697 protein-coding genes, 2 tRNA genes, 1 pseudogene and 1 riboswitch are annotated in these 852,498 nt (G+C 37.4%); of the genes and pseudogenes, 307 read left to right on the top strand and 393 right to left on the bottom strand.

The genetic code is table 11. The features are described 5' to 3' along the window. The first annotated feature begins 922 nt into the window (after positions 1–922). Positions 923–1,324, top strand: a complete 402-nt coding sequence (locus LPB89_RS08815) for a nuclear transport factor 2 family protein (protein WP_230701384.1) — start codon at positions 923–925, stop codon at positions 1,322–1,324. 33 nt (positions 1,325–1,357) lie between these two features. Here LPB89_RS08815 and nth read toward each other — a convergent pair whose 3' ends face one another. Continuing rightward, the gene (gene nth / locus LPB89_RS08810; protein ID WP_230701383.1) at positions 1,358–2,005 is read right to left on the bottom strand and encodes an endonuclease III; all 648 of its coding nucleotides are present in this window, start codon (positions 2,003–2,005) and stop codon (positions 1,358–1,360) included. Positions 2,006–2,041: 36 nt separating this feature from the next. Then, a complete protein-coding gene (locus LPB89_RS08805) occupies positions 2,042–2,908 on the bottom strand; it encodes an alpha/beta hydrolase (RefSeq protein ID WP_230701382.1) in 867 nt (288 codons plus the stop codon). A 143-nt stretch (positions 2,909–3,051) separates the two neighbouring features. Between LPB89_RS08805 and LPB89_RS08800 the strand changes: the two genes are divergently transcribed. The 6 genes from LPB89_RS08800 to LPB89_RS08775 all read left to right on the top strand — a co-directional run bounded on the left by LPB89_RS08800 (position 3,052) and on the right by LPB89_RS08775 (position 12,805). After that, complete coding sequence (locus tag LPB89_RS08800) at positions 3,052–4,479, top strand: glycogen synthase (protein WP_230701381.1); 1,428 nt, start codon at positions 3,052–3,054, stop codon at positions 4,477–4,479. Next, the gene (locus LPB89_RS08795; RefSeq protein ID WP_230701380.1) at positions 4,469–5,749 is read left to right on the top strand and encodes a glucose-1-phosphate adenylyltransferase; all 1,281 of its coding nucleotides are present in this window, start codon (positions 4,469–4,471) and stop codon (positions 5,747–5,749) included. Before LPB89_RS08800 ends, LPB89_RS08795 begins: the two co-directional genes overlap by 11 nt. 36 nt (positions 5,750–5,785) lie before the next feature. Further along, the gene (gene glgB, locus LPB89_RS08790) at positions 5,786–7,690 is read left to right on the top strand and encodes a 1,4-alpha-glucan branching protein GlgB (RefSeq protein ID WP_230701379.1); all 1,905 of its coding nucleotides are present in this window, start codon (positions 5,786–5,788) and stop codon (positions 7,688–7,690) included. A 198-nt stretch (positions 7,691–7,888) separates the two neighbouring features. After that, positions 7,889–10,288, top strand: a complete 2,400-nt coding sequence (locus tag LPB89_RS08785) for a glycoside hydrolase family 31 protein (RefSeq protein ID WP_230701378.1) — start codon at positions 7,889–7,891, stop codon at positions 10,286–10,288. An 84-nt stretch (positions 10,289–10,372) separates the two neighbouring features. Beyond that, complete coding sequence (locus LPB89_RS08780) at positions 10,373–11,182, top strand: M48 family metallopeptidase (RefSeq protein WP_230701377.1); 810 nt, start codon at positions 10,373–10,375, stop codon at positions 11,180–11,182. Between the two features lie 297 nt (positions 11,183–11,479). Continuing rightward, positions 11,480–12,805 carry an MFS transporter gene (locus LPB89_RS08775; protein WP_230701376.1) on the top strand — a complete coding sequence of 442 codons (1,326 nt, stop codon included), beginning with the start codon at positions 11,480–11,482 and terminating at the stop codon, positions 12,803–12,805. Positions 12,806–12,927: 122 nt separating this feature from the next. Here LPB89_RS08775 and LPB89_RS08770 read toward each other — a convergent pair whose 3' ends face one another. The 4 genes from LPB89_RS08770 to LPB89_RS08755 are packed head-to-tail and all read right to left on the bottom strand — an operon-like array spanning position 12,928 to position 15,814. Then, positions 12,928–13,659, bottom strand: a complete 732-nt coding sequence (locus LPB89_RS08770; protein ID WP_230701375.1) for a head GIN domain-containing protein — start codon at positions 13,657–13,659, stop codon at positions 12,928–12,930. 19 nt (positions 13,660–13,678) lie between these two features. Then, the gene (locus LPB89_RS08765; RefSeq protein WP_230701374.1) at positions 13,679–14,740 is read right to left on the bottom strand and encodes a hypothetical protein; all 1,062 of its coding nucleotides are present in this window, start codon (positions 14,738–14,740) and stop codon (positions 13,679–13,681) included. Beyond that, positions 14,724–15,263 (bottom strand): anti-sigma factor, encoded by a 540-nt coding sequence (locus LPB89_RS08760; RefSeq protein WP_230701373.1) that lies wholly within the window; start codon positions 15,261–15,263, stop codon positions 14,724–14,726. Before LPB89_RS08760 ends, LPB89_RS08765 begins: the two co-directional genes overlap by 17 nt. Further along, on the bottom strand, positions 15,260–15,814 hold the full coding sequence (locus LPB89_RS08755; RefSeq protein ID WP_230701372.1) for an RNA polymerase sigma factor: 555 nt from the start codon (positions 15,812–15,814) through the stop codon (positions 15,260–15,262). Before LPB89_RS08755 ends, LPB89_RS08760 begins: the two co-directional genes overlap by 4 nt. Before the next feature lie 284 nt (positions 15,815–16,098). Here LPB89_RS08755 and lon point away from each other — a divergent pair, with 284 nt between their 5' ends. The 10 genes from lon to LPB89_RS08705 all read left to right on the top strand — a co-directional run bounded on the left by lon (position 16,099) and on the right by LPB89_RS08705 (position 31,869). Next, positions 16,099–18,552, top strand: a complete 2,454-nt coding sequence (lon, locus tag LPB89_RS08750) for an endopeptidase La (RefSeq protein WP_230701371.1) — start codon at positions 16,099–16,101, stop codon at positions 18,550–18,552. A gap of 219 nt (positions 18,553–18,771) precedes the next feature. Next, a complete protein-coding gene (porQ, locus tag LPB89_RS08745) occupies positions 18,772–19,791 on the top strand; it encodes a type IX secretion system protein PorQ (RefSeq protein ID WP_230701370.1) in 1,020 nt (339 codons plus the stop codon). 8 nt (positions 19,792–19,799) lie between these two features. Next, positions 19,800–19,940 carry a hypothetical protein gene (locus LPB89_RS08740; protein WP_230701369.1) on the top strand — a complete coding sequence of 47 codons (141 nt, stop codon included), beginning with the start codon at positions 19,800–19,802 and terminating at the stop codon, positions 19,938–19,940. A 136-nt stretch (positions 19,941–20,076) separates the two neighbouring features. Further along, complete coding sequence (gene cmk, locus LPB89_RS08735; RefSeq protein ID WP_230701368.1) at positions 20,077–20,769, top strand: (d)CMP kinase; 693 nt, start codon at positions 20,077–20,079, stop codon at positions 20,767–20,769. A 68-nt stretch (positions 20,770–20,837) separates the two neighbouring features. Further along, entirely contained in the window at positions 20,838–22,214 is a 1,377-nt protein-coding gene (locus LPB89_RS08730) for a nucleoside permease (RefSeq protein ID WP_230701367.1), read from the top strand. A gap of 326 nt (positions 22,215–22,540) precedes the next feature. Continuing rightward, entirely contained in the window at positions 22,541–23,065 is a 525-nt protein-coding gene (locus tag LPB89_RS08725) for a hypothetical protein (RefSeq protein ID WP_230701366.1), read from the top strand. Positions 23,066–23,328: 263 nt separating this feature from the next. Beyond that, complete coding sequence (locus LPB89_RS08720; protein WP_230701365.1) at positions 23,329–24,207, top strand: hypothetical protein; 879 nt, start codon at positions 23,329–23,331, stop codon at positions 24,205–24,207. Between the two features lie 175 nt (positions 24,208–24,382). Then, the gene (gene rpsA / locus LPB89_RS08715) at positions 24,383–26,161 is read left to right on the top strand and encodes a 30S ribosomal protein S1 (protein ID WP_127340550.1); all 1,779 of its coding nucleotides are present in this window, start codon (positions 24,383–24,385) and stop codon (positions 26,159–26,161) included. Positions 26,162–27,372: 1,211 nt separating this feature from the next. Beyond that, complete coding sequence (locus tag LPB89_RS08710; protein ID WP_230701364.1) at positions 27,373–29,016, top strand: T9SS type A sorting domain-containing protein; 1,644 nt, start codon at positions 27,373–27,375, stop codon at positions 29,014–29,016. Positions 29,017–29,070: 54 nt separating this feature from the next. Then, on the top strand, positions 29,071–31,869 hold the full coding sequence (locus LPB89_RS08705) for a T9SS type A sorting domain-containing protein (protein WP_230701363.1): 2,799 nt from the start codon (positions 29,071–29,073) through the stop codon (positions 31,867–31,869). A 75-nt stretch (positions 31,870–31,944) separates the two neighbouring features. Here the strand turns inward: LPB89_RS08705 and LPB89_RS08700 are convergent, their stop codons facing one another. Then, positions 31,945–32,475, bottom strand: a complete 531-nt coding sequence (locus LPB89_RS08700) for a biopolymer transporter ExbD (protein WP_230701362.1) — start codon at positions 32,473–32,475, stop codon at positions 31,945–31,947. 198 nt (positions 32,476–32,673) lie between these two features. Here LPB89_RS08700 and LPB89_RS08695 point away from each other — a divergent pair, with 198 nt between their 5' ends. Beyond that, positions 32,674–33,228: a fasciclin domain-containing protein gene (locus LPB89_RS08695; protein WP_230701361.1), complete on the top strand. Its 555-nt coding sequence runs from the start codon at positions 32,674–32,676 to the stop codon at positions 33,226–33,228. 77 nt (positions 33,229–33,305) lie between these two features. Here the strand turns inward: LPB89_RS08695 and LPB89_RS08690 are convergent, their stop codons facing one another. The 6 genes from LPB89_RS08690 to LPB89_RS08665 all read right to left on the bottom strand — a co-directional run bounded on the left by LPB89_RS08690 (position 33,306) and on the right by LPB89_RS08665 (position 39,658). Continuing rightward, on the bottom strand, positions 33,306–34,151 hold the full coding sequence (locus LPB89_RS08690; RefSeq protein WP_230701360.1) for a DMT family transporter: 846 nt from the start codon (positions 34,149–34,151) through the stop codon (positions 33,306–33,308). Between the two features lie 129 nt (positions 34,152–34,280). After that, a complete protein-coding gene (locus tag LPB89_RS08685) occupies positions 34,281–34,421 on the bottom strand; it encodes an SsrA-binding protein (RefSeq protein WP_154342583.1) in 141 nt (46 codons plus the stop codon). Between the two features lie 88 nt (positions 34,422–34,509). Next, a complete protein-coding gene (locus LPB89_RS08680; protein ID WP_230701359.1) occupies positions 34,510–35,955 on the bottom strand; it encodes a serine hydrolase in 1,446 nt (481 codons plus the stop codon). Between the two features lie 112 nt (positions 35,956–36,067). Next, positions 36,068–37,912 carry a M56 family metallopeptidase gene (locus LPB89_RS08675; protein ID WP_230701358.1) on the bottom strand — a complete coding sequence of 615 codons (1,845 nt, stop codon included), beginning with the start codon at positions 37,910–37,912 and terminating at the stop codon, positions 36,068–36,070. Positions 37,913–37,918: 6 nt separating this feature from the next. After that, complete coding sequence (locus LPB89_RS08670; protein WP_230701357.1) at positions 37,919–38,287, bottom strand: BlaI/MecI/CopY family transcriptional regulator; 369 nt, start codon at positions 38,285–38,287, stop codon at positions 37,919–37,921. 153 nt (positions 38,288–38,440) lie between these two features. Beyond that, positions 38,441–39,658, bottom strand: coding sequence for an MFS transporter (locus tag LPB89_RS08665; RefSeq protein WP_230701356.1), 1,218 nt, complete (start codon positions 39,656–39,658; stop codon positions 38,441–38,443). 97 nt (positions 39,659–39,755) lie between these two features. Between LPB89_RS08665 and LPB89_RS08660 the strand changes: the two genes are divergently transcribed. From LPB89_RS08660 to LPB89_RS08640, 5 genes are all read left to right on the top strand, one after another. After that, positions 39,756–40,355, top strand: a complete 600-nt coding sequence (locus LPB89_RS08660) for a DUF1684 domain-containing protein (protein WP_230701355.1) — start codon at positions 39,756–39,758, stop codon at positions 40,353–40,355. Beyond that, positions 40,355–41,002 (top strand): TatD family hydrolase, encoded by a 648-nt coding sequence (locus LPB89_RS08655; protein ID WP_230701354.1) that lies wholly within the window; start codon positions 40,355–40,357, stop codon positions 41,000–41,002. Before LPB89_RS08660 ends, LPB89_RS08655 begins: the two co-directional genes overlap by 1 nt. Positions 41,003–41,078: 76 nt before the next feature. Then, positions 41,079–41,795 carry a ThiF family adenylyltransferase gene (locus LPB89_RS08650; protein ID WP_127340565.1) on the top strand — a complete coding sequence of 239 codons (717 nt, stop codon included), beginning with the start codon at positions 41,079–41,081 and terminating at the stop codon, positions 41,793–41,795. Between the two features lie 197 nt (positions 41,796–41,992). Further along, on the top strand, positions 41,993–42,655 hold the full coding sequence (locus LPB89_RS08645; RefSeq protein WP_230701353.1) for an HAD family phosphatase: 663 nt from the start codon (positions 41,993–41,995) through the stop codon (positions 42,653–42,655). A 73-nt stretch (positions 42,656–42,728) separates the two neighbouring features. Beyond that, a complete protein-coding gene (locus LPB89_RS08640; protein ID WP_230701352.1) occupies positions 42,729–43,571 on the top strand; it encodes a DUF2911 domain-containing protein in 843 nt (280 codons plus the stop codon). 158 nt (positions 43,572–43,729) lie between these two features. On the opposite strand, the gene LPB89_RS08635 is transcribed toward LPB89_RS08640, so the two are convergent. From LPB89_RS08635 to LPB89_RS08580, 12 genes are all read right to left on the bottom strand, one after another. Next, positions 43,730–44,356, bottom strand: a complete 627-nt coding sequence (locus tag LPB89_RS08635; RefSeq protein WP_230701351.1) for an MCP four helix bundle domain-containing protein — start codon at positions 44,354–44,356, stop codon at positions 43,730–43,732. A 153-nt stretch (positions 44,357–44,509) separates the two neighbouring features. Continuing rightward, positions 44,510–46,240, bottom strand: a complete 1,731-nt coding sequence (locus LPB89_RS08630) for a sodium:solute symporter (RefSeq protein ID WP_230701350.1) — start codon at positions 46,238–46,240, stop codon at positions 44,510–44,512. A gap of 121 nt (positions 46,241–46,361) precedes the next feature. Continuing rightward, complete coding sequence (locus LPB89_RS08625) at positions 46,362–48,893, bottom strand: PIG-L family deacetylase (RefSeq protein ID WP_230701349.1); 2,532 nt, start codon at positions 48,891–48,893, stop codon at positions 46,362–46,364. A gap of 179 nt (positions 48,894–49,072) precedes the next feature. After that, a complete protein-coding gene (locus LPB89_RS08620) occupies positions 49,073–50,698 on the bottom strand; it encodes a hypothetical protein (protein WP_230701348.1) in 1,626 nt (541 codons plus the stop codon). A gap of 213 nt (positions 50,699–50,911) precedes the next feature. Further along, positions 50,912–51,424 carry a hypothetical protein gene (locus tag LPB89_RS08615; protein ID WP_230701347.1) on the bottom strand — a complete coding sequence of 171 codons (513 nt, stop codon included), beginning with the start codon at positions 51,422–51,424 and terminating at the stop codon, positions 50,912–50,914. A gap of 221 nt (positions 51,425–51,645) precedes the next feature. Continuing rightward, entirely contained in the window at positions 51,646–53,472 is a 1,827-nt protein-coding gene (locus LPB89_RS08610) for a hypothetical protein (protein WP_230701346.1), read from the bottom strand. Between the two features lie 78 nt (positions 53,473–53,550). After that, positions 53,551–54,651 (bottom strand): AI-2E family transporter, encoded by a 1,101-nt coding sequence (locus LPB89_RS08605; RefSeq protein WP_230701345.1) that lies wholly within the window; start codon positions 54,649–54,651, stop codon positions 53,551–53,553. 109 nt (positions 54,652–54,760) lie between these two features. After that, complete coding sequence (locus LPB89_RS08600; protein WP_230701344.1) at positions 54,761–55,291, bottom strand: mechanosensitive ion channel domain-containing protein; 531 nt, start codon at positions 55,289–55,291, stop codon at positions 54,761–54,763. A 10-nt stretch (positions 55,292–55,301) separates the two neighbouring features. Further along, the gene (locus LPB89_RS08595) at positions 55,302–55,886 is read right to left on the bottom strand and encodes a Maf-like protein (RefSeq protein ID WP_230701343.1); all 585 of its coding nucleotides are present in this window, start codon (positions 55,884–55,886) and stop codon (positions 55,302–55,304) included. Next, complete coding sequence (locus LPB89_RS08590; RefSeq protein ID WP_230701342.1) at positions 55,879–56,805, bottom strand: geranylgeranylglycerol-phosphate geranylgeranyltransferase; 927 nt, start codon at positions 56,803–56,805, stop codon at positions 55,879–55,881. The genes LPB89_RS08595 and LPB89_RS08590 overlap by 8 nt, the downstream gene beginning before the upstream one ends. Before the next feature lie 265 nt (positions 56,806–57,070). Then, a complete protein-coding gene (locus tag LPB89_RS08585) occupies positions 57,071–57,598 on the bottom strand; it encodes an HAD family hydrolase (protein WP_230701341.1) in 528 nt (175 codons plus the stop codon). Further along, positions 57,582–58,343, bottom strand: coding sequence for a Rossmann-like and DUF2520 domain-containing protein (locus tag LPB89_RS08580; protein WP_230701340.1), 762 nt, complete (start codon positions 58,341–58,343; stop codon positions 57,582–57,584). Before LPB89_RS08580 ends, LPB89_RS08585 begins: the two co-directional genes overlap by 17 nt. 328 nt (positions 58,344–58,671) lie before the next feature. Here LPB89_RS08580 and ccsA point away from each other — a divergent pair, with 328 nt between their 5' ends. Then, positions 58,672–61,884, top strand: a complete 3,213-nt coding sequence (gene ccsA, locus LPB89_RS08575) for a cytochrome c biogenesis protein CcsA (protein ID WP_230701339.1) — start codon at positions 58,672–58,674, stop codon at positions 61,882–61,884. 85 nt (positions 61,885–61,969) lie between these two features. On the opposite strand, the gene LPB89_RS08570 is transcribed toward ccsA, so the two are convergent. The 4 genes from LPB89_RS08570 to LPB89_RS08555 form a co-directional block, all read right to left on the bottom strand. Further along, positions 61,970–62,698 carry a DUF3667 domain-containing protein gene (locus tag LPB89_RS08570; RefSeq protein WP_230701338.1) on the bottom strand — a complete coding sequence of 243 codons (729 nt, stop codon included), beginning with the start codon at positions 62,696–62,698 and terminating at the stop codon, positions 61,970–61,972. A gap of 33 nt (positions 62,699–62,731) precedes the next feature. Continuing rightward, positions 62,732–63,130 carry a DoxX family protein gene (locus LPB89_RS08565; RefSeq protein ID WP_230701337.1) on the bottom strand — a complete coding sequence of 133 codons (399 nt, stop codon included), beginning with the start codon at positions 63,128–63,130 and terminating at the stop codon, positions 62,732–62,734. An 84-nt stretch (positions 63,131–63,214) separates the two neighbouring features. Further along, positions 63,215–64,003: an anti-sigma factor domain-containing protein gene (locus LPB89_RS08560; RefSeq protein ID WP_230701336.1), complete on the bottom strand. Its 789-nt coding sequence runs from the start codon at positions 64,001–64,003 to the stop codon at positions 63,215–63,217. After that, positions 64,003–64,533 carry an RNA polymerase sigma factor gene (locus LPB89_RS08555; RefSeq protein WP_042566920.1) on the bottom strand — a complete coding sequence of 177 codons (531 nt, stop codon included), beginning with the start codon at positions 64,531–64,533 and terminating at the stop codon, positions 64,003–64,005. Before LPB89_RS08555 ends, LPB89_RS08560 begins: the two co-directional genes overlap by 1 nt. Positions 64,534–65,505: 972 nt before the next feature. Between LPB89_RS08555 and LPB89_RS08550 the strand changes: the two genes are divergently transcribed. Then, positions 65,506–66,093: a glutathione peroxidase gene (locus LPB89_RS08550; RefSeq protein ID WP_230701335.1), complete on the top strand. Its 588-nt coding sequence runs from the start codon at positions 65,506–65,508 to the stop codon at positions 66,091–66,093. Positions 66,094–66,290: 197 nt separating this feature from the next. Here LPB89_RS08550 and LPB89_RS08545 read toward each other — a convergent pair whose 3' ends face one another. Together LPB89_RS08545 and LPB89_RS08540 are read right to left on the bottom strand one after the other, a co-directional pair. Next, positions 66,291–66,788, bottom strand: coding sequence for a GNAT family N-acetyltransferase (locus tag LPB89_RS08545; protein WP_230701334.1), 498 nt, complete (start codon positions 66,786–66,788; stop codon positions 66,291–66,293). A gap of 26 nt (positions 66,789–66,814) precedes the next feature. Further along, positions 66,815–67,990, bottom strand: a complete 1,176-nt coding sequence (locus tag LPB89_RS08540; protein ID WP_230701333.1) for a thioredoxin family protein — start codon at positions 67,988–67,990, stop codon at positions 66,815–66,817. 162 nt (positions 67,991–68,152) lie between these two features. On the opposite strand from LPB89_RS08540, the gene menD reads away from it, so the two are divergent. Then, a complete protein-coding gene (gene menD / locus LPB89_RS08535; RefSeq protein ID WP_230701332.1) occupies positions 68,153–69,814 on the top strand; it encodes a 2-succinyl-5-enolpyruvyl-6-hydroxy-3-cyclohexene-1-carboxylic-acid synthase in 1,662 nt (553 codons plus the stop codon). Positions 69,815–69,866: 52 nt separating this feature from the next. Here menD and LPB89_RS08530 read toward each other — a convergent pair whose 3' ends face one another. Further along, positions 69,867–71,216, bottom strand: coding sequence for a M28 family metallopeptidase (locus LPB89_RS08530; RefSeq protein WP_230701331.1), 1,350 nt, complete (start codon positions 71,214–71,216; stop codon positions 69,867–69,869). Positions 71,217–71,383: 167 nt separating this feature from the next. Here LPB89_RS08530 and LPB89_RS08525 point away from each other — a divergent pair, with 167 nt between their 5' ends. From LPB89_RS08525 to LPB89_RS08495, 7 genes are all read left to right on the top strand, one after another. Continuing rightward, positions 71,384–72,244 (top strand): S1 RNA-binding domain-containing protein, encoded by an 861-nt coding sequence (locus LPB89_RS08525; protein ID WP_230701330.1) that lies wholly within the window; start codon positions 71,384–71,386, stop codon positions 72,242–72,244. Positions 72,245–73,034: 790 nt separating this feature from the next. Continuing rightward, entirely contained in the window at positions 73,035–73,868 is an 834-nt protein-coding gene (locus LPB89_RS08520) for a 1,4-dihydroxy-2-naphthoyl-CoA synthase (protein WP_035681238.1), read from the top strand. Between the two features lie 99 nt (positions 73,869–73,967). Further along, positions 73,968–74,930 (top strand): 1,4-dihydroxy-2-naphthoate octaprenyltransferase, encoded by a 963-nt coding sequence (gene menA / locus LPB89_RS08515; protein WP_230701329.1) that lies wholly within the window; start codon positions 73,968–73,970, stop codon positions 74,928–74,930. A gap of 29 nt (positions 74,931–74,959) precedes the next feature. After that, on the top strand, positions 74,960–75,637 hold the full coding sequence (locus tag LPB89_RS08510; RefSeq protein ID WP_230701328.1) for a metal-dependent hydrolase: 678 nt from the start codon (positions 74,960–74,962) through the stop codon (positions 75,635–75,637). Between the two features lie 47 nt (positions 75,638–75,684). Beyond that, entirely contained in the window at positions 75,685–76,209 is a 525-nt protein-coding gene (locus LPB89_RS08505; protein ID WP_230701327.1) for a DUF2199 domain-containing protein, read from the top strand. Between the two features lie 3 nt (positions 76,210–76,212). Next, complete coding sequence (locus tag LPB89_RS08500) at positions 76,213–77,412, top strand: M48 family metallopeptidase (protein ID WP_230701326.1); 1,200 nt, start codon at positions 76,213–76,215, stop codon at positions 77,410–77,412. Positions 77,413–77,443: 31 nt separating this feature from the next. Continuing rightward, positions 77,444–78,490, top strand: coding sequence for an o-succinylbenzoate synthase (locus tag LPB89_RS08495; RefSeq protein WP_230701325.1), 1,047 nt, complete (start codon positions 77,444–77,446; stop codon positions 78,488–78,490). A gap of 47 nt (positions 78,491–78,537) precedes the next feature. On the opposite strand, the gene LPB89_RS08490 is transcribed toward LPB89_RS08495, so the two are convergent. Together LPB89_RS08490 and LPB89_RS08485 are read right to left on the bottom strand one after the other, a co-directional pair. After that, the gene (locus LPB89_RS08490; protein WP_230701324.1) at positions 78,538–79,092 is read right to left on the bottom strand and encodes a hypothetical protein; all 555 of its coding nucleotides are present in this window, start codon (positions 79,090–79,092) and stop codon (positions 78,538–78,540) included. A gap of 19 nt (positions 79,093–79,111) precedes the next feature. Further along, complete coding sequence (locus LPB89_RS08485; RefSeq protein WP_230701323.1) at positions 79,112–79,267, bottom strand: hypothetical protein; 156 nt, start codon at positions 79,265–79,267, stop codon at positions 79,112–79,114. Positions 79,268–79,464: 197 nt separating this feature from the next. Between LPB89_RS08485 and LPB89_RS08480 the strand changes: the two genes are divergently transcribed. Together LPB89_RS08480 and LPB89_RS08475 are read left to right on the top strand one after the other, a co-directional pair. After that, positions 79,465–79,941, top strand: a complete 477-nt coding sequence (locus LPB89_RS08480) for a CYTH domain-containing protein (RefSeq protein WP_230701322.1) — start codon at positions 79,465–79,467, stop codon at positions 79,939–79,941. 3 nt (positions 79,942–79,944) lie between these two features. Next, complete coding sequence (locus LPB89_RS08475; RefSeq protein WP_230701321.1) at positions 79,945–80,910, top strand: YpdA family putative bacillithiol disulfide reductase; 966 nt, start codon at positions 79,945–79,947, stop codon at positions 80,908–80,910. Between the two features lie 181 nt (positions 80,911–81,091). On the opposite strand, the gene LPB89_RS08470 is transcribed toward LPB89_RS08475, so the two are convergent. After that, positions 81,092–82,660, bottom strand: a complete 1,569-nt coding sequence (locus tag LPB89_RS08470; RefSeq protein ID WP_230701320.1) for a YdiU family protein — start codon at positions 82,658–82,660, stop codon at positions 81,092–81,094. A 7-nt stretch (positions 82,661–82,667) separates the two neighbouring features. Beyond that, entirely contained in the window at positions 82,668–83,198 is a 531-nt protein-coding gene (gene msrA, locus LPB89_RS08465; protein WP_230701319.1) for a peptide-methionine (S)-S-oxide reductase MsrA, read from the bottom strand. 178 nt (positions 83,199–83,376) lie between these two features. Between msrA (LPB89_RS08465) and LPB89_RS08460 the strand changes: the two genes are divergently transcribed. Beyond that, entirely contained in the window at positions 83,377–84,864 is a 1,488-nt protein-coding gene (locus LPB89_RS08460; protein ID WP_230701318.1) for an aminotransferase class V-fold PLP-dependent enzyme, read from the top strand. A 62-nt stretch (positions 84,865–84,926) separates the two neighbouring features. Here LPB89_RS08460 and LPB89_RS08455 read toward each other — a convergent pair whose 3' ends face one another. Genes LPB89_RS08455 through LPB89_RS08435 form a run of 5 tightly spaced genes read right to left on the bottom strand, consistent with a single transcriptional unit; the run spans position 84,927 to position 87,809 of the window. Next, positions 84,927–85,397 (bottom strand): nuclear transport factor 2 family protein, encoded by a 471-nt coding sequence (locus LPB89_RS08455; protein WP_230701317.1) that lies wholly within the window; start codon positions 85,395–85,397, stop codon positions 84,927–84,929. A gap of 49 nt (positions 85,398–85,446) precedes the next feature. Further along, on the bottom strand, positions 85,447–85,971 hold the full coding sequence (locus LPB89_RS08450) for a hypothetical protein (protein WP_230701316.1): 525 nt from the start codon (positions 85,969–85,971) through the stop codon (positions 85,447–85,449). 5 nt (positions 85,972–85,976) lie between these two features. After that, positions 85,977–86,450, bottom strand: a complete 474-nt coding sequence (locus LPB89_RS08445; RefSeq protein ID WP_230701315.1) for a hypothetical protein — start codon at positions 86,448–86,450, stop codon at positions 85,977–85,979. Between the two features lie 6 nt (positions 86,451–86,456). Then, positions 86,457–87,134, bottom strand: coding sequence for a peptidoglycan DD-metalloendopeptidase family protein (locus LPB89_RS08440; RefSeq protein ID WP_230701314.1), 678 nt, complete (start codon positions 87,132–87,134; stop codon positions 86,457–86,459). Between the two features lie 9 nt (positions 87,135–87,143). After that, the gene (locus LPB89_RS08435) at positions 87,144–87,809 is read right to left on the bottom strand and encodes a spermidine synthase (RefSeq protein ID WP_230701313.1); all 666 of its coding nucleotides are present in this window, start codon (positions 87,807–87,809) and stop codon (positions 87,144–87,146) included. Positions 87,810–87,874: 65 nt separating this feature from the next. Between LPB89_RS08435 and LPB89_RS08430 the strand changes: the two genes are divergently transcribed. After that, entirely contained in the window at positions 87,875–88,426 is a 552-nt protein-coding gene (locus tag LPB89_RS08430; protein WP_230701312.1) for a 1-acyl-sn-glycerol-3-phosphate acyltransferase, read from the top strand. A 73-nt stretch (positions 88,427–88,499) separates the two neighbouring features. Here LPB89_RS08430 and LPB89_RS08425 read toward each other — a convergent pair whose 3' ends face one another. Further along, complete coding sequence (locus LPB89_RS08425) at positions 88,500–88,976, bottom strand: helix-turn-helix transcriptional regulator (RefSeq protein WP_230701311.1); 477 nt, start codon at positions 88,974–88,976, stop codon at positions 88,500–88,502. Positions 88,977–89,288: 312 nt separating this feature from the next. Here LPB89_RS08425 and LPB89_RS08420 point away from each other — a divergent pair, with 312 nt between their 5' ends. The 4 genes from LPB89_RS08420 to LPB89_RS08405 all read left to right on the top strand — a co-directional run bounded on the left by LPB89_RS08420 (position 89,289) and on the right by LPB89_RS08405 (position 94,237). After that, positions 89,289–90,443 carry a M14 metallopeptidase family protein gene (locus LPB89_RS08420; protein ID WP_230701310.1) on the top strand — a complete coding sequence of 385 codons (1,155 nt, stop codon included), beginning with the start codon at positions 89,289–89,291 and terminating at the stop codon, positions 90,441–90,443. A 77-nt stretch (positions 90,444–90,520) separates the two neighbouring features. Then, the gene (locus LPB89_RS08415; RefSeq protein ID WP_007805990.1) at positions 90,521–91,000 is read left to right on the top strand and encodes an Lrp/AsnC family transcriptional regulator; all 480 of its coding nucleotides are present in this window, start codon (positions 90,521–90,523) and stop codon (positions 90,998–91,000) included. A gap of 90 nt (positions 91,001–91,090) precedes the next feature. Further along, positions 91,091–93,676: a phosphoenolpyruvate carboxylase gene (locus LPB89_RS08410; RefSeq protein ID WP_230701309.1), complete on the top strand. Its 2,586-nt coding sequence runs from the start codon at positions 91,091–91,093 to the stop codon at positions 93,674–93,676. Between the two features lie 45 nt (positions 93,677–93,721). Next, entirely contained in the window at positions 93,722–94,237 is a 516-nt protein-coding gene (locus LPB89_RS08405; RefSeq protein WP_230701308.1) for a DinB family protein, read from the top strand. 115 nt (positions 94,238–94,352) lie between these two features. On the opposite strand, the gene recQ is transcribed toward LPB89_RS08405, so the two are convergent. From recQ to aroB, 5 genes are all read right to left on the bottom strand, one after another. Then, positions 94,353–96,461, bottom strand: a complete 2,109-nt coding sequence (gene recQ / locus LPB89_RS08400; RefSeq protein ID WP_230701307.1) for a DNA helicase RecQ — start codon at positions 96,459–96,461, stop codon at positions 94,353–94,355. Positions 96,462–96,585: 124 nt separating this feature from the next. Then, positions 96,586–96,996, bottom strand: a complete 411-nt coding sequence (locus tag LPB89_RS08395) for a DNA primase (RefSeq protein WP_154342479.1) — start codon at positions 96,994–96,996, stop codon at positions 96,586–96,588. A 9-nt stretch (positions 96,997–97,005) separates the two neighbouring features. After that, complete coding sequence (locus LPB89_RS08390) at positions 97,006–97,974, bottom strand: deoxyhypusine synthase family protein (protein ID WP_132036716.1); 969 nt, start codon at positions 97,972–97,974, stop codon at positions 97,006–97,008. A gap of 104 nt (positions 97,975–98,078) precedes the next feature. Next, positions 98,079–99,482 carry an arginine decarboxylase gene (locus LPB89_RS08385; RefSeq protein ID WP_230701306.1) on the bottom strand — a complete coding sequence of 468 codons (1,404 nt, stop codon included), beginning with the start codon at positions 99,480–99,482 and terminating at the stop codon, positions 98,079–98,081. Between the two features lie 296 nt (positions 99,483–99,778). Continuing rightward, a complete protein-coding gene (aroB, locus tag LPB89_RS08380) occupies positions 99,779–100,846 on the bottom strand; it encodes a 3-dehydroquinate synthase (protein ID WP_230701305.1) in 1,068 nt (355 codons plus the stop codon). A 91-nt stretch (positions 100,847–100,937) separates the two neighbouring features. Between aroB and LPB89_RS08375 the strand changes: the two genes are divergently transcribed. Then, positions 100,938–102,107, top strand: coding sequence for a proline dehydrogenase family protein (locus LPB89_RS08375; protein ID WP_127340617.1), 1,170 nt, complete (start codon positions 100,938–100,940; stop codon positions 102,105–102,107). 285 nt (positions 102,108–102,392) lie between these two features. On the opposite strand, the gene LPB89_RS08370 is transcribed toward LPB89_RS08375, so the two are convergent. Then, entirely contained in the window at positions 102,393–104,183 is a 1,791-nt protein-coding gene (locus LPB89_RS08370) for an ABC transporter ATP-binding protein (protein WP_230701304.1), read from the bottom strand. A gap of 264 nt (positions 104,184–104,447) precedes the next feature. Here LPB89_RS08370 and LPB89_RS08365 point away from each other — a divergent pair. Then, positions 104,448–104,525, top strand: a tRNA-Val gene (locus LPB89_RS08365). 85 nt (positions 104,526–104,610) lie between these two features. Here the strand turns inward: LPB89_RS08365 and LPB89_RS08360 are convergent. Both LPB89_RS08360 and LPB89_RS08355 read right to left on the bottom strand, forming a co-directional pair. After that, entirely contained in the window at positions 104,611–105,297 is a 687-nt protein-coding gene (locus LPB89_RS08360; protein ID WP_230701303.1) for a nuclease-related domain-containing protein, read from the bottom strand. Positions 105,298–105,389: 92 nt separating this feature from the next. After that, on the bottom strand, positions 105,390–105,866 hold the full coding sequence (locus LPB89_RS08355) for a hypothetical protein (protein WP_230701302.1): 477 nt from the start codon (positions 105,864–105,866) through the stop codon (positions 105,390–105,392). Between the two features lie 345 nt (positions 105,867–106,211). Here LPB89_RS08355 and LPB89_RS08350 point away from each other — a divergent pair, with 345 nt between their 5' ends. Continuing rightward, on the top strand, positions 106,212–106,619 hold the full coding sequence (locus tag LPB89_RS08350) for a helix-turn-helix transcriptional regulator (protein WP_230701301.1): 408 nt from the start codon (positions 106,212–106,214) through the stop codon (positions 106,617–106,619). A 203-nt stretch (positions 106,620–106,822) separates the two neighbouring features. On the opposite strand, the gene LPB89_RS08345 is transcribed toward LPB89_RS08350, so the two are convergent. The 3 genes from LPB89_RS08345 to LPB89_RS08335 form a co-directional block, all read right to left on the bottom strand. Next, positions 106,823–107,872, bottom strand: coding sequence for a serine hydrolase (locus LPB89_RS08345; protein ID WP_230701300.1), 1,050 nt, complete (start codon positions 107,870–107,872; stop codon positions 106,823–106,825). Between the two features lie 47 nt (positions 107,873–107,919). Continuing rightward, positions 107,920–108,822 carry a GyrI-like domain-containing protein gene (locus tag LPB89_RS08340; protein WP_230701299.1) on the bottom strand — a complete coding sequence of 301 codons (903 nt, stop codon included), beginning with the start codon at positions 108,820–108,822 and terminating at the stop codon, positions 107,920–107,922. 364 nt (positions 108,823–109,186) lie between these two features. Next, positions 109,187–110,647: an NAD(P)/FAD-dependent oxidoreductase gene (locus LPB89_RS08335; protein WP_230701298.1), complete on the bottom strand. Its 1,461-nt coding sequence runs from the start codon at positions 110,645–110,647 to the stop codon at positions 109,187–109,189. A gap of 138 nt (positions 110,648–110,785) precedes the next feature. Between LPB89_RS08335 and LPB89_RS08330 the strand changes: the two genes are divergently transcribed. The 4 genes from LPB89_RS08330 (at position 110,786) to LPB89_RS08315 (ending at position 112,971) form a co-directional block, all read left to right on the top strand. Beyond that, a complete protein-coding gene (locus tag LPB89_RS08330) occupies positions 110,786–111,034 on the top strand; it encodes a hypothetical protein (protein WP_230701297.1) in 249 nt (82 codons plus the stop codon). Between the two features lie 57 nt (positions 111,035–111,091). Next, positions 111,092–111,661: a Crp/Fnr family transcriptional regulator gene (locus LPB89_RS08325; RefSeq protein WP_127339903.1), complete on the top strand. Its 570-nt coding sequence runs from the start codon at positions 111,092–111,094 to the stop codon at positions 111,659–111,661. A gap of 80 nt (positions 111,662–111,741) precedes the next feature. Continuing rightward, on the top strand, positions 111,742–112,479 hold the full coding sequence (locus LPB89_RS08320) for an SDR family NAD(P)-dependent oxidoreductase (RefSeq protein ID WP_230701296.1): 738 nt from the start codon (positions 111,742–111,744) through the stop codon (positions 112,477–112,479). A 48-nt stretch (positions 112,480–112,527) separates the two neighbouring features. Continuing rightward, positions 112,528–112,971: a VOC family protein gene (locus LPB89_RS08315; RefSeq protein ID WP_230701295.1), complete on the top strand. Its 444-nt coding sequence runs from the start codon at positions 112,528–112,530 to the stop codon at positions 112,969–112,971. Positions 112,972–113,224: 253 nt separating this feature from the next. Here LPB89_RS08315 and LPB89_RS08310 read toward each other — a convergent pair whose 3' ends face one another. From LPB89_RS08310 to LPB89_RS08295, 4 genes are read right to left on the bottom strand one after another with little or no spacing between them, the layout of a single operon-like run. Continuing rightward, positions 113,225–113,548 (bottom strand): MazG-like protein, encoded by a 324-nt coding sequence (locus tag LPB89_RS08310; protein ID WP_230701294.1) that lies wholly within the window; start codon positions 113,546–113,548, stop codon positions 113,225–113,227. Positions 113,549–113,551: 3 nt separating this feature from the next. Beyond that, on the bottom strand, positions 113,552–114,466 hold the full coding sequence (locus LPB89_RS08305; RefSeq protein ID WP_230701293.1) for an AraC family transcriptional regulator: 915 nt from the start codon (positions 114,464–114,466) through the stop codon (positions 113,552–113,554). A 10-nt stretch (positions 114,467–114,476) separates the two neighbouring features. After that, complete coding sequence (locus LPB89_RS08300; RefSeq protein WP_230701292.1) at positions 114,477–114,800, bottom strand: hypothetical protein; 324 nt, start codon at positions 114,798–114,800, stop codon at positions 114,477–114,479. A 12-nt stretch (positions 114,801–114,812) separates the two neighbouring features. Next, positions 114,813–115,619, bottom strand: a complete 807-nt coding sequence (locus tag LPB89_RS08295) for an SDR family oxidoreductase (protein ID WP_230701291.1) — start codon at positions 115,617–115,619, stop codon at positions 114,813–114,815. A gap of 185 nt (positions 115,620–115,804) precedes the next feature. Here LPB89_RS08295 and LPB89_RS08290 point away from each other — a divergent pair, with 185 nt between their 5' ends. The 3 genes from LPB89_RS08290 (at position 115,805) to LPB89_RS08280 (ending at position 118,398) form a co-directional block, all read left to right on the top strand. Beyond that, positions 115,805–116,704, top strand: a complete 900-nt coding sequence (locus LPB89_RS08290; protein ID WP_230701290.1) for an NmrA family NAD(P)-binding protein — start codon at positions 115,805–115,807, stop codon at positions 116,702–116,704. A 12-nt stretch (positions 116,705–116,716) separates the two neighbouring features. Further along, positions 116,717–117,454 carry an SDR family oxidoreductase gene (locus tag LPB89_RS08285; protein ID WP_230701289.1) on the top strand — a complete coding sequence of 246 codons (738 nt, stop codon included), beginning with the start codon at positions 116,717–116,719 and terminating at the stop codon, positions 117,452–117,454. A 116-nt stretch (positions 117,455–117,570) separates the two neighbouring features. Next, a complete protein-coding gene (locus LPB89_RS08280) occupies positions 117,571–118,398 on the top strand; it encodes a helix-turn-helix domain-containing protein (protein ID WP_370635488.1) in 828 nt (275 codons plus the stop codon). Positions 118,399–118,477: 79 nt separating this feature from the next. Here LPB89_RS08280 and LPB89_RS08275 read toward each other — a convergent pair whose 3' ends face one another. From LPB89_RS08275 to LPB89_RS08215, 13 genes are all read right to left on the bottom strand, one after another. Beyond that, on the bottom strand, positions 118,478–119,041 hold the full coding sequence (locus LPB89_RS08275) for a DUF4256 domain-containing protein (protein ID WP_230701287.1): 564 nt from the start codon (positions 119,039–119,041) through the stop codon (positions 118,478–118,480). Positions 119,042–119,060: 19 nt separating this feature from the next. Next, on the bottom strand, positions 119,061–119,438 hold the full coding sequence (locus LPB89_RS08270) for a DoxX family protein (protein WP_230701286.1): 378 nt from the start codon (positions 119,436–119,438) through the stop codon (positions 119,061–119,063). Between the two features lie 7 nt (positions 119,439–119,445). Continuing rightward, complete coding sequence (locus tag LPB89_RS08265) at positions 119,446–119,913, bottom strand: SRPBCC domain-containing protein (protein ID WP_230701285.1); 468 nt, start codon at positions 119,911–119,913, stop codon at positions 119,446–119,448. A gap of 3 nt (positions 119,914–119,916) precedes the next feature. Further along, on the bottom strand, positions 119,917–120,234 hold the full coding sequence (locus LPB89_RS08260; protein ID WP_230701284.1) for a helix-turn-helix transcriptional regulator: 318 nt from the start codon (positions 120,232–120,234) through the stop codon (positions 119,917–119,919). 118 nt (positions 120,235–120,352) lie between these two features. Beyond that, the gene (locus tag LPB89_RS08255; RefSeq protein WP_230701283.1) at positions 120,353–120,928 is read right to left on the bottom strand and encodes a YdeI family protein; all 576 of its coding nucleotides are present in this window, start codon (positions 120,926–120,928) and stop codon (positions 120,353–120,355) included. A 24-nt stretch (positions 120,929–120,952) separates the two neighbouring features. Next, positions 120,953–121,366 carry a DUF1761 domain-containing protein gene (locus LPB89_RS08250; RefSeq protein WP_230701282.1) on the bottom strand — a complete coding sequence of 138 codons (414 nt, stop codon included), beginning with the start codon at positions 121,364–121,366 and terminating at the stop codon, positions 120,953–120,955. A 230-nt stretch (positions 121,367–121,596) separates the two neighbouring features. Further along, positions 121,597–121,962 (bottom strand): hypothetical protein, encoded by a 366-nt coding sequence (locus tag LPB89_RS08245; protein ID WP_230701281.1) that lies wholly within the window; start codon positions 121,960–121,962, stop codon positions 121,597–121,599. A gap of 183 nt (positions 121,963–122,145) precedes the next feature. Further along, positions 122,146–123,078 (bottom strand): transglutaminase, encoded by a 933-nt coding sequence (locus LPB89_RS08240; protein ID WP_230701280.1) that lies wholly within the window; start codon positions 123,076–123,078, stop codon positions 122,146–122,148. An 18-nt stretch (positions 123,079–123,096) separates the two neighbouring features. Beyond that, positions 123,097–123,948: a substrate-binding domain-containing protein gene (locus LPB89_RS08235; RefSeq protein ID WP_230701279.1), complete on the bottom strand. Its 852-nt coding sequence runs from the start codon at positions 123,946–123,948 to the stop codon at positions 123,097–123,099. A gap of 153 nt (positions 123,949–124,101) precedes the next feature. Then, positions 124,102–124,578, bottom strand: a complete 477-nt coding sequence (locus LPB89_RS08230) for a DUF4265 domain-containing protein (protein ID WP_230701278.1) — start codon at positions 124,576–124,578, stop codon at positions 124,102–124,104. Positions 124,579–124,695: 117 nt separating this feature from the next. Then, entirely contained in the window at positions 124,696–125,565 is an 870-nt protein-coding gene (locus LPB89_RS08225) for a nucleoside phosphorylase (RefSeq protein WP_230701277.1), read from the bottom strand. A 95-nt stretch (positions 125,566–125,660) separates the two neighbouring features. Next, positions 125,661–125,993 carry a translation initiation factor gene (locus tag LPB89_RS08220; protein WP_127339924.1) on the bottom strand — a complete coding sequence of 111 codons (333 nt, stop codon included), beginning with the start codon at positions 125,991–125,993 and terminating at the stop codon, positions 125,661–125,663. A 116-nt stretch (positions 125,994–126,109) separates the two neighbouring features. Then, positions 126,110–127,060 carry an isopenicillin N synthase family oxygenase gene (locus tag LPB89_RS08215; protein WP_230701276.1) on the bottom strand — a complete coding sequence of 317 codons (951 nt, stop codon included), beginning with the start codon at positions 127,058–127,060 and terminating at the stop codon, positions 126,110–126,112. 347 nt (positions 127,061–127,407) lie between these two features. Between LPB89_RS08215 and LPB89_RS08210 the strand changes: the two genes are divergently transcribed. Next, positions 127,408–129,384 carry a thiamine pyrophosphate-dependent enzyme gene (locus tag LPB89_RS08210; RefSeq protein ID WP_230701275.1) on the top strand — a complete coding sequence of 659 codons (1,977 nt, stop codon included), beginning with the start codon at positions 127,408–127,410 and terminating at the stop codon, positions 129,382–129,384. Positions 129,385–129,434: 50 nt separating this feature from the next. Continuing rightward, the gene (locus LPB89_RS08205; protein WP_230701274.1) at positions 129,435–131,177 is read left to right on the top strand and encodes a DUF885 domain-containing protein; all 1,743 of its coding nucleotides are present in this window, start codon (positions 129,435–129,437) and stop codon (positions 131,175–131,177) included. Positions 131,178–131,295: 118 nt separating this feature from the next. Here the strand turns inward: LPB89_RS08205 and LPB89_RS08200 are convergent, their stop codons facing one another. After that, complete coding sequence (locus tag LPB89_RS08200) at positions 131,296–131,697, bottom strand: glyoxalase (protein WP_230701273.1); 402 nt, start codon at positions 131,695–131,697, stop codon at positions 131,296–131,298. A gap of 70 nt (positions 131,698–131,767) precedes the next feature. Here LPB89_RS08200 and LPB89_RS08195 point away from each other — a divergent pair, with 70 nt between their 5' ends. Together LPB89_RS08195 and LPB89_RS08190 are read left to right on the top strand one after the other, a co-directional pair. After that, a complete protein-coding gene (locus LPB89_RS08195; RefSeq protein WP_127339929.1) occupies positions 131,768–132,151 on the top strand; it encodes an acyl-CoA thioesterase in 384 nt (127 codons plus the stop codon). A gap of 49 nt (positions 132,152–132,200) precedes the next feature. Continuing rightward, complete coding sequence (locus LPB89_RS08190; protein WP_230701272.1) at positions 132,201–132,644, top strand: hypothetical protein; 444 nt, start codon at positions 132,201–132,203, stop codon at positions 132,642–132,644. Between the two features lie 364 nt (positions 132,645–133,008). Here LPB89_RS08190 and LPB89_RS08185 read toward each other — a convergent pair whose 3' ends face one another. Then, positions 133,009–134,265, bottom strand: a complete 1,257-nt coding sequence (locus LPB89_RS08185; protein WP_230701271.1) for a mechanosensitive ion channel family protein — start codon at positions 134,263–134,265, stop codon at positions 133,009–133,011. Continuing rightward, complete coding sequence (locus tag LPB89_RS08180; RefSeq protein ID WP_230701270.1) at positions 134,258–134,545, bottom strand: DUF3817 domain-containing protein; 288 nt, start codon at positions 134,543–134,545, stop codon at positions 134,258–134,260. The genes LPB89_RS08185 and LPB89_RS08180 overlap by 8 nt, the downstream gene beginning before the upstream one ends. Positions 134,546–134,648: 103 nt before the next feature. Between LPB89_RS08180 and LPB89_RS08175 the strand changes: the two genes are divergently transcribed. The 4 genes from LPB89_RS08175 to LPB89_RS08160 all read left to right on the top strand — a co-directional run bounded on the left by LPB89_RS08175 (position 134,649) and on the right by LPB89_RS08160 (position 139,610). Then, on the top strand, positions 134,649–135,179 hold the full coding sequence (locus LPB89_RS08175) for a DUF6155 family protein (RefSeq protein WP_230701269.1): 531 nt from the start codon (positions 134,649–134,651) through the stop codon (positions 135,177–135,179). A 111-nt stretch (positions 135,180–135,290) separates the two neighbouring features. Further along, positions 135,291–136,829 (top strand): DEAD/DEAH box helicase, encoded by a 1,539-nt coding sequence (locus LPB89_RS08170; RefSeq protein WP_230701268.1) that lies wholly within the window; start codon positions 135,291–135,293, stop codon positions 136,827–136,829. Between the two features lie 101 nt (positions 136,830–136,930). Next, positions 136,931–138,265, top strand: coding sequence for a DEAD/DEAH box helicase (locus LPB89_RS08165; protein WP_230701267.1), 1,335 nt, complete (start codon positions 136,931–136,933; stop codon positions 138,263–138,265). 85 nt (positions 138,266–138,350) lie between these two features. After that, entirely contained in the window at positions 138,351–139,610 is a 1,260-nt protein-coding gene (locus LPB89_RS08160; protein WP_230701266.1) for an NAD(P)/FAD-dependent oxidoreductase, read from the top strand. A gap of 212 nt (positions 139,611–139,822) precedes the next feature. Here the strand turns inward: LPB89_RS08160 and LPB89_RS08155 are convergent, their stop codons facing one another. Next, entirely contained in the window at positions 139,823–141,052 is a 1,230-nt protein-coding gene (locus LPB89_RS08155) for a multidrug effflux MFS transporter (protein ID WP_230701265.1), read from the bottom strand. A 144-nt stretch (positions 141,053–141,196) separates the two neighbouring features. On the opposite strand from LPB89_RS08155, the gene LPB89_RS08150 reads away from it, so the two are divergent. Together LPB89_RS08150 and LPB89_RS08145 are read left to right on the top strand one after the other, a co-directional pair. Continuing rightward, positions 141,197–141,616, top strand: coding sequence for a hypothetical protein (locus LPB89_RS08150; RefSeq protein WP_127339938.1), 420 nt, complete (start codon positions 141,197–141,199; stop codon positions 141,614–141,616). Positions 141,617–141,705: 89 nt separating this feature from the next. After that, positions 141,706–142,089: a hypothetical protein gene (locus tag LPB89_RS08145; RefSeq protein WP_230701264.1), complete on the top strand. Its 384-nt coding sequence runs from the start codon at positions 141,706–141,708 to the stop codon at positions 142,087–142,089. Positions 142,090–142,109: 20 nt separating this feature from the next. Here LPB89_RS08145 and LPB89_RS08140 read toward each other — a convergent pair whose 3' ends face one another. After that, positions 142,110–142,505: a helix-turn-helix transcriptional regulator gene (locus tag LPB89_RS08140; protein ID WP_230701263.1), complete on the bottom strand. Its 396-nt coding sequence runs from the start codon at positions 142,503–142,505 to the stop codon at positions 142,110–142,112. A 663-nt stretch (positions 142,506–143,168) separates the two neighbouring features. Here LPB89_RS08140 and LPB89_RS08135 point away from each other — a divergent pair. Together LPB89_RS08135 and LPB89_RS08130 are read left to right on the top strand one after the other, a co-directional pair. Continuing rightward, on the top strand, positions 143,169–145,085 hold the full coding sequence (locus LPB89_RS08135; protein WP_230701262.1) for a DUF294 nucleotidyltransferase-like domain-containing protein: 1,917 nt from the start codon (positions 143,169–143,171) through the stop codon (positions 145,083–145,085). A 3-nt stretch (positions 145,086–145,088) separates the two neighbouring features. Continuing rightward, positions 145,089–145,685: a 3'-5' exonuclease gene (locus tag LPB89_RS08130; RefSeq protein ID WP_230701261.1), complete on the top strand. Its 597-nt coding sequence runs from the start codon at positions 145,089–145,091 to the stop codon at positions 145,683–145,685. A 736-nt stretch (positions 145,686–146,421) separates the two neighbouring features. On the opposite strand, the gene acs is transcribed toward LPB89_RS08130, so the two are convergent. The 7 genes from acs to LPB89_RS08095 form a co-directional block, all read right to left on the bottom strand. After that, positions 146,422–148,332 (bottom strand): acetate--CoA ligase, encoded by a 1,911-nt coding sequence (acs, locus tag LPB89_RS08125; protein WP_230701260.1) that lies wholly within the window; start codon positions 148,330–148,332, stop codon positions 146,422–146,424. 500 nt (positions 148,333–148,832) lie between these two features. Further along, positions 148,833–150,302 carry a ketol-acid reductoisomerase gene (gene ilvC, locus LPB89_RS08120; RefSeq protein WP_230701259.1) on the bottom strand — a complete coding sequence of 490 codons (1,470 nt, stop codon included), beginning with the start codon at positions 150,300–150,302 and terminating at the stop codon, positions 148,833–148,835. 44 nt (positions 150,303–150,346) lie between these two features. Beyond that, a complete protein-coding gene (gene ilvN, locus LPB89_RS08115; protein WP_127339958.1) occupies positions 150,347–150,868 on the bottom strand; it encodes an acetolactate synthase small subunit in 522 nt (173 codons plus the stop codon). Between the two features lie 94 nt (positions 150,869–150,962). Then, the gene (ilvB, locus tag LPB89_RS08110; protein ID WP_230701258.1) at positions 150,963–152,651 is read right to left on the bottom strand and encodes a biosynthetic-type acetolactate synthase large subunit; all 1,689 of its coding nucleotides are present in this window, start codon (positions 152,649–152,651) and stop codon (positions 150,963–150,965) included. A 167-nt stretch (positions 152,652–152,818) separates the two neighbouring features. Beyond that, a complete protein-coding gene (ilvD, locus tag LPB89_RS08105; protein WP_230701257.1) occupies positions 152,819–154,492 on the bottom strand; it encodes a dihydroxy-acid dehydratase in 1,674 nt (557 codons plus the stop codon). A gap of 267 nt (positions 154,493–154,759) precedes the next feature. Beyond that, on the bottom strand, positions 154,760–155,878 hold the full coding sequence (gene leuB / locus LPB89_RS08100) for a 3-isopropylmalate dehydrogenase (protein ID WP_230701256.1): 1,119 nt from the start codon (positions 155,876–155,878) through the stop codon (positions 154,760–154,762). A gap of 87 nt (positions 155,879–155,965) precedes the next feature. Further along, the gene (locus LPB89_RS08095) at positions 155,966–157,141 is read right to left on the bottom strand and encodes a 2-isopropylmalate synthase (protein ID WP_230701255.1); all 1,176 of its coding nucleotides are present in this window, start codon (positions 157,139–157,141) and stop codon (positions 155,966–155,968) included. A gap of 155 nt (positions 157,142–157,296) precedes the next feature. On the opposite strand from LPB89_RS08095, the gene LPB89_RS08090 reads away from it, so the two are divergent. Further along, positions 157,297–158,841, top strand: a complete 1,545-nt coding sequence (locus LPB89_RS08090) for a hypothetical protein (RefSeq protein WP_230701254.1) — start codon at positions 157,297–157,299, stop codon at positions 158,839–158,841. Between the two features lie 259 nt (positions 158,842–159,100). Here the strand turns inward: LPB89_RS08090 and LPB89_RS08085 are convergent, their stop codons facing one another. Beyond that, positions 159,101–160,756 carry a M1 family metallopeptidase gene (locus tag LPB89_RS08085; protein WP_230701253.1) on the bottom strand — a complete coding sequence of 552 codons (1,656 nt, stop codon included), beginning with the start codon at positions 160,754–160,756 and terminating at the stop codon, positions 159,101–159,103. Between the two features lie 178 nt (positions 160,757–160,934). Here LPB89_RS08085 and LPB89_RS08080 point away from each other — a divergent pair, with 178 nt between their 5' ends. Then, positions 160,935–161,633 (top strand): carbohydrate-binding family 9-like protein, encoded by a 699-nt coding sequence (locus LPB89_RS08080; RefSeq protein WP_230701252.1) that lies wholly within the window; start codon positions 160,935–160,937, stop codon positions 161,631–161,633. A 465-nt stretch (positions 161,634–162,098) separates the two neighbouring features. Here LPB89_RS08080 and hisIE read toward each other — a convergent pair whose 3' ends face one another. The 10 genes from hisIE to LPB89_RS08030 form a co-directional block, all read right to left on the bottom strand. Continuing rightward, positions 162,099–162,695: a bifunctional phosphoribosyl-AMP cyclohydrolase/phosphoribosyl-ATP diphosphatase HisIE gene (gene hisIE / locus LPB89_RS08075; protein WP_230701251.1), complete on the bottom strand. Its 597-nt coding sequence runs from the start codon at positions 162,693–162,695 to the stop codon at positions 162,099–162,101. A 180-nt stretch (positions 162,696–162,875) separates the two neighbouring features. After that, positions 162,876–163,631: an imidazole glycerol phosphate synthase subunit HisF gene (gene hisF, locus LPB89_RS08070; RefSeq protein ID WP_230701250.1), complete on the bottom strand. Its 756-nt coding sequence runs from the start codon at positions 163,629–163,631 to the stop codon at positions 162,876–162,878. 102 nt (positions 163,632–163,733) lie between these two features. Then, entirely contained in the window at positions 163,734–164,489 is a 756-nt protein-coding gene (hisA, locus tag LPB89_RS08065; protein ID WP_230701249.1) for a 1-(5-phosphoribosyl)-5-[(5-phosphoribosylamino)methylideneamino]imidazole-4-carboxamide isomerase, read from the bottom strand. 92 nt (positions 164,490–164,581) lie between these two features. Further along, positions 164,582–165,175, bottom strand: coding sequence for an imidazole glycerol phosphate synthase subunit HisH (gene hisH / locus LPB89_RS08060; RefSeq protein WP_230701248.1), 594 nt, complete (start codon positions 165,173–165,175; stop codon positions 164,582–164,584). Between the two features lie 68 nt (positions 165,176–165,243). Further along, positions 165,244–166,380, bottom strand: a complete 1,137-nt coding sequence (gene hisB, locus LPB89_RS08055) for a bifunctional histidinol-phosphatase/imidazoleglycerol-phosphate dehydratase HisB (RefSeq protein WP_230701247.1) — start codon at positions 166,378–166,380, stop codon at positions 165,244–165,246. A 245-nt stretch (positions 166,381–166,625) separates the two neighbouring features. Beyond that, complete coding sequence (gene hisC, locus LPB89_RS08050; RefSeq protein ID WP_230701246.1) at positions 166,626–167,672, bottom strand: histidinol-phosphate transaminase; 1,047 nt, start codon at positions 167,670–167,672, stop codon at positions 166,626–166,628. Positions 167,673–167,760: 88 nt separating this feature from the next. Beyond that, complete coding sequence (gene hisD, locus LPB89_RS08045; RefSeq protein ID WP_230701245.1) at positions 167,761–169,047, bottom strand: histidinol dehydrogenase; 1,287 nt, start codon at positions 169,045–169,047, stop codon at positions 167,761–167,763. Positions 169,048–169,153: 106 nt separating this feature from the next. Further along, on the bottom strand, positions 169,154–170,011 hold the full coding sequence (hisG, locus tag LPB89_RS08040) for an ATP phosphoribosyltransferase (protein WP_127339977.1): 858 nt from the start codon (positions 170,009–170,011) through the stop codon (positions 169,154–169,156). Positions 170,012–170,323: 312 nt separating this feature from the next. Next, entirely contained in the window at positions 170,324–171,721 is a 1,398-nt protein-coding gene (locus tag LPB89_RS08035) for a HAMP domain-containing sensor histidine kinase (protein WP_230701244.1), read from the bottom strand. Between the two features lie 3 nt (positions 171,722–171,724). Beyond that, positions 171,725–172,387, bottom strand: a complete 663-nt coding sequence (locus LPB89_RS08030) for a response regulator transcription factor (RefSeq protein ID WP_230701243.1) — start codon at positions 172,385–172,387, stop codon at positions 171,725–171,727. 211 nt (positions 172,388–172,598) lie between these two features. Here LPB89_RS08030 and LPB89_RS08025 point away from each other — a divergent pair, with 211 nt between their 5' ends. Further along, positions 172,599–174,689, top strand: coding sequence for an LTA synthase family protein (locus tag LPB89_RS08025; RefSeq protein ID WP_230701242.1), 2,091 nt, complete (start codon positions 172,599–172,601; stop codon positions 174,687–174,689). A gap of 89 nt (positions 174,690–174,778) precedes the next feature. Next, positions 174,779–175,804, top strand: a complete 1,026-nt coding sequence (locus LPB89_RS08020) for a low specificity L-threonine aldolase (RefSeq protein WP_230701241.1) — start codon at positions 174,779–174,781, stop codon at positions 175,802–175,804. A gap of 111 nt (positions 175,805–175,915) precedes the next feature. On the opposite strand, the gene LPB89_RS08015 is transcribed toward LPB89_RS08020, so the two are convergent. Beyond that, positions 175,916–176,914 carry a zinc dependent phospholipase C family protein gene (locus tag LPB89_RS08015; RefSeq protein WP_230701240.1) on the bottom strand — a complete coding sequence of 333 codons (999 nt, stop codon included), beginning with the start codon at positions 176,912–176,914 and terminating at the stop codon, positions 175,916–175,918. A gap of 207 nt (positions 176,915–177,121) precedes the next feature. Continuing rightward, the gene (locus LPB89_RS08010; RefSeq protein ID WP_230701239.1) at positions 177,122–178,120 is read right to left on the bottom strand and encodes a cellulase family glycosylhydrolase; all 999 of its coding nucleotides are present in this window, start codon (positions 178,118–178,120) and stop codon (positions 177,122–177,124) included. Between the two features lie 328 nt (positions 178,121–178,448). Between LPB89_RS08010 and LPB89_RS08005 the strand changes: the two genes are divergently transcribed. Continuing rightward, a complete protein-coding gene (locus LPB89_RS08005) occupies positions 178,449–179,402 on the top strand; it encodes a hypothetical protein (RefSeq protein WP_230701238.1) in 954 nt (317 codons plus the stop codon). A 12-nt stretch (positions 179,403–179,414) separates the two neighbouring features. On the opposite strand, the gene LPB89_RS08000 is transcribed toward LPB89_RS08005, so the two are convergent. The 21 genes from LPB89_RS08000 to LPB89_RS07900 all read right to left on the bottom strand — a co-directional run bounded on the left by LPB89_RS08000 (position 179,415) and on the right by LPB89_RS07900 (position 206,160). After that, the gene (locus LPB89_RS08000) at positions 179,415–180,380 is read right to left on the bottom strand and encodes a YeiH family protein (protein WP_230701237.1); all 966 of its coding nucleotides are present in this window, start codon (positions 180,378–180,380) and stop codon (positions 179,415–179,417) included. A gap of 74 nt (positions 180,381–180,454) precedes the next feature. Beyond that, complete coding sequence (locus tag LPB89_RS07995) at positions 180,455–181,351, bottom strand: LysR family transcriptional regulator (RefSeq protein ID WP_230701236.1); 897 nt, start codon at positions 181,349–181,351, stop codon at positions 180,455–180,457. 95 nt (positions 181,352–181,446) lie between these two features. Next, positions 181,447–183,474 carry a hypothetical protein gene (locus LPB89_RS07990; protein ID WP_230701235.1) on the bottom strand — a complete coding sequence of 676 codons (2,028 nt, stop codon included), beginning with the start codon at positions 183,472–183,474 and terminating at the stop codon, positions 181,447–181,449. A gap of 98 nt (positions 183,475–183,572) precedes the next feature. Continuing rightward, the gene (gene fabG / locus LPB89_RS07985) at positions 183,573–184,319 is read right to left on the bottom strand and encodes a 3-oxoacyl-[acyl-carrier-protein] reductase (RefSeq protein ID WP_230701234.1); all 747 of its coding nucleotides are present in this window, start codon (positions 184,317–184,319) and stop codon (positions 183,573–183,575) included. Positions 184,320–184,578: 259 nt separating this feature from the next. Continuing rightward, complete coding sequence (locus tag LPB89_RS07980; protein ID WP_230701233.1) at positions 184,579–184,782, bottom strand: hypothetical protein; 204 nt, start codon at positions 184,780–184,782, stop codon at positions 184,579–184,581. A 219-nt stretch (positions 184,783–185,001) separates the two neighbouring features. Beyond that, positions 185,002–186,351: a DUF4302 domain-containing protein gene (locus LPB89_RS07975; protein WP_230701232.1), complete on the bottom strand. Its 1,350-nt coding sequence runs from the start codon at positions 186,349–186,351 to the stop codon at positions 185,002–185,004. Positions 186,352–186,384: 33 nt separating this feature from the next. After that, entirely contained in the window at positions 186,385–187,245 is an 861-nt protein-coding gene (locus LPB89_RS07970) for a putative zinc-binding metallopeptidase (RefSeq protein ID WP_230701231.1), read from the bottom strand. Between the two features lie 24 nt (positions 187,246–187,269). Beyond that, positions 187,270–188,754, bottom strand: a complete 1,485-nt coding sequence (locus tag LPB89_RS07965) for a RagB/SusD family nutrient uptake outer membrane protein (RefSeq protein ID WP_230701230.1) — start codon at positions 188,752–188,754, stop codon at positions 187,270–187,272. Positions 188,755–188,765: 11 nt separating this feature from the next. Continuing rightward, positions 188,766–192,491 (bottom strand): SusC/RagA family TonB-linked outer membrane protein, encoded by a 3,726-nt coding sequence (locus LPB89_RS07960; RefSeq protein WP_230701229.1) that lies wholly within the window; start codon positions 192,489–192,491, stop codon positions 188,766–188,768. 310 nt (positions 192,492–192,801) lie between these two features. Next, positions 192,802–193,914 (bottom strand): FecR family protein, encoded by a 1,113-nt coding sequence (locus LPB89_RS07955; RefSeq protein WP_230701228.1) that lies wholly within the window; start codon positions 193,912–193,914, stop codon positions 192,802–192,804. Positions 193,915–194,004: 90 nt separating this feature from the next. After that, positions 194,005–194,613, bottom strand: a complete 609-nt coding sequence (locus LPB89_RS07950; RefSeq protein WP_230701227.1) for an RNA polymerase sigma factor — start codon at positions 194,611–194,613, stop codon at positions 194,005–194,007. 253 nt (positions 194,614–194,866) lie between these two features. Beyond that, a complete protein-coding gene (locus LPB89_RS07945; RefSeq protein ID WP_230701226.1) occupies positions 194,867–197,827 on the bottom strand; it encodes a leucine-rich repeat domain-containing protein in 2,961 nt (986 codons plus the stop codon). 123 nt (positions 197,828–197,950) lie between these two features. After that, complete coding sequence (locus LPB89_RS07940; RefSeq protein WP_230701225.1) at positions 197,951–198,379, bottom strand: hypothetical protein; 429 nt, start codon at positions 198,377–198,379, stop codon at positions 197,951–197,953. 141 nt (positions 198,380–198,520) lie between these two features. Next, entirely contained in the window at positions 198,521–199,393 is an 873-nt protein-coding gene (gene sucD / locus LPB89_RS07935; RefSeq protein WP_230701224.1) for a succinate--CoA ligase subunit alpha, read from the bottom strand. A gap of 84 nt (positions 199,394–199,477) precedes the next feature. Beyond that, positions 199,478–199,840, bottom strand: a complete 363-nt coding sequence (locus LPB89_RS07930; protein ID WP_230701223.1) for a nuclear transport factor 2 family protein — start codon at positions 199,838–199,840, stop codon at positions 199,478–199,480. 1 nt (position 199,841) lies between these two features. Further along, complete coding sequence (locus tag LPB89_RS07925; RefSeq protein WP_230701222.1) at positions 199,842–200,771, bottom strand: UDP-3-O-(3-hydroxymyristoyl)glucosamine N-acyltransferase; 930 nt, start codon at positions 200,769–200,771, stop codon at positions 199,842–199,844. A 134-nt stretch (positions 200,772–200,905) separates the two neighbouring features. Then, positions 200,906–201,472: an elongation factor P gene (gene efp / locus LPB89_RS07920; RefSeq protein ID WP_072970794.1), complete on the bottom strand. Its 567-nt coding sequence runs from the start codon at positions 201,470–201,472 to the stop codon at positions 200,906–200,908. A gap of 136 nt (positions 201,473–201,608) precedes the next feature. After that, positions 201,609–202,394 (bottom strand): acyl-ACP--UDP-N-acetylglucosamine O-acyltransferase, encoded by a 786-nt coding sequence (gene lpxA / locus LPB89_RS07915; RefSeq protein ID WP_017497513.1) that lies wholly within the window; start codon positions 202,392–202,394, stop codon positions 201,609–201,611. A 72-nt stretch (positions 202,395–202,466) separates the two neighbouring features. Then, positions 202,467–203,855 (bottom strand): bifunctional UDP-3-O-[3-hydroxymyristoyl] N-acetylglucosamine deacetylase/3-hydroxyacyl-ACP dehydratase, encoded by a 1,389-nt coding sequence (locus LPB89_RS07910; RefSeq protein ID WP_132036839.1) that lies wholly within the window; start codon positions 203,853–203,855, stop codon positions 202,467–202,469. Continuing rightward, positions 203,848–204,891, bottom strand: coding sequence for a UDP-3-O-(3-hydroxymyristoyl)glucosamine N-acyltransferase (lpxD, locus tag LPB89_RS07905; protein ID WP_230701221.1), 1,044 nt, complete (start codon positions 204,889–204,891; stop codon positions 203,848–203,850). Before lpxD ends, LPB89_RS07910 begins: the two co-directional genes overlap by 8 nt. Before the next feature lie 39 nt (positions 204,892–204,930). Next, positions 204,931–206,160, bottom strand: coding sequence for an HD domain-containing protein (locus LPB89_RS07900; protein ID WP_230701220.1), 1,230 nt, complete (start codon positions 206,158–206,160; stop codon positions 204,931–204,933). Positions 206,161–206,381: 221 nt separating this feature from the next. Here LPB89_RS07900 and LPB89_RS07895 point away from each other — a divergent pair, with 221 nt between their 5' ends. From LPB89_RS07895 to LPB89_RS07875, 5 genes are all read left to right on the top strand, one after another. Beyond that, positions 206,382–207,935 (top strand): bifunctional response regulator/alkaline phosphatase family protein, encoded by a 1,554-nt coding sequence (locus LPB89_RS07895; protein ID WP_230701219.1) that lies wholly within the window; start codon positions 206,382–206,384, stop codon positions 207,933–207,935. A gap of 226 nt (positions 207,936–208,161) precedes the next feature. After that, the gene (gene tsaE / locus LPB89_RS07890; RefSeq protein WP_230701218.1) at positions 208,162–208,569 is read left to right on the top strand and encodes a tRNA (adenosine(37)-N6)-threonylcarbamoyltransferase complex ATPase subunit type 1 TsaE; all 408 of its coding nucleotides are present in this window, start codon (positions 208,162–208,164) and stop codon (positions 208,567–208,569) included. A gap of 347 nt (positions 208,570–208,916) precedes the next feature. Then, positions 208,917–209,180, top strand: a complete 264-nt coding sequence (locus LPB89_RS07885) for a hypothetical protein (protein ID WP_230701217.1) — start codon at positions 208,917–208,919, stop codon at positions 209,178–209,180. 131 nt (positions 209,181–209,311) lie between these two features. Next, entirely contained in the window at positions 209,312–210,511 is a 1,200-nt protein-coding gene (locus LPB89_RS07880) for an alanine dehydrogenase (RefSeq protein ID WP_154340943.1), read from the top strand. A gap of 36 nt (positions 210,512–210,547) precedes the next feature. Then, entirely contained in the window at positions 210,548–210,934 is a 387-nt protein-coding gene (locus LPB89_RS07875; protein ID WP_230701216.1) for a DUF4258 domain-containing protein, read from the top strand. Positions 210,935–211,092: 158 nt separating this feature from the next. On the opposite strand, the gene LPB89_RS07870 is transcribed toward LPB89_RS07875, so the two are convergent. Then, positions 211,093–211,758: a uracil-DNA glycosylase gene (locus LPB89_RS07870; RefSeq protein WP_230701215.1), complete on the bottom strand. Its 666-nt coding sequence runs from the start codon at positions 211,756–211,758 to the stop codon at positions 211,093–211,095. A gap of 129 nt (positions 211,759–211,887) precedes the next feature. On the opposite strand from LPB89_RS07870, the gene LPB89_RS07865 reads away from it, so the two are divergent. Then, positions 211,888–214,053: a DNA mismatch repair protein MutS gene (locus LPB89_RS07865; protein ID WP_230701214.1), complete on the top strand. Its 2,166-nt coding sequence runs from the start codon at positions 211,888–211,890 to the stop codon at positions 214,051–214,053. 439 nt (positions 214,054–214,492) lie between these two features. Next, complete coding sequence (locus LPB89_RS07860) at positions 214,493–214,906, top strand: thiol-disulfide oxidoreductase DCC family protein (RefSeq protein ID WP_230701213.1); 414 nt, start codon at positions 214,493–214,495, stop codon at positions 214,904–214,906. 245 nt (positions 214,907–215,151) lie between these two features. Here LPB89_RS07860 and ettA read toward each other — a convergent pair whose 3' ends face one another. From ettA to holA, 4 genes and pseudogenes are all read right to left on the bottom strand, one after another. Beyond that, on the bottom strand, positions 215,152–216,843 hold the full coding sequence (gene ettA / locus LPB89_RS07855) for an energy-dependent translational throttle protein EttA (RefSeq protein ID WP_127340008.1): 1,692 nt from the start codon (positions 216,841–216,843) through the stop codon (positions 215,152–215,154). A 32-nt stretch (positions 216,844–216,875) separates the two neighbouring features. Then, positions 216,876–217,232: pseudogene (locus LPB89_RS07850) on the bottom strand (four helix bundle protein). Positions 217,233–217,270: 38 nt separating this feature from the next. Then, a complete protein-coding gene (locus tag LPB89_RS07845; protein WP_035680915.1) occupies positions 217,271–217,453 on the bottom strand; it encodes a CAL67264 family membrane protein in 183 nt (60 codons plus the stop codon). A gap of 68 nt (positions 217,454–217,521) precedes the next feature. Beyond that, the gene (gene holA / locus LPB89_RS07840) at positions 217,522–218,526 is read right to left on the bottom strand and encodes a DNA polymerase III subunit delta (protein WP_230701212.1); all 1,005 of its coding nucleotides are present in this window, start codon (positions 218,524–218,526) and stop codon (positions 217,522–217,524) included. A gap of 73 nt (positions 218,527–218,599) precedes the next feature. Between holA and LPB89_RS07835 the strand changes: the two genes are divergently transcribed. The 3 genes from LPB89_RS07835 to LPB89_RS07825 are packed head-to-tail and all read left to right on the top strand — an operon-like array spanning position 218,600 to position 220,955. Next, positions 218,600–219,049, top strand: coding sequence for a type I restriction enzyme HsdR N-terminal domain-containing protein (locus LPB89_RS07835; RefSeq protein WP_230701211.1), 450 nt, complete (start codon positions 218,600–218,602; stop codon positions 219,047–219,049). A gap of 20 nt (positions 219,050–219,069) precedes the next feature. Next, positions 219,070–220,089, top strand: coding sequence for a glycosyltransferase family 2 protein (locus LPB89_RS07830; protein WP_230701210.1), 1,020 nt, complete (start codon positions 219,070–219,072; stop codon positions 220,087–220,089). Positions 220,090–220,121: 32 nt separating this feature from the next. Next, positions 220,122–220,955, top strand: a complete 834-nt coding sequence (locus tag LPB89_RS07825) for an OmpA family protein (RefSeq protein WP_154340934.1) — start codon at positions 220,122–220,124, stop codon at positions 220,953–220,955. Positions 220,956–221,147: 192 nt separating this feature from the next. Here the strand turns inward: LPB89_RS07825 and LPB89_RS07820 are convergent, their stop codons facing one another. The 3 genes from LPB89_RS07820 to LPB89_RS07810 all read right to left on the bottom strand — a co-directional run bounded on the left by LPB89_RS07820 (position 221,148) and on the right by LPB89_RS07810 (position 225,107). Beyond that, a complete protein-coding gene (locus LPB89_RS07820; protein ID WP_132036854.1) occupies positions 221,148–221,768 on the bottom strand; it encodes an L-threonylcarbamoyladenylate synthase in 621 nt (206 codons plus the stop codon). Positions 221,769–221,854: 86 nt separating this feature from the next. Then, positions 221,855–224,191 (bottom strand): ATP-dependent helicase, encoded by a 2,337-nt coding sequence (locus tag LPB89_RS07815; RefSeq protein WP_230701209.1) that lies wholly within the window; start codon positions 224,189–224,191, stop codon positions 221,855–221,857. A 148-nt stretch (positions 224,192–224,339) separates the two neighbouring features. Further along, the gene (locus LPB89_RS07810) at positions 224,340–225,107 is read right to left on the bottom strand and encodes a TSUP family transporter (protein WP_230701208.1); all 768 of its coding nucleotides are present in this window, start codon (positions 225,105–225,107) and stop codon (positions 224,340–224,342) included. Positions 225,108–225,230: 123 nt separating this feature from the next. Between LPB89_RS07810 and LPB89_RS07805 the strand changes: the two genes are divergently transcribed. From LPB89_RS07805 to LPB89_RS07785, 5 genes are all read left to right on the top strand, one after another. Then, positions 225,231–225,752 carry a hypothetical protein gene (locus LPB89_RS07805; RefSeq protein WP_230701207.1) on the top strand — a complete coding sequence of 174 codons (522 nt, stop codon included), beginning with the start codon at positions 225,231–225,233 and terminating at the stop codon, positions 225,750–225,752. 443 nt (positions 225,753–226,195) lie between these two features. Then, positions 226,196–227,647: a hypothetical protein gene (locus LPB89_RS07800; protein WP_230701206.1), complete on the top strand. Its 1,452-nt coding sequence runs from the start codon at positions 226,196–226,198 to the stop codon at positions 227,645–227,647. Between the two features lie 69 nt (positions 227,648–227,716). Beyond that, the gene (locus LPB89_RS07795) at positions 227,717–228,820 is read left to right on the top strand and encodes a phosphotransferase (RefSeq protein ID WP_230701205.1); all 1,104 of its coding nucleotides are present in this window, start codon (positions 227,717–227,719) and stop codon (positions 228,818–228,820) included. Further along, positions 228,807–229,772, top strand: coding sequence for a T3SS effector HopA1 family protein (locus LPB89_RS07790; RefSeq protein WP_230701204.1), 966 nt, complete (start codon positions 228,807–228,809; stop codon positions 229,770–229,772). The genes LPB89_RS07795 and LPB89_RS07790 overlap by 14 nt, the downstream gene beginning before the upstream one ends. Before the next feature lie 9 nt (positions 229,773–229,781). After that, positions 229,782–231,017: a lanthionine synthetase LanC family protein gene (locus LPB89_RS07785; RefSeq protein WP_230701203.1), complete on the top strand. Its 1,236-nt coding sequence runs from the start codon at positions 229,782–229,784 to the stop codon at positions 231,015–231,017. A gap of 81 nt (positions 231,018–231,098) precedes the next feature. On the opposite strand, the gene LPB89_RS07780 is transcribed toward LPB89_RS07785, so the two are convergent. From LPB89_RS07780 to LPB89_RS07770, 3 genes are all read right to left on the bottom strand, one after another. After that, positions 231,099–231,998 (bottom strand): patatin family protein, encoded by a 900-nt coding sequence (locus LPB89_RS07780; RefSeq protein WP_230701202.1) that lies wholly within the window; start codon positions 231,996–231,998, stop codon positions 231,099–231,101. Between the two features lie 161 nt (positions 231,999–232,159). Continuing rightward, positions 232,160–234,220 (bottom strand): M1 family metallopeptidase, encoded by a 2,061-nt coding sequence (locus tag LPB89_RS07775; RefSeq protein ID WP_230701201.1) that lies wholly within the window; start codon positions 234,218–234,220, stop codon positions 232,160–232,162. 6 nt (positions 234,221–234,226) lie between these two features. Beyond that, positions 234,227–234,856, bottom strand: coding sequence for a transposase (locus tag LPB89_RS07770; RefSeq protein ID WP_230701200.1), 630 nt, complete (start codon positions 234,854–234,856; stop codon positions 234,227–234,229). Between the two features lie 62 nt (positions 234,857–234,918). Between LPB89_RS07770 and LPB89_RS07765 the strand changes: the two genes are divergently transcribed. The 3 genes from LPB89_RS07765 to LPB89_RS07755 are packed head-to-tail and all read left to right on the top strand — an operon-like array spanning position 234,919 to position 236,951. Beyond that, entirely contained in the window at positions 234,919–235,689 is a 771-nt protein-coding gene (locus LPB89_RS07765) for a diphthine--ammonia ligase (protein WP_230701199.1), read from the top strand. A gap of 47 nt (positions 235,690–235,736) precedes the next feature. After that, on the top strand, positions 235,737–236,426 hold the full coding sequence (locus LPB89_RS07760) for an aspartyl/asparaginyl beta-hydroxylase domain-containing protein (RefSeq protein ID WP_230701198.1): 690 nt from the start codon (positions 235,737–235,739) through the stop codon (positions 236,424–236,426). Between the two features lie 15 nt (positions 236,427–236,441). Further along, positions 236,442–236,951, top strand: coding sequence for a hypothetical protein (locus LPB89_RS07755; protein WP_230701197.1), 510 nt, complete (start codon positions 236,442–236,444; stop codon positions 236,949–236,951). A gap of 72 nt (positions 236,952–237,023) precedes the next feature. Here LPB89_RS07755 and LPB89_RS07750 read toward each other — a convergent pair whose 3' ends face one another. Then, positions 237,024–237,566 carry a DUF1697 domain-containing protein gene (locus LPB89_RS07750; protein ID WP_230701196.1) on the bottom strand — a complete coding sequence of 181 codons (543 nt, stop codon included), beginning with the start codon at positions 237,564–237,566 and terminating at the stop codon, positions 237,024–237,026. A 123-nt stretch (positions 237,567–237,689) separates the two neighbouring features. Next, positions 237,690–238,502: a hypothetical protein gene (locus tag LPB89_RS07745; protein WP_230701195.1), complete on the bottom strand. Its 813-nt coding sequence runs from the start codon at positions 238,500–238,502 to the stop codon at positions 237,690–237,692. A gap of 328 nt (positions 238,503–238,830) precedes the next feature. On the opposite strand from LPB89_RS07745, the gene recG reads away from it, so the two are divergent. Beyond that, positions 238,831–240,939, top strand: coding sequence for an ATP-dependent DNA helicase RecG (gene recG, locus LPB89_RS07740; RefSeq protein ID WP_230701194.1), 2,109 nt, complete (start codon positions 238,831–238,833; stop codon positions 240,937–240,939). A 361-nt stretch (positions 240,940–241,300) separates the two neighbouring features. On the opposite strand, the gene LPB89_RS07735 is transcribed toward recG, so the two are convergent. The 3 genes from LPB89_RS07735 to LPB89_RS07725 all read right to left on the bottom strand — a co-directional run bounded on the left by LPB89_RS07735 (position 241,301) and on the right by LPB89_RS07725 (position 243,483). After that, on the bottom strand, positions 241,301–241,903 hold the full coding sequence (locus LPB89_RS07735; protein WP_230701193.1) for a PAS domain-containing protein: 603 nt from the start codon (positions 241,901–241,903) through the stop codon (positions 241,301–241,303). A gap of 93 nt (positions 241,904–241,996) precedes the next feature. Further along, the gene (locus LPB89_RS07730) at positions 241,997–242,854 is read right to left on the bottom strand and encodes a hypothetical protein (protein WP_230701192.1); all 858 of its coding nucleotides are present in this window, start codon (positions 242,852–242,854) and stop codon (positions 241,997–241,999) included. Between the two features lie 29 nt (positions 242,855–242,883). Further along, positions 242,884–243,483: a peroxiredoxin gene (locus LPB89_RS07725; RefSeq protein WP_230701191.1), complete on the bottom strand. Its 600-nt coding sequence runs from the start codon at positions 243,481–243,483 to the stop codon at positions 242,884–242,886. Between the two features lie 639 nt (positions 243,484–244,122). On the opposite strand from LPB89_RS07725, the gene LPB89_RS07720 reads away from it, so the two are divergent. From LPB89_RS07720 to pheT, 5 genes are all read left to right on the top strand, one after another. Further along, complete coding sequence (locus LPB89_RS07720) at positions 244,123–245,181, top strand: efflux RND transporter periplasmic adaptor subunit (protein ID WP_230701190.1); 1,059 nt, start codon at positions 244,123–244,125, stop codon at positions 245,179–245,181. Between the two features lie 74 nt (positions 245,182–245,255). Beyond that, complete coding sequence (locus LPB89_RS07715) at positions 245,256–248,351, top strand: efflux RND transporter permease subunit (RefSeq protein ID WP_230701189.1); 3,096 nt, start codon at positions 245,256–245,258, stop codon at positions 248,349–248,351. Positions 248,352–248,412: 61 nt separating this feature from the next. Then, positions 248,413–249,723 (top strand): TolC family protein, encoded by a 1,311-nt coding sequence (locus LPB89_RS07710; RefSeq protein WP_230701188.1) that lies wholly within the window; start codon positions 248,413–248,415, stop codon positions 249,721–249,723. A 27-nt stretch (positions 249,724–249,750) separates the two neighbouring features. Then, positions 249,751–250,614, top strand: coding sequence for a bestrophin family protein (locus LPB89_RS07705; protein WP_230701187.1), 864 nt, complete (start codon positions 249,751–249,753; stop codon positions 250,612–250,614). A gap of 292 nt (positions 250,615–250,906) precedes the next feature. Beyond that, positions 250,907–253,327, top strand: a complete 2,421-nt coding sequence (gene pheT / locus LPB89_RS07700) for a phenylalanine--tRNA ligase subunit beta (protein ID WP_230701186.1) — start codon at positions 250,907–250,909, stop codon at positions 253,325–253,327. A gap of 143 nt (positions 253,328–253,470) precedes the next feature. Here pheT and LPB89_RS07695 read toward each other — a convergent pair whose 3' ends face one another. Beyond that, positions 253,471–254,295, bottom strand: coding sequence for an N-acetylmuramidase family protein (locus tag LPB89_RS07695; RefSeq protein WP_230701185.1), 825 nt, complete (start codon positions 254,293–254,295; stop codon positions 253,471–253,473). A gap of 373 nt (positions 254,296–254,668) precedes the next feature. Between LPB89_RS07695 and LPB89_RS07690 the strand changes: the two genes are divergently transcribed. The 3 genes from LPB89_RS07690 (at position 254,669) to LPB89_RS07680 (ending at position 257,164) form a co-directional block, all read left to right on the top strand. Beyond that, the gene (locus tag LPB89_RS07690; RefSeq protein WP_230701184.1) at positions 254,669–255,109 is read left to right on the top strand and encodes a hypothetical protein; all 441 of its coding nucleotides are present in this window, start codon (positions 254,669–254,671) and stop codon (positions 255,107–255,109) included. A 629-nt stretch (positions 255,110–255,738) separates the two neighbouring features. Beyond that, positions 255,739–256,536 (top strand): sensor histidine kinase, encoded by a 798-nt coding sequence (locus tag LPB89_RS07685; protein ID WP_230701183.1) that lies wholly within the window; start codon positions 255,739–255,741, stop codon positions 256,534–256,536. Then, positions 256,514–257,164, top strand: a complete 651-nt coding sequence (locus tag LPB89_RS07680) for a response regulator transcription factor (RefSeq protein ID WP_154340911.1) — start codon at positions 256,514–256,516, stop codon at positions 257,162–257,164. The genes LPB89_RS07685 and LPB89_RS07680 overlap by 23 nt, the downstream gene beginning before the upstream one ends. Before the next feature lie 8 nt (positions 257,165–257,172). Here the strand turns inward: LPB89_RS07680 and LPB89_RS07675 are convergent, their stop codons facing one another. Further along, positions 257,173–257,937 (bottom strand): hypothetical protein, encoded by a 765-nt coding sequence (locus LPB89_RS07675; protein ID WP_230701182.1) that lies wholly within the window; start codon positions 257,935–257,937, stop codon positions 257,173–257,175. A gap of 37 nt (positions 257,938–257,974) precedes the next feature. Then, positions 257,975–258,487, bottom strand: coding sequence for an adenine phosphoribosyltransferase (locus LPB89_RS07670; RefSeq protein WP_230701181.1), 513 nt, complete (start codon positions 258,485–258,487; stop codon positions 257,975–257,977). Positions 258,488–258,599: 112 nt separating this feature from the next. Here LPB89_RS07670 and LPB89_RS07665 point away from each other — a divergent pair. Beyond that, a tRNA-Arg gene (locus LPB89_RS07665) sits at positions 258,600–258,673 on the top strand. A 528-nt stretch (positions 258,674–259,201) separates the two neighbouring features. Here LPB89_RS07665 and LPB89_RS07660 read toward each other — a convergent pair. From LPB89_RS07660 to LPB89_RS07650, 4 genes are all read right to left on the bottom strand, one after another. After that, positions 259,202–260,086, bottom strand: a complete 885-nt coding sequence (locus LPB89_RS07660; protein WP_230701180.1) for a pirin family protein — start codon at positions 260,084–260,086, stop codon at positions 259,202–259,204. A gap of 130 nt (positions 260,087–260,216) precedes the next feature. Then, entirely contained in the window at positions 260,217–260,891 is a 675-nt protein-coding gene (locus tag LPB89_RS07655; protein ID WP_230701179.1) for a hypothetical protein, read from the bottom strand. Beyond that, positions 260,875–261,024: a DUF6069 family protein gene (locus LPB89_RS22025; protein ID WP_370635496.1), complete on the bottom strand. Its 150-nt coding sequence runs from the start codon at positions 261,022–261,024 to the stop codon at positions 260,875–260,877. The genes LPB89_RS07655 and LPB89_RS22025 overlap by 17 nt, the downstream gene beginning before the upstream one ends. 407 nt (positions 261,025–261,431) lie before the next feature. Next, a complete protein-coding gene (locus LPB89_RS07650) occupies positions 261,432–262,112 on the bottom strand; it encodes a hydrolase (protein ID WP_230701178.1) in 681 nt (226 codons plus the stop codon). 151 nt (positions 262,113–262,263) lie between these two features. Here LPB89_RS07650 and LPB89_RS07645 point away from each other — a divergent pair, with 151 nt between their 5' ends. Further along, positions 262,264–262,881, top strand: a complete 618-nt coding sequence (locus LPB89_RS07645) for a Crp/Fnr family transcriptional regulator (RefSeq protein WP_230701177.1) — start codon at positions 262,264–262,266, stop codon at positions 262,879–262,881. Between the two features lie 590 nt (positions 262,882–263,471). On the opposite strand, the gene LPB89_RS07640 is transcribed toward LPB89_RS07645, so the two are convergent. Beyond that, entirely contained in the window at positions 263,472–263,897 is a 426-nt protein-coding gene (locus LPB89_RS07640) for a DUF2141 domain-containing protein (RefSeq protein WP_230701176.1), read from the bottom strand. 18 nt (positions 263,898–263,915) lie between these two features. After that, a complete protein-coding gene (locus LPB89_RS07635; RefSeq protein WP_255667748.1) occupies positions 263,916–264,896 on the bottom strand; it encodes an NAD(P)-dependent oxidoreductase in 981 nt (326 codons plus the stop codon). A 294-nt stretch (positions 264,897–265,190) separates the two neighbouring features. On the opposite strand from LPB89_RS07635, the gene LPB89_RS07630 reads away from it, so the two are divergent. Together LPB89_RS07630 and LPB89_RS07625 are read left to right on the top strand one after the other, a co-directional pair. Further along, positions 265,191–265,739, top strand: a complete 549-nt coding sequence (locus LPB89_RS07630) for a TetR/AcrR family transcriptional regulator (protein WP_230701175.1) — start codon at positions 265,191–265,193, stop codon at positions 265,737–265,739. Between the two features lie 376 nt (positions 265,740–266,115). Then, positions 266,116–266,619 carry a hypothetical protein gene (locus LPB89_RS07625; protein WP_230701174.1) on the top strand — a complete coding sequence of 168 codons (504 nt, stop codon included), beginning with the start codon at positions 266,116–266,118 and terminating at the stop codon, positions 266,617–266,619. A gap of 96 nt (positions 266,620–266,715) precedes the next feature. On the opposite strand, the gene LPB89_RS07620 is transcribed toward LPB89_RS07625, so the two are convergent. Beyond that, positions 266,716–267,576: a LysR family transcriptional regulator gene (locus LPB89_RS07620; RefSeq protein WP_230701173.1), complete on the bottom strand. Its 861-nt coding sequence runs from the start codon at positions 267,574–267,576 to the stop codon at positions 266,716–266,718. 134 nt (positions 267,577–267,710) lie between these two features. Here LPB89_RS07620 and LPB89_RS07615 point away from each other — a divergent pair, with 134 nt between their 5' ends. Then, positions 267,711–268,640 (top strand): alpha/beta fold hydrolase, encoded by a 930-nt coding sequence (locus tag LPB89_RS07615; protein WP_230701172.1) that lies wholly within the window; start codon positions 267,711–267,713, stop codon positions 268,638–268,640. 70 nt (positions 268,641–268,710) lie between these two features. On the opposite strand, the gene ppk1 is transcribed toward LPB89_RS07615, so the two are convergent. From ppk1 to LPB89_RS07530, 17 genes are all read right to left on the bottom strand, one after another. Continuing rightward, the gene (gene ppk1, locus LPB89_RS07610; protein ID WP_230701171.1) at positions 268,711–270,741 is read right to left on the bottom strand and encodes a polyphosphate kinase 1; all 2,031 of its coding nucleotides are present in this window, start codon (positions 270,739–270,741) and stop codon (positions 268,711–268,713) included. Between the two features lie 376 nt (positions 270,742–271,117). Next, complete coding sequence (locus LPB89_RS07605; RefSeq protein WP_230701170.1) at positions 271,118–272,920, bottom strand: glycoside hydrolase family 2 protein; 1,803 nt, start codon at positions 272,918–272,920, stop codon at positions 271,118–271,120. Between the two features lie 118 nt (positions 272,921–273,038). Next, positions 273,039–274,952, bottom strand: a complete 1,914-nt coding sequence (locus tag LPB89_RS07600) for a glycoside hydrolase family 97 protein (RefSeq protein WP_230701169.1) — start codon at positions 274,950–274,952, stop codon at positions 273,039–273,041. Between the two features lie 12 nt (positions 274,953–274,964). Next, positions 274,965–277,301 (bottom strand): glycoside hydrolase family 2 TIM barrel-domain containing protein, encoded by a 2,337-nt coding sequence (locus LPB89_RS07595; protein ID WP_230701168.1) that lies wholly within the window; start codon positions 277,299–277,301, stop codon positions 274,965–274,967. Between the two features lie 427 nt (positions 277,302–277,728). Then, positions 277,729–279,366: an alpha-L-fucosidase gene (locus LPB89_RS07590; RefSeq protein ID WP_230701167.1), complete on the bottom strand. Its 1,638-nt coding sequence runs from the start codon at positions 279,364–279,366 to the stop codon at positions 277,729–277,731. 301 nt (positions 279,367–279,667) lie between these two features. After that, on the bottom strand, positions 279,668–282,085 hold the full coding sequence (locus LPB89_RS07585; RefSeq protein WP_230701166.1) for an alpha-L-arabinofuranosidase C-terminal domain-containing protein: 2,418 nt from the start codon (positions 282,083–282,085) through the stop codon (positions 279,668–279,670). A 284-nt stretch (positions 282,086–282,369) separates the two neighbouring features. Beyond that, positions 282,370–283,998 (bottom strand): alpha-L-fucosidase, encoded by a 1,629-nt coding sequence (locus LPB89_RS07580; RefSeq protein ID WP_230701165.1) that lies wholly within the window; start codon positions 283,996–283,998, stop codon positions 282,370–282,372. 48 nt (positions 283,999–284,046) lie between these two features. Continuing rightward, positions 284,047–286,896 carry an RICIN domain-containing protein gene (locus LPB89_RS07575; RefSeq protein ID WP_230701164.1) on the bottom strand — a complete coding sequence of 950 codons (2,850 nt, stop codon included), beginning with the start codon at positions 286,894–286,896 and terminating at the stop codon, positions 284,047–284,049. A 129-nt stretch (positions 286,897–287,025) separates the two neighbouring features. Then, positions 287,026–288,558 (bottom strand): glycoside hydrolase family 43 protein, encoded by a 1,533-nt coding sequence (locus LPB89_RS07570; RefSeq protein ID WP_230701163.1) that lies wholly within the window; start codon positions 288,556–288,558, stop codon positions 287,026–287,028. 144 nt (positions 288,559–288,702) lie between these two features. After that, complete coding sequence (locus LPB89_RS07565) at positions 288,703–290,718, bottom strand: NPCBM/NEW2 domain-containing protein (protein WP_230701162.1); 2,016 nt, start codon at positions 290,716–290,718, stop codon at positions 288,703–288,705. Between the two features lie 174 nt (positions 290,719–290,892). After that, the gene (locus LPB89_RS07560; protein WP_230701161.1) at positions 290,893–292,359 is read right to left on the bottom strand and encodes a cellulase family glycosylhydrolase; all 1,467 of its coding nucleotides are present in this window, start codon (positions 292,357–292,359) and stop codon (positions 290,893–290,895) included. 122 nt (positions 292,360–292,481) lie between these two features. Next, entirely contained in the window at positions 292,482–293,708 is a 1,227-nt protein-coding gene (locus LPB89_RS07555) for a glycan-binding surface protein (RefSeq protein WP_230701160.1), read from the bottom strand. A 19-nt stretch (positions 293,709–293,727) separates the two neighbouring features. After that, entirely contained in the window at positions 293,728–295,314 is a 1,587-nt protein-coding gene (locus LPB89_RS07550; RefSeq protein ID WP_230701159.1) for a RagB/SusD family nutrient uptake outer membrane protein, read from the bottom strand. 17 nt (positions 295,315–295,331) lie between these two features. Further along, positions 295,332–298,523, bottom strand: a complete 3,192-nt coding sequence (locus LPB89_RS07545) for a TonB-dependent receptor (protein WP_230701158.1) — start codon at positions 298,521–298,523, stop codon at positions 295,332–295,334. A gap of 664 nt (positions 298,524–299,187) precedes the next feature. Continuing rightward, a complete protein-coding gene (locus LPB89_RS07540) occupies positions 299,188–300,564 on the bottom strand; it encodes a glycoside hydrolase family 43 protein (protein WP_230701157.1) in 1,377 nt (458 codons plus the stop codon). Positions 300,565–300,623: 59 nt separating this feature from the next. Then, on the bottom strand, positions 300,624–302,213 hold the full coding sequence (locus LPB89_RS07535; RefSeq protein ID WP_230701156.1) for a glycoside hydrolase 43 family protein: 1,590 nt from the start codon (positions 302,211–302,213) through the stop codon (positions 300,624–300,626). Positions 302,214–302,637: 424 nt separating this feature from the next. Further along, positions 302,638–306,666 (bottom strand): two-component regulator propeller domain-containing protein, encoded by a 4,029-nt coding sequence (locus LPB89_RS07530; RefSeq protein WP_230701155.1) that lies wholly within the window; start codon positions 306,664–306,666, stop codon positions 302,638–302,640. Between the two features lie 901 nt (positions 306,667–307,567). On the opposite strand from LPB89_RS07530, the gene LPB89_RS07525 reads away from it, so the two are divergent. Both LPB89_RS07525 and LPB89_RS07520 read left to right on the top strand, forming a co-directional pair. Next, positions 307,568–308,464, top strand: a complete 897-nt coding sequence (locus LPB89_RS07525) for an AraC family transcriptional regulator (RefSeq protein ID WP_230701154.1) — start codon at positions 307,568–307,570, stop codon at positions 308,462–308,464. A 90-nt stretch (positions 308,465–308,554) separates the two neighbouring features. Then, entirely contained in the window at positions 308,555–309,556 is a 1,002-nt protein-coding gene (locus LPB89_RS07520; protein ID WP_230701153.1) for an aldo/keto reductase, read from the top strand. Positions 309,557–309,983: 427 nt separating this feature from the next. Here LPB89_RS07520 and LPB89_RS07515 read toward each other — a convergent pair whose 3' ends face one another. From LPB89_RS07515 to LPB89_RS07505, 3 genes are all read right to left on the bottom strand, one after another. Further along, a complete protein-coding gene (locus LPB89_RS07515) occupies positions 309,984–311,912 on the bottom strand; it encodes an RICIN domain-containing protein (protein WP_230701152.1) in 1,929 nt (642 codons plus the stop codon). Positions 311,913–312,436: 524 nt separating this feature from the next. Beyond that, positions 312,437–313,183: a YoaK family protein gene (locus tag LPB89_RS07510; protein ID WP_230701151.1), complete on the bottom strand. Its 747-nt coding sequence runs from the start codon at positions 313,181–313,183 to the stop codon at positions 312,437–312,439. Positions 313,184–313,330: 147 nt separating this feature from the next. Then, complete coding sequence (locus LPB89_RS07505; protein WP_230701150.1) at positions 313,331–313,912, bottom strand: Crp/Fnr family transcriptional regulator; 582 nt, start codon at positions 313,910–313,912, stop codon at positions 313,331–313,333. Positions 313,913–314,126: 214 nt separating this feature from the next. Between LPB89_RS07505 and LPB89_RS07500 the strand changes: the two genes are divergently transcribed. Both LPB89_RS07500 and LPB89_RS07495 read left to right on the top strand, forming a co-directional pair. After that, positions 314,127–314,861, top strand: coding sequence for an SDR family oxidoreductase (locus LPB89_RS07500; protein ID WP_230701149.1), 735 nt, complete (start codon positions 314,127–314,129; stop codon positions 314,859–314,861). Between the two features lie 548 nt (positions 314,862–315,409). Beyond that, positions 315,410–316,384, top strand: a complete 975-nt coding sequence (locus LPB89_RS07495; protein WP_230701148.1) for a polyprenyl synthetase family protein — start codon at positions 315,410–315,412, stop codon at positions 316,382–316,384. A 435-nt stretch (positions 316,385–316,819) separates the two neighbouring features. On the opposite strand, the gene LPB89_RS07490 is transcribed toward LPB89_RS07495, so the two are convergent. The 8 genes from LPB89_RS07490 to LPB89_RS07455 form a co-directional block, all read right to left on the bottom strand. Then, on the bottom strand, positions 316,820–317,113 hold the full coding sequence (locus LPB89_RS07490; protein WP_230701147.1) for a type II toxin-antitoxin system RelE/ParE family toxin: 294 nt from the start codon (positions 317,111–317,113) through the stop codon (positions 316,820–316,822). Continuing rightward, positions 317,106–317,357, bottom strand: coding sequence for a type II toxin-antitoxin system ParD family antitoxin (locus tag LPB89_RS07485; RefSeq protein WP_230701146.1), 252 nt, complete (start codon positions 317,355–317,357; stop codon positions 317,106–317,108). The genes LPB89_RS07490 and LPB89_RS07485 overlap by 8 nt, the downstream gene beginning before the upstream one ends. 255 nt (positions 317,358–317,612) lie before the next feature. Then, complete coding sequence (locus LPB89_RS07480; protein ID WP_230701145.1) at positions 317,613–318,191, bottom strand: DUF4833 domain-containing protein; 579 nt, start codon at positions 318,189–318,191, stop codon at positions 317,613–317,615. Between the two features lie 321 nt (positions 318,192–318,512). Continuing rightward, complete coding sequence (locus LPB89_RS07475; protein WP_230701144.1) at positions 318,513–318,944, bottom strand: GtrA family protein; 432 nt, start codon at positions 318,942–318,944, stop codon at positions 318,513–318,515. 1 nt (position 318,945) lies between these two features. Further along, positions 318,946–319,632 (bottom strand): CDP-alcohol phosphatidyltransferase family protein, encoded by a 687-nt coding sequence (locus LPB89_RS07470; RefSeq protein WP_230701143.1) that lies wholly within the window; start codon positions 319,630–319,632, stop codon positions 318,946–318,948. A gap of 153 nt (positions 319,633–319,785) precedes the next feature. Next, a complete protein-coding gene (locus LPB89_RS07465) occupies positions 319,786–320,592 on the bottom strand; it encodes a phytanoyl-CoA dioxygenase family protein (RefSeq protein WP_230701142.1) in 807 nt (268 codons plus the stop codon). Positions 320,593–320,821: 229 nt separating this feature from the next. Further along, complete coding sequence (locus tag LPB89_RS07460) at positions 320,822–321,610, bottom strand: SDR family oxidoreductase (RefSeq protein WP_230701141.1); 789 nt, start codon at positions 321,608–321,610, stop codon at positions 320,822–320,824. A gap of 194 nt (positions 321,611–321,804) precedes the next feature. Then, entirely contained in the window at positions 321,805–323,817 is a 2,013-nt protein-coding gene (locus tag LPB89_RS07455) for a M13 family metallopeptidase (protein WP_230701140.1), read from the bottom strand. Between the two features lie 432 nt (positions 323,818–324,249). On the opposite strand from LPB89_RS07455, the gene LPB89_RS07450 reads away from it, so the two are divergent. From LPB89_RS07450 to LPB89_RS07440, 3 genes are all read left to right on the top strand, one after another. After that, on the top strand, positions 324,250–324,831 hold the full coding sequence (locus LPB89_RS07450) for a Crp/Fnr family transcriptional regulator (RefSeq protein WP_230701139.1): 582 nt from the start codon (positions 324,250–324,252) through the stop codon (positions 324,829–324,831). A gap of 88 nt (positions 324,832–324,919) precedes the next feature. Then, positions 324,920–325,810: an MBL fold metallo-hydrolase gene (locus LPB89_RS07445; RefSeq protein ID WP_230701138.1), complete on the top strand. Its 891-nt coding sequence runs from the start codon at positions 324,920–324,922 to the stop codon at positions 325,808–325,810. Beyond that, positions 325,804–326,265, top strand: coding sequence for a nuclear transport factor 2 family protein (locus LPB89_RS07440; RefSeq protein WP_230701137.1), 462 nt, complete (start codon positions 325,804–325,806; stop codon positions 326,263–326,265). Before LPB89_RS07445 ends, LPB89_RS07440 begins: the two co-directional genes overlap by 7 nt. Before the next feature lie 188 nt (positions 326,266–326,453). Here the strand turns inward: LPB89_RS07440 and LPB89_RS07435 are convergent, their stop codons facing one another. The 3 genes from LPB89_RS07435 to LPB89_RS07425 form a co-directional block, all read right to left on the bottom strand. After that, a complete protein-coding gene (locus LPB89_RS07435) occupies positions 326,454–327,500 on the bottom strand; it encodes an alpha/beta hydrolase (RefSeq protein ID WP_230701136.1) in 1,047 nt (348 codons plus the stop codon). Between the two features lie 99 nt (positions 327,501–327,599). After that, positions 327,600–328,196: a DapH/DapD/GlmU-related protein gene (locus LPB89_RS07430; protein WP_230701135.1), complete on the bottom strand. Its 597-nt coding sequence runs from the start codon at positions 328,194–328,196 to the stop codon at positions 327,600–327,602. 85 nt (positions 328,197–328,281) lie between these two features. Then, positions 328,282–329,160, bottom strand: coding sequence for an AraC family transcriptional regulator (locus tag LPB89_RS07425; RefSeq protein WP_230701134.1), 879 nt, complete (start codon positions 329,158–329,160; stop codon positions 328,282–328,284). Between the two features lie 183 nt (positions 329,161–329,343). Here LPB89_RS07425 and LPB89_RS07420 point away from each other — a divergent pair, with 183 nt between their 5' ends. From LPB89_RS07420 to LPB89_RS07405, 4 genes are read left to right on the top strand one after another with little or no spacing between them, the layout of a single operon-like run. Then, positions 329,344–329,961 (top strand): TetR/AcrR family transcriptional regulator, encoded by a 618-nt coding sequence (locus LPB89_RS07420; protein WP_230701133.1) that lies wholly within the window; start codon positions 329,344–329,346, stop codon positions 329,959–329,961. 57 nt (positions 329,962–330,018) lie between these two features. Next, positions 330,019–331,353 (top strand): TolC family protein, encoded by a 1,335-nt coding sequence (locus tag LPB89_RS07415; RefSeq protein WP_230701132.1) that lies wholly within the window; start codon positions 330,019–330,021, stop codon positions 331,351–331,353. Positions 331,354–331,369: 16 nt separating this feature from the next. Then, positions 331,370–332,494 (top strand): efflux RND transporter periplasmic adaptor subunit, encoded by a 1,125-nt coding sequence (locus LPB89_RS07410; RefSeq protein ID WP_230701131.1) that lies wholly within the window; start codon positions 331,370–331,372, stop codon positions 332,492–332,494. 8 nt (positions 332,495–332,502) lie between these two features. Then, positions 332,503–335,568 (top strand): efflux RND transporter permease subunit, encoded by a 3,066-nt coding sequence (locus tag LPB89_RS07405; RefSeq protein ID WP_230701130.1) that lies wholly within the window; start codon positions 332,503–332,505, stop codon positions 335,566–335,568. Between the two features lie 333 nt (positions 335,569–335,901). On the opposite strand, the gene LPB89_RS07400 is transcribed toward LPB89_RS07405, so the two are convergent. Then, positions 335,902–336,306 carry a ribonuclease E inhibitor RraB gene (locus LPB89_RS07400; RefSeq protein WP_230701129.1) on the bottom strand — a complete coding sequence of 135 codons (405 nt, stop codon included), beginning with the start codon at positions 336,304–336,306 and terminating at the stop codon, positions 335,902–335,904. Positions 336,307–336,586: 280 nt separating this feature from the next. Beyond that, positions 336,587–337,027, bottom strand: coding sequence for a hypothetical protein (locus tag LPB89_RS07395; RefSeq protein WP_230701128.1), 441 nt, complete (start codon positions 337,025–337,027; stop codon positions 336,587–336,589). A gap of 585 nt (positions 337,028–337,612) precedes the next feature. On the opposite strand from LPB89_RS07395, the gene LPB89_RS07390 reads away from it, so the two are divergent. Further along, positions 337,613–338,902, top strand: coding sequence for a hypothetical protein (locus LPB89_RS07390; protein ID WP_230701127.1), 1,290 nt, complete (start codon positions 337,613–337,615; stop codon positions 338,900–338,902). On the opposite strand, the gene LPB89_RS07385 is transcribed toward LPB89_RS07390, so the two are convergent. The 3 genes from LPB89_RS07385 to LPB89_RS07375 form a co-directional block, all read right to left on the bottom strand. Beyond that, positions 338,880–339,125 (bottom strand): hypothetical protein, encoded by a 246-nt coding sequence (locus LPB89_RS07385; RefSeq protein WP_230701126.1) that lies wholly within the window; start codon positions 339,123–339,125, stop codon positions 338,880–338,882. The two genes, LPB89_RS07390 and LPB89_RS07385, sit on opposite strands and share 23 nt — an antisense overlap. A 61-nt stretch (positions 339,126–339,186) precedes the next feature. After that, the gene (locus tag LPB89_RS07380; protein ID WP_230701125.1) at positions 339,187–340,938 is read right to left on the bottom strand and encodes an alkaline phosphatase; all 1,752 of its coding nucleotides are present in this window, start codon (positions 340,936–340,938) and stop codon (positions 339,187–339,189) included. Positions 340,939–341,209: 271 nt separating this feature from the next. After that, positions 341,210–341,509 (bottom strand): hypothetical protein, encoded by a 300-nt coding sequence (locus LPB89_RS07375; RefSeq protein ID WP_230701124.1) that lies wholly within the window; start codon positions 341,507–341,509, stop codon positions 341,210–341,212. Between LPB89_RS07375 and LPB89_RS07370 the strand changes: the two genes are divergently transcribed. From LPB89_RS07370 to LPB89_RS07330, 9 genes are all read left to right on the top strand, one after another. Next, the gene (locus LPB89_RS07370) at positions 341,492–341,857 is read left to right on the top strand and encodes an XRE family transcriptional regulator (protein WP_230701123.1); all 366 of its coding nucleotides are present in this window, start codon (positions 341,492–341,494) and stop codon (positions 341,855–341,857) included. The genes LPB89_RS07375 and LPB89_RS07370 overlap by 18 nt on opposite strands. Positions 341,858–342,232: 375 nt before the next feature. After that, the gene (locus LPB89_RS07365; RefSeq protein WP_230701122.1) at positions 342,233–343,117 is read left to right on the top strand and encodes a nucleoside triphosphate pyrophosphohydrolase family protein; all 885 of its coding nucleotides are present in this window, start codon (positions 342,233–342,235) and stop codon (positions 343,115–343,117) included. A gap of 21 nt (positions 343,118–343,138) precedes the next feature. Next, positions 343,139–344,146 (top strand): nucleotide kinase domain-containing protein, encoded by a 1,008-nt coding sequence (locus LPB89_RS07360; RefSeq protein ID WP_230701121.1) that lies wholly within the window; start codon positions 343,139–343,141, stop codon positions 344,144–344,146. 13 nt (positions 344,147–344,159) lie between these two features. After that, positions 344,160–344,651 carry a TIR domain-containing protein gene (locus tag LPB89_RS07355; RefSeq protein ID WP_230701120.1) on the top strand — a complete coding sequence of 164 codons (492 nt, stop codon included), beginning with the start codon at positions 344,160–344,162 and terminating at the stop codon, positions 344,649–344,651. Next, positions 344,651–345,265 carry a hypothetical protein gene (locus LPB89_RS07350; protein ID WP_230701119.1) on the top strand — a complete coding sequence of 205 codons (615 nt, stop codon included), beginning with the start codon at positions 344,651–344,653 and terminating at the stop codon, positions 345,263–345,265. Before LPB89_RS07355 ends, LPB89_RS07350 begins: the two co-directional genes overlap by 1 nt. Before the next feature lie 4 nt (positions 345,266–345,269). Continuing rightward, positions 345,270–345,833, top strand: coding sequence for a toll/interleukin-1 receptor domain-containing protein (locus LPB89_RS07345; protein ID WP_230701118.1), 564 nt, complete (start codon positions 345,270–345,272; stop codon positions 345,831–345,833). Positions 345,834–345,849: 16 nt separating this feature from the next. After that, entirely contained in the window at positions 345,850–346,638 is a 789-nt protein-coding gene (locus tag LPB89_RS07340; protein ID WP_230701117.1) for a TIR domain-containing protein, read from the top strand. After that, entirely contained in the window at positions 346,631–347,818 is a 1,188-nt protein-coding gene (locus tag LPB89_RS07335) for a toll/interleukin-1 receptor domain-containing protein (protein WP_230701116.1), read from the top strand. Before LPB89_RS07340 ends, LPB89_RS07335 begins: the two co-directional genes overlap by 8 nt. After that, on the top strand, positions 347,815–348,747 hold the full coding sequence (locus LPB89_RS07330; RefSeq protein ID WP_230701115.1) for a hypothetical protein: 933 nt from the start codon (positions 347,815–347,817) through the stop codon (positions 348,745–348,747). Before LPB89_RS07335 ends, LPB89_RS07330 begins: the two co-directional genes overlap by 4 nt. 408 nt (positions 348,748–349,155) lie before the next feature. On the opposite strand, the gene LPB89_RS07325 is transcribed toward LPB89_RS07330, so the two are convergent. Then, positions 349,156–349,725 (bottom strand): hypothetical protein, encoded by a 570-nt coding sequence (locus LPB89_RS07325; RefSeq protein WP_230701114.1) that lies wholly within the window; start codon positions 349,723–349,725, stop codon positions 349,156–349,158. 311 nt (positions 349,726–350,036) lie between these two features. On the opposite strand from LPB89_RS07325, the gene LPB89_RS07320 reads away from it, so the two are divergent. The 5 genes from LPB89_RS07320 to LPB89_RS07300 all read left to right on the top strand — a co-directional run bounded on the left by LPB89_RS07320 (position 350,037) and on the right by LPB89_RS07300 (position 361,723). After that, entirely contained in the window at positions 350,037–353,297 is a 3,261-nt protein-coding gene (locus tag LPB89_RS07320; RefSeq protein WP_230701113.1) for a sugar-binding protein, read from the top strand. Between the two features lie 12 nt (positions 353,298–353,309). Beyond that, positions 353,310–356,735, top strand: coding sequence for a DUF6443 domain-containing protein (locus tag LPB89_RS07315; protein ID WP_230701112.1), 3,426 nt, complete (start codon positions 353,310–353,312; stop codon positions 356,733–356,735). Continuing rightward, a complete protein-coding gene (locus LPB89_RS07310; protein WP_230701111.1) occupies positions 356,732–357,274 on the top strand; it encodes a hypothetical protein in 543 nt (180 codons plus the stop codon). The genes LPB89_RS07315 and LPB89_RS07310 overlap by 4 nt, the downstream gene beginning before the upstream one ends. A gap of 893 nt (positions 357,275–358,167) precedes the next feature. Further along, the gene (locus tag LPB89_RS07305; protein WP_230701110.1) at positions 358,168–359,625 is read left to right on the top strand and encodes an ice-binding family protein; all 1,458 of its coding nucleotides are present in this window, start codon (positions 358,168–358,170) and stop codon (positions 359,623–359,625) included. A 76-nt stretch (positions 359,626–359,701) separates the two neighbouring features. Beyond that, positions 359,702–361,723, top strand: a complete 2,022-nt coding sequence (locus tag LPB89_RS07300) for an OmpA family protein (protein WP_230701109.1) — start codon at positions 359,702–359,704, stop codon at positions 361,721–361,723. 200 nt (positions 361,724–361,923) lie between these two features. On the opposite strand, the gene LPB89_RS07295 is transcribed toward LPB89_RS07300, so the two are convergent. The 5 genes from LPB89_RS07295 to LPB89_RS07275 form a co-directional block, all read right to left on the bottom strand. Beyond that, on the bottom strand, positions 361,924–362,622 hold the full coding sequence (locus LPB89_RS07295; protein ID WP_230701108.1) for a DUF1826 domain-containing protein: 699 nt from the start codon (positions 362,620–362,622) through the stop codon (positions 361,924–361,926). A gap of 211 nt (positions 362,623–362,833) precedes the next feature. Beyond that, on the bottom strand, positions 362,834–363,346 hold the full coding sequence (locus tag LPB89_RS07290; RefSeq protein WP_230701107.1) for a RidA family protein: 513 nt from the start codon (positions 363,344–363,346) through the stop codon (positions 362,834–362,836). A gap of 61 nt (positions 363,347–363,407) precedes the next feature. Beyond that, on the bottom strand, positions 363,408–364,325 hold the full coding sequence (locus LPB89_RS07285) for an alpha/beta fold hydrolase (protein WP_230701106.1): 918 nt from the start codon (positions 364,323–364,325) through the stop codon (positions 363,408–363,410). A gap of 244 nt (positions 364,326–364,569) precedes the next feature. Further along, entirely contained in the window at positions 364,570–364,962 is a 393-nt protein-coding gene (locus LPB89_RS07280) for a cupin domain-containing protein (RefSeq protein WP_230701105.1), read from the bottom strand. A 181-nt stretch (positions 364,963–365,143) separates the two neighbouring features. Further along, a complete protein-coding gene (locus tag LPB89_RS07275; protein WP_230701104.1) occupies positions 365,144–366,442 on the bottom strand; it encodes an amidohydrolase family protein in 1,299 nt (432 codons plus the stop codon). Positions 366,443–366,545: 103 nt separating this feature from the next. Here LPB89_RS07275 and LPB89_RS07270 point away from each other — a divergent pair, with 103 nt between their 5' ends. The 6 genes from LPB89_RS07270 (at position 366,546) to LPB89_RS07245 (ending at position 371,424) form a co-directional block, all read left to right on the top strand. Then, positions 366,546–367,505: an AraC family transcriptional regulator gene (locus LPB89_RS07270; RefSeq protein WP_230701103.1), complete on the top strand. Its 960-nt coding sequence runs from the start codon at positions 366,546–366,548 to the stop codon at positions 367,503–367,505. Positions 367,506–367,820: 315 nt separating this feature from the next. Then, positions 367,821–368,510: a VIT family protein gene (locus tag LPB89_RS07265; RefSeq protein WP_230701102.1), complete on the top strand. Its 690-nt coding sequence runs from the start codon at positions 367,821–367,823 to the stop codon at positions 368,508–368,510. 112 nt (positions 368,511–368,622) lie between these two features. Continuing rightward, a complete protein-coding gene (locus tag LPB89_RS07260) occupies positions 368,623–369,057 on the top strand; it encodes a thioredoxin family protein (protein WP_230701101.1) in 435 nt (144 codons plus the stop codon). Positions 369,058–369,097: 40 nt separating this feature from the next. Next, entirely contained in the window at positions 369,098–369,991 is an 894-nt protein-coding gene (locus tag LPB89_RS07255) for an FAD:protein FMN transferase (RefSeq protein WP_230701100.1), read from the top strand. Continuing rightward, positions 369,988–370,221: a DUF4266 domain-containing protein gene (locus tag LPB89_RS07250; protein WP_230701099.1), complete on the top strand. Its 234-nt coding sequence runs from the start codon at positions 369,988–369,990 to the stop codon at positions 370,219–370,221. Before LPB89_RS07255 ends, LPB89_RS07250 begins: the two co-directional genes overlap by 4 nt. Positions 370,222–370,239: 18 nt before the next feature. Beyond that, positions 370,240–371,424 carry a DUF3570 domain-containing protein gene (locus tag LPB89_RS07245; protein ID WP_230701098.1) on the top strand — a complete coding sequence of 395 codons (1,185 nt, stop codon included), beginning with the start codon at positions 370,240–370,242 and terminating at the stop codon, positions 371,422–371,424. A 162-nt stretch (positions 371,425–371,586) separates the two neighbouring features. On the opposite strand, the gene LPB89_RS07240 is transcribed toward LPB89_RS07245, so the two are convergent. Beyond that, a complete protein-coding gene (locus LPB89_RS07240) occupies positions 371,587–372,639 on the bottom strand; it encodes an alpha/beta hydrolase (protein WP_230701097.1) in 1,053 nt (350 codons plus the stop codon). A gap of 242 nt (positions 372,640–372,881) precedes the next feature. On the opposite strand from LPB89_RS07240, the gene LPB89_RS07235 reads away from it, so the two are divergent. From LPB89_RS07235 to arsB, 5 genes are read left to right on the top strand one after another with little or no spacing between them, the layout of a single operon-like run. Further along, positions 372,882–373,214, top strand: a complete 333-nt coding sequence (locus tag LPB89_RS07235) for a helix-turn-helix transcriptional regulator (RefSeq protein ID WP_127339166.1) — start codon at positions 372,882–372,884, stop codon at positions 373,212–373,214. A 10-nt stretch (positions 373,215–373,224) separates the two neighbouring features. Beyond that, entirely contained in the window at positions 373,225–373,710 is a 486-nt protein-coding gene (locus LPB89_RS07230; RefSeq protein ID WP_230701096.1) for a GNAT family N-acetyltransferase, read from the top strand. Positions 373,711–373,755: 45 nt separating this feature from the next. Further along, positions 373,756–374,229 carry a DUF6428 family protein gene (locus LPB89_RS07225; protein WP_230701095.1) on the top strand — a complete coding sequence of 158 codons (474 nt, stop codon included), beginning with the start codon at positions 373,756–373,758 and terminating at the stop codon, positions 374,227–374,229. A 26-nt stretch (positions 374,230–374,255) separates the two neighbouring features. After that, positions 374,256–374,870 carry a low molecular weight phosphatase family protein gene (locus tag LPB89_RS07220; protein WP_230701392.1) on the top strand — a complete coding sequence of 205 codons (615 nt, stop codon included), beginning with the start codon at positions 374,256–374,258 and terminating at the stop codon, positions 374,868–374,870. A 1-nt stretch (position 374,871) separates the two neighbouring features. Further along, entirely contained in the window at positions 374,872–375,948 is a 1,077-nt protein-coding gene (gene arsB, locus LPB89_RS07215) for an ACR3 family arsenite efflux transporter (protein WP_230701094.1), read from the top strand. A gap of 154 nt (positions 375,949–376,102) precedes the next feature. On the opposite strand, the gene LPB89_RS07210 is transcribed toward arsB, so the two are convergent. Further along, positions 376,103–376,897 carry a polysaccharide lyase gene (locus tag LPB89_RS07210; RefSeq protein WP_230701093.1) on the bottom strand — a complete coding sequence of 265 codons (795 nt, stop codon included), beginning with the start codon at positions 376,895–376,897 and terminating at the stop codon, positions 376,103–376,105. Positions 376,898–377,297: 400 nt separating this feature from the next. Beyond that, a complete protein-coding gene (locus tag LPB89_RS07205; RefSeq protein ID WP_230701092.1) occupies positions 377,298–378,320 on the bottom strand; it encodes an LLM class flavin-dependent oxidoreductase in 1,023 nt (340 codons plus the stop codon). A 212-nt stretch (positions 378,321–378,532) separates the two neighbouring features. Between LPB89_RS07205 and LPB89_RS07200 the strand changes: the two genes are divergently transcribed. The 3 genes from LPB89_RS07200 to LPB89_RS07190 all read left to right on the top strand — a co-directional run bounded on the left by LPB89_RS07200 (position 378,533) and on the right by LPB89_RS07190 (position 384,188). Beyond that, positions 378,533–379,528, top strand: a complete 996-nt coding sequence (locus LPB89_RS07200; RefSeq protein ID WP_230701091.1) for an SDR family NAD(P)-dependent oxidoreductase — start codon at positions 378,533–378,535, stop codon at positions 379,526–379,528. A gap of 30 nt (positions 379,529–379,558) precedes the next feature. Then, positions 379,559–380,374 (top strand): helix-turn-helix domain-containing protein, encoded by an 816-nt coding sequence (locus LPB89_RS07195; protein ID WP_230701090.1) that lies wholly within the window; start codon positions 379,559–379,561, stop codon positions 380,372–380,374. Positions 380,375–380,600: 226 nt separating this feature from the next. Continuing rightward, positions 380,601–384,188: a T9SS type A sorting domain-containing protein gene (locus tag LPB89_RS07190; protein WP_230701089.1), complete on the top strand. Its 3,588-nt coding sequence runs from the start codon at positions 380,601–380,603 to the stop codon at positions 384,186–384,188. A gap of 101 nt (positions 384,189–384,289) precedes the next feature. Here the strand turns inward: LPB89_RS07190 and LPB89_RS07185 are convergent, their stop codons facing one another. From LPB89_RS07185 to LPB89_RS07155, 7 genes are all read right to left on the bottom strand, one after another. Then, positions 384,290–384,697, bottom strand: a complete 408-nt coding sequence (locus LPB89_RS07185; protein ID WP_230701088.1) for a hypothetical protein — start codon at positions 384,695–384,697, stop codon at positions 384,290–384,292. A 151-nt stretch (positions 384,698–384,848) separates the two neighbouring features. After that, the gene (locus LPB89_RS07180; protein WP_230701087.1) at positions 384,849–385,451 is read right to left on the bottom strand and encodes an NTP transferase domain-containing protein; all 603 of its coding nucleotides are present in this window, start codon (positions 385,449–385,451) and stop codon (positions 384,849–384,851) included. Between the two features lie 14 nt (positions 385,452–385,465). Beyond that, entirely contained in the window at positions 385,466–386,473 is a 1,008-nt protein-coding gene (locus LPB89_RS07175) for an XdhC family protein (RefSeq protein ID WP_230701086.1), read from the bottom strand. Positions 386,474–386,550: 77 nt separating this feature from the next. Next, on the bottom strand, positions 386,551–388,713 hold the full coding sequence (locus LPB89_RS07170; RefSeq protein WP_230701085.1) for a molybdopterin cofactor-binding domain-containing protein: 2,163 nt from the start codon (positions 388,711–388,713) through the stop codon (positions 386,551–386,553). A 27-nt stretch (positions 388,714–388,740) separates the two neighbouring features. Next, positions 388,741–389,355, bottom strand: coding sequence for a hypothetical protein (locus LPB89_RS07165; RefSeq protein ID WP_230701084.1), 615 nt, complete (start codon positions 389,353–389,355; stop codon positions 388,741–388,743). Between the two features lie 23 nt (positions 389,356–389,378). Further along, positions 389,379–389,846, bottom strand: coding sequence for a (2Fe-2S)-binding protein (locus tag LPB89_RS07160; RefSeq protein ID WP_230701083.1), 468 nt, complete (start codon positions 389,844–389,846; stop codon positions 389,379–389,381). Between the two features lie 153 nt (positions 389,847–389,999). Then, positions 390,000–390,440, bottom strand: coding sequence for a putative quinol monooxygenase (locus LPB89_RS07155; protein ID WP_230701082.1), 441 nt, complete (start codon positions 390,438–390,440; stop codon positions 390,000–390,002). A 239-nt stretch (positions 390,441–390,679) separates the two neighbouring features. Between LPB89_RS07155 and LPB89_RS07150 the strand changes: the two genes are divergently transcribed. Together LPB89_RS07150 and LPB89_RS07145 are read left to right on the top strand one after the other, a co-directional pair. Next, a complete protein-coding gene (locus tag LPB89_RS07150) occupies positions 390,680–390,856 on the top strand; it encodes a histone H1 (protein ID WP_230701081.1) in 177 nt (58 codons plus the stop codon). 129 nt (positions 390,857–390,985) lie between these two features. After that, on the top strand, positions 390,986–392,377 hold the full coding sequence (locus tag LPB89_RS07145; protein ID WP_230701080.1) for a T9SS type A sorting domain-containing protein: 1,392 nt from the start codon (positions 390,986–390,988) through the stop codon (positions 392,375–392,377). 295 nt (positions 392,378–392,672) lie between these two features. Here LPB89_RS07145 and LPB89_RS07140 read toward each other — a convergent pair whose 3' ends face one another. Next, a complete protein-coding gene (locus LPB89_RS07140; protein WP_230701079.1) occupies positions 392,673–392,903 on the bottom strand; it encodes a hypothetical protein in 231 nt (76 codons plus the stop codon). 202 nt (positions 392,904–393,105) lie between these two features. On the opposite strand from LPB89_RS07140, the gene LPB89_RS07135 reads away from it, so the two are divergent. From LPB89_RS07135 to LPB89_RS07120, 4 genes are all read left to right on the top strand, one after another. Next, positions 393,106–393,330 carry a hypothetical protein gene (locus tag LPB89_RS07135; protein ID WP_230701078.1) on the top strand — a complete coding sequence of 75 codons (225 nt, stop codon included), beginning with the start codon at positions 393,106–393,108 and terminating at the stop codon, positions 393,328–393,330. 28 nt (positions 393,331–393,358) lie between these two features. Beyond that, complete coding sequence (locus LPB89_RS07130; RefSeq protein WP_230701077.1) at positions 393,359–393,739, top strand: hypothetical protein; 381 nt, start codon at positions 393,359–393,361, stop codon at positions 393,737–393,739. A 118-nt stretch (positions 393,740–393,857) separates the two neighbouring features. Continuing rightward, complete coding sequence (locus LPB89_RS07125) at positions 393,858–394,370, top strand: DUF421 domain-containing protein (RefSeq protein WP_230701076.1); 513 nt, start codon at positions 393,858–393,860, stop codon at positions 394,368–394,370. Between the two features lie 148 nt (positions 394,371–394,518). After that, the gene (locus LPB89_RS07120) at positions 394,519–394,800 is read left to right on the top strand and encodes a hypothetical protein (RefSeq protein ID WP_230701075.1); all 282 of its coding nucleotides are present in this window, start codon (positions 394,519–394,521) and stop codon (positions 394,798–394,800) included. Positions 394,801–394,876: 76 nt separating this feature from the next. On the opposite strand, the gene LPB89_RS07115 is transcribed toward LPB89_RS07120, so the two are convergent. Next, the gene (locus tag LPB89_RS07115) at positions 394,877–396,352 is read right to left on the bottom strand and encodes an aminotransferase class V-fold PLP-dependent enzyme (protein ID WP_230701074.1); all 1,476 of its coding nucleotides are present in this window, start codon (positions 396,350–396,352) and stop codon (positions 394,877–394,879) included. 28 nt (positions 396,353–396,380) lie between these two features. Beyond that, positions 396,381–397,364, bottom strand: a complete 984-nt coding sequence (locus LPB89_RS07110) for a TlpA disulfide reductase family protein (RefSeq protein WP_230701073.1) — start codon at positions 397,362–397,364, stop codon at positions 396,381–396,383. Between the two features lie 285 nt (positions 397,365–397,649). Further along, positions 397,650–397,749, bottom strand: a riboswitch (SAM riboswitch). Positions 397,750–398,113: 364 nt separating this feature from the next. On the opposite strand from LPB89_RS07110, the gene LPB89_RS07105 reads away from it, so the two are divergent. Both LPB89_RS07105 and LPB89_RS07100 read left to right on the top strand, forming a co-directional pair. Then, entirely contained in the window at positions 398,114–399,124 is a 1,011-nt protein-coding gene (locus tag LPB89_RS07105) for an OmpA family protein (RefSeq protein WP_230701072.1), read from the top strand. A 152-nt stretch (positions 399,125–399,276) separates the two neighbouring features. Further along, positions 399,277–400,134, top strand: coding sequence for a family 16 glycosylhydrolase (locus LPB89_RS07100; RefSeq protein WP_230701071.1), 858 nt, complete (start codon positions 399,277–399,279; stop codon positions 400,132–400,134). A 119-nt stretch (positions 400,135–400,253) separates the two neighbouring features. Here the strand turns inward: LPB89_RS07100 and LPB89_RS07095 are convergent, their stop codons facing one another. The 4 genes from LPB89_RS07095 to msrA (LPB89_RS07080) all read right to left on the bottom strand — a co-directional run bounded on the left by LPB89_RS07095 (position 400,254) and on the right by msrA (LPB89_RS07080) (position 407,749). Beyond that, entirely contained in the window at positions 400,254–404,189 is a 3,936-nt protein-coding gene (locus tag LPB89_RS07095; protein WP_230701070.1) for a T9SS type A sorting domain-containing protein, read from the bottom strand. 51 nt (positions 404,190–404,240) lie between these two features. Then, on the bottom strand, positions 404,241–405,002 hold the full coding sequence (locus LPB89_RS07090) for a LytTR family DNA-binding domain-containing protein (protein ID WP_230701069.1): 762 nt from the start codon (positions 405,000–405,002) through the stop codon (positions 404,241–404,243). Positions 405,003–405,014: 12 nt separating this feature from the next. Continuing rightward, positions 405,015–406,949 (bottom strand): tetratricopeptide repeat protein, encoded by a 1,935-nt coding sequence (locus LPB89_RS07085; RefSeq protein ID WP_230701068.1) that lies wholly within the window; start codon positions 406,947–406,949, stop codon positions 405,015–405,017. Between the two features lie 308 nt (positions 406,950–407,257). Then, positions 407,258–407,749 (bottom strand): peptide-methionine (S)-S-oxide reductase MsrA, encoded by a 492-nt coding sequence (gene msrA / locus LPB89_RS07080; protein WP_230701067.1) that lies wholly within the window; start codon positions 407,747–407,749, stop codon positions 407,258–407,260. A gap of 353 nt (positions 407,750–408,102) precedes the next feature. Between msrA (LPB89_RS07080) and xth the strand changes: the two genes are divergently transcribed. Then, positions 408,103–408,909 carry an exodeoxyribonuclease III gene (xth, locus tag LPB89_RS07075; RefSeq protein ID WP_230701066.1) on the top strand — a complete coding sequence of 269 codons (807 nt, stop codon included), beginning with the start codon at positions 408,103–408,105 and terminating at the stop codon, positions 408,907–408,909. An 18-nt stretch (positions 408,910–408,927) separates the two neighbouring features. Beyond that, complete coding sequence (locus LPB89_RS07070) at positions 408,928–409,353, top strand: response regulator (RefSeq protein WP_230701065.1); 426 nt, start codon at positions 408,928–408,930, stop codon at positions 409,351–409,353. A gap of 57 nt (positions 409,354–409,410) precedes the next feature. Here the strand turns inward: LPB89_RS07070 and LPB89_RS07065 are convergent, their stop codons facing one another. Continuing rightward, the gene (locus tag LPB89_RS07065) at positions 409,411–409,788 is read right to left on the bottom strand and encodes a response regulator (RefSeq protein ID WP_230701064.1); all 378 of its coding nucleotides are present in this window, start codon (positions 409,786–409,788) and stop codon (positions 409,411–409,413) included. A 174-nt stretch (positions 409,789–409,962) separates the two neighbouring features. Beyond that, on the bottom strand, positions 409,963–410,589 hold the full coding sequence (locus LPB89_RS07060) for a ferritin-like domain-containing protein (RefSeq protein WP_230701063.1): 627 nt from the start codon (positions 410,587–410,589) through the stop codon (positions 409,963–409,965). A gap of 344 nt (positions 410,590–410,933) precedes the next feature. Between LPB89_RS07060 and LPB89_RS07055 the strand changes: the two genes are divergently transcribed. Genes LPB89_RS07055 through LPB89_RS07045 form a run of 3 tightly spaced genes read left to right on the top strand, consistent with a single transcriptional unit; the run spans position 410,934 to position 414,567 of the window. Then, on the top strand, positions 410,934–411,338 hold the full coding sequence (locus LPB89_RS07055; protein WP_230701062.1) for a response regulator: 405 nt from the start codon (positions 410,934–410,936) through the stop codon (positions 411,336–411,338). Positions 411,339–411,394: 56 nt separating this feature from the next. Further along, entirely contained in the window at positions 411,395–412,981 is a 1,587-nt protein-coding gene (locus tag LPB89_RS07050) for a PAS domain S-box protein (protein WP_230701061.1), read from the top strand. Positions 412,982–412,992: 11 nt separating this feature from the next. Then, a complete protein-coding gene (locus tag LPB89_RS07045) occupies positions 412,993–414,567 on the top strand; it encodes a Na+/H+ antiporter (RefSeq protein WP_230701060.1) in 1,575 nt (524 codons plus the stop codon). Between the two features lie 54 nt (positions 414,568–414,621). Here LPB89_RS07045 and LPB89_RS07040 read toward each other — a convergent pair whose 3' ends face one another. The 24 genes from LPB89_RS07040 to LPB89_RS06925 all read right to left on the bottom strand — a co-directional run bounded on the left by LPB89_RS07040 (position 414,622) and on the right by LPB89_RS06925 (position 479,611). Beyond that, positions 414,622–415,074 (bottom strand): Hsp20/alpha crystallin family protein, encoded by a 453-nt coding sequence (locus LPB89_RS07040; RefSeq protein WP_230701059.1) that lies wholly within the window; start codon positions 415,072–415,074, stop codon positions 414,622–414,624. Between the two features lie 175 nt (positions 415,075–415,249). Further along, positions 415,250–417,190, bottom strand: coding sequence for an alpha/beta fold hydrolase (locus LPB89_RS07035; protein ID WP_230701058.1), 1,941 nt, complete (start codon positions 417,188–417,190; stop codon positions 415,250–415,252). A 24-nt stretch (positions 417,191–417,214) separates the two neighbouring features. Beyond that, entirely contained in the window at positions 417,215–417,850 is a 636-nt protein-coding gene (locus tag LPB89_RS07030) for a 4'-phosphopantetheinyl transferase superfamily protein (protein ID WP_230701057.1), read from the bottom strand. Positions 417,851–417,853: 3 nt separating this feature from the next. After that, positions 417,854–422,299: a non-ribosomal peptide synthetase gene (locus LPB89_RS07025; protein WP_230701056.1), complete on the bottom strand. Its 4,446-nt coding sequence runs from the start codon at positions 422,297–422,299 to the stop codon at positions 417,854–417,856. 72 nt (positions 422,300–422,371) lie between these two features. Next, positions 422,372–424,021 carry a cyclic peptide export ABC transporter gene (locus tag LPB89_RS07020; RefSeq protein ID WP_230701055.1) on the bottom strand — a complete coding sequence of 550 codons (1,650 nt, stop codon included), beginning with the start codon at positions 424,019–424,021 and terminating at the stop codon, positions 422,372–422,374. Continuing rightward, on the bottom strand, positions 424,014–424,733 hold the full coding sequence (locus LPB89_RS07015) for a thioesterase II family protein (protein ID WP_230701054.1): 720 nt from the start codon (positions 424,731–424,733) through the stop codon (positions 424,014–424,016). Before LPB89_RS07015 ends, LPB89_RS07020 begins: the two co-directional genes overlap by 8 nt. A gap of 12 nt (positions 424,734–424,745) precedes the next feature. Further along, entirely contained in the window at positions 424,746–426,551 is a 1,806-nt protein-coding gene (locus tag LPB89_RS07010; protein WP_230701053.1) for an outer membrane beta-barrel family protein, read from the bottom strand. 49 nt (positions 426,552–426,600) lie between these two features. Further along, positions 426,601–436,779 carry a non-ribosomal peptide synthetase gene (locus LPB89_RS07005; protein WP_230701052.1) on the bottom strand — a complete coding sequence of 3,393 codons (10,179 nt, stop codon included), beginning with the start codon at positions 436,777–436,779 and terminating at the stop codon, positions 426,601–426,603. Between the two features lie 107 nt (positions 436,780–436,886). Beyond that, positions 436,887–438,512: an MBL fold metallo-hydrolase gene (locus LPB89_RS07000; protein WP_230701051.1), complete on the bottom strand. Its 1,626-nt coding sequence runs from the start codon at positions 438,510–438,512 to the stop codon at positions 436,887–436,889. A 70-nt stretch (positions 438,513–438,582) separates the two neighbouring features. Beyond that, positions 438,583–440,964 carry a TonB-dependent receptor domain-containing protein gene (locus tag LPB89_RS06995; RefSeq protein WP_230701050.1) on the bottom strand — a complete coding sequence of 794 codons (2,382 nt, stop codon included), beginning with the start codon at positions 440,962–440,964 and terminating at the stop codon, positions 438,583–438,585. 60 nt (positions 440,965–441,024) lie between these two features. Then, the gene (locus tag LPB89_RS06990; RefSeq protein ID WP_230701049.1) at positions 441,025–446,583 is read right to left on the bottom strand and encodes a non-ribosomal peptide synthetase; all 5,559 of its coding nucleotides are present in this window, start codon (positions 446,581–446,583) and stop codon (positions 441,025–441,027) included. Between the two features lie 12 nt (positions 446,584–446,595). Beyond that, on the bottom strand, positions 446,596–455,463 hold the full coding sequence (locus LPB89_RS06985; RefSeq protein ID WP_230701048.1) for a non-ribosomal peptide synthetase: 8,868 nt from the start codon (positions 455,461–455,463) through the stop codon (positions 446,596–446,598). A 446-nt stretch (positions 455,464–455,909) separates the two neighbouring features. Then, positions 455,910–459,275 (bottom strand): CheR family methyltransferase, encoded by a 3,366-nt coding sequence (locus tag LPB89_RS06980; RefSeq protein WP_230701047.1) that lies wholly within the window; start codon positions 459,273–459,275, stop codon positions 455,910–455,912. A 64-nt stretch (positions 459,276–459,339) separates the two neighbouring features. Further along, positions 459,340–459,792, bottom strand: a complete 453-nt coding sequence (locus LPB89_RS06975) for a response regulator (RefSeq protein ID WP_230701046.1) — start codon at positions 459,790–459,792, stop codon at positions 459,340–459,342. A 448-nt stretch (positions 459,793–460,240) separates the two neighbouring features. Continuing rightward, on the bottom strand, positions 460,241–461,665 hold the full coding sequence (locus LPB89_RS06970) for a SusD/RagB family nutrient-binding outer membrane lipoprotein (protein WP_230701045.1): 1,425 nt from the start codon (positions 461,663–461,665) through the stop codon (positions 460,241–460,243). A 12-nt stretch (positions 461,666–461,677) separates the two neighbouring features. Further along, the gene (locus LPB89_RS06965; protein ID WP_230701044.1) at positions 461,678–464,869 is read right to left on the bottom strand and encodes a SusC/RagA family TonB-linked outer membrane protein; all 3,192 of its coding nucleotides are present in this window, start codon (positions 464,867–464,869) and stop codon (positions 461,678–461,680) included. A gap of 1,480 nt (positions 464,870–466,349) precedes the next feature. Further along, entirely contained in the window at positions 466,350–466,949 is a 600-nt protein-coding gene (locus LPB89_RS06960; protein ID WP_230701043.1) for a murein L,D-transpeptidase catalytic domain-containing protein, read from the bottom strand. A 181-nt stretch (positions 466,950–467,130) separates the two neighbouring features. Beyond that, the gene (locus LPB89_RS06955) at positions 467,131–468,366 is read right to left on the bottom strand and encodes a response regulator (protein WP_230701042.1); all 1,236 of its coding nucleotides are present in this window, start codon (positions 468,364–468,366) and stop codon (positions 467,131–467,133) included. Between the two features lie 10 nt (positions 468,367–468,376). Beyond that, entirely contained in the window at positions 468,377–474,736 is a 6,360-nt protein-coding gene (locus LPB89_RS06950) for a HAMP domain-containing protein (protein WP_230701041.1), read from the bottom strand. Positions 474,737–474,781: 45 nt separating this feature from the next. Beyond that, positions 474,782–475,213 (bottom strand): response regulator, encoded by a 432-nt coding sequence (locus LPB89_RS06945; protein WP_230701040.1) that lies wholly within the window; start codon positions 475,211–475,213, stop codon positions 474,782–474,784. A gap of 3 nt (positions 475,214–475,216) precedes the next feature. Next, positions 475,217–476,581: an ATP-binding protein gene (locus LPB89_RS06940; RefSeq protein WP_230701039.1), complete on the bottom strand. Its 1,365-nt coding sequence runs from the start codon at positions 476,579–476,581 to the stop codon at positions 475,217–475,219. A 197-nt stretch (positions 476,582–476,778) separates the two neighbouring features. Continuing rightward, a complete protein-coding gene (locus LPB89_RS06935) occupies positions 476,779–477,159 on the bottom strand; it encodes a response regulator (RefSeq protein WP_230701038.1) in 381 nt (126 codons plus the stop codon). 319 nt (positions 477,160–477,478) lie between these two features. Further along, positions 477,479–478,912 carry an SDR family oxidoreductase gene (locus tag LPB89_RS06930; protein WP_230701037.1) on the bottom strand — a complete coding sequence of 478 codons (1,434 nt, stop codon included), beginning with the start codon at positions 478,910–478,912 and terminating at the stop codon, positions 477,479–477,481. A 15-nt stretch (positions 478,913–478,927) separates the two neighbouring features. Beyond that, on the bottom strand, positions 478,928–479,611 hold the full coding sequence (locus LPB89_RS06925; RefSeq protein ID WP_230701036.1) for an SDR family NAD(P)-dependent oxidoreductase: 684 nt from the start codon (positions 479,609–479,611) through the stop codon (positions 478,928–478,930). A gap of 305 nt (positions 479,612–479,916) precedes the next feature. Between LPB89_RS06925 and LPB89_RS06920 the strand changes: the two genes are divergently transcribed. From LPB89_RS06920 to LPB89_RS06885, 8 genes are all read left to right on the top strand, one after another. Further along, the gene (locus LPB89_RS06920) at positions 479,917–480,222 is read left to right on the top strand and encodes a TIGR03643 family protein (protein ID WP_230701035.1); all 306 of its coding nucleotides are present in this window, start codon (positions 479,917–479,919) and stop codon (positions 480,220–480,222) included. A gap of 100 nt (positions 480,223–480,322) precedes the next feature. Continuing rightward, positions 480,323–481,843: an ATP-binding protein gene (locus tag LPB89_RS06915; protein ID WP_230701034.1), complete on the top strand. Its 1,521-nt coding sequence runs from the start codon at positions 480,323–480,325 to the stop codon at positions 481,841–481,843. 480 nt (positions 481,844–482,323) lie between these two features. After that, positions 482,324–483,838, top strand: coding sequence for a sulfatase-like hydrolase/transferase (locus tag LPB89_RS06910; protein ID WP_230701033.1), 1,515 nt, complete (start codon positions 482,324–482,326; stop codon positions 483,836–483,838). Between the two features lie 241 nt (positions 483,839–484,079). After that, complete coding sequence (locus tag LPB89_RS06905; RefSeq protein ID WP_370635495.1) at positions 484,080–484,283, top strand: PleD family two-component system response regulator; 204 nt, start codon at positions 484,080–484,082, stop codon at positions 484,281–484,283. A gap of 214 nt (positions 484,284–484,497) precedes the next feature. Then, positions 484,498–485,259, top strand: coding sequence for a phosphatase PAP2 family protein (locus tag LPB89_RS06900; protein ID WP_230701032.1), 762 nt, complete (start codon positions 484,498–484,500; stop codon positions 485,257–485,259). A gap of 125 nt (positions 485,260–485,384) precedes the next feature. Beyond that, positions 485,385–486,077 carry a response regulator transcription factor gene (locus LPB89_RS06895; protein WP_230701031.1) on the top strand — a complete coding sequence of 231 codons (693 nt, stop codon included), beginning with the start codon at positions 485,385–485,387 and terminating at the stop codon, positions 486,075–486,077. After that, positions 486,067–487,434 carry a HAMP domain-containing sensor histidine kinase gene (locus LPB89_RS06890; RefSeq protein ID WP_230701030.1) on the top strand — a complete coding sequence of 456 codons (1,368 nt, stop codon included), beginning with the start codon at positions 486,067–486,069 and terminating at the stop codon, positions 487,432–487,434. The genes LPB89_RS06895 and LPB89_RS06890 overlap by 11 nt, the downstream gene beginning before the upstream one ends. Positions 487,435–487,728: 294 nt before the next feature. Next, a complete protein-coding gene (locus LPB89_RS06885) occupies positions 487,729–490,944 on the top strand; it encodes a TonB-dependent receptor (RefSeq protein ID WP_230701029.1) in 3,216 nt (1,071 codons plus the stop codon). 243 nt (positions 490,945–491,187) lie between these two features. Here LPB89_RS06885 and LPB89_RS06880 read toward each other — a convergent pair whose 3' ends face one another. The 11 genes from LPB89_RS06880 to LPB89_RS06830 form a co-directional block, all read right to left on the bottom strand. Next, the gene (locus LPB89_RS06880; RefSeq protein WP_230701028.1) at positions 491,188–491,619 is read right to left on the bottom strand and encodes a hypothetical protein; all 432 of its coding nucleotides are present in this window, start codon (positions 491,617–491,619) and stop codon (positions 491,188–491,190) included. Positions 491,620–491,663: 44 nt separating this feature from the next. Further along, the gene (locus tag LPB89_RS06875; protein ID WP_230701027.1) at positions 491,664–492,077 is read right to left on the bottom strand and encodes a hypothetical protein; all 414 of its coding nucleotides are present in this window, start codon (positions 492,075–492,077) and stop codon (positions 491,664–491,666) included. A gap of 3 nt (positions 492,078–492,080) precedes the next feature. Continuing rightward, positions 492,081–492,497, bottom strand: coding sequence for a hypothetical protein (locus LPB89_RS06870; RefSeq protein ID WP_230701026.1), 417 nt, complete (start codon positions 492,495–492,497; stop codon positions 492,081–492,083). 5 nt (positions 492,498–492,502) lie between these two features. Beyond that, entirely contained in the window at positions 492,503–492,928 is a 426-nt protein-coding gene (locus LPB89_RS06865) for a hypothetical protein (protein ID WP_230701025.1), read from the bottom strand. Between the two features lie 40 nt (positions 492,929–492,968). Further along, positions 492,969–493,376, bottom strand: a complete 408-nt coding sequence (locus LPB89_RS06860) for a hypothetical protein (protein ID WP_230701024.1) — start codon at positions 493,374–493,376, stop codon at positions 492,969–492,971. 5 nt (positions 493,377–493,381) lie between these two features. Then, positions 493,382–493,798, bottom strand: a complete 417-nt coding sequence (locus LPB89_RS06855; protein WP_230701023.1) for a hypothetical protein — start codon at positions 493,796–493,798, stop codon at positions 493,382–493,384. A 3-nt stretch (positions 493,799–493,801) separates the two neighbouring features. Continuing rightward, positions 493,802–494,233, bottom strand: a complete 432-nt coding sequence (locus tag LPB89_RS06850; protein ID WP_230701022.1) for a hypothetical protein — start codon at positions 494,231–494,233, stop codon at positions 493,802–493,804. A gap of 19 nt (positions 494,234–494,252) precedes the next feature. Next, positions 494,253–495,599, bottom strand: coding sequence for a hypothetical protein (locus LPB89_RS06845; protein ID WP_230701021.1), 1,347 nt, complete (start codon positions 495,597–495,599; stop codon positions 494,253–494,255). A 311-nt stretch (positions 495,600–495,910) separates the two neighbouring features. Further along, entirely contained in the window at positions 495,911–498,856 is a 2,946-nt protein-coding gene (locus LPB89_RS06840; RefSeq protein WP_230701020.1) for an Ig-like domain-containing protein, read from the bottom strand. Between the two features lie 316 nt (positions 498,857–499,172). Next, the gene (locus LPB89_RS06835; RefSeq protein WP_230701019.1) at positions 499,173–499,664 is read right to left on the bottom strand and encodes a hypothetical protein; all 492 of its coding nucleotides are present in this window, start codon (positions 499,662–499,664) and stop codon (positions 499,173–499,175) included. A 248-nt stretch (positions 499,665–499,912) separates the two neighbouring features. Beyond that, positions 499,913–500,770, bottom strand: coding sequence for an AraC family transcriptional regulator (locus tag LPB89_RS06830; RefSeq protein WP_230701018.1), 858 nt, complete (start codon positions 500,768–500,770; stop codon positions 499,913–499,915). A gap of 258 nt (positions 500,771–501,028) precedes the next feature. On the opposite strand from LPB89_RS06830, the gene LPB89_RS06825 reads away from it, so the two are divergent. Next, complete coding sequence (locus LPB89_RS06825; RefSeq protein WP_230701017.1) at positions 501,029–501,439, top strand: VOC family protein; 411 nt, start codon at positions 501,029–501,031, stop codon at positions 501,437–501,439. A 212-nt stretch (positions 501,440–501,651) separates the two neighbouring features. Here the strand turns inward: LPB89_RS06825 and LPB89_RS06820 are convergent, their stop codons facing one another. The 5 genes from LPB89_RS06820 to LPB89_RS06800 all read right to left on the bottom strand — a co-directional run bounded on the left by LPB89_RS06820 (position 501,652) and on the right by LPB89_RS06800 (position 506,873). Further along, entirely contained in the window at positions 501,652–503,046 is a 1,395-nt protein-coding gene (locus LPB89_RS06820) for an aldehyde dehydrogenase family protein (RefSeq protein WP_230701016.1), read from the bottom strand. 131 nt (positions 503,047–503,177) lie between these two features. Further along, positions 503,178–503,486 (bottom strand): putative quinol monooxygenase, encoded by a 309-nt coding sequence (locus tag LPB89_RS06815; RefSeq protein WP_230701015.1) that lies wholly within the window; start codon positions 503,484–503,486, stop codon positions 503,178–503,180. Between the two features lie 110 nt (positions 503,487–503,596). Next, complete coding sequence (locus LPB89_RS06810; protein ID WP_230701014.1) at positions 503,597–504,391, bottom strand: type 1 glutamine amidotransferase domain-containing protein; 795 nt, start codon at positions 504,389–504,391, stop codon at positions 503,597–503,599. A 130-nt stretch (positions 504,392–504,521) separates the two neighbouring features. Next, positions 504,522–505,091, bottom strand: coding sequence for a Crp/Fnr family transcriptional regulator (locus tag LPB89_RS06805; RefSeq protein WP_230701013.1), 570 nt, complete (start codon positions 505,089–505,091; stop codon positions 504,522–504,524). A gap of 84 nt (positions 505,092–505,175) precedes the next feature. Next, the gene (locus LPB89_RS06800; RefSeq protein WP_230701012.1) at positions 505,176–506,873 is read right to left on the bottom strand and encodes a right-handed parallel beta-helix repeat-containing protein; all 1,698 of its coding nucleotides are present in this window, start codon (positions 506,871–506,873) and stop codon (positions 505,176–505,178) included. 361 nt (positions 506,874–507,234) lie between these two features. Between LPB89_RS06800 and LPB89_RS06795 the strand changes: the two genes are divergently transcribed. The 3 genes from LPB89_RS06795 to LPB89_RS06785 all read left to right on the top strand — a co-directional run bounded on the left by LPB89_RS06795 (position 507,235) and on the right by LPB89_RS06785 (position 509,612). Beyond that, the gene (locus LPB89_RS06795; RefSeq protein WP_230701011.1) at positions 507,235–508,095 is read left to right on the top strand and encodes a helix-turn-helix transcriptional regulator; all 861 of its coding nucleotides are present in this window, start codon (positions 507,235–507,237) and stop codon (positions 508,093–508,095) included. Between the two features lie 76 nt (positions 508,096–508,171). Then, the gene (locus tag LPB89_RS06790) at positions 508,172–508,984 is read left to right on the top strand and encodes an inositol monophosphatase family protein (RefSeq protein WP_230701010.1); all 813 of its coding nucleotides are present in this window, start codon (positions 508,172–508,174) and stop codon (positions 508,982–508,984) included. Position 508,985: 1 nt separating this feature from the next. Continuing rightward, positions 508,986–509,612, top strand: a complete 627-nt coding sequence (locus LPB89_RS06785) for an NAD(P)-dependent oxidoreductase (protein ID WP_230701009.1) — start codon at positions 508,986–508,988, stop codon at positions 509,610–509,612. A gap of 91 nt (positions 509,613–509,703) precedes the next feature. Here LPB89_RS06785 and LPB89_RS06780 read toward each other — a convergent pair whose 3' ends face one another. Further along, a complete protein-coding gene (locus LPB89_RS06780; protein WP_127339275.1) occupies positions 509,704–509,895 on the bottom strand; it encodes a cold-shock protein in 192 nt (63 codons plus the stop codon). Positions 509,896–510,493: 598 nt separating this feature from the next. Between LPB89_RS06780 and LPB89_RS06775 the strand changes: the two genes are divergently transcribed. The 15 genes from LPB89_RS06775 to LPB89_RS06705 all read left to right on the top strand — a co-directional run bounded on the left by LPB89_RS06775 (position 510,494) and on the right by LPB89_RS06705 (position 524,292). Further along, positions 510,494–511,312 (top strand): alpha/beta fold hydrolase, encoded by an 819-nt coding sequence (locus LPB89_RS06775; RefSeq protein ID WP_230701008.1) that lies wholly within the window; start codon positions 510,494–510,496, stop codon positions 511,310–511,312. Between the two features lie 68 nt (positions 511,313–511,380). Beyond that, the gene (locus tag LPB89_RS06770) at positions 511,381–511,698 is read left to right on the top strand and encodes a phosphoribosylpyrophosphate synthetase (RefSeq protein WP_230701007.1); all 318 of its coding nucleotides are present in this window, start codon (positions 511,381–511,383) and stop codon (positions 511,696–511,698) included. Between the two features lie 150 nt (positions 511,699–511,848). Beyond that, positions 511,849–512,481 (top strand): hydrolase, encoded by a 633-nt coding sequence (locus LPB89_RS06765; protein WP_230701006.1) that lies wholly within the window; start codon positions 511,849–511,851, stop codon positions 512,479–512,481. 158 nt (positions 512,482–512,639) lie between these two features. Beyond that, complete coding sequence (locus LPB89_RS06760) at positions 512,640–514,028, top strand: alginate export family protein (protein ID WP_230701005.1); 1,389 nt, start codon at positions 512,640–512,642, stop codon at positions 514,026–514,028. A 17-nt stretch (positions 514,029–514,045) separates the two neighbouring features. Further along, a complete protein-coding gene (locus LPB89_RS06755; protein WP_230701004.1) occupies positions 514,046–514,795 on the top strand; it encodes a M17 family peptidase N-terminal domain-containing protein in 750 nt (249 codons plus the stop codon). A 7-nt stretch (positions 514,796–514,802) separates the two neighbouring features. Next, positions 514,803–516,689, top strand: a complete 1,887-nt coding sequence (locus LPB89_RS06750) for an amidohydrolase (RefSeq protein WP_230701003.1) — start codon at positions 514,803–514,805, stop codon at positions 516,687–516,689. Between the two features lie 11 nt (positions 516,690–516,700). Next, the gene (locus LPB89_RS06745; RefSeq protein ID WP_230701002.1) at positions 516,701–517,129 is read left to right on the top strand and encodes a DoxX family protein; all 429 of its coding nucleotides are present in this window, start codon (positions 516,701–516,703) and stop codon (positions 517,127–517,129) included. A gap of 1 nt (position 517,130) precedes the next feature. Continuing rightward, a complete protein-coding gene (locus LPB89_RS06740) occupies positions 517,131–517,604 on the top strand; it encodes a Dps family protein (protein WP_230701001.1) in 474 nt (157 codons plus the stop codon). A gap of 7 nt (positions 517,605–517,611) precedes the next feature. Continuing rightward, positions 517,612–518,274: a YoaK family protein gene (locus tag LPB89_RS06735; RefSeq protein WP_230701000.1), complete on the top strand. Its 663-nt coding sequence runs from the start codon at positions 517,612–517,614 to the stop codon at positions 518,272–518,274. A 54-nt stretch (positions 518,275–518,328) separates the two neighbouring features. Continuing rightward, on the top strand, positions 518,329–520,605 hold the full coding sequence (locus tag LPB89_RS06730; RefSeq protein WP_230700999.1) for a histidine kinase dimerization/phosphoacceptor domain -containing protein: 2,277 nt from the start codon (positions 518,329–518,331) through the stop codon (positions 520,603–520,605). Positions 520,606–520,614: 9 nt separating this feature from the next. Then, complete coding sequence (locus tag LPB89_RS06725; protein ID WP_230700998.1) at positions 520,615–521,973, top strand: sigma-54 dependent transcriptional regulator; 1,359 nt, start codon at positions 520,615–520,617, stop codon at positions 521,971–521,973. A 6-nt stretch (positions 521,974–521,979) separates the two neighbouring features. Next, the gene (locus LPB89_RS06720; RefSeq protein ID WP_230700997.1) at positions 521,980–522,273 is read left to right on the top strand and encodes a GNAT family N-acetyltransferase; all 294 of its coding nucleotides are present in this window, start codon (positions 521,980–521,982) and stop codon (positions 522,271–522,273) included. Between the two features lie 126 nt (positions 522,274–522,399). Continuing rightward, complete coding sequence (locus LPB89_RS06715) at positions 522,400–523,020, top strand: alpha/beta hydrolase (protein ID WP_230700996.1); 621 nt, start codon at positions 522,400–522,402, stop codon at positions 523,018–523,020. Then, positions 523,020–523,370, top strand: coding sequence for a hypothetical protein (locus tag LPB89_RS06710; RefSeq protein WP_230700995.1), 351 nt, complete (start codon positions 523,020–523,022; stop codon positions 523,368–523,370). Before LPB89_RS06715 ends, LPB89_RS06710 begins: the two co-directional genes overlap by 1 nt. A gap of 304 nt (positions 523,371–523,674) precedes the next feature. Beyond that, a complete protein-coding gene (locus LPB89_RS06705) occupies positions 523,675–524,292 on the top strand; it encodes a TMEM175 family protein (RefSeq protein WP_230700994.1) in 618 nt (205 codons plus the stop codon). Positions 524,293–524,300: 8 nt separating this feature from the next. Here LPB89_RS06705 and LPB89_RS06700 read toward each other — a convergent pair whose 3' ends face one another. Then, positions 524,301–525,887 carry a sigma-54-dependent Fis family transcriptional regulator gene (locus LPB89_RS06700; protein WP_230700993.1) on the bottom strand — a complete coding sequence of 529 codons (1,587 nt, stop codon included), beginning with the start codon at positions 525,885–525,887 and terminating at the stop codon, positions 524,301–524,303. Positions 525,888–526,205: 318 nt separating this feature from the next. Between LPB89_RS06700 and LPB89_RS06695 the strand changes: the two genes are divergently transcribed. After that, entirely contained in the window at positions 526,206–527,144 is a 939-nt protein-coding gene (locus LPB89_RS06695) for a ring-cleaving dioxygenase (RefSeq protein WP_230700992.1), read from the top strand. 354 nt (positions 527,145–527,498) lie between these two features. Here the strand turns inward: LPB89_RS06695 and LPB89_RS06690 are convergent, their stop codons facing one another. Then, a complete protein-coding gene (locus tag LPB89_RS06690; protein WP_230700991.1) occupies positions 527,499–528,527 on the bottom strand; it encodes a rod shape-determining protein in 1,029 nt (342 codons plus the stop codon). 397 nt (positions 528,528–528,924) lie between these two features. Here LPB89_RS06690 and LPB89_RS06685 point away from each other — a divergent pair, with 397 nt between their 5' ends. The 3 genes from LPB89_RS06685 (at position 528,925) to LPB89_RS06675 (ending at position 532,245) form a co-directional block, all read left to right on the top strand. After that, entirely contained in the window at positions 528,925–529,296 is a 372-nt protein-coding gene (locus tag LPB89_RS06685) for a hypothetical protein (protein WP_230700990.1), read from the top strand. Positions 529,297–529,537: 241 nt separating this feature from the next. Then, positions 529,538–530,275: a hypothetical protein gene (locus tag LPB89_RS06680; RefSeq protein ID WP_230700989.1), complete on the top strand. Its 738-nt coding sequence runs from the start codon at positions 529,538–529,540 to the stop codon at positions 530,273–530,275. Positions 530,276–530,703: 428 nt separating this feature from the next. Next, the gene (locus tag LPB89_RS06675; RefSeq protein ID WP_230700988.1) at positions 530,704–532,245 is read left to right on the top strand and encodes a hypothetical protein; all 1,542 of its coding nucleotides are present in this window, start codon (positions 530,704–530,706) and stop codon (positions 532,243–532,245) included. Positions 532,246–532,638: 393 nt separating this feature from the next. Here the strand turns inward: LPB89_RS06675 and LPB89_RS06670 are convergent, their stop codons facing one another. After that, positions 532,639–533,739, bottom strand: a complete 1,101-nt coding sequence (locus LPB89_RS06670) for an SDR family oxidoreductase (RefSeq protein WP_230700987.1) — start codon at positions 533,737–533,739, stop codon at positions 532,639–532,641. An 85-nt stretch (positions 533,740–533,824) separates the two neighbouring features. After that, positions 533,825–534,409 carry a Crp/Fnr family transcriptional regulator gene (locus tag LPB89_RS06665; protein WP_230700986.1) on the bottom strand — a complete coding sequence of 195 codons (585 nt, stop codon included), beginning with the start codon at positions 534,407–534,409 and terminating at the stop codon, positions 533,825–533,827. 240 nt (positions 534,410–534,649) lie between these two features. Between LPB89_RS06665 and LPB89_RS06660 the strand changes: the two genes are divergently transcribed. The 4 genes from LPB89_RS06660 (at position 534,650) to LPB89_RS06645 (ending at position 539,039) form a co-directional block, all read left to right on the top strand. Then, positions 534,650–535,570 (top strand): phytanoyl-CoA dioxygenase family protein, encoded by a 921-nt coding sequence (locus LPB89_RS06660; protein ID WP_230700985.1) that lies wholly within the window; start codon positions 534,650–534,652, stop codon positions 535,568–535,570. A gap of 223 nt (positions 535,571–535,793) precedes the next feature. Further along, on the top strand, positions 535,794–536,780 hold the full coding sequence (locus tag LPB89_RS06655; RefSeq protein ID WP_230700984.1) for a hypothetical protein: 987 nt from the start codon (positions 535,794–535,796) through the stop codon (positions 536,778–536,780). A 1-nt stretch (position 536,781) separates the two neighbouring features. Further along, the gene (locus LPB89_RS06650; protein WP_230700983.1) at positions 536,782–537,486 is read left to right on the top strand and encodes a hypothetical protein; all 705 of its coding nucleotides are present in this window, start codon (positions 536,782–536,784) and stop codon (positions 537,484–537,486) included. A 170-nt stretch (positions 537,487–537,656) separates the two neighbouring features. Continuing rightward, on the top strand, positions 537,657–539,039 hold the full coding sequence (locus tag LPB89_RS06645; protein ID WP_230700982.1) for an exonuclease domain-containing protein: 1,383 nt from the start codon (positions 537,657–537,659) through the stop codon (positions 539,037–539,039). A 150-nt stretch (positions 539,040–539,189) separates the two neighbouring features. On the opposite strand, the gene LPB89_RS06640 is transcribed toward LPB89_RS06645, so the two are convergent. The 15 genes from LPB89_RS06640 to LPB89_RS06570 form a co-directional block, all read right to left on the bottom strand. Then, positions 539,190–539,534 carry a hypothetical protein gene (locus LPB89_RS06640; RefSeq protein WP_230700981.1) on the bottom strand — a complete coding sequence of 115 codons (345 nt, stop codon included), beginning with the start codon at positions 539,532–539,534 and terminating at the stop codon, positions 539,190–539,192. Between the two features lie 161 nt (positions 539,535–539,695). Beyond that, complete coding sequence (locus tag LPB89_RS06635; protein WP_230700980.1) at positions 539,696–539,956, bottom strand: hypothetical protein; 261 nt, start codon at positions 539,954–539,956, stop codon at positions 539,696–539,698. A gap of 418 nt (positions 539,957–540,374) precedes the next feature. Then, the gene (locus LPB89_RS06630) at positions 540,375–540,566 is read right to left on the bottom strand and encodes a hypothetical protein (RefSeq protein WP_230700979.1); all 192 of its coding nucleotides are present in this window, start codon (positions 540,564–540,566) and stop codon (positions 540,375–540,377) included. A gap of 480 nt (positions 540,567–541,046) precedes the next feature. Beyond that, positions 541,047–541,418, bottom strand: a complete 372-nt coding sequence (locus LPB89_RS06625; RefSeq protein WP_230700978.1) for an SMI1/KNR4 family protein — start codon at positions 541,416–541,418, stop codon at positions 541,047–541,049. A 70-nt stretch (positions 541,419–541,488) separates the two neighbouring features. Beyond that, positions 541,489–541,932: a hypothetical protein gene (locus tag LPB89_RS06620; protein ID WP_230700977.1), complete on the bottom strand. Its 444-nt coding sequence runs from the start codon at positions 541,930–541,932 to the stop codon at positions 541,489–541,491. Between the two features lie 68 nt (positions 541,933–542,000). Further along, positions 542,001–542,414: a hypothetical protein gene (locus LPB89_RS06615; RefSeq protein WP_230700976.1), complete on the bottom strand. Its 414-nt coding sequence runs from the start codon at positions 542,412–542,414 to the stop codon at positions 542,001–542,003. Between the two features lie 150 nt (positions 542,415–542,564). Continuing rightward, the gene (locus LPB89_RS06610; protein WP_230700975.1) at positions 542,565–543,242 is read right to left on the bottom strand and encodes an IS1 family transposase; all 678 of its coding nucleotides are present in this window, start codon (positions 543,240–543,242) and stop codon (positions 542,565–542,567) included. A 179-nt stretch (positions 543,243–543,421) separates the two neighbouring features. Further along, on the bottom strand, positions 543,422–544,537 hold the full coding sequence (locus LPB89_RS06605; RefSeq protein ID WP_230700974.1) for a Shedu anti-phage system protein SduA domain-containing protein: 1,116 nt from the start codon (positions 544,535–544,537) through the stop codon (positions 543,422–543,424). Between the two features lie 224 nt (positions 544,538–544,761). Beyond that, complete coding sequence (locus LPB89_RS06600) at positions 544,762–545,433, bottom strand: hypothetical protein (RefSeq protein WP_230700973.1); 672 nt, start codon at positions 545,431–545,433, stop codon at positions 544,762–544,764. Positions 545,434–546,184: 751 nt separating this feature from the next. Next, complete coding sequence (locus LPB89_RS06595; RefSeq protein ID WP_230700972.1) at positions 546,185–546,346, bottom strand: hypothetical protein; 162 nt, start codon at positions 546,344–546,346, stop codon at positions 546,185–546,187. A 384-nt stretch (positions 546,347–546,730) separates the two neighbouring features. Continuing rightward, the gene (locus LPB89_RS06590) at positions 546,731–547,258 is read right to left on the bottom strand and encodes a hypothetical protein (protein ID WP_230700971.1); all 528 of its coding nucleotides are present in this window, start codon (positions 547,256–547,258) and stop codon (positions 546,731–546,733) included. Between the two features lie 61 nt (positions 547,259–547,319). After that, positions 547,320–547,793 carry a hypothetical protein gene (locus LPB89_RS06585; RefSeq protein ID WP_230700970.1) on the bottom strand — a complete coding sequence of 158 codons (474 nt, stop codon included), beginning with the start codon at positions 547,791–547,793 and terminating at the stop codon, positions 547,320–547,322. A 4-nt stretch (positions 547,794–547,797) separates the two neighbouring features. Beyond that, positions 547,798–548,565: a hypothetical protein gene (locus LPB89_RS06580; RefSeq protein WP_230700969.1), complete on the bottom strand. Its 768-nt coding sequence runs from the start codon at positions 548,563–548,565 to the stop codon at positions 547,798–547,800. Positions 548,566–548,567: 2 nt separating this feature from the next. After that, the gene (locus tag LPB89_RS06575) at positions 548,568–552,659 is read right to left on the bottom strand and encodes a DUF6443 domain-containing protein (RefSeq protein ID WP_230700968.1); all 4,092 of its coding nucleotides are present in this window, start codon (positions 552,657–552,659) and stop codon (positions 548,568–548,570) included. A gap of 10 nt (positions 552,660–552,669) precedes the next feature. Further along, positions 552,670–555,909 carry a hypothetical protein gene (locus LPB89_RS06570; protein WP_230700967.1) on the bottom strand — a complete coding sequence of 1,080 codons (3,240 nt, stop codon included), beginning with the start codon at positions 555,907–555,909 and terminating at the stop codon, positions 552,670–552,672. Between the two features lie 1,287 nt (positions 555,910–557,196). On the opposite strand from LPB89_RS06570, the gene LPB89_RS06565 reads away from it, so the two are divergent. The 26 genes from LPB89_RS06565 (at position 557,197) to LPB89_RS06440 (ending at position 592,609) form a co-directional block, all read left to right on the top strand. Next, a complete protein-coding gene (locus LPB89_RS06565; RefSeq protein WP_230700966.1) occupies positions 557,197–558,066 on the top strand; it encodes a hypothetical protein in 870 nt (289 codons plus the stop codon). 958 nt (positions 558,067–559,024) lie between these two features. Further along, positions 559,025–559,594 carry a DUF4255 domain-containing protein gene (locus tag LPB89_RS06560; protein ID WP_230700965.1) on the top strand — a complete coding sequence of 190 codons (570 nt, stop codon included), beginning with the start codon at positions 559,025–559,027 and terminating at the stop codon, positions 559,592–559,594. Continuing rightward, positions 559,591–560,427, top strand: a complete 837-nt coding sequence (locus LPB89_RS06555; RefSeq protein ID WP_230700964.1) for a hypothetical protein — start codon at positions 559,591–559,593, stop codon at positions 560,425–560,427. Before LPB89_RS06560 ends, LPB89_RS06555 begins: the two co-directional genes overlap by 4 nt. Before the next feature lie 37 nt (positions 560,428–560,464). After that, positions 560,465–562,042: a phage tail sheath C-terminal domain-containing protein gene (locus LPB89_RS06550; protein ID WP_127340818.1), complete on the top strand. Its 1,578-nt coding sequence runs from the start codon at positions 560,465–560,467 to the stop codon at positions 562,040–562,042. Positions 562,043–562,092: 50 nt separating this feature from the next. Next, positions 562,093–562,563 (top strand): phage tail protein, encoded by a 471-nt coding sequence (locus LPB89_RS06545; RefSeq protein WP_127340819.1) that lies wholly within the window; start codon positions 562,093–562,095, stop codon positions 562,561–562,563. Beyond that, complete coding sequence (locus LPB89_RS06540) at positions 562,553–563,020, top strand: phage tail protein (protein WP_127340820.1); 468 nt, start codon at positions 562,553–562,555, stop codon at positions 563,018–563,020. Before LPB89_RS06545 ends, LPB89_RS06540 begins: the two co-directional genes overlap by 11 nt. A gap of 5 nt (positions 563,021–563,025) precedes the next feature. Continuing rightward, positions 563,026–563,196: a DUF5908 family protein gene (locus tag LPB89_RS06535; protein WP_161568460.1), complete on the top strand. Its 171-nt coding sequence runs from the start codon at positions 563,026–563,028 to the stop codon at positions 563,194–563,196. Between the two features lie 11 nt (positions 563,197–563,207). Beyond that, positions 563,208–563,885: a hypothetical protein gene (locus LPB89_RS06530; protein ID WP_230700963.1), complete on the top strand. Its 678-nt coding sequence runs from the start codon at positions 563,208–563,210 to the stop codon at positions 563,883–563,885. Then, on the top strand, positions 563,882–565,681 hold the full coding sequence (gene vgrG, locus LPB89_RS06525; protein ID WP_230700962.1) for a type VI secretion system tip protein VgrG: 1,800 nt from the start codon (positions 563,882–563,884) through the stop codon (positions 565,679–565,681). Before LPB89_RS06530 ends, vgrG begins: the two co-directional genes overlap by 4 nt. Before the next feature lie 207 nt (positions 565,682–565,888). After that, positions 565,889–566,188: a PAAR domain-containing protein gene (locus LPB89_RS06520; protein WP_230700961.1), complete on the top strand. Its 300-nt coding sequence runs from the start codon at positions 565,889–565,891 to the stop codon at positions 566,186–566,188. Further along, a complete protein-coding gene (locus LPB89_RS06515; protein WP_230700960.1) occupies positions 566,181–566,615 on the top strand; it encodes a GPW/gp25 family protein in 435 nt (144 codons plus the stop codon). Before LPB89_RS06520 ends, LPB89_RS06515 begins: the two co-directional genes overlap by 8 nt. A gap of 2 nt (positions 566,616–566,617) precedes the next feature. Next, the gene (locus LPB89_RS06510; protein ID WP_230700959.1) at positions 566,618–570,361 is read left to right on the top strand and encodes a baseplate J/gp47 family protein; all 3,744 of its coding nucleotides are present in this window, start codon (positions 566,618–566,620) and stop codon (positions 570,359–570,361) included. Positions 570,362–570,367: 6 nt separating this feature from the next. Beyond that, positions 570,368–573,139, top strand: a complete 2,772-nt coding sequence (locus LPB89_RS06505; protein WP_230700958.1) for a hypothetical protein — start codon at positions 570,368–570,370, stop codon at positions 573,137–573,139. After that, positions 573,126–576,848: a contractile injection system tape measure protein gene (locus LPB89_RS06500; protein ID WP_230700957.1), complete on the top strand. Its 3,723-nt coding sequence runs from the start codon at positions 573,126–573,128 to the stop codon at positions 576,846–576,848. The genes LPB89_RS06505 and LPB89_RS06500 overlap by 14 nt, the downstream gene beginning before the upstream one ends. A gap of 76 nt (positions 576,849–576,924) precedes the next feature. Continuing rightward, the gene (locus tag LPB89_RS06495) at positions 576,925–579,429 is read left to right on the top strand and encodes a hypothetical protein (RefSeq protein ID WP_230700956.1); all 2,505 of its coding nucleotides are present in this window, start codon (positions 576,925–576,927) and stop codon (positions 579,427–579,429) included. 25 nt (positions 579,430–579,454) lie between these two features. Beyond that, a complete protein-coding gene (locus tag LPB89_RS06490; RefSeq protein ID WP_230700955.1) occupies positions 579,455–580,288 on the top strand; it encodes a hypothetical protein in 834 nt (277 codons plus the stop codon). Between the two features lie 69 nt (positions 580,289–580,357). Further along, on the top strand, positions 580,358–581,281 hold the full coding sequence (locus LPB89_RS06485; protein WP_230700954.1) for a hypothetical protein: 924 nt from the start codon (positions 580,358–580,360) through the stop codon (positions 581,279–581,281). Then, positions 581,271–582,638 carry an ATP-binding protein gene (locus LPB89_RS06480; protein WP_230700953.1) on the top strand — a complete coding sequence of 456 codons (1,368 nt, stop codon included), beginning with the start codon at positions 581,271–581,273 and terminating at the stop codon, positions 582,636–582,638. The genes LPB89_RS06485 and LPB89_RS06480 overlap by 11 nt, the downstream gene beginning before the upstream one ends. Before the next feature lie 60 nt (positions 582,639–582,698). Beyond that, entirely contained in the window at positions 582,699–583,982 is a 1,284-nt protein-coding gene (locus LPB89_RS06475; RefSeq protein ID WP_230700952.1) for a hypothetical protein, read from the top strand. Positions 583,983–584,108: 126 nt separating this feature from the next. Then, on the top strand, positions 584,109–584,666 hold the full coding sequence (locus tag LPB89_RS06470) for a hypothetical protein (protein WP_230700951.1): 558 nt from the start codon (positions 584,109–584,111) through the stop codon (positions 584,664–584,666). A 213-nt stretch (positions 584,667–584,879) separates the two neighbouring features. Next, on the top strand, positions 584,880–585,530 hold the full coding sequence (locus tag LPB89_RS06465) for a glycoside hydrolase family 25 protein (protein ID WP_230700950.1): 651 nt from the start codon (positions 584,880–584,882) through the stop codon (positions 585,528–585,530). A gap of 45 nt (positions 585,531–585,575) precedes the next feature. Beyond that, positions 585,576–586,358, top strand: coding sequence for a GH-E family nuclease (locus LPB89_RS06460; protein WP_230700949.1), 783 nt, complete (start codon positions 585,576–585,578; stop codon positions 586,356–586,358). Positions 586,359–586,408: 50 nt separating this feature from the next. After that, positions 586,409–587,704 carry a DUF4157 domain-containing protein gene (locus LPB89_RS06455; RefSeq protein ID WP_230700948.1) on the top strand — a complete coding sequence of 432 codons (1,296 nt, stop codon included), beginning with the start codon at positions 586,409–586,411 and terminating at the stop codon, positions 587,702–587,704. A 72-nt stretch (positions 587,705–587,776) separates the two neighbouring features. Further along, positions 587,777–589,312, top strand: coding sequence for a DUF4157 domain-containing protein (locus LPB89_RS06450; protein WP_230700947.1), 1,536 nt, complete (start codon positions 587,777–587,779; stop codon positions 589,310–589,312). A 13-nt stretch (positions 589,313–589,325) separates the two neighbouring features. After that, the gene (locus LPB89_RS06445) at positions 589,326–590,954 is read left to right on the top strand and encodes a DUF4157 domain-containing protein (RefSeq protein ID WP_230700946.1); all 1,629 of its coding nucleotides are present in this window, start codon (positions 589,326–589,328) and stop codon (positions 590,952–590,954) included. 29 nt (positions 590,955–590,983) lie between these two features. After that, positions 590,984–592,609 carry a hypothetical protein gene (locus tag LPB89_RS06440; RefSeq protein WP_230700945.1) on the top strand — a complete coding sequence of 542 codons (1,626 nt, stop codon included), beginning with the start codon at positions 590,984–590,986 and terminating at the stop codon, positions 592,607–592,609. A 200-nt stretch (positions 592,610–592,809) separates the two neighbouring features. On the opposite strand, the gene LPB89_RS06435 is transcribed toward LPB89_RS06440, so the two are convergent. The 4 genes from LPB89_RS06435 to LPB89_RS06420 all read right to left on the bottom strand — a co-directional run bounded on the left by LPB89_RS06435 (position 592,810) and on the right by LPB89_RS06420 (position 598,888). Continuing rightward, positions 592,810–593,445, bottom strand: a complete 636-nt coding sequence (locus LPB89_RS06435; protein ID WP_230700944.1) for a hypothetical protein — start codon at positions 593,443–593,445, stop codon at positions 592,810–592,812. Positions 593,446–593,734: 289 nt separating this feature from the next. Further along, positions 593,735–594,397: a hypothetical protein gene (locus tag LPB89_RS06430; protein WP_230700943.1), complete on the bottom strand. Its 663-nt coding sequence runs from the start codon at positions 594,395–594,397 to the stop codon at positions 593,735–593,737. A gap of 7 nt (positions 594,398–594,404) precedes the next feature. After that, the gene (locus LPB89_RS06425) at positions 594,405–598,136 is read right to left on the bottom strand and encodes a DUF6443 domain-containing protein (RefSeq protein ID WP_230700942.1); all 3,732 of its coding nucleotides are present in this window, start codon (positions 598,134–598,136) and stop codon (positions 594,405–594,407) included. 476 nt (positions 598,137–598,612) lie between these two features. Beyond that, complete coding sequence (locus LPB89_RS06420; RefSeq protein ID WP_230700941.1) at positions 598,613–598,888, bottom strand: helix-turn-helix domain-containing protein; 276 nt, start codon at positions 598,886–598,888, stop codon at positions 598,613–598,615. A 102-nt stretch (positions 598,889–598,990) separates the two neighbouring features. Here LPB89_RS06420 and LPB89_RS06415 point away from each other — a divergent pair, with 102 nt between their 5' ends. Then, positions 598,991–599,461, top strand: coding sequence for a RadC family protein (locus LPB89_RS06415; protein ID WP_230701390.1), 471 nt, complete (start codon positions 598,991–598,993; stop codon positions 599,459–599,461). Between the two features lie 114 nt (positions 599,462–599,575). Here the strand turns inward: LPB89_RS06415 and LPB89_RS06410 are convergent, their stop codons facing one another. From LPB89_RS06410 to LPB89_RS06375, 8 genes are all read right to left on the bottom strand, one after another. Continuing rightward, a complete protein-coding gene (locus LPB89_RS06410; RefSeq protein WP_230700940.1) occupies positions 599,576–601,003 on the bottom strand; it encodes an MATE family efflux transporter in 1,428 nt (475 codons plus the stop codon). Between the two features lie 87 nt (positions 601,004–601,090). Continuing rightward, positions 601,091–602,896, bottom strand: coding sequence for an IucA/IucC family siderophore biosynthesis protein (locus LPB89_RS06405; protein ID WP_230700939.1), 1,806 nt, complete (start codon positions 602,894–602,896; stop codon positions 601,091–601,093). A gap of 12 nt (positions 602,897–602,908) precedes the next feature. After that, a complete protein-coding gene (locus tag LPB89_RS06400; protein WP_230700938.1) occupies positions 602,909–603,508 on the bottom strand; it encodes a GNAT family N-acetyltransferase in 600 nt (199 codons plus the stop codon). 11 nt (positions 603,509–603,519) lie between these two features. Next, the gene (locus tag LPB89_RS06395; RefSeq protein ID WP_230700937.1) at positions 603,520–605,949 is read right to left on the bottom strand and encodes a GNAT family N-acetyltransferase; all 2,430 of its coding nucleotides are present in this window, start codon (positions 605,947–605,949) and stop codon (positions 603,520–603,522) included. Between the two features lie 16 nt (positions 605,950–605,965). After that, positions 605,966–607,063, bottom strand: coding sequence for a heparan-alpha-glucosaminide N-acetyltransferase domain-containing protein (locus LPB89_RS06390; protein ID WP_230700936.1), 1,098 nt, complete (start codon positions 607,061–607,063; stop codon positions 605,966–605,968). A gap of 10 nt (positions 607,064–607,073) precedes the next feature. After that, positions 607,074–608,405: a lysine N(6)-hydroxylase/L-ornithine N(5)-oxygenase family protein gene (locus LPB89_RS06385; protein WP_230700935.1), complete on the bottom strand. Its 1,332-nt coding sequence runs from the start codon at positions 608,403–608,405 to the stop codon at positions 607,074–607,076. 8 nt (positions 608,406–608,413) lie between these two features. Further along, entirely contained in the window at positions 608,414–609,946 is a 1,533-nt protein-coding gene (locus LPB89_RS06380) for an aspartate aminotransferase family protein (protein ID WP_230700934.1), read from the bottom strand. Between the two features lie 172 nt (positions 609,947–610,118). Then, complete coding sequence (locus LPB89_RS06375; RefSeq protein ID WP_230700933.1) at positions 610,119–610,745, bottom strand: response regulator transcription factor; 627 nt, start codon at positions 610,743–610,745, stop codon at positions 610,119–610,121. Between the two features lie 316 nt (positions 610,746–611,061). On the opposite strand from LPB89_RS06375, the gene LPB89_RS06370 reads away from it, so the two are divergent. Continuing rightward, positions 611,062–612,273 carry a Xaa-Pro peptidase family protein gene (locus LPB89_RS06370; protein WP_230700932.1) on the top strand — a complete coding sequence of 404 codons (1,212 nt, stop codon included), beginning with the start codon at positions 611,062–611,064 and terminating at the stop codon, positions 612,271–612,273. Positions 612,274–612,471: 198 nt separating this feature from the next. Here the strand turns inward: LPB89_RS06370 and LPB89_RS06365 are convergent, their stop codons facing one another. The 6 genes from LPB89_RS06365 to LPB89_RS06340 all read right to left on the bottom strand — a co-directional run bounded on the left by LPB89_RS06365 (position 612,472) and on the right by LPB89_RS06340 (position 623,740). Continuing rightward, the gene (locus LPB89_RS06365; protein WP_230700931.1) at positions 612,472–616,302 is read right to left on the bottom strand and encodes a M43 family zinc metalloprotease; all 3,831 of its coding nucleotides are present in this window, start codon (positions 616,300–616,302) and stop codon (positions 612,472–612,474) included. A gap of 429 nt (positions 616,303–616,731) precedes the next feature. Then, positions 616,732–618,891: a DPP IV N-terminal domain-containing protein gene (locus LPB89_RS06360; RefSeq protein ID WP_230700930.1), complete on the bottom strand. Its 2,160-nt coding sequence runs from the start codon at positions 618,889–618,891 to the stop codon at positions 616,732–616,734. Between the two features lie 21 nt (positions 618,892–618,912). After that, positions 618,913–620,148 (bottom strand): FAD-binding oxidoreductase, encoded by a 1,236-nt coding sequence (locus tag LPB89_RS06355; protein WP_230700929.1) that lies wholly within the window; start codon positions 620,146–620,148, stop codon positions 618,913–618,915. 70 nt (positions 620,149–620,218) lie between these two features. Continuing rightward, complete coding sequence (locus LPB89_RS06350; RefSeq protein ID WP_230700928.1) at positions 620,219–621,229, bottom strand: 4-hydroxyproline epimerase; 1,011 nt, start codon at positions 621,227–621,229, stop codon at positions 620,219–620,221. A gap of 1 nt (position 621,230) precedes the next feature. Continuing rightward, positions 621,231–622,814 (bottom strand): aldehyde dehydrogenase (NADP(+)), encoded by a 1,584-nt coding sequence (locus LPB89_RS06345; RefSeq protein WP_230700927.1) that lies wholly within the window; start codon positions 622,812–622,814, stop codon positions 621,231–621,233. Positions 622,815–622,825: 11 nt separating this feature from the next. Beyond that, complete coding sequence (locus tag LPB89_RS06340) at positions 622,826–623,740, bottom strand: dihydrodipicolinate synthase family protein (RefSeq protein WP_230700926.1); 915 nt, start codon at positions 623,738–623,740, stop codon at positions 622,826–622,828. Positions 623,741–623,920: 180 nt separating this feature from the next. Here LPB89_RS06340 and LPB89_RS06335 point away from each other — a divergent pair, with 180 nt between their 5' ends. Continuing rightward, entirely contained in the window at positions 623,921–624,766 is an 846-nt protein-coding gene (locus LPB89_RS06335) for an AraC family transcriptional regulator (protein WP_230700925.1), read from the top strand. A gap of 40 nt (positions 624,767–624,806) precedes the next feature. On the opposite strand, the gene LPB89_RS06330 is transcribed toward LPB89_RS06335, so the two are convergent. The 3 genes from LPB89_RS06330 to LPB89_RS06320 all read right to left on the bottom strand — a co-directional run bounded on the left by LPB89_RS06330 (position 624,807) and on the right by LPB89_RS06320 (position 627,453). Continuing rightward, complete coding sequence (locus tag LPB89_RS06330) at positions 624,807–625,622, bottom strand: polysaccharide deacetylase family protein (protein ID WP_230700924.1); 816 nt, start codon at positions 625,620–625,622, stop codon at positions 624,807–624,809. A gap of 113 nt (positions 625,623–625,735) precedes the next feature. After that, positions 625,736–626,428: a LytTR family DNA-binding domain-containing protein gene (locus LPB89_RS06325; RefSeq protein WP_230700923.1), complete on the bottom strand. Its 693-nt coding sequence runs from the start codon at positions 626,426–626,428 to the stop codon at positions 625,736–625,738. Beyond that, positions 626,425–627,453 (bottom strand): sensor histidine kinase, encoded by a 1,029-nt coding sequence (locus LPB89_RS06320; protein ID WP_230700922.1) that lies wholly within the window; start codon positions 627,451–627,453, stop codon positions 626,425–626,427. Before LPB89_RS06320 ends, LPB89_RS06325 begins: the two co-directional genes overlap by 4 nt. Positions 627,454–627,598: 145 nt before the next feature. Between LPB89_RS06320 and LPB89_RS06315 the strand changes: the two genes are divergently transcribed. Continuing rightward, positions 627,599–628,504: a DUF6268 family outer membrane beta-barrel protein gene (locus LPB89_RS06315; RefSeq protein WP_230700921.1), complete on the top strand. Its 906-nt coding sequence runs from the start codon at positions 627,599–627,601 to the stop codon at positions 628,502–628,504. Positions 628,505–628,887: 383 nt separating this feature from the next. On the opposite strand, the gene LPB89_RS06310 is transcribed toward LPB89_RS06315, so the two are convergent. The 11 genes from LPB89_RS06310 to LPB89_RS06260 all read right to left on the bottom strand — a co-directional run bounded on the left by LPB89_RS06310 (position 628,888) and on the right by LPB89_RS06260 (position 647,028). Next, positions 628,888–629,790, bottom strand: a complete 903-nt coding sequence (locus tag LPB89_RS06310) for an ROK family protein (protein WP_230700920.1) — start codon at positions 629,788–629,790, stop codon at positions 628,888–628,890. Between the two features lie 24 nt (positions 629,791–629,814). Then, a complete protein-coding gene (locus tag LPB89_RS06305) occupies positions 629,815–631,278 on the bottom strand; it encodes a glycoside hydrolase family 125 protein (RefSeq protein WP_230700919.1) in 1,464 nt (487 codons plus the stop codon). Positions 631,279–631,284: 6 nt separating this feature from the next. Further along, a complete protein-coding gene (locus LPB89_RS06300) occupies positions 631,285–633,570 on the bottom strand; it encodes a GH92 family glycosyl hydrolase (RefSeq protein WP_230700918.1) in 2,286 nt (761 codons plus the stop codon). Positions 633,571–633,699: 129 nt separating this feature from the next. Next, positions 633,700–635,976 carry a GH92 family glycosyl hydrolase gene (locus tag LPB89_RS06295; RefSeq protein WP_230700917.1) on the bottom strand — a complete coding sequence of 759 codons (2,277 nt, stop codon included), beginning with the start codon at positions 635,974–635,976 and terminating at the stop codon, positions 633,700–633,702. 151 nt (positions 635,977–636,127) lie between these two features. Beyond that, entirely contained in the window at positions 636,128–638,116 is a 1,989-nt protein-coding gene (locus LPB89_RS06290) for a glycoside hydrolase family 2 protein (protein WP_230700916.1), read from the bottom strand. A 452-nt stretch (positions 638,117–638,568) separates the two neighbouring features. Beyond that, positions 638,569–640,083, bottom strand: coding sequence for a SusD/RagB family nutrient-binding outer membrane lipoprotein (locus tag LPB89_RS06285; RefSeq protein WP_230700915.1), 1,515 nt, complete (start codon positions 640,081–640,083; stop codon positions 638,569–638,571). An 11-nt stretch (positions 640,084–640,094) separates the two neighbouring features. Next, complete coding sequence (locus tag LPB89_RS06280; protein ID WP_230700914.1) at positions 640,095–643,187, bottom strand: SusC/RagA family TonB-linked outer membrane protein; 3,093 nt, start codon at positions 643,185–643,187, stop codon at positions 640,095–640,097. 284 nt (positions 643,188–643,471) lie between these two features. Then, positions 643,472–644,482, bottom strand: coding sequence for a LacI family DNA-binding transcriptional regulator (locus LPB89_RS06275; RefSeq protein ID WP_230700913.1), 1,011 nt, complete (start codon positions 644,480–644,482; stop codon positions 643,472–643,474). A 454-nt stretch (positions 644,483–644,936) separates the two neighbouring features. After that, positions 644,937–646,181 (bottom strand): MFS transporter, encoded by a 1,245-nt coding sequence (locus LPB89_RS06270; protein WP_230700912.1) that lies wholly within the window; start codon positions 646,179–646,181, stop codon positions 644,937–644,939. A gap of 16 nt (positions 646,182–646,197) precedes the next feature. Continuing rightward, positions 646,198–646,425, bottom strand: coding sequence for a hypothetical protein (locus LPB89_RS06265; protein WP_230700911.1), 228 nt, complete (start codon positions 646,423–646,425; stop codon positions 646,198–646,200). A gap of 6 nt (positions 646,426–646,431) precedes the next feature. After that, positions 646,432–647,028: a TetR/AcrR family transcriptional regulator gene (locus LPB89_RS06260; RefSeq protein ID WP_230700910.1), complete on the bottom strand. Its 597-nt coding sequence runs from the start codon at positions 647,026–647,028 to the stop codon at positions 646,432–646,434. 347 nt (positions 647,029–647,375) lie between these two features. Here LPB89_RS06260 and LPB89_RS06255 point away from each other — a divergent pair, with 347 nt between their 5' ends. Both LPB89_RS06255 and LPB89_RS06250 read left to right on the top strand, forming a co-directional pair. Beyond that, on the top strand, positions 647,376–648,608 hold the full coding sequence (locus LPB89_RS06255; protein WP_230700909.1) for a hypothetical protein: 1,233 nt from the start codon (positions 647,376–647,378) through the stop codon (positions 648,606–648,608). Further along, entirely contained in the window at positions 648,599–649,627 is a 1,029-nt protein-coding gene (locus LPB89_RS06250; RefSeq protein WP_230700908.1) for a hypothetical protein, read from the top strand. Before LPB89_RS06255 ends, LPB89_RS06250 begins: the two co-directional genes overlap by 10 nt. Before the next feature lie 101 nt (positions 649,628–649,728). Here LPB89_RS06250 and LPB89_RS06245 read toward each other — a convergent pair whose 3' ends face one another. From LPB89_RS06245 to LPB89_RS06235, 3 genes are all read right to left on the bottom strand, one after another. Next, positions 649,729–651,594, bottom strand: a complete 1,866-nt coding sequence (locus LPB89_RS06245) for a trehalase family glycosidase (RefSeq protein WP_230700907.1) — start codon at positions 651,592–651,594, stop codon at positions 649,729–649,731. After that, a complete protein-coding gene (locus tag LPB89_RS06240) occupies positions 651,584–652,804 on the bottom strand; it encodes a sugar MFS transporter (protein WP_230700906.1) in 1,221 nt (406 codons plus the stop codon). The genes LPB89_RS06245 and LPB89_RS06240 overlap by 11 nt, the downstream gene beginning before the upstream one ends. 124 nt (positions 652,805–652,928) lie before the next feature. Then, positions 652,929–655,568, bottom strand: a complete 2,640-nt coding sequence (locus LPB89_RS06235; protein ID WP_230700905.1) for a TonB-dependent receptor — start codon at positions 655,566–655,568, stop codon at positions 652,929–652,931. A 276-nt stretch (positions 655,569–655,844) separates the two neighbouring features. On the opposite strand from LPB89_RS06235, the gene LPB89_RS06230 reads away from it, so the two are divergent. Next, positions 655,845–656,876, top strand: coding sequence for a LacI family DNA-binding transcriptional regulator (locus LPB89_RS06230; protein ID WP_230700904.1), 1,032 nt, complete (start codon positions 655,845–655,847; stop codon positions 656,874–656,876). Positions 656,877–656,884: 8 nt separating this feature from the next. Here LPB89_RS06230 and LPB89_RS06225 read toward each other — a convergent pair whose 3' ends face one another. Genes LPB89_RS06225 through LPB89_RS06200 form a run of 6 tightly spaced genes read right to left on the bottom strand, consistent with a single transcriptional unit; the run spans position 656,885 to position 663,111 of the window. Continuing rightward, positions 656,885–657,406, bottom strand: a complete 522-nt coding sequence (locus LPB89_RS06225) for a general secretion pathway protein (protein WP_230700903.1) — start codon at positions 657,404–657,406, stop codon at positions 656,885–656,887. Position 657,407: 1 nt separating this feature from the next. Then, positions 657,408–658,604 (bottom strand): general secretion pathway protein, encoded by a 1,197-nt coding sequence (locus LPB89_RS06220; protein ID WP_230700902.1) that lies wholly within the window; start codon positions 658,602–658,604, stop codon positions 657,408–657,410. Then, positions 658,604–660,778, bottom strand: a complete 2,175-nt coding sequence (locus tag LPB89_RS06215) for a type II secretion system protein GspD (protein ID WP_230700901.1) — start codon at positions 660,776–660,778, stop codon at positions 658,604–658,606. Before LPB89_RS06215 ends, LPB89_RS06220 begins: the two co-directional genes overlap by 1 nt. Positions 660,779–660,819: 41 nt before the next feature. Beyond that, on the bottom strand, positions 660,820–662,223 hold the full coding sequence (locus tag LPB89_RS06210; protein WP_230700900.1) for a GspE/PulE family protein: 1,404 nt from the start codon (positions 662,221–662,223) through the stop codon (positions 660,820–660,822). A gap of 1 nt (position 662,224) precedes the next feature. Next, positions 662,225–662,701 (bottom strand): general secretion pathway protein, encoded by a 477-nt coding sequence (locus LPB89_RS06205; RefSeq protein WP_230701389.1) that lies wholly within the window; start codon positions 662,699–662,701, stop codon positions 662,225–662,227. Next, positions 662,701–663,111 carry a prepilin-type N-terminal cleavage/methylation domain-containing protein gene (locus tag LPB89_RS06200; protein ID WP_255667693.1) on the bottom strand — a complete coding sequence of 137 codons (411 nt, stop codon included), beginning with the start codon at positions 663,109–663,111 and terminating at the stop codon, positions 662,701–662,703. The genes LPB89_RS06205 and LPB89_RS06200 overlap by 1 nt, the downstream gene beginning before the upstream one ends. Before the next feature lie 453 nt (positions 663,112–663,564). Here LPB89_RS06200 and LPB89_RS06195 point away from each other — a divergent pair, with 453 nt between their 5' ends. The 11 genes from LPB89_RS06195 (at position 663,565) to LPB89_RS06145 (ending at position 678,060) form a co-directional block, all read left to right on the top strand. After that, positions 663,565–664,296 (top strand): hypothetical protein, encoded by a 732-nt coding sequence (locus LPB89_RS06195; protein ID WP_230700899.1) that lies wholly within the window; start codon positions 663,565–663,567, stop codon positions 664,294–664,296. Between the two features lie 54 nt (positions 664,297–664,350). Next, positions 664,351–665,286: a hypothetical protein gene (locus LPB89_RS06190; RefSeq protein ID WP_230700898.1), complete on the top strand. Its 936-nt coding sequence runs from the start codon at positions 664,351–664,353 to the stop codon at positions 665,284–665,286. Positions 665,287–665,397: 111 nt separating this feature from the next. After that, on the top strand, positions 665,398–666,450 hold the full coding sequence (locus LPB89_RS06185) for a hypothetical protein (protein ID WP_230700897.1): 1,053 nt from the start codon (positions 665,398–665,400) through the stop codon (positions 666,448–666,450). A gap of 5 nt (positions 666,451–666,455) precedes the next feature. Further along, on the top strand, positions 666,456–666,935 hold the full coding sequence (locus LPB89_RS06180) for a hypothetical protein (protein WP_230700896.1): 480 nt from the start codon (positions 666,456–666,458) through the stop codon (positions 666,933–666,935). Between the two features lie 110 nt (positions 666,936–667,045). Next, the gene (locus tag LPB89_RS06175; protein WP_230700895.1) at positions 667,046–668,218 is read left to right on the top strand and encodes a hypothetical protein; all 1,173 of its coding nucleotides are present in this window, start codon (positions 667,046–667,048) and stop codon (positions 668,216–668,218) included. Next, positions 668,206–668,550, top strand: coding sequence for a hypothetical protein (locus LPB89_RS06170; protein WP_230700894.1), 345 nt, complete (start codon positions 668,206–668,208; stop codon positions 668,548–668,550). Before LPB89_RS06175 ends, LPB89_RS06170 begins: the two co-directional genes overlap by 13 nt. After that, entirely contained in the window at positions 668,532–669,008 is a 477-nt protein-coding gene (locus LPB89_RS06165; RefSeq protein WP_230700893.1) for a prepilin-type N-terminal cleavage/methylation domain-containing protein, read from the top strand. The genes LPB89_RS06170 and LPB89_RS06165 overlap by 19 nt, the downstream gene beginning before the upstream one ends. Further along, positions 668,998–670,134, top strand: a complete 1,137-nt coding sequence (locus LPB89_RS06160; protein WP_230700892.1) for a type II secretion system F family protein — start codon at positions 668,998–669,000, stop codon at positions 670,132–670,134. The genes LPB89_RS06165 and LPB89_RS06160 overlap by 11 nt, the downstream gene beginning before the upstream one ends. A 204-nt stretch (positions 670,135–670,338) precedes the next feature. Then, the gene (locus LPB89_RS06155) at positions 670,339–673,749 is read left to right on the top strand and encodes an RHS repeat domain-containing protein (protein WP_230700891.1); all 3,411 of its coding nucleotides are present in this window, start codon (positions 670,339–670,341) and stop codon (positions 673,747–673,749) included. Positions 673,750–673,761: 12 nt separating this feature from the next. Then, positions 673,762–677,406: a DUF6443 domain-containing protein gene (locus tag LPB89_RS06150; protein WP_230700890.1), complete on the top strand. Its 3,645-nt coding sequence runs from the start codon at positions 673,762–673,764 to the stop codon at positions 677,404–677,406. A gap of 15 nt (positions 677,407–677,421) precedes the next feature. After that, positions 677,422–678,060, top strand: coding sequence for a hypothetical protein (locus LPB89_RS06145; protein WP_230700889.1), 639 nt, complete (start codon positions 677,422–677,424; stop codon positions 678,058–678,060). A 282-nt stretch (positions 678,061–678,342) separates the two neighbouring features. On the opposite strand, the gene LPB89_RS06140 is transcribed toward LPB89_RS06145, so the two are convergent. Next, positions 678,343–679,344, bottom strand: coding sequence for a transposase (locus LPB89_RS06140; protein WP_230700888.1), 1,002 nt, complete (start codon positions 679,342–679,344; stop codon positions 678,343–678,345). Between the two features lie 1,081 nt (positions 679,345–680,425). Between LPB89_RS06140 and LPB89_RS06135 the strand changes: the two genes are divergently transcribed. The 3 genes from LPB89_RS06135 to LPB89_RS06125 all read left to right on the top strand — a co-directional run bounded on the left by LPB89_RS06135 (position 680,426) and on the right by LPB89_RS06125 (position 682,777). After that, positions 680,426–680,605 carry a hypothetical protein gene (locus tag LPB89_RS06135; protein ID WP_230700887.1) on the top strand — a complete coding sequence of 60 codons (180 nt, stop codon included), beginning with the start codon at positions 680,426–680,428 and terminating at the stop codon, positions 680,603–680,605. 678 nt (positions 680,606–681,283) lie between these two features. Continuing rightward, entirely contained in the window at positions 681,284–681,766 is a 483-nt protein-coding gene (locus LPB89_RS06130) for a hypothetical protein (RefSeq protein ID WP_230700886.1), read from the top strand. A gap of 459 nt (positions 681,767–682,225) precedes the next feature. Then, the gene (locus tag LPB89_RS06125; RefSeq protein ID WP_230700885.1) at positions 682,226–682,777 is read left to right on the top strand and encodes a hypothetical protein; all 552 of its coding nucleotides are present in this window, start codon (positions 682,226–682,228) and stop codon (positions 682,775–682,777) included. Positions 682,778–683,004: 227 nt separating this feature from the next. Here the strand turns inward: LPB89_RS06125 and LPB89_RS06120 are convergent, their stop codons facing one another. The 9 genes from LPB89_RS06120 to LPB89_RS06080 form a co-directional block, all read right to left on the bottom strand. Next, a complete protein-coding gene (locus LPB89_RS06120) occupies positions 683,005–683,991 on the bottom strand; it encodes an FAD:protein FMN transferase (RefSeq protein ID WP_230700884.1) in 987 nt (328 codons plus the stop codon). A 10-nt stretch (positions 683,992–684,001) separates the two neighbouring features. Continuing rightward, positions 684,002–686,203: a PepSY domain-containing protein gene (locus LPB89_RS06115; RefSeq protein ID WP_230700883.1), complete on the bottom strand. Its 2,202-nt coding sequence runs from the start codon at positions 686,201–686,203 to the stop codon at positions 684,002–684,004. Between the two features lie 5 nt (positions 686,204–686,208). Next, positions 686,209–686,688, bottom strand: a complete 480-nt coding sequence (locus tag LPB89_RS06110; protein ID WP_230700882.1) for a DUF2271 domain-containing protein — start codon at positions 686,686–686,688, stop codon at positions 686,209–686,211. Between the two features lie 7 nt (positions 686,689–686,695). Further along, positions 686,696–688,177, bottom strand: a complete 1,482-nt coding sequence (locus LPB89_RS06105; protein ID WP_230700881.1) for an ankyrin repeat domain-containing protein — start codon at positions 688,175–688,177, stop codon at positions 686,696–686,698. A 553-nt stretch (positions 688,178–688,730) separates the two neighbouring features. Then, on the bottom strand, positions 688,731–689,945 hold the full coding sequence (locus LPB89_RS06100) for an MFS transporter (protein ID WP_230700880.1): 1,215 nt from the start codon (positions 689,943–689,945) through the stop codon (positions 688,731–688,733). A gap of 15 nt (positions 689,946–689,960) precedes the next feature. Then, a complete protein-coding gene (locus tag LPB89_RS06095) occupies positions 689,961–690,782 on the bottom strand; it encodes an SDR family NAD(P)-dependent oxidoreductase (RefSeq protein WP_230700879.1) in 822 nt (273 codons plus the stop codon). Between the two features lie 72 nt (positions 690,783–690,854). Next, positions 690,855–691,433: a TetR/AcrR family transcriptional regulator gene (locus tag LPB89_RS06090; RefSeq protein WP_230700878.1), complete on the bottom strand. Its 579-nt coding sequence runs from the start codon at positions 691,431–691,433 to the stop codon at positions 690,855–690,857. Positions 691,434–691,670: 237 nt separating this feature from the next. Next, on the bottom strand, positions 691,671–693,131 hold the full coding sequence (locus tag LPB89_RS06085) for a glycosyltransferase family 2 protein (RefSeq protein ID WP_230700877.1): 1,461 nt from the start codon (positions 693,129–693,131) through the stop codon (positions 691,671–691,673). A gap of 443 nt (positions 693,132–693,574) precedes the next feature. Then, entirely contained in the window at positions 693,575–694,009 is a 435-nt protein-coding gene (locus LPB89_RS06080; RefSeq protein WP_230700876.1) for a PepSY-like domain-containing protein, read from the bottom strand. Positions 694,010–694,488: 479 nt separating this feature from the next. Between LPB89_RS06080 and LPB89_RS06075 the strand changes: the two genes are divergently transcribed. The 14 genes from LPB89_RS06075 (at position 694,489) to LPB89_RS06010 (ending at position 711,476) form a co-directional block, all read left to right on the top strand. Next, on the top strand, positions 694,489–695,142 hold the full coding sequence (locus LPB89_RS06075; RefSeq protein ID WP_230700875.1) for a hypothetical protein: 654 nt from the start codon (positions 694,489–694,491) through the stop codon (positions 695,140–695,142). 135 nt (positions 695,143–695,277) lie between these two features. Continuing rightward, complete coding sequence (locus tag LPB89_RS06070) at positions 695,278–695,730, top strand: carboxymuconolactone decarboxylase family protein (RefSeq protein ID WP_230700874.1); 453 nt, start codon at positions 695,278–695,280, stop codon at positions 695,728–695,730. A gap of 103 nt (positions 695,731–695,833) precedes the next feature. Further along, complete coding sequence (locus LPB89_RS06065; RefSeq protein WP_230700873.1) at positions 695,834–696,172, top strand: YciI family protein; 339 nt, start codon at positions 695,834–695,836, stop codon at positions 696,170–696,172. A 62-nt stretch (positions 696,173–696,234) separates the two neighbouring features. Then, positions 696,235–697,476: an RNA polymerase sigma factor gene (locus tag LPB89_RS06060; protein ID WP_230700872.1), complete on the top strand. Its 1,242-nt coding sequence runs from the start codon at positions 696,235–696,237 to the stop codon at positions 697,474–697,476. A 173-nt stretch (positions 697,477–697,649) separates the two neighbouring features. Then, complete coding sequence (gene kaiC / locus LPB89_RS06055) at positions 697,650–699,323, top strand: circadian clock protein KaiC (RefSeq protein ID WP_230700871.1); 1,674 nt, start codon at positions 697,650–697,652, stop codon at positions 699,321–699,323. 7 nt (positions 699,324–699,330) lie between these two features. Next, positions 699,331–699,627, top strand: a complete 297-nt coding sequence (locus LPB89_RS06050) for a circadian clock KaiB family protein (protein ID WP_127337349.1) — start codon at positions 699,331–699,333, stop codon at positions 699,625–699,627. Further along, a complete protein-coding gene (locus LPB89_RS06045; RefSeq protein WP_230700870.1) occupies positions 699,627–699,926 on the top strand; it encodes a circadian clock KaiB family protein in 300 nt (99 codons plus the stop codon). The genes LPB89_RS06050 and LPB89_RS06045 overlap by 1 nt, the downstream gene beginning before the upstream one ends. Then, the gene (locus LPB89_RS06040) at positions 699,919–701,184 is read left to right on the top strand and encodes an ATP-binding protein (RefSeq protein WP_230700869.1); all 1,266 of its coding nucleotides are present in this window, start codon (positions 699,919–699,921) and stop codon (positions 701,182–701,184) included. Before LPB89_RS06045 ends, LPB89_RS06040 begins: the two co-directional genes overlap by 8 nt. 6 nt (positions 701,185–701,190) lie before the next feature. Beyond that, positions 701,191–701,592: a response regulator gene (locus tag LPB89_RS06035; protein WP_230700868.1), complete on the top strand. Its 402-nt coding sequence runs from the start codon at positions 701,191–701,193 to the stop codon at positions 701,590–701,592. A 5-nt stretch (positions 701,593–701,597) separates the two neighbouring features. Further along, positions 701,598–702,470 carry an AraC family transcriptional regulator gene (locus tag LPB89_RS06030; RefSeq protein WP_230700867.1) on the top strand — a complete coding sequence of 291 codons (873 nt, stop codon included), beginning with the start codon at positions 701,598–701,600 and terminating at the stop codon, positions 702,468–702,470. A gap of 77 nt (positions 702,471–702,547) precedes the next feature. Further along, on the top strand, positions 702,548–703,597 hold the full coding sequence (locus LPB89_RS06025; protein WP_230700866.1) for an alpha/beta hydrolase: 1,050 nt from the start codon (positions 702,548–702,550) through the stop codon (positions 703,595–703,597). 342 nt (positions 703,598–703,939) lie between these two features. Continuing rightward, positions 703,940–706,804, top strand: a complete 2,865-nt coding sequence (locus LPB89_RS06020; RefSeq protein WP_230700865.1) for a TIM-barrel domain-containing protein — start codon at positions 703,940–703,942, stop codon at positions 706,802–706,804. Between the two features lie 170 nt (positions 706,805–706,974). Continuing rightward, positions 706,975–710,949 carry a two-component regulator propeller domain-containing protein gene (locus LPB89_RS06015; protein WP_230700864.1) on the top strand — a complete coding sequence of 1,325 codons (3,975 nt, stop codon included), beginning with the start codon at positions 706,975–706,977 and terminating at the stop codon, positions 710,947–710,949. Between the two features lie 281 nt (positions 710,950–711,230). Then, on the top strand, positions 711,231–711,476 hold the full coding sequence (locus LPB89_RS06010) for a hypothetical protein (RefSeq protein ID WP_230700863.1): 246 nt from the start codon (positions 711,231–711,233) through the stop codon (positions 711,474–711,476). 107 nt (positions 711,477–711,583) lie between these two features. On the opposite strand, the gene LPB89_RS06005 is transcribed toward LPB89_RS06010, so the two are convergent. Continuing rightward, positions 711,584–712,192: a thioredoxin family protein gene (locus LPB89_RS06005; RefSeq protein WP_230700862.1), complete on the bottom strand. Its 609-nt coding sequence runs from the start codon at positions 712,190–712,192 to the stop codon at positions 711,584–711,586. A gap of 3 nt (positions 712,193–712,195) precedes the next feature. Next, positions 712,196–712,669, bottom strand: coding sequence for a TlpA family protein disulfide reductase (locus LPB89_RS06000; RefSeq protein ID WP_230700861.1), 474 nt, complete (start codon positions 712,667–712,669; stop codon positions 712,196–712,198). A gap of 285 nt (positions 712,670–712,954) precedes the next feature. Here LPB89_RS06000 and LPB89_RS05995 point away from each other — a divergent pair, with 285 nt between their 5' ends. Then, positions 712,955–713,680, top strand: a complete 726-nt coding sequence (locus LPB89_RS05995) for an AAA family ATPase (RefSeq protein ID WP_230700860.1) — start codon at positions 712,955–712,957, stop codon at positions 713,678–713,680. A gap of 246 nt (positions 713,681–713,926) precedes the next feature. On the opposite strand, the gene LPB89_RS05990 is transcribed toward LPB89_RS05995, so the two are convergent. Together LPB89_RS05990 and LPB89_RS05985 are read right to left on the bottom strand one after the other, a co-directional pair. Continuing rightward, a complete protein-coding gene (locus tag LPB89_RS05990; RefSeq protein ID WP_230701388.1) occupies positions 713,927–714,316 on the bottom strand; it encodes a RidA family protein in 390 nt (129 codons plus the stop codon). Between the two features lie 184 nt (positions 714,317–714,500). Beyond that, positions 714,501–715,064, bottom strand: coding sequence for a Crp/Fnr family transcriptional regulator (locus LPB89_RS05985; RefSeq protein WP_230700859.1), 564 nt, complete (start codon positions 715,062–715,064; stop codon positions 714,501–714,503). A 1,002-nt stretch (positions 715,065–716,066) separates the two neighbouring features. Here LPB89_RS05985 and LPB89_RS05980 point away from each other — a divergent pair. Then, positions 716,067–718,415 carry a mechanosensitive ion channel family protein gene (locus tag LPB89_RS05980; RefSeq protein WP_230700858.1) on the top strand — a complete coding sequence of 783 codons (2,349 nt, stop codon included), beginning with the start codon at positions 716,067–716,069 and terminating at the stop codon, positions 718,413–718,415. 75 nt (positions 718,416–718,490) lie between these two features. Here the strand turns inward: LPB89_RS05980 and LPB89_RS05975 are convergent, their stop codons facing one another. Then, positions 718,491–719,369, bottom strand: coding sequence for an NAD(P)H-binding protein (locus LPB89_RS05975; protein ID WP_230700857.1), 879 nt, complete (start codon positions 719,367–719,369; stop codon positions 718,491–718,493). A gap of 81 nt (positions 719,370–719,450) precedes the next feature. Here LPB89_RS05975 and LPB89_RS05970 point away from each other — a divergent pair, with 81 nt between their 5' ends. The 7 genes from LPB89_RS05970 to LPB89_RS05940 all read left to right on the top strand — a co-directional run bounded on the left by LPB89_RS05970 (position 719,451) and on the right by LPB89_RS05940 (position 724,213). Beyond that, entirely contained in the window at positions 719,451–719,816 is a 366-nt protein-coding gene (locus tag LPB89_RS05970; RefSeq protein WP_305070300.1) for a helix-turn-helix domain-containing protein, read from the top strand. A gap of 76 nt (positions 719,817–719,892) precedes the next feature. Next, entirely contained in the window at positions 719,893–720,261 is a 369-nt protein-coding gene (locus LPB89_RS05965) for a hypothetical protein (protein WP_230700856.1), read from the top strand. 50 nt (positions 720,262–720,311) lie between these two features. Then, on the top strand, positions 720,312–720,794 hold the full coding sequence (locus LPB89_RS05960; protein ID WP_230700855.1) for a hypothetical protein: 483 nt from the start codon (positions 720,312–720,314) through the stop codon (positions 720,792–720,794). Between the two features lie 220 nt (positions 720,795–721,014). Beyond that, positions 721,015–721,608 (top strand): SMI1/KNR4 family protein, encoded by a 594-nt coding sequence (locus LPB89_RS05955; protein WP_230700854.1) that lies wholly within the window; start codon positions 721,015–721,017, stop codon positions 721,606–721,608. Between the two features lie 220 nt (positions 721,609–721,828). Further along, complete coding sequence (locus tag LPB89_RS05950; protein ID WP_230700853.1) at positions 721,829–722,053, top strand: RHS repeat-associated core domain-containing protein; 225 nt, start codon at positions 721,829–721,831, stop codon at positions 722,051–722,053. Then, positions 722,034–722,477: a hypothetical protein gene (locus LPB89_RS05945; protein WP_230700852.1), complete on the top strand. Its 444-nt coding sequence runs from the start codon at positions 722,034–722,036 to the stop codon at positions 722,475–722,477. Before LPB89_RS05950 ends, LPB89_RS05945 begins: the two co-directional genes overlap by 20 nt. A gap of 455 nt (positions 722,478–722,932) precedes the next feature. Next, a complete protein-coding gene (locus LPB89_RS05940) occupies positions 722,933–724,213 on the top strand; it encodes an acetyl-CoA C-acetyltransferase (protein ID WP_230700851.1) in 1,281 nt (426 codons plus the stop codon). A 373-nt stretch (positions 724,214–724,586) separates the two neighbouring features. On the opposite strand, the gene LPB89_RS05935 is transcribed toward LPB89_RS05940, so the two are convergent. The 3 genes from LPB89_RS05935 to LPB89_RS05925 form a co-directional block, all read right to left on the bottom strand. Then, a complete protein-coding gene (locus tag LPB89_RS05935) occupies positions 724,587–724,994 on the bottom strand; it encodes a DUF1634 domain-containing protein (RefSeq protein ID WP_230700850.1) in 408 nt (135 codons plus the stop codon). Next, complete coding sequence (locus LPB89_RS05930) at positions 724,981–725,817, bottom strand: sulfite exporter TauE/SafE family protein (RefSeq protein WP_127337377.1); 837 nt, start codon at positions 725,815–725,817, stop codon at positions 724,981–724,983. Before LPB89_RS05930 ends, LPB89_RS05935 begins: the two co-directional genes overlap by 14 nt. A 360-nt stretch (positions 725,818–726,177) precedes the next feature. Continuing rightward, on the bottom strand, positions 726,178–726,657 hold the full coding sequence (locus LPB89_RS05925) for a CinA family protein (RefSeq protein WP_230700849.1): 480 nt from the start codon (positions 726,655–726,657) through the stop codon (positions 726,178–726,180). Between the two features lie 350 nt (positions 726,658–727,007). Between LPB89_RS05925 and LPB89_RS05920 the strand changes: the two genes are divergently transcribed. After that, entirely contained in the window at positions 727,008–727,409 is a 402-nt protein-coding gene (locus LPB89_RS05920) for a hypothetical protein (RefSeq protein ID WP_230700848.1), read from the top strand. A gap of 172 nt (positions 727,410–727,581) precedes the next feature. Beyond that, on the top strand, positions 727,582–727,977 hold the full coding sequence (locus tag LPB89_RS05915; RefSeq protein WP_230700847.1) for a hypothetical protein: 396 nt from the start codon (positions 727,582–727,584) through the stop codon (positions 727,975–727,977). Positions 727,978–728,288: 311 nt separating this feature from the next. Here the strand turns inward: LPB89_RS05915 and LPB89_RS05910 are convergent, their stop codons facing one another. Beyond that, the gene (locus LPB89_RS05910) at positions 728,289–728,753 is read right to left on the bottom strand and encodes a response regulator (protein WP_230700846.1); all 465 of its coding nucleotides are present in this window, start codon (positions 728,751–728,753) and stop codon (positions 728,289–728,291) included. A 304-nt stretch (positions 728,754–729,057) separates the two neighbouring features. On the opposite strand from LPB89_RS05910, the gene LPB89_RS05905 reads away from it, so the two are divergent. Together LPB89_RS05905 and LPB89_RS05900 are read left to right on the top strand one after the other, a co-directional pair. Next, a complete protein-coding gene (locus LPB89_RS05905) occupies positions 729,058–729,246 on the top strand; it encodes a hypothetical protein (protein WP_230700845.1) in 189 nt (62 codons plus the stop codon). A 121-nt stretch (positions 729,247–729,367) separates the two neighbouring features. Beyond that, a complete protein-coding gene (locus LPB89_RS05900) occupies positions 729,368–729,643 on the top strand; it encodes a PrgI family protein (RefSeq protein ID WP_230700844.1) in 276 nt (91 codons plus the stop codon). Between the two features lie 64 nt (positions 729,644–729,707). Here the strand turns inward: LPB89_RS05900 and LPB89_RS05895 are convergent, their stop codons facing one another. After that, on the bottom strand, positions 729,708–730,076 hold the full coding sequence (locus LPB89_RS05895; RefSeq protein ID WP_230700843.1) for an STAS/SEC14 domain-containing protein: 369 nt from the start codon (positions 730,074–730,076) through the stop codon (positions 729,708–729,710). A gap of 267 nt (positions 730,077–730,343) precedes the next feature. Here LPB89_RS05895 and LPB89_RS05890 point away from each other — a divergent pair, with 267 nt between their 5' ends. Continuing rightward, positions 730,344–731,192: an SDR family oxidoreductase gene (locus LPB89_RS05890; RefSeq protein WP_230700842.1), complete on the top strand. Its 849-nt coding sequence runs from the start codon at positions 730,344–730,346 to the stop codon at positions 731,190–731,192. Positions 731,193–731,524: 332 nt separating this feature from the next. Here the strand turns inward: LPB89_RS05890 and LPB89_RS05885 are convergent, their stop codons facing one another. Continuing rightward, positions 731,525–732,475, bottom strand: a complete 951-nt coding sequence (locus tag LPB89_RS05885) for a hypothetical protein (RefSeq protein ID WP_230700841.1) — start codon at positions 732,473–732,475, stop codon at positions 731,525–731,527. A gap of 365 nt (positions 732,476–732,840) precedes the next feature. On the opposite strand from LPB89_RS05885, the gene LPB89_RS05880 reads away from it, so the two are divergent. From LPB89_RS05880 to LPB89_RS05835, 10 genes are all read left to right on the top strand, one after another. Next, complete coding sequence (locus LPB89_RS05880; protein WP_230700840.1) at positions 732,841–733,020, top strand: hypothetical protein; 180 nt, start codon at positions 732,841–732,843, stop codon at positions 733,018–733,020. 60 nt (positions 733,021–733,080) lie between these two features. Continuing rightward, positions 733,081–734,787: a tetratricopeptide repeat-containing sensor histidine kinase gene (locus LPB89_RS05875; protein ID WP_230700839.1), complete on the top strand. Its 1,707-nt coding sequence runs from the start codon at positions 733,081–733,083 to the stop codon at positions 734,785–734,787. Positions 734,788–734,793: 6 nt separating this feature from the next. Continuing rightward, entirely contained in the window at positions 734,794–735,462 is a 669-nt protein-coding gene (locus tag LPB89_RS05870; RefSeq protein ID WP_230700838.1) for a response regulator, read from the top strand. Between the two features lie 170 nt (positions 735,463–735,632). After that, positions 735,633–735,863 carry a hypothetical protein gene (locus LPB89_RS05865; RefSeq protein WP_230700837.1) on the top strand — a complete coding sequence of 77 codons (231 nt, stop codon included), beginning with the start codon at positions 735,633–735,635 and terminating at the stop codon, positions 735,861–735,863. After that, positions 735,797–736,144 carry a membrane protein insertion efficiency factor YidD gene (gene yidD / locus LPB89_RS05860; RefSeq protein WP_370635473.1) on the top strand — a complete coding sequence of 116 codons (348 nt, stop codon included), beginning with the start codon at positions 735,797–735,799 and terminating at the stop codon, positions 736,142–736,144. The genes LPB89_RS05865 and yidD overlap by 67 nt, the downstream gene beginning before the upstream one ends. Before the next feature lie 17 nt (positions 736,145–736,161). Further along, on the top strand, positions 736,162–736,572 hold the full coding sequence (locus LPB89_RS05855; protein ID WP_230700836.1) for a hypothetical protein: 411 nt from the start codon (positions 736,162–736,164) through the stop codon (positions 736,570–736,572). Between the two features lie 3 nt (positions 736,573–736,575). Continuing rightward, positions 736,576–737,844, top strand: coding sequence for an ABC transporter permease (locus LPB89_RS05850; RefSeq protein WP_230700835.1), 1,269 nt, complete (start codon positions 736,576–736,578; stop codon positions 737,842–737,844). A gap of 4 nt (positions 737,845–737,848) precedes the next feature. Then, complete coding sequence (locus LPB89_RS05845) at positions 737,849–738,751, top strand: hypothetical protein (protein WP_230700834.1); 903 nt, start codon at positions 737,849–737,851, stop codon at positions 738,749–738,751. Positions 738,752–739,087: 336 nt separating this feature from the next. Continuing rightward, complete coding sequence (locus tag LPB89_RS05840) at positions 739,088–739,495, top strand: hypothetical protein (protein WP_230700833.1); 408 nt, start codon at positions 739,088–739,090, stop codon at positions 739,493–739,495. Between the two features lie 18 nt (positions 739,496–739,513). Further along, positions 739,514–739,723, top strand: a complete 210-nt coding sequence (locus tag LPB89_RS05835; RefSeq protein WP_230700832.1) for a hypothetical protein — start codon at positions 739,514–739,516, stop codon at positions 739,721–739,723. A gap of 89 nt (positions 739,724–739,812) precedes the next feature. Here LPB89_RS05835 and LPB89_RS05830 read toward each other — a convergent pair whose 3' ends face one another. From LPB89_RS05830 to LPB89_RS05815, 4 genes are all read right to left on the bottom strand, one after another. Then, the gene (locus LPB89_RS05830; protein WP_230700831.1) at positions 739,813–741,579 is read right to left on the bottom strand and encodes a RagB/SusD family nutrient uptake outer membrane protein; all 1,767 of its coding nucleotides are present in this window, start codon (positions 741,577–741,579) and stop codon (positions 739,813–739,815) included. Between the two features lie 3 nt (positions 741,580–741,582). Continuing rightward, entirely contained in the window at positions 741,583–744,861 is a 3,279-nt protein-coding gene (locus tag LPB89_RS05825; RefSeq protein WP_230700830.1) for a TonB-dependent receptor, read from the bottom strand. Between the two features lie 73 nt (positions 744,862–744,934). After that, positions 744,935–745,858, bottom strand: coding sequence for a FecR family protein (locus LPB89_RS05820; protein WP_230700829.1), 924 nt, complete (start codon positions 745,856–745,858; stop codon positions 744,935–744,937). Positions 745,859–745,936: 78 nt separating this feature from the next. After that, entirely contained in the window at positions 745,937–746,467 is a 531-nt protein-coding gene (locus tag LPB89_RS05815; RefSeq protein ID WP_230700828.1) for an RNA polymerase sigma-70 factor, read from the bottom strand. 276 nt (positions 746,468–746,743) lie between these two features. Here LPB89_RS05815 and LPB89_RS05810 point away from each other — a divergent pair, with 276 nt between their 5' ends. Next, positions 746,744–747,811: a phosphatidylinositol-specific phospholipase C1-like protein gene (locus tag LPB89_RS05810; RefSeq protein WP_230700827.1), complete on the top strand. Its 1,068-nt coding sequence runs from the start codon at positions 746,744–746,746 to the stop codon at positions 747,809–747,811. A gap of 424 nt (positions 747,812–748,235) precedes the next feature. On the opposite strand, the gene LPB89_RS05805 is transcribed toward LPB89_RS05810, so the two are convergent. The 6 genes from LPB89_RS05805 to LPB89_RS05780 form a co-directional block, all read right to left on the bottom strand. Beyond that, positions 748,236–750,191: a metallophosphoesterase gene (locus tag LPB89_RS05805; protein WP_230700826.1), complete on the bottom strand. Its 1,956-nt coding sequence runs from the start codon at positions 750,189–750,191 to the stop codon at positions 748,236–748,238. Positions 750,192–750,304: 113 nt separating this feature from the next. Next, on the bottom strand, positions 750,305–750,889 hold the full coding sequence (locus tag LPB89_RS05800) for a chemotaxis protein CheB (RefSeq protein WP_230700825.1): 585 nt from the start codon (positions 750,887–750,889) through the stop codon (positions 750,305–750,307). Continuing rightward, positions 750,871–751,680, bottom strand: a complete 810-nt coding sequence (locus LPB89_RS05795; RefSeq protein WP_230700824.1) for a protein-glutamate O-methyltransferase CheR — start codon at positions 751,678–751,680, stop codon at positions 750,871–750,873. Before LPB89_RS05795 ends, LPB89_RS05800 begins: the two co-directional genes overlap by 19 nt. 7 nt (positions 751,681–751,687) lie before the next feature. Continuing rightward, entirely contained in the window at positions 751,688–752,053 is a 366-nt protein-coding gene (locus tag LPB89_RS05790; RefSeq protein ID WP_230700823.1) for a response regulator, read from the bottom strand. 17 nt (positions 752,054–752,070) lie between these two features. Beyond that, a complete protein-coding gene (locus LPB89_RS05785; protein WP_230700822.1) occupies positions 752,071–755,640 on the bottom strand; it encodes a response regulator in 3,570 nt (1,189 codons plus the stop codon). Between the two features lie 21 nt (positions 755,641–755,661). Beyond that, the gene (locus LPB89_RS05780; protein WP_230700821.1) at positions 755,662–756,879 is read right to left on the bottom strand and encodes a response regulator; all 1,218 of its coding nucleotides are present in this window, start codon (positions 756,877–756,879) and stop codon (positions 755,662–755,664) included. A gap of 404 nt (positions 756,880–757,283) precedes the next feature. Between LPB89_RS05780 and LPB89_RS05775 the strand changes: the two genes are divergently transcribed. Beyond that, the gene (locus tag LPB89_RS05775) at positions 757,284–757,547 is read left to right on the top strand and encodes a SemiSWEET family sugar transporter (protein ID WP_230700820.1); all 264 of its coding nucleotides are present in this window, start codon (positions 757,284–757,286) and stop codon (positions 757,545–757,547) included. 59 nt (positions 757,548–757,606) lie between these two features. Here LPB89_RS05775 and LPB89_RS05770 read toward each other — a convergent pair whose 3' ends face one another. The 3 genes from LPB89_RS05770 to LPB89_RS05760 all read right to left on the bottom strand — a co-directional run bounded on the left by LPB89_RS05770 (position 757,607) and on the right by LPB89_RS05760 (position 759,776). Then, positions 757,607–758,440, bottom strand: a complete 834-nt coding sequence (locus LPB89_RS05770) for a hypothetical protein (RefSeq protein WP_230700819.1) — start codon at positions 758,438–758,440, stop codon at positions 757,607–757,609. Between the two features lie 280 nt (positions 758,441–758,720). Continuing rightward, entirely contained in the window at positions 758,721–759,068 is a 348-nt protein-coding gene (locus LPB89_RS05765; RefSeq protein WP_230700818.1) for a hypothetical protein, read from the bottom strand. 276 nt (positions 759,069–759,344) lie between these two features. Next, positions 759,345–759,776, bottom strand: coding sequence for a response regulator (locus LPB89_RS05760; RefSeq protein ID WP_230700817.1), 432 nt, complete (start codon positions 759,774–759,776; stop codon positions 759,345–759,347). A gap of 239 nt (positions 759,777–760,015) precedes the next feature. On the opposite strand from LPB89_RS05760, the gene LPB89_RS05755 reads away from it, so the two are divergent. Further along, complete coding sequence (locus LPB89_RS05755) at positions 760,016–760,516, top strand: pyridoxamine 5'-phosphate oxidase family protein (RefSeq protein WP_230700816.1); 501 nt, start codon at positions 760,016–760,018, stop codon at positions 760,514–760,516. Positions 760,517–760,636: 120 nt separating this feature from the next. Here LPB89_RS05755 and LPB89_RS05750 read toward each other — a convergent pair whose 3' ends face one another. The 3 genes from LPB89_RS05750 to LPB89_RS05740 form a co-directional block, all read right to left on the bottom strand. After that, positions 760,637–761,350: a DUF72 domain-containing protein gene (locus tag LPB89_RS05750; RefSeq protein ID WP_230700815.1), complete on the bottom strand. Its 714-nt coding sequence runs from the start codon at positions 761,348–761,350 to the stop codon at positions 760,637–760,639. After that, positions 761,347–762,075: an endonuclease gene (locus LPB89_RS05745; protein ID WP_230700814.1), complete on the bottom strand. Its 729-nt coding sequence runs from the start codon at positions 762,073–762,075 to the stop codon at positions 761,347–761,349. Before LPB89_RS05745 ends, LPB89_RS05750 begins: the two co-directional genes overlap by 4 nt. 81 nt (positions 762,076–762,156) lie before the next feature. Continuing rightward, positions 762,157–762,732, bottom strand: a complete 576-nt coding sequence (locus tag LPB89_RS05740; protein ID WP_230700813.1) for a ferritin-like domain-containing protein — start codon at positions 762,730–762,732, stop codon at positions 762,157–762,159. Positions 762,733–762,919: 187 nt separating this feature from the next. Here LPB89_RS05740 and LPB89_RS05735 point away from each other — a divergent pair, with 187 nt between their 5' ends. Further along, entirely contained in the window at positions 762,920–763,381 is a 462-nt protein-coding gene (locus LPB89_RS05735) for a hypothetical protein (protein ID WP_230700812.1), read from the top strand. 70 nt (positions 763,382–763,451) lie between these two features. Here LPB89_RS05735 and LPB89_RS05730 read toward each other — a convergent pair whose 3' ends face one another. From LPB89_RS05730 to LPB89_RS05720, 3 genes are all read right to left on the bottom strand, one after another. Beyond that, positions 763,452–764,099, bottom strand: coding sequence for a DUF5661 family protein (locus LPB89_RS05730; RefSeq protein ID WP_230700811.1), 648 nt, complete (start codon positions 764,097–764,099; stop codon positions 763,452–763,454). Positions 764,100–764,239: 140 nt separating this feature from the next. Continuing rightward, on the bottom strand, positions 764,240–765,337 hold the full coding sequence (locus tag LPB89_RS05725; RefSeq protein WP_230700810.1) for a DNA topoisomerase IB: 1,098 nt from the start codon (positions 765,335–765,337) through the stop codon (positions 764,240–764,242). A 29-nt stretch (positions 765,338–765,366) separates the two neighbouring features. Further along, positions 765,367–765,606, bottom strand: a complete 240-nt coding sequence (locus LPB89_RS05720; RefSeq protein WP_230700809.1) for a Rho termination factor — start codon at positions 765,604–765,606, stop codon at positions 765,367–765,369. 277 nt (positions 765,607–765,883) lie between these two features. On the opposite strand from LPB89_RS05720, the gene LPB89_RS05715 reads away from it, so the two are divergent. Next, a complete protein-coding gene (locus tag LPB89_RS05715) occupies positions 765,884–766,471 on the top strand; it encodes a DUF4142 domain-containing protein (RefSeq protein ID WP_230700808.1) in 588 nt (195 codons plus the stop codon). Positions 766,472–766,595: 124 nt separating this feature from the next. Here LPB89_RS05715 and LPB89_RS05710 read toward each other — a convergent pair whose 3' ends face one another. Next, on the bottom strand, positions 766,596–767,006 hold the full coding sequence (locus LPB89_RS05710) for a cupin domain-containing protein (RefSeq protein ID WP_230700807.1): 411 nt from the start codon (positions 767,004–767,006) through the stop codon (positions 766,596–766,598). 253 nt (positions 767,007–767,259) lie between these two features. Further along, on the bottom strand, positions 767,260–768,132 hold the full coding sequence (locus LPB89_RS05705) for an AraC family transcriptional regulator (RefSeq protein WP_230700806.1): 873 nt from the start codon (positions 768,130–768,132) through the stop codon (positions 767,260–767,262). Between the two features lie 101 nt (positions 768,133–768,233). Between LPB89_RS05705 and LPB89_RS05700 the strand changes: the two genes are divergently transcribed. From LPB89_RS05700 to LPB89_RS05675, 6 genes are all read left to right on the top strand, one after another. Beyond that, positions 768,234–768,821, top strand: a complete 588-nt coding sequence (locus LPB89_RS05700; protein WP_230700805.1) for a Crp/Fnr family transcriptional regulator — start codon at positions 768,234–768,236, stop codon at positions 768,819–768,821. A gap of 101 nt (positions 768,822–768,922) precedes the next feature. Continuing rightward, positions 768,923–770,104, top strand: coding sequence for an MBL fold metallo-hydrolase (locus tag LPB89_RS05695; RefSeq protein ID WP_230700804.1), 1,182 nt, complete (start codon positions 768,923–768,925; stop codon positions 770,102–770,104). A gap of 101 nt (positions 770,105–770,205) precedes the next feature. After that, positions 770,206–770,454, top strand: coding sequence for a hypothetical protein (locus LPB89_RS05690; RefSeq protein ID WP_230700803.1), 249 nt, complete (start codon positions 770,206–770,208; stop codon positions 770,452–770,454). Between the two features lie 91 nt (positions 770,455–770,545). Continuing rightward, positions 770,546–771,136 (top strand): TetR/AcrR family transcriptional regulator, encoded by a 591-nt coding sequence (locus LPB89_RS05685; protein WP_230700802.1) that lies wholly within the window; start codon positions 770,546–770,548, stop codon positions 771,134–771,136. A gap of 67 nt (positions 771,137–771,203) precedes the next feature. Further along, entirely contained in the window at positions 771,204–771,656 is a 453-nt protein-coding gene (locus LPB89_RS05680) for a PaaI family thioesterase (RefSeq protein ID WP_230700801.1), read from the top strand. 67 nt (positions 771,657–771,723) lie between these two features. Next, positions 771,724–773,274, top strand: coding sequence for a DHA2 family efflux MFS transporter permease subunit (locus tag LPB89_RS05675; protein ID WP_230700800.1), 1,551 nt, complete (start codon positions 771,724–771,726; stop codon positions 773,272–773,274). A gap of 44 nt (positions 773,275–773,318) precedes the next feature. Here LPB89_RS05675 and galA read toward each other — a convergent pair whose 3' ends face one another. Continuing rightward, the gene (galA, locus tag LPB89_RS05670) at positions 773,319–776,153 is read right to left on the bottom strand and encodes a beta-galactosidase GalA (RefSeq protein ID WP_230700799.1); all 2,835 of its coding nucleotides are present in this window, start codon (positions 776,151–776,153) and stop codon (positions 773,319–773,321) included. Positions 776,154–776,371: 218 nt separating this feature from the next. On the opposite strand from galA, the gene LPB89_RS05665 reads away from it, so the two are divergent. Then, entirely contained in the window at positions 776,372–776,755 is a 384-nt protein-coding gene (locus tag LPB89_RS05665; RefSeq protein ID WP_230700798.1) for a hypothetical protein, read from the top strand. Positions 776,756–776,969: 214 nt separating this feature from the next. Here LPB89_RS05665 and LPB89_RS05660 read toward each other — a convergent pair whose 3' ends face one another. Both LPB89_RS05660 and LPB89_RS05655 read right to left on the bottom strand, forming a co-directional pair. Next, entirely contained in the window at positions 776,970–777,446 is a 477-nt protein-coding gene (locus LPB89_RS05660; RefSeq protein WP_230700797.1) for a hypothetical protein, read from the bottom strand. Between the two features lie 18 nt (positions 777,447–777,464). Next, entirely contained in the window at positions 777,465–777,959 is a 495-nt protein-coding gene (locus tag LPB89_RS05655) for a TlpA disulfide reductase family protein (protein ID WP_230700796.1), read from the bottom strand. Positions 777,960–778,241: 282 nt separating this feature from the next. Here LPB89_RS05655 and LPB89_RS05650 point away from each other — a divergent pair, with 282 nt between their 5' ends. Further along, a complete protein-coding gene (locus LPB89_RS05650; protein WP_127337434.1) occupies positions 778,242–778,544 on the top strand; it encodes a helix-turn-helix transcriptional regulator in 303 nt (100 codons plus the stop codon). A gap of 6 nt (positions 778,545–778,550) precedes the next feature. Beyond that, on the top strand, positions 778,551–779,657 hold the full coding sequence (locus LPB89_RS05645) for an NADH:flavin oxidoreductase (RefSeq protein WP_230700795.1): 1,107 nt from the start codon (positions 778,551–778,553) through the stop codon (positions 779,655–779,657). Positions 779,658–780,013: 356 nt separating this feature from the next. Here the strand turns inward: LPB89_RS05645 and LPB89_RS05640 are convergent, their stop codons facing one another. The 4 genes from LPB89_RS05640 to LPB89_RS05625 form a co-directional block, all read right to left on the bottom strand. Then, complete coding sequence (locus LPB89_RS05640; protein ID WP_230700794.1) at positions 780,014–781,153, bottom strand: acyltransferase; 1,140 nt, start codon at positions 781,151–781,153, stop codon at positions 780,014–780,016. Positions 781,154–781,368: 215 nt separating this feature from the next. After that, the gene (locus tag LPB89_RS05635; protein WP_230700793.1) at positions 781,369–782,019 is read right to left on the bottom strand and encodes a DUF1349 domain-containing protein; all 651 of its coding nucleotides are present in this window, start codon (positions 782,017–782,019) and stop codon (positions 781,369–781,371) included. Between the two features lie 89 nt (positions 782,020–782,108). Further along, positions 782,109–784,325 carry a glycoside hydrolase family 3 C-terminal domain-containing protein gene (locus tag LPB89_RS05630; protein WP_230700792.1) on the bottom strand — a complete coding sequence of 739 codons (2,217 nt, stop codon included), beginning with the start codon at positions 784,323–784,325 and terminating at the stop codon, positions 782,109–782,111. A 207-nt stretch (positions 784,326–784,532) separates the two neighbouring features. Further along, positions 784,533–786,176 carry a DUF6377 domain-containing protein gene (locus tag LPB89_RS05625; RefSeq protein WP_230700791.1) on the bottom strand — a complete coding sequence of 548 codons (1,644 nt, stop codon included), beginning with the start codon at positions 786,174–786,176 and terminating at the stop codon, positions 784,533–784,535. Positions 786,177–786,318: 142 nt separating this feature from the next. On the opposite strand from LPB89_RS05625, the gene LPB89_RS05620 reads away from it, so the two are divergent. After that, positions 786,319–786,663 (top strand): 5-carboxymethyl-2-hydroxymuconate Delta-isomerase, encoded by a 345-nt coding sequence (locus LPB89_RS05620; RefSeq protein ID WP_230700789.1) that lies wholly within the window; start codon positions 786,319–786,321, stop codon positions 786,661–786,663. 78 nt (positions 786,664–786,741) lie between these two features. On the opposite strand, the gene LPB89_RS05615 is transcribed toward LPB89_RS05620, so the two are convergent. Beyond that, complete coding sequence (locus tag LPB89_RS05615) at positions 786,742–789,192, bottom strand: glycoside hydrolase family 3 N-terminal domain-containing protein (protein ID WP_230700788.1); 2,451 nt, start codon at positions 789,190–789,192, stop codon at positions 786,742–786,744. Between the two features lie 424 nt (positions 789,193–789,616). Here LPB89_RS05615 and LPB89_RS05610 point away from each other — a divergent pair, with 424 nt between their 5' ends. Continuing rightward, complete coding sequence (locus LPB89_RS05610; protein WP_230700786.1) at positions 789,617–790,363, top strand: NUDIX domain-containing protein; 747 nt, start codon at positions 789,617–789,619, stop codon at positions 790,361–790,363. Between the two features lie 438 nt (positions 790,364–790,801). On the opposite strand, the gene LPB89_RS05605 is transcribed toward LPB89_RS05610, so the two are convergent. After that, positions 790,802–793,063, bottom strand: a complete 2,262-nt coding sequence (locus LPB89_RS05605; RefSeq protein WP_230700784.1) for an acyl-CoA dehydrogenase — start codon at positions 793,061–793,063, stop codon at positions 790,802–790,804. 131 nt (positions 793,064–793,194) lie between these two features. Beyond that, on the bottom strand, positions 793,195–794,109 hold the full coding sequence (locus LPB89_RS05600) for an EamA family transporter (protein ID WP_230700782.1): 915 nt from the start codon (positions 794,107–794,109) through the stop codon (positions 793,195–793,197). Between the two features lie 102 nt (positions 794,110–794,211). On the opposite strand from LPB89_RS05600, the gene LPB89_RS05595 reads away from it, so the two are divergent. Further along, positions 794,212–795,633, top strand: a complete 1,422-nt coding sequence (locus tag LPB89_RS05595; protein WP_230700781.1) for a PLP-dependent aminotransferase family protein — start codon at positions 794,212–794,214, stop codon at positions 795,631–795,633. Positions 795,634–795,867: 234 nt separating this feature from the next. Here LPB89_RS05595 and LPB89_RS05590 read toward each other — a convergent pair whose 3' ends face one another. From LPB89_RS05590 to LPB89_RS05575, 4 genes are all read right to left on the bottom strand, one after another. After that, positions 795,868–796,815, bottom strand: a complete 948-nt coding sequence (locus LPB89_RS05590) for a bestrophin family protein (RefSeq protein WP_127337446.1) — start codon at positions 796,813–796,815, stop codon at positions 795,868–795,870. Positions 796,816–796,862: 47 nt separating this feature from the next. Further along, complete coding sequence (locus LPB89_RS05585) at positions 796,863–797,582, bottom strand: hypothetical protein (protein WP_230700779.1); 720 nt, start codon at positions 797,580–797,582, stop codon at positions 796,863–796,865. A 77-nt stretch (positions 797,583–797,659) separates the two neighbouring features. Next, the gene (locus tag LPB89_RS05580) at positions 797,660–799,063 is read right to left on the bottom strand and encodes a HAMP domain-containing sensor histidine kinase (RefSeq protein ID WP_230700777.1); all 1,404 of its coding nucleotides are present in this window, start codon (positions 799,061–799,063) and stop codon (positions 797,660–797,662) included. Positions 799,064–799,065: 2 nt separating this feature from the next. Continuing rightward, complete coding sequence (locus LPB89_RS05575) at positions 799,066–799,740, bottom strand: response regulator transcription factor (protein ID WP_230700776.1); 675 nt, start codon at positions 799,738–799,740, stop codon at positions 799,066–799,068. A 228-nt stretch (positions 799,741–799,968) separates the two neighbouring features. Between LPB89_RS05575 and LPB89_RS05570 the strand changes: the two genes are divergently transcribed. Continuing rightward, complete coding sequence (locus tag LPB89_RS05570; protein WP_230700773.1) at positions 799,969–800,547, top strand: pentapeptide repeat-containing protein; 579 nt, start codon at positions 799,969–799,971, stop codon at positions 800,545–800,547. Positions 800,548–800,775: 228 nt separating this feature from the next. Here the strand turns inward: LPB89_RS05570 and LPB89_RS05565 are convergent, their stop codons facing one another. From LPB89_RS05565 to glyA, 4 genes are all read right to left on the bottom strand, one after another. Beyond that, positions 800,776–801,273: a GNAT family N-acetyltransferase gene (locus tag LPB89_RS05565; protein WP_230700771.1), complete on the bottom strand. Its 498-nt coding sequence runs from the start codon at positions 801,271–801,273 to the stop codon at positions 800,776–800,778. Positions 801,274–801,293: 20 nt separating this feature from the next. Beyond that, positions 801,294–802,334 carry a GMP reductase gene (locus tag LPB89_RS05560; RefSeq protein ID WP_230700769.1) on the bottom strand — a complete coding sequence of 347 codons (1,041 nt, stop codon included), beginning with the start codon at positions 802,332–802,334 and terminating at the stop codon, positions 801,294–801,296. Positions 802,335–802,680: 346 nt separating this feature from the next. Then, positions 802,681–803,274, bottom strand: coding sequence for a tRNA-(ms[2]io[6]A)-hydroxylase (locus LPB89_RS05555; RefSeq protein ID WP_007810758.1), 594 nt, complete (start codon positions 803,272–803,274; stop codon positions 802,681–802,683). Between the two features lie 141 nt (positions 803,275–803,415). Further along, a complete protein-coding gene (glyA, locus tag LPB89_RS05550; protein WP_127337453.1) occupies positions 803,416–804,690 on the bottom strand; it encodes a serine hydroxymethyltransferase in 1,275 nt (424 codons plus the stop codon). A gap of 108 nt (positions 804,691–804,798) precedes the next feature. Here glyA and fahA point away from each other — a divergent pair, with 108 nt between their 5' ends. Next, positions 804,799–806,082, top strand: a complete 1,284-nt coding sequence (gene fahA / locus LPB89_RS05545; RefSeq protein ID WP_230700767.1) for a fumarylacetoacetase — start codon at positions 804,799–804,801, stop codon at positions 806,080–806,082. 320 nt (positions 806,083–806,402) lie between these two features. Here fahA and LPB89_RS05540 read toward each other — a convergent pair whose 3' ends face one another. Continuing rightward, positions 806,403–807,443, bottom strand: coding sequence for an agmatine/peptidylarginine deiminase (locus LPB89_RS05540; RefSeq protein ID WP_230700765.1), 1,041 nt, complete (start codon positions 807,441–807,443; stop codon positions 806,403–806,405). A 187-nt stretch (positions 807,444–807,630) separates the two neighbouring features. On the opposite strand from LPB89_RS05540, the gene LPB89_RS05535 reads away from it, so the two are divergent. Both LPB89_RS05535 and LPB89_RS05530 read left to right on the top strand, forming a co-directional pair. Continuing rightward, positions 807,631–809,154: a choice-of-anchor I family protein gene (locus LPB89_RS05535; protein ID WP_230700764.1), complete on the top strand. Its 1,524-nt coding sequence runs from the start codon at positions 807,631–807,633 to the stop codon at positions 809,152–809,154. 225 nt (positions 809,155–809,379) lie between these two features. Next, positions 809,380–810,645 (top strand): OmpA family protein, encoded by a 1,266-nt coding sequence (locus tag LPB89_RS05530; protein ID WP_230700762.1) that lies wholly within the window; start codon positions 809,380–809,382, stop codon positions 810,643–810,645. 69 nt (positions 810,646–810,714) lie between these two features. Here the strand turns inward: LPB89_RS05530 and LPB89_RS05525 are convergent, their stop codons facing one another. The 6 genes from LPB89_RS05525 to clpB form a co-directional block, all read right to left on the bottom strand. Then, positions 810,715–811,602 carry a carbon-nitrogen hydrolase gene (locus LPB89_RS05525; protein ID WP_230700760.1) on the bottom strand — a complete coding sequence of 296 codons (888 nt, stop codon included), beginning with the start codon at positions 811,600–811,602 and terminating at the stop codon, positions 810,715–810,717. Between the two features lie 110 nt (positions 811,603–811,712). Continuing rightward, positions 811,713–811,997, bottom strand: a complete 285-nt coding sequence (locus LPB89_RS05520) for a type II toxin-antitoxin system RelE/ParE family toxin (RefSeq protein WP_230700759.1) — start codon at positions 811,995–811,997, stop codon at positions 811,713–811,715. After that, entirely contained in the window at positions 811,998–812,243 is a 246-nt protein-coding gene (locus LPB89_RS05515) for a hypothetical protein (protein ID WP_127337460.1), read from the bottom strand. Positions 812,244–812,397: 154 nt separating this feature from the next. After that, a complete protein-coding gene (locus LPB89_RS05510; RefSeq protein WP_230700757.1) occupies positions 812,398–812,808 on the bottom strand; it encodes a hypothetical protein in 411 nt (136 codons plus the stop codon). 191 nt (positions 812,809–812,999) lie between these two features. After that, the gene (locus tag LPB89_RS05505; RefSeq protein WP_230700755.1) at positions 813,000–813,875 is read right to left on the bottom strand and encodes a DUF808 domain-containing protein; all 876 of its coding nucleotides are present in this window, start codon (positions 813,873–813,875) and stop codon (positions 813,000–813,002) included. 417 nt (positions 813,876–814,292) lie between these two features. Then, complete coding sequence (clpB, locus tag LPB89_RS05500) at positions 814,293–816,893, bottom strand: ATP-dependent chaperone ClpB (RefSeq protein WP_230700754.1); 2,601 nt, start codon at positions 816,891–816,893, stop codon at positions 814,293–814,295. 208 nt (positions 816,894–817,101) lie between these two features. On the opposite strand from clpB, the gene ytxJ reads away from it, so the two are divergent. Next, complete coding sequence (gene ytxJ, locus LPB89_RS05495) at positions 817,102–817,491, top strand: bacillithiol system redox-active protein YtxJ (protein WP_230700752.1); 390 nt, start codon at positions 817,102–817,104, stop codon at positions 817,489–817,491. Positions 817,492–817,741: 250 nt separating this feature from the next. Here the strand turns inward: ytxJ and LPB89_RS05490 are convergent, their stop codons facing one another. The 13 genes from LPB89_RS05490 to LPB89_RS05430 form a co-directional block, all read right to left on the bottom strand. Further along, positions 817,742–818,908, bottom strand: a complete 1,167-nt coding sequence (locus LPB89_RS05490) for a hypothetical protein (RefSeq protein WP_230700750.1) — start codon at positions 818,906–818,908, stop codon at positions 817,742–817,744. Further along, positions 818,905–819,900 (bottom strand): DUF2157 domain-containing protein, encoded by a 996-nt coding sequence (locus LPB89_RS05485; RefSeq protein ID WP_230700748.1) that lies wholly within the window; start codon positions 819,898–819,900, stop codon positions 818,905–818,907. Before LPB89_RS05485 ends, LPB89_RS05490 begins: the two co-directional genes overlap by 4 nt. Positions 819,901–820,080: 180 nt before the next feature. Further along, complete coding sequence (gene argH / locus LPB89_RS05480; protein WP_230700746.1) at positions 820,081–821,361, bottom strand: argininosuccinate lyase; 1,281 nt, start codon at positions 821,359–821,361, stop codon at positions 820,081–820,083. Between the two features lie 232 nt (positions 821,362–821,593). Further along, positions 821,594–822,664, bottom strand: coding sequence for a M20 family metallo-hydrolase (locus LPB89_RS05475; protein ID WP_230700745.1), 1,071 nt, complete (start codon positions 822,662–822,664; stop codon positions 821,594–821,596). A 211-nt stretch (positions 822,665–822,875) separates the two neighbouring features. Beyond that, positions 822,876–823,646: an acetylglutamate kinase gene (gene argB, locus LPB89_RS05470; RefSeq protein WP_230700743.1), complete on the bottom strand. Its 771-nt coding sequence runs from the start codon at positions 823,644–823,646 to the stop codon at positions 822,876–822,878. A 98-nt stretch (positions 823,647–823,744) separates the two neighbouring features. Then, the gene (locus LPB89_RS05465) at positions 823,745–824,692 is read right to left on the bottom strand and encodes an N-acetylornithine carbamoyltransferase (RefSeq protein WP_230700741.1); all 948 of its coding nucleotides are present in this window, start codon (positions 824,690–824,692) and stop codon (positions 823,745–823,747) included. An 82-nt stretch (positions 824,693–824,774) separates the two neighbouring features. Beyond that, positions 824,775–825,536 carry a glutamate 5-kinase gene (gene proB, locus LPB89_RS05460; protein ID WP_230700740.1) on the bottom strand — a complete coding sequence of 254 codons (762 nt, stop codon included), beginning with the start codon at positions 825,534–825,536 and terminating at the stop codon, positions 824,775–824,777. A gap of 203 nt (positions 825,537–825,739) precedes the next feature. Next, positions 825,740–826,933, bottom strand: coding sequence for a glutamate-5-semialdehyde dehydrogenase (locus tag LPB89_RS05455; RefSeq protein WP_230700738.1), 1,194 nt, complete (start codon positions 826,931–826,933; stop codon positions 825,740–825,742). Between the two features lie 86 nt (positions 826,934–827,019). Continuing rightward, the gene (locus tag LPB89_RS05450; RefSeq protein WP_230700737.1) at positions 827,020–828,159 is read right to left on the bottom strand and encodes an aspartate aminotransferase family protein; all 1,140 of its coding nucleotides are present in this window, start codon (positions 828,157–828,159) and stop codon (positions 827,020–827,022) included. An 89-nt stretch (positions 828,160–828,248) separates the two neighbouring features. Further along, positions 828,249–829,226 (bottom strand): N-acetyl-gamma-glutamyl-phosphate reductase, encoded by a 978-nt coding sequence (gene argC, locus LPB89_RS05445; protein ID WP_230700735.1) that lies wholly within the window; start codon positions 829,224–829,226, stop codon positions 828,249–828,251. Next, positions 829,219–830,412 carry an argininosuccinate synthase gene (locus LPB89_RS05440; protein WP_230700733.1) on the bottom strand — a complete coding sequence of 398 codons (1,194 nt, stop codon included), beginning with the start codon at positions 830,410–830,412 and terminating at the stop codon, positions 829,219–829,221. The genes argC and LPB89_RS05440 overlap by 8 nt, the downstream gene beginning before the upstream one ends. A gap of 64 nt (positions 830,413–830,476) precedes the next feature. Then, positions 830,477–831,118, bottom strand: a complete 642-nt coding sequence (locus LPB89_RS05435) for a GNAT family N-acetyltransferase (RefSeq protein WP_230700731.1) — start codon at positions 831,116–831,118, stop codon at positions 830,477–830,479. A gap of 597 nt (positions 831,119–831,715) precedes the next feature. After that, positions 831,716–833,986, bottom strand: coding sequence for a M1 family metallopeptidase (locus LPB89_RS05430; protein WP_230700729.1), 2,271 nt, complete (start codon positions 833,984–833,986; stop codon positions 831,716–831,718). A gap of 185 nt (positions 833,987–834,171) precedes the next feature. On the opposite strand from LPB89_RS05430, the gene LPB89_RS05425 reads away from it, so the two are divergent. The 3 genes from LPB89_RS05425 to LPB89_RS05415 all read left to right on the top strand — a co-directional run bounded on the left by LPB89_RS05425 (position 834,172) and on the right by LPB89_RS05415 (position 836,271). Then, positions 834,172–835,026 (top strand): aldose 1-epimerase family protein, encoded by an 855-nt coding sequence (locus LPB89_RS05425; protein ID WP_230700728.1) that lies wholly within the window; start codon positions 834,172–834,174, stop codon positions 835,024–835,026. Positions 835,027–835,031: 5 nt separating this feature from the next. Further along, positions 835,032–835,580, top strand: a complete 549-nt coding sequence (locus tag LPB89_RS05420) for a GNAT family N-acetyltransferase (RefSeq protein WP_230700726.1) — start codon at positions 835,032–835,034, stop codon at positions 835,578–835,580. A gap of 133 nt (positions 835,581–835,713) precedes the next feature. Further along, positions 835,714–836,271 (top strand): DUF3575 domain-containing protein, encoded by a 558-nt coding sequence (locus LPB89_RS05415; RefSeq protein ID WP_230700725.1) that lies wholly within the window; start codon positions 835,714–835,716, stop codon positions 836,269–836,271. On the opposite strand, the gene LPB89_RS05410 is transcribed toward LPB89_RS05415, so the two are convergent. Next, positions 836,268–836,495 carry a VF530 family DNA-binding protein gene (locus LPB89_RS05410; protein ID WP_230700724.1) on the bottom strand — a complete coding sequence of 76 codons (228 nt, stop codon included), beginning with the start codon at positions 836,493–836,495 and terminating at the stop codon, positions 836,268–836,270. The two genes, LPB89_RS05415 and LPB89_RS05410, sit on opposite strands and share 4 nt — an antisense overlap. A 102-nt stretch (positions 836,496–836,597) precedes the next feature. Next, entirely contained in the window at positions 836,598–837,236 is a 639-nt protein-coding gene (locus LPB89_RS05405; RefSeq protein WP_230700722.1) for a porin family protein, read from the bottom strand. Positions 837,237–837,374: 138 nt separating this feature from the next. On the opposite strand from LPB89_RS05405, the gene smpB reads away from it, so the two are divergent. Both smpB and LPB89_RS05395 read left to right on the top strand, forming a co-directional pair. After that, positions 837,375–837,830 carry an SsrA-binding protein SmpB gene (smpB, locus tag LPB89_RS05400; protein WP_047776350.1) on the top strand — a complete coding sequence of 152 codons (456 nt, stop codon included), beginning with the start codon at positions 837,375–837,377 and terminating at the stop codon, positions 837,828–837,830. A gap of 125 nt (positions 837,831–837,955) precedes the next feature. After that, a complete protein-coding gene (locus tag LPB89_RS05395) occupies positions 837,956–839,005 on the top strand; it encodes a Fic family protein (RefSeq protein WP_230700721.1) in 1,050 nt (349 codons plus the stop codon). 55 nt (positions 839,006–839,060) lie between these two features. Here the strand turns inward: LPB89_RS05395 and LPB89_RS05390 are convergent, their stop codons facing one another. After that, positions 839,061–839,702, bottom strand: coding sequence for a protein-L-isoaspartate(D-aspartate) O-methyltransferase (locus LPB89_RS05390; RefSeq protein WP_230700719.1), 642 nt, complete (start codon positions 839,700–839,702; stop codon positions 839,061–839,063). Between the two features lie 143 nt (positions 839,703–839,845). Between LPB89_RS05390 and LPB89_RS05385 the strand changes: the two genes are divergently transcribed. The 7 genes from LPB89_RS05385 to LPB89_RS05355 all read left to right on the top strand — a co-directional run bounded on the left by LPB89_RS05385 (position 839,846) and on the right by LPB89_RS05355 (position 846,602). After that, complete coding sequence (locus LPB89_RS05385; RefSeq protein WP_230700718.1) at positions 839,846–840,811, top strand: Gfo/Idh/MocA family protein; 966 nt, start codon at positions 839,846–839,848, stop codon at positions 840,809–840,811. 90 nt (positions 840,812–840,901) lie between these two features. After that, the gene (locus LPB89_RS05380) at positions 840,902–841,795 is read left to right on the top strand and encodes a 3-hydroxyacyl-CoA dehydrogenase family protein (RefSeq protein WP_230700716.1); all 894 of its coding nucleotides are present in this window, start codon (positions 840,902–840,904) and stop codon (positions 841,793–841,795) included. 11 nt (positions 841,796–841,806) lie between these two features. Beyond that, positions 841,807–842,478: a YggS family pyridoxal phosphate-dependent enzyme gene (locus LPB89_RS05375; RefSeq protein ID WP_230700714.1), complete on the top strand. Its 672-nt coding sequence runs from the start codon at positions 841,807–841,809 to the stop codon at positions 842,476–842,478. 84 nt (positions 842,479–842,562) lie between these two features. Continuing rightward, positions 842,563–843,924 (top strand): exonuclease domain-containing protein, encoded by a 1,362-nt coding sequence (locus tag LPB89_RS05370; protein ID WP_230700712.1) that lies wholly within the window; start codon positions 842,563–842,565, stop codon positions 843,922–843,924. Positions 843,925–843,954: 30 nt separating this feature from the next. After that, the gene (locus LPB89_RS05365) at positions 843,955–844,791 is read left to right on the top strand and encodes an ion transporter (RefSeq protein WP_230700711.1); all 837 of its coding nucleotides are present in this window, start codon (positions 843,955–843,957) and stop codon (positions 844,789–844,791) included. 35 nt (positions 844,792–844,826) lie between these two features. After that, complete coding sequence (miaA, locus tag LPB89_RS05360) at positions 844,827–845,747, top strand: tRNA (adenosine(37)-N6)-dimethylallyltransferase MiaA (RefSeq protein ID WP_230700709.1); 921 nt, start codon at positions 844,827–844,829, stop codon at positions 845,745–845,747. A gap of 114 nt (positions 845,748–845,861) precedes the next feature. After that, positions 845,862–846,602, top strand: a complete 741-nt coding sequence (locus LPB89_RS05355; protein WP_230700707.1) for an acyl-[acyl-carrier-protein] thioesterase — start codon at positions 845,862–845,864, stop codon at positions 846,600–846,602. Between the two features lie 73 nt (positions 846,603–846,675). Here the strand turns inward: LPB89_RS05355 and LPB89_RS05350 are convergent, their stop codons facing one another. The 6 genes from LPB89_RS05350 to LPB89_RS05325 all read right to left on the bottom strand — a co-directional run bounded on the left by LPB89_RS05350 (position 846,676) and on the right by LPB89_RS05325 (position 852,494). Next, positions 846,676–847,392 (bottom strand): response regulator transcription factor, encoded by a 717-nt coding sequence (locus LPB89_RS05350; protein WP_127337492.1) that lies wholly within the window; start codon positions 847,390–847,392, stop codon positions 846,676–846,678. A 3-nt stretch (positions 847,393–847,395) separates the two neighbouring features. Continuing rightward, a complete protein-coding gene (locus LPB89_RS05345) occupies positions 847,396–848,982 on the bottom strand; it encodes a sensor histidine kinase KdpD (protein WP_230700706.1) in 1,587 nt (528 codons plus the stop codon). 59 nt (positions 848,983–849,041) lie between these two features. Then, positions 849,042–849,638 (bottom strand): dephospho-CoA kinase, encoded by a 597-nt coding sequence (coaE, locus tag LPB89_RS05340; RefSeq protein ID WP_230700704.1) that lies wholly within the window; start codon positions 849,636–849,638, stop codon positions 849,042–849,044. A gap of 1 nt (position 849,639) precedes the next feature. After that, a complete protein-coding gene (locus tag LPB89_RS05335) occupies positions 849,640–850,638 on the bottom strand; it encodes a glycosyltransferase family 2 protein (RefSeq protein ID WP_230700702.1) in 999 nt (332 codons plus the stop codon). Positions 850,639–850,760: 122 nt separating this feature from the next. After that, the gene (gene fabV / locus LPB89_RS05330) at positions 850,761–851,951 is read right to left on the bottom strand and encodes an enoyl-ACP reductase FabV (RefSeq protein WP_230700701.1); all 1,191 of its coding nucleotides are present in this window, start codon (positions 851,949–851,951) and stop codon (positions 850,761–850,763) included. Between the two features lie 21 nt (positions 851,952–851,972). Then, complete coding sequence (locus tag LPB89_RS05325; protein WP_230700699.1) at positions 851,973–852,494, bottom strand: hypothetical protein; 522 nt, start codon at positions 852,492–852,494, stop codon at positions 851,973–851,975. Positions 852,495–852,498: the final 4 nt, after the last annotated feature.

Here is an 852,498-nt window from a genome sequence, read left to right as displayed (position 1 = left end):
AAAGTATTGGAATTTGGGGCCTGTCCGATGGCTGTCGGAATTGGAATTTTGTATTTATACCTCAGTGCGTTAGGGATCGCAGCGATATCCTTTTGCGGAATCCCAAACCTGTGAGTTAGAAACTCAAGCAATCCCGCAAAAGATTTAGCGAAGAGCCCGGGCCCGTAGGGAAACGCCCGGATGAAATAGCTGATGATATTTAGAAGTGATTTGTTGGGTGGATTTTTAACCGCAAAGCACGCAAAAGGGTTTACTAAATCCTATCAAAATCGCAAAGGGCGCAAAGCTATGCGGCAAGTATTGGAATTTGGTGCTTGTCCCATGGCTATCGGAATTGGAATTTTGTATTTATACCTCAGTGCGTTAGGGATCGCAGCGATATCCTTTTGCGGGAATCCCAAACCTGTGGCGAAGCCGCACTAAATTAACCCCGCAAAAGATTTAGCGAAGAGCCCGGCCCGGAGGGAAACGCCCGGACGAAATAGCTGATGATATTACGGAGTGATTTTCTTGATGGATTTTAACCGCAAAGCACGCAAAAGGGTTTACTACATCCTATCAAAATCGCAAAGGACGCAAAGCTGTGCGGCAAGTATTGGAATTTGGGGCTTGTCCCGATGGCTGTCGGAATTGGAATTTTGTATTTATACCTCAGTGCGTTAGGGATCGCAGCGATATCCTTTTGCGGGGAATGTCAGGTCTGTAAATTGCCATGTGAAGCAATCCCGCAAAAGATTTAGCGAAGAGCCCGGCCCAAAGGGAAACGCCCGAACAGAATACCTGATGACATGAGATTCCATTAAACGGCTGAAATAATTTATAAAATGGCTACAGCGCAAAATGAGATAGGTATAAGTTGAATACCAGTATTCATTAATGAATTAAATTTTATACTTTTAATCTAAAACTTAAATTTATTTCTATGAAAAAGGTTATTGTTTTTATTTTATTGCTTTTCGGGGGTATTTGTAATGCTCAAAAAAAAGAAGTCCAGGAAGTGATTGATAATTTTTTTGTTGCTTTTCATCAAAAAGATACAATCAAACTGAAATTGGTTTGTTCGGATAAACTTATTTTGCAATCTATTTCAGAAAGTACAATAAAGGGAAACAAGTTATCAGACGAAAGCGTTAAAGAGTTCTATAAATCTATTGCTGCAATTCCTTCGAATGTTACATTTAAAGAAAAGATATTAAGTTCTGTTATTCAAATTGATGGAAGTATGGCCCATGTTTGGACGCCTTATGAATTTTATTTCAATGACAAATTAAGTCATTCCGGTGTAAATACTTTTACTTTGTTTAAAGAGAAAGATAATTGGTAAATTATTTATCTGATTGACACAAGAAGAAAATAATTATGGAATTAAATGTGTTGCATAGTATTGACAAGAATCTTTCATTAAACATTCCTCACATTTAGGTTTGGGCCTGCAGATTTCACGTCCTAAAAACGAAATTACCATTCCAATTTCAGACCAGATGGATTTCGGAAGTACCTGCATGAGCTCTTTTTCTACTTTGTTGCCATCTTTGGCTTCTTTGATTATTCCGATTCTTGGGGCAACCCGAATCACATGTAAATCGGCGATGATGCCTTCAGCCGGCTGATGGGTTTCTCTTAATATTACATTTGCAGATTTTCTTCCAATACCTTTTAAATCCGTTAATTCTTTCATGTTTAACGGGATATTTTCGTCTTTTTGAAGTGTTTCTGCGATCTCCAATAACCATTTGGCTTTAGTCGGATAATTTCTGACTTTACTTATATAGGGCAAAAAAGTTTCTGTATTTGCTTTTGATAAGCTGCTTAAAGTTGGAAATTTATCAAACAAAGCAGGAGCAATGGAATTTATATTGGCGTCAGAATCCTGTGCAGACAAAACTACCATTACAAGTAGTTGATAGGTACTGTGATACTCAAGGGGATGTTTTTTACCCTTGTACTTTTTTAACAGAGGTTTTAGCTTTGTGCCCCAATCCGATGTTTCTTCAAATAAATCCATTTTAGCTTCTTTAAGAGTGAACTGTAAAATACAAAATTAAGTGCTTTTGATAAAATCTATTATTTTTTTAATGACATTTTGATTTCCTAAGATTTTCCTATGCCCTAAATTATCCGTTAACATTAAGGTTCCGTTTTCTAAATGTTCGTGAATATGGATTCCTGCTTTTACTGCAACTTCGGGGTCATGATTGTCATGAATTACTAAAACAGGAATTTTTACCTTAGAAGCTGCCCTGTAAGCAGAATAATTATCCATTTTGGTTTGATATTTATTTTCAAAATAATTACATAGGAGTGTACTCATTTGCGGTTTCAATCCTAATTTTGAGATAAAATCATCTAAAATATCCTGTACAATATCTCCACTTCCGATTATAATTGCTTTTTTGACCTTTAATCCGTCTTTAATTGCGTTAAGAACCGACATTCCTCCCAGAGAATGACCTATTGCAAATTCAAAAGGACCGTAATACTTTTCAATTTCTAAAGCAGATTCTATAAAATCAGACATAATTGTTGTTTTTCCTTCTGATTTTCCATGAGCCGGAGCATCAAAACTTATGGTTGCATAACCATTTTTTAAAAGTTCATCGGCTATTTTAAATAATTGGGTTCCGCGTCCGGACCAGCCATGAACCAGCAATATTTTTTTTTGGCTTTTTCCATATTCATAGGTAACAATACTTTTATTAATAGCGGGAACATAGATTGTTTTTTGAATGCTTTTATGATCCATTTCCTGTTCTCTTTTAGGAACCTTATGTTTTATTGGGGATGTAAAAAGCCTTGCTGCGTATTTTGTAGCCAATTTAGTAGAAATAAAAGCGCATATTTTACTGGATATGATTATAAACTGCGGAATTTTTAAGGATTGAGTAGGATTAGAAGTCTTTTTTGCCATATCGATAATTTTTTTTTCGAGTCTTTACTTTGTATATTTTTTCCTAAATTTAAAGAACATAAAAGTAACATAATTAATAAATGGTTGCTTAAAAAAGAATTTTGCTTTTGATTAATAATTTAAAAGATTTATAAATTTCTAAAATGGAAATATTTCATATCAGTGCTGAATGTTATCCTATGGCAAAAGTGGGCGGATTGGCCGATGTTGTAGGGGCATTGCCAAAATATCAGAATAAGGCAGGTCATCAGGTTCGTGTTGTTGTACCGTGTTATGATACGAAATTCAAAAAAGAAAATGAATTTGAATGTGTGCACTGGGGAGAAATCAAATTAGGAAGTTTTGATTTTCCATTCAGCGTTTTAAAAGAGAAAACAGACAAGTTAGGATACGAATTATATCTGATCGAAATTAAGGAATTATTTGACAGGCCCAATGTATACGGATATGAAGATGATATTGAACGCTTTTTATCATTTCAGATAGCGGCATTAGACTGGATTGCCGGCCGGGAAACGGTTCCGGATATTATTAATTGTCATGATCATCATACGGGTGTTATCCCATTTTTGATAAAATATGCTTACAAGTATGAAAGAATAAAAAATGTAAAAACAGTTATTACCATCCATAACGGATTGTATCAAGGCTGGTTTGGTTTTGATAAACTGCATTATTTGCCGGAATTCGATTTAATTCATGTGGGCTTTTTAGAATGGAATAATGCTATAAATTCTCTGGCGGTTGGAATTAAATGTGCCCATGCCGTTACAACGGTTTCACCAAGTTATCTGAATGAAATCAATTATTCTGCTAATGGGCTGGAAGAATTATTCAAGACCGTCCGAAGCAAATCACAAGGTATTTTAAACGGAATTGATATTGAAATCTGGGGTCCGTCTACAGATAAAATGCTTTATGAGAATTATACAACCGGAACGTTTAGTCCGGGCAAACAAAAAAATAAGGAGAAACTCTGTGAGCAATTTGATTTAGATCCTGCAAAACCACTGTTTAGCTTTATTGGCCGATTGTTTGAAGAAAAGGGCGGGGATTTACTGCCTCAGGCTTCCGCTTTAGCTTTATCGGAGAATTTTGAAAATATAAATATCCTGATTCTCGGATCGGGGAATGCGGAGATTGAGTCGCAATTGACGCAGCTTAGAAATGATTATAACGGAAATTACAATGTTTTTATAGGATATAATGAAGAATTGGCCCATTTGATTTATGCGGGTTCTGATTTTATCTTAATGCCTTCGCGTGTGGAACCTTGTGGTTTAAATCAGATGTACGCACTTCGTTACGGAACGGTGCCTATTGTCAGAAGAACGGGTGGATTGCGTGATACCGTAATTGATTTTGGGGATGATGGAAACGGAATTTGTCATGATCAGGCTTCTGTCGGAGACATTTGTTATTCGATTAATCGTGCCGTAAAATTGTATGACGATAAAATAAATTTCAATAAAATAATTGAAAGAGGAATGACTACAGACCATTCCTGGGAAAGAGTATGTGAGGAATATATAAAAATATACAACTTAATAATTCAGCAAAATGAAGTTTAAAAAGAAAAATGTAGTTGCCATTATTTTAGGAGGAGGACAGGGATCTCGTTTATTCCCTTTAACAGAAACAAGATCAAAACCGGCTGTTCCGATTGGGGGAAAATACAGACTGGTTGATATTCCAATTTCAAATTGTATTAATTCTGATATTTTTAAAATATTTGTACTGACACAATTTAATTCTGCATCTCTGAATGCACATATCAAAAACACCTTCAATTTCAGTATTTTCAGCCAGTCTTTTGTTGATATTTTAGCAGCTGAACAAACTCCCGATAATCCGACCTGGTTTCAGGGTACGGCGGATGCAGTTCGTCAGTGTATGTCACATTTTCAAAAGCATGATTTCGAACATGCCCTGATTTTATCCGGTGATCAGTTGTATCAGATGGATTTCAATGAAATGCTGGAGGCTCACATTGCCAGTAATGCAGAAATTTCTATTGCGACATTGCCTGTAAATGCAAAAGATGCTCCGGAATTCGGAATTCTGAAAACAGATCATGAGAATTGTGTAGAAGCTTTTATTGAAAAACCCGATGCTTCACTTTTACCGCAATGGGAATCAGAAGTAAGTGAACATATGCAGGCCAAAGGCAAAAAGTATTTAGCCTCAATGGGGATTTATATTTTTAATAAAAAATTGCTGGAAGACTTGATGTCTGATCCCGATACCAAAGATTTTGGAAAGGAAATTATTCCGCAAGCTGTTGGTAAACATAAAATTCTAAGCTATCAGTACGAAGGCTATTGGACAGATATTGGGAATATTGAATCTTTTTTTGAAGCAAATATCGGTCTTACGGCAGATATTCCGGAATTTAATTTGTTTGACAATGACAATAAAATTTTCACGCGCCCAAGATTACTGCCTCCGTCAAAGTTTAGAAATTCCGTTATCAATCAGTCCCTGATTTCTGAGGGTTGTATTATTAATGCGAAAGAAATTAAGAGTTCGGTAATCGGTATTCGTTCCAGAATTGGTGAAGGAACAGTGCTGGAGAGCTGTTATGTAATGGGGAATGATTTTTACCAGGACCTTGATGAACTGCATGAAGATGCTGAGAACAATAAAATTCATATTGGAATAGGAGAAAATTGTTTTATAAAAAATGTTCTTGTAGATAAAAATGTGCGTATTGGCAACAATGTTCACATTAATGGCGGCAAACATTTAGACAATTTTACCAACGAATTATACAGTATTAAAGATGGTATTGTGGTTATTAAAAAAGGTGTGGTCCTTTCAGATAACTTTAGAATTGAATAAAGCTTTAAAATTAATGTATTGCCTTAAAAACCAAATATGAATAAAGTCCTCACACACTCCCTTTTTACTGATTTTGATATTGATTTATTCAAAGCGGGGAAACACTTCAGATTATATGAAAAACTTGGTGCGCATTTAATAGAAGTTGATGGAGTAAAAGGCGTTTATTTTGCGGTTTGGGCTCCAACGGCACAATCTGTTTCTGTTGTAGGTGATTTTAATTACTGGACAGGACGAGAACATCAATTGCAGGTACGCTGGGATTCTTCGGGCATTTGGGAAGGGTTTATTCCTCAAATTGAAAAAGGTGCCCTTTATAAATATAAAATTGAATCGAATAGAGATGGCGTGGTCACCGAAAAGGCAGACCCATTCTCTTTATATTGTGAAAAACCACCCCATACGGCTTCCGTGGTCTGGGATCTGGAGTATAACTGGAAGGATGAAAACTGGATGCAATCGCGTCAGGAAAAGAATGGCCTGGACAAACCTTATTCGGTTTACGAAGTGCATTTAGGTTCCTGGAAACGCGGCGAAAACAATCGTTTTTTAACGTATTTGGAACTGGCTGAAGATTTGGTAGCCTATGTAAAGGAAACAGGTTTTACGCACGTCGAATTCATGCCTATAATGGAATATCCGTACGATCCGTCCTGGGGATATCAGCTCACCGGATATTTTGCACCGACTTCCCGATTTGGAAAACCGCAGGATTTTATGGTGCTGGTCGATAAATTGCACCAGGCAGGAATTGGAGTTATTCTGGATTGGGTTCCGTCTCATTTTCCTGATGACGCGCACGGTTTAGGATTTTTTGACGGTTCAAACTTATATGAACATCCGGATCGCAGAAAAGGCTATCATCCCGATTGGAAAAGCCTTGTTTTCAATTATGGCCGCAATGAAGTGCGTGCTTTTTTGATTAGTAATGCCGTTTTCTGGCTACATCATTATCATGCAGACGGTTTACGGGTCGATGCTGTGGCTTCGATGCTGTACCTTGATTATTCCCGAAAAGAAGGAGAGTGGGAACCTAATATTTATGGTGGAAGAGAAAATCTTGATACCATCAGTTTTCTTAAAGAATTCAATGAAGTCATTTACGCTAATTTCGATGGAGTTCAGACTATTGCCGAAGAAAGCACTTCCTTTCCTATGGTTTCAAGACCAACTTTTACGGGTGGTTTAGGTTTTGGAATGAAGTGGATGATGGGCTGGATGCATGATACGTTGAAATATTTCCAAAAAGAAACGGTTTATAGAAAATACCATCAAAATGAATTGACTTTTTCGATGACATACGCTTTTACCGAAAATTTCATGCTCCCGTTTTCGCATGATGAAGTGGTTTACGGAAAGAAATCTATTGCAAATAAAATGCCCGGCGATGAATGGCAGAAGTTTGCCAATTTACGCTTGTTGTACGGGTATATGTTTACGCATCCCGGAACAAAATTATTGTTTATGGGCTCTGAGTTTGGACAAAGCGATGAATGGAATTTTGAAAACAGCCTCGACTGGCATTTACTGCAATACGATTACCACTCCGGAATTAAAAAAGTAATCACAGATCTGAATCAGTTGTATAGAACGCAACCGGCCTTGTATGAAAAACAATTTAGCGGTGAAGGCTTCGAATGGATCAATTATTCCGATCATCAAAATGCCATTCTTTCTTACATTCGAAAAGGAAACAATCCGAAAGAAAATTTAGTAGTAGTTTGTAATTTTACTCCCGTGATCCGCGAAAATTACAGAATCGGAATTCCTCAGCAAGGAAAATTAGTTCCCGTATTTAATAGTGATGACAAGCTTTATGGCGGAAGCGGAACTGGTAGTTCAGGTCCACTGAAAATTGAAGCGTCACCTTATGATGGCAGGGATTATTCTGTCGAATTAATTTTGCCTCCTTTAAGTGTAACCGTATATTCTTTTGAATAAAATTCAGCCTGTTTTTTCGAGATGAGTTTTTGTTAATTTTGAGCTGATAAATTATCGATTTTCTGGTTTTTTACTGCCGAATTTATCACTCATACAGAAAAAACGTTTTCGTGAATAATCTTCATATTCATAGCGGCTTATATAGTTTTTTTGTATGTTTGGAAGAGGTAGCGTTGTTATAACTAATTCATTATCGATATGATTACAAACACATCATTAGAATACAAAGGCGATTTATATCCATCAAAAATCGTTTCCTATGAACATGAAGGGGACTCCATTTTTTTTCATACTGATAATAAAGTAATCCTAAAAGTTACCATTCTCAGAGACAGTTTAATTCGGTTTCGTTTTACGACAAAAGGCTATTTTAGTAATGATTTTTCGTATGCAATTGATAAAACACAATTGCACGGTTATAACTTTCTTGAGCTTACAGAGGAAGAAACTTATTTTCAGATCAGAACCAGCAAAGTCAAATGTAAAATTCAGAAGGCAGATCTTCGTTTGTCTATCTATGATTTAAATGATTTTCTTATTCTGGAAGACGAGCTTGGTTTTCATTGGGAAGAAAGCTACGAATATGGCGGAAATATCGTAAAAATGAGTAAATCCTCCAAAGACGGGGAATGTTTTTACGGACTGGGAGATAAGGCCACCCAAATGAATTTAAAAGGCAAAAGGCTGGAAAATTTTGCTACCGATCAATACGCTTTTCAAAAAGAACAGGACCCTCTATATAAGGTAGTTCCGTTTTATATCGGATTAAATAACAAACAATCTTACGGTATTTTCTTTGACAATACGTTTAGGACATTTTTTGATTTCTGTCAGGAAAGAAGAAATGTTTCGAGTTTTTGGGCGGAAGGTGGTGAAATGAATTATTATTTCATTTACGGGCCACAAATGCAGGATGTTGTCACGACCTACACTGATTTGACAGGCAAACCGGAATTACCCCCACTTTGGGTTTTAGGGTATCACCAATGCAAATGGAGTTACTATCCGGAAAGTAAAGTAAAAGAAATCACTTCAAAATTCAGGGAACTCAAAATTCCGTGCGATGCCATTTATCTGGATATCGATTATATGGAAGGCTTTCGATGTTTTACCTGGAGCAAGGAATATTTTCCGGACCCGAAAAGAATGATTGCCGAATTGGCCGAAGATGGTTTTAAGACGGTTGTAATTATTGATCCGGGAATAAAAATCGACAAAGAATACTCCGTTTACCAGGAAGCATTAGAGAAAGATTATTTCTGTAAAAGAGCCGATGGTCCTTATATGAAAGGAAAAGTATGGCCCGGTGAATGTAATTTTCCGGATTATACAAATCCCGCAGTCAGAGAATGGTGGGCAGGATTATTTAAAGAATTAATTTCAGACTTTGGGGTAAAAGGAGTTTGGAACGATATGAATGAACCAGCCGTTATGGAGGTTCCGAATAAGACTTTCCCCATGGATGTTCGCCATGTGTATGACGGAAATCCCTGCAGCCACAGGAAAGCCCATAATATCTATGGTACGCAAATGGCCAGAGCGACTTATCATGGGGTAAAACGATTTGCGTATCCGAAAAGACCTTTTGTGATTACAAGATCTGCTTATTCTGGAGCACAGCGTTATACATCATCGTGGACGGGAGATAATGTAGCGACGTGGGAACATTTATGGATTGCCAACATACAGGTACAAAGAATGTCTATTTCAGGAATGGGCTTTACAGGATCTGATATTGGAGGTTTCGCCGAGCAGCCCACCGGAGAATTGTACGCCCGTTGGATTCAGTTAGGGGTATTTCATCCGTTTTGCAGAACGCATTCTTCAGGAGATCATGGTAATCAGGAGCCCTGGGCGTTCGACGAAGAAGTCATTAATATTACCCGAAAATTCGTTAGCCTTAGATATCAGTTATTGCCTTATTTGTATACCATGTTCTGGCAGTACATTGAAGAAGGCATTCCGATGTTAAAACCTTTGGTATACTACGATCAGGAAGATACACAAACGCATTATCGAAATGATGAATTTATCTTCGGAAATCAAATATTGGTTTGTCCTATACTTGAACCTAACGCTGTTGGCAGACGTATGTATATTCCAAGAGGGGAGTGGTATAACTACTGGACGAATGAATTTTCAAACGGGGGCAGGGAAGTCTGGGTGGATACTAAATTTGACGAAATTCCGATTTTTGTAAAAGCGGGAGCCATTATTCCAAAATATCCTGTTCAGCAATATGTGGGAGAGCTTGAATTTGATGAACTGACACTGGATTTATACTTTAAAAACGGAAAAGAGAAATCATTTGTTTACGAAGATTCACAGGATGGATATGATTATAAAAAAGGACGCTACAGTTTTCTTTCCTTAACTGCAATTGGCAAAGAAAAAGAATTAATCGTTCAGCTGCATAAAGAAGGAAAATTTGAAACGAATTACAGTACCTATAAAATCAATTTAATTGGACTGCCGTTTAAAGTTACCGAAATAGAAATTGATAACGAAAGAGTCGCTTTTGACGAAGTAAGTTTTTCCGAAAGCCATTTTTTGATTGTAAATAAGGAATTTAGTGAACTTCATATCATTGGGGAGTAGTCGAATTTTTGATATATTTATGTTAAATTATGTAAAGGAAGATTTTATAATAATCGTATTTTTGTTTTGCTAATACGAAAAATTATGAAAAAATACTTTATAGGAGGAATATTTACTATTCTTTTGGTTGCATGTGCAACAAATCCAATTACAGGAAAACAAAATTTGAACTTTGTTTCAAACAGCGAATTATTTCCGTCTTCTTTTCAGCAATACAATCAGTTTTTAACTGAAAATAAAGTTATTACGGGTACAGCCGATGCTAAAAGAGTAGATGTTGTGGGATCCAGAATTAAAGCTGCCGCAGAGAAATACCTGAAATTTTTAGGACAGGGTCAGTATTTAAATGACTATCGTTGGGAGTATAAACTAGTAGATAATAAAGAAGTTAACGCCTGGTGTCTGCCGGGAGGTAAGATTGTGGTTTATTCGGGAATCTTGCCGGTAACCCAGAATGATGCCGGTTTAGCAACTGTTATGGGACATGAAGTTTCACATGCTTTAGCGAATCACGGTGCACAAAGAATGAGTGCAGCACAATTGCAGCAAATAGGAGGTGTGGCTTTAGGAGCTGCTACAAGCGGTAAGACAGAGCAAACGCAGCAAATATTTTCGCAAGCGTACGGTATTGGTACTGAAGTGGGAGTGATGCTTCCCTTTAGCAGAGGAAACGAGACGGAGGCTGATAAAATAGGATTGACATTAATGGCCATTGCAGGTTATAATCCTGACGATGCTGTTTCGTTCTGGAGCAGAATGTCTGCTAAATCCGGAGGAGCATCAACACCGGAGTTTATGAGTACACACCCGTCAGATGCGACAAGGATTGCCAACATAAAATCATTAATTCCGGAAGCAAAAGCCACTGCGCTTAAAGTTGGAGTTATAAAATAGACGTATTTTTTACGTATCCCAAAAAGAGGTTATTTACTAAGTAGATAACCTCTTTTTTAGTTTTCAGTCTCAGTCTCGGTCTCAGTCTCGGTCTCAGTCTCGGTCTCAGTCTCGGTCTCAGTCTCGGTCTCGGTCTCGGTTTGAAACTTGAAACTTGAAACTTTAAACTTGAAACTTGAAACTGAAAACTGCAACTGCGACTACAGACATAAAAAAAAATAAAGTTCTTAATACTGTAATAATGAATTCTTAATAAAAATTAGATAAATTCGTAGCTTAATTAACCGAACCATTTCTATGAAAAATTTACAAAAGGGAGATAAAAAATTACTAAATGCCTGGGCATTTTATGATTGGGCCAATTCTGTTTATACTTTAACGATTGCATCAGCAGTATTTCCAATTTTTTATGAAGCTCTATTTTCTGAACGCGATCATTATATTGATGTTTTCGGAATGCATTTAAAAAATTCTGCTTTGATTAGTTTTACAACGGCAGCGGCATTTTTAGTTGTTTCGTTCATTTCCCCTTTATTATCAGGAATTGCTGATTATGTAGGGAACAAGAAATCATTTATGAAGTTCTTTTGCTATCTGGGCGCTTTATCCTGTATGGGGCTTTACTGGTTTGATTTGACCGACATATATATTGGACTGCTATTTTACTTCCTGGGATTGATAGGATATTGGGGCAGTCTGGTATTCTATAATTCATATCTGCCTGATATTGCTTTTCCGGAGCAGCAGGATAAAATTAGCGCTAAAGGATATTCGTTGGGATATATCGGAAGTGTTATTCTTTTAATCGTCAATCTGGCGATGATTATGAAACCAAAACTTTTTGGAATTAGCGGAACTGATGGTGAAGCAGCCATGAAAGCCATGCGATATTCTTTTATAATGGTTGGCGTGTGGTGGATTCTTTTTAGTCAGTATACGTACTATTTTTTACCAAAAGGAAGTAAGGAAACAGGGCAGAAATTAACTAAAAACGTACTGTTTAACGGTTTCAAAGAGTTAAAAAAAGTTTGGGCTTTGTTAAAGGTAAATATTCCTTTAAAGCGTTATTTAGGAAGTTTCTTTGTTTCAAGTATGGCCGTACAGACCGTGATGTTGGTGGCAACTTACTTTGGCGCACAGGAAATTCAGTGGGCTTCAAAAGAAGAAAGTACGATCGGTCTGATCATTTGTATTCTATTAATACAGCTGGTTGCTGTTTTAGGAGCAATTTTAACGTCAAGAGCTTCGGATAAATGGGGTAATATTCCAACCCTAATCGTAATCAATATCATTTGGGCTGTATTTTGTGCCCTTGCTTATTTTATTACTTTACCGATGCATTTTTATGCCATGGCAACTATGGCCGGACTGGTAATGGGAGGAATCCAGGCGTTGTCACGTTCTACTTATTCTAAATTACTGCCCGAAACAGAAGACACCGCTTCGTTTTTTAGTTTCTATGATGTGGCGGAAAAAATCGGAATTGTAATCGGAATGTGTGTTTATGGAATTATCGATCAGATTACCGGCAGTCCGCGTGCGGCTATCGTGATATTGGGATTATTCTTCGTAACAGCTATTTTTCTTTTAAGAAGGATCCCAAAAAATGCCACTTCAAAATAATAGCTATTAAAATATAGTAAAAAGACCTGACGGATATTAAAGTGTCCATCAGGTCTTTTTTTTGAAATCAATTTAGGGTGGATTCAAATGATCTTTGAAAGAATAGAAAGCAGCCGCATTTTTTAGGCTTTCGAAATACTTCCTGATCCGCTGACTTTGGTGTCTTTTGTTTTTGGATCGCCCACATATTCAATGTCACCCGAGCCCGATACTCTTGCTTTTAGGTTTTCACTGCAAAATACTTTACTGTCACCTGAACCCGAAATGGTGATATCTACATTTTTAGCTTTTAATGAAGCCGCATCAATATCTCCTGAACCGGATAATTTCGTTACGAAATTTCCTGTATTTCCTTTTAAAACAATATCTCCTGAACCGCTTACCGCAAGGTCAAATTTGGTTGCATCGACAGCAAGATTTAAATCACCGGAACCTGACAATGCCGCCGAAAACGAATCCGATTTTATAGTACTTTTTGATCGTATGTCACCTGAACCTGAAAGTGAAATAGCGGATATTTTTTCAAAAGGTATGGTTACCTGAACTGTCTTACCGCTGCCTGGGCTAATGCTTGTATTTTTCTCGGTATAAATTTTAAGCACATTGCCTTCTACTTCAACTTTAATATAGGCTTGTAGATTTTCTTCAGCTTTTACAGTGATCGCTCCTTCTTTTCCGGAAACCAAATCAACATCAAAGAAACCGGAAACCTTAATTTCGTCGTAATCGCCTGTGGAGCGATTATTGGCTACCACTTTTCCGTTTCCTTTTATTCTTGTTTTAGACCACTGCGCATTGGCTGCCGTGCTTAAAAGAAGTATACTGCAAATTAATAGTTTGATTGACTTTTTCATTTTTTGACTGATTTTGAGATTATTGTTTTTTGATTAGTGTTACATTTCCGTAATTTGAAATAATAATGACTTTGTTCTGACCTTTTTTCTTATTGTATCCGCTTATCCTTTTGCTTGCATTTTTGCTTTCGTTAACAGAAACATCCAAAGAAATGTCACTTTTTATATTTCCGTATTTGGTATTAATGTCAAAATCAAAAGAATAATTGGTATCATAGCCCAATGAAACATCTGAATAACCAGAGGTAACATTGATATTATTGGCTTTTTCGTTTATGATCCCAACATTTAGTTTACTGTAATTAAGATCTGAGATCAATGTGTTTGAAATCTCTGCAATACTAACAGTCAGATAATTACCTGCTCCTGTAACACTGCCCATTTTTTGAAATTTAAATGTCCCGTAATTGCAATCGTATTTTATATTCTGGCCGTCACCAACCACAAGATCGGTATAATTGGTATCCAGGTTGATTTTTCCGGCATCCGTAATTCGTAAACCGGAATATCGTGCCTGAATATTTCCACCTTTAATATACTCGATGTTTGAATTCTGGCAATACTCAATATGCACAGTGTTTGCACTTCCGTTTAGTTTTCCAAGGCTTATTTTGCCGTATTTGCAGAAGATATCGGTTGTTGAAGCTAAATCGCCCGCAATAATATTTCCGTATTTATTACTAAGTTTTACAGTTCCGTTTTTTGGAATTTTAATCACATAATTAATCTCAAAACTGTTACTGCTTCCTTTACTTTTTATCGAAGAATTTCCGGTAGAAGTAACAGCGGAAACCAATGATTTTAAGGCTGTAATTTCAACGTCAATACTGTTCAGTCTTTCGTTTACCCAGTTTTCATTTCCTCCTGTTACTTTTATGGTAATGTCCAGATCAATTTTATCTTCATCCCATGTTGTTACGGTAATATTTCCATATTTATTATCGATATCAATTCCTGCATTTGAATTAACGATATAGGTCTTTTTTATCGTTTTTTGCTTTGATATAAAAGTATCATCATTTGCAAATCCCAAAAATGGAATCAAAATGAATAAAATCAGTACGTTATAGTGTTTTTTCATGTGTAGTGTTTTTTAAATTTTCGTTTTCTTCAATTCTTTGTAAAACGGTCTGCAAAAAAGAGATTCTTGTTTGCAGGTTGCTAATCATAGCATAAATAATTTGTTTGTTTTCGCCGTTTTTCTGCAATTCATTTATGATCTTCTGATAATCGGCATCAAAAATTTTCATCTGTTTTAATGCATCGTTAATGATCTGCTCGTTTTCCGGCGAACTTTTTTCTTTTAATTTCACCAGTTCATTATCAATTAGAATATTGAAAATCGAATCGGTCCTCTTGGTTTCATTCGATGCAAATTTGAATTCTTTTGGTTTTTGGTTATTGTTGTAAAAAACAGATATTCCCAGCAACAGGACTATCGAAGCAGCAATTCCCCAAACAGCGTAATAATTCTTCTTAGGCTTCTTTTTTTTATTTAATTTATTCAGGAAGTCAAGCTGATGGTCCGGATTCATCTCTTCAACATCCCACTGATTTTCAAATTTTTTAAACAATTGATCTACGTTTTCATTTTCCTTTTTCATATTTCCTCTAATTTTTTTCGTAAGCTTTCTTTGGCCCTGCTTAGTGTTGTTCTGCAGTTGGCATAAGTAATGTTCAGAATTTCGCTGATTTCTTCCTGATCATAACCTTCAATATAAAAAAGGGTTAAAACCATGCGGTAGTTGTCTTTTAATCCTGAAATTGTATCCAGGACCTGTTTCACTTTAAGTGAATTCAGATCTATATTTTCAGAAAAAAAACTGTCGTTTTCTTCTGTTTTGTATAAGGTCTTGCTCAGATCTTCTACCTGAAAAGCGTTATTCTTTTTATAAAAGTCAATGCTGTAATTGACAATTATTTTTTTCAACCACGCCCCAAAAGCAACTTCCTGCTTATAGTCGTTTATTTTTGTAAATGCTTTCAAAAAGCCTTCCTGCATGACGTCTTGTGCAAAATGTTCGTCTTTTACAATTCTGTAAGCTACATTGTACATGGCTTTACAGTAACGATTGTAAACTTCAAATTGTGCTTTTTGATTATTCTCTTTACAAAGCGTGATTAATTCTTCGATATTTTGGTTTGTTATATTCAAGTACTGGTTGCTGGTTTTTTACTAATGACTTGGCTTTTTTTGGTTTGTTACAGTTTGGATAAAATTAATTGTATTTTTTTTTAAAACTTCTGTTTTTATGGTAATTTGAATGCTCTTCCTAATTTCAAAACTGTCTTTTTTGCTTTTGGCACAATGATTGTCTATTTTTATCGCCTATCTTGTAAAGGATACACTTATGATTGTTTGGCTAAAAAGGGCAGCATCTGGGATTATGTTTACATTTAGAATGAAACTTTTAATGACAAAACGACTTATACATTATTATGTCAAACCATAAAATACTTACTATTGACAATCTGTCACTTCAGGAATTTGACTCAGAAGCAGAATTAATTCCATTATTAACTCCGGAAGACGAAGAAGAAATGAATAACGAGGAGCTTCCGCTTTCGTTGCCTATTTTACCTTTACGCAATACTGTATTATTCCCGGGTGTTGTTATTCCGATTTCGGCAGGAAGGGATAAATCCATAAAGCTGATTAATGACGCTAACGCCGGTGGGAAAATCATAGGTGTAGTTTCGCAGATTAATGAAGAAGATGAAGATCCGTCTAAAGATGATATCCATAAAATTGGAACCGTAGCCAGGATCCTTCGTGTTTTAAAAATGCCTGACGGAAATGTTACGGTTATCCTGCAAGGGAAAAAACGTTTCGAAATTGATCAGGTAGTTTCAGAAGAGCCCTATATTACAGCCACTATAAAAGAAGTGTCTGAAGAACGTCCGGATGAAAATGACACGGAATTCACTGCTATTTTAGATTCTGTCAAAGAACTGGCAATCCAGATCATTAAAGAAAGTCCAAACATTCCTTCAGAAGCCACTTTTGCGATTAAAAATATTGAAAGTCAGTCATTTCTAATCAACTTTGTGTCTTCGAATATGAATTTATCCGTAAAGGAGAAACAAGGTTTATTATCGATAAACGGCTTAAAAGAAAGAGCACTTGAGACTTTACGTTATATGAATGTGGAGCTGCAAAAACTGGAATTGAAAAATGACATTCAGTCAAAAGTCCGTTTTGATTTAGATCAGCAGCAACGTGAATATTTCCTTCATCAGCAAATGAAAACCATTCAGGAAGAACTGGGAGGCGTTTCGCAGGAAGAGGAAATGGATGAAATGGGGCAGAAGGCGAAAACGAAAAAATGGGACGAAAAAACGCAAAAACATTTCGAAAAAGAATTGTCCAAAATGCGCAGAATGAATCCGCAATCTCCTGATTTCGGAATTCAGCGCAACTATCTGGAGCTGTTTTTGGAATTGCCATGGGGCGAATATTCGAAAGATAAATTTGACTTGAAACTGGCTCAGAAAATATTAGACAAAGATCATTTCGGACTTGAAGAAGTGAAGAAAAGAATGGTCGAACATCTGGCTGTTTTGAAACTTCGTAACGATATGAAATCGCCAATTATTTGTTTAACAGGACCTCCGGGTGTTGGTAAAACCTCTATTGGACGTTCTGTTGCAGAAGCTCTGGGGCGTGAATATGTGCGTATCTCGTTAGGCGGTCTGCGTGATGAAGCAGAAATTCGCGGACACAGGAAGACCTATATTGGTGCAATGCCGGGAAGAATCATCCAGAGCCTGAAAAAGGCAGGGACATCAAATCCGGTTTTTATTTTAGACGAAATTGACAAACTTTCAAGCGGGAACAGCGGAGATCCGTCTTCGGCCTTACTGGAAGTACTGGATCCGGAACAAAACAGCGCTTTTTATGATAATTTCCTTGAAATGGGATACGATTTATCGAAAGTAATGTTTATCGCAACCTCCAACAATATGGCTGCCATTCAGCCCGCATTACGTGACAGGATGGAAGTAATTAAGATGTCAGGTTATACCATTGAAGAAAAAGTGGAAATTGCCAAAAGACACCTTTTTCCAAAACAGCTGGAAGCACATGGTTTGACTGCCAAAGATCTGACCATTGGTAAAAAGCAATTAGAGAAAATTGTAGAGGGTTATACACGTGAATCAGGAGTGCGTAATTTAGAAACTAAAATTGCTCAGGTAATTCGTAATGCTGCAAAAGCAGTAGCGATGGAAGAAGAGTATAATAAAAAAGTTACTGACGAAGACATTCTGACCGTTTTAGGCGTGCCACGATTAGAGCGTGATAAATACGAAAACAATGATGTAGCGGGAGTTGTGACAGGTTTGGCCTGGACCAGTGTTGGCGGAGATATTTTATTTATTGAGTCTTTAATTTCCGAAGGAAAAGGTTCGTTGAGTATTACAGGTAATCTTGGTACTGTGATGAAAGAATCAGCTACCATTGCTTTGGAATACATAAAAGCAAACGCCAAAAAATTAGGACTAAGCGTAGAATTATTCCAAAAATATAATATTCACCTGCACGTTCCCGAAGGCGCGACACCAAAAGACGGTCCAAGTGCCGGTATCGCCATGCTGACTTCGCTGGTTTCTTTGTTAACCCAAAAGAAAGTAAAGAAAAGCCTCGCTATGACAGGAGAAATTACCCTTCGCGGGAAAGTTTTACCAGTAGGCGGAATCAAGGAAAAAATTCTGGCAGCGAAACGAGCTAACATAAAAGAAATCATTTTATGTCACGAAAATAAAAGTGACATCGATGAAATTAAGCCTGAATACTTAGAAGGGCTTACTTTTCATTATGTGAAAGAAATGAGTGAAGTCCTGGCTTTAGCCCTGACGGATCAAAATGCCAAAAATGCTAAAACATTAAAATAAAACATTAAAATTGCAATATTTTAAATTCCAAATTCCAAGCTTTACTTAAGATTGGGATTTGGAATTTTCTTTTCAATTGGAATTTGGAATTTAATTTTTGGAATTTCCCTTTTTTACTTTGAATTTTCTTTTTGGAATCTAATATAAAATTATTTTATCCATTATATAATTTTATATTTGCATTTGCGTTATTCCCATATAGGAACGCCTCAGAAAAGCATGTTAAAACACCTTGTTTTATTTTTAATGTTATTGATTTGCTCGGTTTCGTTCGGACAAATTGGAGGTCGCTACACCTATCAGTTTCTTAATTTAACGACTTCACCCAGACAGGCAGCGTTAGGCGGAAATACAATAACGATTTATGACGAAGATGTCAATCAGGTTATGTTTAATCCGGCAACTTTAAATGAAGATATGGATAATCATCTGGCTATAAATTATGGAAGTTATTATGGAGAAGCCTCGTACGGAACTGCTTCATATGCCTACACTTATGACAGACATGTTCAGACTTTTTATGCAGGTGTAAGTTATATAAACTATGGTACATTTGATGGTTATGATGAGAATGGTCAGGCTACTTCCGATTTTACAGGGAGTGAAGGGGCGCTTTCATTAGGCTATGCCTATAATATTCCCTATACGAATATTCATTTTGGCGCCAATGCAAAATTAATAACATCAACCTTAGAAACGTACAATTCTATTGGTGGTGCAATTGATTTGGGGTTTTTGTATATAGACGAACGAAATGATATAAATCTGGCCCTTGTAGTTCGAAATATTGGAACACAGTTTACCACATATTCCGGAATAAAGGAGAATTTGCCTCTTGAAATCATTGCAGGAGTGTCGCAAGAGCTGGAACACGTACCGCTTCGCTGGCATCTTTCCTTAGAAAACCTGCAGCAATGGAATGTTGCTTTTTCGAATCCCGTTCGCGGAGAAACTAATATTGACGGGACAACCAAAGAAGAAAAAGTTTCTTTTGTCAATAACGCTTTGCGACATGTAGTTGTGGGATTCGAGCTTTTTCCAAAAAAAGCATTTAACATCAGAATGGGTTACAACTTCAGAAGAGGGGAAGAATTAAGAGTGGAAGAACAACGTAATTTTTCGGGAGTTTCATTAGGATTTGGTCTAAAAATGAATCGATTAAAATTTAATTATTCCTATTCAAAATATACTTTAGCGGCTAATACGAGTCTTTTTGGACTAATCTTAAACTTTCAATAGGTAATTTTATGAAACTATTTTATTTAATTCTTTTTGTTACGGCAGGTTTAGACGAGACGAATAGCAATGCTCTAAAAAGGGCAATAGTGCCGCATCAATATTCGGCTGTTACGGAAAATGAACAGGATTATTATATTTCATGCAGTTAGGGCTGTCCGATGGTGAGTGAAGATTTTTTTAAAGAATAGAAAAAATAACAGACAATTCTAAGTCCAAAATCATTAGATATTTACTATTAAATAATACCGCATCTTATTATAAATTTATAAAATCAAAAAGATTATTTTGAAAAAAATAACCATTGCAATCGACGGATTTTCGTCAACAGGAAAGAGTACTTTAGCAAAACAGCTCGCAAAAGAATTAGAATACGTGTACGTTGATACAGGAGCGATGTACAGGGCAGTAGCCTTATTTGCCATGCAAAATCAATTTATTGGACCGGATGTTTTTGATAAAAAAGGCCTTACGGATTCCCTTTCAAAAATCCAATTGGAGTTTAAATTCAATGCAGACTTAGGTTTTGCTGAAATGTACCTGAATGGTGAAAATGTTGAAAAACAGATCAGAACCATTGAGGTGTCCAGCTATGTAAGCAAAGTAGCTGAAGTTTCCGAAGTGCGTTCCAAATTGGTAGAACAGCAACAGGCAATGGGAAAAAACAAAGCTATCGTTATGGACGGCAGGGACATTGGAACTGTAGTTTTCCCGAATGCGGAACTGAAAATTTTTATGACTGCCAGCGCAGAAACACGTGCACAGAGACGTTTTGATGAATTACAGGAAAAAGGCGATGACGTTTCGTACGAAGATGTTTTGAAAAATGTTGTCGAAAGAGATTATATCGATACACATCGTGCCGATTCTCCTTTGGTAATTGCTGATGATGCCATAGAAATAGATAATTCCTATCTGAGTCGTGAAGAACAATTCTCTGCTGTTTTGGAATTAATACATGACGTTGTTAAAACCGCTTAATTTTTTGCAGATATCATTTTTAATGGTAGTTTTACCGCTTCATTCATTTACAAAGACAATTTCATCATATGGGAATTAAAAACAGGTTGATTATAATGAGCTTTCTTCAATTTTTTGTTTGGGGAGCCTGGCTTATAACAATTGGAAATTATTGGTTTGGAACTAAAAACTGGGAAGGAACCCAGTTCGGTCTTGTTTTCGGAACCATGGGAATTGCTTCTTTATTCATGCCCACTCTTACCGGAATAATTGCAGACAGATGGATCAATGCTGAAAAATTATACGGCTTTTTGCATATTATTTATGCATTAGTTTTGTTTGGTATTGCACAAGTTACCACACCGGATAATTTTATATATGTAATGTTTGCTGCCATGTGTTGCTATATGCCGACAATTGCATTAAGCAATTCGATATCTTATACTTCATTAAAACTGAACAATAAAAACATCGTAAAAGACTTTCCTCCAATTCGCGTTTGGGGAACAATTGGATTTATCGCAGCAATGTGGATTACCAATTTGAGTGGAAGCAAAGCAACGGAATATCAATTTTATATTGCGGGAGTAGGTGCCTTAATTCTGGGGATTTACGCTTTTACATTGCCCAAATGTGAACCACAGCGTCTGACCAAAGAAGATGCTTCATTAGTAGAGACTTTAGGGCTGGAAGCTTTTAAATTGTTTGGAAATTACAAAATGGCCTTGTTTTTTGTATTCTCTATGTTTTTAGGAGGTGCATTGCAATTAACTAATGCTTACGGAGACGTATTCTTAGATGAATTCAAGCATTTTCCTAAGTATGCCGATTCTTTCGTGATTCAGTATTCGACTATAATTATGTCAATTTCCCAGGTTTCTGAAACACTATTTATTCTGGCGATTCCATTTTTCTTACGACGCTTCGGAATCAAGCAGGTAATGCTGATTAGTATGCTGGCGTGGGTATTGCGTTTCGGATTATTCGCTTTCGGGGATCCTGTGGGTGGTTTATGGATGATTATTATGTCTTGTATTGTATACGGAATGGCATTTGACTTCTTTAATATTTCTGGTTCATTATTTGTGGAGAGTAATACCGATTCTAAAATTCGTTCGTCGGCACAAGGTTTATTTATGATGATGACCAATGGAGTAGGAGCTGTTTTAGGAAGTTTAACTTCAGGTTGGGCAATTGATCGTTTTTTTACAAAATCATTTACCAATACCGCCGAATTAGCCGGATTTTTGCAAACAGAAACCACAAATTCTAAAATGCTGGAATTTGTAAAAGGACAAGGGAATTCAGTTTCAACTGAGGGAATTTTCACAAACCCGGTCTTGATGAAAGACTGGCATACCATCTGGTTGTCGTTTGCAGCTTACGCCTTGGTTATCGCGATTGCTTTTGCCGTTCTGTTTAAACATAAACATGATCCTAAGGAAATAGAAAATTTAAGTCATTAATGACTTCATCAAATATTTAAAACCCGTTTCCAATTATTGGAAACGGGTTTTTCTTTTTTTTGTTTTTACCACTTATATACAGAAGCATACCGTTTGTTACATGGCTAGGTTCACTTGTTGTTTTGAGTTAATAAGCTGAAAGTCAACAAGGTATTTTTGTATCGGATTTAATGGTTAAATCCTTAAAAAAGATACAAAGAATGAGAAGGGTAATTTTTTATGTCCTGTTACTAGTTCCTTTTATAGCACTCTGCCAGACAGGTAGCCACAAACAATTGTCCGAGATATCATTACGTTTCGATCTAATTTGTAAAAATGAAGAAATTATGATTCCAAGAGCAGCATTAAAAAGCAGATCTGATAAGTCGACGATTGTGGATAAGAATACCAAATTTATATTGGTTTTCAATACGGCAAAAGGACCGCAGATTTCAACGGGTTACTATTACTGGTACAACAATAAGTGGAATGATTTGAAAAATCTCACAGAAGAAAGCGGCATACCGAGAACTAATGGTCAGGCAGGAGATCTTTTTCTGGACTTTTCGACCAGAGATGTTTATTTTTATAACGGAACGATCTGGCTTGCCATGACGACGCATAATAAAACCCTGACCGAATCGGTATTTGAAAAAAACACTGGTATTTTAAGTTACAAGGATGGGGCAGGCGAACCTGTTGAAATTAATCTTTCCCAAATTGTGCCTAATTTCGAGAAACCCAAAACGATTTCGCTCAATGCAAAAAAGGAAACCCTTAATTATATCGATAATGACGGAAGACTAACGGTTTTGAAATTGGACGTATTACTTGCAAAAAGTAAAAATACAAACGTGACTGCAGCGTTTTGAGTTGAGGAGATTCATTTTTTAAACCCGACAGGTTTCAAAACCTGTCGGGTTTATTGCAGTAAGGGATTTCGGATCTTAAAAATCTGTGGCGTCTGCTTCTTATTAATTCACAACAATTTCTATTTTGTAAGTCCGAAATTTAATGTTATTCTTGTAAATGTTTTGGTAAGAAAGTTTTTAATAAGTTTTGATTGTTTAGGAATGAACTTCTTTCTTTGGAACTATTAAAAAATAAATCAATAATTTAATCATTACTATATTGTATGGAGAAATATTATAAACCATCAGGCAAATTTTCGTTAATTTTTATCTTATACTTTCTGCTGGTCAGTGTTACGGCATTTCCTGTATTGGGATTACTATATGCGTACTGCATTTGGTATATTCCATTTGTATATGTTAACTTTTTTATTACGTTAGGTTTTGGTTTTCTCATTGGATTTGTAGTTGCTTTATTTGTTATTAAAAAAGGAAAAGTCAGAAATCCGCTTTTAGGATCTTTAATTGGATTGGCAGCTGCTTTTTTTGCATTGTACCTCCATTGGGCAATCTGGATAGATTTAGTAATTAATGCCGGAGAAAGTTATGGGTCTGACAGAATAGGGATTACGGTAAGTAATATTGAATTTTTACAAGTTTTTTCATTAATATTTCGGCCAGATTTAGTTTTAGAATATATCAGTCAGGTTAATGAATATGGTACATGGGGTATTCGCGGAGCGACAGCAAGCGGTGCGTTCCTATGGGTTGTCTGGTCAATAGAATTTAGCATTGTTATTGCTATTTCTGGTTTTCTGTCCTATTTAGAGGCAAAGAAACCTTTTTCCGAATCTACTAATTCGTGGTATGAAGAAATTACACTCCCGGCTTTTAGCTATATAGAGAACCAACAGCAAATGATAGCCGATATATCGGCAAGCAATCACGCTAGCTTTGATTTATTAAGTAAAGATATTGACAGTGAGGTAGATAGTCATAGTGTGTTTACGCTCTATAAATCTAAATCCGGAAAAAATTACTTGTCAGTTGATAATAAGACTTCAAAAGTAGATGATAAAGGCAATGTAAAATTTGATAGCGATGAGATTGTAGAATATATTGCAATTACTAGTGAGCTGTCAAAATTATTATTGAATAAATGATGACATTGATAATCATTTGGAATTGTTTTGCTATTACAAATAAATGTATTAATTTTGCAAACCTTTTGGCAGAGAAGAGTTTCCATTAGGTATCAACTATTTATGTAAAACAACTTCTGTTTTTTCTATCGCTTTGAGAAACTCAAGAAAAACAGAATACAAATTTTTTATCAGCATGTCTGAACAATTAAAATCACAAGAAGAGTTTTTAGCAAATTTTAACTGGCATAACTTCGAAGAAGGTATCGATGCAGTAGATGAGAAAAACTTACAGGAATTCGAAGACTTAGTATCAAAAACTTTCATTGCTACAGATCAGGAAGAAGTAGTTGAAGGGGTAGTTGTTAGAATTACAGATAGAGACGTTATCGTTGATATCAACGCAAAATCGGAAGGTGTTATTTCTTTAAACGAATTCCGTTACAACCCGGCATTAAAAGTAGGTGACAAAGTAGAAGTATTAATTGACATCCGTGAGGATAAAACAGGTCAATTGGTATTATCTCACAGAAAAGCACGTACTATCAAATCATGGGATAGAGTTATTTCTGCAAACGAAACAGGAGAAATCGTTAATGGTTTTGTAAAATGCAGAACTAAAGGTGGTATGATCGTTGACGTTTTCGGAATTGAAGCTTTCTTACCTGGTTCTCAAATTGACGTTAAGCCAATTAGAGACTACGATGTATATGTAAACAAAATGATGGAATTCAAAGTGGTAAAAATTAACCACGAATTCAAAAACGTTGTTGTATCTCATAAAGCGCTTATCGAAGCTGATATCGAAGTACAGAAAAAAGAAATCATCGGTCAATTACAAAAAGGACAAGTATTAGAAGGTGTTGTTAAAAACATTACTTCTTATGGTGTGTTTATTGACTTAGGTGGTGTTGACGGATTAATTCACATTACTGACCTTTCTTGGAGCAGAATCAACCACCCAAGTGAAGTTCTTGAATTAGACCAAAAATTAAACGTTGTAATCCTTGATTTCGATGATGAGAAAACAAGAATTCAATTAGGATTGAAACAATTAAACGCTCACCCATGGGATGCTTTAGATGCTAATTTAACTATTGGTGATAAAGTAAAAGGTAAAGTAGTTGTAATCGCTGATTACGGTGCATTTATTGAAGTTGCTGAAGGTGTTGAAGGTTTAATCCACGTTTCTGAAATGTCATGGTCAACTCATTTACGTTCTGCTCAGGATTTCGTAAAAGTTGGAGATGTTGTTGAGGCTGTTATCTTAACTTTAGACAGAGATGACCGTAAAATGTCATTAGGTATCAAACAACTGACTCAGGATCCATGGACTGACATTACTTCTAAATACCCGGTAGGTTCTAAACATACAGGTATCGTTAGAAACTTTACAAACTTTGGTATTTTCGTAGAATTAGAAGAAGGAATTGATGGATTAATTTACATCTCTGACTTATCATGGACTAAGAAAATCAAACACCCATCTGAATTTGTAAATGTTGGTGAGAAACTTGATGTAGTAGTATTAGAATTAGATGTTGAAGGACGTAAATTATCTTTAGGTCACAAACAAACTACTGCTAATCCTTGGGATCAATACGAAGATTCTTTCGCTGTAGGAACTATCCACAATGGTGAAATTTCTGAAATCGTTGACAAAGGAGCTACTGTAGAATTCGGAGATGATATTGTTGCTTTCATTCCTACTCGTCACCTTGAAAAAGAAGACGGAAAGAAATTGAAAAAAGGTGATACTGCTGATTTCAAAGTAATCGAATTCAACAAAGAATTCAAAAGAGTAGTTGCTTCTCACACTGCTATCTTCCGTGAAGAAGAAGAGAAAAACGTGAAAGCTGCAACTGAAAATACTTCATCTAACTCTACTACAAATGCACCAGCTGCAACTTTAGGAGATAACAATGATGTATTAGCTGCATTGAAAGCTAAAATGGAAAAAACAGAGAAAAAATAATTCTCGTTTTCCTTTATATAGAAAGTCCCACAGCAATGTGGGACTTTTTTTTGCTTTATGTTTTTTAGTTTAACAAATTTTAACAAATAAAGTTGTGTTATTGTCTTAAAAAGTTACTTTTGTCTGGAATTTGATACACTATGAGGAAAATCTACTTTTTGTTTTTTACTTTATGTTTTTTTACTGGATTGAGCGCCCAGAACGTGAATATTCCAGATCCAACATTTAAAGCTGCATTAATTAGCAATAAAATTTTATGTAAAGATGTAAATGGAGACGCAATTTACATTGATAAAAATAATAATGGAGAGATAGAAATTAGTGAGGCCTTGAATGTTTATCAATTAATAGCCAATAACTGTTCAATAACTGACTTAACAGGAATAAATGAATTTAAAAATTTGACATTGTTGCAGTGTTACGGCAATTCAATTTCAATTCTTGATTTATCAGCTTTAAATAATTTAGACACTGTTGATTGTAAAAATAATTTAATTACAAATCTTAATATCCTTAATTCACCTAAGCTTAATTTTTTGGATTGTTCGAATAATAAGCTTACCAATTTGAATCTTACCAATGCTAAAAATTTGGTATCACTTGAATGTGATCATAATTCTCTTTTAAATATTGATTTCGATAATGAAAATTTAAATATTTTAGAAGTGTTAGTCTGTAATAATAATTCTATAATAGGTTTAAATTTGACAAATTTTTATAAGTTGTGGCATATCGAATGTCAAAACAATTCTTTAAAAAATTTAATTTTGCAATCGGGATCTAAATTAATGGAATTAAATTGTAGTCAGAATCAATTAACAAATTTAATTCTGTCAGATTTACCAAATCTTATCACAATGAATTCTTATGATAATTTGTTGACTTCCGTAACTTTTAATAAATTACCCGGAGTAATAGATTTAATTCTGTACAAAAATAAACTCACCACTATAGATCTATCCAATTTAAATAAAAAAGATAATAAATTAAATAGCCTTAATCTAGGTACTAATTTATTAACAAGCATTAATTTGGGTTCAATAAAATACCTGACTTCTTTTAATTGTGCAAATAATAAATTAACAAATTTGAATTTTTTGCCAGCTTATGAAGGAGGAGATTCTTTTAATTGTTCATTGAATTTAATAGACTCTATTACCATAACTGTTCCAGCAAGTAAATTTTATTGCAGTAATAATCCTCTTACTTCTTTGAATCTATCAGGATATTTGGAAACTTTTGATTGCACTAATACAGCATTGAAAAGTATTGAATTATCGAATGTAAGAGGTAAAATTAGTTTTGATGTTTCTGATAATAAAGAACTTACGTTTTTTAACACAAAAAATGGTTACATCAATTCAGGCAATTTGTATAACTGTCCAAAAATTAAATTTATTTGTGCTGATGATGATGAAGTTACATATTTGCAAAACTCCATTGACAGAGCTGGTTATACCAATCTTGCAATAAGTAGTTATTGTTCGTTCACTCCGGGAGGAACATACTACGTTATTCAGGGCAATCATAAATTAGACAGTAATATGAATGGTTGTGACGATCAGGATATAGTTGTTCCTAATTTAAAGTTTACAATTAATGACGGAGTAAAAGCTGGTAATATTATTTCTAATTTTTCCGGAAGTTATTCGATCCCTGTTAAAGAGGGAACTCACACAATTACTCCAGTCTTTGAAAATCCAGATTATTATATCGTTTCTCCTACTAATCTTGCGGTTAGTTTTCCAGCTCAGGCTAGTCCGTTTGTTCAAAATTTTTGTATTACAGCTAATGGTGTTCATCAGGATTTAGAGGTTTCGCTTTTGCCTATTACCAGAGCGAGACCAGGTTTTGATGCAAAGTATAAATTGATTTATAAAAACAAAGGAAATCAAATACAATCTGGCTCGATAAATCTAAATTTTGATGATAATGTTTTGGATTTGGTTGTTGCTAATCCTTTAGCTTCCACACAAACTGTGAATAACCTATCGTGGAATTTCTCTAATTTAAAACCATTTGAAAGCAGAGAGATTGCTATTATTTTGAAATTGAATAAACCAACAGATAAGCCTGCAGTAAATAATGGTGATATCTTAAAATTAAGTACCACTATTACTTCTGAGACAGGTGAAGAAACTCCATTAGACAATACCTTTATTTTAAATCAAACCGTTGTAGGTTCGTTCGACCCAAATGACAAAGCCTGTCTGGAAGGTTCCGTTATTACACCAGGTTTAATAGGCGAGTACGTTCACTACATGATTCGTTTTGAAAATACCGGAACTTATCCGGCCCAAAATATCGTTGTAAAAGATATGATTGATTTGAATAAATTTGACATTTCGACTTTAATCCCAACAAGTTCAAGCCATCCTTTTGTAACCAAAATTTCAGAAGGAAACAAAGTCGAATTTATCTTCGAAAATGTCAATCTGCCTTTCGATAACGCCACTAATGACGGTTATGTGGCTTTTAAAATCAAAACAAAGCCTACACTTGTGGCGGGAGATTCGTTTACCAACGAGGCGAATATTTATTTTGATTACAATTTTCCAATTCTAACCAATAAAGCAACTTCCACTTTTAAAACATTGGGTACGCAGGATTTTGAATTTTCGAGCTATTTGTCCTTGTATCCGGTTCCTGTAACTGATATTCTGAACATTCATACCACACAGACCATAGAAATAAAAGCATTGGAAATTTATGATATTCTCGGGCAAATTGTTATTGCTGTTCCCAATGCACAATCCGTTTCAGGTGTTGATGTTTCGAAACTGCGAGCGGGAAATTACTTTATAAAGATCAAATCCGATAAAGGAAATTCTTCGATGAAGTTTATTAAGAAATAGAAATTCACAAAACAGGTTATTACTAAAAGATATTTTACACGAAAAATTATTTATATGAAGAAAATCTACTTTTTACTTTTGGCCTTATGCTTTTTTAACGGTTTAACGGCACAGGTAATTACAATACCGGATGCTGTTTTTAAAAGCATTTTACTGAAGGCCGATATCACGAATACAATTGCAAAAGATATAAATGGAAATGCCATTAAAATTGATGCAAACAATAATTCAGAGATAGAAGTAAGTGAGGCTTTAAATGTCTACAGTCTCTATACGTACATCTTGCTTAGTGAAGGCATCGTTAAAGATTTGAGCGGTATTGAGTATTTTTCGAATTTAAAAGATTTGAATTGTTCCGGCTTCTACAGTCAGAATTTAGATCTGTCATCACTTAAAAACCTGGAAAAATTAGTTTGTTCTGAAACCCATCAGATGAAAACCTTAAATATTTCGGGATTGACAAAACTAAAGTACCTGGATACAAATCATTGTGTAAACCTGGGTTCTTTGAATCTTTCCGGTCTGACCAATTTAGAGTATTTGAATTGTAGTCAGTTACCGATAACCTCCTTAAATTTATCCGGTTTAACAAAAATTACAGAACTAAGATGTTATAAAAACGTTTTAACGGCCCTGGACGTAACCGGATTGGTTAATCTTAAAAAAATGTATTGTTTTGAAGGCCAATTAACAACAATAACATTGGGTAACCTGACTAATTTGGAATATTTAGACTGCAGGGAAAATCAATACTTAAAAACTTTAAACGTTTCAGGATTAATCAATCTTCAAACTCTTTATTGCAGGAGCACCCGATTAACGACTCTTGATGTTTCCTCCTTAACGAATTTAAAACTTCTGGATATTGCAAATACGTATCGATTAACAGATATTAATATACTAAATTGCAAAAATCTGGTAAATTTTTACTGCTCTAACAGCTTACTGACAAATTTGAATGTCTCCAATTTAGCTAATCTTACGATCTTAGATTGTTCAGATTCTCAATTAACTAATCTGAATGTTACAGGCTGTACCGCTTTAGAACAATTGGATTGCGGCAACAATAAATTTACAACGTTAAATCTTGGTTATCTTCCTAATTTAAAAGAATTAGATTGTAGTGCTAATACTTTACTGACCACTTTAGAAACCTCCAATTACCCAAATTTGCAAACTTTAACTTGTGACGGTAGCGGTATCTCTACTTTGGATGTGTCTAAAAGTTTGAAACTTTCAAGCCTGTATTGTCAGGCAACGAAACTTGCAATTTTAGATGTGTCCCATCTTAAGGAATTAGAAAGTCTGGGCGTTAGGGATAATCCTTTATTAACACATTTAATGATTAAAAACGGAAAGCTTTACTCGGGCTACAGTTTTTTAGAAGATAAACCTTCGCACTTAAAATATTTATGTGTTGACGAAGAAAATATAAATTATTACAGGCCAATAGCAGGTAAAGATTGTGAAATTAATACGTACTGTAATTTTATTCCGGGTAAAGCATATTATATTGTTAACGGGGTCAACAAGTTTAACTTTGACAATCAGGGATGTGTGCGTAAGAATTCAACATATCCAAATATAAAATATACTATTACAAACGGAACTAATTCGGGTGATTTTTATTCCAATAAAGATTCTTTTAGTATACCGGTTCAGGAAGGAACGGTTAACATCAGGCCAGTTTTGGAAAACCCCGGGTATTTTACTGTTTCTCCAACCTCTGCAAATATTAGTTTCCCTGCCCAAAGCAGCCCTTTTACGCAGGATTTCTGTATTTCTTCAAATGGAGTGCATCAGGATTTAGAAGTGGTATTAATTCCTTTAGAAGCAGCACGTCCGGGATTTGATGTTAAATACAAATTAATATACAGGAACAAAGGAAATGTCACCCAATCGGGAACTGTGAATGTCGCTTTTGATGATGCTGTTTTAGATGTAGTGCTTTCAAATCCTTCGGTATCAGCACAAGCATTAAATAGTTTATCGTGGAATTTTGCCAATTTGCAGCCTTTTGAAAAAAGAGAAATTGTTTTTACACTGAATGCAAATGCACCCACCGAAAATCCTGCCGTTAATAATGACGATATTTTAAAATTTACGGTGACTATTGCAGTACAAGAAACAGATGAAACACCGGCTGACAATATATTTACACTCAACCAGACTGTGGTTGGTTCTTATGATCCAAATGACAAAACCTGCCTGGAAGGTTCAGTAATTACACCGGATCTTATTGGGAAATATGTACATTACATGATTCGATTTGAAAATACAGGAACGTATCCGGCTCAAAATATCGTCGTAAAAGATATGATTGATTTGTCTAAATTTGATATTTCGACTTTAGTGCCAACAAGTTCAAGTCATCCATTTGAAACAAAAATTTCGAAGGGAAATAAAGTAGAATTTATTTTCGAAAATATTAATCTGCCTTTTGACGATGCTCATAATGACGGTTATATTGCTTTTAAAATTAAAACGAAGCCGACACTCGTTGTTGGAGATTCGTTTACGAATGAGGCGAATATTTATTTTGATTACAATTTCCCGATTTTAACGAATAAGGCTGTTTCAACTTTTAAAACATTAGGTACGCGGGATTTTGATTTTTCGAATTATTTTACTGTTTATCCTGTTCCTGCCAATGATATTCTGAACATTAATAAGACACAGGTAATCGAAATAGAATCGCTGGAAATTTATGATATTCTGGGACAGCTTGTTATCGCAGTTCCCAACGCACAATCAGTTTCCGGCATTGATGTTTCGAAGCTTAGAACGGGAAATTACTTTATAAAAGTGAAATCAGATTTAGGCAGTTCCAATATGAAATTTATCAAAAAATAGATCTTAAGCTGAAGTAAAAAAGTCCCACAGAAATGTGGGACTTTTTTGCTTATTTTTTTGTTTCAGGTTTTATTTTTATCTGGAAGCTAATAGTTTAGATTCTTCCGGAGTAAAGTCATTGACAATTGCATAAGTATCAATTTTAGCAATTTCCATTTCATCCAGAATATCAATTAAATTTTTAAAGTTGCATTTTTTACTTGGTTTAATGATTACAATTGCTCCTCTGTTTCGTTTTCCCAATTGAGCAGAATACTCCTGAATATTTTTATTTCTAATAAATAGTTCCTGACGAATTCCATTTTTACCGTATTTCATTTCTTTTGGACTTTCCAATTCTAATCCTAAAATCCCACTATAGAGTATTATTTTATTATTTTCATCTAATAAAACTGTGATGATGCGATTATTAACACCTATTCCACATCTGATAACGCCATCATCATGCCATTTCTCAGGCAAAGTTAAATCGATAGCTTTCGGTTTGCCCAACTCAATAGTCACCATAAAAAAGATGATCAATAAAAAAGAAACACTAACCATAGCAGTTAAATCGACTCTGGCATTTAACTTTTTACTTCTTACTTTTCGGGGCAGGTTTTCCATAATGAATCATTTTTTACTAAGTTATTGAAAAAAGCAATGCAACAAAGGAGCAGATTCTAAAAATAATTATACTCATTAATGTCTTGTTTTACAGTGTATTTTAGGGATAATTCATAATTATTTCTAATTTTTTATTTTTTTCCTAAAACCAAAACAAATATTACAGCGTAAATGAGCTTATAACTTAAAATATTAATTATGAAAACTAGAAAATTTTTAGCCGTAGCAGTATTAGCATTAGGATTTGCATTTACCTCTAACGCACAAAAAACAGTAATGGTTGGCGGAGCAGCAATGTACCCAACAAAAAATATTGTTGAAAATGCTGTAAACTCAAAAGATCATACCACACTGGTTGCTGCTGTAAAAGCTGCAGGATTAGTAGAAACATTACAAAGTAAAGGACCATTCACCGTTTTTGCCCCAACAAATGCTGCGTTTGACAAATTACCAGCAGGAACTGTTGAGACATTATTGAAACCGGAAAATATCAAAACGTTACAAACGATCCTGACCTATCATGTTGTAGCCGGAAAGATGAATTCTTCTGATATTGCAAAAGCAATAAAAATGGGTAAAGGAAAAGCGACTCTTAAAACAGTAAGCGGTGGTACTTTAACAGCCTGGATGGACGGAAAAGACCTTTACATTAGTGACGAAAGCGGTAATAAAGCTAAGGTTACAATTGCAGATGTGAACCAGTCTAATGGTGTGATTCATGTAGTTGATACGGTATTGTTGCCTAAAAACTAATCAAAGGCGTCAAGCATATAAAAAAACCTGTAAAAATCATTTACAGGTTTTTTTATATAATGATCCCGCTCTACTATTTATTTTTTAGCTGTTAAAGTTGATCCGGCTGATGCGATTACGACACAGACAACCGCTAAAATTTCATAAAAATTCAGTTGCTCCTGTAAAAAAATAAAGGCACATATAGCTGCAGCTGCAGGTTCCAGACTCATCAAAATGCTAAAAGTACGGGGAGGAAGCTGACCTAAAGCTTTCATCTCGAGTGTAAACGGAATTGCACTTGAAAGCAGAGCCAGTGCTATTCCCAATCCCATAAGTTTTGGAGTAAGATTTACAAGACCATTTTCATAAAAGCCGAAAGGCAGTATCAAAATGGAAGCGAAAAGCATTCCGATCGAAACAGCCTCACCACTGTTCATAATTTTAGAAACTTTCCCACCTAAGACGATGTAACCCGCCCAAAGTGCTCCTGCCAGCAATGCAAATGTAACTCCAAACGGATCTATTCTGCTATTGGTCCACGGGGCAATTAAAACAATTCCCGCTGCTGCGAGCAATACCCAGCAATAATCAACCCAGCGCCTTGATCCGAATATGGCAACCAGAAGAGGACCAATGAATTCTAAAGTAACAGCCAGCCCAATTGGAATTCTTTCGATGGACATGTAAAAAATTAAATTCATTGCACCCAAAGTCATACCATAAGGAATAACGATTTTCCATTGCTGTGCCGTGACTTTCGATAAATTGGGACGGTAAGCCAATAATAGAATTAGGGCAGATACGCCAATTCGTATAGATGCCGTTCCTGCCGCGCCAAGTGCCGGAAATATGGTTTTGGCAATCGCTGCACCACATTGTACACTTATGATGGACAAAAGGACTGCCGGAACGGGAGGGAGGTTAAATTCTTTGTTTTTCATTGCAATTTTAGACTGAAAGGCAAAACTACAAATTACCGGACAGAAAAGACTTTGAAAGGGGTAAAAAGGATACATATTATACTAAGAATGTACAATATGGTTATAAATTAGAAGTAATATGGCAAAAAATTAATCTAAAGCACGTTTCGTTACATAATAGCGATACCCGATAAGCGCCATCTGCCATTTTTTTGCTTTAGTAATATCCAAACCTTGTTTGGTAAAACTAGGTAAAAGGACTTTATTTATTTTAGCTAAAATTTTAAACATGAAAGGTTTATTTTTTTTCAAAGATATAAAAAAGACTTTGCTAAACAGCAAAGTCTTTTCGGGTATTAGTGATTTGTATGATCTAAAACTAGTAAAGATTTAGAATAAGGTTTTCGTCGCCGCTATTTTCCTTGTTCGAAATATTCTTAGGAGCTTCTACCCAGCCTGTTTTATTGATGACAAATTTAAAAGTATGGAGCTGATCTTTTTTAAAGTTACTTACAGGAATCGATAATTCAAAAGTATTTTTATTTTTCCGAATCATTTGATAGTTCTTGTCCTCAGTATTCCAGTTGTTAAAAGAACCGGCAACGGAAACGCTTTTTACCAAATCCGAATTAAAAAGTGTATTATATACGTAGGTAAATTGTACCGAATTATCTTTTATTTGATATCCGTAAATTCCTTTCTGCGATTCTTCTCCAGGTAATAGCGCTAAGGCTAGTTTTGCCGCTGCATGTCCGATGGCATTACTGGTATTCTGATCACTCACATTTACAATAACAGAGATTCCCAATTTACTTTCGGGATATACCAAAAACATATTTTGTGTACCGAAAGCCCCACCATGTTTCCAGCTGTTTTTCCCAAAACTGCTTACTTCAATTCCATCCCAAAAATAGCCGTTCCACATGGTTTCACTATCCAGAAGATTTCGTTGTGATTCTACAGCAAGCTTATTTTTAGTATCCAGTTCGAAGGACAGAAACTTTACCAAATCTCCCAAAGTCGACTTGATACCACCGGCTGCTCCCCACAAATTATCTGATAAATTTGGCATTAGAATATTCTTTGAATTATATCCGTTTGCAATTATTGTATTCGGACTTAGATGAAGCTGCGTATCGTTTAAGGCTAATTTGTCGAAAATATTTTCTTTGAGTAAGGTTTCATAGTTCTTATGATACACGTTTTCCAGAATGTGTGCAGTAAGCTGAACGCTGCCGTTACTGTATTTAAATTTTTTACCGGGTAAAGTATCCAGTTTCATGGCATGTAAGTCCTGAAAAAAAGTCGTTCTGTTATACGAATCGTCCAGTCTTTTAAAGGCAAGATAGCTGGTATCGTTTATGTTTTTTCTGATTTCCGAATTATCAGGCAAATCATGGCTAAATCCGGTTCTGAACGATAGCAAATCCCGAAATCTGATCGCTTTTCCCTGATATTCTAAATTAGGGTAATCACCGGTAATATATTTTCGAATGTCATCATCCAGATTTATTTTTTTTTCTAAAACGGCTTGTGCTGCGAGCAATCCCGTGAATAATTTTGTAATGGAAGCCACTTCGAAAGTAGTTGTATTGGTGGCGGTATTGCCTTTTCCTTTGTCTATTTCACCATAATGTTTTGTATAGGTTTTGCCATCTTTCACAACGCCTATAGAAACTGAATTTGCATTTGCTTCTTTCAGCAAATCTGCTGCATTTTTATCCATTAAAAGTAAAATCTCTTTTTCGGTTACGGCTTCTGATTTTTGTTGCGCCTTGCCTGAAAAACAAAGTGTCAAAAATAAAACACATACTGTTTTTTTCATTGTAATAGGATTCAGATAAATTAAAATTGATTTTTTGACGTAAAAAAAACCAGTGTTTGGCACTGGTTTTTTTATGACTATAATAAGTTATACGTTTTTAAACTTTTACGTATTAATTATTTTGTCTTTTGGCTCTCTCTTTTTCCTGTTTAGCCATATCTTTTTCGTGCTGAATCATATCTTTTTGATGTTGTTTCATGTCTTTCTCCTGCTGCTTCATATCTTTAGCGTGCTGTTTCATGTCTTTTTCATATTGCTTCATGTCTATGGCATGCTGTTTCATGTCTATTTGATACTGTCTCTTATTGAAATTAACATTTTGATTGTTCTGCTGGTTAAATTTTTCCATATCAGCATTGAATTTCTCCATGGCAATGTCATATTTCTCCATTTCTTTTTCAAAAATAGCTTCACGTTTTGACATCACTTCTTCGACTTCTTTTTCGTAAGCACTCATATCCGGTTCAAATGCTTCCATTTTTTTCTCGAATTCAGCCATTTCTTTTTCGAATTTTTTCATAGCTGCCTTATCGTTCACATTTCCGGGATGTGTTGGTGGTTTTGGCATATTGGCCATAGCCGATGCAGGAACCTGTGGCATAGGACCACTTGGAAAAGCAGGAGGTGTAGGTGGTGTTGGCGGAGTAGGAGTACCGTAAGCACCTGGAGCATCAGGAGCATTGGGAGCGTCAGGAGCGTCAATATTTTCGACTTCTCTTAGTTCATCATCCTGGTCTTCATCAGACCTGTCAATGTTTTTTATTTGCTCGTCATCAGAAAAATTAAAACTGATTTTACCGTTTTTCTCCTTAATCACAATGATTCCGATTTTATCAATTCCATTAGTTGACTCGGATCTTTTTACTTTAACAGTTCCTTTACCACTTTTTAATTCAACCTGAATCGAAGTTATTTCGTTTTTGGAATTTCTTTTTAATTCGGAAATAATGGCTGTAATCTGATGTTTGTCTTTTAAAATTTTAAGTCTTTCCTCAATTTCAGCATCAGTTGTAGTTTTGGAAATATTGAATACATCCATAGATTCGATACCTTTAGGATCGATGTTTGTAACAGGGTCTGCTGCTTTCTCCTGTGCAATAGTTTTGATCTGAAATAAAAGAACAAAAGCTACAAGTGCCGGAACTATAGCATAGTACTTTAAATAATTCCTCTTTTTTGATTGATTTTTGTTTAACATGACAATTCGTTTTTTGATTAATGATTGATAAAAATGATTGGTGATTGCAACACAGCTTTCATGAGCTGTTATTTTTAAAAGCGTGTATTGATACGCTTTTTTATCGGATATTTTTTTGGCCGCTTCGCTATCTGCTATGAATTCAAGATTTTGAAGAATAGCCTTTTTATAAAGCCAGATAACAGGATTGAACCAAAACAGCACACAAAAAATTCGGGAGATCAAAACATCAATAGTATGATTCTGATCGCTATGTACTTTTTCATGCTCAATAATACTCTCTAACTCAGAGGCGCTGTACAGTGATGAGTTGTACACGATATAATCAAAGTAAGAAAATGGGGCAATATTTTCATTGGTATCGATAAATTTAAAATCAGCTTGTTGTTGCACTTTTTTGCCTTTTAAAACCGAATTCAGGCTGTAAAAATCTATTCCGAATTTTACCAGAAAAGCCGTAAAACCAAGTGCATAAATGGCAAGAGAAACCAGATTCCAGTCGATTTCAAAAGAGGCTTCCGGTATAGCATGTGACGTAAAAGCGGGAGAGTAGCCCATATTGGAAACCGGAACAGGATCGATCCATACTACTTTAGTATACACTAAAAAAGGCAATACCACAGCTGTAATCAGGCCGGCTAGTAAAAACCATCTGTTGCTGTTGAAAAAAGTTTCCTTGCGCAGTAATAAATAGTATGCAAAGTAAAACAAAGCCAGTAACCCGCTTGATTTTGCGATAAAAATGAAAAGTGCTTCCATAACCGATTATTTTTCTTCTTTTGGATTTTCAATCATAGCCAGAATTTCGCGCAATTCTGCTGCGGATATTTTTTCTTCCTTGGCAAAAAACGAAACCATACTTTTATAAGAACTATTAAAATAATTATCAATAGCGGTACTCATAAAACCTTTTCGGTAATCCTCTATAGTTACAATAGGAAAGTATTGATGTGTGTTTCCAAAGGCATTGTGACTCACATAACCTTTTTCTTCCAGATTGCGTACAATAGTCGAAAGTGTATTATAATGGGGCTGATCCTCGGTTATTTCAGCCTGAACTTCCTTTACGAATGCTTTTTTAAGCTTCCATAAAATGTGCATGATTTCTTCCTCTTTGTTCGTTAGCTTTTGCATGTTTTCTAATTTTAATTCAAACCTACAACTATTTTTCTAGTTACACAACTATAAAAATAGTTATTTAACTAAATTTTCAGTTTATAACATAGAAATGCATTTCAATTTAAGATTAATAAATTGAAAATGAAGTATTTAAATCGAAATTAAAATTTAAGAGATTTTTTCGTCTATCAAAGCTTTCTTAATCCAGAGACAACAAAATGTTGCGATAACTCCAATGCACGCCATAAAAAACCAATTGATCTGATACCCCAGTCTGGAGATAATTTCGAAACCAACTTTGGAACTTACAATATGTGCAAGACTAAAACTCATGGTATAAAGTGCCATATACTGTCCTTCCTGACCGCGTGGCGCACGGCTTAAGGCAAATGCATTAGAGAAAGGGAAGGTTAGAATTTCACCTATGGAAATACAAATCATTGAAATCACTAATATTCCGGCCCAGACATTTATCAGTAATAAAAAGAAACTTAACGACATGATAAAGGAGCCCAGAATGATAATCTTTATTTTAGGAAAACCTTTCCGTTCCATAAAACCAACGGTTGGCATTTCCAAAGCAAAAATAAGAAGCCCATTTAGCGTCATTAGCAATCCTGTCTGAAATTCACTTAAACCAAATTTTTCATTGTGATATAGGGGCAGAGTGGTAAAAAGCTGAAAGAAAATCATGGCAGTTACAAAACTCACGAATAAAAAAGCCCAGAATATACTGTCATGAAAAACCGATTTTACAGCTTTGGCGCTTTCAATTTTATCCTCATGGGTTACTTTTTTCTTTTCCTTTACCAAAAGGGCAAAGATTAAAATGGAGATAATGCACGAAGATCCATCGACCCAAAACAAGCCCTGATATCCAATTCCCATAATAATCAGGCCTCCTAAAGCGGGGCCTGCGGCAAAGCCAAGATTTACGGCTAAACGTACTAAAGTCAAGGCACGCGTTCTGTTTTCCGGTTTGGCATAAGCGCCTAAAGAGACAAACATGGCTGGCCGGAACATATCTGCGATTACCATCAATGCAAACATGGCAGCGCACAACGCCCAGAAAGTGGTGATATATTGTACGAAGAAAAGGGAAACCCCACTGGTAAATAAACTAAAAATCATGATCTTATAAAATCCAATTTTATCGGACAATTTACCGCCAAGCCAGGAACCCAGCATCGATCCTAAACCAAATGAAACCATGATCCAGCCCACCTGATTGTAGGTAAAATGAAGGTCTTCCTTTAAATATTTAGACAAAAAAGGAAGCACCATGGTACCGGCACGATTAATAAAAGTAACAAGTGTAAGTATCCATATTTCTCTCGAAAATCCCCTGAAGTTATTGATGTAATGGGTAAAAGCGGTCTTGAGCATTATAAAAAGGTTATTTGCAACAAAGTTAGAAAACTTTGTAACGTAGAGCGGTTGCTGCTTTGTTACTTTTAAACTATTTTTGCATAAAATTTCCACGATGAAAAAAAATATCGCATTTGTTTTACTGCTGGCTTTTAATTTCGGCTTTAGCCAAAAGAAATTCAATAAAAGTGATGCCGAAAAATTTCAGAAGACCATTAACGCAGAATATGCTGACGCTAAGACCAGTCCACTTATGGAAGAAGATTTAAAGTCGTTTAAGACTCTTGATTTTTATCCTGTTAATGGTAAATATTTTGTGAATGCAAAATTGGTAAAAGCGAAAAACGAAAAGGTTTTTGAAATGAAAACCACGGGAACAAGAACACCAAAGTACATTAAATACGGAACGTTGTATTTTAAAATTGAAGGTGTTGCATTGCAATTGAATGTTTACAGAAGCATTGATCTTTCTAAAACAAAAGAGTACAAAGACCATTTGTTCCTGCCTTTTTCGGATTTGACTTCAGGTAAAGAAAGCTATATAGGCGGACGATATATTGATTTGAAAATCCCGAAAGGCGAGACCCTCACAGTTGATTTTAATCAGGCGTACAATCCGTATTGTGCTTACAATCATAAATATTCCTGTCCGCTCGTTCCTTTGGAAAATGATTTGAAAATTGAAATTAAAGCAGGTGTTAAAACCTTTCATTGATGGATTTTTTTAATTTTCATACCCATAGGTTCACAAACCAGTCTGATATTTTGGAACTGGTGAATCAATATCCGTGGGAATTTGATGCTGCAATTCCGTTTTATTCCATTGGAATTCATCCCTGGTATATTGCAGAAGGAAGAATTGAGGCCGATTTGAAAACTATCGAAGAAAAATTACAAACGCAAAATTGTCTGGCCATTGGCGAATGCGGGTTAGACAAACGAATTGAAATTCCACTGGAGCTGCAGACTTCAGTTTTCGAAAAACAATTGCTTCTTGCCGAAAAATATAAGAAACCGGTTGTAATTCATTGCGTGGCAGCTTTTCAGGAAGTGATGGCGATTAAGAAAAAGATGAAGGTAACCGCTCCGATGATTATACATGGATTTTCAAAAAACAGCCAGCTTGCAGAGCAGCTTATAAAAGAAGGATTTTACCTTTCTTTTGGAAAATATCTGTTAAGAAATCCGGAATTAAAAACTGTTTTTCAGGAGATTCCAAATGACCGTTTTTTTCTGGAAACAGATACAGTTGAAGAAACAATACAAGAGGTTTACGATTTAGCGTCAAAGTATAAAAGCTTAAATGATACTGAATTACGAGAGGTAATTTCAAGTAATTATAAAAGAGTATTCCATAAATAAAAGGGTATTCAGCCCAACAAAATTAAAACCTGAAACCTGAAACAAAAACATAAAAATTAAACAAAAAGACAGAGATATGGCAGAGTGGACAGAAAGAGCCGAGCTTTTATTTACCAAAAACGGATTAGAAAACCTGAAAAACTCCAATGTGCTGGTGGTTGGTTTAGGTGGTGTCGGATCATTTGCAGCTGAGTTTCTGGCCAGGGCCGGAGTAGGAAGCATGACTATTGTTGATGGAGACGTGGTAGACATTACCAATATTAACAGACAATTACCGGCTTTGCATTCTACAGTTGGCGAAGCCAAGATCAAAATTGTAGGAGATCGTTTAATGGATATAAATCCGGAACTAAAACTAACACGTGTCCAGGAATTTTTATCTCCGGAACGTGCCTTTGAAATCGTTTCTCCCGAGTTTGATTACGTTTTGGACTGTATCGACAGTATCACGCCCAAATTAAATTTAATTTTCGCAGCAAAACGTAAAAGAGTAAAAATTATCAGCAGTATGGGAGCAGGCGGAAAAATGCTGGCTTCCAAAGTAAAAGTGGCGGATATCTCCAAAACCATAAACTGCTATTTTTCCAAAACAATTCGTAAGCGTCTTAGAGAAGCTAAAATCAACAAGTTGAAAGTAGTTTTCTCTTCTGAAATCCAGGATACCAAAAGCTTAAAACTGACAGACGGTAAAAATTTCAAAAAATCATTCTACGGAACCAACAGTTACATGCCCGGATTATTTGGACTTCACGCCGCAGAAACTGTCATAAGACATTTGCTGAAGAAAGAATAGTTTCAGGTTTCAAGTTTCACGTTTGAAGTTTCAAGTTTCAAGTTTCAAGTTTCAAGTTTGAGTTTCAAGTTTGAGTTTCAAGTTTTAAAAAATTGACAAAGTTACAACATACCCTAAAACCTGAAACTTGAAACCTGAAACAAAAAAACAAAACCTCAGAACCTTAGCGCCTTAGCCTCTTAGCCCCTTTAAAAAAAATGATAAAAACAGTAATTTTTGATATGGATGGTGTCATTGTAGACACAGAACCCGTTCACCGTTATTCCTATTACAAGCAATTCTCTGAATTGGATATTGATGTGTCGGAAGAAATGTACACTTCGTTTACGGGATTTTCCACGCGTAATACTTTTCAGGCCCTAAAAGGATTTTTTCCTACGATAGAGCAGGAAGTAGAGGATTTAATTCAAAGAAAAAGAAATATTTTTAATGATGCCTTTGATACAAAAGAAGATCTGTATCTGCTCGAAGGAGTAGAAGATCTCATTAAAGATTTATACGCAAGCGGAATTCAGTTGATACTGGCTTCTTCAGCGTCTAAAGTAACAATTGAACGCGTTTTTACCCGATTTAAGCTTCACCCATACTTCACACATATTGTAAGTGGCGAAGATTTTCCGCAGTCAAAACCAAATCCCGCTATTTTTCTTCATGCCGCTTCTTTGTCAGTTGCTCCAAAGGAAAATTGTATTGTAATTGAGGACAGTACCAATGGCGTAAAGGCAGCCAAAGCCGCAAATCTTTTGTGTATCGGTTATAACAGCCATCATTCTAAATTGCAGGATCTGTCTGCTGCGGATTTAATTATCGATGATTTTAAGGAATTAAACGCTGAAAAAATATCACATTTAAGCGCCTGAATTATATAAAATTTAACATTTGTTCGCTAATTGAATTTGTAAATTTGAACAAAACAAATAAACTTAAGACTAAATGAAAAAACTAATTATTGCATTAGCCATTATTATGGCGCCTTTTGTCTCGGAAGCACAGGTAAAAACACCACAAGCGAGTCCAAAAGCCTATATCAAACAGACCGTTGGTTTAACGGATGTCGAAGTTACATATTCAAGACCGGGTGCGAGAGGAAGAGCGGTCTTCGGAAATTTAGTTCCGTTTGGAAAATTGTGGAGAACCGGTGCTAACGAAAACACGATAATCAGCTTTAGCGATGATGTGGTGATTGATGGTAAAACCTTAAAAAAAGGAAAATATGCAATTTATACTATTCCTAAAATTGAAAGCTGGGAAGTGATTTTTTACAGTACTACAGACAATTGGGGATTACCTGAAAACTGGAGTGATGCGAATGTAGCTTTGAAAACTACGGTTAAAGAAAATGCTTTACCAACTCCCGTTGAAACTTTTACGATTGGAATTAATGGTTTAGATCCAAATTTCGCTTTTCTTGAAATCGCGTGGGAAAACTCACATGTAGCTTTAAAATTCGAAGTTCCGACAGCAAAAACAGCAGTAACAAGCATTGAAAAGACTTTGGCAGGACCGACAGCAAACGATTATTTTGCTGCGTCACAATACTTATTCCAATCTAACGGAAACATTGCAGATGCTAGAACTTATGTAGATAAATCTTTGGATATGAGTACGGATAAACCTTATTTTATCTTACGATTAAAATCATTAATCCAGGCCAAACAAGGCGATAAAAAAGGAGCGATCGAAACGGCAAAACTTTCTTTAGCCGCTGCTGAAACAGCCAACAATCAGGATTACGTAAAAATGAACAAAGACAGTATTGCTGAGTGGAGCAGATAAAATTCTGAAATTCCAAAATATTAAAAATCCAAATTCCAATTTATTGGGATTTGGATTTTTTTATAACTCACAACTCACAACTCACAACTCACAACTCACAACTCACAACTCACAATTCACAATTCACAACTCACAATTCATAACTCACAACCCAAAACTCAATTCAAACTCGGCGGTTCCGGGATCCGGATTGTTTTTTTCTTTTTTATAATTAATAAATAGAAGGTGATTCCGCCCAGAATAATAAGTAAGGCAATCTGAAGCTGTCCGAGGCTATTGTTCCCGTTGTACATCTCATTTGCCGCTTTTAGTTTTGCTTTTCCTTCGGTGATCTGAATTTCAGACAACAATTCTAAAGTTATCAAAGCTTCAGCACCTGATTGTGAAACCTGTTTCCAGTTATTGTTTTGCGATTGTAACCGGATTGTTTCACAGGAATTTAAAAAAGCCTCAAAATACCTTTTCTCTTTTGGAGTCAAAACCGTTTTGCTGTATAAATCATCTATGGAATGAATGACTGTTAAGGTCGTAGTAATCTCATTCTTTTTGGTAGTATCGCTCAGATTTAGTTGTTCTGCTTCTGTTTTTATAAAATGAAGCTCTTTCGAATACTGAAAAATATAGTGTGCCACAACCAGTCGGTCTTTATAAATGGCATTGATATTTTCGTTGACATTTTTTGAGTTCTCAAGCGTATTGAAATTGCTAACAATAATGATAAGCATCACAACAAGTAAAATGAAAGCAGCTTTGGTTTTATTGCTGTATTTTTTTAAATCTTTCATCATGAGGCATTTTATCAAGGGTTAGCTTCTCAAAGATAGATAATTTAGCATCAGGATTTATTCATGAACAGATTTACATCTACACTTGTATTGTTATTGCTTAAAAATCCGTTGCATCAGTAAAATCTCTGTCCTCTACATAGACCCATTAAACTACAACTCATTCATTTCAAGCTCATTTCTCTTAAATACCAAAAGCTGCATTAATAACGATAATACAATGGTTAAAATCGCACCAATGAAATTCAGCCATAAATAACCCAGTTTTTCCTGACCGCTTGGGTAAATGTAAATCATGAAATAATAAATCACAAAAATGGTGATCTGACTCATGATGGCACTGTAGAACATGGCTTTTGCCTGAACGCGACGCAGGTAAAAACCAACTAAGAAGATTCCCAAAACGGTTCCGTAAAAAATAGATCCGATAATGTTGACCAACTGAATCAGGTTTTCGAATAATGTTCCGACACAGGCAAACAGGATGGCAATAATTCCCCAGAAAAGCGTGAAAAATTTGGTTGCATTCAGGTAATGTTTCTCTGATTTTTCGGTTTTCAGATTTCGTTTGTAAATATCTATAGCCGTTGTAGAAGCCAAAGCATTCAACCCTGATGCTGTCGAGGACATGGCAGCGGAAAGAATCACAGCCAGCAGTAATCCGATAAGGCCTTTTGGTAAATAATGCAGGATGAAGTGAAAAAACACATAGTCCTTATCATTGGTTTCACTGTTACTGTCCGCTTTAGAAATTATTTCCTTGGCACGATCCCTGAGGTCTTTTTCTTTATTGGATAAAGCCACCAGTTCTTTTCTTAAAATAGGATTGTCATAATCCTGATTCAACTGATCAATGTATAATAAATTGATTACTTTTTTATCTTCAGAAAGTGTGTTTAGTTTTTTCTCTAAAACATGATACTCTTCTTTAAAAGCGGACTTTTCAATGACAATTTTATTATTCGGATTGAAATTTAACGGTACCGGATTGAATTGAAAGAATACAAAAACCATTACACCCGTAAGCAGGATAAAAAACTGCATCGGTACTTTTAGCAGGCCGTTCATGATAAGTCCCATCTGGCTTTCACGAACTGATTTTCCTGATAAATAACGTCCCACCTGCGACTGATCTGTTCCAAAATAGGCTAGTGCCAGGAAAAAACCACCGGTAATTCCACTCCAGAAGGTATATTTTTCTTCGGGATTAAAGGAAAAGTCAACAATATTCATTTTATCATTTGCTCCTGCAATATGAAGTGCACTGGTAAAAGTCATATCATTTGGAAGGTAATGCAGAATCAGGAAAAAGGTGATAAACATTCCGGTCATAATCACAAACATCTGCTGTTTTTGAGTGACATTCACCGCTTTGGTTCCCCCTGAAAAAGTATAGATAATAACCAATACCCCAATCATGATGTTCATAAAAGTCAGGTTCCAGCCTAAAAGTGCCGACAGGATAATGGCGGGAGCATAAATGGTAAGTCCGGTTCCGAGGCCTCTTTGTACCAGAAAAAGAATGGCCGCCAGCGAACGTGTTTTTATGTCAAAACGTTTTTCAAGAAATTCATAGGCTGTAAAAACTTTACTTTTGTGATACAGGGGAATAAAAGTAACGCAAATGACAATCATCGCAATTGGCAATCCAAAGTAAAATTGCACAAAACCCATTCCGTCATGATACGCCTGTCCCGGAGTCGACAAGAAGGTAATTGCACTTGCCTGAGTGGCCATGACAGAAAGCCCAACGGTATACCATGGAGTTTCATGATTTCCTAAAATGAAATCCTCGACATTTTTACTTCCCTTGGTTTTCCATGAGCCGTAACCCACAATAAACAAAAGTGTAACAATAAGTACAATCCAGTCAAATAGTTGCATAGGTTATGAGTATAATTGCATGATTAGGAAAAAAATCAGAATGTAAACAGCATTGGCTACCAAAACGTAGGTGTAGCTTTTTTTCCATTTTTTTGTTTTTTTATCTTCCATTTTTGAATATTTATTTCTTTAATTCCTGTTTTGGAGCTTCTATAGGCTGTTTTAGTGAAATGATATTCGAAAGTAACCGATACGCCCCGGCAACTCCTTCAGGTAGTTCCCTGAAAAAACTAAGACCTGTGTAAATATAGTATCCTTTCCCGTATGGTGCGACTAATAAGGCTCCGTTTTTTGGAGATTCCCCTTTGTCATGTGAGGATAGAATAGGAGTGAAGGCAGGGTCATACTGATCCGGATAATACAAGCCTTGTTCCTGTGTCCAGCCCTCAAAATCTTTAGTGCTGATTTTATTCGGAACATTTAAAACCGGATGATTGGGGGCCAGAAACGTAATTTTTGCATTTTCTTCGGTCACACGGTCATTAGATATTTTTAAGGGATACGGTGCAATCTGATCGGTTACCGTTCTGCCGTACGTATTGTACTGAACAATCATGTTTTTACCACTTTTTACAAAATCGAAAAGTATTTTTTGTTTGTTGGCTAAAGCATTAACGGTATTGTAAGCACGAACTCCTGTAATGACAGCATTAAACGAATCCAGTTTTTCCGGTGTGATTTCTTCCGGTTTCAAGATGGTTACTTTATAGCCCATCTGAGCAAGACTTTCAGGAACTTCATCACCTGCACCCATAATATATCCGATTGCATTTCCTGAGGTTTTCAGATCAATGCGGAGACATTTCGATTCTGCAGATTTTAAAACCATTTGCTTCGTAATATGACTGTAATCTATAATCGTCACATCTTTGTCAAAACGCTGATTATCTATGATGACAATGCTTTTTGCAACGGCTTCTTCCGGTTGAATTGGTGCTGTTACCTCAAAATAAAAGGTTTGTTCCATTCCTTTTTTCTCTAAAGCAAACGGAATTTGTTTCGGGGAAACCAGCCAGTCTTTCGGTAATTCCAATTGTACGTTTCCTTTGATGTCATCTTTTCCGGCGCGGACTTTTACAGGAACCATTTTACTTTTGGTATCCTTAAAAATCAAAACTTTTTCCAGGATTGAAGTGGTAGCTTCGGGAACTATATCAAGAAAATTATACATTTCGCCTTTTACGCCGTCATTGTATTTGTAAACCACGATTCGCTCAAACGGAATCTCTACACCATTTATTTTTACGTTAAAAACTACTTTAACTTCTCTTATAATATCCGGTATTCCGATATTTTCCTGATTGGATACGGTGTACATTCCAACACTGGCTTTTTCTTTTAGCCAATACGGTTGTGTATATTCAATTGTATTGGGGAGCTGAAGCTGTAAAGTGGTTTTCAGATCAGCATTGTTTTTTAAAATACTGTTTTGAATGGTATTTTTATGATCCGGCAGTGTCGTCACACTTGTTAATTCCATTTCGACAGCACATCTGTTAATGGCTTCAAGGCTTAGTTTAACGGTACTTCCGGGTGTGGCTTCCTGTTCGCTTGCAACGGCTTCGAGATATAGACCCGAGCAGGATGCAATGATGTTTTTAATGGCAGCAGATTTCAGGCTTTTCCAGTGATCGTCTTCGAGAGATTCGATCATCGTATAGGCTTTTATTAAGTCAGGAATACTGGCCGATGGATTACTGAAGTCATATTTGGCTATAATTTTAGAAATTAATTCACCAACCGGTTTTCCGTTTTTAACACGGTTCCAGGTAGTATCAATTCCGTCAAATAACTGATCACGGTCTTTTGGGATATCCCCGTTGATAAGCTCCAGATATTCGGTTTCATTTCCACGGGCACCGGTACTTCCAAATCCCTGAGATTGGTGACGGCTGCGGCTCAGTGCGGCAATTTCCTGATTGGACTTTCCGATTCCGGTATAATAAACACCTGTCTCTAATTTAGTAAAATTGGATTTACTGGCTGCATCAAATTTTTCCTGGCTTCCGTAAAACCACCACGAAGTATTGAAAAACTGACGCTTAACCTGCCATGGCTTTACATATTTTAACTGTTCCGGGTATATTTTCGGATCGTTGGTCAGATTAAAGCTTTCAACGCTTAACATGGCCGAGGATGTGTGGTGTCCGTGTGTGGTACCCGGCGATCTGTGATCAAACCGATTGATAATGACATCAGGCTGAAATTTTCTTATGGTCCAGACTACGTCCGAAAGCACCTTGTCTTTGTCCCAGATTTTGAGCGTTTCATCCGGATTTTTGGAATAGCCGAAATCATTTGCACGGGAAAAAAATTGTTCTCCGCCATCTATTTTTCGGGCTTCAATTAGTTCCTGCGTTCTTATAACACCTAATAATTCACGTAGTTGCGGACCAATAAGATTTTGCCCCCCATCGCCACGGGTTAGGGACAAATATCCTGTTCTGGCATTTACGTCATTGGCCAAATACGAGATCAGACGCGTATTTTCATCGTCGGGATGTGCTGCGAGATACAATACGGAACCTAAAAAGTTTAATTTTTTGATTTGATTGTAAATTTCAACAGAATTTGGTTTTTGTGGTTGTTGTGCAAAAGAAATGAAAGTTCCAGCTATAAAAATAAAAAGAATCTGTATCTGAATTTTTCGCATAGTATAATGAGATGTTTTGAAAGAGCTTCAAAAATACTAATTATATTTTTGAAGATTATGTAAATGAAATGTTAATGGCTGATAATTCATTCAATTTTTTAATAAAAACAAAAAAAGCTGACAGACTAATTCTGACAGCTTTCTATGAAAATGTATTTAACTGCCTGAGCAGTATGTATTTATTTTAACTTGTTTTCTGTGTCTTTGTAATTTCCGGTAATGGTAACCGTACCGCTTTTGATCACTTTTCCGTAAATTGTTATAGAAGAGTCGTTACCAATAAAATTAATTTTAGCACCGCTGTTTAATCGTAAATCTCCCCAAATCACAACTGAACCTTCAATTTGAAGTAAGGAATTGTTGTTAATGATAAGTTCTGTTGAGCTTAAAGGGAGGTATTTACCTTGCGCCAGAGTTCCTCTCATATTAAAAGTCGAGCCGCTGTTTAAGGTTAAACCATTTAAAATACTGATAGAACCACAATGTGTTAAAACTGCACCGGAGTTTACAATAGCCGAATTAATAGCTGTTGCTCCCGAATATGATTTTATTTCATTTGAATTTAAAATCAAATTTAGACCCTGATTATAGATTCCAAATAGTGTACAGCTGGCGAAAGTAGTGCCTGGTTTTTCCACCTTAATGATTTTTAAACCACCTGTTCCGCTGGCGACATAAATATAATCACCACTTGATTTTACGTAGTTGGAAGATCCTGCAATTCCTAAAGTTCCTACTAAACTAAGCGGTGTGCCCGTTTTATATACGTTAAGTCCCAATGCGCCATTGGCAACAAACGCATAACCGTCGTTTACTGAAACAGCATTGGTCACATTGTCTTCTCCTGCAGTCGCTATGGCAATAGTTTGCAATTTTGATCCGCTATTACTGTCATAAACACCAAGCCCTTTATATCCTTCAGAGACCAATAGGTTTGTTCCGTCAAAATCCATGGTTCTTTTTGCACCGCTTACATCTGTAGATATAGTAAAGCTTTTTTGCAAGGCTAATGTCGACTGGCTGTAAATATTTACTCCTTTAGTTCCGCTTAAGGTTACAATTTTATCTCCGTTTAAGGCTATAGAACGCAAATCTGCTACAGGCGTTTTTCCTTCTACTGCTTTGCCTGAAGCGCTCAGTTTAAACAAACTTCCATTGTCACCTGTTACAGCGAAATAAGAAGAGGTAGTAGCAGCTACGTCAGTGGTAACTCTGCTTTCTAAATAGTTAGTGGTATATTTGTCTGTAAGCAGACCTGAACTCAATTGCATATTAATCACAATGGCAGGATTTGTTACCGATTGAAGTTTATCAATATCAGTTGCGCCACCGATAATTAAATTTCCATTTGCGTAGGTAAGCGAAGTAATATCGGTATTGGCAATAAGAGCCGAAGTCACTAATTTTGGTTTGTAAGGATCTGAAACATCAATAACATCAATTGCTCCGGAATAAGCATCGCCTCTCATGATATACGATACATAGGCGTAATTTCCATTTACGGCAACATGACTCGCTTGTAATGTTCTGCCCTGGCTGTCCACCGGTGGTTTTATTTCACCAATCTGAACTAAAGGAAAAGATGTAGAAGCATTTGCAGCAGCAGATTTTCCTGTAGCAGCAGTGTTTTGTATTGAAATTACCCCTGAGGTGGTGAAATCAATCCTTTTACTTAATTCCGTTACATCGTTGTTGATGGTAACGTTATTAACAGACTGACTATCATTTGCATTATTATCGTTATTATCACAACATGCAAAAAGAAACAAAGCTAAAAATGAAAATAAATACTTATTCTTTTTCATAAATCTTTTGGTGTTTTTAAAATTCGGTGCAAATGTAAGTTTTAATTCGATTAAAATAACATCCGATTTGTTAATAATTCGCTTAAAATCAACATGTTATCTGTTTATGTGAAAAATGCAACGATTTAACTAAAATTAGAAAAAAATACCAAAAAAAAAAGAGAGTGTCCAAATTTGGATACTCTCTTCTCTTTAAAAATTAGCAATTTAGTATTATCTTCTTCCGCCACGGTGATCATCGTGGTCATGTCTGTCGTGATGATCGTGTCTTTCATGTCTGTCGTGATGATCATGACGTCTGTCATCTCTGTGATTATCGTGACGCTCATTGTAACCATAAACCGGTCTTGGTCTGTACGGTCTTTGAGGCGCACCATGATACCCTTTGTAGTATCTTACTCTATGTCTGTCAAAATAAGTGTAAGGAGTTCTGCCATGGTAATCCGTAAGGACAACTTTGTAACCTCCATATAAATCATAATCGCGATATTGTCTTGGCAAATGAGCGGTTCTAACCCATCTTCCTCCTCCAAAATAAATAAATTGTGAAGCTCTTACATCATAATATGCTTCGATGTCCGGTAAATAATAATACTCCATTTCGGCATATCCTGAAGGACCCCATGCAGGAGGACTTCCTATGTTTACGTTTACAGATACCTGAGCTTGTGTAGCGTTTGCAACCAAAAGAAACAGTCCCGCGATTGCTATTTTAATTGTTTTCATTTTTTTAGTTTTATGTTAATTATAATCGTATTTACCGATATTCATATACTGTGCCAAAAATAAAAACTAAATGCATTTTAACCGATAAAAGATGTTTTTTATCGACGGGTTATTCTTTATTATTTTGGAAATAATTGATTATTAATAGATTGCAAAAAGACTAAAAACATAAATAAAAATTACTTTTTAGAGACAACAAAAAGAAGAATTCTAATCATGGCTTATTTATATTCTACAACTCGTGGTTTTGCCAGCTCAAAAGTTTGCAGTCCATAATCTGTCGTTTCAAAAGTATTGGTTTTCGTTACATTATCGCCCTGCAACGGAATGGTAGGATAGTAAGACAGCGAAAGTTGAAATGAACTGAACACCAGATAATCATTACTGATCACTAAACCTATAGTAAATTTATGATACGGTTTGTTTTTAAACATGGCATCATTTTTACTTCCGAGTATGGCCGCAGTATAATTAAAAAACGGATTCATACGAAATCCCCAAAGGGCGTGAGGGGCATAGGTTTGTGTTTGCAAGGACAAAAGAACCTTGCTTGTTCCGTACAGGGCAGTGTTAAATCCGGCGATTCCTTCGCGATCATTAATAGTTAGCTGATCGCCAATAACATCGACACGATTGATACCCAATACGAATTTAGGATTAATAAATTGTCTTATCTTCCAGTTTCCAATACTGTACAGTTTGGTAAAGTAATTAGATTCAAACAATAAGGTTGTCTGATACGTTTTGGACTGATGAAAGAAAGTTCCGGCTTCAAAATTCATGCTCAGAAATCCTAGGCGATAATAGTTACCAAAAGAGAACTGCGCCCCGACGTAGGGCCTCCAAAAAGTATTTTTATACTGATAGCCAAATGTCATTCCGTAAATCCTGCCTATGGGGACATCTTCGGTCTGTCCATTTCTAAAAATATAGCTGTCTTTGACAAACCTTCGGGTATTAACTCCGACACCGCTTAAAATTAATTTTTCATCAGAATAATAATCCGTGGGATCAAAATCCCTGGACGGACTTTCTTTATAATCAATATTTAAAAATCGTCCCGATACAATCAGATTGGTTATTCCGTTAGCCTCATCTTCAAAAACTTTTGCTGCTTTTCCTGCCCAAAGATCATGATAATCATATTTAAAAGGCTGGAAATAATAATTTAAATCCGGTCCCTGCAAACTATCTCTCCTAAAACTTTGTCCCAATAATATTCCGCCTGCCCATTTGGTCAGGGGAGAGTAAAAAGCCCGTTCGAAATCAACACTTTTACTGTAATTATTGTCGAGATCCATATTGTACTTTAAGGTTGTACTGATGAAAGTATTGACAATATTCGGAACGGTGTAGGTAATATCATTGCCATTTGCACCATCCTCAAAACGATTGGTAAAACGATAATCCAATTGCTGGCCTGATCCGAAAAAATCTTTCTCTTTCATCCCAACAGAAATCTTGTTGCTTGAAAAAGATAATCTGGGGATTGTACTCCATGAATCTAAAACACGAATGGTAACATCAATGGAGTCCGATTCTTTACTCACCAGCTTTCTTGTGATTTTCACCGCCGTCACATATCGCTGGGATCGGATAATACGCTCACTTTCCAGGACTTTGTAGGCGTCATAAGGTGTATTTCTTTTAAATAACAGCAGATTATAGATAGCTATTTTTTTTGTTTTTAAATGGAGCTTATTACCGGTTCTTTCTCCCCAGTTTTTGGGCATGGCCGTAGAATCTACTACCGAATGTCCGAAAGGATCCAGAGTCACCACATTTATTTTACGGATAATTTTTCCGTCATAATTAGTAGTGTCCTTATCTATAATTTCAACTTCTCTTTTTCTCGGTTTATTGGTTCTGAAAAGCCATTTATGCAATGTTTTGGTGAATTTTCGTTTTTTAGAGTAATTCTGGATTTTTTTATAAACTGCTGCACTGTCTTTAGCGGGTTCCTTTTTAGGTTTGTCCACTTGTGCACAGACGCTTTGCAGGGATAAGCAAAGTAAAACAGCAATTACTATTTTTAGTTTTCGAAACATTCAGTTGTATTTTGACTTTTACAGAAGATTTTGCATGAATGTAAGATAAATATTGCTTATATCTTACAGGAGCAGCATTTAATTTTCAGGATTTACTTTTCTAATTCTCCAGATAAACCTTTTGGGCATATGATTGCCCATCAAATACCCCCAAGGCTCCAGTGATTCGATTCTGTCAAAAATAATCTTTAAAATTGCCAAAAGCGGTATGGCCAGAAACATTCCCGATATTCCGGCCGCCGAGCCACCGATTATAATTCCCATAATCGATACAAAGGCGTTTATTTCAACTTTAGAATTTATAATTAAAGGCACAAGAACATTATTATCAATTAACTGAACAATCAGGTTTACAATTAAAATTCCAAGAATCATTGATGTTTCCGCAGAACCGGTAAGCGAAGCTAATATGGTTATGATCCCTGCAGCAGTAATACCAATATAAGGTATCAGATTCAGTATACCGGTTATAAGTCCAAGCAGTATGAAATATTTGACACCAATAATCCAAAGTCCCAGACTGGTTAAGACCGAAACAACTATCATCTCTAGTATTAAACTTACAATATAATTATTGATGGAAACCTTTATTTGTGATAAAATGTTTTTGAGGTTGGCATGATTGTCTTTACTGATTAACTTGACCAGGAAAAGAATAAAATGATCTTTATACAATAAAAATAAGAAGGTATAGATCGGGATAATAGTGCAATCTAAAAGAAGATCACTTATTGATATTATTGCAGAACCAATAGTGGCATTTCCGTTTTTAACAGAATCTTTGGTGACATTATCAATATATTTTTTTTGTTCTCCGATACTAATATTAAAATTATCTTTTATGAATTTATGAATGTCAACAATAAAGGCACCCGCATTCTTTTTAATGGTAGCAAAATCATTGGCCATATCTGTGACTTCATAGGAGATGAAAAGTAATATACCAATAATAAAAGAAGCAAAAAGAATAACACAAAGAATCGCGGCAAGATATCTGGGAAACTTAAGTTTTGAGTTTAAAAAGGTAAATACCGGAAGTAATAAAACGGCAAATAGAAACGCCATTAACACGGGTGTAATAATATCTTTTCCGATGCAGAAGATGTAAGCAAAACAAATTAAACTTATAAGTATCAGAGAAAGTTTTGCATAAAAAGGCAATTGTACTGTTCGAGTCATTTTTTGGAATTTAAATAAAGTCAGAGAGTTGGTTAAACAAATATTATATTTTATTTAAATAATACTGTTTTAGCTTTTCTTCTTTAGTTTATAAAATTCCCATTAACAATTAATCAAAAAACTCCTTGTCTTCATAGTGCACCGGCATAATTGAAATGCCTTTTTGGAGCAGTAGATTATTGGGGAAAATAATTTTTTCGCCCTCTTTAGTTCTTAAATTGACGTGAAAGGCACTAATATCTTCAATCTCCGCCTCAATTGGAAAATCCTTATCGTGAATTTTGATAGTATCGCCAATTCTAAACGGAAATGAAAAAAATAAAATCATTCCCGAAGTAATATTACTCAGAATGGACCATTGCGCAAACATGGCCACACCAATCACAGTTGCAATGGAAGAAACGGTGATAAAGATATCTTTGGTGTCGACTCCCCAAATCACAATCAGGCTAATGATTACCAGTGTATTCATTAGCAAATGAATGTATTTAATTACTAAGTTCGTCCGGTGTTCCAGCAATTGACTTGAACTGGCATAACGACGAATTAACTTGGCAATAATCATCCTTAAAGCAACTAATGCAATAATAAGAATTCCTGTAGCAACTATTTCCTGACTATATTCTTTAAAAGAAAACATAAGTGATTTTTTAGACTAAAGTACTCAAATATTCGTAAACTTTAGCCGTTGGAAGCCCCATAACATTCGTGTAAGAACCTTCTACTTTGGTAACAGCCATAAAACCAAACCATTCCTGAATACCATAGGCACCTGCTTTATCATAAGGTTTGTAATTCTCTATATAATAAAGAATCGCTTCATCAGATAAATCCTTAAAAGTAACTTTGGTAACATCATTGATGACAGTAGAAGCAGAGCTGGTTTTAAAACAAACCGATGTAAAAACCTCATGTGTCGTATTGGACATCGATTTTATCATTTCAAAAGCTTCTGTGGCACTTTTAGGTTTCCCCAAAGCCCTATTCTGATGCCATACTATCGTGTCGCTGGTCACTAAAATCTCATTAGGATTTAATTCTCCCTCAAAAGCGTTAGCTTTTAATTCAGCCAGGTAATCGGTGATTTCAACTGCTTGTAATTCCTGTGGATATATTTCTTCAATGTCTTTAAGCCTGATTTCAAAATCCAAATCCAGGTCTTTAAAAAACTGTTGTCTGCGCGGAGATCCTGAGGCCAGGATTATAGTATATTTTTTTAGTTTTTCTTTAAGCATTGTATTTTATATTTAGGGCAATAACCAGGATTGATAAAATTCCGAAAAGTAATATTAGTTTCAAAACAGTACTTAAATGATGAAAATCCTTTTGAGATTTAGCACTGAATATTTTCACGATGAAATATAAAAGGGGCGCCAAAACAAAAGCAAAAGCATAAAAAGTAACGATAAAAAGATTGTTTTCTAAAAAATATTTGTTGATATAAAACAAGCAAAGGATAAATGGAATAATAGCAAACGCCAAAACAATTTTTGTGGCCCTGCTGATTCCAATGGCAATGGGTAAGGTATTCATCCCCTGATTATAATCGCCGTTTACATCTTCAATATCTTTAACTATTTCGCGAATGAAATTAATCATAAAGGCAAACAGGGCATAATCGGTCAAAATGGAAAAAATACTTGCCATGTGAGCCTGATTCTCTCCATTGGTAGCCGGGAAAAGATCAAAAACGCCAATAATAATAACACTAAATGATAATACCGCGGCGACCACAAAATTCCCTAAAACCATGATTTGCTTTAGTGATGTGGAATAAAAATAAAGCACCGAAGCAATTAAAATAAATAAAACGACAAAACCCGGCCTCATTATCACATTCGATAAATAACAACCTATGGCAACACCGGTAATATTTAACCCGATATAAATATTATAAGCTGCAGTTTCAGAAATTCCTTTTCCGATCACAACATCATTGGGTTTGTTGATCGTATCTGTAGCAACGTCCATAACATTATTAATTACATAACCCGCTGCCGCTATCAAAACAGTGCTCAGAACTAAGAGACCGTATTGCCAGTCCGCTAAAGCCAACGGAATATCCTGCTGTTTTAAAAAAGCATAACGAAATAAAAGCTGCATAAAAGCAAGCATCACTAAGTTTTGATATCGAATGAGTTTGAGGAATTTCATTTTTTTAAAGGTTCTGAGGTTTTTTTTAAGGTTCTGAGTGGCTAAGTTACTAAGGTTCTGAGTTTTTTTAAGGTTCAAAGGGACAGAGGTTCAAAGGGGCAAAGTTTTTTTTAAGGTTCTGAGTTTTTTTTATGAAGGTGCAGAGAGGCAGAACAAAGGTTATTTATTGGTCTGAAAACTGAGACTGAGACTGAGACTGAGACTGCGACTGAGACTGCGACTGAGACTGCGACTGCGACTGCGACTGAAAACCGCGACTAAAAACCTAATCGTGTTTCCCGCTAAAATGCTCCATCCATTTTCCCTGTACTTTCATTACCTGCTCGATCACATCACGTGCAGCTCCTTTTCCACCTTTTACGTGTGAGATATAATGGCAGATATTTTTAATTTCAGGACTTGCATCCTGCGGACAGGTAGGTAATCCAACTAATTTCATGACATGAAAATCCGGAATATCATCTCCCATATACAACACATTTTCCGGATTAATATTGTAAGTTTCAGTGTATTCTTTAAAGGTTTTAACCTTATCCGGAGTTCCCAAATGAATGTCGGTAATTCCTAAATTGCGAAGACGAACACGAACACCTTCATTGCTTCCGCCCGAAATAATGCAAACATTATAGCCGCTTTCTACCGCCGCTTTCATCGCATAACCATCACGAATATTCATCGTACGAAGAATTTCTCCTTCATTGGTTACAAAAACCGAACTGTCTGTAAGCACGCCATCAACATCAAAAACAAACGTCGTGATGTCATTCATTATTTCTTTATAACTTTTTGCCATTATTTTGTATAGATTGTGTTAGTATTTTATAGATATTTTTTTGATTTTCAGTATTTAAATAGTCCAGATGTGCTGCGATAGTCAGGGAATCGTTGCGTTTTGCAGGGCCTGTTTGTGCAGCAGCAGGGTCTAAAGTGTTTACTTTTTCGGCGGTTTCCTGAATCAATGGTTTCAGAATCTCAAACGGAACCTGATGTTCTTCACAAATTTCCTGTCCGATCTGGTACAGATGATTGGTGAAATTATTCACAAAAACTGCTGAAACATGCAATGCTTTTCTCTGATCGGAGTTTATGGCAAACACCACATTTGATATACTTTTTGCAGCCATTTCCAAAACCCGAAAGTCAAAAGTATTTTCAGCCTCAAGACACATCGGAACTTTTGAAAAATCAACATCCTTATCTTTGGAAAACGTCTGAAGCGGATAAAAAACACCTTTTCTGTTTTTTGAATCTAAAACCTCAAGTGAAGCTGCGCCGGAGGTGTGGACCACAATTCGGTTTTGAAAAGGCAATTGCTGCGACACGTCTGAGATCGAATTGTCAGAAACGGCGATAATATACATATCCGCTTCTTTTAAATCCTCAAAAGTATCGGTAATTTTATCAAATTCAAGTAGTGTGGCTAATTTCTCTTTCTTTCTGGAATGTACCTGAACAATTTCTACAAGTTCGCTTTTAGCAAAAGCTTTAATCAGATGCTGCGCTACATTTCCGGAACCAATTATTGTTATTCGAATCATAACGCAAAATTAGCATTATTTTTTTAAAGAAAATTAAGTGCAAAAGAAGTTTAGCCACACATGACACGGATTAAACCGATTCTTTTTGATGTTGGAAAGGGAATCTTCTTTATAAATTAACGGTAGCGTATTCAATCTGTTTAATCTGTGCCATTTGCGTGTAAAAAAGAACTTAAGCTTAGAAGCATTGTAAAATTTCACACCGGGTTTTAAGAATTTCATTTATTAGAGAGGGCTTTTTTTGGTTTTAATTAACAAATCACAAATATAGGAACTCAACATTTTTAAGTACTTTTGTCCCACTTTTACACAATGTAATTCCTCAGAAATGGATAAAAAAATATTCTCTTTTTTGTTTTCTACACGATTAATGGCCGTTCTTTTTTTAACATTTGCTTTAGCAATGGGTGTTGGTACTTTTATCGAAAGTAAGTACAATACTGATACAGCCAGAATTTTAATTTATAATACCTGGTGGTTTGAGGCAATAATGGTCATTTTTATGCTTAATTTCATAGGAAACATCAAACGGTACCAGCTCTTGAAAAAAGAAAAATGGGCAACCTTTTTATTGCACATTGCTTTTATTTTTATCCTTTTGGGAGCATTTATTACACGATATATCAGCTATGAAGGTATGATGCCGATTCGTGAAGGTGCTGCCGAAAACCAAATTTATTCAGACAAAACATTCCTGACAGTCTTTGCTGATGGAGAATATAAAGGTGAAATGAAACGCAGAGTTTTCGAAAAAAGCCTTTTATTATCTCCCGTTACCGATAATGATTTCTCTATTTCGGGCAAATTTGATGAAACTCCATTTGAAGTAACTTACGAGAACTACATTATGGGAGCCAAAGAAGTGGTGAAGCCAGACCCGAAAGGAACTTTATACTTGAAATTAGTCGAAGCAGGAGCGGGAGGACGTGAAGAACATTTCCTTAAAGAAGGGGAAGTTCAGAATATTCACAACGTTTTGTTTGCTTTGAATAAACCTACAGCCGGAGCAATTAATATCAACACGACCGGAGAAAAATATACCATCCAAACACCGTTCGAAGGTAATTTTATGCGAATGGCTGATAAATTTCAGGGGAAAGTTACTAAAGACAATGTACAGCCGTTGATGATGCGTTCGTTATATAGTATTGGAGACATTAGAATTGTATTTCCTGATCCTGCTATAAAAGGAAGTATAGCGTATGAATCGAATAATGATTTTAAAGCCAAAAGTCATCATGATGCTTTAATCGTAAAGGTAAAATCGGAGGGACAGGAAAAAGAAATCACGCTTTTAGGCTCAAAAGGAAGTGTTGGAGAACCAAAAACAGTTAAAATAGGCAAAATTGAATATTCGTTATTCTACGGAAGCAAAGCTTATATTCTGCCTTTTAAAGTTAAATTAAACGATTTTATTGCTACAAAATATCCGGGAACAGAAAAAAGTTATTCTGCTTTTGAAAGTAAAGTAACCGTTCAGGATTCTACAGAAACTTTTGATGCTGATATTTATATGAACCACGTTTTAGACCATAAAGGATACCGTTTCTTCCAGTCTTCATTTGATCCGGATGAAAAAGGAACTGTATTATCTGTAAATCATGATTTCTGGGGAACGTCTATCACTTATTTAGGCTATTTCATGCTGTTTTTCGGTTTAATGGCTATCATGTTTACCAAACATTCCCGTTTTGCCGATTTAAAACGCAAACTGGAAGGCGTAAAAAAGAAAAAAGAGAAATTCGTTACGATTTTAGTTTTGCTTTTAAGCTTAAACGGTTTTGCACAGGAAGCGCCTGCACCTCACGTGCATACACCTGGCCATTCACATTCACATTCAGAAGATCCGAATGATCATGCCAATCATGTTACGGCACCGCCAAGTCAGAAACAGTTAGATTCTTTATTGAGTATTTACAAGGCACCGGAATCACACGCAGCAAAATTCGGACGCCTGATTATTCAGGATGCCGGTGGAAGAATGAAACCGATTAACACTTTTTCATCAGAATTGCTTCGAAAAGTAAGTCAGAGCGATACCTACAACGACATGAATTCTGATCAGGTATTTTTGTCTATGACACAATATGCCCAGGTTTGGATTCAGGTTCCAATTATTTACCTAAGAGCGGGGAATGACAGTATCCGTAAAATTATCGGAGTAGAAAAAGATGTCAAACGCGCTCCTTTTATAAATTTCTTTGATGCCAATGGAAATTACAAACTGGCACCGTATTTAGATGCAGCATACAAAGCAGCGAATCCAAATCAGTTTGAGAAAGATTTTATTGAAACCGATAAAAGAGTAAATTTAATGGAATCGGCATTAAGCGGAACTATTTTAAAAATATTCCCGATTCCGAATGATCCGAATAATAAATGGATTTCGTATTTAGAGCGTGAAAGTGCCGGACTGAAAGGAATGGATTCCACTTATGTGAAACAGATTCTTCCTTTATATTTTAGTGCCCTGAATAATGCTTCCATTTCCAAAGATTTTAGCACTGCTGATAATTTAGTGGAAAGTATCAATGGTTTCCAAAAGAAATTCGGAAGTAAAGTTCGCCCCAGTGAACAAAAAATTGATGCGGAAATTGCATATAACAAATATGACGTTTTTAAGAAACTTCCTTATTGGTACTTAACTGCCTCTGTTTTAATGTTACTGTTTACGATTCTAAATATCTTTTTTGAAAAAAAATGGCTGCGCATTACGCTAAACGGTTTTCATATAATCGTCGGCCTTTTATTTGCATTGCATACTTTGGGATTAGTTGCACGTTGGTACATTTCCGGCCATGCGCCGTGGAGTAATGCTTATGAATCGATTATTTATGTAGCGTGGGCAACCATGTTCTTCGGACTGGCTTTTGACAGAAAATCAAAGCTAACCGTTGCTTCATCAGCCTTTGTAACAGCTATGATCTTAATGGCGGCATACATGAACTGGATTGATCCGGAAATTGCGAATCTGCAGCCTGTTCTTAATTCGTATTGGTTAATGATCCACGTAGCAGTAATTGTAGGAAGTTATGGTCCATTGGCCTTAGGAATGATTTTAGGCTTTGTAGCTTTACTTTTGATTTTCTTTACCAATGCGAAAAACAAAGCAAAAATGAGCCTAAACATCAAAGAAATCACTTATATCAACGAGATGTCACTGACTATTGGTTTAATTATGTTAACGATAGGTAACTTCCTTGGAGGACAATGGGCCAACGAAAGCTGGGGACGTTACTGGGGATGGGATCCGAAAGAAACCTGGGCCTTAATTTCGATTATGATTTACGGATTCGTAATTCACGCGAGATTTGTACCTGCTTTACGCGGAAAGTGGTTTTTTAACCTAATGAGTATGTTTGCGTTTATTTCAATTCTGTTTACGTATTACGGAGTAAATTTCCACTTAGTTGGTCTGCATTCCTACGCAACAGGTGAAGCTCATTCTCTAAACTGGATCTGGTATTCTTTGGGAACAATTTCAGTAATTGGCGCAATAACCTATCCAAGTTACAGAAAACATTATAAAAGCAAAAAATAATATATCCATTATTAATTCATAAAAAATGTTCGGCTGAAAAGTCGAACATTTTTTTTATTATAATATTTAAGCCGGTTCGAAGAAATTAATTGTAACCAAAAAGAGAAACAATCAAGCCTACCGTTAAAAGAAAACTGATCCAGAAAATAAGCTGACTTACTATAGAAAGCAACAGGGCTTTGATTTTAGAGATTTTATTAAAGAACTGAATGTTTGTCCAAAACGTTAAAATAAGGTCAGCTATATATATAGCAATCATAATTTTATGCAGTTCAGGTTTCCCGTCATAATAAACTACAAGAGGAAACAGAATAATATGCGCAAATAACTTTTGAGATGCTTTGTAGGTATTAAATACAAAGTATTCTACAAAATTATACCCTTGTTTTCTAAAGCTGATATAGGTACCCAAAGTAAAAAACGGAATTGTTATGATTATAATCCATGAGTAATGCTTTGAACTCCATTCATTAAATTTCGCAATATCAATAGTGGTGTCAGTCGCATCATTATATAAATTGACATTAAAGTAGTGATATAGTAAACCGTAAAAAGTTGCCAGTACTATAACAAGGGAAAGAGGTTTGAAATGCCTGACCCGCTTTCCCTCGATAAATTCACGAATAGAATGCCCCGGTCTTGTAAATAACTGTTTTACAGAATACGGAATACCTTCATCAAAATGCAACAGACTGTGCCTGATTTCATGCCATAAATAATGCCAGTTAATTTTGTGGGTTGCAGCAGGCTGGCCACAGTTATTACAGTAATGGCCTTTATAAATATGCTTACAATTTTTGCAGGTTATTTCCATTTTGAAGACTGAGTTAAGATTATAAAATAGATTTTATAAATGCTGCGTCTTATTTTTCTCTTTTTTAAATCCATTTGGGTACATAATCGCGACAAGTACCATAATGAGTAAAAAGTTATATTCCATACCATTTCGCCCGCCCCCGACTACAAACCAGCCTTCCTGAAAATGTACCAGAATGATTCCCATGATCAGAACAAAAATGGTTACAAATCCTGCCAGTTTCACGTATTTATTGAGAAGTAAAAGAATGGCAGCAGCAACATGTGATAATTTAATCGACCAGGCCAGTGGAACTCCAAAAGGGGCAAAGCCAATCTGATTTAGAAATAAATTCCCGAAATCATTTATTCCGTTATCAAACATTCCGAATACAGAATGGGTGAGGAGAATGATAGCAATAGTAATCCTTAAAAGTAAAGTGGTATTCATGTCGTGGTTTTTGATTAAAAATAATAAAAAAACGCATATCAAAATAAATTAATATGCGTTTTGGATAGTAATGAGATGTATGTTTTATACTTTTCCTAAAGTATATAATTGTTCCATGGTCGGGGTTAAACTTCCTCCGGCAGGTTCAAGTGTGATACCAAAGGCTTCGGCTGAAACAGTCTGGTCAACAGCAAATATTTTTTGGTTATTTCCTTCAAAATCGCTCAGTAAACCAATACTGGTTGGTGTAAGCACGGGACTCAGTTTTAGCGCCCATACCTGATACACCATTCCTTTTGGAGGTTTTGGTAAACCTGCGGCATCAATGTAAGTGGTTTTCGTGTCTTTGTTCCAGTACACTTTTGCAAATGATGTTGGAGAGACTGCCTGACCGCCAAGTGTTACCCCAGTATTTTTGATATCTCTTACAATAGTAAGACTTTTTTCGGTTTGCTTGTTTTGCTGGTCCAGATAGGCAAATTCCCTTTCTATTTTAGTTTTTTCGTTACCAACAGTTGCAATAGCATCTTTGGTTTTGGTTAGCTCCAAAGTCTGGTAGCCCAGACCTAAAAGTAATACGACTGCCGCTGCCCAGCCCACATATTGTGACCAGTTTGAGGCGGGTTTCATGTCGACTACTTTACCATGTTTAAGCTCAAGGCGTGCTTTTATTTTCTCAAAATTGGCTACCGAATGAAAAGGAGAAAAACTTGACGATAAAGCGACAATAGCTCTTTCGATCGAAAGGATTTCCTGATCTACTTCGGGATTGTTTTTAGCCATTTCGGCTACTTCCAGATTCTCTTCTTCGGTTAATAAACCGTAAACGTAAAGTTCCAGAATTCCTGATTCTATATATTCTTTTGCTTCCATTATATTTTTAAATAATTACGTAAATCGTTAATACAGTTTCTGTTTTGTGTTTTGATAGTCCCCAATGGAATTGCCAGTTCTTCTGAAGCTTCCTGTTGGGTGTATCCTTTGAAAAATAATAAATCGATTATCTCAATACATTTAGGTTTCAGCTTTTTTACAAATTCCTGAATACCGATCGTATCAATTTTATTGGTCAACTTATTACTGTCATCTAACAGATTTACGAAATTATCTGAAGAAAGGTTTTTTTGGCTGTTATTAAAGTTTTTGGATCGCAGCTTGTCTATCGATGTATTCCTTGCTATATTAAGGATCCAGGTGTAAAATCGGCCTTTACTTTCATTATAAGAATCTATATTTTTCCAGATTTTGACAAAAACTTCCTGCAAAACATCTTCGGCTTCTTCGCGGTTTTTTATTAAAACGTTAATGACCGAAAATAAACTTTTCGAATACATATCGTATAAATGGGTAAAAGCTCTTTCGTCTTTCTTGTAAATTAAAACTAGTAATTCTTCCTGACTCATAGAATGGGATTTTTAAGCTTAAACAAATTTTTTGAAAACATTTTTTTGATTACCTGAGATAAAGATAATTTATTTTTCCGTGAAAACGATATTTTTTTTAACAGTCTAAACCTTAGAAAAATAAGGGATTTAAAAAAAAAGTAACTTTTTTTTGACTTTTTTAAAACCAAAAGCAAACCGTTTACGTAAATGCTATTATAACATAAAATGAAATGTTTAAGCTAAATAGCAAATGAAACAAATATTCCGGCAAATTAAATTTTTACGGCGTACTGTCCGCTAATAAATTAGGTAAACATTCCATTTTTTAACGTAAAAAGCGTAAAGTAAATCTCAGTAAAATAAATAAGGTCATGTATAAAATAAATAATTTAAAAATATTGATTGTAGGTCTTACAAATGTTTTAGCCTTTTTGAGTTTTAATAAAATTATTTAAAACAGAAAAGTACAGAAGGAGAGACCTGAAAAGATTAAATAGTTGATGCCCTCGGACTTCCAATCGAAAATGTTGATAAATGCTGCAGATGTTCAAAGTGATGCTGATGCCAACGAATTAGAATTTTTGCTATTGTAAACACCGATACCGGAAATTATGGGCAGCCAGGTAAACAGGAGATACTATTTCGATCAAAACCGGGGAATTCAACTATGAGGAGATTAGAATAAACGGAATTAAAAATCAGTCAGTATAATTAGAATAACTGGTTTGCTGCTAAACAAATAGTATAAACACGAGTCCGGAAGTACAGAAAATTAAATTTCACATCCGGAACTCCCTAAAATGTAAAGCAACAAAAATTGCTTAGAAGATTCAAATTTCATGGTTTGATTTGTTTGTATGGGGAGAAGCCTAACGTCTGATTAACGTTAGGCTTCGTTTTTTTTATTTAACTTATATTTAATAGAAAATAAGACCACTAAAAAACAGCTGCAAAACGGTTTTTGACTAATTTTATAAAAAATTAAAAACGATGAAAAAAATATTATTTCTGGCTTATGGTATGTTATTTTTATTTAGCTGCCAAAATCAAGCCCAAACCAATAAAACAAAAACGCCTAAAACGGATAAGGTCATGACAAAAGAAACTATTTATCAGTTCAAAGTAGAAGATTTATCAGGAAATCCTTTTGATTTTGCGTCCTTAAAGGGTAAAAAGGTAATGATTGTAAACACAGCTTCAAAATGTGGATTAACACCTCAGTACAAAGATCTTGAAGCGATTTACAAAGAATACAAAGACAAAGGTTTTGTAATAGTTGGTTTTCCTGCAAATAATTTTGCTTCACAGGAACCGGGTACAAATGAAGAAATTGGGGCTTTTTGCCAGCAAAATTATGGAGTAACTTTCCCTATGATGGATAAAGTTTCCGTAAAAGGCGATGATATGTGTGAAGTATATAAATTCTTAACTCAAAAATCCAAAAACGGTTTACAGGATTCTGAAGTGGAATGGAACTTTCAAAAATACCTAATCAACGAAAAAGGAGAATTGGTAAAAGTAATTAAACCAAGAACTTTGCCTACAGATCCTGAAGTAATTAATTGGATAAAAAGCTAATAAAACAAAGCTGTTTTAATCAAAAAATCCACAAATTTGTAGCGATACAGGTTTGTGGATTTTTTTGTTGCTATACTCTCCATACAGTTTTGCAGCGCAGTGCGGCATTTCTGGGAACGACACAATTAGGCACATTACTTTGCTTTGCATTCCTTGCGTAAATCCCTGCGTCCTTTGCGGTAAAATTCGCGCGCAATCTACTTCAAAATCAACTGCATAAAAACCAAATCAAGCCAGTGATCAAATTTGTATCCCACTTCACGAATTGTTCCGGTGGAGACAAAACCAAATCTTTCATGAAAAGCAATACTTCCGGCATTCTCAGCGTCAATAGCACCAATCATAACATGATAGCCCTGTTCTTTTGCGAGGCGAATGAGTTCGGTCAGTAATTGAGAGCCAATTCCTTTTCCGATCACATGATCCACCACATAAACAGAGTGTTCCACGGTGTATTGATAACCAATCTTCTCTCTGAATTGTCCGTAGCTCCCAAAACCAACAACTTCACCGTTTAAGTCAGCAACAACAATCGGTAAGTTTTTAGCTTTTTTATCTTCAAACCATTTTGTCTGTACTTCAAGGGTCTGAATATCATAACTATAATTTGCGGTGGTGTGCAGAATAGAATGATTTACGATAGCAAGAATTTTATCCAAATCGTTAGTGGTGGCTGGTCTGAGCGTTAGGTCCATGATTGTTTTTTTGATTTTTTTTAATGTTATTTAGACAGTAATTCTGCTAATAAGACGTCAACATCCTTGGTATTCCAGGTCATTTCGGTGCAGATTACCTTTGCCTTTTCGGCATATTTCAGCGCTGATTTTTTATCTTTTATTTTAGTATAAAGCCGGGCTGTAAGTAAATTACCATCATACGAATCGTTTAATTCCAGGGAATGTTTTACCCACAAAATAGATTTTTTCAAAGCATCCGTGTCGGTTATATGCTTCAGATAGGTTTGTCCAATGTCTTTTAGGAAGCTCGCGTCATTCCAAACCAGTTTCTGAATATCTTCAAGTGTTACTTTTTTATAAAATTGCCATTTTTCAGTTCTTTCGGCTAAAGTCAGGTCAAACTTAAAAACCAGGGAATCCGTTTTCTGCAATCGGATCGATTTTGCAATTTCCCTTTGTTTATAATAATTAACGGTATCTAAATTATCGACCAAAGGGCGAAGCAATTCACTGACGATGCTTTCTAATTTTCGGTCTACACGATTTTGTGAAGCTACGGCAGCAAATTCTTTCTGATGTTTTAACACATACTGAAATTCCCTCGAATTAATATCCGTTACACCATTTGCGATGACACGCCAGTTGGTTTCGCTGATTAATTGTGCATCAGACTGGGTATTCAGGTAAAGATGGGTAGGCGGCGATAAATCGGTTCTGTCCTTTCCTTTTTTTAAAGTATTGAGGTAAGCAAAGAATTTTGTTGCATTGGAAGCATCGGCCAGAAACTCTTTTTCTAAATAGGGCAGCTGCATTTTCGGATTCAAAGCATAAGTGGCTTCTGTCAGAAATGCTGCTGTTTTCATTTCACCTTTTAGCGCATACAGCAATGTTTCATTAGCGTCTAAAAATAAAAATGTGGGAAGCGATTTGGTATTGAATTTATCTTTGAGCATTTTGCCTTCTTCCTTTTCTATATTTTTCCAGAGGCAGACATAATTTTTTTTAAGGAAATCCATTACTGCAGGATCACTAAAGACTTCTTTTTTCATCAGATTGCAATGCGGGCACCAGTCGGCGTAGAGCATTACAAAAAGCGGTTTGTTTGCTGTTCTGGCCGTTTCTAAACCTGTTTTATAAGCAGTATCCTCCGGAACAAACTGATTTTGCGCGTGTATTGCCGGTATTGAAAGGAAAAATAAAAACAAGTATATAAAGCGCATGGGAAGTTTATTTATTCAAATAAAAGCTTTTACAAATATATCTTCTTTTTCTAAAATTTGACTTAATATCTCACCATTTATAAGTTAAATCAACGTTGAAGTTTGTAACTTTGTAGTATTAGAAAATTTTTCGATTTTCTGGAATAAAAATACGTCATAAGAATGATTTACCCCAAAATACCGCTTGCTCAGAGCATCATCGAAATTTGTTTAGCAAAAGGAATCACTACTATTATAATTTCTCCCGGATCCAGAAACGCACCCTTAACAATCGGGTTTGCCCAAAACCCTGATTTTAAATGTTACAGCATCGCCGACGAGCGCTGTGCTGCTTTTTTTGCCCTGGGAATTGCCCAGCAGACCCAGCAGCCGACAGCAGTGGTTTGTACTTCGGGATCCGCGTTGTTAAATTATTATCCGGCTGTAGCAGAAGCATTTTACAGTCAGATTCCGTTAGTTATTATTTCTGCAGACCGTCCGCAAAACAAAATCGATATTGGAGACGGGCAAACGATTCGCCAGCAGAATGTTTATGAGAATCATTCGGTTTTTAATGCCAATTTAACCGAAGAAGCTTCCGTTGAAAATGACCTGAAAATCAATAAAGCAATCGAAACCGCGATTCTTAAAAAAGGCCCGGTACATATTAATGCGCCTTTTGAAGAACCTTTATATGAAACAGTGGAAGCGCTTTCTGTACATTCAAAGATTACAAATGCAGAACCTGCACTGGAAACAAAAACCATAGAAAACAGTGAAGAGATTGTTTCCCTCTGGAATTCGGCCAAACGTAAATTAATCATGGTTGGTGTAAATGACGCTAATGTAATCGATGAGGAAGTTACTGAAATGCTGGCAAAAGACCCGTGTGTAGTGGTGCTGACAGAAACCACTTCAAACCTGCATCATCCTGCTTTTATTAATAGTATCGATACTTTAATTACCCCTTTTGAAGAGGCTGATTTTAAGGATTTTCAACCGGAAATTTTAGTTACTTTCGGCGGAATGATTGTTTCCAAACGAATCAAGGCTTTTTTGCGAAAATACAAACCAAAATACCACTGGCATATTGACATTTTACGTGCTTACGATACCTTTAATGCGTTATCAAATCATGTTGTAATGCAGCCCAATGATTTTTTTAAAGATTTATTTTCGAAAGCTAAAATCACGGAAAGTGACTATTTTGCCAACATAAAAAAGGTTTACGATTTACGAAAAATCAGAAGAAAAGAATATCTGGATAAAATTCCGTTTTCTGACTTTAAGGTTTTCGAAAAAGTAATTGAAGCTTTGCCCAAAAACAGTCAGTTGCAGATTAGCAACAGTTCAGCCATCCGTTATGCGCAATTGATTCACATAGATCCATCGATTGAAGTTTTTTGCAACAGAGGAACGAGCGGAATCGACGGAAGTACATCAACAGCCATTGGAGCTGCGGTAGGAAGCGGAAAACAAAACGTCTTTATTACCGGAGATATTAGCTTTTTGTACGACAGCAATGCGTTATGGAATTCTTACATCCCGCAGAATTTCAAAATCATTTTAATTAATAATGGAGGTGGCGGAATTTTCAGGATTTTGCCCGGACATGAAGAGAAACCGGTTTTCAATACGTATTTTGAAACTTCGCACCATTTAACAGCAGAACACCTCGCTAAAATGTATCAGCTGAATTACTTCACCGCTACTGACGAGGATTCTTTAGTCAAAAACATAGAATCGCTTTATGCGGCAAATGACGCTCCGTGTATTCTGGAAGTATTCACGCCCACTTTTGAAAACGATGTGATTCTAAAACAATATTTTAAGGAGTTAGTTTAATCTTAAATAAAAGCATCAATCAGGATGCTTTTTATTTTGAATACCTATTCGTTTATTTAATTGGCACAGGAAAAACCGGTAAACTGGTATGCCCCAATGCATCCACGGCCTGCACCGCAAAGAAGTAATTGTCTTTAGAATACGGTAGTTGAGCTTTAGTTTCCTGTACAAAAAAAGTTTTCTCCCAGTGAGAAGAAGAAGTCTCTCGCATCAGAATCTGGTAACCGTATGGTGTTTTTCCTTCCGGCGCGCTCCATACTAATGTGGAAGAATTAGAAAGTTCTTTTACTTCGATCCCTACGTTTAACGGCGCTTTTGGCGACCATGCTAAATTGGCCAGGACGGCTAAGTTGGCACAAGTGTTTTTTCGCAGATATTCAAAATCCATAAACTCGGCAAGATCACCGTACTGAATACCATTTTCAGTTCTTAAATCCTGGTGCTGGTGGTTGAAATTTTCATTCATTTCGCAAAAACGAACGGCTGTAAATCCATTTTGACTAAACGGTGTGTGATCTCCGCCACGCAAAAAACGATCGTTTCTGTACACTAATTTCACTTTTAACTGGTCCACATATTGCTCCGTGACTGTTTTGATATAACGTGCCAGCAGTCGTGAAGGACTGTCGTTATCACGGCTTGTCGCTTTACGCATCTTAGCTTCGTCTTCCGTTTCTAAAAACGGAATCGTTTCGCTAAAAATCCTGATTTGTGTATTGTCCCTTACATTAGTACCACTGGACAAACTATTTCCAATCATATCATTATTCAGCATGGCCACAATATTCCAGTTGGATGCTTTGGCTAATTCTGCTAAATGACGCGCTCCGTAAAGACCTTGTTCTTCACCGGTTACGGCTACAAAAATTATAGTCACAGGAAATGACCTCTTACTCATTATTTTAGCCAATTCTATTACAGCCGCAACACCGGATCCGTCGTCATTGGCGCCCGGAGCATTCGATTTTACATTCATTACGTCAGAAACTCTCGAGTCCAGATGTCCACTTATGATCAGAACACGGTTGTCGCCCGGATCGGTTCCCCTTAAAGTCGCCATAACATTGCCAAGCTGACTGTCTTTGATAATTCGTTTTCCATCTGCTTTCACTTCAAAATAATCAATTGCAGCAGTTAATCTTCCGTCAGATTCCAGTGCAAACCTGTCAAACTCAGATTTTACCCATTGTTGTGCGGCGCCTATGCCTTTGGTTTTGCTTTTGGTATCGCTAAGAGTATGTCTGGTGCCAAAAGAAACTAACTTATGGATTGTAGCTTCCAGGTTTTCGGCCTTGATTTCACTAATCATTTTTTTTATTTCGGGATCGTCGGAAACTTGCGAGGTAGTAATATGAGTAAAAAACAAAAAGGTAAAAATGGAGTAGAAAATGGTCTTATTCATTGATTTTGGATTAATTACAGGTTCTCAAATTTAATTAAAATGACTAAAATACACTAAGATGCCGGTGTCTTTTTTTTAATTAGAAACATTTTTAGGATTACCATTTTCAAACTTCGTACATTTGCAGATGGAAACTTAGCTGCTTAACAGCTTAGAATTTTAAGAATATGATTGAAATAGGAAAATACAATACCCTTACTATATTACGTGATACCAAAGTTGGTTTGTTTTTAGGAAACCCTGAAAAAGACCCTGAAGGAATTCATGATATTTTATTACCCAATAAATACGTTCCCCATGAATTTGAGATAGGCGAGGAGCTTATCGTTTTTGTTTATTTAGACCACGAACAGCGTCCTGTTGCGACAACGCTGGAACCTTATATATTACTGAACGAATTTGCCTTGTTAAGGGTAAATTACATCAATCAGGTTGGTGCTTTTATGGACTGGGGAATGGAAAAAGACATTCTGGTTCCGTTTAAAGAACAGGCGCGCCCTATGGAAAAAGGAAAACGTTATCTGGTTTACCTTTATATGGATGAAAAAACCAATCGCCTGGTCGCTTCAAGCAAAACCAATCAGTTTTTGAATAATGATACCTTAACTGTCGAAAAAGGCGAAGAGGTAGATTTAATCGTTTCGCATATTACCGAAATCGGAATCAATGTGATTATCAATGAGAGGCACAAAGGATTGCTGTACAAAGACGAAGTTTACGATGACGCCATAAGAACAGGCGACCGAATGACCGGATACATTAAAAATATCCGTCCTGACAATAAAATTGATGTTGCCTTGCAAGTGCAGGGTTATCAGAGTATTGAACCAAATGCAGAGAAAATTTTATACGAATTAAGAGCCAATCGCGGTTTTTTACGCCTAACTGATAATTCTCACCCGGAGGATATCAAAACGGTACTGAAAATGAGTAAAAAAACCTTCAAAAAAGCAGTTGGCGCCTTGTACAAAGAAAAGCTCATCGAAATAAAAGAAGACGGAATTTATCTGGTAAAAGAGGAAAATTAAGGTTTTCTTTAAATTCCAGTATTTAAATTCCAAATTCAAATACTGCTTGTTGTTGGAATTTGGAATTTAAAACTTTGGAATTTACTATAAAACATAACAAGAAAGGCTACTCATAACAAGTAGCCTTTCTCTTTTTATTCTAGTTTTAAAAAAAATTGTAATTAAAAAAAAACAGAAATAAAATAATTCGAATCCATTAAAAAAGTAACAGCTTTAAAAATTTTAGAAATTACTCCTTTATATGGGTATGTCTTTAAACAGTTTCTACATTCCTATTAAAAGCAAAAATTCAATTTCACGGCAGATCCGTTGGTTTTATAGAATAACTTACAGAAAGTAGTTGATTAGCTTTTTCATTTTCGTTTTTCAGTCTTTTGCTAATTACAGACATTTCCAGCTTTTAACCGTAGGTGTTACTATCTCCTTTTTGAAGTTTTTACAAATGCATAAACCATTTGCTCATTATTTAAGGGTTTACTAATAAAAACCATCAAAAAATAAGCGACAAATTTTTTAAATTTTCTCAAAAAAAGTCATTTTTTAGGTTAATAAATCAGTGAAAGAAAATCAATCCTAAATCAACAAAATAAAATGTATCTCATTGATTTCTAGGGTGTAAAATTACTTATTTTTTTTGAATACAAATGTTAAATAATGTTATTTTTTGTAGGGAAACAGTAATTGTTAACATTAGGAGTAATTTTCGTGCAGACTAAAATTAAATACAGTAGGTAAAAATATAAAAATGGTTTATTTTTACACTATAATTATTAAAACTAAACAAATAGAAATGGATTGGATAACTGCCAGAGAATTTGAAGATATCACCTATAAAAAATGTAATGGAGTGGCAAGAATTGCTTTCAACAGACCAAATGTCAGAAATGCTTTTCGTCCCAAAACAACTTCAGAATTATACCAGGCTTTTTACGATGCACAGGAAGATACTTCAATTGGAGTAGTGTTGCTTTCTGCCGAAGGCCCCTCAACTAAAGACGGCGTTTATTCTTTTTGCAGCGGAGGAGACCAGAATGCGCGCGGACATCAGGGGTATGTAGGGGAAGATGGACAACACCGTTTGAATATTCTTGAAGTGCAGCGTTTGATTCGTTTTATGCCTAAAGTTGTTATTGCCGTTGTTCCGGGCTGGGCAGTAGGTGGCGGACACAGTTTACATGTGGTTTGCGATATGACCCTTGCCAGCAAAGAACATGCTATTTTTAAACAAACAGACGCCGATGTTACCAGTTTCGACGGTGGGTACGGATCTGCTTATCTTGCTAAAATGGTAGGTCAGAAAAAAGCACGTGAAATTTTCTTTTTAGGACGAAATTATTCGGCTCAGGAAGCAATGGATATGGGCATGGTCAATGCCGTGATCCCTCACGATGAACTGGAAGATACCGCTTATGAGTGGGCACAGGAAATCCTGCAGAAATCACCGACATCTATAAAAATGCTGAAATTCGCCATGAACTTAACAGACGACGGTATGGTGGGGCAGCAGGTATTTGCCGGTGAAGCCACCCGTCTGGCTTATATGACCGAAGAAGCTAAAGAAGGAAGAAATGCATTCTTAGAAAAAAGAAAACCAAATTTTGGAGAAAATAAATGGTTACCATAAAAAGTTAAAAATCGTTTCAAGTTTCAGGTTTCAGGTTCTGAAACACAAAACTTGAAACCTGAAACCTGAAACTAAAAAAACAAAATAAAACAAAACAGAATGAAACATTGGATTGAAGCCGCACGTTTGCGCACATTGCCTTTATCAGTTTCCGGAATAATAGTGGGAAGTATTTATGCGTTATCCAACCCAACTGAAACTATTAACACACCAACTGAGGTTTTTAGCTGGAAAATTTTTGGCTTTGCCCTCTTAACAACGCTTGGCTTACAGATTTTATCAAATTTTGCCAATGATTACGGAGATGGTGTAAAAGGCACTGACAATGAAGATCGTGTTGGGCCGAAACGCGCTATCCAGTCTGGTGTTATCACGCCGCAGGAAATGAAAAAAGCGATTATCATTACCTCACTTTTAACTTTATTATCCGCAATTACACTGATCTATTTTGCCTTTGGCGAGTCTAACTTTGGATATTCAATATTTTTCCTTTTACTGGGAATTGCGGCAATTGCTTCGGCTATCCGTTACACCGTTGGAAATTCTGCTTATGGCTACAAAGGTTTCGGAGATGTATTTGTTTTCGTTTTCTTTGGTCTGGTAAGCACTTTGGGGGTTAATTTTTTATATTCCAAAGAAGTAGATCCGCTTCTGATCTTACCTGCAATAGCCATCGGTTTGCTGAGTGTCGGAGTTTTAAACCTGAACAATATGCGTGATGAAGAATCAGACAAAAAATCAGGTAAAAATACAATCGTAGTTCAGATTGGTGATAAAAAGGCAAAAATATACCATTTTACGCTTATCGTAACGGCAATGCTACTGGTAGTGGTGTTTGCTCTTTTAAGCCATTACCGTTTCGATCAGTATTTGTTTTTATTGGCGTATATTCCTTTAACCAAACATTTAATTACCGTTTCTAAAAATAAGGATCCTAAGCTTTTAGATCCCGAATTAAAAAAATTAGCATTAAGTACATTCTTGCTTTCGTTGCTGTTGACGATCTGTATGATTTCATTACTTTCAGATATCATTGTCAATCTTTTCTTAGGCGGAAGATAGAATTCGTTCAACTTTAAATTTTATAAAAAATGAAAATTACTTTTTACGGACACGCATCATTAGGGATTGAAGTTGGAGGAAAACATATAATTGTTGATCCTTTTATCACAGGCAATCCACAAGCTTCGGCAATTGATATAAATACTTTAAAAGCCGATTATATTTTATTGACCCATGCGCACGGTGATCACGTTTTGGATGTTGAAGCTATTGCAAAAAACACCGATGCAGTGATTGTTTCAAATGCTGAAATTACAAGTTATTATGCCACATTAGGATTCAAGGCGCACCCGATGAATCACGGTGGAAGCTGGAAATTTGATTTTGGAAAAGTAAAATACGTCAATGCCATTCATTCCAGCTCTTTTCCAAACGGAAGTTATGGCGGAAATCCCGGTGGCTTCGTAATCGAAGGGGAACATAAAAACATCTATATTGCCGGGGATACAGCGCTTTCCATGGATATGAAGCTGATTCCAATGCGCACCAAATTAGATTTGGCCATTCTTCCAATCGGGAATAATTTTACCATGGATGTTGAAGATGCCATCATAGCGTCAGACTTCTTAGAATGCGATAAAATCCTCGGATATCATTTTGATACTTTTGGTTATATTGAAATCAACCACGACGAAGCAATTCGTAAATTTTTCGATAAAGGAAAAGACTTAATGCTTCTTAAAATCGGAGAATCAATAGAATTGTAAATTGGTAGATAAACGAGACGAAACTGTTACGTCGGAAAACTGAAAGAATGGATACTGTCAATTTTATTTGTGAATGTTGTGGTCAGCAGCATGAAGGCTGGCCGGCCTTAACGTATAATTCTCCTAACAATTACCATTGGCTTTCCAGTGAAGAAAAGGAAGAAATCGCCGTTATTGATGAAGATTTTTGTGTGATCAACTATCCGGAAGAAGTGGACAGATTTATACGCTGCGTATTATTTCAGAAAGTAAAGGATCATTGTGAAGATCTGGAATACGGGCTTTGGGTTTCTTTAAGTGAAAAAAGTTTTCAGGACTATCAGGATAATTTTGACAATGAAAATCATGAAGCGGAATATTTTGGCTGGTTATCGAATGACATCAGCGGATATGAGTTTTCAGAAAGTATTCCAACAACTGTGGTCACCCAAAAAGGCAACAGCAGACCGGTGATTTTTCCTCATGAAAGCTTCAATCATTCTTTTGTGAAAGATTTTCATGAAGGAATCACAAAAGCGGAAGCTGAAAAACGGATTCAAAATATGATTCATGCTACTCAACAAAATTCATAACATATGACTTTCAAAAAAACACTACTGTTCTTTTGTGTAATTTCATTTTACAGCACGTATGCCCAAAAAGAGGGTTATTGGGACAAAGAACGTGCCACTACAAGAGAAATTATCGTTTCTGCCCGTGATCGTATTACCGTTCACACAGAAGATTTACCCGTTGGAACTACCGAAATAGTGTACAGAATTACGCTTTTGGATAAAAACCAGGAAATGACCAATAGTCTGGTGTCAATGCTGAAAGCGATACCGGATCCTTACGGAATTGGCCAGGGTTCTGCAGGAGCTGTTTTTTTGATGTCGAAAATTTCAGGTGACGATCAGTGTACGTATTCGATTTTTACCTCCAATGAAAATGCCAAAAAATATGTAAGCGACGGAAAGACAGATACAGCCTGTTTTGCTCAGCTGGAACCTGTAAGTAAAGATGCCAAAAGATTGTCTTTAGATAAATCTTCCTGCCTAAAAGAAAATACGACTACTATATGGTTTGGTTTCGAAAGCAAAAACTGGCTTTTAAACCAGAAGATTGTTTTGGAAGTGGTGCCCTGGGTTGATACCAAACTCAACCGCGGCTGGAATCAGGATAATAAAAATGAAATTATCAGTTTGTGCAAAACCTCCACAATGGCCCAGAAAATGGCTAATTCAGACGATTTCTGTGTTTGTATTTTGAATAAAATAATGAAGCAATACCGCTATTCGGAATTTCAGAAGTTATTGGCAATCGAAAAAACCAAAGTGTATAAAGATTTTGGAAATGCCTGTTACAACGATGCAGATATTTCTAAAAATGTGTATAACGATTTAAGAACACAAATCGCAACTTTAATAAAAAAAGAAAAATACAACGAAGCTATTCCTAAATTAAACACCATTATTAATGATGGAAAAGCGACAGCAACAGATTACAGTGCAATAGGTTACTGCTATATCCTGACGAAGCAATATGCAAAAGCAGTCAAGGTACTTAAGGAAGGTGAAAAACTGGATGATACAGAACTATTGGTAAAATTGAATCTGGCGCATGTCTATCTTTTAAGCGACGATTACAGTGCGGCCAAATCTATTTATAAAAAATACCAAAATCAGAATGTAACAGACAGCCTGAGCTGGACAGACAAAACGAAGTTAGACTTTGCAGCATTTCAAAAAGCAGGTATTAAGTCCGAAGATTACGAAAGAGTTTTAAAGCTTTTTTAGAATCTTAACAACACACATCAGTAACTTAAAAATGAAAGCCACTTATCACAAATACATGCTTGAGTTTAAACGCCCTTCCGGCACTTCACGGGGAATTATGACCGAAAAAGAAACCTGGTTTATTATTCTGGAAGAAAACGGCAAAAAGGGAATAGGCGAGTGCGGTATTTTAAGAGGATTAAGTGCTGACGATCGGGATGATTACGAGGAAAAACTAAATTGGGCCTGTCAGAACATTCATCTCGGAGAAACCACACTTTGGGAAAACTTACTGGAATTTCCGTCCATACAATTCGGATTAGAAATGGCTTTTTTGTCTCTTAAAAGTGAAAATCCATATATATTATTCCCTTCCGATTTTACAGATAATTCCAAATCAATTGCCATAAACGGATTGGTCTGGATGGGAGAACCTTCTTTTATGAAAGCGCAAATAGAGGAAAAATTAGCGGATGGTTTTACTTGTATCAAACTCAAAATCGGAGCAATAGATTTCGAAAAAGAACTGGAATTGTTACACTTTATCCGAAGCCATTTTTCCGAGGAACAAATAGAAATCAGGGTGGATGCCAATGGTGCTTTTTTACTAAGTGAAGCTTTAGATAAATTAAAGCAACTTGATAAATTTCAACTACATAGCATCGAACAGCCGATTAAAAAAGGAAGTCCGGAAGCTATGGAAGAATTGTGCAAAGTGACACCTTTTCCTATCGCTTTGGATGAAGAATTGATTGGCGTTTTTTCATTAACAGAAAAGGAAAAACTACTGCAGAAAATAAAACCGCAATACATCATTCTTAAGCCCAGTTTTGTTGGTGGCTTCAGAGGAACACAGGAATGGATTACTTTGGCCGATACCCACAATATTGGCTGGTGGATTACATCTGCTTTAGAAAGTAATATTGGACTGAATGCTATTGCTCAATGGACCTTTTTACAAAATTCAAAAATGCCTCAGGGGCTTGGGACAGGCGCTCTTTATACCAATAATTTTGACTGTCCACTCGAAGTTTCAAAAGGACAATTATGGTACAATTCCGCTAAGAACTGGCAATCCGATTTTCTTGATAAAATGTAAAAAAAACTGGCTTTCGGCCAGTTTTTAAGGTTATATATTTATTGGTTTTATTCTTTTCCGGCTCTTAAATTCTCCTGCAGGTCATTTAAATCCTGCCATTTTCCTTCATACGCAAGCAGTGCCTGTCTCGCCCAGGTACTAGGATTGTGAATCGCATAATTTTCACCGCCTTCCTCCAAAACGGACTCTAATTTTTCCGTTGAAGCTTCTGATAATTCAAACCAGGTATTGATTCCGGCATTATGGAATAAAGCTTCGATTTTAGGGCCGATTCCTTCCACAATTTTTAGGTCATTTTCTTCTATTTTTTTACCCATAACATTTTCAGCAAGATCACTGTCGAATAGTAAAAACGGAGCATCAGTTTCTGCAAATGATTGTGATTGCGATAAAGTACGAATTGATTTACCCGCCAATTCAGCTTCTAATGCAGAAAGCCGCGCATTTAAATTTTTCGTATTGGCTTTGCAGGCATCCAGATCAGCTTGTAAAGACGAAGCCAGTGAATCCTCATTTTTTGAGTTCATTCTTCCAAGTAAAAAACCTAGAATTCCACAGATTATTCCAACAATAGCAGGTAGTAAGATACAAGGTATATTCATGATCTTCTATTTTTATTAATTATTTTATGGTATTGTCAGAGGTCGTTACAATTGGCTTTTCAACTGAATCAATTGTAGCAGGTTTCATACAATTGCAGCACAATTCCGGATAAAAAATAGTGCCTAAAAGAATGATTATTGCAATACCTGACAGATAAAGTACTTTTTTAGACATAATGATGAAATTAAGACAGCATCAAATTTAGTCAATAAAATAATATGTAAAGTATTAATAATCAGATATTTTGCTGTTATTTTATAATTCGAACTCCATTCGATTAAATATTCCCCGAATCAAAGAGTTTATGGCGTGTCAATTCACAGACTTAATTAAATTGAGTAACTTGCATAAAAATTAATTTACATCTCAAAATGGTTGAAATTGAAAGAAAGTTTCTTGTGAAATCAGATGATTTTAAAGAACAGGCTTTTACTCAAAATAAAATTGCTCAGGGATATTTAAGTTCGATCCCGGAAAGAACAGTTCGTGTCAGAATTAAAGGCCATAGAGGATTTATTACGATTAAAGGTATCGGACATCAGGGCGGAATGTCCCGTTTTGAATGGGAAAATGAAATTCCGATTGATGAAGCGCAGGAGTTACTGAAATTATGTGAAAAAGGCAAAATTGAAAAAACACGTTTTGAAATAAAATCAGGAGATCATATTTTTGAAGTGGATGAGTTTTATGGTGAAAACGAAGGTTTGACTATGGCCGAAATAGAACTGAAGTCCGAAGAGGATGAATTTGAAAAGCCGGATTGGCTAGGGGAAGAAGTAACCAACGATCCGAGATATTACAATGCTTATTTAAGTAAAAATCCATTTAAAGACTGGGCAAAAGAATAGTTTATGACACAATATGATTTAATAATTGTGGGAGGCGGCCCTATTGGTCTGGCTTGTGCGATAGAAGCCCAAAAGAAAAACCTGAAATACCTGATTATAGAAAAAGGGGCAATTGTAAACAGTATTTTCAATTATCCTTTGTACATGACTTTTTTTTCAACCGCTGAAAGGCTGGAGATCGGAGACATTCCGTTTAATTGCCTGGCACCAAAACCGGGGCGTCAGGAGGCTTTGGAATACTACAGAAATATACACCGTTACTTTAATTTTGCCATTCATTTATTTGAAAGAGTTGCTGAAGTAAAAAAACAGCAAGACGGTTTGTTTAAAGTAAAGACCGATAAAAATTCATATGACGCTAAAAACGTGATTATTGCAACCGGTTTTTATGACATTCCGATTGAAATGAATGTAAAAGGCGAGGAGTTAGAAAAAGTCCGCCACTATTATAAAGAAGCGCATGAATATGCTTTTAGAAATGTTTTGGTGGTTGGCGCTAATAATTCCTCGGTTGATGCTGCTCTGGAATGTTGGAGAAAAGGGGCTAATGTGACCATGGTCATTCGTAAAAACGAAATTAACAATCGCGTTAAATATTGGGCAAAACCAGATATTGAAAACCGCATAGCAGAAGGAAGCATTAAAGCTTATTTTCAATCAAACATCACTGAAATTACAGATACTGAAGTAGAAATTGAAACTCCGGACGGAAAAATAACAATAGAAAATGACTTTGTACTGGCGCTGACAGGCTACAGACCCGATTTATCGTTTTTACAAAATATGGGCATTCAGCTGTCTGATGATGAACTGAAAACACCAACCTATCATCCGGAAACTATGGAAACGAATGTCCCGGGATTATTTCTGGCAGGGGTAATTTGCGGAGGAATGCACACGCACAAATGGTTTATTGAAAATTCCCGAATTCACGCCACTATGATAATGGATTATATTACCGCGAATTAAGAAAGTTTTGCTGATTGAGAAAGTTTACCACGAATTTCACAAATTTACACAAATTAAAATCTGGGTGGAGTTAAATTCACAAAATTTAAAATTCGTGAAAATTCGTGAAATTCACGGCAAAAAAAATGCACCACAAAAATTTTACAAATTTAATATTCGTGAAATTCATGGCAGAAAAAAATTAAGAACTACAGGAAAGCATAGAACACCCTACTTTAGAGCGGGCCCAATCCGGTCTTTTGGCAAACCATTTTTCCATTTCCGGCTGTTCGTCATATGGTTTTTGAAGCAACGTATACAATTCACTCACCAAGGAAAAATCTCCCTGATCTGCGGCATCAATACTTAATTGCGCCATATAATTTCGTAACACATATTTCGGATTTATAGTATTCATTTTAGCAACACGCTCTTCATCTGAAAGCTCTTCTGTTTCTAATCTTTTCAGATAAGATGAAAACCATTTGATCCAGTTATCCAGAACATTATTGGCAATTTCTTCCGGAACATAAAAAGCATCTTTAATTTTTTCCAGCGCATTTTCAGCCGTATCCTCTTTTTTGATTCGGTTCAGATTTCTGAAAAAAAGCGTCATATCAGTTTCCGATAATTGGAGATTTTCTTCCAAGTCAGTCACTAATTCGCTGTCAGTTTTCGTTGAAGTAAAAATTCCTAATTTACTAAGGAACATTTCTTTATAACCAGAATTAAATTCATTTATAAAAGATTCTAGTATGTCTTCGAGAGGCTTAGCATCATTAATGAGGGGATAAAGAGCGTTAGCCAATTGATACAAATTCCATTGTGCGACCTGGGGCTGATTTCCAAAACGATATCTTCTGTTTTGACTGTCGGTAGTATTTGGCGTCCAGTTCGGATCGTAGTTTTCCAGCCAGCCGTAAGGACCATAATCAATTGTAATTCCGTGAATAGACATATTGTCCGTATTCATCACACCATGTACAAAACCAACTCTTTGCCAGTGCAAAATCATGTCGCGCGTGGTATCGGCCACTTTTTGGAAAAACTGCAAATATTGTTCTTTGGGCTCTCCGTGAATTTCAGGGAAATAATGTTTGATCGTGTATTCCACAAATTGCTTTAGATTTTTCAGTTCATTTCGTGAAGTGATCATTTCGAAGCTTCCAAAACGAATGAATGATGGCGCCACACGACAAACGATCGCACCTTTCTCGTAAGCAGGATTTCCATTATACAAAATATCACGTAAAACTTCATCACCCGAAAGCATTAAAGAAAGCGAGCGGGTAGTAGGAACACCTAAATAATGCATGGCTTCGGCACATAAATATTCCCTGATAGAAGAACGTAAAACCGCCAGACCATCAGCAGTTCTGGAGTACGGAGTTTTTCCGGCGCCTTTTAACTGAAGGGTAAAAAACTGATCATTATGTACGACTTCTATCAGGTTAATGGCACGTCCGTCCCCCAATTGTCCTGCCCAATTCCCAAATTGGTGACCGGCATAACACATGGCATAAGGACGGGTTCCCGGAAGTATTTCTTTTCCTGAAAAAACATTTAAAAAAGACTCTGACTGAATTTCATCTTTGGAAATCCCAACCAGTTCCGCTACAGATTCTGAGGCGTGAATTAGTTGGGGATTAGCAGGTTTCGTTGGATTTACGTATGAAAAAAGTGTATTTGAAACCTGACGGGTTTCATTGGATTCGTTAGGGTCTGCCGGTAATTCAGCAGTAAATCTGTTATTTATATTTAAGTTTTTCATTGTGTTGTTAAGCTAATTTATCAGCGTACATTTTTTTTAATTTTTGTATTTTAGGATCAATTACGATTTCGCAATAACGGGCATCCTGATTGTTGTTGTAATAATTTTGATGGTCTTCTTCTGCATTATAAAAGACTTCAAAAGGTTTTAGTTCTGTTACAACCGGATCTTCAAATAAAGGTTTGACTTCTTCAAGAACCTGTTCTGCAATTTCTTTTTGCGTGTCATCATGATATAAAATAATCGAACGGTATTGTGTCCCCTTATCGCCTCCCTGACGGTTTAAAGTTGTTGGATCGTGACTTGTCATAAAAATTGAAATTAAGTCATGGTATGAAATTATGTCAGGATTAAAGGTGAGCTGAATCACTTCGGTATGCCCGGTTCTTCCTGTACATACTTCACGGTAGGGCGGATTTTTGATAAAGCCTCCCGAAAATCCTGATTTTACAGTCTCAATTCCCTTTAAACGCTGAATTACAGCTTCAATACACCAAAAACACCCTCCACCAAAAGTTGCAACTGATAAATTTACCATATCTTGTAGTTTAAGTTCTGTTACCCTATTAATCTGATAGAATATTATGATAATTTTCTATAAAAAAGACTGTTTGATTAAAGATACCAAAAGGTTATCTAATGTTTGAAGTTTATAATTGATAAATTCTCAATTCTATAAAAAAGCAATATATTTGCAATCAAATACAGGCACACCAATGAATAGCAAAAATAGTACCATCACTTTAGAGACCTATTTTCAGGAATTTAGAAAAAATATTGTTGGCGTAAATCAGGAATTTACGTCTCCTTATGGCAAAAAACAGATTATTTATACCGACTGGACTGCCAGTGGAAGGCTGTATCGCCCGATAGAAGAGAAACTTCTGAATGAATTTGGCCCTTTTGTTGCCAATACCCATACTGAAACTACGGTGTCAGGTACTGCCATGACAAAAGCCTATCATCATGCCAGAAATATCATCAAGCGTCATACCAATGCCAGTCAGGACGATGTTCTGATTACTGATGGTACCGGAATGACAGGGGTAGTCAATAAATTTCAGCGTATTTTGGGTTTAAAAATACCGGAGAACCTAAAAGACTGCACGATTGTTCCTGCCGAAAAGAAACCTATCGTTTTTATTTCGCACATGGAGCATCATTCAAATCAAACCTCATGGCTGGAAACGATTGCAGATGTTGAGATTATTCCTTCCTGCGAAAAAGGACTTTTTTGCCTGGATAATCTGGAGCAGTTACTGGAGAAATACAGCGACAGAACCATAAAAATCGCCTCTATTACTTCATGCTCAAATGTTACGGGATTAAAAACTCCTTTTCATGAAGCAGCCAAACTGATGCACCAGCACAATGGCGTTTGTTTTGTCGATTTTGCCTGCTCAGGACCTTATGTCGAAATTGACATGCATCCGGCAGATCCGGAATCGTACTTAGATGCGATTTTCTTTTCTCCACATAAATTTTTAGGAGGACCCGGAACTTCAGGGGTTCTTATTTTTAATAAAAAATTATACCATAATATGATTCCCGACTGCCCGGGAGGAGGAACCGTAAGCTGGACAAATCCATGGGGTGAACATAAATATGTTGATAATATTGAAGATCGTGAAGATGGCGGAACTCCGGGATTTCTTCAGGTCATAAAAACGGCTTTGGCCATTGAGCTGAAAGAAGAAATGGGTATTGAAAATATCCTGCAGCGTGAACATGAAATTGTTGATTTTGTTTTTGATGAACTGGACGCTGTAGAGAATATTAAAATTTTAGCAGGACAACATAAGAATCGTTTGGGTGTTGTTTCTTTTTTTATTGAAGATCTTCATTTTAATTTAGGTGTAAAATTACTGAATGACAAATTTGGAATTCAAACTAGAGGCGGATGCAGCTGTGCCGGAACTTACGGGCATTTTTTATTGCATGTAGATCAGGAAACATCAAATAAATTGGTCGATGAAATTACCATTGGCGATTTAATCAAAAAACCGGGATGGATCAGAATGTCTATTCACCCGACAACCACTGACCAAGAGATTGCTTTTGTTTGCAAAAGCATTAAAGAACTTGCCGCAAACCACAAAGAGTGGGCTTTGGATTATTCGTATAATAAAAACACAAACGAATTTATTCATAAAAATGCCAATTCATTTGAAGACGAATTGGTTGCAGGCTGGTTTAACTCTTAACATTCTAAATAAAAAGAAACCCGACAGTTTTTGAAAACTATCGGGTTTATTGTTTGAATATCTTATTTTGATTCCTGAAATTTTTTGAGAGATAATAAGGCCTGTTTCTGAATTTTCCCCTGAAAAAAACCAGTCCATCCCAATAAAAGTCCGCTAAGGCCAAAAGCTTGTTTGGACCATTTCCAAATGTCAAAATGATCAGTATGTTTAATGATCAAACCGTCCTGAAAAACAAATTCGGCATAAATACGGTTGACAACGTTTCTGTTTGTTCTGCTGAAATTATAGGTAGCAACCCAATTGGCAGAACCCGAAAAGTCATCGGCCTTAACATTTGAAAATTCAATTTTTATATTCCCTTTGCTTCTTGAAAGCAGCATTTCCCACATTTGAGAAACTTGTTCTTCTTTTAGCAAACCAAACGCAGGATCGATAAAATGTATTTTTGGGTGATAGCATTCGCTCATTGTCTTATAGTCCCCATTTCCAAAAGCTGTATAGAACCTGGCAATTAAATTTTCGTTTGAATTCATTTTTTAAGAATTAGATTCTAAATATAATACATATTCTATTAAAAATTATTTACAAAACGCTAATTTCTTTCGCGGTGTCATATGATTTTTTGGAAGTATCGAAAGCTGTAGAAAAATAGGCTGTTTTATTGACAGTTGTAAAATACCCGGTCTGATTTCCGAATGTATTGGAGCCTCCAACAATAATAAACCTAATACCTTTAATATCAGCCTTTTTCAATTTGGCCATTTCTGCCGGAGTAAAATAATAGTACGAAGTTGTTTTACCATCTGCCGACTCTTTAACGTTTTTATCCACACAAGGGATCACATCACCATTCGCTAAATCTACATAAACACCACCCGAAATCCTTGATTTCTCATTGGCTGTAGCAATTGATAATTTTAAAATTCCGCCTTTTTCTGTTTTTGCCACCTGAACTTTTGTTTCGCCGGTGTAAGCATATTTTTCGCAGATAAAGGTATACTCCTGTGTAGCGGGAAAGGGTTTTGAACCGTTTACTGTCATAGTTTCCTGAGCACTTGCTAAAGTCGAAATGAACAACAACACAAAAAGAGGGAATTTTAAAGTCATATTTTTTATTCTTTTAATTTAGTTTCGAAATTCTCTTCCCAGTCCATTGATTTTATGGCTGAAATTAAATTTTCTTCGTTTACAAAAACACGAAGTTCTTTGTTCGCTACCTTTTTTGTATAAGAGGCATGATAACGATAAATTGTTTCCCGTTTCGTTTTGTAAACACCGTCTAATTTTAAATCAATAAAACTTCCATAATACTGTCTGAAACGCTGGCATGTTTTTGTCAGACGCTCCTCGGTAGTGTTCTCCATAACCGATTGTGTCACTTCAGTTTCATTAAAAGGCTTGAACTTAGAGGTGTTACAGGTTTCCAGAACCCTCTTTCCCAAATCATACGCTTTTTTCTGCTGATTGGAATTAATTTCGGAAGGTTCGATTTTTGTAATTTTCAGGTCTTCAGTATCTCTGCTGACCGTTTTTGATTTACATCCCACTAATAAGGACAAACATATAATCAATATTGCTTTCTTCATAACTATTTATGTTATTTTTAATAATAAGTTAGGGTCGGGACAATTTTCTATATAAAAATTCAAGTCGTTTATGTTGCAGACTCCCGGATAGTCGCCATTGTAATTTTCAATAGTATTGATGATCTGAAAATGTAAATGTGGCGCATAATCTCCGTTAACTGTTGAATTTCCGAAAGTTGCAAAACTTTCCCCTTTTTTGAAAATGTCCCCCACCTTAAGGTTTTCTATACTTTCTAACGACAAATGTCCGTATAAAGTATAAAATTTTTCATTTTCCACTTCATGCTCCATAATGATGGTAGGGCCATAATCCCCTAAACCGATATTGTTTTTAAAACTATGGATTCTGCCATCAAGTGGTGCGATAATCTTTGTATCTACTTTTCCCCATAAATCCAATCCAATGTGAATGTTGCGCTCCGGCCGTGATCCGTCTTTAAAAATGCTGCTTCTCTGATAAAGATTCCGACCTTCGATATAACCCCCAAATGCAATTTCAGCATTATTTCTTTCTAAATAATTAGAAATAAAAACTTCAAATTCTGCAGCGCTTACAGGTTTGTTTTTAACTAATTCCTTGTTAGTGACCGATAAGTCTAATGGAATGTATTTTGAAAAATTAATACTGGAGTCAATAACTTTTGTAGCGGGCAAGGCTTTTAAAATGGAGACAAGAGTTTTCATAAAGGTAAATTAGGCTACTTTTTCAATGATTATTAATTCGTTATGATCTTCTATTCGGGGCAACATTTTTGACGTAAACAATTTAGGATTTATTTCTGAAATGTACTTCCTGTTTCTTACATTATGTGCTTCATCCAGAATCATGGTATTAAAAAGTATAAAACCCCGATTTTTCAGAAGAGAGCAGACACGCTCGCTAAAAAACTTTTCAAATAGAAAATTAGGCATTTTTATGTCTTCAAAAACATCAATGATAATTAGGTTGTACTGCTCTTTTGTTTTTAAGACAAATTCAAAAGCATCGTCAATAATAATCTCCAGCTGTTTAATCTGGTCGAGATTAAAATACTGGTTCGCAATCTGAATGATATCCGAATCGATTTCGACGCCTGTGATTTTTCCTTTATATTCAATTTCATCTGCTAAAGTTTTGATAACACTTCCACCGGCAACGCCCAGCAATAGGATGTGATCCATTTCGAGAATATTTTTATAGCCAATAGTTCTAAGGCCATATCTTAATATGCGCTGCAGGCTGCCATAAGAATAATTGGTATTTTCAGAATCCAGTACTAATTCTCCATTCGCCCAGGTTACTTCAATTACCTTGCTTCTGGATGATTTTTTTTTAAGTATTTTTATAGGAATCAGATAACTGAATATTTTTTGAATCATTTTGTCCTCGTTTTACCCAAAATTACCATTTAAATCTTTTATTTTGCCTTAAAAAATAAATTTTAATGAAGAAACAGTTGTATAAATTTATCTTTTTTAAGCTAATGGGCTGGAAGATAGTGGGGAGTGAAAATGCGGAAGTAAAAAAATGTATTCTGATGGTCATGCCTCATACCAGCAATCACGATTTTTATTTGGGAATTTTCACAAGAGGGATTTCCGGGTTAGAAATGAATTGGGTTGGAAAGAAAGAATTGTTTAAGTTTCCCTTCGGCTATTATTTCAGAAGTGTGGGAGGTGAACCGTTAGACCGTTCGGGAGGACTGAACAAAGTGGATTCTATAGCCGCTATTTTTGATCGCAAGGAAGTCTTCCGTTTAGCGGTGGCCCCGGAAGGAACACGAAAAAAAGTTACGGAGATAAAAAGCGGTTTTTATTATATAGCACTTAAGGCAAATGTTCCCATAGTACCTGTAGCTTTTGACTGGGGCAAAAAAGAAGTAAACTTCGGAGAACCTTTTTTCCCAACCGGAAATTATGAAGCCGATTTGCAAGTCCTGAAGAAACATTATAATGGAGTTGTAGGCAGAATTCCTGAAAATGGCTTTCAACTCTAAATTTTTGATATTTTTTCTGTTGCGTGAGAATCGCTTAAATGAAAAATATTTTTAAATAAGCGTTATTTTTAAATTACGGGATATATACCTTAAATGTCCCGTTTTTATAAAAAAATACAATTTTTTCAATTTCGCCTTCCATCGGACTCACATTTGAGTTTTTTGTTTCGAAGAGATTTCTTTTTTCTTCCCCAACTTCTTCGTCAGGATTAAATCCTGAAAACAAATCGGCAGTATCAAAATTGCCCGCTAAAGGAATAGGAGGGTTTGCTTTTTCAATTTCAGAAGAAGCATCTGTTCGATTCTCTTTAATTTCATCCTCTTTTTTAGGAAAACTTCCTTTCCCGTTTAAGATCCAATAAAGGTCTACGTCCGGAAAAACATCTAAAATTTTTAATACAAAATCAAGACTTGGTTTGTTTCTGCCCGAAAGAAGGTGAGACATGCTGGAGCGCTGCACGCCGATCTTATCTGCAAATGCAGAGGCATTTAATCCATAATAATCGAGGATAACTTCCAGTCTTTTTACAAAATCATCGATGTTTACCATTGTAAATTATTATAATTAATCAGTATGTTTACAAATGTAATTAAAAGAAAGGAAATAACCTATTTTACACTTGTAAATTAGTAGTTTAGGTCAAATAATAACGTCTTTTCACTATAAGTAATACATCATAACTAATTGATATATAATATTTTACCTAATTTCATTAACACGGTTAACAATTGTCAATACTGAGACTGTAAAACAGTGGATTAAAGACTAATTACCTGTTTACAAATCTAAATTTTAGTTCTTTTTAATTGTTTACAAATGTAAAAATAAAGATGTTTACTTTTGTAAACTAATCGAAAGACAATGAATTTAGAAGAATTATTTCATCAATACAAAGAACAATCCATAGAAGGACGTTACCTGACTTTAGACCACATTCAGCCTTTATTAGATAAATTAAATACCAATAATCAGGTTCAGCTTATAGGTAAATCGGTTTTGGATAAACCTATATATAGTTACGAGATTGGTACAGGAGAAACACGCATTTATTTATGGTCTCAAATGCACGGAAACGAAAGTACCACTACAAAAGCACTTTTTGATTTTATAAACGTTTTAAACAGCGGATCTGAATTTGGAAATCAAATGCTTAAAAACTTTACTTTTTACTGTATTCCGATATTAAACCCTGACGGAGCAGCGCTGTATACCCGTGAAAATGCCAATAAGATAGACCTGAACCGTGATTCCCAGAATCTTACCCAACCGGAAAGTAATGTATTAAGGAATGTTTTTGAGTCTTTTAAACCACATTACTGCTTTAACCTTCACGATCAGCGTACTATTTTTGGAGCGGGAGATACCGGAAAACCTGCTACTGTTTCATTTTTAGCTCCTTCTTATAATGAAGAAAGGGACGTAAACGATAACAGATTAAAAGCAATTAACTTAATTGCAGGAATAAATGATGTGCTGCAGAAATATATTCCGGGGCAGGTGGGACGGTTTGATGATTCGTTTAATATTAATTGCATTGGAGATACCTTTCAGTTTTTAGGTGTTCCAACTATTTTATTTGAGGCAGGCCACTACACAAACGACTACAACCGTGAAATCACCAGAAAATTCATCTTTTTCTCACTTATTTCGGCTTTCAAAATACTTTCCGAAAACGATTTAGTTACTAACAGAATTTATGATTATTTGAATATTTCACAAAATAAAGTCGTTTTTTATGATTTTATGTATAAAAATATCAAAATAAATTATGATGGTATCGAAATTATTACGAATTTTGTCGCACAATACAGAGAAGAATTGATTGAAAATAAGATTCACTTCAATGCCTACATAGTTGAAGTAGGTGAGCTGGAAAATTATTTCGGACATTATGAATATGACGCTAAAGGAGCGGGTTATTCAGATGACTTAGGTAGTTTTCCGAATTTGAATCAAAAAGCAGATTTTTATTTAAATAAAAATATTAAATTTGTTAACGGATTGATAAAAAGTTAATTTTTATGTGAATTTGTTATTTTTTATATATATTTTTATACTTTGTTATAGCAATTAGTAATATTAATTAAAGAATTATGAGTAAATTTCGTTTAGATGAAGTAGATCACCAGATTTTAGATATGTTAATAGACAATACGAGAGTTCCGTTTACTGACATTGCAAAAAAGCTATTGATATCTGCTGGAACAGTACATGTTAGAGTAAAAAAAATGGAAGACGCAGGGATAATAATGGGATCTTCACTAGCCTTGGATTACGATAAATTAGGGTATTCATTTATTGCTTACGTGGGAGTATTTTTGAATAATACATCTCAGACTAAATTTGTATTAGAGCGAATCAATCAAATACCATTCGTAACAGTAGCATCTGTTACTACGGGAAAATTTAATATTTTTTGCAAAATCAGAGCAAAAGATACGAAACATGCAAAAGAAGTAATCTTTATGATCGATGATATCGAGGGAGTTTACAGAACTGAAACTATGATTTCATTGGAAGAAAGTATAAACGATAAGAAGCGTTTGATGCATACTATTTTTAAAAATATGTAATATTTTCTTGAATGCTATATTAAAATATAACCTCAAGTTTATTCTTGGGGTTTTTTTATGACCAATTAACCAACCAACTATAACACGATTATGTATACGTTACCTAAAATTGAGCGTTTTAATCAAGATGTTCTCTCAAAATACCACATTTATAACAGTGTTTTTATAACATTACCTTTTGATTCTATAGATAATACAGGAGCACTGCTTCCTTTATTTACAGAAACATGTGAGACAGGATTTAAAAAACAGGAAACACCTAAGGAAATTTTTGATTTCTTTTCTGACCGATATTTAAACAACGCTTCCGAAACGGAAAAAATCGACTTGATGTTTCGATTTATTCAGTACACAGAACGTCAGATCGTATTATTCGACGCCATTGAAGACGCCGCATTTCCGGAAGTGAATAACATGGAAGGACGCGGATCTTTGCGTGACATTAAGGAGAAATCAGATGCTAAGGAAAAAGACGATGAATTAATCGAATTCCTGGAAAACTTTAATGTACGAACTGTATTAACAGCGCATCCGACCCAATTTTATCCCGGGCCTGTTTTAGGAATTATCAACGATTTGACTGACGCGATCCGTTTAAATGATTTGTTAAAAATCAAGCAGCTATTAGCCCAGTTAGGAAAAACGCCGTTTATTCAAAACGAAAAACCAAATCCGTATGATGAAGCGGTGTCGCTGATCTGGTATCTGGAGAATGTATTTTATGCTACTTCTGGAGAGATCGTTCATTATTTACAGAAAAACATACTACAGGGAAAAGCAATTCAAAACAAATTAATAAAGCTGGGTTTCTGGCCGGGAGGAGATCGTGATGGAAATCCTTTCGTTACCACCGAAATAACTTTGAAAGTGGCAGAACGTTTGCGTACCTCAATTCTGAAATGTTATTATGTTGAAATGAGAAATCTAAAACGTAAGCTAACATTCTCAGGTGTAGATACATTGGTATCTGAACTTGAACAAAAACTTTATCGTTCAGTTTTTTATTCGAAAGGTGAAATTTACATTACTTTAGAAGAATTATTAACGCAGTTGAACCTTATTCGTGATATTATTATTGAAAAACACCAGTCTCTTTATTTAGATGAACTGGAAGCCTTTTTAGTAAAAATAAATCTTTTTGGTTTTCACTTTGCAACTTTAGACATTCGTCAAAACAGCAAAATTCATGATGTGGTTTTTAAGGATGTTGTGAATTATTACCTGAATTCCGGTTCTCAAATATTTCCGGCAAATTATTTTGAATTATCGGAAGATGAAAAATTAATTGTTTTATCTAAAGTAAAAGGCGACTTAAATCCTGCCGACTTTGAGGATGAAATTACAAGATTAACCCTGGAATCTGTTCAGGCAATCAAAAGTATCCAGAAAGCGAATGGTGAGTTTGGAGCAAATCGTTATATTATTAGCAATAACGAAAGTGCACTGAACGTAATGGAAACTTTTGCCATGATTCGACTGAATAATTGGGAAAATCCAACGGTTGATGTTATCCCGCTTTTCGAATCGGTTGATGATTTACAAAGTGCACACCATATTATGGAGCAGTTGTACACCAATCCGGAATATTCAAAACACTTAAAAGCAAGAGGAAATAAACAAACGATCATGTTAGGTTTCTCTGACGGGACTAAAGACGGCGGATATTTAATGGCCAACTGGAGTATCTATCAGGCAAAAATTGCTCTTACCGAGATTTCCAGAAAATACGGTATAAAAGCTATTTTCTTTGATGGTCGTGGAGGGCCTCCTGCACGTGGTGGCGGAAAAACACATAAATTTTACGCTTCTCTTGGGCCAAAAATAGAAAATAACGAAATTCAGATTACGGTTCAGGGACAAACCATCAGTTCAAATTTCGGAACTTTGGATTCCTGCCGCTACAATATTGAAAATTTATTGACGGCAGGTGTAACGAACCAGGTATTTAGCAAAGAAAAAAATGAACTAAGTGCTGATGAGACTGCGATTTTGACGCAATTAGCCGGTTTGGGATATGATAAATATTTAAGTTTCAAAAATCACCCGAAATTCATTCCGTATCTGGAAAAAATGAGTACGCTGAAGTATTATTCCAAAACAAATATCGGAAGCCGTCCGTCTAAAAGAAGTAAATCCGAATCATTGGATTTTGCTGACCTGAGAGCGATTCCTTTTGTTGGATCGTGGAGTCAGCTGAAACAAAATGTCCCTGGATTCTTTGGAGTAGGAACTGCATTAAAACATTTTGAGGAAACGAATCAATGGGATAAAATCCATGATTTGTATCACAATTCCTTATTCTTTAAAACATTGCTGGAAAACAGTATGATGTCACTGGCAAAGTCATTTTTACCATTGACAGCTTACATGAGAAAGGATCCTGAATTTGGAGAATTCTGGCAGATTATTTACGATGAATTCCAGGAAACAAAACGTTTATTACTGAAAATTGCCGGACATAAAACACTGATGGAAAATTATCCTGATGGTATAGCTTCTATTCAGGTAAGAGAGCGTATTGTATTGCCATTGTTGACGATACAACAATATGCTTTGTTGCGTATTAATGAATTGAACAAAGAAAATGAATTGAATGAAGACTTGATCAAAGTATATGAAAAAATCGTAACAAGATCACTTTTCGGAAATACCAATGCCAGCAGAAACTCTGCATAATTTTAGTTTTAAAAGCAATTACAGAATAGTAATAAATTATAAAAAATGAATTCAAATCAATTATTAGAAACAGAATATTCCGGTCCTTTCGCTAATTATGTTCGTGAAGCAGGGCAGGTTAATTTAATTGAAGAGTTAGAAATTTCCCTTCATGATTTTATAAGGTTTGTACAAAATATTCCATTGGATAAATTTGATTACCGCTATGCCGAAGGAAAGTGGACCATTAAAGAAATTATCCAGCATCTGATTGATTGCGAGCGTATTTTTGCTTACCGTGCTTTGCGTTTTTCCAGAAATGACAAAACAGCATTGCCCGGATTTGAGGAAAACGATTATGTAGCAAATACAGATGCAAATGGAAGAGGTATCCAGGATTTATTAACCGAACTTTCTGCCGTAAGACATTCCACTGTATTGTTTTACAAAAGCTTATCTGAGGAACAGCTTAAAAGAGTGGGTACCGCTTCAACGTACCAGATGTCAGCGGGTGCTTTAGGATTTGTTATCATTGGTCACCAGAAACACCATCAAAAAGTTTTTGAAGAAAGATACTTGTAGCTTTTCTTTTTTTCTGATCATAAAAAAATCCTGTGAATTCAATTCACGGGATTTTTTGTTTGCACAAGTGTGTTATTTCTATCGAAGGGAGAAATGAAAAAAAATAATTATCTATTTATTTATTGCGCTCCACAACTGCAAGTCCAAATCTAATCTTATCATACGGCATTTTTTCTTCAAAATAATCATAGTAAGGTTTTAAGGCTGTTGGGTATTCTAACTCAACCTGCGCTTTGTGAAGCAATTTAACTTCTTCATCAGTTACAAACGAACTTAAATCAATATCATTTCCGTCAATATATAATTTGGCCAAATGCGAAATAATAGTGGTACGGCCTAAATTTCGCTGTGCGGCAATTTCTTCAACAGTAGCACCATTTTGAAATAATTCTAAAGTTGCTTTATAGGTATTACTCTCTTTTTTGGGTTTCGCATTTGCTTTTTTTACCTTTTCGTAATAAATAATCGCATCTATAAATTCGGAGCCGTATTTTTCAAGTTTTGCTTTTCCGACACCATCAATGGCGAGGAATTCCTCGTCGGTCATGGGTTTTAAAGTTTCCATTTGTCTTAAAGCGGCATCACTGAAAATTACGTAAGCAGGAACATCTTCATCACTGGCAATTTCGTAGCGTAGTTTTCGCAGTATTTCAAAAAGAGAATTTTTAGCCGTTTTAGCTTTTGTTTCCTTGATTTCGTTTTTATCAATTACTTTTTTGATAACGGTATTCAATTTTACTTTTTCGCCTTCAAATAAAACTTTTTTGGCGAAAGGAGTAAGCAATATTTTATTGTGCTGATGAAAAGCAATTTCACAATAGCCCAGATTGATCAGCTGTATAAGATACTGATTCCAGTCGTACCAGGAGATGTCAGCACCGATTCCGTAGGTTTTTAGCGTTTGATAATTTTTTTCGTAGATATACGCGTTTTTCGAACCTCTTAAAAAATCTACAATCACAGCCAGAGGTTCTGATTCCTGTAAACGGCTAATGGCCGACAATGCTTTTTGCGCGAGAATCGTACCATCGAAAAAAGTAGGCGGATTTTTGCAAATATCGCAGTTACCGCAATTCTCTTTTACCAGTTCACCAAAGTAGGAAAGCAGAATTTTTCGCCTGCAGCTTAAAGCATCGGCATATTGCTTCATTCTTTCCAGCTTTGCCAGTTGCACATCAGCATTCAGTCCTTCCGAAGCAAATTTCTGAAGCTGAATCACATCTGCATAACTTTCAAACAAAATTGTTTCCGCCGGTAACCCGTCACGGCCTGCACGGCCGATTTCCTGATAATATCCTTCAATGTTTTTGGGTAAATTGTAATGAATCACCCAACGAACATTCGATTTGTCAATTCCCATCCCGAAAGCTATTGTAGCGCAAACCACCTGACAATCATCATTGATGAATTCGTCCTGTGTTTTAGAACGCACTTTATTGTCTAATCCGGCATGATAGGCTTTTGCTGCAATGCCGTTTTTTTTCAGTTTATCAGCCAGCTCCTCAGTGGTTTTTCTGCTCAGGCAATAGATAATCCCGGATTCGTTGGGTTTCCCCTCTACAAAATCAATGATCTGTTTCACCCGATCTAAAGCCGGACGAACTTCCAGACTTAGATTTTTCCTGTCAAAAGATGCTACAAAGGTTTTCGGGTTTCTTAATTTTAATTGTTTGGTAATATCGGTACGCGTTGCCTTGTCGGCTGTCGCAGTAAGTGCCAGCACCGGAGTAGAAGGGAAGCGGCTTTTTAAATACCCCAAATTGGTATAAGCCGGACGGAAATCATGTCCCCAGGAGGAAATACAATGCGCCTCATCTATAGCAATGAGGCTGATTGTCAGTTCATTAAAAACCACATCCAGATACGATAAACTTTCCGGTGCAATATAAACCAGTTTAAAAGTATTGGATTTTAAATTATCTATAAAGTACTGCTGTTCCTGAGCAGACTGGCTGCTGTTGATGTAGCAGGCCTGAATACCGTTGGTCTTTAGGCTGTCCACCTGATCTTTCATTAAAGCAATTAGAGGCGAAATTACAATTGTAATTCCCGGCAAAACCAAAGCCGGCAACTGAAAACAGATTGATTTTCCTCCTCCCGTCGGCATGATTGCCAAAGTATCCTGACCGGAGAGTATCGTATTGATGATGGTCTCCTGATTGGGCCTGAATTTTTCAAACCCAAAATTTTCTTTTAGTTTGGCATGTAATATTTCTGAATTCATATTGGCTGATATTTCTTAACAGGAACAAATATAGTATTTTTCCTATAATTAAATTAATTTATCGAAACGAATAAAAAAAGGAACCCGATTAAGAGTTCCTTTTGTTTATTTAGAAAGTGATAAATTAATCTTCATCATCATCTTCGTCATCATCGTCAGCAATATCATCTTTGTCTTTATCGTCGTCGTCATCGTCATCATCACCGTCAACATCCGGTTTGTCCAGCGTATCGTCATCATCATCATCGTCAATATCATCATCAAGATCAAGACCTTTTACTGGCTCGATTACATCAACATCTACGTCAATATCATCATCTTCATCGTAATTTTCAATTCTATCAGCCAGTTTAGTACTAATTTTTACTAAATAAATAGTGTCTTCAGTACGAACTTCAACAGCTTCGATCAATTCGTTTTTAGCATTTCTAAAACGGATAACATCCGAATCATCATAACCATCAGGAAATTTTTCAACCAAAAGGTTTAAAATTTCGTTGGTAAGTTTAGCGTAGTCTACTATAACTCTTTTCATAAAATTATCCTATAAATCTAATAAATATGCAAAAATTAACGGAGCAACAATTGTCGCATCCGACTCAATAATAAATTTAGGGGTTTTGATATCTAATTTACCCCAGGTGATTTTCTCATTCGGAACTGCGCCTGAATAAGAACCGTAACTGGTTGTTGAATCTGAAATCTGGCAGAAATAGCTCCAGAACGGAATATCATGCATTTCCATATCCTGATACAACATTGGTACTACGCAAATAGGGAAATCTCCTGCAATACCACCACCAATCTGGAAAAATCCAATTCCTTTGCTGCTATTTTTAGGATACCAGTCTGCAAGGAATGTCATATATTCAATTCCTGATTTCATGGTAGAAGCTTTCAGTTCTCCTTTGATCACGTATGAAGCAAAAATATTACCCATAGTACTATCTTCCCAACCCGGAACAATAATAGGTAAATTTTTCTCAGCTGCCGCATACATCCAGCTATCTTTTAAATCTATTTCATAATATTCTTCCAAAACACCTGATAACAACATTTTATACATGAATTCATGCGGGAAATAACGTTCTCCTTTGTCATCAGCATCTTTCCAGATTTTGTAAATGTGTTTTTGTAAACGACGAAATGCTTCATGCTCAGGAATACAAGTGTCAGTAACACGGTTTAATCCTCTTTCAAGCAAAGCCCATTCATCTTCCGGTGTTAAGTCACGGTAGTTAGGAACTCTTTCGTAATGAGAGTGAGCTACTAAATTCATGATGTCTTCTTCCAGATTGGCTCCGGTACATGAAATAATCTGTACTTTATCCTGTCTGATTATTTCGGCAAAAATTTTACCAATTTCTGCTGTACTCATAGCGCCAGCCATACTCACCATCATTTTAGCTCCATTTGCCAATTGTTGTTCGTATGCTTTTGCAGCGTCTACTAAAGAAGCGGAATTAAAGTGTAAATAATGTTTTTCAATAAACTGACTGATTGGTCCTTTCATTTTTTTTGTTTTTTTGTTTTTTTTTGAATTAAAAGTGTAACCTTTTGGATGACACTGCAAATTAATAATTTTATGGTTATTAACTTTTATTTAGCAGTTTTTTTTTATGCTTTTTTAGTGTAGCCCAGAATCTTTAATACATCGTCAGAAGTCTGCTGTTCTGAGAAAACTTCAGTAGCTAAAATTCCGTTTTCGTCACGATCTATAAGGATATGCTTAGGCTGGGGGATCAGACAGTGGTGTAAACCTCCGTAACCTCCAATAGTTTCCTGATACGCACCAGTATTAAAGAAACCAATATACAGCGGTTTTTCTTTGTTGTATTTAGGCAGGTAAATGGCGTTCATATTCTGTTCGGAATTGTAATAATCATCACTATCACAAGTCAGTCCGCCCAGCAAAACCCGCTCATAGGTATCATTCCAGCGGTTTACAGCGAGCATGATAAAACGTTTGTTTATCGCCCAGGTATCCGGAAGAGTAGTAATGAAAGAAGAATCGATCATATTCCATTTCTCTCTGTCATTTTGCTGCTTCTGATACAAAATCTGGTAGATAGCGCCACCGCTTTCACCTACTGTAAAGGATCCAAATTCCGTAAAAATATTTGGAACATCCACTTCAGCTTCATCACAGGCGATTTTAATCTGATTGATAATTTCATCAATCATATATTGGTAATCGTATTCGAAAGCAAGTGAATTTTTAATCGGGAAACCACCTCCAATGTTCAGTCCGTCAAGAGTAGGGCATTCCTTTTTAAGCGCGATGTATACTTTGATACATTTTACAAGTTCATTCCAGTAATAGGCTGTATCGTTTATCCCGGTATTAATGAAAAAGTGAAGCATTTTCAGCTCTAATTTATCATTTTCCTGAATTTGTTTTTTGTAAAAGGAAACGATGTTTTTGTATCCGATACCTAATCTTGACGTATAAAACTCAAATTTAGGTTCTTCCTCAGCAGCAATACGGATTCCGATTTTGAATTTTCCTTTTATTTCTGACTGAAGTAAATCAAGTTCTTCATAATTGTCAATAATCGGAATAGTGTTTTTATGTCCGTTATTGATTAATCTTGCAATATTGCTAATGTATTCGTCTCTCTTAAAGCCATTACAGATCACATAAGTACTTTTGTTGATTTTACCGTTTTCCAGTAAATTCTCCACGATATTCACGTCAAAAGCTGATGATGTTTCAATATGAATGTTATTTTTGAAAGCCTCATTCATAATATATTCAAAATGAGAGCTTTTTGTACAATAACAATAGTAATATTTAGCTTCGTACTTGTTTTTTTCCATCGATTTTCTGAACCAGGCTTTGGCCTTATTGATGTTTTCAGAAATTTGAGGTAAATACGTAAATTTTAACGGAGTGCCGTACTGTTCCACCAATTTCATCAAATCGATATTGTGAAATTGCAGGTTGTCTTTATTTAATTTAAATTCTTCTTGTGGAAAGTAGTATGTCTGATTTATTAAGTCCGAATATTTTGTATTCATTTATTTTTCAATATTTAAGATTGTATTATTAATTTAGGAAACGGTGCTAAATCTTAAATTCAAACCCTAATATTGGCAAATATAATCTGCAGTTTTTCGTGTTCTGCTTTTGAGCATTGGAAAACATCAAAACAAAACGGACTTTTACTATTATAAAAACGATTCAACATCCTTAGCAAGGAACTATTGAGCCGGTTTCTATAAGAACTGAAATGTCTTTGTTTACTGTTTGTTTTCATCGTGGCAAATGTAAAAAATAAAATATACCAAAAGCAATGGTTTTGATTAAAAAAAGTTTAAGATTTATAATCTTCAAACGCGTCCAGAATTAATTTATTTTCAACGGATTGATTAATTTTTATTTTTCCGATTCCTTCAATCAATGCAAATTGAATTAAACCATACTCATTTTTTTTGTCGTGAATCAGCAATTCGAGGATCGGTTCGATGTCATTTTCTTCAATAGTCACATTGTCATAAATGCTTTGAATTGCGGTTTTAATTTCTGCATATTCTGCTGCAGTAATTAAGTTTTTATGTAATGAAATATAACTTTCAAGAATCATCCCGATCGCAATGGCTTCACCGTGTAATAAAGTCTGCTTCGTTTCGCTTTCCAAAAAGTAACTTTCGATAGCGTGCCCTAAGGTATGACCGAAATTCAGCGCCTTACGGATGTTTTTTTCGGTTGGATCCTGAATAACAATTTCATTTTTAATTTCTACAGAGCGATAAATCAGTTCATCAAAATCAGCATAATCAATTGATTTTAAATCTAAAAACTGCTGCCAGTAGGCTGCATCATAAATCAGTCCGTGTTTTAGCATTTCCGCCAGTCCTGAACGCATTTCGCTTTGCGATAAGGTTTCAAGGTATTGTGTGTCGATTAATACCATCTGGGGTACGTTAATAACACCAATCTGATTTTTCAGGTTTCCTAAATCTACTCCGGTTTTTCCTCCAACAGAAGCATCGACCATAGACAACAAAGTAGTTGGAATGTTGATAAAATCCACTCCGCGTTTGAAAGTTGAAGCTACAAATCCGCCTAAATCGGTCACCACACCGCCACCGAGGTTAATAAGAAGCGATTTTCTGTCGGCACCCAGTTCGGTCAGCACCTTCCAGATTTCGATACAGGTTTCGATATTTTTATTGATTTCACCGGATTCAAATTCGATTATTTCTATGGTTAAATCAGTTTCAAGTAAGGGTAAAAATTTAGGTAAGCAATGCTTATTTGTTTCATTATCAACTATAATAAACAAATTAGAGTATTTATTTTCTTTCAAATGTGTATTTAAAGCTTCGTATGCATTTTGGTTGAAATGCACCAGATAATTATTGGCCTGAATAGATTGCATATTTTTTTGGTTAATTGAATCCGCAAAATAAGGCATTTTTAACTAAATAATATTGAAACTCTGTCTATATTTGCACAAAAAAATAACCTAAATGGAAAAAATATTCGATAATACTCAGGTTGCATTTTCGTTAAAAAGCGATACGGAACTTGACAGAGCTTATTTTCTTTTTAAAATGATCGACAGCGAACCCTTGGTGAGGATAGGAACTGCTGTTACCAATTTTGCTATTAAAGCACATTTGCCAGTAGAAGGATTAATCCGCGCAACCGTTTTTGACCATTTTTGTGGTGGTATCAACGAAGACGATTGTATTACTGTAGTAGACAAAATGTTTACCAAAGGCGTTTCATCTGTTTTAGATTATTCAGTTGAAGGAAAAGAAGAGGAAGAGCAGTTTGACGCTGCTTTGGAAATGACTTTAAAAACAATAGAATTTGCCAAAGAACGTCTGGCGATTCCGTTTGCGGTTTTTAAACCAACCGGGTTAGGTCGTTTTGAATTGTATGAAAAATTAGGAGAAAAACAAACATTGTCTCCGGCAGAACAGGCGGAATGGGACAGAGTAGTGGCCCGTTTTGACAAGGTTTGCAGTGAGGCACACGCCAAAGATGTTTCTTTACTGATTGATGGTGAAGAAAGCTGGATGCAGGATGCTGCTGACGATTTGGTTACTGATATGATGCGCAAATACAATAAAGAGAAAGCAATTGTTTTTAATACGCTGCAAATGTACCGTTGGGATCGTTTGGATTATTTGAAAAGACTGCATGCGGTTGCCAAAACAGAAGGTTTCTTTATTGGAATGAAACTGGTTCGCGGTGCTTACATGGAAAAAGAAAACAAAAGAGCTGAAGAAAAGAATTATGTTTCCCCAATTTGTGTTTCTAAAGAAGCAACAGATGATAATTACGATTCAGCTGTACACTATATGCTGGATCATTTAGATACCATGTCCATTTTTGCAGGAACTCACAACGAATTGAGTTCTTATAAACTGATGGAAATGATGCAGCAAAAAGGAATTGCGAAAAATGATAACAGAATCTGGTTCGGTCAATTGTACGGAATGAGTGATAATATCAGCTACAACTTAGCCGAAAACGGTTATAACGTTGCTAAATATCTTCCGTTTGGACCTGTAAAAGACGTGATGCCGTACCTAATCCGTCGTGCTGAAGAAAATACATCTGTAGCAGGGCAGACCAGCCGTGAATTATCGATGATTAAGGCAGAGCGTAAACGCAGGAAGGGGAAGTAGTTTTCAGTCGCAGTTTTTAGTCTCAGTCTTAGTCTGGATTTTTAGATTTTTAGATTTTTAGATTTTTAGATTTTTAGATTTTTAGATTTTTAGATTTTTAGATTTTTAGATTTTTAGATTTTTAGATTTTTAGATTTTTAGATTTTTAGATTTTATAAAAAAACGCCATTTGCTATGCAAATGGCGTTTTTTTATTCCTAAACCCGACAGGTTTTAAAAACCTGTCGGGTTTGTTTAAAGTTTGTGATTGGAATTTGGCATTTAAAAAATTTGGAATTTCAATTCTTACGAGTTACTAAACTGAAGATTACTTAAATTTTTATAAATCCCGTTTTCAAGGTTTATCAATTCCTGGTGTGTTCCTTCTTCGGATATTTTTCCGTTGTCTAAAACCAGAATTTTATCGGCATTTCTGATTGTAGACAGACGGTGCGCGATAATAATGCTTGTTCTTCCTTCCATCAGGACTTCTAATGCTTCCTGAACTAATTTTTCGCTTTCACTGTCTAAAGAGGAAGTCGCTTCGTCTAAGATTAAGATACTTGGATTTTTAAGCAATGCCCTTGCAATAGCGATACGCTGACGCTGACCGCCTGATAATTTTACGCCGCGTTCTCCCACCAAAGTTTCGAATTTCTCCGGGAAACCGTCTACAAAGTTGAATGCGTTGGCTTGTTTGGCCGCCTGGATGATTTCTTCATCGGTAGCCTCTGGTTTTCCGTATGCGATGTTTTCCTTGATGCTTCCTCCGAATAAAATTACATCCTGCGGAACGATACTCATGTTTCCACGAAGATTTTCCAAATCATAATCATAGATATTTTTTCCATCAACGGTGATTTCTCCTGAGGTGATATCGTAGAAACGAAGCAATAAAGATGATATAGTCGATTTACCGGCACCACTTGGTCCCACAATCGCAATTTTCTGACCAAATTCTGCCGTAAAATTGACATCTTTTAGCACTTCGACTTCTTTTCGGGAAGGATAGCTGAAGGCTACATTTTTAAAAGAAACATTTCCTTTTATTTTTTCGATCGGTGTAGTTGCTCTTTTTGCATTGATTTCTTCCGGGGTTTCTTCCAGTAATTCGAAAACACGTTCCGTAGCACCAACCGCTTTCTGGATTTGCGCATACATTTCGGCGATTCCTCCAAAAGAGGCCCCGATAAATGTGGTATAAAGTACAAATGAAATCAAATCACCCACACCTTCAACTTCGCCTTTGATCGTTAAAGTAATTCCGTACCAAACGACAGCCACTACGCAGCCAAAAAGACAAAGAATAATAAAGGACGCGAAATAACCTCTGTATTGACCGCCTTTGATAGCGATTTTGACAATCTCTTTTATTTTGTTTTTATAACGCTGAATTTCGTACCATTCATTAGCAAAAGCCTTTACATTGCTGATTCCCTGAAGGGTTTCTTCGACGATAACCTGGCTTTCGGCTACTTTATCCTGTGTTTTCTTTCCGTACTTACGAATAAATCTTCCGAAAATTACGGCTGCAACGGCGACAATCGGAACAATAGCCAGCATCATTAACGTTAATTTCGGACTGATGCTTCCTAAAATAACAAAACCACCAATGATTAGGATTAACTGACGTAAAAACTCAGCAATAGTAGTCGTAAAAGTGTCCTGTAACTGAGAAATATCGGCACTGATACGGCTGTTTAGTTCACCAACACGTTTTTGAGCATAAAAAGACATTGGGAGTTTAACCAGGTTTTCATACAAGGCAAAACGGATATTTGACAGGGAGTTTTCTGTGAAATTCACAAAAAGCGAAATCCTGAAAAAAGAGAAAATAGCCTGTAGTGTCAGGATCCCCATAAGTCCAATAGCAATTTCGTTGGCCCTGCTCAGGTCTTTTTTGGTTACACAATCGACTAACATTCCCATTAATTTAGGGAAGGCGAGGGCAGTGGCACTGGTCAATAAAAGAAAAACCAAACCGAGGAAAAATTTCCACTTGTGGTTTTTACCATATTTAAAAATCTGAAGTGCTTTTTGAAGTGAATTAGAGTTTAATTTAGCTTTCGGTAAATCGTTTTCCTGGAATCGTGGCATTTGAGTATACTATTAAGGTATGCAAATGTATGATTATAGCATCGCACTACAAAAGATTATTCGAGATTACCGTTTGGGATTTTGTTTTTTAACTAAATTTTAGAAAAAGCAAAAATTAATCGCCATTTTAAGAAGCTGAAAAATAGAGTAGTAAATAATAATCTCGAAAAATATTTCATTTTTTTTCTAAATATGCTTGCAAATACAAATTCTAGCTGTATATTTGCACTCGCAATCACAAAATGATAGCAGCCTAATAAAATAGGGCGATTAGCTCAGCTGGTTCAGAGCACCTCGTTTACACCGAGGGGGTCGGGGGTTCGAACCCCTCATCGCCCACCAAGAAACTCCTTAAGAAATTAAGGAGTTTTTTTTGTTTTTATCTGGGAATATTATATTATCGTTCCGGGAAATACAGATTCGTGAGTTAGTGAAAAATTCGATCTTCACCTAACATGTCTTTTATGTTTTTAATATGTTGTTCGGAAATCTTCTCGTTATTACCGTTTTCTACAGCTGCAGATAAAACATTAACAACATCACGTTTACTTTTGTAATTTGCAGGTTCATTTTCTTTAAGAATCTTTTTCACAACATCTACTACTCTTGGCGATTTAGCTAAAAAGGTATTGTTTGGAATAAAACTAACATCCCTAAATTCACAATCTCCAAAAAATACCACGACTGAAAAAAATGGAATATTTTGAAAATCAGGTAGCGTTGCTTTAAGATTTTCTACATGTTTTTTATTTTGAAGAATTGGATTATAGAAGTAATATTTCTCTTTTCCGTAAGCTAAAACTTGTGTCCATTTATTCTGATTTCCAGTTCCAAAAATCCATCCGCTATATTTTTTTACTTCAAAAACAATTATTCCAACTTTTGTTGCAAGAACTAAATCAATTTGAGAATAATTGTCATATTTATCGCGAAGATATAAATCGTGAAAAATGGTTTGCGCCGGAAATCCTGCTTTTAAAAGTTTTAGAACCAAATTTCTTTCCGTTTTCGTGCCACGATGAGATTTTGTAACAGTTTCTAATAATTTCTTATCTCTTATGTAGAAAAAGATAAATATAAAAATCGCTAATAAAATTACTCCCACGATGATCATAAAATATTATTTTGAAGTTCCTAATTGATTGGTAGTTTTTAGAATTTACTACTTCTGTTTTCATAAGTTTATCTAAAATGTCATTTGTTCCCTTATCTTAAAATTATATTTGACCAAATTATGTTTTTCTTTTTCTGCTGTTCTTCAAAGTCAAAGTTGAATTCTTTATGAGTTCCGGATACTTTCATTAAGTTAAAGCCGATCTTGAATTTTATTTTTGAAGTAGCAATTGTCTGACGCATTAGTAACCTAATTTTCAGTGTTCTTGATTTTCCTGGTGCAAGTGTCAAAATTATCGGAATATTTTTGTCACAATTTTTTGCTTCAACTTGCAATTTATTATTATCGACTGAATAAAAGCTTTGCCATGAGCAAGACATGCTGTAATATCTTAATGTATCTTTAGTATTGTTGGTCAGAGTTGCAGGAGTTATCCAAAATGTTTGATTGTTTTCTTTTACAACTTTTCCTCTTATTATTGTCAATGTATAATTCTCTTTTTTTACCGTCTGAGAAAAAGTCAAACAATGAAAAAGCAAAACAGCTACTGTCAATATTATTCTTGTCATATCTTTGATTTTTTTGTTGGCTTACTGCTAACTTATTTATATTGACCATAAAACTGCATCTTTTGAGATGACTTTTAGCTATTAGACGTCTAATATAAGAAATATTTTCACTTCGATCACTGAAGAGTTTTTGTGGAAAGCCATGGGCGAATGCTTCCTAACTTCGCACCCTTATTTTAATCAGGTAAAAAAATCTCCGCTCTTTAAAAAGAATAATCTATTCAAAATACAGATATAATATCTTACAAAAAGAATGCTTTACCGGATATTTTTTTATCTTTGAAACGCACAGTTTTTAATCAAAATCGCTTTATCTTTGAGCTTTTAGAAATATTGACACGCATTATGGAACAGAAAATACATCAGGGAAGAAACGTAAAACGCTTCAGGGAAATGCTTAACATAAAACAGGAGGCATTGGCTTACGATCTGGGAGAAGACTGGAATCAGAAAAAAATTTCTATGCTGGAGCAAAAAGATGTAATTGAAGAGAATTTGCTTAAACAAATCTCAGCTGTATTGAAAATTCCGGTGGAAGCTTTTCAAAATTTTGACGAAGAACAAGCTGTAAATATTATTTCTAATACATTTTCAGATTTTAAAGATGGAGCCTCTGCGATTAATCTTCACCCAGTATTTAACCCTATAAAAGAGGTATTAAAAATACACGAAGAAAAAATTGCCTTATACGAACGCATGCTGAAAGAAAAGGATGAAATGATGGCAAAGCTTGAAAAACTGATTAATAAATAATATTTATAAAAGAGCTATAAATTTCACAAAGAGATTCTATGTAAACGCAAGGTTCGCAAAGCTTTATCTGTTACAGCTTTGCGAACCTTGCGTTTATATAGGATCCTATAAGCAAAAAACCTTTGCGTGCCTTGCGGTTAAATCAATTTTAATGCAAAGCCAGAAGTTTGGAATTTATCATTTCAAGTATCTTCCCCGGTGTTTTAATTCCTTACAGGGACCTTAATTTCGTTATAAGGCTTACCTTCCAGTATAGATTTTACAGAATCACTAATAGCCTCTAAATTATTCTGTTTGTTATTGCTCATTAAAATAATGGTAAAGTCAGGATTACTGATTAATAAGGCCTGATAATTAAAAGCAGCACCGTCATGTATGTGGTTTAATACCTTGCCCTGTTGTACACTTCCTTCTCCAAGACCGGTTTGATTTCCCTCAGAAAAAGGAGTAAAAAGTGTTGTTGTTGATTCCGGCGTAATCAGCTTAAATGAATTAATCGCTTGTGACCATTTGTAAAAATCTGCTGAATTTAATGCTGTCCAGCCTGAAATATTATACTTAATAAGATCCTGTTTTCCTTTATTATTAAACGATTTGGCAAAAAGTTTCTCTTTTTCATCCGGATCAACAAGTCCATTTTTGATCCCGATCGGCTGAAGTAGTTTTTTTTGAACAAAAACATTGAACGGCAGCTGCGTTATCTTTTCTATAATTCTCCTTTGCAGAAATACATTGTTGTTATTATAATCGTACTTCGTTCCCGGTTCAAAATCAAGAGATTCTGTTTTTTTTAATTCCGTCATATTGTCGGAATCCTGATTGACTTCACTCCATTTTATTTGCGGGAGGCCGCTTGTATATTGAAGCAGGTGTATTATTTTAATTTTATTGGCCCAGGAAGGAAGATCGGGAAGGAACCTGGAAACAGGATCTTCCAATTTTAACTTTCCTTGTTCTTTTAGCATCATAATACCGACCGCATTAAATTCTTTGGCGATTGAACCGATATGAAAACGGTATTTTTTATTTAATGGAAGAACACCACTCGCATCTGCCTGTCCAAAGGCTTTCTCGTATATTATTTTTCCGTTTTGCGCAATCAAAACATTCCCGTTGAATGCTTTTGAATGTTGTGCTTTTTGAAACAAACTGTCAAGATTGCTTTCTTTCTGAGAGGATTGCGGGTAGGCCTTGCTAAAGCTTAGCACTAAAATCGTAAAAAGTAAAAGGCTGCTTTTTTTTATCTTATTCATTTTATGAATTTAATGTTTTTATATGCCATTTTTCAGGACATCCTGTTTTACTCAATCGGAATACAAAAATCTACGATGCTGATTTTTTCAGGATGTTCATTAAAATTGTTGTAGTAAATTTCATAGGGATTCCGGTCTGCTTTTTTATATCCGTTTTCGCTCATCCAGATAAAAAGACCCGTCCAGGATTTTTCAAATTCACTGATGCCAATTTCAAAACGACCCACGATACATTTTCCCTTTTCAAGCGTAGTCAGGCCAATTTCGCCGCTCACTTCAACTTTTTCTTCCAGTGAAATGCAGGCACTCATTCTGACTTTATCAGGTTCGGTAATTTTAAAACTATCGTGATAAATGGTCACTACTTTTAGATTCTTATTCTCTAAAAGTCCTTTTGGAGTTGCCCATTTTATTAATTTGGCATACGAATTTTCCATTCCGTTGTGCCCGATTTGCGTAATATAGGCTAAATCCAGTTTTGGCATTTCTTTAATTTCAATTTTTGCTTTCATTTTAATCCAGTTGATATGATTATTAATGTTGCAAATATAGGCTGCTAATAATCCGGTTTCTTGTCCGTTCTTGCTTTCTGTTTTACCGATCTTGCTAAATTTATAGGGATTGTTTTTTCTGAATTCTGTCGGACTCAGACCGTAAAATTTTTTGAAGGTTCTGGTAAACGACGAATTACTATTAAATCCATGCTGCAAAGAAAGTTCAGAGATTGAAACTTCTCTTTGATGCAAAAGTACGGCTGCCGTTTTTTCAATTCTTTTGCGTGTAATGTATTCGTTCAGGGTTTCGCTGGTAATGGCCTTGAAAATTCTATGCAAATGAAATGGCGAATAAAACCCAATGGCGGCAAGGGTTTCCAGGTTCAGTTCCTGGTCTAAATGCTCATCAATAAAAAGGAATATGTTGTTAATTCGTTTGATGTAATCTTCTTTCATTTATCCGGCGTTAGAAATAGTGCATAATTAGTAGATAACTGCTGAATTTTTTAATTCATCCAATCAATTAAGTTGAGGCAACCTAAATGATTTTGCTCCTGCTAATATAAAATTATTTTTTATTAGAAATAGTACATTCAGTTTTCTGTCAAACGGTGACAAAATTTTAACCGCAAGGCACGCAAAGGTTTTTATCCCGTGATTGTGCTTACAAACGCAAGGTTCGCAAAGCTTAATGTGTTACAGCTTTGCGAACCTTGCGTTTCTATAGAATCCTATAAACAAAAAAACTTTGCGTGCCTTGCGGTTAAATCAATTGTAACGCAAGTCAGAAGTTTGGAATTTGGAATTTTCTATTTGGAATTTATTTCAGACACCTGCCACGTGGTTCATCACCTTCATGAAGCACAACTTCGGAATGCAGGAATTCTGCAGCCTCAGCTGAATCTTTGACTTTAACGGCGCTGCGTTCCAGCATTTCCGATTCAAAATCCCTCAATACACTTTCTCTTATTCCCGCTTTTCTCCATTCTGATAAAGGCCTGCATCCCTTTGAGATTCCACGGGCAAGTGAAAGCGCATCCAGTACCGCCTGATTGGCTCCCTGTCCTTTAAACGGGCTCATGGGGTGGGCTGCATCTCCAATTAGTGTGACCTGGTTTCCTTTCTCCAGCAATTCGGAGCGAAGTAATTCACGGTCATATACCGGATAACCGGAAACCTGAGCTGCGAGCGTTGCGGCCATAATCTGCGGAATCGGATCGTGCCATTGCGTTCTGCGACATGCTTCTTCCTTCAAAGCCTGAGGTCCCTGAGCGCTTAGTGCTTTCGCTTCTTCTTCGGACATTGGAAAACTGAGCTGCCACATCACGGAGTCTGCTGTATAAGGCATCATATAAATACGTTCGTTACCATTGGCAGTTTGAAATACTGTAGCAGAATCCAGCAAAGGACTTTTTAGACCTTCAAGCGCTTTCAAGGGGCAAATTCCCAATATGACAATACAACCGAGGTAGCGTAAAGGCGTAACGTCGTCACCAATCAACAATCTGCGTACCGAACTGCGAATACCATCGGCTCCCACAACAAGATCTGCCTTAAAGTGCCTGATTTCCCCATTCACCTGAAAGCTCAGGTCAACGCCTTCGTTTTCAGATTCCTTAAAATCGAGCAGCTGGTGTCCCCATTGTATCCTATTATCATCGCCAAGCTGCTTCAGCAATGCCAAGCGCAAAGATTGCCGTGCGATATGTATATTGGAACGTTTCGTAAAATTTTTCACCTCTGACGGTATCCATTTTCTGACTCCCCATTCGCCAATCACTTTTCCGTCTGTGGTATGAACGAGATGTCTTGTTGAAATCACGCCTTCGTCTAAGGAAAAAATACCCAATCCTTCGATTGCTCTACTGGCTTGCTGCAAGGTGAGTCCATACCCCTGAGACCGGGCTTCAAAGTCTGTATCTCGCTCAAAAAGCGTAAAAGGGATTCCTCGGTGCAGACAGGCCACAGCCAGAGCCACTCCACCAATACCGCCTCCAATTATGGCTACGTGTGGGTAGTTTTCGGTGTCAGCTACAGGAAAACTGTCTGAAGGAATTAATCCGGATCCCGAACAGTCCGGACAGGAGTAGAGGTTGGCTTTAGGTCGTACTGGAGGAGTTCCTTCGCCATTTGTCTTTTCAAATTGATCTAATGCGATCTGATAAAGGAGCCGTACTTTTTTGCTGAGTCTGCGGCTTTTTTTACCGCGCCCCTGACATTCGGGACAAATAGTCCAGCTGGTTTTTTCATTTCCTGATTTTTCCAATTCCTCTAACTTCATTCTGATTTTCTCTGTATAAAAAACTTAGCTGTTTGTGACAATTGCGCAAATTTAGGATAAAAGATATCCAGTTTAAAACTACTTTAGAATTTTTGGGCAAATTCTTTTATCTTTAACAGCAACTATACCTATTAACAAATGAAAAACGAAGGACTAAACAAAATGAGTGATGAACAATTACTCAAATATCAGAAAACATTACGAATTGTAACGTATATGCTTATAGTTGCCATATTAGCATTGCTGGTTATCAATATTTTGAAAGCTATGGAGAAAGGCGTTAATTCTTTTAGTATTATTCCCATTGCATTAGTTCCTATTGTAATCGTCAATTTTAAAACGCTTAGGGAAATAAAAAAGGAAATAGGGGTAAGGAACTTAAAATAAATTACTTTTTTGCCATAAGGCAAATCCCCAATAAAAAGATATGCTTAACTTTCCGTCATGAAAGAATTAGTACAATATATTTTGCAGTTTGGCAATTTAAATCAGCAGCAGATTGATTTAATCTCAAAAAAAGCGACCGAAATAAACTTTGGCAAAGACGAATATTTTTCTGAAGCAGGAAAAGTCTCGGTTCAGGTTGGTTTTATTATCGACGGAATCATGAGGGTTTGCTATTACAATAACAAAGGCGAGGAAATCACCAAATACTTCATCGAAGAAAACAATCTGGTTGTAGATCTGGAAAGTTTTAACAACAGCGTTTGCTCTTCGGCATATGTTCAGGCCGTTACAGACTGTACGCTGATCGTATTTTCCAAAGCTGACTGGGAAGAACTTCTGGCTACCATTGTGGGCTGGGACACTATCGTACATAAAATCATTTCAAGAGCCTTAATGCAAAAAGTAGACCGAAGAAGCCCTTTGGTCTCAGAGGACGCTACTACACGTTATCTGTCTTTTATGGAAAAATATCCCAAAGTTGTTAATCGAATTCCGCTTTCGTATCTGGCCTCTTATTTGGGAATTACACAATCTTCCTTAAGCCGGATTCGAAAAAACATTCGCTAAAATCGCTTTTTGCCAAATGGCAAATGGTTTTGTTTTTTATCGCTGCAACTTTGTAATCAATAATTTAAAAAGATAACAAAATGAAATCAGCACTAATTACAGGAGCCAATAGAAGCATCGGTCTGGAAACAGCCAAACAGCTTTCAGAAAAAGGATTGTTCGTTTACATCGGAAGCCGTGACCTTGCAAAAGGAGAGGAAGTTGTAAACGAATTAATACAAAACGGTTTTCAGAACATCAAAGCCATTCAGATCGATGTTACGGATGCCAAAAGTGTTTTGGCTGCCAAAAACATAGTAGAAAAAGAACAGGGAAAATTAGATCTTCTCATTAACAATGCCGGTGTCTTGGGCGCTTTACCTCAGGAACCGTCAACGAATTCGATAGAAAATATTCAGCAAACCTTTGACACCAACTTTTTCGGCGTAATAACCGTTACCCAGACTTTTCTGGAGCTGCTTAAAAAATCAGACAGTCCGAGAATCAGCAATATCACTTCGGGACTGGGTTCGCTTACTTTGCACAGCGATCCGACCTGGAAATACTACGCCGTAAAAGCACTTTCTTATGTTTCATCAAAAGCTGCCCTGAACGCTTTTACGGTTACACTGGCATACGAACTCAGGGATTTACCATTTAAGGTCAATGCCATCGATCCGGGTTATACCGCAACGGATTTCAATCACTTTAACGGTCCGGGAAGTGTAGAAAGTGCCGCAGGTTTTATTGTAAAACATACTTTAACCGATGAAAATGCGCCTACAGGAAAATTTTTCAGCAACGATATTGAAGACGAAAGCGAAGAAAGTCCATGGTAAATAAAACGTTCTTTACAGTATGCTTTTCTAAATAAAAAATACATTAAAATGGAAAATCAAATCACACCCCTCACATTTCCGGAAAAAAATACGGCCAGCATTTTTAGTGATCTTAAAGCAGGTCACGTGGGAATCCGAACTACAAAATACGATGAAATACTGCAGTGGTATACAGAAAACCTGGACTTCCGCATCATTCATAAATGGACTGTAGGCGATATTAAGCTTGCTTTTATTGCACCGCCCAATGACGACGATTTTATTATCGAAATTATTTGTTACGACAGTGCAGAAAAGAGCAGCACCGAAGAAAAATCAGGGTACAACCATTTGTCTTTTAGCGTCGATAATTTAGACCAGACGATAGAATACCTTACGAAGAAAAACATCACGATTAACCGGAGTTTTAGCGTTCCGGCAATTGGTCTTCGCGTGGCTTTTATCGCTGATCCTTTTGGCAATACTATTGAATTTTGCGATGAGCTTAAATAGTACATCAGATTCAACCAAAAAACCTCCAAAGTCAGATGATTTTGGAGGTTTTATTATGATGTCAAATATGTAATGGCTTGACTCATTAGGTACAATTCAAATTGGTGTCAGGCTCAGCGGAGTCAAAGCTCTTTTCATTTAAAAAGCCTTCGACTACGCTCAGGATAACATTGATTTCTAAAAGGATAAAGATATTTCACTCTAATTTATACTTTATCTATTTGTTTTTATATCAGATAAGAATTTCAGTGAATTACATGCCGATTAATTTTTCAGTTTTGGACAGGAAGTCTTCAACCGCTTCTTCAATATCAATATTCATTCGCTCCGACAACACCACAAGCCACCAGATCGATTCACCCAGTTTATGTCGGAGTTCTTCGTCTGTGTTTGTTTTTGGCCATCTTCCTTGTTGTGACATCGTGAGTCTTCCCACCAGACCGGCGTCGGTCAGGAAAGCTAAGGCATCTTCTTCTACCGTCCATTCGCTGCCATGGTGCCGCAGTTCTAATTCGTGGTATTGTTTTCTTATTGCCAGGGAGCGCTGTTTCAGGGCTTCTAAATTTATTTTTGCCATACTTTAATTTTTATGAAAGGACTGTTGAAAGGCTATTGGTGTACTGTTGGTTTTTTGTCTGAACAATTTATTGAACGACTGCGGATGTTCAAATCCTAATTTATAAGCAATCTCGGCTATCGAAAAAGTTCCTTTTACAAGGTATTCTTTGGCTTTTTCGATGAGTTTGTCGTGAATGAAGTGCTGGGTGTTCTGTCCGCAGAGATTTCGCAGCAAATCACTCAGGTATCTTGGTGACAGTTTCAGTTGTTCGGCTACAAAAGCAACCGTTGGAATGCCTTTTAATATGGCTTCTTCATCATTGAAATACGTGTTTAACAAATTTTCCAGCTGGGCCAGTACATCATTGTTTATGGCTTTTCGCGTTATAAATTGTCGGTTGTAAAACCGGTTGCTGTAATTAAGCAAAAGTTCGATCTGCGAAATAATAACATCCTGGCTAAAAGAATCAATCCGTTCCTTCAGCTCATTCTGAATACTGGTATAAACGCCCAAAATAGTTTCTTTTTCATTTTCGGACAAATACAAGGCTTCAGATGCCGTATAATTGAAAAAACCATATTGTTTGATACTGGCATTTAAAGCATAGGGGCGAATAAAATCAGGATGAATATGCAATGACATTCCGCTGTAATCCGCTTCTTCTTCCTGCATTTTCAAAAGCTGTCCCGGAGCCACAAACGACATTCCGCCTTCTTCAAAATCATAAAAACCATGTCCGTATTTTATTTTTCCGTTAAAACTCGTTTTAAAAGATATTTTATAAAAATCGAGCATAATGCCCTGTTCAAAATCCTTCGGATCAAAAACAGCTTCTCCGTAATTGATAATACTGATGAGCGGATGCAGGGGCTTTGGCAGTGCCATCGCTCTATGCAATTCAGAAAGTGTATGGAATATTTTAGGCTGATTTTTCATGGCAATGATTTTAAATCCCCGATGGATTAATTTGCAAACTTACGAAATGTTCTATTGGCGTAATATTCCAGCTGACGGTACGCTGATCGATCATATCGTGTACGACAGAATCGCTTAGCTCGTCCATTAGTAAATGCATGGCAGCGGTTCCGTCTGTGGTGCTGTCCCAGACCAGCATATCGTATACGGTACCTTTTAATTCGAAGATTGTTCTGGAACGAAAGCCTTGCTGACGTTTTAAAAAAGCATCAATTTCTGCATTGGCGTCTATGAATTCTGTAATCGTAAACCCTTTTAGTTTAAAGGTAGTCAGTTCTATAGCGTGATTTTTCATCCTTTTATAAAATTAAAAAGTAAACATTGCTTTTATATTTCCAATCTGAGCTTCCGCGCCCGACTGAATACGTTCGTTATACAAGGCTATGGCATCGTTTCCGGCTATATAGCGCATTTGATTTTTACCGTCAGTAGTCGCGCCGTATACAATTTTGGCAACATCTTCCACTTTGGAATAACTGGCCAGTTGTTCTGCGCTGTAGCCTTTGCTGACTTCCGCTGTTAATTTCTCATAAGCATCGTGCTGGCCTGTTTCCATAGAGCGAATAGCAAAATCAGTCTGCATGCCTCCCGGAGCAATCACTTTGACCTGTATTCCAAATTGCACTAATTCTGACGCGAGACTCTCCGAAAAACCATCAACGGCAAATTTTGTAGCACTGTACACCGAACAGGTCGGGAATCCCATTAATCCAAATGTAGAAGTGATATTCAGAAACATTCCGCTTCTTTTCTCTCGGAAGTGCGCCGTAAAGGCTTTAGTAACTCGTATAACGCCCATTAGATTCGTTTCAATCTGACGGAAGATCTGTTCATCGGTTAAAGCTTCCAGCGCACCAATTAAGCCATAACCTGCGTTATTCATAACCACATCGACCGTATATTTTTCAGTTACACTTTTTATCGTCTGGTCGATTTGTGCAGCATCCGTCACATCCAACGGAAGTACAATTACATTTTCTAATGTATTCAGTTCGTTTTCCTTTTCCGGATTACGCATCGTAGCAATAACCTGCCAGCCTTTGCTTTGAAATAAAAGTACTGTAGCCTTTCCTAAACCTGCCGATGCCCCTGTGATAAAAATTGTCTTTTGCATTTTTTTGTTGTTTTAAAATGATACTGCAAAGTTGTGCCGAAACGCAAAGAGGGAAGTAGCCGATTTGCCTATTGTATGCGCCAAAATGACGGTTTCCTCAATTTGACTTCGCATTTCCTCAATTAGGCTACGTCGCAAGAATGTTGTCTGATGACCTTTGTACTATAATTTTAAACAATATAAAAATGAAAATAGTACTAACAGGTTCCTTAGGAAATATCAGCAAACCCCTAACGGAAGAATTAATACAAAAAGGACACACTGTAACCGTAATAAGCAGTACATACGGAAGAAAATCAGCCATTGAGGCATTGGGTGCAAAAGCCGCTATTGGCACGATGCAGGACGTTAGTTTTCTGTCGGAAACCTTTAAAGGAGCTGATGCCGTTTATCTCATGGAAACACTGGACCACAGCACTTTTACGGATCCGAATATTGATATTATAGCCGAGATTACTGCCATTGGCCGTAATTACAAACAGGCTGTTGAAAATTCGGGCGTAAAGAACATCGTGCTTTTAAGCAGTGTCGGCGCCCATACCGACACAGGCAACGGCAGTCTGGTGATGCATTACGAGGTAGAAAATATTCTAAAACAGCTGCCGGAAGAGTTTCGTATAAAATTCATGCGCCCAGTTGGTTTTTTTACCAATCTCTACAGATCCTTAACAACAATCAGAGAAAAAGGGATTATCATTTCCAATTATGGCGGAGATCAGAAAGAACCGTGGGTTTCGCCTTTAGACATTGCGGCTGCCATTGCCGAAGAAATCGAAAAGCCTTTTACCGGAAGACAAGTCCGTTACATCGCCAGCGACGAGATTTCTCCCAATGAAATTGCAAAAGTTCTGGGTGAAAGTATCGGAAATCCGGAGCTTAAATGGGTGAAAATTTCAGATGAGGAATTATTAAACGGAATGTTGGCTTTTGGCATGAATCCTCAGATCGCTAACGGTTTTGTCGAAATGCAGGCCGCTCAGGGAACGGGCACCTTGTATGAAGATTTCTACCGTCATAAACCAACTTTAGGCAAAGTAAAACTGGCTGATTTTGCCAAAGAATTTGCTCTTTTTTATAACAAGTAAATAACAGACAAAATGAAAAAAGTACTCATTACCGGAGCCAATAAAAGCATTGGCTTTGAAACCGCCCGCCAGCTTTTACAAAACGGCTATTATGTTTATCTGGGAAGCCGTGATTTGATAAAAGGCGAGGAAGCCGTAAATCAACTCAAAACAGAAGGTTTTACGGAAGTCGAAGCCATAGCACTTAATGTTTCCGACGCCGAATCCGTAAAAGCAGCACGAATTGAAATAGGAAAAAAGACGCCCGTTTTGGATGCGCTGATCAATAATGCCGGCATTCATGGCGGAATGCCGCAGACTGCACTTGAAGCTACTATAGACCAGTTTAAGGAAACTTTTGAAACAAATGTTTATGGTGTGGTGCGAATGACACAGGCCTTTTTTGATTTATTAGAAAAAGCAGAACAGCCCCGTATCGTAAATGTTTCTTCCAGTGGCTGTTCACTCATCCTGCACAGTGATCCTTCCTGGAAATATTATACACACAAAGCGGCCGTATATCCCGCTTCTAAAGCTGCCATGAATATGTATACTATCAATCTGGCTTACGAATTAAGAGACACGGCCTTCAAAGTAAACGCTGTTTGTCCGGGTTTTGTAGCCACCGATTTTAACAATCATCGCGGAACCGGAACGGTACAGGAAGCCGGTGCCAGAATTGCGAAATATGCGATGATTGGTGAAGAGGGTCCGACAGGGAAATTTATCAGTGAAGAACATAATCCGGAAACAGGAGAATGTCCGTGGTAAATTCAGCCGAATTAATTTAACTTTACAAGATGAAAAAGGAAGAGAATTTACCTCGAAAATTTGAATCTTTATCTGACTTTCATAGGGTGTTCGGGCTGTCAAAGCCTTTGCACCCCATGATAAGTTGTACAGATATGAAAGAGATCAATATTGTACCCAATGAACTGGGCCATTCATTTATACTGGATTTTTACAAAATTGCTTTAAAGGACAATACCTGCGGCAAAGCCCGTTATGGCCAAAATTATTATGATTTTGGCGAAGGCGGCCTGGTATTTTCAGCACCCGGTCAGTTATTTGAATCTCCTCCGGAAAAAGGAACCTCAGGTTATTTGGTATTGATTCACCCGGATTTATTACTGACGTATCCCTTAGCGAAAAAAATCAAAAAATATGGTTTCTTTTCGTATGCTGCGAGTGAAGCACTGTATTTATCCGATAAGGAGAAAACGACCATTATGTCGATCTTCAAAATAATTGAAGACGAGCTGGAAAGCAGAATAGACGATTTCAGTCAGGATGTTATTGTCTCTCAAATTGAATTGTTACTGAATTACAGCAATCGCTTTTACAAACGCCAGTTTATCACACGCAAAAGCGTGAATAATGATTTGCTGCAAAAATTAGAAGAAATCCTTGATGATTATTTCAACAACGAAAAAACATCCCTCAACGGAATTCCGACCGTGCAGCAGCTATCGGAACTTTTAAATTTATCTCCGAGTTACCTCAGTGATATGCTGCGGGCGCTGACAGGCCAGAATGCACAGCAGCACATTCATGCGAAACTTATGGAAAAAGCGAAAGAATTATTGTCCACAACCAATTTAACGATAGCAGAAATTGCGTACCAGCTGGGTTTTGAACATCCGCAATCGTTTAGTAAATTATTCAAAACAAAAGCTGCCGTATCACCTCTGGAGTTTAGAAATTCTTTCAATTGATGATCACAAATATTTTAAAAACCAAAAACCTCCATTATTGCTCAATGGAGGTTTTTTATAATGTTTGTATCTGTTATTTCTAAACTTTCAGCAGACCGCGAAACCCTCTGGCCGCATAATAAGAATCGGCACCGTTATGATACACAAAAACGGTATTATATCGGAAATCCGAAAAAAGGGCGCCACCCAATTTTCTGATGTCTGCGGGTGTTTTGATCCAGCTCGAGGTTTTGGTATCAAATTTTTCTAATTGCTGTAATTCGCGATATTGTTCTTCGGTCAGTATTTCAATTCCCATGGCTACGGCCATATTAACAGCACTGTCTTTGGGTTTATTTTCTTTCCTTTTTTCCAGCGCTTCATGATCGTAACAAATACTTCTGCGGCCTTTTGGGCTTTCCGGAGCACAATCGACAAAAATATATTGGTCTGTTTCTTTATCATAGCCAATAACGTCCGGCTCGCCTTCGGTTCTTTCCATTTCGTCCAGCGATCCCAGTTTTTCAGGACTGGCTTCTAATTTTGTCTGGATTTTGTTCCAGTCAAGGCCTTTATGACGGTGCATATTCCCCTCAAATCGCTTTTGCAATATAGTAAGCAACGCTTCCTGCTGATCTTTTGACAACTTATTTTTAGTACTCATGTTGTTTCTAATTTTATAATTATCTGGAAATTATTTTTCGGTCTGCCGGTCTGAAATACCAGGATAAAAGGGTCAGAATAATCAATAATAACGGACCAAAAAGTTCTTTTGCTCCATCACCGGAGAAAAGATGAGAAAAAACAGCTCCCGACATGGCAAAGAAAAAGCCAGCGTAAGTCCATTCTTTCAATAAAGCAAATTTAGGAATAAGAATAGCAATTACCCCTAAAATTTTCCAGACACCCAAAATCGTTAAAAAATAGAGCGGATACCCCAGGTGTCTCATCATTTCTGTTTCTTCTTTCAATGGGATTAACTGTACAATTCCGGTCGATGCCATCCCTAAAGCAAGCCAAAGTGTGGCAATCCAGTAGATCATTTTGTTTCTCTTTGTCATCTTGTTTTTATTTTAGTTTATTTACAATATCCTGCAATCTTTCGTGGGCCATATTCAGACCTTGTGCAAAAGGCAGTTTCAGCATTTGATCTCTCAGGGCGACAGATTTATAAACAATTTGCATGGTCAGTTTACTGGTTTCAGCAGTGCATTCTTCAAATTCCAAAAACTCAAGCTGGGCAGGGAAGGGGCTGTTTTCCATTTCAAAAGTGCGTGTAATTTTATGGTTGGGAACAAATTCGTGAATAACGCCATTGGCACCAAATACCACATTTCCGTTAGCATCACTGGTTTCAAACTGCCAGCTGCCATGTTTTTTATTTTCCAGCTTTATGACTTTTGTTCCCATCCACTGCGCTACAATTTCAGGCGCTGTATACGCTTTGAAAAGTAACTCTAAAGGAAGATCAAATTCCCTTGTAATAATAAGTTCCTGTTTATTGTCTTCAGCATTTATTTTTGTCTTTCTTTCCATATCTTATTTTTTATAATTTTTCATGATTGCTTCCAGTTTATTAAAACGTTCGTCCCACATTTTCCGGAAAGGCTCAATAAAACTGTCTATTTCCTTAATTTTTTCCGGATTTAAATGATAATAAATTTCTCTTCCGTTTTGGGCCTGATGCAGTAATTCACATTCACTGAGAATCTTAATGTGTTTTGAAATGGTTTGCCTTGAAGAATCAAAATTGGCTGCTATTGCACCAGGTGTCATCGCTTGCAGGGCCACTAAGCTTAAGATGGCTCTGCGGGTAGGGTCGGCTATTGCCTGAAAAACATCTCTTCTTATTTCCATTGCGCAGTTATTTGACTGCAAATATAATGCAGTTATTTGACTGCGCAAATTTATTTAACATTATTTTCTATAAAACATTCAAAAAGAGCCCTTTGCTGTTATTTTACAGGAAGTATGCTTAGCTAATGTGTTTTGGTTTTAAATTCTGAGCGGCAAGTACAGCCACTTCATTGATTCGGTTTTGTCTCGTTTCGGGGCGTTTGGCAGAAACGATCCAGTAGAGGATCATTTTTTTGACCGATTTGCTTAAACTTAAAAAATAGTCTTTCGCACCCGGATTTGCTTCAAAAGCAGTTTCCAGATCTTCCGGTATAAATAATTCCTCTACAGTATCTAAAATCGTCCACGAGCCATTTTGTTTGGCGCGTTCGACACTTTCAAGTCCGGCCTGAAACATAAGGCCTTCGTTAACCAGCCGTTCAATTTTTTCTTTATTTATTTTTGACCAGTTGCTATTGGGTTTCCGTCTGGTGAAAAATTGTATAAATTTATCAGCATCAATAGATTTTCGCGTGCTGTCAATCCAGCCGAAACAGAGTGCTTCATCGACTGCATCGCTCCAGCTGATTGTAGGTACATTTGCCTGTTTTTTATAACAAACCAGCCAGATAGCTTGTTTCACCGTATGGTTTTCTTTTAGCCATTCTCTCCAGTCCTGTTTGCTTGTCGGATAAAAAGTTTCTATATCCTCCATTAGTTCTTTTTTTGAAATTATATTTTATTTCATTGAAATTAAAATTATACTGACGATCAGAATTCCAATTAAATGATACGTGCCTGTTATAATTCCGTATAGTATTGGCCGCGGAATATTCGGATTAATCGCGATATTTACAGTGTTCGCAAATAAATATCCGATACCGATAAACAAAGAAAACTCCCAGGCACTGCTTAGTGTTTCTATCTGCAGTGCGTAAATAAGAACTGCCGTTGCTATGGTAATAATGAGCGAGCATACCGCCGGACCCATAATAAAGATAGGTTTATTTTCTAAAATTTCATTTTTTCGGCCTAAGGAAATTTTATACGGTTCGCTGAAGAAAGCGGTAAACCAAAAGGCCCCAAGCAAAAAATAGGCTACAAACGCAAGTAAAACACTGATCCAGTTTAAATTTTGTAATTGATTCATCATAAATTGATTTTTTAAAGATTATTCCACAAAGCTACCGCGTCGTGTGACAACGGTATGTCAGCAGTAAAAAACTAAAATCAAACAAACCGGAAAACCGGGATAATTTTAAAACCTCTAATTTTATAGTGTTGTGTTCCGTAAGGAGTAAGCATAAAAAAAACTCCTTAAATTAAGAAGTTTTTATTCTTTTGGTGTGGTATTTATTCAAATGGAGTACATAAAAACAGGAATTATATTTTCTTGAGCGTCAACTTCATCTCCTTGCTGTCCAGTATCAGTTCATCACTTGTGATGGTGCTTTCGTAGGGATAAGGGGTTCCTGTTTCGTCCTTAATGACCAGGCTTTTTCCTCCTTTGGTCAGGGCGTAAGTGCCATTTGTTATATCACCGTCTAAGTACCCGTTAACATGCCCGTCTTCTGTAAAGGTTAATTTTCCTTGTTTCAGAATTACATTTTTAGCAGAATCGGAAAGAGCCATTTTAGCTTCTACGGTAGTAATTTTCCAGGAGTTAATCAATTTATTTCGACCCTTACACGAAAACAGAACTATGACTGCCAGTGTAATCCCAAAGATAAATAATCTAGATTTTTTCATAATTTTTTGATTAAAAGTTAAACATGAAACAAGTTACAAAAAAAATAAACCCAAAATACTCACAGTCAGTTATTTAGAGAAAATGAGATCCTTACAGGGTTTTGACCTGAAAAATTTCGCTCTTTATATTGTTTTTGTTAAAAAGCAAATAATCAGCGACTTACTTCATATTTAAAAAAGACATTAATTAAGGGTAAGCGCCCCCAAAATCTCTTCATACATAAAAGGTCCGCCTGGGTATTTGGCGGTATAGTCAAGATTCATCCAGACCTGACCCCGTTCGTCTATATGATAATGCAAAGTCTGTTTATAGCTTTCTTTTACAAAAAGCACATTCTTGATCAGATAATTGACTTTCTCCAGGTCGATCAGGGAACCGATTAAGATTTCAGGATAAATATGTCCCTTGGTGTGAATAAGCCTTGGAGTTCCGCCAATAGAACGAATAGCAGCCGCCATTAAAATAGAGTGGTCGTCACAATCTCCGGAAAAATATTCTAAAGATTCACTGGCCGTTGCAATATAATCTCCTTCTTTGGGGTCATTTACATAATTCCAGCGGCTGTTTATTTCTTTGAAGACCGCAAAACACTGAATCGTTGTTCTGTAATCTGAATATCCTTTTAATCCCTTAAAATGCTTTGTAGTGGCCATAATGGCAAAATTCCGGACTTTTGGGTTCTCGTATTCTATGGCGCTCAGAATCTTTGATTTATTCGGAAACGGAAGCAATTTGGCTACAATGATATCCTGTGGAAAAGGATTATCAGACATGGTATAAATCATCGAATTGTAGTCTTCGGAAATTTCGGTAAACCCATAATTGCCTATAACGCTCCCGTAAAACAAAACCAGTAAATAGATCGCAATGCAAACGATAATAATGGTTCGCAACAGCATGAGGAGCATGAAAACCGCAACAAAAACAAATATAAATATGAATACGCGATCTAAATTAAAGGGCCACTTTAAATCGATCAGATTTTGATGCAGTATAATAAAAATCGGAATCGTAATTAAAAGACTCAACAGCATAATAATAATCCTGTCCCAGGGTGATTTCACCTGTAATCTGGATTTTAATTGCGGAAAGTCGATTTTAGGGAATTTTATCATAAGAATCAAAAGCAGTTTTTATAGTGCTTTTACCGTTTCTACAAAAGTACTTTTTTTATCAATAATTCCCAGATCAAATAATTGATTTTGAATTTTAATAAAGGCTTTTTCAGTTAAATGTTTCTGGGACCATTGTGTGAGTTTTAACCATTCCTGAATATCTTCGAGTTTTTGATGAAAAAGCTCCGATAATCTTTTATCTATATCCGGGATCTGGGTAAAATCGTGTGTGGTTTTGTTGATGATTTCAAGGATTTTCTCTACAATCTTCGGGTTCTTTTTCAAAAACTCATCACGAACCGTAATGACAAAGGAAGGCCATGGAGTAGGGCAGTCACCAACTCTTCTGAAAATACCGCTGTCTACCAGTGGTTTTGTCATAAAATGTTCCCACATAAAATAATCTGCTGTTCCGTTTGTCAAAGCTTCAACAGCACCATCCAGCGTATTTATAATTTCAAATTGTAAATCATCTGCTTCCCAGCCCTGTTCATTTGCATTTACATAAGCCATAAGCTGTGACCCTGAACCCAATCGGGAAATAGCCACTTTTTTATTTTCGAGGTCTTTTATGGTCTGGAATTCTGATTTTGCTGCAACATGAATTCCCCAGATCAAAGGGGACTGCACATAAATCTGAACAATTTTACTCGGATTTCCCGCTACAATATCTTTTACAATTCCTTCTGTCAGAATCACGGCCATATCCGCTTCGCCATCACGGAGCATCTGACACATTTTACCTGTACCTTCAGGAATATTTTTCCATTGCAAATCAATATTTTCTGCTTCAAATTCACCATTTTCAATGCATAGATGCCATGGCAAATTGAAGTGCTCAGGAACACCTACAATTTTTACGGTTTTCATTATAGTTTAAGTTTAAGTTAAGTTTGGTATGCTGTTGTAAATTTGTTGTTTATGGTTTGTTGTTGATAGTTTGTTGTTGATAGTTTGTTGTTGATAGTTTGTTGTTGATAGTTTGTTGTTTGTTGTTTGTTGTTGATCGTTTGTTGTTCCAGATTAATTTTTTAGCAAATCTGCCCGGTGTTTATCGGAAAGGCAGGGTTCTCCATAATCGATTACTGTAAGCTCCGTATATTCATCTAATATAGCTTTTACTAAAGAATAATCAGTTTCTTTCGTTACTTCCACGGCAAAAAGAGTTTCGTTCATGCCTTCGGATTCACAATTGATTTCTTTCAGTTTTTCTCTTATAATTTCCTTATCAAAACCTTTTTCTATGATGATAACCTGTACAATTGAGTTTCCTGACGTTTCAATCGTTTCCCTGTAAGTGAGTTTTTCTTCCTTCTCATCATATTCGGCAAAGAAAACATCCCCTGTCGCGATCAGAGGCCCGAAAAAAGGAATATTGTCCAATTTAAAATAGCCTTTTTCCAAATCTATAATTTCTGCCCACATGGTTTCTACAACGGTATCCTCTAATAAATCACTATAGTATCTGAATAATATTTTTTTATGCGTTTCTTTCTCCATTATTTATTTTACATTGGTACACTTAACACATTGTAATTCAATTGAATTAAATGTACCATTAAATTATTTAGTAAAGTCTTAAGAATTATCTAATTTTCAAATTAAAAAATTATCTGATTAATTTCCCGCCAATTTATTTAACGTATAAGTAATCAGCTTATCTACAGCTTTATAGGGATCCTCACTAAAAGTTCCGGAGGCACGGTTGGCTATAATGGCATTTAATGATAATGCCTTATGCCCCAAAAGTGCTGAAAGACCATAAATAGCCGCGGTTTCCATTTCCAGATTTGTGATTTGGCTGTCATTGAACGTAAAATTATCCATTTTAGCATTCAGTTCCTCATCCTGGATATTCAAACGTAACACACGCCCCTGCGGACCGTAGAATCCTCCTGCTGTTGCGGTAATTCCTTTGAAAATCTTATCGGATTCGATAATTTTTTCCAGTTCCTCCGAACAGGCAATCGCGTAAGGTCTTCCTTTTCGGATGTCCCAGTTAGTATGTGCAATAAAAGCGTCTTCGATAGCCGCATTCGAAACTTCATCAATTAAGTAGGAGCGAAGCATATTGTCTAATCCTAACCCGAATTTTGATAGTACAAAACTGTCTACCGGAATGTTTTCCTGCAAAGATCCCGAAGTTCCGATTCTGATAATATTCAGGGAAGTCAGGTTTTCTTTTGGCTGACGCGTTTTCAGGTCGATATTGACTAAAGCATCTAATTCGTTTATAACAATATCAATGTTGTCCGGTCCGATTCCGGTTGACATTACCGAAATGCGTTTTCCTTTGTAAATCCCGGTTTGGGTTTTGAATTCTCTTTTTTGCGTTGAAAATTCGATGGAATCAAAAAACTGAGTGATTTTTTCTACTCTGTTCTGATCTCCGACAAAAATTATATCGTTGGCTATGTGCTCCGGAAGAAGGTTTAAGTGATAAACACTTCCGTCAGGGTTTAATATTAATTCTGATGCTTGTATCATTTCTTTTGAGGTGCTAAGGTTGTGAGGTACTAAGGTGCTGAGTTTTTTTCTGAAATTTTAAATCTATAAATCTAAACTCTAAAATCAGAAATCTCCTATCCTCCAACTCTTTTGGTTTTAAATCCTTTTTCTTTTAAAATGGCCATAATTTTATCGCGGTAATCCCCCTGAATGATAATGGAATCATCCTTGAAGGTGCCGCCGACGCTTAGTTTCGTTTTGATTTCTTTCGCTAAAATTTTAAAGTCCTCATCACTGCCTTCGTAGCCTTCGATTATGGTGGTTGCTTTTCCTTTTCTTTTTTCGAATTTGCAGATCATGGGCTCTTTCTGAACATAAAGCACGTGATCTTCCTGCTGAACTTCTTCAGGTTCAGTGGATTCAATATGATCGGGAAACAAATTTTTTAACTGATCTTGTAAATCCATAAAGCTTTTATTGTAAAAAAATAAATTTCAACTATTAAGGTTTTTAAAAATTAAATTCCAAATTCCAATGGAATCTTGGAATTTGGAATTTTAATATTGGAATTCATTTAAGTTTTTTATTTTTTGATCAAACCTAAATCGACTAAACGTTCGTATAAGTAGTCTCCTGCCGTAATGTCTTCAAATTTCTTGGGATTTTCAGCATCAATACAATTTTCCAGGCAATCCAGGCGCATATCGCTTACAGGATGCATAAAAAACGGAATAGAATAACGTGAAGTTCCCCATAATTCCCTTGGCGGATTTACTACCTGGTGAATCGTCGATTTTAATTTGTTATTGGTATGTCTTGACAACATATCCCCAACATTGATCACTAATTCATCATCCTGCGCGATAGCATCAATCCATTCGCCATCGTGATTCTGAACTTGTAATCCTTTACCCTGAGCACCCATTAAAAGTGTGATCAGGTTGATATCTCCGTGAGCCGCAGCACGAATGGCATTTTCTGGCTCAGAAGTGATAGGAGGGTAGTGAATTGGTCTTAAAATAGAATTTCCTTCTTTCGCGTACTGGTCAAAATAAAATTCATCCAAACCTAAATGTAAAGCCAGCGCTCGTAATACATAAATGCCTGTTTTTTCAAGCATTTGGTAGGCTTCTTTACCCACTGCGTTAAAACGTGGTAATTCTTTAACTTCTACATTATCCGGATATTCTGAAGCGTATTTGGAATCTTTATCAACGTATTGACCAAAATGCCAGAATTCTTTTAAATCTCCCTCTTTTCGCCCTTTGGCATGTTCTTTTCCAAAAGAAACATAACCTCTCTGACCACCAATTCCGGGAATTTCATAATTATGCTTGGTTTCTACTGGCAAGGCGAAAAATTTTCTTATTTCACCATAAAGTTCGTCTACCAGCTGATCATCAAGAAAATGACCTTTTAGGGCTACGAAGCCAATGTTTTCAAATGCACTGCCGATTTCATTTACAAATTTTTGTTTACGTTCCGGGTCGCCCGAAAGGAAATCACGTAAGTCTACACTAGGAATGTTTTGCATACTTTACATTTTTTATTTAAAGATAAAAGACATAGAAAAGTCTTTCAATAACAAAGGTAGATAATATTTTATATTTGAATTTTAAATTTTTAGATAAAATTCATTTGTTAGTTGATTCCGAATATCTACATGCCCCTTATTTTGCTTTCTAAACACTACATTTGAATACCAATCCTGTGATTAAGAATAAAAATGCACTTTTATAAAGAAAAAGAATCCGGCAGTTATTAATTTTTCTATTTTTATTTCTGCTAACAATAAACTTTAAAAAATTTAATTATTTAACAAATACTGTTAAAATTGTTATATTTTTATATATTTGAAGACTATAAAAAAACAACCTGAAAATGATCTTTTACAGACAAAACTTAACCGATTCGCAACTTTTAGATTTATATAAAAAAATACTAAAACCCAGATTAATAGAAGAGAAAATGCTCATCCTGATCCGTCAGGGTAAAGTATCCAAATGGTTTTCCGGAATAGGGCAGGAAGCCATAGCAGTAGGAGTTACCGCTGCTTTGGACGAATCAGAATATGTATTGCCGATGCACCGTAATCTCGGTGTTTTCACGACAAGAAATATTCCGTTGTACCGATTATTCTCGCAATGGCAGGGAAAAGCAAACGGTTTTACCAAAGGAAGAGATCGTAGTTTTCACTTCGGAACACAGGAATACAATATTATTGGTATGATTTCACATCTAGGTCCGCAATTGGGGATCGCAGACGGAATTGCACTTGCCGACAAACTTAAGGACAACAAAAAAGTAACCGCCGTTTTTACCGGTGAAGGCGCTACAAGCGAAGGGGACTTTCACGAAGCCCTGAATATTGCCGCTGTCTGGAAATTGCCGGTAATGTTTATCATTGAAAACAATGGTTACGGTCTTTCGACACCAACCAATGAACAATACCTTTGCGAAAATCTCGCCGACAAAGGCATTGGTTATGGTATTGAAAGTTATATTATCGACGGTAATAATATTGTTGAAGTCTACAATAAACTGATGCAGCTTAAGGCTGAAATGATTGAAAACCCGCATCCGGTTTTATTGGAATTTAAAACCTTCAGAATGCGCGGCCATGAAGAGGCGAGTGGTACGAAATATGTTCCTCAGGAATTAATGGACGAATGGGCAGCGAAAGATCCTGTGGCCAATTACAGGACCTATTTAACAGAAGCCGGGATTCTGACAGCCGAATTTGACGAAGCTTTGCACAGCGAAATCAAACAGGAAATAGACGAAAATCTGGCCATTGCCAATGCAGAACCTGAAATTGTTCCTACCTACAGTGGAGAATTAGATGATGTTTATAAACCGTATCAACATGAGGAAGTTAACCCATCATCTTCATCTGAAAATATTCGCTTTATTGACGCCATTCGCAATGGTTTAAATCAATCCATGCAGCGTCATAAAAACCTCGTTATTATGGGGCAGGATATTGCCGAATATGGCGGGGCATTTAAAATTACAGATGGTTTTGTAGAACTCTACGGAAAAGGCCGCATACGTAATACACCTATTTGCGAAAGTGCCGTCGTTTCGGCCGGAATGGGCTTATCCATTAATGGTTATAAGGCAATTGTAGAAATGCAGTTTGCCGATTTTGTTTCAACAGGTTTCAATCCAATTGTCAATTTACTGGCAAAATCGCATTACCGCTGGGGAGAAAATGCCGATGTAGTGGTTCGTATGCCTTGTGGTGGCGGAACTCAGGCGGGACCTTTCCATTCACAGACCAATGAAGCGTGGTTTACTAAAACTCCGGGATTAAAAGTAGTCTATCCGGCTTTTCCTTATGATGCCAAAGGTTTATTAAATACTTCGATTAATGACCCGAATCCGGTTTTGTTTTTTGAACATAAACAATTGTACCGCAGCGTTTATCAGGATGTTCCCGAAGATTATTATACAATCCCTTTAGGAAAAGCAGCGTTATTGAAGGAAGGAAATGCCGTTACGATTATTGCTTTTGGAGCTCCGGTACACTGGGCTTTGCAGACGTTGGCTCAAAACCCTGAAATAGAAGCCGACCTGATTGATTTAAGAACTTTGCAGCCATTGGACACTGAAGCGATTTTTGCATCTGTTAAAAAGACAGGAAAAGTAATTATTTATCAGGAAGATACTTTGTTTGGCGGAATTGCAAGTGATATTTCAGCTTTGATTATGGAAGAATGTTTTGAATACCTCGATGCTCCGGTAAAAAGAGTGGCAAGTCTTGATTCTCCTATTCCTTTCACAAAAGCACTTGAAGATCAGTTTTTACCTAAAAATCGTTTTGAAGAAGTTTTATTGGAATTATTACAATATTAAGCTTATTTTACAGCACCTTAAAACCTCTTAGTATTACTAAATAATAAATTATGAAAAAACTGCTTATTCCACTTTGTGCTATAACAATACTGGTTTCCTGTAATAAAAGTGCAAAAAGTACTGCTGATGCTTCTGTAGATAAAAAATTCGATCACTATAAAGATGGATTTGTTAGCGCATTATGGGAAGTATACCCGGGCTGGGCGTCGAGCGTAGGCTATCATAAACTGGACAGTGTTTTGGTCATTCCGGATAGTAAAGACGAAAAAAAGCAACTGGATTTTGTTGCTGCGCAATTAGATTCGTTGAAACAATATGACATTGACGATTTATCAGATAAGAATAAAACGGATTTCTACATGATAAAGAATCAAATGGATGCTATTATTTTCAGTACGAAAAAAATGAAATCTTCCGAGTGGAATCCTTCTGAATATAATGTCTGTGGTTCTTTTGCGGAAATCCTGAACGGAAGCTATGATTCTCTGGAAATTCGTTTGAAAACTTTTAATACGAAGATGAACGGAATTCCTGCCTACTATGAAGCTGCAAAAAAGAATATCAAAAACCCAACTTTAGAGCACACGGAACTTGCCATAGCACAAAATTTAGGCGGATCGTCTGTTTTTGAAGGTGAACTGACCACTGCTTTGGACAAAAGTAAATTAACTGCTGCCGAGAAAAAAGAAATATTGGACAAAGCCAAAGTTTCTGTCAAAGCAATTGCAGATTATGTAGACTGGCTGAAAAAATTACCTAACAAAACACCTCGTTCTTTCAGATTAGGAACCGAATTGTATGCTGAGAAATTTGATTTGGACATTCAGTCTGGCTATAATGCAGATCAGATCTATAAAATAGCGGTTGACCATAAAAAAGACCTGCATGACAAGATGTTTGTGCTTGCTGACAAACTTTGGACTAAATACAAAGGAACAGCACCCAAACCAGCTGATAAATTAGATTTAATCAAACAGGTCATTGATAAAATTTCATTGCAGCATACCACTCCTGAAAAGTTCCAGTCAGAAATTGAAAAACAAATTCCGGAACTGACCGCTTATGTAAAAGCAAAAGATTTATTGTACATCGATCCGTCAAAACCACTTGTAGTGCGAAAAGAGCCTGCATACATGGCGGGAGTAGCAGGAGCATCGATCTCTGCACCGGGACCTTATGACAAAAATGCGAACACCTATTATAACGTAGGAAGCATGTCGGGCTGGACAGCAGAGAATTCTGAGAGCTATTTACGTGAATATAACAATTATATTCTTCAGATCTTAAACATACACGAAGCAATTCCGGGACATTACACCCAATTAGTCTATAGCAATCAATCGCCAAGTATTATAAAATCAATTTTAGGAAATGGTGCAATGGTAGAAGGATGGGCGGTTTATGCCGAAAAAATGATGCTGGAAAGCGGTTACAAGAATTCAGATGAAATGTGGCTGATGTATTATAAGTGGAATCTAAGAACTACTTGTAACACCATTTTAGACATTAGTGTGCACACAAAAAATATGTCTAAGGAAGAAGCTATGATATTGCTTACCAGAGAAGCTTTTCAGCAACAAGCCGAAGCAGAAGGGAAGTGGAAGCGCGTCACATTATCACAAGTCCAATTATGTTCTTATTTTACAGGATATACGGAGATTTATAATTTAAGAGAAGAACTTAAAAAACAAGAAGGAGATAAATTTAACCTGAAAAAATTTCATGAAAAATTCCTGAGTTTTGGAAGCGCTCCGGTAAAATACATTAAGGAATTGATGTTATCTAAAGAGTAATTCAAAAAAAGAGGCTTTTTCCGGTAGTGGAAAAAGCCTCTTTTTTTTAAGTATTCAGTCTCAGTCTCAGTCTCAGTTGAAACTTGAAACCTGAAACTTGAAACCTGAAACAAAAAAACTACCCCGCCTGTACTTCAAACAGCTGCACCTGGCTTTTCAAACGTTCGATAAGCAAGTTCATCATTCGTTTATTTAAGCTTGACGAATTTTGAATGTAAGTTTCATATTCTTCAATAGTAAAAAGTGCCATCACGATTCCTTTAAGTGAATTTCTGAACTTAATATCTTTCTGAATAGAATTTTCAATCGTCTGAAGCTTCTTTTCGACCGTGTAGGAATAGAAATCGGCTTTGTTTTTATTTACGTAGTTGGCAAAAACCGCAATAAACAAATCGTTCTGCAGTTTTAAAATAGGCCTGATGGTCTGATTCTGGAACAACTCATCTGCTGAAGACTGAGCACTTACAGTTCCTAAAGTTTCGCCTCTGAATTCTTTTAAAAAAGTGTCTCTGTCTGTCATGTTTTTTCTTTAAAATTAAAGAAAAAATCCGATAGTAAAAACCTATTTTTGTTTTATATAAAATAAAAATATGCGATTTCATACCAGAAAGTGGGTTAAGCCTCAGGACTTAAATCCAAACGGAACTTTATTTGGCGGACATTTATTGTCCTGGATTGACGAAGAACTGGCATTGTACAGTATTATTCAGTTACAGAATCAAAAAGTGGTGACCAAATACATGTCTGAGATTAATTTCAAAAGTTCCGCCAGACAAGGAGACATTGTTGAAATCGGAATTGATGTTGTAAAATTCGGCAACACTTCCCTGGTGCTCAAATGTGCTGTAAGAAACATGATGACCCGCGAAATCATTATCACAATTGACAACGCTACAATGGTCAATTTAGATGAAAGCGGCAAACCGCTAGCACACGGAAAAACGCAGATCGAATTTGTAAAAGACCGTCTATAAGTAAATCTTCAATGCTGTTTAAAGCGTAAATTGTTTTAAAAATCAGAACATGCCAAAAGTTCCTAAAATCATCCTTTCATTTGTGCTTTTCATTCTTATATTTTCCTGTAATTCCAGAGAAGGAAAAGAAAAGTACCAAAAGACTCTATATCGTGCCGTAAATAAAAAAGACACTGCCGTTCTGGAAATCAACATGAACGATAAACGATTCTTTGGCCGATATGAAATTTCGCATTATGGAGTAGGGAAGGACTCCGGAGATATACGCGGGGACATAAAAGGAGATACTTTGCGCGGAGATTACCACTATCTGACTTTTGGAGGAAGCTGGAAGAGAGTGCCTTTAGCGCTCCTGAAAAAAGATAACAAATTATTTTTGGGAAAAGGGGTGGTGGGAACCTATTTCAATCTTCCGTGTTTTGTTCCGGACGTTCCCATAGAATATCATAATTCAGCCTTTATCTTCGAAGAAATCAAAACTGAAGAAAAATAAAAATTAAACCATATAAGTGATTTAAGTTCATGTAAGCGTTATTTGATCTGCACTTAAATTACTTATATGGTAAAAAAATATTCCAATCTGTCAATTAAAACTAAGAAACAAACAATACAGCCAGTTTAAAGCAAAGCTTAAATGCACTTAAATTACTTATATGGTAAAAAAAATATTCCAATCTGTCAATTAAAAGTAAGAAACAAACCATACAGCCAGTTTAAAGCAAAGCTTAAATGAACTCAAATTACTTATATGGTAAAAAAAATATTCCAATCTGTCAATTAAAACGAAGAAACAAACCATACAGCCAGTTTAAAGCAAAGCTTAAATGAACTCAAATGATTTATATGGTAAAAAAAAATCAATCCAATCGGCCAATTTGAGATGGCAGTTCAAATATATCCAGATCAAAATAGATCACTGAAGCCATTACATGATCAAAAATATCAGCCATGATGTATTCGTAATTTGCCCAGCGTTTATCACTTGAAAAAGCATAAATTTCCAAAGGAACTCCATGTGCTGTAGATTGTAACTGACGGCACATGATATGCATATCCTTATTCAATCCGGGATGTGTCACCAAATACTGCATGATATATTTTCGAAACAAGCCCAGATTGGTCATATTTCGGCCATTCAGAGCCAATGATTTATCAACTCCTCTTAAATCGTTGTATTTTTCAATTTCAGCCTGTCTGGTTTCAATGTAAGAACTGATTAGCTGCACTTTTTTCATCAGGTTCAGATCTTCGTTATTTAAAAAACGAATGCTGCTGCTTTTTATCAAAATATGCCTCTTAATACGACGGCCGTCCGATTTTTGCATACCTCGCCAGTTCTGGAAAGAATCGGAACTCAAAGCATAGGTTGGAATGGTAGTAATCGTATTGTCAAAATTTCGGACTTTTACTGTCGTAAGGTTGATTTCGATCACATCTCCGTCCGCGCCGAATTTATCCATCGTAATCCAGTCTCCAATTCGGACCATATCATTTATAGCTACCTGAACACTGGATACAAATCCAAGAATAGTATCCCTGAAAATTAAGATTATAATCGCGGAAAGAGTCCCTAAAATAGTCAGGAGTTCTCCTTGCTTGATACCGAACAATTTCGAAATAATGATGGCAACACCAAATATCCAAAGGATAATCATGATAACCTGAACGAAACTGTCAATAGGTTTGTCGCTGTATTCCGGTTTTTGTTTTAAATAATCGCGTAAAGAATTAAAAATGGTACGAACAATCCATAATCCAAGCAAAACGATATAAACACCTACAATTTTTCCAAAGATCAGTTCCCAGTATTCATATTTGTCCAAAATCACCGGAACCGCTTTGTAAATAAAGAAAAACGGAATTAAATACGCCGTATATCGTGTTGTTTTATTCTGGATCAGGTAATCATCAAATTTGGTTTTGGTACGCTGTGCAAAAACAGCCGTTAACGTCACCAGCACAAATTTGGCTGCATAATAGATAATATACGCCAGCGCCACTAAAATAACAATATTGAAAATCAGGCTGATATAAGACGCAAAATTACGGCTCATTCCCCAATCCCTGAAAACCGGATACAAACAGTTAAATATTTTATCCAAAAACTTATGCATTATGCTCTAAATATTTTTTCTCGATATAAAAAGTTCCAAACGGAATAAGGGAAGCAATTAAAATAATTCCAAAAGTTTTTAAATCCCAGTTTTGAGATTTTTTCAATAAAAAGGCTAAAACAATATAGCCAATAAATAATACTCCGTGCGTCATTCCTAACGGACGTAATAAAGTATGATAAAGTTCGGGATTGTTGTTTTTAATAATAAGCATATTAGCAAATAAAACTAAATAGGAGATTCCCTCTAAAATTGCTGTAACTTTAAAAATCTTGAGCATGTATTTATTTTTTGAGTTTATACAGGCAAAATTAAGTATTATCGACGGCATTTTGAGTATGAATGCCAAAAGTAATTTACTTTTGTAATCTTAAACTTTGATAATGAGTAAGCGCGATTTAAAAAAATATTTAGCCGAATTAAATAAAGAACAGCTCGAAGAACAAATTATCGAATTGTATGAAAAATTTAGTCCGGTAAAAGTCTATTATGATTTTGCTTTTAACCCGAAAGAAGATAAACTTTTGCAGGAATGCAAAGTTAAAATCTCTCATGAATATTTCCCCATTAAAAAGCCCAATGCAAAATGGCGTCCCAAAGCAAAAATGCGGCGTTCTGTGGCACAAAAATATATCAAACACTTTATTTCACTTGGAGTCGATCCATTTGTGATTGCCGATGTCATGTTGTTTAACCTTGAAATTGCCCAGACCTTTTCTTCTCAAAATTTCATAAAGCAGGAATTGTTCTACAAAAGCATGCTTAATTCTTTCGAACAGGTTGTAAATTTCACCATCTCAAACGGAATTTTAAATGAATTTAAGGAAAGAATACTGGCTGTCGAACAACAAACAATTCAACAAAAATGGAAAAACAGGTATGATTTTGAGACAATTTTAGATAAAATCGCCTAATAAAAACACTTCCCTTAAAAAATCTTATTAAAAAGAATCATTTATTTTAGGTTAAAATAAGATGAATAACTGTTTTTTAGGTGTACTTTTGCAAAAATCCAAAAATTTACAATGTCTCAAAACACTTTAGAAATAGAAAGAGAAGAGAAAAAAGAACTTTATGCATACCAAAAAGGCGACATTGACGCTATTTTTGATCGTTTAGACAATGCTCCAGCTCAACATCATTTATTATATCAACTGCCAACCGGTGGAGGAAAAACAGTTATTTTTTCCGAGATCGTTCGTCGTTATTTAGCTAATAATGACAAAAAAGTAGTGGTATTGACGCACCGTATCGAACTTTGTAAGCAGACTTCAAAAATGCTGAAAGGTTTTGGTGTTTCTAATAAAATAATCAATAGTAAAGTAAAAGAATTACCGGATCAGAACGAGTTCTCTTGTTTCGTGGCCATGGTAGAAACTTTAAAAAACCGTATTAATGATGAAAAATTACATCTGGATAATATCGGTTTGGTTATTATTGATGAGGCGCATTACAATTCATTCCGTAAATTATTAAACTCATTCAAAAATGCTTTTATTCTTGGAGTAACAGCAACACCTTTGAGTTCAAATATAAAATTACCAATGCACCAAAGTTATGATGAACTTATCGTAGGAGATACGATTAGCTCATTAATTGACAAAGGATTTTTGGCGCGTGCTACAACCTATAGCTATGATGTGGGCCTAACCTCACTGAAAGTAGGTATCAACGGGGATTATACCGTAAAATCATCAGACGATTTATATACGAATACCATCATGCAGGAAAAACTTTTGCATGCTTATACAGAACGTTCATTAGGTAAAAAAACGCTGATTTTCAACAATGGTATCCATACATCCTTATATGTATATGAAACCTTCAGGGAAGCCGGTTACGATATCAGACACCTGGATAACACCAGCAGTGCCGAAGAACGTAAGGATATTTTGCAATGGTTCAAGAAAACTCCCGATGCGATTTTAACTTCGGTTGGAATCTTAACCACTGGTTTTGATGAACCTACTGTGGAGACTATTATCTTAAACAGAGCGACGAAATCATTAACTTTATACTACCAGATGATTGGCCGCGGATCTCGTAAATTACCTGGTAAAGACGAGTTTACAGTGATTGATTTAGGAAATAATGCCGCACGTTTTGGATTGTGGAGCGAGCCGGTTAACTGGCAGCACATTTTTAAATCACCTGAATTTTACTTAGAAAACCTTCGTGATGATACTGAAATCGAATTGTACTTCAAATACAGCATGCCTCCGGAATTACGTGCCAAATTCAGTAAAACTGCCGACGTTACTTTTGATGTCGATGAAGAACACAAACTAATCATAAAACAAAATTTACGTTCTAAAGTGGTATTAGACAAGTCATTAGAGCAACATGCATCAATGTGTGTGGATAACACTGAAACTTTACAGGAAGCTAAATCTCTTGGTAAAGAACTGGATGATGATATCGAATGCCGTATTAAACGTTATGCAAAATGCCTGAGCCAGTGCAGTAAAAATTACCGCGAATGGCTGGTGGACGATTATAAATTAAAAATGGTTCTGCTAATCGGTAAAAAATACCGTGAAAAAATCATGAACGAGCCGGATTGATCCAAAAAAGATTAAAAAAGTTTCAGGTTTCATGTTTCAGGTTATTGGAATCTGTAGCTAACCTGAAACATGAAACAAAAAAATAATAACAAAAACACAAAATGTCTAAACCATTCTCAGCATTAGGAATTTCAGCACCCATTTTAAAAGCATTAAGCGAATTGAATATCGTTGAACCAACAGAAATTCAACAAAAAACCATTCCGCTTCTTTTAGCTGAGACTCATGACTTAGTAGGTTTAGCCAAAACCGGAACAGGTAAAACAGCTGCTTTCGGATTGCCTTTACTGCAATTAATCAATACAGAATCACCAATTGTACAGGCCATTATTCTGGTTCCTACCAGAGAACTTGGACAACAGATTTTTAGAAACCTGGAAGATTTTGGAAAACATATTCCAAATATCTCAATTGCTTCCACTTGTGGTGGTATTCCAATAAAACCGCAAATAGAACGCCTTACACAACCTACGCATATTGTGGTTGCGACTCCGGGACGTTTAATCGATTTGATTCAGCGTAAAGCCATCGATTTAAAACAAACCCAATACCTGGTTTTAGACGAAGCCGATGAAATGGTTTCCATCCTTAAAGAAAGTTTAGACGAAATCGTCGCTGAACTTCCTAAAAAACACCGCACTTTATTATTCTCCGCTACTTTGCCGGGAACTATCAAGCAATTGATTCAGAATTACTTAGACAAAAATGTAGTTCAGGTGAGCGCCAATATGGAAACTGTTGGAAACCAAGGAATTGATCACGAATACATCGTTGTGGATCCCATTGAAAAACTGGATGTTTTAATGCATTTCCTAAACTCAAAAGAAGGCGAGCGCGGAATTATCTTCTGTAAAACCAAAGCCGCAGTCAATAAACTGGCTAAAAATCTTGCCATAAACCGTTTTTCTTCAGGAGCACTGCACGGTAGTCTTTCACAGGGAATTCGTGACAGAATCATGGAGCAATTTCGTGAAGGACATATTAATATCCTTGTTGCCACAGATTTGGCTGCCAGAGGAATAGACGTAAAAGAAATTTCGTATGTCGTGAATTACCACTTGCCGGATACGTATGAAAATTATGTACACCGCAGCGGAAGAACAGCTAGAGCAGGAGCAAAGGGACTTTCCTTAACAGTCCTGCAAGAGGAAGAAACCATTGAAATTCCGGAATTCGAAAAAGAACTGGGAATAAAATTCACTCAGTTTCAAAAACCTTCCGTAGTCAGTTTAGAAGAAAATAACACATTATTATGGGCCAAACAAATCTTCAAAACAAAACCCAATCAGGAGATTTCTGCCGATTTAAAAACAAAGGTAAAAACTGTTTTTCACCATTTAACAAAAGACGAACTGATCGAGAAATTGTTAGCCAATTATGTTTTGCAAAACAAAATCGATATAGTGGAAAAACCTGTTAAAAAATTCAAAAAGTAACTTCCAATGACTTTGTAACTGTTAAATTATGTTGTACTTTTAAGGTGATTTAAAAGAAAATAATCTTATTCGTAAAACAATATATATGAAAATAGTCATTATTGGAGGTGGTTTTGCAGGTTTGAATCTCGCGAAAGAACTTGTTAATCAGCCTCAGATACAAGTAACGCTTGTAGACAAGAACAATTATAATTTTTTTCCACCACTTATATATCAGGTTGCAACTGCTTTTTTAGAACCTTCAAGTATCAGCTATCCGTTCAGGAAATTTTTTGCCGGTAAAAAGAACCTTCAATTTCGTCTTGGCGAATTAGTTTCTGTTGTTCCCGCTGAAAATAAAATAATCCTTAACAACGGTGAACTTGACTACGATTATCTTGTTTTTGCCACAGGTGCCGAAACAAGCTATTTTGGAATGGAAAACGTAATGAAAAACGCAATTCCGATGAAAACCTTAAATGATGCCATCGAAATGCGAAATACGTTACTTAAAAACCTTGAAAAAGCAGCAATAACCAAAGATATCCGAAAACGCCGCAAATTATTGACGATCGTTGTCGCCGGTGGGGGACCTACAGGAGTGGAAGTTTCCGGAATGTTTGCTGAAATGCGAAAAAATATTCTGCTGAAGGAATACCCGGAACTGGAAACATCAGCCAGTAATGTTTATTTAGTCGATGGAGGAGATGCCTTATTGGCTCCAATGAGCGAAGCTTCCCAAAAAGATACCCTTGAAGCACTTACCAATCTGGGTGTTGTAGTGAAACTACACAGCCGTGTTACCGATTATATTGATGATACCGTACATTTTGAAAATGGCGAAACCATCAAAACCAAAAATCTGATTTGGGCTGCAGGAGTTTCGGCTAAGATTTTCGACGGAATTCCAAAAGAAAGTTATGGGCGTGGCCGTCGTATGGCAACGGATCAGTTTAATAAAGTAAACGGACTCGAAAATATTTATGCCATTGGTGATACCGCAATTTTAGCCGGAGATGCAAAATTTCCTGACGGACATCCGCAGGTAGCACAAGTTGCCATTCAGCAAGGACTTAATTTAGCTAAAAACTTTAAAGCAGTCATTAAGAACAAGCCTCTTAAACCTTTTGTTTATAATGACAAAGGTTCAATGGCAATTATAGGAAAAAACAAAGCGGTAGTAGATTTACCAAGTCCAAAATGGCATTTCAAAGGATTTTTTGCCTGGATTATCTGGTTGTTTATCCACCTGATTTCATTAATAACATATCGAAACAGAATAAACACTTTTTATAACTGGATGATAGCCTATTTTGCAAGTGATCAGTCGCTTAGAATGATTATCAGGCCGGATAAAAGAAGCTAAAAATGGGAGAATTTTCAATTTTTTAAAATTCCAAATTCCACACGTGTTATGGAAATTTGAAAGCATAAAAAAGCCGGAATTATTAAATTCTGGCTTTTTTATGTCATTTTGCGTCATTTCGACGAAGGAGATTACAAGTCAACAGAGTTGGAATTTGGACCCGAGCGCCAGCGAACAGGCGAAGCAATTTTTTAAAAATTGGAATTTAACTTTTAATGCCCAGCTAAAACATCATCATTTTCAGAGACTTCTATTTTTTCCTTAATAAAACGTTTACCAACATTCAAAACAATAAGAGCAATAATCGTAGTTGTTGTCATAATCAAAACCATTGGCGCTACGGAATCTTTTACAAAAACTCCAACAGCAAACGACGCCAAAGCACCTAACCCTAACTGGATAGCGCCCATTAAAGCGGAAGCACTTCCGGCATTTTTAGCAAAAGGAGCCATGGTGAGCCCGGCAGTATTTGGATTTGAAATTCCCAGACAGCCGAGGAATAAAAAAAGCATTATTATAGTTTGATAGAGCCCTAACAAACCATTCAGGGAAAGAATAAGAAAAACAATACTAACAACAGACTGCAAAATTAAGGCTGCAAAAATCATTTGTTCACTCGAAAATTTCTTGAGTAAAAGTGAATTCAACTGACTTGAACCAATAAAACTAACGGACATAAAGGCGAAAATCCAGCCGTACGTTTTAGCATCGACATGATAGATATCCATAAAAATTATAGGAGAGGCCGCTACATAAGTAAATAAGCCGGAAAAAGCAATTGAACCCGTAAAAGCGTAGGTATAAAACTGCGGCTCCTTAAGCACCTTGACAAAGTTAGAAATGATTGGTTTCGGTTTTAAAGAAATTGAAGGATCCGGCTTGTAACTGTTGGGTAAACCAATTTGCGAAGCAATTAAAACAGCAATTCCCATAAACATCAGTATCAAAAACACGATATGCCAGCCGTAATCTTCCGTTACATAACCTCCAATTGTAGGCGCTAGCATTGGCGAAAGCCCAAGAACAAGCATCAATAAAGAAAATACTTTCGGAATATCTTTCACAGGAAACAAATCCCTTACCATGGCTACAGAAGCTACTGTTGCAGCACAGCTTCCAACAGCCTGAATAAAACGTAAAAGGATAAAGGAATCAATATCGCTCACGTAAACGCATCCCAATGAAGCAAGTATATAAATCATCAAACCTATAAACAATGGTTTTTTACGCCCAAAACGATCTAATAAAGGTCCGTAAAGAAGCTGTCCGGCAGAAATTCCAATAAAATAACTCGATAAACTTATTGAAACTTTGGCTACAGTAGTATGGAGATCTTTTGCAATACCTGAAAAACCAGGCAAATACATATCGATCGAAAAAGGTCCAAGTGCCGTTAGAGAGCCTAAAATAAGAATAAGTTTGATGTATTTTTTTGTTGTCATTTTCTTAAAACTTTGCTTTTTATTTCGTGCAAAGATAAATATTTAGTACCTTGTTAGAGATAATAATCACTTTTAATATAAAAAATGGTTATTATGTAAGTTTTCAAAAATGTTTTGAAACTTTAAACCTTAAAATTTAAATTTATGAAAAAATTCGCCTTATTATTAGCTCTTACTTTTACAACAATTTCATTTGCACAATCTATTACAACAAAAATTGAGGATGCAAATGCCGACCAATATGCATTACTTGAAATGGTAAATAAATATTATCCGGACATTACCTTAAACAAGTCCGTTACCAATTTTTATGCTGATGGTAAAATCATCGACACACAACAGGAATTCAATTTGACGACTTCAAAATTTTCAAGCTATAAATTAGGAATCGAACCAGACAATAAAAAATTATTATTTGAATACGTTTCAGATGAAACCGGAAAAGTTTGGGGAGATGTTCAAATATTTAAAGGAAATGCTTTAAGAACAACTTTCTCTGAAAAAAATAACGAGATAAATGTTTCGCTAAACGGAAAATCAGTTTACCTGAAAAAAATCAAGTAATATTTCTTTTGAAACACGAGAAAGCATCACGAAAGTGATGCTTTTTTCTTTTATATTTGAAATTCAATTATTTTAAAGTTTTCGTTCAAATGAGAAAAATTATCCTGTTTGTATTATTTATTTCTTTTTCAGCATATTCACAAACCAATCAGTTTAACGGAACCTGGAGTAATGAAAATTGTAAAAGCTGTAGTAAAGAATATATTTTAAGTTTGAATATAGCACAGTCCAACAATAAAATTTACGGAACCGCTGAAGTGACCAGCAAAGACGAAAAACTAAATTCCGGAATTATGGAAATTACCGGATATGTTTATGTTCTTGGAGAAAAAGCACAGATTACCTTAAAAGCAAGAGACGGAGCTTCAGCCACTGCGGTTTTATTTGTGAATGACGGCGTGATACAATTGAGTAAAAGAGGCGGATTTGATTTGATTCCAAAAGAAGCGATTCTGACGAAGTTATCCGAGTAGAAAAGCTAACAACCTTAAGACTATTTCTCCCGAATCAATTTCTCCAATCTGTTTATCATTTCCTTTTGCTGTTCAAGCATACGCTCGTAAAGCTCGACCATTTTATCTAAAGGATTGAAGGTAGGCTGGTTATTAAAAAAAGCTGGTTGTTGGCAATTATCAAAAGAGGCAGTGTTTGAGATTATATTTATCGCTTGTTCTTCATCAAAATTCTTTATAGCATCCGCAGGCACTTTAAGAATTTTAGCAACCTGGTCTAAAATATCATTTTCAATCAATTCTTTTTGCTCCAAAAGAGAAATTTTCTTCTGATTCCAGTCATCACCCAATTCATAGGCAAGGACTTCTTGTTTTATACCCAGCATTTCACGGAAACGCTTTATATTTCGACCCTGATGTATTTTCTTTTCCAGCATATTAAGTATGTATCATAAATGTCAAATATAAGATTTTTACCTCGAATAATTAAGCGATATTGAAAAGAATACTTTAAAGTAATTGTACTTAACCGAAAATCTGTTTATTGAAAAAAAATAAAATAATTTTCAAATATGGGAAATTTGAAGCATCACATATTACGTGATGCTTTTTTATTTGAACACATATAAATCCGTTATTTGAAATTTAAAAATTTTATTTCTCAAATAAGAGAAAATTTAAAGCCGTCAATACTATGAATTTGAATTCGTATAAATCTCATATTGGAAATAAAGTAATTTGTTTTTCAGAATATGAGATTTCAGAATAAAGGGTATAGTATCTGCAAACACAAGGAAGTACAAATAATGAAGCTGGTGTCTGTCAATTCAGCATGTATAATTTGAACTATAATTTATATTATGTAAAATAGAATATTTATAAAACCCTTCCAAATAACTAATTATTGCTTCTCAAAAATAAAAGAATTAGAAAAATTATGCAATACTTCATTATCAGTGATTTGAAATAATAAAAAAAGAAAAATATGCCTCTCAGATAACATATTCCTAGTTTTACTTAAAATCGTACAGATGCTTTCATTGTAAGACTTTATTTTATTATTTTTACATTCGATACTTTAAAAAAATTATCAAAAATATATGAATACAATTGCTGAGCATATCGCAGATTTTTTAAAAGAATATCAGCCCTTTAAAAATCTGACTTTTCAGGAACTATCTGATATTGCAACTAATATTCGTGTGATCAACTTAGAAAAACACGCGGTATTGTTTCAAAATAATGACATCCTGCATGATAGTTTTTATGTGGTAGCTTCAGGCGTTATAAATCTGACGACAATTGCTGATGCTGAAGAAACGATTATAAACAAATGTCATGAAGGTGATATTTTTGGCTTGCGTCCGTTTTTTGCTAAAAACAACTATATGATGACCGCTAAGGCTCGTGAAGAAAGTATTGTGTATGCAATACCTATAGCTGTTTTCAGACCTTTTGTGGCTAATAATTCTGATGTTTTAAACTTTTTATTAGAAAGTTTTGCAACAAACTCCAGACATACCAAAGACAGTGTCAGTTCTAACGGAAAACTGATTTCTGATACTTCATTTTATGTAGATCAGCAGTCAGAAATGCAATATATACAATCCCTTACTTACAATAATTCACCATTAAAAACAGAAGCACATCATATTGTAAAAGATGTTGCTATTTTAATGACTGAAGCAATGGTAGATAACATTGTTGTTTGCGAAAAAAATCATCCGATTGGTATTGTAACAGATGCAGATTTATCATCAAAAATTGCTACAGGCCGCTATCCTATTACGGAAACCATTGATAAAATCATGTCATCGCCCGTTGTAACAGTATTGGAAAATGTTTCTTTGGCCGAGGCACAATTACTAATGCTGAAATATAATGTGACGCATTTATGTGTTACTAAGGACGGTACTAGTAAATCTGCCGTGAAAGGAATTATATCCGAACACGATTTAATTGTTGCCCAGGCTAGTAATCCCGGCGTTCTGATCAAAGAAATCAAACGTTCGCAACTTCCAAAAGATTTAAAACAAATACGCGATCGTTTGTCTGATTTAATTCAGAATTCGATTCAGAAAAATATTCCAATTTCACATGTTAGTAATATTGCAAGTGAAATAAACCTGGCCATTATAAAACGTTCAGTGGAATTATCCATTTTAGACCTGGGCTCACCTCCTGCCCGATTTGCGTGGTTAAGCATTGGTAGTCAGGGTCGTAAAGAACAGCTTTTGCTAACAGATCAGGACAGCATCTTAATATTTGAAGATGTCACTCCGGAAAAGTACAGGGATGTTAAAGATTATTTTTTACGATTGGCCAAAAGAACTACGGCAATCTTAGAAAAAGTGGGTTACGAACTTTGTCCAAACGGTCATATGGGAAGCAATATGTTATGGTGTAAATCATTGACCGACTGGACAAAACAATACAACAGCTGGATGAATACTCCAGGTGAAAACAGCAATGATTTGAGTAGTATCTTCTTTGATTATGAAATTGTTTTCGGAGAACCGAAAATCGAAGAAGCCATCGAGAATGTTATTTTCAAAAATGCCGTCAACAACACTTTGTTTTTTGATTTCCTGGGTAATGACGCTTTAAAGAAAAATTCTCCCCTGAGCTTTTTCAAAAAATTCCTGGTAGAAGAAGATGGTCCGAATAAAGGGAAATTTGATATAAAAACCCGTGCATTAATGCCTTTAATTGATGGTGCACGTTTACTAATTTTGAATTCGAATATTAAAGGGATACAAAATACTTATTTAAGATTCAAGCAATTAGCGATCACTGATTCTAAAAATGCGGAGATCTACCTAAGTTGTGCCGAAGCTTTTTTAATATTATCAAAATTCAGAACTGTCGAAGGGTTAAAAAATGATGATTCAGGTCAATTTATCAATCTGAGAGAAATGTCTAAAAGTGATAAAGAAAAATTGAAAAACGCTTTAACACCAATGAAAGACCTTGAAGAATTAATTAAGAACAAATTCCAACTTACACAATTTTCCTAAAATATGCTTGACTGGATTAAAAATATCAACAAAGAACATCCTGATTTCTGGAAAGATTACCTGACCAAATTCGAAACAAAACCCAATAGATTTGTAGTGATGTCTACAGAAACTTCCGGTCTGAATCCGAATAAGGATGTGATTTTATCTTTAGGGGCTTTTTCTGTAGTTGATGACAGCGTTATTATTAAGGATAGCTTTGAGTCTGTTTTGCTGCAGTATAAATTTCTGGAAGACAATGGTCTTTCAAATGAATTCATTATTGAAAGCAAAATGATAAAAATGGAAGAGCCTAAAGCAATTGAGGCATTTATCAACTTTTTGGGCAATGCTGTTTTAGTGGGACATCATATCAATTTTGACGTCGAAATGATTAACAGCGCCTTGGAACGACTGGATTGCGGAAGACTGAAAAATGAAGCTTTGGATGTTGATATGATGTACAGAAAATTAATGGATATCAATGACAAACAGTTTTCACTTGATGATTTATGCGACATTTATAAAATTCCAAGAAGTGACAGGAATTCATCATCTGAGGATGCTTACCGGATTGCTCTTTTGTTTTTGAAATTAAAATCCCGTTTGGGAATTAAATAAATAAAACGATGTCAGACTGAGCGAAGTCGAAGCTTCCGCAAAGTGATTCTGCATGACGGACTTCGACTTCGCTCAGTCTGACAGGATTTTCAGTTTTGGAAACTGATTACATAAAAAATGCCTCTTAAAATTAAGAGGCATTTTATTTTCTATTGAAAAAAGCTAAGCTAAAAATCTTTAATAAGATATAAAAAACGATTGTCTGGCTCAGCGAAGTCGAAGCTTCCGCAAAGTGATTCTGCATGACGGACTTCGACTTCGCTCAGTCTGACAGGATTTTCAGTTTTGGAAACTGATTATATAAAAAATGCCCCTTAAAATTAAGAGGCATTTTATTTTCTATTGAAAAAAGCTAAGCTGAAAAGCTTTAACAAGATATAAAAAAACGATTGTCTGGCTGAGCGAAGTCGAAGTCCCCCCGCAAAGTGATTCTGCATGACGGACTTCGACTTCGCTCAGTCTGACAGGATTTTCAGTTTTGGAAACTGATTATATAAAAAATGCCTCTTAAAATTAAGAGGCATTTTATTTTCTATTGAAAAAAGCTAAGCTGAAAATCTTAACAAGATATAAAAAACGATTGTCTGGCTGAGCGAAGTCGAAGCTTCCGCAAAGTGATTCTGCATGACGGACTTCGACTTCGCTCAGTCTGACAGGATTTTCAGTTTTGGAAACTGATTCTATAAAAAATGCCTCTTAATTTTAAGAGGCATTTTATTTATTTCAATTTGCTTTTTTAAGCAATCCTGTCTTTCGTAATTTCTTCCACAACTTCCGGGTTCAGCAAAGTCGAAGTGTCACCAAAATTAGAAAAATCGCCTTCTGCTATTTTACGTAAAATTCTACGCATAATTTTTCCCGAACGTGTTTTAGGTAATCCGGAAACGAATTGAATTTTATCCAGTTTTGCAATCGGTCCGATATGATCTGAAATATACTGATTGATTTCTTTTGATAAATTTTCTTTGTTTCTTACTTCTCCTGTTTCTTTCAGTATGACATAACCATATAACGCATTTCCTTTGATATCATGCGGGAAACCAACAATTGCAGATTCTGCAACAGCAGGATGTTCGTTAATGGCATCTTCGATAGGAGCAGTTCCCAGATTGTGTCCTGAAACAATCACAACATCATCAACCCTTCCCGTAATTCTGTAGTAGCCTACTTCATCTCTCAAAGCGCCATCACCGGTAAAATATTTACCAGGAAAAGCAGAAAAGTACGTGTCTTTATAGCGGTCATGATCTCCCCAGATTGTTCTGGCAATTCCCGGCCATGGAAATTTAATACACAAGCTTCCTACCACTTGGTTTCCTTCAATTTCATTACGTTTTTCATCCATTAAAACAGGCTGGATTCCAGGTAATGGTAAAGTGGCATAGGTTGGTTTTGTTGGTGTGACAAATGCAATTGGCGAAATCATGATTCCACCGGTTTCTGTCTGCCACCAGGTATCTACAACAGGACATCTTTTATCTCCCACATGGTCATTGAACCAGTGCCATGCTTCTTCGTTGATTGGTTCTCCAACAGATCCAATAACTTTCAGCGATTTCAGAGGATATTTTTGAATATAATCCAGACTTTCTTTTGCTAAGGAACGGATTGCCGTTGGTGCCGTATAAAATTGTGTGATTTTATGTTTTTCAATAATCTCCCAAAAACGGCTGAAATCCGGATAAGACGGAACGCCTTCAAAAATTACGGTTGTTCCTCCGTTTAATAAAGGTCCGTATAAAATATAAGAGTGGCCTGTAATCCAGCCAATGTCTGCCGTACACCAGAAAATATCATTTTCTTCGTGACTAAAAACATTTTTAAAAGTATAAGCCGTGTAAACCATATATCCGGCAGTAGTGTGTACCATTCCTTTTGGTTTTCCTGTTGATCCGGAAGTATACAGGATAAACAAAGGATCTTCAGCATCCATAATTTCAGCAACACTATTATCTATAGCAGCATCTAATAAAGGCTGCAACCACATGTCGCGACCGTCTTTCATTTTAACTTCAGTCTGAGTTCTTTTCACGACCAAAACTTTAGAAACAGACGGACAAGTATCCAGTGCTTCGTCTACAATTCCTTTCAGGTCAATGGTTTTGTTTCCTCTGTAGCCACCATCTGATGTGATTACCATTTTACACTCGCAATCGTTAATCCTTGCTGACACAGCTGATGCCGAAAATCCTGCAAAAATTACAGAGTGAATGGCTCCAATTCTGGCACAGGCCAATACTGCAACTGCCAATTCCGGAATCATTGGTAAATAAATACAAACTCTGTCTCCCTTACGAACTCCCTGCTCACGCAAAACGTTTGCCATTCTTGACACACGTTCATAAAGTTCGTTGTACGTTATATGTAAAGCTTCCTCCGAAGGATCGTTCGGTTCAAAAATGATTGCCGTTTTTTCTCCTCTTTTGCTGAGATGTCTATCAATACAGTTTTTGGTAATATTAACTTTTGCCTCTGTAAACCATTTTACTTCAGCATCCGCCATATTAAAATCAACTACTTTTTCCCATTGTTGGTACCAGGTAAAATTTTCCTCTGCTATTTTTCCCCAAAATTTTCTTGGTTCCCTTATTGACTTATTGTAATGTTTAAAATATTGTTCTAAATTTTCAATTTTATAATAACTCATATGTTTTTGGAATTTTTTATAAATGTATTAAATCTGTGCGTATTCTTAAAATTATTTAATTCATAAATTTTAGCATAAAAAAACATATATTAAAAAAAATGTCGTTTTTTTATGAATTTAATATAAAAATACAAGTTTTATGATAAATTGCATATCACAAAAAAGGCACAATAAATAAATATCATGCCTTTTGGTTTTAACAATTTCAATAACAATTAATTTTTTTTATGTAATGTGTATTACAATGCTTCATTTTACTTTGAAAATAGCAGCATTTTATTAATTAATATAGAAATCTATACAAGTATATTTATTGCTAAACATACCCCATTATTCGGGATTACCTTCACTTAACTTACAAACTCACAGCAGTTAAGTGAATACAATATGCATCTATATCCATATTATCTTAATAAGTGCTTACTAATTCAAAATATTACATAAAACAGAGATACAGTGCAAATCCCATCACAGTCGATTGTGTGGTAATTCCCAATTTATTATCCAATTTTTTTCATTGCAGTCATAGATTCTCTCAACCATGCCCCTACTTCTTCAATAGGATGTTGACGGATTTCTTTGTTTACTGCAATTAGAACTGCATTATCTACTCCGTTTGAAGTCGAGAATGGTTTTCCTATTACGTTTGTTTCTACTTTTTTCATGAATTCAGTCAATAGCGGTTTACAGGCGTGGTCAAATAAATAGCAGCCATATTCTGCTGTATCCGAAATAACACGGTTCATTTCAAATAATTTCTTTCTTGCGATGGTATTAGCAATCAAAGGCAATTCGTGCAATGATTCGTAGTAAGCCGATTCTTCAATGATTCCGGCTTCTGTCATCGTTTCAAAAGCCAATTCAACTCCTGCTTTTACCATGGCAATCATTAAAACTCCATTATCAAAATATTCCTGTTCAGCAATCGGCGCTTCCTGAGGAGCTGTTTTCTCGAAGTTTGTTTCTCCTGTTGCCGCTCTCCATTTCAACAAATTCACATCATCATTTGCCCAGTCGATCATCATTGTTCTTGAGAACTCTCCTGAAATGATATCATCCTGGTGCTTTTGAAATAACGGACGCATAATATCTTTCAGTTCATCTGCCAGTTCGTAAGCTTCAATTTTTGCAGGATTTGAAAGGCGGTCCATCATATTGGTAATTCCACCATGTTTCAAGGCTTCCGTGATCGTCTCCCATCCGTACTGAATTAATTTTGAAGCATAGGCAGCATCGATTCCTTTTTCAACCATTTTATCAAAACATAAAATAGATCCGGTTTGCAACAAACCACAAAGAATAGTTTGTTCTCCCATCAAATCTGATTTTACTTCAGCCACAAATGAGGATTTCAAAACTCCTGCTTTGTGACCTCCGGTTGCTACAGCATATGCTTTTGCCTGATCTAAACCAAAACCGTTTGGATCATTTTCAGGGTGTACAGCAATAAGTGTCGGCACACCAAAACCTCTTTTATATTCTTCACGAACTTCAGAACCGGGACATTTAGGAGCACACATGATTACTGTAATATCTTTACGGATCTGCATTCCTTCTTCTACGATATTAAATCCGTGAGAATAAGCCAAAGTAGAACCGTTTTTCATTAATGGCATAATCGCAGTTACCACTGCAGTATGTTGTTTATCCGGAGTCAGGTTACAAACTAAATCAGCGGTTGGAATTAATTCTTCATAAGTACCCACTTTAAAACCATTTTCGGTAGCATTTTTATAAGAAGCTCTTTTTTCAGCGATGGCATCAGCGCGAAGTGCGTATGAAATATCCAGTCCAGAGTCTCTCATGTTTAAACCTTGATTCAAACCTTGTGCACCACAACCTACAATCACAACTTTTTTTCCGGCTAAAGCTGCAATTCCATCAGCAAATTCGGATTGCTCCATAAATTCGCAAACGCCTAATTGTTCTAATTGTAATCTAAGTGGTAGTGTGTTGAAATAATTTGCCATTTTTTTTAATAATATTTAATGAATGTGTAATTTAATAATTGATACTATTTAAGTGTTTCCAGCATTGTTGAGATTTCCATTTTCTCTTTAGAAACCGATATTCTTCCCGAACGTACAAACTGCATAATGCCGTAGGGTTTAAATTTTGCATATAATTCTTCAATTTCAGAACGTCTTCCTGATTTTGAAATCACAAAGAAATCGCGGGAAACCGTCACAATTGTTGACTGACTGTCTTTGATGATATTCTGAATTTGTTTCTCATCAAACAACAAACTTGAGGCTATTTTAAATAAAGCATTTTCCAGATAAATAGTCTCTTCATCGGTATGATAAAATGCTTTTATAACTTCAATTTGTTTTTCAATTTGCCCTACGATATTCTGAACCCATTTTTCTGTTGTTTCCACAACAATAATAAATCTTGAAACATTTTCTATTTCTGATTCTGAAACGTTTAGGCTTAATATATTAATGTGACGCTTTAAGAATATTCCTGATATTCTGTTCAGCAAACCCACATTGTTTTCCGAATATACCGATATGGTAAATGTTTTATCTTCCATGTAATTTTTTGTTTAAAGTTTATTTTGTTTCAGGTTTCAGGTTTCACGTTGCTGAGAACCTGAAACCTGAAACTTAAAACTTGAAACTTCTATTTTAGCTTAATCTAATTTCTGAAACACAGGCTCCTGTTGGAATCATTGGAAAAACATTATTTTCCTTTTCTACCATAACTTCCAGGAAATAAGAATCTTTCGAAGCCATCATTTCGGCTACGGCAGCATCTAAATCTTCTCTCTGCGTTACTTTTTTGGATTTGATATGATAGCCTTCTGCAATTGCCGTGAAATTTGGATTAATCATTTTTGTTGATGCATATCTGTTGTCAAAAAACAGTTCCTGCCATTGACGTACCATTCCTAAAAACTCATTGTTTAAAATGACAATTTTTACCGGAACCTGAGTCTGGAAAATTGTTCCTAATTCCTGAATTGTCATCTGAAAGCCTCCATCACCGATAATAGCCACCACTTCGCGATCCGGTCTTCCCATTTTAGCTCCGATAGCAGCCGGTAAAGCAAAACCCATGGTTCCTAAACCACCGGAAGTAATGTTGCTTTTGGTGGTATTGAATTTCGCATAACGACACGCAAACATCTGGTGCTGACCCACATCTGAAACTATTATTGCGTCACCTTTTGAATGTTTATTGATCATTTCCATGGTTTCTCCCATTGAAATTCCTTTACCGTTCGTTGGATTTAACTCTTCGTTTATAACCGATTCAACTTCTATTTTATGCAATTCTTTAAACTCATTATGCCATAAATCATGTGATTTTGCATCAATTAAAGGCAGTAACGCATTCAGGGCTTCCTTTACATCCCCTAAAACAGCAACTTCTGTTTTTACGTTTTTATCTACTTCTGCAGGATCAATTTCAAAGTGAATAACCTTTGCCTGTTTGGCGTATGTAGCCAGTTTTCCGGTAACACGGTCGTCAAAACGCATTCCGAGTGCAATTAAAACATCACATTCGTTTGTGAGCATATTAGGGCCGTAATTTCCGTGCATTCCTAACATTCCAACATTTAAGGGATGATCTGTTGGCAGCGCAGAAAGACCTAAAATTGTCCATCCCGCGGGAATTCCTGATTTTTCGATGAAGGCTTTTAACTGTTCTTCGGCCTGACCCAGAATAATTCCCTGCCCAAAAACGATAAACGGTTTTTTAGCACTATTGATGATAGCGGCCGCTTCTGCGACTTTTTCTAATTTTAACTTAGGAACCGGAACATAACTTCTGATTCCCGTGCATTTTTCATAACTAAACTCGAACTCATCAAACTGAGCATTTTTAGTAATATCAATTAATACAGGTCCAGGACGACCGGAACGTGCAATATAAAATGCTTTGGCAATGATTTCCGGAATTTCTGAAGCTTCCGTAATCTGGTAATTCCATTTGGTAACAGGAGTTGAAATTCCGATAATATCGGTTTCCTGAAAAGCATCAGAACCCAGCAAATGTTTTCCCACCTGCCCGGTAATACAAACCATTGGGGTTGAATCGATTTGAGCGTCTGCAATTCCTGTAACTAAATTGGTGGCTCCCGGTCCTGAAGTAGCGATTGCGACTCCAACTTTACCTGTAGCTCTTGCATATCCCTGAGCTGCATGGGTTGCCCCCTGCTCGTGACGTACTAAAACATGGTGTAACTGATCCTGAAATTTATATAATTCGTCATAAACCGGCATTATGGCTCCTCCCGGATATCCGTAAACCAGGTCTACTCCTTCTGCTAACAAACATCTTATAACGGCTTCTGCCCCTGATATTTTCATAGTATATTTTTTTTATCAATGTCAATTTCAAAAATGAAGTTCAATGGCAATGGCAAAAATCAATTTCAATGGTAAATCCTAAATTGATCTTTTATATTTTTACTTTTATTGCTATTGTTTTTTAATCTTGTTATTGCAATTGACTTTGATATTTTGTTATTGTAAAATTATTTATCGGTAACACAACCTGTTGAGGCGCTTGAAACCGATCTGGCATATTTAAGTAAAACTCCTTTTGCAACTTTTAGCGGAGGTTGTACCCAAGCCGCTTTTCTGGCTGCAAATTCTTCGTCGGAAATTTTCAGGTCGATTGTATTTTTTACCGCATCAATAGCGATTAAGTCACCATCTTTTACCAGCGCAATACCACCACCATCATAAGCTTCTGGTGTAATATGTCCTACGACAAAACCATGTGAACCTCCGGAGAACCTGCCGTCTGTAATAAGAGCACAGCTGCTTCCCAATCCGGCACCAATGATGGCTGATGTAGGTTTTAGCATCTCAGGCATACCCGGACCACCTTTTGGTCCACAATACCTGATGACGACTACACTACCCGGTTTTATTTTTCCGGCTTCAAGACCCGGAATTACTTCAAATTCACCTTCAAATACTACTGCAGTACCTTCAAAATATTCACCTTCTTTACCACTGATTTTCGCAACAGCACCTTCCGAAGCCAGATTTCCGTACAAAATCTGAATGTTTCCGGATGGTTTCAATGCTTTCTGGATTTCATGAATCACTTCCTGACCATCTTGTAAATCCGGCGTTGATGCTAAATTTTCAGCGACTGTTTTTCCGGTTACTGTCAGACAGTCTCCGTGAATTAATCCCACTTTTAATAAATATTTCATTAAAGAAGGAATTCCTCCCACCTCATGAATATCTTCCATCATGTATTTACCACTTGGTTTCATATCGGCAAGTACTGGTGTTTTATCACTTATTGCCTGAAAATCGTCCAGTGTAATTTCGATATCAACAGCATGAGCCATAGCGATTAAATGCATCACTGCATTGGTAGAACCTCCTAAAACCGCTACAATTGTAATAGCGTTTTCGAAAGCCTTGCGAGTCATGATATCTCTTGGCTTAATATCTTTTTCTAATAAAATTTTGATCGCTTCTCCGGCTGCCAGACATTCGTCCCTTTTTTCCTGACTTAAAGCCGGGTTTGAAGAACTGTATGGTAAACTCATTCCTAATGCTTCAATGGCAGAAGACATGGTGTTTGCCGTATACATTCCACCGCAGGCACCAGCTCCGGGGCAGGCATTCTGAATGACACCTTTAAAATCTTCCGGAGTAATTTCGTTTTTTACTTTTTTTCCTAAAGCTTCAAAAGCAGAAACAATATTTAAGGATTCTCCTTTCCATTTTCCGGAGTGAATTGATCCTCCGTAAACCATTATAGACGGGCGATTTAAACGTCCCATTGCGATTAACGCTCCCGGCATATTTTTATCACAACCCGGAATGGCAATTAAACTGTCGTACCATTGTGCTCCAACCACAGTTTCAATCGAATCTGCAATTACATCGCGGGACACCAATGAAAAACGCATTCCTTCCGTACCATTCGAAATTCCGTCACTCACACCAATGGTATTAAAAATAAGTCCGACCAGATTTGCATCCCAAACACCTTTTTTAACATCTTTTGCCAAATCATTCAGGTGCATGTTACAGGTGTTACCATCGTAACCCATGCTCACAATACCCACTTGTGCTTTTTTCAAATCTTCTTCAGTTAAACCAATACCGTACAACATCGCTTGCGCCGCAGGTTGTGTCTGATCTTGAGTGATGGTTTTGCTGTACTTATTTAATTCCATTATTGTATTATTTATTTTAATTTTTATTCAAAAAAAAACCTTCCAGTATTTGGAAGGTTTGTAATATAGTTTTTCAATTATATTTATACCATTCCCGATGCAGATGTGCTAAACACATTGACAACAACGACAGAAGTAATAATAATTGAGATTTGCATCATTTATTTTTTAGTGTTACAAAAGTATAAAAACTTTAAGAACCAAAAAAATAAAATCTCAACATTTCCAATACTTCTTGTTATTTATTTCATTGTTTTAATAAAAACTTTAAACAATCGTCGATTGTCCGATATGAACGTTATCATTATTAAAATACAGTAAGTCGTCTTTGCTGAAAATAAAATTAGAAACAAACTCCCCTACCTCATTCGTACCGAATTTTGAATCTGATTTTAAATCTGTTGTTACTACTTTAAACCCTATTGCTTTTTCAACAGCCTGATACACCACATTTGCTTCCTTAAATAATCCGAAATGTTCCAACAGCATTGCAGCTGATAAAATGGAAGCAATTGGATTGGCAATATTTTTTCCTTTTGCCTGAGGATAAGATCCGTGAATTGGCTCAAACAAAGCGTTTTTTTCTCCTAAAGATGCCGAAGCCAATAAACCGATAGATCCTGTAATTACGCTCGCTTCATCTGACAGAATATCTCCAAATAAATTCTCTGTCAAAATCACATCAAATTGTTTTGGGTTTAAAATTATCTGCATGGCTGCGTTATCTACAAATAAAAAGTCCAAAGCTACATCCGGATAATTTTCACTCACTTTCTGAACGACTTTTCTCCATAATCTTGAAGTTTCCAAAACATTTGCTTTGTCCACCATTGTCAGCTTTTTGCGTCGGTTTTGTGCCGATTTAAAAGCTAAATGTGCAATTCTTGTAATTTCTTCTTCTGAATATTCACATAAATCAGAAGCATGTGTTCCTTCTTCATTTAATGTTTTGGCTCCAAAATAAGCACCACCAGTTAATTCTCTGAAAATAGTAAAATCAGCTCCTTCGATAATTTCTCTTTTTAAAGGAGAAGCATCAAGTAATGATTTATAGGGTTTTATAGGACGAATGTTGGCAAACAAACCCAGTTCCTTACGCAGTTTTAATAATCCCTGCTCCGGACGAACTTTCGCATTTGGATTATTGTCATACTTAGGATCTCCGATGGCGCCAAACAAAACGGCATCTGTATTTAAACAAAGGTTTAAAGTTTGCTCCGGCAGAGGATTTCCAGTTTTGTCAATGGCGATCGCTCCCATAAGGGCTTCTTCAAAAACAAATTCATGATTGTACACTTCACCAATCGCATATAATGCTTTTTTGGCTTGTAAAATTACCTCCGGTCCAATTCCGTCACCTGGTAAAACTGCTATTTTCAAATTCATAACGTCTCGTTCTTTATGTATTTAAATCTCTATTTTTCTCTCTTCTTTGTTCTACTCTCTATTTTCTATTCTCTATTCTCTTTCCAACTAGCTTCTGATTAACTCGTCCTGAATTTTAGAGGCTTCAATAATCTGATGAATATCTACATCTAAAACCTCTTTTTTAATATCGGCGAATCTTAAAAACTCAAGGTATACGATATCCAACTGTACTTTGGTAAGCTCGTAACCTACTTTTTTAGCACGGTAAGCCAAAGCAGCTCGTCCGCTTCTTGCTGTTAAAATGATAGAAGATTCATTCACTCCAACATCAAGCGGATCCATGATTTCGTAAGTTGCTCTGTTTTTGATCACACCATCCTGGTGAATTCCTGAACTGTGTGCAAAAGCATTTGCTCCAACGATTGCTTTATTTGGCTGCACGATCATTCCCATACTTTCAGAAACCAGACGGCTCATTTCATTTAATTCTCTTGTATTGATATTGGTGTCTAAATTTAGGTAAGGATGTTGTTTGAAAATCATTACCACTTCTTCAAGTGCTGTATTTCCGGCTCTTTCGCCAATACCGTTAATGGTACATTCTATTTGTCTTGCTCCGTTTATGGCTCCTGCGATTGAGTTTGCAGTGGCCATTCCTAAATCATTATGGCAGTGGCACGAAAGGATTACGTTTTCGATACCTTTTACGTTTTCTTTTAAATATTTAATTTTTGCTCCGTATTCTTCCGGCAGACAATATCCTGTCGTATCCGGAATATTCAAGACGGTTGCTCCGGATTTGATTACTTCTTCACAAACTTTTGCAAGGAAAGCATTATCTGTTCTTCCTGCATCTTCTGCATAAAACTCAACATCTTCTACATAGGATTTTGCGTGAGATACGGCATATTTTGCCCTTGCAATAATATCTTCTCTTGTGGTATTTAATTTATGGAGTATATGAGATTCAGATGTTCCGATTCCGGTGTGGATTCTGGGTCTTTTAGCATGCTTGAGGGCAGCAGCAGCCACATCAATATCGTTTTTTACGGCTCTTGTCAGTCCGCAGACGGTTGCATTTTCTACAATTTTACAAATCTCAGAGACCGATAAAAAATCGCCCGGACTTGACACAGGAAAACCTGCTTCGATAACGTCAACTCCCATTTTATCAAGTCGTTCTGCGATAACTAATTTTTGTTTCGTATCTAACTTACATCCCGGGACCTGCTCGCCATCGCGCAAAGTGGTGTCAAAAATTTGAACTTTCTCTCTATTCATATTCATTTATTTAATGTAATTTCACATCTTGATAACAAATATATATTGTACTACTTCAGTATGAAATTCATTTTAATGAAATTATACTGTTCATAAAACAATTTATACGCTATTAAATAACTGAAAACCAATAAGTTACATTATTATATTTTACAATGGCTAACCATCAAAAAGATTTCTTATTTGTTCTGATAAAATCGCTTTCAAAATCTGAAAAAAGACAGTTTAAAATTTTTGCAAGTCGTTTGGAGACGAGTTCAAATACAAAATTTATTGAATTGTTTAATATTTTAGATAAGTCTGAAAACTACGATGAAAAGCTTATCCTGAAGAGCGGAATTATTAAAAAAGTACAGTTATCTAACTTAAAATCATACCTGTACAAACAAATTCTGGTGAGCATACGATTAAACATTCCGAGTCAGAACATTCGATACCAGCTGCGGGAACAAATCGACTTTGCTGTTATTCTCTATAATAAAGGATTGTACAAACAGAGTTTGAAAATTCTGGACAAGACAAAAATCATTGCGCTGGAAAATGATGAAAAATATATGGCGTATGAGATTGTCGAATTCGAAAAACTAATAGAATCCCAATATATTACGCGAAGTATTCAGGGCCGCGCCGACGAATTGGTGATTCAGGCGAAAGAACTGAATTATCGCAATACCATTTCAAGCAAACTATCGAATTTATCGCTTCAGCTCTACGGAATCATGCTGAAAACAGGTTATGTAAAAAGTGATGAAGAGTACAAATATATAGATGACTATTTCAATAAACACATTTCAAAATTAGACGAAAGTAAATTTGGTTTTCGCGAGAAATACTGGTTCTATAATGCTAATCTCTGGAGAAGCTTTCTGGTTCAGGATTTTCTGGCGAGTTATAAATATGCTTACAAATGGGTTCGGTTATTTTATGATAATCCGAATATGATTATTCAGAATCCGGTATTTTTCCTGAAAGGGAATCATTACTTTCTGGAGTCTCTGTATATGCTGAAATACAAATCGAATTTCAAGAAATACTTAACTCTTCTGGAAGAAACGATTGAAGATCCTAAGTTTCCCGTAAACGATAACATTGCGTCGCTATCATTTCTGTACGTTTACAACAATAAGCTCAATTTGCACATTCTGGAAGGCACTTTTGCCGAGAGCGAATATCTGATTCCGGAGATTTTAGATAAAATAAAATTACACAGCGAACATCTGGATGAACATCACGAAATGTTATTCTATTATAAGATTGCTTCTATTTATTTTGGAAATGAAAAGTATACGGAATGCATTCATTATTTAGATAAAATAATCAATAACAAGAACTTATCCATGCGTGAGGATTTAATGTGTTTTGCGAGACTTTTGTCCCTCATTGCGCATTATGAGCTTGGAAAGGATTATTACCTGGAAAATCATCTTAAAAACACCTATAAGTTTCTAATCAAAATGAACGACTTACACGAAGTTCAAAAGGAAATCATCAAATTTTTAAGAAACCTGAACAACTTATATCCGGCTGATATTAAAAAAGAATTTATTAAGATGCGCCTGCGTTTTATCGAATTAGAGAAAAACACTTACGAAAAAAGGGCTTTTCTGTACCTCGATATTATTTCCTGGCTGGAAAGTAAAATTGAGAACCGAAAAATTGCTGATATTATCAGGGAAAAGGCAAAATTGAATAGCCGATAGGGGTTTGAAATTCCAATTTTTAAATTCCAAATTCCAAAACATAACAAACCCGACAGGTTTTAAAAACCTGTCGGGTTTCGTTTTAATATGCTTCGTACAGAAATCGCCAGTCTGTGTCGAGCTTCTCGCTAAGATTTCTCCTGCGTCGAAATGACATTCTTTGAGTAAAAAAGGTTATCTACGTTAACACATAAAAAAAATTCCAAACTCCAACAAAATTGGAATTTGGAATTTTAAAAATTGGAATTTCCCTTTTAATTTATTCCACAATATTAGAACCCGTTACATAAAAGTTCTTATCCACTTCTAAAGTTCTGTTTTCATTCGTAGTTTTTGCCGATTGCCACTCTGTTGTTGGCTTTAACCAGGTTTCAACACCATTGATTTTAACTTTTACCGGCATATCAAAATTGGCAACACAATTAGTCCAGTGATATCCTAAAGTTCCGTTTTTAAACATATATTCAAAAACCGGAATTTGAGTGGTCGTTAAATACTGTGCAAAAACCCTGTTGAAATTAATTCCTGCCTGAGTGTTGATATACTCCTGAATTTGCTTAGACGTAACAGTCTGATGGTAAAAAGTACTGTTTAAACCTCTTAAAATCGATTTCCATTTAGTATCATCGTTAATGACCTGACGAATGGAATGCAGCATATTGGCACCTTTTGGATACATATCTCCTGAACCTTCATTGTTTACATCGTAATTTCCAATAACCGGTTTATCATTTTGAATTCCTTTTCTGCAACCGATAACATATTCAGCACCAGCTTCTTTTCCGTAGTAATACTCTGTAAAAAGGCTTTCAGAATAGCTTGTGAAACTCTCGTGAATCCACATGTCTGCGATGTCTTTGTAGGTAATATTGTTTGCAAACCATTCATGACCTGATTCGTGGATAATGATAAAGTCAAATTTCAGTCCCCAGCCTGTTCCGCTTAAATCACGGCCTAAATAACCATTTTTATAACCATTTCCGTAAGTTACGCAACTTTGGTGCTCCATTCCTAAATATGGGGCTTCAACCAATTTATAACTGTCTTCGTAAAACGGATAAGGGCCGAACCAGTTTTCGAAAGCTTTCAGCATTCTTGGCACATCTTTGAATTGCTCTTTCGCTTTATCCAGGTTATCTCTCAGTACGTAATAATTACAATCTAAATCGCCTTTTTCTCCTTTGTATTTCTCAGAAAAATTAACGTAATCACCAATATTAATGTTTACACCATAATTATTAATCGGATTCGAAACATACCAATTGAAGGTTTTAGTACCGTCTTTTTCTTTTTTAACGCTTTTTAATCTTCCGTTAGAAACATCGGTCAGATCCCCCGGAACATTGACGCTGATCAGCATATTCTCGACTTCATCGTACATATGGTCTTTGTTGGGCCACCAGACACTTGCGCCAAGACCCTGACAGGATGAGGCAATAAAATCTTTCCCGTTTTTATCTTTTTTCCAGGTAATTCCTCCATCCCATGGTGGTTTTACAGCTTCTTTAGGTTTTCCGCCGAAAGAAATTACAATCTCTTTGGTTTCTCCTACTTTTTGGGCAGCAGTCAGTTCAATAAAAAAAGCATTTCCTTCCCTTACAAATTTTTGTTCTTTACCGTTCTGGGTTACTTTATAAATCTGCATTGGTTCCTGCAAATCGATCTGCATTTTATTGTTAGCAGATAAAACAGTATAACGAACGGTATTGGATCCCGTTATCGTTTTTTCGGAAGGATTTACTTTCACATCCAGGTGATAGTATTTTAAATCCCACCAGGCTCTTTCCTTTGTAATGCTTCCGCGCAATGTATCCTGATGTGTAAAAACCGTTTCGGACTTATTTAAAAGTCCTTGTGCGTTGGCCGTAAAGCCCAACACAGAGGCGATAAAAACGCCGGCAAAGTATTTTTTCATACGAAGTAAATATTTTCTTTTAATCGAAATAAAGAAGGTCTTTCAACCCGCTTCTGCTTCAACAAATGTAAACATTCGAATCAAGTTTTAAATGATTATATAAGGGCGAATCGGAAAAATTAATGTTAAAATTGATTTATTCTTCTGTATTTTAGCCTTTAAAATAGTTCTGCTACTTATGAAAATCAATACAATTGTCGTTCTTTTGGGTGTAATGATGTCTCCGGCGACTTATTCACAGACCATTGCCATTCCTAAAATAGTGGAAAAACTCACTATAGACGGCGATTTATCCGATTGGAAAACTTCTTTTTCAGGACCGTTTGTCATTCATAATTCCGGAGCACAAGCCACTCAGCATACTTTTGTTTCACTTTCGTGGAATGAAGAAAACCTGTATGTCGCTTATCGTTCAATAGATTCTCAAATAGTTGGAAAACTTCAAAGCAAAGATTCCGAAATCTATAAAACAGATGATTTAGTTGAAATTTTTATAGATCAGGACGGAGACGGTCAAAATTACATTGAAATTGGCGTAAATGCATTCTCAACGAATTATGATATGCTTATAAAATGTATCTCTCCTGAATGCGGTGGCTGGAAAACGGCTTCAGGTTTTGATATTCCAGGACTCGAAGCGGTGAGTAAAATAACTTCGGAAGGCTTCTGTACTGAAATCAAAATTCCGTTTTCAGGTCTGGAAAAAATCCAAAACGGTCATTTTTCGAAGCCAAAAACCGGAACAAAATGGAAAGCCAATACTTTTAGGATTGATTACGGTAACAAAACCGAATACCTTGCTTTACAACCTTATAAAAGCTTTAAATTTGGGTTTCATCAGCCGCAGGAATTTGCGATTTTTGAGTTTGTGGAATGATTGGTTAACCGTTTATTTGGTTAATTGTGTAATCGTAACTATTTGTCCGACTGAGCGAAGTCGAAGTCCCGTTTGCTGAATCACTTTGCGGGGGCTTCGACTTCGCTCAGCCTGACACGGATTTTAGATGTTATTAATTTAAAAGCTGTTTTTTCGAAGCCAAAAACCGGAACAAAATGGAAAGCCAATACTTTTAGGATTGATTACGGTAACAAAACCGAATATCTTGCTTTACAACCTTATAAAAGCTTGAAATTTGGCTTTCATCAGCCGGAAGAATTTGCGATTTTTGAGTTTGTGGAATGATTAATTAACCGTTTATTTGGTTAATTGTGTAATCGTAACTATTGTCCGACTGAGCGAAGTCGAAGTCCCGTTTGCTGAATCACTTTGCGGGGGGCTTCGACTTCGCTCAGCCTGACAGGTGTTTTTACTTCGCTCAGCCTGACAAGATTGGGTTACATTTTACTTCTGGCGTTTCTTCAAAACATCCACCACATCATTCAGATGAAAACCTTTGGCCTGTAGTAAAATCAAATAATGAAAAAGTAAATCGGCGCTTTCGCTCAGAAACAGATCATCGTTGTTGTCTTTGGCTTCAATGACTACTTCTACCGCTTCTTCACCTACTTTTTGGGCGATTTTATTGATGCCTTTTTCGAATAAGGAAGCTACATAACTTTTCTCTGAATCTGCATTTTCCCTGCGGATTGCTATTGTTTTTTCTAACTCAGAAATGAAACCATAATTTTCCTTGTTTTCCTCCTGCCAGCAGGTATCCGCACCGGTGTGACATGTTGGTCCGACAGGTTTCGCCTGAATCAGAAGTGTGTCGCCATCGCAGTCGTTTTTAATATCAACTAGGTTCAAAAAGTTACCACTCTCCTCGCCTTTTGTCCAAAGCCTTTGTTTGGAACGGCTAAAAAAAGTTACTTTCTGTGTTTCTATTGTTTTCTGAAGCGATTCTTCGTTCATATACCCTAGCATCAAAACATTTTTTGTTTCTGAATCCTGAATAATTGCCGGAATTAATCCGTGGGCGCTTTTTATATCTATGTTCATTTTATTTTTTATTTTAGAGTTCAGATTTTAGATTGCTGCGCTCTGTTGTTGTTGTTATTTAGAGTCAAGAGCCAAGATTAAAGAGCCAAGAGTTGTATTCTCCCTCCTCTATTCTCCCTCCTCTATTCTCCCTCCTCTATTCTCTTTATTCTATTCTCTTTATTCTATTCTCTTTACCCGCTACAGTCTAACCTCAATATCATTCTTCCTCAATTCTTCTTTCAAAGCTTTGATTTCGATTTCCTTAAAGTGAAAAACGCTTGCAGCCAGCGCGGCATCAGCTTTTCCAACTTTAAATGAATCCACAAAATGCTGTATGTTTCCGGCACCTCCGGAAGCAATTATCGGAATATTGACCAGTTCTGACAATTTAGCCAAAGCTTCATTTGCAAAACCGTTTTTAGTCCCGTCATTGTCCATTGAGGTGAATAAAATCTCTCCTGCACCGCGTTCAGCGACTTCTACTGCCCAATCGAAGAGGTTTAGTTCTGTTGGTACTTTTCCTCCTACCAAATGTACGATCCATTGGCCATTAATTTGCTTGGCATCGATGGCCACTACAACACACTGGCTTCCGAATTTCTGAGCCAAATCGTTAATAAGCTGCGGATTTTTGACTGCCGATGAATTGATTGAAACCTTGTCGGCTCCATTATTCAAAAGGATTTCAACGTCTTCTACAGAGGAAATTCCGCCCCCTACCGTAAACGGAATATTGATTTTTTCAGCGACATTTCGCACCATGTTGATCAGTGTTTTTCTGCGTTCTTCGGTAGCTGAAATATCGAGAAAAACCAGTTCATCTGCGCCTTCAGCCGAATAAATTTCCGCCAGTTCCACCGGATCTCCGGCATCTCGCAGGTCCACAAAATTAACACCTTTAACGGTTCTTCCGTTTTTGATATCCAGGCAGGGTATGATTCTTTTTGCTAACATTATTTTAGTTGTTTCACAGAGATTCACGAAGATTTCACAGAGTAACACAAAGGTTTCTTAGTGAATCTTTGCGTTTTTCTTTGTGCAGTTTTGCGTAATAATCTATTTATTTAAAATATAATTCTCCAATTGCTTAAGGCTAATTCTGCCTTCGTAAATTGCTTTCCCTATGATCGTTCCTTCACAGCCTAATTCGGCTAATTTTGGCAATTCGTCGAAAGTTGAAATTCCGCCGGAAGCGATTAATTTTACTTTTCTGGTGATCGTTTTATCGTCTGTAATTAGTGTCGCCTGATCTAAAATCTTTTCATACAAATCAAAACTTGGTCCTTCCAGCATTCCGTCTTTTGCAATGTCAGTACAAATAACATAATCAATTCCTTTTTTCATGTATTCTTTGATGAACGGGATCAAATCTTCGTCTGAATCTTCTAACCAGCCTGAAATAGCGACCTTTTCCTCTTTGGCATCAGCACCCAAAATAATTTTATCGGATCCGTATTCCGAAATCCATTTTTCGAAAATGGTTCTGTTTTTTACGGCAATACTTCCGCCCGTGATTTGGCTTGCACCGCTTTCAAAAGCAATTCTTAAATCATTGTCTGATTTTAAACCGCCGCCAAAATCAATTTGCAAGCTTGTTTGCGTCGCTATTTGTTCCAGAATTTTATAATTGACGATCTTACTCGATTTTGCACCGTCCAGATCTACTAAATGAAGGTATTCGATTCCGTGCGCTTCAAATGATTTTGCGACTTCAAGCGGATTTTCATTGTAAATAATCTTCGTGTTATAATCTCCTTTTGATAAGCGGACACATTTTCCGTCAATGATATCTATGGCTGGTATTATTCTCATGTTTTGATATTTTAGAATTCAGATTTTAGATTTTTCTGAATTTGATATTTTGCTATTTTTTTGATTGAATTTGGATTTTGGATTTTGGATTTTTAAATATTGGAATTTAATTTTAGAAAGTTCTCCAGTATTTTCTCCCCAACAGCCCCGCTTTTTTCAGGATGAAACTGGGTTCCGTAAAAATTATCTTTTTGCAAAGCCGATGCGTATTCCAGCTCATAATTGGTTGTCGCAATGGCTTCATCACAATTCGGCGCGTAAAAACTATGTACTAAATACATAAATTCATTTTCAGGAATGTCCTTAAATAAATCTGATTTTAAATTATAAATCTGATTCCAGCCCATTTGAGGCACTTTTACAGTTGACGTAAATTTAATCACATCCACACCAAAAATCCCTAAACCTTTGGTATTTCCTTCTTCAGAAGACCTGCACATCAACTGCATTCCAAGACAAATACCCAAAACAGGTTGTTTCAAATTCGGAATCAAACTGTCCAGACCGCTTTCAATCAGTTTTTTCATGGCCGAACTTGCCTCGCCTACTCCGGGAAAAATTACTTTATCTGCCGTATGGATTTCTTCCGGATTATTACTCAAAACAGCCTTAAAACCCAATCGCTCAATCGCAAACATAATGCTTTGAATATTTCCTGCTCCGTAATTTATGATTACTATTTTCATTAAAAAAGCTTTATGCTTTGAGCCCAAAGCTTTAGACTTATTGCCTATTGCTTATAGCTTATAGCGTTTTACAACATCCCTTTCGTTGAAGGTAAAATCATTTTCTCTGTATCTCGTTTTACGGCTACTTTTATCGCTTTGGCGAAAGCTTTGAAAATTGCCTCAATTTTGTGGTGTTCGTTGGTTCCTTCAGCCTTTATATTGATATTGGCTTTGGCGCCGTCTGAGAAGGATTTAAAAAAGTGATAAAACATTTCCGTTGGCATTTTACCTACCATTTCACGTTTGAATTCGGTTTCCCAAACCAGCCAGTTTCTTCCGCCAAAATCAATTGCTACCTGTGCCAGACAATCATCCATGGGAAGGCAGAAACCATAACGTTCGATTCCTAATTTATTTCCTAACGCTTTTGCAAAAACTTCACCCAGCGCAATGGCAGTATCTTCGATCGTATGGTGTTCATCGACTTCCAGGTCTCCTTTTACCCGAATTTCCAGATCCATTTGACCGTGACGCGAAATCTGGTCGAGCATGTGATCAAAAAAGGCAATTCCGGTTTCAATTTTACTTTTCCCTGTTCCGTCAAGGTTTAAATCGATAAAAATATCGGTTTCATTGGTTTTACGGGTTATTGACGCCGAACGGGCTTCTAATTTTAAAAACTCATAAATCCTTTTCCAGTCTGTTGTCTGCAAAACAACGGTTTCGTCTAATTCTTCACGTTTAGATGAAATTTCATTACTTCCTGCTCCGTCGGTCGTATTCATGAAAATAGCTTTTGCTCCCAGATTTTTGGCCAGTTCCACATCGGTTAAACGATCTCCTAAAACAAAAGAATTTTCGAGATCATACTCCGGATTATTCAGGTATTTGGTCAGCATTCCGGTTCTGGGCTTGCGTGTTGGCGCATTATCTTCAGGAAAAGACCGGTCTACAAAAATCTCATCAAACAAAACACCTTCATTTTCAAAGGCTTTTAAAATGAAATTCTGTGTTGGCCAAAACGTATCTTCAGGAAAACTATCCGTTCCCAAGCCGTCCTGATTGGTGACCATTGCCAGCTCGTAATCTAATTCACCGGCAATTTTAGACAGATACTGAAAGGCTTTTGGGTAAAATTCGAGTTTATCCAGACTATCTAATTGTAAATTTTCCGGTTCTAAAACAATCGTTCCGTCACGATCGATAAAAAGTACTTTTTTCATATTTTAATTATATTTTGGGCGTGTCCCTCCGGGTCGGGCTTTCGGCTATATCTTTTGTTTCGTTTCTCTTCACAAAAGGATACCGCCTCTATCCCTCACGCAAAACGGTTCTCGAGATATTTTTTCTTTCACCACGAATTACACAAATTTTCACTAATTCAATTCGTGGTAATTTGTGTAATTCGTGGCAAAAAAACACAAAGAGAAAAAATCATTTCAATCTGTGCAATCTGTGGCTTATTTTTTTACTTCAATAATTTTAATTCTTTAATCAAAACTGCATTTTCTTCCGGAATTCCAATGGTAAAACGGAGACAGTTTTCACATAAGGGCTGCGTTGTTCTGTTGCGAATTACAATTCCTTTGGCGATTAACTGATCGTACCTTTTATTGGCATCGTCCACTTTTACCAGAACAAAATTAGCTTCTGTCGGATATACTTTTTCAACAAAACTTACTTCCAGTAATACTTTAAGTAATTCTTCTCTTTGTTCAATAATAGAAGTTATTTCCTGTTTTATTTTGCCTGAATCCTTCAACCGTTCGATGGCTCTTTGCTGTGTCAGTTCGTTTACATTGTAAGGTGGTTTGATTTTATTTAAAACCGAAATTACAGCTTCAGACGCATAGCAAATTCCCAAACGAATTCCGGCGAGACCATAGGCTTTGGAAAGCGTCTGTGTAATCACAAGATTCGGATATTCGTCGATTTCTATCCGCCAGCTTTCTTTGTCTGAAAAATCAATGTAGGCTTCATCAATCACCACCAGGCCTTTAAAATTCTGAAGCAGTGTCACCACGCTTTCATCTGAAAAAGAATTTCCGGTCGGATTATTCGGGGAGCATAAAAAGATAATTTTGGTGTTATCGTCTACGGCATCTAAAATCTTTTCTACCTGTGGCTGAAAATCTGCAGCAAGCAAAACTTCCCTGTTTTCCACCGCATTAATATTGGCTAAAACTCCGTACATGCCGTAGGTTGGCGGTAATGAAATAACGTTGTCCGTTTTAGGTTCGCAAAATGCCCTGAAGAGCAGGTCAAGCACTTCATCACTTCCGTTTCCCAGCAAAATCTGACTGGCTTTTACATTATTATTTTTTGCCAAAATTGCTTTCACCGAGTTTTGTTGCGGATCCGGATAACGATTTACTCCATTCTGAAACGGATTTTCATTAGCATCCAGAAAAATCATGTCGGCAGTATCAAAATCCTCAAACTCATCCCGTGCTGATGAATATGGTTTTAATGATTTTACGTTTTCTCTAGTTATTGTATTGATATTAAAGTCCATTCTATATATTTTTCTCGCAAAGACGCAAAGGCGTAAAGCTTTGATTACAATTAATTTGTGCTTATTCGTGAAATTCGTGGCGAAAAAACTAAGCTTTTAGCGCATTCAACCTCAAAGTAACAGCATTTTTATGGGCCTGCAAACCTTCGGCTTCCGCCATCACTTCAATTGCTTTTCCGATATTCTGAATTCCTGTTTCAGTTATTTTCTGGAACGTCATGGATTTCATAAAACTATCCAGATTTACCCCACTGTAATTTTTGGCGTATCCGTTTGTCGGCAAGGTGTGATTGGTTCCTGAGGCGTAATCTCCGGCGCTTTCAGGGGTATAATTACCAATGAAAACAGAACCTGCATTCAATACTCCGTTACAGTAAAAATCATCATATTCCGAACAGATAATAAAGTGTTCGGGACCATAATCGTTGATCAGATCCAAAGCAATCTGATCGTTTTCAACCCAGATTAATTTTGAATTTTCGATTGCTTTTTTAGCGATTGCTTTTCTTGGAAGTTCTTCAATCTGAGTCTGGATTTCTTTTTCAACAGCATCAATTAGTTTTTTTGAAGTCGAAACCAAAATCACCTGGCTGTCTGTTCCGTGTTCTGCCTGTGATAATAAATCTGATGCTACAAAAGCAGGAACAGCCGTATCATCTGCCACAATTAACAATTCCGAAGGTCCGGCCGGCATGTCTATGGCAACACCAAACTGAGTTGCCAATTGTTTTGCCACTGTAACAAACTGATTGCCGGGCCCAAAAATCTTATATACTTTCGGGATGGATGCTGTACCAAATGTCATTCCAGCAATCGCCTGGATTCCGCCTACTTTTACTATTTTGGTGACCCCGCATAAATTTGCAGCGTACAAAATGGCAGGATTAATTTTCCCGGATTTATCGGGTGGGGAACACAGTACGATTTCTTTGCAGCCTGCAATCGCAGCCGGAACAGCCAGCATCAGAACGGTCGAAAATAAAGGGGCTGTTCCTCCCGGGATGTACAATCCGATTTTCTGAATGGGCCTTTTTTCCTGCCAGCAGCTCACGCCTTCTGTCGTTTCTATTGAAATTCGCTCCGTCTTTTGGGCACTGTGAAACTTATAGATGTTATTCCTGGCCAATTGAATTGCTTCTTTCAGGTCATTTGAAATCAAACTGATGGCTTCCTGAATTTCTTCCTTGGAAACTTCATAATTATCAAGAGAGATGCCGTCAAAAATAGAAGTATATTTTGCTACCGCTTCATCTCCTTTTTTCTGCACTTCTTTGAAGATTTCCTTTACGGTAACTTCAATGTCATCTATTGTTTTGGTTGGTCTTTTTAGTATTTCGGACCAGGTTTCTGGTTTTGGATTGTCTATTTTATTCATTTTTTTTTGCTTTAAGCTATAAGCTGCAGGCTTTAAGCTTTATTAACTTTGTGTTTTTTTTATAAGCTTAAAGCATATTGCTTACAGCCTATAGCGGGCAAAGCCCCTAAAGAACCATTTTCTCAATTGGGCAAACTAAGATTCCTTCCGCTCCAACTTCTTTTAACTGATCGATTACATCCCAGAAAGTATCTTTATCAATTACGGAATGTACACTGCTCCAGCCTTCCTGAGCCAATGGCAGAACCGTTAAGCTTCTCAAAACCGGAAGTATTTTTCCAACAGCATCAATTTTGTCATTGGGAACGTTCATTAGGATATATTTTGAATTTCGGGCTCTTAAAACGGCCTGAATCCTGAATTTTAACGTATCAATATGTTTTTGAATTTCCGGAGAGACTTTAGGAGAGACAGCCAGGACTGCTTCACTTTTTAAAATCACTTCCACTTCTTTGAGGTTATTTTTGAATAATGTGCTGCCGCTGGAAACGATATCGACAATGGCATCTGCAAGTCCGATATTCGGTGCAATCTCAACAGAACCTGAAATCTGGTGAATATCAACTGTTAATCCAAAAGAATTAAAATAGTCATTTACGGTATTTGGATAAGAAGTCGCAATTCGCAAACCGGCTAAATCCTGAATAGAATTGTATTCTAATGTTTTAGGAACGGCTACAGAGACTTTGCATTTAGAAAACCCTAATTTCTGGATTACTTCGATACCTTTTCCTTTTTCTACTAATAAATTATCTCCAACGATAGCCAGATCTACCACGCCATCGATTAAGTATTGCGGAATATCGGAATTTCTCAGATATAAAACTTCTAAAGGAAAATTGGAAGCTTCCGCTTTTAACTGGTCGATTCCGTTGTTGATCGAAATACCGCAGTCTTTGAGGATCTGGATGCTTTCTTCGTTTAAACGACCGGATTTTTGAATTGCAATTTTTAAAGTACTCATTTTTTAGTTTTTGTTGAATTAATAGTCTGAGTACAAAGAATTGGAATTAAAAAACCCGCTTGATGTACTCAAACGGGTTTTAAAATATGATGATTTACATGCATACCATTAACACATCGCCTGAGAGCAATAATGAAAATGATGATGATGTAATTGAATAGAAATCATGACTTGGTTTGTTTATAATTCTTTGATTCGTTTGCAAATATAGAGGATAATTTCACAAAAAAGCAATTTTTAATTTAACTTAACTATAGTTTATTGTTAAAAAATAATTTCAGGTCTTGTTTATACCTCTTTTTCCAAAGTCTGCTACAATGATTTCAACTGTTCCTTAAAACTTAAAAAAACCGTAGTCCCTTCGCCTATTTTACTTTCGATTTCAAATGAAATATGAAGCAGTTCCGAAAGACGTTTTACAATTGACAATCCTAATCCGGTTCCTTTTATTTCAGGGTGCCCGGAGGAATCTGACCGGAAAAAAGGATTAAAAATAGCCTCTATATCTTCTTTCGCAATTCCGATTCCGTTGTCCGAAATTCTGCATATTGTGTTTTCATTTTGACGGGACAATACAATAGAAACTTCGCCGTCCCTGTTGGTATATTTTAGGGCATTAGAAATGATATTCCTTAAAATGGTTATGATAAGATAATTGTCTGAATTAATAAAATAATCCTCTCTGGCATCGAAATTAACCTTTATGTTTTTTGTTGAGATCTTATCTGAATTCAGTTTTAGGACGTCCAGAATTAAAGCATTTAAATAGACGGACTCGTATTTCAGATCGGCTTTTTTATTTTCAAAGCGCGCCATTAAAAGGAGCTGATCGACCAGCATATTGAGGTGATCCACTTCCGCGATACAGAAATTAATTTTATCTTCATATTCCTTATTATCTCTCGGCTTACGAATCAGTACTTCAAGTGTTCCTTTAATAACGGTCAATGGTGTTCGTAACTCATGTGAGGCGTCGGAAGTAAATTGTTTTTCCCGTTCAATGGCATCTTCAATCCGGTTTAATAAATTGTTGATTGTCTGAGAGAGCGTATAGAGTTCATCTTTAGTTTTTGGCAGTGGAATTCTCATTTTAAGATTATCCCTGGTAATCATTTTTGAAGTATTTGTAATCGCATTTATAGGTTTAATGCTGCGTCCTGCAAAAAAGCGGGCAATAAAAAACAGCACTAATAAAATTACCGGAAACGCCAGACACATGATCTCAAATAGGTTATTAAGAACCATACGGGAATTAGTAAGCGACATTCCTATAATCAGGTACCCTATCTTTTTGGATTTTATAAAAAGAGGCACCTGAACCTGTCTTATGATATTATTTTTTACTTTAGTGTCGAATAATTTAAAATTTTCAATGCTGTCGTCAAAAATCAGAGTTTCGGTTTTGAGGTTGGGCGATTTTTCTACTATTTTTTTATTGTTATCTAAAAACTGAACAAAAACAGGATTTATATCAACTGTATTGTGTTCCCTTTCCTCCCACTCTTCTTTATCTACTAATATTACAACACCATTAACCTCTTTAATTTCTTTGAGATGATTCTGAATTTCGACATTGATTCCTTCGTCTATATGACGGTATACGGAATGTTCTACAATAGCATAAATTGCAAAGAAAACAACCAGAATCAAAAGGCCGGTTGTGATTATGTAGTTTAAAGCAATTCTGTTTTTAAAAGAAAGTGGTGCCATTTTTTAATCATTAGCGATGTAACCTACGCCGCGTATTGTTTTTATATAATCTTCTTCTATTTTGAGATTGAGTTTTTTTCTGATAGCGTTCATGAAAACATCAATAACACCGGTATCATATTCAAAATTTATGTCCCAGACGTCTTTTAAAATCTGATTTCTGGTACAGACTTTTCCTTTATTCCGAATTAGATAAGTCAGCAATTCAAACTCTCTTTGTGTAAGTGAAACTGCTTCATCATTTTTTAAGACTATATATTTTGACAAATCAATTTTGATAGTTCCCAGCGAAAGAATTTCATTTGCCTTTCCTTTTCGGAAATGAATTTTAATCCTTTCTACCAATTCTTCAAAGCTGAATGGTTTTTTGATATAATCGTTCGCTCCGGCCTTCAGACCTTCAATCGTTTCCTGAACTGTGTCTTTGGCTGTTAGAAATATAATCGGAGTGATCTGATCTTTAATTCTGATGGCTTTGCATAATTCCAAACCATTAATTTTCGGAAGCATCCAATCCAGTAAGATTAAATCAAATTGTTGGTTTTGGGTTAATTCAAATCCTTTCGAACCATCGTTTGCCGTAGTGACCCTATATCCTTCTTCCTGCAGGCCTTGTTGCAAAAACTGAACAATACCTAATTCGTCTTCAACTATTAAAATATGCATTTAACTTAATTTTAATAAGGTTAATTTTATAAATTATACTATCTTGCTTGTCAAAGATAAATATTTTAAAATTCAGATTTACTTTTTAAATCCTTAGAATATAACAAAATAAACATCTTAAGCAAACATTAAGTTAACACTAAGTAAGGTAAAAGGCCAACTTAATCCGAAATTAATTAATCGAATTTAATTTTGTCAAAAAAATAATACTATGAATTTACACAAGAAGTTATCTCCATTTTACAATCTTGCTTTATTTTATTTTGTGATCAGTTTTATACTTCGCCTCGTTTTATTTTTTCACCCGATAACACAAAGTTCTTTTACTTTTTTTGAAAGTATAAAAATATTCAGTCTGGGTTTGATTTCGGATTTCTTTGTATTCGTAATTGCCAGTGTTTTTTTATGGCTTTATTTAATTTTTATTTCAAATACCAAATACAACAAACCCTGGGGCTACATCATTTTGAGCCTGTTGCTTGTTTTATTTTTATACATCGCATCCGGAAAAAGTATACTGGATGAATATGGTGGTGCTCTGCCGAGAATTGTCCTGATTTTTATCGGAATCAAAATAATTCTGTTTTCGCTTTTATTGTTTCTTCCAAAACACAGGGATAAAATCAGATTTTGGCTCTTTGCTTTTGTGGTATTTTTATATGTTCTGTTAATCCTCCAAAATGGATTGAGTGAATATTTCTTTTGGAATGAATTTGGCGTAAAATATAACTTTATAGCTGTCAATTATTTGATCTACACGAATGAAGTAATTGGAAACATTATGGAGTCTTATCCGGTGATCCCCTTGTTTTCTGCTTTGTTTATCATCACCGGGGCTTTTACTTATTTTATTGTAAAAAAATCAACGGCTTACATCACTGCTATTCCTTCTTTTGCTGAAAAAATCAAAATTTCAATTGTATACCTAAGTTTATTTTTATTTTCTTTATTTGCAATTCCAACTTTGGCCTTAACAGAAAATTCTAAAAATGTTTTTGTTAATGAATTACAATCCAATGGGTTATATAAATTTCTCTTAGCCTTTGAAAATAATAAACTGGACTATTTTAAATTTTATAAGACACTGCCAAATGATAAAGCTTTTGCCATTTTAAAACAGCAATTGCCAACAATCTCCAACGAAAATACAACCCGTCAAATTGAAAGCGATTCTGCAGAAAATCATAAAAATGTAGTGCTTATTACCATCGAAAGCTATAGCGCCGATTTCATGAAAATGTATGGAAACTATCAGGGTATCACTCCTTTTTTAGATAGTTTAGCGCAAAAAAGCCTTCAGTTTACCAATTTGTACGCGACAGGAAACCGAACTGTTCGCGGACTTGAAGCCGTTACCTTATGTATCCCTCCAACAGCGGGTGAAAGTGTTGTAAAACGCGAAGACAACAAAAATAAATTTTCTACCGGTGCCATTTTCAAACAAAAAGGATATCAGGTGAAATTTATGTATGGCGGTGATGCGTTTTTTGATAATATGCAGGATTTCTATTCCGGAAACGGGTATGAAATTGTGGACAAATCAAGCTTTTCTCCCGAAGAAATTACATTTTCCAATGTGTGGGGCGTTTGTGATGAAGATATGTATCACAAAGCCATAAAGGTGATGAACCAGGAATCAAAAGAAAACAAACCCTTTTTCAATCATATCATGACGGTGAGTAATCACAGGCCTTTTACCTATCCGAATAATAAAATTGATATTCCCGGAGATGTAAAATCGCGGGATGGCGGGGTAAAATACACTGATTATTCGTTAAAAAAATTCTTTTCGATGGCCAGTAAACAGCCATGGTATAAAAATACTGTTTTTGTAATTGTGGCAGACCATTGTGCGTCAAGCGCCGGAAAAACAGAATTACCGATGGACAAATACAGAATTCCGGCTTTTATTTACAGTCCCGGGATCAAACCTGAAAAATACACCGGATTAATGTCACAGATAGACCTGATGCCAACCGTTTTTGGATTATTGCATTTCAGTTATCAGAGTAAATTTTTTGGACAGGATGTTTTAAAATCTGATTACAAACCCCGTGCTTTTATTGCTACGTACCAGGATTTAGGCCTGATAAAAGATAATGTACTGACTATTTTATCTCCTAAACAACAAGTCAAACAATTTCAGCTACACCTGACTCCGAAAGAAGGCGTCGCGCCGGAATATCAGATTTATTATTGTGAAAAGCCCTTAAAAAAGGAACGTACCGATTTGATAAATGAAACCATTTCGTTTTATCAAACAGCCTCGGATTTATTGAGAAAAAAGAAATATCAGAAGTAAAAAATCTTCTGAAGTTATTATTTATGAAAGCACTTTTGTATTTTTGAAAAAGTGCTTTCATAAATAAAACCCGAGCGATAATATACAAAATGTACAATTTTAAAAACGACTACTCCGAAGGGGCACACCCCGCTATTTTAAATAAACTTATAGAAACCAATCTTATACAACAATTGGGATACGGTGAAGATGAATATTCGATACAGGCAAAAGCGGTACTAAGAGAAAAAATAAACAATCCTGAAGCGGTCATTTATTTTTTATCTGGCGGTACACAAACCAATCTTATTGTAATTGCCTCCTCTTTACGTGCCCATGAAGCTGTTGTTAGTGCCAAAACCGGACATATTTCGGCTAATGAAACCGGCGCTATAGAAGCAACGGGGCATAAAGTAATTGCCATTGAAACGACAGATGGAAAACTGAAACCATCCGATCTGGAGATCACTTTACAGGAACATGCCCTAAGACCGCATGTTGTAAAACCAAGACTTGTTTATATTTCCAACTCAACCGAAATTGGCACTATTTACACCAAATCGGAACTTACGGCTTTGTCACAATTTTGCAGAACCAATGGGCTGTTGCTTTATTTGGATGGGGCCAGACTGGGCCACGCCTTAACTGCTGAAAATAATGATTTGACTTTATCTGATGTTGCCCGGCTTACCGATATGTTTTACATTGGCGCCACCAAAAATGGCGGGCTGATTGGGGAAGCTATTGTTTTTACCAAACCTGAGTTTGCAGCAGATTTTGATTATGTACTGAAACAAAGAGGGGCTTTGCTGGCAAAAGGAAGACTATTGGCGATTCAGTTTTTGGAATTATTTAAAGAGGACTTGTATTTTACTTTAGCGAAACATGCCAATGTTATGGCTATGAAGATTTCAGCTGTTGTTAAAGAAAAGGGATATACTTTTTTGACCAATTCCACAACAAATCAAATTTTCCCCATCTTACCCAATGAAGTTATCGAAAAACTAAGCGAAAAATATTTGTTTTACGTCTGGAAGGCCATTGATGAAAAACAATCTGCTGTAAGGCTGATTACTTCCTGGGCTACAGATGAAGCTATGGTGGATGCTTTCATAGAAGACCTCAAAAACGCATAATTCTACATTAAAGATCACCAATAAAAAAAGCCTCAAATCCAATTGAATTTGAGGCTTTTTACGTCCGTAAACTGAAAACCGTAAACTGAGACTATAAATATAAACTAATAGTTAGTCGTTCTGATTTTTCATTCCGAACAGGTCTCCTTGCTGATACAGTTTTAAATCGTCTCTTAAAGCCTGGTAGTTTCTTTGTGTAACCGCCGGTGCATCCAGATTGCTCAAATCCGGTTTTCCTGCATTTACCCATGCCGTATACCAAAAACTGGCAGTAGCCGTAATAGCTTTTCTCATTTGATTTTCAACCATCCCGTTTAACTGTTCATGCAATTTCTTCGCATATTCATCGGAGAAAACCGCTGAATTGTATTTGCTTTTTAGCACTTTCCCATCAGCATCCATTTTAAAAACCTGATTTTCCGGAGTTCCCGTTCTCAGCTTTTTATCAACATCCAACAAAGGCTGCGCCAGACTGTGTGTATCATTAATCATAGCCCAGATAGCTTTATGAACATCTTCATAATATTGCGCCTGCGGAACGTTTAATTTATAATTTTTAGCATACAATTCAGGAAGCTTGCTTTCCCAAAGGGCGTGAATTCCTTTCTGGTCTGTCAATTGTCCGTCATGATTAGCCGAAGTATGCAATGGCATGTGCGCATCGCCAACATAATGACCTAAATCTGCAGCAAGAAATAAAATCTCTGCTCTGTTTTTATCTTTGAATGCTTTGGTTAATTTGGCCATCATATCTTCGATATACCAGGGTAAAATTCCGTTATCGTTCAGGAATTTGGCATCGTATTTCTTTTTAGCAGCTTCCATTGTTTGCGGAATACTGTCTACGGCACCGAAATTTTCCATGTCAAAATAATGTCTTGGATTTTCGTCTTTGTAATTTAAAGCATATTTACGAATATCCGGTACAGAGGCTTCCTGGGTAATAAAATCAATATGGTTGTAAAAAAAGACCTGAATTTGCTGAGGCAAAGCCATAACAGCTGCCTTATTGATTCGTTCGTGTCCCACGATTCCCCATGATAATGTCAAGAATCCAATTCCTAATACTAAAAGAGCGATTAGTCTTGGTTTCATTTTAAAGTTTTTCATTTGCAATTTTTATTAGAAGTGCAAATCTATATTCATTTAGGGATAATACAAAAGAATACCGATAATAATTCTGTTAATTTAATTAAGTCCATCAAAATCAAAAGGATATTACAAAATGCACAACAGAACTGTTTTCATTAAAATTTTAAACTAAAAAAATCCTTCTGAAAAAACTTCAGAAGGACTTAATCATTTTTTTTTTTGCTCTTACAGCTTATTATACACTGTATTGAAATAAGAAGATTTGGTATATGTTTTCGGGCTTCCGCTTGTAAAAGACTGAAATTGAGGTGAAATCATATTCATACCTATTCCGTCTCCTGCCCAGGCCCAGCCTAATACCGTCCATCCTTTCGATTTTGCATAATCTACAATACCGGACCAATCGGCACCGGAACCGCCAATGCTGCCAAACTCACCCAGCATACAGGCTCTGCCGGCAGAAGCCAGGTCATCAATATCCGAATTGTTCAGATAACGGCCTTTGGCCTGATTGTAGGCTCCGGGATATACGTGTGCAGACAGGATAATTTTTGTATCGTTAATTTTAGTCTGACCCGAAGTACAGCCTTTCACCGCACAGGCAGCAGTTGCCGTTTCCTGTCCCCAACCCGGTATATCGATGATGATACTACCGCTGTACACTTTGCGGACTTCTGTAATGGCTGCATTGTAAGCGGAAGCAAAAGCCGCAGGAGTAATATTATGACTTCCCCATTCGTTCATTAAATTTACGATAAAACCACCGCCAAGGGTATTGTAATTGTTTCGCCACCAGATTCCGGCTGCCAGAAGCTCTGCTGCACTATCGGAACCTAAGACAGCTGCTTTATGATAGGTTACTATGACTTTATAACCATTTGCTTTGGCTTCGGAGATCCAGCGTTTTGCATTATTCTCCTGTCCCGGTTCTACTTCAATCCGTACGGTCTGAATTTTAGTATTTTGTTTCATCAGCGTCCAGCCTAAATCACAATTACCGCCATTGTAGTAAGAAGGCTGAAGGTTAACTCCGTTTCCAATATCTCCTGCTGTTGATGCTGTTTTAGAAGTTAGACCGGAATTGGGCAGCGGATTTACTGCCTGTGCTTTCGGCTGTGCCTGATCGGATTCTGATTGCTCACAGCTGATAAACAACGTGATAGTTACGGCTAAAAATAAAACATGTACTGCTTTAAACATTTTGATAAAACCTGATTTTCTCATACTTTAGTTTTTTGTGGTTAATGAAGTTAGTGGTTTTGTAAAATCTTCATTGCAAATGTTTAAATTTAAGTAAGATAAAACCGATGCTATTTTATCAAATCACAATACGAAAAACGCATTTTTAGCTAATAAAAATAAACTTACCTCAATATTTGTGTTAAAAAAATAGGGCAATAGCAGCATATTGAGGCTGGCAAGAATAAATTTTAGTAGTGAAGGCCTCTAACTAATAAAGTATGCAGCTGACCTTAAAAAGAGCGGTGTTATATACGGTTTGCTAACAAAAAACAATGTAAATTTGAATTTAAAATTACTCTTACTACCATCGATGAAAATAATTAAAGCTTTCGCTCTTGCCCTTTTATTTGTTTCTGTTTGTTCCGCACAAGAAGATATTGTGCAATTAAAAAACGTTAGTGATACCATTTTAAATCCCAAAAGAAGCCTGATAGTCTCAGGTCAGCTGGATCCTGTAAAAACAATGCAGCAATTATTCCCGGGTAGATTATACACTCTTGACGGTCATAATACTTTTGTAAGCTGGAAATGCAAAAATTGCAAAACAGCTTCCTTTACGGACGTAAATGGTGAAGAGGGCGACCAGATATTTCCTTACGAAAGAGGTGTTGCAACAAGATTGCTTTCTGATATCGATTATACCGATTCAAAAGGAAATCAATATAAGCTGTTGTTTTTTAACCACTCCGTGTATGATGAGGACGGACTGCAGACCAGCCGGTTCTCCGGAGGCCTTGTCGGTGTTGCCAAGTTTACCAAAAACGATAAGAGCTGGCAAATGCGGTCTTTTCAGCCGGGTGTTGCTGCCTTTGGTGCCTTTTCTCAGGCTCCCAAACCTAAGCTGACAGAAATTGGGGAGGATCAGTTTGCTTTTACCTTACTGCATGTGAATGGCGGCGGCGGAGGTCCTTTTGAAGGAACTCTTTATCTTGTTGCCGGATTCGATGGCAAATACCAGCCCATTATGGAAGTGCCGGCGTACGAGCTTTCAAATGTTGAAAGTATACAATGGTCAGGCTCTTATGCCGTTGTAAATGACAATACTAAAAAACACTTTAGGGACATTATTATTAAAGTAAACGGTTCTTTTAATAAAGCCGCCCGGGCTAAAGATGAATTTGAAGTAAATTTACCGGATGAAATAGCTGCGATGGCACAAACAAAAAAACAATTTAATTTTGAGATCGAAAAACGTTTTTCTTTTAAAGGAAAATCATATAAGATGACTTCGAAGCCGATTGTTAAATTTTCAAAGGTAAAATAATTCGGTTTTCTTTTATTGAAAGTATAAAATAGAAGCCAATCCCAGACCGGCGATAAATATCCAGAGAAAAACGCCCTGAAGTAACGGCTTTACCCCTACTGATTTCAGTGTATTCACGTTTAAAGTGGCACCGATAAGAAACAGTGTTATCGTCAGTCCAATTTTGGCAATGCTTACAACAGCCGGTGCAATAAAGGCCGTTGCAGGAACATACGTATTGAAAAGCATGGCTACAATAAACAATCCGATAAAATAGGGAATCTTGATTTTGCTGTTTTTGTTTTTGAATAAAACCGCTGTAAAAACTGAAATCGGAATAATCCATAAAGCTCTGGCCAGTTTTACTGTTGTGGCAATCTGAAGGGCTTCGGCACCGTATTTATTGGCCGCTCCTACTACTGAACTGGTATCATGAATCGCAATTGCACACCATAAACCAAATTCTCTCTGGGACAAATCCAGTTGATGCCCGATAAACGGAAATACAAACAACGCAATTGAATTTAAGATAAAAATGACTCCCAAAGCAATCGAGGTCTGATTTTCATTGGATTTAATTACAGGAGAAATCGCTGCAATGGCACTCCCTCCACAGATGGCAGTGCCACATGAAATTAAGTGTGACGTTTTTTTATCTGTTTTCAACCATTTTCCCAGTAAAGTTCCGAAAATTAAGGTGCTGAAAATTGAAAAAATAGTCAGCAGAAACCCTTCTTTCCCGGCTGAAATGGCACTGGCCGCATTTATCCCAAAACCCAGGCCGACTACTGAAAATTGCAGCAAAAATGTAATCGCCTTATGATTGAACGCTACAAATGGATTCCCGAAAACATTTACCACCAGAACCCCTAGTAATAAAGCAATAGGTGGAGAAATAACGGAAAATAAACATAAAACCACAATCAGACCAAAAACGGCCTGTTGAAAATAAATACTAACTTCTACTAAATTTGCTGCTGGATGTTCTTGCGTTTTCAAAATATGCTACTTGATAATTACAGGACAAAGGTCTGTCGATTTTACCGCAATTACCAATCGTAAAATACGATGGACTATAACTTCAAATTATAGTGATCTGACATGTTCCGGATAAACAATTCAGATAAGGGATCTGATTTACCGAGTAATGTAATAATATAAAAGTATCTTTCAATCGTTAAATTTTCAACATCCAAAACCATTAATTCGTTATTTTTCAACTCCTTACTTATTGCATGAATGGACATGAAAGCAAAACAGTCTGAATTCAGCAAATACGATTTTATGCTTTCTGTACTTCCCAATTGCATTTCGATTTGCAGGTCTGTTATTTTTACACCTACTTGTTTCAGCGCATATTCAATAACTTCAAGTGTTCCGGAACCACGTTCACGGGTTATAAATTTCATTGCTTTAAAATCGTCTAACGAAATTTCATTTTTCCGAATGAATGGATTTTTACTGTTGCAAACCAAAACCAATTCGTCTTTTAAAAACGGTATGTATTTAATGGACTGATTCTTAGACTGCCCTTCTACAATTCCGATTTCAATCTCCTTATTGATTAAGGCGTTTTCAATTTGTTCTGTATTTCCGTTTAACAAATTGACTTTTATCTCCTGCTGCTTTTGATGAAAGCGTGCCAAAACCGGAGAAATAATATACTGGGAAATGGTTGTACTTGATCCCAGGCGCAGTAAGCCCTGACGTTTATTGACAAACGTACTCATATCAAAATCTATTTTACGATAGATTTCAAAAATATTTTTGGTGTGTTTTAATAAGAGTTCCCCAGCCGGAGTTAGGGCTATTTTTGAACCGTTTCGTTCAAAAAGCTTGATTTTATAAGTTTCTTCTAATTCCTGAATGTGTTTGGAAACAGCCGGCTGCGTAATATACAATTCGCTTGCCGCCTTTGTAAAGTTAAGCCTGAGCGCAACGGTGTGAAATACTTTTAGCCTGAAATCCATTGTAGTAGTAGTTTTGTTTCATGTTTAAAGTTTCAGGTTACTATTCGGGCCAATTCAAAAACCTTTGAACCTTTGCCTCTGTGAGCCTCTGAACCTTACAATAACCCGTTATACTTCCTGACAAACCATTCGGTTGTCAGCAAAGCAACAATCAGGATCAGCAACCAAACCCAGTCAATTAAAGGTGTTTTCGTTGAGATATTTTTCTCTATTGATTTGTACTCTTTATTTTCCAAAAGCGTCTTAATCAGCTCTGCTGCCTGATTCTGGAAAAAAGATTTTCCATTGGTTTGTAAAGCTAACTGTTTCAATTTCAAAACATCCGGATTGACAAATTGTTTTTCGATGTCAAAATCCAAAATTTCAAAATGTCCTGTATAGCTTGTATTGGTATTTAACTCCTTTACCGAAAAATTATATTTCCCTGCAGCCAAACCGTCCAGATTAACAGAGAAGGAATTGTTTCCTTTTAGCAAATCGTAGTTTTTGGTTTGCTTTGTTGCGGCATTGGTTACATTTATGGTAAGCCTTGCTTTTTCGTCGAATTCATAGTTTTTGTTGAAGTATTGCGCATTGATCACAATAGCTTCCCCGGAATTATAGAAACTCTCATGCGTGACAACGAGTGATTTTCTTGACGTTGATGAAGCTAAATACTGAATGATCTTATCTGTAAAAACGTCGTACTTTTCAAAAGACTGATGATCGATATGACTTTGCAAACGCCATTTCCAGCTGTTTTCACCTAAAAGAAAAGCGGTTCTTTTGCCCTGGTTTTCGGCAAAAGCCAGCAAAGGCGCATTCGTAGAAACATTTCTGATTTTTGAAGAAAGTAAAACCGATACATTTCCATTGGTGGTGATGGTACCGAATAAATTTTGCAAAGGCGGGAAATTTTCGAATCCTATATTGTCAATGGCAAACAGATTAAATTGTGACTGAAATTCGTTTAAATAATCTTCCCTCTGATTACTCATTTTGAAAATCAGATTGTTCTGCTGCTGATTCAGAAAATTAAAATCGGTATTGGTTCCGGTAATAATAAAAGTATTGGTCCCTGCCAGTTTATTGTTGTCGAAAATTGGTTTGAAAGCGGCTGTCGGCTGGTATAAAACCAAAACAGAGACGTCTCTTAACAAATTGATTTCGTTCGGCTTAACCAGAACCACCTTACGTTGTGCATTAGTTTCAATCGAACGCTTAAGTGCCGCAATATCGGGATGGTTTATCGCCGAAACTATGGCAATTACCGACTTCTGATCAATGACTTCTACTGCAAAATTCTTGACATTGTTATAGCTGTTCTTCTCTTTTACATTTGATGAAATACTGGCTTTAAAAACCTGTAATCCTACTTTATCAGCAGGTAAAAGCAGATTTAAAGTAGCTGTTTTTTTAGAAGACGAAAAAGAAACTTTTTCTTTGGCAATAACCGAATTTCCCTGAACAATGGAAAAATCGGCAGTGGTGTTTTTATCACCCGCGTATTGCAGAAATACTTCAACCGGAAATTTATTTTTATGAAAAGCGTATTTATTTACGTTGAGCTGATTGATTTTTAAATCAAAAAAAGTAGTGGTATCCCCCACGATTAAAGGATAGACTTTATTTACAGGATCAAAACGATAGACATAATCGTTTCCTGTTGTCTGATTTCCATCGGTAATAATAACGGTTGGAAAAATAATATTCCTGTTGATGCTCTTTAAATTCCGGGCAACGGCGTCTAAATTGGTTTGTTTTCCTTTAAAATCAAATGCTGTTGAAGGCTTCAGTTCCGCATCGAACTGATACGACTGAATTTCAAATTTTTCCTGAAGTGCAGGATTTGAAACCAATTCCTGATACAATTCGGCAACTTTTTTATCTGATTTTAAAGCTGTGATCGAACTTGAATTATCAACTGCGATTGCCAAAGGTGTTTTTGTAACTTCGAGAGCATTTTTAGTCACAATTGGGTTAATCAATAACACCAATAAAGCAAAAATGGCCAAAAAACGTAAAAAAGCCAAAAGTACCATCACATTGGACTTACTTTTGGCTTTAAAAAAATATTGAAAATACGACAAACCACCGGCTATTACTAAAGAAAGTAATAATAATAAAATCGTATTTGTAGTCATATTTTATAGTTTGCAGTAGCAGTTTTCAGTAACAGTTTTTAGTCCGAGCTTTCAGTAGCAGTTTTCAATGTAAACTAAAAACTGCAAACCGGGACTTTTTAGGTAAGCATTCCTCCACAAACATTCAAAACCTGGCCTGTAATATAAGCACTCATATCCGAAGCAAGAAACAAACAGGCATTGGCAACATCTTCAGTTGTTCCGCCGCGTTTCAAAGGAATTCCTTCTCTCCATCCTTTTACGATATCTTCACTTAATTTTGCAGTCATTTCGGTTTCAATAAATCCGGGAGCAATGGCGTTGCAGCGAATATTACGGGACCCTAATTCCAGGGCAACAGATTTTGTAAAACCAATTGCACCCGCTTTTGAAGCTGCGTAGTTGGTCTGACCTGCATTTCCGGAAACCCCTACTACAGAACTTATATTAATAATTGAACCTGCACGTTTTTTCAGGAATGTTTTCTGAATTGCTTTTGTCATATTAAAGACTGACTTCAGGTTTACATCAATTACCTGATCGAAATCTGCTTCAGACATACGCATCAGCAAATTATCTTTGGTAATTCCGGCATTGTTAATCAGGATATCTACTGTTCCGAAATCAGCCAAAACAGCGTCTACAAAAGTTTGCGCTTCATTAAAATCGGCAGCATTCGATTGGTATCCTTTTGCTTTAACGCCTAAAGCGTTCAGTTCAGCCTCTAAAGCTTCTGCCGAAGCAGCAGATGAGCTGTAGGTGAAAGCTACGTTTGCACCGTGTTTCGCAAAAACTTCAGCAATTCCTTTTCCAATTCCACGACTAGCGCCCGTAATGATGGCCACTTTTCCTTCTAGTAATTTCATATTCAAAATTAATTTAATATTTATTTGTAGCTAATCCTGCTATCCATTTCAATCTTTTCTGTTTTTAAAGAAAAAACACAAAAGGATTTCCATTTCTATCAGGGCTATGAACGACTCGTCAAATATATGATAATTCCCTTTTTAAAAAAAAACAATTGTCGGTCATTTAAAGTATAAATACCAAATACAACAATGGAACATTTTCAAATTAGCAAAAAAAATAAAAAAACCAGTAGTTGTTTTCTACTGGCATGGGGTATTATGGTTTTAAAAGGGGTTCTTCCGGAAATGGGTCAAGCGGCTCCACCGGAGTGACCGGAGGAAGCATAATGCATGGCCCGTTATAAGGAAATGGTGTCCATGGTATGGTACATCTCTGACCGCCGCTTCCATTCATGTTTTTTAGTTCTTCTCTACTTAATACTTCAACTCCTGAAAAATTCAAAATTGTTTTTAACATCATAATAGGTTGTTTAATATTTTGTTCCCTCAAACTTTTTGATGCCTGTTGAGTTTCAGACCTGTAAATAACCTTAAGCATATAATTTCGATGATAAATATAAGAATAACTTTCTAATAATTAAAACAATAACAAGAAAATATTTATTTTTTTGCTGGTAAAAAAGCAGCCCACAAGTGAGCTGCATCTATCCAAAAATTAAAAAAACTAAAAATAAAAATCTTAATTAAGTTTCCAGGTCGTCATTCTAAACGAACTTGAAGCACTTGTAAACGTATAAACCGGTTCTGTATAAAACAGTCTGAAATTTTCTTTCTTCACATAAACACCGGCTGCATTGACCAGATGTTTATCAAAATCCTTTAAAAAGGCGGGAGTTCCTACAGTGGTATTGCCATTCCATGATTTATGAGTCAGAATGACTTTTTTGCCCACCGCATCTTCTGTTACATTTACATAATGGAATATCGCTGCTCTTCCGGCAAATGTGTAATAGATAAAATTCCCAAGTGAATGATTCAGATAAAGCTGTACAGAAGTAATGGTTACACCTGCCGGTAAAGACGCATTGATTCCGGCTAATTCCTGAACAAACAATTCTGAATTTGTCGGGGCATCTTCTGTATAATCGCCTACATAATATCCGAACCAGGCATGTGGACTTCCCGGAAGCAATATTTTATAATCATTCGTTAAAGTCAGCGGTGCGTTGCTGTATTTAATAGAAGCGCTTATTCCTCCTGTTCCCGTTGCGGTAAAGCTTTCGCTGGCTTCGTCATATGCAAAGTTTGTCAGGCTCTGTCCTGCCACTTTTAAAGCCGGGCTTACCACAAGACCTGTTGGTGTATACCCCACTCCCATGCTAACTACTTCAGAAGAACCTGCATCCAGCGAAGAAGAAGAGGAATATCTGGATAACGGATTGTATTCAAATTCGTATTTCTTAATCGATTTTCCATCATTGATTTCAAGCAATTTGAATAATGGCTTATCAATTCCTCCCACTAAATTTTGCTCCGTTACCAGATTTTTAGCCAGATCTGTCCAATCTTGCTGTGTTGCTTTTACAAAACGTACTTCTCTTACTAATCTGTTGCTTTTAAAAACAAGATCACCATTTTCCTGTCCGTAATATAAAAACTGGAAATCGCCCATATATCCCTTACCTCTTAAAGCACTTGTCGGATAATTATTGGAATCTGATAAAAGATGTATTTTATTGAATGTTGTGAATACTAAACTGACTGTACTTCCTAACACCACATCATATTCACTTTCGTGTTTCAGCACATCGTCATCAAAATCAGATGCCATTACTACTTTTCCTCCGGCAGAGAATTTGAACAAATGCGTAAAACCTCCTAGTTGGGTGTCATCTGTAAAGTAAACGGCCTTCCATCCAAACTCCGAAGCAAGCAATGCATCGTTTAATTCTTTTTTTTGTGCATTCAGACGTTCCGACGGGGTTTGATCGAATATCTGTTCTGCTTCTGTGCTATTTGTACAAGCGCCTAAGGCATACACTGCCAGAAAGGCAACCATTAAGTACTTCAATATATTTTTTGGTTTCATAATTTTACTTTTATAAATTGTACATTAAAGTGCTTATTGATTAACAACAGCTGTTGTATTTCTCTCAGCAGCATCTCTTAAAGCATAGAAATCAATATTAAAAGCATCTTTATAATATTGTACAACTATTGCTTCTTTCTGTTTCAGTTTTGCTCTTCCGTTTGCATTGGTAATACTGGCCAAAAGCGCCGCATATTCTGCTTTTGAACTTGTCAGTATGGTAGAGGCTGTTTCAGCAAAATCTTCAATAATATTATTTCTTGCGTAGTTGGTTACAAATCCCAGATTTCTTGAGGTCTGAAGCTGCTCTAAATGCCACGTTCCGGTATAATCTCCCGGCGTTATTTTTTGCCAGGCCTGTTCATCAAAAGGCTTGTTCTGATTTAAGATATGTACATATTCGTGTTGAATGGTATGAATAAATTCGGTAACATTTTCACGATTTGACGTGTCCAGATAATCTACTTCAAAAAGGGTGATTCTTTGTCCGGAGTCTGCAATTCCGAGTGTTCTTGTTCCGTTCGAATTAGAGTTTACGCCTCCTACCAGAACAATTTCTCTTGGAGCCAGTATTTTTACGAAATCAGCACCGCCCACTTCAGAATAACTGTCAATCCAGATTTGTTTTACAACTTCCAGTGCCGGCTGTACATTTTCTGTTAACGGAGGAAAAAGAAAACGGTTATTATCTACCTTATTCTGATTCCATTTATATTGGGCACTAATATTATACGGATTAAGAAAGTTAGCCGAAATCCAGTTGTCCAGTGGTGTTTTGACAGGAACTGAAAAATCTAACTGGCTTTCGGTTGGCTGATCTTCATGGGCACAGGCTGTAAAAGTTAAAACCCCTGCAACTGCCATTATTGCTTTATATTTTTTTAATATTTTCATAGTCTCTAAAAATTGAATTAAAATTTATCGGGGATTTTTTTCTATTCCGTAATTTGATGCGCTAAGCGGTATTTGCAAGGCTCTGCGTTTATCGTCCTTCACCAGGGTTTTAACCGGGTTGCCGGGATCATTACGGCTTACCACAAGATTAAAACGTTTTACATCAAGCCATCTCAGTCCTTCATGAACAAAATCCCTTCTTCTCGCTTCAGCAATTGCTTTTATGTAAGACGTCTGCAATGGTGTCAGGCTGTAAAATGGCGTAAATTCATCTGCAATGACAGGATATTTTGCCACCACTTTTGCTTCCGTCAGTTTATCTGTTGCCGGATTGTACCCCGAAGTTCTGGTTCCTAAGAAATATTCCAATTCTGTATTGGCTTCTTCCACTCTGTCTTTCATAACGAGTGCTTCGATGCGATTCAGATACAACTCATCATTCGATAACAATACAATTCCCGCATACGGTATTCCAATATTGGCTGTAAGGTTGGTGTACTTAAAATATTCTTCAAATTTCGGCGTAAACAATGTACTGCTGCTGTTGTAACTGTAAAAATCAAACAGCCATGGTTTGTTATAGAAACTGGTTTGGGCTCCAAAAAGTTCCGTTTGTTTCCCGTCAGTCAGGTAATAGTTGCTTCCGCTCGCGGATCTGGCTACAAGCGTATTTGGGGAAGCAACTAACAAATTGGCACTGTACGAAGATTTCCCGTATTCTATAAACTGAACATCCGGAGCCAGGCTTGATAAAGTTGCATAATCTTTAAGTTTTCCTTCCGGTTTAGATCCTAAACTGGCTGAAACTGAAAGTACTTTGTCCCAATCTCCTTTTATCAGGTAGAAACGGCTGGCAAATGCATTAGCTGCTTCCTTATTGAAATGGAATTTAGGTTCTTTATAATCGTTGGTTACATATCTTAAACCTTCTTCCAGGTCTTTCTGAATAAAATCAAAAACTTCCTGTACACTATTTCTTTTGTAGCTTTTAAGCAATTCCGTCTCCGGTTCCGTTACGTAAGGCACGCCTAAATCTTTGGCTGCAGTAGCAGGATTGTAGCGATTGGACCAAAAGGTAACTAACATAAAGTGTGCATAGGCCCTTGCGAGTAATGCTTCTCCTTTTTGCGGATTTAAACCAGCGGGATCACCCAGTTTTTTAATCGATTCCAGGGCCTGATTGGCATGTGCAATGGCTTTATAGCAGGCATCCCAATAGTTTCCTTCACTATCCACATTGGTCTGATCGTGCATTTCCCAGTAGTAACTCTGCTCGTTCTTTATATTAGAGTTGTTCAGTCCGGCATCAGCAACATTGTCCGACATAGTTTCGGCAAAATCAAGATAAGAGGCTTCCGGGTAGGCGTTTACCAGTAATTCTGAAATCTTATCCGGTGTATCTATCTGCGTTCTGTTATCCGGCACTTCGGATAGAAATTCATCACAGCTGCTGAGCGTAATGATCAGTAAGAATGCCAGTGTGATTTTTATATATTTTATATTTTTCATAATCAACTATATTAAAATGAAAGGTTTAAAGAAAAACTGTACTGTGTTGTAATTGGAAAAGCAACACCACCTGTATTACGGAATTCAGGATCTTGTCCGTTTAATCTCTTATCTGAATAAATCAGCCATGGATTAACCGCAGAACCTTTTAACGTAAAAGTACTTACTCCTAATTTTTTCTTGAAATCATTTGGAAATTCCCAGCTAAGCGAAACATTTTTTAGTCTCACAAAATCACCGTCAGCAATTCTTACATCAGAATAGTTGTAAGTATTGTAGGCACGTCCTAACGCATTTGTCCCATCGTAATTGGTAATTAATCTTTTGTCCGCAATTACCGGAACATTCGTATACTGTTCGTCACCAGGATTGATCCAGCGGTTGGTAAAGTCTTTTGTAAATACAGTCAAATCATCGTACTGACTGCTGAAAGCCGGATTTAAACGAACTTTATTTCCGCCTGAACCTACAACAAACACATATAGCGACCATCTTTTGTATGTAAACGTATTGGCCAAACCAATTGATTTATTTGGTTCAATTGACCCTTCGTATTTCAGGTATTTGGTTACATTTTCAGTATCCTGGAAATTCGCTCCTGTTACTTTGTCTGACTCTCCATCCTGCATGATAAAAGTCGGTAATCCCTGATTGTTCAGACCTGTGAACTGGTAGGAATAAATTGAATTTCTGGGACGTCCGACAGCGTTTCCTCCGTTTCCGTCAACCAAATCAAATGCTGTTGGCTGATTTTCCAGTTTGGTGATTTTCTGGTTATATACCGAAAAATTAAGCGTTGTAGACCATTTAAAATTGCTGGTTGCAATGTTTTGGGTTGTAAAACCAACTTCAATACCTTTTGTTTCCATATTGGCATTATTTCCCTGTTTGATTTTTTGTCCTCCAATTCCTGAAGTCACTACGAAATCAACCAAATCAAACGCTTTACGGCTATATACATCTGTTGTAAATTGTACTCTGTTATTAAACATTCCTACATCTACACCGACGTTAGTTTCGTATTGTTTTTCCCAGGTTAAGTCCGCATTTTGCAATTCGTCAATATTAATTCCTGTTTCTCTGTCGGAAATCCCCAGTCGATCTGTAATAAAACTTTTATAAATCGCCAATGAATTTGTGGCTGGTCCTGCCGTAGCGGTAAGTCCGTAAGAAGCTCTTAAAGCTAAATTATTTACAGCCGTTATCTCTTTCATGAATTTTTCTTCAGCAACATTCCATTTTCCACTCACGGTATAAGTAGGCAGCCATCTTGATGAACCGCTGTTTCCCTGTCTGTTTGATCCGTCATAACGTCCTGTAATCGAACCGGTGTAACGGCGATCGTACGTATACCCTACTTTTCCGAAGAAACCAACTGTTCTTTCTCTTTCGGTATTAAAACCGTAATAAGAACTTCCCTCATTGATTATTTTTTCAATAATTCTTGGGTCCGTAAAAGCGGTAAGTCCTCTGTCGTACTGAATTCCGGCAGCTGTAAAGTTGTCACTGTTTCGGTCTAATGATCTTAATTCAGTTCCAAAAAAGCCTTCTAATTCATGTTTGTCATTCAAAGTATTTCGGTAGGTCACACTGTTTCGGATATTGTACGAAGTCAGATCATTTGTAAATTTTCTTAAGAATCCTCCATTTGGCAACACTGAAATGGGCTGTGCTGTTAAATCGTCCGGATTTTTATATAAAAAGATATTGGCATTTCTAACGATCGTATTGGCACCGTCTGCCCCATATTCCGTACCTGCTTTGTACGCTTCTACTACATTGGAATTTTCGTAGATTTTGTGTTCTCTGCTGGTATTTGCATAACGCGCAGAACCGGTAAGGTTATAGCTTAAGTGTTTGTTGATTTTATAATCCACATCCAACTGGAAACGCATATCTTTTACTTTAATCTCTAAAATATTGTTCTCCAGTTCATTTATAATATTCATTGGTGCCCAGTTGTTTCTGTAATATTCCTTATTCCCGAAGTCATCGTAAGGCCTTAGCGTTCTGCTGGTGCTTAAAACATAGTTAAACGGATTGATATCGAAATCCCTCGTTACGTTACCAAACACAACATCCTGCTGGCTTTCGTAACTCCCCGGAGCATTCTGGTCACGAACAGAAGCCATGGTAGATAAGGTAATATTCAATTTATCATTCACATAAAAAGTCCCTTTGATGTTGGATGATAATTGTTTAACGCTGTCCGCAATAGTCCATCCCGGATCGGCATAATAGCCCAAAGAAGCATAGAACGTATTGTTTTTTCCACCACCTGAAAAACTCAGCGAGTGATTTTGTGTAATGGAAGGTCTGAATAAAACTTTGAACCAGTCGGTATTGGCTAATTCATATTTCTTTAAAAATTCATTCTGATAAGGCTGTTCATTTTTCACTCCAAACTGACCATTAGAAGTCTTGTAGAGATCAATTTCTCTGGAAAGAAGATTGTAAACCCCGCCATATCTCCCCTGAAGCGTGGATGGCATATCCAGAAATCCTTTTTGTTCCATTTCTTTTAAAATACTCATGGATTCCTGAGAATTTAAAATATCATACTGCGTATAACTTGGAACTGTTCGTACCGTATTTTCAACAGAATAATTCACTTTTAACGGAGAATCCCTGCGTCCCTGTTTGGTAGTCACTACTACAACTCCATTCAATGATCTTGAACCATATATTGAAGTAGCAGAGGCATCTTTCAGGATTTCAATGCTTTGAATGTCGTTTGAATTTAATCCTGCAACCGCAGAACTTAACAAGGTCTCGGAATTTCCGGAAGCTAAATCCGCAAAAGAAATATTGATAATATCTTCCTGTACAACACCGTCAATCACCCATAATGGTTTCGTATCTCCAAAAATAGAAGAAGATCCACGCACCGTAATTTTAGGTGCAGTACCAAATGTACCGGTAACGTTCTGAACGGTCACCCCGGCTGCTTTTCCTTCAATCATTCTGCTGATATCCACGACCCCGTCTACCTTTAATTCTGTTCCCGAGATTTTACTGATGGCTCCTGTAAAAGTTCTTTTGGATGTTTTTTCGTAACCTGTAGTGACGATCACTTCTTTTAAATTTTGTCCTGCTTCATTCAGCACAATGGTTGGTGTCGTATTTTCTATTCCAATTTCCTTAGTTTCCATACCCACATAAGAAATGACCAGTGCTGTGCTATTGGCCGGCATATCTATAGAAAAATTACCGTCAAAATCGGTCAGTACCGCTATTTTGGTCCCTTTAGCCAAGACAGTTGCACCCGGAAGCGGAACACCGCTTGGATCTGTAACTTTTCCTTTGATAACTGGTCCCGGAACTAAAGCTTCAAATAGTGAATTTGTATTTTGTGAATCTGAAAACAGGTTTTTAGTGCTTTTCTGCAATACAATCTGATTACTAATTTCTGCATAGGAAATATTCAACGGTTCCAAAATTCTGGATAGAATAGCGGATAGCGTTTCATTATTAGCTTCAATACTCACTTTCTGGTTCAATTGGGCTATTCTTGAATTATAAGAAAATTTTACCTGAGCAGATTTTGAAAGTTTAGATAAAGCATTGTCCAAAGTTAAATTTTCAACTGTAATTGTTACTTTGGTATCTAATTTTTTCTGTCCATTTACATCGTTTGCCATAGCTACACTTGAAAATATAAGTGCTAAGACAAACTGAAATAGTGTTATTTTCATGATTCGATGGAGTAATCGTTGTTTAACAACTGGTTTTTTCATAATTTTGGTTTGTTTTGATTAATACTGTTTAGAGCGTATTTTAAGAAACGAATGAATTCCTTTTTACAGAAAGCAATTCAACTTTAATAAAGTGTCGAAATGTTACAGCATCTCGGCACTTTTTTTTTGCATTTAAATTCACATAGGCCTTTGTTTTTTATTTTTGAATGTTTTTATGTTGAAGTTATCTGATCTATATAAAGTCCTTCTATTTCAGAAATCCTGTATGTCTATTCTAAAAATTATAGGATTTTACATTTTAAATATTCCGTTAACAGCAGAATTGCCGTTATGTCCACTTTCAAAAAAATTAATTACATCCTTCAGATGTGATAATAATCTGATTTCCATTCATTTCAAAACTGGTGTTATTGCCGATACTTCTGCAGACAATTTTCAGTTTTTCCGTGAGGGGCTGATCGCTTAATGACGTGGTCAGATGACAATCCTTTAACTTTTCATGGGGGTAATCAATATCAATTAAGTAGGCCTGTTCTATGGTCTCAAAGATTTGGGAAACAGGAATGTCGGTAAATTCAAAACTTAACTGTTCAATATTACCAACACTGCCGGACAAGGTTTCATCCTGTGTAATATTGGTGATTTTGTTAAAAGTCAAATCACGCCTTAAAAAACGCAATGCCTGATTAGGAAGCAAGACTACTTCCCTATCTGATGACGACACTAACTCATTGGATTTTACCTTAACTTTACCGGTGCGAACAAGAACTTCGACATCAGGCTGATCAGAATAAGCTTTAACTCTAAAACTAGTTCCTACAACTTTCGTGACGATTTCGTTTGCATAAACGAAAAAAGGCTTTTTAGGATTTTTACTAATTTCAAAGAAACCTTCGCCGGACAAATACACCTTTCTTTCGTTTCCGGTAAAGATTTTAGGGTAACTTAATTTACTATTGGGCTGTAATAAAACGGAACTGCCATCAGACAGTGTAATGATTTGTGGTTTACTGGAATTATTGGTCTGCTCTACCAGTCCTTCACTATTTTTATCTATAAGTTCCTTGTAGGTTACAATTTCATGGCCTTCGCTAAAATTGCTTTTGTAAAACCAAACCGACAGTAAGCAAAAAAATAAGGTTGCTGCAACTCCGGAAAGAAAATATTTTTTAAGAAATCGTTGTTTGGTATTTTGACCGAAATTAATACGCTTCTCGCTGCTTTCAATTTTAGCCCAGGTATTTTGTAACGCCTTGTGAATATCGGAAGCTGATAATTTAGATTCCGGGACTTTCATGGCAAGCAATAATAATCTTGCCTCTTCCACCAATTTTGCACGTTGCTGATTTTCCAGCGTCCATTCTTCCCAGCCGTCTTCATCAACTTTAGATAAGATCCAGGACTGGAATGATTCATCAGATAAAAAATCTTCAATTTCGGTATAGGTGTTACGTTTTTGCATCTGTAAAATGAGGTTACAAAAACATAGAGGACAGCACTCTTATTATATACTCACCAAATTGTGATTTTTTTTTATTTTTTTTTACTATTTTTAAAAAGTACCTGAAGATAATAGAGTAATTAGGGATAAAGCACCTTTCCATTCCTTACGGAGCGTAATCAAGGCACGGTATACCAGATTACTAGCTGACTGGTAATTTATATCCAGCATTTCTGCAATCTGCTCTACGGCCAGACCCTGATGGTATCGCAGGTATAAGGCCTCTTTTTGTCTTGCGGGAAGATTGTTCAACAGATTATTTAAATGGAGCACTTTTTGCTTTGTAGCGTAATCATCATCAATCAGTTCGTGTTCTACCGAAAATTCCATATGAAAAGATACAGCGTCAATACTGGTCGATTTGCGAAAAATATGATCTCTTTGGTACAAGCGTGCAATCCTTTTACGGACGCTTGACAATAAATACGCTTTCACAACGACAGCGCTTTGCACTTTTTCTTTGTAATTCCATAAGTCTATAAATACGTCCTGCACGCAATCCTGCACTTTTTCTGTATCAGGCGAGAGTGAATTACCATAGCTCACTAAATCATCGTAATATCTTTTGAATAACATCGAAAATGATTTTTCATCACCTTCTCTCATCTTATTCCAAAGTGTAATATCATCAAAAGTGTTTGGTACGGTTGTGGCTTTCATAATTTATTTGGAGGCAGAATTCCTAAAAAAGATATTTTTACTTAATACATAGAATACAGTTTTTTAACATTATTCTTTGGATTTGTGCGATAAATATATAAAAGCAAATATTTAAAACCAATTTTTTTACACAAAAGAGACAGTTTTCTAACATAGAAAACTGTCTCTTTTATTGATTTAACAGGCCACGTGAGCGAATGTTAAAGTTATTTTTATTTAAAAATGTCAGATTTTATAACCTAAATTTCCGGCTCTATTTTTTAATAAATTTTACTGCTGAACTTCCTTTGTCTGTTTTTACTTTTAAAATATAATTACCCGTTCTTAAACTTGAAACATCAATTGAAGAAGTAGCACGGGCATTGGGAACAGCAATCACCAATTGTCCCAAAATATCATAAACGGCCAATGCTCCTATTTCTAAATTATTCTTTGAAGCAATGTTTAAAACATCTTTAACCGGATTTGGATAAATACTGAAGTACTTTGAAAATTCAAAATCCGAAATACCCAAAGTTTTAAAAGTAGAAGTTGCTTTGTTTGTTAAAATCGGGAAATTGTAATCAAAATAAATATTGGCTTCATTTGTAAACGAGTCCCCCACTTTTAGAGTCGGCAAAGTTTTGATTTTAAAAGCAATATAACCGTCATTATGCGCATTATCAAAAGGAAGGTTTACTTTTTCGAAGATAAACTCTACTTTGTTACCGTTAGAAATTTTAGTGATATAAGAATGACTTGCTCCAGTGGGCACCAAAGTCGAAAGATCAAATTTTGAAGTATCGATCAGGTCTTTTACTACAATATTTTCTGCCGGATACGTTCCGGTATTTTCAAAACGAATTAAATAGTGAACATATTCTCCTATTAGTTCCGGCGTGATCACATCACCTTCCAGACACGTTTTATCGTTAGGGTCATAAGATCCTACAACGGTTTGGCGTAATCCAAAAGCATTATCTTCTGGTGTATCATCATCTGTTTCAGGCGTGATTAAAGCCTCAAAACTCAAACGATCCCCCATATTTACAGCAGGTGTTTCAGTCGGTGCATTAAGACTAAGAGTAACCGTGATTTCGCGCGTTTCCAATGGCTTTAAATCCAGATAATCCCAAACAAGTTTATTGGTACTTTGTCCTGAAATAATTGGGCTGGCCGCTACAAAATCAGAAATTGCATCATTAAATTCAAAAGAAACAGTTCCTGATTTCGCCTGATTGCCTTTGTTTCTGAATACTAATTTATAAGTAGCGTCAAATCCAGGTCTCGCAGGATTTAGGGCTAAAATTGTGGCTTCCAGATCCTGATGAACCCCTTTTGGTGTTACGCAAAAGTTTTGGGTAAATGAAGTGGATTCTGCCGGAAAAGTAACATTTAAAGAAGCCGGTGATACCTCATAATAGTCCGGATTTTCCAGGATTGGCACAATCGTATGTGTTCCTGCTCCTACTGCAATAGCGTAATTTCCGGAACTATCTGAAATTATATTTCCCTTATTGGTTCCGTCTGTTATGCTGAAATTCAGGTTTGGATAAGCAGCATCCGAAGTATCACATCCATTGTTTTCAGCGTCCAGTTTCTGATTTCCTTTAATTTCATAGAAAATTCCTCCGGGCGTAAACGAACAATACGTATTGATTTCTGCCTTACTTGAATTCAGTTCATATTTGATAAAATCAATTTCAAATTCATCAAGACATGCATATTTCATAAAAGAAAGATTCATTGAACGAAATTCAGCCAATTTTGAACCATTTTTCAGATTCAGAAACTCCAGTGGATTATTGGAGATATAGAGCTTTGCCAATTTATAATTTTCCGAGAAATCTAATTCTTTTAAACTATTATTTTCGCAAAACAATTCATATAAACTGGGTAAGCCTTTAAAATTTAATGCCTGAATCGTATTGTTATAACAATAGAGAGTTTTAAGCTTGGGCAGGTTTGACAACTCCAGGTTTACAAGCTGGCCATAAGTGCAGTCAATGAGTTCAAGATTGGGCAGATCTTTAAATTCAAGTGATGAAAATTTATTTCCGTCACAATCTATCTCTTTTAAATTGACCAAACCATTCAAATCCAGCGTAGTTAAGTTATTTCCGGAACAACTTAAGGATTGAAGTTTTACTAATTTCGAAAGATCTAAATGATCCAATTCATTGTTATAGCAGCTTAAAAAGGTAAGGTTATTTAAACCCTCTAAATTAAGGACTGATATATCATTATTACCACAGCTAAGGCTAGTAAGCGATGTACAATTTGAAACATTTAAGTTTGTTATTTTTGATGAATTAGAGCAGTCAAGAGCAACCAAAGAGGTACAGCCTGAAAGATTGACGGTCGTTAACAGATTAACTACAAAATTAAGCTGATTCAGTTGTACGCAATTTACAGCTGTTAAGGTTTCCATATCATTATACTGGCATTCAACAACTTGTAAATTAGGTAAATTGCTTATGTCAAGATCTTTAATCTGATTGTTGGAACAATATAAAGTTTGTAAATTATTTAATTCTTTTACATTTAAGCTTGTTAATTTGTTAATTGCACAATTTAAAAAGTTTAATGACGTACAGCCGGAAACATCTAAACTATTTAATTGCATGCTATTACAGGTAAGACTTGTCAACGATTTACATCCTGACACATTTATATCCGTAATCGGATTAGAGCTAAAAGTCAGAGTGGAAAGATTTACGCAATTAAGTAGAGATAGATTAGTTAGTTTATTATAGTCACAAATTAATGATTTCAGTTTTGTAAACCCGTCTAATTTTAGTGTTGCAATTTCATTATCCCTACAATTTAATGTCTCAATTGCCGCCGATATACTCAAAGACAATGAATTAATTTTATTTCCATTACAATTCAGCGAAACAAGTTTATTTAAATGACTCACATCTAAACTGGAAAGCGCATTGATTTTACAATCCAGATACGTAACATTTACAAAACTGCTGATCCCTTCCATGGATTGGATTTGTGAAAAAGAAAGATCCAGATAGCTTATATTTAACGCTTCACTCACCTCAATCAATCCATTGTTATTCTTATCAATTTTAACAGGACTTCCGGAGAGATCTCTTGCAACTGAATTAACAGAGGAAGATGTCAGCAGTCTGGCTTTGAAATTAGCATCCGGAATAGTTACAACTTGTGCGCCGGCAGCATAAAAAAAGAAAATCAGTACTAAAGAAAAGTAGTTTTTTATCATATATTAATTTATTTTCGGGCCATAAATATAGAAACTCAAAAAATCAAAACCTAGCGCTTAATAAAAAAAGCCCTACTAAATAATAGCAAGGCTTCTTAATAATTTTATTGAAAAAGGGATTGCTTAGAAAGCAACATTCCATCTTGGTAATTTACCATTTTCATCTAAGAAATTTTGTAAAACCTGTCCTTCAACAGTAGTTGGAATTCCTTTTACTTCAGCAGTAAAAGTCTCATACCAAACCACTTCAAGTGCGGTAATCTCTTCTAATTTCATTTGTGCAGGCCAGGAATATTTTCTTCCTGTTTTAGCAAACTGGTGTCCGTTTACGATTTTATCGTATAAACCACCATTTTTACTTTTTAAAGTTCCGTCATTCTGAACAGTTCCTGTAGAACCTACCATGATTAATTCTTTTGCATCACCTTCAACAGCATACACCACAAAAACGCCTGCACCCGCTTCCGGAGCATTACAGCTTTGTTCTAAACTATCTTCAACAGTAAAAGTAAAACTATTGCTTACTTTAAATTTTTCTAATTCTTTGTACATATTTCTTTTGTTTAAGCTTCTAAGGTTCTGAGAATCTGAGTCGCTAAGTTTTAAATTAAATTCCAGTCATTTTAAAAATGTAAAAAAGTCTCAACAAAATATTGAGACTTTTTTGGAATTTGTTATTTTGAATATTGGAGATTAACCCAATACTTCTTTTACTTTTTTACCAATTTCAGCTGGTGAATCAACAACGTGAATTCCGTTGTCTCTCATGATTTGTTTTTTAGCGGCAGCAGTATCATCAGAACCACCAACAATAGCACCTGCGTGACCCATTGTTCTACCAGCAGGAGCAGTTTCTCCGGCGATAAAACCAACAACTGGTTTACGGTTACCATCAGCTCTGATCCATTTAGCAGCATCAGCTTCTAACTGACCTCCAATTTCACCAATCATGATGATAATTTCAGTTTCAGGATCATTCATTAATAATTCAACAGCTTCTTTAGTTGTAGTTCCAATAATTGGATCTCCACCAATACCAATAGCTGTAGTAATTCCTAAACCTTGTTTTACCACCTGATCAGCAGCTTCGTAAGTTAAAGTTCCTGATTTAGAAACGATACCAACTGTACCTTTTTTGAAAACGAAACCTGGCATAATACCAACTTTAGCTTCTCCCGGAGTAATTACACCAGGACAGTTTGGTCCGATTAATCTGGAATTTCTTTCTTTAACGTAATTATTTGCTTTAATCATGTCTGCTACAGGAATTCCTTCTGTAATAGCAATAATTACTTTAATTCCAGCATCAGCAGCTTCCATAATTGCATCAGCAGCAAAAGCCGGCGGAACAAAAATGATAGAAGTATCAGCTCCGGCCTGATCTACAGCATCTTTTACTGTATTAAAAACCGGACGGCCTAAGTGACTTGTTCCTCCTTTTCCAGGAGTCACACCACCAACAACATTAGTACCGTACTCAATCATTTGAGAAGCGTGGAAAGTTCCTTCGCTACCTGTAAATCCTTGAACAATTATTTTGGAATCTTTATTAACTAAAACACTCATGATATATATTTTATGTAGTTTTTAAAATTGTGATGCAAAAATAAGGTTTTGTAATGTATTTTAACCTTTTTGTCATCAAAAAAATTAAGAAAATTGACTCATTTGAAAACCGCGATATAATTTATCGTCTTTAATCTGCCAAATCGTAGAAAAGTGGGCCAGCAACATTTCTTCTCTCGGGTTCTCAATCGTCTTAACGTAATGGGAATAACGTATTGATACTAAATCATCTTCGGCAATAATATGGCTGATTCTTACTTTTGAACGCACATAAGCACGACTTAATTCATTAGCCATAGCCAGCATTGAATCATGATTCAGGACAATTAATCCTTTTGTACTGTTCCATTCTACCGTAACTTCAGGATGCAAATAAGCTTTCATGATTTCGCTGTCAATCAGGGCATCCGACTTATAAAACTTTTGAACAAATTCTTTTATAGACATATCACTTCAATTTATTTAGAATTTCAGGAATCTTTTTGATATTGGCCAGTTGTTTTAACTTTTCTCTTGATTCTTCGATTGGGGTTCCGAAATACGATTTCCCGCCTTCAACCGATTTTGTTACTCCTGTCTGTCCCATAATAACAGCCTTCGCTCCTATCGTAATACCGCTTGTTGTTCCAACCTGTCCCCAGATCGTTACTTCATCTTCAATAATAACACAACCGGCAATACCAGTTTGCGATGCGATTAAACATTTTTTTCCTATTACGGAATCATGCCCGACATGTACCTGATTGTCAATTTTAGTACCTTCTCCGATAGTGGTATCTCCGGTAACACCTTTGTCAATAGTACAAAGTGCACCAATACCCACATTATCTTCAATTACAACTCTTCCTCCTGAAATCAACTGATCGAAACCATCGGGACGTTTTTTGTAATAGAAAGCATCAGCTCCCAGAATAGTACCGGCATGAATGATTACGTTATCACCAATTACGGTATGATCGTAAATAGAAACATTGGAATGAATCAGACAGTTCTTTCCGATTTTCACATGGTTACCAATAAAACTATTCGGCTGAATAACAGTACCTTCCCCAATAGTTGCAGAAGCCGAAACAGCTACATTGGCAAACTGGAAAGGTTTAAAATGTTTTGTAAGCGTATTAAAATCCCTGAAGGGGTCATCAGAAATTAAAAGAGCTTTACCTTCCGGGCAATCTACTTTCTTATTGATTAAGACAATAGTGGCAGCCGATTGTAAAGCTTTGTCATAATATTTGGGATGGTCAACAAAAACGATATCGCCTGGTTCAACTACATGTATTTCATTCATGCCTAAAACCGGAAAGTCTTTGTCACCTATAAATTCGCATTGAAGCAAATTTGCAATTTCTTGTAAAGATTGAACTTTTGGAAATTTCATATTTTATAATTAGAAAATTTGTCAATTAGAAAATGTGTCAATTAGAAAATGAGTCAGTTAGAAATAAATGTTCAAATTGTGTTGATTCACAAATTATCTAATTGACTCATTGACAAATTATCTTAATTAATAAACTACTCTTTTACACGCTCCATGTAATTTCCTGAAGCGGTATCAATTTTTATTTTATCACCTTCGTTGATGAACAATGGAACGTTTACTGTTGCTCCTGTTTCTACCGTAGCAGATTTTGTAGCATTTGTAGCTGTATTTCCTTTTACACCCGGTTCAGCATAAGTAACTTCAAGAATTACAGAAGAAGGCATATCTACTGACAAAGGCAGATCCGTTTCCGTATTTACCTGAACCATTACACTTGTTCCTTCTTTCAACAATCCCGGAGCATCCAAAATGTTTTTATTCAAAGAAATCTGCTCGAAAGATTCTGTATTCATAAAATGAAACTCATCTCCTTCAGCATATAAAAACTGGTAATTATGCGTCTCAACACGCACATCGTCTATTTTATGCCCTGCAGAAAATGTATTGTCCAATACTCTTCCTGTAGTTAAACTTCTTAATTTTGTTCTTACGAAAGCCGGACCTTTTCCAGGTTTTACGTGAAGAAATTCAACTATTTTATAAATATCGTGGTTGAATTTAATACACAATCCGTTTCTAATATCTGATGTAGATGCCATTTTGTTTTTATTTTAGATTTTAGAATGTAGATTTTAGATTTTTAAAAACCGATCTACATTTTTTATAATATTTTAATCTTTTTAATTTTATATACTGCAGCTTAGAAATCTAAAATCAGAAATCTAAACTCTAAAATTAATAATTCCCCGAATAACCTTTCATGATTCCTCTTGATGAATTTCTGATAAAATCAAGAATCTCATCTCTCTCAGGAGTAGCTTCCATTTCAGCTTCAATAATGCTTAAAGCTTGTGTTGTATTGTAATTTTTTTGGTATAAAATTCTATAGATTTCCTGAATTTCCCTGATTTTTTCGGTACTAAAACCTCTTCTTCGTAAACCTACAGAATTAATCCCTACGTAGGATAACGGTTCTTTTGCTGCTTTTGTATAAGGCGGAACATCTTTTCTTACCAAAGAACCACCGGAAATCATAGCATGATCCCCAATATGGATAAATTGGTGAATAGCAGCCAAACCTCCAATTACGGCATGATTACCTACTACTACGTGGCCTGCCAGTGCAACTCCGTTTACGATAATAGCATTGTTGCCAATTTCGCAATCGTGTGCAATGTGGGCATATGCCATAACGAGACAATTATTCCCCAGAATCGTTTGTCCTGAAGCAACTGTCCCCCTGTTTATTGTTACACATTCTCTAATCGTACAATTGTCTCCAATAATAGCCAAAGAATCTTCCCCGCCGAATTTTAAATCCTGCGGAACTGCAGAAATTACAGCCCCCGGAAAAATATTGCAATTTTTACCAATACGAGCGCCTTCCATGATGGTTACATTTGAACCAATCCAGGTACCATCACCAATAATAACATTATTGTGAATTGTTGTAAAAGGCTCTATTACAACATTTTTAGCGATTTTAGCGCCAGGATGAACATAAGCTAATGGTTGATTCATCTGTATGTTTTATATTTTTAATTAAAATAGTCTGATTTGGGCAACAAACGTAAACAATAAAATTGATTTATATTATTGTTTTCTTGCAATTTGAGCCATTAATTCTGCCTCTGTTACTAATTTCCCGTTTGCATATGCATTTGCCTGCATGTGACAAATTCCTCTTCTGATCGGAGAAATCAATTCACATTTAAAAATTAAAGTATCACCCGGCAGTACTTTATGCTTGAATTTAACATTATCTATTTTCATAAAATAAGTCAAATAATTTTCAGGATCCGGAACAGTACTTAAAACTAAAATTCCTCCTGTCTGAGCCATTGCTTCCACAATTAAAACCCCTGGCATAACTGGTGCTTCAGGAAAATGCCCTACGAAGAAATTTTCATTCATAGTTACATTTTTCATTCCCACCACATGACTTTCGGACATTTCAATAATTCTGTCGATCAACAAAAAGGGAGGTCTGTGTGGCAAAACGGCCATAATTTTATGAATATCCATCAGGGGCTCCTGATTTAAGTCATAAACCGGTACGTGATTTCTTTGCTCAATTTTAATAATCTTTGCCATTTTTTTGGCAAACTGAGTATTTACATAATGACCCGGTTTGTTTGCAATGATTTTACCCTGAATTCTTACTCCGATTAATGACAAATCACCAACAACATCAAGCAATTTGTGCCTTGCGGCTTCATTTGGATAATGCAGCGTAAGATTGTCCAGAACACCATTTGGTTTTACTGAAATTTTATCTTTCCCAAAAGCTTTCTTTAAATTTTCCATTGTAGCATCAGATATTTCCTTATCTACATATACAATAGCGTTATTTAAATCACCACCTTTTATTAATCCGTTTTCTAATAAAGACTCTAATTCATGCAAAAAACTAAAAGTTCTTGAATTCGCAATTTCGTCTTTAAAATCAGCTATACTTTTCATCGTTGCATTTTGGGTTCCTAATACCTTAGTCCCAAAATCAACCATTGCAGTAACCTGATAATCATCACTTGGCATTACAAGAATCTCGCTTCCGGTAGTTTCATCAGTAAACGAAATCACTTCTTTTACCACATAAACATTACGTTTACCATCTTGTTCTTCGATTCCTGCTTTTTCAATAGCCTCTACAAAATATTTTGATGAACCATCCATGATAGGCAGTTCTGAAGCATTTAATTCTATAATAACATTATCCAGGTCACAGCCTACTAAAGCAGCTAATACGTGTTCCGGAGTTTGAATTTTAACACCTAATTTTTCTAAATTGGTACCTCTTTGTGTATTAACAACATAATTAGCATCAGCCTCAATGACCGGTTGGCCTTGCAAATCTATTCGTACAAAAGTGAAACCGTTATTAATTGGAGCTGGTTTGAAAGTCATTGTAACTTCTTTTCCAGTGTGTAATCCAACGCCTGTTAGTGAAATTTCATTTTTGATGGTCTTCTGTTTAACCATTATTTCCATTTTTTGGGTTTATTATTTGTTTTTTTAATTCTTCCAGTTCGGCTATAATTTTAGGCAGATTCTTGAAATGTACGTATGATTTGTTAAAATCTGTATATCCAAGCGAAGGCGTTCCCTGCAATATTTCATCGTCTTTGATGTTTCTTGCCACTCCCGACTGAGCCTGAAGCCTTACATTATTACCTATAACTAAATGGCCTGCGATACCTACTTGCCCGCCAATCATGCAGTTTTCGCCAATTTTTGTAGAACCTGCTACACCGGACTGCGCTGCAATAACCGTGTTTTTACCGATTTCCACATTATGGGCGATCTGAATCTGATTGTCTAATTTAACTCCTTTTCTAATGATCGTAGAACCAAGAGTTGCTCTGTCTATTGTTGTATTGGCACCAATATCTACGTGGTCTTCAATAATAACATTACCAATTTGCGGTACTTTACTATAGACGCCTTCTTCGTTTGGCACGAAACCAAAACCATCTGCCCCAATAATTGCTCCCGAATGTATAGTGCAGTTATTCCCTATGATAGTCTCAGAATATATTTTCGCGCCTGCAAAAATATATACATTATCTCCAATAACAACATTATCTCCAATAAAACTGTTAGGGTAAATTTTCACGTTATCTCCCAGAATCACATTTTGTCCTATATAACTAAAGCTTCCCAAATATAAATTTTCTCCATATTTAGTTCCTTCAGAAATAAAAGATTGCGTTTCTATTCCGTTTTTATTTAATTTCACCTGGTTGTAAAATTCCAATAATTTAGAAAAAGAGGCATACGCATCTTCTACTTTTATCAAAGTGGTGGTGACTTCGGCTTCGGGTATAAAACTGTCATTAACAATGGTCACTGAAGCTCTTGTAGTGTATATGTAGTTGATATATTTTGGATTAGCCAAAAAAGTAAGCGATCCTTCCTCGCCTTCTTCAATCTTAGATAAGCGAGAAACTTCTGCATTGGGATTCCCAACAACTTCTCCTTCTAAAATTCCTGCTATTTGTTCTGCTGTAAATTTCATTGCGACAAAAATATAAAAAATAGATTTTAAATGTTAATTTTAGATAAGTTGTTTTGGAAAACAGATGTAATATTTTGTCACCAGTTTGGATAATGATTTCAAATTCAGCTGATCAGAAGCTTCAACAACATCTTCAATTGTTTTATCTTTTTTCAAAATTCGTATGGGTTCGGCCTCTTTACTGTAAGCCTGATTCTTTATTTTTCCTCTGAAAATAAAATAACCCGCTTCCACTAAGGTAATATGATGTTCTTCCGCAAATTCTTCTTTTAAAGACTGCGACTCTTCCATGGGAATTTTTTCCGCACTCAGTTTTATCTTCAGTAAATCCCTGTTAATGATCATTTTACTCAATGTGGAAAGTATAAAATCATCCTGTTTCTGCCAGGCTTTTAACGCGCTTATAATATCAAAATCATCCAGCTGGGAAAACAAATCTAATTTTTCGGCATCAAAATCTTCAAGGGTAATTTTGTTTTTCATAAAGTACAAAAGCGGTTCGCTGCAAGGCAGACTCACTCCTTTTAATGTCAGTTCTTTGGCTCTTTTTAATACTTTCATCAAAATTAATTCTGCTACCAGGCTGGTCTTATGCAAATAAGCCTGCCAGTACATTAATCTTCGTGACAACAGGAATTTTTCTACAGAATAGATTCCCTTTTCTTCAATCACCAAAACGCCGTCAACCACATTCATCATCTGGATCAGTCGTTCCGAATTGACATTTCCTTCTGCAACACCTGTGTAAAAACTATCGCGTTTCAGATAATCCATTCGATCCATGTCCAATTGACTTGAAATCAGCTGCAACATAAATTTCCGGTGATAATCCCCTTTAAAAACCTGAATGGCCAGACTTAGTTTTCCTTCGAACTCGTCATTCAGCTGATTCATAAATAATAGCGAAATAGCTTCGTGATTCACGTCTTCCACAATACTTTTTTCCATGGCATGCGAAAATGGCCCGTGACCGATATCGTGCAGTAAAATAGCAATATATAAAGCGTTTTCTTCTTCCGGCGAAACAGCAACTCCTTTAAAACGAAGTGTTTCTACCGCCTTCTGCATTAAATGCATACAGCCTAATGCATGATGAAAACGGGTATGGTTTGCTCCCGGATAGACCAAATAAGACAATCCCATTTGAGAAATACGGCGCAAACGCTGAAAATACGGATGCTGGATTAAATCGTAAATAAGCTCGTTTGGGATGGAAATAAACCCGTAAATGGGGTCATTGAATATTTTTAACTTATTAATATGAGTCACTATTTGGTTCTTTTTTAGGTCAACAAATATAAGTAAATAACTATAAAGAGTTTTCGGTTTTTGATTTAAAAATAACGGCATTCCATACGGGTATATTATCAGACCCTGATTCATCAAAAGGTATTTGCAAAAAAAACATAATTTGTTATTCTGAATTTTATACTATTTTTAATACTTTTTAAGTTCTATACCTTTAAATTGCATTAAAATTAATTTTGTTTATGGATAAGATAAAAATACTTTGGGTCGATGACGAGATCGATCTTTTGAAACCACATATATTATTTCTCGAAAAGAAAAATTACGCTGTTACCACTTGTAACAACGGTTTAGACGCAATTGCACTGTTTGACGAAGATAATTTTGACATCGTTTTTTTAGATGAAAATATGCCCGGAATGAGCGGCCTGGAAACACTTTCTGAAATGAAAGAAAAAAAATCAGCCATTCCGATGATTATGATTACCAAAAGTGAAGAAGAATATATAATGGAAGAAGCCATTGGTTCTAAAATCGCTGATTATCTGATAAAACCGGTAAATCCGAATCAGATTTTACTGAGTTTAAAGAAGAATCTGGATCATTCCAGATTAATTTCGGAAAAAACAACCTTAGATTACCAGAAAGAATTTCGAAAAATCTCAATGGAATTAGCCATGGTGAATTCTTTTGAAGACTGGGTGGAACTATACAAAAAATTGATATTTTGGGAATTAGAACTCGAAAACATCAATGATCAGGGTATGATTGAAATACTGGAATCTCAAAAAGTAGAAGCCAATTCTCAATTTGGAAAGTATATTGAACGTAATTACGAAGACTGGTTTGCACCAAAAGCAGACAAACCTATTCAGTCACATACGCTGTTTAAGGAATTAGTAGTTCCTGAAATCAAAAAGAAAGACAAGCCTATTTTGTTTGTCGTGATTGATAATTTGCGTTACGACCAGTGGAAATCTTTTGAAACCGTAGTGGCCAACTACTATAAGCTGGAAAAAGAAGTCCCGTATTTCTCTATTCTTCCGACAGCGACACAATATGCCAGAAATGCTATTTTCTCCGGTTTATTGCCCACTGAAATGGAAAAACAATTTCCGCAATACTGGAAAAATGACGTGGAAGACGGCGGAAAAAACCTTTACGAAGCCGAATTTTTAAGCGCACAATTGAAACGTTTGGGCTTAAACATTAAAGAAGATTATTTTAAAATCACCAATTATGCCGGCGGAAAAAAACTGGCCGAGAATTTTAAAGCCTTAAAAGGCAATGATCTGGTAACAGTGGTCTATAATTTCGTCGATATGTTATCGCATGCCAAAACTGAAATGGATGTCGTAAAAGAACTCGCCTCAGATGATAAAGCCTACCGATCATTAACATTGAGCTGGTTTAAAAATTCTCCTTTGCTGGAAATTATCCAGCAGGCTCAACTTTTAGGTTTCAAACTGATTCTGACTACAGATCACGGAACTATTAATGTAAAAAACCCGTCAAAAGTAGTTGGAGATAAAAATACAAGTTTAAATTTGCGCTATAAAACCGGTCGTAGTCTCACTTACGAGCAAAAAGATGTCTATGTCGTAAAAGAACCAAAAGATATTGGCTTGCCGGCCATAAATATGAGCAGTTCGTTTATTTTCGCTAAAAACGACTTCTTTTTGGCCTATGTAAACAACTACAATCATTATGTGAGTTATTATAGAAATACATACCAGCACGGTGGAATTTCATTAGAAGAAATGATTATTCCGTTTTTGGTATTTAACCCTAAGTAGGAAAGTTTACTGTAACAGTCACAGTTTTCAGTCTCAGTTGACAGTAAAAAAAAGTTGCCACGAATCTCTTTAAATAACACCTTTAAATTAGTGTAAATTTGTGAAATTCGTGGCAAATAAGTTTTAGCATCACGATCAGTTCTATACCTGAAAACTGAGACTGCGACTGAGACTGCGACTGACACTGACACTGCGACTGAAAACCATTCAAAATTAAAATTAAGAAATGAATATTATTTTTTCATTAGATCAGATTAAAGAAGCAGCAACACAAATATTGGCTCAGCACCCAAAGAAAATCATTCTGTTCAACGGAGAAATGGGCGTTGGAAAAACGACTTTAATCAAACAATTATGCAAAACTCTTGGAGTTGAAGATGCCACGAGCAGTCCGACTTTTTCTTTAGTTAATGAATATTATACTTCTGACGGCCAAATTGTTTATCATTTTGATTTTTATCGTCTGAACAAAGAAACAGAAGCCTTGGATATGGGTGTAGATGATTATTTGTATTCCGGTAACTGGTGCTTTATTGAATGGTCTGAAAAAATAGCAAATTTGCTTCCTGAAGAAACTTCAACGATTAATATTAAGTTGCTGGCAAATGGAAAAAGAGAATTGGAATTAGTCTAAATTTCAGAATACCATGTTTCTTTTTTTCAAAAAAGCATTGCGTTTTTTAGATATTTTAGTTAGAAGAATCCATATTCAAAAGTATATATTTAAGTAAAATGCTAAAGAAAACTATTTTTATCCTTTTAATTTTCCTGATTATTTTACCACTTTTCTATTGGAATCAAATACTAGGAATAGGGCTATTGATTCTTGAAATACTTTTAATATTGTTATACAAAAGACAGACTATTTTTGTCCGAATCTTTATTTCAGTTTTCATTTGTTTTTATTCTTATTGGGTGTACTTTAATCTATCAGGGTTTTTAATGACTCATTATTTTTCGATTAAACAATTAGTCGTGCAAATGAATCAAACAGAATCAGGAACGTTTGACATTACAAATAATTCCTTAGATATCAAACATTTAAAAATTCAAAAAGAAATGGAACGTCTGGGTTTTTATTCCGCTCAGATCGATGCAAATCGCGATAAAATTACCTTCGATATAAAAGGAAAATTTTGGAATGGAAAAGAATCTGCCGAAAATCCTTTTGTTTACACCTGTTTTACTTTTTTCGGCGCAACCTCTTATCCTACTGAAGTTTATATTAATGCTTATGACGATTAAATAATATCACGTATGCAACAATATAAATAACTTATAAGTACTAAATCAAATATTATAATTATTGTAACATATATATAAACTTACTTTAAAACTTTTTACGTAATTTGTACTCTTAATTTTTCGCACAATCCATGTCAATTACCTTAACTCCATTTACGAAACAACAATTGTTGCCACAAGAAGAAAAACTTGAAGTGGGCCGATTTAAAAGAGAGCTTTTTATAGGAATCCCTAAAGAAACAAGTTATCAGGAGCGTCGTATTTGCCTGACTCCTGACGCCGTGAACTCATTAACTTATGAAGGTCATCGCGTTATGATTGAATCCGGAGCCGGAGAAAGTTCAAGTTATACCGATAAAGAATATGCAGATGCCGGTGCAGAAGTGACAAAAGACACCAAAAAAGTATTTGGCTGTCCGATGCTGCTCAAAGTAGAGCCGCCTACTCTCGCTGAAATTGAAATGATTAATCCTGAAACAATCATCATTTCTGCTATTCAGTTAAAAACCAAGAAAAAAACATACTTCGAAGCTTTAGCGCAAAAAAAAATCACTGCACTTGCTTTTGAATATATAAAAGATGAAGACGGATCATACCCTGCGGTAAAATCGTTGAGTGAAATAGCAGGAACTGCCTCGATCCTTATTGCTGCCGAATTAATGATTACGGATGAATTTGGAAAAGGCCTTCTGTTTGGAAATATTACCGGCGTCCCTCCTACTGAAGTTGTCATTTTAGGAGCCGGAACTGTAGGTGAATTTGCCGCTAAAACAGCCATTGGCCTGGGTGCAAACGTAAAAGTTTTTGACAATTCAATTACCAAATTGCGTCGCCTGCAGAATAATTTAAACCAGAGAATCTTCACTTCAACCGTACAGCAGAAAGCACTATTAAAAGCGTTAAGACGCTGCGATGTTGCAATTGGAGCCATGCGCGGAAAAGAACGCTGTCCTATTATAGTGACAGAAACTATGGTAGAGCACATGAAAAAAGGTGCCGTAATCGTTGATGTAAGTATTGATACCGGAGGATGTTTTGAAACCTCGGAAGTTACAACACATGAAAAACCAACCTTCATCAAAAGCAATGTTTTGCATTATTGTGTACCTAATATTCCTTCACGATATTCCAAAACTGCCTCACTTTCAATAAGTAACATCTTAACACCTTACCTGCTTCAAATAGCGGAAGAAGGTGGCCTGGAAAGTTCGATAAGATGCAATAAAGGACTGAAAAACGGAGTTTACCTGTATCATGGAATCCTGACTAATAAAGCCATTGGAGAATGGTTTGATTTACCGGATAACGATATCAATTTACTTGTTTTTTAAAGGAACTTTAATGTACCTTTGCCAAAAAATTATTTCATGAAGTTCGTACATCGTTTTGCTTATTATTTGATTGGTCTTATTATGGGATGCTTTTTCGTAGCGCTTGTTTTTAGTGGGAAAGACACCAGATGCAATTACTTTCCAAATGCCAGGGTTTTAAATAATCTGCGTACAAAACCTTTTCAATATTCACCACAGGCAATTCAGACCTTAAATGAAAAATGGGTTGACACAGCCGATGTTAGAAAAACACTAACTTACGGAGATGTTGATTTTGATCAGAGCAATGTGCCTTTCAAAAAAGGAAAACTTTATGTAATTGAAGGCAAAACCATCAAAAATCAGGAAATTATCCTAAAGGTAATTAACTACGAAAGTAAAGCCGTTTTAGACGAAATCATCAAAAAACCTTTAGAAAAATAATCAACATTTTGTCGTTTCGAGCAACGGGAAATCTTCGCAAGAAGCTCAACAAAGATTAGATCCTTGTTGCAAAGTTGCCAACTAAGATTTCTCGTTCCCCAAAATGACAAGATTCTATAAAACTTATATGTGACTAACGTCACCTATATGGTGTAAGATTACCACTCAATCTCTTGAATCCCTTTCGATTTCAGAAAAGCATTCGTCTGGCTGAAATGTTTGTTCCCAAACCAAAATCCTCTATTTGCACTTAAAGGTGAAGGATGTCCTGATTTTAAAATATGATGTTTTGAAGCGTCAATTAATGCTGCTTTCTTTTGGGCAAAACCTCCCCAAAGTAAAAAAACCACATTTTTACTCTCGGCAGAGATTTGCTTAATAACGGCATCTGTAAATTTTTCCCAGCCTTTTCCCTGATGGCTTCCTGCTTCAGATTGTCGAACGGTTAAAGTAGCATTTAAAAGAAAAACACCCTGATCTGCCCAACGTTCTAAATTACCTGTTTTTGGTAACGGCTTATTTAAATCGGTTTCAATTTCCTTAAAAATATTCTGAAGTGAAGGCGGAAACGGAATTCCGTCATTTACAGAAAAACACAATCCATTGGCCTGATTAGGACCGTGATACGGATCTTGTCCGATGATTACAACCTTTACCTGATCAAAATGGCAATGGTCAAAAGCAGAAAAAATCTGGCTACCTTTTGGATAACAAATCCTGGTCGCATATTCTGATTTTACAAAAGCAATTAATTCGTTGAAATAGGGCTTTTCAAACTCCTCTTTCAAAACGGGCTTCCAGGAATCATGCATTTTAACGTCCATACTTTTTTTATGCGAATTTCGGAATTTTTTTATTGCAATCATATTTACACACTATAAAATTAGACCAAAACTTTACCTCATTCAATGCTACAATTTTTGTACTTTTGCGTGACTTCATAAAGAGAATAAATGATCAGTATTACCGAAAAAACATTACAAGACTTACAATTTCCAACCGTACTCGAAACCATTTCAGCTGGTTGCAATACCGACATTGGAAAGGAAAAAGCTTTACATATAACTCCATTTAGAGACAAGGAAACTTTGATGCAGGCTTTGATGCAGACATCAGAATATGTTTCGTCGTTTCAGAATAATAACGCAATTCCCAATCATGGTTTTGACGCGATAACGCACGAAATTAAATTTCTGGCCATCGAAGACAGTTTTCTGGAAGTGGGCAGTTTCAGGAAAATTGCGACGCTTTCATCAACATCGAATTTCCTGCTGAATTTCCTTAAAAAATTCGATGACTATTATCCGAATTTAAATGCAAGGGCTTCAAGAGTCGAATATACAAAAGACATTGTAACACTAATTGACGCCATTGTAGACAAATATGGTGAGATAAAAGACAACGCCTCGCCTGCCCTTTTGAGCATTCGTCAAAATATGAATATCGTTCGCGGTAAAGTAAACCAAAGTTTTGGAGTTGCCCTTACCCACAATAACAGTCTTGGCTATCTGGACGATATTAAGGAAAGTTTTGTACAGAACCGCAGGGTTTTGGCAGTTTTGGCCATGTATCGCCGTAAAGTAAAAGGTTCTATTTTAGGAAGTTCCAAAACCGGAAGTATTGCCTATATCGAACCTGAAGCAACTTTACAATATTCAAGGGAATTAGCAAATCTTGAATACGAAGAAAAAGAGGAAATTACGCGAATTTTAAAGCAATTATCTAATGCAATTCGTCCTTTTTTACCGTTATTAATTAAATATCAGGAGTTTTTAAGTGATATTGATGTGGTAGCTGGAAAAGCAAAGTACGCCAACAGAATCAATGGAATTCTGCCAACGATTACGGAAGAAAGAAGATTATTCTTCAGGGAAGCGTATCATCCGATTTTGTATCTCAATAACAAGCAGAAAAACGAAATCACGCATCCGCAAACTATTGAATTAAAACAAGATAACCGAATTATTGTTATTTCAGGACCTAATGCAGGAGGAAAAACAATTTCGCTTAAAACAGTTGGTTTACTCCAGTTAATGTTACAATCCGGAATGCTGATTCCGGTACATGAACGAAGTGAAACCTTTCTGTTTGATAGGATTTTAACAGATATCGGCGACAATCAATCTATTGAAAATCACCTGAGTACCTACAGCTATCGATTGAAAAACATGAATTATTTCCTGAAAAAGTGTAATAAAAAAACCATGTTTCTGATTGATGAGTTTGGTACAGGATCTGATCCTGAATTGGGTGGCGCCTTAGCAGAAATCTTTCTGGAAGAATTCTATCATCGTGAAGCTTTCGGAATTATCACGACGCATTATTCTAATCTGAAGATTCTCGCCAACGAATTGCCTTTTGCTACAAACGCCAATATGATGTTTGACGAAAAGTCTCTTGAACCTATGTACAAACTGGCCCTTGGTCAGGCCGGAAGTTCTTTTACATTTGAAGTGGCCTTGAAAAACGGCATTCCGTTTGGATTGATTAATCGTGCGAAAAAGAAAATTGAAGTCGGCAAAGTCCGTTTTGATAAAACGATTGCAACCCTTCAGAAAGAACGTTCCAAGCTTGAAAAAACTTCTATCAATTTGAAAGAAGAAGAAACGAGGGCACGTGAGGAAAGCAAGAAAATGGAAAACATCAATGTAAAAATCAAACAAAAACTGGAAAGCTATCAGGAATTGTACGACAGCAACCAAAAGACCATTTACATTGGGCAAAAAATTGAAGACATCTCGGAGAAATATTTCAATAACAAAAACAAAAAAGAACTCATCGGTGAATTTTTGAAAATTATTGAAATTGAAAATTCCAAACGTAAAAAAGCGACTCCAAAAGAAGCAAAAGCGATAATCGAAAAGAAGAAAGAAGTGATCGCCGAAGTTACGGTTCAGGTGGAAGAAATCAGAAAAGAGAAAAAAGAAAAGAAACTAAAGCCTGTTATCGAAAAACCGAAACCAATTCTGAAAGTGGGTGACAGAGTAAGAATGCAGGATGGAAGATCGGTTGGAAGTATTGATTCCATAGAAAAAAATAAAGCAACGGTAAACTACGGAATGTTTACTTCAAAAGTAAGCCTGGATGAATTAGAGTTTGTTGAAGCGGGTAAGAAGTAGTTTCAGTTTTGAGTTGCGGTTTTTACAGTTTAAAAACATTAAAAAATAGTCAAAAATTAAAATAAAGCGATTTAAATAAACATCTCGGCCGGAGCTGTAAACGAAGCTGTAAAATTTAAAAAAGACGCTTAACGCTTATTTATGAAAGCTGTTTTTGATTCGTTAAATTTATAAAAAATTAAATTTCTATAGATAGAATCAATAGCAAAAAAGCCGCATTTATGACTACTTATTATTTCATTTTAAGAAATCTCCAATATTGTCATTTCGACGAAGGAGAAATCTTCGTGAGAAGCTCTACAAAGATTGGGATTTTAGCAGCGGAGCTACTTGCGAAGATTTCTCCTTCGTCGAAATGACAACCAGATGCAAGCTTTGTCAAAGTTTTAAGCTTTGACAAAGCTTAAAAACTCTAACTCTTAAACTTGAAATTTTCCAAATGAAAGATCTTCCAAAAAACAAAAAAATAATCCTCTTCGACGGAGTCTGCAATTTATGTAATGGCGCCGTTCAGTTTATCATCAAACATGACAAAAAAGATATTTTTAGGTTTGTGGCTTTGCAATCGGAATTGGGAATTGAGATTTGTCAGTATATAGGAATTGATCAAAATAAAATTGATAGCATTGTTTTGTATCATCCGGGTGTTGCGTACTATTATAAATCTTCTGCTGTTCTTGAAATTGGTAATGATTTGGGTGGAATTTATAGTTTATCTTCCGTGTTGAAAATTTTTCCGGAAAAATTTAGAAATTATATTTACGATTATATTGCTAAAAATCGATACAAATGGTATGGTAAAAAAGAAAGCTGTATGATTCCTACTCCGGAATTGAAGGCAAAATTTCTTTAATTCCAAATTTTTTAAAAATTCCAAATTCCAATTCTTCACTGCAGTATTGTCATTGCGGCGAACGAGAAATCTTCGCGAGAAGTTCGACAAAGATTTGATTTTCGTTGCGAAGTTACTCACTAAGATTTCCCGTTCCCCGAAATGACAAAAATGGCATGGATCATAACGACTAGAAACAAAAAATCCCAAATTCAATTTTTACAATTGGAATTTGGGATTTTTAAATTTGCAAATTATTAGAACTATTATCTAATTAACTTTCTGTATTTCAAACGTTTTGGAGTTAAATCACCACCCAAACGTTTCTTTTTGTTTTCTTCATATTCAGAAAAACCACCTTCGAAATAATATACTTCAGAATCTCCTTCGAAAGCTAAAATGTGTGTACAGATTCTGTCTAAGAACCATCTGTCGTGCGAAATAATTACGGCACAACCTGCAAAATTCTCCAAACCTTCTTCCAGTGCACGAAGTGTGTTTACATCCAGATCATTCGTTGGCTCATCCAGTAAAAGTACGTTTCCTTCTTCTTTCAGGGTCATGGCTAAGTGCAAACGGTTACGTTCTCCCCCAGACAACATGGATACTTTTTTATTCTGCTCGCCGCCACCAAAATTGAAACGTGATAAATAAGCTCTTGAATTCACTTGTTTTCCACCCATCATGATTAGTTCCTGACCGTCGGCAAAGTTTTCCCAAATCGATTTATTTGGATCAATATTAGAATGCGACTGATCTACATAAGCTATTTTCACCGTTTCACCAACCGAAAATTCTCCGCTGTCAGTTTTTTGCTCTCCCATGATCATTTTGAAAATGGTTGATTTACCGGCACCGTTTGGTCCGATAATTCCAACAATTCCGGCTTGTGGCAAAGTGAAGTTTAAATTATCGTACAACAATTTCTCTCCAAAAGCTTTGGCTACATTTTTGGCTTCGATAACATTAGTTCCTAAACGCGGACCATTCGGGATGTAAATTTCCAGATTTTCATCCAGTTGTTTTTGGTCTTCGTTCAATAATTTATCGTAATTCTGTAAACGCGCTTTTTGTTTCGTCTGACGTCCTTTCGCTCCCTGACGAACCCAGTCAAGCTCACGTTCTAAAGTTTTTCTGCGTTTGGAAGCTACTTTCTCTTCTTGTGCCATACGGCTTGATTTTTGGTCTAACCAGGAAGAATAATTTCCTTTCCACGGAATACCTTCTCCTCTGTCCAGCTCTAAAATCCATCCTGCCACATTATCAAGGAAATACCTGTCGTGCGTTACCGCAATGACAGTTCCTGCATATTGTGCCAAATGCTGCTCTAACCAAAGTACAGACTCCGCATCAAGGTGGTTGGTAGGCTCATCCAAAAGCAATACATCCGGTTGCTGCAACAACAAACGGCATAAAGCGACACGACGGCGCTCTCCTCCTGAAAGGTTTTTAATAGGCGTATCACCTTCCGGAGTGCGCAACGCATCCATTGCAATTTCTAATTTGGTATCGATTTCCCAGGCACCAAGAGCGTCAATTTTGTCTTGTAAAGCCGCCTGACGATCCATCAACTTATCCATTTTGTCCTGATCTTCGTAATTTTCAGGAAGACCAAATAAATCATTAATCTGATTGTACTCTTCTAAAACTGCCATAGTTTCAGCAGCTCCTTCACGCACAATTTCGATAACGGTCTTAGAATCATCCAGTATTGGTTCCTGCTCTAAATAACCTACAGTGTAGCCAGGCTGAAAAACAACATCTCCCTGAAAATTTTTATCAACTCCTGCAATGATTTTTAATAAAGAAGATTTTCCTGAACCGTTAAGTCCAAGAATACCAATTTTTGCACCGTAAAAGAAACTCAGGTAAATATTCTTAAGAACCGGTTTATCTGCTCCCTGATAGGTTTTGCTCAATTTCTGCATTGAGAAAATTACTTTCTTATCGTCTGACATATTATGTTTATTGTTATTAGTTTATTGTTAAATTATTTAAATTTAAGTCTTTTGATTTCACAATTCCTTAAATAATTCATCATCGCTCCTATTTTATTTTTTTCTATTTCAGTCATTTCATTTAATCTCAAATGTTGTTCTTCTGAAATCAATTTTTTATCAAAAGCTCGGTAAGATTGCGATTTTACCTCCCCGGCTGAACCTTTTGCAATACTTAAAAATTGTATAAATTCTCTATTTCCATTTCTTTCAAAACCTTCTGCAATATTATCCATTACAGATCCTGAACTTCTGTCGATTTGATCTTTTAGTGAATAATTTGTTTTTAAAGTTGTTGTTTGAATCAATAACTAAACATATTGACATAATTCTCTAGCTTTTTGCCAAATTTCTAAATCTTCAAATTTATTTTCGCCACAACAACAAACTAAACTCTTCCTTTCAACGCATTAAAAACCCAGGCATTAGCAAAAAAGCCAACACCAACAGCGACAAATCCCCAGCCTGAAACATCTCTGTATCTAAAAGCTCCAAGACCTATAAGTAACAATCCCATAAGTACCATTATAAAAGTAGCCCATCCTAAAACGGTATTTTTATTCATTCCCATAATTGATTAATTAATTTTTAATGTCATTTATTTTTTTCGGAAATGCAAATATCGTGAATTTTCACGGCTTAATTAAATATTTTGTACAGCATTTCTTTTAACAAGTCCGATTGCGATAATGCGTTAGCCCCGACTCCTTTACTTTTTACATCAATATCACGCAGTGCACCCACAATCTGACTCACTTTTCGCATTGGGTAATTCTTTACCGCCAAATCGTATTCCTTTAAAAAATAAGGATTTACGCCAATTGCTGCGGCGACATTCTTAGGGTTTTTATCTTTAAGTCCATGGTATTTCAAAAGCTGGATGAAAAATCCAAAAACTAGTCCCGTTGTCATTACCAGTGGATATTCTTTAGGATTATGTGCAAAATTTTCAGCAATTTTATAGGCTTTCAATTGATTTCGTTCGCCAATTGCCTTACGAAGTTCAAAAACATTATAGTCCTTACTGAAACCGATATTTTCTTCGATATGATTGGGCGTAATTACAGTTCCCTGAGGCAAAATAATCTGTAATTTTTCAAGTTCATTATTAATTTTACTCAAATCGGTCCCTAAAAACTCAACCAGCATGGCATTTGCTTTTGGATCAATGGTATATTTTTTTCCGGCAAGTACCCGTTTGATCCAGTCGCCTACCTGGTTTTCATATAACTTTTTACTTTCGTACACTACTCCGTTTTGAGCAAGTAGCTTGGTGACTTTTTTACGTTTATCAAGTGTTTTATATTTGTAGCAAAAAACCAAAACCGTAGTTTCCATCGGATTATTTACGTAAGACTCAATTTTATCAATGGTTCTGGACAAATCCTGTGCTTCTTTCACAATAACAACCTGACGATCAGCCATCATAGGATAACGTTTGGCCGTTGAAACTATATCTTCTACAGAAACATCCCTTCCGTACAGAACGGTCTGATTAAACCCTTTTTCTTCTTCTGACAGTACATTCTGTTCTATATATTCAGACAGTTTATCTATATAATAAGGTTCTTCCCCCATTAAAAAATAAATTGGCTTAATATTTCCGGCTTTTATATCGTTAACAATTTTTACAACTTCGTCCATTCAATCTTTTGTTTCAAGTTTAAAGTTTCAAGTTTAAACCTGAAACCTAAAACTATTTTAATATTTTTGCGCTATGCAGCAATTAAATTTCCCTACATATACTTTCCGATTCAAAAATAGCGAAAATAAAGTGTCTATTTTTGATGAAATCAGGAAAAAATTTATCATTCTTACCCCGGAAGAATGGGTTCGCCAGCATGTTGTTCATTATTTGATGAACGAAAAAAAATACCCAAAATCATTGATAAACGTAGAGAAGGTTCTTACGGTCAACGGATTACGAAAAAGGTATGATGTTGTTGTGTTTAATCCTGATGGCTCTATACATATATTAGTCGAATGTAAAGCTCCTGAAGTACGGATTTCACAGGCAACTTTTGATCAGATTGCACGTTATAATATGACAATGAAGGCACGGTTTTTGAATGTTACCAACGGTCTGAGTCATTTTTATTGTCAAATGGATTTTGAAAACGAAAAATATGAGTTTTTACAGTCGCTACCGGATTACAGGCAAGTTTAATAAATTATAAAAAAATACTTTTGGATAAAATAGCAGTCGTCATTTTAAATTGGAACGGGGTAAAATTGTTAGAGCAGTTTTTACCTTCCGTAATTCAATTTTCGGAAGAAGCCACCATATATGTTGCTGATAATGCATCAACAGACGATTCTGTAAATTTCGTCAAAGAAAATTTTCCAAACATTAAAATTGTCCAAAATAACGGTAATCATGGTTTTGCGAAAGGCTACAATGATGCCTTACTTCATATCGATGCCGAAATTTATGCTTTGGTTAATTCTGATATTGAAGTAACCGAAAATTGGTTACAACCTATTATTGAAACCTTTGCTCTTGAAAATCAAACTGCTATTATACAGCCCAAAATTCTTGATTTTAAAAATAAGGAATATTTTGAATACGCCGGTGCAGCAGGTGGTTTTATCGATAAATACGGATATCCTTACTGTCGTGGAAGAATTTTTGAAACTATCGAAAAAGATAACGGTCAATATGAGGATAATTGTGAATTATCATGGGCTTCCGGAGCCTGTTTTTTCATAAGAAAACAAGTGTATCACGAATTGGGAGGTTTTGATGAAACCTTTTTTGCCCATCAGGAGGAAATCGATTTGTGCTGGCGTGCCCTGAATGAGGGTTACATTATTAAATACAATTCCCAATCAACTGTTTATCACGTGGGAGGAGCCACTTTACAGCATGGAAATCCTAAAAAAACGTATTTGAATTTCAGGAATTCGTTATTAATGCTTGTCAAAAACCTTCCTAAAAAAGGACTCTTCTTTGTGATTTTCACGCGAATGATTCTGGATGGAATTGCAGCGATGCGTTTTGTAACACAGGGAAAATTCCGGCATACTTTTGCCATTTTGAAAGCACATTTTTCATTTTATTGCATATCTTTAAAATATATAAGAAAAAGAAAAGATTTTCAAATACAACAATACTATACCGTAAAAAGTATCGTTTACTTGTATTACATAAAGAAACTGACGGTATTTAAAGAAATCTTTAACAGAATTCAAAATATTAAAAACTAAATTTGTAATCAACGTCTAATTAAATTAAAATTATGAGAAAAATAGTAATTGCACTATCAGTATTAATGGCTTTAACATCGTGCGTTTCTAAAAAGGAATATGCAGCTTTGGAAGCTAAGAACAAAGAGATTCAGGACTTATTAAATTCTTGTACTGTAAAACTTAATTCATGTTTAGAAGAAAAAGCAGGATTGGCGGCTACGGCAGAAAGTTATAAACAACATAATCAGGATTTAATCAACAGCTCAAAAGACCTAACGGTATTAACTACAAAGGGTGCTGAAAATCTTGAAAAATCTTTAGAAAGTTTAAAAGAAAAAGATCTAAAAATATCAAGATTACAAGACGCTCTAACTAAAAAAGACAGTGTAACGTTAGCTTTAGTAACAAGCTTAAAAGGAGCTGTTGGAATCAACGATCCGGATATCGAAATCAACGTAGAAAAAGGTGTTGTTTTCATTTCTATTGCTGACAAATTGTTATTTAAAAGCGGTAGTTATGACGTAAGTGATAAAGCTAAATCAGTTTTGGCTAAAGTAGCTAAAGTGGTAAATGATAAACCAGATTTCGAATGTATGGTTGAAGGTCACACAGATGATGTTCCTTACAAAAGTAATGGTGTTTTGCTAGACAACTGGGATTTAAGTGTTAAACGTTCTACTTCAATCGTTCGTGTATTAACAAATGATTTAGGTGTTAACCCGGCAAAATTAATTGCTGCAGGTAGAAGTTCATATGTACCTTTAGTTGCTAATGATTCTCCTGAAAATAAATCACGTAACAGAAGAACACGTATTGTGGTTATGCCAAAAATCGATCAGTTCTATGATATGATTGAAAAAGAAATGAAAAAACAAGCGAAATAAAAAGCATTGTTTTCTTTATTATAAAAACAGAAAAAGCAGGTCTAATGACCTGCTTTTATGTATTCTTAACTTTTTTTAATAACCAATTAAATATAAATCAAGAATAGCATTATTTTCAATTAACTAACTAAATTTTAACTGATATTAAAGTTAGGGATTATTTTTTGATTATTATACAATTTCAGTTTTTTTTTACAAAATCCCAATATCGCCTTTTCCTTCTCTCACAATTACAGGTTCGTGTTCTGATAAATCGATGATTGTAGAACCCACATTATCTCCGTAACCACCATCAATTACAAGGTCTACCAGATTTTGCCATTTTTCAAAAATCAATTCCGGATCCGTTGTATATTCAATTACATCATCTTCGTCCCGGATTGAAGTTGACACAACGGGATTCCCCAATTGCCTTACTATTTCCAGTATTATATTATTATCAGGAACACGGATACCAACGGTTGTTTTCTTTTTAAATTCTTTCGGCAAATTGTTATTTCCGGGTAAGATAAAAGTATAAGGCCCAGGCAAAGCTCTTTTCAAAATCTTAAAAGTAGCTGTATCAATCTGACGCACGTAATCTGATAAATTGCTTAAATCATGGCAGATAAACGAGAAATTTGCTTTCTCCAGTTTTACGCCCTTGATTTTTGCAATTTTTTCTAAAGCCCTCGAATTGGTGATATCACAACCCAGCCCGTAGACCGTATCTGTTGGATAAATGACCAGTCCCCCATTCTGAAGCACTTTTACAACCTTTGCAATTGCAGCTTCACTGGGTTTATCGGGATATATTTTTATAAATTCGGCCATTTTTTTTGTTTAAAAGTTTAGTTTGTTTCAGGTTTCATGTTTCAAGTTAGTCAAAACAACCTGAAACACGAAACTTAAACATTATTTTATCCTACAACATCCAGTTTAGCAAATCGCAACAGAAGTTTTTTGATTCCTCCGACTTCAAATTTGATTTCGGCTTTTTTATCGGGTCCGGCGCCTTCCAGATTAACCACTTCTCCTTTACCAAAACGCTCGTGCATTACGATATTGCCGACAGTCAGCTTATTGTCAAATAAATTGGGAGCTCCGGCATTTGGATTGGTACCTGCAACCGGTTTTAATTTTCGGATATTCAAATCCGGCTTCGGTTCGTTGTCCGTTATGTATTTAGGTGGAGTTCCTCCTACCGGTTTTGCCAGTCGCAGTTTCGATTTGTCAATATCGCCAAAAATATCGCTGTCGATCATTGGCTTATAGCGATAGTTGCTTTCGGCCGGCGTTAAATATTCTAAATATTGCGGGTCAATTTCTTCCACAAATCGTGATGGTTCACTATCTGTTAGTTTTCCCCAACGGTATCGCGATTGTGCATACGTTAGATAGGCCTGATGTTCTGCACGTGTCAGTGCTACGTAAAACAGACGTCTTTCTTCTTCCAGTTCACTTCTTGTACTCATACTCATGGCACTCGGAAACAAATCTTCTTCCATTCCGACTACAAAAACATGAGGGAATTCGAGTCCTTTTGCCAGGTGAATGGTCATCAAAGCGACACGATCTTCATCGTTTGTATCTTTATCCAGATCTGTTGCCAGCGCTACGTCTTCCATAAATTCAGACAAAGCTCCTCTGGCGCCATCAATTTCTTTTTGACCCTCGGTGAAATCTTTTATACCGTTTAAAAGTTCTTCGATATTCTGAATTTTAGCCATTCCTTCGGGAGTAGCGTCTTTTTTAAGCTCCTGAACCAGTCCGGTTTTTTTTGCTACATAATCGGTAATATAAAAAGCATCCTGGTTCTGATCTATTACCTGAAAGCTCTGGATCATGGTTACAAAATCGTTTAGTTTTTGTTTCGTTCCCGAATTCAGTTTCAGGTCAATTTTATCAATATTGACCATTACTTCCCAAATCGATCTTTTGTAATGATTGGCTGCAATAGTCAGTTTTTCAACTGTTGTATCCCCTATTCCACGTGCCGGGTAATTGATCACACGAATTAATGCTTCTTCATCTTTCGGGTTAATCACCAAACGCAGATAACAAAGTACATCCTTGATTTCCTTGCGCTGATAGAAAGACAAACCTCCGTAAATTCTATACGGTATGTCTCGTTTTCTCAGGGCATCCTCCATAGCACGCGATTGCGCATTGGTACGGTATAAAATAGCGAAAGAACCGTTGTGCAATTGATTCTGCATTTTCTGCTCGAAAATTGTACTGGCTACAAAACGACCTTCTTCAGCATCAGTAAGGCTTCGGTGTACTTTTATTTTTGGTCCAAAATCATTGGCTGTCCAGACAATCTTATCTAATTTGGTTTTATTATGATCAATAATAGTATTTGCAGCTTCTACAATATTTCGTGTTGAGCGATAATTTTGCTCCAGTCGAAAAGTTTTTACGCCTTCGTAATCTTTCTGGAAATTCAGAATATTATTGATATTCGCCCCACGGAAAGCATAAATACTCTGTGCATCATCTCCTACCACACAAATATTCTGAAATTTATCTGATAAAGCCCTTACAATCAAATACTGGGAGTGATTGGTATCCTGGTACTCATCCACCAGAATATAGCGGAAACGGTTTTGATATTTGGATAAAACTTCCGGAAATCGGGTTAGCAATTCATTGGTTTTCAATAGCAAATCATCGAAATCCATTGCTCCGGCCTTAAAACATCTGTCGACATACTGCTGGTAAATTTCTCCTAACCTCGGTTTTTTTGCCATTGCATCTGCCTCCTGCAATTCCGGATTATTGAAATAGGCTTTTACTGTAATTAAACTGTTTTTATAACTTGAAATTCGGCCTAAAACCTGCTTTGGTTTGTAAACATCACGGTCCAGCTGCATTTCTTTTATAATGGAAGAAATCAGTCGCTGGGAATCCTGAGAATCATAAATGGTAAAATTGGAAGGATACCCCAAATGTTCTGATTCTGAACGCAATATACGTGCAAAAATCGAGTGAAATGTTCCCATCCAAAGGTTTTTTGCCTCGGCCGGTCCCACAATATCAGAAATCCTGTGCTTCATTTCACGAGCTGCCTTGTTCGTAAAAGTAAGCGATAAAATATTAAAAGCATCAACTCCCTGATGCATCAAATACGCAATTCTGATGGTTAAAACACGTGTTTTTCCCGAACCTGCACCAGCAATAATAATCATTGGCCCGTCTTTTTGCAGAACGGGTTCTCTTTGCGCTTCGTTTAGCTGGTCAATATATTTATGCATGAATTTTTTCTGTTTATGCAAAAATAAGAATTAAAGATGGAAAAAGAAAGTGACTAAGTGGCTATGATGAAGATACTAAGACAGTAAATTTTTAATAGTGTCCTAAAACAAAAAAACGTAACAGCCAGACTACTTATCAGGCGGTAGCTTACTTATAAAAAACGTCGTATGCAAAACGGATCAAAGTACCAATTACTACGACCAGAAAGAACATTCTGATAAAACCGTTTCCTTTATTAATGGCTAATTTAGCGCCTAACCAGCCACCCAGTGCATTACTTGCTGCCATTGGCAATGCAATTGCCCAAATTATCTTCCCTTTGAACATAAACAGACAAATCGAACCGAAATTCGTTGCCAGATTAACCATTTTAGCATTCGCGGAAGCATGCAGGAAATCAAAGCCCATAAGTGCTATAAAAGCTACTACCAAAAAACTTCCTGTTCCGGGGCCAATAAACCCATCATAAAAACCAACGACCATACTAATTGCCACCGCATATAAAATTTGTGTCTTATCAGAATGTTCTTTCGCAACATGCTGCCCGAAATTTTTCTTTGCATAGGTGTAAATCAGCAAAAGTGATAAAATAACCAGCAAAAGCGGTTTCATAAAATCATTGCTCACATAGGTTAATAAAGTAGAACCCAAAAAAGCAGACGGAACTGCCAGAAACATCATGATCAATAACAACTTCCACTGAATCACAACCTTTTTCAGGTATTGAAAAGCAGCAAAAGACGTTCCGCTGAAAGCCGGCAGTTTTAAAGTCCCGATAACGGTGGAAACAGGCAAGTTAGGTAACAGAATCAATCCCATTGGGGTTTGAATCAGTCCACCGCCTCCCACTATGGCATCAATAAATCCTGCCGCAAAAGCCGCTGTACAAAGTAAAATAATGATGTATGATTCCATTTCTGTCGTTTATCAGTAGGTTTGAAGAACTGTGCACAAAAGTAGAATTCCATTTTGTTTATTACAATAATTTTAAAGCGGATTTCTCGTCAAAAAGTATATTTTTGTTGAAAAATTACTAAAATGGATTTTACAAGAATTATAGAATTAGCAAGTTATACTTTACCAGCCATTGTTACCGGATTTGTGGCCTACAGTTTTTTTGAATTGCATATTAAAAACAACGACAGAAAGCGTGCTTTTTTGTTGAATAAACAAGCGCACAGCGAATCGCTGCCGATTCGTTTGCAGGCTTACGAACGCATGACTTTGTATTTAGAGCGCATCAACTTAACGAAACTGCTGATCAGGATTGCTCCTATTTCGAACGAAAAACATGATTATGAAAATTTTGTAATCGACCAGATCGAACAGGAATTCGAACACAATCTGACGCAGCAAATTTATATGTCTGACGAATGCTGGACTATTATTACAACTGCAAAAAACTCCACAATACAAATTATACGTAAAGCGGCCATGAGTGACCGCGTTGACAGCGCGGACAAATTGCGTGAAGTAATTTTGAATGATCTATTAGAAAAACAATCTCCAAGCAATGCCGCCTTGGGATATATCAAAAATGAAGTTGCTGAGTTGTGGTAGAATCCTGAATAGTACTCCACAGAAAATAGTCCTTTATAACACAATAAATCATTACTAATTGATATATAATACATTAAAGCAGATGTTCAGTTATGAATTCCTGCTTTTTTTATACCGAACTCCTTCATAATCTGAAGGAGTTTTTTTATGTTTCGTTTTTCTTCTTTCATAACAAAAAATCTCCTGCTCCTGTCATTTCTTTTCCAAAAGCATCTTATGCCCAGTAATTTTATTTCAGAATTACAGATGAAAAGCTAGCGTCGTTTGTTTTTCCACTTATTACTAAAATGATTTACGACAATAAAAACCAACATGTGTTTACATGATAAAGCGAGAAAGTTATTGTCTCCCCATTTATTTTAAACAATAAGCAAATCAACCAAAGAACAGGGAAGAAAACCGAAAAACCCTAAAAAAGAGTAGGTATCAAATCAACCAATAATATGTCTAAGATTTTAAACGTAGAAAACGGGGCTGTGTACGAAGGGTACGACAGTCTTGCGGCCTCAGAGTGGTGTACTCCCTCATTTCTGGGTTGTAGTATGTGCATTTCTGCCAGTGCTGTAAAAGGCCAGGTTACAATAACAATAGGATTAAAAACTCCTTTTGGAAATGTAACAAAAAGCTTTAGCTTTAATACCAACACGAGTTTCACGTGGCAGCCTTTTAGTAAATTCAAAATTACAGTGAGCATCACTAACTTCAATGAAGCCAGTGGTGTTTTTAGTTTTGACCTGGGTCTGAATCCATGTATAGACGTTCCGTTCCTTGGATGGAAATGTTTCAACTACAACCATACATTCTCTGTACCGTTACTGCTTGCCGGTATCCAAAGTGAGATAGATGACAGCCAGTTTACAAGTTTATTAACATTGCATGCCAGTGGTTCCCTAAATACAGACTGCCATTGCGATGATAAAGCCTCTCCATTATTGAAAGGTGATATCTACACCAACTATCTAAACAGTCAGGCTGGTTTTCCAACCATCCCAATTACACAATGTTTTCCAATACCAACGGTACAATGTGTTCCGACCATTACATCATGTGTAACAGGAATCTCTCCCATTTGTCTGACGCAACAGAATGCTAATGCAAATGTGGCTGCGATACCTACATTACCTGTAAATCAATGTATCCCGACAGTCTCCTGTATTCCAACATTATCTTGCATTCCAACAGCTTCGTGCACAGGAATACCTTTTATTTGCAATGGTGTCGCTCAAAATGCAGGTAATACTGCAAATGCAGAAAGCAGAACGCTGGTTTGCTTTCCAACCTATCCTCCGGTATGCAGATCGGTAAGCGGTACTGACGCAAATGCAAATGCTGCTGCTATACCTACTTTACCTGTAAATCAGTGCATCCCTACAGTATCTTGTGTTCCAACACTATCCTGTATTCCAACGGCATCCTGCACAGGAATACCTTTTATTTGTAATGGTGTTGCTCAAAGTGCTGGTAATTTAAATGCCGGACCACCGCACTCCGTATTCTGCATTCCAACAATGCCACAAATATGCGGAATCTCAGGAACTGCTTCTGATGCGAATGCTGCTGCAATACCAACCTTACCTGTAAATCAGTGTATCCCGACAGTATCCTGTATTCCAACATTGTCTTGTATCCCAACGGCATCCTGTACCGGAATACCTTTTATTTGTAATGGTGTTGCTCAAAGTGCAGGTAATGTAAATGTCGGGCCGCCACATACAACTTACTGTTATCCAACACTGCCACAGATATGCAAAGTTTCAGGAAATGCTGCTGATGTGAACGCTGCTGCAATACCAACATTGCCGGTAAATCAGTGCGTGCCTACAGTATCTTGTATTCCAACAGTATCTTGTATCCCTACAGTATCCTGTACCGGAATACCATTTATCTGCGGATAATACTTTAATTTAAAAAATCGCAGGATCTAAAAATCCTGCGATTCTTATTTAATCCTTAAATCTTACGTTATGCAATTAACCCCTGAAACCGTTTATCAGTACTTACATAAACGACAACTTATTGATGAAGATGCAGTGATTAAAGGCCATTTTATGGTACATCCCGTAAACACCAGGAATACCATCCTAAAAATAATCGTCAAGCCTGAAAATTCTCTTTTTGTCAAACAAATGGAAAAGGACATGGTTGCTGACGGCTTATTCCGAAGAGAAATCAATGCCTATACTTTACTTAAAAACAATACCGAATTTTCATCCATTGCGGCTCATGTTCCTAAACTTCTGGATCATGATGAGGATCACAATATAATGGTAACCGAACTGTTATACAATGCAAAAAACCTATACGAGCATTATATGCTTACCAAAAATTTCGACTTAAATCTTGCCCGCGGGCAAGCCGCTATATTATCAGCGTGCCATGTTGTACCTGATCCCCAAACAGATAATTCAATGTTTCCAAAAGCACTTCCCTGGGTATTGCAACTGGACCAGTACAATGCTGATCAGTTTTTTGTCAACAACGAGGCAAGCACCAGTATCATACAATTGATAAAAGAAAATTATGTTTTACAAAATACCTTAATCAATCTGGCAGTATCATGGAATTACACCCACTTTATACACGGTGATATTAAATGGATCAACTTTATGGCCATCCCAAATGAGAGTGGCTTTACACAAAAACTCATCGATTGGGAACTGGCAGATATTGGTGATCCGATGTGGGATGTCGCCGGATTAATGCAGTCCTATATTAGTGTCTGGCTTCTTGGATTCGATAATAATAATCCTGCGGGTTACCAGTTGCCTGAATACATGCAGCCTTATGATATCAAAAACACACAATCTTCTGCGCAGGCTTTTCTTTATGAATATATGGCCATACAAAATTATCCGCAATCAAGTTATAGTACCATTTTAATTCGAATGATACAGCTAACCGCTGCAAGGATTATCCAGACCAGTCTGGAAGGCATCACTTATAATTCAAAAATAGAGGCTAATAGCATGCGGTGCATTCAACTTGCCTTCAACATTATGAATGATCCTTTTACCGCCTTAAAGGAATTGTTTAATATAAAACTACAACAAGATTATGTTCCAGGATAAAACCATTGTAAAAGAACTCACCCGACTCGTCAGTCAGCTTCATATCTCGGACTCCGGTATTATATTTCGGGAAAAACAATACGCCATTACTCCCGAAAATGCGATGGGAAGTCTCATCGGCATCCTGTATTCGGAATGTTATGCTTTAAAGGAAACCTATCAGTCAGGTGAAAAAGAAAGAAAGCTTCATTTTAGCGAAACTAATGATGCTTTTTCAGAATTGCTGTCTCAAAATAATCACACGCAAAATAAAACAGAAAAAGACTGGGTGGTAAAAACCATTTATCCGAACGGTTATTTAGAAATAGCCAAACAGGCAAAAAACCGCATTATTCCCTTATCTTCTTTAATAGATATTCCTGTCGGATCAATTCCGGAAACAGGTCAGATCGCTACTGTATTTTTCCCAAAAGAAGACAAACACCGGCAGCCTACTTTCCATTATGTTTTTAGCAATCAGTCCCTGAATCCATCTCAGCATTTGACCCGCATTTATTGGAATTGTATTAGCGAAGGCGCTCCTGTACTTATTAATATCCTTACCAAAAAATTGAATTATTACAATATTCCGTTTCTCTTTAAGTGTCTGAACCATCCTGATTTATATTTTAGACGTGATGCAGCAGTACTTTATATAGAAGACGCTATTCTTCCAATAATCAAAATGTTATTACCGGAAGTTTGCGATGAGATGAAAGAGTATCTGGAACAAGATGTTCCGCTTTTTGCTTATCCGTATGCGAAAGGTGTCGGCATAGCAGAAAGTCCAAATGCACAGGAAAGTTTTGGAATGAACAGGGTAGCGATACTCGCAGAAACCTTATTCCAAACAGCCCATAAAAAGGTGGTCGCTGATGCAGTCGTTAATGAAATTGCAGCCGCTTTTGTGCAGAGAGGAATAGACCCGAAAGCCACCTTTCTCAATAAAGGATCAAAAATATCATTCAATTAAAAAACAACCATGGATTCAACTACAAATAAGAATAATTTCCTTGAAACGGCCTGGAATATTGGCACTCATTTAATGAAAACCAGTATCTGGCATAATACATCCTGTACCTGGCAAGGGTATTCTTTTGAGCCTCTCAATGGGACTTATCAGCCCGTAATCAAAACTTTTGGACCGGATGTGTATTCCGGAACCTCTGGCATTGCTTTATTTTTGGCTGCATTGTACTCCGAAAGAAAAGATCCCATTTTGATGAAAACGATAGAAGGCAGTATTGAACAGGTACGATCCACGATGGATCAGGCCTCCAATCATGGCTTCTATGCAGGAAAACCCGGGATAGCTGCAACATTAATAAAACTGGGAACAGCACTTGAAAAAAAAGACTGGATAAAAGACGGACTTGATTTGCTCGAAAGCATTCCCACAGATTCACTTCAGTCTTACGAAATCGACATTATAAGTGGGGCTGCCGGAACCATACCCGTTCTGCTGGATGCATATACCGTTTTCAAAAGACAGGAGTTTCTGGACAAGGCGGTTGCTTTAGGAAATTTATTATGTAATGCAGCAGTTAAAAACAACTCTATCTGGTCCTGGGCAACCGTTCCGTCTCAAAAAAACCTGACTGGATTTTCACATGGTTCTTCCGGTATCGCCTTGGCTTTATTACAATTGCATCAGGTTACCGGGAATCCTTCTTTTTTGGAAGCTGCTGAGGGAGGTTTTAATTACGAACGTCAGTCCTTCGATGTCTCACAGCAAAACTGGCCGGATTTTAGAGACGATGTCCGTTCAGGTTCCGCTGGAAATGTATGCGGCGTTGCATGGTGTCACGGAGCTCCGGGAATTACGATATCAAGGTTAAAGGCGAACCAGCTTTATCCAAACACTGTTTTTACCCACGAAATGAATATTGCCCTTACTACTACAGCCAATTCCGTTTATCATAGCCTGGTGGAAAATCTGAGTAATACCAATTACTCGATCTGTCACGGTATAGCAGGAAATGCAGATATTATACTGGATTGCGGAGGAATTGAATACCAACAACTTGCAGAAGCTGTAGGTAATGCAGGTATTAGTAAATATCAGGATAATAATATTCCGTGGTCTACCGGATTGAATTCAGGGCAATATACGCCCGGCCTTATGATGGGTATTGCCGGTACAGGTTATTTTTACCTTCGTTTGCTGAATAAAGACAAACATAAAAGTGTATTGATCCCCGAACTGGGACTCTCTTAATAAGATTAAAAAAATTCAACTACTATATTCATTAATCAAAAAAGCAGGAATCAATTGATTACCTGCTTTTTTTATTTTAAACTACTTGTTATCACTCATAATTTCAGACTTATTCTGGGCATATTCGTACCCCTGTTCCCACCATTCTTTCATGACTTCCTTATTGAAAATCAAAGCATTATTGGTAAGTTTTGTGGGCGTGTAATATAAGTTAAGTTTCACATTCTTATTGTTTGCCATAAGTTTTCCTATAGCAATATCGTGTTTTTCTACCTGATCCAGCGCTATTCGGAACAAATCGATCATCAGGGAAAACGGATTTTTACCAATAACCATTTTATCCATATTGACTTCGGTTTCCAAAACAATGACATCAATTTCGGTGGCGCCGCGATTGATAGCTTCGCGAATAGGCACCAGACTCGAAAAACCTCCATCCCCGTATTCATAATTATTTTTGGTCACCAGGCTCATAAACGGAATATAGTTACTCGAGATCCAGGTCCAGTCACAGAATTCATCGTAGGTACAATCTTTCACGGATTTATATTCCGCTTCGTTTTTGGTTAAGTTCGTAACCGTTACAACAACATCAGATTTGAGTTTTTTGAGTTTATTAAAATCGGATATCGAAAAATTATTCTTAATATATTTCTGCAAACCTTTACTTTCACCAAAAGTTCTTTTTCCCTTGAAAAACTGACGTATAACGTTAAAATGGTTGATCGTCACAATATCAATTCCATCTTTAATTTTCACAACAAAAGGGCAAATATTAAAGATTTTAGACATGGTAACATTGGTATACACCCAGTGGATTTTTTTTATATGCCCAAGAGCCAAATGCGGAATCAGCAAACTTCCGGTCGAAGTTCCTAAAAAGAGATCGTATTCATGCTTTTTTTCTTCTATTAAATATTGTGCGACGCCGCCAGCAAATGCTCCTTTACTGCCTCCACCGGAAATAACCAATGCTCTCATAAGTTTATTGTATTTTTTTTTAGAATATAGAGAATGGAGCATAGAAAATAGACTTAAAGCATTGCCTAAATTATTTCTTCCTAAATCTTTTATCTATAATCTATAATCTATATTCTATAATCTACATTTTATAATATATAATCTATCTTCTATACTCAATTCTACTCCCCTAACAACCGCTTCAACTGAAACTGCTCATCGGGGGTCAAATTAGGCAAAATTCTTTCAAACGACACACGCATTTCTGATTTTTTTAATAAACTTCTAATCGAATCCCTTCCGTACTTCGAGAATTGCCACATGTGGTGCGTTGTCGCATTCACGAGATTTTTCAAAACGGCATCGTTGGTCAGCTTAAACGCAATTAGCTTTTCCAATGCATTTTGTCTGGTAGTAGCCTCATATTTAACAGAAGAAAAAGCAATTAATTCCGTAATGAGCGCTTCCGGATCCTCACTGTAATTGGGTGTAGATAATGCCAGCGAAAGCCACAACGTACGCAGATTATAATCGTTAAAACCAATCCAGTTCTTAGATTTGTTTAAATAATCTGCCCGGTGATCCGGAAAATTTCTCCATAAATTAAACAGTGCAATTTCCTGCGTCTGGTATGATTGATCCTCCAGTAAAGTTTCATACTCGCTTCTAAAATCCTCGGGGATCTCGCTAAAATTATCTGCAAGAGTCTGACGAACCTGTACATCGTTAGTTTGTAAGGCTATAAGCAGCAACTCCTTTTTCAGTTCGTATTTCTCATTTTGAATCTGATCAACAATAGCCTCTTTTACAGTATGGTAAACGTCCGAATGTAAAGTTTTAAGTAAAAAATCCTTCTTCTCTGCAAATGGTGTTTTTTTCAATTGATCAACTTCCAGTCGAATCTGAATTGCTTTATTTTTGCTCAGTAGAGCATTGGCTGTCGGGGTATCAAAAGCCACCGCTTCCAGCCATGTTTTTTGAAATTTATCCAGATCAAAATTGGAGACCTTTTTTATTTCATCAAAGAAATTCTGAGTATTCACGGTTTGATAAGCGTATTTTTTTAAATAACTTTTAATTGCTTTTTTGAAGGCCTTATCTCCTATCGATTCGTGCAAAACAAACAAAGCCCAGGCACCCTTTTCATAAAAAGTAAGGGAACTCGCTTTGGCATTCAAAACCGGAATAGCGTCTGTACGTGAGGCAAACTTCAGCTGCTGGGCTGTTTCATATAATCTGGAATAAAAATAATCATCTCCAAAAATATCCCTTTCCGCCAACAAAGCATAATAGGTTGCAAAACCTTCCTGCAGCCAGTGATGCGTACTGTTTTCGGCAGTGATGAGATCTCCAAACCAGTGATGTGCCAATTCATGCGCATCAACATTGGTGTACTTTCGATCTGTAAAGCCTGTTGAATCTACTACATAGCGTGTGGTAAAAAGTGTTGCAGTTGTATTTTCCATTCCACCATACAGGAAATCACGAACCGGAATTTCCCTGTAAATTTTCCACGGATATTTCACTCCGATTTCCTTTTCCAGAAAATCAAAAATGCGTTTCGAATAGCGATAAGTAGGCTCAAAAGATTTTTTGTCTTTATTTTCTAAGTAATACTCTAACGGAATTTTAGTTTTTGAACTAAATTCTTTTTTATCAAATTTACCAACGGCAAGCATCAGCAAATAAGAACTCATGGGATGTTCCATTTGATATTGCCAGTCTATTTGATTGCTGTTCTCTATTTTATTCTTTAAAATACCATTCGAAACCACCTGATAACCTTTATCATAACTGATTTGTAAATTGAAAATCAGTTTCTCATTCACATCATCAAAACTGGGAAACCAATTACTAGTGTATCTTCCCTGGCCCTGTGTCCAGATCTGAACTTCAGCATTTTCGATATCAACGAAATATAAAGCCTGTTTCGGTTTAACCGAGTAATCAAAACTTAAATGTTTTTTACCTTTTTGAAAGTGCGAAATGATCTGTAGTTCTTTTCCCGTATTTAAAAAAAGGACTTCTTTGCCGTCTATTTTCACCTGAGTAAACTCCATGTTTTTGGCATCAATTTTAACCGTATCAACGGGTTTCAGGACATCAAAATCATACACAACAGATCCGGAAACCGATTTTTCTTTTGCATTTAATTTTAATGCTCCGGAAGCCGATTTAAAATCCACAAAATGAGTTTGTTGGGCAAAAATGAAGCTGGTAATAAATAAGAAGATGTATTTCATTGAAAATTAAGGTTTCATAGAATCCATTTCCCAAGAACTTGGGTTGGCTTTTATATAATTATAAATCGTTTCAAATCTTTTGTAATTACGAACAATATGATCGTGATAATTGGATTGCCATATCGAAGATGATCCATTAATTTGTCTGGTTGTTACCGATTTGAATGAAGCAACAAAAGATGAAATTGAATTAGGTTTACGTGATAGTTTAAATGCAGATTGATTTTCATTTTGGTTCTGATTCAGATTATCAGGTAGAGGCGCACAGCAGTGCGTCTCGTCTACGGTTTGATTATTATTTGTCGATATGCCGGGCGTAGACGCACTGCTGTGCGTCTCTACGATGGTTTGTGTTTCTAATCGGGGTTCCTGTATTTCAATCAATAAATGAACATGGTTTGGCATCACGATCCAATTATGGAAAAACCAATTTTTGCGAATTTTAATGGATTTCAAAAGTTCATTTTCTATAATTTGACCATTTTCATTTAAAACCATTTTGTCCTCTGAAATTGATCCAAAGATACATTCTCGATTTTTGGTAACTATTGTAATAAAATAAACTGCTTCACTGGAGTAATCCCAGTTTTTTAATCTTTTAGAATCAATTTTAAATTTATCTTTGAATAACATCATTTTTTGGCGTATAAGAAACCCAAAGTTACAAAGGTTTGACCAACAAATCGAAGGAAATTTGTATGTTTACGATAGAAAACTATCAGAACGTGTCAAAACCAATCAAAGCCTTATTTAACTGGAGCAGCGGAAAAGATTCCGCACTGACCCTTTACAAAATTTTACAGAATCCGGAGTATAAAATTGAATATCTATTAACGAGTGTCAACCAAAAATTTCAGCGTATTTCGATGCACGGTGTTCGCGTAGAGCTGCTTGAAGCACAGGCCGAAAGTATCGGTTTACCACTAAAAATCATGCAGGTTCCCGAGATGCCCACCATGGAAGTATATGAAAAGGTAATGACCGAAACTTTAACTGAACTTAAAAAAGAAGGTATTAGCCATTCTGTTTTTGGGGATATTTTTCTGGAAGATCTTCGGAAATACCGTGAAACACAATTGGCAAAAATGGATTTTGAAGGCGTTTTTCCAATCTGGAAGATTCCATCTCACGAATTGATTCAGGAATTCATTCAATTGGGTTTTAAAACGATTGTGGTCTGTGTGAACGAACGATATTTAGACAAAAGTTTTGTCGGACGCATCATTGATTCCGATTTTATAAAGGATTTACCTAAAAATGTAGATGTATGCGGAGAAAATGGTGAATTTCATACCTTTACATTCGATGGTCCTATTTTTTCCAAGCCGATAGCGTTTGAAATCGGTGAGATCGTTTACCGAAAATACGAGCGACCAAAAAATGAAGAGTCATCTGACACCGCATGCGACACCAGTGCCACCGATGCTTTTGACTTCGGATTCTGGTATTGCGATTTGATTCCGAAATAAGATACTGATTTCCTGGTATTTTATCAACATTATTTAAAGCAAAAAAGATGGATACACTAATACGTTTTATCAAATTTCCGATCTCTTTTGATGTGGTTAAACTCAAAAGTGATCTTTCCGGAATAATGAGTAAAAACTGGGTTGATCATTATAATAAAAATGATTATACCGGAAAATGGAATTCTGTTGCCCTGCTGTCTCAGGATGGAAAGTCGGACAACATTTTTGCGTTAGCCAATGGTGGTGATGAAATGAGGAATACTGAAATTCTCGATTCCTGTCCGTATTTCAAAGAAGTTCTGAACAGTTTCCATTTCGAAAAAACAGCGGTTAGATTACTTCAGCTGGCCGTCGGGGCAGAAATTAAACCCCATTCGGATCATTGCCTCGGATATGAAGACGGTTCGTTCCGGTTGCACATACCGATCATTACCAATCCCGAGGTTGAATTTATTCTGGACGGAAAACGCCTGATTATGAACGAAGGAGAATGCTGGTATATTGATGCCAATTTCACCCATTCGGTTGCAAACAGGGGAAATCAGGACCGCATTCACCTGGTTATCGATGGTGTCCGAAATGAGTGGACTGATGCCTTATTTTATAAAGAAGCACCCGAAAATCAGTTTAAAAAACCTGAGGTCACTATGAGCGAAGAACAGAAACTATTAGTCATTGCCGAGTTAAAACGTATGAACACAAATGCCTCAAATGAACTGATTAAAAATTTGAAATAAAAACTTTTTTAAACCATGAATGTGCCGGTAAAAGCAACTTTAGAAACACAACAGACTTTATCTTTCCTTAAAGAAATAGGAATAGATGTAATTGAAAAAGAATTAGGTGAAACTTTTTTACCGGGACTAAGTTTAGGACCCAATTGTATCTATATCGACTACGATAAGTTACAATATCCCGGAGATATTCTTCACGAAGCCGGACATTTGGCCGTTACCACCGCCGCAGAAAGAAAGCTCGTCGGAACAGATAATATAGCGGCTGAATGGCCCACTCAGGCAGAAGAAATGGGTGCGATCCTTTGGTCTTTTGCTGCAGCAAATCATCTGGGGCTGCCAATAGAATTCGTGTTTCATCCCAATGGGTATAAAAACGAATCTGATTGGTTAATTTCAAATTTTAATACTGAAAATTATATAGGATTGCCTTTTCTTGAATGGATTGGGCTTTGTCTGGGAAAAGATCGTGCAGGTAAAGAAAACAAACCCGCATTTCCGGCGATGCTCAAATGGATGAGAGATTAATCGGATCCATTTAAAAATTAATTATTTTCCGGTGCAGCTTTTAAATCAGTACTAAATCCACCGAAATGTAGTCTATTCGGAATACATATTCAATAAATTTGTAACGGTATTCCAGTTTCTGATGGTTGCCGTAACATTTAGTTTTTTCTCGATATATTTCTGATCAAATCGCGTTTTTCCGGCACCCACGGCATATTTAATAAAGATCCTGTTACCGTCAATACTCGCTTCATCAGGTTTAAACTGACTGATTTTTAAGTCATTTATATTTTCACTTTTCAAAGCAATGGAGACAAAAGCAACGTATAGCTTTTTAGTGTCCAAATCTTTTTCTTTTAAGTACGGACTATTTGTAAAACAAGCCTCTAAATCTTTTTTCGTAATGACAATCGTTGGAACTTCATGTCCGAAAACCTTAAAAATTTCCTGCTTGATCATGAACCCCACTTTGGAAGCGCTTTCTTCCTCTGTATCCACAAACACATTCCCGGACTGCAGGTACGTTCTGACATTTTGAAAACCGATATTTTCCAACATTGTTTTCAAAGCTTCCATTTTCATCATATTGTGACCGGAAACATTGATGCCGCGTAAAAGTGCCAGATGTGTTGTCATTTCTTTTAAAATTTTATTCAAAGATAAAGATTCAATTGCAATAAAAAGTGAAGCAGTTCCAAGTCCTGGCAAATTAAAACGGAATCCCCTGAACTGCTTATAATTTATTCCAGTCTAAAAGCCTTATTTACAATCTCTTTCAAACAAGGAAGCGATATGGTCTGCATCATAGGTAAGTTCAAAAGACGTACCTGATTCATCTGCCAACGTATATTCATCATTAGCAAAAGTGTAATCCTTGATCTTTAATGCCGTATAATTATTTTTCGAAAAAGCCGCAAAGAATGCCCCATTGATGTAAAATTTCCCCTTTAAAAGATTCTCGGAAGCATCATAATTTGAAAACAAATATTCTCTTTTTCCCGTAATCGCATTACTGAGAAAATCATACTTAATCTGCTCAACTTTAATCAGGTTACCAGCGGATAAAGTAAAGGTTCTATAGACTTTTCCATCTATTTTCTCCTTTATTTCATTGCTGTTATATTCATAGGTATACACCACCGGATCTAATTTTAGAGGATATATTTTGGTTACTTTCCTGCTAATTAGGATTCCATTACTTAACGTAAATTCTTTTTGATAAGGTCTCGCATCCGAATTCGCCGAGTAATCCACTTTGATCGTATTGTTATTGTAGGTAACTAAATCTTCAACATCATTTGACAGCACCCATTTGTTCAGGTTATTTGCATCCGGCATATATAACAATCCTCCTTTTACTTTGCTAATACGGTTTTGACCGTCATACTCAAAGTTTATTTTGCCTGAAAAGTTGGAATTATAGGCGTCATTCGGGAGCGTAATATCATCATAGTAAAAGCCCGTTACTTTTGCACCGACCAGCCTGCACTCCTTTTCAGTGTTATTTTCGGTATCACTGGAACAGCCTGCGGCAATAAGAGCAATTATTACGAATAGTATATTTTTTTTCATTTAGTACTTGTTTCCTTAAAACTTCGGCAAATATATTCTTTTGCATTAGCATCTCTATTCTATTTGCCAATTTTAATTTCTTTTCTAAACCAGCACATTTTCAAAATTCCCAATTAAAATCTATCTTCGCAGAAAGAGAAGCAAGAATCTGGAAGGTAGAATTATTGAAGAAAGAAAATAGATTATAGAAAATAGAAACAAGAGGATTGATTATTATTAGCGTGTGGTCCCCATTATATTATATTTCTTTACTCTTTACTCTATTTTCTATAATCTATACTCTATTTTCTAAAATCTAAAAATCTAAAAAGAGACCAATCTAAAAAAAATGTCCAATAATCTCCTCGAAACCCCAATCGAATACTTAAAAGGTGTCGGCCCGAGTCGTGGTCAGCTGCTTCGCAAGGAATTGGGAATTCATAAATACGGTGATTTAATTAACTTTTTTCCGAACCGGTACATTGACAGGACCCGTTATTATAAAATAAACGAACTTCAAAATACCGGTTCTGAAGTACAGCTGGTTGGAAAAATAATCAATATAAAAACGGTTGAGTTTGCTAAAAACAAAAAGCGTCTGGTGGCTACTTTCGTGGATGATACAGGATCACTGGACCTCAATTGGTTTCAGGGACACAAATGGGTCCGCGAGAGCCTGAAACTGAATGAACCTTGTGTGATTTTTGGAAAATGTTCCCTGTACGGAAGCCAGTTCAGTATGGCACATCCGGAAATTGAACTGCTTAGCGAACACGAAAAAAGCCTTCGCTCGGCTATGCAGCCTGTTTACCCTTCAACAGAAACCCTGGCCAATCGCGGTATTTCGAACCGTACAATCAATAAATTAATGGAACAATTATTTATTGAAACCCAGGCTTTGTTTACCGAAACGTTTCCTTCTTATTTAATTGAAGAATTAAAACTGATTTCAAAAAAAGCAGCTTTATTCAATATCCATTTTCCGAAAAGTGCCGATGCTTTATCAAAAGCACAGTTTCGTTTAAAATTTGAAGAATTGTTTTTTATCCAATTACAATTAATCACTAAAAACCTCATTAGGAAACATAAAATAAAAGGGCACCCGTTTACCAAAGTCGGTGAACTTTTTAATGACTTTTACCAGAACCATTTGCCGTTTCAGTTGACAAATGCCCAAAAAAGAGTGATAAAAGAGATCCGTTCTGACATGGGAAGCAATGCCCAAATGAACCGTTTATTGCAGGGAGATGTAGGATCCGGAAAAACCATTGTGGCTTTTATGAGCATGCTTCTGGCTATTGATAACGGTTTTCAGGCCTGTCTGATGGCCCCAACGGAAATTCTGGCCAATCAGCATTTCATCGGATTATCGGAACTGGCTCAAACTTTAGGCATCAACATTAAGATCCTTACCGGTTCCACCAAAACGGCAGCACGGAAAATTATACATGAAGAACTTGAAAACGGGAGTTTACACATTTTAATCGGTACGCACGCTTTACTGGAAGATAAAGTGAAATTTCAGAATTTAGGGTTATCCGTAATTGATGAGCAGCACCGGTTTGGCGTAGAGCAGCGTTCTAAATTGTGGAAAAAAAATGATATTCCCCCACATGTTCTGGTAATGACTGCCACTCCGATTCCGAGAACGCTGGCCATGAGTTTGTACGGTGACCTGGATATTTCTGTTATCGATGAACTACCGCCGGGCAGAAAACCGATTCAGACCGTACACCGATTTGACTCCAATCGTCTGAAAGTCTGGAAATTCCTGCGCGACGAAATTGCACTCGGCAGACAGATTTATATTGTTTATCCCCTGATTCAGGAATCCGAAAAAATGGACTACAAAGATTTAATGGATGGATATGAAAGTATTTCACGTGATTTTCCGCTACCGCAATATTCCATTTCGATATTGCACGGAAAAATGAAACCGGCTGACAAGGATTCCGAAATGAAACGTTTTTCTGAAGGTAAAACCAATATCATGGTGGCCACAACCGTTATTGAAGTTGGTGTAAACGTGCCGAACGCGAGTGTGATGATTATTGAAAGCGCCGAACGTTTTGGACTATCTCAGTTACATCAGTTGCGTGGCCGCGTAGGCCGCGGAGCCGAACAAAGTTACTGTATCCTGATGACCAGCAATAAATTAAGTGCCGACAGCAAAACCCGTATGGAAACTATGGTAAGTACCAATGATGGTTTTGAAATTGCCGAAGTCGATCTTAAACTTCGCGGCCCCGGGGATTTGATGGGAACTCAGCAAAGCGGTGTTTTAAACCTGCAAATTGCAGATATTGTCCGTGATCGCGACATTCTTTCACTGGGCAGAAATTATGCCCTGAAAATCCTCAAAGAAGATCCCGCTCTTCAAAAACCGGAACACGCCGTCCTGAAAGCTGTCTTCATCGAACTGACGAAGAAAAAAAATATCTGGAATTATATTAGTTGATTTTTAAGGTTCAGAGAGACAAAGGTCCAAAGGAACAAAGTTTTTAAGGTGCTGAGTTGCTAAAGTTCTGAGTGATTCAGATAAAAAAGTTAGTTAACTTTCTAAAGCTATCATTTATAAAAACAAATTATCCATTATCAATTATTCATTATCAATTATCCATTATCTCATTATCCAATTATCTCATTATCAAATTATCTCATTATCAAATTATCTAATTAAAAAAAAACTCCAAAGTATCATCTTAAACACTCCTTATTTAAGTCTAAAATAGTCTCTATTAAATTAGTAAGCCTGATAGATTTGGGGCTAAAAAGCTTTTCCTATTTTAGAGCTGATACGATGGAGCATATTTTATAATTTATTTTTTAGACGAATTTTTCTTTTCGAAAAAGCCATTAAAAAAACCTTTGCTCACTTTGTTTTTATCATCTTTTCCAGTAGCCACAAGATGATCCACATATTCCATATACGTTTTTTTACGCTCTTCTAAAAAGCCAATCAGGTACTCTTCAGAAGCATTAACGCCACTCGCCTCTTCAATATGGAGTAGTTTTTTATATAATGGTTCTATAAATTTTACGATGATTTCGTCCGGAACCGATTTTCTGGTTCCAAAGTAACCAACGATTTCTCCATCGGTATCTGAGATAATTTTAAAATCCGTGATTACCCAATAGTATCTGCCTGTTTTGGACATGTTTTTAATGATCGCATGAATGTTCTGGCTGGACTTGATACTGTCCCACAAAAATTTAAAAATAACTTTTGGCATATCGGGATGACGGATAATATTATGGGCGTGTCCGATCAGTTCAAATTCATCATAACCGGATACATCGATAAAAGCCTCATTGGCATACAAAATGGTTCCTTTTGTATCTGTTTTACTTAATAATACTTTGGTTTTATTCCAGTCAACTTCTCTGTCTGACGGGGTCGGGCGGGTAATTCTGGTATCCATAAATCTTATATTTTAAAATTAATATGCAATTTCAGTGTTGCATAAAATGGTCTCTGCTTCTTGTAAATTATTCTAATTAAGCTTCCTCAAACATTAATTCGAAACCCGGTTGGCCGATTTACCGTGGATATCGTTCACCAGATCATCAATTTTCTTGGCACTTTCCCTCATCATCTCCAGATAAGTCAGCAGCTTATCATTGTCCGTATGCCCTTTTGAAACATCTATAAGTTTTAATACGGAATTGACAGGCAATTTTAAATCCTGCGCCGTTCTGTAAACAAAAACATTGAATTCATTATTGGCCGATAAGGAACTGTACTTCGCCGAAGCTAGTTTGATATTTTCCAATTCATACTCATCCGAAATTTTAGAAATATGATTATGACTGTGTTCCTTAAAATAATAAGCCCAGTAGCCATTCATAAAAAATACAACTGCCGCCAGTACCACGTGGATAATAAGCGTTTCAAAATCAAAATTTACCTGGGAAAAATACAATTGCAGCCCTTTTGGATCCGTGTAAACAAAGTTCTGCATGTACGCCAAAGCAGCATGATGAATTACGACAAGCAGCGTAAGCGGAATCTGGAGTTTCCAGTTTTGATAGATAATCAAAATTGTGCTGGCAATAAAGACCGTAAAATGCATTTCGAACAAACCGTGCATCTGATAAATATATTGCGCCATAAAAATGGCAAGTACCACAGACAAAACATACTGGTAAAAATTCGATTTTTTAAGAAATATTTTTGCCGAATAATACAGAAGTACATTAATCGTTCCTACTCCCACTCCTATTTCAAAGGTATCATATTTAAAAGCCAGCGCAATTCCGAGAAGAAAATACACGGCAAGAACATAATTAATAATAGTATCCGATTTTTGTGTCATGGTAGACGTAAAATTGTGCAGGTAGTCTTGTTCATTCAAACTGGCTTTTGCTTTCATAATTTTAGTTAATTAGGTTAAGGTTAGATTTATTTAGTGCATTTTGGTAACGAACATCCATAAGCTCTGAGCGCTAAAGCATCAAACGAAGGGGTCTTGGTTTGTTCTAACAAAGAATCAATGGCCATCTGGGCATAATTGCTGTCGGCATTAGTGCAATATCTGGTTTTATTGTAGTTCCCTCTATAATACAAGTGCTGCGAAGGATCAATTATAACGGCTTGCGGAGTGGAGAAAACACCACACTTTTTTGCCATGGCAGTATCAAAATATACAGGTACAGCTGCACCAAATTTTTTCTGGATTTCGTCAATCGTAAAATTTTTGTCCGGATTGAGAACGACAATTTTAAAGTTAATTCTATCGCCATACTTTTTTATTAATCCGCTTACATGAGCTATGTTGAAGCGCGAACAAGGGCAATCCGGATTGAAAAAATGAATAAAAACAGGTTTATTATTCATGGCCCAGCATTTTCCCAAATCAATTCTGGAGCCCATGGCCACCTTATGATAGTTTTGCGGAATCGGAGTCGGCAAACTGTATTTAAATTCGTTTTGCCAGAATAAAAACAAAATTGCGAAGAGCAATAATGAGAACCAAAGACTAAGAAGTATTTTTTTCGCCATAAACAGGAGTTTTTGGTATGCTAAACGAATATGTATAAACAATTGTTAATTAATCAATCTGGTAAATCAATAATTTTAACTTATAAGCAAATAAAAAACTTACACATTGTATCGCTTAACCTCCAAAAACATTATTATTCGCACAAAAAAAGCATCATTTTGTTTAAGCTTATCAATGTTACGAATAAAATCGATAAAGTGCAAAGAAAATCGGACAAAATGCAAATAATTATTTTTAAATAGGAATTAACTTATTTTTATTCTTTCCTTTAAGTAAGTCTACGTGCGTATAAACAGACAAAAAACAACAAAACAAAAGCCATTTCTAAAAATTTTGTTAAAAGAATAAAATAAACGAGCAGGCATTAAACCAAATAGCACGGGAAGAGTCTAAGTTCACTTACCGACATATAACCCTAAAACAATAAAGCGCTATAAAATGATTAAAAAAGCCGGAAAAATCATAAAAGACTGATCCAAAACAAACGCAAATAACTGATTGTAAATAACTTATATTCAATATAAAGATTTGTACATACAAATGTTAAATAAAAGCTAACGCCATTAGGATTCAGTACAAAAAGTTAAATTTGTACACTTGCTAAAAATACACACCAAAATTACATTTACCTCAATTCTATGAAAGTAAAAAACCTAGTTTACGCCCTTCTGATTATCGGACTTGGAGGGTTTATTGCCTACAGAGTCATCTCTAATAAAAGTAAAAACGACGAATCCAAAAAATCAGGAGACAAAGATAAACCTACCACTGTAACAGGAATTGTAGTAAAAACTTCCACATTTGACAACAACCTTTCCTTATCAGGTTCTATTGAAGCCAACGAACAAATAGAAATTCACAGTGAAGTTTCAGGAATCGTAGAGGGAATTTACTTTACTGAAGGTACAAATGTAAACAAAGGTCAGGTGCTGTTTAAAGTCAACGATATTGAACTACGAGCACAATTAAGACAAGCGGTGACCAAAGAAGGACTGGCAGGTGAAAATCAAAGAAGAGCCAAATTATTACTTCAGAAAGAAGCCATTAGCCAGGAAGAATTTGATGTGGCAAATGCCGATTTTGCTTCCATGCAGGCACAAACCCAGCTGATCAGGGCACAGATTGCAAAGACTTCCGTAAAAGCCCCTTTCTCCGGAAAAATTGGTTTACGATCCATTTCTCCGGGAACTTACATTACTCCTGCTGTCCTGGTAGCAAAATTAGTTAATACCGGAAAACTGAAGATTACGTTTTCAATTCCTGAAAAATATGCTTCTCAGGTGCAATCAGGATCGGTTATTGATTTTACCGTATCCGGTTCCGATAAAGTCTACAAAGCAAAAATTTATGCTATTGAGCCGGAAGTGGCTGTAGCCACCCGTACTTTACAAATTCGCGCGATTGCAGATAATATCGATGGAAAACTGTTTCCCGGTACTTTTGCAGACGTAAAACTGCCATTAAACATCATCAAAGATGCCATAGTAGTTCCTTCACAGGCTATTGTTCCGGTACAAAGCGGTAAAAAAGTATACATCGCCAATATGGGTAAAGCCAAAGAAGTTATGGTAGATGCCACAACCAGAACCGATGCGTCTATTCTGGTTTTATCCGGATTAAAAGCTGGGGATACGCTAATCACAAGCGGTGTGATGTCGTTGAAAAATGAAGCTCACATAAAAGTTAAAGTAAAATAATTATAGATTTTGAATCTGATTTTTGATGTAACAATCCGAAATCTGAAATCAACAATCTAAAATCTAAAATCATAATGAGTTTATCTACTACAAGTATAAGAAGACCTGTTTTAACCATTGTACTGAACCTTTTGATTATTTTATTCGGTTTCATTGGTTATACCTTTCTGGGTGTTCGGGAATTCCCGTCCATTGACCCGGCGCAGGTTTCTATCAGAACTAACTACACGGGAGCCAATGCTGATATTATTGAGTCACAAATTACCGAACCGCTAGAAAAGGCAGTAAATGCAATTGACGGAATTAGAAATATAACCTCGTCCAGTAATCAGGGAAGCAGCAGCATTACCATCGAATTCAATTTAGATAAAGATTTAGAAGAAGCTGCGAATGATGTACGTGATAAGGTTTCACAGGCTGTTAGAAGTTTACCGCAGGATATTGATGCGCCGCCGGTAGTTTCGAAAGCCGATGCTGATAGTGAATCTATTATTTCGATGACCGTTCAGAGTGATACGCGAAGCTCTTTGGAATTGAGTGATTATGCAGAAAATGTTATTTCACAACGATTAGAAACTATTCCGGGGGTAAGTGGCGTGCAAATCTGGGGACAAAAACGCTACGCAATGCGTCTATGGATTGACCCTTCCAAACTGGCGGCATACGGCTGTACTGTTGCAGAAGTCCGCACGGCACTGAACGCGCAAAATGTCGAACTGCCTTCCGGAAAGCTAACCGGAAACAACACCGAACTGACGGTAAAAACCATCGGTAATCTTTCTAAACCGGAAGAATTTAACAATATCATCATTCGTACAGACGGCGATAAAATTGTCCGTTTAAGTGATGTTGGAGGCGCCGAATTAGGGCCTGAAAATATCGAAACCTCCTTAACTTCGTCAGGACTTCCTATGATCGGTCTGGCTATTGTACCCATGCCCGGAGCGAATTATTTGGATATTTCATCTGAATTTTATAAAAAATACGAAGCCTTAAAAAAGGATTTACCCAAAGATATCAAGCTTAATATTGCACTGGACAATACGCTTTTCGTAAAAAAATCAGTATTGGAAGTAGCCGAAACACTTGGAATTTCAATTCTTTTGGTTATCATTATTATTTATTTGTTCTTCAGGGACTGGGCCATCGCTTTCAGACCGTTAATTGATATTCCCGTATCGTTAATTGCGACCTTTTTTGTCATGTGGCTTTTCGGGTTTTCCATTAATGTACTGACCCTTCTGGCTATTGTTTTGGCAACAGGACTGGTCGTGGATGATGGAATTGTTGTCACCGAAAATATATTCAAAAAAGTAGAAGAAGGCATGTCGCCAATTGAGGCCGCAATTAAAGGTTCCAACGAAATCTTTTATGCCGTAATTTCGATTTCGGTGACTCTGGCAGCGGTATTTTTACCGGTAATTTTCTTAGAAGGTTTCGTAGGAAGGCTGTTCCGGGAATTTGGTGTGGTCATTGGTGCGGCAGTATTGATCTCTGCCTTTGTATCGCTGACTTTGACGCCTATGCTGAATGCGTATCTGATGAAAGGCGGTGAACAGAAAAAATCGAAGTTTTACATCAAAACAGAGCCTTTTTTCGAAAAATTAAACAGCGGTTATGCAGATGCCTTAAATCGTTTTATGGCAAAAAAATGGATTAGTTTCCCTATTCTGATTGCCTGTTTCGGATTGATTTATTTGTTTTTTACCATACTTCCAAAAGAAACGGCGCCTTACGATGACCGTAGTTCGGTAACGATGCGTATGACTACTCCTGAAGGTTCTTCGTACGAATATACCAACCGTTTTATGCAGGAAATATCAAAACTGGTGGATGATTCTATTACCGATAAAAAAGTAAGTTTAGTTATTACCGCCGGAGGTTCCGGAGGTTCTGCCACCAATTCGGGTTTCATCAGGCTGTCTTTAAAAGAACCGGACGAAAGAAAAGCATCCCAAAAAGATATTGCCGATAAATTAACCAAATGGACCAAAAAATATCCGGATGCTAAAACCTCGGTCATTCAGCAGCCTACCATTGCGGTAAACAGACGTGGGGGTTTACCGATTCAGTACATTATACAAGCCCCTACTTTTGAAAAACTAAGAGAAAAAATTCCGCTCTTTATGGAGGAAGTAGGTAAAAGCGATGTATTCTCCGTTACCGATGTCAACCTGAAATTCAACAAACCGGAAATCAACGTTAGTATCGATCGTGCCAAAGCCGAAAGCTTAGGAATTTCTATCCTGGATATCGCCCAGACTTTGCAGCTTTCCTTAAGTGGTCAGCGCTTCGGATATTTCATTAAAAACGGAAAACAATACCAGGTAATCGGACAATTTGATCAAAAGGACCGTTCCAAGCCTTTGGATTTAACTTCCATGTTTGTTAAAAATAAAAATGGCGAATTAATCCAGATGGATAACGTGGTAAATATAGAGGAACAGAGTAATCCTCCTCAATTGTATCACAACAACCGCTATATGTCAGCCACTGTTTCTGCTGGTTTAGCGCCCGGCAAAAGTATCAGTGACGGGATCGAAGCGATGAACCAGATTAAAGCCAAGGTGCTGGATGAAAGTTTTACCACAGATTTGAGTGGTGAATCACGTGATTTTGTGGAAAGCAGTTCGAATACCTCTTTTGCTTTCGGACTGGCTTTATTACTTATATTTTTAATTCTTGCCGCTCAGTTTGAAAGTTTTATAGATCCGTTTATTATTATTTTAACAGTACCCATGGCCGTTGCCGGCGCTTTATTCTCCTTATGGTTGTTCAATCAGACGTGGAATATTTTCAGCCAGATTGGAACAGTTATGCTTATCGGACTGGTGACGAAAAATGGTATCCTGATTGTAGAGTTTGCGAATCAGTTAAGAGAACAGGGAAAACCTAAAATGGAAGCTATTTTAGAAGCTTCAGAAGCGCGTTTGCGTCCGATTTTGATGACCAGTTTAGCCATTGCTTTGGGAGCTTTACCAATTGCAATGTCACTGGGAGCAGCTTCTACCAGCAGAATCGGAATGGGAGTTGTTATTGTCGGAGGAACTATTTTCTCTTTAGCCTTAACCCTTTTTGTAATTCCGGCGATTTATCTGATGTGGTCCAAAGCCCGAAAACATTATCCGGAATTTGATCATATCGAAGAATACGAAAAAGAAAGTAAATAATATAGCAGTCCGTAATTCCGTAATTTTAATTGGCGAATTACTGTCTAAAGAAAAACCAAATATGAATACTAAGATTTTATTCAGCAGTATCGTTTTAAGCTTTTTCTGTCTTGCGAAAATGCAGGCACAGGAAGTGTTAACCATTGAAGATGCTATGAAAATAGCTTTGGAGAACAATTTTGAAATCAGGATTGCTACAAACAATTCAAAGATAAGCGAAACCAACGTAACAGTTGGAAATGCCGGAATGCTGCCTGTAGCAACCGCTTCAGTTACGGATAACAACAGCATTCAGAATTCGAAACAAACCCGTCAGGACGGAACTTCAACCTCTTTGGACAATGCTAAAAACAACAGCTTAAATTACGGGGTAAGTATTGGCTGGACTATTTTTGACGGAATGAAAATGTTCGCCAGACATGATCAGTTAAAAGAACTTCAGAAATTGGGCGATTCTGAGCTGAAAAGAATCATCCTGGCTAAAATTGGCCAGGTTAACTCTGCTTATTACGATTTATTTCAGCAACAACAGCAATTAGCGGCATTAGATACTACTATTGTCATTTCGAATCAAAGGCTTACGCTTGCAAAAAACCGTTTCACTATTGGTAAGGCATCCAAATTAGAAGTTTTAAATGCTCAGGTAGATTTAAATTCAGATCAGGTGGCATTGCTGAGACAAAAAGAATCTTATGCCAATGCCAAAATCCTGCTGAACCAATATCTGGCGCGTGATCCGAAGATAGATTTCAAAGTAACGGATCAGGTAACGGTTGACAATAAATTAGTCCTGGCTGATTTAATAGATTTGGCACAAAAACAAAATCCGGCCCTGGAAACACAAATCATAAACAAACGCGTGGCAGAATTACAGTTGAAACAAGTCAAAGCAGATCGTTATCCTGTTGTAAGACTGACTTCAGGTTATAATTTTGCTGAAAGTGAATCCAGTCTGGGCTTTACCAGTTCAACTTCAGCGAGAGGGCTGAACTATGGTTTTAATGCTACTTTAAATGTTTTTGATGGTTTCAATCAGCATCGAAATGAAAAGATTGCGAAACTGCAAATTGAGAATTCGCAAATTGCCATCGAACAGCAGAATATGATTTTAAATTCACAGTTAAGCATTGCTTTTCAGACCTATTTAACCAATTTAGAGCTAATTGATTTAGAAGAAGATAACGAGGCAATTGCCAGACAAAATCTTCAAATCACCTTAGATAAATTCAAAATCGGAACCATCACTACGATCGATTTCAGAACTGCCCAGTTGAATTATGTAAATGCAAAAGTACGTTACAGCAATGCGCAATATGAAGCCAAATTATCTGAAATTGCCTTAAAAGAATTGGCCGGAAATATTAATTTTTAAGTTATTTTTGTTTCAAAACAAACTTAAATGATCTCATACAATACGAAAGACTGGTTTTCTTTTATTTTTCACTTTCACAAATCAGATACGGTAAGACAGCTTTTTCCGGTCATGCTTGCCATTGGGATTTACTCCGCAATAGTTGGTTATTTTGAAGTTATTTATTTGGGAATCGATGAAAACCATTACATCAAAAATATTCCGTTGATGCACGGAATATTGGGTTTTGTCATTTCATTATTATTAGTCTTCAGGACCAATACCGCGTACGACCGCTGGTGGGAAGCCCGAAAATTATGGGGAGCATTAGTCAACAACAGCCGTAATTTTGCAATCAAGCTCTCGGCCATGTTAAAGGATGAAAATGATCGTAAATTCTTCAGGAAATTTATTCCCGCTTACGCTTCGATTTTATACAAACATCTCAATAATTCCGAAACGGCAAAGCAGCTTTTTGACGATGTAGACTTAGAATTAGACCATCATAAACACAAACCCAATCAGGTCAAACGGATGATGTCTCATAAAATTAATGATCTGTATGAAGCCAAAAAAATTACTGGCGATCAACTCATTATTTTAAATGCTGAACTCGTTGCCTTTACCGATATTTGCGGCGCCTGCGAAAGAATTAAAAACACACCTATTCCCTACTCTTACAGTGCTTTCATTAAAAAATTCATCTTTTTTTACATTATGACGCTGCCTTTTGGCTACTCTTTAAGTTTGGGCTATTATGTGGCTCCAGTTGTTGTTTTTATCTTTTACGTTTTGGCGAGTTTAGAATTAATCGCAGAAGAAATTGAAGATCCTTTTGGGGATGATGAAAACGATTTGCCGATCAAAAAGATTTCGGAGAACATTAAAAAACACGTGGAAGAATTAATTTAACCCGTTGGGTGTAATTCAAAACCGGTGTCACGCTGAGTGATTTCTAAACAATAGGGTTGCTTTATTCAGATTTATACTTTTTATCTCTATGTTTCCGGATCAAATCAGAGTTTCTGTGAAGTACACCCAATGCGTTTAATTTAGTAAAATAGTAGTTTAAAAGAACAAAACACTCATTATTACACACTTCTGTGCAAAAATAAAAACAGTTAGAAAAAAGCAAATAAATTCTTTCTTACTACAATACGCAATCCTTATATTTGTATCCTTATTTAAGAACAAAAAAGTTAACATGAAAATATCTTACAACTGGTTAAAACAATTTATTAAAACAGACTGGACATCTGAGCAAACTTCAGAATTACTGACCGATCTAGGTCTGGAAGTTGAAGTTGTTGAGAAATATGAATCGGTAAAAGGCGGTTTGGAAGGAGTTGTTGTAGGACACGTACTGACTTGTGAAAAACACCCTGACGCCGACAGATTAAATATTACCACCGTTAATATCGGACAAGAGGCCACTATACAAATTGTATGTGGCGCTGCCAATGTTGCTGCAGGTCAAAAAGTACCGGTTGCAACCATCGGAACCGTTTTGTATGACAAAGAAGGTGGTGAATTTACCATTAAAAAAGGAAAGATCCGCGGACAGGAAAGTCACGGAATGATTTGTGCCGAAGACGAATTAGGCCTGGGTACAAGCCATGACGGAATTATGATTTTAGACGAAAACTTAGAACCCGGAACTCCCGCTTCAAAAGTTTTTGATATAGTGAGTGATGAAGTTTTCGAAATCGGACTGACGCCTAACCGTGCCGATGCCATGAGCCATTACGGTACCGCCCGTGATCTTAGAGCCGGAATGCTGCAACGTGGTGTAAACATCGAATTGATTACACCATCGGTAAGCAATTTCAGGGTAGAAATGCGTACTTTAAAAATTGATGTTTCTGTAGAGGAGCCAGCCCTTGCACCAAGATATTGTGGTCTGACCATTTCAGGAATTTCTGTTGGAGAATCTCCGGCCTGGTTACAGGATCGTCTGAAAGCCATCGGTTTAACCCCAAAAAATAATATTGTTGACGTTACTAATTATGTATTGCACGAATTAGGACAGCCTTTGCACGCTTTTGATGCTGCAAAAATCAACGGGAAAATCATTGTAAAAACACTACCGGAAGGCACAAAATTCACGACGCTGGATGATGTTGAAAGAACCTTGCATGCGGAGGATCTTATGATTTGTGACGAAAAAGGCCCTCTTTGTATTGCGGGTGTTTTTGGCGGAAAAAAATCAGGCGTTTCTGAAGGAACTACAGCAATTTTCCTTGAAAGTGCTTATTTTGATGCCGTGAGCGTTCGTAAAACGGCTAAAAGACATCAGTTAAATACAGATGCTTCATTTAGGTATGAAAGAGGAATTGATCCGACTATTACAGAATATGCCTTAAAACGTGCCGCTCTTTTGATTCAGGAGGTAGCCGGCGGGAAAATCACTTCTGATGTGGTAGAGGTTTACCCTAAAAAAGTAGAAGATTTTTCTGTTTTGCTAAATTTCAGCCATGTGTCGAAAATCATCGGACAGGAAATTCCAAAAGATACGATTAAAAAAATACTGGTTTCTTTAGACATCAAAGTAAACAGTGTTTCTGAATCGGGTCTTGGATTAACAATTCCGGCTTACCGTGTGGATGTACAACGGGAAATTGATGTGATTGAAGAAATCTTAAGAGTTTACGGATACAACAACATTGAATTCTCCAAAAAGTTCAATGCCACTGTTGCCAACTCGCCAAGAACAGAAGATTATAAAGTACAGAATATCATTGCCTCACAATTAAACTCACAGGGTTTTCATGAGATGATGGCAAATTCTTTAACGACGGCGGCTTATGCCAAATTATCAACTGTTTTAAAGGAAGAACATAATGTAACGATGCTGAACCCTCTAAGCGGTGATTTGGCAACGATGCGTCAGTCTTTGTTATTCTCTGCACTGGAAGCTGTTTCCTATAATATCAACAGAAGAAATTCTGATTTGAAATTGTTTGAATTTGGAAAGACCTACCACAAATACCTGAATGGTTTTGAAGAGCACAAACACTTAACCTTATCGGTTTCAGGAGACCGAAACAAGGAAAGCTGGACTAGTCCGCAAAAACCAACTGATTTCTTTTTATTAAAAGGATATGTAAAAGCTATTTTGGCCCGTTTAGGAATTGATAAAATATCAAATGCTCCCGTACAATCGGATATTTTCTCAGAAGGAACATCCATTTGCTACAACAATGATACTTTGGTTGAAATGGGTGTCGTTAAAAAATCAATACTGAAACATTTCGGAATCAAACAAGACGTTTATTTTGCTGATTTTAACTGGGATCTGGTTTTAAAAATCATTTCAGGAAAAATTAAATACAACGAAATTCCAAAATATCCGGAAGTCCGCAGGGATTTGGCTTTGCTGATTGATCAGACCACTACTTACGAAAGTATTTATAATCTGGCCAGACAAACAGAAAAAGCACTTTTAAAAGATGTCAACCTGTTTGATGTCTATGAAGGCCAAAACCTTCCGGAAGGCAAAAAATCATACGCTTTGAGTTTTACGATTCAGGATAATACAAAGACATTAACCGATGCTCAAATTGACAAAATCATGTCGAAACTGCAGCAATCTTTTGAGACGGAACTTGGAGCGAGTTTAAGGTAAAAAGTTTGCAGTCGCAGTCGCAGTTTTCAGCCACTGTACAATGAATTTTATACAATACAAACCCGACAGGTTTTAAAAACCTGTCGGGTTTAATTATTTATTGCCTTCTGAGATGGGACTGCAAACTGCGACTGAAAACTCTTTCACAACGAAAATCTCGTATAAGCATTTTTCAGTTTTTCATCGTATTTATTTGCTTTATAACCTTCACCGTTATATTTCAGGGCAAATTCTGCCCATTTTTTATTTCTTAGAGTGGTGATCAGATTGTTTTTCTGAAGGAATAATCCAAACGCTTTCAGGTGTTCTCCTTCATTCAGGTTCATTTTCTGCACAAATTCGTCGATGTTCTTGTAACCAATTGAAACTGCATTGAATCCCATAATCTGGAAAAGCCCCCACGAAGCAGCACAATTCGCCGCATCGGTGAATTTTTTGTCCGGGTTTAAATGAATGGCCTTTTCGAGTCGGTCGTACTCCCCTGCACCGCCCACGTAGTATTTTCGGGTATATTTCTTAAAGAGAATGTTTTCCGTGTTGGCATTCACATAAGTTTCGCAGTTGATATTTCTTTTTTCGAGTTCTCTCCAAAAAACATGTCCTTCAAACAAAATTTTCGGTCTTCCGTCTACAAGAAATCCTTTCCCGTTACTTTCGACGAGATTAACGGCCTTAACGACAGCCAGTTCCATATTGTGGTCGTTGGCAAAATCAATCAGGTTTTGCTCTGAAAGCAATTTAGTATTCGATGAAAATCGATCTTTACTTTTTTCTATAAGCGCCGACCAGGTTTTGAGCCCCACGATGCCATCTACAACCAGATTGTTTTTGAGTTGGAAATCCTTAACAGCCTTATCAGTTTCAACACCGAAATAATCAGAAACTACAACACTGTAATTCAGTTTTACGAGTAATTCGTTCAGGTAATATACTTCACTTGCTTTTACTCCCGATTTTAAAGTTTTCATAGCGTTTTTATTTTAAAGTCTAAATTTACTCCCGCTTCTTTTTTTTAAGAATTTCTACTACTATTCCGCATTCATACAGCTAATCCTGAAGACGTGGTTGTGGTGGAATATAATCCTTCGAAGTTTTTCATTTTTACAGGTAATTTTCTAAAGTTCTTCCCTGTTCCTTTATTCCTTAAATTGAACCTCGTAAAATTCGTTTTTTATAAATTATTAAATAACAGCACTTTGACCCAATTTTTTTAATAATTTTACTTATAAAAAAAGGGTGATTATACCCTTGTACAGCTTTTTCATTTAAAATAATTTTGTCAGAATCATTTTCAAAACCACTAATAAATTTTAACCAACATTTTTTAAACTAAAAAAAATCATGAAAAACCTTTGCGAAAAACCAAGCCAGTTGATTACAAAAGAATTCGCCAAAGAGCTGAATTTGAATTACACTCATAAAAGATCCAAACTAATTCACAAATCAACTAAAAGAGAAGATGCAAATGCCATTTGGTATTCCCTGGAAGCTTTAGAAAGCTACATTAATTATATCAAGACCCATGGAGCCGATACGGGATATGAAGTGGACGGAATCCGCTTTTATTTCGGCGTATATCCGGATGATGAAAAACATGGTGAAAAAGCCGGCTTAACCACTTTATTTTTAGCTGCAACAGGTAAAAAAGCAGCATCAGCAGAAGAAGCTTCCAATCAGATACAAAGTTTTGTAATGGCAAAAGAAGATTCATCTGCCGATATCGAAAGCCTGGACCCAATGAATTATGGCAACATAGGCAGACCGCCTAGCATTATATACTAAATACACATTATGTTTGAATTTTTAAGATCGTATATCGTCTGTCTGGCTTTATTATCCGGAATCATCGGATTGATTTCCCTGCATAAACTTCCGGGTAATAAAGCTAAATTTTTAGTACTTTTAATCTGGTTTTCAGTATTAATTGAAATAGTGGGGTATTTCTTTACACAATGGACGGGCCTGTTGAATTATTATGTTTATAATTTTTATATGTTCGTCAGTTTTTCCGCCTATATACTACTACTTCGGAGTCTACTGCAAAAGCAAATCAACAGAATTTCGGCTGTACTATTTTTAATTTTATTTCTAATTTCTCTTTTTTTAAATATTTTATATTTCAGAAAAGACATAAATCATTCCTTTACTTACAGTTTTGCGGTAGGAGTTATAGTCGTTATGATGCTTTCCTGTCTGTATCTGGTAGAGATTTTCAATTCAAACAAAATATTAAATTTTAAAAAATCGGTATTTTTCTGGTATATCTTAGGTATACTTGTTTTTCATGTTCCCGTTCTGCCTTTTATGCTTGCCATAAAGTGGTTCTTAATTAAACAAGATGAATCTGTATTTAGTCTCGTCCTGTTTATTTTAAATTTTTTAGCACATAGTTGTTACATAATCGGATTTGTATGGAGCGAAAAGAAATACAATTATTAGTTATTTCGTTAGGTATTGTATTTTTTACTTTACTGGTTACGCTGCTTGTCATTTTTTTTTATTTCCTGAAAAAAAAGAACAACTATCTGGTGGAAAAAATGGAATCTGAAATGTATTTTCAGTCGGAATTGGTAAAGACGCGAATTGAAATTAAAGATCAGACCCTTTCTGAAATAAGTAAGGAACTGCATGACAATATTGGTCAGATCATTTCGGTGGGCATTATGCAGCTCAATATGTACATACAGAACGGTCAGCCTGTTAAAAGTAAGGAACTCACCGATCTCAAAGACGTTTTAGCCAAGTCACTGGATGAAATCAGAATTTTATCCCGAATTATAAATAAGGACAACTTACTGGAAACCAATTTTATAGAAGCCATAAAACAAGATTTGGAACGTATCAGAAAGTTAAAACATATTCAGTATCATTACAATTTTAAAGGAGAAATACCAAAGATTAAAGAAGGCCATGATTTGTTTATCTACCGAATTTTTCAGGAAGCCCTGCACAACAGTCTAAAACATTCACACAGTGATTTATATGAGGTGAATATTACAACGACTACAACGTATTTTCAACTGGAAATGAAGGATTTCGGAATTGGTTACGATACCAAAAAAATCAATTCCGGTATAGGATTAAACAACATGAAATTGAGAGCTAAACTAATTGGTGCCACACTAATTATCGAATCAAACCAATCCGGAACAAGTATAGTATTAGAATATCCATTAACCCCACCCGATGAAAACAATAGCGAAGAATAAAATTATTATTGTTGACGATCACTTGCTATTCTCCCAGTCCTTACAGCTCCTGATCAATAGTTTTAAAGAATTTGAAGTGATCAACCGCTTCGAAAATGGTAAAGTTTTTATAAATTACCTTCAGGAAAACACCGATTCAGAAGTCGATTTAATTTTACTGGATGTAAATATGCCTGTGCTGGATGGTGTTGAAACAATGAAATGGATCAAAGAAAACAGGCCTTCCCTAAAAGTTATCGCACTGTCTGTAAATGATGATGAAGAAATCATTATCAGGATGATTACCAATGGCGCCAAAGGCTACCTGCTTAAAGACACATCGCCCGAAATATTCAAAGAAGCCATGTGCTGTGTCATTGAAAAAGGCTTCTACTTCACTGAATTGGTTTCCGGGATGCTGGTAAAAAAAGCGAATGACGATTCTAAAAAGATCAGTTTAAAAGAAAAAGAAATCGTTTTCATACGACATGCCTGCAGCGAAAAAACCTATAAGGAAATTGCCTCTGAAATGTGCCTGAGCCCTAAAACAATTGATGGCTACAGGGAGTGTCTGTTCGATAAACTCGAAATCAAAACCCGTATCGGTTTGGTTTTATATGCCATTAAACATAAAATTGTCCTGGTGTAAGGCCCTATTTACCTGAATTCAATCAATTTGTCATTTGGTAAATCATATTCATATAATTTCCTGTTTTCGCTGTCCAGATACAGCCACTGGATGATACTGGTACGATTTTCGAATTCGTTGGAAATTCCTAAAACCGTGTAGGAACGTCCGTCTTTTTGGCGGTCTTCTATCGAATAGACGAACTGTGTGTCAGGATTCTGAAGGTGTACTTTTACAAGGTCTTTTTTAGAATTGGCTAAATAATATTCTACCTGAGTGTAGAGATAATCCTTGAAATCTTTCGTGTATTCTTCGCCTTCTGCCCAAGTATATTTAATTGGTTTGGTGTATTTTTTCTTAAATAAACTAACTTTTCCGTCTTTTACTTTTTCAGCTTTTATAAGCCACTCGGTAAAATCAAGCTTTTCTCCCTCACCTGCTATAAAAGTAGAATCCATTTTCCAGGTGATCTTTAGGATATCACCTCTGTTGAACTGATCAGAACCTTCAAAATTAGTCTGAAGTGCCACCACTTCATTTCCTTTCTTTATGGTAAATAAAGCATAATCGCCGTTCGCATCATAATCTACATATTCGACTTCATCCGCGTACTGCTCGCCTTTATTGAGTCTTTCATCGGGCCTTATGGCGCTAAAAACATTTACTTCTTCAGGAATCACATCAATATTTTCAGAAGTAACACCGGTAGTATCATTTGATTTTTTTGGAACTGAAACTTTTTTATCCGTACAGGAAAATAATAACAGAAGTAATGCTAAAAGAAAATATCTCATCGTGGCGTTTAGGTTAATCGGTTTTAAAAAAGTAAAGTTAATAAGTTATGGCAGCAAAAATCGGATGACCTTCAATTTTATTTCTTCCGTTTAAAAAAGAAAGCTCCATCAGAAAATTAAACTGTACAATTTCACCACCAAGTTTCTCTACTAATTCTGCCAGCGCTTTTGCAGTCCCTCCGGTAGCAAGAACATCATCATGTATTAAAACCTTATCTCCCTTCTGAATCGCATCTGCATGTATTTCCAGTGCATCAGTACCGTATTCCAAATTGTAAGAAGCCGAAATAGTGGTAAACGGAAGTTTATTAGGTTTACGCGCCGGGACAAAACCTGCATTTAATTCCTGAGCCAGTAACATTCCGAAGAAAAAACCCCGGCTTTCTGCTCCTATTACCTTATCAATATGCTGTCCGTTTAAAGAGGCCACTAAAACAGACAGGCATTCTTTCCTCGCCGTCGGGTCATTTAAGAGTGGCGTGATATCTTTAAACAAAATTCCTTCTTTAGGAAAGTCCTGAATATCACGTATATAATTTTTAATCTGCATTTTTTTTTACTTTTATGTTATTTTTCCCTTGTTTATCTCACATTTATCTCTATCTTTGCACCCGCAAACAGCGTTCATCAAAGCTACGAAAATTAGCTTAATGAAAAAAACTGGCCTCGTGGCGCAACTGAATAGCGCACTTGATTACGGCTCAAGAGGTTACTGGTTTGAATCCAGTCGAGGTCACTACACAGCCAAATGGCGCCAATTGAAGACAATTGGCGCTATTTTTTTTATAACGTTGCTTATTTTTTATTAGTCTAAAGAGCCGGGCTCCTCAGCAGCCCTAGCCCCGATAGCAGTGAAATCCTTTTGTGCCAAGGCTGGGCACAAAAGATTGGAACGAATAGCGGGAAGAGCTGCTAAAAATAGCTTCAATGAAAGGTGTAAACTTATAAACCCAGCGCTGAATAGTAGCATGATCCACAAGCACTCCTCTAATTTTCATTATTTCTTCAACGTCACGGTAACTAAGTGTAAATTTTAATTAAAATATACTGCCTGAAGAATTATGTATTTTGGATAACAATGACCTTTAGTATTCATTTTTTGATGAGTTTAAAATTATAAAGATAAAGTTATTCCCAAATGCGACAGAACCGTTTTTTTTGGTTTGATACGATATCGTTAAATAAGAAAATCGTTTATTGCAGGTAGTGCTGATTTTAGATCCAAAAACATTGTCTCTGAAAACACTCAAAATATAATTCTCAATTAGCTCCAAACCATTTTATAATTTGGAACTGAAGGCGTTTCAATGTAAAATAATTCACCGTCTATCTCAAACTCCACTTCCAGGTTTTCAAGATTTGAGATTCGAACCGCATCATCTGATGTTAAAGCATTGCCGTCTATGACGGTATCACCTTTTAAAACATAAAACGTATAACTACTGTTTTTATTTAATTGTAAAATATACTTACTTTTCTTATCGAAAAAAAGGCGTTTGATTGATAAACCCGGCGTAAGCACATTGGCAATACTCCCTTCTCCGACATAAATGATAGTTTTAATTCCATTTTCAATTATCGATTTAAAATCTTTGCTATGATAATCTGTATAGGATGGCGCTTTTTTTACTGCTTCATAAAAATTAGGATCAAACCAAATTTGGAAGTTTCGTGTTCCTTTAGTAATTCTCTCTGAATGCTGAATTCCACTATTTGATTGAATAACTTGAAAATCTCCTGCGTCTAATGGTGTCCAGACTGCTGTTGCTGTGTCGTAATGTGATACACTTCCTTCTAAAACAAAAGTCATTATTTCAAACCCTTCGTGCGGATGCAATCCAAACTCACATTGGTCAATTGCCCGTGCGTGACTCCAATAAAACAGACTGGAATAAGGTTTAACATTATCTTGTGCTCCACTGGCTACTGGCTTGTTTGCAATAAAATTACCATTGAATATTGTTCTATTAAACTGATCTTCTTTTTTTAATACTTGTATCATTTTTATCTCCTTTTTTAATGTTGTTGAATTATTATTAATTAATGTTGTTGCTTTGGCTAATGGGGATAATAAATATAACCCAGCTAAACTAAATGCATTTTTTAAAAATGCTCTTCTCTTATTTATGAATGGTGTAAATCCTGACATAAGTTTGTTTTTCTATTTATAATTATTTATTGCTTTTTCTACATTCAACACTGTTAGGAGCTTTTATTTCTAATATAATAATAGCTAAGACACCATCACTAAATGCCTCTAATCTGTTTTTACTCATTATTTAATTAAAATTAACTCTTACAAATACCCCATAATTATCTTTCAAAATTTTATTGGGACCATAAAAATCAAAATTTGAGGCTAGCCCAAATTGATAACTTTCTATTCCTAAACCTAATTTTAATTGAATGTAACTTCTTTCGTGAAAATCACCTTTTGTATTATGATTATATAATGCTTGAAATCTAGAATATAGATAAGTGGTTTTAGATATGGCTGGTTTGTATTCTAAAACCGTTAACCCTTCTAAATTGTAGGAATCAGATATATGTATGTTTGGAGTAATAACAAATAGTACTTGTTTGTTAGCAAAAACATATTGTAGAGCGGCAACAGAGACAAAGCCGCTTTTAGCATTAACGGATGTGCCAATTGCTAACCCAAATCCTTTCAGTATTTCATAACTGACTTGAATATTGGAAATAAAATCAAGATTTGAAAGATTATTTTTATAATCACTTGCAAAACTCGTAAGGGCAAGAATATTGAAATGTTTTGAATTAGGAAAATGCTTAATAACAAGAAATTGAATCCCAAAACGATTATTACCAATATCTAATTCAACTGGCACTGGTTTAGATGGGTGAATTTTAGAAATAGAATCCTGAGCAAATGTGATTGCAGGGATTAATCCTATAAAGAATAATAGAAATATTTTTTTAGATTTTTGTTTCATTGTCAGTTCTTATTAAAATATAAATAATAGTAGAACCTGCTACTAAATGCATAATGGACAATGTTATTCTCCTTCCTGCGGTTAAATTCGCTGTTCCAATTGGACTTAGCATTGAAATTGCTAAAAATAAAATTCCAATGATTTAAAAACTTTTATTGGATTCTTTAATAATTCAGATAATCCAAATAGAAATACGCTTGCTATTATTACTGATAAAAAATTGCTTACTGTAACTGGTACTTTGAATTTTCATTTGCTAATATTTATTTCATCAATTCACTTCATCCTACCCATTTTTCCATATTTTTTGTTTTAATTAATCGATAAGTTATAAAGTTGGCTTATATCAAAACCAATGGGATCAAAAAAACTGAAGTTTAATTGACTGGAAAATGGCAAAAATGGAATACAAAATTGGTATTGGACTTAAGCCGAATTATATAATTACTATAGCGGTTTAAAAAAATGGTTGCTTTTTTAGGAGCAACCATTTTTTATTGGCTTGGTATTTAATGTATTATTAGGATACAGGACCACATATTATTTTTCTGATTTTGCAACCTCCTGGGCTTTATAGTATTGTTCGATAACAGCCTGGAAATTAGGCACCATTTCTGCCAGCAGTTTGGCAAAATCACCGGACTCTTTCCTTCTCCAGTCTTTCATCAATTCAGGAAGCACAGCGCCGCAGGTTACCGGGATAGCTCCCGCTTGTGTCATGCGGAGCATAGCCAGGTCATGTGCTTCAGGCGTAATATCCCCGCTGGCATCTGCAACTGCATAAACAGTATAGCCTTCTCCAAGGGCAGACAAGGCAGGATAGACTACACATACGCTGGTCCACATACCCGAGATAATGAGGGTCTTCTTACCTGTAGCTTTAACTGCATTGACAAATTCTTTACTATCCCAGGCATTAATTTCCCCCTGTCGGATAACATACTTTGCATCTGGTGCATTGTCTTTTACCTCAGGCAGTGTAGGGCCATTCGGTCCAGACGGAACCGATGCAGTATAAATGGCAGGTATATGCAACAATTGGGATGCTTTTGCTAGAGCGGTAAGATTTCTTCTTAAATCACCAACTGGCATACTGTGAACAGTTTGAACCAAACCACTCTGATGGTCGACAAATAAAAAAACAGCATCATCGGGATTGATCAAGGCAGTTTTTTTCTGCTGAGCGCTCGCTACTGTAAAATTCAAGCATAAAACGAACATAATCGATAGTGCTTTTACTACTGATGAATTCATTAATTTTTTCATAAATTTGTTATTTAAAATTATAGTTATTTAATAGGTCAAAATTAGAACTTAGGTCGCTTAAGTGTAATAATGTACATTATTGAATTGACTTAACCTAGATTAAGAAATGACTAAACTTATCCAAATAACTGGTTCAAAATTTGACACTTCCTCACTCGAAAACCATATCAAAACCTATGTGAGCTTGAGCGAAAATGAAATTTTGGCGCTAAATTCCCTGGTTCAGTACAGGAAAATAAAAAAGAATCAATACCTCCTTCATGAGGGTGGAGTAGCCGCCATGAGTTCCTATGTACTGAGCGGATGCCTTAGGACATACATAACAGACAATAGAGGGACAGAACATATTCTTGGATTTTCAACGCCTGGCTGGTGGACGGGAAATTTGCAGAACTTCTACACTGATAAACCAAGTCAGCTGAACATCCAGGCCATACTTGATACAGAAATCTTATTCTTTACAAAGGAAACTAAAGAAAAATTGTTTTTATCAGGTACAGCCTTCGAAAGATACTTCAGAATTTTGACTGAACGTTCATTAATTGCTTTTCAGGAACGCACGCTGGAAATTCTCAGTCTTACTGCAGAAGAGCGATATTGGAAATTCTATAGCCAATATCCTGACCTGATGCTTAAATTGCCACAAAAGTACGTCGCAGGTTATATAGGTGTCACACCTGAATTCTTAAGCAAGATGAAAAGCAACGGCTTACGAAGGCCGTAATCTTGAAATCCTGGATTAAAGAAAGTATACTCTTATTTCTGACGAATCGCCGAAAATAAGAGTTCTTCTCGCTAATGTTATGTGGTTTCTGAGAGGATATTTTTATCCTAAATATCAGTATATGCAATAAGTTGACTTTGTTTTTTCTAAATTATGCCATCGTAGTGTTTAATCCTATACGATACATCCATGTCGCTATTTCAGACTTCTCTTTAAATTTGGAAAAGCATTTCCATAATTGATTGTTTACTTTCTTTTGGAGTTGCCTACAATTTTGTCATAAAAAGCTAGGGAGATTTTAATAAAAAGAGGTTAACTATTTGTTTTTTTGTGACGCTACATTTTCCTTCGATCCCCAACAGGACATCCAAACCAAATTCATAAAGTAAATGAAAGACAGACACTAAATATAGTAAGCCAATCTCTTTAAATCCTCCATAAAACGGTGTGTAATCTGTCCCGTTGGGGTCACCATAGCCAAAAGGCGCCAATTGAAGAAAATTGGCGCCTTTTTTATATCTGTACAGCTATTAATGTAGTCATAAGCAGCAGAGTATAATAAGTAATTCCCATAACTGAGCAAGGGTCTTCTATTTAACAATCAATACAATACTGGTTTTAGCATACCGGTTGATTGCAATTTTTACATCATCAAAATTAGGTGCTGCGAGTTTTGGTTTATAATTTTTAGAAAATCCAAATCCTTCTGTCGGATAACCAATCATATTTCTATCACATTTTCCGTTATTATTCAAGTCTTGATAAACAGCAATAGCATAATCGCCATCCGGCAGGTTTTTGAACGTGTAGACCACTTTATTTTCTGAAGCTTTTACTTTTCCGGTGGCAATCTGTGACGCATTATCAAGAAAGCCTTTCTCTTTATCGTATAATCCAAAAAAAACAGATCCTTTTCCGGGTGCTACGCCCGATACTTCAACGCTGAAATTATGTTGTGCAAACAGTGCCGAATTAACTGTTACAAGTAGTATCAGGCTTATCATTTTAATTTTCATAAGTAATTTTTTTAGGATTTATAATAGAACCTTTTCCAGCTTCTCTTTCTCTAATTGGTTAAAAAAGTGATTCATTTTTTTTACATTCCCTTTTTTAAACGCCTGGTAGGGTTCTGATTGTGAGAGCAGCCATTTTTTTATAATACTTTTAAAAATGAAGGTGATTTTTTTTTGGAGAGGATAAATTTTCTGGCGGACCATCCCGAAATAATCGTTCAGATTTTGCTGTCGAAAACCTAGAATATTATCTAAATCTTCACCATCTTTTAAAATCCCGCAGTGAAAATTTTTCTCTGCAAACGCCTTTTGTGGAAAATCAGCTTTGCCTAAGCCAAATTCAGCAAACATTTTGTCCAGAAAAGATCCATAAGTAATAACACACTCCTCTCCCCCTCCCAAGTTGAATATTTGCTTCTCAAGTTTTTTTTGGTTTTCAATTGCTTTAGCAAAAGCTCTGCCCGTATCTTTTGGCGTGCAGATTTCCATTGGTGTATCCAGCGGCATGTGAAACATCAATTTGGATATCTTATGGTTCCCCATAATGGCAGCCAGACGAAAAATACTCCATGATAATTTGGATTTCGCTATCAACGACTCACACAACACCTTTGTTTCTCCATACTGATCACCGGGACTGGGCTGCAAAATATCAGCGACACTTATCTGGGGATTCTTCATCCGATCACCATAAACTGAAATACTCGAACTAAAAATCAAATAACAATCCGGCGAATTCTTCTCTAAAGCGTAAATAAGATTTTCGGTCCCTCTCACATTGACTCTGTAAGCCATATCCGGATCTATATCCGCAAGAGGTGGAATGACCGCTGCCAAATGGATAGCTACATCCTTATTTTGGGCAACTTTTAGCACTTCTTCTCTATTGCTGATGTCTCCATATATAATCTCTACACGAGATCGAAAGGGAGCCAGTTTTTTTACTGAATTTTGGGTTTTTAAATCAAAAACCGTTATTTCATAATCCGTATGCTCAACCAGATACTGTAAGGTTTCAAATCATACAGTTCCGGATGCACCGGTCAGAAGTATTTTTTTTCGTGATATCTTATTTTCCATTTTTTTTAATTTAACATTTGTGCTTTTCAATCCGCCTAAATTTTGATAAAAAAGCTATATTTGTTATACAATATGTTCAATATTTAACTTTGTGTTCTTTTTGATTACTACGTAAAACTAGTATAGAAGAATGAATTTGCTGTTTCAAAAAAGGATGCTACTGTACATTAGCGAACAAAGACTAATGCTTTTGTAGCGTATATAAAATAATTTGTGATGGATTTAAGAAAAGACAGAAGGGTTCAGTATACTAAAAAAATATTGCGTGAGGCATTATTTAGTTTGCTGCAAGAGAAGGAATTAAGCGAAATCACCATCACCGAACTGTGTAAAACAGCCGATGTCAACCGCAATACATTTTATCGGCATTATAATATTCCGTTGGATATACTGCTTGAAATAGAAGATGATGTTTTTGAAAAACTCTCAGCGGTTTTGCGTAAAAGCACCAATATGGATGATGTGATACTGCTTAGCTGCCAGTTACTGGAAAGCGATAAGCAGATGAGTAAAATTGTGTTTACCAAAGCGGATGGAAGCGGAATTCTGTCGCGAATCCTGAGAAGTGTCCGGAATAATTTTCCAGTTGAAAATCAAATAGAACTTACTGCCGAAGTAAAGCCTTTTGCTGAAATGGCATACCAATTTGGCGAAAAAGGAAGTATTGCTGTCATCAAAAATTGGATCGAAAATGATTTCTCTATTCCTGCTGAAAGTATTGCACAAATAATAAGTTATCTGGTAAATAAACTCAATAAATTATAGCAATTTTTATAAGCCTCCAATTTCTAATTGAATCTCTCAAAGCAAAGTAAAAAATATCAGAGTACATTTTGTAGCAAAATCAAAAATAAAACGATATCAATTTTCTCTCAATCCCCAACAGGACATCAAAACCAAATTTACAAAGCCAATGGAAGACAGGTAGCTATAGCATCTTCTAAACTAGAAAACGCATCTGGGTGGCGGGAAATTCCCGTGGTATGCTGCATTCCCCCGAAATACGAAAATTCCTGTTTTGACACGGGTTTTTTGTTATATTTGATGCAACTCAAATGGAAGTTTTTTCATAGACAGACGTTAGCTGTCATTGTTAAACGGCACTATAAAATTGAAAACATAATTTAGCAAAAGGATCAAAATGGAATTTGAAAATCATTTAACTATATTTAAAAAAGCAGCAACCAAAATTAACCAAAGAGTGCTAAATGAAAAGGGCCTTGAAATAGCTGTTGGAGAAGTTTTGAATTCGGTTTTTTTGAAACTTTATAAAAAATCATGGACAAATTCAGAAGAGAACCCCTTAACTGCTGAGACAAGAATTTTCTTTTCAATTTGGGTTGACCAATCAACTTTGCAACAGAAAAAAATATTTTATAATATCCATGCATTGAAACTTCGAAAATTAAATGGTTATTCTATTGAAAGTAGAAAATTTGCCAATTCTTTTAGGGAAGAGTTTAAAAAAAGTATACACAACTGGAAAAATATAAGCATCGATTTTGGACCACTTACATTAATGCAGGGATGGATAGAATTTGACAATGAAAAAGCTCAAGAAGAGATTTTGCAGCTTGCAAACAATTTTTTAGAAATTGAAAATATAATTGATAAAACTCTAACTGAATTAAAAAAAAACAACTAAAACACAAAAGGAAACCTTTTTACCGCACTGCCCGCTGCAATAAGGAAGCCAGTATTAAAATTATTTCCAAATGCGACAGAACCTGGTATAGAACCTTTAATTCCGATACTGATCTAAAAATACATTTAAAGCCTTTGAAGGTTCTTCATCATTTCTGTAAATTAACACTGTGGTCATCGTGGCAAGTTCTTTCGTTAGAGGAAAAGTTTTTATATTTCTGTTGCTGTAATACTGATTTACCACTTCTGCAGGAAGTATACTAATACCAAGACCTGCCTCCACAAAATTAATAATGCCTTCTATCGAATTGAGTACGGTACTTTTATAACGGAGGATTCCTTTTGAACCGAGCCAGGTTTCAAGTCGCGCCCTGAAAAAACAACCTTGCTCAAAAACTACTATTTTTAAAGGTTCTTGTTTCAATACTACCGAAAGCTTATCCACATCACCACCTGCGATTATTACAAGTTGTTCATCACGAACAATAAGCTGCTGTAAACCCGGAATATTTAGGGGTGCTACAACAAAAGCAGCATCAAGTTTATAACTGACTACATCACTTATCAATGCTGATAACATTGAAGAATAAAATTCAAGCGCTACATTGGGATAAAGTTCTGCAAAACCTTTAATGATTTCCGGCACTTTAAGAGCCATAGTGGTCTCAATACACCCTATGCGTATGGTCCCTCCTATTTTGTCTGCACTCTGTATATCACTTTTTGCCTCCTCCAGTAATCGTCCTATTTTTTTAGCATATTGCAAAAGTGTTTCGCCTGCTTCAGTTAGAACCACTTTTCTGGATACTCTTTTAAACAGTTCAGCTCCAAATTCATCTTCGAGATTTTTTATCCGCGCCGTTACGTTTGATTGTACCGTAAAAGTTGCTTCTGCAGCTTTCGTAAAACTTCCCAGTGTTGCTGCGGCTTCAAATATTTTCAGGTCATTACTATTCATAGTATCACTTTTAATGATTGATTAGATCATTATAAATCGTTTTCACGTATCAAATATAGCGTGTATTTTTGTCTTAAACAATTGAAAACATGAAAAACACAATTAAATCCTTAACTCTAATTCTAGCTCTCATTATGCTACCACAAACAGGTGTAAAAGCACAAGTTAAAAACTCTTTAACGACAAAAGACAACACTGAAATTCAGGCCACTCATTACAATAACACGGAAGTCAGCGGACTAAAGATATTCTATCGTGAAGCAGGACCTAAAGATGCTCCAACTGTATTATTACTGCATGGCTACCCTACATCATCTCATATGTTTAGAAATCTTATTCCTATTTTAAGCAAAAAATATCATGTAATAGCTCCGGACCTGCCTGGTTTTGGCTATTCAGATGCGCCGGACCATCTTAGTTTTCAATATACGTTTGACAATCTTGCCAATACTATGCAGGGATTTATCGATACCCTTGGTTTAAAACGTTTTGCCATTTATGTATTCGATTATGGCGCGCCAACCGGATACAGACTTGTTCTTGCAAATCCCGAAAAGATAACTGGCATCATATCACAAAATGGCAATGCCTACGAAGAAGGATTAAGCACTGGCTGGAATCCTATTCAGAACTACTGGAAAGATCCTTCGCTGGCTAACAGAGACGCGCTTAAGGGTTTTGTTTCTAAAGAATCAACCTGGTTTCAGTATCACGAAGGTGCTTCGGATGCTGCCCTGATCGCACCTGAAGCATACACATTGGATCAGCATTTTCTGGATCGCCCCGGCAACATCGAGATACAGCTTGACCTGCTAAAAGATTACAGAACCAATGTTGCCTTATATCCTAAATTTCAAGCTTATTTTAGGGATAAAAAACCTATGATGTTAGCTGTTTGGGGCAGTCAGGATCCTTATTTTCTTCCCGCAGGAGCAGAAGCCTACAAACGTGACAATCCAAATACTACGGTAAAGTTTTATAAAACGGGCCATTTTGCCCTGGAAACTCATTATAAAGAAATTGGTACTGATATATTGTTATTTCTTGCCAAACTTCCTAAATAATTAGGCTGTACTATATTAAAATAGCGGTTATAAAAGACCGCTATTTTTTTAGCTTACTAAAAATTATAACTTACTTTAAATCTCTTGCAATATTACGTTCCGCAAGCCAATCATAAATTTCGGTTTGTGCACGTCTTGGTTCATCAATATTTAGAAGGTCTAATTCATTATTTCCTTCACTGTTTATGATTCTTCTTTTTGTATTGTCTTCCAATTGTAACTGGATAATTGTATTAATTTCGGCAATGTGTCTTTCATCATACAGTGGAAAAGCCACTTCTATTCTTCTGTTTAAATTTCGGCTTAACATATCTGCAGATGACAAATAGATTTTTTCCTCACCATTATTTGCAAATTTGTAAATTCTGGAATGTTCCAGGAACATATCTACGATCCTGTAGATTTTTATATTTTCACTTAAACCTTTAATTCCCGGCAATAAAGTGCAGATTCCACGTACTATCAATGTCACTTCAACACCTGCCCTGCCTGCTTCAATAAGCTTGTCGATAATATCTTTTTCATCAACTCCGTTTACTTTTAAAAATACAGCAGCTGTTCTGCCGGCTTTTTTATTTTCTATTTCAGTATCTATTAATTCCAGTAATTTTTCTTTCATATTAAAGCCTGCCGCCAGAATATCTTTTGGTGCTCCTGCTTTTTTCTTTGTTTTCAAAAAAGTAAAGATTTTTTTCAGATCATCTGTGTATTTTTTTTCTGAGGTGAAAAACCCAAAATCTGAATAAACATTTGCCGTACTTTCATTAAAATTTCCGGTTGACAAATAATTATAGCATTTTTTATTTCCGTATTTGTCTTTCATTGTTACCGTAGCAACTTTAGCATGAACCTTTAAATTCGGCATGCTTTGAATAATTTTTATTCCGGCGTTTTTCATTTCGCGGGACCAGAATAAATTATTGTATTCGTCAAAACGTGCTTTGACTTCTACAAAAACAGTTACTTTTTTACCATTTTTAGCGGCACTTATCAAAGCATTTGCAATTAACGACTGAGATGAAATCCGGTATAAGGTAATTTTTATCTCCAGAACGTTTCTGTTAATTGCCGCCTGATTAAAAAACTGCAGTACATAATAATAGGATTGATACGGAAAGTGCAATAATTGATTTTGTTTGTCAATAATTTCAAAAACTGACTTCTTGCTTTCAAAAGGCAAATGTTTGAGACCCGGATAATTTGCTCCCTGAAGATTTGGTTTAACAGGATTTGGAAACTTGAATAAATCATAAAAATTATGATGGCTTCCTCCTTTTATCATTTCATCTTTTTTAAGTCGAAAAGATTTTTTACATACCGAAATTGTTTCAGAGTCCATATTAGAATCATACAAAAACCTTGTGGATGAACCTCGTTTGCGTTCTTCAATTTTTGCTTCAATTTTTGCGATCAGATCTCCTGAGTTTTCATCTTCTATCAGATAATTTTCATCCCGGTTTAATTTTATGGCATTGCAGGCAACCACTTTTCCGGAAGGAAATATAAGGGACAGACAATTCTTTATTATGGTATCAATCGAAATAATGTAGTGTGTATCTCCCTGACTTTGCAATTGTTTATACCGGTCCAGTTTATCCGAAGGAATATTCAGATAAGCATAGTTGTAGTTACCCGAAGTATCTTTTAATTTTACCAAAAAGTATAAACTGCGATTATTTAAGAAATACGTTTTAGGCTGGTTTATTGAAATATGAATGACCTGTATATAAGAGAGAATGATACTTTTAAAATAATATTCGATCTCCTGCAGATGCTCTTCTAAAAGTTCCTGATTTTCATAATATATAATCTTATTAGCCGCTAATTCAGGTACTATTGAACTATTCCAAATTGCTCCAAACCTATTTTGCTGGAGATTTACTTCAGTCAGAATTTTATCCAGTAACTCTTTATTCTTTTTCGAATTTTTAATCACCAGTTTTCTGATTTTAACCCTAAAAAATTCATCCAGGTTAGAAGAATGAATGGCTAAAAATTTAATTCGTTCATAGGGTGAATTATTAGCGTCTTCTGCTTCATCTAAAATGCAGTTATTGAAAGAAAGCCATGATAATTCTGAAGGGATAAGATAGTTTTGCACGTTTAATAAGATACTACTACAAGAGAAATTGGTTAATACTTTTTATGAACAGATTTGTAAATTTCAGTATTATTTATTTTAAAATATAAATACAGACAAGCAGTTAACTATAATTTAATTTAATGGTAACAATTATAATCATCTCAATAGCATAAAAGCTATTCTCTAAAGATTACGAATATTATATTAAAAGCATTAACGCTGATTGCATTATATTTACCTTTAAAGAGAATGTAATATTTATGGAAGATTATTTAATTGGTATTGGAAAAGGTTAAAAGAAATCAGTACGAAAACCTGTTGCCCCCTTTTTAGGACATTTCCGAAAACCCATTATTATTGGTATTACAGCATAGACCTAGATATACTGCTATTTTTAATTTTTATTATAATACTCTTTCATAATATACCAGGCTTCCTTTTTTTCTCCTTTTTCAGACAACAATCCTTTTCTATTGTAGCCTTTCTGATAAACCTGGTTCATCCTTCCTAATGATTTGTAATCAAATAACAGCCAGGGTGAGATGCCGCATAAATTTGGAATAGTTTTAAACATCTCTATTTGATCGACATAAATTTGTTTCTGGTATTCTTCTGTCCAGCCAGAAGCTTCATCCGTTGGTTGGGCATTGCTTCCATACAGGGCTTCTCCTCCAAACTCTGAAATAAATACAGGTTTATCGGGATAAGCGAAGTTCCATTTTACATCCGACGGTTTACCCTGCCACGGAACATACCAGCCAATATATTCATTGATGGCAACCAAATCGGAATATTTATAAAGTGTATCCCAAACATTAAAAGAGTTATTCGTGTAAGATTGCGTATTTATAACATGGGTTATCAACCGTGTTGAATCTATTGCCCTGCATTTTTGAGTTAATTTAACAAGAGCATCGTTCCGGTTTGGTGTCCCGGGATAAGTTTCGTTGGATAGACTCCAGACAACAATTCCACAGCGATTTTTATCTCTGCGAATCATTTCTTTCAACATCGTCTCCATCTTTTTTGGAACAAGGCTATCCGAAAATTGAATAAACTGATATACCGGAAGTTCACTCCATACCATAAGTCCCATTTTTTCAGCTTCCCTGACCATATTTTCATTATGCGGATAATGAGCCAGGCGAACAAGGTTGCAACCTAATTCTTTTGCGGAATTTAACAACAACAGGGCATCTTCTTTAGAATAGGCCCTTGCTCCTTTATTTGGATTTTCTTCGTGGATATTTACTCCTTTCAAAAAGATTTCTTTTTTATTAAGCAGTACTTTAGTCCCTTGTACCTCAATGCATCTGAAGCCTATTGTATCAACAACGGTATCTGTTTCACTTTCAATGATTACTTTATAAAGTTTAGGGTTTTCGGGAGACCAAAGTTTTAGATTTGAATCAAACTCAACACTCCCATACCCTTTGCTGTCGGATTCTGTTTTATACGATTTATTGAGTTCGGGAATTTTTATTTTGATCTTTTGCTTTGCATTTATTCCATTTAGCCGGATCCATCCCAATACTTTATTCAGGCTTCCTTTTTTTAACTGAACAGCATAATCTTCGATAAAGGTTTTACCGGTTTCAATCAAATTAACCTCACGGGTAATACCTCCAAAATTGAACCAGTCGTATCCGGCGCCGGGCAAGCCACTCTGCAAACGCTGATTATCTGCTTTAACAATCAGGGTATTATCTCCTTCTTTTACTTTGCCTGTAATCTCGAACTGAAAGGGGGTAAATCCTCCCTCGTGGCTTCCTATTTTTTCGCCGTTAAGATATACCTCCGCTAAATAATTTACCGATCCGAAGTGCAGAAATAGTCTTTTTTCATTATTAGATTTATAATGGAATACCTTCTTGTACCAAACAATACCTTCCAAATAAGTCAGTTCGGGTAATTGCGAATTAAAGTCGCCGGGGACTTTTAGCATTGGCCCGCCATCAAAGGAATACTCCACAAAGTCGGTTTTCTTTTGCGGCTTTTTTTCCAGCCAGACCTGTTTCCACTCTCCTATTCTGGCAGGATCGAGAATAACCTGCCACTCACCATTCAAACTAGATAAGTGTCGGGACTCAACATTGGCCATTGCAGTTTGCGCCTGTAAATAATTGCCCAGCAAAAGCATGATCAAAGGAAATAATCCCGTTTTTTTCAACCCTCTTTTATCCGCTTTTTTATTCATAATTTAATTGCTTTAATTACATTAACTGATTCATTAAACGTGATGCAAGTATTTAGAAATTAAAAAAATTATAACTATTCTCTATTCCCGCAATATTTTATTTGTAATACATTAAATATTATTTATTGATCGAACCAACAAAGCCTCCGCCTGGAAGACATTCAATTTTTAGAGTATCTCCTTTTTTAACCTTTATTATTTCTGAAGAAAAAGATTTGCCATCCTTTCCATCTTTGATCAGCTGACAGCTATAATTTCCTTTATCAATAAAATCAAACTTCACCAGTAAAGTCTGAGGTACATTTTTTCCGTTAATTCCGGCGATATACCACTTATCTCCTTTCTTTCGGGCAATAATAACTTTCTCCCCCGGATAACCATCGATTAATCTTGTATCGTCCCATGCCACCGGAACATGTTTTAAAAAGTCTTTTGGTTCTGGTGGTAAAGATTCATAGGCTGAAGGTTTGTCAGCAAAGTGCTGAAACCCTGATTCAAATACAACAGACAAAGCCAGCTCATGCGCATAAGATGTTATATGTGGATGTTGTGAATCTGAAAATGTAACCGGAGTATAATCCATTGAACCAATTACATTTCGTGTAAACGGAAGTGTAGTATTATGGGCTGCGGCTTTATCGGTTAATACCTCATTATTGTTGTACCATTCGGCACCATATACCGCCTCTGTTGTCATGAGGTTGGGATACGTACGTGACCAGCCACGTGGTACTGTTGCGCCATGAAAGTTTACTAATAAATGATATTTTGCCGCATCTTTAAGGATATCAATATAATAGTTCATCATATCCTGCTGGTCACCGGCAAAAAAATCAACCTTAATTCCGTAGACACCTATTTTGTTGAGCCACGAAAATTCTTTGGCACGTTTTTCTGCTGTCAGTAAACGATCATTTGGTGTCGGGTCAAGCCATATTGTCCCGGAATTGTACCACATCAATGGTTTTATTCCTTTGCTTTTTGCATAGTTCACGGCATCGGTTATATTTCCACCATTGCTCATTACATCCCATTCCCAATCGATTAATACATAGGGCCAATTCATTTCTACGGCCAAATCAACATATTCGACTACCTTTTTATAATCCTTTGAACCATGATTATTTGCCCAGTAAATCCACGAAACGGCTCCGGGTTTAATCCATTCTGTGTCTTTTAACTGGCTGGGGTCGCTTACATCTGAAATCAAAGTGGACCCGACAATATCAGACAATTTTCCAATGATAAGGGTATGCCACTGGGAATTCCATGGTAATGTAGTCTTAACACCTGTCTGCTGAAAATTATCACGGGCAGAAGGGTACGTAACCTGGTATTGGTTCGTATTTTTCAGGTTTGATAATTTTGCAGCACAATTATTGGCTGTTATATTCGCTTCAGAAATTAGCCCCCAAACTGGCTGGTCATTCACTTTGTACAAAGCCGGAAAACCCCATTCCTGGTATTTATCAATGTCTAAGCCCGTTTTGCCCAATGGATAAAAATCTTCATAAGCAAGATTGAAAGGCTGCATCCAGCAAGAGGTTTTATAGGGTAATACATAAGTTGTGGCTTCGTTTATAATAGCAACCTGCGAATCTAAATGATTTGGAAAAACATAACGAAAGGCAACACCATCATTATAGACCCTGAAAACAATATTCATTGGCTGTTGATTGGAATTTTGAAAACTGAAAGTCTTTTCTGTACCTGAATTTTCACAAAGCTGACGTTTGCCACAAACCATTTTGTACTTATCGTGTATTGAAACCGGTTTTGATGCTGAAACAAAATTCAGGTTGTCTGTAAACTGTTCATCGGCACGATTAATGCCTAATTTAGAATCAGGTAATACTTCTACAAACTTATTTTCGATTTTATATAACGCCTTAAAAGAAAGAGTATTTACAACAGCATTTTTATCGGATAAATTCAAAATAACTTTTATTTTTCCGTTGGGTGAAATTATTTCCTGTGCATTTATAATCAATGAACTTAAAATAAAAAATAGAAAAGTGATGCTGCGTTTCATGATCTTTAGGTATTACTTATTTTGAGTTGATTTAATAAAAATACTATTTTCTTCCAACTGATTTGAGGTTACGGTTAATTTAATTTCACCTGCTTGATGATTACTTTTTATTACGACTAAAGCCCTTCCATGCCACACCTTACGTGTATTGCTCACGTATTGTTCGAAGTCTTTTATATCAGCGTTATCTACTCCTGCAATGGTACCGGGTCCTTCAATTTTAAAATTCAGCCTATTGGCCGCATTGGGCTGGAATATTCCATCCTTATCTGTTATTTCAACCGTGATATAGGATAAATCCTGTCCGTTGGATAGTATTTCTTTTCGATCGGCTGTAAGTTTTATTTTTGAGGCATCGCCGGCAGTTTGAAGAATTACTGATTCCATTTCCTTATCATTTTCTACACCAACAGCTTTAAGCAAACCTGCAGAATATGCAATTGGAAAAGTAGCTTTAAACTGCTCCTCTTTACTTGTTTTTTGTTCACCAACAAGTTTATCATTAAGATATAATCTCACTTTCGGATATTTTGAATAGACCTCAACCTGAATTGTTTTCCCTTCAAAACCCGGCCAGGTCCAGCTTTCCCATGTTGGCCATACCGACCACCAGGTTTCTTTGATTTCCAGAGGTTCCGGGGCTGGTTCACGAACCGCCATGCAGAGTTTTTCATTGTTATTATACAACATGCTTCTGTAATGAGAAATGGGTTTTCTCCAGCCCATTAAATCGATATCACCACAATAAGCACCATGATAAGGGAACAAATCATTTTCCCAATGCTGACCCGGTACATCACCTGAATAGTACCAGCGTCCGATTCCTGATTCTCCTAAATAATCCATAGCTGTCCAAACGAAATCCCCTATTACATAATTGTTTTCCTGTACCAGTTTCCAGTTATTAAAAGCATCTTTGGGATAGGATTCTGTCTGAACTATGATACGTGAGGGCACTCTTTTATGATCGTCCGGAGCAGTATGCAGGTTGTAATTATAGCCTGCGACATCGTGTACGTTTATCAGGGCATCCAGGTTTTCCCATTTGTCAAAATTCACGACTGCAGAAGTTACCGGTCTTGTCGTATCTATTTTTTTTACTTCCTGCAAAAGCATTTTAGCTGTTTCAACAGCCTCTGGTTTTCCTCGTTCTGCAATTTCGTTACCTATGCTCCACATTACGATAGACGGGTGGTTTCGGTCCCTCAAAATCAGGGTCTGCAAATCTTTTTTCCACCATTGTTCAAAATATTTTGCGTAATCGTTGGTGTTTTTTCCTATTTTCCAGCAGTCAAAAGATTCGTCCATTACCAGTAATCCTAATCTGTCGCAGGCATCTAGGAAAGCTTCAGAAGGTGGATTGTGAGAAGTCCTCACGGCATTGAATCCACCGGTTTTAAGCAATTCTACTTTACGTTCCTCGGCACGGTCAAAAGCAGCAGCGCCTAAGCAGCCGTTATCATGATGCACGCAACCGCCGTTTATTTTTACCGTTTTTCCATTCAGCTGAAACCCATTTTCCACAGTAAATTTTAAAGAACGGATACCAAAATTGGTTTTTGAATCGTCCAGTACTTTTTTATCTTTTGATATTTGAACCTGAGCCTTATATAAATGCGGTGTTTCCGGTGTCCAAAGCATCGGTTTTGACACTTGTATAGTTTGCGTTATTTCCTTCTCGGCATTGGCAGGAACCTCAACCTGCGTCTGATTATGTCCGACATTTTTAGAATTCTTATTGAAAAGATCGGTTTTAACAACAATTCTCTTTGATGATGCTGTTTCATTTTTAACCTTGACTTTTACCAGTATAGTCGCCTTTTTTGAAGATACTTCGGGAGTCGAAACAGCAATGCCCCAATTGGCTACATGTACAGGATCGGTAACCATCATCCAGACATGGCGATAAATCCCTGATCCACTGTACCAACGGCTGTTCATTTGTTGTGAATTATCGACACGTACGGCAATTACATTTTCTTTTCCAAAATTCAGATAAGGTGTAAGGTCATAACCGAATGAGGAATAACCATAAGGATAAACGCCAAGTGATTTTCCGTTGATAAAAACTTCGGAATTCATATAAACACCTTCAAAATAAATAGTTGTTTTTTTTGCCTTCCAGTTGTCCGGTGCCAGAAAGCTTTTGCGATACCAGCCAACTCCTGACGGAAAATATCCGCCACCTCCACCAGTAGTATTCTTAGGATGAATTTTTCCTTCGATGCTCCAATCGTGAGGCAAATCGAGTTTACGCCAGCCTGAATCATTAAAATCATTTGCTTTAGCTTGGGTCTCATCGCCTAAAAAGAATTTCCAGTCATTGTCAAATAACTGTTTTCTTTCCATATCAACTTGTGCATAGCCTGAAAGAAAGCTTATACACAGTATAATTAGGAATACTAGTTGTCTGGTGAGATATTGTCTTTTGTATGAATTTAAACGACTCATTTTTTTGTGTTTATATTTTATTGAATTATTGGATGTCGATCATCTTATCGCAAAGGAGTTATTCTATACAGCCCTGCCCCATGCTGTGGCAATTCATAAACGATCACAGATTCTCCATGAGCGCCAATTACCTCTCGTGTTTCATTATTTATGATAATTGGGTTATTGTCGCAGGTACGATTGACATTCGCTTCTCGCCAGCCCGAGGTTCCGCCCAGCCATTTGAGGCTGGTCAGTTTTAAATCGCCTTTGGGGCCGTGAAGGACAGGATCGCCCCAAACGATATGATCCCAATATTTAAACTATCATTCTAAATCAGAAACAATTACTTCATAGCTATTTTAAAAACAATCGCAATATTATTCGGAATAGATTTTGGTTTTATAATTACCAATGAATCTGCTTCTTGTTTCCATGAAATTTTTTCTTTACTGCCAAGAAGTTCAATTTTTTTGATTTTTACTGTTCCTTCTTTTTTTGCCAGTGACTTCAATAAAATATTTTCTGTTGGTGTACCCATCACCGTAGCATACAATACATTTCCTTTCTGATTGTATCGAATATCTTTTGCTGAGTATTGTATTTTTCCTTCATTAAATCCCTGGCTATTAATAGGGTTCGCCAGATCAACGGCTGGTCCTTCACCATACAGTTTCCACGGACGGGTGTCGAAGATGCTTTCTTTGTTTATGTCCATCCAGGCTGCAATACCTTCAAGAACAGCAACTTCTTTATCATCAATTGTACCATCTCCACGTACCGGGATATTGAGTAATAAATTTCCATTTTTACTGACAATATCTACTAAAGAACGAATGACATTCTCAGCAGATTTATAACGATTTTCATCATATACCTTTCTATTATAATGCCAATCACCTATACAAGTGCAGGTTTGCCATGCTTTGGCTTGTGGTTTATCAGGAGCTCCACGTTCCACATCCCATACCATACATTCCTTTTGTTGTTCAGTGAGTATTTTACCAAACAGAACCGCTTCAAGCTTACCTTTGTGGCTTGCCATATTATGGTTGTAGTAGTGAGCTGCTATTTTTAAACCAGCATCACTAACCGGATACAATGGGAGTGCTGTATCATCAAAATAGAGCAGGTCAGGATTGTACAAATTAATAAGGTCCATAGTTCGGTTATAAAAATTTTCACAGTACGCTTGCGAAGGCCATGCGCTTTTATCCTGCCATTCCCAATTCCATCCCTTCCCCTTGCTTACTTCATGATTTTGTGCATACAATTCCTGAGGATCCAATCCTTCCCACCAAGTACCTTTTCCTGCTGCTTTTGTAAGTTTTCCATCGTATGGAATACCGATAAATTCTCCGGATTTATCGGCGCCCTGTGCCGTTTCGTACCACATCCATGCATGGGCGGCATGTACACTTAATCCAAAAGGAAGCCCTTCTTTTTTAGCGGCTTTTGACCAACCATTTATAATATCCTTTTTAGGACCCACACGAACTGAATTCCATTCCTGGTACTTGCTGTCCCATAAATCCAGATTGTCGTGATGATTGGCCATGGCAAAGAAATATTGAGCACCCGCACGTTTGTATAATTTTACCAATTTTTCAGGATCCCAATTCTGGGCTTTCCAGTCTTGAATTACATCTTTAAAGCCCACTTTGGAAGGGTGACCATAATGAGCAACATGCCACTTGTAGTAATCAGAACCTTCTTCATACATACCACGTGCATACCAGTCCCCCTGTTCAGGCTGGCACTGTGGCCCCCAATGTGCCCAGATACCAAATTTTGCATTGCGAAACCATTCAGGAACTTTGTATTGGCCAAGAGATTCCCAGGTTGGCTTAAACTTTCCAGCAGCAACCTGTTCTTTAGCTTCTCCCACAGGCAATGGAGAATTTTCCTGAGCCTTCAGGAAACAGGAGAATAGCATAAAAACGGCTATGGACAGACTAACTTTCATTGAAATTTTTAAATTCATAATACTATTATTTTGCTTTTTACCAATCTTTTAATAACTCTGTCTATATTGTTTTATCAGATTATATTTGATTTTTTTAAAACTACTTTTTCCTCTACAAAGTACAAAGGCTTATTTGTAAACTCGAAAACGTGAATCAAAAAATTGTTATTAACCTGAATTCAATAGTCGGTTCTCTCACAGGAGGAGAAGGTCTGTTACACACTTGCAAACGGCGTAGTAGACATCAAAATCAGGTTATTATATTATTTTTACAAAAAAAGTAACTGTATGTTTTATTTTTTTAACTGCCTGTCATCCTCTAATGCAGCGTTTCCAAACGTAATATCGTTAATGAATTTCCAGGAAAAGAACGTGTAAGAGTGGTTCCTGAAAATTTCACATTTTCTGTTTTTGGCGAAACTTTAGCAGGTTGTTCCATTGTATTTTCATCCAGCGGACTGGCCGATGTAAGCACAATAGCTTTTCCTTTTCCGGCCAGCTTTTCGGCTCCTGACAAATTAATTTCTGTTTTTACAGTACCGGGTGCTGCATTAACAACTTTAAGGATAATATCTCCCGAAAGTTCATCATTAGCCGCACTTACACAAATGCTGCTGGTTTTTAGATTTGGCGTTGCTATTTCCTGAATAAGTTTACCATCAAGATACCCTTTAATTGTGCCTCCTTTAACTTCAACTTTAATATCATACCATCGGTCTGTTTCTATACTTCCGGGAATAATTTGCTTGCTGAATCCATTGTCCAGCGTAAAGCCAGTATTTTTATTACAGCCGATTTCCCATCGCATCTGATCTTCTTTATTCTGATTCCTGAAATAAATCTGGATACCATTCTCTCCGGAAATTTTACGTCCTTTGAAGGTAACTGTATAATCGGTCCATGATTTGTCACCGAAAAAAGCTGAAGCATTAACAGTGGTTGCGGACTGACGAAGTACGCCGTCTTTTACGGCCCACTCTCCTGCTGTTTTTTGCCAGTCATCAATGTTTTTTGTAAAATCCGATTGAAACAAAACACGGCCATCCGATGCAAGTACTTTTACGTCTTTAAACTCTGCCGAATTGTTTGAAGTACCAAATCCAAGCCCTCCTTTTTCATAAAATGCCAGGAGTGGTGCTCCTGTTACTTTTACAGGCAGAGAGACGGTACCCTGGTTTTGGGCAAACAACTGCTGAACATAATAGCCTGGCAGACCATACCAGTGCTGACTATCAAAATTAATCAGGTTAATAGGCCATGCCCTATGGTTCACATTACAAAACAGAGGCGCATAAGCACTCATGGTAACCACGTCTGAGTTTCGTTCCAGACCCGTCATCCAGGCAGCCTCGCCAATAGCACCACGCAGGTTGCCCTTGCCTGTTTTACTTGTTACCGCATATTCGCCAACGAATATTTTCGGGCTTTTTCTGTCGTAATTGTCATACTTGTCAGCGTTCAGAATAAACCACTCAGGATTATCATAATAATGCTCATCAATCAAATCTGGCATGGGGTCTTTGGGATATACTCCCCAACTGTTGGCAATAAGTGTAATATCAGGATATTTTGTGCGGATGGCGTTAGCAATAAGCTTCCATCGCTCTGCATACTGGTCGCCTCCGTTTTCGTTTCCTATCTCAATATATTTCATATTGAACGGTTTAGGATGGCCGTTTTTAGCACGGATGCTTCCCCAAACAGAAGTCTCAGACCCATTTGCATATTCTATTGCATCCAACGCATCCTGTACCCATTGTCCCATTTGATCCATGGGTACAAAATCTCTATGCGACATTCCGACATTGATACAAAACAAAGGCTCAGCACCAAGATCTTCTGCCAGCTGCAGATATTCGTGATAACCTAAACCCTGAGTAGCATTATAGCCCCAGAAATTCCATGACGAGGTACGCGTATCGATGTTTCCAATTGTTTTTTTCCAATTGTGCATTTGCCTGAAACTATCTCCTTCTACCCAACAGCCGCCCGGAAACCTGAAAACCTTAGTCTGCATAGCATTAAAGGCTTCCGCCAGATCTGTCCGGAGTCCATGGTTTTTCCACGTTTGACCGGGCATGAGCGAAATCATATCCATATATAAGCGGCCATTACCTTTCGCACTTATCTCAATATGGGCTTTAGGGTCGCTTTCTGTCGCCGTTAAACTAACGGTATAGTATTTCCATCCCTCATCAAAGCCTTTCACTTCAGCATTAGCCAGCACGATACCGGCAGCACTTACAATACTAACCTTGAGCGGTGCATTGAAGCCTTCAACACTACGCGCTGCTAATTTGAAGGTATATGAATTCCCTTTAACAATATTCATTCCCCAGAATCCATAATTTTCCAGCTTAAATTCTCCTTTGGCCTCAATGGAAAGATATTTTCGATTGAATACGTTTAACCCTCCAGCTTGCGGATACAAAGCATCTATATTAATGACCGAGGCCTTGCTGGCATCATCCTGATTTATAAATTTCCAGTTTTCAAGCGTATCAGAATCCTCAAACGAACGATTCCTTATAAGCTCGGGATAAAGACCGCCATCGGTTGAATGGTTAATATCTTCGAAAAAGCTTCCGAATAATGTTGATGGAATACAATGTCCGGGTGTGTTGACTTCAACCGTAATTTTAGCTTTACCCGCTTTGGTCGTCTGCGCATTCAGAACAGTACTCAGTCCGCAAAGCAATAAGCCCGTAACAAGATGTTTATTTATGTCTTTTTTCATTAGTTTATTATTTTTTTCATTTACAGCTAACTGTCACCAAGGCAGCAGTTAGTAACGCTTCCCTAGTATCGGAAGTTAATGCCTCATGTTCGTTTAGCTTTATCTAGGCTTTTTATAGCTGATCCATTTTATAATTCCGGAACGTTACGGAGCATCATTGTTTTACAGTAACGTTTATTTGATTTTTGCATTTTTTAAAATTATTATTCTACTGATTAGATACTAGTTACTTAAATTATAAAACCTTTTATTTATCAATAAATAAAGCTGTACAATCTCTCTGCCTATTTTATCTTAAGCACTACTGCAATATCATTCGGAATAATCTTAGGCTTTATAATTACCAGTGAGTCCGCATATTGCTTCCATGAAAGTTTCTCTTTACTTCCCAGTATCTGTATACTTTTAATTTTATCTTTATTTTTATTCTTGCCCAATGATTTTAAGCAAATGTTATCCGAAGGTATTCCTAAAAGGGTGGCGTAAATAATTTTTCCGTTTTGATTGTAGCGGATGTCTTTAGCCGATAACTTTATTTTTCCTTCATTAAAACTTTTGTTGTCAGCGGTTTTTACCGATTCTGAAGCAGGTCCCTCACCAAAGTATTTCCATGGACGCGTATCAAAAATGCTTTCTTTATTGACATCCATCCAGGCCGCTATTTTTTCAAGAATTGCCACCTCCTTATCATCGATTGTGCCGTCTCCCCTGACCGGAATATTAAGCAGCAGGTTGCCATTTTTACTGACAATATCAACCAACATATGAATTACTGTAGCGGCAGATTTATAGCCGTTATTTTCATAAACGGACTTACTGTAATGCCAGTCACCAATGCAGGTGCAGGTTTGCCATGGGAGGTTTTGGACGGTATCGGGTGCCCCTCGCTCTACATCCCATACCATGCATTTTTTTTGTTCATCGGTTAATATTTTTCCAAATAACACGGCTTCCAGCTTTTCATTATGGGTTGCCATATTATGATTATAATAATCAGCTGCAATTTTGAGTCCCGCATCACTTACCGGATAAAGAGGAAGTGCAACATCATCAAAATAAAGCAAATCCGGATTGTATTTATGGATAAGATCTATAGTTCGGTTATAGAATTTTTCGCAGTACTCCTGTGAAGGTACTGCTGCTTCATTGCTCCAGTCCCACTGATTCCATAAGGCATACAGATCTTTTTCACTTCCCTTGCTCATAGGATGGTTTTGGGCATAAAGTTCCGCAGGATCAAGTCCTTCCCACCATGTTCCTTTACCATCTGCTTTGGTGAGCTTTCCATCGTAGGGAACTCCCGCTAATGCTCCGGTCTTATCTGAACGCTGGGCGGTTTCAAACCACGTCCAGGCATGTGAAGCGTGTACACTAAGTCCGAATGGAAGATTATATTTTTTTGCTGCTTTTGACCAGCCGGTAATAATATCTTTCTTAGGTCCCACGCGTACCGAGTTCCACTCCTGATATTTGCTATCCCACAAATCCAGGTTATCATGATGATTGGCCATTGCAAAGAAATACTGGGCTCCCGCACGTTTGTATAATGCTACAAGTTTATCCGGATCCCAATTTTCAGCTCTCCAATCCTTAATGACTTCCTTGAATCCAACTTTGGAGGGATGCCCGTAATGTTCAACAAACCATTTATATTGGTCACCCCCCTCATTATACATGAATCTCCCAAACCAGTCTCCTTGTTCCGGCTGGCACTGTGGTCCCCAATGCGCCCATATCCCAAACTTGGCATTACGGAACCATTCAGGTGTTTTATATTGCTGCAGGGATTGCCAAGTTGATGCAAACTTTCCGGCAGCAACAGGTTCATTACCTTCCCTGATTGGGGATAGGTACTTTTCCTGAGCTGTCAAAAAATGCGAAAACAGGATGCAAGCCACTATAAACCGGTTCATTTTCATATCTCTTTTATTTATAATTTTTTCAAATCTCAATAAACAGATCTATTTTTTAAGAATCTTAAATGATTTTGAGAAATTTGAGTTTACTCCTTCAACCTTCACTATGTATAATCCGGGTTGTAATAACCCCCCCATTAACAATTGCTTTAATTGCGGAGAGGATACTGCTTCCTGTACTTTTTTTCCTGTAACATCAAAAATGCTGGCACGAATTGGTTCATTCGATTTTGTTGCTTCAATCTTAAATTCAGTACTAAACGGATTTGGATAAAACGCTATCGAAAACCCTGAATCCTCTGAAATATCCTGAGAGAACGAATTCGTTTTTAAATTTTGGCTTCCTGTTATATTTATTGACCATTCCTGATTAAAACTGCTGCTCTGGCTCCATTGAAATAAATCAGCACCATTAGTGGTAGTCCCCATTCCATCGAGATACAGACCTGTGGCTTTGTTTTTAAACTTAACATAGCTGCCTGCTGTTTCGCGTGTCCAGTATTGTGCGTCTGTAGCACTAAAACTATATTGCCCTACTACGGAACCATTGGAATTTCTGTACATGCCATCAAGATACAATCCTGAAGCACGATTCTTCAACATTACATAGTTTCCAACTGTTTCAATCGACCATTGTTGTGCCGTAGCGCCGCTGCTGGCGTATTGTCCCGCATTGGAACCATTGTCAGACCTGTACATCCCATCCATCAGCAAATTGGTACCTCTATTGGCTAAAGTAACGTAGGAAGCTGAAGATTCCGAAGGATCCCAGTAAATTAGACCTCTTCCTCCTGCAGCACCCATGTATACTCTTCCGGCAACATTCATGTCTCCGATAAGCAATGATGTACCTCCAAACTCATGGGCATCATCATTGATTCTGAGCCATGTAGCACCCTGGTCTGCTGATCTGAAAAGACCATTGACACCCGACACTGTTCCCCAGATGAAAATAGTAGGATAGCTTGCGCCGGACATTGCTTTTCCTATTCCGATAGTTTTGCAATATGTTACATTGGCAACAGTTGTATAAGCCGCTCCATAGTTGGTCGAATATTTTAATCCATTGCCGCCAAGAGGCACCCAAATATGTCCTTCTAAGCCAGGCACCGAGCGGATCAGTGTTGTTGTTTCCCAGGGCGGAATTGTATTGGTGCCGGGAGTACCTGCTACTGAAAAGCTGACTCCCTTATTGGAACTTGTCAGCAGCTGTCCGTTCGCCGGATTATAGATATAGAAGTAATTTAAATTTACCTGGTCGGCTACCGGAACGGCGTCTGAAGACGACACACCTGAACAACCGGACCAGCTTCCTCCATTATTGGTGGTATAATAGGTAGTTGTGGAACCCCCGGGGCGGTGGAGGATCGTGCCTCCATCAGCGCTGATGGCTACCCTACCGTTCGGACCCATATTAGTAGCCGAAGCCGTCCATGTAGTCCCCTTGTTCACAGAATAGTAAATAACACTTCCCCCACTCGAAGCCCTTACTATTTTGTTTGTATTGCCGGCAGCGTAAGCAATGCTCTGGTTATTTCCATCTGTAGGAGAAAGTTTTGCTGATGGAAAAGAAGTCAGCGGATCATGTACAAAACCACATACGTCTCCGAAAGAGGAAATAAATGGTCCTCCGGGTACACTTATCCCGTCGAGAAATGCAGTCTCTTCAATTCCGATCACATCACACTTCCAGGAAGGATTCGCAGCTGCAATATCAGAACAGGTATATACCCCTCCACCGCCTATTACCTGTACTATTGAAGGATTAGCAGGGTCAAAAACAACACAGTCCATCCAGTTAACTGCACCATCGCCTGTCCATGCCATGCCGTTATTGTTATAAGTGGCATTAGGTCCATTCTTAAGGGTCCATGTCGATCCTCCATCGGTAGAGAGGAAAACAAAGTCTCCCCAGCCACCGCCGTACTGGTTGTTCCAATACATGCCGCAAGTCGAAATCACTACCCTATTAACATTATTAGGGTCTATACTGACACCTCCGTATGCATAATCCTTCGAATGAACGGGTGTCACATTCGTCCAGTTCCCTGTGGATGTGTTCAGTTTATATAACTTTCCATCTCCCTCGAGTGCCGGACCTGCACCATCCGCATAGGTGGCATACATGGTAGTTCCCTGTAAAGCAACCCGATGCGGCATAAAACTAGTTGTTGGTGAAATGTCTGTAAAAGTAGCCCCACCGTTGGTACTTTTATAAATATTCGCACTGCCTGTGCGGGAAACTCCAATGTAAATAGTTTGAGTCGCCCCACTTACTACGCTGCCTGAAGGATCAAATTGGACAAAACATATCCCGTTTCCATTGGAAGTGGTGGTGACACCGCTCCACGCCTGGTTCCAGCTAACGCCGCCATCTGTACTCTTCCATAATCCGTTGGCTCTGGTTCCGCAGAATAATATATTGCTGTTATGAGGATCTACGGCAAGACGTTCTCCGTTCCCGCGTCCATTCCCATTTCCATGTGTTTTAAATTTAGCCGTAACATCCGTATACGTAAAAGTATTTCCTTTGTCAGTAGATTTCAATATAGCCGTTCTTCCATTGCTCATATACTCGGTGCCACAAAGCATGTAAACGTTATTGGCATTCTGCGGATCAAGCGCTAAAGCGTCCACGCCAACAAATCCACTTTCAGACTCGTTGAGCCAGTCGAGTAGCTGAATCCATTTATTGCCGGCTGCATCCCAGCGGTAGGCTCCGCCCACATCCGTCCGGCAATACTTATCACCTGATGTTTGGTGGTTAATGATTCCTGTCACAAATCCGCCACCGCCGATGGGTGCGTTTTTCAATGTATAAGTCTGAGCGTTTGTTACCATTGGGCTAAACACCAAAGTAAGGTATAGAAAGAATTTTTTTATATCATTTTTCATATTTAATATTTTTTAATTGTACATCTGAATCCTGAACTCAAAACCTTTATGATCTATTGGTCTTATTGTTATCAACCAACAATTAAGCATGAGGCTAATTAAGTGCCGTTGGTTAAACCAACAATGGTATTAATAAGTGAATTTCCATTCATCAAACAAAAAACCTTCTCCGTTAAATACAAAATAGATATTCCCTGTTCCTTTATCTATTTTCTGTTCTATTTTCTTTGAGAGTGTAGTCCATTCCTTCCCATCACAAATAAGGGAAGCAACAGCTTTACCTTTAAGATTATTTACATAAATATCAATTTTGCCTTTTCCCTTCACCCTGGCCTCGAATTTGGCAGGAAGCTGTTTGCTGAAATCGGCTCCTCGAACCATTATACACTGCTTATCCGCTTTTCCTTTGGCAGCCATATTACCCACATCACCAACGGCTTCGAACTGAACCTGCCCCGAAGTACCTCCGGTGGTTTCTGCCTGTTGAAGAACAAATGGATTTAATGGATTAATTTGTGACGGCCCTTTAAAAGTTGCTTTACCCATGGAGATATTCACATTTTCTTCATCTACCTGCATTTCTTCGATGCCCACATTACGAAAACCTCCCTTAGTGCCAAAATAATCCTGTAAATACATGGCATGGTAAGCAATATAATATTTGTCCTTAAACTTGAACAGGTGCGTGTGATTGTTTGTCAAAGGCCCCACATTAACGTCGCCGGTATTCTTAAAGTAATTATCGCGATATGTCCAGCTATCAGGATCTAATGGTGTTTTAGTCGTCATATAGGACATGCTGCATTGGGTTGGTTTATCTTTATTTGTATAAGGCCATTCAGTACGCTGTTCCCAACTTGTATTATAAGTGTAGGCCCAGGTTCCATTGATAAAGTTAAGGTCGCTGGCCTCGAAAAAATAAGGAGCGGGTATGTTAGCAACAGTGCTCGCCAAACTGATCATATCTGCTCCTAATTTGACGATTCTGGAATTGTCCGGCATATATTTCGTTTTAGGCGTTCCACCTCCAAAAGCCAGCCAGCCTGTACCTTTGTCGTCAATTACAACTCCGGGATCAAACGGAGCTTCGCAATCTACTCCCGGGACAGAGCGATCGACTATATTCTTTCCCAACGGGTCACTCCACGGACCAACCGGAGAGGTAGAAGTAAGGACTGCTGAACCAACACCACTATTGGAGTAATACAGGTAGAAGTGCGTTTTACCATCGGCCTCCAGTCTGGATGTAATGGAAGGTGCCCAGGAATTCTGACTCCACGGTGCCAGCTTTGCTGTATCTATGAGACCATGATAAGTCCAGTTGACCATATCATCGGTAGACATCATGACCAGTGTATGGATGTGCTCGTATGAATTTTTCCCTTCCTTTCCTGCGTGCTCATACTGTTGATGATCATTTGTGGCATACACATAAATTCTTCCATTGTATTCTACCGCTGTGGGGTCGGCCGTAAACATAAAATCTAATAACGGATTAGCATTATCCGAGGTAAGTTTCGGCGAAACATTTGCGAATTTTTCTTCCAGGTTTTCCTTAACCACTTTCGGTTTACCTGTATTAGTCTGAGCTTCCACGAATTCTGGACTTCCCAGAAAAGCCATAACAGCGACTGTACTTAACAATACTTTTTTTCTAAACATGCTTTTTTTTATTTTATCCCAAAAACGGATACCCGTTAAGGGTCAATTTCAATTAATTAATTATCATATCACTGGCGTCTCTTCGTCGATTCCCAGCACCCTTTTTACTTATAAAATCGAGCTCCGGTAAGAAATCGTATCTTACTATTTAACCGGTATTAATTTGTACAGCACCACTCCATGCATCGGAACCTTCACCGAAAGAGCCTCGTTGTTTGAATCGATTGTTGTAATATCTTTTTGGCGCCATAAATCCCGCACCTTTTGCTTTCCTGAAATACCAAGCTTTTTCAGCTCCTTGTACGAGATATCCACTTTCTCCAGACCGAAATTGCAAAAGCCTACTGCACGACTGCCATCCTCCAGTTCTTTTACATAAATGCGTAAATCTCCGATAGTCTGAACACAGGCAGCCTGTTTGCCAAGAGCATCCTGATTCACAGCAATTACTTCGTCGTTTGTCAATAAGTTTAGGGTAAAGTCATCCAGCTTTTCCAGATCACAACCCAGTAGCAGCGGAGTAGAGAAAAGACTCCACAGACTGACGTGAAGATACTGCTCATCTGGTTTAAGCCTGGTCGGATGGAGGTTACCCCATCCGACAGTTCCTACAACCAGCATGTCCGCATCGTTCCAGTTACCGGGTTTAGCGAAGGCTGCAGACTGATCCTGCGCTAGTGCAATGGCTTTAACGTTGGACCAGGTGTCCAATATATCATTCGTTGTACGCCAGCTGTTTCCTCCTACCGAATCACCCCATTTCCAAACATCCGACATTCCGTACTGACACAGGCTGAAAACAATGTCACGGGGCTGCTGACGGATATACTCTCCCATTAATTTGTATGGTTTGACGGCGGTAGACAATTGATAACCGCCATTGTAAGAGATGGAGATTACTTTGTTTGGGTCGTTATCAGGTAGTCCATTTAGCGCTCCCCCATAGCTGCACCAATCGTATTTCAGATAATCAAACCCCCATTTGGCATAGGTTTCGGCATCCTGCTTCTCATGACCATAACTACCGGCACAGCCACCACAGGTCCACGGACCAGGACTTGAATAGATGCCAATCTTCAAACCGAGACCATGCACATAGTCTGTCAGGGCTTTCATATCTCCAAACCTTTTATTAGGAACTATAGTACCAGCCTCGTCACGCAGCTTACCTTGCAGGGAAGGATCTGTCGAATCGCGGTTATTTTGCCAGTAGTCGTCAATATTTATATAATTCCATCCGTAATTTATAAGTCCGGTTTTCACTATTGCTTCCGCAGCACGCTTAACTTTTTCACCGGAAACTTCATGAGCGAAACAATTCCAGCTATTCCAGCCCATTGGCGGGGTAAGTGCAATTTTATCACCACAGCTAATACGTAAACTTTTTTCGGCTATCCCTTTCGCATTCTTTGCCTTCAACTGAATAACATATGTGCCGGCTTTTTCAAGCTTACCGGTGATAAATCCTGTTTTTTGATCCAGCTTTAGTCCCTGAGGCAAGCCGGTAACCTGAAAAGTCATTGGACGGTCTCCGGTGGCAGGTATCCTGAACTGAAACGGAGATCCCGGACGGACACCGAAAACGCTTGCGCTATTGATCTTCGGTTTTGCAGATGGTTTAGGGGTAAGAATGTAGGGCTCATCTGGGACAGGATAAAAAGTAGCAAAAGTTGATACCCCTGCCGCCTCAAATTTGGCATCAGCCCAGTTGGCATGATCGCTGCCACCGTCTCCTGCGTCTGTTACCCGCAGCTCAAGCTGTTTCACACCCGAAAGTTTCACACTACACAGCCGGGCAGCATCATCTTCATGCATGACACCACTGGCCCAAAGCTTCGCTCCATCGCCGTATACAATAAACTCTACGGCGGGCTGACGCCCTTTCACCTCATCATCAATACCAACCTGTGCGGTAAACGAATTTGCCTTACCATCGAGCTGAATAAAAAGAGAGCTTTCTGCGTGTGTGCCGAAGCCACGCTCAAAGGTTTTGCCTGCGATGGTCATAATGTTGTCATCAACCGTCCTGTTTTTTTTAGGCATGCCCCAGCCCTGTGAAGCTGCGCTGAGATCCAGTTCATCTAACCAAACCGTTTGTGCGGAAACAGTACCGCTAACGATCAGCAGTAAAATAATTTTATAAAAATGTTTAAGTTTCATTTTTTGTTTTTTTAAGAATCAATAAATTTTAAATCCATTGTTTCATTGAGAATTCTTTATAAATAAATCTGTGACTTCTAAAAGTCACAGATTTTTTAAATTCAGGCCTGCTTAATGGTAACAATACATGATACCTGCAAAACTGTATTTTATTTAATTATAGTGTCTTACTTTTTACTTACCTCCTTTAATGATGGCATCTAACATAGCCTGGTCTTTTACCTTATTATTAGCTCTGTCTAACATAAAACCTATCTCCCACCAGAATGGCACAATACCATTCGCTTTGGCCTGTTTCGTTACATAATATGACCAATAATCCACAGATTTGTTGTGCATATCCATATCCTTAGGAACAGGTTTGCCCAGACCGGGAGTTCTTCTCCATGTTGCATACTCGCCCAGCATTACAGGGATACCTTTATCAACAAATTTTTGTTTCATCTTTTGGAATTCAGAATCAATCACATCCTCTTCTCCAAAAGTGGCGTTGCGTTCCGGCTCAATAGTAGAATGATTCCCAGCGCCCCAGTAATAAATCATCTTACCCCAACTTACATCTGCATCAGTTACTATCGTAAATAAAGAAGGTGTGTAGTTATGTACCTCAACCATCAATTTGTTGGGAATATTGTCTGTTGGCATCGTATTCATCAGATCATAAGTTAAAGAAGCATCAGTTCTAGGTCCCTGCACCACCAGCACCCTGTAACTGTTTTTGCCTCCGGTAGCGCGAACTGCCTTGATGAATGTTTCGTAGTAACTATTAAGTATGGCCATCTGCTCGGCATTTTCAGCCGGAGGTTCATTTGCACCGGCAAATATAAGGTGCTCATCAAAATCACGCATGGTTGTAGCAATCTGTTCCCAAATCGCCTTTTGCATTGCATTAATGGACTCTTGCTTTGCCTTAGTGATATTATTATCTAGCCAGCCATTATCCGCGTGAGCATTTAGTATTACATACATATCATTATCTACACACAATTTAACAACTTCTCTCACGCGGTTAAGCCACGCAGGGTCAATTTTTGCTTTTGTCGGATCGCTTAAATGGGTCCAAACCCAGCCACATGGAATCCTTACAGAATTGAAACCTAATTCTTTTACAAATTTCACATACGATTCGGTAATTTTACTATTCACCCACTCAGCTTCGGTTGGTGCTTCCATGGTATTGCCAAAATTTATTCCCAAATGCATTTTTGCAGACAATTGCATCGCTGTACTGCTCATATCGGTTGCATCGGGAGCTTTAGGCGATAAATTATAGGTTGGATATAAATTACCTTTTTGTATAATTGTAATTCTTCTGGCCTGACCATTTTCCGCTTCAATAGTTAGCACAATAGAGCGGGTAAATCCGGTTTCATTACTTAAAGCTGTAAATTTTGTTACAGTAGCTCCACTACTGCCGCTTGTTTTGGTTAATTGCAACCATGATGCTGCCGAATTGCTAACACTCCACGCACTGTTGGCTTCAATGGTGATATCTTCTGATGTACCTCCGTCCGGTTCAAAAGAAACCGTTTTTGCTGAAACCGTTAGCTGTGGAGCTTCATCCCCATCTTTAGAACAAGATGCTGAAAATACAGTAATGATCAGCAGCAGTACAATTTTATAAAAATGTTTATGTTTCATTTTTTCTTTTTTAGAATTACTATTTTTTTATTTAAGACCTGCAGAAAAATTTAACTTTCATGAAATGGCTGCAGGTCTTTATTTTTACCTTTTAATTTGTTTATTGAATTAAAAGATTTTGATTATTTGATTTTCACAACCCTGATATTATCAATCCCTGCACGAAGACCAGTTACTGTTGCTTTGTCAGTTGTATTGATAGTAAGGAAATTTATAGTTTTCTTTTTTGTACCAAATAATTCAGCTAGACTTGTTGCCGAATTACCCGTGCCGTCTATACCATCCTTTTTTGTACGAAATTCAGTCAATGGAATTGTTACTGTTACCCATTTTCCTTTTGTAGTGAAATTAGCTGTTTTAGTTTCTGAAAGTTTCCATGGCTCAAAACGCGCTAAAAAATCCCAATTGTAATCTCTAATAATAAACATTGATACGCCATTCCAATCTCCGGGAACATTAAGTTCAAACTTAAGCACAAATTGATCTATATCTAAATCTAAATCAGTTGCTGAAACCCATTCTGATCCATTTTCTATGTTAATGCTTCGACTGCTTCCCCACCAGACTCCGTCACCAGCATTAAGAATACCAGTGTCTAAAATAGGATACCATCCATGATTACCGGGGAAATCGGGATCATTATTACTAGTCGATGTACCCCATGCCATACTGCCGATAGTATCAAAATTGCAAAGTATGCCTGTCGTAAGATCATTAACATTAAATGTTGTAAGAATTTTACCTGATGCTGTAGTTATTTTTAAGGGTCCGCTTGTAATAGTAGAAACTGGAAAGCTAATTGCAGTTCCATCATCTTTTGTTATATAATCGGTTATTGCCACCCCTCCAAAACTGAGTTCGCTTATAAGGAATAAATTGGTTCCAAATACAGTAACAATCTCACCTTCAACCGGATTTTCGTTTGAAATAGCAGCAAGCGAAGGTGGTCCGGCAATGATATCAATATTGAAAATTGTAGAACCACTTGCATTAGCCACCTCAATAGTATTTAATTGATTTTGAGGAACTGAAGGAAAAGGAATTACAAACGGAATCTGTACAACAGCATAAGTATCCGAAAATAATCCTCCATCGAACTGAGCTGCTACACCATTGAAGGTTATCTTAACAGCATTTTTTAAATTTGAACCTTTAAGGACTACCCACTGACCCGGTACCAATTTATTTACAAGAGTATCATTAGGAGCGGCTGCATAATTCCTTACTTCTGTGATAACAGGAGTACCATTTGAATCATCATCATTATTACAAGATGTTAGCATTATAATAATCAGCATCATGCTAAAAAAAAACAAATGATTAACACGATTAATTAATAATTTTTTCATAATTATATATTTTTTATCACTATTTATAATAAGATACTGCTGGTTCGTTCAATTTAGGATTAGCAATTACCTCTACTGTAGGCAGCTGTAAAGTAAAAGTGGAGAAGGTAGCAGGAGAAATGGGTCCAATAGGATCATTAGGTTTAGCTACTTCGGTATCAGCATTATAATCAAATGGAACTCTTTGTTGATTACTAAGAAGGTCAACTGCTTTTTGAGGATTATAATAAGAAAGTCTTACCAAATCATACCAATATTGTCCTTCACAAGCAAACTCAACCCTTCTTTCTTTTAAAATAATATCTGTATTAAGTACTGTTACCGGATCAACACCTGCACGTGTTCTTACCTTATTAAAATACAATAACGCATCAGGATTACTTGTAGATGCATCATTACCAAGGATTGCCTCCGCATATATTAAATAAATATCTGCCAATCTTAATAATGAATTATGCTCTATAGAGGATGTAGGTGTCATTGCAGGTGAATTATTATCTACTTCATTACCAATAATATGCTTTTTCATACCTGGTGCGCCGGCAGTATAACCACCTCCAGCAGCATTTAATTCGGCATAATGGTCACCTGTCAGCATAATACTCGCTTTACGTCTTATAGAATCCTGCTTCGTATAAGCTAAATACAGATCATAACTAGGTGACGGAGATCCCCAGGCTGATGATTTTTGTGGATTAATATCATTACTTGGCGAGTATGTCAACAATTGATTGCCTTCATTCCATCCACTAGAGATACTAGACCATTGCAATGCAAATAATGATTCAGGGTTATCATTGAATTGTGTTTTAAAAAGATCATAATAACTTGGAAGCAAAACTAAACCACTGTTTTCGACTACATCCTTTGCATACAGTTTTGCCTTGTTTAAATATTCCTGATTACGATCACCTCCAAGCTGGCCTAATCCGGACATAGTTAAATATACTTTACTTAACATTCCCTTCGCTGACCAGCTGGTTACTCTGCCTTTTCCATCAGTTGCAGGAAGATTTTCAGCAGCAAAGGTTAAATCTTCAGTAATAAATCGGTAGACATCTGCTGTTTTATTTTTATTTACCAAAGGTGATTGTATCAACTTCGTATTATCTTCAATAATTGGCACTTCTCCCCACAACATTGCAAGATGATAGTATGCCATGGCACGTATAAATCTTGCTTCTGCTATTCCGGCATTTTTATCTGCTGCAGCAATTGTTGCCGGCGTATTTTCATTAATACCCTTAATTGTGCTGTTACAGTGTGCCACTATAATATATAGTGCTGTCCAGCCGGTTGTTAAACGTCCATTAGATCCTGAAAGTGTAAAAGTATTAAGCTGCACCAGATCTGTACCCTGGTATGCTAGAAGAAGGTTTCCGCTTAAAATATCTCCTAATGGAAGATATGCCTGATTATGCCATTGCCCCCATACTTTACCACCATAAAGTCCCGCCGTAGCTAACCTTATTTCTTGTTTTGTCTTATAAAAATTTTCAGTGTTTGTCTCTGACAGTGCAGGACGATCCAGAAAATCATCCTGGCAACCAGTCAAAACCAGTATTCCCAACAGGGTTAAAATAGTTATTTTATAAATTGATTTCATATCTGTTAAGTTTAATTTTATTTAGTTAATCCTACGTTAATTCCCAAAGTAAATGATCGGGCTTGTGGATAAAAACCATTATCAATTCCTGCTGCTAATGGATTCCATGAACCCACTTCCGGATCCATTCCTTTATAATTTGTAATAACAAAAGGATTACTGACATTAACATACATACGCAAAGAGCTTATGTGTATTTTTTGCACCAACTCATTTGAAAATGTATACCCCATAGTCATGTTTTTACATCTGAGGAAAGATCCATTCTCTACATACTTATCAGAGAAACGATTATTTCTGTTGCTATCATTATTTCTAAGTCCAATAATTGTAGTGTTTGGATTGGTTACATATACGTTGTTGACATCTGAAGCCGAACCATTTGGATTAATTAAAGCCAAATCTGCATGATCATTTAATGATTTTAGAAAAGTATCATGTGTCAAAGGGTTTTCTCCGGTAATCCTCATACCATTTACAACTTCATTACCCAAAGTAGCACTAAAGAAAATGTTCAGATCAAAACCTTTATAGCTAAAGGTATTACCAAGGCCTAATTGAAAATCCGGAATAGGAGAACCTAAATAAGTTCTGTCCTTTTCTGTAATTACACCATCCCCGTTTAAATCTTTAAATTTTAGGTCTCCATACCATACGCCTCCAGAGTTTGGCGTAATTGGCAAAACCGCACCATTTGTATCTGTAGGCAAAGCATGTGTTTCAAAATCCTTCGCCGTTGCAAATATCCCATCTACTTTATAGCCGTAAAAATCACCAATAGATCCACCTACGCGGGTTTGAGCCACTACTTCACCTCCATAGAATCCAGGCAATGTAGCCCCGTCTGTATTTAATTTTAATACCTTATTTTGATTGTGTGATAACGTAAAATCGGTAGTCCAGTTAAAATCATCTCCACTTCGGGTTATATTTCTTGAACTCAAATGAAGATCTATCCCTCTGTTTCTAACTGTTCCTACATTTATAAATGGAGCTGCAATTGATCCTGGAGAATACCCGGTAGCTGTTCCTGAATACAATGGTAAAGGAATTTGTATCAGCAGTCCGTCTGTCAGACGATTATAAACATCAACTGAAAGATTAAGTTTCCAGCCAAAAAGTGATGCGTCCATTCCAACATTGCTATATTCTGTTTTTTCCCATTCAAGATCAGGGTTTCCTAAGTTAGAAGTAACTTGTGCATTACCAGATAAACCATTTTGAGTTGAAGTTAATAAAGTTAAATTAGCATTATTTCCGGCATTTTGATTATTAGTAAGACCATAACCAGCCCTTAATTTTAATTCATTGACTATTTTTGAACCCTTTAAAAATTTCTCATTATTTAATTTCCAGGCAAATGCTCCTGAATAAGTGGTTACCCAGCGGTTCTCTGGCGCAAATTTTGAAGTACCGTCTGCACGCGCATTTGCGGTAAACAAATATTTATCGTCGTAAATAAAATTTACACGCCCAAAATAAGATTCCTGCGCACTCTCTCTTTTAATTCCGCCATTGGTTGCTGTTAGCGCATCGCCGCTGCCAATATTAGTAATATCGTTCGAAATGAAATTTCTTCTTGCTGCGGAAACATCTTCATACTGAGACAACTGTGCCTCATGTCCTGCCAGTATATTAACATTATATTTGCTTTTAAACACTTTAGCATAGGTTAAGAAACTTCTAAAAGTGGTAAAATAATCCTGACTATAGGAATAATAGGCGTCATTCACTAATCTCTCTGCTAATCCAAACTTGTAAGTAGGACTATATCTATCCTCTGTCTTAAATGAAAAATTCCCTGATACCTCATTTCTAAATGATAAATCCTTTGTAAATGCTATATCAGCATAAAAATTAGCAAAAAGCTGATTCCTTTTAGGATTATTTTTATTAACAAGTGCAAGAGCATAAGGATTTACACGTTTATTAATCCATCCTTCAGTACTTTCTTCTCCTGCATAACTACCATCAGGATTTTTTACAGGAATATCCGGTGTTTGAGCTAATGCCTCTGCAATAACATTTGAACCTGTTGAATTTACATTCTCATCAATATGGGTTAACTGTAAACTAGTCCCTATTTTTAACCAGTCGGTAGTTTTGTTATCCAAATTTAACCTTATCGATGCTCTCGAAAATTTAGATCCCAATGCTATACCTTCCTGATTAAATAAAGATCCCGATAATAAATACTGTGTTTTATCATTACCACCGCTTAAAGTTAACATATGACTCACTACAGGAGCCTTTCTGAATAATTCATCCTGCCAGTTTGTACCCTCACCTAAATACTGTGCATTAGCAAATTCCGGCCTTTTATCAAAACCCCAAACAGCTGCCCTGTCGTTAATAAACGTAGCATATTCCCTTAAATTCATAGTGGGATATTGCTTGATGAGTTCCTGATATCCGGTTGAAAATTCATAGGTGATTTTTGGAGCTCCTTCACTTCCTCTTTTAGTGGTAATGACAATTACACCATTAGTAGCCTGTGAACCATAAATTGCTGTTGCCGATGCATCTTTTAATACATCTATAGATTGAATATCCGAAGGGTTAATTGTGGATAAGGGATTTGTACCGTTACCTCCGTCAAAGTTTTGACCTATTATAACGCCATCAATTACATATAAGGGTGAGCTGCCACCAAAAGAAGACAAACCTCGTATCTGTATATTGACTCCTCCTCCCGGTTGACCGGAAGTCTGCTGCACTACTACCCCGGCTACTTTACCCTGCAAAGCCTGGTCGATTGTTGTGGGACGCGTTTTCATAAGGTCTTGTCCCGATATCGAAGATATTGCCCCGGTCAGATCTTTTCTTTTTGACTTACCGTAGCCAATTACGACCACCTCATCAAGTGCTTTTCGGTCTTCTTTGATACTTATCTTTAATTGGCTGCCCGTAATTTTTACTTCCCGGTTTACATAACCAAGATAACTGACAACAAGTGTTTCTCCAATTTTAGCATCAATAGAAAATGAACCGTCCAAATTGGTAGATACACCAGTTTTAGCTCCTTTGAGATTAATATTGACACCAAAAAGTGGTTTACCCTCTGTCTCCTCTACTACAGTACCTGTAATTTTTACATCAGAATTTTGGGCTGATGCCAGACTAAAAGAAAAAAACAGCACCAGTAGGGTATATTTTCTTAAGAGTTTCTTTGCTTTTACAAAGCATTGAATTACATGCTTTTCATTCATAATTAAAATGGTTTTGGTTAGTTAGTTAAAGTGGTTATTTGTAAATGAAAAATGTTTAAGCGGAAATAATCTCATCACTATTTCATTGGATACATTTTAGATTTACTGGAAACAAATTAACAATAATGCAAACCTAAACGACGGCTCATTTTGTATCAAAAAACGGTATCAATTGTTGCGAAAATCAGATTACAATAAAAAATTACCATTATTTATTACGTTTTAATATTTATTGTCGTAATAAATTATCATTTTAATAAGGAGCGGTTTTTTTGTATAAATTATGGCTACGCCCCGTTTTTAACATTAAATGCACACTCGATAATTCTTTGGCGTGAATAAAACTTTATAGATTTTTGAAGAAAGGGCAATTGTAAGGAATGTAGTTTATGATAAACAAAGGATGCTTTCATTTGCTATCAGATTAGTTGTAGCGGTAACTTTAGCGATCGTTATCTATATTTGAATACATCTCTCGCAAAGGTGCGAAATCGGAAAGGTTTGTCATTCCAAAGAGGAGACTTGAGCATAGCGAACAGACGAAGTAAATCACATCCAGAGAGCGACGTACTGAATGGATGCAGCAAGACGGAACTACTAGTGTGATTTCTCCTCTGCGAAATGACAATATTGTGTTTAACAGATTGCTGTTTTTTTTTAAAAATTATTTTAAGAATTTCCAATAATCAAAGTACAGTATATCAGTCGTGGCTTTTCCTTTAAAAACAAAATACAAATCGTGAATTCCGGAAACTTTATTAACATCAATTGTTTGCAATGTCCATTTGTTATTGGTTTCCGTCATTGGTACATTTACGGTTCCAAGTAAGTCACCATCTTTACTATCCAATCGTATCTCCATTGAAACATTTCCGTTCGGCGTAGTGCCAATTCTTGTCGTAAATTTCGAAGCCCCTTTTTTACCGAAATCCACCTCTCTTACTTTGGTAAAAGCGTCATTGTATTTAGCGGTAATAAAAATGCCGGATACATCATCTTTCATTGACTTCACCCCTTCCGACCAGGCAATGGTTTCCGCTTCGGTTTTAAGGTAAGGATTCAATGGACTTAAACTCTGTTTAACACCTTCCGTCATATTCATTTGCACGATCGAACCATCTTTATTAAATCTGGCTTCTTCGACACAAACTGAACGAGTAAATCCACCACCTCCGGGCAATGCACTATTGTGATAAAAAAAATAGGGCTGCCCCTTAAAATCAATTATGCCGGGATGATTGGTAAAAGAACTTCCTTGTACAGGCATAACAACACCCTGATATTTCCAGGGGCCTGTTATAGTTTTACTGGTTGAATAACCAATATGTTCCGGTATTGGCCCTGCGGCAAAAAATAAATAATACAGACTATTGCGTTTATACAGCCATGGCCCTTCCTCATAAGTGGTAGGTCTTATTTCATTTTTTTCTCCTTCACGTTTTCCAAAAGATTCCGGAGTGTTGGGTATTTGTTGCACTTCACCTAAATAAGATATCATGTCCTTATTCAGCTTTACGTAAAACAAGCCCGGATTTCCCCAATACAAATACGCCTGGCCATCCTTATCAATAAATGGAGTAGGATCGATATCATTCCAAACATTATTGGAATTGATAAGCTTCTTTCCGATAGGGTCTTTAAATGGACCATACGGACTATCTGAAACCAAAACCCCTATACCTCCTCCATGCATGGGGCAATATAAATAAAATTTACCCTTTCGTTCAATACACTGAACTGCCCAGGCACCATTATCCTGCTTTGCCCAATTAAAATCTTTTAGAGAAGCAACTATTCCATGATCGGTCCAATTGACCATATCGGTTGAACTGTAAAGTGACCAGTTGAGCATTTTAAAACCTTTGCCATCGGCATTGGCATCGTCTTCATCATGGCTTGTATACAGATACACTGTCCCGTTGTGTACCATTGGCGCCGGATCTGCCGTATAATTGGTCTGCACAATAGGGTTTTGTGCTTCACCAATCCAACAATTTAAAATTGTTATAAGTGTTGCTATAAGTTTACAGGTATGTTTCATTTTGGTTGTTTAGTTAATACAAATTCTCTGTTCGGTTGGATAGTGAGTCATTATTTATTTTAGTCTTTAATTCTGAACCAATCAAAATCAGCATAACCGCCTGTTTCTTTTGTGGCATAATTAAATAAGCCAAAACGATAGCCCATAAAATGCGGAATACTATATTTCATCTTTAAAGGTCTGCCTATCGGTTTCCAAACTTTTCCATCAAGACTGTAAAAGAAATTAGCTTCATCTTTACCATTCAGAGCGTAAAGGTTACTAGCTTCATCTTTCATACCAGTAAAATCACAATCGATTCTGAAGTAAATTTGTTCCTGATCCAATGGGACTCGCTTTACTTCGACAGGCTTATCATTATCAGTAGTGATCATTACTATCGACTTTTGACTCCCGTCAATTTTAACCCCTACTGATCCATACTCTTTTTGGAAAGCTGATAATCCGGCAAAATCGCCATCTTTCATTTTGGAAACATCCACGGCAACAGTAGCTGAGCTGGCTGGACCAATAGTGCGTTGTGTAAGTGTGTTTCTGGCCTGAAGAAAATCAGTGTCGATTCTTCCTGTTTTGAGGCGCAGGAATCCTTTTCTTTCCGTTACAGACCACAGCGAATTATCCGGATTATGATTCCATTGCCATACTAAAGGCAGTGCCGCTTGTCCTTTTTTTCGGTTGAATTCATCAGAAGCAACTAAACCCGGAATCAAACCTTTACTAGCCGGCAGGGCTAATATTTCCGGTACTTTTCCGTTTTCTCCTAATACAGGCCAACCGTCTTCCCACTTAACAGGAACCAGATAAGGAACGCGGCCAACAGCAGCAAAATCCCGAAAGAGATAAGAAAACCAACGTCCATCGGGAGTGTCTATCAATCCGCCCTGGGCAATTCCCCTATCCTGTAAGCCTACTTTTCCTTCCCAGGGACCGTTGATATTATCTGCCCTGTGTATAATTACAGTTCGCATTTCACCGCGTGGCGCACAAATATTAAACAAATAGTATTTCCCATTTACTTTAAATAATTGGGATCCTTCCGCTGCAAGGCCTACTTCTTTTCCAGTGGGTGCACTGGCGTTTTCAATAAGCACCCGCTCCGGAACGTCTTGTTTAATTCCTGTCAGATCCTCATTTAATTCCACAATTTTAAGTCTGTCTGCGCCATAAATTAAGTACACCTTGCCATCATCATCAAAAAACAAGGAATGGTCGTGGAGGGACGGCTTAAAAGAAACTCTTTCCCAGTTTCCTTTTTCTATATCCTTCGTTTTAAAAATATAGGTTTCACCTGGTATATCATGTGCAAAAGTGGTTACATAATACATACCATTGTGATAGCGCAAACTGCTTGCCCATGAACCTCTGCTATAAATGTTTTTTCCTTCTGTCAAATTTAGCGCAGGCAGATCTGCCAAAGTATCATAGGCATAGTTGATAATTTTCCAATTGACAAGATCGGTCGATTTCATAATGGGCACACCAGGGGTCATGTGCATCGTTGTACTGCTCATATAATAAGTTGCACCCACCCTGATCATAGACATATCAGGCACATCGGCAAAAATTATTGGATTTCGGGCCTGCGCCAAAGCAACGGCCTGAGCAAGCAAAACAAGGAAGAATAAAATGAGTTTAATTTTTTTTCTCATGGCATACAAGAATAATGGGAGAATAAAACTTACTTGATTTTGCCAAAAGCTTTACCAGATAAAAAGCCAAAAGCAACGAGTAGTTTTTTCTCAGGGTTTAAAAATGGGTCAATAGTTTATAGATAGTTCAGTAGTAAACAAAATAACAAGAAAACAATGCCTCACAACGTTTCCTTTTGTATCTCAAGAGTGCATCGATTGTATTAAATAAAAAACCTACGGTCAAATACATTTATAAATCAATCCTATATGAAATTATATCGATTAAGATAATTCAACGACCAGATTAAAAACATAAGCAAGTATCAAAAAAAAAAAAGTAGTAAACCTAAGCTTACTACTCTCTAAAATTATACTTGCATTTATTGTTTAATCCTGCTTCACTTTTTCAGGACAGGCATTTAATAATTCCTCTCAACAATTATTACTGCTTTTGTTTATAAATACGAAGGTATTCCGAAGGTAAAAAACCAAATTCTTCCTTAAAATATTTGGCGAACCTTTTTGGCGAATTAAATCCTACTTCATATGCTATTTCTGCAATCTGCATCTGGCTTTTTTCAAGAAGCTGACGTCCGCGTTTCAGTCGTATTGTTCTAATAAATTCTATTGGGCCTTTACCGGTAATGGCAACCAATTTTTTGTATAAATGGCCACGGCTTAGGCCTAAAGCCATACTAAGGGATTCAACAGAAAACTCAATATCACTTATATGTTCTTCTACAATTTTAATAGCTTTTGCAATTAGCGCTTCATCCAGTGAAGTAATGGTGATTTCTGAAGGGGAAACATCTAACTTCTGGCTAAACGAGACATGACTTTTCTCTGTCCATTCTACAAATTTTTGAATGCGTAGTTTTAGCAAATTAAAATTAAAAGGTTTGGTTATATAATCATCCGCGCCAAGTTCCAGGCCTTCTACTATATGCTCTTCAGCAGTACGTGCCGTCAATAGAATAACGGGGATATGAGACCAATGGATATTTGTTTTGATCTTTTTACAAAGTTCTATTCCATTCATAACGGGCATCATTACATCGCTGACAATAATGGTCACATTAAACTTTTGCAGTAATTGCAGTGCTTCTTCTCCATTATTAGCCGTTATTACGGTATAGGTATCTTCAAGATTATCTTTAATAAATTCACAAAAATCATTATTGTCATCTACAAATAATAGTATTTTTTTATTTGTGATCGCAAAAGCTTCGTCGTCTTGCTCAACAGGAAGTTCTTCCGGAATATTTTCCGGTAAATTTTCTTCGTCCGTATTTAAATCAGCCATTCTGATTGGAATCTGAAAGGTAAAAACACTGCCTTGCGGAACATTATCTGTCACATTTACTGTTCCTCCATGAAGGTTAATATATTCGGCTACAATATGCAATCCTATACCTGTTCCTGTTTTCTCCTCTTCTTGCTGAGCCTGATAAAAACGTTCAAAAATATGTTCTTTTTCTTTATTACTAATCCCACGGCCAGTGTCAGAAACACTAACAGAGACATTATCCCCGGCTTTTTTTATATGGATCTTTATGGTACCTCCGTCTAAAGTATATTTGAATGCATTTGAAAGTAAATTTGAAAATATTTTCTGAATCTTATCGCGATCAAAGGACATTTCTAAACTTTCAATATCACTCAGTAACAGCAAATTAATATGACGTTCTTCTGCATAAACGCAAAATAAAATATAAATTTCATTAATAAAATGAACAAAATCGCCCGATTTTAAATTCAGTCTCTCTACGCCAACATCCAGTTTATGAAAATCCAGCAGTGAGTTTATTAATGTCATAAGCTGTTGTGCATTTTTATACATAACGCTTAATTTTTTTCTCATGCTTTCGCTCGTTGCATCATTCAATAAAATCTGCAAAGGAGTAATAATGAGCGTTAGCGGTGTACGCAAATCATGACTAATATTGGTAAAAAACCTTAACTTGATCTCATTAATATGCATTTCTTTCTCATGATCCACTTGCAGACGATGCTGTTCCAGTTTGATTTGATGTTTTTCTTTTGTCTTACGAACAAAAAATATTAGAGCGCCAATAATCAAAATGGCATATATGATAAAGGCCCAAATTGAAAAATAGAAAGGAGGCATTACATTAATAGCTAATTGTGTAGGGATATTGTTCCAGACACCATCACCATTACGTGCTTTTATTAAAAGTTTGTAATTACCCGTTGGAAGTGAAGATATCACTATCTTATTTTTTTGGGTTGGCAGCCATTGTGTATTAAAACCTTCTATTTTATAAACATATTTTACCTTATCGGCATTTAATAAATTTCCTGTTGTAAACTGTAAGGAAATAAGTCTATCATCATGCCTGAAGTTTAATTCTGAAGTTAATTGCATTGAATGGTCGAGCAGTTTGCGGCCATCATAATAAGAGTCGACCTGAATAATGTTGTTGCCAACTGTCAGTTCAGTAAATATAACTTTGGATGTAGAGGAATCTTTTTCATACATTTTATTGGGGTTCAAAACGGTATATCCTTCTACATTACCAAGGACAATATCATTATTTTGCAATTTGCAAAAAGCGCGGTCATTAAAAAAATTATTCATAAGGCCGTCTTTGACGGAGTAATTTTTACTTGAAAAAGAAAATTCTCCGTTTGATGTCGGCCTCACTGTAAGTATTGAAAGCCCGTTGCTTGTTGTTACCCAGATATTATTGAAATTATCTTCTGTTATGCCTTTAATCAGGTTATCGCACAAGCCACTCTCTTTGTTAAAAAAATGCAGCGTATCCTTTTTTTGATTCCAGATAATCAGTCCATCATTACTGCCTAACCATATAAGGCCGCGCTTATCCTTATAGACATTTGAAATTTGATCCTGAGGGAAAGTTTGATTTCCTTTCTTGTTGCCATTATATGAAATCTTTTTATAATTGGTAATATCAATTACCAATAATCCATTTACAGTTCCAAAATACATTTTGTCACCGCCATCATAAAACATATCCAGCGCATAGACAATATCATCAAATGGGGTAACCAGAGAACTAAAACTCTCCGAGTCTTTTGGCAATACCTGAATTTTTCCCCCCAGCGGACCTATCCATACATTTCCGTAGCGGTCTTCTTTCAGATTCCAAACATTATTACTGCTTAATTTGCTGTTCTTTGTGGTATACTGGATCATTTTGCCATTTTCATAACAAAAAAGTCCTTTTTGATAGGTACCAATCCAAACACGATTCTTACTGTCTTCCAGTATATATATTATGGCAATATCCGGAACCGGGAGTTTCCTGACTGCCTCTGATTTTTTATCTTTTATATATAGTCCGTTTCCATCGGTTCCCAGCCAAATATTTCCCTGATGATCTTCCATTACAGACATGATATCGGAACATTGGGGATTTCTGAAATTGATAAAATTCCGAAAACTTTCATGATAATAGGATAGTCCCTTTTTAGTATATCCAACCCAAATAGTCTCGTTGTTGTCTTTGTAAAGGCACTTTACACTATTGGATGATGGGCCAGTCTCTACCCATGGGTCAGCTGCAATATTTTCAAACCGATCTTTTCCCTTGTCATAGATAAACAATCCTTTGTGGTCTGTTCCTATCCAGATCTGTCCCGGTTGATTTTCGATAATACTTGTTATATGATTGGCCTGCGTTTTTAATCCCGAAGGCAATTCAAATCTTTTCCACTCTTCAGTTGAATTCTTTTTGTAAAAAACCTGTTCGCTTTTATCCGAACAAATCCACAAACCTTTATTACTATCCGTATAAATTATATTAACAGCATTAATCCCATTACCATTTTGTTGAATATAGTCCGGTAATTCTATGAACTTCAAAACTCCCGATTGTTTATTCAGCTTCCAGCATACCCCTGAATTATATTGAATTCCGTAAAGAAATTCACCATTATCAGCAATGGAAAATTCATCCTTTAAAGCCGTTTTTAAGTGAAATAAAGAAGTTTTCTTCTTCTTGAAATCATAAAAAAATATTTCTTTTTTGTTTATTCCCCACAGATTACGATTTTTATCGATAAAAACTTTAGCGTTAAAATCCAGCTTTATACCCAGATTAAGCAACAATAATTTTGGGTCTGAAAAGGAATCTTTATCTCTTTTATAAACCATATAAGAATATCCGAAGTCAATCCAGATATTACCTAAACCATCTTCCTGCAATTCAAGTATATCATTTGAAAACAAAGTATTAGACACACCGGAATGCATTTTATACACCTTAAATTCATATCCGTCATATCTGTTTAATCCAGACTCCGTACCGATCCAAAGAAAACCATAACTATCTCGCAGAAACGTTTTCACATTATTATTGGAAAGGCCTTGCGTAGTTTCTAAATGATGAAAAACACAGGACTGCTGCCCTGTAATATTTTGGAAAGAAACGATCCAAAATAGTATGAGAGCAGTTATGCAGATTTGTTTTATATTTTTTTTCATACTAAATAGTCAAAGAGAAAATTACAGCAGAGGCATATGTTTAGGTTTGCGTGCATTTCATCAAAAAAGCTTCCGGATTTCTATTTGTTTAAATTTCATTAGGCCAATCACTAACAATCAAATGTAGCAAAAGTTTTGATGAATCTGTCTCAATTTTACCCAAAGGCCAGGGTCGTACATTGTATATTTTCATTACGTGATAAGTAGGAGTAAATACTTTTTTTTTTCCTTATTAGTCAGGGTAATTATTTTCGTTTTTTATTTTCACTTTGTTACTAAAAAAAAACTAGAGAGCCTATCAAACTCTCTAGTTTCAAACTAACTTAAATTTAACCGATCAATTTAAAAGTTGCCATGTTTCAATGAAATATCAGACGCCTCTTACTTCATCTTCTTTCCATTAATCCACAGCAAAAAGCAAATGTTTCGATAATTTCAATTCTCTCATCTAGTATCTATTTTAAAACTGTACTCAAACAATTATTTACAAAAAGAATAAATTTACAGGGAAACAAAGAATTAATTAATCAAATAAAACTTTTGTTAAAATGATAATTCACTGCGTTTTAAATAAATTAAAGTAAAGTCAAATATTAAAATATCATTTTGAAACTACTGGTGATGGCAATAAAAATTGTTATTGCAAACATCACTAAAACTTTATCACTTCAAGGTACTCATTTGTATCAAAAAGCGATCTCATTTGTTGCAATTGAAAAAGTATTAGCGCTGCAAAACCAAATCTTTTAATTTTTTTTCATTTTTCAAGAAACGATATCATTCAGCAGCAGAGTTGTGTAAAAAATAAATCATGCCTTTACATAAAGATTACGCAATTACTTTACAAGCGCTATAAAAATATTCGTATCTGAGGTCCGTTTTATTTTTATAAATTTACACAATGAAACAAGCCGAAAGCGTTAGCGATTTTTATAAACGACTTCCCAGCCATGCACCAGCACTTGTACCCCTTAATAATGCAGGCATCGGACATATTAACATATTCAGCAGAGATAGCTGCGCGGTGGTAAGTCCTTACAGCCGCCGGGATTTTTATAAAGTTTCCCTAATTATCGGAAAGGGTAAAATCTATTATGCTGACAAATGGATACAAATCGACCGGCCAGCTTTGCTTTTTTCCAATCCTGTAGTACCTTATTCCTGGGAGGCAGAGTCTGAGCAGCAGTCAGGCTGGTATTGCTTGTTTAACGAAGATTTCATTCAGCATAGCGAGCGTCTGGGCAGCTTACAGGATTCGCCTTTATTCAAAATTGGCTGTAACCCGATATTCTTTCCCGATGCTGTTCAATTGAAGGAACTTTCGTCTCTATACATGAAGATGCAGGCAGAAATGCTCTCCACTTATCCACATAAGTATGATGTGATGCGCAGTTATCTGCATCTGATCATACATGAGGCCATGAAAAATAATCCTGCAACCAATTTTCACACCTACACTAATGCCTCATCAAGGGTTTGTTCCTTATTTTTGGAATTGCTCGAAAGACAGTTTCCAATTGATTCGCCTGCACTTGTGCTCAAACTGAAAGCCCCAGCCGATTATGCGGCTGCTTTATCGGTTCACATCAATCACCTTAATCGTGCGGTAAAGCAAGTAAGCGGCAAGACTACAACTGAGCATATCACTGCACGCATTATAAAAGAGGCAAAGGCATTATTACAACATAGTAACTGGAATATAGCCGATATTGCTTACAGCCTTGGCTTTGAATACCCTTCCTATTTTACTCTTTTTTTTAAAAAGCATACAGGTCTGACACCCTCGCAGCTGAGGTAGTCTGTTTGAATATTATAACTATCAGTTTGATCATTATAAATTCTGCTGCGTTTGCTAATCTAAATTTGTGGAAACAAAATAAGATAAAAAATGAAATACAGAAAACTTGGAAAAACTGACGAACATCTGTCTGCACTTGGCTTGGGATGCATGGGCATGAGCTTTGCGTACGGACCTACAGATGACAAAGAAAGTTTAGCTACGCTGGAAAAAGCCCTTGACCTAGGAATCAACTTTTGGGATACAGCCGATATGTACGCTAATGGTGCCAATGAAGAACTTATATCAAAGGTATTGGTGCCCAACCGCGATAAGATATTTATCGCAACGAAATTCGGATTCCGTTTTAAAGATGGTATTGCAGGCCCCAGCAGTGCAGCCGGCACCTACTTTGACGGTTCGCCTGCCTGGATGAAAGTTGCAGTTGAAAACAGCCTCAAGCGTATGAAAATAGACACTATTGACCTGTATTATGTACATCGTGTTGATCCAAATATTCCAATTGAGGAAACTGTTGGCGCAATGTCAGATTTGGTAAAAGAAGGAAAAGTACGTTATCTTGGACTGAGTGAGGCCTCACCGGCCTCGATCCGCAAAGCACACGCTGTACATCCAATTGCTGCCCTGCAAAGTGAGTATTCGTTACTAACCAGAGATGTTGAAACAGATATATTACAGACTACCCGTGAACTTGGAATCTCACTGGTGCCCTATTCTCCCTTAGCACGAGGTTTGGTTACGAATGTCCTTAATATCGACACTTTTGCAGATAATGATTTTAGAAGAACCTTACCGCGCTACCAACAGGAGAATATAGATAATAACACTATTCTAGTGAGCGAATTTGCAGCAATGGCCCTGAATAAGGAATGCACGCCGGCACAGCTGGCCCTTGCATGGGTTTTGGCTCAGGGTGATGATATTATTCCAATACCCGGCACCAAAAAAAGAAAATACCTGCAAGAGAATGCAAGGGCAGTTGACATCAATATAACAAATGAGGATCTGGTGACAATTGACAGACTCCTTAAGCAATATCCTATCATAGGAGACCGGTACAGTGAAGAAGCTATGAAAATGGTCAATCATTAAAATCACATGGTTAAAATAGACAAGCCTCCAAAATCAAATGACTTTGGAGGCTTGTATTTTTTTGTGGCACCCTGGATGTACTATTGGAGTAAAGTCCATTTAACGAGATTCTTTGTTTTTCTGACGCAATTCAATGTTTCAAAATTAAATAACGACAAAAGATTGCTGCAGTTAAAAAAATCAAACTTTTATGTTGGATTTAAAAATCGATGCCTTTTGAATTTCGTGATTGGTCTAATGATTTACACAAAGGAAAACCTGGTGTTTCCTAACTTGTTTGACCGCAAAGATTACAGGATGGTCGTTAAGTTTGGAGTAAAAATAAAACCACTACTTTATTAAGATAGTGGTTTTGTAATAAAATAAATAATGAGGTATAAATTAGAAAGTAAACCTCCAAAATCTATATGTACTATTTTAGAATAGGCTATTCGATTACTAGTTTTTTGGTTATTTTAGTGGCATTTTGAGAAATCATCGCCAAATATATACCTCTGGCAAGTTTAGTTCTAATAACTTCATTAGTATTAGATTTTAGATTTTTTGTTTCGTATAATCGTCCGCCGTCTATTGAGTATATGGTAAGAGAATAATTTTCTTCTGATTGTGAAGCGAAGTAAATATTAAACTCTCCACCCTTTGACGGATTAGGATATACCTGGACATCAGTATCTATTTCAACAGTATTACTTATACTATTTTTCTCATCTGCAATTTTTGAAGCATTTCCTATTTTATTGAACTTAAATAATTGACATGAAGTTCCGTAATTGTCCCAAATTTGAAGATTTGCTGTCCCATCCATGTTACAATTGGAAATATCCCAGCTTTTTGATGTATTTAGGGCTGATTTTATGCTATAATAACCATTACCCACATCGGTTACTAACCATTTTTGAGCATCATTACTATAATTATCCCAAAGTCTTATCGATTTTCCATTTGTCGGATCTGCGCTATCAAGATCAATTACACGTCCTGTAGAACTTGCATTTGATTTAAAACGCCAATAGCCATTTCCGGCATCAATAGCAATCCATTGTTGTGCTGTTGCCCCTGATCTATCCCAGGGACGGATTACAGTTCCATTTGCATTAGTCCCATACTTAAGATCTAATACTTTACTTGAATTTGTTTTAAATTCAATTTCATAAACACCATTGTTTACGAGTGAAGTACTACTACAGATTTGTGATGGTATATTGCTATTTGCATAGGCAGAGAACCACTGCTTAACTGGTGCACCACAAGACTCCCAATCGTTATTGAAAGCAGTGGTGACATTATATGGATCTGCTTTAGTTATCAACCCTTCCGGTGCAAGTAAATTCCAACTACAATTACCGGCAGCGTCAATTCTGCCTTTCATATTAAGACCAAAACCACTTGTTGTACCGATACCCCATGTTTCGGCACCGGTAGGAGACCAATCTGTTTCTGTTATCATGATAGGTGCTACGTTCGCAATTGGCTGCACGTTAGCATTCCAGGCATTGTTAAAACTAGTGGTATTTTCTGCATTAGCTCCCCAATATCCCGGATAAACATGAACAGCATAACCTATATTACCTCCGGTTATCAAATGGTTTGGATACCCTTGATAATGAGACTGATATCCTGTTCCCGGTATCCAGCAAACATTATTTGCACCATTCCCCTTAATTATATTTACTAAATCCTGAAAGTAATTATGCAACGCGGCAAAATGCTCATCACCCGTTGCACCCCAATTTCCATTTGTCCCAAGTATTTCTATAGGTTCATTGGCTATTTCAAACATAACATTATCTACATTCTTTAAGTTTGGATGGTTCGAAAGATATTGCCATACCTTTCTTAAATAATTGTGGTAATTGTCTCCATAGGCAATTCGTTGAGGACATACACCAGGAGGGCGAAGGACAACATAGAGTCCTCTGCTTCTGGCATGATTAATTAAAGGGACTATAACCTGATTTACATAAGTTACTAACCTATTGTAATCAAAGCATGAGATGTCATTTTCCCCTGCTGAGCAGCCAGGTGTATTGGTCCAGTAAGGGTCAATATGAAGCCTTATATAATTTAATTTCCATCCGTTATTGGTATCCGTGAGCGCATCCATAACGGCATTATTATAATTTAAACAACCTTGAACATTATAGTTATCCCAACGACATTGATTATAAGAGCAACCATTAAACCAGGGACTGGGAGTTATGGCAACACCGTGTAATAAAACGTTTTTCCCGCAAGGATCCTTTAAATTCTTGCCTTCAATATGCAGAGCAGGCAGTGGCATTCCCGGCCATGCAAATAATTGTATCAGGGGAATAAATACTAAAAACAGAAAAAGTAATTTTTGAACTCTTTTCATAACTTAAATGGTTTAGTTAGTAAATATCCTACTCACCTGTGAGTAGGTTTTTTACTGCTAATTTAACAATAAAAAGAATTAAAAAACAACCGATTGTGTTATTTATTTTATTAATTATAAAATATAATCACAAAAAAATAGGTTATACTTATATTTACAGCCAAAAAATAATTAAAATCACTAACAAACTCACTTGCTGCCTAAAAATTAGAAGTTTCAAAAAAGTCAGTTTAAAATTTTATAAAATAATCAAAAAAAATATAGAATTAGTTTTTAGAATTATCATAAATAATGAGTGTTATTTACTTCCAAACATCCATAATAAAGGGCTAAAAAAGCAGGTTTATAAAACAACTGGTTGCTTAACTATAGTAAACCGTTCTGTCGCAGCTGTCAGAAATGAAATATAAGAATTTAAGTACTTTAAAAGTTAGGCCGTAACTTACAGAATTATCCCTGATTTAATGAGCTGATTCTTCCTGATCCTATGCTCAACTTCAATACCACTTAAAGTTTTCTTAAAGCTATTTGCTTTTAAACTGCATTATACGCCTTCTGTACTTCCTTTCCAATAAAACAGCATTAAACCTAATCCTGTCATATAAGAGTCCTAAAAGCAAAGCCATAACCCCTATCAATAAAACATGTAATCCCAGATCGGAATAAAAAATTCCACCTGTTATTCCGCCTATAAAGAAAAAACTGATAATGGTCATTCGCAGATTTATTGATACAAACAGCTTTTTTCTAAAGGAATCTTCATGATAAAAAAACAGTTGGGATAATTCGATTCCCAAATCTGTAAAAAGCCCTGTCAGGTGTGTTGTTCTTACAGTAGCATTCGATATTTTTGTTACCAAAGAATTCTGTAACCCCATGGCAAATAATAAGGTATAGGCTATAAAGTCAGGATTTCGTATAATCAAATACTTTCCAAATACAGCAATCCCGAACAAAATTATGCTTTCAATCGCTGTTGGAATTACATAAGTGTATTTTTCATTTCTTCGCAAGAGAAACTCAACCAGTAAACTTGAAAAAAAAGATCCCAGAAAAAAGAAGAAAATATAGAGAAAGTAAATAAATCCCTGCCTGAAATTAAGCTTAAAAATCTCATCTACAAAAAAAGCAAAGTGTCCTGTAACGTTGGTTGTTAATTTTTGAACTGCCAAAAAACCCGCTACATTTACCAATCCTGCCACAAACGATAATAAAGAGGCAATTTTAAGATTATGCCTTATATTTCTTTTGTTTCCATGATGTTTGAACATTGTATCTTAGTATTTTATAATTCCTAAATTATAATTATTACTGAACGGTAAGATTCCACTCCACTAAATAAAAAATACAACGTCAGCAAAAAAATGGTTTTCTGCATAAACGATCTATTGATCATCATCCTTTGTGAGGTCACTATTTTACTTAATATTCCTTCGAATCCTGCTCAGAGATTGTGGTGTTATTTCAAGATATGCCGCGATGTCACTTAACGATACACGGGATGCAATATCGGACTGCTGCTCTATGAATTTTCTATATTTAGTTGTTGAATCATGTCCCAGATAGCTATTTCGGATCAGAATCTTGTCTAAAAGAGTTTGTTGAATAGTTTGTGCTATAATTGATTCAATAGCAGGAATCTTTAAATAGAGTACTTCAAGTTGTTTTTTTGAAATTCTAAAAACCCGGGTATTACAAGCTGCCTGGATGCTTTCTGTAGCAACTGTCCCATTCTTAAAATTGTTTAAAATGGTGCAAAATTGATTTTCTTTTAAAAAGAAATGGGTAACGTTATTGCCTTTTTCATTTTGCACTAAAATTCTGAGAATACCCGAACTGATAAAGAATAATTCATCTGGTACATGCCCACAATAAAAAAGATAATCTCCTTCCTTGTGGCTGCTTTCCATAAAATATTCTGAAATTAATTCTTTTTCTTTTTCGTCAAATACATGATACTGCTGCAAAAAAGAAATGAGGTTGCTGGAGATGACAGGCATATTGATCCCAATTAGTTAAAGCACCCAAAATTAGAACTTAATTTTGAATAATACCTGATAAAAACCGATTCGTTTTTACCATTTGTTAAGTGCCAAAGCTTTTATTTTCAGGAGATTTGCAATCATAATTAAATAAAGGGAATTAAAGAAACAGCTATAATGCCAATTGCTCTTTTTAATTATTACTAATCTCCATTTATCTAAATTTAATTTTATGAATACAAATTTAAAAACCCTTTCGGGTAAGAAGATCATTTTATTGGGCGCCAGTTCAGGCATTGGATTAGCTACCGCAATCGCTGCTGCGCAAGAGGGAGCAAAAGTTATTATAGTGTCCAGTAACCCGGATCGCATCAATAATGCTCTAAGTCAGCTGCCTGAAAATTCAGAAGGTTTTGCGATAGATTTAAGCAAGGAGAGTAATATCAGGAGCTTCTTTACGAAAATTGGAAATTTTGACCATCTGGTTTATACAGCTGGTGAAAATCTTCAATTAAACCTTATTAGTGAAACCGATATTAATGCTACAAAATCTTTTTTTGACCTGCGTTTCTGGAGTGCGGTTGCGGCGGTAAAATATGCTGCGCCTTTTATAAATCAGGGAGGTTCTATTTCACTGACCAGCGGAACAGCCAATGCACGTCCGGGAGCGGGATGGTCAGTAGCTTCAGCCATATGCGGAGCCATGGAGGCTTTTGTAAGGGCTATGGCAGTTGAATTGGCCCCTATTCGGGTTAATTGTGTAGTGCCGGGTGTTTTAAAAAGCAATTTGTGGGATGCAATGTCACAAGCCGATCGCGAGGGTATGTATAAGTATTATGCAGATACTCTCCTCCTGAAAAGAGTGGGCGAAACGGAAGATGTTGCCGACGGATTCTTATATCTGATGAAACAAAAGCACGGGACAGGACAAAGCCTGGTCATTGATGGCGGGACATTGTTAATATGAAGCAAAAAGTGAATTAAAAGCCGGTAACTACCGGCTTTTTGTTAGATAGTAGCATAAAAAGAAGCCTCCCCGCTCTCCGAGGTGTTCTTCTTTACACTGCGCAATCCCGAAGACTTTTAGGATTGACAGCTTTTCATGAGAACACTTTGGAGAGCGCCGGTTTTTATTAATACACCAACGGGCACGAAAAGAATTTCCGGACTATCGTTGCGCATACTCGAGCAACCCCGCTCTACGAAGTGTTGGCACTTGCTGTGCGAAGTCTCCCGACTTCGTACCCGTTGCTACATTCCTTTCCAATTTTTTTTCATCTTTTTGTGGATCACTGGAGTAGGTACGAAGTCGGGAGACTTCGCACAGCGATCAGCATATTTTATAAATGAAGAACACTTCGCATAGCTGGGGGTTGTTCCATTGCATATATACGATAACGTATAAATTCCAATTATATTCTGCAAAAATAAAGTCACACAGTTTATTTATTTTGAGGGAATAAATCCGCAAAAAAACCTGTAAATTAGATACTTACAATCAATAAATATGTATCTATGTATTCATTAACTCAATACACAGAATTTTTTACTTGCTATTTGAAAGCGGAGCTTATACATAAAGAACCTAAAAACCTCTTTGAACCCATATCCTATATGTTATCTTTAGGAGGAAAGCGAACCCGGCCTGTTCTCACGTTAATTGCTTCAGAAATTTTTGATTGTAATTACCAATCTGCTCTACCTGCAGCCGTTGCTGTAGAAGTTTTTCATAATTCTACATTAATTCATGATGACATTATTGATGACGATCCTATTCGCAGAGGAAAACCGACAGTACACCAAAAATGGAATACAAATGCTGCCATCCTTTCGGGTGACGCAATGATTATTTTAACCTATCAGTATCTTGAGCAGTATCAGCCGTCTATTGCAATCGCTTTGATTAAAGTAATCAATAAGATGGCACTAGAAATTTGCGAAGGACAGACATTGGATGTAGATTTTGAAAGCAGGCATGATGTCACGGTAGCTGAATACCTGAAAATGATTCAATACAAAACAGCAGTACTTATTGCGTCATCACTCAAAATGGGTGCAGTTATTGCCAAGGCTTCTGAGAAAAACTGCGAGTTGATTTACGACTTCGGATTAAATATAGGAATGGCATTTCAACTACAGGATGATTATTTGGATATTTTTGGTGACACACCCACTTTTGGAAGACGAATAGGAGGTGATATCATTGCAAATAAAAAAACCTTTTTATATTTGAAAAGTCTGGAATTGTCAGCTCCAGCCCAGAAAACACAACTACAAAGCTTATATGATCTCCGGCTCGTCGATAATACAGAGAAAATAAAAAAAGTCACACAATTGTTTGTAATGTCAGGAGTGGAAAAAGCAACGCAAGAGGCTGTCGCGGGCTACACATTGAAGGCATTTGATATTTTGAACAAACTTAAGATAAGGGAAAATAAGAAGGCACTCCTGAAGGAAATTGGTACAAACCTGATGATAAGGAAAGTTTAGTCTTCTCCATACCCCACCCTGCAAAGTATTCTTCTTTACGCTGCGCAATCCCGAAGGTTTTCGGGATTGCGTAACTTTTCATGAGAACACTTCGGAGAAAGAGGGCTTTTTTGTTTTGTATTTCAAATATAGCCCAGGGTTTCAACCTTGGGAAACGTATTGAGATAATTTGTCTTAGGGAAATGCATTGCACTGCAATGGTTCAAACTTAAATATAAATATTGTCTAGCCATCTCATTTCAACAACATTCTCCCCCGCTCTACGAAGTGTTGGCACTTGCAGTGCGAAGTCTCCCGACTTCGTACCCGTTACAACATTCCTTTCCAATTTTTTTCATCTTTTTGTGGATCACTGGAGTGGGTACGAAGTCGGGAGACTTCGCACAGCGATCAGCATATTTTATAAATAAAGAACACTTTGCAGAGCTGTGTTCCTTACAGTTTGCTTTTTAAATCCATTATTCCATGAAGGATTCTTACGATTTCTATTTCGTTCTTTGATATAATTGAGTAGAAGATAATATGTTCACCTGATTTAAAACCTAATATTCCTTTCGTTACTATATCATAGTTTCTGCCAAGTTCTGGATTATTTGCTAAATCATAACATGATGCCAAAAGTAAATCATAATACTTTTCAGCTTGCATTTCAGACCAAGTTTCGATTGTATAATCCCAAATTTCAGATAAGTCATCAACAGCTTTATTTGTTAAATAAAAGTTAGCCATTTGATTTTCTTCTTGCTTTTAAAATGTCAAGATGTTTTTTAGCATCAAAATCAACTGCACGTCCACTTTCAATTCCATCATTGATCGCTTTTCTTAAAGCTACAATTTTATTTTCCTCCTCTTCTAAAAGTCGAAGACCGGCTCTGATAACTTCACTTGCGTTATTGAATCTTCCATCATTTACACTCTGTTCGATAAAACTTTCGAAATGATTACCAAGCGATATAGAAGTATTTCGTCCCATAATTTTTTTAGCTAAGTTACCAAAAAATGGTAACTTTTCAAATTATTAGTTTTTTTTGGCAAAATCCAGTTTTTATAATATCCTATATCAGGAAAGAACACGGAAAGAATTTCCGAGCGATCGGGCTTTTTTGTTTTGTATTTCAAATATAGCCCAGGGTTTCAACCTGGGGAAACGTATTGAGATAATTTGTCTTAGGGAAATGCATTGCACTGCAATGTTTGAAACTTAAATATAAAATATTGTCTAGCCATCTCATTTCAACAACATCCTCTCCGTAATCATTTTATTAGAAGAAGCCTCAATTCCGGTAACTTCGGCATACTTTACATTGGGTAACCAAAAAGAACCACCTTCAATGCGTACAAATATTTTTTCTACCTGTATTTTTTTCTGGTTTACACTTACAAAAACATGATATTTTTGATCTGAATCTGTCTTTTTCAAGATTAAGGGTAGCTTTTTATAGGATACAAACTGAAGCTCAAACTCGTCATTATTTACCGTTTTGCTTTCTATGCCGTAGGCAAATTTGCGCTGTATATAACTAAAATCTTTTTTCTCTCCTTTCTCAGCGTAGCGAATCCAATAGGCTTTTATAGGATTGCTTTTGTCTATTTTTCCATTTTCCTGATAGTTTAGGGCATAAATAGCAGTGTTTATATTGGGGTCACGCTGAATGTAAAAAAGCATATTTTCTATATTTTTAGGCGTTGGAAAATGTAATGGAGACGGATTTTTGGATTGTGCCGACAGATTTCCGGAAGCCATATTTACTAAGAGCGTGATAACGATTAGTGATTTTCTAAATATTTTAAATGGTAATTTATTCATAAACGAAATATTTATATAACCCTTGGGTGCGATTGTTTCGACATAGAAGACTCGGGCCATAGCGAACAGACGAAGAAAATAGCTGTAATTAACTCCGCAACGCAAATCCAATCTTTGTCGAGCCTCTCGTGGAGATTTGCTTCGCCTATTCACTATCGTTCTGGTCTCCTGCGTCGAAATGATAATATTGTGTTTAAACTTTGCGTCTTAGCGACTTTGCGTGATTAATTTATTTTCTAAAAGCTTAACCTAATAAGATTGGACTTCGGAAGTATGTCTTGAATAGAAAAACCACGAATTACACAACTGGTTTTTTATATCCTAATTTGATTCGATTACATTCTGTTTTTCGTTTGCCCTAAAAACCCAATATTTAATCAGTGGAAAATTAAATCCATAAGAAACAAATAAATCTGTGATTAGTCTTCCGATTTTGTAATCGATTTGAAATGCTTTTTGCAAAAGAAAAGTACCGGATGATTTTAAGGAAATGCTTCCCAACACCACCAACGCAAATTTAAAAAGCTGACTGTTGATGGTACTGCTATACCCCGATTGATTTTTAAATACCCAAAATCTATTGATGCTGAAATTGATAATGGCGCCAACGGTTCCGGAGATTAGAATTGAAAAGGTAAAATGTAATTTGAACACTTCGGTTAATAAAATCATTAAACCATAATCGGTAATGCCTCCTAAAAATGCCGCTACTTGTGCTTGCAGAAAAGTAAAAATAGATTTTTTCTTAAACATATCAATCCTGGCTTTTATCTCTTAAATCGCCTAGCTTTAAAAGCTTTACGCTATCTATGATATTGATTATCAACAAAACAACAGTGATTAAACCTGCCAAATAGGTAATTGATCCGGGAAATAAAACTTCTGTGATTAAAATGAATGCAATAATAAATCGAAGTTCTGTCGGGCCAACAAAGCCGGAATCTATACGGTACTCATTTGTAATTTTGTAGCGTAACTGGCTGATGATGATCGACCAGCCATATAATGAGACAAAAGCAAAGGCTACTATTTGTGTGCCATTTTCAGCATAAATGTAGTAGCCAAAGCCTATAAGTACAATACCGATCCAATCGGCAATAATATCGAGTGCAAAACCATACCAGCGGCGTGGAATATTTCTGTAATAAGCCAGTCTTCCGTCTAAAGAATCACCTAACCAATTTATACCCAAACCGATAATACCCAAAAGCAAATACCAGTTTGTAAAATAAGTACCTAAAACAAAAGCTAAAAAAACGAATCCCGAACCCAGTGTCCCTATTAAAGTGAGTACGTTCGGCGAAATGAATTCAGGCACCTTTGGAAGCAAAAATACAATCGTTGACTGTTCGGCTTTTTTTAAAATATTAGTTCGTTTACGGTCTGAAAATGTTCTTTGTGTAATGGCACTATACTTTTCAACCTGTCTTTCTTTTCCCATTAGTAACCTACTATTAATACCCCTGCTGTATAGCCAATTCCAGTTTTATAATTTTTATTTTTATTTTTCGTTGCGTATTTTTAAAAAAATCGGTCGTTCTTTTTAGTTTACCTGATCTGACCAGATAACTAACTGCAAGGACAATCAGCATAATTATTTAACAATACCTGCAAAACGTTGATAGAAAACCGTTGGGCTGTTCTCATTTTTAGGAGCATATTTTCCGGCTATAATTGGAATATAGATAACCCTTCTTCTGCTTTCTTCGCCACGGATAGAGGATTCTGCCACTCTATGCCACAAACGGCCATCGTGAATGGTTAAATCTCCGGCTTCCGGAGTGATCGAAACTTCCTCCGGATCGGCTTTGTTATCTAAAAAGTATTTTTTACGAAAAAGCATTTGATAAATACTTTGCTTGTGCGTACCCGGAATGATTTTAAGGCCGCCGTTTTCGGGTTTTAAAGTGCTTAAGTGAATACCCACATTGAGCATCGGGTTTAATTTTGCACCGTAAAAAATATCTCTCAAACCATCTGTATGCCAGCCCATTTTAGTAAACTTACTTTCCGGCCCGTTGATATAATGATTGAAAACCATTCCGTCTTTTTCTTCAGTACCCAATCTTGAACCATCTCCTGCCAATGGTAATAAACTATTAAATCTTGGATCAAGCAGAAGACCGCTTAAGGTTTGATGATGCTGATTGATAAAAGCAAAACGTTGTACGATTGGAGAGCCATCCAAATCTTTTCCATATTTAATTGGAACACCATTTACTTTTTGAAGGTCATTGTCAATCCAATTTTGCTCCACTTGTTTGGAGGCATCAATGATGGAGGAAACCGTTTCCGGATTTATAAATTTTTTGAAATGGATAAAGCCATGTTGGTTAAAAAAGTCAATTTGCTCAGCAGTTAATTGCTCAGTAAGGGTAAACGTTTTATAAGAAGATACCATGATAAATAGATTTAATAAATGAAATAATAGTGTTTGAAATTTTATCTAAAGTGATTAGCAACAGCAACAACAACAGCAACACATTCGCATGTTTGCGGTCATTCGGCTTTTAGAAAAATTAAACATATTTCTTTTATTAGACATACTCTATGGAATTAGTAGACATTTATGCAAATGTAATATAATTTCTTATTTGCAAAGAATTTTTTTTATTTTTTTTTTGAAAAAATTAAATTTTATAAATCCCGGCTGCCGTTTTTTCGATAAAAGCCTTTGGCAGTATACGGTTAGCATAAACCGAAATGACATTTGTAAAACCCGGAATAACTTCTGATTTTTTGCTGAACATGGCTTTTACGGCAATTTTTGCCACTTCATCAGGCTGCATATTAAACTTTTCAGCCATTTTGTTAAAAGGGTTTAAACCAGCTCTTGCGGCAAAACCTGTATCAACCGGACCCGGACTAAAACAGGTGACTGAAATGGAAGTCTGCGCAAGTTCGAAACGCAAAGCACGGGTAAACGATAAAACAAAAGCCTTTGTAGCCGAATAAACAGCCAGCGTAGGTACAGCCTGGTAGGCAGCTGTACTTGATATATTTAAAATGTAGGCTTGTTTTTCCTGTGAAAGTATCGGTATTAATAGATGTGATAGTTCTACCACTACATTCATGTTCAGCTGCATCATGCCTAGCTGATCAGTTAGAGCAGACTGACTAAAATCGCCCCACACCCCATAACCGGCATTGTTAACTAAAACCCCAACCGGATAGTTATTCGTTTTTATCCAGTCGGTTACTTTTTGCGATGCACCTTCTATCGAAAGATCAATCGATAAAACAGCAGTATTGATACCATATTTAACCTGAAGATCAGCAGATAGTGCTTTTAATTCGGCGTCACTTCTGGCAACAAGCAATAACGGATATCCCTGTTTCGCCAATTCATAAGCAACAGCTTTACCAATGCCTTTGCTGGCGCCGGTTATTAGGGCATACGGTTTCGTTGTTTCGCTCATTTTACTATTTTAATCATCAAATATAAAAATTACTTATAAACTTTTGGGTGCGCAACGTATCTAATGGTTACCGCTGCCTCCCTGCCCTGCCGGACTTCTTACAGCCCGAATCCTTCAAGCAGGCAGGTTGTTCTCCTAAGTAATTATCCAACCCTAATTACTTATTTTATAATATCTTATAAATCCCGACAGGACTACCAAATTGTTATTCTCTCATTCTTCGGCAAAAACATTTTATCTCCGGGTTTTACATTAAATGCTTCGTAAAAAGGGGTTGTATTCATTAAAGGGCCATTAACACGCCAGCTTGGCGGAGAATGCGGATTATTGTTAATCCACAAACGCAGAAACTCGTCTTTCATTTTTACTCTCCATATTTTGGCTATAGAAATAAAAAAGCGCTGATCAGGAGTAAAACCGTCAATTTTGGTATTCCCCTGTCCTTGTTTAGTCATTTTAAAAGCATCGTAGGCAACTGCTATTCCGGCAATATCGGCCGTATTTTCGCCAACTGTCATTGCACCATTAATGTGCAGGTCACCTAAAACGGTATAGGTATTATACAAATTAATAACCTGTTGTATCCTGGACTTAAACTTGGCATAATCCTCTTTTGTCCACCAGTTTTTTAAGTTGCCATCCTTATCATATTGGGCACCCTGATCATCAAACGTATGGGTTATTTCGTGGCCTATAACCATTCCAATACCTCCATAGTTCAGCGCATCATCTGCATTATTATCAAAATATGGGGGTTGTAAAATACCTGCAGGAAAAACAATTTCGTTTGCAGTAGGGTTATTATATGCCGTAACTGTCGGAGGGGTAGTAAACCATTCTGATTTATCGACCCGTTTGCCCAATTTTGCCAATTGAAGTTGATAAGCAGCTGTAGCGGCCGAAACCATATTCTCAAAATAGGTGTTCCTGGCTATCTGTACCTTGCTATAGTCTTTCCATTTATCGGGATATCCTATTTTCTTAGTCATGGCTGCCAATTTTTCTTTGGCTTTTTGCTTCGTAACGGGACTCATCCATTCCAATTTATCAATTCTTTTTGCGTACGCTTTTTGCAGGTTATTCACGAGCACCAGCATGCGTTTTTTTGCATCTTCTGAAAAATATTTCTTTACATACAATTGACCCAGCGCTTCGCCCAGGTAATTGTCAAGGACATTAGCCATTTTTTCGCCGCGTGATTTTTGAACAGCCTGACCGGAAAGCACTTTGGTATACTCAAAAGAGGCATCCGCAAAAGGTTTACTCAAATCATCTGCATATCTTTCCAGAGAATTTGCTTTCAGGTAAATTTTCCAATTAGTAACGGGGATGGTTTTTAAGAGCTTATTAAGCGCATCATAATAGGAAGGCTGGCCTACATTAATAGAATCGGTTTGAGCTCCTAACCCATGTAAAAAAGCACTCCAGTTGAGGTTTGGATGTCTTTTGGCCAGATCTGTCACCGCCATTTTATTATAATTTGCCTGCACATCCCGAAGTTCAACTTTTGTTTTATGCGATACGGCGAGTTGTTTGTCAATATCGTAAACGAGATTCGCATTCTTTTTAGCCTCCTCAGCATTACTGCCTGTTTGCTGAAATAATGTAGTAAGGTATTTTTTGTATGCCTTCTGTATGGCAACAGTTGATGAATCTGATTTGAAATAATAATCCCTGTCAGGCAAACCGATACCGGCCTGATAGATTTGGGCAATGTTCATAATGCTGTTTTTTTCATCAGGTGATACTCCAAAAGCAATAATGGAAGAATTGCCTACTTTGGCTTCATTAACTACCAAGTTCATTAAGGACGTCAGATCGCTAATTGCTTCAATTTTAGCAAGCAGGGGTTTGACAGGTTCATAACCACGCTTGTCAATGGTTACCGTATCCATACCTGATGCGTAAAAGTCTCCTACCTTTTGTGCTATACTTCCTGCCGGATTCTTGCTTTTCGAAATACTGTCCAATATTCCCTGCAGACGCATTCGCTGTGGGTAATTCATAAACATATAGGCACCAACTCCGGCCTGAGATGCAGGTATTGATACAGAATCGTACCATTTGCCATTTACATATTTAAAAAAATCATTACCGGGCCGCAATGTGGAATCTATTCCGGTGATAGCAATATTTTTTTTCTCCTGATGTTTTGAACATGCCGTAAAAGCGAAGCATGCAATGAAGAGTAGTAATGAATTTTTCATAATCTAAATGAATTTCTATAAAAATGAACTTAAAAACGTTTGAAAGCAGCTATTTTGAATGTCTATACCCTGAATAGTTAATTTTAGCAGAACAATATACGAATTCAGTTTTTAATTCTAAAGTTTTTATCAGAGTTACCTGTTACAAAAGTCAGAATTATGAGCAGGTATTTCCTAAAACAAAAGCGGCACCTGCTATAGGAATCATAGTATATTCTTTTTGTATATTTAAATGGCAGCACTATACCGTTGCCGAAATCTAAAGTGCCATATTTTACGTCCTTAATGGTATGAATGTATTTTAAATCACTAATTTCTTTGATTGCAAAGTTGACAGATTATCTTATCCTTTGTGAAGTCCAGGGTTGTTTAAATATTTGTCTACCTTAGCGAATGTAAAGAAACCTTAGCAGTACTTTTACATATTGTTCTATGAAAGCACTTTTAAAACAAAATATCGCTAAACATATTTCTCTTTCAGAAAATGAAACAGAAGCGTTTTTGAATTTATTTAAGCAAAAGTTAATCCCCAAAAAAAACTTTTTACTCCGAGAAGGAGAGATTTGTAAATTTGAAGGTTTTGTTGTCAAAGGGCTTTTGCGGGTTTATCATATTGACAAAAATGGTTTTGAACAGATACTTTATTTTGCGATTGAAAATTGGTGGATTACTGATATCGACAGCTTTACTACCCAAACCCCATCACAGCTTTTTATTGAAGCTCTTGAAGACAGTGAAATACTTTTAATTTCCCAAAAAGATAAAGAATTTGCCTATGCTAATTTACCTAAAATTGAAAAATTATTTAGGGTGATGACGCAAAAAACACACGTCGCACTTCAGCGGAGAATGATCGATAATCTGAGCAAAACAGCTGAGGTACGTTATATCGAATTTTCAGAAAAATATCCGGAGCTTTTTCAGCGGCTTTCCAATATTCAAATAGCGGCTTATTTGGGTATTACAAATGTTTTCCTAAGTAATATTCGAAAGAAAATTATCTCACGAAAATAAGATTTTCCTTTATTTATTAAACTAGTTTAATGTTTTGATATTGCATATCGTTTCATCTTTGCTCTCTGTTAATTTTAAAAACAGACAAATGAAGCAGATTATCGCAACAGTATTTATAACAATTTTAATCTTATTTAATATGGAAGCACAAGCACAGATTTTCAAAACGATCGAAACTAAAAATTTGAAACTTCAGGTTTACAATGCGTCAGAAAATAGTTTTGGCGTAGCATCGGTAATTGTATCAGGAAAAACAGATGCAGTTTTGATTGATACTCAATTTACTTTGGCGGATGCCGAAAAAGTAGCACAGGATATTAAAGCCAGCGGCAAAAATTTAACTGCCATTTACGTTTCTCACGGTGATCCTGATTTTTACTTCGGACTGGAAGTATTCAAAAAATATTTCCCGGAAGTTACTGCTTATGCTTCCCCTGCAACAGTAGAACATATTAAAGCAACAGCACAAAAGAAACTGGAAGTCTGGGGCGAAAGATTAGGCAAAAATATCACATCAAATGCTATTTTACCACAAGTATTAAAAGGAAACAGTATTGAATTGGAAGGTGAAAAATTAGAAATTATCGGTTTGGAAGAATTCCCGAATAAAACTTTTGTATGGATCCCTTCCATCAGGGCAGTTGTGGGCGGAATCAATATTTTTGGAACGACGTTTCACCTTTGGATGGCGGATGCACAAACGCCTGAAGCCCGCAAAAGCTGGATTGCTGTTTTAGATAAAATCTCGGCTTTGAAACCTGAAATTTTAATTCCGGCTCACGCCAATTCAAATTCTCCGTTTGATATCACTGCTGTAAATCACACTAAAAGTTACATTCAATTCTACGAAGAAGCGTTGAAAACCAATAAAACATCAGAAGCCTTAATTGCAACTTTGAAAGCAAAATATCCAACACTTACTTTTGAAACCGCCTTAATGATTGGGGCAAAAGTGAATACCGGAGAGATGAAATGGTAAAAGCAATCCTTTACAGCCTGATGGTACTCTTTGTATTGTCAGGCTGTTCTTTAAATAAAAAAGCAATGACAAATCTCGAAATAGTTAAAAGTACTTACGAAGGAAAGACTTCCGAAGAAAATGGTCAAAATCTCGCTAAATATGTTGCGGAAGATATTTCGTGGACAGAAGCAAAAGGTTTTCCGTATGCAGGAACTTATATTGGTTTAGAAAATATAACCAAAAATGTTTTTAGCCGATTAGGAAGCGAATGGATTGATTACAAATTTACTCCCGAAAATTACGTTGCCGGCGATGATAAAGTAGTCGCTTACGGAACGTACACGGGAACTTATAAAATTACAGGTAAATCATTCACCGCCAGAGTAGCCCACGTCTGGAAATTGAAAGACAGTAAGATTATCAGTTTTGAACAGTTTGTAGATAGCCAGTCTGTAAATGATGCTGTGAAATAAAGTCCTTTTTTTACCTAATACACAAAAATTAATAGCCTGTATTAGCCGATATGCAGACGTCAACAAAAATGACTGACAATCCTTAATTGTTTATCCAAATTAGAAAACAAAGGAACAAAACAAACTCTATTTAAGTTTTAAATATAAAAACCGTTGATGATGTCAACGGTTTTTTTGAACGTGGTTTTTTATTTTAAATGTGCTTTAAAAAAAACATCTAATTTATCAAAAGGAATCACATCTTCTTTGTCATACAAATCGACGTGAACTGCATTTGGGATAATTATTAATTCTTTTGGTTCATTTGCCACTTTAAAAATATCTTCACTGAAATATCTTGAGTGCGCATTTTCTCCTGCGATTAAAAGCATTGGTCTTGGTGAAATCTCTTTTACATAAGTAAGTATTGGCATATTCATAAAAGAGATCGGATTGGTTACCAGCCAGGCTCCGTTTGAGTTCACAGAATTAACCTGAAAGCCACGCGAAGTTCTGTAATAATCAAAATATTCTTTTACAAATTGCGGTTCATCGCCTTTCAGTTTTTCCGGCAAATTTCTTGGACCATCTGCCGGTTTTCCGTTTTCGGCATCCTTCCAGCGCTGCTCACCCAAAGCTTCCAGTGTTTTGGTTCTTTGCTCTAATGTTACGGAATCATTATATCCTTTTGATATTACCCGGGTCATATCGTATAAACTTGTCGCAGCAACGGCTTTTACCCGCTTATCAATAGCAGTTGCATTTAAAGCAAAACCGCCAAAACCACAAATCCCGATGATACCAATCTTATTTCTATCTGCCTTTTTTTGTAATCCTAAAAAATCAACCGCGGCACTAAAGTCTTCTGTATTGATTTCCGGAGAGGCCAGGTTTCTTGGCTCGCCCCCGCTTTCTCCTGTATAAGATGGGTCGAAAGCCAAGGCTATAAAACCGCGTTCTGCCATTTGATTGGCATATAATCCGGACGATTGTTGTTTCACCGCTCCAAACGGTCCGCTGATTGCCAATGCAGACAATTTTTCGTTTCCTGCATTTTTCGGAAGGTATAAATCACCACTTAAAGTAATGCCGTAACGGTTTTTGAAACTCACTTTTTGACGGGTTACTTTATCACTAAGCTGAAATGTATAATGTTCTTTTGATGTATTCATTTTTTCTAAATTTGATTGTACTTTTTGTGCAGATAACTGCCCTGTTATCAGGAATACTATTGCGATTGCGAATGTTTTTTTCATTTTATTTTGAATTGTTTTCAATTTTATATTTTCCATAATGATTTGATTTTAATTGTTTCCAAATTTCACAACTGCGTTTCAATTTCATAATTATCCTTTTTAAGATTGAACATTTTTAATGAATTTGGCAGGAATTCCACCAAAAATGGTATTATCAGGAACATCTTTAGAAACTACTGCTCCTGCTGCGACAACTGCATTTTCTCCGATTATTACGCCGGGTAAAATCGTAGCATTGGCACCAATCCATGCATTTTTTTTGATGAGAATTGGTTTAGCCGTCAGTCCTTTTCTTTCGAGTGGATTTAATGGATGATTTTCGGTAATGAGGCTGACCTTCGGGCCAATTAAAACATCGTCTTCAATGGTAATTCCGCCCAATGCCAAAAAGGTGCAGTCAAAATTGATGAATACGTTCTTACCAATTGTAATGTGTTTTCCGCAATTGATATAAAGAGGTGTAAATACGGCAACATCCTGAAGTTCTTTATCTAAGATTCTGTTTAGTATCTCAGTAATTCCTTCAGGATCTACAGCATTGTTCATTTGAATTAGTAAAGCTCTTACAGCGAATGCCTCCTCTCTCAACCTGCCCATTTGCGAATCGTTGGGAAGTATCGTTTCACCTGCTAAAAGCCGCTCAAAAATATCTTTTTGAACTGGTAAGGCATCGGAAATATGGTTTGAATCTGACATACTATTTGAATTAAATAATCAGATACAAAGGTAAGACCGCCTGTAAGCAAGGCAGTAACGATTATCAAACCAAAGATTAAGAAATTCAAACTTCTGCTAAGCGAAATGCGGATGGATTGGTGCCCGTATTTTTTTTGAAGAAATTATTAAAGTAAGTTGGATAATCAAACCCAAGTGCATATCCGATTTCAGAAACACTCCAGTCAGTATGGAGCAGGAGCGCTTTGGCTTCTGTTATAATCCGCTCGGTAATATGGGTCGTTGTCGATTTTCCGGTTACTTCTTTTACGGCCCGATTCAGGTAGTTGACATGCACATTGAGATGTTGTGCATAATGTTGTGCCGTTCTTAACTGAAGTGGATTCGAAGTCGTTTCAATTGGAAATTGTCTTTCCAGTAATTCCAAAAATACAGAAGACAATCTCGAAGATGCATTCTTATTTTGTTCGAAATTTTCAGAAGGTTCCATCTTTAAAGATTCGTGTATAATAAGACTGATGTAATTGCGAATCAGCTCATCCTTAAAAACATAATCACTTTCCTGTTCCGTAATCATTTTATGAAAAATAGTATTTAGAAAACCTCTTTGTTCTTCTGTTATTTTCAAAACTGGTGTTCCTCCAATTTTAAAAAAAGACGATTGCTGCAGACTTTCAGAACGCTCGGAATTTTTAAAAAACTCTTCCGAAAATAAAATCGTATAACCAATATAAGTCGTGGATATTGTTTCCCATGAATATGGAATGTGCGGATTTCCAAAAAAGAGAATTGTACCCTCCTGCTCGTAGGTTTTATCAGAATAATGAATCTTACTTTTCCCTGTAGTCAGACAGATTTTATAAAACTCTTTTCTGCTGTAAGTTCTCGTTTCAGCACCATCATCTTCTATCTGAAATGCTTTAAAACCCTGCAGTTTCAGTTCCTTATTAAACCTGGAAATTTCTCTTATGATCTTCTCTTTCATTATGCAAAGTTAAGAAATTCAAACTTGCTCAAAACACTTTAATCGTAATTCTTACTCTTCTTCAAAGCAAATAATTAAATGATTCAGAAGAAAATGAAAAACATAAATGATCAAAAAGTAAGCTAATTTAAAATTATCATTAGAAAATGAACGCTGTTCATTTTTTATACATATATTTGCAGCATGAGTACCGCAGAAAGAAAAGCACGTGAAAAAGAAGCCTTAAAAATGCTGATCCTAAAAGGGGCCAAAAAGCTCTTCTTGGAGAGAGGCATTGAACAGACTACTATTCGAAATATCGCTGATGAGATTGACTACAGCGTTGGAACGGTGTATGTTTACTTTAAAGATAAAAATGCTATTCTTCACGACCTCCACTCTATTGGTTTTCAGGAACTAGGCAGATATTTTATCGAATTGTTGGCCATTAAGGATCCAATGGAGCGTCTTCGAAAAATGGGATTTACCTATTTGAAATTTGCGATGGAAAATTCCGAAATGTACGATCTGATGTTTATCGTTAAGGCACCAATGGAATTTATTGAAAGCACTGAAAAAGTCGCATGGAATGAAGGAATGGATACTTTTAATGCGCTAAAGAAAACTGTCGAAGAATGTATGAATGAAGGGCATTTTGAAGGAAATTCATTAGAAGCTTTATCTTTTATGATTTGGAGTTTAGTACACGGTATGTGCTGTCTGGAAATACGCCAGAGAACTAAAGGTGTAAAATTTTCGAATCCGGATACGATCCTTTCTGAGGGATACAACGAATATTTAAAAATAATAAAGAAACTTTAAACTTTTTTTTGACCAAAAAAATGAACGATGTTCAATTTAAAAACAATGTACAATAAAATGAAAAAAGCAATTACATTTACCATTCTTTGTTTTGGATTTATAGGATATTCCCAAAGCAAACTCGATCATTACATCCAGATTGGATTAAAGAGCAACGAGGTAATCAAACAGCATAACTTCGACATCAACAAAAGTATGTACGCCCTGCAGGAGGCCCGTTCCCTGTTCTACCCTACCGTTTCTTTGAATGCCAATTATACTAAGGCCGATGGCGGAAGAACAATTGATATTCCAATTGGAGATATGCTGAATCCTGTATACAGCACACTCAATCAAATAACCAATTCGAATGCTTTCCCTTCGCTGCAGAACCAGTCGGTCCTGATCAATCCCGATAATTTCTATGATGCTAAAATTCACACCACAATGCCATTGCTGAACTATGAAATTATCTATAACAAGAGGATCAAAAGCCAGCAGACTTCTTTACAAAAAACAGAGCTTGAAATCTATCAGAGAGAGCTGGTCAAAGAAATAAAAACGGCATACTATAAATACCTGCAGTCAATGGAAGGAATTAATATTTATCAGGATGCCTTAACACTGGTAAAAGAAAATCAAAGGGTTAATCAGTCCTTATTTAAAAATGACAAGATAAACCGTACGGCAGTCCTTAGAAGTGATAATGAAGTAATTCGTATCGAGGCAAATCTGGAAACAGCAAAACAAGTCAGCCAAAATGCGAAAACATATTTTAATTTTCTAATTAATCAAAAGCTTGACAGCGAAATTGAGGTTGATTCGGACAAAGAAAGCCTTCCCAGTGCACTGGTGCAGGAAAATACCGCCGGCAGAGAAGAACTTTCAAAACTTACCATGGCTAAAGATATAAATGAAAATGTAAGTAAGCTCACCCAATCGTATTGGTATCCAAAATTGAGTGGTTTTGCGGATTTCGGATTTCAGGACTTTGATTTCGAAGTAAATAAACAATCCCGATACTATTTTGCCGGTGCCGCTTTAGAATGGACTATTTTCTCAGGCAACAAAAACAAATACAGACTTAAACAGGTTCAGGAAGAAAGTAATATAATAAGTTCACAGACTGATAATGTAAAACAGCAGCTGCTGCTCCAGTTTCAGGTCACCCGAAATAATTTGATAGCTGCTTTGGAACAATTCAATGCCGATAAAAATCAAAAAGCAGCGGCCAAAAAATACAATGAGGACATAACCAAACTATATAAAGAAGGACAAGCCATCTACATTGAACTTCTGGATGCGCAGAATCAATGGGTTAACGCACAGCTCAATACTAATATATCTCTTTATAATTCCTGGATTGCCTATGCAGAATTAGAAAGAGCCAACGCCACTTTTACTTTAAAATAATCCAAAAACAACACTTATGAAATCTAAGATTATTGCATCCTTTGGCCTTTCAGGCCCGGATCACGAATACAAAAAAAAACATTTTTTTACGCTTGTGAGTAAAAAATCAATAGCAATATGCCTTTTTGCCTTTCCTCTTTTTTATGCCTGTAAAGAAGAAAAAAAAGAGCATAACCAGTTTGAAACTGCAGATGTGGTATCCATTAAAACGGCACCAGCAGGATCTTTAGCGCTTACCAGTAATATCAGTGCTTCCGGTTTAGTCACAACCGAAAATGCTGCTCATTACAGCTTTAAAATCGGCGGTATCGTAAAACACATTTATGTAGAAGAAGGGCATTTTTTTAAAAAAGGACAGCTTTTAGCCGCATTGGATGAAACCGAAATCAGCGCGGGTTTGAACCAGACCGATTTAAATGTAAAAAAATACGAGAGGGATTATACCCGCGCCAAAAATCTCTACCAGGACAGCGTATATACATTAGAACAGCTTCAAAATACCAAAACAGGTCTTGACATTGCCAGAAAACAAAAAGATGCCATTGCTTTTAATGCCCGTTATGCCAAAATATATGCGGCGGCAGATGGTTTTGTATCTCAAAAAATAGCAAGCGAGGGCGAAGTTACAGGTCCCGGTTCTCCTGTTTTGGCCATAAATGAAACATCCCACAACAATAATTACCTGTTAAAAATCGGACTGACGGATAAAGAATGGGCATCGGTCAAAATCGGCCAGAAAGCATCCGTTACTCTCGATGGTTATCCTGATAAAAACTTTGAGGCCGTGGTTTTTAGAAAATCGCAGTCTGCAGATGCGGCCCTGGGGTCCTTTCAGGTGGAATTAAAATTGGACATGAAAAACAGTAAACCTGCGGTGGGTATGTTTGGCAAAGCCGAAATACGTGCCAATACTGCACAGGATGTAATCACGATCCCGTACGATGCACTTATTGAAGCAGACGGTAATAAAGCTTTTGTTTTTTTAGTTGAAAATAACAAAGTGAGAAGACAGCCTGTGACCATTTACAAATTTGAAAACAAAATCGTGTACATCAAGGACGGCCTTGAAAAAACAGATCAGATCGTGATCTCGAACAGCGCCTATCTAAACGAAGAATCAAAGATAAAGATCATTAAATAATAAGCACCATGAAGATTACAAACTTTGCCGTTAAAAACTATCAGTTCACGCTGATTATATTTCTTCTCGTGTCTGTCGTAGGGTATCTGACCCTCTTTTCAATGCCGCGATCAGAAGATCCTTCTACTCATCCGCCTCAATACCTGATTACGGTTATTTATCCCGGAACCAGTCCTAAGGATATGGAAGAACAGGTAGTAAAACCTATTGAAAATAAGATTTACGGACTTGAGAATATTGATAAAATCCTTACTACTGTCGAAGACGGCGTGGCAGCCTTTCAGGTAAAATTTAAATATGGGGTTGATGTAGATAATAAGTACCAGGAAATTTCTACGGAAATGAATGCGCTTCAAAACAGTGAACTTCCCAAAGACATTTACCTGATAAAAACCGAGAAAATTGCTTCTTCAGATGTAAAAATTCTTCAGGTGGCCTTGATTTCAGAAAATGCTTCAGATAAAAAACTCCGTGATGCGGCAGATGAACTGAAGACAAGGCTTGAAAAAATTACTAACCTTAAAGACGTAAAATATGCCGGGATTCCTGAGCAGGAAATTAGAATTGACCTGCAGCTGGATAAACTTGCACAGTTAAGAATTCCCTTAAATGTTGTCATGGGAAGCCTTCAGAGTGAAGCTGCCGATATTCCCGGAGGAAGCATCAATCTTGACAGTAAGGTATTTAATGTAAAGACGAGCGGTAAATTTAAAAATGCCGATGATGTTGCCAATACCGTTATATACAATGCAAACGGTAAAATAATTTACATGAAGGATGTAGCCGAAGTAGGTTACAAATCCGAAACAATAAATCATATTACCCGCATAAATGGTCATCGCTGTGTTTTAGTTACCGTAGGGATGAAAGACAACGTAAACATAACTGATGTTCAAAAGCAATTTTTACCAATAGTAGAAGAATTTTCTAAAGACCTGCCTCAAAACATAAAGCTGGTTAAAAACTTTGACCAGGCCAATATGGTATCGCAGCGTCTCGGACATTTAGGCTTTGATTTCACCCTTGCTATTGTTCTGGTAATTATTACGCTTTTACCATTAGGATCAAGAGCTTCCATAATTGTAATGATATCCATACCGCTCTCACTGGCTTTAGGGCTTATTGTCATGAATGCCTTCGGTTATTCCTTAAATCAGTTAAGCATTGTAGGTTTGGTGGTGGCTTTAGGACTTCTGGTAGATGACAGTATTGTGGTCGTCGAAAACATCGAACGCTGGCTTCGTGAAGGTCATTCTAAAATGGATGCCGTTCTAAAAGGAACCAGACAAATTGGACTTGCTGTTGTAGGCTGTACAGCCACTCTTGTGATTGCTTTTTTACCGCTGGCCTTTCTTCCTGATGTTTCAGGTGAATTTATAAGAAGTCTTCCTATGGCAATCATTACAAGTGTACTGGCGTCAATGATCGTAGCAATGACCCTGGTTCCGTTTCTGGGAAGCCGGTTTTTAAAAACGCACGAACATGGTGAAGGAAATGTTTTTCTTCAGTACCTGCAAAAATTCCTGACACGATCTTACAGCAGGATTATGCCTAAGGCATTGCAATTCCCAAAAACAACAATTGCTATATCCATAGCACTGAGCATAACCGCTTTTGGACTTTTTAAGGCTACCGGATTTAAGCTGTTCCCAACTTCAGAGAAACCAATGTTTCTTATTAATATAAAAATGCCGCTTCAGGCCAATCTGACAGAAAGCGACAGGGTGACAAAACTGGTCGAAGCCGAACTGAAAAACCATAAAGAAATTGTATTTTATACGGCCAATGTCGGTAAGGGAAACCCGCAGATTTATTATAACGTACACCCGCAGGACAGAAAACCTGATTTTGCACAGATTTTTGTACAGTTGGAAGATGAGGCAAAACCTACCGAAAAAACAGCTTTGATTGACAAACTGCGTGAAAAATTCAAAACAATGCCCTATGCTAAAATCGAAGTCAAAGATTTTGAACAGGGAACGCCTCTGGAGGCTAATATTGTAGTGAGACTCTTTGGAGAAGATCCCGCTGTGCTGCGCAAGCTTTCTTCTCAGGTAGAAACTATTTTACGTAATCAGAAAGGAACGGTTTATATCAACAATGAACTAAATACTTACAAAACCGATGTCAAAGTAAAAATTAATAAGGAAAAGGCAAGAACATTAGGCGTGATGACAAGTGAGGCAGATAAAGTAGTACGTCTTGCTGTAGCGGGATTAACCGTTGGAGACTACATCGATGACAGAGGTGATGCCAGAAATGTTACGCTCACACTCCCTCGGGATAAATTTTCTAATCTGGATGCTTTAAAAAATCTGTATGTAAATAATATTCAGGGGACCCCAATTGCATTGAACCAAATTGCAGAGATTTCTTTTGAAACTTCGCCAACAGCAATTAATCATTTCAATAAATCGCGTTTTGCCAAGGTTACAGCCTTATCAGACAAAGGTTATTATGCTAATGATTTATTAACAGAGATCATCCCCAAACTGGATAAACTGAAAATGCCAAAAGGGTATTATTATAAATTATCAGGTGAAAAAGAATCCGAAGGAGATGCACTGGGAGGGAATTTCCTTTCGGTAATTATTCTAAGTACATTCCTTTTCATTGCTGTACTGCTGCTGCAATTCAAAACATTCAAAGGAATCATCATTGTATTATCCATTATTCCGTTGGGAATTCTGGGAGGAGTTGTATTATTACTTATTAACGGAAGTCCTATGTCACTGGTAGCTATTATCGGTTTTATTGGTCTGTCGGGCATTCAGGTTAAAAATTCGCTGTTGCTGGTAGATTTTACCAACCAGCTCAGACAGGAAGGATACTCCATAGATGAAGCAATTGCGATTGCCGGCGAAACCCGATTTTTACCTGTAGTACTGACTTCCGTAACGGCAATCTGTGGTCTTATTCCCCTTGCGCTGAACTCGAATCCTTTAATTGCACCGCTGGCCATTGTGCTTATCGGCGGACTGATAAGCTCTACCATTCTGTCCAGAATTGTAACTCCTGTCATGTACAAACTGATGCCTCCAGGTATCGAAATTGAGACTAAAGAAACCGTCTAATTAAATTCAGGAAGCCCAATTCTAATTTGAAACTGAAATCAATACCTTAAAAAATGAGAGCTCCTTTTAGATCAATCCACAACAGGACATTTAAACCAAATTTCCGGTGTCATGCAGCGGCAAACCCTGCCTCGAGCAAGCCAGTCTCTTCAAGTCTTTCATAAAATGTATAGGAATTTGTCCCTTTGAGGTCACCAATAAAAAAGCTCCGAATCAATGATTCGGAGCTTTTTTATGCTTTTCTTTTACTACTTAACCAGTATATAAAATCAGTTTGAATGTCCCTTAAACGAGCCCTTCCTTGGTGGAATGTATTAAAGAAAGCTTTGTACTTTATTTTGATTCTTCCACAATTTTCCAGTTATCAAAGCTGCAGTCGTACTGATATCCCAGCTCGCACATTTCTCCGATCCATTCCCTTAAAGTTTCGTGCATCATTTTCATTGCCGTGGTCCTGCCTGATACTACAAAAAGGCTTTTATCATGCGAAGCCGTTCCATGATTGACGATGTAACCCAGTTTTTGAATTTTCCCTTCCAGTTTTTCGGATTTCTCCAAAGTATCCGTATAAAAGAAATAATCAATTTTTAATTCATCTTCCTCTTCCACCCCACCATCACGCAGTTGTACAAGTGATTCTATTGAAAGCCGAAATTGTTTATCCTGATTGGCAATAAAATCATTTTCAGAAACAAAGCGCTTCTTTTTTTTAGGCTTTAAAAAACTTAAGATTTCCATTTTTAGTTGGTTGTTGTAGTTTACAATTATACATTTTAAACAAAAATAGGTAAATATCGAATCCGATAATCCTCACTGTTACAAACTTAACATAGCACTTCAGCTCATGCCGCGTGCAGGAAGCAGGAAGTCCGTTATGTCTTTTTATTTACGATTTGATAAAGATAGAGGGTGTTTTTACTTTCTTTTAATAACACAGAATTAATAGGTAAAACTCAGGTTTATCCAAAACAGATTTGGCATAGCAACAAAAAGCCCCTGCTTTCGCAAGGGCCACGTCTTATTTCTTACCTTTTTTTGACTTAGATTTTTTCGCTTTCTTTTTTGCCTTCTTTTTTGCAATTTTATTCGCCTTGGCTTTATTTTTCGCTTTTTGGGCTCTGTCTTTCTTTTTTGCCTTTGCTTTTAATTTTGCCTTTTTATCTTTCTTGTTCTTTTTAGCTTTTTCCTTTTTCTTTCCGGACTGCTTCTTCTCTTTTTCTTTTTCCTTCATCGTATTGATTTTAAGTTTATTCTTTTCTGATTTTCCTTTTTCTTCAGAAATTTCTTTTGATGGTTCTTCGGTGTTAATTTTTAAATCTTCAGCTACAGTATCTTTAACTTCTGTTTCCTTAATTTCTGCGGGCAGGATTTCAGAAACAGCAGGAGTCTGCACTACCTTATTGCTATTGTTATGGTCTTGCTGATCATGCAATCTTTCCTCCCGGTTGTTTTTGCTCATTGCTAGTTCTATTAATTCAAAATGATCCTGCACGCACAAATTCAACAAACATTTAACTAAAAGATTAATTTATTGTTACCAAATTGTAAACAAATGTAATAGTAAAATATAGTTTCCAATGTTAAGCTTTCAGGACACTGCATTGGGTACGCCACAGCACAGCTTTTCCCATGAACTAAATTCACTTTCCTTAAAAAAATAAATAAAAACTTACAATTAATATAAAAGAATTTACCACAATACATTTCTTTACTGACTAATACCGGATGCAAATTCCCTGATACTCAATAAGAATGCAGTCATAAATGTTTCAAAGTCTTCAGGGCCCGCACTTATTATAAGTAGAAAGTACTATTAGCCCCACTGTTAAGTTTTCTCTTTCTGATGTTAAATATGAGTAAATCCGGCGCAGACTCTAACTTGTTTATCTATATTTGTAACAGACATCAGGGCAATTTATGCTGTCATTTTTTTAACTGATAAAATTTTTCAGATTTATTGCCGAAGATTAAAAAAAATGTTGTTAATTTATATCATTGTTTTCCGAATGTCGAAAGACGGTATAATAACTAATAGCCCCAAACTATGAAAAAAATTACTCTAATGATTTGCCTGCTGCTTACAGCTGCCGGCGCAAGTGCACAGCAGGAAAAAGGAATTATAGGATACAGCAACTGGCTGGATAACTGGACAGAATTTAAACCTCAGAAGTCCGATTCCAAAGATGCTAATCAGATTTTAGCCGGAAATATTACTGAAAACACAAAACTGCTGAAAAGAAATGTATATATCCTTCAGGGAAATGTATATGTAACTAATAATGCAGTGCTCACTATCGAGCCTGGTACGGTAATTATTGGAGATGCTGTTTCAAAAGGTACTCTTGTGATCACAAAAGGAGCCCAGATTATGGCAGCAGGAATGGAAACTGACCCTATTATTTTCACCTCAAACCAAAGCATGAAAAAAGCAGGCGACTGGGGAGGCGTAGTAATTCTTGGTGATGCTCCGATCAATAAATTTGGCAGTGCCGGTTCTTACAGTATGGATCTTGATCCTTCACTTACTGTATATGGAGGGAACAACCCCGCTTCAAATTCAGGAGTATTAAAATATGTACGAATTGAATTTGCAGGTAAAAAAGTAAAAGGAATGGATGCTTTTAACGGATTGACTGTTGCAGGAGTGGGTAATAAAACCGTTTTAGAGAATATCATGGTAAGTTACTCCGGCGGTGATTCATTTGCTTTCTACGGAGGCGATGTGAGCACAGCTCAATTGGTATCTTATAAATCTATTAATGATGATTTTAAATTTACACAGGGAATCCAATGCAGATTGTTTAATTCATTGGCTGTGAGATCCTCTTATTTATCAAGCAATAAAGACGGATCCAGATGTCTGGAAGTAAAAAGCTATGAAAAGAAAAACGAAACTGACTTCACCAAAAAAGCCACATTCGTTAGTGCTTCAAATATGACAATGCTAAACGACAGCGAAAATATTACAGCAGACATTCAGGCAGGTTTGATTAAAGAAGCGGTTTATGTTGCTGAAAATGCCTCTTTGGAATTAAAAAGAAGCGTAGTTTCAGGTTTTAATCCTGCGGTACTTATAGACAGCAAAACTGAAATCAATGACGCTAACCTAAAGAAAATCAAATTTGAAGAGATGTTCTTTAATCAATGCAGCGGCAATATCTTTACAGAAAACAATTCTAACAATACAGATTTAGAAAACTGGTACGGTAACAGCATGTTTTTTAATGTGTATTCCCACACAGACAACAAAGAAACTTTCGTTGACCTGAATAATGCAAAAAGACCGGATTACAGACTTCAGTTAGGAAAAATTACGGCTTCAAGCGGTAAATAGATCCCGGTTTCACATAAAAACTAATAATAAAGGAAACAGCATTTCGGTGCTGTTTCCTTTTTTTATGCAGCATTCTTTTTAAAATCCGGTCTGCTGTGTGAATGGAAGGTAAAGTATTTTCAAAAACGGAACTATCATTAATTGTACGCTCCAAATGGGATCGGTACAGATCATCTGATATAAAAAATCGGAACAGGATTACTCCTGCCCCGATTTCATTCATGTTTTTCAATTTACTTAGTATTTGGGCATTACTGAAAAAATTTCAATCCCTGCCTGATTAACTAAGCTATAGTGTATTTTTTTTCTGTAACAGTAGTGGTCGTTTCAGTGGTTACACTGTCTACAAATCGCCATTCCGCTTCAGAACCGGATGCTGTAAATTTAAGATACGTATAGCCTCGTTTATACAAATTAGCATATTCTAAATCATCGATCAGTACCGTAAATGCCTGTGCTAATTCTACCGCTTTTGCCGGGTCTGCCGTAATGCCCAGATAGGCTTCCAGTCCAGGTGATGAAACAGAACTGCAGGCTATTTCAGTCCCTATAAATTTTCCCTGCATATCAGTAAGTTTACCCATCCAGGCATTATGCGTATCTCCTGCCAAAACCACCACATTTTTTCCGGAAAGCATTGCATACAATTGTTCCCTTTCTGCAAAATAACCATCCCAGGCATCCAGATTATACGGCAAGGTTGTCGTAACTCTCGCAATTTCCTGAGGCGTTAAGGAAGGATCATTTTGCTGATGTCTCATTTTAATCACCACAAGCTGAGAGATGGCACCAGTAAGCGCCTGCATGGTGGCCGGCTGTGCACTCCCATAATAGTCCACTTCTGCCAGAACCTGGTTCAAAAGCAACAGCAGCTCGGCAGGAATCAGCATTTTTGTCATCAGGATCTGCTGGCCCAATACTTTCCATTTGGCAGTATCTGCACTGATCTGTGATCCCAGCCAGGTCATTTGTTCGCTTCCGATTAATTTTCTGCTGGTGCTTAACAGATCCGTTCTGAATTTTGTCTGGTCAAAATTTCCGGCATTATCAATATAATCCGCATAGCTCATCTGCTTATCCCTTGCAATTACTCTGGTATCCATCATATAAAGCGAAAGAATGTTACCAAAATTAAAACTTCTGTAAACTCTAAGATCCTTTCCTGTTTTAAGCGGAATATATTCGCTGTAGGCCTGAAAAGCAGCCATTTTTCGCATCTGAAAATCTCCTTCGGACGGCTGGTGGTTTTCTGCACCGGATTTATAAGTGTCGTTGGCAAACTCATGGTCATCCCAGACACATATAAAAGGTTTTTTCTGATGAAGAAGCTGAAGATTTTTATCTCCTCTGTATTGTCGGTATCGCTCTCTGTAATCACTCAGGCTGATAATCTCCCTGGCGGGTTTATGTTCCCTACCCAGCGGGTTGGTAAAAGGATTGGTGCCGTACTGTCCCGGTGCATATTCGTAAATATAATCGCCAAGATGCACCACTACATCGGCATCGGAAGCAGCAATCGCTCCATACACATTAAAAAGACCTGCCGGAAAATTAGAACAGGAAACAACGGCCATTTTTACCTCATTTACCACATCTGTCTTAGACGGCAGCGTGCGTGTTTCTCCGGTAACAGTGACCTGTTTGGTTTTGGCATTGTAAAATCTGTAATAATATTTGGTATTCGACGCAATATTCTGAACATCTACCGCTATGGTAAAATCATTCGCAGATGATGCTCCCGCCTGCCCTTTTCTTATCACTTCAGAAAATCCGGCATCCTTACTGATCTCCCAGGTAATTTCGGCATCTGAGCCTGCCGAATATCGTGTCCAGATAATCACTCCGGTTTCCGTCGGGTCAAAACTGGCTACTCCGGTCTCAAACCCTTCATTTTTCAGTCCGTCGGGCGCACCGCTGTTATCCGGTTTATCATCGTCACTGCAGCTTTCAATAAGGGGTGCGATGAATATTCCTCCGGCAGCCAGTAATGAATTTCTAAGAAACCTTCTTCTGCCTAAATCATTGTTATTTTCCATAAAAAAATTTTTATACCAAAAAAACAACTTAATCTTATCACTCAGGTTACGGCATTTTTACTATTATATTTTGTTAATATTAACAATCTATTTACTATAATAAATTAGTATCAGTTTACGATCTTTAAACGTACTTTAAGAGAAAAACAACAACTGAAAAGGCAATGATCCGGAGGGCGCTAAAAAGGAATAGCCGATTTTCGTAATGAAAACCGGCTATCTTTACATCGTTTTTATGCTATCGTATTTTAAAGTTGTGATCCCGAATATTTTAGGCCGTTACAGGAGCCATCTGATCCCTGTTCCTGATTTTCTCCACTCCCCTTTCTCTGATAATTTCTGCGGCATCGAGCATTTTAATGACATGTATATAGCATATCGTCAGGTCAGCGTCAGCATCTTCGGCTTGCGGAGACAAGGACAGGCGGACGATCTCCCGTAGAAAGAATTCAAATTCTTCAGCCGTTTTTTCCTCAAATGCTTTTTGAAATACCCTAAAAGGATTCTCGTATTCTTCCTTCGTCAGGGAAGAAACGTAAAACGCTTCAGGGAAATGTTGGGCATCAAACAAGAAGCCTTGGCTTTTGATCTCGGAAATGACTGGAATCAGAAGAAAATCTCGATGCTGGAGCAAAAAGAGGTTATTGAAAACGATATACTGGATCAAATCTCACACGCCTTAAAAATTCCTGTGGAAGCGTTTCAGAACTTTGATGAAGAGCAGGCGATAAATATTATTGCTAACACTTTTCATGAAGGAGCAATAGCAGTTGGTAACAATTCTGGACATGTCAGTTCTACTATTAATCCGATTGATAAAATTGTACAAATACATGAAGAAAAGATTGCATTATACGAGCGTATGCTGAAAGAGAAAGATGAAATGATGGTGAAGCTTGAAAAATTGATTAATAGATAATTATTTATAGAAGATGTATTAATTCTATAAAGAGACTTTAGAGTCTCTTTTTTTGTTTTAGAAAATTATTTTACAGTTGCTAAATCAGGAAACATTTGCATAGCTATGGTATAGCTTGGTTGTATATTTATGATAATGTAACTCTTTTACTCTACTATTTCCCAAACTAAAAAATTGCGATCAATAAAATCTTTTTAAAAACAGGTATTTATACTTATCTAGAGTTTCTATATAGTTGTATTTTTGAGATGTAAAAATCTAAATTTCAAGATTATTAAAAAATAATATTTTTTATGATTACGGTTTTACGTAATAGAGAAAAATACTATTTAAATATATTTGTTTAAACACAATTATTAACTAACTACATGAAGTATGCTATTTTCAGAATATCAAAACCAAGCTAAAAATACTATCCAAGATTATGTGAAAGGAAAAGAAGTTAATAATATAGTCCCCTTTTTGGGACTTATAGGTGAAGCTGGATCTGTTATTACAGAATTGAAAAAGAACTTAAGAGATGGGAATGCATATATAAACTATACAAATAAGCTAAAAGAAGAACTGGGCGACGTTCTTTGGTATATATCTACAATAGCTACTGAAAATAATCTAAATCTAGAAGAAGTAGCTAAAGACAATCTAAAAAAAATTAAAGACCGTTTTGATTCGGAGCAACCAGAAAACTTTATCGTTTATGATGAAAAATACCCTAAATCAGAACAATTTCCGAGAGAATTTGAAGTAGAGTTTAAGATTGTTAATGAAGCAGGAAAGGAAAAAGTAAGGATCATTAATAATACTACTAAAAAGCAACTAGGAGATGATATTACAGATAATTCTCACAAGAAAGACGAATACCGATTTCACGATATATTTCATCTAGGTTATGTTGCCTATCTAGGATGGTCACCTGTGATAAGAAAATTAATGGAAATAAAAAGAAAAAGTGATAATGCTACAGATGAGGTAGAAGATGGTGCTAGAGCAGCTATCACAGAGGAATTGGTTAGCTTATATATTTATAATTACGCTGTAGATCATCAGTTGTTTAAATATAGTAACAATGTAGATACTGAAGTTTTAAAAACAATTAAAAAGCTAGTTAGCGGTATTGAAGTAGAAAACTGTACACAAAAACAGTGGGAAACAGCAATTATAAATTCTTATAAGGTTTTTGATGAATTGAAAAATAATAAAGGAGGTCGAGTTCTAGTCAGCATTAAAAATAAAAAGCTAACTTATTTAGGTAAAAACTAATGTTCGAATTAAAAATTAATAATGATAGAAAAAAAAAATAATTCTAAAAATGTCTCATTCTTAATAAAAAAAATAGAGCCTAAACCCAGTGTTGTATACAATACTTATTGGGAATTCATCTCAAAGAGACAAGATATTTTTTTTAAGCGAATTAATAATACCGAATATCCTTGGTCAAATGATGATATTCTCAACAATTACAAATTTACTAATGTATATCGTGCTACTGATAGAGTAAGTCAATATTTGATACGAGATATTATATACAACGGTAGCCAGGAACCCGATGAATTATTTTTTCGTATTATTTTATTCAAAATTTTTAATAGAATTTCCACATGGGAATTTCTTCAAGAAGAGTTAGGAGAAATCTCATTTAAAAATTTTTCCTACAAGGCATATGATAAATTACTGCTAGAAGTACTGAAAAATAAAGAACCTATATATTCTCCTGCTTACATAATGGCATCAGGAAAATCTGTTTTTGGAAAAGAAAGAAAGCATCAAAATCATTTATTACTAATAGAAAAGATGATAAATGATAAACTTCCTCATAAACTTCAACAATGTAAATCTATGAAAGACGTATATGAGCTATTATTATCTTATCCTACTGTAGGTGAGTTTTTAGCCTATCAGTATACTATTGATCTCAATTATAGTAATCTCATTAATTTTAGTGAAATGGAATTTGTAAAAGCTGGACCAGGAGCAAAAGATGGTATTACCAAATGCTTTATAAGTCTTGGCGATTATAATTATGAAGATATTATAAAAATGATGGCAGACAATCAAGAAATAGAATTTGAAAGATTAGGAGTAAAGTTTCAGAATTTAGGAGGCCGAAATCTGCAATTAATTGATTGTCAAAATGTTTTTTGTGAAGTAGATAAATATTCTAGAGTGTTTCATCCTGAAATAGTGGGAGTTTCAAATCGAACACGTATAAAACAGAAATTTAAAATAGAGAAGAAAGAACAAATTATTTATTTCTTCCCTCCAAAATGGAAGATTAACAATCTAATTTAAAGTCTTATAAACTATGAGTACATCAAAAAATGTTTTTATAAGTCATCATCATAAAGATGATGATTCTGTTACAAATTTTACAAAGTTATTGGCTGGTAAAGAATATGGTATTAGAAATAGTTCTATAAGAGCTAATCCCAAAAATCAAGATAGGTTAGATAAAAAACAAATTCCTGAACAGACTTTGAAACGACTTTTGACAATGAAAATGCGTTGGGCAGGAACAGTTGTTGTATTAATTGGTTCACAGACTCATTCGAGAGAATGGGTGAATTGGGAAATTGAACAAGCTGCTAAACTAGGAAAAAGAATTGTTGGTGTATTCATGCATGGGGGTAAAGATTCAGATATCCCTGAAAATCTGGAAAAATTTGGTGACGGTCTAGTTGGCTGGAATTCTGAAAAAATAATTGATGCTTTAGAAGGCAAAGATGTTGGGTGGTGTAGTTCAAATGGATCTCCTAGAACACCCGTGAATAATGTTAAAAGAATTGGTTGTCAATAATGAGTATTTATGCATACAAAATTACTCGTGATTATGGTTTTGCTCCAAATCCATTCGGAGAGTATTGTACATTAGCTTGTTGTAAACCTCATATAAGAAAAAAAGCAATTGTCGGAGATTGGATTATTGGAACAGGAGCTGTTGAAAATAAATTGCTAAATCATTTGATTTTTCTAATGAAAGTAACTGAAAAATTAACTTTTCAAGAATATTGGGAAGATGAAAGATTCAGTTATAAAAAGCCTGTTTTGAATGGCAGCTTAAAACAAATACATGGAGATAATATTTATCACAATGAAAATGATGAGTGGATTCAGTTAGATTCTCATCATAGTTTATATGATGGAAAAATCAATGAAGGGAACCTTAAACAAGATCTAAGCGGTGAATATGTTTTAATATCTAATTACTTTTTATATCTGGGGATGAATGCATGGAAAGTTCCAGATAAATATCTGGAGATTTGTCCTGGAACTCGTCACAGAGATTATATAACAATTAGAAATGAGCCATTAGCAGAAGATCTGATTAAGATGATAACAATTAAATACGATTTAGGAATAAATGGCACACCAATTCATTGGAAAGACTATCAACAGACAAAATTATTTTAGTTAAATGGCATTAAACCGATACTATTACCCAACAAAATATGACTCCAGAAATAAGGTCTTGTCTTTGGGAATAAAATGTGTATTTATATCACATCAACAAAAAGATAAGGATGCAGCAAAAAAGATTGCAGATTATTTGATAAAGACGGGTATTGATGTTTATTTTGACGCCTATGACGGAGATTTGAGAATTCATCATCAATCTAATAACGCTAAAGCTGTTACTGACTCAATCAGAAAAGGGATAAACAACAGTTCTCATATGCTCGTATTAGTTTCTCCCAATACATTATATTCTAGTTGGGTGCCTTTTGAAATAGGTTACGGTTATGATAAAACAGAATTATTTGTGTTATGCCTAAAAGGAATTCCTAAAGGAGGATTGCCTGAGTATGCAAGGTCTGCTTCTATTGTTAGAGATATTTATGATTTAAACAATCTGATTAGTAGAATCTCAAAAATTGATAAAGAAATCCTACTTGAAACAAAAATGATGAGTGATTACGGAAACTATACAAATCCCCTTTCGGGAGTAATGGATAATCTCATAAATGATCCATACAATTAATTTAAGATAAAATATTATGGCTAAATGGGAAGATTATGTCATCACAAAAATATCCTTTAACGAAAAAGGAAATTCAATTGACAGAGTTATAGTCCACGATGATTTTGAAGAATATATAGGTGAAGCAATGCTTAAGAATCGTCAGTGGTTGGTAGAACAAGTTAATAAAGGAAAAACTTTTTGCTGTGCCGAAAGAAAAATTGGAGGCTGGTATAGGATTTGCATATTTTATCGCAAAACTAATGGTGGGTTTAGTTGGACTGCAAAGCTTCCCAAAGAACTATGCAAAAGAAAGACATTTATAAGTTATTATCATTATGAAGATCAAGAATACAAGGAGAAATTCAAGAATTTATTTGCCGATTTAATAACCCACAAATCTGTCGAAGATGGAGATATAGATTCGGACAATTCAGATGGATATATTAAACAGTTAATTCAAAAAGGTTATCTGGCAGACACAACTGTTCTGGTAGTTTTGATCGGTCAAAATACAAAACATCGGAAACATATTGATTGGGAAATATCTGGGGCTTTGAATTATAAAGTTGGAGATAAATATTCTGGATTATTAGGCTTAATATTACCCGATCATCCTGATTTTGGTACAGATAAGGCTACTTATAATTTAATGCCAGCTAGATTGGCAGACAATTTCAGATCAGAATATGCAGTTATAAGGGATTGGACAGATGACAGAACAAAAATGCAAGAATATATTGAACTGGCATTTGAAAAAAGAAATACACATTCAGATAATATAGATAATACATCAATACAAATGACAAAAAACACCAATGAATAATATTAAATATCCACTAAATATATATTTAGTTTGGCATCCTAATTTTAAAGCTGGAAAAAAAATTGCAGAAGAACTGTATTCTACATTTTGTCGAGATTATCAAAACCCTCTATCAAGAGGGATTGGCATTCCTGTTTATTTTCGATATGCAAAACTAGAAGATAATAAACCTTTAGAAATAGATTTATCCAATGCAGAAAAGAACGCAATCCTGTTACTTATAGATGAGGAGTATATTTTGGACGAAGATTTTCGCTTATATACTGAAGAGCTTTCCAAGAAAATCGATGATGACAATAGAATATTTCCTATCTCACTTTGTAACAAAGCTTATTCTATAGGCTGCGGCCTAAGTACTCTTCAATTTACTGATGCAACAAAGTTTTTTGATAAAAATTTAAATCTTCAAGATAAAAAAGATTTAGAAAAGTCTATTAAAAAAATTAAAACAGAATTATTACACGATTGTTCTAGACTTATTTTAAATTTTCATCCTAAACAAAAGGATAAAGAACATCATAGAATAGGTTCTCCTGTCAAGTTATTTTTAAGTCATGCTAAAAAAGATGGCGAAACTACCACAATCAGATTTAAACAGTTTATCGAGAACAATCTTAAACTTGATGTGTTTTTTGATACTGTTGATATTGCAAATGGATATGATTTTGCAGAACAATTTGAGCAAGAAATTAAGCACTCAGCTCTGGTAGTCTTTCATACAGACGAATATTCTAATAGAGAATGGTGCCGACGTGAAATATTAATTGCAAAGAAACATAAATCTCCAATAGTAGTTGTCCATAATATTTTAATTGGCGAAAAAAGAGCATTTCCGTATTTAGGAAATATGCCAACAACTGTTATCGGTAAGAAAGAGATCATAGGGTTTTATAAAATTGTAAATTTAACATTATATCAGGTTCTAAATAACTTATATCAGAATAGACTTTTAGAACGGTATTCAAATATGGGATCGAATGATTATAATGAAATTAAAGTTATAACTTCTCCTCCTGAGTTATTTAACTTTTTAGATATAAAGAAATATAAAGAAGATCTAGGGGGTAAAAATTTAATTATACTGTATCCTGATCCTCCATTAGGATTAGAAGAACTCAACATTTTAAATGAATTAGATGAAGATGTAGAATTTACAACTCCTATTAATTTGAACTTATGAAAAAAAATAAAATAGATATTTCAGGTGTAGACTCCGATTTAATATCACAAGAAAAAAAACAATCTAAAAAATCAAAAATATTAAATAATAAAAAAATTGCCATTTCAGTATCAATAAATGAAGATTTAGAAAAAATAGGACTTTCTGAACAACATTTGAATGATATTTCAATTGAAATTGCAAGATATATTATCGCTAATGACGGAACAGCTTTATATGGTGGTGACCTAAGAGAAAATGGTTTCACTTATTATTTTTCAGAACTTTCGAACCAATATAAAAAGACAAATGACAAAAATTTTAAGTTTGTTAACTATTTTGTGTTTCCTAATACTAAACGTTTAACACGTGATGTTAGGATAGATTTTCATTCAAAACAAATTAAAATAAAAGAAATTTCAGTTCCAAAAACTGTTTCAATTGATGAACAAAAAGAATATAAACCTGCCAATTGTATAGAAGATCGATATTCATTTTGCGAATGTTTCAAAGAAATGAGAATTCAAATGGCTAAAGATTGTTCTGCCAGAATTTTAGTTGGAGGAAAATCTACAAATTATTTAGGATATATACCTGGCGTTATTGAAGAAGCTCTTTATACCTTAAAAGAAAATAAGCCCCTCTTTTTAGTCGGAGGATTTGGTGGCGCGACAGAAAAACTAATAAATCTTATTAAAGGTAATGTGGTTGAAGAGTTAACTAATGATTTCCAATACAAAACTGAATTTCTAAGAGAATTTAAAAATTATGTCAATTCTAAATGCGACTATACAGATTTTGATCTATTAAAAACAGAATTATCAAAATTTGATGTAAAGAAAATTTCGGAACTCAATGGACTTAGTATTGAGGAAAACGAGATATTATTTTCAAGCAAGAATATCCATCAAATATTATACTTATTAATGAAAGGCTTAAAAAAACTTTAGAACAAAATTAAACAACCATTATGAAATTTGAAATTTTAAAAATTACTTACTGTTTATTCAATTTCTCCCGCTCTGAGAAGAGTTCTAACAAATACTAAATGTATCGCATACGCTGTGCGAACGTCTCCTAACTTCTCACCCGCAACAATGATTCACAAAGCGCATCGATTAAAACAAAAGAACCTGATACCAGATATTACTCTTGTACAAGGTTTTTCTTTTTGAACTCTTTTTATAAATCCCTCCTTTAACCTTCCTCAAAAGAAAAACGCATCCTAAAAGTGATCGTGAAGCAGAACGACAAATCCCGATTTTAACGGTAATTCTGCCAGTTTGACATTGCGTTTTTTTACGTCGTTTGTCCGTCACCGCTCCGTCACTCCTATACGGAAACTCCGTTTGGGATTTTTAGAGCTTTTGCTCCTTTTCGGTCAAATTGTCAGGTAAATCTGTAGCCTGAATGGTGATTTTATCACCGGTTAAATCGTCATTTTCTTTAGTAGCCGTATAGATCCAATCGAGACCATTGGCACTTATTTTGGCGTTTCCTTCTTCTACCAGTGTCCCGTCGACATTTTCTATAATTACTTTTACAGCCACCACTTTAAAGTCGTCGGTTACTTTTACACTGATCGTATCTCCTTTTTTGCCTTTGTACTGGGAGAGATCAATTTCTTCTATTTTCGGAGCGCCCAGCATATCGGCTACCGCTACATTATAGGCACTAATGTTTTTTTCAGGTTTCGCCCCTTTTTCATAGATGGCCTTGGTAGTTGCTTCCTGTAAGGCTGCTTTGGCATAGATAGTAGCTTCCTGAAATTTCGCAATGTGCTTCTTTTGTTTTTCTGTCGGTTCTCCGACGCGGTCTTTTGGCGCTTTTGAAACGATTGTTTTACTGCCTCTCTGGCTAAATACAATGATGTCGCCTACTTTCCCACTCAATCCGTGAGTGATGATGTTGTTTTTACTTTCTGCCATGACTTACTAGTATTAAATATTTATTGTTAAAGTGGCAAATATAGAAGTATTTTGCTATAATATATTATTTTTCTTACTATTTTTAACTATAATTATCTAATTTATTGAGTACTATTCTTACTTTTTAAATTTATACTATATTTGCATAATGTAATGTTATTCTTACTTGATTATCTACCTGAATAATGGATGTATCACAAAACATACTATAGCATTAGAGGGCGAAAAGTTCTTGTTGATTTAAACCAGTACAGAAGAAATTATCTATTAAAACAGATTAAACATAAAAAAGAAAACTAAAAAAATAATATATGTGTAAACTAACTTTAAAAACGACTCTTACATTTTTGTTTTGTATTCTTCTTATTTCCATAAAAACAGCTGGTCAATCAGAAAAAAATTCAAATACTTTTTTACCTAACATAATTCCGCCTTCACCGGGTGCTTATCAATTAGGAAATTATGGAAATGTACCTATTGGAATGTTTACAGGATCGCAGAATATTACTATACCAATTTATACGTATAAAACTGTAAATATTGAGGTTCCTATAACCATGTTTTATTCTAATAATGGAATTAAGGTAGATGAAATATCATCTAATGTCGGGCAGGGATGGAACTTAAGTTTTGGCGGTGTCATAACACGGATTATAAGGGATTTACCTGATGAAGATAGATTAGAAGCTTTTGTACCATTACCACCTAATGCTACATTAAATCAAAGAATAGCTTTTTTTAAATATATCGGAGAAGAGGATCGTACAGATAGTGAAGCTGATTTATACAGTTTTAATTTCGGTAGTTATTCAGGCAAATTTATATATGATCATGATGGCACTCCGCAGTTGATGCCTGCTCAAAATATCAAAATCGAGAAACAAGTTCGTAATGGATATTTCACCTTTATAGTAACCGCACCAGATGGTATTAAATATTATTTTGATCAGATTGAATATACGAAATTTTTTAAAGAGAGCTATGGCAATCCTACTACGAAAGCTTCTATTTCTGCATGGTATTTATCTAAAATAGTACATCCAAAAGGAGATGAAGTTTATCTTACATATATAGACAAAGAAGATCATTTTATCTCTTCTAAATCACAAACACTTAAAATGCAATTTCCAAGAATTCAGGCTACTTGTACTGGTACTGTAGAGGCAGGAGGTATTAATCTTAGTGCTATTAGGGAACATCGTATGAGTATAACAGGAAAAGCAATACAGTCTATCAATAGTAATAATAGTAAAAATGGGGAAATAACTTTTCGATACTTTGAAAACAATAGTGAGGATGTAGAAGCAGGAAATCAAAAAATAAAAGAAATTGCCATAACAACAGATAATATAAAAGAAATTGAAAAGGTAAAATTCACTTATACAACCACCGCAAATAAAAGAGTTTTTCTGGATAAAATTCAATTTAATGATTTAGGTAAAAATTATCAATTTGAATATATCAATCGAAATAATTTTCCCTCAAGATTATCTTTAAGTCAGGATCATTGGGGATATTATAACGGCAAGATAAATAATCAATTAGTTCCCAATAAAACAGGATTAGATTTAGACAATATTAATTATGACGGTGCAGATAAGGAACCGAATGGAGATTATGGACAAACAGGTCTGCTTAGTAAAATCATATATCCTACAAAAGGATATACACAATTTGAATACGAATCAAATGATTATTACGGAAGTAAGGAAATTACTCCTCAATTAAAAGCGGAAAGACTATTTATTAACAGGACGGGTCCAATTAGTCAGGAGATTACCATCACAACTCTAAATGATCAGGAAATAATTTTGCGGGGTGCTATTAGTTATGATGAATACGAATGTGGTCCCGATTATCTGGGAAGGACGAGAGCTACTGTAGCGGTTAAAAACCTGACCACGGGAAAGTACGAAGATTTATCACAAAGAAATAGCTACGGAGAGCTTTACAAAATTGCTTCAGCAGATTTTAACCCTGGTAATGTAACCGATTTTATTTTACTTGCAAAAGCAAATCAAACCTATACCATTTCACTAAGTTTACTAGGGGCTTCTACAAGAAGCGAGCTGAGACCTTGTACAAGTTCAGGTCTGGATTTTAATTATTTGCCATCTGCTGCCTTAACTGTTGCTGCAAATTTAATTTCAGGAGGTGTTAGAATTAAAAGTACTACGGAGAGTGCATCTAAAACTTCACTTCCTGTTTATAAACGCTACTATTATGCGCAAAAAGATGATCTCACGAAATCATCCGGACTTCCCGGAACCTCACCTCTTTATCTGGATGAATCAAGGGAACGTCTGGAATGTCCAACTACCAGTAGCGGAGGTGGTATGCCATCAGGCCAGCTAAGAACTTATATTAATATAACTTCAAGCAGCCTTACGTCTCTTTTTGACAATGGAAATTCAGCTGTTTCGTATCAATATGTTACTGTATCTCATGGTAATGATACTTTTTTGAATGGAGGAGAAATGAATGAATTTTATATTCATAAAAACTCAAATAATCAGATATGCGGCGATTTAAGATTATATAGTGCTCCTACAGATTATGGAATCCTGACAAATGGCGTTCTTTTAAAGAATAGCATTTTTAACAGTAAGAAAGATGATGTACAGATAACTACAAATCTATATGATACTATAGAACTAAAAAGATCGAAATCTTATAATGTGCGGAAATACCATCAATTAATAGATAATAATGATGAGGAATCAAATACTACAAAAACATCCAATTTAGGAATAGTAGAGTATGTAAATAGTTCTTATTGGAATTACTTAAAATCAAAAGAGAATGTTTTATATGACGCAGGGGGATCAAACCCAATTAGGACCACTACAAGTTATGTTTACAACAGTCCTGTTCATATGCAATTAAGTGTACAAAAAACAAAAAGTTCAGTTGGAGATTTTTTAGAAACCAAATATTATTACCCTCAGGATCCGGTTATGGCAAGTGAACCGTTTGTATCGGAAATGATCGCCAACAATAAAATAAACACACTACTGAAAACAGAAACTTTCAGAGGTGCAATAAAATTATCTGAGCAAAAAACAGAATATGCAAAAAATGCCACAACGGGAAATTTGCTTTTACCAAAATTTATATATGCAGCCAAATTTCCCAATGCACTTCCGGGCAATACTCTGGAGAAAAAAATCACTTATGATAAGTACGATGATATGGGCAATATCATTCAGTATACGCTGGAAAGCGGTATGCCTGTTACTATTATCTGGGGCTATAATAAAACGCAGCCTATTGCCAAAATAGAAAATGCAACTTACGCTCAGGTTTCCTCTTATGTAACCGACCTTCAAAATCTTTCGAACAGCGGAACTAACGCGAATCTGATAACAGCTTTAAATGCATTAAGAACCGCATTGCCAGATACTATTATGGTGAGTACGTACACTTATATTCCACTTGTCGGGGTCAGTACCATTACAGATCCTAAAGGAGATATTACAACTTTTAACTATGATACTTTCGGAAGGCTGGAATTCGTAAAAGACAAAAACGGCAATATCCTTTCTGAGAATCAATACAACTACAAACCCTAAACCGAAAACAGCATGAAAAACTTTATAAAACTTCTTTTGGTTTTATTTCCTGTTATGGTCATTGGCCAGACCAAGACCCAGAATTATATTAAAACGGTAACCTACAAAACAGCAAGTCCGACGGTAATACCAACTCCCACCTCTGCTCAGGCCTCTCTAAATGTAACCTATTTTGACGGACTCGGAAGGCCGGTTCAGCAAATTGCCGTGCAACAGTCTGCTACGGGAAAAGACATTGTAACCCCAATAGAATACGATGGTTTTGGAAGACAGGTAAAAGAATACCTTCCGTTTGCTTCTTCCCAGACCAATTCGGCCTATGTCGATCCCGCCACACTGGTACCGGATTTAACGGCACAATACAAAACCCATTACGGGGCGGTCAATGCAAATCCGTATAGTGAGAAACAATTGGAAGCCTCTCCCCTGAACCGTATCCTGAAACAGGCTGCTCCGGGAGACGACTGGAGCTTAAAATCCGGTCATACCATCAACATCGACTATCAGATCAATGCTGCCAATGAAGTCAGACTCTTTAAAGCTAATGCCATCTGGACGGCAGCTTCGGGTTTATACGAAATCAGCTTTTCGGATGCAGGGACTTATGCAGCAGGAGAATTGTACAAAACCATCACCTATGATGAGAATACCACTGCCAATCCAACGGAAACTTCGGGATCAACGGTGGAATTTAAAAACAAGGAAGGCCAGGTGGTCTTAAAAAGAACCTATGAGGCAGGTGTCAGACATGATACCTATTATGTACACGATAGCTACGGCAATCTCACGTATGTAATTCCGCCAAAAGCCGGGGGTATCATCACGACAGCCCTCTTAAATAATTTATGCTATCAGTACAAATACGACTACCGCAACCGTATGGTCGAGAAAAAACTGCCGGGCAAACAATGGGAGTTTATAGTCTATGATAAATTAGACCGTGTGGTGGCCACGGGACCCGCGAATTCCCCTTTTTCGGATCTTAGTTCAGCGGGATGGCTCATTACCAAATACGATGTTTTTGGGCGTCCCCTTTATACCGGCTGGGACAATGTAAGCAGTACTTCTGCCACCAGAAAAACATTGCAGGACGCGCAAAACTCCGCCACGGTATTGTTCGAAACCAAACAAACCTCCGGAACCATTGACGGGGTGACTGTCTATTACAGCAATGCCATAGCGCCCACTGCGTTTAAATTACTGAGCGTAAACTATTACGACGATTATGTTTTCCCGGGTGCCCAGAAGATGCCGGCCCTCATAGAAAGCCAGAGCGTTTTAACCAACTTAAAAACACTGCCAACGGGAACATGGATCAGGGTGCCGACCACCACTGCCGAAATGCTGGGTGAAGGAAGCACTACGTTTTATGACCAAAAAGCCAGACCCATACGAGCCTATCAACTGAATCATCTGGGAGGTTATACCGTTACGGACAATAAAATTGATTTTATCGGAAAAACGCTGTATACCCTGACCCGGCACAAACGCACTTCGGCCGATACGGAAGTACTAATAAGGGAAGATTTCACCTACTCGCCACAGGACCGGTTGCTGACCCACACCCATCAGGTCAACGGAGGAAAAGTACAGCTCATGGCCGATAATAGCTATGATGCACTGGGACAGTTAATCACCAAGAAAACAGGAAACACTAGTGCTGTCCCACTACAGAAAATCGATTACAGCTACAACATAAGAGGCTGGCTTACAGAAATCAATAAAACGGCTAACCTGCAGCAAGGCACGGATCCGCTGGATTTGTTCACCTTTAAGATCGGTTATAATACGCCAACCGCAAATATTGCAGGAGTTACAGCATTGTATAACGGGAATATCTCCGAGACAATCTGGAGAACCGGATCTGACAATATGGAGCGCCGTTACGGCTATCAATACGATAAACTAAACCGGTTGAAAAATGCCATTTACGGGAAAAACGGTTTGACGACCAATGCCTATAATGAAAGTTTAACCTATGATAAAAACGGAAATATTCTGTCCCTGAAACGAAATGGAGACACAGACCCACAAATACAACCCATAGGAATTGACGATCTAATGTATACTTATGCGGCCAGCTCCAACCAATTGGGCAACGTAGCAGACAACAGCAACAATAGCGGTGGTTTTAATGATTTCAACAAAACAGGCAATGATTATACCTATGATGCCAATGGAAATATGACGACCGACAAGAACAAAAACATCACAGCGATTACCTACAACCATCTTAACTTACCCACTAAGATAACCTTTGGTACGACCGGGCATATTGCGTACATTTACAATGCAAGTGGTCAAAAAACAGGAAAAATAGTTTTTAAAGCGGGAACCGTAGTTCGAAAACCCAGTACAACGATCACCGATTATTTACAGGGAGGATTTCAATACAGTGCGTTGAATTCCAAAACATTCACACTTGATTTTTTCCTCACCGCAGAGGGCTATGTACAACCTTCAGGAAGTTCTTATGAATATGTGTATCAATACAAAGATCACTTGGGAAATGTGAGATTGAGTTACAGTGATAAGGATAATAATGGTATTGTAAACAATACCGAAATTATTGAGGAAAGCAATTATTATCCGTTTGGGTTAGCGCATAAGGGGTATAATTCTTTGGTTACTTCCTCTAATCCGGGGCAAAAATATAAGTACAATGGTAAGGAATTGCAGGATGAGTTTGGGCTTGGCTTTTATGACTATGGAGCTAGAAATTACGACCCTGCACTTGGAAGATGGATGACTATAGATCCCTTAGCTGAACAAATGAGAAGATGGTCACCGTATAACTATACTTTTGATAATCCAATGAGATTTACTGACCCTGATGGAATGGCTCCAAATGAGATTATATTTTTAATACGAAATGGTGATAAATCAGTAAAAGAGCAACTTAAATATCGAAATGGAAACTTCTATCACAACGGAGGAAAAGGAGAAAGATATAATCCCAAAGAAGGTAATGCCACATTAAATCAAGTTTTAAAAGCTTATAGGACTATTGAAAAATCAAATGATGTAGTATTAAAGAATCAACTGCATACTTTAGAGACAAGTGATAAAACACATTATGTAGAACAAAGTCGAAACAACGAAAATGCCGTTACAAGCTTAGAGGATAGTAAATCTTTATTTGGATTTCCAGCAAATACACAAACGGAATTTGATTTTAATGATACAGGAAAAGACCCTTTATTGACAGTAACACACGAAATGAGACATCAATTTGATCATGATATTGGAAATATGGAAGATAATTCTTCTACAAATGATGCCAAAGATCCTGCTGAGATAAGAGCGGTTAATAATGAGAATAGAGCTAATGATATTTTAGGAAAAAAACATAGAACCACTTATGGAGGAGAAACAATAGATCCTGTAAAATTAGCAAACCCGCCAAACAATATACAAGTTAAAAAAAATAAAGGATGAAAAAAATTAAATACAAATTAGTAATTGTTATTTTTAGCCTCTTATTCTACTCATGTAATAAAGAGTTATTAAATAATAAAAAATTTATTGAAAATTTATCAAATGATCAAGATTTTAATCTACCATTGTCCAATGAGTCTTTAAAAATTCTAATTGATAAAAATGATACAATTTATTCAACCAGTATTCGGCAATTATATAATATCAACAATCAAAACTATAAAGGGTATAAAGATTTTGATAGTTTTTTAATTAAAGCAATAAATGAGGATTTGTTATCAAAATCAGATCTAATTAAAAATTCTGACTTTAATTTTACGTTAGATAAAAAAATAATAGATGACTATAATAATAAGGGATTAGACTACTTAATAAATACATATTGCGAAAAGAGCAATACTAAAAATAAATATTATGTCTTAAATAAGTTAACTCTAAAGCAGAAACAAAGTATTATGTTTTTCTTTTTTAAGAATAATTACTATGTAATGCAAAATGATGATTCAGGAAAATACGTTTTGATAAATAAAAACCTGTAATTTCTTTATTTATGTTGGATAATTAATTCGCTCTCAAAAGATTTCTTATGAAAAAACAAAGCGAAACAAAATTTCATTTATAGTAATTATGGATATACTTAAAAAAAATATTGCTTAGTTTAATTTTTATTAATTGTACAGACAAACAAGAAAAAATTAATACGACTCAATGCAATGGATTTATTATCTAGAAATCATGATTTGCCAGAAGATGAGTTCAGATTAAAGTTAGTGATTAGTTCCTATTATTCAGTGTCAATGGTTGAACAATTAAAATATGAGTATGATAACGAAATTAAGTTGTTTGATGTAATTAAGAAAAATAAATCGAAAAATATAAGTTTCTAAAAGGTAATTTTATTGAAAAGAAGATTTTGAACTATTAAATTTAGTCAAGTAAAAATTTAGAAATACAATCGTTTTTTCCAGAACTAAAAAAGAGATATTTCACTGCGACCCAATACAGGTTCCCCCCGCTTGCGTTAGCTTCCTGTTTAAGGGTACAGTCGAAAACCCAATACAACTATCACAGATTATTTACAGCTAAGATTTCAATACATCTGATTATTCCAAAACATTTACACTTGATTTTTTCCACTGGGGGGAATGTATCACCTTCCGGAAAACCTTGCTCCTGCTCTGATCAATCCCTACCGGTCACTTCATCAAATTATTTAGGAAAATATCAATCCAACCTAGTGCCTTTACAAAAATCTCTTTGGTACTGCCGCTTCTACGCTTGTTTTCTTCTAATATATCCTCTTATCTCCTTAATTTTATTAAAAAAAATAGTGTTAATCATACAACTCTTAGTCAGAATTGTATAATGTTTAAGTTCCATTAGACATCACCTTTACTGCATCAAATAATCTAATTCTTAAACAACATAAAAAATGAAAATTAAAATTTTAATAGTAGCATTTGCTATAGTATGTTTCGCATTTATTACCGGATGCGAAAATGATGATTTCGAAGCAGTCGAAGGAGTCTGTCCTGTAGTCGAGTCTACCACTCCCCTTAGTAATGCTATCAACGTTCCGTTAGAACAGGTTATTACGGTAACATTTAACGAAGAAATGGACCCGGCTTCTATTACTTCAACTTCGTTTACGGTGACCGGAACGACTCCTCTTGCAGGAGCGGTTACCTACTCCGGAAGAACTGCATCTTTCAAACCGGCAGTTTTACTTGCAGAAAATACCAGTTATACGGCCAGAATTACCACAAAGGCCAAAGACGTCATGGGTAATTTTTTACAGGTTGAATATGTTTGGGTATTTTCGACAGGGACACTTTTAAGACCTGCCGTAACGGCCACAGATCCTTTGAATAATGCTGTGAATGTTGCTTTAAATCAAACGGTAACGGCTGACTTTAGTATCCTCATGGATGCTGCTTCCATCAATGCCACTACCTTTACGCTTAAACAGGGTGCTGCAACAATTGCGGGTACGGTTTCGTACTCCGGCACTACGGCTTCGTTTAAACCAGCCAATTCACTTGTATTAGGAAAAATTTACACCGCCACGATTACAACCGGGGCAAAAAGTGCTGCCGGGACTTCATTGGCTGCTGACTATGTATGGAACTTTACAACCATGCTGTTACCTCCTGCACCCTTAGTGATAGATCTTGGTTCTGCTGCTATGTTTGGCGCTTTTGGTGGTAACGCCGGAATTACGAATCAGGGATTAAATACCGTAATCAACAACGGAAGCCTGGGTACAACCGCTGCTTCAACCCTGATTACAGGATTTCATGATGGACTTGTGGTGTATACCGAAACGCCTCTAAATGTCGGGAATGTTACGGGTGATATATTTTCGGCACCTCCGGTTCCGGGAACAGCTACCTCCTTAGCAATTGCACAAAAAGGGTTACTGGATGCAAATGCGGCTTACTTAAGTATTTCGCCGGCAGCAAAACCGGGTGGTTCAGATCCGAATGCGGGAGAATTAGGCGGATTGACTTTAGCTCCTGGTGTGTATAAATCAGCAAGTGGTACTTTTAAAATCAGCAATGGAGACCTGACGCTTGATGCACAAGGCGACCCGAATGCGACCTGGATTTTTCAGACTGCTTCCGGACTTACAGTTGGAATTGCAGGACCGACAGGTGCAAAAAGTGTCATAATGAAAAATGGTGCTTTGCCTAAAAACGTTTTTTGGTATGTAGGTAGTGCAGCAACGATCAACAGTGCCGGCGGAGGAACGATGGTAGGAACTATTATCGCCAATTCAGGTGTTACTTTTTCGACTGCAGGAAATGCAAATCAAACCGTATTAAACGGAAGAGCCATATCTCTGGTAGCTTCTGTTACGATGGTCAATACGACAGTTAACGTCCCATAAATAAGATATACTAAATAGTATCCCGTCTTCGGACGGGATTTTTTTTTCAATAAAAACAATGCCTAAATAAACGCAAATGAAAACTAACATTAGTTTTAAATCAAATAGATACAGCAATAAAATGTCAGGTAAAACACTATTAAACCGGTTTTTACTTTTGACATTGTTCTGTTTAAGTGCTCAGACAACGCTTCAGGCACAGGAAACCTATTACACAAAACCTTCCTGGTATTTTGGTGTTGCCGGTGCGACCAACTTTAATTTTTACCGTGGTTCAACACATCAGCTGAATTCAAATCTGACCCCTCCGGTTACTTTTCATAATGGCGAAGGTGCCGGGCTTTATCTGGCTCCCCTGGTTGAATTTTACAAACCCGATACCATGCTTGGATTTATGTTTCAGGCCGGTTATGACAGTAGAAAAGGTTCTTTCGATCAAAAAGTTACGCCTTGCAACTGCCCTGCAGATTTATCTACAGGTTTAAGTTATATTACGATAGAGCCAAGCATTCGTTTTGCGCCTTTTAAATCTAACTTCTATTTGTATGGAGGGCCGCGTCTGGCTTTCAATTTAGATCAGTCCTTTAAATATTCGCAGGGAACAAATCCTGCTTATCCCGAACAGGAGCAGCCGGCTGATGTAAGAGGTGATTTTGATGCCGTGCAAAAAACGATTGTTTCGATGCAGGTTGGTGCAGGGTATGATATTCCGCTGTCTTCACAAAATCATAAATCCCAATTTATTTTGTCTCCTTTTGTGAATTTTCAGCCTTATTTTGGACAACATCCCCGCTCAACAGAGACCTGGAGTATCACCACCTTAAGAGTGGGTATGGCACTTAAGTTTGGACAGGGAAGTGCAATGGAAACTCCTGCAACAGCAGTATCCAAAGTACAGTTTTCTGTAAATGCCCCTAAAAATATCCCCGGAGAACGTAACGTGAGAGAGGTATTTCCTTTACGAAATTATGTTTTTTTCGATCTTGAATCGAATAAAATACCGGATCGCTACATACTATTAAAAAAAGAAGAGGTAAAAGACTTCAATGAAGATCAGATTGGACTTACAGCCAGTGTAAATCCTTCAGGACGTTCTGCCCGACAAATGGCGGTTTATTATAACGTGATTAATATTCTTGGAAACCGAATGGTGAAAAATCCTGCCGCAAATGTAAAACTTGTGGGTTCTTCGGAAAAAGGAACAGAAGATGGTACGGCAATGGCCGAATCTATCAAGACGTATCTGGTTGCTGTATTTGAAATAAACGCATCAAGAATAACGACAAAAGGGCAACTAAAGCCTTCCATCCCATCTGAACAGCCCGGAGCAACAAAAGAACTGGTGCTGCTTCGCGAAGGCGACCGCAGGGTTTCTATCGAAAGTAATTCACCTGAATTACTGATGGAATTTCAGGTTGGTCCCGGTGCACCATTAAAGCCCTTAGAGCTTGTTACTGTTCAGGAAGCCCCTATTGACAGTTATATTACCGTTGACGCGGCCGGTGCAGATAAAGCGTATTCGTCATGGTCTTTGGAAACTACAGATCCGGACGGAAAAGTAAAAGCGTTTGGTCCCTATACGAAAGAAAAAGTAAGTATTCCGGGTAAAAGTATTATGGGAACCCGTTCTGAAGGTGATTATAAAGTAAAATTGATCGGAAAAACTAAAAACGGAGGTATTGAAGAACAAGTGACAACTAATCACATGGTGCTTTGGACACCCTCTAAAACAGAGGAAGGCCTCAGATACAGCATTCTTTTTGAATTTAATAAATCAAAAGCAATTGCAATGTATGAGAAATATCTAACCGAAGTTGTTACTCCCAAAATACCTAAAAACGCTGTTGCCATCATTCATGGCCACACGGATATCATTGGTGAGGAGTCTTATAATCTGAATTTATCTTTAGACAGAGCCAATGAAGTGAAAAGCATTATCGAAAGGGCATTGTCAAATTCCGGCAGAAAAGATGTAAAATTCGAAGTACATGGTTTCGGAGAAGACGAAAGTATGTCTGCTTTTGAAAATAAACTTCCGGAAGAGCGTTTTTACAACCGTACGGTAATCATTGACATTATCCCGGCTTCAAAAATATAAGTTTTACCTATTCCTTTTGATAAAAACACAGCGGTCAGCTTTTACATAGTAAAAGAAATTGATAACAAAAAACTCCGGGGTCATCTGACTCTGGAGTTTTTTAAATTATGCTGGTTTTACAGTGTTGGAGCTGTGAATTTATTACAAATTTTATATTGATTGAAGAGGCTTTCCGATAGTGCATTGTCCCGGCAATTTCCTTAACAAATCAACAGCAACCGATATTCCCCTTCATTTTCTACTGGTGCTCTGTGAATACAAGGCAGTACTTGTTGTTTCGGATGGTCTACGGCCAGCCGCCAGAGATGTCCTACCCCTAAATTAACAGGTTTTGCGTCTGCCTGTACCTGATAATGCAAGTCAAAATAATTCTCCTTCAAAAAGTCGTCGAATCCTTCCGATGGTCCGTCATACAGTTCCTGTAACTTTGCCCGGATTTCCGGAATAAGGATTTTTTGCTCTGCCTGCGAATTCGGAATAATATCACTTGCTGCTCCGTGATAGGTGCATAAAAAAGTATCTGTGGCAATGGGCGAACGGTCCACATGAAACGAATACACATCAGTCGATATGAAATCAAATTCATCATCACGATCATAACACTTCAATAAATTAAGAGCGGGCGAAGCGCCAAAATCAGTTAATACTTGTAAATCCTTTAAGATGAGTTCCCTTGCTTTATTTCCCTTTTCGGATAGATTAAGTGCCATTAAATCTTCCCGAAAAACTTCTGTTATATTTTCTTTTAAAGATAATTGGGTTACAATCTCGTTAAAATCACCCTCCGGATTTCTGTGCCAGCACAAAGCATTCATTTCTCCCCTGAAATCGGTATGCACCAGCTCAGCGAAAGTAGATACGGTTCCAATTTGGCTGCTGTCAGAAAATGTATGGCTCATCGTTTAGTAGTAAGAAGCGGGTTAGTCATTACAAAATTATATAATAGTAGTCAGTTGCCGCATTTTTATGCCCTAAACTTTTGGAGTTTTACTTTTTCAACACAAACACAACGCTGTACTTCTTTACAATTGCACAACTTAAAATGGTCCGTTGGCAGGACACCGGGAATTTATAAAAGTGCTCTGGTAAACAAGAATTGTCCGTAAGCTGTTATTTTATTTCCACAATCATTTCTACTTCTACGGCCATATCCTTCGGAAGCGTAAAGACCCCCACAGAAGTTCGGGCATGCTTCCCTTGTTCACCAAAAACCTCAATCAATAAATCTGAAAAGCCATTCATCACTGCAGGCTGTTCCGTAAAGTAACCGGAAGTATTGAGGTAACCGTTTACCTTAACGATACGCTTAATTCTGTTAAGATTCCCAAAGGTCTGCCTGAGCACGGCCAGTTGATTTATGGCTGCTAATCTTGCGGCCTGATATCCTTCTGCGGTAGTCAGGTAATCTCCTATTTTCCCCGTGATATAGGTACCATCTGTTTTTAAAGGTCCCCTTCCTGAAAGAAAAACCAGGTTTCCAGCCTGTACCATATCCACATAACTTCCAATGGCTTGTGGTATTTGTGGGAACTCAATTCCTAACTGATTTAATTTTTGCTCCGGAGTCTGCGCTGACAAATGTAAACTCAATAGCAGTAGTGCAAGCCGTACGATATTTTTCATTCTTTCTTACTATTAAAAAGAAAGCCGTCTTTAAAAAGACAGCTTTCCTGATTTTTGTTTTTTATTTTATGAATCTGATCAATTCTGCATTGAATTTTGGAAGCTCTTCGATAAACAAGGCATGACCGCTTTTTTCGAATGGTACCAGAATTGAGCCGGCAATTGATTGGTGCATTTGTTCTGCTAATTCATACGAACAGATTTTGTCCTGTGTCCCGTGAAGGATCAGGGTTGGAATTTTGATTTTTTTCAAATCTTCTCTCAAATCAGTATCGCGCAGGGCTTTCATCGATTCTCCCATGGCATACGGAGAAGCCTGTGCCTGAATGGTTCCTAACCATGCAGCCTGTCCCGCAGATACGCTTGTCTCATTGGCAGGGAATATTTTTCCGAAATTTTCAAACAGCTGTGGCCTGTTCGTATTATTAAGTTCAATAAGTCCGTTAACATCTTCTTTCGTCCAGAAACCGTATTTAAAGTCGGCTCTTTTTGTCCAGAGCGGTGCAGCGGCGCCAAATAAGGCAAGTTTTGAAACATGAGCCGCATTGTATTTGGCGACATAATGAATTACTGTTGCACCTCCCATGGAGAATCCGCCGATTGTGGCATTTTCAATTTTAAGTTTGTCCAGGATTACTTTAATATCATCTGCATATACATCATAGTTATAAACTCCTCCGGGTTTATCTGACAGGCCAAAACCTCTTAGGGTAATCCCAATAACACGATATCCTTTCTGGATAAGTTCTGCGTATTGGTATTCATACATGGCATCGCTTAGTGGCCAGCCATGGATTAATACGACCGGCTTTCCTTCCCCCATATCTGTTACATGCAGTTTTACATATTTTTCCACTTCAATATATTCTTCTCTTCCCGGACCTGCCGGTTTTCTTTGACTTTGAGAGAAGGCAGCTGATATTGCAAGTAAAAATAGTGCTGCAGTTGTGGTTACGATCGTTTTTAAATTGGTTTTCATTCTTTTGCTTTTAATTATTATTGGATAGGTTGATACTTTACTTATTTGCAGGACAAAATTGCCTTTCGGGAATTATCCGGTCTACGCGCATCTTAAGGAAGTTTACGGTGCTTTTTCATAATGCTGTACTGAGAATTAAACAAGTATCAGATTGTGTATCCGTTTGATTCTTCTCAATTGAGATTTGGAACAGCATGATTACCCGAAACCCTGAAGACCGTGTACATTGAATTTTATTTTACTATCACTTTTCCAGTGTGAGGATAGGTTTTCCTTTTTCCACAATATAAGTGGCGAGTTCGGAGGCTTTTTCGTGGCTATTATTTTTGGCGGAGTGCACTACGCCAGCCGGAATAAAAAGTACTTCCCCTGCCTTTAATGTAACCGGAGACTGACCCTCAACTTCGTATTCCAAGACGCCTTCAAGCACATAAATAACTTCTTCTCCCGGATGCGAATGCTTTCCAAAGGCGGTATGAGCTCCAAAATCGATGCGTGCCTGAACCGTTTCGTACCCGGGCAAGCTAAGGTCATGACGTTGCAGATCAGTACGTTTTATTATGGATTGCTGGGCGGAAGCACTGCTGGTAACAATCAGTGCTAAAAGGCTTAGGGCAGTAACTGCGAAGGATCCCAAATTTTTTGTGGTTTTCATAATTATTTAATTTTATTTAGTATTTATTTAGGTATTATTTTAATTTCTCCTCAAAAATAGTACGGCCCTACCTGCTGTAAAACGATATTATAGTCCAGGCGGACAAACTGAGGGATGTAGCGGACAAAACTGAACTTTAGTCGAAAATTAAAATCATGCCGTATTAACTAGGGTACGATTCTCCTTCTTTCCATACTCCTGCTATTGATAAGGAATCTGAAATATTTTTGGTCGGATCTCCTTTGACTAAAAGTAAATCAGCTCTCATTCCTTCTGCAATCCGTCCCCTGTCTGACAGGCTGAATCTTTTGGATGTTACCGAAGTTGCGGATCGTAAGGCCGCGAGGGGTGTTAATCCGGCTTCCACCAGCAGCTGCATTTCATGATGAACACTTACACCATGTGCAAGACCGCCTAAATGAGGCATTGGTACTGATACATCTGTTCCGACAAGTATATCTACTCCGGCATCACTTAAATCTTTAACATTATTAAAGTTATCCTGCATACTGCCTTGCGGGAAGGTGTTGAAGCAGGAACACATTGTCATTTTCCAGTCCTCATTTAATTTATTTTCAACTCTTTGATCGTGTGCAACATGGCAGGCAGAATTTCCTATGATAGAGGAATTCAGCACCAGGCAGGGTGTTACGAAAATTCCTTTATTTGCAATGGATTCAATAAGCTCCGGAGTCCAGTCCGGTCTGTCTATAAATAAATGCGCCAGGCCATCAACACCAATTTCTACAGCTGTTTTTGCGGCTTCAGCTGTTAAAACGTGTGCTATCGCGATTTTTCCCAATTTGTGAGCTTCCGCTACAGCTGCCCGTAATATCTCCGTTTCAATAACCGGTAATCCCGGTGCATTCATCACTGTGCCCTCTTCAATCATTATTTTGAAGTAATCGGCACCGTTGTTTACCTGACGATGAACGAAAGCGATGGCTCCCTCTAATGAAGTAACATCGATGCTTAAATTCTCTTCTTCTTTCTGAGCTTCATGGGCGGCAAGAAAGACAGCCTTTTCTTCTTCGCTCATTTTCTCAATTTCTTTTAACACAAATTCAGGAATTCCATTTCCTTTGGGAATCAGCTCGTCAGGATTTCCGCCCGGAGCTGTCAGACCCATGCCCGCAGAACGAACATCGGCGACATCCCTAATTCCCTTTAATTGCGTATCACGTCCTTTTTGTGTAAAACCTCCCATCATTTCCAACTCGGTGGTTATACCAAATTTTAATGCATCTCTTAAAAATTCAACTGAAGTATGAACGTGGGCATCTATCAGTCCCGGCAAAAGCGTACAACCTGTTCCATTAATGATTTCATCAATATCCTGCGGTAATTCATCAGAAATTGAAGTGATTACCCCGTCACTAAATACAATGTTTTTTTTGCCAATGCTATTTTCGCCATCAAACACAGTGGCATTTATGATGGCTGTACTTTTGATATTATTCATCTTTTTAGTATTTAAAAATTTTTACCAGGCAAATTTATTTTATCAATAAGAGCTAAAATACCTATATTTGACACAATAATATCTCTAAAAGGTCAATCAACAGATGGAATTAAATATTAAGAGAGAATCCGGTTTTTTAGCGGGTTTTGCCGATTTATTAGGTACCGAGGTAAAAAATGGAATCTTAATGATACCGGAGCCTAAAGGAAAAGGCTTTCTGAGAGGACTCAAATTAGACAACTCCATCAATATGATAATCAGTCATTATGAGTTTAATGACGATCTGCTTGCTAAACGATTTGGTAGCCCGAATACGTTAAATCGAATCCTGTTTTCTTTTAATAATATTTTTCCGGATCCTGATTCAAAAAGTAAATATTCAAGAGAAGACCTGCCTTCGATTCAAATTTTTAAAGGAAAACTAAATATTGAAACCTTTTATCCGGGCAGAACCAAATTCAACTACATTTTTATTGGAATCGATTCAGATCAATTAGCCAAAAATTTAGGATTAAATGTTGACAACGAAATGCTCAGGAATATTATTAACAGTGAACAGTCTATCTTATTTGAAGAATTAATTTCGCCCAAAATTCAGCAAATAGCACTGGAAATTTTCCAGGCGGATATGCCGGATTCTTTAATGGACTTCTTCTTTAAAATCAAAGCCGAGGAGCTACTATGTGCAACTTTAAAAGAGCTTTTTAAACGGGAAAATTCAACTACGCATGCATTGAACGAAATTGATGTTCAGAAAATTTATAAAGTGAGGGACAGTATTCTGACTGACATTTCTAACCCCCCCGTTATTAAAGATCTGGCCCTGCAAGTAGGGATGAGCGAATCAAAGTTTAAAAGATTATTTAAACAAATATTCGGAGATAGTTTCTTTAGCTATTATCAAAAATTTAGAATGAAAGAAGCCGCACGGTTAATTAAAGAAAACAAAATGTCTGTTTCAGAAGTGGGTTTTAGTATGGGATTTTCCAACTTAAGCCATTTTGCTAAAGTTTTTCATGAGCATATCGGAATGAAGCCTAAATCCTTTCAAAACAGTAAATAGTTTAATTACAGACAGGTAATAGAATACAAGTAGTCTAAAGTACCTTCATTTAAATAGCTGTTTTGTCAAAGTGCAGTCAAAAGCGTCTGCTTCATTGTTAACTTCCTCTTATTTAGGACCCGAAAATAACCGCACCTAAAATTTAGAATCATTCTAATGGTCTTATTCTGATAATGAAAGGCTTTTTCAGGTAATTTTATTTGGAATTGCAAACTATGAAAATAAGTGTTGCAGCTCAAAAATACCTCAGGCATTTCTTGCAGTAATTAAAATCTCTTAAAATCCGGGCCGGATCAAACCAATACCAATCGAATTATGCACGTTGAAAACCATTACATCAACAGAAGCGGGTGGCTCAGGGCAGCTGTTCTCGGCGCCAATGACGGCATTTTATCTACCACCAGTTTAGCAATTGGCGTGGCGGCCGCAAGTGTGACCAGAGAACCTATTTTACTGGCAGCTGTAGCGGGTTTGGTGGCCGGTGCCCTATCTATGGCTGCGGGCGAATATGTATCTGTAAGCTCTCAGTCTGATGTAGAAACAGCGGATTTAAAAAGAGAAAAACTTGCACTTGAAACAACGCCGGAAGAAGAACTGGAAGAACTAACGGATATTTATATTCAAAGGGGGTTAAATAAAGAATTGGCCCGACAGGTTGCGATCGAATTAACGGCTCATAATGCTCTTGAAGCGCATGCCCGCGATGAACTTGGAATTAATGAAATTACGCAGGCAAATCCTTTAACGGCTGCTTTTGCATCGGCAATATCCTTTATTATCGGTGGTTTATTGCCGCTTTTGGTCGCTATTTTTGCTCCTATCCAAGAAATGGTATTTTATCAGTACGGATTTTCGATACTCTTTTTGGCATTTTCCGGGGTACTGGCCGCTAAAGCAGGCGGATCAAAAACGCTGCAGGCAGTAGTGCGTATTTGTATCTGGGGTACTTTTGCAATGGCAATGTCAGCACTAGTCGGGTATCTTTTTGGTGTTCAGACCACTTAACCATAAATCGAATTTTAACGGGTTTTAATATTAATCTAATCTTAAGCAATAAAAAAAAATAAGAAACCCCATAATTCGTTATTTCGTATATCTCTAAAAAACAAACTACAGGATGAAGCTAATTACCTTGTTCCTTTTATTAACGGTGCTTCCCATCAACTGGGAACCGGACTTTACTAATGCAAAAAAAATTGCAAAGGAAAAACATGAACTGATCCTGCTGAACTTCTCCGGTTCAGACTGGTGCGGGCCTTGTATCGTAACACGAAGGGACTACTTTGAAAGTCAGACTTTCACTGCTATGGCAAATGAAAATTTAGTACTGGTTAATGCTGATTTTCCAAGAAAAAAGAAAAACACTGGAACACCCGAACAGGTAAAACAAAACGAAGGACTGGCTGAAATATACAACAAAGAAGGAAGTTTCCCCCTAACCCTTCTTCTGGATGCTGATGGTAAAGTGCTCAAAACATGGCATGGAAAACCCGAAACCTCACCCGAACAATGGACTGCCGAAATAAAAGCGATCTGTGATAGCCGAAAATAACATATCGAAAAATAAAAAGTATTCGCAATCCCTAAAACTCATGGGAAACAACTTTATCCTTACGGTGGTTGCTGAAAATGAGAAAACGGGAAATGAGCATATCAATCTTGCCATTGCAGAAATAAAAAGGATTGAAAGGCTTCTGACGACCTATAAAGAGGACAGCCAGACCAACCTGATCAATGAAAATGCAGGAATTAAGCCTGTCAGCGTAGATCCGGAAGTGTTTAATCTGATTGAAAGGTCTCTCGGGATTTCTAAAATCACACAGGGTGCTTTCGATATTTCTTACGGCAGTATCGATAAAAGCCTTTGGAATTTTGACAAGGCCATGACCCGGTTACCGGATGCTGAAACAGCCTTAAAAATGGTGCATCTTATTGATTATCGAAACATTATCCTGAACAGGGAAAATACAAGCGTGTTCCTCAAAGAAAAAGGAATGCGGATTGGTTTTGGAGGTATCGGAAAAGGATATGCCGCTGAAATGGCAAAGCAGCTTCTGCTCAAAAACAATGTGCAGAGCGGCATTATTAATGCAAGCGGTGACCTTTGTGCCTGGGGACTACAGCCAAATGGCAAAAAATGGACTATTGGCGTGGCAAATCCTGATATCCCCACAGCTGCATTTTCCTATATGGAAATTTCAAATAAAGCAGTGGCAACTTCCGGCAATTATGAAAAGTTTGTCACCATTAACGAAAAAAAATATTCACATACTATTGACCCAAAAACGGGACTGCCAATAGCCGGAATAAAAAGCGTGACCATCATCGCTTCAAATGCAGAATTTGCAGATGCAATGGCCACTCCAATTGCGGTTATGGGAATTAAGGCGGGCTTGTTTTTAATAGATCAGATACCGGATCTATACTGTATTATTATCGACGACGACAACAAAATTTACACTTCAAAAAACATTAACCTGAAATGAAAAAGCCAAGGCAAAAAAATCTGGTCCTGTTAGGCAGTATTGCTTTAACGGGTATTCTGCTCACCTCCTGCACATCGGTAAAAGAATACCAGAAAGGAAAAATCAACGATTCTGAAATGGTACTTTCCAACAGAAAAATCGAAAAGACAGAACTTAGTTTGCAATCCTACCGTGAAGGAGCCTCCGGAGCAAATTCAGGAAAGAGCGGCGGTGGCTGCGGCTGCAACTAATTTTCATACGCTAAAAAAATGAAAAGAATATTCATAACAGGATTTGCTTTACTGGCATTATTTCAGGTAAGAGCGCAAAATGTTCCTACTGATTCCACCAGTTACAAAAGCAAAAAATTAAAAGTCGAAGAGGTTAATTTAGTGTCGAGCTATTACAAACAAGATGGGGAAAATTCGGCCGTTACCGGCGGAATTGGTTCTGAACATCTTACGGATATTGCCAATACCATTGATGTGAAATTGGTCAAGTACGGAGAAACCGGAATCAAACATACTTTTGATATTGAAGCCGGAATTGACCATTATACCTCTGCATCATCAGATATGATTGATTTGAGCGCCAATTCATCGGCCTCTTCATCAGACAATCGCTTCTACCCTTCTTTGACTTATCTGAGGGAGAATGAAGAAAAAGGAAGAACACTGGCCATCGGTGTTTCATCATCAACTGAATTTGATTACCAGTCATTTGGAGGAAATATCAGTTTCTCGCAAAAAACAAAAGACAGAAACGGAGAATTTACAGCGAAGTTCCAGACCTTTATAGATCAGTTAAAATTAATTGAACCTGTGGAGCTGCGTTCACCGGGAAGCGAAGGTTATGACAGTGCCAACCGAAATACTTTTGCCGGAACTTTAAGTTACTCTCAGGTGGTAAACAAAAATCTGCAGGTTATGCTCGTGGGCGATGTCATCAGCCAAAACGGATATTTGAGCCTTCCGTTTCACAGGGTTTATTTTGCAGATGGTTCAGTACATCAGGAAAAAATGCCGGATACAAGGTTAAAAATACCATTGGGAATCCGGGCGAGTTATTTCTTGGGAGACAATGTAATCATTCGCGCTTACTACCGCTATTATTCTGATGACTGGAGCTTAAAAGCTCATACTGCCGATCTTGAAATACCGGTGAAGTTAACACAGTCGTTTTCATTAAGCCCGTTTTACAGGTATTATACTCAAACGGGAACGAAATATTTCAAACCATACGGTGACCATACCGCAGCGGATGAATATTATACCAGCAATTACGATTTGTCAAAGTTCGACAGCAGTTTTTTTGGAATGGGAATGAAATTCACGCCACTAAACGGATTAATTGGCCTTAAACACTGGAATACTTTAGAGATTCGTTACGGTCATTATACACGAACCACTAATATGACTTCTGATATTATCAGTATTAACATTAAGTACAAATAAAAAACAACAGAAGCACTTTGCAATAGTGCCTCAAATTAGGCTTACCGGAACATTCTGATCATTTTAAAAATCATAAATTTAAAACGTAAATAGAAATGAGGCTCTTAGTGAGCCTCATTTTGTTTTTCTGAATGTCAATGCCTGGCAACAGTATGCAGGTAGCTAATTGCAATTTGCAATTCTCGGATTATTGGCAGCTCCGCACTGAAAGGTATATTTGCTCTGTGGGTATAAAGGAACAGGATTATCCGTTACCTCCAGTGGAGACAATGCCTGTCCGTTGTAACCCGGCATTGTAGTTTGTTCCTTAGATCCATTTCCGAGTGCCACGTTTTTTGCTGCTACATTTCCATTAAAACTATAATCTATCATAGCATCAAGCAGCCTGTAAATTCCATAATAATCGTAGGCATCATATGAGCTTTGTGTATTGGGAAGATTATGCTCTGCCGTATACGTAAAAGTTGGCAAAACTGATTTTTTAATTAATATGAAATCTTTTTCAGAGTCTGGAATATTTATATTTTTAAAAATATCAATTGCCAGTCTATGATCGTTTGTTACATCATCATTATAGACCTGGGTTATCAATTTTGTATTTTCAGGAAAGCCCTGCAGCTCTGCCGGTGTAATCTGGTAGGAATACCATTGTGCCATTGCAAAAATAAAACGTCCGTTCTGCCCCCAGCCTTCATCAATAAATCCTTTATGGGCCAAAGCAAAAGAAGCTCCTCCTCCAAAAGAATGTCCCATGAAGCCTGCCTTTTTTGTATCAATGATAGCAGGATAATCTGTTACCGCTTTTTTGAAACTCTGCCATAGTGTATTGTATCTTTCCTCTACCGTTACCCCTGTTGTGGGATAAGGTGCAAATATCACCACATATCCTTTCTTTGCAATAAACTCATACAACCCTATATTGTATGCACTTTCTTCGCCCCCGTACGGATGGGAATAAAAAATAACAGGTCTGGGTGAAGTGATCCCCTTTGGATAAAAAATCTCAACGTTTTTCCCGCTATATAAAGGGCTTGGAAAACTAATTTTGGCGACTTCATAATTACCATCCGAACCATATCCGGTTTTTGGCCTGGAAATGGGTCCTGCCAAATCATCATCTATATAAACAGAATCCTGATTTGATTCATCTGCTTCATTTTTTGAGCAGGATAGTACTAAAAATAAGGAAATAATAAATAAAATTGAGGGTTTCATTTCTTACGTATTTTAAGATTATTTTAATAAGACTGCTATGGTCTAAAATAGTTTAATCCTGTTTTTAATTTTGGTTCAATTTAATACAAAATAATGGTGGTACAAAGGCAAAGAAATCATTTCGTTTTTTTCATTACAAAAGAGATTCAAAAAAATACGTAGTAGAAAAAGTTAAAAAAAAATGTCTTGTAAAGCATTTTTATCAAAACTATATCGTAATATTGCAATATAAAAATATTACTATGGGAGCAACCAAAACAGATCACTTTACAGACAGCCAGAATGAGCTGGCGGTATTGGCCAAGGCGCTAGGCCATCCTGCCCGTATTGCTATTATGGAATATTTACTAAAAGTAGATGCGTGCATCTGCGGCGATATTGTAAACGAACTTCCTCTTTCACAGCCTACGGTTTCACAGCATCTTAAGGAATTAAAAAATGCCGGATTAATCAAAGGAAACATCGAAGGAAATGCGATCTGCTACTGCATCAATGAACCCGGGTTGGAAAAGATAAAAGGTTTCTTTGAACATATCTCAAATCATCTCGCTAAAAAAAGAAACGAATGCTGTTAATCGAAGAGCTATGGAAATCCGAAAACTTTCAGTCGAAGACTGGCAACAGGTAAAATCAATCTACGAAAAAGGGATAGAGACCGGTAATGCCACTTTTCAAACCAGCGCTCCCTCCTGGGAGGATTGGAACCTGTCACATCTTACATCGTGCAGAATTGTAATCGAAAATGACAATAGACTAATCGGATGGGCAGCTCTTACTCCTGTCTCTTCCCGCTGCGTGTATGCCGGAGTTGCAGAAGTGAGTGTGTATGTTGATCCCGAACAGTCCGGAAAAGGAATCGGACTTCTACTTTTAAATGAGCTTGTTAAACGAAGTGAAGCAGAAGGAATCTGGACACTTCAGGCCGGAATCTTTCCGGAGAATAAGGCAAGTATCCGGATACATGAAAAAGCAGGATTCCGAATACTGGGAATAAGGGAAAAGATTGGAAAACAAAACGGAATCTGGAGAGACACTGCACTTCTGGAAAGAAGAAGCAGGCTTATCTTTTAACGTTCAGGATAAAACAAAATACAGTTTAACTAAACACAAAAAATTATGAAACTTTCAGAAATCAAAGAAATACTAAAAAATGCTGAAACTGTAAATTTCGAACTGCCAAATGGTAATTTTGTTCCGGAATATTTTCACGTAACCGAAGTGGGTTTAATTACTAAAAACTTCATTGACTGCGGGGGAACAGTACGAAAAGAAACGGTTGTAAACTTTCAGCTTTGGGATGCCAACGATTACGAACACAGACTTAAACCCGGGAAACTGATTCATATTATTGAACTTTCAGAAAAAGTTTTAGGCATTGAAGATCACGAAATTGAAGTAGAGTACCAGGACACCACTATTGGTAAATACGATTTAGATTTTAACGGTAAAAATTTCATTTTACGAAACAAACAGACCGCCTGCCTTGCCCGGGAACAATGTGGAATTCCATCTGATAAACCGAAAGTTACATTATCCCAATTAAATAGCGATACTTCCAATTCCTGTACACCCGGCGGCGGATGCTGTTAATTAATAAACCGTTACACCTTACCACTATGTTATATCCCGAAATTGATAACACCGTTAGCTCGTTTGACTTCCAACACATTTCTGAAGACCGGAAAGGTGTTCTGCAGCCCCTGATCGATTATATCCAAAACAAGGCAGAAAACAAAAAGCAGATCAGACTTAATTTAATCTGCACACACAATTCCAGGAGAAGCCATTTGTCACAGGTTTGGGCACAGACTGCTGCGGCGTATTATGGGATAAAAAACGTGTCATGCTATTCAGGAGGAACCGAGGCTACTGCTTTATTTCCTATGGTCGCTGAAACTTTACAGGAATCAGGATTTAAGGTTAAAACTCTTTCAGAAGGTACAAATCCGGTCTATTCCATTAAATTTTCATCGAATGAATTGCCTGTTATTGGTTTTTCTAAAACTTATGATGATGATTTTAACCCGGAAAGCGAATTTGCCGCAATAATGACCTGTTCACAGGCCGACGGCGGCTGTCCGTTTATAGCGGGTGCCGAAAAACGAATCCCCATTACGTTTGAAGATCCAAAAATTTCTGACGGCACACCACAGCAAAAACAAACCTACAGGGAGCGCAGCTTGCAGATCGGAACGGAAATGTTTTACGTATTCTCACAAATAAAAAAATAAAATGTCAGCAAATAACTGTGCACCCGTTGTTGGACGCAAAAAATTAAGTTTCCTTGACCGATTTTTAACGCTTTGGATTTTTCTGGCTATGGCTGTGGGCGTAGCAACAGGATATTTTCTTCCTTCCAGCGGAGATTTTATCAACTCTTTTTCCAGTGGAACCACAAACATTCCGCTAGCAATGGGACTTATTCTTATGATGTATCCGCCCCTGGCAAAAGTGAAATACGAACATATGGGACAGGTCTTTAGAAACACTAAAATTTTAGGTGCTTCGCTGTTCTTAAACTGGATAGTGGGCCCGGTGTTAATGTTCTCTTTGGCCCTACTATTTTTAAAGGGCTACCCTGAATACATGATCGGCGTGATTTTGATTGGTCTGGCCCGCTGCATCGCTATGGTAGTGGTCTGGAACGATCTGGCAGATGGAAACAGGGAATATGCTGCAGGGCTGATTGCCCTTAACAGTATTTTTCAGGTTTTGCTTTACAGTATTTATGCCTATATTTTTATCACCGTACTTCCGCCCTATTTCGGTTATAATGGTTTTGAAGTCAGGATCAGCATAGTTCAGATTGCCGGGAGTGTCGGAATCTATTTAGGTATTCCTTTTGCCCTTGGAATTATCAGCCGTTATAGCCTTATTGCGTTAAAGGGATCAGAATGGTTTGAAACGAAATATGTACCGTTTATTTCGCCGATTACCTTACTAGCCCTGCTTTTTACAATTGTAGTGATGTTCAGTCTTAAAGGAGAAGTGATTGTCCGGATTCCGACGGATGTCTTGCGTATTGCTGTACCATTACTCATTTATTTCGCAATTATGTTTATCATCAGTTTTTTCGTTGGAAAATATTTTGGAGCCGATTATTCCAAAGCAGCCGCAATAGCCTTCACCGCTACCGGAAACAATTTTGAGCTGGCCATTGCAGTAGCAATCGGAGTGTTTGGTATAAACAGCGGCCAGGCTTTTGCCGGAGTAATAGGTCCTTTGGTAGAAGTACCGGCTCTTATTGCACTCGTTAATGTCGCTTTCTGGTTTAGAAAGAAATACTATACAAATCCCGTTCATCAGTAGCCTTTTTGAGAAAATTCTCAGGGCAGTAAATCTGCAATCATAACCAAATAAACTATTCTAATTTAAAAAACGCTAACCTGCCAATTTCAGGTAAAAAAAAAAGCCTGTTAGCTTTGACGCTGACAGGCTTTGTATGCTTGCTGTTTTAAATTAACTATTGCGCATCCCAGGAAGCACTGGCATAATAAATCGAACTTGTTACGGGAGCGGTCCAGTAATTTTGACTGCCGCCACGGAACGTATGAAGACTTACCGCATTTACATTTCGTTTAGAATCGTTAGTCACCCAACGAATGGTTTGATTCAGGATCTCTGTACCATTTACGTAATATTTGACATATCCGTTTGTATTTGACCCGGTATTCAGCTTAACCGATATCTGACAGTTATACGTCACTCCTTCCTGTATATAGTACTTTTTACCAAAATCATTACCATATTGTCCGGGCTGATCTTTATAATAGACATAAGGCTGCAGATAAGCCCCGCTTCCTTTCGCAGTGTTTGATCCGCTTGGGCAATACCACATAAATCTGGCACTACCTCCGTTGCCATCCCATCCCGGGTCGCCGCCGGTATTCTGATCGCCTATAAGTATGCCATAGCCGCATTTACCGCCTCTGCTCCAATAAAATCCGGAGTTAAACTTCATCTGAAACCATACGGTATAAACACCCTCTGACCAGACACCATAAGAGGTACACAAACCTCCGGGACATGTGAGTGTATTGGTCTGTAGTGTGATTGTTCTGGCTCCGGCACCACCACCTGCCAACGCGGCACTGGCTGAGACCTCTTTTTTAGCACTTTGTTGTACGTCGCTGTTAGCGCCCTGCGGCACATCTTTGGCAACGGCTTGCGATGCATTTAAATCTTGTTCCTTTTCACAGGAATTAAACACTAATGCCATAATAAATAACAAACTTGTTACTCTTAAGAATTTTTTCATTTTTAATAAATTAAGGTTAATAAATAATTTTACGGTTAGTAAATAATAGATAGCCATACATTATTTAAGACTGAAAGACAAGGCTTTAAGCAATTAATAATTGACATTGTAAAGTTGCTCAATAAGAATCCATGGAGAGAGTAAAAAAGTACGTTTTTAGGTACAAATAAATACAGCATACCCCATTATGTGTATTTTTAGAGGGTTTAAAAATGATATTATTAAAAAACTTACCAAAAAATTATAGAGTACACAAAGAATTAGAATTCAGATTATTATCTTTTAAATACGATCACAATCCATTAATTTGGCCTGGAAATGAAATGCTGTTATTAGGCATACAAAAAGCCCCTTATTAAAAAAATAAGGGGCTTGCCTGCTTTTGTTTTTTTAAAACTTTTTAACGCCAGCCCAATGCCGGGGCAACATGTTTTAAGATAGACGATAATACATGTACATTATATTCAACGCCTAATGTGTTGGGTATGGTCAGCAGCAGTGTATCGGCTTCCTGAATCGCTTCATCCTGAGCCAGCTCTGCAATGAGTTTATCCGGCTCAGCCGCATAACTCTTTCCGAAGATGGCGCGTTTATCACTTTCAATATTACCAAAACTATCGGAGCCTTTGCCCTGATCACCAAAGTAATACCGGTCCTGATCGTTGACCAGTGCAAAAATCGAACGACTTACGGAAACCCTTGGTTCGCGCTGATGTCCTGCGTTTTTCCAGGCTTCCTTGTATATTCGGATCTGTTCCGCCTGCTGAATGTGAAAAGGTTTGCCATTTTCGTCATACTTCAGGGTTGAACTTTGCAGGTTCATTCCGTTTTCGGCCGCCCAGACGGCAGTTGCATTAGAAGCAGCACCCCACCAGATCCTTTCCCGCAATCCTTCGGAATAGGGTTCCAGACGTAATAAGCCCGGCGGATTGGGAAACATAGGAAATGGATTTGGTTCAGCAAATCCCTCGCCGTCCAGCCTTTTCAAAAATTCAAGTGCTTTTTTGCGTCCCATATCGGCATCGGTTTCACCTTCCGCAGGTTCATAACCAAAAGAACGCCAGCCCTCAATAACCTGTTCCGGCGATCCCCTGCTGATTCCTAATTGTAAGCGTCCCTCTGAAATTAAGTCCGCAGCACCGGCATCTTCCACCATATACAGTGGATTCTCGTACCGCATGTCGATTACTCCGGTGCCAATTTCTATTTTACTGGTCTTGGCACCGATGGCCGAAAGTAAAGGAAAAGGCGATGCCAGCTGTCGTGCAAAATGATGCACCCTGAAATACGCCCCATCCAGACCAATTTCCTCTGCAGCAACCGCCAGATCGATAGACTGAAGCAGTGTATCGCTTGCCGTACGGGCCTTATAAGAAGGATGATTGGCCCAGTGTCCAAAAGATAAAAATCCTATATTCTTCATAGATAGCCTTGTTATTATTTAGTATTCCAAATATACGCATCATTATTGAGTGTATTTACAACATTTTTATAGAAAATCCGGTACGGTTACGACCAACGTCTTTTCTGCAGTCGGACTTTTGAACAAAGTATATTAGGACGTTTAAACAAAGTGGCTGCGCTTTCTATTATATAATTTTGTCCTTATAAAACAATTTAAAATAAAATAAAAAAATGGAACAGAATAATTATCATGGAAAATTGCAGCAGGCAACAGGTTCGGGATTTGATGCTAAATCAACAGCAGCTGAGGTTATAAACGGAATTGATCTTACAGGAAAAATTGCCATTGTAACGGGCGGAAATACGGGCATTGGCCTCGAAACCGTTAAAACACTTACAGGAGCAGGTGCAACGGTTATTGTACCCGCCAGAGATGTAGAAAAAGCAAAAAGAAATCTGGGCGGGATTACAAATGTAATAATTGAAAAAATGGATTTAATGAACCCCGATTCTATTGATGCTTTTGCCGAAAAGTTTTTACATTCCGGAAGACCGGTGCATTTACTCATTAACAATGCAGGGATTATGTGGGTGCCGTTACGCAGGGATAATCGCGGTTATGAATCGCAGCTGGCAACCAATTACCTCGCGCTGTTTCAGCTCACGGCAAGATTATGGACGGCCTTAAAAAAAGCAGCTGGCGCCAGAATAGTAAATGTATCTTCCGGCGGCCATCAATTTTCAGATTTCGATTTTGAAGACCCTAATTTCCTAAATAGGGAGTATGAAACTTTGGTCGGATACGGGCAGTCAAAAACAGCTGTTAATCTTTTTTCAATGGAATTAGACATCCGTGCAAAAGCCCATAAGGTACGAAGCTATTCCTTATGTCCGGGTGCTGTCGGGGACACAGAATTAGGAAGGGAAGCACCGATTGATTTGCTTCAGAAACTGGGTTACAGTGATGCTGAAGGAAATATATTGCCGGAAGTTGCGGCGGCATTAAAAACCATTCCGCAAGGCGCAGCCACAACAGTCTGGGCAGCTACCAGTAAACTGCTCAATGCTATTGGCGGAGTTTATTGTGAAAATGCAGATGTAGCATCCTTAAATTCAAATACAGGAATTATTGGTGGTATTAAGCCGTATTCACTAGATGAAACGAATGCGAAAAAATTATGGAAATTAAGTGAAGACATGACAGGAGTAACCTTTGATTTTAGTTAATAGTTGTATCTTTAGGCCACACAAGCAATCATGGATTATCAGGTAAATTACATAAACGCGGAGATTAAACTTTCCAATTACACGGGCAGGTTATTTAAAACGGAAGCAGCATTTGAGGATCATTTGCTGGTGTGGTTAATTTCGGGTGAAACGAAAATTATCCAGGCCGATGAAAGTTTTGTATTTGGTGCAGGCAGTACTTTTTTAATTCCCAGAAATCAGCTGGCAACGATCATCAATATCCCAAAAGACGGATTGCCGCATAAGGCCGTGGCCATGCATCTTTCGACTAAAAGACTCAGGGGGTTTTATGATCAGGAAAATACAAAGCAAAAAGCCGTCACACCAAAAATTTTTAGTTTCCACAAGCATCCTTTGCTGGAAAGCTGCCTGGCATCGCTGATTCCCTATTTTGAAATGCCGGAGAATTTTCCCGAGAATATCGCTTCATTAAAAATCAATGAAGCGATTTCAATTCTCAGGACTGTCGATACAGCTGTCGACACCGTATTAGCCAACTTTGAAGAACCCGACAAGATTGATTTAATGACTTTTATGGAGAAGAACTTTATGTTTAATATGCCCCTGGAAAAGTTTGGGTATTTAACAGGCCGGAGTCTGACCACTTTTAAGCGCGATTTTCATAAGATTTTCAACAGTACACCCCAACGCTGGCTGACCAAAAAAAGATTAGAACTGGCACATTACCAGCTTATCGAAAAAAATAAAAAACCGGTTGACATTTATTACGAGACCGGCTTTGAGAATTTGTCACATTTTTCCTTTGCCTTTAAAAAACAGTTTGGTTATGCACCAACTGAATTGCAACGAATAAAAACAAACTGATAAAAGCCTGTCCCCTATCCTGTCTGTGAAACCTGGCGCTGTTCTTTATTGTTTTTAACGTGTGCCGTACCGATTAAGGGCCACAGATTATACTGTAATAAGAGGTTCGGAATCAAAATTATACAAGCTCCTGCCGTGTTTTAAAATAAAAAGTACATTTTACATTTAAGCAAAAAAACAACTAAGTATTCTTATTAAAACTTTCTATATTTACAAAAAATTTAATATGAAAAAACTTTACTTTTCTTTTTTATTCTTTGTATTTATTCTCGTTGGCCTGGCACAGAATCCTTCTGACCGGGACCCTACTTTTAATGCTTATAATCTGCCTTTGGGAAACTATTTCATTGATAGTAATGTTTATAAAACGATGACTCAGCCGGATGGTAAAATGCTGGTCATCAAAACGGCGGCCAATAACTATAAAGAACTGATACGTCTTACTAAAAATTCCCTGGATTCCGATTTTAGGACCGGAACAGGTTTTAATTCTTCTGTAACAGACATTGAGATTCAGCCCGATGGCAAAATACTCGTGGTTGGTGATTTTTCCACTTACAATCAGACAGCAGTAAAGCGTGTTGTAAGGTTAAATTCAGACGGAAGCAGCGATAAAAGCTTTATTTTAGGCAGCGGTATCACCTTTACAGGAAATTACATTACTGCCCAATATGCTCTTGAACTGCAGCCGGACGGTAAAATTCTGATAACCGGTGATTCTGCCACCAGTAAGGGAGTCGTGCGCTTAAATCCGGATGGAAGCGTTGACACGAGCTTTACTTGCGGCGTGATTTTTAACGCTTATTCCTCGAAAATTGCCCTGCAGCCTGATGGTAAAATTATAGTCACCGGAACTGTAACGGAACAGAATGTTAAAACTCCAAAAATAGTACGGTTAAATCAAAACGGAACGCTTGATGCCTATATTACGCCCGGCACGGGCACAATCGAATCGCTGCACGGCTTCGCCTCACAGCCTGATGGTAAAATTCTGTTTGCAGCGACGCTTACGAGTGGAAATTCAACGCTGCATCAACTCATCCGGCTCAATAGTGATTTGAGCGTTGATGCAAGTTTTAAAACAGACGATTTTAGTTATCTGGAAGAAATGGGAGTGGCAAAAATCCTCGTTCAGCCTGATGGCAAAATTGTTTTATGCGGTACTTTTTTCTATCCAAAATTAAAGAAGCGACGCATCACCAGGCTTAATGCTGACGGATCGCAGGATGAAACTTTTAAAATTGGGGATGCCGCAGATTTTCAGATCAGAAATACGGAATTACTGCCAGATGGAAAAATTGTATTGGCCGGGGATTTCAAGCAATTCAATTACATCACGGCCAGGAGTATTATGATACTGAATGCGGACGGAACGATAGACAACAGCTTCCACAATCATTTAGAAGGAATTGATGCCCTTGCAAGGACTGCTGTAGTCTTAAGTGATGATAAAATTTTATTGGGAGGAGATTTCCTGAGCTATAACGGCATTACGAATACCGGACTTATCAGGCTGAATAAAGACGGAAGCCAGGACGAATCCTTAACGTTTGGCGGACTACGCTCCTTTAACAATATTGGTATCGCTTTGGGCATATCAACTGTTGCTTCACAACCTGATGGAAAAATACTTGTGGGCGGAAATTTCACTTCCTTTAACTGGATTTCTACGGAAAAAATTGTCCGCTTAAACTATGACGGTACCAGGGATAATTCCTTTGCTATTGGCTCAGGATTTAACTACGAAGTAAAAAAAATTGTGGTACAGCCTGACGGTAAAATTCTCGCTGCGGGCGATTTTACCACCTATAAGGGGAATTCCCAATATGGACTGGTACGATTAAACAGTGACGGATCTGCTGACCCTGATTTTAAAGTTAACTATACCGACATGCAGGAAGGGCAAATGCCTTACAACAACGATATAAAGGTACTGCCCGATGGCAAAATTTTACTATCGTCAACCTCCTTTAAAACAAAAAAAGGACTTGTCCGACTGAACAGCAATGGCTCAGAAGATACTTCATTTGTTTTAGATCCAAATGTAAAAATCGGTGGTTATGATCAAATTCTCACACAAATTGACGGCAAAATTATATGTCAGGGAACCTACAACACAAAGAGTGGAATTTTCAGGCTTACTGCTAATGGAAGTATTGACAATTCTTTTAATTATGTGGTGCCTGCTGATGTCTATTGCTCTTTTGTTGGAATTCAGTCCGACGATAAAATATTAGTTACCACTACCAAAACCAAAAACATAAAGGATACCAATATAATCCGGTTAAATTCAGACGGCAGCACAGACCCTACATTCGGCACTGCCACTATAGACGTTCCATACGGTTACGAACGTGGTAAAGTTTTACCCCAGTCAGACGGTAAACTGATCTATTACGGTTTTGGGACCAGTTATAACAGCGTACCGGCAGGCGGAATCATACGTTTACTGGGACAGGATTTTAAATTTGTAAAAGGCACGAACCGATTAGATGCTGACCATAACGGCTGTGATATTAACGATATCTCTTTTGCACATTTGAAAATGAAGATCTCATCCGGTACAAATACAACAAGTTTTGTTGGCAACAGTACCGGAAATTATTTATTTTCACTCCCGAAAGGCACCCATACCGTAACTCCGGTGTTCCAAAACCCTTCGTATTTTACTGTTGATCCGTCAAGTTTTAATGTAGATTTCCCTGCACAGGCCAGCCCGTTTGAAGGCAATTTCTGCATTACACCCAATGGAGTTCACTCTGACCTGGAAATTACTATTTTACCTTTAGTTCCTGCCAGACCCGGTTTTGATGCAAAATATAAAATTGTGTACACCAACAAAGGCAATCAAAAACTTTCCGGCACAGTATCCCTTACATTTATGGATGCAGTTCTGGATGTTACGGAAAATACCCCTGCCCCTTCCAGTCAGTCGGAAAATGATTTAAAATGGGATTTTGCGGCTTTGAACCCCCAGGAAACCAAAGAAATTTCGGTTACTTTTAATATAAATTCACCCGTGGAAAACCCGCCTGTCAACGGTGGTACCTTATTAAAATACGTTGCTGCAATTAGTTCGGCAGGCAATGATGAAACTCCGGAAGATAATAAATCTGTACTCGACCAGGTGGTTGTAAATTCATTTGATCCAAATGACAAAACCTGTGTCGAGGGAGCTGAAATTTCCCAAACCAAAGTAGGTGATTATGTGCACTATGTGATTCGTTTTGAGAATACAGGTACTTACGCTGCCCAGAATGTTACGGTGAAAGACATTATTGATACTGCAAAATACGACATCAACACTCTTATTCCGCTAAGTGGCAGCCATTTATTCGCTACAGAAATAACAGAAGGCAATAAAGTTGCTTTTAAATTTGAAAACATCAATCTTCCTTTTGATGATGCCCACAATGATGGTTATCTCGCTTTTAAAATAAAGACCAAATCCTCTCTTGTTGCCGGAGATACCTTTGGCGGATCGGCCAATATCTTTTTTGACTATAACAGTGCTATCACAACAAACACACCGTTAACAACAATCTCAAAATCATTAGGATTGCATGATTTTAAGTTCGAAAGTCATTTCATTTTATACCCAAATCCGGCAGAGACTATACTACACATAGATGCCAAAGATTCAGTTGAATTGTCTTCGATACAAATTTACAATACGATTAGCCAGCTAATTATGGTTATTCCAAACGCAAAAAACATAAAAAACATTGACGTTTCCAGTTTAAGTAGAGGAAATTACTTTCTGAAAATTATCTCAAACCTCGGGACGTCCAATGCAAAATTTATAAAAAAGTGATTTTAAAATTTTAGAACCAAAAATCCCCTTTCGTAATGAAAGGGGATTTTTTTTTATGCCTTTTTGCACTAATCCGTGTATGTTCCCAAAAAGATTAAATTTTATTTTTTAGCTTTTTTTTCCTTTGAAGCCTTCGCTTTAGGGCCTAGTTTAGTGGTATCTTCTTTACTTTGTGATGAAATATCATAAGCCGAACCATCTTTTGCACTGGGTCCCGGGCCGGTTCCCGTACCTGCTGTACTGGTACCCGGAGCGGCAGGTGTGCCCGGGGCTGAAATGCTTCCCGCACCCGTAACGCCTTCCGCTTCAGTTCCGGTCGCACCCGTTGAATTGGTACCGGCAGTATTGGCTCCTTTATTTACCTTGGTGGTGTCTGTTGCAACTGTATCTTCAGGAGTTTGTCTGGTGTCAATTTCATCACTATAGCCGTCTTTATTATTTTTGCAGGAAAGTAAAAAGCCTGTTATCAATACCAACAGGACCATTTTTAATTTGAATATCGTTTTCATAATCGTATTTTTATTGTTCGCTACTTCAAATTTAAAATTATGAACTGCTAAAATTTTATATAATTTCTGTTATATTTTATAAACCCTTTACTACAATTTATAACGGCTGTCTTTTTAATTTTCGATGCAGACTTCAAAAAAAGTACAAATCCTATCTCTCTTTATTAAGCTGACGTAATTTTACATAGGTGTCAAAAGTATCAATGTCGGCTGTCTCATTCCGGGTCACAACCTCCATGACGTGCTCTTTGTGGCTGGCAATAACTTTTTTAGCGCCTTCATCGTTGGATAAAACCAGTAGCTCCGGAAAAAATTTTCGTGGAAATAAAACGGGCACTCCTCTATATTCCTTGTTTCTGGTCAGAACAATGGATTCCTGTTCCCTAAAATGAAGTTGTATGATGTTGTCCAGGTGTGTACTTTCAATAAAAGGCTGATCTGCCAGGAGAAACAGTACTGCCTTGATATCAGCGTGTTTTTCGTTTATCTCTCCTGTTGCAAAAGCTATAGAACTGCCCAGTCCTTGTTGCCAGTTTTCATTAATAAGCACCGTCATGCCTGACAAATCCACTTTCGCTGTAATTTGGTCGCTGTGTGCCCCAAGGACTAAAAAGAGTTTAAATGCACCAGTTGAAAGAATATTTTTTATGGCATGGCCCAGTAAAGTCGAATCGTTCCAGGGCAATAATTGTTTGGGCTGTCCCATTCTTTTGGAACTTCCGGCGGCTAGCAGCACTAAAGCAACTTGATTCATTGGATTCCGTTAATTTAAGAATGAATAGCCCCTTTTTTGTACTTTAAGGACACAGGTTCCTGACTGCGTGTTACTGAAAGTATTTCGGCAATAATACTAACGGCTATTTCCTGAGGAGTTTCGGCACCTATATTAATACCTGCCGGACCATACACGACATCCAATAAACTCTCGTTATAAGAATCGGTATATTCCAGAAACTCATTCAGCAGTTGGTTTCTTCTCTTAACTGGTCCAAGAAGTCCCAGATAAGCGGGTTGTGTATTTTTTAAGGCAAGAAGGAACTTTAGGTCTGTAACATAGCTGTGTGTCATTAAAATAACGGCCGTTTGGGAATCAACAGGCAGCGAGCCGATTTCTTCGGGCAGTAAATGCCTGATTCGTGCTGCTCCCGGAAAATTGGCTTTTGTCCTGAAATCGTTAACCGGTGCAACCACCGTCACCTCCCAGCCGGTCAACGATGCAAAATTACACAGCTGAACAGCATCATGCTCAGAACCTACAATAATTAACTGAAAACGAGGCTTCAGTAATTGTGTAAAAGAAGAAAAAGTTTTAGTTATCGAAGCTTTGCAAAAACTAAAATCCTGTGTTTCAAAATGGAAAACCGAACCCAGACCCGGCTGTGGCCCTGCTGTTTTGGTATAAAAAGATTCTATTTCTAAAGACTGTCTGTGCTCTAAAGCCGCTTCTAAGGCATCCCAAAGCGCAGTATCAGGTGAAAAAGGTTCGAGAAGTATATAAATGACGCCTTCACATCCCAGACGGTACCTTCCGTCGTAAATCATGATCTTTGCCTGATTATCTGATAATACAGATTTGGACTCTTTAAGGATTTCCTTTTCAACACAGCCGCCACTTACGGCTCCGGCCATCGTATCATTTTCAAATAACAGCATGCGCACGCCGGGCCGCCTGTACGAAGAGCCCTCGATAGCCACCACGGTTGCCATGACGCTTTTAATGCCTTTGGATTGGTGTAACAGGTAGGCTTCTTTCAACTTCAACAATTCGTGCATCATATTTTTAACTAATTTTCTGAAATCACTTCCCCTCCGAAAAATAAACGAAAGTGATGTTTAGTGCTTTTAATTTATAATTAAACGGCTCCAAGCGTAAAGGGCAAAGTCCGTATTCGTTTTCCTGTCAAATCGAAAATAGCATTGGTCAGAGCAGGTGCAAAAGGCGGAAGTCCGGGTTCGCCTACCCCGCCGGCATCTTCTTCGTTGTCTATTATAAATACTTCGATGGGAGGAATTTCGTTGATACGCGGTAACGGATAATCATAAAAATTATGCTGTTCTGCTACATTGTCTTTAAAGGTGATCTGGTGTGTCGTTGCGGCGCCCAGTCCCATTATTATGGATCCTTCGACCTGAGCTTCGATAATATCAGGGTTTACATACCAGCCACAGTCCATAACCGCCCAGACTTTATCAATCCTGACGCCACCGTTTGGATTTTTGGAGACCTTTACCACCTGGCCAACGGTGGAATTGAAACATTCCGTTATGGCAACACCATATCCTTCATTTTTTAAACGTTTTTTCCAGCCGGACACCTCTTCCATTTTATCGATTACTTTTTGGCAACGCTCTTCCTGCAGATGATCGCGACGGAAATCTAACGGATCTTTACCCGCTTCGTGTGCCATTTCATCAATAAAACTTTCGTAGGCAAATCCGTTGGTAGAAGCATAAACCGATCGCCAGAAACTTGTGGGAATTGAGGTTTCAAAAAGTACATCGGCAATACTAAGGTTTTTAATACTCTTATAATACGGTTTTAAAAATCCTTCACTGGTACTTCCGTTGGCTTTCGTTTTTGATCCTCCGCGCCAGTGGTCGTTATTTTGCCCGGCCATTCTGAATTTCAGGGCTTCAATTTTTCCGTCTGCAATTGTTCCTTCACAACGATACGAAATTCCGGGACGAAACGGGCCTAAAGTAGCATCATCTTCCCTGGTCCAGATGACCTGAACCGGACCGCCAATTTCTTTTGAAATGAACACCGCCTCGTGCGGATAATCCATCATCGCTTTTCTTCCGAAACCACCGCCCAGAAAAGTCATGTTTACGATTACTTTCTCTTTAGCAATGCCAAATTGTTTGCTGACGTAATCCTGAATCCATCCCGGGGCTTGTATAGGACCCCAAATTTCGATAGAATCCCCTTTATGATGGGCAATACAGTTAACAGGTTCCATAGCCACATGTGACTGATAGGGAGTCTGATACACCACATCTACTTTTTTGGCTGTTCCGGATAATATTTCATTCGGATTGCCTTGTGTTTTAAGAAGCATTCCTTCCTGGGTACGCAATACATTTTGCTGCGTTTCAAATATCTCCGGGCTGCTCCAGTGTTTAAAACCGCTGGTATCCCATTCTATTTTTAGTTCTTTTCGCCCCTGAAGTGCCGCCCAGGTCGAATCGGCTACGACGGCAATACCTTCACGCATGTATTCGTAGTAACCCATTTTTACTTTAAAAACACGCTTTACCCCCGGAACTTTTAAAGCGCCGCTGGCGTCAAAGCTTTTTACTTTTCCCAAAAAGCGGGGATCCCGTTCTACGGAAGCAAATAACATTCCGGGAATTCTTTTATCGAGTCCGAAAATTAATGCCCCGTTTGTTTTAAGCGGTGTATCAATTCGTTTCAGTGGTTTTCGAATGAGTTTGTATTCGGATATTTTCTTTAGTTTTGGTTCTTTAGGAGCCGGCAGTTTTGAGGCTGCTGCTGCAAGTGCTCCATAATGCAATGTTTTTCCGGAGGGTTTATGAATAACATGTCCCGATTCGGCATAACAATCTGTTATTGGAACATTCCACTGTGCGGCCGCAGCTGCAATTAGCATTTCTCTGGCAGTGGCACTTAATTTCAGGAGATTTTTATAGGAAGACCGGATTGTCGAGCTTCCTCCGGTTACCTGTCCGCCATATTTTTTTTCGTTTCCGATGGCAAAAATGACATTGATGTCTTTCATATCCACTTCCAGTTCTTCGGCTACAATTTGAGGTACCGACTGATAAGATCCCTGGCCCATCTCTGCCCTGTGGTTCACTATGGTTACTTTCCCTGACGGATTGATAATAATCCACGGACATAATTCGATTTCTGATTCGCTCAGTTCAGAAGGCCTTACAAGCGCCGGCACTCCGTCTGCAGGGAAATAAAAGCCAAGACAAAGTGCAGCACCTCCCAAACCGGTTAGTTTTAGAAAATTTCTTCTTGTAGTATCTATGTTGTTATTTTTAGTCATCACTTGGGTATTAAAAGGTAAGAAAAACTATTTTGCAGGAGCATAAGCACCAGTTTGCAGCCAGGTAATCCAGGCTTTTTTAAACTGGGCATGCGTTAAAGGCGGAACGGTCCTGCCCTTTCCGGGATTCCATCCTGCTTTTACCAGTCCGTCATCGGCATGGGCTATGAGTTTCTGCAGGTCTTTATGTCCGTTAAGTTCCGGATTTATCAGTTGTCTGGCCAGTTCGTGAGCTGTTTTTCCTTCAAATACCATTTTCATATCGGCAGGCGGCAGATGCCATTCGGGATTTCCGGGTGGTGTGTGAAGTCCCGGACTGTTGGCGGGCTGGTGGCAATTCGCACATTTCATGGCATAAATACCTTTTCCGTCTTTTCCGCGCTTGGGCTGCATCGTGTGAATCACGCTATTATCACCCTGAAGCGGAATATCGCCTTTGGGGTGACAATTAACACAACGCGGACTCATGAGTACTTTATAAACCTGTTTAAAAGCGGCAACAGACGCTGCACTGTCTTTTTTTACAGGGGTAAAGGTCAGATATTCTTTCCCTGCTGCCCGGTGCAGCGAAACGGTAAATGCCAGTCCAATAGTAGAGACTAGTAGTATGGCTATCACTATAATTTTTGTTTTTGTCGGCATAAGCTTTGTTTTCTTTTTCGGGATCAGATTTTACTTTTCTCCTGCAATTGTGAAGCAAGTTGTATGGCTTTGCGAATTCGCGGATAGGTGCCGCATCTGCAAATATTTCCTGCCATGGCATCGTCTATGTCCTGATCTGTAGGATTTGGATTTTCGCGAAGAAGCACAGCTGCCGACATGATTTGTCCGGAATGACAATAGCCGCACTGTGGTACATCAATTTCCTGCCAGGCTTTTTGGGCCGGATGGTCATTATTTTCAGATAGTCCTTCTATCGTAACTATATTTTTGCCTTCGGCACGGCTCATTTTTGTGACGCACGAACGCACGGCTTCCCCATCAAGATGTACCACACAGGCACCGCACTGGGCAACACCACAGCCAAATTTAGTTCCGGTAAGTCCTAATGTGTCCCTTATGGCCCATAACAAAGGCATTTCGGGGCTTACATCGAGTTTTTCCGTTTTGCCGTTTACAGTTAATTGTATCATAGTAAAGTGAGATTTTAAAGTTGACAATTATTTCTGGCGTAATTATTTTTTTAAGATGTAATTTACAAAAAAATCATAATACACTGAAAATTAAATACATCTATTACATATTTAACAAATGCATTATACTTATTGCATTAGATTCAAGTGCTGTTACTCCTCCATTTTCCTGAACAACATTTTCATTGATTCAGGATCAATGGCGTTCATATCAACCAGCTTCAATGCCTTCACCATCTTAAGAGTAGTGGTTTTATATTTTTGAAAATGAGGCGTTTTTAAATGTAATTGATAGGAATCTTTATCCTGATACATTTCTATTATCCTTATTTGGGTGGAATCGTTTTTTTGAGACATCGGAAAGATAGCCAGAACTCCCGGTTCTAACTTTACGGAAGCCGAAGATTCTTCTTTTAGGATTGCTTTATATTGCGATACATATTCGGGATAAATTTCAATTTCGGAGAGGCGAACCATAATCTCTTTTTTTTGACCCAAAATAGTGCCGGAAGTAAAGAGCATAGTCGTAATCAGGATAATACCTGCCACACTGAAAGAGGATCTTTTTGTTTGAAGTTTTACTATAGTTTTCATCTGTTTTTTTTTATAGGTATTGCTATTTTTACTTATGATTTAAAAGTATAAAACACTGTACTACAAGTTAGGATTTTTTTTACTTTGAAAGGAGACGTAATGCTGATTATTTTATCATTTCCAGAGCATCATTTACCTTATTTTTTAGAACTGTAAAAAAAATAAAAGAATTTACATTTAGAGTATTAGTATTTATCATTTTAACTTCTACTTTTGTGCGGTAATTTAAAAAAACAAATATGAAAGATTTAGTAGCGAAGATTAACGCTGAAATTGAAGTTTTTAAAACAGAATCTGAAGCATTATCAGAAAAAGGAGTTAAAGCTGCAGGAGCCAGAGCTCGTAAATCATCTTTGGAAATTGAAAAACTTTTAAAAGAGTTTAGAAAAGTTTCTATCGAAGAATCTAAAAAGTAATCCACTTTACTTGAAGTCCTTCAGATTTTCTGAAGGACTTTTTTATTTAATTATCTTACTGCAACAACTTTTATTATTAGTGGCCTGCTTTTAACTTTATAGTCTTCTACAACCGGAAACATTCTATTTATGCAAAAAAAATTACTCTTTAAAATCATAACTTTTAGTCTCATAGGGCTGGCATATTGTTCGGCTTCTGCACAATGTTTTCAGGGAATAAGTGCAGGATATAATCATAATATTGTTGTAATGACCAACAATACGATCTGGACATGGGGAAACAATACTTCCGGCAATTTAGGCGATGACACCAAAATAGCTAAAAAGTTACCGGTGCAGGTGGGCAATGATGCTAATTGGAGCAGTATTACCTGTGGATGGTATAATACACTTGCCATAAAAACAGATGGTACACTTTGGGGCTGGGGTGAAAATTACCTGGGCCAATTGGGAGACGGAACAAATATTTCTAAAAGTACCCCTACTCAGGTTACAACGGCCACCAACTGGTCTAAAGTTAGTACCTGTTACAGATTTACATTAGCATTAAAAACAGACGGGACGCTTTGGGCCTGGGGACATAATTATGAAGGACAATTGGGAAATGGGTCCCGTGATGATGAAAAGGTACCCACCCGCATAGGCTCAGCTAATGACTGGCTTAAAATTAGTGCCGGTTATGAGTCTTCTTTTGCCATAAAAACAGATGGGACACTCTGGGCCTGGGGAAATAATTCGTATGGCCAATTGGGAGATAAAACCAATACATTCAAAAAGACACCAACAAAAATAGGCCTGGATACCGACTGGAATGTGGTTGAAGCGGGTAACTATCATACCCTTGCCATAAAAACCAATGGAACGTTATGGACCTGGGGATCGAACGAATACGGGCAACTGGGTAATGGAACCAGTACACTCGGAACTAACAGGCCTACGCAGGTAGGTACGGGGACGAACTGGAGTAAAATTAGCGGCGGCTGGTCACATACTCTTGGCATAAAAGCAGACGGCACACTTTGGGCCTGGGGGCGAAATACAAAAGGTGAGCTAGGAGACGGAACAAACAGCGACAGAAACTTTCCGGTTCAGATTGGTACCGCAAGTGACTGGACTGAAATTAATGCAGGTACTTATTATAGTATGGCCAGAAAAAGTGATGGTACACTGTGGGCATGGGGACTGAATACCAGTGGACAATTGGGTGACGGAACTCTTGTAAATAAAAATACACCAACAGCAGTCAATTGTCCTGCGACACTATCGGTTCCGACCTATACCAGTAAAAACGACAGCACTATTCGAATATATCCAAATCCTACCCATGATTATGTAACGGTTGATTCGGAGCATACTATTTTACAAATTATAGTATCGGAATCTAATGGTAAACAGATTAAAACAGAATCAGAAAACAATACTAAGGCTACACTTAAACTGGAAGGCCTTCCTGCGGGAGTTTATTTCGTAAAAATCATCACAGAATTTGGTTCCGATACACAGAAAATCATAAAAGATTAATTTTATTACAGATCTGTAAAAATAAAATTACCGCTTTCGCCGAAGTATCGCAAAAACAGTAATGATTCATTCTTTTTAAAACAATGAATCATTACTTGTATCTAAAAAATAGTCATTTATTAGTTGTTTAGCCTTTACTGCTCTTATTTGCTTCAGAGCATACTCTTTCGTATTCTGCTTAACGAAGATTGCGTAATTCCTAAGTAGGAAGCGATCTAGGAAAGCGGAATTCTGTTGGCCTGAGCCTGATAAGCAGCTAAAAATTTCTGGTACCGTTCCCTGGTACCTTCTGTCATCATTGGACTGATCTGTTGACTTTATCTGCTAATCCTTTCGACATAATCTTGGCGATAATTTTGTCCCACTCAATTATAGTCGCCGACAATTCTTTCATGGCACTTTTAGACAATACCAGATATTTACAATCGGTGACTGCCTGAACATCCTCCGTTGATGGAATTTCCTGATTGTAACTATTTATGTCAGCCAGAAAATTATTTTCATCCACAATTCCCCTAAAAACCAAAATCTTTCTGTCACTAACCTGGATTATTGCTTTTATAATGAATCCAAATATTTGGAAATAACCGAATATAATGAACCATTCTATCTTAAAGCTATGAGGCAGTGCATGTTAATTTGATAACAAATCCTACTTTTCCTGTAAGTCGAAATCTGTATCCATGCTCTAATTTTAGGATATTAAAAAAACTAAAAAATATACAGTCATGGAAAATGTAAATAATTACACTAGCGAAGAACTTCAAAAATGCCCTTATCATGCACAAATGGCAAGTCAGGCAGTCAACAATACCCCTGATGAACAGCCGAACACGGGTGACTGGGAAGACGAACGTGATGAAGACGGCACAGATCCGAATCGTTATGAAGAAGAAGGAAACAATAATTCAGGCGGCGCCGGAAGTACCGGAAGCGCAGCAACTAACAGTTAGAATTTTTAACTACTTAAATAGAAATACTATGATCACAGATAACAACAGAAATTATGATTCGAACGAACCTAATTTCAACGAGAACAACCAAAGCTATGTAGATCAATATCAACAAGAGCAGCTTGGCGATGAAGAGACACCACAAGAACAATTTTTAGATGGTACTGAAGATACAGCCAGTGGCGACTATCTCGACAATGAATTTTCCAATGCACTCGAAAGAGACGATCAGGAAGATACGGAAGAGGACTTCGATGATAGCGATCTGGAAGAAGATGATTTCGAAGAAGATGATTTGGAAGAGGATGATCTTGACGAGGATGATTTGGACGACGATCTTGTAGAAGATTATGATGAAAACGACCGTGAACCGGAAACTTTTACGGATGACAGTCTCAAAATAGACTAAGCAGTTTCAAGGCAGTATAATTGAATACTATAACGAAAACCTCAGTAGTGACAATTACCGGGGTTTTCATTTTTAGGACTTCGGTAATCTTTCTGCTGCGCAATTTAATGAGAAGAATATGGAAGAACTATTTTTTAAAGACTGGAAAAGCATCGGGCATGTTGTCCTTGCGACCGTCATTGCCTTTATTACGTTATTTTTTTTCGTCAGGATTTCCGGCAAACGTACGCTGGCCAAACTTAACGCTTTTGACTTTGTGGTAACCGTCGCTTTGGGATCGACGCTGTCGTATATGATGCTGGCCATTGTACCTCTTATAGAAGGCGCCATTGTACTGTTCCTGATTATTATATTGCAATACATTTTTGCGAAAACGGCCCGTTCATCCCGTAAAATGGAAAAGCTTATCAATGCGATGCCAAGCCTTATTTTCTATGACGGAAAGTTTATAGAAAAGACCATGGCAAAGGAAGCCATAACCAAAGGGGAAGTATTTTCAACAATAAGAAACTCGGGAATCGACCAGATTGAGGACGTTAAAGCCGTTGTTATGGAACTGAACGGACAAATTACAGTAGTAAAGAAATCAAATGGAAACGGAGTTAGTTCGTTAGATGACATTAAATCGTAAACAATATACTTACATGCTATTCTGATGAAAATTAAACAATGATTTGCAAAAATTATATAAAATCACCCAATGTATAAACTGTACCTTTAAAAGTGCCTAATGGAAAGGTCAGGCAACCGAAAAAGCTATTAATTTAATACTGATATATATGAAATCCCAAAATTACTTATACACATTTGATGAATCCGCAGGCGATCTTACCTCTTATGAAGAGCAGCTGCTCCTGCATTATGATGATTACCTGGAGGGCGGTGCATCTTCATTAACAGCCAGTAACCATTACAACTTAGAGCTTGGAGAACTGGAAGAGGATCTTGAGGATGATTTCGAATCGGAGTATGATGAAAATGACTGGGAAGAAGAGGATTCGGAAGATGACAGGAAAGAAGAAAGTGACGAAGAGCCCGGAACTTTTATAATGATGAGCTAAAATTGAGATAACAATATAAGTAAACCTGACACTTTTAAAAAACTGTCAGGTTTACTGTTTTTAGGGCGTTTATGTTTTATTCTAACGTAAACCATGTCTTTACTTCATCGGCTATAGTTTCTTTGATTTCAGTATTTTCGAATTCATTGGTGGCCGGATTGTACTGATACGCTTTCTGCCACTCTTTATAGTTCAAAGCCACCTGTTCGATTGCATTGCAGACAAATGATAACTCCTCATTGGTCATAATCGGATGCAGTGACAAACGCACCCAGCCCGGCTTATTGGTTTGGTTTCGCTGCAACAGCTCGTTGGTAATTTCTGCCGATTTTTTCTCGTTGATATTAAAAAGATAATGCGCATATGTACTGGCACAGGACCAGCCGCCGCGAACCTGGATTCCGAACCGGTCATTTAAAAGCCGTACGATTAAGTTATAGTGAATATCTTCGATTACAAAAGAAACACATCCAATTCGTTCCGTTTTCAGATCCCCCAAAACAGACAGCCCTTTTATTTTCTGAAGTCTGGAAAAACAAAGATCCAGCAGTTCTTTTTCCCTGTTTTTAATGTTTTCCACTCCCATTTTATCTTTTAATTCTAATGCCAGAGCAGCCCGGATCACCTGAAGAAAACCCGGAGTTCCGCCGTCTTCCCGTACTTCTATGACATCGCTGTAACAATATTTTCCTAAAGGGTTTGTCCACTTGACATTTCCTCCTCCCGGATTATCGGGAAAATCGGATTTGTATAAGTTCTCATTAAAAACTAAAACACCACAGGTTCCGGGGCCGCCTAAAAATTTATGCGGAGAAAAGAAAATAGCATCCAGTTGCTGTTCAGGATCTTTGGGATGCATATCGATTTTAACATAGGGTGCCGAAGCAGCAAAATCAACAAAACAAAGTCCGCCATGCTGGTGCATAATCCTGGCTAGTTCGTGATACGGCGTAATAATTCCCGTCACATTCGAACAAGCCGTAAACGAACCTATTTTTAAACTTCTTCCCGCGTATTTTTTAATTGCTGCGGAAAGAATTTCAGGATCAACCAGATTATTTTCACCCGCAGGTAAAATGACAACTTCAGCATTGGTTTCATACCAGGGAACCTGATTGGAATGGTGCTCCATATGTGTGATGAAAACAACAGGTTTGTCTTCCTCATCGTTGGTGCGCAGCAACCCCATTATTCTTTGCAGTTTTGATAAGGCTGCCGTCATTCCGGTTCCCGTGGTCACCAGAACATCAGTTTCATTGGCATTAACCGACTTTTTAATAATTTCCCTCGCGTACTGATAGGCATACGTTGAAGCTTTTCCGGTCTGGCTGGAAAACGAATGCGTATTGGCAATCATCGGACCAATTTTAGTTAGCATAATATCCTCAATCGGAGCGTATAATCTTCCGCTGGCCACCCAATCTGCATACAGCAGGTTTTGTTTTCCATAAACGGATTTAAAACGATGGTCTACTCCTATTGTATTTGCTCTAAACTTAGAGAAATAACACTCTAATTCAATTGGTTTTTCTGTTGGCTCAATAACATTCATTTCCTTTATCATTTAAATTAATCAAATTTTATTTGTTCAAAAGCGATTTAAGCGTAGTCTGTAATTCTTCCCCGTGAAGGTTTTTTGCTACGATAATTCCTTTTGAGTCGACTAAATAATTCCCGGGAATGGCTCTTACACCATATAATTTGGCCACCGCACTGTTCCAGAACAATAAATCGGAAACGTGCAGCCAGCTTAAATTATCCTCCTGAATTCCTTTAATCCAGTTTTCTTTCTTTTTATCTAAAGAAACGCCTACGATATTAAAGCCTTTGTCGTGAAATTCCCGGTAAGCTGCCACTACATTTGGATTTTCTCTTCGGCAGGGTCCGCACCAGGAAGCCCAGAAATCTACTAAAGTATAGCCTTTCAGGTTTTCAGAAAGACGAACGGCTTTGCCCTGCGGATCATTAGCTGTAAAATCGGGCGCTTTTTTTCCAACCGCCAGTCCGTCTAAAACCGTAACCAGTTCTTTGAGCTCTTTCACATAAGTGGTGTTCTGCAGGCTTTTATCCAGTAAAGCAATGTTTCCGGTGATTTGTTCCGGCGTTAACCTGTACGACCAGTTTCGGTATAAAACATAAGCCGAAACGATAGATTTAGGGTTTTCTGTAATGAATTTACTGATTTCGGGATCTTTTGCTTTTCGATACGCATCAAATAAATTCTGGCTTTCAGAACCTTCTACTACAGACGCACTATAATATTTCTTTGTACTTAATTTGACGTTAATTGGGGATTTTTCAAGGAAAATATATAAGGGCGATTCTTCTGTATTGACACTTAAACCATATAATTCCGGTATTTTGACTTTTGTTTTAAAACTAAAATTTCCGTCTTTGACCTTTGCAGAATCTATTGTGGTAAACATTTTATTGTGAAACTTTTGCAAATAAACATAGGACACCACTGTATCGGCAACAGTTCCTTTTAATTTTAAATTACTTTCCTGTGCCTGAGTTTGTGCTACTCCAAGCAATAAGGCAAAACCTGCCAGTATTTTTTTCATTTTATTTTGATGGTTAAGTGAAACGCTGAATACGATTTTTTTCATTTTAGTTTACTACGGAAAAAAAAATTCCCGCAGGCCGCATGTAAAAAGGCCCTTAGCAAATGGTGTTAAAAATTAAGAAAGGAATTAATTAATGCTTTCGCATTCGGAAACCGGAAAGACTATTTTCTTCGAAAAGTGAATTCAAAAGCTCATGACCGGTGTTTAAAAAACAGGAGTTGGTTTTCATTTTAAATAATAAATAATTTTACAATGATGACCTTATTCAGATTGAAGCAATCTTTCTTATCTGTCCGCCACAGCGGAAGGATTTAGCACCTTATTTGGCAACAGGTTGCTAAGACATCATCGGGCCTATTCCCTCCGTCTTTCTGGATAAGTCATGCAGAATTTTTTTCTGCTGTTGCAAATATATACAAATTCTATAAACTTAGTAGAGTTAATATAAAATATTTTTATTTTTTTTGTAAAACCAAAGCCCCGAAGATCATCAAAAGTTGATAATCACTTAAACGACAATAATTTAAAAACAGATCAACTCCGGTAATAATTTCATAAAAAAAAGTGCAACGGAATGAAGACTTACCTGTAAAAAACAATAAAGCTTCTGATAAATAGTTTTATATTAGCTATACTAAAAATGAACTTATTTAAAATCAGCATGGAACAGTATAACTGAATCTCTTTTGACATAAAATGAGAAATTGGTACTACTTTATTCTGAAAATCTAAACTATAACTTAAAGATGAAAAAAACAGTCCTTGTCGCCCTATTAGCAATCACTTTATTCTCCTGTAAAAAAGAAGAAAAAATTGAAAACACGGAACAAAAAACGCAAGCCCCTTCAATACCAGCCACAGGTAACGAAGCATCGTCAACGGAAATAAACTGGGATGAGGTGCCCGACTTACAAAATATTGGCAATTTCCCTTTTATTACTGCTCCTGCCGGATTAAGGATAGCCCATGCGAAAGAGGGGCTTTCTGAGTTTTTTGAGTATGAAACAATGCAAAACTTTATTGGAAATAACATCTATACTACCGAGGGTAAATTGGGAATTTTAGCTTTTGAAGGTGCGGAAGGTAAAGATTTCAATCAAAAACTTTTTGATAAAAGTGTTTACGACTACCTTGACAAAATAGGTGCGAAAAAAATATACCAGGGTGATTTTCCGGAGGATGAAAATCAAAGAGCAAAACTGGAAAAAAATATGTGGACCGGAAAAAAGGGTACCAGTGGCCTTCTAAGAGAAAGTGATGCTCCGTTTGCTGTTTACGCTTTCAAAAACGGCGGTAAAAAATATATGGTCAACGTTCAGTCCAACTCGGCACAAGGAAATGTTTTTATCATGGAACTCAAAGATTTTGAACAAACGATCAAAAAATATTCGGCCGAACAAATGAAAAGTGACATTGACAAAACAGGTAAAGCTATTCTGCATATCAATTTTGCTACGGACAAGGCTACTTTACAGCCGGATGGAGAAAAAATCACAGACGAAATTTTTGCCTTGCTTACTGCTAATCCAAATCTTAAATTATCAATAGAAGGCCATACGGACAACACCGGCACCGCTGTTAAAAACCAAAAACTCTCCATTGACAGGGCCAATACCGTCATGTATGCTTTGGCAGCGAAAGGAATTGATATCAAACGTTTAAAAGCCGCCGGATTTGGTTCTGAAAAGCCTTTGAAAGAAAATAATACGGAAGAAAATAAAGCCGAAAACCGCAGAGTAGAACTGGTTAAAATCTAATCTGAAAAAATAAACCTGAAAAATAACAAAAGCCTTTTCATCGCGAAAAAGGCTTTTTTTATTATGCCTGAAAGCCCATAACAATAACGTAATGAAATAATACCGGTGCTATCCCGTTACATCTTTATTCCTCCTAATCTAAAATTTTAAAAATGTACCAAACCACTTTACTCGCTCTGGTGTTTCTAACAGCCCTGATATCCTGCAACAAAGACGATAACTCCGGTGCAGCGGATCCCAAAAGCGCAACACCGGATAGTTCCATTGAAGCACCTGCAGGATATAAACTCGTCTGGTCGGATGAGTTTGATGTCGACGGACTGCCCAATCCTGCAAAATGGACCTATGATACGGAAGCCAATAAAACAGGCTGGTACAACAATGAAAAACAATATTATTCGAGGGCCAGACTTGAAAATTCCAAGGTTGAAAATGGAAAATTAATCATCACGGCCCGCAAAGAAAAACTAAGTACGGAGGCCGATTACGGTGGACAGTCCTATACCTCTGCAAGGCTGATTACTTTGGGTAAAGCCGACTGGACGTATGGTTTTATGGAAGTACACGCCAAGCTTCCATGCGGTGTTGGTACCTGGCCGGCCATATGGATGCTGGGATCTAATGATGACCCCTACCCGCTTAATGGCGAGATCGACATTATGGAGCAGGTTGGTATGAATCCGACGAAAATTTATGGCACGATTCACAACCAGTCTACTGCCGGTACCTTTGGAAACGGCGGAGAAACTACCCTAAACGATGCCTGTTCCGTATTTCACAACTACCAGTTAACGTGGACTCCCGAAAAACTGGTGATCGCTGTTGATGGCGTAACTTTTCACACTTACGTGAATGATGGAAAAGGAAAAAATTCATGGCCGTACAACAATCCGCAGTACTTTTTGCTGAACCTGGCTATTGGCGGTGACATGGCCGGACCTACTATAGATGATACTATATTTCCGGCTAAATTTGAAGTGGAATATGTTCGTGTGTTTCAGAAGAAATAGTTTCTGTTACCCTAATTCGAAACTGCAAAAGCATGTTTTTATTTCGAATTAAATATAAAAAAAGCCTTCCAAAATCGTATGATTTCAGAAGGCTTCTAAGCGGAATAGAATTACCTGAATTATTCCTTAATTACTTTTTCGACTTTAGTACCGTTAGCAGTCGTAATTCTGACAAAGTAAAGTCCGTTGGCTCTGTTTGAAATATTGAGCTGCGTAGCGTTACTGTCTTCAATTTTGGTTTGCAGGATTCTTCCCTGAACATCAAACAACTCTATTTTTTTGATCGTATTGTCACAATTGATCGTCACATTTCCTGTGGTAGGATTTGGATACAGTGTAATGCTTTTATCCATTTCAAAATCTTTGGTGCCCAGCGATTGGAAAACCGTTTCGGCTTTATTGGTTTCAATTGGAGCGTTGTAATCAAAAAAGATATCCGCTTGTTTTTCGACCTTATCACCACTTATCAGATTGTCTAAAGTCTGTATTTTAAACAATATACTGCCATGACCACCCACCGGAGGGCCTTTTGCGGTAACCTGAGCAACAGGCGGTGCAACTAAATTGATATGCGAAAAAACAAATTCAACTACATTCCCCCGAATAATGGTTTGTGACGGATGTGAGGTGTCTAACAATTGCAACGAATGGATATTGTATTTGCTTTCATCAATTACCACTTTTACAATTACAGTCTCGGCTGCATACGTTCCGGTATTTTCAAAATTGACGGTATAATGCAGGTAATCACCAATCGTACCCGGGGAAACGCTCTGCCCTTCTAAACAGGTTATATCATTAGGATCAAAAGCACCTACAACAATCTGATTGAAGGCAAAGGTATTGTCTGCCGGAGTTATATCGCCTGTAACCGGTGTTATGGCGGTGACAAAGTTTACTACATCGCCATTATTCACAGCAGGGCTTTCCTGCGGAGAATTTACCTTAAATACAAGTTCGATAACACGGCTTTCGAATGGCAAAAGAGCACCGTAATCCCAACTTAAATTATTGGTTGTCTGAGCAGCTGCTGCCGGCTGGGCAGAAAGCAAATTCAGTTTTGCATCATCAAACGCCAGTGTAACAGTACCCGACAGTACCTGGTTTCCTTTATTTTTATAGACTACTCTATAGGTGGCTTCAAAACCTGGCCTTGCCGGAGTAACCGGGCTTATGACGATTTCCAGATCAGGAAGGACTCCGTTGGCAGACAGGCAAAAACTTTGGTTGCTGGTATTGTAATTGTCATCCGGAAAGGAGATCGAAGCAGCGGCCGGCGAAATATTGAAAGCAGCTGCATTTTCTATGTTGGGATAAATATCAAAATTTCCGGCTTGCGTGTAAAAGGTCGAGATTCCTTCTGCATTTGTAAAAGCACTTCCGATAGCAGCACCATCGCTGATGTCTATTCGAATGTTCGGATGTAAAGGATCATTAAGGTTACAGCCGTTATTATTGCCATCAAATATAGTGGTTCCGATCACGGTATTGTGCGGTCCTCCGGGACTAATACTACAATACGAATTCGATACTGTTGCATTCATTCCGAGATTGTTAAGTGCTGTCTGCACAGACGCCAGCTGCGCATCATCAGCACAGATATATGTTAATGCCGGGTTGTCTGCAAATCTTAAATCTACTTCGTTACTTCCGTTTTTCAGGAATAAAGTGGCAAGTGCATTGTTTTGGCACCATAAATACATCAGTTTGTTTTGCACGCTTACATCCAGTGTGGCAATCTGATTGTCATTGCAATACAGTCCTTCCATATCCGGAGCGTTATGTAGATCAAGGGTTGTAAGCTGATTGTGGGCGCATATCAGACTTCGCAAATGGGTCAGCGGAGTGACATCAATAGTACTAAGCTGATTAAAACCGCAATTAAGCTCAACAAGATTAGTCAGGGTATTTACGTCAAGTGTAGTAAGCTGATTGTTATCACATTGAAAATAAACGAGCTTTGTGAGCGGCAATACGTCAACACTGGTTAATTGGTTAAAACTGCAGGTAAAATTGACCAGATTGGTCAGGGCACTCACATTTATAGTCGTCAGGTGATTTCCATTACATTGAAAATAAACAAGCTTTGTCAGGTTGTTCACTTCAAGGGTTGTCAGTTGATTGCTGTTACAGCTGAATTCTGTCAGATTTAAAAAGGAATTGACGTCCAGTGCCGTAATCTGATTGTTATCGCAATATAAATTAGCGAGTTGGTTAAGACCATTTATACCTAATGTTACAATTTTATTGTTGCTGCAGTTCAATCTGGTAAGATTTGGCATCGCTTCCACATTTAGCGTACTGATATTGTTATGCGAACAATCTAATTCGGTAATCTTAACGAGACCTGTCATATTCAGGTTAGACAGCTGATTGTGGGCGTAATTTAAATTCGTAATATTTGTTAAGCCGTTCAAATCCAGATTAGTCAGCAGATTATACGAACAATCCAAAGTTGTAAGACTGGTTAATCCGTCTACAATCAGACTGGCCAGACGGTTTTTGGAAAGTTTTAATTGTTCTAAATGAATTAAATGATTCAAATCCAGAGACGTGATTCGGTTTCCTGCTGCACCTAATACATTGTCAAATAAATAGTTGGAGCAGTCTAAATATGTAAGATTGGTTAAACCTGTCACATTTAATTCCGTAAGCTGATTGCCTATAATATCTGTTGAAGCATCGCTGGAACAATCCAAATATTCAAGGCCCGATAATCCACTTACGTTCAGGCTGGTAAGTTTGTTGTTGCTGACATTTAAATGCTTTAAATTGGGCAGCAGGCTTAAATCGGCTTCGGTAATTTTGTTTCGGCTAAAATCCAGGTACTCCAGATGAGACAGATTAGACAGGTCTAAGGTAGTCAGTTTATTGTTGTTGCAAATTAACGAATTCAAATCACTTAATCCGTTTAAGTTCAGACTCGTCAGCTGGCTATTGGAACAGTTTATGGCTTTGATTTTTGTTACCCCTGAACCGTTTATGGTTAAACTGGTGGTGGGATTACCAAACAAATACAAATTAGCGAGCGGGTTAAAACCGGACACATTTAAAGTTACGTTTGCCTGTGCTAAACTCAGGTTCAGGTTTTCAACAGCCGGAAATCCGTTTAGCGTTATCACTGAATTGGTACCGGTATACAGGAAGTTTTTAAGCGCATTTAAGTTTGCGCCGTTAATGATTAAATTGTTCGGCAAATAAGAACATTCTAAAGTCGTAAGTGCTGTCAGATTGTTTAAATTCAGGGTTGCAATACTATTTTCACCACAGCTCAAAACTTTCAGCTTTGTTGCATTGCTTACCTCTAAATTCGTAATCTGGTTGTAAAAACAATTAAGCTGCGTAAGATTAGGCAAAGCACTGACATCGAGGCTCGTCAGCAGGTTATGGCCACAGTGTATGTCTTCAAGATTTGTTGCGCTGCTTACATTTAAGCTCGCCAGCTTATTGTTATTGCATATTATGGTTTTAAGATTGAGCAAACCGTTTATGTTAAGAGTGGTCAGTTTATTGTTTTCGCCAATAAACGCATTTAGGTCTGTTGTACCTGTCAGGTTTAAATTGGTCAGTTGATTGTTGCTGCAATACAATAAAGTAAGTTTGGTGAGACCGTTTATATTCAGATTCGATAATCTGTTGCCATCACAAAATAACTGCGTCAGATTGGGCGATGCACTCACGTCTAATGTTCCGATAAAATTTCCGGAGCAGTTTAAAGTAACCAGATTTGCTAAGCTGCTAACATCGAGATTCAGCAGGTAATTATTGGTACAGTCTAAATTTTTAAGATTGGTAAAACTGGAAATTCCGGTCAGGTCAAGAATAGACGAATTCCAAATGCGCAGTCTCGACACGGCCAGTGCTTCGCTGTTCTGAATTTCCCCGTCATTATTGCTGTCAATTTTTATAGCGTTTCCGGCTGCATTAAAGGCGATGATATTAGTAATATCAGCTTCCAGTAATTTTGCCTTAAAGGCTGCATCAGGCACAGAGACGTTCTGGGCATTTACTATTGCGGTGAATAGTAATGCCAATAAGAGTAATTTTTTTCTCATAATTTTTAGTCGTTTGGATATGCGTTAGAAAATATCGGGGATGATTTTGTGTTAAAGTGAATTGATTAATTCCTGCAATTTTTCTTTCTTGCTCTGGGCAATCGGAATATGGGCATTATCCGCCATAATCACATATCCGCCATCTGTTTTAATATAGGATTTCAGATAGGATAAATTGATTAGATGTGACTGGTGAATACGCTCAAAACCGTGTTCCGAAAGCAGTTCTTCGTATTCCTTAAGTGTTTTCGAAATCAAAACCGGCTTATGGTTTTTGATAAAGAACTGGGTATAATTGATTTTGGCTTCACAACGGATAATATCCGATACTTCAAACAAATGGATTCCGTCACTGGTAGATAAAGCGATTCTCTTGAAATTGTCAACTTTCTTTCGGATGTTTTCGAGCAATAAATCGATGTTCTCAAATGAATTGTTTTTTCCGACCGCTTCTTTGATTTTGGCCATCGTGAGCTGTAATTCTTCGGGGTCAACAGGTTTCAGAATAAAATCCAGGGCACTAAACCTAAAGGCTTTCAGTGCATATTGTTCGTGCGCAGTAATAAAAACAACATGTGCTTTTAACTTATCATTTAATTTGGAAATTCGTTCGAGTATATCAAAACCTGTCCCGTCGGTCAGATGAATGTCCAGAAAAATAACCTGCGGACGCAATTTTTCTATGGCTGCGATTCCTGTTTTTACACTTTCGGCTTCCCCAACAATAAAAATATCATTGGTATAACGTTCTAAAAGTGCTTTTAAACCCGTTCGTAAATGCTTGTCATCGTCGATTAGTAATGCTGTTATCATTGGTTTGCGGTATTATGGTATGTATTGAACAGGAAGGAATAAAGTAACCCTGGTGCCCGTTTTTTGTTGTTCCGAATTTAATTCGATGATCTCGATTTTTGCCGATTTGGAGGTGATGGATTCCATGATCTTCAGCCGTTTTTTTGTAATGTCCAGTGCCATTGACTGGTGGGCTGTAACCGAATTTTCCTTTAAAATTTTCGATTCCGATAAACCGATTCCGTCATCGGTAATCGTACAAACCAATTGTTGGTGCTGCACATCAAAATTCACGTTTATTTTCCCTTTCCCCTCTTTAGGTACCATCCCGTGAAGAATGGCATTTTCGACAAAGGGCTGAATGAGCAAGGGCGGTAAACCCATATTAAATTCGACGTTTTCTGTGGCCTGAATTTCAAATTCGAATTTATCGTGGAAACGAAGCTGTTCGAGTTCCAGGTAATTCTGCAGGCTTTCGATTTCCTTATCAATCGGAATCAATGACCCTTTGGAATATTCGAGCGTAAGGCGCATTAGCTTGGAAAATTTGGACAAATATTTTAAAGCGGAATCTGTTCCGTTTTGCACAATAAAACTCGATATCGAACTCAGGCAGTTGAATACAAAATGCGGATTCATTTGCAAATGCAGGGCCTTTTGTTCGTATTCGGCCACTTCTTTTTTGAGTGTCAGCTGACGTTTGACCTGCATCCGGTTATAAATTACCATACCTAAGGCTATCAGTAACAATGCCCCGAAGATCGAAAAAACAACCAGCTGAATTTGTCTTTTATGGCTTTCGGAAAGCAGGGCTTCTTTCTTTTTAAATTCATAATTCATTTCTGCCAGGGCAAACTTTTTATTGGTTTCCTGGTTAATGATGCTGTCGCGTGCCATGATGTAATTTTTGTAATGGGCTAAAGCTGCTTTGGGGTCATTCAGGGACTCATACAATTCGCTCAGCAATTGTTCGGTATGAAAGGTCTGGTCCTGCACGCCTATTTCTTTTGCGTAGGCCAGCGATTGAAGTGCAAAAGGAAGCGCTTCACTGTATTTTTGCTGTTCCTGCAGTAACAATCCAATATTGTATAAGGCCAGTGAAGCACCGAATTTATTCTGGATTTCGTCGTATAGAACCAGTGATTTCTGATAATATTCAAGTGCCAGTGCCTGGTTGTCCTGCTTTTTATAATAATCGCCCAGATAATTGTTTAAGAGCGCAAATCCGCGGTTGTTAGGGTTTTCGTCAAATCCCTTTTTTGCCTTTTCGTAATAGTGAATGGCATTTTTATATTCGCCCAGTTCAAAATAAATAACGCCGATATTGGTTAGCGTGATAGGCGCATTTTGTTCTTTAAGGGCCAGTTGGATTTTAGAAGCTTCTTTCAGGTAATATAAGGCCTTAGGATAAATTTGCTGTGATTTGTAGACCGTCCCTATATTGTTTAATACTTTCGAAATACCGGGCCGTTCCTGAATTTCCTGATATAATTTTAAGGCTTGTTCATAATTTTTCAGGGCTTGTGTATAATTGCTCTGCTCGTAATACACTACGCCGGCACTGGCATAGGCGCGCGCCAGACCTTTTCTTAACGCTTTTTTATCCGGATTTTGCTGAAGCGCTATTTTGAATTCTGTTTGGGCATTTTTAAAATAGTGCAAGGCAACCGGATAATTCCCTAAAATAATGGATGCATTTCCTTTGTTGGTAAAAGCACTACCCAGACCAAAATTATATCCTGCTTTCCTGCTTAAAACTGCTGCTTTCTGAGCATAAAACAAAGTAGAGTCCGGATTGATTTCTTTATATAAATCAGCGATGGTATTGTACTGATTCACCTTCACGGTGTCGGCTTTAGCAAAACGCAAAACGTTCCTTACACTGTCAATCTGTGCATTTTGCGCAAAGGCAGTGCCTGCTGCAAAATTAAATAGTAAGAAAACGGTTAAACGGAATTTAGAGTTCACGTGGTTTGGTTTTGGTTGTTGTGAGACAAATGTATGATATGTTTTGAACTATCATAACACCAATTATTATTTAAACCGTTTTGATTATTATTTGCTACTTTTCATTTATTTAAGAAGTTTTGGAGAGTGGCAGTAAAGGTATTTGGGATCACTGGCGGGAAGTTCACGCCAGAGGTAAGAACAGAATAAACGTTTAAATATCACTACCAGAAATACAAAAAGAGGCTTTCGGGCCTCTTTTTGTTTAGTACTGTCTTTTATAAATGATTTACTCACTTAGTCATTTTTTAAATAAATAGAATTAGGCTTTACAAAAAAGTACCGAACCTTTCAAAGTGGCAGGTATAGCCATTGGGATTTTTGACAAGGTAGTCCTGATGATAGTCTTCAGCAACCCAGAATTTTGTAAAGGGCTCAAGGGTGGTAACAACCTCCCCGGGCCATTTTCCGGAGTCATTAACAATTTTAATTACTTCATCAGCGATTTGTTTTTCTTCTTCATTCTGAATAAAAATGGCTGATCTGTAGCTTGAACCTTTGTCATTGCCCTGTCTGTCTACTGTTGTTGGGTCATGCATCCTGAAAAAGTAATCCAGCAGCTCTTTATAATTTGTAACGGTACTGTCGTAGGTAATTTCTATGCCTTCAGCATGTCCCGGATGATTCTGATAGGTTGGATTGTCATTTTGCCCTCCTAAGTACCCGACTTCTGTATCTTTTACCCCCGGGCGTACCCGAAAAAGGTCTTCCATACCCCAAAAACATCCACCGGCTATATACGCTTTTTTTAAATTTTCCATGATTTCACTTTTAAAAATTATACGGGCGGTTTTCACCCCCTATTGCATTCATTAATGTGCTATCAAAGATAATTGATTATCGGTTGTGTTGTTTACAGGATTATCCACATTCCATACATTTTTCAAACAAAGTTTATTTGGCTTTTACTATTTTTTCCAAATAGTCAACTTTATCTTTTTCAGCCTGAATCAAACGTTCCTAAAGTTTGATTTGTTGTTCATGGGATTCCATTAAATTAATCCATTCTATTTCTTACAGATTCCGTGTAAATTTAATAACAAAACCCTTTTCTCGTATAAGATAAATTCGAACTAAAGAATTAATTTTAAAGACTTTAAATCACAACAAAATAATGAAAATAGCTACTTATAATGTCAACGGAGTCAACGGACGCCTTCCTGTACTGCTCAGATGGCTTGAAGAAACAAAGCCAGACATTGTCTGCCTTCAGGAACTGAAAGCGCCGCAGGATAAATTTCCCGAAAAAGCCATTAACAACGCAGGATACAATGCCATCTGGCACGGCCAAAAACAATGGAACGGTGTGGCGATCCTGGCGCGCAATAGGGAAATAGAAGAGATCACCAGAACCCTTCCCGGCGATAAAGACGATGTGCAGAGCCGCTACATGGAAGCCCTTATTGATGGCCTCGTAATTGCCTGCCTGTACCTGCCCAACGGAAATCCGGCTCCGGGTCCGAAACTGGAGTATAAACTGTTGTGGTTTGAACGTCTGGCCCACCGCGCTTCTACCCTGCTGAGTTTAAAAACACCGGTGATTCTGCTGGGCGATTTTAATGTGATGCCTACCGAACTTGACGTATATAAGCCCGAACGCTGGCTTAAAGACGCTTTGTTTCTCCCTGAAGTACGCAAGGCATTTGCCGATATTGTCGATCAGGGCTGGACCGACGCTATCCGCAAGTTATATCCTGATGAAATAATTTATACCTTTTGGGACTATTTTAGAAATGCCTACTCCCGCAATGCAGGACTTCGCATTGATCATTTCCTCCTGAGTCCGCAGGTCGCAAAAAACCTGAAATCCGCCGGGGTGGACAGACATGTTCGCGGTTGGGAAAAAAGCAGTGATCATGCACCGGTCTGGATTGAAATTGATGAAATAAAAACTGCCGCCAGTCAGAAACCAATTAAATAATTATTACCTTTAATTTTTATGAGAAGAAAAGCAGATATTATTATAATCGAAGACGACGAAGACGACAGAATCTTCCTTCAGGACATTTTTGACAGCCTTAACTACCCAAACAAGCTGGTCTTTTTTGAAGATCCGACACTTGTAGTGGATTATCTGGCAAGTCCTGCCGTTTATCCTTTTATGATTCTTTCGGATATCAATATGCCTAAAATGGATGGCTTTGAACTTCGGGAGCAGATTTTATCTACTCCTGAAACCAGCAAAAAATGTGTGCCTTATATTTTTATGTCCACTTCAAAGAGTCCTGAAAATGTTATCAAAGCCTACGATTGCCATGCACAGGGCTTTTTTAGAAAGGAAGCCGACTTCAATGATTATAAGGAGACGATTCAAAACATAATGAAATACTGGATCACAAGCCTTACCCCTACGAGTGCTGTTTAAATTTTAAAATTCCGCTGCCATAGATTGACAACCTGCTGCAAGCTGTTTTTCGTTGTTTTATAAAATATCCTGAAGCACACAAACGAGTTCCTTATAGTCATTCGGTTTACTGATACAGCGCACCTTATCAAACTGCTGCGTTAGTTTCTGCATGATCTCGATAGTATGTGAAGAATATACAATAACGGGAATGTGCTCAAGGGCAGCTTCTTTTTTGAGCTGTTGTAAAAATTCAGGTCCGCTCATGATTGGCATATTCAGGTCGAGAAATATCAGTTCCGGCAGATTTTGCCCGCTTTTGAGTTCTTCCAGTGCGAGTACGGGACTGGTAACAATACGGCAGATAATTTTTTCCTCTAAGGACTTAACAGCTTCAAACAATATTTCAGCGTCGTCCAGATCATCATCGATCAGCAATATACTTTTATATAACATAATTCTTTGTAAATTGTACAGATGAATATCCATACAGTTATTTCGAATAAACGCACTTATGACGTTTCTCTGTGTCTATTTTAGAATAAGGACAAGGAAAAACCTGCACCATTTACAAAAAATGGTACAGGTCTCCATCAAAATCAAACTTACTCTTGGATTTTCAATTTGAATTTATTTTTGATCTTCTTCAGTTGCATCGAAGTTGATTGTATTGTAAGCTGCCTCCGTCAATAAGGTGTCGGCTTCTTTTTCTTCTGCCAGCGTTTTCTCCAGCAATAATACAGCATCATCTTCGCCTAATGTGGCAGCAAATGCAGCAAGAGTGCCATAAGTGGCAATTTCGTAGTGCTCAATTTTTTGTGATGCAGCGATAATTCCGGCGTCACGAACAGCACCTACTTCTGTTTCTTCCATTATGCTTTCGCCTTCCTTAATCAGCCCTTCCATGGCATCGCATTTTTTGGCTGCCGCTTTTTCACCTACAGATTTAAATACTTTTTCCAGTCTTAGTACCTGTTCCTGTGTTACGGCAAGATGGTCGTTAATTGCTTTAATCAGATTTTCAGAAGTCGCGTTCTTGGCCATTTTTGGCAGTGCTTTGGTCAGTGCCTTTTCAGCCCAGTAGATATCTTTTAAGGAATCTACAAATAATTCTCTCAATCCGTCCGCTGCGGAAGGCTTCGCTTTTACTGTTCCTTTTGGAGTTGTTTTTGCTGCTGTTGCAGTGGTACTTTTGCTTTTCGTCGCAGTTGTACTTTTACTTTTTGTGGCTGTTGTATTTTTAGTTGCAGTTTTCATAAATTTATTTTTTTAAGTTAAATCAAAGCTACAAAATCGATGAAGTGATTATTTTACAGAATATTCCAATATTTTTACAGTATTCAAATATTAAAAGCCTATAAATCAGCATATATTCAAAATACCACTGCCAGATGCAAAAAACGAGGGCTTCACTTATTAAAAACTGCCATTTCATCAAATACGCACGCACCGGACCGATACTCAAAAACAGCTGATAAAATATCGGAGCATCTGATTCCTGTTAAAAAACAGCGTACTATTTCGTGCCGGAATTAGCATATATATGCCCCATTTTATATCTTTGTTCCTCAAATTTCAACCTAAATACTACAAAACTGCGTATGAAGTGCTTTTTAATTGATGACGACGAAGATGACAGAGATATTTTCGCATTAGCCCTTACCAGAGCAAATGCTGACAGTACCTTCATAACAGCCACTAATGGGGAAGACGCTTTAGATGTTTTAAGAAAACAACCTGATTTTGTTCCAGATTATATTTTCCTTGATCTTAATATGCCTTTGATGGATGGGCGTGCCTGTCTGACCGAACTTAGAAAACAAGCCCGTTTAGATAGTGTTCCTATTATTATCTTTACTACTTCTTCTTATTCTAAGGATATCGAAGATACTTTGCAGCTGGGTGCATCGCATTACCTTGTAAAACCAACGAGTCTTAGTGAATTAGTGTCTATACTTACCTCCTTTTTTGAAGGTAAACTTTCCGGCTACCGACTGAGCTTGTGATTTTAACAGTTGTTTAATTTTAATAATTGCCTTATATTTACTTTTATATGGCAATTATGAATACTTTAAACAGTTCAGAAACACAAAATTACAATCATTACCAACTCTTAGAGTCATTGCCTGCTGCAGTATATGCCTGTGATAGTAAGGGAATGATTACATTTTTCAACCAGGCTGCCACTATACTCTGGGGACAACAACCAGAGCGGGGTATTGCTATGTGGTGCGGCTCATGGAAAGTCTATCATCGTAATGGAACTCTTTTTACTACTGAAGAATATCCGATGACCCTTGCACTAAAAGAAGGAAGGGCCGTAAAGGGAGAAGAAATTGTGATTGAAAAACCCAATGGAGACCGCGCATATGTATTGCCACACTCAAATCCGATTTTTAATAGTGCCGGTGAAATAACAGGAGCTATTACGATGCTGGTTGATATATCCGATAAAAGTAAACACGAACAACAACTCACGGACACCAAGGAAATCTACAAGGATTTGCTGGAGGAAAAAGTGATTGAAAGAACCTTAACTTTACAAAAAAGCGAGGACCGATATCATAAAATGGTAGAGGAAGTTGAGGATTATGCCATACTACTGCTCGATCCTGACGGAAATGTTCAAAATTGGAATCTCGGGGCACAAAAAATTAAGGGATATACGGAAGAAGAAATTATCGGCAAAAACTTTAGTTTGTTTTACCTTATCGAAGATCGGGAACGACAGCTGCCGCAAACTCTTATACAGCGGGCTGCCAGTGAAGGCAAGGCCATGCATGAGGGCTGGAGGCTCAAAAAGAATGGCGAAAAATTCTGGGGGTTTGTCGTTCTGACAGCCCTGCATGACGACGATAATAACATTATAGGATTTTCAAAAGTAACGAGAGACCTGACGGAAAGAAAACAGCTTGAGGATCAGTTAAGGGAAAATGCGATCAATATTGAATTCCGAAATAAGCAACTGGAGGAATACGCGCATATTGCTTCGCATGACCTTCAGGAACCGTTACGTAAAATCCGAATTTTCGCTGAAATGCTTTCACATAAAATTACAGATGAGACTGCTTTGCGCGATATTAAAAAGATAGAATCATCTGCTACTCGAATGACCATGCTAATTAAGGACGTCCTCGCCTATTCTGAAATTGCACAGGGCCATCAAATGTTTGTTCCCACGGATCTGAATGAAATTCTGAAGAATGTCCAGGAAGATTGTGAACTCTGGATCCTTGAAAAAAATATCTCTATAGTCCACGATGAACTTCCTGTAATAAACGCTGTGTCGATTCAGATGCACCAGCTTTTCTCCAATTTTCTGACCAATGCTTTAAAATATTCCAACCCTGGCGGCACCATATCGATATTGAGCAGTACCCATTATACAGAGGAGGAAAAAAAGCAGGTTAATCTTAAAGAGGACATAAACTATTTAAAACTAATTTTTCGAGATAACGGAGTTGGTTTCGATGCAAAATACAGCGATCAGGTATTTAAGCTTTTTCAAAGATTAAATTCAACACAAAGCGGAACCGGCATCGGTCTGGCATTGTGCAAGAAAATTATTGAAAACCATTCCGGTTCCATAACAGTTCATAGTGAAGTTGGCGTTGGAACAGAATTTACAGTCTACCTTCCTTTCTCCTAAACCAAAAAACAATGCTTGAAAACTTTCCTTTTTATGTCGGTATACTGATTGTTATTTTATTGCTGATTATGCTGGCTAATAAAATAAAAGTGGCTTATCCTGTTTTATTAGTTTTGGGAGGACTGGCTATCAGTTTTATTCCCGGTGTGCCCGTTATCAATATTGAGCCTGAGCTTATTTTTTTTATTTTCCTGCCTCCGTTATTGTATGAGGCGGCGTGGACAATTTCATGGAAAGAGTTATGGCGGTGGCGACGTATTATAACCAGTTTTGCTTTTGTAGTTGTTTTTCTCTCGGCACTATCGGTAGCATTAGTCGCTAATTATGTTATTCCGGGCTTTTCGCTGGCATTAGGTTTTTTATTGGGAGGAATTGTTTCGCCGCCGGACGCAGTAAGTGCCGGTGCTATTTTGAAATTTGTGAAGGTACCCAAAACCATCTCCTCTATTTTAGAAGGAGAAAGTTTACTGAACGACGCCTCTTCCTTAATTATCTTCCGATTTGCCATGATTGCCGTTGCAACAGAACAATTTATATTTTACAAAGCCGCAATGAGCTTCAGCTGGATGATTATTGGTGGTGTAGCCATTGGTTTACTCATCGGATGGTTGTTTATGAAAGCGCATAAATATCTGCCTACCGATGCCAATACAGACATCGTTTTATCACTGCTTACGCCTTATATCATCTATCTGGCCGCCGAAGAAGTGCATAGTTCCGGAGTTTTAGCTGTGGTAAGTGGTGGTTTGCTTTTAGCGAATAACAGGCATCGTTTTCTGAGCAGCAAATCCCGCCTGCAGGGCATAAATGTCTGGGGAAGCCTTTGTTTTATATTAAACGGACTGGTGTTTATGCTGATCGGATTAGATTTGCCACAAATTACCAGCGGGCTTGAAGAAGTGAGCCTTTTAACCGCTATTGGATACGGAGTACTGATTACATTTGTCCTGATTGTCAGCCGGATATTATCTTCTTACGGTGCTGTCATTGTGACGCTGATTGCCCGCAATTTTATCACTGTTGCCGATACCCGAAATCCCGGTTTCAAAACTCCTTTTATACTGGGCTGGACCGGAATGCGCGGTGTTGTTTCGCTGGCAGCGGCCTTATCGATACCGGTTTATCTGAATAATGGTAATGGTTTTCCCCAGCGCAACCTCATTCTCTTTATTACTTTTATCGTTATTCTGCTGACGCTTTTAATTCAGGGACTGACACTGCCCTATTTTATCAGAAAAATTAACTTTACTCCTTTCGACGATGCATTACCCCGTGATGAAGCTTATCATTTGCTGCGAAAAGAATTAGCCGAACATGCTTCCGATTATTTAAGGACTACTTATAGCGAACAGATCGAAAGTAATGCTTCCCTGCAACAGTTAATTCAAAAATGGGAACAGCATACCAACGGAGTCGATGATGAATCTATCGGGCAGGAACTGAAAGTCATTTACCTTGATTTATTAAACCACCAAAGACAATGGTTAATTACTAAAAACAAAGAGGATCAGTCTTTAGACGAATCGGTCATCAGAAGGCAGATGCATTACCTGGATATTGAAGAAGAGAAATTACGCTATATTTAAATCTTATAAAAAAAGCTGCCTGAAAAAGCAGCTTTTAAATAAGTCGTTAAAACGTTACGAGATGGCAATCAGCCTTGGTTCTTTTTGTTTTGCCTGCTCCAGCTTAGGAATCGACAATAATAAAATTCCGTTTTCATAACGAGCCTGTATATTATCCTCGTCCACTACATTTTTAGGCAGTACAAAACTTCGCTGGAAGGATTGATAACTAAATTCCCTGCGGGTAAAATTTTCCTTTTGGGTATTCACTTCGTTTTCTTTCACTGAAGAAATAAGCAGCTGTCCGTTTTCCAGGGTAACCTTAAAGTCTTCCTTGTTCATGCCCGGAGCTGCAACTTCCACTTCATAACTTTCCGGCGTTTCCTTGATGTTCACTGATGGCAGCGTGGTTCTTGTTGTTGAAAAATTGCTGTTTTCCCAATTGAAAAGATCTTGGCCAAAAACATCATCAAAAAATACTCTTGGTAAAGCCGGTAAGCGGCTTCCGTTTCTTTTAATAAGATTCATAACTTTAATTTTTAAAATTGTTATACCATAATTTTTAGAACTTGCACCTGTTGTGCAGTCGTAGAAAAACAAAACAAATGCCAAACGCTTTACATCGCTTTTTTATGACAATTTTTCATTTTGATTATGAAAAATTGTCATTTTTACGTCTACGAAGCATGCCAGTTATTTGTTTTTAAAGCAAAAATCCCCAATATTGAAAGTAAACGCCCAGGATAACCAAAGAGAACAGTATTGTCGACAGAACGGCTGCGTTTGAAATGGATTTAATTTTAAGTGCAAAATAAAGTATGGAAACGATCGTAAATACGATAAAAAACCACTGTACGATAAACAGGTAATCAAACTGGCTGCGCATTCCGAAAGCCAGTATATAAAAATTATCTTTTGCTGTATCACTGACCGCTAATACAAATCCTATAATGGTAAACAGTCCAGATAAGGCCGTAATTACAATTAAAACCCTGATCCATTTATTGGCTTTGGCCGCGATTTCTTTTTTGATGAAGAGGTACAGCAATCCAAAAACAGCCACCAGTAAAATGAGAAAGGCAATAAGCAAGGGTGCAAAAAATAAAAGATTAAAGCCATTCAGGCTATTGGCAAAATTTGAAACACCTCCGTTCAATTTTACATCGGTTACAAAATTTACTTTGTTAAGGGACTGGAATCCGTTTACATCCGGTTTTTTATTCGGATTGCTTACAAAACCGGCTATAATTTCACCACCGATTTTAGAAAAGCCCGGGGCATGTCCGTAAACAGGGGCATTCACTAAAAATCCATTTTTAAACCGGTCAGCCGTTACCTTTCCGTTTGAAGCCGGAGTAATGGGATCAAAGGCTCCCGCAAGCACCAAAACAGGGGCTGTTAATGCAGACAGATTCGATAAATCATTTTTGGTCGCGGGCGCACCTGCTACCCCTAAATTCCATTTGTCACAGACTAAAAAATCTGACTTATAAAAGGAGAGCCCGCCTTTTAATTTTTTATACTTATCTGAATTTTCATTAAACGCTGCCATCGAATTAAATGGAACCGTCTCTTTACAGCTCACACAATAATACTGTCCGTAGTCTAATCCCAGAGCACCTGAAAAAGCCGCGACCAGTGCACTTAAGGTGTTTTTATTGCCGCTGTTAAATTCGGTAATGAGCAAGGGCAATACTTCGATTAATTTCCTTTGATACAGGGATTGCTGGATGGCGATTTTGAAATCTTCGACATTATACGTGAATTCACCACTGGAAATAACTTTTTTATCTACTTTGACGGTGATCGGTTGTTTTTCTAATTTTGCTATAGTCTCATAATAAACTTTTTCCAAATCGGGAAACTGTTTATTGCAATTCGGGTCATTTTTACAGGCACTAAAGACTTTTTCAAGGCTATTGACGTAGTTGGTTGTATTCTGGTTATAATAACCGGAAATATCCGAAACAGAAGAATCCAGAATCAGGGACTGAATGTCCTCCGGGAAATCATTTGCATAGACCTGAGCGGTATAGGTTCCGTAGGAAACACCGTAACTATTCCATTTGGAGTACCCCAAAGCCTTTTTTAAAGCATTCAGGTCTTTGGCTATTGCTTTGCTGTTGTAGGCGTTCAGGTCAATATCCCTGTTTACTAAGTCTTGTTTGCAGGCCATTGCTGCCATCGTTTTTTGCCGTTCATCCTGAGTGGCATTTTGGTTTTTGGCCAGTATTTCCAGGAACTTCTTTCCGAGGTCGGGACAAAATTTAGGGAACGAAAAACCGGTGCCCCTTACATCTGTTAAAATAATAGTACTGTGACTTCTTAACGGATTTTTAAACCAGCCCCATATTCCCTTAATTCCTCCGGCGCCCGGTCCTCCTTCAATATAAAGAACAGGATTTTTGTCTGCATTTTTTGAGGTGCTTTTTAGAATAGCAACTGCTATTTTGATTTTTTTACCTTCGGGCTTATCCCAGTTTTCAGGAACGGTCAGATACCCCCACTCTATGTTCTCCGCATTGATGTTTTGTGCTTCGGGGAAAAAAGTGGTTGTTTTTTCGAATTTAAAAACATCCGTTTGCGAAAACAGACAAGTAGGGAACAGAACCAGCAATAAAAACAGGCGTAATAGGTTTTTCATTTTATTTTTAGTTAAATTATTAGTTTACAGCAGGTATTTCAGTACCACATCCTTAATCGTTGTTTTTAATGAAATCGTACATTGGTACTTTTCATCTATTTTTATTTCTTTCAGATAGAATTTTTCTCCCTGAATTTCGGTTTTATGATCTGCAATTTCAAAAGATGACAAAGGGATTGTTAATCCGTGGCCATGGGCTTTTATAACCGCTTCTTTCTGTGTCCAATACTCAAAAAAAGCACTTTTTATGTTAGTGGAAGTGCTTATTTTATTCCATTCGTTTTCGGTCATCTGAAACTTAAAGTCATCAATGATCACATCGTTTACGATTTCGATATCAATGCCTATTTCGCCCTGATCACTTATGGCGCAAACCACGATTTCTCCCGAATGCGAAATATTAAACGGCATGGGATTCCCTTCCAGATAGGGTTTGTTGTAAGCCGTGTATTTTATCTCCTGATCAGGAGCGTAAAACAAACCGGCTTCTTCCATTCCCCTGAACAATAATACCCGGCCCAAAAGCGATAATTGCGCGTCCTGCCATCTTCTATAGCGTCTGATCTTATTCTGATAGTCTTCCGGAAAATCCGGCAGACTGTTTTTCAGTAAATTTTCGTGATTTTCTTCCGACAAATACGAATAATAGATAGAAACCAAAACTTAGAAATTAAAATCAAAATCAGACACCGTGCTTTTCTCCAGTTCAATTTTAGCCTCGATTGCCTCTACTCTTACTGATGGATTTTTTACTATTTCATTTAAAAGAATTGTATACGTAGCCGCAAGCAGCTGTAGGGTATCCTTATCAAATAAATCAGAATTGTAATCTATAATTCCTTTCAGGCGATCGTCGCTCTCATACAAATTAAATACCAGCGGCATTCTGCTGTAGGTACTATCGACCGGATAAGAAGTCAGTTTCAAATCGCCTAATTGAATGCTGTTTTCAAATGAAAACTCCGGATTCTGATACACCAGCATCAGGTCAAAAACAGCTTGTGGAATTTTATCAAAGGGAAGATTCTGATAGTCATTAATCGCCAATAAATTACTTTGCGTCTTTTTCAATACGGTCAGAAAAGTCTGTTCGGGTTCGGGTTGAGTCCTTAAAATAAGGGTTTTCACAAACATTCCGATTTGGCTATGGAGTTCCGGAATAGTCCTGCCCGAGCTGACGGTTCCGATACAGATATCAGTACGATTAGAAAATTTGTAAATCAGCACATTCAATGATGCTGCCAAAACGGTATAAAAAGTAACCTGCTCGTCAAGAGCCAGTTTTTTTAAAGCCGAAGTAGTGTCTATGCTTAGTTCAAACTCATATTTGCTTCCTCCCTGCTCATTCTGCTTATTATCAAAATCCCTTTCAAATGAAGCAGCAGGCTGATAATCCTGAAGGTATTTTTTCCAGAATATTTCATTTTTTTCAGCATCCTCTTCCACTGTTTTAATAAACCATTCCGAATAATCTTTAAACTGAAATTGTACATCGGTCTCTTTTGTTGTTTTCGAAGAACCGCCCTCCTTGTAATTTTTAATAAATTCAGTAATGAAAATTTCCAGCGATAAACCATCCATTATAAGGTGATGCGTACAAAAAAGCAATACTGATTTATTTTCCCCGGTCTGAAGAAGCTGTACCCTTAGCAGCAGGTCTTTTTCTAAATCAAATGTTTTGGTATTAAATTGATTTATGATTTCCGCTGCTTTTTCCGTTGTTGTTTCAGCAGTAGAAAGGGTAAATTTTACGTCTTCGAAAGCCTTAATTTTTTGATACGGTACTCCGTTAATTTCAATAAAATTGGTTCTCAGGATTTCATGCTTTTGAATGATTTTGTGCAGGGCAGCTGAAATTTTGTCCAAATTCACAATTCCCTCTATACTGTAAGCGGCAAACATATTATAGGCCGCTGAAGTGTTTTCCTGCTGTGACGCCAGCCAGATATTGTACTGAGGCGGGGTTACCGCATAAAAAGCTTTAGATTCTGATTTTGACAATGCCACCGCTGGATTGGGAATGAGTTTTTGTAAATGATGCGCCAGCAATTCGATTGTTGGATAGTCGAAAATAGTTTTCAGGGAAATTGTCAGTGAAAGTTCCGCGGCTACTAAGCCAATCAGTTTAACTGCGTTAAGCGAATGCCCTCCTAAGGCAAAAAAGTTATCCTTTACGCTTATCGGTGCTGTGGTATTCAATACTTGTTTCCAGTATCCGGCAAGTTTTTCTTCTAAGACCGAAACGGGAGCTTTAAAATCATCATAATTGGTTTCCTGCAAGATGGCTCTTTGCGACAAAGACTTCCGGTCTATTTTCTGGTTGGGCGTAAGCGGAAATTCTTCCAAAGGAATAATCACGTTCGGAACCATATAGTAAGGAAGATTCATTTTTAATGTGGTATGAATTTTTTCCACATCCGTTTCTTCGGTTTTTAAAAAGTAAGCGACTAAAAAAGCCTCCTGCTGTTCTCCTTTTTTAGCGATTACAACCGAATTCCGAACTCCTTCTATCTGATTCAATTGCGACTCAATATCCCCGAGTTCAATTCTGTACCCTCTGATTTTAACCTGATTGTCATTTCTGCCTAAAAATGTAATCTCTCCGTTGTCATTCCATTTTCCGACATCTCCGGTTTCGTATAACAAACTGGTGCTGTCAAACGGGTTAGCAATGAATTTTTGTCTGGTCAATTCTTCATTTTTATAATATCCTTTCGCAAGTCCGTCACCTGCAATATAAAGGGCTCCGGGCGTTCCGACAGGTTTAGGGCTTAAGAATTCATCCAGGATATAAAACTGCGTATTGTTTATTGGTTTCCCAATGTTTGATGCCTCTTTAAAATGACTGATTTTTTTGATGCTGGACCAGATCGTCGTTTCTGTCGGCCCATACATATTCCACAACTCTGAGGTATTGCTGATTAGTTTTTCTGCGAGTGCTTCACTTAACAAATCGCCTCCGCATAATACTTTTAATCGCTCGCCGCCCTGCCAGCCTGCATGGAACAGCATCTGGTAAAAACTTGGTGTGGCCTGAATAATTGTGGGTTGTATTTCCTTTATTTTTTCGATAATCAGATTCGGATCGGACAAAACACTCTGATTCGCCACATATAAAGCAGCTCCTGATATTAGGGGCACGAAAAACTCTAATATTGAAATATCAAAGGAATAGGTCGTTACCGAAAAGAAAGTATCGTGTAATCCAACACCCGGTTTTTGCTGTATACTGATTAAAAAATTAAGCAATGCTTTATGCCCAATCGCTACTCCTTTTGGGTTTCCTGTCGAACCCGAGGTGTAGATGATATAGGCCGTATCTTCAGGGCAAACTGTTTTTCCGGGTGTTCCGTTGAAGATCTCGATTCCTTCCAGAATGTTTTCTAAGGCTATGACACGTACATCATCGGCTGTATTGAGCCAATAGTCTTTTTCATTTATCAGTATTTTGCTCTGACTGTTGTCAATAATATAGTTGAGCCTGTCTTCCGGAAAAGCGGGATCTAACGGAATATACGATCTTCCTGATTTTAATATCCCCAGCAAAACAACCACCATATTGGCCGATCGTTCCAGTAAAACAGCGATAGGCGATTTGTCTTTTTTGCCATAGGTTGTGCTAAGATATTGGGCGATCTGGTTCGATAATTTATGCAGTTCGGCATAGGAGTACGATCTGTATTCGTCTTTTAAAGCTTCTTTTCCGGGGAAATTTTCTACCTGCTGCTGAAATAAGTCCAGAAAGGTGATATCGTTCTGATACGCTGTTTTTGTTGCATTGAATGCTTCTAAAACCTGATTTCTTTCGTCAGTTGTTACATAGTCCAGTTCTTTTAACTTTTTGCCGGGCCGGACTAAAATGTGCTGCAGCAGGTTTTCAAAATGATGCACCAATTGCGTTATCCGGACCTCATTAAAATAGTTCAGATTGTAATCAAAATCAATTTTTACGTCTTCCGATTCATCAAATTCACGGATATAAATCGCCAGCGCCACGCGCTCTGACTGATGTGTAAGCGGAATTACGCGGGTTTTGGTGTTCATAAAATCCGTAGCATAATTTTGCTTTTCGTAAGACAGCGTAATATTGAATATTTTTTCTTTTTCCGTAAAAACCTGAAGTTCCTGTATGAGTTTGCCCAACGGAAAGCGCTGGTGGCGGTAATCATTCCTCAACTGATTTTTGATCTGCGTGATTAATTCTTCGAAAGTAGTCTCGAAATCCAGCGTTATTCTTAAAGGTGAGATGCCCATAAAAAGACCTACTGTTTTCTTGTATTTCGCTTTGCTTCTGTTTAAAACCGGCAGCCCTATGGCAAAGTCATTATTTTGATGTTTTCTTCCGAAATAGGTATACAAAACGGATAAAATTATATGGAAGGAAGAGCATTTATTTTCTGCCGCCAGTTCGTTTAACTGATTGTATACTTCTCTTTTAATAATCAGCTCTTTACGGCTGCTTTTATTTTCTGGTCCATCAGCTAAAAATTCTTTTTCCAGCAGCGCTTCAGGCAGTATTTTAAATTTCTCCACCCAATACTTTTTATCTTCCAAAAAAGCTTCGGAATTTTGATACTCGTAATCATCCTCCATAAACTCCTTATAAGGGAAAGGATAGATTGTGATAACATCCCCGGATTCATAGATTTCATTATAATTCTGCACAAGTCTCTGAAACATTAGGGACGTGCCCCAGCCATCGGTAATGATGTGGTGGTACACCGAAAACAGGTAATGGAAATCTTCTTTCACTTTAACCAGCGTAAAAACATGCAAAAGATTTTCATCGAATAAATCAAAAGGCTTCATAAACTCTTTTTGCATGTAATCGGCCGCTTCTTCTTCGGCATTCACGCGATCGGAGAAATCTGCAAATCCCAATTGCGACTGGTGCTCCTCGACTATTTTGATCGCTATCTCTTCCTGATTTTTTACGAGTATGCTTCTGTACGTATCGTGCTGATCAATAAGCGCGGTATAGGCTTTTCTGAAAGCGTCTGTATGTAGGACTCCTTTAATTTCGATTTTAGCCCCAATGTTATAAATAGGGTCATTGGGAAACAATAATTGTTCGAAATAAACATCTTGTTGTGGAAGCGTCAGTTTCATGAAAAGTGTGGTATTTAATAGTCTGTAGTATAAAAATGTGATCTCTGTTGCAGCATTTGCCCCATTTATCTTCTAGCGCTGTACTTCATCATGCCATAAGTTTTCTGTGTGCAGGGCTTCGTCTTTTACTTTGAAGTCTTTTACAATTTCTCCGTAATCAAATTTTAAGATTCGGTCTGCATACTTGAAATAAGCATCGTCATGGGTTACGGCGATAATGGTTTTACCTTCCTGCTTTAACTTCGGCAGTAAGTTTTCGTAGAAATATTTCCTGAAATGCGGATCCTGATCGGCGGCCCATTCGTCTAATACGAGAATTGGCTTATCTTCCAGTAGTGCAAAAATCAGGGACATTCTTTTGCCCTGCCCTTTAGAAAATGGACGTCTTGCAGATTCTTCCTTGTCATCGGCAATCACTTTGTCGAGTTCCATTATTCGCAGCAGCTCCCTGTATTCCCCGTTATTCTCTAAGGCATACGGATCGTAATTATGCGAGTAGATATGATTGTCTGTAAAAACTGCTGAGATCAGGTTTTGTGTGGTTGTTTTGCCGGTACTGTTTTGTTGGTTGTTTACGATTATTTCTCCTTCCGTAGGCTGATACAAACCGGTCAGGATGTTGATAAAAGTACTTTTGCCACTGCCGTTTCCGCCAATGATGAAGATCATTTCCCCTTTTGCTATGGAAAGGTTTACAGGTCCTAAGGCAAATGTTTTTTCGGCAGCATTATTTTCATAGGCAAAATGAATCTGATTAAATCGTAACGAAGTGAAAGCTTCCGTGTCTGCAGTTTTAAGGGTTACGGCTGCTTCTGTACTGTCAAAATCCTTAAGGAATTTCTTTATTCTGTTGTTGGCAACGGTAAGCCTCGTATACACATTCTGCATATTAATCAGGTTGTTGATAGGCCCTGAAACAAATAGCAGAATCACCACATACGAAATCACATCTTCTCTTTTTAAGATTCCAATCTCAGGCAGTAAAAACAGGATGGATCCAATCACCAGGTACAGCCCGTACTGACTTATCAAATTGATGGATAAAAAAACGTAGTTGATATTAAAATCCAGAATTTTGGCATTTTCCCTGTTTGGTGACAAGTGTTCCTTCATTAGTTTTTCACGTCTGCCGGTACTGAGCTTAAAGCCTTTAAAGCCCTTTATGACATCGTCTACATATTTATAATAATGCTCGTTGTATTTTCTAAGAGCAGCTACTTTTTGCGACATCGTGCTGATTACCAGAAAATAGGTTACAGCAATCAGGATGATTAAACCTACCACCACTAAAGCCGCCGAAACGGATAATGTAAACAGGTAAATCATGCAAAGCAGTAACATCAGCAATGAATTCATCGTATGGGTGACCACTTCCGGAAAAGTTGCGAAGATCCTTAAATCTTCTATGGCTGTGTAAAAGCGCTGGGAACCCAGTTTTTCGAGCGTGATTAACGGGGCTTTTAATATTTTATCGAATATCTTTTTCTCGTTTTCATACAGTACTTCAAAAGAGTATTTATTGATTTTTTTCTGAAAGATGATATTCAGCAGATAGGTGTAGACCACTGTGGAGACAAACACAATACCCATATAATCTGTTAAGAAATCTGTTTTTCCGGATATCACATTATTAATGATATAAACGATTCCAAAGCTCAGAATCGTGTTGGGTATTGCATAAAGCAAAAGATAAACAACATAGGAAAACTTTAATTTAAACATAATAGTTTGTATTTGGATGGGTTATTTGTTTTTGCATGAGACTTGAAAAAATATGGGCCAGTGCAGCAGCGTTGTTGTGGATGAAAAAATGATTCCCGCTCCATATTTCAGATGTGAAGGTATGGCTGGTAAAATTTTTCCAGTTTTCGATCCGGTCACAGGTTTCTTCCCCGGCCCCCATTAGCGCATAGATCGGGATATTTACCTTTAGTCCCTTTTCGGAAAAAAAGTCTTTTTCCAGACATTCGAAATCGGCTCTTATGATGGGCAGAAAATAATCGAACAGGTCTTTGTTTTCGGTTATGGCCGTGGAAATTCCGCCCAACCTCAGCAGTTCTTTTTTGAAATTAAAATCATCTAGTTCATGGTACAGGAAATCTTTGCTTTTTTTGATTCCCGGCCCCGGATTTCCGGAAACAATAAGTGCTTTCGGACGGTCTCCGGTCCTTTCCATTTTTGCCGCTACGGAAAGTCCCAAAGTCGCTCCCATGCTGTGGCCGTAAATCATATAGGGTTCTCCGTTTCTTAAGGATTGAATCTGGCGGCAATAATCTTCAATAGCCTGATCTTTATTCGTCACCAGGTTTTCTCTGTGTCTTTTACCTCTTCCCGGTAATTCGAGAGGAATGAAATCGGAATTTTTGATCTCTTTTCTGAGAAATTCAAATGAATAAACATTTCCTCCGGCAAAGTGTAATAAAAAAAGCTGCATATTTTTTCGTTTTTATCTGGAATGATCGGTAGCATTTTCGGCTATTCGTTCTGCGTAATTCAATTTCCTGTTTCCAAATTTATAGGTGGCCGAAATCCTAAAGGCTCTTGGATCCTGGTAATTCCTGAAGGTCTGCCTGACATTGTCTACTGTTGATACTTTGTATTCATTCATTGATTTCAGAATATCGGTCACATTCACTTCGATGATGAACGCTTTTTGGAGCAATAAAAATTTCATTCCGAAATCCAGCGCGCCTTGTTTGCTGATCAGGGCTTCCTGGTTGATATTTTTAGAACGGTACCAAAAACTCAGGTTAGCGGAAATGTTTTTCTCCGGACTGAAATACACCTGATTGCTGACCGTACCGTACCAGCCCCAGACATCCAGATCTTCTATACCCGATACCAGTGACTTATTGAGCTTGTAGAATCCCTGTAACTGGAAATTCGTTTCAACAGCATTCGTATATTTTATCACTCCGTTAGCAGCAACCTGAAACGTATTTAAATCCATATAGCTAACTACTTTATGTTCTACGACATGGTCTGTGGTATAATTGGGTAAAGACCAGAAATTGTCTTTTGTTTTCGAATAGGAAAAACCTAAGTCATATTGGGATTTGTACGCATAGACCAGATTGAAATTGCTGGTCAGCGACGGCTTTAAAAACGGGTTTCCCAAATACGTCTCATAGGCATTATAAATCCCCAGGGAGGGGTTTATAAACCGGTATAAAGGCCTGTTGTAAAACTGCGAAAAGGCAAAACTTAATTTGTTTGTATCATCAAAATGGTAGCTTGCATTGGCTGACGGGAACAGCTTTATATAGTTATCGTCGAGTTCTTTTTTAGAATTAACGTCAGCAACATCACCGTTTATGAAGGTGTTTTCGAGTTTAAACCCAAGCTGAAGATCAAGTTTTCCAAAGTTCTTTTTGAAATCTGAAAATACAATTTGTCTGTTTTCAATATACGTACAAGTGGGCGACAACGTTAAATTCTTCACATAGTCGGCATCGTACTTCCTGAAATTCCTGATGATATAATCGGATTCAATATAGATCCATTTACCCCCAACGGTAAGATCAAAAAGCCTGGTCGGGACATGATACAAGCCATTCAGGGTATAAATATTCAAATCTGTGCGGCCGTCATGGTAAACGGTGTAGTTGCGATTGGGTACTGCTGCACCATTTACATCATAATCCTGACCATAGGTGTTTTGGTTATAGTCCCAGGGTCTTTGGAGCCAGTCTGCTTCGATAGTTAAAAATTCATTTTCATTAAAATCATGTCGTAACAGCGCATTCAGCGAATTTCTTTTCAGATTCGAAACTAATTTCTTGCTTCCAATATAATAGCGGTCTAAAACGTCCGACGTGTTATAGATATCGATATTGGTTTTGGTATCTAATATATTCTCGTAGGTATCATTCATGGAAGAGACATTTATTTTTGTCTTTTTTGAAATCTGGTACTGTACATCAATAAAGGTCACAAAACTGTTAAAGTCATAATCGGTTGTTCCTGAACCAATAAATGACGCATCGGAAAAAAAAGTACTGACATCATTTTCCCGGAAAAATTTCTCCCGCCCGTAACTGATACTCGAATTGACTTTCCATCTTCCGCGATTGTAGACCAGATTGATGCTGTTGTTGAAACTGGGAAACTTATGCTGTTTGTAAACGGACTTTACGGCACCTCCAAAATACTCGCCCGAATCTTCTGTGGAATTGGGTTCTTTCAGGGCAGTGCCTGTCTGTGAAAAGCCGAAAAACGGAAGTAACAGCAAGCAAAATAATGTATATTTCATGTACAATTTGTATTTTTTATTGGATTCTTCAATACCAATTTTCAGGAGATTACGCCTGAAAAATGGCGGTAAGAATGTCTTCTTTTGCAATAATTTTATTTAATAGTTTTTTATTGTGCTTCAGATTATTTCCTTCCAGCATGTTCTGATGTTCCCCTTTTCCGGTGATATAGCGAACGGTTTCAAAATTTTCTTCCCATTTTTTATCGTTATTATTTTCTGTTTTTACCATTACCAGTTCCGACGGCAGTTTATGAGCATATTTCAGACGCATCAGGTAATTGATATACCCGATTCGCTTTTCTTTGGCCTGAGCCAGTAGTTCCTGCATGTTTTCATCGATTTCCGTTCCCAGGTCAAATCCGTCAGCTGCAAGTTCTGTGTGCAGCTTTTCTTCATCGAGCTTTACGGCATCAAACATGATGATTCGGGATACTTTTCGGTTGAACTCCTTTGTCAGATAAGCGGCAACCTCATAGGATAAGATACCTCCTGCCGACCAGCCAAATAACACGATATCGCCCTCTTCCTGAATTTCATTGATTTTACGGGCATAATACCCTGCCGGATTCTCTTCATTTTCCGGAAAATTGAAGGCTATACATCCGGAGTCTTCATTATTCCGGAATAAGTCCCTGTAAGCACTTCCGTAACCTGCTATTGGAGGAAAGGCAAAAACGGTATTTTGGGCCTGACGGTTTCCATATTCATAAAAATCCTTATCCGAATCAAAAAGGTTCGTCAGATGGTATTGTAGTATTTCGGCGATCGTATTGAAACGAAACAGGGAATCCGCCGGATAGCTGGTCGAAAATTCCTGGTTCATTTTAAAGATGGTGTTTATGGCCGAAATACTGTTTCCGCCCAACTCAAAGAAATTATCGGTGATCCCGACTTTATCAAGCCCCAGGATTTCCTGCCATATGCCGGCTATTTTCTGTTCTGTTTCACTTTTTGGTGCGACATAGGCTGTTCTTATCACGTCTTCCCCACTAATGCCGGGCAGCGCTTTTCGGTCGGTTTTTCCGTTAGGGGTCAATGGCAGGCTGTCCAGAACTACGTAGAAGGACGGTACCATATATTCCGGCAGCTTTCCTAAAAGGTAGTTTCTTATGGCCGCCTTGTCTATTTCGGACTGGGCGGTATAATACGCCACTAATACCTTTTCGGCATTTACTTCTTTTACCTCCACCACTACTTGTTTGATCTCTTCTGAATATTGTGCCAAACGGGCCTCGATTTCACCCAATTCAATTCGGAACCCTCTTATTTTTACCTGCTGGTCATTTCTTCCTAAAAATTCAATATTCCCATCCGGCAGCCATCTCCCTAAATCTCCGGTGTCATACATGATGCTGCCGGACTTAAACGGATTGGTGGTAAATTTCTCTGCTGTCAGTTCCGGTTTGTTCAGATACCCTCTGGCTACACCCGCTCCGGCAACATATATTTTACCAAATACTCCCGTTGGTACCGGATGCAGTTTTGAGTCTAAGATGTACAGCTGTGTATTCGAAATTGCTTTTCCGATTGGTATCGACAGGTACTCTTTTTGTCTGATTTTAAAATAGGTACTGTACGTCGTATCTTCAGACGGGCCGTATAGATTGTATACTTCTATCTGGTCTAAAGGCAGTCTTTGTATGGTGTTGTGCGCTATGGGTTCTCCGGCCATATTTAAAATGCTAACGGACTCGAAAGAAACACCATCATCTAAAAGTTGTTTCACCACAGACGGCACGGTATTGATTAATACATTTTTGTCGGTATCGATATGGTTTTTGATTTCCAAACCGTTTTTTAAGAGCTTTATTTGCTTACCGATCGAAAGGGTATAAAATATTTCGAAAACAGATAAATCAAAACAATAGGAAGTTACCGCGTATACGGTTTCGAATTTACTGCTGTCAAATTCTTTAGCTGCCCAGTGAATCAGCGCTGTTGCATTTCTATGTTCAATCATAACCCCCTTTGGATGGCCAGTAGTTCCGGAAGTATAAATGATATACGCCAGATCTTTAGCGGTAGTAATGCTTTCAGGATTTAATACGGAATATTGTTCCTGACTTTGATGGAACGATTCCAGTACGTTTCCGTCAATTACAATTTTGCAATTACTGTCTTTTTCGATGTACTCGATTCTTTCCTGCGGATACGATTTATCAATTGGCACATAAGCCGCACCTGATTTCAGGATTCCCAGAAGGGTGATAATCATTTTCTCGCTGCGGTCTAATTTAATCCCTATTAAATCGTCGGTTTTTATTTGGTGATGCGCTCGTAAATAATGGGCTAACTGATTGGCCTGTGCATTGATTTCTTTATAGGTGAAGTGCTGATTTTCGAAAATAACGGCACTGTTTTCAGGAGTTTTTGCCACCTGATCCTCAAACAAACTAATCATTGTTTTATCCTGCGAATACGATGACGAAGTTGCATTATATTCCAGCAGTAATTTGGTTTCCTCTGCAATGGTCAGATAATCAAGTCCGTCTATCGCTTGTTTGGGATCGTCAATTGCTTCGTTTAACAGATTTTCAAGATGACCGAATACGGAATTTATAAACAAGGAATCGTAGATGTCCGTATTATAATCAATGTTCAGGATCAGCTGCTCTGTTTCGACAAAAGTGAAGGTAATGTCCAGCTTGGCGATCTTATTTTCAAAATCAAAACCGGAAACTTCTATGCCTTCCAATGCCGTTTGGTTTGCTACACTTTTTAACTGGTTCTGGTTTTGAAGCACTACCAGCACGTCAAACAAAGCCGAGCGGCTCAGGTCTCTTTTCAGGTTCAGGTTTTCTACTAATTCATCAAATGAATACTCCTGGTGCTGGTAGGCATTTAAAAGGGTTTCTTTTTCTTTGTTCAGAATAGTCAAAAAGTCATCGTCCTCTTCAAACTTTGTCCGAATGGCCAGTGTGTTGAGATACAATCCTAATTGGTTTTCCAGATCCGGATGCTCCCTGCCTGCTATTGGCGTACCGACAATAATATCTTCCTGACGGGTATAACGGTGCAATAACGTTTTTATACCGGCCATTAAGGTCATAAACAAGGTCACGTCCTGCGCTTTGGAAAACGTTTTTAGTTTTTCTAAAAGTGCGGAAGAGAATTGATGCGACTTATGATCCCCGTTATAGGTTTGAACCAACGGTCTTTTCTTAAAACTCGGAAGTTCCAGTACCGGTAATTGTCCTGTGAACTGGTTTAACCAGAACTTTTTGGATTTCTGGTATTTTTCCTGCTGGACCGCTTCATTAACCCACACCGCATAATCTTTGTAATGGATGTTCAGTTGTGGTAAATCAACCGGAATTCCCTGCACGAGGCTGTTGTATATTTTGACCACTTCGGACACGATTAGCTGCATTGACCATCCGTCACCGATGATATGATGCATACAAAGTGAAAAGAGATGTTCTTTTTCTTGTGTTTTAATTAAAGAAGCTCTTAGTAAAGGGGCTTGTTCCAGATTGAAAACAAGGGCGTTTTGTTCTTTCAGATAGTTTGCAACAAGTGTCTCCTGCCCTGCTTTATCGGTGAAATCTATTTCTGTTACTTCAAAAACAATATCTTCTGTGCTTTTTATAAACTGGCGCAGTTGTCCCTCAGCAGTATTCCTGAAGCCTGTTCGTAATATTTCGTGTCTTTGGATTAATAAATGAAAGGTTTCCTTAAATTTACCGGCATCCAGTTCCCCTGTTAATTTTAGGACTGCCGGCATGTTGTACGCCAGCGATCCTCCCTCTAACTGACTCAGGATCCAGAATCGGTATTGGGAAGCCGTTAAAGGGTAACTTTCCCTAATTTCTGCCTGAGGAATGGCTGTATACTCATTTTGGTTCAGCGTTTTACCCAGCGCATCGATGGTGGGGTTAGCGAAAAAGTCCCGGAACGAAACTGTTTTATTCAATTGTTTGTTAAGCCTGTTGATGACTTGTGCCACAATAAGGCTGTGTCCGCCCAATTCAAAGAAATTATCGGTCATCCCGACTTTTTCAACAGCGAGCACTTCCTGCCAGATTTCGGCCATTTTCTGCTCGGTTTCATTTCGTGGGGCAACATATTCTTTTCGAATCGCATCTTCCCCACTAATTCCGGGTAATGCTTTACGATCTATTTTGCCGTTTGGGGTTAGCGGGAACTGATCCAGGTCCAGATAAAAGGAAGGCACCATATATTCCGGCAGTTTTCCTGACAGATAATTTCTGATCGCTGCTTTGTCTATGGCTTCGTCAGTCACATAATAGGCTACCAGTAGTTTTTCCCCGTTGATTTCTTTGGCCTGAACGACCGCCTGTTTTAAATGGTCGGAATATTGCAGAAGGCTGGTTTCTATTTCGCCCAATTCAATTCGAAACCCCCTTACTTTTACCTGATGGTCATTTCTTCCCGAAAATTCAATAGTGCCATTCGGCAGCCAGCGTCCGACATCTCCGGTATCGTACATTTTGGTACCGGGAATAAACGGATTTTCGATAAACTTTTCTGCGGTCAGTTCCGGTTTATTCCAGTAACCGCGCGTCACTCCTGCTCCCGATATGTAGAGATTACCTGAAACTCCCACTGGCGTCGGTAACAAGGCATTGTTCAGGATATACACCTGTGTATTTGAAATCGGACGTCCAATCGAAAACGGCTGGTCTTTGGTATATAAAAATTCTATCGACGTCACGGTTGTTTCCGTTGGCCCGTACTTATTGTAAAAATCACAAATACCACTCCACGATTCAGCCAGTTTTTCGGAACAAATATCACCTCCGGACAGCACTCTTCTTAAACTAAGTCTTTGGGAAGGCTTCAGTTTACTTACTACCGACGGAACGGAATGGAAATGGGTAATTTTGTTTTCAAAGACAAATTGCTCCAGTTCCACTTCATCTAACAATACCTTTCTGGGCAGTATGTATAAAGCTGCCCCGTTTAAGAGCGCCAAAAAGGTCTGCTCCACAGAGGCATCAAAAGAAAAATTGGAAAGCTGAAGGATTCGCTCGGTCTCATCAATTTTAAACTCCCTGGTCTGTGAACTGATTAAGTTGATGACGTTTCTGTGTGCTACCATCACCCCTTTTGGATTCCCTGTGGTGCCTGAGGTATAAATGATATAGGCTAAATCTCCGGCATTATTTATTTTTTGAGCATTCAGGCGCGGATAGCTTTCTCTGGTTGCATTAAAAGCCTCAAAAATGGCCTCATCCAGTACAATTTTACAAGTACTGTCACTTTCTATGTAGGCAATTCTTTCGGGAGGATAAGAAGAATCAATTGGCACGTAAGCCGCTCCTGATTTTAATATTCCCAAAATGGCTACGATTATTTTTTCGCTTCGTTCCAGTTTTATTCCGATGCGGTCACCCGTCTCAATCGCATGGTTTTTTCTTAAGTAATGCGCCAGCTGATTTGCCTGTTCGTTAAGTTCCTGATAGGTGAGCGCTTTTTCCTCAAAAACAACAGCTGTATTGGTTGGTGTTTTGGCAAGCTGTTCTTCAAATAAATCTGTAAGTGTTTTATGTTCCGGATAATCTGCCGCAGTCGCATTGAAATGAAATAGTAATTTTGTTTTTTCAGCTTCAGTCAGGTAATCCAGACTGTTTATGGCTTGTGCCGGATTATGTATTGCTTCGTTAAATACATTTTCCAGATGACGGAAGAGTGCATCAATCAAAAACGTATCGTAAATATCGGTATTGTAATTCACCGACAGAAGCAGTTTTTCTGTTTCGACAAAGATGAAACTGATATCGAATTTTGATGTTTTATTCTCAAAATCAAAACCTTCCACTTCTAAACCTGTTAAGGCAGTGTCATTCGCTATACTTTTTAACTGCGCCTGGTTCTGAAGCACCACCAATATATCGAATAAAGCGGATCGGCTCAGGTCTCTCTTTACATTCAGGTTTCCTACCAGTTCATCAAAAGAATAATCCTGATGCTGGTAAGCGTTTAGAAGGGTTTCTTTTTCTTTATTTAAAATATCCAGAAAACGATCCTCCTGCTCAAATCGGGTACGAATGGCCAGTGTATTCAGGAAAAGCCCCAGCTGATTTTCTAAATCCGGGTGTTCCCTGCCCGCAATAGGCGTACCGATAATGATATCGTCCTGATTGCTGTAGCGGTGCAATAACGTTTTGATTCCGGCCATTAAGGTCATAAACAGCGTTACATCATGTGCTGCTGAAAATGTTTTTAGCTTTTCTAAAAGTGCACCGGAGAACTCATATAACTGAACAGCGCCATTATACGTTTGTACCAAAGGTCTTTTGGTAAAGCCCGGCAATTCCAGCACGGGTAATTCTCCGCTAAGTTCGTTCAGCCAGAACTTTTTGGAATTTTGGTATTTTTCCTGCTGTATTTCGTCGTTAATCCATACTGCATAATCTTTATAGTGGATGTTTAGATCGGGCAAATCAACAGGGATTCCCTGAATGATCGCATTGTATGTTTTTACAATTTCGGAAATGATTAACTGCATAGACCAGCCATCACCAATGATGTGGTGCATACAGAGTGAGAAAATATGTTCCTTTTCCTGGGTTTTAATTAATGAAGCTCTTAGCAAAGGGGCTTGTTCCAGATTGAAAGCAATCGCATTCTGCTCTTCCAGATACTGCAGCACCAGATCTTCCTGCTCTTTATGGTTGCTGAAATCCTGCTCTGTTACTTCAAAGTTAATTTCATTGGCGGGCGTTATAAATTGCTGAATCTGACCTTCTGCATTATTTTTAAAACTTGTTCGTAGTATTTCATAACGCTGAATTAGCAAATTAAAAGTTTCTTTAAAGGTCTCAGCATCCAGATCTCCGGTTAATTTAATTGCCGATGGCATATTGTAAGCCAGTGAACCACCTTCGAGCTGGCTCAGAATCCAAAACCGGTTCTGAGAAGCGGTAAGAGGATAGCTATCCCTAATATCCGCGGGAGGAATGGCAGAAAACTCATTCTGGTTCAGCGTTTTACTTAAGGCATCAATGGTCGGGTTAGAGAAAAAATCCTTAAACGAAACGGTTTTGTTCAATTGCTTGTTGAGCCTGTTGATGACTTGTGCCACAATAAGGCTGTGTCCTCCCATTTCAAAGAAATTATCGGTAATCCCTACTTTGTCAAGACCGAGCACTTCCTGCCAGATTTCGGCCATTTTTTGTTCGGTATCATTTCGGGGCTGTACGTACTCCCTTCGAATACTGTCTTCCCCGTTGATGCCCGGTAACGCATTGCGGTCGGTTTTGCCATTTGATGTTAATGGTATCCTTTCCAAAAGCACGTAAAACGCAGGAATCATATAATCCGGCAGCTTCGTCTGCAGGTAATTTCTAATTTCTCCCTTGTCGATTTCGAGGTCTGAAACATAATATGCCACCAGCACTTTTTCTCCATTGACCTCTTTTACCAGAACAACGACTTGTTTGAGATCGTCTGAAAATTGCAAAAGGGCGGTTTCTATTTCTCCCAGCTCGATTCTGTATCCGCGTATTTTGACCTGATGATCGTTTCTGCCCAGAAATTCGATCGTACCATTGGGAAGCCAGCGGCCTAAATCACCGGTATCGTACATCTTAGTTCCCGGAATAAACGGGTTTTCGATGAATTTTTCGGCGGTAAGTGCAGGCTGGTTTAAGTATCCTCTCGAAACGCCATCACCGGATAAATACAATTTACCGCTTACGCCAGCGGCAACGGGCTGTAAATTCTGATCCAGTACATAGGCCTGGCTGTTTGGAATCGGCTTGCCTATCGGAATGGTGTTATATTTCTGATTCTGAATATCAAAAGTCAACGAAAAAGTCGTGTTTTCGGTAGGGCCGTACCCGTTTACGATTTTGATTGACGGATTGCTTTCAAAAACTTTTTGGGTATGTTTGGGCGATACTACATCTCCACCCACAATCAGCTGACTGATGTTTTCGAAAAAACTGATATTATTTTCGACTACGCTGTTAAACCAGGAAGCCGTCATCCAAAGGCTATTGACCGAATTGGTTTTAACAATGTTTTCTAAGTTGCTTAAATCCAGCAAGTCGTCCTGACTGGTTAGGACTAATGTAGCCCCGTTTAATAAAGTTCCGAAAAACTCTATGGTTGTGGCATCAAAAGAGATGGAACCGGTACTTAACAGGATTTTATCTGAATTTAAAGGAAAATACGAACAAGGCTTAACCAGTCTTACCACATTTCGATGCTCTACCATCACTCCTTTTGGATTTCCGGTAGAACCGGAAGTGTAAATGATATACGCTAAATCGGAAGGGCTGTTTACAGCCTCCGGATTTTCAGCTTTATACCTGAATCTCTGGAAGTTAAACATCATCAGTTCATCCTCGTCAATAATAGCCTTGCAATTGGTATCTTCTTCGATATATGCTATTCTTTCCTGCGGATAATCGGAGTCAATAGGAACATAGGCAGCTCCTGATTTCAGCACTCCCAAAATGGCTATCAGCAACTGTTCGCTTCGGCTTAATTTTATGCCCACGAAATCATCGGGCTGAATATCATAGCTTTCTCTCAGATAAGAGGCAAACTGATTTACTTTTTCGTTTAGTTCTTTATAGGTTAATTGCAATTCCTCAAAAATAATGGCGATAGCCTCCGGTGTTTGGGCGGCCTGCTCTTCGAACAATTGAACAATCGTTTTTTCTTTTGGATACGGCACCGAAGTGTTATTAAAATCGACTACGAGCTGCTTTATTTCCTCCGGTGCTAAATAAGCAATGCGTGAAACCGGAAGGTTCGGTTCTGCAATAACGCCTTGCAGTAAAGTGCCAAAATGTGCTGTTATTTTTTCAACAAAAGCTACGGTATAAATATCAGTATTGAATGTCAGGTTGAAATTCAACTCATTGCCAAACTCATCAAAGGTAAATTCCAGATCGTATTTGATCAGCAGATTTTGTTTGTTCTGATACTGTTGAATGGAAATACCGTCCAGTTGTTGGGTATTGTCGAAACTGTCCATGTTCTGCAGGATCAGCATCACGTCAAATAGCGGACTGCGGCTTGCGTCTCTTTTTAGGTTTAAGTTTTCAATTAACTCATCAAACGGATAGATCTGATGCTCATAGGCTTCCAGTGTTCTGTTTTTTACATTCAGTAATACATCAGCAAAGCTGTCCTGTCCGTCAAATTGCGTTCTCAGGGCTAAGGTGTTTAAGTAAAGTCCGGTTTGATTTTGCAAATCCGAATGGGGCCTTCCGGCAATTGGGGTACCAATTATGATATCATTCTGATTGGTATATCTGTAAAATAAGACGTTTAACAAGCTCGTTAATCCCATGAACAAGGTAGCATCATGTGCCTGGCACAAACTGGAGAATTCTTTTAAGATTTCACTGCTAAAACTTCTTTTTACGATGCCCCCGTTAAATGTTTTGGTTAGCGGTCGTGTTTTGTATACCGGTACATCCAGTATCGGAATGGTATCCTGAAATTGTTTCAGCCAGTATTCCTGGTGTGCCTGACTGCTGTCTCTTAACTGGTTTTGCTGCCAGGCCGCGTAATCTTTATACTGGATTTGTAAAGGAGGCAACGGATTGGAAATATTGTTTGTAAAGGCATGATATAAAGCAAACAACTCGTTCATCATTACCTGGATCGACCAGCCATCGCTGATGATATGATGAATGACCAGTATAAAAACAAAAGTATCACCGGACGTTTTGATCAGCTTTGCACGCACTAAACAATCCTTTGCCAAATCAAATGAATATTTTAATTCCTGTTCCAAAAGATTATTTAGATTCTGGTCACTGTTATCCGAAGATAATTCTTCTGTTCGAAACTGAAAATCAAGGTCTTTAACAGCGATTACCTGTTGTCTTACTTCAGCATTGGCTGTTTCAACAAAAACCGTTCTTAAAGATTCATGACGTTCCAGCAGCGCATGAAATGCTTTCTCAAGTGCGGCTGCATTTAAGTTTCCTTTTAATTCAAAGATGCTGGGAATGTTATACACCGTATTTTGCGCTTCTAACTGACACAGCAGCCACAAGCTTTTTTGCGATGAGGATACGGTATATGTTTCCGCCTCAGCTACATTGGGGATATCAGTATGGCTATCATGGGAGTCTTGCGAAAGTTTGATGAAATCAATTATTCTTTGCTTGTGTAATTTAATTTCATCTAATAACTCATTGGTCAGCACTCCTTTCGGAGCATTAATATCCAGTTTATCTCCCGATAAATTAAGTTTTATATTGGAGGCCCTTAATTTTTTGAGTAGTGTTTGCATCGCTTTATCTTGTTATATACTTGTCTGTAATGATTCCCTGATTTATTTTTGATCACGCATTACAGCGGATTTTAAATAAACCCATGTAATGCGTTTGCATTTCCTTTTTAAACCAAACTATAGTTTTGTGTTTTTTTCTTGCTGTATAAGATTTCCTTTTCGCCAAATAACCTTTCTGTAATTATTTCCCTTGAACTGCATTCTTCAATAAGGCGGTTGGACTGTATAATAGGATTGGATTCATCGGTGTATTTGATACTGCTGATGAACTCACACCACGGTTCCTGCCCCATAGCATACACATAGACTTCTAAGGGGTTGAAAACATCGACCAGGTGCATTCCCCTGGCAAAATCAGATCCGGCCAGTCTTCTGGACTGATCGTGTTCTTTAGACAATTCGTTTACCACGAGTGGCCCGTATAACCACGTTAATGGAGCTCCGTCGCATTCCATTCCAAGGAAAATAACATCTACATCGCCGATTATGCTATGCGTATTCTCGTATAATTTTTTTTCCAAAATCCTGGAGTCTGCTGCGAAAAGCAATGAAAATTCAGAGATTTCCACATGATAGCAAATTTTGGCCTTGATGTCCAGATCACTGTGCTCTCCTGTAAAAGGGATACCGGTAATCTTGCAATCTGAAAAATTAACGGTAGAGAATTCTTCAATTTCAATAATATTATCAAAACCTATATTATTGAACATCAGCTTTAAGGAAGGATCCTGAAGGTGTCCGCCTCCTGAGCGCGGCACGATAATGTTTTTAATTTTATGTCGAAGCGGTAAAAGCGTTTCCAGTAAAATATGATCCTGATGATTGTGGGTAATCAGCACGTAATCGATCTTTTCGGGCAATTCGTAATCCGAAAAGTGTTCTACAGTGGACTCGTATCCGTAATAGCTAATTAACGGATCGACGAGTATACTTACTTCTTTGGTCTCAATTAAGATGCAGGCATGCCCAAAGTATCGCATTCTAATTTTATCCCCCTCATATTTTACATAGGGTACGGATGGTGTATCTGTAAAAAACGATTCAAATAAGGCGTCCTCGGTTTCATTTAAATCACCCAGCAGTTCCCTTATTTCATGATAAGGGCGCGGTGTTCTTTTCATTTTACTCAGCTCATCTATAAATTTATGCTCAAACGGCATGTCTAAATGCAGGACGTCTTTCTCATCCAGTCTCGGGGTACTTAGGCAAAAAGGACGCGAATCGTTATTGGTCACCCACAAAGCCAGGCTCTGATTGCTTTTATTGTAAAATTTACTTTTGTACAAAAGCTGCTCGTAAAATCGGAAAGAAGGATTGCCGTTCAGGTCATAAATTAATTCCACATACCCTTTCAGAATATCCGGTACGTTTTTATACAACGCTTCCAATGATTGCCCTTTGGCTTCTTTGTTTAACATTAAAACCAGTTTTCTAATGGCCATGGAAAGACTGATCAGTTCTTTTTGATTGGTAAAGGTTGATTCCAGCAATTTTCTTATGTCTTCCGAACGATCGCTGTTATAGTCCATAAAAGGGCCGCCCAGCATTTTAGGATCCTTAACGGCTTCATCATGTACCGCAGGCGATTCCAGGTAAGAGTTCATTATTTCGATATGCCTTTTGGTTACGTTCATAGCTGCCGTTCCGGGCGATATCAGATGCGCCCAGGCATACCATCTTTCTATTAAGGGCTCCATAACAACGTTCGGTTTTAAATAAACTAATCCTTCCATCTTAAAATATTTTTAATAATTTATGTTTTCTATTAACTGATTCTTATTTCGGTAGCAGAACAGCAGGTGCTTAACCGCCTACCCTTTTTCTTTCTTCTTCGTTACCGGTATTTCTGTTTATAATTTTTGCTTTTTTACTTCCCAGCCTGTAATTTAAATACAGCTGTATGTAGCGGCTGTCGTTGTAAAGGCTGTATTCCTGATATACTCCGTTTACGGTCGGGTTGAATTTTATTTTTTCTGTCCTGAAAATATCATTCGCTTTCAGTGATATTCTCAGGTTGTCGTTAAGCAAATACTGAAGCGTTACTGCAGTAGAACTTGATGCAGCCAATTTTACAAATCCCTCTGTTTTTGGAAAAACATACCAGTAATTAAGGTTCAACAGCAACGTTTTTTTATCATTTAGGATGAAATCGTTATTCGTGGCCAATTTCAAATTAAAACCTTCTACCCCTTTTGTCGATTCAATTAAGGATCTTGATTTGGTATAATTAAGATCGGCTGTGTTGTTACTTGTCCACCACTTAAATTCGTTAAAGACATAGATTTCAGAAACCCCGTATCGCTCCATATTAAAGATATTTCGGGTTACGATGCGGACAATGTTGGTATCAGGATCGGGTGTGGAAATCTGCATGAACACATTTTTGTCATGGCTGTAATACAGTTTGCTTTCCAACTTTTTATACGAGTAAATAAATTCGAAATTATCGATAAACGCAGGCTGTAGTAATGGATTTCCCTGAATACTCTGAAACGGGTTGATATAGGCTATATTCGGGTTTAACTGGGCAAAAGTCGGCCGGTCTATTCTTTTGCTGTAGCTCAGTCGGTATACAGAATGCGGCTGCGGTGTATAGGAAATATTAAAAGACGGAAATAACCTCGTATAACTATTATTTACGGATTCATGTAAATCTGCTTCATACGATTTTGCCTGCGTGTTTTCAAATCGCAATCCGATCTGCGATTCCAGATTATTAGCAAATTTTTTGTTTCCGGATACATATACGGCCTGTACATTTTCTTTATAACCGAAATCAAAATCCTGTAAGGGTAAATCGGTTACAGGCTGGTCTGTAAAATCACTGTTGAAGGTGGATATTAAATTTTTGGTATCTGAAAAGGAAACTTTTCCTCCAAATCCAAGAGTAGCCCATTCTACAGGCAGTTCAAAATCAACTTTACCCGAAAAATTGCTGATGTTCTGATTGTTATTATTGATTCCCTTAAAAAATTCTTTCTTAGGCGGATTGTATTCCTCTGAAGTTCCCTCATAAGGTCTGGAATCATTACTTTTATACTTAAAGTAATCTACATTCACGATCATTTTTCCTCCTGTCGGATTGAGCTTATATTCATTGAATACGTTTACGGAATGCAGCGTCGGCCTTAAAAAAGCATACCCGACAGAGGTAATGTTTTGTGTAACCTCATTGGTATTATTATCATAAATCAGTAAACTTCTGGTGGCATCGGTGTCTGTTTTATTCAAATTGGTAAGGTATTGAAAACCTAAAACCCATTTGGGTGTCGCGATATATTGCATGCTTACAATTCCGTTCAGCATTTTATGCTTTTTCTGAAGCGGGTAATTTAAATCCCATAATCCATCGGCAAAGTGAATTTTGCTTTCCTGTTCCAGATAGATTCCGCCGTCTCTGTAATTTAAGGAAGCAGACATGCTTAACTTGTTTTTATTGTATATAAAATTGCTGGTGGTTGATCCTTCCGGATCGTGATGCCTTTGCAGATATCCTGTCCCTAGCGAGAGATTCCAGGAATCTTTCTTAGCTTTCTTTAACCTGATATTTACCAGACCGCTGTTTCCCAGTGCCTCGTATTTAGCCGGTGGTGTCGTAATGACTTCGATACTCTTGATGTTCTCGGCCGGAATTGATTTTAATAAATTGGTCAGTTCTTCCTGTCCAAGCTCAATCATTTTATCGTCCAGCAAAACCCTGACGGTACTTTTACCTGCTATGGTGATACTTTCATTCTGGATCTGGACTCCCGGTGTAATTTTTAAGACATCAAGCGCATCACCACCTGCCGTGCTAATCGTATTTTCTATGTTAAAAACAAGCCGGTCTACTTTACGCTCTACGATTTCTTTCTTCTGCGTAATGACAACAGCCTGTAATTCCTGGGCATTATTTGTTAGGATCTCCCCTAAATCCAGATCAGAACCCAGTTCTATGTCTTTTGTGTATAAAATGGACCCAAACTGACTGATTTTCAATTTATAGGAGCCTGTTTTATATTCCAATACAAACTCCCCTTTTTCATTTGTGATCTGATTTTTTACGGGAACAGGCCCGTTTGCAAAAAGAAGAACTTCAGCAAACGCTACGGGAGTATGATCTGCCGTAACGACTTTTCCCGATATTTTGACTTGTGCTGTTAATACGTTACTTAAAATAAATGCAATAAATAATAACCGGTTCATTAGTAATTTTTGTTTTATTAATATTTCAATTTTGACCTTTTAAGGTTTCCATTTTTTAAATTAGATCGTAAAATTTTCAGATTCTTCAATTGAAATATTTTCTTCATTACTGCTACGATACAATAAGGTGTTTTCCAGAAGCAGTGCTAATTCCTCCAGTATAATATTGTCAAACAAATCGATGATGGATAATTTGACATTAAACTGTTTGTGGATGATACTGATTAGTTTTGTAGCGTTGAGGCTATGCCCTCCGAGTTCAAAAAAACTGTCCGTAACGCCGACTTTTTCAACGCCAAGGATTTCCTGCCATATCAGGGCTATTTTTTGCTCAATTTCGTTTCGGGGTGCTACATACTCTTTTCGGATAATATCTGCCTCACTGATGCCCCGCAGGGCCTTACGGTCAACCTTTCCGTTTGTAGTGACCGGCAAGTCTTCGAGCACTACCAGAAATGACGGAACCATATATTCCGGCAGCCTGTTTTGGAGATAGCGGCGAATTTCGGTTTTGTCTAATTCGGTATCCGAAACGTAATACGCCACTAATGTTTTCTCTCCGTTTACGTGTTGCGGCTGCACTACTACCTGTCGTAAATCGTCCGAAAATTGCAAAAGGACCGTTTCTATTTCGCCCAGCTCAATTCTGAAGCCTCTTATTTTTACCTGCTCGTCGTTTCTTCCCAGAAATTCGATGTTTCCATCCGGAAGCCAGCGTCCCAAATCTCCGGTATCGTACATTTTGGTATGGGGTACGAATGGATTTTCGATGAATTTTTCAGCGGTAAGCTCCGGTTTATTCAGATAACCGCGGGTCACCCCGGCACCCGAAATGTATATTTTCCCCAAAACGCCCAACTGGGTTGGAAACAGATTATTGTCCAGGATATAGACCTGCGTATTGGAAATCGGCTTACCGATAGAAAATGGCGCATTTTTGTCATACAGAAACTCAATCGAAGTCACTGTGGTTTCGGTTGGACCGTATTCGTTATAAAAATCACAGATTGTACTCCAGGATTCCGCCAGTTTTTCGGAACAGCTGTCTCCTCCGGCAATCACTCTTTTCAGTGAAAAACGGCTGTCCGGAGTTATTTTTTCCAGAACGGATGGCACGGCATGAAGGTGCGTAATTTCATTTGCCGTAATAAATTCTTCAAAAAGTTCGGCTTCCAGCAAAGCTGCTCTTGCAATCAGGTACAAGCTCGCTCCGTTACAAAGAGCCAGGAAAATCTGCTCTACAGACGCATCAAAAGTGTAATTGGACAACTGAAGGATTCTTTCGCTTTCGTCTATCTGAAACTCTCTGGTCTGTGAAATGATCAGGTTGACTACATTCGTATGTTCTACCATGACACCTTTTGGATTACCTGTGGTTCCCGAAGTGTAAATAATATAGGCCAGGTCTTTTGGGCTGTTTATTTTTTCGATATTGGCACCGGTGTAGGCGTCCTGATTTTTATAAAATAAGGACAATACATTTTCGTCAATCACAATTTTACACTTGCTGTCTTTTTCTATAAAGTCAATTCTTTCCTGAGGGTAAGAGGGATCGATGGGCACATAGGCCGCACCGGATTTCAGTACGCCTAATATTGCCAGAATCATTTTCTCGCTTCGTTCCAGTTTGATTCCGATGAGATCGTCCGGTACAATCCGGAAAAGTTCCCTTAAATAACGGCCCAGCTGATTGGCTTCTGTATTAAGTTCCTGATACGTTACTTTCGTATCTTCAAAAATCACCGCAAGGGCATCAGGCGTTTTGTCTGCCTGTTCTTCAAATATTTCTATCAGCGTTTTATCCTGTGGAAAATCAGATTTGGTGTCGTTAAATCCGTATAGGATTGCTTCGGACTGATTTTCGTTTAGAACAGAAAACTGTGAAATCTTCTGTTCAGGAGTATCGACAAATTGTTCCAGAAGATGGAAAAACGTATCCATTATGGCGTAAATAAATTCCTGGCTGAACACTCCTGTTTTGTATTCCAGTTCCAGTTCAATAGCCTCTGCAACATCAAAAAACGTAAAGGACAAATTGAATCTTGAAAAGGCCGAAGTCTGGTTCATTTCTTCTTCGATTTCAAACGGCAGATCGCTTTTGCTTACCATTCCTGCCCTGTTGTTCTGATTTTGCAATACTACCATTACGTCAAAAAACGACTTCTTGTTTGCGACTTTCAAATCATTTAATATCAGATCGTACGGATAAACCTGATACTCTAATGCTGTCATAATCGTATGCATTTCATCGGCAACGGTATCGGCAAAACTTTTATCGCTGTCGATTTCCGTATAAAGAGGCAGTGTATTGATAAACATACCGATTGTCGATTCAAACTCTTTTTTAACTCTTCCGGAGACCGCTGTACCGATGACAAAGTTTTCCTGAGCCAGTCGGTATAGTGAGATTCTTACGGAAGAGATCAAAAGGCTGAATAAGGTGATCCTGTTTGTATTGGCGTAATCAGCCAATTTGTCTTTCAGTCTTTTATCGATAGTGAAATTTAAACGGGCCCCTTCTAAACTTCCGGTATCCGGATTTCCTAATCTTAAATTTGAATTCCTGTTGCCCAGTTTTGCTGTCCAGTAGTCGGTGTACGCGGCTGTTTTTTCAGACTGCAGGTTTCCTTTCAGCCAGATCAGATATTCAAAATAATCATTTTTAGCGGGTACAGGAACATAGGCCCTGCTTAAGATTTGCTGGTAAACCGTCACAAAATCTTTTATAAAAACTCCCGTAGACCAGCCATCAAAAATAATGTGGTGAAAAACAAAGAGTAGTTTATAATTGCTTTCATCATGCTGAAGCACAGCAGCCTGAAACAAGGGGCCGTGTTCTAAATCAAAGGTGACGTTTTGAATTTCTTTCGCTTTTTCCTCAGGAATAAGAGAATCATTATTCGAATAAAAAGCAAAATAATTATCAATAGCTATATTGTGAATTTCCTTTATGCGCTGCTGGATGGTGCCGTCTTCATCTGTGAAAAAAGTCGACCGCAGGCAGGCATGTTTGCGGATTAATTCCTGTACGGTTTCTTTAAAAACGTCAATATCCAGATTTCCTTTGGTGTTGTAGCTTAAAGTGATATTGTAAATTGATTGCATCGACGGATCTACTAGAGATTCAATCCACATTCTTTGTTGTGAGTTGGAAGCCTCAAGGGTTTCAAAAATCAATTCTCCTTTTAGGGGAAGTACTTCAAAAGTATTTTTGCTTTTTTCCCCGATTGCCTCTTTTATAAGCGTTACAATTTCATTGATTTCGTAGCATTCAAACAGCGCATCAAAGTGTATGGTGATGCCAAACAGTTCATTAACCCTGTTTATAAACTGAACGCCTACAATTGAATTTCCGCCTAATTCAAAAAAATCGTCCGTGAGGCTTAGGTTATCATTTTTTAAAATTTCTTTTAAAATACTCACGACAATTTCTTCCTCGCTTAGATTTTCAATACTAAGTTTTGGTTCTTCGATCGCTGTTTTTTGATTCAGGGTATTAAAAAACAACGGATTTTTATGTTCATTCCAACAGGATATTTTTTCAAACGGATACGTTGGCGCAGTCACTTTTTTGAACACTTCGCTGCTGTAAAATCCTTTCCAGTTAAATTCTAAACCGTTATTGTAAAGGGTACTCCACAACAAATTCCAGTTATTGCAGTCCATGATTTTCAATACATCTATGCCCGGAACCTGTTCTTCTTTTAATGCTGAAAGAATACCCGGCATGGAATGGGTGTTGTTCCCAACTACGACTAACAATATGTTGTTATCCGCACAGTTTTTGGCCAGTACTTTTAATTTTTCCAAGTCTAAACTGAACGCTTCATTAAAATTCAGATCTTTAGAAATGATACTTTTACCTTCAATTATTTCTTTGGAAGCTTTAGCAATAGTACCATTACAAATCAGCTGGTTTACGTTAAATCCTTTTGCCGACAGGTATCTGAATAAAGAAACCTGGAATGCCAGCGTTTGTGATACCGCAAAATCTGTCTGATTGTTGTCAATCTCTTTTTGCAGGTTCAGGAACACCTCTTTAAATTGGCTGCATTTTAAGAAATTTTCAACATTTGGAACGGCATCAGAGAGATACAATAAAGCGATTTTGGTATATTTTGCTGTAGTAATTTCATCATTCTCTTTTTGGTTTAAAAGCGATTTTTTTATTCCAGCAATTGTATTACCCGATACTGCCAGCCGGTATTTATAGTCTTTTCTGCCGGTGTTTAAAGTATACGCCAGATCCTCTATGGGAGTCGTTTCTGAAATAAAATTATGAATACTGTCGATGTACTCTTTTAAGGCATTTTTGCTTTTTGCAGCGATTTTAAACCAGTTATTAGTAGCTGTATTTGAAGTCGTTGCAGCAGTTGCTTTATATTCCTCCAGAATAATATGTGCATTGGTACCACTCAGGCCGAACGAACTCACTCCTGCCCTTCTTATCTGATTGGTCTGCCATTTGGCTCCCTCTTTTTGCAAAAGAATATTCGGATCTTCTTCTATAAATTTATTTACCGTATTAAAATTGGCCAGCGGAAAAAATTCTTTTTCCTTTAATACAAGAGCTGCTTTTATGAATCCAAATAATCCCGACATATTATCGAGATGGCCGATATTGGGTTTTAAAGTCCCTAAACGAACTGAATAGGCTTCATTAGTGCTCGAAAAAGCATCTTTTATCCCTTTATATTCTATAGGATCTCCCAATTTGGTTCCTGTACCGTGGGTTTCTATATATCCTACACTGTTCACAGGAATATTGGCGTTTTTGCAGGCGTTTAGAATAACATTCTTTTGGGCCACCGGACTGGGCGCTGTTATACTATTCGAACTGCTTCCGTCATTATTAATTGCTGATCCTTTTATCACTGATAAAATAGTATCATTATCTCTTATAGCATGGTCTAACCTTTTCAGAATAACCACCGCGATACCCTCTCCTCCTGCTGTTCCTGAAGCTTCTTCATCAAAAGCCCTGCACATCCCGTCGGTAGACATGATGGCATCTTTTTCAAAACTATCGGCTTCATTAAACAGAAATAACAAGCGTGAACCTGCTACGATTCCTAAGTCAATTTCGCCTCGTCTTATGTTCTGTACGGCTTCATGAATGGCAACCAAAGACGACGAACAGGCCGTATCGATGTTCATTACCGGCCCTCTGATATTGAGGATATTCGCCACTCTTCCACCGCCTATTGAAGGCAAACTGCCTATAAAATCCAATCCTTTGTTTTCGGATTGGTACAATAAATTATAAAGCCCCGTTTGCGTGGTGGTAAACAATCCGGTGTTTTGCGATGCGATATAATCCAGATCATAACCGCTGTTTTCAATGGCCGTACAGACACCTTCCAGGATCATTCTGTGTCCGGGATCGATTGTATTGGCTTCTCCTTTTGACAAATTAAAGAATTCATGGTCAAAGAGATCGGCTCTGTCCAGATAGCCATACGGATGGTACTTTTCTTTTGGATCTATCTTAGAATATAAGATTCTTTCTTTTGTGGGTTGCTTTACACAAATACTATTATTTCTTATAACGTCTGCAAACTCTTGCAGGCTTGTTATATCAGCATATTTTATACTAACTCCAATTAATGCAATATCCATAATCGTTTTGTTTTAAATTTCAAAAAATTTCATCTCGTCTTTCTCTTCTAAGTCGGTTTCACCTGAATCTCTAGTGATAAAGACGGCAATGTCTTTTATCGAATTAAATTCAAATAAATCCGAAATCACCATCTTGTCGGGCCACAACAATTCAATCATTTTTTGCAATTTGATCAGCTGAAAAGAAGTGCCTCCCAATTCGAAAAAATTATCGGTAATTCCTACCTGACCTATACCCAGAATATCCTGCCAGATGGTGGCCAGTTTATCTTCTGTTGGATTGCGCGGTGCAACATATTCACCACGGATAAGGTCATCGCCTCCTATGCCCGGTAAGGCTTTGCGGTCGACTTTTCCGCTGGAAGTCATCGGTAAGGTTTCGAGTACTACATAAAAGCCCGGTACCATATATTCCGGAAGTTTTCCCTGCAAATACGCACGCATGGCTGCTTTGTCTATTTCCACGCCTCTTTCCAAAAGATAATAGGCTACCAATACTTTTTCTCCGTTTACTTCTTTAGGGGTTGCTACGGCCTGCTGGATGCCTCCATACGCCATGATGGCGTTTTCAACCTCTCCCAGTTCAATCCTGTTCCCCCTGATTTTAACCTGATTATCGATTCTTCCCATATAATGAATGGAACCGTCGGGTTTCCATTGGGCGATATCTCCGGTGCGATACACCTGATACCCTGCCCGGAAAGGATCGGCGATAAAGCGGTCTTGTGTAAGCTCCGGAAGGTTCAGATAGCCTCGGGCCACCTGTATCCCGGAAATCAATAGCTCTCCCGGTACCCCAAAAGGCTGCAGGCCAAGTGAATTGTTGACGATATAGATACTGGTGTTGGCGATGGGTTTACCGATACTTACTCCCTCTTTTAAAACATCAATTTCGCTTAGGTTTATTGCGGTCACATCAATAGCCGCTTCTGTAGGGCCATAGAGGTTGTGCAGTTTTGCTTTTACGAATTTTTCCTTGCATTCCTGCGCCATAAGCGCCGGCAATTCTTCGCCACTGCAAACGATATGGGCTAAACTTTGGCCTTTTTCGCTGTCTGCATCCAAAAGGAAAACACCCAGCATCGAAGGCACGAAATGCACGATTGAAACTTGTTTTTTACTGATGATGTCCTGTAAATAAACCACATCTTTATGTCCTTCGGGTTTGGCAATCACAAGTGAACTTCCGGTAAGGAAAGGTAAAATCAGCTCCCAAACGGAAACATCAAAGGTATAAGGCGTTTTCTGAAGAAAAACTTCTTTCTCTGCCACTTTCAGGTAGTCTTTCATCCAGACCAAACGATTGTACAGGCCTGCATGATGGTTCAGGACGCCTTTTGGATTCCCAGTAGATCCTGAAGTATAGATACAATACGCCAAATGATTTACTAAATCCCCACGCTCAGGCGTTGTGGTTGGATAGCCATCCTGAACGGACTTAAATTTGGCAAATTCAGCCTCGTCGATGCTCAGCTTCAGTTTTGCATCGCTTGTGATAAAATCAACTCTTTCCTGCGGATAATGCACATCCATAGGCACATAAGCGCCGCCTGATTTTAAGATCCCGAAAATAGAAACGATCATTCGCTCACTTCTTTCGAGTATGATTCCCACCAGATCATCGGCTTCAATGGCGTAATTATGCGTCAGATACCCCGCCAATTGACTGGATTGCTCGTCCAGTTCTTTGTAAGTCAATTGGGTGTCTTCAAATACGATGGCAATATTATTCGGGGTTTTCGCTACCTGTTCCTCAAATAAATCCAGTACGGTTTTGCCTGAAGGGTATTCGATTGTGGTATTATTCAGCTCGTAGAGCAAATTTTGCAGCTCTGATTCCGGCAGAACAGATTCATTTTTTAAAACCGCATCACCCGAATTGACTAGCGTGGATAAAAAGTTAGTGTAATATTCCTGCAGTTGCTCTATCGTTAAACCGTATTTTAAGGCTCTTTGCTGATTCCACGATGCTTTGATACCGTTTGCGACCGGACGAATATTTAAATCCAGAAACGTATTTGTCGCTTCAAAGTTGAGAGCTGCAAATCTAAATTCGCTTACTTTTTCATTATTCTGTACCTTCAGATCATCATAAATATGAAAATCGATGTAATTAAAATGGGTATCAAAAAATGGGTTTTCTCCTTTTTTGTTTACGGAAAAACGGGTTTGCAATTCATTCAGACTGATTCTTTCAAACTGTTTTTGAAGGGTTAGCAATTCATTGATCTTTTCTGTAAAAGATATTGCAGTTCCTTTTGTTTCCTTAATTCTGAAAGGAATCGTGTTCAGGAAACAGCCCAATATTTTATCTGCATCTTCCTGTAAAGGCCTGCCGCTGGTTACCAGGCCTACAGTGATATCGTCCTCGTAGGTCAGGGTTTTTAAAGTGTACAAATAAGTGGCAAAAGCTATTGTTTTTAAACTTAAACCGTGGCCCTGGCTAAATTGGAGTACCGAATCATACAATGCTCCCTCTATTGTAAAATCATGTCGTTTTGAAAAATGCTCTTCCGTAAAAATATCCAGCTTTTTATAGTCGCTTAGGTTTTCTTTCCAGAAATCATTGTACTTCTCATTCTTTTTGATGCAATGCTGCTCAAAAACATAATCTTTATAAGTCAGCGCCAGTTGCGTTGTGGCTGCTTCCTTATTTTCTAAAACAGAAAGGTAAATGTTGTTCAGTTCTGTCATTAACGAAGCCACGCTCCATCCATCCAGTATGGCATGGTGGAATTGAAAAAGCAGGCTGTATTCTTTTTCGGCAGTTTTATAAATTTTCATCCTCCATAAACCCGGTTCTGAAGTCACAAAAGAATTATGAGTTCTTTCCTGTACCATAAAGTCATTTATTATCGAATAAATTTCCTCCTGCGGATTTGCCGAAACATCTTCATATGCTAAGCGGACAGCTGTTTTTTCATAAACAAGATGTACGGGGCTACTGTATTTTTCAATATTATACGCTGTTCTGAGGATTTCATGCTTTTCAGTTAAAATCGAAATGGCCTGTACAAATGCTTCCCTGTCAAAGTGCGCTGTTGGCAATGGAAAGACGAACTGATCGTGATACACTCCCTTATTTCTAGTGGCGAGCGAACCAAACAGCATTCCCAATTCGATATCACTCATCGGATAAATAGAAACAATTTTTTCTTCCGAAAATGGAACATTCAAATGTTGTGGATCTTCTTTGTTTTCCTGAAGAAATTGTCGCTCTTCAAAAAACGCATACGGATTGAATTCTTGTTCCAGTTTTTCAAATTCTGCTTCCACTTCAGCTTTGATGGCCGCCGGAATCTCGCTTGCTGTTCGTTCTGTTGCTATAGCCAATAATTTTTCGATAGACGGCAAAGCGTAGATATCGGCCAGTTTATAATTGATATGAAGCTCTTTATTGATTTTGGCTAAAATTCGTATGGCGCGTATGGAATCACCTCCCAATTCGAAAAAATTATCGGTAATTCCCACTTTATCTATGCCCAGAATATCCTGCCAGATCACAGCCAGTTTTTCTTCTGTTGGATTGCGCGGTGCAACATATTCACCACGGATAAGGTCATCGCCTCCTATGCCCGGTAAGGCTTTGCGGTCAACTTTTCCGCTGGAAGTCATTGGTAAGGTTTCGAGTACTACATAAAAGCCCGGTACCATATATTCCGGAAGTTTTCCCTGCAAATACGCACGCATGGCTGCTTTGTCTATTTCGGTTCCTCTTTCTAAAAGATAATAGGCTACCAATACTTTTTCTCCGTTTACTTCTTTAGGAGTTGCTACGGCCTGCTGGATGCCGCCATACATCATGATGGCATTTTCAACCTCTCCCAGTTCAATCCTGTTCCCCCTGATTTTAACCTGATTGTCGATTCTTCCCATATAATGAATGGAACCGTCGGGTTTCCATTGGGCAATATCTCCGGTGCGGTACACCTGATACCCTGCCCGGAACGGATCGGCGATAAAGCGGTCTTGCGTAAGCTCCGGAAGGTTCAGATAGCCTCGGGCCACCTGTATCCCCGAGATCAATAGCTCTCCCGGTACCCCAAAAGGCTGCAGTCCAAGTGAATTGTTGACGATATAGATACTGGTGTTGGCAATGGGTTTACCGATACTTACGCCTTCTTTTAAAACGTCAATTTCGCTTAGGTTGATAGCGGTTACATCAATAGCCGCTTCTGTAGGGCCGTAGAGGTTGTGCAGTTTTGCTTTTACGAATTTTTCCTTGCATTCCTGCGCCATAAGGGCCGGCAATTCTTCGCCACTGCATACAATATGGGATAAACTTTGGCCTTTTTTGCTGTCTGCATCCAAAAGGAAAACACCCAGCATTGAAGGCACGAAATGCACGATTGAAACTTGTTTTTTACTGATGATATCCTGTAAATAAGCCACATCTTTATGTCCTTCGGGTTTGGCAATCACAAGTGAACTTCCGGTAAGGAAAGGCAAAATCAATTCCCAAACCGAAACATCAAAGGTGTAAGGGGTTTTCTGAAGAAAAACTTCTTTCTCTTCGACTTTGAGGTAGTCTTTCATCCAGACCAGGCGATTGTACAGGCCTGCATGATGGTTCAGTACGCCTTTTGGATTCCCAGTAGATCCTGAAGTATAGATACAATACGCCAAATGATTTACTAAATCCCCACGCTCAGGCGTTGTAGTTGGGTAAGCCTCCTGAACGGACTTAAATTTAGCAAATTCAGTCTCATTGATGCTCAGTTTCAGCTTCGCATCGCTTGTGATAAAATCGACTCTTTCCTGCGGATAATTTACATCCATAGGCACATAAGCGCCGCCTGATTTTAAGATCCCGAAAATAGAAACGATCATTCGCTCGCTTCTTTCGAGTATGATTCCTACCAAATCATCGGCTTCAATGGCGTAATTATGCGTCAGATAAGTGGCCAATTGACTGGATTGCTCGTCCAGTTCTTTGTAAGTCAATTGGGTGTCTTCAAATACGATGGCAATATTATTCGGGGTTTTCGCTACCTGTTCCTCAAATAAATCCAGTACGGTTTTGCCTGACGGATATTCGATAACTGTATTGTTCAGATCAAACAGCAGGTGATTTTTTTCTTCCTGAGTCAGATAATCGACTTCCTGAATCTGTATTTCAGGCTGTGCTAAAGTTTTCAGCATCAAATTTTCAAAATGACCGAACATTCTTTCGATCAGGTAACCATCGTAGATATCGGTATTGTATTCAATTCTAAGATCCAGCCCTTCTTTCTCTACGAAAATGAAACTAACATCAAATTGCGAGGTTTTACTTTTAAACTCGTACTTGCTTATTTCCAGGTCAATGAGTACTTCCGTATTAAGGTTGTTTAACTGTTCCTGGTTTTGCAGCACTACGAGCACATCAAATAAAACGGAACGGCTGGTATCTCTCTTTAAGTTCAGTTCTCCGACTAATTCATCAAAAGGGTAATTTTGATGGTCGTAGGCGCTTAACAGCGTCTCTTTTTGCAGTGTTAGGACATCCAGAAAGTTGCTTTCTTCTTTTAATTGCGTTCGAATCGCAAGCGTGTTCAGATACAATCCCATTTGATTTTCCAGATCCGGATGCTCTCTTCCCGCGATCGGGGTTCCTATTATAATGTCGTTCTGACCGGTGTACCTGTTCAACAGGACATTAATACCGGCCATTAAAGTCATAAACAAAGTCACATCATGCTGCTTTGAAAACCCTTTTAAACGTTCCAGAAAAGCATTCGAAAACTGATGGCTGATCGTATCTCCATTATAGGTTTGTACTAACGGACGGGCATTAAATCCCGGCAACTCTAATACGGGCAGTTCTCCTGCAAATTGTGCCAGCCAATATTCTTTTGATTCTTGCTGTCTTTCATTTTGAAGTTCTTCCTTCAGCCATACTGCATAATCTTTATACTGAATGTTTAATTCCGGGAAGCTGATTTCCTTTTCTTGCAGTAAGACATTGTAGGTTTTTACCACCTCGGCGATTAAGAGTTCTATTGACCAGCCATCACCAATGATATGGTGCAGGGACAGGAAAAACACATATTCGTCTTCTTTTACTTTGATTAAAGAAGCTCTTACCAGCGGCGCTGTTTCCAAATTAAAAGGCTGGCTGTTTGTATGCAGCAGATACCCGGCAATGGCTTCATGCTTATTTTCTTCCGAACTAAAATCTTTCTCTGCTATCGTAAAGTTTACCTGCTCTGCCGGCACTATATATTGTTCGACTTCTCCTTCTTCGGTCGCTCTAAAAGCGGTTCTTAAAATCTCATGGCGACGAAGTAACAGCCTGAACGATTCCTCAAATTTCTCTGCATCAACAGTTCCGGTTAATTTTACCGTGGCAGGCATATTATAGGCTAAGGTACCTCCGTCTAACTGGCTCAATATCCACAACCTTTTTTGCGAAGCCGTTAAGGGATATGACTGTGCCCCGGGAGCTTTAGGGATTGCCAGATAGCTATTTTCTTGTAAATGTCTGCTTAATTCCGCTATGCTCGGGCTTGTGAAAAAGGTTTTGAAAGAAACCGTTTTCCCTAATTGTTTATGGGTTCTGTTAATGACCTGAGCGATTATTAAACTGTGTCCTCCTAACTCAAAGAAATTATCCGTTATCCCTATTTTTTCAACTCCCAGTACTTCCTCCCAAATCGCTGCTAAACTTTTTTCGGTTTCATTTTGCGGTGCAACATATGTTTTTCGGATCACATCTTCACTGCTAATGTCCGGCAGCGCTTTTCTGTCTATTTTTCCATTTGGAGTTAAAGGCAGTTGATCTAATGCAATGTAAAAACCCGGAACCAAATAGTCAGGCAGTGCATTTTGAAGAAAACTTCTCAGCTCCGATTTATTGATAGGTGTACTGCTTACCAGATAGGCAGCGAGTACTTTCTCGTGGTGGTTTTCTTTTACTTCCACAACGACTTGTTTTAGCGCATCGGAATACTGTAGAATTGTATTTTCTATTTCGCCCAATTCGATCCTGTAGCCTCTTATTTTGACCTGAAAGTCTTTTCGACCCAAAAATTCAATATTTCCGTCGGGCAACCAGCAGCCTAAATCTCCGGTATCATACATTCGATCCCCTGTCTGAAAAGGATTTGCGGTGAATTTCTCCTGTGTAAGTTCCGGCTTGTTGAGATAGCCTCTTCCTACTCCGGCTCCGGAAACATATATTTTTCCGGCTACCCCTATTGGTACAGGCAGTAACGCTTCGTCCAATATATAAATTTTGGTATTTGAGATGGGTTTGCCAATTGGAATGACCGTTTTATCAAAATCTTTTTCGGACAGCTTGTACATCGATACACAAACCGCACATTCGGTAGGGCCGTAAGCATTATAATACTCAATTCCGGATTTTACAACAGCAATTGCCTTAGTTGGATTGGCCGGTTCACCTGCCGTAATGACGCAGCGCAATCCCGAGATATCCTCTTCGGATAATAGTCCCAGATAACTCGGAGGAAAAGTGACTACGGTGGCGTTTGTTTCTTTTAAAAAACGGATAAACTGATCTTGGTCTTTTATGACTTCTTCGGTCGGAATACATAATGTTGCCCCGCTGTACAAACTCATCATAATCTCTGATATAGAAGCATCAAAAGCGACTGAAGCAAACCAGACAATTTTATCCTCTTTACGGACATCAAAAAATTTAATCTGATCCAAAGCCATGTTGATATTGCTCGTATGTTCGATCATTACCCCCTTTGGATGTCCCGTAGATCCTGAGGTATAAATCACATACGCCAAATCTTTTGGTGAAATTGCAGTATTGCTATTCTCATCACTGTTACGATCAAAAGCAACGGATGGTAAAGCTATGGTCTCACAAGTACTGAAGTCTCCGACATTATCCGTAATCAGGAGCTTCAAACCGCTGTCTTTGATCAGGTAATCGATTCTTTCCTGAGGATAATGGGTATCTATGGGTAAATAGACGGCACCTAACTTTAATATGGCCAATAGCGCAATGATTCCGTTATCGGACTTAGGCAAAAACACACCCACGATATCTCCTTTGTTTAGGGTATGATTCGAGGAAATGTAATGGGCTAACTGATTGGCTTTTTTGTTTAATTCAGAATAAGTTAATTTCGATTCTTTGAATACAACAGCAACATTGTCCGGTGTTTTCGCAACCTGTTCTTCAAATAGAGCTACTATTGTTTTTTCTTCCGGATAAGCGGCATCTGTGGCATTAAAATCCACCAGCAGCTGCTTCTTTTCGCTTTCAGATAGTAATTCGTATTCCGATAAGCTGACTGCTATATTATTTTCCAGATTAACAATAAACTGCTGAAACTGCTGAACCAGATATTCAACAATTGTTTTCTTTACAAAATCGGCTAAGTACGAAACAGTAATTTCAATATCTTCCTTTTCATTTATTTTGATACTAAACGAAATTCCCTTACATGCCAAAGTATTCACTTTGTTAATGTCAATGCTGTAATTGGAAAAGATACTTACCTCCTTAAAACCGACTTTTTCAGGGAAGTCGTCTCTATTAAAATCGGAGTATTGTAAAGTCTCCAAAATTTCAGTTTTTACTTTTTGAAGATATTCTTTAAAGGAAGAATTTAAATCTTCCGGAAACGAAAAAAGCAAAGGATGAGATTGTCCTTTATAATCCGAAACAACATAGCCGTCAAATTCAGGGCTAAGTTTTTTCAGCAAAAAAGAATAAACCGCATTTAGGACTGTAGCCTGAGCTATTGGGTTGCCATTGGTAAGCTTGTTGAAATAGTTCAGTTCCCCTGCCTTAATAGTAACAGAGGGAAGACTATTTTCCTTATCTTGCAGCCTGTGAACCTGATCTCTGCCGGCTGTTTTTTTCTTCCAATATTTTGTAACTAAATAAAAATTATTTGACACTGCGCTCTTATCCATAATTTCAGAATTCGTATTTCTTGTTTACAATCAGTATGCTGTTATACTGTCTCTCTTTAAGCATTAAAAAAATAAGGTTTTTATTTCCGGAACTCCTGAATATAAAGTCCTGTCATTCCTAAAAATCGTATAGTCTTTTTCATTCATTACCTCTATTTCGCACGAAAATAGCAGTTAATTCCCTCAAAAATTACGGACTTTTCATATAAAAATTACGGTATACTGCTTTCAATACCGAAATTGAACAGGGCTTAACTATTCAGTTCCAATTTATTAACACAGGCTAGGAAGTAGTTTTGAATTGGCATCGCAGGAACGCAAAAACGAAGAATAAAATAATTCGCTACACCGCATAAAAAAACCCGCATATCGCGGGTTTTTCATTGGAAGTAAATAAACTGTAATGGACAGTAAAAATAGTTTTCTTTTTGAAGTACTGAATAACTTTAAACGGCTAATATGATATGAAATTCGGCACCAACATTTTCTTCAGCTTTAGAATAAATAATGCCTTTATGGTTTTCAACAATTTTTTTCCCAATCGAAAGCCCTATACCGGTACCACTGTAGACTTCATTGTTGTGGAGCCTTTGAAAAATAGTAAAAATTTTACTTTCATATTGTTTGTTAAAACCGATACCGTTGTCTTTGACCACTATTTTGTAGTATTCGCGGGTTGAATTTAAAGTGGGATACTTTTTAATCTGTGCTTTATTAAGTTTACTCGAACTGATTTCTATTTTACAAATTGTACCGTCATTTTTGCAAAACTTCATGGCATTACTGATCAGGTTGTAAAAAAGCTGATTCATTTGTAAGGCAACAGCCGTAACAACCGGTAATTTCCCCAGTTCTATCTGTACCTTATTGTCTTCTATAAGCAGTTCAAAATCAACAAGAATATTGGCGACAATCATATTTAAATCTGTTTTTACAAATTGTTTCTCCGGATTGTTGAGATAGGAATAAGCCAATAAATCTTTAATAAGCGTATTCATTCTTGTAGACGACTTGCTGATTTTGTCAAGCAACACCAGGCCTTCATCTGAAATTTTTTCGTCCATCCCCAAAAGCCTGCTGATAAACATTAATATCTTGCGAAGCGGTTCCTGCAGATCATGACTGGCGACATAAGCGTATTCCTGTAATTGTACATTGGCCCCGTGCAAATTTTTAACCGAACTCTCCAGTTCCGTATTGGCATTGAGCAAATCGGCGGTACGTTCCTGAACTTTGGCTTCAAAGCCGTCTGAAAGGACCTGCAGCCTCTTTTCTGTAATCCTGCGTTCTGTTATATCTTCTATAGCCAGCAGGATTAATTGTTCTTTACTGGTTTCATTGGTCACCTGTCGTGCATTCAGCAGCATGATACTTTCTTCATTAGGCAAAAGATTTACCGATATCTGGTAATCATCCAGCTGTGTTTTCTCGGGAAGTACTTTTTCAAGCATCGCACGCATCGGAACATTATCAAACAGGTGGTTCTGAATTTCATAAATCAGTTTCCCGTTGGCTTCATCCTTCGCAATATTGTATTTTTTAGAGAAAGCCCTGTTGATGTTTTTTATTCTCAAATTGGTATCAAGCACGACTATTGGTTCCCTGAGGGTCGCTACAATTGCTTCTGTATAATTTTTGGAAATATGAATCTCCTGCTGCTTGTTTAAAAGTTCCTGATTAATTTGCAAAAGCTCTTCATTGCTGGACTGCAGTTCTTCTTTTGAAGTTTCGAGTTCTTCGTTTAAACTTTGTAGTTCTTCACTGCCGCTCAGTAATTCTTCATTGGCACTCTGCAATTCTTCGTTGGATGCTTCCTGCTCTTCACTGATCGCGTTTACATCATCGTGTATTTTAGCCAGTTCTTTTTCGAGCTGTGCAATTCTTTTTAAATAAACATTGTCCCGCAATTCTTCGGAAGTAAATTTGCCTGAGGGTAAATTCTCCTGATCTATAGTACTTTTATAAAACAATACTAAAAAATAAGGCTCGGCAGTGTCTTCCAATCGCTGCATTTCTATGGTAATTTCTTCTGTAGTGCCTTTGCTTTTGATCTGAATCCGTTCTTTTTTGACAGGTGAATCGGTTTCTTTGACTTTATGCCAGGCATTACGAAGCTCGAAAGCCAGACCTTCCTTTGCCATTTTCAATAAGTTGAAAGTCGGTTTACCTGTAGAAAGTTCAATAAATTCAGCAATTGATCCGTTAATATGAACGATATCCATTTGTTCATTCACAATAACACTGGCCGGAGTATATTTGGCAAGCAATACAGACTCGGCGCTCTTTCTAAAATCTTCTTTGATAATTTCTTTTCTTTGGATAGCAGATTTAAAACTTTTTAATTTGTCATTCGCTCCTAAGCCGGAATGTACAAATCTACCCGAAACCTGTTTACGGATATAAATTTTGCCTGTTTTATCAAATGGCTGAAAAAGTTCAGCCGCAGGAACAGCCGTTTCTGATTTTCCCAACAGTAAAAAACCATTTTCTTTTAAGGCATAATGAAAAGTTGTCAGTGATTTCTTTTGTAAAAAGGAGTCCATATAGATAAAGACATTCCTGCAGGTAATCAAATCCATTTTAGCAAAAGGAGGATCGTTCAGAAAATTATGAACGGCAAAAATACATAGATCCCTGATTTGCCTTTTAATGGTATAACCCGTTGTATTTGACGTAAAATATTTGGAAAGCGTTGTTTCGGAAACATTCCGCATCTGGGATTTTCGGTAAAATCCAATTCTGGCTTTGGCAATCGCCACTTCTGAAATATCTGACGCAAAAATCTGGATTTCTTTGCCCTGGAGATTTTCGCCCAGAAATTCATGAAGCGCAATGGCTAATGTATACGCTTCTTCGCCCGTAGAGCAGCCTGCGATCCAGACCCGTATGGTATTTCCTTCCGGAACCCTGCTGGTTATTATGGGGAAAACTTTTTCTCTGATGATCTGAAATATTTTGGTATCCCTGAAAAATTCCGTCACGGGAATCAGCATATCGTTAAACAAATCTTCCGATGCCATTTTGTCCCCCCGTAAAACTTTAAGATAATCCCGGAGATTTACAATTTTGTTTAGTGCCATCCTTCTGGCAATACGCCTGCGAATAGTGGTTTGCTTGTAATAGGTAAAATCAACACCACTTTGCTGATGAAGGATTTTAATGATCTCCTGAAACACTACTTCATCATTGGAATCATTTTCTTCCCTAATGCTCTCTTTCAGTTTTGACAGCTTTATCAATTTCCCGACTATTTTCGGGGGAGTCAGCACGTAATCCACCACTCCGGCATTAATAGCGTTTTGGGGCATTTCATTATAAAGGGCATCAGCATCCTGTGCAAAAGTGACACCTCCGTGTTTTTTTATGGCTCTTAATCCGATTGTTCCGTCAGACCCGCTGCCCGAAAGCAATACACCATAGGCCAAATCAAGATGCACTTCGGCCAATGACGTAAAAAAAACGTCTATTGCCTTGTTTTTGGTGTCTTTTTCACGGGGACTCAGCTTCAGTACTCCATCAAAAGAAGTGAGCATTTTGTTCTCCGGAATGACATAGATATTATTGGGCGCTAAATGAATCTCATCGGTAATTTCATTAATCGGAATTTTTGCGACACGCGAAAGAAGCTCCGTAAGCATACTGTCATGTGTAGGATGCAAATGCTGTACAATAACATACGCCATTTCAGAATCATCGGGAATAGCATCGATAAACTTGGTAAAAGCCTCCAGCCCTCCGGCCGAAGCCCCAATCCCTACAATAGGAAAGTCCTGACGTGTCGCTTCCGGTAAATTATTTGTATAAGCGTCCATATTTCTGTTGTTAATTTCTAAGCCTGGCGTCATAATGCCATTCCAAATGGTATGGTTGCAGCACCTAAACCGTAATAAGGAAAGATTCCATTTCTAAATGTTCCAGCTTTTTTTCCCAATCCATTTCGATTACTTTTTTTAGTAATTTTTTTAAATCATTAAAATTAGTTGGTTTTACAATATAGGCATTGGCACCCATTCCGAATGTATTCCTGATACCTTCTTCTGTTGCCGAGGTTGAATAAATCGCTATGATTGGAATATCCTTAAATTTACTATCATCACGAATTTGCTTCAGACTTTCAAACCCTGACATGACAGGCATATTCAGGTCTAAAAAAATGATATCCGGAATAGTAAGATCTTTATTATAAAGACGATTTAAAAGCTCCTGCCCGTTTTTACAAAATTCAACCGGAAAATTAAGAGGAATGTCTGTTAGCGCATCAGCAAAAAATTCCCTGTCGTCCGCGTCATCATCCGTCAGCAAGATCCTTATATTCTCTTTATTTTTCATTAGTCCGTTTACTGTTTAATTCAAATGTACGTTTTAAATAAAAGGGTTAGTGACTAATCAAAGTATTTACTTACATCCGTTTTACCTGCAAGAGGTTTGATTCTGTAAAAAAAGGACTGCCTCACTGGAAAATCAGGCTTTTATCAAAAAAAGAAAGCTTCCGTACTATTCTTTAATTGTAGTCTTTTAGTTACGAAAATATTGATTTATAACAAAATCCGGAGAAGAATAGTAAGGTTTAGTAAGCACAATATTTAAAATGCAGCACTGCTATGTTTGATTTTTAAACTTTTAAGCTGAAAACCGACCGCCGGATTGGAAGCTATATTTTGGATTAAAAACAAAAAAAACGATCCTTAAGATCGTTTTTTTTAACTACTAGTATTGTTTTGTTCGCAACAACATACTGAACCTTATGTTTTTAGTTCAGGATTCTTGCTGAATCAGCTTATTTGATATCAAACCATAGTTTGGTAGTCAGCAGGTCTTTTCCCTGAACCGCTATTGCGGCCTGATAACTGGATCCGTTTAGCGACTGTTCTGTTCCCGGATAAAAGAAACGCGAAGGTATCTTTCCGTCCAGAACGGTGGCCGGACCGGCAGTAAATACCGGATAGTCAAGTCTTCTCCACTCTGCAAAAGCATCAAGACCCTGTCCAAAGAAAGCAATCCATTTCTGCGTACCTATCGATTTGGCATAATTTGCGGCATCGTATTTTACAGTGGCCTGATTCAGGTAATTTGAAATCACGGTTGCATTCGTTATCCCAAATTGGTTCAGTGATGCGGTAATGGCATTTTTATAAAGCTGCTCTGCATCTCCTGCAATATACCCGCGGGCCACTGCTTCGGAAAGATTGAACTGCACTTCAGAATACGAAAAGATGACAGCAGGCGATGCCGAAGTCAGGAAATAAGTTCCCGGTTTTGATGTCTTGGCAAAACCCTGACTGTTGGCATCACTGTTTGACAATCCGTTACCACCGCCAACGTATTTACCGACACTGGCATCTGATGGTAATTGAGCATAAACAGGTAAACGCGGATCTGACAACTCATATAACTTATCTACCATTGTTTTTGAAATACGGTAATCATCACGTGTTTCGAACCAGGCTGAAGCCGGATTTTGCTGTGGTGAACTGGTGTAAATAAACTGAAAGGTTTCGCTGTTACTCCCAATTAATCCTCCGGCATCAGTGGTGGCCTCAATAGCAGCCTGTTTGGCCAAAGCCGGCTCCCTGTCTGCAATTCTCAGTGCGATACGCAAACGAAGCGAATTTACCAGTTTTTTCCATTTCAGAACATCTCCTTTATAAATCAAATCACCTGTCACAGTCCCTTTTGAAGGACTTAGTAAAGACTGGGCTTGTTTCAGATCCTCCAGTAATCCTGTATATACTTCTTTTTGCGTATTATAGGCAGGAGTCACTTTTAGGCCTGCTTCTTTATAAGGAATGCTTCCATAAGCATCAGTAAGCAATAAAAAGGTCCACGAGCGCAGGGTTAGTGCAATTCCCTTATAATTTGCATTGGCCTGTTGCTCCGGGAAATTCAGGATCGTATTCAAATCTGTAATTAAAGTCGCGTATCCGGTATTCCACAAAGTGGTGAAAGAGGTGTTCGACACATCGTACCGGTCCGGTTCCGTATATTGGATTTTAGCCCAATGCTGGGCAAATAATAAAGAGGAATCAAAATTATTGGTGGACCCCCAGTATAAATCAGCACCCTGTTTTAAGGTTCCTGTTAAGAGGTAAGGTGCCAATGGTGTTTCAGTTGCATTTGGATTTTTATTAATATCATCCAGGGTATCGCTGCAAGAGGTCAGTGCCACTGCAAACAACGTTATATAGGCTAATTTTTTTAGCATGATTTTTTGTTTTTAAAATTTAAGATTAACGTTAAGACTGAAATTTCTCGTAGTCGGCAAAGACAAACTCTCCAATCCCTGACCATTTCCGGTATTGAAAGCTGTTTCAGGATCAATATTTGGTGCATCTTTATAGATAAACAGCAAATTACGGCCTACCGCAGTGATACTGGCACCATCTAATCCCAGCTTTCTGGCAAATTTTTTATTGAAATTGTAAGCCAGTTTTATTTCTCTCAGTTTTACAAAAGTGGAGCTGTAAACATAAGCTTCACCAATATTGTAGGACGCTTTGTAATATTCCTGCGCACTAAGTACTGAAGTATTCGGGGTTCCGTCTGCATATACACCTTTAAAGATCATTCCATCATCATAGATCACAGCACCGGCCGGAGCATTGCCGCCTGAAACTAACGTTTTTGTGCTTGTGGTACCATTAGTCGCTATATAATAATTTAATCCGCCATTCGCAGCATCACGACCCGGAAGCGTTTCAGCTAATACACCGGTGTAAGTACCAGTTCTGTTCGTTCCAGAAAAAATTTCTCCTCCTACACTGGCATCCACAAGGAATGAAAGTTCAAGATTTTTGTAGGTCAGGGTGTTGGTAATACCGGCTAAATAGTCCGGGGTATAGTGTCCCAATACTCGTTTTGTGGGATCCGCTTTCGGCAATCCGTTGGCACCTACTACAATGTTTCCATTTGCGTCGCGCTGATAGGCTGTCCCATAAAGTGCACCGTAGGCCTGTCCTACTGATGCGAGTACATCTACCCCTCCTGAAGAACTAATGGTATAATTTTGAATCTTTTTATCATAATCCAGAATTTCTACTTTGCTTTTATTGGTTGAATAATTTAAAGCGACATTCCATTTGAAATTTTCGTTTTGAACAGGATTTCCGTCCAGTTGAATTTCGATACCACGGTTATTTATTTTTCCGGCATTGATTAACTGTGAATTGTAACCACTTCCGGCCGTTGTTTTGATTTCCAGGATCTGGTCAAAACTATTGGTGTTGTAGTAAGCAAAATCAAAATGCAGTCTGTTTTTCCAGAAAGAAGCTTCTAAACCAAGTTCAGTAGAACGGGTGGTCTCCGGTTTCAGGTTTTCATTGAGTTTCTTCTGGGAAGAAGTCTGAATCGGATTTCCGTCGAATGCGGTTTGAAAATTGTAAACCGTTGCCAGTTGATACGGATCTGCGTCATTTCCAACTTCAGACCAGCCACCGCGTACTTTTAAGAAATCAAGTGTGTTGCTTTTCAGATTAAGGGCTTCAGACAACACCAAACTACCATTAAAAGAAGGATAGAAATAAGAGCGGTTATTGCTCGGCAATGTCGATGACCAGTCATTACGCGCCGTAACGTTTAGGTAGGCATAATTTTTATAACCAAATTGTGCTGAGGCATACGCACTGTACACTCTCAATCTTGACAAGGTGTTTGATGATGTTAACGGATCACGTGAATTGGTCAGTGTATACAAATCAGGCACTGCCAGACGTGGTGCTTTTTGATAGTTGTTTGCATCGCTGTGGTTACGAATATTGAATCCGGCAAGTGCATCAACGGTGAAATCATCGTTTAGTTTTTTAGTATACGTAAAAATACCTTCGGTGTTTTGTTCGTTTACAGTATACGCGTCTTCCGCATAGGATCCAAAAGGAGTTCCGTTGGTACCGTATTTAATTTCATATTTTCTGCGATCGTTATAATAATCAACGCCGGTACGGAATTTAAAATTAAGTCCCTCGGCAAGCTTGGCATCCAGGTGAATATCTCCTATCAGACGGTTACGCTGCTGACTTGTAGTGTTATAGTAAGCATTCCAGTACGGGTTACTGTAGTAGCTGTTGTTCCAGTTTACATTTCTGTTATTACGAAGATCATTGATATCGACCTGGCGTCCGAACCACAGAAACTGAAGCATTACGCCGGCAGCACGGTTCCCTGATGGACCTCCCGGAAGTGCCGGTGCATCAGTAACAATATAATTTCCCGTCACACCGACTTTTATACTTTTGGATATTTGATAATTGGAATTAATCGAAAAGTTTGTTTTGTTTACTTCACTGTTCGGTACTGTCCCTAATTGTTTTTGATTATTTACCCCCAAACGGAAATCTGATTTTTCATCTGACTTCGCCACAGAGATACTGTTATCATAGGTAATTCCGGTATTAAAGAAGTCCCTCACATTATCAGGATGAGCCACAAAAGGTACGGCTACCCCATTTGAATTAAACTGAGGAATAAGTCTACCATCCAGTTTAGGACCCCAGCTTTCATCAACTCCGTCATTGACACCGCCGCCTTTACCATCTACATAACTGAATTTTCCGTTTGATCCCTGACCAAATGAATTTTGAAATTTTGGCAATGTAGCAACCTGAGACAGTGTGATACCGGTACTAAAGCTGATGCCTAATCCCTTTTGGCTTTTTCCTGATTTGGTCGTGATCAAAACCACACCATGCGCTGCACGTGATCCGTAAAGGGCTGCAGCATTCGGGCCTTTTAATACTGTTAAGGATTCAATATCATTCGGATTCAGATCGGCAATGGCATTTTTGAAATCACGGGTTGCTCCGCCCACACTTCCCAATTGCGAGTTGTCTACCGGAACTCCGTCTACCACAAATAAGGGTTGGTTATTTCCGCCTATAGAGGTTTCTCCACGAATAACAATACGCGAAGAACCCATATCTCCCTGTGAATTGGTAATACGTACTCCGGCCAATTTACCGGTCATACTATTCAGAAAGTTGGTTTCTTTAGTTTCTGCCAGATCCCTGTTCTTAAGCGATTGTGTCGTATAACCCAGTGATTTTTTTTCTTTTGTAATACCCAGTGCGGTCACAACTACTTCTGACAATGCATTTTCTTCCTGGGTAATATCAATCACCACTGAGTTTGCATTTACGACAACTTCCGTTTTTTTATACCCCATATAACTTACTATAAGGGTGTAAGGAAATTTTTGTCCGGTCTGGAAATAAAATTTCCCGTCAAAATCTGTTACAACACCGTGGGTAGTGCCTTTAATGTTTATGGAAGCACCAATAACCGGCTCCTTCGTAACAGCATCGATTACTGTTCCTTCGAGTTTGGACTGGATTAACGGTTTGGTCTCCTGAGCTTTAATTCCTATGGAAATCAATAAAATACAGAACCAGATATAGCTGTTTAATTTTTTTTTCATTACTTTGTTTTGGTTTAATAAATAAGGGGAGCCGAAAACGGATTTACTCCACTCTCGCTTTCCTTATCAGAGATGTACAATTTCTTTAAGCTTCACCATTTCTGCTGCAACAGAAATGGTTTTTTTTTATCTGCAACACATTCGTTTTTTCATTTCTTTTTTTTTTGAATTATTATTTTTGAATTGGTATAAAGTAGAGATTGAAGAGTTCTTAATGACAACTTCAGAAGTACAAATGACCTGAATTTTCCTCCCGATCAAAAATGACGTGCATTTAATAACCTTTCATCCCCTGTATTTCCTTACTTTTAAATTATACTAATTTGATAGAACAAAGGTATATTAAAAAGTTAAAGACAAAAACTTAAATTGTTTTTTTTGCAAAAAAAATGTTAAGCAAAATAATTTTTAAATTTTAAATTACTAAAAATAAGAACGTTAGAAGTTTTGCGCATTTTTTGCACCGTGTAAGAATTTTTCTAAAACAAACGCTTTAAATTCGAAAAAACAAACCTTTTTTGAGTTCGAATTAACACAATAAGCCTCTAATTCTTCTGCAAATGCAAGGCTTGTCGTCTTATGGAAACCTTTCTGCATCATTAAGAGAAATTTGCAATACTAAATTTTAAATAAACTATTAGTACGTACCATTCTTATATTCGGTACTACAATTAAATCCCGGTTATTTCTGAAAATGATCGACAAAGATTGGCGATTTTAGCAACGGAGTTCTTAGTGTGATTTACTTCCTCTGTTCGCTATCGCTCGGGTCTCCCTTCAGTCGAAATGATACCAGAAGATTGACAAAAATTCTCCGCTATTAGTTATTGAGTTTGCTGTGTCATTTCGACCGAAGGGAGAAATCGCACAAGATGATCCACAAAGATTGGCGATTTTAGCAACGGAGTTCCTAGTGTGATTTACTTCATATGTTCGCTATCGCTCGGGTCTCTCTTCGGTCGAAATGACACGAGAAGATTGACAAAGATTTTTGATTTTAGCAACGGAGTTACTAGTGTGATTTCTCCCTTGGGTCGAAATGACACGAGAAGATTGACAAAGATTTGTGATTTTAGCAACGGAGTTCCTAGTGTGATTTACTTCATCTGTTCGCTATCGCTCGGGTCTCTCTTCGGTCGAAATGACACCAGAAGATTGACAAAAATTCTCCGCTATTAGTTATTGAGTTTGCTGTGTCATTTCGACCAAAGGGAGAAATCGCACAAGATGATCCACAAAGATTGGCGATTTTAGCAACGGAATTCTAATGTGGTTTACTTCGTCTGTTCGCTATCGCTCGGGTCTCCCTTCGTCGAAATGACAAACTGAGGCTTACTAATGAAAAGTTTATAAGAATCCTTTATCAATTTTGTATTTCCGTAGTTTTTCAATTACTCCATAAAAAAAGAGCTGTACGATACAGCTCTTTTTTATGGTATATAATTATGTGAATTATTGTTTCTCTATCGGGATACGGCTATCAATAATAAACGTACATCATGATTTTCGCATCAGAACTTTCAATTACTTTTTCAAGTCTTTTGAAAAACACTTCGTTTACCATCGGGCAACCGTGACTTCTGGCGATGTAATATTCCTGCTCTTCATAAGGAACTGCTGAATATTGATGCAAAACTATAGCTCTTTTAAAGGCATTGCTGTTGGTTTCGTCCAGTCCGTTAAGTCTGAAGGCTTTTCCAAACATTCCATTATAGGATTTCTCTACCGAATATCGGCCTAGTGAAGTAGAATTGGAATTAGGTTCATTGCTGAATTTTAGTTCTCCTTTTATTCCGGTTTCAGAACCGCAGCCATGAGCTACAAGTCCCTGATCTAAAATTTTGTCATTCTGAAGGTCGTACACAAAAAAACGATTTTTACCGGATTTGATTCTCATATCCACCAAAAAAGCGATTTTATTACTGTATCTGCGATCAATAACGGCTGTGGCTTTAATCTCTTTTACGTGATCCGTAAGTCTCATTACTTCGAGATCTGTCATGGTCTCGATTTCGCTGGTTCCTCTGTAGGTAGTAAAAGAGCAAAGGCTTACAAAAAGTGAAATAAAAAATATTTTCATACGCAATCTAAATAAGTTAAAAAGTAGAATTTGGGATAAAATGCTTTAAAACGTAATATTTTCATTACTTGATGTTGCAAAAATAGAAAAAATAATTACATAATTCCCATGTTTGCACTGTTAAATTTTGCGTAAATATTTGAAAATGTGATAAATAAAATTAAAAAACAGGTCTGATTTGTTAAATTGGAATGTAAATATTAAACTTCACGCCCTCCATCGGTGCGCCTGATGCCGTGATAAAGCCATTGTGGTTCTCTATAATTTTTTTTACGATCGCCAGGCCAATCCCTGTTCCATCATAGACATCGCGGCTATGTAATCGCTGGAAAACGCCAAAGATCTTTTCGTTATGCTGTGATTCAAATCCTATTCCGTTGTCTTCAAAAGTAATATGGCAGTATTTTTCGTCGGGCGATAATTTTTCATTTTCCAATGCCGCACCGTCAGTGATAGTGCTTTTTATGGTGATCTGCAAAGGCGTATCTTTTTTGGCAAATTTGATGGCATTGCTTAATAAATTTTCCATCAGCTGCACAAACTGAAACGGAATAACATCGATTTTTCCGTTAAAATCTGTTTCGATTACGACTTTCTTTTCCTGAATATTTTCGCGCAGTGCTTCCTTCACATCAGCAAGGATGATATTGAGGTCAGTGCTTTCAAATTTCCGGTCTATAATATTGGTTCGGGAAAATGTCAGCAAGCTGTTAATCAGTTCTCTCATTCGGGTGGTCGAATACAAAATCCGGTCAAATTTCAGTTTTCCGTCAGTGGAAAGATTCGGATATTCGTTGGTCAGGATCACATTTGCAAACGTTTGTATTTTGCGCAGGGGTTCCTGCAAGTCATGACTGGAGATATACGTAAAAGCATCCAGTTCCATGTTTTTGTTCTTCAGTTCTGCTGCATGTTTTTCGATTGCCGCATATTGGGCAGCAAGCGTTTTATTCGCTTTTAAAATAATTTCATTTAATCGCGTAGCTTCTTCTTCCTTAACGCGTAATTCCAGGTTTTTCTTAAACAGCTCCGTAAAAACCATTACTTTGGCCTGCAGTATTTCGGGTGACAGGGGCTTAATCATATAATCTACCGCACCGGACTGATATCCTTTAAAAATATACTCGGTAGTATCCATATTGGCGGTCAGGAAAATAATCGGGACATGCTTCAGCTTCTCACTCTGACGAATAAGTTCCGCTGTTTCAAAACCGTCCATTAACGGCATTTGCACATCCATTAAGATGATAGCAAAATCCTGATCTTTCAGCAAAATCCGCAGGGCATCTTTTCCGGAAGATGCCTCGACAAATTTATAACCTCTGTCAGCCAGGACTACCTGTAAGGAAAGCAGATTTTCTTTTTTATCATCCACAATCAGAATTTTGATCGGGCCATCTGCAGTGCTGTTTTTCATTGGATATTAATTATTTAAGCCATACACGCATCAACGTGGATAATTGTTCAACATTTACAGGTTTTGTCATATAATCTGAAGCCCCGGATTCAATACAGCGCTGTCTGTCCCCTTTCATGGCTTTTGCCGTTACGGCGATAATAGTCAGATCTTTATGTTTCGGGTCTTTTCTAATATGTTTCATGGTTTCGTACCCATCCATTTCGGGCATCATAATGTCCATTAAAACAATATCTATTGCCTCGTCTTCATTAATAAGATCAATGGCTTCCTGACCGCTTTCCGCACTAATAACGTCAAGGCCGTAACGCTCTAATGCGGTTGTCAGCGCAAATAAATTTCGAACATCGTCATCGACCAAAAGTACTTTTTTACCCTGTAATACATCTTCTTTTAAATAGAAAGATTCAATTCTTTCGCGCATCAGTTCCGGAAGTTCCTTGTGGACACGGTGCATAAACAGGGCCGTCTGATCTACCAGTTCTTCTATAGAATCTACGCTTTTGACAATAATGCTGTGGGCAAACCGGTTCAGTTTCGCTTTTTGCTGTTTGTTGACATCTCCGGCAGAATGCACAATAATTGCTGTTTCCTGTCCTGCAATATTATTTTCGAGATCATTAATAAGATCTAAACCGTCCGCATCCGGCAATACCAAATCTAAGATAATACAATCAAATGATTTTTTTCCTAATAAAGTAACGGCCTCTTTGGCTGTTTTTGCTGCCGAAACCACAATATCATCACCGCTTACGGCTTCCAGTATTCTGTTTAGCTCTGCCTCGTTATCATCTACGACCAGCAAATTTTTGATTTTCTTGTTTTTAAAGTCATGAATATCATTAAATAACTGTGTCAGCGAATCATTTTTTACCGGTTTCAGCAGAAAGTTTCTCGCACCGCGTTTCAGTCCTTTATTGCGTTCGTCTTCACCGGAAATAATATAAACCGGAATATGGCGTAAATTGAAATCGGTTTTCAAACGGTCCAGGATTTTCCAGCCGCTGGTATCCGGCATATTAAGGTCCATGGTGATTGCGTGCGGATGAAACTGATTGATAAAGTCAATAACGTCGTTTCCTTTTGTCGTCACAATCGCTTTAATGCCATTATTATGGGCCTGTTCTAACATGATTTTAGCAAAAGTAAGGTTGTCTTCCGCAATCAGTAACACTTTATCGTTTGGCTTTATATCGGTTCGGTCATCGCCTACCTCATCCACAAAGAACAAGTCAATATCAGATCTGTTGAATTTTTCTGACGGTAACGATTTGATACGGCCTTTCTGATCGGCCTCTTCAGTGACGTCGATATTTTCAATTTCGGCAATATGTACAAATTTCAAAGGCAAAAATAACGTAAACTTACTTCCTACATTATTTTCGCTTTCCAGTTCGATACTTCCGCCTAATAAATCCGATAATCCACGGCTAATGGACAGTCCCAGACCTGTACCGCCATATTTACGGCTGGTCGAACCTTCCGCCTGCTGGAAGGCTTCAAAAATGATGTTTTGCTTTTCTTTCGAAATACCAATTCCGGTATCTGAAATTTCAAAGGCGACCACCGCTTCTGCATTTTCAAGGCTGATGTTATTGGTTTTCCAATTGTTGTTGGCTTTGTATATTTTAAGTTTAACTTCTCCTTTTTCGGTAAACTTGAAGGAGTTGGAAAGCAGGTTTTTCAGGATTTGATTCAATCGTTGTGAATCGGTTTCCATCAGTTCCGGAAGATTGTCGTCCATTATAATATTAAAACGAAGGTGTTTGGCTTCTGAAATCGGATTGAAAGTAGAAGCTACGAATCGGCTGATTTCTTCAAAACTAATCGGATTGTAATCCACGGAAATGTATCCGGATTCAATTTTAGATAAGTCAAGAATATCGTTAATCAGCTGGATAAGGTCATCCCCGCACGAATTGATTGTTTTCGCAAACTGAATTTGTTTTTCAGATAAATTTCCGTCACGATTCGCAATCAGCTCATTCGCTAAGATCTGCAAACTGTTTAGCGGTGTTCTTAACTCGTGCGACATATTCGCAAGGAATTCCGATTTGTATTTGGAGGTTAAAGTCAGCTGGTCGGCTTTTTCTTCCAGTGCTTTTCTCGCTACCTCAACTTCCTGGTTTTTAAGTTCTACCTCTTCTTTCTGGTTCGCTAATAAAAAGGCTTTTTCTTCCAGTTCCTCGTTCGTATTTTTCAATACTTCCTGCTGGCTTTTCAGCTCTCCTGCCAGCGATTGTGACTGTACCAGTAATTCTTCGGTTCTGGAGTTCGATTCGATTGTATTTAATACAATACCAATACTTTCTGTTAAACCTTCCAGGAAATCGAGATGCGTTTCACTGAACGTATCCAGCGATGCCAGTTCGATAACCGCTTTTAACTGGCCTTCAAATAATACGGGCAGGATAATAACGTCTTTGGGTTTGGCATCTCCAAGGCCCGAATTGATTCTGATATAATCTTTGGGCACATTGCTCAGAATAATTCTTTCTTTTTCTACAGCAACCTGTCCAATCAGTCCTTCGCCCATGGCATACTGCGTCGGGGAATTTTTTCTTTTAATATAGGCATAAGAAGCAATCAGGTTTAATTTGGAATCCATGAATTGTTCGTCTTCCTGCAGGATATAAAACAATCCGTGTTGGGCGGTCACCACCGTTGCCAGCTCTGACAGGATTTTTTTGGTCACCGAATTCAATTCTTTTTGCCCCTGAAGCATTTGCGTAAATTTCGCCAGATTCGATTTTAACCAGTCCTGTTCCTGATTTCTCAAAGTGGTGGCTTTCAGGTTCGAAATCATCTGGTTGATGGTATCTTTCAGGGCCTCAACCTCTCCTTTCGCTTCCACACCAATGGTTCGCGTTAAATCTCCCTGTGTTACCGCAGAAGCCACCTCAGAAATCGCACGTACCTGAGTCGTAAGATTCGCCGCCAGCTGATTTACGTTTTCTGTCAAGTTTTTCCATGTTCCCGATGCTCCCGGCACGTTGGCCTGGCCTCCCAGTTTTCCTTCGGCTCCCACCTCTCTCGCCACGGTAGTTACCTGATCGGAGAAGGTTGCGAGCGTATCAATCATTTCGTTGATGGTATCGGTTAATTGGGCCACCTCCCCTTTGGCATCAATGGATAATTTTTGTTTTAAGTTTCCTTTGGCTACAGAAGTTACTACTTTGGCGATTCCACGAACCTGTGAGGTTAAGTTGGAAGCCATTAAGTTAACCGAATCTGTTAAATCTTTCCAGGTTCCGGCAACCCCTTTCACTTCGGACTGTCCTCCCAGTTTTCCTTCGGTACCTACCTCACGCGCCACACGCGTTACCTCTGAGGCAAAAGAGTTCAGCTGTTCCACCATCGTATTGAAGGTGTTTTTCAAATCGAGGATTTCCCCTTTTACGTCAACCGTAATCGGTTTCGAAAGGTCGCCATTGGCTACGGCTTTGGTCACCTCGGCAATATTACGCACCTGATCGGTTAAGTTCGATGCCATCTGATTCACCGAATCCGTTAAATCTTTCCAGGTTCCGGCAACTCCCGGTACGAATGCCTGTCCGCCCAGTTTTCCGTCCGTTCCTACCTCACGCGCCACACGGGTTACCTCAGAGGCGAAGGCACGCAGCTGATCCACCATCGTATTTACGGTTTCTTTCAATTGCAGGATTTCTCCACGAACGTCTGCGGTAATTTTTTTCGACATATCCCCGTTGGCCACGGCAATCGTTACCTCGGCAATGTTACGCACCTGAGTCGTTAAGTTACCTGCCATCTGATTCACTGAATCGGTTAAATCTTTCCAGGTTCCCGCAACTCCCGGCACATTCGCCTGGCCTCCCAGTTTTCCTTCGGTACCTACCTCACGCGCCACACGGGTTACCTCGGAGGCAAATTCACGAAGCTGATCCACCATCGTATTCAGGGTTTCTTTCAATTGAAGAATTTCCCCGCGAACGTCCACCGTAATTTTTCGGGACATATCCCCATTGGCCACCGCAATCGCCACATCGGCAATATTACGAACCTGGGCGGTTAAGTTACCCGCCATCTGATTCACCGAATCGGTTAAATCTTTCCAGGTTCCGGCAACTCCCGGCACATTCGCCTGACCTCCTAGTTTTCCTTCGGTTCCTACCTCTCTCGATACACGGGTTACTTCAGAAGCAAAGCCCCGCAGCTGATCCACCATCGTGTTAATTGTATTTTTTAACTCTAAGATTTCTCCTTTTACGTCAACGGTAATCTGGAGCGATAAATCGCCTTTGGCTACCGCTGTGGTTACCTCGGCAATGTTACGTACTTGTCCGGTAAGATTCGATGCCATCTGGTTTACCGAATCGGTTAAATCTTTCCAGGTTCCACCAACACCTTCCACCTGCGCCTGACCTCCCAGTTTTCCTTCGGTACCTACCTCACGCGCCACACGGGTTACTTCCGAGGCGAACGAGTTCAGCTGGCCTACCATGGTATTAATCGTATTTTTAAGCTCGAGAATTTCTCCTTTTGTATCTACGGTAATCTGACGTGATAAATCGCCTTTGGCTACCGCTGTGGTTACCTCGGCGATATTACGCACCTGACCGGTTAAGTTGGACGCCATCTGATTTACCGAGTCCGTTAAATCTTTCCAGGTTCCCCCAACTCCTTTTACTTTTGCCTGGCCGCCCAGTTTTCCTTCGGTTCCTACCTCAAGTGCCACACGCGTTACCTCGGAAGAAAAGGAGTTCAGCTGATCCACCATCGTATTAATGGTTTTCTTCAGTTCCAGGATTTCTCCTTCGGCTACAGCCGTAATTTTTTTCGAAAGGTCACCATTTGCTACCGCTGTGGTTACCTCGGCAATGTTTCGTACCTGACCGGTTAGGTTAGAAGCCATCTGATTCACCGAGTCCGTTAAATCTTTCCAGGTTCCCCCAACTCCTTTTACTTTTGCCTGGCCTCCCAGCTTTCCTTCTGAACCTACCTCACGCGCCACACGCGTTACCTCGGCTCCAAAAGAGTTCAGCTGGTCCACCATCGTATTAATGGTATTTTTAAGTTCCAGGATTTCCCCTGCAACGTTTACGGTAATTTTCTTGGATAAATCTCCTTTTGCTACCGCTGTGGTTACCTCGGCAATATTACGTACCTGCCCCGTTAAATTGGACGCCATCTGATTTACCGAATCCGTTAAATCTTTCCAAACCCCACCGACACCACGCACTCTCGCCTGACCTCCGAGTTTTCCTTCCGATCCTACCTCTACGGCCACACGTGTCACCTCGGAAGAAAAGGAATTCAGCTGATCCACCATGGTGTTGATGGTATTTTTAAGTTCGAGGATTTCTCCTTTTACGTCCACGGTAATTTTTTTCGATAAATCTCCTTTTGCTACCGCCGTGGTTACATCGGCAATATTACGTACCTGTCCGGTTAAGTTGGAGGCCATCTGATTTACGGAATCCGTTAAATCTTTCCAGGTTCCCCCAACTCCTTTTACCTGTGCCTGTCCGCCCAGTTTTCCCTCAGTACCTACCTCACGTGCCACACGCGTTACCTCAGAGGAGAACGAGTTCAGCTGATCCACCATGGTATTGATGGTATTTTTTAATTCTAAAATTTCTCCTTTTACGTCAACGGTAATCTTTTTGGATAAATCTCCTTTGGCTACCGCCGTGGTTACATCGGCAATATTACGTACCTGTCCGGTTAAGTTAGAGGCCATCTTATTTACCGAATCGGTAAGATCTTTCCACACTCCTCCAACTCCCCTTACTTTGGCCTGACCTCCCAATTTACCTTCTGTACCTACCTCACGTGCCACACGGGTCACCTCCATAGAAAACAGGTTCAGCTGTTTTACCATTCCGTTTACCTCTTTGGCAATCCTTAAGAATTCTCCCTGAAGCGGATTTCCTTCAATAGACAGCGGCATCTCCTGGGATAAGTTTCCTTTTGCCACCGAGGTGATTACGTGCGCAATTTCGATCGTAGGATGCACCAGATCCGAAATCAGCGTGTTTACCGAATCAACACAGGAACTCCACGAACCCCTTGCACCATCGAGGGCTACCCTGTTGGTTAATTTTCCTTGTTTTCCAATGCTTTTCCCTACTTTCTGAAATTCAAAAACCATTCTTTCGTTGAGATCTATGATTTCATTTAAAGTATCGCAGATTGATCTTTTAATTCCGTTCTGGTCGGTTGGGAAACGTTGCGTAAAATTACCATTTTTGACTTTCAGCAAAATCTTTAAAAACTCTGCATCGCTTAAGACAGATTCTTCTGTATCTGCCTTTTTTGCTTTATTTTTTACTGGTTTTTCACCGGAAACAATCGGAAGAGCCAGTACCATTTCTGCAGCCTCCTTCTTATTTTCTTTTACTTTTTTCATGTTCTCAATTCTTTTATAGAATGATTAAAAAATTACAAGCTAATCCTAAATACTTTCGTCAAGCAATATTTTCCTTAAGTGAAATTGTACGAAGGCATCCATAGAATCTGATCTTTTTGTATTGTCTGTATAATTAAGCGGCTTTATGATATACCCTGATATTCCAAGTTTTTCAGCTTCCAGCCGGTCATCTCCTTCTGAAGAAGTGGTCATGATAAAAACCTTTAAATCAGTAAGTTTTTCATCTTCCCTGATTACTTTCAGAAATTCTATTCCGTTCATTCTGGGCATATTGATATCTAAAAGTATCACATCGGGAACCAATCCCAAATTGACATCCCTAAGCATTTTTAAGGCTTCTATGCCATTGTACGCCGAATGAAGCACATAATCACTGTCCAATTTCTTTAACGATCGCTCGACGCTAATGATATCGAGTTCGTCGTCTTCAATTAATAAGATGGTTGGTTTTTTCATAATTTAATTATTTCTCCAGGTAAAGATAAATTCGGCTCCTTTTCCCAATTCCGATTTAACCATAATATCTTCCTGGTGGTCATCGATTATTTTTTTCACAATTGCGAGGCCAACACCGGTGCTTTCCTGCTCATTTTGTTCCCGAAGCGTCTGAAAAATTTCAAATATTTTCTGATGATATTCCCGTGCAATTCCAATACCATTGTCCTTTACCGAGAATTCATAAAATTCCGAAAATATCCTGCAGCTTATTTTAATTTTTCCTCCCTCCTGTGGCGTATATTTTACGGCATTGCTGATTAAATTCGAAAATACCTGCTCCAGTTTAATCCTTTCGGTGTACAAATCGGGAAGGTCCTCGATTTCCAGAATTATATTTCTGGTGATTATCGAATCGGTAATTTCATGAACCAGTGCATTGGTATTGATTTTTTCCGGAGCTGCTTTTATATTAAGTCGCGCATAATCCAATAAACCATTAATCAGAGCCTCCATACGTTGGGTTTTCTGCGGAATGATCTGAAGATATTTTTTCAGTTCGGGAGAAAGCTCCCGGTCATGATCTTCTTCAATCCAGCTGACGACATTATGGATTCCGCGAATAGGCGCTTTTAGATCATGCGACACTACATACGCAAACTTATTGAGCTCGGTGTTTCTGTTTTTTAGCTCCCGAATATTTTTATCCAGTTTTGATGACATACTGTTCAGGGAAGTGGCAAGCTGGGTCAGCTCATCGTTTCGCGTATCCTTCATTATGGTAAAATTTCCTTTTGAGATATTTTCGGCAAGACGTACCATGGAATTAATTCTCCTGTGGGTTACATACATGATGAACAACGTACTTAATACACCTACTATAACTGTCAGGGTCAGAAAAATAAGGGAAAAAGAACGTGCGTATCGCATAGAATCGAACAACATATCGGTGTGATATTTTCTTTTTTTATATTCTATCTTATCAAACCTTAAGAACTTTTCGGCAATGGCGTCGTTTATTTTTTTTCCCACGTGTTTTTTCAGGGAATGCTCGAAAAGGTTTTTATAGGATTCCGATTTCGCTGTTCTTGCCTGAACCAGTTCTTCTGAATAGCTGAGCCAATTGGCATGAAGTATATTGATAGAATCCAATATGATCCGCTGATTACTCGTGTTTCCTACTCGCAGCTGCTGTTCTTTTATTAAAAGAGGAACCATCTTTATTCCCTTAAAATAAGCATGCAGAAAAGTCCGGTCATCGGTCAGCAGGTAACCCCGAAACGCACTCTGCATTTCGATAATTGTTTTATGGGTTTTATTGGAATTACGAATGATTTCTTCTGACCTGGCCAGAAATAAGGAATTGCGCTGCACCTTCTTTGACAACATATAATTCGTATATGAGTCCGCAACGGACAGCAAAATTATCAGGGTAAACGCTAAAAGAATCTGGGTCGATAACTTCATTCTCAAAAAGTAAAAGCGAGATATTTAAAACCGTTAATAATCATCAATAAACACTAAAAAAGTGCTTCCTGTTTCACTACTAAATTATAGTGAACAAGCCTATTCCGTAAAGCTCTTTGCTAATCCACCGCATATTTTCTAAGAATTCCTTTTAGCTCGGTAAAATTATTGGGTTTTGAAATAAAATCGAACGCACCCGAATCTTTGGCTTCCCTTTTAATACTATCAAGCTCAGAGGTAGAAAAAATAATAACGGGAATATCTTTTAAAAGTTCCTTCTTTTTTAACTCTCCCAGCAATTCCATACCCGACATAATGGGCATATTCAGATCAAGAAAAATAACATCCGGCTGAATTTCTTTTTCAACAAGTCTTCTCAACGCCTCCAACGGATCATTAAGTGACGTACAAAATGCTGAAGAAACAGCCCGTAACGCTTCCATAAACAATTCGCAGTCATCTGAGTCATCATCAATCTGAAGAATATTTTTATAGGTCATCTTACTTTGGTTAGCGCACACCATTACTGACCATATCGGCCAATAATGTATTCTGCTTCTCAAATGTAGTAATTAAATTACTTATAAAAAAACAAATAAATTAACAAATAAAAGAGGAATATCGAATGAAATTCCCTGATAAAGTACAATAGGATCTACAAGTGTAAGGGATAATTACCCGGCTCATTTTCGATCATGGTCCGGACTTAGAAATTCAGTAAAAGGATGACCTGTTTTAATTATGGCATTTTAAATTTTAAGTTGAAAATAAAAAAGGATATTTATTTTTCTATACTTACTCGTTCCTCTTTATATTGATTTAATTATTTCGGACTGTTTCAATTAATTTCTGAATCATACCGTCAAAAATAAAACCGTGAAAGGGCAAAACAGAATACCAGTATAGTTTACCTAAAATTCCTTTTGGCCTGAAAGTAGCGGCCTGATATAAGGTACTGTTGATTATTTTAAATTCCAGCCATGCCTCTCCCGGTAATTTCATTTCGGCATACAAAATCAATTTTCCTTCTTTTTTGTTTGCGTACACCACACGCCAAAAATCGATCACGTCTCCTGCGTTAATATTCTTTTTATGGGTTCTGCCCCTTCTTAATCCGACACCTCCAAAAATCTTGTCAATCACTCCCCGGAGGCTCCAAAGCCAGTCTCCGTAATACCATCCCGTTTCACCACCTATAGCCCATATTTTTTCAATAGTATACGCCCTGTCTATGATGGTTCTTTTTCTTCGATCAATAAAACAATCTTTTTTAGGTACTTTGAGGTATTGTGCCACACTCCCGCTAAATCGTCCGCTAATCATGGAATCTTTCCAACTGGACAGGATGTCATCTTCTTCGATTTTTACCAGAGCCCTTGCCAGCGCTTTTTCGTAAGTCATCGGTGATACGCCCAACAGTGTATTGATACGGTTATCCCGGCATATTACTTCTACTTTCATGCTGCTCACGAGGGCAGCCGCTAATTTAAAGGAGGTAGACGTTACAAAATAGAGCCAGTAAGAGGATAATTTTGGCGTCATCACGGGTACGGTATAAATATATCGTTTGAGTTTTTTTGCCCTGGCAAACTGCAGCAGCATTTGTTTATAAGTAAGAATATCGGGCCCTCCTATATCAAAACTCTGCTGATAGGTGACTGGATTGAGGAGTGATTTTATCAGGAATTCCAAAACATCACTAATGGCAATAGGCTGGCATTTGGTATTGAGCCATTTGGGTGTGATCATCACCGGCAGTTTATTCACCAGGTCTCTTATAATTTCAAATGAGGCACTGCCGGAGCCTACTATAATTCCCGCCCTTAAGGTAGTAGCCGGAATTGGTCCGCTCTTTAAAATATCCTCTACTGCCTTTCTCGAGGACAAATGTTTGGATAATGACGTATCATTTACAATCCCGCTCAGGTAAATAATCTGTCTGGCACTTGTATGATTTAATTGTTGTATAAAATTGCGTGCCGAGATACTTTCCAGTTCATCGTAATTCGAAGCGGCTCCGGACATGGAATGAATGAGATAATAGGCTGCGTCAATAGCAGCCGGAATGTTTTTCAGGCTCTGCTGATTTAGAAAATCAACTTCGATAACCTTTATGTTTTTGGTGAATTCTTCGGGATAGTAAAACCTGTTGCTGTCGCGTACACAACAAATCACCTCATGCCCCTGATCCAGTAGCAAAGGCAAAAGACGTTTTCCGATATAACCTGTAGCACCGGTGAGAAGAATTTTCATTTTTTATTTTTTTCGTTATAATTTAAAACTCACCAGGCCATAATCCATCTGAAAAACCTGTCCCGAAATCGAAGCTGCTTTTTCCGAAATAAGATAATCCGCCAGCTGGGCAACCTCCTCTGCTTTCAGGTAATTTTTCAGTGGATGGCGTTCTTTCATGTTTTCTTTCATACGATCGTTTCGCAAAATTGAAGCTGAAAGCGATGTCTCTGTAATTGTGGGTGCTATCGCATTTATTCGGACTGTCGGAGCCAGTTCCGCGCCAAGTGACCTCACCAGTCCTTCAACTCCTGATTTTGCAGCAGCAATACTGGCGTGAAAGGGCATGCCTAGTTTTGCGGCCACGGTACTGAATAATACAATTGAGGGATTGTTTCCCATTTTTAAAACAGGCAGGTATTTCTGAATAACCCGAACGGCACCAATGACATTAATTTCAAAATCATCCCTGAAATCAGTAATACTCAAATTTGAAATGGGTTTGAGATTAATAGATCCCGGGCAATAAATCAGGGAATCGATATTTTCTATATCGGGCAGCTCCTCATGAAGCACATCTACCTGAAAATGCACTAAATTGGGATGGGAAACAGGAGGTGCGGTCCTGCTGATATTATACACCATTTGGTTTTCGAGCTGCTGAAGCAAAATAGCACTGCCTATCCCCTTACTTCCCCCAATAATTACAATTTTGTTCATTTTTTTTAAGTTTAATTAACTGTACTTGCTTCTATCGTAAATGAATTTTTGGTAAATACTGTAGTGAGATTTTAATTACTAATTTTTCACTTAAATTCACATAAAATTAGAGACAAACTCATTTTTTCCGGCATAACATTGTTAAAGATACAAAAATGTTTAACTATTTTGTAAAAACATTAAACAAAATTATTTACAATTGCTTACCTTAGTAATGCATGAATAAAGCTATTTGATAAGTACTTCGTTAGATTGTTTTTGCATTGAAACTATCCAAATTATGTTTTTAAAATGAAATTAAATATATGAAACCAAAGAATCCTGATTTTTCTCCTGTAGAACTTGACCGTATTATTGAAATGGCCTGGGAAGACCGTACTACATTTGAGGCTATTCAATATCAATTTAATTTGTCTGAAGCCGATGTCAAGGCGCTTATGAAGAAAGAACTGAAATTCAGCAGTTATAAGTTATGGCGTAAACGCGTGGAGCACTGCGCTACCAAACATGAAGCAAAACGGATAACCGGAATAGACCGGTTTAAATCAAAGCAACAACGTTCTATTTCGAATAATAAATTATCGAAACGAAAATACAGGTCAATTCATTAATATAAACCCAATTGCATAAAATTATGAAACAGTTTGATGAAGTAATGTAACAAAAAAAATAAGTTATATTATAGATTCGCTAAAAAATAAATACCCTGCCATGTACCGAAATATTGAACTCTTAAATGATATAGTGGATAATACACCCCTTCCCATTGCAGTATACTCAGGAAGTGAGCTCAAAATTGAACTCGCCAATAGTGCCATGATTAAAACCTGGGGTAAAGGCGATCAGGTAATAGGAAAAAATTATCTGGAGGTGCTGCCTGAAATAAAAGAAGAGGATTTCTTTAAAGAGGCCACCGGCGTACTTAGAACCGGTATACCTTTTCACGGGAAGAATAAAAGAGTCGATCTGATTGTTGACGGTACAATGACAACTTATTATTTCAACTATAGTTTTATACCCCTCAAAGATGCTGAAGGCAGTATTTACGGAGTAATGAATACCGGTACAGACGTCACGGATCTCCATCTGGCACAACAACAGATCAAAAGCTCAGAGGAAAGACTCAGAATGGCCATTGACACTTCAGACCTGGGCACCTACGAAATAGATCTGGCTACAAAAAAAATAAAAACTTCCGGAAATTTTAATTCCATCTGGTCTATAGACAGGGAGATTTCGAATGAAGAGTTCATTGCAAAGATGCATCCTGACGACTTTGCCATACGCGAAAAAGCCCATGAAGAGGCATTGCTTACGGGTAAAATATCTTATGAAACCCGTATCGTAAATGAGGACCAATCTGTAAAGTGGGCTAAAATCAAGGGTGAAATTGTAAAAGACGAAAATGGCGTTCCAACGACCATTATCGGAATCATTCAGGATATCAATGAGCAGCGGCAATTTGAAGACGAATTAAAAAGACAGGTTGCCAACAGTACAGAAGAATTAAGGAGATCCAATGATGATCTTCTGCATTTTGCTAATGTCGTGAGCCATGATCTTCGCGAGCCTGTTCGGAAAATTAAAATTTTCAATACGCTTCTACGCAATGAAAAGGAAATGGAGTTTAATGAAATTTGCAAAAAGTATCTCAACAAAATTGATCAGTCTACACAAAGAATGCAGAATATTATTGAGGGTATACTGTCCTATTCGACTTTAGGCAAGAATACACAGCCTATTGAACCTGTAGATCTCAATGAAGTAGTGGAAAATATAAAAATAGATCTTGAGCTTATTATAAAAGAAAAAGGTGCCATTTTTGTTAGCAGTGATCTTCCCGAAATAGAAGGAGCCCCAATTCTTATCAGTCAGCTTTTCTATAACCTGATGCAAAATGCCCTTAAATTTTCAAAAGCAGATCAGCCTCCGCGAGTGATTATAAACGCTTCTTTCACTACACTGAACGGAGTTGATGCAGTGGCAATAACCATTAAAGATAATGGTATCGGGATTGACGTTGCTTTTGCCGAAAGGATTTTTACAGCCTTTGAAAGACTGCATTCAAAAGATGAGTATGAGGGAAATGGTCTTGGCCTTGCCCTTTGCCGAAAAATTGCCAAACGCCATAACGGAACAATTACCGCCACCGGAGAAAAAGATAATGGTGCAGAATTTATCGTAACGCTGCCTTTAAAGCAGGCTGCCATATTAAATGATGCAATCTATTAAAAAAATTCAATTGGGGAGTATAATAAAGCCGATCTTATGGCCATTTTTAAATTCAAAGCCATTTAGATTATCATACAAAATTACTTTTAAGATCAATTGTTACTGTTAATACTATCAGGAATATTTTTTTATTTATGCCTGGATTACAATCAAATTTTTTCTTCTTTAGGAAATATTCGTGGTGCGGAATTTAAAACCATAATCAGAAAATTTTATTCCGATTTAAATTCTTAGAAAAAAATCAGGCTTCTCTCACCATCTTTTACAATCCATTTAACTACCCATACATAAACAGGTATTTATACGTTCTTCCGGCATGTTTTATTACTGTAATTTTATTCTTATTAATTCAGACCTATTAAAAATGTTAGGGCATTCTGTCACCTGAATTTATTTTCCGGGGAAAGAATTCAAACAACTGATTTTAGGCCACTTAAATTGATAATTGTATTTTTTATTAATAAGTTAAACCCAAAAACAATGGACCTAAAAGAAAAACTGAATCAAATTGGCCAACAGCCGGACCTGATCCTGATTATTACGGATGAACAACGTGCTACACAACATTTTCCACCGGGATGGGAAGAAAAAAATCTTCCTACCCTGACATTTCTTAAGCAGAATGGATTTAGTTTCGACCGGGCTTTTTGCAATACCTGCATGTGCTCCCCTAGTCGGGCAACCTTATTTACGGGAACCTATCCGGCCAAACATGGGGTAAGCCAAACGTTAACCGAAGGAGGGCTTTTATCCCCGCAGGAGCCAACACTTGACAACTCCTTACCCAATATAATGAACGTACTTTGGGCAGATGGCTATGATGTGCAATATCGGGGCAAGTGGCATATGAGTAAAGGAGTCGCTCCCAACGGTACTAAAACGAATTACGAAGACCTGACCGCTGCCGATATTTCACTGTATGGAGCAATGGGCTGGGTTGCTCCGGATGCCGGTGAAGATGTCAATCCTCTTAACTTTGGCGGAGGTTATGCAAATCATGATGCCAAATACACTGCGGAAGCCATACAATATCTAAAAGAAGTGAAGGCAAAAAGAGCGGCAGGAGATCATCAACCTTATTGTCTTATTCTTTCGCTTGTGAACCCGCATGATGTTCTGGCTTATCCAAAATCAGCCGGTACCTCAGGCTACCATACCGATACCTGGTCGGGTCGGGAAATTGGACTTCCGGCGACAGTAAATGAAAATTTGCTTGAAAATAAAAAACCCATGGCTCAGGAACAAATCTTAATCAATATGGCCCTTAGCCTGGGTCCTGTCGCTTCTCCCGAACAGCAACTGGATTATATTAATTTTTATGGTTATTTACTGAGTCATGTTGATAAGGAAATTGGATACCTAATCAAAGAATTATACCAGGAAGATGAAAATGGAAAGCGACTGGCAGATTCTGCTCTTGTCACGTTAACGTCAGATCATGGCGAAATGGGTCTCGCTCACGGTGGATTGCGTCAGAAAACTTTTGTTGCATATGAAGAGGCTTTACGGGTTCCTCTTGTAATTTCAAATCCGGTTATATTTAAAGATCACGACATAAAGCAGTCAATGGCATTAGCAACACTGGCTGATATCCTGCCTACTTTTATTGATATAGCAAATGTATCAAATCCGCCGAAAGGACTTGCAGGTACAAGTTTGCTGCCGATCATGGAAAATGATACACCAGTCCAGCACAGTATTTTGTTTACTTATGATGACATAAAGGCTGGTTCCAATAGCAATTGGAATATTATAAAGGCCGCCAATCGCATTCGCTGCATTCGAACAGAAAAGTGGAAGTATGATTATTATTTCGATGCGGCAACAGCTTATTTCAACCAATATGAACTGTATGACCTGATCAATGATCCATTGGAAATTACGAATCTTGCTTATGATCCGGCCTACAGCGAAATTAGAAAAGATTTAGAAGCACAATTGCACCAGCTTGAGATAGAAAAACTTTGGGTAAATGCACCTCAGGATGTTTTTTAAAACCAAAGCGTTTAATTAAATTCACCTGTTCTCTATTTCCAAAACACAGCAAAAGGTATATTCGCAGGAATATACCTTTTGCTGTGTTTTTCTGTATTCTCTTACTCACTCAAAATTCCATTCCATATAAAAAAGCTTGGGAGCAAAAAATAATAACTTTACCAATCAGAAAAGCCGGAATACTGTTAAAGCATTTCCTTAATTCTTCAAAAAATTAAAACTACCGGGAACTGCTTTTACCATTTCAAAAGCCGAAAACGGCGAAGAAACGCTGAAAATAATTCATAACGAAAATATCCAGCTCGTAATCAGTGAGGTCTATACTACGCTTATGGATGGAATTACGATGTGTAAAGAGGTCAAATCCAATTTGGAAACCAGTCATATTCCGGTGATTTTATTAACAGCAAAAAACTCCCTTAAATCACAAATTGAAGGTTTCTAAGTCGGGGCTGACGCTTATATGGCAAACCCTTTTTCGATGGATTACTTAAAGGTGCATTCAAAACTTAAGAAGAAATTAAGGCAAATTGAAACCGTAACCTGTGGCAGACTCCCATAAAATTAATATCTTTAAAGTTGAGACTTAAGAGGAAATATTCCAAAATATAATTTTGAACGTGAAATTATAGTATTGTATATTAATTTATGAGATTTAAATGAGAAAAATTAGTCTGTTTCTGCTTTTACTTTCGCTGTCCTTTAACGCAATTGCGCAGGATTACAGGAAAACGGACAGTATCGTTGCCGATACTGTCAAAGATATACGCTTCCATTACAAACAGCTCATCATTCCGGGAATCTTAATTGGTTACGGTCTTTGGGGAGCTGAAAGCGGGCAGATCAAAAGCTTTAACTTTCAGATTCGCGATGAAGTCAAAGAAAGCATAGATACAAAAGTAACTATCGATGATTTTTCGCGATATGTTCCTGCTGTTTCGGTATACGCACTAAACGCTTTTGGGGTTAAAGGCAAAAACAACATGAGGGATCGTTCTGTGATCCTGGCTACTTCTACCCTTATTTGCGTGGGTACCGTTTTTGGCTTAAAATCAATCACGAATGTCGAGCGGCCTGACGGGACTTCAAATGATTCCTTCCCATCCGGACATACGGCTATTGCTTTTGCAGGTGCCGAATTTCTATACCAGGAATACAAAGATCAGTCGGTTTGGTATGGGGTTGCGGGTTATGCCATCGCGACAGGAACGGGAGTTTTCAGAATGTACAACAACAGGCACTGGTTAACTGATGTGGCTGCCGGAGCCGGAATCGGAATACTCAGCACGAAAGCAGCCTACTGGCTCAATCCTTACCTTTCCCGAAAATTATTCGGCGCCAAAGAAAACAAATCAACTTCTCTTCTTATGCCTTCCTATGATGGAAAACAGTTTAGCCTCTGTTATTTTAAAACATTTTAATACAAACCATCCGACAGGCTGAAGAATTAAGTCCTTAAATATATTTTTTGTGATTCATTGGCGGAGCCATACTTTTAATTACTTTTATAACATTAATCTGCTCCTAAAAAAATGGCTAGAAAGGCATGAATAAAGTACTATTAGTAGAAGATGACCCAAGGGTTGCTTCCTTTATCACGAGGGGACTTGAAGAACATTTATATGAGGTCAAAACGATTACAAAAGGATTTGATGCCATAAAAGAAGTAATGGAGAATGAATATAACCTTATTATTCTCGATATCATGCTTCCTGATGTAACCGGATTTGAAGTCTGCGAAGTTTTAAGAAGCAGAAAAATAATAGTACCTATACTGATCCTGAGCGCACTCGATACGCCACAGGAAAAAGTAAAAGGATTACAAGCCGGAGCCGACGATTATTTAGCCAAGCCTTTTTTGTTTGAAGAACTTTTAGCCCGCATAAACGCTCAGCTTCGACGCACGGAATTCAGCAACGGAATTCTCGATTTTCAGTCTTATGCCGGAGTGGAAATTAACATGAAAGAGCAAAGTGCATCCAGAGACGGAAAAGAACTCAACCTTTCGTCAAGAGAATTAAAACTTCTGATCTTTTTTATGAAAAACCGCGAGAAAGCCTTATCCCGGATTGCAATTGCACAGGCAGTCTGGAATATTGATTTTGAAACGACATCCAATACCGTAGATGTTTACATTAACTATTTGCGTAATAAAATAGACAAGAACTTCCCTACTCCTCTAATTCATACTATAAAAGGAACCGGATATATGCTCAAACAAAAGAGTCATGAATCTTAAGAATAAGTTAGCTGCCAATTCAACGCTTCTTTTTGCTTTTACCGTCGGTCTTGTTATGACCGGATCTTTCCTCCTTTTCAGAAGTCATATGAAAGATCTTTATTTTGACAATCTTGAAGATCATGCCATGACGACAGCACTTTTTTATTTTGAAAAAGATGAAATAAAAGAATTCAACAGCGCCCGTTACCAACAAATTGAACTTCAGTACAAACGAATAAACAATGAATCGATAAGGGTGTATGATGCCAGGACAAACGCACTTTATTTGCAGGACACTATTGATTTTGATCTAAGTGATACAGATTTAAAAGCCATCACAAAAGGAAAACTAAGAACTTTTACAAGAGGTGACCGCCAATTTGTGGGACTTTTTTATAAGGACAATCAGGGGGATTTCATAATCGTTGTCTCAGGAATTGACCGCGCCGGAAACCACCAGCTTCAAATACTGGGGTTTATGTTTCTTCTTTTTTACCTGGCCGGTATCCCAATAAACTATTTGTTAGGAAGATTTTTAGCCAAACAAACTTTCCGGCCTTTCGGACAGGTCATTGCAAAAGTAAATACAATCACGACCGAAAACCTTCATTCAAGGCTCGAAGTTCCGCAATCCAGCGGAAAAGACGAAATTAAAGAACTGGTCAATACTTTCAATTATCTTTTAGAACGGCTTGAAAGCGGTATAATGATCCAAAGCAATTTCCTTAAAAATGCCTCACACGAACTAAAAACACCGCTTACTATTATTATCGGTGATATAGATGTATCGTTGCAGCAGCCAAGAACCAATCAGCAATACGAAAAAGTATTAAAATCCCTGAGAAAAGATACTTTGCATCTTAAAGCTATTTTAGAGGGGCTTTTGGTATTATCGGGACTTGAACTTTCCGAGCCTCAGCAAATGGAAACTGTCAGGATAGACGAAATATTGTGGAATGTTCTCGAAAAGAAAGCCATTGAATATCCGGAAGCCAAGGTTTTTGTGAATCTGGATGCTATAGCCGATCAGGAAGATTTACTTGCTGTTTACGCCAATAAACACCTGCTTTTTATAGCGTTGTACAATGTTTTAGACAATGCAATTAAATTCTCTTTTCCGGAGCAGGTTGCTGTTGTTGCCTTTTCACAAGAAGGAAAACTTCGGGTAAAGGTTACCGATCAGGGACCCGGTATTTCAAAAAGTGATCAGGAATCTATTTTTGATCTTTTTTTCCGAAGTGATCATACACGCCATATTCAGGGACAGGGATTAGGGCTCTTTATAACCATTCAGATCCTTAAGCTTCATAACATTACTTTGGTGGTAGAGTCCGAACTTGAAAAAGGAGCTTCATTTACATTGGTATTTCCCTAAAAATATTGTCTTTTCAATTAAAAACTTCCCTTTGGAAATGCCTGTTTTTGAAGTTAGTAACACTGGCTTAACACTCTAATCTTTTTCTAATCTGGTTTAAATACAACTCTAATCCACTTATTTTTAGAATTTTACGCAAGTGATTGATTTTAAAGAGTTCAATCATTTGCACAACAATAACAGCTTCATAATCCTTTCTTAACCCTACATCGTTTTATCATTTTAAGTTAACAAAAGCATTAAATCCGATCAAAACAAAGGGAGTTTCTTTGTCAAATAAAAACTAAAAACAACATGACAAAACTCAGACTCTTTTTTTCGGCATTAATGCTCCTCACTATGGGAAACATTTTTGCCCAAATTACCACCTCATCCTTATCTGCAAAAGTTAATGATGGCACAAGTGCGCTAATTGGCGCTGAGGTTACCCTAACTCATTTACCGACCAACGCCGTTTACAACGCAACAACGGATAAACAGGGCAGATTTAGTTTCGAAAATTTAAATGCCGGTGGTCCTTACGAACTGCAAATCAAAAGTAGTGACACCAAAGACTACTCTAACGCACAGATATTTTTAGCCCTTGGTGATAATGATTTGCCAACAATCGTGGTTAGCAAAGCGGATAATAATGTATTGGAAGAAGTTGTCATCACAAGTTCTAAGCCTTCTTCTAAAAATAACGGAACCAATATCAGTGAAAAGCAGGTTAACGGTCTTCCGTTAATCAACAGAGGGATTCAGGATGTTACGAAACTGGTTCCGCAGAGTTCTAACAACTCCTTTGCCGGAACTAATTTCAGATACAACAACGTGACTATTGACGGTTCTATAAATAATGATGCGATTGGTTTCAGTCCTTCTCTAGGCGGTCAGTCCGGAACTTCAGGAATGCCGGGAAGCAGTACACGTTCTAACTCTATAAGTCTTGATGCGATACAGGATATCCAGGTATATATTGCTCCTTATGATATTAAACTGGGGAATTTTCTTGGAGGAAGTGTAAATGCGGTTACCCGCAGCGGGACCAATACCGTAAGCGGATCTATTTACAGTTATGGCAGAATGGCCGCTATTACTGGTCCAAATAACGCCGGTGACGGTTCTAAAATGCCAAATTCGTTTGGCGATTATCAGGTTGGTTTCAGACTAGGATTGCCAATTGTAAAAGACAAATTATTCTTCTTTACCAATATGGAATATGCCGAGCGAACTGATCCTTTATTTTACAATGCCGGACAGACCAATTCTGCAGGAAAATTAACTTCGTTAGTCGATAACACTACAGCAGAACAAATTTCCAATTTCGTTAAAACAAACTACGGATTTGACCCGGGAAGTTATGATGCATACAATAACTTTGCAAAAAGCCAGAAATTCTTCAATAAATTGGACTGGAAAATTAATGACAAAAATTCCCTTTCCTTAAGAAACAATACGGTTATATCTGAAGCCTCCAACTTAGAGCGTGATGCAGCAAACTTCAGGTTTTCAAGTATGGATTTTACACAGAAAAACCAATCCATCAGTACGGTTTTAGAACTAAAAAGTCATTTTAACAGCCAGTGGTCGAATTCATTTATTGCCAGTTATTCCGCCATTAAGGATTATCGTGATCCAAAATCAGGCAATGTTATGTTTCCACAGACAGAAATTGGCTATAACGGAGGAACTATTTTCTTAGGAAATGATCGTGAAGCAACTGTTTTCAACATGAAGCAAAATACTGCCGAAATCACGGACAACCTTACGTATAAAACCGGAAACCATACTTTATTGTTTGGTACGCACAATGAATTCTATGACATTAATTACGGATTTGTAAATGCGCTTAACGGAAGGGTTTCTTATAAATCGCTTGCAGATTTCTATAATAAACTTCCTACCCGTGTTCGTGGAACGTACCCGTTTGACGGCTCTTCCAGAGACGAGATTTTTAATGATCCTTATGCGAAATTCAAAGTAAACCTTTACAGTTTTTATGTACAGGATGAAATTAGAATTGGCAACAAACTAAAAGTGACGCCGGGTGTGAGAGTTGATTATACCGATTTACCAACGAAACCAAACCTGAGTTCACAAGTACAAAATTCGCCGGCTGATCCAAATTATGGTACTACTTACAGTTACACACCATTAAATCAGATTAAAAATAACTTTTTCAGTACGGCATTGGTTTCGCCAAGAATAGGATTTACCTACAACGTAGACGAAGATAAAACGCTTGTTATAAGAGGCGGATCGGGAGTATTTACGGGCAGAATTCCGTTTGCATGGTTAGGATATGCCTATTATAATGATGGTGTTGGATACGGAAGTTACGACAAAAATAACCTTACTCCGGCTCAGGTTGCAGCAGCAGGTGATCCTTTGGCCACTAACGGACTAAATGGATATCACGATGCAACCCCTAAAGTTCAGGCAGATTTAGTAGATAATAAATTCAAAATGCCGTCTGTTTTGAGAAACTCACTGGCTATTGATAAAATTATAGACGGCTATAAATTTACAACGGAAGCTATTTATACAAAAGTGATTCGTGATTTGGAATTTCAACAAGTAAATAAAACGGATAACCCGACTTATTTCTCTTATGATACCAATCATCAGATGCCTATTTATGCATCCAATATCAATCCGGCTTTTTCAAATGCTTACTTGCTTTCCAATACAAACAAAGGATACCGATACAGCATTACCGAAATGATTTCTAAAACGTATGATTTTGGCCTTAATTTTATGGCTGCTTATACGTACGGGAATTCCCGTGATGTTACCAACGGAATTCGTAATTCTATGGAAAGTAACTTCCAGATGAACCAGTCCTTAACACCAAACGATCCGCAATTGGCAACCTCTAACTTTAATATCAAACACAGAATTGTTTCTAATGTAGGATATGCCGTAAAAGTGGCTGATAACAATACTTTTTCTGCGAATGTGTATTTTAATGCGCAATCAGGAAATCCGTTTTCATGGGGATTTGTAAACTCAACTATTGCAGGAACAGGACAGGCTGCCGGATTGGCTTATATCTTTAAAGATGCAACAGAAGCGGCTAAATATATTGGTGTGAGTGCTGCAGGAGTACCATCGGCTACAGCTGCACAACAAGTGGCAGATTACGAAGCTTTCATCAATGGAAATGATTATCTGAAAAGCAGAAGAGGAACGTTCACACAAAGAAATGGCGACACTACCCCATGGAATATTCAGGCTGACTTAAAATTAATGGATGAAATCAAAGTTTCAAAAGTGGGTACCTTCCAGATTTCATTCAGCATGGCGAACATTGGAAACCTTATCAATAAAGATTGGGGAAGAAGTTATTTCGTTCCAAATACATACAATTCAACAGCAAATCTTGGGTTAACCAAATCAGGAAATTTAGGCGGAGTGGCTACTGGCGATCCAACGTATACTTTCCAGAAACCTACGGCTGCACCTTATACTGTAGATCAGCTAGCCTCACGTTTCCAGGGACAATTTGGAGTTAGGTATTCGTTCTAAAGATTGTGTTTTATTTTTTTATTAATCCCCCGGTTTCATTAAAATGGAAACTGGGGGATTTTTTTTGATTTTCGGTTTTATCTCTTTTAGGAGATCTTTTTAGCGGTTTATAAATGAATTGTTGTTCGTTCAGTTTTAATTTATGTGCATCATTTGGTACCTGAACCATTTGTTGTGCTTTGCAGTTGTAGTGCTTCAGAGAAAACAATAATAAGAAGAGTTTTTACTATATTTTTCATGTTATTAATCTTTTGTCTGATCAATTACCTGAATTTTAATTACAGTGAAACTGCCGTATTTTTCAACATCTTTTTTGGTCCATTCAAGCTCTGTTTCTTGTGATCTCTTACCATTATCCCATTCATCGACAGGCTCTTTTACATACACATATAATCCCTTAAATTTTCCCTCTATCATTCTTTGTTTTAATTCGTTTGAACTACTAAATGAAAACATAAAATAGCATGGATAATCTTTGGGAGTTTTAACTCCAAAAGCTGATTGTATCTCTGGTTTTATTTCTTTCAGAAGATTTTTTAAAGGCTTGTCGAGAAATTGCTCTTCATTTGCTTTTAATTTATAAATATCATTAGGTGTTTGTACCATTTGTTGTGCTTTGCAGCTAATGTTTGCAAACAGGAATAGAATTATGAATGTTTTAAATATGATTTTCATATGCTTAGTTTTATCATTATGATTTGAAGATTATCATTATTAGATTATTCTTTGCCAATAACTTTAATTCGCTCTACAGTAAGGTTTCCGTACTTTTCCAGATCCTCTTTTGTCCATTTAGAGGCTGTATCTTTTGGTCTTTTATCAAAATCCCAGTCTAAAGGTTCTTTTACATATACATATAGACCTAATATATTTCCACCTAATGGTCTCTTAATTAATTCTTCCCGGCTTATAAATCGAAAAGAAAAAAAAGGCGGATATTCTACCGTACCTGATACAAGTTTGATCTCCGGTTTTATCTCTTTTAATAAATCTTTAAGAGGCTTGTTTATGAATTGATGTTCATTCGTTTTTAACTTATAGGCATCCATTGGCACTTGAACCATTTGTTGTGCTTGGCAGCTATATTGCATCAGAGAAAACAGAAGTACGAAGAGTTTCAATTTATTTTTCATATCTTAATCTTTACCTAATACTTTTATTCGAATTACAGTACAGTTACCGTATTTTTCCAGATCTTCTTTTGTCCATGTAAATTCTATTTCTTTAGGTCTTTTTCCAAGCCCCCATTCGTCAACAATTTCTTTCACATATACATACAAGCCTAATATATTCGAACTGGCAGGTTTGCTTTCTATTTCTTTAGGACTAATAAATCTAAAAGCAAAATAACATGGATTATCTAGTGATCCATAAGCCATTTTTATCTCTGGTTTTATTTCTTTCAGAAGATTTTTTAAAGGCTTGTTAAGAAATTGCTGCTCGTTTTTCTTTAATTTATAGACATCATTAGGAGTTTGAACCATTTGTTGTGCTTTGCAGCTAATGTTTATAAATAGAACTATAAGCGCGGATATTTTTAATATGTTTTTCATAGCATCTATTCCTCTACGGGTTGAATTACTTTGATTCGAACTACAATTAGATCACCATATTTCTCTACTTCTTCTTTGGCCCACCTTAATTCCTGACCTTTAGGTCTTTCCTCATATTTCCAGTCAATAGGAGTTTTTACATAGACGTATAGCGATACACGATCTTCCTTGCTTCCTATATTTTTTCTTCGATGTTCCAGTGTTCTAAATTTAAAGCTAAAATAATAGGGATTATTTTCGTTAGTAGCATCTGCAGTTTTGATTTCCGGTTTTATTTCTTTGAGAAGATTTTTTAAAGGTTTATTGAGAAATTGCTGTTCATTCGTTTTTAAAAGATACACATCTTTGGTAGTTTGTACCATTTGTTGTGCTTTGCAGCTAATGTTTGCAAATACGAATAGAATTATAAATGTTTTTAATATGATTTTCATGGTACTTAGTCTTATTTTAAGGATTTGAAGATTAACAAAATTATTCTTTACCACTAACTTTAATTCGTTCTACAGTAAGATTTCCGTACTTTTCCAAATCCTCTTTTGTCCAATTGTATGCTGTACTATTTGGTCTTTTATCAAAATTCCAGTCTAAAGGTTCTTTTACATATACATAAAATCTTAAAGTACTTCCAAGTATTTTTTTGTTCAATTCTTCTCGACTTATAAAATAGAAAGAAAAAAAAGGTGGGTAGTCTACTGTACCTAGTACAAGTTTAATTTCCGGTTTTATCTCATTTAATAAATTTTTCAAAGGTTTGTTTATGAATTGCTGCTCATTCGTTTTTAACTTATAGGCATCCATTGGCACTTGAACCATTTGCTGTGCTTTGCAGCTACAGTGTATCACAGAAAACAACAGTACGAGTTTCAATGTATTTTTCATACTTTTTAGTCTTCTATTCGTTGAACTACCTTGATCCTAGTTACAGTAAGATTACCATACTTTTCTAAATCTTCCTTTGTCCATTGGTATTCTTTTCCTTTAACTCTTTTATCAAAATTCCAGTCAATTGGTTCCTCTACATATATATAAATACTATTATGTTTTCTCCCAATAACCCTTCGATTAATTTCAGTGGGAGTAAAAAATTTGAAAGCAAAAAATGATGGATAATCTACTATTCCGAAAGCCATCTTAATCTCAGGTTTTATTTCTTTCAGAACATTTTTTAATGGCTTGTTGATAAATTGCTGTTCATTTGCTTTTAATTTATAAATGTCATCAGGTGTTTGTATCATTTGTTGTGCTTTGCAGTTAGAATTTATAACAAATAATATTGCTAATATTTTTATAGTACTTTCCATACTTTAGTCTTCTATTCGTTCAATTACTTTAATCCTCACTACAGTAAAATTACCATACTTCTCCACATCTTCTTTTCGCCAGGAGAATTCTATTTCTTTTGGTCTGGTACCATAATCCCATTCATCAACAGGCTCTTTTACATAAACGTATAATCCTATAAGTTTTCTACCTTCCTTTTTTTGTTTTAATTCGTGTGAATTAATAAATGAAAATGAAAAATACGATGGATAACCTACTGAACTCAACGTTCCAAAGGCTGATTTTATCTCTGGTTTTATTTCTTTCAGAAGATTTTTTAAAGGCTTGTTAAGAAATTGCTGCTCGTTTTTCTTTAATTTATAGACATCATTAGGCGTTTGAACCATTTGTTGTGCTTTGCAGCTAATGTTTATAAATAGAACTATAAGCGCGGATATTTTTGATATGTTTTTCATTTGTTTTTCATTTTATAAATTAATTACAAGGTATTGAATTGTATGATTTACTGCCATTAGCCTGAGTAATCTCTTTAAAATTAATAGGTTTAAAGTCTCCTGAATGTTCTTGTTTCAATAGTGTTATTCCTGATTTAAATTTATCTAAAGTAAAAGCTATTGCATTAGTTTTTCCTTCTACACTTGATCCCATGACATTTACGAGCGCTAGTAATTGGCTAAAAATAATATCAGGAAATTCAGGCGGATATATAGGAGATATATCCGCCGGATAAGCCGCCACAAAAGCTTTTGCCGCTGTTAAATTCGTAATTACAATGGCATAGGTTTCTCCTCCTGTTAAAATAAAAGAAGTTGTGAAATTACTGTTTTTTGTATTCAGCGTTACCGCAGCATAGATATCTCCTGCAGATACCTGAGAATTATTGGGGTGATTGTGCATCGCGGCAAAAGCTCCGGGCCAATTCTGGTTGACCACTACTCCGTTTGTGCCTCCGTTGTTCATAGGTGCCTGGGTTAAAGCGCCTCCTGCACCATTCCCCAAAGTAATACTGTGTTCCTTTCCGTCGGCACTCGCCTGCATAATATCGGATTTAGCGTTTAAATAACCAGCTTTCGCTGAAATTCCTGTTGTTGTTTTAGCGGCACCACAGGGATCTAGTTTAAGAGATGGAAAAAAAATCCCGGGAATACTACCTGATAGACCCGGAGGTCCCCAATTGTATCCGCTTCCATAATCAGGTTCCCAAACCCAGCTGCTACACGTAATGGTAGGGCCTACATAAACCCAATATCTGCAGTATGTTCGCGAAGTTTCGTTTGATTCCCTACTTAAATTGTGCAGGGCTGTCACCATTCCGTTTACAAATTCCCCTGAATATACAATTTTGTTCTGACTGTCCTGGATGGTAATATAACCCGAAAATCGGGAACTAATATGATAAAAATTTTGTTCTTTATTAGTATTGTCAAAAGCATCATCTTTTGTGGTGTAAATAATGTCATACACTTTGTACGTATCTCCTATGTCGGGAACAAATAATAATCTCATATAGGTTTTGTACTTTTCATCTGCCACCACATTGGTAGTAGTGTTGGGTTTCAGTATCAGAGGAACTTCTATGGCCTGCCCTTTTTCCCCATCCGTTACAATGGCATGGTTCCAGTCAATCGTTTCAGTGAAGGCTAATCCTTCGAGCTGCAGCCTGCTGTTCTCAAACCATTTTTTTGCAGCAGTTACAGCTTTGTTTTGCTCCCTTTTTTGAATGCCGGGTGCCTCATTTTCATCTTGCTGGCATCGTGACAGAAAAACTCCTACACTTATTAAGATAAAGATAGAAGCTGCCTTTTTTAGTTTACCGTCCATAATTTACAGAAATTAAGGTTAATTACTCTATTAAAACATCACTTAAAACTATACGTAATAAAGCAGAGCAACCATCAGAAATATACAAACCCTATTATTCATGTAATAACTGGTCTGATATTTAGCATAACTTGTTTTTGCCAGGATGAATTTTAATGTATTTTAGTTGATTCGCTGAGGGTAAAAACGGCACAAAAATTATTTTAGCCCATAAAAAAACCAGTGATTTACCACTGGTTTTACTTTAAGGTATTCTAAAATCGTTCCCTTTATTTCAGAATGAGTCTTTTCGGAATGTTATTTCAACCCAATTATTTAACGATCAGTTTTTTAGAAACAGTAAAATCACCGGAACTGATGGTAACCAGATACATTCCTTTAGCTAAATTGTGGTCGATTTTAGCAGACGCGCTAAGCTTGCTTACCAACACCTTTCTTCCCACTAAATCAGTAACGGTTACTGTTGCCAAATCGCCTGGTTTTAATTCCGGGAATACAATATTAAATTCATTGTTAGTCGCCGGGTTTGGATAAATTCCGATAAACGCATTATTTTCGATACTTAATGCTGCTTTTTCGCTGCTCATTTTAGCTGTGGCCGTACTTTGAAATTGCCATTGTGCGCTTTCCCAATTGTTCTGGCCTCCTGCATATTGAGCAGAACCCGTAAGGTTTTCAATATGGATCATGCTCCCGGTCTGCCATCTGTTTTTGATTCTTACCCAGGTGCCATCTACATTTTCGTTTGACCATTGGGCACTCCACCAGCCTGATGAGCCTGCAGTACATTGCACTGCTCCTGTTAAGTTTTCAATATGCATTATATCTCCCGTACCTACATTTTTCAATATAAAATAAGTGGCATCTACGGCAACTTTTTCCCATTTGTAATTGTTATTGGCCACTGTTGCACCATACCCTACATTGGCGCCTGCATCGTATAAATAATTGTTGGTCCACTTGTTTTTAATGGTAAAATAACTTCCTGTGGCAGTACTGACCGTAATGGCTGCTGTGCTTGTTTTGTTCCCGTCTGAAGTGGTTACGGTAATGGTTGCTGTTCCATTCGCAATTGCGGTCACTAAACCGGAGGCATTGACCGTTGCTACACCAGTATTGTTTGAAGCATAACTAACCGACTTATTGGTTGCATTGGAAGGCAGCACTGTCGCTGTCAATTGTTGTGTTCCGCCTACAGCCAATGTTGCCGATCCGGGGCTAAGACTTACACTGGTAACGGCCACATTTGATGAATTTACCGTAATTACAGCAGTCGCTGTTTTAGAACCGTCCTGCGTAGTGACTGTAATCGTGGTTGTGCCCGAGGCAATTGCAGTAATTAAACCTGTCGAATTTACAGTTGCAACACCGGTATTATTAGAATTGTAGCTCACTGTTTTGTTTGTCGCATTGACCGGAGCAACGGTTGGTGTTAATTGTTGTGTGGTACCAACGCTTAAAGTGGCTGTTGCCGGTGTCACCGTTACACCTGTAACTGCAACTGATGTGCTGGAACAAGTACTGCTTTGCGCCCACGAAAATGAGCCAATTGCGCTGATTTCTTCATTAACTGTAGCATTTCCGCCTCTGTTGGAGTAATTCATATTGCAATACGTACCATTTCCAGCGGGCGAACCTGCTATAAGTACAAAAAAACCTCTGCCCCAATTTCTGTTAAGGGCGTTATTGTTGGGGAATTCTTTACCCGTTCCGTTAACCGTTATGTCTTTAAAAGAAAGATTATAAATTCCGTCCCCTGATCTTTTGCTGATCGAAATAGCATCATTTCTCGAATCAATAATATCGAGATTATAAAGCTGAACATTTTTAACCTGAGAGCCGGCATTAGTGGCACTGAAAATATCTACTGCCGCTACCGGATTGTTATACGTATCATTAAAAGTTCCGCAGGTGGTTACGGTAATATCATGAATTTCGTGCATTCCGTCATTGTTGAATGGCGCGCCGGGAAAATTATTACTAACTCTTATACCCGCTTCCAGATTGTCTTTTATAATTAAATTGTAAGCTTTGTTATTTTTACCGCCGTAAATCGCCAGACCGCAGGCACGCCAGCAATTTTCCGAAGTATTGTACCTAAACGTATTATTGATACATTCCAGTCCGTCCGCCGACCAGATCGCCTGATCGTCATCGCCATTATTCCTAAAATTACAGTGTTCTACAACGGAATTGGCAGTTCCTTTGCAAAGATTAATTCCGTCGGCATAATTATTTCTGAAACGACAATGAGACAGTGTAAATCCATCAGCAATTGCAGGGCCTCCCACATTGTACTGTGCAATCCAGGCTCCACATTCAAAATGTTCTGCCCATATATTTTTTACTGTTGAAGTGGACGTAAATACCCCATTTATAGCTTTATAAGAATTGCTTCTTGAAGCGGAATTTGTCGTTAAATACAAATCCGAAAATGAAATATTGCCTGCATTGGCACGCAATCCGCCATTACCGCTGCTCGTATTCGTAAAATTAATTTGGGTATACCACATTCCGGCACCTACTAATGAAGTATTGGCGGAACCGAAATACAATTCCCTGTTAACGTTGAAAACACCAGCCGGGACAAATATTTTTTTTCCGCCGTTTGCATCAATAAAAGTCTGAAGATCGCTTCCGTTTCCGGTATAGGTCACTGAACCGGATGGAGCGGTAACAGCAGCCGGAACGGGTTCCATCTCTGCAAAATCCAAATGGATATTACCTGTTTCCCTTACTAGTTTTAAAGTTCCGGATACCGCGATTTTGGCAGGAAGTTTATAACGGACTTCATCAAATCGCATTCTTGGGTTTTGATTGGTAATGCCGCCATTATTTGGATTTCCGTTACTCCACAGATATTCCCAGGACCAGGTGGAGGTTAAGGTCAGGGTCGTAATTTTTGTGTTGCCGTTATAGACACCCAAAGTGCCTGTTTGTCCATCGGGAACACTGTATCGAATGACAAGCCCGTCCGCAGCCTCAGTCAGTGTCCATTGAACAGTAGCATTGGCGGCAGACAGATTTACACATTGCTGATCTGTAGCTTCCGACTGCAGATCAGACTGCACATACGATTTTGAAGTAGTGGCAGCGCCATTGGACAACTGGCCTACGTTGGCTTCGTATCTCTTATAAGGCGCATCATAATAACCACGCTGCGCCTGTAAACTGGAGCTTAAGAGCGTAAAAAAGAGCCCAATGAAAAGGCCATATTTTTCTCTTTTAAAAAAAATAGCAAGTAATCGATTCTTCATAATTTTGGTTTTTTAATTAGTAAGTTTGTTCCTAAAAAAAGGATACAACGAAACTAGACTTAAAAAGAAAATTAACGAAAAGATACAGTAAAAATCAAGATTTATACAACGATTTCGTTTGCACAAATTATTGATAATCAACACTATAAATTTTTATAAAAAATAAAAAATCAAGAAAAAATACAGGTCAGAAGTTTCTGATTTAAAGCAAACAGACCGTTGCCGTTCCCCTGTTTGGGGTCAACGGCATTACTTTCTGTTGTGGTCTGAAACAGCAGGCAGTTCTTACAGCCGGCAAAAAAAAACGAAACTGATTTTAAGCTACTTTTTTATTCTCTTTCTGTTGTTTCTTAAACTGATAAACCGAACCGGCAACAAAAAGTACCAGTAAAACAAGAAGCGTATTCCCAATAGCAGGATCGCCGATATTTTTAGCCAAAGGATGCCCTACCGGAACACGGGTAAAAGTCTCATTAACGGTTGGAACAAGTGACAGGAAAAAACTGAAGGACAGGCAAAAATTTTCAAAATAACGTGCCCTGTTACTGGCTGGCCGTTTGGAGTAGAGGAAATAAGCCTCTGCAACAAGCAGCACAATAAATACTGAAAAAGCATGTCCCGCATTCAATCCGCCATGCTTTGAGATGCCAAGTGACGTAAGTGAAGTAATGATGGTGAGGTAAAAGTAGATTTTACCTGATACGGTGCCCAGATTGATTTTACCATATTTGATAAATCCTGTTAAAGCTGCTCCAATGGCAACCACACCAATAATTGTATGAAAAATTCCTAAAATTGATAATCCCATTTTCTGATCGTTTAAATTAGTTTTTTTTTAAAGTTTTATCTGCTAAAAGAACAATTTCTGCAGGAAATCAGTATTATGGAGATCCGTTTGCAGGCTTGTGTCCCTTAAAGCAGCTGTGCAAATGTGCGACAGAACGAAGAGAATGGTTTTGTCAATAAGTTCAATTGTTTGGCAATCTGGTTCACGCCAAAAAACATCCTTAAATTTTAAAGAGTTTTAGGGATGACTAATGCAGGACAATAATTTAATTATGCTTTACTATTTAGATTTTGGCGGTAATTTGTAGGTGTAACACCGTATTTTCCGGTAAAGCTTTTGGTAAAATTCGCCAGGTCATTAAAACCGCAGTCAAAGGCAATTTCCGTAATACGCTGATTGGAACGCAGGAGTAATTCAGCTGCTTTTTCAAGCTTTTTCGCTTTAATGTAATTCGCAGGCGTATCGTCGTAGATTTTAGCAAATTCACGTTTGAATGAAGATACACTCAGGTTGTTCTTCGTGGCCAGTTCTTCAATGGTTAGCTGCGAAAACAAATGGGCTTCTATTATTTGTTTAAAGGTATAGGCGGCAGGAGAAAAAAGCTGCGAAATGATCAATTGTATCGCTTCCGAATTTTGTGTCTGGGACAGTAAAAGCAGGATTTCCTTTAATTTCAGGATTAGAATGTCTTCGTTGATCAGGGATGGATTCTCAAAATAAAACAATAATCCCTCGATATACTTTTGGATCAGGAAGTCGTTGTTTATTTTTTCACTTGACTTGTTTGAGATTATATTTTTCGGTGTCTGCAGCAATGCCGGCAGTTCCCTGTCGTAAATTTTCTTTAATATCTCCGGATAAAAAGTCACAATCACAATCTCACAATTACTTTTTGGATTTGAATTGTACATTTGTTTTCCGGACTGGATACAATTCAGAAACAGGGAATAATTGGTCGGAATGTTTACCGGCTCATCATCAGCCTCATACTGGATTTCCCCTTGCAGTACATATAAAAAACAGGCCTGCTCCGTCACCGGAAAATCGAATTTAAACGGTGGTGTCAATTCAATTTTTTGAATTAAGGTCTTACCGTACAAATCGTGCTTTTTATAGTCGTTTACCATAGCTTTTTTTTAAAACGATCCTGCCAGATATCACGATTAGGTTTTATAGATATGATTCTGCATTACGCACCACAAAATTAAATCAATAATTTTTATGTTTGAGGTGTAACGCTACTTATCATGAAATAAATATAATGGTAAAAACACAGTATACTGCCGAATTTCTCCCCTGCGGCTTTCAAAAAAAATTCGGTACTGCTGACAAACTGTTGTCATAGCGCTCCGGTACATTTGTCCTATAACTTAAAAAACAGACAAATGAATTTAGTGTCCATTCGAATTATTACTGCTGATGTCGCGCAATTAGTGAATTTTTATGAGCAGGTAACGGGTTTATCCGCAGTGCAATACACCGCCGACTTTGCCGAATTAAAAACACCCACCACTACTTTAGCCATTGGAAGTACGAAAACATTAGTTTTTTTCGGAGGTGATGACGTGGCAAAACCAGCCCAAAATAGTAGTGTTATCATCGAATTCAGGGTAGATGATGTAGAAAAAGAGTATGAAAGATTAGCGGATTTTCTTCAAAACAGCATCGTTCAAAAACCTACCACAATGCCCTGGGGCAACAAATCGCTTTTATTTCGGGACCCTGATGGTAACTTAGTAAATTTATTTACCCCTGTTACCCCCGAAGCCATCGAAAAATTTGAAGGGAAAAATTAGCCACAGTATCCGGTTTTTCTTAGCGGATCAATCCTAAAAAAATTGGAGAGCAAAAAAAAAAGTTTACCGCAAAGAAAACGCAAAGATTTTTATCTAAGTTACCTTATTAAACGCAAAGTTCGCAAAGGCTGTATAGATGGAGCTTTGCGAACTTTGCGTCTAATAATAGGTAAGAGTTTAAAAAAATCTTTGCGCTCTTTGCGGTAAAAAAATTAAAGGAATTTACTTTTAAAAACAGTCATTTTTTCTCTGGTCATTTCATTGATTGTATACGAGATCCCTCCCATTCCAATACCGGAAGTATCCCGTCCGCCAAAAGGCATCCAGTCTACACGAAAGGCTGTATGGTCATTCACCATCACGGCGGTGGCGTTTAATTTTTTGACGGTATCCAGCGCAATATCCAGGTTTTTTGTAAAGACAGCTGCCTGAAAATGAACATCAAGGGCATTTGCTTTTCGTATGGCTTCATCCCTGTCTGTAAAAGGATAGATACAAACTACAGGACCAAAGATTTCATGGGTTGACACTTTCGAATCTTCTGAAGGGTTAAACAAAACGGTAGGCTCAAAACAAGTGTCGGAAATTCTTTTCCCGCCCGTAATTACTTTGGCGCCTTTAGCAACAGCTTCATTAACCCATTCTTCTACACGATCGACTTCTTTTGGTGTTATAAGCGAACCTACATCGGTCGTTTCATCAAACGGATTTCCAACAATCAATTTTTTAGTCGCCTCCGAAAACTGTGCTGTAAAACGATCACAAATTTGCGCATTCACATATACTTTCTGAACGGATACGCAAACCTGTCCTGCATGATAAAAACCTCCTTTTATCAGATCCGGAATCATTTCTGTAAAATCGGCATCACTTTCAACAATAACCGGCGCTGCTCCGCCATGTTCTAAAGCACTTCGGGTACCCGGCGCTAATTTACTTTTCAGGTACCACCCTACTTTCGCTGAACCAATAAAAGATAAAAAATGAACTCTCGGATCTGTCACCAGTAATTCTGCTGTTTCATTGTCACATAAAACCACTTGCAGCCATCCTTCAGGTAAACCTGCCTCTTTTAAAATATCGGCAAGCGCCAGACCGGATAATGGCGTAGTGCCCGCTGGTTTAAATACAACCGGACAACCGGCAGCAATAGCAGTGGCAATCTGATGAACTGCTAAATTTAAAGGATGATTGAAGGCGCTAACAGCAGCTACGATACCAATAGGTTCTTTTGTTGTAAAGGCAATCCTGTTTAAGGCAGCTTCGGTAAGTCCCATTGGAATTTGCTCTCCTTTTATTTGTGAAATATGCTCAGCGGCTAATTTTACGCCTTTGATCGCTCTTACTATTTCTGCTTTTGAGTCTTTATACGGTTTTCCTCCTTCGCTGATCGCCAGATGGATTAATTCCTCACTCCTTTCCTTCATTAGGAAAGCAGCCTTTTCCAGTATTTCAATTCTTTTGTAAGCCGGAAGCCAGTTCGATTGGTCCTCAAATAAATTTTGGGCAATAGTCAGTACTTTCTCAACCTCGTTTTTGTCGATAAGGGGCAGTTCTTTTACTACACTCTGATCGTAGGGGAATATTATTTTTGTTGTCTTTTCCATAATGCTTTTTTAGTTGAACTTAAAACCAGGCTTCCTTTTGAATTAAAATTTGTCTTCTGGTTTGTTTTCTAAATTTAATCAAATTATCAATGGCTTCAATGTCTTATTTTGTACTATTTAACATTTGAGGTCTATAAATAATGTACAGGTGTCGTTAAAACAATCTCCCTGTTTTCTAATAAAGGAACAATTTTCCCCAGAACAAATTCCTGAAAATGAGCTGAATTTCGATGTGCTGCGACGGCTGCTTCATTCGTATATCCTTCAAATAAAACCAGTGTATTTACATCTGAATTACTCTGATGAATTTTATAGAACAGATTGCCTTTTTCTTTTTCGCTTTCTTTTTGTACTGTTTCCAGCAAATTCAAAACAGTTTCGATTTCGCCTTCTTTAACTTTCCATGTCGCAAAAACATGAACCGGATTTTGATTTTCCATTTTATTTATTTTTAAAATTTTCGTTTATGATTACCCATTTTTGATGTCATGATACTAAAAACATATTGACCTCTACCCTTAATTTGAAAGAGGCCAATAGTATTACATCATTATTTTTTTGCTGATTCCAGAATCGAAATCATTTTTTCAGCCACTCCTTTAGCAGAAGCAGGATTTTGTCCGGTTACCAGATTACCATCGGCAATACTATGCGCTGACCATATGGCCGCAGCATGAAATTTGGCTCCCTGTTTGGTTAAGGCACTTTCCAGTAAGAAAGGTACATCGGCGATGGCATACCCTTTTTCTTCCTCATCTGTAAAAGAAGTGATGTTTTTACCGTTAACCAGGTAAGATCCGTCGCTTAGTTTTACATTTAATAAAGATACGGGACCGTGACAGACCGCTCCAACAACAGCGTTTCTTTCGTACGTTTCTTTGATTACTTTTTTAAGAAGTACATTGTCAGGCATATCGACCATTGGTGCCAGACCGCCCGGTACAAAAACAGCATCATACTGACTCACATTAACATCAGAGAGTTTAACGGCTTTCTGCATCGCTTCCCAACCTTTTCCTGTCAGAAACGCAAGATTGTCAGGATCATTGGCCAGATTAAGCGCGTCTAAATAAGGGGTATCTCCGGTTAAGCTCGCAAAATCAATTTGATAATTTGCTTTGTCGAATTCGGCATAAGGATGTGCTACTTCCGGAAGAAAAATTCCGGTTCTTCTGTTGTTTGGTCCAATTGCATTGGCATTCGATACGATAATTAAAATTTTCTTGTTCATTTTTGTTTCGTTTTTAAGGGTTGTTTTTTGTTTTACTGAGGTGTTTTCTTTTTGATTTTGTGCATAAGAAGAAAAAAAGGCAAATGCCGCTGTTACCATCATAAGTTTTTTCATTGCTATAATTTTTTAAAGTTGTTATGAATTATTTATAAGGCAAATTTATAGCAGTCACCCCCCTCAGAACGAGGAGAAAAGTCACAAAAAAAGTGTGATGAAAATCACACTTGAAAGTTTAATAGGTATCTTATTTATTGTTAGAGTACAGCCTGCTCAGGGTTTCGCGGCTCACCCCCAGATATTCCGCAATGTATTTTTTTGGAATTTTTTGCATCAGATTGGGATAGAGATCCGCAAATTCTTTATAGCGCTGCTGCGGATTATTGGAAAGTAAGGAGATTACCCTTTGCTGCAGGGCGATATAGCCCTTGGTAAGTTTCACCCTGAAAAAATGCTCCATTTTGTGTAGTGTGACCGAGAGTTTCTCCCGTCCGTCCAGGGTCAGGCATAATACCTCTCCTGCTTCCATACAGACTACATACATATTGGCCTGCTTCTGATTGAAATATGCGATATAATCAGACATCCACCAGTTTTCTGTTGCAAATTGTACAATGTGTTCTTTTCCGTCTTCATCCAGATAAAAAACCCTGAAAATACCGCTCATAATGATGTATTCATATTTGGCATCATCACCCTGCTGAATCAGATATTGATTTTTTAATACCCTTCTTATGGTGAAAAATGGTTTGATTGACTCAAACTCCTCGTCACTGATAGGTATAATCTCTTCAATATGTTTTCTTAGTTTTTCCATAATTTATTTTTATCCTCTGCAGGACAGAAGATATGTAAACGCATCAAAATTCCTGTTTGGTATAACATTCAGGTGTCTGCAAATTTATCTTTTTATTATTTTAGAGACGTAACTTTTACTTTCAATCTGAAACTTTATAAAGTACATTCCCGGATTTAGTTCTGCAATATTAATTTTATTCTTGTCAGTCCCTTCCATAAGTTTTTGTCCGCTGATCGTAAAGATTTGGTATTTCTCTACCGGTACTTCAGTATCAATCGTGATAAAATTGGTTGCCGGATTGGGATAAATACTGTATTTCGAAATTTCCATTTTATCAATTCCAAGGATGTCAGTCCCAAATTCATCCGCTCCACAATCAATTCTACCACCTTCAATTCTTACCTGATTGTAAAAATCTGTTTCGGTATTTGCAGCTACATAAGCCGGATTTCCTGCATTTTTAGCCGGAGAACCAGTTAGAAGATGAAAATCGGGATTTGTACTATTGGCAGCAGTCAATTGCGGGTTGGCAAATATCGAATTGGCATTTGTGGCTGTTCCTGTTGAAAAAGCATTGTAGCCTTCGTATCCGTTGCCGTTCCAGTCGGTTGTTAAACTGGCCGCTCCCGCCTGGCAGAAAAAGGTGTTGTAATTGAATTTTAGACTGGGCTGTGTCAGTTCTGCGTAAGCCAGGATATTTTGTGTTCCGGTATAAAAAATATTGTTTTCAATAGTACTGTTTTCACTATACGAAAGATACAATTCACCATTTCCCGAACTGCTGTAATCATTCATCAGGCAGGTATTGTTTCTAAAAGACGAGTTGATTACCTTTCCGGAACCCGAAGGATAAGCAAATCCTCCCATCGCCAGCGCGCAAATCTCATTATCGTAAAAAACATTATTCCGGATTATAATTCCATCGGTAGTCTGACCCGTTTTTTCACAGCCAACTTCTATTCCGTAACCATTATGATAGGAGGTGTTGTTTTCAACGGTTATGTTTTTCCCGCCGTCGATATAAATTCCACCCGATGTGGAGTAGGCAGCAATACAATGATGCGCGGTGTTGTTTTTAACTAATCCGTTCCTTGCCTGATCATTTGCAGGATTTGGGCAGGTTCCTTCGTGGCCGATAATATCGATACCAATATTGGTCAGATCATGGACATTGTTGCTGGTGACTTCAAACCCGTTGACATTTCCGTTGACCGCAATTCCTTCGCTGTACCCTAACCTGCAATTATACAATTCATTATCTTGTATTTTAAGGTTTGTAATGGCTGTTGTGGCGTTGGTGCCAAATACGATAATGCCCTGTGCATTGACGGTTTCATTTACCGCTGCATTCGCATTAGAAGAGAAATGAATATCGTGTATTTTGCAGTTTTTAATGGTAATATTGGCTCCAGTTCCTTCAATTAAGATACCCTGCGCATCATTTTGAATGTTATTTTGCAGCTCCATCCCGTCAATCGTTACATTGCTTTTATTGTTGACAGCAATAACTGCATTTTGAGTTTTTATCCCTGTTGCATCAATAACGGGCAGCGTCGCCGAGTAATTTTTAAGGGTAATGGCGTTGTTCGGAATTGTGATTTTTTCGCTGTACGTTCCCGGAAAAACATTTAGAATACCATTGGCAGGCAACTGATTTAACCCGTATTGTATTGTTTTCCAGGGTGAGGCAACAGAACCCGAATTCGCATTATTACCTGTAGGCGCTACATAATAATTGGTTTGTGCAAAACAAAAATTTGACAAAATGCAAAAGAGTAAAATTATTTTTTTTCTGTTCATTTTCTTTTTTTTTAAACAGCGCCATTTGATTTGACTTTCTGTTACAGATTTGGTAAGCCAAATGTATTAATTAAAGACTGAAATCCGGGCTGTTATTTTTGTTTAATAACAGCTAAAATGTTTAAAATAGTCGCTGTATTATCTATTGCCTGCTTCATCATTAAAACCTGTTTCTATTTATTAGGTTGCGTAATAACATATTGGTTAGATTTGCAGAAAACTAGCCCATTATAAACGAAAAAACAGAAAAAAAAATACCGTCAGCCGAAAACGGAAAAGGAATTATCCGGTCATTATAGCATTGCGGAATTTTGGCTGTTTCTTAAAACACAGAACCTAAAATAAACTATCTTTTTACACTTTGAAGAACAAAAACCAGCATATCGAACAATTCCCACTGACGCCCAATGCAAAGGCAGGGGTTTTTATTCGCAATATGCAGGGTAAAACTGTTGAAGAACACGATATTTCGAAACCGCACCGGGATAACCATTGTCAGTTGATGCTGGCTACCGAAGGCCGGTTTCAACTGAATATTGATTTTGAAAATGTGGAATTCAGTACGCCTGCTTTAATTTGTGTCTTTCCGGAGCAGGTTCATTACAGCATTGAAGTAGATGCTCCCAAAGGATGGATCCTTAATTTTGACCCTTCACTGGCAGATCAGGAACTGCTTCAGTTAATGCAAAACAAAATGAATACGCCACTGTCTTTAGAGCCCGACTCCATTTTGTTTTACCAGACCACTTCCCTAATGGCTTTGATCGAAAAATCACAGTCCGAAAATACCAATAAATTCATCCATAAAGCTATTCACAGTTTATTAAATGGCCTCCTTAACCTGATCGCCGGAGAAATTATTGACAGTTTATCTCCTCAAAACCAAAAAACGAGCCGCGGTGTTATTATCAAAGATACCTTCAGCCAATTGGTCAAACAGCATTATAAGACCTGGAAACAGCCTGCAAAATATGCCGCCGCGCTTGCTGTTACGGTGGCTCATTTAAACGATACGGTAAAAGCGTTAACCGGAAATCCGGTATCCGTTCACATACAGGAAGCTTCTATTCTCGAAGCCAAAAGACTTTTATATTTTACGGATAACAGCGTAAAAGAAATTGCCCATGCAGTCGGATATGAGGAACCGGTTTATTTTGGAAAGCTTTTCAAAAAGGTTACTCAGATGACTCCTCTTGAATTTCGGAAACAATTCCGCGATTAGGACTATACTTCCAACCATTCGTTCTACTTTAAGTCTCCCCTGTCTTCTAGCTTTGCATTGTTAATTAAAAACAATTATGATGCAAAAAGAACTGAATATCCCAATCGTACTCGAAGCAGTAAAAAAAGCCGGACATCTCTTTTTAAAGGACTACAAGCAAAAAGCCATACCACAAACAATGGATGAACTTGTAGCGGAATTAGAAAACATAGACACCCTTTGCCTGACTTCCTTAAAAGAAGATTTATCGCCGGAATTTCCAAATATTCCCTGGCATATCGGGGATGAATTTGATACCGAAGCCCAGCGAAATCCTGCACAGCAAGCTGACTATTGGCTTTGTGATGCCATGGACGGAGCGATTCAATACCTGCAGCACATTCCGGGATGGACAATAAATCTGGTACTGGTTCGAAATGGCAAGCCCTGTTTTTCCGTGATTTTTGACCCGCTTTCAGATGAACTATTCTGGGCAAAAGAGAACGAAGGTGCTTTTATGAATAATACGCCCTTGCAGCTTAGCAGCAAAACCGATCCTGCAGTGATGCTGTCTGTTTTTGAATACGGCCACCAGGACAAATCCAGTACTGCTTTTTATCAAAAAATAGGCCCGACAATAACCAGCCTGATTCGGAATTTTGGTATTGTTCGAAATTATGGGCCGCATGGTCTGCAATTGGCTTATGTGGGTGCCGGCAGAATTGATTTGTTTGTTCAGGAAGATCTGGACACCTATAACTGGATGGCAGGCATACTCATTGCCCAAGAAGCGGGCGCTGCAATTTTAAGCACTGACGGAACGCTCTGGAAATGGGGAAGCGAAAGTTTGTTAGTAGCCAAAAAGGAAACGGCTCAGAAATTTATACACTTAAACACTAAACAATCCTAACATGAAAATAGCAGTCATAGGAGCTGGTGCAGGTATTGGCTTGCAGACCGTCATTCAGGCATTACAAAAAGGACATACGGTAACGGCCCTTTCAACAAATACATCGGCAATGCCGGATCATGAATTGCTGACCAAAATAAACGGAAGCGCCACTACTATATCAGATTTAAAAAAAGCCATAAAAGATTCAGATGCCGTTTTGATCACTGTAGGGACAAAAAACAAAAAAGCGACTACTTTATTTTCAGACATTGCAAAAGCACTGGTAACGGCGACAGCAGAATTAAAGTTCTTGTCTCCGGTACTCATCATTACAGGTTTTGGATCCGGGGAAAGCAAAAAATACCTGAACTTTTTTATGCGGACTGTCATCAAACTTTTCCTGAAAGAGCAGTACATTGACAAAACTTTGATGGAAGAAATTATTGTAAACAGCGCTATCAATTGGGAAATCGTCCGACCGGGAATGCTTACCAACGGACCGCTGATTACATCCTGTAAATCATTGCCTGCACTTGAAAAAGGAATGAAAGTGGGGAAAATTTCAAGAGCAGCTGTAGCTCATTTTTTAGTGAATGAAGCCGAAAACAAACGTTATCTAATGCAATTTTTGACCCTTACTAATTAGTGAAGGTGCAAATTGAAACAAAGCACAAAATGCAAATAAAAAAGGCACCTGCAAATGCGGGTGCCTTTATAAGTTCACTGTTATAGTATAATTATGCTATGACTACGTTTACTGCGTTTGGACCTTTACGACCTTCTTCTACGTCAAAACGAACTTGATCGTTTTCACGAATGTTTTCTGACAGACCTGAAACGTGAACGAAAATTTCGTTTCCTCCATCATTAGGAGTTATAAATCCAAAACCTTTTTCTTCATTGAAGAATTTTACTGTACCTTCTTGCATTTTAATGTATTTAATTGGCCAAATGTAATACTTTAAAATGAGAACTCGCTGAATTTGAGTTTTTTATTTTCTTTTTTTAAATAAATATACTTCTCCGGGTAGTACAGCATGGAAAATTATTGTTTTTCCGTTGTTTAAAAATCCTGTTTTATAACAACAATACCTTTTAGTTGTTTTGAACTCCATAAATTCAGGAAAACCCTAAATGACTTTTTCAAAGAATTACATAAAATTCATCTTACACTTCTATAAATTTACGAAATATCGTAATTAAAAATTAGTACTTAAAACCGTAAACCCCTGAATTTATTCACTTTTGGAGTTAGGGCATATTTTTTGGCTATTGTTCTGCATCACTATAAATTAAAATATGCAGAACATGAAAACAGCACTTAAAAGAAAAACTGAAAATTCTCTTTCCCCGGAAAAATGCAATTATTTTCTTTCTTAATCTAGGTTAATCGACAGTCGTCCGGACCTGCTGTAAGTTTGTAAAAGAAATTAACAACATAAAATAAATCAAAAACGCAGATGCATCGCAATCCTACTTTTTGATCATCAACCCTAAAAAATTTAATAATCTAAAACCACTAAAAAAATGAGCACATTTAAAACACAAGACGGAACAGAAATTTTTTACAAAGACTGGGGAACAGGACAACCAATCGTTTTTCACCACGGATGGCCTTTATCCAGTGATGACTGGGATGCACAAATGATGTTTTTCCTGAAACAGGGATACAGAGTTATTGCACATGACAGACGCGGGCATGGTCGCTCCGGTCAGAGTTCAGAAGGAAACAATATGGAAACCTATGCTTCAGATGTAGCCGAATTAACAGCGGCTCTTGATTTAAAAAATGCTATTCACGTAGGTCATTCAACCGGTGGTGGTGAAGTGATTCGTTACGCTGCAAAATACGGTAAGGAAAGAGTGGCAAAAGCTGTAATTATTAGTGCCGTTACACCAATCATGATTCAAAACGAATCCAATCCTGAAGGTGTACCCTTAGCTATTTTTGATGAAATCAGACAAGGTACCGGATTTAACAGAGCACAATATTTTTATGATTTCCCGATTCCGTTTTACGGATGGAACCGCGAAGGGAAAACAGTTCAGGAAGGTATAAAACATAACTGGTGGCGTCAGGGAATGATGGGTTCTGTTTTGGCACATTATGACGGAATTAAAGCTTTCTCTGAATCTGACTTTACGGAAGATCTTAAGAGTTTAGATATTCCTGTTCTGGTTTTGCACGGAGAAGACGATCAGATCGTGCCTTATGGTCAGGCACCGAGAGCGGCAAAACTTTTGAAAAACGGAAAATTAATTTCATATCCCGGTTTTCCTCATGGTATGCCAACTACAGAAGCAGAAACAATCAATGCCGATATTCTGGCTTTTATTAAAGCATAAGCAAATCTAATCAACCAAAACTGCCTGCAAAGGTTCAATTTTTCAGGCAGTTTTAAAATTTTTAAATTATGACTTCATTACAACAGCCCTCTTTTGATACGGTTACTGAAGCTTTGCAATGGCTGAATCAGCAAGGTTATACAGAAAACTTTAATCTTGACACCAACTGCATCCGCTACAACAATAACACACAAACCATGTCTCCTGAAGAGTTCAAAATTGAATACCTGTTTCGTTTTGAAGGAGATACTGATCCCGGAGATGAAGATATCGTTTACGGAATTCTGTCGGAGCTCTATAATATAAAAGGTGTCCTGACAAGTGCCTTCGGAATCTATGCGGATACCGTTTCTGCCGAAATGATCCGAAAGCTGTCTACACATTAACAGCCTAAATTCTGCTTTATCGTTAATAATTTTACGATATATCACAAGTACTTTATTTTATCAAAAAACACAAATTAGTGTATAACAACAAGTTATACATCTGGCATATTATTAGCCTCATTACACTAAATAACTATAAATCAAAATATTATGAAACCATCACTTCACTTATTGTCACCTGACAATCACGCCTTAGTATTAATTGACTTTGAAGGGCAAATGGCTTTCGCTACAACCAATATTGCGTTAAGCGAATTACGCACGAATGTTGCCATCATTTCCGGCGCATCAAAAATCTTTAATGTTCCCACGGTTGTTACCACAGTAGCCGAAGAAAGTTTTTCGGGTCCTGTTTTTCCGGAAGTAGAAGAATTTTATCCTATTGCCACTTCGGGATATATTGACCGTACGACTATGAATACCTGGGAAGACGAAAATGCCTATAAAGCCATTACAGGTAAAAACAAAAAGAAAATAGTCCTTGCCGGATTATGGACTGGCGTTTGTATCGTCGGGCCAGCCTTGTCTGCTATCGATGAAGGTTACGAAGTCTATGTCATTACAGATGCCTGCGGTGATGTAAGCAAAGAAGCCCATGAACGTGCGGTTCAGAGAATGATTCAGGCAGGTGCACAGCCTATCACTTCTATTCAGTATTTATTAGAACTTCAAAGAGACTGGGGACGTCAGGAAACTTATGTTCCGGTAACGAACCTAATGAAAAAATACGGCGGTTCGTACGGTTTAGGAATTCATTATGCACACAACATGCTTAAGCACTAATTGAAAAGTTTACAGTTTACAGTCACAGTAAGCAGTAGTAAGTGAACCGCAAACTGAGACTGAGACTGTGACTGAGACTGTGACTGTGACTGTAAACTGAGACTGAGACTGAGACTGAGACCGTGACTGAGACTGCAAACTACAAACCAAAAACCATTTTGACTTCAATAAAATCCATATCGCCCAAAATCACGATAATTATACTGTCTTTTCTATTGATGGGAAGCATGGCTTCTGCTCAGAATTTTAAGCTGTTGCGTTATGATGAAAATTATGAATTCCTAAAAGATTCAGCCCGAAATTTTTATGAGAATTTAAAATTCGTTCCCTTAAACAAACAGAAAGACGTTTATATTTCTTTTGGTGGTGAAGCGCGATATGAATATGTGGATTTCAACAATGAAGACTGGGGAAGGCTCAATATTGGTCATAACAATTTCCTGTTGCAGCGATACGATCTTCATGCCGATATTCATTTAGGAAAAACCTTCCGGGTATTTGCACAACTAAGAAGTGCCTTGCAGGATGGAAGAACAAACGGCCCGCGTGGTATTGACGAAGATCAGCTGAATGTGCAGAATCTTTTTCTGGATGCAAGTTTATGGCAGAAAGAAGACCAAAAACTAATCATTCGTGCCGGAAGACAGGAACTGGATTATGGTTCCGGAAGATTGATCTCGGTAAGGGAAGGTCCGAATGCGAGGCTTTATTTTACCGGAGGAAAAATAATGTACACTTCCGCCCGATTTTCGATTGACGGATTTGCGATGATGGCAGACACCATAAACACTGGAGTTTTTGACAATAAAATATCGAAACAGCTCAATCTTTGGGGTGCTTATTCGAAAATAATATTCCCAAAAGCCGGAAATCTGGACCTGTATTATCTCGGAATTAAAAGAAACGAATCAGTGTTTGAAGAAGGAATGGCGTCTGAAAAACGACATACGTTAGGTACCAGATTTTGGAAATACGGCGGTGGCTTTATTTACAATCTGGAAGCTGCCTATCAGTTTGGACATTTTGGTTCCGGAAATATCAACGCCTGGACAGGTTCTGTTGATGTAGGCTATTCTTTCGAAAATATAAAATTCAAACCCACCATAAACCTTCGAAACGATTACATCTCCGGAGACAAAAACAAAAACGACGGCTCCTTGCAAACGTTCAATCCGTTGTACCCAAAAGGAGGTTATTTTGGTTTCAGTCCGCAGGTGGGTCCGGTAAACCTTATCGATATTCATCCCTATGCTACTATGGATTTACTGCCACAGTTAAAGATGCAGGTCGATGTGGTTTTTAACTGGAGGTATTCACTGGACGACGGTGTTTACAGACCAAGCGGAAGCCTAAATCTTCCCGGAAGTGCTTCGGCAGAACGGTATATCGGGACCGCCTATCTTGCCAATTTTTCCTACAGCGTCAACAAATATATTTCGGTCGTCAGCGGGATTCAGTATTTTAAAACCGGTGCTTTTATCAACGACATAATACCCAATTCCAAAGACGGTGTGTTCTTTAACGCCAGACTCGGATTTAAATTTTAACAACTAAATTTATAACTATGAAAAACATAGCAATTTTCAACCACTACAGACTTAGATATTTTTCTGTATTTCTTTTGACATTTTTATTTGCTGCTCCCCTGTCTTTTGCCCAAACGGCTCCTGAAACCAAAATGGCTGCACTTGGCTCTACCGTTACCTGGGGAAAAGTAGACGGCGTTGCCATAAACGGATTGGTTCAGGGTCCCTCTTCGGCTGAAGCAGAATTACAGGTGGCCTGTGTTTTTGAATACACAGAAGGAGACATCTTCAACCCTCCCGCCCTTCCTGCCAACCTAAACGGAATGGTACATTTAGACAATGCCCTGAAAGGGATTATTACCGAATTGCGTAAAAGCGGCAAATTTACAGGACATTCTTTGGAAACCTTATTGATCACGCCTCCAAAAGGAACGCTGGCCGCCAAAAAACTATTGCTTATTGGCCTGGGTGACCGTAACAAATTCACGCCGGAATTAATGATCAGTGTGGGAAGTGTGGCCATGAGAGAAGCATTGCGTCTGGGGGTAAGTAATTATGCTTTTGCAAGCGATATTAAAGATGCGGGAATCGATTCTCCAACAGCTTTAATTGCGACCAACGTAGTCTTAGGCTCTTTTGAAGCCTATAGAACCCAAACCTTTCTGAAAGATAAAAAATTATCCGATCACAAACCTTTAAGCAAAATCATTTTGCTGGCAGGACCGGCATTTTATACTGTTGCCGGGGAAGGAATCAAAGAAGCCATTACAAAGCTTAACGCTAAATAACTGAATTATGAAAGCAGATCTGATTTTATTCAACGGTAAAATTCACAGTTTCAATTCGGAAACGCCAAATGTTACAGCGGTAGCCATCAAGGACGGAAAGTTTATTGCCGTAGGAAGTGACAGCAATATAATGGAATTTGCAGCAGCGGAAACCAAAATAATCGACCTCCGGAACAGAAGAGTGGTTCCGGGAATCAATGATTCGCACATTCACCTGATCCGTGGCGGATTAAACTATAATCTCGAACTGCGCTGGGATGGTGTTCCGTCTCTGGCAGATGCCCTCAGAATGCTGAAGGAACAGGTAGACCGCACTCCGAATCCGCAATGGGTTCGTGTGGTTGGCGGCTGGTCTGAATTTCAGTTTGCAGAACGCAGAATGCCGACTTTGGAAGAAATCAATGCGATTGCTCCAGAAACTCCGGTTTTTATCCTGCATTTATACGACAGGGCGATTATGAACAGGGCTGCCTTAAAAGCCGTTGGTTATACTAAAAATACACCGGCACCTCCCGGGGGACAAATCGAACGTGATTCAAACGGAGAACCGACCGGACTTATTATTGCGACGCCAAACGCGATGATTTTGTATTCGACTCTGGCCAAAGGTCCGACGCTTTCTTACGAACATCAAATCAATTCGACGCGCCATTTCATGAAAGAACTGAACCGTTTCGGAATCACCAGTGTTATTGATGCAGGCGGTGGATTTCAGAACTTTCCGGACGATTACAAAGTAGTTAATGAACTGAATGAAAAAAAACAGCTTACGGTAAGAATTGCCTATAATTTGTTCACACAAAAACCAAAACACGAGTTTGAAGATTTCGAAGACTGGATTGATACTGTAAAATTATATCAGGGAGACGACATGTACCGCCATAATGGTGCGGGTGAAATGCTGGTTTTTTCTGCTGCCGATTTTGAAGATTTCCTTCAGCCAAGACCTGATCTTCCTGAAACGATGGAAGCAGAACTCGAAAAAGTAGTGCGTCTTCTGGTAGAAAACCGCTGGCCGTTCAGACTGCATGCGACGTACAACGAAAGCATTTCGAGATTTCTAAATGTCTTCGAAAAAGTCAATCAGGATATTCCGTTTAACGGGCTTCCGTGGATATTTGACCATGCCGAAACCATTGATGAAAGAAACATCGAACGTGTAAAAGTGCTGGGCGGCGGTATCGCCGTACAAAGCAGAATGGCGTATCAGGGCGAATATTTCACCGACCGCTACGGAGCCAAGGCAGCCGAAAATACACCCCCGATCAAAAAAATGATCGAGATGGAAGTGCCTGTTGGTGCGGGTTCTGATGCTACAAGAGTCAGCAGTTACAATCCGTGGGTTTCCATGTACTGGATGACCGTCGGAAAAACCGTTGGAGGTTTGCAATTGTACAATGAAACCCGTTTGAACCGAGCAACTGCCCTGGAACTGTACACCAGAGGAAGTGCGTGGTTTTCGCAGGAACAGGCCAAAAAAGGCGATATCAGAACCGGAATGTTTGCCGATTTAGTGGTTTTAGACCGTGACTATTTCACGATCGACGATGAAGAGATTAAAAAAATCGAAGCGGACCTGACCATTGTCGACGGAAAAATTGTGTATGCCAACGGAGATTTCTCCTCGTTTTCACCACCGCACATCCCGATCCTGCCGGACTGGTCCCCTACTAATATTTACAACGGATATCCCGTCAGAAGCAATTTGCAGGGCACCATTGAAAAGAATGTAAAAGCAAACGCCAAACCAGGCCTGACTTCTCAGATACACAGCTGCAGCGGAAGCTGCGATGTTCACGCTCACAGTCACGATGTGGCCCGAATGAGCAATGTTCCGGTGAATAACTATACTGCATTTTGGGGCGCTTTGGGCTGTTCCTGCTTTGCTTTTTAAATTTTAAAGAAATGATTGAAACTATAAAACAAATCCTTTATTCCGATTTAGGAACGTCATTCAATAATGCAGCACTTTTAGTTTTTAGGGTTTTACTTGCCGTTGAACTTTTCAGGGTTCACGGAATGAAAAAATTCCGCGTGGAAAACGGACAAAGGGAACATGTTCCGAATCCGTTGCATCTTCCTGAAAAACTAAACGGTTTAGTCGCCACTTTCTCGGATACCGTTGTCCCGTTTCTGATTATTTTAGGAATCGGAACCCGACTTGCCATTTTACCAACAATTGGCGTTACAGCCGTAGGGTATTTTGTCGTACACAGAAAAGATTCGCTCGAAGTGCGTGACGTTCCGTACATGTACACTCTTTCCCTGTTATTAATTCTCGCACTTGGTGCCGGAAAATATTCACTTGATTATTATTTATTAAACCTCCTTTAAAATGAAAGCAAACATCGGAATTAAACAAGAAAGCATCACAAAAGTAGCAGCTGTACTGACAACCGTTCTGGCTGACGAATTTGTACTGTATACGAAAACAAAAAAAGCACACTGGAATGTTGAAGGCCCTGATTTTTACAACAAGCACCTTTTCTTCGAACAACAATACGAAGCATTGGATGAAATTGTAGATACTGTTGCAGAACGAATCAGAACTTTAGGTCATTATGCTCCGGGAACACTGAAAGAATATCTGGCTTTAACCCATCTTACCGAAGAAACCAGAGAGAAAAACGACAGCACCGGTTACATCAAAGAATTACTGGCGGACCACGAAAGCATTCTAATTCACTTACGGGAGAACATCAACAATTTTGCTGCTGAATTACACGATGCCGGAACCAGCGACTATATCACGGGACTATTGGAAAATCATGAAAAAATGGCCTGGATGCTTCGCGCCCACCTTAAATAATCAAATTATGGAAATTCAGAAAAATATTTGGTACGTTACCCTGCTGCTCACCATGATAGCAGGGTATTGCGATACCGTAACGTTTGTGGCCGCAGATTCGATCTTTTCGGCGCATGTTACGGGTAACTTTATTGTCTTTGCCTATCAGATTATCAAAGGCTCAGACCTGCATGCGTGGGTGAAACTGCTCACTTTTCCTGTTTTTATTCTGGCCGTGATTGCGGGAGGAAGAATTGCTTTAAAAAGTGTCAATCATTACACCATCTTATTTTGGGAAGGGATTCTTTTGGTTTTAAGCGGTATAGCAACGTATGTTTTTGGTTATCTGGAAATTTTCTCCGAATGGACGATCTATGCCGTCGCTATGACAACCGTATTCGCTATGGGACTTCAGAATGCTTTTGGAAAATTGTATGCTAAAGAAACACACGGGCCGACCACCATGATGACGGGAAATGTAACACAAGCCTCTCTTGATCTTGGGAACCTCTTAAAAAATGGCTTAAAAGATGCTGAAGTGCTGCTAAGTTTTAAGAAACAACTGGTTACCATAACCGGCTTTCTTGTCGGGTGTTTTCTGGGGGCAATTGCCGGAAAATTTTTCGGTTTGGGAACATTGGTTTTACCCGGAGCAGCCATGATTATATGTTACCTATACCACCGTGAATAGTAAACAAAACCGGCATGGAGTTGCGGATTTCTGATAATATAGTATCTTTAAAAAATGAATTTTATCCTTTTTATTTCTGCCAAAAAACACATAAGAATCTTATGTACAGCTGTATTATTTTTAGGTACGGGCATTTCCGCAATTGCACAGTCAAAGGAAGATCCGGAACAGTTAAAAAAGAAAATAGCTTCCGCTGAAAATGACAGCCAAAAAGTCGAATTGCTTTTGGCTTTAAGCAATTATTATCTTATGAAGCCCGGTGAATTTAAAACAGATCTTGAGAGTGCCTATATCCTGAATATTCAGGCCAAAAACCTAAGCAATGACTTAAATTATAAACCCGGAAAAGGAAAAACAATTCTTTTAGAGGCACAGATTTGCAGGGAAAAAGGTGATTCTGAAAAGGCATTGAAAAAAACAAAGGAAGCACTCGCCTATTTTCAAAAAAACAATTTAACGGAACAGCAAGGGGAAAGCTATAATGAACTTGCTGTTTATGAAAACGATGTTAACAAAAAAGCCGGGCTCAAGGAAAAGGCAATACAGCTGTTTAAAAAATCCGGGGCAAAAGAAAAGCAGGCCACCACATTAAAAGAACTTGGAGAATTATACAGCAGTAACGAAGATCCTGATAAAGCAGATCTGATCTTACAGGAATCGCTGGCAATTTATAAAGCCATCCATTTTACGGAATTGCAAGGCGTTTACAATATACTTTGTGAAGTGAACACCCAAAAAGGAAATTACTCCGAAGCACTGAAATACGCCCTTTTGGCCGAAAAAACGGCCTTAGCCCTGCACGATAATTCGCTACAGCTGAGTTCTGTTTACAATCATGCTGCCGTAGTTTACTATTACTTACGCCAAAATGACAAAGCAGAAGAATATTGGTATAAAGCATTAGAAATTGCCAAATATTACAAGGATACCGAGTATGTCAGAACAATTGCCGAGAATCTGTGTTCGTTGCTTATTCGCCAGAAAAAAGAAAATGATGCCCTGAAACTGATTAAAGAAATGCAGCTCAGGTTTCCAACCTCGAATGTAGAACGAAAAATGGTTGAAAATTACCTTTTGTTTAATATTTACAGAATACAGGAAAACATTCCAAAAGCAACAGTTTACTATAAAATACTGAAGGATTACTATGGCGAAAATGCCGACAGAAACGGTAACAGCGTCGCAATTTTAAGAAGCTTTGCCTCTTACCAGTATCAAATAAAAAAATATGATGATTTCTACAGGACCATTAAACATTTAGATGCCCTTGCGGCAGCCTCCGGTAATAACAATATCAGATCCGAGAGTCATTTGATATGGTTCAAGGCAGACTCTTCAACGGGTGATTATCTGGGTGCCATAAAACATTACCAGCTGTATAAAAGCCTTTCAGATTCTGTTTTTAAAGGCGAAAAAAGCAAACAGATTAACAGCCTTCAGGTGGAATTTGAAAGCGAAAAAAAGGATAAAAATATCGATTTGCTGACGCAGGAAGCCAAATTGCAGAAAATACAAATTCAGAACGACACTGTCGTACGCTATGTTTTTATAGGAAGCGTACTGGTTTTGGTACTTTTCCTGGCATTTTTGTACAACAGTTTCAGGTCCAAAAATAAAAAGAACGAAGAACTGGAAATTCAGCGGCAACAGATTAATGAACAGAATGAGCTGAACAAAAAAATGCTGATCGAGAAGGAATGGCTTTTAAAGGAAATTCACCATCGTGTTAAAAATAACCTTCAGATTGTCATTAGTTTATTAAACACACAATCCGCTTATCTGGATAACGAAGATGCTTTGATGGCCATACAAAACAGCCAGCACCGTATGCACGCCATGTCACTGATCCATCAAAAATTATATCAGTCTGATAATCTGGCCAATATCGATATGTCCTGGTACATTTATGAGCTGATCAGTTACATGAAAGAATGTTTTAATACCGATAAAAACATTACTTTTATTTTAGATACCGAAAAAGTATATCTTGATGTTGCCCAGGCAGTTCCGCTTGGTTTAATTATAAATGAAGCGATAAACAACGCGATTAAATATGCTTTTCCGTCAGACAGTATGGGTGAAGTGATGATCTCTCTCAAAAATATCGGAGAAAACAACTATCAGCTGATCATTACGGATAACGGAGTTGGGCTTCCCGATCATTTTGAAACCCTTGAAAGAAATTCCCTGGGCATGAATCTGATGATTGGTTTAAGCGATCAGATTGACGGGACTTTCAACATGGAAAATAGTAACGGGCTTACGATTACAATTGCATTTACAAGAAACACCGAATTTGAAGAATCTTCTGAAAATTCGGAAATAATATAAATTTAGGTAATGAAGGAGAAAATTTTAATTGTTGAAGATGAATTTATTGTCGCAAATGATTTAAAAATCATGCTGGTCAAAGCAGGTTATCAGGTAACCGGTATCGCTTCTTCCGTGGTACAGGCCCGAAAATTAATTAGCGAAAAAAGACCGGACTGGGTATTACTCGATATCATGCTAAAAGGAGATCTCACCGGAATTGACCTCGCCTGGGAACTGCGTGAATTGCAATTGCCTTTTCTGTACATTTCAGCAAATACCAATCAGACCACTCTTGAAGCGGTAAAAGCAACACATCCGTACGGATTTATGGTAAAACCTTTCCGCGAACGGGATCTTATTGTCATGCTGGACATTGCACGATACCGATTTGACCAGGAAAAAGGAGCATTTACAGCACTTCCAACAGCAACCGAAAATCAGGAAATTGAAGGCATTATCGGAACAAGTCCGCTTTTACAGGACGTGATTGAAAAAATAAAAATAGTGGCACCTGCCGAAACTTCCGTATTGATTTTGGGCGAAAGCGGTACCGGAAAAGAAAGAGTCGCGCATGCCATACACGATCTCTCGGTTCATAAATCCAATCCGATTGTAGTGGTCAATTGTGCTGCTTTGCCACATTCCCTTATCGAATCGGAGCTTTTCGGACATGAAAAAGGAGCCTTCACGGGAGCCAATGCGTTACGGATCGGAAAGTTTGAGCAGGCCGATAACGGAACCATTTTTCTGGATGAAATTGGCGAATTGCCCCTAGATTCCCAGGTGAAGTTATTACGCGTGCTGCAGGAAAAGGAAATCCAGCGGCTTGGTGGAAATAAAACCATTAAAATCAATGTCCGTATCGTCGCAGCAACCAACCGTTCTTTAGAAAAAGAAGTCGCTGAAGGACGTTTCAGGCTGGATTTATATTACAGGCTGAATGTATTTCCAATTCAATTGCCGGCCTTAAAAGAACGCCGGGAAGATATTGAATCGTTGTCCCTTTACTTTCTAAAGAAATATGCGGCAAGTGCCAGAAAAAACGTCAGCGCTATCAGTGCTTCAGCTTTAGAACAACTGCTGCAGTACGACTGGCCCGGAAATATTCGCGAATTAGAACACCTGATCGAAAGAAATGTACTGCTGGCCAAAACCACTGAAATCGAAAAATTTGATCTTCCGTCCCCTGCTTCGAATCCGGTACAAATGCCTTCCGGAAAAATCAAATCGATGGAGGAAATGGAAAAAGAACATATCATGAATGCCCTGCAAACCTGCGACGGAAAAGTGTCCGGAACGGGCGGTGCTGCGGAATTACTAAAAATGCAGCCACAGACTTTGTATTCAAAAATGAAAAAATTAGGTATAAAACAAGGATATAATTAAAAGATTATGGAAACAATACAACTGGAATTAAACGAAAAAAAACACGGTGCTTTCAATCTCTATGTCGATGACAAAAAACTCGGCGAAATGACCGTAAGCCTCAAAGAAGACGTACTAACGGTTTACCATACCGGAGTAGAGCCCGAAGCCGAAGGAAAAGGATACGCCAAAAAACTTCTGGAAGAAATGGTTTCGTATGTACGTGCCAATCATTTAAAAGTTTTGCCCCTTTGTCCTTACGTACACGCGCAATTCAAAAAGCATCCGGATGAATATGAGGATATCTGGGTGAAGAGTTAGAGAGTTGAAGAGTAAAGAGTCAAGAATATAGAATATAGAGTAAAGAGTAAAGAGTAAATCTGCTTAATCTGCCAAATCTGCGGGAAAAAAAATTCATTCCCACTTATTAATTAAAAAATAAAAAGCATGAATACAGAAATTATAACAGCCGGAGTTCCCTTAGCGGAGGCCAAAAAAGCCCTGATCATGATCCATGGTCGTGGTGCGGGTGCTCATGATATCCTTTCCGTTGCAAAATACCTGAATGTGGAAGGTTTTGCCCTGATCGCTCCTCAGGCAGAAAACAGGACCTGGTACCCCTATTCTTTTTTAGTACCGCTGGAAGAGAATGAACCTTCGTTTTCAAAATCACTGGACACTATTCACCAGGTAGTTGTCGCGGTTCAGCAAAACGGAATTGAAAAGGAAAACATTTACTTTCTTGGATTTTCGCAGGGTGCCTGTCTTGCCCTGGAATTCACAGCCCGGAATGCCGCGAAGTACGGAGGAGTTGTAGCTTTTACAGGCGGACTGATAGGCGATAAAGTATACGAAGAGCATTATAAAGGAAACTTCGAAAATACTCCGGTTTTTATCGGAACCAGCGATCCCGACTTTCATGTTCCGGTGGAAAGAGTCAATGCATCTGAAGCGCTTTTTGAAAAATTAGGGGCTTCGGTGACCAAAAAAATCTATCCTGATATGGGACATACCATCAGTCAGGATGAAATTGATCTGGCCAACGAACTCGTATTCTCTAAGAAATAATGATACAAATTACGAGAGTTTACAGCGATGAAAATGGTGAAAGTCATTTTGAAGATTTCGAAGTTCCATTGAAAAACAACGGCGATATCGGTTTTTTATCGGATGATGAACCTGTAAAATCGATTGTTTTCAGGGAAGTAAAACCGGCTTATGATTACGATTTTCATAATGCGCCGGACCGACAATATATTGTTTTACTCGAAGGCGGTGTAGAAATCGAAACTTCTCTGGGAGAAAAAAGAAAATTTGAAACCGGATCCATTTTATTAGTGGAAGATACTACCGGAAAAGGCCACAAGACAAAAAATCTCGAACCGAAACTACGAAAATCGATATTTATAAAACTCTAATTTAAATGACTCCTTAGGTTTAATTGAAAAACTGCTGTCAGGCTGAGCGGAGTCGAAGCCATTTTTGGTGTAAAAAGCCTTCGACTCCGCTCAGGGTGACACTGATTTCTAAAAGAATAAAAATATAGATTTTTTAGATCTGGAAAAAAATTTAACCGCAAAGCACGCAAAGCTTTTAGTATCTGTTTTAAAAAAGCAAAGTTCGCTAAGCTATGTGCTGATCTGGCTTTGCGAACGTTGCGTTTCTGACGATTACCATCAGAAAAAATCTTTGCGCACTTTGCGGTAAAAAAATGATTATAAAATGGAAAAAGAAACCGTACGAATAGAGAATTTCAGTGATGCCGTCTTCGCCATCGCCATTACGCTTCTGGTGTTGGATCTTCACGCTCCGGAAATCACTGCGGTCAAAAACGGTGCTGAACTGCTTGCTTTTTTAAAAGGTGAATGGACGACATATCTTGCTTTTACACTTTCTTTTTTCAGTATTTTTATCATGTGGGTCAATCATCACAAAATCTTCAAGCAGATTTACAGCCGCAATACAGCCATCATGTTTGCCAACGGCCTGATTCTTTTTCTAGTGACCACAGTATCGTATCCGACTGCTTTACTCGCACGTTTTTTCAACGGGGAAGCGGCTTCGATTGCGGTTGCGGTTTACACCGGAATCTTTGTGCTGATCAATATTTCATACAATCTGTTGTGGTGCATTGCAAGCCGTAACAAAAAGCTGTTACGTCCCGGAATTACAGATTCAGCCATCAGAAAAATCAGGAATAATTATTTGTACGGACTGCCCACGTATATAATTGCGTTTGGCATTTCCTTCCGGTTTCCTGTAATTGCTTTGGCCATCAGTATGCTTCTATTGGTTTTCTGGGCTATTTCTTCGGGAAAAATAAAGCTGCCACAGGAATAGAAATCAGCTTAGAAATATTTCTTTTTAATCCCCAGTTTCTGCATTTTTGAAATCAGCGTGGTGCCCGGAAGTCCTAATAAAACAGCAGCTCCCTGTGGGCCGGAAATTCTTCCGTTGCATTTTTTTACAACTTTTAAAATATGCTCTTTCTCTACTTCCTGTAATGTTTTGGGATAAAAATTGTTTCCGGGAGTCTCTGTTTCAGGTATAAAAACTGCCGGAAAAGTCATTTCTTTGATAACGTCCTCTTTGGCAAACAAAATACTTCTTTCGACCATATTTTCCAGTTCCCTGACATTTCCCGGCCACGCATTGGCCTTCATGCTGTTGAGGACTTTTTTAGAGAAACCTTTTATCTTTTTTCCGATTTTACCGGAATGTTTTTCAAGGAAAAAATTTCCCAGTATTTCAATATCTTCAGGACGGTCGCGCAAGGCAGGCAAAGGAATCGGATAGACATTGAGGCGGTAATACAAATCACTTCTGAAGCGTCCTTCGGCTACTTCTTTCTCCAAAGAACGGTTGGTTGCAGCGATAACACGTGCATTTATTTTGATGGTGTTTTTACCACCGATCCGTTCTATTTCTTTTTCCTGCAAAACCCGAAGCAGTTTCCCCTGTAATTCCAGGGGCAGCTCTCCTATTTCATCCAGAAAAATAGTGCCGTTAGCTGCCTGTTCAAATTTACCGATTCTTACATCAGTCGCTCCGGTAAAAGCCCCTTTTTCATGGCCGAATAATTCACTTTCGATCAGATTGGCGGGAATGGAAGCGCAATTGACTTTAACCATTTTTTCGTTGGTAACTGCCGATAAGATATGAATCGCACTTGCTACTAACTCCTTGCCAGTTCCTGTTTCACCGGAAATCAGGACAGTAGAAGGAGATGCCGCCACCTGACTGATTAAGGCATACACTTTTTGCATGGCGTCACTTTTGCCGACAATTCCGTGAAAACTTTCGGTATTTACAGGAGTGGTTTGTATTTTCTTTTCGGTAAAATTCTTTTTCAAAAGCTGCAGTTCGGCAATTTGGCCTTTATATTCTTCTGCCAACTTAATATTTCGGGCAGTAATAGAAAGCTGCATCCCGATACCGCGAATAATCCGGTTTGCTTCTCTGCTGAAAGCCGACGCATTTTTAAAAAACAGAAAAACGGCTTCGCGATTTCCTTTACTGTAAGGAAGACAAATCCCTACTCCGTTTTTAAATCCTTTGTCTGCTATTGTAGTGATGTAATCCGGAAAAGGATTCTTTTTGTCCGCTGAGGCTTTTAAATCAAAAACTACAGTATCGGCCGAATCCATACAGGGTGCAAAAAAGTCATCGTTGACGGAATAGCTTTTTGGCGCTGCTTTTTGCTGTGAATAGTGATAAAAAACCTGATATACGGTTTCATTTTCAGCCGCCGTTGCAAAAATAAAATCATCAAACTGAAAATGTTCTTTCAGCAGGCCGCCTGCAACAGTATGAAATTCTTCCCTGTTCAAAGCCTGTGCAAGTGCGCTGCAAATCGACAGGATCAGCAGTTGCTCTTTTTCCCTTTCCTGCAATCTGTTCATCATAATTGCAGTCTGATCGGCAGGTTTTTCCATAAGTACGAATTGGCAGGGCTATTGAATGCGGTTAATGCGTAAATTTAAGAAATAGCCCGTATTAAATTACTATTGATTTTTTAAATATAACATTTTGGACGCATAAAATTACGATATATCGTATCATCAAAAACCACAATGAACACTTAAAATACTAATAAACAACACATTACACTAAGCGGAACGTTATTTGGTTATTTGTTTACCGATAAAAAATGTATCGGCTTTTTATTTCTTAATCTAGGTTAATCGATGCAGATTCATAACAGCCGTAAATTTGTAAAAGAAAATCAATAACAACTTAATACATCAAATACCATGGAAAATAAAATTTTAGGCTTACACCATATTACTGCGATTGCAGGTGACGCCAAACGTAATTTCAACTTTTACTCCAACATATTAGGATTGCGATTCATTAAAAAAACAGTGAATTTTGACGATCCGGGAACCTACCATTTTTACTTTGGTGACGAAGTGGGAAGTGCCGGAACGATCTTAACTTTTTTCCCTTGGGGAGAAGGCATCCAGCAAGGAAGAAAGGGCTCCGGAATGGCAACAGAAATTGGTTATTCCGTTCCAAAAGGAAGTCTTGATTTCTGGCAGGCACGTTTTGAAAAATACAATGTAATCTACAACAAACCGGCTGAAAAATTCGGGGAAAAATACCTGACTTTCTTAGATCCGGACGGGCTGAAACTAGAGTTAATCGAATCTAAAAAAGAAGACAACAGAAAAGCCTGGGAAACTGATGAAGTAAAAGCTGATGTGGCAACAAGAGGTTTTCACAATATCACCTTGACCTTAAACAGTATCAAAGCTACTGCTGCGATCCTAACCGATATCTTTGGATATAAACTGATTGATCAGGACGTAAACCGTTACCGCTACGCAACAGACGCCGTAGAAAATGCTGCTATTGTGGACCTGGTAGAGCTGGCAGAAGAAAAACGCGGCCATGTGGCCAACGGATCGGTGCACCACGTTGCTTTCCGCGTGCAAAATGATGAAATTCTGATGCACTTCCGTGAAAAAATCGAAGCCTACGGGTTATCTATTACCCCACAGATTGACAGACAGTATTTCCACTCGCTTTATTTTAGAGAACCGGGCGGTGTTTTGTTCGAAATCGCTACAGAAAACCCCGGATTCACCGTGGACGAGGCTTTAGAAGAATTAGGTCAGAACTTAAAACTTCCGGCACAATATGAATCAGACAGAGCTGCCATTGAAGCCCATTTGGTGAAGATTAATTAATTTTTAGTCCCGGTTTTTAGTCACAGTCGCAGTTTGCAGTCGCAGTTTCCGATCTTTGTGGTTAGTTTAGTCGCAGTCGCAGTTTTCAGTCCCAGTTTCCGATCTTTGCGGTTAGTTTAGTCGCAGTCGCAGTTTGCAGTCGCAGTTTCCGATCTTTGTGGTTAGTTTAGTCGCAGTCGCAGTTTTCAGTCCCAGTTTCCGATCTTTGTGGTTAGTTTAGTCGCAGTCTCAGTATTCAGTCCCAGTAAAACTGAGACTGAATACTGAGACTGAATACTGAGACTGAAGACTGAGACTTAAGACTGAGACTGAAAACTGAGACTGAAAACTGAGACTGAAAACTGAGACTGAAAACTATTTCACCAGTACACTTTTATACTTCACAATATCTTTTAAGACAATACCTGTGCCTCTTACAACGGCTCTCAAAGGATCTTCTGCAATATAGACGGGTAATTCCGTTTTCTGTGACAGCCTTTTATCAAGACCACGCAGCATGGCGCCTCCTCCTGCCAGGTACAATCCCGTATTGTAAATATCGGCAGCCAGTTCCGGCGGTGTTACGGAAAGCGTTACCATAATGGCATCTTCAATTCGCTGTATGGATTTGTCCAGTGCTTTTGCAATTTCCCTGAAGCTCACCCGTACCTCTTTAGGTTTTCCGGTAAGCAAATCCCTTCCGCGCACGTTTATATCTTCAGGTGCGTCCTCGAGGTCTTCCGTTGCGGCACCGACCTCAATTTTTATTCGTTCGGCAGAACCTTCCCCAATATACAAGTTATGGTGTGTTCGCATATAATACAGGATATCGTTGGTAAAAACATCACCGGCAATTTTTATCGATTTATCGCAAATGATTCCTCCAAGTGCAATAACCGCAATTTCCGTAGTTCCTCCGCCAATATCCACGATGATGTTTCCTTTCGGCTGCATCACATCCAGACCAATTCCGATAGCAGCGGCCATAGGCTCATGAATTAAGAACACTTCCTTTCCGTTTACGCGTTCGCAGGATTCTTTTACCGCTCGCATTTCCACCTCGGTAATGCCGCTGGGGATACAAACGACCATTCGCAGTGCGGGCGTAAAAAAGTTTTTCTTGATCTGCGGTATATTTTTGATAAACCAGCTGATCATTTTTTCAGAAGCATCAAAATCTGCAATTACCCCGTCTTTAAGCGGACGGATGGTTTTAATATTCTCGTGTGTCTTACCCTGCATCAAACTGGCCTCCTGGCCTACCGCGATAATTTTCCCGTTTCTAATGTCCCTGGCCACAATGGAAGGACTATCTACTACGATTTTTCCATCGTAAATGATCAAAGTATTCGCGGTTCCCAAATCCATAGCTATTTCCACTATCATAAAATCAAATAAGCCCATAATATAGTTTTGTTTAAGAACGTTGATTGTTATTGTTTTATTCTCTCCAAAATAAGAAAATTCGAACGCTGCCCTAAAATTTAACAACAGCAGCCGTTGCAGATACGGTGAAGCATTTCGTCGGAAAGGTCTGAGGTTTAAAATGATAAGCAGTATGCGGTTCGAATTGGAATGCGTTTTTCCAAACAGAAGAAATAGCGTGAATTTACGATTATTTTTCGCATAAACACCTATAAATTATGCAACTATAATTTATTTTTCTATAATAAATCAGAAAGATCTCTCGGTAAATTTGTAATACAAGCTTTAAGAATAATTCCGAATCGTATTTCTTTGGAAAAAATAGGATCGGCTTATTTCAGAAGAAAAATATAATTAATTTAAAAAAAACAGCGTCATGGAAAAGCAAAACAGCAACGAATACGGTCACACAGATCCTGATTTTATTGATCAAAATACGCTGGTTGATGGAAATACAATTGAAAGCGAAGATCAGTTCAGACATAAAACAAATACAGAACAAATACCCGAATTCGGAGCGAGTGATCCTGATTATATAGATCAGAATACACCCGTTGATCCTGATAATTATGCAAAGGACGAAGATCCGTATAACTATCAGGAGGAATTCATCAAAGAGATGGAAATCACACCGACTGAATCTGAAAACCATTCAGACGTCAGATCAGAAAATGATCCGGGGGACGAGTCGATTACCAATGATGATGACGATGTGATCAACAATGAAGATGAGGAAGAGGAAGTATAAAAGAGTAGATTCGTAAATAATTATAGTTTCAAAATCAAAAAGGCGTACGTAACAGTAGGCCTTTTTTCGTATTTAAACGCGGCAAAACAAGTACATAAATCACATTTTTTTCTGTAATTTGTCTTTTTCTAAAACTCTTTAGAAACTTAAAATCCTTACATTTACCTGCTGGCTAACCAAATTACGCTGTATAAACAATCAATTCAGCAGCGTCAGGCCAATTAATTTTTAAGCAGTCAAGATGGAAAAACATACTGTATCAGTAGCATCGTTACCCTTAGATGATCATACACTATCGAATATTCAAATTAAGAAAGCCGATTTGTTGCCGGATCCGGAATCGCGGCTGGATTCTATGGAAATGAAAGAAAAACCGCTAATGGATGCGACCATTCCTTACCGGAACCTGACAGACACCGCCAGCAAAAAAGAAAGTATTGCCCGGATTATTGATAAACTGGACGTGGAAACCAGTCTTAGATATCAAAGAACTGTAGAAGATACCTATTGCAATGTCTACTCTTATGATTATTGTTATTTTACCCAAGTATATGTCCCAACAGTCTGGTGGACGCCCGAATCGCTGGAAAAAATTCTGCAGGGACAGGATGTAGAAGCCGTTTTTGAACAAACCGTAGACCGAATCTATTCCAGTGCCATACACGACTGGTTTTTAGAATGGGGACCTAATTTTGGCTGGGAAAGAATGTTTACCGCTGATGAAATTCAGCAGAAGGTAAATACCCATGGCGGAATTGGTATAATCTGCGCCAAAAGAAGGGAAAAAGGACTCTCCGGACATATTGTTCCCGTGGTTCCTGAAACCGAGCTGCATCAGGCGTACCGTGAAAATGGTGTTGTGGTGTATCCGCTGCAGTCGCAGGCGGGAAAACTGAATTACAATTACTTTTCGGAGGTCAGAAAAGACTGGTGGAATGATGAACTGTATTCCTCTTATGTGTTTTATTACCACGAATAAAAATACAATTCACCGGATGGTTTCAACATTCAAAAAAAAATATTGATTATCAACGAGTTAACTACTTGGAAATACGATAATAAAAAACTACTTTTGCAACTTAGAAAAAACAAGAACAGCAAAAGTTGTGATTTAGCCGTTCCCTTGCTTAAATTATTGATACAAAAGCGATTAATAACACTGGTGATTTTATAGCCTTATTATAAAATTTTACTCCTTATTTGATCTTTCCGTCGATAAAAAGTGCGAAATTTCTAAAATACAAATTCCTATATTTTTAAAAGTAAACGAAAACTTTTATAATGGAGGCAGCAAGGTGCTTCATCCATTACAGGTTTCCTGTCTCTAATGGTAACGCGGATTTGTATCTTCAAATGAAATAATGCTTTAAAAATTATAATTAACCTTAAAAAAGAAAGTAAGTATAAATGAAAGACAATCAGACAAAAAAATATTATTGGGGAATAGGATTGGAAAACGAAACCTACATGCAGTTTGAAGAACCCCTGATAGTTTCTGGTGAATTTATACAAGAAAAAATTGGCTTTGAGAAATATAGTATTGACTACAGAAAATGCTATAAACCCGAAAGCCTGGCTCCTATGCTGAAAAAAGCTTTTAACCTGACGGAAAGCTATAAAGTAAGCCGGATGATGAACAGTCATTCGCTGGAAAAGCTCGATATCAATTATCAGCACAAAACGTTATCGCCGATAAAACCATTAATCGATACGGAAAGTGGTGAGACGATTGCACAACCGCTTGAAAATCCGGAGTACCTGGGCAAATCGATTATGGAACTTTTCCTGGAAGATCAGCCGTACAACATTCAGAGCATGATTACCCAAAGAAACAAAACGATGGGATCCGTACATTTTGATGGTGATTCGATCGAATTTGTAACCAAATATTTTGAAAACAGAACCATTGCTGATTCCTGCAAAGAACTGAAAGCGACCAAAAAACTGTTTCTGGATAAAATCAACGAATCGTCTGTGCTCAACGGAAAATTAAATTTTCCGGATTACAATAACGGCCTGAATATGTTTATGACGAATCAGGAAAACCTGGTGTTGTTCAATAACGGAACGTACCATTTTCATATTACCTTACCGTCATTAACGGAAGACAGCAGAATTGTGGATTACAATGAATTTGAAAAAACCCATGCCAACGCCATTTATTTATTACAATGGTTTGAGCCTTTTTTCATAGCCACGCTCGGAAGTCCTGATATTATGGGCGTGATCAGTGATAAATACAGCTTAGACAAAAAATTCACTTTGGGTTCCATGAGAAATGCCATGTCCCGTTACATTGGCGTAGGAACCTACAATAAGGCAATGCCAAAAGGCAAAATCCTAACTTACAAGGTAGACGATTTCAGAAAACTGCTGAAATTTGAAAAAGAAGAAAACATTTGGTGGCGCGATCAGATTGAAGCCGACATGGAATATGAAATGCTTTCGGAAGTGGGACTTGATTTTAATCAGGAAAAAATGTACCAGAGCGGTTTCGAATTCAGAAGTTTTGACGAATTCCCGGCGGAGTATTTAAACGATGTTCTTTTCTCCATTATTCTGATTTGCGAGCATTCCTTAAACCTGCCTGATGTGCAGTGGGGACACGACAGCAAAGCGTGGAATAACCTGGTTTTTAAAACCTTAAAAATGGGTTACGCCACTGAAATCAATGAAGAGGAAAAGAAAGAGCTTTTGGATTTACTGCAACTGTTAAATCCCTCAGATTCTAATTACAGCACGCTACAATCAGAATTTGAAGCCATCACCATGCTCGATGAATTTTTCTTTAAAATCCTGGCTGTTTTACATGACAAGTACAAGGACAACAATGTCTGCGTGGATGCGATGTACGGACAAAAAGCAAGTTTCCCTCCAAAATGGGACAACTTCAATAAATATCAGACTGAAAGACATTTACAGCAAATCGGTTCGTTCTGCGATAATTAAATCTATCCAAAAAATACAAAAACGGGACAAAGAAAAACTTCTTTGTCCCGTTTTTTATTCATTAAATTTAAGATGTTATCGCAAAGTGTTATAAATTATCAAATAACAAAATAATATATGTTGTCTAATTATCAAATAGCAGAGTTCTTTAAATTAGCTGATTGTTGCCCTGAGCGAAGTCAAAGGCATTTTTTACATAAAGGGCTTCGACTCCGCTCAGCCGGACACTGTTTTTGATTACACTCCAGATCTAATTATCTAGTTATTTCACTTTCCAATTATCTCATTTCCAATTATCTAATTATCCAATTATCTCATTTTCTAATTATCTCATTTCCAATTATCTAATTATCTCATTTTCAAATTATCTCATTTTCCAATTATCTAATTAAATCAGGGAATTATTCTATCGTTTCTTAACCTCTCAAATAATTCAAAAAACGAATCTCTAGTATCCTTATACCCCGTAAACCCTAATTTTCTGCTTCCTGACATATCAGTCATCACTTCCAGCGGACGCCCTAAATCAAGATCCGTATGCCATGCCGATGCTAGCTGATCCAGATTTCCTTCAATTAAATGGTTTTCTTTTGTGATGGTACGCCAGCTTTCATGTTTGGTATTTAGTACTGTTTCCAGTGGCTGAATCGTCCCGCTGTACCCTTCAAATTCAATCTGAAACCATTCTGCAATCTTTGGCCAAAGCCATTTCCAGCGAAAAACATCTCCATTAGCGGTATTAAAAGCCTGATTGTGGGCTTCAGGAGTAATTGCAGCCCATATAATCTGATCGGCCAGGATTTTGGCATCCGTAACATCAGAGACCCCGTTCCATTGTGCTTCTGAACCCGGCCATACAAACGGAGTTCCTTCCTGTTTGCAGATCGTCGCGTAAACCGCTAATGTAGTTCCGAGATTCATCGCATTCCCGATCGTTTTTCCAATCAAAGTATGCGGGCGGTGTACATTCCAGCTAAAGCCATCACGCGCAGCAGCTTCATACACTTCATCTTCCTGAGCGTAATAAAAATTTGGCAGGTCTAATCGCGGCTGTTCTTCCCTTAACGGAGTTTCCGGTAAAGTTCCGCTTTTGGCATAAGCGTCAAAGGGCCCTAAATAATGTTTTAAACCCGTTACCAAAGAAACATGTTGTACGGATTTTTTAGGAGATAACACGTCCAGTACATTTCGAACCATGGCGCTATTGACCCTGATATTTTCGTCTTCGGTATCCTTTCGCATCCAGGTCGTAAAAAAAACATGTGTAGGCGCAATATTCTTTAAGGCCGCCGTTAATGATTCGGTATTAAGCAAATCAGCGGCAACCGGAATTAAACCTTGGGTATCACTTTTCGGATTACGGGAAAGTCCAAAGACAGTCCATCCTTTTTCCAGCAGTTTTGTTGCAAGATTACTTCCGGAGATACCGGTTGCCCCTACCACCAACGCGATATTGCCTGCTGTTTCCTGTATTGGTAATTTTTGAGAATTCATAAGTACTTTATTTTTTACAAAGTTACTTTCAAAAAAGGCTTCGGGAAGATGACTTAAAACAAGAAATTCAATTGATCCAGATCAACTATTTGGGCCCAATGATGACGTTTTTCTTTAACCTGCTTAGTGTTTCCGGCGAAAGGCCAAGATACGAAGCCAATAAATTTTGGGGAATCCGCTTCATCAGATCAGGGTTATTTTCTACCAGATGCCTGTATTTTTCTTCCGCAGTATGGGTATGCGAACTTATTAATCTCCGCTCTTTTGTAATTAAGCTGTTTTGAAAAAGTAAACGGAAATAACGGTCCATTACAGGAACTTCAATCGTTAAATTTTCGAAATCTTCCCTCGTAATGAGCAGGACCTCCGAATCTTCCATAGCATCAATACTGTAAAAGGAAATCCCGTCACTAAAGAAACTGCTCATATCCGATGTCCACCAGCCTTCCGGTGAAAACTGGTTGATATGTTCATTGCCTTTATCATCGGAATGGTATGATTTTAAAAGTCCTTTCGAAACAAATGTAAGATAGGTACAGACATGGCCTTCTACCACGACAAACTGTCTTTTCTTCAGTTTCTTAGGTTTAAAAAAAGTCTTTATTACTTCTTTTTCCTCCTGCGTTAACCGGACTTTTTCTTCAAGATGTTTAAAAATGATATCGTACATTCTGATGTTTACTTTAGGAATTATGAAGTTTAAACAAATGTAGGGTATTTATTTTTTAACTTTAATGATCCCGAAAACAGACTTATCGGAAACATGATAAGGATACCATTTAAAAAATAGCCGATGCTTCCAAATTTAACGCGAATCTAAAAACACGTATTTATACTTTAAACGGAAAGATACAAATGGATTAATTTTGGTTCATTCTAAAATTGATCTCCATCCTAAACCTCCTGAACTATGCCGTGGACTATTCTTGAAAAACTATGGAAACGAGCGTTGCAACCCACCGGTTTAGCTGCTGCAGCTGAAAGTCAGGACTGGGATACCGAAATGAAAACGCTCTATCAGCTGGGTATCGGCATGGAAGATACATTACAGTTTTTATATTTTGAAAAACCTGATTTTGAAACCTTTAAAATCTGGATTACAGCTAAAAAGAAAAGCGAAAACAACGTGCGTGAGGATTTTGAGGATAAAGTGCTTTCTGAACAGGATCTTGAATTCTGGAATCAAAATGGCTACGTCATTGTAAAAAACGCTATTTCGAAAGCAGATTGCGAAGCTACCCAACAGGCGATCTGGGATTTCCTGAAAATGGATCCCGCCGAAAAAGAAACCTGGTACAATCGGCATGAAAATCAAAAAGGACTGATGCTTAATTTTTCAGATCATGAAACATTAAACCGCAACCGGTTTTCCCCAAGAATAAAAAAAGCATACGAACAGCTTTATAATACCACCAAAATTTACAAAACGATTGACAAAGTGAGTTTTAATCCTCCTGAAAATGACTCGTTTGTTTTTTTAGGAAGTCCGCTGCATTGGGATACGAGTTTAAGGCAACCCATTCCGTTTGGGCTTCAGGGCCTGCTCTACCTCACCGATTGCGGAATTGACGATGGTGCATTCCATTGCGTTCCCGGCTTTCATAACGAAATAAAAGACTGGCTGAAAAACCTGGCTCCACATGAAAATCCAAGAGAAAAAGCAATTCAGACCTTACAGCCAAAACCCATAACAGGAAACGCCGGCGATTTTATCATCTGGAACAATACGTTGCCGCACTGTGCCGCTCCAAACAGAGGGAAAAGTCCGAGAATGGTTCAGTATCTTACCTATTTTCCGGAAGATTATGATACGTCGGGGGAATGGCTGTAAAGCGATACTTCTCAAAGCTGTTTCTATTGCTGTCCCATAATTATAAAGCAAATCCATGTACGAAAAAAGCATCAAAAAAAGCTGTTTTTCGCACAATCTGATAATGCTCCTATTTTTATTTTGCTTAAATTTGGTTAGCTGGCGATTATAAATCTTATCGGCTTTGGCAATGATTATGTAAAAAAATACATGCCAATAGTACTAAAACCAAATATTACGAGGAATGAAAAAACATCTTGCTATTACATTCTGGGCGCTCTACATGCTCTTTTTTGCCATCCCTTTTCCCATGTTTATGTATTATGCCATCAATAGCGAATTTGATACAACCACGCTGAAAGATAAAAATCCTTACATGGCTTTAGGTTATCTGGCTTTATCCCTGATCCTCTGGCTGATTCTTTTAATCGGTTATTTCAAAAAATGGATTCTACAGATTTTTATCACCAGGAACACTTTAGAAAAAATAAAAAAAACAGGTGTACAACGCGAAGCAAAAATTATAAATGTTGTAAAAATTTCAAAGCCAAAAGCAAAGTTCACGACTTACGAACTGGAATTATGCTTTAAAAATCTTTCTGATACCGAAATTAAACATAAGGCCACAATTACCGACGCTAAGCCTCATGAACGTCGCTTTGAAACCGGAAAAAAAATAAACCTGCTGCTTAACAGGGATATGGATCATCTGCCGCATTTTATTATTGCCTCTGCCACAGCAACCCTAAACCTTCGAAGTCTGGTCGTAAGCATATTGGGCTGGACTATTTTAACGGCAGCGGTACTAGCCTACTATGTTTTTTCATACCGATTTGAAAGTTATGGGATGGGATGGCGTTTTATGTGCATTGGCCATCCATTAATCATTTGCCCTTTGACGCTTTTATTCTACCGCAATCTGGTACAATTCATCTTTCGAAAACTAACGGGTTTACATGACGATGCTGCCGTGATTAAATTTAAGGGAATAAAAACCCAGGCCAGACTGATTAAGGTCAGCCAGACCGGAACCTACATCAATGAGCAGCCTATGATGCGTTTTGAACTTGAATTCACGGATCACAAACACCACGTTCACAAAAGCAGCCTGAAAAAAATTATTGGGCTTCTGGAGCTCGACCTGACCAAAAAAGACCACATTGACATTTTTTATGTTCCCGACAATCCGGCACAAATTGCCTTTGCAAACGATTTAAACAACGTAGTATAAAATGAAACCATTAAGTATTGTACTGATTTCCTGTCTTCTGTTTTTAGGCTGTAAGCAGGTTTCAAAAAGTATCGACGAAACATTCGCAACGACGGATACAGTGGCCGGCAAAGAAGTCGAAAAACGGAATACTGAACCGTTAAAAAATACACAGCCCGATGTTCGGGAAATTATAAATACAGCACTCGAAAAACATGCTACAGTGCTCAGCGAACATCACCCTGAAGGAAAGACAATTGCTTTTCTGACAGACACCAATGCCCTGAAAAATGCAGAAGGGGCCATGCGAAAATTACCTCAGTATGCCGGTAAGGAAATTTTCATTTATGCTACCCTTTATTTTTATAATGACGGAACTATCAATGTGATGCTGCAGCATCCTGAAAATCCGAAATATATTGATGCGTATGAATTCAGGGATAACAAATGGTCTGATCCCAGACCGATTCAGTTATCGGTGCACGATGATATCAAAGGACGTTTGGTCTCTTTAAACAAAACCAGTTTCATAAATGCAGCTAAAGTAACAGAAATCTATAATAAAAAAGCGCAGGAAATTGAAGGAGCTAAACCCTTGTCCAGTACGTATATCTCCATCTGGAACAATCAGGTCAGATGGTTCCCTACAACCATCAACGGAAGCCGGGAGAAATACGCCATACAATTTAATGAAGACGGCAGCCTGAAATCATTTCAACAGGATTAAGTTCATTTTTGAGCAATGAAATCCCATTTTTAAATTCTAATTTTTGTTATAATTTAGAACAACACTTCTAATACACCCTATTACAATCTGTGCTATTTTTGCAGGTACGATTTTCAACTTCTTAAGAATCAATTGAAATCGTCCCATAAACCTGCCCTATTTTAGTTCGGATGAAAAAAATGCAATATGCCATAGTAGATATCGAAACCACAGGCGGCAATGCCAGTGGCAGCCGGATTACGGAAATTGCCATTATTATTCACGACGGCACAATGGTAATTGACAAATACGAAACACTCGTCAATCCGCAGAAAGAGATACCGCTTCCCATTTTTGCCTTAACCGGTATTAACAACGAAATGGTGCAGCATGCCCCTATTTTCGATGATATTGCCGAAAAAGTACTGGATCTCCTCACCGATCGCATCTTCGTTGCCCATAATGTCAACTTCGATTATTCTTTTGTACGCCATGAGATCGAAAAGGCAGGTTTTAAATGGACCGCCCGAAAACTTTGCACCGTTCGCGCTGCCCGAAAAATTAAACCGGGCCTGAGTTCGTATAGTCTTGGCAATCTTTGCAATTCTCTGGACATCCCCGTAAAAGACAGGCACCGCGCCGGTGGAGACGCAGCTGCAACGGTGATCTTATTCGAACGATTATTAGCATGGGATGAGGAAGGAGTGATTTCAAAAATGATCAAAAATACGGCACAGGACCAGCGTTTGCCGCCCAACCTGCCGCCTCAGGATTTTGAACAATTACCTGAAAAACCGGGCGTTTATTACTTTTACAATCAACTCAAAAAAGTAATTTACGTCGGAAAGGCCATAAACATCAAAAAACGTGTGGCGTCACACTTCAGTGGTCACAATATCAATCCGCAAAGACAAAACTTCCTGCGGGACATTCACAGTATTTCCTTTGAGGTCTGCGCCACCGAACTGATGGCGCTTCTTCTGGAATGCACGGAAATCAAAAAGCTTTGGCCTGCCTACAACAGGGCCTTAAAACGTTTTGAAGCCAAATATGGCCTGTATCAATATGAAGCCCGCAACGGCTACCGGTATCTGGCTATAGGGAAAATGGGTAAATTTCAGGACAGCATTGAAGTTTTCAATAGCGAATTTGCTGCCATAAACCTGCTCCGCTCCCTCTCCGAACAATTCGATATTGACTATCGGTTCTGCAAATATTCAAAGCCGGAACTCGGAGAATTTCTGCCCCAAAAAGACCTCTCCGATTTACCCGATGCCGCTTCCCACAATTCCAAAATCGAAACCGCGATCGACTTTTTCCTAAACAGCCGATCGACTTTTGCCATTATCGATAAAGGCAGATCAGCCGAAGAAAGAAGTTGCATCTGGGTCGAAAAAGGCCATTTTTACGGCATGGGATATATTACTTCGGATGTTGCGATTACAGATCCTTCGCAGATCAAAGATTTTGTGACGCCGTATGCCAGCAATCAATACATCATGCAGTTGATTGATACTTATGCGAAGAAGTATCCGCGTAAGGTGTTTTTTAATAGAAATGGTTGGGTTGAGTAGTTGGGATGAGACTCAGTCTTTTTGTAAATAGGTAAACTTTTTTCAGGACGAGACAGGAATAAAAAATTGCACAAAGTCAGGGACATTTGCAGATTTTTATAACGAACACTTCGGAGAGCGTGAGTAAGTATGTTAAGTCTGCCAGCCCTTTTATATTTGATGACTAAAATCTGTTACACTTTCAAAATTAATAGGGTAGCCTTCTGTCTCACCCAGATTTCCGATTTTATAAAAAATTGATTCGAGATTATCACCATCTACAACTTCTTTAACAAATTCTTTAATAGTTTCTTTTTTTAAATCTTTAATAATTATCATCGTATCGGCCCAAAAAAAATTGCTATTACTTTGTTCTAAAAACATTTTTATGTTATCCAAAGTGAAAATTGTAGCGAAAAATATTTCCTTATTTTCCAAAATTACATTAATGTCCAAATTATCATTGTAATAATTCTTAACTTGATACTTTGCAGGTATAACTATTTTAAATTTCATATTTAAAAAATTTTAATATTCTGTCAATTACAGCTTGTTGATTAGATTTCGACGAATAAACTAAATTCTATTTGCTGAACAATTTTTCCTCAGCCCCAGCTCCTCGAAGTCCTAATTGACGCTACGCAAATGGTTCTCACAAATCTGCAAATAGTACTACTTTACTCCTTATATTTCTTTAAATATTCGTTGGCCATTTCTTTTGTCTTATTGTCGGCTTTTGTTGAATTTAAAATCTCGTATACATCATAATAAGCCTGATTATAATTATACTTATTAGCCATTATAAGTGCATAATACAATGCTGATGTACGTTTTTGTTCGGCAATATTATAGATCGACTGGATTTCAAAATAAGCTTTTGTGTCTCCATATTCAATAACTCTTTTGCTTAAAGAATCCATAAGGACTAGATTATTCATTTTTTTTTGAAAGTAACTAGCTGAATCTTCAGATTCTACAATTTCATCATCGTTGTTTTCTTTCTTACAGGCGGCGAAAATTAATAGTAAAATACAAAAATTCAATCCAATTTTAATTTCTTTCATAGTGGTTGTTTATTATAAAAGCTCTGAATTTCCTATTCCTATAAAATTTCAAACGAATTGATATTTGATATCAATTGTAAATTCTCACTGAATATCGTTTTTTGAAGTATCAGGATTATTTCCTGAGGCAAGTTTACTATTTCTAGCGGAGTCAAAGGTGAAGCTACTAAGTGATAACTTGTTTCTGAAAAATTATTTACCATAGTTTTATCAAAAGAATAAAGCCCCTTTTTAGCCATTAAAACAAAGTCAGCCAAATATCTTTCATCGGGAGCTGTTTTTAATATTTCGCTTAGATTTTATTGATTTTTACTTCTGTCATTTCAGGCAAATCTCTAAAATAATGAGATAACAAGTTATAATCAACCGATTCTGAAATTGATTCAGGTAGTTTTCCACCACCCGAAGCAGCAAAAGCAATGTGTGTTCCATCTGTAAAAAACCAATCAATATCCAGAGACTGTTGTTCGATTTCAGTAATCATATTTTTATTTACTTAATTTAAAAAGTTTCTTTATACCTCTCATACATTCGTATAGCCAATTACAGATTCTATCTCCCTTTATTTTTTAAATTTATCAAGAATTTCTTTATTGTCTAATGTAAACTTTTCATTATTTCTATAAACTGTAATAATTGTTTCTCCCCTTTTCTTTTCCAAAGAATCTCCAATCCTGATTTTTGACCAAAATTCTCCAAAAATCGAAACTTTAGTACAATTATTTAAATAGATCATTGAGGCGTTATGATTAAATTTTTCAAATTTTTATCAATTACGCTACCTTGATACTGCTCTTCTTGAATGTTTTTTAATCCTCCTTCAAATCTTTTTTGGTTTGTTTCTATAAAAAAAGATCTCATAAACAGAAAAACTGCAAATAAAATTATTGCAACATTTATAACTACTTTTTATTTGCTTTTAATATTCCAAAGTAATTTGGCTTCATCTTTAATTAAGGTCTACTTATTTGTATATCTGCTCAATAAACTCTGCGAAGCTATTATTTTTTAAAATCGCTGCTTCTTTTGACATACCGATAAATGGCAGTTTATAAATATCACCCGTATTTTTTTCTATTGCAAAAGCAATGTCTCCTCCATCGGAACCAAAAATAAAAAACTCTGGTGCATACTCTTTTACATTATAATCGTTATTCAGCTCTATCATATCAGTTAATGCCCATAGTAGAATATACCCTTCTTCAGTACTAATAGCAGCTCCATTTGCTTCCTTAAAAAAACTTATAAATCCTACGGGCAAAATAAAATCCACTTGTTTTAAAAAGACTTCGATTTCTTCTAAAGTTGGCGGGTCATTTCTATCTAAACTTTTCATTTTTATATTATTTTTATAAGGTCTATTTATAGCCCAAGCATGCAATTCTTTACATTTAACTACGGTGTCATTATTTTACTATTTCATCAACTGCACCATCAATTTTTTGTCTCATACTTTCTACAACCTTCATTTCAGAACTTGTGAATTCCCAAAAACAAGAATCTATCAATTCTATTACGTATTTACAATTTTTGTACATCATGTCATCTATATCATACCTAATTAATTTTTCACTTTCTAAATCTGCGATCAAAGTCAGGTCTATAATTTGATGCATTGCATCAGACAATTTAATCAATTCATTATAGCTAAACAAAATACCATTTGGCGATTCATTAATTTTCGTTTCAAATTCCAACATCGATTCTTCATAGCTCCCAATTCCTTCGATCCACAATAACTTCCATTGGTTAGATGATGGATTATCAATATACTTTAATATATCCTTTAGTGTAATTGACAAAACAGTTTCATCTGCTTTTCCGGAAATTCTAATCTTTTTTATCCTCATTTATTCAATCTATATTGATATCAATATCTTTAATTTTGAAAAAAAAGATTCTACAGACACATTAATCCCTAATTTATTGTGTTTTGCTTAATCAATAAAATTCCTTTCGTTTTATTAAAGATTATAAAAACAGATCCATTTTGACTATGCTTAGAAAAAAAATAAACAACTTTTGAATCTCCAGCATATTTTAAATTTTCGCTTTGTAAAGCTAATGATGGATGTTTATAATTCATTTTTTTTACTTGGCCTTCGATATTATTCAATTCACTATTATTAATATTAAACTCAATTTCCATCTCTATACCCCCATCAAAATCTCCAACTGAACGAAAATATTTAATTACTTTATTATTGTAATAAATATTTAATTTTGATGCCTTATTAGCGTATTTATAAGGTTCAAAATAAGTATCTGTTTTGTAATAAAATAAAATTAGACCTATTAACCCAATTATACATAGTAAAATTTTATTTTTCATATATTATTTTATATTGTAACTCTTTGCAAATAGAAGAATATTTTGAGTTTAATTTAATTAAATACTCCACACAGCTCTACTAAGTTTTCATTTACGTTGCGCATTCTATGAGAAAGCTGTTTTTAAAAGATAAACTTACTGTTTAATAATTCAAATCCAAAAGTAAATCTTTAAAATAGAAACTAAAACCACCAAACTTTTACTAAAACAGATCGTTCTCCGGTTTAATCTTTTAAGATGAGTTCGTAAAGTCAAATTTTTCCTCTCAATATGATTCGTACCAAAACGTTTTACGGAATGTAGTTTCTTATCGATCAGATAGCTGTAGTTTTTTAATCTGTCCGTAAATATCTTTTTAGCTTCTGCTAGTTTTAAAGTAGTAAGAACTCGGTTCAATGTTTTATTGGTTCTTTTACCCACATTAAAACTAACTATCTTCTTGGAATCTTTCTCTAAAGCATAAACCAGCCAGATAAAATTTCTTTTATTTCCAATATAAGTACACATTTCATCCACTTCATAGGTCTTTCCTGTACTGATTAGAGGCTGATGAATGTTTTTAGCAATGGCTATAATTCTTTTTAACAAGGTTGTCGTTGAGATTTTTAATATTCTTGCCGTACTTCTTATTCCTAAGCCTTCTTTGGTAAATTGAATGATACTTCTGTTAATATCATATTTATAAGCTTGATAAGCATAATTTTCAACTCTCGTTTTCTTGCACAGTTTACAAATATATCTTTGATTACCTGACTTTGTTTTGCCATATTTTATCATATTTCTAATTTCACCAACACATTTGCAACACCAAGTCTTGTTTGAAGCCATTTTTTTCGATTTAAGACATTATAAAACAAAAAAACAACCCGAAGGTTGTTTTAATTTTTATGCGATATTAGTATAAAGCATTGATAATCTGTAAATTTGTGATTCAATAATTAACCACCAACACATCTGATACATTACCCAAAACCCCAATAGCGTAAAACCTGTGTTAGCGGTAGTAATTATTTGTTTAAGATTTCTAGCATCGTTTTCGCTTTTATAAGCAAATCATCATAAGTGAGAACCGAAATAATTCCGTTAAATATTCTATTCCTTCTAATTAAACTTTCTTTAATCTTTTCTGTTAAATCAGAATTTCTTCCAATAATTACAAATGCTTTAGGACTAATAAAACCATTAATTTTAGAATTTGCGTAAGAATTGTTTTTTTCAATCCAATTTATCCAGTCAATTACTTGTTGTTCAGCATGAACCAATTCTTTAGTCGGATTACCTTGTTTTGTATATAATTTCAAATTACTTGATTCAATTTCAACAACATCAATTATACCCGAGAATTGTTCTAAAGCATAATCAATTTCATATTCAGAACCTAGTCTATGTTTTGGAAGAATTTTAGAATATTCGATACCAAAAAGAATAGGGTTTTCTGTTAAAATTGATTGAAGTTCGTTCTCATTTCTATTGTTATTTATAAGAGCAATTTCTAATTTTGAAATTGCAACTTCTAAATAATTTAATGTTCTATATGCATTATTTAATTTTAAGAATTCTTCTTGTAGATTTTCTTTTAATAAAAGCACATCTAATGCAGACCAAAACTTTGTTAAATCTATATTTTTTAAATTATTTACTTTGAAATCGTTTATTTCTTTAGAGTTCGTTGCTTTTAATTTAATACTTCTACCTTCATTATCTGGTGCTGTAAATCCCGTTTCTAGAATGCTTTTATAATATTTAGATAATTCTTTTTCCATACTCGATGTGTTCGGATAAACAGGAACGTCAATTGCCAAAGCCAAAGCTAAAGTATCTTTAACATTGTCAAATACGTTTTCATTTTCATAACTTTCAAATGTTATATCTAAAATGTGGTCGTATTTTAATTGAAATGTTTCTAAACAAAGTAAGGTAGAAATAACGTGTATTTTTGGTCTGTTATTTTTTACATCAAATATTAATTCTTTGGCATTTTCAATTAAAGCAAAATTGCTTTTTAATACATCTGAATTATAATTTATTGATTTTAAATAGTTTGCAATTATTTCGTTTTTTGTATCATCAATCAGTAGGTCAATTTTCTTTTTATTTTTCCAATTATCTAATCTTTTTTTCATTATGATTGGTATATATTGATGATGTGATTTTGCAAATATTTCACTGAAATTTTTTATATTCTTCGAGTCTGCTATATTATTACCGCTAACCTTCCGGCGCTTGGCGAGGTTGCGAGCTTCGGAACCACGTTTTTTCAGCTAAGATAAATTTCTTGCGAAACGTAAACGTGAACTTACCACTAAATTCGCAATTGCATAAAATCGCTGTTGGCAGTAGTACTGTTTTAAATCTGTCTAAATTCTTGACTTCCCATTTTCGGTTTCTTCTTTGCGTGAATATTTGTATTTGGTGGGAAAAATTCGGTAAAATAGGTTTTCCGTTGCTCATCTTGATATTCAATTACAAACTTTGTTTTCCGAATTTCGTCGTTAAAGTGATTTGATAGCTCGTTTAATGATTCCTGTGACGAAAAGTTTCTTCCAAAATTATATTCAGCTTTAATAATTTTTGATTTGTCTACAGTAAGTGGATCAAGTAAGTTTGTTTCATTTAGAAATTTTAAAGAATAATTTTTTTCGACGTAAACCTTAACATTATATGCATTCTGAGTCGAATTATTTCTGATTATTAAATTGTATTTGTACTCAAAATCATAGTGAAAAATGCCATTTTCTTGTGGTAAATAATGACCTTCCGCATTCTGTGGACTCAAGCCTGGCAAAATCATCTGTGGTCCACGATTACTGCCAGTTCGTTTTAATTCTGCTTCCACATTTGGTCTTGTATTTTCTCCGAAGAATTTTATTGCTAAGAAACAAATTAAAGCAACTGTCGAAACTGATAACAGAATAATTGGTTCATAGTCCCAATTGTTTTTTATAGCCCAAATAAACCCGCCAATAATTCCAATTATGGACGCTAAGAAAGTGTTTGTGTCTTCTAAAATTTTTTTCATTAGTGTGCTAAGTATTACTGCCAAAGTTGTAGTAGCTGTTGTGCGTTCGTTTTTTTTTATAATATCGGTTTTCTCATTGATGTTTTTCCAAATGATTCTTTTCCAGTTCTATGACAATAATTTTCTTTGTAATCATAATTTGAAAAACTTTTCCAACTTCGGTAAGAATAATCACAAAATGGCATTTTTGGATTAAAAATAATTTTTTGTCCAGTTCTAATGCAAAAACCATTAGTTGACTTCTCAATTTCTGTTCTCGTAGGAACATTTATTTCTTCAGAACCTAAAATAATTTCTTCTTTAAAATCTAAAATTGTTTTGATTGCATTTCGATTATTGTTTCCAAAACCAGAATAAAATTTATCGGTTGTATCAATTAAAATATCAGATTTTACATAGTTTTTCCCTAATATTGCACTTAATAATTTCTTTTGGTAAACTGGTCTTTTTACAAATACTGCTTCGTTTTCTTCTGCAAGTTTCCAACAAGTTTCCCAAGCATCTTTTTCAGTTTTATTTGTTATTTTGTTTACAATATTTAGTTCAGAATATACCCCAAATTCAATATTGTTTTTGAATGAATAATCATAAAGATTTATAGAAGTTATAACTCCTTTTTTCTCATTTCCGTAATATTTTGCGTGTAAATTTGGAACATAAATAATACTGATATTTAGGAATTTTTTGAAATATTCAAAATCATTTTTGCTTAAGCTTCGGCTGATATTATTTTCGTTTTTTCCAAAAACAATTAAATATGAATTTTTGGATTATTCAAATGATTGTCAAATAACTTTTTGAAATAATCATCTAATTTTATAAATGGCGAAACAATTAAAAGCGTTTCTTTTGTTTCCCATATTATTTTAGAGATAGTTTCTTCGAGTTCTAAACCTGTAATAAATTTGCTCATTTTTATATTAAATCCTTTCTTTTTTCGTTAGGTTTTCTGTCTCTCGAAAGTGACGCACAACTAATTTATATCTATGACTTTATCATACAAACACATCCAAAATAGTTAGCTATGTATGATCAGTATTGTATTTATTCTCAAATATATAATAATTAATTTCACAAATTACCAAATGGTTTAACTTACTTTAAACCATTTTATATTTATTTTTAAGGTTCAATTAAAAAGTAGCTCTTTATCAACTTCACGTCTTTTATAGTGTTCTTTTTCGGATAGTGCAGAACTTTTACTTAATTTATTTACATGATTCGAGTATGAGACATAAAAGCCAAAAGCCACTTCTTTACGGAGTGGCTTTTTATGATTTAATCTTAATTTTTTGAATTATGGTGCAGTAGTTGTACTACTAATTAATATCCATTTTTTTTGTTCGCACGAATATTCAAAAATAGTTGTTGTTCCTCCACCATTTGCAAATTGATACTTGTTTTTACTACAAGTAACTTTAAAATTGATAATGGTAGTTTTCAATTGATTGTTTTCTAAATTTGGTATTATTTTCCATACATCAATTCCTTCTTTTAATAATTTTTTATTTTTTTTATTGTAAATATCAATTTGTTTAAACTTAATCTCAATATCTTTTGACATTGGCATTAAGTACGCTTGGTTATTATTGTCAATTAAATATATATTCTCAATGTGATGTTTATAATCAGCAATATAATTCTTCCAATTATCTGTTTCATTTTTTTTATTTAACTCTCCCTGAAAGTCTCTATATGTTTCAACAGATTTAATAACAATTGTAGAATCAATTAACCTTTTATAATCATCTAATTTATTTTGTGAGTATAAATTATAATTTATCAAACTAAAGAGGATACAAAATCCAGTAAACACTTTATTCATAAAACCTTTTTATTTATTTCTAAAAAAATAAAACCTAGCAATGCTAGGTTTTATGTTATATTTAAGACACTTGCGAGACGCTAGTGCCAGCTAGGAGATTAATTTCTCTAATTAATTGATTACAATTTTTAAAATATAATGGAGATACGATCAATTTTTTGTCTTTTTCTAAGTTAAATGTATAGCTATAATACCCAGGAGTAATTTGGCCAACCTCAAAAATATAAGAACCGTTAATAAATTCTTTTTCTAAACTTTTGATAGATGTGTAAGGAATACTTTCTGTCTTTCGTGATAGAAAGTAAATTTTCGTGATTTTTTTTTCTTCCAGGATGAGTTTATAAATAGAATTTAAGTTGTAGAGTAAAACTAAACAACCAAGAACTAAAAGAAAAAAGACGGGAAAAATTACATCAGCATCTTTTTTATAATAAATCTTAACATCCAAAAGTAAAAGACTTAACCCAATACAAATAATTGGTATAAGGGCTTTTCTCAAAAGGTAAAGTTTTTCAAATTTTGAAACTACTATCATTTTTTTATTTTACATTAATATCAAAAGAAACGGTATCGTTCTTTACTGGTGTTACTGTATCAGTAAATTCATATTGGGTAATTGCTTTGATTCTGTTGAGCCCCTTTTTAGTCAAAACTTCTTCAACAATAATATGCGTTGGTGCTTCTTTAGAAATGGTTCGTTTTACTTTTGAATTATCAATACCTTCAGTTTCTATTTTAAAGGTTCTTTTGGTATTGGGTATATTGGCTAGTAAATAGTCATATTTTATAACATCTCCAACTTTTAGCACGTCTCCAGTTTTAACTTCAATTTGTCTTTTATTCTCAATTTTATATTGTTTTACTGGATATACTACGTAGCCAGTGTATCTTTTTACTGCTTTATCATCAAACTCGATAATAAATTTAGGTTCTCCAGAATCATTACACATAGAATATTTTGTAATTAAGCTATTTGGATTGTAATAGGTACTTTCTAAAGTAATGTCACCATTTTTTCGATAAAATACAGATTCTAATTTTCCATTATCATAATAATAAGAAAATATTCCATTTGGTTCATTTGCTAAAAATTGCCCTTCTGCAATTTTAATTCCTTTTTCATTATAGTTTACAAATTTTCCTTGCAAAATTGTGTCGCCATATCTAATAATATATTCGTGTGTTTTAATTAGTTTTCCCGACGGGCTATATTCTCTTAAAATATGCACTTTTCCATCTTTAAAATAAAAAAATAAAAAAATCAGACCAAGTAATACAGCGAATCCTGTTATGTATATTTTTTTCATTTTTATTGCTTCTTTTTTTGTTGTGCCTCATAATCTGCTCTATTTACTTGCACATTATTACTTGGATTTTTATCATCTTTAACAAGGTATATCATATCTGCCGGTTTTTCGCTTTTACCAGAATTTTCTTTAACAACTTCATTAACTTTCTCTCCAACTTTTTGACCTTTTTTAAACAACGAATTTACGTCTTTTACAGCTTTTATAAAGTCTTTACCTTTACTAAGATTATTGCCTTTACTAGCTGAACCAGGCGCACCATCAAGAAATGGGTCAGCATTAATTTTATCACCTGCTTTACCCGTTGTTTTTTGATTTTCATTACCTCCTTTTTTAGAAGTAGCAGTAGTCGTTAAATCTTTATCGCTTAATCCGATTTTTTCTCTTACGTACGTATTTATGTCTCCTAAAAAATTTACTATTAACTTTAAACCATCAGTATTACCTGTTTTTGAATCGTATGCTCTTTGCATAGCAGTTTGCTTGTTTTTGGGAGGGTCAATAATACCTTCTGATTCCATTCCTGTTGGGTCTATAAATGATAACGGGTTATTATTTAAGAATGATTGTGGTGATAGATTATAAAACTTTTCAGCCATTGGGTCAATAGTGGTTGTTCTAACAATATCTGGCATATACATACGCCCACCAAAGTCGTACATGTTAAGCCCCAGTTCGTCTTGCAGCTCTTTTCCATTAAACTTATACTTATTCTCTACACCGATTTTAAGCGTATTATACCCTTCCTGTTTTAACCCAAAAGGATAAAAATTACTCTCTTCCTTAATGACAAGAGTTTTATCATAACTCAAACGTACATTACCCAGATGATCTTTGTACTGGTACACATATTTATAAGAACTTCCCGAAGGTTCCACATAGCCCTCTGTTGTGGGGAAAAACTTTAGCAAACCATTATCGTACTGATAACCGCCCAGATAATCCGTCGTTACCAAAGATTTCCCGATTTCATTTACAATTTTCTGCACTTTTTGCCCCGCAGCGTTGTAAATGTAAACAATATTCCCTGTTGTTGCAAAAGTTATCTTAATGGGTAAATTTAAATGATTGTACGTAATAGCCGTGATGTTTTTGTTGCTGTCTTTGGTCATATTCCCATTGGCATCATAACTGTAATCATCAACCACATTGGCAGGGCTGTCCGTAAAACCAAAAACTTTAGAAGCTGCCGGGGCATTGTCCACGACTTTTACAAGCTGGTTGGTGGTATTGGTACCTGCATATGTGTATACCAAAGCATCAATCTGTGTAGCGGTCTCACTGTTTCCGTTACGGATGATGCTGTTTATATTTCCGTTTTTATCATAAGTCAGGTTCTCACTGTAGGCATTAGTGATTACAGCATCACGTTTATAAACACTTGTCTTCAGACGGTTTAGATTGTCGTATAAATACGCGTATCCACGTACTATCGGTGTCGCATCAGAAGTACTGCTCCAGAAAGTCTCGGCAATATTTCCGTTGTATAAGGCTTTACCGCCCGTGATCGCAGGTGTATTGTTGTAATTGATTTTAAAAGCAAACAAATCTTTCGGATCTCCTGCCTTGCTCAAAGCCGCAACATCATTAATCCCCGTCAGCCAGCCACGGATGTTATAGGTATAATTGATGTTCTGGGTATTGCCTCCCACCTTTTTCGAGGTTAATTGTCCAAGCTCATCGTATGTATTACTGGCAATCACCTCAATGGTGCCTCCATTAATCTGATGGGTCTGGGTCAGTAAACGATCCTGGGGTGAATACGTAAAAGCATCTTTGGTCATGAGTTCAAGATCAACAGCCAAATCTGATCTTTTGTGCCTTGTAATACTGTATTGCAATTGCCCGGAGAACGTGTCCAGTTTACTTTCCGTATAGGTATAGCCTTTCAGATGGTTGGCAGTATAGGATCGTATAGGGTGCGCTTTGGTGTCGTAAAAAATAGTAGTTACTTCTGCCAAAACAGCCGCAGCCAAGGTTGGTACTCTGGTCCAGCTTCCCGTGGGCAGTGTTTTAACGTTGGTTAAAACGGTCTGAGTTTCGATACTGGCTGGTACTGTCTGCGCACTTGGAAAAACATAATTATCGTAGTAATTGACAGTCAGTAATTTAAACGTAGTCGGGGCTATAAGGTTGCTGTAATTAACGGCTATTCCATCAATCGTCCCGGAAGTTTGTTTGCTTTCAAACAAGACCGTAGCCAAATTTTGGGCATCCTGCAATGTTTTTCTCGTGGCAGAAGTGCTGCTGACATTGTTCCATCCGGTATAAACAGGACGGCCCAGAGCATCGTATTTGGTAATCAGCCAGCCGGTAGTGGTGAGATCCGAAAAAGGGGAATTGGCAGGACCTGTCGCCACAGGCCGGTCGAGTTTGTCATAGACGATAAACTCCCATTGTTTGCCCGGCAGTTTTTTCTCTACCAGTCGGTTACGGTAATCGTATTTGTACTGGTAACACAAGTTATCCAGAATAGCTGCCGTAATGGTTCCTTCCGCTTTTGGAGGCAGTACATAGGTCAGGTTGCCGTAAGGGTCGTAGACGTAATAGGTATCGTGTTTGATTCCGGCTTCGTAGGTTCTTTTTAAAATGACCTGTCCTTCTTTGTTTTTAAATTCTACCGTAGATCCGGCCGTTTCTGTTGGCGTGGCTGCGGTGTTTTCGTCATAGGTAACCGATTTTATAAGTTCACTGGCGTCGTAATTTCCGGCATCCGCAAAAGCGATGTCAAACAACCCTAAAGCTGGCGTCCAGGTCGCTGTCGCCTTGTATAGTTTAACTTCCGTAGCGGTATTGGTCTGGTAATCGAGTTTGATTTCATGCCCCTGATTCATGGCCCATGCCGTTCCGGGAGCTGCCTGTTTTAAGACACGGTTCAATGGGGAAGACTCGAGTTCCTTTTGCGAAAACGGATTGGCCGTATTCTCGTATTTGGTCGTATTGTAGAACGTTACTGCCCCGGTCTGTGCGTTGGGTACAAATGAGATATTTAGCGAAGCGGCTTCATACGGCAGGTATTCCTGCACCTGTCTTCCAAAAGCATCATAAGTGATGTGCGTTACAATGTCTTTTCCATTGGCCGACTGTTTGTTGGCTATTTGCTGTATGGGTCTGCCTAGTCCGTCAAAATACGTGATACTGGTCTGTACCTGATCTACAGCTGGAAATTCCAAAACTGCAGTGGTGGCTTTTTTATAGTTTTTGGTCACCACATAATTATAATCCGACGGCATCAGTATATTGGAACAGTCCGAATTGGTGCCTTTAACCAGTGGACAATTATCGGTGTTATTTCTAACATAGTTGCCTGCCGGAGTGGTACATTGGGACACAAAAACAGCTGGATCGCCCAGGCCGTCCAGATCGTTGTCGGCGTACCATTTTGTATTGGGATTCAGGGTAACGTCGTTATCATTACAGTCGGTATTGTTGGTCACATAGCCTGTCGGTTTTACGCTGTAAAAGACCGTAACGGCCGGATTTCCGAACGTATCATTGTCAACATCCCTGTAAAAAGTCGAGGGTGCTATATTGGTAATATTGGCGGTGGTATCATTATAATCACTGCTGTTGGTCACATACCCTGTTGGTTTTACACTGTAATAAACTTTAGCATTCGGGTTTCCGAAAGTATCCCCGTCACTATCCTGATAGAAATACTGTGGTGCAATGTTGGTGATATTGGCCGTGGTATCGTTATAATCGGAGTTGTTGGTCACATAGCCCGGCGGTTTTACACTATAGGAACCGGTAACATTCGGATTCCCGAAGGTATCATTATCGGCATCCTGGTAAAAGGTCTGGGGCGCAATATTGGTAATGTAGGCGTTATTATCATCCAGATCGCTCTGGTTGCTCACATAACCATTCGGCTTGGTTGGGCTTAACAGGCTTATGGTTGGATTTCCAAAGCCATCACCATCGTAATCCTCGTACCAGCGGTAGGAAGTTTCGCCGCCACCGCCGCCTCCGGGAGGGGCTGCCATAGGGGCTGCTACAGAAGTCTCCACAGGAGTTACAGGAACATCTTTGGTTTGTTCATGTCCCAATGACACCATCAGGATCAGTACTATACTATATAAATATGTTTTCATTGCCGTCTTCTTAATTTTTATAATGATATTGATTCTCTGACAGTACGTTGCCCAGATTGTCCTTTACGGTTTTCAGTCGGTTGTAGGTGTCGTAATCGTACGTGGTAATAAATCCTTTCGGGTCCGTAATGGTCGTAATGCCGACTAACGGCTTGTAGCTGTAGGTCGTAATCATAGCGCCTGGAAGATTGGTCCTGAACGTTGGATCAGTTAGCGAATAAGCTGCCAGCGCCTGATCGTAAGTGGCATTCTCTACCTTGGCAATGGGTTTGGTTTTATTGTATCCCCAAATAATAGCTACTGGCATACCGCTTTCCAACGTGTACTGAAGGATATTCCCCACATCATCATACTTATCGTACGTTATTTTTTTCTCTAAGGCATTACCCGGAAGCGCGTTGGGAAATTTGGCGGCATAAATAAATTTCTGCAGCAGCAGATTTCCGGTGGTCGCATCTTTGGCGTATTCTGTTTTCTGCTCGGACTGTTTGATACCGGCTTTAAACATTTCGGTCTTCAGCGGCGTATCTATTCGGTTGGTGTTGATCATTTCCGACACCTGCGGTTCGCTTGCCATAACAGCATCCTGCGGGTAGTAATATTTGGTTTCCAGCGTTTCCTTCAGGGATGACTTTGTGCTTTGTGAGGTCAGCTGAATATGCGTCGGATTATTATACTGATACGTGGTCGTTGTCTCTACCGGATTTAATCCGTTAAGATCATAACTTCTATTTATGGAAGACTCCACATAAAACCAGTAGCCTTTTGTTTTGTATTCGACTATGCTTAAATTCTCGATATAGTTAGCCTGAGGGCAAAGCTCATCATAATTTTTCCTCACAGTATACGATTTGATTTCTTTGCTGTAAGCAGGGTCTAACTTATATTTGTTTTCATTTTCCTGTACCACTACAAAGGGCAGTCCGGCCTGTTTTTTCTGCAATACCTGAGATTTGATCTCCAGGCCATTGTCCCATCCGAAATTGGTCAGTGGCGCGCTTTTAATAATCTCGTTACCCAAAATTGGATTTCCAATATCATCCCGGTGCACTATAAATTCTTTGCTTTCGCCACCGTTCTCAAAATTATCCCCGCCTTCGCTTACCGTTACATATTTATAAAAACAGTTGCTGCTGCCCGTATCAAACAAAGAAATGATACTGCTGGAACTGATCGTTAGAAAAGTAATGTCAACAAATCGACATAATCCCAGCCCATACTCACCTGCCGGACACATTCTTCTTTGCTTGAAAATATCGGTATAAAAGGCATTATTCCCTTTATCTCCCGAAGAGTGGTTGATATCGTCTTTAGGGCCGTAATAATAGCGCTTGTAGCTGGCCCTTGCCGAAGCATCTGCAAAATCTTTGGTGGTCTTAATGCGGACACCGCCGGTTTCCAGATTGGTATTGGTGACTACGGGGGCAGTAGGATAATAGGTTACAGACAAAGTTGCCTTTGTGTTAATTCCCCCTTTATATAAGTAGATTTTATAGGTTTTGCCAGCTTTTGCATCCAAATAAAAAATATTGGTTTGTCTTCTTATAAAGTTAAAAGTGCTATAGTAAACAGGGCCAAAACGGCTATCAATGTAAAATCTCGGACATGGATTTGGTGCTGTATCTACGCAGGTTACCTGCACAGACGCGATGTCATGACCGGTATCAAGAGGATCTGGTATAAGATTACCATTAACATCATATCTAGGTTCTTGCTCGGATACATAAGTAACATAACCCGTAAATACAATTTTTTGATCGATAGCAGAAGTCAGGGTGTAGATCTCCGGCAAATCACTATTGTCTTCTTTCGGCCTTTCGTATCGGTCTATTTTCTTCGCCGGATACGTTGTTTTGACACCCCAATAGGTATTGCTTTCATACTCGAGTTCGGTATAGCCTTTGGTCGGATAAACCACTTTACTTAACAGTCCTGTTTTCGCAAAATTGATATCCGGCTCTCTATCGGCTCCATTGTAATCCAGGTCATTCAGGCCGTATTCAGTTACGTTTTTAGGGACTAAATTGGTATTCACCTTTCCATTGTAATACCCCCAGTGATCCTGACTCTTGGAGAGCCTTTGGGGAAAAGCGGACGGACTGATATACTCAAAAGTATATTTTTTGGTCGGGTCCAAAAATGTAACATTTTGCAAAAAGACGCGCGTGTTGGTTGTTTTTAAATAATTGAAACTTATTTTTTCGATTAAAAGATTTTCAGCGTTATATTGACTAATGAATTCTATTTTACTGTTTCCATCTACTTCTTCATTAATCCCGACAGTACTGTAGGCAATCGTTATATAACCGTCAGTGGCATTATTACTGTAGATTTTCGTTATTCTTTTCCCGATAACGGTCATATTGTAAGCAACAATACCACTTAATACCGGAGCACTGGAATAGATAGCTCCATCACAATCTTCCTGCATTTGCGGATAGGCCATGGTAAAGGTCTGGGAATTCGAAGCGGTATAATCCATTCCAGTGTCCTCATAGGTAAAATAAATTTCTGATTTATTGGGATGCACGATCTTAGTTAAATACCAGGCCGTTACACTACCGCTTATCACGGAATGTCCGGCACCCATATTCCTGAAAGCCGTGTTTTCTTTTTCTGTAAAATAATATTTAACCCCGTTGGTGGTGGTCAGTAAAAAATCGGCATTGCCGGTTCCGGTTTTTTCTATTTTTATTTTCTGGTTGTTGATCAAAACAGGAACGCCATTTTTATCATAGACAAACTTACCGGAGTTGCCATTGAAATTAAAAGAATAAATATCGCTTTCGGTATCGGCATTGCCTTGTCCGGCAGCATTATAAAATTGCTGGCGTTGCTCATTGGTCGCATTGGGCAGGTCATCGGGCGGGTAAACCGCTGTAATTGGCTCGTCCAGCTGATCCCTTACGGTACGCGTTATAACACCTCCCACATTCAGGTTCCAGCCCAGCCCTACATTTGAAGCTACTTCATCGACCTTTAAGCCATTAGAACCATAAGAAAGTGATAGTGGCGACTCCAGGTCCTTTGTCTTAAAACTAAGCAACGGAACTGAAATATTCGCTGTTCCGGTAAACAACCCGACAGGGACGTTACCAAACTTACCAAGTTCCCCTGCTACGGGCGATGGCGGGGTGATGTTGGGTAAGAATTTACCAGTATCGGTCTGTGCCAGCATTGCGGCTGATGTAAACAGGCAAAACAGTAAAAACAATGTTTTTACGGAATGCTTTAAAAGGAATTTGTACATTATGATAAATATTTAATGAATTGGTTTTTTATTTCAAACGATGCTGCTTACACAGCGTTTTTTTATTTTAGATGTTGCATTCTACTGCTATTGCCGATGCCATTTCTATTGTTTTTAAACTTAAGAATAACACCGCATTGCCCTCAGCCATCTGTTATAAAATAACCGGAGAACTGAATTGCGAGTGCGAATCTAATTAACTCAAAGTTTATATTTTTACGGCATTCCACATTTTCTGTATTTATGGGTTTAAAAATCTTTTGCTATATTATAACAGGCTGAAAAACAGCACACTCCTCTAATAGCCCTCAATAGTAGTTTTCCTGCATTTTTTTGGAAAGCACATTAAAAAAAGCAAATGGTAAAATCCTCTTATTTAGTGACCGGAAAATCATTTTCTGAAATTCGGGTTACAAACATATTTAATAAAATGAATTAGACCGAATCCGATTGATAAGTGGTGCGTTTTAATTGATATTCGTCAAAAAATCAGTCTGAAACAACCAAAAAGAGGTATTGATTTAATTCAAATGTTCTTTTAAGAAACCAAAAAACATACGATTCCTACTTCATTTTGAGGAACAAAATGGAAGAAAGAAAAGCCTATTGCAAAAATAACGGCCAATGGCTAAGTCCCCGGATATACCATTAGTATAGAAAATAGGGATTGAGAAAAGTGATTATCAGGTTTAAACCACCAATATTTCTGACAATGTGACCGAAAAAGGCCAAAATACCACAAAAACCGACCTTAAAGTTCACGTATAGGAGTGACGGAGCGGTGACGGAGGAGTGACGGTAACGTGACGGAGAAATGACGTAACAAAAAAGCAATGTCAAAGTGGCATAATTAAGAATAAAACTTTTGTTTTATGAAGTAGACACCTTACAATAGTACATGCCAGTTAAAGATTGAATCGACCATTACCTCTACGGTAGTATTAAAGAAAATAAAATTTCAACAATTATTTTAAGCCAATTTTTACTTTTTTTTCCTGTTTCTTTATTTTCCATTAACGATGTCTTTTTATATTGTTTTCTATCTGTTCCATAACTAAAACATTACTATTATTTTACGCGCAAAATAAAAACCCAAAGTAATAAATAGATTCAATATCCCGTAAATATAAAGGACTTTATTTTCAAAATACAATAAACCCCTTTCAATACAATTAAAAAAAATCCCATGACAATAAAAACCTCTTCCATGACATCTTTTTCGGTATCAATACACTAAAGCAGTACTTTTAACCTACCCTACCAAAAACCAAAAAATCAACCACCGTAATGCCTGAAAAAAAATCAATATTGATTGGATGTGACGATACCACAGTTCTGACTCAGGTATTGAGTATCCTGTCGGCTATAGCTGATTTTACTTTTTCTATCGCCGCGGTTTCAAGGGCATCCGATCTGTACAGCAATACCCAGTCTTTGCATCCCGATTTGATTATTTTGTGTTTTAGAAGAAACCAGCCCGTTATAAACGACAGCCATTTCAACTTAAATAGAATTGATACTCCCATTTTATGCCTGACGCAGAACTATGAATGTGAGTCGACCTGCTGGTCTAAAAACTGCATCATTTTTACCCATCCTTACAAACACATCCACAATGCCGACTTTCTGATCTACAGAATCAAGTCTATTTTTCAATTAAAAAAAGCAGAAAGTAATACCGGCATATCAGGTTCGTTTGCAGAGGAAGCCAGACAAAAAAACAACGACAGCACGACCAGGGAACTCAGCCATTATGTAATGGAACTGGACCAGAAAGTGGAAATCCTGCAAAAGGTAAAAACCCGTATTTCGTATCTCTATCCCAATGTAAATGATGCGATCCGCAAGGAATTGATGTCGATTGTAAACTCCATCAAAACGGTGGCGGATGACACAAAACTCTGGGATGATTTTAAGATTTACTTTGAACAGTCCAATCCGGATTTTTTACTGACCCTGGCCAAAAAACATCCTTCCCTAAGTTCGAAGGACTTAAAATATTGCTGTTATATCAAAATGAATATGAGCAACCATGACATCACTAACCTGCTCGGAATCAATCAGGATAGTGTACGGACGCACAAATACCGCCTAAAGAAAAAATTGACTCTTGAAAAAGAACAGGATATTATTTCATACTTAAGAACGGTTTCGTAAAGTATTTACCACCTTAACTTTATACTACTGAAAATTCGGTTACTATTTGTAATCGAATTTTTTGTTTACAGCAGCTTTATTTAGTCTTCAAAACAGAGGCATTGTGGAAGCAATTCCAAAATATGAGGAGAGAAAAAAAAATTTTACCGCAGGGAACGCAAGTTTTTTTTACTGTGCTGAAATAATCACGCAAAGGCGCAAGGTCGCAAAGTTTATATTATTAATGACTTGCTTCTGCATCTTAGGGACGTTAATCCTACCATAAGAATATAAAGCTTAAAAACTTTGCGACCTTGCGACTTTGCGTGATTAAAACAGTACAACTTATAAATTAACGTTACATAAACATAGGAGAACGCAAAGTTTTTTTTTAATGTGTTGAAATAATCCCGCAAAGGCGCAAGGGCGCAAAGTTTATATTATAAATGACTTGCTTCTGCATCTTAGGGACGTTAATCCTACCATAAAAACATAAGCTTAAAAAACTTTGCGGCTTCGCGACTTTGCGTGATTAAAACAGTACAACTTATAAATTAACTTTACATAAACATAGAAGAACGCAAGGATTTTTATCAAATATAGCTTTAGAAACCGCAAACTTCGCAATACAGATAGCTATCAGGATTGTATTGATTTAGCTTTGCGAACTTTGCGTAATAATGTATTGTTAAATAAAAATCTTTGCGCTCATTGCGGTTAAAAAATAAGCAGTACGTATTCTTCTATGTTTTCCGTTGAGTCTTATTCTATTACTCACATACGTATAAAATTTTTCTTTTTCACGCAAAAAAAGCCCCTGTCTACATTTTGTCTACAAAAGCGTTACATTTTTACAGGATGTATACGAAAAGTACATTCTTAAAATCGCATCCGTATTCCTTTCTAAAGTACTTTTACCAGTATAATCTGACTACCAGTTTGTTTGGTCCGTTCAGCCAAAATTTAGAATTACAGCACCATGATACATCAGTCACTTCTATTTACGAATAAACTGCTGGGACAGTTTTTAAAAAACCGTTTTGGACTCGACGAAGAAAAAATCGTCCTGAACTATCTTATTGATACCAGTGGTGCCTTTCCGAAAGCCAACCAGAACAAAGTCGTTTTATCGCTGATTAATGTAGAAAAAGAAACCAATCAGCCCTTTTATATCAAAAACAAAAGACTCGAAAACGGCAATTATTCGAGTTTTAATCCCGTCGAAAAATACAATCTGGATATCCTGATCAGCAGCAATTTTGACGATTATACAGAATCCTTAAAATTCCTGGACGCTATTATCTATTTTTTCCAGATCAACAATTATCTGGATGCTTCCTCCTCTTCGAGTATTCCCGACGGAATCACCAGACTCGAATTCGAATACGAAAAAATCTCCTACCACCAGATGCACAGCTTATGGACGGCCATGGGGGCCAAGTACCAGCCCTCCATCATTTACAAGATGAAACTGATTAAAGTTCAGGCCAATGAAATGACCGAAATCATACCGGCGGTTACCAATACCAATAATACGATCCTATCATGAGTCAGAGCGTTTACATAAAAGCCTTTGATGTGATGGTATTCCATACTTTTTTTGATACCGGCAAATGCAACAGCCTGCATTTTATTCCGGACCCGGATACCGAAAAAATATTCGGGAAGTTTGGCCTTCGAATGAATCAGCTTTCCAATGGATTTGAACTCTTTCTGAAATCCGGTTCATCGGTCACCGATACCTTAGATTATATATCGAAAACTACATCGCTGGACTATTTCGTATTCAATATCCAGTCCGACAATCCCTTTTTTATGCTTTTTACGGCAATACCCATCAATTTTCCGGGACAAATTACCTATACCAGCCAGGATCCGGAAAATCAGGACAATAATGGTACTGTGATACTGCATGAAACGTTGCAGCAGGAAAAATCAAATTCGTTTTTTGGTCAGCTAAAAATCTCCTTTGAAGATCTTAAAAAAACAGCCGATACGAGTCCGTTGCATTTCGAAATGAAGTTTACAGCCCGGGCAACGCAGTGGCAGTATTATGTCATTAATAAAAATTCAGTTTCGCTTCAAAATCCTGTTATTAACGAAAAGGGAAAAATGCAGTTTGACGATCCGCAACAGGTCGTATTGCAGACGGGAGAAAAAGCCCTCCTTTTTACCTCCGGAGCCACTCCTATTGTGCTCAGCGAAAAACCAAAATATAAATTTGATCTCATCAGTACAAACGGATCAAACGAATCCGGTCCGAAAAATACAAAGGACAAAGTGCTCCTCAAAGGGCTGCCCGTTCCCGATGTTTCGCGGATTGGAATCATCGAAAACGCAGGAACTATTCAAGTTACATCACCCATGTATATCTATTTATAAAAAACTATTTAAAAATGAACCTTAAAAACTAAAATCAATGAATTTATCTACCATCCAGACTCCTGGTGTTTATATTCAAGAATTAAATGCTTTTCCGAATTCCGTTGTGGCAGTAGCTACGGCAGTACCGGCATTTATTGGATACACACCACAAGCTTCTTACGAAGGGAAATCGTATACGAATGTTCCGGTAAGAATTACATCGTTTGCTGATTTTCAAGCCTTTTTTTGTTTTCCGGATCCACCGCTTCCTGCGAGTCCTGCCAAACAATACAGTCCTGAATATTACTTGGTACAGCAAAAAAGTCAGCCGCTAAAGGGCGATTATATGTTGATCTCAGGATCGTTCTACTCCATAGTTCCGGATCCTTCTACGGTGTATTACCTGTACAACAGTGTGCGTCTTTTCTATGAAAACGGCGGCGGCGACGCTTACATTGTATCCGTTGGATCCTACGGAACCCAGGCCAAAAAACCAATGACTCCGGGTACTCCGCTGATCAATCCAAACGTACAATTAAACGATCTTACTACGGGTCTTGCCCTTTTAAAAAATGAGCCGGAACCTACCATGTACATCTGCCCTGAGGCAACATTGTTAAGCGTAGCAGACAATGGTACGCTTATGGAATCCATGCTTTTGCAATGTACTACGATGCAGACTGCCATGTGTTTGTTTGACATTATTGGAGGAGATGATCCGGACCCGATTTTATACACGCAGGATATTGCCAACTTCAGAATGAACACCGGTTCTGTGGGACTAAATTACGGAATGGCCTACTACCCTTTTATCGGGACCACCATCATGCAAAATTCGGATATTGATTATACGAATTTGTTTGGCGGAGACCTTAAACAATTAGAACCGATTATCAATCCGCCAAGTGCGCCAAATGCAAGTGTGGCAACCATCATTGCCGGTATTCAGAATCCTGACAGTACTTTAACAGTTACACAGAACAACAATGCCCTTTTAATTGCAAGTCAGACGTATTCCTTAATTATCAAACATGTATTAAGTGATGCGAATATCCTTCCTCCAAGTGGGGCTATGGCCGGGGTGATTACCACCACAGATAATGCCGTTGGCCCATGGCAGGCACCTGCCAATACTTCGATAGTGGGAGCCGCATCATTGCCGATTTCTATTTCGGAAAGCCAGCAGGCCAATTTAAACGTGGATGCTGTTTCGGGTAAATCGATCAATGCGATCCGATTGTTCAACGGACTTGGTATTCTGATCTGGGGTGCCAGAACACTGGACGGAAACAGTCAGGACTGGAAATATATTCCGGTACGAAGAACAATGATCTTCCTGGAGCAATCCTGTAAACTGGCGGCTCAGGCGTATGTTTTCCAACCGAATGACAAAAATACCTGGGAAGCGGTAATTGCTATGATTTCAAGCTTTTTAACTTCCATCTGGAAACAGGGCGGTTTGCAGGGCGCGAGTGCCTCTGATGCTTTTTCCGTAGCCTGCGGACTGGGTTCGACCATGACCGGAGATGATATCCTGAACGGTTTTATGAATGTTACCGTAAAAGTAGCAGTCGTACATCCTGCGGAATTCATCGTGCTGACCTTTCAACAACAAATGGTAGCGTCCAGTTAAGCCGCAACCCACTCAATTTAAGTAAATTTTTAATTTAAAAATAAAATATTATGCCAACAGATGATGGAAGCGTACAAGGCGCAACGTGGCCGATGCCGAAGTTTAGGTTTGAAGTAGATCTTGGAACCGAACTGACTAAAGTAGCTTTTCAGGAAGTTACAGGAATGGATGTCGAAAATCAGATTATAGAATACCGTAAAAGTAACAGTCCGCTTTTTTCTGTCGAAAAAATGCCCGGAATTACCAAATACGGCAATATTACCATGAAACGCGGCATTTTCGTAAACGATAATACGTTTTGGGACTGGCATCAGCAGGTCGTGATGAACACCATTAAAAGAAGAACAGTGCTGATCAAATTACTGGACGAAAAAGGCAATGTCACCATGCAATGGACACTGAACAATGCCTGGCCTACCAAAATTACCAGTACAGATCTGAAATCTGACGGAAACGAAGTGGCCGTAGACACTATAGAAATTGCACACGAACAACTGATTATTAAAAACGGTGGCAAATAGTGATTATCCGGTTAGCTTTTATTTTACCCTTTCTTTTTCAGGTGTAGATGCGGCTTTCAAGGAAGTATCCGGTATTTCCAAAGAGTTAAGCATGGAAGAAATTGTCTGCGGAGGCGAAAACAGGTTTAAATACCGCCTCCCAACGGTTTCCAACAGTCAGAACTTAGTCCTTAAGAGAGCCATTGTTCCCGTCGGATCCCAATTGGTAAACTGGTGCGCCAACTGTATTGATCAGGGATTATCGAATCCGATCCAGCCGCACAATGTGATACTCAGCCTGCTCAATGCAAGCGGTATTGTCTGTATGCAATGGACGTTCAATAATGCCTATCCGGTTAAGTATTCCGTTTCTGACTTAAACTCCCAGGAAAGCGGCATTGCCATAGAATCTATTGAACTGGCCTATACCTATTTCAATATTTCATCCAAAACAACTTTTGATAATCTTTTTACCTAGTACATATGCCAATCGAAATAAGAGAACTCATTATCAAAACAGAGATCGTCAGTACCAATGCGAAGCACTCTTCCGTGTCCAAAGAGAAAGAATTGTCCCTTTTAAGGAAACAATTACTCGAGGAATGCAAAAGGCTAATCGCGGAGAAAAATCAGGTCAACAGTTATAAACGTTAAAGAATACAGCAATGGCAGGTTTAGAATTAATGAAAATCACGGGATACACGGACGAGGAATTTCAAAACAAATTCGCCGGAAATCCGTATGCCTTTATGATCAACCCGGAATCAATCAAGGTACAAAAAAGCATTGAGTACAATGAACAACAGGCGCCGGCTACCAGCTCGGCTTCGCAAAAGTACAAAAGTACCCCAAGTGATAAATTAAGTTTTGAAATTGTCATAGACTGTACGGGTGTTGTGGATGCCAAACGCGTGGATATGGCGAAGGAAATAACCGCTTTAGAAACCATTATTTACACCTACAACGGTAAAATTCACCGTCCCAATTTTGTAAAAGTACAGTGGGGACAGAATATTACTTTTAATGGCGTCCTGGATTCCATCGACATTTCGTATACGCTCTTTAAACCTGATGGAAGTCCGCTGAGGGCCAAAATATCGTTGTCCTTCAGCCAGTACATTTCTCCCAAAACAGTCACCATGATCGATTCGCCCGAGTCTCCGGACTTAACGCATATCGTTACGGTGTCTGATGGAATGTCACTGCCCCAATTGTGCCTGCAAACCTGGAATGATGATTCGCTTTACGTACAAGTAGCACAATACAACAAACTGAATAAGTTCCGAAACCTGAGCGGTATAGATAAATTAATATTTCCTCCCGTAATTCCTTCCAACTCATGAGTACTTCAAGCGAAATAAAAGCCGGCGGAATCGCAACCTTCTCCATTCAGGTGGGTGGCAGCACCATACCTGATGAGCTGAGCGTACTTTCTGTTCATATCGAAAAAAGCGTCAACAGCATTGCCTTTGCCAAAATTGTGATTTTAGACGGAGAAGCCAGTACGGGAGAATTTGAGGCGAGTTCTTCTGCCACTTTTGTTCCCGGGGCAGCGATTAGTATCCTGGCGGGTTACGATGCGGTTAATACCGTTATTTTTAGCGGCGTCATCATGAGCCAGTCTATTCGTATTGACAGCCTCGTAGGATCGGCTTTGGAAATCGAATGTCGTGATGCGGCAGTCAAAATGATTGTGGGCCGAAAAAGCCTGACGTATTCGAATCAAAAAGACAGCGATATCATTTCGTCCATCATAGGAACCTATTCCGGATTAACTGCCAATGTTACGGCCACCACAACCACCTGGCCGGAACAGGTACAATATTATGTAACGGACTGGGACTATATTCTTGCCCTCGCCGAAACCAACGGGTTAATTGTAACCACCATCAACGGTAAAGTTTCCGTAACTGCTCCCGATAGTGATACCAGTTCTGTCCTTACGGTAACGTATGGTGACAATTTACTTGAATTTAATGCCAAACTAAACGCTGTGAATCAGTTAGGAAATGTAACGGCCAATACCTGGGATTATAAAAATCAGGTGGTCATCAATAGTGAGGCCACGCCAAATGTAAGCGGATCCGGAAATTTAAGTTCTCAAAAATTATCTGAGGTAATCGGACTTTCCGCTTTTCAGCTGCAGACCTCAGGACCACTGGAAACGGCAGATTTAACTGCCTGGTCGAAAGCGCAAATCATTAAAAGTGAATATTCCAAAATAACCGGTGAAGCCAAATTTCAGGGAACCAACCTGATTGATCCCGGAAAATACATGACGTTTAGTGGTGTCGGGGATCGTTTTAACGGCGATTACCTCATCGCGGGCGTTGTGCACGACCTTTCACAGGGAAACTGGATTTCTGAAGTCTATCTGGGCATTTCGCCGCTTTGGTTTACCGAAAAACCGGATGTAATGTCCCCGCCGGCTTCCGGACTTATTCCGGGCGCAAGGGGTTTGTTCAACGGAACCGTAAAACAAATGTATGAAGATCCCGATTCGCAATTCCGGATTCTGGTGAATGTGCCTTTGTTTGATGCCAATGGTGCGGGAATCTGGGCCAGACTGTCCAATTTTTATTCGACCAGTGGTGCCGGAGCCTTCTTTTTGCCCGAAGTCGGAGACGAGGTCATTCTTGGTTTCTTAAACGAAGATCCGCGCTATCCTGTCATTCTGGGCAGTTTATACAGCGGTACGAAAATAAAACCGTTTACGGGCCTGGAACCCAACGAAAAAAATTCAGTCAAAGCCATTGTGTCCAAATCCGGGATTTCAGTCCAGTTTGATGACGAAAATATCGTCTGGACTATTGCCACGCCGAATAAAAATACGATCATCATCAGCGATAAGGATAAAAAAATCACCGTCAGCGATCAGAACCAAAACACGCTGGTCATGTCGGAAAGCGGGATTGATTTGTCCAGTCAAAAAGACATTAGCATTTCGGCACAGCAAAATGTCAGCATCAAAGGCATGCAGGGCATTACTATCGAATCCAGTGGCGGCGATGTAGCCACAAAAGGGCTGAATATTAAAGACAATGCCGACATGCAATATTCCGCTCAGGGCGGACAAATGGCGCAGGTTTCAGGAGGAATGGAGTTAACGCTGAAAGGCGCGATGGTGATGATTAATTAAGAGGAAGGTTCTGAGGTTCTGAGGCGCTAAGGTTCTGAGGTTTTTAGGTACAAAGGGGCAGAGGTTCAGAGGGGCAGAGGTTTTTAGCTTGGCGACTTTGCGACTTTGCGACTTTGCGTGAGAAAAAGAGTATAGAATAAAGAGTAAAGAGTAAAGACAAACGATCAAACAACAAACAATAAACAATAAACAATAAACAATAAACCCATGCCACCAGCAGCACGATTAACAGATTTTCATGAATGTCCGATGGTTACTCCTGCCGTGCCACCGGTTCCCCACGTTGGCGGGCCAATAATTGGCGTAGGAGAACCAACGGTCCTTATCGGTGGATTACCGGCAGCGAGGGTCGGTGACATGCTGGTTTGTGTCGGGCCGCCGGATTCGATCATAAAAGGATCGGCAACTGTAATGATAGGCGGATTGCCTGCCGCAAGAATGGGAGATCAGACTGCTCATGGGGGATCAATTGTCCTTGGAGCTTTTAATGTAATGATCGGTGGATAATACGGAAGATAAAAGAGAAAACACCTTTTTAGGTTCGGGATGGGCTTTTCCCGTGTCTTTTTCTGTGGGTAATTATCAGCTGAATACCTCTTCCAATGAAACGAATATCAACGAGTCGATCAATATTATCCTCAATACCCGCAAGGGAGAGCGTACGCTGGAAGCCAATTTTGGTTCCGGTTTACAGCAATTTATGTTTAGAAAAATTGATCCGAATTTAAAAGGCGAAATTATAGAAACTATCAAGTTTTCCTTATTACGCTATGAACCCAGAATACTGGTACAGGAAGTACGGGTTGCCGCCACGGACCTGACGAATGGGGTAATCGAAATACTGATCATTTACATCTATTCGCAGACCAATACCAGACATAATTATGTATTTCCTTTTCACCTGAAGGAAGGAACCAATTTATCCCGAAAATAATAATGATTGTAACCGATCAAAATAGCGCCCTGAATTCACGCAACGAAGCACTCGTTCCAAATCTGTATTTACTGGACGGAAGGACCGAGCAGGACTGGTTGTACTTTCTTACCGAATTCAGCAAGCTGATTAATTTTTATAATAATACCAATACCATCGAAGGAAACTGGAATCCGTTTTTACTGAAAGATCCTGTTTTCCTCATGGCTGCTATCTCCGGCACCAATTTCAAAGGGCTGCATAGTACTTATAAAAACAGCTGTACCGAAATTCAGACTTTAATAAGCACAGAAAGCCAGGGAATTTCGAATTCCAATGCCTTGAACAAACTATTTGACCATATTACAACAATTTATAAAATCATCGAACGCTGGACGCATTATATGCAGATCGGCAACGAAAAGTACGACCTTAAAAATTATATACTCAACGAAGTTCAGACGAAACTAAGTATTGATTTCTGGGCAGTTCAGGCTTTCAGGCAATATTTGTATACGGCTCCGTCTAAAGGAATTTTTATTGCCGGTGCCCCGTATAACGACTTTGCATCGTTTCAGGTTTCGCTCTGGACGATCAATAAGGACAAAAGTCCTTTCTGGGAAATTTTCGGATACGACACCGAACAAACGATCCTGAATGCACTCGGTACCATCACTTCCTTTTGTCTCGGTATCCTGACGAGAATTGGGGATCGCCTGTTTGGTTTTTTAGAAACTATCATTCACCACTCTTCCAATGAATTTAAAAAATTAAGCCTTCAGAAAAGTAAATTTCCGGATACGACACTGCTGCGTTCTTTTGTAAATGTACTGAAAGTACAGCAGGACCAGCTCAACGGAATTTCTCAGAAACACCTTGATTTTTATTATAAAGACATTTTAAAACAGACCAAATTACCTGCCGCTGCAGACCGTGTCTTTTTATACGCCACACTGGCCAAAAACAATTCGGTATTTGAGTTGCCGGAAGGTACTTTATTTAACGGCGGCGTTGATGCGGACAAGAATCCCATTTTATTTGCTTCCCAAAAAGACGTCACGCTAAATCCGGCCGTGATCAAAAGCGTGCAGACCCTTTCGTACCAGGAAGCGCCGAATACTTTGTCCTATAACTTACAGACTATTGCCAAACCGTCCGTGATTCAAAAGGACGAAACCGGTAAAACAATCAGCTGGTCTGCTTTTGGAGATACAACTCCTCCGGCCGCCCCGCTCTATACCGGAATTGCTTTTGCTTCTCCGATGTTGCTGTTGCGCGAAGGCCAAAGGGATATCACGCTGACACTCGAATTTGATTCGGCCATTAATATAAATGAATTTCAGGGCGGCCGTTATTTCCTCAGTACCCAAATGAGCTGGCTGGAAGTCCATTTATTACCGTCTGCCTTTCAGTTAAGTACTGTGTCTGCCAACAGTCTTATCATCACTATTAGCCTTGACCCTTCTAAACCGGCCATTGAGCCCTTTCTTATCAATCCGGACGGAATACAGTCGAATTGGCCTTTGCTTAAAATGGTATTCCAAACCATTTCCAAACCCGGCACGCCTCCAAAAATACAGGCTATTACAATAGCTTTGGATATTACAGAAGTAAAAACATTTCAATTGTATAACGATTTTGGGGAATTGAATACCAAAAATCCCTTCCCTCCTTTTGGTCCGATTCCGTTATTCAATTCTAATTTTATAATCGCTAACAATGAAATATTCAGCAAGCCGCTTACTGAATTTGTGGTCAGTATAGACTGGGATAAGATTCCGTCTGATTTCAGGACGTATTATGCTGCTTACAATAATTATATCGCTTACCCGGATGCCTCAGGCCCGGTGCTCAAAGCGAACACCAGTCTGGCCAGATTCCTGCACAGAACAAAGGAAACACCTCCCGTGATTCTTGCGGGGCCTTTTAATAATCCCTGTTTTACGGCTGCTTTTAGTATTCTGCAGGAAAAAACATGGAATAACCTGACCATGACCAAAACCACCAAACCTGTCGTGCCTCCCGTTGTAACTCCTGTTGTATCTGAAGATGAGCCTGTTTTTATTCCCGCTGAGCAGATTTTTACTGCGCTTTATTTATTTGATTCTGCAGCGGGAGATCCGAATGTGCCTTTCAACAGTACCTGCAGCAGTTATTTCGAATATAGTATCAATTCACATTCGAAAGAAGAACCGACCAGTACACTACAACCGGATCCGTACATTCAAAACCAGCCTTTCAAATACACGGATACCAGTTCTTCCGGATGTATAAAAATGGTTTTATCCGGAAATGAATATGGTTTTGGCTCCGAAATATATCCAAATGTCGTAGCGAATATTGCTTTGCAGAACGGGAATCTTTTCAATAAGGCAAAAGGCGACCCGGTTTCCAATTTTATCGTACCGGCCAACCTGCCCTTTGCCCCGAAAATCAAAACTTTGTCGGCAAATTACAAGGCAAGTATACGCTATCAGCTGGATGGTACTGCCGGAGATTATCCGCTACAGTATTTTATCTATACTCCTTTTAATAATTACCAGTTGTTTGACAGTACCGATACTACCGCTACAGTAGCCAATACCGCTATTGCAGGTGCTCCGCAAACCGACCTGACAGCCGGTTTTCCGCTTTATCCGTCATTTGGTTACTCGGGAGCATTATTCGTGGAGCTGGAACATTTAATATGCAACAGCACTTTAAATTTATATTTTGAGCTTGCCCGAAATGCAACAACGATTAGTCCCGGAGACACGGTGTCTTATTTCTATCTGAACAATTCCGGCTGGAAAGAAATAAAAGCCTTATCTGATCAGACCAATCAGTTTAAATGTTCGGGAATTATAGTACTTCCCATTCCGGAAGACTGTGCTAATAATGGCACTTTTATGCCTGGCACCAACAACTGGCTTTCCATTGTGGTGAGCGGTAAAGTGAATACCTATTCCAATACCACTTTTCTGCAAACCAACGGATTTATGGCAGAGCGCACCGGAACGACATTTCTGGCTGATACCCAAACACCGCAGATCAGCAGCAACACGATCACCAAACCGCAAACTGCTATTCCGCAGATCGCGACACTGGTACAGCCGTTTGCTTCTTTCGGGGGAAAAGCAGCAGAAAATAAAACCACTAAAAACCAAAGAATCAGCAACAGTATCAAAACCAAAAAAAGAGCCGTTACGCCTGCTGATTATTATACATTGATCGCTGAAGAATTCGATATCATTTATTATTCAAAAGTAGTGCAGAAAAAATCAGACAACAGCACTACTGTTTACGTCGTCCGTAAAATAACCGATGAAAGCGACACGAGTGCCTATCTTCCGCTGGTAACGAACTGCCTTGAAAGCGACATACAAAAATTTCTAAATGACAATACCTCGCCTTTCGCTGCTGTAAATGTTTCCAATTTCAATCCGGAATACGTGACCATTACAGCAAAAATAACAGTGAAAAGCGGCTATCAGGAAACGCTGATTCAAAATACGGTAAACCTCGCGCTCAAACAGTATTTGTCCCCCTGGATCACAGCTTTTCCGTCCCAAATAGAAATAAACCAGGCACTTACCGACGCCGGGGTAAATACATTCATCAGGACAATTGAAGGCGTTGAGGCTGTCGAAAGTATTTCTTTTTCAAGCTATACCCTTGATCCCGGAACCGGCATACAAACTATTATAAAAAGCGCTAAAACCAAGCTGCAGCCTTACGGACCCGCAGCGCTTTTAGTTTCAGCAGACCAGCATACTATAACTTTTTAAATCACCATGGATAACGCTAATCACATCACCAAAAAACAGCTTCCTCCTTCCCAGGATTTTACTTTCCTGAAGGGAGAGGCGATGGATTATGTGCAAAAACATATCGGCAGCGAATGGACGAACTTCAACCCGAGTGATCCCGGAATGACGATTTTGGACCAGTTCTGTTATGCGTTGACCGAACTGGGCTATTGTACCGATTTTAGTGTTGCGGACATCCTGACCGGTCCTGACGGCAAGATGGAAATGGAAGACCAGTTCTATCAGCCTTATGAAATCCTCACGACTGCCCCTTATACTGTCGATGATTATAAAAAATACCTGATCGATGGCGTTGATAATATCGACAATGTTATGATCCTTTGTTACAGCGATAATGTTTTCCCTTTTAATAAGGTGTATCAGGTTTATCTGTATATAGATCCGGCAATTACGGATCCGGCTGAAATTTCAGGGCTTTGCAAATCGGCCTATTACCTCTTGAACAAAAGCCGTAATCTGGGGGAAATTTTCAATACTCCAATCGCTTTGCTTCCGGTAGATTGCTGGATTGATACCAAAATTGTACTTGAAAAAGATGCCGACCCCTCTACTGTTTTACAGGAATTGCAAACCAGTATCCGTTCTTATATATTTTCGAAAATAACGCAGTCAGGTTACGATACCTTAAAACAAAACGGCTACACAGCCGAAGAGATTTATGACGGTCCACAACTGGCAAACGGCTGGATTTTAACCGATTCCCTAACCGATAAAAAAGATACCGTACAAGGAATCGATTTAGTACCCATCATAGCCGCTGTCAAAGGTGTTGCCTCAGTATCGGGCGTGCAGCTGTATCAGAATCAGATGCCGGTTGCGGTGCTTCAGTCCCAAATAAGCGAAATCCTGGCTATTGATGTGATGGCTTCTTTTCAAAACCAAAAACTGAGCTTAAATGCGAACGGAAAAGAGTTACCGGCCGATACTTTCGGAGCTTTACGCAGCAATATGGATCATTTTAATGAAACTCTGGCCTGCATCAATGTTACAACCCGTCCAAAAACGCCAAAAAGCAGTTTTAGGGACATCAACAGCTACTACTCCATTCAAAATACATTTCCGCATCAGTACGGCATTGGCGATGATACGCTGGAAAATGCCTCGCAACCCGTTCAGGTGGCACAGGCACGTCAGCTAAAAGGCTATCTGACCCTCTTTGATCAGATACTGGCCAACCAGTTTTCGCAACTGGCGAATGTTTCCCAGCTGTTTTCTTTTAAAAATTCCCTTTGCGGCGCTCCTTCCGATGAAGAAACTTTTTATGCCGTAAAAGATAAATACCAGCAAAAACATCTGGAATACCCGGTGCCTTATAAAATGTTCTCACCAAGTTACTTTTATCAGTCGCTGTATACCGTGCCTCACATTAAGCCTTTGCTGAAAGACAATAGGGCTTTTAATTACAGTTACGGCAACGAATCCCCCGCGGAACAACTGGAAAAAAGCTGGTTCGAATACCAGCAGGATCCGTACAATCCGTATATTTTTGGTTTAATGCAAATCATGGAAGGGGAAAAAACGAACCTCGACCGAAGAAACAATCTGCTGGATCACCTGCTGGCCAGACATGGGGAATCCCCAAAACTGATTGATGCAATTATACACGACACTGTGTATACCGGAGACAAAAGAAAAGACCGGATTATTTTAAAAAGCCTGTATTTGCAAAACCTCGGATTGTTGTCCTACAACAGACAAAAGGCCTACAATTTTCTGGCAGCTAAAAAAATAGCCGCTACCACTGACGGAAACCTAGAGGTGAGCCTTCCGAAAATTAGCGACAGCCTGTTTGGAGCGATAAACGAAAATACCACCGATTTTATATTCAAATCAGAACAAATCAACAAAAAGGAGAAGCTAAACCAGCACGACTTCAATAATTTTTCGGCATTGGAACTGAAACTGAATTTATTGTTCGGGCTTAAGAACAGCTACAAAAATTTTATCTCGGCCGGACTGGACAATCAAAAAAGCAATATCGAAAATCTGTTCAACACCACTATTTATAAAACCATTCAGAAAGCTTTGTGGTTTAGCGAAAACAGGCACGGAAGTCTTTTGCTGGAAACGGTTTTACTCTTGAAACCTTTAAACTTTACTCTTGAAATCGTAAAACCGAATGCCGTAAACCAGGCGTATTATACGATTAACACTATTAGTTTTGAAACGGTCAGCAACCTGAATTATGTTTTAAACGCCACCGACGAAACAACTCTGGACACGGATTTGCAGAACGGTTATCTGCTGTTTTCCGGCACCAGATATGCGGTTACGGCAGGCAATATCGCGACAGAAAGCCTAAATGATTATGTAAAAACGGCTGCTTCGAATTATTCGTTCCGTATTACGGTTTCTTCGGGCAATGAAAAAATCACGATAGCTTCTAAAGTATTCAAAAAAAGCATTTTATTAGTATTCCCTGATTTTATTCCATCGCTGCAGACCCCGGAATTCAAGAAACGACTGAAACAATTTCTGAAACTGAACCTTCCTTTTAACGTAAGTTATGAATGCCTTTTTTTAAGCACTCAGGAATTGGAGACTTTTATTCCCGATTATATGTACTGGTATGAAAGTTTGCGGTACAAAGACAAATTACTTCCGGTGCAGCCAGCTTCGGGAGATACAGCCACAGCCCTTAAAGCCCCGGCCGCAGTCCTAAATCCGGTTACGGCTGCCCTGAACCTGATTAGTAGTTTAACCTCAATTTTAGAAACAAGAAATGGAACCCATTAACAGCCATATTGTAGCACGTCTGAAGTGGGATACTACTTTTGATACCCGGGCAGAAGGATACCGCCTTCAGGAACGCCTGAGTACCTGGAGCAAAATTGCGTTGCCGGGGGAAGTGACCAGCGTATTCAATGAACTTTGTCCGCCCGAACAGAGCTGGAGAATTCAGTCTTTGGAATTAGATCTTGGTGCCTGCGACTACAATGATCTTGAATTCGATCTGGGCGTTAAGATCCGCAGTCTGCTGCGGGAAAAAATAGCCGAACTGATCATCAACCAGAACAATCAGAAACAAAACCTGATTTCTGTATACAATAAGGAAAAATCGATGCTCGAAAACCTTACTGTGTTTTTACTGAAAGGCTATCTGCCATGGAATTTTCAAAATAAAGAAGGCTCTGCGAATCAGATTATGGCAGAGCTGCTGCAGCATCATCCGGCCGAAATTGTTGCGATTATCAAACAAACCGGATTAACGCACGAAGAAGTACGCAAAAGAATTTCATGGCAGTTTGACGCCAAAAATGTCAACAAAATAATCGCCGCACTTGAACCAAATAACAGCGGTTCTATTATCGAATTTTCCTCGATCATGACGAACCTTCAGGTCAAGGAAACTATTGTTCAGACCAGTACGGCCAGTTTCAAAAAGAACCTGTATTTCTTTATTCTGAACTTTTTGCTGCTGGAACGCGGAACGCTTTTTAATAAGATCGCTTTTATTAAAAGCAGTATCCTGCAAATGGCCAATCATTACAATATTTCGTACCCGGAGCTTATTCTGTTAATCGAAAATACCATCATTAAACTGTCTGACAAGACTACCGAACATAACGATTTTATTTTCTCCCTGAAAACACTGACCCAGGAGTACGAAACTCAAAAAAAAGCACCTTACCAATCTGAAAAAAGCACTGACTACTGGGTTCTTTTCGAACAATTGCTGACGGATAAAAAATCGCGAAAATCGAAATCGGAGAAAGATATCCTGAATGAATTGATGGCGGCACTGAACAATCAGAACAGCGCCAAACTCAGCACGCTGATAAAAAGGATTTTCGCTGCCGAAGAGGCTTTGATGTCCGTAATCGCGGATTTAGAGGAAACGGCTTTACAAATAGTGTTTTCAAAACTCGACAGCAGCCCGTCTTCACTGAACAGTGATACGATACGCTACCTGAATACGTTAAGCAGCAGGCTCAAACTGAAAACAAACAGCAGACTGCTTTGGCAAATCGGAATTGCCTTTCTGATCCGGAATAAAAGTGCCGATGCTGCCGTTTTTCTGCTGCATTGCATAAAAGAGTTAAGCAAAAAGAACCATCTGAATACCGAAGAATTGCTGGAAGCCTTTACAACGGCACAAATTCCCGCGTCATTAAAAACAACGAGCTCAGCCGTTATTTACAACCAGCTGAGTACGGCCTACTGCAATGAAATCGCCCGAACCAATTCAGATTACCCGGCCCGACATTTCAGGAACCTGCTGTCGAAACTGGAAGTACAGCTGCAAAAAAAATCGGCGAAGAACAAGGTTTTTTCCGACTTGCAAAACGCACTGACCAGCACTATTTCCCTGCATCCGAAAATGGCTTTTGAAGTTTTCCTGTCTTATGGAAATAACGGTTTTATCAAAAAAATACTTCCGTTAGTCATGAACCGTGACGTATTGCAGGTACTGATCAAAAAGACCGGTTATAAAAAAACGGAACTCGTGCAGACCATACAAATTGTATATGAAATTTTAAATGCAAAAGAAAAATATGAATTTCCGAAAGAGCTTCTTACCGAAGATTTGCTGCTGATAAGCGTACAGGAAATACTGCTGCATCCGGAACATGACCTTTCTTTGTTTCTGGAAACGGTGCTTATTTCCTTAGCGAAAAAAGTAACGAATACGAAACGTAAGGATTACATGCTGTTCATTGCTAAATTATTGCAGTCCGGAAGGGTCAGATCATTTGGTATTACCACTAAAAAAACCTTCCTGAACCAATTAAAAAACAACAGTACTATTGATATTGTGGCGCTTGCCCTGCTGCTTCAGAGTACATCTCCCGAAGCTCAGGCGGAGCTGTCGCATTTACTGGTTTCCAATTTCAATGATACTGCATTCACCCAGTTGCGAAAACAGGACAAAAAACAGGCTCAGGACATCATTTCCTATTTTATAAAAAACGGAATATTCCTGAAAAATAACTGGATTAAAAACAGCGCTGCTGAACTGGTTAAACAATCGAAAGCGCTTCCGAAAAATGAAATCAGCCATGAACTGAAGGAATTGTTCTGGCAAACCCTTCTGAACTATTCGGCTTATAAAGGAAATGAAGTCCTGTTTGGGAAAATGCTGCAAAAAGCTTTTACGGTTTATGCAAAACAAAGGGTTCTTCGTCAAAACAGCATATTCGATAACAAAACAAATACGATGGATACCGACACTTTTAACATACCAGCAGCCCGTTATTCTTTCACAGAAAATAACATTCCTGTTAGTCCCGAAGAAGATTTGCCTGCGGATCAGGGACTATTAGAAAGAGTAACAACTCCGGGAAATGTCCTGCTCTTTAACGGACGAAAACTTTCTGAAAAAGAAAAATACGACTGGTGTTTACAAGTCATTGTCGAAAGACAGATTCCAGCCGGTTTTACAATTTCCGGGACATTCGAAATTAAAGAGGTACTGAATGAAATGATCCGCAGTGCGCCCCAACTATTCTTTAAAATAATCAAAAAAGAATTCCTTTCCGAAGCACAAACCGACTGGCTGAGCCGAACGATCAGTTTCAGGATTTTAAGTGAGGCGGTCATTCAAGTAGACCAAAACAAAGAATCGTACCTGAGAATTCTGGAGAAATTCTATCATGTACTGGGTGCCATTACCATTCGCGGCATCGCAGCAAAAGACATGCAGAGCCTTTTGCTGAAAAAACTGCTGAATGCTGCAGCACACGACAACTGGAGCCTTATTTCTATTGATAAAATCTGGAACGAACTGATCTGGGAGGTGGTCACCAAAAAAGGAATTGCCAAAAAAAGCTTCCTTGCGGATATCGAAAAGCAGCTGTATCAGTTTCCACCTTCTTTGCAGCTTAGTTTCAGAGAAGTCATTCAGGCCGAAAAAAAAACCGTTCAGACGGTACAAAAAAAAGCAACACTTTCAAAAATCGAAAAATTAAAAATGCAGCAACATCCAAAGACACCGGTAAAAGAAGGGATTACAGTCCGAAATGCCGGAATCGTACTCTTAAACGACTATATCGTAATGCTTTTTGAACGCCTTGGACTGGTAAAGGATAACGAATTTACGAGTATTGAAAATCAGATTAGTGCCGTTCAGTATTTGCAATATGTAGTGACCGGATTAACGGAAACGGAAGAAACCTATTTACCGCTGAACAAAGTACTATGCGGGTTATCGATGCTGCACACCGTTCCGGATGAAATTGAAATTACGGAAGCGAATACCCAATTGATAAATGGCCTGATACAGGCGGCTATTTCGTACTGGGATGCCATTGGAGAATGTTCGGTGACCGGTTTCAGAGGCAACTGGCTGGTGCGTGAAGGAACTTTATTTGAGATGGAAGACCGATGGGAACTTACCGTAGACAAGAAACCCTACGATGTCCTGATCAACAAATCTCCCTTTGCTTTTTCGATCATGAAATACCCGTGGATGGATAAACCGCTGCACGTCAACTGGCCGTATTAGCCCATCCTGATTTAAAAATAAGAACAATAATAAACCGACCCTTGAAAATAAAAATTAATCAACTAAAAGAACAATTATGAACAGCTACAGTGAAAATCTACATTCCAGTGTATTGGCCTCATTAGAAAGCCAGGAATCGAATAAGAAAAAATTGGACTCCCAATTGAATTCTTCCATGTTTACACTTTATTATGCCGAAGGCGCTGAAATAGTGACCAACGACAAGTCTGTTACGGCAGCAAAAAAATACAATCAGTCGCAAAAAGTTAAAAAGCAGGCTACTGAAAGCAAAAATATTTCTACCAATATTGTATTGTCGGCCGGCCAGCAAAACAGCTACACGGCACAATCGGTAACCAATGTCGCCGTGAGTGCTTCTAACATTCAGATTGCGGCCAATGCTATCGTACGACTGGCAAGCGATATGGGAAGCATTTTTAGTATTGTAAATGCCGCCGACTACGGTACGCAGATTTATCAGCAAAGTTTTGAGGCGTATACGCTGATGAATACCACAGCCTATCTGGCAGAAGTAGCCTCCCAGCATGCCATGGAAACCTCTGCTTCTATTGCCGAAGTGGCCTCTTCTACCGTAGAAGACAAAGCCAAAGCTACAGACGCTTCGGTAGACAATTTACTGAAGGTGGCAACCGCCGATTTTACAGCTACAGCAGCCGTTGTGGCCGCCGAAAATGATGCCAAAGCAGCAGCAAGTGTCGTGACGAAAAATGCGCAGGGTGCTATCGAATCGAATAAGGTGGAACTGGAAGCTGCAAAAGTGGCCTACAACCTCAACAACAAAAGCCTGAACTATAACTTAAAAGTACATGTACCGGAAGTTTTCGACGGCTCGTACAATGTCTCTTTCGACTTTTACAAACCGCCGTTTAAAAGCAATGAAAAAGGGCAAAACACTTCCGCTCCTGGCTTGGACAATCCGGTAAAAAGCTATAATCTTTTCCTGGTAAAGGACAGTAAAAAATCGACTTTTTCAGCACTGACGGCAGAAGAGGCAATGGGAAATTCGCTGCAATACGTTCAGCTTATTCCGGCACTTAGCTCGCCTTCAGATACAGATCCGGCGAAAGCGCTTACTGCTGCTGTTGATAATTCAAATTCTTATTTTACTGCGCTGAATACGGCAAAACTGTCTAAAGAAAAAGTCCTTCAGGCCAAAGATCAACTGCGTGATGCCAATGCTGCTTTACAAACCGCTACTAAGGAAAAACAGGATGCAGACCAAGTTGTCCTGGACGGAAAAGACGAAATTGCCAAATTAACAAAAGAACTGCCTCAGGCCAAAGAAAAAGCGGGTCATACGGCTGAAGCGGCCAAAAAGGATCCGAAAAACACCGATCTTGCGAAAGCAGCCACACAGGCCTCCAAAGCTTTGAGCACTTTAGAGCAGACACTTGAAAATGCAAAGCTAAATGAAACCAAAGTATTTGACGCGGCAAAAGTTGCTGCCGATAGCCTGAAAATTGCCACAGCCAATGCAGCACATGCCAAAACGGACCTGACGAATGCTGAAACACAGGCTGAAAATGACCAAAAAGCAGTCGAAACTGCCGGACAACTGGTTGCAAGCTCCAAAAAAGAAGGATTCAAAAACATCCAGACTATTGATTTGGTAGATTCAGATAATGAGATGCTTGCGTTAGGCGAAAAGTACGTGATTTTTCTGCTGACCATATTTACGGATGATTACAAAAAAGGAATCAATACATACGATGATTTTCTGTCAGCTCCATCGGAAACTTTTAGCTTAAAAAATACACTAAAAGCCGTAACGGATATTGCCATAGAAAAAGAACCGGCAAAAAACATCCATATCCATCCTGATTTGCCGGTGTTGTCGCCTTATGCCATTACCTTTACCGTAGACGAGACCGATCATAAACATACCGAATACAGATGTATGTACTTGTCGTATAATGAAGACCTTTTTACCAGCAATGAACTGGATTATTTTGAAGAAACTATAGAGGTATCTGTCATTAAGAAAGAAATCCAGTACTCCAAAAATGATATTGACCAGTACAAAGGGGACTTAGCGGCCGTAAAAGCAAAAATCATTCAGTTAAACGAGGAGTTCAACAAAAAGATTAAAAATCTTGATCCGGTTAAGGATAAGGACTTAATTAAAGCACTGAATGAGGAACACAATCAGATTTTAAATAATTATACTCAGATTCAGACCGAAATCAATTCGAAATTGTTAATCGTGACTACGAAACTGGATCAGTTGTATCTTTCTTTTGAAAAAATGGTCGCTAAAAAACTGCCTAAGATAAAAAACAAAAAAGGCTTTTTCTTCAATCTGAAACTGGCAGAGAATGTTTCTTCAGGCAATTATACTGCAGCAGGTCCGGTTTCTAAAAATTCACTGACCTACGAGGCCGTAATTGACCCGACTACGACAGATAATTTCGGTAATGCGCTGATAGACGGCAAGACCTACATTCCTGTGGTGCTTTCTTTTTATACAGGAAATGAAACAACCGAAAATCAATACAACAACAATTTATCCGATTGGGAAAACGAAGAGCCGTTTCATTTTTCCATAACCAATAATCAGTAAAAACTAACCCGTTAAATTCTAAAATATGGAAAGTATAGCCGTAGTAAAACCAACTCCGAAAAGATATGGAATTACAGAAAAGAAAAAATCAGACCTGGATTTATTAACTTCTCAGGTAACAGACGCTCAGGCTGTTGTTCAGCAGCAGCTGACCGTGGTTTCGTCCCTTAACCAGAAAGCCATAAAATACCAGGGCTACTTAGTGGAGGCAGAAAACAGCAGAACCCAGTCGCTGAGCAATAAACTACTTGCCGAGCAGGTCGTTCAGAATGCACTGGACCTGACCCAAAATTCGCAAATCGCCTTTTCTAAAATGACGGCAGCCAACGAAAACACCGAAGGCGTCGCCAAAGAAATAGCAGAATTGATCAATAAACTGATTTACTCCGTCGAAATTATCAATAAATTGTCGAATGTGGTGATCCGCAAAAAAGCATTAAACCCACTTATTTCAGATGATCTGATCACTAAAATAAATGCTGCCGGAACAGACGCTAACAATGCTGTTGCCCTTACCCTTATTGCCCTGAAATCGATCTTTGCCGCGCAGTCGCTTTGTCTCGAATCGGAAGCGATCACGGCGCTGGAGCAGAAACAGGCGTTAACGCTTTACCTGACCCTGACCGGAAAAAAGAGTGTGAACCAGCCTTTTACGCTAAAAGACAACTCCTCTATCCTGGCCTTGCTGGCTACGGCTGATATTGAGGCAAAAGCTGCCTATCTGGAAGCCAATAAAGCCAATGATGAAACCACGAGACAACTGAATAGCGCCACTGCCAAATTAAACAAAGCCCAGGTTGAACTTCAATCGCTTCAGGCTGCTTTGGCTGCAGCAAATGCGGCTGCCCTGGCCTCTTAAGAAAACTAAAAGGTCCACTGTTGCAGTATATTTGTTTCAGTGGACTTTAATCTCTTAATCTCAGATCGTATGGATAACATCTATAAAAACTTTTACAGACAGTTTTATTTAAAAACAGCCGGCTTTATACCGACAAAGCCCTTAAGCCAAAGCCTCTTTCCCGGCGATTATTTTCAGATCAAAAATGGCGAAATTACCGTATTGGGCAATTTGTACCGCAATACGATCATCGCTCCGGAAGATGCCGACTTAAGTGCTGCAGTACTTTTAAATGCACCGAACTGGAATTTTAGTGACGGGATTTCAAAACCATACTCCGGCCGCGGATATGGCCAGACCGCTATTGAAGGACAATTTGAATTCAGCAAGCAGATACTGGCTTTTGCGAATAAGGGAAGTTTTATCTTTAAAGCCGAAGAACCGCAGTCCGTAAAAATCAATAACTGGAATGATATTCAGCAGCAGTTAATTATAAAACTGACACAGACTTTATTCTCTTTTCGTGAAATTTATATTGTGACAGAAAGTGCCACCGCAACAGCCACCACACTTGCCATTGCCGGTGAAAAAGAAGCGGAACTGGAACTGGCGAGCGAAAGTGAAAATTTTGGCCTGGTGGATATTTTCGGACAGGAAAATACCAAAACAATCCAGTCTAAGGATATCGAATACTACCATCGTGAGACCAAAAGAAAACCCGCTTATTTTAAAGCGAAAAAACTGGTGGTGCAGGAGGAAAAACTGGCTTATTTTATTAGTGATTTCATTAGTAAAACCAATAATTCGACAGAATGGACAGATACTTTCTACAATTCGAACTTTCATAACGATGCCGGCCAGAATTCGCAAATGATCATGCAAAATGCACAGGGTTATTTTCTGGATATGTTACAAGCCAATGAATTGAATCCGAACACGGCCTTATTGTATTTTAAATGGGCAGACGCCAACTTAGACGATGTCGAAAAACTCTTTGCCAATTATGGAAACTAATCCCAACTTACTGGTACTGGACAGAGAGATGGACTGGCTGCAAAAAGTAATTGATCAGGTCATCTGCAGTTACCTGCTTCAGGAAGGCCATGAAAATCACTGGATGGATATTCCGCTGCCCGCAGCCTCAACAGAAACTGAAGACAGTGTGTACTATCAAAAACTGGAAGAATGGAATCTGAACCTGTTCGAAAGACTTTGCCTTGCCCTGATACTGGCCCCGCAGATCAAACCGGAAGCACTGGATATTTTCTTCAGTAAAAATGCCTTGTACGATCGCGGTTTTACGGAATTTGGCGGCGTTATCAATAAAAATCACAGTGGATTTATACCCACAGGCCAGACGTTGTCTTTTCTTATCACGGCGGTCAATCCGGAGTTAAAGGTGGAAATACTGAACGTTTTAAGTGCTGCTAACATCCTGGCAAAAGAACAGGTTTTGATTCTGGAAGCCACAGAATCAAATGTGCCACTTCTAAACCAGACCATAACGGTTAACGAGCGCTGGCTGCATTATTTTATCACCGGTACCTTACCACGGCTGGAGCATAGTGTTTCGTTTCCCGCCCAGCAAATCACGACCAACCTTAGCTGGTCTGATCTGGTTTTGGAAAATCATGTCATGGAACAGGTAATGGAAATTAACGCCTGGCTGAATCACGGGGAAACCCTGATGACCGAATGGGGACTTGAAAACAAAATCAAAGCCGGGTACCGGACGCTTTTTTACGGGCCTCCGGGAACAGGAAAAACCCTTACGGCTACGTTACTGGGCAAAAACACCAATCGTCAAGTGTATCGGGTCGACCTTTCGATGATTGTCTCCAAATACATTGGGGAAACCGAAAAAAACCTGTCGAAAATATTTGACGTCGCGCAGCATAAAGACTGGATTTTGTTTTTCGATGAAGCAGATGCGCTTTTTGGGAAAAGAACCAGTGCCTCCTCTTCCAACGACAGGCACGCCAACCAGCAAACCGGTTATCTATTACAGCGCATTGAAGACTTTCCGGGCGTAGTGATACTGGCTTCGAATTTAAAGGAGAATATGGACGAGGCTTTTTCAAGAAGGTTTCAGTCGATGATTCATTTTGGAATGCCGGCTCCGGAAGAACGTCTGCTGTTATGGGAAAATGCCTTTTCCGGAAAATGTAAACTCGATCCTGCTATTGATCTCGAAAACATTGCAGAACAATACGAACTCGCTGGTGGTGCCATTATCAATGTATTACGCTATTGTGCCCTGAAAGCCATTCAGCAAAACGAAACCGTAGTAAGCTTTCAGGATTTGCTGGAAGGTATCCGAAGAGAATTTAAGAAAGAAAACCGCACGCTGAATGTTACGCAAATGAATTAATTAGATGTTTTTTTCAAAAAATAACTATCCAAAACAATTTAATAAAACAAACTTTTTATTATGGAATCAACTACAAATTGGGCCATTGACCAGTATAAAATTACGGTTAACGGTCAGCCATTCTTTGGCAACGGAGTGAGTTACTCACCCGTACCCTGGGGAGCCTGTAGCGCTTTTGTTCCCTACGGAGATTTTACAATTAATACCTGGAACTCGGTATGGAGAAGAGACCTCGAACTGATGAGAACCAATGGAGTCAATCTTTTAAAAACCTACAACACTCTTGACTCTGCACAGCTCATAGCAGGTGGAAATCCCGGAACCTGGGACCACGAGCACAAAGATTTTCTGGATGCCTGCTGGAACAATGGCGAAAATCCTATTTATGTATTAATGGGTTACGCACCACCCAAAACCAATCAGCAGGCATTTTTGCCTCTTACCTGGTCGGACAAGGCAAATGTAGATTTGCGTGCTTCATTCAAAACCGCCTTAATTAATCTGGCGTCTGCCTGGAGAGCCTATCCCGCAGTAATGGGATTTGCAATGGCAAATGAAGTGAATGCAGAGAATGTAATCCAAAATCCATTGTTTTTTAAATACTGGAACGAGGTTGCTACCGCCATTGGCAGTACCGTTCCGGGGAAGCTGACCACACTGGTAAATTCTGATGACAGTATGCATAGTGTCACTAACGGAAACCAATATATGACGGCAGGCAATTTCTTTTGGGGCTATAATTCCTATCGCGGAAACTGGACCAATTCAAATGGGTTTGATGATTTATTCTCCACATTTAAAACAGCAACTGCTGCAAATCCTCATCCTTTAATGCTTACCGAATGGGGAGTTCCTGCTTCTACGCACGATGGTGCAGGAAATATTCAGCCAATGAATGCTTCTCAGATGGATAATTTGGTTACTTATGTTACAGGTCATTATAACGATATGGTCGCCAATCGATCTGATAGCGGTGCGGGGGTTTGCTGTGGAGGTACCTATTTTGAATGGACTGATGAATGGTGGAAAGCAGATCCGCCGGGATCACAATGTAATGATCCTGATGCAGCACTGACATGCAGTTCGGGAGTATGGAATCCAGGGCCTGACATGAGTTTTAAGCCCCATTTTCCCGGAAACTACTACGACGAGGAAGCGTTCGGATTATTTTCAATTGCTCCCGTTAGCCCTGCTACCAGAAAACCTGTCAATGAAGGCGGATGTGTCGGCCCATGGAATCCGGAAAACAATACACCTTATGCACCTGATATATTAACCGCAAGACCACATGCCAAAGCTTTATTTACAGCTATGTTAGGTTTTAAAAAAGCGAAAGCTCTTTAATGTAAGAATAGCGTGGCTGCGAAAAACATCTCAGCCATGCTATTTGTTATGTCTTTTTTGGATTTTTGAATTTAAAAACAGCTGAGGCCGATGCAATAATAAGGATCAGGAAAAATAGAAACGATTATGAAAAATAGTGAAGACAAACCTGCTGTCCTGCTTCCTAAAAAGCATATTTATACGCATAAAACGGAGCTCAAAATTGGAAACTGGAAAAACAATTTCGATCTGAATTATACCCAGACCCTCATTGCAATTGCCCTGAATCATTGCTGTAAATATCATGATCTCATCATCAATGGTTATTTAATCACAGCAAAGAGCCTGTATTTAGTAGCCAAAACTCATGAAAAATCAATTGATATGATGCTGAATAAAATAGAGGACCATATCAGTCTCCTGTTAAAAGACGATAACCGAATCGTAAAAAACAAGAAATACAATATTGATTTTATGCTGGACAATGAGGATGTTTTTTTTGAGATTCAGGAGCCCTTTTTTAAAGTATATCCTTTAAAAAACGACTATATGATTCCCCTCATTACCGGTAAAAAAATAGAGCTACCTTATTACGACCGGAGACTTGAAGCTTTAAAACAGCTGGTTCATCATCATCCGTTTTGTTCCGCTGTTGATTATTCGGGGGCAATCGGTCCGGTACAGGTAACCTTATTAAAAGATTAAAAACTACACCTTGAGTATAATTTGAAATTGATGTCAGGCTGAGCAAAGTCGAAGCACTTTCTTGTCTAAAAAGCCTTCGACTCCGCTCAGGATGCCCTTCGACTTCGCTCAGGATGCCCTTCGACTTCGCTCAGGATGACATTGATTTCTAAAAGAATGTGCATGACACTAATAATCCAGCCTAAAGGCATTTAACCAACCAAAAATCAAACTATGAATACAGCACCAGCAATAGCCGATAATTTTACCGTTTTTGGAATTGATATTTCAAAATATCAGGGAGACGAAATCAACTTTCTTAACAAACAGTCCGACGGCCTGACTTTTATCATATGCAAAGCGACAGAAGGCATTACCTATACCGATTCGAGTTTTAAAACCAACTGGCCGGCAATTCAGGCAAAAGGTTTTGTGCGCGGTGCGTATCATTTTTACCATTGCGATGATGATCCCGCCAAACAGGTGGCTAATTATCTGGGAGTCATTGGTGAATTTGCAAAAACCGATTTCCCTCCTATTGTCGATTTTGAAGAAACCAGTATCGATCCCGGGATTGACAAAACTGCCATACAGCCCAATTTACTGCAATTCTTAACGTTGCTGGAGCAAAAAACAGGAAGAAAACCACTTATTTATACAGATAACAATACTGCAAATGCCTATCTGACAGATCCTGCTTTTGCGGGTTACCAGTTATGGATAGCCGATTACAATGCCACACTCACTTTACCAAACGTCTGGAAATCCCAGCCTTGGACGTTATGGCAAAAATCTGCGAACTATACCTTAAATAATCAGTCCAACGATTTTGATGTTTTTAATGGAGATGCCGCCGCTTTTAAAAGTTTCATCCAAAACAGTTAAGATTCGAATCAAAACAGGAAACCCTTTAAATTAAAAAAAGCAGGAATGGAAAGATATCAGGGTAAAATATCAGACAATAAAACCGTAACAACTGCCGCGAATGTAAATCGTAGTAGTGCTGCGGTACAACTGAAAGATAATCGGGAGCTGTCACTTGTTCAGAGAAGGCTGCAGGAGCCAGCAGATTATACCACTGATGCAAACCAAACTGTTCAGCTACAAGGCAAAATATCAGGTACTGTTATTCAGTTAGGCAAGAAAAATAAAAAAGACGATTCATCAGAGGATGAATATGTACCGCCACAGGGTAAAAAGCAAAAACGATTTACCATACCCAGACAAACTGTAGAAAAGGTGATAAAAAAAACGGCACACAAACGCGTGCATCACAATAGTAAATACCGCGATGTTTACAGCTGTCCTGCCTGCACACGGCCACTGGCTTCAACAACAAAAGGAAAGATAAACCTGGACCTGACAAGATTTGACTATACCAGTAAAGGAGGAAATAAACACAGCCAGCGTGCCTTAGCCCTGGATCATTTTCCGCCATGGGCAGAAAGGGAACGTGCCCTGAAAGCAAGAGGAGCCTCTCATGAAGAAATGAAAGAAGATCATAATGACCCTTCCCGATTAAGGGCTTTGTGCAAAAAATGCAATGAGAGCCATAAATTTGAAAGCAAAAAAAAGCTCGATTATAAAAGTGAGGACGATGAAGAAGGCTATGTTACCGATGACGGGGAACATGAAAACAAAGGCAACTACAAAGATTTTCGTAAAGATCCGCCCCCTGACCCGGGTTCCGGAAGTGCAGGTATTACGGCCTGAGACAGCCTGCTTTAAAAGTGGATAAACAGCAAATGTAATTTTATACTACTATGAAATACGCAAAGGATAAAACAGAGACCAAACAGCTTACCTCTTCCGCCGGAAACGTAAAAGGTAATAAAGCAATCGAATTGCAGGACAATCGTTCTGCTTCCATTCAAAGAAAAAGCAATAACACCGGCTTGCCTGATGCTTTAAAAAACGGAATGGAGAGTCTTAGCAATAAAAACCTGGATCATGTCAAAGTACATTACAATTCCTCCAAACCGGCAACCGTACAGGCCCTTGCCTATGCACAGGGTTCAAACATTCATTTGGCACCGGGGCAGGAAAAACATTTGCCCCACGAATTAGGCCATGTGGTACAGCAAATGGAAGGACGCGTAAAACCAACCATGAAGGTTGGCGGCACACCGGTCAATAATGATCCGGCACTGGAACAGGAAGCAACCCATATGGGCCAGCGTGCCATTCAGCGCGCCAGCATTTCACGTCCTCCGGAAAATGCCAAAACCATTCAGCCCAAAAAAATACAGGAAGACCACACGGCCCAATTTCAATCCATGGACCATCTGGGTGTTCCGGGTGTCAATTATGCACTGATGAGTCAGGCGGATTATGGAAAATGGCAGGGAACCGTTCAGGCAAAATCCATGAGCGGTGTGCATCATAACGGCGATCAGGTCGTCGTAACCCAGTTTCAAAACTCAAGCGAAGTACAACAGTACTTTCTATCGAATCAGGTGGTGGGCGGATTTGTAATTCTCGAAGGTATATTATCCCTGTCTGCCGGTATCGCCATACTTGCCTTATCACATGGAGTCGCATTAGGTCCGGGAATCGCAGCGATAGCGGTTGGGGTAGCAAAGATTGTGCGCGGGGCCATCACGATTCATGGCAAAGACAAGCCTAGTAAAACACAAAAAAAGCTGATAGATTCACTGCGTGCGTTTGAGGCCATGGCAACAATAGTGGGTGCCAGCACCGGGTCTGTTCTCAATATTGCAGGACTGGTATTTGGTATCGCCAAGGCATTGCGCTCTGTCATGCATTTCCTTATTGATTTTGTAAATAAAGATAACTATCCAAATGCCCATAAAGCTTTTACCGGAATTGCAGCAGCAATCCACTGGATTGAAGTGGCTGCCGGCCTCGCAGGAGGCAGTATGGATGCTCACAGCGCACTTGCAGGAGAAGGTGCACAAAAGGCTGTTACGGCTGTTTCAGGAATAGGGGTTGCCGCTTCAAAAACTTTGAGATCTACCAATCAGAGTGTAAAAGCAGTAAAAACGATTCGTTCGTCAGGGGAAGAACTTCCAACAGCAAACACGCCGCTTATTGCCTGATTTTTTACTCACAACTATATAGCCAATAAAAACAGCTGAATAGAATTTTGTTTACCCACTAAAAAATGTGATATGGAGCAGACTTTCAATAAAACAACCAAAAGCGATACACAAGCTGTTTCGGCTAGTCTGAGTGAGAAAACCATTCAAAATAAAGCAAAAGCATTACAGGACAATCGCCCTGCTTCTATTCTTCAAAGAAAAGCAAACCATACCGGCCTTCCCGACCAATTAAAGTCCGGAATAGAAAATCTGTCCGGCCATAGTATCGATGATGTCAAAGTGCATTATAACTCCGACAAACCTGCCCAGCTTCAGGCACACGCGTATGCACAGGGAACCGACATTCATATCGCTTCCGGACAGGAAAAACATTTACCACACGAAGCCTGGCATGTAGTACAGCAAAAACAGGGGCGGGTAAAACCGACTCTGCAAATGAAAGGTAAAGTAAATGTAAACGATGATAAAGGGCTCGAAAAAGAGGCTGATGTTATGGGTGCGAAAGCATTGCAATTTTATGGTAAGTCCCAAACTCTTAAAAATGCTGCAAGTAACGACATCATTCAAAGAATGACTATTAACCCTGAAAATGGATTTGATAAAAAATTAGGAGATAACAAAAAAACAATTGAAAAGCTTAAAAAATTAATAAAACTAATGAGAACTGCTTTAAGCAATGATTTTCCAAACGATGAAATTACAATTGAAATTACGAATACAGGAGAAATAACTCCTGCATGGAATCATCATAAGGGAACCTTACATCATCCCGGAAAACCTGGCAATATCGGAGTTCAGTTAAACAAATGGTACTTAGAGAACGTTTCTATAGGAGACTTAGTCGGAATGTTTATTCATGAAATAGGTGTGCATACTTTTGCCGACAAAAAAATGGGATATGATGCTAACGGCAGGACAAACGGAAATCGCGACGCAAATTTAGAAGTTGCAGATGTAAAAAACGATCACAATGTCAGTTATAACAATAAAATCAGAAAAATAGAAAAATACCCAAATGCCATTGAATCGAAATTAAAAAAAGGCAGATCCAGACAAATTGACCACGTAAACTTAGCTAAAAGTCTTGCCGGAGGAAAAAGTACCAGATCTGACCATTATGTCGATTTATATTTAGCTACCGGAGATTCTTTAGATAAGAATTTAGATGGAAAAGAAAAAGACCAGGCACTTAAGGATTTAACCCGCTCTTTCTTATTTGATTTAGGCAGATTAGCGGCTACAGATGATGGTGGTGCTGCTTCCCTATTTTGGAATACCCAAAATATAGGGGAATTAATGAACTATTACTATAAAACCATTTTAAAAGGATACGAAACGAATCATAAATGGCTAATAAAAGCATCTCATAACATTAAAACAGGAAGATGGGAATTACGTGGTTATTTACTTCAACAACTGGGCAAATTAGCCGTTTCATCTAACCCTGCTGTACAGGTGGTACGTTCCGGAATATCCGGAGTGCTTGCAGGCGGGATTGTATTAGCTGCCGGTGCAACATTGGCAACGGCGGCACTTCCAGCGTTGGTTACCGGTGCTCTCGTTGGCGGAGCCGTACATTATTTTCAAAAACAACTTGGTGTTTAAAATACTTTAACCAATGATGCAACATTCAACTGATATAAAAGATACAAGCAAAACACAAGCTGTAGCGAATAGCCTGAATGAAAAACCTATTCAAAATAAAGCAAAAGCATTACAGGACAATCGCCCTTCTTCTATTCTGCAAAGAAAAGCAAACTATACCGGACTGCCCGACCCCTTAAAGTCCGGAATAGAAAATCTTTCCGGCCATAGTATGGATGATGTTAAAGTACATTACAACTCCGACAAACCTGCACAACTTAATGCGCATGCCTATGCACAGGGAACCGACATCCATATCGCTTCCGGACAGGAAAAACATTTACCACACGAAGCCTGGCATGTGGTACAGCAAAAACAAGGACGGGTAAAACCGACTTTACAAATGAAAGGTAAAGTAAATGTAAACGATGATAAAGGGCTCGAAAAAGAGGCTGATGTTATGGGAGCCAAAGCTCTCAATACCACGCACAGTACACAATTAAAAGTTCTTAAAAAGAAGCCGGCCAACTCCTATGTAGTTCAGAATGCAAGGAATAAGGAAACCGCCAAAGAGAAATTTGACCGACAGATGAAGGAGATGAACGAACGTATAAAAAAAGCAAATGAAAAAATAGCAAACATACATAAAATAAAAGCTGAACTTGGTGTTGATGCTACTGCAACACCAATGAATCCGGCTTTTTTTGTAGGCGCATTTCCTACTACAGACCATTTGGATATTTCAAAAAAAGAAGCAAGATTAGCCAATTTCAGTTCAATGGTCAAAGAATTTGTAAATGCAATGCAAAAGAATAACGTAACTCCGGAAATACAAACAGCATTGGTCAAAACGGCTTTGGGCGCTTCAGAATCAATTTATGTTTCCGGAAATACTTCTAATGCCAATAATAAAATCAGAGGTAAAAAAGCAATGGTTTTAGGTGATTATTACAAAGCTAATATTCGCCCGATAAGTGTTCGGAGAAGAGTAAAAGGTATTGAAAACGTTGCCCGGAGCATGGGGTATAAAGCAAAAGGAAGATATGTGGTTAAGAAAGATTTCAGGGCTAAAATAAAAGTAGTCAAAGGCGATACGGAAAATACTATAGCACAAAAAATAATCCGAAGTTTACTAACGGAGCATAAGCGTAATCCTCTTCGTCTGACCGGAACCAGTTCCAGAAAATTTGCGAGAGCCCACGCTTCTAAACAGATGAACGTACCTACTAATAAAGAAAATATTCATGCAGAATCGGCCATACTTGCCAGTATACGTGATACCAAACAAAAAATATTAGAAATTGGAGGCACAAAAGTTGCCTGTATGGCGTGTCAGGCCTATTTTACCAAATTAGGCGAACACGAGTTACTTGGAGATCATACCGGGTATGGATGGATCTCTAAGTCATCCCTGGCACAAATCAAACTATTAATAGATTCTATAGAAACAGCGGAAGATTATCTGGTAAACCTTGTCAAAATATTAGAATCCAGATTATTATCTCTAAAAAGATTTACCGGAGCTGCGGGGGATAAAAATGTAGAAGATGCCGAACCAGAATCAGATGCTGATGATACTGATTCTGAAGATGAGGACTCTTTAGTCCTGTTAGAAAAATCCAGTGTTATTAGAGAAATTGCTTTAGCCTTATTAAATAGTTGATAAAAAGCACATCACAAATTGAAATTAGTATGGAACATTTTCAAGATAAAACGAACAGAAGCAAAACGCAATCTGTTTCAGATAGTCTGAATAAGAAAACCGTTCAGAATAAGGCAATAGTACTCGAGGACAATCGCCATGCCTCTCTCCTGCAACGAAAAGCGAACAACACCGGCCTGCCAGATCCCCAGTCTGACGTCATGGGCGCAAAAATGCTTAGCCGGCAAAAAACAATTCAGCCAAAAGCAACCTTTAATTTTCGCCAGGTCATACAAAGGGTTTTAAATGCACAAAACGTGGCAGCCAAAGGCCATCAGTTTTTAGCAGCGCATGAAGAGGAAAGACAATTGATCTTAAAAGCAAATAAATTACTGCAGGATTTTAGTGAACACGATTCTCCGGCAACCTTTCATGCGGTTAGTTCGAAACTAACGGCAATAAGAGATGCTTGTTATGCCCAAACCAATATTCAGGCTGATCTGGTTCAGGAATACGTTGATATTGCTGATGAAGCCATTAGAAAAACATTTCTGGATACGGTTTTACAAAAAGATTCGAAAGCTTTAAAACCTCTCTTTAACCGACTCATTAACCAGACACCACTGGGTGATGGTGTGGATGCTAAATACAAAAAAATATTCCTGTCTTATGTGCTTCAGGGAATGAAATTCACAGCCGGCGAGGGTCGTTTTAAAGAATTAATGCAGCTTTTAGGAGACCGGAATATCGAAATCAATCAACTTCTCATTGGACCCAGTGCCGGATTGCAAAATCCCGAAATTGATAATCCACTGGGAGAAAAAACGGAACGCCGGGATAAAGTGGCAGACGCCGAATTGCTTGCACAACATCATAACAATCTGAGTGAATTTATAAAAGCAAAGGCAACAGGTGCTTATACACGCACAGCAAACCCCGGAAGGGCAGAAATTGGTGATGCAACAGTCAATATGGAAAGAAGTCAGACTTTACTCCCAATTTATTACGGCCATACCGCTACAAAAGATATACAGGCTTTTACCTCTCCTATGTTTGCCGCTAATCATCATGAACTTGGCCACGTAGTCAATAAATTAAAAGGAATGGCAGGAGTTTCTGCTGATAAATACAGGGGTGAACCCATTCTAAATCAGCTTACAGACGAAGAAGAAATGCATAATATCAGTATCGATCAACACAGTGACAAAGCCCTTACAGACCAAATGAAATTACCCGAAAGGATTGCTCATGGCGCCATGGGCGGGCTGGATGCTGCTTCACCAGCACTGGACAGAGAATCAATGGCTACTGACTTAACGAAGTGGGATACTCTTACCTACAACTTAACACCCGACAGGAAAAAGAACCTTGAACTTATTAAACGCATCGCTGACGCCAATTGGAGTGAACATACAAAATATGGCAGTAAACCATCGGGTGTAAAAAAAATCATGGAAAAAGTTACCAGTATAAATAATAAGGGATTAGGAATTAAAAAACAATTCGAGGAGGTCAGAAAAATTGCAATCGCCGCTGCTGCAGAAAAATCTTCCAACCGTTCTGTTCACACATCGGATTTCTACACCATTTTAAGCCAAATGAATGTTGATTCTTCTGATGGATTAACTGCATTAGAAGGTAAACTGAATACCTTAGTTGCTAATGGGAAATTATAAAAATCAACTGATTAAGTATAATTCAAACCTGGTGTCAGGCTGAGCGGAGTCGAAACCTCTTGCTGGTGCTATCGTTGCGCTAGTGTACATCATCTTGTCTCGTCCTGAAAAAAGTTTACATATTTGTAATTTACATAAATCCTAATAAAAAGAAATTCAACCCCAACACATCTGGTACATTACAGAAACAATAAAAAAAACTATTTTACTTTATTATTTTCTAATTTTAAATATTTCAAATCAGAGCTTTTTAAATCTATAGGAATTAATAAATTACAAACTTCATCTTTGTATATATTTATATAAGATAATCCATCTTTAAAATATAAATCCATTAACACATCTTTTAATTGATATTTACATTCAAGGTTTGTTCTTTTTACTGCTAAAATTTTTTTCACCCTATTTTCAAAATCTTTTGTTCTATTTAATTTCACCCAAAACAATTCATTTTTTAGCCGTATAAGATTATAAAAATCCATTGATTCAATATCTCGTGGAGAGCGAAATATTGTAGTACTAATTATCATTAAACTTATAAATCCATTAGAAGAATGTCCTACTTCACATTTTGCATTTATTTTACATTCCCGATCTTTATCTTCACAATATCTATTTACTAATTCTTTTGAAATAATTTTTTCTATTAACTTTTGAGATGACAAATCAGAAATTATCGGTTTATTTATAGTAATATTTTTCAATATTACTTTTTCATATTTAACAGGAAAGGTTTTTACTTTAATTTCCGTTTTTAAATCCTTAAAATTATTTACTTGACTATTGCATTTCAGACCCATTAAAACTAATACAAGTAATAAATATACTTTTTTCATTCTTTATTTCTTTAATATTTTTTTTGCAGCTTGTACAAGTGCCGCAGGAGTGGGCTCAAACCCATCGCTGTTGATAAAAAAAATATGATTATTAAAAGCGTAGTTATATGAACTATCTTCCAAGTGCTGGATTTATAACTTCTTGCGCCAAAGTCATACATCCCAAGCCTAGCTCATCTTGGAGCTCCTTTCCATTATACTTATACTCAATTAGATTACTTATTTTTTATAAAAGTTTCAAAATAAAAACCATCACCATTGGGCATGGATTACAAATCCGCAATTTAGATTATTTATTTGGCAGCAATATATTCCAATCTTCACAACTCCAAAAACGTATATCATCAAAATTATAAATACATTGTTTTTTATTGTTTTTCACTACATGATTTAAACAAGCTTCTCTTAATAAAGTTGAGTTTTCTTTATAGGTTTTTGAATTTATGAAAGAATGTCCATAAGAGCATACGTCAAAATTTTTATTATTTTTTTTAGCGATAAAACTAGTACCGTCAAAATGTGAACCCTCGTAAGGTAAATTGCCTTGTCTTTCTAAATTGTATGCTTCATTTTTTGTAATTCCTTTATATAATTTTTTATTATCATTTTCAATAATAACTAAAAAAGCAATTTTATTAAAATTTGGACTGTAAAAAATACTATCAATATATATTCTGTTCAAAGTATCATTTATAAATGCCTTATTTCCATTTATGATAATAGCATTATTGTATGGCTCTTTATGGCTATTTATCCTGGCCCTAATTATTGATACGAGAATCAAGCTGTCTTCAGAATACTCTTTTTTAGAAACTTCTACCAATGATTTAAATTCTTTCTTCGTATAATTATTACTTCTAAATTCTAACCATCCAAATATATTTTTAAAATATATAAATACAGCGATAATAATTACTGAAACGACACTATATAGAACTATTTTTGTTTTCATAATTACTTTATTGTTTTACCCAGCTATTGCCATTCCATTTATATGTTCCTTCAGCTAGTTTACTAATGTCATTAAAGAAAGTCATAATTGAATGATCATTACTAGTTCCTGTATTAGTATAAACATTAACATTCCCATTTTCCTCTTCATTTGCTAGCCATCCCATTCCTAAAATATTTTTATTTCCAACATGAACGAATTGAAAGGTTGGAGTACTATTTCCTGCATCCAAATCACCTGCTTGAAAAGGATCAAAATCAGCAACTAGAGAAATTTTTATCTGAGACTGGAGTTCTTTAGGCAATGTTCTTATATAATCTCTAAGGGCTTTTATATATCCTTTACCATAAGCACCACCCATACTATGAGTGATAATTTTAATAGTCTCAACTATCTCGCCCGAAGTCTTATCTCTTGCTAAATTTTCAATAATAGTTTTAGCATCCTTTTTTCCTTGACTATATCCGCCTGCTATTCTATCAGAAGCATAAATATTACTACCAATTGTACCATATTGATTAATAATATTCCTAGTGCCACCAATTGCACCATCCCTGTAAATAGCCTTTTGGTCTCCAAGTTGATTCATTATAGAACTGTCAAAAGCAGAAGTTTCTCTTCTATATTTTCCATATGAATTCCATTTGAAACCTAAAAAACTATTTGTTCCAGACATATATCTGATATCTTCATAAGTTCTCCAATAATCAGTTTTACCACCTTCTCCTCCATGCATCCCATTTATAAAAATTACAAGATTACCATCGGGGTCAACAGCTTGAATAGGTGTATTAGAAGCATATACATATGGTGAATAACTAAAATATAATTCTCCTTTACCATCCATAACATTCCATCTACCTAAAGCAGGGTCGTAATTACGTGCACCATAATCATACATATTAAGCCAAAACTCATCTTGCAGCTCTTTCCCATTATACTTATACTTTTGACCCGAATTAGAAGAAGTAACCAAAGAATTATACCCCTTATGTGTCAACCCAAAAGGGTAATAGTTGTTTTCTTCAATAATTTCGGTATTGTTTACAATGCCATTATTATCCTTATCACTGTAACTCAATCTCACATTTCCCAAGTGATCTTTGTATTGATAAACATACTCGTAAGAACTTCCCGAAGGTTGTACATAGCCCTCGGCGGTGGGGAAAAAATCAAGCGTGAATATTTTGGAATTCAACGCACTGTATTGAAATCCTCCCTGCAAATAATCCGTGATCGTTGTACTGGGTTTCCGAACTACGGTTCCCGCTTTAAAAACTGTTTTTCCTGTTTTCTGACCACTTGCATTGTAAATGTACGCAATATGGCCGGTCGTACCAAAGGTAATCTTAGTGGGTAAGTTAAGATGGTTGTAGGTAATCGCCGTGATTTTTTTATTCTTGTCGGTAATGAGATTGCCATTGGCATCGTAGGTATAATCATCGCCTGTTTTGTTGAAATCATTAAAACCACTGGTATTGTTGCTGTTGTCTGTTACGTTGCCCAATTGGTTGGAGCTGGCCGCATAAGTATACATTAGATCGTCAGTACCTATGGGTTGTATTTGCGGGTCTGTGTCTCCATTTCGTTTCAGGGACAGAATATTTCCGTTTTTATCATAGGTTAAACTTTCATTATAAGCATTGGTCGTTAAACCGTTTTTTCCGTAAATCGCATTTTTCAACCGGTTCAGTTTATCGTATTGATAGCCATAGCGGCGCTCCGTATTGTCGGATCCGCTTCTCCAGAGTGTCTCGGAGATATTGCCGTTGTATAATGCACTCACCCCTGCAATATTTGCGGTTGGCGTATTGTAACCGATTCTAAAGGTGAACAAATCCAGCGGATCCGTGCCTTGCTGCAGGTTAGCCGGTTTATTGATTTCGGTTAGCCAGCCTCTTATGTTGTAGCTGTAATCGATTTTCTGTAGCGGGACAGCACTAGTGTTTCCTGTTTTCTTGCTGATTAACTGTCCCAGTGCATCATAGCTATTATCGGCCATCAGCTGTACTTTTCCTCCGTTGACCTGATGGGTGTGGGTCAGCAACCGGTCCTGGGGCGAGTAGGTGAAATCTTCCCTTATTAGTACTTCCGTATCGGCGGAAGTACGTTTGTGCCGGGTCAGGGTATACAACGTTTTTCCGATAAAATCAATTTTATTGTCCGTAGCGGTATAACCTCCCAGATGATTCAGGTGATAGGCTCGTATGGGTCTGGCTTTTTGGTCATAAAAAGTAGTGCTTCCTTCACCCAGCATTTCGGCTGTGGTGGTCGGCACCCTGGTCCATGTTCCCGTTGGCAGTGCTTTTACGTTGGTTAAAACGCTCTGGTTTTCTATGGTGGCCGGCATCTTCCGGGCACCCGGGAAAGCATAGTCATCGTAATAATTAACGGTCAGTACTTTAAACGCAGTGGGCGCTATGGCATTGCTGTAATAGACCGCCACTCCGTCAATGGTTCCGGAGGTTTGTTTGGTTTCGGACAATACCGTGGCGGAGTTTTGCGCGTCCTGCAATGTTTTTCTGGTGGCAGAAGTACTGCTTACATTGTTCCAGCCGGTATAAATAGGACGCCCAAAAGCATCGTATTTGGTAATGAGCCATCCCGCTGAACTAAGATCCGAAAAAGGGGAATTCGCGGGTCCCGTGGCCACCACACGGTCTAGTTTATCATACACCATATACTCCCATTGTTTGCCCGGCAGTTTTTTCTCGACCATACGGTTGCGGTAGTCGTATTTGTACTGATAGCATAAATTATCGAGGATCGCCTGATTGCCATTGTCAATAACAGCAGAAAAAGTACTGCCTGCCCTGGCATTAAATCCCGGTACTAATCGAATCGAATGGGAAGCCGTGAGGATTAGGGAAGCCCCAGGAGCAACGATTGCAGTAGAAGTTACATCAGCCTGCAGGCCTTTGGCAGTCCCAATAAGATCTGTTGCTTTTGGCGGAATTACATACGTCAGGTTACCGTATATATCGTATACATAATATGTATCATGTTTAATGCCTGCCTCATAGGTTCTTTTCAGCACCACCTGGCCTTCCTTATTTTTAAATTCTACCGTTGATCCCGAAGTTTCCGTTGGATTTGCAGTGGTATTCTCATCATAGGTTATGGTTTTGTATAGTTCTCCTGCGGCGTAAGTCCCTGCATTTTCAAGACTGATTTCATGCAAACCCGAAGCTGCCTTCCAGATAGCAGTGGCCGTAAAGAGTCTGACTTCATTGGCAACATTGGTCTGGTAGTCGATTTTGATGGCATGACCGGATTTGAGGCTCCAGTCGTCTCCGGGAGCAGCCTGTTTTAGTACACGGTTCAAGGGAGAGGCCTCTACTTGTTTCTCACTATACGGATTTGCATTTACCGCCCCGTAATGGGTTTGGTATTGTACCTTTAAATCCGGTAACAGTGTGGCTGGATCTACATACCCCGAATTGGTCTGGGAAGAAGCAAACGGAAGGTATTCTTTTACCTGTCTTCCAAAACCATCGTATTCTATTGGGGTTACAATGTCTTTTCCCGTAGCAGACTGCTGCACGGCAATTTGCTGAACCGGCCTTCCGAGTCCATCAAAGTAGGTTGTATTTTGAGAGGTCTGGGCTGGTGTCGGATCTGCAATTGTCGTACTACTTGGTGTTTTGTACGTCACCGTTTTAATATAGTTCCGGGTCTTTGTCTGGCCAATGACCATAGCCGGAAATAAAACTAAAAGAAGTTTGCTGAAATTTTTCATGAATTTTTGGTATTGGGCTTGTAGTTATGCTGGTTTTCGGAGGGTATAATTCCAGTTTCATAATCAATTCGGCTTTAATTTATAATTCGGTTTTGTAATACATTTATTATAGATGCATGTAAGAATCTATGAATAAATTTACATTTCACAAATGTACTATATTTTTTAAAAGTAAGAAAATTACTTTATAAATTAAAATAAAGTAATTTAAAATAGTAAGAAAAATAATATTTTATAAAGAAAAAATCTTTATTTCTTCTTTATATCAAAAAATAATTAATTGTAGTGAGTTATGGGAGAAAGTAAGACAACATCATCACTCACGGATTGCATGGAAAAACTCGCCAACACAGTTTCTGTATAGGAGCGACGGAGCGGTGACGGTAACGTGACGGAGAAATAACGTAAGAAAAACAAATGCCAAACTGGCAGAATCAGAAGAAATTAATGCTGGGAGTTGATTAACTTCTTACTTCTTACTTCTTAGAATTAATAATAAGAGTTTTATCTTTTTCTTCAACTCTCTTGAAAAAATTAGAAATTGAAATTTTATAATATTCGCATAACATAAATAATGTACTAGGGGAAATATTACCATCCCCTGTTTCTATGCGTGCCAAGTTAATGGTAGTTGATTTTAAATCATAAATATCAGTAATAACTGCATCCTGACTTAATCCTGTTTCAGCCCTAAGTTCCTTAAGAACATTGCGCATTGCTGATAATAATTGATTGTTTTTAATCTGTTTCATATTATTTCAAATTGACAGATAAAAAAAGACAGTAGCAACGACATATATGTTAGTGATTTTTCTTACATTCGCAGTATTGAATTTCAAACAATAAAATAAATGATGAAAACCAAAAAAGAAAAGCCAGACTGGAAAATCGCATCAGAAATAGAACTCATTTACAAAACCAAAGTAAAAGCATCAGAACGCCCGCACATCACCTCTTCGGAGGCAGCGTACGAACTGGCCATAAAAACCTGGGATCCGGGAAAAATAGAATTCTTCGAACAGTTTAAGATTCTGTTGCTCAACCAATCCAATAAAGTAATGGGCGTTTATGAAGTCTCTTCGGGAAGTACAACCGGAACCCGTGTTGACCTTCGGTTATTGTTTTCGGCGGCACTCAAAGCCAATGCTTCAGGGCTTATTATGATTCACAATCACCCATCAGGCAAAACCATTCCGTCACGTAACGATACACTGATTACCCGAAAAATCAAGGAAGCGGGTGCTATGCTCAATATTGATGTTGTAGACCATTTGATTATTAGTCCTGAAAACTATTATTCGTTTGCAGATCACGGCAAACTTTAGTCTGTTAATTATTTTCAAATGGCTATCTTACAATTTCCTCTTGCTGTCAAAAGGAATACCTGATGCGATTCCTTCGTTCCTCGGAATGACAAATTAGGTACACGATAACTTATTTCAAATCGCGATCCGCTTCCAGTTCCCCCTTCTGTAAACAATCACACTCAAAACCGTAATAAGAGTTTCTGCCACCGGAATGGCTATAAAAACGCCTACTGGCCCTAATTTATAATAGTGAACCAAAAGATACGCAAACGGAATCTGGAAGATCCAGAACCCAAAAATGTTAATCCACGTGGGGGTCCAGGTATCGCCTGCCCCGTTGAACGTGTTGTTTAAAACCATTCCCAAACCATAAAAAATAAAGCCGATACTCATAATCTGCAGGGCATTGACGGCAATTTTTACAATTTCGGCATCGTCTGTAAAAAAGGAAATCAGGTAATGAGCGCTAAAAAAGCAAATGAGCATGATAAAGCCCATAAAGAGCATGTTGTATTTGGCGGTTTTATAAACCGATTTTTCGGCCCGGTCTACTTTTTTGGCTCCGAGGTTCTGCCCTACCAAAGTCGCGGCAGCATTACTGAGTCCCCAGGCGGGCAGGATAAAAAACATCATAATCCGGATCGCCGTCTGATAGCCCGAAGACGCATAAGCACCTCCGGTGGTGGCGACAAGATTCGCCAGGAAAATCCAGCTGCACGAGGCGATTACATACTGCAAAACTCCGGGTGTGGCGAGTTTTATAATGGCCTGAATTAGTTTGAGATCCGGAATAAAATAGCTTCCTTTTATTTTTAAAATTCCTTTTCCGTAAAAGAGAAAATAACACTGATAGACCACTCCAATCGCTCTTCCGGCAGTAGTGGCAATGGCGGCTCCCATGATTCCCATTGGTGGAATAAACAAAAAACCATTTATTAAGATGGGGCAAAGAATGATATTCGAAATATTGGCAATCCATAAACTTTTCATGGCGATGATGGCATTTCCGGCACCGCGGAAGATTCCGTTGATCAGAAAGATCAGCATGACAACTACACTTCCGGCAATCATAATTCGGGTATAGATGGCACCATAAACGATAGATGATGCCGAAGCGCCCATTAATTGCAGTATTTCTTTAGCATAAATAAAGCCCGGAATACTGATCAGCAAATTAATCAAGATGGCGATTACAATAGCCTGAACGCCCGATTTTGCGGCTTCGGTGGCTTCTTTTTCCCCAATGCGCCGGGCTACAATGGCAGTGGTGGCAATACTTATACCTATGGCGATGGAATAAATAATGGCAAACAGCGATTCGGTTAAACCGACAATCTGAATCGCGTGATTGCTTTCTACTAAATGTCCCACGAAATACAAATCGACCAACGCAAATACCGATTCCATGACCATTTCCAATACCATCGGAACCGACAGGATGATAATGGCTTTTTTAATGCTTCCGGACGTAAAATCAAATGATTCAGCCTTTTTCAAAACTTCAGACAAACGATCCAACGTACCGCGAATTGACTTTACCGACCTTGTGAGATATAACATAATTCTTTTTTAATTCTATAAAATACAGTTTTCTTCCCGGAGCTTAATCCGGAAAGAAAACCAGTTAAAACAAACCTTTCAGCCCAGTTAAAATGCTGCCGAAAGTTTGTCTTTGGGTATGAAAGCCGAAATCGGGTTTTTTAATTTTCCCACAAACTGAAGGCTTTCTATGGGCGAAGCCAGGTCGAGCATTTGCTTGTTGTTTCGCAATTGCAGGCGGTTCAGGCAGCAGGAATCAAATTCGGGAAAAAACAGATTGTACTTTTTAAACTGCTCTTCCAGCTGCGGATGTATTTCCTGGTATTCGTGGATACAATTCGCGACTTCTTCCCAAAAATCACTTTCAGGCAGTGTCCCCGATTCGGATAAAATAGCCGAAAGAAAACGGAAATAAAACTGAAAAACATCATTGAACAGACACAAAATCTTTAGTGGTTCGTTCATGTCAATCTGAATGCGTTTTGCTTTTTCCGGCAGTTCCCTTTTGGTATTAAACACCATTACTTCCTCAGTAATATCTTTCATAATGGCCTTTACGGGAACATGGTTTTCAAACACCAGAATCAGGTTTTCGCCGTGTGGCATGAAAACCATTTCGTGTTCGTAAAAACAATGCAGTAAAGGCGAAAGGTACGCATTGAGATAGCTTTTAATCCATGATTTTGGACTGATTCCGGAGGCTTTGATCAATTCAGACACCAAAGAATTACCGGCCTGATCGACATGAAGTAAGGCGGCCATAGTCATGATTTGCTGGCCTTTTGACAATTTCGGAATGGGGCTTTCGCGCCACAAAGCAGCCAGCATTTTGTTGTGCGGAAGGCTTCGTCCGAGCGGCTCGTACAGGAAATTTCGGTAGCCAATGGTGGCCACTTCGCCTAATAAAGTAAATCCTTTTTGTTGCAGATAAGCATCATTTTCGACCACATCGGCGACCCATTCGGTAATCGTAGGCGTGCTTTCCATATAATACGGCGACAAACCACGCATAAAGCCCATATTGATGACCGAAAGGGCGGTTTTGACATAAAATTTCTCGGGAGCAGTGGTATTAAAAAACGTACGGATCGACTGCTGTGGCGAATACGTATCGTTTCCGTAACCGAGGCAAACCAGATGGCCTTCGGCAATATCAGGAGTAAAAATAAGCGCCAGTTTATTGAACCATTGCCACGGATGCACCGGGAAAAAGTAATATTCCTCACTGTTTAAACCTTTCGACTCCATTACATTTTCAAAAGAAACGATGGTGTCTGGAGGCAATTCCTGGGCCAGTACTTTTTTATAATCCAAATTCTCAATTCCGGAGAAAGTCGCCCTGCTCCTGTGCCCGGCCAGCCATAACAACTGCAGTGGCGCATTGGCTTCGGGTGAAAACTGCGCAAAATCATCAATATTGAAACCGTTTTTTCCGCTGTTGGCCACAAAACACGGATGCCCTTCGGTCATGGCGTGTTCGATCACCTGATAATCCTGTCCTACCAATGCTTCGGCCGAATATTTTTCGTTGTCAATTTTGTACGCGGTGCTGTATAAAGTGCTGGTAATTTCTTCTAAATAGGTTGGCAAAAGCGCTTCGTCAATGCCTAAAACATCTTTAAATTCAATTAAAAATTCCAGTAAGCGCAACGGAACTTCTTTCCCGCCTGCTGTTTTCTTTTTGATGGATTCAGCCGAAACCGACCAGTGGTTTAATGCCAGAACAGAAGCTTCAAAGGTATATTCGAAAGTTTTATCGGGCGAAAACAAACCATAGGTTTTTCCGTTTTTTAGTGTTGGAACAATGAGCAATTCGTGTGCAAATTCGCCTATCGTTTTCTTTAGCAAAAGTACATTGGCTTTGTCCCAGTTCTTCTTGGTAATATGTGCAATACTTTTAGTGGGTATTTCCATTTTCTTTTTAATTTAAATCGACTGTAAAGCCTTGTAATAGTCTTCACGTGTGCAAAATTCCAAATGTGCTTGTTTGTGCGGAAGATCCAGCAGGGTCTGAAAAACAAATCCCGCTTTTTTATTCAGTAAATGAATTTTATGATTGCGGGCATCCGGTTCCACCACGACGCGCTGGTTCTGGGCATCGCAAAAAATAAAATCAAGGATCACGGTAAAAATTGACCACGTAAAATTGTTAATCGCTTTTTCGAAAGGCGCTACGAGAATATGCATGCCCCTGTCCCCTTTTTCGACTTTATAATAGTCGCCGATACTGTCTTCTTCCGGATTATAACATTCTAACAGAAAAGAAACAGTGCCATTGAAAATCCCCATATAGACATCGGTTTTTTCGAGAATTTTACGGTACGAATCGTATACCTCCTGCACCGAAAATCCGTTCATGCCCCAGTACACCGCATACTCGCGATTGACCCAATTGTGCAGCAGCGGAATATCGGCTTCCAGATCTATCGGACGAAGCTCAAAAACACCTAAGCCCGGAATCGTTTTTACAAAAACAATTTCGGTAACGGCTTTATTTTCAGGATGCGTTAGTATTGTATCAGTCATCTGTTGTGGAATTAAGCTGTTATTTTTTTATACGGAGCGATCGGATTTTGCAGTTTTCCCTGAAATTGCAGCAAAGCCACCGGATCATCCAGGTCGATCATGGTCTTGTTGTTGTTCAGCTGCAGGCGGTTCAGGCAGGACAATTGAAATTCATCGGCAAACAAATCATATTGTTCAAATTTGGAAGCCAGATGCAGATTTGCCTCCTGATAATCCGAAATGCAATCGGCTACCAATTCCCAGAAACGTTTTTCGTCATAACCGTCGCTGCTCACTAAAATAGCCGACAGGAAGCGGAAAAAACCGTCAAAAACATCTATGAAAACAGAAAGCAATTTGACCTCTTCCGGTACTTCTGCGTAGATTCTTTCAATATTTTTCGGAATCATAACATCCGGGTTCAGGATCACGGCTTCTTCGGTAATATCTTTCATGAAAGAACGCACCGGAACGTGATTTTCCAATCCTAATATAAGGTTTTCACCATGCGGCATAAACACCAAATCGTATTGGTAAAAACAATGCAATAAAGGGCTTAGGTACACTTTGAAATATTCCGTCAGCCAATTGTCTATCGACAGTCCGGAAGCTTTTATAATTTCTGAAACCAATGCGTTTCCGTCTTTATCCAAGTGTAAAAAAGCGGCCATGGTCATCAGTTGTTCGTCGTTTTCGAGCTTGGCTACAGGGCTTTCCCTCCATAACGAAGCAATCATTTTGTTGTAGGGATTGTGTTTTCCGAATTCCTCAAAATACGGATTGATGTAACTTACCGAAGCCACTTCGCCCAGCATCCCGAAGCCTACTTTTTGCAGGTATTCGTCCTTGCTTACTAAGGCGTCTAACCATTCGGCCATTTCGGGCGCAGTACCCAGATAAAATACGGGCAAACCACGCATGAATCCCATATTGAGGATCGAGAGTGAAGTTTTGGTATAGAACTTTTTAGGATTGCTTAAATTAAACAAAGTTCGGATCGACTGTTGTGCCTGATATAAATCCGGGCCATAACCCACACAAATCAGTTTTCCTTTGGCAATTTCCGGTGAAAATAAATTCGCCAGTTTATTGAACCATTGCCACGGATGGACGGGAATAAAGAAATAGTCTTTCGGGTCTGCTCCTTTTTTCGTGATAATACTATTAAAATGAGCCAGTGTTTCGGTTCCCAATTCCTGTTGGATCAGGGTTTGGTAATCCAGTTTTTTTGTCCCTGCATAAACGGTTCTGTCGCGGTGACCGGCCAGCCAGATCATTTTAAACGGATTTCCTGTTTCGGGTGCATAGGCTTTATAATCCATGCTGTTGTAACCGATACGCCCGTTGTTGGCCACAAATCCGGGATGGCCTTCCATCATGGACTGTTCGATGGTCTGGAAATCAGAATTGGCCAGGGATTTTGAAGTGGAATTTTCCTTTAATAATTTATAAGCGCTTCCGTATAAAGTGCTGATGATTTCTTCGATATAAGAAGGCAATAACTGATCTGAAATGCCTAAGTTGCTTTTGAATTCCTGAATAAATTCCACGGCATCTAAAATGGCTGTTTCCCCGTTTTGCGTTTTTGAAATGGATTGCAACTCAATATTCAAATGATTTAAAGCCAGCAATTGTGCCGTAAATCGATATACAGTTTTGCCATTATCGGATACCAGCGCATACTGATTTTCCGCTTCATTACTTTCTTCCTGAATGGGTGTAATTAAAGACTCATGTGAAAACTCACAAAGCGCTTTTTTAACCAATAACCGATTGGCTTTTTCCCATACTTCGGGCTGAATGTGCGCAATAGCATTTTCCGGAAATTCTATTTGATTTTCATTATTCATTTCAATATAATTGAGGTTAAATAAATTTGTTTTTTTGATGAACTGATCCCGGTTACAGAAAGCCAGCAAGGCTGTTTTATGCGGTAACTGCACTACTTCTGAATCGACAAAACCAACCCTGTGGCAGATTTCGAACATTTTTTTATTTCGAATATCGGGTTCTACCAGAATGCGCTGCACTTTGAGGTCACTGAAAATAAATTTCATAATTCCCGAGAAAATATGCCAGGTAAATTGCGGAATGTATTTCGTGCAGGGTGCCACGATAACGTGCATTCCGCAATCGTAATCCTGAACCGGATAATAATTGCCGATAATGTCCAGTTTTGGATTGTAACGTTCCAGTAAAAAGGAAACTTCGCCATTGACAAGTCCGATAAAAATATCGGATTCACTGCTTAGTTTTTCATATTCGGTACGTACTTCTTCCACCGATTTTCCCTGCATGCCCCAATATTGTGCGTAATCGCGATTGACCCAATCGTGAATGATTTCAGTATCAAGATCCAGCTGTAATGGGCGAAAATCAATGGTGCCAAATTCCGGAATCGTAATCGTATAAATAGGATTCAACGATCCTTTTATCACCCGTTTTCCATTGTATAAATTCATTTCTGTACTCTTTTAATTAATTGATTAAAGGTGCTGTCGCCCATTTTTCACGCCATTGCTCACGAACTGAATTGTAGACCAGCTGAATCGAAATGCTCAGCCCTATCACCACTGGAAACAAAGCTAAAACCGTGAGTTGGTCGTGTTCCCAAAAACCAATCACATACATGCCCCAATTGATCAGCACCCATTGAATGACATACAAACTGGTTACATTTTTACTGCAGAAAATAAGTCCTTTAAAAACAGGGTTGTCTTCTCTAAATAAATTCACGACAAAATTGATCAGCCAGAAAAAAACCATAGTAGCACCCAGAAGTAAAATACTTCCGCCCGGTCCTAAATGATAGTAATCCCCAAAGTGATATTCGTAATTGCTAAAATTCAATACACCTCCGATTGCCATAAAAGCAAAACCGAGCCCTAACATTTTCCTGAAAAATACAGGTTGATTTTCTTCCAGTTCTTTGTACCATCTTCCTAAGAACATGCCTAACAGAATAAAAGCACTCCACGGGAAAACAGGGAAATACACATTAAACTGGTTGCTGAAAAACAAGTCGCAGATATAGTCTACTCCTACAATTCCAACCCTTAAACCGCTGACTTCCTTAGAAATTGCGATAATGGCCAGAGCCACGATTAACGGAACGTATTTACTTTTGCTGAAATGGTTGATAATTCCCATGATAAACAGCGTTACACCGGCGAGTTGCAGAATGTCTCCTAAAAGCAAAAAGAATATTCCGGTTTGCAGCGTTCCCGATTGCAATCCGTAAGCGCTCACAAAAGCTTCCGGCAGTCCGCCAAATATAAATTCGGGTACCAGGAATTTCAGGAAGTTCATTCCGTATCCAATTCCTAAAATGTACAAACCTCTTTTGCATACTTTCTGAAAACTTTGTCTTCTGGACAATACAAATGAAATTCCCATACTTACCAAAAACATCGTTGTTCCCCTGCCCAGCCATAAGGTAATTTCTCCCAAAATGGTATGGGTTTGTGTCGGAATAGTGCCGTAAATCAGCATGGTATGAATCATCATCATAAAAATCACACTCATTCCCCTGGCAATATCAATCGCTAAAATTCTCTTTTTTTGTTGTGTTTCCATCGTTTTATAATTAGGCTATTTCTTCAAATACATTCGATTCAATTGTCTCAGATACGGCAACCCCAAATTCCTGAAAAGCTATTTTGGTTTCTACTTTATAGTGCTCTGTACCTGTGATTTCTTTTATGATATAGGAATTGCGATAACAGGCCATCCCCAAATCCGGTGTCACAAACCCGTGCGTGTGCAGTTCCGCATTCTGCACAAAAATTTCGCCTCCGTTTTTGTCAATACTGTAATTTCTGTTGGCATCAAAACGTCCTTTTTCGTCCCATTGGATTCTGGATGAAATACCTTCTATAAAACGCGGCAGCTCATAACCGTAACCGGTTGCCAAAACCAGTGCGTCGGTGGTATGACGGTATTTTTTGTCCAGTTCGACCTGATGCAATTCCAATTCGAAAGACTGCTTATCCTCGTCGTAATCTGCTTTAATACAGGCTGCATTTGTTCTTAAATTCACATCTATTTCGGTCACTACTTTTTTAGTGTAAATGGTATCGAAAATGGTTCCGATCAAATCTTTATTGATTCCTTTGTAAAGCAGTTTCTGGTCTTTAAGCAGGGAATCTCTTTTTTGTGACGGAAGGCTGTAGAAATAGTCCACATATTCCGGAGAAGTCATTTCTAAGGTAAGTTTGCTGTAGTCCATCGGGAAAAAACGGGACGAACGCGTAATCCAGTTCAGCTGATAGCCGTACACATCGATTTCCTGCAGTAAATCGTTAAATACTTCGGCAGCACTTTGTCCGCTTCCCAATACCGTGATTGATTTTTGTTTTTGAAGCGCCGCTTTGTTCTGAAGGTATCCGGAAGAATGCACTGCTTTTCCTTTAAGCGCTTTGCAGGATTTCGGAATATGAGGCGCTGTCCCGGTTCCCAGTACCAGTTTTCTGGTTTGGTAGAAGTTGACGGCATTGGTTTTCGTACAAACTGTTTTTACAATATAAAGGGACTGATTTTCATCGTATTCAATCGTTGATACTTCAGTATTGAAAAATACATTTGGCAGTTTTTTAATCGCCCACTGGCAATACTGATTGTATTCGTTTCGCAATAACAAAAAGTTTTCACGAATGTAAAACGAGTACATTTTTCCCTGTTCTTTGATGTAATTCAGAAAGCTAAACGGGCTTGTCGGATCGGCAAGTGTCACCAAATCTGCCAGAAAAGGAATCTGCAGCGTGGTATCCTGCAAAAGCATTCCCGGATGCCAGTTGAAAGAATCATTTTTATCAAAGAATAAACCGTCAAGGTTCTCAATGGGTGCGGTCAGACAGGCTAAGCCCAGATTAAAAGGTCCGACACCAACAGCTATAAAGTCGTATATTTTATTTTCCATAATGGGTATTAATTTATCAATGAATATTCCTGACCGTGAGAAACGATTAAAGCAATAATTTCTTCGATATCGGCAGGAGTGGTAAGCGGATTAAGCAAGGTGAATTTCAGGAATACTTCGTTGTAGACTTTGGTACTGGTGATAATGGCTTTCCCTTCGTTAAAAATGGCTTTTCGAATATAACTGTTTAAGCCGCAGAAGGATCTTTCGTCTGCTTTCCAGGGCGTGTAACGAAATACAATGGTGCTGATTTCCGGATGATGAATCAGTTCGAAATCGTCTCTGTTTCTTAGTAAATTTGCGGTAAACAGGGCATTATCGATGGCTTTTTCCATGTAGGTGCTTAGTCCTTTCGTACCAATGATTCTTAAGGTAAACCATAATTTCAGGGCATCAAATCTGCGGGTGGTCTGGATGGATTTTTTGACCATGTTCGGAATTCCTTCGTCTTCCTGTTCTTTGGAGTTCAGGTAATCTGCGTGGTATTTGATATAATCGACATACGATTTGTCCCTCATAAAAAAGCCGCTGGAACTTACGGGCTGGTAAAATGTTTTGTGATAATCGATGGTCACAGAATCCGAAAGTTCGATTCCGGCTAATTTATTCTGATGCTTTTCACTTATCAGTAATCCTCCTCCATAAGCGGCATCTACGTGAAACCATAATTTGTTTTCTGCTGCTATTGCTGCAATTTCAGTTAAGGGATCTATTGAACCAAAATCTGTCGTTCCCGCTGTACCGACAATGGCAATCGGAATATTTCCCAGATCTTTCTGTTGCTGAATTACTTTTTTCAGTGCGTGGACATTCATTTTAAAATCAGTGTCAACCGCTACCGGAACTACGGCATTCTGACCTAATCCCAATAAGCTTAAATTCTTTTTTAAGCTAAAATGACTTACTTCAGAACATAAAACCCTGAACTTTGAGGCATCCGCCGGAAGCCCGTCCATTTTTGGATCAATATCGTAATGTGTTTTTATATAATGATCGCGTGCCAGGAGCAGTCCCATCATATTCGATTGTGTTCCACCGCTGGTGAAAATTCCGTCGGCTCTTTGAGGATAGCCCAGTTTTTCAATCGTCCATTCGACCAGTTTCAATTCTATAAAAGTGGCTCCAGTGCTCTGATCCCAGGTATCCATGGAGGAATTTAAAGAGGAAATGAAGGCTTCCGCCACCAATGTAGGTGTCAGAATCGGACAATTGAGATGCGCAATATATTTGGGGTCATGAAAATGAATACAATCATTCAGATAAATAGCTTTCAATTCGTCCAAAACATAATCCAGGCTCTTTCCTTCGAAGTTTTCTTCCAGCCCGATGGCATCTATTTTTTCCCTGATTGAAGTAATACTAGTTCCTGTAAAAGGCGTATCCCTGTTTTCTAAATGATTCGCAATTAACTTAATTGCTTTTTTCATGCTCTTTTTATAAAGAGAAACTGACTTTTTAGTATTAGAAAAGATATGCTTATGATGGTCTGTTTCTAATACATTCCTGAACTGAATTGTTCTTATCTGCTCTTTTGCTTCCATTAGTTTATTTATTTAGATTGATTCTAAAGAATAGGTTTCAGCAAAAGTAAATCCGATAAAAAATATAGTCAATACTACACCAATGGTAAATAGAATTGCACAAAAGAGGTAGAGGAACTACTACATATATAGTAGGAAATAACTAATATAAATATAATTATTTGAACGAAAATTAAATCACTTTTTTCTCAATCGCATATAAAATAAGCTCTGGCGTGGTATGTTTGCCTGTTTTTTTCATAATATTTTTCCGATGTGTCCTGAACGTATGAATACTGATAAAAAGATGCGAGGCAATGCTTTTCCCGTCATTTCCTTTGGCAATTTGTTTTAAAATTTCATTTTCCCGGAAAGTCAGTTTTTGGTTGGCATCTGAATCGGGTAAAGCAAATACGTTCATCAGTCCGTTTAAGGTTTTCGGGCAGAAGTAGCGTTCCCCGTTTTCAATCTTGTATAAAGCATCAAAAATGGTCTGTTCCTGACAATCTTTAGAAATAAAACCGTCAATTCCGTCCTGTAAGAAACTGTTTACGGTTTGTTTGTGTTTAAAATAGGATAAAATGATAATCTTACAGTCCGGGAAATTCATACGAAGGTATTTGAAGTCGTCTTCGTAGAATAAAAATATATTATTGGGATCTATGATAAGATATTCTACCTTGTTTTTTTCAAAATGATTAAGCAACTCATCTTTAGAGTTTACCACCGTTAAATTTGCCTTTTTGACAATTTTTTTCAGTGTATATCTCAGCCCGATTATGTGTAGGTTTTCAGAATCAGCGATAAGGAAATTTTTCATTAGCAATCTTTATTTAGAATTGGTCTAAACAAAAATAGATAATAAAATTAATATTACTCTATTAATTTATTGACACATATGTTAATAAAAGAAAGAAACCCAGTACAAAAATAAAACTATCCCAACGAATGCTATAAAAATAAGGGCCTAAAAATGTTGCAAAGAGGCTACTGCTACTCGTTTTTTTTATAATTACTATAGGGTATTTATATTATATTACCTCCAAATTATATTATTTTACCGGCTTGTCCTGAAAATCAGACAATCCCAAAATAATGGCTTAATTTTGATGTCAAACAACTTAAAAAATAAACAAATGACAATTGGAGTTGGCGGTTCAACCGCAAGTACAGAATTAGACAAGATACAAAACATGACACTTGAGGTACAGCCGATTGCACTGGCTGAATATCAGTTGCGTATCAAAAAAGCAACAGCGCTTCTCAAAAAACAAAACTGCAACGCTATCTACCTCAATGCCGGAACCAACCTGTATTATTTTACGGGAACCAAATGGAATGCCTCAGAAAGAATGGTCGGCGCCTTGCTTTTTGAAGATGAAAGCATCGAATATATTGTTCCAAAATTTGAAGAAGGTACGTTTAAAACCTTCCTGCAAGTGGAAGGAAATCTGAATTTCTGGGAAGAACATGAAAATCCGTATCAGTTGTTTGGAGCAATTTTACAAAAGAAAAACATTCCAGACGGAACTATTGCGCTGGATGAATCCGCCTCTTACTTTTTAGCGGACAATGTTGTCAAAGCCAATCCGAATTATAGTTTTATAAATGCCCAGCCTGTCACTGCGGGCTGCAGAATGCATAAATCCGCCGCTGAAATTGCCATTATCCAACAGGCAAAGGAAATAACGATGGTGGTTCAAAGAGCTGCCGCACGCATTTTACATCCGGGTATTGAAGTAAAAACAGTGACTGATTTTATCAACAACGCCCATATCAAAGCCGGGATACCTTCCGGTTCTTATTTCTGTATTGTACTTTTTGGGGAGGATTCACAATATCCACATGGCGTTACTGCTCCACAGCCTTTGAAGGACAACGATATTGTTTTAATCGATACCGGCTGCCGTTTGGAAGGCTATTTGTCTGATATCACACGAACGTACGTTTACGGAACACCATCCGAAAATCACAGAAAAATATGGAACTTAGAAAAAGCAACCCAAAAAGCTGCTTTTGATGCCGCTCAGATCGGTGCCAGTTGTGGTTCGGTAGATGATGCTGCCCGAAAAGTATTAGCCGAAGCGGGTTTAAGCGGTGATTACGAAATTCCCGGCTTACCGCATCGCGTAGGACATGGAACCGGACTGGACATTCACGAATACCCGTATTTAGTGCGCGGAAATCCAACCCTTTTAGAAGAAGGAATGGTCGTAAGCAACGAACCTATGATCTGTATTCCGGGCCAATTCGGGATTCGCCATGAAGATCATTTTTATATGACCGCATCCGGACCGAAGTGGTTTACAACGCCTATGGAGAGTATTGATAATCCGTTTGGTACTTAAGGAAGTCGCAGGTTTCAGTTTTCAGTTTTCAGTCACAGTGGCAGTTGACAGGTTTCAGGTTTCAGGTTTCAGGTTTCAGGTTTAAACTGTTGCGTAATTTGCGACTTAAAACTGTGACTGAGACTGTGACTGTGACTGTGACTGTGACTGAGACTGAGACCGAGACTGTGACTGTGACTGAAAACCGCGACTAAAAAACTATTCCACTAATAACTTTTTCTTTTCCGTAGAATTTCCGTCTGTGGCAATTACCAGATAGACACCTTTTCGTAGGGAATTTACGGAGAAGGAAGCGGTATTGTGCACTGCGCCAATCAGATTACCGGTGCTATCGTAGATCGTTATTTTGACTTTAGAAGTATCGAGACTGCCAAAATTAAAATGGACTATGTCAGAAGCCGGATTGGGATACATGGCAAATGATCTAATTGTATCTGCTGCCTGTACTCCTAAACTACCGGACTGCAGGTCAATGGTATGAGATGCGCTCCATTCGCTGACTGCTGTTCCGTTTTTGGCTCTTAGCCTGAATTCGTAAACGGTTTGTGTACCTTGTTTCGGAATCCATAAATAGTAGGTGGCCGAAGTGCCGACTGTAGTCCAGCCTGAATTGTTTAACTGGATTTCATAAGAGGCAGCTTCCGGCATGATCGCCCATGACGCATAAAATCCGGATGCATAAATCCCTGCATTGGAAAGATTTACGGGTGTTGGCAGCGTTACCGGGGTTGTTGTTCCTGCCATAACGGTATAATCTTCCACTTCCCCGTCTCCCAGATTACCGCAGGCTGTCGCTGGATTGGCGTTGTATTTCATCACCACACGCATACGGGTTGTTCCGGTAAATGAAATGGGCGTAAAACTTCCTGTCACCGTCGTTTTTGAGGAGATTCCGTCGATTACTTTTTCTGATGCTTCAAACTGATTGTTTTTGTTATAGTCAATCCAAACGCCCCAATACTCCGTATACGCAGAACCTGTAAAACCAGGAACTAAACTTATATTTGTATTGGTATTCGGAGTCAGCGTAATTACTTTTGACGTATAGTCCGTATAACCAGAGTTGTCTTTTCCGGAAGTATGGGTAAAACTTCCTACCGTTACCGCATTGATAAATTCATAACCGTTTGCGGCCTGAACCGTACACAAAGCCGCATTTGGAATAACAGCCGAAACGACATTGGAATAGTCCGAATAAACAGCCGCTGCTTTTGCCCTGATTTTGTATTTATAAGTACTGCCTGCCGTCAAACCGGTATTGGTGTACGTAGTTGCGCTAGGAGCTAAAGTCGCAATTTCGGCAAAAACAGCATCTGCACCGGCTCTTTCGATCACTATATTCGTGGCATTACTCGCATTGTTGACCCAGCTTAGCTGCACTTCTAAATTTCCTGCCGTTGCTGTTAAAGCTGAAGGTGCCAAAACGGGAGTTGTGGTTTGTATTCCGGTTTTTATGGATTCGTTTGGTTTGGTGTTATAGCCAAAATCCAGAACAGTATATCCTACACCGCCGGCTTCCACTTTTACATGCATCCATCCGTAACAGGTGCGTCCCCTGCTCTTGTATTCAAAACCTATATAGCCTGTTTTATTATCCCAGGCTGTATAAGAGGCCGTTCTTAAATCCAGCTGATCCGGATAAGCACTTCCGGGAGTCACAAAAGTACTGGATGCTCCGATAGTGGTTCCTTCAGCAATAAATGAAATATTTCGGGTACCCGGCTCCCCAACCAATCTTTTTCCATAGGTTTCCATTTTCAAAGCGGCCGTTGCAAATTGCCAGGCACCATAGTCTGTATTATCGCCTATTCCTAAGCTGAAAAATTGCCAGGTGGCTGCCGCCGATGCTACATAATCGGTATTGTTGACATAAAATATACCATAGGGCGCGTCAAATTTCAAATTGATGGTTTTGGAGGCATTGTCTAAAGTGGCAATTCCACCGGTAATCGCAGCATCTTTAAAAGTAATAACTACCGCTGTATCATTTGCAGGAAGATGCGCAGTGGCTTTTCCTGTAAAGCTAAGCACCGTTCTGGTATTGCCCTGCAACGTCAGAACCGCTGTTAAACCTGCCGGAACTCCGGTGATGGTGTAATGTGTTCCTGGGATCCATGTTCCGCTGCTTTTGGTAAATGTTCCGTTATTTGTCGACAGTGTAATCGTCGTACTTGCGGTTACGCCACCATCATTTACTTCGGATTCATATAAAGTTCCTTCGGATAAAACTACGGCTGTTTTAGCGGTCATTCCGGTATAAATCGGAGTATTCGGCTGGGTATTATAGGCATATTCAGAAATCGTATAACCATCTCCGTTGGCATTTACGGTAATCTTAAACCATCCGTAACACGGTAAACCATCGATTAAATATTCAAAACCTGCATAGCCTGTTTTTCCGTCCCAGGTAGTATACGCCGGGGTACGCAAATCAAGCTGGTTGGGGTATGCGCCCGGTGCTGTGAAATTGCGTGAAGGTCCAACCGCCGTATTGGCTGCCAGCAATGTTATGTTTTTAGTACCGTTTTCGCATAGCATTCTTTTGGCGTAGGTTTCGATTTTTAAAGCATTTGCAGCAAATCTCCAGCCTCCGAAGGCAGGATCATCTCCTTGGGCAATTTCAAAATATTTCCATGTTAAGTCCGGTGAAACGGTAACATCTGGCATATCGACAAAAAAGATTCCGTACGGATCTGAAAATTTGAAATTAAAAAACAGCGCCGTACAGGACAAATCAGCCGTTCCGCCCACAAAAGCTGCCGGTAAGAACGTGATTCCGCCTGAAGCATTGTTTGCCAAAGCATGACTGGCTGCTTTTCCCGTAAGGGTTACCGTAATCTGCTTGTTTGAATTTACCGTAAGAACCGGTGTTATACTTGCCGGAAATGTATGTGTGAAATGGGTCCCTGAAGTGAGTGTTCCGGAATTAAGGGCGAAGTTTTTGGTACCGCTTAAGGTTACGGTTGATAAAGCCGTAAAAGAACCGTCATTTATAACGTCTTCCTTAAAAGATGTTACCGAAGCCAGCAAAGCACTTCCGGTTGCATTTACTCCTGTATCGATCAGATTTTGAGGCTGCCATAAGGATTTACGGGCCGGGTGCTCCAAAGCGGCCAGCATTCTGCTGATCTGGCCCTGAGTATACATTTTATAACAACCCTGAGCGCCATTATAGCCCATATAATTTTCGAAATTTACTTTGTCTCCGGTACAATTGGTTCCCGGCGTACAAGCCAAAGTATGCTTTCCGTCTTCTGCCGGTGTATCGTCTACTTCATCGGTTCCCGAGCATCCGCCTTCAAAAGTGTGGATTAAATTCAGGAAATGACCAAACTCATGTGTTAAGGTTGCCGAGAATTCCTTGCTATAGGAGTTGTCATACAGGTAAGCGCCATTAAAAACAACACGTGCCGTATTGCTTGCGGTCATATCGGAATTGGGATACCAGGCGACTCCGGAGTTATTTGTGGCACCATCGTTATACAAATCATTCTGAATGTAAACATTCATGTACTTGGTATTGTCCCAGGCATCGGCGGCAATCTGGTCATCATAGCCTCCTCCGTTTCCATAACCATTTTTGGCGGGATGAAAGACCACTCCCGAAGTACAGCCACCGTTAGGATCTTTTTTCGCCAGTTTGAATTCTACGTTTATGGTTCCTCTTCGCGACTGAAAAAAGGATTCTACCGTCTGAAAATCGGCATTTCTTCCGTTGAAATCATCATTAAGCTGTGCCAGATGATTTACAATTTTTTCGTAGGTAACAGTTTTACCACTTTGTACGTCTCCATAAATATGGAATACCACGGGAATAGTATAGCTAGCAGCGGCGTCTTTTGAAGTTTTGTTTTTCCGCTGTAAAGCGAACTTTTTGCTAAATACATCAAAGTCTTTTTTCTCCTGAAGCGAAGCCGGATGATTCCGGTATACTTTGGCGTTTTCTTCGGTTGTCCGACAAGGTAAACCTTGTGCACTAACTTTCAATACACTGAAAATCAGAAAGAACAGTAGTAGTTTTAATTTCATGGTTTTTTGGTTTTAATTAGTAATAACCAAATTTAACCCTACAGTTTTGTTCTTTCTGATACTATTTTAGTACGAATTGGTATATAGTTAGCTTGTTTAGTGTTCAGTCGCAGTTTTCAGTCGCAGTCGAGAAGAGAGTCGCAGTCGCAGTTTTCAGTCCCAGTTTTCAGTCGCAGTTGAAACCTGAAATCTAAAATTTACAATAGAAACGCGTTTCGACTTCGCTCAACGTGACAAACTGTCGATTGAGACTATGACCGAAAACTGCAACTAAAAATTCAAGACCTGTCAGGCTGAGCGAAGTCGAAGCCCCGCAACAAAAAGCCCTTCGACTTCGCTCAGGGTGACACCAAAAACTGAAAATTGCGACTGAACACTGAGACTGAGACTGAAAACTGAGACTGAACACTGAGACGGGGACTAAAAAAACTACCTCCCTCCCGCAGGACAATTCTTTTCAATAAACCTCACAAAAGTATCCAGTAAATGCTTACTCGTTCCATCGCCTTCATAGATACTGTGCGAACGGTTCGGGTAGATCATCAGGTCGAACATTTTATCGTATTTGATCAGTTCGTTTATCAGGACCTCAGCATTTTTATAATGTACGTTGTCATCGCCTGTTCCGTGAATGTATAACAAGTTTCCTTTTAAGTTTTTGGCGTGGGTTACGGGAGATGCCTGGATATAAGTCGCCTCATTCTCACCCGGAATTCCCATATAACGTTCGGTATAAATATTGTCGTAAAAATGCTGGTCGGTAACGGCTGAAATTGCTATTCCGGATTTGTATATTTCCGGATACTGGAACATTAAATTTAAAGTTACAGCACCACCACCACTCCATCCGTGAACAGCTATTCGGTCGGAATCCACGAATTTCCATTTTAGGATTTCTTTGGCTGCCATGGCCTGGTCACGGGTGTTGATAATTCCGATGTTTTTGTAAATGGACTTTCTCCATTTCGTTCCTTTCATTACAGGAGTTCCACGGTTATCCATCGCGACTCCGATATAGCCCTGCGGAATTACCTGTGCGATAAACGGATAAAAATAAGGTTCGTCATTGGCTACGGACGCCATCGGTTCTCCGTACACATAAAAGAATAACGGATATTTTTTGGAAGGATCAAAATCCATTGGTTTTGCCATTATTCCGTCCATTTCTATTCCGTCTGCCGTAGTTACTTTGAATTTCTCCATGGTATAATCACGCTGAGGAGCCTGAAAGGAATCGGCTTCCTGTGGCAGGATTTTTTTATGTCCGGCTAAGGCAATTAATCGTGTGTTATAGTCTCTGCTGATACTTGAATTGGTATGTTTGGCATACATTGCATCTGTTGAAAAACTGTATTCGTTGGTACCGTCAAACACATCGGGCGTTACTTTTTTGGTCTTTTTTGAATTTAGATTGGTTTCGTACAAATAACGCTGTGTCGCATCTGTCGGACTTGCCTTGAAATAAATTGTTTTGGTCTTATCGTTGTACGCCTGAAAATAAGCATCGAAATTAGCTTTCGTTATTAATTCTTTTGATTTGCCATCACTGCTGATTTTGTAAATGTGCATCCAGCCGTCTGCATCAGAACTCCATAAAAAGGCTTTTCCATTATCTACAAAATGGCATGGGAAACCATCGTATTCACCGGAGGAAATGTCAAAAACATCAATCCATGCTGCTGATTCTTCTTTGTAAATGGCCTTAGCGGCACCTGATTTCGTATCGCAATTGTAAAAAGTAACCTGATTTTGATTGCGGTTTAACTGAATCACCATGACCGACTGGTTTGTCAGCCATTTCATTCGCACCAAATAATTGTTATCCGGTTCTCCGGGAATATTCAGCCAATTGGTCTGTAAGGAAGCGATATCTATTATTCCGATTTTAACCGACGAAGGTTTCTCTCCTGCTTTCGGATATTCAACGGGAACCACCACCGGATACAAAGAATCGGTATTGTTGATCATGAAATGAAATTTAGTGGTCGATGCATCTACGCGCCAGAAAGCGATGCTCTTGCCATCAGGGCTCCATCGGAACCCGTCTCTGGCTGCCAGCTCTTCTTCGTACACCCAGTCAAATGTTCCGTTGATGATTTTATCGGTTCCGTCTGTGGTCAGCGGTGTTATTTTTCCTGTATTTAAATTTTCAAGGTAAATGTTGTGCTTGGAAACATAGGCTACATTTTCATTATCACCCGAAAACTTTGCAAACATCAATGAAGAGGCATCCAGGTTTTTTCCTAATTGTTTTCCTTTTCCTGTCGCTAAATCAAAAAACCAGTAATCTCCTTTGGTATTTGCCCTCCACACTTTTTTTGAATTGGTATACAACAATACTTTTGTTTTGGTGTTATTCCAGACCAAATCTTCAATTTCTCCGGTAAAACCGGATTCAGACAATTGTTTTTGAGTCAGAATTGTGGTATGCTTATCCAATTTGTCCACATCATAAACTGCTACATTGTTATTTTGACTGATCCAGAACGAATGGGAATCCGGTAACCATTTCAGATTGTTGATGTCGATATCATTCTGGGCAAAAACAGCAGAACAAACAAAGAGGAGCAGTAGTAAATACTTTTTCATAGAAGTGTTTTTTATTCTTAATTACAGTTGAAACATTTTGGTGTCTACAGAAGTTGTTTTTCCTGCGATAATCTCCGTTACAATTTTACCTGTTGCCGGTGCCAGACTTAGTCCCATCATCGCATGTCCTGTAGCCATTGTCAAATTTACAATTTTTTTATCTCTTGTAATAACGGGCATTCCGGATGGTGTACAAGGCCTGAATCCGAACCAGGTATCTGCTGTTTTTGGCATTTCGACCTGCATTTCGGGATAAAAATCATTGATCGTGGTTACGATTCCCTGAAGTCTGTTTGTATTTATTTTTGTATCTCCGGTATGTGTTATTTCCATCGTTCCGCCAAAACGAATATCATTATTCATCGGTGTTACCGCGACTTTTCCTTCACATAAAATCGACGGAATTGCCGGTTTTTGATCGCTGTCTTTTAATGTAAAACTGTATCCTTTTCCGGGTAAAACCGAGATCGAAATATTTAGTTTTTTGGCCAGTACAGGACTCCACGAACCTGCCGCCAATACCACTTCATCCGTAGCGAAAGTGCCTTTATCGGTGGCTATCTTAGTAATTTTATTTCCTTCAAAATGAAAATCCTTTACCGTTGTATGCCGATGAATCTCCACCTTCAAGCGAATTAATTCTTCTTTGATGAACTTCATGAATTTTTGCGGATACAGATGTGCGTCACTTTTATAATGAACGCCGCCCGTTACATTGGTTTTGGTTCCGGTTTCCAGAGCTGCAACTTCCGCTTTGGAAAGATAGTCGACTTCAAGTCCCAGGCGTTCCGCTTCTTTGCCTTCATGGTACATGTCTTCTGCAACTTTATCACTTTTATAAAGCATTAATAGTCCTTTCTCTTCGTAAAAAAAGGAATTATTTTCTCTGGCAAAATCCTGATACAACTCTTTGCTCAACATCGAAAGATGATGCAAAGCCGGCATTGCTTTTTCAACATGACTGCTGTTGGCGTGTTTGTAAAATTGCAAACCCCATTTTAATAAATCGGTATTAAAACGCGGTTTTACATAAAACGGACTCTGGCTGTCAAACATCCATCTCATGCCCTGTGCTATCATGCCGGGCTGTGCCAGGGGTATAATGTGTGAAGGGACAATCATTCCGGCATTTCCGTACGAACAGCCGTTGTCCATAGCGGACTGATCAAAAACACTGACTTCGTACCCTTCCTGGGCCAGATAATAGGCCGAACATAAACCGATAATGCCTCCTCCGACAATCCCTATTTTTTTCATAGATTTTTAATTAAAAGTTCCTTGACAAGACTTAACGTCTTTATCAATAGCTAACTATTTTTTCGTATTCTTAAATGACCTGAAATCCAAAGGCATAAGGATCGTCGCTTTCATCAATAATAATAGTATTGTATCCATATACTTTTGCCCATCCCTGAATACTGGGAACAATAGCCGGAATGTCTCCTATCGTGGTTTCTTCGACCACTTTTCCAATAAATTTGCTTCCGATATAACTTTCGTGAATAAATTCTTCTCCTGCTTTGAGCTTTCCTTTTGCGTGCAATTGCGCTATTCTTGCAGAAGTTCCTGTACCGCAAGGCGAACGGTCTATGGCTTTGTCCCCATAAAAAACAGCATTCCTGCCTGATGATTCCGTATCAATTGGCGTTCCCGTCCATAACATATGGGTCACATCCCGGATCGTATTATTTTCAGGGTGAATAAAAAAATTGGGATATTCCTCATTGATCCGATTGCGTAATTCCTGACTGTACTGAATAATTTTGCTTGCGGTAAAATTCTGCACACCCGAAAAATTGTGTTGCGGATCTACAATCGCATAATAATTTCCGCCGTAAGCCACATCAAAAACAATTTCTCCGAGCTCCGGGCAATGGATGGTCAGTCCTTCTGCTGCCAGATAGGATTTGACGTTGGTCAGCCGTACCCAATCGACCTTGGCTCCGGTCTGCTGATATTCAATTTGTACCAAACCTGCCGGAGCTTCCATTTTGATTTTACCAGGTGTTTTGGGAATAACCAGTCCTTCTTCGATGGCAATGGTGATGGTTCCGATGGTTCCGTGACCGCACATTGGCAGGCAGCCTGAGGTTTCTATGAATAAAATTCCAAAATCATTTTCCGGATCAGATGGCGGATATAAAATACTGCCGCTCATCATATCATGACCACGAGGTTCAAACATAAGCCCTTTTCTGATCCAGTCAAATTCTTTCAGGAAATGCTGGCGTTTTTCACTCATGGAGGCACCTGTCAAATTGGGTCCGCCTCCGGCCACGACTCGTACGGGATTTCCGCAGGTGTGTGCGTCTACACAAAAAAAAGTTTTCTTTAGCATTTTATATTTTGGATAGGGTTAGTTTATGGTCTGTGGTACGAACAATCTGCAGCGGATTTTCATTTTGCAATTCAGCCGGAAGCAATTCATCGGGCCAGTTCTGATAACTCAGCGGACGCACCCATCTGTAAACGGCATGTGTTCCCACCGCAGTAAACCTCGAATCCGATGATGCCGGATAGGGCCCGCCGTGTAACATGGAGGGGCATACTTCTACACCGGTTGGGACACCATTAAAAATCAAACGTCCCACCCGATTCTGTAAAGCAAAAATAAGATCCTGATGCTCTTGCAATTCATTTTCTTCACCGATAATAGTTCCGGTTAGTTGTCCGTCTAATGTATTAATTATTTGTAGTAATTCGGCTTCATCATTACATACTGCCAGAATTGAAAAGGGGCCAAAAACCTCATGGCTTAACGCTTTATTTTTGAGGAATTCTTCCCCGCTCACTTTCAGGACAGTCGGCCTGCCATGATTGGGTGGTACTTCTGCTGTAAACTGAGCTACTTTCGAAACACCTTTTTGCGCCTGCATTTTGAGAATGCCTTTTTCAAAATCAGCCTGCATAGAAGCATGCAGCATACAGCCAGGAGTTGTGTTTTCGATCGCTGTGGCCAATTGTTCGGAAAACTCGTCTAAGGCAGCTCCTTTTACGGCTAATAATAAGCCGGGATTGGTACAAAACTGGCCGGCACCTAAAGTAATCGAACCTGCATAGGCAAGAGCCCATTTTTGACTGTTTTGTTTCAAGGCCTCAGGCAGCAATACCACCGGATTCACACTTCCCATTTCAGCAAAAACAGGAATGGGTTCCGGACGCTTTGCTGCGAGATCAAATAAAGCGCGTCCTCCGCTGATACTGCCCGTGAAGCCTACTGCTTTTACCAAGGGATGTTGTACTAAACTTGCTCCCAGCGTTCTGCCTCCTCCCGTAAGGTTAGAAAAAACGCCTTCGGGCATGTTTGTTTTTTGCGCTGCTTTTATAATGGCCGAGGCTACCATTTCTCCAGTTCCTATATGCATGGAATGGCTTTTTACGATCACCGGACAACCGGCAGCCAGTGCTGAAGCCGTATCTCCTCCGGCGGTTGAAAATGCAAAAGGAAAATTACTGGAACCAAAAACGACCACCGGTCCTAACGGTACCAGCATCTTTCGCAAATCTTCTTTCGGGGCAGGCTGGCGCTCCGGAATTGCAGTATCTATTGTAGCCTGAACCCAGCTTCCCTCGATAAGCATTTCTGCAAATGAACGCAGCTGTCCTATCATCCTGCCCCGCTCCCCTTCTGCACGGCCTTTCGGAAAACCGGATTCGCTACAATATTGAACCAACAATTGATCTCCTAATGCTAAAATTTCATCTGCGATGGTGTTTAAAAATTTAGCTTTTTCTACACCGGAACATCGTTTGTAACTGCCAAATGCCTGATGGGCCAAAGCAACCGTTTCTTCTATTTCTTCGTGTGTTGCTTCTGTAAAAACCCACGGATTCTCTGTATTTAAAAGCGGATTGAACGTTTTTAAGGTGATGGTTCCGGCCGCCTTAAGCTGACTTCCTATATAATTTTTTCCTGTAATCATAGCTTTTGGAATTATAGGTTCTTGTAATCCGGCAATGTCGGTCGGTTGCGCAATCCTTCTGTTATAGTGGCCAGTACTTTTTCACGCTCACTGCCCTGAAGCGGCAGTCTTGGTGCACGAACATATTCGCTTCCGATTCCGGTTGCGACCTCTGCCAGTTTGATATTTTGTACCAGAAAAGAATTAATATCCAATTCGAGCAGCGGCAAAAACCATCTGTATATTTTTAGGGCTTCATCAATTCTTCCTGCTTTTACGAGTTTAAAAATGGCTACGGTTTCTGCCGGAAAAGCACAAACCAAACCGGAAACCCATCCGTCTGAGCCCATTAATAAACTTTCTAAAGCCAGCGTATCCACTCCTGATAATATTTTCAGGCGGTCTCCAAAACGACTGATCATTCTCGTGACATTCGAAATATCTCGTGTGGATTCTTTTACGGCCTGAATGTTATCGTACTTCAGTAATTCCTCAAACATGTCCAATGTCACTTCAATTTTGTAATCGACCGGATTGTTATAGACCATAATCGGAAGTGAAGTATTTTTGGCGACTTCACTAAAATAAACCACCGTTTCATAATCAGAAGCTTTGTAGCGCATGGGGGGCAGCATCATCAATCCTTTCGCACCGTCTTCTTCGGCTTTGTTGGCAGCTAAGATTGCTCCTCTCGTGGTTTGTTCGGCTATATTCATGATCACGGGCACTTTATTATTCGTAAGCGAAACAGTATGTTTGACCAATTCTCTTTTTTCTTCTTCCAAAAGTGTACTGGCCTCTCCTAATGTTCCTCCTAAAATAATCCCTGATACTCCGGCCTCTAATTGTGCTTTCATATTGACTTCAAACATATTGAAGTCTAATTTATCGTCTGCAGTAAATTTGGTAGTTACTGCCGGCATAACGCCGTTCCATTGAATCCCCATAGTATTGATTTTTTATTGTCAACCAAAATTATCGAGAAACCAGTCAGCTGTCTCACAGAAAATTACCTCAAAATGATACTATATTACCCTCTATAGTTTTCAAATTCAAAAAACAGATTAGGATACCATCATTTTATTACTGAAATGCAATATATTTGATAGTAACTAACCTACCCAACCATGAAAGTTTTTCCTTTTAAAATTCCAAAATCGGGAGAAGAACCGCTTATCTATCAGGAAGATATAGAAATATCGTTTTACGATAAATTGCATCAGCACGAAGAAGTTCAGATTAGTTTTATCGAAAAAGGAGAAGGTGCCGTTTTTGCCGGTGATACGATTTCGCAATACCAGGAAGGCGATATTTTAGTGATCGGAAGCAACCTGCCCCATGTTTTTAGAAGTGATGTGCGGGAAAACGAAATCTCGGTGATGCGGACCTTATTTTTTACTTTTACTTCTTTTGGAAAGGATTTTTTTGCATTGCCTACTTTCAAAAATATTCATCCGATTCTGGAAAGCAGTAAAAACGGGTTTATTATTCATAACGCTCCCAAAAAAGTAGTCAAATATTTTAAGAAACTTAAAAAAGCAGATCCGTATTCTCGTTTTATTCTTTTTCTGGATATTTTAAAATGGCTTTCAACAGCTGAAAATGAGCCTTTGTCCAATTATTTATATCACAAAAAAATAACCGATAATGAAGGGAAACGAATGCAGACTGTTTTTGAATATGTGATGACCAATTTTCATCAGAATATTACCCTTGATGAAATTGCTTCCATAGCCAATATGACCAAAAATGCGTTTTGCAGGTACTTTAAAGTACGGACGAACAAATCGTTTTTTCAGTTTCTGATTGAAGTCCGGATTGAAAGGGCGGCAAAACTGCTCTCGAGCAACGGGGAGCTTTCTGTTCTGGAAATTGCCGAATTATGCGGGTTCAATAATATTTCTAACTTCAATCGGAAATTTAAGGAACTGAAACACCTTTCTCCTTTACAATACAGGAAGATGAATAGTTAAACAGGGATAAATTTCCAACATCTGCCGTAATGGAATCCGGTTAGTTTTTTAATTTTTTCAAATCATCTACCGAATAAAACTTCAGCTTGTTTTCTGCAGCAAAGGCACAAAGCTGTTTGAGTAAACCGATTGGCGTTTCCAGTCTTTCATCTGCATTATCGACTGTTTTATGTCCGTAAAATATAACAATTTTGTTATGTTCTTTGGCATACAGCAAAAGGCTTTTGTAGTATTCGAGGTTAAACTGTTCGTAATCATCATCAATCCCTAAACCATAAATGACACGCTTGTCCTCATAATAACAATACTGGCTTTTCGGATACAGTTCTCCGTAGGTGGTGCCTCTTATAAAATCGAAATAATTCAGCAATCTTTTGTCCAGTGCACTGTTTCTGGCACCGTCGGGATACGCGAAGGACTTAATATCGAATCCGTCTTTCTGCATGGCTTCCTTAAGTGGAATGATTTCATTTTTTACATAAGCATCCAGTCCGTATTTTGCGACGTATTTCACGGCATTTTCATGATTGTAACCATGTCCGGCTATATCATGCCCCATTTTTTGAAGGTAATGCAATTTTTCTTTTTGATCTTTTGTAAAAGCACTGTACTTGCAGATGAAAAAAGTAGCTTTCCAATTGTAGGGACGCAGTTCTTTTTCGGCATTGTACCAGGTGTCTACATAATCGTCATCAAAAGTCAATACAAGACCCGGCTGATAGGGTTCCTGCTTTTTCTGCTTTTTGGGAGCAACTGGAGAAACCGGAACATCAGTACTGACATCAAAGGCTGCAAGGATAAATATAACAATAAGGCTGATAAAAGAAATCAGGTAGAGAAGCTTCTGTTTTGTCATTACTTTTTAAAATTATAGTCTCAAATATAATCATAAATCCAAAAGAATAACCTTGCTAGACGATTTATCTAAAAAAGCTTTTGAAGGAATACATCAATCCCTTTTTTATAGCCTTATAAATTGATAAACCGTTCCATGACGATATTTTTTCGATTTCTCGCAATGGGCAAAATGGTGTTTTTTAAGGACAGCCTGAAACCGTCTATATGGGTGATGTATTTTGTATTTACAATATAGGAGCGATGAATTTGTAAAAAGTTTTCTGTTGGAAGTTGGTCCGCAATACTTTTTAAGGTCTGATGAATGATACTCTTTTTACTGTTTTCAGCATAGATTTCGATATAATTCTGCATACTCCTGATGTACATGATTTGTGTGGGCTGAATTTTTACGGTTATTCCGTTTTCTTTAAAAAACAATGGTTTTGAAGTTAACTCCTGCTGATACATCAGATCATACATTTTTTTTGCTTTTAAAACAGCCGACTTAAAATCTTCAAAAAAAATCGGTTTCAATAAATAGTCGACCGCATTTACCTTATATCCCTTTAGTGCATATTCTGAATAGGCTGTTGTAAAAATAATCATCGATGGCTTATCGGTAATGAGTTTTGCAAATTCAAGTCCATTGAGCAATGGCATTTCTATGTCCAGAAAAATCAGGTCAACGGTTTCCGTTTTTAGTTTTTCAAGGGCCAGATGCGCGTTAGCAAAAACGCCGACATTGCTTAGAAAATCAAATTCACTGATAAAAGATTCCAAACCTTCCCTCGCAATCCTTTCGTCATCAATCACGATACATTTCATACGTTGGTAAGATTTAATTTTAAACGTACACTATAAGAGTCCGCTTCCGGAATCAGTTCCAGTTCGTAATTATCCTTATAGGAAAGCTCGAGTCTTTTCTTCACATATTTTAAACCAACGCCTCCTTTTTTTGGATTTGATGCCTGCTGTCCCGATGCATTTTTCAGGTGCAGGAACAATTGATTTTCATCCTTTAAAAAAATGTGCAGCTGTATATAACGCTTTTCCTCTTTAAAAGAAGAAACATGTTTGAATGCATTTTCAACAAATGTCGATAAGAGAAAAGGAATGATCAGCAATGTATTTTCCGGAATATCCCATTGGCAGGAAATTTCAAGGTCTTCCCCGGAACGGTCTTTTTCCAATTCAAAATAATGTTTGAGGAAAGCAATTTCATCGTCCAGTTTAATCCATTTATTTTGTGATTCATAGACATAATAACGCAGAATTTTGCTGTATCTGGATAACAATTCGAGCGCTTCATCCTGGTCTTTACGGATCAGAAATTGCAGATTATTAAGGATATTAAATGTAAAATGCGGGCTTAATTGCGTTCTCAAATGATCTATTTCCATTTCGAGGACACTATTTCTTAATTCCTGATGCCTTTTTTCCGAAGCTATATTTTGTTTGAACAATTCGATCGAATAACTCATTCCCGAAATCAGGATACTGACCAGCAACATACCGCAAAACATGGAAATGAGTTCATTTTCCATCAGATTGGCATCAGTTAAAAGTCCTATTGTAATAAAATAACCTGCAGCAGTTAGCAGGATGGCTGTCGCAAAACTAATCGATAAAGCCGAAATTACAAATCCGGCCGTGTCGTGTGTTTTAAGGTATTTTTTGATTAAAACATTCAGGAAATAAACGTGTACGCGCAAAATGAATACGATAGCCACAGCATGAATAAGGGCTACGCTCAGGGTAAAATTCGGACTGCTGGACAATGACAGTTGCAATAAGACAATGAGGAATAAAAAAATCCAGAAAAGAAGGTTTGCTTTTTTAATAGTGAACATAGCTGCAGATTGAGATTACAAAATTAATTTATTTTCGATCGCAGCACTGCCCGTTGGTCAACAAAATACGACCATTAGTCAAAAGCCTAAAAAAGCTTTTGATTGATAGAATAGTTTTGCCCTGTCAAACTTAAAAACATATGATATGAAAACGACATCATGGCTGGCTTTACTATTATTATTGCTGGTAGCTTCACAAACAAAAGCACAAATAACCCTTCAGGCTGAGCATTTTGGATCATCCCGTTATGGGGATGAAAATAATAATGAACTGGGAGACAGTAAAGGATCCGCAGCAGTATATCAGGCGAATATTAAAATCCCACTTTCGATGAAAGTAAATAAAGACAGTCTGGCTGTCGTTTGGGGTGTAGCGCTTTCGGGAGCCTATGCCTCTCTTACCAATAAAAATTTTACTCAGGAGATGGTGTTGTCTGATATTGTCAATGCGCAGTTTTCTTTATTCAACATGCGTCCCTTAAATAAAAATTGGAATATGTTATTATTTGCCGGTGCGGGCATTTATACCGATCAGACACAAATTTCTAAAATGGGCGCCAGAAGTGTGCTTGGAAATGCAGGTGCTGTATTCATCAGGAAAATCAATTCGAAATTAGATCTTGGCGGCGGACTGGCTTTCAACAATACGTTTGGATATCCTATGCTGTTTCCGGCCTTATACCTGAATTATAATGCTCCCGGCAGGTATGTTTTTAATGTTTCGCTTATGAGCGGTTTTCAGGCTTCTGCCGGATATGAGATTCACAAATCATTTGTTTTGAGTGTAATTGCAGACATGAACGGGCAAATGGCACTTGTGGAAAAAGGAGGTAAAGATGTCATATTTACACACCAGTATATCGTAGCCGGATTACGCCCGGAGATCAGGATTGGCAAAAAAATCACACTTCCGATTACACTTGGAATCAGCGCTGTACGTCCTGCTTATTTTACGGACCGAAACCTGAAAAGCTTTTTCAGCAATACAAACCAATATCAGTTTAAATCTTCTTTTTATGCAGCGGCGCAGATCAATTATAAGTTTTATTAGGCTTAGCATAAATCTTAAAAAATAATTCTATGACTTCTTTTATGATCACCTTACTTTGTTATTTGTTTGCCCTGATTTCTTAATTCCGAATGAAAGAAAAACAAAGAGAACAAGAAAAAAATAAGTTTTGTAACAAAATGATCTGCTAAATTTATTGTCCAATATGTAAGTTCCATACTTATAAAATTATTGATCATGATATCATTTATATTATAACAGAATTTATTTGTTATTTTATTTGGTTATATCATAATATAAAAAGACGGATTGAAACAGTTCTTTACGAAAAACAAATAGTAAAGATTTTTATAAAAAAATGCGCAATGGTGTTTACATCCCATTGCGCATTATATAAATATTTTTTTTAGATAATTCGTAAAATTCTAAGCCGTGTAAAGCATACTTGCAGCCCCTAACAAAGCAGCTGCCTCGTTATCTGTCGAAATACAGACCGTCACTTTACTACTTGCTTCTTTGATTTTTTTATTAAAAACAGGCAGAAAAAATTCACTTGCATTGGCAATTTTTCCTCCGATAATAAAACGATCTGCACCAAACTTTTCCAGCCACGGAATTACAATGGCAGCTAAATCCTCCCCCATTTCTTCAAACACTTTTACAGCAATAACATCTCCTTCAACAGCCCGATTATAAAGTTCCAGTCCGTTAGTAAGTGTTATTCCGCTCAAAGCCTGATAATGTGATAAGAGGCCTCTTACCGAAACATAATCTTCTGCAATTCCGTTTTTATAAGGAAGGTTGTAAATTTCGCCGTCTTCAGGTACGCATTCTCCCCCGGCAACAGATAGACCTTTGTCAATAAAACAGGCTCCAAGTCCGGTTCCTAAGGTAACCGCCATTACTTTTCTGGAAAGGTTCTCCTGATCCTTAAAAACTTCTCCTTTGCCAAAACAAACAGCATCATTTTCAAAAAGTACCGGAAAATCGCCAGAAAGATCAAGGTGCTCCAAAAGCAAATCCCGAATATTCAATCCGTAAAAATGTTCGTATTTGGACTGGTCTTTGATCCAGCAAATCCCTTTTTGATAATCAAACGGGCCGGGCATGCATACCGCCAAACCTGTCGCTGCTGTCACTTTAGAATTTTCTATGGCTTTGGAAATTGCTTTTTTCCAGATCTTCATCACCTGATCAACCGGTAAATTAGAATCGAAAGATTCCTTGTTCAGAGAGAAGTCCATAACTTTCATCTCTTTTATATTGATAACTGCTGCGGTAATATGTGTCCCTCCTATATCTAGCCCTACGGCGTATGGTATATTCATTTTTCCTTGTTTAACTTGCTTGTTCTAGATATTCTTATCTTTTAAAATCTGAGGATAGTTGATACTGGTGTGAACGATCATTTCGCCAAATAAGGTATTCGCCCAGGCGAACCATTTTCTCGTAAACCTGGTTACATCATCTTTATGGAAAGACTCGTGCATGAATCCCGTGTCCGCATTGGTTTTGATCAAATTACTGATGCAGGCTTTTATTTCTTTTTCATCTACACTGGTAATGGCTCTCAGTACAATACTCATTGGCCAGATGGTGTCAACTCCTGTATGCGGCCCTCCGATACCTTCGCCGGCTTTTCCTTTGTAGAAAAAAGGATTGTTTTCTGAAAGTACGACTTTACGGGTATTAAGGTATAAAGGGTCATTGGGAGCAATTGCGCCTAAATACGGCAATGACAATAAAGAAGGAACATTGGCATCATCCATCATGTGGAAACTGCCGTATCCGTTTACTTCAAAAGCAATAATTTTTCCGAATTTCGGGTGGTCTATGATTCCGTTTTCTTTTAAGCCTTTTTGTACCTGATCTCTTAATTCCGTGGCTTTTGCTACCAGATCATTGTCTTTTAAAGCCGGTAAGGAGAATATTTCAATCAGATACCCCAATACTTCGATCGCGAACATATTGCTTGGAATCAGATAGCCAAACAAGGTACTGTCATCACTTGGCCTGAACGTCGAAACAATTAGTCCGCATGGTTTTACCGGATAACCGTAACCTCCCAGAGGCACTCCGTCTGTTGCCCAGGCGGTCTGACGCTGAAACGTATAAGGCCCTCCTTTTCCGTCCAGTCTTTGCTGTTCCTTAAAAGTCTGCAAGACGAGCAGCATAGCTTTTTTCCATTGTTCGTCAAACAGACTGATATCTCCGGTTTCTTTCCAATAGCCGTGTGCCAGTCGGACCGGGTAACACAAACTGTCAATTTCCCATTTCCTTTCGTGGATTCCGGGCTGCATTTTGGTCAGGTCGTGCTTCCATTCGCTTTCTTTGGTAAAGTCTTTATAAAAAGCATTCGCATACGGGTCCAGCAATATACATTTCGCCTGACGGTTTATCACGCCTTTGACCAGTTCAGCCAGTTTGGCATCTTCTTTTACAAACGGAATATAAGGCCAGATCTGCGCTGTACTGTCACGAAGCCACATGGCATCTATATCTCCCGTAATGACGTAGGTATCGGGTTTGCCTTCGATAATTTCAAAATCGACTGTAGTATCCAGTGTATTGGGAAAACAGTTTTCAAACAACCAGGCCAGTTCCGGATTTGCAATTTGCTTTTTGATCCGCACAATGGCTGCTTCTACGGCCTGACTTGTAAATTTTCTCTCGGTCAGCGGAGGTCTTTTGCTTACAAAATCTTTTAAAGGAAACTGAAAAGCATCCGAATTAAATCCGAAAGCATTGCTTTGAATGGCCAATAGTCCTGCTGAAAAAATGCCTGTATTTTTTATAAATTTTCTACGTGATTGCATAAAAGTTTATTTTGAAGTTGAATAAGAATACGGATACGCTTCTGCTGCTGTACCTCTTTGTAAATTAGGGGAACTGGTCATATCAAAATTTAATTCGCCACCTTCTAACACATCAAAATGATTGATGTAATTTTTGTTATGTTTCGAATTATTCCATCTTAATTCATTGACATATCTATTGATTTCTGAATTATCGGGCGCATTGATGATAAGCTGTTTTCCGTTTTCCAGCTGCAGGGTTGTTTTCTTAAATAAGGGTGCCCCCAGCACATATTCATCGGTTCCGGGACAAACCGGATAGAATCCCATAGCCGAGAAAATATACCAGGCTGAAGTTTGTCCGTTGTCTTCATCACCGCAATATCCGTCCGGCGTTGGTTTGTACAGACGGTTCATCACTTCTCTTGCCCAGTATTGTGTTTTCCAGGGTTCTCCTGCGTAATTGTATAAATAAATCATATGCTGAATCGGCTGATTGCCGTGTGCATATTGTCCCATGTTCATGATTTGCATTTCGCGGATTTCGTGAATAACGGATCCATAATAACTATCATCAAAAACCGGAGGTGTGGTGAATACGGCGTCTAATTTGGCTGTAAAAGCCTTTTCGCCGCCCATCAGATCGATTAAGCCGTGAACATCGTGAAAAACACTCCAGCTGTAATGCCAGCTGTTCCCTTCCGTAAAGGCATCTCCCCATTTAAACGGATTAAAATTGGCCGGAAAACTTCCGTTTTTGTTCCTTCCGCTCATGAGTCCGATAGCCGGATTGTAAAGGTTTTTATAATTCATCATTCGTTTTTCGAACAGCCTGATTTCTTTATTCGGACGGTTTAGGGCTTTGGCCAGCTTCCAGATCGTAAAATCATCGTAAGCATATTCCAGTGTTCTCGCAGCATTTTCGTTAATACCGGCATCATAAGGAACATAACCTAATGTATTGTAGTAATTCACTCCTTTTCTGCCGACTGCGTCCATCGGTCCTTCGGTATTCGCTCCGTGCAGCAGGGCTTCGTAAAGGGTGTTGATATCATAACCTCTTAGTCCTTTCATATAGGCATCCGAAACTACGGAGGCTGAATTATTTCCTACCATGACATTTCTAAAACCGGGACTGGACCATTCCGGTAAAAAACCGCCTTCTTTATAATCATTTACCAACCCTTCCTGCATTTCTTTGTTTATAGAAGGATAGACTAAATTCAATAAAGGGTACAAAGCGCGGAAAGTATCCCAAAAACCGGTTCCTGCAAACATATAGCCCGGCAGTACTTTTCCGTTGTACGGACTGTAATGCATGATTTTTCCATCGGCATCTATTTCGTACTGCTTTTGCGGGAAACACACCGTGCGGTACAAACAGGAATAGAACGTTTTTAACTGCTCTTCGTTCGTGTCTTCAACCGTTATTTTTCCTAAAACTTTGTTCCATTCTTTTTTGGATTCTGCTACAGTCTCGTCAAAAGTAGCCGATCCTAATTCGTTCTTTAAATTTAATTCTGCCTGCGCTGTACTGATAAAAGAAGAAGCTACTTTTATGTTTACTTTTTCTCCTTTTTGCGTCTTAAAACCAATTACGGCACCTACATGAGTGCCTGTCAACTCTAATTTATCTTTTTCCAGAATTTTTTCATTCCAGGTCGAATGGGTCAAAAACGGCTTGTCGAACTGCAATACGAAATAGTTTTTGAAATTCTCCGGAACTCCTCCGCTATTGCGGGTGGTGTAACCGATAATTTTATTTTCTGACGGAATAATTTTAATGTAGGAACCTTTATTGAAAGCATCAATTACAATAGAAGATTTTTCATTATCCGGAAATGTAATCTGAAAATGTGCCGCTCTTTCTGTCGTGGTAATTTCTGTTGTGACATCATAATCCGCCAGATAGACACTGTAGTAATACGGTTTTGAAACCTCGGCCTTATGACTGAACCAGCTGGCACGTTCGTCTTCTGTAAAAGCCAGTTTACCTGTAACAGGCATAATCGAAAACTGTCCGTAATCATTCATCCACGGTGATGGCTGGTGGGTTTGCTTGAATCCCCTTATTTTTTCTGCGGTATAGGTATACGCCCATCCGTCGCCCATTTTTCCGGTTTGCGGTGTCCAGAAATTCATTCCCCAGGGCCTGCAAATCGCCGGATAGGTGTTTCCATTCGAAAGATTGGGAAGCGACTGTGTTCCCATCAGCGGATTTACATATTCTACCGGATCTAAAGTTTTAACCTGCGCGTTTAGAAAAACACAATATTGTAATAATCCTAAAAAAATTAAACTCCTTATTTTCATGTTTTAATTGATTATGAGTTGTGAGTTATCTGTTATGAGTTATGAGTTGTGTGTTTTGAGTTATGAGTTGTGAGTTGTGACTGAAAACTGAGACTGAAAACTGTGACCGAGACCGAGACTGAAAACTCCCTAAATCGGCCTGTCCTCTTTCTTAACTCCAAAAGTCAAAGAAGGTTTGCTGCCCATATACAATTTTAATTCTCCTCCTTTTACGATCATATCGTGTGTGATATAGGATTTTGTATACGGTTTGCCGTTGTACTCTGCTTTTTGAATATACAGGTTCGTTTTGCTGTTATCGATTGCTTTCAATGTAAAGGAAATCCCTTCTTTATGATGGATTGTAGCCGTATTGACCAACGGACTTCCCAAAACATAAATTCCATTGGCGGGATTAACGGAATAGAATCCCATAGATGAGAGCACATACCAGGCAGACATTTGTCCTAAGTCTTCATTGCCGCACAAGCCGTCGGGTTTTGTGGTGTAAAATTTATCGTCAATTTCACGAATTAGTTTTGCTGTTTTCCAGGGCTGTCCGGCGTACGCATATAGATATGGAATATGGTGATTGGGCTCATTTCCCTGTGCGTATTGTCCGATCAGTCCACTGATATCGGGAGAAACTTCTTCTCCTTCCACTTTATCAGTCAGTACGAATAAGGCGTCTAATTTAGCTACGAACTTATCCTCACTTCCAAATAAATCAATCAAACCATATGGATCCTGAGGCACCAGCCAGGTGTACTGCCAGGCATTTCCTTCTACATAATCGTCTTTGCGGTGCACTGAAGAAAGCGGATTGAAAGGCGTTCTCCATTTTCCATCGGTTAACTTACCACGCATGAAAGTGGTTTCTTTATCGAAATAGAACTTATACAAATTGGCTCTTTTGGTAAAATAAGCATAATCTTCGGTCTTGTTTAAGGCTTTTGCCATTTGGGCCACACAATAATCATCAATGGCATATTCCAAAGCATTTCCAACGGATTCGAGCATTTTATCAGCAGGAATGTAGGCCAATTGCTGAACATAATCCATTCCGTCGCGGGTTTGCATGGCGGTTTTTTTGATGGCTTCGTAGGCAAGTGCCGTATCGTAATTTCTGTATCCTTTCAGGTAGGCATCTGCGATAACCGCAATGGAGTGATTTCCATTCATCGTATTGGTTTCATTCCCCATCAAATGCCAGACCGGTAATCTGCCCTGCTGCTGATAAATCGCCAAAAAAGATTTGACGATATCGTTAATCTTATCAGGCTGTGTAATAGTGTACAACGGATGTAAACCTCTGTAGGTATCCCAAAGTGAAAAAGTGGTGTAATTGGTAAAGTCAGCTTTCTCATAGACCTTTTTATCGGTTCCTCTGTAATCTCCGTTAGCATCGTTAAAAATAGAAGGCGCAAACATCGTATGATACAGGGAAGTATAAAAAACTTTCATTGTTTTGTCGTCTGCCTGGATCTGAATTTTGTTGAGTTCTTTATTCCATTTTGAGCTGGCAGCTTTTACGGTTTGGTCAAAATCCCAAGCAGGAATTTCTGCTTTTATATTGGCAGCGGCATTTTCGGAACTTACAGGAGAGATTCCGACTTTTACCAGAACCTGTTTGTTTTTTAAAGCTTTAAAATCTAAAACGACTTTCATTCGCACACCTTCTCCTTCACTGCCTTTTACCGGAGCAATACTGTCATATAAGGCAATAGCGGCAATCGGTTCTGAGAATTCCATCGTAAAATAAATACGCTGATCAGTGGCCCAGCCTGCCGAATATCGATAGCCGGCAAGAGTCGTTTCGTTTATTTTTTTTATAAACGTTTTTACGGGTTTGTCCCATCCTATTCCATCAGCAAGGTCCAGTAAAACATGAGCATCATTCGCAGAATCGAAAGTGTATTTATGGAAACCGACTCTTTCACTTGCTGTTAATTCGGCTTTGATTTTATATTTATCTAACACAACGCTGTAATAACCCGGTTGGCTTACTTCGTTTTGATGTGAAAAGTAAGAACCGTAACCTTTTGCCATATCTTCTTTGGTTCCTTTGGTAAGGGCCACTTTTCCGGATACAGGCAATAAAAGAATATCGTTTAAATCCCCGATTCCCGTGCCGCTCAAATGGGTATGCGTAAAACCTAAGATGGTGTTGCTGGCGTAATTATACCCGCTGCACCAGTCCCAGCCTTCAAAAACATTTACCGGCCCCAGCTGAACGGCTCCAAAAGGAACATTAGCCCCCACAAATACGTGACCATGACCCGCAGAGCCAATGAATGGATTTACATATTGGGTGTAATCAACACTTTTCTGTTTTGCTTTCTTTTCCTGTGAAAGTACCGGACTGGCCAAAAACAGGTTTAAAGCTAAAATTCCGCTAAAGGCTATTTTGTTATATTTTGTAAACATTTGTTTTGTTTTAATATTTGACTTTTTTGATGGGTCACGGATGACGAGCGTTGAACGGGTTTTACACGGATTATTTTTCTTTGAACCTCTGTCCCTTTGAACCTTTGTTCCTCTGAACCTTAGTACCTTAGTACCTCAGCAACTTAGAACCTCAGTACCTTTTAAGAACCTCATATAAAGAATAAACTCTAACCTCCGGCTTTGTTAATTTTCCTTCAAAAGAAACTATTTTTTCTTCCCCGGCTTTTAAATCGATATAATTATCGCTCCATTTTCCGGTATATCCTCTGATTGAAATATAAACATATTTTGCAGGTTTTAAGGCCTTTAAAATTACTTTATTTCCTTTTAACTTCCAGCTTATTTCCGGATCTTCCAATTGTAAATCTTTTGGACGGATCAGGTCAATTTCAGGTGTTACATCATCTCTGTAAGCTTCCCGCATGGCATACCACGCCGCTTTCGGCTGCCGGTTGTCGTAATCGGTGACACTCCAGCTTGCTACGGGCCAGCAGTCGTTAAGCTGCCAGACCAGGGTTCCCATATTATAGGGTGCTTTGGAGCGATGAATACCTATTATGTTTTTAAGGGCGTAATATTGCAAACACTGTGTCAGGTACGTATAATCCTCCAGATTCATCTTTTTGATTTTTACGGAGTCTATAAAATACCGGTTTAGATACGAATCTAATTTCAAAAAACCTTTGCCTGCTTTTTGATGGGCCTGCAACACATCGGAATATAAATAGCGGTCTTCCGGCAAGGTAAATTTTTCGACAGACGAATAACTGGGCAGGGACTGCATTCCGTATTCGCTCACGAAACGTCCGGTTTTTTCCTTCGTCACTTCTATGTCTTCCAATCCCCACCAGGTTCCCCAGTAATGACTGTCTCCCTGTTTTATACTTTCTTTCCTGGACCAGTGAAACAAAGGTGAAGAACTAATATACGGACGCTTCCCATCGACTTCACTGACCCATTTTGGAATACTGTCCTGAAATAAACGCACATAATCCTTCCACAATCGGGTTGAATCCTGTTTTGACATTTTCATGCTTTTTTGCCAGCCCCAGTTTTTAAAGGCTTCGTCGGCTTCGTTATTGCCACACCACAAAACAATACTTTTATGGTGACGCAGTCGTTTCACCTGATATTTGACTTCTTCCCTAACGTTGTCAAAAAAAGCTTTGTCTCCGGGAACCATGGTGCCGGCAAACATAAAGTCCTGCCAGACATTGATTCCGTATTTATCGCATAAATCATAAAAATAGTCATCTTCATAAACACCACCGCCCCAGACGCGAAGCATATTCATATTAGCGTCTTTTGCCAGGGCAATTACCTTTTCGTATTCTTTTTTGGTCACTCTGGACAGAAAAGCGTCGGAAGGAATATAGTTCGCTCCTTTCATGTATACAGGTTTGCCGTCAATTTTAAAGTAAAAGGATTTTCCAAGGCTGTCGGGTTGCTGCACCAGTTCTATTTTTCGATTCAAAACATAGGGCTGCTCTGCCTCTTTTGTATCGTAGGCCTCTAATCTGGGTGTTTTCCAAATTCCGCAGGTGGTAAATTTTGGTCCCCAGTCCCATCCGAAATGATATTGTGCTTTGCGGACATAAGCGCGTGGGTTATCCGGAATGACAAAAGGCAGGTCTTTTTTAGCCAGTGAATCGACCACATTCTGAGCGGACTGAAATATGATAACCAAATCATTGTTGCCTGATTTTAGTATTTTTTTTACATCTGCACGCCATTGACGGAACATATTATCTGCTTTTAAAACGAGCTGATTATTGAGGTACACGGTGGCGTAAGTATCCAGTCCGTCAAAAACCAATTCCGTGTTTTTCTTTTTTAGCGTTGCCGCGGATACCTGAAATGTAGTTTTATATTCCCAGTTTTTACGTTCGATCCATGCTAATTTCTTTTCATTGTCTCTGTAAAAGGGATCCGGGATTGCTTTGTTGCGTACTAAATCGGTATGTATTTCTCCGGGAACTGTGGCCGGATACCATTTTTGTGTTTTCTCTTCACGGTAGTTCCAGCCTTTCTTCAAATCAATATGCTGTGCAATCGCTACAGATGAAAGATGGAAGAGACCAATGCAGATTATCGTAAAAAAGTTTTTTTTATAATTCATTTTACTTAGTATAAAATAGGAGTGCCTAAGTTTTAATTTTTAAAAAAGCCAAAGTGCTAATTAGAAACAGTAGAAGTAGTAATGAAGCGCCAGACCATTATTCTCTCTTCAAATTGCGTGTTTACGAATCGCTAACAAAATATCCGGCAATTAATTTTACGTCGCATAATTCTCCCGGAATGGTGGTATAATTTCTTCTATTTCAGTTTTTATCCCTTTTAATACATTTAAAAAAAAGCAATTCTCTATTGTTTTGATTTCTATGAAAAAAAATCTCCTCTTTTTCAGCAAAAGCACTTCTGGCTGTTGCGAAAAAAAAGACATTATTGCCTTAAAGTAAACGTTAACAATAGGAACTCTTTTGAACCGGTATCAGCAGAATGATTAAAAAATAAGCCGGATAACAGGATAGTACCCGACTTATTTTAACTAACCAACCAAAATTAATTATTTTACACTTTGTCCCACCAGATTCTGGTTGTCATCAAATCCAGTCCCTGACGCTGTATGGCCGCTTTGTAATTGGCTTCATTGGTAATAAGTTCCGACTGATCGTAAATCAGTCTTCTCGGAATAGTTCCTTTGGTCTCGCCCGTAGGATCATTCACCGGAACCAATACCGGATAACCTGTTCTTCTGTACTCCGAAAAAGCTTCAAAACCATTGAACAACAATACAATCCATTTCTGAGTTATAATTTGTTCTATTTTCTGAGCCTCTGTTCCGGCCGATTTAAACGGATAAGTAGTAATATATGTATTGTATTCCGCTGTAGTCACCGCAGGTACTTTATCTCCGAAAATAGTCAGCACTTCCATAGCTGCTTTTACACCGTCTTCATAATGTTGCTGTGCTGTTCCTCCCACATTCCATCCTCGTACGGCTGCTTCCGCCAGTATAAACTTTATTTCAGCGTAAGACATGATTAAAGTTGGGGCATCTAAACGCAAGACTGTAGAAGTATTCGGGTCTGAGAAAAGCTTTTTGTCTCCTCCCGGAAATTCTTTGGCATCATTTGGCAAACCTTGCTGGCTTGCCGGATTGTTGTTTCCTGTTGCTTCCAGTTTAGCGTAAATTCTTAAACGCGGATCGTTGGTATTCTTCAATAAATCGATAAAAGTTTTACTGAATTTGATATTCGATTCCCCGCCGTTCAGGTCATTTCTAACCCATGAAGAGGTGATCGGATTTGTTTTCACTCCTGCAGGACCTGCATCATGTTTTAGTACAAGACTGTCATCATTAGAGGTAAAAACTCCTTTTGCAACTGCTTTTTCCACATACTCTTTTGCTTTGGCAGGATTTACTTTAGACAAACGCATTGCTACTCTCAACATTAGGGAGTTGGCCAGTTTTTTCCATCTTGTAACATCACTCTGATAATACAAATCGGCATTTCCGACAAAAGCTTTATTGGCATCTAATGCTGTTCCGGCTTCATCCAGTTCTTTTAAAAGGTCATTGTAAATCGCTTCCTGCGTATCATATTTTGGGGCAAAAATATTTCCGTTATATCCTTTTCCGGCTTCGAAATAAGGAACTTCACCGTAGGTATCTGTCAGTTTTTGAAACAGGAATACTTTCATAATCCTAAGGGCCTGAACCATGTTCGAATTTTCCGGTGCATCGGGTGTTACCGATAATAGCTGAAAAATCTGATTCAGTCCTTTCCCGTATGTTTCTCCAAATAAAGCACCTGAATACTCCGAAGAATACGTGTATTTTGATCCGCCGCCCAAGGAAGCGAAATGCTGCACATATTGCGCGGCATAGATATTATTTCCTCTTGTATTCGAAAAATCCTGTCCGTCCACATAGATTTCCGCAAGCGTAAACATTGATTTTAAAGCCGGATCTGTCAGGGCATTTGGATTTGTATTCAGTTCCTCGAATCCTTTATCACAGGAAGACAGTGTCAGGGCACTGATAATTGCGATACAAAATGTTTTTATATATTTATTTTTCATCTTATTTACTATTAGAATTTAACATTAAGCGTTACACCGTAGTTTCTGGTCAATGGCATAGAGGCTCTTTCCATACCCTGAGCGTTACTATTAGAATAGTTAGACTCCGGATCAATGTTTGGAACTTTATCATAAATCGTCCATAAATTATGGGCAGAAAAAGCTAAACTAATGGATTGAAATGGTGTTTTCTCGATATAAGCTTTTGGGAAATTGTAGCTAAAGGAAATTGCTCTTAGTTTAACAAAATCGGCATCGTATACAAAGTTGGAGGTTACGTCACTGTAACTTCTCCAGTAATCATAGGCTGATACGGTTTGGTTTACAGCATTACCATTCACATCCGTACCTGTTACTGCTACTCCGCCTTCACGACCCGGAAGTGTAATTTCAGACAATCCGTAACGGGTTCCTAACTGGTTGGTAGCCGAATAGATTTCGCCTCCGAATTTAGCATCTACAAAAACGGAAAGTGTGAAATTTTTATACGTGAAATCATTTGAAAGCCCCATTGAAGTTGGTGCTACACCTTGTCCTGCAATGATTAAGTTTCCTCTAAGGAATTTCCCGTTGGTATCTAATACGATATTTCCGTTTGCATCTCTTAAATAATCGTAGGCTTTAATTACGCCGAAAGGCTGTCCTTTTTCTAAGACTACAGAAGCTCTTGCGTCTCTGTTTCCTTCTAATGATTTGGTATTGATTTTATCAGAAAGGCTTAGTACTTCACTTTGATTGTAAGCAAAATTATAGCCTACACTCCAGGAAAAACTTGGTGTTTTTACTGCTTTTACATTTACTGCAAATTCAACCCCTTTGTTCAGGATTTCCCCTACATTGATTTTAGTGGTTCTGTAACCGGAAGCCTGAGAGATATCAGCATCTGCAATATCCTTTGTTGTTTTTTTGCTGTAGAAAGTCAAATCGGTACTTAATCGGTTGTTGAAAAATGTATTTTCAAAACCAAACTCTATGGTACTTACATTATAAGGTCTTAAATTTCTATTGTTAACGGTATCCCCATTTACACCCAAAATTGGCTGTCCTTGTGAATCTGTCTGCCCGTCCGGAGTGGTATAAGTCAGCATTAAAGCATACGCTTCCTGCAATCCGCCTCCTACGTTACCCCATCCTGCCCTAATCTTACCATAAGACATCCATTCCGGTAATTTGATCACTTCAGAATAAATAAAACTGCTACTTACCGATGGATAAAAAATGCTGTTATCTTTAGGATCTAAAGTAGAAAACCAGTCTTCACGGCCTGTTAAACTTAAAAATAAGAAATCTTTATAGGCTAAATCAGCAGAATAAAAAAGGGAATTCACTTCGCGTTCCGAAAACAATTTCTCTGTTTTGTCCGGTTGCGTATTTCCATAGAAATATTTGAACGGCACAATAAAATTATTTCCTTTCATTTTAATACCATTGTATCGGTTATCCTGACGGTTTGCTCCAATAAAAGCATCCAGTGAAAGGTTTTTGGCGATGTCACTTTTGTATCCTAAGTAACCCGAGGCATTAAATTCAGAGCGGTTCTCAATTCTGTCTTCAATAGATCCGCCAATATTGTAATTGATTCCGGTTGGTTCAATCTCTGTATATTCATAGTTGATATCATCTATACCCACCACTGCTTTTGCATAGATCTTATCTGTAATGTTATAGGTAACTTTTGCAGAACCTATAAAACGTTTTCTAAGATCCGTGTTTAAAGTCTGATCTGTTGCAAAGTACGGATTCGTATGATAGACGTTTGCTCCCAGGTAATCTTCTTCTCCTCCATTGGCATCGTACGGATTGCGCAACCATCTGATGTCGGTACCCGGCGTCATAAAAGTAGTCGGGAAAGAAGGGTTTCTCGGAGAGTCATTCAGGTAAGGCCTGTTTTTACTTTTCTCCGAAATATATTGTGCATTGCTCTCAATGCTTATTTTTTTGTTTGGCGCAGCGTTTAAACTCAGCGTTATGTTATTTCTTCCGAAATTCGTTCCCGGTAAAATAGACTCATCTTTTGTATTTCCGAAAGACAATCTGAAATTTGTCGTTTCGTTTCCGCCTGAAATAGCCAGAGTATTACTGAAAGAATGACCTGTTCTGTAGAAATTTTCAACGTTGTCTTTTCCGTATGCCTGATAAGGTCTGGTTGTTCCGTCGAGAGCAAGCGAGTTTGTTCCGTCGTACTTATCTCCCCAGGCGAAATAGTAAGAATCCCTAAGTTCCTGTAAATTGGTAAATCGGGTTGGAACTCCGTTAGCATCGGGTGCTCCTGCACCATATTGGTCCTGCCAGTGCAAAAGACTTGCCGGTGTATTGAAAGTAGAATTTGTACTGAAATCTACGCCAATTCCGGTTCCGTTTTTCCCTTTTTTAGTGGTAATTAAGATAACGCCGTTTGATCCCCGATACCCGTAAAGAGCTGAGGCGGCACTACCTTTTAATACTGACATCGAAGCAATATCATCCGGATTGAAGGAAGACATACCGTCACCCTTGTCGGCTCCTCCGTACATTCCTGCATTTCCCTGTTGGGTGTTATCGATCGGAATACCGTCTACCACATACAAAGGCTGGTTTAGTCCGGAAGCCGAAGTAGCTCCGCGAATTACCACACGGCTGGAACCGGAAGGTCCTGTAACCGGTGCGGAAACGTTAACCCCGGCTATTCTCCCCTGAAGGGCATTTCCTAAGTTAATTTCTTTATTTTTGGTAAGGTCATCTCCTTTCAGTTCTCCAACTGCGTAACCTAAACTTTTTCTTTGTTTCTTAACTCCAAATGAAGTTACGACCACATCTTTTAATTCCTGTGCATTTTCTGTTAATACCACTGAAACCCTGCTTTCAGTTGCCTGAAGCACCACTGATTTTGATACAAAACCTATAGAAGTTACATTTAAAGTAACCTTTCCTTCCGGAACATTCATCTTAAATCGACCTTCGGCGTCTGTAATTGCGCTAAATGGTTTTCCCTGAACCTCGATTGATGCAGCAACAATTCCCTTGTTCTCTGCATCTGCCACTATGCCTGTTATTAATCGGTTTTGTGCAACAGCTCCTAAGCTGCTGAACAATACCATTCCTAACACTGCTAAAATTCGTTTCATAAGCAATTTTTTTTTGGTTTATTTGTTTTGATTTGTGTTTGTTTTAATCTGTTTGTTTTAAATATTAATAAAAATTCGAACTCAGTTCCAATAAAAAAAAGTAGTTATATAGTTATAAAAAAATACCCTTTTGTGGGTTTTTACTACTTAAAAAAACATTTGTAAAATCAGTGGCAGAGCAGCTTAAGCTGTTTTAATTTACTAAAACGATTTAGTAAAATGGGTAAAAAAAACCGCGACTGATTTTATTTTTATTTTTTTCTAATTTGAAATATTCAGGGAAACTAAACCGATTCCCTGACAATCAATGTGCCCTTCTTAAGCACTTTTTCGATTTTGAAAGCATCAAAATCTGTCATCTGACTCATTAGCAACTGAATAGATTTAATGGCGATATCTTCTATGGGCTGTGCAATTACGGAAATTGTGGGGGTATGCAATTTGAAACTGTCATGATCATCAAAACTGATTACCGAAATATTTTCCGGTATCCTGTATCCCATATTTCTGAAAGCCTGTAAACCTGCCAGCCCCATGTAATTGGCTAAAAATAAAACAGCATCTATTCGGGGATTTGCTTTAAAAAAACCTATCAGCGAATCAATCCTTCTTTGTTCACTGGCATGATAATCTAAATAAAGAGCCAGTGACTTATCATAAATACCTTCTTCTTTTAAGGCGTCTGTATATCCTTTCTCTCTCAGTTTCATCTGAATCATTTGAGATTTATTATTGACTACCGCTATATTTTTGCATCCTTTCTCCATTAAAAACTTAGTAGCCGAATAGGAACCTTCGTAGTTATCCATCACCACGTGACTTACTTTCTGATGGGCAAAATAACGGTCAATTAAAACCACCGGTTTCTGCAATTTCAGCAGCAGATCAATCGTCTTTTCTAAATTTTTAGTTGGTGTGATAATAAACCCTTCCACATTGGCCTGCAAAAGACTTTGAACCAATTCTTCAGAACGTGCATCATCATCTCCTGTACTGCAATAGAAAACCCTGTAATCAATATTTTTGGCTTCGTCTTCTATCACTCTTGCTAAATCGGCAAAGAACTGATTGGAGATATCTTCTACAATAAGACCGATAGATCTCGTTTTTCCGGTTCTCAGACTGCTGGCAATCATACTTGGCCTGTAATGAAGCTTTTGAGCTACTTCCTGTACCTTTTTTATGACAGCCGGACTAATTGCCATCTTTTCCCCTTTCCCGTTAATCACAAAAGAAACTGTAGATATCGACACTTGGGCCTCGGTAGCAATATCTTTAATCGTGATTCTTTTCATTAAGTGGTTATGGTATTAAATGGATGATTATTAGTTGAACAAATATATATAAAAGTGATTTACAAAATCGTTTTAGTAAAATATTTTTTCAATAAATCATTATTTTAATGCTAATTTAAAACATAATGCTCAGTAATTGTGGTATTTTAACCCATAATCATCATTTATGTTTTTTGTCAAAAATTCTTCCTTCTAAGACCTGTTTTTCAGTCCGGATGCCTGTAAAATAAAAAATAGTCAAACTGACTATTATGATTTATTTCAGATTAGTGAACTCATTTTCAAATGCATTTCATCCTGATCATTTGCGCTATTTAAAATTTGCACATAACTTCTTACTTAAAAACTTTTTTTGTTGTTTCAATACAATCTTTTGACCAAAAAAAAAGACGATTAAAGACCGTCTTTTTTTTTGCATTGTAAAAATTATCAGAAAGGTTTCTATCCTGATTCTTTAAATGATACTTTTCTCTTTTGACTTTGCCAATTGATTTACTCTCCACATTAGCAGTACTGAACAGCTTGTAATAACAGCAATGACATAACCCAGGACATCATAATTTTCCAAAGGTGATGTTTTAGTTTGCTGATGCACGATGAAACCCGCACATACCGCTGCAATGCCGCCTGCAATTTGCTGTAATGAAGAAGTTATCGACATATAAGCACCACGATCTTTCATTTCGGGAATGGCAGTATTCAGGGTTGTAGCAGGAATCATACGACTCATAATCCCCATAAACAATACCATATTGATTGCGACTACTTCCCATAATGGAATAGGATCAAGATTGGTATAAATTAAAATCATAATGACCGAAATCAGTGATCCAACGGCGAAGAGTTTAAATTTATTGACTTTGTCACTTAACTTTCCAACCAAAGGCATTATAAAAAGTACCGAAAGTCCCGTAAAGAAAAATACCATTGGCAATTGAAGCTGACTGATGTGAATATTATTGACCAGAAAAGCACTTCCAAAGGGCTGCAGCATAAAACCTCCCACAGAAAGAAATGCAATTGCCGCAAAGCCAATCTGATAGTTTTTATTGTTCAGTGTATGCCACAGGTGCAGAAAAGGGTTCTTGTCGGACTGCAGTTCCAGATGTTTTGTTACGGGTTGCAGCTGGGTAATAATGGCAATCAGAATCAATATTCCCAAAACGGCAATCATAATAAAAGCAGCATGCCATCCCCAGTTATTGGCACAATATAATCCCAGTGGAATTCCTAAAATCTGACTTGTTGCGTAGGCCATTTGTATCGATCCCATCACTCTCCCTCTTTGCTGAATTACAAATAAATCGGTCACAATAGCAAGTGAAACCGAACCAATAACACCGCCAAAAAGGCCTGTAAAAATCCTTGCAAAAAGCAACATCTGGTAATTTGTAGCGAATGCACAAAAAAGAGTACCAATAATAAATCCAGTATAGAAGAATATGAGCAATTTCTTTCTGTCAAATTTATCAGCAAAACCTGCTGCCAGTAATCCTGAAATTCCGGCACTAAAAGCATAAGCGGAAACGGTAAATCCAAATTTGGCCGTCGTCATGTCCAGTGTTTTCATTAAGATATCACCCAAAGGCGAAATTATGACAAAATCGAGTATAACCGTAAATTGTAAGAGTGCCAGAATGGCGATAATAATGATTTGTTTTAAAGTAAAAGCAGCAGGTACTACAGTATTTTTTTCCATTTTAATAGGTTTGTTTTTATATCAATTCCTGGCAGTTGTGCCCGTATTCACTGATAAGGGTAATAATTTGTTTCGGCTGAAGTGTTTCTGAAACTACACGCAGTACACAATCAATATCTTCATGATCAATGCTCCATTGTTGTATACCCTCGTGATCGTTCAGCTTCTGGTACATCGCACAGCCTGTATCGATTTTTCCAATATTTGTCTTAAAAATATGTATTGTGTTTAAATCTGTCTCCATATCTTTTCATGGTTTTAAAGCTTTTATGGTTGCCTGAAAAGCTTCTTTCATTATTGTATCGGTAAGAACAAACGGTTTCCCTCCCATACTCTTACCATCGGTATGGAAGTTTAATAAAGTATATAATGGCCCGTAAGCAACGGCCCAAAAAGCTTCAAATGTCATTGGCGAAATTTCCTTTTTATGCAGAGCGTTATCGATAAACTGCTTCATAATCATCCTGAAATCCGAAAATTTGGTGGTCGAATTTAATATTATTTCCCCGTGGGGAGAGTGCTTGATAATTTCAAAAAAAGCGACCTGCTTCGGATATTTCATGGTAAAGTGAGCCCTGTTTACCCATTGTATCCATAATCCTTCTTCAAATGACATTTCCGGCGAGAAATTTTTAATGGTATCTGAAAAAAACTCAAGAGCGACGGTTGCTCCTATTTTCTGGATTAAATCATCTTTGTCCTTGTAATAAATATATAACGTACCAACCGAAATATTACATGCTTTGGCAAGTTTATTCATACTGAAACCCTGAAATCCATCCTGTACGATTTGATCTATTGCATTGGCAATTACCAGTTTTTCTTTATCAATATCTCTTACTCTCATGTTATTTTTTTAGCAAAGATAAAATAATAAATGAATGAACATTCTTTTATTTATTATTTTTTTGAAATATGGGGTGTTATTTTTTTGAAAGAGATTATGTTAAAACAATATTCGAATTTAAAATACGTTTTGGTATTTATTAACTTTTAAAAATTCAGGATAGAAAAATTAATCCAATCAGAATTACTATTTTTTTACCAAAACCTGTAGTACTTGTATTATAATTTCGTTATTTTGCCTGCAAATTAAAACACTACACCCATTTTTTAACCCTTATCCGATAATCATAGCCCCTACCCTATAAAAGAAAAAATCCCCCTTTTTTTTAACATTCAAATTTAACAACAATGAAACCTACACTTCTTAAAAACCTGTCCTCAATAGGTTTGTTATTTCTAACCCTTATGCTGCAGACCAGTTGCAGCGATACTGATTCAGGCAGTTATACGCCAAACTATTTACCTCAGATTGATGCAACAAAACTTTCGGCAGCAAACCATCCGATGACCTTATTTGAAGACGATGAAGATCCTGCCAGAATGTATGACAAAAAAGACCGTTGGTTTCGTGTAAACCAGCCGGTACAGGTGATTCAAAAAGGAAAAGACTCTGTACAGTTATCGCTTTACTCACCGGTTGGCCTTAAGGATGTAAAAATTTACGCCAAATTACCCAATTACGAGAAACGTTTTGTGCTGTATCACTTTACCCAGATTCCTGCTTTTCACCGGTCAGTCCATCAGATTCCGTTGGTTTCGGCAAAAAATGATTACGAACTGGAAGACGGAAAAACAGTAACAATAGATAAAATAGAGGGTTTTTCAACTGGTGGAATCGAATTTTCAGTAGAATCTTCCGATCCCTTATTTGCTAAATTCAAAAAAATAAAATCTTCGCAACTGGTTCAGTTTCATGACGGATACCATATAGAAGAATATGGTAAATACCTGCCTATGAATCCCGTATTGGCGAAAGAAGCTATTACGATGATTATCAATTATTCCTACGCATTAAGCCATCCGATCTACTATCAGACACATAATAATTTCGATCTTTATAAAAAAGAACAGGCCGCAGCAGCGGGAACTGCTGTACCCGGAGCTACCGACTGGCATGGCAATACTGCGGATGCAAATGGCCAGTACGATTATTTTACAAAAGCGGAAATTGAAAAACGATATTGGGACTATGTTGACGGAAGAACGCTTTATATGGCCATGGTGGGCGGTGATGCTGCCTGGGGAGGCGGACCTCTGGCTTCTCAGTATGAATCTAATTATGTAAGCGGACACTGGAAAGGAGAAATGTCGCTCTGGTCACATGAATACTCCCATCATACAGGTTATAACCATGACAGTAATTTTGCCAATAGCGGCGAAGGCGGCGGACAGCAGGAAATGCTGACGCAGTTTTATAAATATTTAATATACATCAACGACCTTCCTTTTATTGATCCGGATATTTTAAAAACGTACAGCAAAACAAAATATCTAACCGGGACTTATACCAAACCGGTTTTTAAAATTGATCCGAAAAATGCATTTTTAGTAAAATATAAAGGAGAAGGAAAATGGAATTAAAAAGACTTTACACGTTGCCTAAAGTAGTCCTGGTACTGCTTCTGATACTTACTGGATGCAACGATAATGATGATACAAATGCAGCTACAGATGATATATATTACTATTATCCGACAGATGAAGCATCTATAACAGCTGCACAAATTGGAGACGGGACTGGCGCGCTTGACCCGAGAGGAATAACCATTGCCAATGATAAATTATATGTCTGCAATGGGAATGTCCTTGAAATTTTTGATGCCAAAACCTTAAAGCACCTAAAATCTGTAACTGCCTTTTCTAAAGGAGCAACAAGCATCGATTTTACCAATCTCTCTTCTGTTTGCGTAGATAATAAGAGAATTTATCTCGGAAGTGTCGATTCCCGTCTTTTTGTATTGGATGAAACTACCACTTTAGGAATCAATACGGTGGGTAACGGGCAATGGTGGAATACTTTTGTACACGTTTTTGGTGTTGTAGTCAAAGACGGGCTGGTTTTCGTGAAAGAAAAAAATACGACTATTAAAGTTTTTGAAACCTCCCAAATTACAGAAACCAGTAAATGGGACTTAGCACCGATTGCAAAATTAAATACGTTAAACGGATATGATGAATTTTATTCCCTGCAGGTCGACGGCGGAAATCTGGTTGTTGCGGGACGAAATGCCAAAGCCTATTTGTATTATAATATTGCTTCGATTCGTGCCAATGCTGCGGCTTCACTCACCACTCCGCTTGTTCCGGTAACCAAACCGTTTTCAGATGCTAAACCTCTTGCTGTTTCGATTAATAGCGACTGGGCCATCACTTCTGAAAATGTGGGTGCTGTTAATTTTTTACGATTCTATCCGAAAGAAGAATTTCTGAACAAAACATATTCTGCCAGAATTAATGCGAACGATATTATGGGCGAAAACCCTTTTGGAACTATTCTTGGAATTGCGCAATTAGAAGACCGTATCTTCGTAGCGGATAATACCAATAAAAAAATACGCGTACTCAGGCTAAAGAAAGCCGCGATTAGCGAACAAAAATAAAAACAAAAGCTGCTTCCAGAATAATACCGGAAGCAGCTTTTTTACTTTAAAAGACATTTTCAAAAACAAAATCGACGTTTTAAAAATGACCTGAATATTTTTTAGAATAAAGTATCCGGATCAGTCAGACTGGATAATTTTTCCTTTAAACCGGAACTTAGCAGTGTCAGCCCAAATTGGTAGGAAGCATTCATCCAGCCAAATCCTTCTTCGGTGATGTAGTCAAATTCGGTGCCGACATTTCCGTACTCTGCAAAAATTTTATGGGAACTGATGGACAAATCAAATTTCTCCGGAATCGTTCCGTTGTAGTCCACCGCATTTCGGGTGATGAGCCACAACCAGCGATAGATCATTTCCTGTGCTTCGTCCTGAAAATTATAATTTAACAAGCCTTTCCACAATAATATCTGATGCGGCGCCCAGCCAAACGGATAATCCCATTGTCTGGTTGGCGCATGTTCACTTACAGCTGCAATAGATGATGGAGTGCTTCCGGCAATTCCGCCTTTCATTTTAAATTTTGGCAAGGTTTTTTGAACCAAAATAGTGGCTTGTTCCTGCGTACAGATTTTTGCCCATAACGGATAAAAAGTTGTGGCGGCCTCAAAATAATGTTGTTCTTCGAGTTCAAAATTATAATCAAGATAAAGGCCGTTGGTTTGGTTCCAGCACAATTCGTTGATTTTTTCTTTTCTTTCCGCTGCTTTTTTATGCCAGTAGTCGCTGGAATAAGCCGTGTTTTCATTGTACTGAAACTGGTCATTAAAAACCGTTTCAATCAGGAAGGCAATATCCGTTTCATATTTATAAAGCAGGCTGTTGATGGCTACTGTATTCAAATCCGCACAAATACCCACCAGTCTGTTTGTGGTGTCATGGCCGCTTTCGCGCATACTCCTGTCATGGGTGAAATAATGGTCCAGATCGGAATCCAGAATTTCCCGTTCAAGGTATTTTTTCTCAAATTCCCGGGTTGACAGTCCGTATTTTGGTGCGTATTTTTCCAGTATATCATCAAAATGCCCTTCTTCGACCTCAAACGGAAGCCCGATTCCCTCTGCTTTGTACCGATTCAAACCATTGGGAGTAAGTCTTTTCCCCTGTTCCATCCAAACGGTTTTGTATTCTTTTATAGCCGTTTTCAAATGTCTTTCAATCCATGCTTTTTCAGGATTCGACTTCTGGATAATATCTACAATCAAAGACGTATACAACGGAGGCTGCGTACGGGTCAGGTAATAACTTCGGTTGGCATTCAGGATTTTTCCATAATGGTCAATCTGGTATTTAAAGTTTTCTGCCATGCCAAGCGCCAGATCCGTTTTATCATCTATTAAAAGTCCCATTGTGATAAAATAACTGTCCCAGCCGTACATTTCATTAAATCGTCCCCCCGGAACTACAAAAGGAACTCCGGTGGTTTCACTGTTTTTGGTTTGAAGGGCCAATGCCAGAATTCCCGGTTTTTTATTCAGGGATAAAACATATTCCGGTGAAATATCTTCCGGTAACTGCACCACTTTTAAAGTCGGATTTGCTGCTTCTAAATTTTTAAAATAGTCAAATGCAAAAGAATCTCCGGCCGGAACGTACAAATACGAAATGGCATTTTCTATTTTGTCGTCTTCCAGGATTTTTTTTACTCCGGCAGCATCAATTGTTCTGGTAAGTCCTTTCCAGTATAAATCTTTTATTTTTCTCGAAATTCTTTTTACCGGATCCTCTGTTATATCTTCTAAACTAATTTCGGCAAATTCCGTGTTATTTTTTTTGGACAGGGCCAACTCCTGTAATAGGTTAGAAAGTTGGTACGTTCCTTCAATAGCCATCGGGTTTCCTTTATCATCTTCCAGCAAAAAGCGTTTTGGCCCTTTGTCATCAATGGTGATCTTTTTGTCGCCATCAGTGTCTTCCTGAGCCAGTAACTGACTAAGGGTTTGATTGATATGTAATTTAAATTTCATTTTTTGCGGTAATTTTTTTAAGAATAAAAAAGGAAATCAGCAATAAAAACATCGGAATTAAGGTGAAATAAAATGCTTTTTCCGGGCCTTCATTTTTAAACAGCCAGCCTGTGATTCGTGAACCTAATGTCCCTCCGAGAGCTGAAAAAATAACGATTAATCCTGTCATGGAACTTTGAAGGTTTTTCGGCAGGGAGCTTAATACAATTGAATTCAGCAAGGGATAAATAGGCGCTATAAACAATCCGATTAACGGAAATGCAAATCCAATAAGCGGAATATCGGAAAGGGAATCAATATTTTTTACTTCAAGCCCTACCACATTCGGAAGTACAAAATATACAATCAGCATCGCAGCGATTACACAAACGCTGAGTACCCAGATCCAGTTGACTTTTTTGGTTATTATTCCGGCTACAAGCCGGCCAACTGCCAGTGAAATTGCCAGAATGCTGGCCATCATAATGCTGATATTTTCAGGTAAATGCAGCACTTTTGTATTAAAGGTGGGCAGCCAGGAAAGAATCCCCTGCTCGATCATCACGAATAAAAAAACGCTGATGACGAAAATAACCGTCAGCATTTTGGCGATCAATTTAAACATCTGCAGAAAATCATCTTTGAAATTGGCTCCTGCGGTTGCTGTACTTGTCTCAAATTTTGTAAAAAACAAAAACAGGAAGGACAATAGCGATAAGCCTGCCAAAAACCAATATACATTTAACCACGAATCCGGATGGGTTTCATCATTAAAAGCCGGAAACAGAAAGTATGCCAGAGCAATTCCAATCATAAAAACGCCTTCAATATTGCTCATGAGCGCATTGTGTTCTTTCTGACTTTCGGTAACAGTACCGATTAAGGAATACACCGAAACTTTTATCAATGCAAAAGAGACGCCTACAGTTGCAAATAAGAGTTTGGCACTGTCAAACGAGTTTCCGAAATACATGGCAATGCAGGCCAAAGTGACGAGGGCAAGACCTGTGAGCATGGCTTTTTTGTAGCCAATCCGCGGCAGAAAAGAGGCGATAAAAAAAGAGACAATTGCAATAGGCATATCCTTAAAGGCTTCCAGAATACTGGCCTGTACTTCATCTACTCCGTAATTTTTTTGTGATTTTAAAATGACAATGCCTACACTATTCAATAAAATGGCAAAGACAAAATAATTGAGATAAAGCGCTATTTTAATTCCTAGGTTTTTCATTAAGGGATGGGTTTGTTTTATAAAGAAAATCCCTTTATAAAAAGAAGGATTATGTAAAGTTACAAAAATACCAAATGCTGTTTTGGCAACAGCATTTGGCAAACTATCAATTAACTAACTCAAATTAAAAATTAACGGCTACCGAAAATCTAAAAGCACGTCCTAAAATAGGTCTTGCCATAAACACATCGCTTGCTGCTGATGTAGTTTGTCTCGGGTCGCCTTCTGTCAGACCAATCTCATTGAATAAATTCGATGCGTCCACTGCAAAACGAAGGTTATTGTAGGTATAATTCAAACCTGCTCCTACCTCTTTGTAAGCCGGTAAAACCTGTCTGTTATCCTGATTGGTAAACTTTTTATCATAATAGGAGAATTGTACATAGGCTGTAAAATCTTTGGTGATATTTACTTCAGGTCTCAGGTTACAGAAAAATTTAGGGATTCTTCTGGCGGTATTTCCATTAAAATCGAAAGTAGAACCGTCTGCGTTAGAACCGGTGAAATTATCGTATTCCGGCTTTTGAACGGTGAAGGTAAAATTCAGGTTTACGATTTCATATCTGGCATTCGTCTCTACTTCAAGACCAATATTGTTTACATCCGCAAATTTGTTTTCAGAACTTCCGTCTGATAAGATATCCGTAAAAGCAACATTTTTCAGATTCATGTGAAATACGTTCGCATTCACAGAGAAGAACGAACCGGAATATTTGTACCCTAATTCCAACTGATTCACTTTTGTGTTTTCAAGCTTGCTTAAATCGGCTGCATTGTCATAAAACGACTCTTCAATCGGAGATCGGAAGCCATGACTGTAACGAACGTAAGAAGCCATATTGTCATTGAATTTGTAATTAGCGGCACCTGTATAAGACAATTCGCTTACATCGTATCTCCAATAGGTATACGGATTTCCTTTTACCGTTGTAACCGCATCATCGGCAGTATTGTTATCCAGTACCCCCAAGTTTTCGGCAAAAAAACGGGCATTGTCCCTGTATCCGGAATATTTGTCTTTGTTGTATCGTACACCCGCGTTAAAAGTCAGGTTTTCCGTCGCTTTGATTTCTGCATCGGCATAAATATCATTCAGAACACCTTTGGTTTGTGCATCTCTTTCTAACCAGGTAATTCTTTCTATCCCATTCCAGGTATGGTTTACGCCTGTGGTATTGTCTTCTACGTTTAATAATCTCGGATTGTCTGAAACTCCTACCAGATACGAATTCCAGTTCCAGTATTGGTTTGATTTCCAGTTCGAATAATAGTATCCGGCGGTTAGTTTTACAGGATCTAAATCGAAAGCAAAAGAGAAATTGTTTGCAAAATTGTTCATTTTTTTATGAATGTACCAATGATCGGCTCTCATGATTAGTGCATTTGGATCAACAGCTGCTCCGTTGTCTACATAGGTAAAATCTAAATTAGCAGCGGTTGTATTCTGAACTCCCGTAGCATAGGCATCTTGTGTCCAAGGACCTCCATTCGGAAAAATGGCATTGTAATTCAAATCGATAGCCGTTTGTTTGAAGGCATTTTTGAAAGTCACTTTCTCAGAAATTTTCTTTTTGAATTCTGCTCCGACAGAGTTGATCACCGGATGTGAACCATCTTCTAAATCGGCACTAAAAGTTCCGCCGCCATATTGAGGCACATTCAGATGACTGAAATTCACGGAAGTCAGCGTTCCGTAATTCGGATTAAAACCATCGATACCTTCGATTTTTCCGTTATTGCTTTTTAATGGAATCGGCAGGTAAAAAGTATTTCTGTCGTCCAGGTGTTTGAAATTCACTCTTAAATAATCGCCATCGTCAAATTTATACGTCAGGTTTCCTTTGATCTGACCGCCTTTATTGGCTGTAAATCCGGTATTTCTCACTCCGTTATCCGCTCTGTAGAAACCACCGATATTAAAAAATAACTTATCCTGAATTAAAGCGCCTGATAAATTAAGATCGGTTCTGAACATTCCGTAATCAGAGGTAGAAAACTTTGCTTTTCCCTGAAAATCATTTTGTCCTGTTTTAGAAATGAAATTGATAATTCCGCCGGGTGCATTGTTGGCGAAAATCGAGGCAGATCCTCCACGGACCGCTTCCATTTTGCTGACCGTTTCGTCCAGTCTGTAAAAAGTATCCGCGTTGGCAAATTGCAAAGCACCATCTTCAAAAACCGGTAATCCGTCTTCCTGGATTTGCACATATTCATACGCTCCGGCAGATGGAATTCCCCTTGCAAAAAGGTTGTTTCCAATTTCCCCTCCTGAGGCTTCCACTACAAATCCCGGAATGGTCTGAAGTAAAGCAGCCGTACTTGCCGGAGCCCTGTCTTCAATCGCTTTTGCTCCCATTGAGGTAATCGCCACACTCGATTCGAGTTTAGATCTCGGACTGGATGAGCCCGTCACCACTACTTCTTTTAAGTTTTGCGATTCTGTTTCTAAAAACAAATTTTCAACGACTGCTTCTCCTTCTTTTACAGTAACTTTTTTCGTGAAGCTTTTATAGCCGACATTGGTGGCTGAAATAGTATACGTTCCGGCAGCCACATTAGAAAACAAATAGGTTCCGTTTACATCGGTAGTCACCGTCTGATCTGCTCCTGTCAGCGTTACATTGGCTCCTGGTACGGTTTGTCCGCTTTCGTCGAACACTTTTCCGGAAACCGTATTTTTCTCCTGTGCAAACAAATGGTTTGGTACAGAAATTAGGCACAACATTAAAAATAGTCCGCCTGCATACGAGTGAATAAGTTTCATTTTTTTTTGGTTTGGTTAGTAAAATTCATACTTGTTAGTGTAAACTTAGTAACTAATTAAAACCTGACTACGAAATTATAACCGAAAACGTTTTCGAAAACACCTAAAACGTTTTCGAAAATTATTTTTTTTAGAAAAACTGGTTTAATTTAACCGCGAAATGTACAATGAAGATGGTTGAGAGATGTAAGGCGTACCACTTTTGAAAAATCTTTACTAATATTGCCTTTCATAATTTTCACATCGAACTCTCGTAATTTTTAGTATATTTATTTCATGAATGATACAAAATTAATTGATATCGCCTCGGCCTTGGGAATTTCTGTCACTACGGTTTCAAAAGCTTTAAAAGGGTATACTGATATTAGCAAAACTACCCGTGCGAAAGTGATTGAAATGGCAGATAAGATGAATTACATGCCTAATTCTGTGGCGGTAAATCTCAGAACCAATGAAACTAAAACGATTGGGGTTATCATTCCTGCAACGGTGCATCATTTTTTTTCGAGCGTGCTGAACGGCATTCTGGAAGAGGCAGAGAAAAGGGGGTATCTGGTTATTATCCTTCAGTCCAGTGAAAAATATGAACTGGAGAAAAAACAGGTTGCCTTACTATTGCAAAAAAGAGTGGATGGTATTTTGATGTCCCTTTCCAATGAAACGGATGATTTTTTTCATATCAATGAAGCCATCCGAAAAAATACGCCGGTGGTTTTATTTGATAAAATTGCCAAACGTGTCGATTGTTCCAAAGTAGTTATCAATGACATGAAAGCTGCATATGATGCCGTAACGTATTTAATAGAAAAAGGGTTCAAAAAAATTGCGCATTTTCGCGGTTCTTACGTTCCCCAAAATTCTATTGACCGTTTTTTAGGCTATAAAAAAGCACTTGAAGACCACAATATAAAGTACGATCCTTCCCTTGTTTATGTTTGTGATCACAATACCGACTTTGAAGACGGTTACGAAAATGCCGAAAAATTAATGGCCGATCATAAAGATGTGGACGCTGTTTTTGCCGTTACGGATCTGGTGGCCATCGGAATTATAAAATATTTTAATGACAAAAAAATAAAAACTCCCGAACAGGTTGCCGTATTTGGATTCAGCAACTGGTTTATGAGCACCGTAATTTCCCCAAAACTAACTACAATCGATCAGCCCGGCTACGACATCGGATATCGTGCTGCCTCCATTTTAATTGATGAAATCGCCCAGATAAAAGAACACATTCCGGTAGTACATCAGATTGTGGAACTTCCGACTCATATTATTGAAAGGGAATCTACGCAGCGGGGAATATAAAATCTATTCTAAATTCCTTTACTGGTCTGCATGATAACTTCAACAAATAACTGGTCCGTATTGGTTTTGTAGTTTTTTTTCTTTGTGAAATTTAAATGTTTAATAGCCCCCAGCTTTGGATTGTTTTCGATTTGATTTAACAACGCAAGGCTTCCGTTAAAAGAACCTTCGAGGGTAAAAATATAACTGGTCGTAATAAATCCTTTTTGGGTTATACTATGAGGCTCCTGAAAATCTGTAATCTTAAGGTTGTATTTGGTACTATACGAACTTAACTGCTTCAATAAATCATTCTGAAAAGAGTCGGAGACATTAATTTCATACTGAGACAAAACCTGATCCAGCTGTTTCTCTTTTTGAAGAAGCTGTCCCACAAGATTAGGCATATTGCTATCATCTGCTATTTGCTGCTCTTTCTCTTTATATTCCTTGTAATACTGAATGGTATTTGAGATCGCGAAAGAATAACAGAAATAAAGGATTAAAACAAATCCTGCTACAAGCATTTTATTTTTCTTGTTTAGTTTCATTTTATTTCAAAGTTATTTTAATCGAAAATTCTGTTTCGTTAGCATCATTTTTTCCAAAATGTGTAATTAAAACTTTATCAATCCATTTGATTTTCTCTGTGTTTTCAATCCAATGTGTCAAGTCATCGTTAGAAAGTGTAGTGCCTGAAACTGTAATCACTTTATCTGTAGTAAGAACAGGCTCTGCTACTTTTATTTTCTTTTCTAAAGGACTATAAATCAATTCAGTCAACAAAATTGAAGACGGAATCTCTTTTACAATTTCATTAATAAGAAAGGAGCTTTGAGAAGCTGTTTTTCCGACGCTGTTTTTTACTTTTTCCTCTTTTACTATAATTCGCTGTTTGATTTTACCAATATCTTCAAGAGATGATTTATTTACCAGAACTGTTTCGGTAGTTTCCTGTGCCAGTTTATAATAATGTGTAAAAAAGGCAAAATTGATTAACAAAACAGCCAATAAAACACCGATCATTATTTTTATCCCTTTGGCAAAAAATTGTTTCTGATTGTAGGTATCGTATAATTCTTCGCTATAGGATATCACAGAACCCGAATTAGAAGAAGAATTTAGTATGAGCCTTAAGATTCCCGAAAAAGCCAGTACATGCCTGTTTTCGACTTCCAGGTCATTAATATCATAACTAATAGTAGACTCATGTACATTCGAAGAAATTATAGGATTGTCTTCGACCTTGGAAATTAGCTGATTATTGGTGAAAATCTGGTCTTCCTTTATGTATTCAACTATTTCTGATAAGGTGCAGATTCCCAGACTGATTCCAGCAATGGTAATTTTTTGCTTTTCGTATTGATTGACTATTTCGTCCAGATATGTTTTTCGGGTAATAGCAATAACAGATTTTGTTTTTAAACGCCAGATTTCAAAATAAAATTCCTCCCAATTCGTATTTGGAAATGCTTTATGCAGCAGTTTATCATCAGAAGGTTCAATACTTAAAACCTCTTTCTGTATCACCTGGTTTGTATTTATAACTAAAAAGAAAGGCAGTTTTATATCCCATTTTTCAGCTATTTTTTGAGAATAACTAACTCTGTCTTTTTTAGAGACAACCAATCCTTCTTTTTTTTCTTCAACTAAAAGCAAGGCAATTTTCTCTTCACTTTTTAAAGTAAAATGCTCGATGCCAATATACTGCTTACCCAGTAAAAATGAAGTTATGGATGGAAAGGTCATTAATAAATAACGGTTGGTTTAATTAATACGCTTAATTTTTTCTTAGAATCTTCACGTTTTCGCGAACTAAAAAGCCATTTAAGAATTGGAATTCTGGATAATAAAGGTACTCCGGTTCCGGAATCGTTTTTTACGGATTCTTCTAATCCTCCCAATACAATTAAGTCCTGATCTTTTACTCTAATGATTGAGGTAAATTCCCGTGAATTGATTCCCGGAGGCGCATCTTTATCTACTTTTTGTCCATTAAAACTGGATTGAATCACTTTAATGTCCATTGTAATTTGTCCGTCACCGGATACCAATGGCATAATGGTTACCGATAATTCCGCATCAATGGGCTGGTAATTTTTAACTTCTGAAGCTTGTGGAATCTGCGACCCGTAAAAATTTTGATTCGTTACCACATAATACGTTGTTTCTCCAATAGACAAATAGGCTTTATGACCATTTAACGTTGATAATCTTGGGGAAGAGCGAATTTTTAAATTACCATTCGTTTCCATTGCTTTAAGACTCAAGTAAAAATTAGGCACTACTTTTCCAATATTTAACGAGCCAAATCCATTAAACCCTTCGATAATACTGTTGATTGTTTTGGCGCCCAAATTAATATCGGCGGTAGGGAAAACTGTTCCGGAAGTGGTCACCGGTTTATCTCCGATACCTGCTTTTATTCCGGTTTCCACAGTGGCTGAACGGTTTACTTCTAAAAGCATCACTTCAATTAGAATAACGGGTACTGATTTGTCAATATATTTTATAAAAGACTCAAATCGTTCAATATTGGCCGCTGGTCCGTTAACGATAAAACTGTTAAGTTCCTTGTCTATTTTAATATCCAGATCTTTTTTAACCTCGTCGGGAATAATTTTCAAAATGGATTCTGAAGGATTACTGCCGGAAGAAGACGAAGCTGAATTATTTGAAAAATTATTTTGATTCTGATTATTAGAATTCATTCTCGAATCAGATGAATTATAATTAGAAAAATTGTTTCCGTTATTATTATTTAATCGCCCTGCACTTCTGCCCTCTTTTGACGGATCACTCAAAATTTCGATAGAGCGATACATCAACGGAATCGATTTTATGTTTCTTACCACTAATTGTTCCTTTGTTCCGAAATAATAAATGGAACCACTATTCATAAAAGTAAAAGAACCCGATCCGGAAGAGACTGCAGAATTGTTGCCTGAATTAGTATTGTATTGTTGCTGGGAGGAATTATTGTTTTGAGCTGAATTACCTTCCAGCTTCGTTTCAAACAATTTTATCAGCAAAGCATCGAAAGTAATATTCTTCGCTTTTACAGTGGCATTGCCGGCATTCTCTAAAGGAGTTGAAATAAACATGTCAACATCAAGTTCATGCCCTATGTCATATACAATACTTGAAATTGGTGTATTTTCAAAATCCACATCCAGCAGTTTTTTTTCTTTATCTACTACCGTAAAAAAGAAATTAGATTTTCTGGAGCGCTGCGGTTTGTTTTGTCTGATAGCTGCATTTACATCCCCTGCTTCAGGAGTAAAATTTCCTTCAAGTTTATCAAAAACGTAAAAATTATCCCTTGTTTTGGTAACGCTTAAATTATTTGCAAATGCGAGTTTATTCAAAGCGGCATCAAAAGGCATATTTTTAATATAAACCGTTAACAATTGATTTTCCAAACCGGGAGCAAAGACCAGATTTTTGGCACTTTCATCCATTATTTTTCGAAACACATCATACAATTTGTCTTCTTTCAGATTTAAAGAAAGCAAATTACCATCTGCGTAATAAATGACATCAATAGCTTTTACTACGGGAGTTTCTAATGGTTTCTCATATGTTTTTACGGATAAAATATTACCTGTAAATTCAATCGTCAGATTGTATTCTTTACATAAAAAAATTAATAAATCGCCAACTGTTACATTAGAGAAATTATTGACAATGTTAATCTGACTTAAATTAGGAGCAACACTGATATTTAATTTATGAATCTGAGAAACGGCTAACAAAAAACCGGATAAAGAAGCCTCTTTAATATTAACGTTAACTCTCTCATTGAGTCCCGGCGCATCAGCTGTAATAGACTCAATGTTGTTTTTGAGTTGCTGGATCCTGTTCTCCTGTGAAAATGAAAGCTGAAATACGAATAGTAAAAGTAAAGTGATTATATTTTTCATGAAAAGATATCAAATCGTGAGATTTTGCTGTTTTATTTTTTTTATAAGAGTAAAGAAAAAACTTCATCTATCGAAGTAATTCCGTCATTTATTAGTGATAGGGCATTGCGTTTTAGTGTGAAAATATCATTTTCTTCGATATAAGAATCAATATCAATTTGATTGCTTTTTATCAATGCGGCTAATTCTGATCCAATTGGTAAAATTTCGTAAATGGCTTTTCTGCCTGAATAACCCGTGTGATAGCAATGCTCACAACCTACCGCAACATAATGTTTAGAAATATTTTTAGGAATCTCAAAACCAGTCGGGAAAATAGCTGTCTCTATATCTTCTTCCCTTTTGCAGAACTCACATAATTTACGAACCAAACGTTGTGCTACGCTAATATTCAAGGTACTGGCTATTAAAAAAGACGGAATTCCCATATCTATTAATCTCGAAACTGTCGCCCAGGCCGAATTGGTATGAATCGTCGAAAGCACCAAATGCCCGGTCAAAGCGGCACGAATGGCCATATTGGCGGTATTTACATCCCGAATTTCACCCACCATAATAATATCCGGATCCTGTCTCAGGAAAGTACGCAAAGTGGTTGGAAAATCAAGTCCAATATTCTCTTTTAACTGTACCTGAATAATACCATCCAGAGTATATTCTATTGGATCTTCAACTGTTAAGATATTAGTATCGGGAAGGTTTAGTTTTTTTAAAGTCGCATATAATGTCGTTGTTTTCCCCGATCCTGTCGGGCCTGAAATCAGAACGATACCATTTGGACGTTTTATATTTTGCAAATAGGTTTTTAACTCTTTAGCTGTAAATCCCAAAGCATTAATATCAATATGACTGGTGTCTTTGCTAAGAATACGCAATACAACCTTTTCTCCATGTAAAGTGGGTAATACCGACACACGGATATCAAAATCCTCATAATCTGTTGTAATTGTAATACGTCCATCTTGCGGTAACCTTTTCTCGGAAATGTCAAGTTGCGCCCTGATTTTAATTTTGTTTACAATTACAGGATATTCTTCTGTTGTAATATGAAACTGTTCTTTTAATTTTCCATCTAATCTAAAACGTACACGTGCTCTTTTTTCAAACGGTTCAAAATGAATATCACTGCTTCCTATTTCTTTGGCATTGAGAACTATTTTTTCTAAAAAATCAACAGTATAATGTATATCCGAAACATTATTAGAAGCTGTTTTCCGATAATTAGTACTTAAGTATCGATTTATATTTTCAGTGGTGTCGGCTTCTAACTGAACAGGAAAAGGCAATAAAACGCTAAGTTCATTCTGCAAACTTTGAAGGTCAGCGGTATCTGTTTTAAGCAAAACTGTTTTTTGGTCTACTGAGATAGGAACTACTCTGTAATAATAGGCTTGCTCTGATTTAACAAGTTGTTGGAATTCTATTGGGATTTCAAATTTTTGCATTCTAATAGGCGTATAAAAAATTACTATCAGAACAAAAAGTAGCCATGTAAACTACTGCAAAAAACAGTGACATATACCCTGCCAAAGGAACTGTCTTAAACTGATTTTTCTTTTGAAAAACAAAATGCAGGAGTAAAGAAAATACTAACGCAAAAACAAATAGTACTATAAAAGAAACCGTTGCGAAACTAAAACTGATAAAAATAAAAAACAAAACATCGCCAATTCCTAAAGAATTTTCAAAAGACATTCTTCTTATTTTCAGATAGATAAAGCAAACGGCTAATAGAAAGGCAACAAAAGAAATATTCAGCACTGAATTTACAAAAACGAGTTCTATCGGAATATAATATAATTGAATCGCAAAAACCAGAATACCAGTTATTGGATACAGAAACCAGTATACTAAACGATTTTTATAATCCTGATATAAAATTGCCCCAAATATTATTACTAAAATTAGTTTCAAATACCACATTAATCTTTTGTAATTTGTTTTGGAACACCATTTTGATCTATTTCCCAAACATTAAAAATACCATTCCCATTAAAATCGGTTATTGCTGTAGCCTGTACTTTAAATTCTGTATCACTAGATTGTACTATTTCGTAAATATAATTTGCACTGCCATTTTCTTTGGTGGTCTTTGGCGCTTCAAAATCTATTTCATTAAAATTAGGGCTGTACTTGGAATACATAAAATTATACTGCTTTTCGGCATTGTATATTGCTTTTAGCTGTACTTGTGCCTCTACGCTTTTTGCTTTTGTGATCAATGGCATTAGGTTGGGTAAAGCTATTAGAAGCAAAATTCCTATAATAGCCAAAACAATCAGCATTTCCTGAAGATTGAAAGAAGATAGTTTTTTAAATAGTTTTTTATCCAAAACAAGTATAATTTATTTTTGCAAATATATCTTTTTTATTGTGAAAACAATTAAGGTCTGCAGAAGAATATTTTATTAAATATGAATTTTATTAATAAGAAATAACTTATATTTGCACAAAGCGCAATATTTACAATATTAACGATTTAAAAACTAGACGATCAGTATATTAAAAATAAAAAAACGTATAAATAATCTATATTTTCCTAACTCTTTTTTAAATGCTTTCACTTTTTAAGGAAATTGAAAAAAATTAAAATGGAACTTAGATCAATCTTTTGTTTTTAAGATATTTTTAATCCGTAAATTATTCTTTTGTCATCTTTAAAATAATTGCATGAAACGTAACAAATATCAATTTGGTTTTTGTTAGTTTTGACAAAAAAATTTTACTAAAATTAAATTAAGAAAAACATCACTTTAAGTAAAAAAAAACTTTCAAAAATTTACATTATGATCAAGAAATTAGTTGTTTTGACTTTGCTCATTTGTGTCGCTTGTCAAACAACCAAAATAAAAAATGAAACCTACAAAATTGCTACTTCATCTCCTGAATTAGGAAGTATCGGGCAATCTCAAATAAAAAATGGAGTCGAGAATAATTTTGCGGTGCGAACCTTACCAAAACTGGAGAATAATATTCGTGTTTCTATTGATATAGTTCCTTACAATAAACAATTAAATAAGGTTTATGCCTCAAAAGCCAAATACAATCAGAATCAGGCAAAAGTAACTTATGTTGACAGCTTGCCTAATAAACCTGAACTGGTCACTATTAAAATATTAGATGTAAATGGTTTGGTAAATGAGTTAAACTCGCAACATAACTCCGATGTTTTAAGATTATTACAAAACACTGAAAAAACGCAAATAATTACAGCTGTTGCAGTGACGTTATCTTTGGATGAACTTACAAAAATAAGACAGGCAGATGCGTATTATTTAACCAATTCACTTGACAAGAAATATCTAATAACTTTATACAAGTCCGGTAAAAAAACAGACATTATAGATATCAGTACTCAAATAATTATCGCCTACCAATCCAGTAAGTTTTGCTGGGCACAATCGTCAAAAACCAAATGGTATATAGCGGATATTGTGACCGATAACACCAATTGCAAAGGAAATACCAAATCTATCGTACCCAGAAAAGAGGAAGACAAAAGTCTTTTTGATATGTAAGTCCATTTAGCAACTTATATTCATTACGCTACTATTTACTACAATTAAATCTAAATGAAAAAATTTCAATTCTATACGTCTTTATCCCTTATCTTTCTTTTATCCCTTTTTTCATGTGAAGAAATCTTAATTGTAGATGATATTTCAAAAGAAGAAGTTACTTTAATTGCTCCGGCAAATAACTCTGTTTTGTTTTCCACCGGAGCTTCATTCTCCTGGAACAGTATAGAGAATGCCGAAAAATATCGTCTTCAGATTGCAAAACCTAATTTTGCAAATCCAGTCGAAATTGTTTTAGATACTTTAATCACTAAAACTTCCTATACCCAACAAATGAATATTGGAAAGTATGAGTGGCGCGTTAAAGCTGTAAATAGTGGCTATGAAACTCCTTATAAATCCAGTGCTTTCGAAATTTTGAACAACGAGGATTTCCAGAATAATACAGTAGTATTACTTTCACCAGGTAATAATCTGATAACGAAAAATGCCATTCAAAAATTAACATGGCAAACCATAATCGGTGCAACTGAATATCAGCTTCAGATTTATGACAGCACCAATGAGATTGTTAAAGAAAACAGCAGTGCTTCAACAAGTTTTGATTATACTTTTCCTGAGGGCAATTTTAGCTGGAAAGTAAGAGCGAGTAATGGAACAAAGGAAACTTTATACACAACAAGAAACATAGTTGTAGATACAAAAGTACCAAATACTCCTGTACTGGCAAATCCGGCCGATAAAAGCACAACTGCTGCAACTGACATTAATTTTCAATATAACAGGACTCCTATAGCCGGAAGTGTTGAAAAAGATAGCATTTATGTGTACACCGAAAGTGCTTTGACAAATCTTAAATTTAAAGAACAAGTAACCAGCCCTTATGCAAAAACCCTTACATCAGGTTCTTATTACTGGTATGTAATGTCTTTTGATCAGGCTGGTAATAAAAGCAGCAAGAGTACTGTTTTTAGCTTTACTATAAATTAAGTTGGTTTTCCAGATGGTAACTTAATAGTATTTTAAGTGCAATCGATCAATCAGTTTTTTGATATCATTATAAAAAAAATAGAACTATAAAAAATTTAACAAAACAAAAAAATGAAAAAAATCACAACAATAATCATTACTCTAATCAGCTTCATTAATAGTGCTGTAAACGCTCAGACTTATTATCCTTTAAAAAACATAGAAACGAACCTCGCTCCCGTTTCAAACGTTAATGGGCAATGGGTTGCCGTTTCACCTTCTAACAATACTTTAGGGGCAAATTATTATCAGGGTTTAAGTTTTGGTTTCGACGTAAATAATTATGCCAGCTTAGTTAACGGTGTAGGAACACATGATCTTTATTTCGGAAGATGGCAATCTGAATGGAAAGGATGGAGAAAAATAGTAATGCAAAACGAAATTGGTAATGTTGGAATAGGTACCTCTGCACCTACTGCTAATCTAGAAGTAGTTGCTCCTTTACTGGATGGCTCCGAAACATTATTAAAATTAAGAGTAAGCGATGCTACTCAGGATTATTTTAGAATTACTAATGGTACAAATACTGGGCTTCAATTTATGCCAACCTTATACGGATACCACGTTTCTGATAATCGGTCAGCACTATATCTAACTGCTGCCATTGAATCAGGCAATGATAGTGGAACAGATCCTGTAATGACATTTGATTCCAGATTAAGTGCAAGTGCTATTACAACAAGAACTTTGTTTGCATGGGATTCCTATGGCAATAGAAAAATGGTTTTAACTGCAAACGGGAGTTTAGGGATTGGCACTACAACCACAGGACCTCACAAACTGGCAGTTGAAGGATCAATCGGAGCAAGAGAAATAAAAGTACAGGCAACGGGCTGGTCTGATTTTGTTTTTGAAAAAAACTATAGTTTGCCAACTCTTGAAGAAGTAGAAAAACATATTAACGAAAAAGGGCATTTAAAAGATATTCCAAGTGAAAAAGAAGTTATTGAAAACGGAATTAATCTGGGAGAAATGAATTCTAAATTACTTCAGAAAATTGAGGAACTAACTCTGTATAGCATCGAGCAAAATAAAAAAATTGAAGCACAGACAAAAGAAATTGAATCTTTAAAAAATTTAGTTTTAAGGGTTACAAAAATTGAAAATGAACTAGCCCGAAAATAATTTTAATGAAAAATAAAAAAAACATATACATCCTTCTCCCCATCGTGTTATTCGTTTGGGGCGGAGTTTTGTATCAGGTTTTTTCTTTTACCAATACTGAAGAGGTAATTTCATCTGCCAATCCTGAATTTACTATTAAGCCTCTGAAAATAAAGAAAAGGCAATCTTTTGCTATTAACGTCAATTACAGAGATCCTTTTTTAGGAAAAATGTATGCTCCTCAAACGGCTTCAAAAGTAAAGTCTGCAACCGTAAAGAAAACAGTGCAACATCATGAAAATGTAGTGTGGCCTGTCATCCTTTACAAAGGAATGATTTCAGATACAAAAGACAAAAATAAAATTTTCATGCTTGTAATTGATGGCCATAATACGTATATGAGAATTGGAGATACCGAAAATGAAATTTTTCTAAAAAATGGTGACAAAGAATCTGTGTATGTCAAATACAAAGGGAATCTAAATCTTATAATGCTTCAGGATTGAAACTAAAGTTTAAAATAAAGTCCGGAGCTTTACAGTTTACCGTGTTTATTTCAGTACTAATTGCTTTGCTTTTAGCTGCGTTAATTTTGTATGCCTATACTTTCATTTATATGAAAGAACAATCAAAAGGAGCAATAGAAAACATTCAGTTTTCGGATATCGGAATCAATGCGCTATTACAACAGAAAGAGTTTACTACCGATACCATTCCATTAGATTTTATTAAAAAAGAAAATCAGACCGTTAAAATTCATTTGTCACAATGGGGCATTTTTGAAAAAGGAATTTCTACCTCGCAATTCCGGAAAAAAAAATTCACTAAAACTGCTATTATAGGAGGTCTTATTAATTCTGAGGAATCCCCAACCCTATTCCTGCAGGAAAGTTATAATGCATTAACTGTTGTAGGTAACACAGCCATTCGCGGTATAGCGTACTTACCCGTACAAGGAGTAAATTCAGGTTACATTGGCGGGCATAGCTATTATGGTTCACAACTCATTTACGGGTCGATTAAAAAAAGTACAAAAGAGCTCCCACAACCTAAAAAAGAACTTTTAGAATCGATTGCCTATAACCTGAAGCAATACAAACCACTTACTGAAGATGATTATATCTCTTTGGGAAAAAGTTCTAAAATTACAAATTCTTTTCTGTTAAAGACCAAAACAATATATTCAGAAGATCCCATTATACTGGAAACCAAAACAATCACAGGGAACATTATCATCAAATCTGAAACCCTAATCAAAATAAAAAGAACAAGTCTGTTAAAAGATATCATTCTAATTGCTCCGATTATTGAAATTGAAGATGAAGCCATTGGCACTTTTCAGGCTATAGCTTCTAAAAGAATAACCGTTGGAAAAGCATGTAAATTAAGTTATCCTTCAGCTCTGGTTTTGTTTCAGGATAATAAAAATAATCCCGACGAAGTTTCAATAAATCCGATGGATAATAAAATTTTTATCGATACAAAATCTGTTGTAAAAGGAAGTATATGTTACTTTCAAACCAAAACTAAACCCGATTTTCAGACCCAGGTTGTTTTAGAAAAAGAAGCTATTATAAAAGGACAGGTCTATTGTAATGGAAATCTAGAAGTTAAGGGAACTGTTTCGGGATCTGTGATTACAAAACAATTTCTGGCCAACGAATCAGGATCTATTTTCGTGAATCACATTTATAATGGTACCATAGAAAATCAAAACATTCCGAGTATTTATGGAGGAATAGTATTCGAAGAAGAGCAACCTAAAACTGTTTTGAAATGGTTGTATTAAAAAAAATAAAATCTGCCACCCTGATTGAAGCTATTGTCGCAACAGTTCTAATTGTAATTGTGTTTGTAATTGCCAGTTTAATACTTAATAACCTGCTCTTAAATACTTTTTCCAAAAACACACATAATATCGAAAACAGGATCAATGAATTGGAATATGAAGTGCAGCATAACGCTATACAATTCCCCTATCAGGAAAGTTATAAAGGCTGGGAAATTACTATAAAACAGCAAAAAACAAGATCCGGCATACTGGTCAACTTTATGGCAACAAACAGGGATCGAAAGAAAGAAATAACAAAACAATTTGCAGTATGGCAGCAGGCAAAGTAAAATCATTTACACTCTCTGAGTTACTAATTGTTATGATTATCACAGCAATTGTGGTAGGTATGGCCTTTAGTGTTTTGCGATTGGTACAAAAGCAGATTCATACCATCCAGACCAATTTTGATAAAACCAGTACACTTGCCCTTTTTGAACAAAAACTATGGCAGGATTTTAACGAACCACATACTATTACCTACAATGAGCAAAAACATCTTTTACTGATGCTTTCCGAAATAGACACGGTTACCTATTCCTTTCGGGAAAAATATACATTGCGAAATAAAGATACCATTCCATTAAACCTTTCTGTTCAAAAAATATTCGCAAACGGAAAAGAGGTTCAAAACGGAAGTATAGATGCTATAACTATATCTGCAGCGACTACGCTTAAAGATTATGAGATTTTTGTCTCCAAAAAAAATGATGTAACCTTTTTTATGAATCAGGAAGATGGCCTTTAAAATAGAAAATACTCCCGCTAAAAAAGGGACTTCAGTAAAAAAAGCAAATAGTATTGAGCATTTGCTGAAAAAAGAAATTTCCTTTTTTGGTGATTCTTTCAATACTAAAAAGAAGCAGTCTTTTTATCAGGAATTAGCCGTCCTTTTAAAAGCCGGAATTACTTTTAAAGAAGGATTATCGCTGATTGTAGATTCCCTAAAGAAAAAAGCGGATAAAGAATTAATCCAATCCATACTCAATCAGGTCGTAAACGGAAAACCTTTTTCTGAAGCTTTGTCCGCTTCGTCCTCTTTTACGGAATACGAATACTACTCGATTCAGATTGGAGAAGAAACAGGGACTACTGCTCAGGTTTGTTTTGAACTTGGACATTTTTTTGAGCGTAAAAACGAACAGAAACGTATTATTATTGCAGCCCTGACCTACCCTTCTATTGTCTTAAGTACCGCTGTTTTGGTCGTTGCCTTTATGTTGAGCTATGTGGTGCCGATGTTTCAGGATATTTTCAGACAAAACAAAATGGAGTTGCCGTTTCTGACACAGGTAATTGTAAAACTATCAGTCGTCACCAAAACATACGGACTGTACTTTTTTCTGGCAATCATTCTTTTTATTTTTTCAACCCAGTTCTTTAAAGACAATCCCAAATACAAGAAAGCACTTCATTACTTTTTGATTAAAATTCCTATTATCGGATCTTTTATGACCAAAGTGTATCTGGCGCAATTTACACAGGCCGTTACTTTACTGACTACCGCAAAAGTGCCGCTGCTGAATAGTATTCAGATGGTCAAAAAAATGATTCGTTTTGTGCCCCTTCAGGAAGCCCTTGAAAAAGTGGAGGAAAGTATCCTGAAAGGAAATAGCCTAAGTACCAGCTTAAAGAACAATCCCCTCTTTGATAACCGAATTATATCCCTGGTAAAAGTAGCCGAAGAAACCAACCAAACCGAATATGTATTCAAGCAATTAAGCGAACAGTACAATCAGGAAGTGATACAGCAATCTAAAATCATGACGACTGTTCTGGAGCCTTTTATCATTCTTTTTGTAGGGGTTCTGGTGGCGGTTTTGCTGGTGGCTATGTATTTACCAATGTTTCAGTTGAGTAGTGCGATTGGGTAAAAAAACAAGCATTAACCTCTTAAAAAATAAAATTAACAAGATAAATATAGTATTATTGTAAAAGTAAATTTGAGTGATAAAATACAAAGCGAAATAAATTTTAATCCATTTATATGAGGAAAAATCAAGTGTCAATAGCTTTGCTTTAATAAAACTAAAATTTAGTAATACGCTCCTTAATTAATAAATATAAAACCTGACTAAATGAAAAAACAATTATTCTTTCAACTCTTATTTTTACTAATTTTTGATTTTTCCATAGCGCAAACTAGAGGATTGTCGAATATTGTTCCACCCTCTCCCAATGCATCATCATTAGCTCAATATGCAGATGTACCAGTCAGTAATTATACAGGAATACCTAATATATCAATTCCATTAATTGAGGTAAAATCGGGTAAAATAGAATTACCTGTAACATTAAACTATCATGCTTCAGGAATCAAAGTAGCTGAAGAAGCTAGCTGGGTTGGTTTAGGATGGTCATTAAATGCAGGAGGGATGATTACCCGACAAGTAAGAGGTCTTGATGATTTTGAACAATATGGGTATTTAAAGAAACAATTACCACCTTCAACTGCGAATAATTTACCCGATTGGTCTGATCCAACAAAACCTTTACCTAATACTGCTAATTTTTATTATTATGAAGAGCATTATTATGATGAGATAGAAATTGAACATATAGATCCGGAACCAGATATTTTTTATTATAATTTTCTTCAATACTCCGGTAAACTTGTATTTGAGAAACAAGAAGGAAATATTGTTAAGGCAGTATCACTAGATCAAAACAATTTAATTTTTTCTTATGATATAATTGCGAAATTATGGACTGTAACAGATGGAAATGGCTGGAAATATTATCTAGGCTCTACAGCTCTGAATGCCGTTGAAACAACAACAAGTCATAATCTGTCAAGTCCAGATCCTATTACTCCAAATAATGACAGAATTTCGAAATACGATCCTGATATTTTTGATAGTGCCTGGTATTTAACAAAAGTAGTGACGCCTGAAGGAGATAACCTCAATTTTTTATATGAAACTTTAGGTAAAACAATTAGCCAAATAAGCAGGTATGAACAAATATCCGATTATCTGGATTCAAAAGATCTATTAAATGGGCAATATGCTTACCGATTTACAAATGTTAATTCAAGAGTTAAATTATATTCTGCCAGTCAACAAATAATAAATCCGGTTTATCTTAAAAAGATAGTTTTTTTCAATGGATATGTTGAGTTTACTACAGAAGACAGAACAGATTTAAGAACATTCATTTCTACTGATCCTAAACCAAAAAGACTTAAAAATACAAAATTACTCAATATCGATGGCAAGTTAATAAAACAGTTCGATTTTACATATAGTTATTTTAATAGTACACCATCAGGAAGTGGAACACCTATTATTGATAATGAGGAAAGAAAAACGAGATTAAAACTGGAATCTATTCAGGAATCTACTGTAAATGCAAACAATGTAATTTTAAAAAAACCATCCTATACTTTTTCGTACAACCAAACACTACTCCCTGAAAAAACATCTTACTCCTTAGATTATTGGGGATATAATAATGGAAAGAGTAACAGTTCAATAGTTGATTACAAATACGAAAATTTCACTATCCAAGATCGTATAAAACTTACCCAACCAGGATCAAATACTTTTACAGAAACATTAGTACCTTTTTATGAAGGCACAGCAGCAAATAACATTTTTTTAACTGGAGCAAATCGCGAGGTTGATGCTACGAAATTACAGGCATCAATTCTTCAAACTATTAAGTATCCTACCGGAGGTATCGTAAATTTTGAATATGAGCCAAATGACTACTTTAGTGAATCCGAAACTTTATATGAAGATGAACCAATAGTATTATCAGCAAAGATACTAGGTAATGACATCATAAAAATGAATGAAAAATCATTTACATTAGATAAACTGACAATGGTTCATTTATATTTTAATACATATAATCTCTCTTCAACTCCTATAACTAGTAATATGACAGCCGCTTTAGAAGATCTAAATGGTAATCAGCTAATTGCAATAGCACCATGGTTAAATAGTTCTAATTCCTCATCATTTTATTCATATCTAACTGTTTTTTTACCTGCGGGCAGTTATAAGTTAAAAGTTAATAATGGTTCCACTTCAACTGTAAACATTGAAGCAAACGCCAGATATGTTAAAAAAAATCCAACTAACAAAAAAATTGGTGCCGGTCTTCGAATCAAGTCTATAACAACCAACGATCAAGGGCAATTTGTTAAGAAAAAAATATATTCTTATGAGAATAACAATGTTTCTACTGGTCGTTTAATAAGTCCGTATCATTTTTTCTACAATAACGAGATCCTTACAAACGGATTTTCAGGAGGGTATTATTCAAAACTAATTTTTCAACAAATTAATAAATATTTAGTGAGATGCTCAGACAGCGCAATTCCTTTTGGAAATTCAGCTCAAGGAAGCGTTATTGGATACAATGAAGTAACTGTCTCAGATGTCGATTCTACAAATATCAATTTAGGGTCATCAAAATATTTTTATAACAATGTAAAAGAGTTACCCATAGAACTTTTTATACCTGGAATCCCTAATTTAATAAATTTAAATAACGGACAATTACTAAAAGAACAGTATTTTAATAGTAATAATGCCAAGGTTAAAGAAACGGTAACAGAATATATTCGTGAAAATACTATAAAAAATATAAAAGGAGTCAAAATGTTTTCTGCTCCGGGAAGTACCAGTACTGATATACGTTTTTATGATGTTTTTTCAGAATGGTGGCATCCAAAAGCTACTATAGAAACGATTTTTGATATAAATGGTCAAAATCCCATAACAACGACTACAGACTATAAATATGATAACCTCTTACATAAGAATCTAACAGAAACACAAACAACGAACAGTAAAGGACAAACCATAAAGACAATTAAAAAATATCCTTCCGATTTAGTTGCCGGAATAGATGAAACCCCAGCAGCTACTATTTCAAATATGATGATTAATAATGTGATAAACCCTGTCATAAAATCAGAAACTATTGTAGATAATTTAGTTGTACAATCGAACATCTATAATTACACTATAAAAACTCATACTGACACAAATACTTCTAATAATATGTATTTGCCTAAGAATATAAAAATGCTCAAAAAAGGTACCGTTGCAGATTATGAAGAAGTTGTACAATTTGTTATGTACGATAATAACGGGCATATAGTACAGGAACAGAAAACTAACGGAACATCCATTTCATACATCTGGGGCTATAGGAATGAATATCCAATCGCAAAAATAGAAAATGCTTCATATAACAGTATTCCAACCACTTTAATAACTGCTGCCCAAACAGCCTCTGATTCAGGAAATGAATCTCAGCTAAAAATTGCCTTAAATAACCTTAGAAATACTACTGAACTTAGTACCGCTATGGTTAGTACATACACTTATATTCCAGTTATCGGAGTAAGCACCATCACAGACCCTAAAGGAGATACTATAACTTATACCTATGATACTTTCGGAAGGCTGGAATTCGTAAAAGATAAAAACGGAAATATCCTTTCTGAGAACCAATACAATTACAAACCATAAACCAAAAACAGCATGAAAAACTTTATAAAAATTATTTTGGTTTTATTTCCTGTTATGGTCATTGGCCAGACCAAGACCGAGAACTATATCAAGACGGTAACCTACAAAACAGCAAGCCTGACGGCAATACCAACTCCCACCCCTGCTCAGGCCTCCCAAAATGTAACCTATTTTGATGGACTCGGAAGACCCGTACAGCAAATTGCTGTGCAGCAGTCCGATTCAGGAAAAGACATTGTAACTCCAATTGAGTACGATGGTTTCGGCAGACAGGTAAAAGAATATCTTCCGTTTGCTTCGGCTCAAACCACTTCGGCTTATATCAATCCAACCACCCTGGTTTCAGATTTAACCGCACAATACAAAACCAATTACGGGACTGTCAATGCCAACCCCTATAGTGAGAAACAATTAGAAGCTTCACCTCTGAACCGTGTTCTGAAACAGGCAGCTCCCGGAAACGACTGGAGCATGGGATTGGGGCATGAGATCAAAATGGACTACCAGACCAATGTTGACAATGAGGTCAGACTCTTTACGGCTACCGCTGCCTGGGATCCTACTCTAGGACTGTCTACCATCTCTTTTTCAAACACTGGCACCTATGCCGCCGGACAACTGTACAAAACAGTCACTTATGACGAGAATACAGCAGCTCCGCTATCAGAGCTAAATGGTGCAACCGTAGAATTTAAAAATAAAGAAGGTCAGGTAGTACTAAAAAGAACCTATGGTACTGTAGGAACCGGAACCACTAATGAAAAACACGATACTTATTATGTGTATGATGTTTATGGTAATTTAACCTATGTCATCCCGCCAAAAGCAGTCGATCTTATTGGAACTGCTACAGGCCTGCAGGCTGACGTGACCTCTACGGCAGTAGTTGCTTCCGGGGTTTCCCTAGCCCTGACGGCTTCCAATTCGATTCGATTATTACCGGGATTTAATGCCAAGGCAGGCAGCACTTTTTCTGCTGTTATTGATAATGGCAATCAAACGATTCTCGACAATTTATGTTACCAATACAAATACGACTACCGCAACCGTATGGTAGAGAAAAAACTGCCGGGCAAACAATGGGAGTTTATCGTGTATGACAAACTCGACAGACCCGTAGCCACAGGACCTGCCAATTCCCCTTTTTCGGATATTGCAACAACAGGATGGCTCTTTACCAAATATGATGCGTTTAACAGGCCGGTTATTACCGGCTGGTTATCCGCTACGGTAACAGTGGCTACCAGAAAAACACTTCAGGATGCACAAAACGCCTTGACTTCAAATTTCAATGAAACCAAAATTGCTACAGCAACCAACACCATCGTACCCGCCACGACAGGAGTAAAATTCAGGTATGACAACGCAGCCTGGCCAACATCAGGATATCATGTAATGACTGTGAACTATTATGACGATTATAATTTTCCCGATGCACCTGCCACAATTCCCGCAACTGTTGCAGCTAATACTGCCGGATTAAGCCAGCCTGTTTATTACAATGCGACAACAAAACCGATCGGGCTCGCCACAGGATCCTGGGTAAGGGTTGCTGATCTGAGCACGAATTACAAATATGAACAGACCTACAGCCTGTATGATGAGAAGGCAAGGCTGGTACGTTCCTATACGCAGAATTTTCTGGGCGGTTTCACCTGCGTGGACAATAAACTCGATGCTTTCTCAGGTCAGCTGCAATATACCATAACCACACACAGCAGGCTGGCGACAGACCCTATACTTAAAACAACTGATACCTTTACTTATTCTGCTCAGGACAGGTTAAAGACCCAGACCCATCAAATCGGGACAGGAACACCGGAAGTTATTGCCAGTAATTCTTATGATGAACTTGGACAATTAATTTCTAAAAAGGTTGGAAGCAATACCCAAAACATCAATTATACCTACAATATCCGTGGATGGATGACAGGCATTAATGATGTTACGGCCTTGAGCATAGCGGGAGATCCAAAGGATTTGTTCGCTTTTAAGATTAATTATAACAATACGCCAGGCATTACGGGTGGTAAAGCCCTATACAACGGAAATATTGCGGAGACTTTCTGGATCAGTACTTCTGAAACAACTCCGGTAATACGCGGATATGCTTATTTATATGATAATCTTAACCGACTTAAAACAAGTATTTATAAGCGCGATGCCGTAATCAGCAATGCCTACAGTGAGAACCTAACCTATGATAAAAATGGCAATATAGGCAGTCTTACACGTAACGGAAACAGTGAAACTGCCACACAAATTGATGCTTTGGTCTACACTTATACCAATAGCAATACCACCAACCAGCTTTTAAAAGTAGTCGATAGTGCTCCCGCGGCTACTAAAATTTATGGTTTTATTGACAGTACCGCTAATACGGATGATTATACTTATGATGCCAATGGTAATATGACTAAGGACAACAACAAAAACATCACGGCGATTACCTACAATCACCTGAACCTGCCAACCAAAATAACTTTTGCAACAGCAGGAAACATTGCTTATCTTTACAATGCAACGGGGCAAAAAGTACAAAAGATCGTTACGGAAGGTACAAAAGAAACCATAACCGATTATTTGGGAGGTTATCAATATCTAAAGGAACCTCTCCTTGCTCCAGCCCTTAAGTTTTTCTCAACTGTAGAAGGTTATGTGGAGGTTTCAGGAAGTTCTTATAAATATGTATACCAATACAAAGATCATTTGGGTAATATCCGTTTGAGTTATGACAAAAACCTTGCGATTCAGGATGAAATCCAATATTATCCTTTTGGGCTACAACAAAAAAGACCGACTGATGTAATTGTTGCATCTAATTATAAGTATAAGTACAATGGAAAAGAGTTCCAAGACGAAAATATTGGTGGCTTTCAGTTGAATTTATATGACTATGGAGCAAGAAATTATGACCCTGCTATAGGGCGTTGGATGAACATTGACCCGCTGGCTGAAAAATCTCGTAGATTCAATCCTTATACATATGCTCTTAATAATCCTGTGTTTTTTATTGACCCTGATGGAATGGAAGCTAAATCGCCAATTTTCGATAGCAAAACTGGAGCATGGTTAGGGAATGACAGCACAGACTTCATGCATGATGATGTTTTATTTATGGATGCTGATAAATATAAAGAATTGAAAGCCAACTCAGAGAATGGTGTTGTAGACCATAAAGATGCGATTAAAAATAGCAAGTCAATTGCTGATTTACCTGATACGGCAGAAGGAATGCAATTATTCCACAATGCGACAGATTTTATTGCTAAAGTAACTTATCAGGTCTTTCATGGTGAAAATCCTACCGAAGGATTGCTAGCTGGAGAAATTTCAACTTCTTCAGAGAAGCTTGGTTTAGGAATAAATAATCCAGAAAATCTAGGAACTGAATTTGGACAGACTAACAATATGGCTGAGGCAACTGGTGATAAGCCTGGTGTCGAAAAAATTTCTATAAATTTTGATAAACGTAAATTCTTAAATAATGCTGGTAATATTGGTTCTCTATTTGAACATGAGTATCATTTTCACGGTGTGTCAAACATAAGAAATATTAACACGCCAAATGCTGAATCAGTTATTTATCAGAAACAAGCGAAAACATCAATTTTTAAGTTTACATCTGGGCATTATAAACAACATGTCTTGGATTAATTAAAATTATAAAAAATGAAAACTAAAAACACTTTGATTTATTTACTTCTTCTTTTTATTTTTTCTTGTCAAAAAGAAGAAGGATTTTATAATATGAATCTTGTCAAAGCTGAAACTTATCTTAAAGATAAAACTCATGGAGGAGCATATGACACTCCTTCAATTATTTTAACATTTAAATTCCAAAATAATACAAATAATTATACTTTCTTTTCAACTAAACAAAGTAATGATGATAAACGAAACTTGTCCCATTTATATCTGTTGGATACTTTAAAGAATCAAGTAATAGAAATCTATTCAGGCGATAGACCAGTCATTAAGCCTAAGACTAATATAGACGTAGAAGGAATTATTGAAATTAGAGATTTTAAAAATTATTTTGAATTAGATGATAATTTCTTAAATAAAAAAGATTTTAGTAAAGATGAAAAGCTTATTGAAGCAAAAGTCAATAAATTATTAAATAATTCTATTATTTTATACGTGCAAGATTCATCTGATATAGAATCTTTTTTATTTTTTAATCGAGATAATTTGCCGATTACAGCAATTGGGGACAATATTGTAGTAAAAGTTAAAAAGCAAATAATAAAATCTAAAATTTATACTCCGAGAAAACTCAAAAAGTTAAGAGAGATTAAGAGGACTTAATCAAATAAAAAAGCCACTTCATTACAGGAGTGGCTTTTTACTGTTTATAGAGTTGCTACATGTTTAGCGAAAAAATCTTTGAATTATCAATATTCCCAACCTTTGTCGAGTTTGCCAGTATGAAAATCTTCACTAGCATTAATTCCTTGAAAACTAGAGCATTTCCGAACTTTTCATTATTCTCAAACGTATATGTTCCGTAACTGCAATCCCCGCTCTCCGAAGACTTCCTTATGAAAAGCTGCGCATTCTATGATAAAAAACAAATAAAATAATTAAAAATTAGGATGCAAATTTATAAGTATTGATATAAGGACTTTCTCTGTTAATAACAGCGAAAACTCTGCTTATAAGTTTGCATCTAATATTATTTAAGACCAACATTGAGTTTTTACCTTCTACTTTTTTCTTATTGTAATATTCCTTTAGTTGTAGATCATATTTTAATGTTGTCATTGCGCACATTTGTAATAATGACTTCATTTTTTTATCTGCCATATGATTTACTCTTGTCCTTCCTTTTACACTGGAACCGGAAGTATGTTCAAAAGGCGCAACACCAGAATAACAGGCAAATTGTCTCCAGTTCTTAAAAGCTGTAAATCCTTTTGTTGCGATAATCAAATAAACGCTGGTTTGTTCTCCCAATCCAGGAATCGATTTGATAAGTTGAGCTTGCTTAGTTAATTGATCGTTTGCTTTAATGACTTCTTTAATTTTTGACTCAATTTTATGGATGGAATTTTTAATAGATTTGACAAGAGTTTGGTTAATTTGTGATACTTCATTAAAAATTATTTTATCCGTGAAAGCTTTACTTTCCTTGGTCGCTTGTATAAGTAATAATGCTTTTAGCATTTTCTCTCTTTCAGTATAAAGGATTTTTAGTTTTTGAATATCTATGCTTGCAAAAGTGAATAGTTTTAATTTATCGATGTTTCTATAACTGTAATAGGAAATATCTTTAGCATCAGTTTTATCATTTTTTCCTCTTGAAATTCCTTTTGATTTTTTTATTTCAATAGCCGGAACAATCCATAAATCTAAATTAAGCTTTACTAAAACACTTGATAAATGATTCGTATAAACACCGGTGTTCTCACAACAAAAAAGAGTAGATTCTTTATCCACTTTTCTATCCAGTTTTTTAATAAATATTAAAAAACTTTTAATATTGTTCTCGATGATAAAATGCTCTGATTTAAGAGTTGAAGAATCAAGGATATTAATATCCAATTTTGCTTTTGATACATCAATCCCCACATAAAATAAATACTTTTTCATAACTTTGAATTTAGGATAAACAAAAATGTTGAACTTCTTTAGAGCCTTTATTAGACCGCCATGTCTATCATTCTATTTGAAGCAATTCAACGGGATTCAAGGAGAAGGCAGAGGACTAATGCGCAGGATAGTTCTTAACTACAAATGTCTAAAGTTCACCTCTGCTTTCCTTTGAATAAATTTAAAGTTTTTTATCTAATCCAAAGTAAAGGCAAATGTCTCTGACTTGGCGCTTTTTTTATATCTTAGAAATTATAAAGGTGTCAAAAGTCTCCTGACTTTTTACGGTTACTTGTTAAAATAATTTATATTAGTGTAGTTTTTAAAGTCGGAGACTTTGAGAAGTTTTTTTTTTAAAATTACATTTTTTTAAATGGCGCAAAGTCAGAGAAACTTGCGCAGCGCAGGAACACTTCGTAGAGCGGGGTCACAATTAAATGAACGATTTAATGATTCAGAAGCTGACCAAAGAGCAATTCATAATGCATACAAATTTTAAACTATGAAAAATAATTTTACCAGTTTAAGTATAATAAATTTTTTATTTTTTATTATATGCTTAATAATTTATTTATTGCCAATCTTTATTAATGGTGATACTAATAGAATATTACTTGGGAAGCTAACTTTTAACGTATTTTATCCATCTTTATTTTGTTGTACAGTACTAACATCTCTGTGTATTATTAATAAGGCGAGAATTAGAAAAACTTTTTTGTTTTTGAATTACGTTGTTTTATTCTTTTTGTTGGTGTTTTTATTTAAGATAATATATGTTATTTTGTAAATCAACGGTGTGGCTAATCTATCACATGTGTTGGTGGTTAATTATTTCATATAATATTTGAGGATAATTAAGGATTTATACTAAAATTACAACAAAATAGAGTAGTGATACAACACTTTAGATTTATAACCTATTGAAATAGAATAAATAGCAGTGAAAATAATTTAAAGATGAGCAGTAATGCTCATCTGTTTTGTTTTAATATTGCCTAAATGATCTAAAATGAGTAAACATGCTATGCTAAATGGAAGTTTGCCACCAGGAAATAAGATATTTAGATAAAAAAATAAGATTATGAAATTTAGTATTGGACCACAGTTTTCTAGAGAATTTTCTAATGAAGACAGACTAATAGTTGATGATTTAACAGATACTTTAAATGGATGTATATCTGAAAAAAAATATAACTCAGAAATAGAGAAGATATACATCGCTGTTCTTTGTGTCTCTAAAGGATTCGAACCTTTTTTTTAAGCAAGACCTTTAAAAATATTAAAAAACGAACCAGCGATTGAGTACGAAATCAAACTAGAGTTTGAAACTTTTTTTAAAGCAAACAAGGAAGAAAAAATAACGATTCTGAATAATGAATTTCTAAATCAATCAAAAGAAATTTGAGTGATAAGAAGTTAAAAAAATTTGATACAGATGCCTTTATTAATGACATTAGAGAATGTTTAAATAAAAATTAAATATGTAAAGCATAATTTTACGCCTGCTCTCCGAAGTGTTCCTCATGAAAAGCTACGAACGTCCCCCTTGCTGGCGCGAGCGTCTCGCTCGTGAACGCAAAGTGAATCGACAAAGCATAAAAAACAAAGAACTCGCAGTGATGCGAGTTTTTTTATGTTCACTCGCTAGCACGAACATCTTGTTCTTAGACACAAAGTATTTCTTACATTAGCTGCAAAATCTAATAATGAGTAGAAAATAAAAATTTGGCAAGAAACTACGGTGATAATGACCAAAATATTTAAGAAATTGATATAAATGGATTTTAATGTGTTCACGAGCGAGACGCTCGCACTAGCAGGGAAGAGCAGGTGCAATGGCTATAGGATTGGAAATTTTTGCTTTTCCAAAAACAGTTTATTCTACTGTTATGGATACATATGGAAAAATTCACAAATCAACTAAAGAATAATAACAATTATGATATTAAAAAATAAAATAAAAGGATGGGGTTTACTTGTCACGGCTTGTATAATAAGTTGTGATGGAACATTAGGAGGGTTCAATACAATCAGCTTTCCTAAATCAAAGAAAAATATTGAAAATGCAATAGATACTTTATATTCAAATTACCCTGATTATAGGATTCCAGATAAATATAAGGATTTTGATAATTGGTCAAAAAGTGGGTATGATTTTTTAGATACTCGGATATTCTATTTTAGTCAGGCTCCTGAGGAAATGTACTATGTTTCTTTTGTCGGAGATGAAGAAGCTTTTAAAGATTCGACACATATCGATATTGCTATCCGTGCAGTTTTTGTGGGAAATAAAAAAAAGTGGTTTAAACAAGAAGATTTTAGCAAAGAAGAAGAAAGTAGAATTCAAGCAAGATTTAATTCAGAAATAATATCTAAACTTGAAAGATATACAAAAAGTAAAGCTAAAGATTTAGGTTATTAAATTCTGAATTATATTTTAAGAAGCGGTAAATAAAATTATTTCGATAAACTTACGACAAAAGTCCCACTCTCCGAAATGTTCCCCTTGCTCTCCGAAGTGTTCACCCTGCTGGCGCGAGCGTCTCGCTCGTGAACGCAAAGTGAATCGACAAAGCATAAAAAAACAAAGAACTCGCATTGATGCGAGTTTTTTTATGTTTCACTCGCTAGCGCGAATGTCTAGTTCGTAGTCGCAAAGTATTTCTTACATTAGCTGCAAAATCTAATAATGAGTGTAAATACAAATTTGGCAAGAAACTACGGTGATAATGGCCAAAAATGTTTTAGAAATTGACAAAAATTGATGCTGATTACGTTCACTAGCGAGACGTTCGCGCTAGCGGGGCCAAAAGTCAGAGATTTTTGCTGCAGCAACAGCGATTAAGGCTTCGGAAAGTTGGATATATAAATTTTAATAATTATGGAAGGAATAATAAGCGCTTATCTTTTTTTAGCATGCTTTTCACTGGGTGTGTTAGTTTTTATTTGTAAAAAATTAGAAAAAAGAAAATTGACTAAATATTTATACTTACCAATTATACTGTTTACAATATTTTGGGTTTATGCTTCAATATTCATGATTTTTGAAGACATTCAAGAATACAATTCTTACAATCATTTAAATATTAATGATATTAATAAAATTGAAATAGGAAATAGAATTCTAAATAAAAATGATACGAATTTACTTTTTGAAGCATTAAAAAAAGACAATTTTACTTGGTCAAACCATCCTACTATTACCAAAATCGATACCGTTAAAATTTTTTCAAAAATTCGTGGATATAAATTTATAATTAAAAAAACTTCAAACCAGGGAGTACTAATAATTAGAATTAATAAAAAAGGCAATAAATATGTAACAAATAGAAATGATAATTTATTAAGCTTTATAAGTGAACCTATTAAAAAAGATTCCTTAAGTAATAACAGACTTTACCAAGAAATAGATAGTATATCAGCTTTAAAATGAAAATTGGATAGCATTTACATTACTCAAAAGAGAAAAATATTATTTCTTATCCATCAACCGCTTCATTTTTATGTTGCAAAATGTCTACTGACTACCCGCAACGCTAATCCACCAATAGAATAAAAAAGTAAAACCTCGCCATTCAGATGAGGTTTTTTTATGCTTTTTAGAGACTGCTTCCGATAATTAGTAAATGTTCTAAAATAATGTAAACAAAACCCTTGACCTCAATTCCTCCTAAAATTCTTCGATTTAAAAACCTTTCCCTTATCCGTAATCATCAGACAACTATACGCCGGATATTTATTGATTAACTGAAGTCCGGCTTCTTTTCCGAGAACAATCAATGACGTACTGAAACCATTTGCCATTTCGGCGCTTGGTCCGAAGACGGTGACGCTCACCAGTCCGGTTGCGGGATAACCTGTGATTGGATTTATGATATGGGAATATCTTTTACCATTTAATTCTACGAACTTTTCATAATTACCGGAGGTGGTAACGGCTTCTCTTTTCAGGGAAAATGTTTTGACGAATTTATCCGTATCAAATGGGTTCGTTATGCCTATAGTCCATTCTTTACTATTGGGTTGTGCTCCCCAGGTGGTGAGATCACCTGAAGCATTTACAATGCCGGCTTTTACGCCTTTGCCTTCCATCACTTCGCGGGCTTTATCGGCTGCATATCCTTTTCCGATGGATCCAAAACCAATTTTCATTCCGGGTAGTTTCAGGAATATCGTCGATTGAATACTGTCTAAGAGTATGTTTTGGTACCCCACTTTTTCGACTGATTTTTTGATTTGTTCTGGTGTGGGCATTTCGGTCATAGATCCATCATATTTCCATACTTTTTCCAATGCGGCAAAGCTAATATCGAACGCCCCGTTTGTGATCTTAGAAATAGCAATTGCCCGCTTCGTCAGATCAAATACTTCCGGGTCTACTTTTACGGCGCGGATACCCGCATTTTGGTTGACCTCTGAAACCTGAGAATCTGATTTCCAGTCTGAAATAAGGTTTTCGATACGTGTAATTTCTGCAATGGTTTCTTTTATTCGGGTTTCAGCCGTTAGTGAATCTTCTGCGACAATAGTAATATCAAAACGACTTCCCATCAGCAATGTGGTTCTTTTTCGCAGCACTTGTCCTGTGCAGGCAAAACTGTACAGGAACAGGCAAATTGGAACTATATTTAGTATTTTTTTTAACATGGTTTCAAGCTTAATAACAATCAGCCAGTACTTGTTTTTTTGTTTTATAATGGGTTAGGTCATTTCCGGTTTTTTCAATGCAAATGGTGTCCAGTACTTTTTCTACGTCTTGTTGCATCGCAAGCGAACCGCAAATCATAACTGTTCCGCCCTTTTGTAATAAAGCAGCAAAAAACTCTGCATCTCTTTGAATTAAATCCATTACATAACACTGATTTTGTTCGCGTGAAAAGGCAATGTGGAAATCGTTCAGGTATTGCTTGCTGATGTGATCGTTTGCGAATTCTCTGTATGCAGAAACCGATTCCGTTTCGTTTCGGAAACCACAATACAAATGACAGGCTGTTTTAGCTTTATTCTGCTCAATCATTCCCAGAAAGGGTGCAATTCCGGTTCCGTTTGAAATCAGAGCCACTTCCGCACTCTTTTTAGGAAAATGAAATCCTTCATTATGCATAACGCGGGCTTTGATAACAGAACCGGGCTTAAGATCGTATAAATAGCCGGATCCAAGACCGTGTGGGTGCAGCTTTACTATCAAACTGATATTGCCTTTGCTCTTCCCTATCGAATACAAACGGTCTCTCCCGTCGCCCGCCGGATAAACGGCCAGCAAGTCTCCGGAGGTAAATTTTGTTCTCCTTCCGGCACGCAGCGTGATCCTAAAGGTATGATCGGTTTCGGAAATAGCTGTTTTTTCCAAAACAATCATCTGCTCCACTCCTCTTGGCTTTTGTGCATATGTTGCCGGTGTCACAGCTAAAGGAATGTCTGTTTTTTTGCTCCATTTTTTCACCCACTCTACAAATTGTTTCGGCGACTTATCGTCAACAGTATGGAGTTCGAGAAAATTATTGCTCCATGGTTTATTAGCCAAAAACTTTTCCGTTTTTTTAGCAAAACCACAAAAATCAGGATATGATTTAGACCCAAAACCAACAATGCTTATCTCCACTTTTTGTTCCTGTGGGTATTGATCCACAAGCGATAAAAATTTACCGCCATTGGAAGGTGCATCGCCTAGCCCGTGTGTAGAAGTAAAAATGATGAGATGTTCTGCTTTTGGAAATTGGCTGTAGTCATTTAAACCACCCAGATAAGAAGAAAAACCTTTGTGCAGCAATTGTGTGTGAATCGCATTCGCAAAACGCAAAGTACTTCCGTTTTCTGAACCAGCCAGTATAATAAAACGGCTGTCTTTTGCCGTATGTTTATTTTTAATTTTAGTTTCCCTGCGACGCAACGTCATGGCAAAACCCGAATAAATGAAAAACAAAATATTTAGTGCTGCAATGGCCAAAACAACTGCCCAGATGGCATTAGCGCGTCCGGTATGAAGATCAAGGCTCAGATTTTCAAGCAATACGGTTACCGGATAACGAACTTCACTTACAATTTGCCCTGTAAACTGATTGACCTTCACTTCCCGATCGGTAAGTTTAAGTATAAAAAACTCTTCCGGATCTTCAGTATCAAAAGGAAATTCTATTTTCTGAACATCAGAAAGTTTTGTCTTTTTGAAAATTTCAAAATCGGCAATATTTTGTTTTTTCGGAGTTTTAGTATCAACCGGAACTTCTTTCTGATTGATTTTAGCCTCCGGAAAAAGTTTAAATCGTTGCATCGAAAGATACGTTCCGGAAAGCGCCATTATCAAAATCGGAATAAGCATCAGCCTTCCCAGGATGACATGGTAATATTGGGCAAAATTGTCTTTAATGATTTTCGAGAAAAAACGACGTAATCCCTTTTGTCTCTGTAGTACCAATGCGGTACCGGAAATAGCGATCAGAAAAAGCAAAAAAGCATTCACTCCAATAAAAAGCCTTCCGGTTTCGTGTAAAAACAGGGAACGGTGAAGCGAAGTGACCCATTGGATAAAAGCACTTTTCTTTTCGGTCTTTCCTATTACTTTGCCGGTTACGGGATTGATATAAGCATTAACATCGTTTCCGTCTTCGTCAAGCCCTTTTAATGTGGTAAACTGATTGTGATCTACACTGATTTCGCTTACTTCTAAATAATTCTTACTCAAAGCCGCAATAACAGCGGCAACGGATATATTCTCAAAATTATCAACACGATAAGGCGGTATTTTCTCCCCAATCGCATCGGCAGCCAGTACCACTCCGGTAACGGATGCCAAAACAAGAAAGAGTGAAGAAAATACCGCCAGCGTTAAGTGTGCATATCTCCAGACGGATAATGTCATATGCCTTATATATTGCTAAGTTTTACATATCTTATGTACCCTTTTCCCTCTGCTTTTTCGGTAATCGCTGCTGTTGTTAAAGGTATTTCGGCATCTCCCACGTAATATTTCTGGTCTTCAACCGCGGTTTCAAAACGTATTTTATAGCCTTTATCAATTTTTGAGTTTTCGATCTCGAATACCGTTACACTGCGGTCTCCACCTGTAACCGAAGCGCCTGTTTTAGCGCTTACATCCGGTTTTTTACTATTGAATTTATTCCATTCCTTCAGGCTTTTATACCATTTTTTATCGTCGCCCATTACGTACAGGGTTTTTTCATATTCGCCTTTCGCATCAATAAGGGATACTGCCACATAAGCACCTTCCCCAACATAATTCGCCATTTGCAAAAGGCATTTGTATTTCGTGGTTTGTGCTGAAGCCTGAAATGAGAAAAGGCCTGCAATAACTGCCATCAGACAGATTTTAGATAATGATTTCATTTAGTATTTATTTTAAAAAATCAACAGATATATTATTCTTTTTCAATAATTCGTTTTCTTGTGCCAGACTGTAAGCCGTTTCATCGAATTCGGTTTTAAGGTCTTTTTTAGCCCCGATTGACAACAAATACTTCAAAACAGTATCGTCTTTTGCAATCATTGCGGCTTTGTGTAATGCCGTTAATCCCTCTTTGTTTTTGGCATTCACATCTATATTCAGTCCGTCGAGTTTTTTCAACAGGACGATATTATTTTTGGCTGTAGCGGTATAATACAATGTACTTCCGTCTTTTTGCTGCGCCGCAAAGTTAATCCCTTTACTCTTTAATAAGTTCAGTTTCTCATCGAAATCATCTTTTTGCGCACCGCCTTTTGAACCTCTGTACGATTCAATCAGATAATAAGCAAGATTGTTTCCTGCGCCGTCTGTAACATTAATATCTGCTCCTTTGCTTAAAAGTAATGCCACAACCTCTGCTGAACTTCCTTTTACCGCAGCCGTCAAAGCTGATTCTCCCTTGGCATTTACAGCATTTATATTTTTTACTTTTGCAGCCAGAGTTTGTATTAGTTCAGTGTCTTTTCCTTCTGATGCAATAATTAAAGGGGTATTGCCATCTTTATCAGCCTTATTAACATCTACTCCTTTATCGATAAAGTATTTTATAATTTCGGACTGTTTTTCTTTGCGTGCCAGGATGTGAACCACCGTCTGACCATTTGAAGAGGTCGCTGTGGGTTTAAGTTTAAGATCCTCCACCAAATATTTAAACGCTTCGATTGGGTTTGCACTTCTGCGCATTCCCTGAGCGGCTGTTATTAGGGCATAATCCGTATACTTCACTCCTTTTCCTGCGAGTGTTTTTAATAATTCAATATTCCCTGATCTTGCTGCGTAATCAAAGGCGGTATGTCCATTCTTGTCGACATCCTTTAGCGATAATCCTTTCGATACTAAATAGTTCGTAACAGTCAGGTCTTTATCGGCAGGGACAGCCAGCAATAGTAGCGTGGCGCCGTCATCGTATTTCTTTTTCGGATCGATTCCCGCTTTAAAAAAAGCTTCAAATGTAGCAGGGCTTGTTGTTCCTGTCCCGGCAGCAAACGCAAGTGGTGTAGTCCCATGGCTGTCTTCGAAATTAACATCGGAACCTTTGGCAATAAGATATTCTACCAGTTCTGTATTTCCTTTGTAGGCCGCCCAATGCAGGTAGATACGATTGTCGTGCGTCAGTTTTGTTATTTCGTTACCCGGAAGTGTCAGTAAATATTTGATATCTTCAATTGGTGCACCATTATTAATAGCCAAAACAACCGGATCGAAGGCATTTACATTTAATGCTGCTGGATTACTTCCTTTTTCTATTTCCGATTTTAAAGTGGTTAAATCCGGAGCGGCTTTCCAGAAATTCTGGTCTAAAAGTTTATTCTCCTGAGCGTTAACCTGTAATGTTGCTGCAAATAGTGCAGTAAAGAGTATTTTTTTCATAGTGTATACAATCAACGAATTCCTAATCTGTTTAACGAACTTTCCACTGCGGGATTTCAAGGGCGAAAGTTAGGTCTTATTTAGAATATTTCAAAATAAGGATTAAGAAATGTGTTTTATTTTTTCAATAAAATCAATATCAGATGCAACATAATGATTTACAGACTTATTTCTTATATAATTTATTTCAAATACTATAAATTCAGCGCTATTGCTGACTTAAATATCAACTTTCACCTGATATTTATCTGCTTTTTATACGGACTTCCATTCCCCATTAGAAGAAGCATTGCTATTCATTTTCTTTTTATAGCCGAAAAAGATAAAATTTTCACAAAATAAAAAGTCCCGAATCACGAACGGGACTTTTTAATCATCATATAATTAAATAAATTATAAGTAAAGTGTTGATTGTAATTCACTGAATATCTGATTTCATATAAAAAAATAATGCATTCTTTAGAAATCAATGTTATCCTGAGCGGAGTCAAAGGCTTTTTTATATAAAAGGGGCTTCGACTCCGCTCAGCCTGACAAAAGTTTTGAATTTCTATTATTCTTTGACAGCATTCTCAAAGCTGCTTTTTAACGGGTATTTGTTGAATACCACAAAAAGAATCGTAACGATTACCAGTAGCGAAAGATCTGCCACTCCAAGTAATAACTGGCTTTTAACTTTGAATAAATTCGCAAATCCGTAACTGAATACAGAACTGATCATGTACATAACACCACCTGTAAGCCCACTGGCCACTCCTGCATTCCTGGAAAAACGGGTCAGGCAATAGCCATAAATGATATTAAAAATAAAACCTCCGGCGATATGAATTCCAATTATAAAACCAATTAAAGTGTAGATATTCATCAATAAAGAAGAGGTAAAAATCATGAGTAAAACTAACAAGATCTGAATACCAAACGCGATTCCTACTTTCTTTCCTAACGGTTTTTTTAGTAGTGCTTTTGCGATAATTCCGCCTGTCATCAGGGACAAACCGGATAACAAAGAAGTATAACCTGTCGTGATGGCTGAATGACCCAAAACACGTTCTATGATAAAAGGGCTGGATAAACTAAAGACCACTACAATACCAAAACAGATTCCGATAATGATTAGTCCCAATGTAAAATCAGCAGTTTGAAGCATTCCCTTATATGTTTCTGCGATTGATTTTAGTTTGAAGGGATGATAATGTTTTAAGGATTCGCCACTATAAATAAGTTCCAAAATCAGGAATACTAATGATAATCCGCCTAAAAAGTAAAAGTTGGATCTCCAGCCAAAACTGTTTTGCAGATAGCCTCCCAGAAACGGAGCCATAATAGGCGCGCAGGCCCAAATGATCGAAAACAAACTGATATAGCTTTTTAGTTTTTCACCTGCAAAAAGATCTACAAAATACGCTCGCTTTCCGACTACAATAAGCGCAATTGTAATTCCCTGAATAATTCGCATGACATAAATTACATAAATATTAGGGACCAGTGCAATAACAAAACTGGTAACCGAAAATAAGGCGAGTGATGCAAGACCAATTTTATAACGTCCGAAACTGTCTAAAATACTTCCGATAAAAAACTGACTGATACCAACACTAAACATAAACAAAACCAGTGAAAGCTGGACTGCCGCCGCCGAAACATGCAGGTCATTGGCCATTGCCGGTAGTGATGGCAGGTAAATATCTGTAGCAAAACCCGATAACGGAATCAATGCAAGGGCCAGTATTGTACTAAAGCCCCTGTGATTTTCTTTTAAAATTTTCATTTCTAATTTGATAAATTATGCTCCGTGTGCTTCCTCAGAAACGCTTTTCCATTCCTCAAAGCTAGCCAGACGTTCTTCATATACTTTTTTGACGGCCGGATAAGCAAATGCTCCCAGTAACAATCTCAAAGGTGGTTCTTTTTCATCTGTCAATTTCAGGATAACAGCAGCCGTAGCTTCCGGTTTGCCAAAAAGACCCGGAGTTGAAACCGCTTCATTAAAAGCTTGTTTTACAGGATCGTAAACAGCCATACTTTCGGTTTGGACAGCAGATTCCCCGGACCAGTCCGTTGTAAAACCATTGGGTTCTACCAGGGAAACATGAATTCCAAAACCTTTTACTTCTGTAGCGAGTGTTTCACTAAATCCTTCTACGGCAAATTTAGAGGCATTATAAAGTCCCAAAACAGGCAGTGTTACGAGTCCTAAGAAACTGGATACCTGAATGATATGACCACTTTTTTGTTCACGCATAATCGGTAATACGGCTTGTGATAACCAAAGCACTCCAAAAAAGTTGGTTTCCATTTGCTTTCTTGCCTCTTCTTCTGATGTTTCTTCTATCGTACCAAACAAACCATAGCCGGCATTGTTGATCAGGACGTCAATTCTTCCAAAATGTTCTTTTGCTTTGTTTACGGCTTCAAAAGAGGCCTTTCGGTCGTTGACATCCAGTTGAACCGGCAATACCAGATCCCCATATGTATTTTTTAAATCCTGTAGTGCTTCGATGTTTCTTCCGGTTGCCGCTACACGGTCACCGCGCTTTAAAAATGCTTCTGCCCAGATTTTCCCAAATCCTCTTGTGGCTCCTGTTATAAAAATTACTTTAGACATTGTTATTATATTTAATTATTAAACCTTAAATTAAAATAGACCGAACGGTCTAAAATATAGCAAAAAAAATATTTAGATTACATATTTTTTAAATTCACTTTTTATGCTGTCCAGCACAAGTACCATTTGTTGGTTTCCGACTAGCTTTCCACATAAGATGGCACCTTCAATCATCGCAAAAACTTTAATACTGAACTGTTGAGGATCTAATGCATCCGATAACTCCTTGTTTTTTATACCGTCTTCTACTATATTGAAAAATCTCTTTTGTGCCGAAAAAACCGCTTTTTTGACCAGTTCTTTCATACCCGGATTGGTATCATCGGCTTCAGTACCAAAATTCAGGATTGGACAGCCTTCCATCATGCTTTCATCATTTTGATACACATCCAGTAAATTGAAAAGCTTCGTTTCTGCCGAGTTTCCTTTGGCTACAGCTGCATCTAATTTGTTTGCCAATTTTGATCTCAGATAAACAAATGCTTCCATGCAGATCTCCTCTTTGCTCCCGAAGTTACCGTAGATTCCTCCTTTGGCTAATTTTGTAGCTTCCATAATATCGGTAAGAGAAGTTCCGGCCATTCCTTTTTTATTAATTATGGGTGCCGATGCTTCTATGATAAATTGTCTCGTTCTTTCTGCTTTGCTCATGATCTTTTCCTTTTGACGGTACAAATATAGACCGTTCGGTCTTAAATGCAATTTATTTTAACTTTTTATTTCAATATTTGTTCTTTGTAACAGAATTAACTTAATAGAAGGCATTCCCTAATTTTCGCTTTTGTTACAACACAAAGAGTTTTTCAGGAAAACAAAAAAAGCTTCTATTCACTCGGAACAGAAGCTTATTTAAACAAATTAATCTCTCTTTATTCAGTATTACAATTTTTATTTTTTATCTGATAATCCTCGGGTTAACCATCCTCTTTTATTCGCTGTTACTATGGCATACGGAGTAATCCAAAATAAACTGAACGTATAAAAGATGCTATAGGAATAGGCCCAGAAAGAATCTGCCAGATTGTATCTTTTTGCATAAAATATAACTGGGAAAGTAGAAACAATCAGAATCCCCAGTAAGGTTGAACTTAAAAATAACAACGGGTGTGTCGCTATAAAAATCAACATAAAAATAAGGAACGGGTACGCTAAAATGATTTTTAAAGACTGGTTGATAAACAAAAGCCTTGCACCAAACTTAGATTCTTTTCTAAAATCCTTAAAAACATATTGTGCCATCATAAGATTCTCACGAACATTACTTCTGCTCCATCTGATGAACATTTTGTATAAACCGGTATATTCTTCAGGAACATTGGTAAGTACATAGGCATTTTTCTGGAACAACACATGAAGTCCCTGTTTCAGGATCATGTTGGTCATGGCACGGTCTTCACCAATGTCTGACGGTTGCCCCATGAAAGTTTGGTTGATCCACTCCGGAAGACAGTTCAGTACGGCATCCCTGCGGTAAGCTGCTGCTGCACCCGGCGTGCAAAGTACAGATCCTAACATGCTTTCGGCTGAACGCATGAATTCAAAACTCATTACAAAACTTACGTTTAACATCTTAGGAAGTAATGCTTTTTTATTGTTCAATACCTGAACATTTCCTGCTACTGCCCCACATTTTTCGTTTACCACAAAAGGGCTTACCAGATTTCTTAATGTATCTTTTTTTACAATGGAATCACTGTCTACGGTTACAAAAATTTCTCCGGTACCCAGTTCAAATCCACGATAAAGTGCATGACGTTTACCGCCGTTTTCAGGTTGTTGGAAAATAGTCAGTCGATCCCCTAATTTTATTTTTGCCTGCTGCATCCAGTACCAGGTGTCATCTTTACTTCCATCATCAATGGCAAGGATTTGTAATTTTTGCTCGGGGAAGTCACTGTCGGCCAAACTTAATAAAGTATCCCAAACGAGTTTGCCTTCATTGTAGGCAGGCACTATAACCGTGCAGGTTGGCAGCAATTCATCACTAACTGATTCAATTGGTTTGTAACGGAAATAAAGGAATAAATTATAGACAAACACACCACTTTGAAAAACGAATAAAGCAATGGCTAAAATCAGGAAAGGAAATCCCCAGGAGGAATTGATTCGCTCTATCTGAAACTGATCAAAATCAGGCTGGAACTGATACACCATAAATGCTCCGGTCAACATTAAGGCAAAAGTACTGATGAGCACTATTAATCCCAACGGACTTGACGTTTTTTCGATGGTTTTGCCTGATGTTGGATTGTTAATACGAAAAATGGAACTGCTAATAGAATGTCCGTTATTGTTTGTATTGTCGCTTGTAGTATAAAATTGATCTGAAATAATTGTTTCACTTTTCATATTGCACTCTGTTGATTTGTATTGTATGGCTTTTATTAATTTTCCCGTAAACAGGAATTCACATTATCACATTTAGCAATGCATGTGCCAATACGCTATAAAATACATTTTGAGGGCTTTACGATATCCGGGTACAATGTAAGCTGTGTAATGTTTACACACTTGTACAATGTTTATACAGGTTTTGTGTGTATCCGGCAGCCAAAATCCCCAACAAATACGGATGTTTTGAAGTAGTACATCTTTGTTTTTCCATTTTGAAAAATACTCAAAATGATGAATGGAATTTCTTCAATAGTAACGACAAAAAAAAGGAAATAGTATCTGGGCTATTTCCTTTTCAAATTTCAAAATTTACTCTCCACTCTTTATTCCATATTCTAAACTCTATACTCTTTACTCTATACTCTTTACTCTTTACTCTTTTCACATTTTTCAACAAATTAATCTTTCTCTCCTTTTATAAATTTTCCTTCTTTAGTAAATTCGAGGTCAATTTTGTTCGTTAAATCTACATCCAGGTCTTTGTGCCCGTAATCAATGTGGGTGATTTTCTCGTTCGGATAGTTTTTAGCCACATAGTCTTTGACTGAAGCCGGAATAAATGCAGTCGGAATTGGTTTATCACCGCCATCCACTTCACGGTAGGAACCGTCTTTCCAGAATTCTACTTCTGTGCCGTCTTTCAGTTTAACCTCGTATCCCTTTTCACCATGTTCAGCGTCTTTTTTGGCGACGTCTACAGTGGTGTTGCTAAAATGTTTTTTCAGAAAATCCTGAGCCGGCTGTGGCAGCTCTGTCACTGCGATCTTCTTCTGTGCGTTGGCCGATATTGCAAAACCCAGCAATAATGCGGCAAATGTGATTCTCATTTTCATGGCTTGCCTGTTTTAAAATTATTGTTGCACTAATTTACAACAGCAGAAAATAGCTACAAAACACTTTAAGAAATCTTTATAATTTATAATAAGCTCAGTTAGAAGTTATTATTATCAGAGTATTTCCTTTAAAATAATAATTCAAATCCCCCCTGAATTTCCTTTTTCCAACTTTTCACAGTTACAGTCACAGTTACCCTAATAAATAACAAATGAATACCTTTCAAAAAGAGCTGATCAAGGACACAATTCCGATGTTGAGAAAAGCGGACCGGTTATTTTTATGCCGAATGTTTACCGCATAACCCGAATTGCGTAATATGTTTAATATGGGCAATCAGGCCAAAGGAAGGCAAAAAATGAAACAGGAAGAGCCTTCCTTATAATTGGGAGTTTTTTTTTATGTTTTATTTGGAATGACTGTTTATTCCCCTAACTTTATTGCGCTTTGCATAGCAATTTCTTTATTTAAAAAACAAATGAACAAAACAATTTTAGTGGTCGTAATCATAAGTGCTGTTGTCTTTTTTATGGTAAGGCAGATGGTTTACAAACCTTATATGTGGAAAAAAGCAATTCAGAGTGAAGCGCACAAACTGCAGTTAGGGAGTTTTATTTTTAGCAAACAAAGAGGTTCCAACGGGAGTCAGAGCTTCGAAAATAAATATTTCGTTTTTAAAGTAATCGAGATCAACGGCGATTATGTGCGGCTTTCCGTCATTCGAAAATTATCTGAAAAGGGAACTTTTTCTCAGGGTGATTTTTCTACGACTTCGGCTGATTACAAAACATTAAAAGGAAATATAACAAATCTGCTCATCACTCCAATTCAGCAAGAGGATCTGTACAAAGGTGACGGTCCACGTTTTGAAATGAATGATTATTTGCTTCAGCAATATCCAGATTTAAAAAAGTCCCGCTATTATTATGAAGATATCCCGGAGGAAACTAAAAATAAACCCCTGCCCACAAATGCAATGGAACTGAATATGTATTTCAGTCTGGTGTATTCTAAAAAGGAAATCATTGAAAACCAAAAACTGAGTCCGTGGATTATGAATAACAGCCTGAAAAATGAGCCTGAAATTGCAGACAGGCTTTCGGAAAAAATTGATTTAATTGTAAACAAATAATTTTATTTCCATTCTAAAGGCCCATAAATAGTCACTTTTAAAATATTGTTTATTTTTTTCTGCTTTTTTTTAATTTATTTGTCCAATTCTGAAAGTTCAGTTGTCATTAGGGTATAACATTTAAAATTATACAACATGGAAACCAGAATTAATGTATTCGAAAAAGGTCAGAAAGCGTTAACTCCATTATTTGGAATTACGGGTTATTTAAAAAAATCATCTCTTGAAAAATCCCTTGTAGATTTAGTAGATTTCAGGGTATCACAAATTAACAATTGTGCCTATTGTTTAGACATGCATTCCAAAGAAGCTATCGCACACGGCGAAACGGCACAACGCCTGTTTGGAATAAGTGCCTGGAAAGAGACTCCTTATTTTACGCAGCGCGAAAGAGTTGCACTTGCCTGGGCAGAAGCAGTAACAGCCTGTGACGTCCCTGACGAAATTTACGCCATTGCAACAGCTGAATTTTCCGACGAAGAATTGATCGATCTTACCCTTGTAATTACGACCATCAATACCTGGAACCGTTTCAATCTGGCTTTCCCTAATACGCCGGGAACGTACAGAGTAGGACAATTTGGATAAATAAAACCGGCTGTTTTTAGGTTGCAAAAGAGTAATTTTATACGCAAAACAAGAACAGCCCTTATTGGAAAACGTAAATTGATAACTTATAAAAAGATAAACAATGAATGAATTTTTATTGATCTTCAGAAGAGATTTTATATCCAAAGAAGCACAGCCTTCTCCCGAAGAACTGCAGCAGCATTTGCAGCAATGGCAGAACTGGTTTGGAAGCCTGGCGGCACAGGATAAACTGGCAAGACCTTTACAGCGCTGGGACGGACAGGGAAAACTTGTTACTTCGAATAAAGGAATTACAGATGGCCCCTTTGTTGAAATCAAGGAATCTATTGGCGGACTAATCATTATCAAAGCCAAAGATTATGACGAGGCAGCAGCGATTGCGCAGGGATGCCCGGTTTTGAATTTAGGCGGAAATGTCGAAATTCGTATGGCTTTTTAAACTTTGAAATATAATTATCAAAAATGCCTTTGTATCTTTACTCAGGCATTTTGTTTTATACTATGGAGAACGCAGCGCTTATTCCCAACCTCTTCCGAAGTGAGTATCAAAAGATAGTTTCCGTGCTCTGTCACCTCTTTGGGATTCATCATATCGAAATTGCCGAAGATATCGTGAGCGATACTTTTTTGTCTGCTTCAGAAACATGGGCCATAAAAGGAATTCCGGAAAATCCAACGGCCTGGCTTTATACGGTAGCCAAAAATAAAACCAAAAATTACCTAAAGCGGAATACTATTTTTGAAACCAAAATAGTTACGGAAATCAAATACAATGCACCGCTGAACAATCCTGAAATCGACATCGACTTATCGGAACAGAATATTGCCGACAGTCAGCTGGCCATGATCTTTACGGTCTGCAATCCCTGTAATTCCGATGAAGCCCAGATTGCACTGGCGCTGAATTTATTGTGTGGTTTTGGAATCAATGAAATTTCCGATGCTTTTCTTTCCAACAAAGAAGTGATTTACAAAAGAATCAACCGCGCCAGGGAAAAACTCAAAGAAGAAAATATTAAAATTCAAAGTCCGAATGTTTCTGAAATAAAGGACAGGATAAAAACGGTCCTGAAAACTATTTATCTGCTGTATTCGGAAGGCTACTACTCTATTTCGCAAAACACCACCTTACGCAAGGATCTTTGTGCCGAAGCCATGCGTCTTGCTTATCTGCTGATTCAGAATGAAAGCACCAATTTGCCGGAAACCAATGCTTTGATGGCACTGATGTGTTTTCACTCTTCGCGATTTGAAGCCCGAACCGCTGAAAACGGAGCCATAATTTTATATGAAGACCAGGATCAGTCACTGTGGAATCAGGAGCTAATAGACAGAGGAACCTATTTTCTAAGTAAATCATCAACAGGAAATACGCTGTCAAAATACCATCTCGAAGCCGGAATTGCCTATTGGCATACCATAAAAGAAGACACTGCGGACAAGTGGGAACATATTTTGGAATTGTACAACAATCTGATTATTCTGGAATATTCTCCAATTGCAGCATTAAACAGAACCTATGCCTTGTCAAAAGTAACCGGCAAAGAAGAAGCCATCGCTGAAGCGGAGAAGCTCCATCTGACCGGCAATCATTTTTATTATTCCCTCCTCGGAAATCTATATGCTGACCTCGATACAAAAAAAGCTTTAAACCACTTTGAAACCGCTCTCAGCCTTGCCAAAACAATCGCTGACAAAGATGTGATTCGCAAGAATATCAAACAACTGAATTCAGAAAACTAATCCAATATCCCCCATTTTTATCGATTCCCACCCTAATACCCGTCAATTACGTTTTTCTCTTTTATTTCAATTTAGGCTGTGAATTTAATTAAACAGCTGTTAAAACTTTAATAAATATTAATGTTAAATTCTGTAGGAAAACGTATATTTGAGTAAACAGAATATTTAAAAGCGTGCAAAAAGAATCAAAATCAAATAGTTTTATATTTCCAAAAACTCCAACCGGAGTTGACGGTCTGGATGAAATTACAGATGGAGGGTTTCCAAAAGGGCGACCAACCTTAATCTGTGGCGGAGCCGGCTGTGGAAAGACATTGTTATCCATGCAATTCCTGATTAAAGGTATTACTGAATATAACGAACCGGGCGTTTTCATGTCTTTTGAAGAGCCCTCAAATGACCTTACACTGAATGTCAAATCATTGGGGTTTGACCTGGAAAAACTCAAAGCAGACAAAAAACTCGTGGTAGATTATGTAAGAGTCGAACGATCTGAAATCGAAGAAGCAGGTGAATACGATCTTGACGGTTTATTCATCCGCTTAGGACATGCCATCGATTCGATAAAAGCAACCCGTGTTGTTTTGGATACTATTGAATCCTTATTTTCAGGCCTGGACAATCAGGCGATCCTCAGAGCTGAACTGCGAAGGCTGTTTCACTGGCTTAAAACCAAAGGTGTAACAGCCATTATTACGGGAGAGCGCGGTGAAGCCACCCTTACACGACAGGGACTCGAAGAATACGTTTCAGATTGTGTAATCGTTCTGGACCACCGTGTTATCGAACAGGTTTCCACCCGCAGGCTTCGAATTGTAAAATACAGAGGTTCTACGCATGGTACCAACGAATATCCGTTCCTTATTGATGCAGATGGGATTTCAGTTCTTCCTATTACCTCTTTAAAACTCGACAACGAAGTTTCTTCAGATGTAATTTCGACGGGAGTTCCGGGATTGAACAGTATGTTTAACGGCGGAGGTTTTTTCCGGGGCAGCAATATACTGGTTTCCGGAACAGCGGGTACAGCCAAAACAACAATTGCCTGTTATTTTGCGGCAGAACAATGCGAAAAGAAAGAGAAAACAATCTACTTTGCTTTTGAGGAATCGCCACAGCAATTGGTTCGAAATATGAAATCGATCAATGTTAATCTGGAAAAATATATTAAGAATGGGACTTTGCAGATCCACTCTTCACGTCCGTCACTCAATGGTCTTGAGCTGCATTTGCTGACCCTAAGAAAATTAATCAAAGATTTTAAACCCACGACCATCATTATCGACCCGATCAGCAACCTGATTACAGTGGGTAGTGAACATGAAGTCCGCTCCATGCTGGTACGATTGATAGACATGTTAAAAGTCAATAATATCACGGCCCTTTTTACTTCTTTGAACAAGCAAAATGATAATTTCAGACCGGATCTTGCAGAAGAATCCGTATCGTCGTTAGTAGATACCTGGGTAACCGTTCGTGATATGGAAGGAATTGGGGAACGCAACCGTGGTATATTTATCGTAAAATCCAGAGGAATGGGGCATTCGAACCAGGTACGTGAATTTGTGATCTCAGGTAACGGAATTGAATTACTCGATGTAGAACTGGGACCGCAGGGAATTCTGACGGGAACCGCACGAAAATCACATCAGATCAAGAAAACAATGTCGGATATTAAGCTTCAAAACGAAATCAATCGCAAAGACAGGGAGATTGCGCGTAAACGCAGGATTCTTGAAGCCAATATAGAGGCGCTTAAAAATGAATTTGAATCTGCCGAGGAAGAATTAAATATACTGAAAGCGACAGAAGAATTACAGGAAAAGCTGAGTTCTAAAAAAAAATAGAGAGAATATGAAAAAGGAAGTAGCCGAATGGCAGTTATTGCTATATATAGCGGGTCAGACGCCAAAGTCAATAACTGCACTAGAGAATATAAAAAAATATGCCGAAGTACATCTGGCTGGAAAATACAGTATCGAAATTATTGATTTGCTCAAAAGTCCGCAATTGGCCGAGGGCGATCAAATTTTAGCGGTACCTACTCTGGTTAGAAAATTTCCGGAACCTATTCGTAAAATAATAGGTGATCTTTCCAATGAAGAAAGAGTACTTGTCGGACTGAATATCAAACCTGTAATCTCTTACTAATGGATGATCCCTCTGAAAGTACAAGTACAGCCAAACATAGATTTATGCTTTTTGTTTCGGGTATGTCTGTAAAATCAGGGCATGCCATAGAAAACCTGCGTAAAATTTGTGACAACTATTTTACTGATAATTACGAACTGGAAATTATAGACATCAGCCGTGATACAGAACAGGCCGTAATTCATCAGATTGTAGCAATACCTACATTAATAAAAACAGATCCTGCACCGAAAAGAATTATCCTTGGTGATTTATCAGATAAGGAAAAGGTGTTAAGGATATTAAATATCATTGAATAATTTGGAGTATAACAATAAAAATATCGAATCCTTATTAAAAGAGATAGCTTCATTAAAAGAAGAACTTTATGAAGCCAATAGCATTGTCGATGCCATAAAACAGGGAGATGTTGATGCTTTAGTAGTAAATAACAACGGGATTCCGCAGCTTTATTCGCTCGAAACCGCCGATTACACTTTTAGGCTTTTAATTGAAAAATTCGGACAGGGCGCAGTGAGTATTTCCAAAAACGGACTTATATTATACTGCAATGATTATTTCGCCAGACTCATTGAACTGCCTTCCGAAAAAATAATTGGAAACTATCTCTATGAATATTTCGATGATCCCGACCATTTCACGCCATTAATAGAGGCCATGAAATATGGTGTCAATACACACGAAATTGTGTTTAAGACCCTCAATGAAAAAAAGATTTTCCCTGCCTATATTGCACTGACCGACTTTGAACCCTCCGTACAGGGCATCGGAATTGTGATTACAGACTTAACGGAAAAGAAAAAACACGAAGAAGCTTTAATAAGGCATCAAAAAGAACTGGAGCAAAAAATTCATGAACTGAACCGGATCAACAGCAATCTCGAAGAATTTATTCATGTTATTTCACATGACCTCAAAGAGCCGCTTCGGAAAATCGTTATGCACAATACCAGGATTGACGGAAGTTATCTTTCTGAAATGGATGCCAAGTCTATGAATGTGATGAAGTTATCCGCATTGCGACTGAACTCACTTGTAGATGATTTAGTGAGCTACTCTTCGCACACCGCGCAGGAAGAGCGATCAGAAATAAATCTGACGGAAATCATTGCTGAGGTAAAAGAAGATTTGGAAATAATAATCAACGACAGGAATGCTCGTATTGAAACAGGAAAACTGCCTTTGATTAAGGCCTCAAAAGTACAAATGCGACAGCTTTTTTCCAATCTTATTTCAAATGCCATTAAATACAGCAAAAAAGAAATCACTCCAATTATTGAAATTTCACAAATTGAAAATTTTAAATCTGAAATTCCGAATCAAACCACTAAATTTGTAAAAATTCAAATCAAGGACAACGGCATTGGAATGGAACAAAACCATCTTATCAAAATTTTTACTATATTTCAGCGCCTTCATGCTAAAACCGAATATTCCGGAAATGGTATTGGTCTGGCCATTTGTAAAAAAATCATGGAAAACCATTCGGGAAATATCACCGTCGAAAGTGAATTGAACATTGGAACCACTTTTAATCTCTTTTTTCCAATAGTATAATTGCCAATGCTACATAACCTACATATTGTTATTGCAGAAGATGACAGCGATGATGCTGACGTAATATACGAGACCTTCAATAAAAACCCGAATTTTGGAAAAGTAAGTATTGTAAACAATGGCGAAGAGCTGCTCAATTACCTAAAAAGCACTTCAAATGCCATTCCCGATGTTGTTCTTACCGATATAAATATGCCGATACTGGATGGCATTGAAGCCTTACAGCGAATTTTGAATCATACCAATTTAAAAACTATTCCCTGTTTTGTGTATTCTACAAGTATAAATCCGGCCTACAAGGAAAAATGTGATGTGCTGGGTGTAAAAGCCTATCTGATCAAACCGTATTCTTTTGAAGCCTTTGAAGAGATTCCAAAAAAGATTCTTACGCTGATAGAACAAGAATAATCCTAATGAATAATCCTAAAATTTTCGAATCCAACTATAAAAAACTGGGCTTTCTGGTGCTCGACAGGGAAGCTGTAGATGAACTAAACGGAGATTATTACAAACCCTATATCAAAGTACTTTTTTTACCGGAAGATTATTCCCTGACCATCGATTTTAAACAGTATACCACCACAACTTCTTCCCTCTTTTTCATTAATAGCAATCAGTACCTGCAAATTGAAAAAGAAGGCAAAGCGCCCGGTTATTTTATGTATTACAACCGTGATTTTTATTGCGTGCAAATTCATGATGCCGAAGTCGCCTGTGACGGTTTATTGTTCAATAATATTTTCGAAATGCCCATGACGGCCCTGCCTGAAAGGGAATCCGGATTTGTAGAAGGAATCTTTAATCAGATTCAGGGAGAATTTGATGCTGTGGATTCTTCACAGGAAGAAATGATCCGAACGTACCTCAAGCAGCTCATTATAAAAGCAACCCGCCTCTGGAAAGTACAGCAATTGGGTATACTCAATACGGAACCTTCTAAAGAAATGGATTTCTTCAGGGATTTTAGCCGTCTGGTTGAAATTCACTTCAGAACCAAACATACGGTGGCCGATTATGCCGATATTCTTGGCGTAGCTCCGAAAACATTATCCAATAAATTCAATCGGCTGGAGCTTACACAACCTAACGATATCATTAAAGACCGCATCATGCTGGAAGCAAAAAGGCTGCTGGGATATTCTTCCTTAAGCGTAAAAGAAATTGCATACCAGCTCGGCTATGAAGATCCGGCTTACTTTAACCGCCTTTTTAGCAGTAAAGTGGGCGACACTCCATCCAATTTCAGGAAAAAATACCTTCAAGGGAAAAATGTACAATCAGAATAGACTTTTGTCTATTTTCAGCACCTTACTACCGCCATATCTTTGTCTTATCAAATTATAACTGATAAAACATAAAAGATATGAAAACTATTAAATTATTACCACAAGGTTTATTTATTGCAGCATTGTTTATTGTAAACACCATAGCTACAGCACAAGAAAGACAATACAAAGGAGAAAATGATCCACAGGTCTTTACAGAAGTTCGTTCGTTTTTGAAAGCGTTAAATTCAGGTGACGGAAAACCATTAGAACAATTAAGTGTTTCTGACGCCAGAAATGTTTTGGTGGGTGCTCAAAAATCCGTAGAAGTGGATTATTCCGGTATTGAGGAATCTGAAAAAGTGATTTCTCAAAACGGATACAAAGTAAAAATTCACATTACAAAACCTAAAGGAGCAAAATCGAATGCGCCAGTATTTATCTTCATTCACGGCGGTGGCTGGGTACTGGGAGATTATCCGACACACAGAAGGCTGGTTCGTGATTTAGTCGTGAAAAGCGGTGCCGTGGCAGTTTTCCCGGACTACACTCCTTCTCCGGAAGCTCAATATCCCGTAGCCATTAATGAAATATATGCTGCCACACAATGGGTAGCCGAACACGGAAAAGAAATTGGTGTTGATGGTAAAAACCTTGCCGTTGCCGGAAACAGTGTGGGCGGGAATATGACTGCAGCTATTACTTTAATGGCAAAAGACAAAAAAGGGCCACACATTAAACTACAGGTTTTATTATGGCCGGTAACCGATGCTAATTTTGAAACGGAATCTTACAATTCTTTTGCAAACGGAAGATTCCTAACCAAAAACATGATGAAATGGTTCTGGGACAATTATTTACCTGACACCAGCAAAAGAAAAGAAATATACGCTTCTCCGTTGCAGGCCGACTTAGCCCAACTGAAAGACTTGCCTCCTGCACTGGTACAAACTGCTGAAAATGATGTTTTGAGAGATGAAGGTGAAGCCTATGCCAGAAAATTAAACGAAGCCGGGGTTCCGGTAACACTAACAAGATATTCAGGGTTGATTCACGATTACGGTCTTCTTAACCCGATTGCGAATGTGCCTGCCGTACAAACTGCGATTGAACAGGCTGCCGTAGTGATCAAAACTACTTTGAAATAAGCAACACAAAAATTAAGATGTTAACAGGGGATAGTTTTAAAAAGCTATTCCCTTTTCTTTTTTAATATTCAAAAAAATACAATAGAGTAATTCCTCCGACAACTCCATTGGGAAATTCAAAAGCTATGCGGCAGCACTTTTCAGCTGTTGCTACATCAAAAACCGGAGAAATAATTAGTACTTCAACACTCCCAAAAAGAGACGGCATTAAAAGGGTTTTCACTCCGGAAACCCGGTAAATAATTCATGATGATACCTTCTTCAAAACATACACATACCCCAAATAGATTTTTTATACTGAAATTTGTTACCTTAAAATTTTACTAAAACCACTATTTAACCATGCGCAAAAAAATACATTTCTTATTTGCTGCAACGCTGTTGGCTTCCTGTTCGGTGAAGCAATATCAAACGATAGACGACGGCATCATTGTAAGCGTGAAACAAAACAGTAAAACAGCTGTGCAGAAAGTACGTATTCAGGTACTGCAGGACGAACTGATTCATGTTTCAGCAACTCCGGATGCTGCTTTCGCCAAAGATTCTTCGTTAATAATCGTTGCCGGAAAATCAAAAGTTCCTTATAAAATAGAAACCAATGTTGCCGATTCTGTTTCGGTTGTCACTTCACGACTGAAAGTGATGGTTTCTAAAATAAACGGCGGAATCAACTTTAAAGACAAAAACGGAAAACTAATTTTAGCCGAAAAAGCAGGCGGAGGGCGACATTTCACTCCGATTGAAGTGGAAGGAACCAAAGGCTACACCGTTCGCCAGATCTTTGATTCTCCTGCCGATGAAGCTTTCCACGGACTGGGACAGCATCAGGCGGATGAATTCAATTACAAAGGTAAAAACGAAGAATTATTTCAATACAATACCAAAGTCTCGGTGCCTTTTATCGTTTCGAATAAAAACTACGGGATTTTATGGGACAGTTATTCTTTGAGCCGTTTTGGTGAAAGCCGTCCGTATGCACAATTGAATACCGTTTTTAAATTATACGATAAAAAAGGAAATCCCGGAGCTTTGACCGGAACGTATGTTTCTAATGAAAAAGACGTGCAAAACATCGAGCGCAAAGAAGAATCTATTTTCTTTGAAGACATTAAAAGCATCAAAAAATTACCGCAAAACTTCCCTTTAAAAAAGGCTGACGTTACGTATGAAGGTGAAATTGAAGCACCGGAAAACGGAACGTATAAGTTTACGTTGTATTACGCCGGATATGTAAAAGTGTACCTAAACAATAAATTAGTAGTTCCGGAGCGCTGGAGAACGGCCTGGAATCCGAATAGTTATAAATTCTCTTTGCCATTAGAAGCCGGAAAACGCGTTCCCTTACGCATTGAATGGAAACCGGATGGCGGAACTTCCTATTGTGGTTTACGCGTGCTTACGCCTCAGCCGGCAGAAGAAAAAAACAATCAGGTGTGGTGGAGCGAAATGACACAAAAAATCGATTATTATTTCGTTCACGGAAATTCTGCAGACGAAGTAATTAAAGGCTACCGTACCTTGACAGGGAAATCCCAGATTATGCCAAAATGGGCCATGGGATACTGGCAAAGCCGTGAAAGATATAAAACACAGGATGAAATTGTCGGAAACCTGAAAGAATTCAGAAAACGTAAATTCCCGATTGATAATATTGTCCTGGACTGGAATTACTGGGAAGAAGATTCCTGGGGAAGCCATGAATTTGACAAAAAACGTTTCCCGAATCCACAGGGAATGGTTGATTCTATTCACGCTTTGAATGGAAAAATGATGATTTCGGTCTGGCCGAAGTTTTACAAAACCACCGAACATTTCAAGGAATTTGATGAAAAAGGCTGGATGTACCAACAAGCCATAAAAGATAACGTTAAGGACTGGGTTGGTCCCGGATATGTGGGTTCTTTTTACGATGCTTATTCTGGTGGTGCCCGTAAATTGTTCTGGAAACAAATCTATGATAATTTATACCCGCTAAAAATCGATGCCTGGTGGATGGACGCCAGCGAACCCAACGTACTGGATTGTACCGATATGGAGTACAGAAAAGCCCTGTGCGGCCCGACAGCCCTGGGTTCTTCTACCGAATTCTTTAATACCTACGCCTTAATGAATGCCGAAGCCATCTATGACGGACAACGCAGCGTGGAACCCAACAAAAGGGTGTTTCTTCTGACAAGATCCGGATTCGCAGGTTTACAGCGTTATTCTACAGCCACCTGGAGCGGTGATATTGCTACACGCTGGGAAGATATGAAGGCTCAGATTTCTGCCGGACTTAATTTCGCGGTAAGCGGTATCCCCTATTGGACAATGGATATTGGCGGTTTCTGTGTAGAAGACCGATACGTAAGCGGACAGCAGCAATACGACAAAAATGGTCAGGAAAATGCCGATTATAAGGAATGGAGAGAATTAAACACGCGCTGGTTTCAGTTTGGTGCCTTTGCTCCTTTGTACCGGGCACACGGACAATTTCCGTACCGTGAGCCCTGGAACATTGCTCCGGATACACACCCGGCTTACCAGTCTATTTTGTATTATACCAATCTGCGTTACCGACTGATGCCGTATATCTACACTATGGCCGGAATGACGTACTTTGACGATTACACGATCATGAGACCTTTGTTTATGGATTTTGCAGCAGATAAAAAAGTGCAGAATGTAAGCGATCAGTTTATGTTCGGGCCTTCCTTTATGGTTTGCCCGGTTTATAAATATGAAGCCCGTACGCGTAATGTGTACTTCCCCGAAGGAACCAACTGGTTCGATTTCTACACCGGACGTTACATCACCGGCGGACAACAGCTGAATGTGGACGCGCCTTATGAGCACATTCCGTTATTTATTCGCGAGGGCGCCATTATTCCGGTTGGTCCTGAAATGCAATACAGCACAGAGAAAAAAGCAGATAAAATTGTACTTTATGTTTATATGGGACAGGATGGAAAATTCACCCTGTATGAAGATGAAAACGAAAATTACAACTACGAAAAAGGAAGCTTTTCGAATATAGCTTTCAATTATAACGAAGCTTCCGGAACCCTCACCATTGGGGCACAAAAAGGAAAATTCGACGGAATGATTAAGAATCGCAAATTTGTAATTGTCGCCGTAAGTAAAGAGAATCCAAAGGCTTTTACCTATGATGCCGCCGGAAAAGAAATTAGTTACGACGGAAATCAGCAAACCGTAAAGCTGAAATAATACCAAAAGAGGTTTATACGACATTCCGTATAAACCTCTTTTTTATTAAATAAAAACCAAAATTCTGGCAGTATTCCGCACTGCTTTATACCTTTGGAAGGATTTCGCGAAGCACACCACTTCTTGAAATATTATCCTATATTGTGCTTCCAAAAGCTGCTTACTTTTACATGAAACCTTTTAACCGATTTCTATCCGTACTTATTCTGTCACTCATGGCCTGTTTTGATGCTGTGGGACAATCGTATACGTTTCATCATTTAAAAACAAGCGACGGACTTTCGAACAGTACGATAAAAAGTATTTTAAAAGACCGTTACGGCTTTCTGTGGATTGGAACGGAGTCAGGCCTAAACCGTTATGACGGCTACGGATTTAAAATATATTCCACAAAATCAGATAAACCTTCGTCCATTATCAACGACGATATTCGCGGCTTACAGGAAGACGGATTGGGGAATATCTGGATCAGTACCGAATTCAGTTATATTGTTTATCAGCGTAATAAAGATAACTTCAGAAGTGATGTTCCGAATGTACTCAAAGATTTAGGAATCAAAACAAATGAAAATTATAAAATCTACGTCGATAAAAACAAAGACTTATGGGTTTTGTCCGAAAACAAAATCTTTGTGTATGACACCCATAAAAAGACCTTAAAAACCTTTACCTCCAAAGAAAAAATAGCAGAAGCCGCCAATGTTTTTATAGGTGATAACGGCAATTCCATTTTTAGAGTGCAGCGCTCCGGAACTATTTTGAAGACCGACAAAGGCAGCGGCAGGGAATCTTTTTTGAAACTCCCGGATGTTGCAACACAGCACATTCAGGATAAAAGGAATAAAATTTATGTGGATTCCCAAAATGGATTGTGGATTTTCTCTAATACAGCGGCTCTTTATTACAAAAAAAACAGCCATAGCGAATGGAAAAAAATCGCTTTCAACAATACAGTAAATGCACAAAACGATGTCATATTCGATATCAAAGATGACGGAAACGGCAAAGTATGGATTGGCACAGACCATCAGGGAATTTTCATTTATAATACTTTAAATAACAGCATTTCCAATAGCACCCACAATCCGGATAACGAGGCTTCTCTCGCGTCCAACAATATCGGCTGCCTGTATAAAGATGATACCGGAACCATGTGGGCAGGCCACAACAAAAAAGGTATTTCCTATTATAATGCCAGTTTTGGAAATCTCGTGAATATCGAATTACAGGACTGCAAGGACGTCAGCACTTTTCTGGAAGACAAAAAAGGAAATCTATGGCTGGGAACCGATGGAAATGGTTTGTATTTCAAAGAAAAATCCTCCGGCAACAAAATCAGGAAAATGCCTTTGGCAAGCAATGTCATTGTTTCCTTACTCGAAGACAAAAAAGGCAGAATCTGGATTGGCACCTACTTAAACGGATTGTTCTGCTATGAAAACGGAAGCTTTCAGCATTTTACGAAAGAAAACAGCACTTTGAATTCGAATGACATCTGGAATTTAAAAGAAGACCGTTACGGCAACATATGGATTGGTACGCTGGGACATGGGATTCAATGCCTTAGAAGCGGTGCAGCCCGTTTTGAAACGATAGCCAAAACAGTCAAAGGCCTCGAATTTACGCTGGATATGTTTTATGACAACGGCGACCAATTGTACGTTGGCACGGACAACGGGCTTTTCAGTATTGATATTCTGACCGGACAGCAGGTCAAAGCTTCGGGAAACAAAAGCAAAACCCAAAAATTCAGGCAGCTCTTTACTTCCAGTGTTTATAAAGATACCCGGGATAATATCTGGCTCGGGCACTCCAAAGGATTATCGGTCTGGGATACCAAAAAAGATACGGTTTATTATTTTGACAAGACCAATGGATTGTCTGATAATATTGTAAAGGGAATCATTGAAGACAATCACCAGCACATCTGGGTTACGACAAGCAACGGATTATCGTTACTCACGGTTGAAACTAATGCAAAAGGTGTATTAAAAATAAGCAGTCGGAATTTTTCTGCCAAAGACGGACTTCATGATAATTACTTCAACACCCACGGAATTTATAAGCTTCGGAACGGGGACATTCTTTTGGGCGGAACAGAAGGATATACCACTGTAAACCCAAATAAAATGGCAGAAAAAAGCAAACCGCTTGCACGAGTCATTTTTACCGGACTAAGCCTTGGTAATGTGCCCGTTCAGGTAGATTCACTGTACAACGGGCATCGCTTACTGCAACGCTCGATGGAGCAGACCTCTGACCTTACGTTCCGTCATGACGATCAGTTAATCGCGATTCAGTTTACGACGTCCGATTTGGTCAACGCCGATAAAGTCAGGTATTTGTATAAGCTCGAAGGTTTTAGTAATCAATGGCTTTCGACAGAAAAAAACAAAATTGAATTTTCATCACTTGCTCCGGGCACTTATACGCTTTTAATCAAGGCTGCCAACAGCGACGGAATCTGGAACGAAAAACCGGCTGTTTTAAACATTACGGTCACTCCACCCTTCTATTTATCGCGTTGGGCCTTTCTGTTCTATTTACTGGCAATCGCAGCCATTACACTATACGTGATCCGTTATACAAAGAAAAAACATCAGCGGGAGCTCGAACAGCAGCGTATACAACTGGAACATTTGCAGCAAATCAATCTGAATGAAATGAAACTCCGGTTTTTTACGAATATCAGTCATGATCTCCGAACGCCGCTGACATTGATTACCATTCCGCTTCAGACCATTCTTAACAGGGAACTCGAGGAAGGTCTTCGCGCCAAGCTCAGTATTGTCTATAAAAATGTCGGGCAACTGATGACACTGATCAATTCGCTTTTGGATTTCCGTAAACTCGATGTGGGTAACGAAAACCTGAATCTTACCTCCGGTGATTTTGTATATTACATTCAGGAAAGATGCACCCTTTTTCAATCCTATGCCACAGACCGGAATATGAAGTTCACGTATACCAGTGAAATGGAAACACTTATGATGGAATTTGACAGCGTAAAAGTGCAGAAAATACTTTTTAACCTGTTATCCAATGCCTTTAAATATACACCGGACGGTGGAAGCATCCACTTGCACCTGTACCGCGAAGGCAAACAGGTGGCTGTCTCGATTTCAGATACAGGTCAGGGAATTCCCGAAAACGAAAAGAAATATATTTTTGAACGCTTTTATCAGGCTGCACAAAGTGAAGAAAATACCGGAAGCGGCATTGGCCTTCACATCGTAAGCGAATACCTCACGATGCACGGCGGAAGTATTTCGGTTACGGACAATTTTCCAAAAGGTACTGTTTTTACCTTCAGGCTGCCGGTTCAGAAAGTAAAAAACAAAGAACAGATTCCGGTATTGGAAAATATTCCTGAAAAGAAAGCAAACGAAAAGCCCGTATTACTTTTTACGGACGACAACAAAGATTTCTGCGATTTCATGTCCGAAAGCCTTTCCGAATTTTATACCGTTCTGGTCGCCCATGATGGCCTGGAAGCCATCGAAAAATTACAGCAAAACAATGTCAATATTGTGGTGAGCGATGTGATGATGCCTAAAATGAGCGGTACCGAATTATGCGCCCAGATCAAAACTACTATAGAATGGTCTCATATTCCCGTGATCCTGCTTACGGCACGAACCGCCGAAGAATACAAAATAGAAGGTCTTATGCTGGGTGCCGACGATTACCTGACCAAGCCTTTCAATTTTAACCTGCTCCAACTCCGCATCGATAAATTTTTAGACTGGACCAAAAAATCCCATCAGGCCTTTAGCCAGAAAATGGATGTTGCACCCAGTGAAATTACCATCACTTCGCTTGACGAACAATTAATAGAAAAAGCAATCAGAACCGTCGAGGAAAACATCGCCAATCCGGATTTCACGGTGGAGGAACTCAGTGCTATGGTAGGGCTGAGCAGAACGCATTTGTATAAAAAACTCATGCACATCACCGGAAAAGGCCCGGCAGAATTCATCCGCACAGTCCGATTGAAAAGAGCCAGACAGCTTCTGGAGAAAAGTCAGCTCCAGGTTGCCGAAATCGCCTATGCGGTGGGTTTCAATTCCCCGAAACGATTCACTGTTAATTTTAAAAATGAATTCGGTATCTCCCCTTCCGAATATGTCCGTAACCTGAAATAACAATTGTTTTAGTTCCTTTTTTTATTAACATCCGATTGGTGAAAACATAATTAATTCACTAATAAACAACCGTTTATTTTCTTTACTTTTAAAATTCATAAATACTTTTAGTTTTTTTTAGCCTAAGTAAAATCCAAATGGCCAATTAGAACGTAAATAAGAAAAACGGTACTCTTGATCAGGGTAAATTCAAATGTAAATGTGTTTTTTGGAACATCTTGGATTTGTCAGACTCTTGATTATCGTTTTCTTTTTTTTATTAAATTTTAAGAAGCTAAAAGTTGGAAAAATTAAACGTTCAGAGATTAAAAAGGACTTTGGAATATCTGGAAAGCAAACAGCGTGAATTTAAAAATCAGAAAGAAAACGATACCAGAAGTCTGGAATCTATGATCCAATACCTCAAAAAGGACATGATGGAACAGTTTAAATTATCCGATCACGTTTTGCTATCCATGAAACAGGAAATTAAAAATACAGAAACTTTTATTGTCATTGTGCAGAATATCATCGATGCCAATTCTTAAAATTCAGTAATCCAATCTGAATTACCCTGATCCCGATTGTAGAAATATTTCCAAAAAAAAACGCCTCAGATGTTGAGACGTTTTTAAGACAGCTATTGTTTTTAGTTTTATGCTTTCGCTTTTCTTTTTACTGTACAGCCAATTTCTTTGGTTTCGGTTACGGCAGGTTTTTGATTGTTTTTTAAAGCTGCAATCACCTCTTCCACATATTTTGTTTTTTCCGTTTTAGTACCTTCCGGATCGTTATCGATTGCCCCGGTATATTCTACAACAGTGCCTTTTGCCGTTTTAGAAACCACAAAAAGATGCGGTGTGTGTTTCGCCCCGTATTCATCGGTAACCACCTGCCCCTGATCAAATAAATAAGGGAAGCCATATTTTTTCTCTTTCGCCAGATCCTGCATTTTATCGAAAGTATCGGCTTTGGAAGCCTCAGGATCATTCGGATTGATAGCAATTACAGGATAACCTTCCGGTTTGAACTTTTTGTCAAGATCAATTATTCTTTGCTCATATGCTTTGGCATACGGACAGGTATTGCAGGTAAATACCACGATAAAACCTTTTGCTTTCGGATAACTTTCAAAAGAAATTTCTTTATTATCTACATTTTTAAGTTTAAAATCCGGCGCGGCTTCCCCTGCTTTAAGTGTTTTGCTTTGTGCCTGTGCTAGCATCGCTGTAAAAACCAGCATAAGAGTGATGTACTTTTTCATGATTTATAATTTTTTATATTCTGTTACTAATTGTTCGTAGGTAAGTTCGGTTTCCATAAATTTCTTCTTATCGTTTTTGATAAAAAGGGTCGCCGGAATACTGCCCGACCAGGAAGGATCGATGCGGTCGATGTATTCCTGCGGATTGCTTTCATTTAAAAGAAAAACGGGATTGGTAAGCTTCTTTCTTTTTACAAAGGGCACCACGGCTGTATTCAGTTTCGATTTAAAATCAACACTGACCAGCAGCACTGCCAGTTTATCCGATTTATATTCCTGGCTCAGTTTTTCAAAATGGGGCAATTCTTTAATACACGGTGCGCACCAGGTCGCCCAGAAATTGACCACATACGTACTGTCCTGCCCTTTTTTTATTCTTTCCTGAAGCTGATCAACACTCAGCAGCTTTACGTTCTGACTGTAGGAAAGTCCCGAACAGCTCAGCAAAACACAAATTATATAAGTTCTTATTTTCATTGTCTAATGGCGTAGTAACCGTTTTACGAATTGATTTACCCTTACAAATATAAACTAATACCCAAATATTTTTAAGAATCAAATCCTGCATTTTATACCATTAAGAGCAATTTAACAAAAACCGTAGCGGCAATTTTTAAAAATGAAATTATGCTACACCCAAACAGTCATTGCCAATGCTGCCAGAATACCTGTTGTTTTTTACCGTTCTTCCTCCGAAGGAAAGCGTTCCCGCAATTGGATATTGCAGAATAAACTTTAATTTTGCGAAAAATAAACCTCCTGATGAATAATCTGTACGAGCTTACCGTAAACGATACCGAAAAAATTGCGCTGAATGATTTATTCTTTAGTGCTGAAAATAAAGCGGCTTTGACACAAACAATCAAAGAGCATCACTATCTGGAGGAATTAAAAAAATACGATCTTAAAGCAGACCATAAAATATTGCTTCACGGTCATTCGGGCTGTGGAAAAACGACAACTGCCAAGGCCATTGCCACTGCGCTGAACAAAAATATCGTCATCATTAACCTGAGCACGTTAATTAATGCGCGGATTGGCGAAACGTCCCGAAATGTAAAAGCCCTGTTTGATAAAGCGATTCGCGAGAGAGCTGTTTTATTTCTGGATGAATTTGACCAGATCGGAAAAAGCCGTGACAGCGAAGATAAAGATGTCGCCGAAATGAGACGTCTGGTAAACACCATTATCCAGCTGATTGATTATTTACCGGCAGACAGTTTGCTCATTTGCGCCACCAATCATTACAGCAGTATTGATACCGCTTTATTGAGAAGATTTCAGATCCGCCTGAAATTTGAAATGCCCGACGAAGATCAGCTTGATTTGTATTACGACAAGCTGCTGGAGCGTTTTCCTTCCCACCTGCAGGACATTCCCCGAAACTATAACATTTCGTATGCCGAGGCCAAAGATTACATTCATACCACAATGAAAAAACAAATTATTGCCGAATTGGAGCTTGCCCGTAAAAAAAACAGCCTTTAGAATACTTGTTCCTAAACGCTGCTTTTATTTTTTGAAGAGCGAAAACACTTAATGCTGCCTTTTTGACATTATCTTTTTTAGATCATTTCTCCGTCACCGCTCCGTCACTCCTATACGTAAACTTCGGGAGAGCACTTTCAGAGCATTTGTGTTTTTCAGACAAATAGTCAGTTAAATATTATACAGTTACCGACTTCAATTCGTCAGGAAACTGTATCATTAATTTTGAATTAAATTTTTGCTGCATCATTTCACAACAGTTGCCTCTACTTCCACCTTTAAAGTTTCAAAAAGCATTTTTACTTCCAGTAAAGTAGTCGTTTGTCGGATGCCGTGTCTGGAGATCCAGTCCTGAAAAATATCGAAACAGGCAAAAAGTTCCGCTTCTGAAGTCGTGTAAACATTTAGCCGTACTATATTTTTACAGTCATAACCGGCCTCTTTTACCACTTTTTCCAGATTCGCCAGAGTCTCAGTCAATTGCGTTTTCATGTCAGCGTTACTGGATATACCGGCAGCGTTAATAGCCGTTTGTCCTGAAACATAAAGCGTTCCTTGTGGATTTTTGACTTCTACTGCCTGTACATAACTTCGTTTGTCCTGCCATTCCCAGGGGTTAATTACCTTCTTTTCCAGTTTGTTTGTTTTGGTTTGTGCCATTACGGGCAGAGCAGTTACCAATGCCATTACCAGAATCTTTACAACATTTTTCATTTTTACAGTTTTAAATTATACCTGCAAAATTGAATCGATTAGAGCATTCGAACGCGTGACAAACATCACAATTATCAATTATCAATTATCAATTGGAAAACGAAAATTAAGAAGAAAGCCGGCTTAAGGTTTCGCGGGAAACGCCCAAATAGGAAGCCAGCATGGTTTTGTTGACCCGCTGAAATAACGAGGGATGCTGTTTCAGCAGCAAATCGTAACGGTCTTTTGCACTGGAAGTCAGAAAAGACAATATTCTCCTCTGGGAGGCGATATGTCCTGAATTTGATTTTTTAAGAAGAAAATGTTCCATCTTCTGCAAAGTGCTACACAACTTCTGGTAATTTTCAATTGAAATACAGAAAACACCGGTGTCTTCAATACACTGCAAAGACATGGTTGCATCCGTATTTGTAAAAAACGCTATAAAATCGCTTTCCCACCAATCTTCCATCGAAAAGGATACAATGTGTTCATTTCCGTTTTCGTCGTCGTAAATAAGCTTTAAAAGGCCTGAAACGATGTAATAACAATCGACGTTACTGTCGCCTTTGGTAATTAGAAATTCTTTCTTCTTAAAACTCCGGAAATGAAAATGGGAAAGTACCAACGAAAATTCATCGTCCGTGAGGGTTATTATTTTCTCAATATGTTCTCTTAGTTTTTGATGCATTTGGTTTTGGAAAATGGGATGATTCTTAAATTTTATAAAGCTAGCGCGAAAGCAAAAATATTCTTTTTATGGACAGCTCCGTTTTTTTTACAATCATTTAATTGGCTCAAAATATCGTAGCAGCCTTGTAAACAAAAAAGAGCTTTTTAAGACTAAATTTTACAACCAATTAGAAATAAATTGCCTCTTGATTTCCCAGGCTAAATGACCAAAAAAACAACAAAAAAATTATAAAAAACCATCTTTTTAAATAGCCTTCAACATGGCAGACAGAGTTACAGAAATTTTACTGGCTGAACCTAATGCAAAACGCGCTGAAAAAATTCTAAGCCGATGCAAAAAAGCCAGGAAATGAACTCTTATTTCCCTTTTTGTTTAAAACAAACAATAACTTTAAATATCTGTACATAAAAATACTGATAATAAATGTTTTATAAATAATTTTAACAATATAATATTAGCATAAAAGGTACACTAAATTCTGTTTTATTTTTTGCTGCCGAGCTGATAATAAAAGTACCGCTACTTCACATCTTACTACCTTTCCCGGAATAAAAATTCCAAATAAAAGAGGTTAAAAACTGTTTTTTGAAAATTCTCTTCATAAAGACCTGTAATCTTACATTCAGCGACAGTATATGACTACCCGAAAATAAAATTGAACCGAAAAAATAGCATCGTATACGCTGATTTTATTCCTGAAATCATAAAAAATCCAATCGGTAGCGGTACCATCTTTTTTCAGGCCTTATAATAAATAATTCATTCAGATAATAAAACATAACCATCTGGTTTACATTACACTTATAGCGATTCCTACAAATTTATATTTTAACAAAAAAGTACACTTTTTAGTACCTGGAAGAGCAAATTTAATTTCTAAATGATTGAGCGGCCCTGCTTTAAAAACTTCGAATCACCCTCCGCTTAAAACTTCCGGATTTTTAATGAAAGTCCGTTAAAAAAATTTAAATTTGGGCACCCTAATTCATACATTCAATTATGATTCAAAAGAGAAGTTTTATTGGTTTATCAGCGGTACTGGCATTCCTTTTTTTTGCACCGCTCACCTACTCGCAAACCACTGCTAAAAAAACAGAAAGCCGTTCTAAATTATTTGAAGAAACAACAACCGACAGTGATTACCTGATGGCGATTGAAAAAGCCAGTGCCGTCATGGAAACTGCTTACAACGATGCCGATTTTGACGGGGCAAGCCATCATTTATTTGGCGAAATCAGAAGAACCCAAAGCAAGCTCGATTTAATTTTAGCCAGTCTGAAAGGTGCCAATCCAAATGTCAGGAACCAGCAAATGTACCGTGTTGTTTTGAAAGAGATCCAACAGGAACTGGACGAACAAAATGACGCGATCAACTTGCGCAATAAAAACCTTGAAAAAATCAAAGACCGTTTTATCGAATTGCGCAAAGACAAAACACTGATTGGCCTGATCAAAGACACCATTCGCCGCAAGCAGTTTAAAAACGAATTTGCCAATCTTAGAAAAAAATACAAGAATACCGACAGTCTGATGACTAAAAACCAGGGTATTTTAAACAAAAACAAGAGGTTAACTGTAGAAAGAAAGATCGCGGTCTCTAATGCGCTTATTACCGTAGAAAACAAGCTGGAGCAGTCAGGGATCAGTATGCTGAAGAAAGAATATCCTTTTATCTGGAATATTACCGATTCAATTCCCAAAAATCAGGTTGCTCAAACGATCAGTGCAAAAGTACTTATCGAAGAAAGTGTGGCGGCCTATTACCTGAGCTACCGCGCCGGAGGACTGATCACGCTGGTTTTTCTGATGGGATTGCTGGGCTGGTATATTTTTCGCAATCTGAAATACCTGAAAAGTAACGGACATGGCGAAAGCCTGGCACTTTTTAATTTTAAATACCTGAACAAAGGCGTTGCCATTCCCGTAGCGATTATCGGGCTTAATATTGCCGTGGTCAGCAACCTGTATGCACCCGCCCTGTTTATCGAAATACTCGAACTGATCTTGCTGGGATTCCTTACTATACTTTTCAAAAACAAATGGTCCGCAAATGCCATGAGAAACTGGACATTCCTTTTAGGACTGTTCCTGGCCCTTTGTTTTCTGGACTTATTCATTAGCGTGGGGCTATTGCAACGTTGTTGCTTTATAATAATTAATGCCTTTGGAATCCGTTATGGACTGGTTCAGATCAAAAGCCTTAAAGAAGAATTGTACATTAAAGGCTTCTTTAAATGGGCCAGTATTATTTTTATTGTTTTTAACGGTTTATCGATTTTGTACAACATTTTCGGACGGGTTTCGCTTTCCAATATGTTGAGCCTGACAGCTTTTATTTCGCTTACCCAGATTATTGCACTGAGTGTGCTTTTAAAAATACTCCTGGAAGTGATCATTCTGCAAATCTACACGACAAGGGTAAAACGCGGAATCGAAAAAATCTTTGACCACGAAAATCTATCCGATACACTCAAAAAGCCTTTTATCATCATCATCAGTTATATGTGGCTGGTGGTAATCGGATCGAACCTGAATATCTGGGAATCCCTGCGGACTTCTTTCGGAGCCATACTCAGCCATCCGAACACCATTGGAAGTATTACCTTTACGTTAGGAAATATTTTATTGTTCTTTATCATTATCTGGATCGCACATTTACTGCAAAAGTATGTAGCGTACTTTTTTGGCGAAATCGATGATGAAAACGAAGAAAACATCAATAAAAGACAGCATTCCAAATTACTTATTACGCGTCTTGTGGTTTTAATCGTCGGTTATCTGCTGGCAGTAGCCGCTTCAGGCATGCCATTGGACAAATTAAGCATTCTTTTAGGCGCTTTGGGTGTCGGTGTCGGACTGGGGCTGCAAAGTGTCGTAAACAACTTTGTTTCGGGTATTATCCTGATTTTTGACAAACCGATTCAGATTGGCGATGTGGTGGATATCAGCTCTGAATCCGGCCGTGTAAAATCGATGGGACTTCGTACCACCAAAATCAATGCTCCAAATGGCGCCGAAATTATTATCCCGAACGGAAACCTGTTGTCGCAAAACATCACCAACTGGACGTATACGGACAATTTCAAACTGGTTGAGATCGCTATTGAAATTACCGGAGATACCACTCCCGATGACATCAATACGACCATAACCGAAGCCCTGGAAAGTATCGCTTTGGTAAACAATTCAAAACCATCGCAAATTTATTATACTGCCATCTCTGACGGAAAATATAAAATTCAGGTCAAATTCTGGTGCAGCATTTACAGAACAGAAGAAAGTGTGAGCACTGCCCGTCAGGTATTGTTCCATAATTTTAAAGCAAAAGGCCTGACTTTTTCAGCCTAAAAATCAGTTTTAATTAAAATCAAAAAAAGCCGTCAAGTGTAATGCTTGACGGCTTTTTTATGGATTCTTTTTTACTTAAAACTTCCCTGCAAATTCTTTGGCGAAATCTTCCAGTTTGATTTTTCCATCCACAGAAAAATTACCATTTAAGAAATCTGCTGCAATTTTACCGCTTCGCAAGCCTGCACCCATTTCGGTATACAAACCGGCAATTTCTTCCGGTAATCCGGCTTGTGTCATTCCCTGTAACGATTGTTCGTCGGTGAATTCCACCCATGGCAAATCGGTTTTGTCGATTGCTTCTCCTATGGCTTTTGCAATTTCGCCCGGAGTACGCACATCGCTGACAATGTAACGGATATTTTTGCCTGTGGTTTCTTTTTGCAGTTCTTCTGCTGCGGCTGTTGCAATATCTTCAGGGTGTACCAGTGGCATCTTCGCATCAGCAGGATAGTTAGCGCCCATAATCCCCGCTCCTTTTATCATCGGGACATCATTGTACAAATTGATAAAGAAAAATCCCGCACGTAAAAAGGTAACTGCTGTATTTTCCAGTTGATCATACAACCCTTCGATTTGGTAAAGTCCTTTAATAGGCCCGGTTCCGTCCGGTAAGTCCACACCAATACTACTGAGCATTACCACACGTTTCACAGCTGCTTCCTGTATCGCGCTCGCGAAAGCTTTACCCGCTTCAACCGTATTCGAAATCACATTACTGCCTCCCAAATTGGGTGGTGTCATCGCAAAAACAGCAGCTGCTCCGGCAAAAGTCTTAGCCAGAAAAGCAGCATCACTAACAGAACCAATAGCCGCCTTTGCTCCTGCTTTTTCAATGGCTTCTTTTTTGTCCGTACTACTGCTGATTACCGTTACCTCATGTCCGGCAGCTACAAGTTTATTCGTCAGTGGTTTTCCGATGTTCCCTAAAGAACCTGAAATTATAATTTTCATCTTTAAATTGTTTTGTATTTATCAAAACAAAGGTATATTTGTACTTACTTTTATACAAGTACTTACCCTAAAGTATGTATCATGACAGCCATCAAAGAAACTTCGACCATACAGGAAAACAAACAATACGCCCTTGATACCTGTCCTGTGACCTACGTCATGGAAAAAATCGGCGGCTACTGGAAGCCTATTATCCTCTATCATTTATCCACCAGTGATAAACGCTACAGTGAACTAAAAAGAGCCATTCCGGCCATCACCGAGAAAATGCTCATTCAGCACCTCAAACAACTGGAAACCGATGGTCTTGTCATCAGGGAAGCAAAACCGGTTGTCCCTCCTTTTGTTACCTACAGCTTAAGCAATGCCGGAAACGGTTTGATTCCCGTTATTCATGCTATGGCGGAATGGGCTTTTAAGGAAAAGGATGGGGTTTATGCGGGTTAAGTTTTATATTTTTCAAGTAATCTCATATTTTAAGATAGATTCAAGCAAAAACAAATAGATTTATTCAAGAATTATAATGAGTATTGAAGCAAAGATTAAACGTAATAAGTTAGATGTATTAGCAGGTGAGTTTTATCAAAATGCGGACTCTAATTTTATTAAACATTTACAACAAAAAGGTTTTGAAGCCATTGTTGATATTAAAAGACAAGATGGCATCTATACTGTTATTGGTAAAGATTTTACTTATTTTTATTCAAATTCCGGGATTGAAGATCAGATTTCTCATAAAGATTTTTTAGAAGTGCTTAAAAAAAATGCTATGAAAATTGGAAAAGCAAATGATTTTGAATTTGTCAAATATAAGGAAGACTGCTCAATTTGGGTTTTAAATGGTGAAACGATGAATGCTATATGGAATACGGTTATGTTATTGCATAAATAGGCAAATTATCTTCTATAGATTAATATTCGGTAGTATAAACCTTAATTAAGTTGGAAAATACAGTTTTTTTTAAATTAATAATATTGGTAGTATTCAAAATAACATTTTCTGTTTCAGGAGATAATTTTTTTCCAAATAAAATAATTTCTTCACTATCAAAAGAATTAAATATTATTGACTTTTTTAATCCGACAGATGAAACAGGAAAAGAAAAAGGCAATAAATTTGAATATGGTTCAATGTCATTTATGCATCCTAAAATTTTTGGATATTTAGGTGATGGATTAGAATACGAAGATGAATTTATTAATTTTTTTGAAATAAACCTTAGTTTATTTCAAAAAAATGAGGTTGATGATTTTGTTTTTTTTATTGAAGTATATTATTCTAGGCAACAATGTAATTTTGAAATATTTAATAATTCAATGTTATTTAAGCTAACTAAAGGAAGTGGAAAGATATCAATCCCTGTAAGTGTATATCATTTAGAAAAAAAAGAAATAAAAGATTTATTATTGTTTAAGTCTAAATAGGAAAAATAGGTGCTGAATGGACTCTTAAACAACTAAAAAAATTAAAACAACAGGAAAAGTAACTGTTTTTTAGAGGATATATTAATAGTGTAAAAGATTACCTCTTTAGATGAATTTAAAAACAATCTTCATTTGTAAAGAAGCAAGAACATATTATTAAACATTTTGGTAATTTTAGAAATACAACATTTGGAGATTTAATAAGTAGAGGATTTTAATTATGAATTATTTAGAAGTATTAAAGAAAGAATTATACAAGTTTGAAAATTTAGGAGTTCAAAAATCAGAGAACGGAACTATATTGATAGGAAAAGCCATTCACGTAGCGCCGCTTGCTTGGTTAAATAAAATATATCCTATTTTAGGCGATGAAGATATATTATTATTAGGAAAAGAGTTAAAGACGGAAATTCCGAAAGATTATAAGTTTTTTTTAACAAATTTCAGTAATGGTCTTAATATTTTTGTCTCTACTTTTAGTATGTATGGTTTGAGAAAAGAATTAGGACGTTCTATTGAAGCCAGTAGACAACCTTTCTCAATTTTTACGCCCAACTTGCAAGAAAGGCCGAAAAATGCAAAAGACAATTACTTTTTTATTGGAGGCTATAATTGGGATGGCTCTAAATTGTATATAGATAACGTCACTAATAAAGTTCATTATTGCGCTGAATGGGATGCTACATCATTATACGAATGGAATTCATTTGAAGAAATGATAGTCTCTGAAGTAAAAAGGATAACAAGTTTATTTGATGAAAAAGGGATTATTTTAAATATAAACAAACATACAACTCCAATTGAAACATTATAAAACTGAGGTTATAAAACAAACCCATATTCAGCTCTCCGAAGTTTTCTCATAAAAAGCTGCACAAACGTCTCTGACTTTGCACTCGCAACGATAATCCAAAAGAAGCATAATCAAACAAAAAAGCAATTCATAATCGGGTTGCTTTTTTTGTGCCGTCAGTTTCGATTATAGTTTTTACACATTCCCGATATTGCACTTTACCAAAAAGAAAAAACTATATTTGGTTTTAGCAGATTATTACCCTTTTGGAGAACAATTGCCAGGACATAATGCTTTCTCTGATTATCGTTATGCTTTTCAGGGACAGGAAAAGGATGACGAAACAGGAATGGAGGCTTTTCAGCTGAGGCTCTGGGATGGTAGATTAGGAAAGTGGTTATCTTCTGGGAAAAAAAATTATCAAACTGCAAAAAAATTATTAACGGATGGAAGATTTAGTAAGTAATAAAATTTTATACAAAATAATGTGGGCTAATCAGGAAGAGACAATATGGGATATGAGAAATGAAAAGCCTATCTCATTAAATGATATAGCTTATAAATATTTAGAAGACTTTATAGATTATAAATTATGGGCACAAGAATTTCATGATGAATATATGCGATTGTTATCAGGGGAGAGTGATGATTTACACAATATTAAATTCAAACTGAATTCTCAAATTATTGATATTTTACCGAAAATAAATAAAACTTTAAACAAAATAAATATCTATTTATTTTATTGGTTTGATATTGATAAATCAGTTAATGAAAGTTTTAGTTGGAAGTATTGTCCAGTAACAAATGATTTATTGACCGATTTAAATATAAAAAGTAATAACTCGCTAATATGTAGTAATTGTTTTTTGGTTTTTCCAAAATATTGATTTTTTTGTAATATTCCAAGATTGATAATTTTATATTATCTGTTGTACAAATTTTCTTAACTTCAGCATCACAACTATAAAAACAGAATAAACTCATCTCTCCGAAGTCTTCTCACAAAAAGTTGGCAAACATCTCTGACTTTGCGCAAGAAACCATGAGCCAAGTAGCATAATCAAACAGAAAAGCAACTCATAACCGGGTTGCTTTTTTATGTTGAAACGAATCACATCAGACATTCGCCAACAATCTGTACGCAGCTCATTTGATTCCTCGTTCCTCGGAATGACAAACTTACTCTGAAAATACAATCCTGCTGTATTCCTTATAAAAAGTTTCCTGAATAAGAATTTAAAATATTAAATTTAACCTCCTAAATCAGAACGTACAAAAAGCATACGTACTCTTTTTTAGGATTACTTTTAATATCAAATCAAAAATAAAACAGCATCAGGATATGGGAAATCAGGACACCATTAGAAAAGTAGCAATTGTGGGGTATAACAGGATTCCGTTTGCGAGAGCGAATACGTTCTATTCAGACGTTAGTAATTTGCAAATGATGACCGCCACACTGGATGGTCTTATTGAAAAATATAACCTGCAAGGCCAATTACTCGGAGAAGTAGTGGGCGGCGCTGTGATCAAACATACTACCGACAATAACCTGATTCGTGAATGCGTCATGAGAACGGCCCTTGATCCCGCCACTCCGGCCTGCGACTTACAACAGGCATGTGACACTGGAATTGAAAGTGCTATTTACATTGCCAATAAAATTGCACTGGGACAGATCGAATCCGGAATTGCATGTGGTGTTGATTCCATTAGCGATATGCCGATTGCGGTGAGTGAAAAGCTGCGAAAAATACTGCTCGACGCCAGAAAAGCAAAATCATTGGGAGAAAAAATCAAAACCTTTTTGAAAATCCGACCAAAAGACCTGACGCCGTTAGTACCCAGAAATGAAGAATCACAAACCGGTCTTTCGATGGGAGGACATACCGAAATTACGGCTAAATATTATCAGATTGCCAGAGAAGATCAGGATCAGCTGGCCTTGCAAAGTCATCTGAATATGGCAAAAGCGTATGACGAAGGTTTTTTCAGCGATATGATTACGCCTTTTAACGGACTGGATAGGGACAATAATTTACGAAAAGACAGTACTTTGGAAAAGCTGGCCAAACTGGCTCCGGCATTCGATAAAAACAACGGAACACTTACAGCCGGAAACTCTACGCCGCTTACCGATGGCGCATCCAGCATTCTTTTGGCGAGTGAGGAATGGGCCAAAGCACATAATTTACCGATTCTGGCGTACATTACCCATGCGGAAGTTGCCGCTATCGAGTATGTAAAAAACCAACAAAATTTATTGCTCGCGCCTTTGTTTGCTGCCTCGAGAATGCTCGAAAAAGCAAACCTGACGCTGCAGGATTTTGATTATTATGAAATTCACGAAGCTTTTGCTGCCCAGGTTCTGGCAACGCTTAAAATTTGGGAAAGCCCTGAACTTAGTGCAGCCATTGGACTTAAAAAGCCGCTCGGCGCTATCGACCGAAGCAAACTTAATGTAAAAGGAAGCAGTCTTGCGGCAGCTCATCCTTTTGCTGCAACCGGAGGAAGAATTATTGGCGTAATGGCTAAATTGCTTCACGAAAAGGGTTCAGGAAGAGGTTTTATCTCTATTTGTGCCGCAGGTGGACAGGGAATTACTATGATTATTGAAAAATAATTCATTAAAGCCTATTTTTTTTAAAGTCTATTTTTTAATCACGCAAAGACGCAAAGTCGCAAAGTTATTTTACTAAATTTCACTTTGCGACTTTGCGTCTTTGCGTGAAATTAAACCTTTCTATAGATGACTGTATAAATTTGAATAAAACAGCTTATTCTTACAGAAATCATTGTCATCCTGAGCGGAATTGAGGACTTTTACATCAAAAGGGCTTCGACTCCGCTCCCCCTGACACAGTTTTGAATGATACCAAACTAGTTATTTTTATAATTCAGCAAAGACGTAAAGTAAAATTTAATAAAAAAACTTTGCGACTTTGCGTCTTTGCGTGAAATAAACTTTTCATAATAACTCAAAGTGTAAATTATTTTCAATGAGAAAATCCAAAGGAAATACTCATAATAATGATACAGATTACAATTGCAGTAATCACCACATACAGATAATCCTTTTCCAGAAGAAATGAAAATAGCGAAAGTAGTACCCTAAAAACCGGGGTCAGAAAAAGCAATACAATCCCCAAAAATATAATAGATTCTCCCCTGCCCTGAATTACACCCTGATAAACAGCCCCAATTACTTTAAAAATATTTCGGTCATTTTCCTTAAAGACCGAATAATTTTCGATGTCACTACCGTGATGCAGCAAATAAACAATCCCTCCGATAAAGGCAACCGATAAAGAAATCCAGACACCGTAGCGCAATAAATTACCCACGATTTTCTGAAAATCTTTTTCTCCGAATTTTTCCTGTGTCATAACTTTAGATTTTTCCATTAAGTCCGCTGTAAATCATGTTTAACGCCAGTACAAAAATCAGGCACGCAAAAAAGATACGCAGTTTTTTAGGGTTCGTACGAACTAATATTTTAGCTCCCGCCATGGCTCCGAACAATACACCGATCACTACCGGCATACAAATTCCGGGCTCGATGTATCCTTTTTGGATGTAGATCACTGAACTTGCCATTGCCGTTACGCCCATCATGAAATTACTGGTAGTGGTAGAAACCTTAAACGGAATTCGCATGATATTGTCCATGGCAATTACCTTAAAAGCTCCGGAACCAATTCCTAATAATCCGGACATCATTCCGGCAATTCCCATCATGCTGAACCCTCCTATTACATTTTTGGTTCCATAACGGATTACCTGACCGTCATGCGATGGATAAGATCCTTCTAACTTTAGTTTTTTGGCCAGTGGACTGGATTCCAAAACAATATGTTCTTCTTTTTTTCGTAACGAATTGATGGCCGAGAAAATCAGGGTAAGTCCGAACAAAACGGCGATGAATGACGTTGGCGCAATGACCGAAAGCAATGCTCCTCCCACAGCTCCCAAAGTAGTGGCTATTTCAAGAAAAATCCCCAGACGCATATTGGTAATGCCTTCTTTTACATATGCTGCGGCTGAACCGGAAGAGGTTGCAATCACAGAGACCAAAGCGGCTCCGATGGCATAATGAATATCAACTCCGAGAACAATTGTCAAAAGGGGAATAATAATGATTCCGCCGCCCAATCCTGATAATGAACCTATAAAACCAGCTAAAAATGCCCCCAGAATCATGATCAGGGTAAATGTGAGTACTGTCATTTGGATTTATTTATTTGAAGCTAATTTACGAATACATATTTGCTATTAAGGCATCCTCTTTTTACGTAAAGTTATAAAAAGACGAAAAAGCAAAATAAACCACTGAATATCAAAAACTTATACCTATACTTAAAAATACCTTAAAAATGGTGTGTTTTTTAAAAAGGCCTTATATTCTGATTTTTCAAACCGCTGATACCCATTCTTTTTTATCCCAATCTTCTTCTAAAACAATTAAAAAAGAGTGTTTTTTACTCGTCTTATAGTATTTTAACGTTTCAATTTAATTTGTTTTAAACTTATAAATCCCTCACTAGAAATAATGATTTTGGTTTAATGGATCCTTAAGAGAAAGTATTCCTAGTCTTTTATTTCGTTGTAAATCACCGTAGCTACCATATCAATAGCCTGACGAACAATTTCTTCGGGAGTTCCTTTGAATTCATATCTTCTGGCCATTTCCTTGTGGGGAAATATAAAATACAGAAATATGGTGCCCACGGGTTTGGTGGGGCTTTCGCTTCCGCCTGGTGTTGTTAAACCTGTTAATGCTACACAAATATCAGATGTCACAAAACGATGAAAATTCTTTGCCATGAATTTGGTTACTATTGCAGACTCTGCTGTATATTGTTTAATGGTTCCTTTTGGAATAAGCAATAAATCTTCTTTCATGGATTCGTGGTAACAGACCAAACCGCCAATCAGTATGCGGCCTGAATTCATAACGGTTGAAAACTCATAACTAAGTTTCCCTGCCGATGCACTTTCGACAAAACATATAGTCAGTTTCTTTTCTATTAAAGCCTCGCAGCATTCGATAACATTTTGACTTGGCATATCTATCTTATTTAAGTTTAAAAATAGTCAGGTTAAAATCGTACACATCAAATTCCTTAAAATCATAAGAACTTTCTGTAATTAAATAGTAACCAGACAAATTTAAAAGGTAACAAAAATGAACTTCTTACAAAATTCGATACTAAAATTACAATATTCAAATACAGAGGAATTCACCTTTAAGTTACTGTTAATTATAGAAGTACAGACTTGATTTTATGTAAGGCATAGTGCTGGTTTCTCCTTTAAATTTGTAAACAACACAATCAAACAGCAGAGCATCGCATTTTCTCTAAAAGACATGAAAAAGGCGCTGGCAACTAAAAATAATTAATTTAAAATATAACATTATGAAAAATGAAACCACGGAAAATTACGGTCAGGTTGAACGTCATTTTCACCATGATGAAAATACACTTACAGATGAAAAAAGAGATTCTTCAGTAGAAAATTTATTTGATAAAGATCCTTTCAATGAAAATGAAGAAGAAATGCAATACAAGGAAGATGATTTGCATGATATCAATCACGAAACAAATGATTACAACAGAAATGAAAATATTCCGAATGAGGAACGTGTAATCAATGAGGATGAGCATATTACCAATGACGAGCCTGATAATCTTGATGAAGATTTTAACCAGAATGATATCGATCACCTTGAAAAAGACGGTGATCTGGACAACGATGATAACAGTGAAGACCTGGAGGAATCCGACGAGCATTTTCACGAAAACCATCCGAGAGAATAATTTATTTCAAAAAAAATTGCATGATACAGCCGTTGCGAATTGTTTGTAACGGCTGTTTTTTTATGCCCGGTTGTAAAATTTTATAACTGAATTTAAAAACTATATAAATTTGGAAGCAGGTATTGTTGTAATTTTAAGAAATTGATCCTAAACAAATTAAACAATTACTATCATGGATATTAGTACTCAAATCATCTGGCTTTTTGTTCTTGCCATCCCTATCTCCTGTATCAGCTGGTCCGTTACCCACGAAGAAATATTTCGCGAACCAAGGGAATGGTGTGTCAAAAATGCTGCAAACGGACGTACCCTATTAATTAGAAAGGCTTTTTATCTTTTTACCTGCGAGTATTGCTTCAGTCATTATGTCACTATCTTTTTTATTATTTTCTCCGATTATAAGTTACTTCTTGATGACTGGCGCGGCTATATCATTGCGGGATTTTCTTTGGTTTTTGTAGCTAATATTTATATGAGTCTGTTCGGGCTGCTGAGACAAGCCATTAAAAAGGAAAAAGTAGAAATCAAAAAAATTGAAACTGAGGAAGAACATATTTCCCAATCTTAATTTTTTTATAAACATGGGAATTCTGTAACAAATCGGTAAAATTATATAAATCAAAAATATGCTTTCTGATTTTTTACCGCAAGGAACGCAAAATTTTTATCTGAGAATACTTTAGAAAAATCCAAAGTTCGCAAAGCTTTATATAATTTAGCTCTGCGAACTTTGCCTTTTATAAAGCTAAGAGTAAAAAACTGGCGTTCTTCGCGGTAATTTTTTTATGCTCCGGAAGTTTTAGGACTGATCCCGAAAAAAACTTTCCCTAATCAAAATCTATAAAAAAACCAGTAACCTAAACAGCTACCGGTTTTTCACTAATTCAAATTATTTTTGATGTTTTTTCGTCGTAAAGGATCAATTTTATAATCTTCTATAGATTTTATTTGAGACCAATAGTCCAGAACGTTTTTAATAATCTGTTTCAATTTGTCATAATTGTATGGCTTAATGACATAGCTTTGTGGCGGAACAGAATAAAGATCTATCACAAAACACTGTGTAAAGGATGTTGTAAAAAACAAACAGGGACAGTTTAACTCTATACTAAGATTTTCATACGTAATATGTATGCGTTTCTCATCGTCTGTATTAAGCAGAACTATATCTGAAAATATTAAAAACGCTTCAATTTTTCGTGAAGTCAGGTAATGATACGCATTACTGGCTGAGTTAAAATACAGAACTTCATTAGAAAATTCCAATTCAGAGAATATCTCCATAAATAATTTACGATCACCCTGATTATTTTCTATAAGCAGAATAGGTCCATTTATATTCATAATAGTCTATTTTTGGTTATAAATAAGAGCATCGAACGTCAATATTGCCTACCATTAATTTGTAAAGCAACAGTATAAAACAAAGATTCTAAATTTTTAGAAATATTTTTTTACAATATCTTTTTGCAAAATTATATAATTATCATTCTGTAAATTTCGTGTGAATTTTCCCCTGTACTTTAAAAAAAAACCAAATACGCTGAAAATTATATAATGAGAAAAGTTAATTCTATAATGAAAAATGGTGTTATAGTCTTACTTTTGATAGTTGAATTAGTGCACACCAATTATAAATTTAATAGTCATGACAGAAAAGAATTACGATCCTGACAATGACCACTGTCCGGAAAAAGACACGGTAGAAAATCTTCATCAATCAAAAGGAAAGAATAATACTACCAAGACCATCGAAGAATTCACAGACGATGATTCAAATCATCTTTCTTCCGATAAAGTGAAGGACCTGAAACAAAAATCAGATACTAAAAAATAGTATTGCAAAAAATAAAACGAACTGAAAGAAAAGGAATGACAATAATCATTACAGCTTTACAGTTTAAAATGAATCTGAATGGCTTTCAGATTTTATAAATGTTTAATTAAAAATTGAAAATATGTCAAATTTCATTAATCCATTATTAGTTGGAACTACAGCGCATTTAGAACAAAATAACTCCAAAATTTCTGCAAAACAATTGGTTTTGGCAGGTGTTGGTTCCCTTATAATCGGTGCTGCCTTAAAGAAAACCGGACATGCCAAAACTGGTGCATTTGTAGCCGGTCTTGCCATTCCCCTGCTGACCTCAGCGGTCTATAAAAAAATAAAGTCCAAAAAACTGGAAAATGTAAATAAGAGTACAGACATTACCGGAAATTATTACGAGCATTAAAAAAAAAAAGCACTTCTAAACGAAGTGCTTTTTTTTTGTTTTATTGTAAACAAGGTTGAAAAGACTAATTAATATTTCCTTCCACCCAATTTAACGCTTTATTAAAAGCTTCTTTTTTAAATCCACGGAATTCTCCCGGAACGACATAGCTAAAACCATTGGTAAAAGAAATAATTTCCTCTGAGTCTGAAACAATGGCAGCCCTGTTCCATTTTCCTAAATGCTTGATTCCAAGCATGGCATCCTGAAGCCATGCTCCTGCTGTAAAATTTTGTATGTCGGTATCCAAAACCAGTAAAAAATTAATTTCATTAGTTTGATTTATTAATTTTTCAACGGCAGGAACAACTACGCTTTGAAAATCTTCTTTGGTCACTTCCGCTAATGCCCGGAAAGCCACTATATTATCTGTGGTGTCAATTTGATGTATCATTTTTTCATTCAGTTAAAAATTAGTACTGTGTATTCGTGATATTTTTTTTCGATCCTTATAACTTAATTCATTCGTCCTTATAAGACTATCAAAAATAATTTGAATTCCTGTTTTCCTCATTATAGGATCTCCGTATAATTTTACAAAATCCCTATTTACCAACTACTTAAAGATTTTATAGGGTTACTTTTTGATTCTTTCAGGTTAACTGTTTTTTCAAAAATCAGATACTTTAGATAATAATTAATAACTCAAAAATGATGGATCATGGAAAAGAAGCCAAAAAAATTTCCTGAGCAAAAACAAGAACTTCCCGGTAATGAGCATAAAATGAATCCAGAACCTGAGATCATTCGGGAGAACTATACAGGAAGCGGAAAGCTATTCGGAAAAACTGCCTTTATAACGGGCGGTGACAGCGGAATTGGCCGTAGTGTCGCTGTGCATTTTGCGCGTGAAGGTGCCAATATTGCGATTGTATACCTGAAAGAAGATAAAGATGCGCTTGAAACGAAAGCACTTATCGAAAAAGAAGGTCAGCAATGTCTGCTGATCAGTGGTGATTTGAAAGACGAGAAGTTCTGCAAATCGGCTATAAAGAAGTGTCAGACACTGTTTAAAAAAATCAATATTATTGTCAACAATGCCGCTGTGCAGTTTCCGCAGACTGAACTGGAAAAAATTACGCCTTCCCAGCTTCAGAAAACATTCGAGACGAATATTTATCCGTATTTCTACATTACAAAGGCCGCTTTGCCTTTCTTAAAAGAAGGAGATACGATTATCAATACCAGCTCCGTGACCGCTTACCGCGGCAGTGAGCATCTGGTGGATTATGCGAGTACTAAAGGTGCCATCGTGAGCTTTACAAGATCACTTTCGACTATGCTGGCTCCAAAAAAAATACGGGTCAACGGAGTAGCTCCGGGGCCTATCTGGACACCGCTTATTGTAGCAAGTTTCGATAAACTCTCCGATTTCGGAAAAGACAATCCAATGGGTAGAGCCGGACAGCCCTCTGAAGTGGCACCTGCCTACGTTTTCCTGGCCTGCGAAGACAGCAGCTATATTACGGGGCAGTTTATTCATATTAATGGCGGGGAGATTGTGGGGTAAAAAAGTTTGCCACGAATTACACGAATTAGCACGAATTTTTCTTAAATAATTAGATAAAAAGACCGGATATACTAAGGAGTATATCCGCTCTTTTTATTTTGAGCCACATGGTTTTTTGCATTTTTTAAGCTTGTGATGACAGCAGTAGATAAAGAGACAACTCATTCCTATAAACGGTGGTGAATTGTGGGATAGCATCTCATTCTATCTATAAACAATTTAAAATATAACATTACACATGGCGACAAACCCGACAGGTTTTTAAAACCTGTCGGGTTTAGATTGGCGAAAAAAAAGGAGCGGATATACTGTTTGGTATATCCGCTCTTTTTTTATTTTAAACTGCATGGTTTTTTGTATTTATCAAAAATATAATATGTTACAGGTTTTGTCGTACTGCCACTTACAGGATGCCTTCCATTTCCGCATGTGGTAAAAAAATCTACTTCATTATCGGTTTTTGCATACCAAACAATAGATTTCCCATTTACAAACCAAGTCGTTGTATCGCAAACTGGTATCTTTTTAAAATCCAAAAGATGTTTGTCATATTGAATTATTTCATTTGGGTTTCCTTCAATTCCTTCATTACTGACAACTTCATAATGATCTTTAGACCATTGCATATAATCTTTCTTAAGAAATGTAAAGTATATTGTTGTAAATAATAAAATAACTCCAACAAATCTTGCAGTTTCATTTTTTGATTTTTTTAATAATATTTCAAAAAATGTGCTTTTGGGATATTTGTTTACTGCTAGTAAATTCTGTCCTTGACTATTAAAAATATCCTTGTCTAATTCTTTGATCGTCTCTCCATTTTTATTATCTACTTCGTCTATATTCTCCTCTTCATTAGTATAATCATTATTTAATTTTAATTCTTTCATTATTTCATCTTCGCTTTTCCCGTCCATAACTTTCTTAAATTTTTTAAATGGTCTGGGCTGAAAATCTAATAAAATAGCAGAAAAATGAATTGTATCCTCTAGCGGCTGAATTGTTTCTCCTCTAAAAAAATCACCAATCGCTCTAAATTTATTCAAATCCCTTCCTGTAATCAAATTTCTCTTTAGACCATCAAATTCAAATTCAAAAAAAGATTTAAATGTATTTAAATCATCAATAGTAATAGTATCTGACCTAAATCTTTTCATACAGAGATTTCTAAGATTTGCTACAGTGGGAGGATTTAAATTATTAGAGTAATCTCCCTTTCTTTCTATCTCATATTTTTCTTTTATAGCTTTTCTATAGTACTCAAAAAAGGTATTGTTACACATAGGCTCTTCAAATTTTCAAGAATTTACATTAGTACTTTTCAGGAATTTTCAGGAATTCTTCAGACTTCTTCAGACTTTAAAAAAATATATCGGAACTCCCGGAACTCCGTATAAACAATCGTTTGTAACCGTCGCATCTTTGCCATATCAAATTAGTTAACGTTTTGATCTGCAGGTCAAAAACAAATGTACAAAACTAGTTCAATTAAAAAGTGCGGAAAACCGTAAGACGGAATTTATCCGGGAAGTATAGATGAAAATCTTATAGTTCTACGCACTTCACTTCCCAACCTCTTAGGTATTGTTTACAAGTTCTGGATGGAATCCGGACGGCCATACCTATGTCAATTTTAAATTCTTTCAAGATGAAAAAATTAATCATAGTGGGAACATTCGCACTTTTTACAACTACATTATTTTCCTGCACAGCAGACGAATTAGATACTCCGGTGACCAAAGAAACCCAAAAGAAAATTGATCCGGTACCTTCTTATGCCGACGGACCTGGTGACCAGCCGGTAATTGTTTTACCGCCACCAAAATAATATTTTTATTTTAGGTACTATTTTTAGTATTAATTAGTAATTTCGGGGAAAGTAACTATCATGCTACGGTCCCCGATTTTGTATTTATTCCTTTTTCTCTTTTTGCTTTCCTGCAAGGAGCATACCACTACACCGGTTGATCCTACCCTCTTCACCAAAGAAGCCAAAATACTTCAGGAGAAGGGCTTTTCCAATTTACAAAAAAGCAACTTTAATAGTGCTTTCTATTACTTTAATAAATCAAAAATAACATTCGAAACCTATAAGGACAGCGCCAATATTGTCTACAATTTGATGCAGATGGCTTATATCCAGCAAATAAATGGCGATTATTATGGCAGTAAGGAAACCTTAACCGAGTCGCTGCCCTACCTTAAAAATGACAATAATTACGCAGTAGCGATCAATAACTTTTTCGGTATCGCCGATAAGGAACTTTCCTTATACGATGATGCCATTCTTTATTATAAAAAAGCCATTAAGGATTCGAAAGATCCATTATCGAAACAAGCGCCTTTAAATAACATTGCCGTTGTTTATATCAACCAAAAAAAATATCCCGAGGCGATAGCTATTTTAGAATCCATAGTAAAGAGTAATATTTTAAGCGACAAAATAACAGATAAAAGGTCGCCTGAAGTCCACAAAAGCAAAGCCAGGGTGCTGGATAATCTGGGTTTTGCTTACTTTAAAAATGAAACGTACGACAAAGGGCTTGAATTTATGAAGGAGAGCCTTGCCTTAAGAAAACAGATTGATGACCCTTACGGAAGCATTGAAAGCTATCTCCATTTAGCCGAATATTATTCCGGAACTAATCTTGCAAAATCAAATCAAAATGCGCAAAATGCCTATGCGCTAGCTACGAAATTCAATAGTGTTGACGAGCGGCTGAAAGCATTGTCTTTTTTAATTTCCAATGGTTCGGGTACCCAATATGCCCAGAAATATATTGTGATTAACGACAGTATTATCAAAATCAGGAACAATTTCAAAAACAAATTTGCCAAGATTAAATACGATTCCAAAAAGGAAAAAGAGGAAAATCAGAAACTGAAGTTAGAACGGGTTGAAAACTTATTATCGCTGCAGGAAGTAAAATACCAACGCATCTTTTTTATAATAGGCATTGCAGCCCTTTTCTTTTTCATTCTTTACCTGAGAAAGCGAAGTCGAATTGAAAAAATAAAAACGGCCTACGACACCGAAACCAGAATTGCCAAAGATATTCACGATGAACTGGCCAATGATGTTTTTAATGCAATGACTTTTACACAGACACAATCCTTAGATACCGAAAGTAAGGAAACCCTGATTCAGAAACTGGATCATATTTATGCACGGGTGCGCAGAATTTCGAGAGAGAACAATACCATTGATACCAAACAAAATTATGCTGCCAACTTAAAAGAAATGCTTTCGACCTATAACAGTCCGGGTACAAACGTAATTATTACCAGCATCGAAAATGTCAAGTGGGAAACTATTGACGACTTGAAAAAAGTAGCCATTTACAGGGTTTTACAGGAATTAATGGTCAATATGAAAAAACACAGCAGCGCCCCGGTAGTGATGGTAAAGTTTGACACTGATGACAATTCTATCCTGATTAATTACACCGATAACGGAAAAGGAACCGATAAAAATAAAATTATTAAAAATGGCCTTCAAAATATGGAAAACCGTATTCTGTCCATAAAAGGATCTATTATTTTTGATACAGAACCCGGAAAAGGTTTTAAAGTAAAAATAACTATGCCTAAATAACTCTGTATGTTTAAAAAAGTAATTGTAGCCGAAGACGTTGATACCATCAGTTTAGGAATTGAACAAGTCTTAAAAGATTTAAATATTGTAAATTTTCAACATTCCAAATATTGTGATGAAGCATTTCTGAAAATGCGAGCCGCCATTAATCAAAATGAACCTTATGATTTACTGATTAGTGATTTGTCATTCAAAACAGGGCATCGCGAAGTAAAGATTAAAGACGGTGACGAACTGATTCAGAAAGTGCGCGATTTACAGCCTGATATTAAAATTATCGCTTTTTCTGTCGAAGATAAAAGTTATCGTATTAAATCGCTTTTCGACAATTCGGGGATTGATGCGTTTGTGCTAAAAAGCCTGAACAGTATTGAGGAACTAAAAAAAGCCATTCATATTGTCTCCTCTTCAGATCAGACCTTTATTTCGCCAGAAGTCGCTTCGGCCTTACAGGAAAAAAATAACTTCGAAATGGACGATGTGGATATTCAAATTTTAAAACACCTGGCATCGGGTACTTCACAAGATGAAATTATAGAAATTTTTAAAAGCCTGGAGGTGAAGCCCAATAGCAAAAGCGCTATCGAAAAAAGGCTTTCAAAACTAAAAGATTTTTTTAAAGCGAATAATACCATTCATCTGGTGTCGATTACAAAAGATATGGGGATTATTTAATCTCATTACTCTACTCTTATCACGTTATCAAGCTCCTTCGGGGGCTTTTTTTATGGCCTGAACTTAAAATAATCCGGATTATGGTTTTCCGTAAAATACTGGTTTTAAATAGGTTTAAGTTTGAATTATTAAAAATCAAATAATCTAACAATTTTAAAAAATTAGAAATTATGGAATACAAAGTAGTACCATTCGCAGCTTCAATCGATCCTAAGAAAAATGTCAACGGTCATATTGCGGAGCAATTAGAAAGTCTGATAAAGCATCATAACGACAGAGGCTGGAGCTACGTCCGCGTAGAAAACATAACAACTTTTGTTAATCAGGAAATAGGATGTTTTGGATTTGGAGCAAAACCTGCACAAACATTTTTCACGCATCTGGTTGTTTTTCAAAAATAATGAAGCATTTAATCCTGTTTGTTATTCAAATGTATTGGAAGCTCATTCCTCCTTCTAAAAGGAAAAGATGCATTTTTAAAAAATCGTGTTCCAATTATGTATTTGAAATAACTCAGAAAGAAGGTTTTAAAAATGGATTAAAAGCATTTCTATTTCGATATCAAAATTGCCGTGGAAACTTTCAAATTTTTAAAAACCCTATAAATAATAAGATACAGATGATTCTTCCTTCTAAATTAATAATTGAAACAGAAGAAATTGCCGAAAGATTAATGAACTAAACCCAACTTACATTATTATGAACGAACCAACAACTATGACTATCGAACTTAAAAGCCATTTCCTCAGATTATATCAAATGGCGTTATCCGATGATCAGTTTGATGTATTAGAACTTCAGATGCTGTATCATTTTGCCGATGAACGCGGCATTCCCAAAGAGGAACTCGATAAACTTTTCCAGAATCCGGTGAATAGCGAATTTGTTATTCCCGAAGAGCTGACGACACGAATAGAATACTTATATGATTTTACAAGAATCATCTGGGCCGACGGAAAAATTACCGATGATGAATTGAATATGCTGAAGAAGTATTGCAGGAAGTTTAATTTCCTGGACGAAAACATCACTGATTTATCGAACTATCTCATTGATTGTGTGCAGAAAAACATTCAAAAGGAAGAAATTATTAGTCAATTAAATGCTTAGCTTATGAAATCACTTACACAACTATTCAGCCTTAAAAAAACCGAGGATTCTCCCTTCAGTCTTTTTCAGGAAAATGAAGAAGACAGAGAGCAAATCAGAATCACCTATTACCAAAGCGGATTTGCAGCTTCTATTAAAGCAACCGGAAAACCTATTGTACTGAAAGCCTGTCTCCAGAACCTGTATATGAGTTTTGAAGACCAGTGCCGAAAACAAAAACTGGAACAGGACCGACTGAAGCAGCCGTATCGCGAAGAACAGGAAAAAAACAGAACGGAGCTTAAGAAATGTGAAGCGGCAATCGGCATTTACGAAAAGAAAGAACAGGATGTCAATGATAGTGTTGACCAGATCAAAAATGAAATTATTGAAGTCAAACGCAATCCTGACAAATACGGAATCGAAGACGGAAAAGGCCTGAAAGCCCAGTTTTATATCGGTTTGTTTTTGCTTCTTCCTATAACGCTTTACGTACTGGTCTTTTATATTTCGGCTTCTTATTCTGCTTTTTTCAAAGAGTTTGCCAATGACAGCCTGACAGCCGCAATTTTTGATGCGGATGCACTGACCAATTCCTTTAAGGCCAGCTGGCTTGAAGGTGTGCTCGTGGTTACGATTCCGTTTGTTTTTATGGGATTAGGCTATGTCATTCATATGGTTCAGAAAGGAAAAGGAATTAAAAATGTCTTCAGAATGATTGCTTTGTTCCTGACCACTTTTTTGTTTGATGCCCTGCTGGCTTACCAGATCGAAAAGAAGATTTATGAGTTTAACAAAACAACAGACTCGGCACCGTATAATTTAAATATCGCCCTGGGTGAAGCCGAATTCTGGATGATCATTTTTGCCGGATTTGTGGTCTATATTATCTGGGGACTTGTTTTTGATTTTGTGATGAAGGAATTTGAAAATATTGATAAAATCAGGGCTTTTATAAGAGGTAAAAAAGAAAATCTTCTTGATCTGGAAAAATTAAAAAAAGACTATATCAATAAAACCAATGACTTCAAACAGCAGGTGATTACCATTACCGGAAAAATCTCGGAACTTCAGTCCAAAATCGATGGATTTGTATTTCCGGTAAAAGAATACCTGCACTACCATCACCAATACAAGGAAGGCTGGTTTCAGGCCATCAATACGGAAATAGCGCTGGCACATAAAGAAAAAACGGAATTATTGGAAAACTGTGAACTTCATTCCGAAGAACATCTGAGTAAGTTAAATTTAACCGATCCGGATTTTCAGCATTTGGTATATTTTAAAAATTAATTTTATGAAAAACGTACTAAAAACACTCGCCGTTTCCCTGTTATTTGTTTCTGCTTTTTCCTGCAAACCCGATGGTGATAAAGACGAAAAAGAAACCGTAACTAAAAAACCTGTCGCAGAAAACTATAACATTAGCATATTACTGGACTTATCGGACCGGATTAGCCTGCAGAAAAATCCAAATCCGACCATGGAATATTACCAGAGGGATTTAGGATACATTAAATCGGTTTCGGAAGCTTTTACACAGCATTTAAAATCCAAAAGAATACGTCAGATCAATGATAAAATGCAATTGTTTTTTAATCCCGAGCCAAAAGATCCGGAGATCAATTCGATTTCACAAAAACTGAAAATTGTTATCGATAAAAATAATGCATCGAAGGATTTACTGAATTCCATAGACTCCAATTATGCGGCGCAAACCTCAAAAATCTATGAATCGGCCCTAAAAGACAATAACTTTGTCGGGTCGGATATCTGGAGTTTTTTTGACACCAAAGTCAAAGACCAATGCATTGAAACGGGAGACCGCAATATACTGGTCATTTTAACAGACGGGTACATGTATTTCGACAGCACGATCATGAAAGAAGCCAACCGAACGACTTTTATTACGCCGGATTTTATTCGAAAAAATGGACTGAATACGAAAGACTGGGAGCAAAAATTTCAAAAAGAGGATTATGGTTTCATCAAAGCCGGCGATGATTTATCGAATCTGGAAGTGCTTGTTTTAGGAATTAATCCCGGTAAAACTAATCCCTATGAGGAGAAAGTGATAAAAGCTTACTGGACCAAATGGTTTAGTGAAATGAAAGTAAAACATTTCGAAATCAAAAGTGCGGGCTTACCTTCTGATATGGAAAAAATCATCAGGGATTTTATAGTGGAAAATCAGCACTAATTTACAGCATATTGAAGCAAAACTACTTATCAAGAGGATTTTATAATCCTCTTCTTTTTTTTGCAGCCATTCTAAAAAACCCGTAACTATCCCCGATTTACGGTTTACCATAAGCTCCTGATTTTTATTGGTTTTACATTTGAGTAAATAATCAAAAGAACGGATAATTCTAAAAGATAAAATTGAAACTGTTTAAATTCAGGTATAAATACGCAGCTGTTGCATCGTATTCAACTCTATATTTATAATCGGTTTAAAAGGTATCAATTTCGCAAAAAACAAAACCTGATGCATTTTAATGTATCGTTCCACACTCCATCTTAACAGCTGAAAATTATGATTAAAAAACTACTCTTTCCTTTTCTATTTCTTTCCCTGCTAACCGGCTGCAAAAAAGTGGTACAGCCCCCAAAAATAAATACCTTCTACAAAGAAGCCATTACCGCCAATGACCGGAAAATCATTACGCCGGAAGAAGCGAAAACCTATCATGTTGATACCGATTATCAATACGAATACCGCACCGGCAAATCCGGTCATTATGAGTATAACTATGATGTCAAAGGCGTCAGTGCCCAAGGTGATTCTGTTTTTGGAAACATTAATGTAGAAGGGAAAAATGGTGCGGGAATACTGCGTTTTGATACTATTCCCGATATTGAAATCAAAACCGAATGGATTGGTCAGGGAAAACTAAAGGCAACAGATCATCAAGCCAATGAATACTTTTTAATAGTCGATTAAAAATTCCAAAACCATCCTATGAGATATGCCCCACTCTTGCTATTACTGCTCCTGACCTCTTTTCATCCTGTGGAAACCAAAGTGTATATCTGTGGTCCCGTCGGAGCAAAAAAATATCATTATAACGAAAATTGCCGCGGTTTAACGGCCTGCAGACATGAATTGACAAAAGTAACTGTTTCCCAGGCTCAGGGCTACGGACTGACACTTTGCGGCTGGGAAGATTAAACGGTTTCAAATTCGAAAATTCGATAAAAAGAAAAGCCTGCTCAAATTAATGAACAGGCTTTTACGTAAAAATAAACTAACACGAAAACTTAATTATATCCTTGATTTTGTTTGAATACTTTCTGATCGATAATGGTTTGTGGAATTGGAAATAATCTTCTGAAGGGCTGAGAAGCCGCTTTTGCAGTTCCGGCCAGATCAAATTTGCCAAAACGGATACTTTCAGGTCTTCTTTGCAATTCCCAGTACAATTCGAAACCTAATTCTTTATACAATTGTTCTGCATCTAAAGAAGTAAGCGCTTTTCCGGGAGCATTTGCAAATAAGGATTCTCTTGTTCTGCTGGTACGCAATTTATTTAAATCGTCCATCGCCAAACCTGTACTTCCTTTTCTGAAATAAGCTTCTGCTCTCATGGCATAAATTCCACCTAAACGGAACAACGGAATATCAACATTACTGTTACCGTTTCCTCCTTCCGGATCAAATTCATATTTAAAAACACGTGCTCCCTGATTGATTTCATTTTGGGCAAAAACAGATTTATTAGGATCTGCAAATGTTAATGTTGGCGTAAAATTCATTCTTGTACCCGTACTTTTTTCCATAAACAATGGAGAAACTTTAATACGGTTTCCTACCATTTCAAGAGATCCCGAAGGCAATAATATAGGCCCATACTGAAGTCCGGCCTGAATTCCTCTGTTAAAATGAAACCATGGCAGGTTGGCACTTTTAGGCACGATGTCAGTTGCAGGAACACTTACATCTGTACCATCATTCATAAACCAGGTACCATCAGCATATTGGTAATGCTGCTCAAATCTTGGATCATCGTGATTACCGGCCCATGAGGCATAGAATTCCGGAGTGATACAGGCAGCATTTGTGCCTCTGTTTGCTGCAGATGCTCTTTGGTTACGCTCCATACTTACATAGGCGAAACTGTTAGAACCGTTTCTGATATAATCTATTTTTTGGGAAATTGCAAAAATAAGCTCTTTACCATTTTCATTATTTCTTGCAAAGTTTTTGAAAAAATCACTTTCCAGACTAAATTTCCCTGAGTCGATTAATAATGAGGTGTAATAAATGACACGGTCCATATCTGTTCCGGTACCAGATACGGCAGGTTCATTAAAATTAAAATTTGACGCAGCATTATAACGGTCTTTAAACACTGCACGGTTTAAGTACATTGTAGCTAAGAAACCATAAGCTGCCTGTTTTGTAAATCTTCCGTGATAGGTTCTCTGCGTTCCAATATCAGCTAAATCAGGAAGTAAAGCCTCAACATCTGTAATTAATTTATCTATTTGAGTATCTGCTTTTAGGATTTGCAAAGTCGCTTTTGGATCCATTGGATCTTTATATGGAGCCTGTCCGTATAAATCCAAAGTGGTATACGTGTAAAAAGCCATAAGTGCTTTTGCTTCTGCAGAAAATAATTTCTTTTCAGGAATTGAACTTTGTTCAGCCGATTGTATAGCTGTTATACAACGTGTAATACCATTTGTTAATAAATCCCAGTTACCTACAATGATTGAATTAGTAGAGCTCCAGGTAAATTCGTGCATATCCCTCCATTTTCCGCCATCTCCCCAGTCACTTCCACGAGTTGGTAAAATAGCTTCATCTGTAGTGTATTCCTGCATGGCAAAAATGGCTCCATGATCAACGAAAGTTCCGTCACCCAACCTGTCATAAGCAGCAGCAAGCGAACCCGCAGGATCTGAAACTGTATTTCCGGGTATTTCATCTAAAAAAACTTCATCCAGATCGGTACAGCTGTTCAGAAGAAAAATAAAAGAGAATAATGTTAAAAATTTTATGCTTAAAAATGTCTTTGTCTTCATAATTTATAATTTTAAAGTTGCTCCTAAACTGAACGTTCTCGAAGTTGGATAAGCTGCGTAATCAATACCAATAGATTGGTTTCCGTCAGTTGCTTTAGGAGTGTTTACTAATGGATCAAATCCTGTGTAATTTGTAATTGTAATTAGGTTATTTCCTGTAATATAAAGTGTTAAGCCATTCATCCAGTTCAATCCTTTCAAATCAAAATTGTAACCTATACGTGCCGCATTTAATCTTATAAAATCAGACTTTTCCAGGAAAAGTGTAGACAAAATTGGCGAGTTTGTTGGGTTTGCGCCTGACTCATAATATCCTGTTGCCACGTTACGATCTGATGCTAAGTTGTTAATATTTAAAGCATTCAATCCTGTATTATTCAACAAATAACCGCCTGTTTGTCCAATAATTGAGAATGAAAAACTAAAGTTTTTATATCTCATATCACTGTTGAAACCGTAATAAAAAGTTGGCAAAGCTCCTTCAATAATAATTCGGTCGCTGTTATCAATTTTACCGTCTCCATTCTGGTCTTTAAATATGTTTGCTCCATTTTGATCAAAACCAGTGTGCTCTAACAAATAGAATGAACCAGCCGAGTAACCGCTTTTGTAAATATTAGCATTAACACCTGATTGTCCAGGACCGGAAATAGCACCTGTTAAGATTTCTGAAAGCGGTAAGTTTTCAATTTTGTTGTTTAATGTTGATCCGTTCACATCAACATTCCAGCTGAAATCTTTGCTGTCGATGATTTTAGAACCCAGGGTAATCTCAATACCCTTATTAACAATTTTACCGTCAATATTTGTCCAGATAAATTTTGTCTGACTCAAAGGAGTTGAATTTATAAACAAAATAGCATCTGTAGTTGTTTTATTAAAATAGTCTACAGTTCCATAAAATTTGTCATTCCATAAATTGAAATCAAGACCTAAATTATATTGTGTAACAACTTCCCATTTTAAATCCGGATTTGCTGTTCTGGAAACAGAAACACCATTTACAAGATTTAAATCATCATATAAATAATATCCGTCCGGGCCAGCCAAAGAGTAACTGGCCTTAGTTTGTTTATTTGGTACTTCCTGATTTCCTGTTTGTCCCCAGCTTGCTCTAAGCTTTAGGTTATTGATTGTTTGAGAATCTTTCAGGAAATTTTCATTAGAAATATTCCATCCTAAAGCAAATGAAGGAAAATAACCGTATTTGTTATTATCTCCAAAACGTGTAGAACCATCAGCTCTCATAGAAGCTGTCAATAAGTATTTATTATCAAAACTGTAATTTAATCTTCCGAAATAAGATTGCAATTCGTTTTCCTGAGCATAACCTGTTGTACCAGACTGCGTTCCTGCAAAACCTGGATTAATAGATGGTTTTACACCTGCTCCCTGCGCTGAAATTCCATCAATACTGAAACTTGTTCCTGATCTTTCAAATTTTTGATAAGAGAATCCGCCAAGAACTTCAAATTTATGTTTATCTAATGCCTTACTATAAGTTAGGTAATGTTCAATCAATGAATTTTTTGAATCCAGATTGTTCTGAACATATTTACCTTTTGGGTTTAAATCGGTAAGGTTGGGATAAATTGTAGTATTTCTTTCTGATGTAGAACGATCTATACCAATATTTAATTTATATTCTAATCCGCTGATAATTCTGAAAGAAGCCTCCAGATTTCCTAAAACTCTTAACGTACGCGTTTGATCTTCATAAACACTTAATAAATAAGCAGGGTTATAATGTGCGTTCATATTAAAATTGGTGTACTTTCCGTTGGCATCAAAAACGGATCTGGTTGGATTAGCCATCAAAGTATGTACGATCAATTGTCCGTTAGAACCACCGTCATCACTTGTTGGAACTCCATCATCTGTAGTCTGGCTCGCAGTAAGATTCAGTTTTATATTTAAACGTTTGTTGTCTAAAAAGGATTCGGCAGCATTAATTCTGCCTGAAAGACGTTTGAAATTACTGTTATGAATAATTCCTTCCTGATCCATTTGTGCAACAGAGGCATAGTAGTTGCCTGACTCCGTTTGTTTAGCAAAAGACAATGAATTATTTTTAGTAATTGCACTTCTAAAAATAACATCCTGCCAGTCTGTGTTTCCGCCATGATCAAATGCTTTATCTTTTATAGCACTTCTATATTGGTTTGCATCTAAAACATCTAATTTATGAGCAACACTCGAAACTCCCATATAAGAATCAAACGTTAATGTTCCTTCGCCTTTAGATCCTTTTTTAGTCGTAACCAATACCACTCCATTAGATCCTCTTGCTCCGTAAATAGCCGCTGCAGATGCATCTTTAAGAACTGTAATCGATTCGATATCACTTGTATTCAAAAAGTTTAATGGATTTTTTGCAGCTGAACCTCCAAAACCAACATTAGTTCCGGCAGGGCTTGTATCATCATTAGACAATGGCATACCATCCACAACAAATAAAGGTGTACTTCCGCTTCTGATCGATCCCACTCCACGAATCGTAACATTTACACCAGCTCCCGGCTCACCGCTTGAACTCACCACACGAACTCCGGCCACTTTTCCCTGAATTAAATTATCTACAGAGATGTTTACACCTTGTTTAAAATTAGTCGCTTCTAATTGTGTTACCGCTCCGGTAACGTCTTTTTTAGACTGTTTACCATAACCTACAACCACAACTTCACTCAATTCTGAGGTATTTGGCTCTAATTTTATGGTCATGAAATTCTGTTGTACACCAACCGTTTTCGTTTGATACCCTAAATAAGAAACTTCGATCGTTTTGCCTTCAGTAACAGAAAGTTCAAATTCTCCGTCAAAATTAGTCACGGTAGCATTTTTAGTGGCTGTTTCTAAAACCGTTACGCCAGGCATTGGCACACCGTTTTCGTCAACAATTTTACCTTTTATTCTAATTTTTTCTGCTGAGTCTGAAATTTTTGAAGGTGTACTTTTCTGAATTAAAACTAATTTTCCGTTGATGTTGTAATTGAAATTTGCTTTCTTAGAAAGATCGCTTAAAATTACCGCTACAGATTCGTTCGTATAATTTACTGTGTAAACTGTGTTATCAGCAATAATAGCTTGTCCGTAACTAAATTTATAGTCCGTTTGCTGGCTCAATTTTGAAAAAATAGAAACTAAAGTTGCTTTTTCTATTTTATTTTTTACATTTGATTTTTTAAGAGTAGTAGCACTGTAACCGATTTGAACGGATAGTGTTGCCAGAACTAAAAAGAAAGTTCTCTTTAGAAAATTTAAATTGATTCGTTTAAAATACATGATTTAAGTTATTGGTTTTTCGATACTTAATTATTAATCGCAGTTGTTCTCAGCAACTGCTTTTTTTTGTTTTTTAATTCACTTGTATTATTCCGTCATAGGTGTTGAATTTTAGGTTTGTGATATAGTTTATTTGTTTTAGGACACTATCGAGTGAAGCATTCTTTTCTATAAAAACAGTCACCGGCGTGGTTAGCACAGTTTCATTTTTAAATGAAAAGGTGACTCCGTATTTGTATTGTAAAATGGTAATTACCTGTTTTAATGTTGCCTCATTAAGCGTAATGTCAGTGTTGTACCAATTGATTGAAAGTGATTTATCGATTGGCAGCTTCGATAATTTTCTACCCAGGAATAAGGCTTCTTCATTAGGAACTAAATCCACACTCTGATCTTTGGTTGAAACATTTACTTTTCCGGTTACGACAAGCACTTCACATTTTGATTTGGAGAACTGAATATGAAAAGAGGTTCCGACAACCCTTGTTTTGATTGGTCCGGAGTGAATAATAAAAGGATGTTCTTTGTCTTTTGCCACGTCAAAAAAAGCATTCCCCTTCAGTAAGGAAACTTTTCTTTCGTCGCCCTTAAACTGCGCAGGGTATTGAAAAGAAGAATTTGCTGCCAGATAAATTTTCGTACCATCACTTAACCGGATTGATTTTGGAGATGATGCAGTTTTAAATGTTAATTGCTTTTCGATTGATGCATTCGGCTTATAAAAAAATCCTAAACCAACAAGAAAAAGAATACTGGCAGCAGCCATATATTTCAAATACGGACTAAAACTTTTCTTCTTCGCTATTCGAAGCTGAATCCCTTTATATATGTTTTGGGAAACTTCGTCGCTATTGCCCATCGAAGCTTCATCCCATTTTGATTTTTTAAATTCAGTAAAGGCAAAATGATCTAATAAATTTTCTTCTGCTTTTGAAGTTTTATGCTGAGCACTTTTATCTATAAGATACCCTAAACTGTGTTTGATTCTTTTTATCATAATACTTATTGTTATCTATAAGTACCGGAAACCGGAAATCGTACTATCCGGAAATATTATGAAACCATTAACAGAAAGTTATTTTAAAAAATTCTGATGCAAAACGATGTAAGGTGCCAGCCAGGCCAGATCTTTCAGGCCTTCACGCAGTTGTTTCAAACCCGAAGAAATTTGGTTTTTAACGGTTTGTTTTGATATTCCAAGTTCCGCAGCAATCTGGTCGATGGACATGTCCTGAAATTTATACATCAGTAAAACTTCTTTTCTTTTTTCGGGAAGTTTGTCTAATAAGGAATAAAGCAGGTCCATAACTTCAGGGTCAATGGAGGTGAAATTGTCAATAATATAATCTTCGAATTTATCTTCCAGAATGGTCTTGTCAAAACGGTTGTTCTGGTAATGCTTAAAAACCTGGTTCTTGACTGCACGGAATAAATAAGGTTCGATAGCATTAATACTGAAGTCGTCTTTTCTCTCCCATAAGTCAACAAAAACATCCTGAACAATGTTCTGTGCCAAATCTTTATCCTGAGTCATGGTATACGAAAAGGCATTTAATTTTTTCCAGTATTCCGTATACGTTTTTTCGAATATTTCAGGGTTCTTCATAACAATATTGGGGACTGTTTCATATTGTAAAATAATAAAATGTTACACCAATATTTTTTGCCTGAAGGTTAACTTTAAATTAAATAATAAACTCTTTTGCTGTACTAATACTACTTTTTCAGCGAAGAAATGATAATCCGTTTTCAATTTGTTTTTTTTAAACTAACATAAAAACCAGATGATACTTTTAAATTAGTAAACCCAAAGAGGAAGTATTCTCAGCTCTTCTCCCCTCGCCCTTTAATCCTAATTACAATTACATCACCAATTCAAATTATGAAACATCTCCTGTTTGCATTATGTCTTGCCGGTACCCTGCAATGCACTGCACAAATACAAAACGAAAACCTGAAAATAAACCAATTACAAGTCATTGGTTCCCACAACAGCTACAGACACGCTATCGAAACGGACTTATACAATCTTATTCAGGCAAAAGACACCACACGTTCCCTTAAAGGTTTGCAATACACGCATATTGGTTTAACAGAACAACTGAATAAAGGCTTACGCAATTTAGAAATCGATGTTTTTGCGGATGCCAAAGGCGGAAAATACGCGCACCCAAAAGGACTGGACGTCGTAAAATCACAAGAAGCGTATGATCCGAAAGGATTGATGAATAAGCCGGGTTTTAAGGTTTTCCACATGCCGGATATCGATTTCAGAACTTCCTGTTATACTTTCGAAATCTGTCTGCAGGAGCTTAAAAAATGGTCGGATGCAAATCCAGGTCATGTTCCTGTCTTTATTACTCTGGAACCTAAAGATGGAGAAGCCAACTTCTTCGGAACGAAACCGGAAGATTTCACGCCGGAAGTATTTGATGCTTTAGACAAAGTAATCCGTAAAGAATTAGGGAACGCTAAACTGATTACACCGGATATGGTGAGAGGAAAATACAGCACGCTTGAAGAAGCGGTTTTGCATAACAACTGGCCAACACTGAAAAAAGCAAAGGGAAGATTTCTATTCCTGCTGGACAACAACGGCACAAAAAGAGATTTGTACGCATTAAATCATCCGTCCCTAAAAGGACGCGCCGTTTTTATAAATGCTGAACCCGGAAAACCCGAGGCAGCAGCTTTATTCAGAAACAATTCCACAGATCCTGAAATTGCGGAACTTGTTAAAAAAGGATATATTATACGCACCAGAGCCGATTCGGATACCAAAGAAGCAAGAGCCAATGATTATTCGCATTTTGAAGCAGCAAAAGCTTCAGGAGCGCAGGTCATTACTACCGATTATTATTTGCCAAGTACGTTTTTTAATTCGCCTTATCAAATTAAATATGATGATGGAACTTATGCCAGAGTTAATCCTGTTAATGGAGTAAAATAGTTTCAGTTTTTTTTAGTTTCAGGTTTCAGGTTCTACTTTGTGGTTGAATCTGAAACCTGATTTTTTGTGTTGGGTTTTCTTTTTTTTCTCACGCAGATTTTGCAGATTCTGCAGATTTTTTATGTTCTGTTTTGTTATACTACACGGATTCAGCAAATGAGATTTCTCCTTCGTCGAAATGACAAAAATTGTGCAGAAAATCTGCAAAATCTGCGTGAAACAAACTTCATAAAATTTGCTATAATTCTAACGTGCCTTGCGGTTAAAACCTGCTTAACAAGATTATTGACAAAGCCTTGCGCACCTTGCGTTTGTTCAACACAAACTAGACAAAAGAACTTTGCGTGCCTTGCGGTTAAACAAGTCCCGGTTTGCAGTCCCGGTTTGCAGTTTCCAAACTACGACTGTAAACTGAGACTGAAAACTACCTAACCCTTCCCGTTTTCAAATCAACACTAAAATGATCCGCCGGAACTTCGTGCATGAATTTACTGAAGATCGTCAGGAAAAGGCGCATTTGGTTTTGTAATGGTTTTTCTTTTGAAATCGTTTCTTCTTTGTAGTTCTCAGAAAACAACTGTGACAGTATTTTATATTGTCCGGCCCGTTCTGTTCCTACATCTGTTAAGGCTAATTCATCGGCGCTTCTGAAACGGTAAAAATCGACCAGAAGATCATAGCCCGTCCAGTTTTTGAAATCTTCTTTTCTGAGCTTATTTTCAGCCAGTAATGCAGCCGTTTTTTGTTCGGCGGCGGCCCATTCTGTTTTGAAGTTTTCTTTGTTTTTGAGAATTGCATCAAAATCCTGATCTGATTTTATATTGGCCAAAACCACTAAATCTTCTCCGGTTACTTTGAGTATAAAATCTTTGAACGCTGCCGGCCAGTCATCTGCTAAAAAACGCAGACGAACCAGCTCTTTGAGGTGGAAATCGGTAAACTCGTGGTAGTTTTTCGTTTTTAAGATGTCAATATTCCAGATGTCTTTGGTGTGTTTACTTTCGAGAAACTGATATTCCGTTTTGTACAAATCGAAAAGTTCATCGTAATGGGGAACATTATCAATCGTAATGGTTTGGATATCGACCAGATTATCTTTTTGAATCGTCAGTAATTTATAAGCCGGAATATACGCTGCCAGTGAAGGTGTCTGAATATTGACCAGCGTATTGCCTTTTGCGGTAGTCCGCACTCCTGTATCGTTGATGTGCATATGTCCTCCGAAGTGAATCTTCAGTCCTGCATCGGCAAAAACCTGCGCTACTTCTTCTGTCGGAACCCGGTTGAGCTGCCATTTGTTTGGACCCAGCAATTCTTTTATTTCCGCGGAAGCGTCATCGTTAAAATCAATCATGGGAAAATGACTGAAAGCAATCAGGGTTTTTCCTTGTTTTTTCGCTTCAAGTGAAATATCCGCTACCCATTTTATTAAATGTTTTTTGTTCGAAAGCACATTGTTGTAGCCCGTGCTTGCTTCGGAATAATTCTTTGGGTCTATTGGATCTGTCGTTGCATTTTTCTTCGGAATGTAAACATTTCCGTCAATCGCCATTAACCAAAGTCCTTCAACCGGTTCTACTACATAACTCACATCGGGAACTTCATAACCGGGAGCTACATTGTAAACTCTGTTGGACAATAAAGCGGCTTCAGCAGCTTTTGCATAGGTATAATTCTGACTGGTATAAGCTGCAAAAGGTGTTGACCAGAATTTATATTTTTTATTGGGATAAAATCCGAAATCTTTCAGTCCTTCCGTAATTCCCAAATAACCCATTTTGGCTATATCGGCTGTAACGACAACAGGCTGTTCCAGGTCTAAATTAGGTTTATACATTTCGGGTTTACTGTAAATCGGCTGATTTTTTCCTCCGTTTCCTAAAAAGTCCTCTTTCCCCGATTCGTGTGCGAATGGCCCAACTGGATCGTGATTTCCTGTGGTGATAAAAAATTCAATTCCGTATTTTTTTCGGTATTCCGATAAGATTTTTTCCAGTCCGCGAACATGTATCGGCTGGCCATCATCTGTATAATCGCCGGGAAGTGCCACATATTTTATTTTTCGCTTAGCGATATCATCTAGAGCAGCAATAAAAGCAAAGTAATTTTCATTGAAGATTCGCGTAGAATGCAATTGCGAAGCCATCGTTCGAAGCAACATATATTTTCCTGTCTTCGGATTTAGAATTCCGCGGTATTCATTATCCGAAAATTTTCCGAACAAATCCTGTAAATGCACGTCTGATAAAAAAGCTACCTGAACCCCATCCAGTTTGGTTTTCTTTTGTGCTGAAAAGGTATAATTGAAAAAAAGCAGGACTAAAAAAATTAAACGAACGGCATATTTTTCCGGCAGGAGCATTCTATTTTTTACAATCATGGCACAACAGTTTATGAATGGGCTTATATAAGTTTACAAGCTGCAATTTTAGTTATTAAAACCTGAAATCGTTTTATGAAAGTGTTATGGAATAATAATTTTTAGGAGAATGGTTAACTGTTGATTGAAATAATAAATTTTAAGATTTCATCGGTATTCAAAATATAATCCGGTGTAGTGTGTACTATGGCGTTACTGGGCATAAAAGGCATATCTGCCGAATCCGGGTCCTGAACAATGATTATTCCGCCGGCTTTCTGAATCATTTTTAATCCCTCCGTGCCGTCAGAGTTGGAACCTGACAGTAAAATTCCAACCAGGCTGTCTCCGTAAATTTCAGCTGCAGATTCAAAAGAAACATCGATACTGGGGCGGCTGTAGTTTACTTTCTCTGAGGTATCCAGGGAAATCGTCTCGTTCTTTTCAAACAATAAATGGTAGTTGGACGGCGCCACATATAAGAACCCCGGTAGTATAGGTTCTTTGTCCTGTACTATTTTTACCGGAACTTCGGTTTTTATTTTTATTAATTCTTCCAGCGTCATATCGTCTGTACCTCTTCTGTGAAGTACAATTACCAGGGCGAAAGAATTTAAAACGGATATTTCCGGAAGAATTTGCATCAGAGCGTTTAAACTCCCTGCAGAACCTCCGATAATAACGACTTTACATTTTGCATTTATTTTATCTTCCGCCATACCTTCTCTTTCTCTAACTGTTTATATTTAGTAGTAGATATAGAATATTTTATAGTTTCTTTTGTTCCTAAAGCTAAGAATCCCAGGACTGCAAGACTTTCGTCAAATAAATTGATGACTCTTTTTTGCAAATTATTATCAAAATAGATCAAAACATTGCGGCACAAAATAAAGTCGAATTCATTAAAGGAATTGTCTGAAACCAGATTATGCTGGGAGAAAACCATTTTTTCGGCTAATTCTTCATTGAATTTGGCGATACCATAATTGGCAATATAATAAGTAGAAAAATCTTCCTGTCCTCCGGAATCACGGTAATTTTCGGAGTATTCTTTCATCATCCGCAAGGGAAAAATTCCTTTTTTGGCCGTTTCCAGAACTTTCGAATTGATATCGGTGGCATAAATAATCGATTTATGAAGAAGTCCCGCCTCTTTGAGCATAATGGCCATAGAATACACTTCTTCACCTGTAGAACAACCTGCATGCCACAAACGAATGAAAGGTTTTGTCGCCAGCTGCGGCAAAATTTCATTTCTGACCGTCTTATAAAAAGCAGGATCACGAAACATTTCAGTAACATTTACTGTAATTTCGTCAATCATATTTTTATAATATTCCGGATCGTACCTGACCTTTGACAGAAATTCATAAAAATTTTTAAACCCTTCCAACTGATATATCCTGTTGACACGCCTTTTTAAAGATGCTCTTGAATAACTCCCAAAATCGAAGCCATAATATTCGTAAATATCATTTATAAGGGTTTCTAACTCAATATCTTCAATCATACTAAATTCAAATTTTAGATAATGCTTTAAGCAGTTTATCTACATCAATAGGTTTTGAAACATAATCATCGGCACCGGCTTCAAGGCATTTTTCCTTATCACCGGTCATGGCCTGTGCCGTTACGGCAACAATCAGTGTGTCTTCTCTGGAAGGTATTTTTTTTATTAGCGGAATAGCTTCATAACCGTCCATTTCGGGCATCATCATATCAATCAGGATGGCGTCAACCGTCTCCTCTGTCTGTAACAGTTTTAATGCTTCTTCGGCACTTAAGCACGATATACAATCAAATGACTTAACTTTCAGTGTATGCGCCAAAGCGAAAATATTTCTGGAATCATCATCAATAATTAAGACTCTCTTTCTGCTCATTTCGTAATCCTTTATCATTAAAATTTATCATATAACCATACACGCAACAACGACAATAACTGGTCTATATCAACCGGTTTGGTAATGTAATCCGACGCACCCGCCCTGATGCATTTTTCCCGGTCTCCTGTCATTGCTTTTGCCGTCACGGCGATTAGTGGCAAGTTAATAAATTTAGGTATTGTTCGTATTTTTTCTGCCGTTTCATAACCATCCATATTGGGCATCATCATGTCTAAAAGAACGATATCCGTATCCGGGTTTTCTTCCAGTATTTTGATTGCTTCATTTCCGTCAAATGCTGTGATGACATTCATTTTAAAAATCTCCAGGGCTTTGGTCAGCGAATAGATATTTCGAACATCATCGTCTACAATCAGTACTTTTTTATCGTGCAGTACATTATTCAGCAAATTAAGCTTTTTATGGCTTTCTTTTTTACCGTCTGCTCCTTTTGTTTCTTCTACCAAATGTAAAAACAAAGATACTTCATCTAACATTCTCTGGTATGAATGGGCGGTTTTGACAATAATCGAATCTGCGTATTTTTTAATTTTAACTTCTTCTTTCAGGGATAAACTTTTTCCTGTAAATACAATTACCGGCAGGTTTTCCAGGCCAGGATTCTTTTTAACACCATCTAAGATCTTATAAGCATGGGCATCCGGAATTCCCATGTCAAGAATAACACAGTCGATTTCTTTTTTGTTTAAAGCAACCAGTCCTTCAGAAACTTCACTTTTAATTTCAGAATTAATGTCATGCGTTTCTAAAAAGAAAGCCAGTGCTTTTGCGTGTTTCGGATTGTCCTCAATAATTAAAACCTTTTGTGATTCTTTGTTTATGATATGCTCTATTCGTGTGAAAACTTCCGGAATTCGGTCAAATGCAACCGGTTTATCCAGAAAATCGATAGCTCCTTTCAATAAACTTTCCTGCTTCAGTTTATGCGAGGACATGATGTGCACCGGAATATGTTTGGTATTTCCGTTGTTTTTCAATTCCTCCAGTACTTCCCATCCGCTTTTGACAGGCAGTTCGATATCGAGTAAAATTCCGACAGGTCTGTACATGATCGCAAAATTCAGGGCATAATCACCACGAACGGAAATAACTGCTTTGTAACCATTTTTTCTGCTGAATGTTAACAGTGATTTTGCAAAATTAAGATCGTCTTCCACAATCAAAATTACTTTGTCCCCTTCTGAAATATCATCCCTGTCGTCTTCAATTTCCTCCGGAATAATAGTCGAGATGTATTTATTTTTGATTTTTTTCAACTCTTCTGATTCCGCTTCGGAAATTTCTATAGGAGGTGTTTTCTCTACTATTACTTTTTTACTTAAGGACCCAAAAACTGGTAAACACAATGTAAAACTGCTTCCTTTTCCTTCTGTACTGTGCAGGATAATCTCTCCTCGCAGTAATTTTGCCAGTTCCCTGCTGATGGATAGTCCTAAACCAGTTCCTCCATACTTGCGTTTTGTAGAGCCGTCTGCCTGCTGGAACGCTTCAAAAATTAAAGGCTGTTTGTCCAGCGGGATTCCGATTCCGGTATCTTTTACGATAAAACAAATGATTTTATCGTCATCTTCGTTTACTTTGATTTCCAGGCTTACTGACCCTTTTTCAGTAAATTTGATGGCATTTGAAATTAGATTTTTAAGAATCTGCTCTAATCTCATTTTATCTGTTTTAATGACAATCGGAGCATCTTTTGTAATAATTTCAAAACCGATGTTTTTCTCTTTTGCCACAAACGAGAATAAATTCGACATGCTGTCTGTAATTTCTTTGGTGGAAACATCCAAAAATTCCAGTTCCATTTTACCGGCTTCAATTTTAGATAAATCAAGAATTTCATCGATTAAGCCCAGTAAGCTGTTTCCTGAACTCTGGATTACTTTTGCAAATTCAATTTCCTCATTATTCATGCCCTTGCTGTTATTCTCTGATAATAATCGGCTTAAAAGCAAAATAGAGTTTAGAGGTGTTCTTAATTCGTGTGACATATTGGCCAAAAATTCAGACTTGTAGCGTGTGGTCAGTTCTAACGCTTCTGATTTTTTCTGAATTTCATTATTTTTTTCTTCCAGTAAAACACTGCGTTCCGAAAGTTCCTCATTGGTTTGTTCCAGTTCTTCCTGCTGTACTCTTAATTCTTCTTCAGAAGCCTGCAATTTTTCCGTCTGTGCTTCCAGTTCGGCATTAATTGCTTCCAGTTCACTGTGCTGAATACGTAATTCTTCAGATTGTGACTGTGTTTCTTCCAGCAATTCCATAACACGTTTACGGTTTTGGGTTGATTTGATTGCAATACCGATATTATTGCCTACCATTCTCAGGAATTCCAGGTGAAGGTCAGAGAAGCCGTAAATACTGGCTAATTCGATTGCTCCTTCTATTCTGAGATCGATTAAAGGAACTGCTACAATATGAGTAGGTTTTATTTCGCCCAGTGCATAATTAATGTGAATAAAATCAGATGACAACGATTTCAATTCCAATATTTTACCAGAAACGATTGCCTGTCCCAGCAAACCGTCCCCTTTCTGAATACGTTCTCTGTTTTTTGTCGGTATATAGCTATATCCTGCACTAGAAAAAAGTTCGTCTCCTTCCAGAATATACATGACACCGGCACTACTGTTGGTATAGGTACATAAAAATTCAATAACATCTTTGGATAACTGATTCAGTGTTTTATCACCCAGCATCACATTATTAAGCTTGGCAATTCCCGCCTGCAGCCATTCTTTTTCTGATAATAAACTGAAGGAAGATTTTAAGGAAGAACTCATATTATTTAATGATTCCCCAACGCTTCCAAGCGCATCCGTCTTAGTATCTTCTACTTTGATATCGTAATTCCCACTGGAAATGTTGGTAGCAATAGTGCTGATCGCGGCAATTCTTTCGGCTGTTTCCCTGTCTTTATTTTCCAGCTCATGCTGAAGCGCTGAACGTTCATTAAAATCTTTTAAAATCCGGATTAAAAATACAATCGAAATGATAAAGGCAATAACAAAAGCGAACACAATCAGGATGATACTGTAGGTTCCGTACTGGTCTGAAGTTTCATTTCGTTCTTTTAAAAGAATCTGTTCGCTTTGTTCGATGCGCTTGAAATACGTTCTCAATTCGTCCATCATCTTTTTCCCTTCTTCAAGGTCAAAAGCAACACTGTTTTTCCCCAGACGCTTTTTTACAATCTGATTGTTCAGGTATTTAAAGAAATTGGCTCTCAGCGGCTTTAAATCCTTTAGCAATTTTTGTTGTGCCGGATTATCGCCGGTCAGTTCATCAAGCTTTTCAAAATATGTATTTGATTCGGATTCAGACTCATTATATGCTCTTACAAATTGTTCATCACCACTGATCAGGTAGCCGCGCATCCGGGTTTGGGCATCTGTAACGAGGTAGGCTCCCTGATTTAAATTGTAAATCACATCCTGGGTATGATTGACCCAGAAATTACTTTTCAGCAAATTTTTGATGCTTAGATAAGAAGCAGTAGAACTGATTGTTAAGACCAGTAACGAAACCATTGAGCTAATTAGTAAATTTCTTTTAAAATTGTTTTTCATAGGTTTTAAATCCATTTAATTTTAATTCTCATATTTTAATGGCAGGACCATGATAAAACTGGCTCCCTTACCGGATTGACTTTTGGCGGTTATTAATCCGTTGTGTTTTTCAATAATTTTTTTGGCAATTGCAAGTCCGATTCCGGTACCTTCATAAGTCTGGCGATCATTTAAACTCTGGAAAATAATAAAAATACGATCCAGGTAAATTTCATCAAAACCAATTCCGTTGTCTGCAACGATAATCCGGCAATATTTTCCGTCCGGCGAAACCTCACCGTCAAAATCTTTTGTTTTTATTAATTCTGAAGTAATCTTAATAACGGGAGTTTCGACATTTCCGGAGAACTTAAGGGCGTTCCCGATAAGGTTCTGGAAAACCTGCCTCAGCTGACTTGGAATACTGTCTATTACAGGCAGTTCGCTTGTTTTTATAACTGCGTTTTTACGCTCTATCAAATAATCAAAATCAGAAAGGACCTCTTGTAAAACAACATTCAGATCTGTTTTTTCAGGTTCTACTTTTGACGATAACCTGGAATAAGCGAGCAGGTCTGTAATAAGGGTTTGCATCCTTTCTGCAGACTTAACCGTACGATCTACATAATCAATTGCTTTTTCGTCGTCTACTAAGTAAAGTTCTTTTATAATTTTAATAAAAATCTGAATCTTCCGTATCGGTTCATTCAAATCATGGGAAACTACCCAGGAAAATTGCTGCAGTTCATGGTTTTTGAGCTCCAGTTCTTCGTTTTTCAAAACGAGTTCTTTGGTGCGCTCCGCAATTTTGATTTCGAGGTTATCCTGAGCTTCTTTTCGAATTTTGATTTCTTTTGAAAGTAAATCTTTCATCACTCTCAATTCATTTTTCTGCTCGTAAATTTTGATGAAGGTTTTTACTTTTAAAATAAGTAAATCTATATCAACCGGTTTGGTAACATAGTCGACAGCACCTGTTTCGTATCCTTTAAAAATGTATTTTTTTTCGATGCTGATGGCAGACAAAAAGATTACGGGAATTTCTTTTGTCCGTTTATTGCCGGAAAGAATTTTAACGACTTCAAAACCATCCAGACCCGGCATCTGAACATCCATTATAATCAGGCAATAATTAGTTTTTAATATTTTCTTCAACGCTTCTTCACCAGACTCTGCTGTGTCTACTTCTATGTCATGCAGCTCCAGCGTTTTTTTTAAGGCAATTATATTAGCCTTAATATCATCTACGATTAATATCATTTGATTGGGGTAAAGCGTTACGGGTTAAAATTTAAAAATAAAATTAAGTTTTGAATGATTTTTTGTTGCTGTAAATACCGGCCATTTTGCAAAAAACAGCCGACAAACTTCCAAATTTATAAAAAAAAATGAAAAGCCTTTTTTATCATAATCAAAAATAGTTTCATAATTCCCATGTTTGAATCCAATTAATTTAATCTCTGATGATTGGTAACTTATTAAAATAGCCTTACACTTTTAATGTGATTATTTTATAACTGTATTTTCGCACAAAATAGAAAAACAAGTATTTTTATTACGGTAATTTTTGTGGTAATACAGTTAATGCCCGGCAAAATTTAGTGCTAATTTTAGAAAAACCTTTCCAATTAATTTCTCCTGTTAGATTCTAAAAAATAAAAGATATGGATTTCACTAACGTTGTTGGACTTCTCGCTGGTACATGTGTGACCCTTTCGGTAATTCCCCAGATTTTAAAAGTATGGAAAACCAAAAAGGTAAAAGAAATTTCGCTTTTAACTTTTAGTGTCCTCACTTTTGGCATTGCAGTCTGGGTCGTGTATGGCTTTCTTAAAGACGACCTTCCTATCATTATTACCAATAGCATTTCCCTCCTTCTCAATTTAATAATGGTTTATTTTATAATTTATTACGAAAAGGAAAAATAAAAGCACAAAAAAAACAGCTTGTTTTAAGCTGTTTTTTTGTCATACAAGTTAAGGATATGTTAGGCTGTCTTAGCTAGCGAATTTTGAGAGTATTTGTTGATAAGCTGATATTTCTCTCTGAAAAATCTTGGAAAATTTTTCCCTGCATGTCCAATTGAAGTTAAAACTTCGGAAATATTTACATTTGAAATTTTTCTGATTTCATCGATTTGCTTTGTAGCCAAATCTAATATTGGTGTAATCAGTGAACTATAGTTAGAACTGTGCTGCACTACTTCAATTTCCACAATACTGTTAAGGATACTTTCTTTAAGCAGGTTTTTAACGATTCCTTTTTGAGGAATACGGTCAAACTCAATTAGTTTTTCGGCAATTTTATGGTTTTGAGCCCCAACATACATGTAATTCCCACCGGAATTGACAAACATTTTGGACATTTTTGAAAGCAAATCGGCATTTTCGTCGATCTGAAAGGTTGCTGTAGGAACACCGATTAATAAAATCTTAACGGGCTTGTTTCTTTCAAAATACAATACATTATTAATTGTGGTATTGTTACTCATAATTCCGGACTGTCCTTTTTTCAGGCTGGTCGCATTTCCATTTGCACCAAAAGTATGTTTCAGGTTTCCGGCGGAGCAATAGGCGAAAAAAACCGGGGCACAATGAAAAGATTCTATACTTAAAGTTACTTCATCAGAAAAAATCATATCAAATTGTATGTAAGACATTTTGTTTTGAAAACTCATTCCGCTAATAGTACCTTTTGCCCATTTAGAATTTACAGCTAAATTATAGTCATTATTATCATTCGTTAAAGTTCCCTCAAATGAATTTTCAAGATCAGTAAAGATTGTGTTGATTCCACCAGTATTTAAGTATAGTTTTTTCATTTTGATTTAGTTTAAGAAAAACGGTTAGTATTAAATTACGTACAAAACCATTTTTGGTTTTTTTGTCGCTTTTGATAATTCAAATTTCGTTATTGTTGCTAATCAAATTGTTATACAATTTTGCAGATATATTTCAAAATTTGTAGTTGCGCGTAAATTCATACTTTAGTGGTCTTCTAAATAAAAAGCAGTTACTCAGAAATTTATCCCGAATAACTGCTCTTTTCCAGCAAAATAAAATAGTTATCTCTTTTTATGGAGCACACTTTTTTTAATAAAATTACTCTGAAGCAATTTCATTAATGTCTGCATTTTTAGAGTAATTCTTTTTCGGAATATCCTTAAAGAATTCTGCCTCTTCCAAATCGGCAGTTGGTCCGTATCCTATCAGATGAGTTCCTTTTTTCTCATCTTTGGTTTCTATTACATATAATATAGACATATCATCAGGATCACTCATTCCTTCATAACGATGGTGAGCAACAATAAATATTTCTTCCGGCGGATAACTGTACTTAGTTTCTGAATCTATTAAGCTTCCATCCTGAAACAGAAAGTTACAGGTATATCCTTCGTCCTGATATTTTTTGATATAGTCGGTTTCGTTTTTTGAATATTCTCTTTTCATGATCTTTATTTTTAGTATGTTTTGCAATCTGTTATCCAAATTTCAGCAATACAACCAAAAAAGCTTAACTCAATACATTTAAATTTTAGCTCATTTAAAACCAATTCTTGCGAGTTCATCGCAAAGGGATATTTTTTATGAAGGCATCAGGCAATTGCAAATGATGCACTACTTTAAAAAACTGTCTTACAATTTATTGAAGATTTATGTAAATTTTATTCGTGCATAAAAAAAGCCAAACTACGGCAGTTTGGCTTTTCTATATTTTGCAAAATTTTATAATTTATAAACGAAATTTTTAGAATCAGGAATGAATTTTTTCCAGTCAATTTCCAAAGCATGAGCAATAGATTTTATAATGTCCTGCATTAAAACAGGTTTCGTTATGAAATAATTAGCTCCTAGTGTACGGCACTTTTCAATAATGCGTGGTTCGTTTGAAGTGGAAAAAATAATAATAGGAATATCTCCTTTTTCTTCAGAATTTCTAAGCTCCGTCAAAACATCAAAACCATTTTTACCGGGCATATTCAAATCTAAAAAAACCATATTTGGGGTTGGCGGCGGATTGTAAATTGCTTTGAGTAATTTTTCGCCTCCACTGTATGTTTGGAGTTGTATTTTCTTAGGCAAAGATTCTACCGCATCTGTAAAAATGCTCAAATCATCTTCATCGTCATCTGTATAGAATATAGTAAAATCTGTCATTGTTTGCAGGAAATAGCTTTTATACCCCAAATATAATTCAAATAAAACTATTTAACAATTTGTTTTTAAATTCTGACAAAAAACCGAATTGAAATCTCATAATTAAAAAGCAAAATTCTGTAACCCGAAAAAAAACAAAAACAGCAACTTTATAATTATAAAACGCTTATCAGAAATTTTGATTTTAAATCATAATTTTTATGAAAATTACATTAATAACCAATTAAAAAAATAAAGTTATGGGAGATCATAAAGACCTTACAGATGAACTTGCTGCAGATAAAATAAAAGATCTGGCAGAAGACATAAAAACATGTATGTTTTGTACGTATAAAGAAACCCGACTGCAATCGCGACCAATGTCTGTTCAGAAAATTGATGACCTGGGACAACTATGGTTTTTGTCAGACCGAAACAGCAGTCAGAATGCTGAAATTACCTTAAATCCTCTGGTAGAAATCTTTTTTGCTGCACCGCATGATAAGTTTTTAACCTTACACGGAACAGCGACAATACTTTACAAACGCGAAATCATAGAAGAATTATGGGACCCGATTGTAAAAGTGTGGATGCCAGGCGGAATAGATGATCCGAATTTATGCGTGATAAAAGTAGTACCTGAAGATGGTTACTACTGGAACAATAAACACGGAAAAGTGGTTGCCATTGCAAAAATGACAGCTGCATTTGTAAGCGGAAAAACAATGGATGACGGGATTGAAGGAACTTTGAAATTGTAAATTCCTGTCGTTTTTGTCATTTCAGACAAAGGAGCAATCATAACCGGCAGCTGCGGGAATATGATTGCTCCTTTGTCGTTATGACTTTTTGCTTTTCTTATTAAGCCATTTTAAAACAAATTACAGTTCTTTAAAGGCCAGCGCATTCAAAATCCCTTCGGTTCCTGCTGTATTATTAAAGTAGACAAAAGCCTTCTTGCCACTTTCTGAAATTTCCTCTTTTATTCCTTTTAATTTTTCTTCTGAATACCCGGAATAAAACAATTTCTGATCACCATGCAGTCGAACGTAAACCATTGGGAATCCGGTTAAAATAACATCCGGCAATCCCGGATAACTGACACTGCAAAAAGTAATTTTATTTTGTGCCAAAGCATCCCAGACCTGCTGATTCCACCAGCTTTTATGCCTAAATTCAATCACATTCATAAATTTTGTATCGAGTGATTTTAGAATGGCCTGAAGTTTTTCTTCACTAAAATCATAACTCGGAGGCAATTGAAATAGTATCGGGCCTAATTTATCCTGCAAACCGGTTTCACAAATAGTATAGAAATCAGAAAGCAGTGTTTCGCAATCCGAAAATTTTTTAATGTGCGTGATTTCTTTTGGTGCTTTTACGGAGAAAACGAAATTTTCCGGTACTTTTTTATACCAGTTTTCGAATATTCTTATGGTTGGGAATTTATAAAAAGTACCATTCATTTCGTAGGTATCAAAATGTTCGCAATAATAACTGAACCATTTGGAAGCAGGTAAATTTTCAGGATAGAAAATGCCTTTCCAATAACGGTTATTATAACTGGAACAGCCGATTAAAAGTTCACTTTTCATTGGTATAAATTTTGACAATTGGTACAAAAAAAACTTCTTCGTCTTTTTACGCCGGTATGTTTTTTTATAAACGGAAGATTGCAGCGCAGGCAAACACTTTTGGTATGTGCAAGCCAATGCTTTTTGAGTTCAAATTTCTTTTTCCATTCCAAAAACTGAAAACTGTAAACAGAGCATTCGTCTATTAATTCTTTTATTTTATCCGTCGGAATTGCTCCTACCAGCGATTCGGGATGGGTGTAGCAGCGGTATAAAACTTCATTTTTTATAATATTGCCCACGCCGGAAAAGATATCCTGATCGAGTAAGGCATCACAGATTTTTTGTTTTGGAATTTTATCCAGGCTTTGTTTTGCTTTTTCCGGATCCCAGTTCTTATTCATTATATCCCGGCTCCAGTCATAATGAAGATTAATATCACCTTCCAGAATTTTAACCGAACAGGTGTAAAAGTTAAGTTCACCATTCGAAAAAACCAGACTCAGTCGCGGTGTGGTTTCCTTTCGTTCATTAATCCTGTAGGTACCAAACATCAGTAAATGGATTTTGACTGTAAAATCGTCAAAACAAATCAGAAAGTGTTTTCCCCAGGTTTTAAAAGAGGCTGTTTTGCCTTTTATTCTTTGAATATCAACAGCACTATTTCCGGAAACAGAAATTACTTTCTGTCCTGAAAACTGCTGTGTTTCTTCTTTAAGTATTACAATTGACGGACCTTCGGGCATGAGAATTCTATTTTTATGATACAGAAATAGTTATAAAAGAAAAAGTGCTGCCAAAACAACACTTTTTCTTTTTCAGGCAGCTTACTTTTCATCTTCTTCTGCTGCTTCAATATTAATGGCAGCTACGGCAACTTCCGTTAATTTTTTATCAGCTCCTTTTTCTTCATCCAATGTTAGCTCCAATAAGGCAGCGGCATCAGTAAGACCCAGCGTTTCCGCGAATTGTCTTAACGTACCGTAAGTGGCGATCTCGTAATGTTCAATTTTTTGTGCGGCTGCAATTATTCCTGCATCTCGCACTACACCAGGTTCAGTTTCCTCGAGAATCCCTTTACCTTCTTCAATTAAACCTTCCATGGCATCGCATTTTTTTGCACTTGCTTTTTTACCGATCGATTCAAAAACCTGCTCTAAACGTGTGATCTGTTCTTCAGTTTCAGTTAAATGAGTTGTCAGGGCATCTATCAGTTCAGGTGAAGTAGCATTTTTTGCCATTAGGGGAATTGCTTTTGTTAAAGCTTTCTCTGCCCAGTAAATGTCTTTTAGTCCATCTTCAAAAAGTTCCGTAAGTCCGGAAGCAGCATTTGACTTTGGTTTGGTTACACCGGCTTTTGTAGTTTGTTTTGGTGCGGTCTGTTTTTTACTTTTAGTTTCCATGATATAATTTTTGTTTATAATTAATATGGTAAAATTACATGCAATGAAAACGAATTTGTTACACGGTTTTTCTGTTAAATTACAACATAAACACCTGTTAATTATAGAATTAGCAATTAAAATTCTGTAAGAAAAAAGAACAGCACGCATGGTAGATTTGTAATACTAACTAGTAAAATTTTATATCATGGAAACTAAAGATAAAAAAATGAGAACTGCTAACTTAAACAAGCAAAATGCTATTATGAATGAAGTACTCTATAGCAATAACGAAATAAGAACAGGAAACCATAATTATAGCGATGTTAAAAATTATGGCCGTACCATAAATGGCTACGATCCGAATAAAGCCATCCCGGATCAGGAACAAATCACTAATGATGAGGGAGATTATGATGAAATTGATGATCTGGACGATGATTTTCATGCTCCCGGTGATATCGAGCACGATGAAGATCAGGAGGATTTAAACGACGAATTTGACAATCCAAAAGATGTTGACGATGATTTTACCGAAACGGATAAAGATCTTGAAGACATCGATCAGGATGACGATGACGATGATCTCGAAGACGACCTTGAAGAAGATGAAATCGAAGAAGAAGACTCAGGTGATAATTATCCGGACAATGATCCAAGAAAATTCTAATTCAGGAGAAAGAACTAAAAAAGCCGCTACTAGATGTAACGGCTTTTTTGCATTTTTTATTTTATAAAACCTAATCCCCTATTTTTTCCAAAGGAGGAATATCATCCATTCTTTCCAGGCGTTCTGCGAGACCGGATCTGGCTTCGTTTAGTTCCTGTTCGGCTTTGCCCAGTTCTTTATACCATTCCTCTTTTCCGGTAGTGGAACTTTCGATTTTACGCATGATCTCATAGATCTCGCCCTGTGCTTCCATGACAGCGAGTCTTTTGTAATACGTCAGGCTTTCCGTCATATGCGCCAGTGCGATCATAGCAGTAAGGAATGGATGGTTGTTCGTTACATTAACATCCTTTATCTTTCCGTGCTCTAACTCTACTTTTAAGGCAAAAGCAAATTCTTCCATATTAAATCTTTCGTGTTTGCTATTCGGATTTAAATAGGCTTTAATAGCTTCTACATTATTCATAGTCGAAAGGTCCACGTCTGTATCGCGATTTTCATGCAAATCATTATAAACAACAGCAGCAATTGCTCTTGCTTCATCAATGGTTGGGTCGTTTTCCGGATTTTCAAAATCCCTTACCGACCAGTCCCAATTTTCGGGATGAACGGGTCTGATGTACTTTTCACAAAAATCTGTTACATCATTTTTTAAACTTACCATCTCATTCTCCCTTTTTATATATACATCCTGATAAGCACCACTTTTAGTTCCCATAACTTTATAATTTTGTTTAAATTAAAACGACACATCTACCAAAAGATATATGTGCCGCTTTTTTTTCCAATCTGAACTCCTTTGATCGTCTCAAAATTGCTTTTTTTTATTCAGACACATTAACGCAATCCACATAAGTATTAGCTCAATCCGTTTGAAAATTCGGGTTGAAAGCTTCCTATTAACTCGGAAAAAACCACTTCTGAACGTGAAAAATATTTTTGATTGCTTCGGTTTTTACGGACTTTATCAAAATACTCACCCAAAGAACCATCTTCGTAACCTGCTACGATTAGAGGATGCACATAATAATTTCTGCATACGCTTCTGGTATTTCCCAGTGCTTCTGCCGTAATGTCAATAGCGGTCAAAATATTCTTTTTTATTTCTTTTTCTTCCTCTGCAATTCCTATGTTCATTAAAGTTTCAAAAAATATCAGGGAGGCTGCCCATGTTCTGAAATCTTTCGCACTAAAATGTTTTCCGGAAATTTCATGCAGGTATTCGTTCACCATATGGCTGTCCAGAACTTTTCGCTCGCCATTTTCATCATAGTATTTAAAAACTTCCCAACCCGGGATTTCTTCACACCTGCTTACTAATTTTATCAGCTGTTTATTTCTGGTAGTGATGGTATGCTGTTTTCCTTTTTTCCCAACAAACTCAAATCGAAGTGAATTGCGGTCAATATTAATATGTCTCTTTCGCAAGGTTGAAAGCCCGTAGGATCTGTTGTCTTTGGCGTATTTTTCGTTTCCAATTCTGATGTGCGTTTCCTCCATCAATCGGATGACGAGTGCAATTACTTTGTTTTTGTTCCATTCCTTTTGTTCCAGATCCAAATCGACCTGCTTTCTGATTTTAGGAAGAAACTTTCCGAATTCGGCTATTTTATAAAATTTCGTCTGGTTCCTGATCAGATTCCACTTCGGATGATAGCGGTATTGTTTTCGGTTTTTATCGTCTGTTCCTACCGCCTGAAGGTGTCCGTTGGTTAAGTCTGTAATCCTTACATTCTCCCAGGCAGGCGGAAGTACTAAACTGTTAAAGCGTTTCAATTCACTTTTCCTTTTAACGCATCTGCCATTCTTTTTATAAACAAAACCTTCACCCTCCCTACAGCGCTGTATAGTAAGCTTGTGATCGTTTACATAAATTAAATCTAATTTTTCTAAAACCAACTGGGGCGTTTTTATTAATTGCTCCATTAGTTTTCCCTGGGCGATTTTAGCATTCATATTATTTTCTCAAAGATTAATTTGGCAATCTAGTTGTTGCGCAATGATTTGATAAGATTTTTTTTAGACATATAAGAACGCCCCGGTATGCCTACTTTTCTGGCCTGTTGGTACAATTCGTCTTTTGTCCATTCTTCGTAAGGTTTTGCGTGACCTCCTTTTTCTCCCGAATCAGGAGTATTTGCAATACGTGCTGATTTTTCTTTACTATATCCTTTTTTTAAAAGTGCTTCGTATTGCTCCTCGTTTTTAATTCTTGGATCTGGCATGACAATAAATTTTAAGTGATTATGATAAGTATGTATAGTTCCTCAAAATTCATGATAAACCACGAAAAAGACGTTATAGAATTTTTGGATAAATTTTCATAATTAGCTATAAGTCAAAGCCTTTATTAAAACACCTATAATTTTTATGGATTCATTTTCATTAAATACTATTTTTTATTTACTGATATTTAAATCCTGTAACATTTTTCAAAAATGCTGTAAAATATTCTTCTGTCTTCTGAATAATTTTACATCATAACATTTAAACCACAAAATCATGAAAAAGTTACTACTAGCAGGAAAAGTTATTTTAGGCGCCGGACTAATCATTATATTCCTAAATTCCTGCAAAAATGAAACTAAACAAGAAGACCCGAAAGAGGTTGCTGAAGATACAAATGAAGCTAAATTTGATTCTATAGAAGATAAAAAAGACGATTCTGAATTTTTAGTAGATATCGCTGAAGTAAATTTAGCTGAAATCGAAATCGGAAAACTGGCTCAGACCAAAAGTACAAATGTAGAAGTGAAAAAATTTGGTAAAATGTTGGTTGATGAGCACACTAAATCTGCTTCTGAAGTAAGTGCATTAGCAAAAGCAAAAAATTTCACTCTTCCAACTTCTTTAACTGAAGAAGGTCAGGAAGAATACAATAAACTGAACGAAAAATCAGGAGTTGATTTTGACAAAAAATTTGCTGATATGATGATCGACGGTCACGAAAAAGCAATTGATAAACTAAAAAAGGCTTCTGAGGATGCTAAAGATGAAGATGTTAAAGTTTGGGCATCAAATAATATTGCCGGCTTAACCGCTCATTTGGAACATGCTAAAATGCTTAAGCAAAATTTAGACAAAAAATAGAATTGGTATTGGTATTTTTTTTTGGGGGAACCCCTGGACAGTAATGTTCAGGGGTTTATTTTTTTTTTAAAGGGACTGAGGTGCTGAGATGCTAAGGTTCTAAGGTTTTTCTTTTCTCAGGAACTTAGTAGCTTTTCCCAAAGCTATTGTATTCTTCGTCCGTTACGCTCTCTAACCAGATTCCTTTGCCTTTGTCGATTTCTGTAATGATTGCTATATGTGAAAAACGACTGAAGGGCGTAGCGCCGTACCAATGCTCTACTCCGGGCAATACTGTCAATACTTGTCCTTTATGAACTAATTTCATCCCTTTTCCTCTTTCCTGATAATAGCCAATTCCATCCGTAGCTATAAACAGCTGCAAACTGGAATTGATATGCCAGTTGCATCTCGAACCCGGTTCAAAAGCAACATCTTTGATAACTGTATTTTCGGGATGAATGTCGCTGGTTTGTTTTTTATAAGAAACATCACCGGTCATATACGAATTCGAAATTTTCCCTTCTTCAGTAACTGTAGTATATTTTGTTGACATAAAGTTAGTTGTTAATTGCGTTAGTTTTCTATTTAAAATTTATTTGAGTATTGTCCTTAGCCTTACCGTTATAAAGCTTTATTTTTATTGTCAGTACCGCAACTAAATCAAGCAAGAATGTGCTTATGGAAGTTTATGTTTAGCCGGTAAAAGAAATCTGATCAATAATTCCTTATTCTGAGGGCAAATTTACAACGGTAAATCTGATCAGAAATAATGAAAATCAAACAAAAAATTAAGAATTTGAAACAATTTACATTCGTAACGATTTTGGAACCGTTCCTGTAAGTCTTTTGAAGTAATTGTTGAAATAACTCGGATATTCAAATCCAAGGGAATATCCGATGTCTGCAATACTCCAGTCCGTGTGCTGTAACAATGCTTTTGCTTCACTGATAATTCTTTCGGTAATGTGTGCTGTAGTCGATTTTCCTGTAATTTCCTTTACCGAACGATTCAGGTGATTGACGTGAACCGCCAGATTTTGTGCGTAATCCTGCGGATTTTTCAATACAAGTGGCTGATCTTTAGTTTCAATGGGAAATTGTCTTTCCAAAAGCTCCAGAAACAAAGAGGTAATTCTTGCGGAAGCATTTTTATGTTTAAAGAAATTTTCCGAAGGCTGCATTTTCATCGATTCATGAATAATCAGATTAATATAATTGCGGATTAAATCGTCTTTAAACACATAATCGGTATCCTGCTCTACAATCATTTTCTGAAAAAGAGAGGTTATAAATATCTTTTGTTCTGCAGATAAATAAAAGATTGGTGTTCCGCTGATTTTAAACAACGGACATTCATGAAGGCTTTCCGAGCGGTCATTGACCTTCAGGAATTCCTCGGTAAAAACACAGGCAAAACCGTGATAAGATGCAGAAGTTATTTCCCAGGAATACGGAATATGAGGATTGCCGAAAAACAGAATAGTTCCGTCAGTTTCAATACCCCTGTCCGCATACTGAATGATATTCTGGCCGGTATTGATACAGATTTTATAAAAATCCCTGCGGTTATAAGTAGGTATGGTATTACAGTCGTTTCCGGCTTCGTACACTTTAAACCCTTTCAGTTTTAAGTCAGAAGTATTAAAATCAACTGGTTCCGAAATACTGTTTTCCTTCATGAGGCAAAGTTATGAAATTCAAACAAAGATTTACATCCGAAAATGTTAAAGAATAAAAACAGATACTTCCTCATCCATAAATAATATTTTATCTTTGCCGGATGAAGGATTTACTGCCCGTAATAGATTATATTTCCAGATACGTCGATCTGACCGATGATGAAAAAAATCATCTGGCCGGCTTTTTGAAAATTACCAAAGTCAAAAAAAGACAGTTCATTGTACAGCCCGGCTTTGTATGCCAACATAAAAGCTATGTGGTAAAAGGCGCTTTCAGGGGTTATCTGGTAGACAAGGAAGGCAAGGAACACACCTTATCTTTTGCCATAGAAGACTGGTGGATCTCGGATTACAGCAGTTTAATCTATCAGGAGCCTGCCACTTTATTTGTCGAAGCACTGGAAGATTCAGTTCTCATTCAGATCGCTTATGAAGACGAGCAACGGTTTTTGGCAGAAATACCCAAACTTGAAAAATTCGAACGTATCATCACCCAGCGCTCATTGGCCTTCCAGCAAAAAAGACTCCTGTCTAATTTTACCAAAACCGCCGAAGAACGTTACGATGAATTCATGAGCAAATATGCGGCAATCGCCAAGCGTGTTCCGCAATACGCCCTGGCTTCATATCTGGGCTTCAGTACCGAATACCTCAGCAAAATCCGAAACGGAAAAGCATCAAAAAGTTAAACCAGTTCAACCTTATTTCCTAAACCAGTTCATTTTTATTTTTCTTATTCTGTCCCAGATTTGCAGTGTCAATAAGGACAAATAATTTTAATATCATAAAAATGAAAAAGGCAATGTATTCTAACAGTAAGGAACGTTTTTCTTTATTGTTTCTCTTTCTAATGTGTATCACAACTTTTACTGCAGCTGCACAAAACAAAAATGACAACAGTAAAGTCGGGGTATATCATATCCGTAATTATTTTTCAGAAGCCTATCTGATAAAAGGCAATTCCGGTAAATTACTTTTAATTGACACAGGCGTTCCCGTTCCAGGTTATCAGGACAGTCTGGTAAATTCCATAAAAAAATTAGGCTTTAAACCTGAAGATATAACTTTGGCTATTGTGACACATGGCCATGGCGATCACGCAGGAAATGCCCGGTTTTTACAGCAAACCTTCAAAACTAAGATCGCCGGAAGCAAGGCAGATCTGGAAAAGTTTACAACAGGTAAAACGGAATTGCAAAAATCGGAAGATGTCAGCATCTGGGGAAACAGGCTTCGCCCCTATTCCGACTTAAATTATCCTCCCTTTACGCCTGATATCATTGTTGAAAAGACTATTGATCTTGCCCCTTATGGCATAAACGGCAAAATCATCCCGATTAAAGGCGGACATACACCCGGTGATTTATTGATTCTGATTGGCGAAAATCTTTTTGTCGGTGATGCTTTTGTAGGAACCTTCAAATCCCAGAGAGGCGGACTGGCTCCTGACGGTCATCATGTAAGGGAACATTTTTTTCACGAAAACAAACAACTGGCGGATGAAAATTTAAAAGTGATTGAAAAAATTGCACTTGAAAATAAGGTAAAAACGATTTATCCAACGCATAACGGACCCGTTTCTACTTATGAATTAACCAAATACATTAAAGAAGAACCTTTGCTAAAACTTTTATCTCAACAGGAAAATGATTTGTTACGTGCTGTGGCAAAAGGAAAATCTGATGCAGCCAGTACGTTTTTAGCAACTAATTTTATATTGCAGACCGCGGATCACAAAGACCTGAACAAAAATGAATTTCTGCAAAGTTTTAATGCGGATCCCAAAGCTACAACAGAATCCCTGACTGCCGAGGATTTCAGGATTGTTTTCTCTAATGAAAATACAGCAATTCTGACTTATATCGGAACGATTAAACCGGAAGGTAAAGAGGCTGGAAATGTTGCCGTAACGGAGACTTATTTTAAAGAAAAAAACGGCTGGAAACTGGGGTATAAGAGGGAGGTTAATTAGTTTTCAGTCTCAGTTTTCAGTCTTCAGCTTTAACGTTTGTCACGTTGAACAGTCTCAGCTTTCAGTTTCAGTCTCAGTCTTCAGCTTTAACGTTTGTCACGTTGAGCGAAGTCGAAACGCGTTCCAATTGTAAAGTTCAGGTGTCAGGTTTCAGGTTTCAGGTTTCAGGTTTCAGGTTTCAGGTTTCAGGTTTCAGGTTTCAGGTTTCAGGTTTCAGGTTTCAGGTTTCAGGTTTCAGGTTTCAGGTTTCAGGTTTCAGGTTTATCCCGGAGCGGAATAGCTTTGCGAACTTTGCGCATCCCGATAAACAGGCCTTGCGACCCTTGCAGTTAAACCCATACCTGCATTAACCGCATTTCAAACCTGAAACCTGAAACTTTTTCATAAAAAAGAATATAAATAATACCGATTGGTATATATTTGCAATATAATTACCTCATCATGAGTAAGGCTGAAAGAACAAAGCAATTTATAATTGAAAAAACTGCCCCTATTTTTAATATGAAAGGGTACAGCGGCACTTCCATGAGTGATATTACCGAAGCAACAGGACTTACCAAAGGCAGTATCTACGGGAATTTCGAGAATAAAGATGAAGTGGCCATTGCAGCATTCAAATTTAATGTAAAAAAACTGCAGGATACCTTTGCAAAAGAAATTGAAAAGCAGAAAACTTTTAAAGACAAATTATTGGTCTATCCCCGTCTCTACTCTGAATATTATGATTTAAGGATAACCCAGGGCGGCTGTCCCATTATCAATACGGCTACGGAAGCTGATGATACGCATCCTGTACTTCGCAAAAAAGTAGAAAATACAATTCTGGCCTGGAGAGATAAACTAACTGATTTGATCCAACAGGGTATTAATAACGGAGAATTCAAAGCCAAATCCATCGATCCGGAGAAAACCGCCCTGACGATGATTGCGATAATCGAAGGCGCGGTTATGATTGCAAAAATAACCGGAAATCTGACCAACTTATCCGATATTATGCTGGCACTGCACAAAATCATAGACGATTTAGAATAACGCTTACTTTTTTTTATTTAAAAATATACCGAATGGTATAATATAAAACACTAATAATCATAAACAAATGGAAACCAACAAAAGATTACAAGTATTAAAAAATCACATTGACCGGGAATTTACAGCTTCACCATCCCCTTTTATGCTCTGGATGAAACCCATCGTTCTGGCCGCCGAAGAAAGTGGTGTTATTTTTAAATATGTAGTTCGTGAAGAAATGTCAAATCCGGTAAAAAGCCTTCACGGAGGCGTTACTGCCGCGATTGCCGATGATTGTATCGGAGCCATGATGTTTTCGCTCAATGAAGAAACTTTTTACACCACCATCAATCTTGTGGTAGATTATTTTACGCCTGCTTTTGTTGGAGATACGATCATTGCCAAAACGGCCATCATCAGAAAAGGAAAACAAATGGTGAATGCCCAATGCGAAATCTGGAATGCCGCCGAAACCCGATTAATTGCCAGAGCCACTTCCAACCTTTTGAAAACTAATCTTGTCAAGAAAGAATTACACTAATTCCAATATTTGATTAGCTGAAATACCTTCTTTTTTAATTAAAAATATACCGATTGGTATAAAAAATATGGCATCACTAAACCGAAAACTGCTCATTTTTACCGTCATTCTTGCTGCAATCATGGAACTGATTGATATCTCAATCGTAAATGTGGCACTGTCGCATATGAGCGGAAATCTGGGCGCTACTCTTGAAGATACATCCTGGGTCATTACCGCTTATGCCATTGCCAATGTTATCATTATCCCGATTACCAGTTTTCTGAGTGCGAATTTGGGCAGACGGAATTATTACATTGGCTCTGTTATTTTATTCACTTTTTGTTCTTTTATGTGTGGGCATTCGTCCAATATCTGGATGCTGGTGTTCTTCCGGTTTTTTCAGGGAATTGGTGGTGGTGCCTTGTTGTCGATTTCACAGGTAATTGTATTTGAACTTTTTCCGAAAGACAAACAATCCTCCGCCGGAGCTTTATTCGGGGCAGGAATTTTTATCGGACCTACCATCGGGCCAACGCTTGGCGGTTATATTACTGAAAACTACGACTGGCCCTGGATCTTTTTAATTAATATTCCAATCGGGATTCTGGTGGCTATTTCGTGTTATTTTCTGTTGCGTGAACCTGCTGTCAAACCGGAAATAACAAAAGTCGACTGGACAGGTATTGCTTTACTGGCCATTGGAGTTGGTGCCTTACAAACCGTATTGGAAAGAGGCGAAGTCGAGGATTGGTTTGAAACCAGATACATAATTGTTCTTACCGTTGTTGCCGTCACTTCACTATTTTTCTTTATCTATTGGGAACTGACCATAGAAAAACCTGTTGTTAATCTGCGGGTTCTGAAAAGTAAATCATTAAGTATTGCTGCAATCCTGACTTTTGTGACGGGTTTTGGAATGTTTATTTCGATTTATATCAGTCCGGTTGTGGCACAGCGGCTTTTAAGTTTTTCACCTTACCAGACCGGATTACTTTTACTTCCCGGCGCTTTGTTTGCATTGCTGGCTTTAAAACTGTGCGGAACTTTACTGCAAAAAGGGGTTTCGCCAGTGATCATTATCGCGGTTGGATTTATGCTGTTTATTTATTTTAACTGGAGGATGTCCGGGATCACCTTAAATACAAGTGCTTTTGAGGTATCAACTTCGCTTATTTTCAGGGCTCTGGGATTGGCTTTACTTACGGTGCCGCTTACCATGCTGGCCGTTTCTTCCTTAGCCGATAAAGACGTCGGACAAGGCGCTGCCCTTAATAATATGATGCGTCAATTGGGTGGTTCTTTTGGGGTTTCTATTATCAATACCTATGTTGCCCACCGGTTTGCTGCCTATCGAAATGTACTGATTTCGAATGTTACGCCCGATAATACCATTGCCATGGATCGAATAAATGCGTATATCAGCTACTTTCAGCACAAAGGTTTTACTTATAATGAATCAAGACTTAAAGCTTTAAAACTAATGGAAAATATCATCCTGAAACAATCCTCACTATTGAGTTACCGGGATGCTTTTTTTCTGGTTGGCTTATTTTTTGTCCTGACTTTGCCGCTGCTTTTATTGGTGATTAATAAATCGAAAAAAAGAAAAACAAATTTGATCCTTTCCGATCATTAACTAAAAAAGAGCAACAGAATTAAATCGTGCTGCTCTTTTGCAACTTATTTTTTGCCTGGACTGATCGTTAAAACTCCTGTCTTTAGACGCTTGGCGGAGGCTGAAATCACTACATCATTTCCGCTGCCGTCAGACTGAACGATCAGTTGTGCATATCCGTTAAAAAGTTTTCGCCTCCAGGGTTCCGATGGCGTGATGATTTGAATTATTCCCGGATCTGTATTCATCACATCCCATTCTTTTAATTTTTGAAGGGGCTTAGCCACTATGTGAATCGTATTTTTTCCCTCTCTTAAAATACCGGAATTTAAAATATATTTATCCGGATCTTCCGCGCTTGCCGGAACTCTGGTTCCATTGACAAAAATGGTTGTCTCGAGTCCGATTTTTTTATAAAAGAAACTAACGATATTCGTTAATGCATTATTCTTCAGGTCAAACTGGCCGCGGTACGCATAAGATGGTGCCTGATTTTTATAATCCCTGTCTTTAAAGGCTTCTTTCCAGCCTTCCTCCGTGTTGGCTGATAATGGTGTCGAGGCATCCCCTGTTGTTGCTTTTCTTTCCTGAAAATTAGTGATCGGAACCAGTGTAATTTCATCCAGGAATTTATCTTTCTCCAGTGATGTCGGATTACCATTCCCTGTTCCAATAATTTTTCCTCCTTTTACGTCAAACTTAATTTCATCACTGGCATTCGGAACATGAAGTCCTTTTTTGTCTGTCAGCTCTACCGTCACAACCGTTATGTCGGTATGAGGAAGAATTTGCTTATCGGCAGTCAGCTTGATATTTTCTTCTATTTCTGTTGTTTTCTGAACATCAGACAATATTTTTTTGCCGTCTTTATATCCGATTGCTTCCAAAGTTCCTGCCTGGTATTTGACTTTCCATTCTAAGTGCCCCAGACGTTCCATTTTTTTCTTTCCAAGGCTTTTTTTGTTTAGAAAAAGTTCGACTTCATCGCAATTAGAATAGGCCCAGACATCGATTTCCTTTCCTTCTCTCCCAGCCCAGTTCCAATGTGGCAAAAGGTGCAAAACAGGATCTTTTCCCCACCAGGATTTAAGATAATACACATTGTCTTTCGGAAAGCCGCAAACATCCATCATTCCGAAGTAAGAAGTCACCGAAGGCCATCCGTACGGAGTTGGTTCTCCACGATAATCGAAACCGGTCCAGATAAACATTCCGGCCAGATAAGGACGTTCCGCATAAAACTTCCAGCCTTCTTCAATACTGTAAAAAGACGGGCGTGGCTTTTTGTCATACGCACTCTGATAATGTTTGGCATCATCTGTAAAATAAACACCGCGTGTAGCAAAAGTAGAACCTTCCTCCGTTCCCATTCCGGGCTGTTGTTTAAATTCATTGTGGTGTGCGTCAATGTCCCCGTTTCCAAGGTAGTTGTACCCCATAATTTCAACAACCGATGAAATTCCGCTTTTAAAACCGCTGCTGATTGCAACCGTTACAGGTCTTGTGGGATCAATACTTTTCGAAAAGCCCTGCATGACGTTGGTTATACGTTCACCTGTAATGTTTCCTTCAATATTCCACTCTTCATTTCCAACCGACCAACAAAAAATACTCGGATGGTTTCGGTCCCGTTCTATCATTCTTTTCAGATCGTTCAGGTGATACTCGTTAATTCCCATCAGGCGAGTTTCATCAATGACCAGCATTCCCAGTTTATCACAGGCCTCCAGCAATTCGGGAGTAGGCGGATTATGCGAACAGCGATAGGCGTTTGAACCCATTTCCTTAAGTTTCTGAATTCGGAAATATTGCAATTCATCCGGCAGCGCGGTTCCTAAACCTGCGTGATCCTGATGATTATTGGTGCCCTGAAGTTTTATGTTTTTGCCATTCAGAAAGAAACCTTTTTCGGCATCAAACCGAATTGTTCTTATTCCGAAAGAAGTCTCATACTGATCCAGAATGTTATCGCCTTGCCGGATCTGCGTCACCAAACGATACAAATTAGGCGAATCAATATCCCATAACAACGGATTTTTTACTGTTACTTTTGAAGTATATTTTGCTGTTTTATAAAAATCAGGTGCCGTCGCATTTTCAGAAACCGTTGCGATCTGATTTCCGGATGCATCAACGATATTTTGTACGATTTCAAGCGGCCCTTTATAATTTCCTTTGTTTTCAATGGTCACTTCCGCCGTGACTTCTGCCGTATCATTTTTGATTTCAGAGCTGACATACGTTCCATTTTGGATGACATGCAGCGGATTTGTTTTTTGAAGGTAAACATGCCTGTAAATTCCGGCACCTTCGTAAAACCATCCTTCCTCCATCGATGCATCGGCACGGACGACAATTGTGTTTTCGCCTCCGTAATTAATGTAGGCTGTAACATCATATTCAAAACCGTTATACCCGCTTTCTTCCGTTCCAAGGAAATGCCCATTGAACCAAACTTTGGAATTCCTGAAAACACCATCAAATTTTAAGGAAATAATCCGTCCGAGATCGGATTGCGGGATTTCGATTTTTTTTCGGTACCAGCCAATACTTTTTTCAGGAAAACCTTTTCCGGCTGCTTTAAATCCGTGGCTAAAACTCGCTTTTTCACTAAAAGGCTGTTCCACTACCCAATCGTGCGGCAGGTCTAATTTTCTCCAGGCGCGGTCATCAAAGCCCGGTGCAGCCGGTCCGTCGCCAAATCCTGTTTTTGCTAGATAGGAAAAATAGCCCGTCGCATGTCCGAAATCCTTTTCTGTGTCGGACAAATGTCCAAAGGAAAAACGCCAGTCTTTGTCGATTAAAATCAAATTCCTCTCCGGTTTGTTTTGCCCAAAAGAATTAAAAAAGCTTAAAAAAATGACGTATAAAAGAATTCCCTGAGGAGAAATAGTTTTCATAAATAGAGTAGTTAAGCGAATTGTTTTGCAAACAGCGATAAAAATATTGTTTTTAAACCGATTAAGATAATAGTATTTCATCAAAATGTAATATTTTATATTTTTTGCTCCTGAAAATTAGGGCTTAAAAATTTAGAATCATTCTAGAGGCCCTTCTTTACCAAATATTGTTCTTTTAACTTAATTTTACTTATAAAATAAACAAAACCATACGTATCATGAGTGTTATTAAAGATGAAAACACACTTCATAGCACCCTGAAAAGCATCGACCAGAAGATTGACAGTCTTAATGATCAGAAAATCGTTGCTTTTTTTGAGTCGCTTGGCTTAACTGAGAGAGAAGATGTTCCTAAAGATTTCCTGAAGTGGGAAACCATACTGATCATAGTTCCGAATCGTCATGTTTCTAATGAAATAAAGCCCTATAAGTATTCTATTGCAAGGCTTTTCTTCGTTACCAATCCATATGCAAATGAAATTCATTTATTTGATTTTACGGAATGGAAAAATATTACGCGCAGCAAAACACAATTTCAAATTAGGGAAATGATGAAAACCAGTTTTGGAGGCGTTAGGAAAGTTAATGGGGATTCTCAATAAGTCGCAGTTTCAAAGTTTCAGGTTTCAAAGTTTCAAGTTTCAGGTTTCAGGTTTCAAGTTGGCTGGAATCTGAAAATTTGGGCTGGTAGATTTTGTCCACTATAACTATCGTCAATTCCGGAAATGAGGGATCTCTGCAGGAAACTAAAGCAAAGAAAGTTTTTTGCCGTGCTTGTCTGAACATTCTTCATTTCCCCGAATGGTAAAATGTGTACTAGTCCTTTTTAAGTTCAAAAATCCTGAGAAATTTTTGTTCTAATTTTTTTCTTTTTCTCTCTTCCTTCCATCTCGAATAGAAAGCCATAAAAAGCAAAAACAAATTAACAATTGTTGACGCCCGCCTAAGTCCTCTTGCAAAAAAAAGGAAAAAAATAGTAATGGCCAGTATAAGCACGATCGGAAAATATCTTGACCAAAGCAACTGAAATTTATTGTTGAGTTCAACAACGTAATCCACTTTAAGTGTATTATTGATGTTCTTGTATTTTCCTTTTATGCTAAAAGGTGTCGACGACGATATTGAATTGGTCGTCAGGTGAAAACTTTTATCATCAAAAAGTCCATAAAATGGTTTAACAGCACCCGATACAGGGAATACTCTCACCTGTCCCAATGTTGCTTTTAGAGAACCAATCTCTGTATTATGCTGTAATCTTGCGCGGAATTCAGCTAAACTAAGTTTTGATTCCATTGGACTTTACGTTTGCTTTTACTTTTGTTCTAATACACTCGTGACCATTTCATTCAGGGCATTTCCGTGAATATTTTTGGCCAGGATAATTCCGTTTTTATCTATTAAAAAATTTAAGGGTACCGACTGAAGCATGTAGTCCGCAACGACCGGAGATTTCCAGTATTTCAGATCACTAACCTGCGTCCATGGAAGTTTTTGTTTCGCAATTGCACCCAACCAAAGCGGTTTTTTGGTATCCATAGAAACACTGTAAATTGCAAATTTATCCGGATAAGCATTGTACAGTTTAATCAGCTCCGGATGTTCTTTGGTGCAGGGTCCGCACCAGGATGCCCAAAAATCAACCAAAACTAATTCTCCTCTAAAAGAAGAAAGTACAACATTGGTTCCTTTTGTATCGGGAAGATCGATTTCAGGAGCAATATCTCCTACTTCAACTCCAATGACCTGAGCGTTGCTGCTCAGTAAGTTAAAAAATGTAAAAGCCAGAACAAAGTAGATTTTTTTCATAGGTAATTAAGTTTATTTTATTGGGGCTTTTTGAATCTCGCAAAGTCGCAAAGTTTTGTATTGAAGCCAAAGATTAAAGATTAAAAGATTTAAAAAAATCCTTTTAAATCTGCGTCATCTGCGGGAAACAAATAAAAAACAATTTTGCCAATTTGAGAAATCAATCGTAAACAAATATAAATACTTCTTTCAATATTTCGTTAATCAATTCCCCTATCTTAAAATTATGCTAAATATTTTTCTTTAAATTGGTATATCGGGAAAAGTCGATATATTTGCACCATGGAAAATATAGAAATCTTTAAAGCATTATCTAACAAGTCCAGATTGCAAATGCTGGAATGGCTGAAAGAACCTGAAATAAACTTTCCGGATCAGTTACAACATGCCGGATTTGAACACGGGGTCTGCGTGGGTCAAATTCAGGCCAAAGCCGGCTTAACACAGTCCACAGTTTCAGAATACCTGTCTATTTTACAGCGCGCCGGGTTCATAGAAGCCAAACGCGTTGGACAATGGACTTACTATAAACGCAACGAAGGTGCCTTTGAAGCACTCAGTAAATTAATTCAATCTAATTTGTAAATTACTATGAGTACAAACAACCTGTTTTCGCCATTTAACTTAAAAACGTTAAATTTAAAAAACCGAATCGTAATGGCGCCAATGACGCGCTCTTTTTCTCCAAACGGAGTTCCAACTGATGAAGTAGCGGCTTACTATGAAAAAAGAGCTGAAGGTGAAGTTGGTTTAATCTTATCTGAAGGAACTGTAATTGGCAGGCCTTCGTCATCAAACGATGCTAATGTTCCTCATTTTTATGGAGATGAATCCTTAAAAGGATGGAAAAACGTAATTGATAAAGTTCACGCTGCCGGAGGTTCAATGGGGCCTCAGATCTGGCATATGGGAATTATGGACAACCACCATTCCGGATGGGTTCCTCCGGTTCCTTTTGAAGGCCCTTCCGGACTAAACCGGCCTGATTTCAGAAACGGTATCAGCATGTCTGAAAAAGATATTGAAGATACGATTCTTGCTTTTGGAAAAGCGGCCGCTGATGCCAAAAGATTAGGTTTTGATACGATCGAAATCCACGGTGCACACGGATATTTGATTGACCAGTTCTTTAGGGCTGAAACCAATTTGCGTGAGGATATTTATGGAGGAAAAACATTACCAGAACGCAATCGTTTTGCTATTGAAGTGGTGAAGGAAATCAGAAAACAAGTCGGAAACGATTTTGCTGTTATCATGCGTTTTTCTCAATTCAAACCTTCTGATTACAATTATAAACTGGCTAAAAATCCAACAGAATTAGAAGCATGGCTTACGCCTCTTGTGGATGCCGGTGTTGATATTTTACACTGTTCACAACGTCGTTTCTGGGAACCGGAATTCGAAGATTCTGATCTGAATTTTGCAGGCTGGGCTAAAAAAGTTACAGGAGCACCAACCATTACGGTAGGTTCTGTTGGTCTTTCGGGAGATTTCTTCGGTGCTTTTGCAGGAGAAAGTTCTCAGCCTACTTCTCTTGAAGAATTAAACAGACGTTTCGACAGAGGTGATTTTGATTTAGTGGCCGTAGGAAGACCTCTTTTATCGGATCCGAACTGGGTTGCCAAAATCAAAGCCGGTAAAACGGATGAACTGAAAGGTTTCAGCAAAGAAGCTTTGGGAGCATTGGTTTTAGAATAAGTTTTTTTTTAAAAGGTTCTAAGGTACAGAGGTTCAGAGGGGCTAAGGTTTTCTCTGGATTGAATTCACTAAAAAAGGTACAGAGAGGCTAAGGCTTTCTCTGGATTGAATTCACTAAAAAAGGTACAGAGATGCAAAGGTTCAGAGGGGCTAAGGTTTTCTCTGGATTGAATTCACTAAAAAAGGTACAGAGGGGCTAAGGTTTTGCCGGATTGAACTTAATACAAAAGGGATGAAACTTTAAAAGTTTCATCCCTTTTTTTAGTTTTATTAAGGTGCAAAGTGACAAAGGTTTTCCCTTTGCCCCTCTGCACCTTTGTACCTTTGTAACCTTTGTAACCTTTGTACCTCTGAACCTATGCCTCTTTGAGCCTTTTCTGAAACCTTTTCTGAAGCCAGTTCCGAACCGGTTCATCGTATAATTTCAAACATAAATAAGCTATTATGATACTGGCAATCAAAACCCCGATTCCTAACAAATATCCATCCTGTATCGAAACTTTATTGTCTACCACCCAGGCAGTATACCAGTAAATAAGCGGATAATGGGTAATGTAAATCGGATAAGAAATATCACCTAAAACTTTACAGATTTTTAAGGAGAATGGATTTTTTATTTTTCCTCCTGCCCCAATAGAAACAATTAAAGGAAACAATACAATAATACAAAGGGATTCGTAGATACCGTTCATCCATAAACTGCTTTCATCTCCAAATCTTGGCAGGGCCAGAATGACCGTGATCATTAAACTGCAGATCCAAAAAGCGCCTTTTATATGGATAAGTTTCCCCAGACGGGAAAGTAATATTCCGGCAAAAAACGGATATAACAGACGGGTAAAACCAACATTCATTTGTTCCAGGTTTAAGGACCAGCCGCCGATGACATCCCCTTTTGGCCCAAAAACGGTGTAATTAATTACCATTCCTGCAAATAGTAAAACAAATACAGAAAGCACTTTATTTGAAAATTTGCGAAAAATCAGCGCGTACAGAATATTAGCGATATATTCAAAAAAAAGTGACCAGGCCGGACCATTTAAAGGATGCATTTCTCCCCAGCCCCTGATTTCCATTGACGGCGGAACCGGAAGTAACGTAAAGCCAATAATCATGGTTAGGATCACTTTCCAAACTTCCATTCCGGCAATCATCGGAAATAAAATATCCGAAGCCTGAAAATAATAAAAGAGTGCTCCAATGATCATTCCCATAATTACCATGGGCTGTAAACGGATTAACCTTCGTTTGTAAAATTCCCATTGGGTCATTTTCCCCCAACGGTCATCATACGCATAAGCGACAACAAATCCGGATAAGAGAAAAAAGAAATCCACAGCCAGATAGCCGTGATTGATAATTTGCACAAAACGGTTTCCTCCCGAGAAAGCTTCGAAAATGTGAAAAGCAACAACTAAAATCGCTGCTACCCCACGCAAACCATCCAGAATTTCATAATGTTTTTTTGGTTTTATAGCTGATGAAATTGAACTCATAAAAATGGTTAATGGTTAGTTCTTAATTGTTAGCGGATTTTTAACCGCAAAGTTCGCAAGGTTTTACGCGAAGATCGCAATGAAAAATGCATACCACTCTGCAGAGCTTTGTGTTAAATCCAGATAATTATCTAATTGTCTTAATTATCTAATTGTCTAACTATCTAATTGTCTAACTATCTAATTGTCTAATTATCTAATTGTCTATTATCTAATTATTCCTGGTGATTTTTAAGCCATTCTACTCTGCGCTGATCCGGTAAATGCGTTACTTTGAAATTTTCAAATTTGGCCTCAAAACCTTTTCCGTCCGGAGATGCGGCCATTAAACCTACCATAACAGGCGTATTATCCTGTAACGGTGCATTTCTGGTCAGGATATAGGTTTTATCATCGTAAGAGAAGAATACTTCGATTGCATCTAATCGTCGCACTACTTTTATCCATACAAAAGGCGGTGCTTTTTCTAATGTTGTGACGCTCCAGTCGCTTTTGTCATGCGTTACCACGGTACTGATATTGAACTTTCCATCTACAAATTCAACTCCGGTTTTGATATAGTTTTTTTCATCTACCCGAATCATCAGTCCCATCTGGTCAAAACGGGCAATATAGTTTCCGGTTAATTTTACTTTGGCTTCGAATTCCCCACCGTAAGTGGCATAATAAAACGGAGCATCATCAACGGTGAATCCGTAATGCGAAATACGCCAGTAGTCACTGTTTGCGGTAACATTCATAATCAATGCATTGTTTTTAATTTCCCATTTCTCAGGTTCATTAAACCACTGCATTTTATTCAGGCTTTGCGCCGAAATGTTTTGCGCAAAAAATAAAGCTATTAGGCTTAGTACAATTTTATTCATGATTTTTTTTTTTTAAAAGACTAAAAATAAAGCTGCAAGTTTTACCATTGCAGCTTTACAAACCAACCAAGTTTAGAAATTAATGAAAATTATTGAAGTGAGAATCCCACTTTAGATTTTATATCAACTGCAGAAGCACCAATTAGAGCTTCAAACGCACCCGGTTCTGCCACCCAGTCGTGTTTTTTATCATCGAAATAGCTCAATGCGGTTTTGTCTACTGTAAAAGTGACTGTTTTTTCTTCTCCCGCTTTAAGCGAAACTTTCTCAAACCCTTTTAATTCTTTTATTGGGCGAGGCAGGGAAGATTTTAAATCACTGATATAAAGCTGAACCACTTCTGATCCTTCTCTTGTTCCGGTATTTTTAACTTTAACAGAAAATGTAATCTGATCTCCGGCAGTCATTTGTTTTTTATCAGCCGTTACTTTTCCGTACTCAAAAGTCGTGTAGCTTAAACCGTGTCCGAAAGCGAATAATGGTTTGGCCTTTTGTTTGTCAGCCCAACGGTATCCTACAAAAATGCTTTCTTTGTACGTTACTTCTTCTCCACCGGGGAATTCTCCCAGGGCATGTGCTCCGTTATCCGTTAATTTTACCGGGAAAGTAAAAGTCAGTTTTCCGGATGGATTCACATCTCCAACCAAAACAGCAGCCAAAGCGTTTCCTGCCTCAGTTCCTAAAAACCATCCCTGAACAATTCCGGGAACTTCTTTTATCCATGGCATAGCCACGGCATTTCCTGAAATGTTTACAAAAACTACATTTTTATTGACTTTAACTAACTCCGAAATTAATTTATCCTGACCATACGAAAGTTCTAATCCTTTACGATCGTGACCTTCGTCATCCTGATTTGGAGCTTTATTCAAACCTCCGATAAAAAGGACAACATCAGCGTCTTTTGCTACTTTTAAAGCTTCTGCAGTCAATTCGGCCGGAGAACGCTTTTCTTCTAAACTTACTTTGGCAACAACTCCGTTATAATTACTGGTCGGATCTCCAACGTAACCGCGGGCGTACACAATTTCAGCCTGATTTCCGATTCTTTTCTTTAGTCCTTCCAGCGGCGTAATTTCGTATCTGGCTTTTAGGGAAGAACTTCCTCCGCCAACGGTCATCATTTTAATCGCGTTTTCTCCTATAACTGCAATCTTTTTCGTTTTGGAAAGATTGATTGGCAGGATGTTATTGTTATTTTGCAATAAAACAATTCCTTCTTCGGCAATTTTCAAACCTGCATCGGCATGTTCTTTTGTACCGAAAGATCCGAAAGGTCTTTCTTTATTCATGGTTGTTAAAAATGACAAACGCAGAATACGGCGTACTTTATCGTCTAATTCTTTCGTTCCTACTTCACCTTTAGCAATCATAGTTGAATAGGGTTTTGCTAAATAATAGTTGTCATAAGCGTTGCTGGTTCCCCACGTAAGTCCGTTAGTCCAGGAACCGAATTCCATATCCAGTCCATTATAAATGGCTTGTTTGGTATCATGCACCCCGCCCCAGTCTGAGATCACTACTCCTTTGAAACCCCATTCCCCACGAAGAATATCATTCAGTAAAAACTCATTATGGCAGCAGTGCTGTCCTTTGTATTTGTTATACGATCCCATGATGGCCCAGGCATCACCTTCCTGAACAGCCGCTTTAAAAGCCGGTAAATAAATTTCATATAAGGCACGGTCATCAACGATTACGTTTACACTATTACGGTTCGTTTCCTGATTGTTTAAGGCAAAATGTTTGACACAGGCGGCTACTCCGTTAGACTGGACTCCTTTAATGTAAGGAACGACCATTTTTGAAGTCAGGAAAGGATCTTCTCCCATATATTCGAAGTTACGACCGTTGAGCGGCGTTCTGTAAATATTAACTCCGGGTCCTAACAGTACATTTTTATTACGAAAACGTGCTTCTTCCCCTATCGATTTACCATATAAGGAAGACAATTCTTTATTCCAGGTGGCAGCAAGTGCTGTCAGTGCAGGAAAGGCAATACAGGAATCATTTGTCCAGCCTGCCTGCTCCCATTCGTCCCATAAAACTTCGGTACGAATTCCGTGTGGCCCGTCGGTCATCCAGTTTTCCGGAATTCCCAAACGCGGAACACCCGGTGAACTAAATTTTGATTGTGCATGAATCATGGCGATTTTTTCCTCCACAGTCATTTTAGAAAGTGCATCTTCTACACGTTCATTGATTGGCTTTTTATCATCCAGATAGACAGGAACTTTATTTTGTGCATTCAGTCCGAATGAACTTAATAAAACTAAAACAACAACTGTTTTAACGTTTTTAAACATAACTATTAATTTATTAAAGCATTTATTTTTGGCGGGGCACTCTTTTAGTCAAAAGTACCTTATAATAATATTGTAAAGCTAAAACGTTATCGTACATGTTATATTTTTAAACGAAAAAAAGTAGTAGTTTAAAAAATCAAACCATTACAAATCAATTGTTTAATTAAATTTAGAAGTAAAAAAAAGTAGTGATTTTAAAATAAATCGCTATACTTTCAAGGAGATTAAACCTATTTTAATGACCATTTCCTCGAAATCATTTCGCGAAACTGCGGCTTTATTCCGGGCTCTTGTACGGTAATTATAAATAGTGCTTAAAGAGTACCGGAGAAAGGCCGCAATTTTTACACTGTCGGTAATTCCAAGGCGGATCAGTGCAAAAATCCTAAGTTCGGTGTTGAGCAATTCTCCCTGTTTTAAAACGATTTGTTCTTCTTTTATGAGCAGGTCATTAAAATCTTTTACAAAGGTCGGATAAAGGTTCAGAAAGATAATATCAAAATTTTTATACAATTCCTCAAGCTCATTATCAACCAATGTTGTCGATTTCAACATTTTATAAATCTCATCAAATTGTCTGGCTGTGGCTTTTTTATTCAGAATAATACGGTAATTTTCTAATTTGTTGATGTAAGCTGAACAAAGGCTGAAAAAATGCGCAATATATTCTTCCTTAATATGATTGGATTCCGACAATTGCGCGTTTCGTTCCTGCAGCTGACTGTTGGTTTCGCTAATGTCTTTGTTTAATTCGGCTAATTTTTGGCTGGTTTTGTAAAGTTCCCCCCGAATTCTGGATACTTTCTTCATTTGCTTGTACACATAGATAACAGCAACAATAAGGAATAAAGACAGTAAACTAATGCATAAAAGATAAAGCTGCAGTTCTGTTTTTCTTTTTGCTTCTTTCTCTAAATAAACAGTATTGATGATCGAATATACTTCTGACATCAAAAGTGTACGAAACTGTACATTGCAATAAAGGGCATCCTCAATAGCGGATTGCGTCAGCTTATAGGCCATGTCTACATCGCCTATTTCATAAAAAACCAAAGCCAGTTCCTGAAGGGATGCATTGTCTTTTATGGCATTTTTGATATCAGCCGTAGAAGAAAGTGCATAATATTTTTTTCGTAATTCTAATTGGTGCGTTGTTTCGTAAATACTGCCAAAAAGATACGTAATCATGGCATATTGCGAATCTTCTTCTTTGGTGTTTTTTAATAAAACGGTCAATTGCTTTTCGGCCACGGCAAACTTTCTGTCAAAAATGTTTTTCTGAATCAGGCTGATTTTAAAATTCAGTGATTCCGGATTGAGAACGCCTAAGAGAGAATCTCTGTATTTCCCGATTTGTTCAATGTATTTTGGGCTCGTGCTGTTGGCATTATAATGTTCGAAAAACTCCCTGTACACTACATAATAGTTGGGCAATAATGATTTGTTTAAGGTCTTCTTGTTGATGCTTTTCAGAATAGCTTCAGATTCCCGGTATTTTCCTGAAGAGGAATAGAGGTTGGCTAATTGTAACTCTGCCAGATCCGATAAATCTTTATTTTGAAGTGCCGCCGCAATTACCAGGTTCTTCTTTACATAAAAAATAGCCGAATCGGAATTGAATTTTTGATATTCGGTATATAAGGTTTTATTGTAATTGTATTCCTGTTCTTTTGTAAAAGCATCCGACTTAATTTTCTTGAAATTCAGAATTCTTTCTTCTTTTATTTTAACATAATATTGTTTGTTTCGCAAAGCATCATTAAGCTTTTTCAAAATAGTAGCGGTACTATCCGATGCGTAAACAGGAAAGCAAAAAAGAAGGGTTACAACAAACAGAAAATAATTTTTCAAACTACTAAAAGATAAAACAGAATTACAAATATAAGAAAGTGATGGTATAAAAATGATTTATAAAAACCATTTTCGTCAAATGCGAATAATCTTTCCTTAATTTTGTCTGAATGAAAATTTCCACACTTTAAAATCCATACCAATGCCACATTTTATTATTGATTGTTCTGAAAATGTAATCCGTTTAAAATCTGCTGACGAAATAATGCAGGAAGTTTTTAATTCGGCTTTATCGACGGGGATTTTTACTGAATCGGAAATAAAAGTCCGCATCAATCCTTTTGCTTTTTATAATAACGGAAACACGCTGGATGATTTTATTCATGTTTTCGCCTATATTATGGAAGGCCGCAATGACGATCAGAAAGGGAATCTTTCCAAAGTAATTGTCACCAAACTGGCTTCGATTCTTCCTGAAGTTCCGGTTATTTCGATTAATATTCAGGATTTCGAAAAGTCAAATTACTTCAATAAGACCATGGTTTAAAAAAATCGTTCCATTTATAAAATTCAAAGGAAACTTATAAACGGAACGATCGTTTTTAAAATTAAAATCGTCTGTTACTTACGGTTTCAATTCTGTGAATTTATGGTCTAATTCAAAAGCTTTCTTTACTTTTTCAACCGTAATTTCATCTGCAACGGAGAATTCCGCTGTTTGTTTGATATTTAAGGAAGAAGCACCAACCAAAACTTTATAGGTTCCGGCTTCAGCAATCCAGGCGCTTTTGGTTTCTACAAATGAGGCCAGATCTTTTGGAGCCAAAGTAAAAGTCAGCGTTTGGCTTTCGCCCGGTTTTAATTCTTTGGTTTTGCCAAAAGCTTTCAATTCTTCTTTTGGTTTGTCAATAAACTTTGAAGGAGCAGAAAGATACACCTGAACGACTTCTTTTCCGGATGTTTTTCCGGTATTTTTTACAGTTATCGAAATTGTGAGCTTATCTTTAAAAACCGGAGCACTTACTTTTACATTCGAATAATCAAAAGTTGTATATGAATTTCCATAGCCGAATTCATACGATGGTTTTACATTAAAAGTACTAAAATAGCGGTATCCCACATAAACTCCCTCTTCATAAGTCACTTCTTTTGGATTATCAACAGGAATTCCCGGAAAGTTTTTGGCTGAAGGCGTATCAGTATATTTCACCGGAAAAGTCATCGTCAGTTTTCCCGACGGATTTATTTTCCCTGAAACGACATCTGCAACAGAATGTCCGCCTTCCTGTCCCGGCTGCCAGGCTAATAAAATAGCATCTGCTTTATCTTTCCACGATGCTGTTTCGATTACTCCGCCGATATTTAAGATCACCACCACTTTTTTTCCTTTGGCATGAAAAACATTTGCAATTTTGTCCAGCATTTCAAGTTCTTCTGTGGCCAGATTAAAGTCATTATCAACAACTCTGTCGTTAAACTCTCCAGAGTTTCTTCCTAAAGTCACGAATGCAATTTCAGAACCTGCCGCTTTTTTAGCAATAAAAGCATCATCCAATTTCAATTCAGGAAGTCTTTGAGGCAAAGCCATAACTCCTTTTTCTTTTCTTCTTTCCTTTTCAGCAAGTACTTCTTTATCAGCATATGGTTTATACAAATCAACTAATTCCTTATCTAATTTGTAACCTGCAGCATTTAAACCTTCTAAAAGGGAAACCGTGTGTTTGTTATTTACGCTACCGCTTCCGGTTCCGCCTGTAATCCACGCATAAGACGTAACGCCAAATACAGCAACTTCTTTTTGTTTGTCGGCAAAAGGTAATGCACTATTGGTGTTTTTAAGCAAAACTATTCCCTCAGCCGCTGCATTTCTGGTTACCTCGGCATTTTTTGTTAAATTAGGTTTATCGCTGTATTTGTATTTTGCAAAAGTTGGGGTACGGAAAATATATTCTAAAATTCTTTTTGCATTTGTATTTGCCACTTCCTGAGAAAGTTTTCCTGAATTTAAGGCTTCTAATAATGCCTTTTTCTGTACCGGAATTCCTGGCATCAAAAGATCGTTTCCGGCAATCATTTGTTTTACGACTTCAGAATTTGAACCATCTCTTATACTTTCAAATCCCGGAAAACCGCCAAACCAGTCTGTCATTACAATACCCTTAAAACCCCATTCGTTTCTTAAAACTTCCGTCAGTAAATCTTTTCTGGCAGAAGTATATTCGCCGTTAAGTTTATTGTAAGATGACATTACAGTCCACGGCTGCGATTCTTTAACTGTGATCTCAAAACCTTTTAAGTACAATTCCCGAATCGCTCTTTCAGATACATGCGCATTAATTGTTAAACGGTTGGTTTCTTCATTATTAACCGCAAAGTGTTTAATCGAAGTTCCCACGCCCTGCGACTGAATTCCGTTTACGATTGCTGCTGCCGTTTTTCCTGAAATCAGTGGATCTTCAGAATAATATTCGAAGTTTCTCCCGTTTAAAGGATTTCTGTGGATGTTTAAAGCTGGTGCCAATAAAACGTCAACACCATATTCTTTTACCTCATTACCCATTGCTTTTCCAACTTCTTCCAAAAGCGCTTTATTCCAGGTCGAAGCCAAAGCCGTTCCAACCGGAAATGCCGTTGCATAATAGGTTTTTGTATCATTATCTCTGGTTGGCTGAATTCTTAAACCCGCTGGGCCATCGGCAACAACTGTGGCTGGAATTCCGAAACGCTCAAAAGCAGCAGTTCCGCCGGCAGCTCCCGGAACCAACCCTTTTTTAGAATCTCCAATAGGACCTGTAAGTACTTCTATTCCCGGCATTCCGGTTCCAATAAGCAGTTCTGCCTTTTCTGCATTGGTCATTTCTTTTATGATCGCGTCAATTCTTGTATTGACAGAAAGTCGGGTATCTTCCCACAGGTCTAATTTTCCGTTTTTATTGAAATCTTTAAACGTAAAACCTTTAATGGTCAGTAGTGGCGGTTCGTTTCCATCATCCGGAACGGTGGTAAAAGATACATTAGAAATCACCAACGCTGTCAAAAGCGATACTCTCGCTGTTTTTATAATTTTGTATTTCATGGTAGATAGATTAGTTTAAAAGTCTGTTTTCATTTCAGCTTTTCTTTCAATCTTTTTAAGAATTAAAAAAATCATTGCTTCATTATGAAGCAATATTAATTACAATTTCTCATTTCAACAAATAAATCTTGTATAATTTTAATTATCAAATCAATAGAAGCTAAAAAATTCCATAAAACTTAAAAATGCAATCTATAAATGATTTATCAAAATGAAGTCCAAAAAAGACTATTTCGTTTGCGTAAAATATTTAAATTAACAGAAAAGCTAATTTTAAATCACAAAAAACAGGAAGAGAAAAAGCAGACAAATAAAGAAACAGCGTGAGCATCTTTTTTCATCACACTAATCATTTTATCAGAAAAAACTTAAGCAACTTGATTTGTAGCTTTCAAAAAACTAAATTTGGAAATACTTCTTTCCCATGGAATTCAAAAAAATACTTGAACAGCAATCCGAAGAGTCCTGGAATAAATATATTCCGACGCTTTCTATAGACTGCGTTATTTTCAGTTTTCACGAAACGACGCTTCAGGTGTTGACTATAAAAATGAAAGATCAGGAGCGTTGGGGACTTCCCGGCGGCTATGTCAGAAAAGACGAAAATGTAGATGATGCCGCGATACGTATCCTGAAAGACAGGACCGGAACTGAAAATATCTACCTGCAGCAATTTTATACTTTCGGAAATCTAAATCGTTCTGAAAGTGCTTTTGAGGAATATGATGACTCCCTTTGGAACAAACAGCGTTTTGTTTCCATCGGGTACTATGCTTTGGCGGAATATACGAATGTGAAATTAGTTATCGATCAGTATTCTACTGCCTGCGAATGGAAATCTATTACCGAACTGCCCGATTTTATGATGGATCACAGAACTATTTTTGACAAAGCCCTGCTTACACTTCGGGAACAACTAAACAATCACCCGATTGGTTATAACCTGCTTCCGGAAAAGTTTACGATGCCGGAGCTTCAAAAATTATACGAGGCCATTTTAGGAAAAAAATTAAACCGTGGAAATTTCTACCGAAAAATCCTGCGTTACGATATCCTCACAAAACTGGAAGAATCGCGTAAAGGCGGTGCACACAAATCACCTGATTTGTATAGTTTCGATCTGGAAAAATACAATGCTGCCTTAAAAGAAGGTTTAAAAGGAAGCTGGTAACAGGAATTATTCACCATATAAGTGATGTAAGTTCATTAAAGTTTTTTTTTGCCAGATATTATAATGTTATAGAAATTTATTTCACGCAGATTTGGCAGATTGCTTCGCCTGTTCGCTATCGCTCGGGTTTGCAGATTTTTTTTATTTGGTGTCATTTCGACGAAGGAGACTCGAGAGGCAGTGAACAAACGAAGTAAATCACACTCGTAATTCGACAAAGATTGGCAACTTTCTTTGCGTAGTTTCTAGTGTAATTTCTCCTTCGTCGAAATGACAAACTTTGGAGTAAAAAAAAAGCTCTGTCAAAGTTTAAAACTTCAACAAAGCTCTTAAAAAAATCTATCTTCTTTACTCTTAACTTCTAACTCATAACTCTTAACTCATAACTCTTAACTCATAACTCTTAACTCATAACTCTTAACTCATAACTCCATATCCCTAATCAACAGCAATAGGCGCTGCCAGACAACTTTCCGGAATATCAAAAGCATTCACCAATGATACGGCATCCGGACGAATATCCCAACAAAGCTGATTGACCATTTTACGGATGGCTTTGGTTTTCACGGCTTCCATGTAACCGTCTTCGAGATACCAGCCTTTGTTTTTTTCTATTTGAGAAAGCGCATATAATTGATATAATTTGGTCAGTATTACTTTTGAATTTTCATCTTCAACAGTTTTTATTGCTGCCTGGAATTGCTCTAACACAATTCTTTCTAAATAAGCCTGAGCGACATCAATCATCTGATGTTGTACCACATTAAAAGCATCATAAGGCTCTAAACCGCCATCGACCAGTTTTTTGATACGTCGTGCTGCCGATGCTAAAATTGTTTTTTCCCTATGAATAAATGCCTGCAAATGAAATTCGGAATCAAGCAGATGTTCGTCATCAGTTTTGCGTGTAGCTATTGGGTTTTTCTCAGCGATAGCCGTTTTTGCATTTTCATACACATAATTGATGATTCCCAAAGAACCCATTTCACCAAAGGCTTTTCTAAATTCAGATAAGCGGTTTTTAGCTACCAATTGCATCAACACGGTATTGTCTCCTTCAAAAGTGGTATAGATTTCCGTATCGTTTTTTAAAGCATCAATCCGGTTTTCAGACAAATATCCTTTTCCTCCGATAGCTTCGCGGCATTCCTGCAAAATATCCCTCGTACTCCAGGTCGAATAGGATTTCATTCCGGCCGCCAGAGCTTCGATTTCCTGCATTTCCGATTCGGTTCTGTTCAGAAAACGGTTTGTCAGGTATTGTAAGGCAAAATGTACCGCGTAGGTTTTCGCTAAGTGCGGCAATAATCGGCGCTGGTGCATGCGGTAATTTAAAATGGGTACTTCAGAACCGCCTTCGGGACCAAATTGTCTGCGCTGATCGCTGTAGCGAATAGCAATTGTAAGTCCTGATTTAGCTGCTGCCAGAGCCGACCGCGGAATTCCGATTCTGCCTCCTACCAAGGTTCCCAACATGGTAAAGAAACGTCTGTTGTCGCTCGGAATCGGGCTTTCAAATTCGCCTTTATCGTTTACGGAAGCAAAACGGTCCAGCATGTTCTCTTTTGGAATCTCCACCTGATCGAAACTAATGGTTCCGTTATCTACACCGTTTAATCCCATTTTGTGGCCGCAATCGCCAATGGTAATTCCTGGTAACGTATTGCCATTTGTATCGCGCAAAGGGACTACAAAAGCATTTACACCGTAATCATGACCGTCAATAATCAGTTTGGCGAAAACAGTGGCCATTTGTCCGTGAACGGCTGCGTTACCAATGTATTCTTTTTGCGCATTTTTATTGGGCGTATGAATCGTAAAAGTCTGATTGCTGTGATTATAAGTTGCCGTAGTTTCAAGCCCTTTTACATTGGACCCGTGATGTGTTTCGGTCATGGCAAAACAGCCCGGAAGCTTCAATGAACCAATATCTTTTAAATATTTGGCGTAATGTTTCTCTGTTCCTAATGACTGAACGCTCATTCCCCAAAGTCCAAACTGAACTCCAAATTTGATTACCAGACTGAGATCGTGGTAACTCAGGGTTTCCATAATAGCAAAATAATCGGCTATGTTTTCTCCTCCTCCATATTGTTTTGGGTACGCCATATTTCCGAGATTTTCAGCAGCGAGAATTTTACACCAGTTGTATACTGTTTCGCGATACACTTTGATGTCTGTTGAAGTTTCGTAAGCGAACTCCGGTCTTGAAATAACCGATTTTACCTTTTTGATAATTGCGGCTTCTTTACCGTCTAAAAGTTCGGTGATTTTCTGAATGTCAAAAGTACTGTTGGCCTGGGAACTGGCCGTAAAGGATTCCGCTTTTGCTTTGAAATTCTGAATGACCTCCTCGCCTAAAACACCCAGATCATTTTCGAGTTTTGTAAAATCAGATTTTAATGTCGAAATATCCAGATGGGTATCGGAAAGTGCCACTGCGATATCAAAAACAGATTTTATGGAAGATTTATCTTTAATGCTTTTCTCTATATCCCCTTTCCATTCGGCGAGTTCGTTTCGGGAAGGCGGATTCGAAATATCAACTTTGGAAACCAAATATTGCTGTTCTTCCGCTGAAAGAAAAGTAAGCGATGTAATAAATTCCTGTAAAGTCGCAAACTCTTTCTGTGTCAGAAGATCATCGGACCATACCAGATAAAACAAAGGAATAAAGGCTTGTAGTTTCGTATTTTTCATAAAATAATATTGAGCTATTTGGAAATTAAATTGCAACTGCCTTTTCGTAAAAACAAAAAAAACAGCAATGAAAAATAATCATTCCTGTTTTAATATGCTGTTAAGATTCTGGTAATTTTATCGCTTCGGACTTATGTGTTTTTAGTCGCGGGCAAATATTTTTCCCTCAGGGCAAAAAGATGATGCGAATTAAACACCAGAACGGCAATGAAAATAATGCTGTATGCCACAATCTGTAACGTCCCGATTTGTTCGTTAAAAACAAAGGCCGCCAGCGCAAAAGCAATCATCGGATTGATATTTAAAAGCATTCCGACCGTTGAAGAATTAAGTCCTGAAAGAGCGTATAAATTCAGAAACAAAGGGAAGATCGTAAAAAGTACGGCAATGGTTTCTATACAAAAATAAAACTTAAATTCTGTTGGTACCGGTCCGCTGTAAACCGGATAAAAAGGCAACAAAACCAGTCCTGCCAACGTAATGTGAAACGTGAGTATAATAAATTTATCAAACCCTTTATTTACACGCTGGCTTACCAAATAGGCGGCATACGTCAATCCAATGACAATACTGAAAACCATATCCATAATATTGGTGTAGGATAAAAGCAAGCAGCCTGAAACGCTTAGACCGACTGAAACCCACTGTGTTTTTGACAGCTTTTCGTGCAAAAGAAAATACGCAAGCAAAGTGGTTAAGATCGGACATACCAAATAGGCCAGGGAGGTTGCTTTAACGCTCACATGATTCATGACATAAATAAACGTAAACCAATTGGCCATTAAAAAGAAGCTGCCTCCAAAATTTAACAACAGGGTTTTTCTTTTTTCTGCTTTTGATAAGTTTTTAAAAATCTCAACTGTTTCCCTGATACTTTTTCTCTTAAAGGTAAAAGCAATCACTAACATCAGAATAGCACAGCTAAAAACGCGGTTGAACAAAATATCTAAAGAAGGGTATTCATGGATCGGTTTTAGCACGAGGCTAAAAAATCCCCAAATGGTGTAAGCAGTAATCGCAGCTAAATAATATTTTGTTGTTTTCACGGGGTTTGTTTTTGGTTAATTTTTCTGATGAAGCAAATTTCATAAAAATAATACAGCAATACAGATACAGTTTTTGTAAATTGCACCATAACAGTTTCTTTTATGAAAAATTCAAATTACTTATATCTTCAGTTTGCGGACCGAATTGAAAAGCAGATCAAATCGGGTGTCCTGAATGTTGGAGACAAACTGCCTTCTATTCGGGAAGTCTGTTCGGAAACGGGTTACAGCATGAGCACGGTGAGTAAGGCTTATTACGAAGTCGAAAGCCGTTCCCTGATTGAGTCCAGACCGCAATCCGGGTATTATGTAAGTAATACTTCTGCAAGAGTAATTGCGGAACCGAGTTCAAGCAGTCCGGTTTCAAAATGCCTGAATATTGACCGCGAGGATTTAATCGATCAGGTTTACGGCAACATGACCGATAAAAATATCACGATGCTTTCTTTGGGATTTCCTTCGAATGAACTTCTTCCTATTGCGAAATTAAACAAAGGAATGATTCAGGCGATGCGTTCCCTGCCCAATAGCGGAACCAGTTATGAAGAAGTACAGGGCAATCCGAATCTGAGACGCGAAATCGCCAGATGGTCTTTTACCTGGGGCGGATCGCTTACCGAAGAGGATATTATTACAACGCCGGGCTGTACCAGTGCTATTTCGCACTGCCTCATGACGCTGACTAAACCGGGAGATACCATCATTATCGAAAGTCCTGCTTATTTCGGCCTGCTGCAATTGTCAAAATCATTGGGCTTGTATATCATGGAACTGCCGACCAATATGACCACAGGAATAGAACTGGATGCCGTAAAAAAAGCCATTGCTGCCAAAAAAGTAAAGGCCTGTGTGCTTATGAGCAATTTCAGCAATCCTTCCGGAAGCATGATGCCTGTGGAGCACAAAAAAGAGATTGTACGATTGATGGAATTTTATAATGTTCCTCTAATTGAAGACGATATTCACGGTGATTTGTATTTTGGTTCCAGCCGCCCGACCAATTGCAAAACGTATGACGAAAGCGGTATTGTGCTTTGCTGCAGTTCGGTATCTAAAACACTGGCTCCGGGCTATCGCGTGGGATGGGTCTCGCCGGGGAAATTTAAAAAGGAAATCCTGAGAAATAAAATTTACCATACACTGTCCTCTCCGACCATCACACATGAGGTTGTAGGCGATTTTCTTAAAAACGGGCGCTATGAGAACCATCTTCGAAAAATTCGTCAGATTCTGAATCATAACTGCAATAATTATATCAATACAGTTCTGGAATCTTTTCCCGCCGGAACTAAAGTGAGTCAGCCGCAGGGCGGATTTTTTCTTTGGATAGAACTGGATAAAAAAATAGATACCGCCGATTTTTACCATCTCGCGATGAAGCATCATATTAGTATTGCCCCGGGAAGGATTTTTTCTTTTCAGGATCAGTTCTCGAATTGCATGCGGCTGAGTTTTGGTTTGCCGTGGACCAATGAATTACGACAATCAATTCAGACTTTAGGCAGGTTGCTTCATTCGTATTAAAAAAGGCTGCCACGAATTGCACGAATTTTCACAAATCAGTACGATGAAATAATTCGTGAAAATTTGTGCAATTCGTGACAAACAAATTCATAAAATTAATCTACTCTATAGGTTTTGAATATAATGTCACCCCTACAAGGTTAAAAAAACCTTGCAGGAATTATAGCAAATAAAAAACCAGACAACACAAATACATGCATTGTCTGGCCAACAATTAAAATTGACTAACATTAATTATAAAACATAGTAGGTATTCTTGTCTACTTTTGCCGGTTCTGCACTAAGATTAAATTCTTTGATGATATCAAATTCGCTTTGATATTCGTTTAGCATCTGCATGATGTTTTTTTCAATCGTGTTCGAAATAGCCGTTACCGGTGTATCTGTAGGCCTGTTTTCGAAAGGATCCTGCAAGTGAATCGCCATCCTCTCGATTAAAAAGAAAGCTCCGGCAATAGCGGTAATCAATGGAATAGCAAACCAGCTCAATACACTGATTAATCCGAAAGGCAATAGCAAAATAAACAAACACAAGGTCAATCTGATGTACATACTGTAGGTTGTTGGAAAAATAGTGTTTTTAATACGCTCACATTTCCCCATGGCATCACATAATCTCGACAAAGTATTATCAATTTCTACCTGCTGGTACATGTTGATGTGTTTCGTATTTTTAGCATTTCGAAGATCTTTGGCGTGAAGCATTAAAATGGCATTCGGTATGTTTTGATGATTTTTTACAAAACGCAATTCTTCTTCACTGATTAATCCTTCAATCGGTGTGATGGCATCTCTGTTTCGTAATGCCTGACCTAAACTATAACACCAGGCAATTTGTCTTTTCGCGAAATTTTCTTTGAACTCGCTTGCTTCCACAGAAAAATCAGGATCTTTATAAAAAGTCAGTACCTGACGGATCAACGTTCTGGAATCGTTTACAATAGCACCCCAGACAATACGGGCTTCCCACCATCTGTCATAGGCCTGATTGGACTTAAACGCTAATAACAAGGATATAATAGTACCAATCATTGTTGGTATTGCAATTGGAATATCTACGGGAAGGTTTATAAAATAATTGTGGAAAATTTCAAACAAAATTGTGTAAGCCAGCACCAGGCCTAATTCTACTTTAATTTTTCCGAGAACGTACTTCATTGGAATTCTTTTCTTTAATAACATATTTTCGGTTTTAAATTAAACTTATTTTCTTTTTAGGAAATGGGTTATCAGACCATTTCATACAATGACAACACCGGAAGTCCAAGCTTATCGTTGACAGTTTCTTTTTTGGATTTTTTAAATTTGATTTTTTCGCCTTTGCGTGTTTCCACCAGCAAATCAATGTCGTACTTTGATATTGCTTCTGATAAATAAGGGGCAAATTGTTCGTAGTTATCGTCAAAATTAGCAGTCTGGCTTACGATTTCATAAGAGAAATTCTGGCTCAGAAACTGCTGAACATCTTTAACATGCATATTCGCATTACTGTTTTCGATATAAAGCGCTTTATTGAAATCGTCCCTGAACGCTTCTGTTCCTAAATGTAAAATTGGGCATCTCTGATTTCCGGCTAATTTTACCAAGTACTGATGAATGCGTTTCGTTTCCTGTTTATAAGAAGGAGTCAGAATGACCAGTTTTACATCAAAAGCGTCAATGATTCCTTTGAAAACCGGTGATGAAAGTCCATATTGGTTGTGTACTTTTATTTTGCAGTTGGCCGTATGTTCGATAATGTAGCGACAGGTTTCCAGGACTTCTTCCTGGCTTGCAGTCAGGCCAACTCTCATTTCACGCAAAAACTGCGAGGATGAAAAAGAATCAGGAGCTTCTGAAGTCATCATTAAGACGATTTCACAATTGGTGTTTTTTGCCTGAGTCACCGCTGATTTAACAGCACTGATTGTATCTTCTTTTAAAGTAGTGGGTATAAGGAAATTTTTCATAAGTATACTTCTTTAGTTTATACCTACAAAATAACTCCCCGCAAGTTAGAAGGGTCTTAATTTAAAATTAGAATTTCCTAAGATTCAACATTAGATTTTTTAATGTTGGCTTTTCTGGTGTTGTCTTTCTTAAAAATAATGGTCACAATAGTCCCTTTGTTTTGTTCCGACTGTACCTGTATTTCTCCGTCGTGCATGCGGATAATCTTAGAAGCCAAGGGAAGTCCCAAACCATAGCCTATGTATTTGGCAGCAATCTTCCCCCTGAAAAAAGGTTCGTACAGGTGTGGAATATCTTCCGGCGGAATTCCGATTCCGATATCATTGATTGCGATTTTAATCCATTCGTTAGTAGCGGAAAGCGATACAAAAACCTCATTATTATCGGAGTATTTTACGCCATTGGTAATAATATTATTGATTGCCAGTTCCAAAAGAGGCTTGTTACACGGAATCAATAATAAATTAGAATCTTTTGGTGCAAAATTAAGTTTAATACTCACGCGGTTATCCGGATAAATTTTATCCAAATCTGACTTTACATCCATCAATAATTCGTCAATTCGGGCAATATCGAGCACCTGTTTTTTTCCGTCATAACCGGTTTGTGTCAGTTTGAGCAGACTTTCGGTCAGGTTTCCTAATCGAGATGCCTGACTGTAAATGTTTTCCAGAGACTGGATGTATTCCGGTACTTCCCTTTCTTTCAGCAGCATAATCTCGGACTCTGCAATAATAGTCGTAATAGGCGTTTTTAACTCATGGGAAGCGTTATTGATAAAGTTCGCCTGTATTTCAAACGAAGTTTCCAGACGGTCCAGCATATCGTTAAACGTTTCCGTAAGATCGGAGATTTCATCTGAATTTTTGACTTCAGGAAGCCTGTTGTGAAGATTGGAAGCACTAATCCTGTTGACTTCCTTTGTAATTCTTGCCACCGGATTGATGACACGTTTTGCCAGAAAACGCCCTAAAAAGAACGCCAAAAAGACAAAGGCAATCCCGCCAAAAAGCATGATTTTTACAATATAAATGGTTGTTGTGGTCCCCTTTCTGTCCCGTGCACCGACAATGACGATATATTTTTGATGGTTTTCGGTAAAGACCTGCCCCAGGTAATACTTATTATCAATTTCAAAAAAATCCCTTCCCGTTTTTAACACATTGGTATAAAAATTATTCGGCAGATTAAGGTTGGTATTGTAATCAAAACTGTTGGCACTGTTGATGCGAAGCACAAATTCTTCTTCCTCGATCAGTTCTTCCAGGCCATTCTTTTTAAGGTTGCTGTAATATTTGATTTTTTCGGGATCTTTCTGAAAATGAATAGACGCTACAATCTTGGCCCTGTCTTCTAATCGTTTTAAGAAATAATACCGGTTATTTTCCCGAAACAACACAAAAACGACAATACACAATAATAATGTACTAAAAGTAGAAAGCGCGACGTAAGTAACGGTAATTTTTTTTCTTATATCCATAATTAAGGCTGTATCACATAACCTAAACCTTTCATAGTGTGAATAAGCTTGGTTGCAAAAGGTTTGTCTATTTTTTTTCTTAAATAATTGATATAAACGTCCACTACATTGGTATTCATATCGAAATTTATATCCCAGACATTATCTAAAATCTGGTCTCTGGATACAATTCTCCCACTATTTTTGGCCAGATAGTAGAGTAATTTAAATTCTTTGGCGGTTAAAACAATCGATTCACCCTCTCTTTTTACGGTTTTGGCCCTTCCGTTTATTTCCAGGTCACTGATAATGATGGTATCTATCTTTTCTGTGTCCTGATTGGCTCTTCTGTTTAAGGCATTTACCCTCGCATCGAGTTCTCCAAACTTAAAGGGTTTTATTAAATAATCATCGGCTCCGGCATTGAGGCCTGTTACAATATTTTCTGAAGTCCCAAGTGCCGTTAAAAGCAAAATCGGAACAAAATTCTTACTGGCCCTCAACCTTCTGCAGATTTCAATTCCGTTGATATCCGGCAGCATTACATCTAAAATCACAACATCGAACGTATAATTATGAATCATTTCCATAGCGGTTCTGCCGTCAAGCGCAACGCTTACTTCATTATTATTTTCAGCAAATCCCTTCCGTAAAATGGATAAGAGATTTGGTTCGTCTTCGACTATTAGTAATTTCATATTAATATATGTATATATAACAAAAATAAGAATTGAGTTCAGAATACAAATCACAATAATTTATTATTATGAATTTATTATGACTAAAAGGACATTAAAATTTAAATATTAAATTATTCACGGTTAAATTCTTATAAATTCATTTACCTTTTAAAAATAATAAGACGAAATGCCTCAGATAGCAACGTAATTATTATCTTTTCACTCTCAAATAACGATTAGAAAGCATTGAAAAAACAATCCGAATATTTCCTTGATAAAGAATACGATACCATAATTTATGGCAGAGACGATGTCAATTTCAAGGATTTTGAATGCTGTATTTTCAATAATTGCAACTTTTCTGCCTGTACTTTTTTAGCCGTTACCTTTATCGACTGCATCTTTAATGACTGCATTTTCAATGAGGCCAAAATCAATTACGTTGCTTTCAGGACGGCTACTTTTAACCGTTGTGAAATTAAGGAAGTTAATTTTGCGATGTGCGACAAACTGATTTTTGAAGTTCATTTTTATGACTGCATTTTAGACTTTTCGAAGTTTTACACTTTAAAGATAAAAGGAACTACTTTTACGAATTGCAGTTTAATTGCGGTAGATTTTATGGCCACGGATCTGACAAGCGTTCTTTTTGACAATTGCGATTTATACCGTGCTGAATTTGATAAAGCGATTGCCAATAAAGCTGATTTTAAAACCAGTTTCAACTACACGATTGATCCTTCTAAAACCAAATTGAAGAAAGCGGTTTTTGCATTGAAGGAGGTAAAAGGACTGCTGTTTAAACATGATGTTGTTGTGCATTGATTAGAATGACAACCTCGTATTATTCGAATCAAATCTAAAAATGCTGTAATTTCATGACTTGGAAGGGATTATAACTTTAATTATTTAGTTTTAATATAAAATTCACGCAAAGGCGCAAAGACGCCAGGTTAAAAAAGTAAGTACAAACTTTGCGATTTTGCGGCTTAGCGAGATTATAATTTAAAGTTTTTTGCCTAAATAAAAACAATTAGGCAAGTCTTATTTAATTCACAATTGTTTCTCCATCACATAATCTTCCATCAAATAACCGTTTCCTATGTCGATGTTCACTTCATTAACAATTTCAAAACCTATTTTTTTATAAAAGCCCAAAGCAGAATTAAACCGGTTTACATTTAAAACTAATGCTGTGGAATTGTTATCTGAAGCTAATTTTCCAATTTCATCAATAACTTTTTTACCAATTCCTTTTCCTTGAGTTTCAGGTAACAGATATATTTTATGAATTTTGGTTACTGTTTCTCCATTATAATTATGTTCTATTCCGATAAAACCTAAATTAGTCTCATCTTCATAAATCATATAAAATAATTGCTCTTTTTTATTGTATTGAAGTGTTAGCGCCTCATTAGAATAAAAAAGATCTAACATATACTCTAATTGTTCTTTTGATAGAATTTTGCCATACGTAATGGGCCATGTAATATCAACTATATTTTGAATTTGCTTAATATCACTAAGGGCTGCTTCTGAAATTGTAATCATATTGTATTTAATGCTTTTTATTATTTAGTAAAAACCTGATTTTCCTGTTCGCTTACGCGGATGAAAGTTGTGCGTTTAGTAAGTTCTTTTAAACGTGAAGCACCAACATAAGTACAAGCGCTTCGCAATCCTCCTAAAATATCTAAAACTGTATTAATAACTTTTCCTTTATACGGCACCTGAACTGTTTTTCCTTCACTTGCCCTGTATTCTGCCACGCCGCCGACATGTTTGTCCATTGCGGTTGTCGAGCTCATTCCGTAGAATTGTTTGAATTTCTCACCGTTAATTTCAATTAATTCTCCTCCACTTTCGGAATGTCCGGCTAACATACCGCCCAACATTACAAAATCAGATCCGGCGCCAAAAGCTTTGGCCACATCTCCGGGCGTGCTGCAGCCGCCATCACTGATAATATGCCCGCCCAAACCGTGCGCTGCATCGGCACACTCGATAATGGCTGAAAGCTGCGGATACCCAACACCGGTTTTTACACGTGTGGTGCAGACAGAACCGGGTCCGATTCCTACTTTTACAATATCTGCTCCGGCTAATAATAGTTCCTCCACCATTTCGCCGGTCACCACATTTCCGGCAATAATCACTTTGTCCGGATATTGTTTACGGGTTTGTTTTAAAAACTGAACAAAATGCTCTGAATATCCATTGGCCACATCGATACAAATAAATTTCAACAACGGATTTGCTGTTATAACCTCACCGATTTTAGCAAAATCTTCTTTTCCTGTTCCGGTACTAATGGCAATATAATTGTAAAAATCCGGTGTTACTTTCTTCAGGAAATTATTCCATTCTTCTAATGAATAATGTTTATGAATGGCTGTAAAAAGTTTTTCTTTGGCTAAAACTTCCGCCATTTCGAAAGTCCCGACGGTATCCATATTGGCAGCCATAATCGGAATTCCCGTCCAGTTTGTAGTACTGTGCAGAAACTTAAAATTCCGTTCTAAAGAGACTTCAGACCTGCTTTTTAGCGTCGATCTTTTTGGTCGAATCATTACATCTTTAAATCCTAATTTCAGATCTGTTTCTATTCTCATGGCTTTCAGTTTTCGTTACTCTCAAATATACAATTTTAGATTGTTGATTTTAGATTTAGATTTTAGATTGCCAAAACTTTGTGATTATTTGGATGCGGATAACACGGAGGTAGTAGTCACAGTATGCAGTCGCAGTATTAAGGAATTATAGGAAGTGCATACTGAGACCGAGACTGAGACTGAGACCGAAAACTAAACTTTAAAATAGGAACGCGTTTCGACTTCGCTCAACGTGACAAACGTAAAAACTGAGACCAAGACTGAATACTGAGACTGAATACTGAGACTGAATACTGAGACTGAATACCGAGACTGAGACTGAGACCGAGACTGAAAACTAAAAAAACTACCCGTGAATCGTCTCTCCTTTTCCGTAATTGCTTATAATCGATTCTTCGTAGGCCAGCCATTCTCTCCAGCGTTTTTCAACGTCAATGCCGACTCCGTATTTTCTGGCGTAGGTAATGAAAGTGGTGTAATGACCTGCTTCGCTTTCCATCAGTTCTCTGTAAAAAACAGCTAACTCTTCGTCCTGGATATTCTCCGATAATACTTTAAAACGTTCGCAGCTTCTGGCTTCGATCATTGCGGAAAACAAGAGTCTTTCTACCAGTCCGGAAACACGGCTTCCGTCCCCGCTTTTTTTCATGTACAAGTACAATTCATTTACATAATCGTCTTTGCGCTCCCGTCCTAATTTTAGTCCTCTTTTGATGATTATATTATGAACCTGCTCAAAATGATCGATTTCTTCTTTGGCCAGAGCCAGTAAATCTTTAACCAAATCCTGATGTTCAGAGTTATTGGTAATAATCGTAATCGCGTTTGTCGCTGCTTTTTGCTCGCACCAGGCGTGATCCGTCAGGATTTCCTCAATGTTTTTTTCTACAATATTGACCCATCTTGGGTCGGTTGGCAATTGTAATCTTAGTACGCCCATAGTCTTTTGTTTCTTTTGTTTCAGGTTTCAGGTTTTCTTTGTTTCAGGTTCCTTTAGGAACGAAAAAAGTTTAAAGTTCTGTTCTACGTTTTTCTCCGCATTACAAAACTTTAAACTTGAAACCTTAAACCTGAAACTATATTAATATACGAAAATTGGTCTTTCGCTCATCATTTCATTTACTTCGTTGGCTACTTCTTCGATAAGTGCCTCGTTGGTGTGATCCGCCAATACTTTATCGATTAAGGCTACGATAGTTTCCATATCTTCTTCTACTAAACCACGAGTCGTGATTGCCGCAGTTCCAACACGGATTCCTGAAGTTACAAATGGTGATTTATCATCAAATGGAACCATGTTTTTATTTACTGTAATTTCTGCTTTTACTAATGCATTCTCTGCTTCTTTACCTGAAATATTTTTATTTCTTAAGTCAATAAGCATCATGTGGTTATCCGTTCCGCCAGAGATAATGTTGTATCCTCTTTTTACAAAAGCATCTGCCATGGCATTTGCATTTTTCTGCAATTGCATTGCATAAGTAAAGAATTCATCTTTAAGGGCTTCACCAAAAGCTACGGCTTTAGCAGCGATAATATGCATTAATGGACCACCTTGATTTCCAGGAAAAACAGCTAAGTCTAATAAAGAAGACATCATTCTTATTTCTCCTTTTGGCGTTTTCAATCCTTGTGGATTTTCGAAATCTTTCCCCATTAAGATCAAACCTCCACGAGGTCCGCGTAATGTTTTATGTGTTGTAGTAGAAACAATATGACAATGTGGAATTGGATCATTCATTAATCCTTTTGCAATAAGACCTGCAGGGTGAGAAATATCAGCAAACAAGATGGCTCCTACACTGTCAGCAATTACTCTGAAACGCTCAAAATCCATATCACGGGAATAAGCCGAAGCTCCTGCGATAATTAATTTTGGCTGCTCTTTAGTAGCAATTTCCTGAATTTTATCATAATCCAAACGACCTGTTTCAGCATCTACACCATAAAAAACCGGTTTGTATAAACGACCTGAAAAGTTTACCGGCGAACCGTGAGTTAAGTGACCACCGTGAGATAAATCGAAACCTAAAATAGTATCACCAGGGTTTAAACAAGCATGGTAAACTGCTGTATTGGCCTGAGAACCTGAGTGAGGCTGTACGTTTGCATACTCAGCACCAAATAATTCTTTGGCTCTGTCAATTGCAATTTGCTCGATAACGTCAACTACTTCGCAACCGCCGTAGTATCTTTTGCCAGGATATCCCTCAGCATATTTATTAGTTAAAACAGAACCAGCTGCTTCCATTACTTCATCACTTACAAAATTCTCAGAAGCGATAAGTTCTAGTCCGTGAATTTGTCTGTCTTGTTCCTCTAGTATAAGGTCAAAAATTTGTTCGTCGCGTTGCATTTTTTCGTTTTTCGTTAATTTCCTGCAAAAATACAAAAAAACGTTTGTCAAACTGTTAGATTATGATATATTTGACATAGAATTTTTCAACAAATAATTAACATTCACATGCCAATAACCGCCAACGATACCAAAAGAAAATCATGGTTAGAAGTACCGGAAAATAGTGATTTCCCTATTCAGAATATTCCTTTCGGTGTATTTCTTACCAAAGAAAATGTCGTTACCGTAGGGACACGAATTGGCGATTACGCTATAGATTTAGGAGCTTTACAACAATTAAATTATTTCGCAGGAATAGATCTAACAGATGATATGTTCATGCAGGACACGCTTAATGATTTTATTTCCGATGGAAAAAAAACATGGCGATTAGTCCGAAATCGTATCGCTGATATTTTCGATGCAACCAATCCACAACTTAGAGATTCAACAAAAGACCGCGATATTGTCATTTTCAAAATCGAAGATGTTGAAATGCAATTACCTGTCTTAATTGGTGATTATACTGATTTTTACTCCAGTAAAGAGCATGCTACGAACGTTGGAAAAATGTTCCGCGATCCCGAAAATGCCTTATTACCAAACTGGTTACATATTCCGGTAGGATACCACGGAAGAAGTTCTACTATCGTTCCGTCCGGAATTCCGGTACACCGCCCAATGGGACAAACTTTGCCTGCAGGTGAAAAATACCCTGTTTTCGGTCCTTCAAGATTAGTTGATTTTGAACTGGAAACTGCTTTCATTACCACTGATGTGAACATAATGGGAGAAAATATCCCTACTTACGAAGCCGAAGATTATATTTTCGGAATGGTTTTACTGAATGACTGGAGCGCGCGCGATATCCAGAAATGGGAATATGTGCCTCTTGGACCGTTCTTAGCCAAAAACTTCGCTACCTCAATTTCTCCATGGATTGTGACTATGGATGCTTTGGAACCTTTTAGAACGAAAGGCCCGAAACAAGATCCGTCACCGCTTCCTTATTTACAGACGAAAGGAAAAAAAGCTTTTGATATTCATTTAGAAGTTTCCATAAAACCTGAGGATGCAGAAGAAACTATCGTGTCTAAATCAAATTTTAAATATTTATACTGGTCGATGAGCCAGCAATTGGCGCATCACACTTCAAACGGCTGTCGCATCAATTCTGGTGATATGATGGGTTCCGGAACTATTTCAGGCCCGACTCCTGACAGTTTTGGTTCTATGTTAGAACTCACCTGGGGAGGACAAAATCCGTTGAAATTAAAAGACGGAAGTGAACGTAAGTTTATTGAAGACAATGATACGGTTATTTTCAGAGGCTTCTGCGAAAGCAACGAGGTACGTATTGGTTTTGGAGAAGTATGCAGTCAATTGCTGCCGCCTTTCATCAGACAATGAAGAGGAGCTAAAATAGCTGAATAGATTTAAAAAATATAAAACCTTGGTTAGCGCCAAGGTTTTTTTATGCCTGTAAATAAAGTTTCTTTTGTTTTGAATTACGCAAAGGCGCTAAGGCGCAAAGTTTATAATTTAAAAGCCATTAATTAATCGTGCTTTTTGTCATTTCGACGTAAGGAGAAATCGCACTCGTTAATCGACAAAGATTGACGACATTCAGTATGGACCTTCTAATGCGATTTCTCCTTACGTCGAAATGACACAAAATGAGAAAAAAACTTTGCACTTTTGCGCCTTTGCGTGATTAAATTCCCAAACAACTAAGCAGGAATCTGCTGGCTCAGGCAATGTAACGTTCCAAATCCCCAGATAAAATCAATACAGCTTATTCCGATTACTTCGCGATCCGGGAAACATTCTGATAATATATTCAAAGCCACACGATCGTTGCTGTCATTGAATGTCGGCACCAGAACACAGTTGTTCAGAATTAAGAAATTAGCATAGCTTGCCGGTAATCTCAATTCTTCAAAATCAACACGTTTAGGCATTGGCAAAGCGACAATTGTTGGCGATTTTCCGTCTTCTAATTTTGCATTCTGCAAACGTTTCAGATTATCCTGCAGCGGCTTGTAATTCGAATCATTTTTATCGGTTTCCACAATTGTTACAATGGTGTCTTCATTGACAAATCGGCATAAATCGTCGATGTGCCCGTGGGTATCATCGCCTTCTATACCATCTCCTAACCAGATAACATTGGTAACCCCTAAATATTCCTTAAAGACAGCTTCGTAATCTTCTTTGGTAAAACCAGCATTTCTAACCTGAATAGCAGGATGCATCAAACATTCTTCAGAAGTGAGTAATGTCCCTTTTCCGTTTACATCAATTGCTCCGCCTTCCACAATGACCGGTTTTGCTTTGTACATTACCTGTGTTAAGGGAACATCAATAAAATCAGCCACTTTTCCGGGAACAAATTTATCCAGCTGGTAATTTTTATATTTTGCCCAGCCATTGAAATTGAAATTCAGGGCCTCTCTTTTCGAGCCATTTTTTACGATAATCGGTCCGGAATCGCGCATCCAGCTCCTGTTGGTTTTATGTATAATGAAAGAAACGTTCGTCACATTTACACGAGCTCGTTCCAGCATTCCGGCTACTTTTTCTTTTAGTTTTTCATCGGCTACAACCAAAAAAACGGTTTCAAAAGTGGCTACTTTTTTAATAAATTCCACAAAAGCCCATTGAACGGCATCATATTTACCGGGCCAGTCATTACCATTATGTGGAAAACACAATACAATTCCTTGTTGTTTCTCCCATTCTGCCGGGAATCTTCTATTATTTGTTGACATATAGCGTTTCTAAATTTGAAAGTGTACAAAGATAATGATTCGTAAGGATTATAAAACAGCTGGAGGAAAATCAAATTGGAATTCGATAAAATAGCCAATAAAAATTAAGTTAAAGATTAAATAATACAGCCTTAATATACAGCCAGATTCTGCAATTTACATTTGGCAAAACTAAAAAACCAACACAATGAAAAAATTAAGTATCTCATTATTAACTGCTTTGTTTTTAATGGCAAGCTGTAATAATGATGAAAATTCAAACAACGAAGAACCTGAAGTTGTTGTAAGTGAAAATCCGGCTGCTTTTAAAGAAATTGGAAGCATTAAGATAGGCGGAGAAGCGGCAGCTGAAATTTCAGCTTATGATGAAAAAACAAAAAGACTTTTTACGGTAAATAATAGCGGAACGAATCAGATTGATGTAATTGATTTGTCTGACCCAACAAAACCAACCAAAATTGGAAAAATTGATTTAACTCCTTACGAAGGTGCTTCAAATAGTGTTGCTGTTTATGACGGAAAATTAGCTGTTGCCCTGGAATCTACAGTTAACAAACAAGGAAATGGAAAAGTAGTTGTTTTTAATACTTCTGATTACAGCCTGATTAAACAAGTTACCGTTGGTGCTCTGCCGGATATGATTACTTTTTCACCGGACGGAAAATACATCATGACAGCCAACGAGGGAGAACCAAATACAGACTATTCTCAGGATCCGAACGGAAGCATTTCTATTATCGAAGTTGCTAACAATTATACGGTAACCACATTAGACTTCAGCTCTTTCAGCAATCAGGCTGCGGCTTTGAAAAAAGACGGATTTAGAATTTCAACCTTTGCCAAGTCTTTTGCACAAGACATCGAACCTGAATATGTAACCATTTCCGATGATTCTAAAACGGCCTGGGTTACACTTCAGGAAAACAATGGAGTTGCAAAAGTAGATTTAACAGCTAAAACCATTACCGCTATTTATCCTCTGGGACTTAAAGATTTCAATACTGCTGAAAATGCTATTGACGTAAGTGATAAGGATGACAAAGTAGCTTTTAATCCATGGAAAGTAAAGGGAATGTTTATGCCGGATGCCATCAGTCATTTTTCTGCTAATAACGTACCTTATTTTGTTACGGCCAATGAGGGAGATGCAAGAGAATATACTGCAAATACCGATATTAAAAGAATGAAAGACATGACATTAGATGCAGCCGTTTTCCCGGATGCCGCTACCTTAAAACTGGAAACTAATTTAGGCAGGTTAAATCTTGTTGCCGATATGGGCGATACAGATGGAGATGGAGACTTAGATGAAATGGTAAGTTTTGGAGCACGCTCCTTTTCGATATGGAATGGAAACACAGGAAAAATAGTCTATGACAGCAAAAATGATGTTGATAAAAAAAGCAATGAATTAGGAACTTATGATGATAAGCGCAGCGACGATAAAGGTTCTGAGCCTGAAGCGGTCGTAGTAGCCAAAATGGGGAACCAGAATATTTTATTTGTAGGTTTAGAAAGATCGGATGCTTTTATGACATATGATGTTACCAATCCAGCTTCGCCGCAATATTTACAAACCGTAAAAACTGGTGATGCTCCGGAAGGGTTACTCTTTATTCCGGCTTCTAAAAGTCCCACAAAAAGAAGCCTGGTAATCGTGAGCAGTGAAGGTGACGGAACGATTAAAATTTTCCAGGCTGATTTGAAGTAAATTTTATCATTTCGAAAATAGTAAAAGGGGCAAAACACTGATTTTGTCCCTTTTATTTTGGTCAAAATTTAGATTATTTTAACAATTTAGCACTGTTTTCGGCTAATAAATGGAAATTATATAAGATTTACAGAAAGGTATTGGAACATATTTTCCTGATTGATGGTCTAAGTTTGTCGTAAGCTTAATAAAAGCTTAACAAATTAAAATTAAATATTAGATATCATGAAAAAGACATTAGCTTCCGTATCATTTTTAGTACTATCATTTGCAGCAAGTGCGCAAAATATGGCAACGACAGCGGCTCAGCCTTCAGTTGACAAACCTGCATATGACAGATGGTCTATTGAATTGAATGGCGGTGTAAACAAACCAACCAGAGCATTGACACCTGGTTATTCTACTGCAACATTAAATCCTTTCCACGCTGATTTAGGTGTGAGATATATGTTTAACCCTAAATTTGGTGTGAAACTTGATTTTGGATATGATCAATTTCAGGAACGTGATGATACACCTGCATTCGAAAGCAGATCGATCAGAACCAGTTTGCAAGGGGTTGTAAATATTGGAAGAGCATTAAATTTTGAAACGTGGACTAATACTATAGGTATTTTGGCACATGGTGGATTTGGTGTTAGCCAATTAACTTCTGATAATGGTTTTGACGGAGAAGATTATATGGGTCACGGAATTCTTGGTCTTACCGGTCAAATCAGATTAAGCAACAGCATTGCCTTAACCGGAGATTTAACAGGTATTGTTAACGGAAGACAAAATCACAACTTTGACGGAATGGGTCAGACGACTACAGGTTCATTTGATGGTGTATTGCTGAATGCTTCTGTTGGTTTAACTTTTTACTTAGGTAAAAACGAAAAACATGCTGACTGGTTTTCTGAAGAAAATGAAAGATTAAACAAATTAGAAGACAGAGTTACAACAATCGAAACTAATCTTATTGATACTGATAAAGATGGTGTAGCTGATCTGTATGATTTAGAGCCAAATACGGTTTCCGGAGTTGCTGTTAATACTAAAGGACAATCTATCGACACCAATCAAAATGGTGTGCCGGATGAACTGGAAAGCTATTTAGAGAAAACTTACGTTCAAAAAGGCGGAGAAACCGCTACAAATAACACGGTTGAAGAATTAATTAACGGAGGATATGTAAATGTTTATTTCGATTTTAACTCTTCTAAACCAACAAACGCTTCTTTATCCGGTGTTGATTTCTTAGTGAAATATTTGAAAAACAATCCGGGTAAATCTGCAGATATCATTGGATATTCAGATGAAATCGGAAGTTCTGACTACAACACTGAATTATCAAGAAAAAGAGCTGAAGCTGTGAAAAACGTAGCTACAAACGCTGGAATTGATGCTTCAAGACTGAATGTAATTGCAAACGGTGAAGATACTTCTGTGAATAAAAATTCTAAAGAAGCCCGTCAAATCGTGAGAAGAGTTACTTTCAAAGTAAAATAATATCTCTCTTATAAATTTAAAAAGCCGTTTCAAATATTTGAAACGGCTTTTTTTATGGAATAAAATGAATTAATCAATTGCTCTTTTGGTAATATCCCCGAAAGCGTCGATTCTTCTGTCCCTGAAAAACGGCCAGTTCTGACGTACATTTTCCTGTAAGTCCAAATCGACTTCGGCAATAAGAATCTCTTCCTGATCGTGAGACGCCTGAGCAAGAATTTCACCCTGAGGTCCGGCTATAAAAGAAGCGCCCCAAAACTGAATTCCTTCAGTACCTTCTATATATTGTTCTAAACCAATTCTGTTGGCAGCGGCAACGAAAACTCCGTTGGCAACCGCATGGCCTTTCATTACATTCATCCAGGCTCCGTACTGGTTTTCACCATACTGCTCTTTTTCCTTTGGATGCCATCCTATCGCTGTCGGATAAAATAACACTTCTGCTCCTTTTAAGGCTGTAATACGGGCTGCTTCCGGATACCATTGATCCCAGCAGATTAATGTCCCAACAGTTCCTTTTTGGGTTTTGATTGCCTGAAAGCCCAAATCTCCGGGTGTAAAATAGAATTTTTCATAAAAATGCGGATCATCCGGAATATGCATTTTGCGGTATAAACCTGCTTCTGTACCGTCAGCGTCAATGATATACGCACTATTGTGGTAAATTCCGGCCATCCTTTTTTCGAAGAAAGGAACAATAATGACAACCCCTAATTCTTTTGCCAATTCACTAAAAGCAATAAAGGAAGTACTGTAAAGCGGTTCTGCCAGGGCAAAATTATCTACATCTTCGCTTTGGCAAAAATAATGGCTGCTATATAATTCGGGAAGTAAAATGACTTCAGCTCCTTTATGGGCTGCATCTTTGACCCAGCTGATACATTTTTTCAGGTTATTTTCGGCTACGTCATTCAGATTTAACTGGACAACGGCTATTTTATATTTTCTTTTCGGCATGACATAAAATTTAGAGTGCAAAAATAGTAATTTTTAGAGGAATGACAAAGTATGTCTTGCTTACTTACCTTTCATAAAAAAAGAGCCTCATTAAGCTCTTTTCTTTATAATTATTTTACAGAATCCCTTTTTGTTGAAAATATTCGTGCAATATAAACAACTCTATTCTCTTCCTTATATAATATTTTATAATCCCTAACGATTATTCTTCTATATTCAGGCTCAATTTCATCTTTTTGGTACTGTTCTACAAAGTGAATCTTCTTTGTACTGGCTAAAATATCATTTTTTACATTGTTGGCACCCTGAATAGACTTTTCTTTATAATAATTGTAAATGCTTTTTAGCTGATTCCTGGCTGTATTGGTCCAGACTACTTTTTCTATCGTACTCATTTACCAATTTTCAGATTCTTTTTCTAAATCTTCCTGTGATGTAAATTGTCCTTTTTCAATTTCTAATTTTGCGGTAGCTAATTCAGCTTTATAAACACTTCTTGTAATCGGTTTTCCATCTACCGAAAACGCCACTATTTCTTCTTCCTGATAACTTTCTATAACTGCTTTAACAACTTTTAGAAGACGTTCATCTGCAGTACTTATAGATTCTAAAATACTATCTCTTAACTCTAAAGCTCCCATAATCATATTCTTTTAATCATTCAAAGATAGTTATTTTATCTAAAATTAATTTATCAAAAACAAAAACCATTTCTCAAATATGTAATTCCTTAACGATAGAATCAAATAGTTGAAAAATGGTTTATGTCCTCAATTTTATCAATCAGGAAACTAATTAATCAATAACCACTTTCTGGATTATAAATTCAGTTTCTGATTTTTTGAATTTGATTTCGAAAGTTCCTTTTTCTGCCGATTTAAATTTATAAACTGCTTTTTTAGGCGTCGCAACCTGTTGTGTACAAACCTCCGGATATTTCACTTCTACCTGTAAACCTTTTACGGTTCCAATGGTTGCTTCTGTAAATTTAGTAAACTCACCGCAAGAATTGTCCGGTAAAAAAGTTACCTCATAACTAAGCTCTGTGTTTACCTTTCCGGTTGCAGGTCCTGTTACTTCAGTTGCCAAAGCATTTTTTACGGTTTCTTTGACCGGATCAGGTGTTTTGTCATCACTGTCGCAAGACGCAAATACTGTTAACGAGAATAATACTAATAAAACTGAATTTAATTTAAACTTTTTCATAATAAATATTTGTTTGTTATTTTATTATGAAGAGTGGAATACCTGGATAAGGTTGCTTAGATAAAATGTTAAATAACACAAACAAAAAAGTAAAGAGCTGGCTTCCAAACTTTTATTCTTATAAAAAAAGCATAAAAAAACACCAGCCTTGCAGCTGATGTTCCTGATATGTTCTGAAAATGATTTTTAAATTAATGTGCTTTCTTTCCAAAAAGCTTTTTGAACAGATTTACAATTCCCAGGACTATAAATCCTGCTACCAGTCCAATTATAAATTCTTTTAAAATAGAAGGCAGCTGCGGGAATAAGTGATGTAAAAATTCAATATTGTGTACAAATAATCCACCGGATACAAGCAGTAAAGCGATTGTACCAACCACAGTTAAAAGTTTAATAACCTTTGGAAGTGCCTGTACCAAAATATTTCCTATCGTTTTTAAAATGCTTTTTTCCTTTTTACTGTGCTGAATCATTTTAAAACCTACTTCATCCATTCTTACGATGATAGCGACAATACCGTAAACACCAATGGTTGCAATCAGTGCAACGATTGAAACCACAACAATCTGTGATAAGATCGGTTTACCAATTACGGTTCCCAATGCAATGATTACGATTTCTACCGAAAGAATAAAATCGGTTACAATGGCTGATTTTATCTTATCCTTTTCAAGAGCTAAAATTTCTTCTTCGGTAAAGTTTTCTTCTGTAATTCCTTCTGAAGGGTCTTCATGGGGAAATATAAATTCATATATTTTTTCTGCACCCTCATAGGCCAGGAAAAGACCTCCAAGCACCAAAATGACAATAATCGCAATGGGAAAAAAGGCACTTAAAAGAAAAGCAATGGGCAGTATGATGATTTTATTTAAAAGTGATCCCTTACTAATGGCCCATAAAACAGGAAGTTCTCTTGAAGATGCAAATCCTGAAGCTTTTTCCGCATTCACTGCTAAATCATCGCCCAAAATACCGGCAGTTTTCTTTGCTGCCACTTTGCTCATTACTGCAACATCATCCATGATTGCTGCGATATCATCTAATAGTACGAAAAAACCTGATGCCATTATAAATTAATTTTATTTTTAAATTTGCATAATCACCTGGCTTTCAACACCAAATTTAGTTTACGCTATTTATTTTTTTAGGTAAGCGAATCTAATACTTTTTTATCAAATCTTTGCCAAAAAATTAGCTGCATTGCCCTAAAAGCAACCAGATAATTACAAAAACAAAGATAGTTCCGAAACATCCTCCTCCTAATTTTTTTGCTCCGTAACCTGCTATTAATCCTCTAAAAATATTATTCATGATTTTCTGTTTTTAAGTTATTTGTAAATTTCTGTACTAAATCGTTAATTCGGTTTATATTACTTTAAAAAAAAGTTTCAATATTCACGGATTCAAACTTATTCCAAAAAAAAAAAAGCACCAGCCTTTCGGCTGATGCTTCCCCAATTTAATAATTAACTAAACAAAAATCATTAAACTTTATGGGTCTGGTTTCTGAAAACCAGTTTTCCGTCGAAAGCATCAATTAAAATGATACTATCTGTTGTAATATTATTGGCCAGAATTTCTTTCGACAACTGATTGAGTACTTCCCTCTGGATCACACGTTTTACCGGTCTTGCCCCAAACTGAGTATCATATCCTTTGTCTGACAGATATTTAATGGCTTCTGGAGTTGCATCCATTGTAATACCTTGTAAAGCCAGCATTTTGGTAACACTTTTAAGCTGTAAGCTGACAATTCTCGAAATATTTTCAACCGTTAAGGGTGTAAACAATACAATTTCATCGATACGATTTATAAATTCCGGACGGACTGTTTGTTTCAGTAAACCTAAAACCTCCACTTTTGCAGCTTCGGTTGCGGCTTCGATACCGCCTTTTAGATTATCGAATTTCTCCTGGATAATCTGACTTCCCATATTGGAGGTCATGATGATAATGGTATTCTTGAAATCAGCCAGACGTCCTTTATTATCTGTCAATCGGCCTTCATCTAAAACCTGCAACAAAATATTGAAGGTATCCGGATGTGCTTTTTCGATCTCGTCCAGCAAAATCACGGAATACGGTTTTCTGCGAACGGCTTCTGTCAGTTGTCCCCCTTCATCATACCCCACATATCCCGGAGGTGCTCCAACCAAACGGCTCACACTGTGGCGTTCCTGGTATTCGCTCATATCAATACGAGTCATGGCATTTTCATCGTCAAAAAGATATTCTGCCAAAGCTTTTGCCAGCTCTGTTTTACCTACTCCAGTAGTTCCTAAAAACAGGAATGTCCCAACAGGTTTTTTCATGTCCTGCAAACCAGCCCGGCTTCTGCGTACGGCGTCACTTACAGCTTCAATGGCCTCTTCCTGCCCTACCACGCGTTTGTGTAATTCATCTTCCAGATGCAACAGCTTTTCTCTTTCCGTCTGAAGCATTTTCATTACCGGAATGCCGGTCCATTTTGCGACCACTTCTGCAATATCTTCACGCGTTACTTCTTCTTTTATTAAAGAATTACCGGATTGGTATTCCTGCAATTGTTTCAGCAAAACATCCAGACGTTCCTGTGCTTCTTTGATTTTCCCGTAACGGATTTCGGCTACTTTTCCGTAATCCCCTTCTCGTTCTGCACGTTCGGCTTCATGTTTGAAGTCTTCGATTTCTAATTTTACAGCCTGAACTCCGTCTACGACATCTTTTTCAGTTTTCCATTTGGTATAGATTTCATTTCGCTCTTCTTTCAGGTTGGCCAGATCCATTCCTAAAATCTTAAGCTTGCTTTCTTCCTTTTCGCGTTTAATGGCTTCAATTTCGATTTCAAGCTGCATGATTTTACGATCCAGAACATCGAGTTCTTCCGGTTTGGAGTTGATTTCCATACGCAATTTGGAAGCGGCCTCATCCATTAAATCAATGGCTTTGTCCGGTAGGAAACGATTGGTAATATAACGTTGTGAAAGTTCTACCGCTGCAATAATAGCTTCGTCTTTTATCTGAACTTTATGATGTGTTTCGTACTTCTCCTTGATACCACGCAAAATTGAAATGGCACTTTCGGTATCCGGTTCATCAATTAAAACCTTTTGAAAACGACGCTCCAGCGCTTTATCTTTTTCAAAATATTTCTGGTATTCATCTAAGGTTGTTGCTCCGATTGCTCTTAATTCTCCACGAGCCAGAGCCGGTTTTAAAATATTCGCCGCATCCATTGCACCTTCTCCTCCGCCTGCTCCTACAAGCGTGTGAATTTCATCGATAAACAAAACGATATCGCCTTCTGCTGCAGTTACTTCTTTTACAACTGATTTTAAACGCTCTTCAAATTCCCCTTTGTATTTGGCTCCGGCAATTAACGCCCCCATATCCAGAGAGAAAACGATTTTATCTTTCAGGTTTTCAGGCACATCACCATCTACAATTCTATGGGCCAATCCTTCTGCGATGGCGGTTTTACCTACTCCGGGTTCCCCTACCAGCATTGGATTGTTTTTGGTTCTTCGGGTCAGAATCTGTAATACGCGTCGAATTTCTTCATCACGGCCGATCACCGGATCCAGTTTTCCGGTACGCGCTAATTCGTTCAGGTTTTTAGCGTATTTATTTAAGGAATTATAATTTTCCTCAGCGGAAGCCGAAGTCACTCGTTCTCCCTTTCTAAGTTCTTCTATTGTAGCTTTTAATGCTTTTCCGGTAACGCCCTGATCTTTTAAAATCTGGGCTACTTTACTTTTTGAATCGAAAATGGCCAAAATTAAATGCTCGATTGAAACATATTCATCGTTCATTTTTTGTGCAATAATTTCAGCTTCATTAAGGGCTTTGTTTGCGTCTCTTGAAAGTACAATATCTCCTCCTGAAACTTTTGGAAAGCTTTGAATGGTTGAATCTAATACCTGAAGAAACAACGGTAAGTTTACATTGAGTTTTTTCAAAATGAAAGGCGCTACATTTTCATCAACTTCAAAAATGGCCTTAAAAATGTGTTCGTTTTCTATTTGTTGCTGCCCGTACCTTTGAGCCAGCTGTTGTGACAGCTGAATGGCCTCCTGGGATTTAGTTGTAAATTTATTTATATTCATATTTGTAAGATTTAGGTTTGCTATTTTAATTTTGAAAATTGATACCATCAAAATTTGATTTTATTGCATCAAAATTTAATTTTAAATGATATAACTTTGCTACTGTCTATTCAAATTATAGTCCATAGTAAAAATTAAGACAAAATGGCATTAAAAATGAAAAAATCAATCATTACAAATGTCAAAAAGTCACAAAAACAGTCAAATTATGAGTTTTTTAAATTCAATCTTCGGAGATTCGGAAAAATCTGATTCTCAAAAAAGCAAAATAAACTGGATTCCTCTTACAAATTTAGCACAGTTAAGCGATATTGAAACCATTTCGAATGTTAAGCCTATCGTAATTTTTAAGCACAGTACACGATGCAGCATCAGCCGCATGGCCCTGAAACAATTCGAAAGAGCATACGATCTGGACGAAACAGTAGATGCTTTCTTTTTGGATTTAATTGAACATCGGGATGTCTCCAACGAGATCGCCAGTCGATTTAATGTCTATCACGAATCACCACAATTGATTTTAATCAAAAACGGTAAAGCCGTTTATAACGTTTCCCACAGCGATATTGATGCAGAAGCTCTGAAAGCAAAAGTTTAGGAAAGGTGGGGATGTTGGATGTTAGATTTTTAGATTGTTAGATTGTTAGACGTCAGATGCTAGACGTCAGATGCTAGATGTTAGATGCTAGATGCTAGATGTTATGATTTAGAAGTACGAAATAGAAATAATAAAAAAAGTAAAACCCTGAATTTTCCAGTTCAGGGTTTTACTTTTTTTTGTGGTTTATAGTTTATGGTTCAATTCTAACTCTTAACTCTTAACTCTTAACTCTTAACTCGTTAAAAAATCAAAAATTCCCTTCTGATCCTCCTCCGCTAAAGCCTCCTCCTCCAAATTCCATTGGGGATTCCGGTGCTTTTACTTCCGGTTTCATTCCAAACGTTGAAGCTATAAGGAGTGCTTCGGCATTTAAAAAGGCATTGGAATTGGAAATTCTGTCCGGTTTAAATGTTACTCCGGTTTCTTTGTGTTTTAATTTTTTGATGGCTAAAAATGCTATTGCAAATAAAACCAGACCTCCCAGGGTTAATGCAACTTCTATTGGCAGAACCGAATAATAAAACCGAAAGCTGTAAAAGGAAAAAGCTATCGCGGCAAAACTAATCCAAAGCATAATTCTGTCCTTGCTTTTTAAGGCAAAAACCAAATACAAAACCGGGATTCCAAAGGTGAAAATCCAGAAGAAAAATGCGAACGGAATTTCGGGACTTATTTCATAATAAGTATCGGCTAAACTTGCTGAAAATTCCCGCACCACCAAATAATTTCCTGAAAAATACAGCAGAATTAAACTCAGGCTTTTTATTAAAAGAAGTCCGTTGTAGTAGAAGGGTTCTTGTAATTTGTTTATAACTCTTCGGCAAAAATAATAGGTTCCTATGCCGTACAGCATCATAAAGAATGGTAAAATTGCCTGTCCTGCTTCCAGAAAATCAAATATAGCGTATCCTAAGGTTGCCGTAAATGCGAGGTAAAAAACCAATGCAGACAGCAAATGTACATAACGCAAATAAGCAATCAGCGAAACGATTGTTACCGCTATTGTAATCGCCAATATGTTATCACCATCTGTCGAAACTCCAACAGCAAAACCGATATTCAGCTGTAATCCTAAGATAAAAGCGTCGTCAAGTCCGTGATGATGATAGCCCTGCTTGGTCAGAATTTCTGATCCGACAACACCAATAATAGCGAACAGATAGGGGAATATTTTCCAGCTCTCATCCATTCCGGAAAGTCCCAAAAGTGAAATAACACCGCATAGTGAAGAGTACAAAAAGGCTCCCAGCAAAAAGAAACCAATACGTACCAGAATATTTTTGTGGTTGTTCAGTACGGGAAGTTCTTTTTTTATAAAATCAAGCTGCTCTTTTCCTATAAAACCAGCACTTTTTAATGAATCCGCTTCTTCAATCAAAGCTGAATTTTCTAATTTACTTTTATCTAATATCATTCGGCGATTTCTTTATTGAAGTTCTTAATTAATTTGATAAACAGAATTATGGAACCAATAAAATAGGCAGGGATAACCATAACAAATAATACCCAGATATCGGAGAAGTCAATATTCTCAAAAACCCTGAAAATAAATATATTTATTCCGATGTAAGCATAGATAATCATAAAAACAAACAAGGAGATCGCCTTTATTTCATGGCTGATTTTATAAAAATAAAAACTGGATCCGGCCAGAATAATCGAAAAAGCAAACCAGATTCCCTTGTGATCGTTTACCAAATTGCTAATGGAAGCGATACTGATCATATGAAGGGCAAATGTCAGGTAGATGAGATTAAAGTGCGTCTTGAGCTGGATTCTTGAACTGTAAATGGTCCATAATACCAATAATCCTCCTAATATAACGGCAGAATAACTTAAATCCTGATGCGTATAAAAATCATTTTTCAGCAAATCCTGTGGTGTTACTGAAAAACCAACGTAAGCTGTCAGACCTGTAATCGCAATCGTTAGCACGCTTTTATTGTCAAAATAATACGCGCAAAAGAAACTCACAATCGTTGGAACCAATGTTGCCAGACCGTAATGTGTTCCGAAAGGTTTGTATTGAAATTGCAGATAACCAATAAAAATACAGGTCAGAATATTGGCTGCAAGCACCAGATATTCCAAAACAGGGCTTTCAAAAGTGGTTTCTGATTTCTGAAATCCTTTTGAATTCTTAAAACAAAAGTAAAAACAGATTACAATAACAATCAATAACAAAGACAAAATTGCGATATGCCCGATCGTATCAATATTTTCATAAATCAGGATTCCAATTCCGGATGTAAAAAGCAAAACCGATAAATACAGGAACATCTTTAGTTCAGCATTTAATGAAAAAATACCTGAACTGCGGTACTCTTTTATCTGGACCAATTGTTCTTCGGTAATGAAATTTTTCTCAAAAAGAGTTTGAGTTGCCTGTTCTTCAAATTTTGCCATAGTCTTATTTTAAGATAACTGATTCTCAAATGTAGGGATTTGGCATGGATTTTCTGTCGTAACGACAAAGGATTTACTCAAAAAAAAGCGTTATGATCTTCTCCTAACGCTTTTTATATTTTTAAAACAATTTCTCTAACCACTTACACTAAAGCTACTTGACTAAAGCGTAAGTCATGACTAATAGCTGTTAAGCATTTTAAGTTTTATGGCATCCAGGCATAAATTATTAATACTGCCTTCGTGGGTATGTTTTGTTGCTTTTGGAGAGCTATAGGTTCCTGCTTCCAGCTGTTCTGCAACGGCTTTGTAGGCATCCCTGAATGGCATTCCTGCTACAACCATTTCGTTAAGCGTATCTACGGTAAACAAATAGTCGTATTTTTTATCTTCCAGAATATGCTCTTTTACCGTAATGTCTTTTATCGAGAAAATAGCAATATCCAAACACGCTTTTAAGTTTTGGATTGCAGGAAAAAGTCCTTCTTTCAACAGCTGTAAATCTCTGTGGTAACCGCTTGGAAGGTTATTAGTGATTAAAGTAATTTCGTAGGGCAAGGCCTGAATTTTGTTGCATTTCCCTCTGATTAATTCAAAAACATCCGGATTTTTCTTGTGTGGCATAATACTCGAACCTGTGGTAAGATGTGAAGGCAAGCCAATAAAATCAAAGTTCTGACTCATATATAAACACACGTCCATGGCAAATTTTGACAAGGTTGCTGCTACGCTGCTCATGGCAAAAGCGACAGTTTTCTCAGCTTTTCCGCGGCTCATCTGAGCGGCAACGGCATTGAATTTTAAAGTTTCAAAACCCAATTCCTGAGTTGTAAATGTTCTGTTGATAGGAAACGAACTCCCATAACCTGCTGCTGAACCCAACGGATTTTGATCTACAATTTTTGCTGCTGCATTCAGCATGGTGATATCGTCAATCAGGCTCTCCGCGTAAGCAGAAAACCACATTCCGAAAGAGGAAGGCATTGCAATCTGCAAATGTGTATAACCCGGCAATAATACATTCTGGTGTTTTTCTGCGGATTCCATCAGTAAATCAAAAAGTGTTTTTACCTGTTCTTTTAAGGCTTTGACTTCGTCTTTCAGATACAAATGAACATCTACCAAAACCTGATCGTTACGCGAACGGGCGGTATGAATTTTTTTTCCGGCATCGCCCAGTTTTACCGTTAATAAATATTCGATTTTAGAGTGAACATCTTCAAAACTGTCCTCGATGATGAAGTTTCCTTTTGCGATATCTGCGATGATTTCGTTTAAGGCTTCTACTAAAGAATCCGTTTCTTCTGCAGTCAGCAAACCAATTTGTCCGAGCATTTTGGCGTGTGCAATAGATCCTAATGCGTCGTATTTTGCCAGAACCAAATCGAGGTCCCTATCGTTTCCGACAGTGAAGTGTTCGATTTGTTTGTCTGTTGGTATTCCTTTTTCCCAAAGTTTCATAACTTAGATTTTTAGACTTCTTAGATTTTTAGATATTTAGACTCTTTAGACTATTAGATTTTTGATCTTATTTTCTAATTATTCCTAAATGTCGTTGTTTATACTTTTGGTTTTGTAGCCCCGATAGCAGTGAAAATCCTTTTATTTTTTTCTTTAAAAAATAAAAGATTGGAACGGATAGCGGGATTAGCTCCTACTCCTTCGACTCCTTCGACTCCGCTCAGGACGACAATTATAATTTAAAGAAACCGGTTAGTATTTTGATGTACAAATCGATTCCTTCCTCAATTTCACTGATAAAAATAAATTCATCTGCCGAATGCGAACGTAAGGTTTCCCCAGGCCCCAGTTTTAAAGACTGACAGCTCAAAACCGACTGATCTGAAAGGGTTGGCGATCCGTAAGTTGTTCTTCCCAACGCGATTCCGGCCTGAACTAAGCCGTGCGCAACCGGGATGGATGAAGCATTTAAATGCATTGATCGAGGGGTAACTTCAGCGTTGATATTGGCTTTAACGACGTCAAGGATTTCGGTATTCGAATAACAGTCTGTTACACGGATATCCACCACCAGATCACATTCGGACGGCACCACATTATGCTGTTTTCCGGCACTGATCTGCGTTACGGTCATTTTTACAGGCCCCAGAACTTCAGATATCTTGTCGAATTTATAATTTTTAAACCATTCCATTACGGGAATTGATTTGTATAAAGCATTATCGTCATTTTGGTGTGCCGCATGGCTTGCCGTTCCTTTTACTTTTACATCCAGCACCAATAATCCTTTTTCGGCAACAGCCAACTGCATTAAAGTGGGTTCGCCTACGATAGCGCAATCCAGTTCCGGCAAATGCTGTAAAACGCTGTTTAAACCACTTTTACCACTGCTCTCTTCTTCTGCAGAAGCTACTATTACTATATTGTAAGGTAAATTTTCGTTGTGATAAAAATGCACAAATGTGGCCAGTAACGAAACGAGGCAGCCTCCGGCATCATTGCTTCCCAAACCGAATAACTTGCCGTCTTTTTCAATTGCCTTAAACGGATCGTTGGTATACGCCTGATTGGGTTTTACAGTATCGTGATGAGAATTTAATAACAGTGTTGGTTTGTTTTCGTCAAAATATTTATTGAAAGCCCACACATTATTGTTTTCTCTTTTAAAAGGAATTTCGTTTTGACTGAACCAATTTTCTATTAAAAGTGCTGTTTGATCTTCTTCACTGGAAAATGAAGGGGTTTCAATCAGATTTTTTAATAATTGTATGGCTTCTTTGGTAAGCGTTTCTATATTCTTCATAGTGTATGTTCTGTGCCACGAAGGCTCAAGTCACAAAGTTTTTAATTGATTCTTATACCAATTGTGTGACAATTTTAATTTGCGCAAATTTCTTAAATTAATATTTAAAATGTCTTCGCTGGCTCTGTTTTTTTGCCACGAATTACACAAATTTGCACTAATTTTTTAAAAATTTTAATTCGCGGAAATCTGTGTAATTTGTGGCAACCTTTTATAATGTAATAGTGGTATGCAAAACATCAGGATTCTGAAGCATTTTGTGATGCCCGATTTTGATTTTCTGAACACCTCTTGCTAAACTATTAAAACAATTATCCAATTTGGGAATCATTCCTGAATGGATCACTTTTTCAGCTTTTAGTTTATGGTACAGCTCTTCATTAATCGCTGTAATTACGGAGGAATCATCTTCAGAATCCTGCAAAACGCCTTGTTTTTCAAAACAGTACGTTAACGTAACCTCAAAAACTTCAGACAAGGCGATTGACAATTCACTTGCAATTGTATCGGCATTTGTATTCAGTAATTGTCCGTTTTTGTCGTGTGTAATGGCACAGAAGACAGGAACAATTCCGTTTTCGAGCAATGTCGCCAGCAATTTTGTATTTACCTGCTTTACATCTCCCACAAAACCATAATCGATCGTTGGATGATTTCTTTTTGTTGACTGAATTAAATTTCCGTCAGCTCCTGAAAAACCAATGGCGTTATTGTCTTTCGACTGCAATTGTGCGACGATATGTTTATTGATCTGCCCTGCATAAATCATAACGACAACATCCAGCATCGGAGCGTCTGTAATACGTCGCCCTTCGATCATTTGCGGGACCAGGCCAATACTTTCAGCCATCTTTGTAGCGGATTTTCCTCCCCCGTGAACTAACACTTTATACCCTTCAATTTTAGAAAAATCAGTTAAAAACTGTTCTAATTCGGTTGGATTGTCAATTATGTTTCCGCCTATTTTTATTACTGTTACCATTTTTTTAGGTTCAGAGGTCCAGAGGCTCAAAGGTTCAAAGGTTTTGATAAAGGTTTGATACCTTTGCTCCTTTGCAACTTTGCACCTTTGTGCCTTATTTATAACTTCTTTAAAATCTTCTGCAACACCAATTGTGCCGAATAGGTTCTGTTATTCGCCTGCTGAATTACGATTGAATTTTCGCTGTCCAGCACTTCGTCACTTACGATTACGTTACGTCTTACAGGAAGGCAATGCATAAATTTTCCGTTGTTGGTCAATGCCATTTTCTCGGCGGTAATAGTCCACTCGGGATCAATATTGGTTACTTTTCCGTAGTCGTTAAAATTACTCCAGTTTTTTACGTAGACGAAATCGGCGTTTTCGAAAGCTTTGCTTTGGTCGTATTCGATTTTGCAGTCTTTGGTAATTTCCGGACTCAGTTCGTAACCTTCCGGATGTGTGATCACAAAATCCATGTTTTTTTGCAGTTGCATCATTTCTACAAATGAATTGGCTACGGCCTGAGGTAAGGCTTTGGGATGCGGCGCCCACGAAAGCACTACTTTTGGTCTGTGTTCTGTTTTGTATTCTTCCATCGTAATGGCATCTGCCAGAGACTGAAGCGGGTGACGCACAGCACTTTCCATGTTTACGATCGGCACTGTCGCATATTTTAGGAATCCCGAAATAACCGTTTCGGCATAATCTTTCTCTTTATCTTCCAAACCTGCAAAAGCACGAATGGCGATAATATCACAGTATTGTGATACTACTTCCGCCGCTTCCTTAATATGTTCCGAAGCTCCTGAATTCATTACGGCTCCGTCTTCAAATTCCAATGTCCAGCCTTCGTTGGTAAAGTTCATCACCATAACATTCATTCCCAGGTTTAAAGCCGCCTTCTGAGTACTCAGACGTGTTCTTAAACTCGGATTGAAAAATAACATTCCTAAGGTTTTATTTCTTCCTAAACTTTGATTTTTAAGCGGGTTCTTCTTGATTTTTAACGCGCTTCTTACCCATTTTGATAAGGAGTTGACATCCTGAATTGAAATATAATTCATATTTTTTTGTTTAATCGTTAATTTGTTTACCCGTTTATTTGTTTATAGATTAACCGAATTAACGATTAGACAAATAAACATTTTACACAATCTTTGTGAACGGAATTTCGTTCTTTAATGCTTTTAAAATAAAATTATCATCTAATCCGTTGACGATCCAGGTTTCGATATTAGCCGCTTTTGCAATTCCGGCCGCTTCAATTTTGGACTGCATGCCACCGGTTCCGTGTGATGATTTTGACTCTCCGATTTCTTTTTCCAATACTTTTAAATCATTTACTATTGTAATAGTTTCCGGATTTTCATCGTGAATGGAATCTTTGGTGTAAATTCCGTTTGTATTCGTGGCAATAATCAGAATATCAACATTTAGCAGCACTGCCGTTAAAGCGGCTAATTTATCGTTGTCGCCAAACCGGATCTCATCTGTGGCAACGGTATCATTTTCATTAATAATCGGAATATAATTGTTCTCCACCAAAACGTTAATGGTATTGACAATGTTTACTTTCGACTGGTCTTTTTCGAAATCAGAATACGACAACAAACACTGGGAAGTCAATAATCCCAAATCGCTGAAATTTTCATGGAAAATCCGCATTAAATGGGGCTGTCCAATTGATGCCAGAGCTTGTTTTAGTGCAATTTCCTTTCCTTTACTTTCCAGTTTTACAAATTGCCTGGCTGCTGCAATGGCTCCGGAACTCACGATTACAAACTCGTACTCTTTGTTTAAGGCTGCAATCTGCATTCCGATATCTTCAATCTTTCCCCGCGAAATATGATTGGTTTCCTTGGTTAAAGTATTACTTCCTATTTTTAATAAAATCCGCTTTTTAGTCATTTTTTTAAGAGGCTAAGGTTCTTAGTGGCTAAGGGCCTAAGTTTTATATTGTGTGTGTTTACCGCAAGGGCGCAAAGTTTTTTTTATTGTCTGACGCTTATAAACGCAAGGGTCGCAAAGCTAAATTTTTAATAAATTCCAATTTTTTAAAATTCCAATAAATAATCCAATTATCTAATTTTCTAATTATCTCAATTATCAAATTATCTAATTTGCCCATCTCCGTAAACGTACCATTTATTCGTAACCAAATGTTGTAATCCAATAGGTCCCCTTTGGTGCAATTTATCTGTGCTTATGGCTAATTCTCCTCCTAAACCAAATTGTCCGCCATCTGTAAAACGGGTGGAGGCATTTTGATAAACGGCGGCGGTATCTACTGCGTCCATAAATTGCTGTGCTGCCTCATCATCTCTGGTAATAATTACAGCCGAATGTCCGCCGCAATATTTGTTGATTTTTTCGATTGCCTTTTCCTCAGAATCAATGGTTCCAATGACAATTTTATAATCCAGAAATTCTTCATACCAGATAGCTTCATTTTGAAGTGTTGTTGTATCTTCGAAAGTTTTTAAAGAGTCATCCACAATAACTTCAACTTTGTGTTCTTTTAATTCTTCGATTAAAATGGCGGTAAAACCTTCAAAGTTGGGCAATTTCGAATCTATTAAAACTTTATCCACTGCATTGCAGGCTGATATTTTTGATGTTTTGGCATTCAGAATTACTTTTAATGCCAAATCAGTATCTGCTTTTTCGTGAACGTACACAAAATTATTCCCGCGTCCGCTTACTATAACCGGACAAGTCGCGTGTGCTTTTACAAATTCAATTAGTTTTTCTCCTCCTCTCGGAACAATCAAATCTACTTTTTGAGTTGGCTTTTCTAAAAAAGCCTGAGTTTCCGTACGACTATAATTCAGATACTCTACCCAGTCTTTTGAAACTCCGTTTTCTTCTAAAGCCTGATGCCATAAATCAACAATTTTCAAATTTGATTTTAAAGCTTCTTTTCCGCCTTTTAACAAAATCTTATTTCCGGATTTAAAAGCGATTCCACCTGCCTCAATGGTGACATCCGGACGTGATTCGTAAATGATTAAAATCGTTCCGAAAGCAGCTGTTTTATTGATCACTTTTATTCCATTATCATGTACAAAATGAAAACGTTCTACTCCAACCGGATCTTCCTGGGAAGCCAGCTGATTCAGGGACAAAATCATCTCGTCGACTTTTTTATCATCTACTTTCAGGCGTTCTTCCATCGCTAAATCGGAACCGTCGTAGGCTTGCAAATCCTCCTGATTGGTGAGAATTATGCTGCTCCGCTCCTGCTCTACCAGCTTTGCCATAGACCGCAAAACCAGATTGCGTTTTTCAATTGATAATGGATTCATTTTTTTGGTTTAATTGGTTAATTCGTTTAATCGTAAATTCGTTTAACTGGTTAACCGATTAAACGAATTAACAGTATATGGCAGACTTAGTTTTGAAGTTCTTCTAAACTTTCTTTTAAAGCTACGATAAAAGTGTCAATATCTGCTTTTTTGACTGTCAACGGAGGTAAAATTCTCAACAGGTTTTTATTGTTTGCACTTCCTGTAAAAATATGTTTCTCTATAATTAATTTCTTTCTCAATGCCGCAACATCAAAATCAAATTCAATTCCCAGCATTAATCCTTTTCCTTTTACCTTTTTGATTCCCGGAACTTGCTTGATCTGCTCCGTGAAATAAGCTGAAACTTCATTTACATTTTTCTGTAAATCCAGTTTTTCGATTACATCCAGAACTGCAATTCCTGCGGCACAAGACAAATGGCTTCCGCCGAAAGTGGTTCCTAATAATCCGAAACTTGCTTCAAATTTTGGTGCAATTAAGATGGCTCCAACCGGAAAACCATTCCCCATTCCTTTTGCTACCGAAATAATATCAGCATTAATTCCGTGATGTTGAAATGCGAAAAACTTTCCGCTTCTTCCGTATCCTGATTGTACTTCGTCTAAGATCAGAACGACATCATGTTTTTTACACGCTTTTTCTAATGCCTGAAAAAACTCGGTTGTTCCTTCGTCCAAACCTCCGACTCCCTGTATTCCTTCGATAATTACTGCCGAAACATCTCCTTTTGCCAGTTCAGCTTCAACTAATTCGATTTGGTTTAACGGTAAAAAAGTAACAACTTGCTGTGCATTGATTGGTGCTACGATTTTCTTATTATCGGTAACTGCAACTGCTGCTGAAGTTCTTCCGTGAAAGGAGTTATGAAATGCTACAACTCGTGATTTTCCGTTATGAAAAGAGGCTAATTTCAAAGCATTTTCATTGGCTTCAGCTCCGGAACTGCACAAAAATAATTCGTACTCTTCCAATCCGGAAAGCTTTCCTAATTTCTGTGCCAATTCTACCTGCAAAGGATTTTGGATGGCATTCGAATAAAATCCCAAATGATCCAGTTGGTTTTTCAATTTGGCCAAATAGTCAGGCTGTGTATGTCCGATAGAAATCACACCGTGACCGCTGTATAAATCTAAATATTCTGTTCCGTTTTCATCTGTAATCGTGCAGTCTAAGGCTTTTACAGGGGTGATATTATATAGTGGGTATACGTTAAATAAATTCATTTTGTTTTTGTTTATTTTTTTGTTTCACGTTTCAGGTTTCAGGTTGCTCACAGAAAGTTAAACCTGAAACTTTAAACTTGAAACTATTATTAAAATCCGCTTGGTTTCAAATGTAAACCTGTGGTTTCTTCCAGGCCAAACATCAAATTCATGTTTTGAATGGCTTGTCCGGAGGCACCTTTGGTTAAGTTGTCAATGACAGAAGTAATTAAAACCCGGTTTCCTTTTTTCAATAAACTAATGATACATTTGTTGGTTTGCACAACTTGTTTCATATTGATATTGGTTGTTGTAACGGTTACAAATGGTTCGTTTTTATAGAACTCTTCGTATTTCGCCACCAATTGCTCCAGGCTATCGTCTGAAAGAGTATATAAGGTTGCGAAAATTCCTCTTGGAAAATCCCCTCGGTTGGGAATAAAAAGCAAATCACTTTCGAAATCATCCTGCAACTGGACCAGACTTTCCGAGATTTCTCCCAAATGCTGGTGTTCAAAAGCTTTGTAATGCGACATATTATTATTTCTCCAGCTAAAATGAGAAGTTTCCGAAAGTCCGACTCCTGCACCGGTACTTCCTGTTGTGGCATTAATATGAATATCATTGTTTAGCAGATTATTTTTCGCCAAAGGCAATAATGCCAATTGAATCGCTGTGGCAAAACAACCCGGATTTGCAATATAATTTGCTTTTTTAATGTCTGATTTATTCAATTCCGGTAAACCGTAAATGAAATCTTTTCCTTCGAAATGAGCATCCTTATTCAATCTGAAATCATTTCCCAAATCAATAATTTTGGTATGACCTGCAAATTGATTTTCCTGTAAAAACGAAATGGATTTTCCGTGGCCAAGACATAAAAAAACGACGTTTACATCCGGGTTTATCACATCTGTAAAATTCATTTCGATATCTCCCATCAAATCATGGTGCGCTACGGAGAGTGGTTTTCCTGCATTTGTAGTGCTGTATACAAAATCAATTTTTACATTGGGATGATACATTAATATTCTGATGAGTTCTCCGGCCGTATAACCAGAACCACCAATGATTCCGACATTAATCATGATCTAAATGATTTACAGATGAAAATATATTTTGGGCATTTCCTAAAATCTTAATAAATCCCTTTGCGTCGTCAGAGGTCCAGGCGTTGTTCATTTCGCCGTACTGACCAAAACCGGTATTCATTAAATCATTATCAGATTCAATTCCGTCAAGCGAAAAATGATAGGGCTTTAGTGAAACCGTTACCACACCATTTACCGTTTTTTGTGTGTCCTGCAAAAATGTTTCGATGTTACGCATTACAGGATCTAAAAACTGACCTTCGTGGAATAACATTCCGTACCAGTTACCAAGTTGTTCTTTCCAGTATTGCTGCCATTTGCCAAGAGTATGTTTCTCTAATAAATGGTGTGCTTTGATGATAATTAAAGGCGCTGCAGCTTCAAAACCAACTCTTCCTTTGATTCCGATAATCGTGTCACCTACGTGAATATCCCTTCCAATGGCAAAAGCATTGGCTAGTTTTTCAAGCGCTACAATATTATTGGATGGTTTATCAAACTGACCGTTTAAACCCACTAATTCTCCTTGCTCAAAATGTAATCTTACTTTTTCTTCTCCTTCTTTTTGCAATTGCGAAGGATAAGCGTCACCCGGCAATGGCTGGCTTGAAGTTAGTGTTTCTTTTCCTCCAACACTGGTTCCCCAAAGTCCTTTATTGATCGAATATTGTGCTTTTTCCCAGGAATAGTGAACGCCGTTTTTAGACAAATAATCCACTTCTTCCTGTCTTGAAAGTTTCAAATCTCTAATTGGTGTAATGATTTCAATTTCAGGAGCAATGGTCTGAAAAATCAAATCAAAACGAATCTGATCATTTCCTGCACCTGTACTTCCGTGTGCGATGGCGCTTGCTCCTACTTTTTTAGCATATTTTATAGCTTCAATAGCCTGGAAAACACGCTCTGCACTTACTGATAACGGATATGTATTGTTTTTTAATACATTTCCGAAAATCAAATATTTTATGGCTTTATCGTAATATTTATCTACAATTGTCAGGTTGGCGTGTTGTGCACTTCCTAATTCGTAGGCTCTTTTTTCAATTGCTTCTAATTCTTCAGCATCAAATCCGCCTGTATCTACAAGTACGGTATGAACTTCGTATCCTTTTTCATTTTTTAAATATTTCAAACAATACGAGGTATCTAATCCTCCACTATAAGCTAATACAACTTTTTTCATTTTTTATAATTTAGGCTAATACTTTCGTATATAGCAAGTTTGAGATTTCTTTTTTCGGATATTCTTAAGGCAATAAAATAAAAGACAGAATTTTATTTAAGAATAAGGCTTGTTTTATCTTTCTTAACCGGTTCAGAACGGCCTCATTGAAAGGATGTCTTGGCGGATCTTTTTGTTTTTCTTTCGGATCGTACAGCATTCCGGTGCAAAGACACATTTTGTTTTCTTTGCTTTTCAGTATTTCATAATTGGTACAGGTTTTACAGCCCGACCAAAAACTTGGGTCAGTGGTAAGTTCAGAGAAAGGAACCGGTTTATAGCCTAAATCAGAGTTGATTTTCATTACTGCCAAACCGGTAGTGATCCCAAATATTTTGGCATCAGGATATCTTTGTAAGGAATAATCAAAAACTTTTGATTTTATCTTTTTGGCTAAACCCAAACTTCTGTAATCGGGATGTACAATTAACCCGGAGTGTGCTACGAATTTTCCGTGCTGCCAGCTTTCGATATAACAAAAACCTGCAAATTTTCCATCTGCCAGAGCAATCATCGCATCACCACTAGACATTTTTTTCTGAATGTATTCGGGAGTTCTTTTAGCAATCCCCGTGCCTCTTAGCAAAGCCGATGATTCTATTGTATCGCAAATTTCCTGCGCATACTTAAAGTGTTCTTCCTGAGTTACAACAATAGAGATCTTCATTTCAATAGTTGAAGTTAGAGTTAAAAATTAAAACGCATTGTTTCGTTTGAAATCTAAAAACAAATCCAATAAAGTTACGCAAAACAAAAGTAACACCCTCTAAATCAAAAAGTTGATTATGAGATGAATTAAAATAATATATGCTTTCAGGATATGTTTGTCCAATGGACAAATGATGTGATTTCAAAATAGAAAATGAATATAAATAAATACGCGGCGAAAAACTCAGTGAATACTATAGAGATAGCATCCGTACTTCGGGAGAAGTACCAGGTGAGTTTGTCCGTGACAAAGAAGTTATATGTAAACTTATTTTATTCATCGAGGCAAAAGTACACTATTTTTTTATTCACAAAACAAAAAAATAAAATTCTAACATTTTTTTATGGTAATGTTATTTTTTTTTGAAGGTGCTAAGGTGCTAAGGTGCTGAGTTTATTTGCTGGTCTGAAAGTTTGAAAGGATTGTGCGGGCCAAAACTGTAAACTGAAGACTGAGACTGAAAACTGTGACTGAAGACTGAGACTTGAAAACTTAAACAAAAAAACCGATAGCAACAAAGTCACTACCGGGTTTTAACTATTTGTAATTTACAACTTAATTCTTAGTAAACGGAATTACCTGACCATTTCCTAAAACAATCATATCAAAACCCGTTTTGGCTTCATTAAATTTAAATTTCAGACCAGCTCGTTTGGATTGAAAAGTATCTTTTTCGTTTGCAACCGATTCAACAGAAAACTTAGGGAAGTTTGTTATTTCTACATTCAGAACACTGTTTTTTTCTGTGAATTCAATTTTCAAAGGCGCTTTTGCCGTGGAATAAGTTCCAATATATCCGTCCAGGATAATATCTTTCTCCAGTAAACCTTTTCCTGCTGTCCAGACATTGTTACTTTCGTTATAATCCGGAAAAGCATGGTCAGGATCCAGCGTTATACTTTCGATTTCTTCGGTAGAATTATGTTTAAATGACCAGTTGTTATTACGTTGCCAGATCTCAACCGGTAACTTAACTCTCGTTACTTTTCCGCTTTTTGTTTTCACATCCAAAACAATTGGCATTGGCATTTTATCAAAATTTTCGACTGTAATTACAGCTCCCTTCGCAGGATCATTTTTTACATATTTAACGGAATTAACACCCTGATCAAAACGCCAGTTGTTTACGAACCAGCTTCTCCAGAACCAGCTTAGATCTTCACCGGCCACATTTTCAATTGTTCTGAAAAAGTCATCAGGAGTCGGATGTTTAAAAGCCCAGCGCTCTACATATGTACGCAATGCTTTATCGAAACGTTCTTCTCCAAGAACTTGTTCTCTTAAAATCGTTAAACCGGCACTTGGCTTGAAATAACATAAAGTACCAATATTCGCTTCCTTCATATTATCCGGGGAACTCATGATCGTTTCCAGTGTAGGACTCGTTAAGCCTTCTGCATCCTCATGCAGATCGGAAGCTTTTTGTTTGTATTCCCCGTTGTTAAAATCAACAGAGCTTACAGAGTTGATAAAGGTATTGAATCCTTCGTCCATCCAGGCAAATAAACGCTCATTTGATCCTACAATCATAGGAAACCAAATATGTCCGAACTCGTGATCTGTAACTCCCCATAAATCATCTCCTTTAGATTTCCATCCACAGAAAACAATTCCGGGATATTCCATTCCTCCTTCATTTCCTGCTACGTTTGTAGCCGCCGGATAAGGATATTCAAACCATCTTTTAGAATAATGTTCAATTGAAGATTTTACATATTCTGTTGAACGTCCGTAAGCATCATTCCCGGCACTTTCTACAGGATAAGCTGATAACGCCAATGATTTTTTACCGCTTGGCAAGTTTATTTTCGCACCGTCCAGGATAAAAGCCGCAGAAGATGCCCAGGAGAAATCACGTGCATTTTTAATTTGATAGTGCCATGTTTTTTCAGCGGTTGCATTTGCATTTGCAGTGGCAGCAACTTCTTCAGCAGAACGAATTATAACTGTTTTATCACTTTGTTCTGCTTCTTTGTAACGTTTCAATTGCGCTGCAGAAAGTACTGCATCACCATTTAACAATGCTCCGGATGCTACTACATAATGATTGGCAGGTGCTGTAATTTTTACATCAAAATCACCGTACTCCAGATAAAACTCAGAAGCTCCTAAATAAGGCGCCGTGTTCCACCCTCTTACGTCATCGTACACACACATACGCGGGTACCATTGTGCGATGGTGAAAATTTTACCGTTTTTAGTTTCCAAAACCCCCATTCGGTCTGATCCTTCAAAAGGAGCAATGAATGAATATTCAATTTTAATTTTTACAGCTCCTCCTTTTGAAGCCAGTTCTTTAGGAAGGAAAATTTGCATTCTGGTATCTGTAACGATATATTTTGCAACAGTCTCCGTTTTATCCTTTCCTGTGGAAATTACTTTTACCGATTTAATTTTATTTCCACCGTCAAAAACTTGTCCCTGGGCACCATTACGGCTTCCTGTTAAAGGTACAACAGCGTTTCCTCTTGAATCTTCTTTGAATAAATTCTGATCTAAATTCAGCCAAAGAAAAGACAGTTTATCTGGACTGTTATTCGTATAAGTAATCTCATCTGTACCTACAAGTTCATTCGTAGTACCGTTTAATTTTACCGTTAATTGATAATCTGCTCTGTTTTGCCAGTACTCAACGCCCGGCTGACCGCTTGCAGAACGGGTTGGTGTACCATTTTTGGTATAAAAATGCGGTGCAAATGCATCATGGTAATTGTAGTTATTAACTGGATTTGCTGCTGTTGTAGCTGGCGTTTGTTGCGCCCAAACAGAAGAAATCCCAACAAATAAAGCCATGGTCAATAAGGCTTTCGAGGAATGCTTTTTCATATTTTTTAGCTGTTTATGTAGCAAATTAATGAAAAAAAAAGCTATATACAGAGAAAAACCAAAGCTTATATTTAATTTTAGCAAAATTTTATTAAAAAAATAATTTCCGTCTTTTCCCGAAAAAACTAAATTTTATAAAATATATTTACATTTAATTAAAAGTAACTCATTTCAATTTTACTATTTTGAATACAACCATCTCAAATTCAAACCTAAAAGCTTCGATAAAACAGGCCGGAGCCGAATTATTTTCAATAACAGATCATCAGAATAAAGAATATATCTGGGAAGGCAATCCTGCTTTTTGGGGTAAACACTCTCCGGTGCTTTTTCCTATTGTAGGAACCTTAAAAAACAATACCTATACTATTAGTGGCAAAGAATATCAGCTGCCAAGACATGGTTTTGCGCGTGATATGGAATTTGAATTAATTGCAAAAACAGAGAACAGTGCTACCTTTTCGTTACAATCAAGCAGCGAGACCCTTCAAAAATATCCTTTTGAGTTTGAATTACAGCTTATTTATACTTTAGAAGAAAAAGAACTGACTATTGGTTATAAAGTAATCAATAAAGGGAATCATCTTCTTCCGTTCTCCATAGGTGCGCATCCTGCAATTTCTTTACCGGGTGATTTTGAAAAGTATTCGTTTCAGTTTGAAAAACAGGAAGTTCTAAAGTATAATCTTCTTGAAAATGATTTAATCTCCAACCAGACTGAGGTACTTGAAAAGACAGCTCATGTCGTTCCTTTAAGGTATAAGTTATTCGAAAATGATGCTTTGGTATTTAAAACACTGGCATCTAATTCTATTACCATTCTTGAAAACAACACCCCTTATGTAAAAGTTAATTTTGAAGATTTTCCGAGCTTAGGGATCTGGACCAAAGAGCAGGCTCCGTTTGTCTGTATTGAACCCTGGTTTGGTTATTCTGATACAGCCGAAAACTCCGGTGATTTGTTCCAAAAAGAGGGAATCGTGATCTTAGAAGCAAATCAAACATTCCATTCAAAATTCAGTATCCAAATTTTACAATAAAAAACATGTTAGAATTTAATTTTACACCATTCCCAATCATTGAGACGGAACGTTTACTTTTAAAAAGAATTACTAATGATGATATGAACGAAATTTTCGAATTGCGCTCGAACCCCGAAACAATGAAATATATTCCGAGACCTTTAGTAAAAACGACTGAAGATGCACTTGAACATATTGCAATGATTGAAGAAAAAATTGTGACAAATGTTGGAATAAACTGGGGAATTACATTAAAAGATGACCCGAAATTACTTGGGATAATTGGCTACTACAGAATGCAGCCTGAAAATTACCGTGCTGAAATCGGTTATATGCTGTTACCTGAATTTCATGGAAAAGGAATAATTCCCGAGGCTGTAAACAGATTAATCCGTTACGGCTTTGATGATTTAAAGCTACATTCCATTGAAGCTGTTATTGATCCTGAGAATTTTGCTTCAGAAAAGGTTTTGCAAAAATGTGGTTTTGTTAAAGAAGCGCATCTGAAAGAAGCAGAGTTTTATGAAGGTGTATTTCTGGACAAAGTAATTTATTCATTACTAGACAAATAACGTATTACAAAAAATATCCAGTGAATAAAACCTGTTAAAATTATTTTTTACACAACAGTCTGCTATGGTATTGCGTTATATTTGCACGCGAAATAAGTAATTGAAGCTTATTTTACTCCTGAAAAATCACTTTATGAAAAAAGCCCTAATTCTGTTTGTTCTTTTCTTATCAATTCAGTCACAAAGTCAGACGTACCTGAAATTTAATGCAGCTACCGCTGTGGTTCTTATACCCAATATAGGTATTGAAACCAGTATTGGCGAAAAAACGACCTTTAGTGTTGATGTTATGGCTTCTTTTTGGGATTCCTTTGACGGGCATAACCCAATGAAATTTTACACCCTGACTCCTGAAGTTCGTTATCATTTTAAAGAAAAATACAATGGATTCTATGTTGGTGCACATATAGGGCCGGACATTTATGAACTTCAAAAATGGAATTATTTTGAAACCAATAAATACGAACACGGTTTTGGATACCGAATGGGAGTTACGGTTGGATACAACATCAAACTGAATGATAAATTCCTACTGGATATTTTTGCCGGAGGCGGCTGGCATCAGGGCTTTTATCATGGTTACTACAATGACGGAACTCCTGGCAGATATGAAAAAGCTCAAAACTGGAACAAAAGTGGTGAATGGCTTCCTTATCGCGGAGGCGTGATGCTTTCTTATAAGTTAAATTAACTCCTGAACTTAGGGATTGATTTTATATATAAATCTTCTACTCTTTTTCGTGCCCAATCTGTTTTTCTTAAAAAAGTAAGACTCGATTTGATACTCGGATTTGAAGTAAAACATTTTACTGGAATCAATTCTGCCAAAGTATCAAAACCATAGTGATCTGCTAATTTTTCGACTATAGCTTTTAGAGTAATTCCATGCAAAGGATCTTTAGACTGATTTTCCATCTTATATTTTTAAATAATACTAAAAAGACCGTACTCTAAAAAAGTACGGTCTTTCTTTTTTTACAAAATTAGCAAATTGGAACCAATATCATCCATTAACAATTAGAATATAAATTTAAATCCAAAAGAAAGGGGTGATGTCAGGTTAGGTCTGCTTCCACCCAAAGCGCTATTATAAAACGGATCAACACTGGCAACGTGCGCTAATCCAAAATTGGTTACTGTGGTTTTCTCTCCCGTTTTTGGATCCAGGGTTGTTGAAGTGAAATTAGCCAGGTCATAAGAGAATTCTACAGAGAAATTTTTAGTCACAAAATAATCGAATCCTCCGGATAATGATAAACCATACTGTGTAACCTTTAAGTCACTTTGTTTTTCTTTTCCTGTAATAACCGGTGCTGCCAGCTGACCGAAGAAATACAGTGAACCTGCAACATTCCAATATTTTCTTGCCAATGGTTCAATTACTATCAAATCAGTTTTTGCGGCAGTTCCTTTGTCCGAATCTGCTTTTATGTTAATATAACCGAAACCTGCTCCTACAGCAACAGAAGGCGTAACAAATGTCCCCACAATTGGCAATACCGATAAACTGGTATTTTTTACATCTGCTGTTTTTGTTTGCTGGTAACCAAATTGAGAAGTGGCAAACCACGCTCCTTTTAATCCCTGATTTACTTCCTGTGCTTTTGCTGTTAAACCAATTAACGCGATACTAATCAGTGCTACAATTTTTTTCATGATAAAGTTTATTTTAAATTACAGAACAAACTTAATCGTAAGGTTTTTCTCTGAAACTGATTAAAATCATAGATTAAAAAAAATATTATTATCTTTAATTTCCTCAAAGTTTTTCATTTTTATTTTACCTTTGCATCTATGTTAAAATCAGTCAATATACTTAATAAAAGAGCGCGTTTCGATTACGAAATAATCGATACCTATACTGCCGGAATTGTTTTATCCGGAACCGAAATCAAATCTATACGTCTGGGAAAAGCAAATATTACCGAAAGTTTTTGTGAATTCAGCGGCATAGAACTTTTTGCTATCAATACCTACATAGAAGAATATACCTTTGGAAATCAATTCAACCATAAATCCAGAAGCGAAAGAAAATTACTTTTAAACAAAAAGGAATTAAAAACACTTCATAAAAATGTTCAGGCAAAAGGATTGACGATTGTTCCTTTGAAATTATTCACCAATGAAAAAGGGCTGGCCAAACTACAAATCGGCCTTTGCAAAGGGAAGAAAAACTACGATAAACGCGAATCCCTTAAAGAACAGGATACTAAACGTGATCTGGACCGAATTAAGAAAGCTTATAATTAAAACATTTTCTTTCTTTCCCAACCAAAATTATTAGTTTAAAAAAAGTAATGTCTTTTTGATGTTATTTTTTTTTATCCAATAAAAATGACTAAATTTGTCAAGACAAAATAAAACAAGTTCGAAAAATGAAAACACTTCTTAAAAATGCAAGAGAGCAAAAAGGCTTAAAAACTCGTGAAGTGGCACAAATTCTTGGCATTGATCAGGCATTAATAAGCAAATTTGAATCAGGAACAAGAAAACCGACAAAAGGCCAGATTTCAAAACTTTCCCAACTTTTAGAAATCGATTATGAAACTTTGATGATTGCCTGGCTAAAGGAAAAGATTCTTTATGAAATTGGCGATGATGAGTTTGCCTTAAAAGCTTTAATGGTAGCCGAGCAGGAAATTAAATACAACAGAACGGTTTCAAAATTAAAAATCTCTGCCACTTTGGAAAATCTTTTAAAAGAGATAGATCTTTTAAAAGCAAAACTAGATAATTATCGTCAATTTGACAGTTACAGAATTACTCAGGCTCTTGAATTAGAGTATACATTTGAAAGCAATCGAATTGAAGGAAATACAATGACTTTGCGTGAAACGGATATGGTCATCAATGAAGGTTTAACTATCTCCGGCAAAAGCATGCGGGAACATCTAGAAGCGATTAATCATCAGGAAGCCATTGGGTTTATTAAGGATTTGATGCAGAGAAATGTTTCCTTAAACGAGCGTGATCTTTTGTCCATTCATAATTTAATTCTTCGGGGTATCATCCCGGAAGACGCAGGTCGCTACAGAAAGGTTCAGGTTATGATAAAGGGAAGCTCCCATATGCCGCCACAACCCTATATGGTCAGCAAAGCAATGGAAGATTATTTTATTTGGTACGAAATCAATAAAAACAAATTGCATCCTGTTATTCTGGCAGCTGAAATGCATGAACGTCTTGTTACTATTCATCCTTTCATCGATGGAAATGGGCGAACTTCCCGTTTGGTTATGAATTTAATTTTATTACAAAAAGGTTATATCATTGCCAATATAAAAGGCGATTATGACAGCCGAATGCAATATTACCAAAGTTTAGAAACAGCGCAAACCAAAAACAATAAAGAAGATTTTTTACTTTTTATTGCTCAGATAGAAAAAGAGAACCTGGAAAGATACATTGGTATTATCGCCCAATAAATCAAAAATTCACTAACTTACTTCAGTAAATTAGTGAATTTTGTGTTTATACAATCTAATTTTTATCTTCTAATAAAGGAACAAATCGGAACTCTCCAAACTCGTGTTTTTCAAATTGGGTTTCGTTTTTACGTATCAGCAAAGTCATGATCTGAACTTGCTCCCCCAACGGAATCACAAGTCTACCTCCTATTTTTAACTGAGCCATAAGAGGCTGTGGGATAAAGGGAGCCCCTGCCGTAACAATAATACTGTCAAAAGGAGCATGATTTGGTAATCCTTTATATCCATCTCCAAAAGAAAGATGTTTGGGACGAATATTTAATTTCGGGAATAAATTTGAAGTCGCCTTAAACAATTCGTTTTGTCTTTCAACACTGTAGACTTTGGCTCCAAGCATAAACAAAACTGCTGTCTGATATCCGGAACCGGTACCAATTTCAAGAATTTTATGGTCTTTTTTAACTTCTAACAACTGTGACTGAAAAGCTACGGTATAAGGTTGCGAAATAGTTTGTCCGGCCCCGATAGGAAATGCCTTATCCTGATAAGCATAATCTTCAAAACTGGAGTTTAGAAAAAGGTGTCTCGGGATTTTTTTTATCGCATCGAGAACAGCTCTGTCAGTAATCCCTTTTTGTTCTAAAGTGCTTACTAATTGATTACGAAGTCCTTGATGTTTGGCAGTATCTTTCAAAATTGATTTATTTTATTTCGGTAAAATTAATAAACTTAATAGTAAATCAAATATTGATTTTTAATTATTAAATCGCTAAATCTTTAATGCATTAACTTTTACTTTCAACAAATAAATTATATTTTTGTTTAAAATACATTATCATGTTAAAAGTGGGAGTTTTAGGTGCTGGTCATCTTGGTAAAATACATTTACGTTTATTACAACAATCTGACAAATATGAATTAGTTGGATTTTACGACGAAAATCAGGAAAATGCCGAAAGAATTTCAAAAGAATTTGGCTATAAAAACTTCAGCACAATCGCAAAATTAATTCACGCTGTTGATGTAATCGATATTGTAACGCCTACGCTTTCACATTATAAATGTGCAAAAGTGGCGATCAAATCCGGAAAACATATTTTTATAGAAAAACCTATTGCCAATACGGTTGATGAAGCAGAAGAAATTATTGCTTTAGCAAAAGAATACAACGTAAAAGGCCAGGTAGGTCATGTGGAGCGCTTTAATCCGGCTTTTATTGCGACCAAAAATATGATCGAAAATCCAATGTTTATAGAAACACATCGTCTGGCTGAATTTAATCCGCGTGGTACTGACGTTCCGGTAGTTTTAGATTTAATGATTCACGATATCGATGCGATTTTAAGTGTTGTAAATTCAAAAGTCAAAAACATTAATGCGAGCGGTGTTTCTGTAATTAGTGAAACCCCGGATATTGCGAATGCCAGAATTGAATTCGAAAATGGATGCGTAGCGAATTTAACAGCAAGCAGAATTTCGATGAAAAACATGCGTAAAACCCGTTTCTTCCAAAGAGATGCCTACATTTCCGTTGATTTCTTAGAGAAAAAATGTGAAGTAGTACGCATGAAAGATGCTCCTGAAGTTCCGGGAGATTTTGATATGATCCTGCAAAATGCCGAAGGCGTTAAAAAACAAATCTATTTCACGAATCCTGATATGGAGCAAAATAATGCTATTTTAGATGAATTGGAATCATTTGCAAACGCAATTAGTACTGATACTACACCGGTTGTAACACTGGAACAGGCTACAGATGCTTTACGTGTAGCGTATCAGATTATAGATTGTTTCGAAAAATAACACAAAATATAACTCTTATTTTTTAAGGTTTAAAGTTGGCCCAAAACCCGCTTTAAACCTTAACTTTTAAAATTTAAATACCAAAATTAAATGAAAACTATAGCTGTAATCGGTGCAGGAACAATGGGGAACGGAATTGCCCATACTTTTGCACAAAGTGGTTTTGTTGTAAAACTAATTGACGTTTCAGAAAAATCATTAGATAAAGGAATGGCGACTATTGCTGCCAATCTGGACCGAATGTTGGCAAAAGGAACTATTTCTGCCGAAGAGGTGGCCAAAACAATTACCAATATTATTACCTACACGGATATAAAAGACGGTGTAGTTGGTGCTGATTTAGTAGTGGAAGCAGCCACTGAAAATGTGGAATTAAAACTGAACATCTTCAAACAATTAAATGAAGCCTGCTCACACAATACTATTTTAGCAACGAATACTTCTTCTATTTCCATTACACAAATCGGAGCTATAGTGGCACATCCTGAAAGAGTTATCGGAATGCATTTTATGAATCCGGTGCCGATTATGAAATTGGTAGAAATCATCCGCGGCTATAATACCAGCGATGAAGTAACAAAAATCATCATGGATTTATCTGAAAAATTAGGTAAAACTCCAGTTGAAGTAAACGATTATCCGGGTTTTGTGGCCAACAGAATTCTGATGCCTATGCTAAACGAGGCCATTGAAACGTTATACAATAAAGTGGCCGGTGTTTACGAAATTGACACGGTAATGAAATTAGGAATGGGACACCCAATGGGACCGCTGCAATTAGCTGATTTTATAGGCCTTGATGTTTGCCTGGCTATTTTGAATGTCATGTATGAAGGTTTCAAAAATCCTAAATATGCGCCTTGCCCTTTATTGGTAAATATGGTACGTGCAGGAAAACTGGGTGTGAAATCCGGAGAAGGTTTTTACGATTACAGCGAAAGTAAAAAAGCAGAGAAAATTTCTAAGCAATTTATCCTTTCATAAAAGAAAACAACATGTCAATCGCATCAAATTTAGATTCCATAAAAGCTTCTTTGCCGGAAAATGTAACTTTAGTTGCCGTTTCCAAAACAAAGCCCGTAGCTGATTTAATGGAAGCTTATGAAACGGGCCAGCGTATTTTTGGAGAAAACAAAATCCAGGAAATGGCCGATAAGTGGGAACAAATGCCGAAAGATATCCAATGGCATATGATCGGACACGTTCAAACAAATAAAGTCAAATTTATGGCTCCGTTTGTAAATCTGATTCATGGGGTTGACAGCCTGAAATTATTACAGGAAATCGATAAACAGGCATTAAAAAACAACAGAGTAATAGATTGCCTGCTCCAAATACACATTGCTGAAGAAGAAACTAAATTTGGTCTTGATCAAAACGAACTGAATTTACTTTTATCTTCGCCAGAATTCAAAGAGATGAAAAATATTCGTATCTTAGGATTAATGGGAATGGCAACATTTACCGAAAACCAAAACCAGATTAAAAAAGAATTTACACATTTAAAGTCTATTTTTGATTCATTAAAAAATAGTGATGAATACGGTAAAGGCGCACTGCAAGGTGTCTCTACTATTTCCATGGGAATGTCCGGTGACTATCAGCTTGCTATTGAATGCGGAAGCACCATGGTTCGAATTGGAAGCAGCATTTTTGGAGGGAGATAATTTTCAAAACCACATATCGTAAGACGCACTGCAGTGCGCCTCTACAGAAAACTGAATACTAAAAACTGAGACTGAACACTTAATTTGTACGCAATACTAGACATAGAAACGACCGGAGGCCAGTTTAATGAAGAAGGAATTACCGAAATCGCCATTTATAAATTTGATGGACATGAAGTAATTGACCAGTTCATTAGCCTTGTCAATCCCGAAATTCCGATTCAGCCATTCGTGGTGAAATTAACCGGGATAAATAATGCTATGCTCCGTTCTGCTCCAAAATTTTTTGAGGTAGCCAAAAGAATCATAGAAATCACTTCCGATTGTATTATCGTAGCACACAACGCTTCTTTTGATTACCGGATCTTACGTACTGAATTCAGACGCTTAGGCTATGATTTTGAAGCCCGAACGCTTTGTACTGTTGAGCTGGCCAAGAAATTAATTCCGGAACAGCCTTCTTACAGTTTAGGAAAATTAGTGCGTGCACTCGGAATCCCTATGGCAGACAGACATCGCGCCAGTGGTGACGCTATGGCAACGACCAAATTGTTCAAAATGCTTTTGGAAAAAGATTTGGAAAAAACCATTGTAAAAGATTTCATAAAACTGGAAGTTGAAAAAGGAATTGCTCCGAAATTTCTCGATCTTTTATCACAAATGCCTGCAAAAACCGGTGTTTATTATATTCACAACCAAAGTGGGACTTTAATTTATATCGGCAAAAGCCAAAATATCAAAAAACGAGTTAATCAGCATTTTACCGGAATTACAACAAAAAGCAAAAAAATACAGGCGGAAGTTTTTACCATAACGTACGATGAAACCGGAAGCGAATTGATTGCACTGCTCAAAGAGAGCGAAGAAGTAAAAATCAACAGACCGAGATACAATCGTTCACAGCGAAAAACAATATTCCCGTATGCGCTATATGCTGAAAAAGACAGTAATGGATATTTGAATCTAAAACTGGGAAAAGCAGATGGACGTAAAAAAGAAATCACCTCTTTCGCAAGTTTACAGGAAGGTAAAAATGCCCTTTTCAAACATACTGCTACATATAACTTATGCCAGAAACTCACTGGATTGTATGCGGCTAAAAAAGAGTGTTTTCAATATAAAATAAAAGAATGTGACGGGGCCTGTATTGGTGAAATAACTCCTGAAGTATACAATGTAAGGGTCCAGCAATTCATCTCAGAAAACAGCTTCGACAATAAAAGCATGATTCTGCTCGACAGAGGGCGAAATATAAATGAAAGAAGTGCCGTCTTAATCGAGAACGGAGTCTATAAAGGATATGCCTATTATGATTTAAATTATCAGATTACCAATATTGAAATCCTGAAAAATATTCTCATTCCGATGCAAAACAATCGTGATGTCAAAAATATCATTCAGAGCTATATGCGTAAAAGCAAATCTTTGAAAATTCTTCATTTTTAATACTTACAAACTTTACGTATCTTCGTAGGGATGACAAAAAACAAATCAAAATACGAGATTTTCAGGGAAAAAATAAAAATCATTCTCTACGGAACTAACACGATTTTGGGTCGTATGTTCGATTTAGTGCTTCTGGGATTAATTCTACTAAGCGTTATTCTGGTCATGCTTGATACTGTCGAAGGAATAAATCACAAATACCATTCACAATTACTAATCTGCGAATGGATCATAACCATATTCTTTACAATTGAATATCTTTTGCGTATTCTTTCCATTCAAAAACCGCTGAAATACGTTTTTAGTTTCTACGGGATTATCGATTTACTGGCTATACTGCCTATGTATATGTCCATTTTTTTTCCTGCAACCAATATTCTGACCATCGTAAGGGTTTTACGTTTTTTCAGATTGTTCAAAATCCTGCACATTCCGCAAATTTCCCATCAGTCCTTCCAGTTAAAAGAAGCACTTGAAGCCAGTAAAGAAAAAATTCTCGTTTTTATCTATTTTGTTGTGATAAGTGCAGTAATTATCGGTGCATTAATGTATGTAGTTGAAGGCAAAGAAAGCGGCTTCACCAGTATTCCTGTTGGTATTTACTGGTCGATAGTAACCCTTACTACAGTAGGTTACGGAGATATATCGCCGGCAACGCCTTTAGGTCAGTTTTTAGCATCGTTAGTGATGATTATGGGATACGGAATTATTGCGGTTCCCACAGGAATTGTAACGGCAGAATTTGCCAAAAACAGCTTGAAAAATAATACCGTTAGTACAAAAAAGGCATGTCGGAAATGTAATTCACAAGTACACTTTGACAACGCGAAATATTGCTATGAATGCGGAACCGAATTACCAAAATAACTCTCGGATTTTCGTTTCCATCCGCGCTAAAAAATATGAAATATTTAATTACCATTGTAGGGCCAACAGCCATAGGAAAAACATCCTTAAGTATTGCTTTGGCACAACATTTCAAATGTGAAATTGTATCTTGTGACAGTCGTCAGTTTTTTAAAGAAATGACCATTGGCACGGCCGTTCCGAATGAAGAAGAATTACAATCGGCCCAACATCACTTTATTCAGAATAAATCGATATTCGAAAATTACACTGTGGGTGATTACGAAAAAGAAGCCCTTATCAAGATAGAAGAACTTTTTCAGAAAAGTAATTTTGTCATTTTAATTGGGGGTTCCGGACTGTATGTAGATGCCGTTTTAAAAGGTTTTGATGAATTTCCTGAAATTGATCCTGCAGTACGTTCTGAAGTAAATTCGAATTACGAGAAACTTGGAATCAATTATTTACAGGAACAGTTAAAAAAATCAGATCCTGATTATTATCAAAAAATCACATTAGAGAATCCGCAGACTTTACTGAACCCACAGCGAATGATGCGTTTTACAGAAGTTTGTTTAGGAACCGGAAAACCCTATTCTTCATTTTTAAATCAAAAGAAAAATAACCGGGACTTCACTCCCATCCTGATTGGTTTAGATGCCGAAAGACAGGTTATTTACGACAGAATTAACCAACGTGTAGACATCATGATGAGTCAGGGTTTACTTGAAGAGGCAAAGTCGTTATATCCCAACAAATCGTTAAATGCGCTTCAAACGGTCGGATATAGAGAATTATTTAGTTATTTTGACGAAGAATTTTCCTTGCCTTTTGCCATAGAAGAAATCAAAAAAAACACACGAAGATTTTCCAAAAGACAATTAACCTGGTTTAAACGAAATGAAAACACAAAATGGTTTGATTACGCTACAGACAGAACAAAAATCATAGATTACATCGAAAAACTTCTAAAGTAAAGTCAAAAATCAATTTTCAATATTCTTTGTTCTATTTTCTTTGTTCTATATTCTTTATTACTCCTTGTTCTAAATCAAATCTAAAATCTAAAATCAACAATCTAAAATTACAAAATGCCAATATCTCCAAATTTCACATCCGTTTTAAGCAAAGAGTGGGAAATTAATTTTACGCAATGCACACCAAACGGTTATTTAAAGTATACTGATTTGTGTAACCTGTTACAACTAACTGCTGCCGCACATTCAGAAGTTGGCGGAATTAGTTTTGCCGATATGCAGGAATTCAATCAGGCCTGGGTTTTAAGCAGAATGCGTGTTGAAGTGACAGCCTTACCCAAGTGGCAGGATGTTGTAACGGTAAAAACATGGATTAACAGCCTTGAAAACTCCCGTTCTGTTCGTGCACTTGAAATGTATGTAAATGGTAAAAAGATCGTTGGAAGTGAAACATTCTGGGCTGTATTCAATACTGAGGCCCGCCGTCCGGAAGCTTTGGCTTTACCGTATGAGCACTTTGAGCTGTATCCTGAGAAAAGGGCTACGGCAGAAGGTTTTTCTAAAATAAATGTCAATCCGGAAAAAGAGTCTGTTTTTGAAAAAACGGTTTACTTATCGGATCTTGATATTGTCAATCATGCCAATAATGTAAAATACCTGGAATGGTGCCTGGATCATGTGGATCCTAAAAAAATACTAAGTCAGAAAATTGCCAGTTTTGAAATGAATTTCATGAAAGAGTTATCCCTAAATGATGCTGTGATCATTCACGAGAGTGAAACTGAAACTGATTCTACATTTAGCATAACCAAAGAAGACAAAACATGTTTTGCGTTACAACTTAACTGGAAGTAAAGGATATACCGCAATTGAATCCATAAAAAAAGCTCTGATTTCTCAGAGCTTTTGCTTTTTTATCGGTGAATTATTATTCAGCAATTTTGCTTTTAACCACTAATCTGAAACCTTCTCCATGAATGTTTAAGATCTCTACATCTTCATCAGATTTCAGGTATTTTCTCAATTTAGCGATGTAAACATCCATACTTCTTGAAGTAAAGTAATTATCATCTCTCCATATTTTAGTTAATGCTAATTCTCTTGGCATTAAATCGTTTTCATGAAGAATCAGCATTTTTAGCAATTCATTTTCTTTTGGAGATAATTTTATTGCCTCATCGTTTTCAAAAGTTAGGAATCTCAGTTTAGAATTTAAATGGAATTTACCGATGTTAAATTCAAACTGAACTTGTTCTGCTTTTGTATCCGCAGATTTTCTTTGAATAATTGCTTTGATTTTCATCAATAACACTTCTGAATCAAAAGGTTTATTCAAATAATCATCAGCTCCTGCTTTGTACCCTTTTAACACATCCTCTTTCATGGATTTTGCTGTTAAAAATATAATCGGCACTTCACTGTTCTTCTCTCTAATTTCTTTGGCTAAAGTATAACCATCTTTATAAGGCATCATTACATCAAGAATACACAGATCATATACATCCTTCTTGAACTTTTCGAAACCTTCCATACCGTTTTTAGCTAAAGTAACTTCAAAGTCATTTAACATTAGATAATCTTTAAGAACTGCCCCGAAATTAAGGTCATCTTCTACTAAAAGTATTCTTTTGTTATTATTTTCCATATTTTAATTTATTAATGGTATTTTTATTATAAAGGTGCTACCTTTTCCTTTTTCGCTTTCAACATATACTTGACCATTGTGGTCTTCTACTATTCTTTTTACATATGCAAGGCCTAAACCATGTCCTTTTACATTATGCAAATCTCCTGTATGCTCCCTGTAAAATTTCTCAAACACTCTTTTCTGAGCGACCTTACTCATACCCAGTCCGTTATCTTTTACTTTTATCAGGATCATATCCTTAACATTTTCAGTAAAAATTTCAATTTCAGGAATACCAGGTGAATATTTTATGGCATTTTCCAATATATTAACCAATACGTTTGTAAAATGCACTTCATTGATCAAAGAAGTTGTTCTTGCTGCATTTAAATGCTTTACAATTGTTCCCTGCCTGTCTTCTAAAATTAAATTCACGTGCTCAATTGCATCATCAATTATATCATGAATTACAGTAGGTTCTTTTGTAATATCCAATTCTCTTTTTTCCAGTTTAGAAATGCGAAGAACGTTCTCGACCTGGGCATGCATTCTTTTATTCTCATCCCGTATCATTTGCAGATATCGAAAAACTTTCTCTTTATCCTCAATAATTTTAGGATTCTTTATAGCATCCAGTGCTAAATTTATGGTCGCAATCGGAGTTTTAAACTCGTGCGTCATATTATTTATAAAATCGGTTTTAATTTCCGAAATATGTTTTTGACGCAGTAATTGATTTAACGCACTAGTATACGCAACTATTATAATTAATGTAAAAATTATCGATAATATGGTAATACTTAACAGTTCAGATAATAAAAATTTCTTTTTATGCGGGAACGTAACAAATAATTCATATTTACTATTTCCTTCATTATTTGTATAGATGGGAACGTGGTAACTTGCATCATTATCAAAATGAAAGCCATCTGATTTAATTTTAGTGGCAATTCCATTACTGTAAACCCCAAACTCAAATTTGGTTTTCACTCCGTATTCCTCAAGTTCTTTCTTTAAAAGAATGAGTAATTTTTGTTTAGAAATCCTTTCTTCAAGAGGTAAAGCATCAGCAGCATCTTTGATAGAGATTTCTTGCTGAACTTTATTTAATATGTCCAGACTTCCTGATTTTTCAATTGTCAGATCCGGTATGATACTCTGCCCTATGGCATTATTATCGATACCATTGTTATTATTGTAAACTTCGGTAACCCTTTTCGAACTAAAGCTTTTAAACCTTTCGCTGCTAAATTTTTTATTAAAAAGTGAGCTGCTTATATCGTAATCTTCAGACGTTAGTGTATTGGAGTATACAATTGTCTTATTTGTCTTTTTGTTTCTCTGAACAAACAAAACCTGCAATAAATCTTCTTTTTTGGGAGCCTTACCGGTACTGTCTTTTATTCTGTTAACCTTATCAGCAAAACTATATAATTCCTGTTTTTCTAATTTGTCTGCAACGTTTCCAATAACCTGCGTAACATGATATTTAAACTGCTCATCATTATTTTTAAACGAAGAGTTGAACCAATATACCTGAACCAGAATTATCCCGATTAAGGACAAGCTCATTAGTAACACAAGTATTCTAAAAAATAATTTATTCATCGCAACAAAATTAATATTTTAACAATATACTAAATAATACATTAACCAAATATTAACATTTAAGACTGATTTTGTTTTATATTTAAAATTTTAAGAATTTTAACAACTTCTTCCTTAGCTTTTTTAAGATTATCGTTATTTATTACAAAATTGCTTCCGGAAATCCGTTTTTCATCACTCCATTGCATTTTCATACGGTCCAAAACATGCTCTCTTGTGGTATTGTCACGTTTTAAAACTCTGTTAATTCTTACTTCTTCCGGGGCGGTAATTGTTATGATAAGATCACATTCCTTATAACGCCCGCTTTCAAACAGAATTGCGGCTTCATAAATTACATATTCGAAGTTTTTATGGCTCAATAACCATGCCTCGAAATCTTCTTTTACAGCCGGATGAACTATAGCATTTAACTGATTCAGCTTGTCTTTATCTTTAAATACAATTTCGGCCAGTTTAGGCCTGTTTAAAATATTATTTTCGAAAATTGAATCTCCGAAAGTTATTTTTATCCGGCTTATAATATTTTCAGACTGCATCACCCTTCTAGCTCCGTCATCAGCAATATAAACAGGAACTCCAAATTCATCAAAAAAATTGGCAATAGTTGTTTTACCGCTTCCAATTCCACCTGTTAAACCAATAACTTTTGTCATACTACACTTTAAAAAACATACGAGGAAAAGCTTCTTGTGGTTTTTTCTTTAAAAGGATAATCTTTACAAATGATTCCAAAAAACCCGTACCATAGCCATAAAACTGCTTCCATACCGCTATTACTGAAAGATATCCAATTTTAAAACTTCTATTCTGGATAGTGGATGTAAGAAAAATGATAACGAAATATACGAAATATAATTGTAACAAAAGATCAAAATTGAAGATTAACAATAAAAAAGCTATTAATAATCCTAAAATAAAAACCGTAGGAAAGAAAAAAGTGATTTTACTATGTTCCGGATACCAACTATTTAAAATTGGCCTTGCAATTCCGAATTTATGTACCTGAACCGAAAATTTACTCCAATCTATACGACGTTTGTGATACACAAATGCCTGCGGAAATAATCGGGTTTCAAAACCTAAATTCCAAAGACGGATTGAAAGGTCCGGATCTTCTCCCGGATGGATATTTCCAAAACCTCTTGATATTTCAAAGGCTTTTTTTGAAATCCCCATATTAAAACTGCGGGGCTGAAACTTATTGATTTTTTCTGAACCACCGCGGATTCCACCGGTTGTCAAAAATGAAGTCATGGCAAAGTTTATCGCTTTCTGAACGTTTGAAAAGCTTTTCAATGCTTTATCAGGCCCGCCGAAACAATCTACATAATTGGCATTTAACTCTTTTCGGACTTCTGTCAGATAATTGGACGGAATGATACAATCTGAATCAAAAATGATAAAATAATCACCTCTCGCCTTTTGCATTCCAAAATTTCTTGAGTCTCCCGGTCCTGAATTCTCTTTAAAATAATAGGAGATATTAAGTTTTCCCTGATAGGTCATCACAACCTCTTTGCATGGTATTGATGAACCATCTTCTACAAGAACAATTTCAAAAGCTTCATTATAATCAGATTGGGCCAAACTTTCTAAAAGTTCATCAACTTCATCTGGTCGATTATACACGGGTATAATTAAAGAAAAAATCATAATGGAATATGAGGTATTAAAGAGTAATTACTTAAACTGAAAAATTTTAACAAAGATATGGTATATTCACAAAAAAACCATCAACTTTTGGCTGATGGTTTTTATTTATGGTACTGTTGTATTTATTTTATACTTTCAATTTCAACTACTTCATTTGCTTCTGCTTTGTAGTCTACTCCTGCAAATTCAAATCCAAATAAGTTCAGGAAATCATTTCTGTATCCTGCCAAATCTCCTATTCCGGGTAAAGTTTCGGTAGTAGCTTCCAGCCAGAGTTGTGCTACTTTAGCCTGAACATCGTCACGCATTTCCCAGTCGTCAATTCTGATTCTTCCTTTATCATCTACAGGAACTTCAGATCCGCTGTACAATCTGTCCTGGAACAAACGCTGAATTTGCTCAATACAACCTTCGTGAATTCCTTCTTCTTTCATGATTTTGTACAAAAGAGAAATGTACAACGGAATAACAGGTATTGCAGAACTTGCCTGGGTCACCAAAGCTTTATTTACCGATACATAAGCTTTTCCGCCTACTGATTTTAAACTGTCCGTGATAGAAAATGCCGTTGCTTCCAAATCATCTTTTGCACGTCCGATTGTTCCTTTACGGTAAACTGCTTCTGTCAATGATGGTCCGATATAAGAATATGCTACTGTGGTAGCTCCTTCAGCCAGTAAATTTTCCTCTTTTAAAGCATCCATCCACATAGCCCAGTCTTCACCGCCCATTACGGCAACAGTATTGGTAATATCCTCTTCATTGGCCGGCGCTATAGAAACCTCAGTAACGTTTCCGGTATGAAAATCAACTGTCTTGTTTGTAAAGGTCTGTCCGATTGGTTTTAAAACAGAACGGTGTGTCAATCCTGTTACAGGATGTAAACGCACTGGCGATGCTAAACTGTAAATCACAAGATCAACCTGTCCTAAGTCTGCTTTTATTAAATCTAAAGTTTGTCTTTTAATTTCATTTGAAAAAGCATCTCCATTGATACTTTTTGCATATAAACCTGCTTTATGAGCTTCAGCTTCAAAAGCGGCAGAATTATACCATCCCGGTGAAGCGGTTTTTCCTTCAACCGGCGGTTTTTCAAAAAAAACGCCAATTGTCGCAGCATCAGATCCAAATGCACTCGTAATTCTTGAAGCCAGTCCAAAACCTGTTGAAGCACCAATTACCAGTACTTTTTTTGCTCCGGCGATCGGACCTTTTGATTTTATATATTCTATTTGATTTTTTACATTCTGCTCGCATCCCTTTGGGTGTGATGTCAAACAAATAAATCCTCTCATTCTAGGTTCTATAATCATCTTGCAATTATTTTTATTGTATTAATTCAGTTTCAGTTTTAATTTTTCAAAAATAGACATTTTATCTTTAACCCTTTTCATGTTGGCATTCATATTGTCTATAAAGTTTGGGTTCAGGGCACTTTTCTTTGCTAGTTTATAATAATTATAAGCGGCAGTGTACTCATTTTCATATTCTGCCATTCTTCCTAATTCACTGTTATAGGTCGAATAATCAAAATTTTCAAGGTTCTGCATCGTATCCCTAATATGCTCTTTTGCTTCTGCATAACGGCCAATATCAATAAGTAAATAGGTATAATTGATATAAGGCGGCGGATATTTTGGTTCAAATTTCATAGCCAGTTTATAATGATAAATTCCTCGATCATAATTACTTAACTTGTTATAGTAAATCCAGCCCAAATGATTATGAGCTTTACCAAAGTCAGGATACTGACCCAGTATTTCCTCCAGCAGTTCTTTTCCTTCAGCTATATTTCCGTCAGATATTAAGGAATCTGCTTTAATAAATTGATTTTCATAAAAACTCAGGCTTTCCATAATA

Source organism: Flavobacterium sp. ENC (assembly GCF_020991415.1).
GTDB lineage: Bacteria > Bacteroidota > Bacteroidia > Flavobacteriales > Flavobacteriaceae > Flavobacterium.
The sequence above is the reverse complement of the archived record's forward strand: the minus strand, read 5'-3'. Positions and strand labels throughout refer to the sequence as shown.

Bases quoted from the DNA above. Each gene is read 5' to 3' on its own strand.
- LPB89_RS08815 (WP_230701384.1), top strand. From the start codon at position 923: ATGAAAAAGGTTATTGTTTTTATTTTATTGCTTTTCGGGGGTATTTGT.
- nth (WP_230701383.1), bottom strand. From the start codon at position 2,005: ATGGATTTATTTGAAGAAACATCGGATTGGGGCACAAAGCTAAAACCT.
- LPB89_RS08805 (WP_230701382.1), bottom strand. From the start codon at position 2,908: ATGGCAAAAAAGACTTCTAATCCTACTCAATCCTTAAAAATTCCGCAG.
- LPB89_RS08800 (WP_230701381.1), top strand. From the start codon at position 3,052: ATGGAAATATTTCATATCAGTGCTGAATGTTATCCTATGGCAAAAGTG.
- LPB89_RS08795 (WP_230701380.1), top strand. From the start codon at position 4,469: ATGAAGTTTAAAAAGAAAAATGTAGTTGCCATTATTTTAGGAGGAGGA.
- glgB (WP_230701379.1), top strand. From the start codon at position 5,786: ATGAATAAAGTCCTCACACACTCCCTTTTTACTGATTTTGATATTGAT.
- LPB89_RS08785 (WP_230701378.1), top strand. From the start codon at position 7,889: ATGATTACAAACACATCATTAGAATACAAAGGCGATTTATATCCATCA.
- LPB89_RS08780 (WP_230701377.1), top strand. From the start codon at position 10,373: ATGAAAAAATACTTTATAGGAGGAATATTTACTATTCTTTTGGTTGCA.
- LPB89_RS08775 (WP_230701376.1), top strand. From the start codon at position 11,480: ATGAAAAATTTACAAAAGGGAGATAAAAAATTACTAAATGCCTGGGCA.
- LPB89_RS08770 (WP_230701375.1), bottom strand. From the start codon at position 13,659: ATGAAAAAGTCAATCAAACTATTAATTTGCAGTATACTTCTTTTAAGC.
- LPB89_RS08765 (WP_230701374.1), bottom strand. From the start codon at position 14,740: ATGAAAAAACACTATAACGTACTGATTTTATTCATTTTGATTCCATTT.
- LPB89_RS08760 (WP_230701373.1), bottom strand. From the start codon at position 15,263: ATGAAAAAGGAAAATGAAAACGTAGATCAATTGTTTAAAAAATTTGAA.
- lon (WP_230701371.1), top strand. From the start codon at position 16,099: ATGTCAAACCATAAAATACTTACTATTGACAATCTGTCACTTCAGGAA.
- porQ (WP_230701370.1), top strand. From the start codon at position 18,772: ATGTTAAAACACCTTGTTTTATTTTTAATGTTATTGATTTGCTCGGTT.
- LPB89_RS08740 (WP_230701369.1), top strand. From the start codon at position 19,800: ATGAAACTATTTTATTTAATTCTTTTTGTTACGGCAGGTTTAGACGAG.
- LPB89_RS08730 (WP_230701367.1), top strand. From the start codon at position 20,838: ATGGGAATTAAAAACAGGTTGATTATAATGAGCTTTCTTCAATTTTTT.
- LPB89_RS08725 (WP_230701366.1), top strand. From the start codon at position 22,541: ATGATTCCAAGAGCAGCATTAAAAAGCAGATCTGATAAGTCGACGATT.
- LPB89_RS08720 (WP_230701365.1), top strand. From the start codon at position 23,329: ATGGAGAAATATTATAAACCATCAGGCAAATTTTCGTTAATTTTTATC.
- rpsA (WP_127340550.1), top strand. From the start codon at position 24,383: ATGTCTGAACAATTAAAATCACAAGAAGAGTTTTTAGCAAATTTTAAC.
- LPB89_RS08705 (WP_230701363.1), top strand. From the start codon at position 29,071: ATGAAGAAAATCTACTTTTTACTTTTGGCCTTATGCTTTTTTAACGGT.
- LPB89_RS08700 (WP_230701362.1), bottom strand. From the start codon at position 32,475: ATGGAAAACCTGCCCCGAAAAGTAAGAAGTAAAAAGTTAAATGCCAGA.
- LPB89_RS08695 (WP_230701361.1), top strand. From the start codon at position 32,674: ATGAAAACTAGAAAATTTTTAGCCGTAGCAGTATTAGCATTAGGATTT.
- LPB89_RS08690 (WP_230701360.1), bottom strand. From the start codon at position 34,151: ATGAAAAACAAAGAATTTAACCTCCCTCCCGTTCCGGCAGTCCTTTTG.
- LPB89_RS08685 (WP_154342583.1), bottom strand. From the start codon at position 34,421: ATGTTTAAAATTTTAGCTAAAATAAATAAAGTCCTTTTACCTAGTTTT.
- LPB89_RS08680 (WP_230701359.1), bottom strand. From the start codon at position 35,955: ATGAAAAAAACAGTATGTGTTTTATTTTTGACACTTTGTTTTTCAGGC.
- LPB89_RS08675 (WP_230701358.1), bottom strand. From the start codon at position 37,912: ATGGAAGCACTTTTCATTTTTATCGCAAAATCAAGCGGGTTACTGGCT.
- LPB89_RS08670 (WP_230701357.1), bottom strand. From the start codon at position 38,287: ATGCAAAAGCTAACGAACAAAGAGGAAGAAATCATGCACATTTTATGG.
- LPB89_RS08665 (WP_230701356.1), bottom strand. From the start codon at position 39,658: ATGCTCAAGACCGCTTTTACCCATTACATCAATAACTTCAGGGGATTT.
- LPB89_RS08660 (WP_230701355.1), top strand. From the start codon at position 39,756: ATGAAAAAAAATATCGCATTTGTTTTACTGCTGGCTTTTAATTTCGGC.
- LPB89_RS08655 (WP_230701354.1), top strand. From the start codon at position 40,355: ATGGATTTTTTTAATTTTCATACCCATAGGTTCACAAACCAGTCTGAT.
- LPB89_RS08650 (WP_127340565.1), top strand. From the start codon at position 41,079: ATGGCAGAGTGGACAGAAAGAGCCGAGCTTTTATTTACCAAAAACGGA.
- LPB89_RS08645 (WP_230701353.1), top strand. From the start codon at position 41,993: ATGATAAAAACAGTAATTTTTGATATGGATGGTGTCATTGTAGACACA.
- LPB89_RS08640 (WP_230701352.1), top strand. From the start codon at position 42,729: ATGAAAAAACTAATTATTGCATTAGCCATTATTATGGCGCCTTTTGTC.
- LPB89_RS08635 (WP_230701351.1), bottom strand. From the start codon at position 44,356: ATGAAAGATTTAAAAAAATACAGCAATAAAACCAAAGCTGCTTTCATT.
- LPB89_RS08630 (WP_230701350.1), bottom strand. From the start codon at position 46,240: ATGCAACTATTTGACTGGATTGTACTTATTGTTACACTTTTGTTTATT.
- LPB89_RS08625 (WP_230701349.1), bottom strand. From the start codon at position 48,893: ATGCGAAAAATTCAGATACAGATTCTTTTTATTTTTATAGCTGGAACT.
- LPB89_RS08620 (WP_230701348.1), bottom strand. From the start codon at position 50,698: ATGAAAAAGAATAAGTATTTATTTTCATTTTTAGCTTTGTTTCTTTTT.
- LPB89_RS08615 (WP_230701347.1), bottom strand. From the start codon at position 51,424: ATGAAAACAATTAAAATAGCAATCGCGGGACTGTTTCTTTTGGTTGCA.
- LPB89_RS08610 (WP_230701346.1), bottom strand. From the start codon at position 53,472: ATGTTTCGAAAACTAAAAATAGTAATTGCTGTTTTACTTTGCTTATCC.
- LPB89_RS08605 (WP_230701345.1), bottom strand. From the start codon at position 54,651: ATGACTCGAACAGTACAATTGCCTTTTTATGCAAAACTTTCTCTGATA.
- LPB89_RS08600 (WP_230701344.1), bottom strand. From the start codon at position 55,291: ATGTTTTCTTTTAAAGAATATAGTCAGGAAATAGTTGCTACAGGAATT.
- LPB89_RS08595 (WP_230701343.1), bottom strand. From the start codon at position 55,886: ATGCTTAAAGAAAAACTAAAAAAATATACTATAATCCTGGCCTCAGGA.
- LPB89_RS08590 (WP_230701342.1), bottom strand. From the start codon at position 56,805: ATGAAATTCCTCAAACTCATTCGATATCAAAACTTAGTGATGCTTGCT.
- LPB89_RS08585 (WP_230701341.1), bottom strand. From the start codon at position 57,598: ATGGCAAAAAGTTATAAAGAAATAATGAATGACATCACGACGTTTGTT.
- LPB89_RS08580 (WP_230701340.1), bottom strand. From the start codon at position 58,343: ATGATTCGAATAACAATAATTGGTTCCGGAAATGTAGCGCAGCATCTG.
- ccsA (WP_230701339.1), top strand. From the start codon at position 58,672: ATGGATAAAAAAATATTCTCTTTTTTGTTTTCTACACGATTAATGGCC.
- LPB89_RS08570 (WP_230701338.1), bottom strand. From the start codon at position 62,698: ATGGAAATAACCTGCAAAAATTGTAAGCATATTTATAAAGGCCATTAC.
- LPB89_RS08565 (WP_230701337.1), bottom strand. From the start codon at position 63,130: ATGAATACCACTTTACTTTTAAGGATTACTATTGCTATCATTCTCCTC.
- LPB89_RS08560 (WP_230701336.1), bottom strand. From the start codon at position 64,003: ATGGAAGCAAAAGAATATATAGAATCAGGAATTCTGGAACTTTACGTT.
- LPB89_RS08555 (WP_042566920.1), bottom strand. From the start codon at position 64,533: ATGAGTCAGGAAGAATTACTAGTTTTAATTTACAAGAAAGACGAAAGA.
- LPB89_RS08550 (WP_230701335.1), top strand. From the start codon at position 65,506: ATGAAAAAAATATTATTTCTGGCTTATGGTATGTTATTTTTATTTAGC.
- LPB89_RS08545 (WP_230701334.1), bottom strand. From the start codon at position 66,788: ATGGACCTAACGCTCAGACCAGCCACCACTAACGATTTGGATAAAATT.
- LPB89_RS08540 (WP_230701333.1), bottom strand. From the start codon at position 67,990: ATGCGCTTTATATACTTGTTTTTATTTTTCCTTTCAATACCGGCAATA.
- menD (WP_230701332.1), top strand. From the start codon at position 68,153: ATGATTTACCCCAAAATACCGCTTGCTCAGAGCATCATCGAAATTTGT.
- LPB89_RS08530 (WP_230701331.1), bottom strand. From the start codon at position 71,216: ATGAATAAGACCATTTTCTACTCCATTTTTACCTTTTTGTTTTTTACT.
- LPB89_RS08525 (WP_230701330.1), top strand. From the start codon at position 71,384: ATGATTGAAATAGGAAAATACAATACCCTTACTATATTACGTGATACC.
- LPB89_RS08520 (WP_035681238.1), top strand. From the start codon at position 73,035: ATGGATTGGATAACTGCCAGAGAATTTGAAGATATCACCTATAAAAAA.
- menA (WP_230701329.1), top strand. From the start codon at position 73,968: ATGAAACATTGGATTGAAGCCGCACGTTTGCGCACATTGCCTTTATCA.
- LPB89_RS08510 (WP_230701328.1), top strand. From the start codon at position 74,960: ATGAAAATTACTTTTTACGGACACGCATCATTAGGGATTGAAGTTGGA.
- LPB89_RS08505 (WP_230701327.1), top strand. From the start codon at position 75,685: ATGGATACTGTCAATTTTATTTGTGAATGTTGTGGTCAGCAGCATGAA.
- LPB89_RS08500 (WP_230701326.1), top strand. From the start codon at position 76,213: ATGACTTTCAAAAAAACACTACTGTTCTTTTGTGTAATTTCATTTTAC.
- LPB89_RS08495 (WP_230701325.1), top strand. From the start codon at position 77,444: ATGAAAGCCACTTATCACAAATACATGCTTGAGTTTAAACGCCCTTCC.
- LPB89_RS08490 (WP_230701324.1), bottom strand. From the start codon at position 79,092: ATGAATATACCTTGTATCTTACTACCTGCTATTGTTGGAATAATCTGT.
- LPB89_RS08485 (WP_230701323.1), bottom strand. From the start codon at position 79,267: ATGTCTAAAAAAGTACTTTATCTGTCAGGTATTGCAATAATCATTCTT.
- LPB89_RS08480 (WP_230701322.1), top strand. From the start codon at position 79,465: ATGGTTGAAATTGAAAGAAAGTTTCTTGTGAAATCAGATGATTTTAAA.
- LPB89_RS08475 (WP_230701321.1), top strand. From the start codon at position 79,945: ATGACACAATATGATTTAATAATTGTGGGAGGCGGCCCTATTGGTCTG.
- LPB89_RS08470 (WP_230701320.1), bottom strand. From the start codon at position 82,660: ATGAAAAACTTAAATATAAATAACAGATTTACTGCTGAATTACCGGCA.
- msrA (WP_230701319.1), bottom strand. From the start codon at position 83,198: ATGGTAAATTTATCAGTTGCAACTTTTGGTGGAGGGTGTTTTTGGTGT.
- LPB89_RS08460 (WP_230701318.1), top strand. From the start codon at position 83,377: ATGAATAGCAAAAATAGTACCATCACTTTAGAGACCTATTTTCAGGAA.
- LPB89_RS08455 (WP_230701317.1), bottom strand. From the start codon at position 85,397: ATGAATTCAAACGAAAATTTAATTGCCAGGTTCTATACAGCTTTTGGA.
- LPB89_RS08450 (WP_230701316.1), bottom strand. From the start codon at position 85,971: ATGACTTTAAAATTCCCTCTTTTTGTGTTGTTGTTCATTTCGACTTTA.
- LPB89_RS08445 (WP_230701315.1), bottom strand. From the start codon at position 86,450: ATGAAGAAAGCAATATTGATTATATGTTTGTCCTTATTAGTGGGATGT.
- LPB89_RS08440 (WP_230701314.1), bottom strand. From the start codon at position 87,134: ATGAAAACTCTTGTCTCCATTTTAAAAGCCTTGCCCGCTACAAAAGTT.
- LPB89_RS08435 (WP_230701313.1), bottom strand. From the start codon at position 87,809: ATGATTCAAAAAATATTCAGTTATCTGATTCCTATAAAAATACTTAAA.
- LPB89_RS08430 (WP_230701312.1), top strand. From the start codon at position 87,875: ATGAAGAAACAGTTGTATAAATTTATCTTTTTTAAGCTAATGGGCTGG.
- LPB89_RS08425 (WP_230701311.1), bottom strand. From the start codon at position 88,976: ATGGTAAACATCGATGATTTTGTAAAAAGACTGGAAGTTATCCTCGAT.
- LPB89_RS08420 (WP_230701310.1), top strand. From the start codon at position 89,289: ATGAATTTAGAAGAATTATTTCATCAATACAAAGAACAATCCATAGAA.
- LPB89_RS08415 (WP_007805990.1), top strand. From the start codon at position 90,521: ATGAGTAAATTTCGTTTAGATGAAGTAGATCACCAGATTTTAGATATG.
- LPB89_RS08410 (WP_230701309.1), top strand. From the start codon at position 91,091: ATGTATACGTTACCTAAAATTGAGCGTTTTAATCAAGATGTTCTCTCA.
- LPB89_RS08405 (WP_230701308.1), top strand. From the start codon at position 93,722: ATGAATTCAAATCAATTATTAGAAACAGAATATTCCGGTCCTTTCGCT.
- recQ (WP_230701307.1), bottom strand. From the start codon at position 96,461: ATGAATTCAGAAATATTACATGCCAAACTAAAAGAAAATTTTGGGTTT.
- LPB89_RS08395 (WP_154342479.1), bottom strand. From the start codon at position 96,996: ATGAAAAGAGTTATAGTAGACTACGCTAAACTTACCAACGAAATTTTA.
- LPB89_RS08390 (WP_132036716.1), bottom strand. From the start codon at position 97,974: ATGAAAGGACCAATCAGTCAGTTTATTGAAAAACATTATTTACACTTT.
- LPB89_RS08385 (WP_230701306.1), bottom strand. From the start codon at position 99,482: ATGAATACAAAATATTCGGACTTAATAAATCAGACATACTACTTTCCA.
- aroB (WP_230701305.1), bottom strand. From the start codon at position 100,846: ATGCAATCTATTCAGGCCAATAATTATCTGGTGCATTTCAACCAAAAT.
- LPB89_RS08375 (WP_127340617.1), top strand. From the start codon at position 100,938: ATGGAAAAAATATTCGATAATACTCAGGTTGCATTTTCGTTAAAAAGC.
- LPB89_RS08370 (WP_230701304.1), bottom strand. From the start codon at position 104,183: ATGCCACGATTCCAGGAAAACGATTTACCGAAAGCTAAATTAAACTCT.
- LPB89_RS08360 (WP_230701303.1), bottom strand. From the start codon at position 105,297: ATGATCATCGTGGGAGTAATTTTATTAGCGATTTTTATATTTATCTTT.
- LPB89_RS08355 (WP_230701302.1), bottom strand. From the start codon at position 105,866: ATGACAAGAATAATATTGACAGTAGCTGTTTTGCTTTTTCATTGTTTG.
- LPB89_RS08350 (WP_230701301.1), top strand. From the start codon at position 106,212: ATGGAACAGAAAATACATCAGGGAAGAAACGTAAAACGCTTCAGGGAA.
- LPB89_RS08345 (WP_230701300.1), bottom strand. From the start codon at position 107,872: ATGAATAAGATAAAAAAAAGCAGCCTTTTACTTTTTACGATTTTAGTG.
- LPB89_RS08340 (WP_230701299.1), bottom strand. From the start codon at position 108,822: ATGAAAGAAGATTACATCAAACGAATTAACAACATATTCCTTTTTATT.
- LPB89_RS08335 (WP_230701298.1), bottom strand. From the start codon at position 110,647: ATGAAGTTAGAGGAATTGGAAAAATCAGGAAATGAAAAAACCAGCTGG.
- LPB89_RS08330 (WP_230701297.1), top strand. From the start codon at position 110,786: ATGAAAAACGAAGGACTAAACAAAATGAGTGATGAACAATTACTCAAA.
- LPB89_RS08325 (WP_127339903.1), top strand. From the start codon at position 111,092: ATGAAAGAATTAGTACAATATATTTTGCAGTTTGGCAATTTAAATCAG.
- LPB89_RS08320 (WP_230701296.1), top strand. From the start codon at position 111,742: ATGAAATCAGCACTAATTACAGGAGCCAATAGAAGCATCGGTCTGGAA.
- LPB89_RS08315 (WP_230701295.1), top strand. From the start codon at position 112,528: ATGGAAAATCAAATCACACCCCTCACATTTCCGGAAAAAAATACGGCC.
- LPB89_RS08310 (WP_230701294.1), bottom strand. From the start codon at position 113,548: ATGGCAAAAATAAATTTAGAAGCCCTGAAACAGCGCTCCCTGGCAATA.
- LPB89_RS08305 (WP_230701293.1), bottom strand. From the start codon at position 114,466: ATGAAAAATCAGCCTAAAATATTCCATACACTTTCTGAATTGCATAGA.
- LPB89_RS08300 (WP_230701292.1), bottom strand. From the start codon at position 114,800: ATGAAAAATCACGCTATAGAACTGACTACCTTTAAACTAAAAGGGTTT.
- LPB89_RS08295 (WP_230701291.1), bottom strand. From the start codon at position 115,619: ATGCAAAAGACAATTTTTATCACAGGGGCATCGGCAGGTTTAGGAAAG.
- LPB89_RS08290 (WP_230701290.1), top strand. From the start codon at position 115,805: ATGAAAATAGTACTAACAGGTTCCTTAGGAAATATCAGCAAACCCCTA.
- LPB89_RS08285 (WP_230701289.1), top strand. From the start codon at position 116,717: ATGAAAAAAGTACTCATTACCGGAGCCAATAAAAGCATTGGCTTTGAA.
- LPB89_RS08280 (WP_370635488.1), top strand. From the start codon at position 117,571: ATGATAAGTTGTACAGATATGAAAGAGATCAATATTGTACCCAATGAA.
- LPB89_RS08275 (WP_230701287.1), bottom strand. From the start codon at position 119,041: ATGAGTACTAAAAATAAGTTGTCAAAAGATCAGCAGGAAGCGTTGCTT.
- LPB89_RS08270 (WP_230701286.1), bottom strand. From the start codon at position 119,438: ATGACAAAGAGAAACAAAATGATCTACTGGATTGCCACACTTTGGCTT.
- LPB89_RS08265 (WP_230701285.1), bottom strand. From the start codon at position 119,913: ATGGAAAGAAAGACAAAAATAAATGCTGAAGACAATAAACAGGAACTT.
- LPB89_RS08260 (WP_230701284.1), bottom strand. From the start codon at position 120,234: ATGGAAATAAGAAGAGATGTTTTTCAGGCAATAGCCGACCCTACCCGC.
- LPB89_RS08255 (WP_230701283.1), bottom strand. From the start codon at position 120,928: ATGGAGGATATAGAAACTTTTTATCCGACAAGCAAACAGGACTGGAGA.
- LPB89_RS08250 (WP_230701282.1), bottom strand. From the start codon at position 121,366: ATGATGAATCAATTACAAAATTTAAACTGGATCAGTGTTTTACTTGCG.
- LPB89_RS08245 (WP_230701281.1), bottom strand. From the start codon at position 121,962: ATGAAAAAATCTAGATTATTTATCTTTGGGATTACACTGGCAGTCATA.
- LPB89_RS08240 (WP_230701280.1), bottom strand. From the start codon at position 123,078: ATGATAAAATTCCCTAAAATCGACTTTCCGCAATTAAAATCCAGATTA.
- LPB89_RS08235 (WP_230701279.1), bottom strand. From the start codon at position 123,948: ATGAAAACCGTAAAAATTGTAGGTGTTCCTGAGCACTTCAATTTGCCA.
- LPB89_RS08230 (WP_230701278.1), bottom strand. From the start codon at position 124,578: ATGGAGAAAGAAACGCATAAAAAAATATTATTCAGATACTATAGTGAT.
- LPB89_RS08225 (WP_230701277.1), bottom strand. From the start codon at position 125,565: ATGATACAAGCATCAGAATTAATATTAAACCCTGACGGAAGTGTTTAT.
- LPB89_RS08220 (WP_127339924.1), bottom strand. From the start codon at position 125,993: ATGGATTTACAAGATCAGTTAAAAAATTTGTTTCCCGATCATATTGAA.
- LPB89_RS08215 (WP_230701276.1), bottom strand. From the start codon at position 127,060: ATGCAAAACATTCCTAGTGTAGACTTACGTGATTTCCTTTCGGGCGAC.
- LPB89_RS08210 (WP_230701275.1), top strand. From the start codon at position 127,408: ATGATCTTTTACAGACAAAACTTAACCGATTCGCAACTTTTAGATTTA.
- LPB89_RS08205 (WP_230701274.1), top strand. From the start codon at position 129,435: ATGAAAAAACTGCTTATTCCACTTTGTGCTATAACAATACTGGTTTCC.
- LPB89_RS08200 (WP_230701273.1), bottom strand. From the start codon at position 131,697: ATGACAGACAGAGACACTTTTTTAAAAGAATTCAGAGGCGAAACTTTA.
- LPB89_RS08195 (WP_127339929.1), top strand. From the start codon at position 131,768: ATGCGATTTCATACCAGAAAGTGGGTTAAGCCTCAGGACTTAAATCCA.
- LPB89_RS08190 (WP_230701272.1), top strand. From the start codon at position 132,201: ATGCCAAAAGTTCCTAAAATCATCCTTTCATTTGTGCTTTTCATTCTT.
- LPB89_RS08185 (WP_230701271.1), bottom strand. From the start codon at position 134,265: ATGCATAAGTTTTTGGATAAAATATTTAACTGTTTGTATCCGGTTTTC.
- LPB89_RS08180 (WP_230701270.1), bottom strand. From the start codon at position 134,545: ATGCTCAAGATTTTTAAAGTTACAGCAATTTTAGAGGGAATCTCCTAT.
- LPB89_RS08175 (WP_230701269.1), top strand. From the start codon at position 134,649: ATGAGTAAGCGCGATTTAAAAAAATATTTAGCCGAATTAAATAAAGAA.
- LPB89_RS08170 (WP_230701268.1), top strand. From the start codon at position 135,291: ATGTCTCAAAACACTTTAGAAATAGAAAGAGAAGAGAAAAAAGAACTT.
- LPB89_RS08165 (WP_230701267.1), top strand. From the start codon at position 136,931: ATGTCTAAACCATTCTCAGCATTAGGAATTTCAGCACCCATTTTAAAA.
- LPB89_RS08160 (WP_230701266.1), top strand. From the start codon at position 138,351: ATGAAAATAGTCATTATTGGAGGTGGTTTTGCAGGTTTGAATCTCGCG.
- LPB89_RS08155 (WP_230701265.1), bottom strand. From the start codon at position 141,052: ATGACAACAAAAAAATACATCAAACTTATTCTTATTTTAGGCTCTCTA.
- LPB89_RS08150 (WP_127339938.1), top strand. From the start codon at position 141,197: ATGAAAAAATTCGCCTTATTATTAGCTCTTACTTTTACAACAATTTCA.
- LPB89_RS08145 (WP_230701264.1), top strand. From the start codon at position 141,706: ATGAGAAAAATTATCCTGTTTGTATTATTTATTTCTTTTTCAGCATAT.
- LPB89_RS08140 (WP_230701263.1), bottom strand. From the start codon at position 142,505: ATGCTGGAAAAGAAAATACATCAGGGTCGAAATATAAAGCGTTTCCGT.
- LPB89_RS08135 (WP_230701262.1), top strand. From the start codon at position 143,169: ATGAATACAATTGCTGAGCATATCGCAGATTTTTTAAAAGAATATCAG.
- LPB89_RS08130 (WP_230701261.1), top strand. From the start codon at position 145,089: ATGCTTGACTGGATTAAAAATATCAACAAAGAACATCCTGATTTCTGG.
- acs (WP_230701260.1), bottom strand. From the start codon at position 148,332: ATGAGTTATTATAAAATTGAAAATTTAGAACAATATTTTAAACATTAC.
- ilvC (WP_230701259.1), bottom strand. From the start codon at position 150,302: ATGGCAAATTATTTCAACACACTACCACTTAGATTACAATTAGAACAA.
- ilvN (WP_127339958.1), bottom strand. From the start codon at position 150,868: ATGGAAGATAAAACATTTACCATATCGGTATATTCGGAAAACAATGTG.
- ilvB (WP_230701258.1), bottom strand. From the start codon at position 152,651: ATGAAAATATCAGGGGCAGAAGCCGTTATAAGATGTTTGTTAGCAGAA.
- ilvD (WP_230701257.1), bottom strand. From the start codon at position 154,492: ATGGAATTAAATAAGTACAGCAAAACCATCACTCAAGATCAGACACAA.
- leuB (WP_230701256.1), bottom strand. From the start codon at position 155,878: ATGAATTTGAAAATAGCAGTTTTACCAGGTGACGGAATTGGACCGGAG.
- LPB89_RS08095 (WP_230701255.1), bottom strand. From the start codon at position 157,141: ATGAATAGAGAGAAAGTTCAAATTTTTGACACCACTTTGCGCGATGGC.
- LPB89_RS08090 (WP_230701254.1), top strand. From the start codon at position 157,297: ATGGCTAACCATCAAAAAGATTTCTTATTTGTTCTGATAAAATCGCTT.
- LPB89_RS08085 (WP_230701253.1), bottom strand. From the start codon at position 160,756: ATGAAAAAATACTTTGCCGGCGTTTTTATCGCCTCTGTGTTGGGCTTT.
- LPB89_RS08080 (WP_230701252.1), top strand. From the start codon at position 160,935: ATGAAAATCAATACAATTGTCGTTCTTTTGGGTGTAATGATGTCTCCG.
- hisIE (WP_230701251.1), bottom strand. From the start codon at position 162,695: ATGAACATAGATATAAAAAGCGCCCACGGATTAATTCCGGCAATTATT.
- hisF (WP_230701250.1), bottom strand. From the start codon at position 163,631: ATGTTAGCAAAAAGAATCATACCCTGCCTGGATATCAAAAACGGAAGA.
- hisA (WP_230701249.1), bottom strand. From the start codon at position 164,489: ATGAGAATAATACCAGCCATAGATATCATTGACGGAAAATGTGTCCGC.
- hisH (WP_230701248.1), bottom strand. From the start codon at position 165,175: ATGAAAATAGTAATCATAAATTACGGAGCAGGAAATATTCAAAGCATT.
- hisB (WP_230701247.1), bottom strand. From the start codon at position 166,380: ATGAAAAAAGTACTTTTTATCGATCGTGACGGAACGATTGTTTTAGAA.
- hisC (WP_230701246.1), bottom strand. From the start codon at position 167,672: ATGGACTTTAATATCAATACAATAACTAGAGAAAACGTAAAATCATTA.
- hisD (WP_230701245.1), bottom strand. From the start codon at position 169,047: ATGAATAAAATAGACAATCCAAAACCAGAAACCTGGTCCGAAATACTA.
- hisG (WP_127339977.1), bottom strand. From the start codon at position 170,011: ATGAGTACTTTAAAAATTGCAATTCAAAAATCCGGTCGTTTAAACGAA.
- LPB89_RS08035 (WP_230701244.1), bottom strand. From the start codon at position 171,721: ATGGCACCACTTTCTTTTAAAAACAGAATTGCTTTAAACTACATAATC.
- LPB89_RS08030 (WP_230701243.1), bottom strand. From the start codon at position 172,387: ATGCATATTTTAATAGTTGAAGACGAATTAGGTATTGTTCAGTTTTTG.
- LPB89_RS08025 (WP_230701242.1), top strand. From the start codon at position 172,599: ATGAATTTACACAAGAAGTTATCTCCATTTTACAATCTTGCTTTATTT.
- LPB89_RS08020 (WP_230701241.1), top strand. From the start codon at position 174,779: ATGTACAATTTTAAAAACGACTACTCCGAAGGGGCACACCCCGCTATT.
- LPB89_RS08015 (WP_230701240.1), bottom strand. From the start codon at position 176,914: ATGAAAAACTTTAAAATGAAACCAAGACTAATCGCTCTTTTAGTATTA.
- LPB89_RS08010 (WP_230701239.1), bottom strand. From the start codon at position 178,120: ATGAGAAAATCAGGTTTTATCAAAATGTTTAAAGCAGTACATGTTTTA.
- LPB89_RS08005 (WP_230701238.1), top strand. From the start codon at position 178,449: ATGAAAATAATTAAAGCTTTCGCTCTTGCCCTTTTATTTGTTTCTGTT.
- LPB89_RS07995 (WP_230701236.1), bottom strand. From the start codon at position 181,351: ATGGATTTCAGGCTAAAAGTATTTCACACCGTTGCGCTCAGGCTTAAC.
- LPB89_RS07990 (WP_230701235.1), bottom strand. From the start codon at position 183,474: ATGACTACAAATACGATTTTATTATTATTACTTTCTTTAGTAATAGCC.
- fabG (WP_230701234.1), bottom strand. From the start codon at position 184,319: ATGAAATTACTAGAAGGAAAAGTGGCCATCATTACGGGCGCTAGTCGT.
- LPB89_RS07980 (WP_230701233.1), bottom strand. From the start codon at position 184,782: ATGATGTTAAAAACAATTTTGAATTTTTCAGGAGTTGAAGTATTAAGT.
- LPB89_RS07975 (WP_230701232.1), bottom strand. From the start codon at position 186,351: ATGAAACCAAAAAATATATTGAAGTACTTAATGGTTGCCTTTCTGGCA.
- LPB89_RS07970 (WP_230701231.1), bottom strand. From the start codon at position 187,245: ATGAAAATATTAAAAAAATATAAAGCAATAATGGCAGTTGCAGGGGTT.
- LPB89_RS07965 (WP_230701230.1), bottom strand. From the start codon at position 188,754: ATGAAAAATATAAAATATATAAAAATCACACTGGCATTCTTACTGATC.
- LPB89_RS07960 (WP_230701229.1), bottom strand. From the start codon at position 192,491: ATGAAAAAACCAGTTGTTAAACAACGATTACTCCATCGAATCATGAAA.
- LPB89_RS07955 (WP_230701228.1), bottom strand. From the start codon at position 193,914: ATGCAAAAACGTAACACCTATACCGAAATTGAAGATTTTTTATCTGAT.
- LPB89_RS07950 (WP_230701227.1), bottom strand. From the start codon at position 194,613: ATGAAAGCCACAACCGTACCAAACACTTTTGATGATATTACACTTTGG.
- LPB89_RS07945 (WP_230701226.1), bottom strand. From the start codon at position 197,827: ATGATAAAAAACTACTTTTCTTTAGTACTGATTTTCTTTTTTTATGCT.
- LPB89_RS07940 (WP_230701225.1), bottom strand. From the start codon at position 198,379: ATGTACAAAGAATTAGAAAAATTTAAAGTAAGCAATAGTTTTACTTTT.
- sucD (WP_230701224.1), bottom strand. From the start codon at position 199,393: ATGAGTGTTTTAGTTAATAAAGATTCCAAAATAATTGTTCAAGGATTT.
- LPB89_RS07930 (WP_230701223.1), bottom strand. From the start codon at position 199,840: ATGTCTATAAAAGAATTTGTTCAAAAGTTTTATAAGTCGGATGCCCTG.
- LPB89_RS07925 (WP_230701222.1), bottom strand. From the start codon at position 200,771: ATGAAATTTCCAAAAGTTCAATCTTTACAAGAAATTGCAAATTTGCTT.
- efp (WP_072970794.1), bottom strand. From the start codon at position 201,472: ATGGCATCTACATCAGATATTAGAAACGGATTGTGTATTAAATTCAAC.
- lpxA (WP_017497513.1), bottom strand. From the start codon at position 202,394: ATGAATCAACCATTAGCTTATGTTCATCCTGGCGCTAAAATCGCTAAA.
- LPB89_RS07910 (WP_132036839.1), bottom strand. From the start codon at position 203,855: ATGGTTAAACAGAAGACCATCAAAAATGAAATTTCACTAACAGGCGTT.
- lpxD (WP_230701221.1), bottom strand. From the start codon at position 204,891: ATGAAATTTACAGCAGAACAAATAGCAGGAATTTTAGAAGGAGAAGTT.
- LPB89_RS07895 (WP_230701219.1), top strand. From the start codon at position 206,382: ATGGATAAGATAAAAATACTTTGGGTCGATGACGAGATCGATCTTTTG.
- tsaE (WP_230701218.1), top strand. From the start codon at position 208,162: ATGAATATTATTTTTTCATTAGATCAGATTAAAGAAGCAGCAACACAA.
- LPB89_RS07885 (WP_230701217.1), top strand. From the start codon at position 208,917: ATGAATCAAACAGAATCAGGAACGTTTGACATTACAAATAATTCCTTA.
- LPB89_RS07880 (WP_154340943.1), top strand. From the start codon at position 209,312: ATGTCAATTACCTTAACTCCATTTACGAAACAACAATTGTTGCCACAA.
- LPB89_RS07875 (WP_230701216.1), top strand. From the start codon at position 210,548: ATGAAGTTCGTACATCGTTTTGCTTATTATTTGATTGGTCTTATTATG.
- LPB89_RS07870 (WP_230701215.1), bottom strand. From the start codon at position 211,758: ATGGACGTTAAAATGCATGATTCCTGGAAGCCCGTTTTGAAAGAGGAG.
- LPB89_RS07865 (WP_230701214.1), top strand. From the start codon at position 211,888: ATGATCAGTATTACCGAAAAAACATTACAAGACTTACAATTTCCAACC.
- LPB89_RS07860 (WP_230701213.1), top strand. From the start codon at position 214,493: ATGAAAGATCTTCCAAAAAACAAAAAAATAATCCTCTTCGACGGAGTC.
- ettA (WP_127340008.1), bottom strand. From the start codon at position 216,843: ATGTCAGACGATAAGAAAGTAATTTTCTCAATGCAGAAATTGAGCAAA.
- LPB89_RS07845 (WP_035680915.1), bottom strand. From the start codon at position 217,453: ATGGGAATGAATAAAAATACCGTTTTAGGATGGGCTACTTTTATAATG.
- holA (WP_230701212.1), bottom strand. From the start codon at position 218,526: ATGGACGAAGTTGTAAAAATTGTTAACGATATAAAAGCCGGAAATATT.
- LPB89_RS07835 (WP_230701211.1), top strand. From the start codon at position 218,600: ATGCAGCAATTAAATTTCCCTACATATACTTTCCGATTCAAAAATAGC.
- LPB89_RS07825 (WP_154340934.1), top strand. From the start codon at position 220,122: ATGAGAAAAATAGTAATTGCACTATCAGTATTAATGGCTTTAACATCG.
- LPB89_RS07820 (WP_132036854.1), bottom strand. From the start codon at position 221,768: ATGGCCGAATTTATAAAAATATATCCCGATAAACCCAGTGAAGCTGCA.
- LPB89_RS07815 (WP_230701209.1), bottom strand. From the start codon at position 224,191: ATGCATAAATATATTGACCAGCTAAACGAAGCGCAAAGAGAACCCGTT.
- LPB89_RS07810 (WP_230701208.1), bottom strand. From the start codon at position 225,107: ATGGAATCATACATCATTATTTTACTTTGTACAGCGGCTTTTGCGGCA.
- LPB89_RS07805 (WP_230701207.1), top strand. From the start codon at position 225,231: ATGGATTTTACAAGAATTATAGAATTAGCAAGTTATACTTTACCAGCC.
- LPB89_RS07800 (WP_230701206.1), top strand. From the start codon at position 226,196: ATGTCTAAGATTTTAAACGTAGAAAACGGGGCTGTGTACGAAGGGTAC.
- LPB89_RS07795 (WP_230701205.1), top strand. From the start codon at position 227,717: ATGCAATTAACCCCTGAAACCGTTTATCAGTACTTACATAAACGACAA.
- LPB89_RS07790 (WP_230701204.1), top strand. From the start codon at position 228,807: ATGTTCCAGGATAAAACCATTGTAAAAGAACTCACCCGACTCGTCAGT.
- LPB89_RS07785 (WP_230701203.1), top strand. From the start codon at position 229,782: ATGGATTCAACTACAAATAAGAATAATTTCCTTGAAACGGCCTGGAAT.
- LPB89_RS07780 (WP_230701202.1), bottom strand. From the start codon at position 231,998: ATGAGAGCATTGGTTATTTCCGGTGGAGGCAGTAAAGGAGCATTTGCT.
- LPB89_RS07775 (WP_230701201.1), bottom strand. From the start codon at position 234,220: ATGAAATACATCTTCTTATTTATTACCAGCTTCATTTTTGCCCAACAA.
- LPB89_RS07770 (WP_230701200.1), bottom strand. From the start codon at position 234,856: ATGATGTTATTCAAAGATAAATTTAAAATTGATTCTAAAAGATTAAAA.
- LPB89_RS07765 (WP_230701199.1), top strand. From the start codon at position 234,919: ATGTTTACGATAGAAAACTATCAGAACGTGTCAAAACCAATCAAAGCC.
- LPB89_RS07760 (WP_230701198.1), top strand. From the start codon at position 235,737: ATGGATACACTAATACGTTTTATCAAATTTCCGATCTCTTTTGATGTG.
- LPB89_RS07755 (WP_230701197.1), top strand. From the start codon at position 236,442: ATGAATGTGCCGGTAAAAGCAACTTTAGAAACACAACAGACTTTATCT.
- LPB89_RS07750 (WP_230701196.1), bottom strand. From the start codon at position 237,566: ATGACAACACATCTGGCACTTTTACGCGGCATCAATGTTTCCGGTCAC.
- LPB89_RS07745 (WP_230701195.1), bottom strand. From the start codon at position 238,502: ATGAAAAAAAATATACTATTCGTAATAATTGCTCTTATTGCCGCAGGC.
- recG (WP_230701194.1), top strand. From the start codon at position 238,831: ATGTCCAATAATCTCCTCGAAACCCCAATCGAATACTTAAAAGGTGTC.
- LPB89_RS07735 (WP_230701193.1), bottom strand. From the start codon at position 241,903: ATGGATACCAGAATTACCCGCCCGACCCCGTCAGACAGAGAAGTTGAC.
- LPB89_RS07730 (WP_230701192.1), bottom strand. From the start codon at position 242,854: ATGAAAGCAAAAGCCAGTTTGAATGAACAAGACTACCTGCACAATTTT.
- LPB89_RS07725 (WP_230701191.1), bottom strand. From the start codon at position 243,483: ATGGCGAAAAAAATACTTCTTAGTCTTTGGTTCTCATTATTGCTCTTC.
- LPB89_RS07720 (WP_230701190.1), top strand. From the start codon at position 244,123: ATGAAAGTAAAAAACCTAGTTTACGCCCTTCTGATTATCGGACTTGGA.
- LPB89_RS07715 (WP_230701189.1), top strand. From the start codon at position 245,256: ATGAGTTTATCTACTACAAGTATAAGAAGACCTGTTTTAACCATTGTA.
- LPB89_RS07710 (WP_230701188.1), top strand. From the start codon at position 248,413: ATGAATACTAAGATTTTATTCAGCAGTATCGTTTTAAGCTTTTTCTGT.
- LPB89_RS07705 (WP_230701187.1), top strand. From the start codon at position 249,751: ATGATCTCATACAATACGAAAGACTGGTTTTCTTTTATTTTTCACTTT.
- pheT (WP_230701186.1), top strand. From the start codon at position 250,907: ATGAAAATATCTTACAACTGGTTAAAACAATTTATTAAAACAGACTGG.
- LPB89_RS07695 (WP_230701185.1), bottom strand. From the start codon at position 254,295: ATGAAAACTTTAAAATCGGGAGTAAAAGCAAGTGAAGTATATTACCTG.
- LPB89_RS07690 (WP_230701184.1), top strand. From the start codon at position 254,669: ATGAAAAACCTTTGCGAAAAACCAAGCCAGTTGATTACAAAAGAATTC.
- LPB89_RS07685 (WP_230701183.1), top strand. From the start codon at position 255,739: ATGGAGCGAAAAGAAATACAATTATTAGTTATTTCGTTAGGTATTGTA.
- LPB89_RS07680 (WP_154340911.1), top strand. From the start codon at position 256,514: ATGAAAACAATAGCGAAGAATAAAATTATTATTGTTGACGATCACTTG.
- LPB89_RS07675 (WP_230701182.1), bottom strand. From the start codon at position 257,937: ATGAGATATTTTCTTTTAGCATTACTTCTGTTATTATTTTCCTGTACG.
- LPB89_RS07670 (WP_230701181.1), bottom strand. From the start codon at position 258,487: ATGCAGATTAAAAATTATATACGTGATATTCAGGACTTTCCTAAAGAA.
- LPB89_RS07660 (WP_230701180.1), bottom strand. From the start codon at position 260,086: ATGTCAGGATTTACACCATTCATAAATAAGAGAAGAGCATTTTTAAAA.
- LPB89_RS07655 (WP_230701179.1), bottom strand. From the start codon at position 260,891: ATGAAACAAAAATCTAAAAAAATATTTCTATTATTCTTTATAGGATTA.
- LPB89_RS07650 (WP_230701178.1), bottom strand. From the start codon at position 262,112: ATGTTCGTTTTATGCTTGAATTTTACAGTAGCGAGCGCTCAGCAGAAA.
- LPB89_RS07645 (WP_230701177.1), top strand. From the start codon at position 262,264: ATGACTAAACTTATCCAAATAACTGGTTCAAAATTTGACACTTCCTCA.
- LPB89_RS07640 (WP_230701176.1), bottom strand. From the start codon at position 263,897: ATGAAAATTAAAATGATAAGCCTGATACTACTTGTAACAGTTAATTCG.
- LPB89_RS07630 (WP_230701175.1), top strand. From the start codon at position 265,191: ATGGATTTAAGAAAAGACAGAAGGGTTCAGTATACTAAAAAAATATTG.
- LPB89_RS07625 (WP_230701174.1), top strand. From the start codon at position 266,116: ATGGAATTTGAAAATCATTTAACTATATTTAAAAAAGCAGCAACCAAA.
- LPB89_RS07620 (WP_230701173.1), bottom strand. From the start codon at position 267,576: ATGAATAGTAATGACCTGAAAATATTTGAAGCCGCAGCAACACTGGGA.
- LPB89_RS07615 (WP_230701172.1), top strand. From the start codon at position 267,711: ATGCTACCACAAACAGGTGTAAAAGCACAAGTTAAAAACTCTTTAACG.
- LPB89_RS07605 (WP_230701170.1), bottom strand. From the start codon at position 272,920: ATGAATAAAAAAGCGGATAAAAGAGGGTTGAAAAAAACGGGATTATTT.
- LPB89_RS07600 (WP_230701169.1), bottom strand. From the start codon at position 274,952: ATGAAACGCAGCATCACTTTTCTATTTTTTATTTTAAGTTCATTGATT.
- LPB89_RS07595 (WP_230701168.1), bottom strand. From the start codon at position 277,301: ATGGAAAGAAAACAGTTATTTGACAATGACTGGAAATTCTTTTTAGGC.
- LPB89_RS07590 (WP_230701167.1), bottom strand. From the start codon at position 279,366: ATGAATTTAAAAATTTCAATGAAAGTTAGTCTGTCCATAGCCGTTTTT.
- LPB89_RS07585 (WP_230701166.1), bottom strand. From the start codon at position 282,085: ATGAAAAAAGACATAAATAAACATCTTGTTACGGGCTTATTGCTTTGC.
- LPB89_RS07580 (WP_230701165.1), bottom strand. From the start codon at position 283,998: ATGAACCGGTTTATAGTGGCTTGCATCCTGTTTTCGCATTTTTTGACA.
- LPB89_RS07575 (WP_230701164.1), bottom strand. From the start codon at position 286,896: ATGAAAAATGATATAAAAAAATTCTTTCTATACCTTACTTTGGTGTTT.
- LPB89_RS07570 (WP_230701163.1), bottom strand. From the start codon at position 288,558: ATGTTTAGAAAAAAAGTATTGTTAAGTACAGTCGCTGTTATGGCTTTT.
- LPB89_RS07565 (WP_230701162.1), bottom strand. From the start codon at position 290,718: ATGAAACTTAAACATTTTTATAAAATTATTTTACTGCTGATCGTTAGC.
- LPB89_RS07560 (WP_230701161.1), bottom strand. From the start codon at position 292,359: ATGAAACATAAACATTTTTATAAAATTGTACTGCTGCTGATCATTACT.
- LPB89_RS07555 (WP_230701160.1), bottom strand. From the start codon at position 293,708: ATGAAAAAATTATTAATTAATCGTGTTAATCATTTGTTTTTTTTTAGC.
- LPB89_RS07550 (WP_230701159.1), bottom strand. From the start codon at position 295,314: ATGAAATCAATTTATAAAATAACTATTTTAACCCTGTTGGGAATACTG.
- LPB89_RS07545 (WP_230701158.1), bottom strand. From the start codon at position 298,523: ATGAATGAAAAGCATGTAATTCAATGCTTTGTAAAAGCAAAGAAACTC.
- LPB89_RS07540 (WP_230701157.1), bottom strand. From the start codon at position 300,564: ATGAAACATACCTGTAAACTTATAGCAACACTTATAACAATTTTAAAT.
- LPB89_RS07535 (WP_230701156.1), bottom strand. From the start codon at position 302,213: ATGAGAAAAAAAATTAAACTCATTTTATTCTTCCTTGTTTTGCTTGCT.
- LPB89_RS07530 (WP_230701155.1), bottom strand. From the start codon at position 306,666: ATGAAAAAAAATATAAAACAAATCTGCATAACTGCTCTCATACTATTT.
- LPB89_RS07525 (WP_230701154.1), top strand. From the start codon at position 307,568: ATGAAACAAGCCGAAAGCGTTAGCGATTTTTATAAACGACTTCCCAGC.
- LPB89_RS07520 (WP_230701153.1), top strand. From the start codon at position 308,555: ATGAAATACAGAAAACTTGGAAAAACTGACGAACATCTGTCTGCACTT.
- LPB89_RS07515 (WP_230701152.1), bottom strand. From the start codon at position 311,912: ATGAAAAGAGTTCAAAAATTACTTTTTCTGTTTTTAGTATTTATTCCC.
- LPB89_RS07510 (WP_230701151.1), bottom strand. From the start codon at position 313,183: ATGTTCAAACATCATGGAAACAAAAGAAATATAAGGCATAATCTTAAA.
- LPB89_RS07505 (WP_230701150.1), bottom strand. From the start codon at position 313,912: ATGCCTGTCATCTCCAGCAACCTCATTTCTTTTTTGCAGCAGTATCAT.
- LPB89_RS07500 (WP_230701149.1), top strand. From the start codon at position 314,127: ATGAATACAAATTTAAAAACCCTTTCGGGTAAGAAGATCATTTTATTG.
- LPB89_RS07495 (WP_230701148.1), top strand. From the start codon at position 315,410: ATGTATTCATTAACTCAATACACAGAATTTTTTACTTGCTATTTGAAA.
- LPB89_RS07490 (WP_230701147.1), bottom strand. From the start codon at position 317,113: ATGGCTAACTTTTATTTAACAAATAAAGCTGTTGATGACTTATCTGAA.
- LPB89_RS07485 (WP_230701146.1), bottom strand. From the start codon at position 317,357: ATGGGACGAAATACTTCTATATCGCTTGGTAATCATTTCGAAAGTTTT.
- LPB89_RS07480 (WP_230701145.1), bottom strand. From the start codon at position 318,191: ATGAATAAATTACCATTTAAAATATTTAGAAAATCACTAATCGTTATC.
- LPB89_RS07475 (WP_230701144.1), bottom strand. From the start codon at position 318,944: ATGTTTAAGAAAAAATCTATTTTTACTTTTCTGCAAGCACAAGTAGCG.
- LPB89_RS07470 (WP_230701143.1), bottom strand. From the start codon at position 319,632: ATGGGAAAAGAAAGACAGGTTGAAAAGTATAGTGCCATTACACAAAGA.
- LPB89_RS07465 (WP_230701142.1), bottom strand. From the start codon at position 320,592: ATGGTATCTTCTTATAAAACGTTTACCCTTACTGAGCAATTAACTGCT.
- LPB89_RS07460 (WP_230701141.1), bottom strand. From the start codon at position 321,610: ATGAGCGAAACAACGAAACCGTATGCCCTAATAACCGGCGCCAGCAAA.
- LPB89_RS07455 (WP_230701140.1), bottom strand. From the start codon at position 323,817: ATGAAAAATTCATTACTACTCTTCATTGCATGCTTCGCTTTTACGGCA.
- LPB89_RS07450 (WP_230701139.1), top strand. From the start codon at position 324,250: ATGAAAGCACTTTTAAAACAAAATATCGCTAAACATATTTCTCTTTCA.
- LPB89_RS07445 (WP_230701138.1), top strand. From the start codon at position 324,920: ATGAAGCAGATTATCGCAACAGTATTTATAACAATTTTAATCTTATTT.
- LPB89_RS07440 (WP_230701137.1), top strand. From the start codon at position 325,804: ATGGTAAAAGCAATCCTTTACAGCCTGATGGTACTCTTTGTATTGTCA.
- LPB89_RS07435 (WP_230701136.1), bottom strand. From the start codon at position 327,500: ATGAAAAAAACATTCGCAATCGCAATAGTATTCCTGATAACAGGGCAG.
- LPB89_RS07430 (WP_230701135.1), bottom strand. From the start codon at position 328,196: ATGTCAGATTCAAACCATATTTCCGATGCCTTACCAGTTCAAAAAGAT.
- LPB89_RS07425 (WP_230701134.1), bottom strand. From the start codon at position 329,160: ATGAAAGAGAAGATCATAAGAGAAATTTCCAGGTTTAATAAGGAACTG.
- LPB89_RS07420 (WP_230701133.1), top strand. From the start codon at position 329,344: ATGAGTACCGCAGAAAGAAAAGCACGTGAAAAAGAAGCCTTAAAAATG.
- LPB89_RS07415 (WP_230701132.1), top strand. From the start codon at position 330,019: ATGAAAAAAGCAATTACATTTACCATTCTTTGTTTTGGATTTATAGGA.
- LPB89_RS07410 (WP_230701131.1), top strand. From the start codon at position 331,370: ATGAAATCTAAGATTATTGCATCCTTTGGCCTTTCAGGCCCGGATCAC.
- LPB89_RS07405 (WP_230701130.1), top strand. From the start codon at position 332,503: ATGAAGATTACAAACTTTGCCGTTAAAAACTATCAGTTCACGCTGATT.
- LPB89_RS07400 (WP_230701129.1), bottom strand. From the start codon at position 336,306: ATGGAAATCTTAAGTTTTTTAAAGCCTAAAAAAAAGAAGCGCTTTGTT.
- LPB89_RS07395 (WP_230701128.1), bottom strand. From the start codon at position 337,027: ATGAGCAAAAACAACCGGGAGGAAAGATTGCATGATCAGCAAGACCAT.
- LPB89_RS07390 (WP_230701127.1), top strand. From the start codon at position 337,613: ATGAAAAAAATTACTCTAATGATTTGCCTGCTGCTTACAGCTGCCGGC.
- LPB89_RS07385 (WP_230701126.1), bottom strand. From the start codon at position 339,125: ATGAATGAAATCGGGGCAGGAGTAATCCTGTTCCGATTTTTTATATCA.
- LPB89_RS07380 (WP_230701125.1), bottom strand. From the start codon at position 340,938: ATGGAAAATAACAATGATTTAGGCAGAAGAAGGTTTCTTAGAAATTCA.
- LPB89_RS07370 (WP_230701123.1), top strand. From the start codon at position 341,492: ATGTTGGGCATCAAACAAGAAGCCTTGGCTTTTGATCTCGGAAATGAC.
- LPB89_RS07365 (WP_230701122.1), top strand. From the start codon at position 342,233: ATGCTATTTTCAGAATATCAAAACCAAGCTAAAAATACTATCCAAGAT.
- LPB89_RS07360 (WP_230701121.1), top strand. From the start codon at position 343,139: ATGATAGAAAAAAAAAATAATTCTAAAAATGTCTCATTCTTAATAAAA.
- LPB89_RS07355 (WP_230701120.1), top strand. From the start codon at position 344,160: ATGAGTACATCAAAAAATGTTTTTATAAGTCATCATCATAAAGATGAT.
- LPB89_RS07350 (WP_230701119.1), top strand. From the start codon at position 344,651: ATGAGTATTTATGCATACAAAATTACTCGTGATTATGGTTTTGCTCCA.
- LPB89_RS07345 (WP_230701118.1), top strand. From the start codon at position 345,270: ATGGCATTAAACCGATACTATTACCCAACAAAATATGACTCCAGAAAT.
- LPB89_RS07340 (WP_230701117.1), top strand. From the start codon at position 345,850: ATGGCTAAATGGGAAGATTATGTCATCACAAAAATATCCTTTAACGAA.
- LPB89_RS07335 (WP_230701116.1), top strand. From the start codon at position 346,631: ATGAATAATATTAAATATCCACTAAATATATATTTAGTTTGGCATCCT.
- LPB89_RS07330 (WP_230701115.1), top strand. From the start codon at position 347,815: ATGAAAAAAAATAAAATAGATATTTCAGGTGTAGACTCCGATTTAATA.
- LPB89_RS07325 (WP_230701114.1), bottom strand. From the start codon at position 349,725: ATGGCAGAAAGTAAAAACAACATCATCACTCACGGATTGAGTGGGAAA.
- LPB89_RS07320 (WP_230701113.1), top strand. From the start codon at position 350,037: ATGTGTAAACTAACTTTAAAAACGACTCTTACATTTTTGTTTTGTATT.
- LPB89_RS07315 (WP_230701112.1), top strand. From the start codon at position 353,310: ATGAAAAACTTTATAAAACTTCTTTTGGTTTTATTTCCTGTTATGGTC.
- LPB89_RS07310 (WP_230701111.1), top strand. From the start codon at position 356,732: ATGAAAAAAATTAAATACAAATTAGTAATTGTTATTTTTAGCCTCTTA.
- LPB89_RS07305 (WP_230701110.1), top strand. From the start codon at position 358,168: ATGAAAATTAAAATTTTAATAGTAGCATTTGCTATAGTATGTTTCGCA.
- LPB89_RS07300 (WP_230701109.1), top strand. From the start codon at position 359,702: ATGAAAACTAACATTAGTTTTAAATCAAATAGATACAGCAATAAAATG.
- LPB89_RS07295 (WP_230701108.1), bottom strand. From the start codon at position 362,622: ATGAGCCATACATTTTCTGACAGCAGCCAAATTGGAACCGTATCTACT.
- LPB89_RS07290 (WP_230701107.1), bottom strand. From the start codon at position 363,346: ATGAAAAATATCGTACGGCTTGCACTACTGCTATTGAGTTTACATTTG.
- LPB89_RS07285 (WP_230701106.1), bottom strand. From the start codon at position 364,325: ATGAAAACCAATTTAAAAACGATCGTAACCACAACTGCAGCACTATTT.
- LPB89_RS07275 (WP_230701104.1), bottom strand. From the start codon at position 366,442: ATGAATAATATCAAAAGTACAGCCATCATAAATGCCACTGTGTTTGAT.
- LPB89_RS07270 (WP_230701103.1), top strand. From the start codon at position 366,546: ATGGAATTAAATATTAAGAGAGAATCCGGTTTTTTAGCGGGTTTTGCC.
- LPB89_RS07265 (WP_230701102.1), top strand. From the start codon at position 367,821: ATGCACGTTGAAAACCATTACATCAACAGAAGCGGGTGGCTCAGGGCA.
- LPB89_RS07260 (WP_230701101.1), top strand. From the start codon at position 368,623: ATGAAGCTAATTACCTTGTTCCTTTTATTAACGGTGCTTCCCATCAAC.
- LPB89_RS07255 (WP_230701100.1), top strand. From the start codon at position 369,098: ATGGGAAACAACTTTATCCTTACGGTGGTTGCTGAAAATGAGAAAACG.
- LPB89_RS07250 (WP_230701099.1), top strand. From the start codon at position 369,988: ATGAAAAAGCCAAGGCAAAAAAATCTGGTCCTGTTAGGCAGTATTGCT.
- LPB89_RS07245 (WP_230701098.1), top strand. From the start codon at position 370,240: ATGAAAAGAATATTCATAACAGGATTTGCTTTACTGGCATTATTTCAG.
- LPB89_RS07240 (WP_230701097.1), bottom strand. From the start codon at position 372,639: ATGAAACCCTCAATTTTATTTATTATTTCCTTATTTTTAGTACTATCC.
- LPB89_RS07235 (WP_127339166.1), top strand. From the start codon at position 372,882: ATGGGAGCAACCAAAACAGATCACTTTACAGACAGCCAGAATGAGCTG.
- LPB89_RS07230 (WP_230701096.1), top strand. From the start codon at position 373,225: ATGGAAATCCGAAAACTTTCAGTCGAAGACTGGCAACAGGTAAAATCA.
- LPB89_RS07225 (WP_230701095.1), top strand. From the start codon at position 373,756: ATGAAACTTTCAGAAATCAAAGAAATACTAAAAAATGCTGAAACTGTA.
- LPB89_RS07220 (WP_230701392.1), top strand. From the start codon at position 374,256: ATGTTATATCCCGAAATTGATAACACCGTTAGCTCGTTTGACTTCCAA.
- arsB (WP_230701094.1), top strand. From the start codon at position 374,872: ATGTCAGCAAATAACTGTGCACCCGTTGTTGGACGCAAAAAATTAAGT.
- LPB89_RS07210 (WP_230701093.1), bottom strand. From the start codon at position 376,897: ATGAAAAAATTCTTAAGAGTAACAAGTTTGTTATTTATTATGGCATTA.
- LPB89_RS07205 (WP_230701092.1), bottom strand. From the start codon at position 378,320: ATGAAGAATATAGGATTTTTATCTTTTGGACACTGGGCCAATCATCCT.
- LPB89_RS07200 (WP_230701091.1), top strand. From the start codon at position 378,533: ATGGAACAGAATAATTATCATGGAAAATTGCAGCAGGCAACAGGTTCG.
- LPB89_RS07195 (WP_230701090.1), top strand. From the start codon at position 379,559: ATGGATTATCAGGTAAATTACATAAACGCGGAGATTAAACTTTCCAAT.
- LPB89_RS07190 (WP_230701089.1), top strand. From the start codon at position 380,601: ATGAAAAAACTTTACTTTTCTTTTTTATTCTTTGTATTTATTCTCGTT.
- LPB89_RS07185 (WP_230701088.1), bottom strand. From the start codon at position 384,697: ATGAAAACGATATTCAAATTAAAAATGGTCCTGTTGGTATTGATAACA.
- LPB89_RS07180 (WP_230701087.1), bottom strand. From the start codon at position 385,451: ATGAATCAAGTTGCTTTAGTGCTGCTAGCCGCCGGAAGTTCCAAAAGA.
- LPB89_RS07175 (WP_230701086.1), bottom strand. From the start codon at position 386,473: ATGATGCACGAATTGTTGAAGTTGAAAGAAGCCTACCTGTTACACCAA.
- LPB89_RS07170 (WP_230701085.1), bottom strand. From the start codon at position 388,713: ATGACTAAAAATAACAACATAGATACTACAAGAAGAAATTTTCTAAAA.
- LPB89_RS07165 (WP_230701084.1), bottom strand. From the start codon at position 389,355: ATGCCGACAAAAACAAAAATTATAGTGATAGCCATACTACTAGTCTCT.
- LPB89_RS07160 (WP_230701083.1), bottom strand. From the start codon at position 389,846: ATGATACAATTAACTGTAAACGGCAAAACGGAAAAACTCGATGTAAGC.
- LPB89_RS07155 (WP_230701082.1), bottom strand. From the start codon at position 390,440: ATGAAAACTATAGTAAAACTTCAAACAAAAAGATCCTCTTTCAGTGTG.
- LPB89_RS07150 (WP_230701081.1), top strand. From the start codon at position 390,680: ATGAAAGATTTAGTAGCGAAGATTAACGCTGAAATTGAAGTTTTTAAA.
- LPB89_RS07145 (WP_230701080.1), top strand. From the start codon at position 390,986: ATGCAAAAAAAATTACTCTTTAAAATCATAACTTTTAGTCTCATAGGG.
- LPB89_RS07135 (WP_230701078.1), top strand. From the start codon at position 393,106: ATGGAAAATGTAAATAATTACACTAGCGAAGAACTTCAAAAATGCCCT.
- LPB89_RS07130 (WP_230701077.1), top strand. From the start codon at position 393,359: ATGATCACAGATAACAACAGAAATTATGATTCGAACGAACCTAATTTC.
- LPB89_RS07125 (WP_230701076.1), top strand. From the start codon at position 393,858: ATGGAAGAACTATTTTTTAAAGACTGGAAAAGCATCGGGCATGTTGTC.
- LPB89_RS07120 (WP_230701075.1), top strand. From the start codon at position 394,519: ATGAAATCCCAAAATTACTTATACACATTTGATGAATCCGCAGGCGAT.
- LPB89_RS07115 (WP_230701074.1), bottom strand. From the start codon at position 396,352: ATGAATGTTATTGAGCCAACAGAAAAACCAATTGAATTAGAGTGTTAT.
- LPB89_RS07110 (WP_230701073.1), bottom strand. From the start codon at position 397,364: ATGAAAAAAATACTGGCAGGTTTTGCCTTATTGCTTGGAGTAGCACAA.
- LPB89_RS07105 (WP_230701072.1), top strand. From the start codon at position 398,114: ATGAAAAAAACAGTCCTTGTCGCCCTATTAGCAATCACTTTATTCTCC.
- LPB89_RS07100 (WP_230701071.1), top strand. From the start codon at position 399,277: ATGTACCAAACCACTTTACTCGCTCTGGTGTTTCTAACAGCCCTGATA.
- LPB89_RS07095 (WP_230701070.1), bottom strand. From the start codon at position 404,189: ATGAGAAAAAAATTACTCTTATTGGCATTACTATTCACCGCAATAGTA.
- LPB89_RS07090 (WP_230701069.1), bottom strand. From the start codon at position 405,002: ATGATAACAGCATTACTAATCGACGATGACAAGCATTTACGAACGGGT.
- msrA (WP_230701067.1), bottom strand. From the start codon at position 407,749: ATGGAAAATTTAAAAAAAGCGTATATAGCCGGTGGATGTTTTTGGGGT.
- xth (WP_230701066.1), top strand. From the start codon at position 408,103: ATGAAAATAGCTACTTATAATGTCAACGGAGTCAACGGACGCCTTCCT.
- LPB89_RS07070 (WP_230701065.1), top strand. From the start codon at position 408,928: ATGAGAAGAAAAGCAGATATTATTATAATCGAAGACGACGAAGACGAC.
- LPB89_RS07065 (WP_230701064.1), bottom strand. From the start codon at position 409,788: ATGTTATATAAAAGTATATTGCTGATCGATGATGATCTGGACGACGCT.
- LPB89_RS07060 (WP_230701063.1), bottom strand. From the start codon at position 410,589: ATGAAAACTGCAACTAAAAATACAACAGCCACAAAAAGTAAAAGTACA.
- LPB89_RS07055 (WP_230701062.1), top strand. From the start codon at position 410,934: ATGAAGTGCTTTTTAATTGATGACGACGAAGATGACAGAGATATTTTC.
- LPB89_RS07050 (WP_230701061.1), top strand. From the start codon at position 411,395: ATGAATACTTTAAACAGTTCAGAAACACAAAATTACAATCATTACCAA.
- LPB89_RS07045 (WP_230701060.1), top strand. From the start codon at position 412,993: ATGCTTGAAAACTTTCCTTTTTATGTCGGTATACTGATTGTTATTTTA.
- LPB89_RS07040 (WP_230701059.1), bottom strand. From the start codon at position 415,074: ATGAATCTTATTAAAAGAAACGGAAGCCGCTTACCGGCTTTACCAAGA.
- LPB89_RS07035 (WP_230701058.1), bottom strand. From the start codon at position 417,190: ATGAAAAACCTATTACGCCTGTTTTTATTGCTGGTTCTGTTCCCTACT.
- LPB89_RS07025 (WP_230701056.1), bottom strand. From the start codon at position 422,299: ATGAAACTGACGCTTCCACAACAAGATGTTTATTTCGAACAATTATTG.
- LPB89_RS07020 (WP_230701055.1), bottom strand. From the start codon at position 424,021: ATGTTTAAATTAAAGTTTTCCTATGTTGTTTATCTTTTGCTTTATGCA.
- LPB89_RS07015 (WP_230701054.1), bottom strand. From the start codon at position 424,733: ATGCAGCTTTTTTTATTACACTTTGCCGGAGGAAATGTTTATTCATTT.
- LPB89_RS07010 (WP_230701053.1), bottom strand. From the start codon at position 426,551: ATGAAATATACATTATTTTGCTTGCTGTTACTTCCGTTTTTCGGCTTT.
- LPB89_RS07005 (WP_230701052.1), bottom strand. From the start codon at position 436,779: ATGCAAACACTACTCAAAAAATTAAGGGCCTCCAATATAAAACTTAAT.
- LPB89_RS07000 (WP_230701051.1), bottom strand. From the start codon at position 438,512: ATGGAAGGATTAGTTTATTTAAAACCGAACGTTGTTATGGAGCCCTTA.
- LPB89_RS06995 (WP_230701050.1), bottom strand. From the start codon at position 440,964: ATGAACCGGTTATTATTTATTGCATTTATTTTAAGTAACGTATTAACA.
- LPB89_RS06990 (WP_230701049.1), bottom strand. From the start codon at position 446,583: ATGGATATTGCATTAATTGGAGTTAGTATAAAATATGCTGATATAACA.
- LPB89_RS06985 (WP_230701048.1), bottom strand. From the start codon at position 455,463: ATGGATAAGAGCGCAGTGTCAAATAATTTTTATTTAGTTACAAAATAT.
- LPB89_RS06980 (WP_230701047.1), bottom strand. From the start codon at position 459,275: ATGGACGCTTATACAAATAATTTACCGGAAGCGACACGTCAGGACTTT.
- LPB89_RS06975 (WP_230701046.1), bottom strand. From the start codon at position 459,792: ATGAAAAATAAAGAGAATATAAGGATCTTGCTGACGGATGATGACGCG.
- LPB89_RS06970 (WP_230701045.1), bottom strand. From the start codon at position 461,665: ATGCTAAAAAAATTAGCCTATATAACGTTGTTTGCAGTGGCACTGACC.
- LPB89_RS06965 (WP_230701044.1), bottom strand. From the start codon at position 464,869: ATGAAAAAAAAATTAAACAGCTATATCTGGTTCTGTATTTTATTGATT.
- LPB89_RS06960 (WP_230701043.1), bottom strand. From the start codon at position 466,949: ATGAAAATATTTTTTATTTCACTTTTTGTAAGCCTTTGCTCTTTTACT.
- LPB89_RS06955 (WP_230701042.1), bottom strand. From the start codon at position 468,366: ATGAAAAACAGCACTGCAGATGGCCCGATCAAAATTCTGATTGTGGAT.
- LPB89_RS06950 (WP_230701041.1), bottom strand. From the start codon at position 474,736: ATGAAAAAAGTAAAAGAAAATAAGAAGGAGGCTGCAGAAATGGTACTG.
- LPB89_RS06945 (WP_230701040.1), bottom strand. From the start codon at position 475,213: ATGAAAAAACCAACCATCTTATTAATTGAAGACGACGAACTCGATATC.
- LPB89_RS06940 (WP_230701039.1), bottom strand. From the start codon at position 476,581: ATGTTGTCAAAGAAGGTGCAGCGCAATTCCTTATTTCTGGCCAGGTCA.
- LPB89_RS06935 (WP_230701038.1), bottom strand. From the start codon at position 477,159: ATGACCTATAAAAATATTCTTCAGATTGATGATGACTCAGATGACTGC.
- LPB89_RS06930 (WP_230701037.1), bottom strand. From the start codon at position 478,912: ATGAAAATTCTTCTCACCGGTGCTACAGGTTATATCGGAAAACGTCTT.
- LPB89_RS06925 (WP_230701036.1), bottom strand. From the start codon at position 479,611: ATGAACAAAATTGTAATTATTGGGGGAAGTAAGGGGATAGGCAGTGCT.
- LPB89_RS06920 (WP_230701035.1), top strand. From the start codon at position 479,917: ATGAAACCAAAGAATCCTGATTTTTCTCCTGTAGAACTTGACCGTATT.
- LPB89_RS06915 (WP_230701034.1), top strand. From the start codon at position 480,323: ATGTACCGAAATATTGAACTCTTAAATGATATAGTGGATAATACACCC.
- LPB89_RS06910 (WP_230701033.1), top strand. From the start codon at position 482,324: ATGGACCTAAAAGAAAAACTGAATCAAATTGGCCAACAGCCGGACCTG.
- LPB89_RS06900 (WP_230701032.1), top strand. From the start codon at position 484,498: ATGAGAAAAATTAGTCTGTTTCTGCTTTTACTTTCGCTGTCCTTTAAC.
- LPB89_RS06895 (WP_230701031.1), top strand. From the start codon at position 485,385: ATGAATAAAGTACTATTAGTAGAAGATGACCCAAGGGTTGCTTCCTTT.
- LPB89_RS06890 (WP_230701030.1), top strand. From the start codon at position 486,067: ATGAATCTTAAGAATAAGTTAGCTGCCAATTCAACGCTTCTTTTTGCT.
- LPB89_RS06885 (WP_230701029.1), top strand. From the start codon at position 487,729: ATGACAAAACTCAGACTCTTTTTTTCGGCATTAATGCTCCTCACTATG.
- LPB89_RS06880 (WP_230701028.1), bottom strand. From the start codon at position 491,619: ATGAAAATCATATTTAAAACATTCATAATTCTATTCCTGTTTGCAAAC.
- LPB89_RS06875 (WP_230701027.1), bottom strand. From the start codon at position 492,077: ATGAAAAATAAATTGAAACTCTTCGTACTTCTGTTTTCTCTGATGCAA.
- LPB89_RS06870 (WP_230701026.1), bottom strand. From the start codon at position 492,497: ATGAAAAACATATTAAAAATATCCGCGCTTATAGTTCTATTTATAAAC.
- LPB89_RS06865 (WP_230701025.1), bottom strand. From the start codon at position 492,928: ATGAAAATCATATTAAAAACATTTATAATTCTATTCGTATTTGCAAAC.
- LPB89_RS06860 (WP_230701024.1), bottom strand. From the start codon at position 493,376: ATGAAAAATACATTGAAACTCGTACTGTTGTTTTCTGTGATACACTGT.
- LPB89_RS06855 (WP_230701023.1), bottom strand. From the start codon at position 493,798: ATGGAAAGTACTATAAAAATATTAGCAATATTATTTGTTATAAATTCT.
- LPB89_RS06850 (WP_230701022.1), bottom strand. From the start codon at position 494,233: ATGAAAAACATATCAAAAATATCCGCGCTTATAGTTCTATTTATAAAC.
- LPB89_RS06845 (WP_230701021.1), bottom strand. From the start codon at position 495,599: ATGGACGGTAAACTAAAAAAGGCAGCTTCTATCTTTATCTTAATAAGT.
- LPB89_RS06840 (WP_230701020.1), bottom strand. From the start codon at position 498,856: ATGAAGAATCGATTACTTGCTATTTTTTTTAAAAGAGAAAAATATGGC.
- LPB89_RS06835 (WP_230701019.1), bottom strand. From the start codon at position 499,664: ATGGGATTATCAATTTTAGGAATTTTTCATACAATTATTGGTGTGGTT.
- LPB89_RS06830 (WP_230701018.1), bottom strand. From the start codon at position 500,770: ATGGTAAACGACTATAAAAAGCACGATTTGTACGGTAAGACCTTAATT.
- LPB89_RS06825 (WP_230701017.1), top strand. From the start codon at position 501,029: ATGAATTTAGTGTCCATTCGAATTATTACTGCTGATGTCGCGCAATTA.
- LPB89_RS06820 (WP_230701016.1), bottom strand. From the start codon at position 503,046: ATGGAAAAGACAACAAAAATAATATTCCCCTACGATCAGAGTGTAGTA.
- LPB89_RS06815 (WP_230701015.1), bottom strand. From the start codon at position 503,486: ATGGAAAATCAAAATCCGGTTCATGTTTTTGCGACATGGAAAGTTAAA.
- LPB89_RS06810 (WP_230701014.1), bottom strand. From the start codon at position 504,391: ATGAAAAAACTTATGATGGTAACAGCGGCATTTGCCTTTTTTTCTTCT.
- LPB89_RS06805 (WP_230701013.1), bottom strand. From the start codon at position 505,091: ATGGAAAAACTAAGAAAACATATTGAAGAGATTATACCTATCAGTGAC.
- LPB89_RS06800 (WP_230701012.1), bottom strand. From the start codon at position 506,873: ATGAACAGAAAAAAAATAATTTTACTCTTTTGCATTTTGTCAAATTTT.
- LPB89_RS06790 (WP_230701010.1), top strand. From the start codon at position 508,172: ATGATGCAAAAAGAACTGAATATCCCAATCGTACTCGAAGCAGTAAAA.
- LPB89_RS06785 (WP_230701009.1), top strand. From the start codon at position 508,986: ATGAAAATAGCAGTCATAGGAGCTGGTGCAGGTATTGGCTTGCAGACC.
- LPB89_RS06780 (WP_127339275.1), bottom strand. From the start codon at position 509,895: ATGCAAGAAGGTACAGTAAAATTCTTCAATGAAGAAAAAGGTTTTGGA.
- LPB89_RS06775 (WP_230701008.1), top strand. From the start codon at position 510,494: ATGAGCACATTTAAAACACAAGACGGAACAGAAATTTTTTACAAAGAC.
- LPB89_RS06770 (WP_230701007.1), top strand. From the start codon at position 511,381: ATGACTTCATTACAACAGCCCTCTTTTGATACGGTTACTGAAGCTTTG.
- LPB89_RS06765 (WP_230701006.1), top strand. From the start codon at position 511,849: ATGAAACCATCACTTCACTTATTGTCACCTGACAATCACGCCTTAGTA.
- LPB89_RS06755 (WP_230701004.1), top strand. From the start codon at position 514,046: ATGAAAAACATAGCAATTTTCAACCACTACAGACTTAGATATTTTTCT.
- LPB89_RS06750 (WP_230701003.1), top strand. From the start codon at position 514,803: ATGAAAGCAGATCTGATTTTATTCAACGGTAAAATTCACAGTTTCAAT.
- LPB89_RS06745 (WP_230701002.1), top strand. From the start codon at position 516,701: ATGATTGAAACTATAAAACAAATCCTTTATTCCGATTTAGGAACGTCA.
- LPB89_RS06740 (WP_230701001.1), top strand. From the start codon at position 517,131: ATGAAAGCAAACATCGGAATTAAACAAGAAAGCATCACAAAAGTAGCA.
- LPB89_RS06735 (WP_230701000.1), top strand. From the start codon at position 517,612: ATGGAAATTCAGAAAAATATTTGGTACGTTACCCTGCTGCTCACCATG.
- LPB89_RS06730 (WP_230700999.1), top strand. From the start codon at position 518,329: ATGAATTTTATCCTTTTTATTTCTGCCAAAAAACACATAAGAATCTTA.
- LPB89_RS06725 (WP_230700998.1), top strand. From the start codon at position 520,615: ATGAAGGAGAAAATTTTAATTGTTGAAGATGAATTTATTGTCGCAAAT.
- LPB89_RS06720 (WP_230700997.1), top strand. From the start codon at position 521,980: ATGGAAACAATACAACTGGAATTAAACGAAAAAAAACACGGTGCTTTC.
- LPB89_RS06715 (WP_230700996.1), top strand. From the start codon at position 522,400: ATGAATACAGAAATTATAACAGCCGGAGTTCCCTTAGCGGAGGCCAAA.
- LPB89_RS06710 (WP_230700995.1), top strand. From the start codon at position 523,020: ATGATACAAATTACGAGAGTTTACAGCGATGAAAATGGTGAAAGTCAT.
- LPB89_RS06705 (WP_230700994.1), top strand. From the start codon at position 523,675: ATGGAAAAAGAAACCGTACGAATAGAGAATTTCAGTGATGCCGTCTTC.
- LPB89_RS06700 (WP_230700993.1), bottom strand. From the start codon at position 525,887: ATGGAAAAACCTGCCGATCAGACTGCAATTATGATGAACAGATTGCAG.
- LPB89_RS06695 (WP_230700992.1), top strand. From the start codon at position 526,206: ATGGAAAATAAAATTTTAGGCTTACACCATATTACTGCGATTGCAGGT.
- LPB89_RS06690 (WP_230700991.1), bottom strand. From the start codon at position 528,527: ATGGGCTTATTTGATTTTATGATAGTGGAAATAGCTATGGATTTGGGA.
- LPB89_RS06685 (WP_230700990.1), top strand. From the start codon at position 528,925: ATGGAAAAGCAAAACAGCAACGAATACGGTCACACAGATCCTGATTTT.
- LPB89_RS06680 (WP_230700989.1), top strand. From the start codon at position 529,538: ATGGAAAAACATACTGTATCAGTAGCATCGTTACCCTTAGATGATCAT.
- LPB89_RS06675 (WP_230700988.1), top strand. From the start codon at position 530,704: ATGAAAGACAATCAGACAAAAAAATATTATTGGGGAATAGGATTGGAA.
- LPB89_RS06670 (WP_230700987.1), bottom strand. From the start codon at position 533,739: ATGAATTCTCAAAAATTACCAATACAGGAAACAGCAGGCAATATCGCG.
- LPB89_RS06665 (WP_230700986.1), bottom strand. From the start codon at position 534,409: ATGTACGATATCATTTTTAAACATCTTGAAGAAAAAGTCCGGTTAACG.
- LPB89_RS06660 (WP_230700985.1), top strand. From the start codon at position 534,650: ATGCCGTGGACTATTCTTGAAAAACTATGGAAACGAGCGTTGCAACCC.
- LPB89_RS06655 (WP_230700984.1), top strand. From the start codon at position 535,794: ATGAAAAAACATCTTGCTATTACATTCTGGGCGCTCTACATGCTCTTT.
- LPB89_RS06650 (WP_230700983.1), top strand. From the start codon at position 536,782: ATGAAACCATTAAGTATTGTACTGATTTCCTGTCTTCTGTTTTTAGGC.
- LPB89_RS06645 (WP_230700982.1), top strand. From the start codon at position 537,657: ATGAAAAAAATGCAATATGCCATAGTAGATATCGAAACCACAGGCGGC.
- LPB89_RS06640 (WP_230700981.1), bottom strand. From the start codon at position 539,534: ATGAAATTTAAAATAGTTATACCTGCAAAGTATCAAGTTAAGAATTAT.
- LPB89_RS06635 (WP_230700980.1), bottom strand. From the start codon at position 539,956: ATGAATAATCTAGTCCTTATGGATTCTTTAAGCAAAAGAGTTATTGAA.
- LPB89_RS06630 (WP_230700979.1), bottom strand. From the start codon at position 540,566: ATGATTACTGAAATCGAACAACAGTCTCTGGATATTGATTGGTTTTTT.
- LPB89_RS06625 (WP_230700978.1), bottom strand. From the start codon at position 541,418: ATGAAAAGTTTAGATAGAAATGACCCGCCAACTTTAGAAGAAATCGAA.
- LPB89_RS06620 (WP_230700977.1), bottom strand. From the start codon at position 541,932: ATGAGGATAAAAAAGATTAGAATTTCCGGAAAAGCAGATGAAACTGTT.
- LPB89_RS06615 (WP_230700976.1), bottom strand. From the start codon at position 542,414: ATGAAAAATAAAATTTTACTATGTATAATTGGGTTAATAGGTCTAATT.
- LPB89_RS06610 (WP_230700975.1), bottom strand. From the start codon at position 543,242: ATGGCTTCAAACAAGACTTGGTGTTGCAAATGTGTTGGTGAAATTAGA.
- LPB89_RS06605 (WP_230700974.1), bottom strand. From the start codon at position 544,537: ATGAAAAAAAGATTAGATAATTGGAAAAATAAAAAGAAAATTGACCTA.
- LPB89_RS06600 (WP_230700973.1), bottom strand. From the start codon at position 545,433: ATGAAAAAAATTTTAGAAGACACAAACACTTTCTTAGCGTCCATAATT.
- LPB89_RS06595 (WP_230700972.1), bottom strand. From the start codon at position 546,346: ATGAGCAAATTTATTACAGGTTTAGAACTCGAAGAAACTATCTCTAAA.
- LPB89_RS06590 (WP_230700971.1), bottom strand. From the start codon at position 547,258: ATGAATAAAGTGTTTACTGGATTTTGTATCCTCTTTAGTTTGATAAAT.
- LPB89_RS06585 (WP_230700970.1), bottom strand. From the start codon at position 547,793: ATGATAGTAGTTTCAAAATTTGAAAAACTTTACCTTTTGAGAAAAGCC.
- LPB89_RS06580 (WP_230700969.1), bottom strand. From the start codon at position 548,565: ATGAAAAAAATATACATAACAGGATTCGCTGTATTACTTGGTCTGATT.
- LPB89_RS06575 (WP_230700968.1), bottom strand. From the start codon at position 552,659: ATGAAAACATATTTATATAGTATAGTACTGATCCTGATGGTGTCATTG.
- LPB89_RS06570 (WP_230700967.1), bottom strand. From the start codon at position 555,909: ATGTACAAATTCCTTTTAAAGCATTCCGTAAAAACATTGTTTTTACTG.
- LPB89_RS06565 (WP_230700966.1), top strand. From the start codon at position 557,197: ATGCCTGAAAAAAAATCAATATTGATTGGATGTGACGATACCACAGTT.
- LPB89_RS06560 (WP_230700965.1), top strand. From the start codon at position 559,025: ATGATACATCAGTCACTTCTATTTACGAATAAACTGCTGGGACAGTTT.
- LPB89_RS06555 (WP_230700964.1), top strand. From the start codon at position 559,591: ATGAGTCAGAGCGTTTACATAAAAGCCTTTGATGTGATGGTATTCCAT.
- LPB89_RS06550 (WP_127340818.1), top strand. From the start codon at position 560,465: ATGAATTTATCTACCATCCAGACTCCTGGTGTTTATATTCAAGAATTA.
- LPB89_RS06545 (WP_127340819.1), top strand. From the start codon at position 562,093: ATGCCAACAGATGATGGAAGCGTACAAGGCGCAACGTGGCCGATGCCG.
- LPB89_RS06535 (WP_161568460.1), top strand. From the start codon at position 563,026: ATGCCAATCGAAATAAGAGAACTCATTATCAAAACAGAGATCGTCAGT.
- LPB89_RS06530 (WP_230700963.1), top strand. From the start codon at position 563,208: ATGGCAGGTTTAGAATTAATGAAAATCACGGGATACACGGACGAGGAA.
- vgrG (WP_230700962.1), top strand. From the start codon at position 563,882: ATGAGTACTTCAAGCGAAATAAAAGCCGGCGGAATCGCAACCTTCTCC.
- LPB89_RS06520 (WP_230700961.1), top strand. From the start codon at position 565,889: ATGCCACCAGCAGCACGATTAACAGATTTTCATGAATGTCCGATGGTT.
- LPB89_RS06510 (WP_230700959.1), top strand. From the start codon at position 566,618: ATGATTGTAACCGATCAAAATAGCGCCCTGAATTCACGCAACGAAGCA.
- LPB89_RS06505 (WP_230700958.1), top strand. From the start codon at position 570,368: ATGGATAACGCTAATCACATCACCAAAAAACAGCTTCCTCCTTCCCAG.
- LPB89_RS06500 (WP_230700957.1), top strand. From the start codon at position 573,126: ATGGAACCCATTAACAGCCATATTGTAGCACGTCTGAAGTGGGATACT.
- LPB89_RS06495 (WP_230700956.1), top strand. From the start codon at position 576,925: ATGAACAGCTACAGTGAAAATCTACATTCCAGTGTATTGGCCTCATTA.
- LPB89_RS06490 (WP_230700955.1), top strand. From the start codon at position 579,455: ATGGAAAGTATAGCCGTAGTAAAACCAACTCCGAAAAGATATGGAATT.
- LPB89_RS06485 (WP_230700954.1), top strand. From the start codon at position 580,358: ATGGATAACATCTATAAAAACTTTTACAGACAGTTTTATTTAAAAACA.
- LPB89_RS06480 (WP_230700953.1), top strand. From the start codon at position 581,271: ATGGAAACTAATCCCAACTTACTGGTACTGGACAGAGAGATGGACTGG.
- LPB89_RS06475 (WP_230700952.1), top strand. From the start codon at position 582,699: ATGGAATCAACTACAAATTGGGCCATTGACCAGTATAAAATTACGGTT.
- LPB89_RS06470 (WP_230700951.1), top strand. From the start codon at position 584,109: ATGAAAAATAGTGAAGACAAACCTGCTGTCCTGCTTCCTAAAAAGCAT.
- LPB89_RS06465 (WP_230700950.1), top strand. From the start codon at position 584,880: ATGAATACAGCACCAGCAATAGCCGATAATTTTACCGTTTTTGGAATT.
- LPB89_RS06460 (WP_230700949.1), top strand. From the start codon at position 585,576: ATGGAAAGATATCAGGGTAAAATATCAGACAATAAAACCGTAACAACT.
- LPB89_RS06455 (WP_230700948.1), top strand. From the start codon at position 586,409: ATGAAATACGCAAAGGATAAAACAGAGACCAAACAGCTTACCTCTTCC.
- LPB89_RS06450 (WP_230700947.1), top strand. From the start codon at position 587,777: ATGGAGCAGACTTTCAATAAAACAACCAAAAGCGATACACAAGCTGTT.
- LPB89_RS06445 (WP_230700946.1), top strand. From the start codon at position 589,326: ATGATGCAACATTCAACTGATATAAAAGATACAAGCAAAACACAAGCT.
- LPB89_RS06440 (WP_230700945.1), top strand. From the start codon at position 590,984: ATGGAACATTTTCAAGATAAAACGAACAGAAGCAAAACGCAATCTGTT.
- LPB89_RS06435 (WP_230700944.1), bottom strand. From the start codon at position 593,445: ATGAAAAAAGTATATTTATTACTTGTATTAGTTTTAATGGGTCTGAAA.
- LPB89_RS06430 (WP_230700943.1), bottom strand. From the start codon at position 594,397: ATGAAAACAAAAATAGTTCTATATAGTGTCGTTTCAGTAATTATTATC.
- LPB89_RS06425 (WP_230700942.1), bottom strand. From the start codon at position 598,136: ATGAAAAATTTCAGCAAACTTCTTTTAGTTTTATTTCCGGCTATGGTC.
- LPB89_RS06420 (WP_230700941.1), bottom strand. From the start codon at position 598,888: ATGAAACAGATTAAAAACAATCAATTATTATCAGCAATGCGCAATGTT.
- LPB89_RS06415 (WP_230701390.1), top strand. From the start codon at position 598,991: ATGAAAACCAAAAAAGAAAAGCCAGACTGGAAAATCGCATCAGAAATA.
- LPB89_RS06410 (WP_230700940.1), bottom strand. From the start codon at position 601,003: ATGTTATATCTCACAAGGTCGGTAAAGTCAATTCGCGGTACGTTGGAT.
- LPB89_RS06405 (WP_230700939.1), bottom strand. From the start codon at position 602,896: ATGGAAATACCCACTAAAAGTATTGCACATATTACCAAGAAGAACTGG.
- LPB89_RS06400 (WP_230700938.1), bottom strand. From the start codon at position 603,508: ATGACTGATACAATACTAACGCATCCTGAAAATAAAGCCGTTACCGAA.
- LPB89_RS06395 (WP_230700937.1), bottom strand. From the start codon at position 605,949: ATGAATTTATACAATGGAAAACGGGTGATAAAAGGATCGTTGAATCCT.
- LPB89_RS06390 (WP_230700936.1), bottom strand. From the start codon at position 607,063: ATGGAAACACAACAAAAAAAGAGAATTTTAGCGATTGATATTGCCAGG.
- LPB89_RS06385 (WP_230700935.1), bottom strand. From the start codon at position 608,405: ATGGAAAATAAAATATACGACTTTATAGCTGTTGGTGTCGGACCTTTT.
- LPB89_RS06380 (WP_230700934.1), bottom strand. From the start codon at position 609,946: ATGGAAGCAAAAGAGCAGATAAGAACAATTCAGTTCAGGAATGTATTA.
- LPB89_RS06375 (WP_230700933.1), bottom strand. From the start codon at position 610,745: ATGAAAAATTTCCTTATCGCTGATTCTGAAAACCTACACATAATCGGG.
- LPB89_RS06370 (WP_230700932.1), top strand. From the start codon at position 611,062: ATGACAATTGGAGTTGGCGGTTCAACCGCAAGTACAGAATTAGACAAG.
- LPB89_RS06365 (WP_230700931.1), bottom strand. From the start codon at position 616,302: ATGAAATTAAAACTACTACTGTTCTTTCTGATTTTCAGTGTATTGAAA.
- LPB89_RS06360 (WP_230700930.1), bottom strand. From the start codon at position 618,891: ATGAAAAAGTATTTACTACTGCTCCTCTTTGTTTGTTCTGCTGTTTTT.
- LPB89_RS06355 (WP_230700929.1), bottom strand. From the start codon at position 620,148: ATGAAAAAAATAGGGATTGTCGGAGGAGGCATTATCGGTTTATGTTCG.
- LPB89_RS06350 (WP_230700928.1), bottom strand. From the start codon at position 621,229: ATGCTAAAGAAAACTTTTTTTTGTGTAGACGCACACACCTGCGGAAAT.
- LPB89_RS06345 (WP_230700927.1), bottom strand. From the start codon at position 622,814: ATGATTACAGGAAAAAATTATATAGGAAGTCAGCTTAAGGCGGCCGGA.
- LPB89_RS06340 (WP_230700926.1), bottom strand. From the start codon at position 623,740: ATGGGGATTCAATGGAACGGCGTTATGCCGGCAGTAACTACCAAATTT.
- LPB89_RS06335 (WP_230700925.1), top strand. From the start codon at position 623,921: ATGAAAGTTTTTCCTTTTAAAATTCCAAAATCGGGAGAAGAACCGCTT.
- LPB89_RS06330 (WP_230700924.1), bottom strand. From the start codon at position 625,622: ATGACAAAACAGAAGCTTCTCTACCTGATTTCTTTTATCAGCCTTATT.
- LPB89_RS06325 (WP_230700923.1), bottom strand. From the start codon at position 626,428: ATGAAATGTATCGTGATTGATGACGAAAGGATTGCGAGGGAAGGTTTG.
- LPB89_RS06320 (WP_230700922.1), bottom strand. From the start codon at position 627,453: ATGTTCACTATTAAAAAAGCAAACCTTCTTTTCTGGATTTTTTTATTC.
- LPB89_RS06315 (WP_230700921.1), top strand. From the start codon at position 627,599: ATGAAAACGACATCATGGCTGGCTTTACTATTATTATTGCTGGTAGCT.
- LPB89_RS06310 (WP_230700920.1), bottom strand. From the start codon at position 629,790: ATGAATATACCATACGCCGTAGGGCTAGATATAGGAGGGACACATATT.
- LPB89_RS06305 (WP_230700919.1), bottom strand. From the start codon at position 631,278: ATGCAATCACGTAGAAAATTTATAAAAAATACAGGCATTTTTTCAGCA.
- LPB89_RS06300 (WP_230700918.1), bottom strand. From the start codon at position 633,570: ATGAAAATAAGGAGTTTAATTTTTTTAGGATTATTACAATATTGTGTT.
- LPB89_RS06295 (WP_230700917.1), bottom strand. From the start codon at position 635,976: ATGTTTACAAAATATAACAAAATAGCCTTTAGCGGAATTTTAGCTTTA.
- LPB89_RS06290 (WP_230700916.1), bottom strand. From the start codon at position 638,116: ATGAATTATAAAAAAAACTTTTTTACGATAATCTGCATTGGTCTCTTC.
- LPB89_RS06285 (WP_230700915.1), bottom strand. From the start codon at position 640,083: ATGAAAAATAAATATATAAAAACATTTTGTATCGCAATTATCAGTGCC.
- LPB89_RS06280 (WP_230700914.1), bottom strand. From the start codon at position 643,187: ATGAAACGAATTTTAGCAGTGTTAGGAATGGTATTGTTCAGCAGCTTA.
- LPB89_RS06275 (WP_230700913.1), bottom strand. From the start codon at position 644,482: ATGAAAAGAATCACGATTAAAGATATTGCTACCGAGGCCCAAGTGTCG.
- LPB89_RS06270 (WP_230700912.1), bottom strand. From the start codon at position 646,181: ATGGAAAAAAATACTGTAGTACCTGCTGCTTTTACTTTAAAACAAATC.
- LPB89_RS06265 (WP_230700911.1), bottom strand. From the start codon at position 646,425: ATGGAGACAGATTTAAACACAATACATATTTTTAAGACAAATATTGGA.
- LPB89_RS06260 (WP_230700910.1), bottom strand. From the start codon at position 647,028: ATGAGAGTAAGAGATATTGATAAAGAAAAACTGGTAATTGCCAATGCA.
- LPB89_RS06255 (WP_230700909.1), top strand. From the start codon at position 647,376: ATGAAACCTACACTTCTTAAAAACCTGTCCTCAATAGGTTTGTTATTT.
- LPB89_RS06250 (WP_230700908.1), top strand. From the start codon at position 648,599: ATGGAATTAAAAAGACTTTACACGTTGCCTAAAGTAGTCCTGGTACTG.
- LPB89_RS06245 (WP_230700907.1), bottom strand. From the start codon at position 651,594: ATGAAATTTAAATTACATATCAATCAAACCCTTAGTCAGTTACTGGCT.
- LPB89_RS06240 (WP_230700906.1), bottom strand. From the start codon at position 652,804: ATGAAAAACCTAGGAATTAAAATAGCGCTTTATCTCAATTATTTTGTC.
- LPB89_RS06235 (WP_230700905.1), bottom strand. From the start codon at position 655,568: ATGAAACTTATTCACTCGTATGCAGGCGGACTATTTTTAATGTTGTGC.
- LPB89_RS06230 (WP_230700904.1), top strand. From the start codon at position 655,845: ATGAATGATACAAAATTAATTGATATCGCCTCGGCCTTGGGAATTTCT.
- LPB89_RS06225 (WP_230700903.1), bottom strand. From the start codon at position 657,406: ATGAAACTAAACAAGAAAAATAAAATGCTTGTAGCAGGATTTGTTTTA.
- LPB89_RS06220 (WP_230700902.1), bottom strand. From the start codon at position 658,604: ATGACCTTTCCATCCATAACTTCATTTTTACTGGGTAAGCAGTATATT.
- LPB89_RS06215 (WP_230700901.1), bottom strand. From the start codon at position 660,778: ATGAAAAATATAATCACTTTACTTTTACTATTCGTATTTCAGCTTTCA.
- LPB89_RS06210 (WP_230700900.1), bottom strand. From the start codon at position 662,223: ATGCAAAAATTTGAAATCCCAATAGAATTCCAACAACTTGTTAAATCA.
- LPB89_RS06205 (WP_230701389.1), bottom strand. From the start codon at position 662,701: ATGTGGTATTTGAAACTAATTTTAGTAATAATATTTGGGGCAATTTTA.
- LPB89_RS06195 (WP_230700899.1), top strand. From the start codon at position 663,565: ATGATCAAGAAATTAGTTGTTTTGACTTTGCTCATTTGTGTCGCTTGT.
- LPB89_RS06190 (WP_230700898.1), top strand. From the start codon at position 664,351: ATGAAAAAATTTCAATTCTATACGTCTTTATCCCTTATCTTTCTTTTA.
- LPB89_RS06185 (WP_230700897.1), top strand. From the start codon at position 665,398: ATGAAAAAAATCACAACAATAATCATTACTCTAATCAGCTTCATTAAT.
- LPB89_RS06180 (WP_230700896.1), top strand. From the start codon at position 666,456: ATGAAAAATAAAAAAAACATATACATCCTTCTCCCCATCGTGTTATTC.
- LPB89_RS06175 (WP_230700895.1), top strand. From the start codon at position 667,046: ATGAAAGAACAATCAAAAGGAGCAATAGAAAACATTCAGTTTTCGGAT.
- LPB89_RS06170 (WP_230700894.1), top strand. From the start codon at position 668,206: ATGGTTGTATTAAAAAAAATAAAATCTGCCACCCTGATTGAAGCTATT.
- LPB89_RS06165 (WP_230700893.1), top strand. From the start codon at position 668,532: ATGGCAGCAGGCAAAGTAAAATCATTTACACTCTCTGAGTTACTAATT.
- LPB89_RS06160 (WP_230700892.1), top strand. From the start codon at position 668,998: ATGGCCTTTAAAATAGAAAATACTCCCGCTAAAAAAGGGACTTCAGTA.
- LPB89_RS06155 (WP_230700891.1), top strand. From the start codon at position 670,339: ATGAAAAAACAATTATTCTTTCAACTCTTATTTTTACTAATTTTTGAT.
- LPB89_RS06150 (WP_230700890.1), top strand. From the start codon at position 673,762: ATGAAAAACTTTATAAAAATTATTTTGGTTTTATTTCCTGTTATGGTC.
- LPB89_RS06145 (WP_230700889.1), top strand. From the start codon at position 677,422: ATGAAAACTAAAAACACTTTGATTTATTTACTTCTTCTTTTTATTTTT.
- LPB89_RS06140 (WP_230700888.1), bottom strand. From the start codon at position 679,344: ATGAAAAAGTATTTATTTTATGTGGGGATTGATGTATCAAAAGCAAAA.
- LPB89_RS06135 (WP_230700887.1), top strand. From the start codon at position 680,426: ATGAAATTTAGTATTGGACCACAGTTTTCTAGAGAATTTTCTAATGAA.
- LPB89_RS06130 (WP_230700886.1), top strand. From the start codon at position 681,284: ATGATATTAAAAAATAAAATAAAAGGATGGGGTTTACTTGTCACGGCT.
- LPB89_RS06125 (WP_230700885.1), top strand. From the start codon at position 682,226: ATGGAAGGAATAATAAGCGCTTATCTTTTTTTAGCATGCTTTTCACTG.
- LPB89_RS06120 (WP_230700884.1), bottom strand. From the start codon at position 683,991: ATGTTAAAAAAAATACTAAATATAGTTCCAATTTGCCTGTTCCTGTAC.
- LPB89_RS06115 (WP_230700883.1), bottom strand. From the start codon at position 686,203: ATGACATTATCCGTCTGGAGATATGCACACTTAACGCTGGCGGTATTT.
- LPB89_RS06110 (WP_230700882.1), bottom strand. From the start codon at position 686,688: ATGAAATCATTATCTAAAATCTGTCTGATGGCAGTTATTGCAGGCCTT.
- LPB89_RS06105 (WP_230700881.1), bottom strand. From the start codon at position 688,177: ATGAAAAAAATACTCTTTACTGCACTATTTGCAGCAACATTACAGGTT.
- LPB89_RS06100 (WP_230700880.1), bottom strand. From the start codon at position 689,945: ATGAAAATTTTAAAAGAAAATCACAGGGGCTTTAGTACAATACTGGCC.
- LPB89_RS06095 (WP_230700879.1), bottom strand. From the start codon at position 690,782: ATGTCTAAAGTAATTTTTATAACAGGAGCCACAAGAGGATTTGGGAAA.
- LPB89_RS06090 (WP_230700878.1), bottom strand. From the start codon at position 691,433: ATGAGCAAAGCAGAAAGAACGAGACAATTTATCATAGAAGCATCGGCA.
- LPB89_RS06085 (WP_230700877.1), bottom strand. From the start codon at position 693,131: ATGAAAAGTGAAACAATTATTTCAGATCAATTTTATACTACAAGCGAC.
- LPB89_RS06080 (WP_230700876.1), bottom strand. From the start codon at position 694,009: ATGAAAATGAGAATCACATTTGCCGCATTATTGCTGGGTTTTGCAATA.
- LPB89_RS06075 (WP_230700875.1), top strand. From the start codon at position 694,489: ATGAACAAAACAATTTTAGTGGTCGTAATCATAAGTGCTGTTGTCTTT.
- LPB89_RS06070 (WP_230700874.1), top strand. From the start codon at position 695,278: ATGGAAACCAGAATTAATGTATTCGAAAAAGGTCAGAAAGCGTTAACT.
- LPB89_RS06065 (WP_230700873.1), top strand. From the start codon at position 695,834: ATGAATGAATTTTTATTGATCTTCAGAAGAGATTTTATATCCAAAGAA.
- LPB89_RS06060 (WP_230700872.1), top strand. From the start codon at position 696,235: ATGGAGAACGCAGCGCTTATTCCCAACCTCTTCCGAAGTGAGTATCAA.
- LPB89_RS06050 (WP_127337349.1), top strand. From the start codon at position 699,331: ATGAAAAAGGAAGTAGCCGAATGGCAGTTATTGCTATATATAGCGGGT.
- LPB89_RS06045 (WP_230700870.1), top strand. From the start codon at position 699,627: ATGGATGATCCCTCTGAAAGTACAAGTACAGCCAAACATAGATTTATG.
- LPB89_RS06035 (WP_230700868.1), top strand. From the start codon at position 701,191: ATGCTACATAACCTACATATTGTTATTGCAGAAGATGACAGCGATGAT.
- LPB89_RS06030 (WP_230700867.1), top strand. From the start codon at position 701,598: ATGAATAATCCTAAAATTTTCGAATCCAACTATAAAAAACTGGGCTTT.
- LPB89_RS06025 (WP_230700866.1), top strand. From the start codon at position 702,548: ATGAAAACTATTAAATTATTACCACAAGGTTTATTTATTGCAGCATTG.
- LPB89_RS06020 (WP_230700865.1), top strand. From the start codon at position 703,940: ATGCGCAAAAAAATACATTTCTTATTTGCTGCAACGCTGTTGGCTTCC.
- LPB89_RS06015 (WP_230700864.1), top strand. From the start codon at position 706,975: ATGAAACCTTTTAACCGATTTCTATCCGTACTTATTCTGTCACTCATG.
- LPB89_RS06005 (WP_230700862.1), bottom strand. From the start codon at position 712,192: ATGAAAAAGTACATCACTCTTATGCTGGTTTTTACAGCGATGCTAGCA.
- LPB89_RS06000 (WP_230700861.1), bottom strand. From the start codon at position 712,669: ATGAAAATAAGAACTTATATAATTTGTGTTTTGCTGAGCTGTTCGGGA.
- LPB89_RS05995 (WP_230700860.1), top strand. From the start codon at position 712,955: ATGAATAATCTGTACGAGCTTACCGTAAACGATACCGAAAAAATTGCG.
- LPB89_RS05985 (WP_230700859.1), bottom strand. From the start codon at position 715,064: ATGCATCAAAAACTAAGAGAACATATTGAGAAAATAATAACCCTCACG.
- LPB89_RS05980 (WP_230700858.1), top strand. From the start codon at position 716,067: ATGATTCAAAAGAGAAGTTTTATTGGTTTATCAGCGGTACTGGCATTC.
- LPB89_RS05975 (WP_230700857.1), bottom strand. From the start codon at position 719,369: ATGAAAATTATAATTTCAGGTTCTTTAGGGAACATCGGAAAACCACTG.
- LPB89_RS05970 (WP_305070300.1), top strand. From the start codon at position 719,451: ATGACAGCCATCAAAGAAACTTCGACCATACAGGAAAACAAACAATAC.
- LPB89_RS05965 (WP_230700856.1), top strand. From the start codon at position 719,893: ATGAGTATTGAAGCAAAGATTAAACGTAATAAGTTAGATGTATTAGCA.
- LPB89_RS05955 (WP_230700854.1), top strand. From the start codon at position 721,015: ATGAATTATTTAGAAGTATTAAAGAAAGAATTATACAAGTTTGAAAAT.
- LPB89_RS05945 (WP_230700852.1), top strand. From the start codon at position 722,034: ATGGAAGATTTAGTAAGTAATAAAATTTTATACAAAATAATGTGGGCT.
- LPB89_RS05940 (WP_230700851.1), top strand. From the start codon at position 722,933: ATGGGAAATCAGGACACCATTAGAAAAGTAGCAATTGTGGGGTATAAC.
- LPB89_RS05935 (WP_230700850.1), bottom strand. From the start codon at position 724,994: ATGGAAAAATCTAAAGTTATGACACAGGAAAAATTCGGAGAAAAAGAT.
- LPB89_RS05930 (WP_127337377.1), bottom strand. From the start codon at position 725,817: ATGACAGTACTCACATTTACCCTGATCATGATTCTGGGGGCATTTTTA.
- LPB89_RS05925 (WP_230700849.1), bottom strand. From the start codon at position 726,657: ATGCCAAGTCAAAATGTTATCGAATGCTGCGAGGCTTTAATAGAAAAG.
- LPB89_RS05920 (WP_230700848.1), top strand. From the start codon at position 727,008: ATGAAAAATGAAACCACGGAAAATTACGGTCAGGTTGAACGTCATTTT.
- LPB89_RS05915 (WP_230700847.1), top strand. From the start codon at position 727,582: ATGGATATTAGTACTCAAATCATCTGGCTTTTTGTTCTTGCCATCCCT.
- LPB89_RS05910 (WP_230700846.1), bottom strand. From the start codon at position 728,753: ATGAATATAAATGGACCTATTCTGCTTATAGAAAATAATCAGGGTGAT.
- LPB89_RS05905 (WP_230700845.1), top strand. From the start codon at position 729,058: ATGACAGAAAAGAATTACGATCCTGACAATGACCACTGTCCGGAAAAA.
- LPB89_RS05900 (WP_230700844.1), top strand. From the start codon at position 729,368: ATGTCAAATTTCATTAATCCATTATTAGTTGGAACTACAGCGCATTTA.
- LPB89_RS05895 (WP_230700843.1), bottom strand. From the start codon at position 730,076: ATGATACATCAAATTGACACCACAGATAATATAGTGGCTTTCCGGGCA.
- LPB89_RS05890 (WP_230700842.1), top strand. From the start codon at position 730,344: ATGGAAAAGAAGCCAAAAAAATTTCCTGAGCAAAAACAAGAACTTCCC.
- LPB89_RS05885 (WP_230700841.1), bottom strand. From the start codon at position 732,475: ATGTGTAACAATACCTTTTTTGAGTACTATAGAAAAGCTATAAAAGAA.
- LPB89_RS05880 (WP_230700840.1), top strand. From the start codon at position 732,841: ATGAAAAAATTAATCATAGTGGGAACATTCGCACTTTTTACAACTACA.
- LPB89_RS05875 (WP_230700839.1), top strand. From the start codon at position 733,081: ATGCTACGGTCCCCGATTTTGTATTTATTCCTTTTTCTCTTTTTGCTT.
- LPB89_RS05870 (WP_230700838.1), top strand. From the start codon at position 734,794: ATGTTTAAAAAAGTAATTGTAGCCGAAGACGTTGATACCATCAGTTTA.
- LPB89_RS05865 (WP_230700837.1), top strand. From the start codon at position 735,633: ATGGAATACAAAGTAGTACCATTCGCAGCTTCAATCGATCCTAAGAAA.
- yidD (WP_370635473.1), top strand. From the start codon at position 735,797: ATGTTTTGGATTTGGAGCAAAACCTGCACAAACATTTTTCACGCATCT.
- LPB89_RS05855 (WP_230700836.1), top strand. From the start codon at position 736,162: ATGAACGAACCAACAACTATGACTATCGAACTTAAAAGCCATTTCCTC.
- LPB89_RS05850 (WP_230700835.1), top strand. From the start codon at position 736,576: ATGAAATCACTTACACAACTATTCAGCCTTAAAAAAACCGAGGATTCT.
- LPB89_RS05845 (WP_230700834.1), top strand. From the start codon at position 737,849: ATGAAAAACGTACTAAAAACACTCGCCGTTTCCCTGTTATTTGTTTCT.
- LPB89_RS05840 (WP_230700833.1), top strand. From the start codon at position 739,088: ATGATTAAAAAACTACTCTTTCCTTTTCTATTTCTTTCCCTGCTAACC.
- LPB89_RS05835 (WP_230700832.1), top strand. From the start codon at position 739,514: ATGAGATATGCCCCACTCTTGCTATTACTGCTCCTGACCTCTTTTCAT.
- LPB89_RS05830 (WP_230700831.1), bottom strand. From the start codon at position 741,579: ATGAAGACAAAGACATTTTTAAGCATAAAATTTTTAACATTATTCTCT.
- LPB89_RS05825 (WP_230700830.1), bottom strand. From the start codon at position 744,861: ATGTATTTTAAACGAATCAATTTAAATTTTCTAAAGAGAACTTTCTTT.
- LPB89_RS05820 (WP_230700829.1), bottom strand. From the start codon at position 745,858: ATGATAAAAAGAATCAAACACAGTTTAGGGTATCTTATAGATAAAAGT.
- LPB89_RS05815 (WP_230700828.1), bottom strand. From the start codon at position 746,467: ATGAAGAACCCTGAAATATTCGAAAAAACGTATACGGAATACTGGAAA.
- LPB89_RS05810 (WP_230700827.1), top strand. From the start codon at position 746,744: ATGAAACATCTCCTGTTTGCATTATGTCTTGCCGGTACCCTGCAATGC.
- LPB89_RS05805 (WP_230700826.1), bottom strand. From the start codon at position 750,191: ATGATTGTAAAAAATAGAATGCTCCTGCCGGAAAAATATGCCGTTCGT.
- LPB89_RS05800 (WP_230700825.1), bottom strand. From the start codon at position 750,889: ATGGCGGAAGATAAAATAAATGCAAAATGTAAAGTCGTTATTATCGGA.
- LPB89_RS05795 (WP_230700824.1), bottom strand. From the start codon at position 751,680: ATGATTGAAGATATTGAGTTAGAAACCCTTATAAATGATATTTACGAA.
- LPB89_RS05790 (WP_230700823.1), bottom strand. From the start codon at position 752,053: ATGAGCAGAAAGAGAGTCTTAATTATTGATGATGATTCCAGAAATATT.
- LPB89_RS05785 (WP_230700822.1), bottom strand. From the start codon at position 755,640: ATGAAAAACAATTTTAAAAGAAATTTACTAATTAGCTCAATGGTTTCG.
- LPB89_RS05780 (WP_230700821.1), bottom strand. From the start codon at position 756,879: ATGATATTAATCGTAGATGATATTAAGGCTAATATAATTGCCTTAAAA.
- LPB89_RS05775 (WP_230700820.1), top strand. From the start codon at position 757,284: ATGGATTTCACTAACGTTGTTGGACTTCTCGCTGGTACATGTGTGACC.
- LPB89_RS05770 (WP_230700819.1), bottom strand. From the start codon at position 758,440: ATGAAAAAACTATACTTAAATACTGGTGGAATCAACACAATCTTTACT.
- LPB89_RS05765 (WP_230700818.1), bottom strand. From the start codon at position 759,068: ATGAAAAGAGAATATTCAAAAAACGAAACCGACTATATCAAAAAATAT.
- LPB89_RS05760 (WP_230700817.1), bottom strand. From the start codon at position 759,776: ATGACAGATTTTACTATATTCTATACAGATGACGATGAAGATGATTTG.
- LPB89_RS05755 (WP_230700816.1), top strand. From the start codon at position 760,016: ATGGGAGATCATAAAGACCTTACAGATGAACTTGCTGCAGATAAAATA.
- LPB89_RS05750 (WP_230700815.1), bottom strand. From the start codon at position 761,350: ATGAAAAGTGAACTTTTAATCGGCTGTTCCAGTTATAATAACCGTTAT.
- LPB89_RS05745 (WP_230700814.1), bottom strand. From the start codon at position 762,075: ATGCCCGAAGGTCCGTCAATTGTAATACTTAAAGAAGAAACACAGCAG.
- LPB89_RS05740 (WP_230700813.1), bottom strand. From the start codon at position 762,732: ATGGAAACTAAAAGTAAAAAACAGACCGCACCAAAACAAACTACAAAA.
- LPB89_RS05735 (WP_230700812.1), top strand. From the start codon at position 762,920: ATGGAAACTAAAGATAAAAAAATGAGAACTGCTAACTTAAACAAGCAA.
- LPB89_RS05730 (WP_230700811.1), bottom strand. From the start codon at position 764,099: ATGGGAACTAAAAGTGGTGCTTATCAGGATGTATATATAAAAAGGGAG.
- LPB89_RS05725 (WP_230700810.1), bottom strand. From the start codon at position 765,337: ATGAATGCTAAAATCGCCCAGGGAAAACTAATGGAGCAATTAATAAAA.
- LPB89_RS05720 (WP_230700809.1), bottom strand. From the start codon at position 765,606: ATGCCAGATCCAAGAATTAAAAACGAGGAGCAATACGAAGCACTTTTA.
- LPB89_RS05715 (WP_230700808.1), top strand. From the start codon at position 765,884: ATGAAAAAGTTACTACTAGCAGGAAAAGTTATTTTAGGCGCCGGACTA.
- LPB89_RS05710 (WP_230700807.1), bottom strand. From the start codon at position 767,006: ATGTCAACAAAATATACTACAGTTACTGAAGAAGGGAAAATTTCGAAT.
- LPB89_RS05705 (WP_230700806.1), bottom strand. From the start codon at position 768,132: ATGAAGGAAAACAGTATTTCGGAACCAGTTGATTTTAATACTTCTGAC.
- LPB89_RS05700 (WP_230700805.1), top strand. From the start codon at position 768,234: ATGAAGGATTTACTGCCCGTAATAGATTATATTTCCAGATACGTCGAT.
- LPB89_RS05695 (WP_230700804.1), top strand. From the start codon at position 768,923: ATGAAAAAGGCAATGTATTCTAACAGTAAGGAACGTTTTTCTTTATTG.
- LPB89_RS05685 (WP_230700802.1), top strand. From the start codon at position 770,546: ATGAGTAAGGCTGAAAGAACAAAGCAATTTATAATTGAAAAAACTGCC.
- LPB89_RS05680 (WP_230700801.1), top strand. From the start codon at position 771,204: ATGGAAACCAACAAAAGATTACAAGTATTAAAAAATCACATTGACCGG.
- LPB89_RS05675 (WP_230700800.1), top strand. From the start codon at position 771,724: ATGGCATCACTAAACCGAAAACTGCTCATTTTTACCGTCATTCTTGCT.
- galA (WP_230700799.1), bottom strand. From the start codon at position 776,153: ATGAAAACTATTTCTCCTCAGGGAATTCTTTTATACGTCATTTTTTTA.
- LPB89_RS05665 (WP_230700798.1), top strand. From the start codon at position 776,372: ATGAGTGTTATTAAAGATGAAAACACACTTCATAGCACCCTGAAAAGC.
- LPB89_RS05660 (WP_230700797.1), bottom strand. From the start codon at position 777,446: ATGGAATCAAAACTTAGTTTAGCTGAATTCCGCGCAAGATTACAGCAT.
- LPB89_RS05655 (WP_230700796.1), bottom strand. From the start codon at position 777,959: ATGAAAAAAATCTACTTTGTTCTGGCTTTTACATTTTTTAACTTACTG.
- LPB89_RS05650 (WP_127337434.1), top strand. From the start codon at position 778,242: ATGGAAAATATAGAAATCTTTAAAGCATTATCTAACAAGTCCAGATTG.
- LPB89_RS05645 (WP_230700795.1), top strand. From the start codon at position 778,551: ATGAGTACAAACAACCTGTTTTCGCCATTTAACTTAAAAACGTTAAAT.
- LPB89_RS05640 (WP_230700794.1), bottom strand. From the start codon at position 781,153: ATGAGTTCAATTTCATCAGCTATAAAACCAAAAAAACATTATGAAATT.
- LPB89_RS05635 (WP_230700793.1), bottom strand. From the start codon at position 782,019: ATGAATAAAATTGTACTAAGCCTAATAGCTTTATTTTTTGCGCAAAAC.
- LPB89_RS05630 (WP_230700792.1), bottom strand. From the start codon at position 784,325: ATGTTTAAAAACGTTAAAACAGTTGTTGTTTTAGTTTTATTAAGTTCA.
- LPB89_RS05620 (WP_230700789.1), top strand. From the start codon at position 786,319: ATGCCACATTTTATTATTGATTGTTCTGAAAATGTAATCCGTTTAAAA.
- LPB89_RS05615 (WP_230700788.1), bottom strand. From the start codon at position 789,192: ATGAAATACAAAATTATAAAAACAGCGAGAGTATCGCTTTTGACAGCG.
- LPB89_RS05610 (WP_230700786.1), top strand. From the start codon at position 789,617: ATGGAATTCAAAAAAATACTTGAACAGCAATCCGAAGAGTCCTGGAAT.
- LPB89_RS05605 (WP_230700784.1), bottom strand. From the start codon at position 793,063: ATGAAAAATACGAAACTACAAGCCTTTATTCCTTTGTTTTATCTGGTA.
- LPB89_RS05595 (WP_230700781.1), top strand. From the start codon at position 794,212: ATGAAAAATTCAAATTACTTATATCTTCAGTTTGCGGACCGAATTGAA.
- LPB89_RS05590 (WP_127337446.1), bottom strand. From the start codon at position 796,815: ATGTTATTAAAGAAAAGAATTCCAATGAAGTACGTTCTCGGAAAAATT.
- LPB89_RS05585 (WP_230700779.1), bottom strand. From the start codon at position 797,582: ATGAAAAATTTCCTTATACCCACTACTTTAAAAGAAGATACAATCAGT.
- LPB89_RS05580 (WP_230700777.1), bottom strand. From the start codon at position 799,063: ATGGATATAAGAAAAAAAATTACCGTTACTTACGTCGCGCTTTCTACT.
- LPB89_RS05575 (WP_230700776.1), bottom strand. From the start codon at position 799,740: ATGAAATTACTAATAGTCGAAGACGAACCAAATCTCTTATCCATTTTA.
- LPB89_RS05565 (WP_230700771.1), bottom strand. From the start codon at position 801,273: ATGATTACAATTTCAGAAGCAGCCCTTAGTGATATTAAGCAAATTCAA.
- LPB89_RS05560 (WP_230700769.1), bottom strand. From the start codon at position 802,334: ATGAGAATAGAAACAGATCTGAAATTAGGATTTAAAGATGTAATGATT.
- LPB89_RS05555 (WP_007810758.1), bottom strand. From the start codon at position 803,274: ATGGGCGTACTAAGATTACAATTGCCAACCGACCCAAGATGGGTCAAT.
- glyA (WP_127337453.1), bottom strand. From the start codon at position 804,690: ATGCAACGCGACGAACAAATTTTTGACCTTATACTAGAGGAACAAGAC.
- fahA (WP_230700767.1), top strand. From the start codon at position 804,799: ATGCCAATAACCGCCAACGATACCAAAAGAAAATCATGGTTAGAAGTA.
- LPB89_RS05540 (WP_230700765.1), bottom strand. From the start codon at position 807,443: ATGTCAACAAATAATAGAAGATTCCCGGCAGAATGGGAGAAACAACAA.
- LPB89_RS05535 (WP_230700764.1), top strand. From the start codon at position 807,631: ATGAAAAAATTAAGTATCTCATTATTAACTGCTTTGTTTTTAATGGCA.
- LPB89_RS05530 (WP_230700762.1), top strand. From the start codon at position 809,380: ATGAAAAAGACATTAGCTTCCGTATCATTTTTAGTACTATCATTTGCA.
- LPB89_RS05525 (WP_230700760.1), bottom strand. From the start codon at position 811,602: ATGCCGAAAAGAAAATATAAAATAGCCGTTGTCCAGTTAAATCTGAAT.
- LPB89_RS05520 (WP_230700759.1), bottom strand. From the start codon at position 811,997: ATGAGTACGATAGAAAAAGTAGTCTGGACCAATACAGCCAGGAATCAG.
- LPB89_RS05515 (WP_127337460.1), bottom strand. From the start codon at position 812,243: ATGGGAGCTTTAGAGTTAAGAGATAGTATTTTAGAATCTATAAGTACT.
- LPB89_RS05510 (WP_230700757.1), bottom strand. From the start codon at position 812,808: ATGAAAAAGTTTAAATTAAATTCAGTTTTATTAGTATTATTCTCGTTA.
- LPB89_RS05505 (WP_230700755.1), bottom strand. From the start codon at position 813,875: ATGGCATCAGGTTTTTTCGTACTATTAGATGATATCGCAGCAATCATG.
- clpB (WP_230700754.1), bottom strand. From the start codon at position 816,893: ATGAATATAAATAAATTTACAACTAAATCCCAGGAGGCCATTCAGCTG.
- ytxJ (WP_230700752.1), top strand. From the start codon at position 817,102: ATGAGTTTTTTAAATTCAATCTTCGGAGATTCGGAAAAATCTGATTCT.
- LPB89_RS05490 (WP_230700750.1), bottom strand. From the start codon at position 818,908: ATGATATTAGATAAAAGTAAATTAGAAAATTCAGCTTTGATTGAAGAA.
- LPB89_RS05485 (WP_230700748.1), bottom strand. From the start codon at position 819,900: ATGGCAAAATTTGAAGAACAGGCAACTCAAACTCTTTTTGAGAAAAAT.
- argH (WP_230700746.1), bottom strand. From the start codon at position 821,361: ATGAAACTTTGGGAAAAAGGAATACCAACAGACAAACAAATCGAACAC.
- LPB89_RS05475 (WP_230700745.1), bottom strand. From the start codon at position 822,664: ATGAAGAATATAGAAACGCTTACCAAAGAAGCCATACAATTATTAAAA.
- argB (WP_230700743.1), bottom strand. From the start codon at position 823,646: ATGGTAACAGTAATAAAAATAGGCGGAAACATAATTGACAATCCAACC.
- LPB89_RS05465 (WP_230700741.1), bottom strand. From the start codon at position 824,692: ATGAATTATATTTCAATTCAGGATGTCAACTCCTTATCAAAATGGGTA.
- proB (WP_230700740.1), bottom strand. From the start codon at position 825,536: ATGACTAAAAAGCGGATTTTATTAAAAATAGGAAGTAATACTTTAACC.
- LPB89_RS05455 (WP_230700738.1), bottom strand. From the start codon at position 826,933: ATGAATCCATTATCAATTGAAAAACGCAATCTGGTTTTGCGGTCTATG.
- LPB89_RS05450 (WP_230700737.1), bottom strand. From the start codon at position 828,159: ATGAATTTATTTAACGTATACCCACTATATAATATCACCCCTGTAAAA.
- argC (WP_230700735.1), bottom strand. From the start codon at position 829,226: ATGATTAATGTCGGAATCATTGGTGGTTCTGGTTATACGGCCGGAGAA.
- LPB89_RS05440 (WP_230700733.1), bottom strand. From the start codon at position 830,412: ATGAAAAAAGTTGTATTAGCTTATAGTGGAGGATTAGATACCTCGTAT.
- LPB89_RS05435 (WP_230700731.1), bottom strand. From the start codon at position 831,118: ATGAAGATCTCTATTGTTGTAACTCAGGAAGAACACTTTAAGTATGCG.
- LPB89_RS05430 (WP_230700729.1), bottom strand. From the start codon at position 833,986: ATGAAAAAGCATTCCTCGAAAGCCTTATTGACCATGGCTTTATTTGTT.
- LPB89_RS05420 (WP_230700726.1), top strand. From the start codon at position 835,032: ATGTTAGAATTTAATTTTACACCATTCCCAATCATTGAGACGGAACGT.
- LPB89_RS05415 (WP_230700725.1), top strand. From the start codon at position 835,714: ATGAAAAAAGCCCTAATTCTGTTTGTTCTTTTCTTATCAATTCAGTCA.
- LPB89_RS05410 (WP_230700724.1), bottom strand. From the start codon at position 836,495: ATGGAAAATCAGTCTAAAGATCCTTTGCATGGAATTACTCTAAAAGCT.
- LPB89_RS05405 (WP_230700722.1), bottom strand. From the start codon at position 837,236: ATGAAAAAAATTGTAGCACTGATTAGTATCGCGTTAATTGGTTTAACA.
- smpB (WP_047776350.1), top strand. From the start codon at position 837,375: ATGTTAAAATCAGTCAATATACTTAATAAAAGAGCGCGTTTCGATTAC.
- LPB89_RS05395 (WP_230700721.1), top strand. From the start codon at position 837,956: ATGAAAACACTTCTTAAAAATGCAAGAGAGCAAAAAGGCTTAAAAACT.
- LPB89_RS05385 (WP_230700718.1), top strand. From the start codon at position 839,846: ATGTTAAAAGTGGGAGTTTTAGGTGCTGGTCATCTTGGTAAAATACAT.
- LPB89_RS05380 (WP_230700716.1), top strand. From the start codon at position 840,902: ATGAAAACTATAGCTGTAATCGGTGCAGGAACAATGGGGAACGGAATT.
- LPB89_RS05375 (WP_230700714.1), top strand. From the start codon at position 841,807: ATGTCAATCGCATCAAATTTAGATTCCATAAAAGCTTCTTTGCCGGAA.
- LPB89_RS05365 (WP_230700711.1), top strand. From the start codon at position 843,955: ATGACAAAAAACAAATCAAAATACGAGATTTTCAGGGAAAAAATAAAA.
- miaA (WP_230700709.1), top strand. From the start codon at position 844,827: ATGAAATATTTAATTACCATTGTAGGGCCAACAGCCATAGGAAAAACA.
- LPB89_RS05355 (WP_230700707.1), top strand. From the start codon at position 845,862: ATGCCAATATCTCCAAATTTCACATCCGTTTTAAGCAAAGAGTGGGAA.
- LPB89_RS05350 (WP_127337492.1), bottom strand. From the start codon at position 847,392: ATGGAAAATAATAACAAAAGAATACTTTTAGTAGAAGATGACCTTAAT.
- LPB89_RS05345 (WP_230700706.1), bottom strand. From the start codon at position 848,982: ATGAATAAATTATTTTTTAGAATACTTGTGTTACTAATGAGCTTGTCC.
- coaE (WP_230700704.1), bottom strand. From the start codon at position 849,638: ATGACAAAAGTTATTGGTTTAACAGGTGGAATTGGAAGCGGTAAAACA.
- LPB89_RS05335 (WP_230700702.1), bottom strand. From the start codon at position 850,638: ATGATTTTTTCTTTAATTATACCCGTGTATAATCGACCAGATGAAGTT.
- fabV (WP_230700701.1), bottom strand. From the start codon at position 851,951: ATGATTATAGAACCTAGAATGAGAGGATTTATTTGTTTGACATCACAC.
- LPB89_RS05325 (WP_230700699.1), bottom strand. From the start codon at position 852,494: ATGGAAAGCCTGAGTTTTTATGAAAATCAATTTATTAAAGCAGATTCC.